Annotated in this window: 744 protein-coding genes, 1 tRNA gene, 53 pseudogenes, 1 riboswitch and 1 other annotated feature (2 of these 800 only partly in view); of the genes and pseudogenes, 297 read left to right on the top strand and 501 right to left on the bottom strand. The window is 60.9% G+C overall.

From position 1 onward, the window contains the following. From AYM40_RS09390 to AYM40_RS09355, 8 genes and pseudogenes are all read right to left on the bottom strand, one after another. Window positions 1-780: the 5' portion of a replicative DNA helicase gene (locus AYM40_RS09390; RefSeq protein WP_063495982.1), read on the bottom strand. 606 nt of this gene lie to the left of the window's left edge; the window shows 780 of its 1,386 coding nt (coding positions 1-780); its start codon is at window positions 778-780; its stop codon lies off the left edge, out of view. 145 nt (window positions 781-925) lie between these two features. Beyond that, window positions 926-1,378: a 50S ribosomal protein L9 gene (rplI, locus tag AYM40_RS09385; protein ID WP_063495981.1), complete on the bottom strand. Its 453-nt coding sequence runs from the start codon at window positions 1,376-1,378 to the stop codon at window positions 926-928. A 27-nt stretch (window positions 1,379-1,405) separates the two neighbouring features. Then, on the bottom strand, window positions 1,406-1,681 hold the full coding sequence (gene rpsR, locus AYM40_RS09380) for a 30S ribosomal protein S18 (protein ID WP_012432802.1): 276 nt from the start codon (window positions 1,679-1,681) through the stop codon (window positions 1,406-1,408). 2 nt (window positions 1,682-1,683) lie between these two features. Next, window positions 1,684-1,983 carry a primosomal replication protein N gene (priB, locus tag AYM40_RS09375; RefSeq protein ID WP_028196682.1) on the bottom strand — a complete coding sequence of 100 codons (300 nt, stop codon included), beginning with the start codon at window positions 1,981-1,983 and terminating at the stop codon, window positions 1,684-1,686. A 50-nt stretch (window positions 1,984-2,033) separates the two neighbouring features. Beyond that, a complete protein-coding gene (gene rpsF, locus AYM40_RS09370; RefSeq protein ID WP_006048823.1) occupies window positions 2,034-2,408 on the bottom strand; it encodes a 30S ribosomal protein S6 in 375 nt (124 codons plus the stop codon). Window positions 2,409-2,708: 300 nt separating this feature from the next. Next, a complete protein-coding gene (locus tag AYM40_RS09365; RefSeq protein ID WP_063495980.1) occupies window positions 2,709-3,644 on the bottom strand; it encodes an anti-sigma factor family protein in 936 nt (311 codons plus the stop codon). After that, window positions 3,634-4,363: pseudogene (locus AYM40_RS09360) on the bottom strand (RNA polymerase sigma factor). The gene AYM40_RS09365 and the pseudogene AYM40_RS09360 overlap by 11 nt, the downstream one beginning before the upstream one ends. A gap of 126 nt (window positions 4,364-4,489) precedes the next feature. Beyond that, on the bottom strand, window positions 4,490-5,404 hold the full coding sequence (locus tag AYM40_RS09355) for a LysR family transcriptional regulator (RefSeq protein ID WP_063495979.1): 915 nt from the start codon (window positions 5,402-5,404) through the stop codon (window positions 4,490-4,492). 316 nt (window positions 5,405-5,720) lie between these two features. Here AYM40_RS09355 and gcl point away from each other — a divergent pair, with 316 nt between their 5' ends. The 4 genes from gcl to AYM40_RS09335 all read left to right on the top strand — a co-directional run bounded on the left by gcl (window position 5,721) and on the right by AYM40_RS09335 (window position 10,392). Beyond that, complete coding sequence (gene gcl / locus AYM40_RS09350; RefSeq protein ID WP_063495978.1) at window positions 5,721-7,496, top strand: glyoxylate carboligase; 1,776 nt, start codon at window positions 5,721-5,723, stop codon at window positions 7,494-7,496. A gap of 133 nt (window positions 7,497-7,629) precedes the next feature. Next, entirely contained in the window at window positions 7,630-8,439 is an 810-nt protein-coding gene (gene hyi, locus AYM40_RS09345; RefSeq protein WP_063495977.1) for a hydroxypyruvate isomerase, read from the top strand. A gap of 84 nt (window positions 8,440-8,523) precedes the next feature. Then, a complete protein-coding gene (locus tag AYM40_RS09340; RefSeq protein WP_063495976.1) occupies window positions 8,524-9,432 on the top strand; it encodes a 2-hydroxy-3-oxopropionate reductase in 909 nt (302 codons plus the stop codon). 558 nt (window positions 9,433-9,990) lie between these two features. Then, window positions 9,991-10,392: a DUF3597 domain-containing protein gene (locus tag AYM40_RS09335; RefSeq protein ID WP_063495975.1), complete on the top strand. Its 402-nt coding sequence runs from the start codon at window positions 9,991-9,993 to the stop codon at window positions 10,390-10,392. A gap of 159 nt (window positions 10,393-10,551) precedes the next feature. Here the strand turns inward: AYM40_RS09335 and AYM40_RS09330 are convergent, their stop codons facing one another. The 6 genes from AYM40_RS09330 to AYM40_RS09305 form a co-directional block, all read right to left on the bottom strand. Next, window positions 10,552-11,595, bottom strand: coding sequence for an asparaginase (locus tag AYM40_RS09330; protein WP_063497931.1), 1,044 nt, complete (start codon window positions 11,593-11,595; stop codon window positions 10,552-10,554). Window positions 11,596-11,816: 221 nt separating this feature from the next. Next, window positions 11,817-12,743, bottom strand: coding sequence for a CysB family HTH-type transcriptional regulator (locus AYM40_RS09325; protein WP_063495974.1), 927 nt, complete (start codon window positions 12,741-12,743; stop codon window positions 11,817-11,819). Window positions 12,744-12,838: 95 nt separating this feature from the next. Beyond that, on the bottom strand, window positions 12,839-13,897 hold the full coding sequence (locus tag AYM40_RS09320; RefSeq protein ID WP_063495973.1) for a sulfate/molybdate ABC transporter ATP-binding protein: 1,059 nt from the start codon (window positions 13,895-13,897) through the stop codon (window positions 12,839-12,841). Then, window positions 13,897-14,943 (bottom strand): sulfate ABC transporter permease subunit CysW, encoded by a 1,047-nt coding sequence (cysW, locus tag AYM40_RS09315; protein ID WP_063495972.1) that lies wholly within the window; start codon window positions 14,941-14,943, stop codon window positions 13,897-13,899. Before cysW ends, AYM40_RS09320 begins: the two co-directional genes overlap by 1 nt. Then, window positions 14,940-15,842, bottom strand: a complete 903-nt coding sequence (cysT, locus tag AYM40_RS09310) for a sulfate ABC transporter permease subunit CysT (protein WP_063495971.1) — start codon at window positions 15,840-15,842, stop codon at window positions 14,940-14,942. The genes cysW and cysT overlap by 4 nt, the downstream gene beginning before the upstream one ends. Window positions 15,843-16,019: 177 nt before the next feature. Next, window positions 16,020-17,069, bottom strand: coding sequence for a sulfate ABC transporter substrate-binding protein (locus AYM40_RS09305; RefSeq protein ID WP_063495970.1), 1,050 nt, complete (start codon window positions 17,067-17,069; stop codon window positions 16,020-16,022). A gap of 313 nt (window positions 17,070-17,382) precedes the next feature. Between AYM40_RS09305 and lexA the strand changes: the two genes are divergently transcribed. The 3 genes from lexA (at window position 17,383) to AYM40_RS09290 (ending at window position 19,283) form a co-directional block, all read left to right on the top strand. Then, window positions 17,383-18,033 (top strand): transcriptional repressor LexA, encoded by a 651-nt coding sequence (lexA, locus tag AYM40_RS09300; RefSeq protein ID WP_063495969.1) that lies wholly within the window; start codon window positions 17,383-17,385, stop codon window positions 18,031-18,033. 57 nt (window positions 18,034-18,090) lie between these two features. Then, window positions 18,091-18,435 (top strand): hypothetical protein, encoded by a 345-nt coding sequence (locus tag AYM40_RS09295; protein ID WP_063495968.1) that lies wholly within the window; start codon window positions 18,091-18,093, stop codon window positions 18,433-18,435. Window positions 18,436-18,638: 203 nt separating this feature from the next. After that, window positions 18,639-19,283, top strand: coding sequence for a DUF2939 domain-containing protein (locus tag AYM40_RS09290; protein ID WP_063495967.1), 645 nt, complete (start codon window positions 18,639-18,641; stop codon window positions 19,281-19,283). 123 nt (window positions 19,284-19,406) lie between these two features. Here the strand turns inward: AYM40_RS09290 and AYM40_RS09285 are convergent, their stop codons facing one another. From AYM40_RS09285 to AYM40_RS09275, 3 genes are all read right to left on the bottom strand, one after another. Further along, on the bottom strand, window positions 19,407-19,871 hold the full coding sequence (locus AYM40_RS09285; RefSeq protein WP_063495966.1) for a universal stress protein: 465 nt from the start codon (window positions 19,869-19,871) through the stop codon (window positions 19,407-19,409). A 198-nt stretch (window positions 19,872-20,069) separates the two neighbouring features. Then, window positions 20,070-21,413, bottom strand: coding sequence for an ATP-binding protein (locus AYM40_RS09280; RefSeq protein ID WP_063495965.1), 1,344 nt, complete (start codon window positions 21,411-21,413; stop codon window positions 20,070-20,072). Further along, on the bottom strand, window positions 21,413-22,072 hold the full coding sequence (locus AYM40_RS09275) for a response regulator (protein ID WP_063495964.1): 660 nt from the start codon (window positions 22,070-22,072) through the stop codon (window positions 21,413-21,415). The genes AYM40_RS09280 and AYM40_RS09275 overlap by 1 nt, the downstream gene beginning before the upstream one ends. Window positions 22,073-22,286: 214 nt before the next feature. Here AYM40_RS09275 and AYM40_RS09270 point away from each other — a divergent pair, with 214 nt between their 5' ends. The 3 genes from AYM40_RS09270 to AYM40_RS09260 are packed head-to-tail and all read left to right on the top strand — an operon-like array spanning window position 22,287 to window position 27,941. After that, window positions 22,287-23,777, top strand: a complete 1,491-nt coding sequence (locus AYM40_RS09270) for a TolC family protein (RefSeq protein WP_082855022.1) — start codon at window positions 22,287-22,289, stop codon at window positions 23,775-23,777. Then, the gene (locus tag AYM40_RS09265) at window positions 23,767-24,894 is read left to right on the top strand and encodes an efflux RND transporter periplasmic adaptor subunit (protein ID WP_082855021.1); all 1,128 of its coding nucleotides are present in this window, start codon (window positions 23,767-23,769) and stop codon (window positions 24,892-24,894) included. Before AYM40_RS09270 ends, AYM40_RS09265 begins: the two co-directional genes overlap by 11 nt. Then, window positions 24,891-27,941 (top strand): efflux RND transporter permease subunit, encoded by a 3,051-nt coding sequence (locus AYM40_RS09260; protein WP_063495963.1) that lies wholly within the window; start codon window positions 24,891-24,893, stop codon window positions 27,939-27,941. Before AYM40_RS09265 ends, AYM40_RS09260 begins: the two co-directional genes overlap by 4 nt. A 64-nt stretch (window positions 27,942-28,005) precedes the next feature. Here AYM40_RS09260 and hpnK read toward each other — a convergent pair whose 3' ends face one another. From hpnK to AYM40_RS41340, 4 genes are read right to left on the bottom strand one after another with little or no spacing between them, the layout of a single operon-like run. Next, complete coding sequence (hpnK, locus tag AYM40_RS09255) at window positions 28,006-28,830, bottom strand: hopanoid biosynthesis-associated protein HpnK (protein ID WP_063495962.1); 825 nt, start codon at window positions 28,828-28,830, stop codon at window positions 28,006-28,008. After that, window positions 28,820-30,094 (bottom strand): bacteriohopanetetrol glucosamine biosynthesis glycosyltransferase HpnI, encoded by a 1,275-nt coding sequence (hpnI, locus tag AYM40_RS09250; protein WP_063495961.1) that lies wholly within the window; start codon window positions 30,092-30,094, stop codon window positions 28,820-28,822. Before hpnI (AYM40_RS09250) ends, hpnK begins: the two co-directional genes overlap by 11 nt. Before the next feature lie 12 nt (window positions 30,095-30,106). After that, window positions 30,107-30,448 carry a hypothetical protein gene (locus AYM40_RS09245; RefSeq protein WP_063495960.1) on the bottom strand — a complete coding sequence of 114 codons (342 nt, stop codon included), beginning with the start codon at window positions 30,446-30,448 and terminating at the stop codon, window positions 30,107-30,109. Continuing rightward, entirely contained in the window at window positions 30,445-30,588 is a 144-nt protein-coding gene (locus AYM40_RS41340) for a hypothetical protein (protein WP_158515267.1), read from the bottom strand. The genes AYM40_RS09245 and AYM40_RS41340 overlap by 4 nt, the downstream gene beginning before the upstream one ends. Window positions 30,589-30,884: 296 nt before the next feature. On the opposite strand from AYM40_RS41340, the gene AYM40_RS09240 reads away from it, so the two are divergent. Together AYM40_RS09240 and AYM40_RS09235 are read left to right on the top strand one after the other, a co-directional pair. Further along, window positions 30,885-31,544 carry a response regulator transcription factor gene (locus tag AYM40_RS09240; protein ID WP_063495959.1) on the top strand — a complete coding sequence of 220 codons (660 nt, stop codon included), beginning with the start codon at window positions 30,885-30,887 and terminating at the stop codon, window positions 31,542-31,544. Beyond that, window positions 31,544-32,944 carry an ATP-binding protein gene (locus AYM40_RS09235; RefSeq protein WP_063495958.1) on the top strand — a complete coding sequence of 467 codons (1,401 nt, stop codon included), beginning with the start codon at window positions 31,544-31,546 and terminating at the stop codon, window positions 32,942-32,944. Before AYM40_RS09240 ends, AYM40_RS09235 begins: the two co-directional genes overlap by 1 nt. An 85-nt stretch (window positions 32,945-33,029) precedes the next feature. On the opposite strand, the gene AYM40_RS09230 is transcribed toward AYM40_RS09235, so the two are convergent. From AYM40_RS09230 to AYM40_RS09215, 4 genes are all read right to left on the bottom strand, one after another. Next, the gene (locus tag AYM40_RS09230; RefSeq protein ID WP_063495957.1) at window positions 33,030-34,052 is read right to left on the bottom strand and encodes a flippase-like domain-containing protein; all 1,023 of its coding nucleotides are present in this window, start codon (window positions 34,050-34,052) and stop codon (window positions 33,030-33,032) included. 80 nt (window positions 34,053-34,132) lie between these two features. Then, window positions 34,133-35,317 (bottom strand): bacteriohopanetetrol glucosamine biosynthesis glycosyltransferase HpnI, encoded by a 1,185-nt coding sequence (gene hpnI / locus AYM40_RS09225; RefSeq protein WP_063495956.1) that lies wholly within the window; start codon window positions 35,315-35,317, stop codon window positions 34,133-34,135. Then, complete coding sequence (hpnJ, locus tag AYM40_RS09220; RefSeq protein ID WP_063495955.1) at window positions 35,314-36,735, bottom strand: hopanoid biosynthesis associated radical SAM protein HpnJ; 1,422 nt, start codon at window positions 36,733-36,735, stop codon at window positions 35,314-35,316. Before hpnJ ends, hpnI (AYM40_RS09225) begins: the two co-directional genes overlap by 4 nt. A gap of 342 nt (window positions 36,736-37,077) precedes the next feature. Continuing rightward, entirely contained in the window at window positions 37,078-37,281 is a 204-nt protein-coding gene (locus AYM40_RS09215) for a cold-shock protein (protein ID WP_007181784.1), read from the bottom strand. Window positions 37,282-37,579: 298 nt separating this feature from the next. Between AYM40_RS09215 and AYM40_RS09205 the strand changes: the two genes are divergently transcribed. Next, complete coding sequence (locus AYM40_RS09205) at window positions 37,580-39,025, top strand: NAD-dependent succinate-semialdehyde dehydrogenase (RefSeq protein ID WP_063495953.1); 1,446 nt, start codon at window positions 37,580-37,582, stop codon at window positions 39,023-39,025. A 218-nt stretch (window positions 39,026-39,243) separates the two neighbouring features. On the opposite strand, the gene AYM40_RS09200 is transcribed toward AYM40_RS09205, so the two are convergent. Continuing rightward, window positions 39,244-39,798, bottom strand: coding sequence for a cytochrome b (locus AYM40_RS09200; protein WP_420488467.1), 555 nt, complete (start codon window positions 39,796-39,798; stop codon window positions 39,244-39,246). Between the two features lie 723 nt (window positions 39,799-40,521). On the opposite strand from AYM40_RS09200, the gene AYM40_RS09190 reads away from it, so the two are divergent. Together AYM40_RS09190 and AYM40_RS09185 are read left to right on the top strand one after the other, a co-directional pair. Further along, the gene (locus tag AYM40_RS09190) at window positions 40,522-40,923 is read left to right on the top strand and encodes a hypothetical protein (RefSeq protein ID WP_063495951.1); all 402 of its coding nucleotides are present in this window, start codon (window positions 40,522-40,524) and stop codon (window positions 40,921-40,923) included. 72 nt (window positions 40,924-40,995) lie between these two features. Further along, the gene (locus AYM40_RS09185) at window positions 40,996-41,244 is read left to right on the top strand and encodes a hypothetical protein (protein ID WP_063495950.1); all 249 of its coding nucleotides are present in this window, start codon (window positions 40,996-40,998) and stop codon (window positions 41,242-41,244) included. Between the two features lie 126 nt (window positions 41,245-41,370). On the opposite strand, the gene AYM40_RS09180 is transcribed toward AYM40_RS09185, so the two are convergent. From AYM40_RS09180 to ilvA, 3 genes are all read right to left on the bottom strand, one after another. Then, window positions 41,371-41,622: a hypothetical protein gene (locus tag AYM40_RS09180; RefSeq protein WP_063495949.1), complete on the bottom strand. Its 252-nt coding sequence runs from the start codon at window positions 41,620-41,622 to the stop codon at window positions 41,371-41,373. A 349-nt stretch (window positions 41,623-41,971) separates the two neighbouring features. After that, window positions 41,972-43,144 carry a 4-hydroxybenzoate 3-monooxygenase gene (locus AYM40_RS09175; protein WP_063495948.1) on the bottom strand — a complete coding sequence of 391 codons (1,173 nt, stop codon included), beginning with the start codon at window positions 43,142-43,144 and terminating at the stop codon, window positions 41,972-41,974. A gap of 337 nt (window positions 43,145-43,481) precedes the next feature. After that, entirely contained in the window at window positions 43,482-45,053 is a 1,572-nt protein-coding gene (gene ilvA / locus AYM40_RS09170; RefSeq protein WP_063495947.1) for a threonine ammonia-lyase, biosynthetic, read from the bottom strand. A gap of 33 nt (window positions 45,054-45,086) precedes the next feature. Here ilvA and AYM40_RS41335 point away from each other — a divergent pair, with 33 nt between their 5' ends. Then, entirely contained in the window at window positions 45,087-45,254 is a 168-nt protein-coding gene (locus tag AYM40_RS41335; protein ID WP_158515266.1) for a hypothetical protein, read from the top strand. 121 nt (window positions 45,255-45,375) lie between these two features. On the opposite strand, the gene AYM40_RS09165 is transcribed toward AYM40_RS41335, so the two are convergent. Next, window positions 45,376-46,641, bottom strand: coding sequence for a virulence factor family protein (locus tag AYM40_RS09165; protein WP_063495946.1), 1,266 nt, complete (start codon window positions 46,639-46,641; stop codon window positions 45,376-45,378). Beyond that, a complete protein-coding gene (gene mprF, locus AYM40_RS09160) occupies window positions 46,638-49,190 on the bottom strand; it encodes a bifunctional lysylphosphatidylglycerol flippase/synthetase MprF (protein WP_063495945.1) in 2,553 nt (850 codons plus the stop codon). The genes AYM40_RS09165 and mprF overlap by 4 nt, the downstream gene beginning before the upstream one ends. A 492-nt stretch (window positions 49,191-49,682) precedes the next feature. Here mprF and AYM40_RS09155 point away from each other — a divergent pair, with 492 nt between their 5' ends. Beyond that, window positions 49,683-51,080, top strand: a complete 1,398-nt coding sequence (locus AYM40_RS09155) for an MFS transporter (protein WP_063495944.1) — start codon at window positions 49,683-49,685, stop codon at window positions 51,078-51,080. An 83-nt stretch (window positions 51,081-51,163) separates the two neighbouring features. Here the strand turns inward: AYM40_RS09155 and AYM40_RS09150 are convergent, their stop codons facing one another. The 6 genes from AYM40_RS09150 to AYM40_RS09125 form a co-directional block, all read right to left on the bottom strand. Continuing rightward, a complete protein-coding gene (locus AYM40_RS09150) occupies window positions 51,164-51,814 on the bottom strand; it encodes a glycosyltransferase (protein ID WP_063495943.1) in 651 nt (216 codons plus the stop codon). Then, window positions 51,811-52,416, bottom strand: coding sequence for a class I SAM-dependent methyltransferase (locus tag AYM40_RS09145; RefSeq protein WP_063495942.1), 606 nt, complete (start codon window positions 52,414-52,416; stop codon window positions 51,811-51,813). Before AYM40_RS09145 ends, AYM40_RS09150 begins: the two co-directional genes overlap by 4 nt. Before the next feature lie 24 nt (window positions 52,417-52,440). Next, window positions 52,441-53,610 carry a hypothetical protein gene (locus AYM40_RS09140; RefSeq protein ID WP_063497927.1) on the bottom strand — a complete coding sequence of 390 codons (1,170 nt, stop codon included), beginning with the start codon at window positions 53,608-53,610 and terminating at the stop codon, window positions 52,441-52,443. 180 nt (window positions 53,611-53,790) lie between these two features. Continuing rightward, window positions 53,791-55,749 (bottom strand): PAS domain-containing hybrid sensor histidine kinase/response regulator, encoded by a 1,959-nt coding sequence (locus tag AYM40_RS09135; RefSeq protein WP_063495941.1) that lies wholly within the window; start codon window positions 55,747-55,749, stop codon window positions 53,791-53,793. Between the two features lie 113 nt (window positions 55,750-55,862). Further along, entirely contained in the window at window positions 55,863-56,912 is a 1,050-nt protein-coding gene (locus AYM40_RS09130; RefSeq protein ID WP_063495940.1) for an NAD(P)/FAD-dependent oxidoreductase, read from the bottom strand. 230 nt (window positions 56,913-57,142) lie between these two features. After that, the gene (locus AYM40_RS09125) at window positions 57,143-58,003 is read right to left on the bottom strand and encodes a LysR family transcriptional regulator (RefSeq protein WP_063495939.1); all 861 of its coding nucleotides are present in this window, start codon (window positions 58,001-58,003) and stop codon (window positions 57,143-57,145) included. A 165-nt stretch (window positions 58,004-58,168) separates the two neighbouring features. On the opposite strand from AYM40_RS09125, the gene AYM40_RS09120 reads away from it, so the two are divergent. Then, a complete protein-coding gene (locus AYM40_RS09120) occupies window positions 58,169-59,569 on the top strand; it encodes a DHA2 family efflux MFS transporter permease subunit (protein WP_063495938.1) in 1,401 nt (466 codons plus the stop codon). 179 nt (window positions 59,570-59,748) lie between these two features. Continuing rightward, entirely contained in the window at window positions 59,749-60,678 is a 930-nt protein-coding gene (locus tag AYM40_RS09115) for a LysR family transcriptional regulator (protein WP_063495937.1), read from the top strand. Between the two features lie 138 nt (window positions 60,679-60,816). On the opposite strand, the gene AYM40_RS09110 is transcribed toward AYM40_RS09115, so the two are convergent. Both AYM40_RS09110 and AYM40_RS09105 read right to left on the bottom strand, forming a co-directional pair. After that, on the bottom strand, window positions 60,817-61,059 hold the full coding sequence (locus tag AYM40_RS09110; protein ID WP_063495936.1) for a hypothetical protein: 243 nt from the start codon (window positions 61,057-61,059) through the stop codon (window positions 60,817-60,819). Window positions 61,060-61,172: 113 nt separating this feature from the next. Next, a complete protein-coding gene (locus AYM40_RS09105) occupies window positions 61,173-61,424 on the bottom strand; it encodes a DUF1488 domain-containing protein (RefSeq protein ID WP_063495935.1) in 252 nt (83 codons plus the stop codon). Window positions 61,425-61,661: 237 nt separating this feature from the next. Here AYM40_RS09105 and AYM40_RS09100 point away from each other — a divergent pair, with 237 nt between their 5' ends. Next, window positions 61,662-62,750 (top strand): glycosyltransferase family 2 protein, encoded by a 1,089-nt coding sequence (locus tag AYM40_RS09100; protein ID WP_063495934.1) that lies wholly within the window; start codon window positions 61,662-61,664, stop codon window positions 62,748-62,750. A gap of 172 nt (window positions 62,751-62,922) precedes the next feature. Beyond that, window positions 62,923-63,144 carry a hypothetical protein gene (locus AYM40_RS09095; RefSeq protein ID WP_063495933.1) on the top strand — a complete coding sequence of 74 codons (222 nt, stop codon included), beginning with the start codon at window positions 62,923-62,925 and terminating at the stop codon, window positions 63,142-63,144. A gap of 106 nt (window positions 63,145-63,250) precedes the next feature. Here AYM40_RS09095 and AYM40_RS09090 read toward each other — a convergent pair whose 3' ends face one another. The 11 genes from AYM40_RS09090 to AYM40_RS09040 all read right to left on the bottom strand — a co-directional run bounded on the left by AYM40_RS09090 (window position 63,251) and on the right by AYM40_RS09040 (window position 78,659). Beyond that, the gene (locus tag AYM40_RS09090; RefSeq protein WP_063495932.1) at window positions 63,251-64,573 is read right to left on the bottom strand and encodes an MFS family transporter; all 1,323 of its coding nucleotides are present in this window, start codon (window positions 64,571-64,573) and stop codon (window positions 63,251-63,253) included. 230 nt (window positions 64,574-64,803) lie between these two features. Next, complete coding sequence (locus AYM40_RS09085) at window positions 64,804-65,226, bottom strand: nucleotidyltransferase domain-containing protein (RefSeq protein WP_158515265.1); 423 nt, start codon at window positions 65,224-65,226, stop codon at window positions 64,804-64,806. A 318-nt stretch (window positions 65,227-65,544) separates the two neighbouring features. Further along, window positions 65,545-67,260, bottom strand: coding sequence for a SpoVR family protein (locus AYM40_RS09080; protein ID WP_181448410.1), 1,716 nt, complete (start codon window positions 67,258-67,260; stop codon window positions 65,545-65,547). Further along, window positions 67,257-68,528: a YeaH/YhbH family protein gene (locus AYM40_RS09075; RefSeq protein ID WP_063495930.1), complete on the bottom strand. Its 1,272-nt coding sequence runs from the start codon at window positions 68,526-68,528 to the stop codon at window positions 67,257-67,259. Before AYM40_RS09075 ends, AYM40_RS09080 begins: the two co-directional genes overlap by 4 nt. Before the next feature lie 290 nt (window positions 68,529-68,818). Further along, the gene (locus AYM40_RS09070) at window positions 68,819-70,741 is read right to left on the bottom strand and encodes a PrkA family serine protein kinase (protein WP_063495929.1); all 1,923 of its coding nucleotides are present in this window, start codon (window positions 70,739-70,741) and stop codon (window positions 68,819-68,821) included. Window positions 70,742-71,288: 547 nt separating this feature from the next. After that, entirely contained in the window at window positions 71,289-72,050 is a 762-nt protein-coding gene (locus tag AYM40_RS09065) for a hypothetical protein (protein ID WP_063495928.1), read from the bottom strand. Between the two features lie 325 nt (window positions 72,051-72,375). Beyond that, window positions 72,376-74,157 carry a methyl-accepting chemotaxis protein gene (locus AYM40_RS09060; RefSeq protein ID WP_063495927.1) on the bottom strand — a complete coding sequence of 594 codons (1,782 nt, stop codon included), beginning with the start codon at window positions 74,155-74,157 and terminating at the stop codon, window positions 72,376-72,378. Window positions 74,158-74,419: 262 nt separating this feature from the next. Further along, complete coding sequence (locus AYM40_RS09055; RefSeq protein ID WP_063495926.1) at window positions 74,420-75,463, bottom strand: LacI family DNA-binding transcriptional regulator; 1,044 nt, start codon at window positions 75,461-75,463, stop codon at window positions 74,420-74,422. Window positions 75,464-75,866: 403 nt separating this feature from the next. Further along, entirely contained in the window at window positions 75,867-76,829 is a 963-nt protein-coding gene (locus tag AYM40_RS09050; protein ID WP_063495925.1) for a sugar ABC transporter substrate-binding protein, read from the bottom strand. Window positions 76,830-76,979: 150 nt separating this feature from the next. Beyond that, the gene (gene corA / locus AYM40_RS09045; RefSeq protein ID WP_063495924.1) at window positions 76,980-77,957 is read right to left on the bottom strand and encodes a magnesium/cobalt transporter CorA; all 978 of its coding nucleotides are present in this window, start codon (window positions 77,955-77,957) and stop codon (window positions 76,980-76,982) included. A 261-nt stretch (window positions 77,958-78,218) separates the two neighbouring features. Continuing rightward, on the bottom strand, window positions 78,219-78,659 hold the full coding sequence (locus AYM40_RS09040; RefSeq protein WP_063495923.1) for a hypothetical protein: 441 nt from the start codon (window positions 78,657-78,659) through the stop codon (window positions 78,219-78,221). Window positions 78,660-78,940: 281 nt separating this feature from the next. Between AYM40_RS09040 and cydX the strand changes: the two genes are divergently transcribed. Then, on the top strand, window positions 78,941-79,090 hold the full coding sequence (cydX, locus tag AYM40_RS09035; protein ID WP_063495922.1) for a cytochrome bd-I oxidase subunit CydX: 150 nt from the start codon (window positions 78,941-78,943) through the stop codon (window positions 79,088-79,090). Next, window positions 79,087-79,698 (top strand): AAA family ATPase, encoded by a 612-nt coding sequence (locus AYM40_RS09030; RefSeq protein WP_063495921.1) that lies wholly within the window; start codon window positions 79,087-79,089, stop codon window positions 79,696-79,698. The genes cydX and AYM40_RS09030 overlap by 4 nt, the downstream gene beginning before the upstream one ends. Window positions 79,699-79,944: 246 nt before the next feature. Here the strand turns inward: AYM40_RS09030 and AYM40_RS09025 are convergent, their stop codons facing one another. The 3 genes from AYM40_RS09025 to AYM40_RS09015 all read right to left on the bottom strand — a co-directional run bounded on the left by AYM40_RS09025 (window position 79,945) and on the right by AYM40_RS09015 (window position 82,996). Next, window positions 79,945-81,042 (bottom strand): saccharopine dehydrogenase family protein, encoded by a 1,098-nt coding sequence (locus AYM40_RS09025; protein WP_063495920.1) that lies wholly within the window; start codon window positions 81,040-81,042, stop codon window positions 79,945-79,947. A gap of 425 nt (window positions 81,043-81,467) precedes the next feature. Next, complete coding sequence (locus tag AYM40_RS09020; RefSeq protein ID WP_054039581.1) at window positions 81,468-81,926, bottom strand: Lrp/AsnC family transcriptional regulator; 459 nt, start codon at window positions 81,924-81,926, stop codon at window positions 81,468-81,470. A gap of 185 nt (window positions 81,927-82,111) precedes the next feature. Next, window positions 82,112-82,996: a LysR family transcriptional regulator gene (locus AYM40_RS09015; RefSeq protein ID WP_063495919.1), complete on the bottom strand. Its 885-nt coding sequence runs from the start codon at window positions 82,994-82,996 to the stop codon at window positions 82,112-82,114. A 227-nt stretch (window positions 82,997-83,223) separates the two neighbouring features. On the opposite strand from AYM40_RS09015, the pseudogene AYM40_RS09010 reads away from it, so the two are divergent. Both AYM40_RS09010 and AYM40_RS09005 read left to right on the top strand, forming a co-directional pair. Further along, window positions 83,224-83,734, top strand: a pseudogene (locus AYM40_RS09010) (Spy/CpxP family protein refolding chaperone). 206 nt (window positions 83,735-83,940) lie between these two features. Next, window positions 83,941-84,378, top strand: coding sequence for a PGDYG domain-containing protein (locus tag AYM40_RS09005; RefSeq protein ID WP_063495918.1), 438 nt, complete (start codon window positions 83,941-83,943; stop codon window positions 84,376-84,378). 112 nt (window positions 84,379-84,490) lie between these two features. Here the strand turns inward: AYM40_RS09005 and AYM40_RS09000 are convergent, their stop codons facing one another. The 8 genes from AYM40_RS09000 to AYM40_RS08965 all read right to left on the bottom strand — a co-directional run bounded on the left by AYM40_RS09000 (window position 84,491) and on the right by AYM40_RS08965 (window position 92,538). Further along, window positions 84,491-84,859, bottom strand: coding sequence for a DUF3022 domain-containing protein (locus AYM40_RS09000; protein ID WP_063495917.1), 369 nt, complete (start codon window positions 84,857-84,859; stop codon window positions 84,491-84,493). 111 nt (window positions 84,860-84,970) lie between these two features. After that, window positions 84,971-85,780: a YhfC family intramembrane metalloprotease gene (locus tag AYM40_RS08995; protein ID WP_063495916.1), complete on the bottom strand. Its 810-nt coding sequence runs from the start codon at window positions 85,778-85,780 to the stop codon at window positions 84,971-84,973. A gap of 60 nt (window positions 85,781-85,840) precedes the next feature. Then, the gene (locus AYM40_RS08990; protein WP_063495915.1) at window positions 85,841-87,088 is read right to left on the bottom strand and encodes a LacI family DNA-binding transcriptional regulator; all 1,248 of its coding nucleotides are present in this window, start codon (window positions 87,086-87,088) and stop codon (window positions 85,841-85,843) included. Further along, window positions 87,085-88,050, bottom strand: a complete 966-nt coding sequence (locus tag AYM40_RS08985) for a 2-hydroxyacid dehydrogenase (RefSeq protein WP_063497925.1) — start codon at window positions 88,048-88,050, stop codon at window positions 87,085-87,087. Before AYM40_RS08985 ends, AYM40_RS08990 begins: the two co-directional genes overlap by 4 nt. A 4-nt stretch (window positions 88,051-88,054) precedes the next feature. After that, on the bottom strand, window positions 88,055-89,350 hold the full coding sequence (locus AYM40_RS08980) for an MFS transporter (RefSeq protein ID WP_063495914.1): 1,296 nt from the start codon (window positions 89,348-89,350) through the stop codon (window positions 88,055-88,057). 321 nt (window positions 89,351-89,671) lie between these two features. Continuing rightward, a complete protein-coding gene (locus AYM40_RS08975) occupies window positions 89,672-90,655 on the bottom strand; it encodes a sugar kinase (protein WP_063495913.1) in 984 nt (327 codons plus the stop codon). A gap of 39 nt (window positions 90,656-90,694) precedes the next feature. Next, on the bottom strand, window positions 90,695-91,468 hold the full coding sequence (locus tag AYM40_RS08970) for a sugar phosphate isomerase/epimerase family protein (protein ID WP_063497924.1): 774 nt from the start codon (window positions 91,466-91,468) through the stop codon (window positions 90,695-90,697). A gap of 149 nt (window positions 91,469-91,617) precedes the next feature. Beyond that, the gene (locus AYM40_RS08965) at window positions 91,618-92,538 is read right to left on the bottom strand and encodes a LysR family transcriptional regulator (RefSeq protein ID WP_063495912.1); all 921 of its coding nucleotides are present in this window, start codon (window positions 92,536-92,538) and stop codon (window positions 91,618-91,620) included. A gap of 120 nt (window positions 92,539-92,658) precedes the next feature. Between AYM40_RS08965 and AYM40_RS08960 the strand changes: the two genes are divergently transcribed. The 8 genes from AYM40_RS08960 (at window position 92,659) to AYM40_RS08930 (ending at window position 101,056) form a co-directional block, all read left to right on the top strand. Further along, window positions 92,659-93,747, top strand: a complete 1,089-nt coding sequence (locus AYM40_RS08960; RefSeq protein ID WP_063495911.1) for a YeiH family protein — start codon at window positions 92,659-92,661, stop codon at window positions 93,745-93,747. A 159-nt stretch (window positions 93,748-93,906) separates the two neighbouring features. Continuing rightward, window positions 93,907-94,644 carry a glutathione S-transferase family protein gene (locus AYM40_RS08955; RefSeq protein ID WP_063495910.1) on the top strand — a complete coding sequence of 246 codons (738 nt, stop codon included), beginning with the start codon at window positions 93,907-93,909 and terminating at the stop codon, window positions 94,642-94,644. A gap of 112 nt (window positions 94,645-94,756) precedes the next feature. Then, window positions 94,757-96,490 (top strand): ClcB-like voltage-gated chloride channel protein, encoded by a 1,734-nt coding sequence (locus AYM40_RS08950; RefSeq protein ID WP_063495909.1) that lies wholly within the window; start codon window positions 94,757-94,759, stop codon window positions 96,488-96,490. Window positions 96,491-96,991: 501 nt separating this feature from the next. Continuing rightward, on the top strand, window positions 96,992-97,561 hold the full coding sequence (locus AYM40_RS43450; RefSeq protein WP_158515264.1) for a DUF1996 domain-containing protein: 570 nt from the start codon (window positions 96,992-96,994) through the stop codon (window positions 97,559-97,561). 33 nt (window positions 97,562-97,594) lie between these two features. Continuing rightward, window positions 97,595-98,443: a DUF7594 domain-containing protein gene (locus tag AYM40_RS40125; RefSeq protein WP_148662142.1), complete on the top strand. Its 849-nt coding sequence runs from the start codon at window positions 97,595-97,597 to the stop codon at window positions 98,441-98,443. A 506-nt stretch (window positions 98,444-98,949) separates the two neighbouring features. Further along, window positions 98,950-100,287, top strand: a complete 1,338-nt coding sequence (locus AYM40_RS08940; protein WP_063495908.1) for a C45 family autoproteolytic acyltransferase/hydolase — start codon at window positions 98,950-98,952, stop codon at window positions 100,285-100,287. A 259-nt stretch (window positions 100,288-100,546) separates the two neighbouring features. Further along, entirely contained in the window at window positions 100,547-100,801 is a 255-nt protein-coding gene (locus AYM40_RS08935; RefSeq protein ID WP_063495907.1) for a hypothetical protein, read from the top strand. A gap of 24 nt (window positions 100,802-100,825) precedes the next feature. After that, a complete protein-coding gene (locus tag AYM40_RS08930; protein ID WP_063495906.1) occupies window positions 100,826-101,056 on the top strand; it encodes a DUF2795 domain-containing protein in 231 nt (76 codons plus the stop codon). Between the two features lie 206 nt (window positions 101,057-101,262). On the opposite strand, the gene AYM40_RS08925 is transcribed toward AYM40_RS08930, so the two are convergent. The 3 genes from AYM40_RS08925 to AYM40_RS08915 all read right to left on the bottom strand — a co-directional run bounded on the left by AYM40_RS08925 (window position 101,263) and on the right by AYM40_RS08915 (window position 103,431). Continuing rightward, entirely contained in the window at window positions 101,263-102,312 is a 1,050-nt protein-coding gene (locus AYM40_RS08925) for a LysR family transcriptional regulator (protein WP_063495905.1), read from the bottom strand. Window positions 102,313-102,672: 360 nt separating this feature from the next. Next, complete coding sequence (locus AYM40_RS43665; protein ID WP_420488475.1) at window positions 102,673-102,783, bottom strand: hypothetical protein; 111 nt, start codon at window positions 102,781-102,783, stop codon at window positions 102,673-102,675. A 30-nt stretch (window positions 102,784-102,813) separates the two neighbouring features. Further along, on the bottom strand, window positions 102,814-103,431 hold the full coding sequence (locus AYM40_RS08915) for a TetR/AcrR family transcriptional regulator (RefSeq protein WP_063495903.1): 618 nt from the start codon (window positions 103,429-103,431) through the stop codon (window positions 102,814-102,816). A gap of 219 nt (window positions 103,432-103,650) precedes the next feature. Here AYM40_RS08915 and AYM40_RS08910 point away from each other — a divergent pair, with 219 nt between their 5' ends. The 3 genes from AYM40_RS08910 to AYM40_RS08900 are packed head-to-tail and all read left to right on the top strand — an operon-like array spanning window position 103,651 to window position 109,500. Next, window positions 103,651-104,898, top strand: coding sequence for an efflux RND transporter periplasmic adaptor subunit (locus AYM40_RS08910; RefSeq protein WP_063495902.1), 1,248 nt, complete (start codon window positions 103,651-103,653; stop codon window positions 104,896-104,898). Then, window positions 104,895-108,017 (top strand): efflux RND transporter permease subunit, encoded by a 3,123-nt coding sequence (locus AYM40_RS08905; RefSeq protein WP_063495901.1) that lies wholly within the window; start codon window positions 104,895-104,897, stop codon window positions 108,015-108,017. Before AYM40_RS08910 ends, AYM40_RS08905 begins: the two co-directional genes overlap by 4 nt. A gap of 4 nt (window positions 108,018-108,021) precedes the next feature. Next, entirely contained in the window at window positions 108,022-109,500 is a 1,479-nt protein-coding gene (locus tag AYM40_RS08900; RefSeq protein WP_063495900.1) for an efflux transporter outer membrane subunit, read from the top strand. A 177-nt stretch (window positions 109,501-109,677) separates the two neighbouring features. Here the strand turns inward: AYM40_RS08900 and AYM40_RS08895 are convergent, their stop codons facing one another. The 3 genes from AYM40_RS08895 to AYM40_RS08885 all read right to left on the bottom strand — a co-directional run bounded on the left by AYM40_RS08895 (window position 109,678) and on the right by AYM40_RS08885 (window position 122,053). Beyond that, on the bottom strand, window positions 109,678-118,032 hold the full coding sequence (locus tag AYM40_RS08895) for a cytotoxic necrotizing factor Rho-activating domain-containing protein (protein ID WP_063495899.1): 8,355 nt from the start codon (window positions 118,030-118,032) through the stop codon (window positions 109,678-109,680). A 327-nt stretch (window positions 118,033-118,359) separates the two neighbouring features. After that, window positions 118,360-119,211, bottom strand: a complete 852-nt coding sequence (locus tag AYM40_RS08890) for a lipid A biosynthesis lauroyl acyltransferase (protein WP_236720926.1) — start codon at window positions 119,209-119,211, stop codon at window positions 118,360-118,362. Window positions 119,212-119,551: 340 nt separating this feature from the next. Beyond that, on the bottom strand, window positions 119,552-122,053 hold the full coding sequence (locus AYM40_RS08885) for a penicillin-binding protein 1A (RefSeq protein WP_063495898.1): 2,502 nt from the start codon (window positions 122,051-122,053) through the stop codon (window positions 119,552-119,554). 448 nt (window positions 122,054-122,501) lie between these two features. On the opposite strand from AYM40_RS08885, the gene AYM40_RS08880 reads away from it, so the two are divergent. The 3 genes from AYM40_RS08880 (at window position 122,502) to AYM40_RS08870 (ending at window position 125,626) form a co-directional block, all read left to right on the top strand. After that, window positions 122,502-123,116: a hypothetical protein gene (locus AYM40_RS08880; protein ID WP_063495897.1), complete on the top strand. Its 615-nt coding sequence runs from the start codon at window positions 122,502-122,504 to the stop codon at window positions 123,114-123,116. Between the two features lie 469 nt (window positions 123,117-123,585). Continuing rightward, window positions 123,586-124,266: a PspA/IM30 family protein gene (locus AYM40_RS08875; RefSeq protein WP_063495896.1), complete on the top strand. Its 681-nt coding sequence runs from the start codon at window positions 123,586-123,588 to the stop codon at window positions 124,264-124,266. Between the two features lie 175 nt (window positions 124,267-124,441). Continuing rightward, a complete protein-coding gene (locus tag AYM40_RS08870; protein ID WP_063495895.1) occupies window positions 124,442-125,626 on the top strand; it encodes a tetratricopeptide repeat protein in 1,185 nt (394 codons plus the stop codon). Window positions 125,627-125,747: 121 nt separating this feature from the next. Here the strand turns inward: AYM40_RS08870 and AYM40_RS08865 are convergent, their stop codons facing one another. The 7 genes from AYM40_RS08865 to AYM40_RS08835 all read right to left on the bottom strand — a co-directional run bounded on the left by AYM40_RS08865 (window position 125,748) and on the right by AYM40_RS08835 (window position 133,005). Continuing rightward, window positions 125,748-126,437 (bottom strand): TetR family transcriptional regulator, encoded by a 690-nt coding sequence (locus tag AYM40_RS08865; RefSeq protein ID WP_063495894.1) that lies wholly within the window; start codon window positions 126,435-126,437, stop codon window positions 125,748-125,750. Window positions 126,438-126,565: 128 nt separating this feature from the next. Beyond that, a complete protein-coding gene (locus AYM40_RS08860) occupies window positions 126,566-127,252 on the bottom strand; it encodes a hypothetical protein (protein ID WP_063495893.1) in 687 nt (228 codons plus the stop codon). Further along, the gene (locus AYM40_RS08855) at window positions 127,249-128,655 is read right to left on the bottom strand and encodes a selenium-binding protein SBP56-related protein (RefSeq protein ID WP_063495892.1); all 1,407 of its coding nucleotides are present in this window, start codon (window positions 128,653-128,655) and stop codon (window positions 127,249-127,251) included. Before AYM40_RS08855 ends, AYM40_RS08860 begins: the two co-directional genes overlap by 4 nt. A gap of 246 nt (window positions 128,656-128,901) precedes the next feature. After that, window positions 128,902-129,720, bottom strand: a complete 819-nt coding sequence (locus tag AYM40_RS08850) for an ABC transporter permease subunit (RefSeq protein WP_063495891.1) — start codon at window positions 129,718-129,720, stop codon at window positions 128,902-128,904. Continuing rightward, window positions 129,720-130,649, bottom strand: a complete 930-nt coding sequence (locus tag AYM40_RS08845; protein ID WP_063495890.1) for an ABC transporter permease subunit — start codon at window positions 130,647-130,649, stop codon at window positions 129,720-129,722. Before AYM40_RS08845 ends, AYM40_RS08850 begins: the two co-directional genes overlap by 1 nt. Beyond that, complete coding sequence (locus AYM40_RS08840; protein WP_063495889.1) at window positions 130,646-131,812, bottom strand: ABC transporter ATP-binding protein; 1,167 nt, start codon at window positions 131,810-131,812, stop codon at window positions 130,646-130,648. The genes AYM40_RS08845 and AYM40_RS08840 overlap by 4 nt, the downstream gene beginning before the upstream one ends. 92 nt (window positions 131,813-131,904) lie before the next feature. Beyond that, a complete protein-coding gene (locus tag AYM40_RS08835) occupies window positions 131,905-133,005 on the bottom strand; it encodes a polyamine ABC transporter substrate-binding protein (RefSeq protein ID WP_063495888.1) in 1,101 nt (366 codons plus the stop codon). A gap of 472 nt (window positions 133,006-133,477) precedes the next feature. Here AYM40_RS08835 and AYM40_RS08830 point away from each other — a divergent pair, with 472 nt between their 5' ends. Beyond that, complete coding sequence (locus tag AYM40_RS08830) at window positions 133,478-133,681, top strand: DUF1289 domain-containing protein (protein ID WP_063495887.1); 204 nt, start codon at window positions 133,478-133,480, stop codon at window positions 133,679-133,681. Window positions 133,682-133,817: 136 nt separating this feature from the next. Here the strand turns inward: AYM40_RS08830 and AYM40_RS08825 are convergent, their stop codons facing one another. The 4 genes and pseudogenes from AYM40_RS08825 to AYM40_RS08815 all read right to left on the bottom strand — a co-directional run bounded on the left by AYM40_RS08825 (window position 133,818) and on the right by AYM40_RS08815 (window position 137,685). Beyond that, window positions 133,818-134,474: an OmpW/AlkL family protein gene (locus AYM40_RS08825; protein ID WP_063495886.1), complete on the bottom strand. Its 657-nt coding sequence runs from the start codon at window positions 134,472-134,474 to the stop codon at window positions 133,818-133,820. Window positions 134,475-134,607: 133 nt separating this feature from the next. Beyond that, window positions 134,608-134,742 (bottom strand): annotated as a pseudogene (locus AYM40_RS40115) (nitronate monooxygenase); the annotation flags it as partial. Window positions 134,743-134,944: 202 nt separating this feature from the next. Next, window positions 134,945-136,537, bottom strand: a complete 1,593-nt coding sequence (locus AYM40_RS08820; RefSeq protein ID WP_063495885.1) for an ABC-F family ATPase — start codon at window positions 136,535-136,537, stop codon at window positions 134,945-134,947. A 134-nt stretch (window positions 136,538-136,671) separates the two neighbouring features. Then, a complete protein-coding gene (locus AYM40_RS08815) occupies window positions 136,672-137,685 on the bottom strand; it encodes an NAD(P)-dependent oxidoreductase (RefSeq protein WP_236720943.1) in 1,014 nt (337 codons plus the stop codon). 213 nt (window positions 137,686-137,898) lie between these two features. Between AYM40_RS08815 and AYM40_RS08810 the strand changes: the two genes are divergently transcribed. After that, a complete protein-coding gene (locus AYM40_RS08810) occupies window positions 137,899-138,105 on the top strand; it encodes a dodecin (RefSeq protein WP_063495883.1) in 207 nt (68 codons plus the stop codon). A 224-nt stretch (window positions 138,106-138,329) separates the two neighbouring features. Here AYM40_RS08810 and AYM40_RS08805 read toward each other — a convergent pair whose 3' ends face one another. From AYM40_RS08805 to AYM40_RS08790, 4 genes are all read right to left on the bottom strand, one after another. After that, a complete protein-coding gene (locus AYM40_RS08805) occupies window positions 138,330-139,424 on the bottom strand; it encodes a BMP family ABC transporter substrate-binding protein (protein ID WP_063495882.1) in 1,095 nt (364 codons plus the stop codon). Between the two features lie 67 nt (window positions 139,425-139,491). Further along, window positions 139,492-140,421 (bottom strand): ABC transporter permease, encoded by a 930-nt coding sequence (locus tag AYM40_RS08800; protein ID WP_063495881.1) that lies wholly within the window; start codon window positions 140,419-140,421, stop codon window positions 139,492-139,494. 18 nt (window positions 140,422-140,439) lie between these two features. Then, entirely contained in the window at window positions 140,440-141,546 is a 1,107-nt protein-coding gene (locus AYM40_RS08795) for an ABC transporter permease (RefSeq protein WP_063495880.1), read from the bottom strand. A 69-nt stretch (window positions 141,547-141,615) separates the two neighbouring features. Beyond that, window positions 141,616-143,217, bottom strand: coding sequence for an ABC transporter ATP-binding protein (locus tag AYM40_RS08790; protein WP_063495879.1), 1,602 nt, complete (start codon window positions 143,215-143,217; stop codon window positions 141,616-141,618). Between the two features lie 251 nt (window positions 143,218-143,468). Here AYM40_RS08790 and AYM40_RS08785 point away from each other — a divergent pair, with 251 nt between their 5' ends. Next, complete coding sequence (locus AYM40_RS08785) at window positions 143,469-144,401, top strand: LysR substrate-binding domain-containing protein (protein WP_063495878.1); 933 nt, start codon at window positions 143,469-143,471, stop codon at window positions 144,399-144,401. A gap of 87 nt (window positions 144,402-144,488) precedes the next feature. Here AYM40_RS08785 and AYM40_RS08780 read toward each other — a convergent pair whose 3' ends face one another. Further along, window positions 144,489-145,886: an 8-oxoguanine deaminase gene (locus AYM40_RS08780; RefSeq protein ID WP_063495877.1), complete on the bottom strand. Its 1,398-nt coding sequence runs from the start codon at window positions 145,884-145,886 to the stop codon at window positions 144,489-144,491. A gap of 526 nt (window positions 145,887-146,412) precedes the next feature. Here AYM40_RS08780 and uraH point away from each other — a divergent pair. From uraH to AYM40_RS08760, 4 genes are all read left to right on the top strand, one after another. Then, window positions 146,413-146,766: a hydroxyisourate hydrolase gene (gene uraH, locus AYM40_RS08775; RefSeq protein ID WP_012433320.1), complete on the top strand. Its 354-nt coding sequence runs from the start codon at window positions 146,413-146,415 to the stop codon at window positions 146,764-146,766. A 345-nt stretch (window positions 146,767-147,111) separates the two neighbouring features. After that, a complete protein-coding gene (locus AYM40_RS08770; RefSeq protein WP_063495876.1) occupies window positions 147,112-148,305 on the top strand; it encodes a urate hydroxylase PuuD in 1,194 nt (397 codons plus the stop codon). 269 nt (window positions 148,306-148,574) lie between these two features. Then, window positions 148,575-148,841, top strand: coding sequence for a helix-turn-helix domain-containing protein (locus AYM40_RS08765; RefSeq protein ID WP_054035321.1), 267 nt, complete (start codon window positions 148,575-148,577; stop codon window positions 148,839-148,841). Further along, the gene (locus AYM40_RS08760) at window positions 148,838-150,187 is read left to right on the top strand and encodes a type II toxin-antitoxin system HipA family toxin (RefSeq protein WP_063495875.1); all 1,350 of its coding nucleotides are present in this window, start codon (window positions 148,838-148,840) and stop codon (window positions 150,185-150,187) included. Before AYM40_RS08765 ends, AYM40_RS08760 begins: the two co-directional genes overlap by 4 nt. Before the next feature lie 125 nt (window positions 150,188-150,312). Here the strand turns inward: AYM40_RS08760 and AYM40_RS08755 are convergent, their stop codons facing one another. The 19 genes and pseudogenes from AYM40_RS08755 to AYM40_RS08660 all read right to left on the bottom strand — a co-directional run bounded on the left by AYM40_RS08755 (window position 150,313) and on the right by AYM40_RS08660 (window position 169,792). Continuing rightward, on the bottom strand, window positions 150,313-150,825 hold the full coding sequence (locus AYM40_RS08755) for an ureidoglycolate lyase (RefSeq protein WP_063495874.1): 513 nt from the start codon (window positions 150,823-150,825) through the stop codon (window positions 150,313-150,315). Continuing rightward, a complete protein-coding gene (gene alc / locus AYM40_RS08750) occupies window positions 150,822-151,835 on the bottom strand; it encodes an allantoicase (RefSeq protein WP_063495873.1) in 1,014 nt (337 codons plus the stop codon). Before alc ends, AYM40_RS08755 begins: the two co-directional genes overlap by 4 nt. A 73-nt stretch (window positions 151,836-151,908) precedes the next feature. Beyond that, a complete protein-coding gene (uraD, locus tag AYM40_RS08745) occupies window positions 151,909-152,430 on the bottom strand; it encodes a 2-oxo-4-hydroxy-4-carboxy-5-ureidoimidazoline decarboxylase (protein WP_063495872.1) in 522 nt (173 codons plus the stop codon). After that, window positions 152,427-153,377, bottom strand: coding sequence for an allantoinase PuuE (puuE, locus tag AYM40_RS08740; protein WP_063495871.1), 951 nt, complete (start codon window positions 153,375-153,377; stop codon window positions 152,427-152,429). Before puuE ends, uraD begins: the two co-directional genes overlap by 4 nt. A 274-nt stretch (window positions 153,378-153,651) precedes the next feature. Beyond that, window positions 153,652-154,518: an aspartate/glutamate racemase family protein gene (locus AYM40_RS08735; protein WP_063495870.1), complete on the bottom strand. Its 867-nt coding sequence runs from the start codon at window positions 154,516-154,518 to the stop codon at window positions 153,652-153,654. Window positions 154,519-154,542: 24 nt separating this feature from the next. Beyond that, the gene (locus AYM40_RS08730) at window positions 154,543-156,024 is read right to left on the bottom strand and encodes an NCS1 family nucleobase:cation symporter-1 (RefSeq protein WP_063495869.1); all 1,482 of its coding nucleotides are present in this window, start codon (window positions 156,022-156,024) and stop codon (window positions 154,543-154,545) included. Window positions 156,025-156,360: 336 nt separating this feature from the next. Next, the gene (locus AYM40_RS08725; protein ID WP_063495868.1) at window positions 156,361-157,101 is read right to left on the bottom strand and encodes a GntR family transcriptional regulator; all 741 of its coding nucleotides are present in this window, start codon (window positions 157,099-157,101) and stop codon (window positions 156,361-156,363) included. Window positions 157,102-157,416: 315 nt separating this feature from the next. Beyond that, window positions 157,417-158,343 (bottom strand): muramoyltetrapeptide carboxypeptidase, encoded by a 927-nt coding sequence (gene ldcA / locus AYM40_RS08720; protein WP_063495867.1) that lies wholly within the window; start codon window positions 158,341-158,343, stop codon window positions 157,417-157,419. 198 nt (window positions 158,344-158,541) lie between these two features. Continuing rightward, a pseudogene (gene tadA, locus AYM40_RS08715) lies at window positions 158,542-159,090 on the bottom strand (tRNA adenosine(34) deaminase TadA); the annotation flags it as partial. Between the two features lie 164 nt (window positions 159,091-159,254). Beyond that, entirely contained in the window at window positions 159,255-159,656 is a 402-nt protein-coding gene (locus tag AYM40_RS08710; RefSeq protein ID WP_063495866.1) for a DUF1992 domain-containing protein, read from the bottom strand. A 554-nt stretch (window positions 159,657-160,210) separates the two neighbouring features. Then, window positions 160,211-160,810: a 2'-5' RNA ligase family protein gene (locus tag AYM40_RS08705; RefSeq protein ID WP_063495865.1), complete on the bottom strand. Its 600-nt coding sequence runs from the start codon at window positions 160,808-160,810 to the stop codon at window positions 160,211-160,213. A 221-nt stretch (window positions 160,811-161,031) separates the two neighbouring features. Then, window positions 161,032-162,852 carry an amino acid ABC transporter permease/ATP-binding protein gene (locus AYM40_RS43380; RefSeq protein ID WP_082855018.1) on the bottom strand — a complete coding sequence of 607 codons (1,821 nt, stop codon included), beginning with the start codon at window positions 162,850-162,852 and terminating at the stop codon, window positions 161,032-161,034. 31 nt (window positions 162,853-162,883) lie between these two features. After that, window positions 162,884-164,206 carry an LLM class flavin-dependent oxidoreductase gene (locus tag AYM40_RS08690; RefSeq protein ID WP_063495864.1) on the bottom strand — a complete coding sequence of 441 codons (1,323 nt, stop codon included), beginning with the start codon at window positions 164,204-164,206 and terminating at the stop codon, window positions 162,884-162,886. A gap of 30 nt (window positions 164,207-164,236) precedes the next feature. Then, a complete protein-coding gene (locus tag AYM40_RS08685; protein WP_063495863.1) occupies window positions 164,237-165,238 on the bottom strand; it encodes an LLM class flavin-dependent oxidoreductase in 1,002 nt (333 codons plus the stop codon). 225 nt (window positions 165,239-165,463) lie between these two features. Beyond that, window positions 165,464-166,408 (bottom strand): ABC transporter substrate-binding protein, encoded by a 945-nt coding sequence (locus tag AYM40_RS08680; RefSeq protein ID WP_063495862.1) that lies wholly within the window; start codon window positions 166,406-166,408, stop codon window positions 165,464-165,466. Between the two features lie 51 nt (window positions 166,409-166,459). Continuing rightward, window positions 166,460-166,960 carry a GNAT family N-acetyltransferase gene (locus AYM40_RS08675; protein ID WP_063495861.1) on the bottom strand — a complete coding sequence of 167 codons (501 nt, stop codon included), beginning with the start codon at window positions 166,958-166,960 and terminating at the stop codon, window positions 166,460-166,462. 459 nt (window positions 166,961-167,419) lie between these two features. Further along, window positions 167,420-168,412: a succinylglutamate desuccinylase/aspartoacylase family protein gene (locus AYM40_RS08670; RefSeq protein WP_063495860.1), complete on the bottom strand. Its 993-nt coding sequence runs from the start codon at window positions 168,410-168,412 to the stop codon at window positions 167,420-167,422. Between the two features lie 304 nt (window positions 168,413-168,716). Next, window positions 168,717-168,821, bottom strand: a pseudogene (locus AYM40_RS40105) (MotA/TolQ/ExbB proton channel family protein); the annotation flags it as partial. A gap of 260 nt (window positions 168,822-169,081) precedes the next feature. Next, window positions 169,082-169,792, bottom strand: coding sequence for a lysophospholipid acyltransferase family protein (locus AYM40_RS08660; RefSeq protein WP_063495858.1), 711 nt, complete (start codon window positions 169,790-169,792; stop codon window positions 169,082-169,084). A 394-nt stretch (window positions 169,793-170,186) separates the two neighbouring features. On the opposite strand from AYM40_RS08660, the gene AYM40_RS41325 reads away from it, so the two are divergent. Beyond that, a complete protein-coding gene (locus AYM40_RS41325) occupies window positions 170,187-170,357 on the top strand; it encodes a hypothetical protein (protein ID WP_158515262.1) in 171 nt (56 codons plus the stop codon). Window positions 170,358-170,429: 72 nt separating this feature from the next. Continuing rightward, window positions 170,430-170,951, top strand: coding sequence for a hypothetical protein (locus AYM40_RS08655; protein WP_063495857.1), 522 nt, complete (start codon window positions 170,430-170,432; stop codon window positions 170,949-170,951). A 15-nt stretch (window positions 170,952-170,966) separates the two neighbouring features. Here AYM40_RS08655 and AYM40_RS38285 read toward each other — a convergent pair whose 3' ends face one another. Together AYM40_RS38285 and AYM40_RS08645 are read right to left on the bottom strand one after the other, a co-directional pair. Then, the gene (locus tag AYM40_RS38285) at window positions 170,967-171,323 is read right to left on the bottom strand and encodes a hypothetical protein (RefSeq protein ID WP_335341186.1); all 357 of its coding nucleotides are present in this window, start codon (window positions 171,321-171,323) and stop codon (window positions 170,967-170,969) included. A gap of 302 nt (window positions 171,324-171,625) precedes the next feature. Beyond that, window positions 171,626-172,447: a LysR substrate-binding domain-containing protein gene (locus AYM40_RS08645; RefSeq protein WP_181448420.1), complete on the bottom strand. Its 822-nt coding sequence runs from the start codon at window positions 172,445-172,447 to the stop codon at window positions 171,626-171,628. Between the two features lie 126 nt (window positions 172,448-172,573). Here AYM40_RS08645 and AYM40_RS08640 point away from each other — a divergent pair, with 126 nt between their 5' ends. After that, window positions 172,574-173,425 carry an alpha/beta fold hydrolase gene (locus tag AYM40_RS08640; RefSeq protein WP_063495855.1) on the top strand — a complete coding sequence of 284 codons (852 nt, stop codon included), beginning with the start codon at window positions 172,574-172,576 and terminating at the stop codon, window positions 173,423-173,425. A 223-nt stretch (window positions 173,426-173,648) separates the two neighbouring features. On the opposite strand, the gene AYM40_RS08630 is transcribed toward AYM40_RS08640, so the two are convergent. Continuing rightward, a complete protein-coding gene (locus AYM40_RS08630) occupies window positions 173,649-174,581 on the bottom strand; it encodes a LysR family transcriptional regulator (RefSeq protein WP_063495853.1) in 933 nt (310 codons plus the stop codon). Window positions 174,582-174,887: 306 nt separating this feature from the next. After that, window positions 174,888-175,805, bottom strand: coding sequence for an NAD(P)H-binding protein (locus tag AYM40_RS08625; RefSeq protein WP_063495852.1), 918 nt, complete (start codon window positions 175,803-175,805; stop codon window positions 174,888-174,890). A 206-nt stretch (window positions 175,806-176,011) separates the two neighbouring features. Here AYM40_RS08625 and AYM40_RS43660 point away from each other — a divergent pair, with 206 nt between their 5' ends. After that, window positions 176,012-176,170, top strand: a complete 159-nt coding sequence (locus tag AYM40_RS43660; RefSeq protein ID WP_082855016.1) for an acyl-CoA dehydrogenase N-terminal domain-containing protein — start codon at window positions 176,012-176,014, stop codon at window positions 176,168-176,170. Between the two features lie 139 nt (window positions 176,171-176,309). Next, window positions 176,310-176,600, top strand: coding sequence for a DUF4148 domain-containing protein (locus tag AYM40_RS08620; protein ID WP_063497920.1), 291 nt, complete (start codon window positions 176,310-176,312; stop codon window positions 176,598-176,600). Between the two features lie 196 nt (window positions 176,601-176,796). Here AYM40_RS08620 and AYM40_RS08615 read toward each other — a convergent pair whose 3' ends face one another. The 4 genes and pseudogenes from AYM40_RS08615 to AYM40_RS08600 all read right to left on the bottom strand — a co-directional run bounded on the left by AYM40_RS08615 (window position 176,797) and on the right by AYM40_RS08600 (window position 180,792). Beyond that, window positions 176,797-177,933: a thiolase family protein gene (locus AYM40_RS08615; protein ID WP_063495851.1), complete on the bottom strand. Its 1,137-nt coding sequence runs from the start codon at window positions 177,931-177,933 to the stop codon at window positions 176,797-176,799. Window positions 177,934-178,292: 359 nt separating this feature from the next. Further along, complete coding sequence (locus AYM40_RS08610; protein WP_158515261.1) at window positions 178,293-178,979, bottom strand: TetR/AcrR family transcriptional regulator; 687 nt, start codon at window positions 178,977-178,979, stop codon at window positions 178,293-178,295. A 443-nt stretch (window positions 178,980-179,422) separates the two neighbouring features. After that, window positions 179,423-179,793, bottom strand: a pseudogene (locus AYM40_RS41850) (DDE-type integrase/transposase/recombinase); the annotation flags it as partial. 39 nt (window positions 179,794-179,832) lie between these two features. Next, window positions 179,833-180,792, bottom strand: coding sequence for a GlxA family transcriptional regulator (locus AYM40_RS08600; protein ID WP_063495848.1), 960 nt, complete (start codon window positions 180,790-180,792; stop codon window positions 179,833-179,835). A gap of 264 nt (window positions 180,793-181,056) precedes the next feature. Between AYM40_RS08600 and AYM40_RS08595 the strand changes: the two genes are divergently transcribed. The 3 genes from AYM40_RS08595 (at window position 181,057) to AYM40_RS08585 (ending at window position 183,213) form a co-directional block, all read left to right on the top strand. Then, window positions 181,057-181,857 (top strand): SDR family NAD(P)-dependent oxidoreductase, encoded by an 801-nt coding sequence (locus AYM40_RS08595; protein ID WP_063495847.1) that lies wholly within the window; start codon window positions 181,057-181,059, stop codon window positions 181,855-181,857. Window positions 181,858-181,909: 52 nt separating this feature from the next. Beyond that, on the top strand, window positions 181,910-182,671 hold the full coding sequence (locus tag AYM40_RS08590) for an SDR family oxidoreductase (protein WP_063495846.1): 762 nt from the start codon (window positions 181,910-181,912) through the stop codon (window positions 182,669-182,671). 137 nt (window positions 182,672-182,808) lie between these two features. Continuing rightward, window positions 182,809-183,213, top strand: coding sequence for a nuclear transport factor 2 family protein (locus AYM40_RS08585; RefSeq protein ID WP_063495845.1), 405 nt, complete (start codon window positions 182,809-182,811; stop codon window positions 183,211-183,213). A 305-nt stretch (window positions 183,214-183,518) separates the two neighbouring features. Here the strand turns inward: AYM40_RS08585 and AYM40_RS08580 are convergent, their stop codons facing one another. Then, complete coding sequence (locus AYM40_RS08580; protein ID WP_063495844.1) at window positions 183,519-184,148, bottom strand: TetR/AcrR family transcriptional regulator; 630 nt, start codon at window positions 184,146-184,148, stop codon at window positions 183,519-183,521. A gap of 151 nt (window positions 184,149-184,299) precedes the next feature. Between AYM40_RS08580 and AYM40_RS08575 the strand changes: the two genes are divergently transcribed. From AYM40_RS08575 to AYM40_RS40095, 3 genes and pseudogenes are all read left to right on the top strand, one after another. Then, entirely contained in the window at window positions 184,300-185,421 is a 1,122-nt protein-coding gene (locus AYM40_RS08575; protein ID WP_063495843.1) for an alkene reductase, read from the top strand. Between the two features lie 132 nt (window positions 185,422-185,553). Then, window positions 185,554-186,300, top strand: coding sequence for an SDR family oxidoreductase (locus AYM40_RS08570; protein WP_063495842.1), 747 nt, complete (start codon window positions 185,554-185,556; stop codon window positions 186,298-186,300). Between the two features lie 69 nt (window positions 186,301-186,369). Then, window positions 186,370-186,546 (top strand): annotated as a pseudogene (locus tag AYM40_RS40095) (DDE-type integrase/transposase/recombinase); the annotation flags it as partial. Between the two features lie 258 nt (window positions 186,547-186,804). Here AYM40_RS40095 and AYM40_RS08560 read toward each other — a convergent pair. Next, window positions 186,805-187,689 carry a LysR family transcriptional regulator gene (locus tag AYM40_RS08560; protein WP_063495840.1) on the bottom strand — a complete coding sequence of 295 codons (885 nt, stop codon included), beginning with the start codon at window positions 187,687-187,689 and terminating at the stop codon, window positions 186,805-186,807. Between the two features lie 161 nt (window positions 187,690-187,850). On the opposite strand from AYM40_RS08560, the gene AYM40_RS08555 reads away from it, so the two are divergent. The 3 genes and pseudogenes from AYM40_RS08555 to AYM40_RS08545 all read left to right on the top strand — a co-directional run bounded on the left by AYM40_RS08555 (window position 187,851) and on the right by AYM40_RS08545 (window position 191,150). Next, the gene (locus tag AYM40_RS08555) at window positions 187,851-188,951 is read left to right on the top strand and encodes an alkene reductase (RefSeq protein ID WP_063495839.1); all 1,101 of its coding nucleotides are present in this window, start codon (window positions 187,851-187,853) and stop codon (window positions 188,949-188,951) included. A gap of 110 nt (window positions 188,952-189,061) precedes the next feature. Next, window positions 189,062-189,850 (top strand): annotated as a pseudogene (locus AYM40_RS08550) (IS5 family transposase); the annotation flags it as partial. Window positions 189,851-190,160: 310 nt separating this feature from the next. Beyond that, window positions 190,161-191,150, top strand: a complete 990-nt coding sequence (locus tag AYM40_RS08545) for a zinc-dependent alcohol dehydrogenase family protein (RefSeq protein ID WP_063495838.1) — start codon at window positions 190,161-190,163, stop codon at window positions 191,148-191,150. A gap of 111 nt (window positions 191,151-191,261) precedes the next feature. Here AYM40_RS08545 and AYM40_RS42320 read toward each other — a convergent pair. The 3 genes and pseudogenes from AYM40_RS42320 to AYM40_RS08535 all read right to left on the bottom strand — a co-directional run. After that, a pseudogene (locus AYM40_RS42320) lies at window positions 191,262-191,378 on the bottom strand (IS5/IS1182 family transposase); the annotation flags it as partial. A gap of 35 nt (window positions 191,379-191,413) precedes the next feature. After that, the gene (locus tag AYM40_RS08540) at window positions 191,414-192,685 is read right to left on the bottom strand and encodes a DUF3443 domain-containing protein (protein WP_063495837.1); all 1,272 of its coding nucleotides are present in this window, start codon (window positions 192,683-192,685) and stop codon (window positions 191,414-191,416) included. Between the two features lie 10 nt (window positions 192,686-192,695). Further along, window positions 192,696-193,154, bottom strand: a complete 459-nt coding sequence (locus tag AYM40_RS08535; protein ID WP_063495836.1) for a DUF2844 domain-containing protein — start codon at window positions 193,152-193,154, stop codon at window positions 192,696-192,698. Window positions 193,155-193,662: 508 nt separating this feature from the next. Between AYM40_RS08535 and AYM40_RS08530 the strand changes: the two are divergent. Together AYM40_RS08530 and AYM40_RS08525 are read left to right on the top strand one after the other, a co-directional pair. Next, a pseudogene (locus tag AYM40_RS08530) lies at window positions 193,663-194,364 on the top strand (transposase). A 549-nt stretch (window positions 194,365-194,913) separates the two neighbouring features. Next, window positions 194,914-195,558, top strand: a complete 645-nt coding sequence (locus AYM40_RS08525; protein WP_063495835.1) for a flavin reductase family protein — start codon at window positions 194,914-194,916, stop codon at window positions 195,556-195,558. A gap of 141 nt (window positions 195,559-195,699) precedes the next feature. Here AYM40_RS08525 and AYM40_RS08520 read toward each other — a convergent pair whose 3' ends face one another. The 4 genes from AYM40_RS08520 to AYM40_RS08505 form a co-directional block, all read right to left on the bottom strand. After that, on the bottom strand, window positions 195,700-196,812 hold the full coding sequence (locus tag AYM40_RS08520) for a porin (RefSeq protein ID WP_063495834.1): 1,113 nt from the start codon (window positions 196,810-196,812) through the stop codon (window positions 195,700-195,702). A 148-nt stretch (window positions 196,813-196,960) separates the two neighbouring features. Continuing rightward, window positions 196,961-198,268: an MFS transporter gene (locus AYM40_RS08515; RefSeq protein ID WP_063495833.1), complete on the bottom strand. Its 1,308-nt coding sequence runs from the start codon at window positions 198,266-198,268 to the stop codon at window positions 196,961-196,963. A 138-nt stretch (window positions 198,269-198,406) separates the two neighbouring features. Further along, window positions 198,407-199,951, bottom strand: coding sequence for an acyl-CoA synthetase (locus AYM40_RS08510; RefSeq protein WP_063495832.1), 1,545 nt, complete (start codon window positions 199,949-199,951; stop codon window positions 198,407-198,409). A gap of 116 nt (window positions 199,952-200,067) precedes the next feature. Next, complete coding sequence (locus tag AYM40_RS08505; RefSeq protein ID WP_201788159.1) at window positions 200,068-201,018, bottom strand: alpha/beta hydrolase; 951 nt, start codon at window positions 201,016-201,018, stop codon at window positions 200,068-200,070. A 282-nt stretch (window positions 201,019-201,300) separates the two neighbouring features. Here AYM40_RS08505 and AYM40_RS41320 point away from each other — a divergent pair, with 282 nt between their 5' ends. The 5 genes from AYM40_RS41320 (at window position 201,301) to AYM40_RS08485 (ending at window position 204,412) form a co-directional block, all read left to right on the top strand. After that, window positions 201,301-201,438 (top strand): hypothetical protein, encoded by a 138-nt coding sequence (locus AYM40_RS41320; protein ID WP_158515260.1) that lies wholly within the window; start codon window positions 201,301-201,303, stop codon window positions 201,436-201,438. Window positions 201,439-201,535: 97 nt separating this feature from the next. Next, window positions 201,536-202,216 (top strand): TetR/AcrR family transcriptional regulator, encoded by a 681-nt coding sequence (locus AYM40_RS08500; RefSeq protein WP_148662140.1) that lies wholly within the window; start codon window positions 201,536-201,538, stop codon window positions 202,214-202,216. Window positions 202,217-202,608: 392 nt separating this feature from the next. Next, the gene (locus AYM40_RS08495) at window positions 202,609-203,271 is read left to right on the top strand and encodes an EthD family reductase (protein ID WP_063495829.1); all 663 of its coding nucleotides are present in this window, start codon (window positions 202,609-202,611) and stop codon (window positions 203,269-203,271) included. Window positions 203,272-203,456: 185 nt separating this feature from the next. Beyond that, window positions 203,457-203,639, top strand: coding sequence for an acyl-CoA/acyl-ACP dehydrogenase (locus tag AYM40_RS08490; protein ID WP_063495828.1), 183 nt, complete (start codon window positions 203,457-203,459; stop codon window positions 203,637-203,639). Beyond that, window positions 203,636-204,412, top strand: coding sequence for an SDR family NAD(P)-dependent oxidoreductase (locus tag AYM40_RS08485; protein ID WP_063495827.1), 777 nt, complete (start codon window positions 203,636-203,638; stop codon window positions 204,410-204,412). Before AYM40_RS08490 ends, AYM40_RS08485 begins: the two co-directional genes overlap by 4 nt. An 86-nt stretch (window positions 204,413-204,498) precedes the next feature. On the opposite strand, the gene AYM40_RS08480 is transcribed toward AYM40_RS08485, so the two are convergent. From AYM40_RS08480 to AYM40_RS08470, 3 genes are all read right to left on the bottom strand, one after another. After that, complete coding sequence (locus AYM40_RS08480; RefSeq protein WP_063495826.1) at window positions 204,499-204,927, bottom strand: nuclear transport factor 2 family protein; 429 nt, start codon at window positions 204,925-204,927, stop codon at window positions 204,499-204,501. 116 nt (window positions 204,928-205,043) lie between these two features. After that, complete coding sequence (locus tag AYM40_RS08475) at window positions 205,044-205,526, bottom strand: MarR family winged helix-turn-helix transcriptional regulator (protein ID WP_063495825.1); 483 nt, start codon at window positions 205,524-205,526, stop codon at window positions 205,044-205,046. A gap of 50 nt (window positions 205,527-205,576) precedes the next feature. Further along, window positions 205,577-206,386 (bottom strand): alpha/beta fold hydrolase, encoded by an 810-nt coding sequence (locus AYM40_RS08470; protein ID WP_063495824.1) that lies wholly within the window; start codon window positions 206,384-206,386, stop codon window positions 205,577-205,579. A gap of 120 nt (window positions 206,387-206,506) precedes the next feature. On the opposite strand from AYM40_RS08470, the gene AYM40_RS08465 reads away from it, so the two are divergent. The 4 genes from AYM40_RS08465 (at window position 206,507) to AYM40_RS08450 (ending at window position 210,054) form a co-directional block, all read left to right on the top strand. Continuing rightward, window positions 206,507-206,908, top strand: a complete 402-nt coding sequence (locus tag AYM40_RS08465; protein WP_063495823.1) for a tautomerase family protein — start codon at window positions 206,507-206,509, stop codon at window positions 206,906-206,908. Window positions 206,909-207,167: 259 nt separating this feature from the next. Then, window positions 207,168-208,064 (top strand): alpha/beta hydrolase, encoded by an 897-nt coding sequence (locus AYM40_RS08460; RefSeq protein WP_063495822.1) that lies wholly within the window; start codon window positions 207,168-207,170, stop codon window positions 208,062-208,064. A gap of 15 nt (window positions 208,065-208,079) precedes the next feature. Continuing rightward, a complete protein-coding gene (locus tag AYM40_RS08455; protein ID WP_063495821.1) occupies window positions 208,080-208,868 on the top strand; it encodes an enoyl-CoA hydratase/isomerase family protein in 789 nt (262 codons plus the stop codon). Window positions 208,869-209,313: 445 nt separating this feature from the next. Then, the gene (locus AYM40_RS08450; RefSeq protein ID WP_063495820.1) at window positions 209,314-210,054 is read left to right on the top strand and encodes a carbonic anhydrase; all 741 of its coding nucleotides are present in this window, start codon (window positions 209,314-209,316) and stop codon (window positions 210,052-210,054) included. Window positions 210,055-210,083: 29 nt separating this feature from the next. Here AYM40_RS08450 and AYM40_RS08445 read toward each other — a convergent pair whose 3' ends face one another. Further along, a complete protein-coding gene (locus AYM40_RS08445; RefSeq protein ID WP_181448419.1) occupies window positions 210,084-211,067 on the bottom strand; it encodes a LysR family transcriptional regulator in 984 nt (327 codons plus the stop codon). A gap of 158 nt (window positions 211,068-211,225) precedes the next feature. On the opposite strand from AYM40_RS08445, the gene nudC reads away from it, so the two are divergent. Continuing rightward, a complete protein-coding gene (gene nudC, locus AYM40_RS08440) occupies window positions 211,226-212,209 on the top strand; it encodes an NAD(+) diphosphatase (RefSeq protein ID WP_063495819.1) in 984 nt (327 codons plus the stop codon). A gap of 78 nt (window positions 212,210-212,287) precedes the next feature. On the opposite strand, the gene AYM40_RS08435 is transcribed toward nudC, so the two are convergent. The 9 genes from AYM40_RS08435 to AYM40_RS08395 form a co-directional block, all read right to left on the bottom strand. Beyond that, the gene (locus AYM40_RS08435; protein ID WP_063495818.1) at window positions 212,288-212,878 is read right to left on the bottom strand and encodes a PqiC family protein; all 591 of its coding nucleotides are present in this window, start codon (window positions 212,876-212,878) and stop codon (window positions 212,288-212,290) included. Continuing rightward, window positions 212,875-214,485, bottom strand: a complete 1,611-nt coding sequence (locus AYM40_RS08430) for an intermembrane transport protein PqiB (RefSeq protein WP_063495817.1) — start codon at window positions 214,483-214,485, stop codon at window positions 212,875-212,877. Before AYM40_RS08430 ends, AYM40_RS08435 begins: the two co-directional genes overlap by 4 nt. Beyond that, window positions 214,478-215,767, bottom strand: coding sequence for a paraquat-inducible protein A (locus AYM40_RS08425; RefSeq protein WP_063495816.1), 1,290 nt, complete (start codon window positions 215,765-215,767; stop codon window positions 214,478-214,480). The genes AYM40_RS08430 and AYM40_RS08425 overlap by 8 nt, the downstream gene beginning before the upstream one ends. Beyond that, window positions 215,764-217,350 carry an efflux transporter outer membrane subunit gene (locus AYM40_RS08420; protein ID WP_082855013.1) on the bottom strand — a complete coding sequence of 529 codons (1,587 nt, stop codon included), beginning with the start codon at window positions 217,348-217,350 and terminating at the stop codon, window positions 215,764-215,766. The genes AYM40_RS08425 and AYM40_RS08420 overlap by 4 nt, the downstream gene beginning before the upstream one ends. A 1-nt stretch (window position 217,351) precedes the next feature. Next, entirely contained in the window at window positions 217,352-220,591 is a 3,240-nt protein-coding gene (locus AYM40_RS08415) for an efflux RND transporter permease subunit (RefSeq protein WP_063495815.1), read from the bottom strand. 12 nt (window positions 220,592-220,603) lie between these two features. Continuing rightward, a complete protein-coding gene (locus AYM40_RS08410) occupies window positions 220,604-221,893 on the bottom strand; it encodes an efflux RND transporter periplasmic adaptor subunit (RefSeq protein ID WP_082855012.1) in 1,290 nt (429 codons plus the stop codon). Window positions 221,894-221,920: 27 nt separating this feature from the next. Next, on the bottom strand, window positions 221,921-222,394 hold the full coding sequence (locus tag AYM40_RS08405) for a YMGG-like glycine zipper-containing protein (RefSeq protein ID WP_063495814.1): 474 nt from the start codon (window positions 222,392-222,394) through the stop codon (window positions 221,921-221,923). Window positions 222,395-222,563: 169 nt separating this feature from the next. Next, window positions 222,564-223,124: a YSC84-related protein gene (locus AYM40_RS08400; protein WP_063495813.1), complete on the bottom strand. Its 561-nt coding sequence runs from the start codon at window positions 223,122-223,124 to the stop codon at window positions 222,564-222,566. Between the two features lie 154 nt (window positions 223,125-223,278). Continuing rightward, on the bottom strand, window positions 223,279-223,665 hold the full coding sequence (locus AYM40_RS08395; protein ID WP_063495812.1) for a response regulator transcription factor: 387 nt from the start codon (window positions 223,663-223,665) through the stop codon (window positions 223,279-223,281). 125 nt (window positions 223,666-223,790) lie between these two features. Here AYM40_RS08395 and AYM40_RS43445 point away from each other — a divergent pair. Further along, a pseudogene (locus AYM40_RS43445) lies at window positions 223,791-223,982 on the top strand (hypothetical protein); the annotation flags it as partial. On the opposite strand, the gene AYM40_RS08390 reads toward AYM40_RS43445, so the two are convergent. Both AYM40_RS08390 and AYM40_RS08385 read right to left on the bottom strand, forming a co-directional pair. Then, the gene (locus AYM40_RS08390) at window positions 223,967-224,272 is read right to left on the bottom strand and encodes a hypothetical protein (protein ID WP_063495811.1); all 306 of its coding nucleotides are present in this window, start codon (window positions 224,270-224,272) and stop codon (window positions 223,967-223,969) included. The pseudogene AYM40_RS43445 and the gene AYM40_RS08390 sit on opposite strands and share 16 nt — an antisense overlap. A gap of 165 nt (window positions 224,273-224,437) precedes the next feature. Then, complete coding sequence (locus AYM40_RS08385) at window positions 224,438-225,199, bottom strand: DUF4239 domain-containing protein (RefSeq protein ID WP_063495810.1); 762 nt, start codon at window positions 225,197-225,199, stop codon at window positions 224,438-224,440. A 355-nt stretch (window positions 225,200-225,554) separates the two neighbouring features. Between AYM40_RS08385 and AYM40_RS08380 the strand changes: the two genes are divergently transcribed. Together AYM40_RS08380 and AYM40_RS08375 are read left to right on the top strand one after the other, a co-directional pair. Next, window positions 225,555-228,152, top strand: coding sequence for a hypothetical protein (locus AYM40_RS08380; protein WP_148662138.1), 2,598 nt, complete (start codon window positions 225,555-225,557; stop codon window positions 228,150-228,152). 46 nt (window positions 228,153-228,198) lie between these two features. After that, entirely contained in the window at window positions 228,199-231,576 is a 3,378-nt protein-coding gene (locus tag AYM40_RS08375; protein ID WP_063495808.1) for a mechanosensitive ion channel domain-containing protein, read from the top strand. A gap of 104 nt (window positions 231,577-231,680) precedes the next feature. On the opposite strand, the gene gltS is transcribed toward AYM40_RS08375, so the two are convergent. The 13 genes from gltS to AYM40_RS08310 all read right to left on the bottom strand — a co-directional run bounded on the left by gltS (window position 231,681) and on the right by AYM40_RS08310 (window position 250,201). Continuing rightward, entirely contained in the window at window positions 231,681-232,883 is a 1,203-nt protein-coding gene (gltS, locus tag AYM40_RS08370; RefSeq protein WP_063495807.1) for a sodium/glutamate symporter, read from the bottom strand. A gap of 290 nt (window positions 232,884-233,173) precedes the next feature. Then, complete coding sequence (locus AYM40_RS08365; RefSeq protein WP_063495806.1) at window positions 233,174-234,298, bottom strand: porin; 1,125 nt, start codon at window positions 234,296-234,298, stop codon at window positions 233,174-233,176. A 288-nt stretch (window positions 234,299-234,586) separates the two neighbouring features. Further along, window positions 234,587-235,855 (bottom strand): anaerobic sulfatase maturase, encoded by a 1,269-nt coding sequence (locus AYM40_RS08360; protein WP_063497918.1) that lies wholly within the window; start codon window positions 235,853-235,855, stop codon window positions 234,587-234,589. 273 nt (window positions 235,856-236,128) lie between these two features. Further along, window positions 236,129-237,430: an MFS transporter gene (locus tag AYM40_RS08355; RefSeq protein WP_082855011.1), complete on the bottom strand. Its 1,302-nt coding sequence runs from the start codon at window positions 237,428-237,430 to the stop codon at window positions 236,129-236,131. Continuing rightward, window positions 237,427-238,926, bottom strand: coding sequence for a coniferyl aldehyde dehydrogenase (locus AYM40_RS08350; RefSeq protein WP_063495805.1), 1,500 nt, complete (start codon window positions 238,924-238,926; stop codon window positions 237,427-237,429). Before AYM40_RS08350 ends, AYM40_RS08355 begins: the two co-directional genes overlap by 4 nt. Window positions 238,927-239,035: 109 nt before the next feature. Next, window positions 239,036-240,589 carry a class I adenylate-forming enzyme family protein gene (locus AYM40_RS08345; RefSeq protein WP_063495804.1) on the bottom strand — a complete coding sequence of 518 codons (1,554 nt, stop codon included), beginning with the start codon at window positions 240,587-240,589 and terminating at the stop codon, window positions 239,036-239,038. A gap of 74 nt (window positions 240,590-240,663) precedes the next feature. Then, entirely contained in the window at window positions 240,664-241,440 is a 777-nt protein-coding gene (locus AYM40_RS08340; RefSeq protein WP_063495803.1) for an SDR family NAD(P)-dependent oxidoreductase, read from the bottom strand. Between the two features lie 70 nt (window positions 241,441-241,510). Further along, window positions 241,511-242,668: an acyl-CoA dehydrogenase family protein gene (locus tag AYM40_RS08335; RefSeq protein ID WP_063495802.1), complete on the bottom strand. Its 1,158-nt coding sequence runs from the start codon at window positions 242,666-242,668 to the stop codon at window positions 241,511-241,513. Between the two features lie 21 nt (window positions 242,669-242,689). Then, window positions 242,690-243,931, bottom strand: coding sequence for a thiolase family protein (locus tag AYM40_RS08330; RefSeq protein WP_063495801.1), 1,242 nt, complete (start codon window positions 243,929-243,931; stop codon window positions 242,690-242,692). A 25-nt stretch (window positions 243,932-243,956) separates the two neighbouring features. Then, the gene (locus AYM40_RS08325; protein ID WP_063495800.1) at window positions 243,957-244,742 is read right to left on the bottom strand and encodes an enoyl-CoA hydratase/isomerase family protein; all 786 of its coding nucleotides are present in this window, start codon (window positions 244,740-244,742) and stop codon (window positions 243,957-243,959) included. Window positions 244,743-244,896: 154 nt separating this feature from the next. Next, window positions 244,897-246,030 carry a CaiB/BaiF CoA transferase family protein gene (locus AYM40_RS08320; RefSeq protein WP_063495799.1) on the bottom strand — a complete coding sequence of 378 codons (1,134 nt, stop codon included), beginning with the start codon at window positions 246,028-246,030 and terminating at the stop codon, window positions 244,897-244,899. A gap of 140 nt (window positions 246,031-246,170) precedes the next feature. Beyond that, on the bottom strand, window positions 246,171-247,805 hold the full coding sequence (locus AYM40_RS08315; protein ID WP_063495798.1) for a GMC family oxidoreductase: 1,635 nt from the start codon (window positions 247,803-247,805) through the stop codon (window positions 246,171-246,173). Then, window positions 247,802-250,201, bottom strand: coding sequence for an arylsulfatase (locus AYM40_RS08310; protein ID WP_082855010.1), 2,400 nt, complete (start codon window positions 250,199-250,201; stop codon window positions 247,802-247,804). Before AYM40_RS08310 ends, AYM40_RS08315 begins: the two co-directional genes overlap by 4 nt. A 272-nt stretch (window positions 250,202-250,473) precedes the next feature. Here AYM40_RS08310 and AYM40_RS41315 point away from each other — a divergent pair, with 272 nt between their 5' ends. Together AYM40_RS41315 and AYM40_RS08305 are read left to right on the top strand one after the other, a co-directional pair. After that, window positions 250,474-250,626 (top strand): hypothetical protein, encoded by a 153-nt coding sequence (locus AYM40_RS41315; RefSeq protein WP_158515259.1) that lies wholly within the window; start codon window positions 250,474-250,476, stop codon window positions 250,624-250,626. Window positions 250,627-250,638: 12 nt separating this feature from the next. Next, window positions 250,639-251,685, top strand: coding sequence for an AraC family transcriptional regulator (locus AYM40_RS08305; RefSeq protein ID WP_082855009.1), 1,047 nt, complete (start codon window positions 250,639-250,641; stop codon window positions 251,683-251,685). A gap of 38 nt (window positions 251,686-251,723) precedes the next feature. Here AYM40_RS08305 and AYM40_RS08300 read toward each other — a convergent pair whose 3' ends face one another. The 6 genes and pseudogenes from AYM40_RS08300 to AYM40_RS08280 form a co-directional block, all read right to left on the bottom strand. Further along, window positions 251,724-252,359 carry a response regulator transcription factor gene (locus AYM40_RS08300; RefSeq protein WP_063495796.1) on the bottom strand — a complete coding sequence of 212 codons (636 nt, stop codon included), beginning with the start codon at window positions 252,357-252,359 and terminating at the stop codon, window positions 251,724-251,726. 5 nt (window positions 252,360-252,364) lie between these two features. After that, window positions 252,365-253,915: an ATP-binding protein gene (locus tag AYM40_RS08295; protein WP_082855008.1), complete on the bottom strand. Its 1,551-nt coding sequence runs from the start codon at window positions 253,913-253,915 to the stop codon at window positions 252,365-252,367. A gap of 419 nt (window positions 253,916-254,334) precedes the next feature. Then, window positions 254,335-254,616, bottom strand: a pseudogene (locus AYM40_RS08290) (acetyl-CoA C-acyltransferase); the annotation flags it as partial. A 123-nt stretch (window positions 254,617-254,739) separates the two neighbouring features. Further along, window positions 254,740-254,835 (bottom strand): annotated as a pseudogene (locus tag AYM40_RS38260) (4Fe-4S dicluster domain-containing protein); the annotation flags it as partial. A 47-nt stretch (window positions 254,836-254,882) separates the two neighbouring features. Next, on the bottom strand, window positions 254,883-256,673 hold the full coding sequence (locus tag AYM40_RS08285; RefSeq protein ID WP_063495794.1) for an acyl-CoA dehydrogenase: 1,791 nt from the start codon (window positions 256,671-256,673) through the stop codon (window positions 254,883-254,885). A gap of 211 nt (window positions 256,674-256,884) precedes the next feature. Next, on the bottom strand, window positions 256,885-257,883 hold the full coding sequence (locus AYM40_RS08280; protein ID WP_236720925.1) for an AraC family transcriptional regulator: 999 nt from the start codon (window positions 257,881-257,883) through the stop codon (window positions 256,885-256,887). Between the two features lie 488 nt (window positions 257,884-258,371). Here AYM40_RS08280 and AYM40_RS08275 point away from each other — a divergent pair, with 488 nt between their 5' ends. The 8 genes and pseudogenes from AYM40_RS08275 (at window position 258,372) to AYM40_RS08240 (ending at window position 270,512) form a co-directional block, all read left to right on the top strand. Beyond that, a complete protein-coding gene (locus AYM40_RS08275) occupies window positions 258,372-259,592 on the top strand; it encodes an MFS transporter (protein WP_063495793.1) in 1,221 nt (406 codons plus the stop codon). A gap of 465 nt (window positions 259,593-260,057) precedes the next feature. Further along, window positions 260,058-260,933: a TetR/AcrR family transcriptional regulator gene (locus tag AYM40_RS08270; protein WP_063495792.1), complete on the top strand. Its 876-nt coding sequence runs from the start codon at window positions 260,058-260,060 to the stop codon at window positions 260,931-260,933. Between the two features lie 85 nt (window positions 260,934-261,018). Next, entirely contained in the window at window positions 261,019-263,517 is a 2,499-nt protein-coding gene (locus tag AYM40_RS08265) for an acyl-CoA dehydrogenase (RefSeq protein WP_063495791.1), read from the top strand. Between the two features lie 138 nt (window positions 263,518-263,655). After that, window positions 263,656-265,069 (top strand): annotated as a pseudogene (locus AYM40_RS08260) (3-oxoacyl-ACP reductase). A 2-nt stretch (window positions 265,070-265,071) separates the two neighbouring features. Then, window positions 265,072-265,992, top strand: a complete 921-nt coding sequence (locus AYM40_RS08255; RefSeq protein ID WP_063495790.1) for a MaoC family dehydratase — start codon at window positions 265,072-265,074, stop codon at window positions 265,990-265,992. A gap of 168 nt (window positions 265,993-266,160) precedes the next feature. Then, a complete protein-coding gene (locus tag AYM40_RS08250; protein ID WP_063495789.1) occupies window positions 266,161-267,462 on the top strand; it encodes an acetyl-CoA C-acetyltransferase in 1,302 nt (433 codons plus the stop codon). 149 nt (window positions 267,463-267,611) lie between these two features. Beyond that, window positions 267,612-269,441, top strand: coding sequence for an AMP-binding protein (locus AYM40_RS08245; RefSeq protein WP_063495788.1), 1,830 nt, complete (start codon window positions 267,612-267,614; stop codon window positions 269,439-269,441). A gap of 48 nt (window positions 269,442-269,489) precedes the next feature. Then, entirely contained in the window at window positions 269,490-270,512 is a 1,023-nt protein-coding gene (locus tag AYM40_RS08240) for a DUF1571 domain-containing protein (protein WP_082855007.1), read from the top strand. Here AYM40_RS08240 and AYM40_RS08235 read toward each other — a convergent pair. The 6 genes from AYM40_RS08235 to AYM40_RS41845 form a co-directional block, all read right to left on the bottom strand. Then, a complete protein-coding gene (locus AYM40_RS08235) occupies window positions 270,509-270,916 on the bottom strand; it encodes a hypothetical protein (protein ID WP_063495787.1) in 408 nt (135 codons plus the stop codon). The two genes, AYM40_RS08240 and AYM40_RS08235, sit on opposite strands and share 4 nt — an antisense overlap. Window positions 270,917-271,028: 112 nt before the next feature. Further along, the gene (locus tag AYM40_RS08230) at window positions 271,029-272,606 is read right to left on the bottom strand and encodes an FAD-binding oxidoreductase (RefSeq protein ID WP_063495786.1); all 1,578 of its coding nucleotides are present in this window, start codon (window positions 272,604-272,606) and stop codon (window positions 271,029-271,031) included. 39 nt (window positions 272,607-272,645) lie between these two features. Further along, window positions 272,646-273,137 (bottom strand): hypothetical protein, encoded by a 492-nt coding sequence (locus tag AYM40_RS08225; protein WP_063495785.1) that lies wholly within the window; start codon window positions 273,135-273,137, stop codon window positions 272,646-272,648. A 270-nt stretch (window positions 273,138-273,407) separates the two neighbouring features. After that, window positions 273,408-274,277 (bottom strand): anti-sigma factor, encoded by an 870-nt coding sequence (locus AYM40_RS08220; RefSeq protein ID WP_063495784.1) that lies wholly within the window; start codon window positions 274,275-274,277, stop codon window positions 273,408-273,410. Then, complete coding sequence (locus tag AYM40_RS08215; protein ID WP_063495783.1) at window positions 274,277-274,819, bottom strand: RNA polymerase sigma factor; 543 nt, start codon at window positions 274,817-274,819, stop codon at window positions 274,277-274,279. The genes AYM40_RS08220 and AYM40_RS08215 overlap by 1 nt, the downstream gene beginning before the upstream one ends. 15 nt (window positions 274,820-274,834) lie before the next feature. After that, a complete protein-coding gene (locus AYM40_RS41845; RefSeq protein WP_181448409.1) occupies window positions 274,835-274,978 on the bottom strand; it encodes a hypothetical protein in 144 nt (47 codons plus the stop codon). Window positions 274,979-275,330: 352 nt separating this feature from the next. Here AYM40_RS41845 and hfq point away from each other — a divergent pair, with 352 nt between their 5' ends. After that, window positions 275,331-275,834, top strand: a complete 504-nt coding sequence (hfq, locus tag AYM40_RS08205; RefSeq protein WP_063495781.1) for an RNA chaperone Hfq — start codon at window positions 275,331-275,333, stop codon at window positions 275,832-275,834. A 20-nt stretch (window positions 275,835-275,854) separates the two neighbouring features. Here hfq and AYM40_RS08200 read toward each other — a convergent pair whose 3' ends face one another. Beyond that, window positions 275,855-276,082, bottom strand: a complete 228-nt coding sequence (locus AYM40_RS08200) for a hypothetical protein (protein WP_063495780.1) — start codon at window positions 276,080-276,082, stop codon at window positions 275,855-275,857. A gap of 393 nt (window positions 276,083-276,475) precedes the next feature. Between AYM40_RS08200 and AYM40_RS08195 the strand changes: the two genes are divergently transcribed. After that, window positions 276,476-276,700, top strand: coding sequence for a hypothetical protein (locus AYM40_RS08195; protein ID WP_063495779.1), 225 nt, complete (start codon window positions 276,476-276,478; stop codon window positions 276,698-276,700). 402 nt (window positions 276,701-277,102) lie between these two features. Here AYM40_RS08195 and AYM40_RS08190 read toward each other — a convergent pair whose 3' ends face one another. From AYM40_RS08190 to AYM40_RS08125, 14 genes are all read right to left on the bottom strand, one after another. Further along, the gene (locus AYM40_RS08190) at window positions 277,103-277,819 is read right to left on the bottom strand and encodes a DUF2968 domain-containing protein (RefSeq protein ID WP_063495778.1); all 717 of its coding nucleotides are present in this window, start codon (window positions 277,817-277,819) and stop codon (window positions 277,103-277,105) included. Window positions 277,820-277,866: 47 nt separating this feature from the next. Further along, entirely contained in the window at window positions 277,867-279,258 is a 1,392-nt protein-coding gene (locus AYM40_RS08185) for a sigma 54-interacting transcriptional regulator (RefSeq protein ID WP_063495777.1), read from the bottom strand. Window positions 279,259-279,273: 15 nt separating this feature from the next. Then, window positions 279,274-281,073: a TadG family pilus assembly protein gene (locus AYM40_RS08180; protein WP_082855006.1), complete on the bottom strand. Its 1,800-nt coding sequence runs from the start codon at window positions 281,071-281,073 to the stop codon at window positions 279,274-279,276. Between the two features lies 1 nt (window position 281,074). After that, window positions 281,075-281,452: a DUF3613 domain-containing protein gene (locus tag AYM40_RS08175; protein WP_063495776.1), complete on the bottom strand. Its 378-nt coding sequence runs from the start codon at window positions 281,450-281,452 to the stop codon at window positions 281,075-281,077. Window positions 281,453-281,489: 37 nt separating this feature from the next. Beyond that, entirely contained in the window at window positions 281,490-282,341 is an 852-nt protein-coding gene (locus AYM40_RS08170; RefSeq protein ID WP_063497911.1) for a hypothetical protein, read from the bottom strand. A gap of 43 nt (window positions 282,342-282,384) precedes the next feature. Continuing rightward, window positions 282,385-283,401, bottom strand: coding sequence for a type II secretion system F family protein (locus AYM40_RS08165; RefSeq protein WP_063497910.1), 1,017 nt, complete (start codon window positions 283,399-283,401; stop codon window positions 282,385-282,387). 2 nt (window positions 283,402-283,403) lie between these two features. Further along, entirely contained in the window at window positions 283,404-284,438 is a 1,035-nt protein-coding gene (locus tag AYM40_RS08160; protein WP_063495775.1) for a type II secretion system F family protein, read from the bottom strand. Then, window positions 284,431-285,831, bottom strand: coding sequence for a CpaF family protein (locus AYM40_RS08155; protein WP_063495774.1), 1,401 nt, complete (start codon window positions 285,829-285,831; stop codon window positions 284,431-284,433). The genes AYM40_RS08160 and AYM40_RS08155 overlap by 8 nt, the downstream gene beginning before the upstream one ends. A 3-nt stretch (window positions 285,832-285,834) precedes the next feature. Continuing rightward, window positions 285,835-287,076 carry a fimbrial protein gene (locus AYM40_RS08150; protein ID WP_063495773.1) on the bottom strand — a complete coding sequence of 414 codons (1,242 nt, stop codon included), beginning with the start codon at window positions 287,074-287,076 and terminating at the stop codon, window positions 285,835-285,837. Window positions 287,077-287,208: 132 nt separating this feature from the next. After that, a complete protein-coding gene (locus AYM40_RS08145) occupies window positions 287,209-288,606 on the bottom strand; it encodes a type II and III secretion system protein family protein (protein WP_063495772.1) in 1,398 nt (465 codons plus the stop codon). Window positions 288,607-288,647: 41 nt separating this feature from the next. Beyond that, on the bottom strand, window positions 288,648-289,592 hold the full coding sequence (cpaB, locus tag AYM40_RS08140; protein ID WP_063495771.1) for a Flp pilus assembly protein CpaB: 945 nt from the start codon (window positions 289,590-289,592) through the stop codon (window positions 288,648-288,650). 91 nt (window positions 289,593-289,683) lie between these two features. Beyond that, window positions 289,684-290,181 carry a TadE/TadG family type IV pilus assembly protein gene (locus tag AYM40_RS08135; RefSeq protein WP_063495770.1) on the bottom strand — a complete coding sequence of 166 codons (498 nt, stop codon included), beginning with the start codon at window positions 290,179-290,181 and terminating at the stop codon, window positions 289,684-289,686. After that, window positions 290,178-290,678, bottom strand: a complete 501-nt coding sequence (locus tag AYM40_RS08130; RefSeq protein ID WP_063495769.1) for an A24 family peptidase — start codon at window positions 290,676-290,678, stop codon at window positions 290,178-290,180. The genes AYM40_RS08135 and AYM40_RS08130 overlap by 4 nt, the downstream gene beginning before the upstream one ends. 142 nt (window positions 290,679-290,820) lie before the next feature. Continuing rightward, window positions 290,821-291,003 (bottom strand): Flp family type IVb pilin, encoded by a 183-nt coding sequence (locus AYM40_RS08125; protein ID WP_063495768.1) that lies wholly within the window; start codon window positions 291,001-291,003, stop codon window positions 290,821-290,823. Window positions 291,004-291,660: 657 nt separating this feature from the next. On the opposite strand from AYM40_RS08125, the gene AYM40_RS08115 reads away from it, so the two are divergent. The 4 genes from AYM40_RS08115 (at window position 291,661) to AYM40_RS08100 (ending at window position 297,346) form a co-directional block, all read left to right on the top strand. Continuing rightward, window positions 291,661-293,055: a collagen-like triple helix repeat-containing protein gene (locus tag AYM40_RS08115; protein WP_082855005.1), complete on the top strand. Its 1,395-nt coding sequence runs from the start codon at window positions 291,661-291,663 to the stop codon at window positions 293,053-293,055. A gap of 176 nt (window positions 293,056-293,231) precedes the next feature. After that, a complete protein-coding gene (locus AYM40_RS08110) occupies window positions 293,232-294,659 on the top strand; it encodes a collagen-like triple helix repeat-containing protein (protein WP_063495767.1) in 1,428 nt (475 codons plus the stop codon). Between the two features lie 248 nt (window positions 294,660-294,907). Further along, a complete protein-coding gene (locus AYM40_RS08105) occupies window positions 294,908-296,617 on the top strand; it encodes a ShlB/FhaC/HecB family hemolysin secretion/activation protein (protein WP_063495766.1) in 1,710 nt (569 codons plus the stop codon). Between the two features lie 243 nt (window positions 296,618-296,860). Next, a complete protein-coding gene (locus AYM40_RS08100; RefSeq protein ID WP_063495765.1) occupies window positions 296,861-297,346 on the top strand; it encodes a DUF2147 domain-containing protein in 486 nt (161 codons plus the stop codon). 160 nt (window positions 297,347-297,506) lie between these two features. Here AYM40_RS08100 and AYM40_RS08095 read toward each other — a convergent pair whose 3' ends face one another. The 5 genes from AYM40_RS08095 to AYM40_RS08075 form a co-directional block, all read right to left on the bottom strand. Beyond that, complete coding sequence (locus AYM40_RS08095; RefSeq protein WP_063495764.1) at window positions 297,507-297,956, bottom strand: transposase; 450 nt, start codon at window positions 297,954-297,956, stop codon at window positions 297,507-297,509. 162 nt (window positions 297,957-298,118) lie between these two features. Then, a complete protein-coding gene (gene zapE / locus AYM40_RS08090) occupies window positions 298,119-299,216 on the bottom strand; it encodes a cell division protein ZapE (RefSeq protein ID WP_063495763.1) in 1,098 nt (365 codons plus the stop codon). Between the two features lie 88 nt (window positions 299,217-299,304). Next, the gene (lpdA, locus tag AYM40_RS08085; RefSeq protein WP_063495762.1) at window positions 299,305-300,735 is read right to left on the bottom strand and encodes a dihydrolipoyl dehydrogenase; all 1,431 of its coding nucleotides are present in this window, start codon (window positions 300,733-300,735) and stop codon (window positions 299,305-299,307) included. A gap of 139 nt (window positions 300,736-300,874) precedes the next feature. Beyond that, window positions 300,875-302,149, bottom strand: coding sequence for a 2-oxoglutarate dehydrogenase complex dihydrolipoyllysine-residue succinyltransferase (gene odhB, locus AYM40_RS08080; protein ID WP_063495761.1), 1,275 nt, complete (start codon window positions 302,147-302,149; stop codon window positions 300,875-300,877). 141 nt (window positions 302,150-302,290) lie between these two features. Next, a complete protein-coding gene (locus tag AYM40_RS08075) occupies window positions 302,291-305,152 on the bottom strand; it encodes a 2-oxoglutarate dehydrogenase E1 component (protein WP_063495760.1) in 2,862 nt (953 codons plus the stop codon). 449 nt (window positions 305,153-305,601) lie between these two features. On the opposite strand from AYM40_RS08075, the gene AYM40_RS08070 reads away from it, so the two are divergent. Continuing rightward, window positions 305,602-306,669, top strand: a complete 1,068-nt coding sequence (locus AYM40_RS08070) for a hypothetical protein (RefSeq protein WP_063495759.1) — start codon at window positions 305,602-305,604, stop codon at window positions 306,667-306,669. Between the two features lie 160 nt (window positions 306,670-306,829). On the opposite strand, the gene typA is transcribed toward AYM40_RS08070, so the two are convergent. Beyond that, on the bottom strand, window positions 306,830-308,656 hold the full coding sequence (typA, locus tag AYM40_RS08065; protein WP_063495758.1) for a translational GTPase TypA: 1,827 nt from the start codon (window positions 308,654-308,656) through the stop codon (window positions 306,830-306,832). 318 nt (window positions 308,657-308,974) lie between these two features. On the opposite strand from typA, the gene AYM40_RS08060 reads away from it, so the two are divergent. The 4 genes from AYM40_RS08060 to AYM40_RS08045 all read left to right on the top strand — a co-directional run bounded on the left by AYM40_RS08060 (window position 308,975) and on the right by AYM40_RS08045 (window position 314,007). Continuing rightward, complete coding sequence (locus AYM40_RS08060) at window positions 308,975-309,493, top strand: MarR family winged helix-turn-helix transcriptional regulator (protein ID WP_063495757.1); 519 nt, start codon at window positions 308,975-308,977, stop codon at window positions 309,491-309,493. Window positions 309,494-309,541: 48 nt separating this feature from the next. Continuing rightward, the gene (locus AYM40_RS08055; RefSeq protein ID WP_063495756.1) at window positions 309,542-311,065 is read left to right on the top strand and encodes an efflux transporter outer membrane subunit; all 1,524 of its coding nucleotides are present in this window, start codon (window positions 309,542-309,544) and stop codon (window positions 311,063-311,065) included. A 76-nt stretch (window positions 311,066-311,141) separates the two neighbouring features. Then, window positions 311,142-312,413 (top strand): EmrA/EmrK family multidrug efflux transporter periplasmic adaptor subunit, encoded by a 1,272-nt coding sequence (locus AYM40_RS08050; protein WP_063495755.1) that lies wholly within the window; start codon window positions 311,142-311,144, stop codon window positions 312,411-312,413. 31 nt (window positions 312,414-312,444) lie between these two features. Beyond that, window positions 312,445-314,007 carry a DHA2 family efflux MFS transporter permease subunit gene (locus AYM40_RS08045; RefSeq protein ID WP_063495754.1) on the top strand — a complete coding sequence of 521 codons (1,563 nt, stop codon included), beginning with the start codon at window positions 312,445-312,447 and terminating at the stop codon, window positions 314,005-314,007. A gap of 193 nt (window positions 314,008-314,200) precedes the next feature. Here AYM40_RS08045 and truB read toward each other — a convergent pair whose 3' ends face one another. The 5 genes from truB to rimP all read right to left on the bottom strand — a co-directional run bounded on the left by truB (window position 314,201) and on the right by rimP (window position 320,779). Next, a complete protein-coding gene (truB, locus tag AYM40_RS08040; protein WP_063495753.1) occupies window positions 314,201-315,136 on the bottom strand; it encodes a tRNA pseudouridine(55) synthase TruB in 936 nt (311 codons plus the stop codon). 76 nt (window positions 315,137-315,212) lie between these two features. Continuing rightward, window positions 315,213-315,578, bottom strand: coding sequence for a 30S ribosome-binding factor RbfA (rbfA, locus tag AYM40_RS08035; protein ID WP_028199735.1), 366 nt, complete (start codon window positions 315,576-315,578; stop codon window positions 315,213-315,215). A 203-nt stretch (window positions 315,579-315,781) separates the two neighbouring features. Continuing rightward, window positions 315,782-318,754, bottom strand: coding sequence for a translation initiation factor IF-2 (infB, locus tag AYM40_RS08030; RefSeq protein ID WP_063495752.1), 2,973 nt, complete (start codon window positions 318,752-318,754; stop codon window positions 315,782-315,784). A gap of 94 nt (window positions 318,755-318,848) precedes the next feature. After that, entirely contained in the window at window positions 318,849-320,324 is a 1,476-nt protein-coding gene (nusA, locus tag AYM40_RS08025; RefSeq protein ID WP_063495751.1) for a transcription termination factor NusA, read from the bottom strand. Beyond that, on the bottom strand, window positions 320,321-320,779 hold the full coding sequence (gene rimP, locus AYM40_RS08020) for a ribosome maturation factor RimP (RefSeq protein WP_028199738.1): 459 nt from the start codon (window positions 320,777-320,779) through the stop codon (window positions 320,321-320,323). The genes nusA and rimP overlap by 4 nt, the downstream gene beginning before the upstream one ends. Window positions 320,780-320,965: 186 nt before the next feature. On the opposite strand from rimP, the gene AYM40_RS08015 reads away from it, so the two are divergent. After that, the gene (locus AYM40_RS08015; RefSeq protein WP_063495750.1) at window positions 320,966-321,268 is read left to right on the top strand and encodes a hypothetical protein; all 303 of its coding nucleotides are present in this window, start codon (window positions 320,966-320,968) and stop codon (window positions 321,266-321,268) included. Window positions 321,269-321,311: 43 nt separating this feature from the next. Here AYM40_RS08015 and rluB read toward each other — a convergent pair whose 3' ends face one another. From rluB to AYM40_RS07995, 4 genes are all read right to left on the bottom strand, one after another. Next, the gene (gene rluB / locus AYM40_RS08010; protein WP_063495749.1) at window positions 321,312-323,207 is read right to left on the bottom strand and encodes a 23S rRNA pseudouridine(2605) synthase RluB; all 1,896 of its coding nucleotides are present in this window, start codon (window positions 323,205-323,207) and stop codon (window positions 321,312-321,314) included. Between the two features lie 63 nt (window positions 323,208-323,270). Further along, the gene (gene scpB / locus AYM40_RS08005) at window positions 323,271-324,269 is read right to left on the bottom strand and encodes an SMC-Scp complex subunit ScpB (RefSeq protein ID WP_063495748.1); all 999 of its coding nucleotides are present in this window, start codon (window positions 324,267-324,269) and stop codon (window positions 323,271-323,273) included. Between the two features lie 361 nt (window positions 324,270-324,630). Continuing rightward, window positions 324,631-325,854 carry a pyridoxal phosphate-dependent aminotransferase gene (locus AYM40_RS08000; protein WP_063495747.1) on the bottom strand — a complete coding sequence of 408 codons (1,224 nt, stop codon included), beginning with the start codon at window positions 325,852-325,854 and terminating at the stop codon, window positions 324,631-324,633. A 125-nt stretch (window positions 325,855-325,979) separates the two neighbouring features. Beyond that, window positions 325,980-326,882: a LysR family transcriptional regulator gene (locus AYM40_RS07995; RefSeq protein WP_063495746.1), complete on the bottom strand. Its 903-nt coding sequence runs from the start codon at window positions 326,880-326,882 to the stop codon at window positions 325,980-325,982. Window positions 326,883-327,287: 405 nt separating this feature from the next. Between AYM40_RS07995 and AYM40_RS07990 the strand changes: the two are divergent. Continuing rightward, window positions 327,288-327,683, top strand: a pseudogene (locus AYM40_RS07990) (transposase); the annotation flags it as partial. A gap of 294 nt (window positions 327,684-327,977) precedes the next feature. After that, window positions 327,978-328,232 (top strand): hypothetical protein, encoded by a 255-nt coding sequence (locus tag AYM40_RS07985; RefSeq protein WP_063495744.1) that lies wholly within the window; start codon window positions 327,978-327,980, stop codon window positions 328,230-328,232. 374 nt (window positions 328,233-328,606) lie between these two features. Here the strand turns inward: AYM40_RS07985 and AYM40_RS07980 are convergent, their stop codons facing one another. Next, a complete protein-coding gene (locus AYM40_RS07980) occupies window positions 328,607-328,930 on the bottom strand; it encodes a hypothetical protein (protein ID WP_063495743.1) in 324 nt (107 codons plus the stop codon). Window positions 328,931-329,196: 266 nt separating this feature from the next. Between AYM40_RS07980 and AYM40_RS07975 the strand changes: the two genes are divergently transcribed. The 3 genes from AYM40_RS07975 (at window position 329,197) to AYM40_RS07965 (ending at window position 330,860) form a co-directional block, all read left to right on the top strand. Then, window positions 329,197-329,916 carry a YdcF family protein gene (locus AYM40_RS07975; RefSeq protein WP_236720924.1) on the top strand — a complete coding sequence of 240 codons (720 nt, stop codon included), beginning with the start codon at window positions 329,197-329,199 and terminating at the stop codon, window positions 329,914-329,916. Between the two features lie 244 nt (window positions 329,917-330,160). Further along, window positions 330,161-330,403, top strand: coding sequence for a hypothetical protein (locus AYM40_RS07970; protein WP_063495742.1), 243 nt, complete (start codon window positions 330,161-330,163; stop codon window positions 330,401-330,403). Between the two features lie 199 nt (window positions 330,404-330,602). After that, the gene (locus AYM40_RS07965) at window positions 330,603-330,860 is read left to right on the top strand and encodes a hypothetical protein (RefSeq protein ID WP_007182306.1); all 258 of its coding nucleotides are present in this window, start codon (window positions 330,603-330,605) and stop codon (window positions 330,858-330,860) included. A 140-nt stretch (window positions 330,861-331,000) separates the two neighbouring features. On the opposite strand, the gene AYM40_RS07960 is transcribed toward AYM40_RS07965, so the two are convergent. Continuing rightward, window positions 331,001-331,291, bottom strand: a complete 291-nt coding sequence (locus tag AYM40_RS07960; RefSeq protein WP_063495741.1) for a putative quinol monooxygenase — start codon at window positions 331,289-331,291, stop codon at window positions 331,001-331,003. A gap of 551 nt (window positions 331,292-331,842) precedes the next feature. Between AYM40_RS07960 and AYM40_RS07955 the strand changes: the two genes are divergently transcribed. Continuing rightward, window positions 331,843-333,162, top strand: coding sequence for an EAL domain-containing protein (locus AYM40_RS07955; protein ID WP_236720923.1), 1,320 nt, complete (start codon window positions 331,843-331,845; stop codon window positions 333,160-333,162). 57 nt (window positions 333,163-333,219) lie between these two features. Here AYM40_RS07955 and arfB read toward each other — a convergent pair whose 3' ends face one another. Beyond that, window positions 333,220-333,624 (bottom strand): alternative ribosome rescue aminoacyl-tRNA hydrolase ArfB, encoded by a 405-nt coding sequence (gene arfB, locus AYM40_RS07950; protein ID WP_063495739.1) that lies wholly within the window; start codon window positions 333,622-333,624, stop codon window positions 333,220-333,222. A gap of 151 nt (window positions 333,625-333,775) precedes the next feature. On the opposite strand from arfB, the gene AYM40_RS07945 reads away from it, so the two are divergent. After that, entirely contained in the window at window positions 333,776-334,417 is a 642-nt protein-coding gene (locus AYM40_RS07945; protein ID WP_063495738.1) for a VC0807 family protein, read from the top strand. Window positions 334,418-334,578: 161 nt separating this feature from the next. On the opposite strand, the gene AYM40_RS07940 is transcribed toward AYM40_RS07945, so the two are convergent. From AYM40_RS07940 to recC, 3 genes are read right to left on the bottom strand one after another with little or no spacing between them, the layout of a single operon-like run. Next, complete coding sequence (locus tag AYM40_RS07940) at window positions 334,579-336,720, bottom strand: AAA family ATPase (RefSeq protein ID WP_063495737.1); 2,142 nt, start codon at window positions 336,718-336,720, stop codon at window positions 334,579-334,581. Beyond that, on the bottom strand, window positions 336,717-340,409 hold the full coding sequence (gene recB / locus AYM40_RS07935) for an exodeoxyribonuclease V subunit beta (protein WP_063495736.1): 3,693 nt from the start codon (window positions 340,407-340,409) through the stop codon (window positions 336,717-336,719). Before recB ends, AYM40_RS07940 begins: the two co-directional genes overlap by 4 nt. Further along, a complete protein-coding gene (gene recC, locus AYM40_RS07930; protein WP_063495735.1) occupies window positions 340,406-343,780 on the bottom strand; it encodes an exodeoxyribonuclease V subunit gamma in 3,375 nt (1,124 codons plus the stop codon). The genes recB and recC overlap by 4 nt, the downstream gene beginning before the upstream one ends. 212 nt (window positions 343,781-343,992) lie before the next feature. Here recC and AYM40_RS07925 point away from each other — a divergent pair, with 212 nt between their 5' ends. After that, on the top strand, window positions 343,993-346,341 hold the full coding sequence (locus AYM40_RS07925) for an FUSC family protein (protein WP_063495734.1): 2,349 nt from the start codon (window positions 343,993-343,995) through the stop codon (window positions 346,339-346,341). A gap of 16 nt (window positions 346,342-346,357) precedes the next feature. Here AYM40_RS07925 and AYM40_RS07920 read toward each other — a convergent pair whose 3' ends face one another. Together AYM40_RS07920 and AYM40_RS07915 are read right to left on the bottom strand one after the other, a co-directional pair. Next, on the bottom strand, window positions 346,358-346,576 hold the full coding sequence (locus AYM40_RS07920) for a hypothetical protein (protein WP_063495733.1): 219 nt from the start codon (window positions 346,574-346,576) through the stop codon (window positions 346,358-346,360). An 86-nt stretch (window positions 346,577-346,662) separates the two neighbouring features. After that, complete coding sequence (locus AYM40_RS07915; protein ID WP_063495732.1) at window positions 346,663-347,145, bottom strand: Lrp/AsnC family transcriptional regulator; 483 nt, start codon at window positions 347,143-347,145, stop codon at window positions 346,663-346,665. A gap of 213 nt (window positions 347,146-347,358) precedes the next feature. On the opposite strand from AYM40_RS07915, the gene AYM40_RS07910 reads away from it, so the two are divergent. Next, the gene (locus AYM40_RS07910) at window positions 347,359-347,931 is read left to right on the top strand and encodes a cysteine dioxygenase family protein (RefSeq protein WP_063495731.1); all 573 of its coding nucleotides are present in this window, start codon (window positions 347,359-347,361) and stop codon (window positions 347,929-347,931) included. A gap of 65 nt (window positions 347,932-347,996) precedes the next feature. Here AYM40_RS07910 and AYM40_RS07905 read toward each other — a convergent pair whose 3' ends face one another. Beyond that, a complete protein-coding gene (locus AYM40_RS07905) occupies window positions 347,997-350,612 on the bottom strand; it encodes a mechanosensitive ion channel family protein (RefSeq protein WP_063495730.1) in 2,616 nt (871 codons plus the stop codon). 149 nt (window positions 350,613-350,761) lie between these two features. Beyond that, window positions 350,762-351,241 (bottom strand): hypothetical protein, encoded by a 480-nt coding sequence (locus AYM40_RS07900; RefSeq protein ID WP_063495729.1) that lies wholly within the window; start codon window positions 351,239-351,241, stop codon window positions 350,762-350,764. Window positions 351,242-351,378: 137 nt separating this feature from the next. On the opposite strand from AYM40_RS07900, the gene AYM40_RS07895 reads away from it, so the two are divergent. Together AYM40_RS07895 and AYM40_RS07890 are read left to right on the top strand one after the other, a co-directional pair. After that, on the top strand, window positions 351,379-351,960 hold the full coding sequence (locus AYM40_RS07895) for a DJ-1/PfpI family protein (protein ID WP_063495728.1): 582 nt from the start codon (window positions 351,379-351,381) through the stop codon (window positions 351,958-351,960). 128 nt (window positions 351,961-352,088) lie between these two features. Next, window positions 352,089-352,415: a hypothetical protein gene (locus AYM40_RS07890; protein ID WP_063495727.1), complete on the top strand. Its 327-nt coding sequence runs from the start codon at window positions 352,089-352,091 to the stop codon at window positions 352,413-352,415. Here AYM40_RS07890 and AYM40_RS07885 read toward each other — a convergent pair. Continuing rightward, complete coding sequence (locus AYM40_RS07885) at window positions 352,402-354,174, bottom strand: sensor histidine kinase (protein ID WP_063495726.1); 1,773 nt, start codon at window positions 354,172-354,174, stop codon at window positions 352,402-352,404. The genes AYM40_RS07890 and AYM40_RS07885 overlap by 14 nt on opposite strands. A 209-nt stretch (window positions 354,175-354,383) precedes the next feature. Between AYM40_RS07885 and AYM40_RS07880 the strand changes: the two are divergent. After that, window positions 354,384-354,593: pseudogene (locus AYM40_RS07880) on the top strand (ammonium transporter); the annotation flags it as partial. Window positions 354,594-354,626: 33 nt separating this feature from the next. On the opposite strand, the gene AYM40_RS07875 reads toward AYM40_RS07880, so the two are convergent. After that, entirely contained in the window at window positions 354,627-354,974 is a 348-nt protein-coding gene (locus AYM40_RS07875; protein ID WP_063495724.1) for a DUF190 domain-containing protein, read from the bottom strand. A gap of 143 nt (window positions 354,975-355,117) precedes the next feature. Then, window positions 355,118-355,189, top strand: a riboswitch (Fluoride riboswitch). Between the two features lie 81 nt (window positions 355,190-355,270). Between AYM40_RS07875 and crcB the strand changes: the two genes are divergently transcribed. Further along, window positions 355,271-355,651, top strand: coding sequence for a fluoride efflux transporter CrcB (gene crcB, locus AYM40_RS07870; protein WP_063497906.1), 381 nt, complete (start codon window positions 355,271-355,273; stop codon window positions 355,649-355,651). 89 nt (window positions 355,652-355,740) lie between these two features. Here crcB and AYM40_RS07865 read toward each other — a convergent pair whose 3' ends face one another. Then, window positions 355,741-356,160: a DUF1801 domain-containing protein gene (locus AYM40_RS07865; RefSeq protein ID WP_063495723.1), complete on the bottom strand. Its 420-nt coding sequence runs from the start codon at window positions 356,158-356,160 to the stop codon at window positions 355,741-355,743. Between the two features lie 288 nt (window positions 356,161-356,448). On the opposite strand from AYM40_RS07865, the gene AYM40_RS07860 reads away from it, so the two are divergent. The 5 genes from AYM40_RS07860 (at window position 356,449) to AYM40_RS07840 (ending at window position 361,258) form a co-directional block, all read left to right on the top strand. Continuing rightward, complete coding sequence (locus AYM40_RS07860) at window positions 356,449-357,516, top strand: ABC transporter substrate-binding protein (RefSeq protein ID WP_063495722.1); 1,068 nt, start codon at window positions 356,449-356,451, stop codon at window positions 357,514-357,516. 20 nt (window positions 357,517-357,536) lie between these two features. Beyond that, on the top strand, window positions 357,537-358,400 hold the full coding sequence (locus AYM40_RS07855; protein WP_063495721.1) for an ABC transporter permease: 864 nt from the start codon (window positions 357,537-357,539) through the stop codon (window positions 358,398-358,400). A gap of 42 nt (window positions 358,401-358,442) precedes the next feature. Then, window positions 358,443-359,321: an ABC transporter permease gene (locus tag AYM40_RS07850; RefSeq protein ID WP_063495720.1), complete on the top strand. Its 879-nt coding sequence runs from the start codon at window positions 358,443-358,445 to the stop codon at window positions 359,319-359,321. A 64-nt stretch (window positions 359,322-359,385) separates the two neighbouring features. After that, complete coding sequence (locus tag AYM40_RS07845; RefSeq protein ID WP_063497905.1) at window positions 359,386-360,252, top strand: ABC transporter ATP-binding protein; 867 nt, start codon at window positions 359,386-359,388, stop codon at window positions 360,250-360,252. Between the two features lie 58 nt (window positions 360,253-360,310). Then, window positions 360,311-361,258 carry a TauD/TfdA dioxygenase family protein gene (locus AYM40_RS07840; protein WP_063495719.1) on the top strand — a complete coding sequence of 316 codons (948 nt, stop codon included), beginning with the start codon at window positions 360,311-360,313 and terminating at the stop codon, window positions 361,256-361,258. Between the two features lie 143 nt (window positions 361,259-361,401). Here the strand turns inward: AYM40_RS07840 and AYM40_RS07835 are convergent, their stop codons facing one another. Next, entirely contained in the window at window positions 361,402-362,763 is a 1,362-nt protein-coding gene (locus tag AYM40_RS07835; RefSeq protein WP_063495718.1) for an LLM class flavin-dependent oxidoreductase, read from the bottom strand. Between the two features lie 141 nt (window positions 362,764-362,904). Here AYM40_RS07835 and AYM40_RS40085 point away from each other — a divergent pair, with 141 nt between their 5' ends. The 3 genes from AYM40_RS40085 to AYM40_RS07825 all read left to right on the top strand — a co-directional run bounded on the left by AYM40_RS40085 (window position 362,905) and on the right by AYM40_RS07825 (window position 366,005). After that, window positions 362,905-363,063 carry a HEAT repeat domain-containing protein gene (locus AYM40_RS40085; RefSeq protein WP_148662136.1) on the top strand — a complete coding sequence of 53 codons (159 nt, stop codon included), beginning with the start codon at window positions 362,905-362,907 and terminating at the stop codon, window positions 363,061-363,063. Window positions 363,064-363,332: 269 nt separating this feature from the next. Further along, window positions 363,333-364,700 (top strand): GGDEF domain-containing protein, encoded by a 1,368-nt coding sequence (locus AYM40_RS07830; RefSeq protein ID WP_063495717.1) that lies wholly within the window; start codon window positions 363,333-363,335, stop codon window positions 364,698-364,700. A 129-nt stretch (window positions 364,701-364,829) separates the two neighbouring features. After that, a complete protein-coding gene (locus AYM40_RS07825; RefSeq protein ID WP_063495716.1) occupies window positions 364,830-366,005 on the top strand; it encodes a patatin-like phospholipase family protein in 1,176 nt (391 codons plus the stop codon). Between the two features lie 74 nt (window positions 366,006-366,079). Here the strand turns inward: AYM40_RS07825 and AYM40_RS07820 are convergent, their stop codons facing one another. From AYM40_RS07820 to AYM40_RS07810, 3 genes are all read right to left on the bottom strand, one after another. Continuing rightward, window positions 366,080-367,834: a tetratricopeptide repeat protein gene (locus AYM40_RS07820; protein ID WP_063495715.1), complete on the bottom strand. Its 1,755-nt coding sequence runs from the start codon at window positions 367,832-367,834 to the stop codon at window positions 366,080-366,082. 77 nt (window positions 367,835-367,911) lie between these two features. Further along, a complete protein-coding gene (locus tag AYM40_RS07815) occupies window positions 367,912-368,649 on the bottom strand; it encodes a BON domain-containing protein (RefSeq protein WP_063495714.1) in 738 nt (245 codons plus the stop codon). 82 nt (window positions 368,650-368,731) lie between these two features. Next, on the bottom strand, window positions 368,732-369,217 hold the full coding sequence (locus AYM40_RS07810) for an aminoacyl-tRNA deacylase (RefSeq protein ID WP_063495713.1): 486 nt from the start codon (window positions 369,215-369,217) through the stop codon (window positions 368,732-368,734). A gap of 219 nt (window positions 369,218-369,436) precedes the next feature. Between AYM40_RS07810 and fusA the strand changes: the two genes are divergently transcribed. Continuing rightward, window positions 369,437-371,488: an elongation factor G gene (gene fusA, locus AYM40_RS07805; protein WP_063495712.1), complete on the top strand. Its 2,052-nt coding sequence runs from the start codon at window positions 369,437-369,439 to the stop codon at window positions 371,486-371,488. Window positions 371,489-371,512: 24 nt separating this feature from the next. Here the strand turns inward: fusA and AYM40_RS07800 are convergent, their stop codons facing one another. The 14 genes and pseudogenes from AYM40_RS07800 to AYM40_RS07740 all read right to left on the bottom strand — a co-directional run bounded on the left by AYM40_RS07800 (window position 371,513) and on the right by AYM40_RS07740 (window position 388,471). Then, the gene (locus AYM40_RS07800; protein ID WP_063495711.1) at window positions 371,513-372,640 is read right to left on the bottom strand and encodes a dihydrolipoamide acetyltransferase family protein; all 1,128 of its coding nucleotides are present in this window, start codon (window positions 372,638-372,640) and stop codon (window positions 371,513-371,515) included. A 4-nt stretch (window positions 372,641-372,644) separates the two neighbouring features. Next, window positions 372,645-373,625 (bottom strand): alpha-ketoacid dehydrogenase subunit beta, encoded by a 981-nt coding sequence (locus AYM40_RS07795; protein WP_063495710.1) that lies wholly within the window; start codon window positions 373,623-373,625, stop codon window positions 372,645-372,647. Beyond that, window positions 373,618-374,706, bottom strand: coding sequence for a pyruvate dehydrogenase (acetyl-transferring) E1 component subunit alpha (gene pdhA / locus AYM40_RS07790; protein ID WP_063495709.1), 1,089 nt, complete (start codon window positions 374,704-374,706; stop codon window positions 373,618-373,620). Before pdhA ends, AYM40_RS07795 begins: the two co-directional genes overlap by 8 nt. Window positions 374,707-374,824: 118 nt before the next feature. Next, entirely contained in the window at window positions 374,825-375,733 is a 909-nt protein-coding gene (locus tag AYM40_RS07785) for a LysR family transcriptional regulator (protein WP_063495708.1), read from the bottom strand. Between the two features lie 144 nt (window positions 375,734-375,877). After that, a pseudogene (locus AYM40_RS42310) lies at window positions 375,878-376,091 on the bottom strand (IS3 family transposase); the annotation flags it as partial. Between the two features lie 114 nt (window positions 376,092-376,205). Then, window positions 376,206-377,054 (bottom strand): enoyl-CoA hydratase-related protein, encoded by an 849-nt coding sequence (locus AYM40_RS07780; protein ID WP_063495707.1) that lies wholly within the window; start codon window positions 377,052-377,054, stop codon window positions 376,206-376,208. Beyond that, window positions 377,047-377,340 carry a hypothetical protein gene (locus AYM40_RS07775; RefSeq protein WP_148662135.1) on the bottom strand — a complete coding sequence of 98 codons (294 nt, stop codon included), beginning with the start codon at window positions 377,338-377,340 and terminating at the stop codon, window positions 377,047-377,049. Before AYM40_RS07775 ends, AYM40_RS07780 begins: the two co-directional genes overlap by 8 nt. A 2-nt stretch (window positions 377,341-377,342) precedes the next feature. Further along, complete coding sequence (locus AYM40_RS07770; protein ID WP_063495705.1) at window positions 377,343-378,206, bottom strand: 4Fe-4S dicluster domain-containing protein; 864 nt, start codon at window positions 378,204-378,206, stop codon at window positions 377,343-377,345. Between the two features lie 10 nt (window positions 378,207-378,216). Then, window positions 378,217-381,195, bottom strand: coding sequence for a molybdopterin-dependent oxidoreductase (locus AYM40_RS07765; protein ID WP_063495704.1), 2,979 nt, complete (start codon window positions 381,193-381,195; stop codon window positions 378,217-378,219). Window positions 381,196-381,473: 278 nt separating this feature from the next. Continuing rightward, window positions 381,474-382,178, bottom strand: coding sequence for an OmpW/AlkL family protein (locus AYM40_RS07760; RefSeq protein ID WP_063497904.1), 705 nt, complete (start codon window positions 382,176-382,178; stop codon window positions 381,474-381,476). 544 nt (window positions 382,179-382,722) lie between these two features. After that, complete coding sequence (locus AYM40_RS07755) at window positions 382,723-384,744, bottom strand: acyl-CoA synthetase (protein WP_063495703.1); 2,022 nt, start codon at window positions 384,742-384,744, stop codon at window positions 382,723-382,725. After that, on the bottom strand, window positions 384,741-385,697 hold the full coding sequence (locus tag AYM40_RS07750; protein ID WP_063495702.1) for a fumarylacetoacetate hydrolase family protein: 957 nt from the start codon (window positions 385,695-385,697) through the stop codon (window positions 384,741-384,743). The genes AYM40_RS07755 and AYM40_RS07750 overlap by 4 nt, the downstream gene beginning before the upstream one ends. 34 nt (window positions 385,698-385,731) lie before the next feature. Continuing rightward, complete coding sequence (locus AYM40_RS07745) at window positions 385,732-386,802, bottom strand: VOC family protein (RefSeq protein WP_063495701.1); 1,071 nt, start codon at window positions 386,800-386,802, stop codon at window positions 385,732-385,734. Between the two features lie 13 nt (window positions 386,803-386,815). After that, window positions 386,816-388,471, bottom strand: coding sequence for a bifunctional 3-(3-hydroxy-phenyl)propionate/3-hydroxycinnamic acid hydroxylase (locus AYM40_RS07740; RefSeq protein WP_063497903.1), 1,656 nt, complete (start codon window positions 388,469-388,471; stop codon window positions 386,816-386,818). 164 nt (window positions 388,472-388,635) lie between these two features. Here AYM40_RS07740 and AYM40_RS07735 point away from each other — a divergent pair, with 164 nt between their 5' ends. After that, complete coding sequence (locus tag AYM40_RS07735) at window positions 388,636-389,391, top strand: TetR/AcrR family transcriptional regulator (protein ID WP_063495700.1); 756 nt, start codon at window positions 388,636-388,638, stop codon at window positions 389,389-389,391. A gap of 120 nt (window positions 389,392-389,511) precedes the next feature. Here AYM40_RS07735 and AYM40_RS07730 read toward each other — a convergent pair whose 3' ends face one another. The 3 genes from AYM40_RS07730 to AYM40_RS07720 are packed head-to-tail and all read right to left on the bottom strand — an operon-like array spanning window position 389,512 to window position 395,212. After that, on the bottom strand, window positions 389,512-390,975 hold the full coding sequence (locus tag AYM40_RS07730) for an efflux transporter outer membrane subunit (protein ID WP_063495699.1): 1,464 nt from the start codon (window positions 390,973-390,975) through the stop codon (window positions 389,512-389,514). A gap of 2 nt (window positions 390,976-390,977) precedes the next feature. Next, complete coding sequence (locus AYM40_RS07725) at window positions 390,978-394,151, bottom strand: efflux RND transporter permease subunit (protein ID WP_063495698.1); 3,174 nt, start codon at window positions 394,149-394,151, stop codon at window positions 390,978-390,980. Further along, window positions 394,148-395,212, bottom strand: a complete 1,065-nt coding sequence (locus AYM40_RS07720; protein ID WP_236720922.1) for an efflux RND transporter periplasmic adaptor subunit — start codon at window positions 395,210-395,212, stop codon at window positions 394,148-394,150. The genes AYM40_RS07725 and AYM40_RS07720 overlap by 4 nt, the downstream gene beginning before the upstream one ends. A gap of 550 nt (window positions 395,213-395,762) precedes the next feature. Here AYM40_RS07720 and AYM40_RS07715 point away from each other — a divergent pair. The 4 genes from AYM40_RS07715 to AYM40_RS07700 all read left to right on the top strand — a co-directional run bounded on the left by AYM40_RS07715 (window position 395,763) and on the right by AYM40_RS07700 (window position 399,209). Then, window positions 395,763-396,503 (top strand): TetR/AcrR family transcriptional regulator, encoded by a 741-nt coding sequence (locus tag AYM40_RS07715; RefSeq protein ID WP_063497901.1) that lies wholly within the window; start codon window positions 395,763-395,765, stop codon window positions 396,501-396,503. After that, on the top strand, window positions 396,482-396,727 hold the full coding sequence (locus AYM40_RS07710; RefSeq protein WP_082855002.1) for a response regulator transcription factor: 246 nt from the start codon (window positions 396,482-396,484) through the stop codon (window positions 396,725-396,727). The genes AYM40_RS07715 and AYM40_RS07710 overlap by 22 nt, the downstream gene beginning before the upstream one ends. Before the next feature lie 220 nt (window positions 396,728-396,947). Then, entirely contained in the window at window positions 396,948-398,657 is a 1,710-nt protein-coding gene (locus AYM40_RS07705; RefSeq protein WP_063495697.1) for an ATP-binding protein, read from the top strand. 126 nt (window positions 398,658-398,783) lie between these two features. Then, window positions 398,784-399,209, top strand: coding sequence for a VOC family protein (locus AYM40_RS07700; RefSeq protein WP_063495696.1), 426 nt, complete (start codon window positions 398,784-398,786; stop codon window positions 399,207-399,209). 90 nt (window positions 399,210-399,299) lie between these two features. On the opposite strand, the gene AYM40_RS07695 is transcribed toward AYM40_RS07700, so the two are convergent. The 4 genes from AYM40_RS07695 to AYM40_RS07680 all read right to left on the bottom strand — a co-directional run bounded on the left by AYM40_RS07695 (window position 399,300) and on the right by AYM40_RS07680 (window position 401,781). Beyond that, window positions 399,300-399,857 (bottom strand): Uma2 family endonuclease, encoded by a 558-nt coding sequence (locus tag AYM40_RS07695; protein WP_063495695.1) that lies wholly within the window; start codon window positions 399,855-399,857, stop codon window positions 399,300-399,302. Between the two features lie 334 nt (window positions 399,858-400,191). Continuing rightward, a complete protein-coding gene (locus tag AYM40_RS07690; RefSeq protein WP_063495694.1) occupies window positions 400,192-400,431 on the bottom strand; it encodes a DUF2442 domain-containing protein in 240 nt (79 codons plus the stop codon). 196 nt (window positions 400,432-400,627) lie between these two features. Then, window positions 400,628-401,017, bottom strand: a complete 390-nt coding sequence (locus AYM40_RS07685; RefSeq protein ID WP_063495693.1) for a response regulator — start codon at window positions 401,015-401,017, stop codon at window positions 400,628-400,630. A 515-nt stretch (window positions 401,018-401,532) separates the two neighbouring features. After that, the gene (locus AYM40_RS07680) at window positions 401,533-401,781 is read right to left on the bottom strand and encodes a hypothetical protein (protein ID WP_063495692.1); all 249 of its coding nucleotides are present in this window, start codon (window positions 401,779-401,781) and stop codon (window positions 401,533-401,535) included. Between the two features lie 711 nt (window positions 401,782-402,492). Between AYM40_RS07680 and AYM40_RS38245 the strand changes: the two are divergent. The 7 genes and pseudogenes from AYM40_RS38245 to AYM40_RS43655 all read left to right on the top strand — a co-directional run. Continuing rightward, a pseudogene (locus AYM40_RS38245) lies at window positions 402,493-402,564 on the top strand (cold-shock protein); the annotation flags it as partial. 399 nt (window positions 402,565-402,963) lie between these two features. After that, window positions 402,964-403,197, top strand: a complete 234-nt coding sequence (locus AYM40_RS07675) for a hypothetical protein (protein ID WP_063495691.1) — start codon at window positions 402,964-402,966, stop codon at window positions 403,195-403,197. Between the two features lie 180 nt (window positions 403,198-403,377). Further along, a complete protein-coding gene (locus AYM40_RS07670; RefSeq protein ID WP_063497900.1) occupies window positions 403,378-403,851 on the top strand; it encodes a hypothetical protein in 474 nt (157 codons plus the stop codon). A 469-nt stretch (window positions 403,852-404,320) separates the two neighbouring features. Beyond that, window positions 404,321-405,643: a TIGR00366 family protein gene (locus AYM40_RS07665; RefSeq protein ID WP_063495690.1), complete on the top strand. Its 1,323-nt coding sequence runs from the start codon at window positions 404,321-404,323 to the stop codon at window positions 405,641-405,643. A 737-nt stretch (window positions 405,644-406,380) separates the two neighbouring features. Further along, window positions 406,381-406,773 (top strand): PRC-barrel domain-containing protein, encoded by a 393-nt coding sequence (locus AYM40_RS07660; RefSeq protein WP_063495689.1) that lies wholly within the window; start codon window positions 406,381-406,383, stop codon window positions 406,771-406,773. 39 nt (window positions 406,774-406,812) lie between these two features. Continuing rightward, entirely contained in the window at window positions 406,813-407,715 is a 903-nt protein-coding gene (locus AYM40_RS07655) for a YihY/virulence factor BrkB family protein (RefSeq protein WP_063495688.1), read from the top strand. Beyond that, complete coding sequence (locus AYM40_RS43655) at window positions 407,657-408,112, top strand: KUP/HAK/KT family potassium transporter (protein WP_082854999.1); 456 nt, start codon at window positions 407,657-407,659, stop codon at window positions 408,110-408,112. Before AYM40_RS07655 ends, AYM40_RS43655 begins: the two co-directional genes overlap by 59 nt. On the opposite strand, the gene AYM40_RS07645 is transcribed toward AYM40_RS43655, so the two are convergent. After that, a complete protein-coding gene (locus tag AYM40_RS07645; RefSeq protein ID WP_063497899.1) occupies window positions 408,078-408,323 on the bottom strand; it encodes a DUF6723 family protein in 246 nt (81 codons plus the stop codon). The two genes, AYM40_RS43655 and AYM40_RS07645, sit on opposite strands and share 35 nt — an antisense overlap. A gap of 190 nt (window positions 408,324-408,513) precedes the next feature. On the opposite strand from AYM40_RS07645, the pseudogene AYM40_RS42295 reads away from it, so the two are divergent. Continuing rightward, window positions 408,514-408,728, top strand: a pseudogene (locus AYM40_RS42295) (MgtC/SapB family protein); the annotation flags it as partial. A gap of 93 nt (window positions 408,729-408,821) precedes the next feature. Here AYM40_RS42295 and AYM40_RS07640 read toward each other — a convergent pair. The 3 genes from AYM40_RS07640 to AYM40_RS38230 all read right to left on the bottom strand — a co-directional run bounded on the left by AYM40_RS07640 (window position 408,822) and on the right by AYM40_RS38230 (window position 410,592). Next, on the bottom strand, window positions 408,822-409,325 hold the full coding sequence (locus AYM40_RS07640) for a DUF421 domain-containing protein (RefSeq protein ID WP_063495686.1): 504 nt from the start codon (window positions 409,323-409,325) through the stop codon (window positions 408,822-408,824). A 114-nt stretch (window positions 409,326-409,439) separates the two neighbouring features. Beyond that, complete coding sequence (locus tag AYM40_RS07635; protein ID WP_063495685.1) at window positions 409,440-410,036, bottom strand: ParB-like protein; 597 nt, start codon at window positions 410,034-410,036, stop codon at window positions 409,440-409,442. 298 nt (window positions 410,037-410,334) lie between these two features. Further along, window positions 410,335-410,592, bottom strand: a complete 258-nt coding sequence (locus AYM40_RS38230; RefSeq protein ID WP_335341185.1) for a hypothetical protein — start codon at window positions 410,590-410,592, stop codon at window positions 410,335-410,337. Between the two features lie 629 nt (window positions 410,593-411,221). Between AYM40_RS38230 and AYM40_RS07625 the strand changes: the two genes are divergently transcribed. The 4 genes from AYM40_RS07625 (at window position 411,222) to AYM40_RS07610 (ending at window position 413,604) form a co-directional block, all read left to right on the top strand. Beyond that, on the top strand, window positions 411,222-411,518 hold the full coding sequence (locus tag AYM40_RS07625) for a CsbD family protein (RefSeq protein WP_063495683.1): 297 nt from the start codon (window positions 411,222-411,224) through the stop codon (window positions 411,516-411,518). A gap of 107 nt (window positions 411,519-411,625) precedes the next feature. Further along, on the top strand, window positions 411,626-412,000 hold the full coding sequence (locus AYM40_RS07620; RefSeq protein ID WP_063495682.1) for a phage holin family protein: 375 nt from the start codon (window positions 411,626-411,628) through the stop codon (window positions 411,998-412,000). A gap of 547 nt (window positions 412,001-412,547) precedes the next feature. After that, window positions 412,548-412,985, top strand: coding sequence for a response regulator (locus AYM40_RS07615; protein ID WP_063495681.1), 438 nt, complete (start codon window positions 412,548-412,550; stop codon window positions 412,983-412,985). A gap of 145 nt (window positions 412,986-413,130) precedes the next feature. Continuing rightward, a complete protein-coding gene (locus AYM40_RS07610; RefSeq protein ID WP_063495680.1) occupies window positions 413,131-413,604 on the top strand; it encodes a PRC-barrel domain-containing protein in 474 nt (157 codons plus the stop codon). Window positions 413,605-413,712: 108 nt separating this feature from the next. Here the strand turns inward: AYM40_RS07610 and AYM40_RS07605 are convergent, their stop codons facing one another. Next, window positions 413,713-413,988 carry a GlsB/YeaQ/YmgE family stress response membrane protein gene (locus AYM40_RS07605; RefSeq protein WP_063495679.1) on the bottom strand — a complete coding sequence of 92 codons (276 nt, stop codon included), beginning with the start codon at window positions 413,986-413,988 and terminating at the stop codon, window positions 413,713-413,715. Window positions 413,989-414,017: 29 nt separating this feature from the next. Further along, window positions 414,018-414,335 carry a DUF883 family protein gene (locus tag AYM40_RS07600; protein WP_063495678.1) on the bottom strand — a complete coding sequence of 106 codons (318 nt, stop codon included), beginning with the start codon at window positions 414,333-414,335 and terminating at the stop codon, window positions 414,018-414,020. A gap of 860 nt (window positions 414,336-415,195) precedes the next feature. Here AYM40_RS07600 and AYM40_RS07585 point away from each other — a divergent pair. Then, window positions 415,196-416,506 carry a DNA topoisomerase IB gene (locus AYM40_RS07585; RefSeq protein ID WP_063495675.1) on the top strand — a complete coding sequence of 437 codons (1,311 nt, stop codon included), beginning with the start codon at window positions 415,196-415,198 and terminating at the stop codon, window positions 416,504-416,506. Here AYM40_RS07585 and AYM40_RS38215 read toward each other — a convergent pair. The 3 genes and pseudogenes from AYM40_RS38215 to AYM40_RS07575 all read right to left on the bottom strand — a co-directional run. After that, window positions 416,430-416,651 (bottom strand): annotated as a pseudogene (locus AYM40_RS38215) (AsmA family protein); the annotation flags it as partial. The gene AYM40_RS07585 and the pseudogene AYM40_RS38215 overlap by 77 nt on opposite strands. Before the next feature lie 14 nt (window positions 416,652-416,665). Then, the gene (locus AYM40_RS07580; protein ID WP_063495674.1) at window positions 416,666-418,807 is read right to left on the bottom strand and encodes a response regulator; all 2,142 of its coding nucleotides are present in this window, start codon (window positions 418,805-418,807) and stop codon (window positions 416,666-416,668) included. A gap of 11 nt (window positions 418,808-418,818) precedes the next feature. Continuing rightward, window positions 418,819-424,671 carry a HAMP domain-containing protein gene (locus tag AYM40_RS07575; protein WP_420488466.1) on the bottom strand — a complete coding sequence of 1,951 codons (5,853 nt, stop codon included), beginning with the start codon at window positions 424,669-424,671 and terminating at the stop codon, window positions 418,819-418,821. A 1,908-nt stretch (window positions 424,672-426,579) separates the two neighbouring features. On the opposite strand from AYM40_RS07575, the pseudogene AYM40_RS07565 reads away from it, so the two are divergent. After that, window positions 426,580-428,211 (top strand): annotated as a pseudogene (locus AYM40_RS07565) (phage integrase family protein); the annotation flags it as partial. Between the two features lie 113 nt (window positions 428,212-428,324). Here the strand turns inward: AYM40_RS07565 and AYM40_RS07560 are convergent. The 3 genes from AYM40_RS07560 to AYM40_RS07550 are packed head-to-tail and all read right to left on the bottom strand — an operon-like array spanning window position 428,325 to window position 430,890. Further along, complete coding sequence (locus tag AYM40_RS07560) at window positions 428,325-429,323, bottom strand: site-specific integrase (protein WP_063495671.1); 999 nt, start codon at window positions 429,321-429,323, stop codon at window positions 428,325-428,327. After that, the gene (locus AYM40_RS07555) at window positions 429,320-430,264 is read right to left on the bottom strand and encodes a tyrosine-type recombinase/integrase (RefSeq protein WP_063495670.1); all 945 of its coding nucleotides are present in this window, start codon (window positions 430,262-430,264) and stop codon (window positions 429,320-429,322) included. Before AYM40_RS07555 ends, AYM40_RS07560 begins: the two co-directional genes overlap by 4 nt. Further along, on the bottom strand, window positions 430,261-430,890 hold the full coding sequence (locus AYM40_RS07550; protein WP_236720920.1) for a site-specific integrase: 630 nt from the start codon (window positions 430,888-430,890) through the stop codon (window positions 430,261-430,263). Before AYM40_RS07550 ends, AYM40_RS07555 begins: the two co-directional genes overlap by 4 nt. Before the next feature lie 762 nt (window positions 430,891-431,652). On the opposite strand from AYM40_RS07550, the pseudogene AYM40_RS42100 reads away from it, so the two are divergent. Continuing rightward, window positions 431,653-431,844 (top strand): annotated as a pseudogene (locus tag AYM40_RS42100) (tyrosine-type recombinase/integrase); the annotation flags it as partial. A gap of 378 nt (window positions 431,845-432,222) precedes the next feature. Then, window positions 432,223-433,494, top strand: a complete 1,272-nt coding sequence (locus tag AYM40_RS07545; RefSeq protein ID WP_063495669.1) for a hypothetical protein — start codon at window positions 432,223-432,225, stop codon at window positions 433,492-433,494. A gap of 193 nt (window positions 433,495-433,687) precedes the next feature. Here the strand turns inward: AYM40_RS07545 and AYM40_RS07540 are convergent, their stop codons facing one another. The 6 genes and pseudogenes from AYM40_RS07540 to AYM40_RS07515 all read right to left on the bottom strand — a co-directional run bounded on the left by AYM40_RS07540 (window position 433,688) and on the right by AYM40_RS07515 (window position 438,346). Further along, entirely contained in the window at window positions 433,688-433,957 is a 270-nt protein-coding gene (locus tag AYM40_RS07540) for a DUF1488 family protein (protein WP_063495668.1), read from the bottom strand. A 342-nt stretch (window positions 433,958-434,299) separates the two neighbouring features. Further along, window positions 434,300-435,319: an IS110 family transposase gene (locus AYM40_RS07535; RefSeq protein ID WP_063495667.1), complete on the bottom strand. Its 1,020-nt coding sequence runs from the start codon at window positions 435,317-435,319 to the stop codon at window positions 434,300-434,302. Between the two features lie 296 nt (window positions 435,320-435,615). Then, on the bottom strand, window positions 435,616-436,038 hold the full coding sequence (locus AYM40_RS38205; RefSeq protein ID WP_236720919.1) for a hypothetical protein: 423 nt from the start codon (window positions 436,036-436,038) through the stop codon (window positions 435,616-435,618). 216 nt (window positions 436,039-436,254) lie between these two features. Then, window positions 436,255-436,893: pseudogene (locus tag AYM40_RS42285) on the bottom strand (IS607 family transposase). 170 nt (window positions 436,894-437,063) lie between these two features. Beyond that, window positions 437,064-437,387 carry a hypothetical protein gene (locus AYM40_RS43440; RefSeq protein WP_063495665.1) on the bottom strand — a complete coding sequence of 108 codons (324 nt, stop codon included), beginning with the start codon at window positions 437,385-437,387 and terminating at the stop codon, window positions 437,064-437,066. 704 nt (window positions 437,388-438,091) lie between these two features. Next, a complete protein-coding gene (locus AYM40_RS07515) occupies window positions 438,092-438,346 on the bottom strand; it encodes a hypothetical protein (protein WP_063495664.1) in 255 nt (84 codons plus the stop codon). Window positions 438,347-439,263: 917 nt separating this feature from the next. Between AYM40_RS07515 and AYM40_RS07510 the strand changes: the two are divergent. Next, a pseudogene (locus AYM40_RS07510) lies at window positions 439,264-440,052 on the top strand (IS701 family transposase); the annotation flags it as partial. A 121-nt stretch (window positions 440,053-440,173) separates the two neighbouring features. Here AYM40_RS07510 and AYM40_RS43650 read toward each other — a convergent pair. Further along, complete coding sequence (locus tag AYM40_RS43650) at window positions 440,174-440,266, bottom strand: transposase domain-containing protein (protein ID WP_082855156.1); 93 nt, start codon at window positions 440,264-440,266, stop codon at window positions 440,174-440,176. Window positions 440,267-440,322: 56 nt separating this feature from the next. Here AYM40_RS43650 and AYM40_RS07505 point away from each other — a divergent pair, with 56 nt between their 5' ends. Further along, a complete protein-coding gene (locus AYM40_RS07505) occupies window positions 440,323-440,733 on the top strand; it encodes a hypothetical protein (protein WP_236720917.1) in 411 nt (136 codons plus the stop codon). An 84-nt stretch (window positions 440,734-440,817) separates the two neighbouring features. On the opposite strand, the gene AYM40_RS07500 is transcribed toward AYM40_RS07505, so the two are convergent. From AYM40_RS07500 to AYM40_RS07490, 3 genes are all read right to left on the bottom strand, one after another. Beyond that, window positions 440,818-441,951: a porin gene (locus tag AYM40_RS07500; RefSeq protein WP_063495662.1), complete on the bottom strand. Its 1,134-nt coding sequence runs from the start codon at window positions 441,949-441,951 to the stop codon at window positions 440,818-440,820. 428 nt (window positions 441,952-442,379) lie between these two features. Continuing rightward, the gene (locus tag AYM40_RS07495; RefSeq protein ID WP_063495570.1) at window positions 442,380-443,510 is read right to left on the bottom strand and encodes an IS110 family transposase; all 1,131 of its coding nucleotides are present in this window, start codon (window positions 443,508-443,510) and stop codon (window positions 442,380-442,382) included. A 142-nt stretch (window positions 443,511-443,652) separates the two neighbouring features. Continuing rightward, complete coding sequence (locus tag AYM40_RS07490; protein WP_236720916.1) at window positions 443,653-444,369, bottom strand: transposase; 717 nt, start codon at window positions 444,367-444,369, stop codon at window positions 443,653-443,655. Window positions 444,370-444,438: 69 nt separating this feature from the next. Between AYM40_RS07490 and AYM40_RS07485 the strand changes: the two are divergent. After that, window positions 444,439-444,690, top strand: a pseudogene (locus AYM40_RS07485) (transposase); the annotation flags it as partial. A 277-nt stretch (window positions 444,691-444,967) separates the two neighbouring features. Here the strand turns inward: AYM40_RS07485 and AYM40_RS07475 are convergent. Next, window positions 444,968-445,987: an IS110 family transposase gene (locus tag AYM40_RS07475; protein ID WP_063495659.1), complete on the bottom strand. Its 1,020-nt coding sequence runs from the start codon at window positions 445,985-445,987 to the stop codon at window positions 444,968-444,970. 25 nt (window positions 445,988-446,012) lie between these two features. On the opposite strand from AYM40_RS07475, the gene AYM40_RS07470 reads away from it, so the two are divergent. Together AYM40_RS07470 and AYM40_RS07465 are read left to right on the top strand one after the other, a co-directional pair. Continuing rightward, window positions 446,013-446,825: an IS3 family transposase gene (locus AYM40_RS07470; RefSeq protein WP_082854997.1), complete on the top strand. Its 813-nt coding sequence runs from the start codon at window positions 446,013-446,015 to the stop codon at window positions 446,823-446,825. Then, the gene (locus AYM40_RS07465) at window positions 446,800-447,138 is read left to right on the top strand and encodes an integrase core domain-containing protein (protein ID WP_063495657.1); all 339 of its coding nucleotides are present in this window, start codon (window positions 446,800-446,802) and stop codon (window positions 447,136-447,138) included. The genes AYM40_RS07470 and AYM40_RS07465 overlap by 26 nt, the downstream gene beginning before the upstream one ends. Here the strand turns inward: AYM40_RS07465 and AYM40_RS07460 are convergent. Further along, entirely contained in the window at window positions 447,124-447,438 is a 315-nt protein-coding gene (locus AYM40_RS07460; protein WP_063495656.1) for a hypothetical protein, read from the bottom strand. The two genes, AYM40_RS07465 and AYM40_RS07460, sit on opposite strands and share 15 nt — an antisense overlap. Before the next feature lie 526 nt (window positions 447,439-447,964). On the opposite strand from AYM40_RS07460, the gene AYM40_RS07455 reads away from it, so the two are divergent. Continuing rightward, on the top strand, window positions 447,965-448,411 hold the full coding sequence (locus AYM40_RS07455; RefSeq protein ID WP_063495655.1) for a hypothetical protein: 447 nt from the start codon (window positions 447,965-447,967) through the stop codon (window positions 448,409-448,411). Between the two features lie 25 nt (window positions 448,412-448,436). Here the strand turns inward: AYM40_RS07455 and AYM40_RS07450 are convergent. The 3 genes and pseudogenes from AYM40_RS07450 to AYM40_RS07440 all read right to left on the bottom strand — a co-directional run. Next, window positions 448,437-449,241, bottom strand: a pseudogene (locus AYM40_RS07450) (IS110 family transposase); the annotation flags it as partial. Between the two features lie 129 nt (window positions 449,242-449,370). After that, a pseudogene (locus AYM40_RS40075) lies at window positions 449,371-449,538 on the bottom strand (IS6 family transposase); the annotation flags it as partial. Between the two features lie 65 nt (window positions 449,539-449,603). Continuing rightward, the gene (locus tag AYM40_RS07440; RefSeq protein WP_158515256.1) at window positions 449,604-455,819 is read right to left on the bottom strand and encodes an AAA family ATPase; all 6,216 of its coding nucleotides are present in this window, start codon (window positions 455,817-455,819) and stop codon (window positions 449,604-449,606) included. 314 nt (window positions 455,820-456,133) lie between these two features. Here AYM40_RS07440 and AYM40_RS07435 point away from each other — a divergent pair, with 314 nt between their 5' ends. The 5 genes from AYM40_RS07435 to AYM40_RS07415 all read left to right on the top strand — a co-directional run bounded on the left by AYM40_RS07435 (window position 456,134) and on the right by AYM40_RS07415 (window position 462,424). Further along, entirely contained in the window at window positions 456,134-457,024 is an 891-nt protein-coding gene (locus AYM40_RS07435; RefSeq protein WP_063495653.1) for a LysR family transcriptional regulator, read from the top strand. Between the two features lie 702 nt (window positions 457,025-457,726). After that, a complete protein-coding gene (locus AYM40_RS07430; protein ID WP_063495652.1) occupies window positions 457,727-459,793 on the top strand; it encodes an FUSC family protein in 2,067 nt (688 codons plus the stop codon). 33 nt (window positions 459,794-459,826) lie between these two features. After that, window positions 459,827-460,027, top strand: coding sequence for a DUF1656 domain-containing protein (locus tag AYM40_RS07425; RefSeq protein WP_063495651.1), 201 nt, complete (start codon window positions 459,827-459,829; stop codon window positions 460,025-460,027). Window positions 460,028-460,043: 16 nt separating this feature from the next. Continuing rightward, a complete protein-coding gene (locus AYM40_RS07420; RefSeq protein WP_063495650.1) occupies window positions 460,044-461,006 on the top strand; it encodes an HlyD family secretion protein in 963 nt (320 codons plus the stop codon). Continuing rightward, complete coding sequence (locus AYM40_RS07415) at window positions 461,003-462,424, top strand: efflux transporter outer membrane subunit (RefSeq protein ID WP_063495649.1); 1,422 nt, start codon at window positions 461,003-461,005, stop codon at window positions 462,422-462,424. Before AYM40_RS07420 ends, AYM40_RS07415 begins: the two co-directional genes overlap by 4 nt. A 238-nt stretch (window positions 462,425-462,662) precedes the next feature. Here AYM40_RS07415 and AYM40_RS07410 read toward each other — a convergent pair whose 3' ends face one another. Then, window positions 462,663-463,574 (bottom strand): LysR substrate-binding domain-containing protein, encoded by a 912-nt coding sequence (locus AYM40_RS07410; protein WP_063497897.1) that lies wholly within the window; start codon window positions 463,572-463,574, stop codon window positions 462,663-462,665. A gap of 130 nt (window positions 463,575-463,704) precedes the next feature. Here AYM40_RS07410 and AYM40_RS07405 point away from each other — a divergent pair, with 130 nt between their 5' ends. Then, window positions 463,705-464,892, top strand: coding sequence for an acyl-CoA dehydrogenase (locus AYM40_RS07405; protein WP_063495648.1), 1,188 nt, complete (start codon window positions 463,705-463,707; stop codon window positions 464,890-464,892). Further along, the gene (locus AYM40_RS07400; RefSeq protein ID WP_148662134.1) at window positions 464,892-466,136 is read left to right on the top strand and encodes a CaiB/BaiF CoA transferase family protein; all 1,245 of its coding nucleotides are present in this window, start codon (window positions 464,892-464,894) and stop codon (window positions 466,134-466,136) included. The genes AYM40_RS07405 and AYM40_RS07400 overlap by 1 nt, the downstream gene beginning before the upstream one ends. A gap of 27 nt (window positions 466,137-466,163) precedes the next feature. On the opposite strand, the gene AYM40_RS07395 is transcribed toward AYM40_RS07400, so the two are convergent. The 3 genes from AYM40_RS07395 to rpoD (AYM40_RS07390) all read right to left on the bottom strand — a co-directional run bounded on the left by AYM40_RS07395 (window position 466,164) and on the right by rpoD (AYM40_RS07390) (window position 470,134). Beyond that, window positions 466,164-466,613, bottom strand: a complete 450-nt coding sequence (locus AYM40_RS07395; protein ID WP_063495647.1) for a MarR family winged helix-turn-helix transcriptional regulator — start codon at window positions 466,611-466,613, stop codon at window positions 466,164-466,166. A gap of 558 nt (window positions 466,614-467,171) precedes the next feature. After that, a complete protein-coding gene (locus AYM40_RS43645; RefSeq protein WP_082854994.1) occupies window positions 467,172-467,615 on the bottom strand; it encodes a DUF3331 domain-containing protein in 444 nt (147 codons plus the stop codon). Between the two features lie 539 nt (window positions 467,616-468,154). Continuing rightward, window positions 468,155-470,134, bottom strand: a complete 1,980-nt coding sequence (gene rpoD, locus AYM40_RS07390) for an RNA polymerase sigma factor RpoD (RefSeq protein WP_063495646.1) — start codon at window positions 470,132-470,134, stop codon at window positions 468,155-468,157. 1,107 nt (window positions 470,135-471,241) lie between these two features. Between rpoD (AYM40_RS07390) and AYM40_RS07385 the strand changes: the two genes are divergently transcribed. After that, window positions 471,242-472,183, top strand: coding sequence for a LysR family transcriptional regulator (locus AYM40_RS07385; protein WP_063495645.1), 942 nt, complete (start codon window positions 471,242-471,244; stop codon window positions 472,181-472,183). A 124-nt stretch (window positions 472,184-472,307) separates the two neighbouring features. Here AYM40_RS07385 and AYM40_RS07380 read toward each other — a convergent pair whose 3' ends face one another. From AYM40_RS07380 to AYM40_RS07330, 9 genes are all read right to left on the bottom strand, one after another. Then, window positions 472,308-473,819: an acetyl-CoA hydrolase/transferase family protein gene (locus AYM40_RS07380; protein ID WP_420488465.1), complete on the bottom strand. Its 1,512-nt coding sequence runs from the start codon at window positions 473,817-473,819 to the stop codon at window positions 472,308-472,310. Between the two features lie 214 nt (window positions 473,820-474,033). Continuing rightward, window positions 474,034-474,582 carry a class IV adenylate cyclase gene (locus AYM40_RS07375; RefSeq protein ID WP_063495643.1) on the bottom strand — a complete coding sequence of 183 codons (549 nt, stop codon included), beginning with the start codon at window positions 474,580-474,582 and terminating at the stop codon, window positions 474,034-474,036. A 141-nt stretch (window positions 474,583-474,723) separates the two neighbouring features. Continuing rightward, window positions 474,724-475,152, bottom strand: a complete 429-nt coding sequence (locus tag AYM40_RS07370) for a BON domain-containing protein (RefSeq protein ID WP_148662133.1) — start codon at window positions 475,150-475,152, stop codon at window positions 474,724-474,726. Window positions 475,153-476,147: 995 nt separating this feature from the next. Beyond that, window positions 476,148-478,343, bottom strand: a complete 2,196-nt coding sequence (locus AYM40_RS07360) for an FUSC family protein (protein WP_063495641.1) — start codon at window positions 478,341-478,343, stop codon at window positions 476,148-476,150. Between the two features lie 410 nt (window positions 478,344-478,753). Further along, on the bottom strand, window positions 478,754-479,053 hold the full coding sequence (locus tag AYM40_RS07355) for a DUF4406 domain-containing protein (RefSeq protein ID WP_063495640.1): 300 nt from the start codon (window positions 479,051-479,053) through the stop codon (window positions 478,754-478,756). An 891-nt stretch (window positions 479,054-479,944) separates the two neighbouring features. Beyond that, window positions 479,945-481,279: an aminotransferase class I/II-fold pyridoxal phosphate-dependent enzyme gene (locus AYM40_RS07350; RefSeq protein ID WP_082854993.1), complete on the bottom strand. Its 1,335-nt coding sequence runs from the start codon at window positions 481,277-481,279 to the stop codon at window positions 479,945-479,947. 461 nt (window positions 481,280-481,740) lie between these two features. Beyond that, window positions 481,741-482,088, bottom strand: a complete 348-nt coding sequence (locus AYM40_RS07345; RefSeq protein WP_063495639.1) for a DUF4148 domain-containing protein — start codon at window positions 482,086-482,088, stop codon at window positions 481,741-481,743. A 624-nt stretch (window positions 482,089-482,712) separates the two neighbouring features. After that, window positions 482,713-483,060 carry a DUF4148 domain-containing protein gene (locus AYM40_RS07335; protein ID WP_063495637.1) on the bottom strand — a complete coding sequence of 116 codons (348 nt, stop codon included), beginning with the start codon at window positions 483,058-483,060 and terminating at the stop codon, window positions 482,713-482,715. A gap of 740 nt (window positions 483,061-483,800) precedes the next feature. Beyond that, window positions 483,801-484,799, bottom strand: coding sequence for an NADP-dependent oxidoreductase (locus AYM40_RS07330; RefSeq protein ID WP_063495636.1), 999 nt, complete (start codon window positions 484,797-484,799; stop codon window positions 483,801-483,803). 418 nt (window positions 484,800-485,217) lie between these two features. Between AYM40_RS07330 and AYM40_RS07325 the strand changes: the two genes are divergently transcribed. From AYM40_RS07325 to AYM40_RS07315, 3 genes are all read left to right on the top strand, one after another. After that, complete coding sequence (locus tag AYM40_RS07325; RefSeq protein WP_063495635.1) at window positions 485,218-486,813, top strand: efflux transporter outer membrane subunit; 1,596 nt, start codon at window positions 485,218-485,220, stop codon at window positions 486,811-486,813. Between the two features lie 261 nt (window positions 486,814-487,074). Then, window positions 487,075-487,275, top strand: a complete 201-nt coding sequence (locus AYM40_RS07320; RefSeq protein ID WP_063495634.1) for a DUF1656 domain-containing protein — start codon at window positions 487,075-487,077, stop codon at window positions 487,273-487,275. Between the two features lie 13 nt (window positions 487,276-487,288). Next, a complete protein-coding gene (locus tag AYM40_RS07315; protein ID WP_063495633.1) occupies window positions 487,289-488,167 on the top strand; it encodes an HlyD family secretion protein in 879 nt (292 codons plus the stop codon). A gap of 174 nt (window positions 488,168-488,341) precedes the next feature. On the opposite strand, the gene AYM40_RS07310 is transcribed toward AYM40_RS07315, so the two are convergent. From AYM40_RS07310 to AYM40_RS41310, 7 genes are all read right to left on the bottom strand, one after another. Then, window positions 488,342-489,754, bottom strand: a complete 1,413-nt coding sequence (locus tag AYM40_RS07310) for an MdtP family multidrug efflux transporter outer membrane subunit (protein ID WP_335341184.1) — start codon at window positions 489,752-489,754, stop codon at window positions 488,342-488,344. 43 nt (window positions 489,755-489,797) lie between these two features. Further along, window positions 489,798-491,945, bottom strand: coding sequence for an FUSC family protein (locus tag AYM40_RS07305; protein WP_063495631.1), 2,148 nt, complete (start codon window positions 491,943-491,945; stop codon window positions 489,798-489,800). Between the two features lie 9 nt (window positions 491,946-491,954). Further along, entirely contained in the window at window positions 491,955-493,013 is a 1,059-nt protein-coding gene (mdtN, locus tag AYM40_RS07300; protein ID WP_063495630.1) for a multidrug transporter subunit MdtN, read from the bottom strand. A 15-nt stretch (window positions 493,014-493,028) separates the two neighbouring features. Next, window positions 493,029-493,286 carry a YtcA family lipoprotein gene (locus AYM40_RS07295; RefSeq protein ID WP_063495629.1) on the bottom strand — a complete coding sequence of 86 codons (258 nt, stop codon included), beginning with the start codon at window positions 493,284-493,286 and terminating at the stop codon, window positions 493,029-493,031. Window positions 493,287-493,823: 537 nt separating this feature from the next. Then, window positions 493,824-494,768 (bottom strand): AEC family transporter, encoded by a 945-nt coding sequence (locus AYM40_RS07290; protein WP_063495628.1) that lies wholly within the window; start codon window positions 494,766-494,768, stop codon window positions 493,824-493,826. A 150-nt stretch (window positions 494,769-494,918) separates the two neighbouring features. After that, window positions 494,919-495,896, bottom strand: a complete 978-nt coding sequence (locus AYM40_RS07285; protein ID WP_063495627.1) for a LysR family transcriptional regulator — start codon at window positions 495,894-495,896, stop codon at window positions 494,919-494,921. Between the two features lie 224 nt (window positions 495,897-496,120). Continuing rightward, window positions 496,121-496,258: a hypothetical protein gene (locus tag AYM40_RS41310; protein WP_158515255.1), complete on the bottom strand. Its 138-nt coding sequence runs from the start codon at window positions 496,256-496,258 to the stop codon at window positions 496,121-496,123. Between the two features lie 127 nt (window positions 496,259-496,385). Between AYM40_RS41310 and AYM40_RS07275 the strand changes: the two genes are divergently transcribed. Further along, window positions 496,386-496,679 (top strand): DUF4148 domain-containing protein, encoded by a 294-nt coding sequence (locus AYM40_RS07275; protein ID WP_063495625.1) that lies wholly within the window; start codon window positions 496,386-496,388, stop codon window positions 496,677-496,679. A 271-nt stretch (window positions 496,680-496,950) separates the two neighbouring features. After that, the gene (gene gltA, locus AYM40_RS07270) at window positions 496,951-498,255 is read left to right on the top strand and encodes a citrate synthase (protein WP_063495624.1); all 1,305 of its coding nucleotides are present in this window, start codon (window positions 496,951-496,953) and stop codon (window positions 498,253-498,255) included. Between the two features lie 30 nt (window positions 498,256-498,285). Here gltA and AYM40_RS07265 read toward each other — a convergent pair. Together AYM40_RS07265 and AYM40_RS07260 are read right to left on the bottom strand one after the other, a co-directional pair. Beyond that, window positions 498,286-499,101 (bottom strand): annotated as a pseudogene (locus tag AYM40_RS07265) (IS5 family transposase). A 130-nt stretch (window positions 499,102-499,231) separates the two neighbouring features. After that, complete coding sequence (locus AYM40_RS07260; protein WP_082854992.1) at window positions 499,232-499,627, bottom strand: AMP-binding protein; 396 nt, start codon at window positions 499,625-499,627, stop codon at window positions 499,232-499,234. Between the two features lie 154 nt (window positions 499,628-499,781). Between AYM40_RS07260 and AYM40_RS07255 the strand changes: the two are divergent. Continuing rightward, a pseudogene (locus AYM40_RS07255) lies at window positions 499,782-499,976 on the top strand (IS5/IS1182 family transposase); the annotation flags it as partial. A 276-nt stretch (window positions 499,977-500,252) separates the two neighbouring features. Here the strand turns inward: AYM40_RS07255 and AYM40_RS07250 are convergent. Continuing rightward, window positions 500,253-501,281, bottom strand: coding sequence for an IS110 family transposase (locus AYM40_RS07250; RefSeq protein ID WP_063497893.1), 1,029 nt, complete (start codon window positions 501,279-501,281; stop codon window positions 500,253-500,255). A 76-nt stretch (window positions 501,282-501,357) separates the two neighbouring features. Between AYM40_RS07250 and AYM40_RS07245 the strand changes: the two are divergent. The 7 genes and pseudogenes from AYM40_RS07245 to AYM40_RS07220 form a co-directional block, all read left to right on the top strand. Continuing rightward, window positions 501,358-502,122 (top strand): annotated as a pseudogene (locus AYM40_RS07245) (IS5 family transposase); the annotation flags it as partial. Window positions 502,123-502,260: 138 nt separating this feature from the next. Beyond that, window positions 502,261-503,052, top strand: a complete 792-nt coding sequence (locus tag AYM40_RS07240) for a hypothetical protein (protein WP_148662130.1) — start codon at window positions 502,261-502,263, stop codon at window positions 503,050-503,052. 113 nt (window positions 503,053-503,165) lie between these two features. After that, complete coding sequence (locus AYM40_RS07235; protein ID WP_063495620.1) at window positions 503,166-503,477, top strand: LuxR C-terminal-related transcriptional regulator; 312 nt, start codon at window positions 503,166-503,168, stop codon at window positions 503,475-503,477. Further along, a pseudogene (locus tag AYM40_RS43640) lies at window positions 503,402-503,686 on the top strand (hypothetical protein); the annotation flags it as partial. The gene AYM40_RS07235 and the pseudogene AYM40_RS43640, both read left to right, overlap by 76 nt. 23 nt (window positions 503,687-503,709) lie before the next feature. After that, a pseudogene (locus AYM40_RS07230) lies at window positions 503,710-504,261 on the top strand (AMP-binding protein); the annotation flags it as partial. 19 nt (window positions 504,262-504,280) lie between these two features. Next, window positions 504,281-505,051: an SDR family NAD(P)-dependent oxidoreductase gene (locus AYM40_RS07225; protein ID WP_063495618.1), complete on the top strand. Its 771-nt coding sequence runs from the start codon at window positions 504,281-504,283 to the stop codon at window positions 505,049-505,051. Window positions 505,052-505,583: 532 nt separating this feature from the next. Further along, window positions 505,584-505,889: a DUF4148 domain-containing protein gene (locus AYM40_RS07220; protein WP_063495617.1), complete on the top strand. Its 306-nt coding sequence runs from the start codon at window positions 505,584-505,586 to the stop codon at window positions 505,887-505,889. 275 nt (window positions 505,890-506,164) lie between these two features. Here the strand turns inward: AYM40_RS07220 and AYM40_RS07215 are convergent, their stop codons facing one another. Then, the gene (locus tag AYM40_RS07215) at window positions 506,165-506,527 is read right to left on the bottom strand and encodes a winged helix-turn-helix transcriptional regulator (protein ID WP_063497892.1); all 363 of its coding nucleotides are present in this window, start codon (window positions 506,525-506,527) and stop codon (window positions 506,165-506,167) included. A gap of 135 nt (window positions 506,528-506,662) precedes the next feature. Here AYM40_RS07215 and AYM40_RS07210 point away from each other — a divergent pair, with 135 nt between their 5' ends. Then, on the top strand, window positions 506,663-507,292 hold the full coding sequence (locus tag AYM40_RS07210) for a VOC family protein (protein ID WP_063495616.1): 630 nt from the start codon (window positions 506,663-506,665) through the stop codon (window positions 507,290-507,292). Between the two features lie 239 nt (window positions 507,293-507,531). Here AYM40_RS07210 and AYM40_RS07205 read toward each other — a convergent pair whose 3' ends face one another. The 5 genes from AYM40_RS07205 to AYM40_RS07190 all read right to left on the bottom strand — a co-directional run bounded on the left by AYM40_RS07205 (window position 507,532) and on the right by AYM40_RS07190 (window position 511,708). Next, complete coding sequence (locus tag AYM40_RS07205; RefSeq protein ID WP_236720915.1) at window positions 507,532-508,020, bottom strand: porin; 489 nt, start codon at window positions 508,018-508,020, stop codon at window positions 507,532-507,534. 31 nt (window positions 508,021-508,051) lie between these two features. Beyond that, window positions 508,052-509,005, bottom strand: coding sequence for an IS5 family transposase (locus AYM40_RS07200; protein ID WP_063495615.1), 954 nt, complete (start codon window positions 509,003-509,005; stop codon window positions 508,052-508,054). Between the two features lie 145 nt (window positions 509,006-509,150). Then, complete coding sequence (locus tag AYM40_RS43635; protein WP_420488474.1) at window positions 509,151-509,387, bottom strand: hypothetical protein; 237 nt, start codon at window positions 509,385-509,387, stop codon at window positions 509,151-509,153. Window positions 509,388-509,610: 223 nt separating this feature from the next. Then, window positions 509,611-509,841 (bottom strand): porin, encoded by a 231-nt coding sequence (locus AYM40_RS43630; protein WP_420488473.1) that lies wholly within the window; start codon window positions 509,839-509,841, stop codon window positions 509,611-509,613. Window positions 509,842-510,473: 632 nt separating this feature from the next. Continuing rightward, a protein-coding gene (locus tag AYM40_RS07190; protein ID WP_420488449.1) for an IS3 family transposase occupies window positions 510,474-511,708 on the bottom strand; the annotation gives its coding sequence in 2 pieces (ribosomal slippage) (window positions 510,474-511,420 and window positions 511,420-511,708; 1,236 coding nt in all). Continuing rightward, window positions 511,314-511,430 (bottom strand) — a sequence feature (AL1L pseudoknot). (Overlaps the previous gene by 117 nt.) Window positions 511,709-511,743: 35 nt before the next feature. On the opposite strand from AYM40_RS07190, the gene AYM40_RS07180 reads away from it, so the two are divergent. Both AYM40_RS07180 and AYM40_RS43625 read left to right on the top strand, forming a co-directional pair. Next, window positions 511,744-512,802, top strand: coding sequence for an aromatic acid exporter family protein (locus AYM40_RS07180; RefSeq protein ID WP_063495612.1), 1,059 nt, complete (start codon window positions 511,744-511,746; stop codon window positions 512,800-512,802). A gap of 213 nt (window positions 512,803-513,015) precedes the next feature. After that, window positions 513,016-513,204: a transposase DNA-binding-containing protein gene (locus tag AYM40_RS43625; RefSeq protein WP_082854991.1), complete on the top strand. Its 189-nt coding sequence runs from the start codon at window positions 513,016-513,018 to the stop codon at window positions 513,202-513,204. A 448-nt stretch (window positions 513,205-513,652) separates the two neighbouring features. Here AYM40_RS43625 and AYM40_RS07175 read toward each other — a convergent pair whose 3' ends face one another. From AYM40_RS07175 to AYM40_RS07160, 4 genes are all read right to left on the bottom strand, one after another. Further along, window positions 513,653-514,441: a crotonase/enoyl-CoA hydratase family protein gene (locus tag AYM40_RS07175; protein ID WP_063495611.1), complete on the bottom strand. Its 789-nt coding sequence runs from the start codon at window positions 514,439-514,441 to the stop codon at window positions 513,653-513,655. 49 nt (window positions 514,442-514,490) lie between these two features. Then, entirely contained in the window at window positions 514,491-515,273 is a 783-nt protein-coding gene (locus tag AYM40_RS07170; protein ID WP_063495610.1) for an SDR family oxidoreductase, read from the bottom strand. 337 nt (window positions 515,274-515,610) lie between these two features. Further along, window positions 515,611-517,260, bottom strand: a complete 1,650-nt coding sequence (locus AYM40_RS07165; protein WP_063495609.1) for a fatty acid--CoA ligase — start codon at window positions 517,258-517,260, stop codon at window positions 515,611-515,613. A gap of 502 nt (window positions 517,261-517,762) precedes the next feature. Continuing rightward, window positions 517,763-518,455 (bottom strand): Crp/Fnr family transcriptional regulator, encoded by a 693-nt coding sequence (locus AYM40_RS07160; RefSeq protein ID WP_236720914.1) that lies wholly within the window; start codon window positions 518,453-518,455, stop codon window positions 517,763-517,765. 239 nt (window positions 518,456-518,694) lie between these two features. Between AYM40_RS07160 and AYM40_RS41305 the strand changes: the two genes are divergently transcribed. After that, window positions 518,695-518,847, top strand: coding sequence for a hypothetical protein (locus tag AYM40_RS41305; protein WP_158515254.1), 153 nt, complete (start codon window positions 518,695-518,697; stop codon window positions 518,845-518,847). Between the two features lie 154 nt (window positions 518,848-519,001). On the opposite strand, the gene AYM40_RS07155 is transcribed toward AYM40_RS41305, so the two are convergent. Both AYM40_RS07155 and AYM40_RS07150 read right to left on the bottom strand, forming a co-directional pair. Further along, window positions 519,002-519,307, bottom strand: coding sequence for a hypothetical protein (locus AYM40_RS07155; protein WP_063495608.1), 306 nt, complete (start codon window positions 519,305-519,307; stop codon window positions 519,002-519,004). Continuing rightward, window positions 519,297-520,997: an ATP-binding protein gene (locus AYM40_RS07150; protein WP_063495607.1), complete on the bottom strand. Its 1,701-nt coding sequence runs from the start codon at window positions 520,995-520,997 to the stop codon at window positions 519,297-519,299. The genes AYM40_RS07155 and AYM40_RS07150 overlap by 11 nt, the downstream gene beginning before the upstream one ends. Before the next feature lie 55 nt (window positions 520,998-521,052). Between AYM40_RS07150 and AYM40_RS07145 the strand changes: the two genes are divergently transcribed. Next, window positions 521,053-522,438 (top strand): IS1182 family transposase, encoded by a 1,386-nt coding sequence (locus AYM40_RS07145; protein ID WP_063495606.1) that lies wholly within the window; start codon window positions 521,053-521,055, stop codon window positions 522,436-522,438. Window positions 522,439-522,606: 168 nt separating this feature from the next. On the opposite strand, the gene AYM40_RS07140 is transcribed toward AYM40_RS07145, so the two are convergent. After that, the gene (locus AYM40_RS07140) at window positions 522,607-523,935 is read right to left on the bottom strand and encodes an APC family permease (protein ID WP_158515253.1); all 1,329 of its coding nucleotides are present in this window, start codon (window positions 523,933-523,935) and stop codon (window positions 522,607-522,609) included. A gap of 815 nt (window positions 523,936-524,750) precedes the next feature. Here AYM40_RS07140 and AYM40_RS40060 point away from each other — a divergent pair. Continuing rightward, entirely contained in the window at window positions 524,751-524,999 is a 249-nt protein-coding gene (locus tag AYM40_RS40060; RefSeq protein ID WP_148662128.1) for a hypothetical protein, read from the top strand. 914 nt (window positions 525,000-525,913) lie between these two features. Here the strand turns inward: AYM40_RS40060 and AYM40_RS07125 are convergent. Beyond that, entirely contained in the window at window positions 525,914-526,183 is a 270-nt protein-coding gene (locus tag AYM40_RS07125) for a histidine kinase dimerization/phospho-acceptor domain-containing protein (protein WP_256390478.1), read from the bottom strand. Window positions 526,184-526,286: 103 nt separating this feature from the next. On the opposite strand from AYM40_RS07125, the gene AYM40_RS07120 reads away from it, so the two are divergent. From AYM40_RS07120 to AYM40_RS07100, 5 genes are all read left to right on the top strand, one after another. After that, window positions 526,287-527,102 (top strand): IS5 family transposase, encoded by an 816-nt coding sequence (locus AYM40_RS07120; RefSeq protein ID WP_063495601.1) that lies wholly within the window; start codon window positions 526,287-526,289, stop codon window positions 527,100-527,102. Window positions 527,103-527,453: 351 nt separating this feature from the next. After that, entirely contained in the window at window positions 527,454-528,263 is an 810-nt protein-coding gene (locus tag AYM40_RS07115; protein ID WP_063495600.1) for an AraC family transcriptional regulator, read from the top strand. A 243-nt stretch (window positions 528,264-528,506) separates the two neighbouring features. Continuing rightward, window positions 528,507-531,458, top strand: a complete 2,952-nt coding sequence (locus AYM40_RS07110) for a PAS domain-containing hybrid sensor histidine kinase/response regulator (RefSeq protein ID WP_063495599.1) — start codon at window positions 528,507-528,509, stop codon at window positions 531,456-531,458. Window positions 531,459-531,944: 486 nt separating this feature from the next. Then, window positions 531,945-533,591 (top strand): response regulator, encoded by a 1,647-nt coding sequence (locus tag AYM40_RS07105; protein ID WP_063495598.1) that lies wholly within the window; start codon window positions 531,945-531,947, stop codon window positions 533,589-533,591. Next, window positions 533,588-534,217, top strand: coding sequence for a response regulator transcription factor (locus AYM40_RS07100; RefSeq protein ID WP_063495597.1), 630 nt, complete (start codon window positions 533,588-533,590; stop codon window positions 534,215-534,217). The genes AYM40_RS07105 and AYM40_RS07100 overlap by 4 nt, the downstream gene beginning before the upstream one ends. Window positions 534,218-534,683: 466 nt before the next feature. Here AYM40_RS07100 and AYM40_RS07095 read toward each other — a convergent pair whose 3' ends face one another. Then, the gene (locus tag AYM40_RS07095; protein WP_063495596.1) at window positions 534,684-536,942 is read right to left on the bottom strand and encodes an NADP-dependent isocitrate dehydrogenase; all 2,259 of its coding nucleotides are present in this window, start codon (window positions 536,940-536,942) and stop codon (window positions 534,684-534,686) included. A 415-nt stretch (window positions 536,943-537,357) separates the two neighbouring features. Here AYM40_RS07095 and AYM40_RS42265 point away from each other — a divergent pair, with 415 nt between their 5' ends. Further along, window positions 537,358-537,729 carry a hypothetical protein gene (locus AYM40_RS42265; RefSeq protein ID WP_063495595.1) on the top strand — a complete coding sequence of 124 codons (372 nt, stop codon included), beginning with the start codon at window positions 537,358-537,360 and terminating at the stop codon, window positions 537,727-537,729. A gap of 42 nt (window positions 537,730-537,771) precedes the next feature. Here AYM40_RS42265 and AYM40_RS07085 read toward each other — a convergent pair whose 3' ends face one another. Beyond that, window positions 537,772-540,525: a LuxR C-terminal-related transcriptional regulator gene (locus AYM40_RS07085; protein WP_236720913.1), complete on the bottom strand. Its 2,754-nt coding sequence runs from the start codon at window positions 540,523-540,525 to the stop codon at window positions 537,772-537,774. Between the two features lie 350 nt (window positions 540,526-540,875). On the opposite strand from AYM40_RS07085, the gene AYM40_RS07080 reads away from it, so the two are divergent. The 5 genes and pseudogenes from AYM40_RS07080 (at window position 540,876) to AYM40_RS40045 (ending at window position 544,998) form a co-directional block, all read left to right on the top strand. Next, window positions 540,876-542,531 carry a fatty acid--CoA ligase gene (locus AYM40_RS07080; protein WP_063495593.1) on the top strand — a complete coding sequence of 552 codons (1,656 nt, stop codon included), beginning with the start codon at window positions 540,876-540,878 and terminating at the stop codon, window positions 542,529-542,531. Window positions 542,532-542,685: 154 nt separating this feature from the next. Then, window positions 542,686-543,771, top strand: a complete 1,086-nt coding sequence (locus tag AYM40_RS07075) for a porin (protein ID WP_082854988.1) — start codon at window positions 542,686-542,688, stop codon at window positions 543,769-543,771. Window positions 543,772-543,849: 78 nt separating this feature from the next. Then, window positions 543,850-544,197, top strand: a complete 348-nt coding sequence (locus AYM40_RS41300) for a hypothetical protein (protein ID WP_063495592.1) — start codon at window positions 543,850-543,852, stop codon at window positions 544,195-544,197. Further along, window positions 544,194-544,689, top strand: a pseudogene (locus tag AYM40_RS40050) (IS6 family transposase); the annotation flags it as partial. The gene AYM40_RS41300 and the pseudogene AYM40_RS40050, both read left to right, overlap by 4 nt. Continuing rightward, window positions 544,690-544,998 (top strand): transposase, encoded by a 309-nt coding sequence (locus tag AYM40_RS40045; RefSeq protein WP_181448418.1) that lies wholly within the window; start codon window positions 544,690-544,692, stop codon window positions 544,996-544,998. It abuts the pseudogene before it with no gap. Window positions 544,999-545,241: 243 nt separating this feature from the next. Here the strand turns inward: AYM40_RS40045 and AYM40_RS07055 are convergent, their stop codons facing one another. Further along, window positions 545,242-545,547, bottom strand: coding sequence for a DUF4148 domain-containing protein (locus tag AYM40_RS07055; RefSeq protein WP_082854987.1), 306 nt, complete (start codon window positions 545,545-545,547; stop codon window positions 545,242-545,244). A gap of 774 nt (window positions 545,548-546,321) precedes the next feature. Here AYM40_RS07055 and AYM40_RS07050 point away from each other — a divergent pair. Continuing rightward, entirely contained in the window at window positions 546,322-546,798 is a 477-nt protein-coding gene (locus AYM40_RS07050; RefSeq protein WP_063495590.1) for a hypothetical protein, read from the top strand. 266 nt (window positions 546,799-547,064) lie between these two features. Here the strand turns inward: AYM40_RS07050 and AYM40_RS07045 are convergent, their stop codons facing one another. Continuing rightward, window positions 547,065-547,373, bottom strand: a complete 309-nt coding sequence (locus AYM40_RS07045; RefSeq protein WP_063495589.1) for a DUF4148 domain-containing protein — start codon at window positions 547,371-547,373, stop codon at window positions 547,065-547,067. Between the two features lie 596 nt (window positions 547,374-547,969). Between AYM40_RS07045 and AYM40_RS07040 the strand changes: the two genes are divergently transcribed. Further along, the gene (locus tag AYM40_RS07040) at window positions 547,970-549,145 is read left to right on the top strand and encodes a porin (protein ID WP_063495588.1); all 1,176 of its coding nucleotides are present in this window, start codon (window positions 547,970-547,972) and stop codon (window positions 549,143-549,145) included. A 1,732-nt stretch (window positions 549,146-550,877) separates the two neighbouring features. Here AYM40_RS07040 and mqo read toward each other — a convergent pair. After that, the gene (mqo, locus tag AYM40_RS07035; protein WP_082854986.1) at window positions 550,878-552,524 is read right to left on the bottom strand and encodes a malate dehydrogenase (quinone); all 1,647 of its coding nucleotides are present in this window, start codon (window positions 552,522-552,524) and stop codon (window positions 550,878-550,880) included. Between the two features lie 704 nt (window positions 552,525-553,228). Between mqo and AYM40_RS07030 the strand changes: the two genes are divergently transcribed. Beyond that, on the top strand, window positions 553,229-553,534 hold the full coding sequence (locus AYM40_RS07030; RefSeq protein WP_063497886.1) for a DUF3579 domain-containing protein: 306 nt from the start codon (window positions 553,229-553,231) through the stop codon (window positions 553,532-553,534). Window positions 553,535-553,851: 317 nt separating this feature from the next. Continuing rightward, window positions 553,852-554,094: pseudogene (locus AYM40_RS42260) on the top strand (IS110 family transposase); the annotation flags it as partial. Between the two features lie 22 nt (window positions 554,095-554,116). On the opposite strand, the gene AYM40_RS07025 reads toward AYM40_RS42260, so the two are convergent. The 8 genes from AYM40_RS07025 to AYM40_RS43430 form a co-directional block, all read right to left on the bottom strand. After that, window positions 554,117-555,130 carry an FUSC family protein gene (locus AYM40_RS07025; RefSeq protein ID WP_158515252.1) on the bottom strand — a complete coding sequence of 338 codons (1,014 nt, stop codon included), beginning with the start codon at window positions 555,128-555,130 and terminating at the stop codon, window positions 554,117-554,119. Window positions 555,131-555,307: 177 nt separating this feature from the next. Beyond that, a complete protein-coding gene (locus AYM40_RS07020) occupies window positions 555,308-557,110 on the bottom strand; it encodes an acyl-CoA dehydrogenase (protein WP_063495586.1) in 1,803 nt (600 codons plus the stop codon). Window positions 557,111-557,237: 127 nt separating this feature from the next. After that, window positions 557,238-558,860, bottom strand: a complete 1,623-nt coding sequence (locus AYM40_RS07015) for an electron transfer flavoprotein-ubiquinone oxidoreductase (protein ID WP_201788156.1) — start codon at window positions 558,858-558,860, stop codon at window positions 557,238-557,240. Window positions 558,861-558,969: 109 nt separating this feature from the next. Then, the gene (locus AYM40_RS07010; RefSeq protein WP_063495584.1) at window positions 558,970-559,914 is read right to left on the bottom strand and encodes an electron transfer flavoprotein subunit alpha/FixB family protein; all 945 of its coding nucleotides are present in this window, start codon (window positions 559,912-559,914) and stop codon (window positions 558,970-558,972) included. Next, window positions 559,914-560,663 carry an electron transfer flavoprotein subunit beta/FixA family protein gene (locus AYM40_RS07005; RefSeq protein WP_063495583.1) on the bottom strand — a complete coding sequence of 250 codons (750 nt, stop codon included), beginning with the start codon at window positions 560,661-560,663 and terminating at the stop codon, window positions 559,914-559,916. The genes AYM40_RS07010 and AYM40_RS07005 overlap by 1 nt, the downstream gene beginning before the upstream one ends. Window positions 560,664-560,698: 35 nt before the next feature. After that, complete coding sequence (locus tag AYM40_RS07000; RefSeq protein WP_063495582.1) at window positions 560,699-561,916, bottom strand: CaiB/BaiF CoA transferase family protein; 1,218 nt, start codon at window positions 561,914-561,916, stop codon at window positions 560,699-560,701. Between the two features lie 54 nt (window positions 561,917-561,970). Next, window positions 561,971-562,774 carry an enoyl-CoA hydratase-related protein gene (locus AYM40_RS06995; RefSeq protein WP_063495581.1) on the bottom strand — a complete coding sequence of 268 codons (804 nt, stop codon included), beginning with the start codon at window positions 562,772-562,774 and terminating at the stop codon, window positions 561,971-561,973. A 45-nt stretch (window positions 562,775-562,819) separates the two neighbouring features. Then, window positions 562,820-564,685 carry a 3-hydroxyacyl-CoA dehydrogenase NAD-binding domain-containing protein gene (locus AYM40_RS43430; protein WP_082854985.1) on the bottom strand — a complete coding sequence of 622 codons (1,866 nt, stop codon included), beginning with the start codon at window positions 564,683-564,685 and terminating at the stop codon, window positions 562,820-562,822. A 194-nt stretch (window positions 564,686-564,879) separates the two neighbouring features. On the opposite strand from AYM40_RS43430, the gene AYM40_RS06985 reads away from it, so the two are divergent. Beyond that, window positions 564,880-565,821, top strand: a complete 942-nt coding sequence (locus AYM40_RS06985) for an IS5 family transposase (protein ID WP_082854984.1) — start codon at window positions 564,880-564,882, stop codon at window positions 565,819-565,821. 183 nt (window positions 565,822-566,004) lie between these two features. On the opposite strand, the pseudogene AYM40_RS38145 reads toward AYM40_RS06985, so the two are convergent. The 7 genes and pseudogenes from AYM40_RS38145 to glaH form a co-directional block, all read right to left on the bottom strand. Then, a pseudogene (locus tag AYM40_RS38145) lies at window positions 566,005-566,549 on the bottom strand (transposase). Window positions 566,550-566,595: 46 nt separating this feature from the next. Further along, a pseudogene (locus tag AYM40_RS06980) lies at window positions 566,596-567,072 on the bottom strand (tyrosine-type recombinase/integrase); the annotation flags it as partial. A 27-nt stretch (window positions 567,073-567,099) separates the two neighbouring features. Beyond that, on the bottom strand, window positions 567,100-567,501 hold the full coding sequence (locus AYM40_RS06975; RefSeq protein WP_181448408.1) for a hypothetical protein: 402 nt from the start codon (window positions 567,499-567,501) through the stop codon (window positions 567,100-567,102). Window positions 567,502-567,506: 5 nt separating this feature from the next. After that, a pseudogene (locus tag AYM40_RS06970) lies at window positions 567,507-567,971 on the bottom strand (IS5 family transposase); the annotation flags it as partial. Window positions 567,972-568,201: 230 nt separating this feature from the next. Beyond that, window positions 568,202-569,272 carry an aromatic acid exporter family protein gene (locus AYM40_RS06965; protein ID WP_063495578.1) on the bottom strand — a complete coding sequence of 357 codons (1,071 nt, stop codon included), beginning with the start codon at window positions 569,270-569,272 and terminating at the stop codon, window positions 568,202-568,204. Between the two features lie 538 nt (window positions 569,273-569,810). After that, the gene (gene lhgO / locus AYM40_RS06960; RefSeq protein ID WP_063495577.1) at window positions 569,811-571,091 is read right to left on the bottom strand and encodes an L-2-hydroxyglutarate oxidase; all 1,281 of its coding nucleotides are present in this window, start codon (window positions 571,089-571,091) and stop codon (window positions 569,811-569,813) included. Next, complete coding sequence (gene glaH, locus AYM40_RS06955; protein ID WP_063495576.1) at window positions 571,088-572,023, bottom strand: glutarate dioxygenase GlaH; 936 nt, start codon at window positions 572,021-572,023, stop codon at window positions 571,088-571,090. Before glaH ends, lhgO begins: the two co-directional genes overlap by 4 nt. Window positions 572,024-572,124: 101 nt before the next feature. Between glaH and AYM40_RS06950 the strand changes: the two genes are divergently transcribed. The 8 genes and pseudogenes from AYM40_RS06950 to AYM40_RS06915 form a co-directional block, all read left to right on the top strand. Further along, window positions 572,125-572,523 carry a LysR family transcriptional regulator gene (locus AYM40_RS06950; protein ID WP_063495575.1) on the top strand — a complete coding sequence of 133 codons (399 nt, stop codon included), beginning with the start codon at window positions 572,125-572,127 and terminating at the stop codon, window positions 572,521-572,523. 62 nt (window positions 572,524-572,585) lie between these two features. Continuing rightward, the gene (locus AYM40_RS06945) at window positions 572,586-573,932 is read left to right on the top strand and encodes an IS4 family transposase (protein ID WP_063495219.1); all 1,347 of its coding nucleotides are present in this window, start codon (window positions 572,586-572,588) and stop codon (window positions 573,930-573,932) included. 18 nt (window positions 573,933-573,950) lie between these two features. Next, window positions 573,951-574,526, top strand: a pseudogene (locus AYM40_RS06940) (LysR family substrate-binding domain-containing protein); the annotation flags it as partial. Between the two features lie 781 nt (window positions 574,527-575,307). Continuing rightward, the gene (locus AYM40_RS06935; RefSeq protein WP_236720911.1) at window positions 575,308-576,891 is read left to right on the top strand and encodes a PucR family transcriptional regulator; all 1,584 of its coding nucleotides are present in this window, start codon (window positions 575,308-575,310) and stop codon (window positions 576,889-576,891) included. 635 nt (window positions 576,892-577,526) lie between these two features. Next, on the top strand, window positions 577,527-579,485 hold the full coding sequence (gene rpoD, locus AYM40_RS06930; RefSeq protein ID WP_063497883.1) for an RNA polymerase sigma factor RpoD: 1,959 nt from the start codon (window positions 577,527-577,529) through the stop codon (window positions 579,483-579,485). 443 nt (window positions 579,486-579,928) lie between these two features. Next, window positions 579,929-580,378 carry a hypothetical protein gene (locus tag AYM40_RS06925; RefSeq protein ID WP_148662126.1) on the top strand — a complete coding sequence of 150 codons (450 nt, stop codon included), beginning with the start codon at window positions 579,929-579,931 and terminating at the stop codon, window positions 580,376-580,378. A 165-nt stretch (window positions 580,379-580,543) separates the two neighbouring features. Then, a pseudogene (locus tag AYM40_RS40030) lies at window positions 580,544-580,711 on the top strand (transposase); the annotation flags it as partial. Window positions 580,712-580,731: 20 nt separating this feature from the next. After that, window positions 580,732-581,350, top strand: a pseudogene (locus AYM40_RS06915) (integrase core domain-containing protein); the annotation flags it as partial. Window positions 581,351-581,806: 456 nt separating this feature from the next. Here the strand turns inward: AYM40_RS06915 and AYM40_RS41840 are convergent. Beyond that, a pseudogene (locus AYM40_RS41840) lies at window positions 581,807-582,218 on the bottom strand (IS5/IS1182 family transposase); the annotation flags it as partial. Between the two features lie 83 nt (window positions 582,219-582,301). After that, window positions 582,302-582,685, bottom strand: a pseudogene (locus AYM40_RS06910) (citrate/2-methylcitrate synthase); the annotation flags it as partial. Here AYM40_RS06910 and AYM40_RS38125 point away from each other — a divergent pair. Continuing rightward, a pseudogene (locus tag AYM40_RS38125) lies at window positions 582,674-583,271 on the top strand (IS5 family transposase); the annotation flags it as partial. The pseudogenes AYM40_RS06910 and AYM40_RS38125 overlap by 12 nt on opposite strands. Window positions 583,272-583,284: 13 nt before the next feature. On the opposite strand, the gene AYM40_RS06905 reads toward AYM40_RS38125, so the two are convergent. The 4 genes from AYM40_RS06905 to AYM40_RS06890 form a co-directional block, all read right to left on the bottom strand. Beyond that, on the bottom strand, window positions 583,285-583,872 hold the full coding sequence (locus AYM40_RS06905; protein WP_063495571.1) for an alpha/beta fold hydrolase: 588 nt from the start codon (window positions 583,870-583,872) through the stop codon (window positions 583,285-583,287). A 286-nt stretch (window positions 583,873-584,158) separates the two neighbouring features. Next, window positions 584,159-585,289 carry an IS110 family transposase gene (locus AYM40_RS06900; protein WP_063495570.1) on the bottom strand — a complete coding sequence of 377 codons (1,131 nt, stop codon included), beginning with the start codon at window positions 585,287-585,289 and terminating at the stop codon, window positions 584,159-584,161. 117 nt (window positions 585,290-585,406) lie between these two features. Further along, window positions 585,407-585,724, bottom strand: a complete 318-nt coding sequence (locus AYM40_RS06895) for an alpha/beta hydrolase (RefSeq protein WP_063495569.1) — start codon at window positions 585,722-585,724, stop codon at window positions 585,407-585,409. Window positions 585,725-586,436: 712 nt separating this feature from the next. Beyond that, window positions 586,437-586,709, bottom strand: coding sequence for a hypothetical protein (locus tag AYM40_RS06890; RefSeq protein ID WP_063495568.1), 273 nt, complete (start codon window positions 586,707-586,709; stop codon window positions 586,437-586,439). A 337-nt stretch (window positions 586,710-587,046) separates the two neighbouring features. Between AYM40_RS06890 and AYM40_RS06885 the strand changes: the two genes are divergently transcribed. Then, window positions 587,047-588,588 (top strand): IS3 family transposase, encoded by a 1,542-nt coding sequence (locus AYM40_RS06885; protein ID WP_063495567.1) that lies wholly within the window; start codon window positions 587,047-587,049, stop codon window positions 588,586-588,588. A gap of 59 nt (window positions 588,589-588,647) precedes the next feature. Here AYM40_RS06885 and AYM40_RS43620 read toward each other — a convergent pair. Continuing rightward, window positions 588,648-589,098, bottom strand: a pseudogene (locus AYM40_RS43620) (DDE-type integrase/transposase/recombinase); the annotation flags it as partial. Between the two features lie 937 nt (window positions 589,099-590,035). Then, complete coding sequence (locus tag AYM40_RS06880) at window positions 590,036-590,296, bottom strand: hypothetical protein (protein WP_063495566.1); 261 nt, start codon at window positions 590,294-590,296, stop codon at window positions 590,036-590,038. A gap of 186 nt (window positions 590,297-590,482) precedes the next feature. Between AYM40_RS06880 and AYM40_RS42255 the strand changes: the two are divergent. Then, window positions 590,483-590,813 (top strand): annotated as a pseudogene (locus AYM40_RS42255) (IS5/IS1182 family transposase); the annotation flags it as partial. Between the two features lie 40 nt (window positions 590,814-590,853). Here the strand turns inward: AYM40_RS42255 and AYM40_RS06870 are convergent. The 4 genes and pseudogenes from AYM40_RS06870 to AYM40_RS38110 form a co-directional block, all read right to left on the bottom strand. After that, window positions 590,854-591,048 carry a zinc-finger domain-containing protein gene (locus AYM40_RS06870; protein ID WP_063495564.1) on the bottom strand — a complete coding sequence of 65 codons (195 nt, stop codon included), beginning with the start codon at window positions 591,046-591,048 and terminating at the stop codon, window positions 590,854-590,856. Between the two features lie 22 nt (window positions 591,049-591,070). Further along, window positions 591,071-591,292 carry a hypothetical protein gene (locus AYM40_RS06865; protein WP_148662125.1) on the bottom strand — a complete coding sequence of 74 codons (222 nt, stop codon included), beginning with the start codon at window positions 591,290-591,292 and terminating at the stop codon, window positions 591,071-591,073. A gap of 95 nt (window positions 591,293-591,387) precedes the next feature. After that, window positions 591,388-592,205, bottom strand: a protein-coding gene (locus AYM40_RS38115; RefSeq protein ID WP_148662124.1) for an IS5-like element ISRme6 family transposase whose coding sequence is annotated in 2 segments (ribosomal slippage) — window positions 591,388-591,857 and window positions 591,857-592,205 — 819 coding nt in all. Because the reading frame shifts where the segments join, the coding sequence is not laid out codon by codon here. Between the two features lie 95 nt (window positions 592,206-592,300). After that, window positions 592,301-593,113 (bottom strand): annotated as a pseudogene (locus AYM40_RS38110) (IS5 family transposase). Window positions 593,114-593,909: 796 nt separating this feature from the next. Here AYM40_RS38110 and AYM40_RS06835 point away from each other — a divergent pair. The 4 genes from AYM40_RS06835 (at window position 593,910) to AYM40_RS06830 (ending at window position 596,123) form a co-directional block, all read left to right on the top strand. Next, complete coding sequence (locus AYM40_RS06835; RefSeq protein ID WP_063495560.1) at window positions 593,910-595,169, top strand: MFS transporter; 1,260 nt, start codon at window positions 593,910-593,912, stop codon at window positions 595,167-595,169. A 68-nt stretch (window positions 595,170-595,237) separates the two neighbouring features. Beyond that, window positions 595,238-595,402: a LysR family transcriptional regulator gene (locus tag AYM40_RS38105; protein WP_082854979.1), complete on the top strand. Its 165-nt coding sequence runs from the start codon at window positions 595,238-595,240 to the stop codon at window positions 595,400-595,402. Window positions 595,403-595,594: 192 nt separating this feature from the next. Then, window positions 595,595-595,882 carry a LysR substrate-binding domain-containing protein gene (locus AYM40_RS43615; RefSeq protein WP_082854978.1) on the top strand — a complete coding sequence of 96 codons (288 nt, stop codon included), beginning with the start codon at window positions 595,595-595,597 and terminating at the stop codon, window positions 595,880-595,882. Further along, window positions 595,791-596,123, top strand: a complete 333-nt coding sequence (locus AYM40_RS06830) for a LysR substrate-binding domain-containing protein (protein ID WP_236720910.1) — start codon at window positions 595,791-595,793, stop codon at window positions 596,121-596,123. Before AYM40_RS43615 ends, AYM40_RS06830 begins: the two co-directional genes overlap by 92 nt. A gap of 208 nt (window positions 596,124-596,331) precedes the next feature. Here AYM40_RS06830 and AYM40_RS06825 read toward each other — a convergent pair whose 3' ends face one another. The 8 genes and pseudogenes from AYM40_RS06825 to AYM40_RS06785 form a co-directional block, all read right to left on the bottom strand. Beyond that, window positions 596,332-597,300: a LysR family transcriptional regulator gene (locus AYM40_RS06825; protein WP_063495558.1), complete on the bottom strand. Its 969-nt coding sequence runs from the start codon at window positions 597,298-597,300 to the stop codon at window positions 596,332-596,334. 147 nt (window positions 597,301-597,447) lie between these two features. Next, window positions 597,448-597,770 (bottom strand): annotated as a pseudogene (locus AYM40_RS43610) (carbon starvation induced protein CsiD). A gap of 358 nt (window positions 597,771-598,128) precedes the next feature. Next, window positions 598,129-599,571 (bottom strand): ISKra4 family transposase, encoded by a 1,443-nt coding sequence (locus AYM40_RS06815; RefSeq protein ID WP_063495556.1) that lies wholly within the window; start codon window positions 599,569-599,571, stop codon window positions 598,129-598,131. Between the two features lie 116 nt (window positions 599,572-599,687). Then, window positions 599,688-601,037 carry a KOW motif-containing protein gene (locus AYM40_RS06810; RefSeq protein WP_148662123.1) on the bottom strand — a complete coding sequence of 450 codons (1,350 nt, stop codon included), beginning with the start codon at window positions 601,035-601,037 and terminating at the stop codon, window positions 599,688-599,690. Between the two features lie 212 nt (window positions 601,038-601,249). Further along, window positions 601,250-604,216 (bottom strand): Tn3 family transposase, encoded by a 2,967-nt coding sequence (locus tag AYM40_RS06805; RefSeq protein ID WP_063495554.1) that lies wholly within the window; start codon window positions 604,214-604,216, stop codon window positions 601,250-601,252. 484 nt (window positions 604,217-604,700) lie between these two features. Beyond that, window positions 604,701-605,774 (bottom strand): porin, encoded by a 1,074-nt coding sequence (locus AYM40_RS06795; RefSeq protein WP_063495552.1) that lies wholly within the window; start codon window positions 605,772-605,774, stop codon window positions 604,701-604,703. Between the two features lie 178 nt (window positions 605,775-605,952). Beyond that, complete coding sequence (locus AYM40_RS06790) at window positions 605,953-607,395, bottom strand: MFS transporter (protein ID WP_063495551.1); 1,443 nt, start codon at window positions 607,393-607,395, stop codon at window positions 605,953-605,955. A 238-nt stretch (window positions 607,396-607,633) separates the two neighbouring features. Next, window positions 607,634-608,557: a dihydrodipicolinate synthase family protein gene (locus AYM40_RS06785; protein WP_063495550.1), complete on the bottom strand. Its 924-nt coding sequence runs from the start codon at window positions 608,555-608,557 to the stop codon at window positions 607,634-607,636. A gap of 185 nt (window positions 608,558-608,742) precedes the next feature. Between AYM40_RS06785 and AYM40_RS06780 the strand changes: the two genes are divergently transcribed. The 9 genes from AYM40_RS06780 (at window position 608,743) to AYM40_RS06740 (ending at window position 618,993) form a co-directional block, all read left to right on the top strand. Next, entirely contained in the window at window positions 608,743-609,687 is a 945-nt protein-coding gene (locus tag AYM40_RS06780; protein ID WP_063497882.1) for a LysR family transcriptional regulator, read from the top strand. A gap of 1,071 nt (window positions 609,688-610,758) precedes the next feature. Continuing rightward, window positions 610,759-611,997: a CaiB/BaiF CoA transferase family protein gene (locus tag AYM40_RS06775; protein WP_158515246.1), complete on the top strand. Its 1,239-nt coding sequence runs from the start codon at window positions 610,759-610,761 to the stop codon at window positions 611,995-611,997. A gap of 122 nt (window positions 611,998-612,119) precedes the next feature. Further along, complete coding sequence (locus tag AYM40_RS06770) at window positions 612,120-612,902, top strand: GntR family transcriptional regulator (RefSeq protein WP_063497881.1); 783 nt, start codon at window positions 612,120-612,122, stop codon at window positions 612,900-612,902. Window positions 612,903-612,936: 34 nt separating this feature from the next. Beyond that, window positions 612,937-613,719, top strand: a complete 783-nt coding sequence (locus AYM40_RS06765; RefSeq protein ID WP_063495548.1) for an enoyl-CoA hydratase/isomerase family protein — start codon at window positions 612,937-612,939, stop codon at window positions 613,717-613,719. Between the two features lie 66 nt (window positions 613,720-613,785). Then, window positions 613,786-615,033, top strand: coding sequence for a CoA transferase (locus AYM40_RS06760; protein ID WP_063495547.1), 1,248 nt, complete (start codon window positions 613,786-613,788; stop codon window positions 615,031-615,033). Between the two features lie 56 nt (window positions 615,034-615,089). Further along, window positions 615,090-616,403 carry an MFS transporter gene (locus AYM40_RS06755; protein ID WP_063495546.1) on the top strand — a complete coding sequence of 438 codons (1,314 nt, stop codon included), beginning with the start codon at window positions 615,090-615,092 and terminating at the stop codon, window positions 616,401-616,403. A 47-nt stretch (window positions 616,404-616,450) separates the two neighbouring features. After that, window positions 616,451-617,323 (top strand): FAS1-like dehydratase domain-containing protein, encoded by an 873-nt coding sequence (locus AYM40_RS06750; RefSeq protein ID WP_082854975.1) that lies wholly within the window; start codon window positions 616,451-616,453, stop codon window positions 617,321-617,323. Then, window positions 617,320-618,165: an HpcH/HpaI aldolase/citrate lyase family protein gene (locus AYM40_RS06745; RefSeq protein WP_236720908.1), complete on the top strand. Its 846-nt coding sequence runs from the start codon at window positions 617,320-617,322 to the stop codon at window positions 618,163-618,165. The genes AYM40_RS06750 and AYM40_RS06745 overlap by 4 nt, the downstream gene beginning before the upstream one ends. Window positions 618,166-618,408: 243 nt before the next feature. Further along, window positions 618,409-618,993 (top strand): recombinase family protein, encoded by a 585-nt coding sequence (locus AYM40_RS06740; protein ID WP_063495544.1) that lies wholly within the window; start codon window positions 618,409-618,411, stop codon window positions 618,991-618,993. 9 nt (window positions 618,994-619,002) lie between these two features. Here AYM40_RS06740 and AYM40_RS06735 read toward each other — a convergent pair whose 3' ends face one another. From AYM40_RS06735 to AYM40_RS06720, 4 genes are all read right to left on the bottom strand, one after another. Further along, the gene (locus AYM40_RS06735) at window positions 619,003-619,860 is read right to left on the bottom strand and encodes a crotonase/enoyl-CoA hydratase family protein (RefSeq protein ID WP_082854974.1); all 858 of its coding nucleotides are present in this window, start codon (window positions 619,858-619,860) and stop codon (window positions 619,003-619,005) included. A 374-nt stretch (window positions 619,861-620,234) separates the two neighbouring features. Beyond that, window positions 620,235-621,077, bottom strand: a complete 843-nt coding sequence (locus AYM40_RS06730; protein WP_063495543.1) for an enoyl-CoA hydratase/isomerase family protein — start codon at window positions 621,075-621,077, stop codon at window positions 620,235-620,237. A 61-nt stretch (window positions 621,078-621,138) separates the two neighbouring features. Continuing rightward, window positions 621,139-622,041, bottom strand: coding sequence for an alpha/beta hydrolase (locus AYM40_RS06725; RefSeq protein ID WP_063495542.1), 903 nt, complete (start codon window positions 622,039-622,041; stop codon window positions 621,139-621,141). 838 nt (window positions 622,042-622,879) lie between these two features. Continuing rightward, a complete protein-coding gene (locus AYM40_RS06720) occupies window positions 622,880-623,854 on the bottom strand; it encodes a helix-turn-helix domain-containing protein (RefSeq protein WP_063495541.1) in 975 nt (324 codons plus the stop codon). 314 nt (window positions 623,855-624,168) lie between these two features. On the opposite strand from AYM40_RS06720, the gene AYM40_RS41730 reads away from it, so the two are divergent. After that, entirely contained in the window at window positions 624,169-624,387 is a 219-nt protein-coding gene (locus tag AYM40_RS41730) for a hypothetical protein (RefSeq protein ID WP_162493825.1), read from the top strand. A gap of 84 nt (window positions 624,388-624,471) precedes the next feature. Here the strand turns inward: AYM40_RS41730 and AYM40_RS06715 are convergent, their stop codons facing one another. The 3 genes from AYM40_RS06715 to AYM40_RS06705 all read right to left on the bottom strand — a co-directional run bounded on the left by AYM40_RS06715 (window position 624,472) and on the right by AYM40_RS06705 (window position 628,906). Then, window positions 624,472-626,139, bottom strand: a complete 1,668-nt coding sequence (locus AYM40_RS06715) for a fatty acid--CoA ligase (RefSeq protein ID WP_063495540.1) — start codon at window positions 626,137-626,139, stop codon at window positions 624,472-624,474. 297 nt (window positions 626,140-626,436) lie between these two features. Further along, window positions 626,437-627,378: an alpha/beta hydrolase gene (locus AYM40_RS06710; RefSeq protein ID WP_063495539.1), complete on the bottom strand. Its 942-nt coding sequence runs from the start codon at window positions 627,376-627,378 to the stop codon at window positions 626,437-626,439. A 31-nt stretch (window positions 627,379-627,409) separates the two neighbouring features. Then, window positions 627,410-628,906 (bottom strand): flavin-containing monooxygenase, encoded by a 1,497-nt coding sequence (locus AYM40_RS06705; protein ID WP_063495538.1) that lies wholly within the window; start codon window positions 628,904-628,906, stop codon window positions 627,410-627,412. 185 nt (window positions 628,907-629,091) lie between these two features. Here AYM40_RS06705 and AYM40_RS06700 point away from each other — a divergent pair, with 185 nt between their 5' ends. Then, window positions 629,092-630,132, top strand: a complete 1,041-nt coding sequence (locus tag AYM40_RS06700) for an AraC family transcriptional regulator (RefSeq protein ID WP_063495537.1) — start codon at window positions 629,092-629,094, stop codon at window positions 630,130-630,132. 610 nt (window positions 630,133-630,742) lie between these two features. Here AYM40_RS06700 and ltrA (AYM40_RS06695) read toward each other — a convergent pair. From ltrA (AYM40_RS06695) to AYM40_RS06685, 3 genes and pseudogenes are all read right to left on the bottom strand, one after another. Further along, window positions 630,743-632,401, bottom strand: coding sequence for a group II intron reverse transcriptase/maturase (gene ltrA / locus AYM40_RS06695; protein WP_063495150.1), 1,659 nt, complete (start codon window positions 632,399-632,401; stop codon window positions 630,743-630,745). Between the two features lie 795 nt (window positions 632,402-633,196). Further along, window positions 633,197-634,351, bottom strand: coding sequence for an IS110 family transposase (locus AYM40_RS06690; RefSeq protein ID WP_063495149.1), 1,155 nt, complete (start codon window positions 634,349-634,351; stop codon window positions 633,197-633,199). Window positions 634,352-634,586: 235 nt separating this feature from the next. Beyond that, window positions 634,587-635,477: pseudogene (locus tag AYM40_RS06685) on the bottom strand (IS110 family transposase); the annotation flags it as partial. 510 nt (window positions 635,478-635,987) lie between these two features. Between AYM40_RS06685 and AYM40_RS06680 the strand changes: the two are divergent. Further along, entirely contained in the window at window positions 635,988-636,410 is a 423-nt protein-coding gene (locus AYM40_RS06680; RefSeq protein WP_148662098.1) for a hypothetical protein, read from the top strand. Window positions 636,411-637,328: 918 nt separating this feature from the next. Here AYM40_RS06680 and AYM40_RS06675 read toward each other — a convergent pair. The 3 genes from AYM40_RS06675 to AYM40_RS06665 form a co-directional block, all read right to left on the bottom strand. Then, complete coding sequence (locus tag AYM40_RS06675; RefSeq protein WP_063495536.1) at window positions 637,329-637,769, bottom strand: SET domain-containing protein; 441 nt, start codon at window positions 637,767-637,769, stop codon at window positions 637,329-637,331. Between the two features lie 184 nt (window positions 637,770-637,953). Further along, the gene (locus AYM40_RS06670) at window positions 637,954-638,160 is read right to left on the bottom strand and encodes a hypothetical protein (RefSeq protein WP_063495147.1); all 207 of its coding nucleotides are present in this window, start codon (window positions 638,158-638,160) and stop codon (window positions 637,954-637,956) included. Window positions 638,161-638,360: 200 nt separating this feature from the next. Next, on the bottom strand, window positions 638,361-638,639 hold the full coding sequence (locus tag AYM40_RS06665; protein ID WP_063495535.1) for an HU family DNA-binding protein: 279 nt from the start codon (window positions 638,637-638,639) through the stop codon (window positions 638,361-638,363). Between the two features lie 655 nt (window positions 638,640-639,294). Here AYM40_RS06665 and AYM40_RS06655 point away from each other — a divergent pair. Both AYM40_RS06655 and AYM40_RS06650 read left to right on the top strand, forming a co-directional pair. Continuing rightward, a complete protein-coding gene (locus AYM40_RS06655; RefSeq protein WP_148662122.1) occupies window positions 639,295-639,564 on the top strand; it encodes a hypothetical protein in 270 nt (89 codons plus the stop codon). Window positions 639,565-640,095: 531 nt separating this feature from the next. Beyond that, on the top strand, window positions 640,096-641,943 hold the full coding sequence (locus AYM40_RS06650) for a phage integrase family protein (RefSeq protein WP_063495532.1): 1,848 nt from the start codon (window positions 640,096-640,098) through the stop codon (window positions 641,941-641,943). A gap of 473 nt (window positions 641,944-642,416) precedes the next feature. Here the strand turns inward: AYM40_RS06650 and AYM40_RS06645 are convergent, their stop codons facing one another. The 9 genes from AYM40_RS06645 to AYM40_RS06610 form a co-directional block, all read right to left on the bottom strand. Then, entirely contained in the window at window positions 642,417-642,857 is a 441-nt protein-coding gene (locus AYM40_RS06645; protein WP_063495531.1) for a TIR domain-containing protein, read from the bottom strand. A gap of 8 nt (window positions 642,858-642,865) precedes the next feature. After that, window positions 642,866-644,272 (bottom strand): SIR2 family protein, encoded by a 1,407-nt coding sequence (locus AYM40_RS06640; protein WP_236720907.1) that lies wholly within the window; start codon window positions 644,270-644,272, stop codon window positions 642,866-642,868. Between the two features lie 179 nt (window positions 644,273-644,451). Beyond that, entirely contained in the window at window positions 644,452-645,258 is an 807-nt protein-coding gene (locus AYM40_RS06635) for an IS5 family transposase (RefSeq protein WP_063495529.1), read from the bottom strand. Window positions 645,259-645,475: 217 nt separating this feature from the next. After that, the gene (locus AYM40_RS06630) at window positions 645,476-646,075 is read right to left on the bottom strand and encodes a TIR domain-containing protein (RefSeq protein ID WP_148662121.1); all 600 of its coding nucleotides are present in this window, start codon (window positions 646,073-646,075) and stop codon (window positions 645,476-645,478) included. Next, window positions 646,072-646,305: an AAA family ATPase gene (locus AYM40_RS38080; protein ID WP_082854971.1), complete on the bottom strand. Its 234-nt coding sequence runs from the start codon at window positions 646,303-646,305 to the stop codon at window positions 646,072-646,074. The genes AYM40_RS06630 and AYM40_RS38080 overlap by 4 nt, the downstream gene beginning before the upstream one ends. 130 nt (window positions 646,306-646,435) lie before the next feature. Continuing rightward, window positions 646,436-647,170 carry a Qat anti-phage system TatD family nuclease QatD gene (gene qatD / locus AYM40_RS06625; RefSeq protein ID WP_063495528.1) on the bottom strand — a complete coding sequence of 245 codons (735 nt, stop codon included), beginning with the start codon at window positions 647,168-647,170 and terminating at the stop codon, window positions 646,436-646,438. Beyond that, window positions 647,167-648,453 carry a Qat anti-phage system QueC-like protein QatC gene (gene qatC, locus AYM40_RS06620; RefSeq protein ID WP_063495527.1) on the bottom strand — a complete coding sequence of 429 codons (1,287 nt, stop codon included), beginning with the start codon at window positions 648,451-648,453 and terminating at the stop codon, window positions 647,167-647,169. Before qatC ends, qatD begins: the two co-directional genes overlap by 4 nt. Then, the gene (gene qatB / locus AYM40_RS43425) at window positions 648,450-649,277 is read right to left on the bottom strand and encodes a Qat anti-phage system associated protein QatB (protein ID WP_063495526.1); all 828 of its coding nucleotides are present in this window, start codon (window positions 649,275-649,277) and stop codon (window positions 648,450-648,452) included. Before qatB ends, qatC begins: the two co-directional genes overlap by 4 nt. Then, window positions 649,277-651,163 carry a KAP family P-loop NTPase fold protein gene (locus AYM40_RS06610; RefSeq protein WP_063495525.1) on the bottom strand — a complete coding sequence of 629 codons (1,887 nt, stop codon included), beginning with the start codon at window positions 651,161-651,163 and terminating at the stop codon, window positions 649,277-649,279. The genes qatB and AYM40_RS06610 overlap by 1 nt, the downstream gene beginning before the upstream one ends. 989 nt (window positions 651,164-652,152) lie before the next feature. Here AYM40_RS06610 and AYM40_RS43605 point away from each other — a divergent pair. The 7 genes from AYM40_RS43605 to AYM40_RS06570 all read left to right on the top strand — a co-directional run bounded on the left by AYM40_RS43605 (window position 652,153) and on the right by AYM40_RS06570 (window position 657,885). After that, window positions 652,153-652,281, top strand: coding sequence for a hypothetical protein (locus AYM40_RS43605; RefSeq protein ID WP_420488464.1), 129 nt, complete (start codon window positions 652,153-652,155; stop codon window positions 652,279-652,281). Between the two features lie 428 nt (window positions 652,282-652,709). Beyond that, window positions 652,710-653,267, top strand: a complete 558-nt coding sequence (locus AYM40_RS06600; protein ID WP_063495524.1) for a hypothetical protein — start codon at window positions 652,710-652,712, stop codon at window positions 653,265-653,267. 221 nt (window positions 653,268-653,488) lie between these two features. Beyond that, a complete protein-coding gene (locus AYM40_RS38075; RefSeq protein WP_082854970.1) occupies window positions 653,489-653,770 on the top strand; it encodes a hypothetical protein in 282 nt (93 codons plus the stop codon). Window positions 653,771-654,236: 466 nt separating this feature from the next. Then, complete coding sequence (locus AYM40_RS06590; RefSeq protein ID WP_063495522.1) at window positions 654,237-655,328, top strand: hypothetical protein; 1,092 nt, start codon at window positions 654,237-654,239, stop codon at window positions 655,326-655,328. Between the two features lie 445 nt (window positions 655,329-655,773). Continuing rightward, complete coding sequence (locus AYM40_RS06580; protein WP_148662120.1) at window positions 655,774-656,739, top strand: hypothetical protein; 966 nt, start codon at window positions 655,774-655,776, stop codon at window positions 656,737-656,739. A 245-nt stretch (window positions 656,740-656,984) separates the two neighbouring features. Continuing rightward, window positions 656,985-657,437: a hypothetical protein gene (locus AYM40_RS06575; RefSeq protein ID WP_063495519.1), complete on the top strand. Its 453-nt coding sequence runs from the start codon at window positions 656,985-656,987 to the stop codon at window positions 657,435-657,437. Between the two features lie 127 nt (window positions 657,438-657,564). Continuing rightward, window positions 657,565-657,885, top strand: coding sequence for a hypothetical protein (locus AYM40_RS06570; protein ID WP_063495518.1), 321 nt, complete (start codon window positions 657,565-657,567; stop codon window positions 657,883-657,885). Between the two features lie 469 nt (window positions 657,886-658,354). On the opposite strand, the gene AYM40_RS39995 is transcribed toward AYM40_RS06570, so the two are convergent. The 3 genes and pseudogenes from AYM40_RS39995 to AYM40_RS06540 all read right to left on the bottom strand — a co-directional run. Continuing rightward, entirely contained in the window at window positions 658,355-658,933 is a 579-nt protein-coding gene (locus tag AYM40_RS39995; RefSeq protein WP_148662119.1) for a hypothetical protein, read from the bottom strand. A gap of 2,239 nt (window positions 658,934-661,172) precedes the next feature. Continuing rightward, window positions 661,173-661,703: a DUF6471 domain-containing protein gene (locus AYM40_RS43600; protein WP_063495513.1), complete on the bottom strand. Its 531-nt coding sequence runs from the start codon at window positions 661,701-661,703 to the stop codon at window positions 661,173-661,175. Window positions 661,704-661,999: 296 nt separating this feature from the next. Continuing rightward, window positions 662,000-662,206: pseudogene (locus tag AYM40_RS06540) on the bottom strand (IS3 family transposase); the annotation flags it as partial. Between the two features lie 199 nt (window positions 662,207-662,405). Between AYM40_RS06540 and dcm the strand changes: the two are divergent. After that, window positions 662,406-663,737, top strand: coding sequence for a DNA (cytosine-5-)-methyltransferase (gene dcm / locus AYM40_RS06535; protein WP_063495511.1), 1,332 nt, complete (start codon window positions 662,406-662,408; stop codon window positions 663,735-663,737). A gap of 338 nt (window positions 663,738-664,075) precedes the next feature. Here dcm and AYM40_RS06530 read toward each other — a convergent pair whose 3' ends face one another. Continuing rightward, window positions 664,076-664,333, bottom strand: a complete 258-nt coding sequence (locus AYM40_RS06530) for a hypothetical protein (RefSeq protein WP_063495510.1) — start codon at window positions 664,331-664,333, stop codon at window positions 664,076-664,078. A gap of 241 nt (window positions 664,334-664,574) precedes the next feature. Here AYM40_RS06530 and AYM40_RS06525 point away from each other — a divergent pair, with 241 nt between their 5' ends. Further along, window positions 664,575-665,186, top strand: coding sequence for a hypothetical protein (locus tag AYM40_RS06525; protein WP_063495509.1), 612 nt, complete (start codon window positions 664,575-664,577; stop codon window positions 665,184-665,186). Between the two features lie 523 nt (window positions 665,187-665,709). Here AYM40_RS06525 and AYM40_RS38070 read toward each other — a convergent pair. After that, window positions 665,710-665,844, bottom strand: a pseudogene (locus AYM40_RS38070) (IS6 family transposase); the annotation flags it as partial. Here AYM40_RS38070 and AYM40_RS06520 point away from each other — a divergent pair. After that, the gene (locus tag AYM40_RS06520; protein WP_236720904.1) at window positions 665,823-666,170 is read left to right on the top strand and encodes a DUF2442 domain-containing protein; all 348 of its coding nucleotides are present in this window, start codon (window positions 665,823-665,825) and stop codon (window positions 666,168-666,170) included. The pseudogene AYM40_RS38070 and the gene AYM40_RS06520 overlap by 22 nt on opposite strands. 43 nt (window positions 666,171-666,213) lie before the next feature. On the opposite strand, the gene AYM40_RS06515 is transcribed toward AYM40_RS06520, so the two are convergent. Continuing rightward, window positions 666,214-666,537, bottom strand: coding sequence for a hypothetical protein (locus AYM40_RS06515; protein ID WP_063495508.1), 324 nt, complete (start codon window positions 666,535-666,537; stop codon window positions 666,214-666,216). Window positions 666,538-667,345: 808 nt separating this feature from the next. Here AYM40_RS06515 and AYM40_RS06510 point away from each other — a divergent pair. The 4 genes from AYM40_RS06510 (at window position 667,346) to AYM40_RS06495 (ending at window position 676,426) form a co-directional block, all read left to right on the top strand. Continuing rightward, on the top strand, window positions 667,346-668,182 hold the full coding sequence (locus AYM40_RS06510) for an IclR family transcriptional regulator (protein WP_063495507.1): 837 nt from the start codon (window positions 667,346-667,348) through the stop codon (window positions 668,180-668,182). 378 nt (window positions 668,183-668,560) lie between these two features. Continuing rightward, window positions 668,561-669,967 carry an MdtA/MuxA family multidrug efflux RND transporter periplasmic adaptor subunit gene (locus tag AYM40_RS06505; protein WP_063495506.1) on the top strand — a complete coding sequence of 469 codons (1,407 nt, stop codon included), beginning with the start codon at window positions 668,561-668,563 and terminating at the stop codon, window positions 669,965-669,967. 18 nt (window positions 669,968-669,985) lie between these two features. After that, window positions 669,986-673,108, top strand: a complete 3,123-nt coding sequence (locus AYM40_RS06500; protein WP_063495505.1) for an MdtB/MuxB family multidrug efflux RND transporter permease subunit — start codon at window positions 669,986-669,988, stop codon at window positions 673,106-673,108. A gap of 3 nt (window positions 673,109-673,111) precedes the next feature. After that, window positions 673,112-676,426 carry an efflux RND transporter permease subunit gene (locus AYM40_RS06495; protein ID WP_063495504.1) on the top strand — a complete coding sequence of 1,105 codons (3,315 nt, stop codon included), beginning with the start codon at window positions 673,112-673,114 and terminating at the stop codon, window positions 676,424-676,426. A gap of 218 nt (window positions 676,427-676,644) precedes the next feature. On the opposite strand, the gene AYM40_RS06490 is transcribed toward AYM40_RS06495, so the two are convergent. The 3 genes from AYM40_RS06490 to AYM40_RS06480 all read right to left on the bottom strand — a co-directional run bounded on the left by AYM40_RS06490 (window position 676,645) and on the right by AYM40_RS06480 (window position 679,318). Continuing rightward, window positions 676,645-677,109 carry a hypothetical protein gene (locus AYM40_RS06490; RefSeq protein ID WP_063495503.1) on the bottom strand — a complete coding sequence of 155 codons (465 nt, stop codon included), beginning with the start codon at window positions 677,107-677,109 and terminating at the stop codon, window positions 676,645-676,647. Between the two features lie 101 nt (window positions 677,110-677,210). Next, window positions 677,211-677,774 carry a peroxiredoxin gene (locus tag AYM40_RS06485; RefSeq protein ID WP_063495502.1) on the bottom strand — a complete coding sequence of 188 codons (564 nt, stop codon included), beginning with the start codon at window positions 677,772-677,774 and terminating at the stop codon, window positions 677,211-677,213. A gap of 206 nt (window positions 677,775-677,980) precedes the next feature. Continuing rightward, window positions 677,981-679,318, bottom strand: coding sequence for an EAL and HDOD domain-containing protein (locus AYM40_RS06480; RefSeq protein WP_063495501.1), 1,338 nt, complete (start codon window positions 679,316-679,318; stop codon window positions 677,981-677,983). Between the two features lie 298 nt (window positions 679,319-679,616). Between AYM40_RS06480 and AYM40_RS06475 the strand changes: the two genes are divergently transcribed. Together AYM40_RS06475 and AYM40_RS06470 are read left to right on the top strand one after the other, a co-directional pair. Beyond that, window positions 679,617-681,431, top strand: a complete 1,815-nt coding sequence (locus tag AYM40_RS06475; protein ID WP_063495500.1) for a putative bifunctional diguanylate cyclase/phosphodiesterase — start codon at window positions 679,617-679,619, stop codon at window positions 681,429-681,431. 91 nt (window positions 681,432-681,522) lie between these two features. Then, window positions 681,523-682,980 (top strand): HDOD domain-containing protein, encoded by a 1,458-nt coding sequence (locus tag AYM40_RS06470; RefSeq protein ID WP_063495499.1) that lies wholly within the window; start codon window positions 681,523-681,525, stop codon window positions 682,978-682,980. Window positions 682,981-683,016: 36 nt separating this feature from the next. Here the strand turns inward: AYM40_RS06470 and AYM40_RS06465 are convergent, their stop codons facing one another. The 26 genes from AYM40_RS06465 to AYM40_RS06350 all read right to left on the bottom strand — a co-directional run bounded on the left by AYM40_RS06465 (window position 683,017) and on the right by AYM40_RS06350 (window position 718,268). Next, complete coding sequence (locus AYM40_RS06465) at window positions 683,017-684,510, bottom strand: TolC family protein (RefSeq protein WP_082854968.1); 1,494 nt, start codon at window positions 684,508-684,510, stop codon at window positions 683,017-683,019. After that, window positions 684,500-685,954: an HlyD family type I secretion periplasmic adaptor subunit gene (locus tag AYM40_RS06460; protein ID WP_063495498.1), complete on the bottom strand. Its 1,455-nt coding sequence runs from the start codon at window positions 685,952-685,954 to the stop codon at window positions 684,500-684,502. The genes AYM40_RS06465 and AYM40_RS06460 overlap by 11 nt, the downstream gene beginning before the upstream one ends. After that, window positions 685,951-688,023, bottom strand: coding sequence for a type I secretion system permease/ATPase (locus AYM40_RS06455; RefSeq protein WP_236720940.1), 2,073 nt, complete (start codon window positions 688,021-688,023; stop codon window positions 685,951-685,953). The genes AYM40_RS06460 and AYM40_RS06455 overlap by 4 nt, the downstream gene beginning before the upstream one ends. A 191-nt stretch (window positions 688,024-688,214) precedes the next feature. Next, on the bottom strand, window positions 688,215-691,709 hold the full coding sequence (locus tag AYM40_RS06450; RefSeq protein ID WP_158515245.1) for a calcium-binding protein: 3,495 nt from the start codon (window positions 691,707-691,709) through the stop codon (window positions 688,215-688,217). An 80-nt stretch (window positions 691,710-691,789) separates the two neighbouring features. After that, window positions 691,790-693,448 carry a group II intron reverse transcriptase/maturase gene (ltrA, locus tag AYM40_RS06445; RefSeq protein ID WP_063495150.1) on the bottom strand — a complete coding sequence of 553 codons (1,659 nt, stop codon included), beginning with the start codon at window positions 693,446-693,448 and terminating at the stop codon, window positions 691,790-691,792. 834 nt (window positions 693,449-694,282) lie between these two features. Continuing rightward, a complete protein-coding gene (locus tag AYM40_RS39975; protein WP_148662117.1) occupies window positions 694,283-694,831 on the bottom strand; it encodes a DUF5625 family protein in 549 nt (182 codons plus the stop codon). A 211-nt stretch (window positions 694,832-695,042) separates the two neighbouring features. Beyond that, window positions 695,043-695,552, bottom strand: a complete 510-nt coding sequence (locus tag AYM40_RS39970; protein WP_148662116.1) for a DUF5625 family protein — start codon at window positions 695,550-695,552, stop codon at window positions 695,043-695,045. Window positions 695,553-696,207: 655 nt separating this feature from the next. Beyond that, complete coding sequence (locus AYM40_RS39965) at window positions 696,208-696,708, bottom strand: hypothetical protein (protein ID WP_148662115.1); 501 nt, start codon at window positions 696,706-696,708, stop codon at window positions 696,208-696,210. Between the two features lie 1,021 nt (window positions 696,709-697,729). After that, on the bottom strand, window positions 697,730-698,086 hold the full coding sequence (locus AYM40_RS06440; RefSeq protein WP_063495496.1) for a hypothetical protein: 357 nt from the start codon (window positions 698,084-698,086) through the stop codon (window positions 697,730-697,732). 86 nt (window positions 698,087-698,172) lie between these two features. Further along, complete coding sequence (locus AYM40_RS39955; RefSeq protein ID WP_148662113.1) at window positions 698,173-698,511, bottom strand: hypothetical protein; 339 nt, start codon at window positions 698,509-698,511, stop codon at window positions 698,173-698,175. A 745-nt stretch (window positions 698,512-699,256) separates the two neighbouring features. After that, a complete protein-coding gene (locus AYM40_RS06430) occupies window positions 699,257-700,336 on the bottom strand; it encodes a hypothetical protein (RefSeq protein WP_063495494.1) in 1,080 nt (359 codons plus the stop codon). A 340-nt stretch (window positions 700,337-700,676) separates the two neighbouring features. Next, window positions 700,677-702,065 (bottom strand): EAL and HDOD domain-containing protein, encoded by a 1,389-nt coding sequence (locus AYM40_RS06425; protein WP_063495493.1) that lies wholly within the window; start codon window positions 702,063-702,065, stop codon window positions 700,677-700,679. A 319-nt stretch (window positions 702,066-702,384) separates the two neighbouring features. After that, entirely contained in the window at window positions 702,385-703,185 is an 801-nt protein-coding gene (locus tag AYM40_RS06420) for an ABC transporter substrate-binding protein (RefSeq protein ID WP_063495492.1), read from the bottom strand. Between the two features lie 270 nt (window positions 703,186-703,455). Continuing rightward, entirely contained in the window at window positions 703,456-704,514 is a 1,059-nt protein-coding gene (astE, locus tag AYM40_RS06410; protein WP_236720903.1) for a succinylglutamate desuccinylase, read from the bottom strand. Beyond that, on the bottom strand, window positions 704,498-705,838 hold the full coding sequence (gene astB / locus AYM40_RS06405) for an N-succinylarginine dihydrolase (RefSeq protein ID WP_063495490.1): 1,341 nt from the start codon (window positions 705,836-705,838) through the stop codon (window positions 704,498-704,500). Before astB ends, astE begins: the two co-directional genes overlap by 17 nt. 9 nt (window positions 705,839-705,847) lie before the next feature. Continuing rightward, a complete protein-coding gene (astD, locus tag AYM40_RS06400; protein WP_063497874.1) occupies window positions 705,848-707,311 on the bottom strand; it encodes a succinylglutamate-semialdehyde dehydrogenase in 1,464 nt (487 codons plus the stop codon). Window positions 707,312-707,319: 8 nt separating this feature from the next. Beyond that, complete coding sequence (gene astA, locus AYM40_RS06395; protein WP_063495489.1) at window positions 707,320-708,351, bottom strand: arginine N-succinyltransferase; 1,032 nt, start codon at window positions 708,349-708,351, stop codon at window positions 707,320-707,322. Beyond that, window positions 708,348-709,406, bottom strand: coding sequence for an arginine/ornithine succinyltransferase subunit alpha (gene aruF / locus AYM40_RS06390; RefSeq protein WP_063495488.1), 1,059 nt, complete (start codon window positions 709,404-709,406; stop codon window positions 708,348-708,350). Before aruF ends, astA begins: the two co-directional genes overlap by 4 nt. 29 nt (window positions 709,407-709,435) lie before the next feature. Beyond that, a complete protein-coding gene (locus tag AYM40_RS06385; RefSeq protein ID WP_063495487.1) occupies window positions 709,436-710,671 on the bottom strand; it encodes an aspartate aminotransferase family protein in 1,236 nt (411 codons plus the stop codon). A 202-nt stretch (window positions 710,672-710,873) separates the two neighbouring features. After that, the gene (locus AYM40_RS06380) at window positions 710,874-711,914 is read right to left on the bottom strand and encodes a GlxA family transcriptional regulator (RefSeq protein ID WP_063495486.1); all 1,041 of its coding nucleotides are present in this window, start codon (window positions 711,912-711,914) and stop codon (window positions 710,874-710,876) included. Window positions 711,915-711,942: 28 nt separating this feature from the next. Then, window positions 711,943-712,734: an ABC transporter ATP-binding protein gene (locus tag AYM40_RS06375; RefSeq protein WP_063495485.1), complete on the bottom strand. Its 792-nt coding sequence runs from the start codon at window positions 712,732-712,734 to the stop codon at window positions 711,943-711,945. A gap of 79 nt (window positions 712,735-712,813) precedes the next feature. After that, on the bottom strand, window positions 712,814-713,527 hold the full coding sequence (locus tag AYM40_RS06370; RefSeq protein WP_063495484.1) for an ABC transporter permease: 714 nt from the start codon (window positions 713,525-713,527) through the stop codon (window positions 712,814-712,816). Between the two features lie 4 nt (window positions 713,528-713,531). After that, window positions 713,532-714,221 carry an ABC transporter permease gene (locus AYM40_RS06365; protein ID WP_063497873.1) on the bottom strand — a complete coding sequence of 230 codons (690 nt, stop codon included), beginning with the start codon at window positions 714,219-714,221 and terminating at the stop codon, window positions 713,532-713,534. A 347-nt stretch (window positions 714,222-714,568) separates the two neighbouring features. Beyond that, window positions 714,569-715,522, bottom strand: coding sequence for a patatin-like phospholipase family protein (locus tag AYM40_RS06360; RefSeq protein WP_063495483.1), 954 nt, complete (start codon window positions 715,520-715,522; stop codon window positions 714,569-714,571). 36 nt (window positions 715,523-715,558) lie between these two features. Continuing rightward, a complete protein-coding gene (locus AYM40_RS06355; RefSeq protein ID WP_063495482.1) occupies window positions 715,559-716,110 on the bottom strand; it encodes a hypothetical protein in 552 nt (183 codons plus the stop codon). A gap of 556 nt (window positions 716,111-716,666) precedes the next feature. Then, window positions 716,667-718,268, bottom strand: a complete 1,602-nt coding sequence (locus tag AYM40_RS06350; RefSeq protein ID WP_063495481.1) for a rhodanese-related sulfurtransferase — start codon at window positions 718,266-718,268, stop codon at window positions 716,667-716,669. Between the two features lie 323 nt (window positions 718,269-718,591). Here AYM40_RS06350 and AYM40_RS06345 point away from each other — a divergent pair, with 323 nt between their 5' ends. From AYM40_RS06345 to AYM40_RS06320, 6 genes are all read left to right on the top strand, one after another. Further along, on the top strand, window positions 718,592-719,587 hold the full coding sequence (locus tag AYM40_RS06345; RefSeq protein WP_063495480.1) for an LLM class flavin-dependent oxidoreductase: 996 nt from the start codon (window positions 718,592-718,594) through the stop codon (window positions 719,585-719,587). A gap of 678 nt (window positions 719,588-720,265) precedes the next feature. Beyond that, window positions 720,266-721,531 carry a glucose-1-phosphate adenylyltransferase gene (gene glgC, locus AYM40_RS06340; protein WP_063495479.1) on the top strand — a complete coding sequence of 422 codons (1,266 nt, stop codon included), beginning with the start codon at window positions 720,266-720,268 and terminating at the stop codon, window positions 721,529-721,531. Window positions 721,532-721,637: 106 nt separating this feature from the next. Next, the gene (gene glgA / locus AYM40_RS06335; RefSeq protein WP_063495478.1) at window positions 721,638-723,098 is read left to right on the top strand and encodes a glycogen synthase GlgA; all 1,461 of its coding nucleotides are present in this window, start codon (window positions 721,638-721,640) and stop codon (window positions 723,096-723,098) included. Between the two features lie 219 nt (window positions 723,099-723,317). Then, the gene (gene pdxY, locus AYM40_RS06330; protein WP_063495477.1) at window positions 723,318-724,187 is read left to right on the top strand and encodes a pyridoxal kinase PdxY; all 870 of its coding nucleotides are present in this window, start codon (window positions 723,318-723,320) and stop codon (window positions 724,185-724,187) included. Window positions 724,188-724,488: 301 nt separating this feature from the next. Continuing rightward, window positions 724,489-724,950, top strand: a complete 462-nt coding sequence (locus AYM40_RS06325; RefSeq protein WP_063495476.1) for a hypothetical protein — start codon at window positions 724,489-724,491, stop codon at window positions 724,948-724,950. A 538-nt stretch (window positions 724,951-725,488) separates the two neighbouring features. Next, a complete protein-coding gene (locus AYM40_RS06320) occupies window positions 725,489-726,640 on the top strand; it encodes a branched-chain amino acid ABC transporter substrate-binding protein (RefSeq protein WP_063495475.1) in 1,152 nt (383 codons plus the stop codon). 114 nt (window positions 726,641-726,754) lie between these two features. Here the strand turns inward: AYM40_RS06320 and AYM40_RS06315 are convergent, their stop codons facing one another. Genes AYM40_RS06315 through AYM40_RS06305 form a run of 3 tightly spaced genes read right to left on the bottom strand, consistent with a single transcriptional unit; the run spans window position 726,755 to window position 729,780 of the window. Further along, window positions 726,755-728,740, bottom strand: coding sequence for a DUF3857 domain-containing transglutaminase family protein (locus AYM40_RS06315; RefSeq protein WP_236720902.1), 1,986 nt, complete (start codon window positions 728,738-728,740; stop codon window positions 726,755-726,757). After that, complete coding sequence (locus AYM40_RS06310; RefSeq protein WP_063495474.1) at window positions 728,737-729,057, bottom strand: helix-turn-helix domain-containing protein; 321 nt, start codon at window positions 729,055-729,057, stop codon at window positions 728,737-728,739. Before AYM40_RS06310 ends, AYM40_RS06315 begins: the two co-directional genes overlap by 4 nt. 57 nt (window positions 729,058-729,114) lie before the next feature. Next, window positions 729,115-729,780: a hypothetical protein gene (locus tag AYM40_RS06305; RefSeq protein WP_063495473.1), complete on the bottom strand. Its 666-nt coding sequence runs from the start codon at window positions 729,778-729,780 to the stop codon at window positions 729,115-729,117. A 317-nt stretch (window positions 729,781-730,097) separates the two neighbouring features. Here AYM40_RS06305 and AYM40_RS43240 point away from each other — a divergent pair, with 317 nt between their 5' ends. Further along, window positions 730,098-730,232, top strand: a complete 135-nt coding sequence (locus AYM40_RS43240) for a hypothetical protein (RefSeq protein WP_256390477.1) — start codon at window positions 730,098-730,100, stop codon at window positions 730,230-730,232. Window positions 730,233-730,552: 320 nt separating this feature from the next. Here the strand turns inward: AYM40_RS43240 and hutG are convergent, their stop codons facing one another. The 8 genes from hutG to AYM40_RS06265 all read right to left on the bottom strand — a co-directional run bounded on the left by hutG (window position 730,553) and on the right by AYM40_RS06265 (window position 740,241). Continuing rightward, complete coding sequence (gene hutG / locus AYM40_RS06300; protein WP_063495472.1) at window positions 730,553-731,374, bottom strand: N-formylglutamate deformylase; 822 nt, start codon at window positions 731,372-731,374, stop codon at window positions 730,553-730,555. A 106-nt stretch (window positions 731,375-731,480) separates the two neighbouring features. Then, window positions 731,481-732,866, bottom strand: coding sequence for a formimidoylglutamate deiminase (locus AYM40_RS06295; RefSeq protein WP_063495471.1), 1,386 nt, complete (start codon window positions 732,864-732,866; stop codon window positions 731,481-731,483). Between the two features lie 10 nt (window positions 732,867-732,876). Further along, complete coding sequence (gene hutI, locus AYM40_RS06290) at window positions 732,877-734,100, bottom strand: imidazolonepropionase (protein ID WP_063495470.1); 1,224 nt, start codon at window positions 734,098-734,100, stop codon at window positions 732,877-732,879. A gap of 153 nt (window positions 734,101-734,253) precedes the next feature. Further along, entirely contained in the window at window positions 734,254-734,886 is a 633-nt protein-coding gene (locus tag AYM40_RS06285; RefSeq protein ID WP_063497871.1) for a HutD family protein, read from the bottom strand. A gap of 2 nt (window positions 734,887-734,888) precedes the next feature. Beyond that, window positions 734,889-736,577 (bottom strand): urocanate hydratase, encoded by a 1,689-nt coding sequence (hutU, locus tag AYM40_RS06280; RefSeq protein ID WP_063495469.1) that lies wholly within the window; start codon window positions 736,575-736,577, stop codon window positions 734,889-734,891. A gap of 77 nt (window positions 736,578-736,654) precedes the next feature. Beyond that, on the bottom strand, window positions 736,655-737,350 hold the full coding sequence (gene hutC, locus AYM40_RS06275) for a histidine utilization repressor (protein ID WP_063495468.1): 696 nt from the start codon (window positions 737,348-737,350) through the stop codon (window positions 736,655-736,657). A 37-nt stretch (window positions 737,351-737,387) separates the two neighbouring features. Continuing rightward, complete coding sequence (hutH, locus tag AYM40_RS06270; RefSeq protein ID WP_063495467.1) at window positions 737,388-738,911, bottom strand: histidine ammonia-lyase; 1,524 nt, start codon at window positions 738,909-738,911, stop codon at window positions 737,388-737,390. 433 nt (window positions 738,912-739,344) lie between these two features. Then, the gene (locus AYM40_RS06265; RefSeq protein ID WP_063495466.1) at window positions 739,345-740,241 is read right to left on the bottom strand and encodes a LysR family transcriptional regulator; all 897 of its coding nucleotides are present in this window, start codon (window positions 740,239-740,241) and stop codon (window positions 739,345-739,347) included. 116 nt (window positions 740,242-740,357) lie between these two features. On the opposite strand from AYM40_RS06265, the gene AYM40_RS06260 reads away from it, so the two are divergent. Further along, window positions 740,358-741,254, top strand: coding sequence for an NAD-dependent epimerase/dehydratase family protein (locus AYM40_RS06260; RefSeq protein WP_063495465.1), 897 nt, complete (start codon window positions 740,358-740,360; stop codon window positions 741,252-741,254). A 128-nt stretch (window positions 741,255-741,382) separates the two neighbouring features. Next, window positions 741,383-741,565 (top strand): hypothetical protein, encoded by a 183-nt coding sequence (locus tag AYM40_RS06255; RefSeq protein WP_063495464.1) that lies wholly within the window; start codon window positions 741,383-741,385, stop codon window positions 741,563-741,565. A gap of 48 nt (window positions 741,566-741,613) precedes the next feature. Here the strand turns inward: AYM40_RS06255 and AYM40_RS06250 are convergent, their stop codons facing one another. The 3 genes from AYM40_RS06250 to AYM40_RS06240 form a co-directional block, all read right to left on the bottom strand. Then, window positions 741,614-742,213, bottom strand: a complete 600-nt coding sequence (locus AYM40_RS06250) for a DUF4255 domain-containing protein (RefSeq protein WP_063495463.1) — start codon at window positions 742,211-742,213, stop codon at window positions 741,614-741,616. A gap of 22 nt (window positions 742,214-742,235) precedes the next feature. Further along, entirely contained in the window at window positions 742,236-744,341 is a 2,106-nt protein-coding gene (locus AYM40_RS06245) for an ATP-binding protein (RefSeq protein WP_082854966.1), read from the bottom strand. A 68-nt stretch (window positions 744,342-744,409) separates the two neighbouring features. Next, on the bottom strand, window positions 744,410-745,954 hold the full coding sequence (locus AYM40_RS06240; RefSeq protein ID WP_148662112.1) for a contractile injection system tape measure protein: 1,545 nt from the start codon (window positions 745,952-745,954) through the stop codon (window positions 744,410-744,412). Between the two features lie 606 nt (window positions 745,955-746,560). Here AYM40_RS06240 and AYM40_RS06225 point away from each other — a divergent pair. Beyond that, window positions 746,561-748,122, top strand: a protein-coding gene (locus AYM40_RS06225; RefSeq protein WP_148662111.1) for an IS3 family transposase whose coding sequence is annotated in 2 segments (ribosomal slippage) — window positions 746,561-746,999 and window positions 746,999-748,122 — 1,563 coding nt in all. Because the reading frame shifts where the segments join, the coding sequence is not laid out codon by codon here. Here AYM40_RS06225 and AYM40_RS06220 read toward each other — a convergent pair. The 15 genes from AYM40_RS06220 to AYM40_RS06150 all read right to left on the bottom strand — a co-directional run bounded on the left by AYM40_RS06220 (window position 748,069) and on the right by AYM40_RS06150 (window position 765,643). Next, entirely contained in the window at window positions 748,069-748,746 is a 678-nt protein-coding gene (locus tag AYM40_RS06220; RefSeq protein ID WP_148662110.1) for a hypothetical protein, read from the bottom strand. The genes AYM40_RS06225 and AYM40_RS06220 overlap by 54 nt on opposite strands. Window positions 748,747-748,824: 78 nt before the next feature. Next, window positions 748,825-751,653, bottom strand: coding sequence for a hypothetical protein (locus tag AYM40_RS06215; RefSeq protein ID WP_063495458.1), 2,829 nt, complete (start codon window positions 751,651-751,653; stop codon window positions 748,825-748,827). Then, a complete protein-coding gene (locus AYM40_RS06210; protein ID WP_063495457.1) occupies window positions 751,650-754,370 on the bottom strand; it encodes a hypothetical protein in 2,721 nt (906 codons plus the stop codon). Before AYM40_RS06210 ends, AYM40_RS06215 begins: the two co-directional genes overlap by 4 nt. A 118-nt stretch (window positions 754,371-754,488) precedes the next feature. Further along, window positions 754,489-754,908 (bottom strand): hypothetical protein, encoded by a 420-nt coding sequence (locus AYM40_RS06205; RefSeq protein ID WP_063495456.1) that lies wholly within the window; start codon window positions 754,906-754,908, stop codon window positions 754,489-754,491. Next, window positions 754,905-755,327, bottom strand: coding sequence for a GPW/gp25 family protein (locus AYM40_RS06200; RefSeq protein ID WP_063495455.1), 423 nt, complete (start codon window positions 755,325-755,327; stop codon window positions 754,905-754,907). Before AYM40_RS06200 ends, AYM40_RS06205 begins: the two co-directional genes overlap by 4 nt. Window positions 755,328-755,371: 44 nt before the next feature. After that, window positions 755,372-756,982 (bottom strand): phage baseplate assembly protein V, encoded by a 1,611-nt coding sequence (locus tag AYM40_RS06195; RefSeq protein WP_063495454.1) that lies wholly within the window; start codon window positions 756,980-756,982, stop codon window positions 755,372-755,374. Then, on the bottom strand, window positions 756,982-757,680 hold the full coding sequence (locus AYM40_RS06190) for a hypothetical protein (protein ID WP_063495453.1): 699 nt from the start codon (window positions 757,678-757,680) through the stop codon (window positions 756,982-756,984). The genes AYM40_RS06195 and AYM40_RS06190 overlap by 1 nt, the downstream gene beginning before the upstream one ends. Then, window positions 757,677-757,856 carry a DUF5908 family protein gene (locus AYM40_RS06185; RefSeq protein WP_063495452.1) on the bottom strand — a complete coding sequence of 60 codons (180 nt, stop codon included), beginning with the start codon at window positions 757,854-757,856 and terminating at the stop codon, window positions 757,677-757,679. Before AYM40_RS06185 ends, AYM40_RS06190 begins: the two co-directional genes overlap by 4 nt. Beyond that, complete coding sequence (locus tag AYM40_RS06180; RefSeq protein ID WP_063495451.1) at window positions 757,853-758,323, bottom strand: phage tail protein; 471 nt, start codon at window positions 758,321-758,323, stop codon at window positions 757,853-757,855. Before AYM40_RS06180 ends, AYM40_RS06185 begins: the two co-directional genes overlap by 4 nt. Further along, window positions 758,320-759,549 (bottom strand): phage tail sheath family protein, encoded by a 1,230-nt coding sequence (locus tag AYM40_RS06175; protein WP_082854965.1) that lies wholly within the window; start codon window positions 759,547-759,549, stop codon window positions 758,320-758,322. Before AYM40_RS06175 ends, AYM40_RS06180 begins: the two co-directional genes overlap by 4 nt. 65 nt (window positions 759,550-759,614) lie before the next feature. Beyond that, window positions 759,615-760,997 carry a phage tail sheath family protein gene (locus AYM40_RS42240; protein WP_063495449.1) on the bottom strand — a complete coding sequence of 461 codons (1,383 nt, stop codon included), beginning with the start codon at window positions 760,995-760,997 and terminating at the stop codon, window positions 759,615-759,617. 61 nt (window positions 760,998-761,058) lie between these two features. Beyond that, the gene (locus tag AYM40_RS06165) at window positions 761,059-762,114 is read right to left on the bottom strand and encodes a phage tail sheath family protein (RefSeq protein WP_063495448.1); all 1,056 of its coding nucleotides are present in this window, start codon (window positions 762,112-762,114) and stop codon (window positions 761,059-761,061) included. 261 nt (window positions 762,115-762,375) lie between these two features. After that, complete coding sequence (locus AYM40_RS06160) at window positions 762,376-762,825, bottom strand: phage tail protein (RefSeq protein WP_063497868.1); 450 nt, start codon at window positions 762,823-762,825, stop codon at window positions 762,376-762,378. A 417-nt stretch (window positions 762,826-763,242) separates the two neighbouring features. Further along, complete coding sequence (locus AYM40_RS06155) at window positions 763,243-764,616, bottom strand: APC family permease (RefSeq protein ID WP_063495447.1); 1,374 nt, start codon at window positions 764,614-764,616, stop codon at window positions 763,243-763,245. Between the two features lie 190 nt (window positions 764,617-764,806). Further along, the gene (locus AYM40_RS06150; protein ID WP_063495446.1) at window positions 764,807-765,643 is read right to left on the bottom strand and encodes a carbon-nitrogen hydrolase family protein; all 837 of its coding nucleotides are present in this window, start codon (window positions 765,641-765,643) and stop codon (window positions 764,807-764,809) included. A gap of 295 nt (window positions 765,644-765,938) precedes the next feature. On the opposite strand from AYM40_RS06150, the gene AYM40_RS06145 reads away from it, so the two are divergent. Further along, window positions 765,939-766,796 carry a helix-turn-helix transcriptional regulator gene (locus AYM40_RS06145; protein WP_063495445.1) on the top strand — a complete coding sequence of 286 codons (858 nt, stop codon included), beginning with the start codon at window positions 765,939-765,941 and terminating at the stop codon, window positions 766,794-766,796. A 28-nt stretch (window positions 766,797-766,824) separates the two neighbouring features. Here AYM40_RS06145 and AYM40_RS06140 read toward each other — a convergent pair whose 3' ends face one another. The 4 genes from AYM40_RS06140 to AYM40_RS06125 all read right to left on the bottom strand — a co-directional run bounded on the left by AYM40_RS06140 (window position 766,825) and on the right by AYM40_RS06125 (window position 770,021). After that, complete coding sequence (locus AYM40_RS06140; RefSeq protein ID WP_063495444.1) at window positions 766,825-767,559, bottom strand: DUF899 domain-containing protein; 735 nt, start codon at window positions 767,557-767,559, stop codon at window positions 766,825-766,827. 43 nt (window positions 767,560-767,602) lie between these two features. After that, on the bottom strand, window positions 767,603-768,031 hold the full coding sequence (locus AYM40_RS06135) for an SRPBCC family protein (RefSeq protein WP_063495443.1): 429 nt from the start codon (window positions 768,029-768,031) through the stop codon (window positions 767,603-767,605). After that, window positions 767,938-768,345, bottom strand: a complete 408-nt coding sequence (locus tag AYM40_RS06130; RefSeq protein WP_335341183.1) for a metalloregulator ArsR/SmtB family transcription factor — start codon at window positions 768,343-768,345, stop codon at window positions 767,938-767,940. Before AYM40_RS06130 ends, AYM40_RS06135 begins: the two co-directional genes overlap by 94 nt. Window positions 768,346-768,638: 293 nt before the next feature. Then, window positions 768,639-770,021 (bottom strand): NCS2 family permease, encoded by a 1,383-nt coding sequence (locus tag AYM40_RS06125; RefSeq protein WP_063495441.1) that lies wholly within the window; start codon window positions 770,019-770,021, stop codon window positions 768,639-768,641. 518 nt (window positions 770,022-770,539) lie between these two features. Between AYM40_RS06125 and AYM40_RS06120 the strand changes: the two genes are divergently transcribed. Together AYM40_RS06120 and AYM40_RS06115 are read left to right on the top strand one after the other, a co-directional pair. Next, window positions 770,540-771,502 carry a PRC-barrel domain-containing protein gene (locus tag AYM40_RS06120; protein WP_063495440.1) on the top strand — a complete coding sequence of 321 codons (963 nt, stop codon included), beginning with the start codon at window positions 770,540-770,542 and terminating at the stop codon, window positions 771,500-771,502. Next, entirely contained in the window at window positions 771,499-772,752 is a 1,254-nt protein-coding gene (locus AYM40_RS06115) for an MFS transporter (RefSeq protein ID WP_063495439.1), read from the top strand. Before AYM40_RS06120 ends, AYM40_RS06115 begins: the two co-directional genes overlap by 4 nt. A gap of 1,034 nt (window positions 772,753-773,786) precedes the next feature. On the opposite strand, the gene AYM40_RS41275 is transcribed toward AYM40_RS06115, so the two are convergent. The 3 genes from AYM40_RS41275 to AYM40_RS06105 all read right to left on the bottom strand — a co-directional run bounded on the left by AYM40_RS41275 (window position 773,787) and on the right by AYM40_RS06105 (window position 776,620). Beyond that, complete coding sequence (locus tag AYM40_RS41275) at window positions 773,787-773,945, bottom strand: hypothetical protein (RefSeq protein WP_158515243.1); 159 nt, start codon at window positions 773,943-773,945, stop codon at window positions 773,787-773,789. Continuing rightward, window positions 773,938-775,293: an MFS transporter gene (locus AYM40_RS06110; RefSeq protein WP_063495438.1), complete on the bottom strand. Its 1,356-nt coding sequence runs from the start codon at window positions 775,291-775,293 to the stop codon at window positions 773,938-773,940. Before AYM40_RS06110 ends, AYM40_RS41275 begins: the two co-directional genes overlap by 8 nt. 154 nt (window positions 775,294-775,447) lie before the next feature. After that, entirely contained in the window at window positions 775,448-776,620 is a 1,173-nt protein-coding gene (locus tag AYM40_RS06105; RefSeq protein ID WP_063495437.1) for a M20 aminoacylase family protein, read from the bottom strand. Between the two features lie 118 nt (window positions 776,621-776,738). Between AYM40_RS06105 and AYM40_RS06100 the strand changes: the two genes are divergently transcribed. Both AYM40_RS06100 and AYM40_RS06095 read left to right on the top strand, forming a co-directional pair. After that, complete coding sequence (locus AYM40_RS06100; RefSeq protein ID WP_063495436.1) at window positions 776,739-777,689, top strand: LysR substrate-binding domain-containing protein; 951 nt, start codon at window positions 776,739-776,741, stop codon at window positions 777,687-777,689. Between the two features lie 244 nt (window positions 777,690-777,933). Further along, window positions 777,934-779,304 (top strand): ATP-grasp domain-containing protein, encoded by a 1,371-nt coding sequence (locus AYM40_RS06095; protein ID WP_148662109.1) that lies wholly within the window; start codon window positions 777,934-777,936, stop codon window positions 779,302-779,304. Between the two features lie 170 nt (window positions 779,305-779,474). Here the strand turns inward: AYM40_RS06095 and AYM40_RS06090 are convergent, their stop codons facing one another. Beyond that, window positions 779,475-780,911 (bottom strand): aldehyde dehydrogenase family protein, encoded by a 1,437-nt coding sequence (locus AYM40_RS06090; protein WP_063497867.1) that lies wholly within the window; start codon window positions 780,909-780,911, stop codon window positions 779,475-779,477. Window positions 780,912-781,635: 724 nt separating this feature from the next. Then, entirely contained in the window at window positions 781,636-782,607 is a 972-nt protein-coding gene (locus AYM40_RS06080; protein WP_063495434.1) for a LysR family transcriptional regulator, read from the bottom strand. 155 nt (window positions 782,608-782,762) lie between these two features. Here AYM40_RS06080 and AYM40_RS06075 point away from each other — a divergent pair, with 155 nt between their 5' ends. The 7 genes from AYM40_RS06075 to AYM40_RS06040 all read left to right on the top strand — a co-directional run bounded on the left by AYM40_RS06075 (window position 782,763) and on the right by AYM40_RS06040 (window position 790,300). Beyond that, complete coding sequence (locus AYM40_RS06075) at window positions 782,763-784,154, top strand: NAD(P)/FAD-dependent oxidoreductase (protein ID WP_082854964.1); 1,392 nt, start codon at window positions 782,763-782,765, stop codon at window positions 784,152-784,154. Between the two features lie 134 nt (window positions 784,155-784,288). Beyond that, the gene (locus tag AYM40_RS06070) at window positions 784,289-784,804 is read left to right on the top strand and encodes a hypothetical protein (RefSeq protein ID WP_148662108.1); all 516 of its coding nucleotides are present in this window, start codon (window positions 784,289-784,291) and stop codon (window positions 784,802-784,804) included. A 575-nt stretch (window positions 784,805-785,379) separates the two neighbouring features. Further along, the gene (irlR, locus tag AYM40_RS06060; RefSeq protein WP_063495431.1) at window positions 785,380-786,063 is read left to right on the top strand and encodes a heavy metal response regulator transcription factor IrlR; all 684 of its coding nucleotides are present in this window, start codon (window positions 785,380-785,382) and stop codon (window positions 786,061-786,063) included. 8 nt (window positions 786,064-786,071) lie between these two features. After that, window positions 786,072-787,565 (top strand): heavy metal sensor histidine kinase, encoded by a 1,494-nt coding sequence (locus tag AYM40_RS06055; protein ID WP_236720901.1) that lies wholly within the window; start codon window positions 786,072-786,074, stop codon window positions 787,563-787,565. 114 nt (window positions 787,566-787,679) lie between these two features. Beyond that, window positions 787,680-787,994 (top strand): DUF4148 domain-containing protein, encoded by a 315-nt coding sequence (locus AYM40_RS06050; RefSeq protein ID WP_063495430.1) that lies wholly within the window; start codon window positions 787,680-787,682, stop codon window positions 787,992-787,994. A gap of 28 nt (window positions 787,995-788,022) precedes the next feature. Further along, a complete protein-coding gene (locus tag AYM40_RS06045; protein WP_063495429.1) occupies window positions 788,023-788,649 on the top strand; it encodes a carbonic anhydrase in 627 nt (208 codons plus the stop codon). Window positions 788,650-788,803: 154 nt separating this feature from the next. Further along, on the top strand, window positions 788,804-790,300 hold the full coding sequence (locus AYM40_RS06040) for a SulP family inorganic anion transporter (protein WP_082855151.1): 1,497 nt from the start codon (window positions 788,804-788,806) through the stop codon (window positions 790,298-790,300). A 22-nt stretch (window positions 790,301-790,322) separates the two neighbouring features. Here AYM40_RS06040 and AYM40_RS06035 read toward each other — a convergent pair whose 3' ends face one another. Beyond that, the gene (locus AYM40_RS06035) at window positions 790,323-791,216 is read right to left on the bottom strand and encodes a LysR family transcriptional regulator ArgP (protein WP_063495428.1); all 894 of its coding nucleotides are present in this window, start codon (window positions 791,214-791,216) and stop codon (window positions 790,323-790,325) included. A 97-nt stretch (window positions 791,217-791,313) separates the two neighbouring features. On the opposite strand from AYM40_RS06035, the gene AYM40_RS06030 reads away from it, so the two are divergent. Next, window positions 791,314-791,943 carry a LysE/ArgO family amino acid transporter gene (locus AYM40_RS06030; protein WP_063495427.1) on the top strand — a complete coding sequence of 210 codons (630 nt, stop codon included), beginning with the start codon at window positions 791,314-791,316 and terminating at the stop codon, window positions 791,941-791,943. 56 nt (window positions 791,944-791,999) lie between these two features. Here the strand turns inward: AYM40_RS06030 and AYM40_RS43595 are convergent, their stop codons facing one another. The 9 genes from AYM40_RS43595 to bcsB are packed head-to-tail and all read right to left on the bottom strand — an operon-like array spanning window position 792,000 to window position 807,125. Continuing rightward, complete coding sequence (locus tag AYM40_RS43595; protein ID WP_236720900.1) at window positions 792,000-792,290, bottom strand: hypothetical protein; 291 nt, start codon at window positions 792,288-792,290, stop codon at window positions 792,000-792,002. Then, window positions 792,287-793,837: a cellulose biosynthesis protein BcsG gene (gene bcsG / locus AYM40_RS06020; RefSeq protein WP_063495426.1), complete on the bottom strand. Its 1,551-nt coding sequence runs from the start codon at window positions 793,835-793,837 to the stop codon at window positions 792,287-792,289. Before bcsG ends, AYM40_RS43595 begins: the two co-directional genes overlap by 4 nt. A gap of 42 nt (window positions 793,838-793,879) precedes the next feature. Continuing rightward, entirely contained in the window at window positions 793,880-796,426 is a 2,547-nt protein-coding gene (gene bcsA / locus AYM40_RS06015; protein WP_063495425.1) for a UDP-forming cellulose synthase catalytic subunit, read from the bottom strand. Continuing rightward, window positions 796,423-797,223 (bottom strand): cellulose biosynthesis protein BcsQ, encoded by an 801-nt coding sequence (gene bcsQ / locus AYM40_RS06010; protein WP_063495424.1) that lies wholly within the window; start codon window positions 797,221-797,223, stop codon window positions 796,423-796,425. The genes bcsA and bcsQ overlap by 4 nt, the downstream gene beginning before the upstream one ends. Then, a complete protein-coding gene (locus AYM40_RS06005; RefSeq protein WP_063495423.1) occupies window positions 797,220-797,426 on the bottom strand; it encodes a hypothetical protein in 207 nt (68 codons plus the stop codon). The genes bcsQ and AYM40_RS06005 overlap by 4 nt, the downstream gene beginning before the upstream one ends. Next, window positions 797,426-799,477 carry a cellulose biosynthesis protein BcsE gene (bcsE, locus tag AYM40_RS06000; RefSeq protein WP_082854962.1) on the bottom strand — a complete coding sequence of 684 codons (2,052 nt, stop codon included), beginning with the start codon at window positions 799,475-799,477 and terminating at the stop codon, window positions 797,426-797,428. The genes AYM40_RS06005 and bcsE overlap by 1 nt, the downstream gene beginning before the upstream one ends. A gap of 11 nt (window positions 799,478-799,488) precedes the next feature. Then, complete coding sequence (locus AYM40_RS05995) at window positions 799,489-803,373, bottom strand: cellulose synthase subunit BcsC-related outer membrane protein (protein ID WP_082855150.1); 3,885 nt, start codon at window positions 803,371-803,373, stop codon at window positions 799,489-799,491. A 29-nt stretch (window positions 803,374-803,402) separates the two neighbouring features. Further along, window positions 803,403-804,746: a cellulose synthase complex periplasmic endoglucanase BcsZ gene (gene bcsZ / locus AYM40_RS05990; protein ID WP_063495422.1), complete on the bottom strand. Its 1,344-nt coding sequence runs from the start codon at window positions 804,744-804,746 to the stop codon at window positions 803,403-803,405. 3 nt (window positions 804,747-804,749) lie between these two features. Beyond that, window positions 804,750-807,125, bottom strand: coding sequence for a cellulose biosynthesis cyclic di-GMP-binding regulatory protein BcsB (gene bcsB / locus AYM40_RS05985; protein WP_063497861.1), 2,376 nt, complete (start codon window positions 807,123-807,125; stop codon window positions 804,750-804,752). A 526-nt stretch (window positions 807,126-807,651) separates the two neighbouring features. Between bcsB and AYM40_RS38055 the strand changes: the two genes are divergently transcribed. Next, window positions 807,652-807,813 carry a DUF1328 domain-containing protein gene (locus AYM40_RS38055; protein WP_035551387.1) on the top strand — a complete coding sequence of 54 codons (162 nt, stop codon included), beginning with the start codon at window positions 807,652-807,654 and terminating at the stop codon, window positions 807,811-807,813. Window positions 807,814-808,041: 228 nt separating this feature from the next. Here the strand turns inward: AYM40_RS38055 and rfbC are convergent, their stop codons facing one another. The 24 genes and pseudogenes from rfbC to AYM40_RS05870 all read right to left on the bottom strand — a co-directional run bounded on the left by rfbC (window position 808,042) and on the right by AYM40_RS05870 (window position 844,571). Beyond that, the gene (gene rfbC / locus AYM40_RS05980; protein WP_063495421.1) at window positions 808,042-808,593 is read right to left on the bottom strand and encodes a dTDP-4-dehydrorhamnose 3,5-epimerase; all 552 of its coding nucleotides are present in this window, start codon (window positions 808,591-808,593) and stop codon (window positions 808,042-808,044) included. 115 nt (window positions 808,594-808,708) lie between these two features. After that, window positions 808,709-809,704 (bottom strand): GlxA family transcriptional regulator, encoded by a 996-nt coding sequence (locus AYM40_RS05975; protein WP_063495420.1) that lies wholly within the window; start codon window positions 809,702-809,704, stop codon window positions 808,709-808,711. Between the two features lie 679 nt (window positions 809,705-810,383). Continuing rightward, window positions 810,384-811,418 (bottom strand): NAD(P)/FAD-dependent oxidoreductase, encoded by a 1,035-nt coding sequence (locus AYM40_RS05970; RefSeq protein ID WP_063495419.1) that lies wholly within the window; start codon window positions 811,416-811,418, stop codon window positions 810,384-810,386. Continuing rightward, a complete protein-coding gene (locus AYM40_RS05965) occupies window positions 811,388-813,907 on the bottom strand; it encodes a hypothetical protein (RefSeq protein ID WP_082854961.1) in 2,520 nt (839 codons plus the stop codon). The genes AYM40_RS05970 and AYM40_RS05965 overlap by 31 nt, the downstream gene beginning before the upstream one ends. 341 nt (window positions 813,908-814,248) lie before the next feature. After that, complete coding sequence (locus AYM40_RS05960) at window positions 814,249-817,422, bottom strand: multidrug efflux RND transporter permease subunit (RefSeq protein ID WP_063495418.1); 3,174 nt, start codon at window positions 817,420-817,422, stop codon at window positions 814,249-814,251. Window positions 817,423-817,435: 13 nt separating this feature from the next. Then, complete coding sequence (locus AYM40_RS43235; protein ID WP_256390476.1) at window positions 817,436-817,567, bottom strand: hypothetical protein; 132 nt, start codon at window positions 817,565-817,567, stop codon at window positions 817,436-817,438. A 4-nt stretch (window positions 817,568-817,571) separates the two neighbouring features. Beyond that, window positions 817,572-818,933: a TldD/PmbA family protein gene (locus AYM40_RS05955; protein ID WP_063495417.1), complete on the bottom strand. Its 1,362-nt coding sequence runs from the start codon at window positions 818,931-818,933 to the stop codon at window positions 817,572-817,574. Beyond that, a complete protein-coding gene (locus AYM40_RS05950) occupies window positions 818,933-820,369 on the bottom strand; it encodes a TldD/PmbA family protein (RefSeq protein WP_063495416.1) in 1,437 nt (478 codons plus the stop codon). The genes AYM40_RS05955 and AYM40_RS05950 overlap by 1 nt, the downstream gene beginning before the upstream one ends. Next, window positions 820,362-822,023, bottom strand: a complete 1,662-nt coding sequence (locus AYM40_RS05945) for an ABC transporter ATP-binding protein (RefSeq protein ID WP_063495415.1) — start codon at window positions 822,021-822,023, stop codon at window positions 820,362-820,364. The genes AYM40_RS05950 and AYM40_RS05945 overlap by 8 nt, the downstream gene beginning before the upstream one ends. Then, complete coding sequence (locus tag AYM40_RS05940) at window positions 822,020-823,135, bottom strand: ABC transporter permease (RefSeq protein ID WP_063495414.1); 1,116 nt, start codon at window positions 823,133-823,135, stop codon at window positions 822,020-822,022. Before AYM40_RS05940 ends, AYM40_RS05945 begins: the two co-directional genes overlap by 4 nt. Then, window positions 823,089-824,141: a microcin C ABC transporter permease YejB gene (locus AYM40_RS05935; RefSeq protein ID WP_063495413.1), complete on the bottom strand. Its 1,053-nt coding sequence runs from the start codon at window positions 824,139-824,141 to the stop codon at window positions 823,089-823,091. The genes AYM40_RS05940 and AYM40_RS05935 overlap by 47 nt, the downstream gene beginning before the upstream one ends. An 8-nt stretch (window positions 824,142-824,149) precedes the next feature. Beyond that, entirely contained in the window at window positions 824,150-826,054 is a 1,905-nt protein-coding gene (locus tag AYM40_RS05930) for an extracellular solute-binding protein (protein ID WP_063497859.1), read from the bottom strand. Between the two features lie 183 nt (window positions 826,055-826,237). Then, entirely contained in the window at window positions 826,238-829,012 is a 2,775-nt protein-coding gene (locus AYM40_RS05925; protein WP_063495412.1) for a TonB-dependent receptor, read from the bottom strand. Window positions 829,013-829,393: 381 nt separating this feature from the next. Beyond that, a complete protein-coding gene (locus AYM40_RS05920) occupies window positions 829,394-829,969 on the bottom strand; it encodes a helix-turn-helix domain-containing protein (protein ID WP_063495411.1) in 576 nt (191 codons plus the stop codon). Between the two features lie 131 nt (window positions 829,970-830,100). Continuing rightward, window positions 830,101-831,306 (bottom strand): tetratricopeptide repeat protein, encoded by a 1,206-nt coding sequence (locus tag AYM40_RS05915; protein ID WP_063495410.1) that lies wholly within the window; start codon window positions 831,304-831,306, stop codon window positions 830,101-830,103. 9 nt (window positions 831,307-831,315) lie between these two features. After that, window positions 831,316-831,747: an ExbD/TolR family protein gene (locus AYM40_RS05910; RefSeq protein ID WP_063495409.1), complete on the bottom strand. Its 432-nt coding sequence runs from the start codon at window positions 831,745-831,747 to the stop codon at window positions 831,316-831,318. A 58-nt stretch (window positions 831,748-831,805) separates the two neighbouring features. Further along, window positions 831,806-832,228, bottom strand: coding sequence for an ExbD/TolR family protein (locus AYM40_RS05905; protein WP_046566007.1), 423 nt, complete (start codon window positions 832,226-832,228; stop codon window positions 831,806-831,808). Between the two features lie 12 nt (window positions 832,229-832,240). Next, entirely contained in the window at window positions 832,241-833,146 is a 906-nt protein-coding gene (locus tag AYM40_RS05900; RefSeq protein ID WP_063495408.1) for a MotA/TolQ/ExbB proton channel family protein, read from the bottom strand. A 77-nt stretch (window positions 833,147-833,223) separates the two neighbouring features. Further along, a complete protein-coding gene (locus tag AYM40_RS05895) occupies window positions 833,224-833,886 on the bottom strand; it encodes an energy transducer TonB (RefSeq protein WP_063495407.1) in 663 nt (220 codons plus the stop codon). Window positions 833,887-834,916: 1,030 nt separating this feature from the next. Then, on the bottom strand, window positions 834,917-840,814 hold the full coding sequence (uvrA, locus tag AYM40_RS05890) for an excinuclease ABC subunit UvrA (protein ID WP_063495406.1): 5,898 nt from the start codon (window positions 840,812-840,814) through the stop codon (window positions 834,917-834,919). A gap of 346 nt (window positions 840,815-841,160) precedes the next feature. Next, window positions 841,161-842,672, bottom strand: coding sequence for an amino acid racemase (locus tag AYM40_RS05885; RefSeq protein ID WP_063495405.1), 1,512 nt, complete (start codon window positions 842,670-842,672; stop codon window positions 841,161-841,163). A 110-nt stretch (window positions 842,673-842,782) separates the two neighbouring features. Further along, window positions 842,783-843,178, bottom strand: a pseudogene (locus tag AYM40_RS05880) (MFS transporter); the annotation flags it as partial. A 26-nt stretch (window positions 843,179-843,204) separates the two neighbouring features. Next, complete coding sequence (locus tag AYM40_RS05875; RefSeq protein ID WP_063495403.1) at window positions 843,205-843,510, bottom strand: single-stranded DNA-binding protein; 306 nt, start codon at window positions 843,508-843,510, stop codon at window positions 843,205-843,207. Between the two features lie 152 nt (window positions 843,511-843,662). Then, window positions 843,663-844,571, bottom strand: a complete 909-nt coding sequence (locus AYM40_RS05870) for a LysR family transcriptional regulator (protein WP_063495402.1) — start codon at window positions 844,569-844,571, stop codon at window positions 843,663-843,665. A 178-nt stretch (window positions 844,572-844,749) separates the two neighbouring features. Between AYM40_RS05870 and AYM40_RS05865 the strand changes: the two genes are divergently transcribed. Continuing rightward, on the top strand, window positions 844,750-845,493 hold the full coding sequence (locus AYM40_RS05865; protein ID WP_063495401.1) for an SDR family oxidoreductase: 744 nt from the start codon (window positions 844,750-844,752) through the stop codon (window positions 845,491-845,493). Here the strand turns inward: AYM40_RS05865 and AYM40_RS05860 are convergent. The 3 genes from AYM40_RS05860 to AYM40_RS05850 all read right to left on the bottom strand — a co-directional run bounded on the left by AYM40_RS05860 (window position 845,490) and on the right by AYM40_RS05850 (window position 849,214). After that, on the bottom strand, window positions 845,490-846,515 hold the full coding sequence (locus tag AYM40_RS05860) for an aldo/keto reductase (protein ID WP_063495400.1): 1,026 nt from the start codon (window positions 846,513-846,515) through the stop codon (window positions 845,490-845,492). The genes AYM40_RS05865 and AYM40_RS05860 overlap by 4 nt on opposite strands. Before the next feature lie 187 nt (window positions 846,516-846,702). Further along, the gene (locus AYM40_RS05855) at window positions 846,703-848,424 is read right to left on the bottom strand and encodes a tetratricopeptide repeat protein (RefSeq protein WP_063495399.1); all 1,722 of its coding nucleotides are present in this window, start codon (window positions 848,422-848,424) and stop codon (window positions 846,703-846,705) included. A 238-nt stretch (window positions 848,425-848,662) separates the two neighbouring features. After that, window positions 848,663-849,214, bottom strand: a complete 552-nt coding sequence (locus tag AYM40_RS05850; protein ID WP_063495398.1) for a DUF4142 domain-containing protein — start codon at window positions 849,212-849,214, stop codon at window positions 848,663-848,665. Between the two features lie 403 nt (window positions 849,215-849,617). On the opposite strand from AYM40_RS05850, the gene AYM40_RS05845 reads away from it, so the two are divergent. Continuing rightward, window positions 849,618-850,601, top strand: coding sequence for a chemotaxis protein CheV (locus AYM40_RS05845; RefSeq protein ID WP_063497858.1), 984 nt, complete (start codon window positions 849,618-849,620; stop codon window positions 850,599-850,601). Between the two features lie 103 nt (window positions 850,602-850,704). Then, entirely contained in the window at window positions 850,705-851,484 is a 780-nt protein-coding gene (locus AYM40_RS05840) for a hypothetical protein (RefSeq protein ID WP_063495397.1), read from the top strand. A 168-nt stretch (window positions 851,485-851,652) separates the two neighbouring features. On the opposite strand, the gene AYM40_RS05835 is transcribed toward AYM40_RS05840, so the two are convergent. From AYM40_RS05835 to AYM40_RS05805, 6 genes are all read right to left on the bottom strand, one after another. Beyond that, entirely contained in the window at window positions 851,653-852,003 is a 351-nt protein-coding gene (locus AYM40_RS05835) for a hypothetical protein (RefSeq protein WP_063495396.1), read from the bottom strand. Window positions 852,004-852,015: 12 nt separating this feature from the next. Further along, the gene (locus AYM40_RS05830; RefSeq protein ID WP_063495395.1) at window positions 852,016-852,837 is read right to left on the bottom strand and encodes a hypothetical protein; all 822 of its coding nucleotides are present in this window, start codon (window positions 852,835-852,837) and stop codon (window positions 852,016-852,018) included. A gap of 391 nt (window positions 852,838-853,228) precedes the next feature. Then, on the bottom strand, window positions 853,229-853,498 hold the full coding sequence (locus AYM40_RS05820; protein ID WP_063495394.1) for a hypothetical protein: 270 nt from the start codon (window positions 853,496-853,498) through the stop codon (window positions 853,229-853,231). A gap of 83 nt (window positions 853,499-853,581) precedes the next feature. Further along, on the bottom strand, window positions 853,582-853,890 hold the full coding sequence (locus tag AYM40_RS05815; protein WP_063497856.1) for a hypothetical protein: 309 nt from the start codon (window positions 853,888-853,890) through the stop codon (window positions 853,582-853,584). A gap of 373 nt (window positions 853,891-854,263) precedes the next feature. Further along, on the bottom strand, window positions 854,264-855,040 hold the full coding sequence (locus AYM40_RS05810) for an aspartate/glutamate racemase family protein (protein ID WP_063495393.1): 777 nt from the start codon (window positions 855,038-855,040) through the stop codon (window positions 854,264-854,266). Beyond that, window positions 855,037-856,281: a D-amino acid dehydrogenase gene (locus tag AYM40_RS05805; RefSeq protein WP_063495392.1), complete on the bottom strand. Its 1,245-nt coding sequence runs from the start codon at window positions 856,279-856,281 to the stop codon at window positions 855,037-855,039. The genes AYM40_RS05810 and AYM40_RS05805 overlap by 4 nt, the downstream gene beginning before the upstream one ends. 341 nt (window positions 856,282-856,622) lie before the next feature. On the opposite strand from AYM40_RS05805, the gene AYM40_RS05800 reads away from it, so the two are divergent. The 4 genes from AYM40_RS05800 to AYM40_RS05785 are packed head-to-tail and all read left to right on the top strand — an operon-like array spanning window position 856,623 to window position 861,284. Then, window positions 856,623-857,822, top strand: coding sequence for a branched-chain amino acid ABC transporter substrate-binding protein (locus tag AYM40_RS05800; RefSeq protein WP_063495391.1), 1,200 nt, complete (start codon window positions 856,623-856,625; stop codon window positions 857,820-857,822). A 25-nt stretch (window positions 857,823-857,847) separates the two neighbouring features. Beyond that, window positions 857,848-858,747 carry a branched-chain amino acid ABC transporter permease gene (locus AYM40_RS05795; protein ID WP_063495390.1) on the top strand — a complete coding sequence of 300 codons (900 nt, stop codon included), beginning with the start codon at window positions 857,848-857,850 and terminating at the stop codon, window positions 858,745-858,747. Between the two features lie 3 nt (window positions 858,748-858,750). Further along, window positions 858,751-860,565 carry an ABC transporter permease subunit gene (locus tag AYM40_RS05790; RefSeq protein WP_063495389.1) on the top strand — a complete coding sequence of 605 codons (1,815 nt, stop codon included), beginning with the start codon at window positions 858,751-858,753 and terminating at the stop codon, window positions 860,563-860,565. After that, window positions 860,553-861,284, top strand: a complete 732-nt coding sequence (locus tag AYM40_RS05785; RefSeq protein ID WP_063495388.1) for an ABC transporter ATP-binding protein — start codon at window positions 860,553-860,555, stop codon at window positions 861,282-861,284. Before AYM40_RS05790 ends, AYM40_RS05785 begins: the two co-directional genes overlap by 13 nt. A 395-nt stretch (window positions 861,285-861,679) precedes the next feature. Here the strand turns inward: AYM40_RS05785 and AYM40_RS39945 are convergent. After that, window positions 861,680-861,811: pseudogene (locus AYM40_RS39945) on the bottom strand (transposase); the annotation flags it as partial. Further along, entirely contained in the window at window positions 861,811-862,572 is a 762-nt protein-coding gene (locus AYM40_RS05775) for an IclR family transcriptional regulator domain-containing protein (protein WP_063495386.1), read from the bottom strand. The pseudogene AYM40_RS39945 and the gene AYM40_RS05775, both read right to left, overlap by 1 nt. Window positions 862,573-862,697: 125 nt before the next feature. Between AYM40_RS05775 and AYM40_RS05770 the strand changes: the two genes are divergently transcribed. The 3 genes from AYM40_RS05770 (at window position 862,698) to AYM40_RS05760 (ending at window position 864,992) form a co-directional block, all read left to right on the top strand. Then, window positions 862,698-863,171 (top strand): MaoC family dehydratase, encoded by a 474-nt coding sequence (locus tag AYM40_RS05770; protein WP_063495385.1) that lies wholly within the window; start codon window positions 862,698-862,700, stop codon window positions 863,169-863,171. Window positions 863,172-863,183: 12 nt separating this feature from the next. After that, window positions 863,184-863,633, top strand: a complete 450-nt coding sequence (locus tag AYM40_RS05765; RefSeq protein WP_063495384.1) for a MaoC family dehydratase — start codon at window positions 863,184-863,186, stop codon at window positions 863,631-863,633. A gap of 96 nt (window positions 863,634-863,729) precedes the next feature. Then, window positions 863,730-864,992 (top strand): CaiB/BaiF CoA transferase family protein, encoded by a 1,263-nt coding sequence (locus AYM40_RS05760; protein ID WP_063495383.1) that lies wholly within the window; start codon window positions 863,730-863,732, stop codon window positions 864,990-864,992. A gap of 207 nt (window positions 864,993-865,199) precedes the next feature. Here the strand turns inward: AYM40_RS05760 and AYM40_RS38050 are convergent. After that, window positions 865,200-865,427, bottom strand: a pseudogene (locus AYM40_RS38050) (glutathione S-transferase); the annotation flags it as partial. A gap of 1 nt (window position 865,428) precedes the next feature. Between AYM40_RS38050 and AYM40_RS42230 the strand changes: the two are divergent. The 3 genes from AYM40_RS42230 (at window position 865,429) to AYM40_RS39940 (ending at window position 866,985) form a co-directional block, all read left to right on the top strand. Then, window positions 865,429-865,953: a hypothetical protein gene (locus AYM40_RS42230; protein WP_236720971.1), complete on the top strand. Its 525-nt coding sequence runs from the start codon at window positions 865,429-865,431 to the stop codon at window positions 865,951-865,953. 161 nt (window positions 865,954-866,114) lie between these two features. Then, complete coding sequence (locus AYM40_RS05750; RefSeq protein ID WP_063495382.1) at window positions 866,115-866,477, top strand: hypothetical protein; 363 nt, start codon at window positions 866,115-866,117, stop codon at window positions 866,475-866,477. Window positions 866,478-866,499: 22 nt separating this feature from the next. After that, window positions 866,500-866,985, top strand: a complete 486-nt coding sequence (locus AYM40_RS39940) for a hypothetical protein (RefSeq protein ID WP_063495381.1) — start codon at window positions 866,500-866,502, stop codon at window positions 866,983-866,985. 111 nt (window positions 866,986-867,096) lie between these two features. Here AYM40_RS39940 and AYM40_RS05740 read toward each other — a convergent pair whose 3' ends face one another. The 4 genes from AYM40_RS05740 to AYM40_RS05730 form a co-directional block, all read right to left on the bottom strand. Continuing rightward, window positions 867,097-867,759, bottom strand: a complete 663-nt coding sequence (locus AYM40_RS05740; RefSeq protein ID WP_063495380.1) for a hypothetical protein — start codon at window positions 867,757-867,759, stop codon at window positions 867,097-867,099. Between the two features lie 51 nt (window positions 867,760-867,810). Then, a complete protein-coding gene (locus tag AYM40_RS05735; RefSeq protein ID WP_063495379.1) occupies window positions 867,811-868,518 on the bottom strand; it encodes a hypothetical protein in 708 nt (235 codons plus the stop codon). Between the two features lie 70 nt (window positions 868,519-868,588). Next, window positions 868,589-868,915: a hypothetical protein gene (locus AYM40_RS41270; protein ID WP_158515242.1), complete on the bottom strand. Its 327-nt coding sequence runs from the start codon at window positions 868,913-868,915 to the stop codon at window positions 868,589-868,591. Between the two features lie 70 nt (window positions 868,916-868,985). After that, window positions 868,986-869,480, bottom strand: a complete 495-nt coding sequence (locus AYM40_RS05730) for an Arc family DNA-binding protein (protein ID WP_063495378.1) — start codon at window positions 869,478-869,480, stop codon at window positions 868,986-868,988. Window positions 869,481-869,791: 311 nt separating this feature from the next. On the opposite strand from AYM40_RS05730, the gene AYM40_RS05725 reads away from it, so the two are divergent. From AYM40_RS05725 to AYM40_RS05690, 8 genes are all read left to right on the top strand, one after another. After that, window positions 869,792-870,490, top strand: a complete 699-nt coding sequence (locus tag AYM40_RS05725) for a phage antirepressor N-terminal domain-containing protein (protein WP_063495377.1) — start codon at window positions 869,792-869,794, stop codon at window positions 870,488-870,490. Between the two features lie 114 nt (window positions 870,491-870,604). Beyond that, entirely contained in the window at window positions 870,605-871,717 is a 1,113-nt protein-coding gene (locus AYM40_RS05720; RefSeq protein ID WP_063495376.1) for a hypothetical protein, read from the top strand. A 235-nt stretch (window positions 871,718-871,952) separates the two neighbouring features. Then, window positions 871,953-873,107: a tyrosine-type recombinase/integrase gene (locus AYM40_RS05715; protein ID WP_236720880.1), complete on the top strand. Its 1,155-nt coding sequence runs from the start codon at window positions 871,953-871,955 to the stop codon at window positions 873,105-873,107. Further along, a complete protein-coding gene (locus AYM40_RS05710) occupies window positions 873,091-874,629 on the top strand; it encodes a site-specific integrase (protein WP_063494711.1) in 1,539 nt (512 codons plus the stop codon). Before AYM40_RS05715 ends, AYM40_RS05710 begins: the two co-directional genes overlap by 17 nt. Further along, window positions 874,626-876,659 carry a hypothetical protein gene (locus AYM40_RS05705; RefSeq protein WP_063494712.1) on the top strand — a complete coding sequence of 678 codons (2,034 nt, stop codon included), beginning with the start codon at window positions 874,626-874,628 and terminating at the stop codon, window positions 876,657-876,659. Before AYM40_RS05710 ends, AYM40_RS05705 begins: the two co-directional genes overlap by 4 nt. Beyond that, window positions 876,656-877,090: a hypothetical protein gene (locus tag AYM40_RS05700; RefSeq protein WP_063494713.1), complete on the top strand. Its 435-nt coding sequence runs from the start codon at window positions 876,656-876,658 to the stop codon at window positions 877,088-877,090. Before AYM40_RS05705 ends, AYM40_RS05700 begins: the two co-directional genes overlap by 4 nt. After that, window positions 877,090-877,527: a VPA1267 family protein gene (locus AYM40_RS05695; protein WP_063494714.1), complete on the top strand. Its 438-nt coding sequence runs from the start codon at window positions 877,090-877,092 to the stop codon at window positions 877,525-877,527. The genes AYM40_RS05700 and AYM40_RS05695 overlap by 1 nt, the downstream gene beginning before the upstream one ends. 224 nt (window positions 877,528-877,751) lie before the next feature. After that, complete coding sequence (locus AYM40_RS05690; protein ID WP_158515226.1) at window positions 877,752-879,770, top strand: AAA family ATPase; 2,019 nt, start codon at window positions 877,752-877,754, stop codon at window positions 879,768-879,770. A 602-nt stretch (window positions 879,771-880,372) separates the two neighbouring features. On the opposite strand, the gene AYM40_RS05685 is transcribed toward AYM40_RS05690, so the two are convergent. From AYM40_RS05685 to AYM40_RS05665, 5 genes are all read right to left on the bottom strand, one after another. Continuing rightward, window positions 880,373-880,463 (bottom strand) — tRNA-Ser (locus AYM40_RS05685). 60 nt (window positions 880,464-880,523) lie between these two features. Next, window positions 880,524-882,542: a sodium:solute symporter family protein gene (locus AYM40_RS05680; protein WP_063495375.1), complete on the bottom strand. Its 2,019-nt coding sequence runs from the start codon at window positions 882,540-882,542 to the stop codon at window positions 880,524-880,526. A gap of 4 nt (window positions 882,543-882,546) precedes the next feature. Beyond that, complete coding sequence (locus AYM40_RS05675; RefSeq protein WP_148662107.1) at window positions 882,547-882,966, bottom strand: DUF4212 domain-containing protein; 420 nt, start codon at window positions 882,964-882,966, stop codon at window positions 882,547-882,549. A 148-nt stretch (window positions 882,967-883,114) separates the two neighbouring features. Further along, window positions 883,115-885,097, bottom strand: coding sequence for an acetate--CoA ligase (acs, locus tag AYM40_RS05670; protein ID WP_063497854.1), 1,983 nt, complete (start codon window positions 885,095-885,097; stop codon window positions 883,115-883,117). A gap of 786 nt (window positions 885,098-885,883) precedes the next feature. Further along, window positions 885,884-888,577, bottom strand: coding sequence for a hypothetical protein (locus tag AYM40_RS05665; RefSeq protein ID WP_063495373.1), 2,694 nt, complete (start codon window positions 888,575-888,577; stop codon window positions 885,884-885,886). Window positions 888,578-889,313: 736 nt separating this feature from the next. On the opposite strand from AYM40_RS05665, the gene AYM40_RS05660 reads away from it, so the two are divergent. Next, window positions 889,314-890,297, top strand: coding sequence for a DUF1521 domain-containing protein (locus AYM40_RS05660; protein ID WP_063495372.1), 984 nt, complete (start codon window positions 889,314-889,316; stop codon window positions 890,295-890,297). Between the two features lie 743 nt (window positions 890,298-891,040). After that, the gene (locus tag AYM40_RS05655; protein ID WP_063495371.1) at window positions 891,041-893,236 is read left to right on the top strand and encodes a hypothetical protein; all 2,196 of its coding nucleotides are present in this window, start codon (window positions 891,041-891,043) and stop codon (window positions 893,234-893,236) included. Between the two features lie 69 nt (window positions 893,237-893,305). On the opposite strand, the gene AYM40_RS05650 is transcribed toward AYM40_RS05655, so the two are convergent. Genes AYM40_RS05650 through sctC form a run of 18 tightly spaced genes read right to left on the bottom strand, consistent with a single transcriptional unit; the run spans window position 893,306 to window position 907,354 of the window. Beyond that, entirely contained in the window at window positions 893,306-893,734 is a 429-nt protein-coding gene (locus AYM40_RS05650; RefSeq protein ID WP_063495370.1) for a hypothetical protein, read from the bottom strand. Beyond that, entirely contained in the window at window positions 893,734-895,065 is a 1,332-nt protein-coding gene (locus tag AYM40_RS05645) for a FliI/YscN family ATPase (protein WP_063495369.1), read from the bottom strand. The genes AYM40_RS05650 and AYM40_RS05645 overlap by 1 nt, the downstream gene beginning before the upstream one ends. A gap of 11 nt (window positions 895,066-895,076) precedes the next feature. Then, the gene (locus tag AYM40_RS05640) at window positions 895,077-897,155 is read right to left on the bottom strand and encodes a flagellar biosynthesis protein FlhA (RefSeq protein ID WP_063495368.1); all 2,079 of its coding nucleotides are present in this window, start codon (window positions 897,153-897,155) and stop codon (window positions 895,077-895,079) included. Between the two features lies 1 nt (window position 897,156). Next, entirely contained in the window at window positions 897,157-897,897 is a 741-nt protein-coding gene (locus AYM40_RS05635) for an EscU/YscU/HrcU family type III secretion system export apparatus switch protein (RefSeq protein WP_063495367.1), read from the bottom strand. Next, a complete protein-coding gene (locus tag AYM40_RS05630) occupies window positions 897,894-898,616 on the bottom strand; it encodes an EscT/YscT/HrcT family type III secretion system export apparatus protein (protein WP_063495366.1) in 723 nt (240 codons plus the stop codon). Before AYM40_RS05630 ends, AYM40_RS05635 begins: the two co-directional genes overlap by 4 nt. 2 nt (window positions 898,617-898,618) lie before the next feature. Further along, window positions 898,619-898,894, bottom strand: coding sequence for a type III secretion system export apparatus subunit SctS (gene sctS, locus AYM40_RS05625; RefSeq protein ID WP_063495365.1), 276 nt, complete (start codon window positions 898,892-898,894; stop codon window positions 898,619-898,621). Further along, window positions 898,891-899,535, bottom strand: coding sequence for an EscR/YscR/HrcR family type III secretion system export apparatus protein (locus AYM40_RS05620; protein WP_063495364.1), 645 nt, complete (start codon window positions 899,533-899,535; stop codon window positions 898,891-898,893). Before AYM40_RS05620 ends, sctS begins: the two co-directional genes overlap by 4 nt. Continuing rightward, window positions 899,532-900,503 carry a FliM/FliN family flagellar motor switch protein gene (locus tag AYM40_RS05615; RefSeq protein ID WP_063495363.1) on the bottom strand — a complete coding sequence of 324 codons (972 nt, stop codon included), beginning with the start codon at window positions 900,501-900,503 and terminating at the stop codon, window positions 899,532-899,534. The genes AYM40_RS05620 and AYM40_RS05615 overlap by 4 nt, the downstream gene beginning before the upstream one ends. Next, the gene (locus tag AYM40_RS05610) at window positions 900,500-901,279 is read right to left on the bottom strand and encodes a FliH/SctL family protein (protein ID WP_082854957.1); all 780 of its coding nucleotides are present in this window, start codon (window positions 901,277-901,279) and stop codon (window positions 900,500-900,502) included. Before AYM40_RS05610 ends, AYM40_RS05615 begins: the two co-directional genes overlap by 4 nt. Continuing rightward, a complete protein-coding gene (locus AYM40_RS05605; protein ID WP_063495362.1) occupies window positions 901,273-901,848 on the bottom strand; it encodes a hypothetical protein in 576 nt (191 codons plus the stop codon). The genes AYM40_RS05610 and AYM40_RS05605 overlap by 7 nt, the downstream gene beginning before the upstream one ends. After that, window positions 901,845-902,618, bottom strand: a complete 774-nt coding sequence (locus AYM40_RS05600) for an EscJ/YscJ/HrcJ family type III secretion inner membrane ring protein (protein ID WP_256390480.1) — start codon at window positions 902,616-902,618, stop codon at window positions 901,845-901,847. The genes AYM40_RS05605 and AYM40_RS05600 overlap by 4 nt, the downstream gene beginning before the upstream one ends. Window positions 902,619-902,621: 3 nt before the next feature. Further along, complete coding sequence (locus AYM40_RS42225) at window positions 902,622-902,783, bottom strand: hypothetical protein (protein WP_236720897.1); 162 nt, start codon at window positions 902,781-902,783, stop codon at window positions 902,622-902,624. Next, a complete protein-coding gene (locus AYM40_RS05595) occupies window positions 902,783-903,103 on the bottom strand; it encodes a hypothetical protein (RefSeq protein WP_063495361.1) in 321 nt (106 codons plus the stop codon). The genes AYM40_RS42225 and AYM40_RS05595 overlap by 1 nt, the downstream gene beginning before the upstream one ends. Before the next feature lies 1 nt (window position 903,104). Then, entirely contained in the window at window positions 903,105-903,563 is a 459-nt protein-coding gene (locus tag AYM40_RS05590; protein WP_063495360.1) for a tetratricopeptide repeat protein, read from the bottom strand. Between the two features lie 55 nt (window positions 903,564-903,618). After that, a complete protein-coding gene (locus AYM40_RS05585; protein WP_063495359.1) occupies window positions 903,619-903,933 on the bottom strand; it encodes a hypothetical protein in 315 nt (104 codons plus the stop codon). A gap of 17 nt (window positions 903,934-903,950) precedes the next feature. Further along, window positions 903,951-904,208 (bottom strand): hypothetical protein, encoded by a 258-nt coding sequence (locus AYM40_RS05580; protein ID WP_236720896.1) that lies wholly within the window; start codon window positions 904,206-904,208, stop codon window positions 903,951-903,953. Continuing rightward, window positions 904,186-905,283, bottom strand: a complete 1,098-nt coding sequence (locus tag AYM40_RS05575) for a hypothetical protein (protein WP_063495357.1) — start codon at window positions 905,281-905,283, stop codon at window positions 904,186-904,188. Before AYM40_RS05575 ends, AYM40_RS05580 begins: the two co-directional genes overlap by 23 nt. Beyond that, window positions 905,273-907,354 (bottom strand): type III secretion system outer membrane ring subunit SctC, encoded by a 2,082-nt coding sequence (gene sctC / locus AYM40_RS05570; protein ID WP_063495356.1) that lies wholly within the window; start codon window positions 907,352-907,354, stop codon window positions 905,273-905,275. The genes AYM40_RS05575 and sctC overlap by 11 nt, the downstream gene beginning before the upstream one ends. A 426-nt stretch (window positions 907,355-907,780) precedes the next feature. Between sctC and AYM40_RS05565 the strand changes: the two genes are divergently transcribed. From AYM40_RS05565 to AYM40_RS05510, 12 genes are all read left to right on the top strand, one after another. Beyond that, window positions 907,781-908,098: a ribbon-helix-helix domain-containing protein gene (locus AYM40_RS05565; protein ID WP_063495355.1), complete on the top strand. Its 318-nt coding sequence runs from the start codon at window positions 907,781-907,783 to the stop codon at window positions 908,096-908,098. Window positions 908,099-908,235: 137 nt separating this feature from the next. Next, window positions 908,236-908,724 (top strand): hypothetical protein, encoded by a 489-nt coding sequence (locus AYM40_RS05560; protein ID WP_063495354.1) that lies wholly within the window; start codon window positions 908,236-908,238, stop codon window positions 908,722-908,724. A 267-nt stretch (window positions 908,725-908,991) separates the two neighbouring features. Next, window positions 908,992-909,501 carry a hypothetical protein gene (locus tag AYM40_RS41830; RefSeq protein ID WP_063495353.1) on the top strand — a complete coding sequence of 170 codons (510 nt, stop codon included), beginning with the start codon at window positions 908,992-908,994 and terminating at the stop codon, window positions 909,499-909,501. 107 nt (window positions 909,502-909,608) lie between these two features. Beyond that, entirely contained in the window at window positions 909,609-910,250 is a 642-nt protein-coding gene (locus tag AYM40_RS05550; RefSeq protein WP_063495352.1) for a hypothetical protein, read from the top strand. A gap of 359 nt (window positions 910,251-910,609) precedes the next feature. Then, a complete protein-coding gene (locus AYM40_RS05545; RefSeq protein WP_082854956.1) occupies window positions 910,610-911,218 on the top strand; it encodes a TIGR00645 family protein in 609 nt (202 codons plus the stop codon). Window positions 911,219-911,272: 54 nt separating this feature from the next. Further along, window positions 911,273-912,796 carry a fumarate hydratase gene (locus AYM40_RS05540; protein ID WP_063495350.1) on the top strand — a complete coding sequence of 508 codons (1,524 nt, stop codon included), beginning with the start codon at window positions 911,273-911,275 and terminating at the stop codon, window positions 912,794-912,796. 182 nt (window positions 912,797-912,978) lie between these two features. After that, window positions 912,979-913,458 (top strand): bacterioferritin, encoded by a 480-nt coding sequence (gene bfr / locus AYM40_RS05535; protein WP_063495349.1) that lies wholly within the window; start codon window positions 912,979-912,981, stop codon window positions 913,456-913,458. A gap of 194 nt (window positions 913,459-913,652) precedes the next feature. Beyond that, a complete protein-coding gene (gene murI / locus AYM40_RS05530; protein ID WP_063495348.1) occupies window positions 913,653-914,540 on the top strand; it encodes a glutamate racemase in 888 nt (295 codons plus the stop codon). Between the two features lie 215 nt (window positions 914,541-914,755). After that, window positions 914,756-914,992, top strand: coding sequence for a (2Fe-2S)-binding protein (locus AYM40_RS05525; RefSeq protein WP_063495347.1), 237 nt, complete (start codon window positions 914,756-914,758; stop codon window positions 914,990-914,992). Window positions 914,993-915,275: 283 nt separating this feature from the next. Further along, on the top strand, window positions 915,276-915,998 hold the full coding sequence (locus AYM40_RS05520; RefSeq protein WP_063495346.1) for an energy transducer TonB: 723 nt from the start codon (window positions 915,276-915,278) through the stop codon (window positions 915,996-915,998). Between the two features lie 26 nt (window positions 915,999-916,024). Next, window positions 916,025-916,756, top strand: a complete 732-nt coding sequence (locus tag AYM40_RS05515) for a MotA/TolQ/ExbB proton channel family protein (protein ID WP_063495345.1) — start codon at window positions 916,025-916,027, stop codon at window positions 916,754-916,756. Window positions 916,757-916,772: 16 nt separating this feature from the next. Then, window positions 916,773-917,192, top strand: a complete 420-nt coding sequence (locus AYM40_RS05510) for an ExbD/TolR family protein (RefSeq protein WP_063495344.1) — start codon at window positions 916,773-916,775, stop codon at window positions 917,190-917,192. 437 nt (window positions 917,193-917,629) lie between these two features. Here AYM40_RS05510 and AYM40_RS05505 read toward each other — a convergent pair whose 3' ends face one another. After that, window positions 917,630-918,619 carry a LysR family transcriptional regulator gene (locus AYM40_RS05505; protein WP_063495343.1) on the bottom strand — a complete coding sequence of 330 codons (990 nt, stop codon included), beginning with the start codon at window positions 918,617-918,619 and terminating at the stop codon, window positions 917,630-917,632. 122 nt (window positions 918,620-918,741) lie between these two features. Here AYM40_RS05505 and AYM40_RS05500 point away from each other — a divergent pair, with 122 nt between their 5' ends. The 4 genes from AYM40_RS05500 to hemP all read left to right on the top strand — a co-directional run bounded on the left by AYM40_RS05500 (window position 918,742) and on the right by hemP (window position 921,324). Continuing rightward, window positions 918,742-919,620, top strand: coding sequence for a pirin family protein (locus tag AYM40_RS05500; protein ID WP_063495342.1), 879 nt, complete (start codon window positions 918,742-918,744; stop codon window positions 919,618-919,620). A 190-nt stretch (window positions 919,621-919,810) separates the two neighbouring features. Further along, entirely contained in the window at window positions 919,811-920,209 is a 399-nt protein-coding gene (locus AYM40_RS05495) for an OsmC family protein (protein ID WP_063495341.1), read from the top strand. A 117-nt stretch (window positions 920,210-920,326) separates the two neighbouring features. Beyond that, complete coding sequence (locus AYM40_RS05490; RefSeq protein ID WP_063495340.1) at window positions 920,327-920,809, top strand: SRPBCC family protein; 483 nt, start codon at window positions 920,327-920,329, stop codon at window positions 920,807-920,809. A gap of 254 nt (window positions 920,810-921,063) precedes the next feature. Continuing rightward, entirely contained in the window at window positions 921,064-921,324 is a 261-nt protein-coding gene (gene hemP / locus AYM40_RS05485) for a hemin uptake protein HemP (RefSeq protein ID WP_063495339.1), read from the top strand. A gap of 303 nt (window positions 921,325-921,627) precedes the next feature. Here hemP and AYM40_RS05480 read toward each other — a convergent pair whose 3' ends face one another. Beyond that, window positions 921,628-922,746, bottom strand: the 3' portion of a protein-coding gene (locus AYM40_RS05480; RefSeq protein WP_082854955.1) for a 4Fe-4S binding protein. The gene runs 288 nt beyond the window's last position; 1,119 of the gene's 1,407 nt are visible here — the last part of the coding sequence; the start codon falls outside the window, past its right edge; its stop codon occupies window positions 921,628-921,630.

Here is a 922,746-nt window from a genome sequence, read left to right as displayed (position 1 = left end):
CATGGTGAGTTGCGAGCCCGGCATTTCCATCGAAAACACGGCGACCGGCAGGCCGTACTCGACCGCCACATATTCGCCGACATTCATCGAAAACGCCGTCTTACCCATCGACGGGCGGCCCGCCACGATGATCAGCTCACCGCCGTGCATACCGGAGGTCATGCGGTCCAGGTCGACAAAACCAGTCGGCGTGCCGGTCACGTCGCTCGGATTGGCGGTGTGATACAGCGTATCGATCCGCTCGACCACCTCGGTCAGGAGCGGCCCGATCTCCAGGAAACCCTGCGTGCCGCGCGCACCGTCTTCCGCGATCGAAAACACTTTCGATTCCGCCTCGTCCAGCAACTGGCGGACTTCCTTACCCTGCGGATTGAAAGCGTCGGCGGAAATTTCGTCGGCCACGGACACGAGGCGGCGCAATACCGCACGATCGCGCACAATTTCCGCGTAGCGGCGGATATTGGCCGCGCTCGGCGTGTTCTGCGCCAGCGCGTTCAGGTAGGCGAGACCGCCGACCTCTTCCGCCTTGCCCGAGGTGCCGAGCGCCTCGTACACGGTAATCACGTCGGCCGGACGCGTCGCCGCGATCAGCTTGCCAATGTGCTCGAAAATGATGCGGTGGTCGTACCGGTAAAAATCGCTCTGCGACAGGAAGTCGGCGATGCGGTCCCATGCCGCGTTGTCGAGCAGCAGGCCGCCCAGCACCGACTGCTCGGCTTCGATCGAATGCGGCGGGACTTTCAGCGACTCGATTTGGGGATCTTTGGACGGTGCGTTCATGGAGAGGAATTATCGGGTAAATGCGCGCGGAGGGAAATCAAAACCGATACTTCGATACATCGGAAACGGGCAACAAAAAAGGCAGGGGCCGGTCACCCGGCCCCTGCCTTTTGCCAGTAACAACCTGGCAGATGCTAACTGATGCTTAGACGTGTTCGCCGATCACAGCCACGTTGACATCGACGAGAACGTCGGTGTGCAGCGAGATCTGAACAGCGTGGTCGCCAACCAGCTTCAGCGGGCCTTCCGGCAGACGCACTTGCGCCTTTTCCACTGCGAAGCCTTGCTTGACCAGTGCATCAGCGATGTCCGCGTTCGTCACCGAGCCGAACAGACGGCCGTCGACGCCAGCCTTCTGATTGATCTGAACCGTCGAGCCTGCCAGCTTTTCGCCTTGAGCTTGAGCGATAGCCAGCTTTTCAGCGGCGATCTTTTCCAGTTCAGCACGGCGAACTTCGAATTCAGCCAGGGCTTCCTTCGTTGCGCGGCGAGCTTGTTTGTTCGGGATCAGGAAGTTACGTGCGTAACCGTCCTTGACCTTCACGATATCGCCCAGGTTGCCCAGATTGACGACTTTTTCCAGAAGAATAATTTGCATTCGGATACTCCTTATCGCGTCGTCGGGTTAGGCCTTGTGCTGGTCGGTGTACGGCACCAGCGCGAGGAAACGTGCGCGCTTGATTGCCGTGTCCAGCTGGCGTTGATAGTGCGACTTCGTACCCGTGAGACGCGCCGGCGTGATCTTGCCGTTTTCGCCGATGAAGTCCTTCAGCGTTTCGAGGTCCTTGTAGTCGATGTGATCGACGTTAGCGGCCGTGAAACGGCAGAACTTCTTGCGCTTGAAGAGCGGATTTTGTTGCTGACGACGCTTGTCGAATTTCTTACCAGTCGGGCGGGGCATGTTCAGTCCTTTCCAATGTCCTGCAATTCTGTGATGTGAAATACCAGTGTTCTTGCGTTGCGGTGCTTTTTCGCCAGAAAGCCTGTGAAGAGCGTTTCCACGCCCATCTGACAGCCTTCCAGCTTACCGCTCGCCTCGCCTGCGGCTACCGCCTGCATGGTCAGTTCGACTTGCCGGGCAATGCCGGCTTCGACGACTTCCGTGCGGTGGTGCAACGTGCAGCCTGCAATCGGAACGCCGGCGGGGGTATACCGCACCGGTTCGCGTTCGACGACGCTGGCCGTAAGTTGCAGCCGGTTCATGAAGCCTTTGACGAGAGCGACGCTTGATCTGGTAGCTTAAATTGTGTGTCTTAAGCCTGCGCTTCGGACGGTTGCGTAGCAGCCGACTTCTTGGCTTCTTCGCGCTGCACTTCCTTCATCATCGGCGACGGGCCGGTTTCGGCCTTCTTCATCTTGACGATCAGGTGACGCAGAACAGCGTCGTTGAACTTGAATGCGTGTTCCAGCTCGTCGAGCGTGGTTTGGTCGCATTCGATGTTCATGCAGACGTAGTGAGCCTTCGCGAGTTTCTCGATCATGTAGGCCAGTTGGCGACGGCCCCAGTCTTCGATACGGTGGATCTGACCACCGTGCGACGTGATCGTGCTCTTGTAACGCTCGATCATGGCGGGCACTTGCTCGCTCTGATCGGGGTGCACGATAAAGACGATTTCATAATGACGCATACACACTCCTTGGGACTTGTGGATTAAAGCCACCCGGGCGTCGGAACCGGTGTGGCAAGTGAGAAGCCAAAGAGTGTAACCCGATTGGGGCCGGGTTGCAAGATATCCCGTTAATGCGGCACGTGAATCGGGTGTGTTTTCAAGGGTTTAGGGGCTAACGGGTGGTCGCGGCTGACGCCGTGGGTTACGGTGACCAAAAAGGCGATCGAAACCGGCGGGCAAAGCCCCGAACGCGCCGGAGGCCGTCGTGTGTCTCCTGCAGCGCGATCTGGCGGCTAAAAACGCTGATCGCAGCTGCTTTTAGCCGCCCTCAGTCCGCTCGCCGCCTTGCAGGCGGGCTTTCAGCGCCGCTTCCAACCCGCTCAACGCATCCGGCGCGGCGTCCGTGATCGCCCACCAGGTCATCCCTTCTGCGTTCCAGTGCGAGATCGAATAGCCTTCGCGGGCCAGCGTCGCGGGGGCCGCGCCGTCCGTGCTGCGGCCCGTTCCGCCGGTGCCGGCCTCCGGAAACACGTACACGTCGATCACGTGCTTGCGGTAGTGGTACACCAGCACGGCCACCCGCTGATGCGCGAGGTAATCCAGCCGCCCACCCTCCAGCGCGAAGCCGCTCGCCGCGAGGTCCTCGACCGGCGGTGAATAGTCGAGCCGGCCGTTGAACCACGGCTTGACCGTGTGCTTGTCCGTCGAAATCACGTCGATGTCGCGCCCCGACACCTGCGCGCGCACGTGGCTCTCGACCAGTTCGTCGGCGAACGGCGCGAACTCCGCCGGGCGGCGCAGACTTAGCGTGACGCCCGCGGCCACGGCGCACAGCCCGACGACCAGCGCGGCCAGCCAGCCTTGCGCAATCAGTCTGTTCGAGCCAACGGCAGCGCCCAGGCCGCCAAAGCCGCCCTGCGGACCACGCCAGCCGTTCAGCCAGCTATCGATCCACGCGAGCCAGCGCCGCTGACGCGGCGGAGGTTTAACGGTCGCGCCGGCTGGAACCTGCGTCGTCGTGGCAATGGCATCGTCCGTCCCAGGCAGTCCCGCGACAATCCGGGCCCGCAGCGACGCCGGCGCGCGGTGATAAGGAGCCGCGCGCAGCGATTCGCTCAACGTATGCAGATTTTCGCTTTCGCGCCGGCAGGCGTCGCAGCGCTCGATGTGCTGCTGGACGCGCTGAGCGTCTGGCGCGGGCAATTCGTGGTCGGCGTTCGCATCGAGGAGCGGCCGCGCTTCGTTACAGTCCATCTGGCGTCTCCTGAGCTAAGCCGGCGGCGCTTGCGCCGGGGTTGTTGGGCGGACGGCCGTTGGAGGCCGCCCGGAGTGGCGTGACGGAAGCCGTGGATGGCGTGCATGCGCCCGGCATCGTGGCGCGTGGCGAACCGGCTCCCCCCTTGCTTCGCCGTCAGCAGCGCGGCCAGCTTGCGCCTGCCCCGCGCGAGCCGCGACATCACCGTGCCGATCGGCACGTCGGCCACCATTGCGATCTCGCGATAACCCATTTCTTCAAGCTCCCGCAGGATCAGCACCTCGCGGTACTCGACCGGCAATTGCGCGAGCGCATCGTGCACGAGCTTCGTATCCTCGTTGCGGATCAGGAGTGTCTGCGGATCCGCGCCGCCCGCGCTCCAGCCTTCGAAGGTGGCGTCGTCCATGGTGTCGTCGAACTCCACCGTCTCGTGCGACGACGCGCGCCGCCGCCACTCCGTGTACCAGGTGCGGCGCACGATCGCGAGCAGCCACGGCCGCGCCGAGTCGCCCCGGAAGGTATCGAAGAAACGGAACGCGCGCATGAACGCTTCCTGCACCACGTCGTCGGCATCGTTGGCGTTGCCGCACAGCCAGCGCGCCAGGTTGTACGCGGCGTCGAGGTGCGGCAGCGCCAGTTCCTGAAAACGGCGGCTCCTTGCTGCATCGGCGTCGGCATTGACGTGCGCGCGGGCGGCGTCTGAATCGGTTTGGACCACCTCGGCCCTCCAGGAGGTTGCAGCCAGGCTGTGTAACTCGCTTTCACTCGCTCATTACGCATAACCGGTCACGTGCCGGGTTTATTCCCGCCTGCGTCTTGAATCCGAATATTCAAGCCGCTAGTGCTAGTAAGTGGGGCGATTCCAGTAATCCTCGCTGGCATACACCTCTTTCAGGTAATCGATGAAGTAGCGCACCTTGGCCGGCACATAACGCTGCTGCGGATAGACCGCCAGAATGTCGTAGTCGGGCAGTGCGAATTCGTCCAGCACGGTTTCCAGCTCGCCGCGCGCCAGTTGCTGCTGGATTTCCCACGTGGAGCGCCAGCCGAGCCCGAGCCCTTCGGATACCCAACGATGCAGCAGCTCGCCGTCGTTGCAGTCGAGCGTGCCGCCCACCCGCACCGTCGCCAGCTTGCCGTTGCGGCGGAAGTACCAGCCGCGGTTCTGCCCGCCTTGCAGGTTGAACGCCAGGCAGTTGTGCTGCGGCAGATCTTCGAGCGTTTTCGGCTTGCCGTACTTACGGAAATAGTCCGGCGTGCCGCAGACCACGCGCCGGTTCGACGCCAGCTTTACCGCGACGAAATTTGGATCGACTACGCCGCCGATCCGGATCGACAGGTCATAACCCTCGCGCACCAGATCCACGACGCGGTCGGTCAGGTTGAACGACACTTGCAACTCCGGCTTGTCGGCGAGAAAAGCCGGCGCGAGCGGTGCAACGTGCTTGCGCCCGAACGCGGCCGGCGCCGACACGATCAAATGGCCGTTCACCGCGCGCCGTCCGGCGCTCAGTTCGTTTTCCGCCTGGTCCCATTCGGTCAGCAGGCCGCGGCAGCGCTCGAGAAACGCCGCGCCGTCTTCGCTGACCACGAGGCGCCGAGTCGAGCGGTACATCAGCTTCACGCCGAGGCGCTTTTCCAGCGCGTCGATGCGGCGCCCGAGAATCACCGGCGACACGCCCTCTTCCAGCGCGGCCGCCGCGAGACTGCCCGCGTCGGCGACGCGCACGAAAGTTTCGATTTGTTTGAAGCGGTCCATGTTTGTCTCCTCTCGCGCCCCGGGGCCAACGGCTCGGGGTTCAGCGCTTTCGGCTTCACGGGGCCAGCTTCCGGATCGCGGCTCCCGCCTCCCTCTGCTCGCCGCGCCCCAGGCGTCGCGCTCCGCACCCGCCCGACCCAGCCGCGCAAAGCCACGCGCCATTCCATACTTTTTGTTTCGAAATAAGCGACCTGGACTGATCTTATCAAACCTTTCGGTGAAGCCTACAGTTCGATCAACACCTTTTGGTTTGCAAATCCGTCAGCGAATTCGTTACCCCACCGATTCGCCCATCCAAGACATTCAGGAGACATTCATGGCCAAGATGAGAGCCGTCGACGCAGCCGTGCTGGTGCTCGAAAAAGAAGGCATCAACACCGCATTCGGCGTTCCGGGCGCAGCAATCAACCCGTTCTACTCGGCTATGCGCAAGGCAGGCAGCATCAGCCACGTGCTGGCGCGTCACGTCGAAGGCGCGTCGCACATGGCCGAAGGCTATACGCGCGCCCAGCCGGGCAACATCGGCGTGTGTATCGGCACCTCGGGCCCCGCCGGCACCGACATGATCACCGGTTTGTACTCCGCTCAGGCCGACTCGATTCCTATTCTGGCTATCACGGGCCAGGCGCCGCGTGCACGTCTGTACAAGGAAGACTTCCAGGCCGTCGATATCGAATCGATCGCCAAGCCGGTCACCAAGTGGGCCGTCACGGTGCGCGAACCGGCGCTGGTGCCGCGCGTGTTCCAGCAGGCCTTCCACCTGATGCGTTCGGGCCGTCCGGGTCCGGTGCTGGTCGACCTGCCGATCGACGTGCAGCTCGCCGAAATCGAATTCGACATCGACACGTACGAGCCGCTGCCGGTCTACAAGCCGAAAGCGACCCGCAAACAGATCGAAGCCGCGTTGAAGCTTTTGAACGACGCTGAAAAGCCGTTGATCGTCTCGGGTGGCGGCGTGCTGAACGCAGTCGCTGAAGACCTGCTGGTCGAATTCGCCGAAACCGTCGGCGTGCCGGTGATTCCGACGCTGATGTCGTGGGGCGCGATTCCCGACGACCATCCGCTGATGGCCGGCATGGTCGGCTTGCAAACGTCGCACCGCTACGGCAACGCGACGATGCTCGCCTCCGACTTCGTGCTCGGCATCGGCAATCGCTGGGCGAATCGTCACACGGGCAGCGTCGAGGTTTATACCAAGGGCCGTAAGTTCGTGCATGTGGACATCGAGCCGACGCAGATCGGCCGCGTGTTCGGACCGGACCTCGGGATCGTGTCGGACGCGAAAGCCGCGCTCGAACTGTTTGTCGAAGTGGCGAAGGAGTGGAAGGCCGCCGGCAAGCTGAAGGACCGCAGCGCATGGGTCGCCGATTGCCAGCAACGCAAGAAGACGATGCTGCGCAAGACGCACTTCGACAACGTGCCGATGAAGCCGCAGCGCGTGTACGAAGAGATGAACCAGGTGTTCGGCCGCGATACGTGCTACGTGAGCACGATCGGTTTGTCGCAGATCGCCGGCGCGCAATTCCTGCACGTCTACAAGGCGCGTAACTGGATCAACTGCGGCCAGGCAGGCCCGCTCGGCTGGACGATTCCGGCAGCGCTCGGTGTGCGCGCAGCAGACCCGCAACGGCCGATCGTCGCGCTCTCGGGCGACTACGACTTCCAGTTCATGATCGAAGAACTGGCAGCCGGCGCGCAATTCAAGCTGCCGTACGTGCACGTGGTGGTGAACAACTCGTACCTCGGTTTGATTCGCCAGGCACAGCGCGCATTCGAGATGGACTTCTGTGTGCAACTCGGCTTCGAGAACATCAACTCGCCGGAAACGAACGGCTACGGCGTGGACCACGTCGCGGTTGCCGAAGGCCTGGGTTGCAAGGCGATCCGCGTGTTCAAGCCGGAAGAACTGAAGCCGGCGCTGCTGAAAGCGCAAGCGATGCTCTCCGAGTTCAACGTGCCGGTGATCGTCGAAGTGATCCTCGAACGCGTGACCAACATTTCGATGGGCACCGAGATCGACGCGATCAACGAGTTCGAAGATCTGGCCGAGAGGCGCGAAGACGCGCCGACGGCAATCAGCATGCTCGACTGAACTTTCAGACGCTTTGACGGGCGCTCCAATGCGCGCGCTTTGGCCCGATGAGCATCACATGAGCGCGGCTCGGCACCCCTGAGCCGCCTCATGAAGTTATTCCACTGACCGACCAGCGAGACAAAAAAGCACCATGCCGAAATTTGCAGCGAATCTCACCATGCTGTTCAACGAAGTCCCGTTCCTCGACCGCTTTGCGGCAGCAGCGGAGGCGGGCTTCAACGCCGTTGAATTCCTGTTTCCGTATCCGTATCAGATCGCCGAATTGGGCGAGCGTCTGGAACAGAACCGTCTCAAGCTCGTGTTGCACAACCTGCCCGCGGGCAACTGGGAAGCGGGCGAACGCGGCATCGCGTGCCTGCCGGATCGCGTGGGCGAGTTTCAGGAAGGTGTCGGCCGTGCGATCGAATACGCGACGGCTTTGACGGTGCCGCAACTGAATTGCCTCGTTGGCATTCCGACGGTCGGCGTCGATGCGGACAAGGCACGCTCGACGATCGTCGACAACCTGCGTTTCGCCGCGGGCGAACTGAAAAAAGCCGGCATCAAGCTGCTGGTCGAGCCGTGCAATTCGTACGACATCCCCGGCTTCGCGCTGAACCGTTCGGGCGAAGGCCTCGACGTGATTCGCGCGGTGGGTTCGGACAATCTGTTCCTGCAATACGACATCTATCACATGCAACGGATGGAAGGCGAACTCGCGGCAACGATCAAAAAGAATCTGCCGCAGATCGCGCACATCCAGCTGGCCGACAACCCCGGCCGCAACGAGCCGGGCACCGGCGAAATCAACTACCCGTTCCTGTTCGACCTGCTCGATTCGCTCGGCTACGAAGGCTACGTCGGTTGCGAATACAAACCGCGCACGACCACCGCCGCCGGCCTCGGCTGGCTGCAGAGCGTGGCCGGGCAAACCCGCGGCGCGGCCCACGCCGCTGCCTGATCGACTCATTGATCACATCAGGCACACCACGCCCCGAAGGAAGTCCCCCTGCGGGACCCCAAACAACACTGGAGATTTAGACACATGGCAAAGATCGGTTTCATCGGCCTCGGCATCATGGGCGCGCACATGGCGCGCAACCTCATCAAGGGCGGCCACACGCTGTTCGTGAATGGCGCGTACCCGGTGCCGGAAGATCTGAGCAAGACGACCACCGTAGTCGCCAATTCGACCGCAGTGGCACAGGCCGCCGATATCGTCATCATCATGGTGCCGGACACGCCTGACGTCGCCAACGTGCTGTTCGCCGACGACGGCGTCGCCGCCGGCCTCACAGAGGGCAAGCTGGTGATCGACATGAGCTCGATCTCGCCGCTCGATACGCAAGCCTTCGCGAAGAAGATCAACGCGCTGGGCGCGGACTACCTCGATGCACCGGTGTCCGGCGGCGAAGTCGGCGCGCGTGAAGCGTCGCTGACGATCATGGTGGGCGGCCCGGAGAAGGCCTTCGCCAAGGCCTTGCCGCTATTCGAACTGATGGGCAAGAATATCTCGCTGATCGGCGACAACGGCGCAGGTCAAACCTGCAAGGTCGCAAACCAGATCATCGTCGCGCTGAACATCGAAGCGGTGGCTGAAGCGCTGCTGTTCGCATCGCGCTCGGGCGCCGATCCGGAACGTGTGCGCAAGGCGCTGATGGGCGGTTTCGCTTCGTCGCGCATTCTCGAAGTGCATGGCGAGCGTATGACCAGGCGTAAGTTCGATCCGGGCTTCCGCATCGAGCTGCACCAGAAGGATCTGAACCTCGCACTCGACGGCGCACGCAAGCTGGGTATCGCCCTGCCCCATACGGCAAGCGCGCAGCAACTGTTCAGCGTATGCGCGGCGAACGGCGGCAAGGCATGGGATCACTCGGCCATGGTGCGCGCGCTCGAAATCATGGCGAACTACGAAGTCGCGCAAGCGCCGGGTAGCGAAGCCAAGGCGGCCTGAAGCAAACGGACACAGACTGCCGTGATCGTTGCACCGTCAACGTCATGGCAATCGCAGGTGGGGCGCCCGGACCGTCGTGAAGCATCGTCGGCGGAACGGGCAAATCGTGCCGCTCTGGGCTGAGAGCGGCAAGTGGGGTCCGCAGCGGCACCCGGCGGCGCCGGGGAAGCCTTGGTCGGTCAGACGTCGTCGTCGGGTGTCCGGCTGTCGGATTTCAAACTTATGCGTTTTCCGCCAATCTCTCGCAGCGGCTGCATCATGCATGCCGCCTGCCAGCATCTCTCCTTGCAGGTCTCCTCGCACGTGTGCTCGCAAGTCCGCTTGCATTTGCTTGCATTTGCTTGCAACTGCGCGCCCGCGGCACGACCTTTTTTGACACATCGGTCCGCGCTTTTCTCCTACACTCGTTGAGTCTGGTTGCAGGCGCATCAGCGATCACGTGCGGCTTGCCGATCATTGCAGCGCATGTGCTCTGCTTCATTCGCCCGACTCCCAACCAGTGTTCAACCCGTGAGCGGAATGTGCTTGCGCCGGTAACCCATCTGCAAAGGATTCAGAATGAGCATCTTTGGTGACATCGTAAACAAGCTCTTCGGCAAAGCGAAGCCCGACCAGCCTGCGCCTGCGGTTGAGCCGACACCGGATCCGGCAGCGGCGCAAGCTGCTGCACCGGAGGCTACACCGGCGCCCGCGCCGCTGGCCGACGTCGACGTCGCTGCCGTCATGGACCAGTTCGTGAGTGAGAGCGGGCAAACGTTGAACTGGCGCACGTCGATCGTCGACACGCTGAAAGCGCTCGGTGTCGACAGCAGCCTCGAGCATCGCAAGCAGCTCGCACAGGAACTGAAGTACGGCGGCGACACGAACGACTCGGCGAGCATGAACATCTGGCTGCACAAACAGGTGATGCAAGCGCTGGCGGCGAACGGCGGGAAATTGCCTCCGGATCTCGCGGCCTAACTGCTTGCCGGCCTCGCCTGTTTCCGCCGATAGCGATCAACCTTAAGCTGAAACGACAACGCGGCGCCCGGGTCGATGACCTGGGCGCCGCGTTGTCATTCAAGCTTCATGTGCGGGACACGGTTCTGACTTTGAACCGGGCCGCCCGCGCCACATCAATCAGTACGTATCGAAAGTCTTCTGCAACGCAACCGGCCCTGTCCCGCCCGCGGCCAATGCCAGCATCAGCAGCACGCGCGCTTTGTACGGATTCAGCGAACCTGCGCTGACGAAACCGAGTGCGTCGTCGGCGGCCGCGCCGTTGCGCATCACATGCCCTGAACCCACGCGCGACGCACGCACCACCGCGACGCCTTGCGAAGCGGCATCGGCCAGCGCCTGCTGCACCGAGGCGTGAATCGAGCCGTTACCCGTGCCCGCCACGACGATACCGCGCACACCAGCAGCAACCAACGCATCCACGGCAATGCGCGAGACGCCCGCGTAACTCACGATGATCTCCACATGCGGCCACTTCGCGCCGATCACGAATTCGGTCGCGAGCGTATGCGGACGCACCACGCTGCGCTGAAATTCGACGCGGCCGTCCTGCACCCAGCCGAGCGCGCCGATATCCGGAGACTGGAAGGCATCGACTGCATATGTACTCGTCTTGACCACGTCGCGTGCGCTGTGAATCTTGTTGTTGAACGCCACCAGCACGCCCTGCCCGCGCGAACCCGTGTGCGCCGCAACCGTCACGGCGTTCAGCAGATTCAGCGGACCATCGGCGGACAGCGCCGACGCCGGGCGCATGGCTGCCGTCAGCACGACCGGCTTGTCCGACTTGATCGTCAGATGCAGCAGATAAGCGGTTTCTTCGAGTGTATCGGTGCCATGTGTGACCACCACGCCGTCGATGTCATCGTCGGCGAGCAACGTGTTGATGCGTTGCGCGAGCGTGGTCCACAGCGACATTTCCATGTCTTTACTGTCGACGCTGGCAATCTGCTCGGGCGCGATGCGCGCCACCGTGGACAAGGCAGGCACCACGGCCAGCAATTGCTCGACGCCGACCACACCGGCCTGGTAGCCCGATGTGTTGGTGGCGTCCGCGGCCGCGCCGGCGATCGTGCCGCCGGTCGCCAGCACGGCGATGCGTGGCAGCGGCGGCGTGGCGCCTTCGTCTGAAGGCGTGGCGGAGGAAGAAGTCGAAGTATTCATGGCGGCGATTGTAAGCGATGCGCCGCGCGCCGCCATGCGTGAAAAAACGGATGTCCGTTGATTTCGGAACTGGATGAGGCCAGCGCTCTGTGCGCCACGAGTTTGCGCGGCGTTTGCATCACGGCCAGCCGCAGCCCGCATGAAGTTCGCGCTGGCGCCGCAACGAATTCACGCGACGCCGTTCGTGCCCCGTGCCGAACCATGCCGATCCGGCGCAAGCCTCAAACCGCTTCGCGCAGCTGCGCGGCGATTTCCGCTTCGTTCAACTGCGGCGCGAACATTTCGATCAGCCGGTATGCATACGCGCGCAGGAACGCGCCCTTGCGCAAGCCAACCCGCGTCGTGCTCGCCTCGAACAGGTGCTGCGTATCCAGCGCGACCAGTTCCGTGTCGCGCTTCGGATCGTAAGCCATGGCCGCCACCACGCCGATGCCCATGCCGAGTTCGACGTAAGTCTTGATCACGTCGGCGTCGATTGCGGTCAACACGACGTCGGGCAGCGCACCCGCTTTCGCGAACGCCTGGTCGATGTGCGAGCGGCCCGTGAAGTCCTGGTCGTAGGTGACGATCGGGAATTCGGCGATCTCGTCGAGCGTCAGGTTCTCGCGCCCGACCAGCGGATGCTCCTTCGGCACCACCACGACGTGATGCCACGAATAGCACGGGAAGGTGACGATATCAGGAAAGCGGTCGAGCGCCTCGGTCGAAATGCCGATGTCCGCTTCGCCGTTGATGATCATCTGAGCGATCTGTTGCGGGCTGCCCTGGCGCAGCGCCAGATGCACCTTCGGGAACACCTCGGTGAATTGACGAATTACCTTCGGCAGCGCGTAACGCGCCTGCGTGTGAGTCGTCGCCACGACGAGGTGGCCGCTGTCCTGATCGGCGTACTGGCGTGCGACGCGGCGCAGATTCTCCGCATCCAGCAACATCCGCTCGATTAGCTGATGCACCGCCTTGCCCGGCTCGGTGAGACCCGTCAGACGCTTGCCGCGCCGGATGAAAATATCGACGCCGAGTTCGTCCTCCAGGTCCTTGATCTGTTTCGATACGCCCGACTGCGACGTGTACAACACGTTCGCCACCTCAGTCAGATTCATGTTCTGACGCACGGCCTCGCGCACAAAGCGCAATTGCTGAAAGTTCATCTGTATGTCTCCGGTTGATCCAGAGTTGAGTTATTAGAGTTTGATTGAAACGCCGAGTGTTGTTACGCTGCTTTGGGTGTCGGTTTTGGTGTCGCTCATTGCGCCGGAAATACGCGCAACGCGCGCGGCACGGCCGTCACGCCATCGCCGATCGCCAGTTGCAGATCGCGCCACGATTCGCGGTCGAGTTCCGCCTCGAGCACACTCCCTTCACGGCCCGCCAGTTCCACACGCACCGAGCCGCCGAGCGTCACTACGCGCCGCACGTCGACCACAATGCCTTCGCGGTGGCCAGACGCTTGCGGGTACAACTGCAAATCGTGCGGCCGCACATACGCGAACGCCGGCCCGCTGAAATCGGCCTTGATCGCGACCGGCAGCGCCGCGCCGTCGACCACGAAGCCACTCGCATTCACGTTGCCATGCAGACGGTTCGCCGCGCCGAGGAACTCATAGACGAACGAAGTTTGCGGATGGTCGTACACGTCCTGTGGACTGCCCACCTGCTCCACATGCCCGCGATTCAACACGACGATCCGGTCGGCCACTTCGAGTGCTTCTTCCTGATCGTGCGTGACGAAGATCGTCGAGATATGCAGATCGTCATGCAACCGACGCAGCCAGCTGCGCAATTCCTTGCGCACTTTCGCATCCAGCGCGCCGAACGGTTCGTCGAGCAGCAGGACCTTCGGTTCGACAGCCAGTGCGCGTGCCAAAGCAATCCGCTGCCGCTGGCCACCCGACAATTCCGACGGATACCGTTGCGCGAGCCAGTCGAGTTGCACGAGCTTCAGCAGTTCATGCACCTTCTCGCGAATCACCGCTTCCGAAGGCCGCTCTTTACGAGGCTTCACGCGCAGGCCGAACGCGACGTTCTCAAACACCGTCATGTGACGGAACAGTGCGTAATGCTGGAACACAAAACCGACTTCGCGCTCACGCGCGCCGACCGTCGCGACGTCCTGGCCTTGCAGCACGACCTGGCCGCCGTCCGCGTATTCGAGGCCGGCGATCACACGCAGCAAGGTGGTCTTGCCACAACCCGACGGCCCGAGCAGCGCAACCAGTTCACCCGGCGGAAAGTCGAGCGAAACGTTATCGAGCGCGACGAAATCGCCGAAGCGCTTTTGCAGGTTACGAACGGTGATACCCATTACAGCTCTCCTTGCTTGAGCGGGTGCTTGACTGCACTCTTCGACACATGCGTTGTATTGACTGACTGTGAAGCGGACTGTGGAGCGGGCTGTAAAGCGGACGCCGGCGTGACAGGCCCCGCATACGCCGGCACATCGCGCGCGGCAGACAGTTCCGCCGACATATGGCGCTCGGCAAGCAACTTCAGACCGAGCGTCACGAGTGCCAATAAGGCCAGCACCGACGCCACGGCAAACGCCGCCGAGAAGTTGTATTCGTTATAGAGAATTTCGACGTGCAGCGGCATCGTGTCGGTCTGGCCGCGAATGTGGCCGGACACCACCGACACCGCGCCGAACTCGCCCATCGCCCGCGCGTTGCAGAGAATCACGCCGTACAGCAGGCCCCATTTGACGTTCGGCAGCGTGACGCGCCGAAAGGTCTGCCAGCCCGAAGCGCCGAGCACGTGCGCGGCTTCTTCTTCGTCGTTGCCTTGCGCCTGCATCAGCGGAATCAGTTCGCGCGCGACGAATGGGAACGTGACGAAGATCGTCGCCAGCACGATACCCGGCACCGCGAAGATGATCTGCACGTTATGGTCTTGCAGCCACGGGCCGAACCAGCCTTGCGCGCCGAACATCAGCACGTAGATCAAGCCGGAAATCACCGGCGAGACCGAGAACGGCAGATCGATCAACGTGGTCAGCAATGCCTTGCCGCGGAAGTCGAACTTGGCGATACACCATGACGCGGCGAGGCCGAATACGAGATTCAGCGGCACCGCGATGGCAGCTGTAATCACGGTAAGTTTGATGGCCGACAACGCATCCGGGTCGGCAAGCGATTCCAGATAGAAGCCGATCCCCTTGTTCAAGGCCTGATAGAACACGGCGACGAGCGGCACGACCAGGAACAGCGCGAGAAACAGCAACGCGACGCCGGTCAGAATCCAGCGCACGACGGGCGGCTCGGTGACCGGATCGGGCCGGCGCGCGACATTGAGCGGCGCGCGCGGCGCCAGGGCAACAGCAGCGGCATCCACACCATTCAGGGAGTTGCGGCTCATTGCACACCTCCGCCGACACCGATCGCCGCCACGCTGGCAACGGCAGGCGCCGGGCCTGCGCCGCCACGGCCCGTCCGGCGCTGCAGATACCACTGCAGCGTATTGATCAGCAACAGCATCAGGAACGACACCACCAGCATCACGACCGCGATGGCGGTGGCGCCGGCGTAATCGTATTGTTCGAGCTTGGTGATGATCAGCAGCGACGTGATTTCCGATTTCATCGGCACGTTACCGGCGATGAAAATCACCGAGCCGTACTCGCCGAGCGCCCGCGCGAAGGCCAGCGCGAAGCCTGTCAGCAAGGCTGGGAATACGGCCGGCAGCACCACGCGGCGAAACGTCAGCCAGCGCGACGCGCCAAGGCAGGCGGCCGCTTCTTCCTGCTCGCGCTCGAACTCTTCGAGCACCGGCTGCACGGTCCGCACGACAAACGGCAAGCCGATGAAGGTCAGCGCGATCAGCACACCGGCTGGCGTGAAGGCGATCTTGATGCCGAGCGGTTCGAGAAACTGCCCGATCCAGCCGTTGCCCGCATACACCGCCGCAAGCGAAATACCGGCCACGGACGTCGGCAGAGCAAACGGCAGATCGACCACCGCATCGACGATGCGCTTGAACGGGAACGTATAACGCACCAGCACCCACGCGACCAGAAAACCGAACACGGCGTTGATCAGCGCGCCGCCGAGGGCCGAGAAAAACGTCAGGCGATACGACGCGAGCACGCGCGGCGACGTGACCGCGCGCACGAACTGAGCCCAGTCGAGCGTCGCGGTCTTGAGAAAGGTCGCCGCAAGCGGAATCAGCACCACGAGGCTCAAATAAGCGACCGTGATGCCGAGTGTCAGGCCGAAACCGGGCAAGGCACTCGGTTTTCGGAAGGTCAGCGTCGTCATGCTCAGTACTCTTTCAGGGTTGATGCCGGTGGCTCTTTTTTCGGCCGCCTGGCTGGCCACAAGCGCGCCGGGCGGGCGCGCTTAATGGCGAGGTGTGACTCACATGTCTAACTTCAACGTCTAACTGCGACGTCTTACTGCGTATCTCGTCCCGCCGTGTGCCGCGCTGTGTGGCCGTTACTGCGGCGAGTAAATCGAATCGAACACGCCGCCGTCGGCAAAGTGCGTCTTCTGCGCGTTCGCCCAGCCGCCGAACGAATCGTCCACCGTGTACAGCTTCAGCTTCGGAAACTTCGAGGTCAGCTCGGCCGGCACCTTGTTCGAACGCGGGCGGTAGAAGTTCTTCGCTGCGATTTCCTGACCTTGCTCGCTGTACAGGAAGTTCAGATACGCTTCGGCCAGCTTGCGCGTGCCGTGCTTGTCGACGACCTTGTCCACCACCGCAACCGGCGGCTCGGCCAGAATGCTCACCGACGGCACGACGATTTCAAACTTGTCCGGACCGAATTCCTTCAGCGACAGGAACGCTTCGTTTTCCCACGCGATCAGCACGTCGCCGATTCCGCGTTGCACGAAGCTGGTGGTCGCGCCGCGCGCGCCCGAATCCAGCACGCCGGCATTCTTATAGAGCTTGCCGACGAATTCCCTGGCCTTCTGATCGTTGCCGCCCGGCTGATGTTCGGCATAGGCCCATGCGGCCAGGTAGTTCCAGCGCGCGCCACCCGATGTCTTCGGATTCGGCGTGACGATCGACACACCCGGCTTGATCAGATCGTCCCAATCCTTGAGGTGCTTCGGGTTGCCCTTGCGCACCAGAAACACGATCGTCGACGTGTACGGCGAGGCGTTGTCCGGCAAACGCTTTTGCCAGCCTTTGTCGAGCAAACCCTTGTTGGCCAGCGCGTCGATGTCGTAGGCAAGAGCCAGCGTCACGACGTCCGCCTGCAAACCGTCCAGCACCGAGCGTGCTTGCGCACCCGAGCCGCCGTGCGACTGCCTGAAGGTGACCGTCTCGCCCGTTTTGGCCTTCCATTCCTTGCCGAATGCCTGATTGACGTCCTGGTACAGCTCGCGTGTCGGGTCGTACGAGACGTTCAGCAGCGTCGTCTCGGCTGCATGCCCCTGTGTCGTGACGCCGAGCGCGGCGATCGTGCCGGCTGCGCCCAATGCGAGCGCCGCGATGAGTTGTCTGGTCCTGCCTGCCAGCCCCGTGCCTTGATGGTTCATGCCAACTTTCTCCGCGTTGTGGTCCGCTGAAACAGCGTGGTGTTGTTTTGCGTCGCGGTCACGTGCACATGAGCGCCAACTCGAAGGGCAGTCTATCGAAGCGCTTTCATCATTAATAATAATGTTTCTTCATTTTTTAATACGCAAAAGTGGTAATGACGGCCAGATAAGGCGTTGCAGCACGAAAATGGGTATTAAGACATCCATTTCCGACGCTGGAACGCCACCCCGGGCCGCGAACTTAAAGTAAAGCTTGAATTGCGCGGAATACTGTATAAAAATACAGTCACCTGTTCATACATACAGTAGCGCCATGACCAAACTCACCGCACGACAGCAGCAGGTTTTCGATCTGATCCGCCGGGCCATCGAACGCACCGGCTTTCCGCCCACCCGCGCGGAGATCGCCGCCGAGCTGGGGTTCAGTTCGGCCAACTCGGCAGAAGAACATTTGCGGGCGCTGGCTCGCAAGGGCGTGATCGAACTCGCGGCCGGCGCATCGCGCGGCATTCGTCTGCTGGCGGGGCCGGAAGATTCGCCGTACCAGTTCACGCTGCCGCACGCCAGCATCATGCAACTGTCGCTGCCGCTGATCGGCCGCGTTGCAGCGGGTAGCCCGATCCTTGCGCAGGAACATATCTCGCAGCACTACGCGTGCGACCCGGCGCTGTTCTCGAGCAAGCCGGACTATCTGCTGAAGGTACGTGGGCTGTCCATGCGCGACGCGGGCATCTTCGACGGCGACCTGCTCGCGGTGCAGAAGAAAAGCGAAGCCAAAGACGGCCAGATCATCATCGCGCGCTTGGGCGACGAGGTGACGGTCAAGCGCTTGAAGCGCCGGCCGAACGGTATCGAGCTGATCGCCGAGAACCCCGACTACGACAACATCTTCGTTGAAACCGGCAGTGCGGAGTTCGCGCTCGAGGGTATCGCCGTCGGGCTGATCCGCCCGGGTGAGTTCTAACCCCCGCTCGTGCTCCACCCCAAAGCTGCCCTAACGTTGAATCGCCTGGAGAGACTCATGGAACGCCTTGCCCGCCTGCTGCCTTTTCGCCAGTTCGGTCGTTTGCGCCATCTGCGCAAACTGGTGCCCTGCTCACTGATCGAGGCGTCCTCGGCGAGTACTCCATCGCTGTTCGACACGCCGGCCGGCGTATCGGGCTTGCCCTCCTCGCTGCCGGCTTTTGCTCGCGTGTCGTTGAATTCGGGGCTGAATACGGCTGAACCTGCGCGTCGCGCGCCGGTGCGCGTCTATCACGGGCCGTCACGGCTGATCATGGTCGGCACGGTAGACGCCGTGTGCCGCATGATCGATCGTTGCATCGCCGACGAGGCCAATGTGCACGGCGCGGTGTTCGAATCATAAGCGGCACTGCGGCTGCACTGCCCGTGCACTGCATTCCACTGCGGCTGTGCGGCTGTGCGGCGAGCGGCCAGCGGCATGCGGCGTGCGAAGCGCGGCCTAAGGTCTTTCGGCCGCCCGCGGCCTCTCGGATATGGCATCGTCTGGGATCGTTTTCGCGTGGCCGCGGTCCACGTTAGATCACACCTGATGGAGAATCCCACCCGATGGCAGTTTCAACTCGCACGAGACGCAGCGGCATCCGGCCGCTGATTGTCGCTTTGATTGCAATTGTGGTGATTGCCTTGTTGGGGTTCGGTTACGCGTCGCCCTACATGGCGCTGAATAACCTTAAACGCGCGGCGGATGCGCGTGATGTGCAAACCGTCAATGAATACGTCGACTTTCCCGCATTGCGCGAGAGCCTGAAGCAGCAGGTCACCGGTTTGTTAACACGTCGGCTCGACGCGCATGGCAGCGGCAATCCGTTCGCCACGATTGGCGCAATGATCGGCGCGGCATTGATTGGTCCGCTGGTCGACGCTTATGCGACTCCCGACGGCGTTGCGGCATTGCTGAACGGCATGCCGCCGCGCGGCAACCCGGGCGAACGGCCGCCTGTTCCGCCGGTCTCAGCGGCGCCCGCACCGGAACCCGCGCCCCCTGTTGCCGGCAATACGGCCAACGGCACAGCTAATAACGAGAACAACGCGACGCCACCGCAACCACCGCAAACCACTGCGGGCTATCGCAGCCTGAACGAATTCGTCGTTACCTATCAGCATGGCGCCGGTGACGCGCGTTACTCGGCGATCTTGCGGCGCGAAGGCTTGTTCACATGGAAGCTGGCCGCGGTCAATCTGAACGAGTGATCGTCTGGCAGGCGCTATCGACTTGAGCGAATCATAGTTTGACCGACGCGGTCGCCCTGATCGAACGACCGCTCGGCCCACGTGGCCCTTTCAGCCCAGTGCGCGCCCCACCACCGCTGTGCGTCAAGCCGCCGCTTGCTGCTGCTCCTGCGCGGACGAGCACGCCACCAGAATGCTGCACGAGACCCGATCCAGCAGCGGGGTATTCCCCGCACCCATCCACCATCGTGCCAGACCGGTGCGGCAACGATGGCCGACCACCACGAGGTCGACATGCAATTCGTTCGCCAGGTTGGCGATCTCATCGATCGGATGGCCAAACGCAAAATGCCCTTGCGCGGTCACGCCGCGTTCGGTGAGCCAGTCCACCCCTTCCTGCAGGATGTCGCGGGCCGTTTTTTCGAAGCTGCCACAGGCCACATCGGTCAGCAGGCCCGCACTTTGCGCAATGGTCGAGCGCATGTCGACCACTGACAATAAGTGCGTTTCCGCCTTCAGATCCAACGCGAGGTCGGCGCCGCAACGTAACGCTTTGCGGCCTTCGCGCGAGCCGTCGTAGCACAACAGGATTTTTTGGTAGCTCGCCATGATTTTTCTCCCATTCCGCGAGAAGTGCGGTCTGAATGAATCATGGTGCGCCGCAATTCAGGTTGCAAGGGATGGAAAACGCTAAGTGCGCCCTAAACAGGTACGTGTTGGATTCGATCCGCAGGCGCGCCATTTGGCGACATTGTGCTCGGCGAGGTGATGTGGGCGGCCAGCAAGTCGATGAATAGGGGCTGGGGCTCAAGGAAAGCCCAACGCCGTCAGGCCAAAAACCGAAACACACAAACCACTCCGCCCAACATTATTCCGCAAGGAAAGCCCAAGCTGATGCCGCGCGGCGATCCGCGCCACAATCGCCAGCCCAAGCCCGCTGCCCTCGCCCTGGGCTTCCTCCCCGCGATAAAACCGATCGAAAACCCGCTCGATTTCAGCCTCCGGTATCCCGGACCCGCTATCCACCACGTCAAACCCCACCCGCTCGCCAGAGCGCTTCAGAATCAGATCTACACGCCCGCCCCGCGGCGTATGCCGGATCGCGTTGTTGATCAGATTCCCCAGCAACACACTCATCCCATGCGGCTCAGCCAGTACCGTATAAGCATCGTAGTCCGCACGGGCGTCTTCACACTCGAGCCCGAGATCGATCTCCTTGGTCTCCGCGAGCAGCGAAAAATCCCCCACCGCCTGCTCGCCGATGCGGCGCAAACTCACCGACACCATCGACGTCACCGGATGTGCATCCTCACGCGCCAACGTCAACAACTGCTGCACCAGGTGAATGATCCGGTTGACCCGCCCCTCGACGCGCTCCAGCGTTTGCCCTTCGCCCTTTAACGAGCCGTCGCGGGAAGCCGCCTGCAGTTGCAGCTTCAGCGCGGCAAGCGGCGAGCGCAGCTCATGCGCGGCATCGGCGATAAACGTGCGCTGCGCCTGCGAAGCAACGTTCAGGCGTTGCAGCAGATCATTGAGCGCTCCCACCAGCGGCTTGATTTCGACCGGCACGGTGCCGTCAAGACGCAGCGGCTCCAGCGAATCGAGCGACCGGGTCGTCAGCGCGCGCGTCAGCCCGCCGATCGGCGCCAGCCCCTTTGCCACCACCAACAGCACCAGCACGATCGTCACCGGCACCAGCACACCGAGCGGCCACAACGTATGCAGCGCCAGTTGCAGCGCAAGGTCTTCGCGTACGGAGATCGGCTGCGCAACCTGGATATAACGGTCGCGCTGTTCCAACCCGAACGCGCGCCAATGATTCTCGCCGCGCTTGACCGTGCTGAAGCCCGCAGGCAAACGCGAGAATACCGGCGCCTGCATCGAGTGATAAATGAGCTCGCCAGACCGGTCCCAGATCTCGATCACGACCCGATCGTCGGCCAGATCGCCCAGGTCGGGATTGCGATGCTCGCCGTCGCTCGCACCGGCCAGGTTCGATGGCAAGGACAGCGCCACCGTGCGCAGCTCGTAGTCGAACAGTTCACTCGCTTCTTCGCGCGCGGTGTGAAAGATGCCGAAGCCCGCCACGCCCGAAGCCGCGGCCAGCCCGAAAATCAGCCAGCCCAGCAGCCAGCGGCGAATCGACGTCATCAGCACCTCTTCAGACGGTAGCCCACGCCGCGCACGGTCACCACCTGCTCCGCGCCGATCTTGCGCCGCAAACTGTGCACGTGCACTTCGATGGTGTTGCTGCCCACCTCTTCGCCCCAGCCGTATAACTTCTCTTCCAGCTCGGCCTTGGTGAACACGCGCGTGGGTTCTTCGATCAGCGCCTGCAGCAAGGCGAACTCGCGCGGCACGAGCGGCAGCACTGCGCCGCTTTTGGTGACTTCGTGTGCCGCGGGATCGAGTGTGAGTTCGCCGTGCGCATAGATGGGTTGCTTCTGGCCGGTGCGCCGCCGCAACAGCGCGCGCACCCGCGCGGCCAGCTCGTCGAGGTCGAATGGTTTGATCAGATAATCGTCGGCGCCCGCATCGAGGCCGCGAATCCGATCGTCGACCGCATCGCGCGCAGTCAGGATGATCACCGGCGCGGCACCGCCGCTCTTACGGTAGGCATTGAGCACGTCGATGCCGTCCTTCTTCGGCAAGCCAAGATCGAGCAGCACGAGGTCGTAGACGCCGTTACCCAGCGACAACTCTGCCGCGCGGCCGTCTTCGGCCCAGTCGATCGCGTAGCCCGAACGGCGCATTGCGCCCAATACCGTCTCCGCAATCATGTCGTCGTCTTCGACGAGTAGCAGACGCATGGTCTCTCCTCTCTCCAGTTTGCCGGCATTGTCCAGCCCGTTAGCTTAACGCTTCCTTATGTCCTCCTTAAGAGAAGCTTAGGCGACGCTGAAGGGAGGCTTATCGGACGCTTAAATTCCGGTTAAGCGTTCCTTAAGCTCTCCATGAGCAGAATCGGCACCTGTTCTGCGACGTCCGCTCGCGGCTGCCTCACCTTTTTTTCAGGAGCCGGATTTGCCCGTTTTCAACGCCGCCGCAGCGGCCATTTCAGCGGCTTGCTCAGCAGCGAGGCGACCGGTCGGTCTGGCCGCCTCGCTTGCGGCCAGATCGGCGGCCGCCCCCGCAGCACGGTTGCGCGCGCTGGTGCCAATTTGCGCGATGCTGCTCGGCGGATGCGCGTGGTATCACCGCGAACCACTCGCGCCGCAGGATACGTCGACCTCGGCCCGTTCGCTCGAACGCATCCAGATCGATCCGTCGACCATGCCGCTGCCCGAGCTGGCCGCGCATCGTTTCGATCCGTCCGACGGATTCGACATCGACGAAGTCGCCATGCTGGCGGTGGCGAACAATCCCGACCTGAAGCTGGCTCGCGACGACCTCGGCATCGCCCGGGCGCAGGCTTATTCAGCCGGACTGCTGCCCGACCCGCAACTGAGCGTCGCGAGCGACTATCCCGGCGCCGAAGGCTTCACGCGCGCGTTCAATTATGGTTTGAGCATCGACGTGATGGCGATCGTGCTGCGCAGCGCCAACAAACAATCCGCCGACGCGACGGTGGCCAAGACCGATCTCGGCCTGCTGTGGCAGGAATGGCAGATCGTCGCCCAGGCGCGGCAGTTGTTCATCAAGACGCGCTTCCAGCAGGACACGCTGCCGCTGCTGCAACAGCAGCGCGACCTCGCGCGCACGCGCTACGAGCGCATGGCCGAAGCGCACCGCGACGGCAATCTGACCGACGACACGCTGACCGCGGCGCTCACCGCATACAGCGACGCACGCAAGCAGTACACCGACGCCGAACGGGCTGCGGAACAGACTCATCACGATCTGAACGCGCTGCTCGGCCTCTCACCCGAAGTGCAGTTGCAACTTGCCGGCAGCGACGACGCGATCGAACTGCCCGACGCGACGCTCGACGCAGCATTGGCCAAACTCGCCCAACGCCGCCCGGACCTGATCGCACTGCAAGCGGGCTATGAAGCGCAGGAGCAGAAATACCGCGCGGCGATTCTCAGCCAGTTCCCAAGCCTCTCCGTAGGTTTCGTCCGCGCGCGCGACACCTCGAACATTTACACCAGCGGCTTCCAGATCAATCTGAGCCTGCCGATCTTCAATCGTAACCAGGGCAACGTCGCGATCGAAAAAGCGACACGTCAGCGCCTGCGCGATGAATATCAGTCGCGCCTGAACCAGGCGTATGCCGATGTCGCCCATCTGCGTGCGGACGGCGTGATTCTCACGCGGCAGTTGCAGCAGACCGAAGCCGCGCTGCCCGATGTCGATCGCGCCGCGCAACATGCGGCCGCGGCCTACGCTCAGCACAACCTCGTGCTCGGCGCCTATACCGATGCAGAAAGCGCCGCGCTCACCAAACGTGTCGACGTCGCCGCGCTGCGCGAATCGCTCGCCGAACAACGCGTCGGCTTGCAGGCGCTGCTCGGCAGCACGATCCCCGACGCCTTTTCCTCTGCACAGAACTTCACCGAAACTCATGCGAAATAGCCCACTGTCGGCACGGCGGCCGCGCATCGCCTCATATGCGATTTCCCTTGCCTGCGTCGCGCTCATGAGCGCCGCCGTCCATGCGGCCAGCGCAGCCAGTGCGTCCGCCGGCGACGATGCCGCCGACCAAGCCGTCGTATCCGTGCAAACCGTACGGGTGCAGCGTACCGTCATCGCGCAGCCGGTACGCGCCTATGGCATCGTCGCGGCATCCGCGTCGAACCTGACCACGGTCAATTTGCCGTACCTCGCGCGTATCGTGCAGATGCGCGTGCAAGCCGGCCAGAGCGTGACGCGCGGCATGCCGCTTTTCGTCGTGCAAGCGGACCCGGCCGCGGTGCTCGCCACCACCCAGGCAAAAAGCGCCGTGACGCTGGTGCAAGGCGAACTCGCGCGCACGCAATCGCTGTACGACCAAGGGCTTGCCACACAATCGCAACTCGCCGCCGCCCGCAAGGCCGCGGAGGACGCGCAGCAGGCGCTCGCCGCGCAGAACCAGACGGGGGTCGCGAGCGGCAACAAAGTCATCGCGGCGCCGATCGACGGCGTCGTTTTGCAGGTATCGGCGGCCCAGGGCGATCAGGTGCAGGCCGGCGCCGCGATCCTGCAACTGGCCGGCGGTAATGGCCGCGATGCGCGCGCGAACGTGATGCTCGGCGTGGAGCCGTCTGACGTCCCCGCTATCCGTGCCGGCGACACGGTCACGCTGCACGGCCTGTCCACCTCGCTCGCGAAGGCCGCGGTGGACGGTCACGTGGTGCTGGTCGGGGCATCGGTCGATCAGCAAAGCCAGCTCGTCAATATCGGCGCGAACGTCCCGCTCGGACAGAGCGCGTTCATTCCGGGCACGCATGTCAGCGCCGATATCGCGACTCGCAGCGGCACGCATTGGGTCGTGCCGCGTGCCGCCGTGCTGAAAGACGACAAAGGCGCATACGTATTCCAGATCACGCCGCAAAACAAGGCGCGCCGCGTGGCGGTGCTCACGCAGGTCGAAAACGGCGACCGCTACGGCGTGGATGGTCCGATCGACGGCGCAGAAGGCCTCGTCGTCAGCGGCAACTATGAGTTGACGGACGGCATGGCGGTGCGGGCTACTGGAGGCGCGCCGCGATGAATTTCGGTCAATGGATGCAGAAGCACCGGCGCTCGCTGCTGTTCGTGATCGCGCTGCTGGCGATCGCGGGCGCACTGACCGCGTTTCGCCTGCCGATCTCGCTGTTCCCGAACGTCGCGTTTCCGCGCGCCGTCGTCTCGCTCGACGCGGGCGACCGCCCCGCCGAACAGATGGCCACGCTAGTCACGATGCCGGTCGAAGAGGCGCTGCGGCGCGTGCCGAACGTACGCGACGTCGAATCGACTACGAGCCGCGGATCGGCGGAAATCTCGATCAATTTCGACTGGGGCACCGACATGGCACAAGCCACGTTGCAGGCGCAGTCGGCGATCAGCGAGATCCTCGCGACGCTTCCACAGGGCACCTCGATGCAGGTGCGGCGCATGGACCCGACCGTGTTCCCGGTGCTCGCGTATAGCTTGACGTCGAAACAGCAGTCGTTGTCTGCGCTGCGCGATCTCGCGCAGTTCCAGATGCGGCCGTTGCTGTCGTCGGTGGAAGGCGTGGCGCGCGTCGAAGTGACGGGGGGCGCGCAGGACGAATTTGAAGTCGCGATCGATCCGGCGCGCCTCGCAGCCTACAAGGTGTCGCTCCCGGACGTGTCGAAAGCGATCGGCGCGAGCAACGTGCTGATGGCCACCGGCCGTATCGAGGATCACTACAAGTTGTACCTCGTGATTGCCAACTCCACGATCACGCAACTCGACGAACTGCGCAACGTGGTGGTGTCGGCCAACGGCGCGACGCAAATCCGCCTCGGCAACATCGCGACAGTCCATCAGGGCGTCGTGCCGCAATGGATGCGCGTCACGGCAGACGGCCAGGACGCGGTGCTGCTCAACGTCTACCAGCAACCCGGTGCGAACAGCGTGGCAATGGCCAAGGCGATCCGCGCGAAGCTCGCCGACTTCCAGCATCAGATGCCGGCCGGCGTGCATCTCTCGAACTGGTACGACCAGAGCGAACTGGTGATCGCCTCGGCGACCAGCGTGCGCGACGCGATCATGATCGGCGTGGTGCTGGCCGCGTTCACACTATTTGCCTTTCTGCGCAACTGGAAGATCACGGCGATTGCGGTCGCGCTGGTGCCGGTTGTGATGGCCGCGACGATCCTGCTGCTCGACGTGTTCGGCATGGGCTTCAACATCATGACGCTCGGCGGGATGGCCGCCGCGGTCGGCCTTGTGATCGACGACGCCATCGTAATGATCGAACACATCGTGCGACGCATGCGCGAAGGCGGGGCGCACAAGTTTCATGGCCGCGTGATGACGGCGGCGCTTGAATTCACGCGGCCGCTTGCCGGGTCGTCGGCGGCGACGCTGATCATTTTTGTGCCGCTCGCGTTTCTGTCGGGCGTGACGGGCGCGTTCTTCAAGGCGCTCTCGGTGACGATGGCAAGCGCCCTGTTCATTTCATTTCTCGTCACCTGGCTCGCGGTGCCGATTCTGTGCGACCGCTGGCTGAAGCCCAAAGACGCTGAAGAGCACAAGGAAACCCGCTTCGCCTCATGGATGAACCGGCGTTACGGCTTTCTGATCGAACACGTGACGGCGCGCCCGGCTCTCGTGCTGCTCGGCCTGCTGCCGCTGATCGTGGTGGCTGCGTTCGCGTTCACGCGGGTGGGCAGCGGTTTCATGCCGAGCATGGACGAAGGCGGTTTCGTGCTCGACTATCACACCAATCCGGGCACGTCGGTGACCGAAACCGACCGGTTGATGAAGCAGATCGAAGGCATCATCCGCGCGAATCCGAACGTCGCGACTTACTCGCGCCGCACCGGCGCCGGTCTCGGCGGCGACCTGAACGAGCCTAACAAGGGTGACTTCTTCGTGCGGCTGAAGTCGGGTGGCCGTGAGCCGATCGAAACGGTGATGGAAGAGATCCGTTCGAAGGTCGAGACGCAGGTGCCCGGCGTGAGCATCGAACTCGCGCAACTGATGGAAGACCTGATCGGCGACCTGACCGCGGTGCCGCAGCCGGTCCAGATCAAGATCTACTCCGACGACCAGAACACACTCGACACCACCGCGCGCAAGGTCGCCGCGCAGATCGGCAAGATTCAGGGCGTGGTGGACGTCAACGACGGCATCAACCCGGCAGGCGACGCGCTCGAATTGCACATCCGGCCGGAGGCCGCGGCGGCCGAGGGCATGGACCCGCAGTCGATTGCGCAGGCCGCGTCCGACATGGTGGAAGGCAACATTGCGACGCAATTCCAGAGCGGACCGAAGACAGTGGGCGTGCGGGTACGCGTGGCCGGTGCCTTGAAGCTGACCGATACGCAACTGGGGCAGTTGCAGATTCGCGCACCGGACGGCCATCTGTTCGCGCTGAATCGAGTCGCCGATCAGGTGGCGGTGACTGGTCAGCCGGAAATCAGCCGCGACAATCTCAAGCGGATGGTGGCCGTGACGGCGCGAATCGATGGTCGCGATCTGGGCTCGACGATCGCGGATGTACAGAAGACGCTGAGCGACAAGAGCTTGTTGCCGACTGGCGTCTATTACGAGTTGGGTGGTTTGTACCAGCAACAGCAGATTGCTTTCAAGGGTTTGCTGACCGTGTTTGGTGCTGCGATTGCGTTGGTGTTTGGGTTGCTGCTGTTTTTGTACGAGCGCTTCCGCGTTGCGCTGGCGGTGATGGCGATGCCGTTGCTGGCCGCGGGCGCGGTGTTTATCGGGTTGTGGATCACCGGTATCGAGTTGAATATCTCCGCGATGATGGGGATGACGATGATTATCGGTATCGTGACTGAGGTGGCGATTTTTTATGTATCGGAGCTGCAGGGGTTGATTCGGGATGAAGGTGTTGGGTTTGAGGAGGCGCTGATCGCGGCTGGGCGGAATCGGTTGCGGCCGATTGCAATGACCACTATTGCAGCTATTCTCGCGCTGCTGCCTCTGGCGTTTGCCCTCGGGCAAGGGGCGGCTATGCAGCAGCCTTTGGCGGTCGCCATTATTTCCGGGTTGATTGTGCAGTTGCCGTTGGTGTTGTTGCTTTTGCCTGTGGTGTTGAAGTTGTTGATGAAGAAGCAGGCTATTTGAAATGAGGGTTTTTTGCCTGCGCCAAAGAGAAGCAGATGTCCGCCCCGCGCAGGCAAAAAAAACCTCAAACCTTCAACACATCCCCAAACCCGCCCACCCGGGCACCCAAACGCCGAATGGCATCAGCGACCCTAGGCGACAAGAGCGCCTGCAACTCCTCAACATGCCGATAATCCCGCATCCCATGACTCAAAACCCGATCGCCGGCAAACGCAGGATGACAATAAATCTCCCCCACCCCATGGGGCAAATCGGCAAGCGTGGCAAGCCATACCGCCTCATCCATCCGCCCACTATCAGTAATCCCAACCACATAATCGTTATGCACGATCCCAGCCCGGTCCAGCCTCGCCCGCACCCGTGAAATCCATGGCCTCAACCACAGCGGCGCGCCAACTTCGAACGGCAAACGCATCGCCCGCATCCCATACTCGCGGCCGATCTCCAGAATCAACCCGAGCACCGTCGGATGCAAATGAAAATGCTTGTGCGTGTTGACGTGATCGAGCGTCAACCCCGTCTTCGCAAACGCCTCGAACTGCGCGCGAATCTCTCGCGCCAGCTGTTTGCGAACATGCGGCAAAAAGAAAAACCTCACCCCGTCCCGCACCATGTTGTCGCCAAAGCGGCCATGCTCGTCGAGCAATGCGGCAATCCCCGCACGCGGCGTGACCGCGTCGCCGTCGGCCAGCACCAGATGCAGGCCAACCCGCAACGCCGGGAGTGCGCGAGCACGCGCCACCGCGTCGTCCGCGGCAGGCGCGCCGACCATCAGGCTCGCGGCTGTCAACACGCCGTGCCGGTGTGCCTGCTCGACAGCCAGATTCACCCGTGGATGCAGACCAAAATCGTCAGCGGTGACGATCAGCCCGCGTGGCTTAGCCGCCATCCGACGTCTCCATGACATCCATCACGCGCAACGCCGCACCGTGCGTGGCCGACGCAGAAGCCTCGACCGGCACGCGTGCGCCACGCCACACCACATGCGAGCCAAACGCGCCCGCGAACCATTGAAATGCCAGCAAGGTATCGCGCAACGGCACGAGCGGCAAGTCGCGCCAGAAAGTGCGGTCATGACGCGCGGAACGCAGATGCAGCAGCATGCGTGCGGCAAAACCAGCCGCCGTGCTGGCGCCGCTCGCCAGCGCCGCCCACAGGTGCATGCCGTCGAACGGGCCGTTCGCGAGGCGCCCGGTGAGCCATGCGCCGACAAGGAGCCACGGCGTCGGGAACGTGATGAATAGAAACGCAAAGCCAAGCGGGTTCACCGAACGGATCGTGCGCAGCCAGCGCGTCTCACGCTGCCACAAGGCGGAAAACGTCGGCTCGATGACATCGGTGGCCACCATCACGCGCGAAAGCACCGTGCGAAGCCCGAGCGCGCGCACGTGTTCGGCAAGCCAGTAGTCGTCCGCGAGACAGTTTTTCAGCGCGTCGAAACCGCCGATGCGTTCGAGCGTCGCGCGGCGCAACGCGAGGGTTGCGCCGAAACCGAAGCGGCGCGACCCCGCCGCATGTGCGACCCGCACCGACGGAGCGAACCACTCGTTGATAAATAGCGCGCCAACCCGCGGCCAGAAACCGCCGACGCCTTGCGCCACGTACAGACAGGTCACCACCCCCACGCGCGGATCGGCGAGCGGCGCCGCCACGGTGTCGAGATAATCGGCTTCGACTGCGATGTCGCTATCCGCAATCACGATCACGTCATGACGCGCCCGTTCCGCCATGTTGATCAGGTTGCTGACTTTGAGATTGCTGCCGTGCACGCGCGTATCGACCGCGAGCTCGATGTCGTGCATCGGATAAGCGGCCTGCAAACGGCGCACTACGGCGATGGCGGGATCGTCCGGCGACGACACGCCGAGCACGAGTTGGAAATGCTCGTGGCGCTGATCGCAGAAGGTTCTGAGGTTCTCGTAGAGACGCGGCTCGGCACCGCACAGCGGCTTGAGCACGCTGACGCCGACTTTCGCAAAAGGAGCCAGAGGAGGAGCCAGAGGATGCGAAGGCCGGGCGGCAACACTCGCGCGCGTCCCGCGGCGCAGCGCGAAGAACGGCATCGCCACCGCTGCCAACATCGCATAGACTGAAGCCGACACGCAGCCGGACAACAGGACCCATTGGCATACTGTCAATGCGTGCGCCGCCATGGTCTGCGTCCGTCAGTGCCCGGCCAGCACGAACGGTCTGCCCGTAAAACGCAAATGAAGAACGACGAACCAGCGCCGCGGACAATCCACTTCAATCAACACCGGCCGGCCAGCCGGCGTTGCGTGGCGGCCCTGAATGGCGAGGTCGAAAGCGGTGTGCGCGAACTGGCGCATCATGACGACGCCGCTCGCAATCAGCGCGAGCGCAAGGAACTGGAAACGCGTGGAACTGAAGAACGCCTGGGAAACCGGCAAGACCAGCGGTGCCAGCAGGGCAAGCATTTCGGTACCCATGGCCGTGAGTGAAGCCGCCATCAGATGGGCTCGCAGCATGTCGATGGTGACTGGCTTCATGGCGTGATCTCGTGGCCCGATGGAACGCACGGCGACGCGCAGCGGCGCGGCTCGCCGGCAAAAGCACTGGCAAATTCGCTGGCAAATTCGCTGGCAAATTCGCTGGCAAATTCGCTGGCAAATTCGCTGGCAAAAAGCATGAGCAACGGTGCCGGCAAAAGGTGCCACAAGAAGGACTGCCGTCCATTCCGTCGATGTGCTTACGATTAAGCTGCGATGATCTGACAACATGACGTAGTTTCGCGCGCGCTTGTCGGCCACGCGACAGTAACGTTTCTGGGGGCGATAGTAGCGATTCTAGCTGAAGGAAACCTTAAGGAAGAAAGCGGTATAAAGCGAGTCGTGACCATGATCGTTACACTTCAGGTATACGGCTCGGCGCTTGCTTAAAAACGGCCGCCGCCATGCAATAAACATCGAACGGAATCTCTTTCCCATGCGCGTACTCCTCGTAGAAGACGACGACCTGATCGGCTGCGGCATCGAAGCGGGACTGCGTCAGGCCGGCTTCACGGTCGATTGGGCACGCGACGGCCACAAGGCCAGTCTCGCCCTCGATACTACCGCCTATGCGCTGGTGCTGCTCGATCTCGGCTTACCCAGGGTATCGGGTATGGAACTGCTGAAACGGCTGCGCGATGCCGGCAAAGACGTGCCGGTGCTGGTGTTGACCGCGCGAGGCACGGTGGCGGACCGCGTCGGCGGCCTCGAAGCCGGCGCCGACGACTATCTCGGCAAGCCCTTCGACCTGACCGAACTGATTGCCCGTTGCCGGGCCCTGCTGCGCCGCGCACAAGGGCGCAGCGTCGAGCTGATCCGCTATCAGGATCTGACGGTCAATCCCGCCGCGCAAACCGTCGAAATCGGCAATATGCGCGTACCGCTCACCTCGCGTGAATGGGCGATCCTGATGCAACTGCTGACCAACCAGGGCATTCCCCAGTCGCGCTCGCGCCTCGAAGAGAGTTTGTATGGATGGCAGGAAGAAATCGAAAGTAACGCGATCGAGGTCCATGTGTCCAACCTGCGCAAAAAGCTCGGCGCCAAGCTGATCAGAACCGTGCGCAATATCGGCTACGTGGTGGAGAAAGCGTAATGTCGGCATCGATACGCCACCGCCTGATGCTGCTGGTGCTGGCCAGCATCGCGCTGATCTGGGGCATCGCGCTGATGTCGAGTTACCGCCAGGCCACGCGCGAAGTCGGCGAATGGGAAGAGGCGCGCCTCGCCGAGCTCGCGCAAATCCTCGCGCTGCTCGACCAGCGCAATCTGACCACGCTGGCCAACGCTCGCATCGACGTGCGCGAAGAAGAAAAAGGCGGTGAACCCGGCGCGAACAACAGCGACGACGACGATTCCTTACCGCGCGACGCGCTATTTCAGGTGCGCAGCGCGAACGGCGACGTGCTGGCCGGCAGCCCGCAATTGCACGCGCTAAAAGCGTGGGATCTGCCCGTGCCGTCTGCCAGCGGCGGCCAAAACATGACGCTCGGCGGTCAGGTATGGCACACGTTCACCTTGCGCGACACGGCGCTCGGCCACATAGTGCGCGTGTTCGAACCGGCCAATACGCGCAGCGACCTGGTGAGCGGCGTCGCGAGCCGGATCGCCCGCCCCACGCTCCTCGCGCTGCCGGTGCTGGCGATACTGGTGTGGTTCAGCATCGGCTGGAGCCTGGCGCCGCTCAAGGTGCTCTCGGGCGCTATCCGCGCGCGCGACATCAACCGGCTGGAACCGGTCGACATCGGCCGGGCCCCGACCGAGGTGCGCCCGCTCGTCGACGCGATCAATCTGGTGCTGTCGCGCTTACGGCACTCCATCGAGCGCGAACGCGCGTTCACCGCCGACGCCGCCCATGAGCTGAAGACGCCGCTTGCGGCCATCAAGGTGCAGGCGCAAGTCGCATTGGCCGAATCGAACACGGCGTTACAGCGTATTGCGATGGAGCGCGTGGTGCAAGGCGTCGATCGCAGCGCGCGGCTCGCGGAGCAGTTGTTGCTGCTCGCGCGCCTGGATGTCCACGAGAAACTCTCCACCGCGCCGCTCAGACCCGCTGCGGTGGCGAAAGACGCGCTGCTTGCCAACGAACGCAATGCGCAGCAGAAGAGCATTCGCGTCACGCTCACCGGCGACATGCGCGCCGAGATCAACGCGGAGCCCGTGCTGATGGGCATCCTGCTCGACAATCTGCTCGATAACGCAATCAAGTATGGGCGCACCGGCGGCAGCGTCGAAGTCGCCGTGCAGCATGAAGTCGGCCGGGTGCAGCTCACCGTGCGCGACGACGGCCCCGGCGTTGCGCCCAGCGATCTCGCGCGCCTCACGAACCGGTTTTTCCGCGCCACCGGCAATCAGGCTACCGGCAGCGGACTCGGGCTCTCGATCGTCGCGCGAATCGCCGAGCATTTCGGTGCGAGCCTGCATCTGGGCACGGGCATCGGCGAGCACGGGCTCGCGGTGCAAGTGTCGTTTCCTGCCTATGCGGGGGCGGACTGAGGGTACTGCCGAGGGCGTCTATGAGGCTGCCGCAAAGGCCATCGTCAAGTCTGGTGGATAAGGGAAGTATTTCGTTCCAGCCGCACTAGCGCTGGCTTGCCTCGCCCACGGCCGCCCGCCCCGCGCGCTCCACCTGCTGCGGCTCGCGATTCGACGACTCGGCAAACTGCCACGCAATGAGTCCGGGCACGAACATCAGCAGATCGCGAATGCGCCGCGCGCCGGCGAGCGCGAGGCAAGTCGAAGGATCGAGGCCCAGCGCGCCTCCGATCAGAATGAAACCGCCCTCCTGCACCCCCAGACCGCCCGGCACGAAGAAAGCCGCACTGCTGATCGCCTGGATCAGGGATTCGATGACCACAGCTTCGACCAGCGTAACGTGAACGCCGAGAAAGTACAGCGCCAGCCAGATTTCCAGCGACGTCAGGAAGCACTGCAGCGGTTGCCAGAAGAACAGATAGCGCAGCACCACGCCGCGCCGGCGCCAGATCAGCTTGATGACCTGGTCGATCTGCGCCGATTGTCCGACGAGCGCGGCGAGCTTGCCGCTCGTCATTCGATTGAGCGCGCGGGTGATGCGCTCGAACGGGCTGGCATGCTGCACGAGTGCGAACAGCACCAGCATCGGCGTCAGCACCACCACGCCCCACGCCAGTTGCCCGGCGAGCCGCAGCGTGTCGGAGTGCGCATGCGCGAACAGAAAACCGATGCCGACCATCGTGAACAGCAATTGGCTGATCACCGTGAGCTGCATATCGACAATGATGCTGCCGACCGCCGTGGACGGCCGCACACCCCAGCGCTTGAGCAACCGGAACGACACCACCTCGCCGCCGATACGCGCCACCGGCAACATGCAATTGACGGATTCACGCACCCAGACCAGATGCAGCATATTGGCGATGCTGGGCCGGTTCGCGCCGCGAATCAGCGAGCGCCAGTCGCAGGCATTGGCGATCATCGGCAGCACGTGCGCGATGGCCGCCAGAATGAGACCAGCGCCTGCCGCGCGCAGTGCGCCGAGCACGGCGCCGGGATTGTCCTGCCAGACCAGCCATAGCGACACCAGCAAGCCGGCAAGCGCGGCGAGGCGGCCGAGATGCTTCATCACGCGGCCACCTCTCTCGCGCGCGTCAAGCCCGCTGCATTGCCCTCGCCACCCTCTTCCAGATACCCGCGCATCATTGCTTACCCAACCTGCTGTTCATCCGTCATTCCGACTTGCTCGGCCGACAACAGGCCGTCGCCATCCACCTTGAAACTGAAACCGCGCCAGATCACGCGCGAGGACCAGAAGCTCGCAACGAAAATCGAAAACGATACGATATCCCATAATGGCAACAGCCACAGATCACGATGGGCTTGCCGCAACGCGCGATCGGACAGCAGTTTCAGTGCGAGCCGGGCGCATACGGCGACCAGCGCGAGCGGCCACGACCACAGCGCGCCCCCCGAGAAGGCAATGGCGAGCAGCGCGAAAGCGAGCGGATGAATCAGCGCCGAGCCAAGATGGCCGAGCGGATCGATGCTGCGAATCGTGCGGCTCCAGCGCAGTTCGTGCGCGATCAGTTGCGTCGCGCTCGATTCGACGCAGGCATGCGAAATCGTGAACGGCGGAATCACCACCTTCTCGCCGATCATGCGCACCGCTTCGCCGATCGCATGGTCCTCGGCCAGATGCTTCACAAATGGTGTGAACCCGCCGATTTTTTCGAGGGTGCCGCGTCGCATCGCGATGGTCTGCCCAAAGCAAGGGCGCGCGAGGCCAAGCGCAAGCCCGGTCACCACGCCGGGCAGGAATTGGTAGTTGGTGGCCTTGGCCGACATGCGCGGCCAGAAACCGGGATCGGGCGTACCGCGATAGACGCAGGTGACGAGACCGACACCAGGCTTCTGCAATTCGCCGATCACATTGCGCAGATAATCCGGCCCGACGCTCACGTCGCTGTCCGCGAACACCAGCACGTCGTGCTGGGCCTGCGGCAGCATATTGAGGATGTTGCTGATCTTGCGGTTCGGACCGTACAGGCGTGCATCCGCGACCACGGTGATATCCGCTTCCGGATGCAGCCGGCGCAGATCGTCGACGGTCTGCAAGGCGGGGTCGGCCGAATCGTGCACGCCGAACAGGAACTGCACGGGACCCGGATAGTCCTGCTGGCAGAAGCTCGACAGGTTAGCGAGCAACGCCCACTCGTTGCCGTGTAACGGTTTGACGATCGTGACCGGCGGAAAACTGGTCGGCTCGGACACCGCTCTCGCGAAGAACCGGCCGATCAGGGCGCCCGCCAGCACCGTGTAGGCGATGCCGAAAACCGCACCCGCCGCACACGCATAGGCCAGCGTGACGGCGAGCAGATGCAGGGCGCTCACGCTTGGTGGGCGCGCAGGAAGCGGAAGAATTCGACGCCTTCACGCAGGCGCCGTTTCATCATGTCCCAGCTCGTGAGCATCTCACTCAGAATTTCCCAGATCTTCGACGGGCGGAAATAGAAGCGCTTATAGAAGTTTTCGAGCTGGTGGTAAATCTCGTCGCGCGACAGATGCGGATAGCCGATCGCCGCGAGTTGCACCCCTGACTTGCTGACGAGGTTGATGACCTTGTTCTCTTCCAGCCAACCGTTCTCGACCGCCTGGTTGTAGAGCGTCGTGCCGGGATAGGGCGCGGCGAGCGACACCTGGATCGTATGCGGATTGATCTCCTTCGCATACTCGATGGTCTTCTGGATCGTGTCCTGCGTCTCGCCGGGCAGCCCAAGAATGAAGGTGCCGTGAATCTTGATGCCGAGCTTGCGGCAATCTTCACTGAAACGGCGCGCGATGTCGGTGCGCAGGCCCTTCTTGATGTTCAGCAGAATCTGGTCGTCGCCGGACTCGTAGCCCACCAGCAGCAGGCGCAGGCCGTTTTCCTTCATGATCTTCAGCGTGGCGTACGGCACGTTCGCCTTCGCGTTGCACGACCACGTCACGCCCAGCTTGCCGAGGCCGCGGGCGATTTCCTCGACGCGCGGCTTGAAGTCGGTGAAGGTGTCGTCGTCGAACATGATCTCCTTGACTTCAGGCATGTTGTCGCGAATCCACTTCACTTCTTCGAGCACGTTCTCGACCGAGCGCGTGCGATAGCGATGGCCGCCCACCGTTTGCGGCCACAGGCAGAACGTGCATTTCGAGCGGCAGCCACGGCCCGTGTAAATCGACACGTACGGGTGCTTCAGGTAGCCGATGAAATAGTTGTCGATCTTCAGATCGCGCTTGTAGACGGGAGCCACGAACGGCAACTCGTCCATGTTCTCGAGGATCGGGCGCGCTTCGTTGTGCTCGATCGAGCCGTCGGCGGCGCGATAGCTCAGGCCTTTGATCCCGGCGAACGGCTTGCCTTCGGCGATTTCCTGACAGGTGAAGTCAAATTCTTCGCGGCAGACAAAATCGATCGCCTCGCTCGCGGTCAGCGAATTGTGCGGATCGACCGCGACCTTCGCGCCGACCATGCCGATCAGCACCGAAGGCTTGCGCTTCTTCAGGTCTTCGGCGAACAGGGCGTCGGTGGGAAAGGACGGCGTGCTGGTGTGGATGACCACCAGATCGTATTGCTGCGCAATATCGAGCGATGCTTCGACGGACAGGCCGTCGGCGGGGGCGTCGAGTACACGGCTATCGGGGACGAGTGCGGCGGGCTGCGCGAGCCACGTCGGATACCAGAACGAACGCACTTCGCGTTTAGCCTGGTAGCGCGAACCCGCGCCACCGTCGAAGCCGTCGTACGACGGCGCCTGCAAGAACAGGGTTTTCATGGATGCTCCAGCAAGCCTTTGATCGGCGCTTTCAGTTTTCTATCGGAAAACTATCAGAACTATTGCCCGCGGGGATGCGCGCGGGCACTGCGAATCGCGCAAATACTACGGAGCAAAGCTGAAGGAAACCTTAAGAAGAATACTTCCGGCCGGTGTTGTTCTAAATGGTTAATACTGCGCTTCGCTCCGTTTGCGCTCCCGCATCTTATACACGAAACACATGACAATTGCCGTGCCGAAGCGGGTCGGCGCGCAACGTGTCGTCCAGTCCAGCCCGCCGGAATGGATGGCGAAAACACGCTGCCGGCCCGCACATCTGCACGTGCGGACCGGCAGCTGCCTTCACACCGGCTTGATATCCGCCGCCTGCTTGCCTTTCGGTCCCTGCTTGATTTCGAAGCTGACCTTCTGGTTTTCCTGCAGCGATTTGAAACCTTCGCTGCGAATTTCCGAGAAATGGGCAAACAGATCCTCGCCACCGTCGTCCGGTGTGATAAAGCCAAAGCCCTTCGCGTCATTGAACCACTTCACTGTACCAGTTGGCATGTCGATTCCTCGTTTGCACCTTGGTTGATTGGGTTGCATTCGCCGTCGTTCGCCGGTTCCTGCGACTGTTGCTTGACTTTACGCCTGTTTGCGCGGCGCCGCTCAGCCAGGCGTTTCTTCACCGCGGCATCCGGAGCAGCAAGGCCCGTGCCGCGCACCAACCGTGGGCGCGCCGCCGATGCAATCGCGCGCAATCAGATAAGATGATTGGTAACGACAGTCTATCCTTGGCCGCACAGGTTCAGCCCAGTACGCCCGTGCGCGCGACCTATCGTTTGCCCCACTTACAGGAACTCACATGGCCACCTCGAGCTATAGCGATACCCGACTTCTGATTAACGGCGAGTGGTGCGACGCCGCCAGCGGCAAAACCCTCGACGTCATCAATCCCGCCACCGGCAAGGCGATCGGCAAGGTGGCTCACGCCGGCATCCCGGATCTGGACCGGGCGCTGGCCGCCGCGCAGAGCGGCTTCGAAGCCTGGCGCAAGATTCCGGCGAACGAACGCGCCACCACCATGCGCAAGGCCGCCGCGCTGGTGCGCGAGCGCGCTTCCGACATCGCCCGCCTGATGACCCTGGAACAGGGCAAGCCGTTCGCCGAGGCCCGCGTCGAAGTGCTGGCCGCGGCGGACATCATCGAGTGGTTCGCCGACGAAGGCCGCCGCGTCTACGGCCGGATCGTGCCGTCGCGCAATCTGGCGGCGCAGCAAATGGTGCTCAAGGAACCGATCGGCCCGGTGGCCGCCTTCACGCCGTGGAATTTCCCGGTCAATCAGGTGGTGCGCAAGCTGAGCGCGGCGCTCGCGTGCGGCTGCTCGTTCCTCGTCAAGGCGCCGGAAGAAACCCCGGCGTCGCCGGCGGCGCTGCTGCAGGCGTTCGTCGAAGCCGGCGTGCCGCCCGGCACGGTCGGCCTCGTGTTCGGCGACCCGGCGGAGATTTCCAGCTACCTGATTCCGCATCCGGTGATCCGCAAGGTCACGTTCACCGGTTCGACGCCGGTCGGCAAGCAGCTGGCGGCCCTCGCCGGCACGCACATGAAGCGCGCGACGATGGAGTTGGGCGGTCATGCGCCCGTCATCGTGGCCGAAGACGCCGACGTGGCGCTGGCCGTCAGGGCCGCGGGCGGCGCGAAGTTCCGCAATGCCGGCCAGGTCTGCATCTCGCCCACGCGCTTCCTGGTGCACAACAGCCTCCGCGAAGAATTCGCCGCGGCGCTCGTCAAGCACGCAGAAGGCCTCAAGCTCGGCGACGGCCTGGCCGAAGGCACCACCCTGGGGCCGCTCGCCAATGCGCGCCGTCTGAGCGCCATGAGCAAGGTGCTCGACGACGCGCGCAAGACCGGCGCCAGGGTCGAGACGGGCGGCGAACGCGTGGGCTCGGAAGGCAACTTCTTCGCGCCGACCGTGCTGACCAACGTGTCGCTCGAAGCGGACGTGTTCAACAACGAGCCGTTCGGCCCGATCGCCGCGATCCGCGGTTTCGACACGCTCGAAGAAGCGATCGCCGAGGCGAACCGTCTGCCGTATGGTCTCGCGGGTTATGCATTCACGAAGTCGTTCCGCAACGTGCATCTGCTGTCGCAACAGATGGAAGTCGGCATGTTGTGGGTCAACCAGCCTGCTACGCCGTCGCCGGAAATGCCGTTTGGCGGCGTGAAGGATTCGGGCTATGGGTCGGAAGGCGGACCGGAAGCGATGGAAGCCTATCTGGTCACCAAGGCCGTTTCGGTGATGGCGGTTTAAGACGCCGAAGGCTGTCAGGCTTCCAGGGCGAGGTTTCAGGCCTCGCTCGGCCGCCTGATTGATCGCAGTGCCTGGTCCGCGAGCGCTCGTTCGCGGACTTTTTGCAACTCGCTCCTCGAATCGCTCCGCGAGCCGCCCGTCGACGGAAAGCAGCTGGCATGCGGGCGACAGGCGGTTAAAACACGCGGAGTAACAAGCGGCTAACGCACGCTAACGGGTCACGGCAGCATCCGCTGCATGGTCTGATCCTTGAGCACGAAGCGATGAAACAACGCTCCCGCGATATGCAGTGCGATCAGCGCGAACAACACCCAGGCCAGAACGCCATGGATGTCGCCCATTGCATGCCCCACCGACGAGCCGACCGGCGCGATGCTGGGGTACGGCAGCACGCCAAGCAGCTTGACGGACCATCCGCGCGAAGACGCATTGGCCCATCCCAGCAAGGGCACAGCCACCAGCGCGAGATAAAGGAGACCGTGCGTGATGTGCGAAACGAAACGGAGGAAAGGCGAAAGCGACGCAGGTACTGGCGCGTGCGTGAGACGCCAGACGACTCTCACCACCACCGCTGCAATCAGTGCTGCCCCCACGCCGAGATGCCACGCGATCAGACCGTCTGGCTGCGTGCCCTTATGGATATCCGGCATAGTCCAACCGATCACGAACTGCGCAGCGATCAATAAGACCACCAGCCAGTGAAGAAACTTGGCTACGCCGTCATAGCCTGATGCATAGCGTGAGAAATTAGCCTGGTCCGATCGCATGGTCATGAGAATGTTTTAGCCGCAGTGAAGTCATTGAATGGAGAGAGCGTATTGCGCCGAGGATACACAAATCCCGGGCGGATTCACGCAGGATGCTACGGATCCAACCTTAAGAAAAGCTGATGCCGTGGCTGACGATCTCGTCCATGCGCATGCGGCCGTAACGCATCGATAACGCAGCAGCGGTCCAGTCGAAAGTGCGATCGGCGGAGCGTGGCGCCGACGTGCATCCCAAGTCTGCAACTGAATGTATCCGTACTGCATACGCACAGAGATGGGTCGCGCCGCGCATATTCCAGTTGTTCATACGCACGCGCATCGCCCTGCAAGAGCACGCCGGATGCGCGCAGGCCCGAGATTTTCCATAGCGCGCTCAACGGGTTGCCCGCCGGTTTCGCGCCAGCGGAACGGCTCGTCGCAGCGCTCCACCGTGGCTTCACACCGGGTCATGAATGTGGCCGACATGTGAAGAGATCGACACGTCCTGTTACACACGAACACACCGGTAATCCAGCCGCTCAGTAGAGTTCGATCAGACGCAAAAGGAGGGCAACGTCATGAAACGAATTTTCGCGCTGGTCCTGCTGGCTGTCACCCTCGGGAGTGCATTGGGCGGTTGCATCTTCGTCCCCGAGGGCGGTTATCACGATCATGACCACTATCACGACCATTACTAAGCGCTGCCCACGCGGCGCACTCCACACTCAATCGTAAAACCCGAGAATAAACATGAGCAATTCACGAAGCCGCTGGCTGTCCATCGCGATCGTTGCAGGTCTGGGGATCGGCGCATCTTCTGTCGCGCTGGCCCACGTCGACGTGGGCGTGAACATCGGTATTCCAGGCGTGGCCTACGCCCCCGAGCCGGTCTATGCCCCGCCTGCGCCTGTCTACGCGCCCGCTCCGCCGGTGGTGGTGGTGAGCCCCGGCTGGTACGGCGAACGCTATTACGACGGCCACCGCTACTGGGAGCGACGCGAGTGGGAAGAGCACCATCACGAGCACGAATGGCATGACGCGCGCGGCTATCGCGACGGCCCGCACGGCGACTGGCACGATCACGGCGGCGATCACGGCGATCACGGCGATTGGCACGACCATGGCGATGATCACGGCCGGGGCGATCACTAATGCCGGGGCCGCGTCACTGACGCGGCCGGCTCGCGCAGGCATTCGCGCCATACCTTTTACAGGAGCGACGATTTGCTACGCAACGATCCACGGCGTGTAACGGCACAAATCGACGGCACCGTCATTTCCGCCGAATACAGCGAACAGACCGGCCAATTGTGTTTGCGTCAGGACGGCGCCGTGCTTCGCGAATGGTTTCCACCTCACTCGTGGATCGCGATTGCATCGGTCGCCGGCGCGCGGCACTGGGGTACGCGGCCGACTGACGAGGACCTTCGGGCCTTGTTGCGCAACGAGATGACCCTGTTGCGCACGCAATAGCCGCCTGATGGACACGAAAAAAGGCCGGCCATCGAACATGCTCCGATGACCGGCCTCTTAGGGGCGACTCGCAGATATTGAACGAGTCGAACAGCCCCGCGATGATCCGCGTATTTCGTTTTACCCTTAACGCGCGTTATGGATCGGCGGCGAATAGGAGCTGACCGTCGTATCGCTGCCATAACCCGCTTGCCACGTGCCGTGGCTGCCCGAACCATAACCGCTGGTATCTGCCTGACGAGCGCCTTGCTGCTGTTCGGAAACTTGCGTCTGCGCGCCCTGCGTGTTTTGCGGGGCCGGCTGATTCGATTGTGCGAACGAAGCGATCGGAGCGCCAAGAACAACGGCAATAGCAACAGCTTTGATAAGCGATTTCATGAAACCACCTCTAGAGATTGACTTGTACGTGCTGCAGATGTGACACGTGGTGCAGCAGATGAGAGCAGTCTAGGAGCGGATCAGGCGGGGGTAAATCCTCCATTCCTGAATTCACTGTTGCTTTTGACACGACAATGGCAGAGTCCCGCCCATCAAGCGTTTGCCGGCGTGCGCCGGGCCCGGCGGGATTCGCCTGATCAAAAAATCCCGGACGCACATTCTATAAACGCTGGCTATACAGACGCACCGAAGAAAACCGTGGGCGGGGTATCGCCGCGCAGCGGGATTTGCCGCTTGACCAAGCCTCTCCCGTTCCGCGCCCAGCAACCCACGGCCCGCTCACGCGCCCTTATACCGCAGCGACGCCCACGTAGTTTTCCGCCATCGCGGTAGCCGCCGCACGCGACGTGGTCACGTATTCGAGCTCGGCCACCTGCAACTGCTGTTCAAACGGCGATGCGCCTTCAATGCGATGCATCATGCTCGTCATCCAGTACGAGAAATGCTCGGCACGCCAGATCCGTTTGAGCGCGGTTTCGCTGTAACTGTCCAGCAAATCGGTGCGGTTTTCGACGTAGAACGCGCTCAGCGCTTTGGTCAACACACGCACGTCGGCGACGGCGAGATTCATGCCTTTCGCACCGGTGGGCGGCACGATATGCGCGGCGTCGCCGGCGAGAAAGAGCCGGCCATGCTGCATGGTGGCCGACACGAAACTGCGCATGCCGACAATGTTCTTCTGGAAGATCTTGCCGTCCACGATTTTCTGGCCGTCGTGCGAATCGACGCGTGCGTGCAGTTCGGTCCAGATTCGGTCGTCGGACCAGTTATCGACCGAGTCCTTCGGATCGCACTGAAAATACATGCGCTGCACGTTCGCTGAACGCGTGCTGACAAGCGCAAAGCCGCGTTCGTGACGCGCGTAAATCAATTCATCCGATGAAGGCGGCCCTTCGCAAAGAATGCCGAACCAGCCGAACGGATAGACGCGTTCATAGTCTTTGCGCAATGCCTGGGGAATCGACGCGCGCGACACGCCTTGCGAGCCATCGCAGCCGATCACGAAGTCGCATTGCAGCTCGCATGCTTCGCCTTCGTGGCGATAGCGGATCGACGGCTGATCGGTATCGATGCCATGCAGCGAGGTGTCCGTCACGCCGAAAAGCAAAGCGCCGTCAGCGGCCACGCGAGCGGCGACCAGATCCTTGATGACTTCGTGCTGCGCGTAGACCGTGATCGAATGGCCGGTGAGTCCGGTCAGATCGATACGGCGCCGCTTACCTTCGAAAGCCAGTTCGAAGCCGTGATGCAGCGCGCCTTCAGCCTTCATGCGCGCGCCGACGCCGGCCTCGGTGAGCAGGTCCATCGTGCCCTGTTCGAGCACGCCAGCGCGGATGGTGGATTCGATCTGTTCGCGGGTTCGCGATTCGAGCACAACGGAGTCGATGCCGCGCAAATGAAGAAGATGGGAAAGAAGCAGGCCCGCAGGCCCGGCACCGATGATGCCAACTTGGGTGCGCATGAGTTGTCTCCTGAATGCAGTGTTGGATTTGCGCTCAGTTTGACGATCATGCGCGGTATCGCGCAACGCGATATGGAAGATATGCCGTATCTAGTTTTGAGATAGAAGGGGCGCCCATTCGAAGGGCGCGGATGAGCGCCAATACGCGCTAACCCCGCCCAGAGGGCGCTTGCGGCCTGGTCAGTCGACAACTTATTTTCCGCACCGTTTTGCACCGTATGAAGGTAAACCCCGATCAGTTTGCGGATCGAGGTCAAGAACTTGCGGCGCGTCGTGGGTTGCCTGTTGGCCGCGCCCACGAGCGAGACCTCGACCTGTCACAAGGCAAACGGCTCGGCTACCCGAGGAACAAACGGTACACGGGGTTCTGCGTCTCTTCCCAGTACGGATAGCCAAGCGTCGCGAGAAAGCGCTCGAACTCGCCGTTCTCGCTCTCCGGCACCTGAATGCCGACCAGAATCGAACTGTAGTCCGCACCCTGGTTGCGGTAATGGAACAGGCTGATATTCCAGTTCGGCGCCATCGACGACAGGAACTTCATCAGCGCGCCCGGCCGCTCCGGAAACTCGAAACGGAACAGGCGTTCGTCATGCGCCAAAGGCGAGCGGCCGCCGACCATGTAGCGGATGTGCTGCTTCGACAGTTCATCGAAGGTCAGATCGACGGTGGCGAAACCGTGCGCTTCAAATGCGCCGGCGATCTGCGCCGATTCGCTGCGATTCCTGATCTGCACGCCGACAAAGATATGGGCGGATTTCGCGTCCGCAATGCGGTAGTTGAATTCGGTGACGCTGCGCGTCCCCACCAGTTCGCAGAACCGGCGGAAGCTGCCGCGCTCTTCTGGAATCGTCACGGCGAACACCGCTTCACGCGCTTCACCCACTTCAGCACGCTCCGCCACGAAACGCATGCGGTCGAAATTCATGTTCGCGCCGGACGTGATCGCGATCAGCGTCTGGTTCTCGAGGCCTTCGCGCTCGGCATACTGTTTGGCGCCGGCCACGGCCAGCGCGCCGGCCGGCTCCAGCACGCTGCGGGTGTCCTGGAACACGTCCTTGATCGCGGCGCACAGCGCATCGGTGTTCACGAGCAGCACATCGTCAAGGTATTCGCGGCACAGGCGGAAGGTTTCCTCGCCCACCAGCTTCACTGCGGTGCCGTCCGAGAACAGCCCGACTTCGTTTAGCGTGACCCGTTCCCCCGCTTTCAGCGACGCGGCCATCGCGCACGAGTCATCGGTCTGCACGCCGATCACCTTGATCTCCGGGCGCACCGATTTCACGTACGCTGCGACGCCCGCGGCCAGCCCACCGCCGCCGATCGGCACGAAGATCGCGTGGATCGGACCCTGATGCTGGCTGAGAATTTCCATCGCAACCGTGCCCTGGCCGGCGATCACGTACGGATCGTCGAACGGGTGAACAAACGTCAGGCCGCGTTCTTCCTGCAGCTTCACGGCATGTCCGTACGCATCGCTATAGGACTCGCCGAACTGCACGACTTCGACCGTCGCCCCGCCATGCGCGCGCACCGCATCGACCTTCACCTGCGGCGTCGTCACCGGCACCACGATGATCGCCTTCACGCCCATGCGGGCCGCCGACAGCGCCACGCCCTGCGCGTGATTGCCCGCCGACGCAGTAATGACGCCCCGCTGCAGCGCATCCGCCGGAATGTGCGCCATCTTGTTGTACGCGCCGCGCACCTTGAACGAGAACACCGGCTGGTTGTCCTCGCGCTTCAGATAAACCGGGTTGGAAAGCCGCGCCGACAGATTCGGCGCGCGTTCGAGTTCGGTCTCGCGGGCCACGTCGTAGACGCGCGCGGTCAGGGTTTTCTTCAGGTAGTCGTGGCGCAACGCCACGCTGTCAGCGGCAACGGCCGCCTGATTGAGTTCGTGTAACGGCAAGGCAAGCTCCTGTGCGGCAAGGACAAGTCATCAATGATGATCACCAGGAGGCAGGCAGAAAGCGGACATAAAAAAACCCGCCTCGTGGGGCGGGTTGATGTCACTGCTATCAGACGCGCGCTAACCCACCATTCGATGAATGGTGCTAATAATCAGCGCAATACGGATGTCGAGGCAGTTCATGCGGTTGATCTTCGTTGACTTGGCTGCCCTTGTCAATCCCTGCTCGCTACATCCCTGCTCGCTACATCGGGCAGTGCCGCCTGAAGGCCGCACGCCGCCGCTGGCGACGCGCGTCATACAGATGGACTAATCACGCGGACTAATCACGCACGCCGCTTTGTTTCCTGAAGGCATCCAGAATGCGCCGCTCCAGCGCGTTGTAGTCGCGGCCGAAGTGATGATCGCCCGACGTGCGAATCACCGTGATGCCGGTGTTGGTCAGCGCCGGGCACAACGTGTCCTTCTCGTTCTCACCATAGAAGCACTGCACGATCGCGGGCGGCACACGCGTCAATTCGGGCTGCACCTTCAATGCCTTATCGCTCGCAGGCATGCCGAGCCAGCCGCCGACACGGATCTGGAAATCGGCGTCGGACGCAAAGCCTAGCAGCGCAATCAGCGACACCTTCGCGCGCAGCGCTTCAGGCAGGCGGTTATAGGCGAACGGCATCACGTCGGCGCCGAACGAATAGCCGACGAGCGCAATATGCTCCGCGTGCCAGCGCGCCCCATAGGTCTGCATCACGCGCGCCAGATCGCGGCTCGTCTGCGCCGGCGTCTTTTCGCTCCAGAAATAGCGGAGGCTGTCGATGCCGACCACCGAAACGCCATCTTTCTGCAAGGCGAGCGAGATGGTCTTGTCGAGATCGCGCCAGCCGCCGTCGCCGGAAATCACAATCGCCATCAGGCCGTTCGGATGCGCCGCCGGCAATTCGATCAGTGGCAGATCGGAGACGTCGTCATCGCTCGTCGATGCCGTCTGCAAATGCGGCGTCAGCATCGCAACGAGTCGCGCGCGATCGCCGTTGCCCGGCGCCGTCTTTTCGACGAAACCCGGCACCTTGTCTCGGATGATCGTCGGGTCCGGCGGGCACGGCTGAAAGCGCGGATCCAGATTGCGCTCGGCATCCACCGAGACCGCGCCGGCAACCGTATTCGACGGGGCCTGTTCGAGCACATGCATCGCCAGCGTCGCGCCCTGCCCCGTGCCGGCGACGATCGGTGCGAAATAGCGGCTCGATTGCGATTGCCGTTCCAGCTGATGACTCAAGGCTTCCGCATCGCCCACGAGTTGATGGCAGGCTTCATTTTTCGCACTCAGATTGGCCGCATAGCGCGCCGTATCCACGCCGACGGTCAACGCGCCAGCCTTGGCGAGCGCATCGGCGGTTTGCTGGTCCGCCGCACTCCAGCCCGTGACCGGCGAATACAACACCACGAAGCCGCGCAAGGGGCCGGCCGGTTGTGTCACCGTCACGTCGCCAAAGCGGCCGCCGGACACGGTGGCGGGTGCGGCAAAGGCGGCCGCGCTGCCAACCACGAGGCTCGCCGCAACGGCGAGTCTGAAAAACGGATGCAAGGTCATGAACGCCGGCCTCCTGCCAGCAATGACAGGTCCGCGAGCGTGAAGAACACGCCCACCGAACCCGACGCCGCGAGATAGCGCGGCTCCCAATGCGGCTGGAACTTGCTCTTGAAAGCACGCAGTCCGCGGAAGTTATAGAAGCGGCCGCCGAAGCGCCACACGATGCCCGCCAGCCGATGCCAGCGCGACGCGAGTGGCGTCGGCTGCATGCCGGAGAGCGGCGCGATGCCGAGACTGAGCGAGCGGAAGCCCGCCTGCTTCAGATGCAGCGCCAGTTGGGTGAACAGATACTCCATCGCATACGGCGACGCGCTTTCCACATGCCGCATCACGCCGACCGTCGCTTCGGTGTTCATATCGGTCGTCATGAAGGTCACAAAAGCGGCCGGCTCGCCGTTCTGGCGCACCAGCATCACGGATTGCGCGGCGAGGTACTCGTCGGTAAACGCGGCCACCGAGAAGCTCTTTTCGCGCGCGTCGCGGCTATCGAGCCAGCCGTCGGAAATCTCACGCAACGTTTCGAGCGACGCCGGCACGTCGGCCTGATCGATTACTTCGACTGTAAAGCCGTCACGCTCGCCGCGCTTGAGCGCATAGCGAAGATGCGCGCGATGCGAACCCTTCAGGTCGAAATCGTCGAGCACCACGTGGGCCTCTTCGCCGAGCTTCATCAGTGTGAGGCCGGCGTCGAGATAGAGCGGCAACGCGTTGGCGCGCACCTGATAGAACGCCGCGCGGCCGCCATGCGCATGAGCGAGCGCAACGAACTTGCTGATCAAGCCGGCCCACTCCTCGCGCGGACCGACAGGATCGTGCAACGCGGCCCACGTACGGCCATTTTTCGCATACATCAGGAAGGCTTCGCGCGATTCGGAAAAGAGGAAGCTCTTGTCACCCATCAGCGCGAGACCAGCGTCGCTGCGCTCCTGCGCCCGCACGATGCGCGCCGCGTCTTGCAGATCTTGCGCAGCGGGCATGACGAACCGGCCCGCCGCGGGGCGCAGCAACTGCCAGAAAGAGAACGTGGCGGCGAACAGGCTGGCGGCCAGCGTCGCGCGCAGCGCACGCGGTGCGCGTTCGTCGAAAGCGAATTGCCACCACAGGTCGCGCGTGTACGGCACGTCGCGGAATGCAAACAGCATCACCCACACGGCAAGCGCGAGTACCATCGCCACCGACACCAGCCAGCCCGCTGTAAAGCGCTCGGCAAACAGCGACGAATGACGGTTGAAGCGCCGGCGCGTGGACAACAGCAGCGCGATCAGCATGCCGAGCACGCCCGCTTCCACGAAGGCAAGACCTTTGGTCAGCGACAGCGCAAGGCTCAGCACCGCCAGCAGCAAGGTCATCCACCACGCGGCATCCAGACGCCGCAGCAATCCGCGCGCGACAAACAACAGCAGCACGCCGAGCACGCTACACAGCATCTGCGAGCTTTCGAGCACCCACAGCGGCAGCACGTCGCGCAGGATCAGGATGCGATGCCAGAACGCGGGCGTCGCGCTGGAAATCACCAGCATGCCGCCGACCACGAACGTCACGAGGCTCAGAAACAGCGGCGCGAGTTTCGACGCGCCCGCCGCATGATGCAGCGGCAAACGGCTTTTCAGCGCGCGGCCTTCGAAGCCCGCGAGCAGCGCCGCCGAGACGATCAGCGGGACGCCGAAGTAAATCGCGCGATAGGCGAGCAGCGCCGCGACCATCTGATGCGTATGCACGCTGCCGTTCAGCGTGAACACCATCGCGGCTTCGAATACGCCGACACCGCCAGGCGTATGACCGATCAAGCCGAGCAGCATCGCGGCGGCATAGACAGTGATGAAGGTCACGAAGCTGACGTCCGCATGCGGCAGCAGGGCCCACAACGCGAGGCCCGCGGCCACCACGTCGAGTACGGCGAGGGCCACTTGCGCGAGCAGGTCGCGGCGCGCCGGGATATCGAACGACAGCCACTGCCAGCGCGTGCGGATTGGGCGCGTTTCGCGGCGGCAGGCGGCAGCCGCGAGTCCGAGCACGGCGAGCAGCGCAGCGCCGCTCCAGCGCAGCGTGAGCGGCGGGAGATGCAGCATCCTCGCGAGCGGGTCGGCGAGGCACACCATGCCGAGTGCCGTCATCAGCACCAGTGCGAGCGCCAGTGAAACGCTCGTGAACACGGTCATGCGGCCAATCTGCGCGGGCGTGACGTCCGACACCCCATAGACGCGCGCACGCACGGCACCGCCCGTCAAAGCGCCGAAGCCGGTCGCATTGCCGAGTGCGGAGCCCGTCGTCGCGCCGATCCACAGCGCCGCGCGCGGCACCGCGGCGCCGAGGTAGCGCAAGCCGACCGCGTCGCGGCCGACCAGCGCGATATAGCTGAGCGCGGTCGCGCCGAGCGCCGCGGCCCACTCGCCCGCCGTCAGGTGACGCAGTTGGCGCATGACCGACCGATAGTCGACCGCCTGCGAGAGGTGTTGCAAGACGACCAGCAGCAGCCCGCAAATCACGAGTGCGAGCACGGGCGAGAGGATGCTCGGCTTGCCAGGCGCCTTCGATGCACGGTCGAACATCGCGCCTGGCCGGTCCAATCTGTTGTTATATCGGTGAAATATGGTCAATGCGGGCCTTGCGTAGAGCTGTCGCGGCGACGGGTCGTCTGCCACGGCGTCGCCTTACTTCGGCGATTACAAACGGATAACGGAAAAGTGTTGAAAAGGTTGACAGTGTCAGCCAATGCAAGTCGATTCGTCGGGTTTTAATCTGGGCCGGTAAGCTGAGCTGAACACGCTTCGCGGCATGACAGAGTGCATGACGGAGCAATACGCGCCGATGAAACGGTCGATATTGCCGATTGGCTTGCCGTGCTGATGAGGACCGCTGCGCTCGACAAGGGGCAGAATTTTAAACGCTTATTGAAGATCGCGAGACGAAGATTCGACATTATCCGCGCAATCTCGAAAAGGGGCGGCATCAGGTGGTGCGCTATTAACCATCCGCACCGTACAGGTGCAATAATGCCCCCTTTACCTGCGACCATCCGCCGCAGACCGGCCGCCCCCCTCATGACCGTCGTCCAGAAAGCCCTGATTGCGCCTCTCATCGTCGCATGCGCGATGTTCATGGAAAGCGTCGATGCGAATGTGATCGTCACCGCCCTGCCCGCTATGGCGCGCGACTTCGGGCGCGATCCGGTCACGCTGAAAATCGCGGTCACGAGCTACGTGCTGGGTCTCGGCGTTTTTATTCCGGTATGCGGCTGGCTCGCGGACCGCTTCGGCGCGCGCACGATTTTCCGCACCGCGATCGGCATCTTCGTGGCCGGCTCGCTCTTGTGCGCCGCGTCGAACTCGCTCGCCACCTTCACCCTCGCCCGTTTCGTGCAAGGCGTCGGCGGCGCGATGATGGTCCCGGTCGGGCGGATCATCATCTTCCGTGTGGTGCACAAGTCCGACTTCATCCGCGCGATGAACTATCTGAGCGTCCCCGCACTGCTCGGACCGGCGGCCGGACCGCTGCTCGGCGGCTTCATCACGACCTATCTGCACTGGCGTCTGATCTTCTTCATCAATGTGCCGATCGGCATTCTCGGTATCTATCTGACCAACCGGCATATCGCCAACACGCGCGAACCGGACCCCGGGCCGCTCGACTGGATCGGCTTTTTTCTGTCGGCGGCTGGCGCGGTGCTGCTTCTGCTCGGGTTGTCGCTGGTCGGCGGCGAACTCATGTCGAATCGGGACGCGTTCGGCATGTGCGCGAGCGGCGCGGCTCTGCTGGTGGTCTACGTCGCGTACGCCCAGCGCGTGAAATTGCCTTTGCTGGATCTGCGCTTCTTCAAGGTGCCGACCTTCCAGGCGAGCGTGCTCGGCGGCTCGCTGTTTCGCATCGGCCTCGGTGCACTGCCCTTTCTGCTGCCGCTGATGCTGCAGGAAGGACACGGCATGAGCGCGTTCGAGTCCGGCCTGATCACCTGCGCGTCCGCGTTCGGCGGCATGTTCATGCGCACGGTCGCCTCGCGCGTGCTGCATCGCTTCGGCTTCCGTTCGGTGCTGGTAGTGAACGCGGCGCTGTCAGGGATCTCGATCGCGGCATGCGGATTGTTTTTCCCCGGCACGCCGACCTGGATCATCTGGTTCGTGGTGTTGCTCGGCGGCTTCTTCCCCGCGCTGCAATTCACGAGTCTCAACTCGCTGACTTACGCGGAAATCGCCAGCCGCGATGTGGGGCGCGCGACGAGTCTCGGCAGCGTCGTGCAGCAGATGTCGCTCGGCCTGGGCGTAACGGTGGGCGGTATCGTGCTGCAGATTTCGCGCGTGCTGCACGGACATCCGGGCATCACGTGGTCGGATTTCTGGCCGGCGTTTCTGGTGGTGGGCTTGTGCTCGTTCGCATCGATTCCCGTGACGCTGCGCATGCCGCATCGCGCCGGTGAAGAGATTTCGCGTGGCAGTCGCGGGTAAGGTCTTGCGCTCCTTCGAGCGCGTGCCCATTTGCAGCGAATCGAGGTTCCCGCCTTCGCTGAATAGCATAAAAAACGTGTCCATCATGTCGCCCAGGCGAGGAGCGTAGCGCCGAAGCCGCCGCGTGCCCGGCTTGCCGTACGCGCGCTGGTGATCACGCGCGGCGCGGCGCTCCACGCGATCCGGGCGCCGGTCGCGATCAACCGGTCGACGAGCGCGACATCTTCGCTGCATGTGAGCGGTGGAAAGCCGCCGGCTCGTCGATAGGCCTCGGCCGAAACGCCGAGATTCGCGCCGTGCACGTGGCGGTGACCGTCAGCGTCCACGTAGGTCTTGCGAAAATATTCGCGCACGCTATGCGGATGAGCGGTCCAGTCGTCGACGGCAATCGAGCCGCACACCGCGTCCGCGTCCAGCGACAACTGCGCGACCAGCCAGCCCGGCGACACGCGGCTGTCGGCATCGGTGAATGCGAGCCAGCGGGCGCCGTCGGCCAGCAAAAAGTCGGCGCCTGTCGCGCGCGCAATGCCGACATTGCGCGCCTTCAGCGTCAACGTCTCGACACCGTAAGCGCGCGCGATCGCCCTGGAAAAGTCGCTGCAGGCATCGAGCACGACGACGATCCGCACCGACTCGCTGGTCAGACCGGCGTGCCGCGATGCTTCGATCAACGCGGCAAGACAAGGCGCCAGCAATGCCTCTTCGTTATGCGCCGGAACGATCACGCCGATCATAGGAGCCCCTCGCGCTGCGCCACCGAACGCGCATCGCGGGACCATACGTCGATCAGCAGATCGGCTTCGTCGTGATGCGCGAGACGCGACAGGCTGCAGCGAGCATCGAACAACGCGTGCGCGGCATCGGCGGATTCGAGCGCCTCGGCAAACGGGCGGCGCCAGTGGCAAGCGAGCAGCGTGCCGTCCGGCGTGAGCGATGCTGCGATTCGTGCGGCCAGCGTTTCGAGGTCGGCAGCATCGAGGTAATAGGCAAATTCGCTGATGACGATCAGGTCGAACGGTCCTGCGTCGGTCGGCCATTCGTGCGGCACCGTGCGCTGGTCGACGCGCACCTGCGGCATACCGGCAACACGTTCGCGTGCAAGACGCACGGCTGTTTCGTGCAGATCGGCGGCGAGCAGCGCGTCACAGCGGGTCGCCAGCTCGGCCGTCAGTTCCCCATTCGCGCAGCCTGGCTCGAACGCGTTGCGATAGCGCGGACGCGGCAGCAGTGCCAGCGTGAGCGAACGCTTGCGGCGCTCGTACCAGCCTTCGCGCAGGTGCCACGGGTCGTCGCCGCTTTTGTAGAGTTCATCGAAGTACACCGTCGTAGAGGACATGTCAGCGGCCCTCCCTATATCGCGTCAGAGCGTCCACGGCGCACCTCCGGCAGCGGCGTTGGCGTCGAACGTTGCTTTGACGGTCAACTCGCCGAGCGCCGCAAGGTCGCCTTCGGCATGGCTTTGCCGCAAGAACACCGGCAGGTCCGCCAGCGCGCGGGCAAAGCGCGCATCGCGGCACAACGGACCGGCGCCGAGCGTGCGCGTCGCGTGATTCATCACGGCCGTTGCCGCTTCTTCGACGATGAGGCGTGCGCGCATGGCGTCACGCTGCGAGTCCGCTTGTGGGTTCGCGTCGATATGAGCGGCAGTCTCGCGCAACACCGCGGCGGCGCCTGCAAAAGCGACATCGACCGCGCCGAGGTGGGCGAGCCGATGTCCGTCGGCACGTTGCATGGACGCCTCGCGCAAGGTCCGGCCGATCTGCGCGGCGGCGCCGTACCAGCATGCGGCAATGCCAGCGCCGCCATGCCAGAAGCCCGGCCGGCGCACATAGGCGTGCGCTGTGCCCACGAGCGCGGCCGGTGTCCGATCGAAAGTGACGTCGGCGCTAGCGGTTGCCTGCATGCCGACTGCTTGCCACTTCGATGTGTCGATCGAAATCGATGGGTGATCCATCGCGACGGCTGCGAGCACGGGTTCGTCATCTATCCATGCAGTGACGAGCGCGTGACTGACTACGCCCGCGCCCGAACACCAGGCTTTCGTGCCGTTCAGATACAGTTGCGCGGCAGTATCAGTACGCGTCGCGCGTTTGCTCGCCTGCACGCGCGCATCAGGCGGCTCCGCGGCCCATACCCCCCAACGACTTCCAATGGGCGGCGTGGGGCCGCGCAGCTCGGCGAGAATCGCCAGCGCATCGGTATGCCCTTCGAACAGTTTGACGAGACCGAGATCGCACGCCGCCACCACGGCCAGGGTCCGCCAGCGCGCCAGGGTCTGCCCGTGCCCGGGCAACGGCACGAAGGGCAAACGGTCGTAGCCCTGTTCGACCAGCGCGCGCAAAACATCGCCCAGCGCGGCGGGGTCGCCCGTATCGAAACGCGTGCGGTGCAGAAAATCTTCAAGCGCCCCGGCATAACGCACAGCGTGCTGCGCGGCGAGTGCCGCCTGAGGATCGCGAGTGCGGGTTCTGCTGATCCTTTCCGGTGGCCGCGCACTCACGCTGGCCGCACGATCGCGCCTATCGAGCATCAGTACCTCCCTGAAGCGGTTCGATCCATGCGCGCGGCCTTCGATTAGCCGCGGCGCGTGCAGATCCACAGCAAGCGGCGTGCCTCAGGCATCCGACACCCAGGACACGCTTCACTATTTCAGGGGGTATGGCGCGCCTGTATGAAGAAAACGCGCCGTTTGACTTTAGTTTGGACCGCGCTATCGGCGCCGCGCTTCCGCCTGTTCCAGCAACGCTTCGAATAGCGCGAGTTCCACGGGCTTGACGAGATGGGCGTCAAAACCGGCCGCCCGCGTACGTTCGCGATCACTTGCGTGACCGAAGCCGGTCATGGCGGCGAACAGCGTGCCGGCCAGCGCGGGCATCTCGCGCAACGCCGCCAGCGCGGCGTAACCGTCCATTTTTGGCATCGCAAGGTCGATCAATGCAAGGTGGGGCGCGAGGCGCGGCGCGACCTCGAGCGCCTGCGCGCCATCATAGGCAATGCGGACTTCGTGGCCTTTGAGTTCGAGCAGCATGGCGAGGCTGTCGGCGGAGTCGCGATTGTCGTCCACCAGCAGAATTCGCAACGGCGACACCGCCCCGCCTGCAACACCACCCTGACCGGGCTGCGCTTCGGAGGGCGCAGCGGCAAGCGGCAAACTGAACGTGAACGAACTGCCGCAGCCCTCTCCCTCGCTGCTCGCGATAATGCTGCCGCCGTGCATTTCGATCAGCGATTTGCACAACGTGAGGCCGATGCCGAGGCCGCCTTCGCCAAGGCTTTGCCCATTCTTTTCCTGCACGAACAACTCGAAGATCGCATCGAGCGAACGTACGGGAATGCCGCGGCCATGGTCGCGCACTTCCAGCACGGCCATGTGATGTTCGATACGCCCGACGATCTCGATGCGGCTGCTGGACGGCGAAAACTTCGACGCGTTATGCAACAGGTTTTGCAGCACCTGCACGAGCCGCGTTGTGTCGCCGCTGACGATAAGCGGCTCGGCCGGCATGTGCGTCGCCACACGCTGCGCCCGCGCATCGGTAAACGGCCGCACGGCTTCAATCGCGCGCGCCACCACTTCGGCCAGATCGACGCGCGCAAGGCGCAACTCGACCTTGTCCGACATGATGCGCCCGACGTCGAGAAGATCGTCGACCAGACGCGTGAGGTGGGCGACCTGGCGGTCGATCAGATCGCGTGAGCGCGCCATCGTAGGGCTCACCCCCGCCTCGAGCTGCATCACACCGATCGCGTTGCGCACCGGCGCAAGCGGATTGCGCAATTCGTGGGCGAGCGTGGCGAGAAACTTGCGTAGGCGATCGCCGGAACGCTCCAGCTCTTCGCGTTCACGGCGCTCGGTCAGATCGCGCGTGACCTTGGCGAAGCCGCGCAGCCGGTTCGATTCGTCATACACGGCGGTGATGTTGACGTTGGCCCAGAAGGTCGTGCCGTCCTTGCGCACGCGCCAGCCTTCGTCTTCAACACGGCCGAGCTGCCTTGCGATCGCCAGTTCGCGCGCGGGCTTGCCGGCCGCCGCTTCTTCGCGCGTGTAGAACGTCGAGAAATGCCGGCCGACGATTTCTTCGCGCGTATAGCCCTTGATGCGCGCGGCGCCTGCATTCCAGCTCACCACGAAACCGTCCGGATCGAGCATGAAAATCGCGTAGTCTTTCACGTTGTCGACCAGCAGACGGAAGCGCTCCTCACTTTGCCGCAACGCTTCCAGATACTCGCGCTGCGCAGTCAGATCGCGGGTAATCTTGGCGAAACCCGTTAGCACACCGGCCTCGTTGCGCACCGCCGTGATGACCACGTTCGACCAGAAGGTCGTGCCGTCTTTGCGAACCCGCCAGCCTTCGTCCTCGAAGCGGCCGGTGAGCGCCGCCTGCTCCAACTCGTAAGTCGGCCAGCCGCGCGCCACGGCTTCGGCAGTATAGAAACGCGAGAAGTGCTGGCCGATAATCTCGTGCGCCGCGTAGCCCTTCAGCTTCTGCGCGCCGACATTCCAGCTGACGATATGCCCGGTCGGGTCCAGCAGGAAGATCGCGTAGTCCTGGATCGACTGAACCAGCGAGCCGTAATCGACCTCGACGGGGGGCTTCACACGGCGCGCAGGCGATACGTTGGCGGCTTCATGCTTATCACCTGCAGGTTGGGCGTCAAGCTCGTTCATAGTAAGAAGCGTCCATGGGCCTGGGCAAAAGCATACACCGGCCCGCTGTCATGTTTCGCTTAATGTCCAGGCTTCTCGCTTTCAGGCACGCTTCGGCACGTCGTCCCGGAGCGTCACCCCACCGCCCCGACCTTTTCCGCCAGCTTCGCGTCGTAACTGGAATGGACGTGCACCCGCTTCCTCTCCGGATAGGCGTAGGCATACGCCTTGCGCAGCGCTAACGACGCTTCGTGAAAACCGGACAGAATCAGCTTCTGCTTGTTCGGATAGTTGGCGATGTCGCCGACCGCGAAAATGCCGGGCCGCGAGCTTTCATAGTTGGACGTATCCACATCGACGCGGCCACCGTGGATCGACAGATTCCACTTCGCGATCGGCCCAAGATCAGCGACCAATCCGTACAGCACGACGAGTTGCTCGGTGTCGAGCTGCGTTTCGCCTTCGATATGCCGCAGCGCGATCGAATTCAACGTATCGCCCTCGACGTTGAGCCCCGAAATTGCGCCGACCATGAAGTCCATCTCCCCGGCCTCGACCGCCCGCCGCATCGACTCGACGCTCGAATCCGCCGCGCTGAAGCCGTTGCGACGATGCACCAGCGTCACGCGCCGCGCGACCTTGCGCAGTGCCAGCGCCCAATCGAGCGCGGAATCGCCGCCGCCCGCCACGACCACGGTCTTGTCGGCGAAATCGGCGAGGCGTGGCACGCTGTAGTGCACGTGGCGCGACTCCAGCGGCACGGCTTCGGCAAGCGCCAATTTTTGCGGCACGAACGCTCCATTGCCGGCGGCAAGCAAAATCGCCGCCACGTCGAATAGGAGGCCACGGTCGGTGCGCACGGTCCAGCGCCCATCGTCGCGTTGCTCGACCGACTCGACCCGTTGCTCGAGATGGATCGGCACGTCGAACGGCTTGCATTGCACCATCAAACGCTCGACCAGCTCGCGCGCGGTACACGACGGAATCGCGGGAATATCGTAGATCGGCTTGTCGGGATAGAGCTCGATGCACTGCCCGCCCACCTTGTCGAGCCCATCGACAATCTGGCATGACAGGCCGATCACGCCCGCTTCGAAAGCGGCAAAGAGGCCCACCGGGCCGGCGCCGACGATCAGGACATCGGAGCGAATCGGTTGCGGAAGCTGGATTGCAGCGGGCGTCATTCGGGATCTCGTGTGATAGGTCGATGACCCACCATACAGAATCGCCCGAAGCCCGGCAACGATGCCATTACAAGCGGTAAGGACGCTTGGGTTGCGGCCGTCCTCCTTTATCGAAGCGCTTGCCTGCGTTTTGCAAGAGCATGTGCCTGGCGATCCTAAGTGCTGAATAGCACCATTCAGCGCCGTCCCAAACCGGAACGCCGGCTCAGAAACCGCCGCATCGCGCGGCGTCATTCACCGATCCACGAACCGCGCAAATCGCTGTCGTGCAGCAATTGCAGCAACGTGCCCGCCGGACGGCTCAGCCGTTTAGCGGCCAGCGCGATGAATTCCACTGAGGGCAGCGTCGGCAGACTGGCCGCGTTGAGCGGCGGCGCGAGGCCCCGCGCGGCCAAATACTGCGGACGAACGGTGATGCCGAGCCCCCCGCGCGCGGCGGCAATGCAACCCGCGTGACTGCTGCTCGTGCAGACTACCTGCCAGCTGAAACCGGCTTCGGCGAGCGCATCGAGCACCACGGCCCGCGTCACGCTCGGCTCGGCGACCAGAATCAGCGGCAACGGCTGGCCGAGGTCGACCAGTGTGCCGGTGCGTGCCAGCCACTCCAGCCGCCCCGTGAACAGCGGCACGCCGCGGCGATCCCCCAGACGCCGCTTACCGACCAGCAGATCGATCGAGCCGGCGTCCAGCAACTCATACAGCTTGCCGGTCATACCGATTGTGATTTCCAGCTCGACATCGGGATGCGCGTTGCGAAACGCCGCCAGCACCGTGGGCAGCGGCCCGAGCGCAACGTCGTCCGATGAGCCGAGCCGCACGCGTCCTTTCAGACGCGGCGCGCGAAACTGCGACTCGGCCCGCGCGAGCGCCTGCAGGATCACGCTGGCGTGCGCGAGCATGGCCTCGCCGTCCGGAGTCATCGCGAGCGAATGAGTGTCGCGCACGAACAGGCGCCGTCCGACGCTCTGTTCGAGCCGGCGGATATGTTCGCTAACGCTCGACTGCGTCAGATCGAGTCGCCGCCCCGCCTCGGTGAAGCTATGGCAGGCTGCGACGGTTGCGAAGGTCTTGAGCCAGATGGGATTGAGCATGGGTTATTGTGATCCCGGTTATCGGCAAAGTCGATAACAGTCAATGCCTCTAGCGGGGTTCCCGATTGACCACGATGTCAATATGATGACGGAATCCCCCCAACGATTGCTTCGAGCACGGCCCGCCGGTCTGTCCGCCCCGCCGCCGCCGTAGCTCAATTGAACATGAATCAGGACTCTGCCCAGACGGCGCTGCTCTGGATCGTCGCCTCAGGCTTTTTCATGCAGTCGCTCGACACGACGATCGTCAACACCGCATTGCCGTCGATTGCGCACAGCCTGCACGTCGCGCCCCTCGCGATGCAGCCGATCGTGGTCGCTTACACGCTGACGATGGCGATGCTCACCCCCGCGTCAGGCTGGCTCGCCGACCGCTTCGGCACGCGGCGCGTCTATTTCGTGGCGATTCTCGTATTCGTGCTCGGGTCGATCTGCTGCGCGAGCGCGCATACGCTCGGCCAACTGGTGATGGCGCGGGTCCTGCAAGGGTTGGGCGGTTCGATGCTGTTGCCGATCGGCCGGCTCGCCGTCCTGCGCAGCGTCTCGAGCGAGCAATACGTGTCGGCGCTCGCGTTCATTTCGATTGCCGGCCAGTTGGGCCCGATCGCCGGGCCTACGCTCGGCGGCTGGTTCGTTGAGGCCATCACGTGGCACTGGATCTTTCTGATCAATGTGCCGATCGGCGCATTGGGTCTTTACGCGGTGCAGCGTTTTTTGCCGGCGCATGGCGAAACCCAGGCGCCGCCGTTCGACTTCGCCGGTTGTGGGCTGCTGTCGCTGTGCATGATCGCGTTTTCGCTGGCCGTCGACGCGCCGGTCGCGACGCACCGCGCGGCATGGTCGGCGGGTCTCTTCGCGCTCGCCGTGCTCAGCGCGCTCGCCTACATCCCGCACGCAAGGCGCCGCAACAATCCACTCTTCAAACTCTCGCTCTTTGGCGAACCGAATTTCAGCGTCGGTCTGATCGGCAACCTAGTATGCCGCGTCGGCTCGAGCGCCGTACCGTTCCTCGTGCCGTTGCTGCTGCAATTGCAGCTCGGCTACTCACCGCTGCATTCCGGCCTGATGATGCTGCCTGCCGCACTTGCCGGCACCGTCGCCAAACGCTGGATCGCGCCACTCATACGCCGCTATGGCTATGACACGTTCCTGCTCGTCAACACGGTGATCGTGGGATCGGCGATCGTTGCGTTCGCATTGATTACGCGTGGTACGCCACTCATCGTCGGGATCGTGATTCTGGCCGTGTTCGGCGCGGCCAACTCCATGCAATTCGCGGCGATGAACAGTGTCACGCTCAAAGGCCTCTCGCATGAAGATGCCGGCAGCGGCAACAGCCTCTTTTCGATGGTGCAGATGCTGGCGATCGGGCTGGGCGTTTCGATCGGCGGCGGGCTGGTGAATCTGTTCTCGGCGCAATGGGGATCGGCGGCGCTCGGGTTCCGCCTGAGCTTCGTGTGCGTGGGCGTCATCACGCTAGTGTCGGCCTGGGTATTTCGTCATCTCGACGAAGCCCCCGTCACGCGCGACGTGCGTGGCCAGGCGACCCAGGGCGCGGGGCGCTGAATAACGTCTCTCACGCCGGCAAACGGTTGCCCGACACGCGCGCGTGACGGTTATTCCACTCATGACGCAGCGTCGCCGATGCGCTCGGACAGGTTGCGTTTCCCGGTACTGGCGTATGAATTCAAACGGTATTTCGCGTTAGCATGTCATGCATTAATGCATGACAAAGGAATATCCACATGCCATTTGACGAGCGCATGCTGAACGGCATGGGCGTGCTGACGGCAATCGTCGACAGCGGCAGTTTTGCGGCGGCAGGCGTTGCACTCGACATGTCGCAATCCGGGGTCAGCCGTTCGGTTGCACGGCTTGAAGCACGCCTCGGCATCCGGCTATTCGACCGCACCACCCGCTCGGTCACACTGACTGACGAAGGCCGGCGTTTTTACGAACAGATCGTGCCGCTGCTCGGCGGACTCGAGGAAGCGGCGGCTTCCGCGGCTCAGGGCGCGACTGTCGTTCGCGGGCGTTTGCGCGTGAACATGGACCCGTTCCTTTCGCGCCTCGTGCTGGGGCCGAGGCTCGGCGGCTTCATCGACAAGCATCCCGATCTGCAACTCGAGTTGATCACGCGCGACCAGCTAGGCGACGTGGTTGCCGACGGTTTCGACCTCGCGATCCGTTTCGGCGACCCGCCGGCTTCGACGCTGATTGCACGCAAGCTGCTCGACACGCGGATTCTGACCGTCGCCGCGCCCTCGTATCTGAAGAGACATGGCCATCCGGCGAGCCCCGCCGAACTCGAAAGCGGCAAGCATGTGTGCATCAAGTTCCGTGATCCGCTAACGGGTTACCCGTTCAGCTGGGCGTTTCACCGCGGACGCAAGAAGATCGAGATTGCGCCGCAAGGCCGCTTGACCGTGAACGACGTCGGCGCCTTGCATAGTGTGTGCGCCGCGGGCCAGGGCGTCGCGCAGATTCCCGCACTCGGCGCCGAGTCGTTGCTCGCCAATGGCAAACTGGTTGAACTGTTTGCCGACTGGGGCGACACGGTTTATCCGCTGTATGCGCTCTATCCTTCGCGGCATCATCCGCCAGCCAAGGTGCGGGCATTCTTCGATTTCATCGTTTCGCTGACGGCGGGCTCGATACGCGAACCGGCGGTTTGAGTCGCGCCTAAACACCGCTAATGCCCTGCCGAAAACCATCGCGCGGCTCGGGCTCTGGACGCGCCAGCCGCGCGGCGCGGCGCGGCGCGGCACAAATAGAAAAACCGGCTTGGCGCCGGTTATTTTCGTTCCGAATGCCTAAAGAGCGACGGGTTTCTTTTTGAGCATCAAGGGTCGGCGCGTTTGCATCAACGACCTCTTCGCGCCCAGCCACTTCGTGACGTGCTTGACCCATTGCTTCGGTGCGGCTGCATTGCTCTCGGCGTGCCCCGGCTCATTTGCCGTGGGTGCGGCCGTTTTTTCGCTTTCGGCAATGCGTGCGGCTTCGCGCCGCCGTTTGCTGTCGGCGATTTCTTCTAGGTTGACCTGGTCATCATCCATGCTGGAACTCCCGCGACAAAGCAAGGCGAGGCGCCGGTGGGCGCCGCGCTGCTTCGGCTGTGGAACAAGGCGGCGCACGGCAGGTCCGGTTGGACGTGCCGCGCCGCGCTGCATCAAGAAATCGTATAGCGGTTTTGCGGACCGCCGACGTACAGACCGCGAGCGAGCGTGAGGATTTGCTCGCGATGACGATCGAAGGCCGCGAGCACTGCCGGTTCGTCAGAGCCTACGCTCGGGCTCAGATTCGAAATGACCGAATTGTCGACAGTGAAGGCGATTTCGCGCGCGTTGTCATAGCCCCAGAAATTGACACAATGATGGAAGGCGTCGTAGCTGCGGCTTGGGTTCGGGAAGTTGAGGGACATTTCACGCTCCCGTGGTGTTTTCTTTCTTTACGGTGCGCTGAATGTGGGGCGCGGTCAAGGTGTTGTTTGTAAATGTGGGTACAAATTTTCCCCTTCGAACCCCTTTCAGACTGCAGATATTCTTTCTGATTTATTACAGATTATTTTTTTCCTGTAATGAACTAATTTGCTGCATGCAGCAATGTGTGCGCGAAGCGAACCGGCTGCCGCCCTTAACAGATAAGAAACGAGACGCCCGTGCTCACCCTCTCCACCACCTCCCCAGTGCCCCATCCCTTCCCTAAGGTTTCCATTTGCCTGCCGACCTGCAATCGGCCTGAGTTGATCGTGGAGTGCATCGACTCATGCCTCGCGCAGACGTACGGCAATCTGGAGATTGTGATCGGCGACGATTCAAAGGACACGCGCACCCGGCAGTTGATCGCGCGGCGCTACGCGAACGAGCCGCGCATCCGCTATGCGATGAACCAGCCGCCGCTTGGTCAGGGGCGCAATGTCGCGAGCCTGTTCGAGCGTGCACGCGGCGACAAGATCCTGCTGATTCACGACGACGACCTGCTCACCACCGACGGCATCGAAAAGCTCGTGTCGCTATGGGCTCGTCATCCACAACTCGAGGTGGCGTTCGCCGATCAGTACGAGGCCGATCACAGCGGCACAGTCGACTTCGACGCGAGCACGCGCCTGAACACCGCGTTTCGCCGCACGAAGGACGCTGAAGGCCTGCAGCCTTTGCCAGGCAGGACCGGGCTGATCCAGATGTTCCCGAACAACGGCTGGATGGCCAACGCAGACCTCGTCAAGCGGATCGGCTACCAGGATCGGTACGGCATGTGCTGCGATTTCGTGTTCGGCACCGAACTTTGTCTCGCAGCGCGCAATGTGTTCTATCTGCACGCATACGTGTCGGTGTATCGGAAGACGGCGACCTCGATCTCGCATAGCACGCGCGGCACGGCGGTAGCCGCGACCGTCAGTGCGTATGCGTTCGTCAAGGCGCTGCAACTGCCGCCGCAACTGGAACCGTCACGCAAGCTGGCGTTACGCCGGCTCGCGCCCATCGTCGTTTCGGTTCATGCGAAGAACCGGCAGGCAATGCCTGGGTTGAGGATCGCGCTCACGCATCTCTTCGCCTACAACTATGGCTTCAGCATGCGGCTCTATCATCATCTGCTCATGCTCTCATGCGCGGCTCTGAGCGTGCGGCAGCGTGCAACGGTGACAGCTGTGGCCGCAGCGGCACCGGCTGTCGTCGCTGACCCGCCCGCCGCTGCTGCGACAGAACTCGTCACGGACCTCGTGACCGATCAATCCGAACGGGTCTGACGCTGCCGTAGCGGGAAGCGGCCTGCGATTCCTTCGCCGCAACGGGCTCCATGAGCGCGCGCGTCTTCTGCCAGGCATCCGCTCATTAGCAAATGCGTATTTGTCGCTTGGTCTTGCGCGTGCGGCTGATTACGATGAGTCTCGAACCGTCATCAGCCCGAGGAGATTCGTCATGTCCGACAGTGCCTGTTTCAAGCCGCGAGTGATCGAGCCGGTCGTCGTCAATCAGCCGGAAGGATTGGGGCTTGCAGTGGAGTTGTGGCTCGCGCATCCCGTCGATGGGATCGCGGGGCGCGCCGTGCAGATCCATTTGCGCAGCGACGCGAAGATGGCGCAAGCCGAGGCGCTGCGCGATCTGCTTCATGTGCTGGGAACGGAGATCGTGGTGGCTTGACCATGCGCCGTGCTCGCCGACAGGGAAAAAAAACGGCGGCCGGGTTGCCCCTGACCGCCGTTCTCGCGCAGCGCTCATGCGCGCTGCGCGAGCGTACCGCTCACGCTCAAGGCTCGTGACGCAGATACCCTTCTTTCGAAGGATCGCGCATGCGCAGCGACACGATGCCGGCGATCGCGCACAGCACAGTGACATACCAGTAGAACATCGACTCGTTGCCCACCGACTTCAGCCACAGCGCGACATATTCCGCCGAGCCGCCGAAGATCGCATTGGCCACCGCATACGACAGGCCCACGCCGAGCGCGCGCACTTCCGGCGGGAACATTTCGGCCTTGATCAGTCCGCTGATCGACGTATAGAAGCTGACGATCGCCAGCGCCACGACCACGAGGCCGAAGGCCGCGTACGGACTCGTCACGTCTTTCAAGGCGTGCAGCAGCGGTACGGTGCCAATGGTCGCGAAGAAGCCGAAAAACAGCATCGAACGACGCCGGCCGATACGGTCCGACAAAGCGCCGAACGCCGGCTGCATCACCATGTAGACGAACAGCGCCGCGGTCATCACGTTGCTGGCCGTCTTGGCGTGCATACCGGCCGTGTTGACCAGGTACTTCTGCATGTACGTGGTGAACGTGTAGAAAATCAGCGAGCCGCCGGCCGTGAAGCCGAGCACCGTCAGGAATGCGCCTTTGTGCAGCCACAGGCCGCGCAGCGTGCCGGCTTCCTTGCGTTGACGCGTTGCCGCCGTGGTGGTTTCCTCGAGCGATTTACGCAGATACAGCGCGACCAGCGCCGCCAACGCACCGATCACGAACGGCACGCGCCACCCCCATGCTTTCAGTTCTTCGGTGGAGAGGGTCTGTTGCAGGACCACCAGCACCAGCAGCGCGCACAACTGGCCGCCGATCAGCGTGACGTACTGGAACGACGCGAAGAAACCGCGGCGGCCCTTGAGCGCGACTTCACTCATATAGGTGGCGCTGGTGCCGTACTCACCGCCCACCGACAAGCCCTGGAACAGGCGCGCGACCAGCAGCAGCGCCGGCGCCAGGGCGCCGATCTGCGCATACGTGGGGAGCACCGCGATCACGAGCGAACCACCGCACATCATGAACACCGACACCATCATCGCGGTCTTGCGGCCGTGCTTGTCGGCGAGCCGGCCGAAGAACCAGCCGCCGATCGGGCGCATCAGGAAGCCCGCGGCGAAGACGCCGGCGGTGTTGAGCAACTGCGTGGTGGTGTTGCCGCTCGGGAAGAAGGCCGGCGCGAAATACAGCGCGCAGAACGAGTACACGTAGAAGTCGAACCACTCGACTAGATTGCCCGATGAGGCGCCAACGATCGCGAAGATGCGGCGCCGGGTGTCGTGTGCGTCGTGAACGTCGTGAGCCGTGGCCACGGTTTGGTCGGATAGGTCGGTCATGCTGTTGTCTTTCCTTGTCTTTAAACGGAGGTAGCGGTCGTGGCGCCGCCTTCACAACACGCGCAACGAGGTGCCGCAATGACACCCATAGCGCGCGTGCGCGAATTTTACAGAATTGCAAGGAAAAGATGGGGGTTTGTTAGCCAGGCAAGCGCTGGCCAGTATGATGCTGCGCCGCGGTGAACGGCGTCTTGCGAACGTAGCCGGCGTTCAGCATGCCCGTTAGCTTTTCAGTGTGTGGCAGTGGAAACATTGAGCATGATCTTCGGACCTTGATCAATCGACTTTAGCACGGGATCCGAGCGGCGCTTTTGCTCCCACTCATCCTCCGGGTATACATTCACGTGGATTTCCCTGCCGAGCGCCTCTCCTGCCACGTCGAGTTCCCGCTGCACGCGGCCGATGCGCGCGTCGCCGATCACCATCACGTCGACGTCGCTAGCAGGTCCCGCCGTTCCGGCGGCCATCGAGCCGAAGATGAATGCATGTTTTATTTTGTCGCCGATGACAGCCAATGCGCGTTCGATCGGCTCCTTCAGAGCAAAGCTCTTGACAGCAATTTGTCGCAACTCCGGGTAAAGCGGATGCTGAGTGTTCGCCTGGTAAAGCGCACGTCCGCCAGGCTGCTGAAGGATCACGACGCCGTCGAGCAACTTCGCGACAAAGTCCTGGGTAGAGCTTCGGCCGCCGCCGCTCAGATCGAATAGTTCAGAGAGCGAAAAGGCACGTTCCGGATTCAGTAGAAGCGCCCCCAGGATGCGCTGCTGTTTAGGCGTGAGAAGAAAGTCCGCAAGCATCGAATACCCTTTTTCGGTACTTTTTTACCGGAAATCGGTATTTTACTTGAAATACCGGAAAGCAGTATTTTTTTACCGCTTTTCGGTACTTTCGTGACACTGCGTCGACAGCGACACGCTTAAGAAAAAGCCAGCTTTTCGAGCTGGCTTTTTCCTGCGTTGCTTCGCAAGCGTTCAAACCCTTATCGCTGGCGGCACATACTTACACTCGTACCGCTTCCTCACCGTCCCATTCTCATCGACGCTTTCCAGGTAGACGTCGAACTGCCACAAGCGCGCCATATGTTTCAGCACTTCATCGCTATCGCCGGACAAATGCCGGTTGTCGCTCATGAAATGCCGCAGCGTCAGACTCCGGTCGCCGCGCGTGTTCACCGCCCACACCTGGATATTCGGCTCCCTATGATGCATGTCGTACTGCCGCGACAACGCCTGGCGCACGTACTGATATCCGCTGTCGTCATGAATCGCGGACACTTCGAGCGCATCGCGCATGTCGTCGTCGAGCACCGAGAATAGACGCATCTCGCGGATCAGATGCGGCGACAGATACTGTGCGACGAAGCTCTCGTCCTTGAAGTTGCGCATTGCATAGTGCATTGCCTGCAGCCACGGGCTGCCCGCCAGTTCGGGGAACCACTTGCGGTCCTCCTCAGTCGGCGATTCGCAGATCCGCCGGATATCGCTCATCATCGAAAAGCCAAGCGCGTACGGGTTGATGCCGCTGTAGTAAGGCTTCGTGACCGGCGGCTGGTAGACCACATTGCTGTGCGAATGGAGAAACTCCATCATGAAGCCGTCTTCCAGCTTGCCCTGGGCGTACATCGTGTTGAGCAAGGTGTAGTGCCAGAACGTGGCCCAGCCTTCGTTCATGACCTGGGTTTGCCGTTGCGGATAGAAATACTGGCCGACCTTGCGCACGATGCGGATCACTTCCCGCTCCCACGGCTCGAGCAGCGGTGCGTTCTTCTCCGCGAAATACAGCAGGTTTTCCTGCGGCTCGGGTGGATAACGCTCCTCGATTTCCTCCGGCAACGGCGTATGCCGGGTCGGCAAGGTGCGCCACAGTTCGTTGACCTGCGATTGCAGATAAGCCTCACGTTCGCGGCGGGCCGCAAACTCCTTTTCCAGCGACAGTTTTTGCGGACGTTTGTAACGGTCCACGCCGTAATTCATCAACGCGTGGCACGAGTCGAGCAGTTCTTCCACCCGGTCGAGCCCGAAGCGCTCCTCGCACTCCGCGATGTAATTCTTCGCGTAGACGAGGTAATCGATGATCGCGTGCGCATCCGTCCACAGCTTGAACAGATAGTTGCCCTTGAAGAACGAGTTGTGACCATAGGCCGCATGCGCGATGACGAGCGCCTGCATCGTCATCGTGTTCTCTTCCATCAGGTACGCGATGCAAGGGTTCGAATTGATGACAATTTCGTACGCCAGCCCCATCTGCCCGCGACGATAGCTTTTTTCAGTGGAAAGAAAGTGTTTACCGAACGACCAGTGACGGTAGTTCACCGGCATGCCGACGGATGCGTAAGCATCCATCATCTGTTCGGCGCTAATGAGTTCGAGCTGGATCGGATACACGTCGAGTTCATATTGCTCTGCAACAAGGGCAATATGCGAGTCGTACTCTTCGATCAATTCGAAGGTCCAGTCGGACGGGCACGGCAAAGGCCGTCTATCGCCTACGTTCATACGGACTTCCCTTTGCCCCTCAGTGGGCGTTCCGGTGTGTCCCCGTGCAGCAGCGGTGTCGACTGCTCCGGCAGCGGCGGCTCCCGTATTGTCCGCCTTCGCCTCGGCATGCCCCGACTGTTGCTGCTGCGGCACGCCTTTTCCGCGCTCCGGGTGATAGCCGCGCGCTTCGTTGTGCAGGTGTTTTGTCATGAAGACGCTACCTGCTTCTCAAACAACTCCCGAAACACCGGATAAATGTCAGCCGCGGTTTCGACCTTCTTCATCGCCATGTGCGGCTGGCTCAGCGCCAACTGTGCATATTCGAGCCACAGGTTCTGCTCTTCCGGCGTGACCTGGATATACGCAAAATAGCGCACCTTCTCCAGGATGTCATCTGAAAGTATCTTGCGGCACTTGGGTGAGTCGTCGGTCCAATTGTCGCCGTCGGAAGCCTGAGCGCCGTAAATATTCCATTCAGTCGGCGAATAACGCTCGTCCATCACCTTCTGCATCAGTTCCAGCGCGCTCGACACCACCGTGCCGCCGCTTTCCGTCGAATGAAAGAACGTGTCTTCGTCGACTTCTTCGGCGCGGGTGTGGTGGCGAATGAACACCACTTCGATCTTTTCGTAGTTACGCTTGAGGAACAGATACAGCAGGATGAAAAAGCGCTTGGCGAGATCCTTGCGCTGTTCGTCCATGGAACCGGACACATCCATCAGACAGAACATCACCGCCTGGCTGGACGGCGTGGGTTGCTTCACCCGGTTCACGTAGCGCAGATCGAACGGATCGATAAACGGAATGCGCCAGATGCGCCCGCGCAAATGGTGAATTTCCTCTTCGAGCAGTTTGATTTCGTCGCGACGGTCGTCCGGATCGGCCTTCATCACTTCGAGTTGCCGTTCCATCTCGTGCAACTGATTGACGAGCGGCGCACCGAGCGCGATGCGGCGGCCGAGCGCGCTGCGCAGCGAGCGGACCACGTCGATATTGTTTGGCGTGCCTTCGGCCGCCCAGCCGGCGCGGATGCTTTTCCACGTAGGCACGGCCATCAGATGAGTTTTGACGAGACGCGGGAGTTCGAGGTCGTCGAAGAAATACTGCATGAATTCTTCGCGGCTCAGCTCGAACACGAAGTCGTCCTGCCCATCGCCCTCGTTGCTCGCCTGGTTGCCCCCGCCTCCGCCACCGCCCCCTTGCGGGCGCTGGATCTTGTCGCCGCGGATGTAGTCGGAATTGCCCGGATGCACCATTTCCCGCTTGCCGCCGGGACCATGCCGGAACGACGGTTCCGCGATGTCCTTGCGCGGAATCGTGATGCTCTGGGTGTTCTGGATGTCTTTGATGCTGCGGTCGCGCACCGCTTCCGAAACGGCGCGACGAATATAGTTCTTAACGCGGCGCAAAAAGCGCTCGCGATTTGCAATGCTCTTGTTCTTACCAGCTAACCTGCGGTCGATGATTTGATGAAGCACGCCCGGTCTCCCGTGTCGGTTGGAGTTAGCGCTTTAGCGCTTACTCCAACCCCATGCACCGCATGTCGGTCTGAGTTGGCGCTTTAGCTGTCGACCAGAGTTAGCGCTTTAGCACTTACTCTGGTTCCATGCAAAGCACTTACTCAGCCCCCCATGCAACTGCACTAATTTCCGCTGCGCGAGACGCACGTTGCAATAGGCATGTCTGCAAACACAACGCTATGTCCATACAACTTGCGCCTCGCAAGGTGCCCACGCGGTCGGACCGCGCGGGCGGCACGCAGTGCGCATCATGACGACTTGCGCACGCGCAGATACCAATCACACAGCAAGCGCACCTGCTTCGGCGTATAGCCCTTCGTCACCATCCGGTTGACGAAGTCTTCGTGCTTGCGTTGCTCTTCCGCCGAGCCCTTGGCGTTGAACGAGATCACCGGCAACAGCTCTTCCGTGTTCGAGAACATCTTCTTTTCGATCACGACGCGCAGCTTCTCATAACTGATCCACGCGGGATTCTTCCCCGCATTCGCAGCACGCGCACGCAGCACGAAGTTGACAATCTCATTGCGGAAGTCCTTCGGGTTGCTGATGCCCGCGGGCTTCTCGATCTTCTCCAGTTCGGCGTTCAGCGCCGCGCGGTCGAAACTCTCGCCGGTGTCGTGATCGCGGAACTCCTGATCCTGAATCCAGAAGTCCGCGTACGTCACATAGCGATCGAAAATATTCTGACCATACTCGGAATACGACTCCAGGTACGCGGTCTGAATCTCCTTGCCGATGAACTCGGCATAACGCGAAGCGAGCACGTCCTTGATGAACGACAGATACTTCTGCTCGGTTTCCGGCGGGAACTGCTCGCGCTCGATCTGCTGTTCAAGCACATACATCAGGTGCACCGGATTCGCAGCCACTTCCGTCGAATCGAAGTTGAACACGCGCGACAGGATCTTGAACGCGAAGCGGGTCGACACGCCGGTCATCCCTTCATCCACGCCCGCGAAATCGCGATACTCCTGATACGACTTGGCCTTCGGATCGGTGTCCTTGAGATTCTCGCCGTCGTACACCTGCATCTTCGAGAACAGACTGGAGTTCTCCGGCTCCTGCAAACGCGTGAGCACCGACATCTGCGCCATCATCTTCAGCGTACCCGGCGCGCATATCGCACTGGCCAGCGACGAATTGCGCAGCAGCTTCTCGTAGATCTTGACCTCTTCGCCGTAGCGCAGGCAGTACGGCACCTTCACGACGAAGATCCGGTCGAGCAGTGCTTCGTTGTTGCGGTTGTTGCGGAACGCCTTCCATTCCGACTCGTTCGAGTGGGCGAGAATCACGCCGTCGAACGGGATCGCGCCGAAGCCTTCCGTGCCCTTGAAGTTGCCTTCCTGAGTGGCGGTAAGCAGCGGGTGCAGAACCTTGATCGGCGCCTTGAACATTTCGACGAACTCGAGCAAGCCCTGATTCGCGAGGCACAGGCCACCGGAGTAGCTGTACGCGTCCGCATCGTCTTGTGCGTACTGTTCGAGCTTACGGATGTCGACCTTGCCGACCAGTGACGAAATGTCCTGATTGTTTTCGTCACCCGGTTCGGTCTTGGCGATACCGATCTGACGAAGGATCGACGGGTAGCGGCGCACCACGCGAAACTTGCGGATGTCGCCGTTGTATTCGTGCAGGCGCTTCACCGCCCATGGGCTCAGAATATTTTTCAGGTAGCGGCGTGGAATACCATATTGCTCTTCGAGGATCGGACCGTCCTCGTCGTAATCGAACAGACCAAGTGGCGACTCGTTGACCGGCGAGCCCTTGATCGCATAGAACGGCACGCGTTCCATGAGTTGCTTAAGACGCTCCGCAATCGACGATTTACCGCCGCCGACCGGTCCCAACAGATACAGGATCTGTTTCTTTTCTTCGAGCCCCTGGGCCGAATGCCGGAAGTAGGCGACCACCTGCTCGATCACCTCTTCCATTCCGTAGAACTCACGGAATGCGGGGTATACCTTGATGACCTTGTTCGCGAAGATACGCGACATGCGCGGATCGTTGCGAGTGTCGATCTGTTCTGGTTCACCGATTGCCGTCAACATGCGTTCGCCAGCCGTAGCGTACGCGGCGGGATTGTCTTTGCAGAGCGCGAGATACTCCTCGAGCGAGAGTTCATCCTCTCGCGTTTTCTCGAAGCGGGTCGCGAAACTGCTGTAGATATCCATGCTACCTCCTCGCCGAAGTCTAGACCGATGTCGTGCGCGGCGCGCTATTCGGAAACGACATCGCTCGAATTCATCCTAAACCCTTTTAAATTTTTTTTCACGAACTACGTTGCGAAAATCGCGCCGTACCCGCCTCCCGACATTCCTCACTTGGAAACACAGATACGCTCACCTACAATCTTGCGCTCGCACACAGCGAATGCGCAGCCACTGCCGGCCCACGCTGCGGCCTCTCCAACGCCCCCTGCTCGCCGTGCTGCCCAGCACGTTCGCTATGCTCCGTTACGCGAATCGTCTCGTTCATCGAACGCTTTCACTGCTCTACCGAACAACCTGTCTGCATGCACACACTTTGTTGCATCGAACGCGGACGTTATGCGCTTTCCTGTACCCTGCGACTCTTTTCATCAACGCGCGGCATCGCCATTTGGTCTACAGCGACAGGCGCTGTGTTACATGTTCGTTCGCCATGCTGACCAGAAGCACGTGCTTGGTGCTTCGTAATGTGCGGTTACAAGCTGACCGTTACAAGCAGGCCGCGGCACGCTCAAGTCAGTTCAATCTCCACTTCTCCTAGACCGTCGATATGGCCGCGCACAATGCCCGGCTTGTCCACATTGTGCGCACCGACGTACGAACCGGTGGTGAGCGTCCATTCCGGCTCGATGGTGATACCCATCGCGGCGCAATGGTTGACGAACCACACTAGCAGTTCGCGCGGATCGCCAGCCGGATTGCCGGTGGCTTCCGGCACCAGTGAGTTGCCGTTGAAACTTAGCTCCAGTTCGGGCGATACGAAATCGAAGCCGCGTGCGAGGCCTGCATAGGCAACCGGATGGCCGGTGATCAATGCGCCATTGTTCTGTGCGTCGGCCAGTTGCGCGAGCGGCGCGACATTAGGCCACTCGGTAAAACGGCTATCGACGATCTCGATGGTTGGCAGCACGACACCGACCTTCGAGAGCACCTCGTCGCGCGCATAAGCCCGGCCGCGCGGCTCGATTGCCTCGGCGAAACGAAAGGCGATCTCCAGCTCCACCAGCACCCGGAAGAAGCCGGTATGGGCCACCCGCGTGGGCGACGGCAGCACCAGCGAAGCTGGAATCGGCGCGCCCGCGGCGGCCCCGCCCGGCGCTCTGGCGCCGATCTTCCATGCCCCCGTCGAATCGCCGAGGCCTGCGATGACAGCCTGCTGGATCGCATAAGCGGTTGCCGCGTCAGGCGGCAGACTGTCGGGTGGCGGCGCATCGATCGGGCGATGCTGCCGGCGGGCTTCGACGAGGCGGTGCGCGAGGTCGTATGGCGTCATGTCGTCCTTTATGGCTGGCGCGTTGAGCGGGGTGGACTGCCGCGCTGAGTTGCGGCGGTTAGGATAGCGGGCTCACGGTCCGCGCGCTGACTGCCTGAAGCGGCGATGTCGCCGATGCAAGCCGTAGTCGCGCCCGTCAATGTACCGGATCACGGCGCTCGCCAGGGCGCCGACAACGCTTGTGAACGCTACTTAGTCCGCAGAGTATGAAAAAAGACCGCAGTTGCATGCGCAATCGCGGTCTTTATCGTCATGCGGCCAATCCGCGCAAGCATGGTTCCGTCTAATGTTTCATCGGGAACGAATGTTGCGAGGCGGTGACCGGTCAGAAGGTTTCCCAATCCTGATCGCTGCCGGCGCTCGCCGCTGCCTTGGCAGGCGCCCTCGTCGGCGCGGCGGCAGCCAGCGTTGCCGCGGGTGCGGCAGAGGTCCTGGCGGTGCCGGGCTGCGCGCCAGCGTGTGACATGGGGGATGACACCGGGTGTGACACTTTGCGTGCCTCTGCCGCGCGAACCGGCGCGGCCGCGCGCTTCGGCGCCGCGCTCACCGGCGCCTTGTAGCCGCTTTCTTCGAGCTGGAACACCGCGACCGCGGTACGCAGCTTGCCGGCCTGATCTTCAAGCGAAGACGCTGCCGCTGCAGCTTCTTCGACCAGCGCGGCATTTTGCTGCGTCACCTCGTCCATCTGGGTGACCGCGCGCGCCACCTGGCCGATGCCGCTGCTTTGCTCCTCCGAGGCCGCTGCAATCTCCCCCATGATGTCGGTCACGCGTTGCACAGCACCGATGATCTCGGTCATGGTGCGGCCCGCTTCGTCGACCAGGGCCGAGCCGGACTGCACGCGCTCCACCGAGGTGTCGATCAGCTCCTTGATCTCCTTGGCCGCCGCCGACGAACGCTGCGCGAGGCTGCGCACTTCGCCTGCCACCACCGCGAACCCGCGCCCTTCTTCGCCGGCCCGCGCCGCTTCCACGGCCGCATTCAGGGCCAGGATGTTGGTCTGGAACGCAATCCCTTCGATGATCGAGATGATGTCGGCAATCTTCGCCGAGCTCTGGTTGATGTCGCCCATCGTGCCGACCACCTGGCTGACCACGGCGCTGCCCTTGTTGGCAATCTCGGACGCGTTGGCCGCCAGCGAACTCGCCTGGCGAGCGTTGTCGGCGTTCTGCTTGACGGTGCCGGTCAGCTCTTCCATGCTCGACGCGGTTTCCTGCAGCGCCGACGCCTGCTCTTCCGTGCGCGTGGACAGGTCGATATTGCCGGCTGCGATCTGGCGCGTGGCGGTCGCAATCGATTCACTGCCGCTGCGCACCGTGCGCACCGTTTCGGTGAGACTGCGCTGCATTTTGGCGATGCCTCCAAGCAGTTGCCCCATTTCGTTACGCGAGGTGACCACGACCGGGCGGCGCAGATCGCCAGCGGAGATCGCGTCGAAATGACCGAGGGCGGCGTCGAGCGGGCGGCCAATCGCGCGGCTGAGCGTCAGGTAGGACAGCACGGCGGCGAGCACGCCGACCAGAAGCGCACCGGCGCTCACCACGCGGAACATCTCGAAGCTGCTTTGCGCGGAGTCGTAGCCTTGCTCGGCCGACGTGAACTGAAACTTGCTCAGCGTATCGTCGGACGTGGCGAGATCGTTGTACGCCACCTGCATGCGCTTGGCGCCGTCGATGATCTTGCTCTGGTCGTTCGCCGTGATGACCGCCGCAAAGCCATCCAATTCCTGATGCAGCGCGTCACGTTTGGCGATGACGTCCTGCGCGAGACGGTCTTGCTCTGCGTCGCGCGGCAGATCCATATACTTTTTCCACCACATGTCGGAGGTGGCGCGCATCGAATGCGCACGCTCGATCGTCGGCGCCGCTTCCGGCGTGCCGATCATGAACGCCGCCCGGTCGAGCGCCAGCCGCTCGCGCGCGGCATACAGTTCGGCGTTGCCGATATCGACAGTGCTCGGCATTACATTCGTGAAAGTGTCCCGGTGAGCGGCGTTCGATCGGCTCATGCCGAACAGACCAAAAACGCCAATCGCGACTAGCAACGCGGCGAGAAAAGCCATCGTGAGGCCAATCCGCGCCTTGATCGTGATGCCTTTGTTCAACATGCTCGTTCCTGTACTTAGCAAATAAGAGACTGCGTGCGCAGCGCGGGGTAGCGTGTGGCGGCTGCCTGCATGGCGCTGATTTGACTACGCGCTCTAATACCCAGGTTTACGGCATTCCGTTTGCGTACTTGAAGGTCTTATATGGTAGGAAGAAAGATGCTGTAAGCAATTGGAAATAATTACAAAGCACCGACGGACCGCGTCCGTGCGGAGAGCGGACACGAAGCCTTTCGGCGCGCGCCCGGCAACGCAACGCCCGATATCAGGCCGCCAGATCGCGCCTCGCCGCGCCGGCCCACGTCGCGGTCGATTCGCGCACGATCAGGCGCGGCGACACGACACGCCGGCGACCCAGTGCGCGCGGAGGACTGCCCGACGACGTCCCGGCGATACGTTCGATCAGCGTCTGCGCCGCCATATCGCCGAGCGCGCGGACCGACTGCCCCACGGTCGAGAGCGCCGGATAGGTGAATCGCCCCAGTTCGATATCGTCGAAACCGATGATCGAGCAATCGTGCGGCACGCTGATATTGCGCTCTGCCGCGGCGCGTAGCGCACCGATGCCCATCATGTCGTTGCCGGCAAAAATCGCCGACGGCTTCACGGTATCGAACAGCTGTCCAGCCGCGCGATGGCCGCCGGTCCCCGAAAAATCGCTTTCGACAATGGCGCCGGCCGGAATCTCGATGCCGCGCTCCGTCATGGCGCGAATGAAGCCGTGTACCCGCATGGCGCTCACCGCCGTCTTCACGGGCCCGGTGATGCAGCCGATCCGCACGTGCCCCAGCTCGAGCAGATGACGCGTCGCAATGTAGCCGCCCTTCTCGTGGTCGATCTGCACCAGATCCGCATTCACGCCTTCGATATTGCGGTCCACGACGACCAGCGGCTCCCGGGCGTCGGCGAGCGTCTGTGCCAGCACCGCGTCATCGCCCGCCGAGGCGACGATCAGTCCGTCGATCCGCTTTTCCTGCAGCACGCGTAGATAGTGACGCTGCTTGGCCGGATCGTCGTCGGAATTGCAGAAGAACAGGCAGTAGCCGTTGCGCGAGCAACCATCCTCGATCCCGCGCGCCATCTCCGCGAAATACGGGTTCGTGCTGTTCGGCACCACCAGACCGATCGTCGCCGTGGCCCGCGCCTTGAGCGAGCGGGCCACCGCCGATGGCACATAGTGAAGCTGACGGATCGCGTGTTCGACCTTTGCGCGCACGTCGGCCGACACCGGCCGTGAGTTGTTCACCACGTGCGATACCGTCGTGAACGACACGCCTGCCACGGCCGCTACATCTTTGATCGTCGCCATAACCTGTTGCTCTCCTGCCTGTTGTTCCCGCCGGCCACGCCACCTGACGACCCACCGGACATCCTCATCGAAGACAGATCAAACTCATGAATACTTATGCTTTACCGCCTTTCCCACACTTCCAGCGTCGACTGCGCTTGAGACGCCAGGGTGCTGACGAATCCGTCGCAATCCTGGTTCCGAGGCTCCCGGCGCGGCCTCGCGCGATGCACTCGCATGAGGCCGCCAACGACAGCGACGTGTCACGCCAGCCCAATGCGCGGAATGCTCAGGCGCTGTCGGCCACGCACCCTCCCGCGGCGCAGCCAGCGTCATGACGCTCACCTCTGAATTTAACGGCGGCGCAGCAGGTTTCTTGAGCGTTTATTGAATTGGCACGGTTCCGGCACCGGCTGCCCGACCCTTACCTGGTCACCAGGTCGCACGGCGTTTCCACCACACCGGACAACTGCGACTGTTTCCTGTGCTCGTTGATCGCCTTCAGCGCGGTGTCGATACCGAACACGGCCTGCTTGGCGGCGTACTGGTCGGCGGTGGCCAGGACACGGCCATCCTTGAGCATCGGCCTGATCGCGTTGATATTGTCGTAACCGACCACCAGCACCTTGCCCTGCTTGCCTGCCGCACGGATGGCCGAGACCGCGCCGATCGCCATATTGTCGTTGCCGGCGAGGAGCGCCTTCAGGTTCGGATACTCATTGAGCATGGCCGACGCCACGGCGTTGCCCTTGTCGATTTCCCACTCGCCCGATTGCACCGACACGACCTTCGCGCCGACGGTCTGCATGGCGTCCTTGAAGCCCGCGGTGCGTTGCTGCGCGTTGGTCGTGGTCGACACGCCTTCGATAATGCCGACTTCATCGCCCGCCTTCAGCTTTTTGGCCAGATAGTCGCCGACCTTCTGCGCGCCCTTGCGGTTGTCCGGGCCAACGAACGGCACGTTCAGGTCTTTCGACTTGAGCACATCCGGGTCGAGCCGGTTGTCGATGTTCACGACGATGATGCCCGCGTCGACGGCCTTCTTGACGACGGGCACCAGCGCCTTCGAGTCAGCGGGGGCTAGCACGATCGCATCGACCTTCGAGACGATCATCTGTTCGACGATCCGGATCTGGTTCGCGGTATCGGTCTCGTCCTTGATGCCGTTGGTGATCAGGTCAAACTGGGAGGCATTGTGTTTCTGGTAGTTTTTCGCACCGTTTTCCATGGTCAGGAAGAACTCGTTCGCGAGCGACTTCATCACCAGCGCGACCTTCAGCTTATGGGCGGGCACGGTTTGCGCGTAAGCGGAAGAAAACGGTAAAGCGGCGGTAGCGGTGACGAGAACTGCGGCCGCCAGCATGCGGCGGCGAATGCGATGGCTCATGCCTCTCTCCAAGGTTTGTCGGGCTCGCGGTCGAGCCGTATTTCTAGTTATTCGCAAACGTTTGCGAGGCCTATTCTCAGTGTGCCCGCTAATGGGTGTCAACGATTCGCGGTGTTGCGGTGCACCGCCTGTTCGGCGGCTAACGGCGTGTCAAAGCCAGCCGGCCTTGCGGAAGCGCCAGTACAAGACCAGATCCACGGTCAGCATCACGGCCAGACAAACTGGATAGCCGAACTTGTAATGCAGCTCGGGGATGCTCTGGAAGTTCATCCCGTAGATGCCGGCGATCATGGTCGGCACCGCGAACAACGCGGCAAACGAGCCGAGCCGCTTGGTCACCTCGCTTTCGGCAAGCGAGATCATCCCCAGATTGACCTGCACCGCGGTCACAACCATTTCGCGCCGGCCGTCGATGATCTTGACGATCCGTTCGAGGTGGTCGTAGACGTCGCGAAAGTACGCCTGCATGCCTTCGCAGATGCTCGGAATCCGGCCGCCGGTCAATTTGCCGATCGCTTCCTGAAGCGGCGCAATGTGATGCTGCAGAATCACCAGACGGCGTTTCAGCGAGTACAGATCTTCAATGATCGTGCGCGATGCCGCCGAATTATTGCGCTCGAAGATGCGGTCTTCGAGTGCTTCGATTTCAGTGTTCATTGCCTCGATGATCGGAAAATACCGATCGACGATGTCGTCCGCCAGCGCGTACAGCACGAACGCCGAGCCCTGCTTGAGCAATTGCGGCTCGCGCTCGCAACGGGCGCGAACGTTCTGAAACCCGACGCGCGTGCCGCGGCGCACCGACAGCACATAGTTGTGCCCCACGAACACGTCGACCTCGCCGGTCAGCAGTTCGCCTTCTTCGTCCATTTCCACGGTATGCATGACGGCGAATAGCGACTCGCCGTACTCCTCGATTTTCGGACGTTGATGGCCGTTTTGCGCATCTTCGATCGCGAGTTCGTGCAGGCCGAACTCGTGTTTCATCACGGCCAGTTCGCCCGGCCCCGGGTCTTTCAGCGCGACCCAGACGAAGCACTCGGGCCGCGCCACGTAGTCGCTGATGCTGTCGATATCGATGTCAGCCAGCTTCCGGCCGTCCTGATAGGCGGCGCAATTGATCAGCATGTTGGATTACCTTGAAAACGGTACAGACCCGCCGGCTTCGCACTGTGCGTAAGCCCAGTGGCGGATCTGCACGAACGCATACACGACAGCCGCCATGTTAAGGGCTCTGCGCGAACGTCATGTATGCAATTGTTAAAGCTTGCGTGCCGCGGCGGCGGGCGCAGTGCGGCGCGCACTGGCCTTGCCCGGCGTGCATCCCGTATTCGCGGGCATTGTTGGACACGTATCGTACAGCGCGGCGCTGTCAGGCGCGCCCCTGCGCTATTGGGCAACCCTGCGCAAGGCGATGCTGTGATCTTCGCCGAAGGTGACCGACGCGCGGTTCGTATAGCGCGTGTCGGCCGTGACCATAAAGCGCATCTCCACGACCGGATCGAATTGCGTCGAGACACCGATGCGATGCACACCGGGGCTCAGATAGAAAACCACATGCTCGCCGTTCATCAGGTCGGTGACCTGCTCTCCGTCGATATACACCAAGGCATCGCGGAACCGGACGATAAGGTCACGGGAACGTTCGCGCCGTACGTCCACCCCAACCAGTCCGTTGCCGGGCTGCGTGTAACCAGGCTGGACGATGCGCGCTTGCGGCACCTCCTTGAACGGGACGGGTTCGGCAGGGGTCGAGGCGCAACCCGCGAGCGACGCGATCACCAGCGCAAGCAGCGCGGCTTTGCAGTGGAAGTGCTGGCGCATCGGCATGCTGGGTCTCCCGTGTTGTTGGTGGCGTTGCTCTTGTTCTTGTTATAGGCGCATTGCGCCATCCAGGGCGAACGGCCAACCGTCTGCTCACCCTCTTGCGCGCTGCCGCGTTCTTCTTCATGATCGTTGCAAGGCGCTGCGCTGTGGGCGCCGCGCACTGCGGATTTACCCTCAGATCCGCAGCGTGGTAGTTTTGTCTGCCAGCAGGTTTGCTTCTCGGTACCGGCCAGGCGCAACGCTTCATCGCCTGCCTCGCCGGACATACGATCAAGGAGACTGCAATGTGGTATTTCACCTGGATTCTCGGCATCGGTGTCGCGTTGGGCTTCGGCATCATCAATGTGATGTGGCTGGAGGCCGGCGGCAAATTCGCGCGCGACCCGCAGCACGCCGGCGCCCCGGCCGCCGCGCCCGAGGACACGTCTTCGTGACCCATCTGGTTTTCTTCTGCGGTCACGCAGGCACCGGCAAGACAACTCTGGCGAAGAAGCTGATCGGCCCGCTCATGCAGGCGAGCGCGTCGCCTTTCTGCCTGCTCGATAAAGATACGCTATTCGGCGGCTACAGCGCCGCCGCCATGGCCATGCTGACCGGCGACCCGAACGACCGCGACAGCCCGCTTTTCCTGCAACACCTGCGCGATCCCGAGTATCGCGGCCTCCTCGATACCGCCCGCGACAACCTCGAACTCGGCATCAGTGCGCTCGTGGTCGGGCCACTCTCGCGCGAAGTGCGCGAGCGGCGCCTTTTTGATCGCGCCTGGCTGGGTATCGGTGCGGACGTGGCGCTGCGAGTGGTGTGGACCACCACATCGGAAGAGATCGCGCATCAGCGCATTGTCGATCGCGGCAATCCGAACGATGCCTACAAACTCGCGCATTGGGACGAGTATCGGCAGCGCCGCTTCGTGCCGAGCGGCGAGATTTGCGAAGATCTGTTGATGTTCGACAACACCGCGCCAACCCAGGCGGACTACGAAGCGTTGCTTGCACGCATAGTAGGTGAGCCGCATGCGATGCTGCCGCCGCTACCTGTGTAGCTTACCTGTGTAGCTTACCTGTGTAGCTTACCTGTGTAGCTTACCTGTGTAGCTTACCTGTGTAGCTTACCTGTGTAGTGCCAGCCGGTTTCGCACCGGCGCGCGAAACGCAAAACGCCCCGCAGTGCGGGGCGTCCTGGGCTTTTCTAAGGCGGCCTTCTGCGAGGCCTTCCTGGTTGCTCGCGGCAGTCACTGCCGCGTGGTCGCACGGCCCTCGGTTTTGAGCCTCAACGCGACAGTCTCCGCTTACACCGTCGCCATCGCATCCAGCGACTGCCCTTCGTACAGTTTGCCAAAGCGGTTCGCGAGGAAGTCGTGCAGCGACACCTGCTCCTGACGCACGAAGCCGCTTTGCGGCAGCTTCTGCTCGCGGAACAGATCGAGCACCGCGCACATCGCGCCGGCCGTGGTGATCTGGATCGCGCTCATCGGCACGCCGCACACCGTCTTCGCGAAAATCTTGCGGGTGAACACTTCCTGCACCAGTTGACCGTCGCGCATGCCGCTCACGGTGATGAACACCAGCACGACGTCTTGCGCGGTCGAAGGCACCGAACGGCGCATGATGGTCTTGAGCGTATCGCGATCGCTCGCAAGACGCAGATCTTCCAGCAGGAACTGCATCAGCTTGCGGTGGCCCGGATAGCGCACCGACTTGTAGTCGAGCGACTCGACCCGGCCCGACAGGGTTTCGCACAGTGTACCTAGACCGCCGGACGTATTGAAAGCTTCGTATTCGGTACCATCGAGCGAGAAGTGTTCGAGGCCTTCGAGCGGCTGCACCCACTGCGTGCGGCTGTCGCGGATCGCTTCGCACGGCTGGCAGTATTCGTTGATCAGGCCGTCGACGCTCCACGTCAGGTTGTACTTCAGCGCGTTGGTCGGGAACTCCGGCAGCGCGCCGACGCGCATCTTGACGTCGCGAATTTCGGTGAAACGGTTCGCCAGCTCATGCGCGGCGATACCGATGAAGCCCGGCGCCAGACCGCACTGCGGCATGAAGGCGTGGTCGGCGTCGTCGGCGATCGCGCGGATCGCGTGGGTGGCGCGCACGTCCTCGGTCAGATCGAAGTAATGGACGCCCGCGCCCTTGGCGGCCGAGGCCACGCTCACCGCCAGGTAATACGGCAGCGCGTTGACGAGCGCGTCGAAGCCTTGAATGGCGGCGCGCAGCGCGGCGGCATCGGCGGAATCGACGCGGCGGGTCGGGATGCCCTGAGCGGCAAGCTTATCGAGCGCGTTCTGGTCGCGGTCGAACGCGACGACGTCGTAGTCGCCGGTTTCGCGCAACATGTGGGCGATGGTGTGACCGATCAAACCTGCGCCAACGATGGCTACTTTCATACGCTTCTCCTTTGTCGACCGGAGTTAGCGCTTTTAGCTGTCGGCCTGAGTTAGCGCTTTAGCGCTTACTCAGGCCCCATGCAAAGCACTTACTCCGGTCCCATGCATCGCTGTCGACCGGAGTTAGCGCTTTTAGCTGTCGGCCAGAGTTAGCGCTGCAGCACTTACTCAGGCCCCATGCAAAGCACTTACTCCGGTCCCATGCACGATGGTTGCTGTTATCTGCTGTCTCCAGCTTGGGAAGTGCGCAGCGCTTAGGCGCTGCGCCCGGCGGGCTGAACCCTCGAGACACAGTTTAGGGAGAAGCAAAAACAGTTCATACGCGCAAAATGCTGCGCTATGACCATGACCTTCGACGTTATGACGATGCAGTCAGTCGATATGTCGAAAACGTATCAAAACGGCGTAAAAATTGGGCAGCAGGATCACACCATGCCGCGGTCGATCTTGCGCGCAAGAATGATCGACGTGGTGGTTCGCTCCACACCTTCCAGGCCGCCAATCTCGTCGAGCAGATCGTTGAGGCGATCGGGTGAATCGGCGCGCAGCCAGGCAACATAGTCGAACTCGCCGCTCACCGCGCATAGCAGTTGCACCTCGGGCATCTTGCCGAGACGTTTCTGCACGGCAGGCCCGTATTTCGGCGCGATGATGATGCCGACGTATGCCTGGATGCTCGAGTCGAGCACGTCCTGACCGAGTCGCACGCTATAGCCGCCGATCACATTGCTACGCTCGAGCCGGGCGATCCGTGCGATCACGGTAGTGCGCGCCACGTCCAGTTGGCGAGCGAGATTGGCGACGCTCTCACGGGCGTTGGCTTGCAGCAGCGCAACAAGGTTGCGGTCGAGGTCGTCGAGTTGGTCGAGGCGCGGAGGTCTCATCGGGGGGCAAGAAGTTGGTCAGCAGTGGAGCGGATTATCGCGCGTCTTGCACACCGGGCGGCAGGCAAAGGAACCCGAACCATGGACGGCGCAATGATGAGCGGCTAACAGTGATCGGGAAGCGGCACGCAGGAAGCTGGAAACGCAGCGGAACAAGATAAGCGACGCGTGGCGAAGCGGCACGATCACACCCCGAACCGCTCGATCACGAAATCGATGAAGCTGGTGAGCTTCGGCGTTGCACGGCGGTCGCGTGGGTAAACCAGGTGGACGGGCGCACCTTCGGGCAAATAGTCTTCCAGCACCGACACCAGTTCGCCGCTGGCAATCTCTCCCGCAAGCAGCGCCTCCGGCTGCAACACCAGCCCGAAGCCGCGCAATGCGGCAACCTTGAGCGCCTGGCCGTTGTTCGCCCGGAACCGTCCGGCGCGCAACTGGTTTTCGTCCGCGGTCTCGCCGCCTAGCCGCCACAAACCCTCGCGGCCCCAATGCAGAAAACCCAGGCATTCGTGCTGCATGAGATCGGCCGGCGTGCGCGGTGTGCCGGCCCGCGCCAGATAGGCCGGCGACGCGCAGGCGCGCATCCGGTAAGGCTTCAACGGCCGCGCGACGAAACTGGAGTCCGGCAAGTGGCCGATTCGCACCGACGCATCGAAGCCCTCTTCCACCAGGTCGATCACGCGATTCGACAGATCCAGTTCGAGGCTCACGTCCGGCCATGCGCTCAGGTAGTCGGTCATCGCAGGGGCAAAGACTTCGACACCGTACGTCAGCGGCACCGTCACCTTCAGCACGCCGCGCGGCGCGGCTGCCATTGCCTCGGCTAGAGACTCCGCCTCCTTGACATCCGCCAGAATGCGCTTGCACTGCTCGTAATAGTGCCGGCCGATTTCGGTCAGGCTCTGACGACGCGTGGTGCGCGTCAGCAGGCGCGTCGCGAGCCGCGTTTCCAGCGAGCGGATGTGCTTGCCCACCATCGCCGACGAAATGTCAAATCGCTCGGCCGCCGCCGTGAGACTGCCCGCTTCGACCACGGCGACGAAGACTTCCATGCTGACGAATTTGTCCACCCGCTATTTCCTGTTCGTTTCGGTTGTAAGCGTTTGTCGTACCGCAGCCGCATTGCGTTTCGGTTGTAAGCGTTTGTCGTACCGTAGCCGCATTGTAGAGATATCGTGATACAAATAGCGGCGACGGCGAAGCGGGCAGCCGGCCGCCGTGCGTCGCTATGCCGATGTGCGTGGGGTCGCTCGCCATGCTCGCCTTGTCCTAATTCGAACAGACATCAGGAGTTTCGATGAAAAAAGCACTCGTAATGTTGGCCACCGCAGTCGCCATGAGCGGCGCGTTCGCACAAACTTCCGCGCCGGCTTCGGCGCCGATGGGCACCCCGGCTTCCGCACCCGCCGCAAAAGCCGGCCACGAGCGCAATGTCGAAGACCGCATCGCCTACCTGCACACCCAGTTGAAGATCACGCCGGCGCAGGAATCGCAATGGAACGCGTTCGCCGATGTCATGCGCAGCAATGGCCAGACGATGGGGCAGTTGTTCCAGCAGCGCAAGGCCGACACGAACCTGTCGGCGCTTGACGACATGAAGCAATACGCGACGATCGCGCAAGCGCATGCGGACGGCATGAAGAGGCTGGTCGATGCGTTTGACCCGCTGTACAACAGCTTCTCGCCGGAACAGAAGAAGCTGGCCGACGTAACGTTCCATCAGGGTGGCCCTGAGGGTGGCCGTCACCATGGCAAGGGCGGCGGTAAGAAGGCGCCGGCAAGCGAATGATGCGGCTGTGAAGCCGTAAGCGGTCAGCTGCACGGTTGATGACGCGCGGCGCGGATTTCTGCGCTGCGCGCCCGGTTCTTTTGCTTTTGGCGGCCGTGCTCGCCGCCTTCCCCGCCAATGGCAAAAGAAACCGATCTTCAGATGCATCTGGCATGATTGCGAGTACGTGGCGTCGAGACACCGGGTCCCGGCGCGGCTATCTATCTCTCTACACCCGCTCGCTTCATGACCGAACTCAAAAATCTCGACCTGAGTCAAGATGCCAACGCTCAGCGCGTCGTCAAAAACGAAACCGTGAGCGTTGAATTCGCCGCCGCCGAAGGCGAACTGATGAGCCTGGAAGGGCCGAACCGCTATGTCCGCGGCGACGCGCTGATCACCGGTTCGACCGGCGACCGCTGGGTCGTCTCGCGCGAACGCTTCGATGCGAAATATCTGCCGGAAGACACCGCCCTCGCGCATGGCGCACCGGGCGCTTATCGCAACCGTCCGGCCGTCGTGCTGGCCAAACAGATGAACGAAGCGTTTTCGCTAGCCCGTTCAGCAGGGGGCGGCGACGTGCTGCACGGCGCCGCCGGTGACTGGATCATGCAGTACGCCCCCGGCGACTACGGCGTGGTGCAGGCCGCACGCTTCGCGAAGGTCTATCGGCTTGCCGATTGAGTCGCTGCCTGTGACTCCCAGCCAATGAGTCGTGGCCGGCTGACCGCGGTAAGCCCAGCCGCATTCGGGCCCGCCATCTAGCCAATGGCCCGCGGGTCCTGAGTCAAGCGTTTTAAGCAAACTCGTCGCCGAGATCCACCGTCACATCGCGCGGCACCGCCTCGCCGTTCGCGTACTGTTCTTCGAGCGAGCCGATGCTCGCTTCTACAAACGCCCGCAGCACCGCGAAACTCCGGCCGCGCAGCCGCGCCGGCAACGCGCGATAACGCGCCAACGCGGTCGGCGCAATCACCACGGTCATCACGATGCGGCGCGCGGTCGCGCCAAAACGCATTGCAACCCAGTGAATGGCCAGCGTCGGCGTGCCGTCTTCGCCGGCACGCTGGATGAACTGTGTCTGCTCGGGAAACAGATCGCTGATGACGCGAGCCAATTCCTCGAACTCGGGATTCGCGCAGTCGTATTGGTAAGCTTCTTCCATGAGGTGTGCCGAAAGGATGTGCCTGAACGGTGTACCGAAGAGGTACACCGAAAGTTAGAGAATCACGGATGGCCTGAGTAACACGCGGCTCACAGGCGGCTCACAAGCGGCTCATGCGGCAACCGCCGGGCGACGGAACGTTCTGAACAGCAAGCCCGCGACAATCACCGCCCCCAGCGCATACACGCCGTCCACTGCGGCGAGCGGCACGAGTTGCGCCTGGAACAGCGCAGCCGGCACGTCGACCAGCGCATGCAACACAATCGCGAGCGGCAGGATGCCGCGCCAGCCCGCCCGCACGCCACGCCACATCAATACCGACAAGCCGATCTGGAACACCAGTGCGGCCACCCGTTCGAGCGCGAAAATGCCGGCCGTCTGCGGCGTCAGGCTTGCGAGGATCAAGTGGATGCGCATTACCGAGTCGGTCGGCAGATTGCTCAGGTAGCCGTCCAGTTCGCCGCGGTTCTCGAAGACGGCAAACAGGATCCATTGAATCTGCACCAGCACGCCGACCAGCCAGGCCTCAGCGCCGCCGTGACCGAGGCCATAGGTGAGCGCCGTGCCGTCACCCGTGCTCGCAGCGGACGCGGACTTCGCTGCCGCGCGCTTGAGCAGCAGGCGCATTCCGATGAAACGCCCCACTTCCTCGCAGATACCCGCGGCCAACGCGCCGTACACCACGAAGGCCAGCGGATTGGCCAGGAGGGTGGCGGTCGCTTCGTTCCGGTGCAGCACGTAGTCATTCAGCGCGCGCTCGATCACCATCGCGAACAGCGCGAACACGGCGATGCCGGTAATGGCGTCGCGGGGGTTGAGCGCGAGCGGCCGGCGCAGACGGCGGTAAATCAGGAACGGTAAAGCGGCGACCAGCAGCGTCGCGACGGCGAGGCTCGAGAGGGTAAGCGGTGCAACAACCATGAGTTTCCTTGCGATGACCGGCGCGCACCCGCTGCGCGCCGCAGCCCGAATGATCGCAGATCAGCGCGAAGTTGACGCACGGATGATCAATTCGCCTGGCAGGAGGCAGTCGCGCGCGGTGGTTTGCACCCCTTCGATGCGCTCATGGAGGAACTCGACCGCACGGTAGCCGATCTCGTAGGTCGGCTGGCGGATCGTAGTGACGCCGGTCAATTCGGCCCATTCGGGATCGTCGATCGACAGCAGCGCGACGCGCGCCTGCCAATCCACGCCATAGCGCGCTTTCAGATGGAGGGCGAGGCACAGCGCGACCGGCGCGTTGGCCGCGAACAAGGCGATGCGGCTGGGTTTGCCGATGGCGCGAACTGCGGCTGTAACGGTGGCGTTATCTGTGGCGTTATCTGTGGCGTTATCCGTGGCGTTATCCGTGGCGCTGCGTGCGGCGTTATCTGCCGCGCTGGACACGGCCCCGCCCGAACCGCCAACCGCATCAATTGCGCGATCCAGTTCAGCGAGGGCACGTTCGACCGCCGCCGGCTCCGCGAGGTTCAGCACCAGCGTATGCCCCCGCGCGCCACCCTTGTCGCCGTTTCCCTTGCCGCCCGTCCTGCTGCCTTCGCCCTTACCGCCAGGCCCGCCCTCACGTCCCTTACCGCCCTCGCCGCTCATCACCTCGCGAAACGCCGCCTCGCGCAGTTGCCGCGAGCTGATTTGCTCGAAGGGCTGCACGACAAACCAGATATCGTCGAAACCGTTGTCGAGCAGATGCCGCGTGCCAAGCTCAGCGGCCGCCCGGTTGTCCAGCCCAACCATGTCGGCGACCAGCCCTTCCACCGAACGGTCGACCAGCACCGCCGGAATCCCCCCGCCGCCCACCGGCCGCAGTGTTTCCTCGCGCACGCCGAGCGCGTTGACGATCACGCCTTCCACGCGATACGTGGTGAGCAGTTGCAGATAGCGCCGCTCCATTTCGACTTCGTTGGCCGCGTGGCAGATCAGCGGCATCAACCCGAGCGCGTGGCAAGCGGCTTCCACGCCTTGCAGCACTTCGACGGAATATGGGTTCGTCAGGTCGGCGAGCAGCATGCCGATCAGGCGATTGCGGCCACGCTTGAGGCCGCGCGCCATCTGGTTCGGCTGATAGTCGAGACGCTCGATGGCCGCCTCGATGCGCGCGCGCAATTCCGGCGACAGCACGCTCATCTCGCCATTCAGGTAGCGCGAGATGCTGGTCTTGCCCGTGCCGGCTTCGCGCGCGACGTCGGTGATCGTCGCGCGGCGTGCGGCGGCAGGCGGCGTCGTGCTCATTTCTTCAACACTTCGCGATTGACGATGTTGATCGCGAGCGTACCCTCGAGCGCGGCTACAAGGTTCTCCGCCGCATTGCGCGCCATCGCATGGCGCGTCTCGTGCGTCGCCGAACCGATATGCGGCAGCGCGACCACATTCGCCATTTTCAGCAGCGGCGAATCGGCCGGCAGCGGTTCGGTCTCGAACACGTCCAGACCCGCGCCGTGAATCGTGCCGTTTTGCAGTGCTTCGATCAGCGCCTGTTCATCGACCGTGGCGCCGCGCGATGCGTTGATCAGGATCGCGCTCTGCTTCATCGACTTGAGTTCGGCCGCGCCGATCATGTGCTTCGTCTCGGGCGTGAGCGGCACCTGCAGACAGACGAAGTCGGAGATGGCCAGCAGCTCCGCCAATTCGACGCGGCGCGCACCGTAAACCTGTTCTGCCTGCGCGTTCGCACTGCGGTTCGTATACAGCACCTTCATGTTGAAGCCCAGCGCCGCGCGCCGCGCGACCGCGCCGCCGATCCGTCCCAGTCCGACGATGCCAAGCGTCTTGCCCTGCACGTCGACCCCAAAATGCGCGGGTCCGATGCTGTGCTTCCACTCGCCCGCCTTCACCCACTCCGCGAGTTCGACCACTCGCCGCGCCGAAGTGAGGATTAGCGAGAACACCGTATCCGCCGTGGATTCGGTCAGCACGTCCGGCGTGTGCGCGAGCACGATGCCGCGGCGCGTGAGATCGGCGACATCGAACTGGTCGAAGCCCACCGAGATGGTCGACAGCGCCTTCAGCCGGCTCGCGCCTTCGAGCATCGCTGGCGTGATTTTCACGCTCGAACCGATACCGCCGTCCGCGTCTTTCAGCGCGGCAACAAACGCGTCGTGCTGCGCGGGGTCGACCTGCACGACTTCTGCACGCTGTTGCAGATACGCGAGCACGTCCTCGGGCAATGACTTCCAGGCGACGATCTTCTTCATCAACTTATTTTCCTTGCAACGGTGTAGCGAGCTTGGCGCCCTTGCTCAGCGGCTCTGCTTGTGGCTGCGGCTTGACGATCAGCGTCAGAATCACCGCGGCGACGAGGGCCACGCTCATGAACGCATAGGATGCCGCGGGCGAACCGGTCGCGCCATTCAGATAGCCGACCACGTACGAGCCGACGAACGATCCGAGCGCCCCCATGCTGTTGATCAGCGCCATCGCGCCGCCCGCAACGTTCTTCGGCAGCAGTTCCGGCACGATCGCGAAGAACGGCCCATACGGCGCATACATCGCACCGCCGGCGATCACCAGCAGCGCATACGAAATCCAGAAGTGCGTGGAGCCGATCGCGTACGACGCGGCGAACGCGATCGCGCCGACCAGCAGGAACGGCCACACGAACACTTTGCGGCGGTTGAGTTTATCCGATGCCCACGAAGCCGCCAGCATGGCGATCGTTGCGGCCAGATACGGCAGCGCCGAGAGCCAGCCGGTTTCGACCATGCCGAGCGTCGAACCATTCTTCAGGATCGACGGCAGCCACAGCACGAAACCATACACGCCGATGCTCCAGCAAAAATACTGCGCGCACAACTTGATGACCGCAGGCGTGCGGAACGCTTCGCTGTAGTTGCGCACCGGCTTGATCGCGGCCTGTTCGGCGCGCAAGGTTTCGGCGAGCTGGTCCTTTTGCTGCTGGGTGAGCCACGAGACCTGCTGCGGCTTGTCCTGCACGATGAACCACCAGCACACGGCCCAGAGAATCGCGGGCGCGCCTTCGGCGATGAACATGTGACGCCAGCCGAACGAATGCACCAGATAGCCGGATACCACCGACATCCACAGCACCGTCACGGGATTGCCGAGAATCAGGAAGGTGTTGGCCCGCGAGCGCTCGCTCTTCGTGAACCAGTTGCTGATAAAAATCAGCATCGCCGGCATCACCGCGGCTTCGACGACGCCGAGCACGAAGCGGATCACCATCAGCGAGGGAATATTGCTGACCATGCCGGTCAGCGCCGCGCAACCGCCCCACAGGATCAGGCTCCAGAACACGAGCTTTTTCACGCTGCGGCGTTCCGCGTAAATCGCGCCAGGAATCTGGAAGAAGAAATAGCCGAGAAAGAACAATGCGCCGATCAACGACGACAGCCCCTTGCTGATGCCGAGATCCTGATTGATGCCGGCAGCCGATGCGAAACCGAAGTTCGCACGGTCGAGATAAGCGAGGCTGTACGTGATGAATACGATCGGCATGATCGTCCACCAGCGGCGAATGGCAAGCGATGAGGTCATGTGAGTCTCCTTTGTCGACCAGAGTTAGCGCTTTAGCTGTCGACCAGAGTTAGCGCTTTAACGCTTACTCTGGTCCCATGCAAAGCTCTTACTCTGGTCCCATGCAGTTGCGGTCGACCAGAGTTGGTGCAAAGTACTTACTCTGGTCTCATGCAAGATAGTTGCTAACGGCTTCCCGAAGCAAAGATGGGCGGTCATGGGGCGCTGTTCGAGCGCTCTTGCTGTTATCGAACTAGCTAATGCTGAATGGCTGAATGCTTTGAATGCTTTGAATGCTTTGAATGCGTTGAATGCGGCCCCCTGAGCGTGGTTCGCCCGCGCTCAAGCCGCGGTTGCATCGTGCGGCACATCGGCGAGCTCGAGCGCGTCGAGTTCGGCGCGGCTCGGCAGGCCTTCCGAATCGCCGATTACCTGGATCGCCAGTGCGCCGATGCGGTTGCCGCGCGCAACCGCTTGCGGCAGTGTCCTGCCTTCGAGCAGCGCGCTGACCACGCCGACGGCGAAGCCATCGCCCGCGCCGACCGTGTCCACCACCTTCACGACCGGCCGGCCGGCGATCACGGCGGCATCGTCGGCGGTGCGGAAGTACGCGCCTTCTGCGCCGAGTTTGATAATCACGCCGCGCGCGCCGTGGTCGAGATAAAACTTTGCAATGTCGTCCGGCTGCGTATAACCAGTCAGAATCTCGCCTTCGCCGATGCCGGGCAGCACCCAGTCGGCCAGTGCGGCGAGCGCATTCAGCCCTTCGACCATCGCGGCGCGCGAGGGCCACAGCGTCGGGCGCAGATTCGGGTCGAACGAAATGGTCTTGCCGGCGGCACGCATTTCACGCGCCAGATGGAACGCGAGTTCGCGCGAGCTGGCTGAGATCGCCGGGGCCACGCCTGTCAGATGCAAGTGACGCGCGGGCAGCACGTAATCGGCCGCGTAGTCGGCCAACGACAGGTGGCTCGCCGCCGACCCTTTGCGGAAATACTCGATAGCCGGATCGCTGCCGTCGTCATTCTTCGACTTCAACTGGAAACCGGTCGGGTAGCGCTCGTCGGTGGTAACGCAGCGCTGGTCGATGCCTTCTTTCGCCAGCGTGTCGCGCACGTACTGGCCGAACGAATCGTTGCCGACCCGGCTCATCCAACCCACCTTGAAACCTAATCGCGACAGACCGATCGCCACGTTCAGATCGGCACCCGCGACGCGCTTGGTGAATTGCCCGACACCGGCGAGCGCGCCGGTGTCGGCGGCCACGAACATGGCCATCGCTTCGCCGTAGGTGATGACGTCGAGTGCTGCGGTTGTGTTGCTCATGCTTCGCTCCTGCGTACTTTTTTAAGGCCTACGCGCCGTTTACGCGGCGGCCAGCCAAGCGACGTAATGCGCCGCGTCCGCGTCGATCCGGCTCGCATCGAACGGAAATTCGATGCCGCGCGGCACGTGGCGCGGCAGCTTGTCGAGCACCGCGGCGAACTGCGTGTCGTCGGCGGCCGGCGCGGCGGGAAAGCGTCGTGCGCCCTCGCCCACCGCCGTCTTGCAATGGATGTATTCGACGTGTGCAGCCAACGGCCCAGCGGCATCGAGCGGCGCGACATCGCACCATGCCCAGTTGCCGATGTCGAAAGTCATGCCGAGAACGTCGGCGTGGCCTTCGCGCTTCAACGCATCGAACAGGCCAGTGAATTGCGCAAGCGAGCCGCCTTCGGCCAATTGGCCGTTTTCGACGACGAGCCGCACGTTCGCGCCGCGCAGATGGTCGGCAATCGCCGCGCCATCGGCCTCGGAAGCGAATCCGCCGAGTTGCAGCTTCACGAAGCGCGCGCCGAACGCCGTCGCTTCGTCGAGCGCGAGACGCAGCGCATCGGCGTCGACGTGTCCGTCGGACGTATACAGCGAAGCGGGGGTCGAATACACCGACCACAAGCCCAGTTCTGCGATCGATTTGCCAAGCGCGCTCAAAGCCTGCGGCGCCGCATCGGCTTCGTCCACGAACAGTTCGCGGCGCACTTCGAACGCCGCCGCACCGGCCCGTTTGCTCGCGCCGGCCCACTTCAGATGGCCGCCCTTGCGGACCGCGTCCATCCCGAAAGCACTTGCGACGATCACCACGTCCACTGCGTCAGTCATGTGGAATTTACTCAAATCTGTCTCAGGATCGGCATTTGGAACCGGTTCCAAACACGTTTCGAAAAAAAGCGCCGAGGCGCTTGCGATGCCCGAATAGTGCGCCGAGCGCGGCGTCATGCACCATAGTGGAAATCCCCAGGAAACCTCGATCAGGTTCCATCCACAAGGCACAGCGCGAGGAACTGCTCAACCACCCGCGACGGCGCACTCGCGTGAGGCACCAGAATCGACAGCCGCCGCGTCAGCGCCTCAGGGCCAAGCGAGCACCGGCACAGCGCGCCGTCCTCATGCCGCATCGACATCGCCGAGACGAAACCGATGCCCATGCCCGCCCGCACCGCCTCCTTGACGCCTTCGACCCCGGCAATCTCCAGCGCCACGCGCATCGGCACGCCCGCCCGGGCAAAGGCCCGCTCGACGATCTGCCGCACGCCCGACCCGGCTTCGCGCAACACCAGTGGATGCGGGCCGAAGGCTGTCAGCTCCACGCGCTCGCCGTTGATGCCCTGCCCGTTCTCCCTGCCCGCACCGACCGCCTGCGCCAGCGGATGCGTGCGCGGCATGATCGCGACGATCTCGTCCTCGCGCCACGCATGCACCGCGGTGTCCGGCGGCAGATCCGCGCCGACCGGGCCTTCGATCATCGCGATATCCACCGAGCCTAGCGCGCCGACGATTTCCGTGGTGTTGCCATCGGCGGTATGCAGTGTCACCTCGGGATAGCGGCGATGAAAGTCGGCAATCAGGTACGGCAGCAGATAGCTCGCCGGCGTGGTGCTTGCGCCGATGCGCAAGGTGCCCTGCTCGAGGCCGCGCAACGCGTCGCGATACGCATGCGCCTGCCGCCACGTATCGCGAAGCCGGGTGGCATAGCTGGCGAGCTGCTCGCCGGCGGGCGTGAGCCGCACGCCGCGCCCGTCGCGCAGGTACAGCGGCTCGCCGAACTCGTCCTGCAACTGCCGCAATTGTCCGGACACGGCCGGCTGCGATAAATGCAGCGCCACAGCCGCCCGGCTGATGTTGCGATGTTCGGCAACGGCGGCAAACGTTATAAGTTGGTCCGGGGTCATGGCGCTCAAAGTATCCGTACAACCGATACTTTACATTCTAAATCACGATTTTTCATATCGATATATCTAATTTAGGATTCGGGCTATCGAATTCAGACAGCTATAGGAAGGCACTACGCCATGTCCACCGCTCATCTCACCGCTTCTGCCGCACCCGCCGGGTCTTCATCCACCCGCGGCCAGCTCAACGGCATTCTCTTCGTTGCACTGTTTGCCGCTGCCGTGACCCGCATCGCGGCGATCCCGGCCATCGCCGGCCTGGGTTTGAGCCCGCTGATCGTCGGCATCTTGGCGGGCGCCATTTACGGCAACGCGCTGCGCGACGGCATGCCCGAAAGCTGGGCAGCCGGCGTCAACTTCTCGGCGCGCAAGCTTTTGCGCATCGCCGTGGCATTTTTCGGGTTGCGCGTCAGCCTGCAGGAAATCGCTCAGGTCGGCTTGCCCGGTCTCGCCGAATCGGTGCTGATTGTCGTCAGCACGCTGGTGATCGGCACGTGGGCCGGGATGAAGATCATGAAGCTCGATCGCGACACGGCGCTCCTCACTGCCGCAGGCAGCGCGATCTGCGGTGCGGCTGCCGTGCTCGCATTCGAGTCGACGCTGCAATCGAAGCCGCACAAGAGCGCCATGGCAGTGGGCAGCGTGGTGCTGTTCGGCACGCTCTCGATGTTCCTCTACCCGGTGCTGTTCAAGGCGGGCTGGCTGCATCTCGACACGGTTGGCGCGGGCCTGTTCTTCGGCGGCACGATTCATGAAGTGGCGCAGGTGGTCGGCGCGGCCAGCAACGTGAGCCCGGAAGCGACCCACATCGCGACCATCGTCAAGATGACCCGCGTGATGCTGCTGGTGCCGGTGCTGCTGGTCGTCGGCATCTGGGTGAACCGCTCGGCACGCAGCGCTGCCGCTACGTCTGAAGACGGCAAGCAACACGCTCCGCGCAAGCTGGCGATTCCCTGGTTCGCGCTCGGCTTCCTTGCCTTCGTCGTGATCAACTCGCTGCACGTCCTGCCGGAAAGCGCGACCAGCACGCTGAACATGCTCGACACCTTCGCGCTCACCATGGCCATGACCGCGCTCGGTATCGAAACCCGCATTGCGCAGATCCGTCAGGCCGGCCCCCGCGCATTGACCACCGGCTTCATCCTGTATGTGTGGTTGATCGCCGGCGGACTGGGTATCACGTGGACCGTCCAGCATCTGTTCGGCTAAACCGCCCTCGCCTCCTGACCAACCCCGCCGCGTGCGGGGTTTTGTGCGTTCAGGAGAACCATCCGGTACGCACGCGCGGCATACTGGCTGCTGACGTTGTCCGTTCAGGCAACCCCGTTCACGCCAACCCGTTCATGGAACCAGAATGAGGACCGATCGATGAGCCTGGAACTTTACTATTGGGACGGCCTGCAAGGCCGCGGCGAATTCGTGCGGCTGGCCCTGGAAGAAGCCGGCGCGGACTACGTGGAAGTAGCGCGCGGCGAGCCGGCGGACGGCTTGGGTACGAAGGCGATGATGGCGGTGATGAAGAGCAGGGACGAGCCCTATCCACCGTTCGCGCCGCCGTTTCTGAAGGACGGCGATCTGGTGATCGCGCAGACCGCCAACATCCTGTTCTATCTCGGCCCGAAGCTCAATCTCGCGCCATCGGTTGAAAATCTGCGCTACGTCGCCAACGCGCTGCAACTGACGATCGCCGATATGGTGACCGAAGCGCACGACACGCATCACCCGCTCGCCAGTGCGCTGTATTACGAAGACCAGAAAGACGCCGCCAAAGTGCGCGCGCACGAGTTCATCGACAACCGGATTCCGAAGTTCATGAAGTACTTCGAGCGCGTGCTGAAACAGAATCCGACCGGCGACACCTTCATGGTGGGCGACGCGCTCACTTACGTCGACTTGTCGATGTTCCAGCTGATCGACGGTCTGCTGTATGCGTTTCCGCGCGCGCTCAAGCGCTTCGGCGAACACTATCCGCGGCTCGCGGCGTTGCACGACGCGGTGATGGAGCGGCCGAACATCGCCGCTTATCTTCAGTCCGACCGGCGTATCGCGCATAACGAGGCCTGCATCTTCCGGCACTATCCGGAACTCGATAAGGCGGCGACTTGAGCCACGCCGCCCGCCTTCGCGAACCCTGCGCGTCGCGCCCGCTTCCGCCAGCGGGCGCGATGCTGTTACCGTACGCGCATTCCATCCACCCATCACGCCCTCTCCTGCCGACGTGCTTTCATTCCTGCTGAAGCTGCGCACCCGCGCCCAAACGCTGTTCCGTCTGTCCGACGCCCATACGATGCTGGTCTGGTCGGTGGTGGTCGGCGTCGCGGGCGCGTTCGCGACGATTGCCTTTCGCGAAGGCATTGCGTTGTTGCAACTGGCGGTTGTCGGCAAATCCGGCAGTTTCGTCGAAATGGCGCGCGGCTTGCCGTGGACGGTGCGTGTGTGGCTGCCCGCCGCGGGCGGCCTGATCGCCGGCTTCTTTCTGCTGATCGCGCAGCGTCACGTCGACAAGTGCAATCACATCGACTACATGGAAGCCGTCGCCATCGGCGACGGCGTGGTGCCCGTCAAGCTGAGCTTCTGGCGCAGCGTGTCGTCGCTATTCACGATTTCGAGCGGCGGCTCGATCGGCCGCGAAGGGCCGATGGTGCAACTGGCGGCGCTGGCCGCGTCGCTGATCGGCCGCTGGGTGCATTTCGACCCGCCGCGTCTGCGCCTGCTCGTAGCCTGCGGCGCGGCAGCCGGGATTACCTCTGCATACAGTGCGCCGATTGCGGGCGCGTTTTTCGTCACGGAAATCGTGCTCGGCTCGATCGTGATGGAAAGCTTTGGCCCCGTGGTGGTCTCGGCGGTGGTCGCCAACATCACGATGCGCGAGTTCACCCGCTACAAACCGCCGTACGAAATGCCCGTGTTTCCGCCGGTGGCAGGTGCCGAAGTCCTGTTGTTCGTTGGGCTTGGGTTGCTGTGCGGTGCGGCCGCGCCACAGTTTCTGCGGCTGATGGACTTCTCGAAAGCGAACTTTCGCAAGCTGCCCGTGCCGCTACCTATCCGGCTGGCGCTGGGCGGTCTGATCGTGGGCATTCTTTCCGTGTGGACGCCCGAGGTGTGGGGCAACGGCTACAGCGTGGTCAATTCCATTTTGCATTCGCCGTGGACGTGGACCGCGCTCGTCCTCGTGCTGGTGTTCAAGATCGTCGCGACGTCGGCGACGGTGGGGTCAGGCGCGATCGGCGGGGTGTTCACGCCGACGCTCTTCGTCGGGGCGGGGGTGGGCTCGCTGTTCGGCCTCGGCATGCACGCGTTGTGGCCGCACGGCACCTCGGCGCCGTTCGCTTATGCGATGGTCGGCATGGGCGCGTTTCTGGCCGGTGCCACCCAGGCGCCGCTAATGGCGATCCTGATGATCTTCGAAATGACGCTCAGCTATCAGGTGGTGCTGCCGCTGATGCTGTCGTGCGTGGTCGCCTATTTCGTATCGCGCGCAATCGGCAAGACGTCGATGTACGAAATCACGCTGCGCCGCAATCAGGAGGAACAGGAGCGCACCCGTCTGCGCGCGACGCAGATGCGCGAGCTGATCCGTCCCGCCGAAACCGTCGTGCCGCCGAACGCAACCGTGCAGGACATGACGCGCGTGTTCCTCGAATATCCGGTGAAGTATCTGTACGTCGCCAACGAGTCCGGCGCGTTTCTCGGTGTGGTCGCGCTCAAGGACATCACCTCCGATCTGCTCGACAAGCGCGACACCGCCGCGAAAACCGCCGCGGATTATCTGCAGCCGCATTTCGATGTGCTCACGCCGGACATGCCGCTTGGCGTTGCGTTGCAGCACTTCATGGCGTTTCAGGGCGAGCGCCTGCCGGTAGTCGAAAGCGCGGCGGATCCGAAGCTTGCGGGCGTCGTCTACAAGACGTCGCTGCTCGATGCGTATTTCCGCATGAATCCGACGCGCTAGGCTGGGCTTCGGGTATTCGGGTATTCGGGTATTCGGGTATTCGGGTATTCGGGTATTCGGGTATTCGGGTATTCGGTCAAGTGTTCTGGGTGAACGATTTTGAAGTTGGCGCATTTTTAGTAGGAATCCAACTCCAACACTGCCCGATGAAATGCACCCATCAAACTGAGCGAAGCAGAGAGGCATGCCATTGGCATCACTTCGTCACCTGGGCGAATCAAACCATCGACAACGAAGTTTGAAACATGCTCAGCGCATACGTACGAAATTTCAAACCAAATTCATCTGAACATTGAAGCTGGGATTTAGTAGAGTATGCAAAGGGTATTGGTGTCGTCTGCCAATACCCTTCCCAGCCCTCCCTCCTGGCAGGGGAGGAACGATCCTGAGTGCTTTGTTATAAGGATTGCGTATGCGAAGAATTCTAGTGGCAGGTTTCGGGCCATTCGGTGGCGAACGCCCAACCTTCATTTTAGATTAATCCACCAGATGGGTATTTTCATGAAAAGCATAAAAAATACGAAACGATATATCTGCGGCCTGGCCACCTCGATCATCAGCATATGCATGGTTCCATTTCCTGCTTATGCGGACAATTATCAAACCAGCGTCAATTGCACTTATAGCCATACCCTGGGTGATGACGCCATTTTGATGTTCGGAATGCCGGGTCACGCAATGTGGCATGATTTTTTTGGCAATACCGGAACAGATGCGTCATCAACTTATACCAGCCTGCAAAAATCGCCAACCACCACCTGTACCGATCTGGCTGATTCATCGGCTTACTGGGCACCTTCACTGAGATTACCCGATGATACGGTAGTGCGCCCCGCATATCAGAAAACATATTATCAAACTGTAAACAGCACTGAAAACCCGTTAACCCAATTTCCACCAGGCTTGCAGCTTCTGGCCGGAGATCATAAAGGCACTTCGCCGAACCCTTATATTAATTTCCTGTGCAATGATGGCAAAGGTTATAGCCATAACGCAGAGCGAACTTGTTTACCGCCTTCGACCAGTGAACCAATACAACTCGACATTGCCGTTCAGTTTCCCAACTGCTAGGATGGTAAGACTATCGCTGCAAAACCGTCAGGCGTGACTCATAAACCCAATGCAGTTTATGCTGATGCCAGCGGAGCCTGTCCGGCTGATTATCCCAAACACATTCCCACGGTTAACATGAATGTCGCCTACTTATTCCCCGGCGTAGCTTCTCTGGATCTTGGTAAAGTTCAATTATCATTGGATCCCATCATGAACGGCGACCAGCGTATCGATCAATGGGGAAGTATTTATACAGCGCATGGTGATTTCATCAATGGCTGGACACCAGATGCGGCGAAGTTTATGACCGAACGCTGCATGAACAATAACTACGATTGCACAAGCTATATGCCTTATAGCTATGTCAACCCCATTGCCGATACCTATGTAAGCAACAAAGATGATAGCGACCGGAATTTTGGAGGAAGTGGTCAATTGTTAGTCCAGGGAGATACCTCTAACGCCAGTGAGAGCGGCAATCCCGAAAAAATAACTTTATTAAAATATAAAATTCCACCCCTGCCAACGTCTTATTCCGAAGAAGAAAGCGCTATTTTTAAATATAAAGTTCATCTCTACGGCGGAAGAAGTACGTCAAGTGGAGCGCAGACGATTTATATTTACCCAACGTCAACGGAATGGGATGAAAACAGTGTAACGTGGAACAATCATCCTGATTGTAATTATAAATCCTATGCGAGCCTGTACCTGGATGAAAAAAATCAGTATCGCGACATCGACGTAACCAATCTGGTTAAACAGGCTCAACAGGCAGGGCAGCAGCAAATTGCATTTTGCATCAGTGGCGACACCAAAAAGAACGGAGATTCCTACACATTTTACTCAAAAGAGACGAATTACTCGCCACAGCTGATTATCGTTGGCGTGCAGCCTCAATAACCTGATTTTTTAATCCATGCAATCGAGCCAGAAGTGCCAGCGGCAACGCTGGTGCTTCTGGAATATTAAAGACTTGCTTGATTTTAAGTATTTCAGAAAAACGATTTCGAAGTCGGTGCGTTTAAGTGGGAATCCAACTCAAACACTACCCGACGAAATCCGTCATCAAGCTGCGTGAAGCAGAGCAGCATGCCATTCGCGTCACTTCGTCACCGGGACGAAGGAAACCATCGACGACGAAGTACGCAACCTGCCCGGCGCATACGCCACAAAATTTCAAATCAAATTCACCTGACCACTCATTCGGATTCGGGCCTTCGGCCACTGTGCCGCTTGACCGCTGAACCGTTCATCGAGCCCGCGCTGGACGGTGCGGCGCCGCCTTCCCAGCCCGTGCAAAGCACAGCAGATTCTCTACAATGGGGAAACCGCTGCCGCGCTTGCGAGCAGCGCGCGTTACGCCAAGACGGGCGCACCGAGATGCCCGCCCTTCGATCGGAGCGAAGATGAGCGAACCGTCCCTCGATGCCGTACGCCGCGACCAGGCGGGCTGGATTTTTCTGCATATCGAAGGCGAACCGTACGATCGCGGCGAACAGCATGGCCAGTTGCTCGCCACTGAAATCCAGAACGCGATCCGCACCGCCCGCTATCTTGCGAAATGGGACACCGGCGAAGACTTCGATACCTTCGTCGATGCCGCCGTATCCCAGTTCGCCAACAAACTCGACACTGAATTCACCGACGAAATCCAGGGCATCGCCGACGGCGCGAAGCTGCCGTTCGCCGAAGTGCTGGCCTGGAACGGTTACATGGATCTGCTGCAAAGCTGGTGGCCGAGCCACGCAGCGGCCCAGCAGCCGCAGCTCGGCCTGAAACCGTGGCGCGGGCGCCGCGGCCATCACTGCAGCGCGTTCATCGCCACCGGCAGTGCCACCCGCGACGGCCGCATCGTCATGGCGCACAACTCGTGGGACCGCTACGCCGCGGGCGATGCGTTCAACGTCGTGTTCGACATCGTGCCGGATCGCGGCAACCGCATCCTGATGCAGGGCTTGCCGGGCTGCATTTCCAGCCTCACCGATTTCTGGGTCACCGAAGCCGGCCTGATGGTCACTGAAACCACCATCTCCAACTTTGCCGGCTACAACGCCGCGGGTGCGCCGGAGTTCTATCGCTCGCGGCGCGCGTCGCAGTACGCCAACAACATCGGCGAATGGTGCGAGATGTTCGCGGTCGCCAACAACGGCGGCTACGCGAACAGCTGGCTGCTCGGCGACACCAAGACCGGCGAGATCGCGCGCTACGAACTCGGGCTGCATTATTCCGGTTTCGAGAGTACGAAAAACGGCTTCTACAGCGGTTACAACACCGCGACCGATCTGAAGATACGCAACCAGGAATGCATCGGCGAAGGCGAAGACTATACGGACGTGCGCAAGAACGGCGCGCGCCGCTTGCGCTTCATGCAGCTCGAAGAAATGCATCACGGCAAGATCGACGTCGAACTCGCCAAAGAGATGATCGCCGACCATCACGACGTCTATCTCGACCGCAACGACAACCCATGCTCGCGCACGATCTGCGGACATCTGGAACTGGACGACGCGCGCTTCGGCGGTTCCGATCAAGGGCCGTTCAATCCCTGGGGCGCCAACGACGGCAAAGTGGTCGACAGTGACATGGCGCGCACCATGGCGTTCACCGCGCGCTGGGGACACCCGTGCGGCCGGCCGTTCGACGCCCAGGCGTTCATGAAGCGCCATCCGCAGTGGAACTGGCTCAACGGTTATATGCGCGACCGGCCGTCGTGGCCGTGGACGCGGTTCGAGGTGCTGCGCTAGACGAGGTGTTTATTGCAACGCAACATAAATGGTGCACGAGCGTTCGCGACTGCGTTGCCTTTTTCCTGCCATCATGTGAAATCTACAATGAGGTTTTGTCTTTTTTACGCGCGCGCCGCAGCGGTTTGACATCTAAGATGGTAGATGCACGCCGCGCGCATATGGCAACGCCGCGTGTAGGTTGCGCCCTCCTTTCGACGCGGGGACGGTGCAGCGCTTGCTTACCTGTTAGCGCCGCATGAGCTGAGGAGGTCGGGTGATGAAAACCTCGACACTGTTGACCATGGTGACGCTGTCAGCCTCGTGTTTTGCCGCGCCGGTTCATACCGCAACGGACAGCACTACCGCCAATAGCCTTGCCGAACGCGCCAACGCCGCACCCGTCGCCCCTGCGGCGCCGGACGTCGCTGCCACGGACGACAATCGTCCGCAACAATGGCAATACATTGCGCTACCCAAGTCGCGGCATCTGGAGCGAAGCTTCACGGGCCAGAACGAACACCTGCAAACCTGAAAACAGCCCTTGGGGAGCGCTTGCATGACCGCATCGGCTATTCCTGGCGAATCGATTGATCTGCAGATCGCCGACGTTCTGCGCGAAGTCAGTTTCCCGACTTATAAAGATGCACTAGTCGACGCGGCGCGCGAAGCCGGCGCGAGCAACGAAGTATTGTCGATGCTCGACGGCTTGCCGGAGCAGGATTACGCCGACGTGACGTCGGTCACGCGCCTGATCGGCGGCAATTACGGGCCGGGTCTGGGCGCATGAGCGGAAAGCGGGTCTTTACGCTGGGCTCGCTCTCTGAGGTCCGTGCTTCCTGCACGTAATAAGCTGGGCTCGCTCTCTCAGGTCCGTGCATCCTGCACGTAATAAATATCCCATTCGCTTTCGGCGGTTTTAACGACACCATCGCGTCGGCAAAAGCGATTCGAAGGCGCGCTTGAAGCGCGAGGCGCCTGCGTGCCGCACGCCCGTCAAAGCGGCGACGCCACCACGCTTCGCGCGCGCGAAGTCCGGGGCTTCAGCCGCGTCACGTCACCCGGCAATGCAGACACCGGCAGATCATCGGGATACGCCGGCGAGCCGGCGACGGCACGCCGCGGCATCGTGGCGCGCGGATCGCGCGCGTGCTCATCGGTCTGCTGGAAATGCGCAACCAGGTGGTCGATAAAGGTGCGCACTTTCGCCGGCAAATGAAGGCGGCTTGGATAAGCAATCGTGATTTCGATTCGCGGCAGACGGTAGTCGCCGAGCAACGGCACAAGGCGCCCGGACGCCAGATCCCGCCCGATCAGATAGCTCGGCAAAATCGCCACGCCCATACCCAGCAGGGCGAACTGCCGCAACATCTCGGTGTTGTTCGCCGCAATCGCGTTGGTGGGCCTTACCCGCACTTCGCCGTCCGGTCCGGTGAATACCTTCTCGTCGCCACCTTGCTCAGCAGGCCGGCTCAGACACGGATGCGCCAGCAAATCTTCGGGGCGGACCGGGGTGCCGTGCTGCGCAAGATAAGCGGGTGTCGCGCAGACTGTCATATAACCGGTGGTCAGACGCCGCGTGACGATGCTCGCGCTGCGCATCTGCCGCGCGACCATGATCCCCACATCGAACCCCTCTTCCACCAGATCGACGTGGCGGTCCGCCAGCGTGACGTCGGGCATCACATCCGGATAGCGCGCCGCGTACGACTGCACCACCGGCGCGAGGCTATGCAGGCCGAACACCACCGGCGCGACGATGCGCAACGTTCCAACCGGTTCGTGATTGCGCGCCACCACCATCTGCTCGACGCCTTCAAGGTCGTCGAGAATGTGGCGCACGCGTTCCAGATAGGTTGTGCCGGATTCGGTGAGAGAAAGACGGCGCGTGGTGCGATTGAGCAGCCGCGTGCCGAGACGCGCTTCCAGATCCGCGACGTGACGCGTGACGACGGCAGTGGAAAGATCCAGCGCGCCAGCCGCGCCGACGAAACTGCCAAGGTCGGCCACCTTGACGAATACGCGCATCGACTGCAATTGATTCATGGGACGACTCCTGCCTCGGTAAAGCCGGGCCGGCGCAACGCTGCCGCCTGTGTCGACCCGCACGACAAGGCGCGCGCGGATTTGCCCAACGATTCGATTGTATCGACCCGATCATGTCCCAACCCTGACCTGAACATGACAATCCGGACAGGTTCCTGAGGCGCTCGCGACACTATTGCGAGGCTTATTGCGGATATTTAACTAGGTATAAACCCTTATACGCTGGTAACATAGCGCCCGAAAGGAAATTAATCGCCATGCCACATCGTTTTCAGCTTTTCGAAAAAATCGCATTTTCACTGGTTTGCTGGTCCGCCGCGGCCTGTTCGGCCTTCATCGCTTACGAGCGGTGCCCGGACATCAAGGTCGTCCTGCACGTCGGTGAGGAAGCCCTGCGCGCCAGTGGGCAGTATTCTTTCGTCTGCGCCACGCCGGTTGCAGACACCTGCGCGCAGTTGCCGGCGAGCTGATTCGCCGGCATTCGCCACACTATCTGATCGATTACGCGTCGCGCCCAAACACCACGCGCGCGAAAAATCCCGCCAGCACCGTTTCAGCCATCTCGGCCGGCACGTTCTGCGGGTCGACCGTGTAGAAGAACTGCACGCCGTCGCACAAACCCATCAAGCCCATCGCCAACGTCTCCGCCGGCAGCAGCAGCGGCGTGCCGACCCGCGTCGAAAATTCGCGGATGTACGCGCTCAACTGTTCGAGCTTCTCGTGCATGAACGCGTTAAAGCGTATCCGGAAGCGGCCGTCACGCACGGCAAGCAGCTTTGCCTCGACCCACAGCAGGAAGCACTTGTTCTCGCGATGCAAGCTGCTGTAATAGCGCAGCACGCGCTCTTCCATCTCTTCGCGCGACGCCGCGTTTTCGAAGATGGCCCGCAACCCCGCCTGCATGGTCTCGTGGTCGCGACGCAGTAGCTCGAGGAACAACTCGTTCTTGCTGCGGAAGTTCGAATAGAACGCGCCGCGTGTATAACCCGCCGCCCCGGCGATGTCTTCGACACTCGCGGCGACAAAGCCTTTCTTCATAAAAATCGCTTGCCCAGCGTCAAGCAGACGCTGGCGCGTCTGGTCCTTGCTCTGCTCGCGTGTAAGTCGTTGCCGTTTCATGGGCGCAAGTCTAGCACCGAAAAGAATTCCAATTCACGCCGACATTCAGATACATGTGTGTATTAGAATTCATCTATTCATCCGAAGTCGGATGCGTATGCCAATTGCATGTTTCGGCCCACGCGTCCTCGCTGGCGGGCCGCTGCGGCTTGCCGTGTTCGTTCGCTGTCTCCAGTTGGGGTAATTGTGAAGCGTCCCGGTCCTCCCGCATCGTCTGCGATGCGCCAGCAGTTTCATCGGCATGCCCATTCCGCACGCTTGCGCCGCGCAGCATTCGCCCTCGCTTTCGCCAGCATCGTCACGCTCGCCGCGTGCTCGAAGCAAGAAGCGGCTGCGCCCGCGCCGCGTCCGGTGGTCGCCGTCGCCGTGCATACGGACGGCAGCGCGACGGTTGCGGCAGCGTTGCCTGGCGAAGTGCAGGCGCGCTATTCCACGCCGCTATCGTTTCGCGTCGGCGGAAAAATCATCGAACGGCGTGTACGTTTGGGCGACGTAGTAAAGTACGGGCAGATCGTCGCCCGGCTCGATCCGGCAGATGCGCAGAAGAATGCCGCCAGCGCGCAGGCTCAACTGGAAGCCGCGCAACACAGTCTCGTGTATGCGAAGCAGCAACTCGAGCGCGACCAGGCCCAGGCGAAAGAAAACCTGATCGCGCCCGCACAGCTCGAACAGACCACCAATGCGTACGCGTCAGCCGCCGCGCAGCGCGACCAGGCCGCGCAACAGGCGGCGTTGTCGAAAGACCAGTTGCAGTACACCACGCTCATTGCCGATCACGCCGGTGTGATCACCGCCGAGCAGGCCGACACCGGCCAGAATGTGTCAGCAGGCCAGGCCGTCTACAACCTCGCATGGAGCGGCGATATCGACGTGGTCTGCGACGTGCCGGAAAGCGCGCTAGCCGCGCTCTCGATCGGGCAGACCGCGAAGGTCTCGTTGGCCGCGCTGCCGGGCCGCAGCTTTACCGCGCGCGTGCGCGAACTGTCGCCCGCCGCCGATCCGCAAAGCCGCACGTACCGCGCCAAGCTCACGCTCGACAATCCCGGCCCGGATGTGCGCCTCGGCATGACCGCCGACATCGCGCTCTCCGCACCTTCGCCCTCGGACTCGGCTGCGAACTCGTCTGCGAACTCGGCTGCGAACCCAGCTGCCAACTCCGCTGCCAACCCCACTGCGAGCCAGAGCAGTTCCTTCACGGTGCCTGCCACCGCCCTGTTCCACGACGGCACGCAGCCGGCCGTGTGGGTCGTGCGTCCCGCGGATAACGCGCCGGGCGTCGGCACGCCGGGCGTCGGCACGCTGGAACTGCGCCGCGTGACGGTCACCCGCTACAACGAGCGCACGATCGTGATCGGCCTGGGGCTCAAGGACGGTGACCGCGTCGTACTGCAAGGCGTGCATACCGTGACCGCCGGCGAAAAAGTCCACGTGATCCCGCCGCTGCATCCCGAGGACTTCGCTTCATGAGCACCACGCATGAAGAAGGACGCTTCAACCTGTCCGCATGGGCGCTGCGCCATCAGGCGTTAGTGGTTTTCCTGATCGCGCTCGCGACCGCGTTCGGTATCCTTGCCTATACCCGTCTCGCCCAATCGGAAGACCCGCCCTTCACATTCCGCGTCATGGTGATCCGCACCTTCTGGCCCGGCGCGACCGCGCGCCAGGTGCAGGAACAGGTCACCGACCGCATCGGGCGGAAATTGCAGGAAACACCCACCATCGATTTCGTGCGCAGTTACTCGCGCCCCGGCGAATCGCTGATGTTCTTCTCGATGAAAGACTCGGCGCCGGTCAAGGACGTGCCCGAAACCTGGTATCAGGTGCGCAAGAAGGTCGGCGATATCGCGGCGACCCTGCCGCCAGGCATTCAAGGCCCGTTCTTCAACGACGAATTCGGCGACGTCTACACCAACATCTACACGCTTGAAGGCGACGGCTTTTCCGCCGCGCAACTGCACGACTATGCGGACCAGTTGCGCACGGTGCTGCTGCGCGTGCCGGGCGTCGGCAAGGTCGATTATTTCGGCGATCCGGATCAGCACATCTACATCGAGATCGCCAACACGCAACTCACACGCCTCGGCATCTCGCCGCAGCAACTCGGTCAGGCGATCAATTCTCAGAACAGCATCTCGCCAGCGGGCACGCTGACCACCACCGACGACCGCGTGTTCGTGCGTCCCACTGGCCAGTTCAAGGACGTCAACGCGCTCGCCGACACGCTGATCCGCATCAACAACCGCTCGTTCCGTCTCGGCGACATCGCGACCATCAAGCGCGGTTACGACGATCCTGTCGCCACGCAAATGCGCTCGGGCGGCAAGGCGGTGCTCGGCATCGGCGTCACGATGCAACCGGGCGGCGATGTGATTCGTCTGGGCAAAGCGCTGGATCAGGAGACGCTCAAGCTGCGGGCCACCCTGCCCGCCGGCTTGCACCTGGTCGAAGTGTCGAGCATGCCGAACGCAGTTGCGCATTCTGTCGACGATTTTCTCGAGGCCGTTGCCGAAGCGATTGCGATCGTGCTGGTGGTCAGCCTGCTGTCGTTGGGCGTGCGCACCGGCATGGTGGTCGTGATCTCGATACCCGTCGTGCTCGCCGTCACGGCGCTGTGCATGTACCTGTTCGACATCGGCTTGCACAAGGTGTCGCTGGGCACATTGGTGCTGGCCTTGGGGCTGCTGGTCGACGACGCGATCATCGCGGTCGAAATGATGTCAGTGAAGTTGGAGCAAGGCTGGACCCGCACGCGCGCTGCCGCCTTTGCATACACCAGCACCGCTTTTCCGATGCTGACCGGGACGCTCGTGACCGTCTCCGGCTTCCTGCCGATTGCCTTGGCGAAGTCGAGCACCGGCGAATACACGCGCTCGATCTTCGAAGTGTCGGCAATCGCGCTGATTGCGTCGTGGCTCGCGGCGGTGGTGCTGATTCCACTGCTCGGCTATCACATGCTGCCCGAGCGCAAACGTCAGGAACACGAAGCAGACGATCACGAACATGAAATCTACGACACGCGCTTCTATAAGCGGCTGCGTGGCTGGATCGGTTGGTGCATCGAGCGGCGTTTCGTCGTGCTGGCGATCACTATCGTGCTGTTCGTCGCGGCGATGGCAGGCTTCACGCTAGTGCCGCAGCAGTTCTTCCCGAGCTCGGACCGTCCCGAGTTGCTGGTGGACGTGCGCCTGCCCGAAGGCGCGTCATTCGAAGCGACGTTACGGCAAGCACAGCGGCTGGAGAAAGCGCTGGTGGGCCGGCCGGAAATCGATCATACGGTGGACTTCGTCGGCACCGGTGCGCCGCGTTTCTATCTGCCGCTCGATCAGCAATTGCCGCAGCCGAATTTCGCGCAATTCGTGATCACGGCGAAATCGGTAAAGGATCGTGAGAAGCTCGCACAGTGGCTCGAAGCGGAATTGCGCAATAACTTTCCGGCGATCCGCACACGCCTGTCGCGCCTCGAGAATGGGCCGCCGGTCGGCTATCCCGTGCAGTTCCGGGTAAGCGGCGACGATATCGCCACCGTGCGCTCGATCGCCGAGCGCGTCGCCGCGACCATGCGCGCCGAGCGCGGCACCCGCAACGTCCAGTTCGACTGGGACGAGCCTGCCGAGCGCTCGGTGCGCTTCGAAGTCGATCAGAAGAAAGCACGCGAACTCGGCGTGAGCTCAGAAGACATTTCGAGCTTCCTCGCTATGACGCTTTCCGGCTACACCGTCACGCAGTATCGCGAGCGCGACAAGTTGATCAGCGTCGATCTGCGCGCGCCCAAAGCGGAACGCGTCGACCCCGCGAAGCTCATCACACTGGCGATGCCGACGCCGAACGGCCCGGTGCCGCTTGGCACGCTCGGTCGTCTGCGCAACGACCTCGAATACGGCGTGATCTGGGAACGCGACCGGCAACCCACCATCACCGTGCAGTCCGACGTGGCCCCGGGCGCGCAAGGGATCGACGTCACGCATGCCGTCGATAAAGCGCTGAGCCAGATTCGCGGCACGCTGCCGGTCGGCTACCGGCTCGAAATCGGCGGGTCGGTCGAGGAAAGCGGCAAGGGGCAAACGTCGATCAACGCGCAGATTCCGATCATGGTCATCGCCGTGCTGACGCTCCTGATGGTCCAGTTGCAGAGTTTCGCGCGGGTGCTGATGGTGGTGCTGACCGCGCCGCTCGGCTTGATCGGCGTGGTCCTCACGCTGCTGCTGTTCGGCCAGCCGTTCGGCTTCGTCGCGATGCTCGGGGTGATCGCGATGTTCGGCATCATCATGCGCAACTCGGTGATTCTGGTCGATCAGATCGAGCAGGACATTGCCGCGGGACATAAGCGCTTCGACGCGATCGTCGGCGCGACGGTGCGGCGCTTCCGGCCGATCACGCTGACCGCGGCCGCCGCCGTGCTTGCGCTGATTCCGCTGTTGCGCTCGAACTTCTTCGGTCCGATGGCGACCGCGCTGATGGGCGGCATCACGAGCGCAACCATCCTTACGCTGTTCTATCTGCCGGCCCTGTACGCGATGTCGTTCAGAGTGCGCGACGACGAGCGCGAGCCGCCGGCGCCGTCCGGCACGGCGCACTCGGGGAACTGAGATCATGACTACCCTTCCATTCCCTCGGCACCTGCGCCTCGCGCTTCTCAGCGGCGCCGTGCTGGCGCTGGCTGCCTGTTCGTTCGGCCCGAACGGCGAGCCGCCCGCCATGCCGCAACCGGCTCACTACGGCGCCGAAGCGCAGCCGACGCAAACCGTGCCCGCACAAGGCATCACCCAGCAATTCGTGGTCGGTGCGAAGCCGGTGCCCGAATGGTGGAAGCTTTATCAATCGGAGGCGCTGAACGCACTGGTCGACGAAGGCTTGCGCAACAGCCCGACGCTTGCCTCGACCGAAAAGAGCCTGGCTGCAGCGCGCGAGCAACTGCGCGCGCAGATCGGCAGTTCGCTGCTGCCGACCATCGACGCAGGCGGCCAGGCCACCCGCAATCGTGCGCTGGCGATTCCCGAGGCCGGTCCGAATACGTTCCTGTACAACGTCTTCGTCGGTCAGTTACAGGCGCACTATACGTTCGACCTGTTCGGCGCCTCGCGCCTCGCCGATGCGGCGCTCGCTGCCCGCGTGAATGTGCAGGCGTATCAGTTCGATGCCGCGCGTCGCGCGCTGGCGGCCAACATCGTGACGGCGGCGATCACGAGCGCGGCATTGCGTGCGCAGATCGACACGACGGAGCGGCTCGTGACAATTGCCAACGATCAGGCGCGCGACACGCAACGGCGCTACGCCTTGGGCGCGGTCTCGCACGCCGATCAGTTGAGCGCGCAACAGAGCGCGGCGAGCCTGTCGGCAAGTTTGCCGGGTTTGAAGCAGCAATGGCTGACGACGCGTCATGCTCTGGCGGTGCTGCTTGGCCGCACGCCGGATGCGGCACCGGGCGACCTCGATCTTGCGCAACTGCATGTGCCTGAACAGGTACCGGTGGTGGTGCCATCCGAGCTGCTGCGCACCCGGCCCGACATTCAGGCCGCGGACGCCGCCCTGAAGGCCGCGGCTGCCGATGTCGGCGTCGCGACGGCGCAGATGTTCCCGAGCCTCTCGCTGAGTGCATCGATGGGACAAGGCGGCTTTAGCTGGCCGGTGGCGCTGTCCGGCGCCGGGGCGATCTGGAGTATTGGCGCGTCATTGTCGCAACCGCTGTTTCATGGCGGCGCCCTGTTCGCTCAGCGCCGTGCGGCGGTCGACACCTATGACGCTACGGTTTCGCAATACAAACAGACCGTGCTGGCCGCATTCCAGAACGTCGCCGATACGCTCGCAGCGCTGCAGCACGACGCGCAGGCGCTTGACGCGGCGAGCTTTGCCGCGCGCTCGGCGCAGGGAATTTTTGACGATACTGCGGCACGCTACCGGCTGGGCGCGTTACCGATCGCGTCGACACGGTCGAGCGAGCAGCAGTTCCGCAACGCGCAGCTTGATGAGATCCGCTATACGAGCGCGCGACTGACGGACACGGCAGCCTTGTTCCAGGCGATGGGGAATCCGCCGTTGGCGTCGGAGCCATCCGCCGTTCAAGTCGACTGATCGCAGCGATCCGGCACCCCTCCTATGCCGCCGGAATCGTCAACACCTGCCCTGAATAGATCAAGGATGGGTTCTTCAGGATTGCCCGATTGGCCTCGCAAATCAACGGCCACTTTCCGCAGCCCCGTAGTACTTGTCGGCGATGCTCGACAGCGTGTCGCCGGACGCCACTGTGTGCTACAACCGCGGTCGATTGACAAAAACAACTTCGTCCGGACCAGGCTGCGATACCGACAGTGAACGCGTCGGCGTGGACAGCGACAATACCTCCTGCTCGGTCAGCACACGGTTCCACATGGCGACTTCGTCGTAAACCATCGTGCCCGGCACACCTTGGCCTCTCGAGTAGTAGTCACCGCGCGCATCTTCGTTGAAACCAATGGTTGAGTAGACGCCGCGGATCTTTTCCACGTCGATGCCGACAAGGCTCAACTTTACGGTCCGCAAGCCGTCGACAGGATCGAAAACATACGCCGTTGCCATGCGTGCGCCGGTATCGACAGTCATCGCCACATAAACCCACCCGGTATCCAGGAATCCGATCACCTTATCCACCCCCTTGCTGCCGTCGCCGATGTTGAACTGGAACATGCCATTGCGGAGATGCGATACCATAAATCCGGCATTCTGGACCGAGGCCCAGTCCTTGTTGCCGAGCACAGGTGAATCGTTCTGTACTCCGTTCGAGTTAAACCAGAAGCCAATCGAGAATTGCGGGTGAGTGCTGATGTCGTCGGCGAGTTTCATGCCATTCAACGCACCTTCGTTTATATTCTGCGACGTGACCTGCATGGCCTGGCCGCGGAAACGGTCGGCAACTTGCGTATGGAACGCTTCCGAGGCGATATCGAAAGGTTGAACGGATACGCCCGGCACAATCACATCGGCCAACCCATCATCGAATGAGAAAAAGTGAATCAACCCGCTTGCAAGGTCTGAGTCAGGCCGCAGGTAGGTGAGTTTGACATGCACCGGAATCATAGTGAGAACGCGCTTCGTGACCAATACGTAATAGGACGCGTAGTTGCCGTTCGTTATTTCGCCAAACTCGTTATCGACATACGAAGTCGCGTCGCCAGGTAAAGTTGCGAGCTGCGTGTGGCCGCGATACAAATAGTAAGCCACCGGCCGGTTTGCAGGAGCGGTCCACGACAAGGTCAGACTCGCTTGATCAGCACCCAGTACGCCTGTGAATGCGTGCGGCATGTCGTCGACAGCCGCAGGAGCGTCTTCGACTCCAGACTCAGTGGGTTCAGGTCCGAAGTCGCCTTGTATAGCGAGGGCCGGCGACACATCACCCGGAGACGCCCGCTCCTGCCGATACCAGTCAGCCTCCCGCAGCAAAATAGCATTGTCGATAAAAGTCCGGGCTTCCACCGGGTAAGCCGGACTGAATTCCAGCGCTTCTTCGTACGTAGCGAAATCCTTGTACTTAATGGTTACCGTTGTATTCTCCAAGGCCTTTTGATACCTGATCACCCAGTCCTCTTCGCTCTCCACAAGAGGGCCGGCAATGGGATGAGCAGATAACTGTCCGGCCGTGGCATCTATCACAAACTTCAGGTTTGTCAAGTCCAGTATGAACACAAAGTATCTCTCGCTCATTGCCCCGGCATTTTCCCAATAATTCATCGCCCGGACATAAGTTGAAACACTTCCTTCACTGACAAGGTTGCGCAACTCTTCGAGTTTCTCCACAGCTTCCTGAGGTATCCCAACGGGATTAAAATTATTTGCGAATTCACTTTTTTTGCCGCCTTCGAATAAATCCGACAGCCGCCGCACAGAGCCTTTAAAACCATTGGATGAACGCCTCACTGAACCAGTAATTTCGGTGCTGTATTTCAACAGCAGGTCCAGAATCTCTTTTATGCGCTCAACATTCTCCCCACGCGGAATAGTGGAAACATCGATGGATCTGGCAGGCTCGAACGTTCTCGCATTGAAATCTTCTTCGAAATCGTTCAGAACATATTCAGAATTATCCAGCACATTATAATTAATCTCCCCATTCTTCATTAGAATCGACATATCTTCTGAATAAGTGGCGACTTTCACTCTTCCGCTTTTCTTTACCAGCAGTGCATACGCAATACCAACACGAGAACCATAGGGATCCGATTTTATTTTATTATAATCGAAACTATTGACATTGGCCTTCGCATTAGTCACCATCGCATCCACTTCGCCTGGAATATATTTTCCGAAATAGTTTATCGTCCCCTTATGATAGGTCGAAATCATGTCGACCAGCACATCGTTACCGCGCAATGACGTTCCAGCGTTGTCAAGCAATTCGTCACAGTCAAGCCGCACCATTCCGTTTTTATCCCGAATATTTCCGGGAGCAATCTGGACGTCTGGCAAAGACTTACCCGTCAGCGAAAGGTGTGCTTTATAAATGCTCGCGGCGCCATGCTTGCCTGTTAACCACTTTGAATCTCCGGGCGATTGTCCCGCATGATAGGCATAGAATTTATTGTCGTCGACTGCATAAATCATTGAGCAGCCAGTTAATTCACCTGACGAAATAACGATCGGCTTTCCTTCCCGTAGCTGATCGAACGGAATGCTGATACCCACCGTCCCGGATTTACCGTTAGAGACCTCCATCACGCTGAAATCGGCGTCAAGAGAAAATTTATCTCCCCACAGTCCAAGAGCAGGACCATTCCTCGCTTTGGACGTGACTTGCTCTCCGCTCCAGGTCTCGATAACGCCGTGCAATGCCCCATTCTCATCCGTTACTTCCGCCATCGAAAACTTTCGAGCAGGTGTCGCCGTTGTGTCCGTGACGGCATCATTTCGCACAAAGGTAAACTCGACATCGGGAGTCCGTGTGATTTTTCCAAAGAGCACGCCTTTTCCCGCGAGCGGGCTTATATCCCCGCCTTTCAATTCAACATTTTTTCCTGCGTCAACTAAAGAAGAACTCGCGCCCTGCGCCGGCAAACCATCATGCTTAATCCACCGATTATCCTGCGATCGCCTAACTGGAATTCCATGGCCAAGCTGGCCGGGATGGTCGGGATCCATCACCCGCCAGGTTCCTGCATAGTTATCCCAATCAACCCGATACACCATCGAGTCGATTTCTACGTAGCCAAAGGAGTCCTGCGGTGCGGGGTTCGCTGAAGTCTGGGCACGGTACACCCCCCTATCAAGCGGTCCACTCCCTTCAATCAGGTCATTCAGCTTGATGTTATCTGCCCGCCACACTTTGTTTATGCCTCCCCCCGCCCCGAAAGTACGAGCGGGCGGAACGAAAACCGCGTCCGCGAATTCGTTCAAACCACGCCCCGGCCGCAGTTTTGACGGCTTCAACAATCCCTTAAGGACCGGACCAGCCAAGCTTTTCAACGGGACAGGTTCAAGCAAATCATACAGTCCCCACGCCACAATGCGCATACTCTCCTTCAGAGCCATCAGGCCTAAACCTGGTAACCTGGTCAAGACAGACTTGACGAGGGCACTACCGGTTAATCCGCCCGCGCGCGCGGCCCAGACTGCGTTAGCAATCTGGTCGAACAGATTTTTGGTCACTGCGACACCGGAAAGGATCATCGAGCCCAATGCGGCAAAAACGGTGAGGCTATCAAATATCAGTTGACTTATGTTTGGCGAATACTTTCTATCAGTCTCGGAGGTATAAATTTCGCCATAAAAAGGTACAAACATAATCGCCAGCTTTTGCCAGAACGATGGAATGTAAAGAGTGTTCTTCGCCGCCACGGCCATTTCGTCGATATTTTCATTGACATATTTCTTTATTTCATCCAGCAGCAGGCCGCTCACTTCCCGGTCTATTTTTGACTTGAACGCAACGAGCCTAAGCGGCCTGTTCGGGTTGTTTAGAGCCGTGTTATTTCCAAAAAGTGGAATAATCAGAATTTTTCTCAAATCATCCCAGCGCATTACATCGCGATCAGATGTGATTTTCGGACCTTTGAATGGCATATTGAAATTATAGTCATAAATATTAAATAACTCCTTTCCACCCATGTACCGCCGGCGGTAGGGGTCGGTCCTTATTTCGTTCAAGTACAAATTACTTGCCATTTCCCGATCTTCGATGTATTTCACCATCACCGCACCGGTGAGACATGCCACCATCAACCAGTCGCCATTATGCAGTTTGACGAACGACAAACCGCCAGCAACCTTGGATAGCGTCCTGACATCCTGAAAATCAAACCGATAAAATTCAACGAAGTTTCCGTACATCTGGAGAAGGGACAGCCCCGACGATATCATCATGGAAGTAGACACCACCGCGGACTCATACTTGCTATATTTATCAACATAATCAGCAAATTGATCCGTGAATTCACGTTGAGTAAGGAAATTTTTACTATCCTTAAAACCAGCAAATGGGACATAGCCATCGGGCTGCATCCCAAGCGAACCAAACGGCCCCATTTTCGATTTGTCGGTTAAAAATTTCAATATCACCTGATCAGGATGGAAACGCCCTGGTTCGACTGCGGATTCCGGACATTCAATTTTCCGGTATATAAATGCCGCCGTTCGAACAAACCAACCGTCTGCAACAGCATGCGATTCCAATTTTTCAAAATAAGCAGCCAACGCCGCTTCCTCTGGAATCTCATCCGTGCGTCCCTCTACCTTCGACAAATAGAACCGGGCGGTTTCAATCTGGGCAGCAAGGATGTCGCGATAGTCGTGACGCAACGGTATTTCCCTTATTTTTTCTAATGGCAGACTGTGTTGCAACGCAATATACTCTTGGAGCGTAGGAAGAATTTCATGCAAATAATGCATCGCGGCATCCGACGCGTGGAGTTGTTTCAACTCTTCCCTACTGTAGGCAACACGCTCGACTCCAGCCAGCCTAAGTTGCTGGGAAGACTGGTTGAACAACACCGAAAGGTACGCAATGCGACTAGCTCGCAATTGACTATCGACATCGTTAGCAGGCCTTGCTTTAAAAAAAATGCTTCCAATTCCCAATATGGCTGATACGATCCCTTTTTGATATGCCAGAAATTTTTCCTCCTCGACCTGAACGCTCGAATCATAATCGCGGAGTTCTTTCTTCAAACGCTCTCGTTGATGACCCAGTTCACCTAACTCAATCGATTTTCCCGAACGCCGCAAACCAAGATCCCAGTGCAACTTCCTGTATTGCACTATCTTATTTTCTAAAGATGACTTTAGAATAAATGATTCAGGCAAAAGAACATTCATATCAGCACTACTGTCATTTATAAAATCGCTCAACGTTTGCGCACTCTGCAACTCCGCAGCCGTGGTTTGCATCTTTCCGGCCATGGCAATAATTTCTTCTCTGAGGATTCGTGCTTTCACATCGATTTTTACTATTTTTCTGCTGATATCCTTTCGAACCAGCAAAAATCTGGTTCCAGCTTCCTGGTCCAACAATGCTTCAGTAAAAAGATCTTTATCGACGCGTTCCGATGAAAGCGAATTCTGGTAGTCATTAACCAATGCGTCACGAATTTCCTCGTTATAGTATTCCAGTGCCGGCCGCGGGACTTCCCGCCAATCCCGGCGCCCCTGATATTTAACGCCATGAATCCGGTTCTCTATTTCACTTTTTGCCAGCATGATTTCTGGAATCTCAGGCGAAAAGGCAGCCTGAGATTCCTTTTCAAACCATGCCTCAAGCTGGATTCTCACGGCATTCAGAAAATCTGAATATCTTATCTCAACCCTGTCGAGCATTATTGTTTTTATTATTTTCTTTAGGTTATTTTGAACACTATCGCTATAAACAGCATAGAGAAAGAGACCATCTATTACGTGCTCTTTCGCCGGCAGACGCTCGATAGTCTCGCTTTGAGCGCACCACTCGCCACCATCGAACAGCACATTGAGGCACCCTTTCGTGCCATGGCATATTTCCCCCATCGTTTTATCGGCCATAAACCTGAACGGCCAATAAATATTATTCACTACCAGAAACAGATTCCGTTCCCTGTCCTGAAACAGACCATCCAAAAACCGGAAGCCGCCGCGCGGCGTCGTCCCTGCGCCCTCACCTGCCCAATCCTTTTCTACCTGGGAAATCAGGCTGGCAGAAATCACTGCCGGTTTGGGTATGTCGACGTCGGGAATCGGGCCAAGATTCAGGGCGGCTCGGTCTCCTTTTCCAAATCCCCAGATAAAGTTCGGACTGGAGCGCTGCAGCGTGAAACTGCCACCGCTTTTCTCGTTGACCAGTTTGCCGAAAACGAGTCCTTGATCCTCGAATTTCCAGTAGCCGCCCCCCACTAAAAGGTACGCGTTGCCGTTTCCTGCCCGATAGACACCCTCACCTGCGCGTGTCATCTCGTCTTCGCTATCCGGGTGAAAAGAATCTGAAACAGGCCAATTGCTCGATATCCAGGAATCCAGCTCATGCGTGACACGGGTCACACGCGAGGATCGCTCGTCGGCATCCGCAGATCTACGTTGCCTTTGCAATGAGGATGGTTCAGCCTCTGCGCCATCTGCCATCCACTCTTCCGATGTGTGCAGGACAAAGTCCATTTCTTCCGGACTCAGCTCGGCTGCATCCGTGCCACCAGGTTGTCCGACCGCGAGAAAATCGGCGTCCGCCTGCGTCAGCTTCACGACGAAATCGTTCACCATTTCGTCAGGAAGCGTGTCGAACGGCCACGGCTCGTGGATCGTCTGGCTCACGCCATCAGTCACCTGGGCCAGTTCATTGAGCGGCGGCTGCGTTAGGTCCGGATGGGGGCTTTTCTGCGACGTATATTCTGTTCGCCCATACGATGAATTCGTTTGATTGCCCGAGGCAACGGCCTGCGAGGCCATGCCGGCGTTCACATCGGGAACCGGGTCCTGAGCACCGTAGACCTGTTCCAGCCAGATCACGAGCCGATATAGCCCGTACCCGGCCGCCGCCGCTGCCCCGACGACGCCCCCCGCCAGCGGACTCTTCCTCACGAGCGATTGAACTCGGGACGTCGTCGCGACCGCAGCGATTTCCTGGTCAGCCAGCAATGCCGAACGCTCGACGACATCCGCCGCGCCCGCGCCCATGTTCACAACGGTATGACTGGCGGCGACCGCTCCCGCCACGATTAGCGGCTTCGAGACAGCCGCGTCTGCGGCCCCCGACCTGGCCGGTGCAGGCGTGCCCGTATCGCCATTGCTCGCTCCGCCCGCAGCCTTCGATGCTCGAGATCTGATCTCAGCGAGTTGCTCCTGCCTCTCGACTATCGCAAGCCGCTTCTGGATTCGCGCATGCCGCCTCTGCCATTGCTTTTCCGCCGCACTCTTCTGCACCCGGTAGTCATGCGGATCATAGCCAAGCGCATTGGGGTCAACAACGGCATTAGGCTCGGTCGTGCTCGGCACGGGCACTGTATCGACCAGCGTTTGCAAAACCGCATAACCTTGCGTCGCGCGCTTGAGCAGCCCGAACATGCCCACCAGTTTCTTGCCCAGCTCGGTTTCCGGAAACGCGATTTTCGTGCGCTTGAAATAGAGGTACTGCGTGATCAGCGCAACTATACCCACGCACATGTATATCGTTTCACGCTGGTCCTTGTCATCGGCGTCGAGCGACTGGATGTCGTCCCATCCGAGTACGCTGTCGATATACCGTTTGGTTTGCTCGGCAATGGCAAGCAAACACATTGGCGGAGAAAGGAGCTGGTACGGAAGCATCAGCAACGTCTGCATCAATCCGTCGAGCACGTCGCGCCGGATCAGTGCTGTCACGAGACGATATGCACTCACAGCGTATGAGGCGTAGAAACTGAGTACGGGCGAGAAGGCGGAGAGCTGTTGAAACAGGATTCTCGTCAACGCGGATTGGCCTATCCAGTCCGTCGCCTGATTGCCCAGATGAAAAAGCGTGCGGGACAGTTCTGTCGAAGCAGCCCTGTTCCGCGTGGACGCACTCGCCATCTGCGAGACGGGCTCCGGCAACCATTCGGCGTGTTCCGGCGCGTCGAAAAACACCTCTTCCGCTTCGTCCGCGCCTGTCAGGGATCCCGTTATTTCGTTGAACCGCTCCGGGTTCTGAATAACATATTCCCTGATTGCGCGGCGGAAATAGCGCGCAGCCTCAAGCCTCGTGAGCGGCTCGCGCCCATTGAAGATGCGATGTGCCGCAGCCTCGTGCCGGTGGTCCTGCAACGCCTCCCAGACGGCGTAGAAGAAACAGTTACCATCGTCGCGGACCGGCACTTCCGTGCCGTTCACCACCGCGCTGTAGTGCGCGTCTCTCAAGCCATTGTTTCTCAACCTGACACGGATTGCATCACCACCATCGCCGCCGAATCGCTGCGTAGGGATACCGTTCGCTTCGACCTCCAGGGCTAGTCCCGACCCTGCCCAGCCAGGAATTTGCGTGATCAGATACGGCACCGCATCGAACTCATCGAAATTCCACGCGCCGTCCTGACCGATGAGATCGGCTACCCTGATCGCCCGGTTACCAGTACGTGTCCGCTTCCTGGCTCTCTTCCTTGTCCTTTTTTTTGTTCCGGCATTTTGTCGACCGTCTACACGTTCGTCTTCCGTATAGCTGCGCATAACCGACCTCGGGTCTGGAATGGTGTTTCGGACAGCAACGTGCGTTGATCGGTCGTGGCAGACGAATCACGTGATGGACAAGCAGACGTGTCTGGACATCGCCACGCGGAATGGGCGCGGTCGAGGCATTGACTCAAATTGAGCGGGATTGACATGCACGATCGCGACAGCCGCACTTCGCCACCATGCTACGGTCGGAAGTAGCCGCACGACATGCGGCATAGGGCCACCGCGACTATCCGATATCGCGCTGCCTGCTGCGGCACAAGGGTTGGACGATAACGCCGCATGCTGCGCGGCGCGATGTCTTACCCGCGGTTTCTGTTTCTAGTAAACCCCAGCCTCCCCCACAGGCCGATTCTTGAACCGCTTATGCACCCAATAATATTGATCAGGAATCCGTCGCACTTGCGTCTCGAGAAACTCAGTAATCCGTCGTGCGTCGACAGTCACATCATCCGAAGGAAAATCGCTTAGTGCGTCAAAAATAGTCAGCTTATAGCCGCGGTAATCCGGCAAGACCTCAGTCACAAACGGCACCACGCGCGCATTCCCCGCGCGCGCCATCCGCGACACGGACGTCAGCGTGCAAGCCGGCACGCCGAAAAACGGCACAAACACCGAATCCCGCAGCCCAAAGTCCATATCGGCAGCCAGCATGACCGGCTTGCCCTCGCGCAGGACGCGCAACGCGCGCCGCACGCTATCGCTGCGCGGAATCATCTCCGTGCCGAAGCGCCCGCGCTGCCGCCTGGCCATCGCGTCGAGCAAGAGGTTTGACATCGGCGTGTACAGCGACGCAACCGGGTGCCGCGTCGAATACATCATGCAGCCCGCCTCGATACCGACAAAATGGAAGCCGACAAAAATCGTCGGCTGGCCTTGCATGTCGCCGAGGTCGATTGCACTCTCCACTTCGACGAGGCGCGCCAGCGACTGCGCATTGCCGAACCATTGCGGGCCGCGCTCGACATAACTGCGGATCACATGACAGAAATGCGCGCGCGCGAGACGTTCGCGCGCCTCGTCGCTCATGTCGGGGAAACACAGTTTCAGATTGGTATGCACGACGCGCCGGCGCGCACCAGGAATCCGGTACAGCAACGCACCGATGCCGGTGCCGATGCGCGCGACGACGCCATAGGGCAGGAAAGCAAACGCGCGCAGCAAACCTGTCATCAGACAGATGAGTATTCGACTTTTCAAGAGGCAACGGCCCGGTGGATGCTGGATGACAAACACACCGGCCGCGGCAACCTGACAGTTACCCACGAGCGAAGTGGCATGCGCGCGCGTCAAACAGGTCTCACGCGGTGCGACTTTTGAAAATGAACGCCTCGCTCGCGGCGAGACGCAGCAGTGCTGGGGGCCGAACCCGCTTAGGAATCGAGCGTCCTCGGGCGTCCGTATGTGACCCAATATAAAAGCACGGCAGGCCTGATTACAACACACTGCGGAGGGCGGGCACAAAATCTGCTCAGAGGGCTCGCCCGAGTTGCGCCAGAAAATCTACGGGACATCAAGGCTTGTTCGACTCGAACAGATCCATGATCTGCTTCTTTTCATTCGACGAGACGCTCGGCGGCGGCACCGCCGGAGGCGTCATACCCGCCGGCCCCACGCCACCGACCGCGTCGCTCACACCAGCGGTGGGATTCGCCGAATCGAGACCGATACTGGCCACGAAACCATTGCCCGGCGTCATGTCCGTGTAGAACAATTCGCCGTCGACCGAGGTCACACCGTCGGGCTGCGCCGGCTCGCCTTCCGGCACGCCGCGCAGCGCGCGCTGCATGTACTCGACCCAGATCGGCAACGCGAGCTGTGCACCGAACTCGCGGCTGCCGAGGCTCTTCGGCTGGTCGTAACCCATCCACGCCACCGCCACCAGCGATTGCTGATAACCGGCGAACCAGCCGTCCTTTGCGTCGTTGGTGGTACCCGTCTTGCCCTGCAAATCCGAACGATGCAGCACGTTGGTGCCCGCGCCCGTGCCGGCCGTGGCCACCGAATGCAGCAGGCTGTTCATGACGTAGGCGTTACGCGGTTCGAGCGTGCGCGGCGCATCGCGGCCGGCGGTCAGCGGCTGCGCTTTCGAGAGCGGCTCGCCGCGCGCATCCGTCACCTCGCTGATCAGATACGGATTGATGCGGTAGCCGCCGTTCGCGAACACCGAGTATGCGCCCGCCGATTGCAACGGCGTGACGAGGCCCGCACCGAGCGCCATCGGCAGATACGGCGGGGTCTTGTCGGCGTCGAAACCAAAACGCTGCGTAACAAAATCTTGCGCGTACCTGGTGCCGATGAACGACAAGATGCGGATCGACACCAGGTTCTTCGACTTCTCCAGCGCGAGACGCATCGGCATCGGACCGTCCGGCTGGTCGTCGTCCTTCGGCTCCCATGCGTCGCCGCCCGGCGTGCTCGGCGGGAAGTACAGCGGCGCGTCATTGATGATCGTGGCCGGTCCGAGCCCCTTGTCGAGCGCCGCCGAATAGATGAACGGCTTGAAGCTCGAGCCCGGCTGGCGCCACGCCTGCGTGATGTGGTTGAACTTGTTCTTGTTGAAGTCGAAGCCGCCCACCAATGCGCGAATCGCGCCGTCCTGCGGCGTGAGCGAAACCAGCGCGCCTTCCACTTGCGGAAGCTGGGTGATCTGCCAGTTGCCGTTGTCGTCGGCGACGAGGCGCACGATCGAGCCCGGCTTGATCTTCGCGGCAGCCGCCGCGCGTGCGGAGAGCGCGCCCGCTGCAAAACGCAGGCCGTCACCGCTGATCGTCACTTCGGTGCCGTCGACCAGTTGCGCTTTCACCTGTTTCGGATTCGCGTCCGTCACCACGGCGGCGATGAGTTCGACGTTGTCGGGGTGATCGGTAAGTGCGTCGTCGATGGTCTGATCGCGGTCGTCGCCCGGTGCGGGCAGTTGCACGAAGCCTTCCGGTCCGCGGTAGCCGTGGCGCCGTTCGTAATCCATCACGCCCTTGCGCACCGCGCGATAGGCGGCGTCCTGATCGGCGGAATCGATCGTGGTGGTGACGTTCAGGCCGCGCGTATAGATTTCGTCCTTGTACTGCGCGTACATCATCTGGCGAACCATTTCGGCGATGTACTCGGCATGCACGTTGTATTCGTTGCCGGGATTCTTCGTGTGAATCTCTTCCTTGACGGCCTGGTCGTACTGATCCTGGCTGATGTATTTCAGCTCGAGCATGCGCTTCAGAATGTATTCCTGACGGATCTTCGCGCGCTTCGGATTGACCACCGGGTTATATGCGGACGGCGCCTTCGGCAAACCCGCCAGCATCGCGGCTTCAGCCAACGTGATGTCTTTCAGATCCTTGCCGAAATACACGCGCGCGGCCGCGGCAAACCCGTACGAGCGCTCGCCCAGATAAATCTGGTTCATGTAGACCTCGAGGATCTGATCCTTGGTCAGCGCGCGCTCGATCTTGTACGCCAGCATCATTTCGTAAATCTTGCGCGTATAGGTCTTCTCGCTCGAGAGGAAGAAGTTGCGCGCGACCTGCATCGTGATCGTGCTCGCGCCCTGAGAGGCGCCCCCATGCGTCAGGTCGGAAACACCCGCACGCAAAATGCCGACGAAGTCGACGCCGCCGTGCTCGTAGAAGCGATAGTCTTCGATCGCGAGCACCGCCTTCTTCATTTGATCCGGAATGTCCTGGAAGCGCACGATGCTGCGCCGTTCTTCGCCGAACTCGCCGATCAGCACGTGATCCGCGGTGTACACCCGCAACGGCACTTTCGGGCGATAGTCGGTCAGTGCATCGAGCGACGGCAGTTGCGGCCCCATCACCACGAGCGCGTAACCGACGATCAGCGCACCCACCACGGCGATAGTCGCCAGCAGACTGACAAACCAGAGGGTGATGCTCGCACCGATCGAACGGCGGCCGGCCTCAGCGTCGCGCGAAGCAGCGTTGCGTCCTGGAGTTCGGTGGTGGGAATCCCGGTCGTCGCCAGCCGGAGAATTGGAAGAATGCGGTCGTTTGATGATTGGCATGACTGGAATAGTGGGCGTGTCACTGAACGCATGAGGCGCAAAACACCGCGCGGCCCTACGCCCCCCGGGCGGCCGCACGGCACGCCTGAGGCATCGTCCGGCGCAACGTAACAGCGCATTTTAAAGAAATCAAGCGTCGTCCAAGATAGTTTTTTTGTAAGAATTCCCTTCGCGCGGCGTCTCGACAGTAGATCGCGGCAGTCAGACCAGCGCCCGGCGCCGCCGGCCAGGGTTATCAACAGAAAATGTTGAAAGGCCTGTGGACAAGCCTGCCGCAAACGCTACAACTCATTGATGTCACGGGATTTTCATGTTGCGCCCGTTCCGCATCGGTGCAACTCGTCATATGATGGACTCGTCGCGCGAGTCGTCACCGGCGCGCGCGGCGGCGAACGCCAAATACACGCCTTGACCCGCCAATGCCAACAAACAAGTGTGCGAGCCGACCATGAACAAGCCCAGCGAACGCATCGTCGTATTTGTCACGACCGCGCAAAAACGCGCGATCGCCGCCACCGCCGAAAACCTGGGCATTAGCGTCAGCGAATTGATGCGGCGCGCGGTGTTGAGCTTCGGCGCCACCAGCGAGCAGGTAAAGGCGGCCAGTATCGTCGACCGGTTGCGTGCGCCGCGCGCGCCGGACGCGCTCGACGCGGCGCTGCAGCGTGTCGCGCGCGGCACCCGCCATGCACGGGCAGCGCTCCCGCCGGCCTTGCAAACCCACGGTGACAGCGAATCCGCTGCACCAGCGGAAAGCGCGGCCGCCTCGCATGCGGATGAATTGTTGGGCACACCCGCGGGCGCAAGCCCAGCACCATTGCTGCCGGCCGGTGTATTGGCCGCCCTGACCGCCACCGCAGAGGAAATAGAAGCCGCTGCGGCAGCCGAAGCCGTGGCGCGTGTCGCCGCTGCCAAAGCGGCGTCCATTGCCGACTCCGCGCAGAAACCGGACGGCGTGGACGCGCCGTTGCGCAACGTGCTCAAGCGCCCGCGCCTCGACGCCACGCGGGACGATGACGATCCGCAAAGCGATCCAAGCACGGAAGGCGGCCGCTTCGCCTGAATTCGTCGCCTGAATTGGAAGTTGCCCGGGCGAGCAGACCCGCCTCGCGCGAATCGACGCGGTAGTGCCAAAACGCACGCACGCCGCTCACACGCTACGCCTCGTCCCATCCGCGACATCCGCGACATCCGCCATGCGGACACTCGCCGTGCGGATGTGTGCCGCACGGACACCCGCCATGCGCAAAGTTTGGCGATTGTGTCATCGCGCCCTTTAAGTCGGTTTTAAGAGAACACGTGGTGTAATATCCGGGCGGCTGAATGAGCCGCCACATGCTTTAACCGCTGAGGCTGTTTGCAATCCGGTTTCAAAACGTAAATTTAAAGCGCCACTATTGCAATTGACAAGTGTGCCCCGAACTCCGGTCCGAACGTTGCGCCGCTTCACGCGCAGCAGCGTAAACTAGCGTTCGAAGGCAGTTAAAGCGCGTGGGACTATTCAGCGCCGATTTCATTCATTGGAGGTTTTCATGTCGCTTTTTGACAGCATTTCGCGCACGCTTAAAGGTCTACTGAACGACGCAGCCGATTCCGTGCAAGACCCGTCGCGCGATTCGCGCCAGATCGTGCGTGAACTCGACGAGAGCATCGCTAAAGCCGAGAACTCGCTGATCGAGATTCAGGCGCAAGTCGCCACGCAGCAAAGCAAGCGCGATGTTGCCGCCGACAAGGCAAAGAAATACGAAGACGGCGCGAAACGCGCGCTGCAATCCGGCGACGAAGCGCTCGCGCGCGAAGCCCTCGGCGCACAAGCCACAGCCGAAGCCGAGCGCGATGCATTGGCGAAGGAACTGACCACGCTCGAGCCGTCGGTTGCGCAGTTGAAAAGCCAGATCGACGACATGCGTGCCCGTCGCAACGACCTGAACGCGCGCTCGAACATTCTGCAAGCCAAGCAGCAGATCGCTCAGGCCAAAGATGTTGCAGCCACCGCGTTGGGCGGTATCGGCGGCAAGAATCTGTCCGAAGATTTCCAGAGGCTGGAAGATAAGGTTGCGTTGTCGAATGCCCGTTCCGACGCGCGCCTGAATTCGGCCGACGTGAAGAGCGGCAAGGCACTCGACGACAAGCTCGCGGATCTGAACCGCGGCCCGTCCGTTGAGGATCGTCTCGAAGCGTTGAAGAAGCAGATCAACACGCAGGCTCAGTAATTGCACCGGCAGTGCATACCGGCTGCCATGACTGGCGCAGCCGGAATGCCGGCCACCGGAATGCCGGCCACCGGAATGCCGGCCACCGGAATGCCGACTACCGGAGCGCCGGTCGCCGGAACGCCGGCCGCCGGAATCGACTGAAGGAGACGGGTGCATCGCACCCGGTCCGTAAATGAAAAAATTTCTCGCTAGCGCGTTCGCCTCACTGCTGTTCGTATCGGCCGCGGCGTTCGCTGTGCCGACGGCGCAGCAGATCGAATCCGCCATGTCGCAAGGCAACTGGCAGCAGGCCGATGCCGGTTTGAGCGAAGTGCTGCAGGCGCATCCGAACAATGCGCACGCGCACTATCTGTACAGCCAGGTGCTCGATCGCGAAGGCCGTTATGCCGACGCCCTCGCCCAGGTGCAACAGGCCAAGACGCTCGACCCGCAAATCCGCTTCACCGACCCGAGCCGTTTCGCGCAAACCGAAGCACGTATCCGCAAGGACGCGGAACGTGCCGGCGGCAACACCACAAGCCGCGCGGCCAACCCGTTCGTGCAGCAGAATTCGCCGGCAATGCAGCAGCAGTCGGCAATGGTGCCGCAAACGCCGCAACGGCATGGTCCTGGCATCGGCATGTGGGTCGGCATCATTCTCCTGTTTGGCGTGATCGCGCTGGTGTTGCGCTGGACACTGCGCCGCGCCCGCTCGCAAGACGATTCGCGTGCCGACGACGATCGTCGCGTGCAGCTCAAGCGCGCGACCGAGATGCTCAACGCCGTGCGCTCATTGAAGCTCGATGTAAAGCTCTCCACCGCGCAAGGTCATGAAGCACTGGAGAAAGAAGTCGAATCGACCGAAGACCAGTTGCGCGGTCTCGTCGAAACGCTGTCGAACAGCAAGAATCCGGTGCCGCCGTATCAGCTCGACGAACTGGAGCAGCGCATCGGCAGCCTGCGCGCCCGCGCCGAGGGACGGCCCGATCCGTATGCCACGCCGGCCGCCGGCACGCAGCAGTCGCCGTATGCGCAGGAGGCCGAGCGTTTCGGCAACCCGCCGCAAGCGCCCTATCCGCAGCAGGGACTGTATCAGCAGCAGCCGCAGGTCATCGTGCAACAAGGTGGCGGCGGTTTCGGCGGCGGCATGGGCGGTCTGCTGACCGGCGTGCTGCTTGGCGAGGCGCTGAATTCCGGGCGTGAGCGCGTCGTGGAGCGCGACGTGATTGTCGATGACGAAACGCGTCGCCGCGGCGGCGACGGCGGCAATGGCGGCGGCCTCGACTTCGGCCAGGGCTCGAACGATTGGAGCGACAACAACGGCGGTGGCGTCGACATGGGGAGTAACGACGATTCCGGCGGCTGGAGCGATACCTGAGAAACACAGCGCTGGCTGAGATGCAGTCGATCAAACGCTGACCCATCAAGCTGCAATGAAAACAGGCTCCTGCGCGGAGCCTGTTTTTTTACCGCGATTCCCCTTCCCTTTGCCTTTGCCTTTAGGCCCTCGCTGACGCGGACGCCCTCACCGGCTCATGTTGCGCAAGCAGCACCGACCCCGCGAACAGCCGGACGATGAAACGCTCCGCATACGCGACCAGTGCCTCCCGGCGCACGGCATCCGCGTCGATATACTCCGCCGACAGATGAAACAGCTGCAGCACAATCTGCGTGCAGACTTCGTCGACGGTTGCGCGGGCAAGCGTTGGCATCAGCTCCAGTTGCACGACGTCGTCCGCCATTTCCGCCGACACCTCGTGGAGGTTCGCCCGCACCGCTTCACGCAGCGCCCGCGAGGTGCCGTGATACTCGGCCAGCGCGCTCAGAAACGCCTCGCGATTCTCCAATGCAAACGCAAAGAACGCCACACACGCGCGACGCGGCACGCTCTGCGGCTCGTCGTGCGCGGCCAGCCAGCGCTCGCGCCGCAGCATCGGCCGCAAGCGGCGGCTCACCGATTCGACCGCCTCGCGCGCCAGGTCGTCGAGCGTGTCGAAATGACGGTAGAACGTGTTGGGATTCAGCCCCGCCTCGCGCGCCAGTTCGCGCAAGCCCAGGCTTGCAAAGCTGCGCCCGCCCGCGGTCAGACGCAACGCGGCTTCGATCAGTTTGCGCTTGCCGGGCGGGAGGTCCTGCCCGGCAACAGCGCCATGGCCGGCGGTGGACGCCGCTTCAGGTACGGGGTTCATGAGATTTCAGCCTGAGCGCGGCTCGCGCGTTTAACAGTCGTACTCTAAACGATCTTGACGCGAAGTGTACAGTTGTCTACCCTGCGCGTTATGCTGGTGTAGACATATGTAGACACCCGGATTTTTGGCTATCGCCCCTCGCCGCCGAGTACCGCGGCATTGAACGCCAATGAGAGAGCGCCCACCAGGATGAGGCTCGATGCCCAGACTGCATCCAGATTGAACCAGCTCCGCGACACGAACTTCAACCCCAGGTAGCGGTAGACCAACCAGGCGAAGACTCCGCCGACCACGATCATCGCGGTGGCATGGACGCCGGAGACAAGCAGCGCCATGCCCAGATTCGCGTCGATCAGGGTCCGCGCGGCCTGATGCCCTCGTTCCATGTCGTAGGACCGGCAAAGGCCGAGGTAGATCGGTACCAGCATCAATCCTGCGCCGTGCGCGATGGCAACGGCGAAGGACCAAAGCGCGAGCCGCGACGGTGGGATCCGCGCGAGTACCCGCGGATGGCGCCGCCAGATCAGAAGGAAGGCACCAAAGCCGATGACCAGCACACTCGCGCCGATCTGGATCTCGCGCTGCCAGGCGAGCAGGATCGCCAGCATGGCGAAGGGCACCATCACCACGAACATGGCCAACACGTGTCCCGCCGCGAGATATAAGAGTGCGGAGAACAGCGCCCGTGCACGCCGGTCCATCAGCCCGCTCGAAACGGCAAGCGGCCAGCCCATTGCCGGGTTGAGCCCGTGATAGAGACCGCTCGCCACGACGGCTAACCAAAGGCCGGTCTGCGGCCAGCCGCCCCCAATCAAATCCCCACCGACGGGTAGCAGAACGAATCGGTCGAGCAGTCACCGCCTTCGAGCCGGATCTGGTGAGCCCGGTATCCATCGGGAAAGGCGACCCAGTAGTCGTCGGCCAGCGCAAGGCCGCCGCCAGGTTCAGCCCGGCCCATGACCTGAGCCGCGGGCACACCGTCCGGGTAGAACTGGTTGTCCCACGTCGAGTAGAGCGAGTTGGTCCAGTAGACCCGCTTCCCATCGCGGCTGATCTCGACCATCTGCGGACCACCCGCAAAGGCATTACCGTTCGGATGCGGCGTGCGCCGCACGATCCCGCCGATGTGGACCGATCCCGTGAGCTTCGGTTTGCGGGGTTCCGTTACGTCGTACTGGCGCATCTCGCCGGTTCCCCAACAGGCGACGTACAGGAATTTGTCGTCGATGGAGAGATCGATATCGGTGACGAGCGGCGGCACCGCGCCGAATCCCTGAAGCAACGGCGGAAGCAGTTCCGTGGCTGCGGGCTCGGGCGGAATGGTCGCGGTCTTCTCGATGTGGAACGTTCCGCCCTCCCGCCACCAGGTCCAGATCGACCCTTCAAGGTTCGTCGTGTCGACCACCACGCCGATGAAGCCGTACTCCCGGCCGGGATCGTGCGCAGGCCGCACTTCGAGCGCCATCTGGTGGTTCGCGCCGAGGTCGATCGTCTGCACGTTGCGCCTCGCCCGCAGATCCCAGAAGTGGATGCGGTGCCCGTACCTGTTCGACAGAAGATCTTCCGGGACGATCCCGTTCTCGAATTGCGGCGGCAACGCCCACTCGCTCGACACCATGTAGTCGCGCGGCAGGTTCCACCAGAAATCGTAATGTTTCTCCTGCAACCCGCGGTCGATCTCCCAGCGGCCGAGGACATCGAAAGTCTGGCAGTCCATGATGAAGATGCCCGGGGGGCCGTCTGTGCCATCCCTACCGCCGCCACCGAGCGTGCTGACATAGATGCCTTCAGGCCCGCAATGGACCGTGTGCGGACGCGAGTAGCCGGTTTTGCGGAAGATTTCCTCTGGTTCGATGATTTTGTGGATTCGCGCCTGGGTCGGATGGGGCTTGGTATCCACGATGTAGATGCGCGAGGAGCGCATCCCCGGAATGATCAGATAGCGCCGTTCGAGGAACGCGTGACCGGTCAGTGGCGACAGTGACGATGAGCAGGCATTCCATCCGAAGTGGTGAAATTCGTCCCCCTTGTTGGGCACCGGCACCGTGTGAACCACCTGGCTGTAGGTCGGCGATCCGGGCTTCACGTCGATGACGGCGAGCGCGTCGGGCTGCGAGAAATCGGGGCTGAGTAACAGCGTGTAGGCGAAGTCTTCCGCTGGCGCATCCATTGCGAGCTTCGGCGATGCGTGGAACGTAGGATCTGGGCGCATTCCCATGACGGGACTCTCCTTGGCTATGGGGTTCGGAGCGCAGGACGTCCAAATATTCATTAACCTTATCGGGCGCTGTTTTCAGATTAGGAATTCTCGTCAGTTTGTCAACGTTGCAAGTGAGGGGGGTGCCGCTTACGGCGCGCCAGGAGACCGAAGGGGTGCAAGTCAAGCAAGACTAATCTGTCTGCGGAAACCGCGCACGCGACTGATTGGGTATAAGGTTTGATGGTTTTTCTTGCGGCAAAAAACCTACACCGCCATCACAGCCCTCTTCCTCTCGGCCCGCTGCATAAAATAGTTAGCCAAAACAACCCCAACGGTCACAACGCCAATAAACAAAGTAGCCAACGCATTCATCTCCGGATTCAATCCAAGCCGAACACGGGAGAAAACAACCAGCGGCAACGTCGTCGACCCAGGCCCCGACAGAAACGCCGACAAAACCAGATCGTCGATAGACAAAGTAAACGACAACAACCACCCAGAAACCAGAGCCTGCGAAATCAACGGCAACGTAATAAAGAAAAACACCTTAAGCGGCGTCGCCCCAAGATCAAGCGCAGCTTCCTCCAGAGAAGGATTCAACTCCTTCACACGCGACTGGACGATGATGGCCACATATGAAATACACAACATCACGTGCCCGATCCAGATCGTGAAAATGCCACGCCCGGCAGGCCATCCCAACCATTTGGCCATTTCGATGAACAGCAGCAGCAGTGAGATCCCCTGAATCACCTCGGGAATCACCAGCGGCGCATTGATCATCCCGGTGTAGAGCGTAAAACCACGAAACCGCCCCATGCGGGCCAGAACAAACCCAGCCCACGTACCGATGATCACCGAAGCAAACGCCGTCAGCAACGCCACCCGCAACGACAACCACGCAGCCGCGATCAACTCGTCGTCCTGCAACAATGCCGCATACCAGCGCGTAGAAAACCGCGTCCACACCGTGACCAGTTGCGATTCGTTGAACGAATACACAATCAGACTCACGATCGGAATGTAGAGAAACAGAAACCCGATCCCCAACGCAATGAACTGAAAAATCCGGTTCGGCTTCATCAGCGCCTTTCCTCCATCGCCTTCGCCTGCGCGTACTGGAAAAACGCCATCGGCACCAATAACAACAACACCATTGCGCACGTCACGGCAGACGCCATCGGCCAATCGGCATTGTCGAAGAACTCATTCCACATCACGCGCCCAATCATCAGCGTGTTCGCGCCACCCAGCAATTCCGGAATCACATACTCGCCTACCGCTGGAATGAACACCAGCAAACAACCGGCAAGGATGCCGTTCTTCGACAGCGGCAAGGTGATCTGCCAGAACGCTCGCCACGGCTTCGCGCCGAGATCGTAGGCGGCTTCCAGCAGCGTCATGTCCATCTTCACCAGATGTGCATACAGCGGCATGACGAGGAATGGCAGGTACGAATACACCATGCCGATATAAACCGCGGTGTTCGTGTGATACAGCTCGATCGGCGTGTGGATCAGCCCGACCGACATCAGAAAGTTGTTCAGCAAGCCATTATTCTTCAGGATGCCGATCCATGCATACACGCGAATCAGAAACGACGTCCAGAACGGCAGCATCACCGCCATCATCAGCAGATTGCGGCTTGCCGGATTCGATCGCGCAATGTAGTACGCCATCGGATAACCGATCAGCAAACACAGCAACGTGGAGATCGCCGCGACCACCACAGAATTCACATAGGTCGCGAAATACAGGCTGTCAGTCAGCAGAAACGCATAGTGCGACAGGTCTAGCGCGACGTGAATCACACCATCCGCATACGCGGTGAGTTCCGTATAGGGCGGGATGCCGAGCTGCAAATCGGCAAAGCTGATCTTCACGACCAGCAGGAACGGCACAAGGAAAAACAGCAGCAGCCAGATGAATGGCCCAGCCACCACCGCGGTGCGGCCGGTCAGATTGAAACGGCGCACCGGCCACGACGCCAGAGAACTGATCGCGCGCTTCATGACGTCAGCACCACGCCGGCCGATGCGCTCCAGCGCACATACACCTCGTCGCCCCAGGTGGGCGGGTCGATCTCTGTCAAGGCAAGGCTCGTCACGTTGGCGATCACCGTTTTGCCGGCGTCGAGCTTGACGTGATACAGCGAATAGCCCCCCATGTACGCGACATTCGTCACGACGCCCTTGCCCCAGTTGTACGCGCCTTCGGGCGGCTTGCGCGTGAGCGCGATGCGCTCGGGCCGCACGGAGATCGTCACCGGCATGCCGAGCGGCCCGGTGATGCCGTGGCTCACGTAGAGGCGGACTGGCAGGTCGGGGGTTTCGATGAACACGTGATCGGGTTCGTCTTCGACGACGTTGCCATCGAACAGATTGGTCGACCCAATGAACTCGGCCGAAAAACGGCAATTCGGATATTCGTAGACTTCATGCGGCGTGCCGAGCTGGATGATCTCGCCTTCGCTCATCACGGCAAGACGGTCCGCCATCGTCATCGCCTCTTCCTGGTCGTGCGTCACCATCATGCAGGTCACGCCGACCCTGTCGAGAATATTGACCAGTTCGATCTGCGTGCGCTGACGGATCTGTTTGTCGAGCGCGGACATCGGCTCGTCGAGCAACAACAGCTTCGGCCGCTTGACGAGCGAGCGCGCGAGCGCCACGCGCTGCTGCTGGCCGCCGGAGAGCTGATGCGGCTTGCGCTTCGCAAAGCGGCCCATCTGCACGAGATCGAGCGCGCTCTGCACACGGTCTTTCAGTTCGGATTTCGGCACGCCTTCCTGCTTCAGGCCGAAGGCGACGTTGGCCTCGACCGTCATGTGCGGAAACAGTGCGTACGACTGGAACATCATGTTGACCGGCCGGCGATAAGGCGGCAATTGCGCAAGGTCTTCGCCGTCGATCAGGATCTTGCCCGACGTGATCGATTCGAGGCCGGCCAGCATGCGCAACAAGGTCGATTTGCCACAGCCGGAACTGCCGAGCAGCGCGAATAGCTCGCCCTTTTTCACCGACAGGTTGACCCCTTTGACCGCTGCGGTCTCGCCGAACTTCTTCACGATGTCGACGATCTGGACGAAATTCTCTGCGGCATCGCCCGCTTCGGCGTTCAGCCCGGGGAACGGTGCGGCGGCCCCTGCCAGCGCGCCCGACTGGTCACTACTCATCACAATGCTTTACTCCGGCGTTTGACGAACAAAGCCCCCGGTGGACACCGAGGGCTTCATGATGATACTTACCCGTTCACTCTGGCCGCGGATCAGCGGCCGGACTTGAACTCAGTCCACAGCCGCGTTTGCAGCCGCTGGATTTCCGGCGGCAGCGGCTTCAACAGGAACAGCGTCTTGATGACTTCAGGCGACGGGTACACGGCCGGGTCGTTCGCCACGTCCTTGTCCACGTACTTGCGCGCTTCGAGGTTCGTGCTCGGGTAGTAGACGGCATTGGTGATCGCGGCGTGGACCTGCGGTGTTTCGATGTAGTTGATCCACTCGAGCGCGGCTTCCTTGTTCTTCGCGTCCTTCGGAATCGCCATCACGTCGAACCACACCGGGGCGCCGCCCTTCGGAACGTAGTATTCGATCTTGTAGGCCTTCTTCGCCTCGATCGCGCGATGCTTGGCGATCACGACGTCGCCCGACCAGCCGTACGCGAAGCACACGTCGCCGCCGACCAGATCATTGATGTAGCCCGACGAGTTGAACTGCGTGATGTACGGACGGATCTTCTTCATCATCGCGAGCGCGGCGCGGTAGTCGGCCGGATTCGTGCTCATCGGATCCTTGCCGATGTAGTGCAGCGCGGCGGCGAACATCTGGTCCGGGGCATCGAGCACGGACACGCCGCATGCTTTCAGCTTCGAAATGTTTTCCGGCTTGAAGAGGACGTCCCAGCTGTCGAGCGGCACGTTCTTGCCGAGGATCTGCTGCGCTTTGGTGACGTTGTAGCCGAGGCCGGTCGTGCCGTATGCCCAGGGTACCGTGAACTTGTTGCCCGGATCGGCGCCGGCCACGAGGGCCATCAGCGACGGGTCGAGGTATTTGAGGTTCGGCAGCTTCGATTTGTCGAGCGGCGCGAAGATGCCGGCGGCAATCTGCTTGCCGGCGTAATTGCTGGTCGGCACGACGATGTCATAGCCCGAATTGCCGGTGAGAAGCTTGGCTTGCAGCGTGTCGTCGCTGTCGTAGTTGTCGTATTTGACCTGGACGCCAGTCTGCTTGGTGAAGTTCGGAATGGTGTCCTTGGCAATGTAATCGGACCAGTTATACACGTTCAGCTGCGTATCTTTCGCAGCGGCCGTCAACCACGGTGTTGCACACAAGACGAGCGCCGCCACCTGCACCACTACCCGTTTTTTCATTCCGTTCTCCAATCCTGACCGGCCCGAACCGGACGTCTTCGCCCACGCCGCGTCACACCGCACGCGGCTCCCCTGAAAAACTCGAAAACTACCATTAATTATTGCGCGCACCAAAAAAAATGCTGAGCTGTCGCGCAAACGGTACAGCGTAAGCCGCGCCGCCACAAAATCGGCGCAATTTTAGCGGGTTATTGGCGTGTGTCTACCTGAAAAAACACCAGTGGCAGCCTCGGTGTTATCTCGTTGTCAAGTTACGGCGGCCTCGCCGAAGCCGGTTCGCTGCGGGCCCGTCGCGTGCGGGTGAGTGCAGTCTCAATGAAGCGGCTTTGTAAGCATTCTCGAAGCGGGGCGAACGCGGCAGTGGATGCTGCCGACCGTGCATGCATCTGAGCCACGGCGAGTGCGACGCCGAGGCGCGATCGCCGCATCGGCTAACATAGCGGAACTCCGCTTCTCCGCCCCAAGGTTTCCGATGGCTTCGAATCTCCACGCTCTCCCCGACAGCCCGTGTATCGGCGTTTGTTCCACGCTTTTCGACGAAATCTGCAAAGGCTGCGGCCGCACCGCCACCGAAGTGTCCAACTGGGTGTTCCTGAGCGACGAGGAAAAGCGCGCCGTATGGATACGTATCGAACAGGACGGCACGGCCATGCGTTTCAGGAACGACAAGCTGTAGTCTCCTCGCGCCGCGGCCGGCCGCATCGGCCCTCCTGTCGGCAAACTCGTCTCTCGATTGGGATTGAGATTGCAATAAAAAACGCCGGAAATTCCGGCGTTTTTGCATGGCGCGAGCGGCTTCTCAAGCGCGGCAATCAGAACCGCATACCGACACCCAGACCAACCACCACCGGATCGATACTTAGCCGGCCGAGCGACTGACCGCCGAGTGTTGCGTCGGTATGCATCCAGATCTTCTTGATGTCCGCGTTGACGAACAGCGATTTGGTCACCTGCACATCCACGCCGGCCTGCAATGCGGGGCCAAAGCTGTGGTTGGTGATCGAGATCGGCTGACCACCTGCGTTCAGGCCGTTGTTATAGAACAACGTGTAGTTCAGACCCGCACCGACGTACGGACGGATACGCCCAGCGTGGTTGAAGTGATATTGCAGCAGCAGCGTGGGCGGTAACACGTTCACGCCACCGAGATTGCCGAGGTTCGACGTCAACTGATGGCGCGACGTGCCGAGAATCAGCTCGACGCCGAGATAATCGCGGATCATGTAGGTCAGATCCAGCTCCGGCACGATGGCATTGTTGACGCCCACGTTGAGCGCCGACAGCGACTGGTTGGTCTCCACGTTCGGCATGATGCTGATTGCGCGCAGACGCACCAATATGTCGCCGGCATGGATGCCGTTCAACTGGTCGCCGCCGGCAGCTTGCGCCTGCGGAGCCAGCGCAGCCGCGCCTAGCAGGCACGACGCGACGGCGGCGGTCTTGATTGTGTTCCTGATCGAGTGCTTCATGTGCTTCCCCGAGTGTTTGTTGGCGTGCGGGGATTGTCGAAGGTCTCGCCAGGCTTCACGTTGACCCGTATCAACCCAGCGAGAACGCCCATCGCCCTGCGGCAGAGGGTCGCGTCGCACCGGTCAGCAGGAGTTCGATCAGATCGCGATGATGCTGACGCAGGTCGGTACTCGCGATGGTGCCGAGTGCGCCCTCGCGGGCAACGCTGCCCGCCAGCCGGTGAGCTGAGATGCCGACGCCCATACCGCCTTGCACGATCGGAAGCAGCTTTTGAGTCCGGCTGCTCGATGCTGGTCACTTCACGGTGAGATTTATGGTTCTTCCGTCGAGACGCTCGCGGGTCTGCGGATCCGTGGATCTGCTGCACGTATAGATAAACTGGAACCGGTGCACAAGTCGCGCACGATGAAAAAAGCCCGCTTCGAAGAAGCGGGCTTTGCCTGAAGCTACACCGTGCAACGAGCAGCGCTTACTGCACGCCCTGGCTCAACAGGAAGTCTTCGTAGTTGCCGCCGAAGTCGTTCAGCGTGCCATCGGTCTTCACTTCGATGATCCGGTTCGCGAGGCCGCTCACGAACTCACGGTCGTGCGACACAAAAATCAGTGTGCCTTCGTACTTATCGAGCGCGATTTGCAGCGATTCGATCGATTCCATGTCCATGTGGTTGGTCGGCTCGTCCATCAGCATCACGTTGTGGCGGCCCAGCATCAGCTTGCCCCAGATCATGCGGCCCTTCTCGCCACCGGAGAGTACCTTGACCGACTTGCGGATGTCGTCGGCATTGAACAGCAGACGGCCGAGCGTGCCGCGCACCATCTGCTCGTCGTCGCCTTCCTGGCGGTAGCCATCGATCCAGTCCATCAGCGTGACGTCGTCCGGGAATTCCTCGTACGTATCCTGCGGCATGTAACCGACGTTCGCATTTTCAGCCCACTTCACCGCGCCATGATCCAGCGTGATTCTGCCGAGCAGCGAGCGCAGCAGCGTGGTCTTACCCGCGCCGTTCTCGCCGATGATCGCGATCCGCTCGCCCGGCTGCACGCTAATGCTGAAATCGTTGAAGATCGAGCGGTCGTACTTCTTCGAGATCTTGTCCGCCACCACGGCGATGTTGTGCAGCTTCTTCTCGTACTCGAAGCGGATGAACGGATTCTGCCGCGACGACGGCTTGAATTCCTCGATCTTGATCTTGTCGATCATCTTCAGACGGCTGGTAGCCTGACGCGCCTTCGACTTGTTCGCCGAGAAGCGGCGCACGAAGTCCTGCAGATCGGCGACGCGCTCCTTCGCCTTGGCGTTGGCATTCTGCTGACGCTCGCGCGCCTGCGTGCTGGCCAGCATGTAGTCGTCGTAATTGCCGGGATAGACCTTCAGCGTGCCGAAGTCCATGTCGGCCATGTGCGTGCAGACCTGGTTCAGAAAGTGACGATCGTGCGAGATGATGATCATCGTCGAGTTGTACTGGTTGAGCACGTCTTCCAGCCAACGGATCGAGTTGATGTCCAGGTTGTTGGTCGGCTCGTCCAGCAGCAGCACGTCCGGCTTCGAGAACAGCGCCTGCGCGAGCAGCACGCGCAGTTTCCAGCCCGGCGCGACGTTGCTCATCGGGCCGTTGTGGTCTTCGATCGCGATGCCGATGCCGAGCAGCAGCTCGCCCGCGCGCGCTTCGGCGGTGTAGCCGTCGTACTCGGCGAACTTCGCTTCGAGTTCGGCGGCGTGCATGTAGTCGTCGTCGGTGGCGTCCGGGTTCGCGTAGATCGCGTCGCGCTCGGTCATGGCGGCCCACATTTCCGTGTGGCCCATCATCACGACGTCGAGCACACGCACGTCTTCGTAGGCGAATTGATCCTGGCGCAGCTTGCCGAGGCGGATGTTCGGTTCGAGCATCACGTTGCCGGAGCTCGGTTCCAGATCGCTGCCCAGGATCTTCATGAAGGTGGACTTGCCGCAGCCGTTCGCACCGATCAGGCCATACCGGTTCCCTTCCCCGAATTTGACCGAGATGTTCTCGAAGAGGGGCTTTGGCCCGAATTGCATGGTGATATTGGCGGTAGACAGCACGGCGCGTCCTTTAATGTGATATCGGCGAACAACCCAATATTTTAGCAGGTTATCGAGGCTTCAACCCGCGCGTACGCTGTGCTCGCGCGTTTCGACGCCCTGTTCGCGTCGCGTTCGCGCCTCCCGCGTGCCTTCTAGCCGCCGCGCGCCGTCTGCAAAACGTCGATGAAAGCCGACAGATCGGCCTCCCCAAGCCCCATCGCCGCGCCGAGTCGCAACAGTTGCTGGACCGTCGACGAAACCGGCATCGGCGTGCCGGTCTCGTACGCCGTCGCGGCGACCGTGTCGATGTCTTTCTGGAACGTGCGGAATGCGCCAATCGGCGCGAGGCCGCTTTGCGTCATGCGCGGCACGAAAATCTGCAGCAACACCGAATCGGCCCAGCCGCCGGCAAGGCCTTCCGTCAGTCTGGAGGCGTCGATACCGCTGCGCTGCGCAAGGCTCACCGCCTCGGCGATCGCCGCCAGGGTTGCGGTGACGATGGTCTGATTGCAGAGCTTGGTGGTTTGCCCCGCGCCGACCTCGCCCATGCGCGTGACACGAGCTGAATACGCGCCGAGGAGTGGCGTGACTGCCTCGACGTCCGCCGCGGCGCCGCCCGCCATGATCGCCAGCGTGCCCGCCGTCGCGCCCGCTACGCCGCCTGATACGGGCGCGTCAATCCAGCCGACGTTTGCTGTGCCTGTGCCTGTGCCTGTGCCTGTGCCTGTGCCTGTGCCTGTGCCTGTGCCTGTGCCTGTGCCTGTGCCTGTGCCTGTGCCTGTGCCCGCAGATTCTCGCTCTCGTCCACCCTCACCCGTTGCAGCAATCGGGCCTTCCGCCGCAACTGCAGCCACCGCCGCCGCGCGCTGCGCGAACGCGCGTGTCGCGGCCGGCGGAATGCTCGAGTGATCGACGATCCAGCGCACGCGCCTCGGCGCAGCGGCATCCACGCTCAGCAGCCCCTCCGCACCGAACACCGTTTCCTCAACCGCCGCCGCATCCGCGACGCACAGCAGCACCGCCTCGCACCGCGAGGCCAGCTCGCGTGGCGTATCGACCACCTTGGCGCCGTCCGCCAGCAGCGCTTCCGCCTTGGCCCGCGTGCGATTCCAGACATGCACGGTATGCCCCGCACGCAGCAGATGCCGGATCATCGGCGCGCCCATCAGACCGGGACCGCAAAAACCAATTTCCACTTTCGAGCCTCGTCAGGTTTCAAGTTGAGTCGCGCGGACATCATAACGGCCTCGCCTCGCCGCGGCATATCGGGCACGCGATGTGCGGGATGACTCGCTCACGTGCGAGACGTAGGGGACGTCAACGGCGATCCATTGCCTATACTTTTTTTGCACACCAACGAAGGTCAAAGGAGGAAGTTCATGTCAGAACACGTCTACAAACAAATCGAACTGACCGGCTCATCGACCAAATCGATCGACGACGCAATCAGCACGGCGATTACAAAAGCGTCGAAGACGCTGCACAATTTGCACTGGTTCGAAGTGACGGAAACGCGGGGCCAGATCGAAAACGACAAGGTCGCCTACTGGCAGGTGACTATCAAGGTCGGCCTGCGCATCGACTAACGCTTTGCCTGAAACATCGTCAACACATAATCTGAAGCAAAAAAGAAAGCTGCGTCCGTGGTGGACGCAGCGCCTTAAAGCAGCGGTTGCTGAGACCGCAGCCTGGTCGATCGCGACCCGGTCACTCGCGACCCGGTCATTTGTGAACCGGTCATTTGTGAACCGGTCATTTGCGATCCGACCAACAGCTGCTAAATCCGCTCGCGATAACCGCAAAAGCCGGCTTACTTCGGCAGCGAGCCGTCCACGCCTTCCACGTACCAGTTCAGGCGTTGCAGTTCCGAATCGGCGAGCGTCTTGCCTGCCGGCACCTTCACCGCGCCGGACTGATCCTTGATCGGGCCGGTAAACACGTCCCACTTGCCGCCGGCCAGTTCATCGCGCTTCGCCGCGACCTGCTTCTGCGCGTCAGCCGGAATCGCCGACGTGTTCAGGTCTTCAAGATTGACGGCCTTCTGCGGAATGCCCCACCACACCGGGTCGTTCTTCCACTTGCCATCCAGCACCTGCTGAATAGCCGCGTTGTAATACACGCCCCAGTGCGCGACCACCGAACCGAGGTGCGCCTCAGGACCGAACTTCTTCATGTCCGAATCCCAGCCAAACGCATGCACGTGCTTTTCCGATGCGGTCGCGAGTGTCGCGCTCGAATCGGTGTTTTGCAGCAGCACGTCGGCGCCCTGGCCGATCAGCGTTTCGGCAGCCTGCTTTTCCTTGCCCGGATCGAACCAGCTGTTGATCCAGATGACCTTGGTGTGAATCTTCGGATTCACCGAACGCGCGCCGAGCGTGTACGCGTTGATGTTGCGGATCACTTCAGGAATCGGCACCGATGCGACGAAGCCGAGCGTGTTGGTCTTCGTCACATAGCCCGCGGCAACGCCGGCCAGGTACGCTCCCTGGTACATGCGCACGTCATAGGTGCCGAAGTTCGGCGCCTTCTTGTAGCCGGTTGCGTGCAGGAACACCGTATCAGGGAAGTCCTTCGCGACCTTCAGCTCGAAGTCCTGATAGCCGAAGCTCGAACCGATGATGATCTTGTTGCCCTTGTTCGCCAGATCGCGGAACACACGTTCCGAGTCGGCCGATTCCGGCACGTTCTCGATGCGGGTGATCTTGATCTTGTTGCCGAACTTCGCTTCGACTTCCTTCGAACCCTGATCGTGCGCGAAGGTCCAGCCGGCATCGCCCGGATTGCCGAGGTAGACGAACGCGACGCCCGGCGCATCGGCCGCCTGCGCGGTTTGGGCGAGCGGTGCCGCAAGCGCCAGCGCGGCCGCGCCCCAAGCGAAAGCGGTCAGCAGATTTCTTCTCTTCATGTTTTCTCCTGTCGTGTTTGTCAATTGATTTGAAACGTGTGGCCGGTCATATGAAACGGCAAGCGTGTCAACCCGCCGAGAAAAACGGCTTGCCCAGCGACGCGGGTGCGTTCAGACGAATCGTATTCGGGTTGCGCGAAATCAGTACGAGCACGACGACGGTCGCGACGTATGGCAGCATCGCGAGAAACTGCGTCGGCACCGGCACGCCGATGGCCTGCGCGTAGAACTGCAGGCCGGTAACGGCGCCGAACAGCAGCGCGCCAATCAGCAAACGCCCAGGACGCCAGGTCGCGAACACCACCAGCGCAAGCGCGATCCAGCCGCGGCCCGACGTGAGCTGCTCCTGCCACAGGTGCAGGTTGACGATCGAGTAATAACCGCCTGCGAGCCCCGCCATGCCGCCGCCGAAGGCCACCGCGCCGTAACGCACGCCGACCACCGGAAAGCCGACCGAATGCGCCACTTGCGGCGATTCGCCGACCGAGCGCAGCACGAGGCCCGCACGCGTGCGGTACAGGAACCACCAGATCACCGCGAACATCAGGAACGCGAGGTAATCGAGCGGCGTGAGGCTGAAGAGCGCGGGCCCGAGCACAGGAATCTTCGAGAGACCTGGAATGGTCCACGTGTCGATCGTGGCGCGCACCGCCGCCGACGTATACGGCTTGCCGACATAGGCCGACAAGCCAATGCCGAAGATTGTCAGCGACAGGCCGGTGGCGACCTGGTTGGCGAGCATGGTCAGCGTGAGGAACGCGAACAGCAGCGACATCGCGAGACCCGCGCCGATCGCGGCGACCACGCCGAGCCACGGGTTGCCGGTAATGGCGGTGACCGCGTAGCCGCTCACGGCGCCCATCAGCATCATGCCTTCTACGCCGAGGTTGAGAACGCCCGACTTCTCGGCGACGAGTTCGCCTGCGCCCGCGAACATCAGCGGGATTGCGGCGGTGACGGCGCTCGAGGTGAGCGCGCTGGCTTGTTGAATATCCATGGAGATCCGGCGGGAAAATCAGTGGGCTTGCGCGGCGCCGGAGCGCCGGCGCACGCGATAGTTCACGAACAGGTCGGCACCCAGCAGGCAGAACAGCAGCAGCCCCTGGAACACGCCGGAGAGCGCCTGCGGCAATTGCATCGAGGTCTGCACCGCTTCGCCGCCGAGGTACAGCAGCGCCATCAGCAAGCTCGCAAGCACGATGCCGACCGGATGCAGCCGCCCCACGAACACGACGATGATCGCGGTGAAGCCGTAGCCCGGCGACCACGTTGCCTGCAACTGGCCGATCGGACCGGCGATCTCGCCCATCCCGGCGAGGCCCGCCAGACCGCCGCTGATCAGAAGCGACGTCCAGATGGTTTTCTTGTCGGAGAAACCGGCGTAGCGCGCGGCGAGCGGCGCGAGACCGCCGACGTTCATCCGGTAGCCCGCGAAGCTCTTGCGCATGAACAGCCACACGCACGGAATCGCGATCAGCGTGATGAACACCGACGCGTTCAGCCGCGTGCCGCGCAGCCATTTCCAGTGCCAGTCGCCGGAAAAGGTCGGGTACAGCGCATCGCCGCCGAACATCTCCGAGAGCGGGAAGTTCATGCCCTGCGGATCGCGCCACGGGCCGCTCACCAGATAGATCAGCAACTGCGTGGCCACATACGTGAGCATCAGGCTCACGAGAATCTCGTTGGTGTTGAAACGGCTTTTCAGGAGCGCGGGAATCGCGGCCCACGCCATGCCGCCGAGCACGCCGGCGATCATCATGGTCGGCAGAATCCACCAGCCGGTGGCCTGATCGAAATAGATCGCGACGCCGCTGGCGGCGATGCCGCCGAGCAGCATCTGCCCTTCAGCGCCGATGTTCCAGACGTTGGCGCGATAGCCGATCGCGAGACCGAGGCCGATCAGGCACAGCGGCGACGCTTTCAGCAGCAGCTCGGACCAGCCGTTCACGCTGGACAGCGGTTCGATGAAAAACGCGTGCATGGCTTCGAGCGGATCACGGCCGACCAGGCTGAAGATCAGGAAGCCGATCACGAGCGTGAGCAACGCGGCGATCAGCGGCACGGCAAGCTGCATCGTGCGCGAGGGCGTTGTGCGTGCTTCGAGTCGATATGGAAGAATCATGGGAGCGGGTGCTTATGTCTGGTTCTGGTGTTTAACGTCGATCGGTTGGCCGAGCGCGCATCGATCTGATCAGGCATGCGCCGGCTGTTCCGCCGACGGCGCTGTGCCCTCGCGGTCGCCGAACAGGCCCGCCATCCAGCGGCCGATTTCCTCGGCGTTGGTCGCCCCCGTGGCACGCACCGGCGAGAGTCTGCCACCTGCCAGCACCGCGATGCGATCGCAGATGTCGAACAACTCCTCCAGCTCTTCGGAAATCACCAGAATCGCCACGCCGCGGGCGGACAGGTCGAGCAACTGCTGACGAATAAACGCTGACGCGCCGACGTCGACACCCCAGGTCGGCTGTGCGACCACCAGCACCTTAGGCGCCTGCAAGATCTCGCGGCCCATGATGTATTTCTGCAGATTGCCGCCAGAGAGACTTTGCGCCAACGCTTCCGAGCCGCCGCAACGGACGTCGAAGGCTTCGATACAGCGCTTCGCGAAGGCGCGCATCGCGCCCGCCTTGATCCAGCCTGAGTTCACCATCTGCTGACGATGCGCCGTGAGCAGCGCGTTTTCCGACAGTGTCATTGCCGGCACTGCGCCTCGGCCGAGACGCTCTTCCGGCACAAAACCGAAACCGAGCGCGCGCCGGCCGCCTGCGCCGAGGCGCCCTGCGGCCTTGCTGCAAATCGTGACCGCATCGGCGCGCACGCCGCGCTTTTCACCCGACAGTGCCGAGAGCAATTCAGCCTGCCCATTGCCCGACACACCCGCAATGCCGAAGATCTCGCCGGCATGCACGCCGAACGACACGTTATTGAGCGAGGTGCCGAAGGGGTCGTCGCTTTCCACCGACAACTGCTTCACGTCGAGCAGCACGGCGCCCGGCGTGTGTTCACGGCGCGTGTAATCCGGCAGCGAATGGCCGACCATCAACTGCGCGAGCGACGCATGCGTCTCTTCTTTCGGCGTCACGTGACCGGTCACACGGCCGCCGCGCATCACCGTGGCGGTATCGCACAGTTCCTGGATTTCGTCGAGCTTGTGGCTGATGTAGAGGATGCTGCAACCTTCTGCCGCGAGACGCCGGAGCGTCTCGAAGAGCTTGCGGACCGCTTGCGGCGTGAGCACCGAAGTCGGTTCGTCCATGATCAGGAGACGCGGGTTCTGCAGCAGGCAACGCACGATTTCGACGCGTTGCCGCTCGCCCACCGTCAGGCTGTGCACGTGACGTTGCGGGTCGATGTCGAGGCCATAGTCGGCGGAGACTTCGCGGATACGCCTCGAAAGCGTCTTCAGATCGAACGGTTCGTCGAGCGCAAGCGCGATGTTTTCGCCGACCGTGAGCGTCTCGAACAGCGAAAAATGCTGGAACACCATGCCGATGCCGAGCTTGCGCGCCGCCGCCGGGCTCGCGATCTCGACCGGCTGGCCTTCCCAGCGGATCTCGCCAGCGTCGGGCCGCACCGCGCCGTAGATGATTTTCATCAGCGTGCTTTTGCCGGCACCGTTTTCGCCGAGCACAGCGTGGATTTCACCCGGCGCGACGATCAATGTGACGTCGTCGTTGGCACGCACGGCCGGATATTGTTTGGTGATGCCCTGAAGCATCAACCTGGGCGCCGCCTGTTCCGGCCTGTTTGCCGGCTGCGCGGCGGCGCCGTCGCTATAAGAAGAGTCGCTCATGTGATTCCGTAGTACGTCAGAGACTGCCGGTCACGGCGCGTCCGCCCGCCCCGTCAGCAAGCGATCCGTCACCACAACCGGATGACAATACCTAAATCGACCCACTCAGTCGAGCCGTCAAAATTCCCCGCAAACCCCCGCCGCAGCGTGCTCTGCGGGTATCCCACTCTTGACGTGGTTTTGTGTTCATATTAAAAGCCATATACACCCACGCCCGCTCGATCAGCCAGAACATATATTTCGGAGAAGTCATGAGTCAGCAACGCGAGGCGATCGATACGTACCTACTACGCGTCTTGCACACCCTGTTGATGGAACGCAGCGTCACGCGCGCGGCCGTCAAACTGAATCAATCGCAACCCGCCATCAGCGCGGCGCTGCGCCGTTTGCGCGACATCACTGGCGACCCGCTGCTGGTGCGCGGCAAATCCGGCATGGTGCCGACCGAGTACGGCCTGCGCCTGCTCGAACCGGTGCAAAACGCGCTGCGCGAGATCGAACGCATCAAGTTCCAGCAGCACAACTTCGATCCGGCCACGTCGATCCGTTGCTACCGGATCGGCTGCCCGGACTACCTGAACGTGCTGTTCGTGCCGACGGTGGTGGAGCGCTTTCGTCAGGCCGCGCCGAATGCGACGCTTGAATTTCACTCGCTCGGGCCGGCGTTCGACTACGAACTCGCGCTCGAGGACGGCAAGCTCGACATCGTGGTCGGCAACTGGCCGGAGCCGCCGGAGCAATTGCACCTGTCTAATCTGTTCGTCGATCAGATCGTCTGCCTGATGAGCAATGTGCATCCGTTCGCCAAACGCGGCGGGTTGACGCTCGACCAGTACCTGAATGCGCCGCATCTTGCGCCTACTCCTTACTCGGTGGGCCAACGGGGTGCGATCGACGTGCATCTCGCGCGCGAGCGGTTAAAGCGTCACGTGGTCGTCACGTTGCCGTACTTCAATCTGGCGCCTTACGTGCTGATCAAATCCGATCTGATCTTCACGACGACGCGCCTGTTTGCCGACTACTACGCCAAGTTCCTGCCGCTGACCGTGGTGCCCGCCCCGCTCGATTTCCCGCCGATGCAGTACTACCAGTTGTGGCACGAGCGCGTGCATTATTCCGACGAAGTGCGCTGGCTGCGCAGTCTGGTTGCCGAGGCGACCAAGACGCTGATCGATAAGCCCTGATCTTTGCTCTGCGTTCTATCGGCATCCAGTCTGCGTGGAGGCCGATAGACCTGCTTCTTCTATTTCGCTCTCACTCCATCATTGCGCTTACGCTGCCGCTTCGTAAAGCGTCTTTGCCAACCGGTTGTGCTGCTCGATGACCGGCCCGAGTTCCAGCGTCGTCAACTGGCCATTCTTCACCACCACCTTGCCGCCGATCACGCTATAGCTCACCTGCGACGGCGCGCAGAACACCAGTGCCGCGACCGGATCGTGCAACGCGCCCGCAAACAGCGGCTGACGCAGATCGAAGGACACGAAATCCGCTGCCATGCCCGGCGCCAGCGCGCCGATGTCGTCGCGATTCAGCACCTTCGCGCCGCCTAGCGTCGCAATCTCCAAGGCTTCACGCGCGGTCATCGCGTCCGGCCCAAAGCCGACCCGCTGCAGCAGCAGCGCCTGGCGCACTTCCGCGACCATTTGCGCGCCGTCGTTCGAGGCCGAACCGTCGACGCCCAGGCCCACCGGCACACCGGCCGCGCGCATCCGCTTGACCGGCGCAATCCCCGACGCCAGCCGCATGTTCGAACACGGGCAATGCGCCACGCCGGTGCCCGTGCGGGCGAACAGTTCAATGCCCGCGTCGTCGAGTTGCACACAGTGCGCATGCCATACATCGTGACCGACCCAGCCGAGGTCTTCCGCATACTCGGCCGGCGTCATGCCGAACTTCTCGCGGCTGTACGCGATGTCGTTGACGTTCTCCGCCAGGTGCGTGTGCAGCGACACCCCGTAATGCCGCGCCATCACCGCCGATTCGCGCATCAGATCGCGGCTCACCGAGAACGGAGAGCACGGCGCCACCACCACGCGCAACATCGCGTAACGCCCTTCGTCGTGGTACGTCTCGATCAGACGCTGCGTGTCCTTCAGGATGTCCGCTTCACGCTCGACCACCGAATCCGGCGGCAAACCGCCGTCCTTCTGCCCCACGCTCATGCTGCCGCGCGCTGCGTGAAAACGCATGCCGATCCGCTCTGCCGCGACGATGCTGTCGTCGAGGCGGCTGCCGTTCGGGTAGATATACAGATGGTCGCTCGAAGTCGTGCAACCGGACAGCAACAGTTCGGCCATCGCCGTCAAGGTCGAGACTTCGATCATCTCCGGTGTGAGGTTCGCCCACACCTTGTAGAGGTTGGTCAGCCAGCCGAACAGCTCCGCGTTCTGCGCAGCCGGAATCGCGCGCGTCAGGCTCTGATACATATGGTGGTGCGTATTCACCAGCCCTGGAATCACCAGGTGGCCGCGCATGTTCAGCACTTCGTCGGCCGTTTGCGGCAATTCCGCTGTCGGCCCGACCGCGACGATGCGGTTGTCCTCGATATATATGCCGCCGTCGCGCAGTTCGCGCCGGGCGCCGTCCATCGTGACCAGCACGTCCGCATGCTTCACCAGCATCGTTTTCTTAGGCTTGTTTGGCCTGATAGCCGCCTGCTCCATCGTCATTCGCTTCTCCGCTTGATTGCTTCCGTGCAAAGCCGTTCGAACGCGATGGGACGGCACGCCAACCGTGCCGCCGCGTCCCGTCGAACGCCGTTGGCCCGGTTACCCAGCGTATTTCCGCCGTCTTCGGGGTGTGCCGCATTGACTCACGTTTGCTGCGGCGCACAGGTGTAACCTTCGACGGCCAAAATAATGCTGACAACTCGCGCCAGTGCGATACTCAACCTCACACTGCCGATATAGTGGGCCTTTTTGGCGCCGGTACGATCCGCCCATACGATTAAATGTACGGCAATGGTCGAACAAATCGACTTGATGCGGCTTTCAACAGGCTGTCGGTCATGCGCCAGGTATTATCTTTCCTATCTCGCGCGCGCTGACGTGAACATCCTTTTTACAATGGCTGCCACGGCGCTCGCTTCAATTCGCCGACGGGTATGTAGCCACTGACGTGGAGCCTCGATCCGCCGCAACGTATTCTGGATCGGGCCGCCGCCGAAACCTCGCATTCACATAAGGAAAATTGCGAATGGGAAAGCTCACTACCCACGTGCTCGACACCGCCAACGGCCGTCCCGGCGCGGGCATCAAGGTCGAACTCTTTGCGCTCTCCGGCGACACCCGCCGCGCGCTCAAAACCACCACCACCAATGACGACGGCCGCTGCGACCAGCCGCTGCTCGAAGGCGACGCACTGGTCGCGGGCGAATACGAACTCGTGTTCGGCGCTGGCGATTACTTTGCGTCGATCGGCACGAAGGTGCCGGAGCCGCGCTTCGTCGATCGCGTTGTGTTGCGTTTCGGCGTGGCCGACGCCGGCGCGCACTATCACGTGCCGCTGCTGGTGTCGCCGTGGTCGTACAGCACCTATCGAGGCAGCTAGGCGCGCCGGGCGGTTTCGATAGGCGTTGGAGGACGACGAGGTTGGAGTCGTGTTGTATTTCCGAGCGCGCCCGATTGCACTGTGCGGCTCCCAGGAGACACCCGCGAAGCGCAATCGAACGCGAGCGACCCGACCTGACGCTCCAATAAAAAACGGCGCGTGCGAACTGAGCGCACCGCGTCTTTCGCCCTGAAAGAAGTCCCCTTGGGGGACACCCCGCAGTCTGTGCGGCGACGCAACGCATGCCGACGACCCGTCAGCCGGGTCACCGAAGGCGCAGTCAGAAGGCGCAATCAAGGCACAAGCGTCGTTGTGCGTACAACGAATCAGAAGTGGAGGAGTTTCATGGAAGGCTTTATCACTGACTGGCTGAATCTGGCCTTGCGCTGGTTTCACGTCATCGCCGCCATCGCCTGGATTGGCGAATCGTTCTATTTCGTCGCGCTCGACAACAGCCTGAAACCGCCTACGGACCCGAACCAGCGCAAGCGCGGCGTGTTCGGCGAGTTGTGGCACGTGCACGGCGGCGGCTTCTACAACATGCAGAAGTACACCGTCGCGCCGCCGGAAATGCCGGACGACCTGCACTGGTCCAAGTGGCCGTCGTACACCACGTGGCTGTCGGGCGCGAGCCTCTTCACGGTGTTGTATCTGTTCTCGCCGAGCACGTACCTGATCGACAAGAACGTGCTGGATATGGGTCCGGTCGTGGCCGTCGCATCCGCTCTCGGCTTCCTCGCCGCCGGCTGGATCGTCTACGACTCGCTGTGCCGTCTGCTCGGCAATAAAGACAAGGTACTCGGCATCTGCGTCGGCATTTATGTGGTGATCGCGGCGTACCTCGCGTGCCACATCTTCGCGGGCCGCGCGGCTTACCTGATCATGGGTGCGATGCTGGCAACGATCATGTCGGCGAACGTGTTCTTCGTGATCATCCCGGGTCAGCGCAAGATGGTTGCCGCGATGCTCAAGGGCGAAACGCCGAACCCGATCTACGGCAAGCGCGGCAAGCAACGTTCGGTGCACAACACGTATTTCACGCTGCCGGTGGTGTTCGCTATGCTGTCGAACCACTACGCGATGACGTACACGAATCAGTACAACTGGGTCGTGCTCCTGATGATCATGCTGGCCGGCGCGCTGATTCGCCAGTTCTTCGTGATGCGTCATCGTGGCCAGGTGCTGTGGTATCTGCCGCTGGTCGGTATCGTGCTGATGTTCGGCGCCCTCTTCTGGACGATGCCGAAGCCGGTCGTGCCGCAAGCGCAAGCTGCGAATGCGCCGACGGTCAAGGTGGCCGATATTGCGCCGGTGTTGCAACAGCGCTGCGTGGCATGCCACTCCGCCCATCCGACGATGATGGGCAGCGCCCCGGCTGGCGTGTTGCTGGATACGCCGGACGAGATCTCGCAGAACGCACAGCGGATCTATCAGCAGGCCGTGACCTTGAAGGCGATGCCGCTGGGCAACGTTACACACATGACCGACGACGAGCGGATGAAGATCGCCGCGTGGTTCGAAGGCGGTGCGGTGAAGTAATGAGCTGGTGGCCGCGTTGCGCCCGGCTTTGCAGAACCTTGGCAGAACATGAAGCGGGCTTTTCGCGTGAGCGGGAAGCCCGCTTTTTTGTTGATCGTTCGGTCCGGACAGCTTGTCAGAATGACCAGTAAAATTGTAGCCCAAGAGACACAAATTTAAAGATACTTGATGAATATGTAGCCCATGAGGCACAAAACCATAAGAACAAATTGTGTCTTATGGGCTACAATATGGCTAACATCTGCCAATTTGATGCCCTGGGGCTACAAATGACCAATCTCGCTGACGTATCGGACATGTTGAAGGCCGTTCGGCGCGAAAGCCACCTGTCTCAAGAGGAATTGGCGCGCCGCGCAGGCGTCGCGCGCACCACCGTCGCGCGTATGGAAACGCTCGCCAAAAACGATATGAGCGTGTCGGTGCTCGTGCGCCTGCTCGAAGCGGCCGGCTACGACCTCAAGTTCGTCGCCCACGGTCACGGGCGCACGCTCGAAGATATCCTGGCTGAACAACGCATGCCGGACGCGGACTCATGAGGCTCGACGTTCAGGTACTGGGCAAGCACGTCGCCACGCTGTTTCGCGAGCGCGACGACTACGTCCTCAAATACAACCGTGATGCGACGGTGGCCGACTTCGTCAGCCTGACCATGCCGGTACGCGAAGAGGCCTGGCGCTGGCCACGCGACCTGCATCCGTTTTTCCGGCAGAACCTGCCGGAAGGCTACCTGCTGAATCTGATCCGCGAGCAATTCGGCCCCCTGCTCGACGGCACCGATCTGTCACTGCTGGCCGTAGTCGGCGCCATGGGGATTGGCCGCGTCACCGTAACGCCGGAAGGCCTCGCGCCGGGCACCGAACTGCAAGCGCTGGATGTGCAGGACATCCTGCACGGTGACAACACGGCCGAACATTTTGCTTCACTGGTGCGCGAATATGCACGCGCCGCCATCTCGGGCGCCGTGCCGAAGTTCATCGCGCCGCAGGCGGAAGTTTCCGGCGCGTCCGCGCCGATGCCGCTCGGCAAACCAACAATCCGAACGAGCCGCCACATCGTCAAAGGCTCCGACGACAACACGCCGTTTCTCGGCTTCAACGAGTTCTACTCGATGCGCGTGCTCGAACGGCTCGGCGTAGCGCCGGTCGCGCGCACGCAGATGTCGGACGATGGGCGCGCGTTGATCGTCGAGCGTTTCGACGTGGATGCGCAGGGACTACCCGCGTACGGCGTGGAGGACATGTGCGGTCTATTGGGCCTGCCGCCGCACGAAAAATACAATTCGACCAGCGAAAAGATGCTCAATGCCGCACGTGCCTACCTGCTCGATCGCGACAGCATGCGGCAGCAACTCGAGCATCTCGGCTGGCACTTGCTGACAAACTACGTCGTGCGCAACGCGGATTGCCATACGAAGAATGTCGCGCTGTTTTACACGTCCGTGGATGACGTCGCGTTTACACCCGTCTACGACATCGTCACGACGCAGGCTTATCCGCGATTCGCGGCCAATCCGCCGGGCCTGCCGATCGACGGACGTAAAACCTGGGCGGCAGGCAAAACGCTCGAACGATTTTTCAACACACGGATGGGAATCGCCCCGCGGCAATACGCGCAGATGGTCGAAGCGTTATGCGACTCGGCGGTCGCCGTCGGTCACGAGTTGATCGAAGCGGCGCGCAACGAGTCGCAGTGGCGTAACGTCGCCAAGCAGATGCTGCATGCGTGGGACGACGGTATGGCGTCGTTGCGATCGCCGAAGAAGAGCTTGCAGTTCAAAGGACTCAAACCGGCGATCGAAGCGGCGGGATTTTCCGCACCGGAGCCGGCTGAACATGCGCGTGAAGTCATCGGGCGTTCACCGCTTCTCGGCAAGCGCAACTGACCAACCATATTGCGCCCCATAGCGTGGTGGTCCGCAAATCAAAAACCCACAGCGTTCTGCACTGTGGGCTTTTTTATAACCAACCTGCTCACCGTATTACGCGAAGGCAACCTAAGGCAACGACCTCAAACGGTCACCGCGCTCAACGCATCTTCAGTCAGCCAGAGCGACTCGCCCAAATCCTGCTCGTTCAGGTTCAGTCCATCGCCGCCGCGATCGACGACGATAAAGTCGCTCACGCCGCCCAATGCGATCAGCGGATGGTGCCAGATGCCCTTCGCATAGTTCACACCTTGCCAGCCGCTCGTCACGAACGCACGAATCTGCTTCGGGTCCAACTCGCCCGCCGGCGCCACGACCACCAGATACGGCTTGTCGTTCAGCGGCACGAAGGCCTGGCTGCCCAGCGGATGACGTTCGAGCATCTTCACTTCGAACGGCAACGTGCGCGGCTGACCGCGAAACAGGTTCACCAGCGTGCGGCCGTTCTCGTCGGTCACGTCCACTTTCGCGAGATCGTGATAGCGGATCGTGGTGCCGAGGTTGATCGGAATCTGCTTCGCGCCTTCGAGTTCGATCACGTCGCCGAACGCGGCGAACGCTTCCTTCGTCAACGGTTCGATAGCCAGCGTTTTCATGATGCGAGCGTGCCCCACAGACGCAGACGCGACACGCCGCCGTCCGGAATGATGTTGAAGCGCACGTGCGTGACCGGACCCAGTGCCGCGATTTCGCTTTCGAAATAGTGCTGGTTGTCCATCTTCAGCTTCTGCTCGCCCAGCAGCACCGGCCAGAACATGGCTTGAGTGATCAGCGAGCTATCCGTGCCGCCCGTTACATACGCGGCCTGGATCGAGCAACGGTCAGGATAGTTGCCTTTGAAGTGAGCCGTATCGACTTCGATCTTCCTGATCACGCCCGGTTGCGCCAGCGCGACGATCGCCCAGTCATTGCCCGGTTCACGGCGGCGGCGCGTTTCCCAGCCGTCGCCCATGTTCACGCCGCGGCCCGGCATCAGAATCGTCGATGCAGCGCCGAAGTGCTGGTTGTTCGCCGCGACCAGATACGCGCCGTTTTCCATCGCGGCCAGATCGAACTGCTCGGTGCGGCTTGCGCCTGCCCAGTCGACTTGCGGCTGGCCATAAACACGCAGACGTGCAATGCCGCCGTCCGGGTAGATGTTCACGCGCAGGTGCGTGTAGGCGTTCGCGTCGCTGACTTCGTGATAGTGATGGCTGTTACCTTGCAGCGTGGTCGACGGGACGATTTCGGTCCATTGCGTCGACTGGTTCGGCACGCCGTCCACGACGCGCGCAGCCTCGACCGAAGCGGCCGGCGGGAAGTTGCCCGTGAAGTGGCTGGTGTCGAGGTCGAGACCCTTGATCACGCCCGGACGCGCGAGCTTCACGACGCACCAGTCGTAACCGTTGGCGCGCTTGCGACGCGTTTCCCAGCCGTCCATCCACTTGCCGTTGTCGTCGTACTTGCCTGGAATGAAGACGGCCGGCTCTGGATTCAGCATACGTTCCTTCGGTGCGAAGAAATCGTCGCTGGCCTCGAGCGCCTGCGCACCCAGGCGCGGATCCGCCAGGTTCACATAGCGGCGCGTGAATTCCGGTGCGTTCGGGTCGAGAATCGGGAGTGCCATCTTTGTCTTCCTTTATGTTTGCTAGTGCTGAAAAAACGTTTCGGTTCGAGGTCCGCGACGCGTAGTTGAAACCTTACGCGTCGATCAGGTCGCCGAGCCGGAAACGTGCGATGCGGTAGATCTGATCGAGGCTCGCGCGCAATTCGTCGGCGCGGCTATTGTTCACGCGCGCCTCGAAGTTCGCGATGATGCCGTGGCGGTCGTAACCGCGCACCGCGAGGATGAACGGAAAACCGAACTTCTCGCGATAGGCGCTGTTCAGCGCCAGTAGCCTGTCGAATTCTTCCTGTGTGCATTGGGCGAGGCCCGCGCCGCTCTGCTCTCGCGTGGATTCGGCCGTCAGTTCGCCGCGCACCGCAGCCTTGCCGGCGAGCTCCGGGTGGGCGTTGATCAACGCCAGTTGCTTCTCTTCACCGGCAGTCTCGACGATGTTCGACATCTTGCTATGCAGTTCGTCGATGCTGGCAAACGGCCGTTGCTGCGCGGCAATTTCCGCGACCCACGGCGAGTGCTCGAAAATGCCCGACAGCGCCGCGACGAACGCGTCGGTCGAGGTGCTGTTGAGTTGATCCAGAGTGTATTGCATCGCCTTCATGCCGCTGCCCCGCGGTTGTTTTGTTGGTAAGGGTGATGTTCGCGCCAGTGACGCGCGATATCGACGCGCCGCGTCACCCACACGCGATCGTGCTGTTCGATATGGTCGAGAAAACGTTGCAGCGCACGGAAGCGGCCCGGGCGGCCGAGCAGACGGCAGTGCATGCCGATCGACAGCATCTTCGGTGCTTCGTCGCCTTCTTCGTAAAGCACGTCGAATGCGTCGCGCAGATAGGTGAAGAAATGGTCCGCGGTGTTGAAGCCTTGCGGGCTCGCAAAGCGCATATCGTTGGTGTCGAGCGTGTACGGCACGATCAGTTGCGGGCTCTTGGCGCCGCCCGTCACGTCGACGTCCATCCAGAACGGCAGATCGTCGCCGTAGTAATCCGAGTCGTACAGGAAGCCGCCGTATTCGGCGACCAGACGATGCGTGTTGGGACTGTCGCGGCCGGTGTACCAGCCGAGCGGGCGCGCGCCGGTGATGCGCTCGATCGCTTCCATGCCGAGGCGCATGTGCTCCGCCTCTTGTTCCGGCGACACGTCCTGGTAATGAATCCAGCGATAGCCGTGGCAAGCGATCTCATGACCGAGCTCGACGAACGCGCGCCCCAGATCAGGATGCCGTTCGATCGCCATGCCGACGCCGAACACCGTGAGCGGCAGGCCGCGCTTTTCGAATTCTCGCAGGATGCGCCACACGCCTGCACGCGAGCCGTATTCGTAGATCGACTCCATGCTCATGTGCCGCGCCGGATAAGACGCCGCGCCGACGATTTCCGACAGAAACTGCTCCGAGCCGGGATCGCCGTGCAGCACGCAGTTTTCACCGCCTTCTTCGTAGTTCAGGACGAATTGCACCGCGACGCGCGCTCGACCCGGCCAGTTCGCCTGCACCGGGTGGCGGCCGTAGCCGATCAGATCGCGTGGGTAGTTCGAGTCGAGTGGCATGGTTTGACGAAAGCGTGATGACGATACGTAAAATTCGCGTAAAATTCGCGTGAAACTCACGTGACATGCACGTGGAGTTGGCGTGCCTTCTGCATGCGTGTGCTTGTGTCCGGTTGCCCGCGATTGCCTCTCACGCATGCCGGCGCGGGCCGAGACGGCCCTGAGTAGCGGCACCAGAAGCAGCAGCAAAATAGCGTTCGGGTACCAGCGCCGAGTGGGACCAGTGTAGCGAAAACACCCGGGTGCGCCCATACACCCGGGCAGATAGTGCGTGTCAGACTGGATGTATGTGCGGAGCCGGCCCCACCGGGCGTTCCGTGGTGTTTACCCGCAGTAAGCCAGTCGAATTTGCGCTTTCCGCGGCACGTGCGGCCGAATCGCGAGGCGGCTGTGGATTTGGGTCCGCATCGGTCGGGCTGAAGGCTTCCAGCGCGCCGTCATAGCGCTTGGCCAGCGGCCGCGCATAATCGCCCCGCTTGGCGGTCGACAGCCGCAGCGCGACCAGCGCTTCGGTCCATTTAACCGCCGCCGTCACGCCCTCGATCACCGGCGCGCCCAGGGCATCTTCGATCTCCGCGCACAATTCGGCCATGCCAGCGCAACCGAGCACGATCGCGTCCGACCCGTCCTCCTCCAGCGCGCGCCGGCATTCGTCGAGAATGATGCGGCGCGCCGCCGAGCCAGGCTTATCCAGGTCCAGCACGGCAACGTCGGTGGCACGCACGTTGCGGCAAAAGCGCTTCATGCCGTAGCGCTCGGCGAGATGCCACGCCATGCCGCAGGTGCGCGCCAGCGTGGTCACAACCGAAAACCCCGGTGCCAGCACGCTCGCGGCATGCATTGCCGCTTCGGCGATGCCGATCACCGGTCCGCGCGCCAACTCGCGGGCTGCGTATAACCCGGGGTCGCCGAAGCAGGCGATCACGTACCCGTCGCAGCCCTCGCGCTCGCCGGCGATAACTTCGGCCAGCAAGCCGGGCGTCGCGAGCGCTTCGTCGTAATAGCCTTCTATCGACGGCGGCCCCATCGTCGGACTGACCGCGATCACTTCGGTGCCGGGCGCGGCGACTTCACGCGCGCAGCGGCCCATCGCCTCGGTCATGCGTTGCGTCGTATTCGGATTGATCAGTTTGATGCGCATAGCGACTCCTGTTGAAGTACTGGCTCAGCGAGCGAGCGCGCGGTAAAACACTGCACCCAATCCGGCCCCGATGAACCACGAGAAATTGGCCAGCCCGTCGAGCGTCGGCACCATCACGCAGATCACGGCGATGATCGCAGCCGGCAGCAATGCAGCTACGGCGCGGTAGTTGACACCATTCCTGTACCAGTACGAGCCGTTCGGAGAAACCGAGTAGAGGTCATCGAGCACGATCTTTTGACGTTTCACGAGAAAGTAATCAACAATCAGGACACCATATAACGGTCCAATGAAACTGCCGAGTACATCGAGTGTGTAATGAATTACCGCCGGATTGTTGAACAGGTTCCACGGCGTGATGAAGATCGATGCCACCGCCGCGAGCATGCCGCCCGCACGCCAGCTGATCAGACGCGGCGCGACATTCGAGAAGTCGAAGGCTGGCGACACGAAGTTAGCGACGATGTTGATGCCGATAGTCGCAATCGTGAAGGTCAATGCACCGAGAATCACCGCGGTCGGATAGTCGATACGACCCACCGTTTCGACCGGGTCCGTGATCAGTTGGCCAAACACCGGCAGCGTGGCGGCGGTCGTGACCACCGTCACCAGCGAAAAGGCGAGGAAGTTGACCGGCAGCCCCCAGAAGTTGCCGCGCTGCACGCTGCGAAAACTCTTGCCGTAGCGGGAAAAGTCGCCGAAATTCAGCATCGGGCCGGAGAAGTACGACACCACCAGCGAAATCGCCGTGATCATCACCGGCACGACTTCCATGCCGTGATATTTAACGCCGCCCAGGTTGATTCCGATGTTTCGCCATCCTGCGCGATACACCATGTAGCCGGCGAGAATGAACATCACCACATAGACCGCCGGACCCGCGAAGTCGATGAACTTCTTGATGGTCTCCATGCCGTGCCAGAACACCAGCGCCTGCAATACCCACAGCAACATGAAACCGGCCCAGCCCAAGGTGGAGAGACCCATGAAACCATGATGATGCACGTCCGCGTACGGCAATAGCTGCGGGACGAACTTCAGCACCACGATCACCAGCGCGCTCGAAGCCAGATAAGTTTGGATTCCATACCATGCGACCGCGATCAAGCCACGAATCACGGCAGGAATATTCGCGCCGAGCACGCCGAACGTTGCGCGGCAAGCCACCGGATAAGGCACGCCGTTCGCCTGGCTCGGCTTGGCAATCAGGTTGCAGAGCAGGTTGACAATCGTAATGCCGACCAGCAGCGCGATCAGCACCTGCCAGCTCGTCAGCCCAAGCGCAAACAGACTACCCGCGAACACATAGCCGCCGACACTGTGCACGTCCGACATCCAGAATGCGAAGATGTTGTAAGCGCCCCAGGTTTGATGGCGCAGCGGCGCCAGGTCTTCGTTGTACAGCCTCTCGCTGTAGCCTGCGGGTATCGACGGATCGCTGGACGCGCCGCCGTCTGCGTATGTGGGAATTGCGGGACTGCCGGGCGCTGCGCTGAACTCAGCCATGATTCCTCCTTGGGATAGGGACCGTCGATAACAAATCGAAGGATGTTGCATCGGCCATGCCAGCCACCCTCTTCTTCCCGATCGGGAAACAGGAGGGTCGAGCCGACTCATTGACCGCGCCGCGGGTGTCTCCGTACTTGATGTACTTGTGGTTATCGCACCGCCTGTCGCCGCGGATTCCCGGCGATGCGTTACTACTCCAAGGCTGTCGTCCCGTGACGGCCACGCGTGCGCAAGCGGGCAGCGCTCACGCCGAGCCGCCTTACAACGCCTGACTCGGTTCAGTTCAATTCAGTGCGGCGCGCACCAGCAACGAGCGCGCACCGGCCGCCTGCCTCAGCCTGGCGCGGACTTGGGTCCATGAGCTTCCTTCGGTGCGCCGTTCAGTGCGCCGAACACTTCATGCAGATCGGCTGCGCCACGTGCGGGGCGCTCCAGCATCTTCAACTCGACGCTTTGCAAATGGCGCGACATCAGTGCCGCCGCCTCTTTTGCGTCGCCGGCGTCGAGCGCGGCGAGAATCGCTTCATGGTCTTCGAACGAGCAAGGGCTGCGTCCGAGCGACTCGTACAGCGCCGAAATCAGCGTGGAGCGCGCCACCAGTCCGTTCAGGCAATCGCACAGCACGGCGTTGCCGGTGAGCCCGGCCAGCTCGGTATGGAACTCGCCCGACAGACGAATCCACGCCGGAAAATCACGTGTTTCGAACGCTTTGCGTTCACGGCCGATCATGCTGCCAATGCTCTTCAAACGGCGCATGCCATGACCGCCGCAAATCTTTTCAACCACGGCCAGCTCGATGATCCGGCGCATTTCGAACACCTCATGCACTTCCTGCAGCGACGGGCTGGCAACAAACGCACCACGATTCGGTTCCAGGTCGACGAGGTGGTCGGTGGCCAGTTGCGCGAGCGCCTGCCGGATCGGCCCGCGCTTCACGCCGAATACTTCGCACAACTGTGCTTCTGTCAGCTTGGCGCCCGGTGCGAGCCGATGCTCGAGGATCGCCGCGCGGATGCGCTCGGCGATCGCTTCGGGTTTCGAACTATTCGCGGCTGCGGAGTCTGTGTCGGACATGATGTGCGTCTCGGTATGGTTGTCATCATAGGATGGACATAAAGATTGTCAACAATTTTTGTCTTGAATTTCGACAATCCAGACACCCGGACCATAGCGTGGCTTGGCGGATAGCCCACGCAGGCCTTACTCTGCTTCAATATCAGTTTAATTAATGTATGGGACGGTCGTCTATGGGTGACGGTTTTTGTCAACAAAGTGAGGGGCCTTCGTGGGGCGGATCTATCGGGTGTGGTCTTGAAATATTGACCGTTAGTTGCGTGATTGATTTGAAAATAAAGCGGGCAAACGCCCGCCTCCCCGCCTCACGCCGCTTCAGGCGAGGGTCGGATAGCCCGATACCGTCAGTTTGAATCCGTGTGCGTTGGCGACGAGGTGCGCGTCCGCGCCAACCGGCAGCGTCAGCATGTTGGGCATATGGCCGAATTGCAGACCGGTAATGACCGGAATCCGGATCACCGACCTCACCTGCTCGATCATCGCGCGCAGGTCGTAGCCGTTGTCGTAATCGTACGGTTTGCCGCCAGAGAAATCGCCGAGCACAAGCGCCTGCTGCTGCGCGAGGATGCCCGACAGGTGCAACTGATAAAGCATCCGTTCGAGCCGGAACGGCTGCTCGTTGACATCTTCGAGGAACAGAATGCCGCCCTGCACCGGCGGCATGTACGGCGTACCGATCAGCGACGTCACCACTGCCAGATTGCCGCCCCACAACATGCCCGTCACGTCGGCAGTTTGCGCTTGCGGCACATGGCTCGTCACCGTCATGGTCGGTCCGGTCAGCGCGGACCAGAAGTGCTGCATGGTGAATTCGCTCAGATCTTCTGCGCCGAAGTCGCTCATCAACATCGGGCCGCCGAACGTTTTCAGGCCGGCGCGTGCCAGCAAAGCAAGCTGCACCGCGGTGAAATCGCTATGACCCACCAGCGCGACAGGCTGCTCGGCCAAGCGCCGTTGCAGCCCTTCGTAGTCGAGTCCGTGGAGGACGCGCACCGCGCCATAGCCGCCACGCACGGCTAGCACGATGTCGGGCAACTTACGCGCGGGGTCCGCCAGCCGGTTGAGATCGGCGGCACGCTCGCCGTCGGTGCCCGCGAAGCGTTGGTAGCGGCGCCTTGTCACCTCCACACCTTCGACGCGATGCCCCTGCGCATGCAAGCGATGCAACGCGCGATGCAGCACCTCGGAATCATGCGGATACCCGGACGGCGCGATTAACTCAATGGTGCGATGGACGGTCATTGGCAAGACCTGTTGGACGTTGTTGTTTTAGAGCGGCTCAGCCGGCCCCGGTTCGCTGCGTGCTGCGGAGTCTGCTTCGACGTGCGCTTCGGCGCGTGCTTCGGCGTGCGCTTCGCTGCGCGCTACCACGTGCGCGTCGATCTGTGCTTCAACCTGTGTCTCGCGGCGTGCTCCGATGTGCGCAGCGGGCTGTGCTTCGCCGCCGGCTACGGCGAGCGCTTCGGCCCGTGCCGCCGCGCGTGCTTCACGGCTTGCGCGCCGCCGCTCGGCAAAGAACGATTTGAGCGCGGCGCCGCATTCGGTTTCGAGCACGCCGCCGGTCACCGTGGTGTGGTGATTCAATTGCGGATTCGCGAATGCATCGACGACACTGCCGCACGCTCCGGTTTTCGGATCGCGCGCCCCGAACACGACGCGTGCGATGCGCGCATGCATGATCGCACCGGCGCACATCAGGCAAGGTTCCAGCGTCACATACAGCTCGCAGCCCGGCAGACGGTAATTTCCGACAGCTTGCGCGGCTGCGCGCAATGCGATCATTTCCGCATGTGCCGACGGGTCGTGAGCGCCGATCGGATGGTTGAACCCTGTGGCGATGACCTCGTCGCCCCGCACGAGCACCGCGCCAACCGGTACTTCGCCGGCTGCGCGGGCCTCTTCGGCAGCGGCCTGGGCGAGCGCCATGAAGCGGCGATCGCGCTCCGAGGCAGGCGGTGTGGGCGATTCGTCTGGCGTGGGGGTGTCGATCCGCCCACTGGCGGCAGCAGTTGGCGTTGGATCACTCGCCGCGAGTGCTGGCGCATCGGGACCAACGGATCCGGCCTGGGCAGCCGCCAATGTGACCGCCTCAGCCGATTCGCGGTACTCGACAGACTCCGGAACTGGCGTGACGGAGCGGGGAAGCGGCTCGCTCACTGCGAACCCGCATCGGCCAAACTGAGGTTGCCGACGCGCTCCGACAGCCGCTCGGCAATGCGGCGGCAGTATTCGCGCGGCAGGACCAGCGGGCCGCCGCGCAGCGATTCAAGAGCCATATCGAGCGCCAGCATGCGCGCCTGGAGACGGCAGCGGGCAGCCCGGTCGCTCACGGCATTCAGCTCCGCTTGCAGGTCGCGCAAGGCGTGCAGCTGCTCGACAGCCGGCGGCACGAAACCTGCAATTTTCAAAATCCGGTTGGCGACGCGCACTTCCTCCGGGACCAGTGCATCGTCCTCCAGGGGCAGCGGCGCGCCCGCGCCCGGCAAATCATCGAACTCACCGCGCGCGGCTGCGGCGGCAATACGCTGTTCGACTAACGCATCAAGCAATTTCATCTGCAGTCCACTACGTTGCGGCCCAAGCATTCTATCAGGGAGCGTGCACTGGTTCTGGCTGTCAGACCGACGAATCCCCCTGGTTTTCAGATTTTGCGTATTTGAGCGCGCGCGTGGCGTGGATTAGGGTGGAGGATTGCCGGCGCCGCCAACGCCACCGCTTTTCGTATCGGCAAAAACTTACGAATATCTTTCGTCATGCGCCGAGAAAACGGGCGCCTGCACCTGCCCCCTTTCATGGAGTCCACTTACGCTATGCAATCCGGAATCACCGACCACCGCTTCTACACTGCCCTTCCAGCTTGCGCCGCACACCTCGATCCATGCCTGACTGCATTGACTGCGCCGCGCCGAAAGCATGCCTTCAAGCGATGCCTACGTACGACATTGGCGGCCGTTGCGATATCGGCCGCGCTATCAGGCTGCGGCGTGTTCTGCGGAGGTGCGGGCGGAAGCGGCGGCGGCTTTGCCGGCGGTTGCGCGACTGGCGTGCGGTTCTAGTCCGGCACCCCTCGACGCATTGACTTTACGACGGCCGACGCGAATCCGTACATTCACCCGGCCGCCAATGGCCAGCGCGCCAGAACAACGTGTCGGGTACGCCCGAGCAGGCTGTGCACCAGAGCAAATTCACGCACGTTCCAACTGACGGCTTCGACAGAACGTGTCGCGACCCAGGGCATGCCGTAAGCGAGGGTCACGTGCGGGGTGTACGGCGTATTTGACGAGACCGCGCGGTCGCCAAATCCAGCGTTTTCCAATGCCAATACGAGTGCGTCATGAAGCGCGTGGAGTCCAACGACACCCTCGTCGCCACCCAACACCAGTGGCCCCGGCCGCGGCTTCAGCGCAAAACTGAGCGCACTGTCGAACTCGACGCTAAAAGGCTCCATTCTGATCGACGCGGCCGCACTCATGGCCGCATCCACCCGTGCTTGCGGCAAACCTCCCGCGAAATTCCCGAGGTGAAGCAACGTAACGTGCATACGGTTGGCCGCAAGAGGCTTGCTCTTCGAGCGCGTCTCCCCGCAGAGCTGTTGCGCCAGCTTCGAGATGTTCGCCGCCGTATGCGCATCTGGAAAGACGGCGAAGAACAAGCCGTCTGTCGGCACAGGTGGCGCCTCGAGTCCGGGCAGCCAGAGTTGCTCAGGCATGGCGCGCCTGAATGGGTGACGCAGACATTTGAAAAAATCTCCTCTCATCAACGCAGGCTTGCCCGCGCATCCGAAATTTTTATAACGCGACGGGGCGAGGTTCAGCACGCCCCGCTTCCGCTCAATAAACTTGCACGCGCTAGCCGTCCACGCACAACACTGTACATTCATACAGTATCAATGACAACATGGAATTGCTCAAGACGCTGGCGGTACTCGTTTTAGAGCACCTTCGAAAGAAATTCGCGGGTGCGCGGATGAGCCGGGGCACCGAGCACGCTCGACGGCGGACCGGACTCCACGATCCGGCCACCATCCATGAACACGATCGTGTCGGCGACCTCGCGCGCAAAGCCGATCTCGTGCGTGACAATGATCAGCGTCGTGCCGGAACGCGCAAGCTGACGGATTACGTCCAGCACTTCGTTGACGAGTTCCGGATCGAGTGCCGACGTGGGTTCGTCGAACAGCAGAACCTTGGGCTTCAGCGCAAGCGCACGCGCAATCGCCACGCGCTGCTGCTGGCCCCCGGATAGCTGGCGCGGCCACGCATTCGCCTTGCCGGCGAGTCCCACGCGCGCGAGCAGAACACGCGCCGCCGCTTCTGCCTGCGCGCGCGGCACGCCCGCCGCGAGCGGCGCCTCGATAAGGTTTTCGAGCGCCGTCAGATGGGGAAACAGGTTGAAGCTCTGGAACACCATCCCGACATCGTCGCGGCGGCGCTGAAGAACGTCCCGCTCTTTCAACTCGTAGAGCGTGCGCCCATCGCGGCGATACCCGACGAGTTCGCCGTCGATGTCGATGAAGCCGTCGTCGACGCGTTCGAGGTGATTGATCGAGCGCAGCAACGTCGATTTGCCCGAGCCCGACTGGCCGAGAATCACCGTAACGCTGCCCGACGGGAACGACAACGAGACGTTGTCGAGCACCTTCAGCATGCCGAAGCTTTTCGACACGTTATGGATCCCAACCCTGCCGCCGACGCGTTGCTGAGCCCAGCCTCCCGTTGCCTGTTCCAGCGACTCGCGCGCGCGATGCTGCCGATCCGACTGCGCCGGGGTTTCGCTACGAGCAGCACGCGCGGTACGCCAGCGCCCGAATAGCGCGGTCAACGGCGACACCGCCACCTGCTCGCGCGTCGCGCCGCGTGCGTAGTACCGTTCGATATGAACCTGGATCGCCGACAGCCCGGTCAGGATGATCAGATACCAGACTGTCGCGACCATCAGCAGCGGAATCACCTCCAGGTTGCGGTGATAGATGATCTGCACTGTGTAGAACAAGTCCGGCATCGCGAGGATATAGACAACCGAGGTGCCTTTCGCGAGACCAATCACGTCGTTGAAGGCGGTCGGCAAAATCGAGCGTATCGCCTGCGGCAGTACGATACGCCTGACCTGGCGGGCGCCCGGCAAGCCGAGCGCGGCGGCCGCTTCGCGTTGCCCGTGGTCGACGGACAGAATTCCGCCGCGGATTGCCTCGGCCGAGAAGGCGGCATGGTTCAGCGTGAGCCCGAGCACCGCCGCAAAGAATGGACTGATCAGATCGGTGGTCGATTCGTTCAGCAGCACGAAGTGTGTGAACGGCACACCGATCCAGATCGTCTCGTACAGATAGCCAAGGTTGTTCAGCAGGAGCAGCAGCACGATCGGCGGGATCGAGCGGAACAGCCAGATGAAGGCCCACGCACAGCCCGCCAGCAGCGGAGAACGCGAAACACGCGCCAATGCCAGCGGCGTCGCGAGCGCAAAGCCGAAGAGTGCGCCGAGCGCCGTAAGCACAAGCGTACGCGCAAGTCCCGAGAGCACCGGTTCGGCGAAAAACCACTGCGCGAACACGCCCCAGCCCCAGCGCGGATTGCCGAGTATCGAGTTCAGGACGAGCCCGAGCAGGACGATGGCCAGCACGGTTGCGGCCGTGCGCGCACGATGCCGCGCCGGCACGATCCGATAGCGCGCGTAGTCGTGACCTTCATTGGTGCCGATCGCGTTTCCCGCATGAACCGCGTGAGCGGGACCGCCAAGCTGGGTGGTGTCGCTCATGATGCTGTCCTCCTGCGTTGCATGCCGTTCATCAGGCCGTTTCCGCGGTCGCGTAGCGGCTTTCCCGGCGCGGCAGGCCGAGGTGATCGCGCAGCGTCGTTCCGGCCAGCGTGCGGCTGTAACGTCCGCGTGTCTCCAGCGCCGGGATCACGTATCGAACGAAATCGTCCAGCCCTTCTGCCTGCACCGGAAAGCCGAGGATGAAGCCGTCGGCCGCGCCGGCGTCGAACCAGCGGATCAGCTCATCGGCAATCTGCTCGCCGGTGCCGATGAACTGCGTCTTCGGCGTGGCCACTTCTAGCGCGAGCTGGCGCAATGTTGCACCGGTGCGTTCTGCGTTGGCCTTGATGCGGTCGGTCGTCGAACGGAAGCTGTTCGATCCAAGCTCGCCGAGCTCCGGGAACGGCTCGTCGAGCGGGTATTGCGTAAAGTCGTGATGCTCGAAAAAGCGCCCCAGATAGGCGAGCGCGTCGTCGATGGTCAGCAGGTCGCGGATCGCGCGATACTTCGCCTCCGCTTCGTCCGCCGTCGCGCCGACGATGGGTCCGATGCCCGGGAATATCTTCACGTCGGTCGCCGCGCGCCCATGCTCGACGGCGCTCTGGCGCACCTGGTCGGCGAACGCCCTGGTTTCTTCGAGCGACGGCGAATGCGTGAACACCGCGTCCGCGTATTTGCCGGCGAGCGCGATCCCCGAGTCCGACGAACCGGCCTGGAAGATCACCGGCTGTCCCTGCGGCGAGCGCTGGATGTTCAGTGGCCCGGCGACTTCGAAGAACCGTCCCTTGTGATCGAGCGTATGCAGCTTGTCCCGGTCGAAGAAGCGGCCGCTCTCGCGCTCGCGAACGAATGCGTCGTCGTCCCAGCTATCCCACAGTCCCTGCACCACGTCCAGATACTCGTCGGCGATCTCGTAGCGCAGTTCGTGGTCCGGATGTTGACCGCCGTAATTCTTCGCGGAACCTTCGAGCGGCGACGTCACGACATTCCATCCCGCACGCCCGCCGCTGATGAGATCGAGCGAAGCGAACTGCCGCGCCACCGTAAACGGATGGCTGTACGAAGTCGACAGCGTGCCGGCGAGGCCGATCTTCGAGGTCGATGTCGCGAGCGCCGAAAGGATCGAGATGGGCTCGAAGCGGTTCAGGAAGTGAGGAATCGACTTCTCGTTGATGTAGAGCCCATCGGCCACGAACGCGAACGCGACGCCGTTGGCCTCGGCCTTCTGTGCGACGCCGATGATGAAATCCAGGTTGACGCTGGCATCCGCGGGCCCTGCGGGATGCTTCCACGAATTCATGTGGCCGCCAGCGCCGTGCAGCATGATGCCGAATGTGAGATTTCGCTGAGTCATAGTCTGCTCCGTAAGTAGGATGAGCTGAAGTCAAACGCGTACGGTCTGTTCCGCGCCGGCCAGCGCCTCGACCGAAGCGAGCCGCTGCGCGTAGTCTGTTATCGGGGAGTCGATTACAAATTCCTCGATGCCGAAGCGTTCGTGCAAGGCGTCGAGTTCCCGGCGCACCTCCTCCGCGGTGCCGGCGACGACGTGGGGATGGAGTTCATCGACGCGATAGTGGGTCACGCCGGTTTGTCGCGCGAATTCCGCTGCCGCCTCGGGGCTGGGGAGATTGACGCTCTGCCCCGTTGCAAGCTGCAGCTTGAAAATGCGCAGTGTGCCGATCTGGCGCTGAGCCTCGGCGCGCGACTGCGCGGCGAACGCGTAGAGCGCGAGCAGCGGCGGGCGTCCTGTCACGCTGCGATAGGCATCGAGCGAGCGCTCGATATTGGCTTCGTCGCCGTTGAAATGGCCGGCGTAGCAGAACTGCCAGCCGTGCTGCGCGGCGAGCGCCGCGCTCTCGGCGCTAGCGCCCAGCAAAACGCGCTCGGGCGCCTCGGGCGGCGTCGGCAGCGCGATCGCACCTGCCAGCGGGTGATCAACGGCCACGCCCCACTTCAGGAACGCGTCGAGTTCCGCGAACTGGTGCGCGAAATCCTGCTTCTTCGCCTTGTCGTGAAACCATTGCAGCGCGCGCGTCGTCAACGGCAGTCCGCCCGGCGCCTTGCCGATGCCGAGATCGACACGCCCAGGCGCGAGTGAGGCGAGCACCCGGAAAGTTTCCGCAACCTTGAAAGGACTGTAGTGCTGAAGCATCACGCCACCCGAGCCGACACGAATGCGCGAAGTGTGCGCGAGCAGATGCGACACGACGATCTCCGGCGCGGAACTCGCGAGTCCCGGGGCGCCATGATGCTCGGCGATCCAGTAACGCTTGTAACCCAACGCCTCGGCGCGCTGCGCGAGCCGTACGGTAAAGCGCAGCGCATCATGAGCACTCTTTCCGTCGGCGATCGGACTCTTGTCGAGAATCGAAAGTGAGTAGGACATATCAAGCCCTCCCAATGCACCACGCGGTACAGGGGGAAAAATTTGAGGAAATTCGCTGAACGACTTCGCTGATCCCATTATCGCTATCGGGGTCCAAAATCGTTCGAGCAAATTTTTCTATGCATGAGCGGCGGCCGGTGCGGCAGCGATGGCGTCGCTCGATTTTCAGTAATACTTATGATTGAAAACTGACCTTATCAAGTCAGTCTCAACTGCCTCGACGATTTAACTCCTGGGGAGCCCCGGAGGATTCGTCCTGGCCTGATCGATCGCTTCGGAACCGAGATTCCAGCGGTCGAGTACCTGGCTATATTTGCCGCTGCGAATCAGGTCGTTCAGCAACAGCGTGAGCGGCGCAGCAAGTCCGCTGCCCTTCTTCGTGGTGATCGCGACGTCGGCCGTGATCGGCCAACCACCGCTGATGGCGCCGACCGCGCGTATTCCCCCTCTCTGCGCAGCCTCGTACGCAAGCGCCGAGTTGACGCTCAGGATCGCGTCGGCGCGCCCCGAGCGCAGCGCCACGTCCCTGACGGCGATGTCGTCGTAGTACTGAACCTGCACGGGCTTCAGTCCATGCGCGACATTCTCCTTGTCCCATGCGAGCAGGATCTTTTCCTGATTCGTTCCAGAATCGGTAATGACACGTAGCCCGGCAACGTCCTTTGGCTCACGGATTGTCTTGATCGGGCTTGAGACGGCTACGTAGAAACCGAGCACGTCGCGCCGATAGGTCGAGAAATCGAATTTCTCCTTGCGCTGCTCGGTGACCGTCACGTTCGACAGAACCGCGTCGACCTTGCCCGATTGCACGGCGAGCGGCCAGTCTTCCCACGCAAGCGCCACGATTTTCAGCTTGCGCCCCAGACCGTCAGCGACCAGTTGCGCGAGATCCGGGTCGAAACCGACGATCGTCTTTTCATCGGTCGCATACGTACCGAGCGGCGGCCACGCCACTGCCATGCCGATGACCAGTTCGTCCTTCGCAGCAAATGGAAACGCGGCCGGTATGGCCTTGATGGCTGCGGCGTCAGGCGTGGTCCGGATCTGGCCATGCTGATCCGGACTCAGGTTAAATGCGCCGCTTGCCGCCAGAGCGATACCTGCTGCGCCCATCGTCAATGTGGCGAACGTTCCAGCCAGCACTGCCCAGATTCCCTTGCTTTGCTTCATGACTTGATATCCCGTCAAATGGTTGAGTTGAACGATGCACCGCGCGCGTGACTACCGCTGGCCAAGCGGCTCGGGTTGAACCAGATCGTGCAACGAATCGACTCGGCCCGGCTCCAGCAAATCCTTGCCGAACGGAAGACGAAAATGGATCTCCGGTGCGATCGAACGATCGAACAGAGGCTCGTAGCCCGCATTGATATAGAGGCCTGCTGCTTCCGGCTGTTTGAAGCCGGTGGTCAGATAGACGCGGCGGCCCAGCCCCTGGCGCCGCTGACTGGCGTGTGTCCAGATACGCTTGAGTTCTGCGGTCGTCGCGTCATAGCGCTTGAACGCACCGCCGCCGACCGTCTCCCCATCGCGCATGACGACGATGAAAGCGCCTTCGGGTGGCGCGAACAACCCGGCCGGATAACGCATCATCTCTTCACTTACCGATGCCGCGCTGTCCGGCCGGAACTCGCGATACCGTGTGGTGTACTCGATGTGCAGCGCGTCCAATAGCGGCCGCGCAACGGGATCCAGCGGCGTGGTATCGATAATTTCATAGGTCATGGTGAATAGGGGATAGCTCTTATCCCTGTCACTCCTGTCGTTGAATTCTTTTCCAGTTCGACTTTGATTACCGTCGATCTATAAAGAAGATAACAGGTCACCCATTCGTGACGAACCAAACATTTAACGAATCGTTATTCCGTGGAGTTCGTATATTTAATTCACATCATTATCCGCACCATAGCGTCAGGAACTCTGCTGCCGGTGAAACGCATTAATTAGCAAGATATTGGCCGCACATTTATTTCATGTTGCTTTCAGATGCCTAATCGCACCACTATCAGGGCTCTGTAAATATTTATTGGGTTGCGGCCGGGACCACGAACTTAAGCCCGCTAACCGCGGAATTATTTCTGATTTTAATGCGTACCATTAGACAGACCACAGTCACACGTTTTTTAATTCTAATAAAGCGTGTAAATGTCCAGAATAGCAACGCTGGATTTACCCGCATCGCCCTCAAACCGGTTCGGCGAGATGGAACAGACAGTCGCCACGCTCCACGGCGGCCGGCACACGTTTGCAAACGACCTCGCCCGCGCTCGCGAAAAAAGTAGTGACCGGTTCCCGTAGCGGTGTGTCAGGGAAATGGATTCGCGCCGCAGCCTGGCCCGCCGCGACCTGATCGCCCAAATCGACGAGTGGCTCGTACACCCCGCGATCATAGGCGTACACATAGTGGCGCGAGCCGGATACCGTGAAGAAGCGCGTCCGCGCAGGCGGGCCGTCCGGTACGAGTGGTCCGCTCAACACGCCAATGAACCCGAGCAGGTTCAGCAGTCCGTGTCGCGCATCGCGCAGCAGGCTCGCCTGCACGGTGCCGCCGCCGCCGAGTTCCGTGAGGATGGAAATCGCACCCTGCCGCCGCGCGGCGCTCGCCGCATGGACCGGGTTCGGCCGATGCAGAAATGCGCGCGGCAACCCGAACGCAGCGAGCAATGCTTTGAGCCGCTGTTCCTCCTCGGGATCGCGCGGCTCGATGGCCAGCATATTGGCGCCGTCGTAGAGAAGCGAACTTCCGCCCGAATGCAGATCGATCAGATATTGCGCGCGTGCGAGCAGCGTGTGCTCGATGTAGTCGGCGATTGCGGCCGTCGGCGCGCCTTGTGGATCGCCGGGAAAACTGCGGTTCAGGTTGCCGCCGTCGAGTGGCGAAGTCCTCAGGCCCGCAACCGCAGCCGGAAAATTCGCCATGGGCAAAAAGATCAGTTGCCCACGCACCCATTGCGGCTCGATTTCGCGAATCAGACTCGATACCAGCACTTGCCCTTCGTATTCATCACCGTGATTGCCCCCCATGAGCAGCACGACGGGACCGTCGCCGGTGCGCACTGATGCGATCGGAATCGGAATCCAGCCGTAAGCGGACCGATGAACCGAGTGAGGCAGCCGCAGATAGCCCACGTGACGTCCGTCGGCATCCAGGTCGACTTCATTGTGGAGCGTACTCATGGGATCTCCTTCCTGACGCGGGACAATCTGGTTGCGCCGCAACCTCGGCCATATGCTTCTCCAGATCGGCGTCGTGTTGATGGCGGCGATGACTTCGTCCTCCTGAGCGTCCTGTCCAACGCTCGGTCATGACGCCTGGCTCCGCCTGTTGGATGGTTCAATGCGCGTTCGCGTCCGCGCGTACCTGACGCTTCGTGCCTGACGCTTCGTACCTGACGCTTCGTGCCTGACGCTTCGTGCCTGACGCTTCGTACCTGACGCTTCGTACCTGACGCTTTGTGCCCGCCGCTTCGTGCCCGCCGCTTCGTGCCCGCCGCTTCGTACCCGCCAGCAGGGCTGTGTGCAACTGCGCACCGAATGCACGCACGCGCTCCATCACCGACTTGTTGCGACGCACGAGGAAGTTGTAGAAGTGAGATACGTTATCCGCACGCCGTATTGAAGTGAACAAAGAATTCCATATTTGGATTCCTGTACACACGTAAAAAAGCTCGGAGTGAACCGGCGTACGCCATGCCGTCCTTTGCGCTCAGAATTTCTGGGGATAGTCGGCACACGCAGACAGGCAAAGCGGCGCTCGCGGCGACCCATTGCGGCACCGGAGCCGCGTAGTGCCATCGAGCGGGTGTTTGTCGAGCCATTCGCGGGATTCATCCCGCTTCAAGCGCATCAAAGCCGCAGCAGTTCATCTTTCATCCACTCGTGGACGGCTCGACCCAGTTCCTGCTGTGACAGGTCCCGAGGCGAGAATGCCGGCCCGACAACCACACGAATCCGGCCACGGCCGCTGGGCCAGCCTTTCGCCGGCCAGATTTTGCCCGCGTTGAGAACCACAGGAACAGCAGGAACGCCAGTCGCGCAAGCCAATCGAACGCCACCTGATGTCATCCTCAACGGAGCGTCGTGTGGCACCCGGGTCCCCTCCGGGAAAATGACGACAACATCTCCCTTCGCCAGCCTCTCGGCGCTTTCCTGCGTCACAGCCTGATGAGCCTGCCGAGCGGAGCCGCGGTTCAGGCTAACCATATCGAGGCCACGCAGCACCCATCCAAAAAAAGGGATGCGAAGAAGCTCTTCCTTGAAAACAAAACTGATGCGCCGTGGAAAAAGTGCAAGAAATGCGAGTGTCTCCCAGGTCGATTCGTGACGGCACAGCAGTATCGCCGGCCCTTCAGGAATATGTTCAAGCCCTTCTATCGAACATGAGACTCCCGGCAGCCAGCGCATCACTATCACCAGTGCGCGACACCATTGTTTTGCCAACCAGTATCGGCCAGCCCTGCCGACGAAAGGAAACAGAAGCAGGATGGCCATTGAATACAGCGTCCCGGTACCGAGAACGTAGACGATGAACAGCCATTTAGTGAAAGTCGAGCGCATCGGGGCCTGGTTTAGATTGGTTTGCGGCGGAGCATTTTACCGTTGGCAGGTAAGACCACACCGCGAGCAATGCGTTCGTTCCCCAGACCGAAAGCGCCAACGCCACACCTGAAAAGGTTTCGCCGGAAAAAGGGCGCGACGCTCGCATCTGCAACTGCCGGCGCGGCAAGGTCGACACGCGCGTCGGCCGCAACGCAGAAACGAAGGTGACGGTTGACGCTGGTCGGGAGCGCGCTAACATTGGGTACCGGCGAGCAGTGCGTGTCGATGGACACCGCGACGCGGCGAATCAACGGTGCGGTATGCGCAACAGCTGCCGCTGACCCGATAACCCGCACACAGCGCGAGGATGCTACTGGAGCATCGAGCTGCTAGCGTTATTTCGGAGGATGCCATGACGAACCATCCAAACGAACAGACACCTGACGAGGGCCGCAAAGACGGCAAAGACAGACGCGCGGACAATGCTCCGGACGCGGAGGCCGGCTCGCCGGACCCGGACAGCCCTGCCCCAATCCTGAAGTCAGAGGACGACGAGCTACTCGATGAAGACGCACCCGAATAGTGGCGACGAAACCTGGCGTTCAACCGAAGCCAACCATCCCCAACCAAGTACGCAATGAACGAACATACCGCAATGGACGACCGATTTGACAGGCGGGAATTACTGCTTCATCTCGGAGACATGCTCGAAGCTTTGAACTGTTTAGCAAGGACTAGCAAGCCGACCGCGCCGGTGGCGCATCTTATGCAGGAAGAGGACTCACTGCAGCGCTTCGGGTTCCTCCGGGCGCTGGCGCCGAAAATGACGGTGGCCGAATTCACCCAACGCGTCGCCAGCGCGTTCTTCCTGTGGCCAAGGGAGCTGCTTGAGGCGGAACTCAACCGGGACGCGCTAGCGTCAAGCGTTCAGCACAACCTTTTTGACGGTAACCCCGACGGCTGGAAAGCGTATGTCAGCCACGTCGAAAGGACGGTGGCGTGGTTCGGGGCCGGGCTTCCGGGGATGAAAGCGGACCCGTTGGCAGAACCGCCTCACGATGCCGCAAAAGACGCAACTCCGGTCGATGCGCCGGCCGCGGCCGCGCTGCCCGCGAAGTCGGATGCAGCCATCGAAAAGAAGGGCTGGCCCTGGCCCGAGCCAAGGTCGACGTCCTGACGAATGCGCGGAGCGCTATGCCGGAGCGAATATCACGGCACCAACGTCGGCGATGTGCGTGAAGCTTCGAACAAACCGGTACGTCTGGTCACCGACCGTTATCCGGTTCAAGCCGGCGTGCGTCAGTTCGAGTATCGCGTCAGCCACGCCCGCCGCGATGGTTCCGTGACCAGTCAACTCGTTGTCCTCGTCCGCTGGATCGCCGATGTAGACAGCACAGACGTCTGGACCGTTGCGCATCATGACGACGCATTTCCCCTCATTCAGCGAGAGTTCGAGATATTCAACCAGCGTCATCAATGACCCAGGCGTTGGTCCCTGCGGGTCGTAAGTCAAACCAGAATCAGCAGCCATATTGCCGTCCTTCGTCAAATGCGTCGGTCCTGAACAGGAAGCTCGCCCCGAGGGCGACGATGTCTCCACTATAAGCCAACGGGTGGATGGTCACTTCCCGGCTTGGCAAGCTGAATCGCAAATGCCGCGCTCGTCGAAACTCAGTTCCCCCATGAATCGCTGGCGCTATGCTCCATCGCTTCGAAGCGCGCACGTTTCGGCGCGCTATCGAGCCGGGTGTAAGCAAGACCGATACCGGTACGGTGACGAGGAAGATCGAGCGGACGCGCCACGACCTTGGACGGCAAAGCCAGCGCCGCCTCGAATCAGGGGCTTTGCGGCTAGCGCCTCAACTCGGAAAGAATTTTTTCCGCCAGAAAGTCGCAAGGCGGCCGCTTCGAGGCCGTGCTTCGCGCCAGCACCATTTCTAGCGCGGGAATCTCGGGCAATCCGTGCGCACGTCCCAGGAGCGCGAAGTGCGCCGGGACCGCGCATCGTGCGAGCGGGACAATGGCCAGCCCAGCTTCGGCCATCGAGAGCAGGCCGAGCAGACTTGGACTTTCATACGAGGTCCGGTAGGGAATTTTCGCGCGCTCGAGGCTGCGAATCGCATTCTCCCGCGCGACGCTGCCCGGCAGGAACACGGCGATCGGCAGCGGCCGTTCGCGCCAGATTTCATTGGCGCTCGGCGCCGCCGCCCATTCCATCGGCTCGAACCGGATGAACTCGCCTGACAGGCCCTTGACTCGCGTGGCGCACACAAGGTCGACGGAGCCGTCTTTCACCATCGGCGCAAGTGCGACGCTCGGCAAGCCAACGACCTGAATTTCCACCTTCGGATAGGTCGCGGAAAATTTCTTGAGGATTGGCGGCAGCAGCGACGACGCATAATCGTCCGGCACGCCGATGCTCACGCGCCCCGTCACGTCCGGCCTGACCACGGCGGCCCAAGCCTCGTCGCGCAATGCGAGCATGCGGCGAGCGTACGTCAACAGGACTTCGCCGTCCTGTGTCGGGACCACACTTCTCGGTTTGCGAACAAACAGCGGCTTGCCCAGCGCAGTCTCGAGCGTCTTGATCTGCATGCTCACCGCCGATTGCGAACGATGCACGACTTCCGCCGCCCGGCTGATGTTACCGGTGTCGGCGACGGCCACGATCATGGTCATGACGTCCAGGTCGAGAGCTTTCAATGGGTCCGGTATCAGAAAATTAGATAGATTCGATCAATATTACGCGATTTTCCAAACCAGCGACATCGGGCATAGTGTCTTCCAAGGAGCCACTCAATGAACGCCCGTACCGACCTCTCAGTGCTTGCCGTGCCGGAATTGTCCTTTGCGACCATCGCATCGGGCATTTGCGTGCCATATGTCGAGTGCGGAGATGGCGAACCGCTGATATTCGTGCATGGGTCGCTTTGCGACTATCGATACTGGAATGCGCAGACTGCGGCGCTGTCGCAGCATTTTCGCTGCATCTCCGTGAGCCTGAGCCACTACTGGCCGGCAAGCGAGGCCTGCATCCAGGGGGAATTCGGCTGGCAGACGCATGTCGCCGAGCTGGCCGAGTTCATTGAGGCGATCGACCTTGGGCCCGTGCATCTGATCGGGCATTCGCGTGGCGGCTGCGTGGCGTTTCATGTCGCACGCGAATATCCGCGGCTTGTGAAGTCATTGACGCTCGCCGATCCGGGTGGTCCGCTGCAGATCGAGGGGATGCCGGACGCTTCGCTGCCGGCCGCGACGAATGTGCTGCGCGCGCGTGTCGCTGAACTCATCGAGAGCCAGCAGATCGACGCGGGACTGGAGCTGTTCGTCGATTCGGTCAGCGTGCCCGGATCATGGCGCAAGAGCCCGGTTGCGTTCCGCACCATGGCGATCGACAACGCGGGCACGCTGCCCAAGCAGCTCCGCGATCCGTTGCCCGCCTATTCCCGTGAAACGGCACGCGAGGTGAAATGCAGGACGTTGCTGATCGACGGACAGCGCAGCCCGCGGATGTTCCGCAACAACGTTGAAAAGCTCACAGAATGGATCGACTATGCGGAGAGGCAAACCATCGCCGGTGCGTCGCACGGGATGAATGTGTCGAATGCCGGTGCTTTTAACCGCCTTGTGCATGCCTTCGCAAGTTTCTAATCAATCGCTCATTCTCCGACGCGCTAAATAACTGCAATGGGGCCATGAACAGCCACGCGCCTCGCTCCAAAGCAGCCCTTCACTGCGTGCCGACTCAAGCGCCGTAGCGCCCTGCACGACAGGGTGATCACCGCAATGCGGAGCTCGTCGCCTTCGACGAATTCCCGACGCAGCAGCTTGAAGTCGAGCGCCGCAACACGATACGCGCCAGCCAAGCGAAGCATCACGTCCTGGAACTGGCCCGCGCCGGCCGCGCAACTGCCACCTCGTCGAAGAAGGTGGCAGCGTGCTCGACGAACGCCTTCACCTTGGCCGGCAGCAGGGTTCGCGAGTTATACGCGAGTCGAATCTCAACCTCTCCGTCGATGATTTCGAAATCGTCAAGAATCGACACGAGCTTGCCTGAAGCCACTTCCTCCTGGACCAGCGCCGCAGGCACCACGCCGACGCCCCAACTCTCCAGCACCATTTCCCGGTTGAACACCGCATTGTTCGAAGAGATATCGAACTTCAGCGGGACGGTCATATCCTCGTCACCCAGGCGAAAAGTCAACGACGGCTTACGAAGCGTGGGCGACATCGCGACGAACGTGTGATCAACCAGTTCAGACGGATGCTCGGGTAAAGCGTGTTTTTCCAGATATGCTGGTGTCGCGACCACCGAGAGCGGCATGCGTTCCAGAAGCCGGGTCACCACCGTGTCGGTACTCAACATGAAGGGGACGACGATCCCCAGGTCATAGCCGTCCGCCACCAGGTCGACAGGGCGCTCGGTAAGGGTCACGTCCAGACTCACTTTGGGATACTTCTGCTTAAAGGTCGAGATGAGCGGCACGAGCCGACTCACGGTCGCCGTTGTATGAGCGACAAGCCGAAGCACACCGGTCGGCTCACGCGCCTGGTTCGACGCTTCGGCTTCCAGTACTTCGAGATCGTCGAGAATCCGGCAGCAGCCGTCATAGAAATGTTCCGCGGCTTCCGTTAGCGAAACCTGCCGCGTCGTGCGATGAAGCAAACGACTGCCGAGACGCTGCTCAAGCCCGGATATGGCGCGCGACACGGCCGGTGTAGTAATGCTCAGCATGTCTGCCGCGCGGGTAAAACTTTTCCCTTCGACGACCGAGCGGAAAACGCGCAAGCTATCAAGATAATCCATAGGGCACCTTCGGTAGGCATATCTGTGAATGGACCGTTTGTTGCGCCCAGATCTGTGTGCGCAGCCACCCGTAGCCGCAGCCGTCGAGCGAAAGCCAGCCAGATCTCCTTGACGAATGGCGCGCAGCCATGAAGAGGCCTCGGCACCATTGTCAAACAGCATGCGTTTACGTGTACCGGGATTGTCGCAGAGTTGCGCGTTTTTGCGCTTATTGCCATGACCCATGGCTTCGATCGAGCGGCTGCACTCCTTGTCGCCCTATTCCGGCATCACGGCGTCAGACGGGATCGATGCACGGCTCCCGGCTCAGCCCGCTTCACGCGGACGAAACGCGTTCTCGTAGCGGCTCACGAAATCGGCCACGCTGGTAGCGGGGCGGCCGGTCAGTGTAAGTACGTCGTCCGACTGACGGTCGTACCGCCCGGCTCTATGCAGATCGGCCATCGCCGAAAGGTGATCCATGAGGTGCACCGGGAATCCCTTTTCGAGCAAAGCGAGCCGCCATTCCTCGACTGGGATGTCTACATAAGTGACCTTACGCCCAAGTGCTTTCGAATACTCGCCGGCGTAGAAATGCATGTTCTGCGATTCCGGCCCTGTCAGGTGGTAGGTCCTTCCGACATGCGGCGCGGGATTGGCGAGGATTGCCGCTAACGCATGCGCAACATCCTCCGCAGCGACCGGCGACGTCTTGCCGTCGCCGAATGGCAGGCGCAGTTCGCTCGACTGTCGAACCGAGGCCGACGCCAGTTGCAGAAAGAAGCCTTCAAGAAACACCGTCGGCCGAACATGCACCACCGGCAATCCAGACCAGTTCAGCGCCTGCTCGGCGAGCCAGTGCAGTTTGTGCTGAGGACTTGCGGTCGTCTCAGTGAGACTCATCTGCGAAAGCGTCATTTGCGACATGTTGACGAAGGCATCGACACCGTAATGCCTCGCAACCACCGCGGCGTTCATCGTCGCTTCCAGATACGCATCCGATACGGACATGCCGAAATAGATCGCCCGGCATCCTTCAATTGCACGATGCATCGAATGCAGGTCGCGCAAGTCGCCGACGAGCACGTCAGCCCCCATGGCCTTCAGTGCCTCCGAGCGTTCATCGATGCGTCGCACCATCGCTCTCACCGCGTGGCCTTCCTTCAACAGAAGCTGCGTCAGGGTCCGCCCCACCGCCCCCACCCGACCGGCCGCACCGGTCACGAGAACAGGTCTTTGCTGCATGGTTGTCTCCCATCAATCATATTTGATCTTCCAGCGCGTCGACCGCGTGCGCCGAACGCTGCTTGCGTGCTCAAGTATCTGTGCGCAGTATGACAGTGTCAAGTTGAATATCCTGTCCGAGACACTCCCATTGGAGACAGCCGGTTTGAACACCCGGCACCACCAGGTCACCTTGGGCCGACTTTCTCTCAGTGAGATCAACAGCTATGCCGACCTGTCAGGCACCGATCCGCGACGTGCTCTTCTTGTTGGAAGAGGTCTTCAATTACGAGTCGCAGGTGAGTTCCCTTCCAGGATTCGAAGACGCAACAATGGACGTCGCAGGCGCCGTTCTAGAGCGCGCGGCGGAGTTTTGTTTGGGCTGATCGCGACTGTTCTCAGGCAGGCAACAATAAGTTGCAGTGTCGCCCGTTACCGCGGATCGACGCCTCCCCTAGACTCTGCTCGCGGGTTGCAAACCCGATGTTCGCACCATTTGATTACACCTTTGGGAGGTATGTCATCGTGAAGTCGCTCATTAAGGCTATCGTCATTGCCACCGTTCTGACCGCGCCGATCGCATCGATTGCGCAACAATCGAACGCGCCGCTGACGCGCGCCCAGGTGCAAGCCGAACTTGCCCATCTAAAAGAGGCCGGCTACAACCCGGCATTCGACGTCATCAATGATCCGGCTCACAGCGCGATCAATCCGGCGGCCCACGTCGAGGCCGCGCAAGCACGCGTAGCTGCACAAAAAGAGGCGGCACAAGGCGATATCGTTAGCCTGGATGTTTCGCATGCAGGTCGCTGGTGAGCGCAGCAGCAAAACGCCATCGTCACGCGTTTGCAACTCCGCAGACGGTTTGCGAAATCCGCCGTCGCGAAATGGATAGTCAGCCGGATTGAGAATCGGTGTGGACATGGGGCTTCTCGGATTTCGTTTCCGGCAACCGTGCGCGAAAGAGCGTTAGAGAGGCCCTCACGGCACGGTGTTATCGCCCACAACCGTATTACACGGCTTCCAGAATGGTCGCGATGCCCTGACCACCGCCAATGCATTGCGTTGCCAGCGCGAACTGGCCGCCGCCGCGGCTAAGCAGCGACGCCGCCTTGCCGACCAGCCGCGCGCCGGTCGCGCCGAGCGGATGCCCAATCGCAAGTGCGCCGCCGTCCACGTTGACCCGTTCTTCGTCAAAGCCGAGTTCGCGCCCGCAGGCGATTGCCTGGCTAGCGAATGCCTCGTTGATTTCAATGACGTCCAGATCCTTAACCGATAGTCCCGCACGCTCGAGCGCCTTGCGGGTCGCCGGAATTGGCCCAATACCCATCAAATCCGGCCGGCACGACGCCACCGCCGCCGTCCTGATTTTCGCCAGCGGGCGCAATCCGTGTTGGCGAGCAAAATCCGCGCTGCACAGCAGCACGGCCGATGCGCCATCGGTCAGCGGCGACGACGTGCCAGCCGTGACGCTGCCGTCTTCCGCGAACGCCGGTTTCAAGGCCGCCAATGCCGCGGCATTCGTGCCGGGACGAATACAGCCATCCACACTGACAAGCCCAGCGGGAGTCTTGATCGGCACGATCTCGTCGGCAAGGCGTCCCTGCTCGCGTGCCGCGGCAGCCTTCGCGTGCGAAACGACAGCAAGGGCCTCCTGCGCTTCGCGGCTTACACCATACTCGCGAGCAACGTTCTCGGCGGTCAGGCCCATCGGCGCATAGGCAGCCGGATAGTCGCGCAGCAGGTCCGGATTCGGCGATCGGTTGAAGCCACCTTGCGGAACCCGCGTCATGGATTCGACGCCAGCGCAGATGAATGCATCACCGAGACCGAGGGCAATCTGCCCTGCTGCATAGTGGACGGAAGACATTGACGAGCCGCAGAATCGATTGATCGTGGCGCCGGGTACCACGTCGCCAAAACCGGCCAGAAAGCCAATAATGCGCGCAATATTGAGCCCCTGCTCCGCTTCCGGGTAGGAACAGCCGACTACCAGATCCTCAATCAGATTGTGAGCGACGCCGGTGCGCTTGAGCAACTCGGACACCACCTGCGCCGCCAGGTCGTCCGGGCGCACGTCAATCAACCCGCCTTTGCGTGAAAAATGAAACGGGGATCGGGCAAAACCTGCTACTACGATATCAGTCATCTTCGCCTCCTGAATTTGAATCGACCGGTCGCATAGACCGCGCAAAGTAAGCAATTCTGCTAGCAAATCTTCATGACGAGCGAGGCCAGATGCCAGCCACGCGCGACCAACCGGCCAACCGGCCGCATCTATTGCAACCCGTTCAACCCGCTCTGCCCTACCTGAGACTTATTGTTACATCGTCAAGTTTAGGCGTCAATAACCTCTCACGAGCAATGTTTATTGCTTAAATCATGGGGAAACGGACGGGCAAGGTATATCAGGCTGGAAAGCGGCCAGTACCGAGGGAAGCACTGTGAGACAGGCGCGGCGCGCCCAGCCGGGCGATCGCCGACAAAAAGACGCGCCGCGAGGGGAGATTACTTCTTGTTGCGGGCCGCCCGGCGAGCGGCCGTTCCGGCCTGCACATGTGGGCTCTGCAAGCCGCCTAGCAAGACGTTGGTGACAGTTTCGCAGACATCCTCGATCAATGCGTCGGACACCTGGCACAAGCCGCTTTCCCGATCCGACAACAGGGTCGCGAGCCCATGCATGCCTGACCAGACCGCAATCGCGGAGAAGCGCGGCGGGCGGGCTAAATCACTTTGATCCGCGAGGAATTCGGCAATCGAGTTGTTTAGAAACTGGAACGAGCCGCCGCTTGCTTCCATCAACTCCGGATGCTTGTTTTTATCGGCGATACGCGGCCCGAACATCAGATGAAACAGTTCCGGCCGCTTCAGCGCAAAACCCACATAGGCTCGCATGACTACGCGCAGCCGTTGCTCCTTTGTCATGCCGTCTTTCAGGGCAGCGAGACGATCCGCCATCAACAGGCGAAAGCCTTCCGAGGCGATTGCGGCAAGCAACCCGTCCTTGTCGCCGAAATGATGCGTCGGCGCTGTTTGCGACACGCCGGCGAGGCGCGCCACCTCACGCAATGACAGATCGGCAGCCCCGCGCAACTCGACCAGTTCAAGACCACGCAGCACCATCTCCTCGCGAAGGTTTCCGTGATGCCACGAGCTCTTTTTTGTTGGGATGACTTCGGGAGGAAGAGTAGACATAAGTTGCCGCTGTGTAGATGTTGCGCTGTGTAGATGTAGATTAACCACCATCAGGACTCGACACGGCGAAGACTGGCTGCCAATGGCATTTTACCCTGTCCGCCCGGCCTCTCAACCTCCTCTCGTCTTGCCCAGGCGACGCTGCATAGGGTTGAGCAGCATCACGCGGCAGCAACGACATCGAATGAGCCACCTCATGCAGGACAGGGGAAAATCCCCGAGTTGAAATCATTTGCGTTGGGGCGCGGCCGTCAATAATATTGACACCGTCATCTTTACACCGAAACACAAACTCCGGATGACACGCTTGCCTGGGTTTCGACGGCACGTCAGGAAGGAAGATGCAACGCCTGACATTGTGCAACGCCACTGCACTCATGCCTTGAAAAGGCATTGTCAACTTGCCGAGAGTGAGACGGCACTACGGCAGATGTGACGACGGGTCAGAAGGCAGTCGACGGATTTTGCGCGAGTTCAGCGAATTCGCGCCATGCAACGAACCGGGCTGCGAGTTGTTTGCGACAAAGCGAGGCGCTTATCACTTGCCGCTTCAGTGCGAAGTGTTGCCGTATCGGCCCGAAGCACGAGAGAAATTTTTGCGCGCGTTTCGGGTCGCGAAAGCCGCGCATGCGACGCTCGCGTTCGCGCGCCGGTTGGTGGCTGCTCTCCGCCCGGTTGTTCAGCCGGGCAGCCGCTTTTACGAACACGTGCTTTACGCCCGCCAACTCCGGAATTTCGGCCTTTGCGCCGGATAACTGCGCAGTTGATCGGTGACGATCTTGCGCGGCACGGGGCTGGAGCGCAGCAAGCGCTTGCCTCGTCAACCTGACAGAGCCTTTTCGGACGACGTTTTCTAGCTGGTTCTTCGGACATCCATCCGCGAGTCGCGTCGAACCGCATTGGGCGGAACGCCAAACCCGCGCAAGAACGCATCGCGCAGATGGCGGCGATCGCGAAAGCCGGACTCTCTTGCGATGACCTCAAGCGGATGTCGGCTCTGTTCGATCATCAGCCGCGCAGCCTCCAGTCGCAGCCTTTCGATGGCTTTGGCTGGAGACTGTCCCGTTTCAAGTGTGAACACGCGGCTAAACTGGCGCGGACTCAGATGAACGGCCTCGGCCAGCTCCTCCACCGTCAATGAACGGCTCAGATTCTGGCGGGCATAGTTCAGCGCATCCTGGATACGATCGGACTTCGGCGCGAGGTCCAGCATTTCTGAGTGTTGCGACTGGCCGCCCGCCCGGCGCTGGTGCATGACCAGCTTGTGCGCCACCGAACGGGCCGCTTCCGCACCAAGATCCTCTTCCACCATTGCGAGCGCCAGGTCAAGACCCGCCGTCATGCCAGCCGACGTCCAGATAGGGCCGTCGACAATATAGATTCGGTCCTCCTCGACGCGGATATCCGGAAAAAGTTTCTGCATTTCGCGCGCATACGCCCAATGCGTTGTGGCGCGCCGCTGTGCCAGCAAGCCCGCTTCCGCCAGCACGAATCCACCAGTGCAGATTCCGGCGACGCGCCTTGCGCGATTACCCACTTCGCGCAGGAATGCAAGAACGTCGTCAGGCGCCGGCGAAGTGAGCGGATCGTTCACTCCGGCGACGATCCATGTGTCCACGTCGACCTGCCCGCACAACGATCGCGCGCCCACCGGGAAGCCGAGCGACGAGCGCACCTCGCCGCCGGCCACCGAGAAGTTGTCAAGCGTGTAGAACGCCTCGCCTGCCACGATGTTGGCGTACTCGAACACTGACTGCGGCGCGAGCGCCATGATCTGAAAACCGTCGCTAATCAAAAACCCGATCCGGTGCATGTCCGTTCTCCTGTCGACCAGAGTTGGCGCTTTAGCGCTTACTCTGGTCCCATGCAAAGCTGTCGACCAGAGTTGGCGCTTTAGCGCCTACTCTGGTCCCATGCAAAGCTGTCGACCAGAGTTGGCGCTTTAGCGCTTACTCTGGCCCCATGTAAAGCTGTCAACCAATGTCCTAAATCATACCCATATACGTCATTTCCGTCACGCTCAAACGAAGCCAGAATGCATTCACGCATCCAACCACTTTCGAACAGGAGTGACATCATGACCCAGACACACCAGGGTACAGCCCTCATTACCGGCGCGTCGTCGGGCATCGGCGCAGTCTACGCGGACCGGCTGGCACGCCGGGGCTACGATCTGATTCTGGTCGCGCGGAACCGCGAGCGGCTGATCGACCTCGCCGACCGCATCACGAACGAGACGCATCAGAATGTTGAAATCGTCGACGCGGACCTCAACGACCGCGCGGCACTGGCCGTCGTGGAAGCAAAGCTGAAACAGGACGCGAGCATCACACTGCTGGTCAACAACGCGGGCGTGGGTACGCATAAACCGCTGCTCGACAGCGATGTCGATGCGATGACGCGGATGATCGACCTGAACGTCACCGCGCTCACGCGCCTCACGTATGCCGCCATTCCGGGCTTCGTCGCGCGAGGCAAGGGTAGCGTCATCAACATCTCATCCATCGTCGCGATCTCGCCGGAGACGCTCAACGGCGTCTACGGCGGCAGCAAGGCTTTTGTGCTTGCCTTCAGCCAGTCGCTGCACCATGAACTTGCCGACAAGGGCGTCCAGGTGCAAGCCGTACTGCCCGGCGCAACTGCTACCGACTTCTGGCAGACCGCCGGCCTCCCGATTGAGCACTTGCCCGCGGGCATCGTCATGTCGGCCTCCGACATGGTCGACGCAGCCTTGACGGGCCTTGATCATCGTGAACTTGTGACGATCCCGTCATTGCATGCCGCCGAAGAGTGGGAAGCCTATGAATCCGCTCGGCAAAGCATGTCCCCGCATCTGTCGAGCGATGTCCCTGCGCCGCGCTATGTGACGGCACGATAATCCACGGATATCGAAACTGCATCCGGATTCATCAAAATAAGGAATACGTATCATGAAACTCAGCGGAAATACCGTGTTCATCACCGGCGGTACGTCGGGCATCGGTCGCGCACTTGCAGAAGCCCTTCACAAGAGGGGCAACAAAGTCATCATTGCGGGGCGGCGCAAAGCACTGCTTGACGAAATCGCGAAGCAGAATCCCGACATCGATACCGTTCAACTCGACATCGGCGATGCTGCGCAGATTCGCGAGGTCGCCAGGCAATTGATTGAACGTTATCCATCATTGAACGTCGTGATCAACAACGCAGGCATTATGCCGTTCGACGACGCCGGTGGCCCGCTCGACGACGATCAGGCCGTCAGTCTCGTCGACACGAACCTGCTTGGTCCCGTACGAGTGAGCGCCGCCTTCGTCGAGCATCTGAAGCAACAGACCGAGTCGTACATCATTAACAACAGTTCTGTGCTCGCGTACGTGCCGCTCGCCGCGACTGCCCTGTACTCAGCGACCAAGGCAGCAGTTCACTCGTACACGCTGTCGCAACGCTTCATGCTGCGCAATACGAGCGTCCGCGTACTCGAGATCGCGCCACCCTGGGTCGACACTGATCTTGTTCACAAGAGCGGCGACCCGCGCGCCATGCCGCTCGATGCGTTCATCGCCGAAACGATGGAACTCCTGGAATCAGCAACAACCGAGGTCGTCGTTGCCACCGCCAAGCCATTGCGCGATAACGCGGGGCCCAATGAGCATGCGTTTGTCGAACAGTTCAACCAGTTCATCGCCGACAATCCGATTCCCGTCGAATAAAGGCTGAATGCGCGCCGCGCGTTCGCGGCGCGCGCGATGCACTCACGAAGCCTGCCAGGATATCCGCCCACGTTGTTCCTACCCGCGACGAACGTCAAAAGTGTTACACCTGGCTAGAGATCACCGGAGTTCATGTCATGACTGCAACACTTGAAGAGAAGAACACAGCGCTCGTTCTCAAGGCGTTGGACACGCTGTTCAACAGGAAAGACTACGCGAAGGCAGAGCAGTTCTGGTCCGATTCCTACGTCCAGCACAGCCAGCTCGTTCCGGCCGGACGCGAGGGGCTTTTCGGCCTGGTTCGCTCGCTTCCCGATGCGCGTTTTGAATACGACATGGTTGCCGCCAAAGGCGATCTTGTCTGGGTGCACAGCCGATACACCAATTCGGCAAGGTCAACCGCCCTGATCGGTGTGGATATCGTGCGAATCGAGGACGGAAAGCTCGTCGAGCATTGGGACGTGTTGCAGGACGAAGCGACGAGCAGCGACTCCGCCGGCGGGTATCCGATGTTTGGCGACGCGTTCCCGGGCGAGCGGTAACGCTCGCGATGTATCGCTCCATATAAGCGAATACGCAATGAGCGCGATGGCCATCGGATGAATTCGCTGGCCATCTTTGCAGCAGTCGCGATCGCGCCAGGTAGACTGCGCCACGTGCTCCATGAAGAACCAATGCCGCCCGAACATCCCTAAGGATCCTAAAGCTGGATCGTCTGCGATTGCGCCGACTCAGGGGCGCACACGACCGCGACGACCCGCACCAGAAACCGCGCTGCAGCGAACTGTAAAGCGGTTTTTCAGAATCGGCTCTTCCCCGCCAAAATCCGTCCGTTACATGACACGCTTCAACGAGCGTCCGAGCCCTCTTCCAGCGCGAAATTCCTAAGCAGCATCTGACGGCTCGCGTTCAGTATTTCATCGCCGAGCTGAGGATTGGCGCCGGCTACCGCCCGCGACAGGATGAGCGCACCGACCATCTCACTGTAGAGCGCGATTGCCTGCTGGCGCGCTTCGTCCGTATCTTTGCCTTCGGAGCCCTGTTCCATAACGAGCCCTGTCAACGTTTCGAGCATAGTCTGCAGACCACTTGCAAAGTGCAACTGTGCCTCATGCCCAAGCCGACGGACGTCCGCAGTGAGGCCGGCGACCGCACAACCCTGCTCGATATCACTGCAATGCGTGCCGGACAGGTAAAAGTCCACCTGTCGGCTCAGCCGGTTCCTGTCCGGCTCAATCGGCGCGGCAATGGCTTCCTTCAGGTCACCGTTGGCCTTGTCCATCGCAGTCGCCACAACTTCAGCGGCCAGCGCCTCCTTCGATTTGAAGTGGTTGTAGAACCCGCCTTGGGTAAAGCCCGCGGCCTTCATCAGCGCGCTAAGGCCCACACCATCGATTCCATGCTCACGGAACAACTTCTCCGCGCCCGCAATGATGGCCTTCCGGTTCTCCACTGCCTGCTGTTTCGAGACACCCATCGTTCAATGCTCCGCATCGTTGTGGGTTCAATTATAACCGTCTTCGAAAAAAACAATTGCGATCGACATTGACTTTTCGGATTTCACCCACCAAACTCACTGTCAATCACCATTGTGACCGGGTGAATCCATCAATCTCGTGGGAAAAATCATGAACATCGAAAGTAACCAACCCCTGCTCCAGCCGGTTCGGCTAGGGGACCTCGATCTGCCCAATCGCGTCGTCATGGCGTCGCTGACGCGCATGCGCGCGGCCAATCCCGAGCTTGCCCCGACGGCCTTGCACGCCGAGTACTACGTGCAGCGCGCTTCGGCGGGTTTGATCATCAGCGAAGGGGTGTTCGTGAGCCCCGAGGCCGTCGGCTGGGCAGACGTGCCCGGACTCTGGAGTGATGCCCAGGTGCGCGGTTGGCGCGTGGTGACGGACGCCGTGCACCACGCGGGCGGTCGGATCGTCGCCCAACTCTGGCATACCGGTTCAATAGGGCATCCGGATTTCGACGCCGGCAAGGCGCCGCCATCCGCTTCAGCGGTCAATCCGGAGCAGCAAAGCGTGACCGCGGCAGGCCGCAAAGACACTGTGGTCCCGCGCCCCATGGAAAAAGACGAGATCCGTCGCACGGTCGCCGATTTTGGCCGGGCTGCGCGCAACGCGATCGCCGCCGGTTTTGACGGCGTGCAGATCCAGGGCGGCTATCACTACCTGTTCAATCAGTTCCTCAACGTTCGCACCAATCTGCGTACCGATGAATACGGCGGTTCGACGGAGAACCGCGCGCGGTTTCTTTTCGAAGTCGTGGAAACGGTGGTCGAGGCAGTTGGAGCGCAGCGCACCGGCATCAAGACGGGACCCGCGACGTCGGAGACGGGCGCGTTCGTTTCCAATGACGAAACGCTTGCCACTTCCGAATATGTGATCGGGCGGCTCAACGATTTCGATCTCTCACATCTGCTGCTGATGGGAGCAATGGCCGACCTGTCGGCGACGCCACTGGCCGCCATGGCAGGCGACGGCATGTTCCGCCATTTCCGCGAGATCTACCGCGGCAACATCATTGCGAACGTCGATATCGATCGTGCGCGCGGTAATCGGCTGATCGAAGCGGGACTGGTCGACATGGTCGCCTTTGGTCGCCCGTTCATCGGCAATCCGGATCTGCCGGCGCGCTTCGCCGCCGATGCGCCGCTTGCCGAAGTCAACTGGCCAAAGGTCTATGGCCCAACAGCCGAGGGCTACACCGATTATCCCGAGTTTCAGGCTGTGCCGGCATAACGCGCCGTCACTCACGTCTGCGGAAAACGATCAAGACCACCACCGAAGCAGCCAATCGGGCCCTCGCGCCCGAAGCTGTTCGGAAACATCTTTCGGCATTGACGCCACTCGTCATTTCTATTTGAACCGATCATGAAACTCACAGGCAATACAGTTTTTATCACCGGCGGCGGCTCGGGTATCGGCCGTGGTCTCGCTGAAGCGCTGCACAAGCTCGGCAATCAGGTGATCATCTCTGGCCGGCGCGCCGAGCGTCTGCAAGCGACCATCGATGCGAACCCCGGCATGCGGGCGGTGTCGCTCGACATCACCGATCCGGCGGATATCAAGGCTGTCGCCGCGAGGCTGATCGCCGACTATCCCGGTCTGAACGTGTTGATCAACAACGCCGGCATCATGTTTCCCGATGGCGCTGAGGGCCCGGTCGACGACGAACTGCTGAGCTCGACCGTCGACACGAACCTGCTTGGGCCGATCCGCATGACCTCCGCTCTGATCGAGCACCTTAAGACCCGGGACGGTGCGGTCGTGGCAAATGTCACGTCGGTACTCGGATTCGTGCCGATGGCGATCACGGCGGTGTACAGCGCGACCAAGGCGGCACTGCATTCATACACGCTCTCACAACGCTATCTGCTTCGGGACAGCAAGGTTTCGCTCATCGAGATCGCGCCGCCCTGGGTCCGTACCGAGCTGATGAACAGCAGCGAGGAAGAGCGCGCGATGCCTCTTGATGAATTCGTCGCGGGCGCGATCGAACAACTAGGCACGGAGGCCAACGAAATACTCGTGGGTCCGGCCGTGAACATGCGCGCCAATCCGGGACCCAACGAGCACGCGTGGGTCAACCAGTTCAACGACATGATGGCTGCCGGTTAAACGCCGGAAGACGCGGGCGGCAGCTTCGATCCAGAACCACGATTGCCTGAGCTGCTCGCGTCGCGATATGCAACGCGCAAACCCGGCAGCACATGGCATCAGGACGAGATGTTCGTGACGCTGCGCGGCGAGCCGTATCTGTTGTGGCGAGCGGTCGACGAGCACGGTGCCGAACTCGACGTGCTTGTGCAAAAGCGGCGCGAGGTCAAGGCGGCTGCACGCGTGAACAAGCGCGCCAAGAACAGCCATCTAATAAGGATAACTACACCTTCTGAACAAAGAAAGTCTACGCTTGTCCAGTTGACAGAGCCCGGCATCGGCGTCGTGCTTGCCGCCTCGCTGCATCACCACCGCTTCCCGTCCAACTTCGTCTCGCGCATTGCGTGAGCATGCGCATTTCCATCACAGCGCGAGACGTTCGTCATCGTTTCATCCGGGGATAGCGTGGGACGTCACTTCCCAAATAACCCGGGACGTAACAATCCAGCTGGCACCATAAAGGCATCAGATGTGCAAGTGCTCGCTTATGTAGTCAATGAAAACGCGCAGCTTGGGCGAAGCATAGCGGCTAGCGGGCCATAGTATCCAGAAGACAACTTCGCTATTCACATAGTCATCCAACACTGTTATTAGCTGACCGCATTGCAACGCGTCACGCACCAGGAAGGCTGGCAGGAACGCAATGCCCCTGCCCAGAATGGCGGCGTGAGCAAGTGGCTCGATGGTGTTCGACGTCATGGTCTCGCGCAGAACCAACTCGGGCTCGGATGCATCAAGCCGGAGGTGCCAGCGGTCTAGCTTCCCCGTGGAAGTCCATTTGTGCAGCAAGCAGAAGTGGCCTTCAAGCTCGCGCGGCCGGGTAGGCACGCCATGACGCTTGAAATAGGTGGGCGATGCAACCAGCACATACGAACAAGAACCCAAACGGCGTGCCGCCAGGCGCGAGTCGGTTAGTTCGCCGGTCCTGATAACGGCATCGAAGCCATCCTCAATGACATCAACCATGCGGTCGGACATTTCGATGTCCAGTTCAATTTCCGGATAGCGTTCCATGAAACCATCGAAGGCCGGCATCATCAAACCGCCCAATTGGGGCGTGCCCACGCGCAAGCGCCCACGCGGATTGCCAGCCAGGCCCGACAGCTCAGCCTCGGCAGCATCAACCTCGCTCAGGATGCGGCGGCAACGCTCCAGGAAAACGGTTCCCTCCGCGGTCAGCGTGATGCTCCGAGTGCTGCGGTGGAACAATCGCACGCGTAACCGTTCTTCCATCCTGGCGATGGCCTTGCCAACCGCAGAGGATGAAACACCCAACTGTCGCCCTGCTGCGGTAAAGCTGCGCGTCTCAGCAACTTGCACAAACATCGGAATTCCACTCATGCTGTCCATAAGCACTTCCTGTCCGAAATGGCGGCTACTTTAGCGCGTCCAGTGTACTGCGATCCAACATTGCAGACATTTTTTCCGATGTGTTCGGCATCGCCGGGTATTTTTCTAAATAGGCCGAGGCTCTATATTGCTCACGACCGTCACTTTGAGGAACCGACATCATGTCCAAGCTGCATACCAGCGTCCAAGTAGGCCCACACAAGATTGCCCATCGCGTAGTCCTTGCGCCGCTCACCCGCATGCGCGCCGAACCAGGCGCCATTCCAGGCAAGCTGATGGCGGAATACTATGCCCAACGTACTTCCGAAGGCGGCTTCCTGATTGGCGAAGCCACCATTACCGCGCCCAACGGCAATGGCTACCTGGGTGCTCCCGGGCTCTACGACGATAGCCAGATTGCGGGCTGGAAACTCGTGACCGATGCCGTTCATGCTAAAGGTGGGAAGATCTTCCTGCAGCTCTATCACGCAGGTCGTCAGTCCAACAGTGAACTGCAGCCAGGGGGCGCTCAGCCGGTGGCGCCTTCCGTCGTCGAGCATGGTGGAGTCGCTTTTGGAAAAGCGGGCTGGATGGAAAACACTCCCCCCAAAGAACTGACCATCGCTGAAATCAAGGAGTTGGTGGAAAGTTTCCGCTTGGCGGCTAAGCGCGGCATTTTAGCTGGTTTTGATGGTGTTGAACTGCATGGTGCTAACGGCTATCTGCTGGACCAGTTCCTGCAAGATATTAGCAACAAGCGCACTGACAACTACGGTGGCTCAATTGAAAACCGTAGCCGTTTCCTGTTGGAAATCGTGAATGCTGTGATTTCGGTCTGGGGCAGCGATCGCGTAGCAGTGCGCCTCGGCCCGAGTGGCAGGTTTGGCGACATGGGCGACAGTGATCCGGAAGCTTTGTTCACCCACGTCGCGCGTGAACTGGATAAGCTGGATCTCGCGTACCTACACCTGATCGAGCCGCGCATCCTCGGGGTGATCGAGGACGAAAAGTGGAGTCAAACGCCTGCAGCGGCGCGCCTGCTCCGAAAGTACTTCAGCGGCACTATCATCGTCGCTGGTGGCTTCGACGGGCAATCTGCCAATGACATTCTGGAAGCCGGTGATGCTGACCTCGTCGCATTCGGCCGCCACTTCATCGCCAATCCCGATCTGCCGGAACGCCTGCGCAAAGGCTGGCCGCTCAATCCATATGACCGCGAGTCCTTCTTCGGCGGCACTGAAGTGGGTTATACGGACTATCCGTTCTACGCAGAGGCTGCCTGAACGTATTACCGTTGCCTCACCTCGCAGGCTGCGGAAATACCTCCCCACCAAATCACCCGAACGGTCCGTTCAAACGTTGTTACCACTGCGCAGACCACTTTGAGCGAATCATGCGCGGCGCCGATACCGTCACCGAGAACCTATTCACCTTGCGTAAGCCGGGGGACTTGGTTCCGGCCGCTCATCCACTGCGCACGATTCGCAAGATGGCCAACGCAGCGTTGGTCAAGATAGACCGCTTGTTCGCCGGGATGTACGAGGCAGGGATCAAAGGTGGACGGCCCGGCATTGCCCCGGAGAAGTTGCCGCGCGCGATGCTGTTGCAAGTGCTCTACAGCGTTCCCTCCGAGCGGCAGTTGATGGAGGAGATCCAATAGAACCTGCTGCTTCATTGATTCGTCGGGTTGTCGATGCACGATGCCGTCTGACTCCCCACCGTCTTCACCAAGAACCGTGAGCGGTTGATTAAACATGACGCAGTCATTGAGTTCTTCAACGAGGTTGTGAACATTGCTGAGGACAAACACTGGTTTTCAGGCGAGCACTTCCGTGTGGACGGCACGCTGATTCAACCGTGGGCGAGTCATAAAAGCTTTGTGCGCAAAGACGATGATCAGGACCCGCGAGAACGCGGGAACTTCAAGGGCGAGAGGCGCAGCCATGAGACGCATGAATCGAAGAGCGACCCCGATTCGCGGCTGTATCGTAAGGGTAAAACGGCAAGCGAATTACGCTACATGGGCCACACCTTGAGCGACAACCGCCACGGGCTGATCGCCAGCGCCGTGGTGACGCTGACCGATGGCTATGCTGAGCGCGAAGCGGCCAAAGTGCTGATCCACGATGCCCGCCAGGCACTTGGCGACACAACGCGCGAGATCACTCTCGGGGCGGACAAGGAGCTAAAAAGCATAAGTGAGCGTCATAAAAAAGCCCAAAAAAGCGAAATTACACGGTCGATATTCCAAATTATGAGAAGCATGCTGCTAAAAATTCCGATCAAGCTTCATGGCTCAGTAAAGTCGGCCTGAATTTCCGCAGCCTGCCAGGTAAGCGTAATGATGCGGACCTTGACTACGAGTCGGGTCCGGCATCTATCGCACTGGTCAACAGCTTGATCGAGAAAGAGATGGCTGTGATGGAAGCGCCCATGCTTCCGGCTCGGCTCGTGCAATTAGCTGCGGCATACCACCAAACTAAAGGTTTACCATGTCACGTATTATTCAATTTGCCACCACCGGTGGCCCTGAAGTGCTTTCCTACAAGGACGTGAACGTCGCGGAGCCGGCAGCCGGCGAAGTGCGCATCCGAGTCAAGGCCATCGGCTTGAACCGCGCCGAATCCATGTGGCGCGCCGGCGAATATATCGAGGAAGTCAAGCTGCCGGCCCGACTTGGTTACGAGGCGGCCGGTATCGTCGACGCCGTAGGTCCTGGCGTCACGCAGTTTGCAGTTGGCGACGCCGTCAACACCGTGCCAGCGTTTTCGCAGAACCAGTACGGCATGTACGGCGAACTGGTCCTCGCGCCGGTCTCGGCCGTCGTGCCACATCCGCCGTCGCTGACGTTCGAGCAGGCGTCGTCGATCTGGATGATGTTCATCACCGTCTACGGTGCCTTCATCGAGGCAGCCAAGCTTGGCGCGGGCGACGTGGTGTTGATTCCGGCGGCATCAAGCAGCGTGGGCCTTGCCGCAATTCAGCTGGCAAATATGATCGGGGCTACACCGATCGCGCTGACCCGCACCAGCGCCAAGCGCGAACAACTCCTCGACGCCGGTGCCGCCTTCGTCATCGCCACCGAAGAACAAGACATGGTGGCCGAGGTGCTGCGCATCACTGACGGTGTTGGCGCGCGCGTGGTGTTCGATCCCGTCGGCGGCCCTAGCCTCGGCAAGCTGATCGAGGCTATGACGACGGGCGGTATTCTGCTCGTGTACGGCGCGCTGAGCGAGGAGCCGTCGCAGCTGTCCTACTTGGATCTGCTGATTAAGCTGCCGACTATTGTCGGTTACACGATCTGGAACACCAGTGGCGACCCAGTCCGTCAAAAGGCTGCAGTTGACTTCATCCTCGCTGGTCTCGCATCCGGCGCGTTGAAGCCGATGATTGACAAGACATTCACGTTCAATGAAATGGTCGAGGCGCACCGCTACCTTGAATCGAACGCTCAGTTCGGCAAGATCGTCGTGACTGTATAGGCGCGTCGAAATCCAGCGGCAGGCGTGCAACTCCGCCAGCCGCTGTGACACAAACCCATTATTGATAGAAGGTCTCCATGCATGCGTTGTTGCATGGAGACAAGGCCGGACCAGCAGCGACGCGACCTGCGAGGGATCGTCTCCCTCCTGAGCGGTGAGCGTGTGCGCCACGATCCGCCTCGTGCTGGCATCGACCGCCAGATGCAGCTTGCGCCAAGTGCGGCGCGACGCTGACTGCGCGGCGGTACTTCGCGCGCGGCGGCTCAGTACGCAATATATGGCCCCTTTCCTGCAGGCGTCGATTGTTGCTCGACGGCAGCATAGATGTTACGCCCGTAGAAAAATGGCATGCCCCAGACGAAGATAGTCGGGGTGGCGAATGCCGGACCGGCAAGCAGCGGCATCACCGAATCGCCGGCATCATTCAGCCTGAGTTCCGCGGCATTGCCGACAGCAAATGAGACAGCACTGATCGCACCATTCACACCTTCAATCATCGCGCTCAACTGCTGGGTCGATGCAGGGCAGTAAAACGAGTTGTTTGGAGTTGCGCAGACCGGTAGCGCGCTGGTTTGAAAGAAGAGCCCGGTCGAGCCGCTGTCCATGACGCTCCTCGAGTAGGTCGTGCCATTTTGCACTGTGCTGAACGTGCCGGTGGACGGACTGACCCCGATCACCTGCGCACTGCCCAAGCCGTTATTGCTCTGCGTGCCAATGCCAAACACCAGTTGCCCGCTGAGCGAGGCTTCGCCGCCTGACGACGCGGCTGGCAACAGCAAAATCGAACCGTTGTTATCGGTCGCGAAGTAGGGAATCGGATTGGCAACCTGCACGTTTTCGGCGACGGCGATCGACGTGCAACTGGTCCCCACGCAACTGTAGTAGGTCGCCGGCACTGCATTCTGCACGCAGGCCGGACCGCAATCGTGCTTGAACACGCCAATGCCGAGCACTCCGTTGGCCGCCAGACTCGTAGGGGTGTTCCGCGACGCGCCGACACTACTGCAGTCCGACGGCGTTGCGCTATAGTCCTGATCGATCACCTGAATCGGCAACGACGCGGCTTTTTCGCCGCTGATCTGTACATCAGCAAGCCGCACCGAGCCCCATGTATAACCGTCGAAGAACTGCATGCATTCGGCAAGCGGATTGCCGGCGCCATCCTGCTCCTGCGGCAGCGCCAAAGGCACCGGCAACTGAGCGGCGAACACCCGCAGCCCCGAGGAGCCCGTGTCGACTTGCACGTGATCAATGGTTTGACACTGCGTCGTGCCCGGCACGCACAGCGTAACGCTGACGAAGGGTATATTCGGCACACCGATTACGCCGAAATCGACGGTCACCGCTGCTGCGTTAGAGGCTAGCGCTTGGGGCGCGGGGGCTATATTCGTGAGCGATTGCGCGGGTGCCAACGTGCCGGATGAACTGCTGCTCCCACCGCCGCCGCCGCATCCGACCACCAACACTGCAAGCAATGTAGCGGCGAGCAGCTTTAAAAGCCAATCTGAATTATGGAGCAAACCCGGAGCGGGCATGATAGCTCCGCTATTGAATGACACTGGCGTCGACGCCAGCGGGGAGCGCTTGCGGCAGATACGCGTAACCCGCGAACGCACGTAAATGGCCGCCCGAGAACACCACCAGCGCATCGTTCGAAACGGCAAGCGGGGTTGCCCGGCGCGTCGCGGTGGCCGCGACGTATTGATCGAAAGCCTCGCCCAGTGCAGCCTTCAGGTTCGGCAAGGTCGGGCCTTCCCACGCGACGCCGAACACGATTCCGTTCGCCGCGACATACTCGCGCACCACGGTGCCCGACGGCAGCGTAATCAGATGCACCGTGTACGCGAATTGCGATGTGGCGCCGTGTGCCGTGGCATGCATGCGAACCTGGTCGCTGCCTACGCTGCTGACTCTTTCGCCAAGGGCGGCCTGTGCGGGTAAAGACAGCGCACAAGTCACCACGAGCGTTGCACGAGCAATGCCAGTACGATATATCGATCTCATGAGCTTCCCCTCCAGATGCCGCCTTCACCCGTGACATTTAATATGTAATGCGAACTATTAGTCCGGCGTTTATGGATTTGTTTTTCGATGGTCCCACCGCTTGCGTCGAAAGCGCATTGGCCTTTCCACGATCACGCGTGCGAGGTTCTGGTATCGCTTCCGTGGATTGTTCAGGCTTGATATCGGCCGCAACAGACTCGCTTGTGAGGCTCATACAGCAATGACCGTGCCATGAGGGCGCAAACGCTTGCTACGCGACAAGCGGCGTTGTTCCCGTGCGGTCGACGAGTGCCAGACAGGCGCCTAATGTTTCGCAACCGTTACACGTCAGAGGCTTGACCTGGTTGGAAATGATCATTTCGCATGTAAGCGGTCATGTCCATGCCACCCCACGCGTCCAGCGCCCATAAGGCTAGAGCGAGGGTTCCTATCGAATATTCAGCGCAGCCAGACGGCAACGAACAAGAATCGAAGTGCCGCAAAACCTGTCTCAACATTGAGACGGGATGTGGGCCGCATTGGAGATGGCCGTCATCGCATCCGAAGATGGCGCATCGTGTGGAACTGGCCGGAGTACGAAGCGGGCCTGCGTAGCCGAGGCAGTCCGACGCTGTGGATCAAGCCCGTGGCGCCGACGCAGTGGCAGGCGCCTCGCCGCACCACGCCGGGCGGCCAGCCGCGCTATTCGGGTCTGGCGATTGAAACGGCCCTGATGCTGGGCAGCGTGTTTCGGATGCGCTTGCGCCAGACTGAAGGACTGCTCGGTTCGGTGCTCCAGTTGATGGGGCTGACGCTGCCGATTCTCGATCACACCACACTGAGCCGCCGCGCAGTCAGCATCGCGCCGCACTTGGCGCAAGCTGCATCTGGCGGTCGATGCCAGCACGGGGCGGATCGTGGCGCACACGCTCACCGCTCAGGAGGGAGACGATCCCTCGCAGGTCGCGTCGCTGCTAGCAGCAGACCCGGGCGAGATCGGGCGGTTCATCGGCGATGGCGCCTATGCCGGCGCCCCGACGTACCAGACGGTCGCACAGCATAGCGCGGCCGCACAGATCGTGATTCCACCGCGATCGACGGCGGTGCGCGGCTGCCGGCACGCGCCCCTGATGCCCAGCAAACCGAAGCGGCCATCGGCGTGGCGGTGCTCAACCGCATGCTGGTTGCCGCACGCCCGAAGTCCGTCCGCAGTAAGGTTCAAGCAGCATAGTCCGCAGGGCAACGGGCATGTTCAGTCCAACCTTGCCTCCATGTAACAACGCCGGTTGAATGACGTCTTGCAGTAAACGGCAACGGTTGTCCCGGCCAATCGGCGTCATCGCGTCGTGGCCGGCGGGCTGAATATTCCGCGCCCTGCAAAACTCACCGCGTTTGCCGCAGGTGAATTCAATTTTTGTTCATCTCCAACAATGTTCGTTCGTATCAGTTTCAGCTTGAAATTACGCGCATATGCGATTATTCTGGGGTTCGACATTGAGAGTAACGCAGTTGCGTCAGATAACTTGTGACCCATGGTGATGGCAAGGTTCATATCCCGTAACGCCGCAGTCCTTTAACACGCGACAAAGGAAAAGGAGCCGCAGACTCAGGCACCTCCCTGCACGCCTCAGTGTAGCCCCCTACGTTCTGGTTATTCAATGCCTTGAAAAGCGGAGTGCCTTTGGCATCGCCACGTTAACCAGACAACATAAACTCACCTCCACAAGCAGAGATTCACTTTGGACTGCGTGATACCTCGACAAAACATGAGGAGACGGAAATGGAACTGAAAGCACCGCACTATCATTTCTACGAACCTTCGCTTGGTCACGGATTACCCCACGACCCATTCAATGCGATTGTTGGCCCACGGCCAATTGGCTGGATCTCAACGCGGGATGCCAATGGGGTCGCCAACCTCGCGCCGTATAGCTTCTTCAACGCGTTCAACTACACGCCCCCCATCGTCGGATTTTCGAGCATAGGGTCGAAAGATTCGCTGCTGAACATTCGGGAAACGGGCCTTTTCGGCTGGAACCTGACAACACGCTCGCTCGCACACCAAATGAATACGAGCTCTGCGTCAACACCAAAGGAAATCGACGAATTCAAACTGGCGGGTTTGAGCTCATTGTCAGGACGCGTTGTGGACGTTCCATTGGTCGAGAAAAGTCCCGTCCGCTTCGAATGTCGTTGTACCCAAATTATCCAGCTCAAAAAGATTGATGGAGATGCCGTCCAGACATGGCTCGTACTCGGCGAGGTCGTGGGCGTTCATATCGACAAGACGCTTCTGCGTGACGGCGTCTACGATACAGCGGCCGCGCATCCGGTCCTGCGCGGTGGCGGCATGGCCGACTATTTCGAAATTTCTTCCGATGCGCATTTCCAGATGCATCGGCCTCGTTATCCAGGGTCTGCTTAAGACAGCAGGCGCTGCGCATTGCCGAGGCGCCGGTTAAAGGTTCCGAAGGCATTGGGTTGAGCCAGTACCTTCGGACACCAGCCGATACTCATGTCGGCAACTGGACGGCCTGCAGCGCGTTCGTCCCCCTCGATAAGGCAGTCAGAACAAGTGCCTGATACCAACCGAGAATGCTTTGGGGCTTGCTCCCAACACGGTGGGGTAATTGAGCGCGGCCGTTCCGGCCCACAAAATCGCCGCAGATCTCGAGTCGTTGTTGATCTGACCATAACTTGCATAGACGATCGTTCGTTTGGAAAGCGGATGCTCGTATGTAATGCCCAAGGTGGTTCCCGCGCCATGTCCGTTTGAATAGTCGAACTCTGTTCGCAGAGCCTCGGCGATGATCCGATCTGTGTAGATGACCGGAATGCGGACACCAAGCCAATACGTGTACGTATTCGAAAACGTCTGCGCGGTGATAGTCGTGTTGTCACTTGATGGATTAAAGCGGTAATAGCCAGCGAATACCTGTACCACCTTGAAGTCGAATGAACCACCCACCATCACTTCCGTCTCCCACGCGGGGTCCGCAAGCGGCGTTATATCCGCTGCATATTGGCGAAATCGCGTAAAGCTCGTCGTGAACATCACAGGCCCTGATGCATACGTCGCGCTGCCGCTCAACAATCTGCCACTGTCCCTCGAGTTTCCGTCCCCTGTAGAAACCATCAATCGGAGCGTCAGGTCATGTAGCACCCAGGTACCCAGAATCGAATTGTCGACACGGCTGGTTGCCTGAAACCCGGCATCCGAGGCGGTTGCCGACCGGCTTTGATATACGCCGTTTCCGCTGACTTGCGTATTGCCCCAGTAGATCTGTGCATTGGCGTCAGAGGCGATCAACGCCAGGCTCATTGGTGAATTCTGACGGCCTGCCGTGACGCTCCACCCCGATGTAGACGTCAGCCCGACCCATGCCTGGCGCCCAAACAACAGTCCGCCCTGTTGAAAAGCGCCAGTGTTGGTGGCAAAGCCATTTTCCACCACAAATTTCGCCTTCAGGCCCCCGCCCAGATCCTCCGTCCCCGTCAGGCCGAACCGGCTCCCGTTGCTGACCCCAGATTCCAGTGCAACGAGATTGCCGGATCCATTGCCCGATTTCGCATAGGTAATGGCCGTGTCGATGATCCCGTACAGCGTTACGTTGCTTTGGGCATGTGCATTGTTCATCAAGCAGATCAACCCAATCACCGCCAATCCGGATTTTTTCATTTCCATAACCATCCCAACTTGTTAGTTATACATAACATATCTCTTGCATGATCGCGTGAAATATGGATGCTACGGGCGTGACTTCTCCGCTATCCGATAGACGGGCTAACTGAATGTAGGTAGCGGATCGACTGAAAGACTGTTGATGCTAAACGCCGCTCGTCTGAAGATCGGCCCCTTTCGTCTCGGGCATGAACAGAATGGCAATAGTTGCCAGAACATTGAGGCCCACGGTATAGGCCGTGAAGATCCAATGCGACCCCATAGCGCTGAGCCATGTGTTCAGATAAGGAGCGGTGCCCCCGAACACGGCAGCCGAAAGCGAAGTCACAAATCCGATGCCGACTCCCCGCCCACCTGTCGCGAGTTGCTCGCACATCATTGCCGGATAGATGGAGCCCACGCTTGCGAACAGAACGAGCGCCACACTTTGCGCCACAAATAGCGACCAGCCGCTGCTGGTGAAAATCGCATCGAGTGGGAACGACAACAAAACAAAACCTACCGTGGTGACAAGGGCAAGCGGCCGACGTCCAACTTTGTCCGAGAGCCGGCCGAACAGTGGCATTGCAAGAAGGCAAATCAACTGCGCAGCCAGACTCGCGATGAACGCACTTTTTGCCGCTATGCCTTTCGTCACAATCGCATAGGAAGTAGCGAAGCTCAGCCACGTGTAGTAGACGACTACCGTAGCACTCAGCAGGACAAACATGCGAAGGCAGTTGAGGAAGTAAGCCCGCGAAAATTTCGTAGAGGAAGTTTTTTCAGCGGCGTGCCTTTTCGTCTTGCGAAATACCTCGGACTCCATTGCGGTACGCCGAAGATGAAACGTGTAGAGACCAAGCACCGCACCGAACCCGAACGGAATACGCCATCCCCATGAGAGCAAGTCTTGCGTGCTCAGCAGTTGCGTCAGAAGCACGCCAAGCAGGCTTCCGAGTATCACGCCTGCGGTGATACTCGAGAAAAAGCTGCTTGACCACATTCCCCGGGAGGCGGAGGGGGCGATCTCGCCTACGTAGACGTAAGCCGCGGCGCTCTCTCCTCCGTGTGCGAGACCTTGCACCAGACGGGCTGCAAGAAGCAACACCGAGGCAGCCAGTCCCGCTTTCGCATAAGACGGAATGAAAGCGATCAGCAAGCTTCCCGCGGCCATCAGCAGCATGGTTACGACGAGCGCGGTCCGGCGGCCATGAGTATCGGCGAATCTCCCGAATACCAGACCGCCGACTGGGCGAGCGACAAAACCCACCGCAAAGATCGCCAGCGTCTGCAAGAGCGCCGATACAGGATTGGCAGGGGCAAAGAGCGCCTTCGCGATGAATGGCGCGAACGTGGCGTAGATCGTCCAGTCGAACCACTCCAGGAGATTACCTGTGACTGTTATCCACAAGGCCCTTCGTTGCGCTCCGATGTCTTTGTCCGCATAGCGAATCTCCGTGAAAGTGTCAGACATGTCGTCTCCTTACTTCAATAGGAATAGTTGGGCGGCTCTTTCCGCCTGAAACAAGCGCCTGGAGAATGACTGCCGCATCGGGAAAGTCGCGGTGTAACTTCCGTCCGCGAAACCCGATGCATGTCCCACTGCACGACGCTAAGTACTCGACGAATATTCTTTGCGAAGCTCGGTCTTCAGTACCTTTCCAGCAGCCGACATCGGCCAGTCCCGGTTTCTTATGCTTACGCTTTTGGGAACCTTGTAACGGGCCAGTCGTTCGCGGCAGTGCTGTAACACGTCTTCGGCAGAGATAAAGAATCCTTCCTTGCAACTCACCACCGCATGCACGCTCTCGCCCCATGAAGGACTCGGCAAGCCGATTACCGCGCACATCTGTACTGCGGGATGCTGGTAGATCAAGTTCTCAACTTCAATCGAATAAACGTTTTCACCGCCTGAAATGATCAGATCCTTTATTCTATCTACGACGTAGAGAAAGCCGTTTTCATCCATGAAACCGATATCGCCAGTATGCAGCCAGCCCCCCGTAAGCGCCTCGCTCGTCTGTTCGGGCCGGTTCCAATAGCCCGCGGTGATATTGGCACCACGGGCACAGATTTCACCATTTTCTCCGGGCCGCACGCTCTCGCCGTTTTCGTCGAGAATGGCAAGCTCGACACCGAGCGAAGCCTGACCAGCCGAGCGGCGCCGCCTCCTATCCGTCAGGCCCAGATGGTCCTCGTGCTGAAGAATCGACAAGGTTGGCGAAGACTCGGTGAGCCCATATCCCTGTACGAGGCGCGTCACGGGCATCAACGAAATGATGTCGTCGATGACGCGTTCGGGCATCGGCGAACCGCCATAGTAGATTGTCTGCACCGAACTCAGATCGAACTCGCGCGCGCGCGGTGACGACGCAATGCGGTTGATCATTGTCGGCACGAGTGAAATATGCGTGATGCCGGATCGTTCTATTTCGTCCATGACCATGACCGCGTCGAACCGGGGAACAAAATAGTGTGTACCGCTAACCATCGTTGTCGCAAAGATTCCTGCCGTATCCGCGACGTGAAACATAGGGGAGGCGTGCAGATGCTTCATGGAGCGGGAAAGTGCAAGGGGGAAACACATACCGAGGCAGTGCGCCATGATGTTCGCGTGGGACAACATCACGCCCTTCGGCGCGCCCGTCGTGCCCCCGGTGTAGTAAATCGCCGCTGTATCGTCCCCGCTTCGTCCGGCGTCAACCCTCTCTTCGCCTGTCAACAAGCTCTCGTAGGGAAGCAGCCCGGAAGCCGCCGTGGCGCGGTCCATCGAAACGAGATGGCGCACGCCTGACCGCGCCACCGGCACCATCGAAACGAGGCTCTCGAATTCACCTCCGAGGGCCAGCACTACCGGCTTGCAGTCGGCAAGCACGATCTCGAGTTCGTGAGGACCGGTGCGCGTGTTGAGCGGAACAGCTATGGCCCCTGTCCAAAGTACCGCATAGTAAAGCTCCAGAAATCGAGCCGAATTGGCGGACAGGATCGCAACCCGGTCGCCTGCGTCGACACCCAGAGCCTGAAGGCCAAACGCAACTTGGGCGACCCGGCGCATCAATTCCGGCCAACTTAAGGTCCCCTCAGGCCCAGCAACCGCTGGTCCGGTAGGGTTGATCTGCGCCGCTCGCCGTATTGCAGCGGTAAGTTGTGTGTGCATTTGAATGTCGGTCCTCGAAATGGAGCATAGAATCGCGCGAGTGCGCCCACAAGATCGTGGAGATCACTCGCGCACAATCGGCGCCCGGAGACCCGGTAGTGTCACCGAAGCCGCTTCTACGCCTGCAGATGTTCCCTGAACCACTCGATCGCAGCTCCGCTCGTTTCGTCGAATTGCATCGTGTAGGTACCGAAGTGACCACCACCGTGAATCAGGACGCGCTTGGGTTCAAGCGCTTCGTTATAGACGGCCAATGCCAGTTCGGGCGCCGCAACGCGATCATGGCGCGCCACGATCATCAGCAACGGCGTGGGACTGATAAATCGCGCCATGGCACCGGGTTCGTATTCGGTCAGAAATTCCAGCGATCTGACGGTCACCTCGTTTAGCCAACCCTCTTCTTGCCGGCTAACCTCGATAAAATCGTCCGTGACTGGCGGCGGCAGCGCGCACGGTTCGTCGCCGTTCGTCGCGAAGACGGGAATCACCGTGTGTGGCGCCCCCAATCCTATGGCGCGTCGTTCCGCGCTGAAACGCTTTCTCCACGCCGACAATTGATCGGGCCTGAAAAGGCGCCCGGCGGTGGCATGTCCGCTCACGAAAGGGATCTGGCTTACGACGCACTTAACCCGCCGGTCGGACGCGCCGATATACAGAACGTGGCCGCCGGCATAACTCGATCCCCAGATGCCCACGCGGTCGGGATCGACGCCAGACTGCATCTGAGCGAAGGTGATGGCGTCACGGAAATCCGCGATCTGCTGATAGGGATCGATATGCTGCCTCACCTTACCGGCGCTGCGACCGAAACCGCGGTGGTCATAAAGAAGCACGGCAAAGCCTGCCTCGCAGAAGGCCTCGGCATATTGAGTCAAAGACGTGATCGTGCCGGAAAATCCGTGCACCATGACGATGACCGGCACTTTATTCGGCAGATCACGCATGTACATCCAGCCTCGGAGCGTGGTGCCGTCTTCCGTCTTGAATTCGATGTCTTGTCGCATGAGCGTTCCTTTATTGGGTTTGCAGAGAACATCCGTTGGAAATTGAGCGATGCCGGTTCGCATTCAAGCAACCGCGCTTTCATCATAATAATTTGCATTCCGAAATGCCCGTCCTGAAGCGATCCGTCGTCCCACCCCTTCCCTCGCCATCGTGAACTGCCCGGCGCTGTCGGCGGCTGATGCGCGAACTCGCGTCACCCGTCACCCGTCACCGGGGCCGCCCACTGCTGCCCAGGCTCAATCGTTCGAATCGCTCTCCAGGAGCTCGGTCATTTCGTTTGAATGATGTTAGTCGCCGTCAAAGTCGAATGTCAACGAAATTCCTCGATATAGGAATTTATCCCTATGTCGATACGCGGATCGCACGACGGGCAGCCGATCGGCGCGTTGGGGCAAACCTTTGGATTCGGCGCCGGCGCGCGGCCCGCACCGGAGCAACGCATTGCCCCGGCCGACGTTGCGTCGCCAGGGTTCGCCAGTTAAGATCTCTCGAATTCACAATGCTCTTACAGATCCGCACGCAGGTGGGGATCTCGAGGTAACGCGCGCCGTGCGCCTAACACCATCCAAATTCAGATCCGTGAAAAATCCTCCTCTTACGAATACGGCTGAAACTGTGGTCGCACCGAGGCGCCGCAAAGGTCGTCCATCCGCGCTCGATCCGAACGTCGGACAGGAAAAGATCATTGCAACGACCACTGCCCTTTTGAAAAAATACAGACCGGCGGAGTTGACGCAGAACCTCATTGCCGCGAAAGCGTCGATCGACCCCAAGCTAATCCGATACTATTTCGGCGATCTCGATGGCCTGCTTACCATCGTGCTCGAACGGCTGATCGATGGGCTCGGCGTCGTCATGGCCAAAGCCAGCACTGCCGGTGGAACGCCGACTGACCGCATGCGTAGCCGTATCGTGGCGCTAACCCGTTATGTCGTGGCGAACCCGAATCTCTGGCCCATGATTTCCGAACGCGTCTATGCATCGGATTCGAAATGGGCAAAGACCGTCCGGTTGGACTTGACAAAATCTGCCTATGTGCGGCTGCTTGCGGTCGTCGAAGACGGGCAAAAACAAGGCGAGTTTTCCACCAACTTTGACCCCCGTTTGCTGTACGTAGCGTTGCTGGGTCTTAGCGAGATTTTTGTCACCGCAAAGGCCATTATCGAGGAGTTGATTCCTGGCTCCCGGTCCGAGGCAGAGAAGATTTATGTCGACTTCGTTGTCAATCTGGTAATGCACGGTATTGCGCCGCACGACTGAGCGCAAATCCATTTCCGCACGCGGCGCGCCCGCCCCTCAGCTTGCCGGAGCCACATACGCTCCCGAACGATGCAACGACGTGAGGGCTTACCCGAGGTGCAAAAAGCCCGCCATCCCATACTTTCCCCTTGTCAGCCCCAAGACATGGGGTGTTCAGGCGAGCCCGACGGGGAGCGTCCCGAACGCTTGCACCAGAAATTTCCAACCACCACTTTTATTCCTCTCAAAAGGAATATATAGTGATTCCGTGCCGTCTGTCATGACACCCACAACCCGCGCCAACGGGTTGACCTATTCACTACCAGACGGTCGAATCGGCTGCAGGTGTTTTCGAAGACGAATCGCCCGGCAACGATATCGGTCGCCGTTCAGGCTCTATAAGGAGAGAAACGATGCTGAAAGTGTGTACGTTGTTCAAGCGAAAGGCCGGCCTTAGTGTGTCGGAGTACCAATCATATTGGGGTGCCGAGCATCCGAATTTCGTCAAGCGCTTGCCGGGGATTCTTGGCTACACTCAAAATCCGCCGTTAGCTGAAACCTTTGAAACAGACACTCCGATCTACGATGGCATCGTCGAACTCCTATTCCCGGACAGTGCGGCGCTGAAGCACTTATCGACAACCAAGGAGTATGAGGAACTCAATCGCGACGAAGAGCAATTTGTGGATCGCTCGACGATCCGGATTGTGCTGACAGATGAATCCGTCTTGAAGGACAGTGCGGCCGCGCGAGATAAACTCATCAAGCGTGTCACGTTCTTCAAGCGCTCACCCGCTCTTTCGCCGGAGGAGTTTCAGCAGCTTTGGCGCGAGAATTACGGAAGCGCCGTAGCGGCTTTGCCGGCGGTTCAGCGTTACGTTCAGTCGACACCCCGTCTGGCGGGTTATCGGGACGGACGTGAGCCCGAGTGGGACGGAATCGATATGTGCTGGTTCTCCAGCCTCCAACAGGCGCGACAAGACGGAGCATTGGCGTCGCTTGATGGGCTCATTGACCGCGATGTGCCAAACCGGCTCTACACCCGGGAAAGCGTCGTGATCAAACCGCGCGCTTAAAACGCGTCAGGACACCTTTGACGCGTTGCGGGAACGCCGGATACTTCTGTGAAGACCGAACACGGCTCGAACTCATGCTTACGGCATCAGTCTCACGGGCACGCCGGACGCGCAGCCGGGTTCGGTCCGGCGTTTCCGGTTCGCACTGCGAAAGCAATCCACTCCTGATAGTTGCCTCGTTGCTCATGACTTCGATAAACGATTCGCTGGACATGCTTCTTCCGCCATCAAGTGTGGCGTTGAAAGAGAAAACGCGCCGGTTCATTCAGGCCTATGCGCGCGAGCGCCTTGTCTTTGGTAAGCGGCTTGGCGAACATCAGGGCAGTACGGGTGAAAAGATTCTGACGAGCATGGAGCAAGACCTATGAAGAACACCGATGTCAACTTCGCGCTGGACGGGAAGCGAGTGCTCGTTACCGGCGCCTCCGAAGGACTGGGGCGTCACTTCGCGCAACTGCTGGCGCGCGCGGGCGCGACGGTGGCCATCGTGGCGCGCAACGCCGACAAGCTGGAGGAGCTCGCCAGCCAGATCGAAGCGGACGGCGGCACGGCCATCTGGACCACGATGGACGTTACCTGCTCCGAGAGCGTCGCACGCGGCCTCGATTTTTTCGTCTCAAGTGTGGGTGTACCGGATATCGTCGTCAACAATGCAGGACGCACCATCGCGAGGCCGATCCTCAAACAATCCGAGGCAGACTGGGACGCCGTCATCGACACGAACCTGAAAGGGTGCTGGCTCGTCGCAACCGAAGCGGCCCGCCGGATGGTCGAGGTCGGAAAGGAAGGTAACATCATCAATGTCGCGTCGATTCTGGGCCAGCGTGTTGCAGGCGGCGTCGCGCCTTACGCTATTTCAAAGGCCGGAGTGCTGCACGCCACCAAGGCAATGGCCCTTGAGTTCGCCCGCTTCGGCATTCGCGTCAATAGCCTGTTGCCAGGCTACATTTCGACCAATTTGAACCGGGAGTTTCTTGCCAGCGAAGATGGGATGCGACTGCGCAAGAGGATCCCGAGCAGGCGCTTGAACGAGATGACCGATCTGGATGGCCCTCTTCTGCTGCTGGCCTCGGACGCCGGTCGGGGGATGTCGGGCGCTTGCGTCGCAGTCGACGGCGCACACCTCGTGAGTTCGTTATGATCGGCAGCTTTCATGACAAGCGCGCGCTCGGCGCCATCGAAGCGTTCGTAGCGACGTCGGCGAACGCTTCGACCGTTATCGCGTTCTCAGCTCAGGATAAGCTTCGGGTAGCGACGCGGTTCACGCCCTTCAAGAACATCTCGCCCCCGTGCGGTATCCGCGTAAATGCGGCCATAAGCGATTTTGCCGTTGCTTACCTTGAAGAGAAAAAGATGTTCGTTCTCCATGGAGAAACCCGTTTGGGTTTTCGCGCGGGCAACCACGGGCACGAAAATATAGCCGTCAGACTCAACGACCGCCCTCAGGTCATAGTTGAAATACTCGTATTCTTTGTACACATGCGCCCAGAAGGCCAGAAATTCTTCTTTTCCCTTGTACGTTCCGCCGTACGGCAAGGAATCGGAGAATTCGAACAGGACATCGTCCGCCAGGGCGGCGATCAAGTCGGCCTTGTCGTTGGCTTCAAATCCGGTGAATGCCTTCCTGCAGGCTTCCACAAGGTGTTCGTTGTTCATTTTCGTCTCCACGAATATACGTTGATATGCGCCTATGAATTTAAAATAGCCTGGTCACTCATCTGATGATATGCCGGGTGTCGCCCGACATATCCGTTCCTGCCGCCGTGACCTTGCTATGCGTCAGCGTCGGCCACACTGTCCGCCCACGGGTCAAAACCACTGTCCAGCACGGCCCTGAGCGCATCCCGAAGCCGCGCGGCCGGCGACTTGCCATACGCACCTTCGAACGTCGACTGGACTTCACTCCACAAGGGAAGCGCCTTTTTATACCTGGCGAGCCCCGCCTTTGTGATAGCCGCCTGCTTCGCGCGTCTGTCCTCCTTGGACGGAACGATATCGATCAATCCGTCTCGCTCCAAAGGCTTCAGATTCGACGTCAGCGTGGTCCGGTCCATGGCTATTGCTCCGGCCAGCTCCCCCATCGTGATCGATCCGCTTCTTACGAGCTTGTGAAGAATGGAAAACTGCGTGATCCGAAGGTCGGCGGGACTCAATGCCTTGTCATACACCGCGGTGAGATAGCGCGATGCCTGCCTCGCAGCGAGACAATTGCACAGCCCGTCGATGTTGGGAAGCGTGTCTTCGTTCCGTGTCATGAGCGTCTGCTCGATATTCCCTGATACCAGGAATATACGCTCATATCCGCTTATTGCAACCGGACGCTATCCAGGGAGTCCGCCTGAGGGACCGGTAAAGCGCATTCGGAGAGAAAGCCCTCAATGGCAGCCGCAGTATCGCCAGGTTGTTCGAGGTGCGGCCAATGTCCCGATTGCTCGATCCGCACCAGTCTGGCGTTCGGAAAGCGGGTATGCGCCATCTCCGCAACTGCTTCGATGGGCACGACCGGATCCTCTTGCGCTCCGGCAATGAGTACAGGGCCGGCATAGGAACACGGCGCATTGCCTGCGGAGTCGCCGCCACTGAACGCGTCAAAGTATCCTTCTACCGCCGCAACGCCCATCAGAACCTCCTCGCGAACCAGACGTTCGATTTCCTGCTCCGGGAGATTGCGCGAAAAGTGCCTCCGAATCTCTCGCTGCGCGGCCGAATTACCGCCTGAAGTACGCAGGAACGACACCGCTTCAGGAGGCAACTGACTCCCAGCCAACGAGACCGGCGTCAGAAGCACTAGCGCGGCGACGCGCTCAGGGAACTTCATGGCAGCCAGTTCGGCGATCTGGCCACCCATGCTGTGCCCGACAAGCACCACCCGCTCCATTTGGTGTTTCTCGATCAGGCGCTGAACGTCGGCCGCTGCCTGTGCCAGGGTGTAGGGACCACCATCCTCCCGCAACGAGCCCGCTCCTCGCAAATCGAGCGTGTAGTGCACATACGAGGTTGATTCGAGCTGCTCTATGAGCGGCGACCAAACCGTACGATTGTCGAGAAAACCATGCACGAACACCAAAGAAAGCGGTGTCCGGCTTGTTTTGCTTGCTGATGTGACGACTGACATTTGCCCCTCCTAGTGCAGCGAATCTGAATCTTGCCAAGTACCGCGATGGCACCTATTATGCGCATATCAACTTATTTTTGCGCTCGTGGTAAACACGAAGCCTCACTTCACGGAGACATCATGCCCGTTTTTCACGCCCACATTCCCGCCGGTCGATTCTCGAAGGATCAGAAGAAAGCCATTGGTAATTCGCTGAACCGCTCGCTCGTGGAGGGACTCGGGATTCCGCCGGGCGACCGTTTCATCATGATTAGCGAGCACGGAGAGGACGAGTTGTTCATCGACCCCACCTTCATGGAGATGAGTCGGACCGCTGACGCAATGATTGTCACCGTGCTTATCGGCGCGCACCGCCCTCTCGACGACAAGCAGAAACTTCTCGCGGCGATCACCCGGCTGCTTCACGAAAACGTTGGCATTTCTCCGGACGATGTATTTATCGCCTTGGTACCGGTACCGAATGAAAATTTCTCTTTTGGCCGGGGCGTAGCCCAACTGGCAGAAGTTTCGCCCCGCTGGTGAGCACTGCGATAGGCTGGCGTTCGCCGTTCTTTGCATGGCGGAAATGGATTGTTCGATATCCGTAACATGTGAATTCATTCCGGCTGTATCAATCGACTACGACCGCTCGCTATCATGGTTTCAGTTACTCACTGGTGGAAACAGACTGAAGAGTCCATCAACAGGTCCGGTCTTGCGAAGCGCCCCTATCTATGGCTAAGCGATCGATTCGAATCGATCTCCCTGATACAACTGATTCTGTAATGCACAAGGAACGAAGATGACAACGCGGTTGGATGTGGAGTTTGAGGTTGAAGGCAATGAGCGACTGCGCGCTTGGCTGTTTGTGCCAGACGGGGCCACTGAACCCCGCCCAGCCATTTCGATGGCACATGGATATGCCGGCGTAAGGGAACATGGTCTGGAGCCGTTCGCGCGTGCTTTTGCTGATGCGGGCTTCGTCGTGCTGTTGCACGATCATCGTAATTTCGGGGCGAGCGACGGTGCGGTTCGGCAAGACGTGGATCCGTGGCGTCAGATCGCCGACTGGCGCCGGGCCATTTCCTACCTGGAGGAGCGACCCGAGGTCGATGCGTCGCGCATCGGCGTGTGGGGAACAAGCTACGCGGGTGGCCACGTTATCGTTCTCGGCGCGACCGACCGCAGGATACGTGCCGTTCTCTCGCAGGTTCCGACCATCAGCGGTTATGAACAGGGGCTGCGACGCATCCCTCCGGAGGGGATCACCGCGCTCGAAAGCGCACTTTCGGAAGATGAACGCGCGCAAGCTCGAGGCGAGCCGCCGCGTCGGCAAGCCGTTGTGAGTGCGGATCCTACGGTTCCCGCGTCATATCGCGCACAGGACGCCATCGATTTCTATCTGCAGTCCATGCCCCCTGGCATCTGGGAAAACAACGTGACGATTCGTTCGACCCGCGGGGCGCGCATGTACGAACCTGGCGTATGGGTTTCCCGCGTGTCGCCAACCCCGCTGTTGATGGTCGTCGCGCTGAACGACACAATCACGGTGACGGATCTTGCGCTCAAGGCCTATGAACAGGCCCTGCAGCCAAAGCGGCTGGTCACCATTCCGGGCGGACATTTCGACCCTTATCTGGGACAGTTCCCTGCTGCGAGTTCGGCAGCCGTTGCCTGGTTCAAAGAGCACCTTTCCTGAGCGAGGAAGGATTTCATGCCACACCTGACGCACTCGATCGAAGACGGTATGGCCGTCATCACCTTGCATAATCCGCCTCAGAACCGCCTTACACCGCAAATGGTCGACGAGTTGGATGCGGCGCTTACCGCGGTCGGCGAAAGCGATGCACGAGCGTTGCTGGTACGCGCCGAAGGCCCTGATTTCAGCTTCGGTGGCGATATCGTGGACTGGCCGGATATGAGTGCACGCGAACTTCGCACGCTGTTCGAGCGGTATATGAACTGCTTCAATCGGTTCGAGCGGCTATCGATTCCCACGGTCGCCGCGGTTCAAGGACTATGCTTCGGTGGCGGGCTCGAGTTGGCTGTACGCGCAGACATCATTTTTGCAGCGGAAACGGCTCGTTTTGGTCACCCGGAGCAATCGCTCGCCATCGTGACCCTACTAGGCGGGGTTTATCGCATTGCAGAGAGAGCCGGTCGCTCGAAAGCGATCGAATGGGCCTTGACGTCGGAGCAGGTGCCAGCAGCGGTCATGGAGCGTCACGGCGTGGTGAATCGGGTCGTGCCTGACGGCGAGCTGGCCGATGAAGCGACGGCGTTCGTGGTCAAGCTCGCTGCGGGGCCGACTCGCGCTCATGCAGCTCACAAGGCGCTCCTGCGAATCTGGGCAACAGGCGGTGTTACTGCGGCCGACGAGGCCATGTTTGACATTGCCATGCCGCTTTTCGATAGCAAGGACGTCAAGCTGGCGCTGCCAGCATCCGTCGAAGCCTTCCTGGCGAAGAAGCCACGGCCCGTTTTTCCGTTCACGGGTGAGTAGATCACTGCTGATGAATCCTGGATCACCGCACTGGTCGTTCATAGATTTCGCGTGTTCAAAGAACATGAACACGCATCCGCCAAGAACGACAAACGCGCGGCGTTCAATTATTTTACTTGTTCATACGAACACCAATTTAATCTGAACACCAATGCTCCCGCGCCATCTCACGGACGCCGGGGAGCCCTCGCCTAAACCAACCGTCTCTGTCGCCGGCTTCACGCCTGGGCCAGCGCCTCGTGTTGCTGGCAGTTGCAGAGTTTTCCGGGCACGGCTCCTGCCGACCGTATAGACTCAAACCCATGCAAGTTAGTTGATCTATCTCGTGGCGTTGGGCCGCCACGTGAAGCGCACATAGCCGGCGATCGGTGTGCCAGTTGCGTCGTGATGCGGCAAGACACCTGTTTGCTTGCCGAATGCACCCAGCAATGACGGAGGAAAGCAAATGTGTGATCTATGTGGTGATGCGCAGCACGAGCCTCAAGTATCGCGCCGGGATTTCCTGAAGACCGGCGCACTCGCGGCGCTCCTACCGTGGAGCGTGGGTGCCGCGATCGCGGCCGAGCCGCCAGCGCCAGGCGCATCGCCACCACCGAACTCGATCGAGCCTGCGGACGCGTTGAAGCGGTTGATGGATGGCAATGCGCGCTACGCGGCCAACGCACCGAACGAGCGCGACTTCTCATCGGGGCGTGCCGCCCGTGTCCAGGGACAGTATCCGATTGCCACGATCCTGAGCTGCGCCGATTCGCGCGTGGCGCCGGAGTTCGCGTTCGATCAGGGGCCGGGCGATCTTTTCGTGTTACGCGTCGCGGGTAACGTCGTGAACCCGGATCTGCTGGCATCCGTCGAATACGGCGCCCAGTTCCTGGGGGTGCCGCTAATCATGGTGCTAGGCCACACCGGATGCGGCGCGGTCGACGCCGCAATCAAAGTGCTGAAGGCCAAGACGGTCCTTCCGGGCCATTTGCCGGGACTCATCGCCGCGATCAAACCGGCCGTCATCGCCGCCGGGAAAATGCAGACCGGCAATTTGCTGGACAACGCGGTCGCCGAGAACGTGCGACGGCAGGTGGCTCAACTGAAGAACTCACCGCCGATCGTCCAAAAACTTTACGCGGGCAAGAAGATCGACATTGTTGGCGGCGTGTATGACCTTGCCACCGGCAAGATTGCACTCGTCTAAATCGTTTTGGTTCTGCGCATGGTATGCGTTTACATTTCTCCCGGCAGACGGCTATTCCGGGCGCCACCTCTTTCAGCAACCCCAGCGCCGGAGTTCAAATAGGCATCCAGGTCATGCGACATCGCGGTAGAGCGCTCCACGAGGAAGTCGAGGAGCGCCCGCACGCGTGGCGCCATATACCTGCTACGTTGGTACAGGGCGTGCACAGGAACATCCGGAGACCGCCACTCCGGCATCAGAATAGTTAGTTTCCCCGTGCGCAGGTCCGATGCGATGTCCCATACCGATTTCATCGCTATACCGTAACCAGCCACTGCCCACTCGCGCGCGAGCGCACCGTCGTTGGTCTCCCTGGCATTTGCAAGGGGCACGGTATAAGTCTCGACCTCACCGCCGCGCGTGAACCGCCAGTCGTTCGCAGGCCCGGATGCCGTCGCAAGGATGATGCAATCGAACCGCTCCAAATCCTGCGGGCGCTCAGGCACCCCGTGCGTTGTCACATACTCGGGCGACGCACAAAGCACGCGTCGATTAGGCCCCAGGCGCCGTGCGACAAGCGAACTGTCTGGGGGCACGCCAAATCGGATCGCAAGGTCAATGTCGTCGAACAACAGATTCGACAACGAATCGGACAAGATCAACGCGAGCGTGACCTCCGGATATTGCACGTTGAACTCGTCAAGCCAGCCCTTGAGGACATGGCGCCCGAAATCCGAGGTAGCCGAAATCCGCACCTTCCCGCGAACAATGCTCCGACCGGCATGTAGCGCCGCATGCGCATCCTCCAGGGACTGAAGCGCCTGCTGACAATGCAGCAGATAAATCCGCCCCTCCTCGGTGAGCCTTAGCTGGCGCGTCGTGCGTTCAAACAGCCGCGTATGCAGGCTCGTCTCCAGTTTCACGAGGCGTGCGCTCGCGGCAGCGGGAGACAGCCCGAGCTTACGTCCGGCCGCCGATAGCCCGCCCAGGTTCGCCGCTTCGACAAAAAGCCGGATGTCGCCGAGGTTCTCCACCATACTTCCGTTATTTTTGAAGTTCATTCAAAATCGTACGCCAATTATCAAAGTGCGCTGAGCTTCGCACAATGTGCAACTTAAGTACTCAGGCGGCGCCCCCTTAATTGCACGGGACCCCATGCCAACCCGGCGTAACCGTACCGAAAGATACTTCCATGTCCATCCTTGATCCGTCCACCGCTATCGGCTTTGCCTTCAACCCGCTCGACCGGCGAAACGAAAAGCGCGACGATGCCACGTTTATCGATAGTTTGCGACACGATCCGTCAACACGTTTTATCGTCTTCTCCGCGGATATTCCAGTGCTGAAGCGCGGTAATGAACATGAAATTCTTTTCTCGGCAAGCGAAGTGTCTGAGTTCGGCCCCCCGGTTCAGGTCGTTTTTCTAGGACAGGCTGACACCGGGTCGGCACGCTTCGCCCTCGGGTTCGATCAGGGTGTGTTCGCTCCCCCTTCACTGTCGGCACGCTTCGAACTGATCGATCTGCGTTCAATTGCAGTTAGCGGCCTGGTCCCGCCCGGTCTACTGGGCGCACTCGGTCAGGCCAAAGCAATGCTCGATTGGCATCGGCGCCATCGCTTCTGCGCGAATTGCGGCCAACCGAGCCGGGCGTCGGCCGCAGGCTGGCGACGTTCGTGCGACGCTTGCGGATCGCAACATTTTCCACGAGTCGATCCGGTCGTGATCATGTTAGGCATCAACGGCGATCACTGTCTGCTGGGACGTCAGCGTCAGTTCGCAACGGGCATGTACTCGGCGCTTGCCGGCTTCGTTGAGCCCGGCGAAACAGTGGAAGACGCGGTACGCCGCGAAGTGCTTGAGGAGGCCGGCGTGCATTGTTCTCAGGTCACCTATTTCGCATCTCAGCCCTGGCCGTTTCCGTCATCACTGATGATCGGCTGTTTCGCTCGGGCGAACGATACGGAAATCATCGTTGACACGACAGAACTGGAAGACGCGCGCTGGTTTTCACGAGAAGAAGTCGCCGAAATGTTGTCCGGCACGCACGCTAAAGGACTGTCCGCACCCAAGCCCTTCGCCATTGCACACCATCTGCTCCGCGCGTTCGCCAATGAAGGCGCTGCGGTTCTGCGCACTACTGAACCGGTTTCACCGTCGCCTGCTTCGTCAAACTAAACAGATTCCGTCCGTGCCGGCAGCCTTGCGCTTTTCAACGAGCCGAGCGAACCCGCCCGGTCGGCAGGCTGACGCACATCATTGCGACGACGCCGGGCGGATCGACGCGGAGATGTCGCGGCTGACCGCGACGAGGGCCCGGCTGTAGGCAGCCACCAACGCATCGTAACCGGCGCCAGCACAGTGCTCTTGCACGGTGCTGCGGCCACTGCGCGGCGAACCTTTCCCGGGCGGCGACACCGACCACAACACGTCGACCGTCGCCGCATCGCCGAGCGCGCCGTCAAAGCGCTGGACATCGAGTTGCACCCGGTAGGCCGAGGCCGGATCGACGCCAATCGGGCGGGTGGACACGTACGCGCTGTCGAGCAGACGCGCGAGATCGGCGCGTATCACGTTCGGGATCTGGGTTTTCAAGGGATCCGCCCAACGGGCGAATTCGTCGATCTCGACCTTGCTGTCACTGGAGCGAACCACGATCTGCGGCCGATCGACGAGTTCAGGCACCGTCACCACCCCGATCAGCACCGTGATCGGGGTGGCGGCGGGGGCGCTCGCCTGCGGCGCCTGGGGACTCAACGTATAGAACTCCGACTTCGGCGACGACGCACAACCGCACAACGCGGCGAGCGCCACCGCCATGGCAATGGGTAAGGATCGGCGCATCATTTCTTATCCTCCAGCTTGCCCCGGATCAGCGCCTCTGGATGGCGTTCGAGATAGTCCGCCAAGGTACGGAAGGCCGCCGCCGTGCGCGCCATTTCCTTCATGGCGTCGCCAGTGTTCTGCGCCAGCGCGGAGTCGGGCTGCAGCGCGCTATTCGCCGAATTCAGAGCCGTCTGGGCGGCCGAGAGCGTGTCACGCGCCTGCGGCATGACCTCGGTGCGCAACTCTTTGAGCAGGGCATCCGCTTCGGCCAGTGTCTTTTGCGCATTGTTGCCGATGCCTTCGAACGGAATCTTGTTCAGCTTCGCCACCAGACTGGCGACCGAATCCTGCAGTGACTGCAGTCCGCCCGGCACGGTCGGTATTTCCGGCGGCGTCGCGTTCCAGTCGATCCCGGCCTTGGCTGCAGTGGGGAAGAAATCGAGCGCGACATACAACTGCCCGGTCAACAGGTTGCCGGTTCGAAGCTGCGCGCGCAGGCCGAGTGCGACCAGCCTTTCCGCCAGCTGGTGGGGATCCGATGAGAGCCGGCCTCCGGACGCGCCAGACTGGTAACGCGACGTGAACCGCTCCGGATAAAGGCGCACCTCGACCGGAATGCTGAACTGCTTCGTGGCTTGATCGAAACGCGTATAGATCGCCGCCACCTCGCCCACCACGATGCCGCGGAAATCGACCGGCGCACCGATGGTCAGCCCGCGTACCGAGTCGTTAAAATTGAATACGTAGGTATCCACAATTTTGTCATGGCGCTTCATGGCCTCCGCACGATCCTCGAAAAGCGTGAATCGGGTACGAACCGCAGCCTCGGGCTGACTGCTCGTTTCCTCCGGCGTCTGAAATGCAAGACCGCCGATCAGGATCGCCACCAGCGACTGCGTATTGACCTTGATACCATTGGTGTCGAGCGACACATCGACACCGCTTGCATGCCAGAAGCGCGTATCGTTCTGGACGTACCTGTCATAGGGCGCGTTGATGAAGGCGTGCAGCGTGACGCCTTTGCCGTCCGGGTCGAGCGCGTATGAGGTGATCTGTCCGACCTGCAGGCGTCTGAAGAAGATGGGAGAGCCGACATCGAGCGATCCCATGTCATCGCTCTTCAATACGAACTCCCGCCCCGGCACGCCGCTGGCGAAGACCGGCGGCGACTCGAGTCCGACATAGTCGCGCCGCGACTTCGCTGAAGTACCCACATCCATGCCAATGAAGGAACCGGACAGCAGCGTGCCGATGCCCGACACCGTGCCTCCGGAAATCCGCGGGCGCACGACCCAGAAACGCGTATCGTCGAGCAGCATGCTCGATGCGTCCTTGACCAGTTCGGCGGTCGCGACAACGCTGCTGTGGTCTCTCGACAAGGTCACGCTCTTGACCACGCCAACATCCACGTTCTTGAACTTGATTTTGGTCTTGCCCGCTTCGAGACCTTCGCCGGTCGCGAAGCTGATGGTGACCGTCGGCCCCTGTTCGAGGACCGCCTTGACCGCAAGCCAGCCGCCGATCAGCACCGCGATGATCGGCACCAGCCAGACGACCTGCATGCGCCAGCGCGAGCGCGGCGTCGCTACCGCTTCGGGAAGCTCCGGCGGCCCGGGAGGTCTAGACATGATGATCCTCCGTTGCGTCCCAGATCAGGCGCGGGTCGAACGACATCGCCGCGAACATGGTCAGCACCACTACCGAACCGAACGCGACTGCGGCGGGTCCCGCCTGGATCGTGGCGAGCGCGTTGAACTGCACGAGCGCGACCAGAATGGTGATGACATAGATATCGAGCATCGACCAGCGGCCGACCAGCTCCACTAGCCGATAGATGCGGGTTCGTTGCTGCAACAGCGTGTTCGAGCGCAGCTGTGTGGAGATCACAAGGTAAATGAGCGCGATGATCTTGAGCATCGGCACAGCGATGCTCGCAATGAACACCACCGCGGCAAGCGGCCACGCCCCCGAGGTCCATAGGTAGACGACACCGCTCAATATCGTGTCTTTCTCGGAGCCGAACAGCGAACTGGTGTTCATGACAGGCAACACGTTCGCCGGGATGTACAGCACCATGGCAGCAATCAGGAACGCCCAGGTCCGCGCGAAGCTATCGGGTTTGCGCGTGTGAAGATGCGCGCCGCAGCGCGGACAGCCGGCGTCATGCAGGTAGCCGCGCGAATGCACCAGCAACCCGCAACTGTGACAACTCAGCAGGCCGCAACGCATGGCGGTGGGTGCGGATGACCTCGCGGCCTCGTGCAGATCGGTGACAAAAGCTTCGCGTTCGCCCATCCGCTGCCAGAGCGCGCGCGGATCGAACGCCGAATTGGCCGCCGCCAGCAGCAGCATCAGCGCACCGAACGACCAGAGCGCAACGCCCGGCACGACGCTCGCAATGTGCGCCAGTTTGACCAGCGCCACCAGCATGCCGAGGATCAGCACCTCGGTCATGCCCCACGGCCGCGCCAGATGCATCAGGCGAAATACGATGTCGACTCCGTACGGCCGGCGGTGAAGCCACAGCGGCACCAGCAGATACGTCATCGTCGTCATCTGCAGCAACGGCATCAGTAACGTCGTGGCGAACACCAGCCCCGCAAGCGGCCACATGCCGTCGTTGTACAGGATGCGGACGGCACCGAGCAACGTCGTCTCCACGAGATCCCCATTGACCGCCAGGCCGACAATCGGATACAGGTTGCTGATCACGAACAGCACGGCCGAGGCGAGCGTAAAGGCGAGCGCCCGATCGACGCTGTCTGGACGAGCGCGATACAGTTCCGCCTGACAGCGGCAGCAGCGCAGAACGCCATCGCGCGGCAGCGCCGTTTCGCGTTGCAGCAGATCGCATTCGTGGCAGGCAATGAGACGCGTCGGGGTCGCCGCGCTTGTCACGGTGGGGGTCATTTGGGCTGCTCCGCACCTGGCACTGTCTCCGCCGGATTAGCCGGTGGATTAGCCGGTGGATTAGCCGGTGGATTAGCCGATGGATTAGCTGAAGGACTAGCCGACGGGTTTGCCGCTTGAGCGGCCACCTGCGCCACACTGCGCTGCCCCATCACCCGCCCCGTCATCGCCTCGGCCTGCACGACCCACCCGCCGCCCATCGCCTTGTAAAGACCGATCAGCGAGCTGAACACCAGGCCATTGGTCTGCGTATAGCTGAGCTGCGCGTTGAACAGGCTGCGCTCGGCGTCGAGCACCTCGATGTAGCTCGTGTAGCCACCTTCGAAACGCAGCCGCGCGAGCCGCGCGTATGTGCGCAACGCCTCCACCTGGCGCGCCTGCACGATCAGTTGTTCGCGCGACTTCTGCAGCGCGATGAGCGCATCGTCGACTTCCTGGAACGCGGTTTGAATCGCCTGCTGATACTGGATCAGCGCCTGTTGCTGTTGCGCCTCGGCCTGGCTGACCTGACCGCCGATGCTGCCCGCCGTAAAGATCGGCACGGTCAACGAGCCGGCGTACGACCAGACGCGCGCAGGCCCGGTGAACAGCTTCGAGAACTGTCCGCTCGTCGAGCCGAACAGACCCGTCAGCGAGATTTGCGGAAAATACAGCGCGCGCGCCGCGCCGATCAGCGCATTGGCGGCGACGAGGTTTTGCTCGGCCTGCAGCAGATCGGGACGGCGCTCCAGCAGATCGGACGGCAGACCGGCAGGCACCACAGGCAACACCAGTTCGGTCAGCTCGCGGCCGCGCAGAATCGGGCCGGGGTTGCGCCCGAGCAGCACCGACAACGCGTCTTCCTGCTGCGCGATCTGCGCCTCGAGTTGCGGAATCGTCGCGAGCGATGCTTCATATTCGGACTGGCTCTGCGCGAGTTCCATCTGCGAGACATCGCCGCCGGAGAAACGCGCCTGGAATACTTTGACCGATCCCGCGCGGCTGTCGGTGGTCGCTCTCGCGATCGCCAGCTGCTGGTCGAGATCACGCAGATTGATGTAAGCGGTGGCCACCGAAGCAACCAGCGAGAGAATCGTCGCGCGTCGGCCTTCCTCGCTCGCGAGCAGGCTCGCACGCGCCGACTCGGTCTCTCGGCGTACCCGCCCAAAGAGGTCCAGCTCCCACGCCACGGTCAACGGCGCCGAAAACGCGTTGTAGACGGGACCAAAGCCCGCGGGCAACGGTGTCGGCCCGGACTGGGAAGCACGCTGACGCGACGCGTCGAAGCCGGCGCTGATCTGCGGAAACAGCGCCGAGCGTGTCGTCACGAACTGACCGAGAAACTGGTCGACTCGGGCCGCCGCGATCTTCACATCCTTGTTGTCCGCGAGCGCCGCCAGAATCAGATCGTTCAGAACCGGGTCCTGAAACTGCTCCCACCACGGCGCGTTGGCCACCTCAGCGGTTTCACCGGCTTCGAAACGAAAGTTCGCGGGCGTCGCCACATTCGGGCGCACGTAGTCAGGACCGAACAGGCAACCGCCCAGTCCCATTGCGAGCAGCAAGGCGGGGACCACGCGCAGCGGGAACGCAGAGGCTCGCATGTCAGTCGCCCTCATGCTGCGCGGACGGCGTGGTCGCGGCACCGCCGCCGGATCCCGTGGGCGCAACCGGACCTGTGCCGTCGCCCATCGCAGGGCCACCGCTCGCCCCCGGCGTCTTCTTGCCGCCGCTCTTTTCCGACATGGTTTCGAGCACGTAGAAGAACATCGGAATAAAGAACACCGCGATCACCGTCGCGCCGAGCATGCCGCCGATCACCCCGGTGCCGATCGAATGCCGGCTGTTGGCCGACGCGCCAAGCGCAATGGCAAGCGGCACGCAACCGAGAATGAACGCGAGCGAGGTCATCACGATCGGCCGCAGCCGCTCGGTTGCCGCCGTGACCGCCGCGTCGTATACCGACTCGCCGGCCTCGCGATTAAGCACCGCGAACTCGAAGATCAGAATTGCGTTCTTGGCTGCGAGCGCGACCAGCATGGTCAAGCCGATCTGGAAGTACACGTCGTTCTCAAGCCCACGCAACAGAATCGCGAGCAGCGCGCCGAACAACGCGAACGGCACCGCCAGCAGCACACCGAACGGCAAGCTCCACTTCTCGTATTGCGCGGCAAGAATCAGGAACACCATCACGAGGCCAAACACGAACACGAGCCCCGAGGTGCCACCCGATTGCCGCGCTTCGTAAGCCTCACCGCTCCAGCCCACGCCGTAGCCCGACGGCATCACCTGATCGGCCACTTCCTCGAGTGCATTGATGACTTGCCCGGAGCTGTATCCCGGCGCGCCGTTCGCCGTGATCTTGACTGCCGGAAAGTTGTTAAACCGCGTGACCAGATCCGGGCCGGTGACGTACCGGGAGTTCACCACCGCCTTCAGCGGCACCATGTTGTTCGTCTTGCTGCGTACGTAAAGCTGGCTCAGATCCTGCGGCGTCAGTCGGTACTGCGGCTCGGCCTGCAGGATGACCTGCCACAGCCTGCTCGAACGATTGAACTGCGAGACGTAGAGCGAGCCGAACATCGTCTGCATCGCGCTATACACTTCCTCGATCGGTACGCCGAGCGTTTCCGACTTGTCGCGATCAACGTCGACCAGCAACTGCTGCGACGACGCATTGAAAGTGGACGTGACACGCGCCAGTTCCGGCCGGCTTTTCGCCTTTGCCACGAAGTCGTCCACCACCCCGGCGAGCTGCGCGATGGTTGCATCGCCCTTGCTCTGAATCCACATCTCGGTGCCGCCGGTCGTGCCAAGACCCGGAATCGACGGCGGATTGACCGGCAGGATGATCCCTTCCTTCACCGTGGAGAGATTCTTGTAGGCGTCGATCAACACCGCCTTCGCATTCTGGGTCTTGATATTGGCAAACTTGTAGCGCTCATCGAAACTCTTGAAGCCGATGAAAAACGCACTAGCGTTATTCTTGTTCTGACTGTCCAGCAGGCTGAAGCCGTCGACGATCGTCACGCTGCTTACCGCCGGCTGTTTCATGAAGTAATCGGTGACGCGTTGCGACACGTCGCCGGTTCGATCCAGACTCGCCGCGTCCGGCATGATGATCGCGCCGAGCAGATAGCCCTGATCTTCAGGCGGCAGGAACGAGGTCGGAATGGTGCGCATCATCACCACCGCCAGCGCGGCCATGCCGACAAACAGCAACAATGCGACCACGAAGCGTTTGATCACCAGTTTGACCACGGACGTGTAGCTGTCCGTCATCTTCTCGAAGTTCCTGTCGAACCATTTGAAGAACCCTTTCTTCTCATGGTGGCCGGGCTTCAGCAGCAACGCGGCCAGCGCCGGTGACAGCGTCAGCGCGACCACCCCGGAGAAAATGACCGAGATCGCGATGGTGATGGCGAACTGCTTGTACAACTGCCCCGTAATGCCGCCGAGAAACGCCACCGGCACAAACACCGCGCACAGCACGAGCACGATCGCGACAACCGGGCCGGCCACTTCGTCCATCGCGCGCCTCGCGGCATCCTTCGGACTCAGCTTGTGGACATTCATATTCCGCTCGACGTTCTCGATCACCACGATCGCGTCGTCCACCACGATGCCGATCGCGAGGACCATGCCGAACAGCGTCAGCATATTGATCGAGAAGCCGAGCGCGAGCATGCCCATGAAGGTGCCCATGATCGACACCGGCACCGCCAGAACCGGAATCAGCGTGGCACGCAGACTTTGCAGGAACACGAACACCACGATCACGACCAGAACGAGCGCTTCAAAGAACGTGTGCACGACATCCGTGATCGACGCTCGCGTAAAATCGGTCGTGTCCATGGCGATGCTGTAGTCGAGCCCTTCCGGAAAGGTCTTTTTCATCTCGGTGAGGGTCGCGTGCACCTGCTTCGAGACGTCGAGCGCATTGGCGCCAGGCTGCTGATACACCGCGATCACAGTGGCCGGCTTGCCCTGAAAGCGGCTACGGATCGAATAATCCTTCTGCCCCAGTTCGGCGCGGCCGACGTCCTTCAGCCGGACGATCGCGGCATCGCCACTGGCCGCCCGGATGATGATGTTGTCGAACTCCGCGGGGTCGCTCAAGCGGCCCGTGGTGGTCACAGCAAACGACTGCTCGACCGGTGCGCCGGTGGGCGACTGCCCGAGACGGCCTACCGCGAATTGCTGGTTCTGATTGGCGACCGCGCGTTGCACGTCACCCGCGGTGATGCCCAGTTGCGCCATGCGGTCTGGCTTGAGCCAGATGCGCATCGCGTAATCCGGCGTGCCGAAGATAGACGATTGATTCGCACCCGGGATGCGCTTGAGCGCATCCAGGACGTAGATGTTCGCGTAGTTGGCGATATAGGTCGCGTCGTAGCGATCGCTCGGCGAATAGATCGCGATCACCATCATGAACGCCGACGACTTCTTCTGCACCTGAATGCCTTGCGACTGCACCGAAGAGGGCAGTTGCGGCAGCGCGAGGTTCACGCGGTTCTGCACGTCGACCTGCGCCAATTCCGGATTGGTGCCGATCTGGAAGTACGCGTTGACGGTCAGATTGCCCGTGGATGAACTCGACGAGTTCATGTAGATCATGTTGTCCGCGCCGTTCACCTGCTGCTCGATCGGTGCGGCCACGTTGTTGGCCACCACGTCGGCGCTGGCGCCTGGGTAGTTTGCCGAGATGGTGATCTGCGGCGGCGTGACGTCCGGATACTGCGCGATCGGCAGGTTGAACATCGCCACCGCGCCGCCAAGCGTGATGACAATCGAAATCACTGACGCAAAAATTGGGCGGTCGATGCAGTAACGGGAGATATTCATGTCGCAACCCCCTTACTGCGTGGCAGTCGTGGCAGTCGCGGCAGCCGTGGCGGTCGTGGCGGTCGTGGCAGCCGGGTGCTCCTTCGAACTGCCATCGCCCCCCGCTGGCGCATCGAGCGCAGCGGGGGCATCGAGCGCAGCGGGGGCATCGAGCGCAGCGGGGGCAGCGGGCGCGGCCGGCGCCGCGACGATTTTCAGCGGCACATCGGCGGCCACACGGATCGCGCCGTCCACCACCACCCGCTCACCCGGCTGCAACCCCTGGGTGATGAACCAGTCGTCGCCATGCCATTCGCCCACTTCCACGACCCGCTGATGGGCCTTCGAATCGTTGTCGACCACCCACACGAAGTGGCTCTTCGAGCCCTGCAATACCGCACGTTGCGGCACGAGGATCGCGTTCGGGCGCGTGGCGCCGGACACGCGGGCCCGCACGAACTGGCCGGGACGCAAGGTGCCTTGCGGATTGGCGAAAGACGCCCGCACGAGGAACGTGCCGGTCTCGTTGCTGAAAGCAGGATTGGTGAAGCTGATATGGCCGTGCTCCGGAAACTCGGTGCCATCCGCCAGGATCACCGTCACCTCGAAATCCTGATTGGCCGGAACCCGCAGGTGGCCTTTCGCGATGTCGTCGCGGAACTTCAGCAACTCGTTTTCCGAAATGCTGAAGTTGACCCACATCGGATCGAGTTGATAGACATAGGTGAGCAGCCCCGACGCCGAGGCGGTGACAAAGCTGCCGTCCTGTTGCCTCGCGAAGCTGGATAAGCCGGTGAGCGGTGACTTGATCGTCGTGTAGCCAAGGTTCAACTGCGCGGTTTGCACCTGGCCAAGTGCTGCCAGCACCGCAGCTTCAGCCTGCTTTTCATTGCCTGTCGCGTCGTCGAGATCCTTCTGGCTCAACGCATTTTGTGCGGCCAGCGGAATCACGCGCGCGAGATTTGCCTTCGCGACCGTCAGGCGCGCCTGCTGCTGTGCAAGCTGGCCTTTCGCCGTTTGCAGCGCGGCCTCGAAGGGCTTCGCGTCCATCTGGAAGAGCGTCTGCCCGGCGTGAACCATTTGCCCTTCGGTATAGAGCCGCTTGTCGAGAAAACCGTCCACGCGCGCACGAATCTCGACCTCGCGTGAACTCTGGGTTTGTGCGGTGTATTCGAAATCGACGGGCGTGTCGCGCTGCGTCACCGGCATCACGGTGACCTCGATCGCGCCGGCGGCCGGCAGCGTAGCGGCTTTGTGGCAGGCGGCGCACAGCGCAAGCGCGGCGAGCCCGGCAATCGCGAAACCTAGGCGGTTCCTGCTCATGGCTGTCACTCCCGTCCCGATCGATGTCTACTGAACCGTGTAGCCACGGCCGGTCATGCAAGCCGCCACTGCCCGATTGAACGTCGCCATCTGCTGGGACGTCTGTTGCTGCCCCGCCTGCTGCTGCGCGGCCTCGGCCTGATTGGCGCGGCGCTGGCGCACGCCGCCAGCCGCTGTGCCGGTAACCGCACCGATCGCAGCGCCCTTCCCGGCGTTGCCTGCGATTGCGCCCACTGCTGCGCCCACGGCGGCGCCCCCGGCTGCGCCCTTGACCGCACCACCCTGCTTTGGCGCAGCGCCAGGTTGACCGGATTGCTGGGCAATCGCGACCGGATCGACACCGGTCGTCTGCTTCGCCCATAGCTGACACTCCGCGGTGTCCGTGTTTTGCTTCTGCGCGCTCTGCCCCTTGGCCGGATAGATGATGGGCTGCTGCGCGGCGGCTGCAAATGTCAGCACCCCTGCCACCAGACCTATTGCGACTCGTTGCATTCGTTGCATGGCTTGAGGACCTCGATCTTCTACGGTCGCCCCATTTACTGGCTAACGGCTGTCAATGTCCGCGCAATGCGCGAGCGATTTCCCGATCGCGCGTCCGGCGCGGCGTGCATGGCCGAGGTGATTCGCGTTAGAACATCGGTGGCCACGACCGTGCGGGATAGTGCGCACTTCATTCGTCAAACTTAACAATTCTCTGCCCCTGAACGCCCAGGCCCGCCATCAAACCCTGTTGGCCAAAAATGAACGCATAGACATCTGACTGCAATGTCGTAGTTGTCATCGACTTCGCCATCCCTGCATCCACCACCACGACGCTCGGTCCCACACCAACGGACAATCCGGTGCCACTCGTGAGCGACGTGATTGCCGGGTCGGTCATGAGAAACATCGCCTCCGAAAAGGTTTGTGCGCCTGCTTGCATCCCGTATGAAACGCCGCGCACTCTGTAGTACCCAAGGATCTTGCCGTCCGGACCAAACATCACGCCCTTTCCACCCTGCGCACCGACTATCAACCCAGCCTTGACGATGCTCGGAAACACGACGACGGCTTTCGCCTGGTATTGGAGATCCTTCGCCTTCGGAGTGCTGTCGAATAGTTGCTGCAGTGCCTGACGTGCCTGCGCGTCTAACTCGGGGTCCCCGCCATTGGCAACAGTCGGGTTCGTTGAGCACGCCACGGCGAACAGAAAGAAGGGAACCGCGAGAATTAGCCGAAGGTACTTGATCATGATGCGTGCTCCATTCAGAAATTGACACCACGGTGTGAAATGCGTTTCCGCCTTAAATTCTTCGCGGGCAACGTGAATAGTGGTATTTGCGTCCAGTTAAAACAATTGGCCTTTGGTCCAATATCGCCTGAATACGCAAGCGCACAGGCTTGCGCTACGGTGGCTGATCGCCTTCAAGGGCAGCGCGTACCGTCTTGACAAACAGTTCGTCGTTGAACGGCTTGCGCAAATAGGCGACCGCGCCGGCCGCGAGCGCGTGCTCGCGCACGCCGATGTCGTCGTGGGCGGTGATGAAAATGACAGGTATGCCACTGCCGGCCAGGCGTCGCTGGACTTCCAGCCCGTTCAACCCTGGCATCTGCACGTCGAGCACGACGCAGTCAGGGTGATATGACGGCATGGACGCCAGGACTTCGAGGAACGCGTCGCCGCTGGCGAACGTTTCGGCAGCGAGCCCGATCGAGCGCAGCAATCGCCTGATCGCCCGGCTTACCGATTCATCGTCATCGACAACGACAACGAATGGTTTGAGTTTTCCCATTGAACGTAGTCCGGTATCCGGGAGTGCGCGCTAGTGCACTCCTCCATACGACAGACTATGAGTCAGGCAGGATTGCCGATATTGGACCTTGGTCCCTAGTCGGTGCCAGAGAGCAAAAAAGGCGGCGCTATTTCTGCGAGGACATCACGGAGAAAGGTGCGTGGGGAGGCCCTGCCGCGCTTGAACTGCTCAACCACGCACTAGCGCCTGTCGCGTCGTTGCGTGTCATTGAAGTGATACCCGGTGTGCGCATCCTGTGCGACCTCACCCGCCGGAACATCCATCGCCCAGGCTCATCGATTCAATTGCATCCCTGACTGTTGGCGCTCCGATAGCACGTCTTGCCACTCGGGCTTTTATACACGCCCTTGCCGTTCTTTGTCTTGGCCTCTCCGCCCTTGCTTGTCTGGGTCGTCGTGACACCGTTCTGATTTTTTTGGGCCTTCCACGCGTTACCCGTATTCGGGTTGTAGCCGCCAGCCGTCTGTCCGTTGCCGCACACGGTCTCGCCGCGCGCGTTGGTGGCGCAGTTCGCGAATGCGCTCGAAGACACCACGATGCATGCCAATGCAAGCGGGACAGCGAATGTGCGTACAGAAACAATCATGATTTTCTCCCATGAATAGCACGGCTGGACTCGCGCATCTTTCAGACTAGTCGGATGCGACCGTACGCGCATTGGACTTTGGTCCTATTTCCAATACCGCTGGTTCAATCGCTGATCGTGCTTGAGTGCGGGAGCAGCAGAGCCAACGCCCGCGCGATCGAGCGGCTACTGGCCAAGAATGGCGAGCGCTGCGCGCATGGGCTCAGGCGAGATTCTGACTATCCCATTGAGAGGTGTGTTCATTTCCAGAATCAGAAAGATCGCGCCGGCAGTCGACAGTGCACACATGGCTAGCGCTGTCATGGTCGTACCGTTGCGAGGCGCGAACAAACCAAACGTGCCGAAGAGAATGGCTAGCCAGGACACCAGAACCACCAGCAGCGGCACGGGGATCGAGCCCTTCTGCTGGAGTAACGCCAGCCAGCGCGCGGCGAACACTTCATCGACGATCTGGAGGGCGCGTGCCTGCAACTGACTTTGCACCGCATTGTGCGGTGAGAGTTCCTCCACCTTGCGCTGGAAGTCCTCGCCCCTTGCCACTGCCTCGGGCCCGCTCATTTTCGCCAACTGCGACGGATCGCCGGAAGCGAGCACCTCGATCGACGCGGCGGTGATACGTTTAAGCAAGCCGCGAATCTCCTGCGTTTCCGGTCCATATCTGGCCAGGACGCGATCAAGGCGCACGATGTCAACGGCACTATGCACAACTTCGCTATTCGTCGTGTCGAACGAGGCTTTTGCCGACGAAATCAGCAGGCCAAGCACTAACGCGGCCATGGTAGCGACCAGGCCGGTCGCCAGTTTGACGACACTGATTGATTCATCGCTAAGGTGGTGTTGCGGCAGTACGACGCGCAGATACGAACCCAGCAGCGCACTGCCGACAACGCTTATGAACACAATCAAAGCAACGACGAGGTGGCTCACCCGGCAATCCTCCGCTTCTGGTTTTTCGCTTAACCCCCGTCTTCGAAGCGGGGGCGTTGGCCGGCACGACGTCTTCGTGGACCCGACGTTGCCCGTGTTTCCCCGAATCGCACGATTGACGAAATCTGGCCATGCCCTCTTACTGTTGCGCATCTTGCTCGCCGCGCGGCTGCATGCAATTGGACCAAGGTCCAATTGCATATGCGCGGTAGTGAACCTATCTTTTTAGCTGCACCACTGACGACAATCGCGACCCGGCCGCCAACAGCCGTACCCCGTATCTGCTCATTCGCCTTCCGTCCCTGGCACGGGTCGCGCTGCGGAAGTGCCGTGAGGCGGACAGGAGCAAAGCATTGTGACTTCCAGACTGCCCATCCGAGTGTTGGCGCTGGCACTGGCGTTGTCGGCCATGCAGCCGAGCCGCGCCGCGACTCAAGACCCTGGTTGGCCACGTGAAATGGTCCAGGGGGACGCGACCCTCACCTATTACCAGCCACAGATCGACGACTGGAAAGACTTCAAGGAACTGACCGGTCGAATGGCGATTAGCATCACCCCGCGCGGTGGCAAGCCACAGGTGGGCGTGATCACGATGCAAATGCACACTGACGTGGATATCGACAGTCGCAACGTACTTCTGAGCAGTCCGCAAATTACCGGCACCGCTTTCCCCGGCACGGACCAGGCAACGAGCCAGAAGCTGGATCAGCTGGTGCGAAAGTTTCTCAATCCGCAGGCGTCGCTGACCTTGTCGATGGATCGGCTGGTGGCGAGCATAGACAAGAAACAGGCCGCACCGGTCGTCGCCGTCAAGAGCGATCCACCGGCCATCTTTGTCAGTTTCGGGCCGGCGGTCCTGCTGTTTGTGGATGGCGACCCGGTACCCGCGCCGATCCAGAATTCAGATGTCACATTCGTGGTCAACGCCAGTTGGCCACTGTTCGTCGACAACGCCGCCCACCAGTACTACCTGTTCACCGGTCAATCGTGGATGACGTCGACCGACCTGAAAACCGGCTGGGCGGAAACGAAGACACTCCCAGCCAAGATGACGAAGATTCCTGCCGACCCCACCTGGACGGATCTGAAGCCCTTCATTCCGCCGTCTGCGAAGCACGCTGCGAAGCCGCCGGCGGTCTTCTTCAGCAGTACGCCGGCTGAGCTGATCGTGTTCGACGGCCAACCGGTTTACACCGCGATCCCCGGCACAGGACTGGTGTTCGCGAAGAATACCGATAGCGACGTGTTCGTCTATGCGCCGACCAAGACTTACTACTATCTGACGGCAGGCCGCTGGTTTTCGTCGCCCAACCCCAGCGGGCCATGGACGTTCGCAACCAACCAGCTACCGGCCGATTTCGCCAGAATTCCTCGCGACAGCCCGGCCTCGCGAGTCCTCGCTTCCGTGCCGGGCACGCCGGAGGCCAACGACGCGGTGCTGCTCGCGCAGATTCCGACGACGGTTGAAGTCAACCCTGCTGCCGCGGCGGCCGAGATCAAGGTCGCCTACAGCGGCGAGCCAAATTTCGCACCGATCGAAGGCACCACGCTCGCCTACGCAACCAACACGCCCGACAAGATCATCAAGGTGCAGAATCACTATTACCTCTGTTCGCGGGGCGTATGGTTCGATTCGCCATCGCCGGCCGGACCCTGGCAAACCAGCAGTTCAGTGCCTCAGGTGATCTATACGATCCCGCCGGCCTCGCCCGTTTATAACGTCACTTACGTGACACAACAGGTCGTGCCGGGCGGCTCTGTCCAGGCCAGCTATACCGCCGGATATCTCGGCATGTTTATCGCAGGCGCCGCTGTCGGCGCGATCGTTGCGCAAGGCAACGGCTACTACTATCCGCCCTACGTCCGCGTGGGCTACGGGCCGTATCCCATCTACTATCCGCGTCCGGCGCCGTATGGATACCCGGCCTACAACCCCTATACCGGCGCGCGCGGCGTACGCGGCAGTGCCTATGGCCCGGCGGGTAGCGCGCAGTGGGGCGCTTCGTACAATCCTTATACCGGGACGTACGCGCGCGGCGCCACGGCTTCCGGCAAGTACGGCAGCGCGAGCGTCGCGCAGGCCTATAACCCCTACACCGGCGCTTATGCCGCCACCCGTCAGGGATCGAACGCGTATGGTCAATGGGGAAGCTCTGTCGTGACGAAGGGGAACCAGTGGGCGGCGACGCAGCATGCCACCACAGCGAAGGGCTCGGTCGGGACTTATCAGAATTCGGCTGGCGGCAAGGCGATTGCTGGAAGCACGGCCAACGGCAGAGCCGTAGCGGGCAAGACGGCAAACGGCGACCTTTACGCCGGACGTGATGGCAATGTGTACAAGAACACGGGTGGGAGCTGGCAGAAGTACGATAACGGTTCCTGGTCCAATGTGAACAAACCGACACCGCAGTCGTCGCCGCAAAAAGTGCAAGCCGCGCAGCCCCAGCGCACGCCCTCCGCGACGAACACCGGCCCGACTCGGCCAAACGCGCAGAACAATCAGCAGCAGCGCGCCGCAGGAGCCCGGCCCGGTAACGCCGGAACCACTCAGCAAAGCGCCCAGAGCATTCAGCAGCAACGCCCCGCGGGAGCCCAGCCGGCGAATCCCCGAACCACTCAGCAAAGCGCCCAGAGCGTTCAGCAGCAACGCCCCGCGGGAGCCCAGCCGGCGAATCCCCGGACCACTCAGCAAAGCGCCCAGAACTATCAGCAGCAGCAGCGCACCACGCCAGCACCGCCGAGCAGGGCCACTGCCCAGCCTCAAAATGCTGCGGGTGGCATCAACCGGACCAGCGCACAGCCTTCCTTTGGAGAGCTGAACAACGACATGCAGAATCGCCAGAGAGGTGCGACCCAGAGTCAACGCTACGCGCAACCGGGAGGCGGTGTCGACCGGAGAGCCAACGGCGCGGGCGGCGCAAGGGGTGGCGGTGGTGGTTTACGTCGGCAGTAGTCCAGACAAAACCCGTCTGCTTAGTCCCCTGACCATCGCGCGACTATTGCTGGTCGGCGCAACCATGACGGCTGTGCTCGCGCAGGGGGAGCCTCCCGTGGTTCGTTCGAACGCTGACCTGACTATCGAACAGGTGCGGCGCACGGCCCGGGAAGCCGAGGTCCGCAAGGACATCGATCCGCCCACCAAGGCGCGCATAGCGGAACTGTCCCGCGCAACGCTCGCGGATCTGGAGCGGGTTCCCGAGCTGCGTGCCCAGGCGCAGACCTATCGCCAGCTGATGCGCGATGCGCCGGACCAGATTCGTGATCTGGAGCGGACGCTGGAACAGCTTCGTTCTGAATCAGACCGGGCGGTTTCGGCCCCGTTGAGTGCCGGCAGCACACTCAATGACCTGGAGCAGGCGCGAGCCCAGGCCGAGACCCGCCAGGCCGCCGCGCGCGCCGAACTCGCGATGCTCGACCTCGAAATCGAACGTGTCGACACGGAGCCCGCGGAACTGCGCAACGCGCAGCGCGAGGCGCAAGCCGGTCTGGAACGGTCGCGCGAGGAAATCCAGACCGCTTCAGGTGCATCCCGCCAGACTTTGCTCACCATACCGGAGACGCAGGCCAGGCGGGCCGCGCTGCTGGTTCGCGAAGCTCAGGCTGATGCCTTGCGCAGCCGCCTCGACGCGCAACCTCTATTGGCCCGTTTGACGCAACTGCGGCGGGACGTGATTCGGACGCAATTGCAGCGCGACGATGCCGACCTGAAGCGGCTGGTGGCGCTCGCCGATCAGCGTCGAGTAGATGACGCCCGGCGTGCCGAGGAAGAGGCCTCCGAACGCCAGCGGCAATTAGTGGACCGCAGTCCCACCCTGAATCGGTTGGCGGCGGCCAATGTCCAAACCTCGGCGCAACTTGCCGGGACCGCGAAAGAAATCGAGTCGCTGCGGCAAGCTCGCGATCGGCGCACGGCGGAGGCGGAACAGCTGGCGGTCGATTTTCAGCGCGCGCGCCTCAGCCTCGCGCGCAGCAAGCTCACGGAATCACTGGCCCGGGTGCTCGCGGAGCGCGCTGCCGCGCTGCCTGAAGCGGAGCAGTTCCGTCGCGCGCGCGGCGAACGGGCGCGCGCCGCTGAGTCGATCGCTGCGGCTGCGTTCCAGGTCGAGCGCGAACAACGTCGTCTCGCGAACCCGGACGAAGAGCTCGACGCCGTCATGCGCAAAGAGGCTGCGCGCACGCGCCCGGCAGAACTGGCAGCCCTGCGTGGCGAAGCGGTAGTCCTGATTGCGGACCGCAGGGAACTGCTCGATCGGCTATCGACCTCGCAGCGAACCTACCTGAACACGCTGGACGAACTCGTCGCCGCCGAGGACCAGCTCCTGAGCACCGCGCAAGACTATCGCAGCCTGATCGACAAGGCGCTGTTCTGGGTGCCTGTGGCCCCCCTGTCCGAACGGTCCTTCAGCGATTTGCCGCAGACGCTGTTGTGGCTCGCCTCGCCAACGGGCTGGCGCGAGGTGGGCGAAACCATCAAGGATCAGGCGCAGCAACGCTCGCTGCAGGTGCTTGTCCTGTTTGGCGCCGCGTTCGCCATCGTGGCGGCGCGCAAGCGTCTGCTTGCGCGTCTGCGACGCCTGTCCGAGCGCAAGGGAGCAGAGGGCGACCCCGACGTCACCGCCACCGTGCAGGCCCTTGGCACGACCCTGCTCGTCGTTGCGCCGATACCGTTAGCCATCTGGACGGTCGGCAACCTGATCGTCACCTCGCCGACGGCCTCGGAATTTGCCAATGCTGTCGGCGAAGGGCTCGGCCCGGCGGCGTGGGGGGTACTCGCAGGGCTGTTCTTCTCAAGGCTGTTTCGTCGCGATGGCATTGCCCAACTGCATTTCGGACTCGACGCCCAGTCAGTGCGTGCATTGCGCCGCGCATCGCGCGTGTTCACTTTCCTCGTGCTGCCGCTTGGCTTCGTCAACCAGGTCGCATCCCAGTACGACGATCTCATCGTGCGGGCCTCACTGGGGCGCCTAACCCATATGCTCGCGCTCATCGTGTTCGCCGGCGTGATCGGTATGACCTTCCGGCCGGGTGGCCGGGTTCTCTCGCGGTATTTCGGCCCAGCCGCGGAGGACCGGGACGTGGTCATGAAATATGCCGCCTACATCTTCGCCTGTTTGGTGCCGCTATCGCTGACGGTACTGTCGGCGGTTGGCTTTTACAATGCCGCGCAGGTCTTCGGCCGGCTCACGCTAATCAGTTGCCTCGCTGCGGCAGCGATCGCGCTGTTCCATACGCTGACCGCGCGCTGGTTGCGCGACCGGCGCGACGAACTTGAGCGCGCGCGGACGCAGGGCATGGATCGGGAGTCGGAAGTCCTGATCGACGGAGCACGCAAGAATCTGGACCGACCGGACCTGGCCTCGATCGGAGCCCAGGCGACACGCTTGTTGCGGGCGTTGTCCGCCGTACTGCTGGTGATTGCCGTGCTGGTGGTCTGGCACGGCGCATTACCAGGGCTGAGCCGGCTCAACGAGATTGCTCTCTGGTCCTATACCGATGTCGAGGAGGGCCAAACGGTGGAGCGCACCGTCACCCTCGGGGGCGTGATGCTCGCCCTGACGATAGGATTTATCGCAGTCGTTGCGGTCAAAAACATCGGAGGCTTCCTTGATATTGCCTTCCCGGACCGGGCACGGCTCTCCGGCGGCAGCCGCTATGCCATCAGGACCGTGGCCCGCTACGTCATTGTGGGTGGGGCGGTCATGACGGTGTTTAGCGTGCTGGGCGGCAACTGGTCCCGGATTCAATGGCTGGTCGCAGCCATGGGCGTGGGCCTCGGCTTCGGCCTGCAGGAGATTTTTGCAAATTTCGTCTCCGGTTTGATCATATTGTTCGAGCGGCCGATCCGTATCGGCGATACCGTGACTGTCGCAGACGTGACCGGCGTCGTGACCCGTGTGCAGGCGCGCGCCACGACAGTGACCGACTTCGATCGCAAGGAAGTGGTGATACCGAACAAGACCGTCATCACAGAGCGAGTCATCAACTGGACGCTGAGTGATCACATCACGCGGGTGGTGCTGAAGGTCGGCGTCGCCTACGGCTCCGACACTAAGGCTACATGCGAATCGATCCTGAAAGCAGTGCGCTCGGCACCCAAAGTCCTCACGAATCCCGCCCCTAGCGTATTCTTCCTCGCTTTCGGCGACAGTTCACTCGATTTTGAGGCGCGTTTCTTTGTCGAGGGCGTGAATCAACGAATTCCCGCCACCCACGATGTGCTTACGGCGATCGAACGTGAGTTGCGGCAGGCGGGCGTTGAAATCCCATTCCCGCAGCACGACGTTCATCTCAAGTCCGGACTCCCGGCGCCGCTGGCACACGACGCGGTACCGCGCACGGAGGATGGAACTGCAGCGGGTGCTGCCGCCTCTCGCTAGTCAATGGATCGCGTGTCGTTGCGAGCCTTCTGCTCGTGCCGGGCGCCGCGCACGGAATCGCTGTCCGGCCCGGTGTGAAATACGCACTGTCGGCCCAGTCGCCTTTACGGATAAATTGGCAGTAGCAGAAACAACTTGATGACGATCGCATTGGCGATGTCGATAAAAAAGGCGCCTACCATCGGCACCACCAGGAAGGCCAGGTGTGAAGGGCCGAACCGATCCGTAATGGCTTGCATGTTGGCGATCGCGGTTGGCGTGGCGCCGAGGCCGAAACCACAGTGTCCGGCGGCTAGCACCGCCGCGTCATAGTTGCGCCCCATGACCCGGAAGGTGACGAACATGGCGTAGACGGCCATCGCGATCGCCTGCGCGACCAGGATTGCGAAAAGCGGCAGCGCAAGCGAGGCCAGATCCCCTAAGCGCAGGCTCATCAGCGCGATCGCGAGAAAGAGTCCGAGACTGACATTGCCGATCAGCGACACCGCGGGCTCGAAGACCTGATACCAGCCGGGCATCGCAAGCCCGTTGCGCAGGACAACGCCGACAAACAGGACACACACGAACGCGGGCAGCTCGAACGCTGTGCCGGTCAACCACAATGCGATGGCCGAGCCGACAGCGAGGCAAACGGCAATCAGCGCCACTGTTTCGATGAAGGCCTCCGCCGTGATCGGGCGAACCGCTTTGGGCTGCTCGAAACCGGTCGTGTCTGTGACCTCGGATTCCGGGTTGGGCGCAAGGCCGTAGCGCGTGATCAGAAAGCGCGCGACCGGGCCGCCGATCAATCCGCCGAGTATCAGGCCGAACGTGGCGCAGGCAATCGCAATCTCGGTTGCCGCTGCGAGCCCGTGACGCTCCGCGAACACCTTGGCCCAGGCTGCACCCGTGCCATGGCCGCCTGAGAGCGTCACCGACGCCCCAAGCAGGCCGAGCACACGTTCTTGTCCTAACGCCCAGGCGAGACCGATGCCGAGCGCATCCTGCATCACGAGCAAGCCGACCACGGCACCGAGAAAGACAAGTAGCGCACGCCCGCCGGCTCTCAGCCCGGCGAGATCGGCGTTCAGACCGATGGTGGCGAAGAAAGTGAGCATCAGCGGCGTTTGAAGCGTTGTATCGAAACGCAGGTCGATTTTAAACACGCTCCTTGAGCCAAAAACCAGCAGCGCTACAAGTAACCCGCCGACTACCGGTTCCGGGATGCTGTAGGTTCGCAATACGCGTGTCCGGGCAAGGATCTGCCGACCGAGCAGAAGAACCAGCGAAGCGGCCATCAGCGTCTCCAGCGTGTCCAGGCTCACCATGTTCTTCTCCAGTCGAGAGTTCGATTAGTTATTGGCCCAGCGAGGCAGTTGTTCCGGAATGGCCCGATGCGAACCTGAGATGCCCAGCTCGCACCCTGGGATAACTTAATCATAGGGCGGATCGAGAACTGATGATCGCGCATCATGGGCTGCGCGTGGCCGACATGTTGATAATGAAGGGGGCGTTTATCGATCGTTCGCTCCCTGCTCCGCTCACGCCTGCCGAGACGCCGCCAGCCCCCCGACACGTCGGACGGGGCATGGCAGCGCGGCGCTTTACGCGGGAACGCTCAAAATCGCTTTCGAATACCAATCATCGCCGCTGTCGTATTCATACCCGGCGCGACGGGCTGCCCATACTCAACCGACTGATTCATCTTGCCCCGGTTGTCCACGTAACCCACCTGGGCATACAGCGTGGTCGCCTTGGAAAGACTGTAGTTCGCGCCGAGCACAATTTCGGTCGATTTGTTCGCCGAGTTGTTTTCGTCCTTGATGTAATACACGCCGCTTGTCAGCTCGAAAGCCGGCGTGAACCGATAGCCAAAGCCACCGGAAATCATGTCGAAATTAGTGGTCTTCGGATGGGCGGGATTGCGGCCGTTGCTAAACGACGTACTGGCTGTAAAGCCGTTGATCGAATACAGCGCACCGAGGTAGTAGAACCGGTTGTTGTCCAGCCCGGTCGCCACGCTTGTCGGACTGGGATTGGTATCATGCCCGTTGTAATAGGCTGCCGCGAGTTTCAGTCCATAGTTGTCGTACTGCAAAACCGCCGATTCTCGTGTGCTGCCCTGCGCCTGCCCCGCTACGCCACCCGGCGCGTATTCGAGGCTGGCGGTCACGCCGCCGAAGTTCGGGGAGACATAGACAATGGCGTTGTCGTCGAACACCGCCCCAAGCTGTGCGTTCGTACTGGTTCCGGGCCAGCCCGCAGCGGAATTCATGCTGACCAGCGCGGTAAAAATACTGCCGAAGTAGCCCCCCTGGCGCACATCGGTGTAAGCCATCGCGTAGGTCAGCGGGATAATCTGCCGGCCCATGGTGAGCGACCCGTACGGGCCGGCCAGGCCAACCGACGCCTCCTGATTGAATTGCGCCGCCACGCCGGCGGTACCGCTCAACCCAAATTTGCCACTGGTACTGTCAAATGAACCTTGCAATTTGAAGTTGGTCTTCCACCCGCCTCCCAGGTCTTCCGTACCTTTGAACCCGAGCATGCTGGTATAGATGCCACCGTCTTTCATTTTGAAAAGGTGGCCGGTATTCGGCGCGGCGGGATTGTACGAAGCCGCCGAAGTATTCTGATAAAGCAACCCCGTATCCACTGCCCCATACATTGTTACCGACGATTGTGCATGCGCAGTACTACCGACTGTTGCCACTGCAATTGCAACTGCAAAGCCTCTTTTCATTTTGTCTCCTTGGATTACCTGATCCGGCGTCCATGTGGCAACCAGAAATTTCCGTGCTGAATCACTTTCCAAAACCAGCAACCTGCGAGACTCGTGGTCAGCAGCCAGCCGCCGAACGGCTTGTGTAAGCCGCTCACCAGCCCTCAACGGTCAACGCCGCACGACAGGTCGTCGAAGCAGCATCGTTGTCCAATACGCGTCTGAAGTCGTTCGCGTCAGCCATATCGGATGATCATTCAGACCGGACGTCCCGCCGCGGTCGTCGGGCGAGACATCGCGGGTTCGGCGTCAGCACCGGATGATGTCCATCACCTGGTCCGCCGGTTTGCCCTGCCCCAGCAACCGCGCCATGATGTTCATTGCGGGTGTGATGTGACGGAAATAGGCCTGATAGCCGGCGCACAGATAATTGAGCCCCGGTTCGCCGTCTTCCGATTCGATAAAGCGGTTCTTGGGGCACTCGCCATGGCACGCGAAGCGGAATTCACAGCGCAGACATTTGGCGGGGAGCGAGGTTTCCTTCGCCATGCCGAAGTCGGTCTGCACCTGCGAGGACATCATGCTGCCCAGGTCGTCCGACATCACGTTGCCGAGGCGATATTCCGGGTACATGAAATGGTCGCAAGCGTAAACACTGCCGTCGTGCTCGACGATGGCGGCTTTGCCGCAACGCGGGCTGAAGATGCACGCGCCCGCAGGCAACTGGCACCACGACGCGAGCGCCCATTCGAAGTTCATCACGTGAACCGTGCCAACGTCGTTGCGAACCCATTCATCGAATACCGCGGACAGAAATGCACCGTACGCAAGCGCGCTCACCGTCAGCGACGTCACCGCTGTTTCTCTACGTGCCACTGGCTTCGCTTTCGCTACGGCAGACAAGCTGAGCGACGGGGGCACGGCAAAATGCAGTCCGATGACCTTTTCCTCAGGCTGAGCCACCCGCTCGACGACCGGATTGAACTGGATGAAACGCGCGCCTAGTTCCTTCAGATGACGATAGATTTCCAACGGCTGATGGACATTGGTGCTGGATATTGTCACCAGCACATTGAAATCCACGCCATGACGCGACAAGACGGCCAAACCACGCACGGTGTCGTCGTAACTCGAATGGCCGCGCTTGTCGGGGCGCGCCACGTCGTTAAGCTCACGCGGACCATCCAGACTGACGCCCACGAGAAAACGCTCGCGTCGAAGAAACGCACCCCACTCGTCGTCGAGCAAGGTGCCGTTGGTCTGCAAGGTGTTGCGAATCAGCTTGCCCTGAGCGAACTTGCGCTGCAATGCCACGGCGCGCTCGAAGAATTGCAGCCCCAGCAAGGTGGGTTCACCGCCCTGCCAGGTGAATTCGACCTCAGGCGCCGACTGAGCCGCAATATATCGCCGGACGTAAGCCTCAAGGACCTCATCGGACATACGAAAGCGCTCGCGTGGCGGAAACGCGTTTTGTTTCTCGAGGTAAAAGCAATAGCCGCAATCGAGATTGCAAAGCGCGCCGATGGGCTTCGCCATCAGATGAATGCCGGTCAGCGATGCCGCGGTTGGGGCATTCATGCTTGACGGCGGCAGGCGGCCACCCAGTAGTGCGAAGCAGAAGTCATGGCTATGGCCTTTGAAGAACAAGCAACCCGCTTGAGATTTGACTAAATCAGCCCCGCAATACGGCCGGCTCCGGCCGTATTGCGTCGATGGCTAATCGTATGGGACGAGCGGTTCCCGCGCCTGTCATTGCGGCCAAAAAGGAGGTCTTTCAGAGTGTCGCCAGAATCGCGCGGCGTACGACGTACGGCATGCCGCATGCCGCGCAGACAAAAACCGCTGCCGTTCCTAGCCGGCAGCCTTCCTCGCGGCGATATCCGCTTCGTAGTAACGCGCGGCAAGCAGAAATAGAACCGCTGCGCTCAGCGACATCAGCGGCGCAACAGTGAGCGCTGTGCGCAGATTCGTCACGTCGGAAAGGAGTCCCACCAGATACGGACCTGGTGCCGTGCCAAGCAGATTGGCGCCCAGCACCGCAGTTGCCGTCACGGTGGCGTGAACGGCGGGATTGGTGACGTCGATCAGCATCGCCACCGCGGCGCCCCCATGCGCCGCGGCGAAGAGCGCGCCGCCGAGCAGCAGCACAAGCCCCGCTAAGCCAGGCGGCAATGCGAATGCCGCAAACAGCATCAACGCGGAAATCAGCGCGTAAGCGGCAGGCACGAGCGCCCGATAGCGAGGCCGTCCCCTGCTCAGCCAATCGGCCACGCCGCCTCCAAAGAGCATGCCCATACCCAGCAGGAGCACCACCACCGCCGCGATCAGGCTCGCCTTCTTCGGGTCATAGCCGTAGAAGCGATTGAAGTATGTCGGCACCCATGCAATCAGAATGGCGGGGATCCCCAGCTGCAGACCGAACGCGGCGAACGTAAAGTTGCCGGAGCGCGCGGCGAACACATGTTTGAATACTTCGGCAAACCGCGGCCGCCCATTGACGCACTGGCCCGAAGCGCCCTGTTGCAAGGCAGGCACCTGGTAATCGCGAACAAAGAAAGGGTAAAGGACGGCGAGCAGCAGGCCCGGCGCGCCGACCGCGAAAAAGGCATAGCGCCAGCCGAACTGGCTCGCGACCGCACCGCCAATCACCACGCCCATCACGGAACCGAAGATGCCGCCCGATTGAAACGCCCCCAATACCGCGGAACGCTTGTCTTCCGGGAAAGTGTGGGCAAGCAAAGCCGCGCCCGCCGCCGCATAGGCGGCCTCGCCAAACCCCACCATTGCGCGCGCCGCGAGCATCTGCGTGTAGCTGGTCGCGATGCCACACGCGATGGTGGCGAAGCACCAGACGAACGCCATCAGCGTAATGCTTTTGACGCGCCCCCAACGATCCGCGATCAGCGACAACGGAAGGGTCATCACGCCGACCACCAGCGACACGATACTGACGAGCGCGCCCAGTTGCGAATCCGATACGCCCCACACCGGTTTGAGAAACGGGAAGACGGCGCCCACCGCCTGGCGCGACAGGTAGTCCGACAGAATCAATCCGAAGCTCAAGGCGAACACGGTCCACGCATAGGCTTTCGAACCTTGGTACACGCCGGCGCCGGAAGCCCCGCGGGCCTGGATCAGGTGTAGGGCTCTCATGTCGACTCTCTGCTTATGTCTTGCGCCGTCGAACCATACCGGCGGGCTTCATTTTCATATGAACACGGAATGTTCAAGGCCGGGTCGGGATACCCAAGGAATAGCTTCGATATCAGCCGTTGAACGCGCGTGCCGTAGGGCGGACGAAACAGACCGATCGGGAACCAGCGCCTCATCCTAAATACCGACTTGCCGTGCGACAGCGCTCTGAATCCCTCCGGCCCGCGCCAGCTTCCAATTCCCGAATTGCCGGTGCCGCCAAACGGCAAGTCACCCTGGAAAACGTGCCATGCCCAATCGTTGACGGTCATGCCACCGGCGTGAACGTCCTGCTCCAATCGTTTGATTTCGCCCGCGTCCGTACCGTAGTAGTACAACGCCAGCGGACGAGGCCGCGCCGTGATGTACCGGATGCCTTCGTCCAGCGAATCGCAGGCCATCACCGGCAGGATGGGATTGAACAGCTCTTCCTGCATGATCCGCATATGGGGCGTCACGTTCGTCACGATCTGCATGGGCACGGCTCGCGAGCCGTTGCCGTTGCCGGTGCCGCACGAGGTGACGGTGGCGCCTTTGGCCACCGCATCGGCGAGCAACTCATGCACGCGCGTGGCGTGGCGGTCGGAAGCGATGTACGTGTAGTTCGGATCGCCGGCCGGGTCGGGAACCATGCGTCGGAATGCGCTTACTGCGGCTGCCACGAATTCGTCGATCCGATCGCGTGGCACCAATGCATAATCCGGTGCCACGCAGGCCTGCCCCGCGTTGAATGCCTTGCCGTGCGCGATCGAGCGCGCCGCGGCCGCCAGCGACGCTGAAGGTGCGACGATCGCAGGCGACTTGCCGCCGAGCTCCAGTGTGACAGGTGTCAGATTGGTGGACGCCGCACGCATGATCTCTTTTCCGACAGCAGGCGAACCGGTAAACACGATGTGATCGAACGGCAAGCTCGCAAAGGCCCGAGCAACATCCACGCCGCCGCCAAACACCGCCACCTGATTTTCCGGAAATATCTCAGCCAGCATCTCGCACAGAACCAGCGTGCTGCGGGGCGAGAATTCCGACATCTTGATCATCACCCGATTGCCCGCTGCGAGCGCCGTGATCATCGGCCCCACTGCCTCGACGATCGGGAAATTCCATGCCGCGATCACGCCGACAACGCCTTTAGGCTGGTAGACCACTTTGGCGCTGTTGGTGCGAAACAGCAAGTCCGTGCGCCGCCGTTGCGGCTTCATCCAACGCCGCAGGTTGGCAAGCGCATGGTCGATCTGCAACGCAGGAAACATCACGTCCAGCATCTTGCACTCGAACTCGGAGCGGCGGCCGAAATCGTCGCTCATCGCCGCCGCGAGTCGATCCTGATAGCGGCTCAAGGCCTCTCGCACCGTTTTCAACTCGCGCCTGCGTTGCTTCAACTCAGGATAGGGGCTGGCGCGGCATGCATCACGCTGCCGGGCCAATACGTCCCGCAGATTTTCAATGGCATCGTTCATTTCGGCATTCCGGTTCACCCTCTTTCTCGGCGCGGTCTCGATCGAGCACGTATCCCGCTACATCTCGCGCTTCAGGCGGCACGCCTGCAGCGGATCGGTAGATCGGCACCTACACCGATCGCCACTGCTCACCCCAGTACTTTTCCCGAACGTCTTTCTTGAGCAGCTTGCCCACCGCGCTGCGCGGCAGGTCGACCCAGAACTCGACGCTCTTTGGCGTCTTCGTGCTGCCCAGATGCTCCTTGCAGAGCGCCATGATCTCTTCTTCGGAAACGGTCAGCCCGGGCTTGCGCTGAACCACCGCTTTCACCGCCTCGCCCCATTTGTCATCCGGCACGCCGATCACAATGCAATCGAGAACGGCGGGATGGTTCTGAATGACTTTCTCGATTTCGACGGGAAAAACATTGAAGCCGCCGGTGACGATCATGTCCTTCATGCGATCCACGATGGTGACGTAGCCCCGTGCGTCCCGCACGCCGACATCGGTGGTGTGGTGCCAGCCGAATGCCGAAACCGCAGCCGTGTCGTCCGGCTTCTTGTAGTAGCCCTGCATAACCATCGACGAGCGCACGACGATCTCGCCACGTTCACCGGCAGGCAACAGGTTGCCTTCGGCGTCCATGATGGCGAGACACGCGACGTCGACCGCTTTACCCGCCGCCCTCACCACATCCTCGTCGAAGCTGCCATCCGGCATCAGGTAGTCCGCAGGACCTTTGACCAGGATCGGCACCAGCGTCTCTGTCTGCCCGAAGCTTTCATACATGACCGGTCCAAACACTTGAACTGCTTCCTTGAACTTCTCCGGCGCGATCGGCGCCGCACCGACGATGAAGGCCTGCAACGAAGAGAAGTCCGTCTTCCGGGTCTTCGGATGCGCCAGCAGACCGTAGACGGCGGTAGGCGGCAGGTAAAGGTGCGTGATCTTTTCCGCTTCGATCAAGCTCAACACGGCATCTGGATCGAAACCCGGCATGAGAATGTTGACACCGCCCTTGATCGTGAAGCCAAGCGCCAGCAGCCCGGCGGCATGCGTCAGCGGCGCCACGCACAAGTGCCGCGAACTGGACGTGATGCCGAACGCCGAAGTGAGACCCAGCCCCATGAACTCGAGGCTCCGATGCGTGTGCACCGCGCCCTTGGACGGCCCGGTCGTGCCGCCGGTAGGTTGCAGGAACGCACGCTTGGCCGGGTCCTCCGGCTGATTGCGGAAAGGCTTCCAGCAGTCTTTCAGCCATTCATCCATCGACATCCCGTGTTCCGATGCGCGGTCGATGCAGACATACAGTCTGGCTTTCGACAGCTTCGCTTTCAGCACCGGCATGCTGCTTTCAAAATAGCTGTGAAAGAACACCATGTCGGTGTCGAAGTAGTCGAGCACCTCGGCGTTAGTCTCAACCGAATTGCGAATGTGGACGGACAGCCACGCAGCGTCGGCCAGGTTGATACCCAGGTGCAGCAGACTGACCCGGTAGTCGTTGGGCGCATAGATTGCCGCATGCGTGCCCGCACCTGCCGCGCGCGCGCGCGTCAAGCAGTGCGCTACCGCATGTACGTATTTTTGGGCCTCGCCGTATGTCATGCGGGTGGCGCCGTCGACAAACGCCAGGTTGTCCGGGTGAAGCTGCGCTACCGCATCGAAATAGTCTGCCAATCTCATTTTTTACTCTCTTCCAGCACCAGTCTTTGAAACGTTCGGGGATCGACCGATCCTGAACCGATCCTCAACCGACTCTATTTCGCACGCATGCGCGACGCAGCATCGAGACGAATGGTTTCGCCATTCAGGTAAGCGTTTTCGATAATGAACGCGCAGCAGTGCGCAAACTCGCGCATGTCGCCCAAACGCTTCGGCGCTTCCATCTGCTCCTTGAGCATCGTCAGCACCTTCTCGTCGAGTCCCGCCACCATAGTCGTCAGGAACAGGCCGGGGGCGATCGCGTTGACGCGCACCCCAATCGCGCCGAGTTCACGCGCGGCCGGCATGTTCATGCCGATGATGCCGGCCTTGGTCGCCGCGTAGGCGCTCTGCCCGATCTGACCTTCGTACGCCGCGCCCGAGGAAACGTTAATCACCACGCCACGCTCTTCGCCCGCCTCAGGGTCATTGCTCGCCATCTGCTCCGCGCATTTGGACATCACATTGAATACGCCGTTGAGATTGACCGCGGTCGTCTGCGCGAACTTTGCGAGCGGCGCTGCCTTGCCTTCCTTGCCCAACACCTTGAATGCGGTCGGCACGGCCGCGCCGTTGATACAGACGTGAATGGCGCCGAAGCGGGCCATGACCTCGCCGACAGACTTTTGCACCGACTCTTCGCTGCTGACGTCCGTTTGCACGAACATCGCGCGATCGGCGCCGATATCGGCTACCGCCTTTTCACCGGCTTCGACATTCAAATCGAAAATAGCGACACGGGCGCCCTTTTCCTGCGTGAGGTACAGCGCGGTGGCCAAACCAAGCCCCGAAGCGCCCCCGGTGATAACGACGACTTTGTCCTGAATACGCATGGGATATCCGAATATAAGTTGAGAATTTGAAAGGCCCTGGTGCGGGCAGCGCCGTGAGCGCCGCCACGCATCAGAATGCGTTGACCCCAGTCAGCGCGCGCCCGATGATGAGTTGCTGGATTTGGGTCGTGCCCTCCGGAATCGGCACAACAATCGCTTCGCGCGCCAGCTTCTCGACCAGAAACTCCTTGGTAACCCCATTGCCGCCGTGAATCTGCACCGCCTGGCGGGCGATTGTCACCGCGGCTTCACAGGCAAAATATTTGGCCATGGCTGCTTCCATCTCGGCGGGCACTCCCGCTTCGATCATCGATGCAGCACGCTGGGTCAGCAGACGGCTGGCGTCGACATGCGTGGCCATTTCGGCCAGCATCGCGGAGATCAGCTGGTGCCCGGCAATCACCTTGCCGTGCTGTTTGCGCTCCGTGGCATAGCGCGTCGCCTCTTCCAATGCGCGCCGTGCAATACCGAGACCCTGCGCGGCGACGAAAACACGCGAGCGTTCGAACATCGTTAACGTGTTCTTCAGCGCTTCCCCTTCGTTGCCGAGCATGTTGCTGGCCGGCACACGGACATCGCTAAGGAATATCTGCGCCGTCGACTGGCTGTTCCAGGCGATCTTATGAATATCCCGAACCTCGTACGGATGCTCTTTGCGGTCGAGCAGAAAGTGCGTCAGGCCGCGGCGCGGATCGTCGCCGGTCCGGCACGTGCAGATCAGAATGTCCGAATAGGCGCCGTTACTGATCCACGTCTTCTCGCCGTTGATGATGTAATGATCCCCATCCCGCCGGGCGCGCGTCTTGATCTCCAGCACGTTGGAGCCAACGTCCGGCTCGGAGATACCCGCGCTGCAGAACAGTTCGCCCTTGAGCAGTCCCGGCAGATAGCGTTCGCGCAGATGCGCAGGCGCCAGCCTCGCGAGCATCTGCGCACAGAAACCATTGATCAGCACCGGCACCGACAGATCGACCGAGGTGGCCGCCACTTCTTCGAACAGCATGATCATCGTGAGCCAATCAAGACCCAGACCGCCGTGCTCTTCACCCACGGTACCCGAAATCAGGCCGAACTGGCTAAGCTCACGCATGAACTCACCCATCTGCTCCTTCGGCACGAACCTGTCGCGATACTCCTTGTTGAACAAGGGATCGGCCTTGTCTGCCAGATAGCGCCGCAGTCCGTCCACCGCGCCTCGCTGCTCTTCCGTCCTGAATACGTATCCCATCTCTAGGCTTCCCTGAATGACTTACTGTTTGGCAAGAATCGTGATGGCCACCACGGCCTCTTCGATACCGTAAAGACCGCCGCCGTTTTCCTGAATCGCAATGCGGGCGTTGTCCACCTGCCGCTTGTCCGCTTCGCCGCGCAACTGGGTCACCAGTTCGTGGATCTGGCCGAGGCCGGTTGCGCCAATGGGGTGGCCCTTCGATTCGAGGCCGCCGGAAGGGTTGATCGGCATGCGGCCGCCGACCGTAAAGTCGCCTCGCTCCGCTGCCGGTCCGCCTTCGCCGAAAGGCACCAGCATCAATGACTCGGCATTGAGAATTTCGCCGATCGCGGACGCGTCGTGAACCTCCGCGACATCGACGTCTTCAGGCGCCACGCCAGCCTGTTCGTATGCCTCTTTCGCCGCGCGGTGGGCAATGATCTTGTGCGGCTCATCGAGGCCGCGCGTGGTGCCGGTTTGCACGACGCTGGCGAGCACACGCACCGCACGGCGCGCCGCGCCGTTGAGCCTCTTCAGTCCCGCTGCGTTGCACAGCACGACAGCAGCCGCGCCATCGCTGATCGGGGAACACATCAACGTGGTCAACGGATAGGCGATCGGTGGCGACGCCAATACCTCCTCGATACTGAAGGGCTGTTGAAACTGCGCCAGCGGGTTGTGCACCGAGTGTTGATGGTTCTTTGCCGCCACAGCAGCGATCTGCCTCCGGGTAGTACCGTAACGCAACATGTGGTTGCGGCAAATCGCGGCATACACGTCCATGAAGACGCTGTACGGGCGCTCGGACATGGTGCCCGGCGGCGGCGTCATGCCCTCGCCCATGGCGAGCAACGTCGCCTTGTTGCGCTCCACCGTCGAGACGTCCCAGCCGCCGTCGAACGCCGCGAACATCCTGGCCTTGTCCGGAATATTCATCTTTTCCGCACCAACGGCCAGCGCGATATCGCAGCTGCCCGAACGCAACGCCAGCGTCGCCAGGTTGAATGCCGATGAACCCGTGGCACAGGCGTTTTCCACCGTAAATACCGGCACGCCTTCAATGCCGAGGCGGCGCATCGCAATCGGGCCGGGGATGGCGGTTTGGCCTTGCAACTGGCCATTCGTCATGGTCCCGTAATACGCGGCGCCAATGTCGGCCGTACCGCAGCCGGCGTCTTTCAACGCAAGCGCTACGGCTTCTCCGACCATGTCGTACACCGACTTTTCAAGCAGGCGCCCAAAGGCAGTCATGCCGACGCCGGCCACATAGATATCGCTCATGTTTCTGTTCTCGTTACGATGTGATTCAGCGGCCTTGAAACCGGGGCGCGCGCTTTTCGGCGAAAGCCTGCAAGCCTTCGTGGAAGTCGAATGTGCGCATGTGCTGGCGCAGCATCACCTGCTCGTGCAGCAAGGCGTCGTCGCGCGTTTTGTCGGCGGATTGCCGCGCTACTTCTTTCATGCGGCGCAACGCAATGGGGCTCTTTCGCGCGATATGCGTGGCGAGCTTCTGCACGGCCTCGGCGAGTTCCGCATCCGGGTGCACTTCGCAGACGAGGCCACACGCCTTCATCTCGGTGGCCGACAGGGACTTGCCGGTCAGCAGCAGATACATCGCCATGTTGAGCGGAATGAGCCGCGGCAGGACGGCCGCGCCACCCGCGCCCGGATACACGCCGAAGTTGGCATGCGCGTCGGCGAGCGTGGCGGTCTCGGCGGCAATCACCAGATCCGCGCACATCGCCAGTTCCAGGCCGCCGGCCATCGTGACGCCGTTCAACGCGGCAATCACGGGCTTCGGGAAATTGCGCAGCCGGCCAAACACCTGGTTCGCACGATCGAGAAAATCCGCTTCGCCGGGACCCAGGTCTTGGCCCGCCAATACTTCCTTCAGGTCTGCGCCCGCACAGAAGGCTGCTTCGGCACCGGTAAGCACCAGCACACGCATCTCATCGTCGGCCTCGATCTGCGTTAGACGGCGATCCAGTTCCGCAAGCATCGCCAGGTTCAGCGAATTCATCGCCTTTGGGCGGTTCAGCGTCAAACGGGCAACAGACCCATCGACGTCGTACAACAAAACGTCTTCGTTCATGACATCTCCATACTTTTCGGTGATCAGGACGCTCGACGAAGGCGTCGGCCTCAAGAAATTGGCGAATGTGCTGATCGTATGGAGAACTGTGGTTTGCTACAGGTCATTGGAATGAAGTCGCAGGTCCCGGCGATAAGTTGCGTGTGACGTGGCCTCAGTGCGCGGCGAGCAATTGCACGATCTCGTCTTCGCCAAGCCCGATGGCTCGGAGGATCGCAAGGCCATGTTCACCACGGCGCGGTACGGCGTTAGGGGCGCCGGACGGGGTCGCGGAGAATCGCGGCGCCGGGGCGGCCTGCAATACCCCGTCGCGCTCCGCATAGACGCCGCGAGCGGCCATATGCGGGTGCGTCATGGCTCCGACAGGCGTCAGCACCGGCGCGAAACAGGCATCACTGCCTTCGAGCAAATCGATCCAATGCTGCCGGGGTTGCGTGGCGAATACCGCCGCCAACCGGTCACGCAGGGCAGGCCATCGATGCGGGTGATAAGGCTGCCGGAAATCCGGATCGTCACCGAGCCCAAGCTTGCTGAAGAGCAGCGCATTGAATTGCGGCTCCAGCGCCTGGACACTGACAAAGTGGCCATCGGCACACGCGTAGGTGCCACTCCAGTGCGGGCCGTCCAGAAGGCCGCGCCCGCGTTCGATAGGCTGATGCCCTGCGGCATGCACCGAGAGCAGCAGGTTCATCAGATTGGCGCTGCCGTCGACGATGGCAGCATCCACCACCTGGCCATGACCGGTACGGCGAGCGCCCAGGATGCCGGCAAGCACGCCCATCGCGAGATACAGCGCGCCACCGCCCAGATCGCCCAATAGCGTGGGCGGTGGCATGGGTGGCCTGCCGGGTTCGCCCGCGAACCACAGCGCGCCGGAGAGCGCGATGTAATTCAGGTCGTGGCCGGCGCACTGCGCCAACGGCCCCGTCTGTCCCCATCCGGTCATCCGGCCGTATACGAGGCGTGGATTGCGTGAGAGACACATCTCCGGCCCGAGCCCCAGCCGCTCCATCACGCCTGGGCGCATGCCTTCGAGCAACGCGTCTGAACCCTCGATGAGCCGCAGGACCGCGTCAATCGCGCGCGTGTCCTTCAGGTTCAGCGCAATGGACTGTTTGCCACGATTGACGATAGCGCTCTTGCCGAGATCGAGCATGCCGCCATCGTTGGCGTCGGCGCGCTCGATCAGGATGACTTCGGCGCCCATGTCGGCAAGCAACATGCCGCAAAAAGGACCCGGCCCGATACCCGCTATTTCCACGACGCGGATTCCGTCGAGAACACCCATGGTTCTGCTCCTTTGGAGATCAAGATGATGAGCCATCGCAGCGCCTGGCAAACGGTGAAATGAAACGGAAAGCGCTTTGCGTTTCGCCTCTTTCTCGATGCCGCCGCAGCTCTAATTTTGTGTACCGCGCGATCGTGCCTTCACGAGGGGCATCCAGTGCAGCATGATCCCTCTTTGATCTCGGCCAACGCGGCCTTGATCATGTCGGCGGCTTTCTCCGCGATCATGATGGTCGGTGCATTGGTGTTGCCCGACACGATGTTCGGCATGATCGACGCGTCGACAACACGCAAACCGTGCACCCCTTTCACGCGCAATTGATCGTCGACCACATCGAGCGGACCGTTACCCATGCGACAGGTCCCGACAGGGTGATAGGCGCAGTCAGCGTGGTTGCGAATGAACGCTTCGATCTGTGCGTCGGTCTGCGCGCGCGCCGAATTTCTGGATTCCTTGCCGCCAAATCGCGCGAGAGCCGGCTGACGCATGATGCCGCGCACCAGTTTGAAAGCGCGTATGAGGCGACTCACGTCGTCCTGATCGGCCAGGAAATTGGTGTCGATCAGCGGCGCCGCCAACGGGTCGGCGCTCGCCAATGAAACGCTGCCGCGGGATTTGGGGCGCAACAGGCCGCAGTGAACCGAGTAGCCATTACCGATCAATATCTTCCGGCCGTGGTCGATCAGCTTTGCAACGATGAACACGAGCTGCACATCCGGGCGCCTTTCTTCCGGCAGCGTCTTCACAAAGCCCGTGCCTTCCGCGAAGTTGGACGTCAGCACGCCGCGTCGGTATTTCGCCCAGGTGCGAATGCCCTTCGCCACAGACCACACGCCCGACAGCGACACGCCGAACAGCCCTCGCGACGCACCGGCTTCGTAGCTGTGAACAATATCGATGTGATCCTGCAGGTTCTTGCCGACGCCCGGTGAATCATGGACGACGTCAATGCCGTGCTGCTGTAAATGCCCGGCAGGCCCAATGCCCGACAGCATCAGAATGTGTGGCGACTGCAAGGCGCCGGCCGACAACAAAACTTCCTGCGTGGCTTTCAAAACCTTGATTGCGCCGCCTTGTTGAAACTCGACACCAACCGCGCGCTTGCCGTCCATCAGGATTCGCGTAGCCTGCGCACCGGTGATGACCTGCAGGTTCGTCCGGTCGAGATTCGGTGTCAGGAACGCCTTGGCGGTGCTGCAGCGTTCGCCGTTCTTTTGCGTGACCTGCGTCAGTCCAATGCCCAGTTGATGATCGCCATTGAAATCGGGGTTGGGCGAATGCCCCGCCTGTACGCCGGCCTCGACAAACGCTCTTGCATAGACGCTCGGTTCCAGCACATCCGCCACGTTGAGCGGGCCGCTTGCGCCGTGATGCGCATTGCTGCCCCAGAACGCGTTGTTCTCCGACTTCCTGAAGTACGGCAACACCTCGTCATAACTCCAGCCGGCATTGCCCTCTTCTGCCCATTGATCGTAGTCGGCCCGGTCGCCACGGATATACATCATCCCGTTGATCGAACTACTCCCGCCCAACGCCTTGCCGCGCGGCTGGTAGCCGATCCGGCCGTTCAGCCCGAAGTTGGGCATCGTCTTGAACGCCCAGTTGAAGATGGGATACGGGATCAACGCGGCAAGCCCCGCCGGACATTGAATCAATGGGCTGTTATCAGGCTTGCCTGCTTCGAGCAGGCAAACCTGAACCCGTGGATCCTCGCTCAAGCGGGCTGCCAACACACAGCCCGCCGATCCACCGCCGATCACGATGTAGTCGATCATGGCAGATACACGATATGCACGTCGTTGATCCGGCCATTGAATCTGAACGGCGCGCGATCACGATAGTCCAGCGTCACCGGGCAACCGAGGTCGACGCCGACGTTAAAGGTTTCGCTCGCGCTGAACGCAAGCGGGACGGTGAACGGCGTCGTCGCCCGCGTCACTTCCACGCCGTCGACCATCATGACTAACGCGGCAGCCGCACCCGGCGCAGGCCCGCTCATCATGGTCTCGAGATCGAACCGACGCGGACCCGGCGCGATCCTGTCCGCTGAACGCAAGCGCGTTCTCACCACACCGAGGAAGTTGTATTCGTAGTGGAGGTAACCGTCGTCCATATAGAGCACCAGACCGCCGGCTACCGCACCCAGCGAATAGAGCACGCCGCTGCCTGCGGCGGCCACCTCGACGTCCACCGTGACCCGGTTGTTGCGCGCGCGCAGATTAGGCGCACAGAATTCGGGCAGGCGCGTGATCTCCGTATTGAAGTGCCATTCGGTCTGAGTCGTTCCCACACGAGCATCGGGATTAAGAAGCGGCCCCAAACCCGCGCCGATCGGATAAACGTGATTGGCGCGCGCCTCGCTATCGAATTTCTGTTTCAACTCCGCGAGCTTTTGCGGGTAGTCGCGCGAAATATCGTTCGACTGGGAGAAGTCGCCGTCGAGTTTGTACAAGGCCCAGACATCTTCATCCGGATTCCAGTTCGCGTAGGCGGCGTAGGCGCCTGGCAACCATGGCACACGCGGCCCGAAAACCGACGCCATCCAGCCTTCCGAGTAGATCCCGCGGCTGCCGAATACTTCGAAGTACTGATGCGTTTTTTGCGTGGGCGCCTCGCTGTCGGCGAACGTATACGCGAGGCTCACGCCGTCCAGCGGATCCTGCTTCTGGCCATTGACCGACTCCGGCGGCGCAATGCCGATGACCTCGTAGAGGGTCGGCGCGATATCGTTGACATGGTGGAACTGCCCACGCACATTGGCGTCGGCCTTGATGCCCTTGGGCCAGGAAACCGCCATCGGCACACGGGTGCCGCCGAAATAACCCGCCACCAGCTTGGTGCCCTGAAACGGACTTTCTCCGGCCCAGGCCCAGCCGGCGTGATACATGTTCGCGACCTTTGGACCGCCCAACGCGGGCAGGCCGCCGTATTCCTCCTCGAGGATCTTCATCTGTTGCGCGAAAGGCATCGGCACGCCGTTGAGCGTCAGCATTTCGTTGATGGTGCCGCTCCAGCCTTCCGAGGACGCCCCGTTATCCGACAGCACGTAAAAGATCAGCGTGTTGTCACGCAAGCCCAGCCGCTCCAGTTCATCCACGATCTTGCCGGCCTGTGTGTCGGCATGCTCGAGGAAACCGGCGTACACCTCCATCAGGCGCGCCTGGAATCGCTTCTCATCGTCGCCAAGGCTATTCCATGCAGGCATCGTGTCTGGGCGCGGCGTCAGGATGCTGTCGGCCGGAATCCAGCCAAGCGCCTTCTGACGCCTGAAGGCCTGCGCGCGATAGACATCCCAGCCTCCGTCGAACTGTCCCTTGTACTTATCCGACCACTCACCGAAGACCTGGTGCGGGCCATGCACCGCTCCCGGCGCCCAATACATCAGAAACGGCTTGTCAGGCGCAAGAGCATGTTGCTGGCGCAACCAGCTGGTGGCCTGCGCTGCCAGATCTTCGCTCAGGTGATACTTCGGATCGTTGGGCCGCTCGATCGGCGTGGTGTTGCGATACAGATTCGGCTCGTATTGCGAGGACTCCGCCCCCATGAAACCGTAGAAATGATCGAATCCGCACCCGGTCGGCCAGCGGTCGAAAGGCCCCGCAGCAGAGACATCCTGGGCAGGCGTGTTATGCCACTTCCCGAATGCAGCTGTGCTGTAGCCATAGTGCTGCAACACTTCCGGTATGGTCGCTGAAGTCTTTGGAATCTCACCGGTGTAACCGTCAAAATCGCTCGCCAACTCGGTGATGGTCCCGGATTCCACGCGATGGTGGTTGCGCCCCGTCAACAGCGACGCACGCGTCGCCGAGCAGATCGCGGTGGTGTGAAAGGCGTTGTAGCGCACGCCGGAATCGGCAATGCGGCTGAGCGTCGGCGTATGAATCGCACCGCCAACCGTATCGGCGTGTGCAAAGCCGACGTCGTCCAGCATGATGATCAATACGTTCGGCGCGTCGGCGCGCAAGGGGGTGGCTTTGCTGCGCCACTGGTGCTTCGACTCGGCCAGCGTCCGCGCGGCGAGACTGGCTGTCGGCGTTTTGGGAAATGGCAGATCCTGCGTCCCGGCTATGGCCACACCGGTGAGAAAGGGCTGCCCGATTGAGCCCGTCTCTTCCGAAGACGGTCCCGCCGGAGCGGAATCGGATGCCGCAGGGTTGAGTTCGCGGGTCATGAGGGTCTCCTGTCATGGACTGAAACGTGACGCCAGCCGCCGGATCGCGGGTCTGCGGGTCATTGACAAATCGGAGGCATTTTATGAACGGCATCCCGCGCGGCGCTGGTCTTTGAAGACAATCCAGTGGTCTTGCGCGTGCACCGTGCGCAACCTGGCGCTCGATGCGGGTAAACACCGGGCGAAAGTAAGACGCACGGAAGAGGTTTGCGAACGCCGCGCAACACGCCCATCGGGAGCTTTGACCTTCGTGCAAATGGCGGTTCGCGCGTGTGACGATTCCTGACCTGGCATTTACGCCGATGGAGTTCGCAGTGCAATCGCGGCTACGCTATTGCGATACCGACGCGACCACACCGTCGCTCAAGCGCATTTCTCCCCCAGCCAGCCTGCCGCTCGCACACAGCACGCCGGCCCAGCAATGATTGCCGTCCAACATGCAGAGAGCCACCGCCTCCCGCTCCGACAGCGACGCCGTTCTCACGACGATCGGTGGCTATGCGCTCGCAATTTCACGCGCCCTCGAGCACAGCGGAGTCGATAGTGCCCGGATCTTTCATGCGGCCGGCGTCCAGCCGTCGCTGATGAAGAACGATCCCATGACGCGGCTCCCGGTCGCCACGATGGCCAGGCTGTATAAGGTCTGCGTGGACGTGACGCACAACCCCTACTTCGGATTGACGGTCGCCAGGTTCATTCACGTTTCGAATCTGCACGCACTCGGCTACGCGCTCGCGGCCAGTTCCAACCTGATGGCATTCTGCCAACGGCTGGAACGATTCTTCAGACTCGCTTCTCAGGCCTGCGAAATCAACATTGTTGAAAACGGCGACGAGGTCTCGCTGCGCATGAAACTGCTGGTGCCCGTGTGCGCCGAGACGGAAGATGCGTTGCTGGGCTTTGTCGTGCTGTCCATGCGCCAGCTCTACCACGCCGATTTCAAGCCGGTCCGCGTGGCGTTCTCTCACCCGATGCCGCGCGAAGGGGGCGGCCCCTACGAGAAACTATTTCGCTCACCTGTCGATTTTGACCAGGCTGCACCTGAACTCGTGTTTTCGAAACCGGATTTGCAAAAACCGCTGACCGGCGCGTGTGCTGAGCTGGCGCAATTGCACGACAACCTCGCCACCAGCTATATCGCCCGTCTCGACAAACACGATGTGGTAAGCACAGTGCGGCAGAAAATCATTGAGTATCTGCCCAATGGCGACTGCTCGAGAGACAAAGTCGCCAGCGCCATGTGTATCAGTCCGACCACCTTGCAGTTCAAGCTCTCGCAGCACGATACGAATTTTAATGAGCTGCTCGACGCGACACGCAAGGAATTGGCCTCCAGCTATGTACAGCAATCGGCGTTGTCGATTACCGAAATCACGTTCTTGCTAGGGTTTAGCGACTCGAGCAATTTCACGCGCGCGTTCAAACGTTGGGAAGGCGTTTCACCGAGCGACTATCGCAAGGAAGCCAAGATACAGAGCGCGTGAAGTTCTGTTTCCGTCCGCCGTTCGCGCCAGCATGCGGCCTAGTGCGATACGTGTGTTTCGGCAACGGTGCCGAGGCCGGCCTTTTCGGCGACGCGGACCAGTTCGGCCAGCGACGAGACTTCCATTTTCGCCATGACGCGCGCGCGGTGAGCCTTGATTGTCTTTTCGACCGTGCCCAGTTCGCCGGCGACCTGCTTGTTCAGACGGCCGCTCACGACGAGCGCCATCACTTGCCGCTCGCGAGGTGTCAGTCTTCCGACACGCAGACGGATCGCGTCCAGTTCGCGGTGGACTGCGTGCGTTTGCGCCACCTGTTCGAACGCCTGGTCGATTGCACGAAGCAGATCCGTATCACGCACCGGCTTCGGCAGGAAATCGGTTGCCCCGGCTTTCATGGCGCCCACCGTCATGGGGATGTCGCCATACCCCGTGATGAAAATGATAGGCATCGCCGCATTGAGTTCGCGCTGCAGTTCCAGACCGCTGACGTCCGGCAGCTGGATGTCCAGTATCAAACACGCCGGACAGGTTTCGGCACGGATCCTGTCCAGGAATGCGCGGGCCGAACCGAATGTCTCTACCCGATAGCCAGCGAACTGGATCAGACGCGCGAACGCTCGGCACACAGACTCGTCGTCGTCGACGACGAACACCAGCAGATCAGAATGTGTCATGGCCTTTATCGCGACTCGTCGTGCTGCATCGCATCATTCGCGGGCAGCGTGACATAAAAGGTCGCGCCTCGATCGGTGTTGTTTTCGGCCCAGAGTCGCCCGCGGTGCATGTCGATGATGGAGCGGCTGATCGACAATCCCAAACCGAGCCCCTGGGGTTTTGATGTGAAGAATGGCTTGAAGATCTTATCCAGCTTGTCCGCTGTCAATCCGTGCCCGTTGTCGCGAACCGCAATGCACACCATGTCGCCACCCTGAGGCTTGAGCGTTACCGCTACCATCCGGTCGACGGGCGGCACATCGTTCAGCGCGTCGAATGCGTTGAGCAGAAGATTGAGCATGACCTGCTGCAGTTGCACCCTGTCGCCGCGCACGGGCGGCAGGGTGTCGTCAATGTCGAGCCTCAAACGCGTGCCTCGCACGATCGCGTCACTGTGCACCAGCAGAATCACGTCGCGGACCACCCCCGCGAGATCGAGCGGCACGACGTCAAGATCGCCCTTCTTGACGATTGCGCGGATGCGTCGAATCACTTCGCTGGCACGATAGTCATCCTGAACAATGTCATTGAGGATTTCCCGCACTTCCGCCAGGTCGATCGGGTCGGCGGTCATGAACCGTTGTGCTGCCTGCACATTGCTCAGAATCGCGGTGAGCGGCTGGTTCAGCTCGTGGGCGAGCGAAGAGGCGAGCTGCCCCATGGTGGAGACGCGCGTCAGATGGGCGAGCTCCTGACGGTTTCGGTGCAGTTCATAGCGATCTGTCCTGTCGATGACAAAAGCGAGCATGATGCAATCGTCGTCGAAGCGAAACGCATTCAGCCCTATTTCCACGGGAAACACCACGCCGTCCTTGCGCCGTGCGGATAATTCCTGCAAAGGCGCCGCGCCGCGCACGTCGGGTAGCGCGAACCTGTCCGTCCAAAAGGGCGTGCTGCCTTCGAAATGCAGGTCGGGCACCAGCAACTCAACAGGTCTGCCGATCATTTCTTCGCATTCGTATCCAAACAGCTTCGCAGCTTGCGGATTGACCATGACCATGCGGCCACGCTCGCCCAGCATGAGAATCGCAAACGGGAATAATGCAAGCGCTTCGCGAAAGCACGTCTCGCCGCTCTTTCGTTCCGGAGCGGCGGCCTGAGCATGCGGTATGTCCATCGATCGTCCGCCACTCGTACAAGCCTCCCGGCGAACCACCCTCGCGGAAGCCGCCGCGCCGGGTGCACCTGCAGGTGGATGCCCTGCGCGCGCCCCACGTTGGCCGGCTTCCGTCACACCAGACACTTCCGCGACGCGAGAAGCCTCCACGCAGGTGTCGCGTGACGGACCAGCTTTCACCGGTGAATGGGAAGCACCACCCGCCTCGACCACCGTTCTCGCAATGCGTGCAAACACCATGTCCAGGCTGGCCAGAGCGCGTTCTGCGTGCGCAGAACTACCCAGCGGTTTAATACTGGCGATCGATGCCGCCGCCCCGTGGCGTCGCGCCAACATCACCAGCAACCACAGAATGATGGTCGCTTCCAGCACGACTATCACGGGCATGACGATGCTCATGGCCGGACTCCATCTCAAAGGCTGGTGCCGGGTGACGTGCTGAAAAAATTCGCTCTGGATTTCGACGAAATGCAATGCGCCATAACCCGGAAGCCGGTTGCCGCCACCCGATCTTGCAAAGTGGCCTGGGCATGCAGAATCATGATTCCCTCGTGATTGCGCGGCCCCGGCCTGCCTCACGGGCGGTCTGTCGGGTCGTCTCCATGACAGCGCATTATCCTTCTGTTTATTCAGTGAATGACTAGCAGCGGAATCGGGCACTGCCCGCCCGAGGATAGATTCGGTTAAAACTTCCGCAGTCGGATAGAACCAAACGGTCAATTAATCCTAGTCTGCGATCGGACAATAGTAAATGACGCACGGCACATTCATCTATGTTTTGACCTGAATGCTTGTGTTGTGGACGACTACTGGATGGGACCGCCAATCGCGATGTCTGCGTAGACCAGCAAGATTGTTTGCGCGGCGGAGATGATCGCCTGCAGGCCCGAGCCACAGAGACGGTTCGCCGTAAAGCCCGGCGTTGCCTCGGACACACCTGCGTTGAGCGCCGCGACGCGGGCCAGATACAGGTTCTTCGGCTCGGTCGCGATGACATTCCCGAAGACGACGTGGCCGACCTGATCGCCACCAACGTCAGCACGCGCCAGCGCCTCGTGCACGACAAGCGAACCCGGTTCCGTCGGGGCGATATCTTTCAGGCTACCTCCGAACTAGCCGATGGGAGTGCGAACTCCGCTCACAACGACGACTTCTCTTTTAATTTCGGATTCCTTTTTTAATGTGCAAGCCTGCTTCGACGGCTTTCGAGTCCGTTTCGCAGGTCACATATTCGGGTAATTCGGCCCACCGCCGCCCTCAGGCGTCACCCAGACGATGTTCTGGGTCGGGTCCTTGATGTCGCAGGTCTTGCAGTGCACGCTTGCTCAATGAGACTTGCGGGGGTCATTGATGTGAGATCCCTCAGTCAGAACTGGTCTTCGGCCAGCGCCAGCACACTCTCCCCGCCCTTCGCGGTAACGATCGACGCTTCGAGCGCCGACGCCTGCGGCAGCACATGCTCGGCATAGAACTGCGCGGTCGCGATCTTCGCGCCGTAGAACGACGGATCTTCGGCGCGCTTTTCAGCCGCCACGAGCAGCGCACGCGCCATCTGCCAGCCGCCCAGCACGATGCCCGCGAGCTTCAGATATGGCACGCTGCCGGCGAACACCGCGTTCGGATCGTCCTTCGTGTTGGCAACAACGAAATCGACCGCCGCGGTGAGCGAGCGATGACCTTGCGCCAGATACTTCTTCATCGATTCGAACGCCGCACCCTGCTGCGTGCCGAGCGCCTCGATCGTTTCTGCTACGCCGGCCAGCAGCGACTTCGCCACCTTGCCGCCGTCGCGCACAGTCTTGCGGCCGATCAGGTCGTTGGCCTGGATCGCGGTCGTCCCTTCGTAGATCGGCAGAATGCGCGCGTCGCGGTAGTACTGCGCGGCGCCCGTTTCTTCGATGAAACCCATGCCGCCGTGCACCTGCACGCCGAGGCTCGTCACGTCGATCGACAGCTCCGTGCTCCAGCCCTTCACGATCGGCACGAGGTATTCGTAGATCGCCTGATGTCCGGCACGTTTTGCTTCGTCAGGATGACGATGCGCGATATCGCAGTGAGCCGCGGCGACATACGCCAATGCGCGCGATGCTTCGGTGAGGCCACGCATCGTCGCGAGCATGCGGCGCACGTCCGGATGCTGGATGATTGCCACCGATTGCTTCGCCGAGCCGTCCACCGGGCGGCTTTGCACGCGATCCTTCGCGTACGCCACGGCCTTCTGATACGCCCGGTCCGAGACGCCCACGCCCTGCATGCCCACCGCGAAACGCGCCGCGTTCATCATGATGAACATGTACTCGAGGCCGCGATTTTCTTCGCCGATCAGATGACCGATCGCGCCGCCGTGGTCGCCGAACTGCAGCACCGCGGTGGGGCTCGCCTTGATGCCGAGCTTGTGCTCGATCGACACGCAGTGCACATCGTTACGCTCGCCGAGCGAACCGTCTTCATTGACGAGAAACTTCGGCACGATGAAGAGCGATATGCCCTTCACGCCTTCCGGTGCGTTCGGGGTGCGCGCCAGCACGAGATGGGCGATGTTCTGCGCCATGTCATGCTCGCCCCACGTAATGAAGATCTTGGTGCCGAACAGCTTGAACGAACCATCGCCTTGCGGTTCGGCGCGCGTGCGCACCAGCGCGAGATCGGAACCGGCCTGCGGCTCGGTCAGGTTCATCGTGCCAGTCCACTCGCCGGAAATCAGCCTGGGCACGTAGGTCTGTTTTTGCGCTTCGGTGCCGGCGGTGAGCAGCGCTTCGATCGCGCCGTCGGTCAGCAGCGGACACAGCGCGAACGAGAGGTTCGACGCATTGAGCATTTCGATGCACGGTGTCGCGATCAGCTTCGGCAGGCCCTGGCCGTCGTAGTCGAGCGGATGCTGCACGCCTTGCCAGCCGCCTTCCACGAACTGGCGGAACGCCTCCTTGAAGCCGGGCGTCGCGGTGACCACGCCATCCTTCCAGCTGCTCGGATTGCGATCGCCTTCGACGTTCAGCGGCGCCAGCACTTCGCCGCACAGTTTCGCCGACTCTTCGAGCACGGCCTGAGCCGTGTCGAGGTTCGCGTCTTCGAAGCCAGGCAAGGTCGCGATGTCTTCGAGCGCGGCCAATTCTTTCATCACGAACAGCATGTCTTTTACGGGCGCGGTGTAGCTCATCGCGTGTCTCCTCACGGTACGTTTTCAGGCACAGATACGCGTCCCGTGACGGACTGACTCCGGCACGCCGCGATCCACATGCCGCATCGTAGCGCCCTCGCCCGCCCCACCCAATGTCCAAACCTGCCCATTCATTGACAAAAGCTGCCGCTTCGCGCGGCTCGCTCGCGTCACGCCAGGACGCCGTTGACCGGGACGTCGATGTTCTGACTCACGCCATCTTGCGATACGCTTGAGGCGTGCTGCCGGTCCAATGCCGGAAGGCCCGATGAAACGCACTCGGGTCGTCGAAGCCAACGTCATAGGCGATCATTCCGATCGCGTCGGCCGACCGCGTGAGCCGCTGAATGGCAAGATCGCGCCGCAGTTCGTCCTTGATCGCCTGAAACGTCGTCCCTTCAGCCGACAACCGGCGGCACAGCGTCCGGACGGAAAAATGCAGGTCCTGCGCCACGACTTCGATGGTTGGAATCGTCGGAAGACGAGCGGCAATAGACTGGCGAACGCGGTGGCAGACCATTTGTTCCGCGAACGACACGAAAATCCAGCCTTCCGGCGCGCGCGCAAGAAATGTTTTCAGGTCGGTTTTGTGTTGCCTGATGCGCATGTCGAGGTACGTGGCGTCGAACGACATGAAGGTGCGCGCGCGGCCAAACTGCACCGGCCCTGGAAAAAGATAGAGATAGTCGCTCGCGCGTGGTGGGCGCGGAAAATCGAACTCCACTTCCGACAGCGGAATCTTCTGTCCAACCAGCCACGAGGCGACCCCGTGCGCGAGTTTTAGCACGAGTTCGCGACCCAGCACGCTGACGGCCGGGTAGTCTGGGTTCGGCACCAGTTCAACGCGGCAGACAGCCCCTTCGCGTCGCGATTCGAGTCTGAACTCGTCGAGAATCAGGTGAAAAAACTGGCCGAACCGATTCATCGCAACCTCGAGTCGTGGCGCATCGAGGAGGCTCAGGCAAAGATACTTCAGTGTCCCATTGCGCAACGGCCGACTGAAGATACCCGGCATTTCGTCGTCGAGTTCGTTCGCCAGCAGGCGATAAAGCGTGGAAAACTGCTCCTGCGTCACACGGGCTGCGGGCTCGTGCAGTAACTCGTGCGGGATCCCCGCTTGCCCGGCCAGACGCACAACCGCAGCCTGGTCAGCGCCGGCCAGGAAGCCGTTGACGAGCGATATGGGTACGGTGGCGGAAAGGGGATTCAAGGGTTCGCAGTTGCCACGCAGTTGTCGCTCAGTTGTCGCTCAGTTCTCAGTCAGTTCTCATTCTCAGTTAACGGCTCTTGCACTGGCGTGGCCGTCGATGGCCTATTTTGTCATAGGTGCCGGCCAGGCGTGAACTACTGCTCGGCCACAGCACGAACGCGGAATGCCGCGATGGAACAGGAACCCGCACGCTCAACCCTGAAGCCGGATTGAGAGGATTACCACTCGCGGATGCAAACCAACATTACAAATAACAAACAATATAGCAAACTAGATCAATACGATAATTACATTACCCAAACATTCCCCATGCAGCGAGATTCAGCATGAAACTCGCTCCAGGGATTAATACGGATAAACGCGGCTTCAATCATGCAAGCGTTTAACGCTCGGCGTACACTCGCTCGAAGCCCAGAGCACAGGGCGCATGGGGCTGCAGAGCCACCCGTCGTCGAACACGGGTTATCGGAGAGTCAGGAGAACAATCAATGAGTTGGACACGGGAACAGAGAAACGTCACGATCGCCGCCTACCTGGGCTGGACCCTGGACGCATTCGATTTCTTTCTAATGGTGTTCGTATTGAAAGATATCGCGGCGGAGTTCAATACAACAATCCCCACGGTTGCCTTCGGCATTATGCTGACCCTGATCATGCGTCCGCTCGGCGCATTGATTTTCGGCTGGCTCGCCGACAAATACGGCCGTCGTCCCACGCTGATGATCAACATCGCGTGCTTCTCGCTGCTGGAATTGCTGTCCGGCTTTTCACCCAACCTGACCACCCTGCTCGTGCTGCGCGCCCTGTTCGGCATCGCGATGGGCGGCGAATGGGGTGTGGGCGGCGCACTGACGATGGAAACCGTGCCGCCGAAATCGCGCGGCATCGTTTCGGGTCTCCTGCAGGCCGGTTATCCGAGCGGCTACCTGCTCGCCTCCGTCGTGTTCGGCGTCTTCTATCAATACATCGGCTGGCGCGGCATGTTCTTCGTGGGCGTGCTGCCGGCCTTGCTCGTGCTGTATGTGCGTGCGCACGTGCCGGAGTCACCGGCTTTCAAGACGCTCGAGAAGAAAGCGCATCTGGGTCTCGTCGCCACGCTCAAGCAGAACATCGGCTTGTCGCTCTACGCGATCGTGCTGATGACCGCGTTCAACTTCTTTTCACACGGTTCACAGGATCTGTATCCGACCTTCCTGCGCGTGCAACATGGGTTCGACGCGCATACCGTGTCGTGGATCACGATCACGCTGAACATCGGCGCGATCTGCGGCGGTCTGTTCTTCGGTTTCATTTCGGAGAAGATCGGCCGCAAGCGCGCGATCTTCATCGCCGCCCTGATCGCGTTGCCGGTGTTGCCGCTTTGGGCTTTCTCGTCCACGCCTGTGCTGCTCGCGGCCGGTGCCTTCCTGATGCAGATCTCCGTTCAGGGCGCATGGGGTGTGATTCCGGTGCACCTGAACGAAATCTCGCCCGATGAAATTCGCGCGACGTTCCCGGGCCTCGTGTATCAACTCGGCAATCTGATCGCGTCAGTGAACGGACCGCTGCAAGCGAGCGCCGCCGAAGCGCACGGCAACAACTACGCGCTGATCATGGCAGTTGTGATCGGTATCGTGGCGGTGTTGATCGCCGTGCTGATTCCGTTCAGCCGCGAACGCCGTGGCATCGACATGACGCAGTCGGCGAAACAGGTCGCAACGCACGCCTAAGAAAGTCCCCGCCCCGAAGGAAGTCCCTTTGGGGTGATTGGTGGATTGAGGCAGAGCTTTAAGCGTTCGAACTAAACAGCTATTTCGCCGGCGCGTTATGGGGCACAATAGCTACAAAGGCGGCTCGATCCGCCACCAGGTAACGCAGACGCAAAGCAAGCGTAAGAAGTAAGAACCCACGCGAAGCTGGCGCGAGAAAACAAACGCAGGGCCAAACACAGGTAGCAAGCAATACGAGGCCGTTCCGATTTCGATCGGAACGGCCTTTTTTATTTCCGCGCGGTTTGACGCGCCCGCGCGCATTGGAAAGACGGACCTTCGTCAGGTCTTCTAGAGGAGTTAATCCACACCGAGCCCTTGATCGCAGTCCCCATCCTTCTTTATCCTGAAAAAAAACGGCTGTTTCAAATAGTCATTTGAATCGCTTGTTTGCGGGCCGGATGCCCGGCAACTGGGAGACGCAAAATGGCAGTTCGAACAACAGGCCGGCATGCCGGCGACACGAAGTCCCGCATCCTCGACGCCGCCGAAACACTCTTCATCGAATGCGGCTATGAGGCCATGTCCCTGCGCCAGATTACTTCGCGTGCCGAAGTAAATCTCGCGGCGGTCAACTATCACTTCGGCAGCAAGGAATCGCTGATTCACTCGATGCTGGCGCGCCGGCTCGACCGCCTCAACCAGGAGCGGCTCAAGCTGCTCGACCGCTTCGACGAAATGCTCGGCGCGCGTCTGACCTGCGAGCACGTGCTCGGCGCCATGTTCATTCCCGCGCTGCGGCTGTCGCGCGATCCGCGCGTCGGCGGCAAGGCGTTTCTGCGCTTGCTGGGGCGCGCTTATACGGACCCGTCGGCATTCATTCGGGACTTTCTGAATGCGCATTACGAGTCTGTGGCCGTGCGTTTTTTCGATGCTTTCCAGCTTGCGCTGCCTCATCTGCCGCGTGAAGAGCTTGGCTGGCGTCTGCACTTCTCGATCGGCGCGCTGTCCGGCGTGCTGGCCGGCGCCGATACCGACAGCCTGATTTCGGAGTTCTCGCAAGGCAAGTCGATGAACGACCTGCAACTGATCGCGCGTCTCGCTTCGCTCATGGTGGCCGCGCTGAAAGCGCCCTTGCCCGACGGCTCGCAACTGGCCACGTTCGCCGCCGTGCTGGGCGACGCCACCGAAGGCGGCCCCGAAGGCCAGATGGAACGCGCGAATCCGCCTGCGGGGGTTGCGGGTACGCAGCCGGCGTCAGGCGGGTTTGAACCGTCGGTGCCGGCAGCCTCGGACGGTGAACGCCACGGTGGCGACGTGGAGGCGAGTTCGTTTCAGCCCGCGTTGCACGGCACAGCTTGAAGCCAACGGTGCGGGCGGCGCTGCCATAAGCCGTCCGCGCCCCGTGGATGCGTTCGCACGCACCATCGAAACAGGAGGAAACGTCATGCCGTGGTTCACCCTGGTGCTCGTCATTGCCGCTCTCGCGCTGGTCTACGTTCAGGCGCGCGCCTCATGGTGGCTTGCCTTCATGATCGTCTGGGTGGCGGCCGCGCAGGTCAGCGGAGCGGCGGGTCCGGTGGTGACGACGGCGCTCGCGATCGTCTTCGTCCTCCCCGCCCTCGTCCTCGCGATCAAACCGCTGCGCCGTGCGTGGCTCACAAAAACGGTGTTCGAGGTCTTCCGCAAAATCCTGCCGGAGATGTCGCCGACCGAGCGCGACGCAATCGAAGCCGGCACCGTCTGGTGGGACGCCGAACTGTTCTCCGGACGCCCGCATTGGGACACGCTGCTCGGCTACGGCCCGGCCACGCTCACCGTCGAGGAGCAATCGTTTCTCGATGTCGAATGCGAGCATCTGTGCGATCTCGCGAACGACTGGGAAACCACCGCGGTGTGGCAGGACCTGTCGCCGGCAACCTGGCAATACATCAAGGAACGCGGCTTTCTCGGCATGATCATTCCGAAGCAGTATGGCGGCAAACAGTTCTCCGCTTACGCGCATTCGCAGGTCATCATGAAGCTCTCCACGCGCTGCTCGGCGGCCGCCGTTTCGGTGATGGTGCCGAACTCGCTCGGCCCCGCCGAGCTGCTGATGCATTACGGCACCGAAGCGCAGAAGAACCACAATCTGCCGCGCCTCGCCCGTGGCGACGAGATCCCCTGCTTCGCGTTGACGAGCCCATACGCGGGTTCAGATGCGGCAGCGATTCCCGACGTCGGCATCGTCTGCAAAGGCACGTTTGAGGGCCGCGAAACGCTGGGTTTTCGCGTCACGTGGGACAAGCGCTACATCACGCTCGGACCGATCGCGACCGTGCTCGGCCTCGCCTTCCGTGCGCTCGATCCCGACCATCTGCTCGGCTCGAATGAAGAACCCGGCATCACTTGCGCACTGATTCCGACCGACCATCCGGGCGTCAACATCGGCCGCCGCCATTGGCCGCTGAACGCGGTGTTCCAGAACGGTCCGAACTCGGGCAAAGACGTCTTCATTCCACTCGACTGGGTGATCGGCGGCCGCGCGCAAGTCGGCAACGGCTGGCGCATGCTGATGGAGTGCCTCGCGGCGGGCCGCGCGATTTCACTGCCGTCGTCGAACGTGGGGATGGCGAAGATCGCCGTGCGCGGCACCGGTGCCTATGCCGCGATTCGCCGTCAGTTCCGCACCGCCGTCGGCAAGTTCGAGGGCGTACAGGAAGCGCTCGGCCGCATGGGCGGCAATCTCTACGTGATGGACGCCGCGCGCCGCCTGTCCGCACAGGCGGTGGACCTCGGCGAAAAACCGTCGGTAATTTCGGCGATCGCGAAGTATCACATCACCGAACGCGCCCGCATGGTGATCAACGACGGCATGGACGTCGCCGCCGGCAAGGGCATCTGTATGGGGCCGTCGAACTTCCTCGCGCGCGCCTATCAGCAGGTGCCGATCGCGATCACCGTGGAAGGCGCGAACATCCTCACGCGTTGCCTGATCATCTTCGGCCAGGGGGTGATTCGCTGCCATCCGTATGTGCTCAAGGAAATGACCGCCACGCTCGCAACGGACCGCACCAAGGCGCTGCGCGATTTCGATGCCGCCTTCTTCGGCCATGTCAGCTTCACGCTCTCCAATGTGGTGCGCAGTTTCGTCTATGGCATCACGGGAGGCGCGTTCATCGCCAGGCCGCGCACGGCGTACGCGCCGCTGTTGCCGTACTACCGCGCGGCGACCCGTCTCTCGACAGCATTCGCGTTGCTCGCCGACGTCTCCATGTTCGTGCTCGGCGGCGATCTGAAACGGCGCGAACGCATCTCCGGGCGTCTGGGCGATGTGCTCTCGCAGCTCTATCTGATTTCCGCGACGCTCAAGCGCTTCGAAGACGAAGGCCGTCAAGAGGAAGACCTGCCGCTAGTGCGCTGGGGCGTCGAAGACTCGCTGTACAGGGCGCAGCACGCGCTCGACGGCGTGCTCGCGAACTACCCGAACCGCCTTGCCGCGTGTCTCGTGCGCGTGCTGGCATTCCCATTCGGCCTGCCGTATCGCGAGCCGTCCGACCGGCTCGGCACCGAGATCGCGGAGCTGATGCAAACGCCGGGCGCGGCGCGCAACCGCCTCGTGTCCGACTCGTACGTGCCGCATCCGGATGTCGACGCGCTCGGCTATGGCGAACTCGTGTTCGAGTTGAACCCGCGCTTCACGCAGATCGACCAGAAACTGCGCGATGCAGTCAAGCAAGGCCTGCTCGAACCGCTGCCGCAGAGCCTGCCGCACCTGGCCGCGTGGACCGAAGCGGCCCAGCGAAAAGGCCTGATCGATGCCGACGATCGCCGCGTGCTTGAGGACTACGCGCGGTATGGCGAGCAAGTCGTGAAGGTCGACGACTTCCCGCCCGACTTCGACATGCTCGCCAACTTGCAAAAGCGCAAGGACGTGCTCGAGAAAGCGCTGGAACTCGCGGCCTGAGTGCCTTAAAAGAAACATCCAGACAGGGCACACTCAGTGCCCCAAACTGGGTGCACACTGACACACGTCCGACGTCCCCGAATCCCCCAATCTCCCAAGGGACTTCCTTCGGGCGTGGCCAGCGGAGCAACGAATAATATGAACGACTCTTATCTGAACTTCGTCAATTCGCCGTTCGGCGCGCGCCTTGCGCGTTCGTTAGGCTTACCGAAGCCCGAGGTGCTGCGCCGCTATCGCGCGGACCAGCCCGAGTTCGACGGCCTGATCGCGATCGGTGCGGGCCGCGAGCCGCATCTGCTCGACGCGCTCGCGAATCTCGTGACGAGCATCGGCATGACGAGCGTGGCGCATGAAAGCGCGGGCCTGTGGGTGCCGCTCGCGAATCGCCACGGTTTGATGACAGGCCGTTTCGAACCAGCGGAGTCCGGTTCGCCCGGCAAGCTCACCGCCTTGCTGTTCGATGCGAGCGGTATCGAAGACAGCAGCCAGCTCGAACCGCTGCACGGATTCTTCCACGATACGTTGCGCTCGCTCGGCAAATGCGGCCGCATCATCGTGCTGGGGCGGCCGCCGGAGGCCTGCGCGAGCCCGCGCCAATGGACCGCGCAGCGCGCGCTCGAAGGCTTCGCGCGTTCGCTCGGCAAGGAAGCGCGGCGCGGCATTACCGCGAATCTCGTCTATGTGGAGCAAGGCGCCGAGAACGGCATCGAAGCGACGTTGCGATTCTTTCTATCGCCGCGCTCCGCGTACGTGTCGGGCCAGGTGGTGCGCATCGGCGTGCGCGCCGGCGCCGACGGCCTTGCCGGCGTTCGACTGGCATCAGCCGCTCGCCGGCCGGCGCGCCGTCGTGACCGGCGCGGCGCGCGGCATCGGCGCCTCGATTGCGAGCGTGCTCGCCGCGCAAGGCGCGCACGTCATCGGCATCGACATCCCAGCGGCGCGCGACGCGCTCGATTCGACCATGCACCAGTTGAACGGCACCGCCCTCGCCTTCGACATCGCCGCGCCCGAAACGCCCGCGCAGATCGCCGCGGCGCTCGACGAACAGGGCGTGGATATCGTCGTGCACAACGCGGGCATCACCAAGGACAAAACCATCGCGAAGATGACCGACGCCGCGTGGCAAAGCGTCATCGACATCAACCTGTCCGCGCAGGAACGGATCGACGACGCGCTGCTCGCGGCCGGCATCTTGCGCGACGGCGGCCGCATCGTCGGCGTGTCGTCGATCAGCGGCATTGCCGGCAATCCCGGCCAGACCAATTACGCCGCATCCAAAGCCGGCGTGATCGGCCGGGTGCAAAGCATGGCGCCGCATCTGCGTGCGCGCGGCATCACGATCAACGCGGTCGCGCCCGGCTTTATCGAAACGCAGATGACCGCGAAGATTCCGCTGGCCATCCGCGAGGCCGGCCGCCGGATGAATTCGATGAGCCAGGGCGGCCAGCCGGTGGACGTCGCACAGGCCATCGCGTGGCTGGCGCACCCGGGATCGGCGGGTGTGAGCGGCCAGGTTGTGCGCGTGTGCGGACAAAGCCTGATTGGAGCGTGAGCATGGGTGAGCCGGGTAATCCGTTCACGAGTGGTCACGCAGCGAGCGCGGCCCGTCCGAAGACCGTCGTCATCGAGCCGTTGCCTGCGCCCGCGAAGCTGTATGGGCGCGCGTTGTCCGGCATCGTCAAACGCGGGCGCGACGCGCACTTGCCGGCGTTGCGCCTCGTGCGCCCCGCCGTGGCCCTCGACCCCGGGCCGATCTGGCGTTACTCGCGGGTCTGCGGCTTCATCCCCGAGCACGGCGTGCCGCTCACGTATCCGCATCTGCTCGCTTTCCCGTTGCATCTGCTGATGCTGACCGACCCGGCGTTTCCCTGGCCGGCGCTCGGCCTCGTGCATCTGGCGAACCACGTGCGCCTGCGCCGGCCGCTCGCTTACAAGGACATGTTGCGCGTCGAGGTGGAATTCGGCGCGCTGCTGCGTCACGACAAGGGCCAGGCGTTCGTGCTGCATACCCGCATGTACCGCCGCGGCGAAGCGGTATGGGACGGCGACAGCGTCTATCTGAAGCGTGGCGTGCCGGCGAGCGGCAGTCCGTTCGATCCGCTGGAACTCGGGCACGACGCGCTGGAACGCATCTCGCGCTGGCAACTGGCGCCGCAACTGGGCCGCGACTACGCGAGCGTGTCCGGCGACTACAACCCGATTCACCTCACCGCGCTATCCGCGAAAGCGTTCGGCTTCTCGCGCGCCATTGCGCATGGCATGTGGACGCTGGCGCGCGCCGCCTCCGCGCTGCAACCGCCGAAGCCGCTCGCCGAAGCCACGCTCTGCGCCGAATTCAAGCTGCCGATGCTGCTGCCGGGCGAAGCGTCGCTGTGGAGCGCGTCGCCCTCGCTGATCGAGCGCGACATCGAGGTACGCGACATTGCCGGAGAAAAGCCGCATTTGCGCGGCCGCATGCAGTGGAAGCTGTTATGAGACACCGGCAGGCACCCGCAGGCACGTGCCTGTCTTCGTGACCGCATGGAATTGAAGCCGCCTGAAAATCGTTGTTGAGCTAACAGACGCAGCGACGCAAAGAAGCCTTACTCACGATTCGTATCATTCGCACCGTTGAACCAGGGAACGACTCTAAAGGAGCCGAGCATGTCCAACCCGCAGCCCGCCGTGCGCCGCGTCGCCATCATCGGGGGCAACCGGATTCCGTTTGCCCGCTCGAACACCGCTTACGCGACCGCGTCGAGTCAGGACATGCTGACGTTCACGCTGCAAGGCCTGATCGACCGCTACAACCTGCACGGTGAACGTCTGGGCGAAGTGGCAGCCGGCGCCGTCATCAAGCACTCGCGCGATTTCAACCTGACACGCGAATCCGTGCTGTCCACCACACTCGCGAGAGAAACGCCGGCTTACGATGTGCAGCAGGCCTGCGGCACTGGGCTGGAAGCGGCCATTCTCGTCGCCAACAAGATCGCCCTCGGGCAGATCGAGGCCGGCATTGCTGGCGGTGTCGATACGGCATCCGATGCACCGATCGGCGTCAACGAGCGCATGCGCAAGATCCTGCTCGAAGCGAATCGCGGCAAGAGCACCGGCCAACGCGTCAGTGCTCTTGCCAAACTTCGGCCAGGCATGTTTTTCAAACCGCTTTTGCCGCGCAACGTCGAGCCGCGCACCGGGCTGTCGATGGGCGAGCATTGCGAGCTGATGGCCAAGCGCTGGAACATCTCGCGCGAAGCGCAGGACGTGCTCGCCTACGACAGCCACCGCAAGCTCAGCGACGCGTATGCGCGCGGCTTCGTCAACGATCTGATGACGCCGTACCGTGGCCTTGCGCGAGACAACAATCTGCGTTCGGACCTGACGCTCGAAAAACTCTCCGGTCTGAAGCCGGTATTCGATCGCGACGCGGGCACGCTGACCGCCGGCAATTCGACCCCGCTGACGGACGGTGCTTCCGCCGTGTTGCTAGCGAGCGAAGAATGGGCGGCCAGACATGACCTGCCGGTGCTGGCGTATCTGAGCTGGTCCGAAACCGCCGCCATCGACTTTTTCGACAAGAAAGAAGGCCTGCTGATGGCGCCTGCCTACGCCGTGCCGCGCATGCTGGCGCGCGCCGGGCTCACCTTGCAGGACTTCGATCTGTATGAGATTCACGAAGCGTTCGCCGCGCAGGTGTTGTGCACGCTAGCGGCGTGGCAGGATGACGAGTATTGCCGCACGCAGCTCGGCATGCCCGGGCCATTCGGCGCGATCGACCGGACAAAATTGAATGTGAACGGCAGCTCGCTCGCCACCGGCCATCCGTTTGCCGCCACGGGTGGCCGCATCGTCGCCGGACTCGCGAAAATGCTCGCACAACTCGACAAGCCGGCCGGCACCGCGCGCGGGCTGATCTCGATCTGCGCAGCGGGCGGCCAGGGCGTGGTGGCGATGCTGGAACGCTGAGCGTCGCCGCTCGCTCAGCACGTGCTTCAATCCATGCCTGGCTTTGAAGGCTGCTGCAATGACCGCGTTGATTACTACCTTGATTACTGCATGACTGGCTGCAAGACCAGCACACAAACAGATGAAGCGCCTGCTTCAGGAGACGAACGATGACCCAGCCCACGCAAGCCCCGCTCTCGCCCGCCGTCGGATCCGCACCGCTCGCGAATAGAGCGGGCCAGACGCCCGGTCAAATGCGCAGTCAGACGCCCGGTCAGGCGGCAAATCACGCGCCCAACACCGACGGTATCTGGTACGCGTCGTATCCGGCCGACGTGCCGCGGGAGATCGACGTCAACCAGTACGAATCGCTCGTGCAGTTCTTCGACGAATGCATCGCCGAGTTCCGCGAGCGCGTCGCGTATGTGAGCGTCGGCGCGAACCTGACGTATGGCGAGCTCGGCCGCAAGGCGGCTGCGTTCGCCGCGTATCTGCAAAGCATCGGTGTGAAGCCCGGCGAGCGCGTCGCGATCATGCTGCCGAACACGTTTCAGTATCCGGTGTCGCTGTTCGGTGTGCTCAAGGCGGGCGGTGTGGTGGTCAACGTCAATCCGCTTTACACGGTGCGCGAGCTTGCGCATCAGTTGAAGGACAGCGGCGCGCAAACCATCATCGTGTTCGAGAACTTCGCGAAGACCGTTGAAGACGCGCTGCCGGGCACCAGGATACAGAACGTCATCGTGACGGGGCTCGGCGATCTGCTCGCCGACGGCCCGAATCTGAAGGGACGTCTGCTCAATTTCATGCTGCGCCGCGTGAAGAAGATGGTGCCGAAGTACAACCTGCCGAAAGCGGTGCCGCTGCTCGAAGCGCTCTCGATCGGCTACACGCGGCCGCTGACGCCCGTGCGCCCCACGCACCACGACATCGCCTTCCTGCAATACACCGGCGGCACCACCGGCGTGGCCAAAGGCGCAATGCTCACGCACAGGAACATCATCGCCAATCTGTTGCAGGCGAAGGCGTGGTCCGAAGGCCAGTTGAGCGGCGAGATCGAAACGGTGCTCACGCCGCTGCCGCTTTATCACATCTATTCGCTGACCGTGAACGCGCTGATCTTCATGGGGCTCGGCGGGCGCAATATCCTGATCGCCAATCCGCGCGACATGAAGCGCGTGATGATGATCATCCGTCACGAGAAATTCACCGGCATGACGGCGGTCAACACGCTCTACAACGCGTTCCTCGACAACGAGGAGTTCTGCAAGCGCGACTTCTCGAACCTGAAGCTCGCGATGGCCGGCGGCATGGCCACGCAGAAGTCGGTCGCCGATCGCTTCAAGGCGGTCACCGGCAAGCCGATCATCGAAGGCTATGGGCTGACCGAGTGCTCGCCGATCGTGTCGATGAATCCGGTGGACCTGACCAATCTGCACGACTTCGAAGGCTCGATCGGTTTGCCCGCGCCGTCCACGCAAGTGCGCTTCAGGAAAGACGACGGTACATGGGCGAACATCGGCGAACCGGGCGAACTGTGCGTGCAGGGACCCCAGGTGATGAAAGGCTACTGGAATCGCCCGGAAGAAACCGCCAAGGTGATCGACGACGCCGGCTGGCTCGCCACCGGCGACATTGGCGTGATGGATTCGCGCGGCTTCATCCGCCTGATCGACCGGAAAAAAGACATGATCCTGGTGTCGGGCTTCAACGTCTACCCGAACGAGATCGAAGACGTGATCGCGATGCTTCCGGACGTGCGCGAAGTCGCCGCAATCGGCGTGCCCGACGCGGCGCAAGGCGAACGGGTGAAGGCGTTCATCGTCAAGCGCAATCCGTCGCTGACCGCGGAACAGGTGATCGCCCACTGCCGCAAGAACCTCACCGGGTACAAGGTGCCAAAGCTCGTCGAGTTCCGTGACGAGCTGCCGCAAACCAATGTCGGCAAGATTCTGCGCCGCGCGCTGCGCGACGAGGAACTCGCGAAGCAAAAACCTGCCTGACAGGCGAGGCGCTCGATACCACGCGCCGCCATCATTTCGGAGAGTTTCATGAAGCACAGCCTGTCCGTACGCTCGCGCCGTTCACCGGCCTTCATGCGCCTCGCCCGTTTTTTGTCGGAAAACGCCACATTGAATGCGTCCCTGACTGCGTCATTACCTGCGGTTTCGTCGCGGGGACTCCTGATCGGCGTGCTGGTAGCCAGCGCCGCTGCGCTCGCGCCACCGGCGTTCGCGCAGAACGACGCCACACCGCCCGCGCTCGATACCGCCAGCGCTGTCAAGGCGCCGACCACGCCGCCCTCGCAGGTCGGCAAGCTCACGCTGGATCAGCAGGTCAAGTGGCTGCGCGCCGCGCAACAAAGCGGCGCAATGGAGAAGCTCGACGACGCGCAACTGGTCGCCCTGTTCCAGTCGCTCGATCCGCTTGCATTGCCGCGTTACATCAAGGAAGGGCCGAACGGTTACCCGTCGTACGAGTTCGTCATGTCGCGCTCGGAACGCATTCACGGCCAGTGGCCCGACAAGCCCGATCACATGCTGGTGCGCATCGCCCACGATCCGCTGCGGATCTACGCAAAGTGGCTGCCCGACGGTGCGCACGCCGGTCAGGAAATCATCTACGACGAATCCAGACGCACCGACGAAATGTATGGCCACCTCGGCGGCATCATGAACGTGATGCCGCTGTGGACCTCGCTGAACGGCGCCCTCGCCCGTGCGCAGTCGAACCACCAGGTGCGCGATCTCGGCACCGAGTACATTGCCGGCCAGTATCTCTCCGAAGGCAAGAAATACATCGAAACCGGCTTGCCGCGCTCGACCCAGGTGGCAGTGACAACGATCGAAGGCGTGCGCGTGGTGGCCTTCACCGTCGAAGCGCCGACCGGCCAGCCGCAGTTCTATGCGAAGAAGGAAACGCTCGGGCTGGATCTGCGGCATCCGTATTTCCGCACGGTCGAGTCATATAACAACGACGGCAAGATCTTCGAGAAGATCGTCTTCGAAAGCATCACGCCGAAAACCTTCGACGACTCGACCTTCGATCCGAAGAACAAGGCCTATAAGTTCTAGCGTAGAAGGCGCGGCGTCAGCGCGAAGGCGACATGCCCGATGGGCCCGGCGCCCTGCTCGACGCTGTGCTCGCCCATGTGGCCTATGCGGGTGGCCAGTTCCCTGAGCACGAAGTAATCGGATGCGCGTATGAGGCCGATCAGCGACGCCGGCGATTGCGCAGGCGTTTGCCTGAGACGCGGCGCAAGTGTGGTGTACCAGAGCACGCCGATGTCGTCGCCAGTTTCGAAGGCAGACAGCTTCATATGGGCGACGTAGTCGGCGAATGCAGGGCCGCCCGCGAGCGTGGAGTCGATCACGGCGAGCGTGTCGCGGCGGGCGGCTGCATGCGCGAGCCACGGCCACGCACCACCTGCCGCGGTCGAAAGCCATGCGCCGGTCATCATGAAAGTGCGTCGGTCCATTGTTTGCTTACGCCATCAACTCGCGAATGTCACCCACGACATTTGCCTCTCGCACACGTCACATCCGTCACCTCCGTCACCTCCGTCACGCACCTCACGCACCTCACGCACCTCACGTATAACCCCGCCGGTCGCGCCACGCCGCCGGCCAGATCCCCTGCTTGCCCGGCGCGAGAATGCCGTTCGGGTCGAGTGCGTCCTTGATCGTTTCCGAGAGCCGCAGCAACGCGCCATCGTTGAAACTGTACTGCGCCGCGGCGAAATCCATATACGCGAGATGCGCGCGATATTCGCCGTAACCCGCCGCGCGTGCGTCGCTCATCAGCGAGCGCAGTAAAGCACCGGCCTGCTCGACCTGGTTCGCGTCGTCGCGGTCGAAGATCGCCGCGAAGATGTGATGCAGATGACGCACACCCGCCGTAAAACCACCGTAGTAATCGAAGCCGTATTCCGCCGCTCGCGTCTTCACCATCGTGTATTGGCGCAGCGCGTCGCGCCCGGTCGCCGGGCACACCGGCGCGAAGTCCACATGGGCACCCGCGCCGCCGCGCCAGTCGAGCATGCGGAACGCGCTCATCGCGGGGATGCCGGCCAGATTGCGATCGCCGCCCGCGGCGGGTTGCGCATCGCCCGCATAGCGAGCTGCCGAAAGTTTCGCCTGCGGCACGCGGGCGAACGCGCGCTGCACGATCGCATAGCGCGCGTCGATCAATTCAGGCGTCCCGTACAGCGCGAAATGCAGATTCCAGCGGCCCACATTCAGCTTGTCGAGCATCGCCGCGACCGCGTTCTCGGGCATCGCACCTTTGCCGTCGTACCACTGCTGACGTGCCGACAGTCCCGCGGCCCGGCGCAAACCGCCTTCGATCACCGCGTTATTGCGGATCGTTTCATCGAGCCGCAACGGCCGCAAGCGTTCGACGATCGTTTCGAGATCCGCTTCGTGCCGAAACTTGATTTCGCCGAGCAGATACGCGGGCGGCGCGGGCATCAGCCAGACACCGAGCTTGGTGACGATGCCATAGTTCGACTGCATGAACATCGCGTCGAAGGAAGGCCCATAACCCGGTTGATACAGTTGCCACGTGGTGCCGATTTCGATTCCGCCCATTCCTGTGCGCAGCACGTCGCCGTTGGCGAGCACCACTTCCATGCCGCACTGCGCCGCCGCGTGATCGCCGTACGCGGTATAGCCGAAGCCCCGCTCGAGCGTATTGCCGATCACGCTGCCCCAGCCCGCCGCGGGCGGATCGACCCAGAGCTTGTAGCCTTTGTCGCGCAGATGCGCGTAGAGATCGAAGTAGCTGACGCCCGGTTCGACCAGCGCGTAGGCGAGTGTTTCGTTCACTTCGATGATGCGGTTCATCCGCTGCAGATCGAGCACCACCGAACCCGCCAGCCGCGGAGCAGCGCCACCGTACGCGAAGTTGCGTCCGGTTGAGACCGTCCACAGCGGAATGCGAAATTGATTGGCAATCCGCAACACTGCGCGGATCTCATCGACGGATGCGGGCAGCAGCGCGGCGGACGCGGAGAACGCTTCTCGCTCGCCGGGCGCGAACGGATCGAGATACGCGGCGAGCCCGGCGGCCGAGGTGACCACCTGCGGCTCACCGACGATCGAGCGCCAAGCGTCGAGCGCGCGATCGAACCCGGCGGCGGAAACTTTCGGCGGCAAACTGCGCGTCAAGGTCTCTCCTTTGCGGCCACCCGTGCGGCTGGCGGCAAGCTAGCGGTGCATCCCACCGCCGCCGCTGCTGCCGTGCGACATGCCGCTCCACATGTGCGTCGACGCGCCGCCATGCCAGTTACCGCGCGCACCCATTCCATTTGGCCCCTGCGCATAACGCACATGATCCATGTGATGAAAATGATGAAAGCGGTCGACGAAAATGACCGACACGCCGCCAGCGAATACCACCGGCGGCCCCCAGTACCATGGATCGTAGTAATACACCGGAGCCGGCGCCAAAGCCAGCGCGGCGGCATCGTCTTCGACTATCTGCCAGCTGCCGTCGGGCTGCAGGCACGCGCGGCCGCTGACCTGTTGCATGACGCCATCGATTTCCGCCTGACCCACGACTAAGCGGCACGTCGAAGTGTCGTTCAACGGCGCATCCACGTCCGATTGCGCCTCGACCGGCGCAACGCTTGCGGCGCACAGGCACAGACACGCTACGCCGGAACACAGCCCCGTGCCGAACTGATGAAAAGTAAGCATGATTTCGCTGCCTCGACGCGCCGGCGTTGCGACTCGCAAAAAGCGTGTCGACACCGTAAAGACCCCGTCGGTTCGCCTCGCACGAGACCGTGCCGTCCCACCGCGCAGGCAAGGCGGGACAGCATGATCCTGCAGCGAGTAAACGAAACGCCGCGCGACGCTATTCCGACAGCGCGCGCGAGTGCCAGGCGGTTCTGTTACAGCGTGTTGCAGCCGGCTGGTGTGGCCTGCGTTTTGCGCGGGTCCCAGGTGCTTGCCCTGCGTTCAGCGCTACTGCCAGGCCTCCGGTTTGCCGCCGAGCGCGCTGCACACCTCGATCGCAATCGAGCGCAGCTTGCCTTCCGCAATCGGCCCGGACAACGCGTAGCCCATGCGGTCGCTGACCCAGTAGAAAGTCCGCCGGTTACCTTCGCGGAACAGGCGAAACGCGGTTTCGTCGCGAGAAATACCCGTGATATACAGCGTAAGCCGCGCGCCGCTGGGGTTCTCGTACATGAACTGCGCGGCCGGCCCCGCTTCGCCGGGCAGCAAACGCCCACCCACCAGCGAATAACCGTACTCCTGCAACGACGGCACCGACAGCGGCCGGTTCAGGCGCTTGGACAACCAGTTGATCAGATGCTCTTCCTCGCTCGCCGCGACTTCGACCGGATGCCGCCGCTCGGGCGTGTACACCGCATAGGCGATGTCGGCGCGCTCGGCAAAGCTCGGCGGCTGGCCGCCCAGTCCGTTCCATGCGCCGCCCGTCAGACGCGGCGCGAGCGGTCCCAAGGCGAGCGCGAGACCCGCGCCTGCCGCGAGCCAGCACGCCGCAAGCCCGACGCGTTGCCACCACGGCGTCGGCCGCCGCACCACGATGAAGGCCGGCTCGTCGGCGTCGCTCTGCCCGACGCCCCCGATGCCCCCGACGCTACCGCTGTGCTCGCTGCGCTCGCCGTTGCGCTGTGACGCACCGCACAGCGCCTGCAGCGCCGCTTTCTGCGCCTGCCACGCAGCCACTCTCGCGGCAGCCTGCGGTTGCTGCGGCAGTTGCGCCTCGATCGCGGCGCGCTCGACAGGCGGCAACTCGCCGTCGACAAACGCCGACAGCGCCCGCAGATCGGGCCCCTCAGGCAAGCTGGAATCGTGGTCGTTATTCATCACGGATTTCTCACTACTTTCAACGGCGGGACTTTACGCGCCAACCCCACAGCGCCCCCTTCGAGCGGCCCCTCCGTCATCAGCACGCGCATGTGTTCCCGCGCACGGGATAGCCGCGACATCACCGTGCCGATCGGCACGCCGAGCGCCTTCGACGCTTCCTGATAAGACAGTTCCTCCACGCATACGAGCAGCAGCACCTCCCGTTGCTCGACCGGCAGGCAATACAGCGCGCGCTGCAGATCGCGCAACACGAGACCGTCGACTTCGCCATGTGGCGCTTCGAGATTGCGCCACGGCGCGCTTTCGTCGTCGACGGCAATCTCGCGGCGGCCGCGCAACTGATCGATGTAGAGATGCCGCAGGATCGTCAGGAGCCACGCTCGCAGGTTGCTGTTCGGGCGGAACGCCGCCCAGCGCGCGAGCGCACGCTCCGCCGTATCCTGCACGAGGTCGTCGGCCCAGGCGCGGTCCCCCGTCAGTGCGCGCGCATAGCGGCGCAGCTGCGGGAGCCACGAAATCACTTCTGCTTCGAAACTCACCCGGCGTGGCAACGCTCAGTAGCCGCCGCCACTGCCGGTGTTGCCGCTGGTGCCCGAGGCGCTGTTGTCAGTCGCGGAGGTGCAGGCGCTCGTTGCGAGCGAACCTAGCGCGAGCGCCAGCAGCACGAATGCGGCGGAAAGAATCCGGGATACTTTCATGGTGAGTCTCCTGATGAGCGCCCAGCCGGTGCCTGCGAGCCGGGAATCCGATCGGCCGCGTGCGAAATGCAGCGCCGCCATGTCTGAATTAACGTGAGCGGGCTGTGATTTATTCCACGCGCGGCAGCGGCAGGCCCCCCGCTTTTTCCGCCATCCCCATCGGGCGCGCTCGAACGTGGCCGAAGAAGGCGCTTTTCGTCCGCAGATTCGTAACTCAACGTTACAGCTAAAAGTTATCAGATGCTTATGTGCGCGCAAGCCGTTATAGTGGACGCAGTCGGCCGCCGACGCGTTCCACCCCCACACAGGGTAGAATCGCGGCGAACAACCGTATTACTAACCTGAATTGTCCATGGCTTCCGCAGAATCGCATCCGCAAAACGATTTCATGAACGCTGCGCGCAAAGAACGAAAGCGCGTCGAGATCTACCTTGTCAACGGCATTCGCCTGACGGGGTGCATCGAGTCGTTCGATCAGTATCTGGTGATGCTGCGCACGCCTGTCGGCCTGCAAGGCATCTACAAGCGCGCGATCTCGACGATCCAGCTCGACACCGGCACGCGTCCGGCGCCGCGAGCCGGACGGCCTTCGCACGGTGAACATACCACGCGTGGCCCGCACGGCTCGCGTGAGCCGCGCGACCATCGCGAGCCGCGCGAACCGCGCGAGTCGTACGGCACGCCGGCCTCGGATCGCCCTGCGTCCGATCGTAGCAGCAGCACGTCCGACGGGCCGGTTGTCGTCACACGCCGCCGGCGTCTGTTCGGCACGGGCGGCGGCGACGGCGGCAATCATGGTGGCAACACCGGCGGCAATGGTGGCAATGGTGGCACCAGCAGCGGCGGCAACGAATAAACCGCCTCCGCCGCGGCCGGCTACTCCGACGAATAGCCGAGCCGCTGCAAAATCTTCTCCAGCCGCATCACCTGCAAGTTCGTCAGTTCGAATCCGCATTTGACCGCCAGCAAGCGGCGCCGCCAGTACACGGCGTCCAGCATGCGCAGCGCCGGTTGCCGCGTCGCCCAATCCAGATGTTCCAGTTCGGCTTCCACCACATGTGATGCGTTGAAGCGCTGCACGCGTGCAGGGTTTGTTCGGTCCATGTCGTTCGCTGCCTTGTTGTTCGCTGCCGTGTTGTTCGCTGCTTTGGTTGTGCTCCCCTTCCGAGCTGGGTGTTGCCCGTTCACGGTATGACGTGCGGTCTGCCGTGTGGTCTGCCTTGCGGTCTGCCATGCGGTCTGCCGTGTGGTCTGCCGTGTGGTCTGCCGGTCGATGTGGCCGGCGGATGCTTTTGTTGTCAGGCGACACTCGGAAAACGACTTGATGCGGGATGGTTTTAAGTTTTGCTTTTTCCCGTTGTTTCCCGATCTGATTTTTGGGGTTTCGGACCTGAAAGAAACGCTTACGGCGCGAGTGCCCATATCGTTCGGTCGATGCTCGCGCAAGCCCGCTTTGCGCTATGCTGAATTGTCGGCTTTCTTCTAACGGAGCACGTCATGACCAAGCAGAAGCATCAGGCACCTCACCCCAAGGAAGCAGCCCAGCCCGTCAAGTCCGCCGAGTCCGCCGAGTCCGCCAAGTCCGCCAAGTCCGCCGAGAGCCGGCTCGATGAGGCACTCGATGAGAGTTTTCCCGCCAGTGATCCGATCGCCGTCGATGTGGCTGAGCCGCATCACGCGCCAGCGGATGAGGCGCCTTCGGCGGGGAAGAAGCGGCATTAGAGGTGTGGTTTTTTTGCGTTGCGCGGCGCTTGTTCGTCTGCGTGCCTGCGGCGCTGGCGTTTTCTTGACCTGGTTGGCTGCTCGGCGCTTGTTCGTGCGGATGCCTGCGGCGCTGGCCTTTTCTTGACCTTAGTGGCGCATCTGGAATCCGTGTCCTCGCATCTGCTGCGTCAGTGACAAAGGAGTCGTCAGCTCCCACTGCGCACTGCGTGCGTCGCGGATGGGTTTGCGAAGGAAACCAACGGGGCGCCGAGGGGTGCCGCTCGGCGGCAAACAGGCTTCGGCAACGGGCTTCGTGCCGCGGGGATAGGTGACTTGCGCTACTAAACGGCTTGTATGTCCGATGGGAGGGCGGCGCGTTCGCGCCGCCCTCCCCGGTTTTCGGGTCTTCGGGTCTTCGGGTCAGTGCGACGGCAGGCCGGTTTCCAGTTGACGCTGCAGTTCGCGAACCTGGCGTTGCGCAGCGCGCAGTTGGTCTTGTGCGGCAGCCTTCTGCTGCGCAAGCGCCATTGCTTCGGCACGGGTCTGCTGCTGCTGATTCGCGACAATCGTCTGCTGCTGATGTGCGACGTCGAGGTCAGCCTGCAAGCGGTTTGCACGATCCTGCGACAACGCGATCATCCGTTCCGTGAACGCCTTCTGCGCTTCCAGTTGCGTGCGGCTAATCTCGACGTCCGACAGTTGTAGCGTCTGGCGCACAAAATCCTTGTAGATCATGTCCGCACGCGTGGCGTCCTGCGTCTTGATGACGCGCCAGAAGTTCTTCTGCTGGAACAACGCCACGTAGTACGTCATCTCCTTGCCGTAAAACAGCAAGCTCGCGCCGTAGCTGCCGTTGTACGTCGTGCGCAATTCGCTCAGATCCGAGCCGCGGATCATCTGCTGCAATTCCGCCACATTGCCCGCAGCGGACTGCTTTGCTTCGTCCGGCGTCAATGCGCTCGTCTGCGCCTGTCCAGCCACTGAATTGGCCGGCAGCGCCGCCGTCGTGCCCGGCTGGGAAACGACGCCAGCGCTCGATCCGCTATCCGGCAGAGCCTGCGCATTCACGCCCTGCACGACCCCCATCGCGATGATTGCGGCCAAGGCAATCTGCCGTAGTTTCGACTTTCGGTCCATGTAAATCCTGCTCGAACAGTTTTTGTTTTAGTACAACCGTCTCATTATTACTCACTTTCGCGTGTTTCGGGCTCTTCATCAAAAATTTGGTACTTGCGCATCTTCTCCCACAAAACCTTGCGGCTGATGCCCAGATAAAGGGCCGTGTCCTGACGACGCCAACTGTTTGCGTCGAGCGCGGCCAGCACGCGGCTGCGCTCGGCCATGTCCCATTTGCTGCGATCCACCAGCACCTCGGCGGCGCTCTCGGCCGGCACCGGCTGGCTGGTCCGCGCAAGCGCGAGCAACCGCTGCAGGCGCGCCGCGTCCCATGCGCCGATCTGACGGACCGTCACGCCGATCCGCTCGGCCAGGTTGCGCAGTTCGCGCACATTGCCCGGGAAGTAGGTGTCGGCCACCGCGTCGGCGAGCCAGTATGGCAGGTCCGGTAAGCCGGCGAGACGATCGCTGCCGACGATCTGCGCGATAAACGCCTTGAAGATCGCAATCTTGTCGACCGCACCCCGCTCTTCGAGGGACGGAATCTTCAATTCGATCACCGCAAGCCGATAGTAAAGATCGGCGCGGAAGGTGCCGTCCTTGACCAGTTGCGGCAGATGTTTGTTGGTCGCCGCCACCAGCCGGAAATCGAGCTTCACCGGCGTGGCCGAACCGATTCGCGTAACCGCGCTGTCCTCGAGCACGCGCAGCAGCTTGACCTGCTGGTAGAGCGGCAAGTCGCCGATTTCGTCGAGAAACAGCGTGCCGCCGTCGGCCTGTTCGAAGTAGCCCTTGTGCGCGACCACCGCGCCGGTAAACGAGCCTTTCGAGTGGCCGAAGAACAGCGACTCGAACAGGCCGTCCGGAATCGCGCCGCAGTTCACCGCGACGAACGGCCCCTTGCCGTAGCGGGTATGTTTTTCGTGCAGCAGTTGCGCGATGCGCTCCTTGCCGACGCCGGTTTCGCCGTGCACCAGCACGCTCGTGTCGCAGTCGGCAAACGTGTCGACTTCGTGGAGCAGCGCCTGCATGCACTCCGAGTTGGCGATCATCGCATCCGACGCGTGCGTCTTGGCGCTGTGCGCGCGCAGTTGCAGCACCAGCTTCATGACCATGCCGCGCAATTCGGCGCAGGTGAAGTCGAGCGGCAGAATGTGCGAATAGTCGGCCGGGTAAGTCGCCGGGTCGTGATCGCGCGGCGCGGCGCCGACCCACACGACGGGAATGCCGTGCGCGGCCTGCCAGTCGCGCATGAGCAGCGCGCCGCTGTCGATCACCGAGACGCTGATGATCGCGAGCGACGGCCGCAGCGCCGTCCGTTCAGGCGAGATCGCGATATCGTCCGCGCGGATCACTTCGACGTCGAAGCTCGCCATGCAGCGCGCGACCCGGTCGACGATGTCGGCCTTGCCTTCCCAGACGTAGATATCGAGTTCCTCGATTTTGGGGTTGGTTCTCATCTTGTCGTGGTTACGCTAGTTGACCAGTTGCGAGACGCCGCATGTCAGCGACAGGTCGTGAATTGTGCTGACGCCAATCTGCGCGCCGAGAAGTTGCAGCACAGGAACGAGGAGCGTGTCGAGACCGGCGAGCGCGGGCGCTAACACGTTACCGAGAAGTGTAACGATAGGCGACGCGATCGAGCCTGGCGGCAGGCTCAAGCCGCTGAGCTGAACGGTCAATGCGTTCGGCTTTGCCAGTTGAGCGCCGAGGCCCGATAGCGCATTGGAAATCACACCGCCTACATTGTTCGAATTGGTCGACTGATATTCGTTGTCGACGACACCGTCGAAAGTAAGCGAGCCGGTCTGCGGATTCACTGCGGAAACTGACGCCACGCCCGTAACGGTCACCTGCGAAACGTTCACAAGTGTGGCGGGATTTGTACAGCTAAATGCCTGCGTGGCGGACAAATCGTTCGGCCAGTCGCCGACACAGAGATTCGCGAGCCCCGTCTGTACGCCAACCACCGATTGACTCGCCTGAGATGTCGAAGCGCACTGTGTCGAGCTTAGTCCGGCTTGCCCCGGCGCCACCTCGAGATAAATCGGCAGAGAGACATTGATCGGAAGCAGCGCCCCGAGGAAGCCGATCGGCAACGAAGCCGTGCCCAGATTCAGTTTCAGGTAAGCCCGCACCTGCGCGGAGCGTGCTGTGGTGACCCATGCCGTCGAGTCGCCGGCTGGCGTGCCTGCTTCACCGATCGCCAGCACCGGCGGCTGGATGATCTGCAAATTCAAGGTGGTGCTGAGTCCAGGCAGATTCAGGCCGGCCGCAATGTTGATAGGCGGCTGTCCTTTCCTGGCGATTTCGGCAGACACAATCAACGCATCCAGTGGACTGATCGTTGCATCGAGCGCAGCCTGCGTATTGGCCAGACCGAGCGATAACAGGCCTGATGCCGAAGAACTGTCACCGATGTTGAACCCGCCTGGCACGTTGGCGCTCCCCACTGTCTGCAGCGCGCCGATGGTGGAGCTCAGATTGGCATTGACAACCGACGTCTGCTGCAGCGCCGACACCATCAGATTGGCAAGGCTGCTCACCGTGACCGGAAGGGCGAGTAGTCCGTCGACCGTGCCCGCATTCGCCGCTACCACGAGATCACGCATCTTGATCCGCGCGGTCGCCAAGCCGCAGTACGACACCGCGTCCAGTTGCAGGTTCATGCCTAGCAAACCGCCGAGCACGTTGTTCAGGGTACTGCTGGAGGCCGTGCAACCGTTACTACCCACCGAAATCAGCGAAGTGCCGATCGTGAATGCGCCGATATTCGTCGCTTTCGCCGTCGCCGATGCCTGTACGTTACGCGCCGGCCCAAGAAAAAAGTACGGGACCGATTGGCCGACGGTTACCTTCACCGCGTTGATCGGTGAGCCCGTTCCATCGGCCGGGGGAGTCGTCAGCGTCGTGCTGGTCGCCGTGTCCCATCTGCCACACGACACCGTCACGGTGCCGCTGGCCGGTAGACCATTGGTCGCCGCGCTTTGCGTTGCCGCCGCGGTCGCCGCGGAGCAACCACCCGCGCTGCTGACCAGTTGCACGCCGGCCACAGCAGCCAGATCCGCCGCACGCTGTAACTGCCGGCGCACGAAAAACACATTGCCGATATCGATCGCGCCGAGCGCCGCGATCGCGATGCTCAGCCAGATCACCGCCAGAACCGCGACCACGCCATGCTGGCGGCGCGCGCCATGCATCGACGCGCCGCCGCGCCGCGCGCATAGCGAGCACGGACAGCGAGCGGCCACGGTAAAGGTCGAGGGTTTGCGCATGTCAGTTCGAACCGCCGCCTGGGCCAGTGCCGCCGGTTGCGCCCATCGCGCCACCGCCACCGCCGCTACCGGTATTCAGCGCGGAACCGTACAGATCGGGAATCTTGCTCTTGAACGATTCCATGTAGCGACGGTAGGCAAGCCCGGCTTCGGCGCCCAGCGTCGGCAAAGCGGGTGCGGCTTCTGTGTTGCTGCTTTGCAGGTCGAGCCACGCGCGGGTCGAGTGCCCCACTTCACTTGTCCGGACCAGTGGCGGCGTGGCATCCGCCGGCGGGGCGGTTGCGCTCGATTGCGCAAGCGCTGACTCGGCCACCCCCATGGCCACACCGAAGCACAGCACCGATGCCGCCCAGCTCCGCTTCGTTGTTCTGCTATTCATCTCGATTCCCCTGATTGCCTGATCGGTCTTTGCGCGCTTACTGCGCGAAACGCTGCAACACGCGCGGCGCCGGCTCGATACCTTGCGCGCTCGCGACCATGCCGGCGCCTGCGCCCGCCTGCCCGAACGATGGTTGCGGTTGCGCCTGCGACCCGCTGGCCTGCGAGCGTCCCGCCGCGGCTACCCGCGCCGCGTCGTTGCGAATCGCCGCACGCACGTCCGGCGTGAACTTCTGCTGATTCATCACTGCCAGCGCCTGCGCCTGGTCGCCATGGGCGAGCAGATAAAGCGTCATGTTGCTGACGATCTTCGGATTGTTCTGATCGAGTTCGGCCGCCTTCATGAGCGGCACGCGTGCACCATTCACGTCGCCATCGCGCAGTCGCGCGTAGCCGAGATCCGACAGGGTCACCGCATCGGTCGGCGCGAGTTGTGCGGCCCGCTGCAGTTCCTGCGCGGCACGCGCAAAGTCGCCGGCCGCGCCCGCGATCAGACCGAGCCCGCGATATCCGCGCGCGGCGAGCGGCGTCTTCAGCAGTTGTCCGTAAGCGGTCGCGGCGGCGTCAGGCTGATCGGTCATACGCAACGCGTCGGCACGCAGCAAAATCGTGTCAGGACTCGCACCGTACTGCTTTTCGTAGGCGTCGATATGCGCAAGCGAGGCAAAATAAAGCCCCTGCGATTGCATCTGGTCGATCAGTCCAAGGTACATGCCGGGGGTGTCCGGCGCGGGATCCCGATTGGCCTGCTGGGTCAGCGCCGCACGCTCCGCCTGGGCACCGACGCCATAACCCACGATGTCTTTGGACGCGCACGCGCCGAGCAGGGAGAAGGCGACCAGCGCCACGGAGCAGCACGCGGCGCGGCGGCCGGTTCGAGCGGCACGCATCGGAAATTCGAACGATGGTAGACAGTGAGCCATTGCAAAATCCTTACCGGCGGTGCATCGAGAGCAACGAATGCTGGACAGCGAGCACGCCCGGGCCGGCTGTCACGATCATCAGCGCGGGCAGCAACGTGACAATCATCACGCCAGTCATTTTCACGGCGAGACGGCCAATGCGTTCGCGCAACATCGCCCGGCGCGATTCGCGCAGGCGGTCACCGAACTGCTTGAGTGGTTCCTGAACTGCACCGCCATGGCGGTCGACCTGCACCAGCATGCGCACGACCGCGCGCAAATCTTCGTTGTCGTAACTCGCAGCCAACCGGTTCAGCGACTGCTCGCGGGTGCGGCCCGCCGCAAACTGGCGCTGCGCGATTTCCAGCTCGCTCGAGAGCACGGGCAGCATCGTCCGGAAATCGTTGACCATCACTTGCAAGCTTTGATCGAGTGACAAGCCCACGCCTTGCAGCAAGCGCAGCAGATCGACCAGCAGCGGCAATTCGTCGACCACCCCCGTGCGGCGCTTGCCGGCACGCCGCATCAGAACGATCTTCGGCAGCAGGAAGCCCGCCACCATCGAGATCGCCACCAGCACGATGTAGCGCGTACCGCCCAGATAGCCGCGCGCCAAGGTGCCTGCCAGCACCGGCAGCAGCAGCGCGCCTGCAAGCCGCGCTACCAAAAACAGGCCGCGCGTGCGCGTATCGACGAAGCCACACTGTTCAAGCAAGCGGCGGTCTTCCTCGGCCACGACCTGGCGGCCAAATGGCGTGTCGAGCCACCGAATCCCGGTATGCGCGAAGCGCTCGAGCAGGCCCTTGAACCCTTTTGGCTGCACGTTTCGCAAGACCGCTTTCGAACCGCCCTGAGCACCGTCCGCGCCACGTGCGGCCGCCGCGGCCGCGAGCGCCGCGGTCTGCATCGCGCGTCCGTCGAGCGCTTGTCTTAGCGTGCGTTCGCTGCGCCGCACGGCGGCGACGCGCGCCAATACCAGGCCGCCAAGCAGCAACAGCGCGAGCGCGGCCAGAGCGAGCGCGAGAGCCACGAGTTGATGAACTCGCATCGTCATGTCCTCAGATTTGCGAGGCGATACAGCAGATAGGCGCCGATCACCTGTAAGCCGAACGCCAGATAGACCAGCTGCCGCCCAGTCGGATCAAACCACATCGAAGCGAAATAATTAGGATTCGAGAGGATCAGAAAACCGCCAATGCCAATTGGCAGCATCGCCAGCACCCACGACGACAGCCGCGTTTCCGCCGACATTGCCACAAGTTCGCGCTCGGCCTGTTCGAGATCGCGCATGAACGAGGCCATGCGGTCGAGCATCACGTCGGCACGGCCGCCGTACTTGACCGACAGACGCAGCACGGCGCCGACCAGTTCGAGCTCGCGCACCCCATAGATCACCGCGACCTGCGAAAGCGCCCGATCGATTTCGACGCCGGTGCGCAACATCCGCGACACATAGTCCAGACATTCGCGCAGCGGCGCTTCGGTGCTTTGCAACGCAGACTGAAACGCGGCAGGAACGCTGTTGCCAAGCGTAATCAGACGCACGATGCCGTCGAGGAACAGCGGCAGTTGCCGCACGATCAGTTGACGGCGCTTGTTCGTGCGCACCGCCAGCAGAAAATAGATGAACATCGCGCACGCAATCAGCGTCGCACCGGCGGCGAGCACGCCGCCTATCAGCGCGGCCCAGGCGCACAGCAGCAGCACGATTGAGCCGGCGACCGCGGTAGGAGCCTTTGCATTGGCAATCCCCGCGCGCGCCATCGCGTGTTGCAGCATGAAGCGCAAACGCGCTTGCAGGTAGCGCCATTGCGCAAGCCAGCCCGCATCGGCCGGCGGAGCTTGCGGCGCGAACACGGCCGGCGCAGCAGCCGCGCGCGCGGGCGCGACGCGCGGACCGCCCCCCGCACCGCCGGCCGACCCGCCCGCACCCGCGCCGGCCGGCATGGCCACCGCCATCCGGCTATCGATATAGCGTTCAGCGCTCGCCTGGTCTTTGCGTTGCGCGCCGCGCTGCCATAACAGCAACGCGAACGCCGCGCACAGCAGCGCGAGCGCCGCGAAGACCAGTACCGCGCTAGACATTGAAGCCTCCGCCGAAGCCGCCACTGCCGCCTCCGAAGCCGCCGCCACCGAAGCCGCCACCGCCGCCGAAACCCGCGTTGCCGAATCCGTTCTGCACCTCGCCCCCGCCCAACGCCTGGCGGAAACGCGCCAGTTTCGGCGAGTGCGGGTGGATGCCTAGCGAGACCCAGTTATCGAGTTCGTCGCCTTCCGCGGTCGCGACCGGCTCGTAGCGATAGAGCTCCTGGGTTGCGATGATGTTGTCCGACAGCCCCGTGACTTCGGTAATCGACAGAATCCGCCTGCGCCCGTTCGAAAGCCGGCCGATCTGCACGATGAAGTCGATCGCATTGGCGATCTGCCGGCGCAAGCTCGACTCGGTCCCCTGGAAGCCCGCGAAGCCCGCCAGCATTTCGAGGCGGTACAGACATTCGCGCGGCGAACTGGCGTGCACGGTGCCCATCGAGCCGTCGTGGCCGGTGTTCATCGCCTGCAGCATTTCGAGCACCTCGCCGCCGCGCACTTCGCCGACGATGATGCGGTCCGGCCGCATCCGCAAGGTATTGCGCAACAGGTCCCGAATAGTCACGACGCCCGCGCCGTCGAAGCCGCCTGGCCGACTCTCGAGCCGCACCACGTGCGGGTGGTTCAGCGACAGTTCGGCCGTGTCCTCGATTGTCACGACCCGCTCCGGCTCGGGGATGTGAAACGCCAGCGCGTTAAGCAGCGAGGTCTTGCCCGAGCTCGTGCCGCCCGACACCAGCACGTTGCAGCGCGCGGCGACCGCCGCTTCGAGCAGCGCGCCGATTTCCGGGTTGTAAGTGCCGTTGGCGAGCAGATCCTCAGGACGCATCGGATCTTTGCGGAATTTACGGATCGAGACGATCGGCCCGTCGATCGACAGCGGTTCGATCACCACATTCACACGCCCGCCGTTCGGCAAGCGTGCATCGACCATTGGATTCGACTCGTCCAGACGCCGCCCGATCGGCGCGAGAATGCGCCGCACGATCCGCAGCAGGTGCGCATTGTCGGCAAAGCGCACCTGAATCCTGGTCAGGATGCCGTGACGCGACACGTACACGTCGTTGTAGCCGTTGATCAGAATATCTTCGACGGCCGGATCGGCGAGCAGATCCTCGATCGGCCCGAAGCCCGCCAGCTCCTTGGTCAGCGCCTCGGCGATCAACCTTACTTCACTCTCGTTGATCGGTATCCGGCGCAGCCGCACAAAGCTGTCCATCTCCAGATCGACGAACTGGTTGATCGCATTACGCGACCAGCGGCCGAACTCGGAGCCGAGTTCCTCGATACGCGTGAGCAGATGTTCGTGGGCGGCGTTCTTAATGTCCTGGAACTGCTGGCTATGCGCGAACGAAGGTGCGTCGTCGGCAAATTCGATTTCTTTTGCCATCGTCTATGACCGCTTGTAAGTGGTTGGAATGAAGCGCTTGAGCGCGCCGAACGCGGATTTGCTGCGTACTTGCGCGACCGCGCGCGTGGCGCCGCCGAGCCGTTCGATCAAGGGTTCGAGTGCGCGCACGTAGGGGTCACGCGCCGCGATTTCGGCCAGCAGATGCCCCTGGTTGACCGCCTGACCGAGCGTGACGCGCCGCTCCGGCAAGGTGCCCAGCAGCGGAACGTCCAAACGCTGCGCGATCTGCGCGGCGGCAAGGCCGAGGTCGGCGTCGAACTTGTTGACGATCAACCGCACGTTCGCCGTGTCCACGCCCTCCTCGCGCAACGCGTCAAGCACGCCGACTGCCGACACGATCGAGGCCACGCCCTGATCGCACAACAACCAGGTTTCGTCGGCAGCTTGCACAACGTGGGCGATGAACTCGCTATTGGTGAAGCCGCCGAGATCGACGATCTGCTGGTCGAAGAACGCGCGCAGCCGGTTCAGCAAGCCGATCGACGACGAGTACGACACCTCGCGCATGTCGGCAAGATTGGGCGGCAGCGTGGTGAGCGCGAGACCGCTCGAATGATGCGACAAGGCGGTGTGCACGAAGGTCTGATCGAAGCGGCGCAGGTTGCGCACGGCTTCGACGAAATTGAATTCGCTGCGCGTGTTCAGGAGCAGCGAGCCGTCACCGGCCGGCAAGCCGAGATCGAGCAAAGCGGCTTGCCGTCCTTGCGCGACGTCGCGCCGCTGCAACATCACCGCGAGGTTCGCGGCGAGCGTGCTCACGCCCATGCCGATGCGCGCGCCCAGCAGCGCGGTGACATGGCCATGGCGGCTGACCGGTTCGACGAGGTTGTCCAGAACCTGGCGCGTAATACGCAACGCGTCTTCGGCGGGCGCGGACACATCGATGAAATCGCGCACGCCGGCACGCAGCGCGGCCAATGCGCTTTCGGGCTCGGCGAGCGCTCCGAGCGCGACGATCTGCATGCCCGGATAGGCTGTGCGCACCGCGCTCGCCGCAGCGCTCGCGGCAGCAGCGCGGCCGCCGGAAAAGTCGACGAACACCAGCGACGGATTCAGCACTGCAATACGCTGCATCAGCATCGAGGGATCGAGTGTGGCTGCTTCGACCACGCCGGCATCCACCAGCGTATCGGCGAGCCAATGCACGTGTTCGTCGTCCAGCGACGCGAACACGAAATAATCGGTAACCGCCCGTTCAGTCAATGAATGCGTTCTCGCGTTCATGTTGGACATCCTTATGCGGCATCGGCTGCGAAGCCCCCGCGTCGTCCTGCTTGCCAGCGGGGCCGCGCGGTTCGCGTACACACTGGCTCACTGCTCCACCGATCCGGCGCGCCCCCTGGCCGCCCGCCGGCTTCACTTCGAAAATCCCGGCGCTGCATCGCCTGCCGTCACGCCGCCGATCAGCGACCGCCACACCGGTCCATTGCGCTGCTCGGATTGCTCGCCCGGCGTCGTCGGCAAGGTCGCGCCCTTCGCAAGCGGCGACACCAGATGCGGCGTCACGATGATCACCAGCTCCTTCTCGTTCTGCTGGTAATTCAGTTGTTTGAAGAAGGTGCCGATCACCGGCAGATCGCCGAGCAAGGGCACTTTCGCAACATTCGATGCGGTCTCGCGATCAATCAGGCCGCCGATCACGAAGCTCTCGCCGTCGCCGAGCTCGACCGTGGTGTCGGCACGGCGCGTGGTGAACGCGGGCACCGACACGCCGCTGATCGTCACGGCGTTGGCAAAATCCAGCTGGCTTGCCTCCGGCGCCACCTTCAACGCAATGCGTTGCGGGCTCAATACAGTCGGCGTCAGCGTGAGTCCAACGCCGTACGGCTTGAACTCAATGCCTGTGGAACCGAGCCCCTGTGGCACTGGAATCGGTACCTCGCCGCCGGCGAGGAAACTGGCGCTCTGCCCGGATAAGGCCACGAGTGTCGGTTCGGCCAGCACGCGCGCGAGGTTGTTGCTCTCCAGCAGGCTCAGGTTCGCGAACAGGCCATGCGTGGCGGAGTTGAAAATCAGGTTGAACGCCGACGAAATCGGCATCGTGGCCGTCGTTTGCGGCTGCTGCCCCGCGGTCGCGGAAACCGAGGTCAGCGCCGATGGCGCAAACGAGCCAAACGAAAATCCGTTGTTCTGCTTGAAGAAGTTGAAGCCGACTTCCTTGAGCACCGAGCGGCTGAACTCGACTACCCGCACATCGACCTGCACCACCGCGCGACTCGCCACAGTCGACGTGTCGAACACGGCGCCATCCTTGCCCAGCGAGCCTTCCGCCGCGACCACGGCGCGCTGGTGCGCCTCCATGGTCGCCGACGAGCCGGAGACCACCGCCGTGCTGCCGAGCACCTTGACGGCCGGCGTATCGGGCCCGAGCAGCGAAGCCGCGGCCGGCGTGGTTACGTTGACCGTATAGGTCAGCGGCGTCTCGCGATCGCGCGCCCAGAGCATCAGGTTGGTCGTGCCCGCCGCCTTGCCGACCAACAGCACGCCGCCGCGCTTGTCGCCCTTGATGATCAGCACATCGGCCACTGCCGGGTCACCGATCGCGACACGCTGCAGCGTATGGCCGGTCACGAGCGGTTGCTGCGCACCGACCGTCAGGTCGATGGTCTGCGAGGACGCAGCCTGAGCTGTCTGGGATGCCTGTGCGGAGTACGTCCGCTGCACCGGACCGGCCGCGTCAGTCGCAGCCGATGCGGCGAGCAAAGCCAACCCAAGCCACGCCGCCTTCCCGAATACAAAAATCCGTTGTGTCATGTAGTTGTGGACGCGCGTGGCCGCCCGCTCCCTGAAACTGCTTACCAGGCGACCGACTCGGCGCGCCCACCCCGTATCACTTCGATACCGCTCTTTGTACTATTTGTGTTACCCGCGACGCGCGTCGGCGGCGGCGGCATATGTGGCAGCGGCGGCCGTGCACCGGCGCCTGCCGAACTGGTGCTTCCCGACAACGCGTCGAGCGACACGCCGGCCGCGGCACGGGTCGAATCCTGCAGCGGCTCAGCCGCGCCGGTGTGGGCCACCGTTTTCAATACGCCCGGATAGGACGGCAGCGCGTCTTGATCGACTACTTCGGCATCCTTTGGATTACGCAGCGCGAAGATCAGACGGCCAGCGCTTTCGGCGAGCGTCAGACGGTCCACATCTGCGACCGGCACCGCCAGCACCGCGGTGCGCACCATGCCGTTCGGGTCGCCGGCACTGTCGCCGTTGGTGGTTGCGTTGCCGAACGCGAGCACGCGCACTTTCGACATCAGGAGACGCGCTTGAGTACGATCGATTTCGCTGCCGTTGCCCACGACGCCGTCGCGCTTGAGCGTGAAAAACACGTCGACGAAATTACCTGGCCGCAACCGGTTTCCGACCGCATTGCCCTCGTCGACCCGCACGGCGAGAGCGCGTTCGCCCGGCTCGATACGCTCGGCAAGTCCTGATGACAACTGAGCCTCGAGCACCGGCGAGTCCGCGCCGATCTCGGCGTTCGGCACGCGGCCGGCCAGTTGCGCCGGATCGGTGAAGGCGCCGTTCGGATTGATCGGCAGCGTCTGCACGCGCAGTTCGTCGACGGTGATCGGCTTGCCTGCCGGCAACATGCGGGTGGCGACCACCACCGGGAAGCTTGCGTGCGTCGCGGCGGTCACAGCCACCGGTGCCGGACGGCGCGACAGCGTCCACGCGAACAGACCGAGGAGCAACGCGACAGCGATCAGCACGCCGGCAAGAATTTTGGTCAGAGTCGGCATGACGACTCACTGCTTCGGTTGAACGATGCCGTGCCGTACGAGCGTTCAAAACAGCATCGACGGACATAAAGGCTGGGAGCCGGCGCGTACGTCACTGAATGTTCTCCGGGTTGAGTTGCACCGTGGCGCTGCTCGCCAATGTGCCGGGCAACGTGAAACTCATCAGCGGCAAGGTCGGCACCAGCGGGTTAGCCTGGTAGTTGTAAGTCAGCAGGACGTTCACGCACTGCATCGTGTTATTCGGGCCGCAGGGCGCGGAAGTCGGCGTGCATTGCGCGGATTGCACCAGTGTCGCGATCATCAGTTTTGCCGCGGCACAGGCGGCGTTGCCGCGATTGAGGAGCGCGGTTTGCAGCGACGTATTGCTCTGCCAGTTCAGCGCGGCGCGCGCGCCTTCCTCTGCTGCGAGCGTCAGGTTCTGCTGCGCCACGAAGATCAAACTGAAGGTAACGATCGCGTACAGAATGGTGAAGAACAGCGGGAACAGCAACGCGAACTCGACCGCCGTGGAGCCCCGTTGCGCCCTCGCGTGACGCATCTGGATGCGCTTGAGCGACGCGCACGCAGGCTGGGTTGCTAGCGGTTTCATCGCAGCCCCCCAGCCAGTCCTTGCAACACGAGCCATGCACTTGCGGCCACCGTAAGACATGCGCCGTAAGGCGTAGAGCTTTTGCCAGCCAGTTCGAAAGTCGCGCCGTGGGAACGGACCAAACCAGCGAGCCGCGTGCGCGTCGTAATCAACAGCCAGAGCGCATGGACACCCGCGGCGAGACTAGCCGCCATCCATAGGCCGAGCAAAGCGTGCATGCCGCACCACGCGCCCAGCACGGCGAACACCTTGACGTCCGCAGCCCCCATTACGCCGAGCGCGAAAAACGGCAACAGCACGACGAGACCAATCAACGCGCCAACGCTCGCCTGGGTCGCCGAAACGCCGAAAGGCCCGCATTGCAGAAATGCGCAGCCGAATGCCGCCGCCAAACCAGCGACGACAACTGAATTGGAAATATGCCGGCGGGCGCAGTCACTAATAGCGACCAGTGCAGCCCAGGCGATAAATAATAAAATACCAACGAAGACACTCATTTCGCACCCGGCAGGCAAAGCAACGCCATGTGAATTGCAATGCAATTCGCTCTAGCCAATTTGGCGATGCGTTAGAAAACGCCTGCGAAGCGAGCGAACGTAATCACGCCAGCCGATTCGCAGGACGTTTGCAGGTTGCCCTTTAGGCGCCTGGGGCGCTAGTCGGGATCGCGGCCGCAACGTTGCCAAGCGCGTCTTTGAGATTCGTCCCAATCGACGTCACCGACGCAACGATGACGAGTACTACTAACCCCGCGATCAAACCATACTCGATGGCCGTCACGCCCTTGTTATCGCTCAGGAAGCGTTTGGTGAACTTTTTCATTTTTACCCTCGGACTTTCATTTATTTCGTTCGTTTACGCGCTGCTTCGGATGACGGAGTCTTGGGCGCTGCGGACCATTGGTCTCTCAATTCCTGGTCCTGCGTGTTGCGCTGCAGAAGTACCGTTTGGCAGCTGGCTTCAATAAAACAGATGTCTACGAGCTGTCTGTTCGATTACGCACCTCCCACGTCAATCCTCGATGCATTCGGGTTTTATAGCCGAATCAACATATTTAAGCAATTGTCCGCTGCCCTTGGCGCGACGCCATATGCATTTTCGCGTCGTGCTCAGGTTAACGGCAGTTCGTGCGTTGCAGCACATAGGAATAACCATAAGTTAGATTCGCTACACTAATTATTTGTTTGAACAGAACGTTTCAAGCGCGCGGCCCCTCCCTTTGCGCTTGCGTTACGCCGTGTTTCGTAACGGCGCGCGTGGCTCGTTACGTTACGCAGCCCTCGCAAACGTTTAGCGAATTCATTTTCGCGCGGTATATCTGAGTTAGCGGGCACTCCATCAATTCCTCGCAAAGCCATATCACGCATAGCCTCACGCCTCTCGGCAACAAATATTCTGCATTACTCAGTCGAAATGGCACGGCTCGTGCAGAGATAAGCACGCAGCAACACCCAAAAACACATGCGATGCGAGGGCGACATGAAAATTCAAACGGCCAACACCATACGACGAACAACGCTGATTGCGGCCAGCGTGGCAGCGATGCTTTCTCTTGGTGCTTGCGGAGGCTCCGGAGCCCTGAGTTCCGGCACCGGCAGCAGCGGTAGCGGCTCCGTCGGCAGCGCACTTTCCACCACCGGCAGCGGTTCGATGGGCTCGGGCGGTTCCGGCATCAGCACCGGTTCGGAAGGCGGCTCCGGTACGGATACTGGAACAGGAACGGGAACAGGAACAGGCACGAGCGCAGTCGCGAATGCGCTCGGCACAACAATCGGCAACACCAGCGGTGTGGTCAGCGATGCCGGTTCGACGGTCTCGAGCATCGGTACCGTGATCGGCTCGCAAACGCTGCCGGGCGTCAGCTCGCAAACCACCCAGGCCGCCGGCGGCATCGTGCAGCAAGCCGGCTCGGCGGTCTCGACGCTCGGCAACGGCGTAGCGCAAGGACTCGGCCAACTCGGTACCGGCGGCGACGCGATCGGCACGACGGTCTCGAGCCTCGGCGGCGTGGTCGGTCATGCCGGCGGCGCCGTGACGGATGCAGGCAACCTTGTGACGAGTCTCGGCAGCGGCCCGCTCGCGCCGTTGGCGGCCATCACCACACCACTCGGCGGCGCCGTCAATACGCTCGGCGGCGCAGTGACCAACGGCGGCAGCACGCTCACCACTGCGCTCTCGACGGGTCCGGTGCAGCAAGTCACGCAAACGCTCAGCACCGCTATCACGCCGATTACGTCGATGGTCGCAGCGACCACGCAGACGGTCGGCACCACCACGGGCCTCGGCGCACCGTTGAACGGCCTGCTCTCGACCCTTGGCGGCGGCCTGGGCAAGGCCGGCACGCTGATCGGTGCAACCGGCGGCAATCCGATCACGGCCGCACTTGGTCATACGGTCGCGGATACGGGCACCACGGCCGCATCGGTAGGCGGCCTGCTCACCGGCGGCACCGGCGGCAATCCGCTGGCCCCGCTCACCAGCGCACTTGGCGGCTTGACCGGCGGCGCCAGCAGTGGCCCGCTCGCTCCGCTCACCGGCGTAACAGGTGGCCTCGGCGGCGCATCGAGCGGCGGCAGCCCGTTGGCGCCTGTCACCGGCCTGCTTTCGAGCGTGACCAGCGGCCTGAACAGCACGGCCGGCAGCAGCAGCCCGCTCGCCCCAGTCGCCGGCTTGGTGTCGAGTGTTACCGGCGCGCTCGGCGGCGTCACGACCACGGCGGCCGCCACGCCAGCCACGACGACCACCACCGCCTCGACCAGCTCGGGCCCTGGCCTGTCGCTGTCGAGCACCAGCGGCAAGGGAACGGGCAGCAGCCCGCTCGCGCCCGTGACGTCGATCCTCGGCGGCCTGCTCGGCGGTCTGTCGAAGAAGTAAGCAATGCCGTCGCCGTCATCGAAAGAAGTGCAGCAACCTGAAACCGGAGTGTGGCCCGCCAGCCGCGCCCCGGCCCTTCCGGAACCTGGCTGAATTGAGCCGCGCCGCTCAGACACCCGTTGTCCCGGCGCACGAAATCAACGCACACGACACCTGGAAGACACTGAGGAGCACATATGTCCACCCAACGTTTTTTTAATCTCTATGCGGCGTGCGCGACCGTGTCGTCGTTGCGCGCACCGTTGATCGCCGTAGCGGCCGCCGGTTTGCTCGCGGCATGTGGCGGCAATGGCGTCACTGCGCCGCCGAGCGTATCTGGCAGCGGTAGCGCCGGCGGCGGGGGTTCGACCAGCGGCGGGCCGCCCACCACGGCGACGTCGGGGACCAGCGGCCTCGCCACCGCCGCCGCGCAGACCACCGGCGACCTCGGCAACACGATCGCCTCGCAGACCATCCCGGGCCTCAGCCCGCAAGTCACGCAAGGTCTCGGCAACGCGGTGTCGAGTACGAGCAGCACACTGGGCGCGCTCTCCAACGCGATAGGCGACGGCGTCGGGCAAACCGGCACGACCTCCAATCCGGTCGGCACCACGGTCGCCGGACTCGGCTCGGTGGTCAGCTCGACGAGCGGCGTCGTGCAAGGTCTGAGCACCGCGGTCGGCGGCCTCGGCACCGGCAATCTCGCGCCGCTATCGCCGCTCACCACGCCGCTTGCAACGGTCCTCTCCACGACCGCCGGCGCACTGAACGCCGGTGGCGCAACGCTCGGCAATTCGCTAGCTTCCGCGCCGGTGCAACAGATCACCCAGCCGATCAGCACCGCCATCACGCCGATCACGCAGACCGCCGGACTCGTGACGCAGACGGTCGGCACGCAGACCGGCCTCGGCGCGCCAGTCGGCGGCGTGCTCGCGCAAATCGGCGGAGCGTTGAGCTCGGCCGGCTCGCAAGTCGGCGGGGCAACGAATAATCCGGTCGGCGCCGATCTCGGCACACTGGTCAGCTCGCTCGGCAACACGGTGACGAACGCCGGCGGCCTCGTCAATCCGAACGGCCCGAATGGCGCGAATCCGATTCCCGGCTTGCTTACGAGCCTCGTCGGCAGCCCGAACACGGCCGTCGTCAATGGAGCGCCTGCTAACGGCAGCCCGACCGGCCCGCTGCAAAACTCGCTCGCGAGTCTCGGGCTCGGCAACAACCCGCTCGGCTCGCTGTCGACGCTGCTCGGCGGCACACCGCTGTCAGGCCTGACCTCGGCGCTGAGCGGCACGCCCCTGGGTTCGCTGACTTCGGCTACGGGCGGCTCGCCGCTGGGTTCGCTGACCTCGGCGCTGGGCGGCACGCCCTTGGGTTCGCTGACTTCGGCGCTGGGCGGCTCGGGTAGCGCATCGAGTCCGCTGTCGACGGTGACCGGCGCGCTCTCCGGTGTCACCAGCAGCGCCTCGGGCAGCAGCGGCGGCGGTCCGCTCGCCCCCGTCACCGCCCTCGTCGGCCAGCTGACCGGCACGCTCAGCTCGGCAGCCGGATCGACGAGCAGCTCGAGCAGTCCGGCGGGCGGCTTGACGACACTGCTCGGTGGTCTGGTGCCGGTGAGCCATAAGTAGTCCGCATAAGTCGCTCATCAATGCCGCGCGCACGAGGCGTCCCATCGGACGTCCCGCTGCGCAACGCGCATAAGCAGTCCGTCTCATCACGTGCTCCGCGCTTTTGCAGCCGATGCTCAAGCCCGACGGAGCCCGTGACGTTATACATGCAAGCATGGCAGTATGCGTCGAGCCACACATAAGCGATCGCGACCAGCCCGGCCAGGCGGCGCGCCCGCAATACAAGAACGGCATACGAGGAAAATCCGATGAAACTCGGGTACGTTAGCAAATGGACCCTCCTGCTCGCTGCAATTGCGGCAAGCGCGATGCAGGTAGAAGCACAAGCGCAGTCACGCCCGGCCGGCCCGGCAGTCGGCGGTAATCCACTCGATTCGCTGCCGCAGATCAAGGCGCCCGACAAAGGCCCGAACGTGACCCTGCAGGTCGCGCCGCAAGCCCCCCAACTTCAGGAACTGCTCGCCCGCCATCTGACGCCTTCAAAGATTCAGGTCGAGGGCGTGAAGTCCATTCCGTTCGATGAAGTCGCGCAACGCTTCACACCCCTCGTCGGCAAAGACACCACCATCGGCGATCTGATTCAGGTCGCCGACGGCGTGACGAAGCTGTATCAGGAGCGCGGCTATGCGCTCTCGTTCGCGTTCATTCCCGCGCAAACTTTCGAAGGCGGTGTGGTGCGAGTGACCGTAGTGGAAGGCTACGTGTCCGTGGTCAAGGTGACGGGCAAGCCGGGCATGGTCGAAGACAAGATCCGCTCGATCGCCGACCACATCGTCGCCGACCGGCCGCTCAAGCGCGCCACCTTCGAGCGTTACATCAACGTGCTGGGGCTGTTGCCCGGCGTCAAAGTCGCGGCCAACGTGGCGCCACCGCAAAACACCGACGGCGCCACCACGCTCGAATTGAACGTAGAGCGCAAACCGTTCGACGTCAGCGCGGGTATCGACTTCAATCACCCCGGCGTGCAAGGCCTGCTCACCGCCACCGAGAACGGCCTGACCGCGCTCGGCGAACAACTGAGCGTGTCCGCCTTGCTGCCGAAGGGCCGCGACAACGTCACCTATCTTGCCGCGCACGCCGCGGTACCGGTCGGCAGCGATGGACTGACCGGGAAGATCGACGCGTCGCACTATCGCGGCAATCCGGTCGACAATCCCGGCCTGCCCTCTTACATCGAGCGCACGGTCATCAACGACAAGGTCGGCGGCTCGCTGGCCTATCCGATCCTGTTGAACAACAAGCAAAGCGTGATCGGCACCGCCTCGGCCTATGCCTCGCATGACGAGGACCGCTACAACAATCAGCAGACCGGTGCACAGATCGGCTTGCGCTCGCAGGTGCGGGTGATGCAACTGCAGGCCGACTACGCCAGCGCGGAAACCGGCCAGGTGCGCCGCGCGAGTATCTCGGTGGCGAAGGCATTCGATATCCTTGGCGCATCGAAATCCGGCGACTCGAACGTTCCCGGCACGACCGTCGCGAATCCGGCGTCGATCAACTTCGTGCGGACCGGCGCAAGCTTTTCGCAAACCAATGAGTGGCCGCTGAAGATCGGCACCGCGATTTCGTTGACCGGCCAATACAGCGCCGTCTCGCTGCCGACGTCGGAACAGATCTCGTTCGGCGCACAGCGTTTTGCGCTGGGGTATGAGCCAGGAGAGGCATCGGGCGATTCGGGCTGGGGCGCCACGTTCGAAGTCAACCGGGCGTTCACGCCGGGCTTCACCTATCTGCGCACCTTCACCCCCTACGTCTCGTTCGACATGGCTCGCGTCTATCTGCATGCGGGAACGCCCTCGCCGTCGAAGCTGTCGTCGATTGCATTCGGCTTCCGGATCTCCGACTCGAAGTATTACAGCCTGGATTTGTCGGTGGCCAAGCCGATCGGCGACGCGCCGGTGGAAAGCGCGTCGCGCAGCCCCCGCATCAACGCGACGTACTCGTATCAGCTGAACTGACGTTCGAAAGTGCCGCGTCCTGATTAGAGGGTCCACTATCAAACGGCGCGCGCACTTTCACGTATTCTGCGCTGACGATGTGCGAACCGCGGCACTCAAGCCGCGAGTCGCAGACCGAGGGAGCCGAAGTTGAATCTGAGAGGCAGTGCCAGGCATCACGGCGGCCGGCAATTGCAGAGGGCCCGGGATGCCGATAACGCCGCGCGACCACGATCGCGCTGTCTTTAATCAAGGAGGAAGACAATGATGCAATTCACTCAACGCGCACGCACAATCGCACTTCGCACAGCCAAACATGCCGCCCTCGCGGGCGTGCTGCTCGTCAGCGCCGTCACGGCAATGGCGCAAACCGATTCCCCGATCGGCACGTGGCAAACCATCGACGATCACACCGGCCAGCCCAAAGCACTCGTGCAGATTTCACAGGACAGCAGCGGCTCGTTGAGCGGCAAGGTGATCAAGGGGCTCAATGCGAACGATCAGCCGGATCGCCGCTGCACTGAATGTACGGACGCGCGCAAGGACCAGCTGATTCTCGGTATGACGATCGTCAGCGATATGAAAAAAGACGGCGAAGGCTGGGACCACGGGCAGATTCTCGACCCGGAAAACGGCAAGGTCTACAAGTGCAAGATGCACCTGGAAGATGGTGGGAACAAGCTGGTGGTGCGTGGCTATATTGGCGTTTCGCTGCTGGGCCGCTCGCAAACCTGGATTCGTCAGCAATAGTAGGCGAGTCGTTCAGGCGTCGATGCCTGAGGCGCGAAGGTGGTGTTCCATCAGGGCCTCCATCAAGGCCGCTACCGCTGCCCTGATGGAACCAGAAGAAACGGCCGACGATCGCCATCGTCCGGCCGTTTTTTTGTTTGAGTTCGGCTGCTTGGCGTCGTCATGCAGCGTGCTTGAAGGGCGACGCATACGCGAACGGCGAAGACGGTAACGGCGTGACCGATGCCGGGCTATACGCCGTGGGCGCCGTGGCCGGAACCTTTTCCGCGTCAACGCTCTTCTGTTCAGCGCTCACATGCGTACGCATGCGTGCTTCCATCAGGTTACAGAGTTCTTCGCTTGCCGCACCGAACAACTGGTCCATGACGCGCTTGAGCACGCCGGATTCGTACCATGCCTTGAAGCGGCGATGGCAGGTTTGATACGAGGGATATTTGCGCGGCATGGCGGACCAGGTCGCGCCGCTATACATCACCCACAGCACGCCGTTGAGCACCGAGCGCGTGTTGGCAAGCGGCCGGCCACGCAGTTCGGAGCGCGGACGCAGCTCAGGGAGCAACGGTGCAACACGTTGCCATTCTTCATCATTGATATCACGGTAGGGATTCATGGTCACTCCTTTGTCAGAACCATGACAAAGAAGATATCCAGTCGTCCGCGGACGGAACATAAGACCAATCCGAATCTTGAAAATACGCCTTCGGACTTCGCCTCTTCGGCGGGCAGACCGTGATCTATCGCAAAAGCATCCGCGCACGCGTCGCGCGGCGGCTTAAGTCAGCGACGTATCGACGATCCGGCGCGGTGCGTCGAGATATTCTTTCGATTGCATTTCAACGATGCGCGACACCGTGCGGGTGAATTCGTTGGCCATCGGACCGTCGACGTACAGCTGATCGGACGGCACCGCTGCCGACATCAGCAGCTTGACCTTGTGGTCGTAGAACACGTCGATCAGCCAGGTGAAGCGGCGTGCCTCCGAGGCCATGCGCGCCGACATCTGGGGCACGCCGGACAGGATCACCGCGTGAAAACGGCTCGCCAGTTCCAGGTAGTCGTTCTGCGAGCGCGGACCGCCGCACAATGTCGCGAAATCGAACCACACGACGCCGTCGGCGCGCCGTAGCGCCTTCAGCTCCCGCTTTTCGATGTGCAGGATCGGGCTCTCATCGGGAACCGCTGCAAGGCGCGAGAATGCGTCGCGCAACGCTTTGTCCGCAGCCGCGCCGAGCGGTGTGTGATACACCTCCACCTGGGCCAGTGTGCGCTTGCGGTAGTCGGTACCCGCGTCGACATTGATCACGTCGAGCTTCGCCTTGATCAATTCGATTGCCGGCAGCATGCGGTCGCGATGCAGACCGTCTGGATACAAGGTGTCCGGATCGTAGTTGGACGTCATCACGAATTGCACGCCGTTCTCGAACAGCTTGTCGAGCAGACGGTAGAGAATCATCGCGTCGGCGATATCCGAGACGTGGAATTCGTCGAAACAGATCAGCCGGTAGCGCTTGGCGATACGGCGCGCGAGTTCGTCGAGCGGATCGGCTGTGCCTTTCAGCTCTTCCAGTTCGCGATGCACCTCGCGCATGAACTCGTGGAAATGCAGCCGCGTTTTGCGCTGCACCGGCACGATCATGTAGAAGCTGTCCATCAGGAAGCTCTTGCCCCGCCCTACGCCGCCCCACATGTACACACCGCGCGGCAGGTCCGGATGGATAAGCAGCTTCTTGAACGCGTTCGAGCGGCGCGACTTGTACTCGACCCACTCTTCATAGCACCGCTGCAGGCGGTCGACCGCCGCGAGTTGCGCCGGGTCCGATTGATAACCCCGCGTCTGCAGTTCTTTTTCGTAGTATTCGGTGACGTTCATCGTGTTGCTGCAAAAAGAAAGGCGGGCGGGAGTGAACCCGCCCGCCTTCGTGGTGATGCCAGAGTTGCGTTCCGTCAGGCGTGCGCGATTACATGTTCAGCGCGCGCTTGTCCACGGCGAGAGCCGCTTCGCGCATGACTTCCGAGAGCGACGGGTGCGGATGGCAAATGCGGCCGATGTCTTCCGACGCCGCCTTGAATTCCATCGCCACCACGGCTTCCGCGATCAGATCCGATGCGTTCGCCGAGATGATGTGCACGCCCAGCAGCTCGTCGGTCTTCGCGTCGGCGATCATCTTGACGAAACCATCCGCCTTGTTGATGCCCAGCGCGCGGCCGTTCGCCATGAACGGGAACTGGCCCGTCTTGACCTCGCGGCCTTCAGCCTTCAGTTGCTGCTCGGTCTTGCCGACCCATGCGATTTCCGGTTCGGTGTAGATCACCCACGGAACGCAGTTGTAGTCGATATGCGGCTTCTGGCCGTCGATGATTTCTGCAACCATCACGCCTTCGTCTTCAGCCTTGTGCGCGAGCATCGGGCCACGCACTACGTCGCCGATCGCGTACACGTTCGGCACAGCCGTTGCGCAGTGGTCGTCGACGTCGATGAAGCCGCGCTCGTTCGCCTTCAGGCCGATGGCTTCGAGACCGAGGTTCTCGGTGTTCGGCACGCGGCCGATCGACACGATCAGGCGGTCGGCTTCGAGCGTTTGCGCGTTGCCGTCCTTGTCCGTGTAATTGATCGTGACGCTGTTGTCGGTCGTCTTCACTTCGCCGACTTTCACACCGACGTGAATGTCCAGACCTTGCTTCTTGAATTGCTTGGCGGCTTCCTTAGCCAGCGCCTGGTCAGCCGCGCCGAGGAATTCCGGCAGCGCTTCGAGCACGGTCACGTCCGAACCCAGACGGCGCCATACCGAGCCGAGTTCCAGACCGATCACGCCGGCGCCGATCACGGCGAGCTTCTTCGGCACGGAGTCGAATGTCAGTGCGCCTTCGTTGTCGGCGACGATCTTGTTGTCGACCGGAACGGTCGGCAGATGGCGCGCCTTCGAACCCGTGGCGATGATGACGTTCTTCGCCGTCACGACTTCAGTCTCGCCTTCGCCGCTGACTTCGATCTGCACGCCGGCGTCCGTCTTGCCGGTGAACTTGCCATGGCCCTTGAGCCACGTGATCTTGTTCTTGCGGAACAGGAATTCGATACCCTTGGTCATCTTCTCGACGATGCCTTCCTTGCGGGCCAGCATCTTCGCGATATCGACCTTCACGTCCGACACGGAGATGCCGTGATCAGCGAGGTGGTGCGACGCGTTTTCAAATTCTTCCGACGACGCGAGCAGCGCCTTCGACGGAATGCAACCCACGTTCAGGCAGGTGCCGCCGAGCTTCAGCGCGCCGGCCGGGTTCTTCCACTTTTCGATACATGCGACGGTCTTGCCGAGTTGCGCTGCGCGGATTGCGGCGATGTAGCCGCCGGGGCCTGCGCCGATCACGACGACGTCAAATTCTTTGGACATGACAATCCTTTTGATGACGGAGCGACGCGCGGCCACGCTTCGTGGCGGGCGTCGTTCCAATACTGCGGAATGCGAAAGACGTGCTGCTTAGGTGGGGCCGGCTTGCGCGATGACAAGCCGGCCCGGGCCGAACCGGCGCTTACAGGTCGAGCAGCAGGCGAGCCGGATCTTCCAGCGCATCCTTCATCGCGACCAGCGACAGCACTGCTTCGCGACCGTCGATGATCCGGTGGTCGTACGACAGCGCCAGATAGTTCATCGGACGGATCACGATCTGGCCGTTTTCGACCACAGCGCGTTCCTTCGTGGCGTGCACGCCCAGAATCGCGGATTGCGGCGGGTTGATAATCGGCGTCGACAGCATCGAGCCGAACACACCGCCGTTCGAGATCGAGAACGTACCACCCGTCATTTCTTCGATCGACAGCTTGCCGTCCTTGGCCTTCTGGCCGAATTCAGCAATCTTCTTTTCGATTTCGGCGAGGCTCAGCTGATCTGCGTTGCGCAGGATCGGCACCACCAGGCCACGCGGCGAACCGACCGCGATGCCGATGTCGAAGTAGCCGTGATAAACGATGTCGTTACCGTCGATCGACGCGTTTACGAGCGGGTATTTCTTCAGCGCGTGAACAGCCGCCTTCACGAAGAACGACATGAAGCCCAGCTTCACGCCATGTTCCTTTTCGAACTTGTCTTTGTACTTGTTGCGCAGGTCCATCACCGGCGCCATGTTCACTTCGTTGAACGTGGTGAGGATGGCGTTGGTTTGCTGCGACTCGAGCAGACGCTCGGCGATACGCGCACGCAGACGCGACATCGGCACGCGTTGTTCCGGGCGGTCCTTCAGCCATTGGTCGGCCGATGCCGGCGCCTTCACGTCCGGCAGCGACGGCTTCGCAGCCTTCGGTGCGGCAGCCGGTGCCGGGGCAGCCTTGGCAGCCGGTGCGCCTGCGCTCAGCACGTCGCCCTTGGTGATGCGGCCGTCGCGGCCCGTGCCGGCGACGTCGCCTGCGCCCAGACCCTTCTCGGCCATCAGCTTGCCGGCAGCCGGCGAAGCAGCAGTGTTCGCACCCGTTGCGGATGCAGCCTGAGCGGCGGGAGCAGCAGCCGGTGCCGATGTGGCGGCGGGCGCCGGCTTCACTTCGGCTTCGACAGCAGCGGCGCCTGCCGTGCCTTCGGTATCGATCTTGGCGATCACCTGATCCGCAACGACGATGTCGCCGTCGTTCGAGATCACTTGTGCGAGCACGCCGGCAGAGGGTGCCGGCACTTCGAGCACGACCTTGTCGGTCTCGATTTCGATGAGAATTTCGTCTTGTGCAACAGCCTCACCGGGCTTCTTCTTCCACTGCAGCATGGTGGCTTCCGAGACCGACTCGGAAAGCTGGGGAACTTTGACTTCAACAATAGCCATTATGAATATCCTGAATACGTATCGGGTGACGGCGCGCGATCTATGTACTCGACGACCGCCTGCGAACCTCGAATGCCGTGAATGATCACTCGGACGCGGCACGGGAAAGCGCCCTGCGCTTTCCCGGTTCGGTTCTCGTGTTTATTTAGCGATCGACGCGCTCTTCAAGCGGCCGAAAGCGCCTTCGATCAACGCCTTCTGCTGCTCGTAGTGCTTCGCGTAGTAGCCGACTGCCGGCGAGGCCGAAGCCGGACGTCCGCTGTATGCCAGCTTCTGCCCGTCCTTCATGCCTTCCTTCAGGTGGTGCTCGATGTAGAACCACGGGCCTTGATTCTGCGGCTCGTCCTGCACCCAGACCACTTCGGTCGCGTTGTCGTACTTCTTCATTTCCGCTTCGAACTGCTTATGCGCGAACGGATAGAGCTGTTCGATACGGATGATCGCGACGTCGTTCGACTTCGATTCACGGCGATGTGCCAGCAGGTCGTAGTACACGCGACCCGAGCAGGCCACCACGCGCTTGACCTTCTTCGGCTCGATCGCTTCGTCGATTTCGCCGAGGATCGGCTGGAACGCGCCCTTCGCCAGTTCGGACAGATCCGACACGGCTTCCTTGTGGCGCAGCAGCGACTTCGGCGTAGCGACGATCAGCGGCTTCCTGAACAGGCGGATCATCTGACGGCGCAGCAGGTGGAAAATCTGCGCCGGCGTGGTCGGCTGAACGACCTGCATGTTGTGGTCTGCGCACAGTTGCAGGAAACGCTCGATACGTGCCGACGAGTGCTCCGGACCTTGGCCTTCGTAGCCGTGCGGCAGCAGCATCGTGAGACCCGACACGCGGCCCCACTTCACTTCGCCCGACGAGATGAACTGGTCGATCACGACTTGCGCGCCGTTCACGAAGTCGCCGAACTGCGCTTCCCACGCGACGAACGTATTCGGCTCCGCGGTCGAGTAACCGTATTCGAAGCCCAGCACCGCTTCTTCCGACAGCACCGAGTCGATCACCGTGAACTTCGCCTGACCTTCGGCGATGTTCTGCAGCGGCACGTAGGTGCCGTCGTTCCAGCGTTCGCGGTTCTGATCGTGCAGCACCGCGTGGCGGTGCGTGAACGTGCCGCGGCCCGAGTCCTGACCGGTCAGACGCACGGCATAACCCGATGCGACCAGCGACGCGAATGCCAGGTGTTCGCCCATGCCCCAGTCGAGCTTCGCTTCACCACGGCCCATCGCGCGACGGTCGTTGATGACGCGCTCGACCAGCGGGTGAACCTTGAAGTTTTCCGGGATCGTGGTGACGCGCTCAGCGAGGCGCTTCAACTCAGCCAGCGGCACAGCCGTGTCGGCTGCGTCGGTCCACTTGCGGTTCAGGAACGGGACCCAATCCACCGCGTACTTGCTCTTGTAGTTCGAGAGCACCGGGTCGATCGTGTGATGGCCTTCGTCCATCGCCTTGCGGTAGGCCTTGACGAATTCGTCGCCTTCTGCCGCCGTGATCACGCCTTGTTGCACCAGCTTTTCAGCGTACAGCGCGCGCGTGCCCGGGTGCTTCGCAATCGTCTTGTACATCAGCGGCTGCGTGACAGCCGGCGTGTCCTGCTCGTTGTGACCCAGCTTGCGGAAACAGACGATGTCGACGACGACGTCCTTGTGGAACTGCATCCGGAAGTCGATAGCCAGCTGCGTAGCCAGCACGACCGCTTCAGGATCGTCACCGTTCACGTGCAGCACCGGCGCCTCGATCATCTTGACGACGTCCGAGCAGTACAACGTGGAACGCGAGTCGCGCGGGTCCGACGTCGTGAAACCGATCTGGTTGTTGATGACGATATGCAGCGTGCCGTGCGTGCCGTAACCGCGCGTTTGCGCGAGGTTCAGCGTTTCCATCACGACGCCTTGACCTGCGAAAGCCGCGTCGCCGTGAATCTGCACCGGCAGCACTTGCAGGCCGCTGTCATCGCCGCGGCGATCCATACGGGCCTTCGCCGAACCTTCGACCACCGGGTTGACGATTTCGAGGTGCGACGGGTTGAACGCGAGCGACAGGTGAACCGGGCCGCCATCGGTCGAGACGTCCGACGAGAAACCCTTGTGGTACTTCACGTCGCCGGCCGGCAGGTCGTCGACGTGCTTGCCTTCGAATTCGGCAAACAGGTCCGCCGGCATCTTGCCGAGTGTATTGACCAGCACGTTCAGACGGCCACGGTGGGCCATGCCGATGACGATTTCCTGCACGCCGTTGGCGCCGCCATGACGCACGACTTCGTCCATCGACGCGATGAAGCTTTCGCCGCCTTCGAGCGAGAAGCGTTTCTGGCCGACGTACTTGGTGTGCAGGAAGCGCTCGAGGCCTTCAGCGGCCGTCAGGCGATTCAGGATGTGCTTCTTCTTTTCATTGGAGAAGCTCGGCGTCGACCGGATCGACTCGAGCTTCTCTTTCCACCAGCGCTTCTGTTCCGGATCGCTGATGTACATGTACTCGGCGCCGATCGTGCCGCAGTACGTGTCACGCAGGGCCTTGACGATCTCGCGCAGCGACGCACGCTCGAACCCGAAATACAGATTCGTGGCGCTGAACTCCTGGTCCATGTCGGCTTCGGTGAAGTCGTAGAACGCGGGTTCAAGTTCGGGGATAGCGGGACGTTCGCGGCGCTTCAGGGGATCGAGATTGGCCCATTGCGAGCCGAGGAAGCGATATGCGCCGATGAGGGACTGCACATAGACTTGCTTGCGGGAGGTAGCGAGGTCTTCGCCGCCGGCCGCCGTGCGCGGGATGAAGGCGTTAGCCTTGGCCCGTTGTGCAAACGATTCGACGATCGGGCCATGGGCCACGTCGTTGGCATTGCTGCCATCCGATGCAGGGACGTTCTGCAACGCGTCGAAATAGCTGCGCCAGTTCTCGGGCACTGACGCCGGATTGTCGAGATACGCTTCGTACATTTCTTCTACGTACGGAGCATTGCCGCCGAACAGATAAGAGTTCGACTGGAATTGCTTCATCATTTTTACGCTCACCTTTCTTCGAGTTTCTCGAGAAATAGCGGGTTACAGAACCTTCCGCGACACGGCCTGACCGTTTGGCGGATTGCGCGAATCAAGTCTTGCTTGGAAGGACCTAAAACTTTGCACCCGGGGAGCATATCACAGAACGGATAGTGCAGATAGCAGACGGAATGCCGCTCAAGCCCGTGGCGACGGGCTTTCAGGGGTATTGCCAGTCCTCGCAACAGTCTTCTGCGGGAAACGGGGGCAAACACTTGCAATCGGCCCGTCAACCGCGGGCACCGCACCGCCGCCGTATCTATTCAGCACCTCGCCCGCGAAATTATCCACACACTGAATGTGCGCAATATGCGGCGGCATTGGCGCCAAGGAGTTCGAATCGCCGAGACCGCTGCGTATCGGCACGGTGTCCGCTTTCATGCGGCTTTTGACCCTCGATGGAGCAGCCAATGGAATTTAACACCCATTACACGAGCACATCCGCGCAGACCATGCCTTCGGACACATTCGCAGACATATCGCCGCCCGCGGACGCGCGGCCCGTTCAACCCAAGATTTTCCCGGAATCCGATGTCATACATCAATCTGCAACAACGCCACATGACCAGTCAGTAAGGCCGCCTCCCAACACGAACGCCCCTCCCCAGCACGGGGTCGGCAAAAACGCCGCAAGCGCCGACCAAACACTCAGTCGAGAAAAGCGCGGCGCAGCGTTAGGCGCATGCGCGAAATCGGAATTCCGGGAATGCCGGGGTGGCGAGGCTCTCAAAGACGGTGCATCGTCGTACCTGGCGTTCGATCAATTCGACAAAAAAGAGACTCGGGGCGAGGAAGGGCGCGGAACGTGCGACGGCATCGTTCACGAAACAATGCGCCGCATTGACCGAAGTGCCGCGGGGGCGACGACTGATTTACCGTCTGCGGTCACCTACATAAGGAGCGAGATCAATGGCGGCGGAACAGCAGCACAAAGCACGCTCGACAGAATCCAAGCTTTCCAGGACCGCCCGGAAAGCCTCGGACTAAACAATTACCACCGTTCCACAACGCGGCAGTGGAACCCCCAAGGCGGGGCGACGCAGGAGGAGCGCACAGACGGTGTCATACACAACATGGGTACCTCGCCGGGCATGCCACCCGGGGGGATCGCATACATAGGCGTACGCGTACAACGTCCTGGCGAGGCTCCGCAGAGCCATGGTCATGCACTGCTAGTACAGCGCCTTCCGTCAGATGCACATGGCGACGCATCTCGATATGCCATCTTCGATCCTAACAACGGTGTATTCACATACCCGGACTGGCAGCATACGGAAGCCGCCTTGCGAAACTACATGCACACAGCATTTAACGAGGATGGATACAACGCTGCGCCGGATCTGCTCCGGCTGTACGTTCCCAATCCCGGACATGGCGACCCACCATACACCTCACATTCCAGGCACGGTACCGACGATGAGATGGGCGAGCCCCCGGAAGTGGGGCAACGCCCGCACTTGGGACACGATGAACTCTAATCGCGCCACGGTGAAAACCGGCCGGCGTCCGAAAACGCAATCCCGCACAGATATCTAACCCAAACAAAAAGCCGCTCCGGGCATGCCCGGAACGGCTTTTTTTCGTCATGCACGCAACGCGCATCTCAGGAACATCGCTCCCTCAATGCGCCAGCGCCCATCAGTCCACAGCGCCCTTACGGCTCGCGCTGCGGCGCTCGTGTTCCTTCAGGTAGCGCTTGCGCAAACGAATCGATTGCGGCGTGACTTCGACCAGTTCGTCGTCGTCGATGAATTCAACGGCGTATTCCAGCGACATCTGGATCGGCGGCACGAGGCGCACCGCTTCGTCCGTACCCGAAGAACGCACGTTGGTCAGTTGCTTGCCCTTGATCGGGTTCACGACCAGGTCGTTGTCACGGCTGTGAATGCCGATGATCATGCCCTCGTACAGCGGCTCGCCCGGCGACACGAACATACGGCCGCGATCCTGCAGCTTCCACAGTGCGTACGCCACTGCCGCGCCGTCGTCCTGCGAAATCAGCACGCCATTGCGACGCTCGCCCACCGCGCCTTCCTTGACCGGCTGGTACGAGTCGAACGTGTGGCTCATCAGGCCCGTGCCGCGCGTGAGCGTCAGGAATTCCGACTGGAAGCCGATCAGGCCACGCGCCGAAATACGGTACTCGAGACGCGTACGGCCACGGCCGTCCGACGCCATGTCGAGCATTTCGCCCTTGCGGCGGCCCAGCTCTTCCATCACACCGCCCTGGTGGCCATCTTCCATGTCGACCGTCAGGTTTTCGTACGGCTCGTGCTTCACGCCGTCGATTTCCTGCATCACCACGCGCGGACGCGACACGGCCAGCTCGTAGCCTTCACGACGCATGTTTTCGACCAGAATGGTCAGGTGCAGCTCGCCGCGGCCCGCCACTTCGAACGTGGTTTCGTCGCCCGTTTCTTTCACGCGCAGCGCCACGTTGTGGTTCAGTTCCTTCATCAGGCGGTCGCGAATCTGACGGCTCGTGACGAACTTGCCTTCGCGGCCGGCCAGCGGCGACGAGTTGACGAGGAAGTTCATCGTCAAGGTCGGTTCGTCGACGGTGATCATAGGCAGCGCTTCCGGCTGTTCCGGCGCGCAGATGGTCACGCCGATACCGATTTCTTCGATACCGTTGATCAGCACGATGTCGCCGGCTTCAGCCGAGTCGACCTGCACGCGCTCCAGACCCTTGAACGACAGGACCTGGTTGATCTTGCGGTTCAGGATCGCGCCATCGGGACCCGAGCGCACGGCGACAGCCATGCCCGGCTTGATCGTGCCACGCGTAATGCGGCCGACGCCGATACGGCCGACGTACGACGAGTAATCCAGCGACGTGATCTGCAGTTGCAGCGGCGCTGCCGGATCGGCCGGGCGGACCGGCACGTGTTGCAGCACGGCTTCGAACAGCGGACGCATGTCGCCTTCGCGCACATCAGGCGTCAGGCCGGCGTAGCCGTTCAGACCCGATGCGTAGACGATCGGGAAGTCGAGTTGTTCGTCGGTTGCACCCAGCTTGTCGAACAGGTCGAAGGTCTGGTTGATCACCCAGTCGATCCGCGCGCCCGGCCGGTCAACCTTGTTGATCACGACGATCGGCTTGAGGCCGAGCGCCAGCGCCTTCTTGGTCACGAAGCGCGTTTGCGGCATCGGGCCTTCGACTGCGTCGACCAGCAACAGCACCGAGTCGACCATCGACAGCACGCGCTCCACTTCACCGCCGAAGTCGGCATGGCCCGGGGTGTCGACGATGTTGATGTGCGTGCCTTCGTACTCGACCGCGCAGTTCTTCGAAAGAATCGTGATGCCACGTTCCTTTTCGATGTCGTTCGAGTCCATCACGCGCTCGACAACCTGCTGGTTGTCGCGGAACGTGGCGGTCTGGCGGAGCAGCTGGTCGACGAGCGTGGTCTTGCCGTGGTCGACGTGAGCAATGATGGCGATGTTGCGTAGGGCGCGAGTCATAGGAACCTGGAGACAGTTGAGTGCGCCAGCAGCAGCATTGTGTACGAAGCCAACAAAGCCCAAAGCGCACTTTTGGGAACCCAACATTATAGCACGCCCAAATGAAGCTTTCTGGTATTCCCTGATAACCCCGCCATCCTCCATGCAGCGGTGCGTAGGAAATGAACTCGCCATACCTCAGCAATACCCTACGCAAAACTGCGCGCATTGTGTCTTGAGCGGCAAGAGTTCCTTGCCTAAGCTGCAATAACGCTTGCCGCGTCAATCAACCGCTGTCTATAATCCTGCCTAGTCAACCATTGCATTCGCACGAGAATCATGACGGATCCGTCCTCCACATCCGACTCAGTCGTCAGCGAATACCAGTTAGGCGAAAGCGTCGGCTATCTGATCTCGCGGGTGAAATCGACCGTGTCGAACCTGGTCACCCAGCGCAGCATGGCTGAACTGGGCATCACCAGCCAGCAAGGCAGCATCCTGTTCATGGTGGCCAGCGGCAAATGCTTGCTGGCGGCCGAACTGGCGCGTGAATACGGCATTGACGCAAGCGCCGTTACGCGTCTGGTCGACAGGCTGGAGAAGCGCGGCCTGCTGACAAGAGTGCGCAGCAACGAGGACCGACGGGTCGTACGGCTCGCGCTGACACCGGAAGGCGATGCGATCGCGGCCAAAATGCCGGCCATTTTCAACGGTGTGCTGGACAGTCTTCTGGGCGGCTTCACCCCGGAAGAGGTGGGCTTCCTGAAGAGCATGCTGCGCCGCGTGCTTGTCAATTCCGGTGAACAGGCAACGGGTCTAACCCGTGATGCGGCAAGCAATCCTGACAGCAAATCGTAATAACTTGCTTGCAGCGTCCATCATTACATTCCACTCAAGAGTCGAGCGATGAAATCCCTTTCCCTGTCCGCGCCCGCGCTTTCAAGCCGGGCCGCTGTCGCCGCCGCGGTGACGGCGCTCGCCCTCACGGGGTGCGCGAACTACTTCGGTATGAAGAGCGACAAGCAGATCTCGTCGCCGGCTCAGTACGAGTCAAGCCAGAGTTTGCCCGGCCAGGGTGGCCAATGGCCGTCGCTCGACTGGGCCAACCAGTTCGGCGACCCGCAACTGCCGAAGCTGATCGCGGAAGCGCTGGACGGCAACCCCTCGATCGCGCAGGCGCAGGCACGCCTCGCCAAGGCTTCGTCGTACATTGAAAGCTCGCGCTCGGCGCTGTACCCGAAGGTCAACGGCAGCTACTCATGGAACCGCGAGCTGTTCTCGGCAAACGCGCTTTACCCGCCGCCGTACGGCGGCACCTGGTACAGCGAGAATAATGTGCTGGCGAGCGCGTCATGGGATCTGGACCTGTGGGGCAAGAACCGCCAGCGCCTCGGCCAGGCCGTGTCGCAGGAAAAGGCCGCAGAAGCCGATATGCAGCAAGCGCGCGTGACGCTTGCCTCCTCCGTGGCGAGCACCTATAACCAGCTCGCCCAGTTGTACGCATTCCGCGACATCGCCGCGCGCGAAATCGCCAACCGCCAGGACATCAGCCGCATCACCAACGGCCGCGTAACCGCCGGGCTCGACACCAACGTCGAACGGGAAACCGCCAACGGCAACATCGCGACCAGCCAGGCGAACCTGACCGATCTCGACGGCCAGATCACCGTGGCGCGCTATCAGTTGGGCGCGCTGCTCGGCAAGGGTCCGGATCGCGGCCTGCAGATCGCCAAACCGGTTCTGACCACCGGCGACACGGTAGCGCTGCCGAACAACTTGCCGGCCGACCTCGTGGCACGCCGCGCGGACATCGTCGCCGCACGCTGGCAGGTCGAAGCCGCGATGCACGATGTGAAGGAAGCAAAGGCCGAATTCTTCCCGGACGTCAATCTTGCCGCCGGCTTCGGTTTCGATGCGTTCGGCTGGGGCCGTTTCCTCACCTCGGCAAGCCGGCAGATCCAGTTCGGCCCGGCAATTCACCTGCCGATCTTCGACGCCGGCGCGTTGCGCTCGCAGCTGAAGGGCCGCTACGCAGACTTCGACCTCGATGTGGCGAACTACAACCAGACGCTGATCAATGCGCTTTCGGATGTCGCGACGCAAGTGTCGTCGATCCGCTCGATCGACCAGCAATCGGGCGACGCCCAGCGCGCGCTCGACGCGTCGACCAAGGCCTATCAGTTGGCAGTGATCCGCTACAAGGCCGGTTTGTCGGAGCAGTTGCAGGTGCTGACCGCCGACCAGAACCGCCTTGCCGCCGAACAGACGGTCACGGGCCTGAAGATGCGCCGCCGCGATCTGCAGATCGGCCTCATCAAGGCGCTCGGCGGCGGTTTCGATGCAACGCAGACCGGCCTCGTGGTGCCGGCCGATGCCCCGGTATCGGCCGCCGCGGCATCGGCCACCGCCGCGACCGCCGCTGCAAACTGAAGCCACATCGACGCGACCCACACTTGCACGAACATACGAATAAATGACGACGCTTGAGAGAACCCGGAGCACATCAATGAGCACCACCCAGCAGCCCGCGGCTACTACACAGCCGACTCAGCCGGCCCCACAGCCGACGCAACCGGCACAACAACCGCCGGCGAACAGCGGCAAACGCAAGCGCATGATGACGCTGCTCGTCATCGTGATCCTGATCGCCGCGCTCGCCTACGGCCTCTACTACTTCCTTGACGCACGCTTCCACGAAGACACCGACGACGCATATGTGAACGGCAACGTCGTACAGATCACGCCGCAAGTCACCGGCACGGTGATTGCCGTGAACGCGGACGACACACAGACCGTGAAGGCCGGCGACCCGCTCGTCGTGCTCGATCCGGCCGACGCGCGCGTCGCGCTCCAACAAGCCGAAGCGAATCTCGCGCAGACGGTGCGCCAGGTGCGCGGCCTGTTCGCCGACGACAATCAATACCAGGCGCAAGTCGCCCAGCGTCAGTCCGATCTGTCGCGCGCGCAGGACGACCTGAAGCGCCGCATGACGATCGCGCAAACCGGCGCCGTGTCGGCGGAAGAAATCTCGCACGCCCGCGACGCCGTGAAGAGCGCGCAAGCCTCGGTCGACGCCGCCCAGCAACAACTGGCGTCGAACCGTGCGCTGACCGCCAACACCACGATCGCCAATCACCCGAACGTGCAGGCTGCCGCCGCGAAGGTGCGCGACGCGTATCTGGCCAACGCGCGTAACAACCTGCCGGCGCCGGTCACGGGCTACGTGGCGAAGCGCTCGGTGCAGGTCGGCCAGCGCGTCTCGCCGGGCACCCCGCTGATGGCCATCGTGCCGCTGGGTGGTGTGTGGGTCGACGCGAACTTCAAGGAAGTGCAGCTGAAGCACATGCGCATCGGCCAGCCGGTCGAGTTGACGGCCGACGTGTACGGCTCATCGGTGGTGTACCACGGCAAAGTGGTCGGCTTCTCGGCGGGTACGGGTTCGGCGTTCTCGCTGCTACCCGCGCAGAACGCAACCGGCAACTGGATCAAGGTGGTGCAACGTCTGCCGGTACGGATCGCGCTCGACCCGCAAGAGCTTGAAAAGCATCCGCTGCGCATCGGCCTGTCGATGCAAGCCGACGTCAGCATCAAGGACGACAACGGCGGCCAGCTCGGCCAGGCGCCGAACACGGTTTATCAGACCAATGTGTTCGACAAGTACGGCGACGAAGCCGACGCGGAAATCGCTCGCATCATTTCGGAAAACGCGGGTCCGAACGGCGGCTCGCAGAAATCGACTCAAGCCGGCGCCCCCAAGCCCGCTGCGAAGCTGATGTAAGCGGCGAAACGATTCATAGAAGGCTTTTTTAATGGCTCAGGCTCAGGCGCAAGTCCCTCATCCGCCGCTCGAGGGCGCGCAACTGGTGATCGGCACCCTCGCGGTGTCGCTCGCCGTGTTCATGAACGTGCTCGACACGTCGATTGCGAACGTATCGATCCCGTCCATTTCGGGCGATCTCGGTGTGTCGTCCGACCAGGGCACATGGGTGATCACATCGTTCGCGGTGGCGAACGCGATCTCCGTGCCGCTGACCGGCTGGCTCACCGACCGTATCGGCCAGGTGCGCCTGTTCATGGCGTCGATCATCCTGTTCGTGATCTCGTCGTGGATGTGCGGCCTCGCGCCCACCCTGCCGTTCCTGCTTGCCTCGCGCGTGCTGCAGGGCGCCGTGGCCGGCCCGATGATTCCGCTGTCGCAAACGCTGCTGCTTGCCAGCTATCCACGCGCCAAGGCGCCGATGGCTCTCTCGATGTGGGCGATGACCACCCTGATCGCGCCGGTGGCCGGCCCGATTCTCGGCGGCTGGATCTCGGACAACATCTCGTGGCCGTGGATTTTCTACGTCAACATTCCGGTCGGCGCGATCGCTGCCGTGGCAACGTGGACGATCTTCCGCAACCGCGATTCGGTCGTCAAAAAAGCGCCGATCGACGGCGTCGGCCTCGGCCTGCTGGTCCTCTGGGTCGGCTCGTTGCAGGTGATGCTCGATAAGGGCAAGGACCTCGACTGGTTCTCGTCGACCACCATTGTCGTGCTGGCGCTGGTCGCGGTGATTTCGCTCGCGTTCTTCGTCGTGTGGGAATTGACGGCCGAGCATCCGGTGGTCGATCTGTCGCTCTTTAGCCGGCGCAATTTCACGAGCGGTACGATTGCGTTGTCGATCGGCTACGGGCTCTACTTCGGCAACCTCGTGTTGTTGCCGTTGTGGCTGCAAACCGATATCGGCTACACCGCCACCGAAGCGGGTCTCGTGATGGCGCCGGTCGGCCTGTTCGCCGTGCTGCTGTCGCCGATCACCGGCAAGGTGTTGCCGCGTACCGATCCGCGCTATATCGCGACCTTGTCGTTCCTTGTGTTCGCGCTGTGCTTCTGGATGCGCTCGCGTTATACGACCGGCGTCGATACTTATTCGCTGCTGCTGCCCACCTTGATTCAGGGGATTGGCATGGCGGGGTTCTTCATCCCGCTGGTGTCGATCACGCTATCGGGTTTGCCGGGCAACCGGATTCCGGCGGCGTCGGGCTTGTCGAATTTCGTGCGGATCATGTGCGGCGGGATTGGGACGTCGATTTTCCAGACCGCGTGGGATCACCGCACCATCATGCATCACGCGCAACTCGCCGAACAGGCGAGCGCGTACAACCCGGTATTCGATCAGTCGATCCGGCAGATGGGTGCGGCGGGCTTCAGTCAGCCGCAGGCGTATGGTCTGTTCAATACGATGACTACGCAGCAGGCCGCGCAATTGGGCGTGAACGATCTGTTCTTCGTATCGGCTGGGATCTTCGTCGCGCTGATCGCACTGATCTGGATGGCGAGGCCAGAACGCGCCAGCGGTGATGCTGGCGCGGCGGCGGCGGCGGCGCATTGAAGTTTTAGCTTCCGTCCGCGACGCGGGCTGTCTGCAGGTGCAAGAAAAAAGGCGGGACCGCTGTTGAGCGGCTCCGCCTTTTTGTTGCCACTGATGTGTCGGCCTGACCCGTTGCGGTGATGAGGCCGATGCTCAGCTTGCTGCCGCGGCGATGCAGATACCGCTCGTCGCGGCGACGATGCCGATCTTCGGGCTAGCTCGCCGCGGTAACGACCAGCCGCTCGGGCGCCAATACGCCCTCGCCTTGCTTTGCGACACCCAGCAGACGCCCTTCTGCTGCATACACGCGCACGCGGGGTGCATTCACAGCGTCGCCGGTGACGGTCAACTCCGAGAGTTTCAGACGTTGACCGTGCAGGAAGCGACGGGTCGCGTCTTCGTCCAGGGTCACGAGCGGGAAGGTGGACAGCAATGCATCGACCGGCTGCAGCCACGTATCACGCTCGCTCTCCGTCGCATCGGACAACGCGTCGAGCGTCACCGAATTCTCCAGCGTCAGCGCGCCGACGCCCGTACGCCGCAGGGCGACCAGATGCGCACCACTGCCGAGCGCTTCGCCGATATCCTCGGCAAGCGTGCGCACATACGTGCCTTTGCTGCACGTCACGCGAAACGTCACATCGGGCAATGCACAGGCCAGCATCTCGAGCGCGTGAATCGTCACCAGACGCCCTTCCCGCTCGACCGTCTGGCCGGCGCGCGCATATTCGTACAGCGGCTTGCCGTCGCGTTTGAGCGCCGAATACATCGGCGGGACCTGGACGATCTCGCCGAGAAATGTCTGCATCGCCGCCTGGACAGCAGCCTGATCGCAGGTCACGTCGCGCGTGTCGATCGGTTCGCCTTCGGCGTCGCCGGTGGTCGTGCGGATACCGAGGCGCATGGTCGCCTCATAGGTCTTGTCGGCTTCGAGCAGATCTTGCGAAAACTTGGTCGCTTCGCCGAAACACAGCGGCAAGAGCCCCGTCGCGAGCGGATCGAGCGTGCCGGTGTGGCCCGCCTTTTTGGCCAGGTAGAGACGCTTCGCGCGAATCAGCGCGTCGTTGCTCGACAGGCCGAGCGGCTTGTCGAGCAGCAGTACGCCGTCGAGCGCGCGACGCGGCACGCGGGGGCGTTGAGGTGCGGTCATGTCAGAAAGACAGGGTCTTCGAAGTGGTCGGAAACAGCGCTAGATAAACTGCGCCTGAGGCATTGCCACGGCGCGCTCAGTCTTCTTTTGCGCGATTGGCATTCGCCTCGTCGATCAGACGGGACATTTCGACGGCCCGTTCGATCGTCTGGTCGTAATGGAAATGCAGCGTCGGCACGGTATGGATGTGCAGCCGCTTGAACAGCTGATTGTGCAAATGGCCGGCCGCGTGCTGGAGCGCCTCGAGCGTCTGTTGCGGGTCGCCGGTCAGCGTCGTGAAGTAAACCTTCGCGTGCGCGTAGTCGGGCGTCAGCTCGACGCTTTGAATCGTGACGAGGCCAATGCGCGGATCCTTGACCTCGCGCAGCAGCTCGGACAGATCGCGCTGGATCTGATCGGCAATCTGCACGTTGCGATTGGGAGAAGAACGTTTTTTAGGCATGGTGTTTGTGTGATCCGTTCTGACGGATGCAAAAAAGTTGTTCGCGCGAGCCGTGGTGGTGGTTGCCGGGACGGCAATGAAGCGGCTTGATAGCGACTGCACACCACCGCGGGGCGCACTACGCGACAAATGCGCCGGCCCAAAAACAACGGGCGGGGCGGGCGCTTAAGCCCGCTCCGCCCGTTGAGCCAATGCCGCGTGAATTACAGCGTACGCGCGACTTCGGTAACTTCGAAGACTTCGAACTGATCGCCTTCGACGATATCGTTGAAGTTCTTGATCGACATACCGCACTCGAAGCCCTGACGCACTTCCTTCACGTCGTCCTTGAAACGCTTGAGCGAATCGAGCTCGCCCGTGTGAATCACAACGTTGTTGCGCAGCACGCGTACCGACGAGGAGCGCTTGACGAAACCGTCCGTGACCATACAGCCGGCCACCGCGCCGATCTTCGGCACCTTGAAGACCTGGCGGACTTCGACCGTACCCGTCACGACTTCGCGCTTCTCCGGTGCCAGCATGCCCGACATCGCGGCCTTCACATCATCTACTGCGTCATAGATGATGTTGTAGTAGCGAATATCGACGCCGTTGCTTTCCGCCAGCTTGCGCGCCTGTGCATCCGCACGGGTGTTGAAGCCGATAATGACCGCCTTCGAAGCCGTAGCCAGGTTGACGTCCGACTCGCTGATCCCGCCCACTGCGCCATGCACGATCTGCACACGCACTTCGTCGGTCGACAGCTTGAGCAGCGACTGCACCAAAGCTTCCTGCGAACCTTGCACGTCGGCCTTGACGATGAGCGGCATGTACGCCACTTCACCTTCGCCCATCTGTTCCAGCATGTTCTCGAGCTTCGCGGCCTGTTGCTTGGCCAGCTTGACGTCGCGGAACTTGCCTTGACGGAACAACGCGACTTCACGCGCCTTGCGGTCGTCCGGCATGACGATGACTTCTTCGCCTGCTTGCGGCACTTCCGACAGACCTTGAATCTCAACCGGGATCGACGGGCCTGCCGACTTGGTCGGCTTGCCGGTTTCGTCGAGCATGGCTCGCACGCGACCGTAAGCGCTGCCTGCCAGCACCACGTCGCCGCGGTTCAGCGTACCCGACTGGACCAGGATCGTTGCGACCGGACCCTTACCCTTATCGAGCTTCGCTTCGATGACCAGACCCTTGGCCGGCGCTTCGACCGGTGCCTTCAGTTCCAGCACTTCGGCTTGCAGCAGCACGTTTTCGAGCAGGTCGTCGATGCCCGCGCCGGTCTTGGCCGACACCGACACGAACGGCGAATCGCCACCGTATTCTTCCGGCACGACGCCTTCCGCGACGAGTTCCTGCTTCACGCGCTCCGGATTCGCATCCGGCTTGTCGATCTTGTTGATCGCGACGACGAGCGGCACGCCGCCTGCCTTCGCGTGAGCAATGGCTTCCTTCGTTTGCGGCATCACGCCGTCGTCGGCTGCCACCACCAGAATCACGATGTCGGTTGCCTTCGCACCGCGAGCACGCATGGCCGTAAATGCTTCGTGGCCCGGCGTATCGAGGAACGTGATGACGCCACGCGGCGTTTCGACGTGATAGGCGCCGATGTGCTGCGTAATCCCGCCTGCTTCACCCGCTGCAACCTTGGCGCGGCGGATGTAGTCGAGCAGCGAGGTCTTGCCGTGGTCGACGTGGCCCATGACCGTGACGACCGGCGGACGCGGCAGTGCTTCCGCGTCCGTGATTTCGCCTTCGACCAGCATGGCTTCCGGATCGTCCAGCTTGGCCGCAACCGCGTGGTGACCCAGTTCCTCGACGATGATCATCGCCGTTTCCTGGTCCAGCATCTGGTTGATCGTGACCATCTGGCCGAGCTTCATCATCGACTTGATGACTTCCGAGGCCTTCACCGCCATCTTGTGCGCCAGATCGGCGACCGTGATGGTTTCCGGCACGTGCACTTCACGCACGATCGGTTCGGTCGGCGCCTGGAACGTGGTGTTCTGATCCTGATGCTTGCCGCGACCCTTCGGGCCGCCGCGCCAGCCGCGATCGACACCGCCGCTCGTGTCGCCACGCGTCTTGATGCCGCGGCGCTTCGCTGCGTCGTCCTGCCAGCCGCCTTTGCCGCCGCCCGGCTTCTTCTTGTCGCCAGCCGACGGCGTGGTCGTGGCAGCCGGAGCCGCAGCCGCCGGCTTCCTGGCTGCCGGACGTGCCGGCGCTTCGCCCGCCGGACGCGCCGGCTTGTGCAACGTGCCCTTGGCTTCCGCGGCCTTGGCCGGCTCAGCGGGCTTCGGCGCCGGTTCCGGCGCCTTCACCTGCGCCTTGCGCGGCGTGTTCATCATTTCGCGAATCGCACGCGCTTCGGCTTCCGCCGCAGCACGGCGCTTGCTGATTTCTGCCTGCTCGGCGCGCGTTTTCTCGGCCGCCTGACGCGCTGCGTCTTCCGCTTTCTTCGCCGCTTCGCGTTGCGCCGCGCGTTCTGCCGCAGCCCGCTCGTCGTCCTGCTCGCTTTCCTTGGCAACCGCCGGTTCCGCAGCCTTGGCCGCGACCGGTTCAGCCTTGGCCGCCGCCGGCTGGGCAGCCTGCGCCGGCTTCGCAGCTTGAGCCTGCTCGCGAGCCGCCGCTTCGGCCGCAGCCGCCGCGCGCTTCTTCGCCGCTTCTTCTTCCGCACGACGGCGCTCGGCTTCAGCAGCCTGTTCGCGCGCCTGACGTTCGGCTTCTTCGCGCTCGAGCTGCTCCTGACGCGCCTTCAACTCCTGAGCCTGCTGTTCGAGCAGTTCGGCTTCGTGACGAGCTTCCTCTTCACGGCGCTGGAGTTCGAGATCGTCGACGTCGACGTCGGCCTCGGCCACATGATTCGATGCATCGCCGCCTTCACCGGCGGCTTCGTCGCGGCGGACGAAAGTGCGCTTCTTGCGCACCTCGACCTGAATGGTGCGAGCTTTGCCCGTCGCGTCGGATTGCTTGATCTCCGACGTATGCCGTTTCGTCAGCGTGATCTTGCGCTTGTCCGCATCAGTCGAGCCGTGAGACTTGCGCAAGTGGTCGAGCAGACGCGCCTTGTCCGTTTCGGACAAGCTGTCATCTTCGCTCGCTTTGGTGACGCCCGCCGCCTGCAGCTGCTCGAGCAGCACGCCTGCAGGCATTTTCAGTTCCGCGGCAAATTGGGCTACGTTGTTACTCGCCATTCATTCCTCTTAATGCAAGGACCGATTCCTTGCGGTTAGCATCGGGTCATGCGGCCTGACGGCCGCGTTCAATTTAGTGCGCCATGGTCATTTCTCACTGGAACCAGTGTTCACGTGCTTTCATGATCAACGCCTTAGCGGCATCCTCTTCCATTCCGGTCATCTCGACCAGTTCATCCACAGCCAGCTCGGCGAGTTCGTCGCGCGTCTGGATCTGATGTTCGGCAAGCTTGGCGAGCAGGTCGGCGTCCATGCCGTCCAGGCTCTTCAGGTCGAGTGCAACATTCTCAACCTTTTCTTCATTCGCGATCGCCTGCGTCAACAATGCATCGCGCGAGCGATTCCGCAGTTCGTGAACGGTGTCTTCGTCGAATGCTTCGATTTCGAGCATCTCGTTGAGCGGCACATAGGCGATCTCTTCGAGGCTCGTAAAGCCTTCGTCGATCAGGATGTCGGCAACTTCTTCGTCGACATCGAGACGCGCCATGAACAGGTCACGCAGTACGCCGCGCTCCTGATTCTGCTTTTGCGCAGATTCGTCCGGCGTCATGATGTTGATCTGCCAGCCGGTGAGTTCGCTGGCAAGACGCACGTTCTGGCCGCTTCGGCCGATCGCGACCGCCAGTTCGTTTTCGTCTACGACGACGTCCATCGAATGCTTTTCTTCATCGACGACGATCGACTGGACGGCTGCCGGCGCGAGCGCGCCGATCACAAACTGTGCGGGATCCTCCGACCATAGCACGATGTCGACGTTTTCGCCACCAAGCTCGTTGCGCACGGCCTGTACCCGCGAACCGCGGATACCGACGCAGGTGCCGATCGGATCGATGCGCTTGTCGTAAGCGACCACGCCGATCTTGGCGCGCACGCCCGGATCGCGGGCCGCCGCCTTGATTTCCAGCAGGCCCTGTTCGATTTCCGGCACTTCCATTTCGAACAGCTTCATCAGGAATGCGGGCGCCGTACGCGACAGCTCGATCTGCGGACCGCGAGCGGTGCGATCGACCTTGGCGATATAGGCGCGCACGCGGTCGCCCACGCGCAGATTTTCCTTCGGAATCAGCTGGTCGCGGCGCAGCAGCGCTTCGACACGGCCGGTTTCGACGATGAAGTTGCCCTTATCCAGGCGCTTCACCGAGCCGGTCATGATGTGCTCGCCGCGCTCGAGGAAGTCGTTCAGGATCTGCTCGCGTTCGGCGTCGCGCACCTTCTGCAGGATCACCTGCTTGGCGGCCTGCGCGCCGATACGGCCGAATTCGATCGACGGCACCGGTTCTTCGATGTATTCGTCGAGCTGGATTTCCGGCTTCTGTTCGCGTGCTTCGAACAGCAGGATTTCCTGATCCGGCTCTTGCAGGCCGGCTTCGTCCGGCACCACCTTCCAGCGGCGAAACGTTTCGTGCTCGCCGCTTTCACGGTCGATCTGGACACGGATGTCCGCGTCTTCTTCGAAGAGTTTCTTGGAGGCCGAAGCGAGGGCCGCCTCGAGCGCGGCAAATACCACGTCTTTATCGACGTTCTTCTCGCGTGCCAGCGCATCCACCAGCATCAACACTTCGCGACTCATTGTTTGCGGCTCCTAAAGTCAACTTTCGGAACGAGGCGTGCCTTATCGATATCCGCGACGGTGAAATCGAGCATCGCGGCGCCTTCCTTCCCTTCAAATTCCAGACCGATCGTCTCGCCTTGCGGAGCATGCAGAATGCCCCGGTACGATTTCCGTCCGTCCAATGGCTTTTTCAATGTGATTACCACTTCGCTGCCTGCGAAGCGTTCAAAATCCGCCAGTTTTTTCAGCGGGCGGTCGAGACCCGGCGACGACACTTCAAGCCGCTCGTAATCGATATTTTCGACCGTCAGAACGTGCTGGAGCTGACGCGTGACTTTCTCGCAGTCTTCGATCGCGATGCCGGCCGGCTGGTCGATATAAATACACAACATGCCGCGCCCGGTGCGCTCGAGATCGACGAGCTCGTAGCCGAGTCCCACGACCGTGGTTTCAATCAGTTCCGTCAGTTGCACAGTGCCCTCTAAGATGTTCGCGCGGCGAGACCTGCCGGGTTTGTCTGCAAACACCAATGCGGGCCGCGCGCCAAGCCGGCGCACGTTCGTGCTACCCGAGATGCCGAACCACTGAGAACTGAGCGGCAAAAAAAAATGGGCTAAACGCCCATCATCTTATTGCCGGTGGTCGCACCTGAGCCGCACATGAAAAGCCGCACGCCCAGCGACTCCGCGATTGTAGCCATTTTTCGGGACAAACGCAAACCGCAGAACGCCGCGCGAAGCGCATTTCCGCTTGATTTCATGGGAATCTTTCAACGAAATAGCAGCGCTGCGGGCCTTTTGCAAGGCGGCTTGCACGGCCTCGGACCCGCGCCGGGCAAGCAGGGCCAGGAAACGCCGCCCCTATTTATGCACGCACCGCGGTTTTATGCGTTCTATGAAACCTGCGATGAATCCGCAACGCCCGTCGATCGATTCCGACGGTGGCGAGGCGTGAATCGTTGAGAAACGATCAGCCGCCCACCGTCATGCTTACAGCGCTTGCTGCTTAACGGCCACGCGAGCGGCCGCGCGGCGCGCCGCCACTACGATTGGCGCCGCCCGCGTTGGCGTTGCCACCACCGGCGCGGTTGGCGTTACCGCCACGATTGCCGCCCGGCCCGCGGCTGCCACCGCCACTCCCCGGATTGCCACCAGGGCCGCCAGCGCGCTTACCGCCGCCAGCCGCACGATTGCCACCGCCCGACGGCGCGCGATTGCCGTCGACGTCACCACCTCGGCCGCCACGCGGGCCAGGCGCGCCGCCGCCCATTGGGCCGCTGAAGCCACCGACGCTGCGGCCAGCGCCGCGATTGCCGTAGCCGCCACCGCTACCAAAACCACCGCCCGCACCGCCGCCGAAGCCACCACCCGCCGCACCGCGACGGCCTTGACCGCGCGGCTGCTGCTGATCGAAACGGCCATGCGACATCAGCACCGGTTCGCGGCTGATGAAGCCCATCGACGTTTGCATCGGATCCGGCTGCTTGCGCTCCGGCGCCTCTCTGCGGCCGCCCTTTTCTTCCGACGGCGCCTTCAGGCCCACCGATGCCATCAGCGCGCGCACCTGATTGTCTTCGAGTTCTTCCCAGCGACCGCGCTTCAGGCCCTTCGGCAGCGAAATCGGGCCATGACGCGTGCGGATCAGGCGGCTGACCATCAGGCCGGCTGCTTCGAACATACGGCGCACTTCACGGTTACGCCCTTCGGCGAGCGCGACGTGATACCAATGATTGGTACCCTCGCCGCCGCCATCGCGAATGCGCAGGAAGTTCGCCGGGCCGTCTTCCAGCTCGACACCGTGCAACAGCTTCTGACGCATGCCTTCCGCCAACTCGCCGACCACGCGCACCGCATATTCACGCTCGACGCTGTAACGCGGATGCATGAAACGGTTGGCCAGATCGCCCGAGGTGGTCAGCATCAGCAGACCTTCGGTGTTGAAGTCGAGGCGGCCAACCGCGAGCCACTTGGCGGTCTTCATGGGCGGCAGCTTGTCGAACACCGACGGGCGGCCTTCCGGATCGGCGTGGCTGACGATTTCGCCGGTCGGCTTGTGATACAGCAGCACGCGCGGCGGCTTGCTGGCCAGCTTGCGCTTGACCGGCTTGCCGTTGATGCGGACCTGGTCGGTCGGCATGATGCGTTGGCCGATGTGAGCCGGCTCACCGTTCACCGACACGCGGCCGGCGACGATCAGTTCTTCCATGTCGCGGCGCGAGCCCATGCCGGCCTCGGCCAGCACTTTGTGCAGCTTCGGCGCGTCGTCGTCCGCGGCGAGGACGCGTTTGGGCGCAGCCGGCTTGCCACGGCGCAGCATCGGGGCGCGCACGCCGCCAGTGGCGCTGTTGTCCGCGTCGAAGGCGGGCGAGGTGACGTACGAGAACAGGTCGTCCGGGCTCGCTTCGGTCGCGGCTGCCACCGGTGCTTCGCCGCCCCGGCGATTCTGACGCTGACCGCCTTCGCGTGGCTGACGCTCGCGAGGCCCGCCATCGCGCTGACCTTCGCGAGGCCCGCCCTCGCGGGGCGCCCCCTCACGTTGTCCGCCCTCGCGCTTCGCGCCGCCCGCATTGCGGCGCGGGCCCTTGGCGCCGGCATCCTTGCGCGGCATGCGCACCTGCGCGACCACCTCGCCGTCCGGCGGCGCTTCGGTGACGACCGGCGCTCCTTGCGCGGGCGCGCCTTCGGCGCCCTTCGTCTTCGCGCCGGCGCGGCGCCGCGCGATCAGGCTGCGCGGTCCGCGACGCAGGCCGCGGCGCGGACGGTCTTCGCCGTCTGCTTCCGTGGTCTGCGCCGGGCGCTCGCCCTCGCCTGCCGACGCTTGCTTGGTGCGCGCTTCATCGGCGCGTGCCGACGGCACGGCGCGCTCGGATTCGGACGAATCGGTGTCGTGGGTATGTGTCAAAACAACCTCAAAATGTCAGGTCGCGCACGCCCATTGCGGGCGTGGCAAAAAAGTTCGATTACGTCAGGCGCTGCGCGACTCGGGTTCGTCGTCGGTCAGAATGCCTGCGTCCTGCGCGGCATCGCGGCGATCCTCAGGATCGCCGTGCGCCGCCGTGGTCGGGTTCGGCTCGGTGGCGCGCTCCGTATTGCGGAGTACGCCCAAGTCGTGCGCGGGTATTGCCGGATCGGCCTGGGAGACCGGATCGTGATTCAGTGCAGGCTCGGCAGCGCCGGCCTGCGGTTCAATGTTTGCCGCTTCGGCATGTTCTTGCCCATTCGGCGCTGCAGAAGCGTCCTGATGGGACTCAGGCGCCGGCGCGGCATCCGCCGGATCATGCCTTGCCTCGGCAAGCTCAACTGCCTCACCTGCTTCAGCACCTGCCTCGCCAAAGGCAGATTCCGACGGCCCTTCGAGCGGGTTCTCATCATCCGAAGCCAAAGCCTGTGCGGCCTCGACCTCGGAAAATTCGATCGCATGCTGACCGAGCAAATCCGCATTCAGCTGCGCCGACGGATCGGCGAGCGGCGGCAATTCGTCGAGCGCCTTCAAACCGAGGTCGTCGAGAAATTGCCGCGTGGTCGCATATAGCGCCGGACGGCCTGGCACATCACGATGGCCGATCACTTCGATCCAGCCGCGATCCTCGAGTTGCTTGACGACCTGCGTATTCACCGTGACGCCGCGAATCTCTTCGATATCGCCGCGCGTGACCGGTTGCCTGTACGCAATGATCGCGAGCGTCTCGAGTACCGCGCGCGAATATTTCGGCGGTTTCTCAGGATGCAAACGATCCAGGTACGACCGCATCGCGGGCTTGCTTTGAAATCGCCAGCCCGACGCCAGCCCGACCAGCTCCACACCGCGCCCAGACCAATCCTGCTTGAGGTCTTCGAGCAAATTCCGAACAGTGTCTGCCGACACGCCGTCGGCAAAGAGCTTGCGCAAATCGCCGAGCTTCAACGGCTCCTGCGCGCAGATCAAGGCAGTCTCGAGGACGATCTTCGCCTCTTGGGTATTCATGCAGCTAGGTCAGACCCTGTGGTCAAAGAACCGGATCAAACAGACGATGTGGAACTGAAGACGCGCTCGCCCGATTCTGATCGGTCATATTGATGGGAGCACGCACCGGGGGGAGGCGAAACAGGCAATCGAGCCAAACCCAGCCGGACGGAGCAGCGATGTTCCTGAAAGGAATCGCGTGACTGAGCGCCATATTACGCAAAAACAATCGGTGCGTAAAGACGAAATACCCGGCGCATTTTTCAGCGCTGCCTCAAGTCGCCCGCTAAAAAGGGAAAGCTGGCGGAAATGAACAGGAATCGGAGCGGAACGGGCCCGAATCCGCCTCATAAGCCGGACCGCCGGCCCGCTCCGCTGCGGCTCAATGCGTACCGTGTTTCGCCAGAAACGTCTTCAGCCGCTCGACACCCGCGTCGAGCCGGGCCGTGTCGCAGGCATAGCACCAGCGCACGAAGCCCTCGCCTTGCTGGCCGAAGGCGCTGCCGGGCGCCACGCCCAAGCCCACTTCGCGCACCATGGCCTTGCATAGCTCGAGACTGCGCGACGCACCCGGCATCGAGAAAAACAGATACATCGCTCCGGGCGGCGCCTTCACGTCGACACCAGGCACGACGGACAGCGCATGCACCAGATGGTCTCGCGACGCCTTCAGGTCGAGCACCAGCTCCTGCGTGAAGCGCTCGCCCTGCTGGACGGCCGCGATGCCTGCCTGCTGGACGAAAGCCGGCGCGCACGACGTGTTGTATTCGACCAGCTTGCCCAGATCGTCCATCAGCGAGGCCGGCGCAACGAGCCAGCCGAGCCGCCAGCCGGTCATCAGCCACGCCTTGGAAAACGAATTTACGCAGATCACGCGCTCGTCGCGCGCGGCCAGATCGAGAAACGACGGCGCCGTGCGCGAATGGGCGCCGCGCGCAGCGGAATCGTCGCCCGCATAGTAAAGACGTTCATAGACTTCGTCGGCGACGATCCAGATGCCGTGGCGACGGCAATGCGCCAGCACGGCGCGCTGCTCGTCGCGGCTCATCACCCAGCCGGTCGGATTGTTCGGCGAGTTGATCAGCAGCATCTTCGTGTCTGGCGTCAACACCGCCAGCAACTGCTCGATATCGAGTTGCCAGCCGCGTTCGCCGTAGCCCAGCGCGACGGTTTCCACATGCGCACCTAGAATCTTGGGAATCTCGACCAGATTCGGCCACAGCGGCGTGACCGCGACGACGCGGTCGCCCGCGCCCACGATTAGCTGCGCAGCCAGCATTAACGCGTTGACACCGGCGCTCGTCACCGCGATGTGCTCAGGCGACGTGCTCCCGTGCAACTCGCTGACATAGCCCGCGAGCGCCTCGCGCAGCGGCGCAATGCCCAGGTTATGCGTATAGAAGGTAGCGCCGGCGGCCAACGCAGCGCTGGCGGCGTCGCGGATGAAGGCCGGGGTCACCCGGTCGGACTCGCCAAACCAGAACGGCAGCACGTCTGCGACGCCGAAACCCGCGTTCGCGACTTCGCGAATCTGCGAAGGACGTAGTGCGCGCACGGCATCGCGCGCATTGGGGACGGAGGACACAGGCAGATCCGATTCGCTCATCGAGGCTTCCAGACGGTGATGGACGGGTAATGGGTCAAGGCTGACGCCCGGCAGAGCCGACAGTTTAGCGCGGCACCTGTTTTTAGAACGGCGAAGTCACCGGGTGATGACGCGCGCCTGGGTCATCAGCCCAGATCCTCCGCCCGCGCCGGCAATTGACGAATCAGGCCCCACACCGCCTCCGCCGCCGGCGACAGCGAGCGGTCGCGCCTCCGCACCAGTTCGACCGTGCGCTCGGCGCGCGGCACGAGTGGCCGCGCCACCAGCGAGGCGCCCGCCGGCAGCGGCAGCGCCAGCCACGGCAACACGCTCACGCCGACACCCGCTTCGACCAGCCCAAAAACGGTCGCGGAATGCCCCAATTCCTGCACCACGGTGGCGCTCACGCCGTACTCCTGCATCACGGCGTCGATGATCGGCCGGCTGCCTGACGCGTAATCGAGCATGACGAGCTGATGACCTTGCAGGTCGGTCCATGCCACCCGCTCCTGCGCCGCCAAGGGGTGGTCGTCGCGCGAAACGACGCAAAACGAGTCCGTCATGAGCGATTCGCAAAGCAGGTCGTCGGCGGAAAACGGGCCGATAATCACGCCGAAATCGACTTCGCCCGACTTCACCTTGCGCACCACGTCGCTTTGCACATCGTCGCGCAGACCCAACACGATGTAGGGGAACTGGCGTCCGCACGACGCCACTACGCCAGGCATCAACCGGCAGGCGACTGTCGGGCTCGCGGCCACCACCACGCGTCCGCGGCGCTGCTCGCCGATTTCGCGGATCTCGCGCAGCGCGTCGTCCAGATCCGTCAGCAGGCGTGACACGCTCGATACCAGGTTGCCGCCGACGTCCGTGAGTTGCACCTCGCGCGTGGTGCGGTCGATCAACTTCAGACCGATCTCCCCCTCCAGTTCGCGCACACAGCGGCTGACCGCGGATTGCGTCAGACCGATCTCATCGCCGGCCCGGCTGAAGCTCTGCAAACGGGCGACCTCAATGAAAACCCTTAGCTGACGCAGCGTCACATTCATTCACAGACCTCATCAATAACCTCGTTTGATGCGTATTGTACGGCGAAATGCGCACCACAGTCGTATTGAACGGCCTCGCTGCAATGCAGCAATAAGGCGCAAACGCACGCTGGCCGGGCCTGATTGCACAAGATTGGTGATTGTCCCGATTTGCGAGACGGGTTTTTTGGATTCTTATACGCCCCTAGCTAGCGCCCGCGCTGGCCCGCTGTCACGGGACTTTCAGGTGTTGGACTCGACTTGGCACACTTCCTGCATTTACATGCACACAGGGTCGGCGCCATGACTTCTGACTGACATGAAACCGTGGCAAGCCCGACCCCCTTGGCACTCGCCTATCGAGTGCATGGAGAGTGCGCGGCGCGGGGCAGCGCACCGGAGTTAGCTTCGCTGAGGTGAAACATGATGCTGTTCGACGATTTGAGAGACAACGAGTGGGCGCTGGTCGAGGCGTTGTTCTGTGCGGAACCTGCACGGAGCGAACGGCGCGGTCGGCCACGCGTGGAAGCACGCGCGGTTGTCAACGCTGTGCTTTGGGTGCTGTCGACGGGCGAAGGCTGGTCCAAACTGCCGGGCCGCTATCCGTCGCCGCCGACTTGCCGCCGTCGCTTCGACGAATGGCAAGCCGATGGTACGCTCGCCGAAATAGTTAAGCGACTCGGCACGAGCGGCCGTGAAATTTCGCTGCGCGGCCGCATTGGCGCGACCGCGGCGAAACCGCCGGCACCGCCGAGCCGCGACCGCCTGCGTGGCGCATTCTGGACCAATCCGGAATCGTGGCGCGCGCCGATCAAGATGGCCTGACGCGAATTTTGCCTCCGGGCGCCTGCGGGCGCCAGGCAGTATCTGGGCCGCCGTGCGCCATAGGTGGGCGCCCGCCCGGCCTGCAATGGGCACCGCTCCTCGGCGCGCCCAGCGCAGTCGTCTCTCCCCGCTTCGCCGACTTCACTGCCGAGTCGCTTCAGACGCCTGAAGCGGCTCGATGGGCGCCGGCGAAACATCCATTTACTATTGCTTACAGCGTGCTTTCGTTACTCGGCATACCTTATATGTATGCAAACAGGCCTTGAGTCGATCGGCTTGACGGGAGCTCACATGAAACCAATGTCACTGCTTCTGTGCGGCATTGTCGTTTCATCAATGGCCGCACCGGCGCTCGCACAGCAGCGCCCACAAGGCGGGAACTGGCGTCCGGACCACACGGTCACGATGCAAGCCTGGCAGCAAAGCAATCCACGCAGCCGCGACTTCACGCCGCCGGCGCCGCGTGGCGACCTGCGCGGCGATATCGCGAGCAATGTACGCACGCGCCAGGAACCGCCGCGCGAAGATCCCGCGCGCCGCCGCTAGATATGCGCTAACACGCGCGAGTGCTAGCGCATACCTAGCGGCGGCGTGCTTCAGATGATCGCGTGTATCGGAGACCGCTCCTGTTGTCCGCTAGCGCTAGCGTTCACCATAACCGCGAAACAAACCGCTGCATGGCGAATTGAACGATCGGGGGAACCACCCGGCGCAACGTCAGTCTGATTAAACGCCATTAGCACAGCGTGGCAGTAGTAATTCCGGTACGCCCGTATCCTTGCGATACGGGCTTTTTTTTGCATCAACGGGCGGGCGATGCGCACTGCCCCGAGGCGCATAAGCCGAGCAATAAGCGGAGCAATAAAATCACCGCCAGCCGCGTAAAGCGGCCGGAAAAATAGCGCCAGCTGCCCGCCGTCCTAAGGCCGGGCTTCGAGAGCGGCCGCGGGGCGCGCTTCGGCTGTCGCAACGACGTAGTCGTTCATTCGCTGTGCGGTCCAGCTCAGCTGGCGTTCGTCGTGCGCGAGTCTCGCAAACTCGGCCCTGCCGCGCTCGGTGAGCACGGCGATATCGACAGGCGCGTGAAAACCCGGAGCCGGAGCGACAGTTCGCTGCCGAACAGTGTCCATCAGGCCTAACGCGCGAAGATATTGGAATACACTCGGCCGTCTGGCCCATGGGACCTGGCGATATTGCGCCCGCCGCAGCGCTTCAAGTACCGCTTCGTTGGAATACGTGGTCATCTCACTTCTTTCTTAAAGTGCAGCTATGACACATCAATGCCCAACGCATCACCGCGCCACCAGTGACGCGCATGGCACCCGCCCTTGGCTGGAAGCAGGCGGCGTGCCACGCCGCCGAATTCCGCCAGGTGCTGCCTCGTCTCGTTTTCGGAACCCCCGTCTGAACGGCATGTTAGCGTTCTCTCTACAGGCCGGCGATGCAACCGCTGCGGCGCGATAGCAGGCCCATAGATTCATCCCGAAAGTCATACGTTACCCCATTTAAATTGATTCTATTCACTTTATTAGCGCTTTTTTTTGCAGCAATCCTGCTATGGAAACGCGCTCGCCGGCCTCTCGCCATTGTCACGATCGCCCTGTTCTGGCTGCTCGCCGCCGGCTGGCTGACTGCTCCATTGCTGGAATTGGCGCAGCCGTATCGGCAGACCGACACGCCTGCCAGCTTCGCGCCGCGCACCGCGATCATCTTGCTCGGCGGCGGCACCATCTACGACGCCAACGACGTCCTCGTGCCGCCGCCCGACGTGCTCGCGCGCATCGCAGTGAGCGCCGAGAACTATGCAGCCTGCAAGCGTACGGCAGCCACGTGTCAGGTGATCGTGAGCGGCGGCAATCCGCAGCGGCGTGCCGCAACCGAAGCGGACACCTATTTGCCTTACCTGCTGCGCAAACAGGTACCGCGTACGGACATCGTGCTGGAAAACAGCAGCCGCACGACTTACGAAAACGCGCGCAACGTCTCGGCTATTCTCGAACGGTCACGTTACGATTCCCTGATCCTCGTCACTTCCGCGTATCAGATGCCGCGCGCCTTGCTCGACTTCCATTGTTTCGGCCTCTCGCCACAGCCGTTGATCTCGAACGCGCGGCGCGCACGTCTCGGTGTACTACCGCATTATGACAATCTGGCGAGTGCGGAGATTGCGCTACACGAACTGATTGGAATCGCGCAATTTCATGTCTATCGTGCAATCGGATGGTTCTGAATCTCACACGCCGTGACGAATCAATTTATTTAGAGATACGAATATTCTTTCTATCGACAACGCACTATCGGCTCGACGCGAGATCGTTATCGACAACGACTGTGGATTGAACGTAACAAGATGTAACTAATTGTCATTGCAGTTACAAAACGTCCGCTGGGGCGGATATTGCTGGCTAGAATGCATTGTCTTTCCTGTTGGACAGGCACATATTCGGGTCCATAACCACTCTGCGGAGGTAACAATGAAGAAAGTGTCCCTGGCGATCCTGGTTTCCCTCGGTGCCGTAACGGGCGCGGCCTATGCGCAGGACAGCGGCGTCATGATGAGCACCGATCCGGCTAAGGCCGCCGACGTCGAGCAACGCGCGCAAGATTTGCAAAACCGCCAGCAAGCAATGGAAAGCGCACCGGCTATGCCGGAAAAACATCACAAGATGGCGCCGCATCACAAGAAGGCCGCCAAACCGATGGCCGCCAGTTCGTAAGCGCAACTGACAGCATCACCCGTTGTCTCGCCGCGAAGGTGAAAAGCCGAAGCTGGCACCGCCGGTTTCGGCTTTTTTGTTGTCTAATGAACTTGCTGCAGGCCCGCTGCGCACCGCTGACGTTATGCTAAAGTCGCGCACCGGCCGGCGCCCAGCCGGCATCCCCCTAACCTGTGCGCACCTTGGTGCGGAGGACAGCATGAGCAACATTCAGCTAGATATCGAATGGACTGAAGCAGCATCTCGCAAAATCGAAAAACTGATGCCGCGCGGCGGTCAGGAAGCGTTCCTCGCGCTGCCGCCCGTCGAATGCCTGCCGATGGAAGGCGACGTGCTGTTTCTTGGCCCGGACGGCAAGCAGCAACCGTTCATCGTCGCGGAGCGCCAGTATCACCACGATGGCGATGCCGACTGGACCATCATCCTGATCCTCGACGTCCCGCAGGCCACGCACTAAAGATAAACGGCGAGCGCCGCACAGGCCGGATCCGGCCTGACAGCCCGCTCGCCGCTGTTCGCCCCCCGCTGTTCGCCCCTCGCTATTCCCCCTCGCTATTCCCCCTCGCTGTTCGCTCCCGTTGTTCACCCCTTAAGCGCCTACGCGATCTTCGACACGACCCGGATTTCCGCGTGTTCGACCCAATCCGCCACCGTTTCCATATAAGCCGCAATGTGCGCGGATCGGGCATGCGCGGCCAGCGCTTCCTGACTTTCCCAACGCTCGACAAACACGAACCGGCGCGGCTCCTGCACGTCACGATGCAGATCGTATTGAAGCGCACCTTGCTCTTTGCGCGTCGGGCCCACGATGCCTTCAAGCGCTTCGCGTACTTGCTCTTCATAGCCCGGCTTTGCCACCGAGATTGCGACCACCGCGATTTCCGCCATGCCTGCCGTCCGTTTTTTTCACGAAAAGCAGCAGCATACGCGCCCCCCGCCAAACCTGCAGGCGGCCACGCGCGGCGGGCAATCGCGGCGGGCAAGCGAGCGTGGCGGCTGGCTTACCCTGATGCAAAGCCTTTCGCGTGCGAGAAACGTCTGTGCACCGTCCTTGCCTGGAGTTTGGCGGGTGGCCACTCACCGCCCTGCTACCCTCGGCTTCATATGCGCGATTGATTGCGTTCGAAATGATCGATCCTGCGCGCCGCAAACGGGTGCGAAGCTCACGCGAAACACCCGCGACGCCCAGGCCGGCTACCGCGCTACGGCCGGTTTGCCGGGCAATCGGCCACGTCCCGCGTCTGTGATAGCCCGCACATTCATGCAAAGTGCAAACTGCTAGACTGGTTTTGACTAATCCCGCCGGAGTCCAGCATGGCTGGCATTGCTCTCCGCGTTCCCAGGTTGTACCTACCTTACCCTGCCGACGCCCGGGCTGTGCATCCGTTGCGCGCTGAATCGGTTCGCGCGCCCCGTCACCCGCTTGCCGCGATGGCACTATGTCCGCTCTCATGCCCGCCTTTATGCCAACCGTCAGCGAATTGACCCTGAGCGGCCTGCTCCCACATCTGGTCCGGGACAAGTCCGGCTGGACCGCGACATGGCGCGCGCTGACCTTGCACAGCGTGTTCCAGCCGGTGCTGTCCGTCACGTATCAGCGTGTGGTCGGCTATGAGGGCCTGCTGCGCGCGTTCGATCCGGTCGGCTTGCCGGTGTCGCCGGAAGTGCTTTTCTCCGGCACACGCTCGGCCGCCGACGCACGCGAACTCGACCGCATCGCGCGCTGCCTGCATGTGGCGAATTTCATGGAACAAGGCATCAGTACCGGGTGGCTGTTTCTGAATACGCGTCCGCAGGTGTTCGAAACCGGCTGGCCGCAGCGCACCTTCATCGATGAGCTCTCGGCGCACTTCGGCCTGCCGCAGGAGCGCATTGTCATCGAAGTACTCGAACAACCTGCCGACGATGAATCCGCCGTCGCCAGCATGCTCGCGGCGTCACAGCCACGCGATTTCCTGATTGCGATCGACGACTTCGGCACCGGGTTTTCGAACTTCGACCGTGTGTGGCGCTTTCGTCCCGACATCGTGAAACTCGACCGCTCGCTGGTCGCCCGTGCGGGCAAGCGTGAAGGCGACGACTCGATGATCAGCCATCTGATTGCGATGCTCCATCAGTCCGGTACGCTGGTGCTGGCCGAAGGCGTCGAAACCGACGAAGAGTTGATGATTCTGATGCAGGCCGACGTCGATTTCGTGCAGGGCTTCTGGCTCGGCCAGCCGCAGAGTTCGGTGCAGGCTGCGTGCGCCAGGGTACCGGCGCTGATCGGGTCGATGTGGAGCAAATTCGCCGCTTTTGAACTCGACCATGCCGGCCACCAGCGGCTTGGCTTCGAAGGGTTCGCCGAAGCCGTGCTCGCCGCCGCGGACGCCTTCAAAGCCACCGGCGATCTACGGCAGGCGGCACAAAAAGTGTGGCATCTGCGCGAAGCGCGCCGGGTGTTCATCACCGACGGTCAAGGCGAACAGACGCAAGCGTCGATTACGGCCACCTCGGTGCCTCCCCCTCCGCTGCGGCTCGCGCCGCTCTACACCGATACGCACTGCAACTGGTCGCGGCGGGCGTATTTCAAGCATGCGCTCGCCGCGCCGGGGCGCGTCGCCATGATGGGGCCGCACTATTCGCTCGCGGATGGCCAGGACTGCTATACCGCGGCAATCGCATTCGACCGTGATGGCACGCATGTGCTTTGCGTCGACTTTGTGCCGGCGACGGCGCCGGCCGATACGCGTTCTGGCGAACGCGGCGGCAAACGCTGAGCCTGACCGGGTCAGCCGCCTTTAGTCCCTTTAGCCCCTTTAGTCCCTTTAGTCCCTTCAATCCTCTACCCGCCCGCGGCCGGACTTGATCTCGCTGCGCCGGGTCTTGCTGTCGAGGCGGCGCCGATTCGAGGCGCGCGTCGGCCGGGTCGCGACGCGCGGCTTCTTCGTCACGCTGACGCTTTCGATCAGTTCATCGAGCCGCGCCAGCGCCGCCGCACGGTTCATTTCCTGAGTGCGATGCTCCTGCGCCTTGATGATCACCACCCCGTCGCGCGTGAGCCTATGATCGGACAGCGCGAGCAGGCGCATCTTCAGCACCTCCGGCAACGACGACGCCTGCACGTCAAAACGCAGATGGATGGCACTTGAGACCTTATTGACGTTCTGACCGCCCGCTCCTTGCGCGCGCACTGCGGTCAATTCGATTTCGTTGGGCGGGATTGGATAGCGGGATGTCATGACTGGATTGAGCTAGGAGACACAAGTGTACACAGGGCGTAGCCGATTACCGACTACGGACTATCGGGCGCGCCCGTCGATGCGAAAAACTATTTGCCTCGGCCCAGCCGGTTCACCGATACTGCAGTTTTCGCTTACAGCGTAAATTAATATGAAGCTCCGTCCGGGTCTTGTGCTGGAACTGGCCGTCAACTTTCTGCTGCCGTGGCTGGCTTACCGCCTTGCGCTGCCGCACCTGGGCGAAACCGGCGCGCTGATAGCCTCCGCTGTACCGCCGATCGCCTGGAGCCTGATCGAACTGGTTCGCTTTCGACGCGTCGACGCGCTCAGCGTGATGGTCGTGGCAGGCATCGTGCTGTCGGTCGCGGCAATGGCGCTGGGCGGCAGTCCCCGCATGCTGTTGCTGCGCGAGTCGCTGGTGTCCGGCGCGGTGGGCGTTGTGTTTCTGCTGTCGTTGCCGATGCGCCGCCCGCTGATCTTCTATCTCGCACGCGCCACCGTCGCCCGTGAGATGGAAGGCGGCGCCGCGCGCTTCGAAACGTTGTGGCGCGAGCGGCCGGCTCTCGTCAGTGCAATGCGGTTCATAACGCTGGTATGGGGCGTCGGCCTGACCGGTGAAACGGCGCTGCGCGCATGGATGGCGCTCACCTGGCCGATCGAGCGCTTTCTGGTGGTCTCGCCGTTCATCGGCTATGGCATTTACGGCGCCTTGGCGCTATGGACGCTGTGGTACCGCAAGACCATGCGCAGCCGGGTCGAGGTGCGCGTGCAACCGGGCGGGATCGCGAGCTGAGGGGGCTTGGCTGCTTGGCTGCTTGGCTGCTTGGCTGCTTGGCTGCCCGGTTGCCCGGTTGCCCACGTTGCCTCGCCTGCTCGCGCCACCCGGACTGTCCGACTCGCCCGCACTCCTTGCTGAGCCCGCGAACGAACACGGGCGTTGCCCACGCCATGCTGCTAGGCGGCGCACCACGCCTCCGCAATTCGCGCGGCCAAACCCGAATCACGCTGCGTCGGCGTCGCAATGGCTTGCGCCAGCACGGCGCGCGCGCCGATCACCTCCACCCGCTCACGCGCGCGGGTAATTGCCGTGTACACGAGTTCGCGTGACAACACGCGGCTGAACACCGACGGCAGCATCAACACCGCATGCTGGAACTCCGAACCCTGCGACTTATGGACCGTGAGCGCGAATGCCGTATCGTGCGGCGGCAGCGCAGCAGGCGATACGGCTCGCAGACCGCCGTCGCCGGTACGGAAATAGACGCGCAACGCACCGCCCACACCCGGCAGTGCAATACCGATGTCGCCGTTGAACAGCCCGAGCGCGTAATCGTTGCGCGTGACCATCACGGGGCGTCCGGCGAACCAATGCGCGCCTACCGCCAGTGTCACGCTCGCCGAGCGCCGCACCTGCGCGGCCATTGCGGCATTCACCTGATCGACGCCACGCGGCCCCGAACGCGTCGCACACAGAATTCGAAAGCGGTTCAGCGCATCGAAGAGCGGCAATGGGTCCGGTGTTTCAGCGGCTAGCGCTTCGGCGAGCGCCTCCGCGTACGCCGCGAAACCGGCGGCAAGCCGCGCGACGGTGCGCTCGGCAAGCGTCGCATGCGTGTCTTCGTACAACGCCGCTGCGCAAGGTTCGGCAGGATCGATGCGCAGGGCTTCGAGCGCCACGCCGGCCGCGCCGTTGCGAATCGCGAGCGACAAGCGACCGATCGGCGATTCGAGACCGAACCGATAGTTACGCTCGAGCCAGATGACGCAATCGGCGAGTGGGTTTTGAGCCGGCGAAGGCGATCCCGATGACGATCGCGAAGACGACCGCGACAATTGCGCTCCCGTAGCCGGCGCCGGCCTGCTCGCAAAGAGATCGTCGCCGGGTAGTCCGCCGAATGCGCGCCGTGCATCGGCGTCGACAAACAAGTCGTCAGGCAGTGTATCGAAATCGTCCGGCGCATCCGCATGCGCGAAAAGATCGTCAGCCTCCCCGTCAAAGCCGCTCGATACGCCCGGCAGTGCTTGCGACAAGCGCGCCGCTTCAATGCCAAGCGCCTCGGCGATCCGCTGCAGTCCATTCGGCGTAAAAGCAGGCCGTGCGCTGAGCTCGGCGAACACCGCGCCGGCCTCGACGGCGGCAAGTTGGTCCTTGTCGCCCAGCATCACCAGACGGGTCTGCGGCGCAATGGCATCGAGCAGATGCGCCGCCATCGCGACGTCGATCATCGACGCCTCGTCGATCACGACAACGTCGTAAGGCAGCGGGTTGTCGCGATGATGCCGGAAGCGCCCGGCCGGCCCGGAACCGAGCAGCCGATGCAAGGTGTACGACGTCTGCGGCAAGCGCGCGGCGAGTTCGGGGGGCAAATCGCCGGCACGTGCGATCAAGGCTTCCTGCATCCGTTGCGCGGCTTTGCCGGTGGGCGCCGCCAATGCAATGCGCAGATCGGTCCGCGCATCGAGCAAACAGGCGAGCACGCCGACTATCGTCGTAGTCTTGCCGGTGCCCGGCCCGCCGCTGACGATGGTCAACCGCCCAGACAGCGCCATGACTGCCGCGACGCGTTGCCAGTCTACCTCGTCGTCCTGCGGCGGCCCGAAGTAGCGCAGCAGACGCTCGTGCAGCGTTTGGGTGTCCGTGTCCGTGCTCACACCTGCGCCGGAGCCCCCGTCCGCATGCATAACCAGTGAGCGCGCGAGACGCCGCTCGTAGTCGTAGTAGCGCGCCAGATACAGCCGCTGTTGCCCATCGATCACCAGCGGCCGCAACGCCGCGGCGCTTTGCGAACCGTCGCTGACCATGCCGCTCGCGAACAGCGCCGCGCGCACTTGTGCGCTCGGCGCATCGAAGCGTCGCGCCAGCACGGCAAGCGGCAGGCACACGTGCCCTTCGGCCGTCGCGCGGCTCGCCGCGAAGGCGGCCCGCGCCGCCCACTTCACCGCCTCGCCCGACGCGCCGCCGCGCCGCGCCAAAATGCCGATGCGGCGCGCGAACCCTTCGGCAAGCGCGGTGCTGAAGTCGGCCGGCGCCGGTAAATTCACCCCGATGTCGTCCAGCTCCGGCGGCGCGGAAGAGTTCCGCTCGAACGTGCTCATGCGACACCTCCGATCATCGCCGCATCGAGCAGCGCCACCAGTTCGAATGCAGGCCGCCGCATATGAACGCCCGCCGCCCCGTCGGCATCGCGCCAGTGCGGACGAACGCCGCGCACGAACAGGTAGAGATAGCCGCCGATGTGCGTGTCGTACGCATAATCGCGCACCCGCGTTTTCAGATAGCGATGCAGCGCCACCGTATAGAGCAGCGCCTGCAGGTGATACGCGTGGCTCGCCATGGCCGCTTCGAGCGGCGCCGCGGCGTAGTCGGCGGCGGTGTCGCCCAGATGGTTCGACTTCCAGTCGACGATCCAGAAGCGTCCGTCGTGCTCGACGATCATGTCGATAAATCCTTTGACGAAACCGCGCAACACGCCGGGTTCCAGCGCAACGTCGGGATAGCCGTGTTCGATCAGCAGCTCGCGCAACGCCGGAAAATCGAGCGACGGCGCGGCAAACAGAAATTCGAGTTCATTCAGGCGCCGCCGCGGATTCAGCCTGGCGAGCGCCATGCCGGGGACGAGCTCGGTGGTCACGACGTCCGCGATCAGCTTATGCATCATGGCGGGCAAACGTGCCGCGAGTTCGGACACGGCCGGCGCCGGGCGCTCGCGCAAAGCGCCCCGGATCGCATCCGGCCACGTATGCGGATCGGTGAAATCCGCGAGTTCGAACATGCGGTGCAGACAGTCGCCCGCCGCCGCGCCGCGTGGAAACGCGAGAATGTCGTCCTCCGCGTAGGTCGGCGCTTGCGGCACCGGCAACGGCGCAGGTACGAGCGCATCGGCGATCTCATCGTGATCGGGACGCACCTCTTCCACCGGCGTATGCGCCTCTTCGGCTTTGCCACCGGCGGCGATCAAGCCGCTGAAGCTCGCCATGCGCCACTGATCGCGCAACGGCCGCCGGCTAGCGCGCGCCTGCATCCGTGCGCCGCTATCCTGAAGGCTTTCCAACGGCACACGGCGCTCCACTTTCGGTAACGCCTGCAACGTGATCGGGCCGCCCGCCAATGCGCGCCATCGCTCGGACAAGGCGGCTTCGTCGGGCGGATCGGTGAGCCAATCGTCAAAGTTGTGACCGCCGCCCCCCACCAGCCAGTTCAACACGCTGCGGCGCGACTCCTTGGTGGAGCGCGACGAAAGATAAGTACCGGCAACCAGATAGCAGCGATACACCGCGCGCGTCAGCGCCACATAGACGAGCCGCGCCCGCTCCGCCGCCTGTTCGCGCGCGGCGTAACGTGACGCGCGTTCGGCCTCTTCGTCATCGCAACCGTAGTGCAGCACGGCGCCGCCCGTTTCGTCGTGATACTCGCGCGCATCGGGCAAACCGGAGGATGGCGGCTCGCGCAGCGCACCGTCGTTCAGAAACGGACAGAACACAACCGCATATTCCAGCCCTTTCGACTTGTGCACGGTGACGATCTGCACAAGGTTGCGATCCGACTCGAGCCGCAATTGCGCATCTTCGCCACCACCTTGCGTACGTTGCGCGGCAAGCCAGCGCAATGTCGGTGCGATGCCGGGTTGCGTGGCGGCACGCGCCTGTACGAGTTCGGCCAGATGATTCACGTTCGTCAGACGGCGCTCGCCGTCCGGTCCGGCCACCAGGCGTTGTGCGACTCGCAGTTCGCGCATCAGCGTGCGCCACATCAAGGCGAAGCCGCGCTCGTGCCATAGCGTGCGATAGCGCGAGAAACGTTCGACCCAACCCATCGCGTCCGCGGCATGCGCGGGATCGCCGGCTGGCGCCGGCGCGTCGGCGACCTGCTCGAGGTGCCACAACGCGGCGGCATCGAGGCCGAGCCAGTCGGTGGCGAGCGCGGCGCGCAAACGGCGCAGATCGCCCGGTGTATCGACCGCGGCCAGCACGCGTTCGATCTGCTCGGCGTCGAGCGTCGCGAACACCGAGGCCTGCGCCAGTTCGACGCTGCCGACACCCCACGACGCCAGCACACGCTTGATCAGACTGCCCTGCTTATGCGTTTGCACGAGCACCGCGATATTGCCCGGCGCGAGCGGCGCGTCGCCGATCGTCACCGACCCTTCGCGCGCACCGCGCAGGAGCCGCACGATCTCCGCGGCGCAGGCTTCGCTCGCCGCGCGCTGTGCTTCGCGTTTGGTCGACGCGGCGTCGCCTTGTGGCAGGGTCCAGATGCGAAAGTCGCCCGCGCTCGCCTCGGGTTCGGAAAAAGGAGGACGGCGCCGCTCGCCAGCCCGCACCGGCTGATAGTCGAGACCGTCGAGCACGAACGCTTGGGGATTGGCTTCGAACAGCCGGTTGCAGGCCTCGACGATCGGCGCGGTCGAACGCTGATTGACCGCGAGCGTGTAGCACGCCGAAGCCGCCGCACGTGCCGCCAGATAGGTATGCAAATCCGCCGCGCGGAAACTGTAGATCGCCTGCTTCGGATCGCCGACCAGAAACAACGGGCCGGCCGGCGCGAAAATGCGGCTGAAGATCGCGAACTGCAACGGATCGGTATCCTGAAACTCGTCGATCAGCGCGGCCGGATAACGCGTGCGCAAAGCATCGGCAAGCCAGGGGTTGGCCGCGAGCGCGCGATACAGGTTGGACAGCAGATCGTCGAACGACACCACCCGGCGCGTGCGTTTGCGCGCCACCAGCTCGGCGGGCGCGTAGTCGAGCCAGGTTTCTACGAGCGAGAGCCAGCGCGCGCGTTGCGCGGCTTCGGCGGCAACCACGGCTGCGGCCAGCGCTTCCGCGTGCTCGAAGAACGGATGTTCAGGCGGTTCGAACTTGATCTTGGTGGCCTTCTTCAACGCCGAAGCCGTCAGCTTCAACGCAGCCTTGGGCGGCGGCGCATGACAATCGCCCTGGGCGAGGTATTCGGTCCACGCGGCGATCGCGGCGCTCACGAGGTCAGGCTTGTGCGAGGTCTTGCTCAGACGGTCCTGCGCTTGTCCAAGCAGACTGACGATCGCGTCTCGTTCCGCCTGCCACATGGCGCAGGCAGCATCGAAACCCGCCTGCGGATCGGCATCGTTTCCACCTGAATCGATCTTGCCCCAGCGCAACTGCGCCAACGGCTTCTTCAGGCGCCGCGCGAGTTGCTCATCGAGCGACGCGGGGCCGGCGCGTTTGGCCACCAGCCATGCGGCAAACGCAGGATGCGCGTAGGCCACTGGTTCTACCTGCTCGCGCCAGAAATCGGCCGCCATGTCGAAACGCAAGGCAGCGTCGTCGGCTTCCATTTCGAAGGCGAACGGCATGGCCGCGGCGAACGGCGCCTCCTGCAAGGCACGCTGACAGAACGCGTGAATGGTGTGAATCGCGGCCTGGTCGAACGTGCGCAGTGCGCGGCGTACGACCTTCAACGCGGTCTCGCGATCGATGCCGCGCTCCGGCGCAAGGGTCGTTTCAAAGAGGCGCCGGATAAACGGATCGCCACCGTCGTCGTCCGTATCGATAGCCCGGTCCAGTTCCGCGAGCCGCCGGCGAATCCGCTCGTGCAACTCCGCGGTCGCCGCCTTCGTAAAGGTCACGACAAGAATCTGATCGGCGTTCAGGTTCTTTTCGAGCAGCAGGCGCACGTACAACGCGCAGATGTTCCAGGTCTTGCCGGTTCCCGCCGACGCCTCGATCTGATTGACGCCGTCGAGCGAACAGGCGAAGACGTCGAGCTCTTGCGCGACCAGCGCGTGATGGTGAACGGCGCCGCTCATGATGCGCTCCGCAGATGCTGCACGAGCGGTTTGAAGACGATCGAGGCAAGACTGCCGAACGGTTCGTCGAGCGAAAGCGGCGTGCCGCGCAGCGCGATGCGCAAAGCGGGGTCATCTGATTCGCCGCGCACCCGATCGTTGATCCATACGCCCTGCGCCGCGGAATCACTCTCGCTGACCTTCGCCCACGCGCTCTTCGGGAAAAAGCGCAGCGGCAGCATGCGCCCGGCTCTGAACAATGCGGCAAGCGGCGCCAGTTCATCGAGTGGCGCGGCGACCGGCGTAAGCTCGAAGCTCTCGCCGCTGCCATGCCAAACCGTGCGGCGTGGGCCGTTCGGCTGCGCCGCGCAATAGACCAGATGCGCAAGCCACGCCGACAGATAGTCGCGTGCAGTAGGTTTGGCGTAGCGGAAAATCACTTGTCCTGTTTCGGTCAGCAAATTCAAGGTGCCGTGCAGTTGCAGCGGTGTTTCGGCCGCTTTGCGGAGCGCCGCGTCGTGAGGGCCGAAAAGCGTATCGGCGATGTCGGCACGATCAGGCCAGCGCGGCACGATATCGAGCACGAACGGCAAACGCTCGACACCTGAAGCGACTTCGCGGCGCACGCTGTCGGCGAGTTGGCGCAGCGCGCCGAGTTCGCGCGAGCGCCATACCGCGCCGGTCGCGCCACCCGGCAGCTCGGGACTGGCTGCGGCGACTCGGCGCACGCGGTCGAACAGGCCCTCGTCTTCGGTTTCGCTATTCAACAGGACAGGCAGGAGCCGTTCCGCCAGGGCATCGCGGCCGGCCCAGTCAAGTTCGAACGGTTCGGTGTCGAGCAATTCGCCCTGCGCATCCGACAACACGATACCCAACCGGTCGCGCAACAGCGCACGCGCTGGATGACGCCAGAAGCGCACGAATTCGTCGAATGCAACGGGGGCCGCGTCTTCGGCGGGCAACGGTTGATCGAAGAATGGCGCCGCGACCGGATGCTGCGGCGCGGCCAGCAAACTGGCCAGTTCCGCACGATCCATGTCGTAAGTGAAGAGGCCTCGCTGCGACGAAAAATAGTCCGACGCGAACGCCTGCAGCGGGTGATCGACAATGAACGCATGCCGTGCGGCTTCGATTTCCGCGGGACTCGCCCCTTCCCCCGCCGACACTTGCGCGAGGTGATCGAGCAATTCGTCGACCAGCGCAGCCGGCGGCAACGGCGCGTTGTCTCGAATGCTGCGGCCCGTATAGGCGATAAACAGCCGGTCGCGCGCCGCCAGCAGCAGATCGAGGAACAGATTGCGTTCGTCGTCGCGGCGCTGCCGGTCGCCTGCTTTGCCGAACGCGGCCATCAGGTCGAATTCGTCGGCGCGGGCGAGGCTCGGCAACACGCCGTCGTCCATGCCGAGCAGGCAGACGATCCGGTATGGCAACCCGCGCAAGCTGGTCAGCGACGAAAACGTCACGCTACCCCAAGGCACGCCGCCACGCGCCGGGTCGTCGAGCGCCTCGGTGAGTGCGCCGCGCACCACGGCGGCCGGCAGTACGACGTCTTCTGCGCCCGCTTGCATCGCGTCGCCCATCTTGTCAATGGCGTCACGCACCGCCGCCAGCGAATCGGCAAACTCCACGCCGCCGTCGAAACACTGCGCGAGTGTTTCGAGCAGCAGTTGCGTCCATTCGGCAGGTGTCTGTTCGGCCGCGCAGCGCTGTGCGAAGGTCTCGATATCGTCGACGAAACGTGACAGGCGGCCGAGCAGCTCCGCGGCCGATCCATCGGCGCCCTCAACGGGCAACCACGCATCGACCGGCTCGCCGCCATCCGGCATCGCATAACCGAGGTACAGCCGGGTCAGCGCGTCGGCGAACGTATGACGCGCCACCGGCACGTGCTCGCCCGTCGGCTCGCCGGGCACGAGCCCGCGCCGCGCACCGGCGGCCGCGAGCCATTCCTGCGCGGCTTCGAGCGCACTGGCATCGATCCCGTAGCGCGCGGCGATCGCATCGACCCGCAGCCATTCGATCAGATCCGGCGCACCCACGCTCCGCTCAGGCAAGGCCAGCCAGTCCAGCAGTAAACGCGCGACTGGATTGGCCTGCGAGGGCGGCAAGCCGGTAATGCGATACGGAATGCGGCGCGTATCGCCAAGGGGCGCGGTGCCGAACACCGCATCGATCAACGGCCCGGCCGCCGCGAGATCGGACACGGCAACCAGCACGTCGGACGGCTGCAGATCGCCGAACTCGTCGAACCACCCGAGCAGGCGGTCATGCAGGACTTCAAGCTGCCGCGACAGGCTGTGACACACATGGACTTCGATGCCGTTCTCGACCGGCAATTCGTCCGTGTCCGTTTCCGCCCGCAGATCGAGAATGCCGTTCTGCACGGCGGCGAGCCAGCTCGGTTCCGGATTCTCGGTGAAGTCGCCAGTCTCGCCGGACGCGGCACTCTCGGTCAGCTCATGCAGCATGTGCAGTTGCGCCTGAGTCTGGCGGCCCCACTCGGCCAGCAGCGGATGGCCCACTTCCTGATAGTCGAGCTGGCCTGCGGCATCGAGCGCTTCGACGCGGCCCGCGCTGACAACGTCGAACCAGAACTCGCGGCACGGATTCATCACATACAGACGCACATCGACCCAGCGCGACAACGCGCGCAGCAACGCAACGTGCAGCGGCGGCATGGTCGGCAGTGCGAACACGCTGACGGCTTCGGGCCACTGCGCGTTCGAGATGGCTTCCAGATCGAGCGTGCCGATTTCTTCGAGAAAGCGATAAGCGGGCGGCAAGGCGAGCGCGGGCGTTTGCGCATTGCCCGCCACTTCGGCAAGCACGGCGCGCCACAGTGCCGCTTGCCAACGCTCGTCCTCACGCGCCGCAACGCTCGCGCCGACGAGACGCGGACCGGTGTCGTCCGCAGCGCCGCTTGCGAAGATCGAACCGCCCTTCTGCCATTGCAGCAGCCATTCCGGGCGATAGGTCAGATAGTGGTCGAGCACGGTGGCCACGCGGCGCGCCAGTTCGTAACGCATCGACGCATCCGCCGCATCGAGATAGGTACGCAGACGCGGCGAGGCGTTCCACGGCAATGCTTCGTCCGTCTCCCCCAGCAGCCGGTAGCAGCGCCAGACGAGGCGGTCCGGCGCGAACGGCGAATGCCTGGGCACTTCGATCACGCCGCCGATTTGCGCCCACAGCCACTGCGCGAGATAACCAAAATTGACATTCGCGCAGATACCCTGGCGCACCGCGATGTCGAGCTCGAGCCGGCGCCGCACCGCCGCGCTCGGGACGATCACGGGCCGCGCGGTCCAGGGATCGGACGGCGCTTGCGCCAGATCGTCGAGCAGTGCGCTGACAAGGGTTTCGTAGCGGTTCGAGTAGAAGAGCTGGAGCATGGATCTCGAGGAAGCAGGCGACGCGAGCGGAACGCCCGGGCCGCAACAGACATTGAGGCGACAGCATAACAAACGCGCTCCCAGGGCAGAACCTGGCCGAATGGACGAGGTCAGATCAGGCACAAAATCAGTTAGACTCGACGGCAGTTTGGGTCTGTCCCGGGTCGACCTTTTCAACCGCGTTCTCTCAGTGAATGGAATCCAGGCAGTCGATGCGCTATTCGGTTGAAATAAAAAAATTCCTTTACAGCCAATACTTTTATGGCGGCCTGCGCATCGCAGTCGGCGTGTCGTTGCCGCCCATATTGTGTTTGATCGTGTTTCACGATCACGAACTCGGCTTCACGATCGCGACGGGCGCGCTCGGCGCATGTGTGGTCGATATGCCGGGCCCGCTCAAGTACAAGCACAACGAAATGCTGGCGTGCTCGGTGATCGGCTTCCTGTCCGCGCTCGCCACCGGTCTCGCCACGGTCAACCCGGTGGCGTTATGGTGCACGGTCGTGCCGCTCACGTTTGTGCTCTCATTGATCGTCGTGTATGGCAACCGCTGGCCGCAGATCAGCTTCGCCACGCTGTTCATGATGATCATGACGCTGGAAGAGCATTTCACGCCGATGCAAGCGCTCGTCAATGCGTCATGGATTCTGGTGGGCGGTCTCTGGTACACGTACTGGTCGACTTTCGTGAGCCACTGGATGATGCATCGCATCGAACAGCAGGCGCTCGCCGAAAGCGTGTTCGCATGCGCGGATTACCTGCTCGCGCGCGCCGCCTTTTACGATCTCGATAACGATCTCGACGAGTGCTATCGCAATCTGGTCGACAAGCAGATCGCCGCGGTCGATCGTCAGGATGCCGCGCGCGACATCGTGCTGCGCAATCTGCCGAAGCTGAAAACCGGCCGGCTCGAGCCGCGCCGGGCGATGCTGTTCAATCTGTTCATCAATACGGTCGATCTGCACGAACTGTTTGTTGGCACGCATGTCGATTACTCGCTGGTACGTAACACGTTTGGCGCCTCCGACCTGGTGGTGTTCTATCGCGATCTGATTCGCAAATGCGCAGCCGATCTCGAAGAAATCGGACTCGCGGTATTGCAAAATCAGCCGCCGCGTAAGCGCGTGAATGTTAAAGCCGAATTGCGCGCCATCGAGTTCGAGATCGAACTAATGCGCAAGCAGGACCTGGCTGCCAAAAATCCTGAGGCTTATTCGGCGATATCGTCCACCTTCCGGCGTATCTGGAGCGCCACGCGCCTGATCGACAAGATGCACCAAAGCCTGTCGAGCGATCCCGGCGCGACCGAGACCGAGACCGAACTGCGCCTCGACAAGGCGCTCTCCCGCTTCGTATCGAGCCGCCGCGTGCCGCTCGGGCAGATCTTCTCGAATCTGACCATGGCCTCGCCGAGCTTCCGCCATGCGCTGCGCGTGACGATTGCGGTCGCCGTGGGTTTCTGGCTCGGCCGTCTGCTGCCGCTCACCAACGCATACTGGATCGTGATGACCACCGTCATCATCCTGAAGCCGGGCTATTCGCTGACCAAGCAGCGCAACGGCCAGCGGATAGTCGGCACGCTGATTGGCTGTGCGGCGAGCATCGCGTTGATTATCTTCGTCAAGGAGCCGCATATCCTGCTGGTGGTGATGTTCGCGTCGATGGTGATGAGCTACAGCCTGTTGCTGTTCAATTACACGGCGAGCGTGGTGTTCACGTCCTCGTATGTGCTGCTCATGTTCCACCTGCTCGCGCCGGGCAGCATGCGCATCATCGGCGAGCGCGCAATCGATACCGTGGTGGGCTGCGCGATCGCGATTGCGGCGAGCCATCTGTTCCCCTACTGGGAATACCGGTTGATGGGCAAGCTCGTCAACAACATGATCAATGCGACGCGGCAATATCTGGAGGCGAGTTGGTGGTGGAGCGGCAAGCCGGCCGCCGCGGTGGTCGCCACGGTCACTGAGGCCGGCGCGTTTGCGCCCGTCGCGGCAATGGCCGATCCGGCGATCGAATCCAGCAAGCCGGCCGGCGGCGCGTCCCCTGCCGCCGTAGCCGCTGCAACCGCGCTCGATCGCGATTATCGCTACCGGCTTGCGCGCAAGAACGTCCACGTCGCGTTTGCCAATCTGGGCCAGGCGTTCCAGCGCATGATGCTCGAGCCGAAGTCCGCGCAGAGGTTCGTGCCGGAATTGAACGACCTGCTGGTGCGCAGCCACGTGCTCGCCTCGCAGATCACAGCAGCCGCGCCGTTGCTGCGCACCTCGGCGCAGCAGGCCGACAGCGTCTCGCTGCAGCCGTTGCAACGCGCCCTGAGCGTGGTCCGCGACAATCTGACCGAAGCCGAAGCCGGTAGCGCGCCGCCCGCCGACCAAGGCGAGCAGGTCAAACTATTGATGCGCAAGTTGGATGCGATGGTGGTCGAGACGGAGAAATCGCCGAGCCACTCGGCGGACACCGTCCACGACATGAAATTGCTCGCCCATCAGTGCAAACAGATGCTGACGGCGTCGGCGCAGATTCGCAAGGATGCGAGCCTGATTCGCCTGCCAGAAGAGTGAAAACGATCGCGCCCTCTTATTGCGCGGCGCCGCTTGCGGGCTTCGCTTCGGCAGCCGCAGCCGCCGCCGCAGTCGCGTCCGATGAAATCGTCGGCGCCGGCGCGTTCTGGCGGTCGAAATCGCGCTTTTCCGTGATGGCGTTATAGAAAAGCGTGGCGATCACCAGCAGTACCGCGACCACGATGAAAACAGCAATGCCAAAGGTCGGGTTCTTCTTGCGCGGCGGTTTGTTCATGAGGCGGGCTCGGTTCGCGAGGCGGTCGCGGATAGTGTCTGGGAAGGCGGCATTCTACGCCCACCGAGCTTGCACACGGCTTGCAATCAGCGCCCCTCTACCACGGCCGAAGGCCGCACCGGCAGCGCCGTCGAGTATTTGATCTGTTCCATCGCAAAACTCGAGCTCACGTCATACAGCGGCACGGCGGCGATCAACAGTTTATAGACGCGATCGTAGTCGTCGATATCGGACACCACCACGCGCAGCAGGTAATCGGTTTCGCCGCTCATCCGGTACACCTCCACCACCTCCGGAATCTCCTGCACCGCACGCGTAAAGGTCCGCGCCCAAGCCTCGGTGTGCTGATTCGTACGCACCGCCACGAACACGGTCGTGCCCACACCGAGTTTGCGCGCATCGCACAACGCCACCTGGGCGCGAATCACGCCCGTCTCTTTCAGACGCTGCAGCCGCTTCCAACACGGCGTTTGCGACAGATTCACGCGCTGCGCCAGTTCGGCGATCGGCATGGTTGCGTCTTCCTGCAGCAGTTCGAGCAGCCGCCGATCGATGATATCCATTCCCATCGTCACACCCCCATAGGAAATTATTCTACTTTTAAGACTTTGAGTGGAATTATATGGAAACTCTTTCTCCAGGCAAACGGGTATAAATGTGTCTATCCAAAAATAGCCGATAAGCAGCCACACCGCTGCGCCGCGATCATGAGCCAAGACATTCCTTCCAGACCCGTCGCCCGTTCCTCCGTCCACGCCGCGCAGTTTGCCGGGGCGAGTGAAATGCCCTCGCGCGCGCACCGCAGCGCGCCGCTCGCGCACCTGTGCGACGCGCTCGACGCGTTGTTCGAAGCCTGCGTGGAACTCCCTAAACCGTCGGATTCGACCTTCTTCGCGCGCAGCATGCGCCTCGCGCTGGCCGAAGCCGCGGCGAATCCCGCGTTGCTCACGCCGGCGCAACGCGAAGGCTCCGTTGAAAATTACCGGCGTCATCTGCTGGCCGCCGATCCGCAGGGCCGCTATGCGATCGCCTCGCTGGTGTGGCTGCCGCGCCAGGCAAGCCCGGTGCATGCGCACCACACGTGGTGCGGCTACGCGGTACTCGACGGCACACTGAGCGAAACGGTCTTCGAATGGAACGGCGCACAACACTGCGCAAGCGCCACACGTACACAAGCGCGCAATGCCGGAGCCGTGTCGTTTGCGCGCGGCGGCAAGGGCGGCGGCATTCACCAGCTGGGCAATGGCAGCGACGCGCCCGCCGTCTCGCTGCATATCTACGGTGTCGCGGGCGCGCAGATGGCCACGCATGTCAACGACATCGTACGCGCGGCCAACGCACCGGCACTCTCCTGAGACCCGTTCATCCTGCGTAAAGACGCAAACCGCGCGAAGGTCCGCTCACCCGGCTTGTAGCGCAATCAGCTTTTGCCACCCGCTTCGCCCGCCGTCGGAATCTGTGGCGGAATCGGCGCGGTCTGCCCGGTTGGCGGCGGCGCCGGACGCGGTTCGTGCGACACATCGCGTGCCATCGCCACCGCAGCGTGCGCGGACCGCGCCGAGGCGCCCGTCTCGGCAGCACGCGCGTGCCCATGCCCATGCGGACCGGTCTCGCGCAGCTCATCGTCCTGCAAAGGCTGTCCTTCGCTATCCTTCGACGACGTGTACACACGCATCTGCGGCACCGGAATCTCGATGCCGGCTTCGTCCATCTTGCGTTTGAGCCGCAAATTGAAGGCGCGCGCCACGCTCCATTGCTGCAACGGCCGCGTCTTGATCTGCCCTTTCACGACCATCCAGTTCGGATCGAAACGGTCGAGCCCCCACACCTCGATCGGCCCGAGCATTTCGCGCCGATAGCGGAAGTCGGCCATCAGATCGGCGCCGACTTCCCGAATCAGCTGGGTGATCTGATCGACGTCGGTCGAGAACGACATCCGCACTTCGAACACCGCGTAGGCGAAGTCGCGCGACAGGTTCTTGACGATCTTGATCTGCGAGAACGGGATCGCGTGAATCGCGCCTTGCCCATCGCGCAAACGGACGGTGCGGATCGACAGATGCTCGACGGTGCCCGCATGCCCACCGTCCACGTCGATCCAGTCGCCAACTGAAATCGTGTCTTCGATGATGATGAACAGGCCCGTGATCAGGTCGGTCACGAGCGACTGCGCGCCGAAGCCGATCGCGAGGCCGATCACGCCGGCGCCGGCCAAGAGCGGCGTCACATTGATGCCGAGGTTTGCCGCGGTGACGATGCCGGCAATCGTCATGATCGACACCAGCAGCACGTTGCGCAGCAGCGGCAGCATGGTGCGCGCCCGCATGCTCGGATTGCGCGACTTGTTGCGCGGCCCCCCCGGATTGAGGGCTTCGGTAATCGCGGTGTCGACCAGAATCCACAGCAGCCACGAAATGAACACCGTCGCGATGATCGCGGTCACTGCGTGCGCAATCCCGCGCGCCGCCACGTTTTCCTCCACGACCGCCGCGAGCGACACCCCCCACAAACGCGCCGCCAGTTCGAAGAAGAACAGCCAGATGAACAACGTCAGCAGCGTGCCGCAAAAGCGCAGCAAGCGCGACAGATAGGGCGAGCGGCGCCGCGAGCGCGCGCTGCGCGGGCGCGTCATGCGCAGCACGATGGCCGACAGAAAGAAGGCGAACACCAGCAGCAGCGCGGTCACCACCGAAATCTGCAGCACGTTTTCGCTAGAACCCGAGCCGCCGAGCGTGGCCACCACCGACGCCCCGGCGAGCACCAGCACCGGCACGTGCCAGAGCGAGGCGAGCACGTCGAACGCGTCGGTCGCGGCCCTGTGATCGTGGCGCTGCTCGTAAGGCCGGTTGCGAATCAGATGCGCGACGGGCCGGCGGAACGCCAGCGCGAAATAGCCGGTGAGCACGGCGGCCGTCATGTTGGCGGCCGTCGAAATCAGCGCGGCGAGATTCGACCCCATCTGATGCGCGACGTCATAGTTGACGGCCGCATCGCCGAGCGCAGCGCATATGCCCACCACGAACAGCACGCGCCGCGCGTAATCGATCAGCAGGCGCACCGCCACCCGCCGATGCCCTGAGCCAAACAGCGAAAACATAATCAGACAGATCGCCGAAAACACCGCACCCGCGACGATCGCGTAGGCGACCACGAGGCCGAGCGTGCGGCCGAGCGCGTCGGGCATTGCGCGCACGAACAGCACCGCCGCGAGAAAGGCGATGATCCACGGGCCGACGCGGCGCAGCGCGAAGATCAGCAGTTCGCGCGTGGTGGGATTCGGGTTGAGCCCCATGAGGATACCGAAGCGCCGGTACAGCCGGTGTTGCACATAGATCAGCGCGCCGGCGCACGCGCCCCAGCCGGCCAGCATGGCAATCATCGAAAAGACGATGCGCGCGAACTTCTCTTGCCCCTGACCCGAAATGATCGTGTAGAGCTCGTTGCCGGCCGCGTTGAAGCGTCCGGCCCAATAGCGCATGGGCGTGCGGCCCTGATGCACGCCGGATTCGAACGACGCGATGCCCGATGCGATCGCCCCGAGCAAGCCGGGACTCGGCTGCGCGGCTGCGGGCGGCGCGACGTTTTGCGAGACCTCGCGCAGCTTTTTGAGTTGGACGACGAGCGCGGTGCGCTGCCGGTCGTTGTCGAGCGTGGCGATCACGCTGTCGAGCGAGCGCGCCAGTTCCGCCTGGCTCGCGGGCGACGGGGCGGAGGCCGCTTCCGCGGCCGAGGCGCCCGAGGCGGCAGACGCAGGCGTTGCCGTGGCACTATTGATCAGGCTCTGCAAGGCCGGAATGACTGGCGTGCCCGTGCCGGCGGCCTGGGCACTCGCGGGCATCCATCCAATGCCCAGAATCAGCGCGAGGCAGGCCGTGGCCACCCACGCGCCAAGCCACGCCGCGACGTGAGCGCGCATGCCGCGTCGAGCGTTGCATCCGACATGACTGGAAGAAAAATGAAAGCTTGCGTGAGTCGCCGGTTGCCCGCCGTTAGACGGCGCGGCCCCTGGCTCACGCCGCATTGGGCATGACTGCATGGCGATCCGTAAGAAAACGGGAGACGCCAGTGTAGCCGCAGTTCTACCGCCTGCGACCGAACATGCGTAACCGATTGTTAGGACGCTTGCGCGAATTCATCGATTGGCGAGCCGGCCTCGTCACCCGAGCGGCCGCAGGGGCCACCACCTCACTTGTCCATCTGCTTTTGCGCGTCGCCGGAATCGCTGGACGCCGACGCGGAAGCCGACCCGCCAGCCGACGAGGCCGAACTCTGCGCCGACCACTCCTGCAGCTTGCGCCCGGCCGTCTCGAGGCCCTGACCAGTCAGCGCCGCCGCCTTGCCGAGTTGCGCATTCGTGGCGCTCGCCGCGCCTTGCAGGTTGGCTTGCGCGGTCGATGCCAGCGCGGCGGGATCGATCTTGATCGACGGTGCGGAGGCAGCGGATTCCAGATTCCGCTGCGCGGCGTCTTTGGTCGCATCGACCTGCTGGTCAACGTAACTGGCCGCCTGATCGAGCTTCTGACCGGCGGCTTGCGCTGCATCGTTGAGCTTGCCGGCGACCTGCCCTGCCGATGCATCATTCTTCTGACAAGCCGCGAGGCCGCCGAACACGAGGGCGACAACCGCGACGCGGCGCAACAACGGTGAACGTATAGATAAAGTCATGTCTGGGTGTGAGCCGCACCGAGCGGCTTCCGCATGCGAAAACGCGCCCATGATACGCCGTCGCGGTTCTGTCAAACGCGTTGGAGTAGACTCCCGGAGCGTTTCGTTGTGTTCCGTTGATCAATTGGAGGCATGCGATGGCAGCAAAGAAGATTCTGTTCCTGACCGGCGACTTCGCCGAGGATTACGAAACGATGGTGCCGTTTCAGGCACTGCAGGCGGTTGGCCATATGGTCGACGCGGTCTGTCCGAACAAGAAAGCGGGCGAGAAGATCAAGACCGCGATCCATGATTTCGAAGGCGACCAGACCTACACCGAAAAGCCGGGCCACCAATTCACGCTCAACGCAAGCTTCGACGACGCCGATTCCCGTCAATACGACGCGTTGGCGATCGCAGGCGGCCGCGCGCCGGAGTATCTGCGGCTCAATCACAAGGTGATCGAACTCGTGCGGCAGTTCGCCGAAGCGGGCAAGCCGATCGCCGCGATCTGCCACGCCGCGCAACTGCTGGCTGCCGCCGACGTGATTCGCGGCAAACGCATTTCCGCCTACCCGGCCTGCGCGCCCGAAGTGAAGCTGGCCGGCGGCGAGTATGCCGACATTCCAGTCGACGCGGCGATCACCGACGCCAATTTCGTCACCGCCCCCGCATGGCCGGCTCACCCCGAGTGGCTGCGTCAATTCCTCGTGTTGCTCGGCACGCGAATCGAACTCTGATCCCAAGGCGAGCGCCTTGCCTTCGCGGCAATACGCGCTCGCCAAAACACATTCGCATTTGAGACTAGTCCGATAGTTCACAGCGCAAGGCTTTCCTATAGTCGCCGGTTGACTTGGGAGCCTTTTCGATGGAACTGACTGATTGGATCGTCATTCTCGCCGTCACGCTGATGGCAATTGTTTTTTTCTGCGCCCGCACGCCGACCGGCTGGTCGAGAGAAAACCGCGCGCGACGCCTGGCCGGCGCGCGCATGCTGGCGCAAGCGGCGTGCTCGTTGTGGGCGGCGCTGTTGATCGTCGCGCGCGGGCTGTTCGTGCTGGACGGCCTGCCCGGCTTGCACCCGGCGCCGCTCGAGGCGCTGACCGGCGTTGCGGTCCTGCTCGCCTGCGGCTGCTACTGGTCGATTCGCGGCAGCAAACTGCTCAAGCCGCGCCGGCTCTTTACCGCGTATTGATGCCGGGCGCGGCATCGGCGGCATCGGCAGCATTGGCGGCATGCGCCGCCGCACCGCCGTTCAGGTCAGGGCCATCACGATCACCAGGGGCCGCGCGCACTTCGCGCGCGCCACGAACCGCCGGAACACCATCAGCCGGCATGACATGCGTTTCGACAGCCCGTTGCGCCGTCCGCGCCTCCGCTTCGGGCAGTGACAGATAAAACGTCGTGCCCAAACCCTCTTTCGACTCTGCCCACACGCGCCCGCCGTGCCGCTCCACCACGCGCCGCACAAGCGCAAGGCCGATACCCTCCCCCGCCACCACATTGCCATGCAGCCGCTGGAACGCGTTGAAAAGCCGCGGCAGCGCGACCGCCGGAATGCCCAGGCCATTGTCCCGCACGTAGAAAATCCGTAGCGAATGCACGCCCGGCGGCGCCGGTGTCGTCCCAATTTCGATCTGGCCTTCGCGCGCCGGGTCCAGATAATTGACGGCATTGCCGATCAGGTTCGCGAACACCTGCTCAAGCGCGGTCGGGTCGCCCCACACCGCCGGCAATTCGTCGACGATCACATGTGCCCGGCGCGCCCGGATCGACCCTTGCATGGCATCGACCACGCGCGGCACGATATCGCGCACCTCGACCTTTTGCCGCCGGTACTCGACACGGCCGACGCGCGACAGCCGCAATAACGCGTCGATGATATGAGACGCCCGCAGCACGGCCGTCTGCAGGAAGTGCAGCGCCTCGCCGATATCCTCGTCCACCACCCGTTCGATGCGTTGCCGCGGTTCCGCCGCGAGCGAAGACTGGCGCAGCACTGCGCGCAATTCGTCGCAGGCGCGGGTCAGTTCTTTCGAGAAGCCTTGCAGATTCACCAACGGCGCACGCAGGTCGTGCGACACGCTGTAGATAAACATTTCGTTTTCCTGGGTCTGTTGCCGCAAGGTCTCGTTGATGCGCGCCAGCTCACCGGTGCGACGCGCGAGATCGGACTGGAAGCGCGCCTGGATGCGCTCAGCTTCGAGCAGGCGCCGGCTCGTTTCATGCAAGGTCAGATCGAGCCGGGCGATTTCGTCGCCGCCCGGGCCGATCGGCGCCAGCGGCTCGTTGCCCGCGAGGCGCCCGGCGTTATCGGACAGCAGCGCGAGCCGGCCGCGCACGCCGCGCGTGTACAACCAGACGGCCAGCGCAACGAACAGCAGGGAGCCGAACACCGCCGCGACGACCAGCGTCTGTTGCTGTTCACGCGCGGCGTCGGCAGCATTCGAGCGCAACGTGTCGAGGCGCCGCTCTTCGGTCTGAAACGCCGTCACCTGCTGACGGAAGCGATCGAGCACGTCGGCCTGGGCCAGTTCGCGGAAGCGATCGAGCAGATCGCGCCGCCGCCCCGAATGCAGCATGTCCTGAACGCGGTCCGACCATTGGCGATACCCCTGCACCGCCTCGCGCACCTGCGCCACGCGCTCGACTTGCGCCGGGTTGTCGGCAACCAGCTCGGCCAGTTGATCGATGCGACGGTCGACGTCCATCCACAATGTGACCGGCGTCGTAAAGCGGGTATCGTTGGCGAGCACCGCGCCACGCAGCGCCACGGACTCACCCAGCACCGGATCGAGAATCGCGGTGGTCTCGCGCAGCACGTCTTCGCTATGGATGGCCCACCGCTCGGCTTGCGCCGCGTCGGACTGCGCTTTGACCAGGCCGGACAGCAGCGCCAGTTCGAAGAGGGCCGGAATTGCGATCAGCAACAGGCCTTTGGTGGTCAGTCTCATGCGTACGCATTGGAGGTCGATGGCCGGCAGATCGTGCACGGGGACGGCACATTATGTCGGCGTTTGCGCAGGAAGACAAAGACGAAGCGCCGCGGACCGCGCATCTGCCGTCAAATTCGGAGCCGCGCACAACGAATGCGCATATAACGTCAGGCTTTTGAATTAAACGTAAACAAAAGCGAATATTTTGCCTATGGCTGGGCGGCGCCATGGTGCTGGCCATGCGTGCGGGATTCGGGTTTCTCGAACTCGGCACGGTACGCAAAAAGAATCAGGTCAATGCGCTGGTCAAAATTCTGCTGGACTTCTCGGTCTCGACGATCGCGTATTTCTTCATCGGCTACACGATTGCCTATGGCATGCAATTCTTCGGCAGCGCCGAGTCGCTGGCCGCGCACAACGGCGACGCTGCAGCGCGAACGCGTCGGCTGAAGGATTAGCCGAAAACAGGGTTAGCGGCGCGCCGGATGTTTCGCGTCCCCGTGCTCGCCGATCAGGCCGAATTCGATCGGGCAACGCGTGTAGAACACTGGGACGCTGCCCGCGCGCACCGCCTCGAGCAAGGCTTCCGCCTCCCCTTCAGTGACCGCGAAAATCACCTGCTGCGGTTGATCCGCCAGCTCGAAGAAGCGCGCTGCATGCCGCGCGCCCGCGTGGCCGACCCCTTCGGCCGCCGCCACGACAGTCGCGCCATGGATGCCGACGAGCTTCGCGATCGACAGCAAACATTCCACGACCGTTTGATGGCCGTGGCGCCGGTTCTTCTCGGTATAGAACGTAAGCTGGCAGCCCTTCGTCATGTCGGCCTCCCGCGCGGTTGCAATAAACCCACGGCAAACGCTCGCAGGCCCTCTGTTTATTCTAGATCACGCCCCAAGCCATGCCGCCCGCACGCGCGCCGCAACTGCGCTCACCTGGCCCCAATGCCCCGCCGATGCTAGACTTGCGCGCTGGGGATGGCATTCTCCACATGCTCCATTCGCCGCCCTTGATGGCTGGTGATGCCTGCTTCGCCCGGACAACTGCGGACGCGGCATCGCGCCTCCCGCTTGAGCCCGGTTTGTCGACCTTTTTGGCTACGCCAGAGTACTTTTGCATGTATCTGTCCATTCTCGCGGTCGGCATTGGCGGCGCACTCGGTTCGCTGTTCCGCTGGTTTCTCGGTATCCGTCTGAACGGCCTGTTCACGGGTCTGCCGCTCGGCACCTTCGCCGCTAACGTGATCGCCGGCTACGTGATCGGCGTCGCGGTCGCGGGGTTCGCGCGGGCGCCGCAGATCGCACCCGAATGGCGGCTCTTCGTTATCACGGGTTTGATGGGCGGCCTGTCGACGTTCTCGACGTTCTCGGCGGAAGTCGTGCAGCGCTTGCAGGACGGCCGGCTCGGCTGGGCGGCAGGCGAGATCGTCATTCACGTGACGGCTTCGCTCGTGATGACTATCCTCGGCATCGCAACTGTTTCGTTGCTGTCGCGCTGAAAAACGCTCGATCGCTGGATGCATCGAGGCGATACCAGGCAATATCTCGACGCGAAAATGCGCGAGCAAAAAACGATAGCGCTACAGCTTCACGTCTCTTTCCTACTAGGCACTTTCGCTCGGGCACTCGCCGGCGCGTTCTTCTTCAACTTGGTCTGATTGTGTTCGATAGCGGCACGGACGAGATTCTTTAGCGCACGCTCATTAATCTTATCGCTCTCGAAAAAATCGATCGCCCGTCTCGCGTTGCCTTCGAGACCCGCGTTGAAGAGCCTGTCGGGATCCGGGAGATTCGCCCCGTGGGCGAAGGTCAGCTTCACCTTCCCTTTGTGGGCGTTGGCGACCGCAATCATTCCGTCGCGAGACCACACCGGGCTTCCCATCCACTTCCATTCCTCGATGATCTCCGGGTCGGCCTCAAGGATGGCCTTGCGGATGCTGGCGAACGTTTTGCCACGCCAGTCTGTGATGCCTGCGATCAGTTGGTCAATGCTTTCCGATGGATTCATTGGATCCTTATGCCTCGAATTCCGGTCCCGTTTCAAGCGACCATTAACAATGTGGCGGCGACATTATTGTATAGCGGCTGCGTACGAGAAAGATCGCGCTAACCGTTACCCCGCCGAACCTGCATGTCGAACGCCATAGCAAGCCAGGCAGCAGGTTCGAACTCCTGCAGATTTTCTTATCAGCAATGATTGGTTGGATTCGAGCGCTTGCGAATCTAACGTGTAGTGCCAGCTATTGGTCTACCTGAGCATTTGCACCCCATTCCTTCCCTCGACTGGTATTGCCGCATGCGCTATTTTCGTCTGCTGAAATCTTTCGTCGCCGTGGCGGCCCTGTCGTTCGCCGCGGTTCACGCGTATGCCGATAAGCCCGCGGTGATTCGCATCGGCGTCGCACAACAAGGTACCGGCGATCCCCCTTCTTTCGGCGGGTCGCCTGCGGCTACCGTGCAATTGCAGCAGTCGCTGGAAAAGGAATTCGCCGCCGACGGCATCAAGGTCGAATGGCTGTTCTTCAAAGGCGCCGGCCCCGCGGTCAACGAAGCGATCGCCGACAACGCGCTCGACTTCGCCTTTCAGGGCGATCTGCCCGCTGTACTGGCCCGCGCCAATGGCCTGAAGACTCATCTTCTACTCGCCTCGGGCGTGCGCACCGGCATCAAGGTTGCCGTCCCTCCGGATTCGGACGTGCGTTCGATCAAAGACCTCAAAGGCCGTCGCGTATCCATCTTTCGCGGCACCAATCTGCAACTGGTCGCCGACAACGCGCTTGCCGCCAATCAGCTCGACGAGCGCGATCTGCGCGTGATCAATCTCGACACCGCCAGCTCGCTCGCCGCACTGGCGTCCAAGGGGATCGACGCATCGGTCAACGATTACCACGTGTACAAGCTGCGCGACCAGGGGCTGGCGAAAGTCGTCTACGAATCGCAGAACGATGGGCCGCAATTCACCCGTCAATCGCATCTGCTGGTACTCGACGATTTCGACCACGCGCATCCGGATATCGTGCAACGCGTCGTCAACGTGTTCGTCCAGGGCTCGCAATGGTCGTCGGATGAAGCGAACCGCGATGCGCTCTTCAAGCTGTGGGCTAAAAGCGGCGTGCCCTATTCCTCGTGGCAGGCCGAGTTCGCGAATCAAAGTCTGAAGGACCGCAATTCGCCGTTAATCGACCCGTTCATCGTCGCGCGCTATAAAGCGGTCGCGGCGGACGCACTGAAACTCAAACTGATCCGTCAGCCGGTCCAGGTCGACGGCTGGTTCGAAACGAAGTATCTCGACAACGCGCTGCGCGCCCAGAAACTCGACCACTACTGGACGCGCTACGACGCCGCCGGCAAACCGCTCAGCTAGCTAACACAGGAGCGATCACGATGAGCGAATCCGTACTCCCGGCCGAGAGCGAAAGGCTCGGCCACGCTGCCGCGGCGCCTGAGGTCCGAGCGACGCCGCTCTATCGCAATGCGCGATTGCGCGCGCTCGCCTGGCACCTCGCGCCGTGGGTATTGCCCGCTGTCCTGCTCGCCATATGGGCAACGGGTTGCGAGCGCGGCTGGATCGCGCCGCAGATCCTGCCACCGCCCGAGCGCGTGTTCGACACCTTCGTCGAACTGGCGAAAAGCGGCGATCTCGCCAGCAACACGCTGATCAGTTTGCAACGCGTGCTGCTCGGCTTCGCTGCGGGCACCTTGCTCGGTTTTGTGCTCGGCGCCACGCTCGGTCTGTCGCGCACCTTCGAAGCCTACGTGTTGCCGAGCTTCAATGCGCTCGTGCAGATTCCGGTACTCGGTTGGCTGCCGTTTCTGCTGCTGCTCGTAGGCGTTGGGGAGCCGCTCAAATACATCCTGATCGCGCATGCCGCGCTTGTTCCGGTCACGTTGAGCACGCTGCAAGGATTCAGGCAAACGCCCGCTTCGCTCGATGAAGTCGCGCGCGTATTCGAATACAACGGCTGGCAGCGGATCGTCTACCTCGTGCTGCCCGCTGCGGTGCCGACGCTCGCCACCGGCGTGCGGCTCGCGTTCACCAAAGCCTGGCTTGCGCTAGTGGTTGTCGAACTGGTGGCGTCGTCCGAAGGGCTCGGCTATCTGATCGTCTACGGCCGGCAACTGTTTCAGCTCGACCTGGTGATGGCATCGGTGGTCGTTGTCGGCGCCATCGGTTACGCGATCAATCGTTCACTCGACGCACTCGAAGCGCGTTTGCGGCGCGGTCAACCGTCGGCATTTCGCGAGTGATCTCGCCAACGCGTGCTACGCACCGCCCAGGAGGAATCTACGATGAGTCTTGCCCTTTTCAAGCGCTCCGCCGGATCGAAACAGTCGGCCGATGCATCCTGCGACTGCAACGTGCCCGCCGCCTTCCGCCGCGCGGCGCAACCGCGCCGGCCGCTGCTCGCACGCATCGACTGGCGCGGTGCCGTATTACCCGCCGTCGCCATTGCGATCTGGTGGGCCGCCTCGGAGGCGCACGTCGTCAAAAGCGGCTTGCTGGTCAGTCCTGAACAGGTTTTCGCCACGGCGTGTCAACAGATCGTCAGCGGCGCGCTACTGAAGGCACTCTCCGCTTCGCTCGCGCGCGAAGCGAGCGGTTTCGTGATCGGCACGCTAGGCGGCCTGCTGCTCGGCAGCGTGCTCGGCTTTTCGCGGCTCGCCACGCGCATGATCGGCCCAGGCTTCGACACGTTCAAGCAGATCTCGCTGTTCGCATGGATCCCGTTGATCTCGGTGTGGTTCGGTCTCGGCGATGCGGCAAAAATCGTATTCCTCTCGCTCGCGGCGTTGCTGCCGGTTGCCGCGCACACGTGTGACGGCATTCACGCCGTGCCGCGCGCCTATATCGAAGTCGCGCGCACTTTTCGCTATTCGCGCTGGCAATTGATCCGTGCCGTCGTTCTGCCGGCCGCGCTGCCGTCGATTTTCACCGGCATCTATCTCGCGCTGATCTATTCGTGGCTAGCCACGCTCGGCGCGGAATATCTGCTGGTGGCGGGCAGCGGGATCGGCAATACGCTGATCGACGGCAGCGAGCAGTTCCGCATGGATCTGGTGCTGTTCGGCGTAATCGTGGTCGGTGTCACTGGCTGGGCGTTGAACGCGCTGGCGCGCGCGGTGGAACGAGCGATCTTTGCGCGCCGTTCGCAGGTGGCCGCACGATAAACACGCACCCGATATTCATCGGCTGCGCTCTGAATTTGCACTGAATACAGATCAAGATCCGCTCATGACTTCTTCCACGCTTTCCGAAAGCATCGACATTCTTCACGTCAGCAAGCGCTATGCGCAGCAAGACGGTGCGTCGCTCGCGGTACTCGACGACATCAGCCTGCGGGTGCGTCCCGGCGAATTCGTCAGCGTGCTCGGATCCAGCGGTTGCGGCAAGTCGACCTTGCTGCGGCTGATCGCGGGACTGGATACCGATTACACCGGCGATATCGTCGTCGCCGGAGAAAAGGTGCGCGATACGTCGCTCGAACGTGGGATCGTCTTTCAGGACCACCGCCTGTTTCCGTGGCTGACGGCATCGCAAAACATTCTCGCCGCGTTGCGCAATGCGCCACTTTCGGCGCGCGAAAAGCGCGATGCGGTCGCACAGCACATCGAACTCGTCGGCCTGAACGGTTTTGAACATGCCTATCCGCACCACCTGTCGGGTGGCATGGCGCAGCGCGTGGCGATCGCGCGCGGTCTCGTGAACCGCCCGCGCGTGCTCCTGCTCGACGAACCGTTCGGTGCGCTCGATGCGCTCACGCGTGGCCGCTTGCAAAACGAATTGCAACGCATCTGGGAACACGAACGCATCACGATGATTCTCGTCACGCACGACGTCGACGAAGCGCTTTACCTGGGCGACCGTGTCGTCACGATGGCGCCGCGACCGGGCCGCATCAAACGGATCGTCGATGTCGCCTTGCCGCGTCCACGCGAGCGCAACGATCCCCGTTTCATTCGTTTGCGCGATGAAGTGCTGGCCGATTTCGCCGAGCACGACGGCGAGCGCCGCGACCCTCGCAAAGACGATGCGCCACACGGCGGCACGCGCATTCCAGTGGCGAGTCCGCCGATCACAGAATGGCGGCTTGCGTGGTGACGCGCACGGCATCCCTCATGCGCACCAAACCTTCAGTTCTCTTCGTCAGGAGCCTCTCATGAGTGCAGCAGCTTTACAGGAAATACAGTCCATTCAGGTCACCCCACTTTCCGCGCACATCGGCGCTGAAATTCAGGGTGTGGACCTCACGCAAAAGCTGGACGCACGCCAGATCGCAGACATTCGTGCGGCGCTTCTCAAGTGGCGCGTCGTGTTCTTTCGCGAGCAGTTCCTGACGCATGAGCAGCACGTCGCTTTCTCGGCGCAGTTCGGTGAGCTGACCGTGGGACATCCGGTATTCGGCCACGTCGACGGTCATCCGGAGATCTATTCGATTTCGAAGTACCGCAAGGCGACGCGTTTCGAGGGGCAGGCGCTGTTACGACCGTGGACCGGCTGGCACACGGACGTGACGGCCGCAGTCAATCCGCCTTGGGGGTCGATCCTGCGCGGGGTGACGATTCCGCCTTACGGTGGCGACACGCAGTGGACCAGCCTCGTGGCCGCCTATCAGAAGCTTTCGGCGCCGTTGCGCGCGTTCGCCGACGGCCTGCGCGGGCTTCATCGCTTTACGCCACCTGCCGGCGCAAGTGGAACGGAAGCATTCGTTAAAGCCGTCGAGCAACGTACTCTCGTCACCGAACATCCGCTTGTCAGAGTTCATCCGGAAACGGGCGAGCGGGCACTCTATGTCAGCCCGAGCTTCCTGAAGTCGATTGTCGGCGTGACGCCACGCGAAAGTCAGGTACTGCTCGAACTGCTCTGGGAACATGTCACGCGGCCCGAGTTCACGGTGCGTTTCAAATGGGAGGCCGGCAGCGTCGCCTTCTGGGACAACCGCGCGACAGCTCACCTCGCGCCCACGGATATTTTCGATCTCGACTTCGACCGGCAACTGTATCGCACGACGCTTGTCGGTGACGTGCCCGTTGGCCCGGACGGTGCGTCATCAGTGGCGATCGAAGGCTCGCCGGTGAGCGCCGCCGCGGCAGTCGCGTTGAACTGAGTGACACGCCATGCCGCCTCGAACTGCTCCGCGCTCAGTTCGAGCGCAGGCGCACGCGTCGCGCCAGCGGCGTTGAAAATTGCCACTTCGAGCGTGCCGGTGTGGGTGCGGCACGCTCGCGTGGCGGCAGTAGACGCATGCGCCTATCGTTTCAGCGTAGGCGACGACCGCGCATAGCGGTTTTCAGGCCGCCGCAAACCCAGATTCTCGCGCAACGTGCGTCCTTCATAGTCCTCGCGGAACAACCCGCGTCGCCGCAGTTCAGGCACGACCAGCTCGACGAAATCGGTGAGACCGTCGGGCAGTACCGGTGGCATCACGTTGAAACCGTCCGCGCCATGATTGACGAATCGCTCTTCGAGTTGATCGACGATCTGGGCCGCGGTACCGACGAGTTGCCAATGACCGCGCGCACCCGCGACCCGCAAATAGAGCTGGCGGATCGTGAGGTTTTCGCGGCGGGCCAGTTCAAGCGTCAACGCCTGCCGGCTCTTGCTCGCATTTGTTTCGGGCAGTTCCGGGATTGGGCCGTCGAGCGGATAGTCTGATAGATCGAACCCGCCGGTCAGCCCGGATACCAGCGCTAGTCCGACCTTCGGATCGACAAGCGACTGCAAGTGCTCGAACTTCTCTCTAGCTTCGCTTTCGGTACGGCCGACAATCGGAAACACGCCCGGCATGATCTTCAGATCGTCCGGATGACGGCCATAGCGCTGCATGCGGCCCTTTACGTCCGCGTAGAAATCCACCGCGTCCTGCAGCGTTTGCTGTGCCGTGAAAATCACCTCGGCTGTCCTCGCGGCAAGGTCCCGGCCAGCTTCCGACGACCCGGCCTGCACGACGACCGGATGGCCCTGCGGAGAACGGGCAACGTTTAGCGGCCCCTTGACCTGAAAGAAACGTCCCTTGTGATCCAGCACGTGCCGTTTGACCGGGTCGAAGAAACGCCCTTCGGCCTTGTCGCGAACGAACGCGTCGTCTTCCCAGCTGTCCCACAGGCCCCCGGTGATTTCCGCGAACTCGGCAGCACGCGAATAGCGCTCGGCGTGATCGAAATGCCGGTCGCGGTTGAAGTTCTTCGCTTCATGCTCGCTTGACGAGGTGACCAGATTCCAACCCGCACGTCCCGCGCTAATGTGATCGAGCGACGCGAACTTGCGGGCAATGTGATAAGGCTCGTTGAAGCTCGTCGAGGCCGTGCCCACCAGACCGATACGTTCAGTCACTGCGGCGAGCGCCGAAAGCAACGTGATCGGCTCGAACTGCGCGACGTAGCTGTGCGCCGTGCGACTGAGAAAGTCGACGTTATCGCCGCGGGTACCCACGCCGTCGGCGAGAAAGATCAGATCGAACTTCGCAGCCTCGGCCGCTTGCGCGAGCTGTACGTAATGACGGAAATTAACGCCGGCGTCCGCCTGTGCCTCGGGATACCGCCACGCCGCAATGTGGTGCCCGGAAGGGTAAAGAAAGGCGCCGAGGCGCAGGTGCCCGCTACGTTTGCTCATGGAAGTTCGCGAAGGAGAATTGACGGGTAGATCCCGCACTGCGCCGATCGGCCCGATGAACGGTCGGGCGTGCCAGATGCCAAACGGGTCGACGTTAGCGCGCCGCGGAGCACGCGGCAACCAAGCAAACCTCATAACCTTATGAGCGAGGACAGGCCCGCAGTGCGCCGCACCGCGCTCCTTGCGCTCGCCGACCTCGAAGACGAAGCCATGCTCGGACCGATTGTCGCCGCCATGCGCACCGACACATCATGGGACGTTCGTGCTCAAGCCGCCGCGCCACCGGCGACACGCGGGTGACCTGCAAACGCGATATGTAACATCCAGGCGGCGAGCTTTCACCGACCATACGGTCGAGCACTATCGCGAACGGTGATCACGCAATCATCGGAGAAAATTTGTAGGACAATATGTTCCGACCGGCTGCAACGCTCCATCGCGCTTTGCCGGAAAAGCATCAATGTGGTGCGTAGCAAACTCCGCGATGTATCGTCCGGCGAGGCATACACTGTGTGCCGTTGGCGATACCGACACGCCGGGACGACCGAACACCAACCGAACGGGTCAGAATGAACAGCTTGCTTATAGGGCCGACGACACGCAAACAGGTCGTTTTTGCTGGGTCATGTGCGTTGTTCATTCTGCTCACGTTGTTGATCGCGGGTCCGCGCGCGCACCAGGCGTTGCCGGCCATCACGCCCTTCATGCCGATGTGTGCGCTCACGGTGTTCACCACGTCGTGCATCGCCGCGTTCCTTCTCGGCGCCCGCTTTACCGTAACGCCACAACCGATACTCGGCGCGCTCGGCGGTGCGTACGCATTCACGGCAATTACCGTCGCTTTGCAACTGCTGATGTTCCCGGGTGTTTTTACGCGCACCGGCCTGTTAGGCGCCGAGCCTGACAGTGCGGCGTGGATGTGGGTTTTCTGGCATGCGGGATTTCCGCTGCTCGTCATTCTGGCGGCGCTCATACGCGACCGCTTCCCGAGCAAGCCAATCGCGCTGCCCTATATCGATCGCTGGACGTGGGCGTTTATCGGTATTCCAACTGCGCTTGCTGCAGCGCTTGGCGTCCTCGCCATTCATGCGAATCTGTCGATGCCTTTTCAAACGGCGCCCGAGACGAACCCGCTTTCGGGCAGCCGAACCGGACTCGCCATCTGCTTGTTCGACCTGCTCGCGATCGTCGTAGTCCTGTTCAAAGGGCGCCTGCGGACCGTGCTCGATCTCTGGGTCACCATTGCCCTGCTGGCCTCCTTTGCGGACGCCAGCCTGAATCTATTGAGCATGGCCCAGTTCACCCTTGGCTGGTACGTCGCACGGGTCTTCAGCATGCTGGCGCCCGGCGTCCTGGTATGCGTGCTGGTCTGGGAAGTGACCGTGCTCTACCGCGAGTTGTCCGAGGCGCACGCTTCCCTGCTGCATACGTCCGCACACGACGCCCTGACGCGCGTTTACAACCGTAGCTACTTTAACGACCAGTTTCACAGGGAATTCGATCGGGCGAGGCGCACCGGCCAGCCGCTCTCGCTCGTCATGGTCGATGTCGACAATTTCAAAGATTACAACGACGCCTTCGGCCATCTTCGGGGCGATGGCTGCCTTAGCGCCATTGCGAAAGCGCTCGCAGGAACAGCACGTCGGTCAAGCGATTTCGTCGCCCATTATGGCGGCGAGGAGTTCGCGCTGGTGTTACCCGACACGGGACTGGAAGAAGCATCGGTCATTGCCGAGCAGGCCCGGCTCGCGGTCATGGATCTGGGCATGACGGGGCCAATACCTGGCGGTCAGGTCACCATCAGTGCCGGGTGCGCAACGAACGAGCAGAACACGCCCGGCACGCCCAACGCGCTCGTTCAGGCGGCTGATGCCGCGCTCTACGACGCGAAACGTGCTGGACGCAATCGGGTTCAGTCGGTCGCGCCCCAACGGTAAGCGGCCTCCTCCTCATGCGATGCGTTCGCTTGTGGCCGCGCCTCTGAGCGCAGAATCGGTTTTCGTGCCAGTTCGCCCCCACCCGTGGCAAAATCACCGGCACCGCGGCATTCGTCCGGGAGACCTGCTATGGGTAAGAAGACGCACGGCGAGCATAAGGCCAACGCGGCCAACGCGGCCGGCCGGTCAGAGGCCGCACCGGACATTCCCGGACAGATTGTCCTTGTGTTTCAGGGAGGCGGTGCCCTCGGAGCGTACCAGGCTGGTGTCTATCAGGCGATGCATGACCGCAAGGTCGACCCCGACTGGGTGATCGGCACGTCGATCGGTGCGATAAACGGCGCGATCATCGCTGGCAATCCGCCGGAGAACCGCATTGCGCGATTAACCCAGTTCTGGAACGGCGTGGCGCGTCGTGGCGTCGATGCGGCCAGCTGGTTGTTGCCGGGGCTTGCAAACTGGTCGCGCGACCTGGCGATCGTCACACACGGCGTGCCGTCGTTCTTCACCCCACAGCTGGGGTCATGGGCGAATATTCAGGCGCGCGTCGGCTCGGAGCGGGCGGCATTCTATTCAACGGAGCCCCTGCGTGACACCCTGTCTTCACTGATCGATTTCGATTACCTGAACCGCAAGGCGACGCGATTGACGGTTGGCACGGTCAACGTCCGCAGCGGGCGTATGCGCTATTTCACCAATCGCGACGCGCCAATGGATGTCGAGCACGTGATGGCATCCGCCGCTTTTCCGCCCGGCTTCCCTTCGGTGCGACTGGAAGGCGAATCGTACTGGGACGGCGGCATCTACTCGAATACGCCGCTCGAAGCCGTGCTCGATGATCGGCCGCGATGCAGCTCGGTGATTTTTTCGGTGCAGTTGTGGCCATCAAGCGGGCCGGAACCCGAATCCATCTTGCAGGTCATGAGCCGGCAGCGCGACATTCAGTATTCAAGCCGTGCGGAAAGCCATCTCGATCGACAGAAGCAGATTCACCGGCTGCGTCACGTGATTCGCGAACTCAGCCAGCACATTCCGGAAGAAAAGCGCGCTACGCCGGAGGTTCAGGCGCTCCTCGGCTGGGGCTGTGGCACGACGATGCAAGTATTGGAACTCGACGCGCCGGCATTCGATAACGACGATTTGAACAGGGATATCGATTTTTCGTCGCATGGCATCGAGCGGCGCTGGGCCGTAGGGTATGAAGACACGATCCGCTTACTGGAGCGTGCACCCTGGCGCGAAACACTGGACCCTATGGAGGGCATCTCAGTCTTTCGAATGTCCTCCGTGGATAGCCAAAAGTAACTCGCGATCGGGCTCGCCGATGCGGTGCTCGTCGTCATGCACGCACCGATCGCGCTTGTTGTCGTGGGAGCGATCTAAGGCGCGTCCGTTGTGTCGGAAAGGCGGGCTGCTTCACGCCGGATCGCCTCGGCCTCAAGCGGTCGTTGAGTCTGGCTCAACAGTGCGCTCAGGTTGCCAAGTGTCCGCGCTTCATCCTGGCGGTATGCCGCCGGGGTCTCTCGCGACAGAGTCCGGTAAAGATCCAGCGCGTTCCGGTAAGCGTCTTCAGCCTCGCGTGGGCGCCCGCTGTGACTGAAGAGGACACCGAGATTGTTCAACGTCCGCGCTTCGTCCGGCTGGTAGACAGTCGGGGTTTCCCCCGCGAGCACACGATAGATCTGCAAGGCCTGCCGATAGGCTTGCTGCGCCTGCTCCGGCCGTTGCGTGGCGCGATAGAGCGCGCCAAGATTGGTCAGCGTGCGCGCCACATCGGCCCGATAGAGCGCTGGACTCTCCCGGGCAAGCTGCTGCCGGATCGTTAGCGCTTCCTTGTAAGCGTGCTCTGCTTCGCGGAGTTGCTGCATCGCGCTATAAAGATTCCCGAGATTGTTGAGCGTACGAGCAAGCGCCGGGCGGTAGGCTGCGGGATTGCTTCGCACGAGCGCCCGCTGGATGTGCAGCGCCTCGCGATACGCCTGCTCCGCATCGCTCTCCCGTTGAGTGGCGCCGTACAGAATGCCGAGGTCGTTGAGCGTCGTCGCCATATCGGGTTTGTAGGTCGCGGGGGCGCGATAGGCCGACGCACGATCGACGTCCAGCGCTTCGCGATAAGCATCCGCCGCTTCTTTCAGGCGCTGTGTATCGCGGTATAGGACGCCGAGGTTGTCGAATGTTTCTGCCACAGCGGGCCCGTAAGCCACCGGGTTCTGTTTCGCCAGTGCCCAATAGCTCTCCAGCGCCCGCAGATAGGCGGCCTCCGCTTCCCTGGGCCGTTGCAGCCCAACGTACAGGTTGCCAAGCTTGTCGAGCGTGCGCGCAATCTCGGGCTGGTAGGCGGCAGGCTTCTGCTGCGCAAGCAGCTGATAGCGCGACAACAGCGTGCGGTAAATCGGTTCCGCACGCTCAAATTCGCGTTGCTCCTGCAAAGTGTCGGCAAGCGCGGTCGCCATCCTGCTATCTTCCGGTTGCAACGCGCAGGCCTTTTCCAGATACGGCAGCGCATGCTGCGGCGCGAAGCGCAGCAATTCGATCTCGCCGGCCGCATACCAACGCGCCGCGAAAACCTGCGGGGTTTCCTGCGGAGTTTCCTGTTGCTCGGCAAGCAGCTGGGCCAGCAACTGTGACGCGCCGTCCAGATCAAAGCGCTCGAGCGCTTCGTCGATCTGCAATTCAAGAGGATCAGGACTCCGTGCGATCGAGGACCTGCGCAGCAGATCCTCGTAACGTGTGGCCCATTGCCGGGCTTCGGACGCGAGCGCTGCGTCGGGCTGCGCCCTGATTTGCTCGGCAAGGCGCTCGACTAGCGGCTCGACATTGGCGAACGCGGTATCCGTCTTGCCCCCAACGCGGTCCAATTCCGCATGTATCGCGCCCAGTATCACGTTGGTTGCGCTCGCGAGCGAGACGATCTGGGCTTCGGAAAGTTTGGCGCGGTTCACCACCCGGTTCAACCGAATGGTCAGACGATTGAGGGGCCGACCGGGAAGTCCGCAATCCGTCTGTACTTTGAGGCCGTGTCTGACATCGACCTCGGAGAACGCCGGAGCGCACGAACTCGCCGCGTCCGCAGCGAGGCATCCCACGGACAACACAACCATCGCCACGCCCGACGAAATCTTGCGCGTACTCATTTCCCGTCACGCCCGCCGTTCCATGGAAAGCAGTAACGTCCGGCAATGCAACTTGCTTCCACCTGCCCGCAGTCAGATCAGGCCCCCACCTGGATGCGGTTGACGACGCCATCGATAGCATCCATACACCAGGCGTCCTGTTCCGCCAGGCGTCTTTCCGCCTCCGTCGCCACCCAGCCTGCCAGCGTGATCCGGTGATTTTCCACATTGATGGTGATCTGCTCGGCGCGCACACGCCGATCTGTTTCGAGCACCAGGTGCAAAGCCTCGGAAATCTCTTCGTCGCCATCTGCTTCGGCGGGCACCAGCTCCAGCAGGTTCACCACGTCGCGGCAGCCACCGACCCACCAGGCAGTCACACTCGCGAGGCGCCTATGGGACAGGCTGCCCACCTGCCCCGTCAAGGTCACGACGCCGTCCTCGACCGTCACTTCGACGACGCCGCTGCCGTCGTTGCCCGCCTCGTCCATGGTGCCGTGCAGCACTTCCAGCTGGCCCTTGACGCGCGCACAGATCACGCAGTTGCGAAACTCCACCGTCTGCGCAAGCCGTTCGCAAAGATGCGTGCGTAACTCGCCATCACCGACCGGCGGGTTGGCGGTAACCCGCAGTTGGTCGACCAGACGCGTTCCGTCGCAGTGCATCTGGGTCAACTGAAGAAGGCGTTTCTTGGATGCGATATCCGGCACCTCGCCGGTCACGGTCAAGGCGCCACCGTCCAGGCTCATATGAATGGGATGATGGTGGAGCTTCAGGTGGGATTCGCGTTCGAAGGCCGCCATCACCTGCTTCAGGACCGTCTCGCTGCGTTGCATGATGTGCCTCGCGCAAAGGTTGGGTGGCGCAGTGCCCCTTATGCCGCACTGCGCAAGCCTTGCTGCACCCGACGGGCGCCAGTCAGCTCGGCGTGCCCGCCATGCGGCGGGCGAAGCGTGTCCGCTCGGCGCGGTCCATCAGATCAAGGAATTGATCGGTGTTCATGTGAATCAGCGCTTCGTGATCGCCGGCCTCGAAATAGACGTCCGGCTGACGGGCGAGGCTCTCGTCAAGATAGGTATACATGCCATAGGCCGTACACACGGGCGGAAGCGCTCCCACGTCGCAATCCTTGAACAGCTCCCGCAGATCGACCTCTTTGGCCAGCAGGAGGTGGCGCCCGGTCTGTGCCCAAAGCTCGGACAGCCGCACGGCGTAGGTCGATGGCAGCACCGCCGCCACATAGCCGTGTTCGTCTTCGAAAAGCACGGTTTTGGCGAGGCGATCGCCGGGAATATGCGCTGCCGCCGCGGTTTCGATGCTGGAATGGCTGTGCGGATGATGCACGATTTCGTACTGGGAGCCCTTGCTGCGCAGGCACTCCTCAAGAGTGGCAGACATTGACATGACGCACCTCCTCCAGAAGGAAGGAAACGGGAAACGGTTGCTCAAGATTCCTTAAGGATAGGTCGATTTGGTTTGCGTGTGCTAGCACGCAAACAACACATGCAGACGGCAGCGCCGTGACTGTGCCGGCGCGACGACGAAGGGAACGATCACCCGTATGGCACACGGGTCCATTTTCGCCAATAATGGCCCCACCTCCACTACCGGACGAGGGCGGCCATGTATTACAGCCCCGACGCCATCCGCACCATTGCCCTCGTCGGGCATGCCGGATGCGGCAAGACATCGCTTGTCGAAGCCCTGCTGCATCAGGGCGGCGCGTTACACGCGCCCGGCAGCGTCGAGCGTGGCAACACGGTCTGCGATTTCGACCCGCTCGAGCGCAAATATCACCACTCGCTGAGCTCCGCCGTCACCCACCTGCACTACCGCGATACCCGCATTTATCTGCTGGATACACCCGGCTACCCGGATTTTTCCGGCTTGTCGATCAGTGCCCTGGCAGCTGTGGAGACTGCCGCCATTGTCATCAATGCACAGACCGGTATCGAAATGACCACCCGGCGCATGATGGCGTGGGCGGAGAAACGCAAGCTCTGCAGAATGATCGTCGTGAACGGCATCGATGGCGAAAAGGTCGATCTTCCGGGGCTTCTGACGCAAATCCAGGAGGCCTTCGGCAAGGAATGCCTGCCTATCAACCTGCCGGCGCAAAGCGGCCGCCAGGTGGTGGATTGTTTTTTCAACCCTGCCGGCGACGCCGACTTTCTGTCTGTTGCCGCCGCGCACAATGCGCTAGTCGATCAAGTGGTCGAGATCGATCCCGCCTTGATGGAGCTCTACCTGGAACAGGGCGAGGCCATCAGCCCGGAGCAGTTGCACGAGCCCTTCGAACGGGCGCTGCGCGAAAGTCATCTGGTGCCGGTCTGCTTCACGTCGGCGGCCAACGGCGCCGGCATCGCGGAATTGCTCGACGTGTTCGTCCGGCTCCTGCCCAATCCCATGGAAGGCAACCCGCCCCTCTTCTACCGCGATGCCGGCGGCCGCCAGCAAGTCATGCGCGCCGAACCGGTCGCCGACAAGCATGTATTGGCCCATGCCTTCAAGATCGTCATGGACCCTTACATCGGCAAAATGGCGGTGTTTCGCATCCATCAGGGCACGATCAGGCGCGACAGTCAGCTGTATATCGGTGACGGGCGCCAGCCGTTCCGGGTCGCCCATCTGATGATGCTGCAGGGCAAAGAGCACATGGACGTCCCACAGGCCGGCCCAGGCGATATCTGCGCCACGGCCAAGGTCGACGAGATCGGCTTCGATGCCGTGCTGCACGACGCCCCCGAGGACGGCGACATCCACCTGACCCCGCTCGACTTCCCCACATCCATCTATGGCCTGGCCATCGAACCTGCGCGCCCGGGCAACGAGCAGCGCCTCTGGGAGGTTCTGCAAAAGCTGAGCGCGGAAGACCCTTGCCTGCGCATCGAACACCCGGTCAGCACCAACGAGACGGTGGTGCGAGGTCTGGGCGAGTTGCACCTGCGCGTCATGCTGGAGCGGCTATCCGAACAGTACAAGCTCGAGGTCGTGACCCGGCCGCCGAAGATCGCCTATCGGGAAACCATCGGCGGCAAGGCCGAGGGGCATTGCCGTCACAAGAAGCAAACCGGCGGTGCCGGACAATTCGGCGAAGTGATGCTGCGGGTGGAGCCACTGCCGCGCGGCACGGGCTTCGAGTTCGTCGACGCCGTCAAGGGCGGCGCCATTCCCGGCCAGTTCATTCCCGCCGTGGAGAAAGGCATTCTGCAGGTCATCGACAGCGGACCGCTTGCCGGCTTCCCGATGCAGGACGTGCGCGTCACCGTGTTCGACGGCAAGAGCCATCCCGTCGACTCGAAGGAGGTGGCATTCGTCTCCGCCGGGCGCAAGGCTTTCATCGATGCGGTGCTGAAAGCCCAGCCCATTCTGCTCGAGCCCATCGTGGACATCGAGGTGATGACGCCGGAAGCCGCGATGGGCGACATCATCGGCGACCTGTCCGCCAAGCGCGGCCAGGTGCATGGCACACGCACGGCCGCCGGCAACGCCGTGGTCGTTGCGGGGCAGGTGCCGCTGTCCGAACTCAACGACTATCAGTCGCGTCTGAACGCCATCGCCGGCGGCCACGGCAACTACAGCATCCAGCTCAGCCACTACGATCCGGTGTCCCCCGCGCAGCAGGAGCGGATGGCGTCGCAGCACAAAAAACAGGGCGACAGCGCGGCGCCATGAGTGGCCTGCCGGATACGCGCACCGCTATCGTGCCGTCTGCAGATCCGCCATCGTCGCGGCCAGAAAACGCGCCGCCTCACCGCCCGTGACGACCCGATGGTCGAATGTCAGACTGAGCGGCAAGATCCGATGCACGGCGGGCACGCCGGCTACCGCCACGACCTGCTCGTGAATGCGCCCGGCCCCGAGAATCGCGACCGTGGGCGGCACAACGATGGGCGCCGCATATTTACCGGCGATCATGCCGAAATTCGACAGTGTGATCGTATTGCCGCGCAGTTCTTCCGGCGGAATCTTGCGCGCCCGGATGTCGGCACGCATACGGTCCAGCCCGCCACGCAGATCGGCCGGGTCGCGCAACGCGACGTTGCGCAACACCGGGACGAAGAGGCCATCCGGCAGATCGACGGCGATGCCAAGATCGATTTTCTCCAGCACGTGGCGCCGTCCCGTGTGTCCGTCGAACCATGCGTTGAGCCCCGGTTCGGCGCGGCATCCCGCCACCAGCGCGCGGATCAGCCGGATCGTGACATCGGAATCGGGCGGCCACGCATGAATGTCGGCATCGTCGATGACGGTGGCCGCCGCCACTTCGCTCTGCGCGCGCGCCATGTTCTGCGCCATCGCGCGCCGCACGCCGCGCAGCACTTCGGGCGGCCCGAGCTCGGCGAGGACTTTCGCGACACGCTGCACGTCTGCCGCCGTGATGACACCCTCTGGCCCCGATGGCGTCACCAACGCCAGATCGACATCCAGCTTGCGCGCGAGCGCCCGCGCCGCCGGGATTGCCTTGATCACGCCAGCGCCAGCGCCAGCACCCGCGCCCATGCCGCTGCCAGGCGCCGCCGGTGCTTCCCGCACAACGTGCTGGCCGACCTCCATATGGCCGACCACGGTGCCGGCATCGGCTTCGTCGCCCCCTCCTTCGAATGCGGCGAGCGGTGCCCCCAGATGCACGACGTCGCCCGGCTGGCCGAACAGCTTCGCGATGCGGCCGGACTGAGGCGATGGAATCTCGACGATCGCTTTCGCCGTTTCAACCGATAGCAGCGGTTGATCCGCGCGAATCTCGTCGCCGCTCCTGACGTGCCACTCGACGATCTCCGCTTCCTGCAAGCCTTCGCCGAGATCGGGCAGTTTGAAGACTTTCATGGCTTCACGAGGCCTCCAGAGCCTGCCTGACCGCGGCGACGATGCGCTCCGTGGCTGGCATATATTGATTTTCGAGTCTGTACAGCGGCACCACCACGTCATATCCGGTGACGCGCTGCACCGGCGCGAGCAGCGAGTACAGTCCGCGCTCCGCGACATTGGCTGCTATTTCCGCGCCCACCCCTCCGGTGCGCGAACCCTCATGCACGATCACACAGCGTCCAGTTTTCGCCACCGACGCGAGAATGGTGTTCATGTCGAGCGGTTTGAGCGTCGCCACGTCGATCACCTCGGCCATCACGCCTTCCTGCGCGAGCAGATCGGCCGCGGCCTGCACGTCCTGCACCGCGCCGCCCCAACTCACCAACGTGACGTCGGACCCATCGCGCAGCGTGAAGCAACTGTCGAGCGGCAACGCTTCGCCGTTATCCTCCACCGGTTGCTTGAAGAGCCGGTAGAGTCGCGTCGGTTCGAAAAAGATCACCGGGTCCGGGTCGCGGATTGACGCGAGCAGCAAACCGTATGCACGTGCCGGCGAAGACGGCGTCACGACACGCAATCCGGGGATGTGGGTAAACAACGCCTCAGGACTTTCGGAATGATGCTCCGGCGCGTGGATCCCCGCGCCGGACGGCGCCCGGATCACGAGCGGACACGTCAGCCGTCCGCGGGTTCGATGCCGAAGACGCGACGCGTGATTCAGAACGTGGTCGATGGCCGGATAGATGAACCCGCTGAACTGGATCTCCACGACCGGCTTCAGGCCCATCGCCGCCATGCCGATCGCGGTGCCGGCGATCGCCGTTTCAGCCAACGGCGTATCGATCACCCGCTCTGCGCCGAATCGCGCCTGCAACCCAACCGTCGCGCGGAACACGCCGCCATTCACGCCGATATCCTCGCCGAGCAGCACGACGGCTGGGTCGTGCGCCAGTTCGTAGGCGAGCGCCTGATTGAGCGCCTCGACCATGTTGAGGTCAGCCATGGCGGTTCCCCGCAGGGGGCGCGAATTGCTGCGCCATCGCCAATTGTTCACGCATCGCCAACGGCAAGGTCTCGTACAGATGATCGAACATGGCGGATGTGTCCGGTGGTGGCACCCCGAGATACGCGTCGACGGCCTGCTCGACCTGGGCAAGACACGCGCGGCCGAGTTGCTCGTCCTGCGCCTTGTCCCAGACGTTCATGTGCATCAGGTAGGTGCGCAGGCGCAGCAACGGTTCATATTCCCATTGCTTGCCAAGGACCTCGGAGTCGCGATAACGCGTCGCGTCATCGGCTGTCGTGTGATCGCCAAGGCGATAGCTGAGCGCTTCTATCAGCGTCGGGCCATCGCCGCGGCGCGCTTTGGCGAGCGCCGCGTGCACCACCTGATGCACCGCGATCACATCGTTGCCGTCGACCTGCAGCCCATCGATTCCTGCTGCGATCGCCTTTTGCGCGAGCGTTTGCGCGGCGCTCTGGCGGCTGCGCGGCACCGAGATCGCCCACTGGTTGTTATTGACCACGAGGACAAGCGGCGCCTGCCAGACGCCGGCCATGTTCATTGCTTCGTAGAAGTCGCCTTTGGACGTGCCGCCGTCGCCGAGTATCGCCACCGCGACGCGCGGCTCGTGACGCAGCAGGAACGCGTAGGCCGCGCCAGCCGCATGGCATACCTGCGTGCCGATCGGCACACAGTTCGGGAAATCGTCGCGAGGCACGCTGAAGTCGCTGCCGCGTTCGTCGCCGCCCCAATACAGCAGACTTTCCGTCATTGTGACGCCGCGCAGCAATTGCGCGGCGTGATCGCGATAGGACGGAAACAGCACGTCGTCGGTCTGCATCGCGCTGGCGACGCCGACGCCAATGGCCTCCTGTCCAACCGACGACGCGAAAGTGCCGAGCTTGCCGGTACGCTGCAGTGCGACGGCCTTCGTGTCGAACGCCCGTGTCAGCACCATCGCGCGATAGAGCGGAAGCAGCGCGGCCGGGTCCCGCGCAAACGCAGGCAACGGCTGAGCAGGCTCGCCGCCAGGGCCAAGATATTGCGTGTAGCCGATATGAAAACTGGCAGCCGTGGTCATGACCGCCCTCCATGTTCATTCAGATATCGTATACGCGCCGGGGTTCGCGCGCATGAGCGCTACCGCACGAACGCTGCTGTGCATTCGCGCAAACTTTGCCGCGCGCGGTTTACCCGAACTAGCGCGACGTCGGCAGTGCCTCGAAAAAGGCGGCCGCATAGTCGATAAATGCGCGCACCTTGGCAGGCAGCAGTGTCCGGCTGCTGTAAGCGAGCCGAATTTCGATGCAGTCGTCGACGAGTTGGAAATCGGTGAGCAGCCGGACGAGCTTTCCGGAAGCCAATTCATTGGCTACAAGGTCTTCGGGCACGACACCGATTCCGAAACCCTGCAGCACCATTCCCCGGTTGAAAGCGGGGCTGTTCGACGAAATATCGAGACAACGCGGTACGCTCAGCTCTTTCTCGCCGTTCCGAAAGTCGATGCTGACGCGACGAATCGATGGCGACATCAGCACAAAATGGTGATTGGCCAAATCAGATGGGTGTCGCGGTATTGACGAGGTTTGCAGATACTCCGGCGTCGCGACGATGACAACCGGAATTCGCTCGAGCAGGCGTACGACGGTCGTCTCGCTCGTCACCATGTACGGAACGACGATGCCAAGGTCATACCCGTCGGCAACCAGGTCAACGGGCCGCTCCGTCAGTGTCACATCGAGCGCGACTTTCGGATGGGCCCGCTTGAATCCGGCAATCAAGGGAACCAGCCGGCTGATTGTCGCCGTCGTATGGGCGACTAGCCGCAAGACGCCGCCCGCTTCCCGCGTCTGGTTTGCTACGTCCGCCTCGAGTGCATCCAGATCGTCCAGGACACGCACGCAGCCTTCGTAGAATCGCTCCGCGGCTTCGGTGAGCGAGAGCTGTCGCGTGGTCCGGTTTAACAGCCGGCATCCCATCCGCTGCTCCAGCCCCGTGATGGCCCGCGACACCGCCGGCCGGGTCAGGCCATGCCTGTCCGCCGCCCGTGCGAAACTTTTCAATTCGACCACCGACCGGAAAACGCGCAGGCTTTCGACATATTCCATGACGAGATCTCTTCGCTAAACGGCAACAAAGGGTGGCTGGAATGCCGGATCGGAGCTACCGGATATTCCAGTCTCGGACCACGTCTCCAACCGTATTTCCGCGGACAAGCAACTCGTAATCCAGCGATAGACAGCAGTCTAGCAGTCGCTCCGGCCTTCCCGGCACAGCATCACACTCACCCGGCGGCGGCCATAATTCACGCGTGACCTCCGTGATGCGCATGACGATCGCGTTCAAGTCACGCGCGATCGACTGATATCCATACACCGAGTGCGACAATTTCAGTACCTTGCAGGCCTGCCGCTGGCTCGCGCCAAAACGCTGGATCAGATCCGCCGCGCGTTCACGCAGCCGGGAAGCGAGTCGCGGACGGTCGCTTCAATGGAATAGGACCTTCTCTTCGGACTTTGACCTTTCCAGCTGCACGGCTGTAGACCAGCGAGTGCGCGAATGGCCAGCAACGGTTCCCTGTCATTGCGGATTGCCCTTCTCACGGTTTGTCAGCGGCGACAGCGCGTCGAAGCGACCCTGCCGATTTCCATTCCAGGCGGAAATTGCCTCGGCGAGGTCCTGGGTGTCGAATATGGCGCTCTGGAGCAATGCCATATGTCGCAGAGATTCGGACGTACTATGATCGCGCGCGAAGTTGATCGCAGTCTTGCACCCGGCAACGGCCAGCGGGGACTTCGACGCGATGGTTCCGGCCAGCTCCATCGCGTGTCGGAGCAGCGCCTCGGCATCGGGCAACACGGCATTCACCAGGCCGACTGCCAATGCACGCTCGGCGCTCAATCGCTCACTGGTGTACGCCATCTGGCGAGCCACGCCTACGGGAATGATCTTCGGCAGGCGCTGGAGCACACCGAGGTCAGCCGTCATGCCGATCTGCGTTTCCTGCAGTGCGAAGAATGCGTCGGCCGTGCAAGTGCGAATGTCGCAGGCGACGGCCAGATCGAGGCCCCCGCCGATGCAGCCGCCCTGAATTGCGCAGATGACTGGAAACCGGACCTGATCGAGCGTATCGAAGCAGTCCATCAGATTTCGCAACGCGTGCTGGAAGCCCAACCGGGCCCGTGGACTACTGTTGTCAAACACATCCGTCATACCGGTGAACACGTCGAGCGCCATCCCGGCAGAGAAATGCTTTCCGGTGGAACTGATGACGAGGGCCCGGGTGTCACCCGCGCCATCCAGCGCCAGCACGGCGTCGCGCAACGCGGTAAAGAAGGACGGCCCCATCGTATTGAGCCGGTCGGGACGGTTCAGCTGGAGCTGTGCGATGCCGGATTCGTTGCTGATCTGAAAGTATTCGTTATGCATCAATAGCCTCAAAAAGTCTGTGCACACCATCGCACAGGCTCACCAAGCCGAGTGCGAGGGCGTCCGCCCGCAGCGGCAATGATCTGCCGTCGCACACCGAAAGCGTGCGGATGTACGCGCTGACCTGGTTTCCCTTGGCGCGCTTGACGTCGATGGGATTGACCGACGTCGCCTCGACCCGGACCAGAACCTCGCCTTTTCCCGGTCGGGGCATCGCGGTCGTTCGTGTCTCCAGTTGGACAGGGTCCGCCGGTCTCCGGCAAAGCAGCTTCGTTGCGGTGCTCATGATCACGCGACTCCCACGCCGTTTGTCGACTGGACGAGCCTGAACTCGCCCAGGTAAACGCTTTCGTCCAGTTCGCAATTGCGCCAGGCGTTGCCGAGGTCATGACGGATCTCGACCCGGTAGAGGCCGCTTCCCTTGGCAAGGCCACCGAACCGGAAATCGCCGAAGCCGTCCGAGACAGTTTCGCCCACCTTCTGATTGCCGACGTACAGGGCGACGACCGCATTCGTGACGCACTCCACCACTTCCCCCATCTGCGCGCTGACACTTCCCCCGATGAAGCAGGTTTCCCAGCGCTCCAAGTCGCTGTACCACACGCGTGGCTTCGTGCCGAGGTTGGGCCGCAATACCTTGAGCCCCTCGCGCCGGGCCTTCTCGGCCATCGCTGCGTCATCCAGCTTGACCGTCTCGAAGACATCGGTGGGACAGGACTGCTGGCAACGCGGCCGGGGCCAACCCTGATCGAGCAGATGGGCATCGAAGATCCAGGTCTGCGGCACTTGCAACTCTTCATTCCAGACGATCGCCTTGTACGGGCACGACTTCACGATGTCTTTCCGGCCCCGCGCCTTGTCCGGGTCGATGATGACGATGCCATCGGCGCGCTTGCGAATGGCGCTGCCTCCCACACGCATGCACGGCGCGTCGTCGCAATGGTTGCACATGACCGGCAGATACGTGGTCTCGACCATATGCGAGTCGCCCTGGACACGGCGCAGGATGCGAACGGGGCTGTCGGCGTTGGGCGACGCGGGCGCGGCATAACCGGGGAAGTCGTTGCCGACGTGCTCGTCCCGCGCGGCAATGACGCAGTTCTGACAGTTCTCGCAACGCCCGACTTTGATAACCAGATTCCACTTGCTCATTCCATGTTCCTCACGCCGCGCGACCGAGCTTGAACGCCTCGGCACTTCTCCACTTTTCGACCTGCACCAGGCAGGAGTTGGGGCTCATGCTGCTGGTGCCGGCGGTTTGAGGCCGGTCAGGGGTCAGCATGTTCATGCAACCGCCGATTTCGACGCGTTCGCCTTCGATTTCAATCAGTTTGAATTCGGCGCTCGCCTCATACGACTTGACCACTCCCGCGTAGACCAGCGGCGAGACGTCGGCTGCGCAGATCACCGCGCCCCGGTCGTTGTAAACCTTCACGAGGTCGCGATGGGCAATGCCCCGCACGGTCGCATCTTCCCGACTAAGCCTCAGCAGCCAGAAGCGGTGGCCGCCGATCAGCGCGCGATGGTCCTCGATGCTGTTAACAGAGGAATTCTTGCCGTCGCAATGGGTATGGAAGCTGTAACGGCTGTGAGTGGCAATCAACTGCAGCGGATAACGCTGAGCCAGGTCCGAGCGCAGCCCCTCCCAGGAGGGGATATATCGGTTGAGCGGCGGCCGCTCGGGATTGTCCGCAGTATGCCGCTTCAGCAACTCCGGCACGAACTCCAGCTTGCCGCTCGGCGTCTGCAGTCCTGTGCCAAATTTTTCGGCGAACTGGGACGGCAGCGGATGTGGTTCCTGAACGTCTTTCCGCCGGCCCTCCGCGAACCAACGCATGTCCACCGGATGGCGCAACTCAGGCTTTTCGGATGGCACGACAAAATAGCCTTTACGGCAAAACTCACGCCACGAGATGTGATCGGGCAGATCCGACGAGTCGAAGACCCGCTTGACCCAGTCAAGCTCGCTGCATCCCTCGGTAAACACCCCGCCCAAGCCCAGCCTGGTCATGATCGCGGTGAAGATGTCGTAGTCGGAACGGGACTCGCCCAAAGGTTCGATGCACTTGTGCTGCAGCGTCATCACGCGATGATTGACCGTGCCATACCCATGGTGGGCGTAGCCGCCGGAATTCGACCATTCGCCGATGTCCCAGCGCTCCAGCGAAGTGCATGCAGGCAGGATGATGTCCGCAAACTGGGCCTCGCCTTCCATCCAGATCGACTGGTTGACCACGAACTCGATGCTGGGGTGCCGGTAGGCGTCGGCCCAGCGTCCGGAATTCGTCACCGTGCTGAAGGCGGACCCGCCGTAACGATAGATCATGTGGATCGGCGAATACCCGGGCATGGGGTAGCTGAACGGCGCGAACTGGGCTTCCTGCGAGATGCCGTCCCAGAGGTAGCCCGTGGCATGGCCGTTGATGATGGCGTCGGGCAGTTGCTGGCGCGGGACCATTTGCTTGACCGGATTCATGGTCAGGATGTGCGGCATGCGCTGGTAATTGTTCACCGCATTTGCGGTCCACGCCAGGTCGCCGGAAATACCGCCGTCCGCGTAGCCGGGGAAATAGAAATGGAGATCATGGGGGACACCGACTTCAAGGCAGCCGAAATTGACCCCCGGCTTACCCCAGCCCTGCATCGCCATCATCATGATCATGCAGCGCGCCCATTGTGCTCCAGTCGCGCCGCGGCCCGCGCCACCGAATCCCGCGCCGGTCATCCCAACGGCCAGATGGACCTTCCTGTTCCCCCATCGGCGCGCAAGCGCGCGAGCGTCCTTGGCCGGCACGCCGGTCTCGCTCTCCTGCCACTCGGGAGTCTTGGGAACGCCGTCGGTTTCGCCGAGAAGATAGGCCCTCCACTCGTCGAATCCGGTCGTGCGGGCGGCGATGTAATCCTTGTCGTACAGGTCCTCCACGGCCCACACATACATGATGGCGGTGGCGAGCGCAGCGTCGGTTTGCGGTCGAACCGGAATCCAGCGCCCGCCCAGCAATTGGGCAGTGGGGTTGCAGTGCGGGTCGATATGAACGAACTCGATGCCGAGTTCCTTGGCCCACAGGCGCCGCGGCGTCCCCTCGAATCCCGCATAGGCCCCGTTGGTGCTTTCGGGGTCGCAGGACCAGAAGACGATCATGTCGGACTCCTTGAGGCAATCCTCGACGCCGCCGTAGCCGGACGGCACGCCGATGCGCATTGAGTTGCCGAAATGATGCATGGCGCCCCAGTACCAGCCTTCCCAGCTGTCTGGATTTGCAGCGACTCGGGTGAAGCCGATCAGGTTGGCAAAGCGCGTCAGCGCGCTGAGGTAGTAGCCCACATTGCCCCACTGGTGGTGGGACGACAGGGGAAAGGTAATGGAACCAGGACCGTGAACACGCTTCTGCCGGTTGATTTCCCTGGTGAGAATATCCAGGGCCTCGTCCCAGCTGATGCGCACATAGCCAGACTTACCCCGGTTCTGGGGATTGCGTTCACCGTCAGGGTCGAAATCGACCCGCTTCATGGGATGAAGGATGCGCTTGTCGGAGTAAACGAGCGACTTGAGCGTCAAGGCATGGGGCGCGACCAATCCACGCCGTGGCGGGCTGAAGCGGCGTCCGCGCGCCTCGATCACGTAACTTGGCGCATCCGTGCTGTCCAGATCGATGGGTGTCACCCGAACGACGCGACCATCCTTGACGTAGACGAACAGCGGGCCGCCGTTGGTGCAGGTAGTGTAGCGGCGGGTGCCATCGCGCATGGGTGTGCCCATCGGCAGGCCGACGGTCTGCATCATGCTCAGGGTTTGCAACAGCCACACCAGGAGTTCGTCCTCGCCCTCAGTGACCACCTTGAAGTTCTTGGCGGCATGGATGATTTCGCCCTGATCCGGCTTGGGCGAAAGGAACTTCAGGGCGGTGGCCACATCCTTGAAGGCCATGCGCACGTCGGGCCGCCGATGCCTGCCGGCGCGCGACCGAACGCGCCCGTTCCTGAACGTGATGACACGGCCGATGCTTTCATCCGCGAGTCCGATCCAGGCGACGAGATCGCGCTCCTTCAGGCGATCACGATAGGCGGGAAAGCGGCGTGCCGTCATGTCAAGGACCTTGGGCAAGGCAAAAAGAATGGTCTTGAGGACCTGTCGTTTCATTATTCAATCCAAAGAGAAGCTTTGCTGCGCAAGCGGTGACATGACGGCATGACCGACCGTTTCCCCGAGCGTGTGAGCAGCCCAAACGAGCATGGTCATGTCGGCTGTGGGTCAGAGACCCGGCATCGCCGGGCTCCTTTGCAGCAGCGTGTGTCGCAATATGTGTAATCGACCGTGAGGTCGCGGCCCGCAGTCAGGTCCGGGTGGCGAAAAAATAACTTCCGTGTCTTCGATGAGCGTTCAAACCCCTCGATTGGCGCATCGACGACCTGTACGCGCTAGAAGGTATAGGCGACGTTCAGGAAGACGTTAAGGGGATTGAGTCGGAGCGTCGATTTGGAAACGATCTGCGTTCCCGTTGCGGTCTGCCCGTATAACGTAAGGTGGGTCTTCACCGGAACGTAGCCGAGAGAGGTTCCGACCGACCAGTGTTTTGTAATCGCGTAATTTGCCCCGACCTCGAATACAGGATTCCACGATGAACTGAGTGTCGCACGTGCCGAGCCGCCTGGACCAAGGCTATCAGTGACAAACTGGCTATTGGTTGTCCGAACCTGGGTGAACCACGTATAGTTCACGCCGAGCCCTATGAACGGACGGAATTTCGATTCGGCTGAAAACAGGTGGTATCGAAGTTCGATGGCGGGCGGCATCGGCTTTGTCGTGCCGAGGTTGCCATACTTATGTAGCGTCCCGTCGCCAACCAGATTCACCTTCATCGGTAGTCCAAAAAGCATGGCGACACCAATGTTGTCCGTGACGTAGTACTCGGTGGTAATTCCCACCGTATCCGTTGAGCTCGCATGCGCTCCGCTACCAGATAGCTGCTGATTCACCGCCACGCCGCCAATGCTTTCCACGGTTAGTGGCGTTGCGTCGCCCTGTGGTGCAATGTGAAGCCATCCTGTCGCCAGCGTTATGCTTCCGGCTGACTGCGCATTGGCATTGTCGATAAGCGCAGCCGAGCAGATGCAAGCCGCCATACCGACCGAAGTAATCGCGCGTTTGTAATTCCTCAAGTCTCTTCTCCTGTCTCTCTGTCTGGAAATTTTTATGAATCAGTGGTGTTGCCGTTGGATTCGTTCAATTGATTGTTTTTCCTTCCTCCGTATTGCCACAATGTCGCATCCTCCGATCGCCCTGCACGCCTAGTAAGCGTGCATGGCCAGGCGTTCCGTCTCAGGCGGGAACACGCACCACGTGCCGTCGCGGTGCCGGAAGAAAAAGAATCCGAGCGGGCCTCCCGGTAGCAGTAGCTCGATACGCACGCACGGCCTCTGATTCGAGCGCGCGCGGCTGAATCGGGTAACTCGAATCGGCGTCGAAGAAGTCGGTCCGAGCCATTTTTCAACCTGCGAACGCAAAGACCTTTCTGATGCAACACTCATCCTCTTTCCCTCCAAACCATTAGGCGTTCTAATCTATAGACACCGGCAGGCATTTGAACCGCGGCATCGCGGCGCGTACACCGGATTAACCTTTAGTCCGGGCGTGACCCAACGCGCCCCGTTGATGTCGTGGCTCGTTTCACGTTGGGCTGCCCTGCGTATCTGTCGCTGTTGCGTCTGTCCCCGTCGGTTGCTCCGCCCGTGACGGCCTCGCGACGACCGAGATCGAAAATGCGAACGGAAAGCGCCCGAGCGCGGAAGTCGCCAGTGCCTCGAACGCGGGGTCGGCAAGTTCGACGTGGAGTAACAATCCGCGCGAGGTGTCGTCAACAAGGCTAACGGCTGCATGCTCAACGCCAGCCTCCACGAGTGCCGACCGTAGGGCGTCTGTCGTTTCGGACCGTTTCAGCGCCGGCTTAAAGATCTTGCCCACACCCGTCAGCGGCATCGCGTCTACGATCCGTATCCCCTTTGGCAACGCGGCGCGTTCGTTGATCTCGCGACGCAGAAACTCGGCCAGTTCCTCTTCGGTTGCCGTTGTGCCCGGCTTTAGCTGGACATAGGCAACCGGCAACTCGCCCGCGTGCATATCGGGGCGCCCCACAGCTGCAGCAATCTGGACTGCGGGATGGCGATGCAGTGGTTCTTCGATTGCCGCAGGGTCGATGTTGTGTCCGCCCCGGATAATCAGCTCCTTCTTCCGGCCGGTGAGCCAGAAGTAGCCGTCGTGGTCGCAGCGTCCAAGATCTCCGGTATTGAGCCAGCGCCCGCCGTCGCTGCCTTCCATCCAGATGCCGCTGTTCTGCTCCGGCCGGGTATAGCCAGCGAACACGTTTGGCCCGGAAATAACCAATTGGCCGACCTCATCCGCGACGCAGTCCCGTACATACCGGCCGCTTTCATCGACCACCACAGCTTTCATTGCCTGACCAGGCAGACGGAGACCAATCGAACCGACCTTGCGCTCGCCAAGCGGTGGGTTAACACTGCTAACGCAAGTCCCTTCCGTGAGGCCGTAGCCCTCGAGGATTCTGATTCCTGTACGATCCTGGAACGTGCGAAGTAATTCCACCGGCATGGGGGCGGCGCCGCACAGGCCATACTCGAGAGAACTGATATCGCGCTCGCCAACCGGAACGTCCAGCAGCGATCCGTAGAGTGTCGGAACACCGCTGAAGAAATTGATGCGGTAATGCTCGACAATTTCCCAGAAACGTTTTACAACGCCCTCGCCCCGATAACCTTGTGGTGTGCCGAGCACGACGTGGGCACCACGCGAGAACGCCAGCAGACCTGTCACGATCACGGCGTTGACGTGGAAAAGCGGCAGTCCGCAAAAAATCGTTTTCCCCGGACCAATGCTTTCGCCGAAGAATTGACCCGCGTTCCACGCATTGGCCACCTCGTTGCCGTGCTGGCGAATCGCAATCTTCGGCAGTCCGGTGGTGCCGCCCGTGCAGAAGAAGGACGACACATCATCAATACTCATCCGACGCGTGCTGCTGAGCGCTACCCCCGACTCTTTCGCGATTGCAGTGCTGAAATCGTGGATGCCAACATGCGCAGGAACGGCACTGTGAATGCCGCCAGGTCCATGCAGTTTTGAACACTCGCCGCGTTGGAGCATCCGGGCCTCGAAGCCTTTTTCACCCGGCACGCGGTCGGCCGGATTCACGAGCACGAGATGCTGCAGGCAAGGGACCTTGCGCAGCACCGATTGCACCTTCTGCCAAAGGTCGGTTCCGGGAAACGGCGCCAGGGTGACGAGCACGCTCGCACCTGAGGCGTTGAGCAATTCGCCGATGGCTTCGCCTTCAAGCAGCGGATTGATCGCGCAGACAATCCCGGCGGCTTCCCCGCCCCAGATCACAAAGTGCGTTTCAGGGAGGTTGGGCAGAACGTACGCGACCACCGAGTCGCGCTGTACCCCCAGGTGCGAAAACATATTCGCGGTTCGCGTGACATCACGCACGAGTTCGCTATACGTCCAGCACTCAGCGTTCCGATGGTCGTCGGCCGTTGCAAAGAACGAAAGCGCGGGTGCCATTGGATTGATGGCTGCGCCCCGACAGATCATCTCGTAGGTACTCGACGGAAGATCCGCCGGTTGTCCCTGCGTTTCGATGGCAAGGACATCGTCTATATTTGCGACGCCTTTCATGCCGCCTCTTCTACAACGACGTTATGCTGTACGCCCAGATTGATCGAGCGGTCATTGCTGACGATATGCGCCTCCACGATGTCACCCACGCGCAGGTACTGTGGCCTTTCCTCCTGCATCTTCAGGAACAGACGCCATTTTTCCGCTTCAGGCAGCTGCGCCGCGGCGCGCATCTTTTCCGGTGACGGAATGCTCAGGGCACAACCGGAGGGCGTGCCGGTGGCGAGCAGGTCCCCGGCGCGCAGGTCGTGTACGCCTGAAAGCTCTGTTAAGGTCTCTGCCGGGCCGTAGACGAGGCCCGCCGTGGAGTCATTCTGGCGGACAGCTCCGTTCACCGTCAGCGTCAGCACGAGCTCCTTCAGCTTTGAAATATCCCGTTTCTCCAGGAGGCACAGGTAAGGGCCGACAGGGCCGAAAGTGCGATAGCTCTTGCCCTTGTAGAACTGCATTTGCGGAATCTGGATGTCGCGCGCGGAATAGTCGTTGACGATCACGGCGCCGGCGATGTAGTCATGCAGGTTTTCCTCAGTGACCGTTTCGCGCGACGTAATGTTGCGTTTGAGGACGAGACCGAGTTCGATCTCGTAGTCAAGGAACTGCACTTCGTTTGGCTTAACCACGGGCGAGTCGGCCGCAACGATGCAGCTCGTCGCCTTCGTGAAGATCATGTTGAATTTCTTCACATCCGGGTCCATTCCGGACTCGATCATATGCTGGCGATAATTCGCGCCCTGGCAGATGAACTGCTGATTGACGGTCACGGGCGACAACCATTGCACCTCCGATTCGAGAATCGTGGGACCGCTTAGCACCAGCAGCCGTTCGACCGGGTTGGCCTCGATAAACTCGGAGGTCGACTTGAACTCGCCAGGAATCGGCGTGATAGCGCCATTAGCGACCACGCCCCACTGGGCGCGGTCTTGATGCAAATAATGCAGAACGTGAAGTGCCATTTATCGATCTCCGGATTCCATGGAAGGGGTTGGTTCAGGCAAAAAGCTTTGCCAGCGTCCGCAGCTTGCTCAGCGTCAGATCGGGGCTGCGGCGCAGGTTCCTGAAGAGCGTCACGATGCTCACGGGCGTGAATTTGGGCTTTGTGAAGCTGCGCGGCATTGTCGGTCCCCATTGCGCCATCGCCTCACGGCTCACGGCATGGACACCGGTCGGCGCATCAGCCGTAAAGAGATCACCGTCGCAATAGTGCTCATGCTTGTCGCCACACGGGTCTTGCCAGTAGTCGAAGATCTGACTGCCCAGAATATGGCGGCCGATCCCCCATGCGTGCGTCCAGCCCTTCTCGCGCAGGACGCGCTGGCCCATGCCGACCGCATCGGCGTCAACGACTTCGTAGGCGCTATGGCTGTAGGTAGGCAGGAAGCCTTGCGCAAGAGCGAGGGTATGGTGATCGGCCGGCTTGTCACCCAGATCGAGCCGCATGAACGCGACGACGGGTGAGCCATCGGGAAGCACCTGCACATCGCTCGGGATGAAGCCGAAATGCTGCGTATACCATGCGCACGTTTCCTGATAATCGGCGAGTTCGAGCACGACATGCCCGAGCCGGATAACTTCGGGCGCGCACTCGGGCGGTCGCTGCGTCCCGTTAATCCGGACGGCCGCATCCACGGAGTTGAACGGCAATGGCGGCCGGTGGGATAGCGTCGAAACTGGCGCCTGGCCGCATATTGCATCGACGCGAAAGCCGGAGGGGTCGGTCAACCGTACGGAATAGCCGCCGCCGGGCAAGGGCGACCGCTCGACCTCGGAGGCGCCAGGCACTTTTGCAAGTGCATCAAGATCGGCCCTGTTGTCGACCTGTAGCCCGAAACCAACGAACCGGGATTTCGGCGCCTTTCGGACGACATAGCAGAAATGCGAAGCGCCGGTTCCCCGCAGAAGCAATAGCGCTTCACTGCGCGATACGGTCAGTAGCCCGAAATCATTGAGAAACTGCTCGGCTTTCCCGAGGTCCTGCCGGTCGAATATCAGATAGGCTAATGCCGACGCTTTCGTCGTGGGATCGGGGTGGCGAGCCGGCTGTGCAGTGGTCAGGTTCATAACGGATAAGAAATCAGGCGGTTCGAATAGCGGATTCGACTTCCGGTGTCGGCGCGCTCACGGGACTACCCAGCAAGGCAAGACTCTCGCGCACGATACGGTTTGCTTCGGTGGCCGGGCCGTCGTGGACGATTGTCTTGTCGGGCCGGACTACGGCAGCCCACCCGGCGGGCACCAGCCCGGGAAGAAATACGCCTTCGAGGTCTTCCCAGCTATCGCGCGGGGCAAGATGCAGCCGTTGCCCCCGATGTGCAATCTGGACAACGCGGCCGCCGGCACGCGCAAACGTTGCGGCCGTCACGTGCTCGAGCGCAGCCGCCGCATCCACGCCAAACCCGATCAGCGTGAGGCCCTGCCCGAGCACGTCGTCGCTCAGACGCGTGGAGCCATCCGAACCTCTCACCCAGCCTTGCGCGATGACCGCGCCACGAACAAGCTTCGTCGAAGAGCGACCCTTGACGAACAGCCCGTCGCGGAACGCATTCTTCGGCTTGATCTGCAGTTCTTCGAATTGCACGCGCAGGCGCGGCACCAGTCTCGACAGACGCATCAGCCCGTGAGTCAATAGTGCGACGACACCACTTCGGGGCATGACGAGCTTGGCCATGAACTTCGCCAGGTTGATCATCGCCTTCGCGTGGGGGCGCCGCTCCTGGTCATAGGTATCGAGAATCCTTGGGTCGGCACGTCCTTTCACCACCCATGCGAGCTTCCAGCAAAGGTTGGCTGCGTCCCGAAGACCTGCGACCAACCCTTGCCCGACGAAGGGAGGCGTGATGTGGGCCGCGTCGCCCGCCAGGAACACCCGGCCCTTGCTGAATGCATCGACAGCGCGCGCATGGAAGCGATACACGGCCTTGCGCTCGATGATCATGTCTTCGACATTGCCCCATGGGGACAGCAATTCCCGGATACGCGCCTCGGATTCCATCTCCTCGCGACGCTCGCCAGGCCGCAGCATGAATTCCCAGCGTTCACGGCCGCCAGGCGCGACCATATGCGGGATCGGCCGACGGTGATCGCAGATGAACTCGATGTGATCGATCGGACGCGGTACGTGACGGGCGTCGACGATCAGCCAGTCCTCGCCGAACGTCTTGCCCTTGAATTCCTGCCCGATGAGCTGGCGTACCAATGAACTCGCCCCGTCCGCGCCGACCAGATAGCGGGCGCGGACTACACGAATGCGCCCCTGTCCAATATCTAACGATGCGAGCACATGATCCCGGTCCTCCGTGTAGCTCTTGAGCTCGACCCCCAGCGCGACATGCGCACAGTCGTATCTCTCGAGCCGGGCGCGCAGGCACCGCTCCAGGTCTGGCTGGTAGAAGGTGACGAGCTTCGGATGGCCGTCCAGGCTGCCCAGCGAATTCACCCTGCCGAACAGGCCCAGCATGGGTGACCTCATGTGGACATACGGTATGGCAATCGTCTCGAATTCGCTCTCCGCAACGCCGGCAAGCTGAAGGATGCGCAGCGCTTCGTTATCGAGCGCGATCGCACGGGGCGCCATGAATATTTCAGTCGACCTGTCGACAACCATCACGCTCACACCCTGCCGTGCCAACAGATTGGCAATCGTTGCACCCACCGGTCCATAACCCACCAACAAAACATCTACGGCTGGCGGAAATTCCCCGGTCGGCGCATCACTCTCGCCATGCTGGATGCACGGCGCGGGACCATCTGTTGCTGCTGTCTCCACAGTCACTCCGTATGTCGTTTGTTAGACCGGCGCTGGGCTGCCGTTAATGACATTAAAGTCATAATTGAGTGTTTTGTCAACATAGACAATAGCATCTATACTTCGGTGTGGCCAAAACTGGACCGATCATGCCGAACACTTCAAATCGCCCGACAGCAAAGCGTCCTACCCGTGCGGCACCAGTCTCCCCGGTTGCCGTTTCCGAAGAACGCGAGCCGCGCGGCGCCCGTCGCAAGCGCGAGACGCGCGCCCGCCTGCTCGACGCCGCCCTCACGCTGATGGCCGAAAAGGGCATGGAAGGCGTAGCCATCAACGAAATCACCGAGGCCGCCGACGTCGGCTTCGGCTCGTTCTACAACCACTTCGAGTCGAAGGAAGCCATCTACGCGACGCTTGTGGACAACGTGTTCGAGGAATTTGCCGACATGCTGGATCGCCTCACCAGGGGCCTGTCCGACCCCGCTGAAGTGATCGCCGTCTCGGTTCGCCATACCCTGATGCGTGCACGGCGCGATCCGGTATGGGGACGCTTCCTGATACGCGAAGGGTTTTCAGCGCGCGTCCTGAGCCGCGGCCTGGGTCAGCGGCTGCTGCGGGATATCGGAAATGGCATCGCCGCCAGGCGCTTTGTGGTCGCCGACCCCTTCATCGGCTTTCTTTCGGTGGGCGGTACGGTACTCGCGGCAGTTGCCGCCGAGCTGAATTTCGTCGCGCCGGGCGCGCTGGCGGCGCAGCTGCTCGACGAGCTTGGCTTCAGCGGAGAGCACTTCGCCGAGCGCACAGCAGCGACGCTTCTGCAAACACTCGGGCTCAAGCGCGCGGAGGCGGAGAAGATTGCAATGCGAGAGTTGCCACTCGTCGAGGCGGAAGTCGATGACGAATGAGGCCGACGACGACAAGGCACGTTACTGGATTAGGGTCACCGACCTGGTACGATGAGCAAAGGTGCTTTGGAGAGCGAACCGATTCATCGCGACGCTCTCCCCGACCTCAAGGAATCAGGTTCATTCTCTTGACGTCACGTGCGGCTGATCGTCCGGCAATTCGCCCATCGCCTGGAAGAGTGCGGCGGTATCGCTCATGCGCTGGCTCCCGGCGCGGACGGCGCTAAGCTCTGCATTGAGAAATCGCTGCTCGCTGGCATGCTGTGCCGTTGACGGCAGGGAACCCAGACGGGCGCGCGACGCCGTTTCGTCGAATGCCGTACGGGCTGTCTGTGCCGCTCTTTCGGTTGATGCCAGCGTCTGCGCGTCGTTGTCCAGTGCGGCAAGCGAATCCGCGACATCCTGGAATGCCGACAGGACCGTCGACTTGTAATGCAGAACCGCCGCATCGTAGGTATCGATCGAGGCTCTGCGTTGTGCGAACAACGCCCCACCGTGGAAGAGCGGCTGCGACAGGCCCGCACCGATTGCCCAGAGCCCGCCCGCGCCTGAGAGCATCGCGGGCCAGCTAAAGCCGCCGCGGCCCATCGAGGCCGTCAGTGACAGGCTCGGAAAGAGTTGCGCGGTCGCCGCGCCAACGTCGGCCGCGGCCGCTTTCACGGTGGCGTCGGCGGCCTGAATGTCCGGACGCGAACGCAGCAGGTCCGACGGCACGACGACGGGTACATGGTCAGGCAACGACAGGCTGTCGAGGTCGGGAACGGTCGGTGCGTCATCCGGCGTCCGGCCCATCAGTACCGCCAGCGCGTGGACCGTTGAGGTGCGCTGCTGGCGCAAGGCCGGAAGGCTCGCCGCGATCGAATCTGCGTCCTGCGTCGAATTGAGCGCCTGCACGTGCGAAATGGACCCGAGCGCGTACCGTTGCCGATCCTCGTTTGCGGTTTCGCTCGCCACAGCGACGAGCCGTTCGGTGAGCGCGATCTGACGATCGAGCGCCGCCGCATTGATCGCCGTGCCGACGATGTTGGCGGCGAGCGCGCGCCGGGCTGCTTCCAGCTCATACCCCTGCACGTTCACGCGAGCGGCAGCCGCCGCGTTTGCGTAGCGCGTCTGGCCGAAGAAGTCGAATGTGTAGTGCGCCTGAATCTGCCCGGCGAAAAAGTTGTACTGCACCTGCTCAGGGCCGAGGCCCGGCACGACGGGTGACCGCGCGCGTTCAACCTGGGCGGCACCGTCGACTGACGGCAGCGTGGATGAGCCGACCTGCGCGCGCAGTCCCTCTTGCGCGGCCGCGAGCGTTCGCTGCGCACCTGCAAGCGTCGGGCTGTTGCGCAAGCCTTCGTCGACGAGTGCATCGAGCACGGCGGACCGGTAAAGCCGCCACCATTGCGGAACGGCCGTCGAGCCGATATCGAATTGCTGCGCAATACCGCCTGCGGCAACAGTCTTCGAGGGCTGCGCCTGCGCCCCGTAGTGCTCGGGCGAAGGCACAGCCGGCGGCTCGCCGCTGGGGCCGAACGAGCAGGCCGTCAGCGCGAGCGCCGTAGCGACTGCGAGAGCGGATGTCTTATGGGCAAGCTTCATGATCAGATCTCCGTATGCTCGACGACAACCGGTTGCATCCCGCGCTCATCGCGCCGGATCCTGAAACACGTCGCATAGAGCGCCGGCAGAAAGAAAATGGTCAGTCCCGTGGCGATCGTGATACCCCCCATCAGCGCGGTCGCCATGGGCCCGAAGAACGCTGAACGCAACAGCGGAATCAAGGCGAGCACGGCGGCTGCGGCCGTCAGTATGATTGGCCTGAAGCGCCGCACGGTTGCACCGATAATCGCGTCGAAGCGCCCATGCCCCGCCGCGATGTCCTGGTCGATCTGGTCGACCAGAATCACGGAGTTGCGCATAATGATGCCGAACATGGCAATCACGCCGAGCAACGCGACGAAACCAAAGGGCTTGCCGAACAGGAGCAGCGCGGCCACGACGCCGATCAGCCCGAGCGGTGCTGTCAGCACGACGATAAACGTCCGCAGGAAGCTCTTGAGCTGGATCATGAGCAACGTCAGCACGGCGATAATCATGAGCGGCATCTCGGCGTTGATCGAGGTCTGGCCTTTCACGCTTTCTTCGACCGCGCCGCCTACTTCGATGCGATAACCGACCGGCAGTCTCGCTTGTTCCCCGGCGAGCGCGTCCTCGATATCGCGGGTCACGTCGATGCCCTGCGCGTCGCCCCGAATGTCAGCCTGCACGGTGATCGTCGGCTGCCGGTCGCGCTGCCAGATCACGCCGTACTCGAGCGTGTCCCGAACGTGTCCGAGGGAACCGAGCGGAACCGGGCCGTTCGGCGTCGGAATCGCGAGGCTCGTGAGCTGCGCGGGATCAACACGCTCGCTCTTCGGCGCGCGCAGATCGACGTTGATCAGCTTGTCCCCCTCACGGTACTGCGTGACCGTGTACCCCGAAAGCGTCATGGCCAGGAAGTTCGATACGTCCTCCGACGTGACGCCAAGCTGGCGCGCCCTGCTCTGATCGATCTCGAACGAGATCGACCGTTCCGCCGGCTCGTCCCAGTCGAACTGCACATTGCGTGTGCGGGAGTCGGCACGGACCTTCCCGGCGACCGTTTCAGCAATGGAGCGCACGGTTGCAATATCGTTGCCGCTCACCCGGAACTTGATCGGGAAACCCACGGGCGGACCGTTCTCGAGCCGCGCCACACGCGTGCGCACGCCGGAGAACTCTCTCCCGAGTTTGGCATCGAGCCAGCGCATCAACTCTTCGCGGTTTTCGACGCTTTTTGCCGTGATCACGAACTGCGCAAAGTTGGGCTGCTGAAGCTGCTGGTCGAGCGGCAGGTAAAAGCGCGGTGCTCCGGTGCCCACAAAGTCGACGAAGTGGTCGATCCCGGGATTGCCGTCGAGCGCCTTTTCCAGGCGCTTCGCTTCACGCAGCGTCGCCTCGAACGAAGCGCCTTCCGGCAGTCGCAGGTCCGCGAGCAGCTCCGGCCGCTCCGAGTTTGGGAAGAACTGTTGCGGCACGCGCGTGAAGGCCGCCATCGCGATCGCAAAGAGCGCGGCAGTGACACCAAGCACGACCCAGCGACGCTCGATACACCACGAGACCCACCCCGACAGGCGCCGGTAGAAGCCGGTGTTGTAAACATCGTGCTCGTGATGGTGCCCGCCACTCTCGTGGCTCTTATGCTCGGGCAGCATGTGGAAGCCCAGCAAGGGGACCAGCACGACGGCCGCGAACCACGATACGATCAGCGCTATGGCCGACACTTCGAAGATCGAGCGCGTGTATTCGCCCGTACTCGATTTCGCGAGTGCGATCGGCAGGAAGCCCGATACCGTCACGAGCGTGCCGGTCAGCATAGGGAATGCCGTGCTCGTGTAGGCAAAGGCCGCCGCGCGCGTGCGAGTCCACCCCTGCTCGAGCTTCACGGCCATCGTTTCGACGGCGATAATCGCGTCGTCGACGAGCAGCCCCAGCGCGAGCACGAGCGTGCCAAGGGAGACCTGGTCCAGCCCGATATTGAACACATGCATGCACAGCGCCGTCACGGCGAGCACGATCGGAATCGAGATCACGACGACCATGCCGGTGCGCAGGCCGAGCGAAACGAGGCTCACGACCAGCACGATTGCTACCGCTTCGGCGACCGACCTGACGAACTCGTCCACTGAATGCTTGACCGCGTGAGGCATGCTCGAGACGGCAGCCAGCTTGAGTCCCGCCGGCATGGCGGCCTGCAGTTCGGCGGTTTTCGCGTCAAGCGCCTTGCCGAGGCTGATCACGTCGCCGCCCTTTTGCATTGTGACGCCGATCCCGAGGACCGCCTGTCCGCCGACCCGCATCTGGGTGACGGGCGGATCGTCGTAGCCGCGCGTGATCTTCGCGATGTCACCGAGCCGGAACGTACGTTTGTTCACGGTGATGAGCGTGTCGGCGAGCGCCTGCACGTCCTTGAACGCGCCGCTCGGTCGCACGAACACCCGGTCGTCCGCCGTCGTAATGGCGCCCACGGGCGCAACGGTATTTTGTGCGTCGATTGCCTGGGCGAGCTGCTGCGGCGTGATAGAGAGCCCCGTCAGTTCTGCATTCGATATCTCGACGAAGATGTGCTGGTCCGGGTCGCCAAAGTAGTCGACCTTGGCGACGCCGGGCACGCGCAGCAGGATCGCGCGCAACTGGTCCGCGTAGTCGTGCAGTTGCGCAGGCGTAAAGCCGTCGCCTTCAAGCGCATAGATGTTTGTGTAGACGTCACCGAACTCGTCGTTGAAAAACGGTCCGACCGTCCCCTTGGGCAGCGTCGCCGCGATGTCGCCCACTTTCTTGCGCACCTGGTACCAGGTCTCTGGGACATCCTTGACCGGGGCCGAGTCTTTCATTGCGAAGAAGATCATCGACTCGCCGGGCCGCGAGTAACTCTTGATGTTGTCGACGTACGGCGCGGCCTGCAACTGACGACCAATCCGGTCCGTGATCTGTTCCTGTACCTCGCGGGCAGTCGCCCCCGGCCAGTAAGTCTTGACGACCATGGTCCGGAACGTGAACGGCGGGTCTTCCGACTGGGCAAGCTGCGTATACCCGATCACGCCGAACAGGGTTGCAAGCCCGATCAGAAAGATCACGAGCTGCTGATGGCGCAACGCCCACGCGGAGAGATTGAAGCCGCCTTCGCCATGTGCCTCGGCGTCGGACGGGGTGACGGGCGCGCTGTCACGCCCGGTTTTGCGGTCGCGTGCGTTCATGACGAAAAATCCTCGGGATGCACCGGTGCCACCACCTGCACGTGTTGGTCTGCGCTCACTGCGTGCACCCCCTGCATCACGACGCGGTCGCCGTCGTGCAGGCCGCCGGTGACGGAGACCGTGCGCTCGTCGTAGCGCGTGATGCTGACAGGGCGCAGCTCAAGGGTGTCGCTGCCGGCGCGCACCACCCACACTGCCGGGTCCTCGCCTTTATGAAAGAGCGCCGTCACAGGCAGCGCGAACGGACGCGCCGTTGGCGCGTCACTGACGTCATCGAACGTGACATTGGCCGTCATGCCGAGGCGAACTTCGGGGCTTGGCGCGGCCAGCGTGAGCTTCACTCGCCAGGTGCGGCTTTGCGGGTCGGCGACGGGCGACACCTCGCGCACGCGCGCCTCAAACGTCTTACCGGGCAGCGCGGACAGGCTCACGCGCGCATTGCCGCCGACGGTCAATGCGCCAAGCGTCCGCTCGGGCGCGTCGCAGACAACATCCACGTCTCCCGTCCAGTCGAGGTGATAGACGGCTTGATCTGCCTGAACGTTCTGGCCGGTGTCGGCGTCCTCCGACGTGATGACGCCGTCGTGGTCTGCCGTTAGCGTGGCGTAGCGCAGGTGATCCGTGGCGAGCGCCATTTGGGCAAGCGCCGAATCGCGCTGCGCGAGGGCGGAAGCGTAGGCGTCCTGGGTCTGCTCCAGCTGCGCCGTCGCGATCAGGTTTGCCTGCGCCTGAGCGCGGTCGCGATCGAGCTGTTGTTTGGCGTACACGAGACGATGTTCGGCGGCGTCGAGCTGCGCTCGCGCGTTGGCCAGGTTATTGCGCAGATCGGTAGGGTCGAGCAGCGCAACGGCCTGCCCCGCCTTGACGGTATCGCCGATGCGCACGCGCCGTTCGGTGACCTTGCCTGCGACCCTGAACGAAACAGGCGTGGAGTACCGCGCCTGTACCTGAGCCGGCAGCGAGGCGCTCGCCGTGCGCCCATCGGGATGCACCGCGATGGCGACGACCGGCTTGGGCTCGGGAGCAACGGTTTCGCGCTGGTGGCAGGCCGCTAGCAGCATTGCGCCGCAAGCCGCAATCAGAAGACGTCCTCGGAGGGATGGCCGGACGACGGACGGCAGGAAGGGACGCGCAAGCGTCTGCGTTTTAAGACCGGAAAGTTTCACGATGTTCACAAGGCAGGTGATGGTCCAGCAATAAAATGGGCGAGGCATCGGAAGACACGGTGTGTCTTGCAGCATGCTTTGCGAAGTGCGCGAATACTCGATCCGGCATGCCTACAACTTAGTATTCCTACTCGCTGCGCCTGATACAAACCGCTTGCAACTCTTCGTACTTCGTCATCGCACGCGGCCACTCCCCACGGAACAGCTAGAGGACAAGCGTCAAACAGATCTTCGCCCCGAGCCCGGCGCTGGCGGATCGGAACGGCAGTGGACGACTCATCTTCAGCGCTGCAACGCCCTGTTCCAGGCACCGTCGCAACTCAATTGGTCTGTCCATGCGCTCGCTGATCCGTTCGCAACAGTGACATTACATCCCATAACTGATGAACTTGTCAATCATGACGTAAAAATCTACAATACGACGCTACAGAAATCTGGAACCGAGATGCCTGATACCCCGAACTCCCGTGCAACCCGGCAGCGCACACAAAAGCTGCCAGATCCGGCCGAGGCGACCGACGGGCGCCAGCCGCGCGGCGCCCGCCGCAAGCGGGAGACTCGGACCCGCCTGCTCGACGCTGCGCTCAGGCTAATGGCCGAGAAAGGGATGGGTTCAGTGGCCATCAAGGACATCACCGAAGCCGCCGATGTCGGTTTCGGCTCCTTCTACAACCATTTCGAGTCGAAGGAAGGAATCTTCGCCGCGCTCGTCGAGTGGGTGTTCGAGGAGTTCGCCGGCACGCTTGACCGCATGGCCGGCGGGCTGTCTGACCCGGCCGAAGTGGTCGCTGTCTGTGTGCGCCATACGCTGATGCGCGCCCGCCGCGAGCCGGTGTGGGGACAACTCCTGATCCGCGAGGGTTTTACGGTACATGCGCTGAACTGGGGTCTCGGTCAGCGACTGCTGCGCGATAGTCAAAGTGGCATTTCCGCGAAACGCTTTGTCGTCCCGGACCACTTCCTGTGCCTCATTTCCGTTACAGGCATCATCTTCGCGGCGATCGCCGCTGAGTTGCACTTTTCCGCCTCCGTTACACCAGCGGTCCGGCAGCAGAAGGCATCTGGACTGGGAGAACAGAACTTTGCCGAGCGCGCTGCTGCGGTCGTGCTACAGGCACTTGGGCTCAAGCGCGCGGAGGCGGAGAGGATTGCGCGGTTGCCGTTATGGCAAGCGTACTGCTGGTAGATGACGACGCGGAAACCCTCGCCGCTTGGGCGGCGAACTGTGTCGCGGACGGATTTCAAGTGAAGACGGCGAGCGACGGCAAGTCAGCATTGGCAATGTTCATCGAATCCCCTGTAGACATAGTGGTCGCCGACTGGCGCATGCCGGTGATGTCGGGGAGCGAACGGAAATGGCGCTCCCGAGCCAGTATCGAGTCAGCAAAAATTTCTACTCGCCGTAGTTAGACCGCCGTCAGCAATTTCGGGGCGCGGTCCTTCGTGGACCGAGGCCGCCTTTGCCAGCAGGCAAGCAGGTACGAACCCTCGTTGACTTTGTGCCGCCCCTCCCGTAATGTGAAATTCGCCGCTGTGAAGAACGTCGCTCTGGCGCCCGTCTGTCGAGCTGGCAACATCCCGGCATCCCGACCTTCGAACTTTCTCTATTTCTCCAGTCGCTCTGTCAGCCATGGAAAGCAATCGCGCGCCCAGTCAAACGGATGAGCTCGCCCGCAGACCGGCCCGCCCCGCAGATTATGCGGCCGAGAACCGGGCGCTCGTGGCACTCGCCCAAGCTCAGGCCGGCCCGCGCTCCGAATTTCTGCAAGCCATCGCGGACACGGCTCTGGCACTGTGCCGCGCGGGTAGCGCTGGTATCAGTCTTGTCGAAGGACCAGACGACAACCGGGTCTTCAGGTGGCTCGCGGTTGCCGGGCTCTGCGCTGACCTGCGCGGCCATACGACCGCATGGGACGAGTGCCCGTGCGCCGTGACCCTGGAGGCGGGGACACCGCAACTATTCGTCAACCCGCAGACCCAGTTCCCTTGCCTTGCGTTTCCGGGAGTCGACGTACCGGAAGGAATTGTCGTTCCAATCACGGCTGAGAATGCGGGGCTAGGGGCGATATGGGTGATGTCACATACAGAGGATTGCAGATTTGACCTCGAAGACGTCAGACTGCTCTCCAACCTCGCCGTTTTCGCCGGCTCGGCGTTGACCATCGTCAATGCGCGCGACAGCGGTGAAGAGAGCGACCGGCGGCATAACGAATTTATCGCGATGCTCAGTCACGAGTTGCGAAATCCAATGACGCCAATCGATGGCGCCATCAGTGCAGCAAAACGACTTTGCGCCGAAGACGAAAGAGCCGTCGAAGTGCTGACCATCGCGCAACGCCAGATGAGACATTTGCGCACGCTGGTCGATGACCTGCTCGACGCCGCCCGTCTGAAACATGGCAAGCTCGCTATCAAGCACAGCGACACGTCACTCAGCGACATTGTGTTCGATGCCGTGACAGCCGTCAGACACCACATCGCATCCCGCAGGCACACACTCAAAATAACTGGACTCGACGAGCCCATCCTCGTGTGTGCTGACCATGTCCGCCTGAGCCAGGTGCTGGGTAACCTCCTTTCGAACGCAGCGAAATACACACCTGTCGGCGGCACCATCGAACTCAGCGTTCGCGTCGAGCCAGACAACTCGCGCGAAGAAGCATCCGGGCTGATTGTTATTGATGTCGCTGACAACGGCATGGGCATCGATAGCGCGGTCCAGCCACACGTCTTCGAGTTATTCGCGCAGTCTGCCCGCGGCCAGGCACGTTCCGAAGGAGGCTTGGGAATCGGGCTCGCGGTGGCGAAGCGGATGGTCGAACTGCACCATGGCACCATCTCAATCAGAAGTGAAGGCTCGGGCAAAGGCACGGTTGTGACTCTTCGTTTGCCGATAGCCCCGACGATAGCGGATACGGACGCAGTCGCCCCCAGCGCGACCGCTGCGACTCCCGAGCCGACACGTCTCCTGCTCGTTGACGACAATCAGGATGCGCTCAAAGCGCTGAGCGTTTTGCTCGAGCTTGAAGGTCACGAAGTAACAACGTCGGACAACGGGCGCGACGCCATACGGCTGATGTCTGAAAAGCAACCTGAGGTCGCAATCATCGACGTGGGGATGCCGGAAATGGACGGCTTCGAAGTTGCACGAACCGTTCGCCTGAATCGCGGATTCGACGACATCATACTGGTAGCGCTCACGGGCTATGCATCCGAATCCGACAAGTCGAGGGCACTGGCGGCCGGCTTCGATTTCCATCTGACCAAGCCACTTTCGCTCGATAAGCTGCAGTACATCCTGGCGAATCGTGCCAACGGTACGTTGCGGGGCATCGTCTAAGGTCGGCTCGCCGTTTGTCGCGAGTTTCAGGGCTACAAAAAATCCGCGGGACTTGGGGGCGTCGGCCTGAACGGGCAGAAACGCACCTCACTACCTGCCGCATCTGCAACCAAAGAAGGCGTTCACATGCAAGAGTTTGAGCGTATCAAGGTCCTGTTCGTTGCCGGATTTGGACCAATCGTCCGCGATAAAATCGCGGGCCGGAACTTGTACGGGGAGACATTCAATATCTCATTCAAGGAGGAGTCAGGCGGTTATCTGCATACTGAGGCTCTGAAAGGAGTTCAGAGTTTTGCCTTATGGCCGCTCGAGCAGGCGGCGCAGTCCTGCTTTGGCAAAGATTCCTGGCCGGACGACACGCCCGTTCCCCAGGCATGGCTCGAATTTGATGTCGAGGATGTCGAAGGAGCAACTGCGGAACTGGAATCGCGAGGCTATCGAATTCTCGTCAAGAACAAGAAAGAGCCGTGGGGGCAGACGGTCACACGATTTCTTTCTCCGGAAGGATTGCTGGTTGGCCTGACAATTACTCCGTCGATGCGGCACCCGTGAGTGTAACGGGCCGGTGGTTTGCTAGCCGCTGGCCGCGCTTGCAGCTTTGGAGAGCCAGAGCAAGAACATCCGGATTTGAACGATAGGCTCTCAACAACGAACGCTCAGAATAGTCGGCACGTCACGTTCTTCGAAATACATGCGGTCAAGCGGGAGTGTTATCCCGAAAGTTGAAGTTGGCTGCCGGCCTCTTGCGCCCCAGAATTCAACGCGTCCAAAGTGGTTCACAACGATTACCTCACTCGCGCCGCCCTCCAGATAGCTTGCTATGCGGCGGTCGATGTCCTGCGCCCTGTCGCTATCGAGAAGCACTTCAACGCAGAGGTCGGGCACAAACGGCACTGGGCCGTCGCGGTCGAAGCTTTCCCACTTATCACACGGCATCCACACGACGTCCGGGACCCTGATGCCAAATGACCGTGTCGAAATGGCCACCGACATTGCCGCGCCATGGCCCATGTATTCGGTCAGGTGACAGTAGACATCTGTGAGCACTATCTGGCGCCTGGCAGACGGGGAAGGATTCAGAACAGCCTCGCCGAGTTCGTCCAGTTCATACCGGTAACGCTCGACAAATTCTGTATTCGGAGTGACGCGACACCAAGCGGCGAGCAGTTCGTCATGGTCCAGAAGAGCAGGCGTAGCCATAGTCATCTCGCGAGGAAGTGACTTAAGCGTAAACCCTCCCCGGGCGATTTGACAATTATTTTATTATTGTGCGACGCACAAATTCAACCGCATTAGTCAGGCACCGGCATACGATTTTCCGCATTGACAGCATCGTTCGGTGCGCTTCATGCCATATATTGCGGGCAATAGAGGTCCGATATTCACCTGATTTGTGAGATTTGTTGTGCAGTGCAGGAACGGAAGCGGGATGCAGGCATCGCCCTGCCGGAAGAAACAAACCGGCAAGTCGAGAACGGAGAAATCGCGGCGTCGCGTTCGACGGATAGCGTCGGATACTCTGCAGGAAAAGCCGCTAGTGTTGCGTGCTGTCTCGCGAGGACTGAAACAAAGCGGCGATGTTCATCTCTTCGTCCAGTTCCGGCCAGTACAACTGCTGGCGGTCCAAAGAGATTGCAAAATGCGCGCGCTCCGCTGTTGTAGCTGCCCGCAGGACAGGGAACCGGTCCAGTGGAAACTGGACCGCCCGACCGTCAGCCAGGTCGAGAAACAGGCGTTGGTTGTCGAAATGCACACTTACCACCCTGCAGTCCATGGCCGTCTCCTGAATGAGAGCAACTTAAAGATAGGCCGCGGCAGAGCAGCGTTCAAGAAAGAATGACAGAAAGAAGGCCCGCGCCAGCGTTGGAATGGAAGTGATACGTTTCCTTCATTTTCAACGCGATGTCGCCGGTCAGCGGTTTGCCTGGTTTGACAGCTGAAGTTACGGCAAGGGACTCCGACGGGATACTTCATCGCGTGGGCGCATGAGCCGACGCGCTTGAGCCGCGCTCCTTCACGAGAGTACGAATCTCCTTAATCAGTCGGGCTATGGGCGTGGGTTTCGGCAAAAGGACATCCCACAGCGGCTCCACCGGAGGAGGCGGCGACGCCGCTGACAGCATGACGACTGGAATCTCGGCTGTCGCCGCGTCGTCCTTGAGTCGTCGGCACAGTCCAACACCATCCATGCGCGGCATCATCCAGTCGGTCACGATGAGATTCGGACTCTCCACGACAGTTGCAGACAGCGCGGCTTGCCCATCTGGCGCGGTGAGCACGCGGTATCCTTCCCGCTCAAGCAGTAGTCTAAGCGGATGCAGAATATTCGGGTCGTCATCTACAAGCAGTATCGTCGCCAATCCAGGGAACCCTGTTCGCCCGAGAGGGCAACCAGTAGTACCGCAATTGGCGTTCCTGCCCCGGCTTTGTCACTGACGCAGGCAGCGTCGGCCTTACCGCCATGACTCTTAAGTTGCGGGGGCTGCAATTCATCCGGCACGGCAATTCCTTCCGTGCATCCTTCATACAAATTACACCCTGGAGCGCATATGACCGGACCGGATGCGTCACCCGCAGCGGACCGCGCACGGCGCGCGGGCACTTTTTAATCACAACGGCTTTAGACGAACGCCCCCATCGCGCGCCTGACTTCGCGGCGGAAAACGACGCGTTGCACCGCCTGGCGCAGGCGAAGGCCAACGCCGAGGCCCGGGCGGTACGGAGGTTACCGTGCGCTTGCCGATTGTCTGCGAAGGTTGGGACGAGCCCACCGCGGCCACGATGCTCAGGGTGGCACCGGTTCGTATCCTTCTGGTGGACGACAACGCGACACCACGGAGGCGCTGGCCACATTGCTGGAACTGGAAGGTCACGGTTAGTCGACAAGCATCAACGACACCTCGCTCTCCAGCAGCGCACGAAGTTCGTTCGAATCGGGTCGTGTTCCCCAGTTGCGGGCACCGGCGACCGACGCGATGGCCATCCACGAATTTGGCGGAAGCCATTCGCGCACGACAACGCCCTGTTGAAGAATGCGCAGGCAGCCGGTGTCCTCGGAGTAGTCGGCGCACATCTCCGTGTCAGCCAACTGCGCTGTGATTCGGGGGCTACGGATTCGCAGCATTGGTTTCTCCAGTGTCTCTATCAGTTAATGTATTGCGCGCCAGCATCTGGCACCACCGCGCGCGATTCAAGGCACGATGGAGCGAGCAGTCCGGTATCGCACCTGCCGCGTTAGCAATTTTTGGTTTTTAATTTAGCTTAACTATCTATGCTGTCCTATGAAAGGAATCGCAGATAGCGCGGTCACACAGCACTTACGCAAGCGCGTATTGTCAAGCGTCCGGTCTCGGGCGGGAACACGCGCCACGCACCGTCATCGTGCTGGAAGAAAAAAAGTGTAGCCGGACCTTCCGGTCGCCATGCTTCTATGCGCACATACCGGTTCCGATTGGAGCCTGTTCGACCGAACCGGATTACCCGAATCGGTGATGCCGGAGTTGGGGTCAGCCACTTTTCAACCAGCACACGCAAGGACCTTTCTGCGCTCATCCGCTTCTCCTTCGACCTCGTTCCCGTTGATTCGGCCGTGCCATGTTGCGCTCGCAACGATGCAGATTTCGGCCATAAGGAGTCTGGTCATTTCGCGCGATGAATACTGGACGCAATCCAATCAACAGCGGTGGCTACCGCCGCAGCTTTGCCTGCGAATTTCTTACCCGGCATACTAGACTCGGGAGTAAGTATGTGACGTTCAGGCCAACAAATCACCTGTTGCCGTTGCAAAACATCGTTCCCTGACTGGCAACAATTCGGATTTGACGCCCGATCGTTAAACGGCTTCAAATCCCTGCAGGAAAACCAGAAGGTGAGCTTCGAAGTGAAGCAAGGCCCGAAGGGCAAGCAGGTCCAGCGCTACGCCGGAGTAAATACCACAGCACCGCGGTCGGCGATGTGCGTAAAACTCCGGATAAACCGGTATGTCTGGTCACTGATCGCAATCCGGTTTGAGCCGGCCGCCGTCAACTCAAGTATCCCATCAACGAGCGCCGCACCGATTGTCCCGTGCCCAGCCAAATCGATCAGGCATCGGCGGCATCAATCTGGCTCGACCACGCCGCACCGCTGACAATTGCTTACAAAGGTCACGTTTCCAACGTGCACGGAGATGACGGCGCGAGCGTTATATGCGTCAGCGTGCACAGGGAGATTTCATTTCTCCGATTGGACGTTCCCGAACATAACGCGTCGAGACTGAAATCTCGATAACAGACTCAACATCAACACAATCGACGGGTATTACAAGATGAAAACTACTAGCAAGTTCGTGTTCACTATTGCAATGTCAGCACTCGCAGGCATCGGAACGGCAAACGCAGCCGGTTGCCTCAAGGGCGCGGTCGTGGGCGGGGTTGCCGGGCACTATGCTGGACATCACGCGGTCGCAGGGGCGGTTGGCGGCTGTATCGTCGGACATCACCTGGCCAAAAAGCACGCCGAGGAACAGGCCGCGCAGAAACAGGCGGCACGCGCGGAGTAATGCTGGGGAACAGAGTTGCTCGCCGCAGTGTTTAAGCCTTTCTTAATTGTTACCTCCTATCGTCGTCGCACACACGTCAAAGGTCCCCTGCTTCGCCGCCAGCGTATCGGCGGCGTCTTTTGCCAGCGGGCATCGCGTCGGTGGCGGGACTGAGAGTTATTGAACGAGATTGAAATCAACATGCCCGGTAAATCACGAAATCGCAAACACACCCGGCCGGCAATGTCACCATTACTGCGTGCGCTGACCTATAGCCGCGCCGCGCACGAGCCGGTTACCCGGGCGATGCTTTTGCAGTGCTACACGGCTCTCGATGCATTCCGCCGCGGCCAAGGGTCGCGAGACCTGTTTGCGACCTTGAGCCGGCATTTACTTGCTGCCGAGGAGCTGTGTCGTCTCGGGCTCGCGTCGGACCAACTTGCTAACATTGAAAGCGCACATGCGGCCATGGTCCACGTCAAAAGCGCGAAACATCACGATGGCAGCTGGATGCTCAGGGACAGCGAGTATTCCCTCCTTTGCGCAGCGTTCGCAATTCTGGATGCTCAACTGTCCATAGCCGCTCTTGACGAGATTGCGAGGGCGGAAGCAAGGGTAGTCGAGGGACTGATTCGAGCAGAACAGAAACAGGCTATTGCCGAAGCATCGATGTAACGGCCATACGACAAGGAGCCGTCCTCCCTTCCAGTTGACCGAGCGATCTCGGCGGCTCAGGAAGCCGTGCTCGTGTACGACGTCATCCCGGTACGCCCGTTCTCCGACGAACCAGGAACCTGCAATCCACAGCGCCGTTGTCAGAAGTGAGTCAATTAGTTTGGTCTGATTCGCCGCTGATAGTGACGATTGGGACGACGCCGTCGCGTCCTCGTGGCGTAATCGTATGCGGGAGCTCGGCTTGTCCTGGTCGCTGCTTCTATGGTTCACGATAGCCCGTCTGTCTGTCCAAGGCACAAGTTTTGCCGAGGGCGGCTCTCTATCAATCAATGCCGTCTTTACCCACTGCAACAGTCGCGGCATTCGTCGCTGCAGGATTTTTCGTTGTGTGCAAAAATCGCCGCGCGCGGCTTACCGCCCATAACAATGACAGTAGGCCGACTTCATATTGGTGACGAGGAGTAGACACTTGATTCAGCGAATTTCCGCCTTCTTTACTCAGGTGGTGCACCGGTTTTTGCCGGACCCCCTGATTTTTGCCATCCTCTTAACCATCGTGACCTTCGCGCTCGCGCTTGGTTTGACGCCGAAGGCACCTGCGGACCTCGTGATGCTATGGGGTTCTGGCTTCTGGAATCTGCTCGCGTTCTCGATGCAGATGGCGATGATTCTTGTGACCGGCCACGCATTGGCGAGCTCAGGCCCGGTCAAGCGGATGCTGGTCGCCCTGGCGAGCTCCGCGCGTACACCGGGCCAAGGCGTGATGCTGGTGGCGTTTGTGGGCGGAGTCGCCTGCGCCATTAACTGGGGCTTCGGTCTGGTCCTTGGTGCGATGCTTGCGCGTGAGGTCGCGAGACGTGTTCCGGGAACGGACTACCGCCTCCTCGTCGCGAGCGCCTACATGGGGTTCCTGACGTGGCACGGCGGCCTGTCTGGCTCTGTGCCGCTCGTGGCCGCGACCAAGGGCAATCCAATGGAGAAGACAGTAGGTCTGATTCCGGTATCGCACACCATATTCACCGGCTACAACGCATTTATCACCATTGGCCTCATCATTCTGTTGCCGATTCTGGCGAGACTCATGATGCCGAAGCCGGAGGATGTCGTCACGGTGGACCCAGCGCTTTTGCAGGACCCGCCAAGCGTTGAACGCAAACTTCCTCCTAACGCAACGTTCGCCGAGAGAATGGAAGAAAGCCGGATTCTGGCGCTCCTGGTGGCGGCGTTGTGCGCCGTGTTTCTGGTAATCCGATTCGTCAAGAAAGGCTTCGTACTTGATATCGATACCGTGAACCTCGTGTTCCTCGCAGCAGGTATCGTGCTTCACAAGACGCCGATGGCATACGCGCGCGCTGTGGCCGGCGCAGCGAAAGGTGCTTCTGCCATCATGATTCAGTTCCCGTTCTACGCTGGCATTCAGGCCCTTATGGACCATTCGGGGCTGGCTGGCGTAATTACGAAGTGGTTCGTCGACATCGCGAACGTCCACACATTTCCGCTTCTGGCGTTCCTGAGTTCGGCGCTTATCAATTTCGCGGTGCCGTCTGGCGGCGGTCATTGGGTGGTGCAGGGACCGTTCGTTATGCCGGCGGCGCAAGCGCTCGGCGCGGACCTCGGCAAGTCCGCGATGGCAATTGCCTACGGCGAAGCGTGGACGAATATGGCGCAGCCGTTCTGGGCACTGCCTGCACTTGCTATCGCCGGTTTGGGCGTTCGAGACATCATGGGCTACTGCGTGACGGCGCTTCTGTTTTCAGGCGTGATTTTTGTGGCTGGTATGTACCTGTTCTGAGAAGGTCGGCGCTCCGCCTCAAACCAGGTGGGGCGCCTGGGGAGGCATGTTGCAAAGCTTCATGTCCTTCCGTATGAACTACATCAGGCCGTTGCTGCTCCGCTGTCCCCGACGATTGATGCTGGCAAATCGTCATCCCTCAGAAACAATGTGTCGTACCGGAAAAATGTGTGATTCAGACGAATCTCCGTTGCGCTCTTCCCCCAGCAAATCTCCGTTTCTTCCGCCAGGTTCTGAAATTTAACGAAGGTCGATAAAGATTCCCAACGCGACTTACGAACTTGCCGAAAACATTCTTGTAAATGAAGTAGAGGCTGCGCATACCGTTTTTCTATCAGTTGCTTGGGTGTCAGCTCACCCTCTAACTTCGAACTCAAAGACTTGACAGAAATCGCGCGCCTTTTCACCCGGCCCTCAGCCTCGTGAATTCAGGTCCGCCCCTGGGGCGAATGGCGAGATCGATACGTCGACCGCGACTGCGCCGGTGCAGGCGTTCGTACTGACCAATGCGGGCCTGATGGCCGGTGTTTCGCTGGAGGGCACCAAGATCACACAGCTTCGAATCTGACCACAGATAGTTCGATGCAGAATATTACGATGGCGCAGGTCGAAAGGGCGAGCGGAGACGATGACCGGTCGCGATGCGCTCGATTAACGGACACGTTCGCATCCGCTGCCCGCGGCACGACTTTTGCGTCTGCTACTACACAAGCCCTTGCCGACAGAAGGTGAAAACCATGATTCAACGAACGACCACGCTTGTTTCCGCGGGACTGCTCGCCGCGATCTTTACCACAGGTGCGCTGGCTCAAGGGGCGCCTCAATCCATTACGGAAAAGCGGACTGATGTCGTCCAGCTCTCCGCTGGATACCGGGCCTCCAGGCTCGAAGGCGCAACCGTCTATAACCGCGACAAGGAAAAGATCGGCACGGTGGACGACCTCGTCGTCGCGCCGAACGACAGCAGCGCCTATGCGATCCTGTCAGTGGGCGGATTTCTGGGGATGGGCAAGCATCTGGTGGCGGTGCCGTTCCGCGATCTGCAGATCGACCGCCGGCAGCTCATCCTGCCGGACGCGACGAAGAAGTCCGTGGAGGCGTTGCCCGAATTCAGGTATGCGCCTGAGTAGGCGCGGGGCTCGCGTCACCAATACGGTCGCGCCGCAGCCATGAGCGTCGACACCCTGCACCGCGCGCGCAGCATTGCACGGCATCCGGGCGTTTTCCTGCTGCAGACGTTGAAGGCCTTTCGCGCCAACCAGGGCATGCTGCTGGCTGGGGCGGTAGCCTACTACGCTCTCCTTTCGATTGTTCCGCTTCTGATCCTGATTGTTATTGCGCTGTCGCACGTGGTGGACCCGCGCCTTCTGCTCGCCACGCTTGCGCGTTTGCTGCGCTGGCTGGTGCCGGGCCAGGCCGACCCGCTCGTCCGTGAACTTGCCAATTTTCTCGCGCACCGCGCGGTGATTGGCTGGGTGCTGCTCGTGACGATGTTCTTCTTCAGCTCGCTTGCCTTCACCGTGCTGGAGAACGCGATGTCGGTGATCTTCGTGCATCGGGTGGCGATCCGCCGGCGTCATTTCATGCTGTCGGCGCTGCTGCCGTATTGCTATATCCTCTTTCTCGGCGTCGGCCTGCTGATCGTCACATTCGTCTCCACCGGCTTGCAGGCGGTCGGCGCGCAAGGTGTCGAGCTGTTCGGTCGCCATGTTTCGCTGCAGGGATTTTCGCGCGCGCTGCTATATCTGCTCGGCGTGGCCGGCGAAATCTTCGTGCTGACCTCGATTTACCTTGTAATGCCAGTTGGCCGTCCCGTGCTGCGGCACGCATTGTTCGGTGGCGTGACAGCGGCCCTGCTGTGGGAAATCACGCGCCATGTGCTGGTCTGGTATTTCGCCACGCTGTCACAGGTCAGTGTGGTTTACGGCTCGTTGACAACTGCCATCGTGATCCTCTTCAGTCTCGAGTGGCTCGCCACACTCTTGCTGTTTGGCGCCCAGGTGATCTCCCAGTATGAATGTTCCGGCACCGATGCCGGGCCGCCACCCGAACCGGGCCTCGCCACCCATTGAATTGCGTCAGAGCGGCGCGCTCCACGCACGCTCAACGCAATCCTCTTCGCAGCGGTCATGCTCCTTGTCATCACGTTTCGCACCTCACGTCCGCGTATGGTCCGCGTATGGCATCGCGGCTGGCTTGACGATGCTGACCACCACGATCCAGATGATCGCGCTGTCCCCCACCCTCTGGCACTGGTCGAAGCTGGCGGTGGCCGCGGCCAGCGTGCCGCTCCTGATCGTCGACGGAATGCTGATCGCGGCGAATCTGCGGAAGATTCCCCGCGGCGGCTGGTTTCCCGTGACCGTCGGCAATGCGTTCGTCCACTTTGCTTACATGCCGGAGCCGCCACCTACGCCGCGTACTATCAGAGGCGTTACTCTTCGGGCACGGCCCGGTCTGCCGCAATGATCTTGCGGCCATACTCCACTGCCGCCTCGCGCGCTTCGGCCGGCGTCGCGTAAGGTCCGATCTGCGGCGCGCCGTCGAACGGGAACAGAATCTTCCGGTCAGACTTCCTGATCACGCTGAGGCCGCCCATATATCGACCGTCACCAGTGCCATGGTAGCTCGCGTAGATATCGAAGTCGCCGTCGGAAACATCCGCCTTATGTCGCATCATCGCTGATTCGTCGTCCATGTTCTTGAGCCGCTGCAACCGGCACGCGCAGCGCACCGGGTTGCTTCAAGTGCAAGCGTCAACGACTCGAGGAGGCCATGATCTGGCAGCGCAATCTCTATTCCCGAAGTCCGAAAACACTGAAGAATCGGTCTGGCATGTGCATTGCGCGTCCTCTGTCTGACTTGTCCGGCTCGCGGCAGGCGGCGAATCGGGCAAGGCTGCAGGTTTGCTCACGACCCTGCTGGTTTGCCTTGCTGCGTGTATCGCAATGGTTCAGGTAAACGTTTTTCTGCCGCAGACCGGCAATCCGGATAATTAGTTCGCAGTGCTAGATTTAATGCACGTGCTCTTGGCATCCTGACCGGCGTCGGTTTCATCGGTGCGGGTGCAATTGTGCGCAAGGACAGGGAGCGACGGGCAGACGTGTGTCTCGAAAGTTTCAGCTCCGCAGACTGCATGCAGCGCGAACCCTCAGCGCCGCACGCGGGCCCCGAGCGCTTACGGTCGCGAAGGATCCGTCTTTCGGATAATACTTATCTCGCCGTTGCGCTCGAGAATTGCACTTTTCACCCGGTCGAGGGCATCAGAGCCCAGTTCCTGGCGAACTGTCTCAAGGACATCGGTTCGGGTTATCAACGCTGCCAGCATCTCACGTTCGTTAAATCGGCCGTCACTGTAGACCTCTCGCTCAACTCCTACCACTAACGATTCCAGCGCCCGAGAGCGGATACACGCCCAGGCGAGTGCGCGATGGATCAGAACGATGACAAGCGACGCGACAAGGGTCGGGACGGCGGGCGACGCGCCAACAATAGCTCGGCTCAGTGTCGCACCGAGCAGAATGGCAACAACATAATCGAAAGGTGAGCGCTGCCCGAAGGAACGTCGCCCCGATATCCGGATGAAGACCAGAGCGGCAAAAAACGTAGCCGCCGCGCGCATCGCTATCTGTAATGAAGAAAGGTCCTTTCCCTCTCCGAAAAGTGCAATGAGCATTTGCATATCTGTCTCCTCCTGACCGACCCATTCCGGCGGATGATGGGCACGCCCGAACCCAATGGGCGCAGCAGGAAATTGCCGCCCCCCTGGAGTGGCACCCCGTAGCCTGCAGTTGTCTCAGGAACCGGCCTTGCCTATGTAGCCGGGCAACCCCTCCGCGACTGAACTCCTTGCCAACTTCAACGCCTGTCGTTCTAAGGAAGCAAATTCTTCGTCAGTTCCTGGACATGGAAGATAGGTGCGAAACAGGTCCGCCCACCGGAACTCTTCGAGGGGCACTGTCGTCTTTTCGTAGCCGCCAGCGTCCCGAACCGACGCCGCGAGGCTGCGATATTCGTCGTCGGCTAACGCCCAGACGTGGTCCGGCATGTCCGCGAAGTTTCTGCGTTGACCTTTGGCGTCGTACGGATAGGTCCAGCGCTGGTTTTCCATTGACAACCAGAACTCCCCGTAGGACAGCGACGACAGGTCCGCAACCAGCACTGCGGGCATCGTCTTTATCCCGGCATGCCACAAAGCGGTCGCGACGTGATGATGGTCAATCGCAAAAGCCGAACCGCCAGGACCCAATACAACAGGAACAGGCTTTTCCGCTATCGCCATCTCAAGGTCATGGCCGGAAAGCGATCGATAAAACTGGGTCTTCTGACGTATTTCGCGCAGACCGTGCGTCAGTTGGGTTGGGCGCAGGTTTTTGATGGTTGCAGTATTCAAAGCTCCTCCCTCCTCGGATGGGGCAATTCCTCAGCCCATCGTACGCGGCACGGGGCGATGCTACCCTCAGGCCACGGCTCACGGCTGGCAATGTCCAGCTTGAAGATGCGTTGCTGAACAGCGCGTGCGACCGCAAATCCGCCCGTGCCAAGCATACGAACGTCGATAGTTGCAACTCCTCGACGAAGTTTCGACATCAACCGGATGGCATCCCCGTGCATTCGACAAGTTCGCGAGTCTGGTCACCTGTTGTGCCGGTTCATACGCGCGACCGCCTGACATCGTCAAAGCTTACCTTTCAACTGCCACCCGAACCCGGATTGGCGGCCGAGGCCGGCGTGGCTGCGCTGGACTTCTTGTGCATCTTCTTGTGCGGAGTAGAACCAGCGGGTGCCATGCTATTCGACCCGGACGCGCCCGACACGGTATCGGTTGAACCACTTGCGTCCGGTTTGCTCATCCCCGTGCCGCCTTGCCCCCCGGCCGCCCCGCCGCCGCCCGCACCTTGTGCGTAGACGGACCCTGATATACCGACAAATAATGCTGAAATCAACATTCCTCTCGTCGCAACTCGCATGACATTCTCCCCAAACGCGAAGCGGTCGTTAGCACCGGAAGGTGTGAGCCCGCATTCTATTCGCCGCAATTCCCATGCCGAAGGTCGGACAAGGAACCCACGGTGAACGCGATACGCTGTCGTGCGGTCGCGGTCGAGCCGACCACGGGGCGCGATTTTGCGTGAGTTGCGCACAGGCGCCACCGTCATAAGCTCCAGTTTTTTCTCGCACATCCGCCACGTCGTCGAGCCGACGAGGCGTGCGCGAAAACACTAACGAGTCAGAGGGGCTTCTTCGGTGCGCTCGGCTTCCAAGGTCCACCGCGCGTTATCTCGCAGGTCCGGGTATGCGCCCTTCGTGGCATTGCTTTCATGCTAATCCTGCAGGACGGCTGGATCCGCACCTTGCGTCAGACTAACGAAATGGCACCGGCAGATGGATACGGAGAGCGCCCGCCGTTCGTATTCGCGTGTCAACGAATTGTCGAGCTGGGCCCAACTTTTGCGCACCAGTTGGCACGCTATCCCGATGCCTATTCTTTGCCTTGCAGAGAGGCGTGGTTCGCGGTTTTCACACACTGGCGTAATTTACCCGTGCGGCCCGGCCGCACTCACTCGAGGAGCAGACAATGGAAACGACGAAAGGAGAAGGAACGCTACGGGAAGTTGCCGGCGACGTACAGCAAGCCGCCGGGAACCTGCTGGACAATGCCGGAGCGCAGGTTAGCGGAACAGCGAAGGAACTGGGCGGCAAAGCGCAGCAACTCTATGCCGATTTTGCGGATGTCGTACGCGAGTCTACTGTGGAGCGACCGCTCGCGGCGCTGGCGATTGCGGCCGGCGCGGGCTTTATCCTCGGAGCGCTATACGCAGCGAATCGCTCGAGGCCCGATAACGTTCGGAGCGACTGGAGAGATCGGGAGTAAGGCTTATTCGCGTCTTGCCCTCAACGAGACCGAAGAGGTGCAGACGACAAGTCCCTGGCGCGCCGCCACGGCGTTTCCGCAACCAGCCAGCCCCGAAGAGTGCCGCAATGTCCATCCGTTCGAAAGTCACCAAGTGGCGAAACGTCGGCAGATTCTGCGTCGAACGAGCCACCGATTATGGTGAGCTAATCGGTGTCGAACTTGAGGAGACCCGGAAATGTCTGGTCCGCGAGTTAAGCGCACTCGTTGCCCTGGCCGTCGCTGGCCTTTTCACTCTTTCGTTTGTGTGCATTGCGATCATCGCGACGGCCTGGCGGACGCCCTATTTTCTTCCCGTGGTATGGGGCGTCGCCGCGATGTGGCTGATCGTGTCATTTATCTCCCTGCTCCTCGTTCGCGCTCAGAAACCCGGCCGCTCGCTTCATATTCTGCAAAGGGAGATCCGGAGCGACCTCGACACGTTGAAGGAGGCGCTCAAATGAGCCTTGCATCCACCGATCGGGAAGCCGAGACCGCCATACTGCTGCGCATGGCGGCATCACGTGCAGCATTGCTTGCGGCAAATAGCACGCCACCATCAGTTCCGGCCGTGCACGGGCGGACGCGGTCTCCCGCAGTTGACGTGATCGCTTCGCTGGCAGACGCACCACGCGTCACGCTGCTGGTTGCACTGTGTGTCGGCGCAATCGTCCTCGGACCTCGCCGGACAATCGGAATTGCCAGCCGATCGGGAATCACCGCATTTCTAGGCAGCACCGTCCGGAAAGCGATTCTCAGGTCTGTGTGACTTGCATCCGGGGACGGCGCGGTCAGGTCAGTTCAGACTTGTGCCGCTCTGACAGCGCTCCAAGACCAGTCTTTAGATATCGCTCTGCCGTGGACCGTCGACATCGCGCGCCGCTGACCAGTATGGATCGCGGTAGTAATACTGATGGACCGTAGTACCCCACGCTGCATCCGCCATAGACGTCCAGTGCAGGTTGACAGGCATGTTCGTTGCGGAAATCAGGTTGTCTCCGGATTACTTACATGTCTACTATCCTCCTCGTCGACGATGAAGTGGATTCGCTCTGGCTGCTCCAGATTATCCTGGAGGGACGCGGTTACCGCATACTCCTCGCGGAAGGCGGGGAGGCAGCCCTCGACAAGGCAGCGCGATACCTTCCCGATCTGATCGTCACAGACTGGAACATGCCAGGTATGGACGGAATCGCCTTGTGCGAACGGCTGAAGTTTTATCCCGCACTCGCCCAGATTCCCGTGGTCATGGCGTCCGGTCGCGTCCCGCCAAAAGAAAAATCCACGCTGTGGAATGTTTTTCTTTCCAAGCCCGTCGACGTGGATGCCCTGGAATCCGCCATCGACTCGCTGTTGGCGAAGCGTTTGTCCAGTCCTCAAACCCGCGTGAATGTGCCCGCGCCGGCATTTTCCCGGTGGCAACCAATATCCTCAAAACTTTGGGCGTAGTTAGCAGTATTTGCAGTTGTGACTGGCGGCGCAGCCCAGGGACGGGCTCGGGTTACCTTGAAAGCAAGGGACGCAGGCCTGCGTCCGACGGCTCGGGAACACCGCTTGCGCACAACTGGAGTACCTTTTTCGAAGGAGGTGAATCATGGGCTCAATCAACCCGCAAGGTGACACCCGCCGCGGAGCCGACATCGTCGGCGGTGGTATGGGCGAAGGACCAGGGCCGGACATCATGGCCGCAGCAACGCTCGATGGGGACAAGGTCATGTCCTCTGATGGCGAACACGTAGGGAAAATCTCTAACATCATGCTCGACGTCAGGAACGGACGCATCGCCTATGCAGTGCTTTCTGAGGGAGGTTTCCTCGGAATGGGTTCTAACCTGCATGCCATTCCATGGAGCGCACTGACTCTCGATACGGACGAGAAGTGCTTCGTCGTCGACATCACGGCACAGCGCCTCAAGGACGATCCGGGCTTTGACAAGGACCACTGGCCGACGATGGCAGATGCGAAGTGGGGAGAGTCGACGTATAGCTACTACAATCGGCAGCCGTACTGGTCAGCGACCCGTGAAGTGGTGGAAAGCGACCCCAGCATCAGGCCGAGCGAGCACTGAAAAACACAACGGGTAAACCGCGCCGGCCGGGCAGCTAGTCTGACGCTCTCGAGCCTACGCCACCGCGACCCATTGCGGTGGCGTAGGCGCTTGGTTCGAGAGAATGCTTTAGAGTGGCCGCGCCCGACCCCGGCTGAAAAGTCGCAGGACAGCGAGCAGGATAACCGCGCCAATCAGCGCCGTAACAAGCGAGCCGACTATGCCGCTTCCCAGGTGCAGACCCAGCGCCCCGCCAAGCCAACCTCCTATGAAGGCTCCGACAATTCCCACGATGATGTCGACCACAATGCCGAAGCCGCCGCCGTCGACGATACGACCCGCCAAGGCGCCAGCGATGCCTCCGATAATCAGCCAGAAAATAATTCCATGCGAGACCGGGTCCATGTTTTTTCTCCTATAGAGCTAAAGCCGCGTTAGCGGCGAGCAAGCATTCCGATGATGAGTCCGCCGATAAGTGCCATCGTGACCGCTTTCCACGGCGCCTCATGAACGTAATCGTCGGTCGATTCAGAGACGACCCGGTACTTCGTCTTGACCACCTCCTGTGCACTGCCAATCTTGTCCTTCAGGTCGGACAGCGTCCGCGCACTGGTTGTTCGGCCTCCGTCGCTGCCGCTGGACTTCTGTGTAGAGCCGTTGCCCTGTTGAGATGACCCGGCGGAACTGGGTGGGTCGGACGCGACGGGCGACGACCCGGCTGCCAGAGCGGTGGGTTGATGCGACTCGGTCATTTGAACCTCCCTATTTCGTTTGAATGGTCCAAGGGTTGAGCAAGTGGCGTGCCCCACAGAGAAATTGCACGCGAGAGATCGACGCACCTATCCCCGCAGAGCATCCGCGCCCCGGTACGAACTGCATCGCCGAAAGCAGTCTTTACAAAGCCCACCGAGCCGTTTCCTCCGCCGACGCGGCCGTTTCTGAAATGGCCGTCGCTGTCAGGAACTAATACCAACTCGCGAAGGAGGTATCAACGCATCGGCTACAGGCAATCACTAGCGCGATAGATTCGAGATCGATGTGGAAGTCGGAATGCTTCATGGCAATCGGCGGAATGAAGTTGCGCGGCTATTGTGACAGCGGCAGTCCGGGCTGCGGCTCCTTTCCAGCTTCCGGATGATGCTTATCTCACCGTTGCGTTCAAGAGTCGCGCTTTGCACCCTGTCCAGTGCATCAGTTCCCAGTTCTTCCCGGACTGTCTCGAGGACGTCGGTTCGCGAAACAAGCGCGGAACGCGACGCGCCGTATGCCTGGCGCGCACAGTCTTGGAGACCCGTCGGGTCCTCGTCGAGGTCGTCATCGTCAGTTGCTAATTAGTCGACGATTCGATCCGGTTCAATGTCGGCGTCGTCGACCGGCCTCGGATCGCCGTCGGCCGCAGCCCGCTCGCCTGTGCCTGAATGGTCCGTGTCACTGTTCCGCGTGCTGCTCATGACGCTCTCCTTCGTTTGCCCGGTGCCCACGGCGAGCAATCGCAAGGACTGGTCCGCCCGCGCATCCCGCAGCGCACTGTACACGCGCCGGGCACCGCGATTGCTTCCAGCGAGACATCGGCGCAACCCGCGCCTCCCGCTTGAAACTTCTACCTGCAACGATGGCTGCCACGACCGACCCGACCCAGCGCCGCACTGACGACATCGCCCAGCAAGCTGCCCCTGCCGCGATGCCGCCCGGTCTGCGGCATTCGGACGACACCACGCCCGGCTACACGCGCAGGCGTGAAAAAGATGGCTTTGTATACTTCGACGTGAGCGGCAAACGCATCGACGACGCAAGCGAAATTGATCGCATCAACGCATTGGCAATTCCACCGGCGTACGAGGACGTATGGATCTGCCCCGACGCCCGCGGTCATTTGCAGGCAACCGGCCGTGACGCGCGCGGCCGCAAGCAATACCGCTATCACGCGCGCTGGCGCGAGACACGTGACGCCAACAAATACGAGCGCATGGCCGCGTTCGGCCGCGCGCTGCCGAAGATCCGCAGGCGCGTCGCATGCGACCTGAAGTTACCGGGCATGCCGTGCGACAAGGTCATCGCCGCAATCGTGCAGCTGCTCGACACGACGCTGATCCGCGTCGGCAGTGTCGAATACGCGCGCGATAACCAGTCGTACGGGCTGACGACGCTGCGCAAGAAGCATGTGAAGATCGAAGCAGGCCAATTGCGCCTGAAGTTCCGCGGCAAGAGCGGCATCGAGCACGATGTCACGGTGGACCATCCACGAGTCAGGCGCATCGTGCGGCGCTGCGCCGACTTGCCGGGGCACGCTCTGTTCCAGTATCTCGACGAAGACGGCACGCGCCGCACCGTCGGCTCAGCGGACATCAACGACTACCTGCGCCGCGCAAGCGATGCGGATTTCACCGCGAAGGATTACCGCACATGGGCGGGCAGCGTCTATGCACTAGCCGCGCTGCGGTGGCTGAAATACAGCAGCGCGGCGGAAGCACGCCGGCATATTGTCGCAACCGTCAAGGCCGTAGCAACACTGTTGCGCAATACGCCCGCTGTATGCCGACGCTGCTACATTCACCCGGCCGTGATCAGCGCGTTCGAAGCTGACGAATTGCACGACTTGCCGCCCGCCCAGGCGCTTCGCGGTCTGAAAGTGGATGAAGCGGCGTTTGCTGCACTGCTCGTGCAACTCGAGAAGCATGCCGCGAAGCTCGCGCGTCAAGCGGGCACCCGGGGCCGCAAGCCGCGCGACTCGGCGGTGACTGGCGGCGTCGAAGGCTCGCTGCCAACGTTGCTGAAGAAGTCGCGCGCGGTGCGCCAGGCAACCATTGCGAAACCCGCTGCCAGCGCCGGCTCGCTAACATCTCGCCGCGTGGCCACGGCACCCAGCGCCGCCAGCCGGTTTCGCTCGGCGGACGCTGCCAGCCGATCTTCAGGTCGCCGGTGATGTGGAACTGTCGGCCGATCGCCTGCGTGACCTTGTCGTCGATCCACGGCCGCGCGCGGTTCCAGTCGAACGTCAGGAAAAAGACGACGAGTGCCGCAATCAGTACCGCCAGCACGGCAACAAACCATGCAGCAATTTTTCCGATCCCCTGCCTTGCCGCTACCTGATTGCCATCCCATCGGAGCCGTGCCCTTTGTCTGAGGCCGCAATGGCGTCGAGCAGCACCGAAGGGTCCGCGGGCTTCACGAGATAATGATCAATACCTGCCTCTTGCGCCCGTCGGATGTGCTCTTCCTGCCCATAGCCGCTGAGCGCGATGATCAGACATGACTTGGCCTGGTCCTGCCGCAAGCGGCAGGCGACCTCGTAGCCACTCATGCCCGGCAGACCAATATCGAGCACGACCACGTCCGGGCGCATCTCGTTTGCTGCGCGCAAGGCGGATTCACCATCGCCGGCGCATCTAACGATGTATCCATGTATGGTCAACAGCGCTTCGAGGCTTTCCGCGGAAGCCGCGATATCTTCGACGATCAATACTCTCATTGCCTGCTTTCTGTTCAGATGCACGACTGGGGCGCGCGCAGCGCCGCGGCGCTCGGCCATGGCGCCCGGCAGACGGATCGCAAATTCGGTTCCTTTGCCAAGCCCATCACTGCGGCACTCGACGGATCCGCCGTGCAGTTCGGTGAGGTGGCGCACCAGCGTCAAGCCTATACCCAGCCCTCCTTGAGGCCGGTGCAACGATGTGTCGGCCTGCGCGAAAAGCTCAAAAATATGCGGCATGAAGCCGGGATCGATGCCCTCCCCATCGTCCGCGACGGTGATCGACGCGGTGCTGTCTGAAAACCGGGTGGAAAGCGAAATATGCCCACCTTGCGGAGTAAACTTGGATGCATTGTTCAGAAGGTTGGATACGATCTGCGCGAGTCGCACAACGTCGCCGTTGACCACCGTGTCGACCGCTCCCTCGTCGCAGGTGAGATTTTGCGCACGCCGGATCAGATGGGGCCGGCTGGTTTCCACCGCGCGACCGATTACCACGGACAACGGCACAGGCTCCTTTCGCAAGGTGACCGCTCCCCGGGCAATACGCGAGATGTCCAGCAGGTCTTCGACGATCCGCACCATATGCTCGACCTGAGTTGTGACGATCTCACCCGCCCAGCGCAACACCTCGGCATCTCCTGGCTTGGCACTACGCATTACCGCGGCCGCATTGGCAATCGGCGCAAGCGGATTGCGCAACTCGTGGGCGAGCATTGCCAGGAATTCGTTTTTGCGCCGATCGCCCTCGCGGATTTCCGAGAACAGCAACGCATTTTCCAGCGCGATAGCCGCACGGCTGACGAATTCCCTGCTGAGCGTAATCTGCTCGTCCGAAATGTCCGTCGCGCAGGAGCAAAGCAGGATCACGCCCTTCTGGTTGTCCGTGAGCAATGGGAACGCGCTAACGCGCTGGATGCGTAAGCTCGATGCATGGCTTGCTGCTTTCTCCGTGAGAAAGCCGTCCACAGGGGGGCTGTCATCCTCTGCTCTTTCATGCAGTAAGTGGCGGACAAAGCGACTCACTAACGGAAACGCCACCGCAAGGGTATTCGACTCGAACGCTGCAAGATCCGGGACATCCGATCTATCCCGTGTGGCCGATCGGGAGGTGATTTCCGTCGGTGATTCGCCAGTGCCCATGACGGCAACAAAGGCGATCTCCGCCAGCTCAGTCGAAGCAAGCTCGACGATGCGCTGCAACGTGGTGCCGATTTCAAGCGAACGGGTCAGCACGTGGCTTGCATTCGCGAGAAAGTCGGCACGTTGCCGCGCGTGCTCAGCCACCGTCCTGCCGGCCTCAGCCAGCAGGAACGCCTCCCGTTCCGCGGCCCGGGTGAGAAGCTCAAGGTTCATGCGGTGCATTTCCACGAAGACCCGGACCTTCGAGCGCAGAATCTCGGGTATGACCGGCGAGGAAATGTAGTCCACGGCGCCGAGCGAATATCCGCGCTTCATCTCCGCGTCATCGACATAGGCGGTTACGAAAATAATCGGCGTACTGGCGGTTCGACGGTATGAGCGCAACAGCGACGCGGTTTCGAACCCGTCCATGCCCGGCATGTTCACGTCGAGCAGAATCACGGCGAACGTTTGCTCGAGCACCGCCTTCAGTGCTTCGCGCCCTGATGCGACAGTGATCACGTTCTCCTGAAGTTCCTCGAGAATCGTTCGCATCACCACGTGCTGCTCCCGCATATCGTCAACGACCAGAATATTGACGGGCTCCCGCGGGACAGGAGCAACGATATCCATGATCCGTCCTCCTATCTATGCAGCCACGCGTGAAGCACGGCAAGCAGGTCTTCCCGATTGACGGGCTTCGAAAGATAGTCCCACGCCCCCGCTTCAATGCAGCGTTCGCGGTCGCCTTTCATCGCTTTCGCCGTCACTGCGATGATGGGAAGGGTTCGCCCAACGGGCCTCTTGCGGATTTCCCTCGTAGTTGTCAGCCCGTCCATCTCCGGCATCATGATGTCCATCAGCACGATGTCGATTTCGGGGTCGCTCTCGACAAGTATTATCGCGTCGTGGCCGTTGTCCGCCCACACATGGCGCATGCCATGATCCTCGAGAATGGTAGCCAGTGCGAAGATATTGCGCATGTCGTCATCGACAATCAACACCTTGCGACCAGCGAGATCCGCATCCGACCGGTGCAGACTGTCGATGAGCTCGCGCGCTTCGTTCGGCAGCCACTTGGGATTGAGGTGCAGCAACGCCACCGTCGAGTCCAGAAGATGGCTAAGATTCGAGGCCGTGTGACTCACGAATCGGTCGCTGGTGCGGACGGACGGCGAATCTGTCTGCGCTGCATACACGATCAGAGGCAGCGGTGAAAACTCGTTGCGGTGCGCGAGCTCCGCTTCGATCTCGCGCGTGCTCGCCTCCAGCAGGGCGGACCCGACGATCACCGCACACGGCTCCTGCTCAGCGAGCGCGCTGAGCAGCTGTTCACGCGTTGAGACGAAACCCAATGCGATGCGATCGCTAGATATCAATCGGGATAACTGCTCGCGCTCGAGCCCTTCGGGCAGCGCGACCAGAACCTTGCGCGGCGCCGCATCGACGTACGCTGCCATCGAGTGCAATGCGACATCCAGCACCTCGCGCGACTGGATCGGTTTGGAAAGAAAGGCGAACGCACCGGCCTGTAGCGCCCGGTCACGCGATTCGTCCGTCGAGATGACGCAGACCGGCATATGTCTCGTCGCCAGATCGTGCTTGAGGCGGGCGAGTACCCGCCAACCGTCCATATCAGGCAGAAACAGATCGAGCGTGATGATGTCCGGCTTAAACTGATCGGCTAAAGTCAACGCTGGTGCGCCGAGCGGCGTGATTAGCCCTTTGAAGTCATGTTCGCGCGCTGCGTCGAGCAGAAAATGTGCAAACGCCAGATCGTTTTCAACGATCAGCAGTACCTTGTCGCCGGGCTTGATGCGTAGGCGATCGTCTTCCGGAGTTTCAGCGAGTTCGCTCGTCTCGCCGATCACGGAACTGACGAACTCCTCGGCCGCCAGCGAATCAGCTTCATGCGCGGCAGTTCTAGCGGCCGCCGGTTCGGCAGCGATCGCGATCGCGTCGTTATCTTCGCCAGGAACGGCAATCTTCCTGCGAGCTACCCAACCTGTTTCCCCCGAGAAGGGCAGGTACAGCGTGAAGGTGCTCCCCTTATTTGGCGAACTGACGAGGCGAATTTCCCCGCCCAACAGCTTGGACAACTCGCGGCTGATGGCAAGACCAAGGCCCGTCCCGCCGTATTTGCGGCTCGTACTGCCGTCGGCCTGCTGGAACGCCTCGAAGATAATCTGCTGCTTGTCGGGCGAAATCCCTATGCCCGTATCCGACACCGAGAACGCTATGACAGGCTGGGCGCGGTTGAGCCCTTCGTTATCGGCACTCCAGCCGCCGAACACCTCCTCAATGGAAAGCGTCACGCGCCCCTGGTGCGTAAACTTGAACGCATTCGACAGCAGGTTCTTCAGGATCTGCTGGAGCCGCTTGAGATCGGTGCGGATCGACGCCGGCAAGCGCACGCCGGCATGGACGACGAAATCGACACTGCGCGCGTCCGCAACGTGTCTGAAGGTGCGCTCCACATAAGAGGTGAGGTCCACAAGCTGGTGTTCGGCAAAATCCATCACAACAGTGCCGGACTCGATCTTCGACAGGTCGAGGATGTCGTTGATCAACATCAGGAGGTCGTTGCCGGACGAGTGAATCGTCCTGGAAAACTCGATCTGCTTGCTCGACAGATTCCCCTCGGGATTCTTGCAGAGCTGGTCGGAAAGAATCAGCAGGCTGTTGAGCGGCGTACGCAACTCATGGGACATGTTTGCGAGGAATTCAGACTTGTACTTCGAGGTCAACGCAAGCTGTTTCGCCTTTTCCTCAAGGGCCTGTCTTGCCTGCTCGACCTCGGTGTTCTTGCGCTCCACTTCCTGGTTCTGGTGCGCGAGCAGCCGTGCCTTTTCCTGCAGTTCCTGATTGGTCTGCTGCAACTCTTCCTGACGGCTTTGCAGTTCGTGCGCCAGTGACTGCGACTGCTTGAGCAAGTCCTCCGTTCGCGTATTGGCCTCAATCGTATTGATGACGATGCCGATGCTTTCGGTCAGCTGATCGAGGAAGGCCTGGTGGGTGGGATTAAAGCGCTCGACCGACGCGAGCTCGATGACGCCCTTGACCTGTCCTTCGAAGACGATCGGCAGCACCAGCACGTTGTGCGGAACGACGCTGATCAACCCGGACTTGATACGGAAACTGTCGGACCCCGAGGGTTCCAGCAGGATCTTGCGGCGCTCGACCGCACATTGCCCGAGCAGCCCTTCGCCCAGTTGCACACGCTTGCCGTGCGACGGCCGTCCGGTCGACGCATAGCTCGCCATCAGACGAAGCGAAGTCGACTCGGATGCTGCGTCGAGCACGAAGAACTCCGCCTGCTGCACGCCGACCACCGGCGCAAGCTCGGACAGGATGAGCTGGCCGACGGCGACGAGATCTTTCTGCCCTTGCAGCATGCGGCTGAACTTGGCGAGATTGGTCTTGAGCCAGTCCTGCTCGGTGTTGACCTGCGTCGTGTCCTTCAGGTTACGGATCATCTCGTTGATCGTATCCTTCAGTGCCGCGACTTCGCCTAGCGCCTCGACCGTAATCGATCGCGTGAGGTCGCCTTGCGTCACGGCGGTGGCCACCTCCGCAATGGCTCGCACTTGGGTGGTCAGATTGGCCGCGAGCTGGTTCACGTTTTCGGTCAGCCCTTTCCACGTACCGGAAGCGCCCGGCACCTTGGCCTGTCCGCCGAGCTTGCCTTCGACGCCGACTTCGCGCGCCACGGTCGTCACCTGGTCGGCAAACGTCGCCAGTGTGTCGGTCATGCTGTTGATCGTGTCCGCGAGCGCTGCGATTTCCCCTTTCGCCTCGACCGTCAGTTTACGCGCCAGATCGCCGTTTGCGACGGCCGTCACCACCTTCGCGATGCCACGCACCTGGCTCGTCAGGTTGCCCGCCATGAAATTGACGTTGTCGGTCAGATCCTTCCAGGTGCCTGCCACCCCCTGAACGTCCGCCTGGCCGCCGAGCTTGCCTTCCGTACCTACTTCCCGGGCCACACGGGTGACCTCGGACGCAAACGAGCGCAACTGATCCACCATCGTGTTGATGGTGTTTTTCAGTTCGAGGATCTCGCCCTTCACGTCCACCGTGATCTTCTTGGACAGGTCCCCCGCGGCGACCGCCTTCGTGACGTCCGCGATGTTGCGTACCTGGCTGGTCAGGTTGCCGGCCATGAAGTTGACGTTGTCGGTCAGGTCCTTCCAGGTTCCCGCCACGCCCTGCACGTCCGCCTGGCCGCCCAGCTTACCCAGCGTGCCGACCTCGCGCGCAACGCGGGTCACTTCCGACGCGAACGAACTGAGCTGGTCGACCATCGTGTTGATGGTGTTCTTCAACTCGAGAATTTCGCCCTTCACGTCCACCGTAATTTTTTTTGAAAGGTCGCCGGCCGCCACGGCTTTCGTCACGTCGGCGATATTGCGGACCTGGCTTGTCAGATTACCCGCCATGAAATTGACGTTGTCGGTCAAATCTTTCCAGGTACCCGCGACCCCTTGCACATCCGCCTGGCCGCCGAGTTTGCCTTCGGTGCCCACCTCGCGCGCGACCCGCGTCACCTCCGACGCAAACGAACGCAACTGGTCCACCATCGTGTTGATGGTGTTCTTGAGCTCGAGGATTTCGCCCTTCACGTCAACGGTGATCTTCTTCGACAGGTCACCGGCGGCCACCGCCGTCGTCACGTCGGCGATGTTGCGCACCTGCGCCGTCAGGTTACTGCCCATCGAATTGACCGAGTCGGTCAAGTCCTTCCAGGTGCCGGCCACACCCTGCACATCCGCCTGGCCGCCGAGCTTGCCCTCTGTACCGACTTCCCGCGCGACACGGGTCACTTCCGATGCGAACGAACTCAGCTGGTCAACCATCGTATTGATGGTGTTCTTCAGTTCAAGGATTTCGCCCTTCACATCGACGGTGATCTTCTTCGACAGGTCGCCGGCGGCCACCGCGGTCGTCACAGCGGCAATGTTACGTACCTGGGCCGTGAGATTGCTGCCCATCGAATTGACTGAATCCGTGAGGTCCTTCCACGTGCCGGCGACGCCCTGCACATCCGCCTGGCCGCCGAGCTTGCCCTCCGTGCCTACCTCTCGTGCGACCCGCGTCACCTCCGACGCAAACGAGCGCAACTGGTCCACCATCGTGTTGATGGTGTTCTTCAACTCGAGAATTTCGCCCTTCACGTCCACCGTGATTTTTTTGGACAGGTCGCCTGCCGCGACCGCGGTCGTGACATCAGCGATGTTGCGCACCTGCGCCGTCAGGTTACTGCCCATTGAATTGACCGAGTCGGTCAGGTCCTTCCATGTGCCGGCCACGCCCTGCACATCGGCCTGCCCGCCAAGCTTGCCCTCTGTACCCACTTCCCGCGCCACCCGTGTCACTTCGGACGCGAACGAGCGCAGCTGATCCACCATCGTATTGATCGTGTTCTTGAGTTCGAGGATTTCGCCCTTCACATCGACGGTGATTTTCTTGGACAGATCGCCCGCAGCCACGGCCTTGGTGACTTCAGCAATATTGCGCACCTGGCTCGTGAGGTTGCCTGCCATGAAGTTGACGTTGTCGGTCAGGTCCTTCCAGGTACCGGCCACGCCCTGCACGTCGGCCTGGCCGCCCAGTTTTCCTTCGGTGCCCACCTCGCGCGCCACCCTTGTCACCTCCGACGCAAAGGAGCGCAACTGGTCCACCATCGTGTTGATCGTATTCTTGAGTTCGAGAATTTCGCCCTTGACGTCCACCGTGATCTTCTTGGACAGGTCGCCCGCCGCTACTGCCTTGGTCACCTCGGCGATGTTCCGGACCTGGCTCGTCAGATTGCCGGCCATCGAATTGACTGAATCGGTCAGGTCCTTCCAGGTACCGGCCACCCCCTGCACGTCGGCCTGCCCACCCAGCTTGCCTTCCGTGCCGACTTCGCGCGCGACCCGCGTGACTTCTGCGGCAAACGTGCCGAGCTGTTCGACCATCGTGTTGATGGTTTTCGCCGTACGAAGGAACTCGCCTTGCAACGCCCTCCCTTCGGCCTCGAGCGCCATGCTCTTGGAGAGGTCGCCCTGCGCGACCGCACCGATCACCCGCGCGACTTCACTGGTCGGGTGAACGAGGTCTGCGATGAGGGAATTGACAGCCTCGATCGACTCGCCCCAGAACCCTCGCGCATAGGGCAATGCCGCGCGCTCTTTCAGACGCCCCTCCTTTCCGACTACCCGGCTTAAGCGGCCGAGTTCTTCTGACATGCGGATGTTCTGCTCGACCACGCCGTTGAAAACATGCGAAAGCTTGCCGTGCATTCCTGTCCAGTCCGGCGGCAGCGACGCGACCTCGCCCTTCTGCAAGGCAGTCAGCGCGGTGAGAATAGCTTTCGTGCACGCGTGCCCGGCTTTCGCGCTTTCAAAGAGAGCATTGATGTGCGATGCGCTGTCGAGCCACATACCCGCAAGCGCTTCAGTGTTAACGGCGGCGTCCAGACTATCGGCCGCCGGTCCGGAAAGACGCTGCGTCATGCGCCCAACGTCCTGCGAAATCCGCGCTGTTTGCACGGCCAACGCGTTAAATTCGGACGCGAGGCTTCCCAGATCTCCAGGCCAGTTATCTGGCAGCCGAAACGACGTATCACCCCGGCGCAGCGCACCTAGAGCGCTGGCGACGAGAGCATATTGCTCGCTGACTTGGCGCGATGATTCGACCGCTACAGTGTCCATGCATTCCTCAACAGTCGTTAAGTAAGCAAATTTTTATTTATGGCGACGTCCGAAAATATTCGATGCTGGGTATGTTATGCCCTTCGCCCCATTACGCGTCACGAACATGTGATTTCGCGCTTTCAATAGCGCCAGGCTATACCGCGGTTTACCAATATTTACCAACACCCTCGACGCTTTGGCTAGTGCCATAGATGTGGAGCCGTGGCAACTGCTTGCCTGGTAGCGCAAGCCATCCGGTAGCTGATCACATATTGTCGGCTGTCGCATAAAGAAGAAGTCTGGCCCGCACCTCTTCCGTCGCTAATTTGAAGGCTACTGAAGGCGAGATGCCGGATCGGCGTTACCCGCCCGGCTCATAGCTGTTGACTATCCGGGATGGTGCACTGCAACTCGATTTCGGCGTTTGGAGCAGACTTTGTTGCATGCAAACCCGGCCCAGGCCGTTGGTGCAGACTTTGTTGTGCGCCAATAGCACATAATGGAACACAACATAGTTGGTGCTAAGTTTTTCCTTCACCCCGTGATTCCACGTTCATAACTGCATCCCCGTGCGGTTCAAAGTTGGTGTCAATTTTCCAAAGCGCCCGCTTCCAATCGTCTTAAACCACGTAAAGTCGGTGTCAAGCCCGTCAAACGGGCAAAGGCACCGCCTTCTAAAATGGGGCGCGATGCGCTCTCACGCTGCGCCGCACCATTTTACGGCGGCTTTTCCGGCGCAGTATTGCGTGCTTTCAGCGAGGCGAAAACGGCCCCCGCGCTAAGATGATTTCTTCAGCCAAACCTCAAGGCGCATCTTTTGGGCAGGCGAAAGTGTCCTGAGACCTGTCACCTCTGCGAATTGGGCCGATGTTTTGGGACGATTGCTCGCTAAGCGGCTCAGCCAGATGTCAAAGGCCCGGTCCCGAAATCTCACGACCGGCTCACAAAGCTCTTCTCGAAGCGTTGCAATTTCGGGATGGTGCATGCACCCCCGCGAAAATCCTAGGCCCGCAACCTCCGTCAGTTTGGTCCAAGTAACCTGAACTGGTATCTCGAGCGCGAGCAGACTGGCATGCGCTGATTTCAATGAAGCAGTCGCTTTGGCAACCCACTTTGCAGCGATTCGCTTTCCACGACCTTTATCGTCATGTCGTCGATTGAAGGCCTTCAGCCAATCGCCGTCATATATCGACAATTTTAGAAAGACGGCCGGACTGTCCTTAAAAGCTCGAGTCAACCTGCCAACGCTCGGTTGTCTTCGCACGCACGCGCTCCAAGCGCGGCGCAATGAGGAGACCATTTTTTGATGAGACACCGTCTCCGACTTCTGATGCAGCAGCTTGTTTCCCCTAATCAAAGCGCTTGTCTCACCCATACCGAGGCGACGACCGGCTGCGCACAAGCTTAGACCACCGTTCACTAACCGCGAAAACTCGTCGGAGTATCGCTTCCCAAATTTGCGCACCTTCGTTTTCCGGATATTCCCCTCATCGTCGTACCACACTAGCAGACTCCGTGTGCAGGAGCACGTCAGTAGCCGCGCGGAATAAGTGGTCAGACTAGACAGGTAACTCTGTCGGGCGTGTCGCACCGATACGAACGGTGCATGGCAAGCCGAACTACGCAGAGCTCAAACAAAAGTTGCGGCCCCAGGTGCGCCTAGCAATGATGCCATTGCGATAAATAGCTTTATCGCAAGAGCATCATCGCTGACCTAAACTTCCCCATATGAAAACGCCGCCGCCCCGCTCCGGGCGAGGCCGCCCCTCCCCCGGCATCCCGGCCGGGGCCGATGTCACCGACCCCGCTGCGCCTCCCTTCCCTGACCTTGCGTCACTCGCTGCGCTGCGCGCCTGGTACGAGGGTCTCACCGCGCGCGCCGCCGTCACGCACTACCTCCCCCACCTCCGCATCGACGGCCAGTCGTCCCGCAGCCTGATTGGCCGGATCCGCCGCACGGTGGTCACGTTTGCACGTTCCCGGCAGCGCGACGACCTTGCGCAGCTGTTCGACCATGAGACGGCCAGCCGGACCCGGTACGCGACTGCGGTCGTCCACGCGATCGACATCCTGCGTACCGCGCCCATCCCGCAGCCGCGACTGACCGATGACATTTCGAGGTGGCTGGCGCCGCGCGCCGTCCGCGCGCTGCACGCGCAGCACATCCGCACGCTCGCCGAACTGACGCTGCGGGTGCCGCGGCGGCGGCGCTGGTGGCGCAGCATCCCGGGGCTCGGTGTGACCGGCGCCCGGACCATCGAGGCGTTCTTTGCTGCGCACCCGCGCCTTACTGCTCACGCGCGGCAGCTGGTAGAGGCGACGCAGCCCGCGCCGGATGAACAGCAGACCCTGGTCGTCCCATGGGAACACCTCGTCCTGCCGGAAGACCTTGACGGCTCACGCGGCCGCTTCCGTGCTCCGCGTGAAGCCTGCCTGCTGGGCGCCACCAATGATTACGGGGCCATCCAGTCGTGGCTCGCCCTGCATGAGTCGGCCGACACGCAGCGCGCGTACCGCAAGGAAGCCGAGCGGCTGATGCTGTGGGCGATTGTCGAATGGCAGCAGCCGCTGTCATCGCTCACGACCGACGATGCAATCGCCTACCGCGCGTTCCTGCGACGGCCGGCGCCGCGCGGGCGCTGGACCGGACCGCCCTGCTCGCGCCGCTCCGCCGGATGGCGCCCGTTTGCGCACGGCCTGTCGCCCCGCTCGGCGGCGTATGCGCTATCGGTCATCCGCGCGCTGTTCCGCTGGCTCATCGAGCAGTGCTATGTGCTGGCCAATCCGTTTGCCGGCATCCGGGTGCGCGGCGCCAGCAGTCACGGTCCGTTAGACGCAGCCCGCAGTCTCACCGACGCCGAATGGCGGACCGTCCGCGCCCTCGCCGACGGGCTGGAATGGTCAACCGGGTGGTCTGGCTGGAGCGCACCGGCCGCGCAGCGCCTGCGCTTCCTGCTCGATTTCAGCTATGCGACGGGACTGCGCGCGCATGAGCTCGTGAGCGCGACGCTCGGCGACATCGCGACCGATGCGCGCGACGATGCATGGTTGCAGGTGACCGGCAAGGGCGCGGAGCCCGGCAAGGTGGCGCTGCCGCCGCTCGCACGCGAGGCGCTCGACCGTTACCTCATCCAGCGCGGGTTGCCGGTCAGCCGCCGGCGCTGGCGACCGGACATCCCGTTAATCCCGACACTCGGACGCGGCGGTGATCTGCCCGGAAGCCGGCAGGCCGGCATCACCGCGACGCGGCTGCGCCAGGTGCTGCAGCGTTTTTTTGTTCAGGCCGCCACGCTTCTCCAGGAGGATAGTCCCGTCCTCGCCGCGAAGCTGCAACGGGCAAGTCCCCACTGGATGCGCCACTATGTGCCCTTCCTGACTATATCGGGTAATCTGGAAGGGCTCCTTGAACACCTTGGTAGTGTGGGCTGAGCGGCAAATGTGCTCGGCCAATCACCCGATATAGTTTCGCGGTCCTACAAGCTATTCAGGAAGTCGAGAAGCTGGTCTGCGGGCCGGTAGCGCCCTTGCCTGCCGCAGGGCGGAGATGTCTTCGCAAGAGCTTCCTCCTTCATTGCGAGTGTCGCTTCGACATAGATCTGCGTGGTTTCCACCGATTCATGTCCGAGCCACAGCGCAATCACGGAACGACGAACGCCCGCTTGCAGAAGGTCCATAGCCATCGTGTGTCTCAAACAGTGAACGGTGACCCGTTTCTGTTGCAACGACGGGCAAACTCTGGACGCCATTTCGCGATGTTTGTTTAGCAGATACTGCACTCCATGGACAGTGAGGCGTTCTCCCCTTGCGCTGGGAAACAGTAAATCACCGTCACCACGCTGCGGTTCTCGCAGCCACGCTTTCAATACAGCGAGTGTGGATTTGGCGATGGGCGTACAGCGTTCTCGGCGCCCTTTGCCGATCACGCGAACGTGTGCGCCAACTCCGAGAATTAGGTCGTCGCGTTTGAGCCCGGTCATCTCGGAGAGGCGCAAGCCTGTTTGCACGGCGACCAGCATGAAGGCGTGATCACGTCGGCCAGACCAGGTGCGCTGATCCGGCGCAGCGAGCAAGGCATCGACTTCGGGACGCGTCAGGAAGTGCACCAAGGTGCGGGTAAAACGCTTGCTGGGTATGGCGAGTACCCGCTGGATCTGCGCGGAATGCGGTGGTGTCTCGAGCGCCGCGTAACGAAAGAAGGAGTGAATCGCTGTTAGACGCAGATTCCGGCTGCGAACGCTCAAGCCTTGACGCTTCTCCAGGTCGTCCAGAAATGCAACGATCAACGGGGCGTCGATTTCCTCGAAACTCATGCGTGAGGGCTGCTTGTGAAGACGTTGTTGCGCGAACTTCAGAAACTGACGGAATGTATCCCGATACGAACTGATTGTGTGAGGACTCGCCTGGCGCTGCTGCATCAGGCGTTGTATAAAAAAACGCTCCAGAAGCGGAGCAAAGCTGGCGGATTTGTTCATGACCGGTTCTCCCAGTACCGCTCAAGTCGGCGCATCGATTCGCGCATGAGTTCCGGCGAGGCGCTGAGGTACCACTGTGTATCGGCGACATGAGCATGACCAAGGTAGGCCGACAGAATCGGCAGACGGCGCTCGGGATCCTGTCCGGACTGGTACCAGCGTACCAGCGTTCTTGTCGCAAACAGGTGCCTCATGTCATGCAACCGTGGACCGTGACTGTCGGATGTCCCGCGTAAGCCGATCTCCCGTGACAAGGCATAGAACGTTCGACGGACGTCTGCCTGGTCCAGTCTTCTCCCCCCGCTGGAAACGAACAGGTAGGGCGAGACATCCCGACCAGCCCAGTGGCGATCGCGTCGAACAATATAATCAGCGAGCACCTTGCAGGTCGAAGCGTGCAATGGCAAGAGTCTGTCTTTGCCAAACTTGGCACCGCGGATCGTCAATACGCCTTCGGCCAGATCCACATCCCGAAGCTCAAGATTGAGCGCCTCGGAAAGACGCATCCCCGACACGCTTAGCAAACCGAACAGGCAATAAAAGGCCCTCGGGCGCAATGCACCTCGTTCGTAGCGGTATTGCATCTCGAGGGCGGCATGCAATAACCGGCGAACCTCATCGTCAGAGTAAAGATATGGGTGGGCCCGCTTCGGCTGAAACGGCAGCAGGCCTGGGGCCGGAATCTGCGTGCGCCGGTCAGCCGCGCTACGATATCGCGTGAAGTCCCGCACAACACCGAGTCGTCGTGCCCAGGTCGCAGGTTGGACATCGGCTGGTTGTTGAGCCCAGGCAAGAGCCAACGCCTGAGAAATGTAGGGAGCATTGTGCCGCTCCATGAAGGCGGCGAAGTCGAGCAATGCTCGGCCCGGTTCCTTCAACTTGAATCCCAGGCTGCGCCTGAGGTTCAAATAGTCGTGGACGGCTTGCCGAAGCGTGTTCATTGCGCACCTCCCGGCCACGGTACAGCCAGCGTCCGCAGTGCCTCGATGTCGATCTTTGTATAGATCATAGTCGTCTGTGGATCACGATGCCCTAAGATCTCCCCAATCTCGCTCAGCGATGCGCCATGGCGCAGCATGTCGGCAGCCAGTCCGTGGCGAAACTGATGTGCTCCCGTAGTTGGGGCGTCGATGCCAGCGCGCTGGAGCGCGTGCCGAACAATAGAACCGACGCCACATGCTCCGCGAAAGCCGGTGATAGGCGCCTTCGTGCGCAAGAATACCCGGCGGCAGGAACTATGCGGTCGGCCGTACCGCAAATATGCAGCGATCGCCTTGCCGACGTCGGCGTGCAAAGGTAACTCGTTGCGCAGGCCGCATTTACCTCGCACAGTCAAACGTGCCGCGCTCCAGTCGATATCCGTAAGTTCAAGCGACACTACTTCCCCAGAGCGTAGCCCCAACCGTGCGAGCAGCAGCAGGATCGCGTAGTCGCGAAGGCCCATTCCGGTTCGGCGATCGATACTGGACAGCAGTTGCCGTATCTGATCTGGAGCAATCGCCCGAGGGATTGACGGCATCGACCAGTTGGCAACGACCGGAACGAAATCGGCAAGATCCGGCACCATGTCGCCACGATAGCGTGCGTAGCGTAGAAAGGATCGCAAAGCGGTGGTCATGAGCTTCGCACGCTTCAAATGCAGACGTTGGGCCTTACGCTGTACAAATCTAATGACATCGCTCGCACGCAGACGTGACAGATTGACTCGCCCGTCGCCGAAGCAGTCTTGCAGGAAATCTGTGGCGAACGTCGAGTAATACGCAATCGTTGTTTCGGCCAGACCACGCACCTCGCGTAAGTACTGTCCGTACGCCTGGGCATAGAGTTCAGCCGCCGTCCTGCGGCGCGTGGCTGTGCGTTGAGCACGAACGACGCCACTGTGGTGCAGAAACTCGAGGAGATGTCGAAGTGCAGCGCTGTCCCCCCGGCCAGCCCGCACACGTCGAGCTCGATATCGCAAATACTGCGACGCGTGTTCGGAGCATACGCGATGCAATTCCACTCTTGATCGTGCGAGCCACTGGCTAAAGCCGGCAACAATGCGCACCTGATGCCGGAGTGACTGCACGCTTTATCCTTTGGACTCCATAGAGTTCGCGAATGAAACAATGTAGGATGCAAGCGGACCTTCAGGAGGGCGCGAAAGACCGACCCGGTTACAAACGACGTATCTCATGATGGACTCCTTCCCGGACGCCGGGGGCTGTGAAAGGAATCAAGACTATCTCTACTTCGCTTCGCGCAACTGCTGAAAAACAGGGCCAACTCTCAGTTGCAAGACATAGTCCGGAACGGCACATAGTGCCTCCTATGTCTTCGGAGACATAGGAGACACACCCACGCGACCCACGCGCTGGAGCATGGCGTCGAACTGGTCGCGGTGCGCGACAACCTGCGCCATGCATCCATTGCCACGACGTCGACCTATCTGCACGGCGACGATGCCCGGCGTGCGCGCCAGGTCAGCGCGGCCTTCGGGCGAAGTTCCCCGCGCGGTCGTGGTCCCGCAGCGCGACCCTGAAAAAAGGTCAGGCATGAAGCGCTCGTCTCTGTCTGCAGGCCCCGGTAGCCTGCCTCCCCGCAGACGGCAGAGGCTCAGCATCAGGCAGCGCCGCCTCGCGCGGCGTCGGGACGTGCCTGTCGTGGACGTCATGGGCGCGACGGTTGACCGGGGGCATCGTGCAGAAGCCGCCGGTGCACGGGGAAGCCCTGGCGGCGCGCCAGCACCCTCGACGCCAGCGAGGCCCTCGCCTGTCCTGCCGCGTCGGGACATTCATGCGTCCGCTGGCCCGTGCGCGCAGGAACAGGCTCCAGCGTCCCTCCGGAAACCGGCCTGGTGTCTAAAAGCCGTCGCTATAGAAAGGACCACCCTTTCACATTGCGACGCCCTGGAGACCCCATGCGCAAACCTGCTCCTGCCACCCCTACACCCTGCCCGCACGTCGACGACGCGCTGCACCGTGCCATCCAGCTACTTCGCGAACTGGACACGACGCTGGACGAAGGGGTGTCCGCTATCGAACCCGAAGTGCTGGTCTGGATACTGGAACAGCGCGAACCCGCGCTCATCGATGCGGTAAAGGCAAATGGCCAGTCAGGCGAGTTCCTCGAGTGCCTGCGTTTCGTCCAGCGGCTGCGGGCGCGGGCTGAAGGCCGTCACGTCCGGGTACATCTGGATGCCGAAGAGGAAATATCGTGTTCGTTCGACGACTGCGAATGCGGCCGGCCCACGCGTGAAGATTTTGAGCACGTGCTGCGACGGGAGAAGCACCATCGCCGGCACGAATCAGCCCGGCGCGCCGTTCGCGCGCTTCGGCTGGCCATGGCATACGGGGAGCGGTCCGCGCCGCCCGGTCACCCGTTTGCCTGGACCGGGCCGGCGACCGGTCGACGCATTGAAGTACGCGAGCCGTTGCCCTTCATCACACCCGTCAGCAGGCTGTTCGCGCACCGCCCCCACACCGGTTTCATCGCAACGGTCGATGCCCTGCCGCCGGGCCTTTGCAATGCGACCACCAGCCGCCACATGCTGGTCGTGGATGCGTCGCGCCATGATGTCAGTCCATTCGGCAGGCGCTTTGACAGGCGGCACTGGCACTGCGAGACGCGCGTGTTTCGCAATACGGCGTTGCACACGACGCTGGTGCCGTTTTTTGCCCTTGAGTGTGGTGCCGTCCTGCTGCCACTGGATGAACTGTTTGCGCACGCATCCCGGTTCGGCACTGAGCTGCCTGTGCTTTACGTGCGGCCGAAGGGCACATGCCTGGTGGTCTATCCCATTCCGGTTGCGGCACTGCAGAGAAAGCTGGAGAGCGTCACGCCTTCACGCGTCGAACGAACGCTGGACGAGCTCGGTGGCCTCGACCGCTTGCAGGCAACGTCGGCCAGCCCGATGCAACGCCAGACGGGTCAAGCGATGCCGCTGCTGAATCTGCATCTGGCCGACCTGGACGCCGCGCCGGGCACGTCAGACCCGTCGCCGCTTGCCAGCCCCGAGCCGCGTCCTGCCGACGGCTTTACGCCGAACGCCGCTGAAAACATGCTCGATGCTGTCCTGACGGTGTTGCGACAGGACATTACATCGACATGGTTCGTGGTGCCCGAGACCGACAGGAATTCGCGCTGCTTTAACCCGGGCGCGGAGCACGCGCTGTTTTTCACCGGGCGATAAATCCGGTCGAGCAATCGGACACACATACGGCGAACCACGCGTGCCGATGCGCCGTCGATCGCTGTTGTAACCTGACTGCTGCGCCACAGAACGTCCTGCACTGCAAGACAGGCCTCCGGAAAACCATTGCGCATTTTGCATAAAAGAAATTAGCAACAACAGCACGCTCGTGCTTTTTTGCTGCGTTTATCGGTTACCGGGTCAGGAAGTCGTTGACGGTCAGCCACAGCGGCTCGTCCGGCCGCGCAAGTAACTTTCTTTGTGCGACCGCGACGATGCGGTTGCGACCGTTTTCAAATGTCTTGAGTGTGCGTGCCGCGTCGGCGTCAGGCGGTAGCCAGAAGTGTTCTTCGAGTGCGGCACGCGCAACCGCGCCTTCGACGTCGCGGCCGCGGGCCGACAGTTTGAAAACCACAGCGCGCCCGTCCGGCGAGACGGCGGGCGCGCGATCAGGAACTTCCATGACGCACCTCGACGATATCATTCGCAGCCTTTCTATTTGTACTGCGTTGCGCAGCGATAAATCTACCTACATGAACGACTCCCTTTGCGCCAGGTTCTCGAGGTATTGACGAACAGGATGGGCTGCAGCTCTACATTCGGCCTTGTTGCAGCCTGTTTCGCTGCGGGCCCCTATGAAATCCGCTGACTCACGCCTCATTCAGAAGACTTGCTTGTTAGGCTCGGGTAGATTTTCAGGCTTGGTGAGTCCCAGGTCCTACCCGATTTGTCATTACACTCGAATACCGCCGCAACTTTTGACGTTCCATCCCTTGCAACAAAACTGCCCGGCACGCCAGCGAGATCAGCCCGGCCTGACGCTTTCGTAATCCTTCCGGTACGGCCGTTGATGTGCCAGTATCGCCCAGATTATTCGCGCAAGCTTGTTGGCCATCGCCACAATTACGACATTCATCGGGCGTCGCTGTTTCAGCTGGTCTACCCAGGGACCGGGCTCTTTCACGCGATAGATTATGCTTCGCGCGCCGTGAACGAGCAAAGTCCTGAGGTAGGTGTCGCCTCGCTTACTTATCCCCTGTAGCTCTATCTTGCCGCCGGAGCCGGTCTGCCCCGGAACGAGACCGAGCCACGCCGCAAACTCCCGACCGGATTTGAAGGCATTGGCATGTCCCATCGTTGCCACTGCAGCAGTTGCGGTAAGCAGTCCAACGCCTGGAATCGCTGCGATTGCTTTGGCAGCCTGATTGTCCCTCATCCACTCCTGTAACCGCCGCTCTATCTGGCCGATCTGCTGATCCAGGTTATCAAGACCTTTCCATTGGTCACGCAATGTATCGATCAGTATCGCAGGCAGGCGTCCCGAAAGTCTCTCCAGAATTCCCGCAATCGATTTGTCCAAAGCCGCGCGACCCACGGCCATCACTTCACCATATTCGGTCAACAAACCCCGCAGGTTGTTGATCTGCATAGTGCGAAACTTCACCAGTTGCTGACGCATACGATGCAGCGCCAGGACGGCCTGTTGTGCTTCAGTCTTCACGGCGACCGCTTTGCTGTCCATCTGCGTAGCCATCCAGATTGCACGCGCATCGGCCGCGTCGTTTTTATTACGAATGTTGAACGCCTTGACGAACTTCGCCGGCATCAGCTTGACCTCATGGCCCATCTCAATCAGCCGTCGCGCCCAATGCTGAGATCCGCCGCAAGACTCCATGCCAACGAGGCAGGGGCTGCGATTGGCAAAGTATTCGAGAAACGCAGCTCTCTTCAAAGGCTTGTTCACGACCTCACCGGTTTCAGGGTCCACCCAGTGAATCTGCATTACGCTCTTTGCGATGTCCACACCCACGATCGTATGTGTCATGACGGATCCCTTCTATTCGATAGAGTAGGCCAATATGATCGCCGATTCGCAAATCGCGAGGCTATCGCTGAGTATCAGGATACCGCTCGGTCGGGATGCACCGGTGGGCGGGAGTCGTTCATATCATTCAGAAGTTGAAAGCAGCGCAATCATCAATGACGCAACGGTTCAGCCTCACCAGGTATCCGTTACCCGCAAGAGAAGCGTCGAGTGCCAACCCAGAGGAAATTCACGTCGGGCCGCATATATCCGACCGCCGCTAGAGCCGCTTACACTGCAAGGCCGGACAGCCAGAATCAGGTATTCACATGAATTGGCGAACTCGATGTCCCAGCCAGGAACGCCCTGAGCTTTTGCTCAGCGGCAAGCACTTCATGCAGCGGCGCACTCGCGAGTTGTGCATCGTAAAGGGCCAACAGCGCTTCGAAGTCAACGATTGTCTCGGCCGGAAGCTGCCAGTCGCCGGACTCGTGAGCATCCGCCAGAGTGGCTTCGACGGCGCATTCGGCGATCTTGAATTGCTCGGCTGGGCAAGTACCAAATCCGGCACGCTGCAGAAACCAGCTCAGATACACCACGCGCATGAGCTCATTGACCAGGTGTCCGTTGCCGTGACCGCTCCGGAACGCGACTAGCGCGAGGTGATTGGCGAGGGACCGTTCGTTTGCCGACACCCGATCCATCGGCAACAGAAGCGCCTTGGTCAGCGGCTTATGCACTTGGGCACTGCGGGACTTACTTCGTCTGGAGGACACGGGTTCGAAGTTGCAAGGAGCGCTTTGAGAACGGGGAGAATTATAGCTGGACCACTCGCGTCATTTTGGCCGGCATTAGCCGGAAACGCCGAGCAGTATTCCTGACGCTCCGCTGCAAAACACGGACGACGTGGCGAATGCCGATACTTGCGCGGTTCCGGCAATGGCTGGAAGGCAACGTCATCGGTTTGCCAGCTCAGGCGCCGCTCGCGAAGGCGTTCGGCTATGCGTCAGCGCCCGCAGATTCTTGCGGCTGCGTGAGCCATACAGACGCGACGAGAGGACCGTCAGTATTTCGACCAGGTCTTCGGCCAGTTGCTGCTCACGGGAAACGGCCGGCGCTGCATCGAGGACAACGACCTGAACGTCAAAGAATTCGCAGATGCGAAACAGCAGCTCACTGCCAAAGCGCAGCAGCCGATCCTCCGTCACCAGCACCAGCCGCGCGATGCGCCCACGACGGATGTCCTGCAATAGTCGCAGTAGTCCCTTCTTGCGATAGTTCAGGCCGCTGCCTAGGTCGGGCACGACTTCGACGCCCGTGAAGCCGGCATCGACGCAATGCTTTTCCAGTCGCGCGGCCAGCGTCTTCAGTTGTTCGGCCTGGTCATGCGAAGAGACGGGGGCGCAGCAGGCGGTCTTGCAAACGGGTCTGGGCGTGGCACCCAGACCCTAACGTAGTGTGTGATGCAGGTAACGTCGATGTCCGTCAACAGTCCGGCCAGCAGGCGCGAGTCGTCGCGGCCGGCGCCAGCGCCGCAAAGTGCCCACTGCCACGCCAAGCCGGTCTGCCGCTTCGCCAATTGATAAGAGTCGCATACGGTATCTCCAAGAATACCGGGTGTAGAACTCGTTCTTAAACGCAATGTTTAGATTTGCGCAGCTTCAACGCGTACAGCTAGAAACCCTGCGGCACTGGCTGACACCACCGCTGCTCAGGAATATCTTCCGGAAAGTAGTTCTGTCATGCCGCGTACGCGTCCGGTTCGTCATGCGCGTAGCGGCAGTCCTTCTTGCAGCCGAGCTCCTTCATGAGCTGCGGTGGCGCATTGCGCAGGTGCAGCGGCGATCGGGCGTGCACGGTCGGTGCGCACGAATGACAACACCTGATGCCGTGCCATGTTGACGACATTCGACTTCGGCGCGACCGCGAGGTACACAAGGGCTTGCACCAGTGCAAATCCGCCTACGGGTGAGCCAAACCGCTCATAGGCCTCAGCCGCGTTCTCCGCGACCAGCAGCGCTCTTGGGTCCGCGTTACCTACCTCCTCGCTTGCCAACACTATGCGAACGTCGACGACTCCGTCAATCATCCGAGCCATCCAGTACAGGGCCGCATCTGGGTCGAAGCCGCGGGCAGATTTGATAAGCGCCGAAATCTGGTCGTAGAACTCCTCGCCGCCTTAGTCGAAACGCCGGGCGGTCGTTGCGGACGCGGCGATCACGAAGCTACTGGAAACGTGATTTCCTCACGAGTTTCATGCGACCGACGTCAGTTTGGCATGAGAAACGCTCCGAAGCTGTTAATAAATTACTCTAAGTATGCGCATTTGATCGGGATAAGCTTCTGTCGAACGCCAGCCCAGGTTCGCCGATTCAACAGAAAGCCGGATATCGTCCCGGTTGTCCATGATTGCCGTCTTAGCGGGTTCCAGTCCGGTGGGCCGGACTGACGGAACATTATGGGAGTTGTGCAGTCTTCAGTGAGCAAACCGTTGCGTTGCTGAGTATGCGGCAAAGCTTCCGCTGGCCCGGCTAAGGCAGGCGCTTTGCGGAACGCGACGTTTGTCGAACGATTTGCATAACGGTCTTCGCCACGCGCCGAGTCGCCTCAATGCCCCACAAGCACGCGGTTGCGAGCAAAGGCGGACCGACCACGGTCAGCGTCGCCGCCAGCGCGATCTTCAAGATTAGCATCGTCTTTTCCCTTTAAGAATACCGTCCAATTCGCCCCGTCAAGGGACGGCAAGCCGGACTTCGCAGCAACGTTGCACAAAGGCTGTGTTTCGTTCAGGGCCTAGCCCTGGTCCGAGAAGGACATGATGTGCACGCTGATCTCATGCTGATCCCAATACATCTCGTGCAAGCGCCGTTGCATGGCTTGTAGCATCAACTGAGTGGCTCCGCCGATTTCAATCAGTACGCGTGGGCGTGACCCATCGCCGTCAATGCGGGTTATTGCGTCGATTTCGACCTGCGTAGATTTCCGCACAAACGCACGGACGTCTTCGTCGCTCTTGTTCGGCGGCAGATTGCTGATCCACAGTTTCATGTCTTTACACCTCAAGCTGTTCGAGCGTGTGCTGCGCCATCGCGAGATCCTCGTTGGTCGGGACTTCCATGCCGCAACCGTGCCGCCGGCCGCGCATGGTCGACACCCCGCTACTATCTTCACTCCTCGATAACTGAGGATTTGGCCAGCCAGGGAACGTCTGCACAACTCGTTTCCAGGGTGCCGATTTTTGCTACCTGTGTAACGTCAGCGTTGAGAATGTGACGGGACGTTGATCGTCCCGATTTTGAACTCTGATGCCCACAATGAGGAGAGACGGGGAAATAGGCTGCGAGGTTCAAGATATCCTCAATCGGTTGGTTCCGAGTGCCGGGCAATTCATCTACCAACAGTGCCGGTCAGAATGCTATATATGTGTGTCGCGCCGAGAGACCGGTGAGAAGAGCCGCACACGTATTACTCCGGCCGCGACGCTCGGCGTGTTGAAATTCCCAATTTGACGCGCAGAGACGATCCCGCCCATGATCGGATGCAAACCTCAAACCTCACGCTCCTCAAAACGATTGTCGATTACCAGCCGTGCAGATTGAGAGCGTCCGCTCTCCAATGTAAGAAGCAAAACATAGCGACATACAGGCGACCTACGCTGAGCGCAGTCGGTCCACCAACCTTCCACCAACTCTGAGAAGCGAATCGAACGCTTAGATACTAACGCCGAAATTCCCCTGCGATAGCATCGTGACATCACCGGCATGACTCTATCCGCAACTATTAGGTAAAACCGCAATAGCATGCGAAGGCAACCCTCGTCTCACTGTGTCAATAAAAGACGATACCTGGTAGTATGAATTAATAGAGACTACGGGTGATCGCAATGATAGAAGAGATCGATGAATTTGAAGCCTATCTCAACCATTTGACATAGGAGTTAGGACACGCTGACCGCCGCGCCGGCCTTCGCAGCCAAATCACAGATTGCGTTGGGCCAACTGCGCGAAGCGATTGCATCCGGGATTGTGCCGGGTATCGTGCTGGCCGATGCGGGATATGGTGATGAAACGGCCTTTCGGGAAGGGATAAGCGAGCTGGGTTTGTTATACGCCGTGGGGATCCGTCCGGGCACCTCAGTATGGGCACCGGGTACGGCGCCGCTACCGCCCAAGCCGTGGAATGGGCGTGGCAACCCACCTACACTGCTGCGTCGCGCGCCTGGCCACGAACCGCAAGCGGTCAAGGCGCTGGCCATGCAATTGCCCGCGAACGCCTGGCAGACCGTAACCTGGCGAGAAGGCAGCAACGCGGCACTCTCCTCGCGCTTTGCCGCCGTGTGGGTTCGTCCCGCACATCAGGATTATTGGCGCAGTACCCAGCGCGCTGAAGAGTGGCTAATCATCGAATGGCCCGAGGGAGATAAAGAGCCGCTCAAGTACTTTCTCAGTACCGCTCCCGGGGAGGCGACACTTGAACAGCTTGTATTGGTAACCAAGATGCGCTGGCGTATCGAGCGCGACTATCAGGATCTGAAGCAGGAGTTCGGACTGGGTCACTACGAAGGTCGCGGCTGGCGTGGCTTTCACCACCACGCCACACTGAGTATTGCCGCATATGGGTTTCTGATGGCCCAGAGACTCAGGATGGGATCAGGCAGCGGCGATAAAAAAAACTTCATTGAACGCGCGCTGCCTGCGCTTCCCGGGGATTACATCGCACGCGGCAGCCCAGCGCGCACAACGCCACGTTCCTGATTCCATCACGACGTTGCGCATCCTGCTCGGACTACGGCTCACGCAGCGCCTACACCATTCATCGCAGCGATGGCTCGCGCCTGCCGAAGGGAATCGAGAATGTCCGTGGTGTAGAGGTGTTCTAACGGGCGAGCGGCAAGAGCTCGTGCACGCGATTGACGGGATACGACGGCAATTGCTCGAGCGTTCGTTCGAGCCACGCGTAGGGCTCTATACCGTTGCCTAGCGCCGAGTTGTATCGTCTCTATCTTGCTATCGGCAAGATGCTTGATGACCCGAGACGTATTATCGAAATACGTCAACGTGCATCTGGGGATGGCCGTCAACTACATTGGCGAAAACCCGCTCGGGCCGCCGGCACAAGGCACGATCGTTGAACTTCGGCAGACACAGGCGGTGATTCAGGACAGCGCAACTCGACGCCGTTGGGGCGTGCTCTATGCGGCGATCATCCCGGAAACTTCGAGTGCTCAGCCGCACGTCGAACCAACACCGCCGCCGAGAACGCAGCGCGAAGAGTTCTTCATCGGCGACACAGTCGGCTTCACCGACAAGCACCTGAGCGAGCGCGTCGGCATCATCGTTCGGATGAATGTGAAGACCGCCTCGATTGCCGTCAATGACACCGATGGTCACTGGCGTGTTTCCTACGCCTTACTGCAAAAAATCGTCGACATCTAGCCACGGGGAACTATGTAGACGGGTTCCGCTGACGGATACCGTTCGGCGACAAACCTTCCACGGCGACAGAACGTCAGACCACCGTCAGAAACGATGTCGAATGCCAACGGTCAGGTTCGCTTGCGAACTCGCCCCCGCATTAATGTCGGTCGATCCAATCACCGCTTGCGCGCTGCCCATTCCGTTTTGACCGGTCGCGTGGGTGTAGGCAGCCCATGCGTAGAAATCAGTGCGCCTACTGATAAAATAATCGGCAGCTACTGCGAATTGATTATATTTTGCAGAAGAATCTCCACTAGACTTCATATACGTATAGCCTACTTCGGCATTTAGAATGGCCGAAATCTGCCAATTAGCGTAAATAGATCCGTTGTTATATTTCTCGGGGGTAACGAAGGTGGAACGGGAATCTGACTGATACTTCGAGAAACTGTAATAGCCGCCGAATGTGACCGGGCCTGCGGCGTATGCCGCGCCGGCGCGAGCAATGTCTATCGCGCTAGCTGACGCATAGGCGCTGTTGACCGCACTATTAAACAACGTGTCTGAGGTTGTTGTACCGCGGGTCGAAAGTATCGCGTTACCGTTATCTATATGCGTGTAACCGAGCGCGAGGCTCAAATGGTGGACCGTGTACGCCAGCGCGCCAATGTACGACTGCCCCGACCCGCTCGCCCCGGCGACGCCCCCGACTGCATACATTGCCTCAGCCTGCAGGCCCGCCCAGACAGGACTGGCATATTTAATCGAGTTATTGAATCGTGCACTCGCATCGGCATTGTCGACGTCTCCGGGAGACGTGAAGACCCCGTCAAGAAAGTTGTCACCCTGTACGGGCAGCACCAGGTCCGTCGTCGCATCGTATTGGCGACCAACGGTCAAAGTGCCCCACCGGTCCGCTGTCAACCCCACAAAAACTTGCCGGCCGAAAAATCGTCCGCCTTGTTGTATCTGTCCTGTTGTCGGACTAAAGCCGGCCTCCAGGGTAAAGATTGTCTTAAGCCCGCCTCCCAGGTTTTCTGTTCCATTCATTCCCCAACGCGTACCTGATTCGTTTCCGTTGGACATCTTGATCTGCGTGCTATCGCCCCCTGAGTTATGAAGGTAGGTCATACCCGTGTCGATGATTCCGTATAAGGTGACAGAATTTTGAGCTTGAGCAGACATGCTGGAGAAAGCGGCGGCCAGAGAGGCAGCAATTAAGGAAACGCGTTTCATGGCGGAAATCCGTAGTAGGAGGTTAGGTAATACTTCATTTTTCTATTACGGTTACTAATCGTAAACCAGGAAATCTAATTTTTATGGCGAATAATTGATCATGCGGCTCAGGAGGTCCTGCGGCGCTCCGCAATGCTCTCAACTGATATGACTTTCCGTGTCAATCGGGATCGGTTTTCATTTTGCATCCATAGGATGCGTGAATTTCCTGAGGGCGACGTAGCAGTAAGTCTCGACGGTGGATCACACTGATATCCGCGGGTTGGTTACCGCATTACAGAGGTCCGTCTCATGAGCCTGCCGCTTTCTTAAGCCGCAAATCGGGTGGGGCCCGTTGCGAAGTTGAGCCGCGGGTTGCTCGGGTACCGGGCTACGCCGCCTTCAGGAAACTCATCCAGATGTTCGTTAGACGTTCAATGTTCGTGCGCTTACGCTGCCTGTGGAGTCCGCGGTATGGCGAGCGACATGGCCAGCCGGTTGATGTCCCATATGAAACCGGCCAGTTCCCGGGCAACCGCGACCACCGCGATGTTCACGCTCTTGCCGCGTGCTGCCAGTTTGCGAAATCGCCGGCACAGTCGAACCTGGGCATCCCAGGCGCGATCAATGATGGGTTTGGGGATGCGTTCGTGCCGGCGCTGGATCTGCGGGCTCACGCGTGCCGGGTACCGGTAGCTCCAGGCAGCCTCGACCAGCAGCTTTCGGGCGTAGCTATTGCCCGTTTTGGTAATGCTGCCCTGACGACGCCGGTCACCCGAGGAGTGTTCTGACGGTGTCACGCCCAGCCAGGCCATCAACTGGCGTGGATGCTCGAAGCGGCTCAGGTCTCCCAGCTCGGCGAGTATGCCCACCGCGGTGGTGAACTGCACGCCGCGCATCGTCTGCAGCGCCAGTACAGCCGGATAGAACCGCCAGTTGACCACGGCTTCGCGCAACGCCGCTTCAAGACGATCACATTGCGCGAGCCGGTCCTCGATGGTGCGTCGATGCTCCTCAAACGCCAGTTGCTGCCACCCGTTTCCAAACGAGTACTGGCTCAGCCAGTGTCGGTGTGCGGGACCCCAATTAGCGCTGCCGGTATAGCGCACGCCGTGCAGGAGCAGGAACGACTTCAGCCGCTGGCGCGCCTGCTTCAGATCGTCTTTGGCCGCGGCCCACGCACGGGCCAGATCCCTGAACGCCTCGTCTTCGACACCCGGCACGTACACGGCCGACAGGTCACCCGCGCGTAGCGCGCGCACCAGTTTGATCGCGTCACGCCGGTCCGTCTTCACCCGCTCTCCAGGCTTCTTCGGAATCAGCGACGGTGCGCACACCATGCAGTCGAACCCCTTCTGGACAAGCTGTCGGTAAAGGCCGTAACCGCATGGACCGGCCTCGTAGACAACGCGCACATGTCGCCCCTTTGACTGCACGCGTTTGCACAGGTGATCGATATCGGCCTTCGTCGTACCGGTCTTGCCCAGTAGTTCCACCTCGCCCATGCCGATCGCGTAGGCGAGCGTGATCGACTCCTTGTGAACATCCAGTCCAACGTACACCGTGCTATCGTGTTCCATGCTGGCCTCCGTGCCGGAAATCGCCGGGTGTGGCGCTGTCCACACCGTGCGGCTCTGGCAGAAATGCTAACCCGCGTTGGGTTTCTCACGGCGGGCCAGCCACTGCCTCACGGAAAGTCATACTGCCTTAAGCCCCATTGCATCAAGCGATCTTGTAGGCAAGATGATGATGGGGCGTGGCTTTTCTGGGTGGTCGTGAGTAGGCGCGCGAGGGCTGGATGCGACATCGGGTCTGGTGAATGATGGCGATGACATCAGCGAGCCGGTCCAGGCAGCGCCCAATGCGCAGAAGGCACCCGCCGAGGATGGGTTTGAGTGCACCCAGGGCGTAGAGCCTGTTTGGACGACTGGTGAGGTCCTCTCCGGTTGGCACGTCCATCTCGCCGAGCAAGGTGCACAGATTGTCTGCGACAGTCTTTGCGCCGAAGTCCTGCTGCAGCGCCAGGTAATCCAGTCCCGTGACAGCCTCAAGCCGCAGCCGGTGCTTCAGGCGTTTGAATGCTTCTTCAATGCGCCAGCGGCGATGATAGAGCGCACCGAATGCGGCCGCCGGATAGCGCTTGCCGTCCAGCAGCGAGCTCATCAGCACACGCGCCCGGCCGCTGGGCGTGACGTCACGGATCAGGCGCACGGTGGTGGGCCTGCGCGCGAGTTCATAGTCGCGGGCGTCCTGTTCGTTGGGCGCGGGCAGCGTCACAATGCGCTCGGCCTCGCCACTGCGCGCAAAGGCGCTCACGCATTTCCAGCCACGGGTATCGACACGCAGACAGAAGTCAATCTCGCGCTGCGCCAGCGCGGCCACCATCGTATTGCCGATATAACCACGATCGAGCAGCAGATCGGTCCCGGGCTGCAGCACATCAAGCGCTTCGAACTGAAGTTGACCCGCAAAAACGGACGCCTATCCTTTTGAAGAGGAGGTGCCGAAATGGGCAAGCATCGTACCCCGTACCCGGCGGAATTCCGGGCACAGATGGTCGAACTGGTAAAGGCCGGGCGAACACCCGAGGAGCTGGAGAAGGAGTTCGAGCCAACCGCGCAGACCACCTACAACTGGGTGGCACAGGCCGGCCGCGATGCCGGCATGCGCCATGACGGGCTGACCACCGCCGAGCGGCAGGAGCTTTCGCGGCTGCGTCGTGAGAATCGTCAGTTGAAGATGGAAAGAGACATACTCTCTATATGAACGCGTCCCTTTGCGACAGTTTTCTTGTGTTCCGACAGACAGGATGGGCTGCAGTTCTATATCCGGCCTTGTTGCAGCCGGTCCTGCCGCTGCGGGCCCCTATGAAATTTGCTGACCCGCGCCTCATTCTCACGGCGAGCTCGAAGCTCGAGAGAGTATTCAGGTTTGGCGAGTCCTGGTCCTACCTGGCTTGTCATCACACTCGACTGCTCCGCAACCTATCGACGTTCACCCTGTGTCAAACTTTGATCTTCTAGCTCGCGAGAGCCGCTCAGGCCAGCTTCACACTCACATAATCTTTCCGGTACGGCCGGTTATGAGCGAGCACCGCCCAGATCGTCCTCGCCATCTTGTTGGCCAGCGCAACCACGACGACATTCGTTGGCCGCCGCTTCTTCATCTCCGCGACCCATGGACCTGGCTCCTTCGCATGCGTCAACACCGCTCGCGCGCCGTGAATCAGCAACGTGCGTAGATATGTGTCGCCACGCCGGCTGATCCCGTGTAGATTCACCTTGCCGCCCGAGCCAGTCTGCTTCGGCACCAGCCCGGTCCACGCCGCAAACTCCCGCCCCGAGCGGAATGCCTTCGGATCGCCCATCATCGCCACCGCCGCCGTCGCCGTCAGCAACCCCACGCCGGGAATCTCGCTGATCGACTTCACCGCCCGGTCTTCCTTCTTCCATTCGCGCATCCGGCGTTCGATCTCGGCAACCTGCTCGTCGAGCCTCGTCAACCCGTTCCATTGCTCGCGCAGCGTATCGATCAGCGCCGCGGGTAGACGCTCGGCGATCCGGCCCAACGCCGCCGGGATTTCCTTATCCAGCTTCGCCCGCCCCTTGCTCATCACCTCGCCGTATTCCGTCAGCAGTCCACGCAATCCGTTGATCTGCATCGTGCGGAACTTCACCAGCTGCTCACGCATCCGGTGCAGCGCCAGCATCGCCTGCTGCATCTCGGTCTTCACTGCTACCGGCTTGCCCGGCTGCTGCACCGCCAGCCAGATCGCCCGCGCATCCGCCGCATCGTTCTTGTTGCGGATGTTGAATGCCTTCACGAACTCCGCCGGCATCAACCTGACGTCGTGACCCATCCTCGTCAGTTCCCGCGCCCAGTGATGCGCACCACCGCACGCCTCCATCCCCATCAGGCACGCAGCGCGATTCGCAAAGTGCTCAAGGAACTTTGCCCGCTTGATCGGCCTATTCACGACCTCTCCAGTTGCCTGATCGACGTAATGCACCTGGAACACATTCTTGGCGATGTCTACGCCCACTGCCATGCTGTTCATCGTGGATCCTCCGGTTTGACGGGAAATGCGTACATTCTCCTACTTTGGCACTTCGATGCCGTTGGCCCGTGAGGATCTACCCACATCTTCCGCTCTCACGGCTTCGGGGTGGGACGCGTTCATTTCATTCTCACGCAGCGGCCTGGTTTGCCCGGGAGACGGGAGCCGTATCGCCGAAGGATACGGATTCATGAGAGCGAACCGGGCCCGTTGGCCCATCGCCACGATGGCGCGGCTGCTCAGGGTCTCCACGAGCGGCTATTACGGGTGGCTGACAAGAGAGCCATCGGCGCATGCACGCAGTGACGCGCAGCTGCTGGCGCGTATCCGCACCGTGCATGCAAGCTCGCGTGGCACATACGGGGCGCCACGTATTCATGTGCAGCTGCGGCGTGATGGAGTGCACGTGGGGCGCAAACGGGTGGCGCGTCTGATGCGTATGGATGGTCTGTGCGGGGCCACCCGCCGGCGCTGGAAGCTCACCACACACCAGCGCGCGGGGGCGCGGCGCGCGCCCGATCTGGTGCGCCGCCACTTCAGCGCCGCCGCGCCGAACGTGCTGTGGGTGGCTGATGCCACCTACATTCCGACCGGCGAGGGTTTCCTCTATCTGGCCGTAGTGCTGGATGTATTCAGTCGGCGTATTGTCGGCTGGGCGATGTCGAACCATCTGTACACCGAACTGATGCTACGCGCACTGGACATGGCATTATCGCAGCGGCGGCCCGTGGGCGTGATCCATCATTCGGATCAGGGGTGCCAAGGCGAGTTCAACCGGACGCCGCTGCCGCGAGGCAGGCGTGCAGCCATCGATGGGGACGGCCGGCGACGCCTATGACAACGCGATGTGCGAGTCGTTCTTCGGCACGCTCGAAGCCGAGCTGCTGATGCGAGAACACTTCGATACCCATGAGCAGGCCAGGCGGCGCATCTTCTCATTCCTGGAGGGCTGGTACAACGTACGGCGCCTGCACAGCAGTATCGGTTATCGCACACCGCTCGAATTCGAAAGCCTGCATGCGCAGGAGCAAACGCCATCGCAGCGCGGGTTGCCCACCGCCGGGCAGCGTCATGGTCGTGACAGGCGACCCGCCGCCCGGCCGTGGACAACCCGCGACCCAACAGTTCATGGAGGATCAACAACACATTAAACCCAACTGCAAATCTGTCCGTCCAACCGGGTCAACCTCAAACAGCATCTGCCGCTCGGCGCCGTCGGCGGGATGAAGCGCGGCGTGCAAGGTCAGCTCAGGCCCCGGCAGGAACAGGGCAAAAGCGTAGTGATCGGCGCGCAGGTCATAGCCCGCACGCGTGCCGACCCGCAGGCGGCTGCCGTCGGCGGCGACCAGCCTCAGACCGTTCCAGCGCATCGAATCGATACGGGGTTGAGTGAGCTCAATCAGACGCGCACGGGCCAGCTGGGAGCGTGCGAAACTTGAGGAGGCTGCCATGGGAGAAATTCGATCATTTCGGCGTGGTGGCGGCCTCGCGGGTTAATCTCATCGGTGCCGTGACGGTGGGGAGCAAACCATGCGTTTAATTATCGAAGCACGCCTGGCAGACGAGGATTGCGATGTTGTCGAGGACGATGGAGTCATGATCGTAATCGAGCGCCGCGACCGCAGCCTGTCTCAACTGGGTCTTACCCTCGCAGAGGGGCGATCCCTTTGGCCAGGGTGCAATCCGTGTTGGTTGCGAAGCAGGTGACAGGATGGAGCATCCGGGCAGATGCACTGCCGGCGGTGCGGAGCGGCCTCGAGCCACAAGGATAGTCGGTCGACGGTTTTGCGCACCATCTACGGCAAAGTGACGGTGAAGAGTCCGCGGCTGTGGTCGTGTGCTTGCCAGCGGACTGCGCGGACGCCACAGCGTGCGGAGCATCCCTTGTCGAAAGCCCTAACCAGGCGCGTTGCGCCGGAGCTGGAATATCTCTAGGCGAAGTGGGCAGTCCATTTGCCATACCGGCAGGCCACGGCCATGCTCAAGGAAGTGCTGCCGCTCGACAAGGTGATCTCGTTCAGTGGCACCCGTGATCGGAGCGATGAACGCGTGACCGTGATCAGCGACGACGCTGGTAAATTTGAGAAGGCCGTCCAGGGCAGTCAGCTGGTTCGCGGCCGGATCCTCGACTGGGTCCACATCGCGATGAAGTTCCAGGCGGCGCAGCGTTCCGTGTTCGGCAGCAAGCTGATCGCCGCGCTGGAACGGGAGTCGGTGGAGACCGAAATCACCCACGCCAAGTGGTTGGTCTGGCATGGCAAGGGGGCAGCAAGGCGGTGGAGCGGATCAAGGCACTGGACCGGTCGGCTGCTGACCAGGGAGGGGTCTCCGTGCCGGAAAGAACCGTTGAATGACGGTTCAATCGCCACTCAATGCGGCTCTGGCAGCAATGCTAACCCGCGCTTACATCTGCACGGCGGCTAGCCTTGCCTCACGGGAGTCATACTGACTTGCTAATTCCCAATAGCTCCACCTTGCCCCCGGAACCGGCTTGCCCAGGTACAAGACCGAGCCACGCTGCGAAGTCACGGCCAGACCTGAACGACTTCGCATGCCCCATCGTGGCTACCGCCGCTGTTGCAGTCAGAAGGCCCACTCCTGGTATCGCTGCGATCGCCCTGGCTGCCTCGTCCTGTTTCATCCACGCCTGCAAACGGCGCTCGATCTGGGCAATCTGCTGGTCCAGTGCCGCCAGCCCATTCCACTGTTCGCGAAGCGTATCGATGAATATCGCCGGCAGGCGGCTCAACAGCCTCTCCAGTACGCTTGCGATGACTCTGTCGAGTGCGGCACGACCTACTCCCATCACCTCTCCCTATTCGGTCAGCAGACCCCGCAGGCTGTTGATTTGCATCGTGCGAAACTTCACCAGTTGTTGCCTCATCCGGTGCAGCGCCAGAATGGCCTGCTGCGCCTCGGTCTTCACGGCAACTTCCTTGCTGGGCATCTGCGTGGCCATCCAGATAGATCGCCCGCGCGTCGGCCGAATCGTTCTTGTCTCCGGTAACGAACGCCTTGACGAATCTGGCGGGCATCAACTTCACCTGATGACCCATTTCGATCAGGCGCCGAGCCCAATGCTGGGAACCGCCACAGGACTCCATGCCGATCAGACAGGGAGGGCGATTGGCAAAGTACTCGAGAAATACCGTCCTTTTAATGGGTTTGTTCACGATCTCGCCGCTGTCCGGATCAACCCAGTGAACCTGCATCACGTTCTTAGCGATATCCACACCCACGATCGTATGTTTCATGATCGTCACTCCGGTTTGCCTGGAAAGATCCTTATGATCCTCCCGCTTTGGCATTTCAATTCCGTCGGCCTGTGAGTGAGGAGGCACATCCCGGATATCCTCACCGGTTGGCGGGGGCAGTTCATTCCATTCGCACCAGCGCTGAGCCGTCTCGTGACTGACAATGACACCGCGCTCGAACAGTAACTCTTCGATGTCGCGAAGGCTGAGCTGGAACCGGAAATACTAGCGCACGGCGCAACTGATGACTGCGGCGGGAAGGCGGTGACCGTGATAAAGCGATTTTGTTTTCATCATCCCGCCATCCCGCCATCCCGCAATATTACGCGACCACGTCGTCAACGTGACACAGTCTCACGACATCACGGCACCAGTCTTTTTTCAAGGTATTGGTCCACAAAAGTTAGGATCGCCTGGGACTTGTACTCTTCGGCCATCAGGCGCAGTTTGTCAGCGAACGGGCAATAGCGCTCGTCCAGTTCGGTGACGTATTCCGCCCACTGCACGATGCCGCGCATGTTGCCCGACTGAATCAATTGATAGAGTCGTTGCAGCTCCTGCGGGGGCGGCACAAGAAACCGCCCCACCGCCTTATCTTCCGCAGAAAGCACGGATCGCGGCTCGTAAGTCCAGCGGAGCTTCAGCAGGGTGGCGATCTGCGTCAGGAGCTTGTCCAGATCGATCGGTTTGGGGAGGAAGGCATCCGCTCCGGCCGCAAGACTATCCTCCTCGTCGCCTTGGGATGCGCTGGCAGACATCGCGATGATCGGCAATTCGTTGAGGCCCGGTAGTTGTCGCAGGCGACGCATGGCTTCCAGGCCGTCCATCTCCGGCATGACGACGTCCATTAGGATCCAGTCCGGCCGCCACGTTTGAGCCTTTACCAGTGCCTCACGGCCGTCAACCGCTTCGATGACGTCGAAACCCAACCGGCTCAACATCTCGGTCGTCATCGCGCGATTCGTGGCCACATCATCGGCCAGCAGAACCTTCTTGCGCGGACCCTCGTAGCCGGTCACGATCTGTTCGGGTAGCGCCCCCAGCCCGGTCTCGATCACCGGCAACTCCAGCTCGAACCAGAAGGTACTGCCCGCACCGACCTGGCTCGTGACCTGGATGTCACCGCCCATCAGTTGCACGAACCGTCGGCTGATGGCCAACCCGAGACCGGCCCCTCCGAGCCGGCGCTGCGGGTCGCTCACCTGCTCGAAGGGCTGGAAGATGATATCAAGCTGGTCGGCCCTCACGCCGATCCCGGTGTCTTGCACCGCGAAGCGCAGCCGGTTGGGTGGGGAAAAGCGGACCTGCAGGCTTACGTCACCACGATCGGTGAACTTGACCGCATTCGCTAACAGGTTCAGCAGGACCTGGCGCAACCGGCCTTCGTCGGCTCGGATCCCGCTGGGTAGGTCCGCAGCAATGTCGCATATGAAGTTCAGGCCCTTCTGTTCCGCTTTCACGTTGATGATGTCAGCAATGAGCCGCAGGAATTGGACAAGCTCAATGTCGGAGAGGCTGAGATCCAACTTGTCGACTTCGATCCTGGCGAAATCCAGGGTATCGTTGATCAGCGTCAGCAGAAACTCGCCGCTTTGCCGGATCACGTTTAGGCTCTCGATTTCCCGTTCGCGAAGCGCCTCGCTGCGTTGCAGAATCTGGGCATACCCCAGGATAGCGTTCAGCGGCGTACGCAATTCGTGGCTCATGCTGGCCAGGAAGGCGCTCTTCGCCTGATTGGCCGCTTCGGCCGCCCGCCGCGCGGCTCGCTCTGCCTCCGCCTCCCTGCGCTCCGTCAGATCGAGCACGAAAGCGATGCCGTTTTCCTGCGAACCTTCCAGCAATGCGGCGCCGATCAGAACCGGGACGCGCCGGCCATCTTTGTGGATATATTCCTTTTCAAATGGTTGGCAAGTCCCGGTCTGCCTGAGTTCTTCAATTGCCCGCGCATCGATGCCGCGATATTCCGGTGACGTGACGTTTGCCCAACTGACCTTGCCGGACAGTAGATCTTGCCGGGAGTGACCCCCTATCTGAAGAAATGCGTCGTTCGCTTCAGTGACGTTGCCCGCGACATCAAAGTACAGCAGCCCGATGATGTTGGAGTCGCCGAGCCGCCGGATGCGCGCTTCGCGCTCGCGAAGCGCCTCCTCGGCCCGCTTGCGCTCGCTGTTCTCCTGCTTCAGATCGGCGTAGAGTAGCGCGTTCTCCAGCGAAATCGCCGCTTGGGAGGCGAGCAGTTCCAGAACCGTCAGACGTTCGGGCGTGAACGCATGCGTGGCCAGATTGTTCTCCAGATAGAGCAGGCCGATCAATTCGGATTGCCGCATGATCGGCAGACATAACACCGACTTCGGTTGCCGGCGGGCAAAGTAGTCGTCTATCGAAAACGGGTTCGATAGGGTCGCATCGGTCAGCAGCATACGCTCCCGGCAACGCCCCACGTAATTGATGATAGATGCCGGCAATGCCGATTCGGGTAACGCAGAGGCAGGCAACGCCTGGCCCAGATGCAGCCCCACGTGAATCGTCTGCTGCTCGACGCGTGCTTCGGCCGCGAGTAACAGGTTCGCATTGCGGGCGAGAAACAGATGGCCGGTCTGCGCACCAGCGCTTTCAAGCACGATGCGCATCAGCGTGTCGACCAGGTCCTCCATCACGATGTGACCGGAGATGGCCTGCGAGGCCTTGGCGACCGACAGCAGATCCAGTTGCGTGACGTTGCCGGGCAACATGGCGGACGGTGGAGCCGGCTGTGCGTGCAGCGGCGGCGTCCGTTCATCGAGCTGTTTGACCTTGCCGCCAGCGCCCCAGCGCGCAAAGCAATTGCGCGCTTCGTCCAGATGGGCGTGGCCGGCGGTCGGGAACCCGCGGGACAGATAAAATCCCGCCGCAAGCTCGTGCGCGACGCCTTCGTTCTGGACAAAGCCGTTCTCGTGTGCCAACTGAATGGCCTGCTCGTACAGACGCATTGCATCCGGGTCCCGCCCTTCGAGGCGGGCGATCTCGGCCGACACTAGTGCATGCTTGTCGCCGAATGTCGGTGGATAGTTTTCGGCCCACTCGCGCAGCTGCAGCTGGTGCGCCATGAGCAGATCGTGCCATCCGTTCCGCTCCTCGGCAGAAGCGTTCTCATGGAGCGCGGCAACCGTCAGCGCGGTGTAGTAAAAGTAATCGAGTATCTGGATGAGGCCGAATGAGGCCCACAGCACTGCCTTCGCCCTATCGGCTGCCGCGAGCGCCTCGACGTAGTCGCCCGACAGGAACCGCGCTTTCAGTTTGAGGATCCAGTACCAGCAGACCATCATGGTCATCCGGCCCTCCGTCAGTTGCGCCTCGAACGCCGCTTCGTCGAACTGCGCGTCACTGAAGGTGGAGAAGGTCGCGGTCCGGCCCTGCATGCTTGCGATGAAGCGTTGCTGGCTCACGATGACGTCCTTGACGTCGCCAAACCCGGCCCTCCGGACGAGGTCCATGGCGATCTCCGATTCGCGCCACGCCGCGTCGAGCGGATCGTTCCGCAGAAGAAGGTTCGTGACAGTCTGCTCATAGCTATAACAAGCCGTGGCAAGATCTCCCGTCTCGGTCGCAAGGCGACAGGCCGCCCGATTGAGATCGACCGCGATCACGGTCGGTTGCGTCCAGAGGGCAACAGTTCCCACTCCGTAGTGGACCTTTGCCTGGTCGGCGATGAAGCCATGCTTCTCGACCAGCTCGCACGCGAGCCTGCTGAAGAGATAACCCTCTTGGTAACGGTGAAAGAACGGACCGAGCATGAATCCGAGGTTGCCATAGGCGAACGGGGAGCCGTCGCTCATCCCGTGCTGCATGCTGATATTCACGAAGCGGCAGGCGACCAGGCAAAAAAAACGGAGGTTGGTAAAGTAAGCGGCGGCGAAGATGGCCGACAGACGCATCGCGGCCTCCAGCTCGGGATCGGTCATCAGCGGCAGATCGATCAGGCTCTCGATCGGACGCCCCTGCAGGTTACGCCAGACTGCCTCATATTCGGCCTGGACCTGCTCCCAGCTCGGGTGTGCGGGGATGTCAATGCCGAGCATGTTCAGACAAGCGAGCGCGCTCGCCACAGCTTGTCGGTTCTCCGACTTCACGACATGCATCTCAACCTCGAGATGATAGGCAGCCGCCAGGTCGACTTTCGACATCCCGCGCTGCTGTAACTGCCCAATCATTCGCTCGGCCGTGTCGAAGTGACCGCTCAGAAACTCGGACTCCGCACGTCCGAGCCACAGGCTGAACATGAGTTCGTACTGGCTGGCCCAGTCGCTTTCGTCGAACAGGTCCATGCCGACCGAAAAATACACGCACGCCGACGCATAGGCTGCTAATGCCTTGGCCTTTCGTCCGGCACGCAGGTTGATCGTGGCCACCTGCGCCCTCTCGTCCCGATCGACCAGCAGTGCGGCGCCCCTATTGAACTGATTTGCGACATCGAAGAGATGTCCGGCGAGTTCGTCGGCCGTCATGCTCGCCAGCAGCATCCGGCCAATGCGCAGGTGAACTTCAGCACGGTGCGTTTCGGTATTCAGTAAATACGCCGCCTGCTGGATCCGGTCATGCAGGAACTTGCCGCAGGTATGGGTGCACAAGATCAAGCTTTCGTCCACCGCCGCCGCAAGGCGCAGGCGAGCGTCGATCTCTGATTCCTGGCTGACCAGCGCCAGATGACGCAGATCGAACTGGTTGCCCAGGCAAGCGGCCAGCTGCAGTGCCTCCTGCGCCGACGCGGGCAGCGCCATTAACTTTCCGACCATCAGGTCGGCGACGTTGTCGGCGAAGTCCTTTGCCTTGATCTGATCAAGGTCCCACTGCCACGCATGGTGTTGCGCATCGTACCGCAGCAATCCCTCCCTGTGCAGCGCATCGAGGAACTGGATAAAGAAGAACGGGTTACCCTCCGTGCGTTCACAGACCAGGCGCGTAAGCGGCTCGCAGGACGCGGGTTGCGCGTTGAGCGTGTCGGCCATCAAACGGTTCAGATGCACGAGCGGCAATGGCGCGAGCTGAATGTTGACCACCGTCGCGCCACTGTTGCGGATCGTATCGAGACAGGTCGTCAGCGGATGCGCGGCGCTGACTTCATTATCTCGGTAGGCGCCGATCAGCAGCAGATAGCGCGTGTCCGGGTGGCTGAGCAGGTGCTCGATGAGCGCCAGGCTGGCCGCGTCGATCCACTGCAGGTCGTCCAGGAAGAGGACCAGCGGATGCTCCTGGCTCGTGAACACCGCGATGAGTTGCCGGAACACCATACGGAACCGGTTTTGTGCCTCGGTCGGCGGCAGTGCCGGTATGGGCGGTTGCTTGCCGATGATGATCTCGATCTGGGGCAGCACATCGACAATAAGCTGGCCATTGACCCCGACCGCTGACTGGATCTGTCGCCGCCAGCCAGCGATACGCGCTTCGCTTTCCGCCAGCAGTTGCCGCACCAGATCGCGAAACGCCTGCGTGATGGTGGCATACGGAATGTCGCGCTGGTACTGTTCGAACTTGCCCGAAATGAAGTAGCCACGCTTCGCGACAATCGGCTTGCGCAATGCATCGACCAGCGCCGACTTGCCGATTCCCGAGTACCCGGAGACGGTTGCCACCGCCGCCCGGCCGGTTGCTGCCATGCGTTCAAATGCGGCGAGGAGCGTCTCTACTTCCGGGTCGCGCCCGTACAGTTTGTGCGGGATCTGGAAGCGCTCCGGGATATCGTCCGCGCCGAGTCGGAACGGCTCGATGCGTCCTGAGTCCTGCCATTGCGTCAGGCACCGATCGAGATCGGCCTGCAGCCCGCGCGCGCTTTGGTAGCGGTCGTCCGGTAGTTTCGCCAACAGTTTCATCACGATACCCGACACCGCTTGCGGGACCGCGGGCGCGATGTCGCAAGCCGATGGTGGCATGCGCGCGATGTGGCAATGCGTCCATTCCAATGGGTCATTCGCCTGAAACGGCAGCTGACCGGTCAGCATGCGATAGAGCAACACGCCCATCGAATAGAAATCGGTCCGGAAATCAAGCGGACGATTCATGCGGCCGGTTTGCTCGGGAGAAACGTAGGCCCAATCGTGTGAGGGTCCGAAGACGCCCTCGGGCGAGACAGTGTCAGGTTCCCCGGCCGTCGCAACGCTGAAATCCACCAGCAGAACCTGCCCCGTCTGTGGCACGACCAGAATATTGGCAGGCCGGATATCTCGATGAATGACCTGCGCGGTATGGATTTCCGCCAACGCATCGGCCAGGTGGTGGGCGATACTTAGGCAAACCGAAAGTGGCATTTGCGGAGCGCCACCTAACACGGCTTCGAGCGACTCACCAGCAAAGCCTTCCAGCAGCTGCGCCGGACATCCGCGTTCGTCGATCAGGGCGAGCGGCTGGGCAATCCCTGCGACCTTCAGCGATTGTAGTAGCAGGTATTCGCGCCTGAAACCAGCGGCCCGCGCAGCGTCGGCGCGTTCAGGGCGGAGCAGTTTCACCAGCACCGCCATCCCGTCCGTCAAGCGGCGGCCATGGTAGAGCTCTGAACCCGTTGTCGTGCAGATCCGGTCAAAGATCTGATGATTTACGATGGTCACTGCCCCTCCCTTGTCCGGCCGTCGACCTCGCCTGATCGCTATCCGTCGCATCTCTACTTTCGCAGGGAAAGCAGGCCCCACAGCCTGTTGACCAGGATCGCCATTTCGTGACATGCAAAGCTTGACAACTAGTCTACACGGTCGCAACGCAATGCTGGCCTTACCGCAACTCGACCTCTGACTAGCAAAGCCCATCAGCAATAGGCTGGGGCCGCAGCGGTGCTTGTACCGCCAGCAAGCAATCGCCACGCGTTAAGACATAGAATCGAATCTGATAACAGCTCGTTAGAACATCAACCCGGACTCAACACCACATGGACCTGAAGCAGCTTAGATACTTCGTCGCCCTGGCCGAGAATCTTCACTTTTCCAAAGCCGCTGAGGCGCTCGACATTGCACCCTCGGCTCTGAGCATGCAGTTGCAATCACTCGAAAAAGAACTACAGGTTCAGTTGGTCGCCCGCACAAAACGCTCAGTAGAGTTGACCACCGCGGGACAGATGTTTCTTGAGCATGCGCGGCAGACGCTCGATAGTGCAGAAAACGCAAAGCGAGTTGCGACAATGGCCGGTCGAGGACAACTCGGCTCGATCGAAATTGGCTACGTCTTCTCATCTGTCTGCTCCGGCGCTGTTCAGTCCCTCCTCACTCGATATCACACCCGATATGGCGCTGTTCGGACTTCATTGCATGCAATGGAAAGCCCCCTTCAGATCCAACTCCTGCAAGACGGCAAGCTCGATGTGTGCGTTGTACGCACCGTTGCAGGTGATCCTGAAGAATTCGAGCAGCTTTGCATATCGCGCGAACCGATGGTCGTTGCCATGTCGTCGAATCATCGCCTCGCCGCCGGCGTGTCGGTCCGCGCGGCCGATTTGGCAAATGAAACCTTTGTCGCGCCGCAATTCGAGAAGGACCTTGGATTTGCGAAGCACCTGCTGGCGATCGGGGAGCACGCAGGCTTCATTCCGAAGGTCGAGACCAAAACCAAGGACTTCATCACTGCGCTGGCACACGTCGCTTCCGGTCATGGTGTTGCGGTGATTCCAAGGTCTGTCAGCGTCGTCCAGCTCCCGGGATTAGTGTTTCGCGACTTTCTGGACGTGAATGAAGTGTCTGCTCTTTTTTTGGTGGTTAGGAAGAACGACCCTTCGCCCTTCGTCAAAGGCTTCAGCGAGGTAGCTCAGGAATATCTCCATGCGTGATTGACGTGCGACACGCCACGTCGGCGTGGATACCAATAATTCAATTTTTCTGAATTAAATCTCAGTCAAATCGAATTGAGAAGCGCGTTCGACATATATAGAATGGACCGACAGATTTCGATCTTCCAGCCGATGGCTTTTCCGCCCGTCCATTGGAGCCCAAGTTTCGCAGATCGAGCAGGATATGTCGGGAATAGGACGCGGAAAATCCCATCATGATGGAAGCAAAATTGCGGTTACTACAATTACCCTGTTTTCCAAAGGCGAGCCAAGACGCGAACACATCAACCCGCTGATGGTGCAGTTGCAGAAGATCCGAGCGAACCTCAATCAGGCGCACCAACCGCTCAAACTTGACCTGCAAAATTCATGGACTTCATCGCATCTGCGGCGCAATCGCGACCACCTGCTCACGTGCGGCAGAGCGCTCTCCCGGGATGGCGACCCGCCCGCGTCTCGAGGTGCCAAACGTCCGCGCGAACCTCATAGCTCGCCCCAAGGACAATATGCGCGAGTTAGGCAAAGCACCTGATTTCCCGAATCCGCCCCCGCGTCGCGCGACGAGATCGAAGCTGATCTGGTCACGATGCACGCCGAACAGCTGAAGGGGATTAGCACGCCGGCCCGCGACAGCCCCACGCCTGTTCAGGACGATCGCTCCCGCCCCTCACAACGCTGCCAAACACTAAACGCGGAATCTGAATGATGCTGCCATCGTCCCGCGACTGGATTTTCTCGCTGAAGACCTTCTGCGCATCCATGGTCGCACTCTATATCGCGCTAAGGCTCGAGCTGCCGCGCCCCTACTGGGCAATGGCGTCGGTCTATATCGTCTCAAATCCGTTCGTCGGCGCGACCACTTCAAAGGCAATGTATCGCACGCTGGGCACCCTGCTCGGCGCAGCTGCTTCGATCGCACTGGTGCCACCACTGGTCGAGGCGCCCTATCTACTCAGCCTCGCAGTCGCGCTGTGGGTGGGAATCATGCTTTATCTGGCGATCGCGGACCGCACGGCGCGATCGTATACGTTCATGCTCGCCGCCTACACCCTTCCGTTGATTGCCTTTCCGACCGTATCCAATCCAGCGACTGTTTTCGATGTGGCGGTCTCCCGCGCCGAGGAGATCGTGCTCGGCATCGTCTGCGCGAGCATCGTCAACACTGTGATCCTGCCGAGCAAGCTAGCGCCGGTGTTGGCCGAGCGGACGGCCGCATGGTTCCGCGACGCGGCCTTCTACGCTGCTGAGACACTCGCAGGACGCCCAGGTGGCAACGAAATGTCGGCCTGCAGCCAGCGCATGGCGGCAACGATCAACGGGCTGGAAGTGTTGCTGAGCCAGCTCAGCTATGACCACACACGGCCTGAGGTGGTTCGTCAAGCGCGCGAACTGCGCGGCCGGATGAGCTTACTGATGCCGGTCATTTCGTCTCTAGCCGACCCGCTGCATGCATTCCGAGGCAGCCAGGCGCCGGCGCAGAAAGTGATGACGGGCATCGTCGACAAGATCAGCGAGTGGATCGAACTGACCCGACGGTATCCCGGCGAGCACACCGACCACGATGTGAAACAGTCCGCAGAGCAACTGCGTGCCGAACTCGGCCAACTCGAGCCCACGCCTGAAGCCCTGCGGGCCTGGGAAGGCGCGCTGTTCTCCAGCATGCTGTGGCGGCTGAGGCTGCTAATCGATCTTTGGCAGGACTGCGTCACATTGCAACACATGATTGCCGAAGACAAGGTGGCATGGTGGACACCTCAGTTCTGCCATTGGCGGCTGGGCGGCGTCGAGCGGTTTCTCGATCGCGGGATCATGCTCTTCTCGACCGTAACGGCAGCAGGCGCTGTGTTACTCGCATGCGCACTATGGATCGAGTCTGGCTGGCAGGACGGTGCGGCCGCAGCCTCAGTCGCAGCGATCGGCGTCTGCTTCTTCGCGGCGCTCGACGATCCCGCGCCACAGCTTTTCCGCACCTTCATTGCGGCGGCGCTGAGCGTAGTCGTCGCTGGGCTCTATCTGTTCGTCATTCTTCCGAACGCACACGACTTCGCGATGCTGGTTATCTGGTTCGCGGTGCCGTTCATCTGTGTCGGCACGCTGATCCCGCAGCCCCGCTTCGCTCTGATGGCCGTGTTGACCGCGGTCAACACGGCAAATTTCATCAGCCTCCAGAGCGCATACGACGCGAACTTCCAGACCTATATCAACAGCAACCTCGCGGCGGTGATCGGCGTGTTGTTCGCTTACCTGTGGACACGCGTGACGCGGCCTTTCGGCGCTGAACTGGCCGCCCGGCGGCTGATTCGCTCAAGCTGGCAAGACCTGGTGGCCGCCGCCTCGCCCCATCCGCTCGAGGAACAGCGCAATATGGCGGCGCGCATGCTCGACCGGTTGATCCAACTTCTGCCGCGACTGGCGTCGACGGATACCCCCCAACATCCTTCGATCGATAGCTTCCGCGATATGCGAGCGGGACTAAACGCGCTTGACCTGCAGGTTGAACGCGAGAAGGTGCAGCCGCCATTGCGTGCGGCCATCGACCGCGTGTTGGCCGGGGTCCAGCAGCATTTCCTGAACTGCATCGAGCACGATCGCCGCGAGGAACCCCCAGCGGCGCTGCTCGGCGCAATCGACACGGCGCTCGGCGACACCGTCAGCGTTTCAACGGCCGACACAGCGCTTGACTTGATGTATGCACTCGTCGCGCTGCGTCTGTCGGTTTTTCCGAACAGGCCGCCGCCCTTGCTCTCGAACTCAGCTCTGCAATCGTGATCGACGCGTTCTTTTATGTTCAGGAGGCGCCCGATGATCGGTGAAGTCGACATTGTCGGCGTCTTTATCCCCGCGCTGCTGTGGATGATGCTGATCGCTTACGGCATCAACCTGGTGATCCGCAAGCTACTAGAGCGCTCCCCTTTCTACAAACTCGTCTGGCATCGGTCGATCTTCGACCTAGGGCTGTATGTGATTGTGCTCGGCATTGTCGTCTCGCTTTCACATCGTTGACGCATCGGCTTCCAACGTGAAAAAACCTCTACCTTCTGTCGCGCTGCTGGCACGGGTCACTCTGACGCTGGTCGTGGTCGTCGTCGCCGCCTTGGTGCTGTGGCATCTGGCCGGCTACTACATGTACGCACCGTGGACCCGCGACGGCCACGTCGGCGCTAACGTGATCCAGGTCGCACCGGACGTCTCCGGACTGATCGTTCAGGTCGATGTCAACGACAACCAGGCTGTCAGGCGCGGTCAGGTGCTGTTCGTAATCGACCCGGAGCGCTACGAGTTGGCGCTGCACCAGGCTGAGGCGACTTTTGCGCAGCGCGAGGCGACGTTCGATCAGGCCCGTCGGGAAGCCGCTCGCAACAAGACGCTCGGCGATCTTGTCGCTCGTGAATTGCTCGAAGAAAGCGAGGCGCGGGTCAAGCAGGCTGACGCCGCATGCGCCGAGGCGCAAGTCGCAATCGGCGTGGCCCGCCTTAATCTGCAGCGGGCCACGATCGTCAGCCCGGTCGGCGGCTATCTGAGCGATCGCGCTCCGCGTACCGGCGAGTTCGTGACAGCCGGACGCTCGGTGCTCGCGATCACCGACACGAGCTCATTCCACGTCGATGGATATTTCGAAGAAACCAAGTTGCGCGGGATCGCGATCGGGCAACCGGTGACGATCAGCGTCATGGGCGAGGGCCGCGCGCTGCATGGCCATGTGCAAAGCATCGTCGCAGCGATCGAGGATCGCGACCGCGCGCAAGGTACCAACCTGCTGCCGAACGTGAACCCGGCATTTAGCTGGGTGCGGCTCGCACAACGGATCCCGGTGCGGATTGCGCTGGATGATATCCCGCCGGATTTCCAGTTGATTGCCGGCCGCACGGCGACCGTCTCGATAGATGAACATCGTGCTGTGGCGAACGACGCAAGCCGGCAGCCGGGGGCGTTGAAGCAGTCCGCGCAAGCGGCAAAACCGGCAAGTGGAAGCGCGCAATGAAACAACTTCTTTGCAAGGCCGGTCTTGCCTCCCTCCTACTGGCCGTTGTGGCGTGCACGGTCGGTCCGAACTATGAAGTACCGAAAGACGCGATGATCAACGCACCCGGCGCCGCCGGTTCGTTGACGGACGCAAACGGCCAGGAAGTCACCGTTGGGACAGTGCCTTCGAACTGGTGGCATCTGTACGACGATCCTGTGCTCGACGGGCTGGTGCGGGACGCGTTGCACTCGAACACCGACCTGCGGGTCGCTGCCTCCAACCTGGCGCGCGCCAGCTTTGTCACCGAGGAAGCGCAGGAGGCCGGCGGACTCTCAGGTAAAGCCAGCGGTGCGCTAGCGCGTGCGCAGGAATCAGGCGAAGCATTTCTGCTCCCGGAAAAAGTCCCTGTCGCCAACGAAGGCGACTTCGGTATCAGTGTCTCCTACCAATTCGACCTGTTCGGTACGCTGAAACGCGGCGTCGAGTCGGCCGGAGCCGATCAGCAAGCGGTCCAGGCAGCAGGCGACGTAGCGAGGATCACGGTAGTCGCAGACGTTGTGCGGTCGTATGTCGAGAACTGCGCGGCAGGTGAAGAACAGCAGGTCGCCCAACATTCGCTGGACTTGCAAGACGAGAGCCTCGCGCTGACAAAACGATTGCGCGACGCCGGGCGCTCCAATGAGCCTGATGTCACGCGCTCGCGAGCCCAGGCAGCCACACTGCGCGCAGATATGCCGCGCTTCACCGCCCGCAAGCGGGCCGCGCTGTACCGCCTTGCGATGCTGACCGGACGCACGCCGAACGACTTGCCCCCGGCCGTTGGCGCCTGCAACAAGACCCCGCGGATCGCTCAGCCCATTCCGGTCGGCGATGGCGCGGCACTGCTGAAACGTCGTCCCGATATCCGTCAGGCCGAGCGCAAGCTGGCTTCCGCGACCGCGCGGGTCGGCGTAGCGACCGGTTCGCTCTATCCGACCGTGAGCATCGGCGCGTCGGTTGGCGCGACCGGGGTCGCCGAAGACTTGGGAACCGCGCCGACCCAGCGCTGGAACGTCGGCCCCATGATCACCTGGGTGTTTCCGGCCAACGGAGCACGGGCACGGGTTCGGGCTGCGGAAGCGACAACATCACTCGCACTCGCGCAGTTCGATGGAGTGGTCCTGAATGCGTTGCGCGAAACCGAAAGCAGCTTGGCGAGTTATGCCGGCGATCTCGCACGGGCGGCTGCCCTGAAGGACGCCCAGCAGTTGGCACGCCGCTCCGCCGACGAAACCCATCGTTTCTATCTGGCCGGACGGCAGTCTTCGCTGGCAGACCTCGATGGCATGCGCACACTGAGTTCGGCCGATTCGCAGGTGGCCGCCGCCGAGACGCAGGTTACACTGGATCAGGTCAATCTGTTCCTCGCGCTCGGCGGCGGCTGGGAGTCGGAATAGTGGCTCTCGCAATCGGGGGCTACGGGAACGGCAGCAAAATCTTGAGGATTGGTTACATCGCCATGAGGTAGGACGGACGGCCTTCAGTCCGGCAACGCGTCGGCCCCCTGACGATCGTGTGCCCGAATATGAAAGGCGCGCGGAATAGACCTCGAACGGCGAAAATCCTTGAATCACGAGCTGGCTCGTTTGGTGCATTTGACCGCCCTGTAGTCCTGGTCGACGACATGTTCACGCACTAGCCCAAACCAACAGGCTCCCGGTAGTCCCGGGCCTGCGATTCGAGCCAGCTTCGAAACGCAGTCAACGCGGCATTACTGGCCTTCTGCTCGGGATAGGTCAGATAGTATGACCGGTCGCTTAGGTAGGCGTGGTCGACAATCTGAACGAGAAGTTCTCGCCGTAGTTCGTCCTCGATGAGAAATGGCGGAATCAACGCAACGCCCATGCCCTGAATCGCCGCCTCCGTGATCATTGAGAACAATTCGAAGCGCGGACCCGCCATGTCCCCTTCGATCTGCATGCCACACGAGAGGAACCAATGTCGCCACGCGTAAGGCCTGGTGCTCTGTTGCAAAAGTGTGCAGCGGAACCATTCTGCAGAAGCTGCCCGCTTTTGGGACGGCATAAGACCGGGACAGCATACGGCGATCAAATTTTCGCGCATGAGGAAATGTCCCTCGGTCCCGGGCCACGTGGCTTCTCCAGCGTAGATAGCTGCATCGAGGCGCGTGTCGTCGAAGAGGAACGGACGCGTACGTGCAGTGAGATTCACGGCAATGCCGGGGTACTGTGCCGTGAACGAACCCATACGGGGCAGCAACCACTTGGTTGCGAACGTAGGCACGACAGCCAGTTCGAGCGTCCCGCCAGCCGCGCCCTTTGACATAAGCTCAAGTGTGTCGCGCTCGACATCGTCCAGGCGGGCCGTCACCTGCTGACTGTAGCTCGCTCCAGCTTCCGTCAACGCGACTCCGCGTCGGCTTCGTTGAAATAGTTTGACGCCCAGAAAGCTCTCCAGTGCGGCGACCTGCCGGCACACGGCGCTTTGGGTGATCGCCAGTTCATCAGCAGCCTTGGTGAAGCTCTGATTACGCGCCGCAGCTTCGAAAACTGTCAGCGCAGCAGTGGACGGGACTTTTCTTCGCACAACCGATCTCCACATTTTTAGACTCGACGCACCTGTGCGAGAACTGCACAGGTGCGTGCGAACAAATCGGTTGTAGTCAAACAAACCGAGGCTTAAATTTAAGGTTCCGCCAACCATCCTCGAGTGTCAAATGAGTTCTTCGCACAACAATGCCACGTTTCAATGGGACGATCCTTTGCTGTTGAACCAGCAGTTGAGTGACGAGGAGCGCATGGTTCGCGACTCAGCGCGTTCATATTGTCGGGAGCGGCTTGCACCTCGCGTGCTCGATGCGTTTCGCCGGGAACACACCGACACGACAATCTTCCGGGAGATGGGCGAACTCGGTCTGCTCGGAGCGACGATCCCGGAAGCCTACGGTGGTGCGGGACTCAACTACGTCAGCTATGGGCTGATCGCGCGCGAGGTCGAAGCAGTGGACTCCGGTTACCGGTCGATGATGAGTGTGCAAAGCTCACTGGTCATGCTGCCCATCGCGACGTTCGGCACCGAGGCACAGAAACAGAAATACCTGCCCAAGCTGGCCAGCGGTGAATGGATTGGCTGCTTCGGGCTGACCGAGCCGAATCATGGTTCGGATCCCGGGGGCATGGGGGCACGCGCGCGAAAAGTGCCTGGCGGCTATAGCCTGAGCGGCGCAAAAATGTGGATCACGAACAGCCCGATTGCCGATGTCTTCGTGGTCTGGGCAAAGGACGACGAAGGCGCAATCCGCGGCTTCGTCCTCGAGAAGGGCATGCATGGGCTGGACACGCCCGCCATACACGGGAAGGTCAGCCTGCGCGCGTCCATAACCGGCGAAATTGTCATGGACGAAGTGTTCTGCCCGGAGGAAAACGCCTTTCCGGACGTGCGCGGATTGAAAGGACCTTTCACCTGCCTGAATTCCGCACGCTTTGGCATCGCCTGGGGCGCGCTCGGTGCCGCCGAAGATTGCTGGCAGCGCGCGCGCCAATATGTGCTGGACCGGCAGCAGTTCGGTCGGCCCCTTGCAGCTAATCAGCTCATTCAGAAAAAATTGGCCGACATGCAGACGGAAATTGCACTCGGTCTGCAGGGTTGTCTTCGGCTCGGCCGCATGAAGGACGAAGGCACGGCAGCAGTCGAGATTACTTCGATCATGAAACGCAACTCGTGCGGCAAGGCACTCGAGGTGGCGCGTGTCGCTCGCGACATGATGGGCGGCAATGGCATCAGCGATGAATTCGGCGTAGCGCGCCACCTCGTGAATCTCGAGGCGGTCAACACCTACGAGGGAACACACGACATCCACGCGCTGATCATCGGGCGCGCCATCACCGGCATCGCTGCCTTCTGATGCTTATGCCAACCTCATCTCAACAAAGCGCTCTGGCGGGCCTGCGAGTGCTGGACCTGTCGCGCGTGCTGGCCGGTCCGTGGGCGAGCCAGTTGCTGGGCGACCTGGGCGCCGATGTCGTCAAGGTCGAGCGCCCCGGTGCTGGCGACGATACCCGCGCGTGGGGGCCGCCGTGGCTCCCCGACGGCAAGGGCGAGCCGACCGACGAATCCGCCTATTTCCTCAGCGCGAACCGCAACAAGCGTTCGATAACGATTGATCTGAGCAAGCCTGAAGGCCAGCAGTTGGTGAAGCAACTCGCCGCCAATGCCGACATTCTGATAGAGAATTTCAAGGTCGGTGGCCTTCAGCAATATGGTCTCGACTACAACAGCCTGGCTGCACTGAATCCGCGTCTCATCTACTGTTCAATCACCGGCTTCGGGCAGACTGGACCGTATGCGGCACGCCCGGGGTATGACTTCCTCATCCAGGGGATGGGCGGGCTCATGAGCCTGACCGGCCGGCCCGACGGCACGGAGGGTGATGGGCCATTGAAGGTTGGCGTAGCACTGACCGACGTCATGACCGGCTTATACGCGTCCGTCGGTGTGCTAGCCGCCCTCACCAATCGGGAAAAAACGGGCAGCGGTCAACATATCGACCTTGCTCTGCTCGACGTACAGATTGCCGCGCTCGCAAATCAGGCTTCGAACTATCTGGTGGGGGGCGTTGTGCCCCGTCGAATGGGCAATGCCCATCCAAGCATCGTTCCGTATCAGGACTTTCCAACTTCCGACGGCTACATGATCGTTGCTGTGGGAAACGATGGGCAGTTCTCAAGTTTCTGCAACGCTCTGGGCCAGCGGGAATGGGCATTGGACGAGCGCTTTGCGACGAATCCCCAACGTGTCACTCACAGGGCGGAACTGATCGCGTTGATTCGCAGCGTGACGGCCACCCGAACTACCGATGAATGGGTTGACGCCATGAAAGCCGCGGGTGTGCCCTGCGGGCCGATCAATAGCTTGGACAAGGTGTTCGCGGATCCCCAGGTGCAGGCGCGCGGAGTGCGCGTAGAGATTTCCCGCCCCGGTATGGCCGCAGTGCCATTGGTGGCCAATCCGATCCGGATGTCTGTCTCGTCAATCGATTACCAGCGCCCGCCGCCGGCTTTGGGCGAGCACACCATGGAAGTGCTCACGAACTGGCTAGCAATGAGTGAGGCGGACATAGCCGATCTGCGGATGCGAAAAATCGTGTGAGTGCGGCCGGCTTGCAGCCCGCTTGAATTATCTTACCACTCGACGTAGGATATCCCGCAGGGCTCGTACTTCGGTCGGCATCCATCCAGAGAGTGCTCGGTCTTCCACGGCGGTCAACTCACGAAGCCCCTTTTCTGCCAATACTCGACCCGCTTCGGTTAGAACGGGGCGCACCATTCGCCGATCGTTTGCATCCCGCTCGCGTGCAATGAGACCGCGTTCTTCCAATCGGCTCAAAAGACGTGCTGCAGCGCTTTTGTCGATGCAGTAGCTTTCCGCGATCTCGCCAACCACCGGACTTTTATTAGGTAATAGCAGCGCAAGCACGACGGCTTGGCTAAAACTAACACCGAGAGAGGCCTTGAGCTGGCGATTTGCTCTGCGCCGCATCGTCACCTGAGCGTGTACTATCAGCTGAAGAAGTTCGTCAGTCGATTCATCGACGCAGATGGTTGTCATGATGTCGGCATAACCCATTAGCACGCGCTGATACTTGGAGCTGATACACAGATCCGCCGAAAAACAACGTGGAAGCGCACGTCGACACGACATCTGTACTGGCGGTCAAGCTCAAGGCCGTGGCAGGCCATCCACATTGACGGGTAGTTCGTGGTACCTGCGTCATCGGTATTGTCGGAGTGAAGAATTACAATGCAAGGGGCTCTTCTTAAAAGCTTGCGTCAATAGCAGGTGTTTTGAATTGGACGCAATTCATTAGCGCACATGTAGTTCATGGAACCACGACTCTTTACGGCGCGCGCGTGGGAAACACGCTTTCCGGTTTGTGTTTGCTCCTGCCTGGATCTAACGACAGCATTGCTCCCGCAAAATGGAAGGGAGCTAAGCATGAAATTGTTGTAGCGCCGTAGCCACTCTGTAGACAGCACCAGCCACGTCGTCCCCAACCGAAAGTCAACTTTCGAGCTACCTCGAAGCCAGACCACAAGTGGAGGTCACTGAGCCAAAATTTCTCCGACGGCATTCCGGAATCTATCTCTCTTTCGGGTTGGCGGTCTGAACCTACCCAACGACAAACTATTTCTTCCCGGATAAGTCCGTCAATACGCGCACCAGAATCATCTCGTCGGCATTGCTCGATCGAGGGCGTCCAAAGGGGCGAAATACTGCGTCGCCGACGATGATTGATTGTCCGCTAAGCGCACAATTTCCGTTCTGAACTGCGGTGCCGATGCGCCACGTCTGCTCCTCATAGTGACAATGCTGAGAGTCGTGCCACGATACGGTAATTTTTCCTTCACATGGTCCGTCGATAACCCGTATAAAGCGATTCCGGGCATCGCGGCAATCTCGCCGAGCGGCGTCCCTTCTCGGCTTGACGTTTCGTTCGCACCGCACTCTTTCCCGCTTCAGTTTTTCTGGAGCCGCCGACTTTAACGTCCCATTTCTGTCAACGTCGCGAGGTTCAAGTAAGCTTAGTATCCCATCCCACACGTCTCTTGCCCGCGGTTTCCTTTGCATGGACGTTCCTATTGTTGTGCCCACAGGGCGTTCGAGATATCGTGCCGATCGTCGACCAGCCGTCTAGCAAACCCGGAGTCGACTACAATTCTTCTGAATTTTTATTATTGCGACGCTTTATCTATAGGATCGGGTTTGGAAGCGTCAATGCCGTACGAATCTCAGAATCGCCGAAATTCCAAGACCGAAAGCTATATGCTCAGGAGGCAACTCATGAACCACAGCCATGAGAGCGTTCATGCACAAGAACGGGAGGTCACTGCGAAAAATACCCCATCGTTAGTCTTGGAGGTGTTCATCCACAAACTCCGCCCTCTATTCCGTCATTGATAAAATTTTCGCATGTGGAGCGATCGCACGTGCTGCGCTCCTTGCTGAGTTGCCAAAAGATTGCTGAAAGCGTTGTAATTTAATCCGCGATTTTCACAATCGGTGACCGTTAAATATCGCGGGGTGCGAGCCGGCGGCCTTGATTGGGACCGGTTCGGATCAGCAAACGTTGTCGACGCAACCTACTCGCCCGCTCGAAAGTCGAATTGTTACCCATCGCCTAGCAGATCTCTGAGGGTGTCCACGCAACTGGAGTCAAGAAGCTTGCGTATTGCCTTGCTTTCAATCTGACGAATCCGCTCGCGCGACACATCGAGCTGTTTGCCCACTTCTTCGAGTGTGCTATCGGAGAGCGTGTCTATCCCAAAGCGCAGTCTCAACACCATTGCTTCGCGACGCGTTAGGGTATCGAGAGCCTTCTTTACGACAACGCGCATATTCGCTCGCATGGTCAAGTCGGCGGGACTCTCAGCTGCAGGGTCTGCAATCAGCTCACCAATACTCGTAACACCTCCCTCAGTGACTGGCATGTCCATTGAGAACGGTTCCTTGGGAATTTTCATGATACCGCGAATCTTGCGCTCAGGAATCCCGGTAAGTTCGGCCAGCATGCCCGGATCTGACTGCTTGCCGGACTGCTGCCAACTATCGCGCGAGATCCGGTTTAACTTGTTGATCGATTCGACCAAGTGCACCGGTACGCGAATAGTACGCCCTTGGTCCGCAATCGCGCGGGAGACAGCCTGGCGCACCCACCACGTCGCATAAGTTGAAAACTTCCACCCGCGACGATACTCGAATTTGTCTACCGCTCTCATCAAGCCAATGTTTCCCTCCTGGATCAAATCTGCGAACTGTATGCCGCGATTCACATATTTCTTTGCGATTGAAATCACCAGCCGCAAGTTGGCTACCGTCATCTCATGTTTGGCTTGGCGCATTTTTCGCTCAGCAATCGTCGTCTGTAGATGTAATAGCTTCAGTTCATGGAAAGGCAGGCCCATTCGGTTGCCAATATCGATCAACCTTCGCTGATGCAATTCTATGGTCGGCAGGACCCGTGCCACCGAATCGCTGTATGGATGTTGCTCCCTGACTAGACCGGCTCCCCAGCCGAGGTTCATAGAATTTGCAGGGAATGACGCGAGGAATTCATCTCGTGGCATTCCACAGATGTCCACCAGCAGCCTGAGCATTTGGCCTTCGGTACCCCGCCCTTCCCCCACCGCCGCATGGATGTCAGCACACAGAAGCTCTATGATTGACGCGGTGAACCGAATTGGGCGCAGTTCGTTGCAAACCGCCCTCTGTGCAGTCGCGAACGAATCAGACTTCTCCCCATGTTTGGCGCGGGCAAGCCGCATCGCTTCGAATTTCTGAGCGACGCGTGCGAATCGCGTTAGGCAAATGTTCTTCAGTTGGTCGAGACGAAGTTCTGCCGTCTTCGCGAGGGCTCCCTTGTCTTTCATTTCTACGCTAGGACAAGCGTCCATTTCCGCGTCACCCTCAGCCGTGCGCGCCGCGCTGGCTGCTACAAGTGCGTCGTCCATCATTCCATCCACGAGCTCATCAATACCCATTTCGTCACGCTCAACGCGGCGGGCGAATTCAAGAATGGTAGCGACAGTAGTCGGACATGATGAAATTACCTGCACGATCGCTAACAAAGCGACCTCGATCCGCATGGCCACACTGACCTCTTCGTTTCGTGTTAGCAGCGGTTTCGAAGGGAGTTCTCGCATGTACATCCGCATCGGATCGGTCGTACGACCGAATTCTGAGTCCATTGTAAAAATGACACTTTCGACGTCATCTTCCGTCTGGTCGTCTGGGAAAGGCTCAACCGCGTTTCCATGCAACAGTAGCGTTTCGGAATCGGGCATTTGTTCGTAGACAGCGATGCCCAATTCGGCGAACGTGCTGACTACGATTTCCAATGCGTCGCTTGCCGAGAAAGTCTCTTGTAATTGCTCGCTGATCTCCGGCAGCGTTAAAAAACCGCGTTCTTTTCCCAGGTGGATTAGCGCGCGAAATTGCTGTCTGCGCTCGCCAGTTTCCTCAACGGGGAGATGTTGATTTAGCAGTGGCGCCCGCCCTGTACGGTTCCGCTTTCCGACCCCGCTCCCAGAAGGACTGCCGTCTGCGATAGGTAGATTTCCTGCCGGAATTTGTCGTGCAGCGCCTGCCATGTTTCGCTCCTTGCCGGCGTATGGCTCTCCGGCTAGCACATTGGAATAGGAACCGCTTCGCCACAGCGTAATACTGCTCCAACGGGCAAATTCAGACTGCCCGAATAGTGCTGAATTTGACAAGCTTTGCTTAAGGATGTGAGTGGACGCCGTACTATCCGCCTCAGAGAGCGTTCCAATAGTTGGTTGAATTGTTTCGGCCGGCCCGACCAGGATACCGAGATGCGTTTGAAGGCGCCGTCGCCTCACGACGGGCCTAGTGCGGGAGATGCGCGGATGAGCCTAGCCGAACGCAGACGCACGCTTTCGTATAAGAACGGTCATCAACTTTCTCATACGCAAGCCGTCCTATGGCTAGGCGTCGAGGCGCGTCACTCGACGCCAAACGATATCTCAACCGGGTGGCATTTAAACTGAAGTACAGTCAAAAAATTTGACGCCGCGCCTTGGCAAGTAACTGGGCCGTTCGGCCAAGTTGTCTCTCTTCCATCTGAGCCAGAGAAAATCATCCGCAAGGATTAAGAAGTTTCGCACGGATTCGATAGTTCGAACCGAAATCACCTGCTACATATATCCATACAGGGCGGATTGGACATACAGGGAGGGAACCCGTGGCACTTTCGGCCGTATCCCCTCTATTGTCAATGCGATGCCGTGGCACACGATGAAATATGGACGACTTCTCGCACTTGGTATCGAGCTATTCTGGCTGCCATGGTTCGTGTGTTCAACACGGTCCGGTTTGTCGCAGAAGACGACCTTAGATTGATTCACCCGTGGAGCTACCGATAGGGAAATGACGTCGGCCCCTCGTCGCCGGGCTGCGGTCAGGCCACGTGGCCTTCGCGCAGTCACAAGGGAGGCGTCGGGGTAGGCCCTGAGTTCGCGTGCGAATCATGACTCTCTCTGATCGACATCGGCGCTCGTAGCTCAAACTGTTTACCCCTCAGATGAAGCAGCCTGTCCGCGACATGGAGCGACGCCCATTTTATAAGCTCGCTCGCGGATATTTTTATTTTTTGGAGGGAAGCCTGATCTCCGTGGCACGCAGCAATAGTGCAAGAAAGAAACCAGAAAAAAGGAATGTTTACGGAACAGGAATGCTCTATGGATACGCTACTAAATATGAGAGTGTTCGTGCGTGTCGTCGAAGCTGGCAGCTTCACCGCGGCGTCTGAATCATTTAATTCTACGACCGGTGCGATGTCTCGCGCAGTGTCCGATCTCGAAGCTTACCTTCGAACTCGTCTTTTGAATCGCTCGACCAGACGATTGTCACTCACGACCGCCGGCGAACGGTACCTGGAGCGCTGTCGTTATATTCTGGCTGAAGTCGATGCCGCGGCGGAAGAAGCGAGTGGCGCACAAGAGCGGCCTGTGGGCGCGCTAAAGATGCACAGCTTTGCGAGCATCGGCCAGCACTATGTGCTACCAGCGATTGCGAAGTATCGCGCCCTGTATCCTCAGGTCACCGTCGAGCTAACGTTGTCGCAGCGCATGCCTGACTTGTTCGAAGGCAATAGTGACGTCGCGGTCGTTGCGGCCTCGTCGCTTCCCGACTCAGAGTTGGTTTCGCATCTGCTCGGATCGACGTTCAGCGTTCTTTGCGCCTCACCGGCATACGTCAGCGCTCACGGCGCCCCAAATCAGCCATGCGATCTGGCGCGGTATGAGTGCCTTACTCTAAACACCCCTGCGTTTCCGATTAACGAGTGGCTTCTGGAGGGTCCTGCAGGAAGCGAGTTGATGCGTGTGAATGGGCAGGTACAGGTCAACATCGCCGAATCACTGATTGTTGCGATCCGAGAAGGTATGGGAATCGGGATCCTTCCCGCTTATGCGGCAGTGGATGGGTTGCGAGATGGCACGCTGGTGCGCGTTCTGCCAAGTCATACACTACAGAGGACGAATATTTACGCTATCTACCCGTCACGTAGATTCGTAGATGCTAAAATAAAAACATGGGTCGAGTTCCTGCGCTCGCATCTTCCGGGCGTAATCGAGCGCGACCAGGCTTTGCTGGCGGAACTGGCAGGGCCACATCTGTGAAGTCGCACTTCGCTTTGGAAATCCGCCTTGACCTGCGTTCCCACAGGCCGAGAACCTCCCGCATGGTTAGCAGATTTGGCATGGAACGCAGCCGGGAGATCTGGAAAACTGACCGGAAAAGATTTTAACTTCGCATCGAACCGGTCTCGATGTATCGTTCGTGCCACGACAATGCTTCTTTCAAAAGATGTGGGGTGTGTTTGCCGAAGCTTTGGTGGCAGGCGCGATCGAAATAATCTTGCAACATCGGCTGATATGCGGGATCCGCGCATCGAGCGATGATTTGCTGAGCGCGTTGCTTCGGAGAGAGTCCGCGCAGGTCGGCAAGTCCGCGTTCGGTCACCAGAACCGCGACGTCGTGTTCAGTATGATCGACGTGGCTTACCATAGGCACGATGCACGAGATACTTCCGTTCTTTGCAGTGCTGGCAGACATGAAGCACGACAAGTAGCCATTGCGTGCGAAATCGCCTGAGCCACCGATTCCATTCTGTATGCGACTTCCCATCACATGCGTCGAATTTACGTTGCCGTAGATGTCCGATTCCATCATGCCGTTCATCGCGATGCAGCCGAGTCGCCGCACAAGTTCAGGGTGGTTACTGATTTCCTGGGGCCGCAATACAATGCGCTCATGGAATTGACCAATGTGCTCCGCAAAGCGAACGAAAGCTGACGGGCTCAAGGATAATGCGGTCGCCGACGCTACAGTTAACGTTCCGTTTTGGAGCATATCTAGCATTCCATCCTGAATGACCTCTGTATAGGCGGTCAGCCCCGCAAATCCGACCGCCCCCAATTCGGAGAGCACTGCGTTTGTAATGTTTCCCACACCCGACTGCAATGGCAGCAGCGTCTTGGGCAGGCGACCCATTGCAACTTCGTGACGCAAGAACTCTATGAGATTTCCGGCGATCTGCCGTGACGTCGCGTCGGGCGGCGTGAATTCATTGTTCCGATCCGAAGCATCGGTTTCGACGATCGCGAGAATCTTGTCGGCTGGGCAGTGAAGATAGCGCTCACCGATGCGATCTCCGCTCCTAAGCAATGGAATCGGTACGCGGTGGGGCGGCAACGCGGTTCCATAGTAGATGTCGTGCATGCCCTCAAGTTCCAGCGGCTGTCGCCGATTCACTTCGAGGATCACGCCCTTCGCACGTTCAAGCCACGTCTTGTTGTTGCCGACGGACGATGAAGGAATCAGCTTGCCGTCATCGCGTATTGCGCACACCTCCACCAAGGCAATATCAATTTCTCCAAAAATCCCAGACCAGGAATTCTGGGCTACATGGCTCAGATGGATGTCCAGATAATCCATCTCACCATCGTTGATCTTGTCTCGCAGCGTAGGATCCGACTGATAGGGAAGGCGCATCGTGATGCCATTAGCTCTCGCCAAGGCGCCATCGAGCTCTGGAGCGGTCGATGCACCGGTCAGGACATTAATTCGGAAATCCAGACCGCGAGCATGCGCGTCATCGATCCGCGAGGCTAGTGCAGGAGGCACTGTCTTAGGATAGCCTGCGCCAGTGAAGCCACTCATTGCAACGGTCATGCCAGGAGCAATCAAGGCGGCGGCATCATCGGCGGAACAGATGCGTTTGCGTAGACCGGCGGCTACAACTCGTGTGTTCATGATGAAACCTAGTGGATAGAGGTCGTTTGAAGACGCCGGGTCAATGAATTGCGCACCGAGTCTACCTGATGAGGTGGCGCTGGAGGTCGATGAAAGGCCAACGCCGGCGAGTTAAAAGAGGAAAGTCGTGGGTATCGCGCAACCCGCCTCGCGAGATTCGGTTGAGAGAACATGGAGAATAGTCAGTGGGCGCGTAAAGGCGCCGCATTGCATATCATGCGTTTTTAACCGATGGCCGATCGTTCGAGCGAGGAGCATTGAGCAGATCGACGTAAGGCACTGACACGAGATCAGCATGCACGACACCCAGTTTCTCAAACACCGCGCGCGCATCCGCTTCGCCAATGGCTTCGACGTCGTCCTGGGTGAGCGGCACCTCAAGTTCGACAAAGTCGCCTAAATCATCAACGCGATCCAGGTTAAGGTTCATTTGGCCTACCTGGAACACGTGTCGCTCCTTGCTAACTATACCGCGCGTAGTTAGTGCTTGCGCGAGTAGCGTGTGCATCGCCTCGGCGTTTGTCACCGGACTACGCGAAAAGTACGTGACTGTGGAGCCGTCGCGGTCACCTGATTGATAGAAAGCGAGTTCAGCCGGTGTGCCGTCGTCGAACTCGCGCAACATCAACCGGCCGTTTGGAACGTCATAGAAAAAGTCCTGTTGGCGATAGGAACGCGGCGTGTCCAAGGCGAGCACTGCGGCGCGGTGCATCAACTCCTCGAAACTATCGGTACGGGCCCTAATTTCGATATTACGTGCCATGGGAGATCTCTCGGATGTTCAAAAAGGTGGGCGTCGAAGGGGTGAGAAAGCGATCAATTCGAATTCGACGTTTGGATCGCCTCGGTCTCGGACAGCATTCTGTTTAGCGAAGGAGTTGGCGGAATGCCGCACCTCCGCTGTTTAATGACCGACTTCGTGTACCGTCAGGCGATTCTGTACCGATGTAACGCCAGTTACGCCTTTCGCCGCGTCTTCCGCCAACCCGATATCCTTCTCGTCTTGAGTGGAGCCGGCCAACGTAACGACGCCACCTTTCGCCAATATCGAAATGCCAGATGAATCGAGCCCCTTGACCTTAGTTAAGGCCTTTCTCACATTTTTCGCGAGGGCTCGGTTTTGCGATCGAATTTCCTTTTTGCTTGGCGTAGTGACGGCCGATGCTGTATCTGTAGCCACAGCGTTGGTCGTCTGACCGTAGGCCAATGGTACGCCGGTCATGGCCGCACACGCAGCAATCGACGCAATTAGACCGGCGGACCTCATTGCGTCTGCTTGGAAGATCCATATTGAAAGATTCCGTAGGAAATTTGTGAAAAAATCTAACTTCATGAAGAGCCTCGCACTTTGATTTCAATTCGAAAAATTCATCCATTCAGGGTGACCACGCTCAGGCAACTTCTTGTATCGATAGGGCGCATCCTTTCTGAGCGTGGCCACATTGGCTCGGATAGAATTGCAAAAACGTGCACTTAATGGCTGGTCTTTTGGCCTACTCCGTTAAAATTGGCGCTGGCAAGAGCCACGCGCGCGTCTACCATGAACACATCGGCATGTTTCTCCGCCAAGCGCTCCAGGTCGGGCATAGCCTCGTTGAGTACGCGCGCGGCCGCCTCGTCAGAGGGTGAGTCGCACCACATTGTCCTGCGGACAAATATCGTCGGACTGGGGCTTAATATTCGTACCACGAATGACAGCGCGGGGTTTGCGAAAAGTGTCGGTCCATAATGCACTGCTATCACGCGCAGCACGGCGTCATCGGTAGCTGTCAGTGCGAATGCGGCGCGACTCGGCACACCGCTTGCAGAAAACTCTTTCCCGAAGGCATCAACAACTTCCGTTCCACACGATGTCAATTGTGCAGCGAGGCGATTTAACGCACGTGCGCAAAGAGCACGCCGGCGTATCTCATCGCGTCGATGCATGCGCAACCGATCCACGACGGCCTCGACAAGCTGCCCTGAATAACGCTCTGCGGCTCCACACATCTCTCATCTCCATAAGGTTTGGTCGATCCGGAGTGCGCCCTTCGACGGATCAGGCGAGCGTAGGCGGTTGACCGATCGCCGAAACATATTTGCGTTGCCTGCGGTCGGAATACCGCGGCCACAGTCGCCTGTGCGCTATCGCGATTGAAACGAATACATTTGACTTTACACAGGCTCCATCTTCCTGTCGGTCGCGGAATTGCGAATTTCGGAATTTCGTGCGTGTTTTCGGACGCAGCGTGGATGTGGTCATCTGTGAGAATGGTGGAAGCTTTGTCGTGTAGATTGACGTGCGCCATAAAACATGAGAGCACTGCTTCTAGTGCGAGGGACACAACGTCACGTGGCGTGGTGGGTTTCTTCCGGCGCACCTCGAGCACCGACGAACGACTCGAACGGCGATTGCGGGTCGAGCAGCGCGGTACGAATGAAATGCAGATTACTGAGAACGCGTCGCAGCCGACGGTGCTCTTCGCGAGAGGCACGTACCGCGTCGAGCAACGCTTGGACACCGGCGATCGCGTGATCGGTGGCAGACAGCGCAGCGTCAAAACGCTTGTAGTTAGGCTTATCAAAAAGCCGCCCGACCACGTCGAGCATAGTGGCCGTCGAGTGCCGCCATGCGGTGCAAGCCACATAGCGTGGATCAGCCGCCAGTTGGCTCAGTTCGGTGCGAAGATCGACCACCGCGTGGCCAACTTCGAGTACAACGAACAGCCACCGCAGCGCGTCACGCTTCAGGTTGACCTGATCGCCCGCCAGCGCGTGGATTTGCGACAGCATATCGCGCGCGCCGCTCTCGAAGCGCACGGCGAGACGCGTCAAGCGCCCGTGGCAGGCCATCACGACTTGTCGGCGCAATTCACCGAGTAATAGGCGACGCAGCCACGGCGCGTCGGTTGGGAGAATGACGGCAAATGCGATCGACACTACCAGCATCGAACAGACAAGCGCAATTGCGTCGTTGATCAAGGCGGTCGGATCATAATGAATGAGGTTATCCGGGCCAGCGAGGAAACAGAAGAAAATGCAGTAACCGAGGCCGTAGCCGACCAAGCTGCGCCGCGTGGTGAGGTACGTTCCGAGCAGTAGAAACGGAGTCAGCGTGGCGCACAACAGTGGGAAGCCGTCGATCCGGGGATATAACCAGAACATCACGATCAATCCAGCGACCGATGCGAGCGCGGTACCTCCTGCCATTTGAAACGCCATCCGGGTTGGCCGCGGCGACGAGGATGCCAGTCCGCAAACCGTCGCCGCGGCAAGCACCAATGTGCCGCCGCTCGGCCACGCGGTTGAGATCCAAAAGTCGCTGAGAACAAGTATTACCGCAACCGCACGCAGGCCCGCTACCGCGGCCGCGATCAGGTTCGTTTTGGGGATGTACTGCGCCACCCATCGCTCGCGCTCGTGCGATGGCACGGCAAGCGACGCGTAGGTTTGCGTGTACGAATGGAGATCGTCGACAAATCGATACAGGAGTTCCGCCGCAGTGTCGAATTCAAGGAGAGAAGTCTCTGACTTTGCCTTGAATTCCGCGCGCGTCGCACGGATTCGTTTGGGCAGGGCAGTCTTGAAATTATCGAGCTGAGCGGCAGCCTGCGTGGCATCGCGGGCATTCAGAACAGGCTCGCCCGACTTTTTCAGCAGCGGCGCGACTTCGTAGAAGTAAGGTTGCAGCGCGTGGATTGTCGCCAGCGCATTTTGCTCGTGCAAGCGGTTCATAAGTTGATGCAAGGCGTGAAAACGCGTCGACGCACTCATGAATTCGGTGTTGAGCCGCGCGAAACGGCCGCTTCGCATGCGCGTGTCTGGATGTTCGAACACCGCTACGCTGCGTATTGCCTCAAACCCAACAATATCTGCGATGAAGCTCGACGTTGCCGACTCGATCTGCGAACGATCCATCTTACCCGAGAGCGCGTTCGACACGTAGTCAACGAATGCACCGAAGCGACGCTGCATTGTCGCTTTAATTGCTTCCCCAGCATGTTGAGGAAAAACCAGCGCGCTGACCGTCCCGGAACAGACGATCCCGAGCGACACTTCGGCCGCCCGTGTGATGGCCGAAAGGAATGCACCGTCGGGATGCTGCACGGCGGGGATGCCGACCAGCGCGGCGGTGTAGCCCGCGAGCACAAAGCTGTACGAGCGAAAGTGCCGATTACGCGCGGCGCCAGCGGTGCAGATGCCGACCCAGAGTGCTGTCGCTGTCAGAAACAGCACCGGTTGCTGCGAGAACCAACCGATGAACACAATCATCACGACGAGACCGACGAGCGTTCCGCAGAAGCGATAAAAGCTCTTCGCGAGAACCATCCCGCTTTGCGGCTGCATCAAAACGAAGATAGTGGTCATGGCCGTGCGCGGCTGTGGCAACTGAAGGCGCATAGCGATCCAAAGCGCCAGCAGAGCCGCAAGCACCACCTTTAACATGTAGATCAGTGTAAGCCCGTCTGTACGCATCCAGTCGCCAAGCGCGCTTTTGACAGCGCCACGTTGAGACTGCCTCACAGCAGAGGACGGAGTTTTCATTTTTTCTCAGCTGGGAATCGGTAGTACAACCAGACCGCTTACCTGGTCACGTCGAGCCGAAATCGATAGAAAACATGCGCGAGCGCGCCTCCCCGGTGGCGGAGCTGTTCTATCAGCCTGCATAGCGAGTTGTCGTGCAGACCCAGGTCTTCCACAACTTCGTAACAGGTTTCACGCGCGGATCGCAACGTGTTGTCACGCTGCCACCTCCGTTGCCCATTGGCGCCATTGCCAGCTCTGATAGCTGGATGCGCCGTTAGCCACTCTCGCGCGATGCTGTGACATGCACGCGATATTCCATCGGGTTCCAGTCCAGCACGCAAAGTACACGGCATCGGATCCGCGCTCGTCTATGACAGGATAGACGCCTGGGCAGGCCGGTTTCACGTTGCCGGCCATCCATTCATAGTTCATACCATCATCTGCCTCGCGTATTCGACTTTCATGCCTAGTTTCATGGCGATATGTCGCTCAAGTGTTGCGTCAGGCGAGCTTTCCCAGTCGCCCAGCATGCGAACCCCGTCGCACTTCACGAGCTCGGGGATGTCCACGCGCATGCATGCTTGCCAGCCTGCATTTCGGTCGACATTGAACTCGACCGGATTCGCGATCTCGTAACCCATTGCGCGGAGGCGTGCGGCCTCCTCATGGAAAGCGCGGAGGTTGAGTTTGGAAAGCCCAGTCATAGGACCAGCGAGATAAAGCTTCATGCTACCTCCCTCATTAAGCGTCCGCCGGGATTCGCCGGTTCGAGCGCGGTAAAAATCTTCTCAATCCTCGGGCCGGCGGGCTAGACCGACGTTCGAAGATTGAAGGTCGTGCGTGATCGAGCGCACACGTTGTGTGACAAGCTCCTCGCGGGGACGTGCCGTACTTCTTGTGCAAAACGCTCTGAACGCAACAAGTGCGGAAGGCAGCGACGTCGGCGACGACAAGCGTCAGATCCAGCGGAGCGAGAAAAGCGCCCATATTGCTGAAGCTCCGTGCAATCGAAGCCGGACCGCTCGATGATCATTGCATGCATGCGGTAGTGCTCCATACAGGCCGGCTGACATTCCCGCTTGAAGAGATCCAACGCGTCGTCCAGCAACAGTGCCCACGGCAACGCAGACGACGCGCAGTTCGCGGAGAACGTGCCAATGCCTTGCATTACGTCTTCAATCTCGGACATGACGGCTCCGGCGCCGCGAACGCGACGGATCGGAGTCGTCGGGCATGATCTATTGGGTAGAAGATTGGGAGATCAAGCCGCGGCATTCTCCGCGGCATTCTCCGCGGTCGTTCGCCGCGTTACAAGGCGCTCAAATGTACGCTCGCTGTCCCGAATGACCGGCTGGGTTCAAGCCCTGAGTAGAGGACGCGCATCGGATTGCTGATTCTATTTTTAGCCCGGATTCCCAAAGAGGTCTTAAAAAAGACTGCCAAGTTATCGCGTGCTTGCTCACCATTACTGCTTTTCCAGCTACCTGATTTACCTATCCGCCGCGAGCCATGAGCGGCAGACGATGAACGCCAAAAAATGCAACGCCCCCGTATGTGCCAATGGAACTGATCAAGTGTTATCGCTTACGGAGCCAGGAGAAAGAGGTTTTCGCAAACGACTACACATTCGCGCCCGAGAGAATTCCAGCTATCGTGCCGATCCGCTCGAAGGCGCTTACTGCTTGATCAAGGTCTTCTGTCGTGTGGGTCGCCATGACGCTCAAGCGCAGGCGTTGGCCATCTTTTGGAACAGCAGGATACTCAATCGAATTGAGGAAAATGCCCTCGTCGTGGAACTGCTTGCAAACCTCGCGAATGTTCACTTCCGGCGGGATTCGAACAGGAATGATCGCGGCCTCGCGGAATACCTGAAAACCGAGCGCACTCAGGCCAGCCTCCAGATGGGCAGCGTTCTCGTGCAAGCGGGCGATTCGTTCGGGCTCCCGCTCGAGGACTTCGATCCCCCCGAGCACCCCGGCGACCGTCGTGATCGGCAAATGGGCTGAAAACATGTAAGAGCGCGAGCAGAACCTCAGATAGTCGACGACCTCCCGGTCGCCGCTCAGGAAACCTCCCGTCATCCCGAACGCTTTACTGAAGGAACCCATCCAGATATCGGCCGCGCTTTCCATGTCAAAATGCTCGGCCGTGCCACGGCCAGTTTTACCCATGACGCCAGTTCCATGCGCATCATCGACCACCAGAATGGCCCCATGCCCGGCACAAAGCTCGCTGATCCGCGGCAGAGGAGCAAGATCGCCGTCCATGGAGTACACCCCTTCTACAACCACGAAGATTTGCCGGTTGGGTCGGCTCGCCCCCTTCCGGAAGCGTATCAAAAGCCTCTCAAGATTCTCCGTGTTGTTGTGCGAGAAACGGATTGCCTTGATGTTTGTGTTCACTGCCGCTAAGGCGATGCCATCATAAAGACTCGCATGATTGTACTCATCGTAGAGAAGCACGTCGTCGTCCCTGAGAAGGGTTTTGACCCATCCCAAGTTGGCCTGATAGCCCGATCCGAAAAGCAGCGTGTCCTCAGCACCTTTCAAGAGCGACAGGCGTCGCTCCAGCTCCATATGCAACTGAGTCATCCCGCCTAGTAACGGCGGCCCATCCACTCCGGCACCATACTCGTCGAGCGCCTGCTTGATTGGCGAGGCCACGTGTGGATGGGTAGTAAGGCCGAGATAGTTGTTCGACCCGAACATGATCATCTCTCGAGTTTTCCCGTCGATGCCCCTCACCGAGGTACGATTGGACACCGCCGATACAATCTCCCGATTGTAGTGGGCAAGCCCTTTGGCGCGCGAATCGCGGTAGTAATCGGAGAACGGCTTGACTCGCCCCATCAGCGTCGGAGCCTCAGTTTTAAAGAATTCGGCTAGCGAGAAATTTTCGGCGCGATTCGAAGATGCACTGGATTCCGAATCGGTGTGCGGCGAAGCAGACGACATGCTATGTTCCTTTGTAGGTGTCCGACGAAGCCCATGCGTATTCCGCACGCTTTAGGCTCGTTTCGTATTGACACAAATGCAACAGGGCAACGCGTAGAGATTCAAAGCGGCCCATGTGGGCGTTGACGGGCGGGTAGTTGTTGGCAAAGTGGCTGCGCTTGTCTGGCGAGCTGCGAATTGAACGAACGCTACACCATCACTTCCACATGGCCATTGTCACCCTCGAGAGCGGTATCGTGGTTTGGATGCAGAAAGTGCCGAAAAAACGCCCAGACCGTGAGGGCTGGGCGAAGCCATCGGGAGCCCGATGACGGAGGTATCGATCCAGACCGAACTAACCCGATACCGGCGTTACCGCGATAGCAAGTCAGTTCTTTTGAATGGGGGCGCACAGAGGTACCGCGCGCTCAGTAGGAGATGCCTGGCGACCATAGGCGCCGGCGACTCGCTAGCCTGACGGTTTAATGACCGCGATAGATTTGCTTCATGCCACCATCGGCTGCAGTACGGACGGCTGCAGGGGCACCGGATGCCGACGTACCGCTAACTACCCCACCCACGCCGCTGGTGTCAGCTATGGAGGCCCGTGCCGTTGCGCTGTTCACATTCTGTGCAGCCACGCGAGCCTCAGCGGCCTGGATATCAGCTGGGTGATAAGGATCTCTGGAGGGAGCCGGGTGATAGCCAGCCTTTTCGAGCTCGCCGAGAACCCGTGCGCGGGTGATCGGCGTGTTCGGCTGCTTGGCGAACGACATGACTGGAGTAGCGAGTACAACGACGATAGCAACGGCCTGAATAAGGGACTTCATGATAATTACCTCCAGATTCTGTTTTTCCTGCTCCGAACGACCCTGTTCGTAGCCAGTGATGACAGTCTAGGTAGGTAAGCACTTAAGATTAAGACCCCTCTCTGGAAGTGATTGTTGTCGACCGAGGGAAACTTCGGGGCGTTGGCGGCACTGCGTCTGGGCAGGAACTAAGGGTCGCGCTCGTGAGGAGGCGCGCCGGCATTCGGATCGAAAAATGCGATAAGGGGGCCATGCCCAGTGTCGCCACCAAGTCGCTCAATTTGACGATCGGCGCTATGTCTCGCGCGGCATCAGATCCCGAAGGCCTCAGCTACCCGCCTTCTGAACCGTTCGATTCGGGAGGCGCATGCAGTCTTGTACACGCCGCCGTGAATTCGCTATTGAGTCACGCAAGGCATCTGCTTCCTGCACGCAAGTTTGGATCTTCGGACGAAACCGACTAACAGAAAGCGCCCACAGTGGGGCGGATGCGCGAAGCCACCGGGAATCCAGCGACGAAGGTATTCAGATATTGGCAAAACGGGCGAACTCTCACGGTTTCTGGCGAGAGCACGCCCATTTCGTCTTGAGGAACGACATGACACGGCGACTGTCGCGTGTTCAGGACTTGTACGCGACGATGGCTTAGTGTGCGCGGTAAATCGGGGGCGAATATGTCGACACCGTAGTCTCCGTCGCGCGATCCGATTGCGACGAACCACTGACGACGCCCCCCACTCCGCTGGTGTCAACTACGTGCGCGTGTGCCATCGAATTTTGTACATTTTGCGCCGCCACCCGGGCTTCAGCAGCCTGAATTTCAGCAGGATAGGTGGCCTCGTTACGGCTTGCTGTGTTGTAGCCTGCCTTCTCAAGCTGAACGAGTTCGGCTCGCACCTGCGCACGTGTCACGGGCTGGTTAGACTCCGCGAAAGTTGCAACCGGAGCAGCGAGCACCGCGGCAACAATAACTGCTTGAATAAGCGACTTCATGATGACCTACCTCCAGATCCCGTTGTCCTGCTGCGAACAACCTTGTCCGTAGCCAGTGACGAAAGTCTACGGAGTTAGCCTCTTAAGATTAAGAAGGATGTCCGGAAGGAATCGTTGTCAGCTTTGCACAAACCTTAGAGCGTAGCGTCCCTGTACCTGTCTGAAGCAATTTGTCTCGGACGGAATCGAACGGAGTGTACGGAACCCGGGCAAAACGGATTCTGAACACAGCCAGGGAGTCAGCGGATACCGAGCCATTTTCCAGCCGGAAAGCGGCTTCGGCGTGAATACGGGCAAGCTTAACAGGGACGGACTTCGACTACGCTTTGATCCATGGCGCGGCGGACATTTCCTCGGGATCAAATCAGATGGTTTACCGGATTGCCTTGCTGCACCAGTTCTGATCGTGGCCGATGCAAGCAGAAGTCGACGCTGCAAAATTGAATTTTCTGGCAATTTTTCTCAGCGTGGACTTGATGTTCAAGGGTTCTAGTCCATCAGGATTTCATGTAAATAGACATCCAGATCGCTCATTCCACGCAAGCGACTCGAAAAGAGACGTTATCCTGATTGTTTCTCATGAGGATCTGTTTTCGGCCCGGGTATTCGCCCGGGAACTGACCTGGACGAAGACACGCTTGAAGTTCGCCAGCTCGGCGAATGCCTGCACGCCAACCGCGTCGGGCGCATGCGGGAAGGCGTCAGTCCTTGTCTGCTTCGCCTCAAGAAGCTACACGGCATCAGATCAGTCGGACAAGCTGCTTGCCGAAGTTTTGGCCCGCCAGCAGGCCGATAAACGCCTCGGGCGCATACTCGAGTCCTTGCACAATGCTTTCACGGAAACGCAGATCTTTCTGCGCGACTAGCGTGCCGAGCTGCTTGAGCGCTTCGGGCCACACGTCCATGTGTTCGCTCACGATGAAGCCCCGCACCAGCAGACGCTGCGTGAGGAACATCGCCGGATGCTTGAGCGGCAGCGGCTGCCCGTCGTAGCCCGCGATCATGCCGCACACGGCAATGCGGCCGAACGCGTTCATCTGCGCGAGCGTCACATCGAGCACTTCGCCGCCGACATTCTCGAAGTAACCGTCGACGCCGTCCGGCGCCGCCGCCTTCAGGTCCTGACTCAGATTGCCCGCCTTGTAGTCGATGCAGGCGTCGAAGCCGAGCGACTCGACCACGTAGCGGCACTTCTCCAAGCCACCGGCAATGCCGACCGCACGGCAGCCTGCCCGCTTCGCCAGTTGCCCGACGACGCTGCCGACCGCCCCACTCGCGGCGCTCACGACGACGGTCTCCCCAGCCTTCGGCGCAATGATCGTGTTCAGACCGTACCATGCCGTGACGCCGGGCATACCGACCGCGCCCAAATAAGCGGACAAAGGAATAAGCGAGTCATCGACCTTCCGAAGGCCATCGCCATCCGACGTGCCGAATTCCTGCCAGCCCAACATGCCAACGACCTTGTCGCCAATTGCGAATTGCGCATGCCTGGATTCGACGACTTCGCCGACCGTTGCGCCAATCATCACTTCATTGAGTGGCTGCGGCGCGGCATACGATTTCGCATCGCTCATCCGGCCACGCATGTACGGATCGAGCGATAGGTAATGGTTGCGTATGCGCACTTGCCCGTCGACGAGCGACGACAGGGGCGTTTCGATGAGCTTGAAGTTGTCGGGTGTGACAGTGCCTTGCGGGCGCGAAGCGAGCAAGATCTGACGATTGACCTGAGTCATGGTAAGGATCCTTTGCGTGCGAAACGGGGTGAACAAATACGCCTCCATCTAGAGGTGTGCGTGAATTTCCTCAATTCGGATTGGTCATTGTCCATCGACACCGGCAGTTCGTCGCGCAGGAACTCGACTCGGGTGCAGATTTTCGCGTCGAGATACTGGCGCGACGCGTACGACGTGGTCGTATTCAGGTGCTGCGCGGCGCCTGTGAGCTGCCCGTTTCGACGACGCGGGGCAAATACACGCATGTTTTGAAGCGTATCCGTGGAGGATCCTTGCCATGACGAATCAATTGTTACATGGCGGGCAAGATCGATTGCCTCGGTCTTCGTATAAATGCCTTGCATCTTTACGGGTGATTCAGGAATCGCTCAAAAAATATAATGACGCTCAGAGTTCTATAGCCAGTCAGGGGGAAATCGTGCAGCCTCCGGTACAGAAAGGGATCGCCGCGTCCGCGGTTCTTACGATCTCGCTAACAATCGCCGGCTGCGCCAGTAACGGAGGCATCGCCCCGCAAGCACGCGGAACCGATCCATCCTCCCTCGATGCCGGTGCCGCCGTGCGCGCGGCCAATGCCGACGCGCAATGGCCTGCCGCCGACTGGTGGCGCGCCTTTTCCGATCCGCAACTTAACGCGTGGATCGACGCGGCGCAGGCTGGCAATCCGACGCTCGCCGTCGCGCAGGCGCGGGTGCGCGAGGCTCAATCGATGACGGCCGTGGCGCGCGCGGCGCTTTCGCCGCAGGTCAACGGCAGTCTGTCGATCGAACGTCAACACTGGCCGGATAACGTGTACTATGGCCCTGGCCCACTCGCGAATGCGAACACGTGGGACAACACCGGCTCGATTGGCCTGTCCTACCACCTCGACCTGTGGGGCAAGGACAAGAACGGCGCCGAACGAGCGCTCGACGCCGCCCATGCAAGCGCCGCCGACGAACGCGCCGCACAGCTCGAACTGGAAGTGAATGTGGTGCGTGCGTACATCGGTATGTCGATGAATTACGCGCTGCTTGATATCGCCAAGGCCACGCTGCAACAACAGCAGCAGATTGTCGATCTCTCAAACAGGCGTCTGAAAGGCGGTCTGGGAACCCGACTAGAAGTGAGCCAGGCCGAAACGCCGATCCCTGAATACGAACGGCAGATCGATGCGCTCGAAGAAGAGATCGCGCTCGCCCGCAATCAGCTCGCCGCGCTGGCCGGCAGCGGTCCGGGCGCGGGCGACTCGATCACGCGGCCAACGCTCGCGCTGTCCGCGCCCGCCGGTCTGCCTTCGGCGCTGCCCGCTGAGCTACTCGGCCACCGGCCCGACATCGTCGCGGCTCGCTGGACCGTGGCGGCACAGGCGCGCGGTATCGACGTTGCGAAGGCCAACTTCTATCCGGACATCAATCTACTCGCGTCGATCGGCGGCTATGCCGCGGCAGGCCCGATGTTCGAATTCCTGCGTTCGGCGACCGGTGGCTGGACCGCCGGCCCGGCTCTGTCGCTACCGATCTTCGACGGCGGGCGCCTGCGCTCCCAACTAGGCGCCGCGGACGCGGGCTACGACGAGGCCGTGGACCGCTACAACCAGACCATCGTCAGCGCGTTGAAGGACGTCGCCGATCAGGTCGTGCGGATTCGCTCACTCGAGACGCAAGAGCATGACGCCGGGCGTTCGGTCGCGGCCGCGCGCAAGAACTATGACCTGTCAAAGGAAGGCTACCGGCGCGGTCTGACGGATTATCTGAATGTGCTGATCGCGCAAAACCAGTTGCTGCGTGCGCAGGAAGGCGTCGCACGCATCCAGGCAGAGCGTCTGGGCGCGCACGCATCGCTGATGGCGGCGTTGGGCGGCGGCCTCGCCGAACCGGCTGACAGCCCGGAGACGAAAGGGACGCTGCCCGCGCGTGGCCGCGGCAAGGCCGCACTTGCAGCACCGGCCTCCGGCACGGCAGCAGCGGCGCCTACGGCGGCAAGCCCTGCCACCGGCGGCGATGTGCGCGCTCACGCGACTGCTGTGCAGTAAGGGCTAAGCCGACCATGTCCGCCTCCCCTTCCTCCGCCCCGCGCCGGCAACTGACACCCGTGATGTTCTACGCGGCTGCCGCCGACCGGGCGGCCACCTATGCATCGCTCGCAGTGAATACACACGAGCGAGCGCGCTGGATCGAACGCTACGATTGCATTTGCCGCGCGTGTCACCGGCGTGCGTGCAGCGCTCGTGATCACGCTCTAGGTGCGTTCCAGATAGCGGACGCACGGGCCGGTACACAAGAAGGAGTTCGCCATGCCACGTGAAGTTGCCGTCTTCGATGCGCACGTGCCGGCCATCGTGCTGTTGTTCATTGCCGGTGCCGCGGTTACCTGGCTGCTTGACCGTGTGATTGCCTATACGGGCCTGTATCGCATCGTCTGGCACCCCAACCTGTTCCGGGCCAGCTTGCTCGTGTGCGTGTGCGGCGTATTGGGTCTCGCCGTCTATCGTTGATCGGAGTCGAATCATGACCATCCGAAATATTCTGGGTTTTGTCGCGACAGCCGTCGTTTTCGTTGTCGCAATCCTGATTGGCCGCGCCTTGTGGGTGCACTACATGGACGAACCCTGGACACGTGACGGCCGGGTACGCGCGGAAATCATCAATATTGCGCCGGACGTCTCAGGTGCGGTTGTCACCTTGCCCGTGCACGACAACCAGTTCGTGAAGAAGGGCGACCTGCTGATGCAGATCGACCCGTCGCATTACCAGATCGCCGTCCAGCAGACGCAGGCCGCAGCGGCTGAGCGCAAGGCCGAGTTGCAGATGCGCCGCGACGATGCGCAACGGCGTGCTGACATGGACAGCGAGGTGGTGTCGAAGGAAAATCGAGAAAACGCAACGCATGCAGCCTCGGCCGCCGAGGCTGCTTACCAGCAGGCACTGGCAGCACTCGATGCGGCAAATCTGAACCTCCAGCGGACCAGGGTAGTGTCGCCGGTCGATGGCTACGTGACCAACCTGAATGTGTTTCGCGGCGACTATGCGACAGTTGGCGTTGCGAAGCTGGCGATCGTCGATAGCCATTCGTTCTGGGTGTACGGGTATTTCGAAGAAAACAAACTGCCACGCGTGAAGGTCGGCAACAAGGCGGAAATCCGGCTGATGAACGGCGCCATACTGCAGGGGCATGTCGAGAGCATCTCTCGTGGGATCTATGACCGCGATAACCCGGAGAGTCGCGAGCTGCTCGCCGATGTGAATCCGACCTTCAACTGGGTGCGGTTAGCGCAGCGTGTGCCCGCGCGCATCAAGATCGACAGCGTCCCCGCCGATACCGTGCTGTCCGCCGGCACGACGTGCACGGTGGTGATCAAAACACCCCACGAACTCGACAGCCACTAGCGATAAGGCGATAGTGGTGATTCACACTGGGACCGCCCCGGAGACGCTCGGGCGTTCCCTGCATATGGCGACGCGGTTCTTAACCAGCACGTTACTGCTCTTCGGCACGGCGGTAAGCGACGCAGGTAGGCGACAGGTAGGCGCGGTACGGCTGCGCGGTGGCGAATGCCGTGATCAATCAGTGCGGTAGCCGCCGCCGAGTGCCTTCACCAGCGCGATTTCCTGACTCAATTTTTGCCCATCGATCTCAAGCAGCGCGACCTGTTCGACAATCACCGGTTGACGGGCCGCCATCGCCGCGGACCGGCTGGCGAGTCCTCGACGATAGTGTGCTTCCATGCTGTCCCTCACGAACGCAACGGCCTGCACCTTTTGGGTTTGCAGCTCCGCCTCAGTATCGAGATCCTGCAGGTGGCTTCCAGTTATCGCTACGTCGCGCACCGCATTGAGGACGGCCTGGTTGTATTGGGCAATCAACGTATTGCTTGCTGTGCGCACAGCACTGAGATTTGCGTTGAGACGGCCGCCGTCGAAGATCGGCAGATACAGGCCTGGAATCAGGTTGATCTGCTGACTCGCGTGGGTGAATAGATCAGCAAGATGCAGCGCGTTGACGCCGAAAAATCCTTTGATATCGAAGGTTGGAAAGAACGCAGCCTTGGCCGCGTCGATCCGGTCAAAAGAGGATTGCACGTACCACCGCATCGCCTGCAGATCAGGACGCCGCGCAAGCAACTCATAGGACAGTGTGGCCGGCAAGCTTGCCTCGGACTGCGGAAGCGGCAGTGGCTCAATGTCCCGCAAATCGTCCGGACCGACGCCGAGCAGCGCCCGCAATGCTTCGCGAAGCTGTTTGATCTTCCCTTGTGCGGCGACGATCTGTCGTTCGATCGCGAGTTGCTGCGCCCGCGCCTCTTCGGTTAGCGTCTGCGCCTCGAGGCCACGGGCCGCTCGCGCGTTGTGTGTTTCCATCGCGAACGCGGCGACCTGTTGCGATTGCTCCAGCAAATTGATCAGTTGGTACGTGGTCTGAATGCCGTAGTATAGCTGGGCGACATCGGTCGAAATTTCAAGCTCGACTGCAGATTCCTCGGCGAGGCGCGCATTCTGCACGCCGATCGACGCGGCCACCTGAGCACGTTGCTTGCCCCAAAGGTCGATATCGAGGCTGGCGCCGAGTCCAACGATCCCCTCGGTGTACCACGGGCCGGTGGCGCCGATCAACGGCTGCGTCGTCGAGTACGCGCCAAGAAATCCGCTCGCCGACACACGCTCCCGATCGAGCGCACCGATGGCCGCCACCTGCAAATTGGACCCTGCGTTAGCCAATTGCACGTCCGATTTCGCCTGCGACACCCGCGTGCGGGCAATCACCATGGTTGGCGAATCGGCCAACGCGCGCTCGATCAGAGCACTAAGCTGCTGATCGCCATAGCGAGTCCACCAACACGCCGAAGGCCACCGGTCGCGGGCCAGATGGATTGCCTCGGCAAGGCGGATCTGTTCGGGTCGAATTTCCGCGAACGGCGTGCCGTTCTCATGGATCAGCGCGCAGCCAGCCACGCCGCAGACAAGCAGCGCAGCCAACCCGGTTCGCCGGACGAATGAAGACGCTGTGATACGCCTGATTTCATTCATGCTCATGAGATTTGTGCACCCCGACGGAAACGGGTTCCGGGACGTGCCACTCCGGCAATCCCGTCAGTTGCCGTACCAGATTCCGCCCAGCCCTGAGAATCAAAGCGGAAGCCCACTCGCGTTCTGCCAGATCGTCGTCGACGCCGGTCGAGACGTTACCCTCAAGCACGTCCAGGGCAATCCGCTGCGGCGCGAGTGCGGCAGGCGGACTTGACACCAGGTCGTCTGCATAGCGGTTGAGCTCGGCTGCCGCACGTTCCTGAACAACTCGCGCGGCCTCGCGCACTTCGTTGCTCAACCGGGCGGCCTGAGCACTCACCTCAATATGGAAAGCGTTACCGGCCAACATAATTTCACGGCCCTGCGCTAGCACGGCCTGTGCACGCAGGGTCATATGTTCATCCTCGCCTTCGTGCCAACCGGGCTCCAGTGCAACGCGCGCCAGCACGCTCTCGCAATCGGCCAGTGCGGCCCAGCCCCGCAAGTGCTGTTGGGCGTACGACAGGTGGTCAGGAGCCGCCATATCGTCAGGATGCGGGCGCAGCAGCACAGCGACGACGCGCAACATGTCCGCCAGTTTTAGACGAAGCGCGTCGCCTTCGCCTTCCGGCCAGATCGCCATCTGGATCAGTGTCGATACGCCTACGCCCAGCAAAATCCCGACCATGCGATCACGTATTTCCGTCAGATTCGTGGACGGCCGGAAATGTTCGAGCAACGCGAGCGCGAACGTGAACGTGAACATGATCTGAATTCCTGCGTAGCTACTGCGCTCCGAACCCGCCGAGATCCACGACCCAAGGGCGATGACAGGCAGGGACATCAAGAGCAGACCGACGATATCGTCGAGATGCGGAATGACGAACACCACCATGAACAACGCAATTGCACTGCCGACCAGCGCGCCGCCGACGCGCAGCATGCCGCGCTGGGCCGAAGCACCGAGACTGGGCAACGCCATAATCAGGCAGGTCAGCATAATAGTATGTATGCCTTGCCAATCGGCAGCGTTGTAAAAAATGTAGCAGATCAGAACGGCGAACAGCGTCTTCAAGGCAAAGCGGACATAGACAGGATTATTGAATGCGTCCAGCGCGATCATCGGCTCTTTCACCTTGGGCGCATCAGGCGATGTCGCACGGACGCCAAGATTGCTGAATGCTTCTAACGCCCTTTGCATCTCGTCGAGCTGGGCGATAGCGAAAACAGTGGCGCCCTGCCCCGGTATTGATCCCGGTAGCGTATGAAACGGTCGCTCGGCAACTATTGCATCGCCCAGTATCCGACAGTTTTCACGTAGCTCGCGCAGCATGCCGACCGGTGTGGCCGGCCGGGATAACAACGTGACCGGCAACTCGCCTGCGGCACGATAAAGACGCGACACCGTGGCTATGCAGGCAAGCTGATGGGCTTCGTTGGCGCGGTATTGGGCATCGCGCATGACGGCAAAGCGAAGCAGCTTTTGCAGCGTCAGCACACCTTGCTGAAAAGTGGCCGGCGGGATCGGCGCTGGTTTTTCACCGCCGTCTATCAGCCAGGCCAGACGCGCATCGATAGCCGCCAACTGCCGGTGAATTTCCTCTTTCAGTTGATGCCGTGGTTCAGCGGGCAATAACAGCGTGTTGATCAGCAGCGTTAGCACGATCGCATAGTTCACCGCGACCCACACCCAAAGCACCGAGCGGGTCAGCAGTTCCGCATCGTCCGTTACGTCGACGAAGCTCTGCACATAGATGATGACAATTGCAACAATGAAAAAGACGATGCCGATCTTCGTAATACGAATCAGATACACACTGCAGAAAAACAGTGCGCTGGCGACGATGATCCGTATCATCGGATAGTCGAAGGTGAACTTCAGCAGAAGGATCGCGCTGCTGATTGCCAGCGTTGATCCCACCATGAACATTATCCCGATGAGGCGCGTAATCACGACGTTCGACTGGGTGACATAAAAGACGACGATCAATGACAGTGCAAGCAATGGCACCTGCAGCGTCATCGAAATCACGATGACCAGCGCACTTGTCAGCACGCAGCGGAGCACAACGTTGATACGCCCCGGATACGAAGTGAGTTCCGCACGAAGATACCGTCCGGCGAGGAGTAGGCTTTCTGGAAGATAGTCGGCGGCGCTCATGCCCGTTCCCTAACGGCTGTCCGCACCGGTGCTGCGCTCGGGCTGCAACACAGCGACGGCAGAGGTACCGATGCGGAACAGCTCGGGGTCGGGATTGTCGACCCTGATCTTGACCGGAAACCGTTGAGACACGTGCACCCAGTTGATGCTGCGCTGGATGCGCGGCAGTCCACCCGGCAAAGCAAGACCGCCGTCCTCGGGCAGCACGCCATAGCTGATCGAGTCGACGGTCCCGCGAAAGCGCCGCCCGGTATCGCTCATCAGGTAGACCGTAGCCGGTGTGCCGACGCGAATATTCTTCAGTTCGGTCTCGCGAAAATTCGCCACGACATACCAATGGCGTGTGTCGATCAGCGTGAACACGGGCTTGAGTGCGGAAGCGAATTGCCCGGTCGACGTTTTCAGAGAGACGACGCGGCCGTCGAAGGGCGCGCGCACTGTGGCGAACTCGAGGTTAAGTTCTGCGAGAGAAATTTCAGCCGCGATGACCGCACGCTGCGCGACCAGTGCGTCTGCGCCGCTGACCGCGGCGGCGGCTTGTTGGGCCTGGAGCTGCGCAGCCGTCAGTTCGGCTTGAGTCGCGCGCTGGGCGGTCCGGGCGCGGTCGACATCCTCGACAGATACGTACCCTTGTGGCAACAACGGCTCGGTGCGACGCAGCGTGTCGGCTGCCTGCGTGGCGGCCGCCCGAGCGCGCTCGACTGCGGCCCGCACGGACTCGGCGTTGTACTGCTGGGCATTGACGGTGCGCTGAGTCAGCGCGATCTGCCGGTCGAGCGCGACAAGCGACGCCCGTCCGCGAATCAGAGCATCCTCATAGGGACGTGGGTCGATTTGAAACAGCAGGTCGCCCTGCTTGACCGCCTGATTGTCGCGAACCGCGAGTTCGACAATGCGCCCATTGACCTCGGGAACGACATCGATCGTATCGGCATACGCATACGCGTCGTCCGTGTGCGGCGCGCGATCAAGTTGCCAGATCACGAATATGAGAAGCAGCACAGTCACGACCGAGAGGACGATTGCCGGCCATGTCTTCTTCCGTGTTTTGCTCGCGCTTGTCGTCATGGCATACCTTGATGCTCAATGCTGAAAGAAGCTCAACCACGCCGCGAGCGAAAGAAACGTGACAAGAGCCAGATAGAACACTGCGGGCGCACCGAGCCACCGCTCATAGTTGAGTCGCTGAAGCACCAGACGAAAGGCGACCGTAAGCAATACGGCCACGACGATACAGAAGAGCCAGTCTGGAAAGTAGGCTCCGAGAAGATTGACGGACGGCGCATTGGAACAACCTGTCGTTAGCATCCCGGCGAAGGCTGCTGCTCCGAACGTCCTCATGGCGCATCCTTGTTGGTGACCAGCACGTTGCGGCTCTCCGTTGGACAGGTTAAGCGTCAGGCACAGCCTTTCTGTCAGCCACGCAGTTGTCGCGAAGTGCTATCGATCCGGGTACGCTGATGCTGGCAGCGAAGTGCGGCCACAAGAGCATTTGCCTGCGGCGTGCCACGCCTACCGTTATCCTCCGCTATCGCAGCCGCGATCGCGCGCTGAAAACGATGTGTCGCGATCTGTCGCCGGAGACGTTCTCATGGTGTCAGCACCACATATGATGCCGGCAACACGAGCGACGAATGCGATGGAGCAGCCCCTTAGCGGGCCTCTTTCCAGGTTCCGGGTTTGTCCCCATCTGACGTTATATCATGCAGTCAACTGAACTATTTTCGCAAGATTGCTGAAGTATCGCGACAGTGCTACGCGTAGCGCATACAGGAGCGATTGCTCTCGACAATGGACTCGACACACGCCTCTCCGTTAAGGCTAGCGCCTCAACGGAGGTCGTCATTTACAGTGCTTGAGACAAGAATTCGACGGACACTACCTGGAAAAGAATGCGATGAGCATTCCTTCGGTTGCGACGCAAAGAATCGTACTAAGCAAGATCGTCGCAGTCGCGTTAGCTGCATACGTTTTGGTCTCGAGTGCGAACATGGCCGCCGCTGTAGCGGTCGGCACGGCACCCGTAATAATCGCCTGGTGCGCGGGACTGCCAGCTACGCCGAACAGTACGCCGAGTGCCATCAACGCCGGCTGCAGAGAGCTCTTCAGCCCGAGATTGGTCAGCACGTTGGCGTTGATCATGAAGCGCTCGCCATAGAGCATAAGTCCAAGCGCAAACAGCGAGGTCCCGCCGGCGGCCTTCGCTATCAGGCCGACCGACATGAGCACCGGCATCGCCAGTGTTATGCGGCTGAAGCTCAGCGCCATGCCCAAAATCGGCAGCCAGACAATTGGATTGATGACAGCGCGCGCGACGCTCAGCCCCAAAATATGCGGTACATCCTGCCAGCCGCTCTCAATCTCGCCCGTACCACCGAGATGCGTCAGGACGATGGTTAGCGGCAGCATGAAGATACTGGTGATGAGATTGCCAATCAGCACCGCCAGGAATCCCACTGGCCCAAACACTGCAGCCAGAATGGGCGCGCCGAAGTACGCCATGTCTGGAAAGGCGCAGACCAGCGCTTGCATGGCGGCGGTGCGCAAATCATGCCTGAACACGACCCGGCCAACGACGAGCACGGTCACATAGGTTCCCATCAGCCCGAGCGTCAAACAGAGCGCGAATGCCACATTGTTCAGCTTGTCCGGCGACGTCTTGACCGCCCCTTCGAACAGCGCAAACGGCAGCGCGAAACGGATCACCAGTGTCGCAAGCACGTCGGCATCGGTGTGCTTCAAAAGGCCGATTCGGCCTGCTAGCCAGCCGAGCATGATGACGAATGCCACCGGCAGCAGCCCATTGAGAATGGTATCGACCAAAGGAATGCTCCCGTCTTCTCGCCGGGTTAAACGGCGTTGCTACTGATCCGGTTTTCCTGACGGACGGTTCGAGCTTCGCGATCACGCAACAGATGAGGGGTCAGTTAGCGGATTGCCGACCGAACCTCTTGGGGAACGCCTTGCGTGATGTCAGATGGCATCTTGCACGCACCTTGCCGCAATTGACGGACGACCACGCGGGCGGAGGCGATCGGACGTTGCGGGTGAGCGCGACACGCCCCTCTCCTCTTCAAGCTGTTTACGCAACCATTCTATAAAGATTGAGACGCGCGTGGGCTGGAAGCGTTCGTAACGGTAGAGAACCCATACGGGAGTCGATGGGATGCGGTACGAAGGCAGTAATTCCAGCAGCGTACCCGCCTCAATGTCATAACACACCGCCTGCCGCGACAAGCGTGCAACGCCAGCGCCATAGCGCGCCGCCTGAAGCAAAGCTTCGGGGTCGTCCACAGACATGCAACAACGGCTACTTACGGTTTCACGCCTCCGGTCCCTCTCGAACGACCAGTTGATGCAACCATTTACGAGTGCGCTGGACAGCTCAACGGTACGCATGGAAGTAATGTCTGCAGGCTTGTAGATAGCCCGCGCTCCGTCTAGATAGCGTGGAGCGCCGACAACGACCCTCTCAAGATCAACCATGCGACCGGCCCGAAAATCAGAGGGTTCAAGCTCCCCTGCGACTATCGCGCAGTCAAAGCCACTGCGGAACGAATCCCGGTAACTACCGTTAAGCGCCAGCTCCAAGGTCAATCCAGGACTACTGAGCGAAAATTCAGACATATGGCGCAACATGCTGTCCATCCCCACAGCCTTGTCGATGTGCACCCGCACGACACCGGTTGTCGACCGATCGTCGCTGACGAGTGACGCTTCGACTTCACGCATCTCAGCGAGGAACTGCAGACAAAACCGATAGTAGCGCTGTCCGTTGTCGGTGACAGTGACTGATCGGGTCGTGCGATGTACCAATTGCACGCCTAGCCGTTTCTCCAGTTCCCCCAGCGCCCGCGAAGTGCATGCTGAACTGACCTGAAGACGGCGTCCCGCGTTGGTGAAATTCTGTTGCTCGACAATAGCCACAAATGTCCACATCGCTTTGACCATATCCACGGGTGAATTTCTCCAGAATAAGGGGTCTCAGTACACAGGCCGTCCCATCGTCCAGGACGCCACAGCAGGTGCACCAGTCAACGATATTTACCTATCTTATGAACGCCTGTCCTGCATGGATCCTCCACCGGTATAGGCGCAATAAAGTACCTCCCAGCTTAGCTTGAAACCTATGGAGTCGCCTTAAAATGACCGTGGGACATATAGAAATATTGCTCTTATTTGAGCATCAGATACGCAACCTGACCATAGAGCGAGGCGCACAGCGCCGTGAGCAGAAAGCGCGCTACCGCCTTGGCGCTCAGCCGCTCGCCGTAGGTGCGCTTGCGACCGCGCCGGGGGGGTATCTCTGCCACGAGTTTGACAACAATGCCTTCCGAACATCGTTCTTAATCTTGAAGGTTTACTTACCTAGACTGTAGTGACTGGCGGCAAACAAGGTTTTTCGTAGCAAGACTAAACAACGTCTGGAGGTAAGTCATTATGAAATCCGTTATTCAGGCTGTGGTTGTTGCCGCCGTACTCGCCGCCCCGGCCGCGTCGTTCGCCGAGCAGTCGAACGCCCCAGTCACCCGTGCGCAAGTGCGCGCCGAGCTAGTCCAGCTCGCAAAGGTCGGCTATCACGTGGGTGATGGCGACCAGACCAATTATCCGGTGGCGATTCAAGCGGCCGAAGCTCGTGTTGCTGAGCAAAACGACACGCCAAGCGGTAGTGGCGGCGTGGTTGGCGGTCCGTCTTCATCCGGTTCCCCTGCAGCAGCGCCTCACAACCAATGATGGTATGAAGCCGATTTACTTCGGTGCGGCTAACTAGCCAGGTTTGTCAGCCGCTCGCGCCCCCGGTCGCTCGACATCGTCCTCTGAGCGCGCAGTACCGCTGCGCGCCACCTATGTTGGGGGCGAGCTGCCTTAAAAGCAATATTCCGACATTGTCGCAACGATGTTCAACCTATAGTGCAGGCTTAACGCGAGGCACGCGCAGAAGGCAAAGAAAGATTGGACCGTACACGCCCAAAACGCACAATAAGATTGTGAAAGGAGGATGTTGATGAACGACTCAAAGATACACGCAACGCTGACGTTTTCCGACAGCGACGAGGCCGTCGAATTGCCAATCTACAATGGCACGATGGGTCCGGACGTGATCGACATCCGAAAGCTCTACAGTCAGACCGGCAGGTTCACGTATGACCCGGGCTTCATGTCGACAGCCGCGTGCAATTCGGCGATCACCTACATCGACGGGGATAAGGGCGAGCTGCTATACCGCGGCTATGCGATTCAGGATCTGGCGACCAACGCTGATTTCCTCGAAACCTGCTATTTGCTGTTTAGAGGCGAACTGCCCAACGCCGCGCAGAAGAAGGAATTCATTAACACGCTGACGCGGCACACTATGGTGCATGAACAGATGCACTTCTTCTTTCGTGGTTTCCGTCGCGACGCGCACCCAATGGCTATTCTGGTCGCTTCAGTCGGCGCGCTGTCAGCCTTCTATCACGACTCGCTCGATATCAATAACCCGCAGCATCGCGAAGTCTCGGCAATCCGCATGATAGCGAAGCTGCCCACGCTGGTGGCAATGGCTTACAAGTACACCATCGGCCAGCCGTTCGTGTATCCGAAGAACGAACTGTCATACAGCGCGAACTTCATGCACATGATGTTCTCAAACCCGTGCGAGAAGTACAGGGTCAATGACGTGCTAGTCCGCGCGCTCGACCGAATCCTGATCCTGCACGCGGACCACGAACAGAACGCCTCGACCTCCACCGTGCGTCTGGCAGGTTCGTCGGGCGCGAATCCGTTTGCGTGCATCGCTGCCGGCATCGCCTGCCTGTGGGGTCCGGCGCACGGTGGTGCGAACGAAGCCGCGCTGAACATGCTGGAAGAAATCGGCTCGGTCGACAACATTCCTGAGTTCATCAAGCAGGTGAAGAACAAGAACTCGGGCGTGAAGCTCATGGGCTTCGGCCACCGCGTGTACAAGAACTACGACCCGCGAGCAAAGCTGATGCGTGAAACCTGCTACGAAGTGCTGGAAGAACTGGGACTACACGACGACCCGCTGTTCAAGCTGGCCATGGCACTGGAAAAGATCGCGCTGGAAGACGAATACTTCGTGTCGCGAAAGCTGTACCCGAACGTCGACTTCTACTCTGGCATCGTGCAACGCGCTCTTGGCATTCCGACATCGATGTTCACGTGCATTTTTTCGATGGCACGAACCATCGGCTGGATTGCACAATGGAACGAGATGATCGCCGATCAGGAACAGAAGATTGGTCGTCCGCGTCAGCTCTTCATCGGCGAAACGCCGCGCGAGGCGAAGCCGATCGAGAAACGCACTTAATGCACGCGCTTCCGATAGGCATATGATCGCTTAGAGGGTGTTAGGCACTTGGAAAGTCGGCGCAACTTGTACAAGCATGAGCATGCCGAAGACAACGAAGTGCAGGCCTGCTAACGTTTCAGGTCGGCGCTGGCAGTCTCGCGCCAGTCGCCGGAACCGGTTGAGCCAGCCGAAACTACGTTCGACAACCCATCGGCGCGGCAGCAGCACGAAGCCCTTCTTCGCCTCTGGCAGTTTGATGATCTGCAGTTCGATGCCTTCGTCATGCGCAGCCTGTCGAGCTGTGTCACCGGTATAGCCCTGGTCAGCGAATGCAAGCTTTACCGTCTGACCGGTTGCCTGCTGAACCTGACGCGCAAGCTCGGCTACCTGTGCACGCTCCTGCTCGTTGGCCGGCGTGATGTGCACCGCCAGCAGTAGACCTAACGTGTCGACAGCCATATGGACTTTGCTGCCTCGCTTGCGCTTGTGACCGTCGTAACCCGCGCGCGGTTCGCTCTCACAGGTGGACTGCAGGGTGCGCCCATCCAGGATCACCGCACGGGGCTGACCCTGACGCTCCCGCGCGACCCGAATTACGGATCGCAGAGCACTGACCATTGCCTCGAAGCAGCCCGCGTTCAACCAGCGTTGCGTTTGCTGGTAAACGAACTCCCATGGCGGAAAAATGGTCGGCAGCATACGCCACGACGCACCCGCCCGCGCCATCCAGCGCAACGCATTGAACATCTCGCGCAGTTCATACCGCCGCTATGGCGCATCTTCATTCATCAGCGTTAGATAGGGAGCCGCAAAACTCCACGCTTCATCCGAGACATCTGTGGGGTATGGCTTGCGTTCTGTCATTCCGCCCGGGTACCAGGTCTGGCGAAAAGTGCCTAACAGCCTCTGGATAGTTTGGTATACGAATCTAATTAAAAAACTGTTGGAATTAGTCTTTTCATCGCCCGCCTCCAAACTTGCTTGAGCGGAAGACTCAACGCACTGGATGTGCCGGACCGGGCTGCGTCGCGAAGCGCGTTCGCTTTAGGAAGGATCTTGTCGGCGCGTTGTTCAGCATGAAGGCGAGCTTGTCGCCTCTGGCACGCGGATCGACCGGCACGAACACGTTACCGGTGATCGACGCCGCGACCACCGCCTCGATGAACTTGGCATGATTGGCCATCAGCAATGCGAAATGCTCCCCGGGACGCAGCCCCTGGTCTATCATCAACTGCGCAAGACGCTGACCGTTCCCCCAAAGGTGCCGGTAGGTGCGCACCTCGTTCTGCCGCGCACCCGCTCCCTCGATGGTCAGCACGTCGCGATCCGGCATGGTCTCGACGCGATTGGCGATCACCGCCGCCAAGGTAGTGTCTGGTCTCGTACTCATAGCACTGTGTCTCCTGCCGTAATTTGATTTCAGGAGTGCGGTGAATCTTTACCAACCGTACGCTCGCGACGCTAGGGAAGGTCTGCAAAAGTCCTGGCGTTGATGTGTGGGTGGACTATCCTGGAAGAAGGATAGTGAATCAGGGAGAGTCGTGATGACGCAACTGGGTCTTGGTCTGGATCTGTCAACGAAGCGCACACGCAAGCGTGAATTCCTCGAAGAGATGAGGCGCGTGGTGCCGTGGTCGAAGCTGATTGCGCTGATCGAGCCGCACTATCCGAAGGGTAAGACGGGACGCCCGCCGTTTCCGATTGCCACGATGCTGCAGATCCATTTTATGCATGTATGGACCCGACGCTTTTTGCAAGCTTTCTTTTGTGACGTAAAACGGTCTGCAAACATGTATCCGGCTTGCTTGGTGGGCCTACCAGCATGCCCGCAGCCTTGATGAGATCCGCGCGCCCCGTCCTTGGCAGCAGTTCGGCCTTTTTTATCGGCCGGCATAAAGTACAGGATCGTGGGGTGCTGGTCTAACCGGTTTTGTCATCACAATCAGGAAGCTTCGCAAACCAGTGATGGTTATGTCGCTACCACTAACTTGAGTTCTTCGTAGTTTTCAGTGCCCTCATGAATCAGCCAGTGCAACAGGCTTGTATGTGGCTTCGGTGCTCAGAAGCACCTGAATGATGCGTGCATTCTTGTTGGCCAGCGCAACGCAGGCTCGGTTATAGCCTCGACGCGCAATCAATTCCTGCAGCCAGCGGCTGCGGGCGTCGAGTTTACCGGACACGCGTATCAGGACAGATCTGGCTCCGTGAATTAACAGCGTCCGTAGATACTTGTCTCCTCTTTTACTGATGCCGTAGAGTTGCGATTTCCCACCGGACGAGTGCTGCCTCGGCACCAGGCCAAGCCACGCCGCAAGATGACGGCCATTCCTGAAGCCGTCAGCCCGACCGACAGCGGCGACGATGGCCGTCGCTGTAATTGGGCCGATTCCCGGCACGGCGGCGATCTTCTGGCACAGAGCCGAGCGATTCATGAACGAGCGAATCCAGCCTTCTGCGACAGCTATTTCCTCTTCCAACGCACGCAGGTGCTGAACAAGCGCCATGATCAGGGACTGGCAGAAGCTGGTGAGCTCCCCCTCACTCTGCAAGAGAATCTCGGGTATCGCTCGTCTGAAGGCTGCTGGAGACTGGGCTATCGCGATGCCGCGCTCGCCCAGAAGACCTCTTGCCTGGTTGATAATCGCGGTTCGTTGCTGGACCAGCAGTTCGCGCACGCGATGCGCTGCCTGCATGTCCTGTTGTTCAACCGACTTCACGGCAACAAAGTTCATGGACGGCCGGGATGCGGCCTCGACGATAGCTTCAGCGTCGTTGCGATCATTCTTGTTCGTTTTAACGAAGGGCGAAACGTAGTGGGGGCTGATGAGGCGCACCTCGATACCTGCCTCCTTGAAACGCCGCGCCCAGTGGTGGGCAGAGCCACAAGCTTCCATCGCGATCATCTGAGGACGCAAGGCCCGCACGGTTTCAATCAGAGCCGCTCGTGAAACCTTATTGCGATACACCGCCCGGCCGCGCGCATCGGCGCCGTGGAGTTGAAAGACACGCTTGGCGAGGTCAATGCCGAGAAGATCGATTTCCATGGTGCGCCTCCACATCGGTTCGTGAGAACGAGATCCTCAGTTTCCCCCGGAAGGTGCGTCGGGTCCATCTCAGTAGCAGTGGTTTGGCCTGTCGGATCCGGCGATGGAAGAGGCGCTCTATGACGTGCCGCTGTACCGCGACTTTGCAGGGCTGGATGGCGGTATGACGCGTTTGCCCGACGAGAGCACGATCCTGCGGTTTCGCCACCTGCTCGAAGCACACGGTCTGGCTGTGCAGATGTTTGCGCTGGTCAATGAGATTCTGATCGACAAGGGATTGATGCTCAAGGCAGGATCGGTGGTGGACGCCACCCTGATTTCAGCGCCCACATCGACGAAGAATGCCTCGGGTACGCGAGACCCGGAAATGCACCAGACACAGAAAGGCCGTAGCTGGTACTTTGGGATGAAAGCGCATATCGGGGTGGACGCGGAGTCGGGCCTGGTTCACACGGTTATCGGCACAGCGGCGAACATGGCCGACATCAATGAGGCCCAGTCGTTGTTGCATGGCGAAGAAATGGATGTCTACGCTGACGCCGGCTATCAGGGTATTCACAAGCGATGCGAGGAGGGTTCCGCGCGCTGGCATGTCGCAATGAAGCCATCCAGGCGAAAGCAGCTGGATCTGAATGATCGTCTGGACGCGATATTCGATCAGATTGAACGCCTTAAAGCTGGCATCCGGGCCAAGGTAGAGCATCCATTCCGAGTCCTGAAGCAGCAGTTTGGTTACACAAAGACCCGATACCGGGGCTTGATGAAGAACAGTGCCCAGATCACGACGCTGTTCACGCTGGGCAACCTGTGGATGGCGCGTAAGCAATTGCGCAAAGCGTGAAATACGGGGGCATGGACGCCATGTGCGCTGGCAAACGCGAGTCACCTCGGCCAATCAAAACCTGCGATCAAGGTTGCGCCATGTTTGCAGTGTGAGTGCGGCACGCGCTGCAAACCGCCGACTCACAGGAAATGGGTTGTGCAGACCTTTCCTAGCGGTCTTACGGTGGAAACTTCTCTGGTTCCCGCGCAGGCTGTCATCTCGACTCTGATCAACGAACTCGCCGAAATCGAAGACAAGGTCTATCTGGTCCTCGGCGACTACCGCCTGATCAACCTCCCGGCGATTCACGACGCGATGTCGTTCCTGCTCGCGCACGCGCCATCGAGTTTCCATGTGGTCGTCGGCACGCACGCAGACCCTGCTCTGCCGCTTGTAAGACTCAGAGCGCACAACGAGTTGCTGGAAATAGACGCATCGACGCTGCGGTTTGACTTCGACCAAACGCAGCGTTTTCTCGACCACGAATGCGCGGGCAAACTGGCGTACCCAGGCGTGAAAACGCTGCACGAGACGACAGAACGCTGGGCTGCGGCGTTACGCATTTCGGCGTCGGTGCTGTTACGGGGAGAACCAAACGCGGGCCGGGAGTCGAGCGCGCCATCGGGGGCTTCGCGGCCGTTTGCTGCCTACCTCGAAGACATGATCAAGCAGTTGCCCGACGATATGGCCGAGTTTATGCTGCGCACCGCGATCCTCGATAGGCTGACCGCGTCGCCGCGCCAGACAGTCACCAGCGTCAAGGCCAGCCAATGCATGCTGGAGGCCATTGCGACAAGGCAATTGCTGCTGGAACCTATGGACCTTGAAGGGCATTGGTTCCGCTATCACCATCTGCTGCGCGAGTATCTGTGCCAACGAGTGAAAGAGCAGTCCGGTGACGAAGTCGCCGTGCTTCATCACATCGCGTGCCATTGGTACGCGTCATAGGAACTCTGGACAGATGCCGTCAAGCATGCGATCGCCGCGAACGATACCGGCGACGCCATCAAGGTGATCAGGGGCCGGAAATAGGCACGCTGTTGCGTGCGGTTCGGGAAAGCATGCCAGGCACGGCACAAACCGAAGAGCTTCTCGCCTACATCGATCTTCTTCTTGAAGGCTGGCGTGCGCGCTATCAAGCAGAGCGGAGCCAGCGCCCTGGCGCTGAGCGGGAATCTGTTAGCGTCAGGGAGCGCAACATTCTTGAGCTGATCGCTGCGGGACAGTCGAACAAGGAAATCGCGCGCACCTTCGAAATTGCCCCCGAGACCGTCAAGTCCCATGTCAAAAGCATCTTCGTCAAGCTGTCAGTCGACAAGCGGGCCCATGCAGTGGCCCGCGCGCAAACCCTAGAGCTCGTCAAAAGTCACTGACCAGACGCCGGTTTTCGCTATATCGCACACCCACACCCGGTCGACTGACCGTTAGCTGTCTTCGTTTCACTCCAAATTTTCAAGTTGCGTCAACGAGCCCCCCGTTCGGGGGATGGTCGCGAACGCGCATCGCCCCGACGATGACACAAACACAGGTTGCCGCAGCACATGGAAACGGGAAACGGATAGAGCGTACAGACAGACGTTAACTACGATACATCGGGAGACAAGCATGCAAGACTACGCTATCGGCACGACCCCATCGGCTTATGCTTACCCATTTATGATCAAGCATCTGCTACACACGCCGCTCGCCCACGCGCCCGATCAGGAGATCGTCTACCGCGGCCAGCACCGCCAGACCTATGCGACGCTGACCGAACGTATCGCACGGCTGGCGAATGCGCTGAGCCAACTCGGAACACAGCAAGGCAGCACCGTCGCGGTGATGGATGGGGACAGTCACCGTTATCTCGAATGCTACTTTGCGGTACCGATGATGGGTGCCGTGTTGCAGACGATCCCGTTCACGACCAAGTACGAGGTCATGCTCGCCGTGAGCACGCCCAGCTACGAATTCCCGGATTTCGACGAGAACACGCGAGCCACCACGTCCTACACGACAGGCACCACCGGGCTGCCCAAAGGCGTCTACTTCTCGCATCGTCAACTGGTTCTGCACACCATCACCGTGATGGCTGCATTGTCGAGTCCGGCGTCTGGGCAGCGCTTTCACCGTGGCGACGTGTACATACCGCTCACGCCGATGTTTCATGTGCACGCGAGCAATGGAGGACGCGGTCATGAACATTGAGGGCAACACATTTCTAGTCACGGGTGGCGCCTCCGGTCTGGGCGGCGCGACGGTGAAATTGCTGGCGGCGGCCGGTGCGAACGTACTCATCGCTGACGTCAACCGTGACGCCGGTGAGCATCTCGCCACGGAACTCGGCGTGCAGGTCCGCTTCTTCCCAACCGATGTGACGAGCGAGGCCGACGTACAGAGCGCCATTGCAAGCGCGCTCGAACTGGGCGGCAGTTTGCATGGCGTCATTCAGTGCGCCGGTATCGTGATTCCACGGAAGATTCTCGACAAGGACGGCGCGATTCATCCATTAGCGCTTTTCACGAAAGGAATCCAGGTAAATCTCGTCGGAACCTTCAATGTGACCCGGCTCGCTGCGAAGGCGATGATGCAAAACACACCCAGTGCGGAGGGGGAGCGCGGCGTCATCATCAATACGGCCTCGATTGCCGCGTTCGACGGGCAAATCGGCCAGGCCTGCTATGCGGCGAGCAAAGCTGGCGTAGTCGGCATGACCTTGCCGCTTGCCCGCGAACTCGCACGCTCAGGTATCCGGGTCATGACCATCGCACCTGGCGTGTTCGAAACACCCATGGCAGCAGACGTTTCAGAGACCGTACGCGAGGCGGTAGCACGACTCGTCCTGTTCCCCAACCGACTGGGACGCGCCCCCGAATTCGCCAGTCTCGTCGAGCACATTCTCGGCAACGTGATGCTGAACGGAGAAGTCATCCGCATCGACGGGGCGGTTCGCATGCCCGCCCGATAGCGCGAGCGTGTTGTCCATCAACCGATTGCCTATTCGTGATCGCCAATTCGCAAGGACGTCGACCTGAGCAGCAAGACGTCACAATACTGCTGTTAGTTACGGTGTAGCCAATCGCGAACAAATCGGGTAGCTCTGACAGTTTTGCTTTGAGAATTACCGGTTCCTACTCGAACACAATGCTTAGTGAGCAGGACTCAGCCAGACTTCCATTGCGCAGGGCTTGAATGCATCAACAGCCCTGAGCGATGCCCTAGCCATCCTTCCCGATGGGGTGCGACGTTTTCACGATGAACGCACAACGTTTTCAAGAAGCTCGGAATCGGGTCCGCACACGGTGCAAATGGTCGTGGGTCAAGTAGCGTGGAATGGCGACCCGTGCCATCATCCAGCTAGCGTTTACTTCAAATCCAACAACAGTCCCTTCCCGGCACCCCCGTTAATTTCCGGTGCTTACTTACCTAGACTGTTCGCATTGGCTGTGAACAAAGTTGTTCACAGCAGGATGAAACAGAGTCTGGAGGTGTAAGGTATCATGAAGTCGCTCATTCAAGCCGTTGTTGTTGCCGCTGTGCTCGCCGCTCCTGTCGTTTCATTCGCTCAACAGTCGAACGCGCCCGTGACCCGTGCGCAAGTCCAAGCAGAGCTTGTTCAACTCGAAAAGGCCGGTTGGAATGCTCGCGATAGCGAAATTCACTACCCGCAGGCAATCCAGGCAGCTGAAGCACGCGTGGCTGCGCAAAACGACGCGACCGGCGTCGGTAGCGCCGCGGGTGGTTCTTCGCAGTCGGGGCGCGCTGTGTCGGCGCCCGACTTGAACGCGACGTCCAGTCGCCCTTGATGCATTCATCGTAACGCGTCAGAAGGATGCAGACCATCCGGCGACGCAGTTCATCAGCTGATCGGTCACCCGTTTGCAATCTCGCTCGCGCGAGCGAGATAAAGCCCGATCAGCGATAACCGCCAAGACACAAAAAGAGTCGCCCCATCCTCGACAATATTCGGTATATGTTGCGCCACCACCCGCATGTCGCGCTGCCACAAGCGCGTTTGGCGAGGTGCGTCCTACCCCGACGGGCAGCGTTGGCCGCCACCGGGAGCGGCCGGGTCGATTAATCAAGCCGTTTGTTTGCGCAAAGAGCGCTCGCTCGCCCAGGCAAAAACTGCATCGAAAACAGGCCGCAGTTGCCTCGCTTCGTCGGTAATTTCGTATTCGACGCGCGGCGGGACTTCCGCATAGACTGTTCGCGACACGAAGCCGTCCGCCTCAAGCTGCCGAAGTTGTGCGGTCAACATGTGTTGTGTCACATCGGGTATCGCGCGACGCAGTTCGTTGAACCGATGCATGCGCTGGTTCAGCACCCAAAGTATTTCCAATTTCCACTTACCGCCGGTCAGGCCAACGGCGCATCGCACGTCATCTCTGAAAGTAGCAATGACGGTATCCGAATCAGCTGGAGACGGGATAGCAGTATTCATTTCCATCCTAGGGCATATAAATCATCCTTCTTGACCAGTTAACTGTACTGCAATAGATTTGGGCTGAGCAGATTTTTTTTGCTGCCGTGTTGCCACTACTTGCGTCCTTAACTAGTCGAAACAAAGGAAAATCATATGTTCAACACAGAAATCGTTGTCCACCCTAAGCTCCAGCATATTGCCCTGTTGACTGGAAATCTGACCATATTGCTTGAATGGTATGGCAAGGTTCTTGGCATGCGCATTGTCCATCAATCAGATAACACCACTGGGGCGACCGAAGAAGGTGTGCCGCGCGTGAGAGCCGCCTTTGTCAGTAACGACGAGATAAGCCACCGGATCGCGATCCTGGAAGTACCGGGTCTTACGGAAGATCCCGAGCGCGCACGGCATCACCGCATTCAGCACTTTGCATTCGAATTCGGAACGCTCGACGATCTGCTTGGGAGCTATGTCCGCCTTAAGGCACTCGGCATTATTCCGGCGTTTTGTGTCGACGAAGGCCCGCAGACCTCCTTCTATTACGAAGACCCGGACCGCAACCTCGTTGAAATCAATGTCAGCAACTATAGCGATCGGTGGGCCGCGCTCGAGCACATGGAGACTTCGCCGGACTTTGCCCGACGCCCGCTCGGTGTCTATGTCGATCCCGATAAACTGATCGTCGCGCGCGAAGCAGGTGCAGCACCGTGGGATATGCATAAACGCGCCTGGAGCGGCGAATTTGCCCAAGGCAAACCGTTTGACCCGACGACTCTGCTGTGAAATCGACATGCCGGCTGTGTATGCCGCAATCGACCGCCTGCGCGACGGCCCGCTGGTTCGCGTGCTGCCCCATCACACGTTGCAGAAAATGAAGATGTGCGCTCTGCCCCGGCGCAAGTTCGTTCGTGGATGCTAAGACCCGAATTTGGGTTGACTTCGCGCGCCCATTTGCAGGAAGTCATTGCACGCGACAAAGCAATGCTCGAGTGAGAGCGCTCGCAGGACAATCTGCAGCACGCTTAAAACTGGTGCAGCAAGGCAATCCGGTAAGCCATCTGATTTGATCCCGAGGAAACGTCTGCCGCGTCAGGGATCAATGCGTCGTCGAAGTCCATCCCGGTATGTGCACTGATAGCGCGCTGATACGCGCCTTCCAGGAATAACGAGGTGCGCTGCGACAGGTCATAGTTGAGCTTCAGGCTCAGCTGGTGCCACTTCGGGTTGAAATCCCCGACGGTGGAATCCACACGGGCCTGAGTATAGGTGTAACACGCACCGAGATAGAGCGCCGGCGTGAAATGGTATAACCCGCTAACCTCGAAATTGTCGAACTTCCACGAATTCCATGTACCACCGGGTGGTTGCGTCGTGCCGGTGAAGTAGGAGTTAAGGAAGCTCTGCACAACTAGCTTTGAAGCGTTACCTTTCACATCGAGCGCAACCTCGGCGTTCAGATCTTTGTTGGTGAGCTGATTGCGAGGGGTTTTCCGCGCTCCGGAGCGCTCCAACCAGACATATGGCCTTCATCGGCCCGGTGTTTCAAGCTTTGCGCAAAGCTCTGCGAGCCATCCATAAATTGCCCAAAGCAAACAGCGTGGTGATCTGGGCGATGTTCTTCGGCAAACCACGATAGCGCGTCTTCATGTAACCGAACTGCCGCTTGAGGATGCGAAACGGGTGTTCGACCTTGGCCCGAATACCCGCCTTCAGGCGTTCGATCTGATCGTATATCGCGTCCAACGAATCACTCAGATCCAGTTTCCTGCGCTTTGCCGGTCGCATTGCAACATGCCAACGCACCGCCTCAGGCTCACAACGCTTTTCGATACCCTGATATCCGGCGTCCGCGTACACATCCGTTTCTTCACCATGCAGCAACGTCTGGGCTACGGTAATGTCGTGAACATTGGCCGCCGTTCCAATGACCGTATGGACCAGGCCCGAATCGGCGTCCACGCCGATATGCATTTTCATCCCGAAGTACCAGTTGCCACCTTTCTGCGTTGATTGCATTTCAGGATCGCGCGTGCCGGAGCCATTCTTTGTCGAACCGGGCGCGGCGATCAGGGTGGCGTCGACTGCCGACCCAGCCTTAAGCATCAGGCCTTTCTCCGTCAGGATTTCATTGACCAGCGCCAGCATTTGCACCGCCAGACCGTGCGTTTCCAGCAGATGGCGGAACCGGAGAATCGTGCTTTCATCCGGCAAGCGGACCATCCCGCCGTCGAGACCCGCGAACTCGCGATACAGCGGCACGTCATAGAGTGCCTCTTCCATGGCAGGGTCTGACAGACCGAACCATTGCTGCATGAAATGAATCTGCAGCATCGTCGCAATCGGGAACGGCGGCCGACCGGTTTTGCCCGTGGGATAGTGCGGCTCGATCAGCGCAATCAGCTTCAACCAGGGCACAACGCGTCGCATCTCATCGAGAAATTCCCGCTTGCGCGTGCGCTTCGTTGACAGATCCAGACCAAGACCAAGTTGCGTCATTACACTGCTCCCCACCTAATTGGCTCTGCTTCCAGGATAGCTCAGCAGCAACGCAATGCCAGGACTTTTGCAGACCTTCCTTAACAGTCGGATCGTAGACATCCACATGCGAGTACGCGAGCCCGACCAATACCTTCGAAAAGCTTTAATTCACCCCAATGCCGATGTTCTGTTGCGACGATGCATTAAACGTGTTGTCGCTCGTTACCGCTCCCGAGGCACCTGACGCCAGCGTGCTCGCGTTGTTCATTTTCAGGTAGGAGGCGCCGATCTGCAGGCCACCGTTCTGGTATTGTGTGCCGAAACCGTACAGGCGGTTATTCGAAAAGCCACCGGCCTGATTGCTGAACGCATACATGGCTTCAGCAGAGAAGCCGCCAATAGTCGGAGTGACATACTTGACGGCGTTGTTGACGCGGAATGAATAGTCGGTTTTGTCGTTGTCGTAGGGATGCGAGAACAGGAAACCGGTTCAGTTTCCGTTGGCTGTCATCGGAGAGAACATCTCGACGCTCGGATCGTATTGGCGGCCGATCGTGAGCGTGCCGAATTTGTCCGACGCGATGCCGACGTATGCCTACCGACCAAATTGCCGGCCGCCCTGATTAAGCTTGCCCGTATTCAAGTCGAAGCCGCCTTCCAGCTGGAAAATGGCTCGGTATCCGCTGCCCAGATCCTCGATTCCCATCAGCCCCCCACCGGCTGCCATAGTCGTAACCGCTCTGAAGCTGGAAGCCCGAGTTGCCACGGGCATTGGTCGTATAGTTGAATCCATCCTCGATTTTCCCATACAGCGTGACACTGCTTTGCGCGTGCGCTGCACTCGCAACCAGCATCGCCGGGCCCAACAAGCTCCGATAGATTTGCTTCATACGTCGCGTTCCAGCAGGTCAGGTGTTTGGGGTCTCGCTCTTCAGCAATGTCGTTCCTTGTCGAACGGAAGACAGGCATGCAGGGAGCGGCGCCGCCACCGAACGACGGGTGAATTTTAAACACCCATATTCCGGACTAAGTCGCTTTAATGGAAAGGTCTGTTACACGAAGCGCAGATAAACGGGAGGTAAAGGCCGTTATCTGATCGAAGTGACAGTCGAGCCATCACCGGGCGAATCCGACGAAGTGTCGAGCATGCAATTGTTTCAAACCGCTTTCCAGGCTGCGGGAGTGCGTAGAAAATGCGAGGGTTCTTGACGATGCAATGCGTCGTCGGTTCCGATCGGTTGCGCACTGACAACGGCGTGGTGAAGAATGCCGCAGGTAAAATGACTGGGTTGCAGCGCGGCAACTCGACGCTTCACCAACTGACCCTGACCGGTCATGGTCCCGGAATGGGTGTACGCCAAGGGGTTGCCCCGAATGAAAGCGCTTCGCGCCCGGCTCAACTTCACCGGTTAGGATAAAACCGTGTCCACCTTGTACAGCCACAAACCTCTTTGAACCGCCCCGAGAATCGTGGAGGCTGGTTGGTTTAAGTTGATGCCGGCACAGCGATGGTATTGCTGAATTGCCGGTAGTAGTTTGCCTCAGCTTCAGCGGGCGGGATATAGCCGAGAGGTTCCATCAGCCGATGATGGTTGAACCAGGCTACCCATTCCAGCGTCGCCAATTCGACGGACTCACGCGTTTTCCACGGCGCACGACGATGAATCATTTCTGCCTTGTACAGCCCGTTGATCGTTTCAGCCAGCGCGTTATCGTAGCTGTCGCCCCTGCTGCCAACCGACGGCTCGATGCCTGCTTCGGTCAGCCGTTCGCTGTAGCGAATGCTGACGTATTGCGAACCTCTATCGGAGTGATGGATCAGTGTTCCGTCATTGTCCGGCCGTCGAGCGTACAGCGCCTGTTCAAGTGCATCCAGAACGAAGTCCGTGGTCATCGACGAGCTGACGCGCCAGCCGACAATGCGCCGAGCAAATACGTCGATCACAAATGCGACATAAAGCCAGCCCTGCCACGTCGAGACGTACGTGAAATCCGAAACCCAGAGCTGGTTCGGCCGGTCAGCCTTGAACTGACGGTTGACCCGGTCGAGCGGGCGTGGAGCCGATACGTCGGGGATCGTCGTGCGAACTCGCTTTCCACGCCTCACACCGCGCAAACCCTGTTGCTTCATCAGCCGCTCGACGGTGCAACGTGCCACCGCGATACCCTCCCGGTTCAACTGCTTCCAGACTTTGTCTGCGCCGTAGACCTGCATGTTGGCCTGCCAGACTCGCTTGATTTCCGGACTCAGAAACTCATCGCGTTTCGCTCGGGCACAGCGCCGCGACGGATCGCGAAGCTGTGCGGCATGACGCCGATAGCCAGACGGGGCAATCCGCAAGACCTTGCAGATCGACTCGACCCCGAAGGTGTCGCGATGCTGATCGATAAAGGCCTTCAGGACTTCAGGCGGCGGTCGAGTTCCGCCTGGGCGAAAAATGCGCTCGCCAGCTTCAGGATCTCATTGGCACGGCGCAGTTCCTTAACCTCACGCTCCAGTGCCTTGAGGCGCTCACGTTCCGACGTCGTGACGCCCTCACGCTCACCCCTATCAACTTCTTCTCGCTTGACCCATCCCAGCAGCGTCTGGCTCGTACAGCCGATCTTGGGGGCGATGGATTCGATCGCTGCCCACTGCGAGGGATACTCGCCCCGATGCTCTTGCACCATGCGCACAGCACGCTCGCGGACTTCAGCAGAAAATTTGTTCGACTTGTTCATAGCTCCATTTTCTCAAAAATTGGAGCCTCCACCAAATCCGGGGCGGTTCACTTACACCATTTCGCCGTGCCATAGCGCGCTTTTCGCTGTCCGAAACAGCGAAATACGCGAAGCTCACGTTAGGCCTCTGGATTGGCTTCGCAATCCCTTCCTATTTCGGCTATCCCGATGCCGCCGTCTCCCTTGCAGGCTCGGCCATGCTGACGTTGGCACTCGGCAGTTCGATTTCCGCTGCGCGCAGCTATTTCTATAAACGCGTTGTGTCGAACGTCGTGGCCATGCCGCTGGGCACGCTGCTGATCTGGTTCACCGCGCCACATCTGTGGCTCGGCGCATTCCTGTTGCCTCTGGTCATTTTCGCTATCGTCCGCATCAAGCCGTCGTTGTTCCAGATGACCAGCGTCACTGTGCCAATGACGCTCGTTCTCTATACCGGCGAGCACATGCCGCTGCTCGAACAGCGCCTCATTGGTGTGGTGCTGGGCATGCTTCTCGGCTTCATCATCCAGCAGGTAGCCTGTCCGCCAGATCATGGCTACTGGGCCAACAGCCTCGTCAACGACGGAAACCAGCAAGCGACGGAGGTCATGTCACTGCTAGCCAGCGGGGCGTTGGACAAGCGGGAAATCAGGCCGCTGACCGCAAAACTGCGAGCATCGAGCACCAATCTCAAGCAGGCGAATACCCTGTTGAAGGCAGATCTTGAGCAGGCGTGGGTGTCTCCGCACCTTAACCGGAACCGTGTTCGCCTTCCCCTGTTCGGGTGCTATCACGAGGTCTTTGATTCTCTGGTCAACTTTCTGGAAACAATGGATACGTTTCATGACCAGTTCGTCGCGCTCGATGCGCGATGGAGGGCAGCCTTTCTTGCCGGGCTGGGCAGGCTTGTTTCAGCGCACCTGGAACTGGCTAAAGTAGCAGACCTGAGAGTGGAACACCCGGGCCTGGAGAAGGCTCCGCTCGAGATGGAGGACTTGCGGCAACTCATAGAAGCCTTACCGGCCTCCGGCGTTTTTACGAGCGTGTATCTTGGGCATCTCACGGGATACGGCATCCTGCTTTGCAGGCTCAGCGAATTGCATTGCGAAGGATGATCCGTAAGCGTGTGGTCCGGCTTGTAATTACCCACATCCGAGCCGCGAAACCTGGTAACCGGGCATACATCGGGACCAGCGTGTGGGAGAGATGTCCGGGAAACGACAGCCAGATGACCGGGCGTGGTTCGAGCGGACGTCGAAGGAAGTAAATCCAAGGACTCGAGGTTGCGCAAGCGTTTCGCACTGCTGCTATAGCGGTTGTGGTGCGGCATGGGCCAACCCACTCCGTTTGCATGTCAGGACTGGGCGTCGACGAAAGCAGCGTATCGATTTTTTGCTAATGATCGTGTCAGCGAACAGGACATCCTGAGCGGTCATTTTCAGGTGAGCGCGGCCCGTTTTTTTGCTACAGACGGCCCTATGCTATTGCTGCAGGATACGACGACATTCTCATATTAACGTGAGCGGCCTGAACTCATCGGCTACACGGGCACTAGCATGACACGCCGTGACCGAAATGGTCAGACGCGAGCAATTACGCAATGCGGCATCCCGATGTACTCTTCAGCGAGTCCGCAAACCTTACAGTATTCAAGCGGCTACATGCCGAGGGAGGTCGGATACACCGCAAAATCCAACCCGGACTGGTTCACGACCCGGTCGTCTATCGATCGCTCCGGGATCAGATTGCCTGGCTAGCGGGCGAGCCCGCACCGAACGATTGCAAGCTGCCCGTACCTCTCCGGGCCGAATCCCAGGCATTGAAAAAAACACGTGCCAAGTCGCGGTCAGCCCAAAGCTCCAATCTTCTTAAATAGGATGTTGGACACGCCCATTCGATAGATCCAGACTACGCGCATAATGGAGACGCCTTTGCCAAAGGCGTCTCTTCTTATAGACACAGCACTCAACGCCCCAAGAACTTCGCCTCCCGACGTTCCTTAAATGATCGGATTCCTTCTTTAAAGTCCTCAGTGGCGAACACTGTCTCCTGCATGGCGGGAATGGCGGCGATTGCCTTCTCCTCGCCGTCACGGGCGTAGATCAACGCCGCTTCTTTGGTTGTACGCAAGCCGATTGGTGCACATTTGCAGATGAGTCGCGCGATCTCGATCGCCCGCTCGCGATGTTGTCCATACGGCAATACTTCTTGCACAAAGCCAATCCGTAGAGCCTCCTGCGCCCCGAATTCGTCACACAGAAACAAGTGGTACATCGCATTACCCCAACCGGCACGCTCCACATAACGGAAGTGCGCACCACCAAGCGGCGCGATACCCCGCTTAGACTCGAGTTGACAGAACTTTGCCGTGTCAGCCGCAATCACAATGTCGCTCGCGAGCATCATTTCGATGCCGATCGTGTAGGTGATGCCGTGCACGACGGACACTACCGGCTTCTTGCATCGACGCGCCAACCCGAACGGGTCTACTTGGTCCGGGGGGATCGGCTTCGCCGTGGCTTCTGGCCCAAAGAATTTGGGCATATCTAAACCCGCGGTGGTATGTTCCCCCACCGGATCGAGTACAGCAACCCACAAGTCGTCGTCGTCATCAAACGTCGTAAGATGTTTTGAAAGCTGGTCGAGCAACTCAGGGGTGATGGCGTTTTTCTTTGCTGCGTTGTCCAGCGAAATCAAGCACACGTGATCGTCGATGGTCATCCTGACTTCCGGTGTTTTTTGCTCCGTGCTCATAGTGCTTTTCCTTTGACTTGGTTCCGATACCTGATTGGGCGCTGTAACCTTAAACAGCGGTATAGCCGCCGTCGACGGCGAGAATCTGTCCTGTAATATGCTTTCCAGCGTCGCTAGCGAACAGCAACGCTGCGCCCTGTAGGTCGGTGTCGTCGCCGATACGCTTCAAGGGAACGCCAGCCGTCAGCGAGTCGACCCCGAGCTCCGCGATCGTCCCGTTTGTCATCTTGGACGGAAAAAACCCCGGCGCCAGTGCATTGACGGTAATTCCAAACTGCCCCCACTCGCCAGCCAGCGCCCGCGTGAAGTTCACCACGGCGCCCTTGCTTGTGTTATACGCAATCGTCGGGGGCGAACCCGGCTGATTGCCGCGAAGGCCGGCGATTGAGGCGACATCAATAATCCGCCCATATCGGCATGGGATCATCGAGTGCTTGCCGATGTACTGGGAAAGCAGAAAAACAGCGCGCACGTTGAGGTTCATAAGCTTGTCCCACGCCTCCAGCGGATGCTCACTAGCGGGCGAACCCCATGTGGCGCCGGCATTATTGACGAGAATGTCAACCTTGCCAAACTTTGCTATCGCTTCGGCCCCAAGCCGATGAATGTCACTGTCGATAGTACTATCCGCGGTGACGCATTCAGCATCTATACCAAGTCGCTGCAGGTGGTCCTGCGCATCGCGCAGTTCGTCAGCCTTCCGCGCCGAAAGCACCAAGTTCGCTCCGTACTCGCCGAGCGCCTCGGCAATCTGGAGACCCAGCCCGCGCGACCCGCCGGTGATGAGTGCAGTCTTGTTGGTGAGATCAAAAAAATGACTAATCCTACCCATGGGGAGAACTCCTGTTTGCTGAACCGAAGGTCCTTAAGCGGTCGACCCGATTGAACCCGGTCGTTTCGTTGTCGACCATTACTCCGACGTCGATTGTCGGTAACGTGCGCAGTAAAGAGCCAGGTAAACATAGCTGGGTGCCGCAGAAAGCGCTCGCAAATTTTCCGCTTCTCAACGTCGATGCGACGCTCTGCTTTCCGCGACGCACTAGGGCGTGATAGTCAGCCCTCACCTATTCCGTCACGTTCCGGCCGGTACACCTAACTCGGGGCTAGTAGTCGGCAAGGATTGCGAGGCCGTGTCCTACAATGACAAAAATGCCGACTTACCTCGAACATCAACCGAATTGCTCGCGCATCCGTTTCTTATTCATCTTGCCGACGCTTGTTTTTTCGAGTGCATTGACAAACTTCACAACCTGCGGCACCGCATACTTAGAAATCTGCCCCTTTTCACTGAACATAAGCACATGCTGTCTGATATGGTCCTCCGTAACTGGCGACTGAGCATCCGGCTTTATAACCACAAGCGCCACAGGCCGTTCTCCCCAACGTTCATCCTTCATGCCGATCACCGCTACTTCAGCAACACCCGGGTGTCGCGAGATTATGCTTTCGATCTCCAATGACGAAACCCACTCGCCGCCGGACTTGATCACGTCCTTGATTCGGTCAGTGATCTGCACGTTGCCTGTAGCATCGACGTTGGCTATGTCCTGGGTATGCAGATAACCGCCCTCCCAGAGCCGCGCGGAGGCTATCGGATCTTTAAGATAGCCCTCCGTAAGCCAAGGCGCGCGCACCACAATCTCGCCGTAGCCCTTGCCGTCGTGCGCGACGTTCTCCATGCTTTCATTTACGAGGCGCAGATCAACGAGCGGGACCGGAAAACCGGTTTTACAGCGCAGGCGAACCTGTTCATCGATATCAAGCGACTCACTGCCAGGTCGCAACTGTGAAAGCGTGAGCAAGGGGCAGGTCTCCGACATGCCATAACCGGTAAAGACGTCAATGCCTCGGTCGAGCGCGGCGCGTGCCAGACCGTGCGGTAGTGCTGCCCCACCAATAACAATCTTCCACTTGCTCAGGTCAACGTTCTTTGCCTCGGGACAGACCAGTAGCATATGCAGGACAGTGCTGACGCAATGCGAGAACGTAACGCCTTCGTCGCGGACCAGCTTCAACACACGGTCCGGGACGTATCGACCGGGATATACCTGCTTGACGCCAAGCGCCGTAGCGACGTAGGGAACACCCCATGCGTGAACATGGAACATGGGCGTGAGTGGCATGTAAACGTCACCCCGATGGAACCGCTGCCCGGACTGCGGGCTAGACAACGCAGCCATCAGAGTGATCGTGTGCAGGACAAGTTGACGATGCGAGAACCACACTCCCTTGGGCAGACCGGTAGTTCCCGTCGTGTAGAAGGTGGTGGCCCGCGTGTTTTCGTCGAAGTCTGGAAAATCGCAAGTCGGCGCACTAACTGCAAGCATGCTTTCGTATTCGCATGAAAACGGGACAGCATGCCCGCCTGCGTTACTACCTTCGTCGCTAATTAAAACGAATTTGCATACTGTTTCAAGCTTGTCCTTAATTGCTTCGACCACAGGTAGGAAGTCCGTGTGGACGAGCAGGATTTCCGCCCCCGCGTGGTTGATGGTATAGGCTATCTCGTCCTGCGATAGCCGCACATTGACCGTCTGCAGCACTGCACCCATCATCGGAACTGCGAAGTAGCACTCGAGATACCGGTGGCTGTCCCAGTCCATCACTGCGATCGTACTTCCATTCCGCATGCCAAGGTGACAAAGCCCGTTCGCGAGCCGGCAAATACGTTCTCGCAGCATCGCATAGGTGAACCGCTGCTCGCCTCGGTAGACGATCTCCTGACTTGCGGCTTGGGAGAGCGGCGCGTGTAACAAGTTCTTTATCAACAACGGATAACTATAAGCCGATGGCGTTGAGTGCCTCAAATCGTCAAGCATCTACGTCTCCTTCTCTGATAATTACTTGCACAGCTATCGGACACAGGTCGTCAGCGCCCCCCGCGTAATCGTGCTTCCGTGAGACACACGCGCCACGCTCTATATGTATTGCGATTATGCTATGGGCACTTGGGATCGAAAACTGTCAAGAACTTTGCAATCTTCGGGTTAGTCCCAACCTCAAAGCTGACGATGCCGGTGGCCTGACTCGCGGAACAATACGTGAGGGTGTTAGCGCGCATACGGTGACGCGGCATTGAAGGCGGGAGCAAGCTGTAATTTCATGAAATTCAGCCGCCCCCTGCATTTACATAAATGCTTGTGCTGCGCAGCAGGTCGGCAAGAGGGGCTGCGACTGGGGCGAAGGTAGGGATGTACTTTCAGGCTCGGTTTGTCAACGACGGGTAGGCACTATCCGTTGACCTATTTAGCTAACGATGTGGATAGGCGGAATGCCAATCTTTGCAATGCCAACTGCTCACTGGCGGTGCCGGCGACCGCGTTAGATGTATTCCTGAAACGTTAGAAGAAGTTCCTCCGACAAGATATTGATGCGTCCATAACTCAGTGCGATTGCGCCCTTTGCCGACATTGCCTTCAGTTCCAATGCCAAGGTCGGACGAGTAATTCCTAACATCATTGCCAGCGTCTCCTGCGATACGGATATTGTGCGTCGCATCTCGGCCGCCATGGTTATGTCACCGTAAGCAAGAAGCAAAAGTCTCCGGGAAATCCTTGCACGCGTGGAATGAAGCGTTACGTCTTCGACCATCCGATACAGCCAGTTCATATGTTTTAACTGAAGGTCCGCAATCGCCGCACGGACGCTATCATTTTTCATCAACGTTTCGAATGTGTGCGCATTAACAGCGAAAATGGATGAGCTCTCCAAGGCGACGACGTCGCGCATTCGCGGCACCCGTTGCGCCATCGATGTCTGTCCGAACCAGTTGCCGGCCTCAATGACCGCGAGAATCGCTTCCTTGCCGTCCGCTCGCAATGTGGAAACCTTGAAGCGCCCACGATTAAGTCCGTAAAAACCGCTTGGTACGTCTCCCTGCCGAAACAAGTAATCCCCCGGCTGCAGTGTGAGCGATTCGCTGCAGTTGAGCAGAGCATGTTGCTCGGCGGGAAGCAAGGAGCCGAACCAAGTGTTGGCGCGCATTTCTGGCGAGGTATCCGTGATCGAAGACATTTCACACTCGTGGAACTGGGGACGTGACAAACATCATGCCATCAAATTTACAGGATGCAACCTCAGGTTTTACAGTCAAGCACGTTCCTTGTCGCATGTCTGATGGACGGACTGCAGAAGCGTTGGGCGTTGGGCGTTGGGCGTTGGGCGTCCAGCTTAACTAACTGAGAGCTGGAAAAAACGAACGCTGGTGGATTTGACCCGCGAAGACCCGTTACCGAAGTTGACGAAGAGCTGCCATGGTCGCGGTACGGATTGCGCTGCATTCTTCAGATCTCGATGCACCGCACTTTGACTCACCGGGAGTGTCCATTTCAGGTGAGATTTTTTGTGCAGGTTGGCTGCCATATGATTTGGTGGACATCAAAGTAGCCAAACTCAAAGACGATTGATGCACGGCATGAGTGTCACGCCTACGATGATCCGCAATTCAACGGACGAATGCGGCGTGACTCAACCGGGACGACGCTGAGAACGACACCGACTTAGCCCTATGCTTGTCGATCGCGGTCACGCACGATGGGGGGCGCCTATTCGCCAATGCGATCACATTTCAGGCGAGGTGACGTAGCGATTAACGAGCTTTAGAAGCTCCTGACATTCATAGCGCTTTGCGAGGGCGAATATCTGATTGGCAAACGGTCGATATCCCGGGTCAAGAGCCGCGATTTGCTCAGTCCATTGAGCGACGTCACGCATGTTGCCGATCTGCACCAGACGACATAAGACTGTCATACGCTCTGGTGAAGGAAAACGCATCGGCTCGCGTGCCATCTCGTCGAGGAGCGGAGAAGGAGCCGGCGCATAGATCCATTGCAACGCGAGCAGGCCGGCGATCGCGCTAAGAAGCAAGTCCAGAACGATCGGCTTTGCGAGGAACGCATTCGCCCCCCCCCGCGAGGCTGACGATCGAATCGTCGCGCGACGCGCTTGCTGAAACGACGATAACCGGTGTGCCTTCGAGAGTCCGCATGCAGCGTAACCGCCTGATCGTCTCCAAGCCATCCATGTCGGGCATCACCAAATCAACCAGGACGAGGTCGGGTACTTGGGCGGATGCCTTTTCTAATGCATCCGCACCGTCCTTCGCCTCGGTCACCACGAAGCCCAGCGGGGTAAGCATGTCGACGAGCACGGCGCGATTGTCAAGTACGTCGTCCACCACCATGACTTTCTTGCGTTCGTCCTTGTAGCCCGTGATGATCCATGAGGGATTTACGGTAGCAAGAGGCGCAGCCGATACGGTGGTTTCGAGTTTGAACCAGAAGCAACTGCCCTGCCCGACCTGACTGTGCACGTGTATCTCAGCGCCCATCAATCGCACGATGTCACGGCAAATAGCTAAGCCCAAGCCCGTGCCAGCGGCCGGCACACGTCCGTTCTGCCCTCGCGCAAACGCGGCGAAGATAGTATCCAATTCGAGCGACTCGACGCCGATCCCGGTATCCTCAACCTCAAAGCAGAGCGTTCCCGGTGGCGTAAAGGTCACGCTGAAGCGTACATAGCCTGTCTTCGTAAACTTTATGGCGTTATCCAACAAATTCAGCAGGACCTGGCGCAGTCTTTTCTCATCCGCGCGGATAGCAGACGGGAGGTTCGGCGCGCACACGAACTCGAAATCAAGGTTCTTTTCAGCGGCCCTCACACTCACTATCTCGGCAATGGAAGACAGGAAAGCCGCCACCGCAACGTCCCTTGGATCCAAATCAAGCTTTCTGGCTTCGATCTTGGCGAAGTCCAAAAGATCATTGATCAGCGAGAGCAGGTGCTCGCCACTGCGCGAGATGACTTTTAGCCCGCTAACCTGGCGCTCAGTCAGCTTATCGTCGTGCAATAGTATTTGCGTGTAACCTAGTATGGCGTTCAGCGGAGTACGCAGATCGTGGCTGATGTTTGCGAGGAACTGATCCTTCGAGCGGTTCGCGGCGTCGGCTGCCTGTCGGGCTTCGCGCTCGGCCTGGGTACGCTCTTCGACTCGCTGTTCAAGACTGTGCCGCGCTTCGCGTAATCCCTCACGTGCTCCGTCCAAGCCACGCGCCGCTCTCGCGATTTCTTGCTGAAGTCTGTTAAAGCTACTGGCCATGTCGCCCACTTCGTCCCGCGAACGCACAACAACGGGCGTGAAGTCCAGCTTGACCCGGGCCTCCTCGAGGTCAGAGGCCGCCAAGGCGAGCATTGCACGCGAAAAATCGGCCAACGTGCCACCCGCAAGATGGTCCGCGGCTTCGGAGACCTCAATCGCCGCATACGAAATCACGCCCGGTAGAATAAGTCCGACCGCGATTGTCAGCAACGCCACGACGGTAAAGATGATGGCGAGTATCGCCAAAAGTGCTTTGTCGTTGGCCGAGACATGGTAAACAGCATTCAGATAGCCTACCGCGTCCAGCGCGAGAACGAGTAGCATCGCGCTGGCAAGTTTGAGATGGAGTGTCCATGAAATTGCCCGCAGGCCCCTCTTGCGCCGGTCGGTAATTTTGCGCCAAAGGTAAAACACAGCGCCTAAATAGGAGCCTGTCGGATTTTCGGGATAGGCGGTCATCCGGCGGGCGGGTTGAGCGTTAATGAATCAACAAGTTCGCTGAGAGAGTCCTTTGATGAGTCGCTTCGTGCCAGTTGATCGTCAGACCGGTTATCTGTTGCCACCGTCGGTGGAGGACTGGTTGCCGGAAGACCATCTGGCGCGGTTCGTGGTGGAAGTCATCGCGCAGCTGGATCTCTCGGATCTGAGCATGGCGTATGCGGGACGAGGCAAGGCAGCGCATCACCCCGAGGTGCTGCTAGGTTTGCTGGTGTACGGGTATGCCACCGGGATGTTCTCGAGCCGCAAGATTGAGCGGGCAACCTATGACTCGGTGGCGTTCCGCTACATTGCGGCAAATACGCACCCGGACCATGACACGCTGGCCACCTTTCGCAAGCGGTTCGCGAGCCAGATAGAGAAGCTGTTCGTGCAGGTGCTGCTGGTCGCGAAGGAGATGAAGCTGGTCAACCTGGGCCGGATTGCGCTGGACGGCACCAAGGTCAAGGCAAACGCGAGCAGGCACCGCGCGCTGTCGCACGGGCACATCGGCCGGATCGAGACGCAATTGCGTGAAGAAGTGCAGCAGTTGATGGAGATGGCCGGGAACGCCGATCGGGAAAGTCTGCCCGATGGCATGGATATACCGGCGGAGATCGCACGCCGCGAAGCGCGGCTGAAGGCGTTGGCCGAAGCGAAGGCGAAGATCGAGGCGCGGGCGCAGGAACGCTTCGAGCAGGAGCAGGAGCAGGAGCAGGAGCAGGAGCAGGAGCAGCAGGAGTATGAAGCGAAGGTGGCGCGTCGCGAGGCGCAGCGCAAAGACGGCAGGAAGCCCCGTGGCAAGGAGCCGAAGCCGCCGCAAGGCGGTGCCAGGGAGCGCGACCAGATCAACCTGACCGACGAAGAGTCGCGCATCATGCCGGTGTCCAGCGGCGGCTTCGAGCAGAGCTACAACGCGCAGGCGGCGGTGGATGTCGAGAGCATGCTGATCGTGGGCACGACGGTGACCCAGCAGTGTAACGACAAACGCCAGATCGCACCGATGGTCGACGTGCTGGGGGCGCTGCCCGGGCAATTGGGCCAGCCTGATGTGTTGCTGGCCGATGCGGGTTACTTCAGTGAGGCCAACGTCACTACCTGCGAGGCAGCGGAACTCACCCCGCTGATCGCGATCCGGCGCGACGCTCATCATCGGCCTTTGATGGAACGCTTTGCCGCCGATCCGGCGCCGCCTGAAAGCACCGATCCGCTCATCAGGATGACACACCGACTCAAGACGAAGGCCGGGCGCGCACTGTACGGCTTGCGCAAGAACACCGTCGAACCGGTGTTCGGCATCATCAAGCACGTGATGGGATTCCGGCAGTTCTCACTGCGCGGGCTGTCCAGCGTCACAGCGGAATGGTCGCTGGTCGCGCTCGCATGGAACATCAAGCGGATGAACGTATGGCGAGCCGTGTAGGGCGATAAGCGGGCTTTTTGCCCGCCCCCCATCGCCGAGATTGCCTTCCCGATCTACGCTCAAATACCTTTTGTAGCGCTTTACGACCGAGGTGAGTCCGCAAACCCGCGCAAACCCACTCATCACCTGGTGCCCGCACTCACCCCTCATCTCAAATCCGACGCACTCCTAGGCAAATGAAATGCCAAGCATGACGGAAGGCAATCCGAATTGCTGAAGGCCGAACACTACCGCCAGCCCCCAGCCGAAAGCAGCCACGATCCCGAGGTTGATCGCTACCCGCGGTGCCCTGTACGGACGGGTCATATCCGGAGCTGTTCGGCGCAGCAGCCAAACCGCAACGCTGGTGAGTGCGATGCAAAGGACGTACGGTAGGCTCACCGCGGCGATCAACCAAATCGGATACCCTCCGACGACGATCACGCAACCGGTAGCCGACGTCAGGATGATAGCGACCCACGGTGCACCGCCGCGTGCCCGCTTGGCGAACACCGCTGGAAGCAGTCCGTCGTCGGCCAATTGCGACAGTATGCGCGTCGGTCCGGCGAACGGAACTATCGTCGCGACTAACCCGATGAATAACATGAACAAGGTCGCCGCGGTCTTTGCGACGCCCCCCAACAATGGCGCGAATGTCGGACCCAAAGCAATAGAAAGGTCTTCCTTCAACGCTGCCGGCCCTAGCGTGTCCACCCAGATGATCGGCAGAACTAGGCAGTACAATACCCCGAAACATGCGCCGGCCCAGAGCGCACGGGAGACATTCGTGATGGGCGCCTTTGTGACCCCCACCAGGCCTAGAGCGACTTCAAATGCCGGCGCAACCGTCCCTACCAGGTACAAGCCAGCCAAAGTGCTAACGAAAGCGCCGAACGGACCAGGAAATGGCACCGTTAGCCGAAAGTCGACTGTCCGATGCCATTCAACGGCACCTGACAGCGGACCGACGGCCGACAGCATCGCTAGCACGGTAGCCACGCCTGCGCTCACTACGCAAAGGCATACTAACCATCTAAGGCCGCATAGGCTGACAACCGTGCATATCAAAATAATGCCGAGCGCCAGAGTTGTCGCCGAAACAAGCGGCAACAGCAAGTCGTGAAGGAGACCGCCCGAGAGAACAGCCCCAAGTCCCACAACCGGCGCCCATCCGAACCAATAGCCAATACCCACGAGGCTACTCAGGATTGGGCTATATGGTCGAAATGCTTCCGAACATGCTGCTGCGATGCCTCCAACCCGGTTCGGATACATCAGAACCAGTTCTAGCCATCCCGGCGCGGCGGCGCAGCTGAGTATCACGCCGAGGCCCAACACAAGCACCGCTGCTGTTCCCTGGCCGCGAATAGCGCCGTCTCCGACGAACATTGCCGCCAGGAAAAACAGTACCGAATTCGCGCCTCCTGTCGCAATTGCGGTCAAACCCAGCCATCCAACCTCCCGACGATGCGACGTCGATGTTGGGTCGACATTCTCAGCGGCAACGGTGGAGTTCATTTTGCTATCCGAGAACGCGAGTTTGGCGGCAAGGAGCACATCGCCTCGTTTCCGCGATGGTTGGTGCATCCACTCGGATCAACACACCGCGGATGCCTTTACATTGCCGAGAACGGTAAATGCATGATCAATTGTAGCCCCGGGTCGTTGTCGCTCTGCTTTCTTGAGTCGATTTCACCAGCGCGTGTACCGCTTTGATTGACGTCTTCGGCATGTGGCTGGCCGGCGCCGGGAGCGGGTGGCGACATTCAATCGTGGCATCCGGCCGGCTGCAAAACCAATCGGGCGTACTTATCGGCGGAGCTCACAATTTCCAGAAGGCAATCCGGATCAATAGTACTTCCGATATCTGAAAAATGTGCAAGCCTGGCAACGCCGTGCCGCGCTTGCCCTCGACCCATTCTTAAGGGACAACCAAGGTTAGCGTGAATGCCAACTTTCCGCTCCAGAGACACAAATTGCAATTCGTTACATTGACCTTTGCAGCCGTTGGCATTCAGCAGGGCCTTGAGCACCAGGAACGGCGAAACGCGCCCATTTTTGGAACATCGGCCACGCGCGACGTACACGTGAAACTGACTTTAAAACCGCATGCAGTGCGGGTGAAGCTCTGCTTCTCGACAGCAGCCACGAATGCGCACATCGCTTTGACATCTACAGGTCTACCTTCCCGAAATGATGAGTTCTAGCGCATAGATCGCCCCATAGTTCTGGACGCCATAGATAAGCAAACTTGTCGACAATGGGTAGCGCACCTCTCGAGTGCTGGTCCTGAATGATGCACCTGCCGGATTGGCACCTAGCGACACTTTCAAATGAAGAACACTTGGGATAACGTAGAAAAATTGCTTTTATCACTGCGCGGACTTACGAATAGACGGATCGAGCCAGAAATCGTCGTTACCATGCGACTACGTCCGTCCCTTCAACCCTTTGTGCGACGACTGCCGACGTTCACGCTCGCACTCGCCGCGCAGACGAATTCGGTGATCGACCATGAATATGCCATCGAGGCGGCCTTCTCACCGCATGCGAACCTCGCGAATCGGTCCGGCGCGACATAGTCCGGATCATCTTCGTTGTACAGTCCGGGCAAAAATTGAAGACAGCGTTGGTCGGTCTTCGCGACTGTCGCAAGCGGTCCGGCCTTGCTGGCGCGAAACATGGCGCTAGTTCGTTCAAAGCGCGATCATTTACCGTTCGGGGCCGGATGAAGTGAATGTGAGGGCGCTTTGCCGCAGACCCCCATTCGCATCATGGGTGGCATCACCAGCGGCGTCGGGCCTCTCGGTGCAAGACCCGACCGTTCAATGGCGCACGTTCATCTTGCGATCTATATTCGCCGGATCGTACGGAATATTCACTTCATGCGTGGCTGTCTTGACCAAACTGGTTACTGCAAGCATCTATTTTATGAAGCGCATCTCTAATTCTTCAATAGTGCCCAAGTCCGAGTGGTTCGTTGGCAACATGCGCGCCACGTCATAAACCTGAAGTTTCCCGTAGTTGAGCGTTGAACGCGATGCCGATCAGCGTCAGACCTCATCGCGCGAATATACCTCTTCCACGAATGACCGATCAACAGTGGGTTTTCGCTGACGTTCCGACCATCGATCAATGCCAAGGATAACCAATAATAGAATTGTCATGAACAATGCGAAATACTCGAGGAGTACCGTCATTTTGATCTCCTTGATCACCGCCGTGCGGCTCCGAGAGTTGACCGCGAGCCGCAACATCACACGATCCGAAAGGCACGTTGGCACGCGGATTGGAATTGGCGAGCGCGTTCTGCATATTTATCCGCTATCAAGGTCTGACGCTACAAGCTGGTTGCGGAACTGCTTCGGCCTTGCGCCATTTGTGATGTCCGCCGTGCGATACACAACGGCGATCAACCCGAACCGGTCTGCAAAGGCCGGGGGCTGGCTTCGCAACGATTGCGACGGAGAGCGTTTTGCACGAGCGGCTGGTAAAGCTACGCATGCCGTTGCGTTTCGAACCCGTCCGATAGTCCGCCGGCTCGCTCGTTATATACGGCATCAGCCGGGACTAACTCGATTTTTCTCGCTTCGATGTTGGCGAAGTCCAGTACATCGTTGATGAGCACGAGCAGGTCCTCGTCGCTGCGCAATATGACTTTCAATGCGTCGCGATGCTGTTCGACGAGGAAAGGCTCGCGCATTAAAGCTTGCGCATGACCGAGAATGGCGTTGAGGGGAGCGCAAAAGTTCAGCCAGTGTGCCACGCGATATATTTTCTGCAGCTCTCCAAACCTTGATCGCCGCACTTGACACTAGCTAGGCTAGAGGGTGTTAGGCACTTTTCGCCAGACCTGGTACCCTGGCGGAATGACAGAACGCAAGCCATACCCGACAGATGTCTCGGATGAAGAGTGGAGCTTTGCCGCTCCCTATCTAACGTTGATGAATGAAGATGCTCCACAGCGGCGGTATGAACTGCGCGAGATGTTCAATGCGTTGCGCTGGATGGCGCGGGCGGGTGCGTCGTGGCGTATGCTGCCGACCAATTTTCCGCCATGGGAGTTGGTCTACCAGCAAACGCAACGCTGGTTGAACGCGGGCTGCTTCGAGGCAATGGTCAGTGATCTGCGATCCGTAATTCGGGTCGCGCAGGAGCGTCAGGGCCAGCCCAGTGCGGTGATTCTGGATGGGCGCACTCTGCAGTCCACCTGCGAGAGCGGACCGCGCGCGGGTTACGACGGTCATAAGCGCAAGCGAGGCAGCAAAGTCCATATGGCTGTCGACACGTTAGGTTTGTTGCTGGCGGTGCACATCACGCCGGCCAACGAGCAGGAGCGCGCACAGGTAGCCGAGCTTGCCCGTCAGGTTCAGCAAGCAACCGGTCAGACGGTAAAGCTTGCATTCGCTGACCAAGGCTATACCGGTGATACGGCTCGACAGGCTGCGCATGACGAAGGCATCGAACTGCAGATTATCAAACTGCCAGAGGCAAAGAAGGGCTTCGTGCTGCTGCCGCGCCGATGGGTTGTCGAGCGTAGTTTCGGCTGGCTCAACCGGTTCCGGCGACTGGCGCGAGACTACGAACGTCTGCCCGAAACGTTAGCCGGCCTGCACTTTGTTGTCTTCGCCATGCTCATGCTTGTACATGTCGCGCCGGCTGTCCAGGTGCCTAACACCCTCTAGCACGAGGCTGACGCCGATCGTCAGCTAAGCACCGGCTGTGAAAATAATCCCGAGCGTCGCCCAGCTGAGGATCATGCCGGCGCAGAACGCCGCCAATGCCGGATGACCTTGCCAACGGTTTCGTCATGCAGCTTTCAAATGCCTGGCCTTCCGTGCAAGGCCAGGCCCTTCCCCACACAACAAGAAATTTCCGAGCGTCGAATCCGATTTTCCTGAGTGATCGGCGTCTGGCCGCTCGCTACGATTAGTTCCATACGAGTCGCAAGCATCGGGGCGGCCGGTAGAGGAATGCATATGGGAGGGGCGATGTGTACGGAAAGCTTACGATCAAGGGCGCCATTACAAAATAGAATGGAGATGGTGGGCTCCGGATTCTTCGTCGTCGCGATGGTCACATCACCGCCCATCTGGTCTGATGAATGTCCGGACGGACTTACCATTGTCATTCCGGCCAACGGTGCCGATGGAGTTATCGTCTGCGAGCTCCCCAGCCGCGAGCGCGACCAGTGCCGCATTACTGGCCGAAACGTATCGATACTGGCACCCGGCCATCCCTATTCAATCGCGTGGCATAAGGAGACCGCTGTCACGACCTTTTCGCTGTCCCGCAGCCTGTGCGACGAAGTGCGTGAAGGACTGGGAGGCGGCAAGGTTCTCATCAGTTCTCATCCAGACGCTGTAGACCCAATCGTGTGGCACCTCGGCCGAAAGGCTCACGCGGCATTGGCAGCGCCGACCAGGTCAATCACAACCTATCTACAATCGCTCGCATTCGTCATGTGTCACCACGTCGTGGCCACATACGGCCAGGCGGGACGGCCCTCCTCGCGCATAGGCGCTTTACCTTGTTTCAAACTCAAACAGGCCAGCGATTACATTGATGAGCACATTTCGGAACCCATATCCTTCCGCGATGTCGCAGCTGCGTTACACATCAGCCCGTTCCACTTCTCAAGGATGTTCAAGCTAGCTACCGGATCGACTCCTCAGCGTTACATTACGGAGCGTCGAGTGGACGCCGCTCGCGTCCGCCTTGCTGAGGACAACGCGTCAATCGCATGTATTGCCTATGAACTAGGTTTCCAGAGCCAAAGCCATTTCACCGCTGTTTTTCGACAGCACGTCGGTGTTACGCCAAAAGAATACCGAGTCCAACACTAACAAGGTGATTTGCACCGCGTAACCATAGGAGCGACGTGGAAAGCGAACGTTTCATCACGATCTGGCGAACGGCTAAACCTCTTTTTATAAATTTTGCTGCCTTGACAAAAGGCTGTCGTCAAAGCGGCAAAAAAGATCCGGATCGGTGGTATCGGGAAATAATAGAGGTAATTGGAGACCATCGCTGCAGCCTAACGACCGGGTTGCCCGCCGGTCGCAGATCAACGCAAGCGAGGCAGCGATATGAGCCTTACCAAATCGCGGCTCACCGACGGGCCGATTATAGTCATCGTTGGCAATATGTTGACCCGCATAGCGTCGACGGTACAGCAACTGGGGGCGCGGGGCTTTCAGATTCTATTCGCGTCCACTCGTCAGGAGGCGACACGCGTCGTCAGACGCGTGTCGCCGCGCCTGATCATGCTGAACAGGCGTTCTGTGAATGCGAACGAGTTCAATGCATGGCGCAGAATGTATCGCCGAACTCGGGATGTAAAGAGCCCACTTGTTGTCATCCTTGGCGCGTCCCAATTTCTCGTGGCGCAAGATGCATTGGGTGATTTCGCTAGTATCATCAAAGATCTCATGCGCCGCCATCCAAAGTCGAAACAGACCGATCGGGGCGTGGCAACCCGCGGCGAACAGCAAGCCACGACCGAAGACGCGCTACACAGCAACGACGAGCAATGGCGGACCGTATTTGAAAATAACCCTACGATGTGTTTCATGGTCGCCGCCAATGGAACAATCCTGGCCGTCAATCCGTTCGGGGCCGAGCAACTCGGATATGAGGTTAGCGAGCTGATCGGCTGCCAGTTATTGAGCGTCTTCTACGAACCAGATCGCGACGCCGTGGCCAGCAATTTCGCGGCTTGTCTCGCACACCTCGGTCAGCCAATGACCTGGGAGTTTCGAAAAATCCGTAAGGACGGGAGCGTGCTGTGGGTTCGTGAGAGTGCGAAGGCTGTCTCGCGTCACAATGTACCTGTTGTCCTTGTAGTATGTGAGGACATCACACTACGTAAGCGCGCAGAAGATGAGCTAAAACATTCTGAAGAAAAGTATGAACTCATGTTTCGTTCGATCCCCGACGCCATCGGACTCTGCGAACTTGGAAATCGCCGGTTCATCGAGGTGAACCCTGGATTCGCACGTATCACGGGCTACCCAGCTCAAGAGGTTCTCGGACAAACCACCGACGACCTCAACTTGTTTGTAGACACCGTCAAGCACGGAGAACTGTTGGAGCGTCTGCTCCGCGACGGCGATGCCCAGGCCGAAGTAATCCGCTTTCGCACGAAGCGCGGAGAGACGCGCGTGGGAAGAGTGTCGGCGGCACAAGTGGTAGTGGGATCTCAACCGTGTGTGCTTTGCGTAACGAGAGATATTACTGACCAGAAGCTTGCAGAAGAAAAACTCCATCTTAGTGAAGCTCTTTTGGCGGAGGGACAGAAGATCAGCCATACGGGCAGTTGGGGATTAAATCTGCCGACAGGGAAGCTCGTCTGGTCCGACGAGTACTACCGGATTCTTGGACTTGAACCTGGAGCGGTAGAGCCCGATATTGAATTTTTCTGGAGCCGCATCGATCCTGACGACCGCAAGTCCACTCGGCACACCATTGCGTCCGCCATTCTCGAACGAACAGGCTTCGAGTGTGAATTTCGCGTTGCTCTACCGGACGGATCCATCAAGTACCTCCACTCCGTAGGCCACCCGCTTACGCGGGACGGTGAAGATACCGACGAATACGTCGGCACGGTAATTGACATCACCGGACGCAAGATGGCCGAAGCGGAACATGAGGCAAGACGGGCTGCGGATGCTGAGAGCCGGGCAAAGAGTGAGCTTCTGGCCCACATGAGCCACGAACTGCGGACACCGTTAAACGTGATTCTTGGATATACACAAATCCTATTGCGTGGCGCAACGCCGGAAAATCCGCAACGCGAGTCACTTCGCGCGATTCAGCAAAGCGGACAACATTTGTTGAATCTGCTCAACAACACGCTTGATTACGCGGGAATTGAAGCCGGCAGGCTCGATCTCCGCATCTCGAACATTGTGCTGGCGAACTTGTTCGAGACAGTGGCAGAGATAATCGGAGTCAAGGCTGAGCAAAAGGGATTGGCGTTCGTGTGCGACCTCGGACCCGGGCTGCCGTGTGGTATTCGCGCGGACGAGACGCGACTACGGCAGATTTTGATCAACCTGCTCTCAAACGCGGTCGATTTCACGGACAGTGGCGAAGTATGCCTGCACGTCGCCATATCACCCGCCGGAACACTTCGTTTCGAGGTGCGCGATACAGGAGTGGGGATTGCCGCCCATCAATTGCAGGCAATGTTCGAACCGTTCGGCCTGACCAGCGAGCCGCAGTGGCGCCCAGGCGGCGCCGGGCTCGGATTAGCCATCAGCCGCCAACTGGTGCAGTCAATGGGGGGGGAGATTCAGGTAGTCAGTCAGCCTGGCCATGGCAGCACGTTCTGGTTCGAGTTGAACGTGCCGATGAACGTCGTTGGCGAGGCATTGTCGGGGGCACGCAAGATAACGGGATACTCCGGGGCGCGTAGGAAGATTCTCGTTGTTGAAGAGTTTCCGGAAGATTCGTCGAACGTGACACAGGCATTGGCATCGCTGGGCTTCGAGGTCACGCGAACCCCCAGTACGCAGGCACTGGAAAAAGCCAAGGCCATCATGCCGGACCTGGTTCTCGTCGAGAGCGCCGCCAATGGAATTGTCAGGCCGCGAACTGTGCGTACCCTGCGCAAACGGGCGGGCCTCGTGACAACCCCTATCATTGCTGTGTCCAACCATTCGTCCTCCAACGTAGAGCGGAATGACGTTGCGGCCGCGGTCGATACTGTGATCCCAAAACCCGTCGACCTATGTCACCTGCTGGCTCAAATCGAAGTGCTCCTGGGCCTGACGTGGACTGCCGATCCGATTCACGGATACCGTCCGCGCGCTTCATCAAGAAAGCCGCTCGCTATCCCACCCGTTGACGAGATGGAAACTCTTCGAGAACTCGCGCAAAGAGGAAACATGCGTGACATCATGCAATGGGCCCAGAAAATAGGCGAATGCAATGTCGCGTATCGCCCCTTCGTCGAGAAAATTTATGAGTTAGCCAGGGAATACGAGTCAAATGCCATCCTGAGCATGGTAGAGCGCCCCGAGCGAGGCGAGATGTAATCGACCTCGCGCTCTTTTGGCGAGTACGCTTACGCTGTGAGCGGTATGTGGTCGGTGTGACGCCAACATATTTTGAGAGCACCGCCCTAACTGCCGATCAAATACTGTGATGATGCTACACCTGATACATTCGCGAGAACCGGGACGGTGACTCAGAATCTCCCGGTATTTTCTTAAGAAAATCCTTAGGCCCGAATGATTTTAAGCGCACAGCTACTTCTGTGAATTTGGGCTGAGCGCCGCGCACGCTACAGCTAACCACTCTTCGTTTCATGCCACTGCTCACCGTTTCGGGTCATTTTTTGCCACGCGTCGACGATTGAAGGGTGGAACCAGTACACATCACCGCGAGTAAGGATCATACTGGGTCTCGATGGGTGTGCCTGCGCTCTCGTCCGGCGTCGCGCCGCGCATCGGTGCGGCAAGCGGGCAACGCGCAACCCACCTTCACGATTGTGTAGTCTCCCTGGAAATGAGACCGATGTCATGGACCAAGCTGGCGCCAACGGACCTTATACGCATACTGTCTTGATCGTCGACGACTTGCCGGTCAATGTCGCAGTCGTGGCTCCGCATCTCGAGGATCGTGCCATTAGCGTTCTTGTCGCGCAAAATGGTTTCGACGCGTTGCGCAAGGCGCAGCTCACGCGTCCCGATCTAATATTACTCGACGTGAAAATGCCGGGTATGGACGGATTCGAAACGTGTCGCCGTTTGAAGCTCGACGCTCGAACTAGCGAGATCCCGGTTATTTTCATGACCGCCCGGTCAGCAAGCGAAGACATTGTTCATGGCCTGTCGGCAGGAGGGGTCGACTACATAACCAAGCCAATTCAGATCCCGGAACTTCTTGCCCGAATCAACAATCACCTTGCCGTACACTCACTTCATCGGCAGCTCGCTGAGCGGAACGCGACATTGCAGCGCGAGATGCTGGTCCGACTGCAAGTGGAAGTGGCACTACAACGAGCACACGACGAGCTGGAAAACCGGGTGGGACAGCGCACAGCTGAGCTAGCACAGGCAAACGACCTTCTACGGTCGGAAAATCTCGAACGGAAGCAGGTCGAGGCACAACTCCGAGGCAGCAAGGCACGTCTGGCGAACGCGCAACGGCTAGCGCATATTGGAGACTGGGAATGGGAAGGTGTCGATGCCGGATTGTATTGGTCGGAGGAAGCGTTGAATGTGATGGACATAAGTCCGGGGATATCCGAGCCAGGTTGGCCCAACGCGTTGCGCATTGTGTATCGTGCAGATCGCAAGACAGTAATGCATGCGATACACAATCTCATCCGGCACGGGACCCCCTACTGCATTGACTGCCGCATCGTTGTATCCCGGGGTCATTTGCGAACGATCCAGGCTCAGGGCGAAGTCAAATATTCAACCGACGGACGCACGCTAGGTATAGTCGGAACGATCCAGGACATCACGGAGCGGAAATCCATTGAACAGCAGTTGCTCGCCTCCCGGGAGCAGCTTCGTGAGGTTTCCGCATATCTGGAGGCTGCGCGTGAGGAAGAAAGAAAATTCATTGCCCGGGAAATTCACGATGATTTAGGTCAGACGTTGACTGCCCTGAAGCTTGACCTTGCGTTGCTTCGAAAACGGCTCGCAGGTGATGAGGTCAGCTCAACCAAACTTGCGATGATGCACCGCTTGGCGGAAAATGCCGTCTGGACTGTCAGAAACGTGGCCAGCAGACTGCGACCTGCGGCACTAAACTTCGGAATCGTGTCTGCGTTGGAATGGCTTACCGATGACTTCAACCAGCACAACACCGCAGTATGCCGATTCCATCTCCGCGGCAACGAGCCCAGTCTGAACGACACAGAGGCGACGGCGGTATTCAGAATAGCTCAGGAATCGCTCACAAATGTCGCTCGCCATGCAGGGGCGACCAAGGTTAGCGTCACCTTGGTCACATCGGATTCCCGGGTCTCGCTCTTTGTGTCCGACGACGGACGAGGATTGGCCAGAGACAATTCTATAAAGCGAAGTACGTTCGGCTTGCTAGGCATGGAGGAGAGGGCGCGGCTCATCGGTGCGTCCCTGCAAATCGCGAGTGCCCATGGCGGCGGCACGGTTATCTCAGTCGACCTCGCTTTGAACGGGAGGACGGCGCCATGATCCGCATTTTAGTTGCAGACGATCACGCCATCGTGCGCCATGGAGTGAAACAGGTCGTCGCAGACACCAGCGATATAACGGTTGCAGCAGAAGCTACAAACGGCAACGAGGTTGTGGAAAAGTTGCGTGGCAACGATATTGACCTCGTGCTGCTCGACCTCGCCATGCCCGGCATCAGCAGTCTGGATCTGGTGAGACGCGTCCGCACTGAAGCGCCGACAGTACCCATCATCATTTTCAGCATGCACGACGAGCGGCAGGTCGTCTCTCGTGCCCTGAGGGCCGGCGCGGCCGGCTACATTACGAAGGATAGTGATCCGGATCTAATCACAGACGCCATCCGCAAAGTGGCAAGCGGCGGCAGGTTCATGGATCCGCGGCTGGTCAATTCGATGATCTTCAACAGCTCACCCGACGAAGTGCTCCCTGACATCCTTTCTGACAGGGAGTACCGGGTACTGGAGCTGCTGGCGGTAGGCAAAACCGTCAATGAGATCGCGGAAGATCTGCACCTCAGCGCAAAGACCGTGAGCACGCACAAGGTGAACCTCATGCACAAATTGAGCATTGGGAACATCGCAGATTTGATTCGATATGCCCTCGCGCACGGCGTCTCGCCTCGCTAACTGTAGTTGCTGGGTCCGACAGGATCCCATCTACAGCGGAGTCGGAGGCGCCTGCCAGTGCAGATTTGGCGCGGAAAAAGCGGCGACTCAGGTGCAAATATGAAAAGTTGAATCGAGAGACTGGCTTGCTGACGGCAGAATTCACGCGGCATGCACTGCCCTTCCCTCTCGCAGGTGACGTGTGACCGTTGAGACAGCACAAGGCGAACGGGTCTTTGCGATGCGATGCAAGAGCTCAACGCCCGCGCGTTTGCGGAACAGTCGGAAAGCCTGCGAACCGGACATGGGTTCTCTTCCGGACGCGCTGCGATGGTCCTGCTCGCGATGTCCCGCCCGGAATCACCTTGGTGCGCCTGCACCAAGATCGGTTGGGAGCGAGACTTACCGGGCCTACCGTTCATGCTCCCTCCCAGCTACTGCCCGGGAGGGAGCGGTCCATGGAGGCTCGAGCACAAGCCGGCTTGACTTACAGGGCAGATCGATTTTCTTGAGCCTGAATCGCCGCGAACGCCGCATTCAGCGTGTTGCTCGGCCGCATCACGGCGTCCAGTTTTTCGGGGTCGGGCTTGTAATAGCCGCCAATGTCTGCCGCATTGCCTTGCACAGCTGACAACTCGGCCACGATGATCTGCTCGTTGTCAGTCAGTTGCCTCGCCAGCGGTGCGAACTGTGTGGCCAACGCGGCGTCTTCTGTTTGCGCCGCCAATTCTTGGGCCCAATACATGGCGAGGTAGAACTGGCTGCCACGGTTATCCAGTTGCCCCGTCCTGGGCGACGGGTTCTTGTTGTTCTCCAGCAGCTTGCCCGTGGCGGCATCCAGCGTTTTAGCCAGAATTCTTGCCTTGTCGTTGCCAGTCTTGATACCCAACTCTTCCAGTGAGACGGCCAGCGCCAGGAATTCACCCAGCGAATCCCAGCGCAGGTGGTTTTCTTCCACGAGTTGCTTGACGTGCTTGGGCGCCGAGCCGCCAGCACCGGTTTCGTACATACCGCCGCCAGCCATCAGCGGAACAATGGAGAGCATCTTCGCGCTGGTGCCCAGTTCCATGATAGGGAACAGGTCGGTGAGATAGTCGCGCAGGATATTACCCGTGACCGAGATGGTGTCGAGGCCGCGGATGACGCGCTCCAGCGTGTAACGCATGGCGCGCACCTGCGACATGATCTGGATGTCGAGGCCAGTGGTGTCGTGGTCCTTGAGGTAGGTCTCGACTTTCTTGATCATCTCCGCTTCGTGCGGGCGGTACGGGTCCAGCCAGAAGATGGCCGGCATACCGGAGTTGCGGGCGCGCGTGACGGCCAGCTTGACCCAGTCGCGGATCGGCGCGTCCTTGACCTGGCACATGCGCCAGATGTCGCCTTCTTCAACGTTCTGCGTGAGCAGCACTTCGCCGGTGGCGAGGTCGACGATGCGGGCCTCGCCCGCTTCGGGCACTTCAAAGGTCTTGTCGTGCGAGCCGTATTCCTCGGCCTGCTGGGCCATCAGCCCAACGTTGGGCACGGTGCCCATGGTGACCGGGTCGAAGTTGCCGTTGGTCTTGCAGAAGTTGATGATCTCCTGGTAGATGCGGGCGAACGTGCTTTCCGGTATCACGGCCTTGGTGTCCTTCGGACGGCCGTCGGCGCCCCACATCTTGCCGCCGATGCGGATCATGGCCGGCATCGAGGCGTCCACGATGACGTCGTTGGGGGCATGCAGGTTCGAGATGCCCTTGGCCGAGTCCACCATCGCCAGTTCGGGGCGGTGCTCGTGGCAGGCGTGCAGGTCGCGGATGATTTCTTCGCGCTTCGAGCTGGGCAGGCTTTCCAGCTTGTCGTACAGGTTGACGAGGCCGTTGTTGACGTTGACGCCCAGTTCGTCGAACAGCTTGCCGTGCTTCTCGAAGGCTTCCTTGTAGAAAATCTTCACCGCGTGGCCGAAGACGATGGGGTGCGAGACCTTCATCATCGTGGCCTTGACGTGGAGCGACAGCATGACGCCGGTCTTGCGGGCGTCTTCCATCTGCTCTTCATAGAAGTCGCACAGCGCCCTCTTGCTCATGAACATGCTGTCGATGATCTCGCCGGCCAGCAGCGACACTTCGGGTTTGAGCACAATGGCCTTACCGCTTTGGGTAAGCAGTTCCATCTTCACGTCGCGTGCGTGGTCCACGGTCATGGACTTTTCGCCATGGTAGAAGTCGCCGTGCTTCATGTGGGCCACGTGGGTGCGCGAAGCCATGCTCCACTCGCCCATGCTATGCGGATTCTTGCGGGCGTAGCCCTTTACGGCGGCAGGTGCGCGGCGGTCCGAGTTGCCCTCGCGCAGCACCGGATTGACCGCGCTGCCAAGGCACTTGGAATAGCGTTGGCGGATCGCTTTCTCGGCGTCGGTCTTCGGCTCTTCAGGGAAATCCGGCACCGCATAGCCCTTGGCCTGCAGTTCCTTAATGGCGCCGACCAGTTGGTGAACCGAGGCGCTGATGTTGGGCAGCTTGATGATGTTGGTGTCGGGCAGCAGGGTCAGGCGACCGAGCTCGCTCAAGCTGTCGGGCACCCGTTGCGCCTCGGTCAGGAATTCCGGGAATTCACCCAAGATGCGGCCGGCTACTGAGATGTCGCTGGTGCTGACGTGGATTCCGGCCGGCGCGGTGAACGTGCGGATGATGGGCAGGAAGGCACTGGTCGCCAGCAGCGGAGCCTCGTCGGTCAGGGTATAGATGATCGTGGGTTGCTGGGTACTCATTGCATGCCTCAGATCGAGAAAAAGGTTGGGGGCGCCACCGGCTGCGTCACAGACTGGCGTTAGTGATTGAATTTTGCCTGATTTTGCTTTTGGTGGGATTTCAGCAACCTGGCGTTTTGCGTTGGAATCGCCAAAATGCAAATTTTGCGTGCGCGCGAGGCTGACGATACGCTGATCCCGGCCGCCCAACCGGACTACCGGTCGCGCGCAGGCCTATACTAAAGCAGTTCGTATAAAGTGACGCGACAGCTACGTCGACAACCGTAGACCAAATTAAAGTTAAAAATCATCTAGCGGGCCTCCCGCCGTCGCCCACGTAGCCGACGGGGTTAAAGTGAGTTTGCACACAACCGCTTTAACCGAAAGGAGGCCCAACACGAAATAAAGCGGCATTGACCTGCATTCGAACAACAGCGTGATCACCGTGATCGACGAAACTGACCGGGTGATGGCGGAGAAGCGCCTACCCAACGACCTGACGAAGATTCTGGCTTTCTTGGCCCCATGGCAAGCGGAGTTCGCTGGCGTCGTGGTCGAGTCAACGTATTATGGGCGCCCCGGGATTGTGCATGGTTTGTCAGTCATTCCGGGGTGCGATCGCCCAATCTCGCTGGAGCGGTCGGCAAATTATTGGCCGTGGCGGACATTAATGCCATCTTCGTCATACCGCAGGGGCGATCTCATCGCCAGCGTTTGTTTGCGGGTGGGCAAGAAGGACGAAGGGGTCCGCCAGAAATCGAAATACGTGCCGCGGCAGCCCGATTCGCCATCGACGGCCGCCCGTTGACTACATCATGCGCTACCACGCTGTCGCCGCTGCTCAGGGGCTTCATAGACTGGCTCGCGCAGATGTTTCCGTGCGAGAAGCACGCGACAAGCCCAGACCACTCTGCGCAGCTTCCACCCGCGAGCTCACATTTAGTTTTTCGAAGATGTTTTTCAGATGCCATTTCACTGTTTCGGGCGCAACGCGCAGCGCCCGGCCGATCTCCTTGTTCGACAAGCCGCGGGCAATATGATCGAGGATCTCGATTTCGCGCGCGCTGAGCACAGCCGACGGGACACGCGGCGTATCGTCCTCACTCCGATGATTGGTATCGAATGCGGAAAATAACCGGTCGAGGTACGTCGGATCGAACGATGCAACGTTGGCGGCCGTGCCCCGCCAGCGCTCCAACAACGCGCGCAGCGGCGCGCCTTCATCCACCAACCCGTTAATCATGCCGGTCGGCTGCGCAATCCCCAGCGCGTGCTCAAGCGTGGCAAATGCGCGCGCACGCTCGCCTTGCTGTTCAAGGGCGAGCGTCAGCAGGATCGAGACGAGCGCATCGAGGTACCATCGGCCTGATGTGGCCATCTCGTCACGCAGCGTTTCGAGCAGTGTCACCGCGTCACCCGCATGCCCCTGCGCAAGCAGGAGGCGCGCGCGCATCATCGAGTAGCTGGCCCAGATTTCTATAAAACTGCCAGTGAGGGGAGAGCACGCCGGCGGCATGGCAAGGCGCAGCGTCTCAGCTGTCTGCCTCGCCTGAACAAGCCTCCCCTGGCTGAGATAGAACCGCACCGCCTCGGCATCGCACCCCACGCGCAGACGCAGCCATTGCCGTGCGGCCGCTACCTGCCGCGCATCCTCGAGTACGGCGTGCGCCGATCCGACGTCGCCGCCGCGCGCGTAGAGCCGCGCAGCCGAACACGTGTAACGCAGCAGCGAACCCAGCGGGCAGGTTTCCATTGCGATCGCAGTGCGGCCCGATACCATCTTCTGGGCACGCGCGAGATCGTCGCGCTCGTAATAGATCGATGCCAGATAGCCCGCGGGAAGCGCAGCGGCCGCCGAATCGCAGCCGAGTGCGCTTTCGGCCCGCGCAAGCGCCGCCTCGAGAGTCCGCACGGCATCCTGCAACCTGCCTTGCACGAGCTCGGCGAGCCCAAACATGCTTTCCCGGTACACGTCGGCGTAGAGCGGTACCTGATTCGCGTCGCCGCAGGCCGGCGTCGACGCCTGAATCCGCCGCACTTCGTCAAAGTTTCCTTCGGATAACAAACCAAATATTTGCGCCGTTTCAGCAAAACGGCTCACCCACGGCAGGTTCGGCAGCGGGTATGTCGCCGCCTCTTTGGCAAGCACGAGCGAGCGCGAGCTATCGTCGTTGAGACCGGCGATGATCGCACTGACCGCGTTGACCTCTGCGGGCAGCGCGGCATCGGTAAGCGTGCCGTCGGCACGGAATTGCGCGATCTGCGCGGCAAGGGCTTTCACCTCGCGCGCCGCCTCAGCGGTTTGCAACGAGAGCGCCAGCGCCCATGCCTTCGTAAGACGCAGCCTCAGCCGCTCTTGCACGAGCGCGGGCGGCAGCTTGGCGATCCAGCCCGACAGCGTGAGCACATCGCTGCGATTTACCATCGCCGTTGCGCAGTTTTCGATCCAACGTGCCGCGAGTTCCATCTCGCCAGCCGCGAGGGCGTGCCTGATCGCCTCGGGCCATAGCCGCGCCTCGGCAAACCAACGGCTCGCGCGCCGATGCAAGGTCGGCAATTGCGCCGCACATTGGCGCGCTATGCGACGCCGCAGCGCGTCTGAGAGCAACGAATGGTAGCGATACCACTGCCGCTCCTCGTCGAGTGGCCGGGTGAATACGTTATGCCGTTCCAACCAATCGAGCTTCTCCCAACTGCGTGCGCCTTCTCCCATCACAGCATCGCAGACGCCCGCACCGAGCCGATCGAGAATCGACGTATGCAGCAGGAATTTCAGGATCGGCGCCGGCAGCCGCACCAGGACCGTGTCGTCCAGATAGCGGTCGATTCCCAGGCGCGTTCCCGATAACGTGTGCGCGACCTGCGCCGCATCGGCCGTGTCGCGCAATGCGAGCGAGGCAAGCTGCAAGCCTGCCACCCACCCTTCTGTCGCTTCATTCAACAACTCGACGCTGGAACGGTCGAGCGACACCCCACCTGCCTGCCGGAAAAACGTCTGGGCGTCGTCGACGGAAAACCGCAGATCGGCCGCATCGATTCGCAGCAGTTTGCCCTGGGTGGGCAATTGACCGAGCGCGAGTTCAGGCTCGCTGCGCACGCCAAGCAGCAAATGAAAGTTCTGCGGCGCGTAGCGCAATAGCCGCGACACCATCGCGCGAATAAGTCTCGAGGGCGAACGGTCGAAGTCGTCCAGCACAAGAAAGACCTGACGACCGCAAGAGGCAATTTCGTTGAGCAGCACGGAGACGATCGTTTTTCCCGGCGCCATCAGGTCGTCGCGCAACAGCTGCTGCGCTTGCTGCCCGATGTCTTCCGACGTGCGGCCCAGCGCAGCCACCAGATAGGCGGCAAACTGCTGCGGATCGTCGTCGTCCTCGTCGAGGCTCAACCACGCCACAAGGTGCTCTCTTGCACACAGCACCTCGCTCCATTCGGCAAGCAACGTCGTCTTGCCGGAACCCGCCGGGGCAATGACGACGGCCAGCTCCCGATCACACGGTTCGCCCAGACGTTCGAGCAGCGCCGTGCGGCGCACGATGCCGGGCGGTAATCGCGGCGGCGCCATCTTGGTCTGGACCAGGGCCACGCTCCAGGTCAGATCCACAGTGTCTCTTTGAACTCCCACGCGTGTCGATTTCATTCAAGTGTTGGCGAGGCGTATGCTACGCATCGCCCTTCAGATTGTGACCAAGGGTTTCCCCCTCCTCGCTGCGCGGCGGCCCCGTCTTTCGGTACGCGTAGCCGCATCCCCCCCAACCGCCCCCCCGCCCCCTCCCCGACGGAACGGATGCATCGGTTCGCTCGGACGCCTAGTCTGCTCGCATGAAGTTATCGGACGACCGGCACGCGGAGACAGTGCCCCTCGCCCACGATCAACAGGCGCCGCGTCGGAGCGGGCGACAGAACGTTCGCCGAGACGTGGCAACCCCACCGCTTTACCTGACAGTACACGAGATGCCTAAAGCCAGCGAGAGCCGACAGGTCCGGCTGACCCCTTCAGCGTATGCCTACCCGCTGCTGATCAAGCAGTTGCTCCATACGCCGCTTGCCACCTGCCCGGAGCAGGAAATCGTCTACCGCGACCAGACGCGCCATAACTATTGGACCTTTCGCCACCGTATCGGACAGCTCGCCAGCGGACTGCTGGAAATCGACGTCGGACCCGGCGATACAGTCGCGGTGATGGATTGGGACAGCCACCGCTACCTCGAATGCTATTTCGCGGTGCCGATGACAGGCGCGGTGCTGATGACGGCGAACGTGCGCCTGAGTCCTGAGCAGCTTGCCTATACGCTGAACCATTCCGGTGCGCGCGCGCTCCTGATCAACGCGGATTTCCTGCCGATGCTCGCAGAAATGCGCGACAAGCTCGAGCACATCGATCGCTTCGTATTGCTCGATGACACTGGCTCGACCGCCGTGCCCGATGACTTCGTCGACGAGTACGAAAACCTGCTGGCGCGGTCCTCGCCCGACTTCGCGTTTCCCGACTTCGATGAAAACACGGTGGCCACGACGTTCTACACGACGGGCACGACTGGGCTGCCTAAAGGCGTCTGCTTCAGTCACCGGCAGATCGTGCTGCATACCCTGGCCGAGACGGCGGCGTTGACCAGTGCGCCGCGGCAGGGCCGTATCCACCGTGACGACGTCTATATGCCGATGACGCCGATGTTCCACGTGCACGCGTGGGGCATGCCTTATGTGGCGACTATGCTCGGCCTGAAACAGGTCTATCCCGGCCGCTATGCGCCGGACTCCCTACTCGAACTGATGATGCGTGAGCGCGTGACGTTCTCGCACGGCGTGCCCACGCTTTTACAAATGGTCCTGTCATGTCCGGCTGCCGCCGCGGCCGACTTGCGCGGTTGGAAAGTCGTCGTTGGCGGCTCGGCGCTGCCTCGCGTCCTTGCGCAGACGGCGCTCGAGCGCGGCATCGACGTCTTCACTGGCTACGGCATGTCGGAGACGGGGCCCATCCTCACGCTTGCGCAGGTCAAGACCGCCACGCCTGCTGACACATCCCACGAACTCGACATGCGCACGCGAACGGGGCTGCCGGTGCCGCTCGTCGAACTGCGCATTGTCGACGAACAGATGCACGACGTCGCGCACGACGGCAAAACCAGCGGTGAGATCGTGGCAAGAGCACCGTGGCTCACCTACGGGTACGTCGGCGACCCCGCCGCGTCCGAAAGGTTGTGGGCCGGCGGTTATCTGCACACGAACGACATCGGGGTCATTGACAGTCAGGGCTACCTGCAGATCACCGATCGACTCAAGGATGTCATAAAGTCCGGCGGCGAATGGGTGTCGTCGTTCGAACTGGAAGATCTTATTTCCCAGCATCCGGCTGTCGCCGAAGTCGCCGTCGTCTGCGTGAAAGACGCTAAATGGGGCGAACGTCCGCTGCCGCTGATCGTGCTCAAGGCAGGCGAGTTTGCTGACGAGCAGTCCATTCAGAAGCACTTGAAGGAATATGCGATCCGCGGCGTCATTTCGCAATATGCCGTACCCGAGCGGGTGGTGTTCGTCGACGCAATCGACAAGACGAGCGTCGGGAAGGTCGACAAAAAATTGTTGCGGGCGAAGTATCAAACCGCCGGATAGCGCTGGTCGAGCCCCGCCGTCCTGGTCCGGATCCGACGCGGCTCGCAAACACTCGAGGCTGCGCGGCGCGCCCAGCCAAGCGCGATATTGGGGTCATCGAGCGCTCGAAAAAAAGAAAAGTACTACTCGAATAATTTCAACGGAGGAGATTTTCATGAGGTCATCGTATCGCCACAAACGCTTTGCCGTTGCTGCCGGTATCGTGCTTGGAAACGTCGGGACGGCTGCACATGCGCAAAGCAGTGTGACGCTCTATGGCATTGTCGATAGCGCAATCCTGTACACAAGCAAAACCCTCGATCTCGCGAACGGGCAAAACGCCGGTCATCAATTCTCGCTAATCACGGGCGGCCAGGCTCCGTCGCTTTTCGGCTTGAAAGGCGAGGAAGATCTCGGCGGAGGAATGAAGGCAATTTTCGAACTGGAAAGCGGCATCGACCTCTCCACTGGCGGCCTCACCGATTCGAATGGCAACTTTTTTGGCCGCCAGGCGTGGGTCGGCTTGACCGGCAGCTTCGGCACCGCGAAAGCCGGTGTGCAATATTCGCCGTTCGTCCTGTCGCTGATCGCCACCGACCCGCGCAGTGTTTCTTATTTCGGCAGCGGGGTGCCGCTCTACATCAGCAATGTCTTCGTTACGGGCATATTCAATTCGAACGCGATTTCGTACACAAGCCCGACAATCGCCGGTCTGCAAGGCAGCGCGATGCTCGCGCTGGGCGGCACGGCGGGCGATTTTCAGGCCGGCCGGCAATACTCCGCCAGTCTGAACTACACGCTCGGTCAGTTCAAGATCAGCGCTGCCATGTACAGCGGCAACTCCGGCGGCACGGCAGCCACGACGCCGGTGCCCAGCACCGTCGCTTTCTCGGGACGCACCGTCGGGGCGAGCTACCGCTTCGGGGACTTGACGATGAAAGCTTTGTTCGTCAATTTCAAAACCGCCGGCTCTTTCGATAACCGCATCTATGGTGGCGGCCTGAACTACCGGGTGACTCCCGCGGTAGATATCGACGCGGGGGTCTGGTATACGAGCGACGGCAACGACACCAGCAACCATTCGATCATGGCGGCGACCGGTTTAACCTATAGCCTCTCCAAAGCGACCGCGATCTACGGACAACTCGGCTATGTCTACAACCACGGGTTGATGAATACCGGTTTGTCGACCAACGGCGCCCTCTTCGGGGTGGCAGGTTCCACCGTCGGCGTCGCTGCGGGCATCCGCCATTCGTTCTGATTGGGTCGCGCCATTCGGGCCGTGCGAGCCTCTCGCCGGCGGCTCGAATTTCGACCGCCGGGTAATTCCTGGGCCTTCATGAACCTCGTCTTTCACCGCAACACGGGTGACCTGCCCCACACCCTTGGCATTTCGCCTGGTTGCATCATCGTGCTGGCGGCAATGGCGGTATGGCACGCGCCCGATGCGGTTTCGCGTTGCTCTGCACTTGCCGTGGGCGCGGCGGGGTTCAGGACGACGGTGCTCGCTGGGCTCATGGCGTTCGTCGCAGCGATAAGTGTTCACGAAAAATTGACCTGGAATTTCGTGCCGTATCCGTTCAGCAGTTCGGCGAGCTCAGCGTCGATGGTTTCTTTTGTCCAGGTGACGAAGCGTCGCCAGGGCGCTGTCACGTTGGCGGGGTGTTCGCGTAACATGACGCGATGACGAAGACGAAATCGATTTATCACGGCCACCGGTTCCCAGCGACGGTCATCAGCCATGCGGTGCGGCGGTACGGTTCCAGCTCAGCCTGCGCGACATCGAAGAGTTGCTGTTCGAGCGCGGAGTGACGGTCAGCTACGAGACGATTCGCCGCTGGTGCGAGAAGTTCGGCGCGGGCTTGCCCATCGGGTGAAAGCGGCGCGCCGCGAGCCGGGTAGCACGTGGCACCTCGACGAGATGTTCGTCACCTTGCGTGGCGAACCGTAGCTGCTTTGGCGTGCAGTCGACGCGCACGGCGTCGAACTCGACATCCTGCTGCAAAAGCGGCGCGACAAGGCCGCGGCTAAACGGTTCTTCAAACGTGTACTGGCGGCTTGTCCTGAAGTACCGCGCAAGATCGTCACTGACCAGTTGCGCAGCTATCGGGCGGCGCAGGCCGAGATTCCTGAACTGGCAAACGTGAAGCACGTTTTCGTCAAAGGCAGCGCCCGAGTCATGCGGGGCACCGCCGTGAGTCTCGATGGCGTGTACGATTGCCGGCAGAACCGCAAAGCCATTTTCAACCGCGGCATGGTTCCGAACATCAACCCGAATTCACGCGGTAGAAAGCGACCCAGGCGGGGACGCAAACCGCTGTTCGACCCGGCCATCTTCGAAGAGCGGTTCCGTACCATCGAGCGGCTGTTCGCCTGGGACGACAAGTTCCGTCGCCTGCTGCATCGCTTTGACCGTCTCAGTAAGTTGTACTACACATTCAAAACGCTGGCTTATACGATCAATCTGGGGCACTACTGTCGAGGCTGATCTCACAGGTGATGGCTGCGTTTCCTTTCCGGCGCACCGCGCCGTGATTCTACTCGTCCATTGCATGGCGAAAAGCCACTCATGACGGCGCCAATCATCTCATCGCACGCTTTGCTGCACCCCATTCCAGAAATCCTGCGTTTTCCTTAAGGAGCGCCACTCTGATTCCGATCGAAACCTGCAACCAGTTGAATTCGAGAATCCATGGCCGCCTTGCAACAGCCAATACGCCGCCATTCCGAATTACTGACTATGGTTCGCTCGCATGGTCACGCTGTGGTCGCTGGCCTGCTTCTGCTCGGCTTGCTGAAGCGCTAGCCGTCGCTCCGCTGCGTCGATATCGCCCGGATAGTTGGTCGCGGTCGGATCATAACCCACTGATTCAAGCTGATACAGTTGGTCCATCACCTGAGCGTGCGTGAGCGGCGACGCAGGCTGCGCCACGTCCTGCGCGAAAGCAGGTACGCTGCATAAAGCGACCGTCGCCGCGAGGGTCACGACTGTGATGGGTGGGGCCACGTGGGCCAATACCGAAGTGAACCGCTTCATGATGCATCTCCCGATAGATTGCACACCGCCGTTTGCCGCACGCATGCTCTACGAACAGCCCTGTTCGTAATCAGTGACTAAAGTTTAGGTATGCAGACGCTTAAGATAAAGCGCCGTCCTTGGATAGAATTGTTGCTGAATATGGGTAAATACTTAGTGTGACCCATCGGTCGTGATTGCTCTCAACAATGGAATCAGATTCCACCGTCCCCGGGATGGAGTCTTACTCCAAATGCGGTCGACACAAACGACCGCACCTATCTGTGTCGCGAACACAGATGCGCCTGTCACCGCGTACGAAAACGACCGTTTTCGTGCGCTTGCCACATCCTTACGCCGCATCGGATTTCAAGTCTGATTGGCCGACCCTCCCAACGCCCGCACCGATGCCTACCTTGGTGCGCGCCATAAAAAAGCCCGCCACGGGGGAGCGGCGGGCTTAATCCATTTTCCGTGGAGACAGAGACATGGAGGAGACGGACGTAAGTATAAACCCTTACTAAAATCTCTGCTCGAAACTGACCCACCGTATCTGTTTGATAGGTAGACGGCTCGCGCGCCGGGTCTGCCCCCGCGAGGGGCGCTCGACAATTCCCTTTATGTTGTGTTGTGCTTGGCTATCCACCCCGTGCCAAGTAGCTGACCGCCCGAAAATTCGGGGCGTGGCCACCAGCCTCTCGCCGGCCTTGAACTCGGTACGCATCGGTCACGTTGTCTCTTTAGTATTAGTCACAGTGACGTAAAATAGAGGCGTCGATTTGACACTATACTAATATGCGTGACGTTACGAATAATCTGACGGCCACACCGGAGACGGAACAGGTCAAGCGGGGACGTGGACGACCGCGAAAGCCGGATGCGATGACCGGCGCGCAGCGGCAGGCCGCCTACCGGGAGCGGCGGCGTGCGGTCTCAATTGATGTGACAGTAACGGAAAATGAAGGTCCGGTGGATCAGATGCAGATCCTGCGCGAATTGCATGAGCGTCAGGTTTCGGTGCTGCGTAACCAGCTCGCGCGGGCTGAGGCTGAATTGAGCGACCTGAGGACCACTACAACGGGGAGCGGAGGCGCACCGGCTTTCGAGGTGATGCTCAGACTGCTGGCGATGGCGTGCGCGCGCAAGCCCCTCAAGGCGCAGCTTGCCATTCGCGAATCTGACGTATGGCGCAACGGCGTGGCCGGCGCATCGGGCGTCTCGGATGAACAGATGAAGCGGGTAGCCGCTGCACTCGCAGGCAATCTGACCTAGCCGACCGCCGACACTGACGCGCGGCCCAGTGAGGTCTTCACTGACGTCCACACCATGCGCACGGCACCACCATCGATGAATGAGAGAAAAAGCGCCCAGCCAGGAGAGGCTGGGCGAAGCCACCGGAAACCCGGCGGCGGAGGTATTCAGATATTGGCAAAACAGACCCGCTCTCACGGTTCATGGCGAGAACGGGCCTGTTTCATTTTTCAGGAGCGACGCTACGCGGCGCCCGCAGCGAGTTCAGGACTTACACGCCCGATTGTTTAGTGAGCGTTGTAGATCCGGGGCGAATACGACGACACCGCAGTGTCAGTCGCATGACCCGACTGCGACGAACCGCCTGCCACGCCACCGACGGCATCGTTCTGTGCAGCCACCTTGGCCTCAGCAGCCTGAATGTCGGCCGGGTAGTTAGGATCTTCGCCACGGGCCGGGTTGTAGCCAGCCTTTTCGAGCTGGACCAGTTCGGCGCGTACCTGTGCACGGGTGACAGGCGCATTCGATTGAGCGAACGACACGATCGGTGCAGCAAGCGCAGCGGCAACCACAACGGCTTGAATAAGGGACTTCATGATACTTACCTCCAGACTTGGTTTTGTCCTGCTACGAACAGCCCTGTTCGTAAATCAGTGACTACAGTCTAGGTAAGCATGCGCTTAATATTAAGGCCGATGTCAGGAAGGGATTGTTGCCAAATACGGGTAGCCGAGTCCAAACAGTTTTACCAAAAAGCACTTACCGGTTTCGGCACGACATAATCAGATGCGCGGCGGCTCCCTATTGTTACTAATTCAGGAAAAGACTAATCCTGATAGCCGTATAAATCGGATGCGTGATTGTTGTTGATTCAGGAGTAGGTTAATCAAGATGACCGCACAAATCGCGATGGAGATAATCCGAACTACGCGCGCCGCTATCAATATCAAGCTGCGGTTCGTCAAGCCTCGCCTGGGTTCAGACAATCTCGACGCGAGACTCACTGCCTATTTGGCCACTCAATTCCACCGAAAATAAATGTCGTATAAATCCAACGATTACATCTACAACGAAAGCATAAGGCTATGAGTCAAAAAAATGACGGCCTATGCTTCCGGTGGCAGTCTGATTCATCAAGTCTGCAAAAACATTGAGCCGCTTACATAATCAATCATCCCGGGATATCCACCTGATGAAGAAAGTCTTGATTTCCAGTGCCGTAGGTGCACTTTTCGCTGTTGCAGCGTCGTCGGCATTCGCGCAAAGCTCGGTTACGCTGTATGGCCTCGTTGATACGGCAATCCGATATCAGACGAATGCTGCCCCGGATGCCAAAGACTTGATCGGCATGACGGTCGGCCCGGAAACCCACAGCCGTTGGGGCCTGCGGGGAAGCGAAGACCTAGGCGGTGGACTGTCCGCCATCTTCCGCCTTGAAAATGGCTTCGAAGTCAACACTGGGAAGCTTCATGTGGTAAACACGCTGTTCAGTCGACAGGCGTACGTTGGTCTGTCGAGCGACAAGTGGGGCGCGCTCACGTTCGGTAACCAATATGCGCCGATGTACGACACGATGGGCGATATTTTCGACCCGTTGACTGTGGGCGACTACTGGCAAGATAGCTGGATGTGGAACGGTATTGGCAGTTACCTGACCATCCCGAACTCGGTCAAGTACAAGGCAACCTACAGAGGCCTGACCATTGATGCCGCCTACGGCTTCAGCAACACGCCCGGCTCAGTCGGCAACGGTAGTACGTACGCCGTGGAATTGATGTATGCGCAGGGTCCCATGACTCTCGGCGCAGGTTTCCAGCAAACGTCGCTGTCGACCTCGGGGACGCCCTTCTCACAAGGAACCTTGGGCAGCCTGACTGATAATGGCGCAAAGATCAACATGCTGCACCTCAGCGGCGCGTATCAGATTACCCCCACCGTACGCCTGCTGGCCGGTTGGCTGCGCGCGCAGGATCACACTGGCACGACGGACTTCAACATGCAGCAAGGTGGCGCACCGCAACTGTTCCGCGGCAGTCCGAACCGTATCGACGATACGCTTTACGTTGGCGCTAACTGGCAGGCAACAGGCCCCCTGCTGTTCACGTTCGCCGGCTACTACGGTCACACTCGCAATGCTGAACGGCTCGATGGCACGCTCGGCTCCGGTATCAACTACTCCGCGACCGTTCTTGCCGAATACTCGCTGTCGAGACGCACGGAAGTGTACGGCACCGTGGACTTCGCGCGCGGCAACGGAGCGTTTGCTGCCGACTACCCGGGCACAACCAACCCGACCACCGGTGCTGTTGACCAAATTGGCCGTACCAACAATGTTGGCGCAGCAATCGGCCTCCGGACCACTTTCTGATCCCCGAGGGGACGCCGTTTACGTCAATGCCTGGATAAATATTCAGGTCATACTTAGGCCCGCTAATGTGTGCGTCGGCGAATGAACCCGCCGGCGCAAGTTCATCATGGCACGACCGATACAGCTTGATTGAAAAGGTCGCGTCCAGATGTGTCGGGACTCTCGTCGCGGGTCCCGACGAAATGGTGGTCATGGCGCAGTGAATACGGAGCGAGAGTCCGCGGATACTTGCGCTGACGCGACTTTCTCCGAGTAACTTCACGCAGTATTTGAGCCCGTCCCGATGGACGGGCTTTTTTTTCGTACGCCCGGCAGGGCGCACTCACTTGGAGGTGAAAGTCCTCTGCTCGCCCGACAAGGGGAAGAGCTAGCGGATGGCAAGGGTGTCGCGGGTGACTGCGAATCTGGAGGAAGCCGGAAGCAAAGCGCTGGCCTGACGAACAGGAAGCGGATACGAGGCGACCTGGCGGGGTGAGATGTCGAAAGTCATCAAAGCCCAATACTTGTACGGAACGCCGGGACGCATATCCAACAGGCATAAGCGTGACGGTGGGTGCGCAATACCCGGGGAGATCTGCATCTGTGCCTCGTGTAGACGGCGACAACCATTTAGTCCGGTAAATGTGCTGTGCCACATAGCCGAACTCATGCCGGCCAACAACAAGAAAATGGGGGTTCGTGGAGAGCGGGCGATGGTTTGGTACAAGTTCCATGAGGCAGGCGCAGCAGAATGCGGGGCTAGTGCAAGAATCAGCAGCGGTAGCCGACAGCCTTGAAACAAGAACCCAGCAATTGGTTCAAGCGGTGGCGGTCTTCAAGGGTGCTGGGACGATCCTCAAGGAACGTCAACGAGCGGCGACGCCACAGACAAAGGCACCAGTGTCCCGCGCAGCGGCGCCGAGAACTGCCGCCTTGGGGAGTGCAGCTCAAACAGGCTCGCGCGACTGGGCTACCTTTTGATTTACGTCGTGAAAGGCCGATACCGGGCCACCCGCGACTGCCGGCACCCAAGGCTGGCGCACGACCCCTCGTGCAACGTTGACCAAGACGACGCTAGTAACTACCGCAGATAGAGGCACCGTGATCGCAACGGATACCGGTGCTGGGGACTGGCAGACATTCTGCGCGTGGCGGAAATTGACAACGCTGATGAGGTGTTGGGCAAGACGGTACCGCTCATAACCGCAACCGCGACGAAAGTCAGAATGCCTATTGCACCGGCCATGGTGCCGGGCAAGTGTCATGATGCAATCCTGCCAAAAACTCACGACGTTATAGCGCGCCGAGGTCGGTACGACGCCGCGGCTCTATGTCGGGCGCCAGTGCAGACGAAACCGAGCGAATTGGTCTATAAAGGCGAGAGCACGTCGCTCTGTCTATTTTGGTCCGCAGTTCCCCTGCTGTCGACCAGCGACCGGTTGGCATAAAGAAGGTACGCCGGCTTGTCGGCGCACCTATTCAGCGTGCTTGCTTGATCCGACCAGCCTTTGCCTTTGCTGTGTCGGTTTGCGGCATAGTGCGCATCTCTCAGGTTCTGACACGGCCCTCGGAATGGTCAGAATTTTTTAACCAACCCCTACGCGGTCGGCTTTTTTTTGGCCAGATCATATTGATTCAGCCTTTCCGAGACGCGCCTGGCCGTCCGTCTCAGTTCACCCTCATTTCTCGCTGCGGAAAGGCTAGAATGTTGCGCCACCTAGATGAGCGCAAACGGGGCGAGCTTGGAGGCCTGCTAAAGCGCCATCTCGACTTCGGCCTTGCTCGGCTTTGACGAAGCAGTATCGAAGTTCTGAACGGCGGGCGCGCTCAGATCAATCGCTGGCGGTGGCGTCAATTGCAGAACTTCGCTTGTCGCGACCCATGAATTGTGAGCCTTGGCTGGGCTCGCCCCGAGCCGTGTACCGTAGCCCGGGACGATCTTCCGAATCCTTGCCTGCCACGCAGGCGTGCGAAATTTCTCCTTGAAGGCCTTCTCCAGCAGGGCGAGCATGATGGGTGCGGCAGTCGAGGCGCCGGGCGATGCGCCCAACAGGCCCGCGATACTTCCATCCTGCGCGCAGACGATTTCCGTACCGAGCCTGAGGACGCCGCCCTTCGTCTTGTCGCGCTTGATGATCTGAACGCGCTGGCCCGCTTGCCACAAGCGCCAGTCCTCTTTCCGGGCGAGCGGGAAATACTCCTTCAACGCATTGAGGCGATCGGTATCCGAGAGCATCAACTGGCCAGCCAGGTATTTGACCAACGAAAACTCGGCGAGTCCCACGCGTACCATCGGCATGACGTTGTTCGCGTTGGTGCTGGCGATCAGGTCTAGGTACGAGCCGTTCTTCAGGAATTTTGTCGAGAACGTAGCAAATGGGCCGAACAGGAGCGTATTCTTGCCGTTGAGAATACGGGTGTCCAGATGAGGCACCGACATGGGCGGCGAACCGATGGACGCCTTCCCGTAAGCCTTGGCGAAATGACGGCTCGTGATGTCGGGATTGTCGGCCACGAGGAACGAACCGCCCACGGGGAAAGCACCGTACTCTTTGGCCTCGGGGATGCCCGATGCCTGCAGCAATGACAGCGACCCGCCACCGGCGCCGATGAACACAAACTTGGCGTCGACTTGCCGCGTCTGTGCGTCGGATTGGGCGTCGGCCAACGACACGCGCCACGTGCCGTCCACATTACGCGTGATATTCCGAACCTTGGTGGAGAGGAGGAGAGTGGACCTGGCCTGACGCTGCAAGTAGCCGACAAATTGGCGCGTGATTTCGCCGAAATTCACGTCGGTTCCCATGGAGGACCAGGTCGCAGCGACCTTCTGCCGGGGATCCCGGCCCTCCATCATGAGCGGGACCCATTGCGCGATCTCGTCGCGGTGCTCCGAATACTTCATGCATCGAAACAGCGCATTCGCTTGCAGTGCCTCATGACGCTTCTTTAAGAAGCGGATGTTCTCCCCTCCCCAGACGAAACTCATGTGTGGCGTCGGATTGATAAATGTCCGCGGTTGTTTCAATACACCCTGCTTCACCTGCCACGCCCAGAACTGGCGCGACACTTGGAAATCCTCGTTGATCCGGACCGCCTTTGCGATATCGATTCCGCTACCGGGGATTTCGGGGGTGTAGTTGAGTTCAGCCAAAGCGGAATGCCCGGTACCCGCGTTGTTCCAGCCGTTGGAGCTTTCCTTGGCGACACTGTCAAGTCGTTCGACCATCATCATCGACCATTTGGGCTCGAGCTCGTGCAGCAGGATACCTAGTGTCGAACTCATAATCCCCCCGCCAACCAGGAGAACATCAACCTTCTCGACCTCAGCAACAAATCCGGGACGAGCGGTGCCAGAACTGGTCTGCTCCGATAGCGCTTCTCGTGTTGTTTTGCTCAATGTGCTAATCCGCCTTAGCTAATACGCAGAATGTTTGCTATAAGTTCACGTGGACCGATCTTGCCCGAACGCCTTCATATCCCTCGGGTTCATTCCGCTCGCCCCGGGGGCCTAACGAAAGCGATTCAAAGATCAAATGCGGTGAGGAAAGAAGTGAAAAGCCTCTACGACTTGCCTGCCATTCGGCGATCTGTCCCGATGAACTGCGATGTTACGGTCTCGGCGCTGCTATATTTAGTCGCGGAGCCGCAATGGTCTGTTCCTGGCGAGATGCGTATTTGGCCTTAGTCTGGTTTCAGAGCGTCGCAATCCATTCCCAATTGCTTTGAGCGCATCTCGATCGGCGGTCCGGACACTCCGTGCAGGGCCATGCGAGCTTCAGGTGGCTCGCTCAGGGGCCATGTAAATTGCTCGCCGAAATGCGCCGCCCGGCCGGAAAAGTCAATGCCCCCCATCAGGAACAGTCCATTACAAACGCGGGGCTTCACTCGCCCGCACATTCACTGAACAATTCACACGCTTCATACCGTAGAGCATCAATTGATTCGGCTCACTCAGCGCCGCCGCAGATGGATTGATCCCGTTTGGGATGTTCCGGATGGAAGCGTCCAGTTCGGTGGCATAGCGGGCTGCGCCGCAATTGCCACAGCCTTTTCTGGAATACCTTGCCCGCCGCCACGCGAATGGGCGAAATAGATCTGCACATGACCGACGCACGTTTAATTGAATATGTCATACATGGCATTACGAACAGCGGAAAGACTTTTCGGCCAAGCGACTGGTCGGAACGTCTTGCCGGAGCGATGTCGTGTTTTGGACCTGCGGCCGGCGGTATCAGGAAGAAAGACCGTCACCTTCGATACTCGCTCTACGTTCGCCCAATGATCATCGGCAACATGAAATGTGTCGTGCTTGACTGCCGGCTGCGTGACGTCGAGCCACACGCTTTCGACTTCGTCCTGAACTTCGCCAAAGACAACGATCTGCTGTTGACCTCCCCTTCCTCCTGAAGAGGCTGTCCGAGAACGTTTCGTCTGTGTTAGCACGTGAAGCCTCGGGGCGCAGGTACGATTAGTGGCGGAAGCCTGCGGGCTGGCGCAGACGAGAGCGTGCAAACGTAGGGGCGGTCAATTTCGTCAGGCTTCCTTAGCTTACGGCCGGGTCGAATGGTCTGTTCTGTTCGTTGGTCGGTGCCGGCCCAGTAGGAATGGACACCGCCCTCCCATCCGGGGACGAAGGCCTGTTGCATAGGGGCCTCCGAAACCGGCCGGCGTCAATGTGCCAAAGTCGGGTTTCGACACAGCCACTTGAGGAACGGAGGCCCGAAATGATTGCTACGACATACGGACTCGATATTGCGAAGCGGATGCTCCAGATGTACTGGGTCGACGCAGACACTGGCGAGGTTGCTAACCGGAGATTCGGGCGAGATGACCTGATCGTGTTCCTGACGGGACGGCCTGCCGGCCGCGTTGCCCTCGAAGCCTGCCGAAGCGCGCATTGGTGGGCCCGCAAGATCCGCTCACTGGGGCACGAGGTCGTTCTGTTGCATGCCCAGTTCATCCGGCCAACGTTCTGTGTGGGTCTACGACCTAACGCTCCACCGCGGCAGGCGCCGTCCGTGGTCGGCGCCCGAGTTGCCGATGCAGCCCGATCCCGGCCATCGCGAAGCAGCACCCAACCATGGTCGCCAGCAGCCGGTCCTGCAGCAGATGGGTCGCCGCCTGCGGCGTGCCGACCAGAAGCTCGCCAAGTAGCAGCACGAACGCGGTGATCGTCGCTGTGCCCAGCGCGACATGCACGCGGAACGCCGGCCAGCGCAGCGCCGCGGCGACGATCATACCGGCCAGGAGTGGAGCTTGACCGGGCGCCACACTGACCAACAGCGCGACGGCGGCTATGCCGATCAGCGTGCCGAGGACACGCTCGATGATCCGGTCCGAGCTAGACGTCATCTCGCTGCGCAGCACTACCAGTATGGTCAACGTCGCCCAATACGGATGCCCGAGACCGAGCCACGCGCAGGCCAAAGTCGCGGCGACAATGCTGAGGCCCGCGCACAGCGCGAAGGTCCAGCGCGTCCGCCAGCCCATGAGCTCGATGTTCATGGCATTCCAAACCGGCTCGACGCCGAGCGGGCGAAGCCGCCCCTGGGCGAGGTCCCAAAGCAGTGAGATCGTCCAGGCCTCGGCCACCGCGGCTGCTGCGGCGGCACAGTCCGCGAAATCGAGCGGCACCACCGCGTAGCCCATCACCAGTCCGTAGCCGATGAACCGCGCCAGCAGCAACAGATGGGCGTGCCCCCCTTCGACCAGTCCGTAGAACAGCCCGAGCACAAAGATGATAGCTAGAAACAGGAGCGGCAGCGACACGGTCGCAGTCCCAACCGCGGCGCCTGCCACCAGCGCCATCGGACCGATCGCCATGTAGCCGAGGCGTCGCAGCGAGGTCCCGCCCTCGTCGCCCACGAACGCCTGGATCGCACTCAGGACTGCGTAGACCAGCCAGGGCCGCACGCCCACTTCGACGGCGGCGGCGACCGGCAGCCCCACCGTCAAAAGAAAGCGTAGAACCCGGTGCAGCAGGTCCGTCTCCCGCTCAGTCACGCTGCGCTCCGCGGGTTTGCAGCGCGTGCGCGGTCTGCCGAGCGACGGTGACTTTTCACGGGTAAGCAACTGGCCTCGATCTTCAACGCGTTTGACAACAGACCATGATCGAAACAGAGCACGGATGACAACCGCTACTACACGCACCTATTTCGACAAGACGATTTCGACTGCCCATTAGAACTGCTCTTCTTTCAAAGCGAGCCCGCCTTCACCACTCTTGCCGCTGACAATGGACGCTTCGAGTGCCGGTGCCTGCGGCAGGATGTGATCCGAAAAGAAGTGCGCGGTTGCGCGCTTCGCGCCGTAGAACGACGGATCGTCTGATTGTTTGTCGGTCGCGACCAGCAGCGCGCGCGCCATCTGCCAACCCGACAACACGATCCCCGCGAGTTTCAGGTACGGCACGCTGCCGACGAACACCGCATTCGGATCGCTTTTCGTATTCGCGACCACAAAATCGACCCCATGCGCGAGCGCATCGCGTCCCGCGCTCAAATGCCGATGCATCGACTTGAATGCCGGATCGGCCGCGTAAGCGGCGTGGCGCTCGAGCGCCACGATCGTCTCGTCGACCTGCGCAAGAATCACGCGTGCAGTCGCGCCACCGTCGCGGGCCGTCTTGCGGCCGACCAGGTCGTTGGCCTGGATCGCCGTCGTGCCTTCGTAGATCGTCAGAATGCGCGCGTCGCGATAGTACTGCGCCGCGCCCGTCTCTTCGATGAAGCCCATCCCGCCGTGCACCTGCACCCCGAGACTCGCGACATCGATCGACAGTTCCGTGCTCCAGCCCTTCACCACCGGCACGAGGTACTCGTAGATCGCCTGATGTCCGGCGCGTGTAGCTGCATCAGCATGACGATGCGCGATATCGCAGTGCGCGGCGGCGACGTAGGCGAGCGCGCGTGCACCTTCGGTCAGCGCGCGCATCGATGCAAGCATGCGCCGCACGTCGGGATGATGGATGATCGTGACGGACTGCTTCGTGGAGCCGTCGACGGGGCAACTCTGCACCCGCTCCTTCGCATAGGCGGCGGCCTTCTGATACGCGCGATCCGCGACCCCAACACCCTGTATGCCGACCGCGAACCGCGACGCGTTCATCATGATGAACATGTATTGGAGGCCGTGGTTTTCTTCGCCGACCAGATAGCCGGTCGCGCCGCCGTGGTCGCCGTATTGCAGCACCGCAGTCGGGCTCGCCTTGATGCCGAGCTTGTGTTCGATCGACACGCAATACACGTCGTTGCGTGTACCGAGCGAACCGTCGTCGCCCACCATGAACTTCGGTACGACGAAGAGCGAAATGCCCTTCACGCCTTCGGGCGCGTTCGGCGTGCGCGCGAGCACGAGATGAACGATGTTCTCGGCCATGTCGTGTTCGCCCCACGTGATGAAGATCTTCGTGCCGAACACCTTGTAGGTGCCGTCAGCTTGCAGCTCAGCCCGTGTGCGCACGAGTGAGAGATCGGAACCGGCTTGCGGTTCGGTCAGGTTCATTGTGCCGGTCCATTCGCCAGAAATCAGCTTCGGCACGTAGCGCTGCTTCAGCTCGTCGGAGCCGGCGGTCAGCAATGCTTCGATTGCACCGTCGGTTAGCAGCGGACATAGCGCGAACGATAGGTTGGCCGCATTCCGCATCTCCATGCACGGCGTGGCGACCAGCTTCGGCAGCCCCTGGCCGCCGAATTCAACCGGATGCATGAGGCCCTGCCATCCGCCTTCGGCAAACTGGCGAAACGCCTCCTTGAAGCCAGGCGTAGTCGTGACCTGCCCGTCGCGCCACGCGTTCGCGTGCTTGTCGCCCTCGAAGTTCAGCGGAGCCAGCACCTTGCCGTTGAACCTCGCGGCCTCTTCGAGCACCGCCTGCGTGGTTTCGGCGCCGGCGTCCTCGAAGCCCGGCAGCGCGGCGACCTCGTCGAAGCCGGCTAGTTCGTTGATCACGAACAGCATGTCTTTTACGGGCGCGGTATAGGTCATTGTCTTTCCTCCAACACGGAAGTTCTGCGGGTAAGGTCGCGCAGCGCGGCTGGCATGACGCGACTTCAAGATGGGAATGCGCCCCCACAAAATAGAAAGCTTCTTGATGCTTTTCAATCAACTGCTGTCACATATTTGGGTAGCCAGGGCCGCCGCCACCTTCCGGCGGCACCCAGGTGATGTTGCCGTTGGGGTCCTTGATGTCGCATGTCTTGCAATGAACACAATTCTGCGCGTTGACGACGTATCTCAAGTCTGCCCCTTCCCCGACCCATTCGTAAACGCCGGCCGGACAATATCGCGTGGACGGCCCCCCATAGACGTCGTGCTCGGACGATCGTTGCGTGTCGGTATTGACCACGTGCAGATGCACGGGCTGGTTCTCTTCGTGATTGGTGTTCGACACAAAGACCGAGGAGAGCCTGTCGAACGTGAGTCGTCCATCCGGCTTCGGATACTGGATCGGCTTAAAGTTCGAAGCGGGCTCCAGCGTAGCGTTATCCGGCTTGCCATGACGGAGGGTGCCGAATAACGAAAGGCCGAGCGTATTGGCCCACATGTCCAGGCCGCCCATGGCGACGCCGATGATGGTGCCGAATTTTGACCATAGCGGCTTGACGTTACGGACTCTTCGCAGGTCTCGTCCGATCGCAGAGGTGCGCCAGCTCTCTTCGTAGGGCGTGAGCTCGTCGTGAGAGCGTCCCGCGGCGATCGCGGCCACCACCTGTTCTGCGGCCGCCATGGCCGAAAGCATCGCGTTATGGCTGCCCTTGATGCGAGGCACATTCATGAACCCGGCTGCGCAGCCAATCAACGCGCCCCCTGGGAATACCAACTTCGGCACCGACTGCCATCCGCCCTCCGTGAGGGCTCTGGCGCCGTACGCCAGCCGCTTTCCGCCGGCAAAGGTGTCTCGAATACGCGGATGTGTCTTGAACCTCTGAAATTCCTCGAATGGTGAAAGCCAGGGATTCCGGTAGTTCAAATGGACGACAAAGCCGACCGAGACCAGGTTCTCGTCGAAATGGTAAAGGAACGAGCCACCGCCCGTGTGCCCATCGAGCGGCCAGCCAAAGCTATGCTGCACCAGACCAGGCCGATGCTTTTCAGGCGAGACGTGCCACAGCTCTTTAATGCCGATCCCGAATTTCTGAGGGTCACGATCCCGGTCGAGTCCAAATTCGGCAATCAGCGCTTTTGTCAGGCTCCCTCGCGCGCCCTCTGCGAACAACGTATATTTTCCGCGTAGCTCCATACCGCGCGTGAAGCCCTCTTTCGGTTCGCCATTTTTCCCGATCCCCATATCGCCGGTGGCCACGCCGATGACCTCGCCATCGGCACCATGGAGGACTTCGGTCGCCGCGAAACCGGGATAAATTTCAACGCCCAATGCTTCGGCCTTCTTGCCGAGCCAACGGCAGACCTCTCCGAGCGAAGCGATGAAATTGCCGCGATTGCTCATTAACGGCGGCATCAGAAAATTCGGAAAACGCACGGCGCCGCCCGCGGTGAGCCAGTAAAACCGATCTTCCAGGACCGGTTGCTTGAGCGGGCTATCATCTTCTCGCCAGCCCGGCAACAAGCGGTCCAGGCCGATCGGGTCGATGACGGCGCCCGAGAGGACATGAGCGCCGACCTCCGCCCCCTTTTCGACAACCACGACCGAAAGATCGGACGCGATCTGCTTGAGTCGAATCGCCGCCGCGAGGCCGGCTGGGCCGGCCCCGATGATGAGAACGTCGAAATCCATTCCCTCTCGGGCAGGCAATTGGGTGGGCATCGTAACTCGCTTTCTGGGGTGAATCCGGCCATGAACCTGAAACGCTTCCGCGGGGGCGGGCCGTTGCGACGAACGCGGACTATTTTCCGAGCTTGGCGAGCTCGGCAGTGAGCTCCGGGAGCGCCGTGTACAAGTCGGCAACGAGCCCGTAGTCGGCCACCTCGAAGATCGGAGCGTCTTGATCGGTGTTGATGGCGACGATGATTTTAGATTCCTTCATCCCGGCGAGATGCTGGATGGCGCCCGAAATTCCGACGGCGATATAGAGATCTGGAGCTACGATCTTGCCGGTCTGCCCAACCTGCCAGTCATTCGGTGCGTAGCCGGAATCGACCGCCGCCCGCGATGCGCCCATGGCAGCGCCCAGTCTGTCGGCAACAGGCTCGATATACTTGGTGAAATTCTCTCGACTCTGGAGCGCGCGACCGCCTGAAATCACAATCTTTGCCATGGTGAGCTCAGGCCGGTCGGACTTTGACAGCTCTTCGCCGACGAAGCTCGAAATCGCCGGGTCGGCGACGGCGTCCACGGCTACGATCGGTGCCGAGCCGCCCGACCCGGTTGCCGGAAAGGCGGTGGTCCGAACGGTGATCACCTTCTTGGCATCCTTTGATCGCACGGTTTCGATGACGTTGCCGGCGAAGATGGGCCGCTCGAACGTATCCGGCGCGATGATCTTCATCATGTCGGAAATCTGCATCACGTCGAGCAAGGCCGCCACCCGCGGCATCACGTTCTTTCCGGTCGTCGTCGAAGGGGCGACGAGCGCATCGTAGGAAGGAGCCAGGGACGCGACCAAATCCGCAAGCGGCTCCGGCAGCATATGCTCGTAGGCTGGCGCGTCGGCGATCAGAACCTTGCCGACTCCATCGAGTTTCGCGACCGCTTCGGCTGCCGCCCCGCACCCGTACCCCGCGACCAGAACGTGGACCTCAGCGCCCAGAAGCTTTGCCGCCGTCACGGCTTTGGACGTCGCGTCTTTGACCGACACATTGTCATGTTCGGCTAATAATAAAGTTGTCATCACAGGACTCCTGCTTCGGTCTTGAGTTTGCTGATGAGCTCGGCGACCGAGGCCACCTTGACCCCCGCCTTTCGGTGGGGTGGCTCGGCCATTTTCAGGATTTCGAGCCGAGGGCCGACGTCGATGCCAAAGGCATTCAGCGGCTTCCTGTCCAGCGGTTTTTTCTTCGCTTTGATAATGCTGGGAAGACTCGCATAGCGGGGCTGATTCAGCCGAAGATCGGCTGTGACGATGGCCGGAAGCTTGAGCTTGACCGTCTGATGACCGCCATCAATTTCGCGAGTGACGATCATGTCAGTGCCCTCTATGGCGACCTTCGACGCGAAGGTTCCCTGCGGCCAACCAAGCAGCGCCGCAAGCATCTGACCGGTTTGGTCGCAGTCATAGTCGATCGCTTGCTTGCCGAGGATGATCACGTCTGGCTTCTCTTCTTCCGCAATGGCCTTGAGGATCTTTGCCACCGCGAGCGGTTCCAACTCGCCATCGCAATTGACCAGGATCCCACGGTCGGCGCCCATCGCCAGGGCGGCGCGAATCGTTTCCTCCGCCTGGGCTGTGCCGATGGACACGCACACGATCTCCGTCGCGTGGCCCTTCTCTTTGAGCCGGACCGCCTCTTCAACGGCAATCTCGTCAAAAGGATTGATTGACATTTTGACGTTGGCTAGATCGACTCCCAAACCATCCGATTTGACTCGGATCTTGACGTTGAAATCGACGACGCGCTTGACAGGAACAAGGATTTTCATGATTCGAGCTCAACCGTGATTGGAGGTTGGTGGGCTTACGCAATGGCACCGCATGCACGCAAGCCATCGATCCGATCCGCATCAAACCCGAGCTCCTGCAAGACCTGGTCGGTGTGTTCGCCCAGGCCAGGAGCAACCCGAGGCGCGACCTTGGGCGACTCCTTAACCGTCACCGGGCTGTTCACCGTATATCTCGGATTGGTGCTGCCGTCGTCGATGGGGACGATAATCCCATTTGCCAAGAGCTGCGGATCCTTCACGATCTCTTCTGGGATTTGCACGACCCCGTACGGTAGGCTCGCGGCGTCGAGAAGCGTCTTCCAGTGCCCTAGTGTTTGGGCGCCAAACACACGATCGAGTTCGGCGACGAGCGCACCGGCGTTGGTGTGACGGTTCGTCGAATCAGCGAACCGTGGGTCTGCCAGCAGGTCGGCACGCTCGATCGCTTTTGCGAACACAGGCCAGTTCTTGTCTTCCACAACGAACGAGAGAAGGAGCCAGCGATTGTCCGAGGTCCGGTAACTTGCTCCAAAGAGAGCATTCGGCGGATTCTTCCGGTCGATTTCGCCATTGAACTTCGCGCCGAACAACCCGGCTTGCAGCCAGAGAGCAGTCGCCCAAGCACCCTCCGCAATTAGTGAGGTGGAGACATTGCAGCCTTTGCCGGTGCGCTCACGCCGGTAAAGCCCCGTCACAATGGCGGCGTAGAGCGAAATCGCCGTCGCGTGGTCACCAATGCCCGGGACCGGCACCGCTGGCGGACTCGAGGCGTCTCGCGTAAATTGCATCAGCCCCGAACGCGCCCAGTAGGCCGTTATGTCGAAACCGGGTTTATCGGCTTCGGGGCCCAGTTCGCCGTATCCCGTGACGTCCGCATAGATCAGACGCGCATTGAGCGGGGCAATATCCTCGTAGTCCAGTTTCAGCGCTTTTCGGACGCGGGGAGGGAAATTCGTAACGAGAACATCGGCCCACCGGACTAGCCGTGCCAGAACTTCGTGCCCCTGTGGATTCTTCAGGTCGACCACGAGGCTTCGCTTGTTGCGATTGGTGAGCTGCCACATGTAGTTTTCCTTCAAGGAAGGATGCGGCGGAAACAGATAAGTACTACGAAATGGATCTCCGATCCCTGGCGGTTCCACCTTGATAACATCGGCGCCGAAGTCCGAAAGGACCGTCGTGGCGGCGGGCCCGGCGATAAAACTTGCAACGTCCACAACTTTCAGACCGGAAAACACACTGTCCGTTGACATACCATCACTCCAAATAATTCCGAACCTGCATGCGAAGTTGCAGCTTGCAACGCTTCATCGACCTTGAAAACTGGGCGCCCGCTTGGCGAGAAAGGCTGAGGTACCTTCCTGTTTGTCCGCTGTCGCGGCACAGAGAGCGAAAAGCGAGGCCTCAATGCACAGCCCCTCCTCCTGGGTCCCCTCCAGACCCTTATTGACGGCTTCCAGCGCGAACTTGATGGCCAGAGGCGCATTCGATCCAATTTGTCGCAGAATGGCTTCAGCGCGAGCAAGAAGCTCGGCTCTGGGCATGACCTCATTGACGAGTCCGATCCGATGGGCCTCCTGCGCAGTAATCATGCCGCCGGACAGGATCAGATGGAGAGCCGCTCCTTTCCCCACTAGCCGCGGCAAACGCTGCGTACCTCCGTAACCGGGAATGACGCCGAGTTTGACTTCGGGCTGCCCGAACTTAGCGTCCTCGACGGCCAGCCGGATTGTGCAAGCCATTGCCATTTCGCAGCCGCCGCCGAGCGCAAAGCCATTGACCGCGGCTATTACCGGCTTTCCGAGGGATTCGATCAGATTGAAAACCTCCTGTCCGTTGCGGGCGAACTCCTTGGCTTGCACGGGGGTAAGGCTGGCGAGCTCGGCGATATCCGCGCCGGCGACAAACGACTTGTCGCCGGTGCCGGTGAGGATGACGCCATGGATAACGGAATCCGCACGAATATCATCGAATACCGCTCTCAGTTCCGCTAAGGTGTCTCTATTGAGAGCGTTGAGCACTTTCGAGCGGTTGATCGTCACATACGCGATCGGGCCGGTCTTCTCGTAAATGACATTCTCGAGCGGCAAGCCTGGCACAGCAGAAGTCATCAGAGTCTCCTACGAGTTGAGAATGAGATGGCTGCAGCATTCGCGTCAGTTGCGGCCGAGTGGTGCGGCGTAAGCGGTACCCGTAAGATTCCCTTGCATGATGAGCAAAGTCCTCTTCTCCGACCCGTCGAGCTTGGCGCCGTAGACCGTGCCGCCCAGATCGGTGAAGAACATCCGCCCCCCCGCGAGATCGAGGCACAGGCCAATGCCTTCGGCCAAGCCGGTCAGCAGAATCTCAGGATCCCTGCGATTACCGGGAAGCGCGTCCATGGGTGCGCGGTTGATCGAATCGCCGCGCGGCGGTTCTCCACGATCGGACCAGTAGATCATCCGGTTCGCCAGATCGAGGTCGAGATCGATTGGCTCAGGCAGGTTGTCGAAGAGCAGTTCGATATCGGATCGATGTGCTGCACTCTGGCCGCTCGGTATCTCGATACTGGCGCGAAAGATCCGGCCATGGCCGGCCTTGGGCGGCCCCTTTTGCGTCCAATAGATCTGGCCGCGGTCGGCATCGACGGCAATGCCCACGCACCAGTTCCTCTCGTCTCGGCGATCGGCATCGCGGGCGCCCGTCTGCACGAGCGTTTCGATTTGGGAGCCGTCCAGATTCGCGCGCATGATTCGCATGCCCTCGCGATCCGACCAATACAGCTTGCCGTTGTTTTGATCGAGCTTGAGCTGCTTGGGCGTGAAGGTTGCGCCCTCCGGGATGATCGTCGTGAAATTCCGTCCATCGAGGTCAACGCGTTGGATGGAACCATCATTGGCGTCCGGATGGCCCATGTTTGTCCAGTAGATATGGCCAGCCCCGAGATCGACCGCGAGACCGTCAGGGAGTGTCCGCAACCCTTCGACGATGACTTTGAGGTCGGTTCCATCCGGGTTCACAGACGCGATCCGCCCGCCGCTGAGATCGAGAAAAAACAGGCGCCCGGCGATACCAATGCCGCCGACCGCGGTACGTGCCGATCTCTCGAACTCTGTTCGCAGACTCAGCAGTCGCAGCAGCATGCCGTCGCGCTCTTCGGCGAGTTGCTCGATGGGGCGCCCTTGCGCCTCCTCCGCTGTCCCGTCGATCAGCGTCCGTTTGCTCTCGGGTGTGAACGCCGTTAGAGCGCCAAGATCTTTCCACCAACTCTCCATCGGACCGCCCAGATGCTCCAAGAAATGCGCCATCCCGCCCGCCCCCCCGCCAAGATGAAACAGCAGGTTCGGACCCATGACTCCCCAGCGTAATCCCGGGCCCCAGCACACGGCCGTGTCGGCGTCGGCGACGTCGACCACGCCCTGGTCGATGAGGTAGACGACCTCGCGCAGGAGTGCTGCCTGAAGGCGGTTGGCCACATGGCCAACCATCTCCTTGCGAATATGGATCGGTTTTTTTCCAATCGAGGCATAGAATCGCATGGCCCGCTCGATGGTGTTCGGCGAGGTCCTGGCGCCTCCCACCACTTCGACCAAGGGAATCATGTGGGGGGGATTGAAAGGATGGCCGATGACACAGCGTTCGGGACGCTCGCAGCCCGACTGGATAACGCTCATTGTCAACCCCGATGAGCTCGACGCGATGATCGATTCGGCGGGAGCGGCCTCGTCAAGCTCTGCGAACAATCTGATTTTGAAGTCCGGTCGCTCGGGCCCGTTTTCCTGCACGAAATCCGCAGCCGACACGGCTTGCTGGGCATTGGCGGCGAACTCAAGACGATCGCGGGAGGCGTTCGGCGATAGCCCCAGTGCGGTGAGCGCGTGCCAGGCATGGTCGATATATTTGCGGAGGTCGGATTCCGCATTCGGGGCTGGGTCGGTGGCCACGACATCGAACCCGCGCGCCAAATACTGTGCGGCCCAACTCGCGCCGATGACGCCGGTTCCAACGATTGCAATGCGACGGACTGGTTTGTCCACAGACATTATGTTCTCCGATGCCTCGATCAAGATGGGAATGAACCCCTACAAGATAGACGGTTCCTGGTGCCTTCCAATCGAGCATTTGCGATTTTTTTGAATTCATGCTTTTTTGTTTTGTAAGGGAACGTCTGCAAAAGTCCTGGCGTTGACGTGAGCGTGGACTATCCTGGGAGCAGGGGAATTCAAGGAGTTACGCGATGACGCAACTTGGTCTTGGTCTGGATCTGTCAACGAAGCGCACCCGCAAGCGTGAATTTCTCGACGAGATGACACGCGTGGTGCCGTGGCAGAAACTGATTGCGCTCATCGAGCCGCACTACCCTAAAGGCAAGACTGGCCGCCCGCCGTTTCCGATTGCGACGATGCTGCGCATTCACTTCATGCAACAGTGGTTCAGTCTCTCGGACCCGGCGATGGAGGAGGCGCTGCACGACATTCCGCTGTATCGGGAGTTCGCGCTGCTGGACGTAGGCATGACGCGACTGCCCGACGAGAGCACGATCCTGCGGTTCCGGCACCTGCTCGAGGCTCATGAAATGTCGGCCAGCATGCTGGCGACGGTCAATGAGATCCTGCAGGCGAAGGGCTTGATGCTCAAGGTGGGCTCTGCGATCGACGCGACGCTGATTGCCGCGCCCAATTCGACGAAGAAGCCCGGCACGCGAGACCCCGAGATGAGCCAGACGCAAAAGGGAGGCAGCTGGTACTTCGGCATGAAAGCCCATATCGGAGTCGATGCCGAATCGGGTCTGGTGCACACGGTGAAGTGCACGCCGGCGAACGTTCACGACATCACGGTGGCGCACGCGCTGCTACACGGCAAGGAGAAGGTTGCATTTGCCGACGCGGGCTATGTGGGCATCGAGAAGCGAGGCGAAACGGGTACGGTTCAGTGGCACGTCGCGATGAGGCCGAGCAAGCGGCGAAAGCTGGACAAGAGCAAACGAATCGATAAAATTTACGACGAGATCGAGCGGCTCAAAGCGGGCGTGAGAGCGAAGGTGGAGCACCCGTTTCGGGTGCTGAAATGTCAGTTTGGATATCTGAAGGCACGGTATCGGGGATTGGCGAAAAACACGGCGCAGATCGAAACGCAGTTCGCGCTGGCCAATCTCTGGATGGCGCGCAAGACGCTGTGAAGCGCAATGAAGGACGGAAACGCACCGCACGGGCGCAGCGCCGATGGCAAGACGCGACCGGTAGTGGCTCAACTCAGTGCGAATGAAGGCGCGATCTTCGCTCTGAGTGTGCCAGTTAAAAATCCGAAGCAGAAAACGGGTTGTTCAGACCTTCCTAAGTAAAATCTATGGGCGAGTTCTGGCTCAGGACGTTTGCCAAGTACATGATATAGCGAGAGTTCTGTCATATTGAAGGTGATATCCATAGGCTTTTCGCATAGCTCTCGCTTTGTTGTTCCATCCCTCAACGATGCCACTGGAGAACGCCTTTCGCGCCCGGAAATAGTTGAGCAACAGTTCTCGATGGCTGCGTACTGTGCGAGCGAATTTCTTGAGCGGGTCGATGCGCGAACGCATGACCTCGTTGCACCACTGATCGAGAATTTACCTGCCCATGCGGGTGACTCGTAGTCCCAGAAGTGCGGGAAGTATTCCTTGAAGAGGTAGGCTCGTACGCTCTTGAGGTTATAGCGCAGCACATCACGCAGCTTGATGCGCTGGGAGTCGGTCAGGTTCCCCGGGCGCTTGAGCAAACACCAGCGTGACTTCTTAAGCACCGGCTCGTAGCCGTCCCTGACCAGTTGGCGTGCTTCGCCCGCACGGACCTCGTCGATGGCAAGGTTGAGTTTAGCGACGATGTGAAAGCGGTCCAGAATGTTCAGCGCCCCCGTGCAATGGAGTTTGATCATGTCCAGATAGGGTTTCCACATGTCCGAACACACAAACTCGATGCTTTAGACCGTGAAAGGCGCGATAGCGTGCAAAGTCGGCCATCAACGCATCGCCAACCGGCACCTCGCCCTCGGCGCCGCCTTTGCCGATGACGTGCAACCGCCATTTGCCGCGGCGCTGATAGAAGTCGGCCGCCTTTGCGTTCGCGGCTTCAGAAACCCGCACCGCGGTGTGATACAGCAGGCGGATCAGCCAGCGGCTGCGTTCGTAGTGCTGCTCGTCCCGCTCGGTCAATCGCGGCCACTGCTCGACGCTCGAAAGCACGTGATCCCACAACGCATGATCGAGGTAGCGCTCGACCCGGCGGGATCGCCTGGCTGAAGTCGTACGCCCACGGCGCAGCGCGAGCGGGTTACCTGCCAGATAGCTGGCGCTTACCAGGTACGTCATGAGGCCCGAGAGGATGCCCAGCGCCTGATGCTGGCTGCGATCCGACAGCGGCCCCTCGAACAGCCGCCTCGTGCGTCCGCGACGCGGCTGTTCGTATCCGTCAGCGCATCCTTGCAATTACCCACAATTTTTAAGCTCGAAGCCCAACTGGATATCGACTAGGCGACGCAAGCCGCGCCAGATGACGGTGTTGCCAGGAGGCGGATCGCTTGCACGGGCGAGGTAACCTCCGAGCTGTGCGAGCTTGATAAGACTGCGCGATAACGGCGGTGCCTGGGCCGTTCGCGCCGTGTCCTTGATAACCTGGTCGAGCAGTTCGATCTCTGCCTGTGTCAGCGCAAGTTGAGAGGGTGCACCGGGCGCGGATCGATTAATCATGGTCAACCAAAATATTCGCCAGTTAAGGATACAAAACACAGAAATCAGGTTGGCCAGCCGGTCGGCCGAGCGCAGCCTCGACTCTTCGGCATTGCATCCGGACTTCAGAATCTTGTGAAACGTCTCGATTTTCCAGCGCATTGCGCACCCGAGACATTCTTCGTCGATGTGGGCGCTGAAATCAGGGTGGCGTCCACCACCGATCCTGCCTTGAGCATCAATCCCTTATCGATCAGAATCTCATTGACCAGCGCAAACATCTGCACAGCCAGACCATGTCCTTCGAGCAGGTGGCGAAACCGCAGGATCGTGCTCTCGTCGGGCAAACGCGTCATGCCGCCATCCAGCCCTGCAAAGTCGCGGTACAGCGGCACCTCATAGAGCGCCTCTTCCATCGCCGGATCCGACAGGCCAAACCACTGTTGCATAAAATGAATCTGCAACATCGTGGCAATCGGGAACGGCGGCCGTCCCGTTTTACCCTTCGGGTAGCGCGGCTCGATCAGCGCAATCAGCTTCGACCACGGCACCACGCGCCTCATCTCTTCCAGGAATTCCCCCTTGCGCGTGCGTTTCGTTGACAGATCCAGACCAAGACCCAGTTGCGTCATCAGGAGTCTCCCTGATTAACCATCCTATCTTCCAGGATAGTCCACCCAGACATCAACGCCAGGACTTTTGCTGCCCTCATAGTATCTAGATCGAGTTTCGCAACCCCGCGTCACTAAAACGAGCGGTCTGATCTCGACTTTTAACGTGATCCGGCGACTTTGCTGCGACGACTGCGACCAGGATGTCGGGTCGGTTGAGGACCGGTCGCATTCATCCGTTACATTGCGGTTCATCGTTCGCAATGCAGTTCGCTGAGCCTGCAAAGCAGGATGCCGTATCCCGTCAGATGTCCGAGATACACACTTGTGAATACGCTGGAGACCGGTAGGTCTTCTATGAGCGGCCCCAAGTCCTCCATCTTGAGCGGAGCCATTTCCAGGCCCGGGCGTTCCATTCTCAGGTCTGCTACTTTAGCCAGTTCCAGGTGCGCTGAAACAAGCCTGCCCAGCCCGGCAAGAAAGGCTGCCTTCCATCGCGCATCGAGCGCGACGAACTGGTCATGAAACGTATCCATTGTTTCCAGAAAGTTGACCAGAGAATCAAAGACCTCGTGATAGCACCCGAACAGGGGAAGGCGAACACGGTTCCGGTTAAGGTGCGGAGACACCCACGCCTGCTCAAGATCTGCCTTCAACAGGGTATTCGCCTGCTTGAGATTGGTGCTCGATGCTCGCAGTTTTGCGGTCAGCGGCCTGATTTCCCGCTTGTCCAACGCCCCGCTGGCTAGCAGTGACATGACCTCCGTCGCTTGCTGGTTTCCGTCGTTGACGAGGCTGTTGGCCCAGTAGCCATGATCTGGCGGACAGGCTACCTGCTGGATGATGAAGCCGAGAAGCATGCCCAGCACCACACCAATGAGGCGCTGTTCGAGCAGCGGCATGTGCTCGCCGGTATAGAGAACGAGCGTCATTGGCACAGTGACGCTGGTCATCTGGAACAACGACGGCTTGATGCGGACGATAGCGAAAATGACCAGAGGCAACAGGAATGCGCCGAGCCACAGATGTGGCGCGGTGAACCAGATCAGCAGCGTGCCCAGCGGCATGGCCACGACGTTCGACACAACGCGTTTATAGAAATAGCTGCGCGCAGCGGAAATCGAACTGCCGAGTGCCAGCGTCAGCATGGTCGAGCCAGCGAGCGAGACGGCGGCCTCCGGATAGCCAAAATACGAAGGGATTGCAAAGCCAATCCAGAGACCTAGCGTAAGCTTCGCGTATTTCGCTGTTTCAGACAGCGAAAAGCGCGCGATCGCACGACGAAATGGTGTGAGGGGTTTGTGGATGTACAAGTTCGACACGGTACTTTCCCACCCGTTGAAGTTGAGTCAGATGCGGAGCACTAAATTCGGTGCAACCTCTTGGCTGCGCCCATTCCGTGACACTGACGGGTATCAGGTGCCATTGGTGAAGCGTCGAGTTACCACGGGCAACTCGCTCAGTTCAGCTGAGGCGCCCGTCACTAGGCCGTTGTCTGTGCGTATTCTTCTAGGGTTACTAACGATTGGCAAAACTGTGATTTTCGACCCACTGCGCGGCAAGCAGCGGCAGCATTAAAAAACCGCAGGTGCGTTGCGGACGCCCACAATGCGAACGGCTGCGGCTGATCGTGAATGCCCGCTTTGGGCGCGACCGACGAATGTCTCGTGTCGGCCAAGCTATCCCGGACGATGTTGGCCTCAGACCGTTTGGCGCATGCGTAGCTACCCGAAGCGGCGATTGTTTTGTGGCCGCTTCGCTCCACTCGACGGACCGCCTTGGTCGCCGAGCACGAGCGCATGCCTCCTTCGACGTAATTTGCGTGAAGGCATCTACCAAGATAAATTTGGATACTACTAATTAGCCGGCAGCTAAACTGAGCGCTTTGCGTGGGGAGCGTGAGCCGGTGAATGAAGACACACCAAAGCGATTGTCGAACTCCTCGACCAGATGTGCTCCAATTGGCAAAGCGGAGGTGGCCGCCGGAGATGGCGCGTTACAAACGTGAAGGCTTCGCAGGGACGAACGGATAAGGAAGTCGTGCACCATGCTTCCATCCTTCATTATTGCTTGCGCGCGAACTCCCGACGGATACGGTTCAAGATCTGACAAAACGAGTTCAGGGCAATATCTCCGGCAGAGTTCGAGATACCCCCTCTTCCAAAGCGAGTTGCGTACTTCAGTCAGGCCAGATGCGGTGTACTTCCTGAGCATTTTCCAGAACCCGGGGAATGCAGCCATTTCGGAAAGATCGCCCAGATTCACGTCCCCCCAACTATAGCCCTCGCGCGCCAGTGCAAGCACCGCATTGGGCCCCACTGTGACATAGCCGCCGATCATGCGCGTCAGATGCACACCAAGAAAAGGAAGATCAGGATCGGGAACGGGGTAGATCAGGTGTTTGACAATGTCGTTCTTTGACGCAGGCAAGCGGTAGTATTCACCGCGAAACGGAACAATGCGAAAGTCGAGTTCGACATTGCACATCCTCGCAAACCGGTCGGCCATCAGGCCCGCGCAGACAATCGCGTACTTTGCCCGGAAGCGACCACTCGACGTCTCCGCGCTCACCCCGTTTGCGTCCTCGTGCAGTGTCTCGACGCGCTGGTTGAGCAGGATTTGTGCACCACGCTCCTGCGCCACGCGAGCCATCGCTCCGGTAATGGCCGGATAGTCTGCAATACCGCTGGTGGCAACGCGCACGGCCGCACGGCCGACGATGCGGGGCTCAAGCTCTGTCAACGCTGCCTCGCCGAGCATTTCCGGCTCGAGCTGGTTCTGCTGACAACGCGTATAGAGAGCATGCAGCCTTTCGACTTCGACGTCGTTCGTCGCAACGATCAACTTGCCGCAACGCTCAACCGGAACGTCGTGGCGCCGCGCGAACTCATAGGTCGCCGCGGCCCCTCGCCTGCAGAAGTCCGCTTTGAAACTTCCCGGCGCGTAGTACACACCGGCGTGGATGACGCCGCTGTTGTGCCCGGACTGGTGAGCCGCGAGCGACGCTTCCTTTTCAAGTAGCAACACGCTCAGACCGGGATAGCGCGCGGTCAACTGCATGGCAGTGGAGACACCGACGATGCCGCCGCCCACGATCAGAACGTCGGCATCATATCCGCGAAGGTGATGAACAGTGCTCATTTGGAGAACATCCCACGTTGGCGCATCAACTCACGATGAAGCGATGCGTTCTTTTGGAACGGCGCCCGCCCGTGCAGCCAGAAGTAGTTGTTGAGAACCACAAGCTCTCCGACGGGCAGCGGTACCTCCTGTGTTGCGCAAGAGGCTTCCACCGAAGCGGACAGGTCGTGCAGATAACGCGCTTCCGACAAGGAACGAGGCTGGACGAATTGATCGATGAAAGACATGGCCAGGCCGTACTCGCTTTGAAAAAAGACCGGGCGTTCAACCTCCGCATTAACGTTTTTCGACCCTGGCGCCTTATAGAGAAATGGCCGCGTGCCAAGCGGGTGGTTGAGGAAGGCATCGCGCTCGAGCCAGTCGTCGAGATGCATGAAGCGCGACTCCCCACCGACGGCGTTTTCTTCCGCGAACTTCATCATCAGCAGCCATTCAGTCGCCTCCTCTACGAACGTCCCGTCAGTATGGAGCGTGAACAGGCGGTAGGCCTGACGCAGGTACGAGTCGCTGCTGTCCGTGTCCTTTACGACAAATCTCGCGTAGTACGTGCCAGACATCGCGTCGTGGTTGACCGGCCCCAGCAGATGCCCGACAGCCGTTCCGAACTTGACGAACTCGTCGCCGCTAGTAGCCGCGCCCTGAACGCCGATCGTGAATCCTCCGGTAGCACGATTCTGTACGAGTTGCCGCAGCGCAGGCGCGAAGCCGTCGCCGGCCGCCTGGTTCAGCGCGTCAGCCAGCATGAAGCGCATGAAGGGCACATATTCGAGATTCTGGATGTCGATGCTCCTCGTCGCGGAGAAGAAACTCTCCAACGCCTCGCGTCGCACCGTTACGTGACGCAAGCGTGCGTGATGAGGATGGTTGCCGATGGAAAACTTGGCCTGCGAATCGATGGATGCGGCAACTGGGAGGTCGGTACGAGCGTTCATGAACGGGGGTCCGGGTTAAGAGGTGTGGCTATTTGACTCTTTAATTTTGATGAGTTAAATACATAAAAAGAGAATTTTTGTTCTGTGAAACAGATTAAATAATGGTCGACAGTCGACAAATCAAGTTGTTCGTCACGCTGGCCGAAGATCTGCACTTTGCCCGTGCAGCCGACCGGCTGCACATTGCGCAGTCAGCGCTGAGCGAGCAGATCAAAAAGCTCGAAACCGATCTCGGCGTGCGGCTGCTTAACAGGAACAAACGCGCGGCGATAACGTTGACAAACGCCGGCGAGGTGTTTTTGATCGAGGCCACGGCAGCCCTTCGCCAACTGGAACGCGCAGATCGCGTCGGGCGTTTGGCTGCGCGAGGTGAGGCGGGTCAAGTCGCGCTGAGCTATGTGGGGTCAGCGGTTACGTCCGGACTACTGCCAAACACGCTTAGGGCGTTCAGGGCATCTCGTTATACACAAATCGACAGTTCCGGAGACGATGTTGGATAGCAAAGTAGCCGGAAGGGGGTTGTTAACAATGCGGATTTCGCGTTTACTCTCGGATTTTCAGCATGAAGATCCGAAACGACGCGGGAGCATGGGTGGACGAAGAATTTGAGACTCTGGATTTGGGCGATCCACGGCGAGACCGGCGCGCGAAGGAACTGATCAAACGGTTTGCCAGCCGGCCCACGGCCAGCATTCCGGGCGCGTGCGAAGGCTGGGCCGAGACGATGGCAGCATATCGCTTTCTAGGCAATGAGCGCATCGACTGGCGCGACATGATGCAGCCGCATTGGGATCGCACCACGGCGCGCATGGGAGCGTTGCCGGTGGTGCTGTGCATTGCCGATACGACAGAGCTGAACTTTAACGGTCAGGACATCGAAGGGGCCGGCCCACTCAGTTATGAAGCACAGGTGGGCATGTATCTTCACGCGACTTATGCGGTGACACCGGATCGGGAGCCGCTGGGTGTGATGAATGCCTGGATGTGGGCGCGCGAGTCACGCGATGCAAACGGCAGGCGTGGCGGAGTCAGGGAAAGTGCGCGGTGGATCGAAAGCTATGAGATCGTGGCCGAACAGGCACGGGCCCTGCCAGACGCGCGGCTGGTGTATGTGGCCGATCGTGAAGGCGACATCGCGGCGCTCATGCAGCGTGCGCAGGAATTGGGTGAACCGGCGGACTGGCTGATCCGCTCGCAGCACAACCGTGCCTTGAAGGACGAAGAAAAGCTGTGGGACAAGGTGCACGCGGGTAACGTGCTCGGCCGTATCAGTTTCGTGCTGCCCGGGCGCAGTGGCCAGAAGGCACGTGAAGTGAAGCAGGAACTGCGCAGCCAGCGCATTACGCTGCCCGGTCGCGTCAGCGTCACGCTCACCTGCGTCGAGGCGTATGAGGTGGATGCGCCAGCGGGCGTAAAGCCAGTCATCTGGCGTCTTGTGACCAACCGCGAAGCGGGTGATGCGGATGCGCTCATCGAACTCATCGACTGGTACCGCGCGAGATGGGAAATAGAAATGTTCTTCAATGTCCTGAAGAACGCCTGCCGGGTTGAGGCGCTGCAGCTCTCGCAGATGGAACGGGTAGAGAAGGCACTTGCGCTGTACATGGTCGTATCGTGGCGTATTGCACGGCTCATGCGTGTGGGCAGAACGTGTCCGGAGCTAAACGCGTCGCTATTCTTCGCGGCTGACGAGATACATGGTGCTCACGTGCTCTGCAAGAAGGCGCGTCCGAAAAAACCACCGACACTGAACCAGATGATACGGATGATCGCGTCACTGGGTGGATTCCTCGGGCGCAAGAGCGATGGTGAACCGGGCGCGAAGACGTTGTGGATTGGCATGCAGCGAGTCATGGATGCTGTGAGCACCATCCAGATCTTGCGCGACGGCTACGACACTTCTGTATAACGAGATGCGTTCAGGGCGGCTCGCCCGGACGTTCGCATGCACATTGTGGCTATGGAAACGCCAACACAACTGGAGCGTCTTTCAGATGGGGCGGTTGATGTCGGATTCATTCGACCGCGGGCGCAGTATCCTGAGGGGGTCACCGCTCGGGTCGTTCAGAGGGAACGTTTGCTGATCGCGGTGTCGACAGACAGTCCGCTGGCGCGGGCGAAACTGCTCAAGGCGTCGCAGTTGCGCGGACTACCGTTCATCGAGCCACAATTCAACGAAGCCGCAGGCTTCGCGGAGGAACTTGCTAAACTCGGTCGCATTGGCGGGTTCGACGCGGAGCCTGAATATCGCGTCAATGATTTCATCACTGCTGTCAGCATGGCATCGGCTGGCTACGGCGTTGCACTCGTGCCCCAGTCAGTCAGGGCGTTCGCACAACCCGGGGTAGTCTTCAAAGCGCTGGCTGACTTTAAAGACCAGGTTGAACTCGCGGTGGCCTATAGAGTGCGCGAGCATTCGCCTTGTGTGCGGGCATTTGTTGTTTCTGTCATGTCCTCCGGTGGTCTCGGCCGCGACGCCTCTGCACTCATATCGGTGCCGTAAAATAAGGCAGCGGGCGCTAGTCGGACCCAAAGCCAGCATGGTGCTTGGAGTTTGAGATGGAGGACGAATGCAACCCTCATGGGAGCTGCCCATGGACTTCGACAATCGACGGACTGCACTGGGACGTGAAGGACGGTTTTGGCCGACGACATGACTGACGTGATCCGCGCGCGAAGGCCCGCTGTCTGGGCAGGGCCGACATTCGAGCGTCCGGATGGAAGCGTGAGTCAATCTTATCCGGCCACGTCGGATTGAATCCCTGAGGCTGGACCGGACTTCGGCCGCAAACTCAACCGCCTGCTGAGCGTATACCTGCTCGAGACGGTCGGGCAACGACCCCGCAACTTGATTGTCAATGCCCACCCGGGGAGGCGTTGGCAGGCTCCCTGTGCAACCGATGTCAATGGCCTATGTCTACGTCCTGTAAGAATTTATCGAGGGAAAGCGTGGCACAGGGTCGCCGGGCTTGCACATTTTGCAGATATTGGAAATACCCATCAACGGAGAACGATAGCGCAGATCCCTCACGTCTTCACATGAACGCTCAATTGTTCCTTCCGCCCAGAACACCTCTCCACGCATCAACGATTTCCCGCCACCCGCCGTCGCTGGCGGCAAAGCAAAGTCCTGAAGAACGAGCTCCCTGGTTCAGCCATGGCAAGGCGCAACACAGTGTTTTAAAAAATCTGCAGCATCATGCTTCACCAAGTGCATATAATGTAGCCGCGTATTACCGCGCTTTAAAACTCGGTCGATGTCCGTCAACTGGCCCGTGCCGACTGTGACCATCAACGTCCCGAAGATGACCAGACGTCTACGTGAGAGGACCGCCACGCTCGCGGCGGACCCTTCGTGCGTTATTGACCGCACCTACTCCGTTCTGACGGATATCGACGGCTATATAGCCCTCACCCCGGCCGTGCGACGAGACATCGTCGACTCGATCACGCTATCCGCAAAGCTTTGGTTCCAGTCAATTGTCAACGGCGCACTTCCCTCCCCAGAAGCGATGGAGGCAGTCGACGCATTCGGCAGAAGGCGTATTCACCAAGGCATTCCACTACTGTCGTTAGTCCGTGCGTTTCGCCTTGGCTCTCTTGAAGTCTGGCGCTGTTATCTCGAACTAGGCGAAAGTGATGAGACGTTGCGCGACGAACTGCTGTTCGTCGTCTCGCCCTATCTGCTCGGCTTCTTCGATCTCGTCGCCCAAAGCATTACGCGAGCTTATCTGGACGAGCAATATCAACAGGCTCGCTGGCGCGACACGTTGCGCTACCAGTTGTGCAGCATTGTCTTTGGGTCTTCCGAGGATGCCGATGGCTTCCGCAAAGCCGCTGAAACCCTGGAACTTGACCCTACCGTTCCGCGCATAGCGCTCGCCGTCGACCTGCGGCTCGCCGAGATCGCTCCGTCCAGGCTCGAAGGCGAGCTGGATCATTTCGCACTCTCGATCGCGCGCTATCTGCAGACAAAGCCCCACGACCTGGTGCGCGTCATACATCGTGGACGGGTGGTCATTTGGGTGCCGTGCACGCAAGGCGATTCCGTCGCCGTCAGCGATCGGCTGATGGCGGATCGAACCGCCTCGCTCATGGAGGCGTTGCCACAAATCGGCGCCGTGGGAGTCGGCCTCATGAACCATGGCGCGAAAGGATGGGCGACATCTGTCGACGAAGCGATCAAGGCCCTTGACTTTGGCCTGCGCGCCAATCCCGCGAGCAGGGTTCATATGTACTCGGATATCGCTATCGACGAAAGCGTGTGTAGATCCGACAACGTCCTTCGCTATCTGGTCTCGCTGATCGAGCAACTTTCCCACGAACCCGACCTGTTGTTGACGCTGGAAACTTACTTCGAACAACTCCAGCGACGCAAAACGACGGCCGCCGTCCTCGACATCCATCCGAATACTCTGAACTACCGGCTCGAGCGCATCGAGATGCTTGCTCGGTGCCAGGCTCGACGACCAAGGCTGGGCAGCGAAACTCTACGTCGCGGTGAAACTGCGTCGCGCAAGCTGATAAGTCGGCAAAACGCTTCGGGCGACTCAACAGGGCCCGTATGCATACCACGGCAATATTTGTTCAGGATCCCGCGGCAGGAACTGCTGCCAACACCCAACTGGCTAGTGATAGCGAATCGACCTCCCATCTGCAGCACAAACTATTGGCTGATAGTCAATCCTAGACCTGCACCTCCTAGCCGGTGGTGCGGGTCACCCTCGTGCTCGAAGCGGATGAAGATTATCTTCAACTGGTCGGGAGAAGCACACCTGCAGGCTTATGCCACCACGGTCGGTGAACTTGACTGCCTCGACTACCACCTCCATCAGAGAGCCCCCGCAAAAAATTACCAAATTCGTTGACTGTGCAGCCGGGTTGCTTGGCGCCAAGCTGATAGGCCGACACAATGTTCCCGACTACATTTACGATGAAGTACATAGTCGGATTGTGTTCGAAGACAGCCCGTCATTGCCCGTTCTTTACCCGTAACGCCACTTCTGCTTGCATACACTCGGGCCGGTCCCGCTAGCCTGCACACAGTCCGAGAAGTTCTCCGCCGAGCACGATTGGCCCTCAGCAGTCACACATTGATGCGGGCGCCCGACGTTGCTTGGCGAGCCCCACACATTGAGACCGAATGATCGCGCCGTCTCTCAGATCGCAAGCCCACCTCTTTCGCGAAAAATTGCTGAATCACAGAAAGTGTGCGCTTTATAGGCGACGAACGTTGACGAGCATTCCCCTTGGGGAATAATGCAGATTCCGGCGTGACTTGAAGTGATCAGTAACGCGTCGCTAGTGGAACACGCGGCGGCCTCTAAGAACAAACGACGCGGCCGGATGTGCAGGCGCCATATTATCGCTTAATCGTCTGAGCCAGGGTGATATTCATCGACATTAGGAGATATAGCGGGTAGACAACGCAGAGCGACCGACATGTACCGAGGCGAGTTTAAGGCGAGCGCAGAGCAGACCACGACCAGCAGAGGTGAAAGCTATGGCAGGCGGCACACGAAATTCGTTGGCAACAGAGCCACCCATCTCATCGGATGAAAAGGACCGATCAACTCAAGACGTTCAACCCGGGCAAAATCGCGTAACGCTGGGTTGTCCCGATTCAGCGCGCGAAACCACGGAGCGTCGTTTGCAATTTCACGCCCTAATCCAACTGGGAAGAAATCGCAAGTATTTAACGCATCGGGACATCAACGATCACTTGAATGAAGACCTATTAAGCACAGCGGCGATGCTCAACATCGTCAGTACGTTCGAGGAACTTGGAATTCAGGTGTTTGAACAGGACCCAGATCCCGAAACCCTGATCTTGCTCGGCGTCGGCGCGACGACAACCTCCTCGGACGATGAAGTGGATGAGGATGCCGAAAGTGTCCTCTCAACTGTCGATTCCGAGTTCGGTCGAACTACGGATCCAATGCGGATCTATTTGCGGGAAATGGCGGCGACCGCGCTGCTGACCCGCGAGGGAGAGATTGAGATAGGCAAGCGTATCGAAAACTCCTTGTGTAGTATGGTTGACGCAATTTCAGTGTGCCCCGCAACCATTGCGATCATTCTCGAACTCTCAAGCGCCGTGGCTCGCAACGAACTGGGCATAGACGAGTTGGTGGATGGTCTAGTGCAACACGATTTCTCCGCCACCGAAGAGGCCCGTGCCTACGTCGCAGAAACCGACAACGAAGATCCCGACGCTCAGTTGATGCCGGATGACGAGTCTCGGCTCACCAAACTGAAAGAACGCTGCCTGCCGATCTTCAGGTGCCTCGCTCGACACTTCGACGCCATGGACCTAGCTTATACAACGCAAGGCGTCGATTCCGACGCGTACCGCTGTGCAAGGAACGCCGTGCGCAACGAACTGGGGAGATTGCGGCTAACCGTGAAGACCATTGAACGCCTATGCGCCAACATGAGTTCAATAGTCGCTGAAACGCGGAACTCCGAGCGCAATATATTCCGATTGCTCGTCGACCTGTCCAAGATGCCTCGCAGTGAATTCATCGCTCAGTTTCCGGATAATGCGACCAACCTCGCGTGGGGGGGTAACCTTGCCAACGCGTCACTCCCATACAGCAACGCCGTCGCCAGCGTGCTCCCCGAGCTACAATCTCAACAAAAACAGCTGATTGCAATATGCTCCCGCGTCGCCTCACCCCTGCCTGATCTAAAAGCAGCACATCGCGCAATGACGACGGCCGATCGTCAGATGCAACGGGCAAAGCACGAAATGACCGTGGCTAATCTACGTCTGGTGATATCAATTGCTAAAAAGTACGCAAATCGCGGACTGCCAATTTCAGACATCATTCAAGAGGGCAATATTGGACTTATGAAAGCTGTCGACAAGTTTGAGTATCGTCGCGGTTGGAAATTCTCGACCTACGCCACGTGGTGGATACGCCAAGGAATAACTCGAGCACTCGCAGATCAGGGTCGCACGATTCGCGTGCCAGTTCATATGGTTGACTCAATAGCAAAGCTCCACCGCACTTCCGTAGAGATATTGCACCACACCGGTAGACATGCCGATGCAGCGACATTGGCAGAACATACGGGCATGGCCGAAGACAAGGTACGCAAAATGATTGACACCGTAAAGGAGCCACTCTCGATGGAGACTCCGATTGGCGAAGAAGGCGGGACCATTTTGGGCGACGTACTCGCACAGCCAGAGGGTCACTCTCCAGTCGACATTGTGCAGTATGAGAACATGCGTGCAGTAGTACGAAATGCCCTTGATACCCTTACATATCGCGAAGCAAAAGTCATCCGCCTGCGCTTTGGCATTGACGTGCCTAAAAGCTATTCGCTTGACGAGTTAGGCCAACAGTTCGAGCTTTCTCGAGAACGCATCCGTCAGATTGAACAAAGCGCAATGAAAAAACTCATGGAACCCACCTCAGCAGACGGCCTGAGGGCAACGCTTGATGAACGGTGACGCCAATGGCCAAGGGCGGCAATATTGAAGATGGCCACCGCGCCCCTCAGCTCCCGTGGTGCCGGTCAAGTCACCATCCGCCCTTAGTTTGCTCCATTTTATTCTTCAATCAAGGAGATCATCTTCTCCTGTTTTCGACTGTCATCGGCGCTGTCGGACTCCCGCCTACTTTTCGCTTCAAGCGCAACAACCGAATAGCAAGACAAACTATTATCGCGCACTCTTCAATTGGAAGGCAATCTAGATCGTTAGCAAGGGCGATATTTGGTCGTTAAAACGCCTCAGTAACAAAACCATTAAACTCTACTACTTTCTCTTTAAATGTCACATACCACACGCTACCCTCCACGACGCATCATTGTCGCTGCCCGCGAGCGCCAAAATGTCGATGCATGCTGCGCACAGCATGTCCCTTCTAAGACTGAGCGCCAGAAGGAGCCGAGATGAATCTTTGCGACGCATGCTGTCTAATGGTCAATCATGTGCTGCCTCCAACACTGCAAAGAGACCTGCGACATGTGAAAAATGAGACGCATGGGGAGCAGGGCAAGCCGGCCTCTGAGACAGAGAACTATTTGTGCGACAAATGCAAAGCACACCTCGGTCGTCGGGTGGCATTGCCATCTTCGTTATCCAATTGGGGCATCGATCCCTGTGGTGGATATACAGCTCTTGATCTACACGTCGAATTGATAACGGTGTTCACTGCGGCCCATCTTGCGAGAAACATTCAAACCAAACAGTGGCTTTCAATTGACGATATCGTCAAACTATTCGAAGTTTGGCAACGCACCCAATCAGACGAAATTCATTGGCTTAGCCGCGTTCAACTTGCGTACCTATCCCTTCGTCTTGCGGAAAACCTGCTCCGCGCCGGAAGCGAAGTCGACTAACGGCAGGTACTCACGGAGATGCTCTCAGAATCCGGTGAACTCAATGTCCAATCTACACGCGCGCTGAAACTGCGTCGAATTTGCCGAGAGGCTTTGCAACTGAGCTTGCCCCCCGAAAAACGAATCCCTTGCTGTGCAGGTAAACTCAAGCAAGGAGAAGAAACGATGACAGGCAAGGCAACGCGGGGACTGTACACGCCTGAAGTCAAGCTGGAAGCGTTGCGACTCGTCAAGGCCGGGCAAAGCATCGCGGCAGTGGCAGCCACTCTGGGCGTGGTCGTGCAGACGCTGTACAACTGGGTAAAGTCTGACCAGGACTCGGAACGCACAGGGACAACCTCGCATTAATGCAAAAACGGTCTTATTTGATCATGCATATCCACGGTCTGCTGCTCGACGCTGCCCTCGCCATGCCGAGTCAACGTGCCGGCATGACGGCGAGGCCGCAGTGGAGCGCCGCAATGCGCGCTGGTGCTCCGACGGCTTCGAATTCCGTTTTGTGACGGCTCGCCGTTGCGCGTCATCTTTGCACTGGACTGCCGCGACCGGGAGGCCATAAGCTGGGCGGCGACGGCGGGAGGTTATACTGATGACATGGCGCGTGATGTCCTGCTTCAGGCTCTGGAAAACCGTTTCGCTGGTGCGCTGAAGCGCCGACAACGTAATCGAGTGGCCGTGCTCAGCGACAGCCGTTGCTGCTACATTGCCTATGAGACGCTGACGTTGTCGAAAAAAGCGAGGTCGAAACCCATCGCGACGCCCGTCAGAAGTCCGCCGACCAACGGTATGGCCGAAAGCTTCGTCGAAACAATAAAGAGAGACTACGTCCCGTGGATGCCCAAGCCGGACGCGGGAACGGCATCGCACAACCTGGCCATCGCATTTGACCGCTACAACGCGTTGTATCCGCACAGCGCCCTGAAATACCGCTCACCACGCGAGTTTCGCCGGCTAGCAAATTCACCAGCCTAAGCGTGACCGAGTGTCCGGTTACGCAGGGGCGAATCCACTCCCCGACTACATTCTTCCCACGGCGGGCCATTGACGTACACCGTGCATGGTGGATAAGTGTTGCCAGAGCCGATGCCTATTGAAAATGCACATCATCGAGTACTCTTCAGATTCACTGAACAATCTTCCGCACGAACATGATAGGTAAGCAATGCTCTACAATACCGATATTCGGAAAGCGCTACGATTAACTTATGCCGATGATCCGATCCGATTCATGGCGAGTTCGTCAGGCATCGTCGTCTCCTCGGAGGTCTTCCCGACCCCGCCTTGCCCCCTTAGCTGCACGGGAGCTCTTTTCTTTTCCAGCGGTATCGACTGACTCGGTCTCGCAAGAAAACGCCACCTTCTCCGGAGCACATCCAAAAGCGTTCTTAAGACTTGCTCGCAAAACCTGTCATCCTAAAGCAAGGGACATTCGTACGCCTTGTCCATCAGCAGGTGCAGTGGCCGATTGGGCGGTCCGAGGCTTTGGAACAAGGCTCTGCCCTCGGGACCGCCCCCTGCTTGTCCGGGCGAGAGCGCAAACGTTATGGCTGTTCGAGCATCCGCGGCAACGATATGAATCCTGGTGGTCCATTCGGTTCGGTACTTGCCGTTAGACTGGGGTCCGTTTTTTTAATGCGCCGGTACCATCTGGATGCACCTTTACGATCGTGCTATCCAGCGGAACTGCTTCGATCCTGATACGAAGGATCTGCGTACGCTGCAGTTCGGTAAATACACGATCCAGCACACAGCTTTTGGACCAACGGTTCATCCGCGTATAGATCGTGTGCCACCGACCAAAGCGCTCCGGCAAACCACGCCGCTTGCACCGACTCTCCGAACTCCTATTCAAGATTACCGCCTCCAAACGGGTGCGGCTGCGGAGGGGCAGACCCTGACCCTGACTTCGCGGAGCGTATCGTGTCTCAGACGCTTTACGCCATCGCGGCGGCCCACGACCGAGCCAATTTCTTCCAGCATGTTCAGTGCGGCTTCGTTCGCACCACCGTGCGCCGGGCCCCACAAGCAAGCGATACCGGCCGCGATACATGCGAACGGGTTAGCGCCCGACGAACCCGCCAGACGAACCGTCGAGGTCGAGGCATTCTGTTCGTGGTCTGCGTGCAGGATCAGGATACGGTCGAGCGCGCGCACCAGCACGTCGTTGACCTTGTACTCTTCGCACGGATTGGAGAACATCATGTGCATGAAGTTCGCGCTGTACGAAAGGTTGTTCTGCGGATACACGAACGGCTGGCCGACGCTGTACTTGTAGGCCATCGCGACCAGCGTTGGCAGCTTCGCGACTGGCAGAACGACGGCGTGTGGAAGCGCCTGCATCTCGCGTTACTTGCGCGACTGCGCGGATACGACACGATTGACTGGAGCCGCCTGAGCATCGATGGTGCGAGCGTACCCGGTCCCCGGGGGGCGAGCAGACAGGGCCGAACCCAAACGACCGGGGCAAGCTCGACAGCAAGCGGCATATCGCGGAAGACCGTCAGGGCATCCCGCTGGCGCTCGTGAATACGGGCGCCAATTGGCAGGACTCCAAAGTACTCGATGCGGTGCTTGACGCGATACCACCGGTGCCGGGCATACCCGGACGGCCACGACAGCGCCCGGACAGGGTGCATGCTGACAAGGGGTACGACTACGCGCATTGCCGCGAGTCGTTGAACCGACGCTGCATTACGGCACGTATCGCTCGCTGTGGTATCGAAAGCAGCGAAAAGCTCGGCCGTCATCGCTGGGTTGTCGAACGCAGCCATGCATGGCTTGCCGGCTTCGGCAAACTGCCTATCCGCTCGAACGGGGTCTCGATACTCATTTCGCGTTGCTCACACTTGCTTGCGGCGTTATCTGCTCGCGCTTCGTAGAACAGTTTTGTTAGTGACTCTAAGCTATTACTTCGCGATATGAGAGATCCACCCAAGCAGGCATGCCCGGACTTCATCGAAGTTGATCTCATTGAGCATTTCGTGTCGTCCACCGGGGTAGAAGTCGTAGGTGATTCCGCATACACCCGCTTTGTGATAGCGGTCAATCAGCAGTCGGACCCCTTTGAGTTGCTGGCCTACTGGATCTTCGCTGCCCGAAGACAGATAGATCGGCAAGTCGTCGCGTATTGTGCGCAGGCTGTCCGGATCAGACAGTAGTGGTGCATTCGCCAAAAAAGATGCATGCGCCATCGGCTGAAGTTCCGCAAAGCAAAGTTGGTCGTTGATGAATGCGTCGACAACAGCGCTATCACGGCTCAGCCAATCGAAGGGGGTGCGCGCCGGCTCGAAGGGTGTGTTCAGAATGTTGGTTCCTGCTGGCGCCAGACTCGCCAGACGTGCAAGTCCATCAAGAGCGCCTGACCCAGAAAGGGCGAGTCCGTCAATCTCCCGGCTGTGAGAGATTGCATACTGTTGCGCCGCAAAGGAACCCATACTGTGCCCCAGCAGGATGAATGGCAGATCGGGGTTTTCTTCCTTGGCGATATGACTCAACTGATATGACTTTCCGTGTCAATCGGGATCGGTTTTCATTTTGCATCCATAGGATGCGTGAATTTCCTGAGGGCGACGTAGCAGTAAGTCTCGACGGTGGATCACACTGATATCCGCGGGTTGGTTACCGCATTACAGAGGTCCGTCTCATGAGCCTGCCGCTTTCTTAAGCCGCAAATCGGGTGGGGCCCGTTGCGAAGTTGAGCCGCGGGTTGCTCGGGTACCGGGCTACGCCGCCTTCAGGAAACTCATCCAGATGTTCGTTAGACGTTCAATGTTCGTGCGCTTACGCTGCCTGTGGAGTCCGCGGTATGGCGAGCGACATGGCCAGCCGGTTGATGTCCCATATGAAACCGGCCAGTTCCCGGGCAACCGCGACCACCGCGATGTTCACGCTCTTGCCGCGTGCTGCCAGTTTGCGAAATCGCCGGCACAGTCGAACCTGGGCATCCCAGGCGCGATCAATGATGGGTTTGGGGATGCGTTCGTGCCGGCGCTGGATCTGCGGGCTCACGCGTGCCGGGTACCGGTAGCTCCAGGCAGCCTCGACCAGCAGCTTTCGGGCGTAGCTATTGCCCGTTTTGGTAATGCTGCCCTGACGACGCCGGTCACCCGAGGAGTGTTCTGACGGTGTCACGCCCAGCCAGGCCATCAACTGGCGTGGATGCTCGAAGCGGCTCAGGTCTCCCAGCTCGGCGAGTATGCCCACCGCGGTGGTGAACTGCACGCCGCGCATCGTCTGCAGCGCCAGTACAGCCGGATAGAACCGCCAGTTGACCACGGCTTCGCGCAACGCCGCTTCAAGACGATCACATTGCGCGAGCCGGTCCTCGATGGTGCGTCGATGCTCCTCAAACGCCAGTTGCTGCCACCCGTTTCCAAACGAGTACTGGCTCAGCCAGTGTCGGTGTGCGGGACCCCAATTAGCGCTGCCGGTATAGCGCACGCCGTGCAGGAGCAGGAACGACTTCAGCCGCTGGCGCGCCTGCTTCAGATCGTCTTTGGCCGCGGCCCACGCACGGGCCAGATCCCTGAACGCCTCGTCTTCGACACCCGGCACGTACACGGCCGACAGGTCACCCGCGCGTAGCGCGCGCACCAGTTTGATCGCGTCACGCCGGTCCGTCTTCACCCGCTCTCCAGGCTTCTTCGGAATCAGCGACGGTGCGCACACCATGCAGTCGAACCCCTTCTGGACAAGCTGTCGGTAAAGGCCGTAACCGCATGGACCGGCCTCGTAGACAACGCGCACATGTCGCCCCTTTGACTGCACGCGTTTGCACAGGTGATCGATATCGGCCTTCGTCGTACCGGTCTTGCCCAGTAGTTCCACCTCGCCCATGCCGATCGCGTAGGCGAGCGTGATCGACTCCTTGTGAACATCCAGTCCAACGTACACCGTGCTATCGTGTTCCATGCTGGCCTCCGTGCCGGAAATCGCCGGGTGTGGCGCTGTCCACACCGTGCGGCTCTGGCAGAAATGCTAACCCGCGTTGGGTTTCTCACGGCGGGCCAGCCACTGCCTCACGGAAAGTCATACTGCCTTAATCATGTCATCCACTAGTAAATCAAAGCCGCCGTCACCGAAATTTCCGAAATGCGCGCTGGAGGGCGCAGTGCGGCCGTGTCCGCGGTGATCGTTGCCATAGACCTTCAAGCCTGCTGAAACCAGCGCTTCGATAACGCCAGTATTCCGCCCGATATGCTCACCCATACCGTGGGCAATCTGGACCACTCCGTGCACAGGGCCGCGGCTATCCCACCGGACGCACGCGATGCGCAATCCGTCTGTGGAGGCAAATCGAAACTCAGTGGAAGGAATCGCTGCTCCATAACCGAGGTGGGCTGCCATAGCGCCTCCTGAAACTATCCACACACTCAACACTTTATTGCCCGAAGAAATTCAGAGCTCGACGTCGGACCGGTGACATCTGGCGCGCTGGCCGCAATTCCCAATGCAAAGCTGTTCTGGATCTCTGGCAAACTCGGCAATCGTATAGTACGGCTGGATCCGGGTGCGAACATCGTCCTTGGCAAAATTATCCATGTCATGAAGCAAACAGATTTTCCGGCCTCTCCTTTTCCAAAGCCCGAAATCGAAAGTACTACATTACCGATCCCGAACATTCCTTCAACCCAGGTATGACAACATGCCAGAGTGCGGGAGCGCGACGCGTTGGCAATCCTTGCAAATCAACACGATAGCTCATAGTGGCATCGCGACCATCTCACGTTGTCACGCAAGCAGACCATCACGATGCTTCTTCGAATGACCGAATCTGGCCGACAGCTACCAGCCACCCGTTCCGGATGCGACTTGGCGCTCTCGGATGTAGCTTGAGGCAGCTTTCCCGCCGACGAAGTACTGCTCGCGCGCGATTTAATAGTACAATTTGGACTTCCACGCGGTCTGTATCGGCACAGAGACAATGCGGGTACATAGCGTGTTCCACGCGGTCGTTCGGCGTAGGCAGACCGAACACATGCGGCAACGTCGCCGTCTATGGGTGCCCCTCATCACGTCCTGCGCACGTTGTACGGATCGAACCCCTCTGACCGCATCACTATTGAGCCGCCGTGAGCTTGAGCGCTGACCGCAGCGCTTGTGACGCATCCTGTTGACCTTTTCGCTTGTCGGCCACCTGCTCGATACCGTTTTTTATGACCTCCTCGCAAAAATCTAAGCGGGTACGGTAGTACTCCGCATGCATCTGCGCATCGAGTATTCGCTGCTCCGCTTGGAAAAGCTCCAGACGCAATTCTCGCAACGCTTTTTCGGCCTGTTTCTCCGGGGTGAGTGCGCGATTCACAGCCCAGTTTGCGATCCACCTCAGCATGGCGACGTCCTCCTGTCGTTAGATCCTCGTCCTCTGCCGCGATTAAGGCTATCAAAATCTTGCGCAGACGTGTGTTAAATAGCGGTTATGCGTCGCCCGTTGCCACAACAGCACGCTGCTCCTACAGCGCTGTCCGAGCGGCTCACGAACCACTGCCACGTTGTAGAAACAGGTAAAGATCGCTATCGCTTCAGAAACGACACGAGTCAGCGGAAGAAGTAAAAAAAAAATCCCAGATACCCCTCGAATGACCCGAAACTCGGTCCAACGGGTGGGTCAGAATTCAGTGCACATACCGGAGGTGCGGACGAAAACTTGGACTACCTGGAGGTAGTTCATGTACTCGTACGAAGACCGCATGCGAGCGGTTCGGCTCTATTTGAAGTTGGGAAAGCGCGTTGGGGCGACCATCCGACAGCTGGGTTATCCGACAAAAAATTCTCTGAAATCGTGGCATCTTGAATACGAACGATGTCATGATTTACGGATCGGCTATGTTCGTTCCAGGCCGATATATTCGGCCCAACGGAAGAAGGTGGCCGTCGATCATTACTTAGATCATGACCGTTGTGCCGCTGCGACCTTGAGGGCGTTGGGATATCCGAGTCGCGGGACGCTCGCCGCCTGGATCGAAGAGCTGCATCCCGAAATTGGAAAACGCATTGTCGGCAGAGCAACTGGCAGCATTCCGAAATCGCCGGCGGTGAAGCAGGCGGCAGTCATCGAGCTGTGCACCAGAGAGGAAAGCGCGCGCCTGCTTGCCCAGAAAACAGGCGTGAGCAGGCCGACGCTTTACAATTGGAAGAACCAGCTACTCGGTCGTGAAGCCCCAGCATCCATGAAACGCCAGAAGAAGCCAGCACCGGACAGTGAGCGTGCGAAACTGGAACAGCAGGTCGAATCGCTTCGACGCGACGTCCGGCAACTGCAGCTCGAGCACGACATCCTGAAGAAGGCGAACGAACTGATAAAAAAAGGAATGGGCATCGTCCCGCAACTCCTGAGCAACCGGGAGAAAACGATGCTGGTTGATGCCCTGAAAAACACCTACACGTTGTCAGAGCTGTTAGCCGTATTGGGGCTAGCTCGTAGTTCCTACTTCTATCATCGTGCGCGTCTGCTCGTGGCCGACAAGTATGCTGGCGCTCGTCGAGTCATCGCAGACATCTTTGAAGTCAATCACCGCTGTTATGGCTATCGTCGGATACGCGCGGCACTGGGCAGGCAGAAAGTCATTATTTCGGAGAAAGTGGTGCGACGTTTGATGAGGCAGGGAGGGCTGGCCGCTGCCACGGCCACACGACGTCGCTACCGCTCCTACGGCGGAGAAATAAGCCCAGCGCCGGAGAACGTCATCAATCGTGACTTCCGTGCAGGAGCCCCGAACGAGAAGTGGCTCACCGACATTACCGAATTCCAGATCCCAGCCGGCAAGGTGTATCTGTCTCCGTTGATCGACTGCTTCGATGGTCTCGTGGTGAGCTGGACAATCGGCACGCGGCCGGATGCCGAACTCGTGAATACCATGCTTGATGAGGGCATCAAGACGGTAGCCAACAGCAATAAACGGCCTGTGGTCCACTCTGATCGCGGGGCGCACTATCGCTGGCCCGGATGGCTCTCACGGATGCGCGATGCCGGGCTGGTTCGCTCGATGTCACGCAAAGGATGCTCACCCGATAACGCGGCCTGCGAAGGCTTCTTCGGTCGGCTCAAAACGGAGTGGTTCCATCCCCGGGACTGGCGGGCTACGACCGTTGACCAATTCATTGAGGTACTTGACTCTTACATCCGCTGGTATAACGCAAAGCGGATCAAGGTCTCGCTAGGCGCTCTCAGCCCGCTCGAATACCGGGAGAGCCTGGGAATGGCAGCATAAACCAGTCCAAGTATTTAGCCGCACCCCCACCGGGCGAGAATTCGCTGCAAATCAACACAAGGGATCTCTGCCTTTGCCGCCGAGTAGCTGTGCCGCTGTTCAGTCACAACCTTCCGCGGCACTTCGGGACAAGAGGCGAACACGGGCTTGGAAAACCGCCGGGTTGCAGCCTTGTCGTGACGCTTATGCAGCGGGGTACCGAGTTCGGCACCGTGCTGATCAACTGATCGCCACAGCAGGTAAGGCTCGCCGCGCAACCTCACAAATATCTCGTCGCGATACCAAGTCGAGCCGGGCTTGCGACGCACCGACTTACGCGATGCGCGGACCCCCACCGGATTTATCACGCCAGCGCCGAGCCGTTTCTTAACTGTTAGCCACTCCACGCTTGAACAGTAACTGTTCGATGTCACGAAGTCGAGGCTGGAGCCGGAACTACTGGCGCACGACGCAGCTATTGACTGCGTCGGGAAGGCGATGAGCGTGATAGAGCGATTTTGTCTTCTTCATCGCACAATCTTACGCGACCATCTCGACCACGTAAGAGGGCCTGACGTACCACTATGCCGGTCGATCACAGTCTGACTCGTTGAGTAGTTCGCTCATTCGCCCATGCGATCGCGTTTCAGGCCGGGTGACGTAGCAATTGACAAGGTTTAACCGCAAACAGCTCGCCGAACGCTCTTCTGCGTGGCAGCGTTTCACCCGGCTCACCCAAGATCCGTCTGCTTTCTGAGAAAGGAGAGTGTTCCACACGCCTACTGTGTCCTCAAACCGTCAACGTGACAGTGACTGCTGAAACCAAAAAATGATCCCGCGACCGGATCGCCAACGCCCACGCGTGGGCGTTGCCGTGCCGTTGCTATTTACATGAACGCGTGCGGCGAAACGGTGTGTTTCCTTGAATGGCCAGCCTCGACGGACTAAGGTTCATATAGTTTCGTCCGCTTGTTGTGCACGGCGGCAGGAGGGAAGAGATGAAAGCCAAAACGCGACATCTCGTACGGTTGCTGTCCGATATCAAGCGTGCCCGAGAATGCCGGGCGCTCCGGGCAGTCGCTACCAGCAAGACGATGCACCTGGCGGAGGACGAAGCCGCCGCTGAGCCAGTCCGATCGAAAGAAGTTCAGCGCGACGAGTCGAACCGCTCGTCGACGGAAATCTACCTCCTGCCCGGCCCCAAAGCCGGCTCTCGGCTTAACTGGATCCTAGGTCAGATTGCCTGCAAGCGCGGCGGCCACCCTGTTCATCCGAGACGCCCGATGCACTGGCCACGCAGTTGTTCCCGACGTCAGATTCGCGAATGGCTAGTGGTCGGCCATGAGAGGCTTGCGCGCGGACGCCGTTGCAAGCAGTTTGAGCATCACCTCGAGGCCCAATGCACTTTCGTTACCGGCTATCGCGGCCTTCAGGGTGCTCAATTTCGGCCTCGGCCTGTTCGAGCTGGTCACCGCACCGAAAGCTGACGCTCATGCGATTCTGCGGCGGCCGAAGTCTGATCCAGCTCGGCGCCCGAGCTCTGCACCTGATGCCCGAGATCGCAATTTTCCGTTACTATCACGTTAATTGAGGCCTCGCGCTTTCGCTGCCGGTACGCGGCCTGCCGCTGCGCCGCGGTCAAGGCATCCGGCTTTCGCGGCCGCCCGCGACTGCGCTTGGCGGGCTCAGTGACCGGCTTGGCAGTTTTTTTCTCCGTTACGTTGCGCATATTAGTCTCGGCTCGATGGTTCTATTTTTCGCTATCTGTAGCGACGTTTCAAGGCACAAGGTGATCGATCGTGTGTTGGTGGTGCACTCGTGCCCGCCCGTGAACGGCTAACAGAAGTCCACTCAGGTAGGCGTCACGTCAAGATCCGGAAATCAGAGGTGACCTGGCAAACCGGGGGCGACCTTATATGGCGTGAAGGTGTCGACCATGACGAGCCAAAAGGAAGGACGGGTAGTTGGCATGCGCTCAATGCCGGGCAATCCGCACGACGGTCACACGCTGACTGAAGCGCTGGAACAGACGGCGCAGCGCAATCGAGCCGGCCATCGGCCACATGAAAACAAACGGACAACTAAATCGAAGCTGGCTCAAAGGCACGCTCGGCGATCCGCTGCACTTGGTGCCGTTCAGCGCCGGCCACAACCTCCGGATAATCGTGAGGAATCCGCGGCTTCTTTGGGTCTCCGTTCTCGCGGTTTTGTTCGCCCGCAACATCGCCACCAACGTTATGGTATGACGTCGGCGCAACGAGAAGCGAATTGTTCAGGGCCGAAAAGCTAGTGGCCTCTGACCACCTCTCCTCCGAGCAACTTGTAACGCGTGCCGCAGTAAGGGCAGCGCGTCTCGCCGTGAGTGACGTCGAGAAATACACGCGGATGGTCGCTCCAGCGCGGCATCTGCGGGGTCGGGCAGAAAGCAGGCAGATCTTTGGCACTGAGTTCGATCAGCGGCATTTTTTTGAGTGTGGTCATGGGATCGTGTCGTAGTGCCGGTCTATGCTTTCCTGAGCCAGCGCGCGTGATTCCCGGCTGTACTCAGTAACACGGCGTTGTTGGGATACATCAGATCTGAGTAGGAAAGCAGAAAATCCAAGTCAGCGAATGCAATGCACCGTAAATCGCTGGAACGGTATGCCCACCCTTGACGAGCGACAGCAGGTTCAGCACGTATCCAGGGGCGAATCTGCTGCTCGATCGTGTTGAGTTCGATGTTCATGATGGTTGCCATCGGGAATAATGTCGGTACGCGATTCGAAGCGGGGGGGCAAAATTCTCGCGACGTCGTGACAGCAACCAGCCTTAGAGGCCAGTTCAAAAAGGCTGCTCCGTACGCCTGAAGATATTCCAGCAAACGAGGGCGCAGCCGAATTTCAAGAATGCTTCGTGAATGTCAGCTCGACGATCGAAGCGTATGCGAAGACGACGGAAGTTGTGGAGCCACGAGTGAGTCCGTTCAACGACCCAACGGAATTTGCCCAGACCACTGCCATGTTCAGTGCGGCGCCTTGCGATTACCGGTTTGATGCCGCGTTCGCGCAATCGTTGACGATGCGGATCGGAATCGTAACCACGATCGGCATAGATGACCTTGGGTCTCTGAAGTGGTCGGCCGCGCGCGCCGCGAATCGGGGGAATCGCGTCGACGAGCGGCAGCAACTGGGTGACGTCGTTGCGGTTCGCGCCGGTCAGGATGGCGCTGATGGGAACGCAATTGGCGTCTACGAGGATGTGGTGCTTGGAACCGGGTCGCGAGCGATCCGTGGGGTTCGGGCCAGTTTTTCGCCCGCCCCAACGGCTCGTACCGACGAGGAATCGACGGCAGCGTATGAAAGATCGATCTGCCCGGCCTCGCGCAACTTGTCGAGCAGCAGTTCGTGCAGCCGATCCCATACTCCTGCTTTGCGCCAGTCGTTCAGTCGTCGCCAGCAGGTCGCGCCGGAGCCAAAGCCCAATACGGTCGGCAGGTGGTTCCATCGCAGACCGGTTTTCAACACGAACAGGATGCCATTCAACGCCGCCCGATCCAATACGCGTGGGCGACCAGGATGCTCTTTGCGCCGGGGCTTGGGCGGCGGCAGTAACGGTTCGATCAGTGTCCACAATTCGTCATCAATGATCGGCGCTTCCATCCCTTTGGTTCCGTTGTTCAGACATCCAAGGTTAACAGCTTTCCGAGAAAGTAAACAGCCCCCTCAGGGGTTTTTGAACTGGCCTCTAACAAGCGTTAACAAAATGAGTTCTTCAGTTTTCGCCAGCAGATGATGCAGCAGGCGATTTTCATGAAGGCTTCATGGATGAATGCAAGACGTTCGAAGCGGATGCGCAGTCGTCGAAAGTTATGGAGCCATGAAATGGTCCGCTCGACAACCCAGCGTGTTTTGCCCAGTCCGCTGCCGTGTGGCTCGCCGCGTCGGGCGATTTCAGTCACGATGCCGGCTGCGTGTAGCGGACGGCAATATTTGTCGTGATCGTAGCCCCGGTCGCCCTGAACAATGCGGGGCTTCGAGAGCGGCCGGCCGCGCTTGCCAGCAATGGGCGGGATGGCGTCAACCAGTGGGTGAAGCTGGGTAACGTCGTTACGGTTGGCGCCCGTGAGGATTACCGCGAGCGGGATGCCCTGCGCTTCAGTGATGAGGTGGTGCTTTGAACCGGGTCGCGCGCGGTCCGTGGGATTCGGTCCCGTTTTTGACCTGCGCCCACTGCGCGGATCGAGGAGGAATCGACGACGACACGGGACCAGTCAAATCTGGTCAGCCGCGCGCAGCTTTGCGAGCAGGACTTCATGCAGTCGGTCCCAGACGCCGGCAGCCTGCCAGTCCCGCAGACGGCGCCAGCAACTCATGCCGCTGCCGCAGCCCATCTCACGCGGCAGCAGGTCCCAGCGCAGGCCCGTCTGCAGGATGAACAGGATGCCCGTGAGCAACGCACGATCATCGAGCGGTTTGCGCCCTGGATAACGGCTTCGCCTTGGTTTGGGAGGGGGCAGCAACGGTTCGATGAGTGCCCAAAGTTCGTCGTCGAGTATGGGTTTAGCCATGTCCTTTTCGTCGTCGAAACAATGAAAAGGTTAACAGCATTCATCGAGAGTAAACAACCCCCTTATTCATTTTGTTACGGGTTCTAAGTGTACGGGTACTTCGAGGAGACCAAACCGCCGTGCGCGAAGGTTGGCGCTCGCGCGCAAATCCGGCCGAAGAGCGGCGAACAGCTGCAAGTGCACATGGAGCGGAACTCATGCGGCATATACGACCGCGATAACCTCGAGAGCCGCGAGCTCGTCGCCAACGTCGACCCCGTATTCAACTCGGTACCGCTCGCGTAGGGCGTACCAGTGCGCATTCTTACGATGCCCTTCCCCCGGGCGTTACGTGGTCCGCTGTCGAAACGTGTACGGTTGTCCTCTCCTCGTCAATGTGTATGGCGGCCAGCAACGCCAACGCGTCGGGCAAGAGGCGCCCGTTTTCTTTCAACCAATGCTCGAGGATCTTTCCCGAAGATCTCCAAATGACGAAGTGAGCTTTTTGCACAGGTACGTGCAAACAAATCGTTTGTGGCGTTCAGCTGGGACCGCTAGATTAGATCGGCAGGACGACGATATCGCGGGCGCGATCCGACGAGCAGCCCGTACCTATGAACGTTGCGATCAACAGGGCCCTTGAGCATCGGCACTCCGCGTCACGGACTAGTGCCCAGTCTGACGGCAGGGCCTGGCTGTTCGGCGCGTGGCCTGAATCGACTGGCGCAGCATGTCGCGCCTGACAATCGCGCCCGTGCGCCGCGACACACTATGCCGCGTTGAATACCAATTAATCCATTATGCAGGAGACACTCACATGGCATGGACCAAGCAACAACGCAGCGTCGCGCTCGCCAGTTATCTCGGCTGGACACTCGACGCCTTCGACTTCTTCCTGATGGTTTTTGTCCTGAAAGACATCGCCAAAACCTTTAATACCGAAATCTCAAGCGTCACAATTGCGATTGCACTAACGCTTGCTTTGCGTCCGATCGGCGCTTTGATCTTCGGCCGCTTGGCGGACCGCTTCGGACGTCGGCCCGTGTTGGTGGGCAACATCGTGCTGTTCTCGCTAATAAACCTCGCTTCGGGATTTGCCTCGAGCCTGACGATGCTACTCATTCTGCGCAGCGTGTTCGGCGTGGCGATGGGCGGCGAATGGGGCGTTGGCTCGGCGCTCACGATGGAGTCGATTCCGCCGAAATCGCGTGGCGTGATGTCGGGAATTCTGCAGGCCGGCTATCCTTCAGGCTATTTGCTCGCCGCCCTTGTGTTCGGACTGCTGCACGACTTGATCGGCTGGCGCGGAATGTTCATGGTCGGCGTGCTGCCCGCTCTGCTGGTGCTTTTCATCCGCCGCAATGTGCCCGAATCGCCGGCGTGGGAACGCGGCCGCACCACGGCGCGACCTGGCATCCTCGCTGTGCTGGTGCGTGACTGGAAGCTCGCTATCTACATGATCGTGCTGATGACGGCTTTCAATTTTTTCAGTCACGGCACGCAAGATCTTTATCCGACCTTCCTGCTAATGCAGCACAAGTTGTCGACGCACACGGTTAGCGTGATTGCGGTCGTCTACAACATCGGCGCTATCGTAGGAGGCATTGTTTTCGGCTCGCTCTCGGAGAAGATCGGCCGTCGCAAGGCGATCGCCGCTGCGGCGCTACTCGCGCTGCCGGTGCTGCCGCTGTGGGCCTTCGCAAGCGGCAGCGTCGCGCTGGCAATCGGGGCCTTCCTGATGCAGATTTCCGTGCAAGGGGCGTGGGGCGTGATTCCGGCGTACCTGAACGAGATGTCGCCGCCTGACGTGCGCGCGACGTTCCCAGGGCTCGTGTATCAGCTGGGCAATCTCCTCGCCTCGGCGAACGCGACTATTCAGGCAGACATTGCCCATCGCCACGGCGACGACTACGGCATGGGGATGGCGATCGTGGCCGGCACCGTATCCTTGGTTATCTCGGCGTTGATCCTCCTCGGCCGCGAGCGACGCGGCACGCAGCTAGGCAGCGATACGGCCGAACTTGCTGAATGGCGGCCGGTGGCAAGCGACGGCACGGTCGCCACCGCCTCCCGGTAATCTGATCTGGCCGCGCACTGCGTGAGCGGGCACACGCGGGGCAAGCCGAAAGATACAGAACCACTGTAATGGAACTGAGGCAGCTTCGATATTTCGTGACGCTCGCGGAGAAATTGCATTTCGGCAAGGCGGCAGAGATGCTCGACATTGCTCCGTCTGCCTTGAGCATGCAAATCCAGACGCTGGAACGCGAACTCGGCGTAAGCTGGTTAACCGAACGAAGAGATCGGTGACCCTCTCCGCTGCAGGCGTCCTTTTTCTTAATGAAGCGAGGAATACGCTTGCGGCAGCCGAAAACGCAAGGCGCATCGCAACGATGGCCGGACGAGGGCAAGTCGGCGCTTGAGGTCGGATACGTTATATCGGCCGCATGCGCAGGGGTCGTTCAGCAACTGCTCTCGAAACACGGCGAACGGTATCCGTAGGTGCGTACAACACTACACTCGCTCGAGAGTCCCGCGCAGGTTCAGTTGTTACGGCACCGTGAACTCGACGCCTGCATTGTGAGAACGGTAGCCGGAAATGTTGGCGAAGTGGACAGAATCTTGCTGCTGCGAGAGAAGCTCGTTGTAGCGTTACCAGAGAAGCACGTCCTTGCTGCCAAAGGGGAAATTCGCACGCGTGAACTGGCTACAGACTTCTGTACTGCGCCTCATTTTGATAAGGACACGCCACCTCCTGACGATTGGTCAGCAGGCAGGATTTACTCGTAACACCGAATTTCATACGAAGGACTTTCTCACCGCGCTGGTCCACGTTGCTTCTGGGCACGGCGTTGCCGTTGTTCCGGACAGCATCAGGACTATTAAGTTGCCGGGGCTCGCATTTCGCGAGCTTTACGAAGTCGTGGACGTCTCCGACCTGTATCTGGTGCTAAGACGCAACGATTCGTCGCCGGCCGTGTCAAGTCTGCGTGCGATCGCACTCGAGGCGGGTGGTGAGAAAGTGGATTGAAGGAGACGGAAAATCGGCTCCAGGAGCCGACTTGTGCAGCAACGTCTGCGGCTCAAATTTTGAGTCATCACTCGCCGAACCAACGTACCTCCGTACTGGTTCGCTGCTGCGGTCCGAACATGCTGCTTGGGCCTGCAACGTTCAGCTGGATTCCACAGCCCTCTCGGGTTTGGATGCTCGTCGCGTCGTCAATTTTCTTTGGCGCCTGTCATGGTGATCTGCGAGGACTCTTTCCTGCGGCAAGCGGCTCTGCTTCGACGATGCTTGCCAGATGCTTTACCTGCGTGTTGCACGGCTGTGCCTGCGCACCGATCCACTCCCGAAAAGCAGCCAATCCCCGGTTGTGCACTTTCGACTCCGGGTAAATGAGGTAGTAAGAGCGGTCACTCTGGTATTCGTAAGAGCAAACCTGCGTCAGCACACCGCGCCGCAATTCATCCTCGATAAGCAGGCGCGGTATCAAGGCAATTCCCATGCAGGAGGCTGCGGCTTCGGCAAGCATCGAAAACAATTCAAGACGTGGGCCAGACATCTCCCCCTTCACCTCCATACCTTGCGAGGCGAACCAGTCTCGCCATGCGTAGGGGCGAGTGCGCTGCTGAAGCAAGGGGTAGCGTCCCCAATCCGAACGACGAAGCGCGGTTCGCGGTGCGATAAGTTTCGGGCTTGATACGGCAATCAGTGTTTCGTGCATGAAAAACTGGACTTCCGTTCCGGCCCACGCTGTGGTGCCGGCATGAATCGCCGCATCGAATACCGTATCGTCGAACAGAAACGGCCCGGTCCGTGCAGTCATGTTGATGGTGATATCAGGGTGCTCCACCGTGAATGACGGTATGCGCGGCAAAAGCCACTTGGTTGCAAACGTCGGCACCACCGCCAGTTCAAGCGTCGCGCCCTGCCCGCCCGTGGCCATCAGGTCGAGCGTGTCACGCTCGATCTCGTTGAGGTGGGCGCCGACCTTCAGGCTGTAGGCCAGGCCCGCCTCCGTGAGGACAACGCCACGTCGGGTGCGTCGAAAAAGTTTCAGTCCGAGGAAATCCTCCAGGCCGCCTATCTGGCGGCAGATGGCACTTTGTGTGACGGCCAGTTCGTCCGCGGCCTTGGTAAAGCTTTGATGGCGCGCCGCCGACTCGAATGCGGACAGCGCCGCTGTGGATGGGACTTTACGATGCATGACGACGTTCTCCCGCGAACACTCCAAATCACTAAGTGAGGTTCTTGCACAGACAAGCAACTGAGTCGTTTGTGGGCGTGCAGCCAGCACCGCAATATTAGCCCGACATCGTACTTTGCGGAGTTCGGAATGCGAACGGAGCACAAATCAGCGGCTTCGGTGCCCTTTGCTTATCGATCTGCAGTTGACAGACGAGGAGCGGATGCCGGACATCGCATCATGGTTTGTCGGACCGACAAGGTGCCCCATTGCAGTGCCGAACTTCACGTAATCCTCGTCGCGGTTGGTCACACCCTTGACGCTGACGGTCAGGCGCCCGACTTGCGGTAGCGAAGAATCTCGCGCACAGCATCCGGGAACTGGTCGCCAAGCAATTGATTGAGCTCTTTTGCCAATATGAGGCGCATATAGGGAACGTACTCGAGGTGCTGGATGCTCACGTCCTTCGTCTCACCGAAGAACTGCTCCAGGACGCCCCTGTCAATGTCGATGTGCCGAATGCGAGCGTGATGGGGATTCTAACCGACCTTGAATCGGGGGTTATCCGTGTAGGATTGTTCGGCGTTCTGATTTCCAACGTTTGAGCGACTTCCATGTTGACCTCTCTCGACCGGTGGGTGGCTCCGCTGAGCTGATTCGAGGCATTCTATATGCGGCCCAGTTGACGCTCAATTCGATTTGTATGCGATTTAATTCAAAAAAACTGACTTCTCCTCGGGCTCGTGGTCATGTTCGGTGAACGGATCTCAGCTGTCAAAGAGAGCGTGCAAAATCTATGGTCCACCCCATTTTTGCAACCCTGATCTTCGATGGTGTTGGCGGAAGCCGTTAAAAAGGCTGGGATGTTCGTTGCCAAGGCCACGTAACACGTCGCTGTCCAATCCACGGAAACTGTCGTCGTGCGAGTTCGTGGAATTCCTGGTTCAACAACGCGACGCGCAATTGCACGACACTGTGTGCCCCCACGCGACTCCAGCGCATATGCTGGCTCTTGCACATTCGACGGCCAACGATTCGGTTAATTGACGATTCGACGAAGCCGGTGGAGATCCGCCCTCCCGCACATTGCCATGTGCGATAGTCGATCAGCGACTCAGCGTTGCTGTCGAGATACGTGACCACATTCGAGAGGCTATAGCTCGCTTTCCTGACTTGGCTGCTCACTGCCGGATCTCGTGTCTCACGTAGATCAAGCAAGTGAGCGAGTCTAGCTTCAAACTGCTGCCAGGCCGCTATGCGTCCGACCCAAACGTAGTGGCGGAAGCGGACAAACAGATCCCACAGTTCAAACGCTGATCCACTGTCCGTGAGTCGCCCATATGCCAGAGGCGCGATAGCCTGCTCAACGCGTCGCAACATCCGCCCGATGTGTGCCCAATCGAGAATCCACTCGTTATCGTATGGGAGATCATTAGCGACGCCGGCCAGGTCCCAAGCTCCGTCAGTCAGGACAACGACTTCATTAGGATCCCCGTATCCGCTGTCCTCGAGGAATCGTGTCATTTCTTGATTCAGTCGCCTGGTGCGCGGCATCGCGGAAGCCCACACTCGTGGCTGCTTACCGGCTTGGCCCAAAGCAGCAACGACGACTGCGATCGACGACGACCGGTTCCCGGCTTCTGCGCGATTTTCCTTGCCCGAACCCTTGCGATTGCAACGTGCGCGACGGACATAGCCGACGTCAATGCCAAGCTCCGCAATCGGTTTTTCCGTCTCGCACCACCGACGCACCGGCCGTGCGTGCTGTATCGATTTTCCGATGGCCACGGTGTGGTTGCGAATGGTTACATGATTGTCGCGACCTGAGGTGGGTAGCAGAAGGTCCATGACGGCCTTGGCTTGCCGGTAGGGCATCGTGGCGCCAAGCTCCACGTGCAGCCATCTCAGTTCACCGGTACTTGCCTCCGTCAGGTAGTTCTTGAGCGGAGAAACATATCTTGCGCCGTCAGCACCGCAATTGCAGGCCTTCCATCGTTCGCGGCAATAGTAAACCTTTCCTAGCGCGGTCTTCATCTCCGAGCAATGATTATCATGCAGGCGACGCTGGACGCCGCAATCCACACAGGATCTACGCGAGGCAAAAAAACGTTCGATCTGCTCGACAACGAACTCCTGCTGCACACAATTGAGCAAAGACTTGCCTTCACTGAGTGACAGTCCCACGTCTCCGGGCGTCTGGTCTTCGATGGGCCTGTGCAACCGCATGACCTCAACCCGCTTTACCACACTCCCATCGCCGTTATCGAACTCAAGAACGATCGTGCATCGCATGGTGGCTCCTGGTCTCGTCGTTAGGGATACGATACCCCGCTGCGCGCTCGTCTCCCAGACTTTTTAACGGCTTCCAGCTACACCCGCGCTCCCCCAACTTTCACCCACTCCCAGAATTATCGAGCATCAACAGTAACGCCCCTGTCGACCTGCGCATCGGAGACCTGAATCAACTCTCCTCCGGTTCCCGGCCTGACGACATAGGCATGAAGATGTCGAAGCATAAGCTTTTCGACGGAACCTGTGACTCCGGCATGAGGGCCCGACGTGACTTTAAGCGCATCGCCGACGCGAAAACGTAGTTTCGACAGTGAAGCGTCGTCTAGCGCTTGCTGCCACACCAACATTTTGCTAAATGTTTCGTCCGCGTGCATTCCGAGCATTCGATCAGAGAACACGTACGCCTTTCGAAGAGGCTCTACTGCGTCAGATGGCTTTCCCGCATTCAGCAAAGTGACACCCTGCTGAAAGGACTCGGCTCTTATCTTCTCGAGAGAAACATCGTCAAAAGCGTACGCGAAGCGAATCCATTCCGAAACGTGTCCCTCTGGGTTCCTGACCTGAAACTCATATCCACGCCAGTTCAGTTGCGCTTCCGGTTCATTGTCGCTCGATGCGAGCTCCAGGTAGTCGCCGAAGTAAATAGATGGTAGCTGCCAATGAAGATGGTCACTCTCAGAAGTAACCCCATCTTCGTTGTGGCGACGGTACGTGACGACAACCCCCGGTACGAAGTGTTCACCTCTCAATATGGTTGCCGCTTTGTAGCCGCGATGAAGCCCGTTCTCGGTATCGGGCACGAGGGACCACGTAACTTCTCGCAACACCGGGACGACGCGCTGGCCGCCAGCTGCCGCCTTGTAACCGCGCAGGGCAACTTCCTTCGAGTGATGGAACGGCACTCGACCAGGTTGTGCCGGCATCATGCGAGTCCGAATCGCGGTCAGCCACGACACATCCTTCACAGCGGCACTCATGAGAGCGAGCCGCGTCGATGTCAGCGCTGATTGCGCTTGCTCCAGGTTGGACGCGAGATGCGCTGCCTGCGCTTCGAGTTCCGCAACCCGGCCTCGTGACGCATCGCGCGCGCCTTGGAGTTGCATCTCAAGCGCGTCGTGCTCCGCCCTGATCTCCTCCACCCGCTGCAGCAATGAGGGATCCGTCTGTTCCAATACTTTCTTTCGCAGCTCAGGATCCAAGTCCTGAAGTCGCTCCATCAAATCGTTAACGTGTTGCTGGTTATCGGCGTCAGTTGAAGCCTTTAAGCGATCCCACAAGCCAGGAAAGAACGTATGAAGATCGACACCTGTGTAGAATTGAACGCGTGAGCGCGCGACGGCTGGAGCAAGCTTGGCTAACACGTGGTCGTATTTCTCAGCGATTCGCCCTGGATCGGATTCGTAGAAGGCCCAAAGCACGTCCGGGTTCAGTCCCGGGTCCGTCACCAAACCGGCGAGGCTTGACATGAAAATATCGTCCCATCCTCCGCAGCCCATTACGACCAACGTCCGATTCTGTAATAGCCTCTCAAGCGAACGCTTCAGCTGAGGTCTATCTTGCCCGATTTGTGCTGGCACGTGCAGCGTATCGGCGCCATGCCAATACCCGTGCAAATGGACTACCTCTATGCCAGGGCCTTCTGATTGGGGGCGGCTCAGAATTCGGGAAAAATCGTACGCTAAGCTGCTTGCAGGGGGCGTAGCGGCGTGAACTTGCCCGCTCCGATCCTGGTGCTTCCGCGCCAGAGGTAATCGCCGGTCAGGTTGATGTGCTCCCAACCCAGCGGTGACAGGTATTGCAACAGTCCGTCATCGACGCCGTTGCCGTTACCACGCAACGCATTCGCCGCCCGCTCCAAGTAGACCGTGTTCCACAACACGATGGCCGCCGTCACCAGATTGAGGCCGCTCGCCCGGTAGCGCTGCTGCTCGAAACTGCGATCACGGATTTCGCCTAGGCGGTTGAAGAACACGGCGCGGGCTAGCGCGTTGCGGGCCTCGCCCTTGTTCAGCCCGCCATGGACGCGGCGGCGCAGTTCCACGCTTTGTAGCCAGTCCAAGATGAACAGCGTGCGCTCGATGCGGCCCAGCTCGCGCAAGGCGACAGCCAGGCCGTTCTGGCGTGGGTAGCTGCCGAGCTTGCGCAGCATCAGCGAGGCCGTCACCGTGCCCTGCTTGATCGAGGTGGCCAGCCGCAGGATTTCGTCCCAATGGGCGCGGACGTGCTTGATGTTGAACGTGCCGCCGATCATCGGCTTGAGGGCGTCATAGGTGGCTTCGCCCTTGGGGATGTAGAGCTTGGTGTCGCCCAGATCACGGATGCGCGGTGCGAAGCGGAAGCCCAGCAGATGCATCAAGCCGAAGACATGATCGGTGAAGCCAGCCGTGTCGGTGTAGTGTTCCTCAATGCGCAAGTCGGACTCGTGGTACAGCAGGCCGTCGAGCACATAGGTCGAGTCGCGCACGCCGACATTGACCACCTTGGTGTGAAACGGCGCGTACTGGTCGGAGATGTGGGTGTAGAAAGTCCGTCCTGGGCTGCTTCCGTACTTCGGGTTGATATGACCAGTGCTTTCTGCTTTGCCACCTGCTCTGAAGTTCTGGCCGTCCGATGAGGACGCAGTGCCGTCACCCCAGTGCCCGGCGAACGGGTGCCGGAATTGGGCATTCACCAGCTCCGCCAGCGCCGTTGAATAGGTTTCGTCGCGGATGTGCCAACCTTGCAGCCACGCGAGCTTGGCGTAGGTCGTGCCGGGGCACGATTCAGCCATTTTAGTCAGGCCCAGATTGATCGCATCGGCCAGAATGGTGGTCAGCAAGAGATTCTTGTCCTTGGCCAGGTCGCCCGATTTCAGGTGCGGAAAGTGACGGGTGAAGCACGTCCACTCATCGACTTCGAGCAACAATTCGGTGATCTTGACGTGCGGCAGGATCATGGCCGTCTGGTCGATCAGCGCCTGTGCGTTGTCGGGCACCGCGGCATCCAGCGGCGTGATCTTCAAGCCGGACTCGGTGACGATGGCGTCCGGCAGTTCGTTGGCGAGTGCCATGCGGTTGACCGTGGCAAGCTGCGCTTTCAGCAGCGCCAGCCGGTCATGCAGGTACTGGTCGCCGTCGGTGGCAACGGCCAGCGGCAATTCGCTGGACTGCTTGAGGCTGGCGAACTTCACGGTTGGCAGCAGGTAGTCCTCGAAGTCCTTGAACTGGCGCGACCCTTGCACCCAGATGTCACCTGAGCGCAGCGAGTTTTTCAACTCAGACAGGGCACACAGCTCGTAGTAGCGCCGGTCGATGCCGGTATCGGTCTTCACCAACTTTTCCCAGCGCTTCTTGATGAAGCCGGTCGTTGCATCGGCGGGCACCTTGCGGGCGTTGTCGGCATTCATGCTGCGGAGCACCTCAATGCCATCGAGCACGCCTTTGGCGGCGGCCGCGGCCCGCAGCTTGAGCACGTCGAGGAATTCCGGCGCATAGCGGTGCAACGTGGCATAGCTCTCGCCGATACGGTGCAGAAAATCGAAGTCCTCGGGCTGAGCGAGCTTCTGTGCCTCTGTGACGCTCTCGGCGAAGGCATCCCAGGACATGACAGCCTCGATGGCGGCGAACGGGTCACGGCCAGATTGCTTGGCATCTATCAGCGCCTGGCCGATGCGCCCATACAGGCGCACCTTGGCGTTGATGGCTTTGCCGGACGCCTGGAATTGCTGCTGATGCTTGTTCTTGGCGGCGTTGAACAGCTTGCCCAGGATGCGGTCGTGCAGGTCGATGATTTCGTCGGTTACGGTAGCCATGCCCTCGATGGTCAGCGCCACGAGAGTCGCGTAGCGTCGCTGCGGTTCGAACTTAGCTAGGTCGGCAGGCGTCATCTGGCCGCCCTCTCGGGCGATCTTGAGCAGCCGGTTCTGGTGAACCAGCCGCTCGATGCCGGCGGGCAGTTCGAGTGCCTGCCAAGCTTTGAGGCGTTCGATGTGTTCGAGCATGTGGCGCGAATTCGGTTTGACGGGCGACTGACGCAGCCAGGCCAGCCAGGTCGTCTTGCCGTTTTCGCGACGTTTCAGCAGGTCGTCGAGGCGACGGCGGTGCGCGTCCAACAAAGGCTCGGACAACGACGCATAGATGCGCCGATTGGCACGGGTGATGGCTTCGGAGCAAATGCGCTCGATGACATCCAGCGCCGGGATCATGATGTGCCGGTGGCGAAGCGAGTCGAGGACACGGGTAGCCAGCACGATACCCTTGTCCGTCTGCAAGGCCTGTTCGGTGGCGGCATGGACGGTCTGCCGGTAGTGTGTCAAGCCGAACGGTTCCATGCCAAGGTATGCGCGCAACTCAAGCAGATGCTCACGCCGGGTTTCCTCGCGCCCGGCATACTTTGACCAGCACGCCGGATCGGTACGCAGTTGCCGACCAATCCATTGCAGCAGGGACGCCGGCACCGTGGTATCGGGCAGCAGCCCTTGGCCTGGAAAGCGCAGCAAGCACAATTGCACAGCAACCCCCAGCCGGTTCGCATCGCCGCGCCGCAGGCGAATCAACGACAGGTCAGTCTCGCTGAACGTGTAATGCCGGATCAATTCGTCTTCGGTATCGGGCAATGTCAGCAGGCTTTCCCGCTCGGCGGCGGACAGGATCGAACGGCGTGGCATGAAGTCTCCTTTTTCTTGAAAACTTAGGTTTTCGAGAAGATCCACCGGTCTCATCCGGGCGTGTTATCTTCGGCGATAGATGGCGGGAAAATTTCAGCGCTATCTGGTGCGAATGGACGGTGCTGACGGCTTTGCGCGATGCGTTCTCGGGGTGACGTCCCCAAGGACCGCGATCGACCCTTCTCGGCCGTACGATCCGGACGACGGTCTGCGGCTGCTTGCCAGGTACAACGGTCGCGGAAAGGCAAGGACGGATCGCGACGACACGGCGATGGTACAGTTGATCGACTCGCCTTCTTTGACGCTACCAATGCCTAAGAAACTGCTCCCTTGATAACGGGAGCTATCGCGGGTGGCCTCCCGCCAGGCCTCGTCAATAGTGGGTATCAAAATCGGTGGCTCGCCAGGTATATGACCGGCCCGTAACCGGTCTGCCGCCGAGCTTTTCAAAGAAAGGAAGCGACGACAAAAGGGCTAACGCTTCCTAGAACGTGTGCCGAATGCCGACGGCAAATGTGTTGCCGGTGGGGTGGGCGCTCAGCTTGTCGAAAGAGTAAATCGCGTAAATGTCCGTCCGCTTGGACAGAAGATGGTCGTAACCGAGAGAGGCAGTGTTGCGAAGGCTGTTGGTCGCAGGGGTAGGCCCGGACCGTTGCGTACGCGCCCACTCTGCAAGCAGGAAGTCGGCAGGTGAGAAGGGGATCGACAAACCCGCCTCGTAGGTGTGGCTGCCTGTAGGGGTACTGACGTCACTTGTCATCGCCCACGCCCCGTAGAGCGTCACGACCTTGAAATCGTATGCTGCGCCCGCGAGGTAGGCGTACTGCGCGCCCACCGGCCCTGCTGCGGTGTAGCGCACGCGCTGGCCGGACAGCACTGCCGTGAGACCGTGACCCTGATAATTCAAGTGAACGCCAAGATTACCGATGCCGGGCGAACCCGCGACGCCGCCAAGGCCATAGATTACCGTTGCGCCGAAACCCTTAAAGTTCGGGGTCGTGTACTCGGCGGTGTTATTCCACACCGTATCTCCGATGATCGTGCCTCCATAATTGGTGACGAACGTCTGGAGGACGAGCGGAGAAAAGACGGTCGATGATCCGAACGGATTGACGAGGGACTCTTCCGTATAGGTCGGATTCCTTTGCCGCCCGAAGGTCAATCGGCCGAAGTCGCTAGTGAAGCCGACGTACGCGTTGCGTGACCAGAAAGGGTCCGCCGAGCTGCGACCCTGCGCCCCGTTTTGGGGTTGAAAGAAGCTCTCGAGGGCGAAGATGGCGCTGACGCCGCCGCCAAGATCTTCCTTGCCGCCGATTCCCCAGAACGAAGTGGTAAGTCCGCCGCTTCCCATCAGTGCCGTAGCTTGCGGCGTGTCACTACGTTTGACACTGCCGACATAGGTGCCGATAAGCCCATAAAGTTGGACCTGCGAGCCGCTATCTGCGTGTGCGGCGACAGAAGTCAATGCTAAAGCGGAACAGAAAATCGTCGTAACTCCGAGCGTGCCAACGACTTTCCCCACAGAACGGCGCCCCGTTACCCCTTGTGCCTTTTTCATTTCGGTTGTCTCCATTAATTTTGTTGAAACGACATTCATCGAGTCAGGACTACTAATAGACTGCCTTGGAGAAGCTGTCGCTAATCGCGAGCTGTCGCGTTGAAATCGAAGGTGTTACGAGCTGGAAGCTCCTTCCCTTGAGTCATATCAGGGCAAGGAGCCATAGCGAATCCAGTGACTACGGGGAGATCTCTTCGAGAGCGCGATTGGTCGTCTCCACCATTCTCCCGGCGACGAAGAAGCCCACCCCGCTGACCACGGCAAACATGATGAATACCGCAGCGATGCCTTTCCCTGTTAATACGACGCCGACGATCGCTGGCGCAGCAGCAGACGCTGCGCGCAACCAGGAAGTCGCAAGACCAGTACCGATGGCGCGCATCCGGGTCGGATAGATTTCAGGGGTGTAAAGATACAGAAGGACCGTTGCGGTTGCCATCACAGCATAGGCCGACGATCCCAGGAACATCACAGACCATGCGCTGCCAGCGCCATTAATGCCCAGAACGGCGAGCAGGATTCCACTGATGATGAAGCAAGCCATTGCCCAGCGGCGGCGCCCGACTCGATCAATCAGCAACGCGCAAGCCAGCACCCCGCACGTACTCAGGACGTTCGAGATGGACGCCATGTGAAGCGACTCTTGCAGAGGTAGATGGTAGACAGTCTTGTAGAGACTCGGCAGCCAGTTGTTGATGCCATTGGCCACGAAATAAGAGCTCGCCCAAAGCAACCACACGACAACGGTGCGTCCTCTGTAGAACGGCGAGAAAAGCTCCTTCCACGTTCCCTTCTGCTTCGACTGGAGTCCGTTCAGAAGGCCCACCACGCGCTCGTCAACCTCGGTCTTTTGCGTCTGAGTATCAAGGGTGCGCTTCGTCGTGCTTGCCTCCAGCCGCTCGATGATGCGTTCAGCTTTATCGAAACGCCCACGTGAAATGAGCCAGCGCGGCGATTCTGGAAGGCGTGCGATCAGGATCGTTACGGCGATGCCGGGAATGCCGCCGATCAGAAACATATATTCCCAACCGAAGCGGGGGACGATGAAAGCACCGAGCTGCGCGGCCGCGAGGAGACCCAGCGGGAAAATGAGTTCGTACAGGATGAAGAAACGTCCTCGGCCATGCGCTTGAGACAGCTCGTTGATGTACGTGGCCGCCACGGGCACTTCTCCCCCCACGCCGATGCCTTGCAGGAAGCGCATCAAAAACAGCATATGGAGGCTGCCGGTGAAGGCGCATACGACGCTCATTGCCGACATGACACCGACAGTTATTGTGGCGCTCGGCACCCGCCCAAGGCGCTCGGCAAGCCAACCGAAGACCAACGCGCCTACGACCTGGCCGAGATAGCCGGCGGCGATCAGCACGCCGATCTTCCCGGGAGAAAGATGCCAGAGACCCACTAGCACAGGCAGTACAAAAGCAAGCGAAAGTGCGTCGAATGCGTCAAAGAGGGTCGCGCTGCCCATGACGATACGTGCCTTGGTGTGCCACTTGCAGAACGGCACGTTCTCGATGCGGAACAGCAGGTTCGCCGCACGCAATTGCTCGCTCACGGGGCGCGCTTCGCTCGGGGATCGACCAAGGCCGACGCCGTAGGCGGTCGAAGGGGTGTTCATGCTGTCTCCTGAAAAGCTGCATTTTATGGGCCCTCGGTTTTCTTCTTGTTTTCAAGCACCGATCGCGTTTCTTTCTTATTGTGTCGCGACGTCGAAGCTTTTTTGGTCGTTTCCCGATCCTGTTATGGACGACGCGCGGCACGAGGTTTCGCGCGTCGCCGTTACTGCTCAACGCTGATAGCGAAGCGGGGGCATCGCTTCACTATCGTCATCCGGCTTTGGGTTCGCCGCTGCCGCGTCAGTCGACGAGGCCGGCCGAACGAAGCGCGTCTGCGATCTCAACGTCCGCGCCTTCCGCGAGCGGCAGCAACGGCGAGCGCACCGTGGCGTGCTCGAGGATGCCGCGGGCCACGAGGCCGTGCTTGAGTGCAACGGTGCCTTCCATGTGCGAGCCACGGTGGTACACATTGCGTGTCACGGGCAGCAGGCGATCATGGATCGCGCGAGCGGCCTGGTAGTCTTTCGCCTTGCCCGCTTTGATCAGTTCGATGAGCGGCTCGGGAGCCAGGCCGCCGTAGCCGACGAGCGCACCGTCGACGTCAAACATCGTATGGAGCAGATACTCGTCGTGGCAGGTCAGGATTTGCAGTTCCGGACGCTCGCGACGGATGATGGGAATCTCAACGTCCCAGCGACGCATGTTGCGCACGCCGTTCTTCATCGCGAAGACGCCCGGCTGTGCGGCGATTTCCAGTTGCGTTTCAAGGTTGTAGGTCGCCTTGGTGGCATCCGGATACTGGAAAAGAATCAGGGGCAGGCCGCTGCCTTCGTAGATGGCGCGGTAGCGGTCTTGCGGTGCGCCCTTCTGGTAACCGAAGCGCAGCCAGCCGTGCGACGGGTACACCAGACCGGCCGACGCGCCGGCTTCCACGGCACGCTTCGCTTCTTCGACAGCCACTTCAGTGCCTTCCAGTGTGATGCCGGCGATGACTGGAATCTTGCCGTGAACGGACTTCACGAAGCTTTGGATGACCTCAGCCTGTTCTTTCTGCGTGAGGAACGTGCCTTCGCCTGCGTGGCCGAGTACCGTCAGACCTTTAACGCCGTCGATGCTGCCGAGCCAGGAGCCCAGCCTTTGAATTGCTGCGTGGTCCACCGCTCCGTCGCGGGTGAAGGGGGTAATGGGTGCCGGGACCAGGCCGCGCAAATCGATCGCTTTCATAACGTCTCCATCCAAATGTGAGCTTTTGGCTCCTCTTTCCGAAGAGGAGAGCCCGCTGCTCGTTACGCTTAAAGCTGGAACAACGGTGCATGCGTTGCAGTGTAGGGAGGGACAACCCATGCGAGAACTGCCAAATCGGACATTTCAGCTATACTGATCTGATATATCTCGTTGGGGACCTTGCGGTGGATTACGCTGCCTGGAAGTTATTCATCGATGCCGCGGAGCTCGGGAGTTTGAGCAAGGCTGCCGTTGCTTACGGGACAAGTCAGCCTCACATCAGCCGCCAGATTGTTGAGCTTGAGCAATACTGCGGCGGCCGTTTGTTTCAGCGGACCGGGCGAGGAGTGGTATTGACCGAGCTGGGGGCGCGTATCGCCCCGCGCGTAAGGGCGTGGCTTGCGAGTACGGAGCAATTGTCGAACGACATCCGCAGTACTGCGGGAGAGCCGATCGGCGTTGTCAGAATTGGAATCTTGCCCTCAACCGCCCATCCGCTTGTCAGCACGCTTTACCACCGCCTTCGAGAGCGTTATCCCCTGGTGCAACTACAGGTGCGCGAAGGTCAAGGTGCGTTGCTGGAAACGTGGCTGGAAAACGGCAATGTTGATCTCGCAATCCTTTTCCGAAACAGCCCGACGCCGAGAAACGGTGACGAGTATCTGGTTGAGGCGGCGACCTACCTGGTCAGCGCAGAAGGCGATCCTTTGACAAAGCAATCCGAAATTGCTTTTTCAAAGCTCGACGGGATTCCATTGGTCTCTTTCTGCCGCCCCAACAGCTGGCGCGACCGGCTCGAACAAATTGCTGGTGAACAACGGGTCTCCCTTAACTTCGCGGCAGAAGCCGACTCTTTGAGTCTACAGGCGCATATCGTGGCAGATGGCGGAATCTATGCGTTGCTCGGACCTTACGCGATTGCCAATCTTGAAAAGGAATGTCGGTTGCAGTCGTCGATGGTGGTCGACCCTCCAGTGCCTCGCTTCATTGCGCTTGCTATGTCTCCCCACGGCGAAATGACGCTTGCTTGCCGCACGGTCATGCAGCTCACCAAGGAGATAGCGCGTTCGCGGAACCTCTCATCCGACCTCCAACAGGGCGTGTCCGCAGCCTTCCTGCGATCGATTTGAAGGGTTGAAGCGCAACGGCGAAAGGCGTCGACGTTGAAAGGATCGCACCGCGCCGTGATCAACGAGGGCAACGGCCGCAAGCAACGGGCAATGACCGTTGGCCTTTTCACAAGTGAAAAGGCGCGATGCCCCGTCACCAGAAACCGCACCGTTGATAATCGCATTATGACGGGCGTGGTTCACCCCGATCCTCGGGCGACTCCTACGTGGATGTACCGGCCATCCAGACGTCTCGTTACGGCGGCTGGCGAGTGTCAACTTGTGGGCCGTACTCAGCCCTTCGCAACCGGCGCACAACGAACGGATCCTACCGTCCGGCCAGTCCAACTAATTCGCGTCGCAAATCCGGCCGATCCAACGACTTCGCTTCCCGTGTCGACTGACGTGCGAGCGAATTTGTGAGCAAGTCGTTGATTAGGCGGCAGCGCAGGTCTCACTAAATCCGTTTCCCTGCATCTCTGCAGGGAAACGGATTTAGTGAGACTGGGGCGCTTTTGGTGAGACTGGGAAAACAGAAATCGTGAGACCGGGGGCCGTAGGCGGGAGCAACCTGCCCACACCGCGCTGACAGCTCTCCAACGTCAGAAATGGCCGACACGGTTGACCGTAGCCGACCCGTTTCTGTCCTTCGACCACGCGAGGGGCAAAGCCGAAGTTCACTCGATAACGGTCATTCGCGGCAAGGAGAATCCAATCTGCCGAGCCCCGACTGTCGGACCGATTATCAACAGCAAACAAAACGTGTCCGAACGCCCCTATCCCGCCCGAGCGATCTTAATTTCGCCAATTTTGATGTCCTGAGCAGCCGGCATGACGGTGTCCGCATCTGGCGTCGTAAAAAACTAATGGATGCAGCCGTGACGTCCAGGTCTATATCAATCTAGGGCTGTGGGATCGAAAGTTCCAACTCGCCCGACACTGTAAACCCACAAGTTTTCACCGAGAACGCGATTCTGCTCCCTGCCTCGATGGCGGGATGTCGCAGGTAAACCCGCCTCGGGTTTTCACTACTTTCGAGCGGGCGTCGCGAAGCCTAACCTGTACGTACATTCTAACAGGCGGACATTTAACGTGAAAACTGACGATCTCTCTCCGAAGACCTCCCGAGCACTCGAAGGTGTACGCGTTCTCGACATTTCCAATTTCCTGGCGGCGCCGATGTGCTCGATGTTTCTAGCCGATCACGGCGCAGACGTACTCAAGGTGGAACGGCCCGGGGTCGGCGACGAGATCCGGCGCTGGGGCGAGAGCAAGGACGGGGTCGGCCTGTACTACAAGGTCATCAATCGCGGTAAGCGTTCGGTCACACTGGACCTGAAGACGGAAATTGGTGTGGAAGCCGTCAAGCGGCTCGTCAAGGACGTCGACATCATCATCGAGAATTACCGGACGGGTACGCTCGAGAAGTGGGGGCTTGGCTATGACGTTCTCAAGGAGATCAATCCCGGATTGATCATGGTGCGCATTACGGGTTTTGGTCAGACGGGTCCCTACCGGTTTCGACCGGGGTTTGGAACATTGGCCGAAGCGTACGCGGGCTACGCCTACATCAGCGGCAATCCCGACCAGCCGCCACTGCTGCCCGGATTTGCACTGGGCGACGCCAGCACCGGGATGATGGCGGCCTTTCTGACGATGGTCGCGCTAAACGAAAAGCGCCGCACGGGGCAAGGTCAGGTCGTCGATCTCGCCATTTACGAAACCTTGCTAACCCTGCTCGGACCGCACGTCGTGAACTACGACCAACTCGGTCAGATCCAGGAACGCAACGGCAGTCGGCTCCCCTTCACGGCGCCCCGGAACACGTATCAGACGCAGGATCACAAGTGGATCGCGATCGCCGGCAGTTCCCAGGCTGCGTTCGAACGTATCTGTGACCTGATTGAACGGCCGGACCTCGTTGCAGACCTGCGCTTCTCCAATAACCGGGCGCGACTCGACCACGACAAGGCGCTCGACGCAGAAATTCAAGCCGCTATCGGACGCATGGATCTGACCGTCATCATGGACCGCTCAGAGAAACTTGGGGCGACCATCGCGCCGGTCAACGATGTCTCCATGATCTTCGAGGATGCTCAGATAAAGGCGCGAGAAAACATCTGCCACGTGCCGGATATCGAACTCGGACAGGCGATCGGGATGCAGAACGTGGTGGGCCGGCTGTCGGCCACCCCCGGCCGCATCGACTCCGCGGGGCCAGCTTTGGGCGCGCACAACCGCGAGGTTCTGATCGATCACCTGGGTTATTCCGAGGCTGAATTGCAGCGATATGGCATCACCTTCTCAGGAGCAACAGATGACTCCCTATAAACAGCCACTGGTTGCGTTCTCGCAACCGCACACCGAAAATGAGCGAATATACGGTCATTCGGTGCGCGCGGAGCCGATCGACGGTCGATCAGTTCGTCGCGGCGCCTCTCAGACAGAATCTCATGGCGATAAATACAGCAGCAGTAGTACCGGAGCGCCTGGCACGCAGCGCGGGCCAACAACCTCTGTACTCTACGCTCGCGGACATTCTTTCCCGCGAGATCCACGAGGGCAAATACCTGCCGGCGAGCACGTTGCCGTCGGAAAAGGAACTGACCGAGCGCTATGGCGTCAGCCGGCAGACGGTACGCTTTGCCTTGCGGATGCTGCGGGACAAGGGACTGATTTCCTCGTATCCGGGCATCGGGACTATCGTGCGGGAGCCCATGCAGAAACAGGGGCGCTTCAACGCGGTGAATTCGACGGAAGACCTGCTGCAGTTCGTCGGCAACACGGAGATGCATGCGCTCGCGATCCGAGAGGTCGTCGTGGATGGACCGCTTGCCGAGCAGATCGAGTGCAAGCCGGGTCTGCTGATGTCGGAAGCGACCTTCCTGCGGAAGACGCCCGGTTCGGATCTGCCGATGAGCTATGTGCGGATCTACGTGCCGCCACGCTTCGCGGCCGCGCAGGTCAAGCCGGCCGTGTCGAACAGTCCTGTCTATCAGAACATCGAAAAAATGTTCAATCTGCGGGTGAGCGAAATCCGTCAGGACGTGACCGCAACGGTGCTGGACGAAGAACTGGCCGAGGTGCTACAGGCACCAGTGGGCGAAGCCGCGCTGCAGATCACGCGCTTCTATTACGACGCGAACCAGTCGCTCGTGCAGGTCACGGTGAGCTATTACCCGCGCAGCCGCTATACACAGTCGGCACGCTTCCGGGTCGCGGACGACGAGGCGTAACGCTTCGAGACGTCAGCCTTTCGGGAGATGCACGATGAACGCATCTCCCAAAATCCGGGTGGACCGCCATGGACGCCATGCGGTCATCACGCTCGCCAATCCTCCCATGAACGTCGTGTCGGCGCCGCTGACGCGCGAACTATATGCAGCGCTGCGTGACCTGGAGCGCGACAACGAAGTGCGCGCGCTCGTACTGACGGGCGCCGGCGACCGCGCCTTTTGCGCGGGCTCCGACATCACGGAGATAAAGGACCTGCTGACGCCGGGCGCCGTTCTGGAGAAGAAACTGATTTTCCAGAACAAGGTGTTCGAGTTGCTCCGCTGCTTTCCCAAACCCACGATTGCCGCGCTCAACGGCTACACCTACGGGGGTGGCCTCGAGATCGCCGCATGCTGTGACATGATCGTCGCAGAGGATCACGTTCGCCTGTGTCTACCTGAGATCAAGCTCGGCCTGTTCCCAAGCAGCGGCGGGACGTTCCGTATCGCCCGCAAGATTGGCGAGGCGCGCGCGAAAAGGATGATTCTGCTGGGCGAACCGATCGATGCCCGTACCGCGCTCGATTGGGGCCTCGTGACGGAAGTCGTGGAACGAGGCACAGCGTTGACTTCGGCCGAAGCGCTCGCTGCCTCGCTCGCGAAGCAGCCGGAAAGCGCGATGCGGGCAGCGAAACTTCTGATCAACGCCTGCTTCGACACTTCCGAGGCCGCGCTGGTTGGCCAGTCGTTGACCGCCAGCGACCAGATCTTCTGCTCCTCGGACGCAAACGAAGGCGTGACAGCCTTCCTCGAGAAGCGCACGCCGACATTCCGATAAATCAATATGCGCCGCGTCGCACGTGCGATTCCTACATAGTTCGCATTCCGAATCAGGTGAAACGATATGACTTATCCATTTTTTAAACCGTTGCGGATCATCGAGAGTTCCGCGTTTATCGCGGCGCCGCTGGCCGGCCTGGCGCTCGCCCAGTTCGGCGCTGACGTCATCCGTATCGACATGATCGGCGGCGGCATTGATTATGGACGGATGCCGCGCATGCCCCATCACGAGGGGCGGGGCCGGAGCCTGTACTGGACCGCGCTGAACAAGGGCAAGCGCTCGGTGGCAATCGACCTGCGTACACCGGAAGGACGCGAGCTGATCCAGGCGCTCGTGACCGCGCCCGGCCCCGAGGCAGGCGTATTGCTTACCAATATCGGCACGCCGTGGCTCCGGCACGACCTGCTCGCCAGCCGTCGTTCCGACGTAATCACGTGCACGATTCAAGGCAACGGCGATGGCAGCACTGCGGTGGACTACACGGTCAACTGCGCGACGGGCTATCCCGCGGTCACCGGCGGCGGATCGCCGGAGAAGCCGGTGAATCACGTCCTGCCGGCTTGGGACATCGCGTGCGCGTATCAGGCGGCGTTTGCCGTGGCGGCAGCGGTCGACCACCGCCGTCGCCTCGGCGCGGGCGCGGAGTTGAAACTCGCGCTATCAGATATGGCATTCAGCACGCTGTCTCATCTCGGCCTTTTGGCTGAAGCGGAATTGCTGCAACAGGACCGGCCATCGATCGGCAATCACCTGTACGGCGCGTTCGGACGGGACTTCGGAACCGTGGACGGTATTCGCATCATGGTAGCGGCGATTTCCAGCGGTCAATGGAAGGCGCTTGTCCGCTGCTGCGACCTAGGCGAATCCGTCGCCGCTTTGCAGGCGCGCATGGACCTCGATTTCTCCGATGAAGCGCAGCGCTTCGAGGGCCGCAACGCGATCGCGGACCTGATCGAGCCGTGGTTCGCGAGGCGAAGCCTTCGGGAAGCAGCGATGGCGCTCGATGAGCACAAGGTCTGCTGGGGCCAATACCGGACGGTGACCGATCTGCTTGCCAACGATCCACGCGTCAACCTCACCAATCCAGTGTTCGAGCGCATGGTCACGCCGGGTATCGGCGAACACCTCAGTGCGGGGGCGACGGTGCGGGCCTCGACCATGGAGCGCAAGCCGACGAAACCCGCGCCCTGGTTGGGCACGCACACAGATGAAGTGCTGAGCGAAGTGCTGAGCCTCGGCAGCGCGGAAATCGGGCGGCTGCACGATGCCGGCGTGGTTGCCGGTCCCGAGCTTGATCCGACGGCAAGCTAACAACCCCACTACATACCAGCGACGCACTGACGACGCACATTGGAGGAGATATCGATATGGACTCGAATACTGCAATACCTGAGACGGATACGGCGAAGAAGCGCTGGTTGATCATCATGCCGGCGGTGTTTCTGATGTACATGATTTCCTTCTTCGATCGTGTCAACGTCGGCATGGCTCTTCCGTACATCACGAAAGAGCTGGATCTGAGTTCGGTGCAGGCAGGCTGGATCGGCGGCGCCTTCGCGTGGGGCTATATCGTGACCCAGTTGCTTGCCGGCTATCTCGCGCTTCGGGTGGGGCCGCGTCGCCTTATCGGGATCTGTTTGATCCTCTTCGGCGGCATCGCGATCCTGACTGGACTCGCCCGGACTTTCCAGGAGCTGCTCGCGATCCGGTTTCTCCTTGGTCTGGCCGAAGGTCCGATCTACGCCGCTTCGTCGATGCTGCTGGCCCAGTGGTTCATCAAGTCGGAGCGGGGCCGTGCATTCGGAATCTGGAACCTCAGTGTCGCTGCCGGTGGGTTCCTCGCCGGGCCGATATCGGCCGCCGTGCTTGCGCACTACAACTGGCGCGTAATGATGATCGTCGAGGGATTGCCCGCGTGGCTCTTCTGCGTCGCGTGGTTCTATGCGATTCCGCGACGCCTCGATGCCGCGCGCTGGCTGTCCACGCCAGATCGCGAAAAGATCGAGTCCCACCTGGCCGAAGAGCAGGCCGCGTACAAAGACACAAACGTCGATTCATGGCTCACGATCTTCAAGGAGCCATCGGTCTGGATGCTGATGATCGGATTCGCCTGTAGCCAGATCATCCTGTACGGCCTGACGCTGTGGCTTCCGACGATCTTCAAATCCGATAACAGGATCAGCGGGATGATGGTTGGCGTGCTATCTGGCGCACCGTTCGTCATGTCGATGCTGGGTATCTACTACATCACGAGTCGATCGGATAAGCATGGCCAGGAGCGTCGCTGGCACGCCGCGATCCCGATGATCATCTCCGGCGCCGTGCTGATCGCACTGGCAATGACGCCCGCGCACCTCCTGTATCTCCAGATCGCCCTGATTCTGACTATCGGATTCATGCTGAAAATGCCGACACCGCTTATCTCCTCTTACCTGACGGAAATCCTGCCGCTTCGGAAAGCGATTCCCGCGGTCGGCGTGGTCGTCGGCGGCGGCAGCTTTCTCGGTCAGTTTCTGGGGCCATTGCTGGTGGGCTACACCAAATCCATTTCGACGAGCTTCGGCCCTTCGTTCATCGCGCTGGGAATCTCGGGTGTATTCGGAGGAGTCGTGCTTCTTGCGGCCCGCTCACGAGCAAAGAAAGCGGTGACACTCCCACCGACCAAGTTGGCCAAATCATGAATACAGTTCTCTTCAGTGACGCCCCGACCCAGAGCTCGAGAATGGATATGGATAACCTTTTTCCCGGCTGGACCCACCGGACCGAAGTCTTGCGACAGCGCATCGATCCGTCGGCAGTCTCGGCGCTTGCCGCGACCCTCGATTTTACGATCGAGCATGCCGAAGGCAAGCGGTTGCCGCCGGGTTGGCATTGGTTATTTTTCAATCCGGTTGCACGACGTAGTTCACTGGGCGAGGACGGGCACCCGATCCGCGAAGCATCGAGCTTCTTGCCGCCAGTACCTCTGCCACGCCGTATGTGGGCCGGGAGCCGGATTCGCTACCTGTCGGAGCTCCCGATCTGCGCAGAAGCCACACGTTCCAGCCGCATTCTGCACATCACCAACAAGGAGGGGCGAGCCGGCCGCCTTTGCTTCGTGACCGTCGAGCACCGCATCGCGATCAATTGCAAGGGAAAACCGGTGGATTACATTGTCGAGGAACAGGACATTGTGTATCGGGAGGCCGTCCAGCCAATATCACGGCCCGCAAACGTAGTCGCAGCGCCCGATGCGCCCGTGCAATGGCGCGAGCGCCTGACGCCTGACAACACAATGCTCTTTCGCTACTCCGCGCTGACATTCAACGGACACCGCATTCACTACGATCAGTCGTACGCCCGCGACGTCGAAGGCTACAGAGATCTTGTCGTTCACGGCCCGCTGACGGCCACCCTCCTGCAAAACTTTGCCCAGGACTGTAAGCCTCAATCGAAATTGAGCGCGTTCGAGTTCAAGGGCCTGAGTCCGTTGTTCGTCAACGAGACTTTGGAACTGCAGGCGTGGTGCGATCCAGATGACGGCAGCCGCCTTAACATGCGCGCCGTTGACAGCAGAGGTGCGATCGCAATGCAGGCCACCGCCCATCTGGAGGACATGTGAATACCACAATCATTCGCCCATCAGTCAGCAGCTTGCTGTTCGTACCCGGGGATCGTTTCGATCGCTTCGACAAGGCAGTCGCCACAGGCGCAAGTGGCGTCATCGTCGACCTGGAGGATGCCGTTGCGCCTCAAAACAAAGCCGCCGCACGCGAAGCAATCTTCCGTTGGCTTTCTTCGGATCACGCAGAAAGTGCTGAGATCATCGTTCGTATCAACGGGCCAGAAGCCCAGTGGCACGATGAGGATCTGAGCTTCGTGTCAGAGTTACCGTCTTCGGTCACGATCATGTGCCCAAAGTCCGAGCCTGATACGGTGCGCGATGTAGCCAGGCGCATCGATGGTCGGCACGCACTCTACGCGTTAGTCGAGACGGTCGCTGGGGTGCTGGGTCTGCGCGATATGGCAACCGTCAAGGGACTTCACCGTTTTGCTTTCGGCAACGTAGATTTCGGCGTCGATGCGAGCATCACAGTCAGTGACGACGAAATGGAACTGGCTGCGGTGCGCACCATGTTTGTCCTTGAATCGCGCCTCGCCGGGCTCCCTGCTCCGGTGGACGGCGTAAGCCTGGAATTGAGGGACCAAGCTCGCATCTCAGAGCATGCAGCACGCGCGAAACGCTTTGGATTCGGCGGGAAGCTTTGCATTCATCCGGCCCAGGTTCTCGCAGTGAACGCAACGTTCTGTCCTTCTACCGCGGAAATAGAGTGGGCGCGTAATGTTCTCGCAAAATTTGGTGCCAGTGGTGGCTCGGCGGTCGCGCATGAGGGCGAGATGATTGATCGACCGGTAGCCGAACGTGCCGCGCGAATCCTGGCGTCCGTGCCGTCGACTCGTTGAGGCAAGAGAAGCCAGCGACAACGCCAGAATGTTTTCCATATTGAGCGGCTTTTCCACATCTGTAAGCTGACGTTCCAGATTGGGATGCGGGGGACCGCTTTTGGCCGAATTCGGTCCCATGAACATGTACGAAACCGATCGGTTCGGTACATCCCCTGTCACATATGTACGAAAGTAAGTGTTTCGTAGTACCGTACGGTATTCAATAATCGTACGTCGGTTTCGTACATATTAGAGAGCCGGATGTCGCGAAATTTCATTTATGCCCGCGTCAGCACCACAGATCAAAACACCGAAAACCAAGTACGCGAAATAGCGGCGGCTGGCTTTGCGGTAGATAAGCGACGCATTGTCACCGAAAACATTAGCGGCAGCGTCACGGCCAGCGAGCGTCCACAATTCACTCGTCTGCTGGATCGACTTGAACCAGGCGATGTGCTCATTGTCACGAAGCTTGATCGCCTCGGCCGTAATGCGATGGACGTACGCTCGACGGTAGAGCGCCTCGCGATTGATGACATTCGCGTCCATTGTCTCGCTCTTGGAGGCGTGGACCTGACAAGTGCCGCCGGGAAGATGACCATGGGCGTTCTCATCGCAGTTGCAGAGTTCGAGCGTGACTTGCTGATCGAACGTACTCACGCCGGGATCGTGCGCGCCCGTGCAGAAGGAACGGTAATGGGACGCCCTCCGGCGTTGACGGCTATGCAGCAGGCCGAAGTCATGCAGCGTTTGGCAGCGGGCGAATCCGTCTCTCAGCTCGCGCGCGATTACGCCACAACGCGGCAATCCATCATGCGAGTAAGGCGAAAGGCAGAGCCGGTCTGACGTTATGCGTCAAATAGCGCTGGAGTTTTCCCGCCATTTATCGCCGAAGATCACAGCTACGCCCCCTGCAAGTGGCTTAGCGTACGATTTTTTCCGAATTCTGAGACGACCCCTAAATGATCGGATTCCTTCTTTAAAGTCCTCAGTGGCGAACACTGTCTCCTGCATGGCGGGAATGGCGGCGATTGCCTTCTCCTCGCCGTCACGGGCGTAGATCAACGCCGCTCCTTTGGTTGTACGCAAGCCGATTGGTGCACATTTGCAGATGAGTCGCGCGATCTCGATCGCCCGCTCGCGATGTTGTCCATACGGCAATACTTCTTGAACAAAGCCAATCCGTAGAGCCTCCTGCGCCCCGAATTCGTCGCACAGAAACAGGTGGTACATCGCATTACCCCAACCGGCACGCTCCACATAACGGAAGTGCGCACCACCAAGCGGCGCAATACCCCGCTTGGACTCGAGTTGACAGAACTTTGCCGTGTCAGCCGCAATCACGATGTCGCTCGCGAGCATCATTTCGATGCCGATCGTGTAGGTGATGCCGTGCACGACGGACACAACCGGCTTCTTGCATCGACGCGCCAGCCCGAACGGGTCTACTTGGTCCGGGGGGATCGGCTTGGCCGTGGCTTCTGGCCCAAAGAATTTGGGCATATCTAAACCCGCGGTGGTATGTTCCCCCGCCGGATCGAGTACAGCAACCCACAAGTCGTCGTCGTCATCAAACGTCGTAAGATGTTTTGAAAGCTGGTCGAGCAATTCAGGGGTGATGGCGTTTTTTTTTGCTGCGTTGTCCAGCGAAATCAGGCACACGTGATCGTCGATGGTCATCCTGACTTCCGGTGTTTTTTGCTCCGTGCTCATAATGCTTTTCCTTTGACTTGGTTCCGATACCTGATTTGGCGATTTAACCGACTGTCACGAGGCTGGCTCCGGCAAGCACCAAACTGCAACTGGTAAGGGCCACCGCCCGGCATTTGCGCAGCGTGCAACGGTAGCCCGAGCGGATCCACAAATATTTCCATCTTGAACCCGTTCGATATGCCGCCTGAGCCCACTGGATTCATGGGGGCTCAATAACGTCCATTGATTATGCTAGCGCAATCAATGAACGCGGCTAGCAGTATTAGCGAACATCAGCATAAGACCACCTCTCGACCTACGATCGCAAAACGCGCATGGCCTCGGTTGAGCTCAAGCGCCGGCGGATCGACACATTCGGGAGCAACGAATCGAGATCAATCCAGTCCTCCCAAAAGCCCGTTCAACTCCTGAATCCTCAGCTCGCCATCGCGGGTCTGGCCACCAATCTCCAGGAACTTGCGCATATTGCGCCGCCCACCTTCGGTACGGATCAGTTGCTGAAACAGATAGCTCTCGTCTCTGAAGCCGTCAGCTATCGGCTTGTCGGCAGAGTCGATCGCCTGCTTGGCCAGCCGAACGGCTTCGGCCGGGAACGAGGCGATGCGGTGCGCCAGCCATTCGACATAGGGCCCGATCTGCCCTGGTCCGAAGGTGCGGTTGAGGTAGCCCCAGCGTTCAGCGGTGTCGGCGTCCAGATCGGCGCCGCCCAAGATCACTTCGACCGCGCGGTTGCGACCAATGAGGCGCGGAAGGCGCTGAGTGCCCGTGCCGCCAGGCAGGATACCGAGCGCGACCTCCATCTGGTTCACGAATGTCTTGCCACGCACACCGAAACACATATCACACGACATCGACAGCTCGCTCCCGCCGCCACCTACGCGTCCCTCGAGTTGTGCAATCGTGACCTTGTTCATCAGGCGAAAGCGTTCGCACACGTCGTGAAAGAACGCATTGAAGTAATCCTCGCGGCGCGCAGGAGCATCAACCGGGAACTGGAGAATCGCATTGACGTCGAAGTGGGAGAGGAAAAAATCCGGATTTGCGCTCCTGAGCACAACCACCAGAAGATCTTCGTCGGCTTCCAGTTGGGCGGAGAGCCGAGTGAGTTCACCCATTAGCTCCGCGGTTATTAAATTGACCGGAGGGTTGTCGATTGTCGCGTAGGCGACCTTCCCTCGTATCTCTACCTTGATTAGCTTGTAAATGTCGTAAGCCATGCTTCTCCTCTCCTTGCTCCAATCGGGGATTACGCGACCGTGTAACCCCAAACTCAGACCGTCAAGCTGGCGTAAGGTGTTGCTTGAACCAGTCGCAGGCGGCCCCGCTTGCCGCAGCGAAATCACCCACGTACGGATCGAAGTGTCCGCCGGCCAACGTCACCAGCTTCTTCGGCTGCAACGCCCTCTCATAAGCGACCAGCGCTTCGTCGGCTACCGCGCAATTGTCGCGCAGGGCAACGATCATCAGCAGCGGCGTCGGGCTGATGAACGCAATCTGCGCGCCCGGCTCGTACTCCGCCAACATCTCGACCGAGCGCAGCGTGACTTCGTTCTTCCACGACGGTGCACGCAGTTTGTGCGTCTCGGTGAACCATTCCCAAGCGTCGGCCATCGGCATGACGGCGGGGCCGCTCAGGTCCTCGGAGACAACCGGCATCATGGCTGGAGGCTCGCCGAGGTAGCGGGCGCGCCGGTCTTGGTCGAACATTGCCTGCATGCCGGCGAGAAGGTCGGCACGAACCAACCGCCGCACATTGCTGTAGCCCGTGACCAACGGTACCTGCGAGACCACACACTTCACCCGGCGGTCGACCGCCGACACGACCAGCACGTGGCCGCCGCTATAGCTCGAGCCGAAGACCCCTATCCTCGCCGGGTCGGTCTGGCTCAGCGACTCCGTGAACGTGATGGCATCCCGGTAGTCGCGAACCTGCTGCAGTGGATCGACCTCCTGTCTGGGCGTGCCGTCACTCGCGCCGAGGTTGCGATGGTCATAGACCAGCGAGGCGAAGCCGGCGCGGGCGAAGGCCTCGGCGTATTGATCGAGATACATCTCCTTCACCGCCGAGAAGCCGTGGGCCATCACGATGGTCGGAAATCTTTCCTTGCTCTGGGTCGGTACGTAATGCCACCCCCTCAAAGTGGTACCGTCCTGGGTCTTGAACTCTATGTCGGTTTGCACATTCGTCTCCTTCGAAAATGAACGCAGGCCACACTGTCCGGCATGACGTCTTCGAGCACGTAAGTGCTCGGGGGCTCGCTGGTGACGCGACACCCCGGCACGGTCGTGTCTGGTTGCCCCGACCATAGGCAACTGGGGGGGTGTCTTCGAGTCTGCCGCGATTGGATTCCTGGTGGATTCCGCTTCCCACGAGCTTCGCGCCACGCGACGCGTATGCCGGGGATCCGTGGAGCATTTTTCAGCGGATGCCGCTTTGCGAGTGCGTCGGGGCATGACTTCCAAGGGTGTCATCGAGTTGCAATGCCTCCCCGTGGACTTTCGGTTCGCTTTCCACTGTCGTCTCCTGTTTCCGTACGCTCGGTCTCGAGTTCAGCGGGGTTTGTCGGTGGAGACAACGATAGCTTAGAAGCCGATGAAGGCGGTTGCCTGTCAGTGCAAACCGAGTTGACTGGCAGTGCACTCCAAGAGGTGCCGGGAAGCGGCTAATGTATCTAGCGTGATGACGCTTCAGCCTATTTTTTCGTTCCAGGACCAGTCGATACAGTATTCCGCTTTCTATCTCGATGCCTTGGAGATTTTCAGGATCGCTTAAAAGGCTTCCCCAAGAGGGCGGTCGTCCCGCGTACACCGACACTGACGGTTCAGCGGTCCGCATAGGGCAGCGGTCCGACACCACGCGAAAGTGGACTCACAGGCAACGCAAACTGCGCGGACGGCCAGACGCGCTTTTCCACTTGTAGGCGTCCCTCTTCGGCGTCCCGTCATCAGTGTGATGAGGGAGCCGCCATAGTCACGCTTAGAGGACTGGTCGAAGCGGGCAGATGTGGCCCCCGTTTGCTCAATCGGAATGCTTCACGATTCCGGCCATTTTTCGGACGTCACCTGGCGACATGCCAAACTTTTCTTTGAACGCCCGGCTGAAGTGACTCGTCGAGCTGAATCCCCACCGGTAGGCTATGTCCGCTATGCGCTGGCGGCTGTACGCACTGTCGGTCAGCGCGTCCCTGCATTTGGATAGCCGCTTATCCTGTATCCAGCCGCTGACAGTTGCACCGCTGTGATGAAACAGCATATGCAGATATCGCAACGAGATTCGGTTTGCTTCAGCAATCCTCGCTGGCGTCAGGTCCTCATCCTGCAAGTGATCGAGGACATAGTCGTGGACGCGACTGAGCATAGACGCGCTTGCGTCAAATGACGCGGATGGCTGCAGGTCCGATAACGCAATGCCTATAAATTCAAGCGTTGAACGGCTCACCGAACCTTTGAGCCTCGAATCTAGCGTCGTGATTTGATTGGACAGAGCCAGCAGGTGAACCGCCAGCAAACAGCCGACGCCTGTTCGGCTCTCAATTTTGCCACCGACGGGTGGAGACTTTCGTTCAGGCATACGTTCGCGCAGCAACGACCAAGGTACCATCAGCGTCATCTTGTGCAGGCGTTCCAAAACTTCGAACTGCACTGCCAGATCCGTCCTCCACACCAATAAGTCCCCGGAGACCGCCTCCGCACCGGTGTCGCCGATCTTGAATCGTTCCCTGCCCTCAGTGGTCAGTTGAATACCGACGAAGAGCTCGTCGTCACGTCGCATCTGGGCACGCAGCCGCTGTCCCGAGCACGGGTCGCAGACTGTTTCGACAAGTTCAGCACCGCCGAAGTCGTGCCTTTTTACATTCGCGTAAAACGTCGCGGGTAGCCGGCAAGGCACGTGCCAGTCTCGATAGCTATTGCTTAAGACCGACTCCCACGCATCCGTCTTGTCGGCGGGGGCCACGCCCAAAGTGCTCCACTCCATTGTTGGTTTGGGTCTCATACGTTGTCTCCTGAGGCATTTAGTGCTTCGTTCGTGGAGATGTTCACAGCGAACTGTAAAGTTGGACCACTGTAGAATAGCGCGAGATCGCCCGACCGAACAGCTATTGAGTGGGCATGAAACCAATGGACTCATGCGGCATATCGAACGGGCTCGTGCTGGAAATATTCTCGGTTCCGCTCGGGCTCCCGTTGCACGCGGCGCAAATGCCCGGCGGTAGCCTGAGACGAGAGTACTGTTCGAATTGATTGCGGAGCGATACGAGCGACGCAGTCTTCTGACCACTGCCAACCAGCCGTTCTCCGGCAGGACGGATGCCGCCCGACATTCTCTGCGGTCTGGCCGGTGTTGACTTGAGGGAACACGGTTCGCCCAACGAGGAGCTTTACGTCAAGATGGCGGTGGCTCGCTCAGTTGAATCAGCCCGTTATCAACGATGTTTAAAGTGGTGTCGCATCGACAACTGGTTCGGCCGAAGAAGAAAAAACATCCGCGTAACGCAGGCGGACCGCATTCAACTTCTGCAAAGCTAAACAGAGCTAACTTGTGGCGTCGCTCCCGACGCCAAGAGGTATCCTTTCTTTGGTTCGCCAGCTGCCAATCTTTTTGCAGAACATTCAACCACCTGAATCTGTTTCAGCGAACTTTTCTCGCAGCCACTTCTTGTTCAATTTCCCAACACTGGTCTTCTCGAGCGCATCAACAAACTTGATGGTCTGTGGCACCGCATATTTCGAAATAGTCCCCTTCTCGCTAAACGTGAGAACGTGTTGCCGAATCTCTTCCTCAGAGACGAACACTGTGCCATCCATCTTCCGAACCACTAAGGCCGCAGGCCGCTCTCCCCACTTTTCGTCCTTGACCCCGATCACAGCCACTTCGGCCACGCCCGGATGTTGAGAAATCAGACCTTCGACTTCCAGCGACGAAACCCACTCGCCGCCCGACTTAATCACGTCCTTAATACGATCTGTTACCTGCAAATAACCGGCTCGGTCGATACGGGCGATGTCCTGAGTATGGAGATAGCCACCTTCCCACAATTGCTCGGAAGCGTCCGGATTCTTCAGATAACCCTGAGTCAACCAAGGTGCACGCACGACCACCTCCCCACTCGCGCTGCCGTCCTGAGCAACATCCTGCATATTCTCGTCGACGATACGCAACTCGACGAGTGGAACAGGCAATCCTGTCTTACATCGTATCGCCACTTGGTCCTCGATTTCGAGAGACGCGTACCCAGGCTTCGATTGAGCGAGGGTCAGGATGGGACAAGTCTCAGACATCCCATACCCAGTAAAGACATCAATTCCTCGGTCAAGTGCGGCGCGTGCCAATCCCTGCGTCAATGCGCCGCCTCCAATGACGACCTTCCACTCGCTGAAGTCGGCCTCTTTTCCCTCGGCGCAATTTAGCAACATGTGCAAGATAGTGCCCACACAATGCGAAAACGTAACGCCCTCGTCTCGCACGAGTTTCACGATCTGGTCCGGGATATATCGTCCGGGATAGACCTGTTTGACGCCTAGCACCGTAGCGATATATGGCATACCCCACGCGTGGACATGAAACATCGGAGTGAGCGGCATGTAGACATCACCGCGGTGGAACCGCTGTTCGGACTCAGGACTGGATAGCGCCGCCATCACGGAGATCGTGTGTAGCACCAACTGCCGATGTGAAAAATAGACGCCTTTGGGCATGCCAGTGGTGCCGGTAGTATAGAACGTGGTCGCTCGCGTGTTCTCGTCGAAATCAGGGAAGTCGTAGCTACTGGAACTTGACGCGAGTAGGCCCTCATATTCCCCGGAAAACGGAATGGTATGCGGAGATCGTTCATCACCTTCGTCGGATATCCAAACAAACTGACGCACCGACTCCAGTTTGTCCTTGATTGCTTCCACGACCGGCAAGAAGTCGGTGTGGACAAGAAGAATTTCGGCGCCAGCGTGGTTGAGCGTGTAAGCTATTTCTGCCTGAGACAGCCGCACGTTCACCGTTTGCAGAACCGCCCCCATCATAGGGACCGCGAAGTAGCACTCAAGGTATCGATGGCTGTCCCAATCCATCACGGCTACGGTCGTCCCCATCTCGACACCGAGCTTCGTCAGACCGTTGGCAAGCTGCGCGATCCTCTCATACACCTTCGAATACGTCATACGTACCCGGTCACGATACACGACCTCTTGATTTGGCGCATGCATCAACGGTGTGTGCAAAAGGCGCTTTATCAGCAAAGGATACGTGTACGCCGAAGGCGTCAGCTCGGTCAGATCGCTTTGCATCTATGTCTCCTTGTATGTTCGGTCAATCGACTCTTGATAGTCGTATTGTGTAAATCCGGCAATGCACATCGCGTTAAATCGCGCGGACACACCGACGGTCGGCTTCCGGTTCAAGCAGCAGCAAGCAGCAAACCTCTACGATTCTTCAACTCAACGCAACTGGTTACTGACTTGTCTACCCATGGCGCTGGACCAATGCTCAAACCCTGAGAAATTTGACCGTCCTCCGGGCGAGAAACCGGAACAGAATGTACGTACAAAACATTCTGCCGTTTTCACTCTATTACCGCCGCACAGTCAGCTCTCTCGAAGCACATCTCCGAAGCGTTTGCAGTTCTCCTCAATGGCCTCTTGCGCAGCCGGCGACCATCTCCCCATGTCAAAGAATCCGTGTATCATCCCCTCGCATCTTTTGACTTCCGCCCATACGCCGGCATCGCGCAATGCATGTCCGTAGGCCTCGCCCTCGTCCCTCAGGGGATCGAATTCCGCGGTCACGATGACCGCCGGTGGCAGCCCAGAGAGTTGCGATGCGTGCAGCGGTGCGAGCCGCGAATCCTTTGCATTGCACTGTTCGCCGATATAGTGGCTGTAGAACCACTCAATCGACTCCGTCTCGAGAAAGTAGCCAGCGCCATTCTCCGCCCGCGATGGATAAACTGCGTCCGGCTGAGCAACCGCCGGATAAATAAGGAATTGACCCGCCAGTGGAATGCCATCCGCTTTGAGCTGCTGCGCAACAACAGCTGACAGGTTGCCACCTGCACTATCTCCAGCGACAGCGACGGTATCATTGCCGCCAAGGCGCTGCGCATTCTCGGCCACCCACTTCGTAGCTGCCACGGCGTCATCAACGGCGGCCGGGAATCTGTGCTCGGGCGCAAGCCGGTAGTCGACGGCGACGACCACCGCCCGGCTTCCGCGACAGACGTCACGGCTCATGTTGTCGTGGGTGTCGAGGTCACCGATGACAAAGCCTCCTCCGTGGAAGAAAGCGATCGTGGGAAACGGTCCTTCGCCTTCCGGGCGATAGACACGTGCTCGTAACTGGCCGACCGCACCAGGAACCGAGATGTCTTGGACGCTCCCCACCGGAACCACCTGCTCCTGAGTCCTCGAGTCGAAGGTCAAGGCACGATAGCCTGAACGAGCCTCAATAGGGGTGCTTTCGTGAATTTTCTTGCCGCCAGCTTCGACGACTGACGCGAGAACAGCGGCTATATTTTGATCAACTGACATAGGATTCTCCGAGATATCGCGACACCTTGATTCAGTCATAAATGAGAACCCCGTCATCAACGCTGGTGACCGGAAGGGTGTCACGCTCCTCGTAGTACTCGCGCATATGGACCCACGGTTCACGATCCCCCTGCCTGAACATCATCTCCTGGGCGCGCATGAAATAGCCTGCGTTGAAATTCTCCGGATTGGCCCACGGCAGCAGCGGCATATCCTCGTCTTCTGGACGGAGTGTCGGCACCACTGTTGTGGCCTCCCGCGTGTCCATATGGGCGAGCAGTCGGCACACGAAGTCGCTGACCATGTCGACCCGCAGGGTCCAGCTGAATCGTAGATAACCAAACATATACGACATGTTCGGCACGCCACTGATCATCAAACCGCGATACGTGACTCGTTTGGTAAAGTCCACCGGCTCGCCGTCGACGCTGAAATTGACGCCACCAAATAGACTGAGTTCAAGGCCAGTCGCAGTAACGATGATGTCCGCTTCGATGGCCTTCCCTGACGAAAGCGTGATGCCCGTCTCCGTGAAGCACTCGATCGAATCCGTTACCACCGACGCTTGACCACCGCGGATAGCCGCGAACAAATCGCCATCCGGAACCGATGCGACTCGCTGTTGCCACGGGCGATAGCTGGGATTGAAATGAGTGTCGACGTCGAAGTCTTCGGGAAGATGGGCGCGCACACCGTCGATGAGAAGTTTGCGAAGCTCATCTGGCTGCTCGAACGACATTTTGGCAAGGTCTTCAATCTTGGCGATATGAGCACGCCGAAGAATATCGTGGGTCCACTCTTCTGGAACCTTCAGTGCACGCAGGGGTGCTGCTAGCTCATGCTCCCACGGTTGCGTGGCGAAGAAGGTCGGTGAACGCTGAAGCATCGTGACGTGCCCGGCAGTCCCGGCGAGCGATGGAATCAGGGTTGCAGCGGTTGCACCCGAACCAATAACGACGATCTTTTTCCCGGTGTAATCGAGGTCTTCAGGCCAATGCTGCGGATGGATCACAATACCCTTGTAGCGATTCAACGTCGGCCACTCGGGTGTATAGCCTTTCTGATGGTTGTAATAGCCTTGGCATATCCACAGGAAGTTGGTCGTCAAACGCAACGTTTCCCCAGTGTCCACTCGAGTCACGTCCACGGCCCAACGATTCTCTTGCGAAGACCAGCTCGCTGAAGTCACCTTATGCTGATAGCAGATGTGCTGGTCGAGATTGTTTTCGCTGATGATATCGTTGAGATAGTTCCGAATCTCATCTGATGTGGCAATCGACCGGCCCGGCCACGGCTTGAAGCGATAGCCATAGGTATGGAGGTCACTGTCGGAACGCGCGCCAGGATAACGGTGTGTCCACCACGTGCCGCCGAAGCCCTCCAACGCTTCGAGTATCTTGAAACTGCGATTGGGAAACTGCTGACGCAGGTGGTACGCCGCCCCAATTCCAGAAATTCCCGCACCGATAATGAGTACGTCAACGTGCTCATTAGTGGTCGGCAACGATTGCAGACGCGTGTCGCTCATGATGTGTCTCCTTTCAATTTTGATTGATGCCACTGCAGTATCAGATCACGCACGGTGCGGCGGCTTGATCGCCGATTTCGTCGCCACTGGAACGCTCTCCACGTCGTCGAAATGTTGATTTAGTATCTCAAGGTGACAGCCGGAAATTCTTGACAAACAAAGACATATCTTTGACATTCTGAGACATGCCTACCTTCGTTCGTGCCAGTGGTCTCAGGGGATATGTCGATCTGATGCGCTCCCTAGGTGAAGACCCTACCAACCTGCTCCGGCGCTTTCGCATTTCCCTCGAACAGCTCGAGGATGAGGACGCATTGCTTCGCCTGAGATCGGTCGTACAGCTGCTCGAGGAGAGTGCGACAGCGACGCAGTGCGATGACTTCGGGCTGAGGCTTTCACACAATCAGGACATCACCGTTCTCGGGCAGGTTGCGGTAGTTGTGCAAAGCGCAGCCACTGTCCGGGAGGCACTGAACCTGATCAAGCAGTACCTCTTCATTCATAGCCCGGGCATACGCCTGTCGATCAACGAGAAAAGTCGTTTAGTCGATCACGCAGTTGAAGCCTCCTTGGAAATTCAGCTTGAACGTCCAACCGCCCATCGGCAAACCATCGATTTGGCTTTGGCGGATTTCTATCAGATGGTGGTTCTATTGAACAACGGTTCGCAGGGGATTCTCGGGGTGGCACTGCCGCACAAGCCGCACGCCGCAGAGTCAATTTACAGGCAGTTTTTTGGTTGCAAGGTATCGTTTGAACAACCGATAGCTGGGCTACATCTTGAGCGCAGTATGCTCAACAAGCGTTTGAGTTCAACCAACCACGCGATACGGGAGATTGCCGAGGAGTACCTGAGAAATCGTTACGGTACGCCTGGCGATACGGTTAGCCATCAGGTTCGCCAACTGTTGTCGAGGACACTCGGAGCGGCCCATAGAAACAAAGAGGACGTTGCACAAATGCTCGCAATTCACCCTCGAACCCTGCAGCGCCGGTTGGAGGATGAGGGTACGAGCTTCGAGGTCGTACGGGACGAAGTGCGTCGTGAAGAGATGCTTCGCTATTTGGTCGAGACGGAAATTTCTTTGGGGCGCGTGACGGAGATTCTTGGTTACTCGGAACAGTCGGCAATGACAAGGGCCTGTTCCCGCTGGTTCGGAACATCACCCGCTGCGCTACGCCGAAGCAAAATCAAGCATGCGAAGGTACGTCGCCAGCGAGGGTGAGCGTTTGCCTCGACTTTCAATATTTACCAAAACGATCAGATCACCCAAGCTTGTGAGCTATGGAGATTGGATTGCCTCTGTTGCGAGCACGGCCACATGAGTATCGAGACTTCATTCGAGCCGGATACACAGCTTGCAGAAGCCGGCCCGCCATGCGTGCATGAGTGCGCTCGGCATTGTCACGGTAGCTGGATGTGCTGGTAAAGTGAGGCGAGGAAGAACTCGAAGCCGCTCTATCACCGCCATCGCTTCCCGGGCGGCGTCATCAGTTGCGCAGTGGGCTGGTATTGATATGACTTTGGGTGTCAATCGCGAAGTTGGTTTCCAGGTTGCATCGACGCATGAATTTCCTGAGGGCGGCGCAGCAGTAAGTCTCGACGGTGGATCACACTTCTATGAGCGAGATTTTGTCAAGATCGCTTTCGCCGGTATCTTCATACCGTGTCTCCGGCGTAGCCTCCGTCTGAAGTCGCCCTTGCGCTCGTGAGATGAACCAGCATCGCCGGGTAGCCAGGCGCGGTTGCCCGCACCTAGCCCCCTAAGAACTGTACGTGCAAGTTTCCCTGCATACAGCTCAAGCCTCTGCCAAGGCATCTTTCGACACCCGCTTTCACAACTTATTTCCGGCGTACTTTTGAATTCCATGACAACCGGGATGGTGCAGTTGAATGTTGCCCGCTGCAATCGACCCACCGTCGGTTCTTTTCACAATGAAGCGGGTGACCCAAGGGGTTCCTATTGCGATCGGTTCCTGACAGGTCGGACACAGGCCATCCTGCCTCAGCCAGACCCGGTAGAGCTTCGCGCGGCCCCTTGGCAGGTTCATCATCCTCTTGCCCCATCGGGTCTCGAAGTATGGTTCCCACTGTGGGTCGTGCGGGTTAGCCCCGGCCTTGATCTTGACATGCCGCTGTATCGGCGTGTCCGCCGCTTTCAGCAGGACAAGCTCCTTCTTCCCCCCATCCTCTTGTTTTTCGGTTGTGGCAAATACCCAGTTGCGGGTGCCTTGGGTTTTGAAGTATTTATCTTTGACCCAGCGGGCGCCTTTCTCTGGATGCCGTCGAACCGCCCATTGCCACAGCATTGACCAGACATATGTATCAACCCGAGCAAAGGTTTCCTTGGCGACCACATGGCGGTGATAGTTCGCCCAGCCCCGCAAAATCGGGTTGAGCAGGCGTATCAAGTTTGCTTGTTTGGCCGTCTTGTTGCCTTTGATGACTTCCCGGATCTTGTCAAGATGCGCTTTGACGTTCGCTTTCGACGGTTTCATCAACAGCTTGCCGTTGTACTTGCGGATATTCCATCCGAGGAAGTCAAACCCTTCGTCGATGTGCGTTACCTTGGTCTTTTCCGGCGACAGGACGAGCCCACGTTCCGCCAGAAATGCGACCACCGCGGGTTTGACCTCGTGCTCCAGCCACTCTTTCGAGTGGCCAGTGATGATGAAGTCGTCCGCGTACCGCACCATGTGCATTTTCAGGCCTGTCCGCTTTGCCTTCGGAAACTTCTCTGCCAGCATCGCTTCGAGACCATCCAACGTCATGTTGGCCACTACCGGTGAAATAATTCCCCCTTGAGGGACCCCGGCATCGGTCGGGAAGAGTTCGTCCTGATACACATATCCCGCCTTGAGCCACTTCTGCAGGATCACCTTGTCCGTGGGGATGTTAGCGACCATCCATGGATGGCTGATTTCGTCGTAACAGGCCTTGATGTCGGCTTCCAGCACCCACTGCGCGCTTGTCTTTCTCGCGAGGGCGATGAAGCATTGTTCCCCCGCGTCGGCTGTTGAGCGCTCCGGCCTGAACCCATACGAGTTCGGGTCGGCAGTGGTTTCCGCAACCGGCTCCAGAGCAAGCAGATGCAATGCTTGCATCGCCCTGCAGCGCATCACGGGTATGCCGAGCGGCCTCATTTTCCCGTTCTTCTTCGGTATCATTACCCTCCGAAGCGGAAGAGCCGAGTAACCCCGTCTCTTCAACGACGCAATCGCGTTGGTCTTTGCCCCCGGTGTTTTCCAGATGACCTTGTCGACACCAGGGGTGTTCTTGCCTTTGTTTTCAGTCACCCGCTTGACGGCTAATGCCTTGCCGCTGAACGAGTGGGTCAGCAGCCATTGCAAGGCTTTCACCTTGTTGTGCCTGCCGGCCTGTGTCCACTTCACAATACGCGCTTGCAGCCGTCTTACCTGACGCTGGACATCGGCCCAACTGATGCCGTCCCATGCCACGCCGGAAGGCGCACACGCTGGTGTTGCTGCGTCCATTTGCTTCCCTTCCGTTAAGATGGTTCTACCTACTCTCTTGTGATGAGAGACCACGAGGAAGTTTGCCCGCTTTCGCGTGGGATGATGTTGCAACCCCTATCCATCCGATTACAGGATGGCGTTCGCTTTGTCCTCAATCCTTCGCCCGCATCGCCATGGGCAAGCCTTGCGGCTTGCTGTCCCCGAGGGGAGCGATACGGGATTTCCACGTTCCGCTTGCGAAAGCATGTCGGGTTAGGCGCCTGCTGTCGACCGGGAGGCGTATGGGTCACGAGAGCGTATAAGTGAAGACGCTCTTCCCACCTCCATTGCCATTTTGGCTCAAGCGCAGTAGCCACTTCCGCTTGTTTAGAATAACGACCTTTATCGCAGATTCACATGTGTTCGCCATGCCGACTGTCTAGCACTCATCCGGCGTGTGGCTGCCAGAAGGGTACGCCTCTCGCGATTGATACCCCGCATCTTGCGATGCTTCGTTACATTGTCAGAGTCGCTCTTTATTCAGACTCCTAGACTCGCCCGGTGACACGGGCGGTTCCCTCATGTTGAAGCGGGAACAGCTCCTGCAAGCAACTTCGTGTCGCAGTCACCACCTTCTATCCGCTGGCGTGTCGCCAGCCTTATCCTGCATGCGCGTTACGCCGGAATCTCTTCCGGGAACATGCCCCATCTGAAAATATTCGGTTGCTTCAGCAACCCAGCGTGATCACGGGCATGTTCACTCCAACCGTGTTTGCTACGCAAATAAAATGCCAAGAAAAACCTCTACATCCTATCAGGTAGACATAAGTATGCCTAAACGTTCTTAAGATCCGCGCCTTCGGGAATGACTCCGTCTTTCAGATAGCGCCACAGTGCAATGGCAAGACGTCTCGCCACCGCGACGATAGCGATACGTCGCGCACGTCGGTTCGGCCCCGTGCCCTGTGTGCGTTGGTCAAACCATTTTGTTAGTGCGCTGCCGGGCTGGTAGCGCAGCCACGTCCATGCAATCTCGATCAGCAGCGCGCGTACCCGCCGGTTTGACTGTTTGCTGATCCCTTGATCGATCTGGCTTTCGCCGCTGTCGTATGGCTGAGGCACCAGCCCGACGCACGAGCCGACTTCGCGGCGATTGTTGAAGTTCCGCCAGAAGAGCTCGAGCGCAAGGCGCGAGGCGCCTACTTCGCCTATACCCTTCAGCCGCGCCAGCGCATCGCAACGCTGGCGCGCGACTGCTGGTACGTTTGTCTTTCGCGTGCTCTCCAACACCGCAAGTTGCTGTTCGACGAGGGCCAGCCGATCGCACTCACGCCGTAACCGCTCATACAGCTCGCGCGGTAACGGCGCACCGTCGTGGCAGCGTACTTCGTCGCGCTCGAGTCGGTCCGCGAATGCCCGGTGATCGACAGCATCCCAGCAGCCGAGGGTGGCCAGCAGCTTGCGCATGCGATCTTGGTGCTGCAGGATTTCCTTCTGTAGTTGCCCGCGCTCTCGCATCAAGTGGCGCGATGCCTCGTCCTCCGGTAACGGTACGCGAATCACATGCATGCGATCGCGCTCGCCGCGCAGCCACGCGCGCAAATTGATGACCAGCTTGATGACATCGAGCCGATCGGTCTTGGCGCGCCGCTGGTGGCGTTCGACCGGAATGCTGGCCGGATCAATGACGTAGCAGTCGACGTGTCGAGCCCGTAACGCGCGCCAGATCCAGAACGCGTCCTGCCCGGCCTCATAGCTCACGACAACCCGTACATCTGTCGGTAATGACCATCTTTCCTTGTGGGTCTCGATCAGGTCCAGCACTGCCTGCAGGCGCGCCGCAGCCTGCGGCTGTCCAACGGTGTGGACGGCCGGCTTCTCGCGCCGGCCGTCGTGAAACGCGACTTTCCATTTGGCCGCCGCCAGTTCCAGCGACACTGCCAGCACCAGTCCGTCACCACTACCTGTGTATGCCTGATCGGTAAGCATGATGTTCTCCTGTGAGCAAACCTCAGCATGCTGATTTTAGGCGTCAGCTTGGCGAGGGACTCGCTTCATAGGATCTGACATCCGCGGGTTGGATACCGCATTACAGAGGTCCGCCTCATGAGCCTGCCGCTAACTTCCGCCGCAAGTTGGTGATGCCCGTTGCGTAATACCATCGCGGGTTGCTCGGATGCCGGGCTGCGCCGCCTTCAGGAAACTCCTTCCGTTGTTCGGGAAATCACACACAGGCCGCGGGCGGTTCGCTGCGAGGTATTGCAAGCGCCATGGCCAGTCGACTGATGTCCCAGATGAACGCCGCCAGTTCGCGGGCAATAGCCACGATCGTGATGTTGATGGGCTTGCCTCGCGCGGTCAGCCGGGGGAATCGTCGGCACAGCCGCACCTGGGCGTCCCAGGCGCGGTCGATGATGGCCTTGGGCAGACCTTCGAGACGGGCCTGGATTTCCGGGCTGACGCGGGCAGGATGGCGGTAACTCCAGGCCGCTTCGACCAGCAGTCTTCGGGCGTAGCTGTTGCCGGTTTTGGTAATGCTGCCCTGGCGGCGTTTGCCTCCCGATGAATGCTCGGATGGCGTTACGCCGAGCCAGGCCATCAGCTGACGCGGGTGTTCGAAGCGGGACAGGTCGCCCACTTCTGAAATCATCCCGACGGCGGTAACGAACTGGACGCCCCGCATGGCCTGCAGGGCCAGCACTACCGGATAGAAGCGCCAGGAGATCACCGCTTCGCGTAGGGCTGTTTCGAGACGGGCGCACTGCGCAAGCCGGTCCTCGATCGTGCGCCGGTGTTCGTCAAAGGCAAGGTGCTGCCAGGCGCTGGGAAACGAACAGCGGCCCAGCCAGCGACGGTGCGCCTCGCCCCAGTTTGCGCTACCGGTATAACGGACGCCATGCGCGAGCAGGAACGACTTCAGTCGATGCCGTGCACGTCGCAGATCCTCGCGGGCAGCCGCCCACGCGCGGGCGAGATCCCGGAATGCCTCGTCTTCAATGCCGGGCACGTACACGGCCGACAGGTCGTCGGCGCGCAGCGAGCGCGCCAGCTTGATGGCATCACGCCGGTCGGTCTTTACGCGCTCGCCCGGCTTGCGCGGGATCAGTGAAGGTGCCGCGCAGGCCGACGGCCACGGCGGCCTTTGCTCGAACGCAACGTTAAAGGGACCGTATGGGTTTAGCGCCCAGGGGGAAGTTCTTGGATTGCTGGAGGCAACAACAACAGGTAGCGTTCTGCATCCGTTCGCCACCCCGTCCATCCTGAATGACGTCGCCATCGTGACGTTCGATGGCGCAGGTCATTTTGCACGGACCGACTTCGGGAATATGACCTGCCCCTTACTTAGCGTGTTGACGGGAGCCTTGCCTGGCGGGGCTGATTCGATGCCGAGGACCAAAATCCTCGGCATTTTTTATACTTACCGGCCCAAAAATTTAAAAACAGGCCGGCATTTCCGCCTCAGCGCCCGAATGGGACGCCTTTCCGCACGGCAACTCGTTGGCGCAACCCATGCGCACTCGTCGCAGGGCCGCCAAAACTGGGCATAAACTCGCTTCAAACACCGTGCAAGCACCGCTCCCACGTCAGCCCCTATAGCCCCGCTGGACGGGGTCTTCGCCGCGTTATGCAAGTGGAAAATATTTTCGAAAAAGTAAAAGCCCCGCCAATCCAAGACCGGCGGGGCTCTTCGTCAAATAAATTGCCCGTCATCAACACGCTAAGTAAGGGGCAGGGGAATATGAACGGGGTCCCGAAAGGCGGGCAGACTGCATTCAATCCGAATCAGAGCGGCTCCTACGCGGTGAACGCCGATTGCACCGGTACCATGCAAATCACGTACACTGGCGGCCCCGTGCCGGCCGGCGTCGTGCTTGACTTGGAAATGGTGGTCGCTGACGACGGGACGGTCGTCAAAGCGATTATCGCCACGGAGACCGTACCGTCCGCCGGGCCGACCGCCGACGGCACGACGTGCTCATCGAATTGCCAGTTAGGTGTGCAAGTGAGCTTTGAGGGTAAAAAGGTCTTGGTCTACGGCTTCCGCTAGTCGAATCGCACATTGAATTGTGCTTTCTCTCTATGGTGCGTTCCATGGGGTGGCGCCGAGCCCGTGCTCGGGCAGGTTTGCCACCCTTTAATGCCCGCCGCCTTCAGCCAGGTGACCGCCAATTCCCCGGTCTATCGCGATACGGAACCCGACGCTGCTCGTGATGTTGGCGGACACCGACGCCACCAACATGGCGATGGCTGCACAAGGAGGCGAGCGTCGATTGACGTGATCGCGCGCGTAGGTCCGTTGTTTGGGCGGAGCCGACGTTCGAACGTCCGCGTGAAGGTCGGGTTGAATGTCTCAAACTGGCCGAACTCGGTCCGCTGCGGGAGACTTGCCGCGTACGATTCGCGGAGGCCGCTGAATGCTCTTGGGTTATTCCCAACGATCATAGGGTCGCCCGATCCAGCGGCGATTACGAAAACAGTGGCAAAGATTCGAGGCCGGATTGGAGCCGACGCCGCAGCGACGCAGATCGACTTGCACGTGGAGCAGTTTCCCCGCTAGCCGAACCGAGCCGCTGGTATAGATCCGATAGCGCCCGACAAACGGACGTGCGAGCCGGCGTCGCCGCCAATGCCAGTTCAAGCTGGTCCAGCAGTTCCGGCAGATTCACCTTCCCTGCTATCTTTCCTGCGAACTTCCGCTTCTGCATAAGGCCGCTCCCCTATAGCTGTCGAGATACGCGCTGGCGTCGACCTCACCACCAATCGTCAAGCTCCAGCGACATCTGTTTCTTCGCATTTGCGCCAGGCGCACGGTCGGATGCATCGCCCTTTAGCAACGGTGACTTCAGCACATCGAGATGGAAAACCACATCCATGCCGATCCGGACAAATCCCTCATTCTCCCGCGTCGGGCTGCCGGCGCTTTTCGGGATAGCGATGCTGCCAACTGGCTCCTCCGCCCCTCTGTTCACGCTGCGTCCGCCAGCATCGAGTGACGACAGTCCGCCGCGGCGCACCGGCACGCGTACTGCGCCCGGACGTCCTCATCCAGCGGATCGTCAGTGGCAAGCAGATATTCAATGAACAATTCTTCACCGGCCCCGATCGAGCGGAGCGTGTGGATGAAGATGCGATCACCGTCTTCAATGGTTTCGCAGTTGGGCGCGCACGCGTGATTGAGCCAGCGCGCGCTGTTGCCGCCACGGCTGCCGTCGATCACCCGCCCATCCGACAGGCCGAAAAGAAACGTATGGCCTGCGATGCCTTCGCGCCGATGACGGCGCACCGCACTTCGCCACGAGGTGATTTCACCCTTGTACTCAAGCACGCGCTCGCCCGCCGCGAGCGCGTACTTGGCGAACACGCCTTTACCGTGAACTGAAGACCGCCGGACAACTACGCGCTGCATACTCTTTCCTTTCCCGATGTCAGCGCCAGTATACGAGTAGCAAATTTCCGCATCCAGCGCGATGGAATAAGCAGGCACTTGCTACGTTCGGGCACCGGCGGGCATATCGAAGCTGGAGAGTCGAAGTATTTGATCCGCAGCCATGCCCGAATGACCGACCGATCGCCCGCGAAGAGATCCAGCTTCAGAAAAGCTGAGCGCCGAGATCGCGCAGACTGATCCACTTGACGGTGCTGACGAAGGTCCTGCCCGTCGTATCGAGAGATACGATCATCGCGCGCTGCCCAAGCGCTTCTGCAATCACGCGCACGATGCGCGTCCGGTAGCGCAGCAGCGCACCGATCGGTGGACACAGCGGCTCCCGCCTGCTCGGCGATCGTTTCTTTTCCATACAGCTATCTTTATAGATGTGCAGCGAATCGAAGGGGCCGCGGCACGTCGCAGCATCTCGCTACCGATGCTACCTGGCCGACTTGCCCAGGTCCAGGCTCTTTGCACAATCACGCCCGCTCCCTGACGCCAGCCAACGGTGGGGTCGACGTGCCCCGCTGAGTACCGCCGGCAGGAAGCCTGCCGACGGTTCGCCCGCTCTCAGCCGCCGTTCACCGCATCCTTGAATGCCTTGCCCGCCGTGAACTTGACGGTCTTCGCCGCAGGGATCTGGATCTCGGCGCCGGTGGCCGGGTTGCGACCGACCCGCGCGGCACGCGCACCGGTGGAAAACGAGCCGAAGCCGATCAGTTGCACCGTCTTTCCGTTCGTCAGCGCACCGGTGATGGCTGCGATCACCGCGTCAATCGTCTCGCCCGTCGCGGCCTTGCTGTCTCCGGTCTTCGCGGCGACCGCATCCACCAGTTCCTGCTTGTTCATTGTGACTTCCTCGTTGTGGTTGAAATCTCGTCACCCTACCCGATCGGCGCGCCTTCGCGCAATCGGCACACAGCGGCATGTGGTCCGCGACAGGCCCGTCGTCCTGTCGTGCCGGGCACGCACCGGGTGAAGTCGCCAGGGGAATCTGTCCTGGGCACGGTCGAGGACGCTGACCGCGAAACGTCAACGCCCGGGTTCTGCGCCGGAGCCAGTCTTCCCCGAGGGTCGACCGCCGCAGACCGCCGGGCACGTCTCTGCGTTTTCAAAGTCTTCTATTGCGCGTGGCCGCGCGCTTCGCGGCTGCGGTCACAAATCCAGTCCCGCGTCCTCAGGTCACGGTCGGCGCACCGCGTCATCACGCCAGGATGCCATCCGGCGACGTCATCCGGTCCATATAACGGCCAGTGTCCGCAAATGAAGGGGTAGATAGCCCCAACTATCGACCCCTTCATTGCCGCGCTGGCTTTGAGACGCATCTGCGCGGCGAAGGCCGCGTCATACCCCACTCCCGGTCGGCTTCCTGGTGTGCTCGGCCTCCGGGGCAGCCGTCACCGCGCGTGCTACCATGGCCGCGTGGGGCTGGACGACGCAACAGAGCATCGAATTACCGTGGCGTCGCAGCCAGCCTGGCGTGCTTCAGGCCTGGGGGCCGGTGATGAGCATCAATGCCGTGCATGCAGCCGTTGTCCTGGCAATTCCGGTTCTCGCCATTGGCTTCGCGGCCGCGTCTTTCCGGGTGTTCAGCCGCAGGGTGCAGCACCCGCGACGGGGCGCGGCCCGATGGATCCAGGTCCACGCGTTCGACCGCCTCCTGAACCGGCCCGGGACGCGTGCGGAATCCCGCCGGCGGCGCGACCTGGCGGCCAACAAACTGAAGCAGGCCCAGCGCGGATCGGCAGAAAACACTGTCGGCAAAAAACCCTGACGCGGGCGCCCCGGCCTGTCCGCCCCGGCCAGGCGGCGGCGGGCTCGCTTCAGGCGGCGGCCTCCAACGGGTCACCGCGGTGCCTCACCCCGGTGCCGCTGCGCACCCACGAAGCCTGCATGACAGGGGGCGGCCGCGCCCGTCCCCCAAAGGTCGTCCACGGGTGAGGAGGCGCCGTGCGGGTGGGCCCGTGGCCGCCGCCCGGTTCCGGCATCCCTTTCATCCCCCGCCCCCGGTTGCCCTTGGGGTGCCCCTGTCGGGCCATCGCCAATCCGTTCGGGCTGCCAACCAGTTTTTTCACGACTGCGGCAGCCGACCGGGCGGCGGTCCGGCCCCGGCCCCGCGCACCCGCACGCCCCGCCTGACGACCCACCTGAGACCCACGTGAAACCCACTGACGGGCACGCCGACCCCGTCGCCCTGGGCCCGTGCGGTGCCGCGTGACCCGCCGCCAGGGTGCATGACCCGATAGGTCGTTTGCGATAAATAGCTTTATCGCAAGAGCATCATCGCTGACCTAAACTTCCCCATATGAAAACGCCGCCGCCCCGCTCCGGGCGAGGCCGCCCCTCCCCCGGCATCCCGGCCGGGGCCGATGTCACCGACCCCGCTGCGCCTCCCTTCCCTGACCTTGCGTCACTCGCTGCGCTGCGCGCCTGGTACGAGGGTCTCACCGCGCGCGCCGCCGTCACGCACTACCTCCCCCACCTCCGCATCGACGGCCAGTCGTCCCGCAGCCTGATTGGCCGGATCCGCCGCACGGTGGTCACGTTTGCACGTTCCCGGCAGCGCGACGACCTTGCGCAGCTGTTCGACCATGAGACGGCCAGCCGGACCCGGTACGCGACTGCGGTCGTCCACGCGATCGACATCCTGCGTACCGCGCCCATCCCGCAGCCGCGACTGACCGATGACATTTCGAGGTGGCTGGCGCCGCGCGCCGTCCGCGCGCTGCACGCGCAGCACATCCGCACGCCCGCCGAACTGACGCTGCGGGTGCCGCGGCGGCGGCGCTGGTGGCGCAGCATCCCGGGGCTCGGTGTGACCGGCGCCCGGACCATCGAGACGTTCTTTGCTGCGCACCCGCGCCTTACTGCTCACGCGCGGCAGCTGGTAGAGGCGACGCAGCCCGCGCCGGATGAACAGCAGACCCTGGTCGTCCCATGGGAACACCTCGTCCTGCCGGAAGACCTTGACGGCTCACGCGGCCGCTTCCGTGCTCCGCGTGAAGCCTGCCTGCTGGGCGCCACCAATGATTACGGGGCCATCCAGTCGTGGCTCGCCCTGCATGAGTCGGCCGACACGCAGCGCGCGTACCGCAAGGAAGCCGAGCGGCTGATGCTGTGGGCGATTGTCGAATGGCAGCAGCCGCTGTCATCGCTCACGACCGACGATGCAATCGCCTACCGCGCGTTCCTGCGACGGCCGGCGCCGCGCGGGCGCTGGACCGGACCGCCCTGCTCGCGCCGCTCCGCCGGATGGCGCCCGTTTGCGCACGGCCTGTCGCCCCGCTCGGCGGCGTATGCGCTATCGGTCATCCGCGCGCTGTTCCGCTGGCTCATCGAGCAGTGCTATGTGCTGGCCAATCCGTTTGCCGGCATCCGGGTGCGCGGCGCCAGCAGTCACGGTCCGTTAGACGCAGCCCGCAGTCTCACCGACGCCGAATGGCGGACCGTCCGCGCCCTCGCCGACGGGCTGGAATGGTCAACCGGGTGGTCTGGCTGGAGCGCACCGGCCGCGCAGCGCCTGCGCTTCCTGCTCGATTTCAGCTATGCGACGGGACTGCGCGCGCATGAGCTCGTGAGCGCGACGCTCGGCGACATCGCGACCGATGCGCGCGACGATGCATGGTTGCAGGTGACCGGCAAGGGCGCGGAGCCCGGCAAGGTGGCGCTGCCGCCGCTCGCACGCGAGGCGCTGCGGTCGTATCTGAAAGCACGCGGCCTGCCGGTCACGCGTTCGCGCTGGCAGCCGGCCACGCCGCTGGTCGGTGCCCTCGTGAAAGCAGACGATGCGCGGCCGCCGGAGGCACCGGGCCGCCCGGGCGCCGGCATCAGCGCGACGCGGCTGCGGCAGGTGCTGGGGGCATTTTTTGAGGCGGCGGCCGGGCGCATCGAAGCGCGCGACCCGGCGCTCGCCGGGAAACTGCGGCACGCGAGCCCGCACTGGCTGCGGCATACGCACGCGACCCACGCGCTCAACGCGGGGGTCGAACTCGTCGCGGTGCGCGACAACCTGCGTCATGCGTCGATTGCGACGACCTCGACTTACCTGCACGGGGACGAGGCCAGACGCGCCCGCCAGGTTGGCGCGGCGTTCCGGCGTCTGCCAGCGCGGCCGGCTTCGACCCGTGAGCCCGCATCGCGCCCTGCCCGGTAGCCGCAGCCCGCCTCGGTGACGAACTGGCGATAACAGCCCAGTCACCTGCGCCATCGGTGAACGGCAAGGCACCCGCGCATGCCGGACGCGCCGGGCGCGCCGATACCGACTTTTCCAGCTCAGGCCGGACCCCGTGATGAGCGTCCGGCCACCCCGGTCTGGATCCGAGGCCGGGGACTTTCTCCTCCCACCCCAGCCGCCACGCCTTGGCGACCGGACTGAAATGAACAGAGGGGACCCTTGCAAACGCACGGCGGCCCTTCGCTGTCCGGCTGCCGGCAGGTCCTCGGCCTTAGCCGACGTCAGGGCGGGCTGGGTTCTACGTCAGCAAGGTGGCGGATTGCTGTCAGTGCCGGGCATCGAACAGCCGACCGGCAGCTTCCCGTATGAGCGAGCTCACACTCCCGCCCTCCAGTCCGACCGACCATATTGGGGTGGGCCGCTGAAACCGGCGACCCGAGCACAACTGCCAACTATTTGCCTGCGGCTACAGCTGCGTCCTCGACCCACTTACCGAGGTTATCCCTACCGTTGCCGTTGTTCCACAGGTAGTGGTTGTACCCCTTGACGCGCAGGCTGCAGCACTCAGTGGTGTTCCCGTCCAGACCTTTGATCTTGCTAACATCGATGGTCAGGATTCCATTTCCCCGAGCGATACTCTGGTCAATCTCGTACTTGACCCATCGACTCTTGTTCGTATTCGCGCCGACCAGCACCACCGTGACTGTCGTGCCCTCGAGCTGCTTGTCAATCCATGCTTTGATGGCATTGTCGCCCTTGCGCTCGACCTCTTCAAAGTCCGCCTTATCGATGAACCCCGACTTGATTGCACCCGTGATGACGTTACTATTGCGCACATTCATGGCACGCTGAACATCGTCATACTTGAAGCTAAAGAAGACTTTTCTTGCCATTTTTGTCCCTAGATGATTCGTAGAAGTTTCAACACAATCTCCGTGGCGGCGTCGAAATCCGTCTTGTCGTCGCCAAGAGCCTGCAGGAGCGGCAGTATTTGAGCGCCGTTCTGATGCGTGGTTGGATCAAAAGCTGCCAGCACCTCTTCCCAAAACTTTCGGGTTATCGAGCCGGTAATACCGACAGGGATAACGAAGACACCTTTCTCGCGAGCAATGTCGAATTCCTCGCGCATTCCGTTCGACTCGACAACGATATCGCCTTGCAGCTTGTTCCCAAATAGGAAGATGGCGATGCCAGCATGGTCAATCATCGTATGGCGATACTCTCGCCACAGTTCTCGGAGCGGCCGAGTTCCAGACTGAGTCTGGGGAAACGGTCGCAGAACCAACTGCTCACTGCCGAGGCGCCCTCCGTTCATGATGGTCTGCTCAAGGACGCCCGTGATGACCGCACTGCCGACACCGAGACCAAACCCCGAGATGACCCGGAAGTCTGCCTTGCTGATTTCGCGACTCAGGTTGTACACAAACTTCTCCGCCTCGGCCTGAGTCCACGGCGAGTAATCGTGCGCAGCTCCCGAGACAAAAATCGTTCGCCGTTTGTGCTTGTCCTCAACAGCTTTCAGGATAGTCGTTATCTCACCATACTCGTCAACGTAGGTCGTCTTAATGCCAACGCGCAACAGCTCTCCTTCGAACAGCTTCTCTTTCCGCTGCCTATACTCGAAGTCGGCTTTGCTTTCGCCCGCATCTTGGCTTACGCGCCGCAGAATGCAATGGTGCTGCCGTTGGTCCTTTCCATACTGGATTCGGACACGGCTGAGGATGTATTCAAGATTCGGGTCGGTGAAACTGAACCCCAAGAACAAGAAGGTCTTCGACACCAAGTCGCCGCTCAGTGCAGTAATGAACGGCTGCATTGCAAGGTGGTAGCGCTCGTAGTCATCGCGAATCAGCACAGCTTCCGATGCGTGGTCGGCGTCACCGTGCATCTTGTAGACAATGGCGTCTCGATGGCGACGCGTCGTCGCCAGCTGCTTGACCGTGTACTTGACGTCAGGAATTTTTCCGTTCGACTCAAGAGACGATTCGATAAGCTTGTCGTAATTTGTTGTCCAGAACGTATAGATCGGTAGCCTAGCAAGAATGCGATGATTATCCGTCGGCGCGAGATCCGTAGAGAATTCCGTCACCAGAAGCTGGTTGAGCTTTGCTCGATTTGTGTGATTGACGTTTGTGTGGTACTGCGCCAATGTGACAAGATCCCATTCCTTTTCCACATCAAGATCGAGATCGTCTGCAATCGGCTTTAGCAACGTTTTCCAATCGACGTATCCTGCCCCGCGGGAAAATCCCGCGCCAGCGAATATTGCGAGGTTTCCTTCTTCGAGCTCTTTAGACAGGGTCTCCACTAGTTTTATTTGGTCTCTTTGCACATGTTCCTCTATTAATTGCTTTCATTAGGCCGAGGTTGATACTCCGCTTCCTGCGAAAATCAGACATGTTTGCACTTTTCGGCTCGAAGCGAGTGTAACATTTGCCGATCGAAGAATTTTGCCCCCAATCCACTCTTTATATCAACTAGAGGGTGTTAGGCACTTTTGTTAAGGGTTGCAAAGTGAACAAGCATAAGCACGGAGAATACGACGAAATGCAAACCAGCCAAGGTTTCGGGCAATCGTTCGTAGTCTCTGGCCAGTCGTCGGAACCGGTTGAGCCAGCCGAAGCTGCGCTCGACCACCCAGCGGCGCGGCAACAGCACGAAGCCCTTCTTCGCCTCCGGCAGCTTGATTACCTGAAGCTCAATCCCTTCGTCGAGTGCCGCCTGCGCAGGCTCTTCGCCGGTATATCCCTGATCGGCGAACGCCACCTTGACCGTCTGGCCCGTGGCCTGCTGAACCTGACGCGCCAGTTCTCCGACCTGCGCGCGTTCCTGTTCGTTGGCCGGCGTAACATGCACAGCAAGCAACTGCCCCAAAGTATCAACCGCCATGTGGACCTTACTGCCGCGTTTGCGTTTGTAGCCGTCGTAACCGGCGCGAGGCCCACTCTCGCATGTCGACTGCAGGGTCCGCCCGTCGAGAATGACCGCGCTGGGTTGACCACGGCGCTCCTGTGCGATCCGGATGATCGAACGCAGGTCATTCACCATCGCCTCGAAACAGCCTGCCTGAATCCAGCGTTGCGTCTGCTGGTAGACCAGTTCCCACGGTGGAAAATCATTGGGCAACAAACGCCACGGCGCACCCGCACGTACGATCCAGCGCAGCGCGTTGAACATCTCGCGCAGTTCGTAGCGGCGCTGCGGCGCGTCTTTGTTCATCAAGGTCAGGTACGGAGCGGCGAAGTACCACTCTTCATCCGACACATCCGTTGGGTATGGCCTGCGGTTTTTCATTCCGCCAGGATACCAGGTCTAACTCAAAGTTCCTAACACCCTCTAGGGACGGGATAGTAGGGAAATGATGCAATTAGCATGTTTATGATGCTGTCGGTCGCGCAGTACGAAGCCATATTCGCGGCACTGATAGCTTGGCGAGCCGATCAGCAGAATAGTGACGACCATGTTGCATTGCCCAGCCACCTAGCCACGCGAACGCACTCCGTTCGATCTTTTAGCCCAACAGCTTCTTGAGGTTTTCCCAGTTCCATGCGTACAGCCGGCCGGCATTCGGCACCGCGGTGTAGTCACCGTCCTTATACCCGATGACCTGTACAATCTTGACGCCCGCTACACGCGCCATCGCCACCTCCTTGAGAACGCCTTGCGCCTTGTGCGTCTTGGGTCCAACCATAACAACGACGATGTTGGCACGGCTAATTGCCGCACGCGCCTTATTTTCCCAGTCGCGCTCAGGCGCCGCCTCCTTTAGGGAGTAGTCGGCGACCTCGAACGGAGAGTCCTGCAGCTTGGCCTGTCCAAGAATAAAGTCTTTTAGCACTCGGTCGTTGTCGAAGTCAAAGCTCACGAATACGCGCGTCTTTGTCTCGTTTTCCCTCTTGAGCAGCGTCCGGGCCAATTGAGCTGCGATTCCACCGAGCAACAAGCCACCTACCCCGGGAGCGATGCTGTTCCCAAGCAAGGCGCCCGCACCAACGGCGATCGCCCCGCTTGCCGATAAATCAGAATGATGGATCCTACAAAAATCGCTTTCTGCCAAAGGCTGGTTGAGGCAGCGACGTCCGGATTTGGTCGTTGATTTACAGCGTCTCATTGTTCTTTTACGCCAATTCTTGTTGCATGTGTGCTTCGTGCGCCGATCTTCAGGTGATGCAGATCGAGTACAGTCAGCCTAAGACTCCCTTCATCACTTGCAGATGGGTGCACTCGTAGCGCGTCTACTACGGCCGTCTTGCCGCCGTAGTTCGGGCCGATGATGACGTTCAAGCTATCCTTGAATTGGAGCGTCACGTTGGCGAACCGTCGGAAACCTTGAGCGCGCAGTTAGTGTAACTACATTTGTGAACAATGCTGTTGTCGGGAATGGCTACGAGGCATGGAGTCGGACGTAATCAGACTGCGGCAGACGAGAAACTGTACAAGATGTACAAGAAGGCGTCATCGCGACAATCAGTCAGGCTTTATCGGAGAGCAATCGCCGGAGATTGCTTCGCAACTGCTCCTGGACGGCTTCGTGGGGCATCGCCCACACCTCTGAAAGGGTCGAGCAAATGCTCCAAGCATCCCATGGCATCAGAGCAAGCCCTCGTTCAGAGGTGAAAGGCCCGTCGGTCTCGGGGAGAACACGGTCCAACGACATGTGACTCAAGAGGCCGCGACCCTTCTCACTCGCTAGCATGACAGGTCCCACACTGAACCAACAGCCAAGTCGCGACGCTGCCCGAAGTTCAGCTATCCCTCCAGAAAACCAGTGCAGCACCGGAACGCCTACATCACCAGCTGTCGCCAAGGCGTCGATGGTCCGCTGCGCCGCCCCGCGCGAGTGAATGCTGATAATTCGGCCCCCTTGTTGACCGCATTCCCCGAGTACCGCGCGGAAGATGCGTCCCTGGAGATCGAGGGACCTTCGGAATCTCGGCGACCCGTCCAGCCCCACCTCGCCAACGAATCGAGCCCCCTTGATACCAGCCACCAATGCGTCCAATTCCGTAGCCTTTGCTTCGGCAACCTCGGGATGAAGACCGAGTCCGACGTGGATGTTCGCCAGCTCGCTGAACACGCGCGACGTCGCGTAATACGCACGCGGACTCGTCGTCACAACGAGGGTGAAGTCGTTCCTGAGGTTTACCTCACGTGCCAATGCAAGGCCGTCAGGATACAGGTCAAGATGGGAATGGAAGTCGATCATAGGACCTTGTGCGCGAGCAGCAAGACCCCCAGTTCCTGCAGTCCGCGCTCGACAACTCCTTCGAAGGCAGCGCGACGAGATGTCTCCGCGAAGACAAACTGCCCTGCCGTGAAGACGCGAATTCCTTCGTCTTCCATCTTGGCCACGGCAATGGCCACCGCCGCAACGTCGTTTGCGCCCTTTTCGGGCTGTGCAGCCTTCAAATCGGGATGGACGTACACGGCAGTGGTATCCGGGATACGCGATCTCAGAAACGCTGACCGGCGAACCATGCACGGCAAGCAACGACCACAGTGCCGCAATGCGAACACAGCATAGCGACCACAGCTTGTTGACATTCCCGCCAATTCCTTCAGTCGATCTGGGTCGAGGCACTCGTCCATCATCTCTCCCTTGGTCTTTGTCGCATAGGGGAGTTGCAAAGTCGCAGGAATCTCCAGTTGAGCCCAGAGAGCCTGTAGTCGCTGCATGAACACTGGGTGCGTAGTCTTGGTACTCAAGCTCCCAATCCGGCCGGCTGTCAACGGTACGTTGAGGCTGATAAGGCCGTTCTCCGGCACGAAGATGTCGACGGAATTAACGCCCGTCGCCCGTGCGTGGCTGTCGGCCGCAAGAGCTGCGAAAGCGAAGAAGACGATAGACCGACCACGCGTTGAGCCTTCTCCATCCCGTTTCGGCTTAAGCCAAATGTTCTGATTCCACTGCAGGTGGCGCTGACCGCCACCGAGTGTTTTCGCATACAGGACTTGAGTTTCCGAGTCCCCCTTAGCGATGTGCGAGACAAAAATAGGGCGCTTGCCTTGAGCGGTTAGGTCTAGAGCCCCAATCAGGCTGTCGAGTCCGCCCGACAGAAGCGATACGCAGTCCGCGTCATGTACCACGGCTTGTCTGGAGATCGGTGGCGGATATCCGCCGTCGACGAAGCTCAACCGCCAGAAGTCGCCCGTCAAGAAGCGCAGCGCCTGCTCGATCGCAGCAGTCAAATGCACGAAGGGCGCAGGCTCATAGAGGGTCACTTCAAGTTCGATGGACCTCGTCCAGCCGTCGGCCGATAGATTGCGCTCTACCGCATGGTCCGCAGCGTTGACCGCCAAGGCCAGAGTCAAAAAGTCCCAACTTGCTGTACCCGGCACCAAGCCCGCTTTCTTGATCTCATCAATGAGCGATGTTCCAACGGTGCTCACATCAAGCAGCCCGTCATGTGCGTACATCGAGAAGTACGTCGTGTCAGCGCGGCGGTCTTCAGGAATCCTGTCCTTGGGCGCGCAGAAGACCTTCGTCATAGGTCAGCCTCAAACAGTTCGAAGGTCATCTTCAGTGCATCCTGCAGGATGCTGTCGAGTTGGGAGCGCGATGGATTGGCAACGCTACCTCGCAGCATGTCGACATGCGCTCCAATTTCGTTTTTTAGAAAACGGCGCATCTCTTTTTCCCGCAAGACGACTGTTCGCGGTTCAAGTTGGGAGCCTTCGAAGATAGGACCCAGGTCGAAGCAGAGCCGATTGCCCGTTTCGATGGCTAAGAAGCCCTTCAACAGTTCCCAAATGTCGTCGACTCCCATACTCAAAGGGTCAATGGTTGGGTCGTCTTTTATGAGCTCGGACACGGCTAAGTCCATAGCGTCGCGGAATGACTCTTCGTCTGCGCTACCGCCGGGAGGGGCCAGTTCCCGAACAATGACGTCCACCACGTCTTCCGCCGACGGGTTGCTTGCTCGCAGATCATCGACCCATTTGCGGACCTCGCCAGTCGTGCCTTGGCTGACAGCGTTCAGGAACGAGAACAGCGCTGCACCCGCGCTGGTTGAAGCGCGCATGCGGCCGGCAGTGGCACTGGCACCGCCGCTACCTCGACGCGAGTAATGCGCTACAGCATTTCGCAGATGTCGCGTATCGCCCGTTCTGGCGAACTTCCCGAACTCGCGGCGTGCATCACCGTATCGATTTGGCGGAGCGTCCCCGTTGGGGGCTGAGGGAGGAGCAGGAGGGTCTCCGTCGTTCGGTACCACCGTGCTGCCGCTGCCAATCTCGCCAACTACGTCGTCTAGCCAAGGCGGGTCCAAGCTAACACCACTGCTCGGTCCCGTACTGGATGTGGAGGTTCCCATTACTTTGCGTCCTTCTTCTGCTTCTGCAGGTACTTGCGCGTCCTCTCGTCCGTCTCTGGGTCGCCTTCCCAATCTTGCAACAGAGCGGCCGCCCAAGGAAGCGACTTGAGCAGAGGCATGAGCGCCACACTGCGCTTGTTGCCCGGAACCTCGTAGAGCGCTGGTGCGAGTTGAAGCCCCATCGCCGGATGGGCCTCGGTGCAATGAAGGCACCGCACGATGTCTTCGAACTCCCACTGGTTTTCGCGACCTTTGCGGATCGCGCGGTTGAGTATTCGAGAGACATCTCCTTCGCCGAGGGCCGTGAGTTGTTTGACAAGCATTGCCGACCGCTCAGTCGCCTCCATGGCAGCTTCCAAGACTTTCTTGGCTTCAGCAGACAGTTCGTCGTAGGCTGCCAACCCCAAACTGCGGTCACGGCTGAGATGCAAGATTGGCTGTAAGTTCTTGCCTGCCAAACGCGGAGCGAGCTTGAGCCACTGCTCGTAGAATTGGCCGGTCCACGATGGGTGTGGTGGCTCGTACTTTTCGGCCTTTTGTGCAGCGTCCTCTAGCGCGGTCAGAAATTCGGCGTTGCCTTCTGGATTTGCGGCTACCGCTTTGGTGAGGAATTCGAATGCGGCGGTCGATGCGCAACGTTCGAACAACTGAACCTTGACCAACTCTTCCAGAGCGAGCGGCATCTCCATCTCTTCGGCGATGGTCTGCCGAATCATAAGGTTGTTCAGGAATCGCTTAATGAGACGCGGATTGCCAGCAATCTCAGCTGAAGTCACTAGCAGCGGCGCTAGCTGGTCGGCGATATCCAATTCTTTGGCTACGGCCGCTTTTTGCGGTGCGAACGCATCATCAAGAAGCTCGCGCGTTATACCCTTTGACCACGACTTCTTCAGCAGCTTGAGCACCGCTGCTTGCCCGATCGAATGGGCCTCTCTTGGAAGCTTTCCTTTGCGCGCGGCGAGGTCCGTCAGCAGGAGCGCGAGATATGCCTTGACCTCATTGATGCCAAGACGCGGGACGCGCAACGGAATCTGGATGAGCTTGTCGAAGTAACTGGTGACGAGACCCTCTTCGATTTCTACGCCCTTGAAATGCGCCCGGACCGCGCCACGAATCATGCTTTCGTCGGCGGCAATCAGAAAGGCGGTCCGTTGGACATGCAGCAATAAGCGCATTGCTTCCAATGTGCCGATGGCGGTGGTAGGGAGGCATCGATCGAGATCGTCTACAAGGACCACCAGACGGACATCGAGCTCTTTAAGGAGGGCGGCAAATGCCGTACGCAGTCCCTCAATTTCCTTGGGCAGGGACGCTTCCTTTTTTTCCCCAATCACTTCCTTGAGCTCCGGTGAGAGCTCTGCATACGCTTCTTGAACTGCCTTTAGGTTTTCCGTGCGCTTTTCTTCATCGGACAACCCTTGCACAAGACCGCTCACCGCTCCGAACAACGCTCCGAGAGGGCCCGCTGCGACAGTGCCGACGGCAACATGTGCAACTACTGGCGCGACGATTCGTCCAAACTTCAGCAGCTTGACACGCTTGGCGAAATCTATTGCTTTGTCGACGAACTTTTTGCGCCTCGTTGCCTCTTCGACAAGGCGGTCTGAGACCGCTTGGAGTAGCGCCTGACGAGCGTCTTCGTAGCCTTGATACAGCCACGCGTTGAACTCCATGAGGATGTAGGGAGAGTTCTCATTGTCTTTTCCTGCGCCTTGTTCCAACTGCGCTTGAACGAGCTTTACGAGAGTCGATTTCCCAGCACCCCATCCGCCGGAGATACCGATGGTGACCGGCGTATCGCCAGCGTCTTTGATCAAATTTGCAGCCGCATTTGCTACCAAACCAAAATTGAGTAGGTCAACCTCTGCCTCGATGTCGTGCCACATCTTTTCTTCCCCTGTTCGTACTCGTGGCAGTCGATACGACTACCCTCATTTTTTGTCGGCATATGAGCTACAGCGGATAACGGCGCGTTGGTTTAGACGCACCCTGCGCGCGCCACTGTAGCAGAATTTACGCCGACTTACATTCGTGTTGGATTAGGCGTCGCAGCGTTGGCGCCGCACTATCTTGCAGCCGTTTGGTTGTCCGTTCTGGGCTGATAGTATTGATTGGATTGAGCGACCCAACTGACAGCCACCGCTGCGGAACGCTATACGACTCCGTCGGCCGAAACCCCGCTATCGGGTCGGGAAGACCCACTCATTAACAGTGAGAAGCGCCATTCGCCGACTTTGGTTTGCGAACGACAGCAAACCGGCGTGCAGCCGACGCGCCGCCTTTATCGCCGAGCGTGAGCAAAAGGCCGTAACGCCTCTGCCATTCATCTAGGCATGTTTCGATGCGTATGAGTCGTTGAGTCAGGATGATGGGGAATGCGCTGAGGTTGGCGGGCAATGATCGGCGCGATTGCGAACAGTAATGGTGCGGGCGCAGTTTCACAATAGAACTCCCATCTCTCTTGCGGGGGTGTGCCATGAAGACCGAACAATCCCGCGAAGTGTGGAAAAAAGCAAGCCGGTCGGCCAGAAGCCGCCGCTCAGACCCAAAGACGTTTGGGCCATCCGTATTCACCTCCGGAACGCTCTCGCTGTCCGCGATCTTGCCTTATTCAACCTCGCAATCGAACGCCAACTACGTGGCTGTGACCGCGTCAGGCTGCGCGTCCGCAATGTCACCCCACGTCAATCAGGTCGCAGCGCGGGCGCAAGTCGTTGAGCGAAAGAACCTGCGTCCAGTGCAATTTGTGTTGACTGAGCCGACCCGGTCGGCAGTTCGAGCGTGGCTCGACAAGGCCGCGCTACGATCGGAGTAGTACCTCTGCCCGAGTCGACTGTCGGCCTCCCCGCGTCTTTCGACCCTGCAGGACGCCCGGATGATAGGTCGATGGGTGGGCGCAGCAGGACTTGATCCGACAGTCTACGGCACACTCGAAAGCACGATCAGGTACCTTGGCATCGAAGTCGACGACGCGCTGGAGATCTCAGAACAGACTGAACTCTAGTGTGGTCGACGCTGGCCGCACAATCAGATGTACGCAAGCGCTCGTGCGAACGCCTTCTGTCGCAACTCATTTCGGGCGAAGCGGGCAGGTTGTTGTCGATCGCCCGACCTTCGAACCCGCAACGCGAAGGACTGGAGCGCATCGGATTCCCAGACGTCCGTCGAGTATGGTTCGGCCATAACCGACGGCGGGCGTAGCTGCGTTTTACGTCAGTAATACGCCGGTTGCCAACCATAACGAAATCGGGCAACGGGACGGCCACTTTCCGCACCCGCGAACTTACAGTTTCGCCCTTCGCTGCAACAGCTAAAAAAATCTGAAGCACAGCCGTTATTGGGTTGAATACCCCTCCGACTCTTCCGGCAACCACACGGATAACCGAGCATTGAAGCATAGAGGATTGTCGAAAACTTTGGAACTTGGACGAGATGGACCATCATTCAGCCTCTGACGATGTCGCATATGCCCATGACGTACTTTCGACATTGCTGGAGGCCGCGCTTCGCGACCAAAAGCTGACGCGAGACGCGATTAAGACGATGAACCGCGTGTCGAATGATCTCGCTGAGCAAGGGAGGCGACTGCCTGCCAGTGTTTCTGCGGAAGTCAATAAAGACCTTAGAGAAGCAGTGGACGTTGCGGCTGAGATACTTACGAAACGCATTAAGGACGCGAATGTTCAGGCTGACGAGGCAGCGCAGGCATTTCGGCGTGCTGCGAGGCAGGCGGGCTTGTTTATCTTCGCTCCCGCGCTGGTCGTTACCGCGATGACTATGGCGCTTTGGTACGAACTCACTGCGCATTCGATAAGTCGCCTCGAAAACCAAAGAGCCGAACTTCAACGCACAGTCGATATTTTAAGCAGTCACGGTGGCCGTCTTTCCGTTAGTAATTGCAAACTTCCGAGCGGACAGACGGTGACGTGCATTCGCGTTGGAAATGAAGAGTACGGAAACGGCTATCATATTCCGTTTTGGGAGAAGTAAGCCAGCCGCTATCAAGACGGTAGGATTCATGCAACGCTGCGACATCGCATGCGGGCTTGGATTTTTACTGGCTTATCGAGACCGGGTCGGTCGATGACAGCTATCGGTATCATGGCGCAGCACGGATACAGCAAAGGGCGAGAAATCCTCGATGACGATCGCAGTAGGCAGATGTGCGAGTTCGTATGCCTCCATCAAAGCAAATTATTAGAGGGGATCGTATGAAGAGAATTCTAACAAAATCTGCTTATTATGCCATTTTCCTATTGGCGTCATCTCTGCTGCCACTGGAAGTGGTCTACGGACAATCCGTCCCGCATTTCCAAAACGAGCAAGAAGCCAGGCAGCATTGCCCGAAAGATACTGTTGTATGGGTCAATACCAAAACGGGCGTGTATCACTTTAAAGGGCAGCGTTGGTATGGCAATACCAAGGAAGGAGCTTATGAATGCCGTAACGATGCTAACGTCGAAGGCGACCGCGCAACTCGAAACGGGCAATAGCTAAATTTTGTGTGTCGTGAAGATGCGGCTCCCACTTTCGAGCTAGTCGCCGGCTCCGTCGTCGGCAATACTGACTATAGCTGCCGTTGGCAGATGGTCATGCTAGCGACCGCTAAGGCCGACAACCGGTCTAAACCGTGAACGACCCCGCCTCACTTCCCTTGTCCACCCCGCCCGCTAAACGAACCCATTCGCCTGGTCGTCCCGCCAACTGTCGTCAGTCTGCTTGAATGTCGTGAAACTCCAGATAAGTGAAGTTCTCGTCTCGAACGCGTCCTGGTCGAGATGCCATGCCGACAGTCTGCCTTCCCGTTCCTGACCGCGTCGGTTACCGCCTAATACGGCGGCTCGGTGTGCCCATCGACTGGCAACGCGGTATCACCGCTCAAGAACGCGCCTTCCCAAAAAAACTATCGCCAGTGCGCTAAAAACCGCTCCTATACTTTTTTTTACAGGGAGCAACGATATGCACGAACGGTATGACACTGAAACCTGTCTAGTTGAATGGTACGACGGCGCAGAAATCCCGGAGGATATTCCCGTCCGCAAACTTCTCGAGCGCCTTGAAGTTGAGGTCAATATGGTGGCATCGGTGAGCGAGAATTATACGGCCGCCTGGAGAAACCTTACACCGCCCTATGCGCTAGAATTTCTTCGTCGTCGAGACTGGAAAATCGCCGAGTCTTGCGAATGGCATGACAGTATCGAAACGAACTTCAACGAGGAAGCACCAGCGTTTCTATCTGTGATGCGACTGGTTGCTACAGAGGTGCAGACGATTGTTGACGAGGCAAAGACCCTCAAGTTCGATTTCCTCATCGAGGAAGCGCGGCAAAGGTGGTTCAGATCCACCGCGCTTGGTAGACGTGGCTTTGACGACCCGTTTGAATCGAAGCTTTGCCGTTCAGCGTTCGTGAAGATGTTAGATTTTGCATTGAAGGTTCGACTGCGCAAATTTGAGGCGCGAGCCACTGGCGCGCTATACACGGCGCAGACCACTGAGCAAATCGAGCAGATTCGACGGAGTCTGCACGCCCACGAAACGGCCTACTGGGTTAAAAACTCCCGGTACGACTCCTTCCTTCCGCCGGATTTGACGACCGCCGTGCCAGACAGGCACTGTTTAGCGGTGACCGTTCCTGACGAGTGGTTTGAGACTTTTCCGGTCACTTTCGAGTGCCCGACGGTTGCTATCCTCCAACAGACAAAAGGCGACCAGATTCCAGTTCTCGAGTTCGCATCCGGCACTATTCTCGTTGATGCGTCAAGGGTGATGGAGAAAATCCGCAACACAGACGGTGAATTGCCCGTGCTGTTTATCGGCACGAAGGTCTGTGCTTTGGCCATGCATCGGTTCACAAGCCTTATCGATGCTGTCCGAATCGACGATGCACTGCGCGACTTCAACAACCAGCGCAAATCTTTGCCGGTTCGCGATGGCATCGCACAGCTCCCGAATGGTAAACCAGCGAAGGCAATCAAGCGACTTCGTCTGTTCGCTTCGCTTCTCGACGACTTGACCTTGGACCCGGACTATGAGGAACCTGTTCCGTTTTGAGACACGCTCGGGTGAGCGTTGCGATTGCTGAAGCATCGAAGCTCAACTTTTGAAGCTTGTGTCCGCCCGAGCGTTAGCTCGTTATACCGTTCAAGGTTCAAAGACTGCCAGCAAGGCGACCGCGGAGTGCTCTGATTCCCCGGGAAGTTCGCTATAACGAACGCTGGCCGGTCTGTGTCGCAGGGGCGTCTGTGGGTGATGCGATCGGCAAGATAGTCACCACCTTGGACACGGCTGTATGCCCTTGCGCCTATCGGGATTGTCATTCCAATGTTCAAGGTCGCATCTCTGGATTCCCCTTAGGGAGCATCATTGAACGATGTCGCCACTCGGCTTATCGAGGTTTCTCCTCAAAAAACCTTACACGGCAAGGTCGAAGCAAGAATAAAAAACATTTCTATATTAAGAACGCCGCTTACTTTCTTGACCTTTTGAGGAGAAAAAATTGACTTCCAATTACGTTGCCGCCGTCTCATCCGATTCTCTGATTGACCAGTCCCTTCGTTACGCAATCGAGCTGCTGCGTGAAAGTGATGCCAGCCTTAGCCATGGAACGTTTCCCGTAGAATCGGAAGTGGTCGTCTGGATGGTTGAGCAGCAGAATCCTTCGCTGGCCGACTCGTTGAAAAAGCAGCAACGACTTGCGGAATTCAGGGAAAGCCTCGACGTGCTTCATCAGCTTCGAGCAAGGGCTACCGAACATCATCAGGAGCAGCATTTCATGATGGAGAATGAAATCGCGCACGAACTCTTCGATGGAAAGTACGGCCGGCCGACACTTGAGGACTACAAATACGTTCTTCGGCAGGACAGTAATTCATATCGGGGAAAGCTGGCAGCCCGGGTGGTGCAACTGTTTCTCGATTGCCTCGCCGCCGAGGACCAACTCTATGCTCCTCTTCGCGCATCTTGCATGGTGTGCGACGAACCATCCTCCGATGAGTCGCAAGGGCCGATGCCGTTTCGGGTGACGTACGAGGTCGGGATGCCTTACTCTGAAGCGCTCGCCTACGCGACTCACATCATGGCGCGGCTTGACGACGGCACCGACCCTCACTTCTGGTCAAACGTTGACATTGTCTGGCGGTGGGACTGGATACCGGCCGAAACCCGCGAAGAAGGCGAGGCCCTCGAAGCGGAGCGGGATGCCTTCTTCTGCGCGGTCGACCGATGTGTCAGCTGGATGAGAAAAGTCGAATATCAATGGGACCGCCTCGGACAACCTTTGCGACGTCTTCTGGTTTCCAGTCCGATAACGGCTGGAGAGGCGCTCGCCCTGATTGTGCGCATGCTACGCATCGGTGACGCGGTGGATGAAAACCAGCTTCATTCGCTTGCCGACGAGGTCTGGAAAATGATTCGGCGTCGCATCGGAAAGCCGGCGTGGTACCCCCATCCGGTCTTCCGCTAGAAGCCCGCTGTGGCTTTGCTGCCTCACTGTTGGACAGCGGGGCAGAAGAATCTTATGTCAGCCCGGCAGTTCTCAGGCAAGCGACATCTCGGCAGTCAGCGCCTGGCCGTCCTTGCAGCCAGCAAGAACCAACCAGGCAGCATTGACATTGCTCCTCGGCCTATCCTCGCCGCAACCTGTGAAGTCCAATCAGACTTAGCGGCTGTGTTTGGAGGAAAGCGATAAAAAGCGGTGCTATACCTGATATGGCGCCCATTCGGCGCGAAACGATACTGGCCGTCCCCCATGAACGCCAGCTTTCGCTCGTTCGTGCCGAGGTGAAAAACAGAGGTAACCGGTACCGCGACGACCTCTGCGTCTATTACAGCGAAAATGAAGACGAAGATGACGGCAACGCTGACATCGCCGGTCCGTACGTCGACGCCAGCGCTTCCATCAAATCAGATTTTTCCTGGCGAGGCGGCGGCACGGGTTTCGGCGAATATGCGAGCGACACCGTTGCCCGCGAGACGCTCAGAATACTGCGAGGTCGGCAAGCGCACTACATCAACACAGAAAACGCGCCGGTAAAGTCAGCACCATCCTGGGAGACCGACGAATCCACGCCGGTTCTGAGTGAAGTTCGCCATGGATTAACGTTACAGTCGACATGCGTTATCATCGCCCGGGAAGCTCTGCCCCCCCGCGCTGCGCAATAAGACTGCCGAGCGACGGTGTGTTGTAGTACGTATTGATGACGCATGGTTCCTCCGGAATCCGGAACTTCTCGACAAGCCTGGCTCGCTCGAACATCGACTGACAAACAGTTCCGGGAGACCCGTGCCGATGGCAATCTGGACTCTGCCCAACAACGCGGTGTGGTTCGAGCGCGATATCGCCGTCAAGGCGTTTCGCCGGTTTCGCTGTGAACTTCCCGTGCTCCATGTCGGCAACGAGACGAGCCGACTCGTACTTCATCAGTTCGCCCATTGGGCCGACCTGTATCGGCTTCACCAGGACTGGAAACATTCAAACGCCTCCGCACATGAGTGGGATCCACTGCACTTCAGGCTGCCCCAGACTGAGCTTGCTGATGGCACGGTGCTCTTCCCCTCCGGCAAGACAGACCTGGTTGATATCTCGGATATGGGGACACGCCCCGGTTGACTAGTCACGATACGAACTGAACCGACAGCGCTCATTGCTGGATTGCGAGCCCGTCACGACGAGCCTCGCAATGGATCGCCAGGCGGCGCCCGAGATGCCCGATGGACCTGGCGTGCACAGGAAAACCGATTTTGCGACCGGGCAAGACCTGTCGTAAGCCCAGTTTCAAGCGCGTTACGTACCTATGCCGTGGCACCCTGGCTAAGCCTGTCGCGGGGCCACTCCAACCCTAGGGCGAGCGCCGTTTACTGACCATTCCAGAACTTCGTCTACCGAGAGACGAAAGCGAACGCAGATACGAGTCTCAAGGTATTCTCACGCTGACGTCACGGAACCGGTGAATGTAACGATGTCCGCTTCTCGCGCTTTGCAGATTGCGAATCTCCAACAGTCTTCAATCGCGAAAGCGAAGCGTGCCTGCAAGACATCCAGGATGGTGCATGACCGCGTATCTCAGCGGGGAAAAACTCTACCCCTTTTGAACAAGGGCGTCAGCGGCGCGCAATACGGGCTTCACTTCCTTCTGCATGAGCCCTTGCAGCGGTGTGCGATGGTCGAGCAATGCGTTGGGCGACGTAAAAAACTCCCACTTGCTCCAACCGCTCTGGTCATCCAGTCGACGCACTACCTTCGCCAAATCTTTGCTGCTGAGCTGCTTTACTAAAAAAAACGCAGGGTAATAGGGCTCACCTTCAAGGTCGACTGTGAAGATGCGGCGGGCGGCGACATCTTTGCTGAGCTTTTGCTCCGTAGCTCCCGAAGCCGCAAGAAAATTGGACGTGCGCAGCAACTTCCCGGCGGCCACCAAAACATGACGTTCAACTGCCCCGCGAATGGAACTGCGCGTTTTCCGACTTGACTTGCTTCGGTTGCGACCACGAATCGAATGGACGTCGATGTTCAACGCTGTCGACAGACCAGCGATTTCCATCAGACGAATTTTCAGAAGTCGACCGAGTTCCGCATCTGGAACGTCAAGAAGCGCAAGAGCTGCTGCAGGGTCAAACAAGCAGGCAGCGACGGCGGCGATGTGGAGATTCTTTAGCACGCGAGCATCGCGATGCGAAGACCCGTTGGCACCACTCGCAGTCCGTGTCATCGTCGTTCCTTTGCTAGATCTAGTACCTTCTGTTCTGTCGACCTCCGGGAGAAACCATGCCAAAGCGCCCCTCGCTGTTCTTTACGTCCAGGCGTCGATTGCAGCGCTCAAACGGTCCGATGCGCAAACGCGGATGTGTGCAGGTCGATGTTGACCAGATAGTGCCTGACAGGACAAGTCAGGACAGATTGCACAGCGTAATCGCGACCCTTTTCCTTTGGTGAGCATCCCAAGAAGTCCCGCTTATTGCGGGCGCGGCCGCAATATGCTCCGCCGACGGTTATCGTTATGTTCTCCCGGTAACGCTTCGCCGTAAATCCTTTGAGGAAACTATGACGTTGACATCACGCCGTCGCTCCCAGATGAGAGCGGCCAACTATGGACACCTGCAATCATTGTGTCGCGAAAGCCGCGTCAAAGTCGTAGCAGGCCTGAGCAAGTTCTTCAGGCGGAGCAAGTGGGATTGACATCGTTCTGCGGCGGATGGTGGGATGTGAGCGATATGCAACGGCGCGCGAGTCCTGCCATATCCAGGTGGTAGCTTGGGACCAGAATAGCCGGGCGGCATCCTTGACCCGAATCTCTGACTGGAGGTGCCGGGGACCGGCACAGGCAAAGTCCAATCCGATGCCTAGCGTGCGCATTACCGGCCATAGTTCGGCTGCCGCTGCTACTGGATTGGTTATTGGGTCGACGTAGACTTCCACCGGCACTGAGCGTATGCGGTCGCCCACATCGCTGATGGTGAGAATCCAACCCGCTTCGTCTCGGTGCACGAACCAATGCAGCACAACCGCGAGATTTTCTGGCCCCGACATCCTTAACTCGACCCTCATCACGAGCGGCTCCTTGTGACAACTCCAAAATCAGCTGCGCTTACGAGCCGGAAACGATAGAGTTGAAGTCGTTGATGACCTGCCTATCGCTCTGCCAGCCTGGTGGAAAAGCATCCTTCACTTGCAGCGGCGCGGCCCAAACGTTTGGCAAAGCCGCCGCCGATTCGACAACTCCTCGTCTCGCGGGTAACGACGCAGAATCATCATCGCGCGAGTTCTGACGAGACCCCACATGATGGGTTTCTCGGATGCGTACACAATGCGCAGCAGCTCGCGTGCGTCACCGAGTGCCTTGTTCGTTCGTCAGGTTGAGTCATCGCTGGATACCTCCGTTCGGGCTCGTCATCTCTGCACTGTGGACGTACTCGAGCGTGACATCAGAAATCGTCGCGACGTTGTTAGTCCGGCACCAGTTCAGCAGGACGTATTGCGTATCCGCAGTCCAACCTGGCGAACCGTCAGTTGGTATCGGCGGCCCGTTGACGTCACACGAAGCATGGCGTGTTGGTCGAAGCTCCTCAGCGCTGAGCTGATTCGTGCAGACCTGCTATCGGTCCTGATGCCAATTAAATGCTGCTGATGAAATTCGGGTTCGGTCTCGATGACCGCCCAGCTCTCCAGGCGCACCTCGGGCTCAACCTCAACTGGAAGCGTGGACCAGATAGGCATTGTCAGCCTCCGGGAACAAATCGACAGCGGTACGTGTGACGCCTGTGTTGGGCGCGATGTAATAGACCAAGAGCAGACCTGTTACTAACTGGCTTCGACTGCGCGTTCCCTCCACGATTCTGGGCCTTTGGCTTTCCTACAGCCTGAGTGGGGGAAGCATGTTCAGTCCGTGGATGAGCTTGTTGCGGCGGTTCCAGTGCGCTTCGAGCATTGGCCGCCGTCGAGACCGGGGCGCGAGCCTTTCGGCTGCGCCTTCCGGAACCGTCGTCGTGGCGTTGCCGCGACTTCTCCCGGCGCCTGCCGTAGTGATGAGCACGCTGATAGCCGGAACGCCGCGGGACTGCATCGCTCTGGCGCAGAAACGAGCGTACAGGCTCAGGAGGCCCGCGGCTCCCGCGCGCCTCGACATCATCATTCCGGTGTGGAACATGATGTAGCCCCTGGCAAGCCGTCGCTTCGACGGAACGGTTCTGCGCTGGTGAGAGACAGAATCTCGTAAATCGTCAGCCGTGGAAAGCACGCCTGCCTGGCTCATCCACTTGACTGTCAATGTACCGACGGCTCGGTGGAAAGCCAGCAAGGCAAGCTGCGGCAGACTTCTGACGGACATACCCAAGCCCCCAGTTGCGGGTGATTCAACCCGCGCCTCTCCGTTGGTAACTATACGGCGGCCTCTCAGGAAATCAAGACGAAATTTCGTCGTCGAACGGAAGGTATGCTGGCGGAGGCGAGATGGGACGACATGCCGCTCGCAAGTCGTCCCGGTCGACAAGCATCTCGATACCCTCGACCCAAAAAACCGAAGCGTACTGGAGTAGCAGGGTCAAAGGGTATGAGCCGGCCGACACTTTCTGCTGCAGGAAGTCATCAGTGACCGCAACGCCAATAGTGGCCAGCCGGTGACTGAGCTCTTGCCAGTCCACGCCGGGCCATCGCGCCATTTCGTATCGCAGCACATGGGAAGCCCGAATATTCCAGTTTCCCGCGGTCCTGAGTGCCTTTCTCCACTGCGGCGGATGGCTAGCCCCAATTATGTGCATCGAGTGAAGGAAGAAGGCGCACTCGAAACTGCCGCGCTGAATTTTGTGGTCGACCGCCTTGTGTGACAGGTCGTGCCCGGACCCCGTCAGCGCCTCAGCCAGGCGCCGATAGTCCCAGCCCCGGCGCGCCAAAAGGCCTCGCATTATTCGCGAGGCCAGTACTTCCCACTCCACGCCCTGAAGTTTGCTCAAATTCCGCTCACCCTGGAGAACGATGCGCTGATTTAAAGGCGTACATTCGCGGGTTGATTAACCCAACGACGGACCCCTATTAACAAATCAAAAACTGAAAACGGACACGGCTCCTGGCGGACTCGTCCGACGCTCACGACTTGTTCATTGTAAAGCGTTGCCGAAGCGCGCCTTGTATGCGTGGCTGAGCGCTTGCTCGACAAATCACTGGAACTACCGCTCGGCGGTTGTCAATGTACTTGTCGCGTCACTTCATGCGGACTGCTTTAGTTCTATCGGTTGCATTCGCTCGGGATTGAGCCAGACTTCACGACCCCCTTGTTTTCCAGGGTGGCGAGCATCGTCGCGCCCTTCATCGGGCTGCCGTTATCTGAGTGCAGCACCAGAGGACGTCCTGCCAGCTCCTCAGCCAGACTGGCACGTCGCATCAGCAACGCTGCCAGTTCCGCCGATTCGGCGTCATGCATTTCGTGAGCAACAATCCTTCCGGGCGCGCCCCCTGAAGACTGCACACCATGACGTGGCGGACCTTGCCGCCGGCGCCGGCAGTCTGTCCAAAATCCAGCTGCCCCATTCCGGCTTACCCAGAAAAATCCACAGGAAAAACGCCCTGGCCCGATCCGGCAAGGTCTCGGCTAAAAGTCTTTAGCTGTACTTGGTTCCTACATCAAATCAGGAATCAAGATGCCGTTAGAAGAATCAAGAAATGCCCAACTCAATGTCGTTGAACTGTTCGCCGGGGTCGGCGGATTCAGACTGGGGCTGGAGGCGGTACACGCCAGTCCATTTGTTATCACCCTGAGCAACCAGTACGAGCCCGCGCGGAAAGTCCAGCACGCCAGTAACGTTTACCGGAGTCATTGGCCCGATGGCGTGCATCTGAACGAAGACATCGCCACGGTCCTGGCGTCAGAAGAAGGTCAACGGACTATCCGCGTTGCAGCACCGGACGTGGTCGTCGGCGGCTTTCCCTGCCAGGACTATTCGGTGGCAAAGCCGCTTTCCCACTCGAAGGGACTCGACGGAAGAAAGGGCGTGCTGTGGTGGTCAATCGCGACCCTGCTCCGGCAGTGTATTGACGATGGACAACCTGTGAAATTTGTCGTGCTCGAAAATGTGGACCGCCTGCTCTCGTCGCCCGCATCCTGCCGCGGACGCGATTTCTCCATGGTCCTGTCGACGCTCTACGGACTGGGCTATGCGGTGGAGTGGCGGGTTGTCAATGCCGCTGAATACGGCTTCCCGCAAAGCCGACGCCGCATTTTCATCGTCGCGTACCACCAGTCGACCGGCGTCTACAGACGCATGATGAAGGAACTGGCAACGGACACCGAGTGGCACAGGCAGGCCGTACTGACGGCAGCCTTTCCATGCACACTGGTAACGCCGCTCGATGCCGTCAACCCCTGCATGACAATCCGCAATGAACCATTTGCGCAGCAATTGAGGTATGCGCCCCTGTCAAACGGCAAATCGAGGTTCGCGAACGCAGGTTTCATGGCTGAAGGGCAGGTCTGGTCCTGCCGCGTCACCACCGATGTCCCGGATGATTATGCCGGATTCACCGGTTCCTCCTCGGCCCGAACGCTCGGTGACGTCATCAGCAAAACATCGCTTGTGCCGACCAGTTTCTATGTCCGCGGCGAGGCTGAAGAGCGATGGCGTCTGGCGAAGGGTGCGAAAAGTATTCCGCGGGACAAGAATGGCTTCTCATATACCTATTCGGAAGGCGCGATGCCCTACCCGGACAGGCTCGACCGGCCGGCCAGAACGATTATCACATCGGAGGGCGGCGCAAGCGCGACCAGGACCAAGCACGTAATCCGGGAGGCGTCCGGCCTGCTTCGCCGACTCGTACCCGAGGAACTGGAGGAACTGCATCACTTCCCTCGCGGCTTCACCGACCGTGAAGGCGTGTCAGACATCACGCGTGCCATGCTCATGGGAAATGCACTCGTTACTGGATTGGTGACCCGAATCGGTACCGCGCTGGTCGCGGCAATCGCAAAGAAGTAGCCGGCGCAGTTTTCCCGGTCAGGCACGGACGGCAACGATGTTGTGTTGCCGCCCGAACCTGCCATCGGACGTCCCCGGACTCAAGCCCGCAACGGATAAGCTGCGCCTGAATTCGCGCAGGTCAGAATACGTGCTCGTCTGTACGCTGCGCACATTGTTGGCCTGGCATTCCACCGTCGCCGCAATTCTGCGCGACAGAGTTCGCGGCAACCAGTCCGTCCTCAAAGTCGAAGTTTCCATTGGAGTTCGCGTAGACAGCGGCGCATCCCGCGAGGCTCACGGAACGCGTAATCAGGTATTGGCATTCTGTATCTCGAGACCGCTGTCAGGAAAACTGTTTACGAGGGGCGCAAAACGCTGATGGTCGCGATGACCACGCCAAGGACGGTCTGGTCGGCCCGCAAACGGCCGTTTCGCGGCACGCGACGGAAATCAAGATGTCCGCTGGAGGTTGTTGCAATTACATCGCCGCCTTTCCACTTGACCAGAGGATCAACGACGGCAATCGCTCCCTCTGGCAGACCGTAGGCGCAAAAGTCCTGGCCGCTAATCAAATATCCTGCGCACCGGTCACCGACTCCCTTTACAAGGGACATCAGTTCCTGCTGTGCGAGAAAGGCGCCGGACGATCGCCTCTCGACAGCAGAGGATCGTAAAAGTCTTGCGAAACTTCGCACGCTATCTAACCCGTTGGTTTTCGGTTTAGCGGGGATGACGCGAGGGAATAAAAAATGGCGCTATACAAACAAAGCTTACTCACGAAATTTTCCTAACCATCTCCAACATTCAATGAACTTATCCTTCGTAAAGCCATCGACCCGTCTTGAACGGATACCAATGCTGCAAGGCGGTGTTGTCGAATGTCATGCACTGGGTTTCCGTAGCCTGTCCGATTTTGAATCTCAGCTTTCCCATATGGCGAACAACGGGTTCAAACCCAGTGATTTTCTGGACTTTTTCGGAAAACAGTATGAGGGTAGCCCGTTTATCGCGGCTGCTGAGCGCCTGTACAACCGCGGAACGGGCGCCATAAGCTTCGACCCGGCACCGCTGGTGTACGCGTCAGAGTGCGGCGCGTATGTCAGCGCTTGGATGTGGGTCGACAAAGACCCGGATTTAATAGATTGGAGTGCGGAACCGGAGAGTCGCCCGTATCAGCGCGAGAAGGATTTTAGCGACCAACTACAAGAGATGCGGAACGACGGACTGACGGCGCAGATGTGCATCGACTTCTGGGGGTTACGGGAATGCAACCTTCATTACGTCGCGAGTGCGCGCAGACAATGTTCATATGCGCGTGGCATGGTGTGCTTTGATGCAGACCCCATGGTTTCCGATTCGGCGTACGGAGCGTATGTGAGTGCGTGGTTGTGGGTGTGGAACCAGGAGATTGGCACCGACAGTCCCACCCAATATCGCTGTCCCGCCTCCCCGGAAATGCTGCCGTAGCGAGGAAGCAGGCAGCGGCCATTGTTATTCCGGGCTCTCCTCGTCCTCCAGGTGACTGTCTGGGGAGACGCAAGGGAAGCGCGCTGGCATACATGCCGTTTGCTTATGACAAAACACCAGGCAAGCGGCATCCGCCAAGCTGACGGCGAACCTATCCTTCATGGTCGCCGATGCGCTGAATCAGTGAACGATGCCGGCCCGCAGTCTAATATATAAGCGAAATATGCATTCAGATATCGTTTCCGATGGCACCTGAGTGGTCTGCATGGTGGCCGTGCTTTGCTCGACGGGGAATCTCCAGACAGCTTACGAATCGACGTTGACGTGTGCCACACCGTGGGAGTTGCAATGGCATGATGACCGCGCTCCGCTGCCAGATGATGAAAGGCACCTGCGAGTCCACGCAGACGGTTGACAGGCCTAGGAAAACTCATATTTTCCGCGTGGGCACATCGATGCCGTTGGCCCGTGAGGATCCACCTTCTTTTGCTCCCACGCTCACGGGCGGGACGCGTTCATTTCATTCTTCGAGATTGCGCAGACTCAGTGAGTAGGCCACGTGCCACCGCACGCACAACAACATCACATTCACGGGGTAGTGCAGGCGTTTGAGCACCGTGCCGATGCATGGAGGCAGTGTCTTCTTCGTTTTTGCCATTGCGCGCCCGTCAACAATATGGAGTGGCGAATCTTGCCGCAGAGCTTTACTGCGACACTACCGACGAAACTGCAGAAGGTATCGTGATGACACCGTTCGCAACAGACCCGCTGTTTGACGAAATCAGCTTCACCGTCGTCCTGGGCGACGGCCGCAGGCTCAAAATTCCACTACGGTGTTTCCCGCGACTGGCCGCGGCAACGCCTGGACAACGCGACGGATTCCGCATCTCCGCCTCAGGCGCGGGTCTGCATTGGGACGCCCTCGACGAAGACATCAGTGTCGCCGGATTACTTCGCGGCCAGATGGATGAAAATGTCCGGTGAATCTGAGCCGGCTTTCGACACACGCCCGGTAGCCGATGAGGGATCACCATCGAAGCAGTTCGCGCAACCGGGCAATGATCCAGTTCATTTCGACTACACTGCACCAGTCCTTGCCCACGATAGCGTCCCCGATGCGCCCAAGCACCACATCGTGAGTCTTCTGCGGGTACTTTGCGGCGTCCTTCCGGGCGGGCACCATCAGTTGCAGTGCCAGGTCCTCACATATCTGCCATCGGTCCAATCGCTCTTCTTCGGTCAGTCCGACGACAAACTGGCCGTCGATCATGCGCGCCGCCAGCTTCGGCTGTGCCCCGGCGAGCGCGGCTGGCGCGACATCATGCGGAAAGTCGTCAGGTACCTTCGTCATTTCGCCTCCCAACACACGAGGTGGTGGTTTGCAGGACGTGGGCGATATGCTCAACCGCCCTTATCAGGCTCGAACGTGGAAACCAGGAACGAACGATACGAACCGGACCTGCGGGCCAACGCCGCAGGACTCTCACCGCCGCCCTCTTCTGCCCGTCCAGAGTCAAGTTTACGCCAGATGTAAAAGGCACTCCCGGCCGACGGACCCGGCGTTGTGTTCTTATGCTGGAAGCATCGGGCGCTCTGATAGCTCTTTCCTTGACAAATGCTGCACCGCATCACGTATTTTACCGTTGGAGCAGACTATGTTGTGTGTTAACGCGTCGTTATCGATTGGTGCAAACTTTGTTGTGTGCCAATAGCACAAAAAAAAGGCGTCACGTTTCCGTGACGCCTTAAAAAGTTCTAGCCATTCCGAGGGCCGTGCTAGAACCTGAGAGACGGTATTCGAAAGTTGAACGGGCGCGCGATGTTGGACGCCGGACTCGAGAAGGACGCTGCGGGGACTGTTACGGGGGACTGTTAAGGCACTCGACCAGACACTCCGCGGACCACGGTTGGTTCGGAATTTCAAAAAGCAGAACCTGAAACCGTCTTTCGAAATGAAGTTCCATTTTTTACGGTTATGCTGACTAAGTCAAGCAAAATATAAAGAAGCTGCATTCGTTGCGGCAAAATATTCCGATACAATGAATCTTCAGATGAAAAATGGGGCTCACTCCCCATTTTGGGACTACCGCCGAGCTTTTGCGGAACGCTTGCTGGCAGGCAAGCGGACAAAAACTGAAATGTAGTTCCAAAAAAACGATATGAACCGACCAACGCCCTCCCGAACTGACACAGTCCCAGCCAAAGATAAAGACGGCTCGGGCGACGAAGTCACCGCGCTGGCACGCGGCTTGACCGTGCTGCGTTCGATCGCCGCAGCGGACGCGCCGCTCAGCAACCGCGAGTTGACAGAGCTAACCGGCATTCCGAAGCCTACCGTCTCGCGGATTACCGCCACGCTGGTCGGCGCAGGTTTCCTGTTCCGCTTGCCCGACAGCGAGCGATTCGTGCTGACTTCCTCGGTACTGGAGTTGAGCAACGGCTTTCTACGCAACTTCGACATTCGGGCCCGAGCGCGCCCCTTCCTCATCGAACTCGCCGAACGCACCGCGTTGTCCGTGCATCTGGCCGTACGCGACCGCCTCGACATGGTGGTGATCGACGCAATCCGGCCACGTTCGGCGGTGCTCGTGTCGCGCCTCGAAATCGGCTCGCGCATGAACCTTAGCCGCACCGCAGTCGGCCGCGCCTATCTGTCGGCTCTTACCGAACCGGAACGCGAAAAGTTGCTCTCCGGCTTGCAGGCCGCCGAAGGTGACGATTGGGGCCATGTCAGCAGCCGTCTGGCCTGCGCGTTACGGGAAACCGCGGAGCAAGGCTTTGCGATCACCGCGGGCGAATGGCACGAGGGCCTGAACGCCATCGCGTCAGGGTTCATCGGCCCCTCGGGCGAGCGCTATGCCGTCACTTGCGGCGGCTCCGCGGGTCAGTGCCCGCGCGATTGGCTGATATCGCACGCGGCGCCGGCGCTGCTCGAATGCATCAGTAAGATCGTTCTCGAGATCGGCGGCACGCCTGGGCGCCGCCTGGACAACTGAAAACGCGAGAGACGCTCGCCGATCGGCGGCCACGGCATTTTCAACCCGTCCTCCATCCGCACTGTAACTTTTGTAATCAACAGAAAAATACATGGGTGGACTGTTACAACACCCGCAACGTAGGATCATGCATTCCCGTCGCGGGGCGCTCGCCCGGCTTGCCGCTATCACCCTTCGATAACGTCCCGCCGACCTGTCACGATGGCGCGTTGAGCTAACATCTGTGTCCCGCGCCTCGGGTAGCATCGCGCTGAACATTCGCGGCGCGTCCGCGGTCGAAACCGCCTGTCATGCCGCCTGCGTGCCGGCCCGCCGAACTGTCGAAGCGGCGCAACCGCACGAACGGCTCACATCAAAGCCAGCCACCTGACCGAACTGATGGACGAACAACAAAAGCTTTCGGAAACTTCACGCCCTGCCGCTCCGGTTTCCCTACCGGGTTCGCAACCGTCCTCCACCGGAAGGCCTGGTGGTGCCCCCGGCACCGCGCCGGCCACGGCCAAACGCCATCGCGGCCGCAACATCGCCCTGATCGTGGCGGCGCTGCTCATCTTCGGGATCGTATTGTGGCGCTGGCATCCGTGGGGCGGGCCTGGCGGCGCAAGCCCGGCGGCCGGTGCGAGTGGCGCGAGCAGCGGTCGCGCGGGCCGTGGCGGCGGCCTCGCCAGCATGCCGCAGCCCGTTCACGTGGCGACCGCCAGACAGGGTGAGATGCCGGTCGTGCTGACCGCGCTCGGCACGGTCACGCCGCTCGCCAACGTCACCGTGCTGCCGCAGTTGAGCGGCGTGCTGCAGGACGTGTATTTCAAGGAAGGCCAGATGGTCAAGAAGGGCGACGTGCTTGCCCAGATCGACCCGCGCCCCTATCAGATTTCGCTGGAAAACGCGCAAGGCACCCTCGCGCGCGACCAGGCGTTGCTGCAAACCGCCCGCCTCGACCTGAAGCGCTATCAGACGCTGCTCGCGCAAGACTCGATCGCCAGCCAGCAGGTCGACACGCAAGCCTCGCTCGTGCGGCAATATGAAGGCACGGTGAAGTCAGACCAGGCGAACATCGATACCTTCAAACTCGATCTCGTCTATGCGCGCATCACCGCGCCGGTGTCGGGGCGCGTCGGTTTGCGCCAGGTCGATCCGGGCAACTACGTGACGCCGAGCCTGACTAACGGCCTCGTCGTGATTACGCAGTTGCAGCCGATCAGCGTGATCTTCACCACCTCCGAAGACAACTTGCAGCAGATCCTCCAGCAGACTCAAACGGGCGCGAAACTCTCGGTCACCGCGTACGACCGCAGCAACACCATCTCGCTCGAGGGCGGTTCGCTCGAAACCCTGGATAACCAGATCGACACGACCACCGGCACGGTCAAGCTGCGCGCGAACTTCCAGAACGACAAGAACCTGCTGTTCCCGAATCAGTTCGTGAATACACGCCTCCTCGTGGATACGATCAAGGACGCGGTGATCGTGCCGACGCCGGCTGTGCTGAACGGCTCGATGGGCTCGTTCGTGTACGTCGTGAAGCCCGACAACACGGTGACGGTGCGTGCGGTCAAGGTGGGCCCGGTGGACGGCGAACGCACCAGCATCAAATCCGGCCTGCAGGTCGGCGAGCGCGTCGTGATCGACGGTTCGGACCGGCTGAAGGAAGGCGCGAAGATCACGATTCCGGCCGACAGGCCGCGCGGCGCTTCGGGCGCCGGGGCGAGTGGCGCGGCAGCCGCATCGGGTGCCTCCGGCGCCCACGGACATCACGGCAAACACGCGGCGCAAGCCTCGCAATAAAGGCACGGCGACTACCGCATGAATCCATCCCGCGTCTTTATTCTGCGCCCCGTCGGCACTGCGCTGCTGATGGCGGCGATCATGCTGGTCGGTCTCGTCGCGCTGCGCTTCCTGCCGCTCTCCGCGCTGCCCGAGGTCGACTATCCGACGATCCAGGTGCAGACCTTCTATCCGGGCGCGAGCCCGGACGTGATGACCTCCTCGGTCACCGCGCCGCTCGAACGCCAGTTCGGGCAGATGCCGTCGTTGAATCAGATGTCGTCGCAAAGCTCGGCCGGCTCGTCGATCATCACGCTGCAGTTCAGCCTCGATCTGCCGCTCGATATCGCCGAGCAGGAAGTCCAGGCAGCGATCAATGCGGCGGGCAACCTGCTGCCGTCCGACCTGCCCGCGCCGCCGATTTACGCCAAGGTCAATCCCGCCGACGCGCCGATCATCACCCTCGCGATCACCTCGAAAACGCTGCCGCTCACGCAGGTGCAGGATCTGGCCGACACGCGTCTCGCGCAGAAGATTTCGCAGGTGGCGGGTGTGGGTCTCGTGAGCGTGTCAGGCGGTCAACGCCCGGCCGTGCGGATTCAGGCGAACCCGCGCGCGCTCGCCGCGTACGGTCTGAATCTGGACGATCTGCGCACCACGATTTCGAACCTGAACGTCAACACGCCGAAGGGCAACTTCGACGGCCCAACGCGCAACTACACGATCAACGCGAACGATCAGCTGACCGACGCCGACGCTTACAAGAGCGCCGTGGTTGCGTACAAGGGCGGCCGTCCGGTCATGCTGACGGACGTCGCCACCATCGTGCAGGGCGCGGAGAACACCAAGCTCGGCGCATGGGTCAACAACACGCCGGCCATCATCCTGAACGTGCAGCGCCAGCCGGGCGCGAACGTGATCCAGGTGGTCGACAGCATCAAGACGCTGCTGCCGCAGCTGCAACAGTCGCTGCCCGCCGCGCTCGAGGTGGAGATCGTCACCGACCGGACCACCACGATCCGCGCGTCCGTGCGCGACGTGCAGTTCGAATTGCTGATGTCGGTCGTGCTGGTGGTGCTGGTGATGTACCTGTTCCTCGCCAACATCTACGCCACCATCATCCCGAGCCTGTCGGTGCCGCTGTCGCTGATCGGCACGCTTGCCGTGATGTACCTGTGCGGTTTCTCGCTGGATAACCTGTCGCTGATGGCGTTGACCATCGCGACCGGCTTCGTGGTCGACGATGCAATCGTGATGATCGAGAACATCGCGCGCTATATCGAAGAAGGCGAGTCTCCCATGGAGGCCGCGCTGAAGGGCTCGAAACAGATCGGCTTTACGATCATTTCGCTGACGGTCTCGCTGATCGCCGTGCTGATTCCGCTGCTCTTCATGGGCGACGTGGTCGGGCGGCTGTTCCACGAATTCGCGATCACCCTGGCCGTGACGATCGTGATTTCGGCCGTGGTCTCGCTCACGCTCGTGCCAATGATGTGCGCGAAGCTCCTGCGCCACTCGCCGCCGCATGAGAGCCACCGATTCGAAGCCAAAGCCCATCAGTTTATCGACTGGGTGATCGCCCGCTACGCGGTCGCGCTCACCTGGGTGCTGAACCGGCAACGCGCCACGCTGTTCGTCGCGGCGCTCACGCTGGTGCTGACCGGCGTGCTGTACGTGTTCATTCCGAAGGGCTTCTTCCCGGTGCAGGACACCGGCGTGATCCAGGCGATCACGCAGGCCCCGCAGTCGGTGTCGTATGCGTCGATGGCCGAGCGTCAGCAGGAACTCGCCGCGCAGATCCTGAAGAACCCGGACGTGGAAAGCCTCACCTCGTTCATCGGCGTGGACGGCAGCAACATCACGCTGAACAGTGGCCGCATGCTGATCAACCTGAAGCCGCGCGACGACCGCAGCAACACCGCGAGCGACGTGATCCGCCAGTTGCAGCAGGACGTCGCGCATATTCCGGGCGCCTCGCTGTACATGCAGCCGGTGCAGGATCTGACGATCGATTCCACCGTCAGCCCGACACAGTATCAGTTCATGCTGACCGACCCGAACATCAGCGAATTCACCACATGGGTGCCGAAGCTGGTCGACCGGCTGAAGCAGTCGCCGGAACTGGCGAACGTGGCCACCGACTTGCAGGACAACGGCCAGTCGGTCTACATCGAAATCGACCGCGCCACCGCGTCGCGTTACGGCATCACGCCCGCCACCGTCGACAGCGCGTTGTATGACGCCTTCGGCCAGCGCATCATCTCGACCATTTTCACGCAGTCGAACCAGTACCGCGTGATTCTGGAAGCGCAGCCGCAGATGCAGCACTACACGGAATCGCTGAATTCGATCTACCTGCCCTCTTCCACCTCGTCGGGCGGCCAGGTGCCGTTGTCGTCGATCGCGAAGTTCATCGAGCAACCCGCGCCACTGCTGGTCACGCATTTGAGCCAGTTCCCGGCCACCACCGTCTCGTTCAACCTCGCACCGGGTTCGTCGCTCGGCGCAGCGGTGAAAGCGATCGATCAGGCGGAGAAGGATATCGCCTTGCCGGCGTCGTTCCAGACGCGCTTCCAGGGTGCGGCGCTGGCGTTCCAGGCGTCGTTGTCGAACGAGCTGTTCCTGATCCTGGCGGCGATCGTCACGATGTATATCGTGCTCGGCGTGCTGTACGAAAGCTTTATTCACCCGATCACGATTCTGTCGACGCTGCCCTCGGCGGGCGTCGGTGCGCTGCTTGCGCTGTTGATGACCGGGCACGATCTGGACATCATCGGCATCATCGGCATCGTGCTGCTGATCGGTATCGTGAAGAAGAACGCCATCATGATGATCGACTTCGCGCTCTACGCCGAGCGCGAGGAAGGCAAGCCGCCGCGCGAAGCCATCTATCAGGCGTGTCTGCTGCGCTTCCGGCCGATCCTGATGACCACGCTCGCCGCCCTGCTCGGCGCCCTGCCGCTGATGCTCGGCACCGGCGCAGGCTCGGAGTTGCGCCGCCCGCTCGGTATCGCGATTGCCGGCGGCCTGATCGTCAGTCAGCTGCTCACGCTATTTACAACGCCGGTGATCTATCTCGGCTTCGACGCGCTCGCCCGCCGCGCGCGCGAGCGCTTCAATCGCGGCAAGCCCGTGCCGCCCGCCACCGATGCAGGGACCTGAGCGATGAACCTGTCGCGTCCGTTTATCTCCCGCCCGGTCGCCACCACACTGTTGGCGCTCGGCATCGCGCTGGCCGGGATTTTTGCGTTCACCAAGCTGCCGGTCGCGCCGCTGCCGCAGGTCGACTTTCCGACCATTTCGGTGCAGGCCACGTTGCCGGGCGCGAGCCCGGACACGGTGGCGACCAGCGTCGCGAGCCCGCTCGAACGGCATCTCGGCTCGATCGCCGACGTCACCGAAATGACCTCGCAGAGCTCGGTCGGCTCGACGCGCATTACGCTGCAGTTCGGCCTGAACCGCGACATCGACGGCGCCGCGCGCGACGTGCAAGCGGCCATCAACGCCGCGCGCGCCGATCTGCCGGCGAGCCTGCGCAGCAATCCGACATATCACAAGGTGAACCCGGCCGACGCGCCGATCCTGATCCTGGCGCTCACGTCGAAGACGCTCACCGCCGGCCAGTTGTACGACTCCGCGGCCACCGTGCTGCAGCAATCGCTCTCGCAGGTGGACGGCGTCGGCGAAGTGGATGTGAGCGGTTCGGCCAATCCGGCGGTGCGCGTCGAACTGGAACCCAATGCCCTGTCCCACTACGGCATCGGTCTCGAAGACGTGCGCGCGGCGCTTGCAGCGGCCAATGCGAACAGCCCGAAGGGCTCGATCGAGTTCGGCCCGAACCGCGTGCAGATCTATACCAATGACCAGGCGAGCAAGGCGTCGCAGTACAAAGATCTGGTCATCGCGTACCGCAATGGCGCGGCGGTGAAGCTGTCCGACGTGTCGGAAGTAGTCGATTCGGTCGAAGACCTGCGCAACCTCGGCCTCTTCAACGGCAAGCGTTCGGTGCTGGTGATTCTGTACCGCCAGCCGGGCGCAAACATCATCGACACCATCGACCGCGTGATGGCGATGCTGCCGCAGTTGCACGCGTCGCTGCCCGGAGACGTCGACATCGCGTCGGCCGGTGACCGTTCCACGACGATCCGTGCGTCGCTGAAGGATACCGAGCACACGCTGATGATCGCCGTAGCGCTGGTGGTAATGGTGGTGTTCCTGTTCCTGCGCAACTGGCGCGCCACGCTGATTCCGAGCGTGGCCGTGCCGATCTCGATCATCGGCACGTTCGGCGCAATGTATATGCTGGGCTTTTCGATCGACAACCTGTCGCTGATGGCGTTGACGATCGCAACCGGCTTCGTGGTCGACGATGCGATCGTGGTGCTGGAAAACATCTCACGGCATATAGAAAACGGCGTGCCGCGCATGAAGGCCGCCTTTCTCGGCGCTCGCGAAGTCGGCTTCACGGTGCTGTCGATCAGTATTTCGCTGGTCGCCGTATTCCTGCCGATTCTGCTGATGGGCGGCATTGTCGGGCGGCTGTTCCGCGAGTTCGCGCTGACGCTGTCGCTGGCGATCGGCGTGTCGTTGCTCGTCTCGCTGACCTTGACGCCGATGATGTGTTCGCGCCTGCTGCGCGAGCCGCACGAAAAGACAGAAGAAGGACGCTTTGGACGCTGGCTCGAACGCGGCTTCACGTCGATGCAGCGCGGTTATGAGCGCACCCTCGGCTGGGCGCTGCTGCATCCGCGCCTGATCGTGACGATTCTGCTCGCGACCATCGGCCTGAACATCTGGCTGTACATCATCGTACCGAAGGGCTTCTTTCCACAGCAGGACACCGGGCGGCTAGTCGGCGGCATTCAGGCCGACCAGGCCACCTCGTTCCAGGCGATGAAGGGAAAGTTCTCCCAGATGATGGAGATCGTCGGCAAGAACCCGGCGGTGAACAGCGTGGCCGGGTTCACCGGCGGCCGTCAGACCAATTCCGGCTTCATGTTCGTGACGCTGAAGCCGAAGAGCGAGCGCAAGCTATCCGCCGACCAGGTGATCCAGCAACTGCGCGCCCCGCTCGGCGACGTGGCCGGTGCGCGGACCTTCCTGCAGGCGGTGCAGGACATTCGCGTCGGCGGCCGGCAATCGAACGCGCAGTATCAGTTCACGCTGCTGGCCGATTCGACGCCCGATCTGTATCTGTGGGGACCGAAGCTCACTGAGGCGCTGCAAGCACGCCCCGAACTTGCCGACGTGAATTCCGACCAGCAGCAAGGCGGCCTCGAGGCGATGGTGACGATCGACCGCGCCACCGCCGCGCGCCTCGGCATCAAGCCGGCGCAGATCGACAACACCTTGTATGACGCCTTCGGCCAGCGCCAGGTATCGACGATCTACAACCCGCTGAACCAGTATCACGTCGTAATGGAAGTGGCGCCGAAGTACTGGCAGAGTCCGGACATGCTGAAACAGATTTACATCAGCACCTCGGGCGGCAGCGCGAGCGGCGCGCAGACCACCAACGCGCCGGCCGGCACGGTTACCGCGCAGACGACCGCGCCCGCCAGCACGAGCGCGACGATTGGCGGCACGGCGGGTACGACTGCGTCGAGCGCGGCGAGTATCGCCGCCGATTCCGCGCGCAATCAGGCGATCAATTCGATTGCGGCGAGCGGCAAATCGAGTGCTTCGTCGGGCGCGGCGGTGTCGACCTCGAAAGAAACAATGGTGCCGTTGTCGGCGATCGCGAGCTTCAGCCCGGGGAATACGCCGTTGTCGGTGAATCACCAGAGCCAGTTTGTGGCCTCGACGATTTCGTTCAATCTGCCGCCGGGTGTGTCTCTATCGACGGCGACGCAGGCGATATACGACACGATGGCGCAGATCGGCATGCCGGGGACGATACACGGCAGTTTTCAGGGGACCGCTCAGGCGTTCCAGCAGTCGATGTCCGACCAGCCGATTCTGATTCTGGCCGCGTTGGCGGCGGTGTATATCGTGCTGGGGATGCTGTACGAGAGTTATATCCATCCGCTGACGATTTTGTCCACACTGCCGTCCGCGGGCGTGGGGGCGTTGCTGGCTTTGCTGTTGTTCAAGACGGAGTTCAGCATCATCGCGCTGATTGGGGTGATCTTGCTGATTGGCATCGTGAAGAAGAACGCGATCATGATGGTGGACTTTGCGATTGAAGCCTCCCGGCTGGGGATGTCGTCGCGGGATGCCATTTATCAGGCTTGTCTGCTGCGGTTCCGGCCGATCATGATGACGACTTGCGCGGCCCTTCTTGGGGCGTTGCCGCTGGCCTTTGGGCGCGGGGAAGGGGCGGAGCTGCGGGCTCCGTTGGGGATTGCCATTGTGGGTGGGTTGATTGTCAGTCAGATGCTGACGCTCTATACCACGCCGGTGGTGTATCTCTATATGGATCGGATTCGGGTGCGGTGGGAGTCGAGGAAGGCTCGCAGAGCTGGCATGGCGGCTTCTTGATTTTTTTGCCTCGGCGTGGCGGGAGCCCTTGCTATCACTGCTGCAACTGCAATACACCGACGTTTTATTTGGTCTGCATTCGCGTACCTTCACTCGCTTGCAGAACTGATCTTTTGAAATAAGCGCACAGACAAAACGCACCGAGCAGGCAAAAAACCCAAGCAAAGCCCAACGCCGCAGGCCAACAGACAAACAAAGGACGGCGCAGCCAGCTACCCTCAGAGCCTCTGTTCAACAGCAAGCAAAAAAACCCGCCTCCACTGCTTAGCCTGCCGCTCGCCCAGCATGGGCAAAACCCAAACCTGATGTTTAGCGTCTTTGACCTTCAAAGCGACCTGCCATCGAGCATCATGGCCCTGCACCTCAGCGCCAAGCAGATCGGCAAAGATATAAGCGCCCTGCTCGCCGCCAAGGCGAATCTCACATAGCCGCTTACCGGCAGCAAGCCGGACCGAACCCCAGGTTCCCTTAAGCTCATGAGTCCAATCGCCATCGCTAATATTGGAAGCCACTTCCTTCCGGCGGCGCCACCAATAAACAACCGCAGCAATCAAAAGCAAACCGGCAAGAACGGCGACCCCAACAGCAACGGCCAAGCCAAAAGCCGCCTGCAAGGCATAAAACGCGCGCACTGCACCATACACCAGTGCGATCAGCGCAATGAGTGCAACAATAATCGGCATCGCAAGTCCACCCGGCAAAAAAACTCAGGCTAGCACGAGCAACGCGAAACCTCGTGGCAAAAAACCATTGCAAAAACCGCACAGCCGCGCGAAGCAAGCTGTTACGGCTGCTTATGCGTCTGCGCCCATTCCTTCACCGCCTTCAGCGTGTTCTCGACGTGCTTCTCCGGCGACAGGCTCGTGTACTCGTAAATGACCTTGCCGTCCGGTGCGATCACGTACGACACCCGGTTGGCCATCGAGCTATACATCGGCAAGCCGGCATCATATGCGCCGATCACCTTCGCGTCGGCATCGGCCGCCACCGGGAATTTGCTGCGGCATTCGCTCACCGAAAACTTCGTCAACGTGCCGATGTTGTCGTGCGACACGCCGATCACCGTCGCGCCATATTTCTTGTACTCGTCGACGGCTTCGGCAAACTCGTGCGCTTCGATCGTGCAGCCTTTCGTGAAGGCCGCCGGATAGAAATACAGCACCACCGGCCCTTTCTTCAGTTCGTCGGAGAGCGAATACGTGTAGGTCTTGCCGCCCAGCGAAGCCTGTGCGGTGAACGGTGGCGCGGCATCGCCCGGCTTGAGCGTGGCCGCGGCCGTCAGCGAATGCATCGCGAATCCCACCGACAAGACGGCGGCCAGTGCCACCGGTATGAGTCTTCTCTTCATCTGCAGTCCCTCGAAACGGTAATGCGCTCTGTGGGCGCAATCAGCTGAAGGTCGCGGCGTTCAGCGGAACGCCGGCAACCTCGACGCGCCATTGGATCACGTACAGATCAGGTACGTAAGAACCTGCCTAAAGGATGCATGCGAAAAGGATACATCCGCGAACCCGCGCCTGCAGCGGCACGACCTGACGCAGCGCCGCTCAGGCCTCAGGCGGCCACTTCTTCGATATGCGCGCCGAACCACGCCGCAGCGGACAGGTTCAGCTCCGCCAGCACCTCGGGCGTGAGCGCCGCGAAGCCGGGCGGCGCATCGGGGCCGGCTGCGATCGAGGTGGCATCGCCCCCCTCGCCGGCCGCTTCGGCAATTCGCAACAAGGTGCCGAGCGCGCCGCCGCGCGTGACGATCGCGTCACGAATCTGCTGCGCCAGCCCAAGTTTCTCCAGGACAGCCGCGGGCGTGCTGCCGAGCACCACGTGCACCAGAGAAAAAATGCCGGTCATGAAAGCGGCATCGGCAAATTCGTCATCGGATGGCCGCAGCCAGCTTGCAGCCAATTCCATGAAGCGCGAGCGCGTACCGGCCAGCTGCACCAGCGGATCGGCCCGCCACGGCAGATCGCCACTGTCCGCGTACAGCAGCAGCTGCGCCCAGCGCGCGATCTGCCGCGTGCCGGTGGCAATAATGGCCTCGCGCAGCGAGGCAATATTGCGCCCCAGCCCGAACGCGCTCGAATTGACGAGGCGCAGCAGTTGCACCACCACGCTCGGGTTCAGCTTGAGCTCCGCTTCGAGCTCGAAAATCCCGGCATCGCGCGACAGCAGCGCCAGCAAACGCAGCAGGCCGGGGCGCGGCGAGCGGTTGCGCGGCGCGGCCAGCACCTGCGGCCGCGCGAAGAAGTATCCCTGGAACAGATCGAAGCCGAGGTCGCGAGCCAGTGCAAAGTCTTCGCGCGTCTCGATCTTCTCCGCGATCAGTGTCTTGCCATGGCTGCGTACCGTCGACGCCAATTGATCAAGCGCGGACCGCTCGGCCTGCAGGAAGTCGATTTTGACGATGTCGGCGTGCGGCAGCACGGCGAGCAGTTCGTCCGACAGTCCACTGACATCGTCGAGGGCCACCTGGAAGCCCGCGCGGCGCAATTCGGTCAGCCGGCGGGCCAGATGCACATCGAACTTGACGGTTTCCAGGATCTCGAGCACGAAGCGCTCGGGTGGCATCAGGTGGACGATGTCGTTAAAGAGCAGCGCGCGGTCAATATTGACGAAGCCGCGGTGCTGGCCGAGTACGGCCGCCACGCCGATCCCGCCGATCGCGCGAGCCACGACCTGCGCCGTTGCCTGGGCGTCGTCGCTGACCTCGGCGTAGTTATGCGAGCCGGCTCGAAACAGCAATTCATAAGCATTGAGCGCGCCGTCGCGGTCGAGAATCGGCTGGCGGCCCAGATAGACGAACTGTGCTCCAGACGCCGGGTCGGCATCTGCGGCGCACTGTTCAAGCGCCTCGGCGTGCCGGGGGGTGGCCCAGACAAAGTGACGTTCAGACATGGATCATCGGTGCAAGTGTTCGGAAAGCTACGCAGCGACGTCATAGCCGGCACTGCACAACGGGTTTGACCTATTAACGGATGCGAAGCCGCTGCACTTTAACCGAATCGCTCCCGCGGCGGTGCCCGGCTGCGCCGCCCCCCCCTTGCCATGCGTTTTTTGCAGCACGCGCTAAAGATTTCCCCGCGCGAGTCGTTATCTTGTTCTGATGGGGCGGCCTGATACCGCTTGACCGCCCGGACCCGGCGGGCAGCGAGCCGCCCCGCCTGCAGACGAATACAGGTTGCCAGCGACAAACATGGAAGCGAACAGGATCACCGCGCCCCGCCGGGGCTCCTTGCGCACGGTCATCGACCGGTTTCGCGCGTTCGGCCGGCGTGCCCACAGCAAGCCGCAGGCAGGCGCAAGCCGCACTGCGCAGCTGGAACAGGTGGTCGGCGCCGTCGACCTGCTGGCGCGCGTCGACCAGGAACTGCGCTTCCTTTATGTTTCCGACGCCAGCCTGCGCTTCATCGGCTATCACCGCGAGTATCTCGAGACCATTACGCTGCACGATCTCGTGGCGCCCGCCGACGTGTCGCGCCTCGACGCGCTGCTGACGCGCGCCACCGCTACGGGCAATGTCGAGAAAGCCACGCTCGGTCTCATCAAGTCGCTGACCTATCCGGTCACGGTCGAGCTGCGCGTGGTGCGCAGCAGCCCCAACGGTGCCGACGGCTATGCGATCGCCGGCTTCGACGTGTCGGCCTGGCGCGCCACCGAGGAACGCCTGACCCAGGCGCTGCACCTCGACCGCCTGACGAACCTGGCCAATCAGCCGGCGCTGATCCCCGCGCTGCTCGACGCGCAACGGCAAGCCGACGTCCACGGCACGCCGGCCGCGCTCCTGCTGCTCGACCTCGACGACTATCAGCGCGTGAACCGCGCGCTCGGCTACGATGCCGGCGACGAGATGTTGCGCGACACCGCGCGGCGTCTATTGAATATGACGAGCCCGAGCGAGACGGTGGCGCGGGTCGCGAGCGACGAGTTCGCGATCCTCGTGAAGCCTGCCGCGAGCCGCACCGACGCGGCCGCCGCGGCCGAAACGCTGGCGCGCCGCCTGTTGACCGCGATCCAGCAGCCGTATGTTTTTAGCGGCCAGCAGGTGCATCTGTCGGCGAGCATCGGCATTGCGCTCTACCCCGATGTGCGCCACGCCAACGACAACGCCGCCCACGACACGCACCTGCTGCGCTGGGCCGACCATGCCTTGCTGCAGGCCAAGGCGGCCGGCGGCAACACGCTCGCCTTCTACGTACCGGACGACAACCCCGCCGACGCCGAGCGCCTGAAGCTCGAGGCCGACCTCTACGACGGCGTGCGCAACGGCGAGTTCTCGCTGCACTTCCAGCCGATCACGAGCAGTCGCACGCACGGTGTCGTCGGCGTCGAAGCGTTGATGCGCTGGTCGCATCCCGTGCATGGCCTGGTTCCCCCTTCGATGTTCATTCCGCTCGCGGAATCGATCGGCCTGATCAACTTCCTCGGCAACTGGGTGTTGAAGGTCGCCTGCATGCAGTTGATCCAGTGGGACGCGCAGGGCATCTCATTGCAATACGTGGCCGTCAACGTGTCGCCGCAGCAGTTCCGCGATCCGCGTTTCAAGGACAGCGTGCGCGAAGCGATCGAGTTGACGGGCATCGATCCGCGCCGCCTTGTGTTCGAGATCACCGAAAGCCTGCTGATGCACGACCCGGCGCATGCCAAAGTCCTGCTCGAAGAACTGACTGCGATGGGCATCCGCTTTGCCGTCGACGATTTCGGCACCGGCTATTCAAGCCTGGCTTACCTGCAACGATTCCCCTTGGCCAAGCTCAAGATCGACAGGAGTTTTGTCGAGAATCTGCTAACCTCCCGAAACGATCAAGCCATCGTTAGCGCGGTCGTCGGACTGGCGCAAACACTCGATCTCGAACTGGTTGCCGAGGGCGTCGAAACAGAAGCACAGCGCACCCTGCTCACCGAGATGGGCTGCGACCACATTCAGGGTTGGCTCGTCTGCAAGGCGTTGCCTTCCGACGAACTCGCGCAGCGTTTCGAAGCGCGCACGCTCCACCTGCACACCGCATAGCGATGCAGGCGAACCTCGTGCACAGCGCAAGATGCCGGCCTAACGCCGGCGTGGCACTCATTGGAACATGTATGGCTTTGGCGGGACTCACATGGTAAAGGCCGCAGTGCTCGACCGGCTCTGGACGCGAATGAGCGAGCGCGGCGATTTCCCTATGCTGTCGCAGTCGTTGCGCACCACCATGGCGGCGATGAACAACGACGACCTCGACTTCACCGGCCTCGTGCAGGTCGTGTTATCGGATTTCGCATTGACGCAAAAAGTGCTGCGGCTGGCCAACTCGGCCATGTACATGGCGTTTGGCGGCAACATCACCACCGTGTCGCGCGCACTGATGGTGCTCGGCATGGACGCGGTCGGCCATCTGGTGGTCGGCCTGAAAATCGTCGACCACTTTCATCACAGCGCGCCGCGCCGCATCGACGCGAAACTCGAATTGAACCGCACGCTGCTGTCGGGCTGCGTCGCGCGCAAGCTGACCGAGCGCGGCGATCTGCGCGCCGGCGAAGAAGCGGTGGTCTGCACGCTGATGCGGCAGATCGGCAAGCTGCTGGTGGTGTTCTATCTCGACGCCGAGTGGGATCAGATCCGCTGCCATATCGAAGACGGCACACTCGAAGCCGATGCCTGCGTGCTGGTGCTCGGTGTCACGTTCGACGAAATCGGCGCCGAAGCGGCGGTACGCTGGCGCTTGCCCGATATGATCCGCTCCGGCATGGGCGAGTTCGATCCGCTGGATGTCGAACAGCCGCGTCAGGTGCAGTGGCTGCGCGCCATCACCAACTATTCGACGGCTGTTGCCGACGTGCTGACCCAGCAGAACATGCCGGACTGGCAGCGCGAGGAGCGCATCGCCGAACTGGCGCAGGGATACAGCCATGCCCTGAATACCGATCCTGACGTGCTGCATCAGATGAGCGTTGCGCTCGCCCGCGAGGAAGGCGGCGACGGCGTGATGCGCGAGATCGTCGAGTTGCGCGCCAATGCGGACGCGATTGCGCGCGAGGCGCTCGATCCGGAAGCGCGCATCGCCGCGGGGGTGGGCGATCTGCGCAGTCTGCCGGACGGCAGCGCGCTCGCGCCGGCACTGGCGCTGGCCGCGGAAACCGTGCTGGCGGCACTCGGCTTTGCGCGCACGGTGGTGTTCGTGAAGCATAGCAACGGCACCTTCAAGGCGCGCCTCGGACTCGGTCCGAAGATCGACGCGGCGCTGCCGAAGCTGACCTTCAACACCGCGTTCGAGCCCGACGTGTTTCATCTCGCGATAGCGAACTCGGTCGGCATCTTCATCGAGAACGCACGCGACCCGAAGATGGTCGCGCGATTACCGGAATGGTTCCGCCGCTCGTTCGACGATGCCCGCGCCTTCGTGCTGCTGCCGGTCGTCGACGAAACCGATCAGACGGTGGCGCTGTTATACGGCGACTGGTCGCATACCCAGGAGCCGCGCCGGATATCGCAGAAGGAAATGAGCGCGTTGAATGAACTGGCAAAGGAGTTAGGACGTTTTTTTGGCTTGGGGCAGATGCAGGAAATGGAGACGACGTGAAGACGTGGCGTGATCGTTGATCACGGTGCTTCACCGTCACCGGTTTTGTATTTGCCCTAAGTCGAGTTTGCCGAGGCTCGCCGCCAGACTCAGGCGCGCGACGAACCAGTCGGATTGGGTTGCGATGCTTTGATGCCTTGCGGCAACGAGCGCATCTTGCGCGTGCAACAGTTCAATGATGCTCGCCACTCCGGCTTTATAGCGCGCCTGAACGGCGTCGAACGCCAAGGCGGCGTTTTCCTGCAAGGCCTCGGCCTGCTTCACGGCTTGTGCACCCGCCCGCACTGCCTCGTAGCTTTTCCAGACGTTCAGCGCGACTTGCTGTTCGGTCTCGGCGAGGTTCGCCTGTTGAAGCTCCGTTTGTGCCCTCGCCTCGCGAATCCGATAAGTCGAACCGAAGCCTTCGAAAAGCGGGATCGTGACTCGAACACCGACATAACTACTGCGCGACGTCGAGGACACCCCTCCAGTTGGTCCAATCGATGCCGTTGGCCTATTGCTGACCGAGCTCCCAGCCTGGAGTCGAACGCTCGGCAAAGCTTGCGCTCGCAAGCTGTCCTCCGAAGCCTCCGAGGCGCGCAGTTCGGCACGCGCCGCCAGCAGACGGGGATGATTGTCGACCGCCTGATCCAATAGCGTCCTGATCGCGTCCAATTGCGGCGCGGTTCCTTGCATGGCTGCCGACGCATCCGCCAGCACGATCGGCACATCGGGACTTAACCCCATATCGATCGCCAACGTACCGGTCGCTTCGTGCAGCGCGCTATTCGCCTTGACGACGCCCAGCATTGCCTGATCATGCGCCGTGCGGGCCTGCAATTCGTCAGCGACCGATGCAACGCCGGAGCGCGTCCGAGCGTGCGCGGCCGCGAGACTTTGCGCCGCGTTGGTTTGCGCTTCATGCGCGGCTTCGGCCTGCGCTCGTGCGGTCACAGCGGCGAAATAATCGTGGGTGCTCGTATAGAGCACGTCGAGCACCACACCATTGAACGATTGATTCGCCGCGGTCATCAATTCGCGCGCCTTCCTGACTTCCGCCGAACGCGCACCGAAATCGAACACGACCCACTCGAATGCCAACTCGGCCGCTCGTGCCGTGCCGTTGTACGACTCCTGCGCCGCCAATGCGTTTGCTGAAGCCATGCTTCCGCGATTGAGCGAGCCATTCAGATTCCCCGTGAGCGTCGGCCATTGAGCGGCCCGCGCTTCGCCCAAACGCGCGGCTTGAACCTGCGCGCTGGCCAATGCACGACGGGTGAGCGGATTGCGGCACAATGCGCGCGCCGCCACGTCTTCAAGTCTCAGCGGCTCGCTCGGCAAGCCAAATTCGCAAGCCGCCACCCCCGTGACTTCCGAAACGCTTAAAGCGACTGGCGGCACAGTGATTTCGAGTCGAGTGCCGAGCGGATCAAAACCGCCTGTCCCGGCCTGTGCGCCTACCCCAATTGGCAGGATCACGGCGGCAACGGCAAGGAGGCCACGCAAGGCAAGCCACCTGCGCCGTACGGATTGATGCTGACTATCGCTCATGCAGACTCTCTTCGACCCTCGTCAGCAAAGGGCTCAGAAAATATTCGATCAATCTGCGCTTGCCCGTTTTAATCTCGACGCTCGCTGCCATGCCGGGACTGAGCGCCACACGCTGACCGTCGATCATCATGCTCGACTGATGCAGTTTCACCCTCACCGCGTAGATCAGCCCGCGTTTTTCATCTTCGATGGCGTCGTGCGACACGCTAACCACCTCAGCCGGCAGCGTGCCGTAGCGGGTATAGAGAAACGTTTCAAGCTTCGCGGCAGCGGGTTGTCCCACGGCGACAAACCCGATGTCCTTGTTCTCCAGGAACGCCTCGATCTCAGCGGGACGTTCGTTCGGGACAATGACCATCAAAGGCTGGGCAGCCGTCACGACGCCACCAACCGTGTGCACAGCAAGCTGCTGGACGGCACCGTCGACCGGCGCCTTCAGTGTCATAAAGCGATCATGCGCGTCCGCCTTGATGTATTCCTGGCGAAGCTCGGCCGCTTTTTGCGTCGCGGTTCCAAGATTTTCGAGCGTCGCACGGCGGGTCGAAGCAACGAGTTCTTCGCGCTGACGCCGAGCGCTCACGATCGCTGCGCCTATCTCGCCGATGCGGCTTTTCTGCGCGGCCAACTCGCCTTCCTGCTCGATGCGCACCTGCTGTTTCTCCAGATACTCATGACGTGAAACGTAATTCTTCGCAGCGAGCTCGTTGAAATCCGCTTCGCGGGCGCGGGCAATTTGCAACGTGCTTTGTAACCGGTGGATCACCGCGCCGACCGTTTGGAGCTCGGCCGCATTGCGTGCAATTTCCGCGTCCAGGCGCGCGAGCTTCGAACGAAACTCAGCAAGTTCGCCATCGAGGAAGCGTTGCTCCTGTTCAACGCGAGCCACAGGCGGCAATAGTTCAGCCGGCACCTGCGTGTTCGCGCCGACGTCGATGCGTTGAGTCGAGCCGCTATCGATGCCTGCGAGCAACGCACGAGCGCGAGCGGCGCTGAGCCAGCTTTCCGCCCAGTCGTCGCGCAAACGCAAACGATCCGCTGACGACGCCGTCGAGTCCAGTTCGACGAGGACATCACCCGCCTTTACGAGCTTGCCGTCGCTGACATGTATCGCGGTAACTTTCGCCGTTTCTATCGACTGGATAATTTTCGCGCGGCCGTCCGGGACGATTTTTCCTTGTGCGGTCGCGACAATATCGATCTTGCCGAAGACTGCCCAAAGCAAGGCAATCAGCAATAGCGAAACGATTGTCGCCATTGCAACGCGTGGCAACGGTGAAACTGGCCGGCGTTGCAACTCCAGTGCGGCAGGGAGAAACTCAGATTCGCCGGCTGACCACAACGGGGCGTTCCGCTCGCGCGCCTGCCATGCCGCGCGCCACACTTTCAGATACTGGCGCGCCAGATCCCGGGTGGCCCCTAGCCACAGCAGAGCACGGATCGTCATACTCCCGCCTGCAAATGCCAAAGCTTTGCGTAGGCACCCTTTGCACCAACAAGAACGTCGTGCGGGCCTTGCTCGATGATCGTCCCGCGCTCCATCACAATGATCCGGTCGGCACGCCGTACCGCGGATAAACGATGAGCAATCACCAACACCGTGCGCCCACGGCAGATTGCCCGCATATTGTCCTGCACGATGCGCTCCGACTCGTAGTCGAGCGCGCTGGTCGCTTCGTCGAAGATCAGAATGCGTGGCTCACGCATCAGTGCGCGGGCAATTGCGATGCGCTGCCGCTGGCCGCCCGAGAGCGTCGAGCCATGTTCGCCGACCGCTGTGTCATATCCTTCCGGCAGGCCAACAATAAACTCATGCGCACCGGCCAGTTTTGCGGCATGTATCACCGCATCGAGCGGCGCACCGGGATCGGTCAGCGCGATGTTGTCGCGAATGCTCCTGCTGAATAGCACGTTCTCTTGCGATACAACGCCGACCTGGCGCCGCAACGAGGTCGTGTCGATCAGCGCGAGGTCTTGCCCGTCGATCGTGATACGACCGCCTTCCGGCGTATAGAGCCGCTGCACCAGCCTGGTCAGCGTGCTCTTGCCCGATCCCGACTGCCCGACGATGCCAATCACCTCGCCCGCTGCGATCGACAGGTTCACGCCGCTGAGAATGGCCGGACCGTCCGCCCGATAGCGGAATACGACATTCTCCAGTTCGATACGACCTTTGACGGCAGGCAGCGCGCTCTTCGCACCGGCCGCTTCCGTGCGGCTGTTCAAGATGTCGCCTAGACGCGCGACTGAAATGCCCGTTTGCTGGAAATCGGTCCACAACTGGGCGAGCCGCATGATCGGCCCCGCAACCTGACCGGCCAGCATGTTGAATGCGATCAACTCACCGACCGTGAGCTTGCTGTCGATCACGAGCCGCGCCCCGACCCACATCAGCGCGACAGTGACGAGCTTGTTCACCAGGCTAACGCCACCGCTTGCCCAAATGCCGACGGTTGAGGCACGAAAAGTCGCACCGATATAGGCTGCAAGCTGGTTGTCCCATTGACGCGTCCACTGCGGCTCAACCGCCATCGATTTGACTGTGTCGATACCGCTGATCGTTTCGACGAGAAACGACTGATTCTCTGCACTGCGAGCAAATTTCTCATTTAGTCGCCGGCGGAGTACTGGCGTGCAAACTACCGAAAGCAGTACATAACACGGTAACGAAACAAGCACGATCAGCGTGAGCCAACCACTGTAGAACAGCATCACCGCGATGAAGACGAATGAGAACAACAGATCCATCACAAGCGTGATTGCGTTACCGGTCAGAAACGCGCGAATGTTCTCCAGTTCGCGAACGCGCGCGACTGAATCGCCGACACGCCGCGCCTGGAAATACGCAAGCGGCAATTTGAGCAGATGGCGGAACAGACTCGCCCCGAGTTCGACGTCGATCCGGCTCGTGGTATGCGCGAATACGTAGCTGCGCAACGCGGTTAGCGCGACATCGAATAGCACGACGATCGTGAGTCCGACGGCGATCACGTCGAGCGTGGTCAGTCCGTGATGCACCAGGACCTTGTCCATCACGACCTGGAAGAACAGCGGCGTGATCAGCGCGAGGACCTGGATAAAGAACGAGACAACAAGCACCTCGCACAGAAGACGCCGGTACTTGATTAACGCCGGAATAAACCAGGTGAAGTCGAACTTCGTCAGCTCGCCGAGCAACGACGCGCGTGAGGCGAACAGGATCACTTCTCCGGACCAATCGCCTTTTAATACTTCGATGTGGATAGAGACGGGCTGCGCGGCATCGGGACGCTGGATCACCGCCTTGTTCTTTTCTATGCGACCGATAACAAAAAAGTCGCCGGCCTGATCGATGGCGACAGCAGGCAGTGCGAGCCGATCCAGACGATCCCAGCGGACTTTTGTGTGCTTCGCGTTAAGCCCGAGCGATTTTGCGGCAAGCAGGAGTTGTGTTGTTTTGAGTGGCTCCGATCCAGGCTTGAACTCGTGCGCCAGTTGATCCGGATCCGCCGCGATGCCGTGATAGCGGGCCAGCATGACGAGGCAGAAGATGCCTGTGTCGATGGAGGGAGCGTCGGAATTGAGCGGAGACTGCTGCGTATGTTCGCTACGCGGGGTATTCAGGACGGCATCGGGTTGCATTGAGGTATTGCTTTCTGCGTGCTACGGCTGCGGGTAAGCAGGTCGCGTGACGTAAGCGTCGCGCGACCTGATGGTGGCGAAGCGGACTAGAAACAGTTCACCGCTACCGGCGGTGTCAGCGCTTGCGTTGCGCCTTGCTGCCATGCCGAGTCAGATAGCGACGGCGGCGCGATGCTCGCCATTGTCTGGATCAGCAGGTCGAGTTTGCTTTCGATATATGCCGATGTGTCGATTGGATCCGGCTCGAAGGTTCGCATCGACGACATGAGCTTAGGCTGCGCCGCTAGCGCCTTTGCGTTGATCGTAGCTTTATCCCATGTGGTGCCGTCGGCGAAACGGAACTGTTCAATTCCGTACGGCAGCGTCGAACCGCTCTCGTAGAACTGCATCTTGACTCGCAGTACATTGCCGGAACCCAACAGCGTGACCAGAAGGTCCGAACTGTTACTGTCGCGACGCACGGTGACGTCACCTGGTTTGATGTCCGCGTCAAACAGCACGACGTCGGTATCCTTGCCGTTCGGGTCGTAGGCTTCCTCGATCGTGTCGTTGCCGGAGTGGCGGCCGAACAGATACGTGTCGCTGCCGGTGCCCCCGATCAGTAAGTCGTTGCCTGCGCCACCGTCAAGCACGTCGTCGCCGTTGTAGCCAACCAGAACGTCGTTGCCCGGCGTGCCTTGCATTGCCATCAGGGCGACGTCCTGCTTGGTCCAGTTCGTGCCGTCGGCGAACCTGAACTGTTCGATGCCGTAGCCGAAAACCGAACTGCCGCCAGACTGGAAAAACTGACTCTTGACGCGCAGCACATTGTTCGAACACGAGATGGTCAGCAACAGATCATAACCCTGACCGTCGCGACGCACGGTGACGTCGCCTGGTTTGATGTCCGCGTCGAACAGCACGACGTCAGTGTCCTTGCCGTTCGGGTCGTACGCTTCCTCGATCGTGTCGTTGCCGGAATGGCGGCCGAACAGATACGTGTCGCTGCCAGCGCCACCTATCAGCAGGTCGTTGCCTGCGCCGCCATCGAGTACGTCGTCGCCGTTGTAGCCAACCAGAACGTCGTTGCCCGGCGTGCCCTGCAATGCCATCAGGGCGACGTCCTGCTTGGTCCAGATCGTGCCGTCCGCGAACCTGAACTGTTCGATGCCGTAGCCGAAAACCGAACTGCCGCCAGACTGGAAGAACTGACTCTTGACGCGCAGCACGTTGTTCGAACCCGAGATGGTCAGCAACAGGTCATAACCCTGACCGTCGCGACGCACGGTAACGTCTTCCGGACGGATGTCGGCGTCGAACAGCACGACGTCGGTATCCTTGCCGTTCGGGTCGTACGCTTCCTCGATCGTGTCATTGCCGGAATGGCGGCCGAGCAGATACGTGTCGCTGCCAGCGCCACCTATCAGCAGGTCGTTGCCTGCGCCGCCATCGAGTACGTCGTCGCCGTTGTAGCCAACCAGAACGTCGTTGCCCGGCGTGCCCTGCAATGCCATCAGGGCGACGTCCTGCTTGGTCCAGATCGTGCCGTCCGCGAATTTGAACTGTTCGATGCCGTAGCCGAAAACCGAACTACCGCCAGACTGGAAGAACTGAGTCTTGACGCGCAGCACGTTGTTCGTACCCGAGATGGTCAGCAACAGATCGTAACCCTGACCGTCGCGGCGCACCGTGACATCCTGCGGGCGGATATCCGCATCGAATAGAACCACATCGGTATCGTTGCCGTACAGGTCATACACCTCATCGATCGTGTCGTTACCCGAGCGCCGTCCAAACAGATAGGTGTCGCTGCCCGTACCGCCGACCAACAGGTCATCACCTGCGCCGCCATCAAGCACGTCATCGCCAGCGCCACCGTAAAGCGTATCGTTGCCGTCGCCGCCCAGCAGGATGTCGTCGCCGTCACCGCCGTTTAGCACGTCCTTACCCGTGAACCCGATGAGGATGCTGCCCGACGAGCCAGTGGACTTACCGTTCAGTGTGCCATCGCCGAACACGACGCCCAGTTGACCAAGCACTTCGCGCATCGCGTCGCTCTGATGTGCCTCGACATAGGTGCGGAGTTCCACGCCAACGTCGAACCCTTGCAGCAACCAGTTCACACCAAATGCTCTCGTCAGTCCGGCCAGTATGAACGCGACATCCGTTGCGCCGATCACGCTTTCCGCCGCTTTCAGCTTCGACATCATGCCGTTGAAGTCGGCGTGGACTTGACCTGCCTCATTGACGTCGTACCCAATCGCGTCGAGATACGGCATCCAGACCGTCTGCATCGCGATAGCTTTGTAGACCGACTCGACCAGCGTCGACCACGCCTTCGACACATACTGCCCGCGCGTGCCCGACAGATTGACAGTCCCGCTTGCATTGGCGCCGAGCATCGTGCCGGACATCTTTTCGAGGACGGTGAGGCGGCTAATCCAGTCGACATCGTTGGCAGATCCAGTGATTGTGCGTTTACCAGATTCTGTCAGTGACTGGGACGTCGTCATGCCGGATGTCGCGGCCCATGCCTTGAGCAACGGCTCGATCAACGCCTGCTGTTCTACAGCGGTCTTTGCTTGCGTTATTTGATCGAGGAGCGTGCGCAACGCTACGCCCTCTGCAGTATCGAGACTCGCGGCTTGCCATAGATCACGCACATTGCCCGCGCCCTGTACATATGGCATTGCAACCACGTCATCACGCAGCGGGATCGCCGTGTCGAATTTCTGATGCAGCGTATCCTGACCGAACCAGATTTCCTGCATGTCCCGCTCGACAGGCACACCATCGACCATCTGCACGAACGAGCCGGAGCCTCGCACCATGTTGCCGTTTTCGAGCGTGCGGATCGTGGCGTCTTTACTCAGATTGATCGAGATGATCCCGAGTTCGTCGAGGCTCAGCAGTTCGCCCGATTGTGAGGTGCCGTCGCCGTTGGCATCGCGCCAGATTCTGAGCGACGACCAGATTGCGTCGTTGTGGTCGATGACGCCATCTTTGTTCAGGTCGAACTCGCGGAGTGCGTCAAAGCCGTTCGCCGCGAGCGTGCCGTTTGTGAGCGGTGTGAAGTTGCTGAACAGTTCCGCGCCAGAGTCGATCGTGCCGTTGTGGTTACGGTCGAGAACAAGGAATCCGTCGCCCGCACTGATCCAGCCGGTGTGCGTACGGCTGCCGCTGCCGTCGAAATCGAAGTAGGCATTCGAATTGTCCGGATTGGTGGTGTGGATACCGTCGCCGTCGATGTCGAGGATCAACGGGTCGACCATGCCGGCACTTAGGATGAAAAACTTGAAGTAATCGCCAATTCCGAAGGGAAGCTTGAATATGTCGAGATTCTTGATCACGTTCGAAAGCCATCCTCCGTTCTGCGTGTTTCGCATGAACTCGACGTTAATAATGTTCAGTGTCGGCAAGAGTCCGCCCTCGAACCCACTCGGATTCAAACCGCCTTCTTTGAGAGCCGCCCAAGTGAAGTCGATGCAACTGTTGGTTAGGCCGTTGTAGTTCATATCGAACCCATAGTCGCCCGGCTCATCACCGAATCTCTCCATCGCCTGATACTGACTCGCCGGGTAGCCAGGCGCGGTTGCCCGCACCTAGCCCCCTAAGAACTGTACGTGCAAGTTTCCCTGCATACAGCTCAAGCCTCTGCCAAGGCATCTTTCGACACCCGCTTTCACAACTTATTTCCGGCGTACTTTTGAATTCCATGACAACCGGGATGGTGCAGTTGAATGTTGCCCGCTGCAATCGACCCACCGTCGGTTCTTTTCACAATGAAGCGGGTGACCCAAGGGGTTCCTATTGCGATCGGTTCCTGACAGGTCGGACACAGGCCATCCTGCCTCAGCCAGACCCGGTAGAGCTTCGCGCGGCCCCTTGGCAGGTTCATCATCCTCTTGCCCCATCGGGTCTCGAAGTATGGTTCCCACTGTGGGTCGTGCGGGTTAGCCCCGGCCTTGATCTTGACATGCCGCTGTATCGGCGTGTCCGCCGCTTTCAGCAGGACAAGCTCCTTCTTCCCCCCATCCTCTTGTTTTTCGGTTGTGGCAAATACCCAGTTGCGGGTGCCTTGGGTTTTGAAGTATTTATCTTTGACCCAGCGGGCGCCTTTCTCTGGATGCCGTCGAACCGCCCATTGCCACAGCATTGACCAGACATATGTATCAACCCGAGCAAAGGTTTCCTTGGCGACCACATGGCGGTGATAGTTCGCCCAGCCCCGCAAAATCGGGTTGAGCAGGCGTATCAAGTTTGCTTGTTTGGCCGTCTTGTTGCCTTTGATGACTTCCCGGATCTTGTCAAGATGCGCTTTGACGTTCGCTTTCGACGGTTTCATCAACAGCTTGCCGTTGTACTTGCGGATATTCCATCCGAGGAAGTCAAACCCTTCGTCGATGTGCGTTACCTTGGTCTTTTCCGGCGACAGGACGAGCCCACGTTCCGCCAGAAATGCGACCACCGCGGGTTTGACCTCGTGCTCCAGCCACTCTTTCGAGTGGCCAGTGATGATGAAGTCGTCCGCGTACCGCACCATGTGCATTTTCAGGCCTGTCCGCTTTGCCTTCGGAAACTTCTCTGCCAGCATCGCTTCGAGACCATCCAACGTCATGTTGGCCACTACCGGTGAAATAATTCCCCCTTGAGGGACCCCGGCATCGGTCGGGAAGAGTTCGTCCTGATACACATATCCCGCCTTGAGCCACTTCTGCAGGATCACCTTGTCCGTGGGGATGTTAGCGACCATCCATGGATGGCTGATTTCGTCGTAACAGGCCTTGATGTCGGCTTCCAGCACCCACTGCGCGCTTGTCTTTCTCGCGAGGGCGATGAAGCATTGTTCCCCCGCGTCGGCTGTTGAGCGCTCCGGCCTGAACCCATACGAGTTCGGGTCGGCAGTGGTTTCCGCAACCGGCTCCAGAGCAAGCAGATGCAATGCTTGCATCGCCCTGCAGCGCATCACGGGTATGCCGAGCGGCCTCATTTTCCCGTTCTTCTTCGGTATCATTACCCTCCGAAGCGGAAGAGCCGAGTAACCCCGTCTCTTCAACGACGCAATCGCGTTGGTCTTTGCCCCCGGTGTTTTCCAGATGACCTTGTCGACACCAGGGGTGTTCTTGCCTTTGTTTTCAGTCACCCGCTTGACGGCTAATGCCTTGCCGCTGAACGAGTGGGTCAGCAGCCATTGCAAGGCTTTCACCTTGTTGTGCCTGCCGGCCTGTGTCCACTTCACAATACGCGCTTGCAGCCGTCTTACCTGACGCTGGACATCGGCCCAACTGATGCCGTCCCATGCCACGCCGGAAGGCGCACACGCTGGTGTTGCTGCGTCCATTTGCTTCCCTTCCGTTAAGATGGTTCTACCTACTCTCTTGTGATGAGAGACCACGAGGAAGTTTGCCCGCTTTCGCGTGGGATGATGTTGCAACCCCTATCCATCCGATTACAGGATGGCGTTCGCTTTGTCCTCAATCCTTCGCCCGCATCGCCATGGGCAAGCCTTGCGGCTTGCTGTCCCCGAGGGGAGCGATACGGGATTTCCACGTTCCGCTTGCGAAAGCATGTCGGGTTAGGCGCCTGCTGTCGACCGGGAGGCGTATGGGTCACGAGAGCGTATAAGTGAAGACGCTCTTCCCACCTCCATTGCCATTTTGGCTCAAGCGCAGTAGCCACTTCCGCTTGTTTAGAATAACGACCTTTATCGCAGATTCACATGTGTTCGCCATGCCGACTGTCTAGCACTCATCCGGCGTGTGGCTGCCAGAAGGGTACGCCTCTCGCGATTGATACCCCGCATCTTGCGATGCTTCGTTACATTGTCAGAGTCGCTCTTTATTCAGACTCCTAGACTCGCCCGGTGACACGGGCGGTTCCCTCATGTTGAAGCGGGAACAGCTCCTGCAAGCAACTTCGTGTCGCAGTCACTAATTTCTATCGTTGTTGCATACTTCCTGGTTTGATAGTTCGAACTATCGTCGTTGTAAACCTTACCTTTTGAAAAAGGCTGACCGGACTCTTCCTTTCGTGGAGCAAAACCGTAGCTCGTAGAATTCCCATTGCCGTCATGAAGCTGGTACCACATATGCCCAACTGTGGAAACCGTCCCGTCAGCCAACTCGGTCCCAGGGCTCGAAATATTAATAGTCAAATATGGCATAGGATTATCCGATTACTTACCAAAATATGCTTTACTAACCAAAATCTGGGCTCTTACATGCGCCAAATCCGGGGCATCCAGCATGTTCAAGACTTTTACTCGATAGACTCCCGGCTCGAGTTCAACTACAACTAGCGTGGCGTCAAGCGTATCTGCACCCCAAGATGAAAGCCTGGGCCTATCAACGCTTTTATTAGAAATGGACTCCCATCCCGTGTCGACCACCCGATCCATCTCGACATTTATTAATAACGGAGCTCCTCGATTAATACGTTTACCTATTACTTCTTCAATCGGCCCACCGACCAGCCCCCAAACGCGGCCACGGTCACCTGGAATTTTTTTGTCAAAAAAATACTCCAAACTTACATCATAGAAACCTTTTTTTTCAATGGAAAACTCACATTCCAAAAAACTTCCAGATTTATCCAAATTGAATGGCAACCAGAACGGAATGGTTTTTAACTCGCTTTCTTTTTTACAACCAACAAAAAACCCAAATGCAACCATGCCAACAATTAATTTTCTTCTCGAAACGTCGACTTCAGCACACCCATTCACATTGACCTCGCAATTTTTCGCAAAAACCAGCCAACCGGCAATGCAACTTAAAAATCACGTAACCACGCCTCGCACCCACCTCCAGATCCGCGCGAACTACCCGCGCACATCTGATTACACTCGAACCTTGGACAGGAGCCCGTCAACGTACCCACCCCATCCACTAGCCCATATACCCATCAATAGTCAAAGATGGCATAGGTCTATCTGATCACTTACCAAGATATGCTTTACTAACCAAAATCTTGGCTCTTACATTCTCAAAATCTGGAGCATCCAGCATGTTCAAAATCTTTAATCGATAGAGTCCCGGCTCGAGTTCAAGTACAAGTAGCCTGGCATCAAGCGTATCTGCACCCCAAGAAGAAAGCCTCGGCCTATCAACGTTTTGCTTAGAAATGGATTCCAACCCCTTGCCGACCATCCTGTTCAGCTCGACTTTTAATGATAATGGAGCACCTCGATTAGTACGTCCGCCTACTATTTCTTCACCCGGCCCACCGACCAACGCCCAAACACGGGCACGGTCACCCGGAATTTTCTGGTCAAAAAAATACTCCAAAATTACGGCATAGAAACCTTTATTTTTGATAGAAAATTCACATTCCAAAAAAATTCCAGATTTATCCAAATTGAATGGCAACCAGAACGGAGTGCTTTTCAACTCACCTTCTTTTTTGCAACCAACAACAAAACCAAATGCGACCACCCCAACAATCAATTTTCTTCTCGAAACGTCGACTGCAGCACATCCATTCACATTGACCTCTCAATTTTTCGCAAAAACCAGCCAACCGGCAATGCAACTTAAAAATCACGTAACCTCGCCTCGCACCTGCCTCCAGATCCGCTCGAACTACCCGCGCACATCTGATTACACTCGAACCTTGGACAGGAGCCCGTCAACGTACCCACCCCATCCACGAGGCCATATACCCATCAATAGTCAAAGATGGCATAGGTCTATCTGATTACTATGCTTTACTAACTAAAATCTGATCTTTTATGTTCTCAAAACATCTCCTATAGCAGCATACAGATTAGCAGTGGATACCTTCCCGCTCGGAACTTCCAGTGCAATGCTGTAGACGTCATTTACAAGTGCGGCAACGCCAACAACGGGCCCGAATCAAGAAATTGTGCCCGCGTTGGTTGCAAGCGGAAAGAGCGATTTACCAACTGAGCCCATAATCCCGTCGACAAACTGCAGAACTGCAATCGACGCTTGTAGATTTCCTCTTTCCTGCCCTTCATATGCCCCCCGATCGATCTTCCGACCTGAACGGCATTTTGACCGTTAGCCAACTGCCCAATAGCAATTCCAATGTGATCAATGCTTGCAACATTCATATCTTATTACCCAACGAACAGAGCGATTATTTTCTATAAACGAAAATTCTTCTCAACACAAAAAAATACCCAATCACGATGCACACCAGCAGAAATGAGCAGGTCGCCTTGCTATTTTGTTTTTCGTAGTACTTCACCGAACTATCGAAACTCAATACAGCCCCTCCATTCGCAGAGACCTCAAATATTTGCTTTTGCGAAACACCCCAAAATCCGCTTCTTTGCTCATACCAACCGATTACCACATCCTTTCCATTTATTTTATCCCCCCCTCTAATTTCAAAAGGACAAAAACCAACGCCCAGCCCCCATAAATAGTAGCCACAGTGATATTTATGCAGCCCTGATTGCTCCCTTAACGTCACGTATTCCGCGCCTCGATATATTTTCCTTATATCAACAATGCCAGCCGAATATGTCAACATACTGTGCTCAGGCGCCGCATAAAGAAGAACTCTTACCGGCCCACTTCCGTAATAAAACACCGCTACCGTCAGGATGGCAAAATTAAATAATTTTGAAATCATAGTGTCAGCGAAAATTACGTGTCGTCGATAGCAACGGTTTTTCCGTGATGGCTCGCTGATGGAGCGAATCCATAGCTATTTGACGACCCCGCATCGCTCTCAGCTCATGCCACTTATGCCCTACAGAGGAAGTCCCTCCATTAGCCAATGGCGCACCGGAATTCGCAATATTAGTGGGCACCGAATACATAAAATTTCTCTCACCCCTTTATCTATACAGGCAACGATAAAGCCATTTCCGATAAAAATCCTACGTAGAACAATCGAATAAATTTAAATCATAAAAATCAATAATCCGGTTCAAAATGCCCTACTTCTCTACGATTGGCAGTATTTAACTGCGCAATCAAATTGAGAAAGCATCTAATTTTCGGGAGTGATAATCCATGCAGATCGAGCATTAACTATTCTGGACACTTCGGTCCCAAAATACGTCGCCGCATCCTTCAGCATTTCGGAGCCAGCCGCCTTGTCGAAATCTTCCATGCTTATTGCCATCATTTTTCAGACTCATTACGCAAGATCCCAAAACTCAAAAATACAAAACAATTGTACCGGCCGTCCCCAACAACAAAGAAAAAGGAAAATTCGCTTTGATACCAAATGCACGGACTATAGGTATTTCTTGTGTTAGTCGGTATCGCACAAGAAAAATCCCAGCCTGAGAAGGACAAGGCACGACTTACAATTGATAGCCGCATTTCCGGATGAGCTCCATGAACGGCCCATTGTTCTGCAGCAATTTTCACCGATCCTCCGGCAAGGATCCATATTCTGAGTTAATCGGTATCGTTTTTATGAAAATAGTATTCACGCGTTATCACATAAAACTTTTCGGCAACACACATATCGCACCAATCGTCAGTCGGTCATCACGGAAGTCATAAAATTACACCAAAATTTCAATGAAAGCAAAACGAAATATAATGGGTTTACAAATTTCTACATAAAATATAGATCCAATGATGCGTGGCCTCGAACTACATGATAAAAGTATGGAATATTCTCTTAAATTCTTAATTTAACAGGCCGCGATTAAGACTAAATCTGCTTTACTGATGCATATGTATGCACTCACCACATTGAGTTCCACTACATCGGTGTCGTTGCCGTACAGGTCGCTGGCTTCATCGATTGCGTCGTTACCTGCGCGACGACCGGATCGCGTCATTGCGGTTCGCGGTGTGAAATTGCTGAACAGTTCCGCGCCTGAGTCGATCGTGCCGTTGGGGTTACGGTCGAGAACGAGGAATCCGTCGCCCGCGCTGATCCAGCCGGTATTCGTACGGCTGCCGCTGCCGTTAAAGTCGAAGTAGGCACTCGAATTGTCCGGATTGGTGGAGTGGATACCATCGCCGTCATGAAGCTGGTACCACATATGCCCAACTGTGGAAACCGTCCCGTCAGCCAACTCGGTCCCAGGGCTCGAGATATTAATAGTCAAATATTACATGGATTATCCGATTATTTACCAAAATATGCTTTGCTAACCAAAATCTGAGCTCTTACATGCGCCAAATCCGGGGCATCCAGCATGCTCAATACTTTTACCCGATAGACTCCCGGCTCGAGTTCAACTACAACCAGCGTGGCGTCAAGCTTATCTGCACCCCATGATGAAAGCTTAGGCCTATCAACGCTTTTATTAGAAATTGACTCCCATCCCGTGCCGGCCACCCTATCCAGCTCGACATTTATTAATAATGGAGCCCCTCGATTAGCACGTCCACCTGATATTTCTCCTCCCGGCCCACCGACCAGCGCCCAAACGCGGTCACGATCACCTGGAATTTTTTTTGTCAAAAAAATACTCCAAACTTACGTCATAGAAACCCTTTTTTTCAATGGAAAACTCGCATTCCAAAAAACTTCCAGATTTATCCAAATTAAATGGCAACCAGAACGGCGTGCTTTTCAACTCACTTTCTTTTTTGCAACCAACAACAAACCCAAATGCAACCACCCCAACAATTAATTTTCTTCTCGAAACGTCGACTTCAGCACACCCATTCACATTGACCTCTCAATTTTTCGCAAAAAACAGCCAACCGGCAATACAACGTAAAAATCACGCAACCTCGCCTGGCACTTATCCGCAGATTCGCGTCGATTACCCCGCGCACCAGGTTATGCTCGTACTGAGGAGTCGCTCATCAACATACTTACCCTCCACCAACCGCAATACCCACAACGGGATGACATAGCGAAATCCTATTTCCCCATGTACGCGCGTGGTACGGAGTCAAGATGCCCACGCCGCTCAACCCGACATTTGATGCGACTTGCAATTTGCAGATCACTCCCCTTTGATCATATAAATCACGGAAGCTAACGTAACGGTTATAGCGACAGCTCCAAATCCGGCAACCCAGTCTGGCTCCAACCTGGAAACCCTTAGTTTTCCAAAAGATAAGATCTTCAACCCAACCGCCCCGACACCCCAACAAAGTACGTCGACGAAGAACCAAACTAAAAAGTCCATTGCGCCTCTTTCGCGAGGCGCCAGTTTTGGAAAGGCACCCTTCGCCACTCCCATCCCAGCCGCTCTCTACTCAACATTCAAAGCCCGCATGCCAATCAGCCGCACACCAAACTTATTGACGTATTCGTCGATCTCCACCCGCTGCCCTGCCTGCCAATCGTTCCGCGAACTGGTGCCGCAGAAACGGATTTCGCGCTTGAGTGTCGGCTCCAGCAGGTACACCGGGTTTCCGCATCCTCTCGTCGATGTTTTTGTCCGCAAAACGAAGGTCTGGACAGTGCGTAGCTGCCCCGGCGTCCAGCGAAACTCGATCAGGTTAGCGAGGTGAAAGAACATTGCAGCGAAGCAGGAGATGGACAGCCCCGCAAGTAGCGTATGTGCCGCTCGCAGAACACGTGGCACTCTCAACGCTTGGACCGGCCAGTTGCGACGCCTCACTATCACCGCAAACTGAATCAAGCACGCAGTCGCTAATACGCTGGCGCCGAGTGCCCAGACACCTATGTAAGCGGGGTAAAAAAGCAGGTAATCGGAAACGAGCACAAGTAAGCCGACAATCGACACAATCCCCACTGCGACTAGTCCGAACAGCAATGGGCGTCCTGCCGGCACACTCGTTTGTGGCACAACGCGGTTTGTGGCGCCCGTCCATTCACGAACGCCACCAAAGATATGGCGGACAGTGTGAACATTCTTCGCCGTATAGATGACAAAGCGCGCTCCGTATGGTCCAACCAGAGTGATCGATGAATTGAGCCTCACCCCACGGCGCTGGAAGCCAATCGGTTTATCAGGCTCTGCCGCAGGCCCCGTGAGAATCGCAGCGGGCCGGTCTCTGAATTGCACGTGCTGGAAGCCGCGGCGAACATTGCCAGAACGATCGATGATGATCGGCGGCGCCGTTAGACCAGCGATCAAGATCCTGCGAAGAACAAGCGCACCCACGCCGAGCGCGGCAGGCAACCAGAACCAGCGAGCGCCAAATAGTCCGCCGCCTCTTATCGCCACGATAAGCGTCGCGATCAGTACAAACAGCGCCAAGACCAACAAAAGAAGATTGACGATGAAAAATCTGACCCGATAGCCGGTCGAAAACGTTATCTGGAAAGCGTCAGCAGCGCCGTTATAGTCGACAGAAGCAGCCATGAATGCGATAGAAGTGTCAAAGTGATGGCAACCAATTCTTTCAAATCGAAAGAATTGGCCCAGAATCTATCGCATCAGACCAAGGCGCGCTATCGGCCACTTCTGATGGTGGTGTCAGAATTCAAGCGGGCGACAGCGACTTCAGGCATAGCACGGCAAAGCTCGTTCAAGTAGGTAGCCGGTAAACGCAAAAACGGCGAAGCCGTGCTTCGCCGTTTTGAAATAAACCGCCTGTGCCTCTCAATTGACATCGGGGGAAAAGACCACATCCATTTGCGCCGCGACATTCGCACCCGTGGTTCAACGCACATCAGCCAGCAACTCGCCAACCGACACCCCCTCAATCCTCAATCCGCTCCAACCCCTCCGCACTCCGATCCCCCACCCCAGCCCAAGCCCCCGCCTCCAACCCCAACTCCGCGATCTCTTCCACTGTCAACGGCTGCAAGCGCGCGCACAAGGCACCGATCTCGTCCCACGCCCCGCGCTCGAGCGCTTCGATCGCCGTCAGCAGCAACCCCAGCACGCCTTGCCGATGCAAGATGCCGGCCTGAATCGGCCGCGATAGCGTCAGCACATTCAACGTGCTTTCGAGCGAGCCGCCGAACACCGCATCGACAAACGAAAACACGCCGGTCAGAAACGCCGCATCGGCTTCGTCACGGCCGGCTTCAGGCAAGCGTTCAATCGCCAGTTCCATGAAACGCGCCCGGGTCGCCGCCAGTTGCAGCAGAGGATCGTCCTCGAGCGCAACCTTGCGGCCGTCCGCATACAGCAGCAGTTGCGTCCAGCGCGCGATCCGATTCGTGCCGGTCGCGTTGATCGCTTCGCGCAGCGTTGTAACCTTGTGGCCGACTGCGAGGCCGCTCGAATTCGCGAGCTTCATCAGATGCATGACCAGCACCGGATTCAGCTTGAGCTCAGCTTCGAGTTGCGCGACAGTCGGGTCGCCCGACAACAGCTGCAACAGATTCAGCAATGCATGCCGCGGCGCACTGACGCGCCGCGTCGCCGAGGTCTGCGGACGCGCGAAGAAGTAGCCCTGAAAACGGTCGAAGCCGAGATCATGCGCCGCTTCAAGATCGGCCGGCGCATCGAGACCCAGCGCGATCAGCAGCTTGCCCGCTGACTTGAGCACGCTCGTCAATTTGGGTAACAGCGCTTTCGGCGCGCGAGTGAAATCGATCTTGACGACTTCCGCAAAGGGCAGCAGCTTCGCAAACGTTTCATTGGGCTGCGTTACTTCGTCGAGTACGAAACGATAGCGCCGCCCGTGCAATTGAACGATACGGGCAACTAGCGCATCGTCGGCCTCGATCGACGGCGGCAATTCGAACATGAAACGGTCAGCCGGCAGATGCAGGATCGAATCGTCGAACAGCATCTCGCGGTTTACATCGACGTAAGCGGGATGGCCGGTGAGCGCTCCGCGCACAATGCCCTGCATCAAACCGCGAATCACGGCTCGCGCCACGCGCTGTGCCGGCTCGGGCGCGCGGCCCGGCAAGGCATCGGCATCCACAGCCGAATCAGCGGCCAAATCTGCGGCCGATGCTGCGCCCGCGCCAGGTTCGGCGCCCGCAGGCAAATCCGGTGCGCGCACTTTGATTTCATAGCCGCACAGCATTCCGTCACGATTCAGAATCGGCTGACGCGCGAAGCTGGCATTCAGTGGCGCATCGTCCGAAGCACTCGTCTGCCTCGGATTCTCGATTGCGATGGTGGTCATTCCGGTTCCCCGCTACGCGCCGCCCAGGCGCTTCCTGCAGTATTTTGGTTTTCGCTGCACCATTCGTGCGCATCCAAGGCCTGAGGCCCTTTGCACCTGCGGTGAGCCCGACGATTCTAGCGCAGGCCGCCGCGCGCCGACATGTCGGCGGCGCAATATCTCGAAATAATTGGATGCCCGTCCCGCGGAAGGTCTGGAAGCGCTGAACTTCCGGCTGAAGGTGATTCCGCACGTGGACGGCACGCCGCCCAAATTGCAAACGGCCGCGTCAGCGGCCGTTTGCATCAAGCAAAACCAATCAGGCAAGACACACCACGCCTTACTTCAACACCACCTTCACGTCGAAGTACCTGGCTGCGAAGCGGTCGATCGTGCCGTCCGCCTTCAGTTCCTTGAGCGCCTGGTTCAACGCGTCCTTCAACGCTTTGTCGCCCTTGCGGATGCCGAAACCCACGCCCGCGCCGAGCAGCTTCTCGTCGGTGACGGCCGGCCCGGCGAATTCGAAGCCTGCGCCTTGCGGCTTCTTCAGGAAGCCCTTCGATGCCGCTTCCGCGTCCTGGAACGCGGCGTCCAGACGGCCCGACGCGAGGTCGGCGTAAATCTGGTCCTGCGTCTGATACGGCACGACGTCGACACCCGCCGGCGCCCAGCGCGCCTTCGCATACGTTTCCTGAATCGTGCCTTGCAGCACGCCGACGTGCTTACCCTTGAGCGAGGCCGGCGTAGGCAGCAAACCACTGCCCTTCTTCGCGATCATCTGATTCGGGATCGTGTAGATCGGATCGGTGAATTCGATGGCCTGGCGGCGCTGGTCCGTGATCGTCATGTCCGAGTTGATCGTGTTGAACTTGCGCGCTTCCAATGCCGGAATCAGGCCGTCAAACGAATTCTCGACCCACACGCACTTCGCTTTGAGCTTTGCACACACGGCATTGCCGACGTCGATATCGAAACCTTGCAGCTCGCCCGACGGCGACTTCGATTCGAACGGCGCATACGACGCCTCGACGCCGAAACGCACTTCCTTGATATCTGCGGCCGAGGCGGTGCCTGCCGTTACCGTTGCCGTTGCCGTCGCGAACAGCGCGAGTACTGCCATGTTTCGCCAATTCATTTTCATTGCGGGTGTTCCTCTACGGTATTGAATAAGACGGAGCCGAATCCGGGCCAGCATGATTGCCGCGCCAAAAATGCGATTCAAACTCATGCGGACAGTGTGGTGCGGCGCAACAGCCGCGAGCGCGGGATTGTACAGGCCTGGCAAAGCACGCCTGGCGGGCGGGGGAAAGAATGCCCTTCACGCGACCCTGCGCAGATGCACGGCGAAGGTGCAAATTCGTGTCGCGTTCAGGCAAGAGGAGATGCGTGAAGGATGTGAAGCGGCGTGCGGCTAAACGAGCTTCGAGAGCGTCTCCTGGGTGGTCTCCACCACCAGCAGACCCGCGCGCAAACCCGGCTTGACCGTCGCGTTGGGAAACACGAGGCGCTCTTCGTCATGACGCACGGTATAGCGATACTCGCCATCGCGTGCGAGCAGGGTGTCCTTCACAAAGGGCGTGAAATTCGGCACATCGGCGGCAACCAGCAATTCGAACGCATCGCTTTGCTTGGTGAGCTGATCGATCACGGTGAACACGCGCGGCATCGCCGCGGGCACGCTGCCGTTCGTTGTACCGGCTAGCAGATGGCGCAGCGCTTCGTCCGCCCCGGCGAAACGCGTCAGATCGTTCTGACCGAACGGGCGCACCTTGCCGAGTTCGAGGGTACAGGCTTCGGCACCACATGCCTGTGCGGTGAAGTGCGAGTACGTATTGCCCTTGGTGGTGTGCAACAGGACCGCGCTAATGCGCGCTGCGCCGAGCCACTCGAACATTGCACGCGAAAACGGCTTGCCGGTATGCGGCAACAAGGCGAATTGCTCGAAAGCCGAGGGGCGGATCGCCGTATGCATGTCGACGTGCCAACGGGCGCCGGGCGCTTGCGATGCCGCGGCAAAGAACAGCATTGCCGCACGCTCCAACGCCGCCGCACGTGGCGCTTCGTGGCTGTGCGGCACTTGCGTATGACGGCCGCTGAAGAGCCGGTTCAGATCGTCGTCGCGATAGCGGCACGCGTCGCGCATGGCGTCGACGTTGCCGAGAATCACCAGCAAGCGGCACGTCAGCGCGGCATCGCCTAGCGCGATATCGCGCACCAGATACGACAGCAGTTCAATTGGCGCGGTTTCATCGCCATGCACGCCGGCAGAGACGAGCACGCTGCGAGTGCCTTCATCCCGCACCGCGGGCTCCATGAGCAGCACACCATCATCGAGCCACGACCAGCGCACGCCGCCGTTGGCGCACACACCCTGCGTTTCCTGCGCGCCAGGCTGCGTCCCCGCCAACGTGTAGGCAAGGAAATCGTCGAGCATCGGAACCGGCATGCCGCGTTCAGCGCTGGAAGTCATACAGCGAACCCAGACCGAGAATCTGCGTCAGTTCGTCGAGCGCAGTGCGCGACTCGGCGAGCAGTTGCGGATCGGTCAGATCGGTCGGTGCGAGACGATCGCGATAGTGCTTTTCGATCCACGTATCGAGGCGGCCGAACAGCTTGTCGTTGATCCACACGCCAGGCGTCACCGCCGCGCGCTCCGCATCGTTCAACACCACGCGCAGACGCAGACATGCCGGACCGCCGCCGTTCTTCATGCTTTCGCGCAGATCGAACACGAGCACGTCGTCGATCGGACCGGTGTGCGCGGTCAGCTCGTCCAGATAGGCGCCCACGCGCGCATTCTCGCGGCATTCCTGCGGCACCACCAGCACCTGTTTGCCGTCCGGGCGCGTCAGCAACTGGCTGTTGAACAGGTACGACGTGACCGCGTCGGCCACGCTCACCTGCGCGTCGGGCACTTCGATCACGTTGAACTCGGCCTTCAGCCCGGAGAGTTTGCTGCGCAGTTCGTCATACACCGCATTCTGTTCGACAAACGCCAGTTGATGACAGAACAGCGTATTGCGATTGCCGACCGCGATCACGTCGTTATGGAACACGCCCGCGTCGATCACGTCGGGATTCTGCTGTGCGTACACTGTGGCTGCTTCTGCCAGACCGTGACGATGCGCGACCGCGCGGCTCGCCTCAAAGGTCTGACGCGCGGGAAAACGCTTCGGCTCCGGTCCGCGGCGATATTCGCTGCGGCCATACACGAAGAATTCGACGCCACGTGTGCCGTATTCCGAGCAAAAACGCGTGTGATTCGCCGCGCCTTCGTCGCCGAGTGCCGGTGTGCCGGGGAGTGCCTCATGCACCGCGAAACGGTCGGCGTCGCTGAAAATCGCGCGCAAGGTGCGGCGTGTCGATTCATGTTCGATCGCGCGATGCAGCTTGCTGCACAGATTGGCCGGCGTGAAATGCACGCGGCCGTCGTGCGTGTCGGCCGAGGGGCTCACCGTCGCCGCGTTCGCGGTCCACATCGCCGAAGCCGAACTCGCCGCGGCCAGCAACTCGGGCGCGTCTTTGGCGACGCGTGCGATCACCGTCGCGTCGTCGCCCGAAAAACCGAGCTCGCGCAAGAGGCGCATCGAAGGACGCTCCTGCGGCGGCAACACGCCTTGATGAAAGCCGAGATCGGCCAACTGCTTCATCTTGCGCAGGCCTTGCTTGGCAGCCGCTTTGGGGTTGGCAACCGACTTCTCGTTGTTCTGCGACGCGACGTTGCCGAACGAGAGCCCTGCGTAATTGTGGGTCGGGCCGACGAGACCGTCGAAATTGGCTTCAGTGGCTTGCATCGTCGATCCTTAGAATTGAAGGCCCGGCGAGACGCTCGCGGGCATGTGCAGTTGCGCGCTTTCGACGGACGCCATCGGATACGCGCAGTAGTCGGCAGCGTAGTACGCGCTCGGCCGGTGATTGCCCGACCGCCCCGGGCCACCGAACGGCGCACCCGACGATGCACCGTTGGTCGGCCGGTTCCAGTTGACCACGCCCGCGCGAATGGTGCGCTGGAAATGCGTCCACAGTGCTTCGTCGTCGGCGAGCAGGCCGGCGGAGAGGCCGAACTCGGTGTCGTTGGCTTTGTCGAGCGCTTCGTCGAACGTGCTGTAGCGAATGATCTGCGCCAGCGGTCCGAAATGCTCTTCGTCCGGCAGGTTCTTCACGGCGGTCACGTCGAGAATCGCGGGCGTGACAAAGCCGAGTGCCGGATCGCGCTGTTCCATCGTCAGCAGTGCTTTTGCGCCGTCGGCAAGCAGACGCTCCTGCGCCGCGACCAGACGCGAAGCCGCCCGCGCGGAAACCACCGCGCCCATGAACGGCTGCGGATCAGCGTTGTATTCGCCGACGCTGATTCGCGAAGTCACTTCAGTCAGTCGTTCTACGAAGCGATCACCGAAGGCGTCGTTCGGTACGAAAATACGGCGCGCGCAGGTGCAACGCTGCCCTGCCGACAAAAACGCCGATTGAATCGTGTGGTGGACCGCGGCGTCGAGATCCGCCACGGGTCCGATCACGAGCGGATTGTTGCCGCCCATCTCCAACGCCAGCACGATCTCCGGACGGCCGCCGAATTGCTTGTGCAGCAATGTTCCGGTATCCGAACTACCCGTGAAGAACAAGCCATCGATCTGCCGATGGTTGGCAAGCGCAATGCCCGTCTCTTTCTCGCCTTGCACGAGGTTCAGCACGCCAGCGGGCAAGCCCGCATCGCGCCAGATCTGCACGGTGACAGCCGCCACGCCCGGCGCGAGTTCGGACGGCTTGAACACCACCGCATTACCCGCGATCAGCGCCGGCACGATATGCCCGTTCGGCAAGTGGCCAGGGAAGTTATACGGCCCGAACACCGCGACCACGCCATGCGGACGATGCCGAAGCACGGCAGTGCCGTCGGCCATCGGCGAACGTTTTTCACCGGTGCGCTCGTTATAGGCCTGAATCGAAATCTCGACCTTCGCCGCCATCGAAGCCGCTTCAGTGCGCGCTTCCCACAGCGGTTTGCCGGTCTCCCGGCCGATCGCTTCGGCAAGCGCTTCCTTGCGTTCCGTCACGAGTGCAGCGAAGCGGCGCACCACGCCGCACCGCTCGTCGAGACTCAGCGCCGACCATGCCGCGAACGCACGGCGTGCGCTGCGCACCGCCCGATCGACGTCGTCCGCCGAGGCGCTGTTGCCTTCCCACACCGTCGCGCCCGTGCCCGGGTTATGCGACGCGAATGCGGGTCCTGTGCCGGCGGCCCATTCGCCGTCGATGAAAAGCTCGCTCATGATCATCCTTATTTGTGTTTCAGCGGCAGCACCCGCACCGGGTCGCCTGTCTTGACGTCGAGTGCCGCGGCCTCGGCGGCGCTCATGCGGAACACGCCGTCTTGCGGCACGCCGGCAGCCGCGCCCACGCGAAAATCGCCGAGCGACGTATTCGATACCAGCGAACGCGGTGCATCCTGCGGCGCGCCCGCCGGCACATTGGCAATCTCGACCGGCACCACCACGCTTTCGCGCACGGTGCGCAAGTCGGCGATATGGCATTCGAGCACCGGGCCCGCATCGAAGATATCGACGTGATTCTCGTAGCGCAGCCCTTCCGATTCGAGCATGCGGCGCGCCGGAATCGTGTCGCTATGCGTGAGGCCGACGCATTCTTGCGCTTCTTCCGGCAGCAGTTCGACATACACCGGATAACGCGGCATCAATTCAGCAAGAAACGCCTTGCGGCCGTGCGAACTCAGGTAGTCCGCCGCGTTGAAATCGATCTGGTAGAAATGCGAGCCGACCGCGCGCCAGAACGGCGAGGTGCCTTCCGCATCGAAATGGCCGCGCAATTCCGCACACAAGCGCTGCGGAAAGCGCTCGCGGAACTGTGCAAGAAACATGAAGCGCGAACGCGACAGCAAGCCGCCGACGCCGCTCGTGCGGTAACGCGGGCTCAGGAACAGCGAACACACTTCGGCGTAACCCGTCAGGTCATGCGAAATGTTCAGCGCGCGCATGCGCGTCCAGATGCCGAGATCCTGGCTCGCGTGCACGACGGTGCTCACGCGGTAGTTGTAGAACGGCTGCTGCAGACCGACTGAGGTTTCGATGCCGCATACCCCGGCCACGTCGCCGGTGTTGGTGTCTTCCATCACGAAGAAGTAACCGGCTTCGTGCGGCTCGGCCTTGTCTTCCATCGTGCGGCGCGCACGTTCAACGCGCGCCGCGAGTGCATCGCGATCCGGCTTGAAGGTGGTGAGGCCGGGACCGGTCTCCTGCGCAAGCCGCATGAGCGCGTCCACATCGCCTCGTTGCACAACGCGAACGACGATCATTGTGCGTCTCCCGAAGATTCTTCCTGATGCGGCTGGTGCAGCGGCACGCAGCGTACCGCGTCGCCCTCCTGCACGCCGAGTGCGGCGCGCGCCGCATGCGACAACGACGCGCCGCTTGCTTTACCGTCCGGCAATGGTCCGAGCACGCAGCGGAACTCACCGTCCGCACCGTTATGCGCGATCAGATACGTCGAGCCGCCGGCCGGCGCGCCGGCTTCGCGCACCACCCGTGTTTCATTGCGCGTCACGCAGGCACTGCGATCCACCTGCGCGGTCAACACCGGACCCGCGTCGAAAATATCGATGAAGCGATCCGTCTCGAAGCCTTCTTCGAGGTGGATCTCATACGCGAGCAGCGCCTTCGAATCCGGCTCGCCGAGCACGCGCTGTGCCGCTTCCGGCAGCAAGGGCACATAGACCGGATAGGTCGGCATCACTTCGGCGATAAAGGTACGGCTGCGGCCGCCCGATTCGATTTCGATGTCGGCGAAATTGCGGCCGAAGAACTTGCGCCCCACCGCTTCCCAGAACGGCGACACGCCTGAGTCGTCGGTCACGCCGAGCAACAGCGAGAACACTTCCGGCGTGAAACGCTTGCGATTGGCGGCGATATACATCATTCGCGCCCGCGACATCAGATGCGCGGCCGCGTCGCCACGCAGCGACGGGTCGATGTAAAAACCCGCCAGCCGGCTCTTGCCCGTCAATTCGTGCGACATGGTCAGCGCGTGAATCTTGCGGTTCACGTGCAACTCGCGCGACGCATGAATCAGCGCGTCGTTGCGAAACGCGTAGAACGGGTCCGAATAACCGGCCGCGGCGACAATGCTCGCCGTGCCCATCAGCTTGCCGCTCTCCGCGTCCTCGAGCACGAACAGATAGAACTCCTCGCCCGGAAAATCGACCTCCGCGCGAAATGAGTCTTCCGACAACGCGACGCGCGCTTCGAGCGCACCGCGGTCGTGCGGCAGCGAATGCAGCACCGGTTGCGCGGTGCGCGCCATATGTTCGAGCGCATCGAGATCCGCGAGGCGGCTGGGGCGTACGAAGAGCATCGTCGTTCCTGATTGAATGTGACGCCTGATTAACGAGCCGGGGCTTCAGCGGTTGCGCCGACCACTTCGTCGATCGCCTTCGCCAGACGCGCGAAGCCTTCATACATGTCGTCGAGCGGAATGATCAGCGACGGTACAAAGCGCAACACGTCCGGACCTGCCATCAGCATGATCACGCCGTGCTTGCCGGCCGCGGTGACGAAGTCCTTCGCACGGCCCTTGAACGCGTCGGTCAATTCCGCACCGATCAAAAGACCCTTGCCGCGCACTTCCTCGAAGATGCCAAAGCGCTCGTTGAGCTTGGCAAGTTGTCCCCTCAGCGCCTCGCTGCGCGAGTGCACGCCTTCCAGCAGCCGCGGATCGCTGACCAGTTCGACCACCTTCTCCGCGATCGCCGAGCCCAGCGGATTGCCGCCGTAGGTCGTGCCATGCACGCCGACCTTGAAGTGCACAGCCAGTTCCTTGGTGGTCAGCATCGCGCCGATCGGGAAGCCGTTGCCGAGCGCCTTCGCGGTGGTCAGGATGTCCGGCGTCACGCCGGTTTCCTGATACGCGTAGAAGTAACCGCTGCGGCCCACACCCGTTTGCACCTCGTCGAAAATCAGCAGTGCGCCGTGCTGATCGCAGGCTTCGCGCAGCGCCCTCAGAAACGCCGGATCGGCCGGGATCACGCCGCCCTCGCCCTGGATCGGCTCGACGATCACCGCACAGGTTTGCGCGCCGATGGCCTGCTTCGCCGCTTCGATATCGTTGTACGGCAAGTGGGTGATGCCGGCCGGCACCGGGCCGAAACCTTCCGAATACTTCGGCTGGCCGCCAACGCTCACGGTGAAGAACGTGCGGCCATGGAACGACTGCGTAAACGAAATGATTTCAACCTTGTCGGCGCCATGGCGTTCGAACGCGACGCGGCGCGCCAGCTTCAAGGCCGCTTCGTTCGCTTCCGCGCCCGAGTTGGCGAAGAACGCGCGGTCCGCGAAGGTCAGGTCTTCGAGACGTTTGGCGAGACGCAGCACCGGTTCATTGGTGTAGCCGTTACCGATGTGCCACAGCTTGCCGCCCTGGTCGTGCAGGACTTTCAGCAGTTCAGGATGCGCATGACCGAGCGCGGTGACGGCAATACCGCCGGCGAAGTCGATATAGTCACGGCCTTCCGTATCCCAGACGCGTGAGCCAAGACCGCGGTCCGGCACGAAGGCGGCGGGGGAAAACACCGGCACCATCACTTCGTCGAAAGTCTGGCGTGTCACAGTCAGGTCGTTCATGGCAAATCCTCGTTACAGGTGAGAGGTAATACACGTAGTGTAGGAAACCGCACGCGATACGTCTTGCGCATACGCGACGCTTTCTATGAGCTTCCGGGCGCCCAGGTCGCGCGCGGGTCGCGAATAGCGTGCTTCCCGGCCGTTTATTGCGCCTGTTCGGCTGCTCTTTCCGCCGCTTGTTCAGCTTGCTTGTCCGGCCTGCCTATTCCACCTGATCGGGCCGTTCGATCAGTGCGGCCGGGCGCGGCTCACTGGCTGCTGCGCCAGTCTGCTTGTCGATCCAGTTACGACGATCCTCGCGTGGCGTGACACCAAAGCGTTCGCGGTAAGCATTCGAAAAGTGCGCCGCCGACGAAAACCCGCAAGCAAGGCTGATCTGCACCACCGATTTGCTGGTGCGCTGCAATTGGGTGCGCGCTTTCGAAAGCCGCAGGCCAAGATAGTATTTGGACGGCATCGAGCCGAGATACTGGCGAAACAGCCGCTCCAGCTGACGCCGCGAGACACCGACGAGACCCGCGATTTCATCGGTGGTCAGCGGGTCTTCGATATTTGCTTCCATCAGCATCAGCGCATCGTTCAGGCGCGGATGGCGCTCGCCTGGCGCGGTTACGAACGGAATGCGCTGCCGCTCTTCACCCGCGCGCAACACGCCGACGCCCAGCGTATCGGCGATCCGGTCCGCCAACTCCGGCCCGTGATCGCGGCCGATCATGGCGAGCATGAAGTCGACCGTTGCCTGACCGCCCGCGCAGGTGGCGCGATCACGGTCGATTTCGAAGATCTGTTGGGTGACGATCGAGCGCTCGAACTGCTCGGAGAACTGCTGGTAGGTTTCCCAGTTGACGCTCACGCGATAGCCGGACAATTGCCCCGCCATCGCCAGCCACCAAACGCCGTGATGAATACCAGTGACGAGCGGCGTGCGCTGCCCGACGCGCGAAAGACTCGCGAGAAAGAGGCGATAGTCGGCGAATTGCTGGAACCGTTCGCTGACGATGATCAGCCAGTCGCACGAAATCGCATCGCCGAAGGCGGCATCGGCCGGCCATTGCGCGCCGCCCGACAAGGGCACCGCGCGGCCATCCCACGAACACACCTGCACGCGGTACAGCGCGCGGCCGTCGATTTCATTGGCGAGATTGAGCGCGTCGACAATCGGCCCGACGCCCGACATCGACACCGGCGGCAAGGCGACGATGGCGACCTGCGTGGTGCGAGCCGGGTTGGACGTGCGAGCCATCGCTTAAGAGGACGACGCGAGCCGCGCGTTACTTCAGGCTGCCGGACAGGAACTGCTTGAGCCGTTCGCTGCGCGGCGTGGTGAGCACGTCAGCGGGCAAGCCCTCTTCTTCGGTGCGGCCCTGGTGCAGGAACATCACATGGTTCGACACATTGCGCGCGAAACCCATTTCATGCGTGACGACGATCATCGTGCGGCCTTCTTCGGCGAGCTTCTGCATCACCTTCAGCACTTCGCCGACCAGTTCGGGATCGAGCGCGGAGGTGGGCTCGTCGAACAGCATCACGTCCGGGTTCATCGCCAGCGCACGCGCAATGGCCACGCGCTGCTGCTGACCGCCCGACAGATGCGACGGATACTGTTTTTCCAGACGCGGCGCGAGACCCACCTTCTCGAGATATTCGCGCGCCCGTTCTTCGGCTTCGCGACGCGACAAGCCGAGCACATGAATCGGTGCTTCGACGATGTTCTCGATCACATTCATGTGCGCCCACAAGTTGAAGTGCTGAAACACCATCGCGAGCTTCGTGCGGATGCGTTGCAATTGCTTGTGATCGGCCACTTCCAGATTGCCGGCGCGGTCGGCTTTGGTCTTGACCTTTTCGCCGTCGACGACGATTTGCCCGGCGTTCGGCCGCTCGAGAAAATTGATGCAGCGCAGGAAGGTGCTCTTGCCCGATCCGCTCGCGCCGATGATGCTGATCACGTCACCCTTATTCGCGTTGAGCGACACGCCCTTGAGCACTTCGTTGTCGCCGTAGCGCTTGTGAATGTCCTGAACGGCGAGCTTGCAAGCTTCGGTTTGAGTCGTGTGGAGCAAGATGCTCTCCCTTTGAAAATACGGATCAATCTACGTGACGGCACGGGCGAGCCGCGCCGCTCAATCGAAACATGCCTGCTCAGTGCGTGCGCACCGCCAGGTAACCCAGCCAGTGACGCTCGGCGCGGCGGAACAAGGCCACCAGCGCGAACGACACCACGAGGTAAATCAACGCCGCGAGGCCGAACGCATCGAACGACTGATACGTGGCCGAATTCGCATCGCGCGCCACCTTCAGAATGTCCGGCACCGTGGCCGTAAACGCGACCGTGGTGGCGTGCAGCATCAGGATCACTTCGTTACTGTACAACGGGAGCGCCCGGCGCAGCGCGGACGGTATCACAATGCGGCGGTACATCGTGAACCAGCTCATGCCGTAAGCACGGGCCGCTTCCACTTCGCCGTGCGAAGTGGAACGGATCGCCCCGGCGAAAATCTCGGTGGTGTATGCGCAGGTGTTCAGGGCGAAGGCGAGAATCGCGCAATGAAAGCCGCTGCGGAAAAACGCGTCGAGCAACTGATGCGAGCGCACGAATTCGAGGCTGTACATGCCGGTGTAGATCAGCAGCAGTTGCACATACAACGGCGTGCCGCGAAACACGTAAGTGTAGAGACGCACCGGCGTCGACAGCCAGCGCTTCTTCGACACGCGCGCCACCGCGAGCGGAATCGCCATGAAAAAGCCGATCCCGATCGACGCCACCAGCAGCCACAGCGTGACGGCCAGACCCGACATGCGCTGACCGTCCCAGTACAGAAACGCGCGCCAGAATTGATTGAGAATGTCGACCATGGTCTTAGAGCTCCGCGTGGCGCACGCCGATCGAATAGCGCTTTTCCAGCCAGATCAGCACGAGGTTCGACGCAGTGGTGATCGCCAGATAGATCAGCGCGGCGACCAGAATGAAGAAGAACATGTTGAAGGTGCTCTTGCCGGCGTCCTGGGCGGCTTTGACGACGTCGGCGAGACCGATGATCGACACCAGCGCCGTGGCCTTGACCAGCACCTGCCAGTTGTTGCCGATGCCCGGCAGCGCGAAGCGCATCATCTGCGGAAACAGAATGCGGGTGAACACCCGCGCGCCGCTCATGCCGTACGCACTGCCCGCCTCGAGCTGGCCGCGCGGCACCGCGAGGAATGCGCCGCGGAAGGTTTCGGTGAAGTACGCGCCGTAGATGAAGCCGAGTGTCAGCACGCCGGCCACGAACGGATCGATATCGAACTGCGGCAGATTGAGTGCGTCGGTGAGATTGTTGACCGCGATCTGGATGCTGTAGAACAACAGCAGCATCAGCACGAGGTCGGGCACCGAGCGGATCAACGTCGTATAGCCGGTTGCGATTGCCCTGAGCGGGCGGTTGAAGGAGAGTTTCGCCGCCGCGCCCGCGAGGCCGAGCAGCACGGAGGCTGCCAGCGACAGGACGGACAGCTCGATCGTCTGGATCGTGCCGGCCAGCAACACCGGACCAAAGCCGTAAAGGAACACGCGTGTCTCCATCCAGGTTTCATTGAGGATGTCATGGATGGGGTCGGGTTATGCCTGCCCGACTCATCCGGCATGGCGCGGAGTCTCGCAAGCGGAAATTAATTTCTCAAAGGAGCGGCGAGAGTGTGCTGCGGTGCAGCAATGGGCCGTTTGCCGCGGCTGGGCGCTTGCAGGGCTTGGTCTTGTGGGGGATATCGTTTTGTAAGGTGGAGAGCACGCTATGAGCGCTGCCGCGATTTAGCAAGTTTTGAGTCGCTTTTTTGATAGCCTGCGGTGGTGGTTGTTTGGCTGTTTGCCTACGGCGTGGAGTTTTGCCTGGATGGTTTGCCGCGAAGGCAAACAAAACTTCATTCAATCCCCAACCGAGCCCGAATCGCGGGCAACATATGCTCCACCGCCGCACGCCCTTCTTCAATAGCCGGCCCGGCACGGTGAAAATCAAAAATCCCCATCCCGCCCAGCCGCGGCTGAATCAGAATATCCGCCGGTTCGCCAGCAAGGCGACTCCGTGTAATCCGCACCTGCATGATGTCAATACTCTGCGCGATCGAACTCAGCATTGACGGCACGCGCGCACTCGGCGCCGGCGGCACGCGCACATCGTCGGAAGCGCTCCCTTCGGCAGGGGCAAGCCAGCGTGGCCAAGGCTTGCCGTTACGGCGCAGTGAAACCGGCGGCGGTGCAGCCGGATCGAGCGCGGGCGTTTCGACCACCGCGCCGCCGAAATCGCGGCCATTCAGAATATCGTTGTTCAGATCGACAGCGATCACGCAGTCCGCCCGCATGCCGCGCGCCACCGAAACCGGCACCGGATTGCTCAAGCCGCCGTCCACCAGCCACACGCCGTTGTAAAACACCGGCGTGAAAATCCCCGGAATCGCAATCGAGGCGCGCACCGCGTCAACCACGCTGCCGTCCTGCAACCAGCTCTCGCGCCCCGAATCGAGTTCGGTGGCCACCGCCGCGAACGGCAGGTTCAACTGGGCGATCGAGCGGCCATTGAATTTGTCCGCGAATATCTGGATCACCTTGCGCCCGCCAAGCAATCCGCCCGACAGCCGCAGATCGAGCAGCCGCACCACCGTCTGCCAGGTGAGCCGCGAGACCCACTCCTCCAGCCAGTCGAGGTCGCCGTTCGCGTAGACCGCACCCACCAGCGCGCCGATCGACGTGCCGCACACCACGTCCGGCTTGATGCCCGCATCCTGTAACGCGCGAATCGCTCCGATATGCGCCCAGCCTCGTGCTGCTCCGCCCCCCAGCACCAGCCCGATACGGCTGTATCGACGTCGATGTATCATCTGTTCCCTGCCTTTTATCACCTATCTATCGCCTATCTATCGCCCACGTATCACGTCCGAGCGCGATGTCGTGTACACCTTCTGATATTGATCGAAGTGCACGTTGAAAATGCCTTCTTCGGTCACGCCGCCCTCGCGCCACTTCCAGCTCCATACGGTTTCCGGCTTGAGCGGAAACACGGCGATCTGGCCAGGCTTGCCGAGCAGGCGGCGCACTTCGTCCTCGGTCATGCCGAGGCGAATCTTCCCGAAGTTGTCGGCGGTCAGCACCTGCGTGATAGCTTGCAATTTGCCGTCACGGTCGATGTCGACCATGTACGTGTTCAGTCCTTGCGGGCCACGCGGATATTCAAAGCGCTTCGAGCCGTCGGTAAAGGTGCGCTCGGTCTCCGGCTTGCCCATCTGGTCGCGGATCTGCGCCTCGGTCGTGATGCCCGGCGTCATATTCCTGAGTAATAGCGCATCCGGCTTGACGGCGTTGAAGAATTCCTTGAGTTTTTGCACGGCACGGTCGCTCTGTTGATCGTCGCAACCGGTCAGTGCAACGCACGCGGCCAGCATCGCGACGGTAAGCAATTTGAGGCTCACAGCGAGTTTCCTGTACAGATGCGACGCGGCAATTCGCCCGCATCCCGTTGTGTAGGGGGTACTACAGGATAACCGCGCATGGAAAAAACCGCGAGCGAGAGCGGCAACGGGGTCATAAGCCGTCGTGCGACGTGGCTTGGCGACAGGGGGGGCGAAACCTGAGAAAACCGTGGCCACAAGCAAAAAGGCGACGCTGTGCAAAGCGTCGCCAAGTCGGTCGATACGGCCAGAACCGGCAAATAACCAGCGGCCAGACAGCCGCCAGAAACAAAGCACCGCGGACGACGCGCAGCGATCCGGTCCCGGGCGAAGCGGTGAGAGACCTTGGCCTCTGACCTTGCGCCATCGCCGGAATGGCGGACCGCTGCTTGTTTGGCCGCCCTGGTCCCCCGATAAGCCTTTCAGGTGCAGCCAATCTAAACGGATTGGCGGATTTAGACGAGAGCGCGTTTACACCGAATCGTCAGATGATTTTCTGTTCGCGGCGCTGGCGCTGTTCTCCTTCGGCGCGGACAAAACACAGCAAAACCCGTGCGGTCGTAGTGAGCCGCGTGACTCAGATCACCCGAAAACCGTGCGTACCATCGCGTCCAAGTTGAGCAATGAGCCCGTACTCCCATTCCAGATACGCGTTCATCGCTTCTCGCGCATTCTCGGTTCCCTCATACGGACGACGATAACGATCGATGCGCGGCGATGCCAGACGCGTCTCACCACTTTCCACGACCAGGCCCGTGTCAATCCACGCGCTCGTGCCGCCGCTCAGCACCTGCACCGGCTTGCCCGTCAACGCGGCCAGCTCAGGCGCGGCGAAGCGTGCAAGAAGACTGCTGCCACAGGTCGCCACATAACGTTGCGCATCCGGCAGCTTGCGCAGCGCTTCATCGAGTTGCCCACGAATCACGAACCACGCGCCCGGAATATGGCGCTTCACATAGTTCGCGCTGGTCGTGAAATCCAGCACGACGGTGCCGGGCGATTGCAGGAGAGCAACCAGGCCGGCCGGCGTGATCTCATCGACAGCGGGCGGCGTGGGTGCAAAGCGTGCGGCGGGCGCTGGGCCTTTTTCGCTGAAGTCCGCATTGCCCAAGCCGTCCACTACGTACACCTCGACGTTCATCTGCGCGAGCCACGACGCGGTCATGTTCGCGCGCACGCCATCGTTGTCGGCGAGGATTACGCGCGCGCCGCGCACCGGCGCGAACAGGTCGGTCTCCTGCACGAGTTGACCGCCGGGTGCGTTGCGAAAACCGGGTACGTGCCCCGCTTCGTATTCTTCCGGCGTGCGCACGTCGAAGCGATAGACGGTGCGTACCGCTTCGCCGGCCCAACGGCGCGCTTCGTCGCGCGACGTGCGGCCCACCTTGGCACGATCCGCCACCCCACGCGCGGAATCGGCGGCGGCGAGACGAAGTGTGTCGTCGACAATCGGATCGAAGCGGCGCGAACTGCCGTGCGCGAGCGCCTGACCGGCAAGCGTCCAGCCGATGGTGCCGTTGCGCAGCGCCGCAACCGGATTTGGCAGGCCCGCATTGATCAGCGACTGCGCGCCGATGATGCTGCGCGTACGGCCCGCGCAATTGACGATGATGCGCGTCGACGGGTTCGGCGCAAGCTGCCGTGCGCGCAGCACCAGCTCCGCGCCCGGCACGCTGACGCTGCCGGGAATATTCATGGTCTGGTATTCATCGAAGCGGCGTGCGTCGAGCACCACCACATCGGCATCATGATCGAGCAGCGCCAGCACCTGCGGCGCTCCGAGTGACGGCGTATGGCACTCGCTTTCGACCAGTTCGCCGAATGCCTTGCTCGGTACGTTGACATCCTGGAACAGCTCACCGCCCGCTTCGCGCCAGCCTTGCAAGCCACCGTCGAGCAGCGCGACATTGGTATAACCCAACTCGCTCAGACGGCGCGCGGCGCGTTCGGCAAGCCCTTCGCCGTCGTCGAACACGACGACCGGCACGTCGCGGCGCGGCAAGCGGACAGGCGCGTCCAGTTCGAGCCGCGACAACGACAGATTCGCAGCGAACAGCGGATGACTGCGCGCGTGCGGATCCTCCTCGCGCACGTCGACGAGCGCGATTTCCTCGCGCTCGAGCAGTGCGCGGCGCACGTCTTTGAATGATCTGATACGGAATTCTTTAGCGAAACTCATGAGATCAAGGACTCCCTCGAAACATTCCAGATACTCGGCAACACGTCGTTCGAGTAGCCGGAGATAAAGGTTTTGCGGCCTCTGCCGGCGGGATAGACGGAACGCGTCACCGCGCCAATATGTCCACCGTACACGTGAATGCTGATCGACGCACGATCACCGCCGCAAAGAAAAGCAGGTGCCCGCCCCGCATAGGGGCGACGCCAATAAACCAAACCCCCTTCCACGAACGTGGACATCCCCAGCCCATCAGCAGAAAACCAAAACCTTTGCCACAATGCCCCATCGCGCGAAAGCGCCCGAAACAGCAAATGAACAGAAAGATGATCCCCTTCTCGGTCCTCGACCTATCACCGGTCACCGCAGGCGCCACCCCCGCGGACGCGTTCAAAAACACACTAGACCTCGCCCAGCACGCGGAAAACTGGCACTACCGCCGCTTCTGGCTAGCAGAACACCACAACATGACCGGCATCGCCAGCGCGGCCACCGCAGTGGTGATCGGCCACGTCGCCGGGGGGACAAAGACAATCCGCGTCGGCTCCGGCGGCGTCATGCTGCCAAACCACGCACCGCTCGTCATCGCGGAACAGTTCGGCACCCTCGCTTCGCTCTACCCGAACCGCATCGACCTGGGCCTCGGCCGTGCCCCCGGCACCGATCAAAGCACCGCCCGCGCGCTGCGCCGCGATCTGCAAAATAGTGCGGAGTCTTTCCCCGACGACGTCGTCGAGTTGCAACGCTATTTCGCCGACCCCGTGCCGGGCCAGCGCATTCGCGCGGTCCCCGGCGCAGGTCTGTATGTGCCGCTGTGGCTGCTCGGCTCGTCGCTGTACAGCGCCCAGCTGGCCGCGGCACTCGGTCTGCCGTTCGCGTTCGCGTCGCACTTCGCGCCCGACCACATGTTCACCGCGCTGAAGGTCTATCGCGAACAATTCCGTCCGTCGGCAACGCTCGATAAGCCGTACGCCATGGTCGGCGTCAATCTGTTCGCCGCCGATAGCAACGACGAAGCGCGGCGTCTGTTCACTTCGCTGCAACAGCAGTTCATCAACCTGCGGCGCGGCACGCCCGGTCAACTGCAGCCGCCAGTCGAGCAGCTCGAGGCGTCGGAGATGGAGTTGAACGGCGTCGCGCATTCGCTCGCCTGCTCCGTGATCGGCGATCGCGATGCGGTACAGGAAGGGCTGCTGTCTGTCATCGATCAGACCGGCGCGGATGAATTGATGCTGACCGCGCAGATCTACGATCACAAAGCGCGGCTGCGCTCGTTCGAGATCGCCGCGCAAGTGCGCGAAGCGTTGAGCGCCGGCAGGTAATAACGCCAACAAATAGCAAAAAGGGCGGCCTGTCTCAGCACAGGCCGCCCTTCCTTTTTTGTCGATCATCGACTGGCTAGCCTGAGTACACAAACGTCAGGTTGCCCACCGGCAATGCTCACGGCGCCCCGTCAGACCGTGCCGCGTGAAGCGTGCAGGCCGCGCGCCGGCAAGCCAACGTCCGAACCCCGTTCAGCGCGGACCATTCTGCGACGCGCCGCCGGACTTTGCCGCCGCACGCGCAAACTGACAGACAGCGGCATCGGCTGGTGTGGCACGCGTATTGCAGCGGCTCACCTCACGCTCTATGTGCCGTGGCGCACGGATGCATCCGGCGCAAGGGTTGATCGTTCGCAAGTCGGCCGCACAAGCGGCATCCGCACAATTCACACTATTCGCCCGTGGCAAATCAGTGCTAGAAGTAGAAGACGGGCCCGCGAAGACGGCGCCGCCCTGCCGCACGAATCAATAACGCAGAGCGAGAGAACAAGACCATCCGGGGCACACTAATCAGCAACTAGCTTGCATGGGACCGGGGTAAGTGCTTTGCATGGGACCAGAGTAAGTGCTTTGCATGGGGCCTGAGTAAGCGCTAAAGCGCTAACTCAGGCCGACAGCTAAAGCGCCAACTCTGGCCGACAGCTAAAGCGCTAACTCCGGTCGACAAAGGAGACAGACATGGAAACTCCGGCACGGCTGAACGATCTGCAACGCACCACCCTCGCCATCGTCCTTGCGGGCGGACGGGGCACGCGGCTCGGGCCGCTCACCAACAAACGCGTCAAACCCGCGGTGCACTTCGGCGGCAAGTACCGGATCATCGACTTCGCGCTCTCCAATTGCCTGAACTCCGGCATCCGCCGCATCGCGGTCGTCACCCAATACAAGGCACACTCGCTGTTGCGCCACCTGCAGCGTGGCTGGGGCTTCCTGCGCGGCGAATTCGGCGAATTCATCGATCTGTGGCCGGCGCAGCAGCGTGTGGAAGGCGCCCACTGGTACCGCGGCACAGCAGACGCCGTGTTCCAGAATCTCGACATCATCCGCTCGATCCGGCCGAAATACGTGGTTGTGCTGGCGGGCGACCATATCTACAAGATGGACTACACGCGCATGATCGCGGATCACGCGGAAAGCGGCGCGGATTGCACGGTCGGCTGTATCGAGGTGCCGCGCATGGACGCCGTGGCCTTCGGCGTGATGGCCGTCGATGAAAACCGCCGCGTGACCGGCTTCGTCGAGAAACCCGCCGATCCGCCCGCGATGCCGGGCCGGCCGGATTCGGCGCTCGCCAGCATGGGCATCTACGTATTCAGTGTCGATTACCTGTATTCGCTGCTCGAAGAGAACATCTCGAGCGTCGACACCGATCACGACTTCGGCAAGGACATCCTGCCGCGAGTCGTCACGCAAGGCACGGCGATCGCACATCCGTTCAGCATGTCGTGCGTGTCGTCGGACCCGACCGTTGAGCCGTACTGGCGCGACGTCGGCACGATCGACGCCTACTGGGCAGCCAACCTGGACCTCGCCTCCACCATTCCGACGCTCGACCTGTACGACCGCAACTGGCCGATCTGGACATATCAGGAGCAATTGCCGCCCGCCAAGTTCGTGCGCGACCTGAAGGGCCTGCAAGGCACCGGCAACAATCTGATCGTGTGCGGCGGCTGTGTGATCTCCGGTTCGCAGATTTCGCGCTCGGTGTTGTCGTCGAACGTCAAAGTGAGTTCGTTCTGTAATATCAATGAGGCAGTCTTGTTGCCGCAGGTCACCGTCGGCGCGAGCTGCCGGCTGCAGAAAGTGGTGATAGATCGCGGCTGCACCATTCCGGATGGCACGGTGATCGGCGAAGATCCCGTGGCCGACGCCGAACGCTTCTATCGTACCGACGACGGCGTCGTGCTGGTCACGCCCGAGGCGCTGCGGCAAAAAGGGAATTGATCCTCGCCGGGACGGCAAAACGAACGGGCTGGCGGAGCCAGCCGCCCGTCTTGCCGCTCGTGTAGACCCGACGCAAACCAGCACTCACAGGAACGAGACCGAGCCTATGACGATTCGCGCCCTGCACGTCGCAAGCGAGCTGTATCCCCTCCTCAAAACGGGCGGTCTCGCCGACGTCGCGGGCGCATTGCCGCCCGCATTGATCGAGCGCGGCGCCGACGTGCGCGTGCTGCTGCCCGGCTTTCCGGCGGTGGTCGCGGGCTTGGCCGACCTGCGGCCAGTGGCGCAGCTGGGCCGCCGTTTCGACTCGCCGGGCGTCACGCTCGAACAGGGCACGCTGTCGTCGAACGGCCTGATCGTCTATATGATCCGCGCCGGCACACTGTACGACCGGCCCGGCAACCCCTATCTGAACGACGAACACGTCCCGTACGGCGACAATGCGCAACGCTTCGCCCTGCTCGGCTGGGTTGCCGCCCAACTGGCGCAGCACCTCGACCCGGCGTGGGCGCCGCAGATCGTCCATGCGCACGACTGGCACGCCGGACTCGCACCCGCCTATCTGAAAGCGGCTGAACGGCAGCACGGCCGCTCGTTCGCGCGCAGCGTCTTCACGGTGCACAACCTCGCGTATCAGGGTGTCTTTCCGGCGCATCAGTTCGGCCAGCTGGCGTTGCCGGACGACTTCTTCAGCATGCACGGCGTCGAATTCTATGGGCAGTTGTCGTTCCTCAAGGCAGGCCTCTACTACAGCGACCGGATCACCACCGTCAGCCCGACCTACGCCCGTGAAATCCAGACGCTCGCTCAGGGTGGCGGGCTCGACGCGTTGCTGCGCCATCGCTCGCACGATCTGAGCGGCATCCTGAACGGCGTCGACTACTCGGTGTGGAATCCCGCCACCGACGCGCTGCTCGACGATCACTACACGGCTACCCGTCTGGCCGGCAAACTGGCCTGCAAGGAAGCGCTGCAGAAGCGCTTCGGCCTCGCGCAGAAAAGCGATGCGCTGCTGTTTGGCGTGGTGAGCCGGCTAACCGAACAGAAGGGCCTCGACCTGCTGCTCGAGACGGTCCCCGAAATTGTCAAACGCGGCGGCCAGCTGGTGGTGTTCGGCACCGGCGACCCGGCGCTCGAAACCGGTCTGAAACGCGTCGCGCACATGCATCCGGAATCGGTGGCAGTCGAACTCGGTTTCGACGAAACACTCGCGCATACGATCGTCGCCGGCAGCGACGTGATCGCGGTACCGTCGCGCTTCGAGCCCTGCGGGCTGACGCAACTGTATGCGCTGGCCTATGGGTCGCTGCCGCTCGTGCATTGCGTCGGCGGCCTGGCGGACACGGTGGTCGACGCGTCGCTCGAAAATCTCGCCGACGATCTCGCCACCGGCTTCGTGTTCGAACGATTCGAGCCGAAGGGCCTTACAGCCGCGATCCGCCGCGCGTTTGCGCTTTATGACCGCCGCCCCGAATGGAAAGCCACGCAGCGTCGCGCGATGCATCAGGATTTCGGCTGGGGCGCCTCGGCCGAGCGCTATCTGGCGCTGTATCGCGAACTCGCCTGATCCCCCTACCCGTTTGATGGTTCGACGCAACAACACGGGGACGGATCGACTCGCGCGTGACAAACTCATGTATTGTTTCCTGACTATGCAGACCGCGCATTTTTCTTGCACTATCTGAATCAGCCACGCCGCTTCAGGCGCCCGGCCAAGGCCGGTTCGTTATCGCGGCCATTCATCTGTTCTCACTGATCGCGCATCACCGTTTGCGCGGGCCACATCATGACGAAAAACGTTCTGAGCATCCAGTCACATGTCGTCTTCGGGCACGCCGGTAACAGCGCGGCCGTGTTTCCGATGAGCCGGCTCGGCGTCAATGTCTGGCCGCTCAATACCGTCCAGTTCTCGAACCACACGCAGTACGGTCATTGGACCGGCAGTGCGATCGAGGCATCGCAGATGGAAGAGCTTGTAGAAGGAATCGGCGCGATCGGCATGCTGCCGCGCTGCGACGCCGTGCTGTCCGGCTACCTGGGCACGCCCGAGCAGGCGCAAGCGGTGCTGGAGATCGTCAAGGCCGTGAAGGCCGCCAATCCGCGCGCGTGGTACTTCTGCGATCCGGTGATGGGCGCCGCGAGCGGCTGCAAGGTCGAACCGGGCATCCAGGAATTTCTGGTACGCGCCATGCCGGCGGTGGCCGACGCCATGGCGCCGAACCATACCGAGTTGCAGCGGCTCGTGGGCCGCGAGATCGAGACGCTCGAAGAAGCCGTGGCCGCGTGCCGCGAGGTCATCGCCCGCGGGCCCAAGCTCATGCTGGTCAAACATCTGCTCGATCGCAACAGCCCCGCCGACCGGTTCAACATGGTGGTCGTCACCGAGCGCGAAGCCTGGATGGGGCAGCGTCCGCTCTACCCGTTCGCACGGCAGCCGGTGGGCGTCGGCGATCTGACGAGCGCGGTGTTTGTCGCGCGCACGCTGCTGGGCGATTCGATCCGCGCGGCCTTCGAGCACACGCTGGCCGCCGTGAACGCAGTGGTCAAAGCGACCTGGCAGGCTGGGCGCTATGAACTGGAACTGGTGGCCGCGCAGAACGAAATCGCGCAACCGCGCGAATGGTTCGACGCCTGGGTAGCGGAAGAGACAGCGTAGCCGCCAGGTGCCCTGGCGCGGTTCAACACGCGCCCGTGCGGCCCGCTTCAGTTGCCAGCCGATCCCACACCCGGCACGTGAGCCGCGTTTTTCAGCCGGGCGTCCTATAATGCGTGCCGCGTAGGACCTGGCCGCCAGCCGCCTACGCCGCATTTTTCAGGCATCCGGGCGTCCGGGCGTCCGGGCGTCCGGGCGTCCGGGCGTCCGGGCGTCCGGGCGTCGGGCGTCGGGCGTCGGGCGTCGGGCGACCGGCATCCGGCATCCGGCATCCGGCATCCGGCATTCAGCAGACGAGGCATCGATGGACGGTTATATCCGCAGCGAGCGGGAAGAATTTTTTGAACAGTTGTGCATGAGCGTCGACGCGGACGAAGCGCACGAGCAGGAAGCGATCGAGTACTTCGAGAACCAGTTCGACCAGAGCGACTTCGATCCCGCACAGTGGCTCGACATTGCGCTTTACTATTCGCTGGCGGTGGCGCGCGGCATCGTCGATATGGTGACGCCCGACGACAAGGCACGCAGCAATATCGCCGAAATCATCGCCGACAACCTCGACATTTCGTACGGCGAGGACGAGTGCCAGCAGTTCGCCGAGACGATCGAATTCGCGTTGAACAACAGCGTGCCGGTGGATCTCGACCTGGTGCTCGACGGCTGCCAGCGCGCGATCGACGATCTCGACACCTGGGCCGACGAAGAGACCAAGGCGCCGCTGCTGCGTCTGCGCGAAGAGTTGCTGCGCCAGCAAGGCGAGCATTGAAGGTATTTGCCTAGCCTGCTGCAGGTTGTTTTTCGCTGGTCGTTTTCCCACGTCTCATTGGCACATTCGCGGCTTCTATGCCGCGGTGCGCTGCTGCAGCACAGCCGGCGCGCTCGCGCCGCGCATCCCCCTCGTTCTTAAGCATGTGCCGCAATCCGCACCTACGTGTCGCCGCGGACAGGCCGCCAGCCTAAGCGCTGCGCAGGCTATGCCGAAATGCTCATTCAAAGCGCCGCGAACTGCCAAGACGGCTGCAAATTGGCTTTCTATATTCGCGCCAGATTGACCGATATGTGAACGCCACGGCGCGTCCGCCCCCCAAGGGGACTTCCTTCGGGGCGGGAGACTTCCTTCCGGGCGGCGGATTTCCTCCGAGGCGGGGGATTTCCTTCGGTGTAATCCAGCATTGTTAATGGTGACCGATCATCCGTACCCTTGATGACGTGCGCCATGCGAAGTCAAACCAATGCGTGCGCGTCAATCCAGCGTTACCGTCTTGCCGCTTTCACACCTGAAACTGTCGATGGAGAGAGAGACCATGAGTCTTCGCAACACGCTGAAACCGCTTGCTCTGTTTGTTGGCGCCACCTTCGCGGTCGCGCCGCTGGCCAGTTTCGCCGACGACCTGCCGGTGAAGATCGGCTTCGCCGCGCCGCTGACGGGCGCCAACGCCGGCTACGGGAAGGATCTGGAGAACGGTGTCCGGCTTGCAATCGAAGAAGCCAACGCGCAGAAGATCAAGATCGGCGACAAGGTCGCGCAATTCCAGCTCGTCTCCGAGGACGACCAGGCCGACCCGCGCGTCGGCGTGCAGGCCGCGCAGAAGCTGGTCGACGCTGGCGTGTCGGCGGTCGTGGGCCACTTCAATTCGGGCACGACGATTCCTGCCTCGCAGGTGTACGAGCAGGCCGGCATTCCGGTGATCGACCCGGCCGCGACCAATCCGATCATTACCGGGCGGGGCTTCGCGAACACCTTCATGGTGATTTCCACCGATGCGCAGAACGCCGGCAACGCGGGCGTCTACGCCGTCGAGGTGACAAAGGCCAAACGCATTGCGATCATCGACGACCGCACGGCGTTCGGCCAGGGCGAGGCCGACGAGTTCGAGAAGGCAGTGAAAGCGCATGGCGGCACCATCGTGACGCGCGAGTACACCGACAATCACGCAGTGGACTTCAGCACGCAGATCACCAAGATCAAGGCGACCAACGCGGACCTGATTTTCTTCGGCGGCCTGGATACCCAGGCGGCCGGCTTCGCCAAGCGGATGAAGCAATTGGGGCTGAACGCGCAACTGGTGGGGGGCGGCGGCGTGATGGACCAGGACTTCATCAAGCTCGCCGGCGACCCGGCCGAAGGCGTAATGGCCTGGGAATACGGCCGACCGTTGGCCCAGTTGCCGGGCGGCAAGGACTTTTCCGCGAAGTTCAAGAAGCGCTTCGGGGTCGATATCCTGTCGTACGCACCGTTTGGGTATGACGGGGCATGGGCCGCGATCAAGGCGATGCAGCAAGCGAAATCGAACTCGCCTGCGGTCTACCGCCCAGTGCTCAAGGCGATCGATGACGACGGCGTGACCGGGAAGATTTCTTTCGACAGCACCGGGGCGTTGAAGAGCGGCGCTTCCACGCTGTATCAGGTCAAGAACGGGAGCTGGGTTCCTATCGTGACGAAGAGCGGAAGTTAAGGGTCTCCCTTTGCCCATCACGGCGTGATTGTTAGCGCGGCAGCGGCGGTACTTTTTTACCGCCGATGCCGATGCCGATGCCGATGCCGCTGCCGCTGCCGCTGCCACACGAGCCTATTTGACCTCCTTCACCACCACCTCGGCATCGAGATCCCGCTCGATCCGGACAAGATCGTCCTTCACGCCGGCAAATTCATCGGCAGAGCACATCTGATGCCCAAACGCGGCGCGAAGGTGCCGCCTGACCTGCAAGACCCGCGCGGCAGGATCGAACACGTAGCGGGCAGAAAACTCGAAGAAACGATCCTGCACCGTGGCATCCGGGGGCACCTCCGTCACGCGGGCAAACCTCGGCAGCGTCATTTCCAGCGTCTCGTCGAATTCCCCGCCGATGCAGGCCCACGGCTGCGTCCTGGCCGGCTCCGCAAGCCACGCCTGCACCTGCCCCGCCATTCCGCCGGACAAGCTCGTCAAGGCGGGCACGGCCGTCGTGCCGTCGGTCCAGACAAAGTGCTCGACCCGTCCCTGCATCGATATGGAAAACGGTCCATCCGTTGCAGTCAAATCGCCCGCGCGCAGCTGCGCTGTGCCATGCAAGCCCGTCAGCAATAGACGATTCGCGGCAATCTGCTGCGTACGCTGGCGTGTCGCGCGCCGGAACGTGTTGCGCTCCAGCTCCGCGGTATAGCCGGCATCTTCCACGCGATAAGCGTAGTTGGCCGCCCCGCTCTCATCGACGTCGATCTGCAGGCGCGCCATGCGCTCGCGCCACTGGGTGGCCGGCGTGCGCGCCAGCACGCCGTCGTCGACCAGCAAAACGGGCCGGTCCATCACGCTCGGCGGCAAATAACCAAAACCCACGCCGCCTGCCGTGGTGTCGGCAAATAACGATAGATAAGGAATCCAGACGATTGCATGATTGATCGCGCTGCTTCCATACCCCGGCACGGACGGCAAGCTATAGTACGGCCCGAGATTGAGCAGCACGGCCTCGCTGCGGATGCCGGCCGCGGCCAATAGCGCGCTGTACAACGCGACGTGATCCTTGCAGTCGCCATAGCGGTTGTGCAGGATGTCGATCGCCCTATGCGGGATCGCCGCCGTCTCGCCGAGAAACAGCGCGACGTAGCGAATATTCAAACGCATCCAGTCGTACAGTATCTGCGCTTTCGCGCGCGGGTCGCTGGCCTTTCCGGTCAGGCTCTGCGCGAGTTCAACGATCGCCGGGTCGCTCATCGTCGCGTCGGCAGCTGGGCCGCGATAACGCGCGGCGAAACTCGCGAAGTCCGGCACCGTCGACACCATCAGCCGGTCGCCCCAGTTCGCATAGCCCACCGCGCCCGTTTCGAGCGGCGCATACGGGCCGTGCCGGTAGTCGAACTCATAGCGGGTGCGGCCGTTTGCCGTGACCGGCGCCAGCGCGACATAGCCGCGCGCATCGGCATAGAGCGGCACGTCGGCGGGCAGGTCGAAAATCAGGCGCTGCATCTCGACGGGGTCGCGCGTCGGTTCGACCAGATACGCGAAGGTGCCGGCCTGCAGAGGCTTCGTGCGGGTTTTGCGAAACGCCAGATGCACGCTCGAGCCGGGCTCGACGCCCGGAAAGATCACCGTGCGCAACACCCCGTCTTCGAAACTCGGCGCGCCCGCCGAACGGGGTTCCTGCACGTCGCGGATCGCCTCGGGGCCGACCGGATGCGCGACGCCGTTCGGGTCGATCGTTTCCGCAGCCAGCAATTGCACCTGCTCGATGTCCTTGTTGAACCACACGTAGCGTTGCGCGATATCGTCAACGCCGCTCGTCGTGTTGGCCCGCAAGACCGTGTCGTCATGTTCTTCGACGGAGCCGTCTTTCTGGATCACGAAGAGATGGACGTCACGCTCCACCGTCGAGGGTGAAAGGTCGTCGTTGGGGATGCTGGCGGAACTGGACGTGCTTGACGTGCTTGACGTGCTTGACGTGCTGGAGGTGCTGGACGTGCTGGAGGCGCTAGACCTGCCCGGACCGCTCGCGGCACTGCCTTCAGCCTGCGCGGCGCTTGCGCACGCAACCAGCGCCAACGCGGCGGCCACCTTCATGAACGCAGCGCACAGGATCATGCGCGACGCGCCCTGCCCCGCGCGCGCCACGCACGCGGACTCGACGCAAACTCCGCGCGAAACGCATGATTGAAATTCGACAGATCGTTGAAGCCGCAATCGAGCGCGATATCGACGACCTTCGCGCTGTCGTCGTGAAGACGCAGCGCCGCCGCTCGCAAACGTGCCCGCAGCACATATTGATGCGGCGTCACGCCGGTCACGCGCTGGAACGTGCGCAGGAAATAGAACTCGCTCAGCCCCGCCGCGGCGGCGAGGCTCGCGAGGGGTGCGCGTTGCGCGAGCGCCTGCTGCAAAGTGTCGGCAATTTTCCCCAAGATGCACCTCGGCTGAATCCGTATTGTGGTCACTGCGCGCGTGGCGCGTGACTTACATCAATCCGCTCCCCCAATTTGCCCGAGCAAAGCCTGCAACCGCTCCACATGCCTGAGCAGCAAATGCCGATGCTTTTCGATCTGTTCCAGCCGGCCGGCCAGGTCGGCCTGAATCGGGTCGTCGAGATCGGCGGCGGCGATCACGTCCTCCACTTTCGAGCGCATCGATGCAAGGTCCACCGGCGCCTGACTCAAATGCCGCTCGAAACGCCGCACATCCTGTATCGCCAGATCGCGAACTTTGCGAAAGTGAGCCTGACGCCGATGCGCTTCGGCGTCGAGCGTCTCTTCTTCCACGCGTTTGGCCGGACCCGCCTGGCCGAAAATCGGCTCAGGCGGGCGCAGCACCGTCTTCTTGCGCACCGGATGCGCCGTGCCGCGAAAACGCGCAAGCGGCTGTTCGTTGTCGATCGCTTCGCGCGCCTTGGGCGGTATGTCCTGCTCGGTATGCGGCACGTTCATCCAGCCATTCGGCAAGCCCGTGACCGCCTCGATGCCGCGCACGAACTCCTCGCTGAATTCGCGCTGGCCGGACAACATCAATTTCAGATAGCTGGCGGAAAAGGTCATCATGCGCGCCAGACGCGTCGCGGCGCCAACCTCGCGGGTTAGCAGCACCAGGTTCGCTCGCCAGACCGGGAGCAGCAATTCGTCGGAATCTTCCATCGCTGGGCCTTCCATTTTTTGCCCGATGTACGGATGACGCGATGCACACACGTCATCGTTCTGAAAGGGTAGCCGCTTCAGCGCCTGGCGCGCAATGCCCGCACGCGTATCCTGCGACGCTCGATGTGCCGAAATGGCACGCTACTGCGCGCCGCTGTCCGGGGATAAACCGCCACGATGCCAGGCGCTTTGAGTTGACCCGTGCATTCGGCCAGCGTTCCCGCGCTTCACGCGCGATGTGTGGCATCCTTTCGAACCGTTGCGGCACGCCGCGTGCTGCAGCGTTAGCACCACCACCATGAATTAAGGATTTTGTAATGAAGAAGATTGTTCTCGCCATCGCAGCAACCGTCGTCACCCTGAGCGCGATCGCTCCCGCCCAGGCTTATGAGCACCATCGCGAATGCCACAAGGTGCGCGTCCACCATCACTGGGAACGTCGCTGCCACTAAGCGTTACGCAGCCCACACGGTGCACGTTGGAGAGCCCCGCCATAAGCGGGGTTTTTTGTGGCCGCTGCGCTTCGGCGCGGCGCGGGTCAACCCGGCGGTTCAACACCGCGGTTCACCCTTTAGCGGAACCTTCGACGCTCTATACGTTCGGCGCGAAAACCGCAGCATGCAATCACGGACACATGCTGTTACACCTTTGCGGTGTGAGCCGACGCGGTTGCGGCCTCGCGGAATGCGAAGCGCGGCGAACCGCGTGGCGAAGATGAGAGGGATATCCGTCACAGCAGCGCGCTCAGGCTGCCGCCGGCAAACTGCCGCCGTCACGCTGCGCTAACGCGCTCCAACGCCGTCGCCATAAGTTGTTCAAGCAAAGGCTCGATCTTCACAGCCAGCGTTTCGTCGTACGCATACGGCATCTGCTCCTCCATATACGTAATCTGCGACAACTCGAGCTGTACCGCGTGCACACCCTGCGACGGCTGCCCGTACTGGCGCGTGATATAGCCGCCCTTGAACCGCCCATTGGCAACAGCGGAATAACCGCCATGCCGTTCGACTACGGCGGCCAATTCCTCCCCCAATCCCGCCACCGCGCTCACGCCATTCGACGTGCCGAAATTGAAATCCGGCAGACGTCCTTCGAAAAAACGCGGCACATGCGAGCGAATCGAGTGCGCTTCCCACAGCAGCACCTTGCCGTGCTTCGCCTTCAGCGCGGCGAGCTCGCGCGCCAGCGCGTCGTGATAGGGCTTCCAGTAAACATCGCGCCGGCGCGCGACTTCGGCGTCCGTCGGCAGATGGCCTTCCAGGTACAAGGACTCCTTGTCGAAGGTATCGACCGGCAGCAAACCGGTGGTGTCCTGCTCCGGATAGAGGTTCGCGCCATCGGGCGGACGGTTCAGGTCGATCACATAGCGCGCGTACGTCGGCGCCAGGATCGACGCGCCCATGCGCTTCGCAAACGCGTAGAGGCGATCAAGGTGCCAGTCGCAGTCGTCGGTGCGCTGCGCGGCCGGCGTCATCGTTGCGGCGATATCGGCGGGAATTTGCGTGCCCAGATGCGGGATCGAAATCAGCAACGGCAGGCTTCCCTGATGCAGCGATAAAACCGGCGGAGGTGTGGCAGTAGATGAAGCAGTCATATCAGTCCGGAATCGATGAATCGATAAAAGTCGAAGGTTCAACTCATTCGGCAATATATTCGGCCATTCACGCGAGCATTTCGCTTCAGCGAGTGGCGTCAGCGCCTTACTTGAGCAGGTCGGCGAGCGCCCCGCGATAGCGCGCGTAAGCGCTCTCTTCGTCGCGATGGCGGCGGTTGTCGACGACCTTGTCGCCGCCGGCATAGACGTCGCGAATCGGCGACTCGCCATGCTCGCAGAATACAACGCCCGAGAGCCATGCGTTCGGCGCGTGCTCGGCGATGCTCGAATGATCCGGATCGAGCACCAGCCAGTCGGCACGGCGGCCCGCTTGCAGTGCGCCGACCGCACGACCCGTAGCATGCGCGCCGCCTTCGAGCGCAGCGTCGAACAACCGATCGGCCACGTGCGTAGCCTGCGACGATGCCAGCACATTGCGCTGCCGACGCGTGAGGCGCTGGCCGTATTCGAGCAAGCGCAATTCCGAGCGCCAGTCGACGCCGATATGGCTGTCCGAGCCCACACCGATGCGCCCTTGCGCGTCGAGATACGCGTGCGCCGGAAAAATGCCGTCGCCGAGATTGGCTTCGGTGGTCAAACACAGACCGGCGACCGCGCCGCTTTTCGCGAGCGCAAGCGTTTCGTTCGCATCGACATGCGTGGCGTGCACGAGGCACCAGCGGCTATCGACGTCGAAGCGGTCGAGCAGCCACTGCACCGGCCGCGCACCTTCGGTTTCAAGGCAGGCGTCGACCTCGGCGGTTTGCTCGGCGATATGGATGTGAACCGGCGCGCTTCTATCGATGCCGTTCAGCAAGGCACGCAACGAATCGGCCGATACCGCGCGCAATGAATGGGGCGCTACGCCATAACGCAGAGCAGCATTCTCGGGACGCGCCGCACGCAACGTACCAAGCAGATCGAGCAGACCCTCCGGCGTGTTGATGAAACGCTGCTGATCTTCACGCGGTGCGCGCGAGCCGAAACCGCTGTACTGATACAGCACGGGCAGCATCGTCATGCCGATGCCGCTCGCCGAAGCGGCATCCACCACGCGCTGCGCCAGTTCCGCAGGGTTCGCATAGTGGCTGCCATCCGGCGAGTGGTGCACGTAATGAAATTCGCAGACCGACGTATAGCCCGCCTTCAGCATCTCGATGTACAGCCACTGTGCGACGGCAGCGAGCCCTTCCGGCGTGATTCGCGCGGCGAAGCGGTACATCAGGTCGCGCCAACTCCAGAAGTTGTCGGTAGCGTTCGCACGATATTCGGTCAGACCGGCCATCGCGCGTTGAAACGCATGCGAGTGAAGATTCGGCATGCCAGGCAACACCGGGCCGGCCGCCTTTTGTACACCGTCCTGAACAGCCGCCGTATCGGGCGTAACCGACGTCAGGGTGCCGTTTTCGTCCCATTCCAGCAGCACATTGCGGCGCCAGCCGTCGGGTAAATAGGCATGATCGGCGAATAGCGATTGTTTGGATTGCATCATCTCTCAGGCCCTAGCTTAAATCGCGCCGCGTATAAACAGTCTCGCCCGCACGCACGACTCGCGCGCACAACGGACGCCCAATCCAGTAAGCCAGCTCGGCAAGCGTTTCCACCGACCACACCGCGAAATCCGCCGCGCGCCCTGCTTCCAGCGAACCATGTGTATCCGCCTTGCCGAGCGCACGCGCCGCATGCGAGGTCACGCCTTGCAGCACTTCGGGCACGGTCATGCGGAACAGCGTAGTCGCCATGTTCATCATCAGCAGCAGCGACGTGGTGGGCGACGTGCCGGGATTGCTGTCGGTGGAAATCGCGATCGGCACCTGATAGCGCCGCAGCAAGTCCAAAGGCGGCAATTGCGTTTCGCGGATGAAGTAGTACGCGCCGGGCAGCAGCACGGCAACGGTGCCGGACTCTTTCATCGCCGCAACACCGGCTTCGTCGAGGAATTCAAGGTGATCCGCGGACAGCGCATGGTGACGCGCGGCCAATACCGTGCCGCCGCCGTTCGACAACTGCTCGGCGTGCATTTTCACCGGCAATTTATAGCGCTCCGCGGCCTGGAACACGCGCTCGCTTTGCTCCAGCGAAAAACCGATGCGCTCGCAAAATACGTCGACGGCGTCGACCAGGCCTTCGTCGGCGAGCGTGGGCAGCATCGTGTTGCAGACTTCGTCGATATACGCATCGGCCCTTCCCGCGAATTCGGGTGGCAATGCGTGTGCACCGAGAAACGTCGTATAGACCGATACCGGATAGCGCTCGCCCAATTGGCGCGCGACGCGCAGCATCTTGCGCTCGCTGGCGAGATCGAGGCCGTAGCCGGATTTGATTTCGACCGCCGTGACGCCTTCGGCGAGCAGCGGTTCGAGGCGCGCGGCCGATTGGCGCAACAGCGAGTCTTCGTCGGCGGCACGCGTGGCGCGCACCGTCAAGACAATGCCGCCGCCCTGCCGCGCGATTTCCTCATAACTAACGCCGGCGAGGCGCTGCGCGAATTCATCCGCGCGCTGGCCGCCGTACACCAGGTGCGTATGGCAATCGACGAGACCCGGCGTCACCCACGCGCCGTGCAGATCTTCGCGCGGCCATGCGGCGTAGTCGGTGGGTAATTCGGAAGCTGCGCCGAGCCATGCGATCTTGCCGTTGTCAACGGCAATCGCGGCATCGGGCAGCGTGTGTTGGGGATCGCCCTTGGGGCAGAGTTTCAGGTGATGCCAGACGGTTTGCTTCATCGCGTGCTCTTTGCAGCTCGTTGCGTGTCTGTGGTGGTTCGCGGCGCGCTTTGCCAGGCCCTTGCCTGGCATTTACCAGGCATTCACCCGGCATTCACCCGGCCTGTGCCAGGATTTAAGCGCGCACGCGAATCGTCGTGATCGTTGCGGTCATTACATATAGCGGATGCTGATCGCGAGCAATGCGCCCTCGCCCTCGACCGTGCATGACAGCGCACTCGGCGTGTCGATGCGCAGTGTGTCGTCGGCCTCGAGCACTTGCGGTTGGGCTTCGCCACCGAGCGTGACCGAAACCGAACCGCTTGCGCAGAACAACAGCACCACGTCGGCGGACAAAGCGCGTTGTGTAGTGCCGCGCCACACTTCGGTTTCGCCCACCGCCGCGCCACGGCGCACCATCAGGTTGAAGTCGCGCGTCGCGCCGTCGACGAGGCGTGCGTCGATTTGCGCTTCGCCCGCAAACCGCGCGATATCGAGCGGCTGAGTCAACGCATGCGTCTTCACGGCGTGAGCGCCGGCATCGCCTGTTTCGTCGAGCAACATGCCCGCGCCCGACAACAACACCAACGTGCGGTCGATACCCGCAAAACGCGAGAACGGCCCGGCCTGCGCCACGTCGGCGATGCTAACGCGCCACACGAAAGCATCGAGCCCCGCGCCCGCGGGAAACGCAGCGACTTCACGCGTGACGCCGCCGCCGTTCTTCCACGGCGCCGCCACGAGGTCGGCGCCGCGAATCAGCGAAGCGGTTGCCATGCTGCCGACAAGCGGGCTGTGAAGCGCCACGATCAACGGCCCAGCATCGGCAGATTCAGACCTGCCTCACGCGCCGTTTCCTGGGCGAGTTCATAGCCCGCATCCGCGTGACGCATCACACCGGTCGCCGGATCGTTGAACAGCACACGGCCAAGGCGCTCCTTCGCCGCATCCGTGCCGTCAGCGACGATCACGACACCCGAGTGCTGGCTGAAGCCCATGCCGACGCCGCCGCCATGATGCAGCGAGACCCACGACGCGCCGCCTGCCGTGTTCAGCAGTGCGTTGAGCAACGGCCAGTCGCTGACGGCGTCCGAGCCGTCTTTCATCGATTCGGTTTCGCGATTCGGGCTTGCCACCGAGCCGGTATCGAGGTGATCGCGGCCGATCACGATCGGCGCCTTCAACTCGCCGTTCCTGACCATTTCGTTGAACGCCTGGCCCAGACGGTAACGATCCTTCACGCCGACCCAGCAGATCCGCGCCGGCAGGCCCTGGAACGCAATGCGTTCGCGCGCCATGTCGAGCCAGTTGTGCAGATGCGGATCGTCTGGGATCAGTTCCTTGACCTTCGCATCCGTCTTGTAGATGTCTTCGGGATCGCCCGACAGCGCGACCCAACGGAACGGGCCCTTGCCTTCGCAGAACAACGGACGGATATACGCCGGCACAAAGCCGGGGAAATCGAACGCGTTTTCCACGCCCATTTCCAGTGCCATCTGACGGATGTTGTTGCCGTAGTCGAGCGTAGCGGCGCCACGTTCCTGCAGCGTCAGCATCGCCTGCACCTGCTTGGCCATCGACTGCTTGGCGGGCAGCACGATGCTATCCGGCACGGTTTTCTGACGCTCGCGCCAGTCTTCGACATTCCAGCCTTGCGGCAGGTAGCCGTGGATCGGATCGTGCGCGCTGGTCTGGTCGGTCACGCAATCCGGCGTGATGCCACGCGTCACGCATTCGGCGAACACATCCGCCGCGTTGCCGAGCAGGCCGATCGACACCGGCTTGCCCGCTTTCTTCGCTTCTTCAAGCATGGCGAGCGCTTCGTCGAGCGTCGCCGCTTTCTTGTCGACGTAACGCGTCTTCAGACGGAAGTCGATGCGCGTCTCGTCGCATTCCACTGCGATCATCGAGAAGCCGGCCATCGTCGCGGCCAGCGGTTGCGCGCCGCCCATGCCGCCCAAGCCGCCCGTCAGAATCCAGCGGCCCGAAGGGTCGCCGTTGAAATGCTGATTCGCCACCGAGAAGAACGTCTCGTAGGTGCCCTGCACGATGCCCTGGCTGCCAATGTAGATCCAGCTGCCCGCCGTCATCTGGCCGTACATCATCAGGCCCTTGCGATCGAGTTCGTGGAAATGTTCCCACGTCGCCCAATGCGGCACCAGGTTCGAATTCGCCAGCAGCACGCGCGGTGCGTCCGCATGCGTCTTGAACACGCCGACCGGCTTACCCGATTGAATCAACAGCGTCTCGTCTTCGTTCAGGTCCTTCAGCGACGTGAGGATCTGATCGAAGCAGTCCCAGTTACGCGCGGCACGGCCAATACCGCCGTATACGACCAGCGCGTGCGGATGCTCGGCGACTTCCGGATCCAGATTGTTCTGGATCATCCGGTACGCGGCTTCCGCGATCCAGGTCTTGCAGGTCTTTTCCGCGCCGCGCGGTGCGCGGATCGTGCGGGTCGGGTCCAGACGCGGGTCGATGTGTTTCGGGTTGTTCATGGTGGCCCTCGGAATACGTGAAAATGTTCGGGAGAATTCGGAAAAATGAGTCGTGAAATCAGTCAGAAACGGCGAAATCAGAAATGTCCGGTGAAGCGATAGCGGCTGCCGGGATGCCAGAGATTGGCGACCGAAGCGACCTGGCTTTGCGACCATGTGCGCCGGTGCAGCACGAGGCACGGTTCGAGTTCATCCATCGTCAGCAGCTCGCGTGTGTCCCCATCTGCAGCCAGCGCTTCGATGCGGTACTCGACGCGCTGCAGCGGCGCGACGCGCACCAGATACTGATTCGGCGTGGTGTTCGTGAAGTCCTGCAACGCGTACTCAGGCGCAACCGCCGGATTGACCCAGCGCTCTTCGAGCTGCACCGGCTCGTCGTTTTCGAAATGCAGCACGCGTGAATGAAACACCGGACTGCCCGCGCTCACCTGCATTTCTTCGGCGAGCGCTTCGTCGGCGATGCTCGCTCCGACGTGCAGCACCTTCGCCTGATAGCGATGACCGCGCGCGACGATTTCGTCGGAGATGCTGCGGATCGCCACCAGCGTCGATTCGTACTTGGGCCGGGCCACGAACGTGCCCGAGCCCTGCACACGCGTGAGGACCTGCTCCGAGGTCAACTCGCGCAACGCACGGTTGACCGTCATGCGCGCGACGTTGAATTCGCGTGCGAGCTCGTTTTCGGAAGGCACCTGGTCGCCTTCAGCCCATTCGCCCGCATGGATGCGGCCGAGGATGAAGTCCTTGATGCCCTGATAGGCCGGTGCGTTCATTGGCTTGATTTGCGTGCTTGAAACGTGATGTTCGAGCTTACTGTTCGGACGCGAACGAGAACGGGCTCAGCTTCGCGATCGTGCCGTTTTGCACGAGACGCGTGACGGCCGCGATATCCGGTGCGAAGTAGTGATCGAGTTCGTAATGCGCGACGTCCTTGCGCACTGCATCCATCACTTTCTGCAGGCTCGGGCTGGTCTTGTGCGGCGCGCGCAGATCAACGCCTTGCGCGGCGGCGAGCAACTCGATCGACAGGATGTTCGCGACGTTTTCGGCAATGTCGCCAAGCTTGCGCGCGGCGAACGTCGCCATCGAAACGTGATCTTCCTGGTTCGCGGACGTCGGCAGCGAATCGACCGAAGCCGGATGCGCGAGCGTCTTGTTCTCGGAGGCGAGCGCCGCAGCGGTCACGTGAGCGATCATGAAGCCCGAGTTCACACCACCGTCGCGCACGAGGAACGGCGGCAGGCCCGACAGCGTCGCGTCGATCAGGAGCGCGATGCGGCGTTCGGCCAGGGCGCCGATTTCAGCAACGGCGAGCGCGAGGTTGTCGGCCGCGAATGCAACCGGCTCAGCGTGGAAATTGCCGCCCGACAGCACTTCGCCCGTGTCCGGGAAAATCAGCGGATTGTCGGAAACGGCATTCGCTTCGATCAGCAGCACGTCGGCGGCGTGACGCATCTGGTCCAGACACGCGCCCATCACTTGCGGCTGGCAGCGCAGGCTGTACGGGTCCTGCACCTTGTCGCAATCGGCATGCGACACATTGATGCCCGAGCCTTGCAGCAGCGAACGGTAAGCCGTTGCCGCGTCGATCTGACCTTGATGGCCGCGCAGGTCGTGAATGCGCGCGTCGAACGGCTTGACCGAACCCGCTGCGGCGTCCACCGACAACGCGCCCGCCACCAGCGCGGTGCGATACAGGTCTTCGATTGCGAACATGTTGTAGAGCGCGAGTGCGGTCGAAGCTTGCGTGCCGTTCAGCAGCGCCAGACCTTCCTTCGCTTGCAGCGTAAGCGGCTTCAGGCCGGCCAGCGCGAGGCCTTCGGTGGCCGGCATGCGCTCGCCCTTCGCGAACACTTCGCCGACGCCGAGCAAGGTGGCCGACATATGCGCGAGCGGTGCGAGGTCGCCCGATGCGCCGACCGAACCCTTGACCGGAATCACCGGCAGCACATCGGCGTTGTACAGCGTGATCAGTGCTTCCATTACTTCGCGGCGGATGCCCGAGTGGCCGCGGCCGAGGCTCGACAGCTTCAGCGCGATCAGCAGGCGCACGACCGGACGCGACATCGGCTCACCCACGCCGACTGCGTGCGACAGTACCAGATTGCGTTGCAGCAGTTCGAGCTGGTCACGCGGGATGTGCGTGCTGGCAAGGCGCCCGAAACCCGTGTTGATGCCATACGCCGGCTCGCCTTTCGCGGCGATATCGGCGACGGCTTTGGCGCAGGCGTCGATGGCGGCGTGGCTGGCGGGATCGAGTTGCAGCGCAACGTGTTCGCGTGCGATCTGGCGCAGTTGCGGGAGGGTCAGGTAGCCGGGCTTCAGATTGATCATGGTGTTGTCCTGTCTTGTCTATACAATTCGAGAGAAGTTTAGCGTCGCCGTCTTGTATATACAACTTGTTTTTGCAGCTTTGGGCCTAGGGGTTTCCATTAGGGCCGGACACTTACGTGACCTATATATCGTCCGCACGAGGGTTTCGGGTGCCCACGCACGCCGCACCGCATTCGCTCTCCGCAGCAAACAACTTGTATATACACGTTCAAAATGGTCGGCGGAACGCGGACAAAAAGATTCAACGCGCCGGCCGACGCGGTAGGGCCCGCCTATACGCCCCTTACTGAGTTATAGGAGAGCCCGCTGACGGCGTAAAAAGCCCGCGCACTCCTATGAACTGCACCCCAAATCGTTGGACGGGTGTCCAACTTTGCGGGGTCAGTTCAATACGAGCCGCGGGCTTTTAAGCGGATTACTGGCGAAGGATGCGCTAAAGCATTACCCGCGCCGCAATGAAATCCAGGAAACACTGCACGCGCCCCGCCAGCGACGCGCTCTGGTAATACACCGCGCTCACCGGTTGCCGCTCGTCCAACAACACGTTGCCGAGAATCGGCACCAGCCGCGCTTCGCGCACGTCGGCCCCGGTCATGAAGTCGGCGAGACAGGCGATGCCCCACCCCGACAGCGCCAACTGACGCAGCGTCTCGCCGCTCGATGCGGTGATCGCCGGCTCGATCTTCAACGGCTCTGACTTGCCCTTCCCGCCCCGCTTCAATGGCCAGCGATTCAGGTGCTCCGGCGCCGTGAAGCCGATCAGGCGATGCGCGCGCAACGCTTCCACCGACCTGGGCTCGCCGTATTCGGCCAGATACGCCGGACTGGCGAGCACTCTCAGTTTGCTGCTGCCCAGGGCGCGCGCATGCAAGGTCGAATCCTGCAACGCGCCGATGCGGATCGCGATATCCACCTTCTGTTCGAGCAGATCGACGATCCGCTCGTTGCTGGTCAGCTCCAGACGAATCTCCGGATACAGCGCGGAAAACGCCTTCATATGGGGCGCCACGCAATGAAGCATGAACGGCGACGCCGCATCGACCCGCAAACGTCCCGAGGGCCGCTCGCGCCCGCGCGTGACGGATTCCTCGGCTTCTTCCATCGCATCGAGAATCGCTCGGGCCCGCCGCAGAAACGCCTCGCCCTCTTCGGTCAGTTGCAGGCGGCGCGTCGTGCGCCGCACCAGGGCGGTGTCGAGCTTCTTTTCAAGGCGCGTGAGCGCGCGGCTGACGCCGGAGACGGTCTGCCCCAATTTCTCCGCCGCCGCCGTGATCGAGCCGCTGTCGATCACCGTGACGAACACCAGCAACTCGTCGGTGGAAGTCTTCATTGTTGATTTCAAATCAAGATTGATTTGAGACTAACACGCTTTTTGCGAGAATCAACACGGCGGATACTGCAGGCATTGCATCGTGTTTCCGGTGTTTCCACCTTAGGGAGAACGTCTTGAAGATTTTCATTACTGGCGCCAGCGGCTTTATCGGCGGTTCGATCGCGGCGCACCTCGTGCGCGCCGGCCATCAGGTGCGCGGTTTGATCCGCAAGCCCGAGCACAGCGCCGAGTTGCAACGCCTCGGTATCGAACCCGTCATCGGCACGCTCGACGACAGCGACCTCCTGATCGCCGAAGCAAAAGCCGCCGATGCGGTCATCAACGCCGCGAACAGCGACCATGAAGGCGCGGTGAAAGCGTTGATCGACGGTCTCGCCGGTTCCGGCAAGCCGTTTTTGCATACGAGCGGCTCGAGTATCGTCGGCGACGCGTCGGGCGGCGAAGCGGGCAACGCGCGCATCTATCACGAGGACGCCCTGCCCGAGCCCACCGCGGATAAAGCGGCACGTGTCGCCATCGATCAACGCGTGCTCGATGCGGCACAGCGGAACATTCGCACGGCGGTGCTGTGCAACACGCTGATCTACGGCCACGGCGCCGTGCCGGGCAGCGCAAGCGTGCAGTTGCCGCGGCTCGTGCGCCAGGCGCAAAAGAGCGGCGTGGTGCGGCATGTGGGCAGCGGCGGCAACATCTGGTCGAACGTGCATATCGACGACGTCGCCGAACTCTATCGCCTCGCGCTGGAGAACACGCCGGCGGGTGCCTTCTACTTCGTCGAAAGCGGCGAGGCGTCGTTTCGCGACATGAGCGCCGCGATCGCCCGCGTGATGCAACTCGGCGAGCCGCAAGACTGGCCGCTCGAAGCAGCGCAACAGGAATGGGGTTACGAAATGGCTTCGTACGGGCTCGGTTCGAACAGCCGCGTGCGCGGTGAGCGCGCCCGCAAACTGCTCGGCTGGCAGCCGAAACGCACCTCGGTGATCGACTGGATCGAACACGACATGATGTGATGTTCCGCGAGGGGCGTAATACGTGTAAGCACAGTCGTTGCGAATCCGTAAGCTCGACTGGCTAGAATCCGGCTCACGTAATTGCGCGATTCGACGATACGAGTCGCGCGCGAGTCCGGATTTGATCGATGAACTTGGCGCTGAACTTCGACTGGCTGACCAACCTGTTGGCGATTATTTTCGTCGTGGCGTGCCTATACGATTCACGCTACGACGAATACGGTACGTTGACGCTGTCAGCGGCCGCAATGGGCCTCATCGTGATGGCGATCGAATTGTTCCTTAAGCCCGCCTTCGATATGGCATTGTAGAAACAGCCGTCGGCTGCCGATGCCGGCGATGCCAGCCGGGTCGGGCAATCAGGAAATCTGCTCGATGTTGGACTCGGTGGTCAGCACGCCCGGCGCCGTTTCATTCCTGTCGGTCAGAGAAACCGGCACCGTTACCGATGCGTGTAAAGACAAACGAGGCCGATTGCCAAGGGCCTGCCAGAAATTCCCCAGACTGTTCAACTCGTCTTTCGGCGGGATCATCCGGGTATAGGCGCCAGGTATGCCCGCTAGCTGCCGGTTGTTGATCAGCGCATTCACCACCTGGTTCATCACCTTGATGGCCTGATTGTCCGGCGCGCTTCCCGGACTGCCGACGCCACTGGTGGTTTGCTGCGGATCCCAGTACGTGATCAGGTAATTGCAGCTGACGTTGACCCAGGCCGGCGAGATCGTCACCACGTTTTTATCCGGATCACGAGATTGAGCCCGTGCCTGCGACATCCTGAGCTGTAGATCTTCGTGTATCTCGTAGAGAAATACACTCACCGTCGGATCCGACGGCAAATTATCGAGGTCAGGCAGATCGAACGTGATTTTTACCCCATCGTCGACATAGTTTGTGAGCGCGGTGTTCAATGCGTTGTTGACGTCGATGATTGCAGTACTGGATTGAATCGCTGCGGTCATAAAACAACTCCTCTTCAAGAAACTACAGCATTAACCGTCCGATCTTGGCCAATTCCCGTTTCAGCGCCAGCTCGATGTGAGCCGCGCGGACCACCCCATCGGGCTCATCTGCCGCCAGCCAGGCTGACAAGAGGGCGACGTTTCGAATGTTGGCACCCGTCAGGTGGGCGCGTGCCGCGAGGAAAGCCAGGTCGACATCGGCCGCAAGCCGCACACTCTCCGGCCAGATAGCGCGCCACATCCGCTCTCGCAGCGCGGTGTCGGGGAACGAAAACCGGGTGATGAAAGTAAAACGGCGGCTGAAGGCATCGTCCAGATGACTGCGGTTATTGGTAGCCAGGACCACCAGCCCGGGATACCGCTCCAGTCGCTGCAGCAGGTAGGACACTTCAATGTTCGCGTGACGGTCCTGCGCGTCCCTGGTTTCACTGCGCTTGCCGAACAACGCATCCGCTTCGTCGAAAAAGAGTACGCCGGCGTCCGCTTCCGCAAGATCGAAAATGCGTGAAAGATTCTTCTCCGTTTCGCCGATGTATTTGTTCACCACCGTGGATAGATCGACCTTGATCAGATCGACGCCCTGGCTTGCCGCCAGGACCTCGGCAGCCATCGTCTTGCCAGTCCCTGAGGGGCCGTAGAACAGCGCGCTGATTCCAGTGCCGTAGCCCACCTTATCAGCGAAGCCATTGTCGAGAACGCTGTCCCGATGCTTGATCGCCGCGGTGATTTCCTTCAATTGCTGACGCAATTCATCGGCCACAATGAGATCGTCGAGACTGCGTCCCGGCTCGATACGTTGCGCCAATTTTCCGAAATTCTGCTGCGAACGCAGACGCATGGCTTTTCGCAAATCCTGCTGATTCAATCCTTGATCGGGATCGCGCTGCTGGCTATAAAACACTGCCTCGCTGACGACGGAAGGAAGCGTTTCTGGCGTGAAGTGAAAACAACGGCTCAACGCGCTTGAATCGATATCTGACGCGTCGAACGGTGCAAGCCGCTCATCGAGCAAAGCGGCTTTCGCGGTCGCGCTGCGCGTTGGCATCTCTAACAAAAACTGTGGAATGTTGCGCAACCATACTAAAGGCGAAAGCGGTTCAACCAGACAAACCACCGCAAGCCCCGGCTGTTCCAGTTGCCGCGACAGACCACCAAACAATGGCTTGCGCGATTCCGCCAACGTGCTGAGGGAGCGCACGACAACACAAGCCGCTGACATGCGCGCATAACGAAAAAGCTGGGCGCAGACTTCCTCCGCTTCAGCGTCATTCTCCGGCAAGCGCGATAGATCCAGACATAGCGCGTCGCGTCCTGCCGCTCGCGCCACTTGCGCCACGGCCTGAGCTCTTCCGCTGCCCTGGTTGCCGCGCAACATCATCACGGGGCGAATAGCCTTCTGCGGTGGGATCAACTGATTTTGCAACGTGGATAGGAATGTCGCGAAGTTGCCTTCGCTCGCACCGTTCCCCTCCAACAACTCCACGCAGCTCCACAGTTCCGGCGAGAAGTAGCGACTGCCCAACAGATAGTGAAAAACTTCAGTCGCCGTTCTGAATGATGTCTGATTCCAGCTTTCCAGGTCAGCGGAATCGCTATCCTGCGACTCCACGAGCCGACAGCCAAGCAACGACGCGTCAGGCAGCAAGCTGGCTCGCTGGGCACGTCTCGCAGATGCGGACTCGCAAAATAACGTCAGCGCCAATTCGAATGTCGGGAGGCGTTGTTGCGGACCGCCCTGCAAGCTGGAAAAAAGACCGTGGTAACGCCTGTCAAAGTGAGGTAGCAAACCGAGGAGCAAGACGTTGCTTTCGAAGTCCGTCAGTTCGAATCGCTCGATTATCTGCGTCAGGAGGTCTCCCGGCTGAGGCGATGCACCTGCTTGCCCAGGATGAGAATGCATAGGGTCGGGCGCCGCCCAGGCGGGGGCGCCCAGCGGTTGTCTCAAGCGCGCTGCAATCTCTTGTTCCGGTAGCAGAAAGTCGCTGCGATTGCTGCTCTCCGCTCGCCGGTAATAGTAGTGCTGCAATAGCAAGTCAATTCGTTCGATGTGACGCATCAGGTTGCGGTAGTGATCCGTGCCGTCCTGATCTGACTGACTCATGCCTTCTAAAAGATACGGATCGCTCATACTTTTGCATTCCTTATTTTTACCCTGCAGAAAGGTAGAAGCGAATGACGCTTTCTACCTATTCCTGCTCATAGCCATTCGATCATAAGCGGCTGCTCCAGCCATGGCAGCATCACCTGATTCAGCGGCCACGGCCAGTCATTCAGCAGGATGTCGAAAGGCTCCCGTTGTACCTTTAGTTTCAGTGAGGTTTCGGTTAGCAGCATTTCGCCTGGGCGCTGTAGAAACAGTGTGCGAATGTCCTGGACCTGCAACGTGCGCCAGCCGGGTAGTTGTTCGGGAAGCGTGGCTAGCCAGCAATGCAGCTGTTCGGTCGTTGTTTCGTCAGGCGCTTGCCACTCGATTTCGCATTCGAGCGGCAAGCCGCATAGCCATTTGGTGAACGGCATGCGCCACTCGCGTGCGTAATCGTCGTTCCAGATCAGGGTGTCTAGCCAGCAGGCGGCATTTGTTTGGGCTTGAGCGTCGATGAAGCGGTCTTTCCCCCGTAGGCCCAACCGGCAGAGTAGATCTGGCAGCAGTGGCCACAACAAAACAAGACCCGCATTATTCACCTGAATCTCCGTCGAACTGGCGGCGCATTCTTGCCAGCACCGGCGTCCTCCGGAGGTGCGCTTCAATAGTACTGGGTGAACTTCCCGTGTCCGGAAAGACGACTCATTGAGCACCCTCCGCATTTCACTCTCGCGGGATCCCGTCGCGTCGAACACTCGCTGCGTTTCCCTCGCCTGGGAGGGCACGTCGTTGAACGCCTTCCGCGCTTCGCCCTTCCGGAAACTGACTTCGTCGAACACGCCCTGTATTTCCTTTACACGGTCAAACGCCACTCTGCCTTCCATTACGCGACGCACCGGCTCGTGGGCCCACAGCGCACGCAACCACGGCAACAACGAACGTGAGAGCGGCAGATCAAACAACTCAGTTAGCGCCCTTTCACAACCGTCCACCGATATCGCCAGCACTGCAACTTCTGGCTGCAGTAAATTTTTACCCAAATCCCAAAACGCGTCTTCATGAAGATATCTCAAGGCACTCAGTAAAAGCATGTCTGGCGTTAGAACATCTGAAGCATTCAACAGACGATGCAACTCCCCCCGGTCAAGCGTTTTCCAAAGATGCAACCTGGACGTCGAAAAAAGGCAGGCTTCGGCGATCGCCAACCTGTTTTCGTGCGCATCAGCCCTTGTTCGCGTTAATAGCCTTTCATCATCGTTCCGGGCAAAAACCCGGGCATGCGTCCTACGACCGGAAATCGAAGACTCTCCTGAATCAATTGACGCCATCCATTCGCTTCTAAATTCAGGATTGACCCGTAAATTCAATTTTGATTCTTCTATGTACCGCGAAATTTTATGCTCGACCATTTTGCAGAATTGCGTTTCGAATTCCCACAATGACAGAACGCCCAGATCAAACACAAGGTCATCGATCCGCTGAGCCGTTGGAATTTCTCGAGAAAGCCTCTCAACACCTTGACTAACAGTATCGCGCAAATCACAATCCAACCTGTTCCTGCACCAATCGATCACTCTCGACGAATACTCGCAGGAAACAACGATTTCAATTCGCAAACATCCCAAAACAGACGCACCAATTGCCGCCGCAGCATCCATTCCCTCTCCACACTCCGATGTCTTACAGGGCGATCAATTATATATTCGGCGCATTGAATCAGGTTTTCATAATAAAAACCAGAATATAGTAAGGCGGAACGATATCGACCGCGTGCGCATGCGAATCCTCTGTGACCGAAATTGGATGAGAGTGAGGTTTCCCACCACCGGTTGAAGAACTGGTAACCTGGTAAAAATTTCCCGGTTCGATTGTTTCGAAAACGTTCGCCGCAAGTGTCATGTTGGTACTGAAACTCTCTGTGTGATAGCCGTAAGCGTCGCATAAGTCGTCGGGTCCGGTCCGCTTGGTGCCGGACCAATGAGAATGCGAGGGAATCTGTTCGATCGTTAGCGTACAATCGTCAATGTTGACATCAATGCCTGTCTTAACAGCCGTTGACGTCTGGCTATATACCTTATTATTCTTGTCACCCGAAACCGACTTTCCATTCTCGCCCCCCACATCAGCCACCACACCGCCGAGAATGAACCGGCCCCTCAGGTCGGGGGTTCCAGACCCACCATCGCAGACCACCCCCCCCGCGTCAGAATACTTGTCGCTCCATTAGAATCGGTGAACCCCGGGGGCGATGATGAGAAAGCGAATTGGCAAAATACGGACAAGCATTCAAGGACAGAGCGGTTGCGCGGTTGCTGCCGCCGGAGAGCGCGACGTTGGAAGACGTTGCGCGTGAGGTTGGCGTAGGCGTGGGGACGCTGGAGCGCTGGCGCAGTGATGCGCTGTCCAGGCCCGCTCGCGAGCGGGCCTGGACAGCGGTGGCCCGATTCGACGCCGTGCTGACGACCGCTGCGATGGATGAGGCTGCCAGGAGCGCATGGTGCCGCGCCAACGGTGTGTACCCGCATGAACTGGCTTGCTGGCGGCAAAGCGCCACACAGGCGCTGGCCGAGCCCGAGGAGGCGCGCGCCAGCCCGCAGCAGACCCAGCAGGACCGGCGTCGCATCAAGGAACTCGAGCGCGAACTGCGTCGCAAGGACCGTGCGCTGGCTGAGACGGCCGCGCTGCTGGTCCTATCAAAAAAAGTCGCGGCGATCTTCAGCACGGGCGAGGACGAATGATCGGCCTCGAAGATCGCCAGTCGCTGGCTCATGATATCCACACCGCGCACAAGGCCGGCGCGCGGCTACGCCTGGCCTGCGAGACGGCCGGCATCGACGTGCGCACGCTGCAGCGCTGGAATACCGGCGCGGGCCTCGTATTGGGCGATGGCAGGCCTCATGCGGTACGCCCGCAACCTGCCCATGCGCTGAGCGTCGCCGAACGTGCCGAGGTGCTGCGCGTAGCCAACGAGCCGCGCTTCGCCGATATGCCTCCTGCGCGTATCGTGCCCATGCTGGCTGATGAGGGCGTGTACATCGCCAGCGAGTCCACCTTCGCCCGCGTGCTGCGCGAGCATGGGCAAACCACACATCGCGGCCGGGCCAAAGCACCCAGGGCGGGTCGACCGCCGACCACGCACATCGCTGGCGCAGCACGGGAAGTCTGGTGCTGGGATATGACCTATTTACCCGCCGAGGTCGCCGGTCAATGGTTTTACCTGTATCTGATCCTCGATCTGTACAGCCGCAAGATCGTCGGATGGGAGGTGCACGAGCGCGACGATGCCAGCCATGCTGCCCATCTGGTGCGGCGCACAGCGCTGGCCGAGGGCATCGCTACTCTGGCGGACAAGCCGGTGCTGCACGGAGACAACGGCTCCACGCTCAAGGCCACGACCGTGCTGGCCATGCTTCACTGGCTTGGCGTGAAGCCCTCGTACTCGCGCCCACGCGTCAGCGACGACAACGCCTTTGCCGAGGCGCTGTTCCGCACGGCCAAGTACCGACCGGAGTTCCCCAACACGGGCTTCGCCGATCTCAATGCTGCACGCGACTGGGCAACCGACTTCGTGCATTGGTACAACTTCGACCACCGTCACAGCAGCATCCGCTACGTCAGTCCGGCGCAGCGCCATGACGGCGACGATCACGCGATTCTTGCGGCGCGTCACGAGGTGTATGTTCGGGCGCGGGAACGCAACCCGGCACGCTGGTCACGCTGCACGCGAGACTGGACGCCAGTCGGCGCAGTCACCCTCAATCCGGAGCGCGAGTCAGTCGTCACGATGGCCTCGCACGCCACACTTAAACAGCCTTTGGCTGCATGACTGAGGCGACAAGTACCTTGACACGCGCCGCACCCAACCCTGCGGTATCGTGCTGCCACAGAACATCATGATCATGCCTTTTGGAAGAACGGTCTTAGAATCAATACTGACCCCGCTGCTATCCACTACTATCCCGTAACCCGCCTTAACGCAGACATAATCACTACTTCCATCGATACCGTTTCCAGCCTTTACCGCGATACCGTTGCTATCGACGGTGATACATCCACCTCTCCTGATTTTCAACCCGCCATCATCTACCTTGATCCCGTCAGATGGCGCGGGCTTCACCGACAGTTTCCCTATGTTGGCGGCATCGGAAGCCAAAGCCAGCCCCGCCCCGACATTGTTATCCGTCTGATCCTTACTCTGCCCGACAGCACGGCGACCGCATTCGGCGATATCGATCAAATTGCCAAAGTCCTGCTGCAACGGAATGCTGCCCGCAACAAACCGACTTTTAAGGTCCGCGGAAGTCACATCAACCACGGTGGCCATCGCGGGACCACCTGCCTGCGCCGGTGCGCTAGCGTCCTTCGCAGCCTCAGCGGCGGATCCTCGATCCTTTCCAGATTCGGTGGTTCCACTTCCGGTTTTCGAACTCGATGAGTTTTTCGTATTCATTTGCATTCCTTATCTTAATCTGAAAAATTCATTAGAACCGGCTAATCACGCCACATCACTAACTTCGCAAAGATGTGACTATGACGGCACGTATTTTTTCGGAACAAGGAACAGACTATTTTTGGCAATCACGTCGACATTCCAGTCAGTCCCGTCCGGCCCAATCACCTGAGACCGCTGGTCGCTGCTGGCAATGACCATGGTGCCGATACCAATCAACCTTGTGGGTAGCAGGCCAAGCGAGAGCTGCCAAAGCAGTTGATAAGTTGCCGTGCTCGGGGCTGTTTTCCCGGCCTGCCAACTGGAATAGCTCCTCGAGAAATTCTGAAAGGAGACAGGGCTGGAAGGATTGACATTCACATCATCGAGCCAATGAATCACGACACTGACACAAGCTGGAATCTCCGCCTGGACGCACTGACGAATCCACCTTTCCGTGGTGTAGGCATCGCCCTGCTGCGGAAGAATCGCTTTATTTAGCACGAGACTGACAATAAACGAGAAGCGATCAAAGCTGCTTCCTGCATACCAGAAGTAATTTCTGACGTCTGTCCCAACCGGAAAGTCATGTTCCGCGCCGTCCGCTTTAACAACAGTCACGGTGCCCGCCACGCCGTCAATAGCCTTGACGGTAACAGGCAACTCCCACGCGGAAACACCCGCCCCTGTCGCAACAGGATCCTCGATCGCGTTGACTACCAGCGTGTCGCCGACACGCAAGATGGCGGGAAAAGGAAACTTTCCAGAAATTGCCAACACCCTTTCGTCGGCCGGCACGCCATCCTGATCGGCCGCATACATTAGGGGATAATCGATATCTTGCAGCCACGCCTGACAGTTCTTCCAATACAGCTTCTTGGCATTTTGCGCGTCGACAATTCGCCCCATGTTGAGAACTAACTCCGGGTTGTCTTGTAGATACAAGGAAAACGAATTGCCCTCGACATCAATCGCGCCAACGATCAATGCCGTCAAGGTATAGTCGCCATTCTCCTTCGGCTCCGCCAACCCGCCCACAAGTACCAGGTCGATCAGTTGCCCGACCAGAAGCTCACTCACAGAGGTAGCGGGATCCAGAACCACGGTGAGCGTGCTCTGATCATCCGATAAGGTAACTCCCGCGGGATAATTCGGCGCATCATATTGACTGGAAGGCCGAACCGGCAACAACGCCCGATGTTCGATCAGATAAAACGGCAACCGGCTCAGATCCACCGGGTTGTCAAAGAGATCGATACCGAAACCCAATCGGGAAGCAATTCGTTTTTGCAGTGCCGAAACTTCGTCAGGGCGGATATTATCGCGGTGATAGGCCAGCTCCGAAATGTTGCCAAGATAATTTTGCTCGACCGCCAAAAATTCGTCGGCAGTCGTGTCCAGCATCTGCGCGGCACGCTGAGTACCGAAGTACGTCAACAGATAATTGAGGATTGCCAGTTCCTGATCGTAATCATCAGCATTGGCCGCTATCTGAGTCTTTAAGGCAGATGAATAGCTTTCATGCACCTTGTCGGCAGGACTGCCTGGCGCGTACGGCCATTGCCCGCCCCAAACCGTGTACCCGTTTCGCCTGAACGTGAGCAGCTGCGGCAGCATCGCCAGTTGACGGCACCCATTAGCCATCATCTGCTCGAACGGCAACAGGAATTGATACAACGGCGGCTGTGCCCCCCCTGGGGGGAGCTGCTGCAAGCCATAGCACGGAGGGATGCTGTCAGTCGCCGGATGATATTGTGCGACGTCGCGATAACGCCCATAGGGCAATATTACATCAGGATCCCGAATAACCGGATCCGCGCTCATTTCAGCTTCAATATCGCCTTTCGCCGCCGTTACGTACTCGCCACCAATAGTAATGAGCTGAACAGATTGAACTATCTCAGTCAACGGGTCGGGGCCCCAAAGCTGCGGATAGGTTGAATTGTTTTGACTGGTCCAGCTCCATGTATTAGCTGCGTTTGACCACTCTCTGAGCGAAACGATACTTTTAACGCCATCGATCGCGAGCCAAACCTGCGCCAGCCCCCCGAGATTAACCGTAACGGGTTTTGTATAGTCGACCGTCTCCGGCAAAACAGGAATCCAGCCGTTCGTCATGTAAGGCCCCTGATAAATAGCATCAGGACGCTCACCCTGCGCGATGAGCGCGGCGGCCGAGTAACGCATGGCCGATGGTGAAATAAATTTTTCTGTCGCTTCGTATATTGCCGCAAAAATGGCGGCAAAATTTTGCACATTCTCATCCAGTTCAATCAATGCTAACGGATTGATTTGCTGTGGACTGGTCCAAACAACGTTGCTGACGGATTCTCCGATGTTCCGATTGTCGGCCAGAAAAGCGTTAAGCGCGGCCTTTGCCGCCGTCTGGGCCTGTAGCGCGCTTCTGGTAGGTTCCACGTAGAGCGTATAGTTTCCCCGCAACTTAAACTCGACTGGAGCGCTACTCTCAGTTGAAGTTGGTTTGACGAAACTGAACTCTTTTTCGCCAGAGTCATACCAATACGTATAGTCATCAGGGTCAACGACCAACTGCGCGTTACGAAAGTAGAAATATTGGCCTGTCGTGTCATAAAGATCCAACAGCGCACGGCGATAGTCTTCAGGCGTGATAGGTCCACTGGTCAGCGTCATTTGCGGACCGAAGTCCGCTGGAAAAATACCACCGCCGGCAATCTGATCAGCACTCGGAGGCGTAAGCAGGTCCGTGAGTGGCAGCGTACTGCGATACGCCAGATCGGATGCGCTATAGCAATACCCTTCCATGAACGTGACTCCGGGATCGTGCTCGCCGGTATCAGTCCAGCTCCGCCCTCCATAAGTCTCGATCGCCTGTTTCGCTTGCCCGTACAGCGTGTCGAAATGGATGTATTGCTTAACAAGAGGGAGTAACTTGTTCGGATTGCTCATGCTACCGCCTTGGAATGAGTCTGCGGTGAAATGGCCCAGGTCAGCACCAGAACCTCGCTCTCCTGCGCCTCACATGAGGCCTTCTTACCGTCGAGCGTCATGTCATTCACTCTGATCACGAACGACTGCTGCTGGATCCAGGCGATGATGCCGTAATAGTCGAGCGTGCCCCCCAAGGTGACGCCGTTCTGCCGGTCCCATGCCCACGGCATATAGTGCTGCGCCAGCAATTCCTGTAACTTGCGGTAGCCGTAGTCAGGGTTCACGTTAAATGTCACGTCGTAAGCAATCGGCACGTCGCGGTATGTCGGGTTGACCAGCACAATGGATATCCATGACGAGGCCAGCGTTTGCAAGTAGGTCGCCATGTCATTCAGATGAGCCTGGCTGAACTTGGGGCGCAGCCGGTCCTGATTATCTTTTTTTGCATTCACCGGAATCACCAGCAGCGTTTGCGCTGTCGGGGCCGGCAATTGGGTGATGCGGTCCACCGGGGGGATCGCGACGCCAAACACGTTGGCATACCGCGTCTTCAACAGGGAGGCCATGTCCTGCCACGTCAATGCCCGTTCCCGGTGCAAAAGCCGTTGCGCCACACGTTGGAAAAACTGAATAGGGGTCTCAGCGGGTTGCCCTCCGATGGATGGCCAAGGTTGTTCAACACCCTCTATTCCCGGGATCGGCGCGACCGGCCGCGCAATTGTGCCGGCCGGTAGCGGCTGAAGGAAATGCCCCGGATCCAGTGTTTCCGGCGCGTCTAATGTCGCCGTCATGCTGTTGACCGTGATACCGCGGAACCAGGGGTAGGCACAGGTGTCGCCCCCTGAGTCGGGCGGATTGATCAGCGCCCTTACCCAGTAACGGCCCGCCGGCATTTGCGCAACGTCCGCACTCGCATCGTCAGGCAAGAGCGCCGACCACAGGCCACTTCCCAATAGGCCCCTGGTACCGTCCACAACGGTGTCATTCAAGGACCCCCATTGGTTGTCCTGATTGAGATACTGCCAATTGATCTTTAACGTCTGTGGACTTTCCAATTGCCAGAATAACGACAACGTGTCTCCCGCCTTACCACCGCTCAAACCCAGATAAAGTTGCGACTGACTGACATCCCCCGGGTCGATCTCGCTGGCGTAGCCAAACGGCGTCAGCAGATACTGCACGAAGTCGTCTGCCTGTGCCGTCACGGTGTAATTCACGGACAACGCCTTCATTTGAGGTGTATAAGGCGGGTTCAGTACTTTTGTCCCAGCCAGCTTGAGGTAGTTCTGATGCCCGAAATCCGGGTTGACGAGTTCCAGGCGAAGCCATTGTGGCCAGTCGCAGGGATTGCTGCTCCCGGTGGGTGACGCGCTTAGCAACGGCGGAAGCGCAATAGTCAGCGGTGCGGGGACCGGTGTTCCTGTTCCGCTTTCAAATAGCGCCTGGGCCGAGTCCCCCTTGACGCCTGGCGTACTTGATAACGGCTGACTACCGGTTGATGAAACCAGGAGCGGCTGCACCATAAAGGCGTTGTTATTGGAAGGCGTGTAGTCGTATCCGCTATACCATGTTGGAAATCCTTCAGTGGGCAAACCAATCCACTGCGGCGTCAAAGTCAGCACGACAGATTCGCTCCGATTGCACCAGCCTGGCGCCATCAGATTGAAGCCCGACCCCACTACGGGCGAAGTACCGAACGGGTAACTCGTACTATCCAGCCTGTCCACACCATAATCCGTGCTGTAGTGCACCTCGGCACTTCCAGCCGCCGCCACCGAAAGCGCCGTAATCTCCGGAACCTGGGCGCCATCGTCGCGTCCGAGCTTCAGCAACGGTGTATCCACGGTGATGCCATCAAGATTCTGCGGTGCCGCGATCGCGGCCGCTTCGGGCTGAAGAGTAAAGATCAGCGAATCGGTGGTTGAACCCTTGCCTACGGCCAGGTCAAGCCAGCTATCCGTGCCACTCACCTGTGCCGATGTCAGGCTCTCGACATCCAGGGCGGCAGCAAAGGTCACTGTAATAGTGCGCAACCCGGCGGGCATCGCCAATAGCGCGGCCGCCACCATGCGGCCAGTCATCACGGTCCGCTGCCCGTCGCACGCGTCGAATAACCTGAGACCGTACTGTGGAAACTCAACCTTATCCTCGCGACTGTAAACGGTAGCCGCCAATTGAGTTCCTTTCGCGCCCGGCAATACCCAGCGCAAATCCGTCCATTCACCACGGTTGACCAGCAGGGACTCATCCAGCGCATAACGTATGGCCGCGCCATTCCGATCCTGTCCTGCGTCGAACAACGTTCCCGCCGGAATGAACTGCCCCCGGGACGAAGCACTCAACTGAAACGACAGCGCCACGCTGTCCGGTTTTGCGCGTTGCTCACTCAACCCCAATTGGCCCCGGTAGTACAGCTCCCGATGCGCCGCCGGGAGATGGTTGAATAGCGCTCGTGGCGTTTTCAGTACGTCTAGAAACGCCAGCAGGAAGGCTTGCTGCGGCAATAGCGCGCCATCCGCCAGATCGCTGTTGCCATGAATTTCCGCCAGCTTGCCAGGCGAATTTTCCGCCATGAAAAAAAAGTCGGCCCAGCTATTGTCGGCATCAAAGGGAATCAACTTCGCGTAGTCATAGATCGAATTCAGAATCGACTCGTCGGATCGGCCATCCAGAACAAATCGGGCATCCGGTGCAAGTTCTTCCAGCGTGGCTTTCAGATCATTCAATCCTGACATTCAAATCTCCCGCGATTCATTGCGTTCTCCGCGTCATCACAATGTTACAGGCATGGCTAAACGGAATCGCTTTTAAATAAGCATGACTAATTGTCACGTTCAAAAAAATAGCGATGAATTACCCCGCGCTAACCAAGGTTTGCGGCGGCATGAATCGGCCGTGCCCCATACTTGGCGCTATCGGATCCGGACTGTATGGCGGAGCGTTCATTGTCGCCGGCACGGTTGGCGCGAAGCGTGCGATCAATCGCTGTCCCATCAGGATAAGGGGCGCACCGCTGGTCACGCACGGGGCCATCTGGCTGCCATCCAAAGCTTCAACGCTGACAATGCCGGTGCCTGGCGCATATCCCGGGATAAAGTATTGCGCTTGCCACTGGACGCACTTTTCATCACCCATGACACAAACACGGCGCTCGTTAATCGTCGCCTCACCATGGCCCGATATAAACGCGGGTTCAGAAAGCACAACCTGCCTCTGACCAAACATCGGCTCGAAGACGAGTACCGTGCCGTCTACAACCACGAAGGAGCTCATGCCATCCACCGGCCTTGCGCGTCGCCGACGTCGAGCAGACCGGCTATCTTCTGCTCGATATCACTCCCCCTCAGGCAATAGGTCACCTCCACCTGCAACTGGTTCAACGCAGCGTCGGGTTGATAGACCCGCACCGCAGTCAGATGGGCGCGAGGCTCGTAACGTAGCATGCCGTCGATGATCCGCGTTTCGATTTCGGCGATGAGATTGCCGTCGATATTCTCGAACATCACGTCATATAACGCGCAGCCGTAGTTTTCTCGCATCACGCGCTCACCCGGTTCGGTACTGAACAGAATGCGCAAGCTCTGATTCACGTCCTGCGCGCCTTCGGCCATCACTACACCGTCAGCTAGCGTAAATGCGACCGGAAAGGCCCAGCCACGGCCGAATGTCTGCGTCAGAATATCGTTTGCCATAAGTCACTCGTGGTTGTGCATTGGGAACTGCACGATTACAGAGGCTAATGTGAGAGATCGATCTTCGCGCCGGTGATATTGACCATGCTCTTACCGGACAGCGTCGCTTTATCGCCTTCGATGGAAATACTGCTCGCCTTCACCGACAACACCTCCTTGCTCTCCAGGGTCGCGCCTTCCCGCAAAGTCAACTTATTATCAGACGACGCCAGTTCCACGGCGTTGGCAAGCGTGTCAAAGGACAGCTGAAACTGGCGCCCTTCTTTATTGGTCACCAATGCCTTGTTGGTGTTTTCCTGAGAGGGGGCTATCGGTGCCCGGTTGACGGGATTGTGCATGGCTCCAAGAATCACCGGACAGCCAGGATCCTCGTCGAAAAAACCCACCACTACTTCATCACCGGTTTCGGGGTAGAAGCAAAAGCCGCTCATCTGGCTGGCATACGGGCTGGAGAAGCGCGCCCACAGGACATTATCCATGTCGCCCAGTACCGGCATACGAACCCGGAGGCGATTCATGCCACTTATATCCTCTTCAAACGGCGCAACCACACCGATATGAAGACCTGTCACACGGGGAACAAGCGTCGCATCGCGAGTGAAATCGTCGTTGCCCACCGAGACGGTTGTTCGCCATCCCTCTTCCTTGCTGATCCGATGACGTATCCCGGTAATGATCCCGTGACCGTCAACCGACCGGCCATAATCTTCTATCGCCAATGTTTGCCCTAGCCGGTAATCAATGGAACCTTCAACCGCAAACTCCCCTTGAACGCCCGCGGCCTGCAGATTCATCAGAAGCCCCGTGGCCAGGGAAGTCGCAGCATCGAAACGCAGCGACGTACTGTAGTTGAACGCCCACGACGTCGCATTCAGGCGATTACCTTGTGCCGCGTTAAATGCCTGCGTTCCGAGTACCGCCACGCCGGCCAATGCGGTCTGGCTGATCTGCGCCTTGTCATCCCAGGTCGTCACAGTCAACGCTGAAGGTTGATATTGCTCACTGAATGACCATGACCCTTCTTCTATCAACGGGTCTTCACCCGTTAAGCGAGCATGTTGATGCAAAGTGTGCGACGGAATGCCGGAGAGCACCGGCCGCATGATCTCAACCCCTTCCGGAGCGGGAAATAACCAGACTCCGTTCGCATTAAGCCGGCAACGGAGGAAATTCCAGTCAGAGCAACGAAACTGCACCAGTTGGTCGTACACGGTATCCATTCCCGTCACCGAGAGCAATGGAATCGCCTGCTCGAGCAGCAGTCTCCCGGCAATGGCCGCATCGTTCTGCTCCTGGAACACCTGCGAGCGATGCGTACTTACCAGGGCCTGCAACCCATGACGCAGCGACAGCGTCAATTCGACACGATCGCGGCGCATTTTGAGCGTCTGTTGCACAATGACGCCGCGAAAAATGCAGCTCTCGATCCCGTGCTCGACCAGTAAAATTGCTATGGATCGGCCTGGCGTGCAAAGTTCGATATCCTCGTCACATGACGGCAAGGTTTCCAAAGCATTCCCCGCCACCGACAGAACGACTGTTCCGGCAGGTATCCCATTCACCTTGTGATGGGTATCGGCCCAGATCGGCTTCAACACCCTCAACGGTGCAGGTGGCTCGCCAGTCAGCAGTACGATGAGCGGAGTGGGTCGCATCAACGCGTCCCCTTGCCGGCAGCAGACACCTTCAGTGTCTGGCCTGGCCGGATCGCATCGAGGCTGTCCAGATCGTTCTCCGCAGCGACCTCGAGATAGTCCGTCGCGCCGGTCAGGGTAGAAGCGGCGCTATTCGTCACTTGCGCGAGGGACGTCGCATCAGGCACGTTCACGACTGCACTAGCAGGCGCCTTCAACTGTTCTTCGGCACTTTGCAGTGTCAAGCTTCCATCCGCTGTCAGCACGAGTGTCGCCGTCGCGCGCAATGGCGTCGCATCGCGTTCGAACAGGGTGTATCGAATCGACAGTGAACTCATGCGCCCAGAAAAGTAGCCCCTCCCATTCCAGCGCATCTTTCCCCACCGGACCTGCAGATAGCGCGGCTCGCTGTCTGCCGGATTGACGTTGTAGCAGAGCGAGCGAAGACGAGTGAGCTGGCGATCAATCGGCGTATGGTTGCCGGGCATTCTGGCATCGAACAGCAACTCGAGTGTCAGCCCCCCTGGCCGTGTCTGCACATAGCGATTGCTTTGCCTCGTGGTGTTGATGAACAGATCGGGGCGATAGTCGGTCTGGTAGTCCAGCGAAACGGAGTCAGGGTTGTACATCGCCGACAGCGTCCCGGACAACTGCGTCATTTCCCGATCGCTATAAGCTTTCAGCGTGAGTTTCGTCGGCTTGCGGTGCAGTACATTCATCTTACGCCCCAGCCTTCATCGCGTAGCTGCTCGATTATGCGCCGGGTGACCGCCTGGACGAGACGCTCCTCCTGAATGCGCTCCTGCGCGAAACTGAGTGGCGGCGGCGCAGCGGCGTTTTCCTCCGACCCAACGACTTTGGCCTGGATAACCAATTCCCTGATCTCAAGCGTCACAGCTTCACCCCCATCGGAATCATTTCCTGATAACGCAGTTCCAGCGTATTGATCAGGACCCGGCTGCTCGTGGCATCAAGATTGCTGGTATGCCAGCGGACGGGCAACGCCTTGGTGATCAACCAGTTGCAAAGCGGCAATGTATCGACGTCGAACAGCGTGATGACCGCATCGAGATACATGACCTTACCGGTCAATAGCTGAGCATTGACCATGATGCTCAAAGGAGTCAGCGCCATGACGCCACGCTCCAGCGTCAGCGAGCCGTGCTGGATTTTTTCGGCGAAATAGCGATTGCGTAGATTCTCACCACCTTCGCTGTAGGCGGAGACATTCCACTCACGGCTGAGTCCTGCAATGCGCTGGAAACTCGAGTCGACCACACTCGGTACCGGCATCCGGTCGAGCCAGAATGTCACTGAGAAGCGATGAGATGTCGCCGGTTGGAAAAATGCTGGGCTGTTCATCCTGCGCTCTCCCCCGCGGCACTAACTGAAGCTTGCATCACGCTCAAACGGGTATCGAACGCCAGACTGATAACGATGAACTCGGCCGGTTGGCCGACCGCCACCCCCACCTTCATGATCATTTTTCCGTTCACGACATCTTCCTCGGTCATGGTCTCGTTTAATCCGATCTGGATATAGAAAGCTTCTTGCTCCTCCGAGCCTTGCAAACCGCCGTCCAGCCAAAGTTGGCGCAACCAGAGATGCGCCAGGCCGCGATATTTGATCCAGGTGAGGGCATTATTCGTTTCGAAAACGAACTGACGGCCAATCCGGCTGAGTTCCGCCTCGATGAACGCGATGAAACGGCGGGTTTGCACATAGAGCCACGGTGAGGATGTATTGGGTGTAAGCGTGCGGCATCCCCATACGCGCGTGCCTCGCCCCGGAAAGCTGCGGATCAGATTGAGCGAGGCGCCGTCAGGCTGAAACAGGCCATCTGACTGAAGCCATGATTGGGATGGCTTGACCACCTGAGCCAGCGCCGCGTTAGCAGGCGCTTTCCACACACCCGACTCGCGATCGGTATATTCGATCACCGCTGCCAATGCTGCGGAAGGTGGCACCACGACAGGATTCTGCTCGTCCGTACCATAGGTGGTCACGAGATGCGGCCAGTACGCGGCGCCCCATTCCGGGTTGGCAGGATGGTTGGCCATGAAGCTGGCCAGGCATGCACTGGCGCTACCCGCTGCATCGGGCGGATCGAATAGACCAAAAACGCCCTGCCGCACCTGGCAAATCGTCAGCAATGCAAACCATGCTTTGGCCCAATCGCTGCTGGCTGCACCGACACCTTCCAGCAAAACCGTGTCAGGCATCGCTACCAAGGTGATGGTGCTTTCTATCGCGACCGCTTCGGAAATTCTGGCATCGCCGAATGCGCTGAGCAGTTGCGCGGCCGTGATACTTTCCAGCGGGCTATAGTCGCCCAACGAGAGCACAAAACCGCCGCTGCCACCGTTGTCGAAATAGTGTTTCACGGCATAGTAAAGGATCGCTGCGGTTGTTGAGGCTCCGCCGAACAAGCGCTCAAAGTCAGAGAAGCTGTTTATACGAACGGCGGAGAATTTAGCGCCTTGTTGCGTATAGCCAATAAACAGCGGCACAGCGCTTTCGATCTGATCCGATTGCCCCGGAATCGCCTGCTCACTGAAAGTGACATCCGGTTGATTTATCCCCATCATGAAGTCACTTCTCCCATTGAGCTCGTAAAACCGTGGGCGTGATATGGTGTTTTGGCGGTACTCCGCTACGAACTCATGCTCTGCGTAAATTGCAGGATGATAAATTCAGCGGGGCGAACTGCAGCCATACCCACGGTGGCGATCATCTGCCCCTGTGCAATCTGATCCGCCGTCATGGTTACGTTCAAACCGATTTGCACGAAGTAGGCTTCTTTCGGCGTTGCCCCTAACAATGCCCCTTGTATCCATAGGCTATACAGATAGTTCTCTATAGCGCTACGCACCTTCTCCCAGGTCGGCGCATTGTTGGGCTCGAACACCATGGTTTGCATGGTCGTCTTGATATCGCGCTCTGCGCTGTTAAACAGTCGTCGCACCGGAACGTATCGCCAGCTGGTGTCGCTATTTTTTGCCGTTCCCGCCAGGGTTCGTGCGCCCCAAACAATCAGTCCCCGGTTACTAAAGTTGCGGATAACGTTAATACCCGCATCGTTCATCGCCCCCTGCTGATCGTCGGTAACCATCGCACTGGCCCCAACGAAACCGCTGAGCGCCACGTTGGCTGGCGCCTTCCATACGCCACGCGTAGCATCAGTGCGGCAATAAACACCCGCTATCGCAGCACCTGGCGCAAGAAGCAGCGTGTTCGAAAGGTCGGCCGACACCATTTGATCGATCTCTGCGCTTACGGTGTTGTACTCGGCCGGATTGACGGACTTCAATTGAGCCAGATTCGTCACCTCATTGCCGGTTTTATTATTTCCATCGATATACCCGGACACAGTAATGGAGGCATCCGGTGAACGGGAGTATGGATAATAATTTGTCGTCAGGTAAGGGTAATACATCGCGATCTGGTCCGGCTGCGCAGAGGAGAGAGGCGACCCATCGGAACTACCTGCGATATAGAAATACCGCTTATCGGACGTCAACATACCACTCAAAACGCCCTGCAATGCATTATTAAGAGACGTAGTCGGCACCAGCAAGGTTATGTCATTTTCGCGATCGATTATAGAAGGCACGGCGTCATAATCAGCCTGGGCTGCGGGGTATTTTAGAGGCAAGATATAACACGGCCCACCGCCGTTCTGAAAATAACTTTGCACATCGTACGCGGCGTTCGGCTGGAACGAGACTGAATCGGTATAGGTATAGGTATCGCCCGAGCTGCCGCTCGCCTCTTTACCGTTCACGGCCGCTGGAGCAGGACTAGCGGTAGATTTAATCGAGACTGAAATAAGGGTTGCGGACGAGCAAATTGTCGTGAAATCCAACCAGCTCGCAATGCGAATACATTGATTATAATTAAATTTTTGGCTCCCTCCGCCGGCAGCAGAGAAATATCCAATAAACACAGGCACGGATGTCGCTAATTTACTGACCGAGATTGACGGCGACGCATCTTCATCGATATACACACCCGGGAAACTGGTTGTAACTGGCATGAAATTTTCCTTTTTCAGACAGATGTCGCGCGTAAAATCTGGTTGGCAAATCTGACCAGCATTATCCCTGCCCTACGCTTTGGGTAAAATTCAAAACGATAAACTCTGCCGGACGAACTGCCGCCATGCCTACGCTAATGATCAGCCTTCCCTGCGCCACGTCCTCGGGAGTCATGGTAATACCCTCGCCAATTTTGACGAAATAGGCCTCTGTCTCAGTCGAACCTAGCAGTGCTCCGCTTCGCCAGAGGCTGTAAAGATAATTGGCGATGGCACCACGCACCCTTTCCCAAGTCGGCTGGTTATTCGGCTCGAATACCATTGCCTGCATGGAAGTCTTTATATCCCGCTCAGCGCTATCGAACAGGCGCCGCACCGGAACATAACGCCAGTCATCACTGTCTTCCAGAGTACGTGCCCCCCAGACCACAGGACCCCGATTATCAAGGGTGCGAATCATATTGATTGCCTTCTCGCGATTATATTGCCCTTGCAAATCGTCTGACACCTTATATATCGGCTTATAGTTTGACGGGAGGGCCACATTTGCCGGCGCCTTCCATACGCCGCGCGTCCGATCCACCGCACAATATAATCCGGCCACCACCGCGCTGGCGGCAATGGTGTTAGTCGTCCAGTTTACCGAAAGGCCCGGGTAATAAACTGCCGCCCCCGATATGGCATCATAATCCTTCGCAGCTGTGCCATCGGTTATCTCGTCCGATGGACCATCAAGAACAGCGAATCTCCCGGTTCCCGGCGCGCAGAGGTCCCGTACTGAACTGCTCGTAATATCGGTTTTTCCGCAAGCGACAATCAAGGTGATATCGTCATATTTCGGCACAGAGCCGATCAGTGAGTCGTGCTCCGTTACATAACAGGCCCCGCCTCCACACTCGAAGTATGCTCGCACATTCCAAAAACCATTGGAATCAAGCTCCTTCCCCAAGCCTCGAACATACTGAACGAACTCTAAATAATTATTGAATTTAACTACAGAATAGCCCCAACCAAATACGGGAATTATGGGAATAGCAGTTGGTCTTGTACTGATGGAAATTGCGGGGGTAGTGTCTTCGTCGATATAAACACCGGGATAACTGACAGAAATTGACATCACAATTTCCTACTAAATTTGGTACTGGAGCGCAATGAAATGGGCTGCATTCAGCGTTGCCCAATGTGCTGTGCGAACTGGAGAATAATAAATTCAACCGGACGTACTGCCGCCGACCCTACACTTACTATCATCTTGCCCTGTGCAATATCACCGACCGTCATCGCGACGTCCTCGCCAATCCGCATGGAATAGGCTTCGCTTTCGGTCGCACCCGCCAACGCGCGCCTTCCACAGACTATGCAGATAGCCCGGCTACACTCAATGCGTCTGAAGCGTGACCCGGTCGGCCATCAGCCTCAGCTCCTGCACTGCCGCCTCGTTGCTGGTGGCATCCAGTGTCGGCGAGGTCAGCGAGGTGGGAAAAGCATTTGAAACATTCCAGGTGAGCAGTAATTTGGTGCCCGCATCATCGGTCAGACTGATGGTGATGTCCTTCTTTTCCACTTTATTCAGCGAGATGCTGTTGATCCAGTCATATAACTCAGAGTCCCCGGGAAATACTCCCTTGCGCAACGTGATGTTCACTGTCTGACGCTGCCCAGGCATTCTGAACCAGTTGCCAATGCCGTCCCGGTACTCGATCGTGTCATAGGTAATATCCAGTCCGGACACGTTATTGAACGGGATATTTTCGCTGCCAAGCGAAACGATGAACCGGTAGGTTGGAATCGGGTACGACGCGGCGATCTGATCAGCGGCGGTTGCCATTTGCATCCCCTTTTAGCGAAAATCACTTACACAAAGTCAAGCGTTGGGTACGGACTTCACATTTCCGATGCCAGCAATCATCGAAATCCAGTCTACTCGGAAGATCTGTTTAACGAAACGCCCACCCAATTCGATTGACTGGCCAAAGTAACCATTAATTAAATGTCGCGAATCGAAAACTGTTGAGCGAAGCTTAATACCTATTCAATTGATTTGCGTTGTGGCATTTTGTCTACAGGATATGCCGACTGGACTCTCCCGAGTTCACCCAAAAATGTGACGGGAATGGACGCGCACAAGCAGGTGGCCTGTTCGCCTTGAATGGAAACGTTGAATCGAGGAAGAAGGAAAGCGATGCGGCCGCCGTTCGGCGGCCGCAATGGGGTACCACTAACGCGTGAAACCAACGTTTAGAACTTACACACCCGTTGCCACCTCCGGCGGCGCCTCGCGGAAACCGCGCGTGATCCAGCCGAGATAGCACAACCCCAGCACGAACCACACCGCGCCAAGCACCAGAGCGGTTTTCTCGAGGCTCACCAGCAGCCAGATATCTGCAATCGCACCGGCCAGCGGAAACAGCAGGCCGCCAATCATACCCATCGCATTCGCACTGCCCTTCGCGCTGAAAAACTGGCGGACCACACACAGATTGACCGCAGTGAACGCGAGGAACGCGCCAAAGTTGATGAACGAGGTCGACGTCGCCACATCGAGCTTCAACGCGACCAGACCGACTGCGCCCGCGATCGCAATGTTCAGCGCCGGTGTCTTGAACTTCGGATGCACGAAACCGAAGATGCGCTTGGGCAATACTTCGTCGCGTCCCATCGCATACAGCAAACGGCCCACGCTTGCCTGCGCCGAGATGCCCGAAGCGAACTGCGCAAGGATCAGGCCGGCCAGAAACACCGTCACGAAGATATCGCCGCCCACTTTGCGCGCGACTTCGAAGGCGGCCGAATCCGGGTCCTTGAACACTGCACCCGGGTGCGCGAGTTGCACCGTGTACGCGGCGATCACGAAGATCGCGCCGCCGATCAGCGCGATCAGCACGATCGCGCGCGGCATGGTCTTTTCCGGGGCGATGGTTTCTTCGGTCAACGTCGACACCGCGTCGAAGCCAAGATACGAATAGGCGGCAATCGCGGCGCCCGCCATCGTCGCCGAGAACGGCACATGCGGCTTGAAGAACGGCTCAGCCGAAATCAGACCGCCAGGGCCGGCCGCAGCAGTCACATAGTGGCAGCACAACACGACGAACAACGCGACGATCGCGAGTTGCACGACCATCAGCACGATGTTGAAACGGTTCGCGAGTTCGATGCCGAGGATGTTCAGCGCACTCGTCAACACGATGAACGCGACAATCCAGATCCAGCTCGGAATGTGCGGAAACGCGGCACTGAGATACGCGGCGCCGATCAGCCAGATCACCATCGGCAGGAAGAAGTAATCGAGCAAGGTGGCCCAGCCGATCATGAAGCCCAGATGCGGATTAAAGGTTTTGCGTGTGTACGTATAAGCTGAACCGGCCACCGGGAAAAGCCGCGCAAGCTTGCCGTAACTGAGCGCAGTAAACACGATCGCGATCAGGGCAATCAGATACGCGAGCGCGGCAGTATCGTTGCTGGCGCTCGCCAGCACACCATAGGTGCCGTAGACAATCAGCGGCGCCATATAGGCGAGGCCGAACAGCAAGACTGAAGGCAGACCGAGCGTACGCTTCAGATGCGTGCCTTGGGGCGCGGCGGGTGCCCCGGCGCGTTCGGTGGGTGATGTTGGGGTCATGCGGTGTCTCCTCTTGCGAATGGGCGAGCGTCGCCGGGGGCGGTGTTGAACGCGCCCCGGTCGAGCTTTGTCGATCAGACCTGCTGGAAGCGCGTATGCCGCGCCGATGATTCTTTGCTGACGTACTGCTTGTTTGCGCTTATTGGCGCCTGGGTGCGCTTATGCGTGCCTGCACATAAGCGCGCGCACCTTAACGCGGGCGGATCACACGCGTACGTTGCCCGTGCTCGCCGTCCTGCGTCGTGAGGTCGAGCGCAATGCGCGCGTCATGCAGATAACGATAGTGTTCGCGCGCGCCTTCAAGACGCGCCGGATCGAGCGTGGCGCGCAGGACCGTTTCTTCCTGCCCGGCGTCGCACACCACGTCGCCGAATGGATCGATCAGCGCCGATTCGCCGGGGAATGTGAGGTTGTCGTCACCTGAACCGATGCGATTCACGAGCGCCGCGAACATCTGATTCTCCATGGCGCGTGCCACGATTGCCCGGCGATGCACCGGCCCGAACGGCTCCATATTGCCGTTCGTTACGATCAGCAGATCGGCGCCGAGCGAGGCGACTGCGCGCGCCGTTTCGGGAAACTCGATGTCGTAGCAGATCAGGAGGCCAACGGTCAGGCCCTTGAAGCTGCATACTTCGTAACGGTCGCCCGGTTCGAACACACCAACGTCCGACGCCCACAGATGCGTCTTGCGATAGCGCAGCGCGATCTCGCCGCGTTCGTCAATCAGCACCGTGGTGTTGAAAAAGCGGCTGCCGTCACGCTCGGCGAGCCCCACCGCCACCGCTACGCGTGCTTCGCGCGCCGCATTGCGGACCGCGGTAAGCGACGGCCCGTCGATCGGTTCGGCCACGTCGCCGATGGTGTCCCGCGTCGGAAAGCCCGACAGCGTGGTCTCCGGAAACACGATCAGATCGGTTCCGGCCGCACGTTGGCCGATGGTTCGCAGCACGCGTTGCACGTTTTTACCACCCACGCCCGTCGCACCGTCCACAATCGGAATCTGTGCCAGTTCAAGTTGAAGCATTCTGTCTCCTGTCGACCAGAGTTGGCGCTTTAGCTGTCGACCAGAGTTGGCGCTTTAGCGCTTACTCTGGTCCCATGCAAAGCACTTACTCTGGTCCCATGCAATCTGCGGTCGACCAGAGTTGGCGCTTTAGCACCTACTCTGGCCCCATGCAATATAGTTGCGGCCCTTGCCTGTCTGCTTCGCGTTAAATTGCGGCTGTTGTCGGGCCGCCCGCTTTGCAGGTTGGGCCTATTATTACCAGACATATTTTTGTCCGTAATCACCCTGCTGGGTTACCCTCAACGGAGCACGCATGGAACTCGAATGGCGCGATCTGGCCTTTCACCGCGAGATCGGCGCGGTTATCGACGCACTCGACAGCGCGCAATTCTGGACTCGCCTCACGCGCGCGCTCGAACGCTATGTCGTGTTCGACAACTGGGTCGCCCTGCGCTTCACACCTGGCGCGGCGCCCCTCGTCTGCGCCGAATCGCCCACCCCGGACGGCGCGGTGGATGCGATGTTCCAGGACTATCTCGCGGCGCTTTATCAACTCGACCCGTTTTATATCGCCGCGACCGAGAAGCCCGCATCCGGCTTCGTCACGCTTGCGGACGTCGCGCCCGACAACTTCTCGATGACCGACTACTACCAGCGGTACTTCAGGAAAAACATTGTCGGCGATGAAGTGCACTTCAACTACATGATCGACGCGCGGCATACGCTGGCGTTCTCGCTAGGCGCAACGCAGCGCTATGGCGAGCGCGACCTGGCGGTGCTCGCGCTCTGCGCGCCATGGGTGATCGCGTTGTTGCGGCAGCGCCTGCCGTATGAGGCATTCGACGCGCCGGAGCCGGCCTCGAACGAGGCAGTGACACAAACAGCAATGGGAGCAGCGACAGAAGCAGGCGTCCCGGCGGACGCACCTGCCTATGCCGCGCGCTTCGAGCAGGTGTCGTCGACGGGCGGCCGCTCGCCACTCACCGCGCGCGAAGTCGAGGTGGCGATGCTGACCTTAAGCGGATTTTCAACGCGCGCCATCGCGGAGAAACTGACGATCTCGTTCGAGACGGTGCGTGCGCACAAGAAGCACATTTATACGAAGCTCAATGTCAACTCGCAATCGGAGTTGTTTGCGCTGTTTTATGAGGCGGGACGCAAAGGGGCGTGACGTCCCGCTGATTGATTGCCGGCTGGCGTCACGATCCGCATGCGGCGCAACCGCTCGCCGTCTCTTCGTAGCGATCGTGATGCTTGAGCCAATCGCCCATATTCTTCTTCTCGTTGCGTCCTTTCGGCGTGACGTCGAAATGCGCGTACGCGCTGAGGAACTGCTCGCCGCCGCGTCCGTACGTGGAATAGGTGTGATAGACGTCGCCCGCTTCGTCCTTGTAGAACACGCTGTGACCGGGCAGCTCGTCGATTCCGACATCCTGCCCGGTGAAGTTGTAGAACGCTTTCTTGCTGGCGATCTCCTCCGGCGTGAACGACACGTGATAGTCGAAATTAAAGTCGCTCTCACTCGACGACACCCACGGAAACTTCCAGCCCATACGTTTCCTGAAAGCCTCGATCTTCGCGAGCGGCCCACGCGAGACCGCCACGTACGATACGTCGTGATGTTCAAGATGCGTCAGGATGCCGTCCATGTGATCCGACACGAACGAGCAGCCGAAACAACCCTCTTCCCAATCCGGGCCCAGCATGAAGTGATAGACAATCAACTGGCTGCGGCCGCCGAACAGATCGGCGAGTGTCTTACGGCCTTGCGGCGTGTCGAATACATAGGTCTTGTCGACCTTCACCCACGGCAGTTCACGACGTTTGCGGGCGAGTTCATCGCCGGCGCGTGTGTACGCTTTCTCTTCCACTAATAGCGCCTTGCTGGCGGCCAACCATTCTTCCCTGGTACCGATCCGGTGTTGCGGGTCCATGTGCGTCTCCTTCTCTGCGTCGTGCAAGTTCGATAGAGCAAAGTCAGGCGAAGTAGCGTTCCAGCGAATCGAGGCCATGGCTCCAGCCAGACTGATGCAGATCGCGCGTTTCTTCGTCGATGAACTGTTCATGAGTGAGCGTCAGCAACGTGCCGTTACCGTCTGGGCGCAATAGCACCGTGACGAGCGACTCCTGCTCCGGCTGCGAACGCCATGCCCACGTGAACACCAGCTTGGCGTCGGGCACCACTTCCAGATACTGACCGTAGACCTCCAGCTCCCGGCCGTCCGGCTTGCGATACCCCATCGTGAAGCGTCCGTCGACACGCGCATCCACTTCCGCGCGGAGCACCTCGGCGCCGTTCGGATGCATCCACTTCATGAATTGCGCCGCCTCCGTCCAGGCGCGAAAGACTTTGGCTGGCGCGGCGTCGAGGCGCCGCTGGAGGGTGAGGCTGGGCTTGGTGGACATGGGGTTTCCTCTTCGACGAAAGCAGCAAGACGATCGAGTGATTCGGACCAGAAGCGCCGATAGCGGGTGAGCCACTCCATGGCTTCCTCCATGGGTCCGGCGGACAGGCGGCACGCCACCGTGCGCCCGGTTTTGCTGCGTGTGATGAGACCGGCCTCGGACAGCACGTCGAGGTGTTTCATCACCGCGGGCAAGGACATTGCAAAAGGCTCGGCGAGTTCGCTGACCGACAGATCGCTCAGTTCGGACAGACGCGCGAGCAACGCTCGCCGCGTCGGATCGGACAGCGCGGCAAAGGTGCGATCGAGTAGCATTTCATTAAACTTAACCATGAGGTTAAGTATAGAAACGCGCGTGAGGATGTCAAGGACCGGTGCGTGCTTGTCTCAAAGCGCGCGCGAACAGGTGAAAGAAAGCGGCTGAAGTAGCGGTGAACGAATCAGCGAAGGGGACGCAGCAAAAAGATACGCGGCGCATCGCAGATAAAACCCTGCAACACGCCACGTCAAGGTGGAGAACAACCGACTACACGTTCGAGCAAAGCGGCAAAAAAGGCCCGCGCCACTCTCGCGTTACAACAAATCGCGCAAAACGCAATGCGGCAGAATCAGATCGCCCAACCGCCGAGATAGAAGCCGACCAGCACGATAGCGATGGCCACCGTACCGACGTTCAGCTTGCGATACTCGCCGCTCACCACGCGGCCGATCACCAGCGTCGCGAAGCCGAGCATGATGCCCGTCACGATGTTGGCGGTCAGCACGATGAACACAGCGCACATCAGGCCCGACATCGCGTCGACCATATCGTCCATGTGCAGCTTGCTCACGTTCGAGAGCATCAGCAGACCCACGTACATCAGCGCCGGAGCCGTTGCATACGAAGGCACCAGACTGGCCAACGGCGAGAAGAACATCACCACGAGGAACAGCAGACCGACCACCGCTGCCGCCATGCCCGTCTTCGCGCCGGCTGCTACGCCGACCGTCGATTCGATGTAGGCCGCCGCCGGTGCGCCACCGAGCAGGCCAGAGAAAATCGAGCTGAGCGAATCCGCCGTCAACGCACGGCCGCCGTTGATGATGCGGCCGTTTTCGTCGAGTTGACCGGCTTGTCCGGCGACAGCGCGAATGGTGCCGGTTGCGTCGAACACAGCGGTCATCACGAGAGCCAGCACGCTAGGCAGGACTGCCATCGACAGCGCACCCTTGATGTCCATCGCACCGATCAGCGACGAATGGCCCGGTGCGCTCAGCGACGGCAGTGCGAACACGCCGTGGAACGCCACCGCCGGATCGATCACGAGCGCAATCGCCGAGATCGCGACGATCACGATCAGGATCGAACCCGGCACGCGACGGCGCACCAGACCGAAGATCGCAGCCAGACCCGCCACCGACATGATCGCCGGCAACGCCGTGATATTGCCGAGCGACACCGGCAGACCGGCACCCGGATTCTTGACGACCAGACCCACATCATTCGCGGCGATCAGCAGCAGGAACAGGCCGATGCCGATACCCGTGCCGTGCGCGATGCCGGTCGGCAGATTGCGCAGAATCCACGAACGCACGCCGGTCACCGAGATTCCGGTGAAGACGAGACCCATCAGGAACACCGCGCCGAGCGCGACGTTCGGATGCAGACCTTTACCGAGCACAAGACCGAACGCGGTAAACGCGGTCAGCGAAATCGCGCAGCCGATCGCGATCGGCAGACGCGCCCACACACCCATCAGCAGCGAGCCGAAAGCGGTGGTCAGGCACACGGCGACGAACACCGCGCTGGTATCGAAGCCCGCTTTGCCGAACATGCCCGGCACGACGAACACGGAATAGACCATCGCGAGGAAGGTCGTGATGCCCGCGACGATTTCTGTACGCTGCGAACTGCCGCGTGAAGAGATTTCGAAGTAGCGGTCGAGAAAGCCCTTTCCGTCGAATGATTCGGCGCCGACTTCAGAAATCGGTTGGGCGTGGGGTTCCATCATGATGAGTGCCTCCTTTATCAGCGGGCTGAAACGGCTCGTATTCGGGCCGCCATCAGGTTCGTCTCGTTGCGTTGATCTAATGTGGTGTGGCAAGGTTTGAACGTCGGCTTGCGATGCGTCCGGACAACCCGCACGCTCCGTTCTTCTTTTGCTGTCTCGAAATGTAGGGCAACACAAATATGTCTCCCATCGCATGAATGGCATGCTCGACATGTCGCGATGCTTATATCGTTTAAAGGACGGCAAACCATGGGGACGCTCCGCGCGTTTACACCTACGGTTTGTCATCAAGTTATGAAAGGGTTTTGCGGGGTTCGGCGCGCAAAAACAGGCATTCATCGTGGCCAGAAGCTTGCAACGCGACATGAACCGTGCGTTGGAGACACCTGTCAGAAAGCCTGCAAAACCGGGTCGCCCCGGCGCCGCGGGTTACACTCTGACCCTTACGCGACTTAAAGCGTGACTTAACTGCGGCGGTCCACAGCGCCCGTCCGCACTGGCCCATGGAGTCCTTCTTGATGAGCGGCGGTTTTTCGCGTCCTGCCTGGCGTCTTCTGATTCTTGCTGTGTTCGCGCTGCTCGCGCTGTCCGGTTGCAGCCTGCTGTGGGGCCCGCAGCAGGCGCCGATTGTCGATGCCACCGTGATGCCCGTCGAACCCGCGAGCGCGCCTGTGGCCGCCTCCGCGCCGGAACCCGTCGAGACTGAAGCGACCGAGCCCGAACAGCCGAAGAAGCCTAAGAAACCGGTCGTCAAGCCGCACAAGGTCGAACCGCCGCCGCCGGTCGCCACGCCCGCGCCGCCGCCCCCTGCCCCCGCGCCGCTGATCGTGCTGCGCACGATCGAGCGTAGCGACGCGCGCGCCTTGCTCGATAGCGAAGTGCAGAAACCCGACGGCAAGGTGGTGGGCCGCGCGGTCGATATGATCGCGGATGCGAGCGGCAAGCCGCGCGAGATGGTGGTCAATCTGCAGGGTTTCCTCGGTGTCGGCGACCGCAAGGTCAATTTCCCGTGGAGCGCTTTCCGCTTCACGCCGACCGCGAAAACCGCGCCGATCACGCTCAACGCGGCGGCCGTGCCGGCTCCTGCTGCGAAGTCCGCTGCCGTGCAATTGCCGCTGATCGACGCCGATGTCGAGCGTTCGAACGGCGCCAAGGTCGGCCGTGTGATCGATGTGCTGATTGACGCCAACGCTCAGCCGCAGGCGGTCGTGCTCGACGTCAACGGCATGGTCAGCACCGAGCGGCGCACGATTGCCGCCAACTGGTCGGCGCTGCGTTTCGTCACGAAAGACAACGAACTGCATCCGCTGATGGATTTGAGCGACGCGCAGATCAATGCGACGCCGCCGTACGCCAGCGACAAACCGATCCGCGCGGTGTCGCCGGCGCCGCCGACCGCTCCGGCGCCGGCTCCCGCCGCTGCGGCTTCTGCCGCGCCGGCCCCTGTCGCTGCGGGTTCCAACACACGGGCGGCCCGATGATAGGCCGCACTTTGGTCACCGCACGCAGTTTGCGCGCACTCGATTGGCTAAATTTTTTCGTCGCCAACGTGCAGACGGGATTCGGGCCATTCATTGCGTCGTACCTTGCCTCGCACAAGTGGACTCAGGGCGAGATCGGCATGGCGCTGTCTGTCGGCACCATTAGCGCGATGGTGAGCCAGGTGCCGGGTGGCGCTGCCGTCGACGCGCTGCGCAACAAAAAAGGCGCTGCCGCATGGGCGATCTTCGCGATCATTTTCAGCGCGGTGCTGCTGGCCGCGAGCCCGACGGTGTTGCCGGTGATTGCCGCGGAGGTGTTCCACGGCTTTGCCAGCTGCATGCTGACGCCGGCGTTGGCCGCGATCTCGTTCGCCCTGGTGGGGCGTGCGAATCTGGGCGACCGGTTGGGACGCAATGCGCGCTGGGCGTCGATCGGCAGCGCCGTCGCGGCCGGGCTGATGGGCGTATTCGGCGAATACTATTCGCCTCGCGCGGTGTTCTGGCTGACGGCGGCGCTTGCCGTGCCGGCGCTGATTGCGCTGACGATGATTCAGCGCACCGATACGATCGAGTTGCCCAAAGCCGGGCCGACACCTGAACAGATCGAACGACGCGAGAGTTTGCGCGAGTTGTTGCGTGACAAACGGATGCTGCTGTTTGCGGCTTGCATCGTGCTGTTCCACTTGTCGAATGCGGCGATGCTGAATCTCGCCGCTGGCGAAGTGACGGCCGGCATGGGCGACAACGTGCAGCTCGTGATTGCCGCGTGCATTATCGTGCCGCAGGCGATTGTGGCGATGATGTCGCCATGGGTTGGGCGCTCGGCCGAGCGGTGGGGACGCCGGCCGATTTTGCTGCTTGGCTTTTCGGCGCTGCCGATCCGGGCGCTGTTGTTTGCCGGGATCAGCAGCCCTTATTTGCTGGTGCCGGTGCAGATGCTGGACGGCCTGAGCGCGGCCGTGTTCGGCGTGATGCTGCCGTTGATTGCCGCCGATGTCGCCGGCGGGAAGGGGCGGTATAACCTTTGTATTGGGCTGTTTGGGTTGGCGGCTGGGATCGGGGCGACTTTGAGCACGACTGCTGCCGGGTTTGTGGCGGATCATTTTGGCAATGCTGTGAGCTTTTTTGGACTCGCCGCTGCGGGCGCACTTGCTGTTTTGCTGGTTTGGGCGGCGATGCCCGAAACGCGGGATCCAGCTGCGGCTGACGAGGCTGCGCCTGTGGCTGATGGGAAGTCGGCTGCTAGATGATCTGGTTTTTTTTGCCTTTGGCGGCGGCATTGTCGGTTTGCCTGTGGTGTTGGGTTTTGGTTGGGTTTTTTTATTGCCTTCGCGGCGCTTGTTGTCTGTATGCCTGCGGTGTTGGGTTTTTCTTGATCTCGCTTTTGTGCTCTTCCTTGATCTGGATTTTGTGCCCTTCCTTGATTTGTTAGTGGTTTATTAGCGTTCGCCCCTATGCGGGGCAGGCACTTACTTTCTTTGCCGCCGCAAAGAAAGTAAGCAAAGAAAGCGGCCCAAACCGCTAATGCTAAGTGGGGCCCGTGGTTTGCAAGAGGTAGTGGTGCATCTGGAATCCGTGCCCTCGCACCTTCAAGCGCTAGTGACAAAGGTATCATCAGCTCCCACTCCGCACTGCGTGCGTCGCGGACAGGTATGCATGGGAAACCAGGGGCCTCGCTTACACGAGGCGAGGACCATCGGCTTCCCCTCTGCGAATCCCCGAATGCCCAAGTATCCCAGCGCCCCGCAAGTATCAGTGCTTCACTCTGACTTACCAACAAGTCGTACCAGCCCACACTGTTCTAAATTCAAAATTCAAAGTTCGTACTTGGAATGAAGCCCGAAGCGCAGAGGTACAGAAGCAATAGAGGCAATAGAGGCAATAGAGGCAATAGAGGCAATAGAGGCAATAGAGGCAATAGAGGTAATAGAGGTAATAGAGGTAATAGATGCAATAGATGCAACAAACCCGACATGAGAGGAGCCACTGCGCCGCGATAGGCGTGCAGGCGCGAAAGCGTAGCGTGGGGTTGATGAAGTGCTCTTCGGCGCGCGCAGCGCCGCCGGAAGTATGACGCCCTTGTCACAAACGCTTGAGGGTGCGCGAACACAGATTCCAGATGCACCACTACCCTTTGCAAACCACGGCGCCCGCTTAGCATTAGCGGTTTGAGCCGCTTTCTTTGCTTACTTTCTTTGCGGCGGCAAAGAAAGTAAGTGCCTGCCCCGCACAGGGGCGAACGCTAATAGACCACTAACAAATCGAGGAAAGGCACAAATCCAGATCAAGGAAAGGCACAAAATCCAGGCCAATGAAAGCCCGACACCATAGATAAACAGACAACCAGACAAACAAGCGCCGCGCAGGCAAAAAACCCCAAACCCGGCACTGCCACAAAACCACCACCAATGCCGCCGCCAAAGGCAAAAAAAACTTTAATCAATAGCCTTCCCAGCAGTCTCCCGCATAAACGGAAGCGGCAACAACGACACAACCCCACATCCAATCAAATACCAGGCAGGCGCCAGATTACTCCCAGAAATCTGAATCAACCAGGTAGCAAAAAACTGCGCAAACCCACCAAAAATAGAAACTCCTAAACAATAGACAATCGACATCCCGGTAGCGCGAATCTCGCGCGGAAACATTTCGGGCAGCATGACGATATTAGGCACCGCGGTAAACGCAACAAACACAGCCAGCACCGCAACGACAGACAACAAAACAGGCACCGTAGGCGAAGCATTAATAATGATGAAAGCCGGATACACGGCAACAATCAGCAACACCCGCGAAATCCACAAAACACGTTTACGCCCCACGCGATCGGATAACGCGCCCGCAAATGGCGAGCAAATCACCGTCACGATCGCCGCGGTCCACGCGGCCCACAGCGCCGACGACATCGGCAAATGCAATATCCGAATCGCGTAGGTAGACAGATAAAACAGCACGATGTAGTTCGCCGCCGTGCCGCCAATGGTCGTCAACACCCCCGTCGTAATCACCCGCGAATGCTCGCGAAACAGCTTGCGAACCGGCTGTGCATCAGGCGCCTGCGCCGCCGAAACGGTACCGTCTTCCACCCCCGGCAACGTTTCGTCCAGATGCCGCCGGATATAAATGCCAATCGGCCCCATCGCCATGCCGATCACAAACGGCACACGCCAGCCCCAGCTCTCCAGCGCGGCAGTGGACAGCGCCGCCGCCAGCGCAACACCCAGCAGCGACCCGCATACGGTGTTCAACCCCTGACTCACGAATTGCCAGCTTCCGTAGAATCCACGCGTCTTGTCGCTGCCATATTCAAGCAGCAACGATGTCGATGCACCGATCTCGCCGCCCAGCGCAAACCCCTGAATCAATCGCGCAAGGATCACCAGCAATGGCGCGGCAATGCCGATCGCCGCGTAAGTGGGCGCGAACGCAATGATCGCCGAGCCGAGCGTCATCAGCCACAGCGTGAGACTCATCGCGGCCTTGCGTCCGGCGCGGTCAGCATACGCACCGAGCACAATGCCACCCACCGGCCGCATGATAAAGCCCACGCCGAAGGTGCCGACCGCCAGCATCAGTTGCGCAAGCTGCCCTTCCACCGGGAAATACAGCTTGCCGATGATCGTCGCGAAGAAGCTATAGATCGTGAAATCGAAAAACTCGAGGCCGTTGCCGAGCGTGATCGCAGCGATCGCTTTGGCGTGACTCGTGCGTTTGGCGGGCGGCATGGCCGACGCGTCGGCGAGATTCAACGCGTCAGCGCCTGCGGGTTGCGGTGTGGCGGAATAGTCCATCTGTGTCTCCGTGGTGTTCTTCCTGCTGATGCGCGGCGGCGGCCTTGTGTTGCCGTGGCCGGCTTTTTTCGTCTGCACACGGTCTGCAACAGCCTGGGTGAGCGCGCATCGCGCACGGCCTTCGTGCCCTCAGACCGACCTGTTGCAGCCGCCGTCAGACGAGAAACGTCTGCGCGAGCCGCACCCAGTAGGCCGCGCCCGTGGCAAGGCAGTCGTCATTGAAGTCATAGCCCGGGTTGTGGACCATACAACCTCCCTCGCCGTCGCCATTGCCGATGATCAGGTAGCTGCCCGGGCAACGCTCCAGCAGGAACGCGAAGTCTTCACTGCCGGTCAACGGTTGCATGTCGGCGATCAAACCGTCTTCGCCCAGCCAGTCAAGTGCGACTTGCCGTGCAAGACCGGTCATCTGTGCATCGTTGACGAGCACCGGATAACGCCGCTGATAGTCCACATGCGCCCGCGCGCCGAACACCGCCGCCTGCCCGCAGGCGACCGCCGTGATGCGCTCCTGCAAGTAGTTGCGAACCTCGGGCTTCAGCGCGCGCACGGACAGGCGCATCTCCGCGGTTTCAGGAATCACGTTCGGCGCTTCGCCGGCGTGAATCGCGCCGACCGTGATGATCGCCATATCGAGCGGCGCAATGTTGCGCGACACGATCGACTGCAACGCCAGCACGATCTGCGCGCACACCACCACCGGATCGACCGCCTTGTGCGGCATCGCGCCATGGCCGCCGCGACCGGTCACCTTGATGATCACCGTATCCGACGAAGCCATGAACGAGCCCGGCAGGAAGCCGAACTTGCCCGTCGGGAAACCCGGCATGTTGTGCATCGCGAACACCGCGTCGCACGGAAACTTGTCGAACAGGCCGTCTTCGAGCATTTTTTTCGCGCCGGCCTGACCTTCTTCGGCGGGCTGGAAAATCAGATTCAACGTGCCGTCGAAACTCTTTTCCTGTGCGAGGTGCTTGGCGGCCGCCAGCAGCATCGCCGTGTGGCCGTCGTGACCGCATGCGTGCATCTTGCCAGGCACCGCGCTCGCATAAGGCAGGCCGGTAGTTTCGTGAATCGGCAATGCGTCCATGTCGGCGCGCAGGCCGAGTTTGCGCGTGCCGCTGCCGACTTTCAATTGACCAACAACGCCGGTTTGACCCAGCCCGCGATGCACGCTGTAGCCCCACGCCTGCAAGCGCTCCGCAACCAGGTCGCCGGTGGCGAACTCTTCGTAAGCCAGTTCGGGCTGCGCGTGGATGCGGTGGCGCAGCGCGATCATTTCGTCTTCGAGTTCGGCGATGCCCGCCGGGATGGCCATGGTGTTCACAATGTCGTCTCCGTCTATGAAAGCGTGAACCCAGCATAACGACGCCGATATTCAAGCGGCAGGCGTAGAATCGTTGCGGCGGCAACCAGTAGTTGCCACCCATCTACGGGTTTTCCAGATGAAACTGCATCAACTCAGCACTTTAGCGGCCATTGCAGATACCGGCAGTATCCGGGCCGCTGCCCGTTCGCTCGACCTTTCACCGGCCGCCGTCACTAAGGCCATGCGCGAACTGGAGGCCGATCTGCACGCGCCGTTGCTGGTGCGCGGCGCGAGCGGCGTCGCGTTCACGGAGTTCGGCCGCGCGCTGGTCGTGCATGCGCGGTTGGTGCTTGGCCAGTTGCAACGCGCGGAGGCGGAGATCGAGGCGATGCGCGGCGCGGCGGCAGGCAAACTGTCGATCGGCGTCACGCCGTGGGTCGCGCTGACGTTTCTGCCGCCCACCGTGCAGCGGTTCCGGCAGCGCATGCCGGAAGTCCAACTGGAATTCTTCGAGGGCCTGTTGGCGGTCGTGCAACCGCGCTTGCGCGACGGCAGCCTCGATTTTTCGATTGGCCGTCCACCGCCTGCGTCGCCGCAATCGGAGTTTCATAACGTGCCGCTGTTTTCGACGCATTCGGCCGTGGTGGCGCGCCGCGATCATCCGAAAGCCGGTTGCCGAACGCTGCTCGAACTGGAAGACGCTGAATGGATATTGAACTGGGACCCCGCAAGCCGCGAGTCGATCTCGGACAACCTGTTCCGCAAACGCGGCATGAGCGTGCCGCACACGATCCACCTCGCGCATTCGCTCGCGGTCGTGCTCGGCCTGCTCGCGCAGACGGACATGCTCAGCATTTTTCCGTGGCCGCTCGTCGAGGTGACCATCGCGAAGGAGAATCTGTGGGCGCTGCCCTTGCGCGAAACGGTGGATGAAACCATCGTCAGCATCACGTCGCGGCGCGGCGCGCCGACCAGTCCGGCGGCCGCGTGTTTTCTCGACTGTTTGCGCGAAGTGATCGACGAAGGCGCGCGCTCGCAAGAGCCCGATCTGCGCCGTCTGTTTCATTCGATCGAACTGCTGCTGTAGTGGCAGAACCGTAGTGGCAGAACCCAATGACGTAACCCGATGACGTGAACGAATGGCTTAGTTGAGCGGCGTCTCCGGGCCCGGTCACTTCATCGTATTCAAGCCGGCGAGGTACGGTCACCCGCAGATCACCCGCGCTTCAGTCATCTGGACTGGCACGCGGCGCTGTAAGCCGAATCGCAGACACGCCCGCTATGCTTCGAGTGCGCAGCGGCGCGTCGCCCTGCAGCTATCTCGACCGACCGTGACCCAGACTCTCCACAACGAAGCCGTCCACAAAGCACCGTCTCCCGGTGCGTCAGCGGGTCATGCCGGCGCCTCGCTCGATCCGGCCCGTCACCGCGCCCTCGCCGAAACCCGGCGCAGCGACGGCGACGAACTGGGCGCCGTCGCGCATCTGATCGCCGCCCACACGCTGGACGCCTACGCCGCTGCGGTACCCGGCGCCAACGCCTCGAATCTCTGCGATGTCGCGACCGGATACCTCATGAAAGGCGATCATGTAATCGCTGAGTACTGGTACCGCCTCGTTCTGACGCTCGATCCGCATGTTGCGGTAGCCTGCCAGAATCTGGCCGCCATCCTCGCCAGCGTTGGACACGTGAGCGAAGCCGCCGCGTATCGGGAACGTGCCTACCGGATCCAGCGCGTCTTTGTCGAAGGAAGCGGCGCGGAGCAGCGCCGCGTGCTGATCCTCTGCGCGGCACACACTGCCGGCAATGTGCCGTTCGATGCACTGCTGCCCAACGCGACCTGCTGCCGCATCAAGTACGCGATCGACTACGCCGCCGACGAAGAAGACCAACAGTTGCCCGCCTACGATCTCGTGTTCAACGCGATTGGCGATGCGGATGTCGCCGCGCCGCTCTCCGGGCGGCTCGCGCGCTTCGTCTCGCGCTCTGCGCGGCCCGTGCTCAATGCGCCCTCTGTTGTCGCCCGAACTCAACGGCACCGTACTGCGAGCCTGCTCGACGGACTGCCGGACGTGCAGGTGGCGCCGTGCGTGCAGAGCGATGCCGCTCCGGCTTCACGCGCCGCGCTTGACGCCTTGCTTGCGGAGAGCGGCATCGGCTTTCCGGTCCTGGCGCGTCCTGCCGCTACGCATGGCGGCGACGGGTTGACGCTGTGCGAGAGCCGCGCCGCGCTCGAAGCGTGGCGCTCGGCACAAGGCGGGGTTGCATACCTGACGGCGTTTCGCGACTATCGCGGCACCGACGGGTTCTACCGCAAATACCGGATCATTTTTGTCGACCGGGAGCCGTTTCCCTACCATCTGGCGATTTCACCTCACTGGATGGTGCACTACTACTCCGCCGACATGGAACAGCATCCGTGGAAGCTGGAGGAAGAGCGGCGCTTCCTCGACAATCCGCACGCCGTGCTCGGCGAACGTGTGATGGGCGCAATCGCGGCAATCGGCAGAAGGCTCGATCTCGACTACGGAGGCATCGACTTCACGGTGCTGCCTGACGGACAGGTGCTGGTCTTCGAAGCGAACGCAACCATGCTCGCGCACTTCGAGCGCGGAACCGGCAGCCTCGCCTACAAAAATCCCTACGTGCAACGCATCGTCGAGGCTTTCGAACGGATGATGTCGCGTCACTCCACGACCTGAATGACACCAGGCGCTCGCAGGTTCGGAACGGCAATCGGAAAGCGGCGGCGCGGCGATGTCTCTCACCGCCCGCATGACTTTCGTTATGTTTGCGCGGCTATGGAGCATCACTAAGTTACGTCACTAAGTTACGTCACTGAGGTACGTCACCGACCGGCCGTCACGCCACCTCAACTCGCGTAGCCGACCACGCCCTTGATCTCCAGAAAGTCCTCGAGACCGAACTCGCCGTACTCGCGGCCATTGCCCGATTGCTTGAAGCCGCCAAACGGCGCATCGGGACTATAGTCCGCGTAGTTCAGATAGATCGTGCCGGTACGCAGCCGCTTCGCCACGGCATGCGCGTGCTCGATCGACGCGGATTGCACATAGCCCGCAAGACCATAGAGACTGTCGTTGGCCATCGCGATCGCTTCGTCTTCGGAGTCGTAGCCGAGAATCGACAGCACCGGTCCAAAAATCTCCTCACGCGCGATCGTCATGCCCGGCGTGACATTGCCGAACACCGTCGGGCGCACGAAGTAGCCCTCTTTCAAGCCTTCGGGACGGCCCGGACCACCGGCCACCAGCGTCGCGCCCTCTTCGATGCCCACGCCGATCAACCGCTGGATCTTGTCGAACTGCTGCTCGCTGATGACAGGCCCAAGATCAATACCCTTCGCATCCGCGGGACCGACGACCAATGCTTCAGCGGCTTCCTTCGCGTACGCCAATGCCTCGGCGAGGCGTGCGCGCGGCACGAACATGCGGGTGGGCGCATCGCACGACTGGCCGCTGTTGTCGAAACATGCACGCGTACCGCGCATCACGGCCTGCTTCAGATCGGCATCTTCGAGAATCAGGTTGGCCGATTTGCCGCCCAGTTCCTGATGCACGCGCTTGACGGTATCCGCCGCGGCTTTCGCGACCTGCACGCCCGCACGCGTCGAACCGGTAAACGACATCATGTCGATGTCCGGATGACGCGACATCGCCTCGCCCACCGTTGTGCCTTCGCCGTTCACCAGGTTGAACACGCCGGCCGGCACCCCCGCTTCGCCGAGGATCTCGGCGAAAATGATGCCGGAGAGCGGCGCCAGTTCCGAGGGCTTGAGCACCATCGTGCAGCCGGCCCCGAGCGCGGGCACGACCTTGGTGGCGATCTGCAAGGCCGGCCAGTTCCACGGCGTGATCAACCCGCACACGCCGACCGCTTCCTTGCGGATCAGAATGCTGCTCTTCACGTACTCGAATTCGAACGTGTCGAGCGTGCGGATCATCGTCTCCAGATGGGCGACGCCGGTCCACGCCTGCGCGTCGTTCGCATATTGCAGCGGTGCGCCCATTTCGCGGCTGATCGCATGCACCATGTCGTCGTAGCGCTTGCGGTAGACGTCGAGGATCGCTTGCAGCAGATCGATTCGCTGCGCGATCGTCGTCTCGCTATAGGCAGGAAAGGCACGCTTCGCAGCGGCTACGGCGCGGTCGACATCGGCCGCGCTGCCAAGCGAAATCTGCGCGAACGCAGTGGCCGTGGACGGATCGATCACGTCGAGCGTGGCTGCGCTGGCCGGGTTTTGCGGGTCGACCCATTGGCCGTCGATATAAAACTGCCTGGCGTGTTGCAGTTGCATGGCTTACTAGTCCTTTACATGAGTTGTGTCAGCTCAGACAGTGGGGCGCGGAGCGCGCCCGTCGCGGTACCGAAGGCTTTACATCGACGCTAGAGGCCCCGGCGCCTCCGGCCTGAACCCTGCCCTGCACGATCCCGCCGACGTCATTCTGGAAGGCGCCCCACGCCCTCAATGCTTTCTCCGATACGACCGACATGCTGTCCGCCGGCGCATGGCAATGCGATGCGGGCACGCTGAAGCTGGCCGACCTGCCGATCCACGAAGTCTTTGTGTACTGCGGTTGATTCACACTGCATCACACCGTTGCTTTAACAAGAACCGCACCCGTTAAGGTGCGGTTTTTTTATTCTGAAGGCAATGAGTAAAAAAACCACCAGGCAGAACCACAAACTCGCGACACCCTCCGCGAGTACATCCGCGGAAGTCGGTCCGATCAATTCCCATTCGACAGCCGGTGCGCGCGGAATGTCCAGCGCTTCTCCGCGTTCGCATTCGCCACGCGGATGCGGCGTCCACTTTTCTCAGACATCTGGACGTCACTGTAAAGACAATCGGCACGGGCAAAAATATCGCCCGCCCAACCTTTACTTCGATCTCCGGCGATGTAACCTGAAATTACCGTCCCATAAGGCTTTGCGGATGTAACCAAAGGCCGCGCGGGGACTTCCCTCTATCTGGTAGAGCGCAAACGTCGAAGCGAATAGCGAGAATCCTCGCCTCAGACCGGACTTGCTTCACGCGCCTGACGGCGCCGCTTCGCCGCGGCGACCGTCGGCAGCGGCACCGGCACCGCGCCGGACATGCCGTGCTCGATCAGAAAATCGCGGAACAGCCCGGCAACGTGCGGCAGGCGTTTATCGGACACGTGCATCACGTACCAGTCGCGCTCGATCGGATTGGCGGGCAAGGGCAGCAACGCCAGCAAGCCGGCCTGAAATTCCAGCGAGCACGCATGCAGCGACAGAAACGCGACGCCCAAACCCGCCTCGACCAATTGCTTGATCGCCTCGTTGCTCGAGAGTTCGGAGCCGATATGCAGCTTGTGGCCGGCCAGCCGAAACAGATTCTCGACGGTCGAGCGCGTGCCCGAACCCCGCTCTCGCACGAACAGATTCGCCGTTTGCAGATCGTCCAACGACAGGCGCTTTTTCTTCATCAGCGCATGGGCGGGCGAGGCGACGAACGCCATGGGATGCTTCGCAAAGGCAGTTGCCGCCGTGCGCAATTCGCGCGGCGCGCTGCCCATCACCGCAAGATCGATCTCGTGCGTGGCCAACATGCGGATGATGTCCGCTCGATTGCCGACCTTGAACTGCACCTTCACTTGCGGGCGCAACTCGGTGAAGCGCACCAGAAATGGGGGGATCAGGTACTCAGCGGTCGTGATCGCGCCGATCCGCAGCGTGCCGCCCTGCTCGCCGTGCAACGCGGCGAGATCGTCCGCCGCGCCATTCCATAGATCCAGGATCTCCAGCGCATAACGCGCGAGGATCTCGCCCGCTGCGGTCAACTGCACGCCGCGGCCCACCCGCTGCAACAGCGGCGCCCCCGCAGCCTCTTCGAGCAGACGCACCTGAAGCGACACCGCCGGTTGCGTGAGCTTCAATGCTTCGGCCGCGCGCGACACGCTGCCGAGCTTCGCGACCGTATGCAAGGTCTTCAATTGACGGAACGTGGCGGCTTTTAGCATAAGTTAAAACCTATATGTTCTGTATAAACATTAAATTGTGCTGCGGTTTTAGCCGATTCTATACTGGCCCTGACAGATGAGGCCGACGAATTCAGGGTGTTGCCCCGGAATGCCTTCACCGGCTCAGCACAGATAACTTCAGGAGGATACGGATCATGGCCGCAAACGATCGGCAAGGAACCTCTGCCGCGCAACACACCCAGCAAGGGCAGCAATCGACGCGAGCGCTGGCGCATCGCGTCGTGATCGTCGGCGGCGGAGTCGGCGGCCTTGGGCTCGCTACGCGGCTGTCGGGAACGCTCGGGCGCGCCGGTCTCGCGCAGATCGTGCTAGTGGATCGCTGGCCGACGCATTTCTGGAAGCCCTTGCTGCATGAAGCCGCGTCAGGGCAGCTCGATCCAGCCACGCATCAACTGCAATACGCGGTGCAGGCGCAACGGCATGGCTTCGAATTCGAACAGGGCGAACTCGCCGCACTCGATCGCACGAGCCGGCACATCACCCTGAATGCGCTCCACGACGCCGACGGCCGAGAAATCCTGCCGTCGCGGCAGCTTGCATTCGATACGCTGATCCTGGCAATGGGCAGCGTCACGCAATATTTCGGCGTGCCTGGCGCGGCCGAACACGCCTTGCCGCTCGAATCGGTCGCGCATGCGGAAGCGTTTCGCCGCAGGCTGCTCGACGCCTGCCTGCGCGCGAACCATGCGCGCCGCGCGCGGACCGCCCAGGCGGACACGCCGGTGTCGATCAACATCATCGGCGCTGGCGCAACAGGCGTTGAACTCGCCGCCGCGTTGCGCGACACAGTGCGTCTGCTGAACCGCTATAGCCCGTTTTCACTCGACCCCGTACGCGACTTCCGTATCCGCCTGATCGAAAGCAGCGAGCGCGTGTTGCCCGCACTGTCCGAAACGATCTCGGCGCGCGCGCAAAAAATGCTCGGCAGTCTCGGTGTCGACGTATTGAATGCCACGCGCGTCACCGAAGTGCGTGCCGATGCCGTGCTGACGAATGAAGGCGCGCCGCTCGCCAGCGACATCGCGATCTGGACGGCCGGCATAGCGGGGCCACCGGTGTTGCGCACGCTGGACGGCATCGCCGTGAATCGCAACGCCCAGGTGCAGGTGAACCGCACCCTGCAATGCACGAACGACGCGAACATATTCGGCCTCGGCGATTGCGCGGCCTGCCCTTCTTCGGAACACGCGGACGCGTTTCTGGCGCCGCGCGCTCAGGTCGCGCACCAGCAGGCGCTGTTTCTGGCGCGTGCGCTGAAGTGCAGGATAGCGGGCGAGCCCTTACCGGAGTTCGTCTATCGCGACGCCGGCACCTTGGTCGGTTTCGGCCGCGAAGGCACAATCGGCAGCCTGAGCAACAGCTTGCTGACGCAGCCGGTGTTCGTCGACGGCTGGCTAGCCACTGCCGTCTACAAGCTCATTTATCGCCGCCACGTGATGACGCTGACCGGCTTCGCACGCATGGCGCTCGATTCGGCGAGCCATTGGCTGCGCCGACGCGTGCACCCGGTGATCCGGCTGCATTGAGCACCTTCGTCATGATTCGTTCTCCGTTTGACTGAGTTCCAATCCTGAACGTAGGCCGTTGCACGAGTGTGAGCACCCCATGACAAATCCGTCGCGCATATTTACATCGACGCAATGAACGTTCGAAGCTCCGCATGACGAATTTGTCACGTTGTTCTCATCCTGATGTCGGCGAGGCATTCATACGATTAACGCTCCCGACTTCGAACCGAACCCTCATGCTACGTATTCAATCAATGCACTCCGTGGCGATGCGCGCTTCTACGGTGAAAGCGGTTGTGTCGGCGCTCAAGATGCGGTTCTGTGGATGCAAAGGCGAGATGCTCTCTCTGACGACTGCCTTGATGGCCATCGCGATCGGTTCGCTAGCGTTCTGGCTGAGCCAACCTGCTCATCTGTTCAACGGTGGCGCGTCGCCCCCCGCATCCGCAATCGTCACGCCGTTGAATCGCCCCAGTTCGCCGATCACGCACGGCTTGCTATCGCTCGAATTGCTTGCCGCAATGCAGCACCACTCGCCCAGACTGATGCACCATCGCTGGATATCCGGCAACAAGCACTGCGAGCTGAATGGCTCCAAGGCAACCTCACTGATCTCACACGATTTTCGCGTCCTCAGCGCGTGCCCCCGCCGGGCGACCGCACATTGACGCTTTCCGCAGGCAGCCTGGACTTGATCGACACCGCCGACCCGGCAGCCATCCGCCATCTTTCAACTCATGGCGCACCTGAAATAGCGAAAACTATTTTCTATCTCATCATGGTATAAGTACTGCATACGTTCAGTAGGCCATGACAAACATGCCTACCCGATTTCCGCGACCAAGTGTCTCAAAATTAGTCGCCGCCTCGGGAAGATCCCATGCATGCCTGACGCTATGAAAGAGCACATCAAAACGATCCGTCTCTCGCCGGTTGCGCTGTCTGCAATCGGCAGCGCAACCGCCCGTATTCGCGCAACCGCATCGGCAGCTTCAATCCCGATCGCCAGACTCACACGTCTCAACCTGAACCACTGCGCGCATCCATGGTGCCTCAACCGTGGCGAGCAAGGCATGCGGCTCATTGGCACCGGTACTCATCCGCTTGCGTCGTCGCAAAGGGTGCACCCATCCGCTCGCATTTAGCGCCACTCACGGCGCGAGGCGCGGCCCTGTCCGCGCGGCTCTCACTTGTCGCACCGCTAACGCGGTGCGGCGCAGAGGGCGTCACCAGGAGAAAGACCATGCGAATTCTGATCGTCGAGGACGAAGCGAAAACTGGCACCTACCTCCGAAAGGGCCTAACAGAAGCGGGATTTGTCGCCGACTGGGTGGAAGACGGCGTGACCGGCCAGCATCTCGCGCTGACCGAGGACTACGACCTGATCATCCTCGACGTCATGCTGCCCGGCCAGGACGGCTGGACCGTGCTGAGAAACCTGCGCCACGAACGTTCCACGTCGGTGCTGCTGCTCACCGCGCGCGACGACCTGGACGACAAAGTTAGAGGTCTTGAAATGGGCGGCGACGACTATCTGGTCAAGCCCTTCGATTTCGCCGAATTGCTGGCACGCGTCCGCTCGATCTTGCGGCGCGGCCATGGGCGCGAAGCCGCCTCGCTGCACGTCTCGGATCTCGCACTCGATCTCAAGCGCCGCAAGGCTACGCGCCAGGGCGACACGATCCTGTTGACTGCAAAGGAATTTGCGTTGCTATGGCTGTTGATGCGCCGCCAAGGCGAAATCCTGTCCCGCTCCACCATCGCATCGCAGGTGTGGGACATGAATTTCGATAGTGAGACCAATGTCGTTGACGCCGCGATCCGACGCGTACGCGCCAAAGTCGACGACAACTACGAACCGAAGCTGATCCACACTGTGCGCGGCATGGGCTACGTGCTGGAAGAACGCTGCAGCGAAGCGCGATGAAGTGGCACTTGCCCTGCTCTTTTCTGGCGTCGATAGCGAAGCGACTCACCAGGCCGTTCGCGCCACTCATACCGCGCACGTTGAGGACCCGGCTCTCGATTCTGTTCGCGGTATCGACGTCCTTACTGCTTGCATTCAACGGGGTGCTGCTGTATCACGGCCTGAAAATGCGGATCGACTCGACCTCCGCGCGCGAGATGACGGCAACCCTCACCGCCCTGCAGTTGAGCCTGCAAACAATGCCCGGACTCGACGCGATCCGCGCCGATCGCGAGGCCTGGTACGAACAGTTGCATGGCCACCAGAATCTCGACATCGCACTATTCGACACACTTGGCGTACCGCTCATTCGCACCAACGGCTACTGGCCGAATGCCGAGACGCTTGCGGTGCGCGCCGGCATCGCCCCTGTGCAGGTGAAGGTTGAAGGCACGTCCAGGCGCTTCCTGGTGGCGATGGCGCCGCTCGGTGGCGAATCCGGCGCGCGCGTGCGGGTGGTGGTGCAATACGACGGCAGCGTCGAGACGGCATTGCTGCGCGCCTACGCGCTCAACGTGTTGTTCGTCAGCGTGATCGGCACGCTGGTCAACGCGCTGCTGGCCTGGTGGATCGCCCGTTTCGGGTTGCGCCCGCTGGCCCGGCTGACTGCCCGCGCCGAACAGATCTCCAGCAGCCGTCTCACGCGACCGTTGCCCGAACGTGACATGCCGGGTGAACTCAAGGAATTGAGCCACGCTTTCAACCGTATGCTGGCGCGGTTGCACGAATCCTTCACACGTCTCACGCAGTTTTCTTCCGACCTCGCACACGACATGCGTACACCGCTAACCAACCTGCTGGCCGAAGCGCAAGTCGCCCTCTCACAACCCCGTTCGGCCGACGACTACCGGGCGGTGATCGAGTCGAGCGTGGACGAGTTCCAGCGCCTGTCACGTCTGATCGACAGCATGCTGTTCCTCGCCCGATCCGACAGCGCGCAACGCCGCTTATCGCTGCAACGAGTCGATGCACGCAGCGAAGCGTTGCGAGTCGCGGGCTACTACGAAAGCATGGCGGCGGACGCAGGCGTGGAGATCGTCGTGACGGGCGACGCACACTTCGAAGGCGACGTGCTGCTCGTGCAGCGCGCGCTGAGCAATCTGGTTTCGAATGCATTGACGCATGCACCGCGCGGCAGCACAGTCGAACTGCATTGCGCGAGGCTGCGCCGCTACGTTCAGCTATCGGTCTCCGACAGCGGCGTCGGCATCGCCGAGCCGCACCTGGAAAGAATCTTCGACCGCTTCTATCGCGTCGATCCGGCGCGCTACAACTCGGCACGCGGCACCGGCCTTGGACTTGCCATCGTCAAGTCGATCATGAACGAACACCGCGGCGAGTGCAGCGTCGAGAGCATCCCGCACGTGCGAACCACATTTAGCCTGCACTTTCCGCAGCGGCCCTCCACACTGTCGCTGCTTGCCATGCAGCGCGAGAAACTCCGCAGACGGCACCACAAATAAAGGCACATGACAGAATTTTCATCCGAGGATCACCGTCGCCTCATGGCTCTCACAGCAGAATGACTGACATGCCGGAATACAACTTCGGCATGCCAATCATTTATGGAGAGACAAATGAAATCAAAGCAGATTGCTCTAGCCACCCTTCTCTTGAGCGCACTGTCCACCACAGCGCTGGCCAATAGCGATAACCTTTTAGCATCGAGCAACTCCAACCCGAGCGATCTTTCATCGTCACAAAACGCGTCTGCTGCGCCGCCACCCCAAGTCTGGAAAACACGCGCACAGGTTCACCAGGAGCTCATCGAGGCACGCCGCGCGGGAACCATTCCAACCACCGAGGCCGACTATCCGCCGAGCCAGCGCACCATCGAGGCGAACCGCGCCCACCACCAGGTTCTGGAGCGTTACTGGGCCAGCAACGACTGAAGCGGACACAACGACACAAGGAGCACCGATGACCTACCCTCAACGCATGCTGGTCGAAAACCTCGCCTGGTCCGACGAAATCAGCACCCGCGATCCCGCCTACTTCCAGCGCCTTGCCAACGACCAGCGGCCCAATGTGTTGTGGATCGGCTGCTCCGACAGCCGCGTGCCGGAAGCCGTGACCCGCGCCATGCCCGGTGAGATCTTCGTTCACCGCAATATCGCGAATCTGGTCGGCGAGCACGACGACAGTCTCGCGAGCGTGCTCGAATATGCGCTCGTCGTCCTGCGCGTGCAGCACATCATCGTCTGCGGCCATCATTGCTGCGGCGGTGTGCAAGCGGCGTTGCGGCCGCCGGCTGCCGCGTTGCCGAACGTCAATCGCCGCATCGAGCCGATTCGCCGGCTGGCCGCGCTGCATACAACGGAACTCCGTCTGCTGGAGGATTTCGACGAACGCGCCGACCGGCTCGCGGAGCTCAACGTGCTGGCCCAGGTGCAGACACTGCACGCGCTGCCGCTGATTCAGGACGCACGGCGCGCCGTGCAGATTCACGGCTGGATCTTTTCGATGCACGACGGCCGCCTGAAGGCGCTGACCGACCCGCAATGGGCGCTCGGCGATACGGCCGATGCCCACGAGGCAGCCGGCTGAACGCCGGACCCGCACGCGCCGTGCGATCGGCGCAAGCGAAACGGCGACGCGATCGCCGCGCGATCCCGCCACGCCTCATGCGGCGCTCCGCCTGCGTTGCGAGCGCCGCCCTCCTCCCGCAGTTCGACTCCCCAGCTTCGAGGCATTTCTCACGATGACACAAGCTCACGCCACGCCACCTCATACGCCTTCCCCTAAAGCATGCCCGGCATCCGCCTGGCGCACCGACCTGCTGGCCGGCATCAGCGTATTCCTGATCGCGCTGCCGCTGTGCCTCGGCATTGCGACCGCCTCGGGCGTCGCGCCGTTCGCCGGCATTCTCGCGGGCGTGATCGGTGGGCTCGTAGTGGCGCTGCTGAGCGGTTCGCGGCTCAGCGTAAGCGGACCCGCGGCGGGCCTCGTGGTGATCGTCGTGCAGGCGCTTGCCACGCTTGGCAGCTTCTCCGCGTTTCTGACCGCGCTGGCGCTGGCGGGCGCCTTGCAAGTGCTATTCGGTTTTTTACGGGCCGGCAAACTGGCCAGTTACGTGCCGCCGCCGGTGATCAACGGCATGCTCGCCGCAATCGGCATTCTGCTGATCGTGAATCAGTTGCCGCTGGCGGTGGGGCTCGCCAACGGCGAGACATCCGCCGCCATACCGTTGCTGGCGCTCGTCTCACTGGCCATTCTCCTCGCGTGGGAGACGCCGGCATGTCGCGCCTTCAGACTCGTGCGCGCGATTCCCGCGCCGCTCGCCGTCGTGTCGTTCGGCATCGCGGCGACCGCACTCGCCGACATGCTCGCCGCGGACGTGGCGCTTGCCTCCACACAGCGCGTGGCCATGCCGCCGCTCGGCTCATGGGATGCCCTGAGCCAGGCATTCACGTTCGCCGATTTCACGCAGTGGCTCAATCCCGATGTATGGCGCGTGGCCATGGTGATCGCGATCGTCGCGAGTCTGGAGACTTTGCTGAGTCTCGAAGCACTCGAGCAGATCGACCCGAAACAACAAAAAGCGGCGCCTGATCGCGAGCTGAAAGCCCAAGGCGTCGGCAACCTGCTCGCCGGCATGCTCGGCGCCTTGCCGCTCACTGCCGTGGTGGTGCGCAGCGCGGCCAATGTGCATGCCGGCGCGCGCGGCCGCCTGTCGTGCGTGACGCATGGCGTCATGCTGCTGATCGCCTGCCTCGCGTTGACCAGTGTGATCAATATGATTCCACTCGCATGTCTCGCGGCGATCCTGATTCATACCGGCTATAAACTCGTCAGGCCGACCTTGTTCGTGTCGATGGGCAAGGCTGGCTTCGCGCAGTTCGTGCCCTTTATCGGCACCATCGTGGGCGTGCTGACGACCGATCTGCTGATCGGGATTGCGATCGGCTTCGCATTGAGCGTCGTGCTGGTGGTTGAGCGCAACATCCGCCGTGTGCTGAGTTTGACGCACGACGGCGACCACTATCTGCTGAGCGTGCGCAAGAGCGCGACGTTCTTCTGCACACCGCAGCTGAAGCACTATCTCGGACAGATTCCGTCAGGGGCGACCTTGATTCTCGATGCCACCCACGCCGATCATATCGACCACGACGTGCATCAGGTGGTCGACCGTTACGCGGCGCGGGCGGGGGCCAGCGGTGTGCGCGTCGAGTATAAGCAGTGGCCGGTGCGCCGCTAGCGCGGGGCGGCAGCGGCGGCGCTCAATCGAGAAACTCCGTCGCCCGCTTGCGCAGCACCGCGCCGAAATCGTCGAGCCAGCCGATCGACAAGCGCCAGCTCTGCCAGTAGAGATCGACGTCGATATGCTTGCCGGGCACCATGTCCACCAACTCGCCGCTGGCCAGATGCGGCGCGATCATCCGTTCCGGGCACATGCCCCAGCCAAGTCCCGTCACGCAGGCGCGCAAAAAGCCGGCGACGTGCGGAATCCAGTGCAGGGGCGGGTCCAATTCCGCCCGCGTGATACGGCGCATGAAGCGCTTTTGCAGCTGATCCTTTGGATTGAAATCGACGCAAGGCGCCCGCCGCAGCGCCTCGCGCGTGACGCCGTCGGCAAAATGGCGCTCGCGAAACGCCGGCGTGCACACCGCCAGATAGCGCATCCGTCCGAGGCGTGTCGAGCGGCAGCCCTGCACCGGCTCGGCTTGCGTGGTGACCGCGCCTTGCACGCTGCCGTCGCGAATCCGCTGCGCGGTGTGGTCCTGGTCGTCGATCACCAGATCGAGCAGCATCTCCCGTTCGACGCAGAATTGCGCCACCGCGTCGATAAACCAGGTGCCCACGCTATCGTCGTTGACCGCCACGCGCAGCGCCGGCCACGGTTCCACCAGCGCGCCGGGCAGCGCCGGCAGCCGGCCGGTGAGTTCCGCTTCCAGCAACAGCACGCGTTCGGTATGGCGGCACAGCAGCGCGCCCGAGGTGGTCGCGACACACGGCTGGCCGCGCTTCACGAGCACGCTGCCCACCCGCTCCTCCAGCAGCTTGACCCGCTGGGAGACAGCTGAGGGCGTCACATTCAGTTCGCTGGCCGCACGGTCGAATGAACCGTGCCGCACCACGGCGGCCAGTGCATCGAGCAATGCATAGTCGAGCATTAGCGTTCCTTAATCTGCATTAAGTAAATTAGCTTCTCTTATGAGCAGCAAAACCGCAGACTAGCCTCGTTCGCTTCCCCCGTCTACTGGATCGATTATGAACTGGCTGTCTTTTTCCCACGGTGCCGCCCTGTGCGCGTCGCTGATCGTGACGATCGGCGCGCAGAACGCCTTTGTGCTCCGGCAGGGCATCATGCGCTCGCACGTCGGCAAGATCGTTGCGCTGTGCGCGCTGTCGGACTTCATTCTGATCGGCGCCGGTGTCGGCGGCGCGTCCGTGCTGGTGGAGCGCTATCCGGTCTTCGTCCACGCGATGCTGTATGTCGGGCTCGCCTATCTGGCATGGTTCGGCATCAACGCGCTGCGGCGCGCGGTGCGGCCGGGCCATGCGGTGCTGGACGCCAATGCAAGCGGTGCGGCGCCGGGCACGGCAGCCGTGCAACGCGCGATGCCGATCGTTCTGATGACGTTGGCCTTCACATGGCTCAATCCGCACGTGTATCTCGACACCTTTCTGCTGATCGGCACGGCTGGCGCGCGCGAACCGGACGGCGCACGGGTGGCGTTCGCGCTCGGCGCGATGGCGGTGAGCGGGGTCTGGTTTATCGGTCTGGGTTACGGCGCCCGTGCGCTGGCGCCGCTGTTTCGCCGGGCGAGCGCGTGGCGCGTGCTGGATGGCGCGATCGGCAGCATGGTGTTGCTGCTGGCAGTGACGCAGTTGCGGTGAGCCTGGCGCACGCCGCCCGAGGACACGCGCCGGCCGGCGCGCCGCCGCGCGAACGCCTAGCCGGCCGCTGCCGCTTGCGCGGGTTGGTGTATATCGGACACCGAGGACGCCGAGGACGCCGAGGACACTGAGGACACCGAGGACGCCGCGGCCTCGTCGCGCGGCGCGAGTTTCATCAGCCGGGCGAGCACCGGCCATTTCACGAGCGACAGCTGATACGACTCCCGCGCCTGTTCGTCGAAGTACGTGGCCGGATCGACTTCGGGCAACCGGCGCCCAAGGCCGGTAATATCGTCCACCGGCCAGCCGCTCGCCTGCGTCCTCGCTTCAGCATTGGCTAGTGTCATTTGCCGTCCACCCATATGCCGTCCGGTGTCTTGACCACGTAACCCGACGCCGTCTTCATCGTCACGGTTCCTTCGTTCTCGCCGACCATCTGCGTTTGCGGCAGATTGGCGGCGTACTGCGCCAGGCTCACGCCCGGCTTGAACGGACTGTTCGAAACAAGGTTCGACAGCAGTTGGGCAATCGCGAGGAAGCTCGTCGGGTTGTCGATCACCGTGGTGGGTCCATGATTGCCCTGGAAGCCGACCAGCCGCACGCCTGCCGGTCCATGCACGATGCGCGGCGTCGGGATTTCACGCAGACCCGCGACCTGATTCGCATCCCCGTGCAGCGCCGCGCCATGCTCCGGCACGAACACGATCACCGCGCGCCGCCCCGAGGCCGCGATCAGATCCGCAAAGCGGTCGAAGTCGCTCATCATCTTGTTCACGCGCTGCGGGTACGAGTCGATACTCGACAGATTGCTGTTCGGCAGACGGTTGCCGTCGTGCAGGCTGATCGTGTTGTAGTAAAGCGCGACCGGGCCCGGCGTACTTGCGCGCTGCGCATACCAGTTGGCGAGCGTCGCGTAATCGTCGTGAATGGCCGATCCGTCGAAGGCATGCATCGCGACCGGCACGCTCGCGTTCGAGATCATCGGCACATTCGGCACACCGGTATTGTCGTTCACCAGTTGCAGGAAGTTGTCGAAGTGGCCGTCGTGATTCAGCATCGTCTGCGGCGTGTAGCCGGCCTGCGCCAGGTCGGCCAGCAGGTGGCATTGCTGCGGCGCGTCCTTGTAGAGATCCGCGTGCGCTTCCTGTCCGCAGCTCGCCCGCAGCACCCGAATCGCGGCCGGTCCGCTGTAGCTCGCCGCCGTGCTGAAGTGGGTGAACAGATAGTCGAAGTGGCTCAGCATCGGGTGATTGCGCGCCTTCACCGCGTCGAGGTCGTCCCAGGACAACGAACAGATATGCAGCACGATCACGTCGAACTGCGTCTTCGCATCGGTGCCGACATGGCCGAAGGTAACTTGCCGTTGCGATTCCTGCGTGCGGAAGGCCGACAGCGCCGCGTTATGGTCGAGTGGCTGTGCGGCAAGCGCATTGCCGGATGCGGCCGTGACCGGTTCGCCCTGCAGCCGCGCGTACATCGCGGTGCCCTGCTGCCACAGCGGAATCGCGACCAGCGCGAGCAGCACGAAAGTCGCCACCCGCAGCCAGCGGTTGACGATCAGATAGCCGACCAGCCCGCCAAGCGCGGTGAGCATCAGCATGGGCGGCAAGAAACGCTGCGCGAGTTCGAGCCAATAGTCGAAACTGAAGGTGGTGAGGTTGCCGAATTCTTCGGTCAGGCGCAAGAACGGCGGCACTTTCGCTTCGTGGTACATGAGCGGGATGCCGATCGCGAGACCGAGCAGGTTGCGCAGGACGCGCCATCCAAGGTGGCGCAGCGTCGCGCTCGCCACCAGCGCCAGCGCGAATCCGATGTTGGCGATCCACACCGGCTGTAGATGCCCGCCCGCAAATAGGTACAGCTTGATGATGAAATACAGGTTCCACAGCGTCATGGTCGGAGTTCTCTCATTGGCCGGGCGCACGCGCCATCGGCATTAATAGCGTGTACGGTCCAGCGCGAGCAGCGACTGAAGCGCGCGCAGCGCGCCGTTCAGCAGCCGCGAATAACCTTCGATGCCCATCGTCAGCACCTCTTTCAGGCCACGCAGCGGCGCGTCCTCGATCGTCTGTTCGTCCCAGTCGAGCCAGGCGTCGGCGCGGCCGAAGGTGCATTGCACCATCTGCCGCTCCTGTTCGAGCGTCTGGCCTTCGAAGCGCACACCGAGGTGCGAGCCCACATAGCGGCTCACATGCACCGGAAAATGGAACTGCCGGTCGCCACGGCTCAGACACACGCCGAGGCTGTCGCCGAGCGCGAGCGGCAACGCCGGAACGACTTCGAGACCGAGACCGCCGGTCGAATAGTCACTGGTGGTGCACGCCACCGTCGTACCGTCCACGAGCAGCAGCGTCGCCGCGGCCCGCATTGCGATACGGTGGGTGACGCGCACCTGCTTCGCCTCGCGCGCCACGCTCGCCGCCGCACCGAGCATCACGAGGTTGTAGAGCGTCCAGAACACATTCATCATGATCGTCGCGGTTTCACCACCCGGCCCGAACGTCAGCCGGTACACGCCCGCCATCAGCGCGCAGCCATTCAGCGCCAGCAGCACCAGATACGGTTTCGACACCGCCCAGTCGAAGTAGCCTTCGTCGATGCGCCCGCCCTTGTCGGTCACATTGAACTTGCCGTGCTTCGGGCTGAAAAACGCCACCGTGGTCGGCAGCGCGATGTACCACGCGAGCACCGATTCGTAGACTTCTGCCCAGAACGAATGGCGGAATTTGCCCTGCATCCGCGAGTTCGCGATGTTGGCGAGCACGATGTAAGGCAGCACGAAACCCGCGATGGTGGTCGCGGACGCGTTGATGAAATACATCTGGAAGAACAGGTACGCCATCGGCATGGTCAGGAAGATGAGCCGCGGCACGCCATAGAAGAAGTGCAGCATCGCGTTGCCGTAGCACAGGCGCTGGAAGAAACCCAGACCGCGGCCAAGAAACGGATTGTCGATGCGGAAAATCTGCGCCATGCCGCGCGCCCACCGGGTGCGTTGCTTGATGTGGCTGGCGAGACTCTCGGTGGCGAGGCCGGCTGCCTGCACGGTCGGCAGATACGCGGTCGTATAACCGCGCCGGTGCAGCTTGAGCGCGGTGTGCGCGTCTTCCGTGACCGTTTCGACCGCGATCCCGCCAATTTCGTTGAGCGCCGTGCGCTTGATGATCGCGCACGATCCACAGAAGAACGAAGCATTCCACAGGTCGTTGCCGGACTGCACGAGCCCGTAGAACAGATTGCCTTCGTTGGGCACGCGGCGGAAGGTGCCGAGATTGCGCTCGAACGGATCGGGCGAGAAGAAATGATGCGGCGTCTGCACCATCGCGCATCGGGCATCGCGCAGGAACGTGCCCATCGTGGTTTGCAGAAACGAGCGGGTCGGTACGTGATCGCAATCGAAGATTGCAATGTACTCGCCGTGCGTTTTTTCGAGCGCACGGTTAATGTTGCCCGCTTTCGCATGCTGGTTGTCGTCACGCGTGATGTAGCCGATACCGGCATCGCGTGCGAAATTCCTGAATTCCTCGCGATGGCCGTCGTCGAGCAGATAGACCTTCAGCTTGTCCGCCGGCCAGTCGATACCCTGGGCGGCGAACACGGTCGGCCGCACCACCGTCAAGGGTTCGTTATAGGTCGGAATATAAATGTCGACCGTCGGCCAGCTCGACGTGTCGGCGGGCAACTCGGCAATCGTACGGTTGAGCGGCCATGCGGTCTGCACGAAGCCGAGCAGCAGAATGACCCAGGTGTACGCTTCGGCGCCGAACAGCAGATAGCCGAGAATCGCCTCGCCCGGGGTCTGGAACGACAGTGTCTGCGTGACGCGCCACCAGATGTAGCGCACCATCGCAAGCAAGGCCAGGGTCGTCAGGATCAGCACGGGCATGCGGCCATGGAAGCGGCGCACCACCAGCGCCACGACCACCAGCACCGCGAAGAATTCGAACTGGCCGTCCGTCGACAGCGGCGAGGTGCCGATCATGGCCCACAAGACCGCGCCCACCACCACGATGAGCGGCAGGAGCCAGCGAATGTGGCCGATGCGCTGGGTGCCGGCTTCGAGCTGCATGCCCCAGCGCTGCCACGGCAGGCTCGGCAGCATCGCTTCGATGCGCTGGCGCACGCGCCGCCAGCGCAGCAGCACCGGCACGAGCCAGCGGTCGATCCGCGCGAGCGCCGCGCGCACTTGGGGCCTGCCCGTCGGGGCGTGCGGCTTCGGCGCCCGGATGAACGCGCGCCACACCCACGCACGCAGGCGATCCGGTTCGAGCACGCCCCACTGCGCGGCCAGATGCAGCACGGCAGCACGACTCCACAGTCGCGCGAGGTCCGCCCTGCCGGCTGCCGGCGGCTGGAAAAACACCCGCACGAACCAGTCGAGCGCCGTGCGCTCCGCCGGCAGCCCGAGGCCGCGCGCGAACCACTCGAGCGCGCGCTGGCGCAGCGTGCGCGCATGGCGGCCGGCGGAGACGGGCCCGTTCATGGCCGCTCGCCCGCGCGGCGCGCGTTTGCCGCCGGCGCGTCAGTCAGCGCGGCGGCGAGCCACGCATGAAGCCAATTCGCGAGGCCCTGCAGATCGTGCGACGTCTGCGAATGCGGTGCGTCGTCGAACAGCCACGTGCCGCGTGCGAAAGATTCGGGCAAGGCCGCGTCCAGATGCACGCGCTGCGCGAGCGGCAGGCCGTCGCCGAGCGCGGCGCCCAGCATCGCCAGCGCGTCGCGCTGCATGTCGCGCGCCGGATTCAGCCGGTTGACGATGATCCGCAGGTTCGCGCCACCGCGCCGCAACGCGTCGAGCCGCGCAACCAGGGTCGCGCAGGCGGCCGCTTCGGGCGGCGTCACGCACAGCACGAGATCGGCGCTCCGCACGGCCTGCTCGCCTTGCTGCGACGGATAGCGGGCCGTGTCGATGAGCACGGCGCCGTCGCCCGGCAGATCGAGTTGCGCGAGCGCATTCGCGAGCCACTGCGGTTCGGCTGCGAGGCGCGCATCGCAGCGCGCGCTTTGTTCGAGCGACACCGCGCCGTACGGAACGAACAGCACGCCTTCGTTATTGCGCCACGTGTGCGCATGCCACGCTTCGTTTTCGTCGAGCATGGCTTGCGCAAGGCCGGCCGGCGCGAGGCAATCGAGACCGAGGTGCGCGCCGAGCATATTCTGCGGATCGAAATCGAGCGCGACCACGGCATGGCCGCGCCGCGCGAGCAGCACGGCGAGCGCGGCGCTCAGGGTCGTGCGGCCTGTCCCGCCGGCGGTGGAGACGACAGCAATCGTCTTCATGACGTCTCCCCAGCGGGGCGCTCAGTGTCAGGCAACAGACGCGCGCGCAATGCAACCGGCTCGATTTCGCAGGGCACCGCATTGCTCGGATCGAAGCGGCGCATCGCCGCGAGACCGCGATGCGAGCCGGCGCGCTGCCACACGATCCACACGGGGATCGCGAGAATCAGACCGGCTACAAAACAGATCAACAGAAATCCCATTACTCGCTCTCCTTCTTGCGCAACGGCATCGCATACGGCTCGGCACGGCGTTGCGGCGGGGCCGTGCGCGGCGCTGGCGCTGGCGGAGGCTGCAGCGGCTGCAGCGGCCTCGGTGCGATTGGCCCAGACGCCTCGGCCTGCCCTGCTTCGTGGCCCGCCTCCGGCCCGAGCGCCCGCTCCGCTTCCGCACGCGCAGCCTCGAGCGCCTGCTCCACCGCGGCGAGCTGCCCGGCCGTGGACATTCCATCCCCGGCCGGCAAAACGGTGCCGGCGCGCGCGGCTGTGGCCGGCGGGGCGGTCTGATTGCGAAACGGCGTGGCGAACAGATCGCTGTAGTCGGCGATCGGCGTGCGCCGGCTCGCCGCGGCGAGCGCATTCAATTCGTTGCCGATGCTCTGCTCCGCCAGATGCACGATGTCGCCCGCGATCCGCTCGACCGGCACGTTGAAGATGCGGGCCAGCGCAGCGTCCCCGTCGGCCAGCCGGCACGCGAACAGGAACACGTACAGGTGCGAGGCATCGGCCGTGAAGACGTCGCCCGCACGGCGCGGCACGCAGCTTCTTAGCGCTTCGACGTGCGCGCATTGAGGCCGCAGCGTGAGCTTGACGAGCACATGCGGCAGCTGCAGCACAGCACTGCGTTCGAGCACCGCGCGCACCCGCTCGCAGAACGTGCCGGCGGGCAGATAGCCCAATACGTCCTCGCTCAGCGCAGCGCTGAGCGAGGTTCGATAGTCGGCGGCGATCGGTCGCGTGTGCAGTTGTCCCTGCAACGATTGCAGCAGCGACTGCATCCGCGAGAACGGCAGATCGCGGCCCAGCACCAGGTTGGCGCCGAGCGTCAGCACCAGCAGTTCGTATTGATGGCGCAGCACTTCACCCCGTTCGGCGACGACGATCTTCAACGCGCGCCCGGCCTGCCGGCGCAACGCGTGGATCGCCGCGCACAGCGCATCGAGTTGCGCGCCGCCGGCGTAATCGAGCACCACGGTCGCCGCCTGTGCGTCGACACACGCGGCGAGCACGGCCTTCTGATCGGCCAGCACTTCCCAGTTCGACGGCACCCACGCCTCGTGTCCGCGCACCACTGCGCGGCTGACCACCACCCGCTGTTCGTCGCGCGCCAGCATCCCATCGCCTCGCGCGTCGCCGTTGCCGAGCGCATCGGACGCGACACTCAGCCGGCCGTCATCGGTAAAGCGCAGCGAACGCACGTCACCGGTGACGAGCGTGCGACCCGAGCGCCAGAAATCCACATGCCATAGCAACTCGCCGTGGGTGTGCTCCATCCGCGCGACGCCCGCGCAGGCCGCGTGAAATTCGTTGCGGCCATGCTGCGCCGCTGCGCTGTTGAACGCGGGCTCGACGAACGGCGAATCGGCAGCGAAGTCGGCATCGGCGTCCGATGGCGAACCCAGCAGCAACACCAGCGTGATGTTGCGCACCGCGCACCAGTTCGCGAGCATTCGGCCTTCCCGTGCGAGTGCGGCCGGATCCTCCCAGTTGAACCAGCGCTCGGCGCCTTCGACGAAATACAGCGAACGTGAACGGAAGCCGAAGCGCTTGAGCGCGCGCAGACCGCCGAACACCCTGGCAAGCGCGACCGGCGGGACGCCATGGACGCCTGTGCCGGCGGAACCGGCCGAGGCGCCGCCGGCTGGCGGCATCGCGAGGACGCTCAGGTTGCGCGGCCAACCGGAAGCCGGCGCGTTGGCGCTGAAACCAAGTTCGCGCAGGCGCCTCGCGACCTGTGCGCGAGCGCGTGCCAGCACCACCGTGACGTCGCGCGCTTGCGCCTGGCGCGCGCTTTCCCAGAGCAGCGCGTCGGCGCCCGGCGTGCGCGCAGCGGCGTAGACCGCGTAGAGCTTGCCGGCTTCGAGCGTGGCCCATTCGCCGGGGAGCGCATCGATCGCCAGTTGGCCGACCGGCCACGCGCCGCGCTCCGATCCCGCGCGGCGGACAACCTGCAGCAGGCGTCGCACAAACGCGCCGGCCGGCGTCGGCTTGAGTGAATTCGTAGCGGTGTTCACGCGTGGCCTCCCTGATCTCATTGCAGCGCCGCTCAAAAGCTGGAGTAGAGGCGCACGGGCCTCGGCGACAGACTGTTGTCCTGCTTGCGCCCGTCGAAGGTGTAGCGCATGTACAGCAACGCGGAACTCGGTGCGTAGTCGTGCGAACGGTCGATGCTCAGTTGCGCGCCCGCCACCAGATACGGATTGAAGCGGTACTGCACGATGCCGCTCAATCCATACGAGAACGCCACGCCGCGCGTCGAGCTGGCCGTATTGACGAGGTTGCTGAAACCCGGCGCCGAGCTCGCCGTATTCCACAGTCTGTTGAGCGCAGGCGACGCACTGTTCAGCGCGGGCAAACCGTTCGGGTAATACGGCGAGTCCTTCTCATACGAATTCGACACGCCGACGTTGGCCGTCAGGTCCCAGTTCAGCGCATCGCGCCGGCCCGCCCATTCGATCGGCACGCCGAGCGACAGATAGCGTTGCGGGCTGTAATAACCGCCCTGCCCGAACGAATAGAAACGCAGATTATTGGTGTAGTGCCAGACGTTGCCGACCAGCCCCGTGCTTACCAGCGTGTTGACGCGTTGGTAGACCGGCAGCGTGAAGCCGGTGCGCAGGGTGACTGCCTGGTTGCTCGCCACGTTGCGGCCAGTCAGCATCCCCGCGCCGACATCGGCGAACACGCTGGTCGTGCCGACATCGACCGACGTATGGAAGTCGATGCCATCGCGGCGCACCCCGCCCCACACGGCGCCGGTCACCGGATCGTGCATGCCCGCGTACGACAGCAGGCTGCTCGTCTCCGGACGGCGCGAGCCGCTGATCGAAAAGCTCGCCGGTCCCGCATCGAACTGGTAGCGCACGCCGCCAACCATGTAATGCACGGGAAAACCGAGCGGCGTCGTGCCGAAGTCGAAGCGCCATGCGTCGGACGTATAGCCGGCGCCAAGCGCGACGCCGGTGGCCCACTGATGCAGATACTTGCGGTCCACGTAGTCCGCGATCGTCCCAGCTGGAATGCCGGGCGAGCGCGCCTGCTGCAGCAGATTGTCGGCCACGCCGAGGGTGCCGAACGCGTCGAGCGTGGACGGGTTGGCGTGGTCGACATCGAGCGTGCCGGCATCGATATGAACCGTATCGGCGTGGAGGAAAAAGTGGCCGTCGTAGCGATAGGGAATCTGCAGGTACACGGGCGCTTGCCACGCGCGAAACTGCGAAATGCCGGCGTCGCCCGACTTATAGGCGGGTATCCACGCTGTCTCGATCTCCGGGTTGCGGCGTTGCTGCAGATCGGCCAGCGCGGCTTGCGCGGGCGTGCCGTCGGGGCCGGCCGTCACCTCCGCCGCGCGTTCCTGGGTCAACGACAGACGGTACAGCGATTCGGCTTCCTCGTACTGGCCCAGATCCTCGGCAAGGCGTCCGCTTTGCACCGTCACGTCAGGCCGCGCCGGATAGGCAACCCGCAAGGCCGAGGTGATCTGCTCCGCTTCCTGCGGGCGGCGCAATGCCGCCAGCCGGCGCGCCGCGGACAGCCGCGTATCGACGTCGTCGGGTGCCGCGCCGTCGATCACTGTGCGCACGAGATCGAGCGCCGAGCGGCGATCGCCGCTTTGCTCCAGCACCCGGGCGAGCGCCAATTGCGCGTCCGGATCGTTCGGCGTGGCGGCCAGCACCGGCGCCAGCGCGGCGCGCGCGGCCGCATAGTGCCCCTGCAGCCGTTCGAGATCGGCGACTTCGAACGCATACCGTTTGTCACGCCGGCCGGCCCGGCTGACACCGGCGAGCAACTGCCGCGCCGCGGCGTAATCCTGGCGATCGAGCGCCTCGTCGGTCTGGCGCAGGATCGAGCGCAGCGCCTGGTCTTCGAGGCGCGCGCGTTGCGCGGGGCTCAGTTGGGCGTCGCTGCGCAGCGACGTCAGCCACGTGTCCAGTTCGTGATTGCGTTTCGCGCTGCCGAGCAGATCGCCGTAACGCAGACGCACCTCGGCGTCGGTCTGCTGCGGATGCGTGTCGATCCAGTTCTGCAGCAACGCCAGGCCGCGCTCGGGTTCGCCCTGATCGATCCACATCGAGCCGGCCGCGGCCAGCAGGTTCGGATCGTCGCCGGCCAGCGAGCTTGCCCGGTCGAGCGCGTGTGCCGCCCCGGCACGATCGTCCTGCGCGAATGCGACGCGTGCTTTGGCGAGCCACTGCTGCGCTTGCAGGCTGCGCTCGAGCGCACGCATGCCGTCGGTGCGGTCCCGGTCGGCGATCGGCGCGAGCACGGCTTGCGCGCCGCCAAGGTCGTCGAGCGAATTGCGATAGAGCGCGCTCGCATAGCGCATTTCGGGCGACGCCGATGCCGCCAGGCCCTCGTCCATCACCCGCCGCCCGAGCTGCGGCAGACCCAGATCGCGATACAGTCGCGCGAGCGCAAACCGCGTCCACGGTGCATCGGGCGCGAGCCGCAATGCCGCTTCGTAGCACTGCGCGGCTGGGCCGCGCTGGCCCGCCGCCAGCAATTTTTCCGCTTGGCCGCTGAGGATGTCGGCGCGCAGTTGCGCGAGGCCCTGGCGGTCGTCGGCGGCAGTGAAACGGCTTTGCAATGCGTCGAGGAGCGGCGCGACCTGAGCCGCGCGGCCGGTGTTCTCGAACAGCGTCTGGGTACTGCGCACCGCCGACAGGTTCGGTTCGCGCGCCGTCAACAAGTCGCGCAGCAAGGGTTCCGCGGCGCTCCAGTTGCGCTCTGCGAGCAGCGCGTCGGCGAGCATCAGTCTGGCGTCGGCGTTGGCCGGCTCCATCGCGAGCGCGGCGCGCGCAGCCCGTTCGGCATCCTGCGGCCGCCCGGCTGCGGCGGCCTCGCGGCCCTGCGCCAGCGTGCCCCAGAACTGCGCGGCACGCGCGAGGCTTTCCCATTTCCCGCGATTGTCCGGCGCGAGCGCGGCCGCGCGCAGAAACAGCGTGCGGGCTTCGTCACGCCGCCCTTCGCGCATGCGGAGCAGACCGAGGCCACCGACCGCCTCGGCGTCGTTCGCCCGGGCTTGGGCAGCCCGGGAGAGCAGCGGTTCGGCCGTCGTCAGATCGTTGCGCGCGAGTGCCTGCAGGCCGCGTTGCTGCGCGATGTAGTCGGGATTGCGTTCGAGTTGCCGCTGCGCCTCCAATTGCGCTTCGATCACGCCGACCCGATCCTTGAATTCGGTGTCGTCCGGCACGAGTTGCAGATAGGCGCGCAGCGCGCCGAGATAAGCCGGGTCCGCGCCAGCGGATTGCAGCACGTGCCGCCACGCGTCCAGCGCTGCCGAGCGATCCGAATCCGGCCGCGTGGCGAGATCCCACGCGATGCGGTTGGCCTCGGCGCGCGTCTCGCCGCGCGCGTTCAGCAGATTGGCGAACACCAGCGCCGAATCGACATCCGAGGGATCGGCGGCGATCCGCTGACGCAATGCAGCGATCGCCTGCACGCGGCCCTCGGGCGTGCCGGCAATGATCTGGTAGTACTCGGCGCCGAGCGAACCCGACGGCGCGCCGCGCGGAAACAGTGCAACCAGCCGCCGTGCCGCTTCGGCGGACTGGCCGCTGCGCGCCATCAGGCGGATCGTCGCCAGTTCCTCGCGGCCATTCGTGGCGACGCGGAACTCGTCTTCGATCTGCTGCGTGGCAGCCGTACCGGGCGCCTTGCTCCGTAGCCGCACCAGCGTCGTCTGCGCGGCCTGCGCCTGGCCGAGACGCAACTGGATGCGCACCTGCTGGGCCAGCAGCGCAGGATCGTCCGGCGCGATCAGCAACGCCTTCTGGATCGCCTGCAACGCCAGATCGTCACGATGCTTGGTCGACCACATGCGGGCCGTCGCGAACAGGCGTTGCGCGGCGGCATTTTGCGACGGCACGGCCGTGCCTGCCTGCGCGCTTGCCTGCGCGCCTGCCCATGCGGCGACCGGCGCCACGTGCATCGCGAGGCCGAGCAGCCACGCTGCGCACGTTACCGGGAAGCGGCGCGACACGGCGAACTCCAGCCCAGGTTGAGTGTGCCGTCGGCGGCAAAGCGATAGCGGCCATCGCGCCAGCCCAGTCCGAACAGACTCAGCACGCTGGTGTAATAGCCGGCCGGCGTTGCGCGGTCGAGTTGTTCCATGCGCGCGATCTGCGCATCGCCGAGCGCACGCTGGCCGCTCGCGTCCAGAAACGGCACGGCCGCCGCCGAGAAGCCGGCGTTACCCATGTTCGCGCCGACGCTGCCGTTCGTCGTATCGACCTTTTCCGGCGGAGCGCCGTGCGCAGCGATAAAGCCGGCGAACGGTGCAAGGCGCGTGAGCAGCGGTTGCGCGAGCGGATCGCGTGGATCGAGCATGCCCGCCCACAGATAGACGCGAATCGCGTTGTAGGCGCTCTCGGCCCGGGTTTGCGAGTCCGGTGCGAAACCGTGTTTGGCGCGGTACAACGCCCAGTCAGGTGAAAAGCCGTGCGGCGCGGTGTCGAGCAGGACCTGGCCGGTGCTGGCGAGAAGGCGCGCCCAGCGTGCGTCGTCCGGCAGCCGCGTGCCGATGCCGCGGACCACCTGCGGCGGCGAATAACTCGGATTGACCCGCCAAACGTCAGGCGCCGGATGAAAGCCCACCGGGCCCGGCAACAGCGTCAACCCGAGACCGGCAACGCTGGCTGTTTCCTCGTCGAGCACGCGCTTCGCGAGTACCGCGCCACGCGCTGTATAGCTGCGCTCCTGCCATGCGCGGCCGGCTTCGAGCAGCGCGTAGGCGATCCACAAATCGGCATCGGACGAAGCATTCGCGTCCAGCACGCCCCATTGCCCGCTGTCGGAGCGGCCCCACAACCAGGCCGGCAGATGCGCGGTCAGGTCGCCTTGCGCGAGATGCTCCTCGGTCCAATGCAGGATCGAATCGAAGGCCGTGCGGTCGTCGGCGACGAGAGCGAAGAACAATCCGTACGATTGCCCTTCGGATACCGTGCGCGAATCGGCCGAGCCGACGTCGATCACGCGCCCCTCGGGCGAGATGAAATCGCGCTTGAACTGCTGCCAGCGCGGCCATGCGGGTGCAGCACAACTACCTTGCGCAGGACTGACGGGCCCGTTTGCCGTAGCCGTAGCCGTAGCCGTAGCCGTAGCCGTAGCCGTAGCCCTAGCCGGCAGCGGCAGGCCCGCGGCGAACGCGCCGCTCGCGAGCGTGGCGGCCACGCCGGTGACCACGCGGGTCAACATACGGGCGGCAACCGTTGCGCGTACCACCGACGCGAGGCGCGTGCGCGCGCCCGCCAGGGCCCCGCCCGGCGCAAACCGCTGCGACGCTTTCCATTTCACCGGCAGCATCGATCAGACTCCCCGGCGGCGCGCAGCCAGTTCCTGCAACGCGGTGAACGCCCCGATCGCCAGCAGCAGCCCGGCGATTGCGCCGAGCACGCCGAGCAGGATCGGATGCTGGATCGCCTTGCTCCAGAGCCGCGCATACCAGGGCACATACCCCACCAGATACGGTTCGCCAACCCGCATGCTGTCGACTTCGCCACCGCGCACCAGCGCTACGTCGCCCTGCAGTTGCGAGACCCGGTCCGGCTTTTCCAGCACGTCGAGCAGCTGGATCAGCTGGCGCTGATCGGTGGCCGTCAACGCGACCACGCTGCGTCCTTTGCTGCCGGGCAATTCGAAGCCCATCAGCGCGGCGAGCGAGCCGTCGCGTTCGAGATGCGCGCTGCCGTCCGGCAGATGCACGCCGTTGCGCCACTGCTCCTTGACCGAAAACGAGGCGCGCGTGACCGTGCCGCCTTCGCCCCCCGTTGTGCCGTCGTTCGAGTTCGCGCCGATGGTCAGCGGCAGCGCTTGACGCCAATGATCCAGCACCGGCGCCGAACCATTGCCACCGATCACCAGCAGATCCTTGCCGGTCAGCTGCGCGATGTCGGCCGGCCGCGCGATCTGCACGCGCAGCGCCGGATAGCCGGTCCATTGCCCCATGTGGCCGAGCATCGTCAGCAATGCTTCGAGTTCTTCGGCTGCGGGATGCGCCGGGATCACCACGGCCGTCTGCGCCAGATCGGCATAGCGCGTGAACGGGAAGCCGCTATTCGAGAAGTACGCGAGATTCGGCATCTGCGCGAAGTGAACGAAGTTCGAAAAGTCGATCGTCGAGTCCGGGTCGACCGCCGCCTGCACGGGATTCGACGCGACGCTCTGACACAGCCCCGTCTTTTGCGAATCGAGATTGAAGCGCAATTGCAACTGGTTCGAGCTGCCGACGCGAAACGCCGGAATATCGAGCGCACTGCTCGAACGGTTGCCGCTCGCCGACAGCACCGGCAGTTGCAGGCGGCCCTGCGCATCGTCGGCGCTGGCCGGCGCGAGCCGGTACGACTTGACCAGTTGATCGTTGATCTGCACCGCGAGGGTCGAGTTGTTCTGCACCGTCGGCGCCGTGTAGCGGTACTTCAGATTCAGCGGCACACCTGCGCCGTTCCATGAGAACAGATCGGCCGGCACGCGCAGGTTCAGACGGATCGCGTCCGGCGAACTGCCGTGCACCTGCAGCTGATTCGGATCGTCGATCAGCTCCCTGAAAGCGACCGGACGGTCCACCGGCAACCAGCGCGGCGCGTCATAGGGCTTGCGCGGCGCGCCAATATCGATCTGCGCGACCTGCACGGCGGGGCCCGCCATCGCCGTCCTGCCGAGCACGAGCGCGGCGGCCGCCTGATCGACTTCAGCAGCGGTACGGCCCGTCACGATCAGCAGTTTCTTGTCGACGGACGCCGGATTGTCGGTGACGATCAGCAGCGGCCCATTGACCGGCGGCAGCTTCAACGCCGCGGGCAACTGCGCGCTGCGCGCCACCACCACGGCCTGATCGTCGGGCGGCAAGGTGGACGAGGCCGGAAACCGCGCCTGACGATAATCGGCGAGCGCGCCGAACCACGAGGCCAGCACCCCGGCGCTGCGCAGCGTCGCGTTGTCGGCGTCCGCAGGCAGCACGAACGGTAGACGCAGGCGGCTCACATCGCGCCGGTCGAAAAACGGCGCCGGCAGCAACGCGAGATCGTTAGGCAAGCGAATCGGCGAGGTGTCGAGAATGATTTCGCTCGTTGGACTCACATCGGCCCACAGCGCCGAGTTTTCCGGGTCTTCGCAATGTTCAAGCGTGTAATGCGCAATGAGCCGAAGGCCAATCTGGTTGTAATCCGTCAGGAACCGCGGATCGAGCGGGATGTCCGTCGTGACGATCTGCCCTGCATGCTCACGATCGAACGGCACGGTCGCCACTACTTCGTTGTTGATCGACACCTTGAAGTGCGAGATCGGGAACACCAGCGCCGGCGAATACGTGTAGCGCAAACGCAACCATGCCGCGGTCACCACATGATCGAGCCGCACGCCGACGTTGACGACGCGCGCGTCCTCGAGACCGCGCAGATTCAGCGGCCGATAGGCGCCCAATGCGGAGAACGCCATGTGCACCGTGGTCGAACCGGCGACGCTGCTCGCGGCATTGGACGCGTTCATTGCGTTCGGCGCGTTCGTTGCCTGCGCGCTGTTGGCAGCGGCGGCCGGCGAAACGGGCGACGGCTGGGCAGCGGCAGCGGACGACGGAACCCGTGCGGCAAGCGCGGGCAGCGCGGAAGGCGCTGCGGCCAGCGTAGCGGCATACAAGGTGCCGAGGAGCGCCGTCAGCGACAGGCAAAACGAAACAACAGGTTTCATGGACAGATCAGCTTGTTGGACATCGGCCATCCGCCCCATGACCGCCCGGGACTTCAATGCGAATTCGGCCTGCCGCAGAAGTTTGCGGGGAACGTGAAAAACGAAAATACTTTATGACCGCGATGCCGCCGTCTACGCGTGTATACGGACGATCCGGCGAAACCTTGAATGTCGAGCGACATGACGGACGCGGCCAACACATGAACCGTGTCCGGCATAGCGTGCCGGATGCCTGCTTTTCGCATACTTTTCGTGGCCGGTCGCTTAGGCGTACGGGCGCCATTTGGCGCGCCGAAAGATATCACAAATTTGTGACAATTGAGGGTTCAGGTTTCCGGTTTGTGTTCGGCGGCTCCTTGGCTCATTTCTACGCGCTTTGCGCCTCCGATTCGAGTGCGCTCTTCACGCCCTGGGCACATCTATTGCGGTATCTCGCTCGCCGGCGACAACCCGTCAAAGCACGCTGTGCCCACAACGAGCAGCCGTTTTTTAACTTCACTCCAGCAATCCATCGGTGGGAGGCCCCATGCTTCGATACGCTGTAATCTTCTTTATCATCGCGATCATCGCCGCGGTATTCGGCTTTGGCGGCATCGCCGCAGGCGCAACGGAAATCGCCAAGGTCCTGTTCTTCATCTTCGTGGTGATCTTCCTCGTCACCCTGCTGATGGGCGTGATGCGACGCTGACCTCCGCATCCGCCGAACAGGCGTAGCAAACACCCGCCCCGGCGCGAGGACCCACAGCGCGTTGCAATACTTGCCACACGGTATTGCAATAGTTGCCGCCCGCCCCGGGGTTTTTACCGCTAGCCCGCCCCCTCACGCCGCGCGCGCATCGACTCCGGCGCGTGGGCGCCGTGGCGGCGACACGTTGAACGGCGCCGAACGGCGCTGAACCGCTCCCGCGTGCAGCCCTCAGGCAAAATTTTCCGCTTCGTAGAGACGCCGGCCCGCTGCGTCCTTCGCGCCGAGGATTGGCTCGATGTCGCTGGGCCACGCGATGCCGATATCAGGATCGCGCCACAAGATGCAGCGCTCGAGTTCGGGGAACCAGTAGTCCGTGGTCTTCCAAAAGCATTCGGCAACGTCGGACAGCACGACGAAACCGTGCGCGAAGCCCGGCGGCACCCACACCTGCCGCCGATTGGCCGCGCTCAGATAGGTGCCACTCCACTTGCCGAAGTTCGGCGATTTGAGCCGCACATCCACGGCGACGTCGAACACTTCTCCCGCCACCACCCGTACGAGGCGGCCTTGCGGACGCTGCACCTGATAGTGCAGCCCACGCAACACACCACGCACCGCCCGCGAATGACGGTCTTGCACGAAGTTGAAACCTTGCGAGACGTCGTCGGCAAACTCATCCGCGCTGAAGCTCTCGAAGCAGAAACCGAATTCGTCGCAAAACACCTCGGGCTCGATGAGTTTCACCTCCGGCAATGCCGTCGCCATTACCTTGTTGCCCATGGCCACTGTGCTCGTAAGATGCCTGCCCGGAGAAAACACGGCCGCCGATGCGCACGCCGCTACCCACGCTCCCACCGGCAATGAGGTGCGCCGTCTGCATGACAGCGGCGCTTGCTTACGCCTCGCTCGCCACCCGGCTGCGCGCGCGATATTCGGTAGGCGAGAGCGCCATGCGTTTGCGGAATATCTTCGCGAGCCGATCGCCGTTGCCAGTGCCGCTGCGGCGCGCGATCTTGTCGACCGGCAATTCGGTTTCGGTCAGAAAGTTGCAGGCTATACGCAGCCGCACCTGCAGCAGATAGTCAGAAGGCGTGACCTGCATTTCATGCTTGAAGCGGCGCAGAAAGTTGCGCTCGCTCATCGCGGCCACCTGCGCGGCGTCGGCAACCGACACCGGACGATCGCAATTCGCCTCCATCCAGCGCGCGGCGGCACGGATTTTCTCGGCCACGCTGAGTGTGCCGCCTTCAGCCGGCAGCGGCACCCAGTTGGCGGCCATGCCCGGCATGACCCGATCCGCGACGCTGCGCGCGAGTTCCGCGCCGAGGTCGCGCTTGATGAACATCAGCGCACTGCGCGCACAGTCGTTACGATCGTCGGCGGCGCTGCGCGCGGCATCGGCCGTGGGGCTGCCCAGATAGCGGTTCACCTGAAGGCCGTCGTGCTCCGCGCGACCCGCGGCTTCCAGGACGAGACGGCCCTCGCCGATCGTCTCGATCGCACGGGTACGCGTTTGCACCGATCGCAGCCAGCCCAGCAGCGGTTCGTCCAGCGCGGCCTCGTGTGCGCCGTAGCCGCCTGCGATGAACAGCACGTCGAAGCCGCTGCCGTAACGTGTGTCGATACGGTCAGTCCAGATTCGCGCCGACGAAGAACTCGCGACGCTGCCGCCGTCCATCGACAGAAACTGAACTTGATACGGCGGCTCTTCGCCGGCCCGCGAGCCCGAAAGTTCGTTGGCGGTCTGGAACATCTCGACCACCGTGCCAGGCCCGAGCAGCCAGAAGCCGTCAAACAGCAACACGCCGATTCGCCGCGCTGCACTACGCACGTTCAGCGTCGGCGTATGTAACCAGGTAATCCTCGCAGTATCCAGATGCATGTGCGGCATAATCTATCCCCAAACTGTCGTACGTTGTGGACCCCGCTGCCCGTCGGCCGGCCGATATGGACGAATTTAAATACCGGCGGATGAAAACCGCCGGTATCGCCGTTTCACGGATTATGCGTGATGTTAGCGGAATACTTCTCTATAGTAAATTTCAAAAACAAATCGGCATCGAGAAAGTCAATGTATGAAGAAAACGATTATTGCGTGTTTCATATGACTTTCGGCATAGGATCCGGCATAGCGGCAAGCCATACCGGACCGCCATTCGCAATGAGACCGGCAAAGCTTACGTGGACTTGCTTTAAGGTCCTCACTGCGGGTGCGCGAATTTATCGCGAATCGCCGGATTTGCGGCAGTGATTCACCACAATCGAATCCAAAAAATGTTTCAAAAATGAAATCGAAACCTCGCAAATAATGAACATTCAATCCGGCATTTATTCGCAAATCGGGAATTTGTCGACAGTGTCAATGCGACAACCGCACATCTATCGAAACATTTATGATTCAGCATTTCGACGCCGGTCCCTCACCCGAGTGAAAATGTTTCCATAATGAAACATCCAGCCTCTTTTACATATGACTAATTACCCCCTTCACTGGCGCCATATCGGGTAAAAATCAGACGATTCAGCGGTCCTTTGCAAATCCCGGCGACGCCGGCCGGCTAGTGCGAGCCCTAGCCAAAACCGCTCACGCCGAGCTCGCGGTAAAAGTGCGCCAATTGCGCGGCATCGGTGTTGAACCAGTCCTCAAGCCAGTCGTGATAGGCATGCGCGGCATCGTCCGCCGAGGCCTTGTCGGCAAGCACGGCGGCGATCAGATGCGCTGCCGTCACGCCTGACAAGATCGCCTTCAGCACGCCATGCGACGAGGTGGGGTCGAGCACGGCGGCGGCATCGCCGACCATGAACCAGCCCGGACGCGCAACGTCGCCCGCGATCCGCCAGGTGACGTCGGCGCCGCGCGATGGCCCTTGTGGTGCGAGATGGCGCAATTCGTCGGGCATCCAGTCCGCGGAAACCTTCTCGCCGTTCAAGGACACTCGGGTCCATTGATACGTACCCGGCCGGATCATCGCGGTCCATATCCAACCCGATGCATCACCGTTCATCTGCGGCGCGGCGTCGCGTTGCGGACACGTTCCGTTCGCATAGCCATAACGCGCGATCAGTTGCGGCGAGCGTGATGCGGCGTCGATCCCCAGTTGCCGGCGCAGCCACTGCGTGCAACCGCTTGCGTCAACCACGACGTGCGCCGTCACCGGTTCGCCGCCCGCGACGACGCCGCGCACCACGCCATCCCGCATCAGCAGTCCCGAGACCGCGCAAGGCTGGCGCACGAGCGCACCCGCTTCGGCGGCGCGCGCCAGCAGCATCGCGTCGAACGCACTGCGCTGCACCTGGAAACCACGCCATGCGCCTTGCACGTCCTGCCCAAACAGTTCGAAGCGCCGTGCGCCGTTCCAGTCGATCCAGATCCCCTCATAGCGCGCGCCGGTCACCGACGCGAGCCGTGCGCTGCCGATGCCCAACTGCTCCAGTACTGGCTCGATGCCCGGATGCAACGTCTCGCCCGGACGTTCGCGGGTGAACCCTTCGCGCTCGAACAGCCGCACTCGCAGCGCGCGAGCCGTGCAGGCAATCGCAGCCGCACTGCCGGCCGGGCCACCGCCAACGATCACTACATCGGTATCGTATCGTCCAGTCGCCATGATCCGCCGCGATTGATAAGGACTACTCTGCCATCTGAATAGGCCGTTGCCTCTTCCTCGATGTCCACCAGCACCTTACGAACGCTGCCGGGGTCCGCATGACGCCGGCCCCAGCGGAACATCTCGAAGCGGTAGGAGCGGCGCGCCGGGTCGAGGTCCGCGCCGGTCTGCGCGGCGATGCGAACGAAGTCTGGATCGTCTGGCAGAACCGCGATGAACGAGAACACTGCCCATTGCGCCTTTTCCCACAGCACGCGGTTCACGTCGCCCGGCGCGCCGGGTTGCGGGCGAACACCAAGGCTCCAATACACCGCGGCCATCGCCAACACACGCGCCTGAAAATCCGCAAGATCGATCCGCGACGTGAGCAACGCCGTCATCCGGCCTTGCAGATCGATATGGTCGACGCGACGCTCGTCCTCATACTCGATGACCGGCCGCCCCTGGAAGCTGCCGCGGCGCGGTCCGGACACGCCGTCCCACGGCACGAACCGGTTCTTCATCGGCCCCTCCGTCGACGGCACCATGCCGAGCTCTTCGTCGGTAAGCGGCACCGCCGACGGCCAGGGATACGAGATGCCGCACAACTCCTTGTCCGGTTGATACTGTCGCGTCGCGTCCGGCGCGACGCCGGGCCAGTAGGCGCCGAGCGCGGCGCACAGCTTCACGTCCTCGATGAACGGCGACCCGAGTCCGTGACCCACGAGAAAACGCTTCAATGTGCCGTCCGCACTCAGACGCACGCCCATGCTGGCGTCCCAGCCCGGATCGAAGACACCCGGCGAGCCGTCGGGCAAACCGACCTTGTCGAAGCGGATTGCTCCATTCGCCGTCTGCCGCGTCGCGCTTTCGGGTGCATCGTCCATGCGCTGCGGCATCGAGACGATCGCGCTGACTGTGTCGTCGTCGATCCTGAACAGGCCGCCCTCCAGTTCGATGTTGCCGGCGATGCGCGTCTGCGACAATGCGAGCGGCGGGACCGCCCACAACGCGTCGCGCAGCGGCGCGGGCACGTCGTTACGCCACCACACCATCAGATCGCGCTGGCTCAGTTTGGGCAGGAAGTCCGGCAAGCCGATCATCGCGAACGCCGGCGTCGACGCGACGATGCCTTGACACGCAAGCTCAGGACATGCCGACGCGACCCAGCCGTCGCCGCTGAAATCGACGTAGTGCTGCGCCTCGTAGTTGCCCCGAGCCACGATCTCCATGAGTCCAGGCTCGTCGTTCAGATTGTCGATCCGGTCGTCGCGGACCCGATGGCGCAAGTTGATGAATTGGGGCGCCGGCCGCGCCGTCATCTGTTCGGCGTCGTCGAGATATTGCGGGGAACGCAGCGGCTGTGCGCCAGGCAACACGAGCAGTGACGAAAGCAAAAAACTGCCCGGCTTGCCCGAATAACGCGGATCGACAGGGAACGTGAGCCGCGCCCCCCGATAGCGCGCTTCCTCCACCATCGTGCTGGGCCGCGGCACGAGCACGCCGGGGCCGTGCTGCGCCTCCATCGTCAGCGATCCGATCATTTCGTTGCGGATCGTAAACGGAAACTCTTCCAGACAGTCGCCGGACCAGTTGTTCTCCAGACCCTGTGCATCGAGGAAGCGATGGAATGCAGCCAGCGTGTCGTTCTGCAGCCGGCACCTGAGGGTGACTTGCAGGTCCATCCCGACAATGCATTCCGGCCCGCTGAACAGCTTGTGAACCGGCACCCAGAAATGCCGGCGGTCGTCGTCATCGAGCCGGTCCTGCGGCCCGAACTGCGCCGGCCCGTTCGGGTCGACCGGCCTGCGGACCGCCAGGTACGTCGAGAAGCGGCGCGGAACGACGCGGAAATCGAAGGGGCGGCTTTCGTCGAAGCCGACGAAGCCGCGCAACATCGGTTCATAGCGCGGTTCGAGATTGCCGATCCGCGCGACGCCCGCACGCGAGAAGCACAGCTGCGCACGGCGGCCGTTGACGCCCATCGGTGCGTTGCGGTAGTGAGTCGCGAATGTCGATACGGCGATCGGCCATGCGCCGCATTCGGCGCGCAACTCGCTCAGCGACACGCGGCGAGCCGCAAAAATGTAGTTTTCGAGCGTGTCGATTTCGGCAAGCGTCGGATACGCGCCGAGCGATTCACCATCGCGGCCCGTGACGACCGACGGCGCGGCGAGCGCGTGGTAGAGCAAACTGAAGTCGGGCTGCCCCGGCTGGATCGCAGCGCACCCGGCTGCGGCGAAGTCGCCGAAACCCGCAAAGCGACGCTCGATCCACGGCAGCGGCTTCACGAGCTCCGCTTCGAGGTCGGGCGCCATCATGTCGAAGGCGCCGCCGGTCACGTCCAGCAGCATCTCGCGCCAGCCGGCCGCGCCAAGGCGCTGGCACATCGACCGGACGCTGCCGATCAGCGGACCGGCAGGTGCGGCGCGGCTCATGCAATCGGGCATGTCGTCCAGCGAATGGAAACCGGCCTCGCCGGAGCCGAGAACGTTTTGACGCGATTTCATAACTAGGTAGTCCTACATTAATTGGATGAACTAACGGGTTTCAAAGCACCTCTCTGGATCGCAGAGAAGAGGCCCCCTACTGAAGAGTCGCTGCGTCGCAAATTGTTGAAAATCATGCGACGCCCGCACGCTGTACGCTATGCGGCACGGCGCCGCGGAACTTATGCGGCGCAGATAGCCGATCCGCCGCTATCGGATAGCGTCAGGGCGAGATCGCACAGCGCGCGCGGCGACTGATTTTCTTTACCGGTGGAAAGGGGCATAGGACCATGCTTTGCGCATGGCGGCACGGGGTCGGGGACAGCAGACCCGTGCACGCAGAGGGAGGGCGTTTTACCGGCTCAGCCGGCAACTTCAGCCGAACTACGCGCGCACCGCTTGCGGCGCAGCTCGGCGAGCCGCCGCCTGCTATACGTTAGAGAGGCGACCGCATGAAACGCGACCGGCGCGAACACGAGACCGAACAGCGTGGCCGCCAGCACCCCGCCGAACACACCGGTGCCGATCGAGCGGCGGCTCTCGGCACCCGCACCGCTCGACACCACCAACGGCACGACGCCGAGCAGAAACGCCGCCGAGGTCATCACGATCGGCCGGAAGCGCGCGGCGGCCGCTTCGGTCACGGCGCGCGTCAATGGCAGGCCCTGGCGATATAGATCGCGTGCGAACTGTACGATCAGAATCGCGTTCTTCGCCGCGAGGCCGATAACGGTAATCATGCCGACCTTGAAGTACACGTCGTTTGGCATACCGCGCAGCAGCACCGCGGCGACTGCGCCGATCACGCCGAGCGGCACGACCATCAGCACGGCAAGCGGGATCGTCCAGCTTTCGTACAAGGCCGCCAGCGCCATGAACACGGCCAGCAGCGACAAGCCGATCAGCAACGGGGTGAGCTGTGCCGCCGCGGTTTCTTCGCGCGCCGCGTCGACCCAGTCGTACGAGACACCGACCGGCAGCGAAGCGGCGAGCCGCTCCATCTCCGCCATCGCCGCGCCCGAACTGTAGCCGGGTGCCGCGTGGCCGCTCACGTCGAGTGACGGATAGCCGTTGTAGCGGCTCAGCATCACCGGACCGATCGACCAATGGAGCGACGCGATCGCCGATAGCGGCACCATGCCGCCGGTTGAGTTCGGCACGGCGAGCGCCATCAGATCGTTCTCGGTCATCCGCGTGGCGGCGTCGGCGGCGATCATCACGCGGCGCATCCGGCCACCGGCGGGGAAGTCGTCGATATACGTCGAGCCGAAGGTGCTGCCCAGCACATCGGCGATGCGGTCGAACGGCACGCCGAGCGCGTACGCTTTCGCGCGGTCGATGATGAGTTCGACGCGCGGCGCATCCGGCAGATCTTCCGAATGCACCGAGGCGAGCACCGGGCTCGCCTTGGCCTGCGCGAACAGTTGCTCGCGCGCCGCCTTCAACGCGTCCAGTCCGACTCCGCCGCGATCTTCGAGCCGGAACACGAAACCGTCCGAATGCCCGAGTCCCGGCACGGAAGGTGGCAATTGCGCCTCCACGTCACCGTCGAGAATCTTGTCGAACTTTTCGTTGAGCCGGTCGCGCAACGCCATCGCATCGGTGTCGCGCTTGCCCCAGTCTTTCAGTTCGACGAAGCCCATCGCCACGTTCTGACCGCTGCCGGTAAAACTCCAGCCGATCACACTGGTGACGTGCGCAATCGCGGGTTCGGCGTGCAGGATTTTTTCCATCCGCTGGACCACCGCGAGCGTGCGCTCCTGCGTCGCGCCAGCCGGCAATTGCACCATCACCTGCAACTGGCCTTCGTCTTCGCTCGGCAAAAATCCACCAGGCATTTGCCAGTAGAGCGCGGCGCACACACCGACCAGTACAGCATAGATTGCCAGCATCGGTCCGATACGGCGCAGCGTACGCGCGGTCAGCCCGCGATAGCCGCTTGCGGCCCGATCGAAACCGGACATGAACCGGCTCGCCGCCCGCGCCGCGAAGCCGAGCAGGCCGCGGCGGGCATCGCGTCGACTCACCGGGTGCTTATGCGCTTTCAGCAGATTCGCGCACAATGCGGGCGTCAACGACAAAGCCATGAACGACGACACCAGCATCGACGCGATCATCGCCACTGCGAATTGCCGGTAAATACCGCCGACACCACCCGGGAAAAACGCCATCGGCACGAACACGGCCGTCAGCACCGCGGTCACGCCGACGATCGCACCGCCGATTTGCGACATCGCTTTACGGGTGGCCTCACGCGGCGGCAGGCCTTCTTCTTCCATCACGCGATGCACGCTTTCCACCACCACGATCGCATCGTCGACGAGAATGCCGATTGCGAGCACAAGGCCAAACATCGTGAACACGTTGATCGACAGGCCGCAGGCGTACATCGCGAGAAACGCGCCCATCAGCGTGACGGGAATCACCACCGTCGGCACCAGCGTATAGCGTAGATCGCGCAGGAACAGCCACATCACGAAGAACACCAGCACCACCGCTTCCACCAGCGTGACGAGCACTTCACGAATGGCAATCTTCACGAAATGCGCGTTGTCGAACGGAATTTCGATGGAGACACCGGATGGCAAGCTTTTCGATAGCTCGGCGAGTCGCGCGCGAATCGCATTCGACGTTTCGAGCGCATTGCCGCGCGGACCGAGTTGAATGCCGACGGTCGCCGCCGCTTTACCGTTCAGACGTGAATAGAACGAATAATTGTCGCGTCCAAGTTCGACCCGCGCGACGTCTCGCAAGCGCACCGCCGAGCCGTCGGGCAGCGCCTTCAGCACAATCTGTCCGAACTCGGCAGGCGAGATCAGTTGTCCCTTCACGCTCACCGAGGCCGTCAATTGCTGCCCTGGAACGAATGGCGCGTCGCCCAGCGTACCGGCCGTTACCGTGGCGTTCTGCGCGGCGATCGCGGCGTTCACTTCGGCGGCGCCGAGGCCGTACTCGCGCAGCTTCATCGGATCGAGCCAGATGCGCAGCGCTTCGTCGGCGTCCCACAACTCCGCCGCGCCCACGCCCGGCGCGCGTTTCAGTTCGCGCAATACGTAGCGGCTCAGGTAATCGCTCAATTGCACGGAATCGCGCGAGCCATCCGTGGAAGTGAGCGCGACCAGCATCAGGAACGTGTTGGCCGCCTTGAATACGCTGATGCCCTGCTGCACGACCTGTTGCGGCAAGCGCGGCTCGACCTGCTTGAGACGGTTCTGGATGTCGACCAGAGCAAGATCCGGATTGGTGCCCGGTGCAAAGGTCGCGTCGATCTCGAGATCGCCGAGGTTGTCGCTGGTCGTTTCGTAGTACAGCATATTGTCGGCGCCATCGAGACTCTCCTCGATAATGCTGCCGACGTTGGCATCGACCACTTCCGTCGCGGCTCCCGGATACGTGGCGCTGATCACGATGCGCGGCGGCGCAAGACGCGGATACTGCGCCACCGGCAGTAGCGGAATGGCGAGCGCGCCCGCCACGACAATGGCGAGCGCAACAATCCATGCGAAGACCGGGCGGTCGATGAAAAAAAATGGCACGCAAGGAATCCGTTCAGATTGTCTGGAGGCGCGGCGCGTCAACGAGGCGGGCCATATGCAGCACGTCGGCCACGCGCAATGCGCGCAGCGTCAGACCCTCGGGCAAACTCTCGGATTTGTATTTTGTTTTTATGTCTTGATTCATAGGCTCATAACGTCAATTCAAATGACCTCGTCAGGATGCCGGGCAATTGCATACCGCCCGTGGCGCGCTCGCCCCATGTCGAGTCGCTCAATAGCAATTCCGCTTGCGAGCCGAGTTGTTCGAGTTCGCTGCCGAGCAGGCGATACAAACTGTCGTCGAAACGCATGGCTTCGAGCGGCGCGACGATTTGCCCGTTCTCGACCCAGAAGGTTGCGAAGCGCGTCATGCCAGTGAGGCGGCAATTCATCCGGTCCGAGAAATTCACGTACCAGAGATTGCCGATGTAGAGACCGGTATCGAGTTTCGCCAGCACGTCCTCTTCCAGCAGATCGCCCGCTTGCATCGAGAGCGCCGCCGGCGACTCGTTCGCCAGCGCACCGTTGGGCGCCAAACCGTACTCGCGCGCGCTGCGTGCATTGGTGAGGCGTTCGGCACTGCGGCCGGCCTGGATCAACGGGACGCTTACGCGCAGGTAGCCGTCGTCGTTGAAGCCGGGTGTAATGCCGAGATTCAGATCTTCGCTGATCGTGACACGCGGGTCGACGACGATTTCTCCCACATGCAGCTTGTACAACTCGCTGCGTGAACTCGCCTGGGCGCGAGCGGAGAAACCGCTCCATGCCGTCACGCCGAGCAGTTCCCCGAGCGCCTCGGGCGCCAGATACGAACGATAGCGCCCCGGCGCCAACGCGCGCGGCGTGCGCGCGAGCACGGGCAGACGCGCTGCGGCCTGCTCGACCTTGCGTGCGAAAACAGCATCGCTCCAGTCGTCGCCGGCGTAGGTCGTTTTGATCGCGCGGCCGCTCGGGTCGTAGAGCGACCAGCTGAAATTGAAGTTATCGACTTCGTACCAGCCGCGGCTGCCGCTCGTGGACGCGAAACCGCGCACGATCGTGCCGCCCGCGTAAAAGCCCACGAAATCCAGCCCTTTTGCGCATTCGGCAACGGTGCGCAACAAGCTGTCCGGCTCCGGCAGCTTGCCCGAACGTTGCGTGGCGCGCGCCCATTTCGACGTGTCGAACAACAGATGCGGATCGTCCGCCGCGCCGCGCAGGCTTTCGCGCAAGGTGGCGAGCGCCGCGCTCACGTCGTCCAGATCGTTCTGCAGATCGCCACAGACAGTCAGCGTGGAATAGGCCTGGCGCGCGCCGTCGATCAAACGCAAGGTCAGCTTGCCTTGCGACACGCTGCCGAGCTGCCGCACCAAGCCCTGGTTGAAGCGGATAAAGTCGGACTGCTCGCCGGCAAATGAACTCAGCGTGATTTCCGCGCCTTGCTGCAGGCCTTCGATGGCGTCGGTCAGCGACGTGAAATGCCGCTGCCAGTCGATCGACGTAGCGGAGCGCGCGGACAGGAATTGACTCATCACGCGCCTCCGAATACGTCGACGTTGCTGAACACACAAGCCGGCGAGGCGTGGCCGACGCGAATGATCTGTGCCGGTTCACCCTTGCCGCACATGGACGTGCCGTACACCTCGCGCGTATCCGCGTTCCCTACCGCGCTCAGGCTGCGCCAGAAATTCGCCGAGATGCCACGGTAATTCGGCTGTTTGACGACCTGAGTGAGCTTGCCGTTTTCGATCAGTTGACCGAACTCGCAGCCAAACTGAAATTTGTTGCGATGGTCGTCGATCGACCAGGACGTATTGGTGCGCATCAGAATGCCGTGTTCGATGTTGCCGATCATCTGCTCCAGCGAACTTTCACCGGGTTCGATGTTCAGATTCGCCATCCGGTCGATCGGCGGCCGGTTCCAGTTCGACGCGCGCGAATTCGCCACGCCCGCCATATGCGCGCGCTGCTGCGAGAGCGCGCCGCCGAGCGGGCGTTCGAGCACGCCGTCGCGGATCAGGTATTGCTTGTGCGCTTCGGTGCCGTCGTCGTCGAATGCGTATGCGGCGGCTTCCTCGCGCAGTTCGGGGTCGAAGGTTACATTCAGCAATTCCGAACCGTAGCGGTACGAGCCGAACATTTCTTTCTTGACGAAGCTCCAGCCGGCAAAGTTGCGCTCGTCGCCAAGAATGCGATCGAGCTCGAGCGGATGGCCGATCGATTCGTGAATCTGCAGCATCATCTGATCGGGCATCAGCAGCAAATCGCGCTTGCCTGATGGGCAATTCGGCGCGGCCAGCAATTGGAGCGCTTCATTCGCGACACGCGCCCCCGAGCCGTCGAAGCCGAAGCGCGCCAGCACTTCCATGCCGCCCTGCCCCAGGGTGCCGTAGTTGCCGCCGAGGGTACGCACTTGCGTATCGCCGTCCGCGTGTGCAGCCACGCTCAGTTGCGGCATCACGAACTGGAACCGCTGATCGATCCGCACGCCGTCGCCGGTGATGTAGAGCTGATCGGTATGCGTGATCTGCACGGCCGCGACGCGTTCGACAATGCGTGCGTCGAGGTTCGCGCCCGCGCATTCCACACTCAGGCGGTCTAACCATTCGGCGCGGCGCGGCAACGCATGCTGCGCATTCGGCGACACATAGCGGCCGCTCACGGCAGGGCGCGCCACCTCGCGATGGTCGATCAACGACAAGCCCGCGCACGCTTGCGCGCGAACCGTAGCGAGATCCAGCGCTGCCTGCAGGCCGGCGGCACTCAGATTCGCGGTGGCTGCATAGCCAGCTCCCGCGCCCACCCATGCCGTCAGCATTGCGCCACGATCGCGCACCGTACGCATGGGTTGTGCGATGTCGTTGCGGATCTCGTGATCGTCGATCTGTTCATCGACAATGCGCAGCGACCAGAAGGCCGCGCGGCTCGTAAGCGACCGGGCGGCTTGCGCCCAACGTTCGTCAATCATTGGCGGTTCCGGTAGGCGTCTCTGTTGCACCCGCGCGCGAAACGATCAGCGACGAGGCGAGCAACGACTGGGTATAGGGATGCGACGGCGCGTGCAGCACATCGAGTGTGTCGCCGGCTTCGACGATGCGTCCTGACTTCATCACGATCACGCGATGCGCCATGGCTCGCATCACCGCCAGATCGTGCGTAATGAACAAATAGCTTAGCTTGTACTTTTTCTGCAGATTTGTCAGCAGATTCAACACCTGTTTCTGGATGGATACGTCGAGTGCACTGGTCGGCTCGTCGAGCACCAGCAATTCCGGCTCGACCGCCAGGGCGCGCGCAATTGCAATGCGCTGGCGCTGGCCGCCGGAAAACTCGTGCGGATAGCGCAGCATGGTGTCCGCGGGCATCCCCACTTCCTCCAGCAAGCCACCCACGCGTGCGCGCCGCGCCTTTGCGTCCATGTCGGGCTGATGCATGGCCAGGCCTTCGCCGATGATCTGCTCCACCGTCATGCGTGGCGACAACGAGCCGAAGGGGTCCTGAAACACGACTTGCATGCGCGAATACAACGCCCGGCGGGAACGCGCGGTTTTCAACGTGGCAAGCGGCAAACCGTCGATGTGGATATGACCGGCTGCCGGTTGCTGCAGGCCGAGCACGGTTGCCGCCAGCGTTGATTTGCCCGACCCCGATTCGCCGACGATGCCGAGCGTCTCGCCGCGCCGCACACTCAGGTCGACGTCGTGCACCGCGCGAAACGTAGAGCGTCCGAACATGGAGCGCCAGCCTTTCGCGGACGTGCTGTAGTCGACGGCGAGTCCCTGCACGTCGAGCAAGCGCCGCGCACCCGGCTCGACCGGCTCCACCGCACGCTGCGGCTCACTGTCCAGCAGGCGTTGGGTGTAGGGATGCTGCGGGTTGGAGAACAACGCTTCGGTCGTATTGGTTTCGACCAGCACGCCCTTTTCCATCACCGCGACGCGCTGCGCGAAACGCTTCACCAGATTCAGGTCATGCGTGATCAGCAGCACCGCCATGCCACGCTCGGCCGCTTCCTGCTCCTGCAACGCGATCAACAGATCCACGATCTGCTGACGCACGGTGACGTCGAGCGCGGTGGTCGGTTCGTCGGCAAGCAGCAGACGCGGCCGGCACGCGAGCGCCATGGCGATCATCGCGCGCTGCCGCTGGCCGCCGGACAATTGATGCGGAAAACTGTCGATGCGCCGTTCCGGCTCGGGAATGCCGGTGCGCCTGAGCAACTCGATGCCGCGCCGGCGCGCCGCATTCGGCCGCAAGCCCTCGTGCAGGCGCAAGCTTTCGGCGATCTGCTTGCCGATCGTGAAGAGCGGATTGAGCGCCGTCATCGGCTCCTGAAACACCATTGCCACGTCGGCGCCACGCAGGCCGCGCATCTGCTGCTCGGTCTTCTGCAGCAGATCTTCGCCGTCGAGCAGCATGCGGCCGCTCAGATCGGCATGCTCGACGAGACGCAAAATCGACAACGCGGTGACGCTCTTGCCGGAGCCCGATTCGCCGACCAGGGCGACGCGCTCGCCGCGCGCGATCGAGAGGCTGAGTTCATGCACTGCGATCTTGTCGCCGAAACGCACGGAGAAGCGATCGATCTCTAGCAACGGCCGGTTCGGTTTGGCTTCGTTCATCGCGGACCTCCGCCGAACGCCGAGCCGCGCTTGCGCGTATCGAGCGCATTGCGCAACGCGTCGCCCATAAAGGTCAGCAGCAGCAACGTAATCACCAACGCGGCGAAAGCCGAAATCGAAATCCACCAGGCATCGAGGTTGTTCTTGCCTTCCTGAAGCAATTCGCCGAGGCTCGGCGTGGGCGGCGGTACGCCCAGCCCAAGGAAGTCGAGACTGGTCAGCGACAGAATCGCCGCGCTCATGCGGAACGGCAGAAACGTGATCACCGGTGTCAGGCTATTCGGCAGCACATGGCGCCACATGATCTGCCAGTTCGAGAGGCCCATGGTGCGTGCCGCCCTCACGTAATCCAGCGAGCGGTTACGCAGGAATTCGGCGCGCACGTAGTCGGAGAGCACGAGCCAGCCGAACATCGATAGAAGGATAAAGAGCAACCATAGCGTGGGCTCGAAGATCGACGCAAAGATGATCAGCAGGTACAGGTCAGGCATCGAGCTCCAGATCTCGATCAGACGCTGGCCGATCAGATCGGTGCGGCCCCCGTAGAAGCCCTGCACCGCGCCGGTCAATACGCCGATCAGGACGCCGGATACCGTGAGCGCGAGCGCCATCAGCACTGAGAGCCGGAAACCGTACAGCAGCCGCGCGAGCACGTCGCGGCCGAACTGGTCCGTGCCGAGCCAGTTGCTCCGGGTTGGCGGCGCCGGGTAAGGATGGGCGGCGAAGTAGTCGATCGTGTCGTAGTGGAAATGATTCGGCGGATAGATCGCAAAGTTGCCGTTCGATTCGAGCCGCGACCGGATATACGGATCGAGGTAATTCGCACGGGCCGGAAAATCGCCGCCAAAAATCTCCTCCGAATAGTCCTTCACGATCGGGAAGTAATAGTGCCCGTCATAGCGGACGATCAGCGGACGATCGTTGGACAGCACCTCGCCGAACAGGCTGATAACGAACAGCGACACGAAGATCACGAGACTCCAGTAACCGAGCCGCTGCTGCTTGAAGCGCAGCCATGTGCGCCGCCAGGGAGACGGCGACGCCACGTGCGCCGCGCCGGACTGATCAGCGGTCCAGGCGGTTGAATTGGATGCGGGGGTCGACGAGGACATAGCAGACGTCAGCAATGAGTTTGGTTACGAGGGCGATCAGCGTGAACAGAAACAGCGAACCGAGCACGACCGGATAGTCACGGCGAATCACCGAGTCATACGAAAGCTGGCCCATGCCGTCGAGCGAGAACAGGGTTTCGATCAGCAGATTGCCGTTCAGGAAGGCGCCGACGAAGGCCGCAGGCAAACCGGTCAGCAAAGGAATCGCCGCATTGCGCAGCACGTGTTTCCACAGTACGTCGCGCTCGGGCGCGCCCTTGGCGCGTGCGGTCAATACGTATTGACGTCCAATCTCCTCGAGGAAGGTGTTCTTGGTCAGGATCGTGACGATCGCGAAGTTGCCCACCACCGAAGCGGTGACCGGCAGCACGATGTGCCACAGGTAATCGAGCAGCTTGCCGAAGGTACTGAGGTCGTTGAAGTTGTCCGAGGTGAGGCCGCGCATTGGAAACACCTGCCAGAAGGTGCCGCCGCCGAACAGCATCAGCAACAGCACGCCCAGCACGAAACCGGGAATCGCATAGCCGGCGAGCACCAGTACGCTGGTTACGGTATCGAAACGCGAGCCGTTGCGCACCGCTTTCGCAATGCCCAACGGCACCGATATCAGATACGTGAGCAGCACCGTCCATAAGCCGAGCGTGATCGACACCGGCAGCTTCGATTTGATGACGTCCCACACGCTGTCATGCTGATAGTAGGACTGGCCGAGATCGAAGGTCGCGTAGCGCTTGAGCATCAGCATGTAGCGCTCGAGCGGCGGCTTGTCGAAGCCGAACTGCTTCTTGATCTGCTCGATCTGTTGCGGATCGACACCCTGGCTGCCGTGATAACCGCCGCCACCCGCCCCCGCCTCTCCGCCACGGCCAGCGCCGTGGCGGAGTTGCGTCATCACCTGTTCGACCGGCCCACCCGGCACAAACTGCGTGACGACAAAGGTCAGCGTGACCACGCCGAGCAGCGTCGGCACCATCAATAGCAATCGTCTGAGAATGTAGGCAAGCATGCTGTTCCTCAGTGGGCAAGCGCCGTGGTTGAGCCGGCGGACTGCGCCGCCTGGGTGGTTCGAGTTGCTTGTCCGCCCGGCGCTTTCGCGTACCAGTAGTCGATGACCCAGTCTTCGTACAGGTAGGAATTCGGCACGACTTTCGGAAAACCGAGGGCGGTCTTGTAGCCGATGCGAGCGCCCGGTGCGTAGTACTCCGGCACCAGGTAATATGAATAGATCAGCACGCGATCCAGCGCACGGGTCGCCGCTTCCAGATCGTCGAGATTAGTGGCGGACAGCGCGGAGTGAATCAGCGAGTCGACCGCCTTCGAACGGATGCCAGGATAGTTCTCGGAACCGACCTCGGACGCGGCCGCACTACCGAAGCGGCGCGTCAGTTCAGCGCCCGGAATCGTGACCGGCGGATAGATGAAGGTGGTCATGTCGTACTCGAAATTATCCAGCCGCTTCTCGTACAACGCGCTGTCGATTTCGCGCATATGGGCCTGAATGCCGAGCATGCCAAGCGCCTGCATATACGGCAGGATCAGACGGTCCATGCCGGGCTGGTCGTCCATGATCTCGATCGTCATCGGCGTACCGTTGGCGTCGCGCAATGCACCGTCGCGATAGTGCCAGCCGGCCTGCGCCAGCAGATCGCGCGCGACGCGCAAATTACCGCGCAGGGAATTCGGTGGAATCGTGTCGGGTTGTTTGAGCATTGGACCGAACACTTCTGGCGGCACGCTGTCACGCAACGGTTCGAGCAGCGCCAGTTCCTTCTCACCGGGCATGCCGGTTGCGCCGAACGGACTTGCCTCGAAGTAGCTACTGGTGCGCCGGTATTGACCATAGAACATCATCCGGTTCATCCAGTCGTAGTCGAACGCCATCGTCAGGGCATGGCGCACGCGTGGGTCCTGGAACATCGGCCTGCGCATATTCATCAGTATGCCCTGCATCTGCGCGGGACCGTCGGCGAACTCACCCTTCTTCAGCAGTCCGTTGTCGAAGTTCTTGCCGACGTATTTGCGCGCCCACTGCGTCGCGCCGTATTCGACGATAACGTCCGCATCGCCCGCCTTGAAGGCTTCGAGTTGCGTGTAATGGTCGCGATACAGATTGAAAGCGATGCGCTCGAAGCGGAACATGCCGCGTCGCGACGGCAGATTCGCCGCCCAGTAATCAGGGTTGCGGCGATACGTGATCTGCTTGTCGTTTTTGCGTCCCTCGATCAGATAGGCGCCGCTGCTGATTGGTGGCATGGAAGAAATCTGGTCGAATGGCAGACGCTTGCCGTTGGGCTGCATCCCCCATTTCGGCGAAAAGATCGGCAGATCGCCGGCAATCAACGGCGCATCGCGTTCGGGATGCTTGAAATCGAAGCGGATCGTGCGCTTGTCGATCACCGTCGCGCTTTTGATGATGGAGAACTGCGCATTGAAAAGCGGCGAGGCCTGCGGACTCGTCAACGTGTCGTACGAGTACTTGACGTCGGCGGCGGTAATCGGGTCGCCGTTCGAAAAGCGTGCGGCAGGATTGATATGGAACGTCGCCGACGTCAGATCCGGCGCGACTTCGACGTCGTCGGCGATCAGCGGATATTCGGAGGCCAGCTCGTCCCAGCTACGCTGCATCAGCGTATCGAACATCAGATTGAGGATGTCGGGCGCGGGCGCGCCACGCACCAGAAACGGATTCAGCGAATCGTAAGTTTGCAGTTCGCTGTAGTTTTCGAAACTGAGCGAACCGTTGGCCGGTGCGTCGGGATTCGCGTAATCGAAATGCGTGAAATCGGCGGGATATTTCGGCTGGTCGTACTGTGAAATCGACGGCTTCGCCTGTACCGGCATCGAGACAGCGCCAAAGGCGCACAGCGCTATCGCCACGGCCGGCAGGACGCGCGAGAACCGGAACTTCACATGTCTCATCATCAGCTTTGCGTGAGGACACGCACCAGCTTGCGCCCGGCGCGCGGTTCGTCGGATCGACGGGATGACGCTCGCGGTAGGCGCTGACGTCACTCAAACATACTATGCAACACCAAAATCAAACGCTCCGGCTCTATATAAAAAGAGCCAGAGCGTCCAACTACCCAACGAAAGGGCCAGACATCAGAACTTGTACGTGGCGCCGACCTGCGCGAAGCGGCCAATGTACGTGTACAGCGACGTGTCGTAGCCCGACTGATTCAACGTGCCGTTCGCAAAGATCGGATCGAACGGCGGCGTACGGTTGAAGATGTTGTCGATGCCGCCGTAGATCGTCCAGTGCTTGAAGCCCGTGTACGTCATCATCAGGTTGAACTGGCTGTACGATCCCACTTTGTTCGGTGCGGCCGCCAGATTCTGCGCGTACGGCCCCGTGAACTGCCACGTCAACGCCGCGTCGAACTTATGGTACGTCCAGTCCAGGGTGGTGTTGCCTCTCCAGCGCGGGAAGCTGCCGCCGAACGGCTGCGTGATGGTGAAGTTGTTACCCGCACCGTTCACCGGTGAGGCGCCCGGGAAGCCGATCTTGTAACTGTTCACGTAAGCCCAGTCGCCTGACAAGGTGAACGTACCGACGGCCTTCGTCGGCAGTGCCTGGCGGAACGTGCCCTCGAAGCCGTTCGTGTCGAGGTAGCCGAGGTTCTGGTACGGGATGACCTTGTACAGCAGGTCGCCCGTGGTCGGGTCGGTGGCGATCTGCGAAGGCGCGCCCTGGCCGATCACGTTATCGACACGAATCTTGTACCAGTCGAAGCCGACATCGGTTGTACGGGTCGGTGACAGCTGGAAGCCGATATTGAGGTTACGCGTGCGCTCCGGCGCCAGGTTCGGATTACCCTCGGTAATCGACGTGTAGTTCTGGCCGGTGTTCGGGTCCACCTGGATCCCCAGCGTTTGCGACTTGCTGTCCTCAACGAACGTCGGCGCACGGAAGCCTCGGTCGTACGAGGTGTACATCGTGAGCGCCTGAACCGGCTGATAGCGCAGCGCGAAGCGCGGCGAGAACGCGCCGCCCACATCGCTGTAATGGTCGTAGCGGCCCGACTGGCTGAACGTCAGGTTGCGCACAATCGGAATGTCCACCTGGTAGTACACAGCCGCCACATTGCGCTGGCCGTCCACCGTCTGGAGATTCGGGGTGACGACCAGGCCTTGTTCGTATGCCGTACCCGGCGTGAGCATTTCGCTCTGGTGCGTGAACTGCGCACCGAACCCGAGACCCACGTCGCCCGCCGGCAGATGGAAGAGCTCCGGCGTCGACAGCGTCGCGTCAACCGTATCCAGCTTCGAGATACCCAGGTTGTTCGCGTCCATGTACAGCCCGTTGAACGCGTTCGGCGTAGCCGACGGATTCGCGAAATTCAGCGTGCCGTTCTGGTAAATGTCATTCAGTACACTGGAGTTGAGCTGGTTCGTGTAGGTGTTCGAGACCGTGCTTTGCGAGTGGCTCACCGACGTCGCCCAATCCCATTCACCGTTCGGCAAGTTGAACGAGCCCTTGACGCCCGTGGACGCGCGCCAGTACGTGGCATACGTCTTTTCCGCTACCGTGTTCGGGAATGAATACGTGAGCGGCGTGGCAGCGCCCAACGTGTTGTACGGGTTGCTCACCGGCACAACCGTATTGAACGGAGTAAGCAGCTTCGTCTGCGGGTTCCACACGAGCGCGGGGTTCTGCGGATTGCCGATTACGTTGTTCCACAAACCGTCGTTGGTGGTGGTCGAGTTGCTGCTGATCAGGAAGTCGCCGAATGCGGTCGTCGTGTCGTTGATCTTGAAGTCGGCATGAATCTTCGCGTTCTCACGCTCTGTCAGCGGCGCAATGGACGTGCCTTCCGCGGTGTTGAAGCCGCAGACCGTGCCGGCCAATCCCTTCGTCAGCGAGTTGGTGGCGGCAGGATTCACCGAACCGCCGAAGGGACAATTGCTCAACGCCTGTACGCCGGCGCTGCCGGGCAAGTTCCAGTACGACGGCGCGAGCAACGAGAGGCCGCCCGGCTGATTCGTGAAATCCTGATTGCGTGTCGAGTCGCGGTCTGCGAGCGTGAAGCCGTTCGACTTGTAATAGCTCGCGGCAGCCGTCACATTGAAACGATCAGAGTTGAGGTCGCCAAAGCCGCCGAGCACGCCGAATTTGGTCGTGCCGGCGCCGCCGCCCTGACTGATGGCGCTGCCGTAGCTGCCGTCGAGTTGCAGCCCCTGGAAGTCGTGCTTCGTGATGATGTTGACCACGCCCGCGATAGCGTCCGAACCGTATTGCGACACGGCACCGGTCTTCACGATTTCGATGCGGTCGATGGCGTTCAGCGGCAGTGTGTTCAGGTCGAAGAACGAATCGACGCTGTTCGAGAAGAACGCGAACGGCGCAACGCGCTGACCATCCACCAGCACCAGCGTGTATTTTTCGCTCAGGCCGCGCAGGGCGATACCCGCCGCGCCTGCGGCGAAGTTGCCGGATTGACCTTCGCCCCAGCTATTAGCCGAGTTGGATGACGTGTCGCGCAGAAAATCGGCGACGGTCGTGGCGCCGCTGTTCACAATGTCTTTCTGCGTAACCGTCTGAACCTGGTTGAAGCCGACCTTGTCGGAGCTGCGAATCAGCGAACCCGTCACTTCGAACTTCTTCAGTTGCTGAACGCCTTTGCCGGACGACGTCGCGGTGTTGTTGTCCGCGGACGGTGTTGCAGCGGTGCCCGATGCCGGCACGGACGGTGTGGCCGCGGTGCCCGATGCTGGAGCTGCCGCTGCCGGCACGCTTTCCGTGGTCGTCGCGCCTGCCGCGGCTCCGGTGGCGGCCGGCTGGCTTTGCGCAAACGCCGGCACGGCGATTGCGGCCGACAACGCCAGTTCAGCCCAGATTATTCTTTTGATGGCAAGCGCCAATGCCCTTTGTTTCATTTTTCCCCTTCCCGCTCGTCAATAAGGCCACAGCTGTGTGTGAAGAGAGGCCTTGTGAACCTCTCCACTCGATATACGGCGATCTTGCGCCGCGCTCCGTTAAAACCGCCCCGTACTTTTGTTGCCTCGCAAACTGGCCAGCAACAGGCCGAATTTGCAAGTACCGACAAAAAGACGGGACGCTTCAGATACCTCAATATCGGACTACTTATTTATTACAAACGAAATGCGCAGCGCTTTCTAATTGATTTCACCACTGCTGCTTCGGGCTCTGAGTACTGGGGCAATGCACTCCCCATCAGATCAACTCCGAATCAAACACTAAGTAATGCTTATAGATGCGAATCGACCGCTTTCAACGAAAGCACGGAGCAAAGGCACCTAAAACAGTCTTGGCGTGCCCACCCACACGACCACGGCTTCTTCGCGGGCGGTATTGCACCAGGCGTGAGGCACAGTGGACTCGTAATGCGCGGTGTCACCGGCCTGCAATACGAACGTTGTACCTTCTAACGTGAGCGATATCTGGCCGCTCATCACGTACAAGAACTCTTCCCCCGCATGCGTCGTAACTTCAGACGGGTTCTGCCCCACCGGCATCTTGACGAGAATCCCTTCCAGCTTGCTGCCGACCGACAGGTTCGTCAGTCGGCCAAAAAGATTCGCGGTTCCGTCGAACCCGAAGTACTTCAGCTCACTCGCCCTGCGGACCGACTTGTCTTCAGTTGGCGTGTCGACGAAGTACTGCACCGTCACACCTAGAGCTCGAGCAATGCCAACTAGCGATGTAATCGACGGCGTTGCATGACCTCGTTCCACTTGCGACAAAAAGGGCTTGGAAATTCCCGCAGTTGTTGCCACTTCATCCAACGTGCGCTTGAGTCGTTGACGAAGCGCGCGAATTTTGCTTCCTATAGAAACTGCGACCTGTGCCTTGTTATCGAGTGGCAAAACCATAGCAAGACAGAATCCCGTAGTCAAAATTAGTTTGATGAAACTGAACTATGTTTCATTGAGTGCAACACCCTCCCTATGGCACGCGCGATAGAGGCGCTTCGCAAGATGGGACATATCGGAAACCGGATGCGTTACTTCGACGCCACCAGCACCCACAAACGGGCGAGGTCGGCCGAACCATCGGCACCCTTCACCGCGCGGAAGGTTTGCACGGCACGCGCTTTGTCGCCCGCCATGTAGTACGCCTCACCGAGATGCAGTTGCGCCTGGTCCGGGTGATCGATTCCGCCCTTCGCAATCGCGGCGTCCATGGCCGTCAGACCCTGCTTGGCCTGCCCCGCGAAGACCTCGTTGAAGCCGATGTCGACCGGCGCGACGGGGTTCGCGGGATCGGCTGGCGCTTGCGCCCGTTTCGCGGCGAGCGCCTGCAGCCGCTTCTCGCGATCGGCTTGCGCATCGTGACCCAGAACGCCTGACGCAAAGCCTTGATCGATGACCTGTTTGCCTTCGGCCGTGCTGCCGGCCACGATGGCGAGCTGCGTCATCTCCATGTAGTCGTCAGCGGTGCTGAGCGAGCCGGTCGCACGGCGCAGACGGTAGGTGTCGATATCGAGTGCCGACGAATAGCCAGGCTTGCTGCGAATCGCGTTGAACAGATCATCCCAATACGACTGCTTCGGATGATAGGCAACCAGCTTTTCGAGCGTGCTGCGGTAGGTCGCGTCATCTTTCACGCGTTGCGCGCACGTGCCGAGCAATTGCAGTTGCGACTCGTCGGGTGCATGACCGGCACGGACTTGCGCATCGACGCCCGGCTTGAGCAGGCTCACGACATTGCCGCAATCGTTCGACAGGTAGTAAGACTGCACAAGCAGCGTGCGCATGTCGGGATCGCTGCCCCCTGCCTTCAGATAGCGTTGCGCGACCTTTGCGGCCTGCGCGTAGTTTTTCTGCTGGAAGTAGATGCCTGCGAGCGCCGCGCTAGTGCGTTGCTCGTCGGCACCGGCGAGGCGGCCCGAACTCAGCAAGGTTTCGTAGGCCTGAGCGGCCACCCCGGATTCGCCGGCCGCCGCTGCCGCGGCGCCGCGCATCTCCTGAACCATGTAGCTTTCATAGGGCGTTTTGCCCGGCACGGCGTCGGCCTGATCGATCTTCGTCAGCGCGTCTTTGTACTTGTGCGCGCGATACAGATCCTGCGCGGCGTTCAGCGGCTTCGCCACATCCGGCCGCAACGTGTCCGCAGCTTGAGACGTGGCCGGCAGCACGACGAGCGCGGACAGCCCTCCGATAGCGGCCGCAATGACGGCGCGCTTGAACCGTTGATGGATCGTTAGCATTGCACTTCCCTATTGCATGTACTGCTCGTTGCCGATCAGGCCGATCTTCGTCGCGCCCAGTCGTTGCGCGGACGCCATTACCTCCGCGACATCCTTGTACGGCACCAGCTTGTTAGGCCGCAGATGGATTTCCGCCTGAACCGGTTCGGCCGCCACTTGTGCAAGCCTGGACTCGAGCGCCGCGCGGTCCGGCACCGGCTGGCCGTTCCAGGTGGTGGTGCCGTCGAAATCGATATCGATCTGCACCACTTCTGGCTGCGTGATCGGCGGCGGCGGATTGCCGACCGGCAAGTTCATCTTGATGGCATGCGTCTGGATCGGAATCGTGATGATCAACATGATCAGCAACACCAGCATCACGTCGATTAGCGGCGTGGTGTTGATATCGACCATCACATCCGGTTCGGCACTGCCACCGCCCGAAGATACGTTCATTCCCATGATCACCTCCTGTCGATCGGAGTTGGCGCTTTAGCGCTTAGTCCGATCCCATGCAAAGCTAGCCGCCGCGCGCGGGCGGCTCAGTAATAAACGAAACCTTGGCGATACCGGCGCGTTCGCACTCGGTAATGACACGGCCGATGAATTCATAACGCGTGCTCTGATCGCCGCGCACATGCACTTCCGGTTGCGGCGTCATGACCGACACGGTTTTCAGTCGTGCCAGCAGCGTAGGCGCATCCACCTGCTTCTCGTTCCAGAAGAAATCGCCGTCGCGGTTGACCGCAATGACGATACTTTTGGGTGTGGTCTGCAGCGGCTGGATCGTCTCCTTCGGCAGTTGCACCGGCACCGTATGTGTCACGACCGGAATCGTGATCAGAAAGATGATCAGCAGGACCAGCATCACATCGACGAGCGGCGTGGTGTTGATACTGGAGATGACCTCGTCGTTGTCATCCTGCCCAACGCTCATAGCCATGACGGACTCCGCTTATTGGACCAGCGATGCGTGGCGAGCCGAAGCGCGCGCCGAGCGCCGGCTGCCGGCGAGCAAGACGGTGTGCAGTTGCGCACCGAACGCACGCACACGCTCCATCACCGACTTGTTGCGACGAACCAGGAAGTTGTAGCCGAGCACCGCCGGCACCGCCACGGCAAGACCGATCGCGGTCATGATCAGCGCCTCGCCCACCGGACCCGCGACTTTGTCGATCGAAGCCTGGCCGGCGATACCAATGGCCGTCAGCGCGTGATAAATCCCCCACACCGTACCGAACAGACCGACGAACGGCGCTGTCGAACCGACCGTGCCGAGGAAAGCCAGACCGTCCTGCAGACGATTCGACACGTTGGTGATGGCACGCTCGACCGACGCGTCGATCCACGTGTTGCGGTCGACGGCTTCGAGCAGTGCTTCGTCATGATGTTCGCCTGCCTCGATGGCTGTTTCGGCGATGAAGCGGAACGGCGAGGCTTCGTCGAGCCGCTTCGTGCCTTCGACCAGCGACGGCGCCGTCCACAGGTGTTCATCGGCGCTCTTCGCACGACGGTTCGCACGGAGCTGTTCGAAGAACTTGGTGATCATGATGTACCAACTGCCCATCGACATGAGCACCAGCAGAATCAGCACGAAACGTGCGACGAAGTCGCCGTTCTTCCAGAGCGCGCCCAGCCCATACGGGTTGTTGACGGCTTCGGACGTGGCCGGCTGCGGGGGCGGCACGGCTTCGTCGGCGGCCGAGCCGGCCGTTTGCGGTGTGGCGGTGGCGGGCGCAGCAGCCGACGCGGTGGCGTCGCTAGCTTGCGCGTGGGCCATTTGGGGTGCCACAAAGGTATCCACCGTGGTTACGGCGAACAACAGGGTTGCCGCCATTGCGGCGAGAGTACGCTTCTTCATGCCTGCTCCAAGTTCATTAGTACAACTTCTAAACCAAGACTGATAAATCGCTACCGGTACCGAACAGCCTGTGGGTTTCAGTTCAGGTTAAACGAGAACGGAACTTGCACACGGACAGCCTGGCCTTGGGAAACGCACGTGAACTGCTTGACCGCGTTGAAGGCTGCGCGATCGAGTGAGGAATCGTCTGCCGACTTCGCAACACGTTCATTCGTAATATGGCCCTGCGGATCGACTACGAATTCGATCAGCACATCGCCCGTCACGTTGTTCTCCTGCGCTTCCTTCGGGTAGCGAATCGACGAACGGACCTGATCCGAATTCGGGCACACAACCCCTACTTCAGCACTGACGGGCTTGCTCGGCGCGGGAGGCGCCGGCGGTGCGGCCGCCACGGCGGGTGCCGATACGACCGGTGCGGACTGGTGCGTGATGGTCGGCTGGGGCGGCGTTTGCACCTGCACTTCCGGCGGTGGGACGAACGGCGGCGGCGGCGGTGCGAACTTCGGCGGCGGCAATTGCACGGTGGGCAACGGCGGCGGCGGAGGTGGCTTTACCGGCTCGATGATTTTCGTTTCGATAGGATGCTGAATGACCTGCACAACCTTGGTGGCAAGGCCATTGACGAGTGCATAGATCAGCACGATGTGCAGGAGCAGAACAACCGCGATACCGCCGAAGCGGCGTACTGGATTTTGCTGCTTGCGCCCAAACTCACGCGGGCGTCCTGGCCTCTCCATACGGGCCGTTGCTGCCGGAAATTGCCCTTCGACTTTCGTACCCACCTTTACTCCTCCGGCATGAACCGTTCATTTCTATCACTGCAGCGCGCTTACATACGGCAACCAACGTTCACTTCAGACACTCATCCTCATCGCCCAGCCCGTTGATTTGCAGTCCAAAATTCGAGCCATAAGGCCCAACCCAGGTGCAATGGCACGGGTACGGCTGTGAGATGCCAGGGCGGCACTTCACACTAATCGAACAGCCACCTAAGTAGAACTACTAATAGATTGAATTCGATCCGCTCATTTCCGTCTGGCATGAACAGCTGGAGACAATTTGATCGAAGCGCGCTGCGGCTCCTGAACTTTTTGCGCGATTGTCACCATGCGTTTCATGGGGGGCAACAATAGCAGGACAAAAAATGCATGGTCAAACTTTTTTTGATGGCAGCATACTAAATTTAGAGAGGACACTCTAATCAGTGCCGCATTCGCGTCGCTTTAAAAGAATAAGCGTGAGTCGAACAGATGCGAGCGCGCCTTTCGCAACTCGAAAATTGGGACGCAGCCGCTGTTGCGGCCTGCTATTACGGCCTGCGGTCGCACGCCATGAACGGCCGTCGGATCACTGGTGGTACGTGGCGAGAAAGCCCAACGGGCGGGCCTTTCGCGAGGATTGCATGGCAACCTGGACGGACCCCGAGCAGGTTGTCCGACGTAATTTTCAGGCGTCGACGAGAGGCTCCGGCCAAGGGCGGGAAGATAGCAGAAGAAAAAAAATGCTTCCAAATCTTTTTAGCGGTATTTACGACACTCTAAATACGCATTTCAATTACGCCATCCATGCAATTACAAACACATTCCAATTAATTACATATCACCGACGAAACCGGTAATGCTCCGCTTTGCATGCCGGGCACCTCGACACATGTTCATCGCATTCAAGTGGCAGTGGGGTGCGAGTAACCCGAGCGCGTGCGGCTCGCCAGACTGAACGCCCCGCACGTACGGAGCGGCGCAAAGTCCGTTGCGTCGCTCCACTGCATTAACCGTTGGTTCCTTCACCCGCGATTACCGCCGGGTCGCTCTGCGTTCGTGCGAGCACAGAACGCAACGCCGCGCCGGTGTGGCTGGCTGCGACGCGGCAGAGTCCTTCTGGATCCGTAGCGGCGACAATCGTGCCGCCCCCCACGCCACCTTCCGGACCCAGATCGATGATCCAGTCCGCCTCGGCAATCACGTCGAGATCGTGCTCGATGACCACGACGCTGTGACCGCCGTCCGCGAGACGATGCAGCACGCGAATCAGCTTGGCGACGTCCGCCATATGCAAGCCGACGGTCGGTTCGTCCAGCACATACAGCGTGTGAGGCGGCTTCTGACCGCGCCGCGTGATGTCGTCACGTACCTTGCTCAGTTCGGTGACGAGCTTGATACGCTGCGCTTCGCCGCCCGACAACGTAGGCGACGGTTGCCCAAGCGTCAGATAACCGAGCCCGACATCTTTCATCAATTGCAATGGATGCGCGATGTTCGAGATCGGCGCGAAGAACTCGACGGCTTCATCGATTTCCATGGTCAGCACGTCGCCGATATTCTTGCCGCGCCACGTGACCGCGAGCGTCTCCGGGTTGAAGCGCTGCCCATGGCAAACGTCGCACGGCACCTTTACGTCGGGCAGGAAGCTCATGCCGATGGTGCGCACACCCTGCCCTTCGCAAGCGGGGCAACGTCCTTCGCCGGTGTTGAACGAGAACCGCGATGCCGTGTAGCCACGCGCGCGTGCTTCGAGCGTGCCGGCGAACAACTTGCGGATCGCATCCCACACGCCGATGTAGGTTGCCGGACAGGACCGCGGTGTTTTGCCGATCGGTGTCTGATCGACTTCGAGCACACGGTCGATGGTTTCCCAGCCGGTGATCGAATCGCACCCTTGCCATGTATGCGTGACGTTCAACGGGGCACGCGGCGCCGTGCGCGCCAACACGCTCGAGCGCCGGTTCGCCGCCGGCTGGGTCTCGGCCACCGCACGCGCCCGCCGCGTGGCCGGCGACGACAGCACCGAGCGCCCCACCGCATCGAGCAAATTGGCCATCAGCACGTCGCGGGCGAGCGTCGACTTGCCCGACCCGCTCACGCCCGTCACCGCCACCAGCCGTGAAAGCGGAATGCCGACGGTGACGTTCTGCAGGTTGTGCAGCTTGCCGCCATGCACCGTCAGCCAGTTCTCCGGTACCGCGGCTGCGCGCTTGGCCGGCGCGACTACTTCGCGGCGCGGCTGCAATGGATGCACGATCGGATGGGCGAGAAACTGCCCGGTCAGCGAATCGGGCTGCGCCGACAGATCGGCCACACTGCCCTGCGCGATCAGCGTGCCGCCACGCTTGCCCGCGCCCGGCCCGATGTCGATGATGTGATCGGCACGCCGAATCGTGTCTTCGTCATGCTCGACCACCACCAGCGTATTGCCCTTGTCCCCCAGCTTGCGCAAAGCGTTAAGCAGAATCTGGTTGTCGCGCGGATGCAGGCCGATGGTCGGCTCGTCGAGCACGTAGCACACGCCTTGCAGATTGCTGCCGAGTTGCGCGGCGAGCCGGATGCGCTGCGCTTCGCCGCCGGACAGACTCGGCGCCGCGCGATCGAGACTCAGATAACCGAGTCCGACTTCCTCCAGAAATTGCAGGCGGCTGCCGATTTCGCTGACCACGTCGCGCGCGATTTCCGCGTCCCGGCCAGTCATCTCCAACGTGTCGATCCACGCGCGCGTGTGTGACACGGTCCATTGCGCGACGTCGACGATGGCCTGCTCGCCGAACGTGACCGCGCGTGCCGTTGGGTTCAGACGCGTACCGGCGCAATCCGAACACGGTTCGTCGACGAGACCTTCCGGCTCCTGCTCCTCCGAAGGCAAGCTCTGCTCGCGGCCGCGGTTGTCGTCGACGATCACCGTGTCGTCGTACGCCGCGCGTTGTTCGCGCGTCAGTGCGAGACCCGTGCCGACGCACGTCGTACACCAGCCATGCTTGCTGTTGTACGAGAACATGCGCGGGTCGAGTTCAGGATAGCTCGTACCGCATACAGGACAGGCGCGCTTGGTGGACAGCACCTTCACCGTGCCGAGTTTCGCCGTGGGGCGGCCGCCGCTGATCGCCTCGTGCAAACCGTCGAGCGGCGCCAGCAGATGCATGACGCCCTTGCCGATTTCCAGCGTCTGATCGAGCGCCTGGCGCAGTTCCGCTTCGTTATCCGGCGATACGACGAGATCGGTCACCGGCAACTCGATGGTGTGCTCGCGGAAACGATCGAGCTTCGGCCACGGGTCCACCGGCACGAACTCGCCGTCCACGCGCAGATGCGTATTGCCGCGCGCTTTCGCCCACTTGGCGAGATCGGTGTAGACGCCCTTGCGGTTCACGACCAGCGGTGCGAGGAAACCGACGTGCTGCCCTTTGTGATCGCGCAGCAATTGCGCCGCAATCGATTCGACGCTTTGCGACGTGACCGGCGTGCCGTCGTGGATGCAATGTTGCAGACCGAGCTTCACATACAGCAGGCGCAGGAAGTGCCACACTTCGGACGTGGTCGCCACGGTACTCTTGCGGCCGCCGCGCGACAAACGCTGTTCGATCGCGACGGTGGGCGGAATGCCATACACCGCGTCGACCTCGGGACGCCCGGCCGGCTGCACGATGGACCGTGCGTATGCGTTGAGCGATTCGAGGTAACGGCGCTGCCCTTCGTGGAACAGAATGTCGAAGGCGAGCGTGGACTTGCCCGAACCGGACACGCCGGTAATCACGTTGAATTTGCCGTGCGGGATGTCCACGTCTAGCGCTTTCAGGTTGTGTTCGCGCGCATTGACGATGCGCACCACGTCCTCGCCTTCGATCGCCCGCCGCGCACGCGCCGCGCTCAACGCCTTTTGCAGCGGAATGCCCTGCGACGCCGGTTCGGCCGCTGCGTTCATCGCGCGGTCGTATTGCAGCAGCGCCTCGCCGGTATGCGATTCCGGGCACAGCTTGACGTCTTCCGGCGTGCCCGCGCACAGCACCCTGCCGCCACCGTCGCCGCCTTCAGGACCGAGGTCGATCAGCCAGTCGGCCGCACGGATCACGTCGAGATTGTGTTCGATCACAATCAGCGAATGCCCGCCCGCCAGCAGTTTGCCGAACGCCTGCATCAGCTTCGCGATGTCGTCGAAATGCAGGCCGGTAGTCGGCTCGTCGAACATGAACAGGCGTTTTGCGACCGGCTGCTTCGCGCTGCGCGCGGTGCGCGCCTGCGCCGATTCCGCGAGGAAGCCGGCCAGCTTGAGCCGCTGCGCTTCGCCGCCGGATAGCGTGGGCACCGGTTGGCCCAGCTTCACGTATTCGAGACCCACGTCGACGATCGGCTGCAGCACGCGCAATACTTCGGCATCCTTGGCGAAGTAGGCAGTGGCTTCGCTCACCGTCAATTCCAGCACGTCGGCAATGCTCAAAGCACGCACCGGCTCGCCGCGCTCGATTTTCACTTCGAGCAGTTCCGCGCGATAGCGGCGCCCATCGCAATCCGGGCAGCGCAGGTAGACGTCGCTCAGGAACTGCATTTCGATGTGTTCGAAGCCCGAGCCGCCGCAGGTCGGGCAGCGCCCGTCGCCGGAGTTGAAGCTGAACATGCCGGGGCCGTAACCGCGTTGCTGCGCGAGCGGGGCCTTGGCGAAGAGCTTGCGGATTTCGTCGAATGCGCCGACGTAGCTGGCCGGATTCGAACGCGCGGTCTTGCCGATCGGTGACTGGTCGACGAACACTACGTCAGTGACCTGGTCGGCGCCGGTCAGGCTCCTGAATGCGCCTGGCGATTCGGTGGCGAGACCGAAGTGCCGCGCCATGGCCGGATACAAAACGTCCTGCAACAAGGTGGACTTGCCGGAGCCCGACACACCTGTCACGCAGACAAGCCGCTGCAGCGGAATCTCGACCGTGACGTCGCGCAGATTATGTTCGGTCGCGCCTTCGAGCACGATGCGCGGCGTGCTGTCATCCACCGGACGTTGCGACCAGTGCGCCGCGTCCGCCACATGCCGCCGGCCACCCAGGTACTCGCCCGTCAGCGTGCCGGAGGAGCGGATCGCCTCAGGCGCGCCGTCGTAAATGATCGAGCCGCCCCGCTCGCCCGGCCCCGGGCCCATGTCGATCAGACGATCCGCCGCGAGCATCACGGAGGGATCGTGTTCGACCACCACCAGCGTATTGCCCGCGTCGCGCAGCCGATGCATCGCCTCGACGATCCGGTTCAGATCGCGCGGATGCAGGCCGATGCTCGGCTCGTCGAGCACGAACAGGGTTTTGGTCAGCGACGTGCCGAGCGCCGTGGTCAGGTTGATCCGCTGCACCTCGCCGCCCGACAGCGTGCGGCTTTGCCGGTCGAGCGTCAGATAGCCGAGGCCAACATCGCAGAGATATTTGAGCCGCGTGCGGACTTCGGCGAGCAACAGCTTGAGTGCGTCGTCAAGCAGTGCGCTCGGCAGGCTGATCTCATCGAAGAAACGCCGGATGCGCTCGATCGGCATCAGCATCAGGTCGTGCACGGTCAGACCCGGCAGGGCTTCGAGTTGCGCGCGCTGCCATTCGACGCCACGCGGCATGAAGCGCTTTTCGGGCGCCAGCACCTCGTCCGCATTCTGCTTGCTGCCGAGACGCCACAACAGCGATTCCGTTTTCAGACGCGCGCCGCCACAGGTCTCGCACGGCGTATAGCTGCGGTACTTCGACAGCAGCACGCGGATGTGCATCTTGTACGCTTTCGACTCGAGATATTCGAAGAAGCGTTTGACGCCGTACCAATGGCTTTGCCACTTGCCGTTCCAGTCCGGCGAGCCGTTGATCACCCAGTCGCGCTCGGCGTCCGTCAGCTCGCCCCAAGGCGTGCCGCGGCGGATATCGGCTTTCGCCGCGTAGCGCATCAGGTCGTCCTGGCACTCCTTCCAGGCTGGCGTTTGCATCGGCTTGATCGCGCCGTCGCGCAGTGTCTTGCGCGCGTCGGGAATCACGAGGCCGAGGTCGACGCCGATCACGCGGCCAAAACCGCGGCAGACTTCGCACGCGCCGTAAGCCGAGTTGAACGAGAACAGCGCCGGCTGCGGATCCGCATAGCGCAGGTCGCTCTCCGGGCTGTGCAGGCCGGTGGAGAAACGCCAGATTTGCGGCTCGGGAGGATTCGTCTCAAGCGGCGCCTCCCGCGCGTCTGGCGCGGCAGGCAGCACATAGATGTTGACGCGGCCGCCGCCGCGCTTGAGCGATGCCTCGATCGCTTCGACCACGCGCGGCTTCTCGACCGAGCTTAGGCGGAAGCGGTCGGCCACTACGTCGAGCAGCTTGCGCTTGCCGGTGGGCGAATCGACTTCGCGCTGCGCCTGCACACGCGTGTAGCCGCTCGCGGACAGCCATTGCTCCACTTCCTGCTCGGACGCCGTCTCCGGCAGTTCGACCGGAAACGTGACGACCAGCCGCGGATCATGCGCCGCGGTTCGCTCGAGCAGCTCGGCGTAGATCGTTTCCGGCGTGTCGTGGCGCACCTGCTGCCCGGTCTGGCGATCGAACAGTTCGGCCGCGCGCGCGTAGAGCAGCTTCAGGTGATCGTTGAGTTCCGTCATGGTGCCGACGGTGGAACGCGAACTGCGCACCGGGTTGGTCTGGTCGATCGCGATGGCGGGCGGCACGCCGTCGACCCGGTCGACTTGCGGCCGGTCCATGCGGTCGAGAAACTGCCGGGCGTAAGCGCTGAAGGTTTCGACGTAGCGCCGCTGCCCTTCCGCGTACAACGTGTCGAACACAAGGCTCGATTTGCCGGAACCGGAGGGGCCGGTGACGACCGTCATTTCGCCGGTTCGCACGTCGAGATCGACGTTCTTCAGGTTGTGCTGGCGCGCGCCGCGAATGCGGATAATTCCGTTAGATGCCAATTTTTCCGACCGTCTGAATGAGTGGACCACCTCTCACGGACGCCTCGCGACCGCGCAAGTTCGGGACACCCGGCTAGCGGGAGGACACGCCAGGGACCGGGTTACAGCGGGATACTATACTGTATATTTGTACAGTTTTCCATGACACGGCACGGTCGCGCTTTCGCAGCGCTGCGGGCCATGAATGGCGGCGCCTGGCGCGCCCCGATCGGCCGATCAGCGGGCGTTGTGCCGTTTCAGGAAGGAGCGCGCAGCGGGTCAGGAAGTGGTGACGGAGGGTGGGAATTGCAAGGCTTTCCCGCGCGGCGCCGCCGCACGCGGCTGTTCCAGCCCGATCTAACCGGGTCTAACCGCAAACGCTTTCCACGCTAAGCCGGCTCGTCACCGGCTCCGCCGGTTCCGAAGCCGCCTGCGCCGCAGCGCTTTCGCCCAGCGCATAAGCCACGCAGCGTTTTGCCAGCACCTCGGCCGGGTCGACAAGCCGCACCACCGGCCCGCCTGGCCGCGCCAGCGTCGAGCCGCGCAGCAGCAGCGGCAACTCGGTGCAGCCCAGCACGATGACCTGCACGCCTTGCACGACCAGATCATCCACCGCCGCGGCGAGATCGTCGCAACACTCGCCTGACAGGTAACCCGCCTTCGCCCCGACCGGTCCGTAAATCGCGTTCATGAGGCGGGCCTGGGCGGCTTCGGCCGGTGCGATCTGCACGAAGCCGCACGCCGCGAGCGCTTTCTCGTAGACCCGGCTCGCCAGCGTGCCCGAGGTGGCCAGCACGCCGACTTCACGCAGGCTCGGGAAGGCCTCGCGCAGATGATCGGCGGTACAGGTCAGCATATTGACGATCGGAATGGCCAACGACGGTTGAATCCGTTCGACGAACGCATGCGCCGTATTACACGGAATCGCGATGAGATCGGCGCCGCCCTCTTCGAGGGTCCTGCAGGCGGCGTAGAGCGCGAGTGTTGGATCGTCGCCGTTGCCGAGCAGCGCTTCGGTGCGATCCGGAATCTGCGGATTCTGCTCGACCAGCACCTTGATGTGGTCCTGATCGCGCGCGGCCGGCGTGTTGCGCACCAGTTTCGCCATGAAATCGACCGTCGCCGCCGGGCCGACCCCGCCCAGCACGCCTACCTTGAAACGCCGCTCCGGCTGCGGATAGTGCGCCGCCGCGACGTAACGCCCGTAGACCAGATTGCTATCGACGAACGGCACTTCCAGCGTGCCGAGCACGCGCGCCACCAGGGGAATTTCGGCGAGCCCGGGCACGATGATCTCCGCGCCTTGCGCAATGAGGTCCACGCAAGCCGCGCGCAACAACTCGACTGGCCGCCCGGTCAGATGGCCACTTTTGATGCCCCCGTCGCCATACACGGCGCTCGTTACGCGATCGACACCCGCTTCGTGACGCGGATGCAGCACATCGAACTGCGCACTGTCGAAATGGCGTTCGAAGAGTCCGTTAGCGCGGATCGTGTCGGAAGTCAGCACGCCGATGCGGCGGACCGACGGAAATGCTTGCCGCACATGCGCGAGGAGCGCGGCCATCATGTTGGCGATCGGCACAGCCACGTTCGCCGAGAGTTCGTCGATAAAGGTGTGACTGAGGAAGCACGGCAAGACGATCGCATCGACACCGCGTTTCTCGAAGGCGCGAATCGTGTCGAACACGTGGATCTTGAACGGCGCGCTCGCTGCGCTTAGCGAAGCCGGTCCTGGCCACGATTGCGGCTCGAGGACGAAATCGAATGGCGTGGCCGCGCCTGGACGGCGCCTGGCCGTGCTCATCCTGCTCAACACGTCGACGCTGGCGAGCGGCGACGCGCCTGTCACGACACCCAGCGAACGATGACGATACATGATGGCTTCCCCCGTCGTTTTTCATTTGCCTTGATATTAGGACGCTTTTGGGGGTTCAGGATGATCCTGGCAACGAAATGGCGGGTTTATGTCTGGCAAAGCAGCTCGCCCTAGGCCGCATCGGCAACACCTCGCGCCACGCCTCGCTTACGGCGCTCCAGCGTAGTGATACAAATAAGCGAGACCCCGGCGAGGCAACTATAAAACACGGCCAGCGGCCACCACGCTCCCGGATATCGATGCGCGAGCAACGTTCCGATCAAGGGCGTCAACCCGCCGGCCAGTGCAGCGCACACCTGGTAAGACAATGAAATGGCCGAATACCGGACTCTCACCGCGAGCATGAACGTATTGACGAACCACGCACCGGCCACGCCGATCACATTCGCACCCAGACATAACAACACCGTGCGCCACGCGTCGCATACGACCTCGGCGACCGGCAGTGCGGCCACGCGCCGCTGCGCTTTGAGCGCCTTGAATTCCGGCGATTCGTCGACACCCGCACTGCCTGCGGCGTACAGAAAACCGATTAACTTTCCCCCCGATATCCCACAAGCACTTTATGTGCAACCATATCCACAGCAGGCTTAATCAACCCATTCTTGTCAGTCCAAACCTTGGGCGTCAACGCCCCACTCAGCGCAACACTATCTGCATCGCTCAAAGCAAGCAGCGCAGTCTGCACCTCATCATCAAACGCAATCACGTTGACGAAAATCGTATCGCCATCATTGGTGGTAGCCCGGACCTTGCAGGTCACAAAGCGCTTGCCATTCTGCCCCGTGCGAATCTGCGCCTCGCCGTACAAGCGTCCGCCCACCAGTCCATCGATCATCGTCCTGCTCCTGTTATTCCGTAGCGTGCAAAAAGCAATATCGCTCAGCACGGCACGTATGATCCCACGATACACCGCGCGGCTTACACAAAAGCACGGAGCGCCCCCCCATTACGCGCCATGCGCCGCACGCCCGCGCTGGACTCACACGTTTATCGCGAACCCGTCTGCGCCCCAGCCGCCTCGAAAATATCGCGCAACCACTGCGCAAACACACGCACACGCGACGACAGTTGGCGAGTCTGCGGATAAAGCACCGAAACCGGCATCGGCGGCGGCGGGAAGTCCGCGAGGATGATCTTCAGGCGCCCCGACGCCAGTTCACCCGCCACGCGGTATTGCGGCACTTGCACGATGCCGAGGCCGGCCACCGCCGAGCCTGTGTAGAGATCGGCGCCGGTCACCGATACCACCGACGGCAGGTAGGTCGCCGTGTCGCGGCCGTCGACTCTGAATTCGAGTGGCACCGGCTTGCCGGTCGCGCTGGACAGGTAATTGACCGCGCGATGCGTGGACAAGGCCGCCGGATCAGCCGGCTCGCCATACGCCTCCAGATAAGCCGGGCTCGCCACCGTCACTTGCGGCAACTGAGCCACGCGCCGCCCCACCATCGACGAATCCTGCAGATTGCCTGCCCGCAACACGCAATCGATCCCCTCCCGCACCAGATCGACCAGCCGGTCATCCTCGCCGATCGTCAACTCGATGTCGGGAAACCGCGCGAAAAACACCGGTAACGCCGGCACGACGAAGTGCCGGGCCAAAGTGCCCTGCAAATTCACACGCAATAAGCCCTTCGGCGCGATGTTGGAAAACGAGCCCTCCGCCTCCTCCATATCGGCGATCAGCCGCACGCAACGGCGGTAGTACGCCTCCCCGTCGTGCGTGAGGCGTACCGAGCGCGTGGTGCGCTCGAGAAGCCGCGCGCCGAGCCGCTGCTCCATGCGCTTCATCAGATTGGTGACGGTGGCGCGCGGAATCTGCAGATCGTCCGAAGCGCGCGTGAAGCTTTGCCGCTCCGCGATCCGTATGAACACCCGCATTTCCTCGAAACGATCCATGGTTGATGCCTTTATGCCGGGCCGGCGATCCGGCGATCCGGCGGCCTGTCGGCCTGTCGGCCTGTCGGCCAATTGTTAAAGCAAATGGAATTATTATGGCAAGTCTAAGCCGATTATTTCAACGAAGAAAGCGACCATGATTCGTTTCGCCAACCCACCACACAGAAGGAAACGAATCATGAACACGATCAGGAACGCTCAAGTCGCCATCGTTACCGGCGCATCCCGTGGCATCGGCGCAGCGGTTGCGCAACGCCTCGCCAAGGACGGCTTCGCGGTTGCCGTCAACTACGCATCGAGTTCATCGGAAGCCGATGCGCTGGTCGCGGAACTGACGGTGGCGGGCGCCAAGGCCATCGCCGTGAAGGCCGACGTTTCGAACGCCGACGACGTGCGCCGCATGTTCGAAACCACCGAACAGCACCTCGGCAAAGTGGACGTGCTGGTCAACAATGCCGGCGTGCTGAAGACGGTGCCGCTCGCCGACACCAGCGACGCGCTGTACGACCAGACCTTCGGCATTAACGTGCGCGGCACCTTCAACACCCTGCGCGAAGCGGCCGCACGGATGAACGACGGCGGACGCATCGTCAACTTCTCGAGCACGACGCTGGCGCTGAACATGCCGGGCTACGCGATCTACAACGGCACCAAGGCTGCCGTCGAAGCATTCACACACGTGTTCGCCAAGGAATTGCGCGGCCGCGACATCACCGTCAACGCAGTGGCGCCGGGTCCGATCGCGACCTCGCTGTTCCTCGACGGCAAGACCGAAGAACAGATCCAGACCTTCGCGAAGATGCCGCCGCTGCAACGCCTCGGCCAGCCGGACGACATCGCCTCGGTGGTGTCCTTCCTCGCCGGCCCGGATGCAGGCTGGGTCAATGGCCAGATCCTGCGCGCCAACGGCGGCGTGGCTTAAGCCACTTTCGGATTACGCTCCGCAAATCCTTCCTGATGCCAGTACGGATACGCGGGACGTACAGCGCTGGCAGCGTCGAGTTTCGCCACCTGTTCGGGCGTCAGATTCCAGCCCACCGCGCCGAGGTTCTGCCGCAACTGCTCTTCGTTGCGCGCGCCGATCAACACCGTGGATACGGTAGGCCGCTGCAGCAGCCAGTTCAGCGCGATTTGCGGCACGGTCTTGCCGGTTTCGGCAGCAACCTCGTCGATTGCATCGAGCACGCGGAACAGGTACTCGTCCGGCACCGGCGGCCCCATGTCGGCGGTTTTATGCAGACGGCTCGTTTCCGGCAACGGCTGGCCGCGCTTGATCTTGCCGGTGAGGCGCCCCCAGCCGAGCGGACTCCACACCACCGCACCCACGCCTTGATCGGCGCCGAGCGGCATCAGTTCCCACTCGTAATCGCGGCCGATCAGCGAATAGTAAGTTTGATTCGCGACATAGCGCGGATAGCCGTAGCGATCCGCGGTGTCCTGCGATTTCATCAGGTGCCAGCCGGAGAAATTCGACACGCCGGTGTAGCGGATTTTGCCGGCGCGCACGAGATCGTCGAGCGTCGACATGACTTCGGCAATCGGCGTCTTCGCGTCGAAACCGTGCAACTGGAACAGGTCGATGTAATCGGTTTGCAGCCGTTTGAGCGCCGCGTCCACCGCCTGGATCAGATGAAAGCGCGACGAGCCGACGTTGTTCGGACCGTCGTCGACACGGAAGGTCGCCTTGGTCGAGATAATCGCTTTGTCGCGCTTGCCCTTGAGCGCTTCACCGAGCACCGACTCGGAAGCGCCACTCGAATAGATGTCCGCGCTGTCGAACATCGTGACACCCGCATCGAAACAGATGTCGATCAGGCGCCGCGCTTCGGCGACGTCGGTGGCGCCCCACGCCTCGAAAAATTCGCCCTTGCCGCCGAATGTGCCCGTGCCGAAACTCAGTACCGGCACCTTGAAACCAGATGCACCCAGATGTCTATATTCCATTGTTGAATCTCCGTGGCCTAGCCGTCGATAAACGGACGTTCAGTCTACGCGCGTCTCGGCAACCGTGCCGACGGCTTGGATTGTGTTGACAGATGCCGCTGATCAAAGCGTGCCGTCATGGCAACGAAGTGAAGCGTGCAGCGCCGATCTATCCGGCTACCGCACAGCCTGGGCTTTATCTTCGGTGCTACACCGGCTTTCCCGCGGCGCCCGACGCGGCCAGCGCGTCACGCGCACTTCGAATCACGCTGTCCCAATCGCCCAATGCCGGCTGCCGGAACAACCTCGCTTGCGCGTACCAGGGCGTATCGGCGCGTTCCAGCATCCAGCGCCAGCAGGTGTCGAAGCGGTTCAGAATCCATACCGGCTTGTCCAGCGCACCGGCCAGATGCGCGGTGGACGTGTCCACCGATATCACCAGGTCGAGGTTTGCCACCAGCGCGGCCGTGTCGGCGAAATCCTCGAGTTCTTCCGTGTAATCGATGACGCCCACGGACGCATCACCACGAGGCAGTTGCTGCGCAGCCGGCCCTTTTTGCAGGCTGAAGAACTGCACGTTCGGCACATCGAGAATCGGTGCGAGCCGCTCGAATGTCATCGAACGGCGCGCGTCGTTCTTGCGGAGCTCGGCGACATGCGGCCGATTTCCGCCCGCCCAGACGAGTCCGACCTTCAAGCGCCCTTCCGCTTGTGCAGCAATACGCGTGTGCCACTCATGCGTTGCTTGCGGGTCGGCGAACAGATAAGGCGTCTTCGACGGAATACTCGCGAGGTCGGTCTTGAACGCGAGCGGCAGACTCAGCAATGGGCAGTGACAATCGAACGGCGGCAGGGCGTGCCCCGCTTCGATCAATTGATCCACGCCGTCGAGCGTGGACATTAGCCGCATCAATTCGGGCGGTACTTCGAGCACGACTTTTGCGCCGAGCTTCGACACCATCCCGGCATAGCGGCAAAACTGCAGTGTGTCGCCGAGGCCCTGCTCGGCGTGCAGCAAAATCGTCTTGCCGTCGATTGAAAAATCGCCCAGCCAAAGCGGTTGCGCAAAGGTGCGCCTGCCCGCCTTGATCCGGCTACGCTCCCAGCGCCATTCGTATTCCTTCCAGCCCGCATCCAGCTGCCCCAGTTGCAGCAGACACAACGACCGGTTCCAATGCGTCTCGGCGGCGGTGGGGTTCACGGCCAGCGCGCGCCCGTAGCTCTGCAACGCTTGCGCGTGCTCGTCGAGATCGATCTGGGTGAGGCCGAGGTTGCTCCAGGCATCTGCAAACGCAGGGGCGAGTTCGAGCGCGCGCTGATAGCTTTGCCGCGCTTCGCGCGGCTGGTTCAGATCGCTGAGCGCATTACCGCGATTGCTCCATGCGTCGGGATAGTTCGGCTGCAAGGCGAGCGCGCGATCGCAGCTTGCGAGCGCATCGGCGGGACGGCCCAGATCGCGCAGCACGCAGGCGCGATTGTTCCAGGCTTGCGCGAAATCCGGCATCAGGGCAAGCGCGCGATCAAAGCTGCCGAGCGCTTCGAGCGGCAGATTCAGACCGGCCTGCGCATTGCCGCGATTGTTCAGCGCATCCGGGAATTTGGGCTGCAAGGCGAGCGCGCGATCGGCACTGCCGAGTGCTTCGTCGAAACGTTGCAAGGCATTGAGCGCATAGGCGAGATTCGAATGAAGCGGCGCCTGCTTTGCATTAATGGCAAGTGCCTTCTTGATGAACTCGATGCCCTCTTGCACACGATCCGCTTGCAGCGCGAGCGAACCCAACAATTGCAACGCCTCGAAATGGCGTGGCTTGAGTTCGAGAATCTCACGATAGAGTTCTTCGGCCTCGGCGAATGCGCCGTTCCGCTGAAGCGCGACGGCTTGCCGAAGCATATGGTCCAGCTGTTGCGGGAGATTGGCAGGCTTGCTCATGAGGTGAGCGTTGATTGAATGCATGTGGAATCGGGGAACCGCTTTCGAACTGCCTGAGTCGCGCTGGAAGCCGCGCAGTTCAGGCCCGAAAGAACGAAGCCGATTATCGCCGAAAAGAACGCATTCGGCCTGCTGTATGCAGGCGCCGCGCGTCACGCCGTAACGTGACGCGCACCTTGATGCTCAGACTCTGCGAGACCGTGCCTGGTGGGCCCCGTTTGAGGGACCGGTATACGGCTTACTGGGCAGCCAGATGCTTACGCTTGGCAAGATCCTGAGCCATCGCGTAATGCTCCTGAATGGTCGGCAGTGCCTTCTTCGCTGCGTCCTTCAATTGTTCGTCGCGGCCCGAGGCGATTTCCGCCTGGAAAGCCGACAGTGCTTTCTGGTCACCGGCGAGCGCAACCTGCTCGATATAGACCTTATCGAAGTCGGCGCCACGCAGGTTATTGATGCTTGCGAGCACCGCTGCGTCCGGATCGTTCTTCGGCACGTCGACACCACGCGGGCTCGCCGCGCGCAACGCGTCCGAGATTTTCGCGTTGTCGTTCGACACGCGCTCGGCGAATGCCTTCACGTCGCGGTCGGTGGAGCGCGACGTGGCAATGCGTGCGGCGTCGCGTTGCGTAGCGACGGCCTTGGTGGCGTCGGTGATGAAGGCCTGGTCGGCGGCATGAATACGAGCGGTGTCCGGCGCGGCGGGCGCGGTCTGTGCACTGGCCACGGTAGCGACGGCCATAAGGCTGGCCATGCAGGCACTGGTGATGGCGGCGAGAGGCAAGCGGATCATATGTTCTCCTTGGAGTGGAAGCGAAACAACGGCGATGCGTGTGCGCCGTGGCCACTGCGTGCGATTGCATTGATACCTTGCATGTCGCTTGCGACTGGCCAATGGCGCCGCGCTCTTATTGCTGTGCATTCTAGGAGGCGCATTACCCGGCATGTGAAACCATGCTGTCGCTTCTGTAACGTTAGGTAACCTTCATACAAATTACCTGCTTTTGCTGTAAAGCCGCGTTCCTATTCCTGCCCCGAATAGCGACCGGCTGGTAACCAGAAAGCATCAGTAAACCGCCTGAAATCACTGAACTTTCCTGTCGCTGCGCCGATAACAAAAAGATAGGGCGCGCGCCAGGGCCGAACGAACGGTATGCATGGCGCACCACTCGCACCGCAATCCCTGGGGAGTTTCGATGGCAGTAGACCACCGCGCGAACGACGAACGCAGCAACCTGACGAGTTCCAACAAATTCGAGTTGTTGCTGTATCGGCTGGGATCCGTGCCTGGCAGCGACGCGCATGAGCTTTACGGCATCAACGTCTTCAAGGTGCGAGAAATCTCGACGATGCCACCGGTGACACCGATTGCGGGTTCTTCGCCGTACGTGATGGGCGCTGTGGACATTCGCGGACAGATTATTCCCGTGATCGATTTGCCGCGCCTGATGGGTTGCGAGCCGACGCGCGGCTTGAACATATTGCTGGTGACGGAATTCGCGCGTTCGACGCAGGCTTTTGCGGTCGAAGAAGTGGACGACATCGTGCGGCTCGAATGGAATCAGGTGCTGTCCGCCGAGGGCGCGGCGGGTGGCAATCTGGTGACGAGCATCGCGCGTATCGACGGCAACACGGGCGACTCGCGGCTCGCGCAGGTGATCGACGTCGAGCAGGTATTGCGCGACGTGTTTCCGTCACAGCATCCGAGCGTCGACCCGACCTCCGTGGGTGAAGCGCTTGGCATTCCCCGTGGCGCGAAGATTCTCGCCGCTGATGATTCCAGTTTTGCGCGCAAGCTGATTGAGCAGGCGTTGAGCGCGATCGGCGCGGACTACGTGATGACCAAGACTGGCGAGGAGGCGTGGAATACATTGCAGCAGGCTGCGCGCGAAGCGCAGTCGACCGGCACGCGGGTGAAGGACAGTATTGCGCTGGTGTTGACCGATCTCGAGATGCCGGAGATGGATGGGTTCATGTTGACTCGTCAGATCAAGGCTGACGAGCGGACCCGGGAGATTCCGGTGATTATTCATTCGTCTTTGACTGGCGCCGCGAATGAGGCGCATGTGAGGAATGCTGGGGCGAATGGGTATGTGGCGAAGTTTGCAGCCGCTGAGCTGGCTGATGCTATTCGCCATGCGCTTGGGGGCGTGTCTGCGGTGAAGCGGGGTGTTGTTTGAAGTTGGGGTTTTGCCCGTGCGGGGCAGTCAAAAAAAAACCAATCGACGCCAATTTCTATGTGACCATACGCAAACCCCAACCCACACGGAGTGCAAAGGCAAAATGCATCAACCGGACCCACTCCACCCCCTGCGCCCCTTCCTGAAAAACTACGTGTGGGAACACGGCCACATCGGCACTCGCTACATCAACTGCGCCACCGGCGAAATCAGCTTCGATGACGGCAAAAAATCCCGCTTCGCGGCAGAAAAGTACCTCTACGTCCCGCTAGACAAAGACGCCGCGGACGACCCGCTGGCTACCGGCCCATCAACCCAGGACGCCGCCCTCGCGCGCTTCCTCCGCGCCGCGCAACTCGGCAAACCCGAAGAAGCCGGCTCCGCCGCAGAAGTCCAGCGCGCCGTTCACGATTGCGTCGACCTGGCGATCTTCAGCGCCTATCAGCACGACGCGCGGCAAGCAGTCGATCACTACACCCAGGAAGCCATGTTCGACGACGAAATCCGCGCGGCGCTCGTCAGCGATATTCGCCGGGTCTACGGGCCCATGCGCGACCAACTCGCGCTCTATGACTTCACCGTGCTGCATGGCCTGCCCACGCCCCTTCTCTTCAGCGATGCGCCATTCATCGACTGGCGCGTGCGCGTCAAGCCGGCCATGCCATTCGTCTCGCTGCCCCTCGGACCCTATGCATTGCTGGTCGGCACGCCGTCAGGACGAACCAGCCGCGCCGCACCCGTCGCGTGGAAAACCGCCGTGTCGATGGGCGCGCTAAAGGATCACAATCGCCTGATGGTCGAACGCGCCCGTCTGTGGATCGTGGCCACCGGCGACGATCAACTGGTAGCCATACAAGAACGCTTCAAGAAAGACGACGCATAACCGGCGCCGCCCTCCATACCCTCACGCCTCGCGGCGCGGATGCGCTTCGAGCGCAAGCGAAAATATCAGGTCCGATCGCAACAATGTCCAGATACCAGGCGTGGAAATGGCCGAACTGCGCCAGTGTTTCTGTCATTGTCATGGATACTCATGGAGTATTGAAGTATGTCAGGCCGCCTGGATTCGCAGAGAGGTGAACTCAACGATCATTTCTGCGCCGACTGTCGCCGCGACGAGCGCGACCAGGTTCGGTTGCTTGTCAGAAAAGCGATCCGAGCTTTCCAATACCTTTAGCACTCGCTCGTAGCGCGGTGACCCGAACTCCAGAATCTTGATGTCGTAAACGATGTTGAGAAGCCCGTAGTGCTCGATAACGCATCGTGTCGTACCGACGAACGTCACGGTAGCACGCCGATTGTCCAGCTTGAGTCCCAAGGTCAAACTGTCGCCGTCGTCCGTTACGGCGACGATATCGATTTGCCAGTCGTGAAAATAGTCAAATGTCTGGAGTTCATTCATGATTGGATCTCGTCACCGGGGGAGCAGAGAAAAAGCGTTTCCCTTATCGCGGACGTTTCCGTCCCAGTTGTGGACATGCGGTGACCCGAAACCGTGATCGTGATCGAAGTCAAAATCGACAGCGGCATTTCCGCTCGCATCATAGAGTCGCATTTGGCCACTTCCGGACGGGTTGTCCACCCACGTGTTGGCGGGGCCTCCTGTGCGAGGCAACCATGCTAACTGACTGTCTTCGCCGGGCAATCGAGCAACGGGATCATTAGCATATTCAAACGGCTGCGCGTCGCCTAGCGGCGTAGCGGCTTCCATGAGATCGCCCGCGGCATCGGCCAGTGACGCTGCGGCCCCGTTCGCATAGCGGGCCGCAACCGCATTGACCTCGTCCACCATGTCGTTATAGCGGTCCATGTAGGCCGTCGCAGCCTCGTACGACATGCCCAGCCCCGTCATCAGCTCCTCACGGAAGCTGGGAAGCCGTTTGGGTTTAGGCGCCGGATCGTTCCACGCGCCCCCTGTCCGCGATTGCTCGGCAATGAGAACGACACTCTCACCGCGAATCATGGACTGCAAGGTCTGTATGACCTCAAGGTCAGCGCCGCTCTCTGCCAGCCGTTGGTGCCAGTGGAAGTTAGTCCCGAGGAACGAGCGAACGCGCTGCACAAGTGCGGCGTCCTGAGCCCATACATCGGCGTATGCACGTCGCGCGAACTTCTTGCCTTCCTCAACCGCCTGTTTTTGCCCGGTAGTGAGAAAGATGCGCCCACTCCCGTAGGAATCCTTGCTGTACATCATCCACCGTTGCAGCGAATCCGTTTTCAGTTCAGTGCCGCCCATTACCAGGTCCTGTCGCTTGTGACGGTGTAAACCTAGCAGATTGCCGGACGCCCTTGTTTTTGGGATCCCGCGTGAACCACGGGTATTAGCGGCAAAGATCGTAATCAGTTCGTGGTCGGTCAGCCGGCCGCTATCTACGAACGAGTCAATGTTGAGCCGCGTTCAGCAGCATCCATATTTGCGTTCGCGGCTCGCCTGCGAGGATGCGGACAAACGCCGCCCGGCATCGCGTGCAGGTGTAATGCTGCTCCGCTCTCGCATCCTTCACCGCACCGGCTCCGACCAAGGTCAGCGTGTCGTGCGGCTCGACCGCCGAGGCCTGTCCGTAAAGGTCAGCGCATGGCGTGCAGGGCTGAATCCAGAGTTCCATATTGAGCAACTTGAGCATTGATCAGCCGTTGCCGGCACCCCACCCGCCTTCGGGAACCATATCGACGCGCCGCTTGCCTTCGACATACCCCGCCTCGCGGGCTTCTTCTTCACTGCGAAAAGTGGCGGCAAGTTCCTCGAAACGAATGCTCTGCCCAGTGACGTGGGCATCGGCGCCGTGGCGACAGATGTACGCCGAGTAATGCCACAGGGTGGTGGGTGTCCGCGGGCCGTATGCAAGGATCGGAAGGACCCAGACTTCGTATCCGTTGTGCTCGATCTTGTCCCACATGCCAGTCTCCGTCCGGAATTTGAAGGAATCGTATGCAGGCGCCGCGACATGAAACTCATGCGCGCAACCATACCGGTGCTTCGTCAAACCTGCGGAAGATCGTCCATGGACTTTTCGACACTCCCGTCGGGGTCCTCCGTGTCGATTCCATCAGGGCCGTTGGTGTGCGTAACGATCTTTATTTTCGGCCCCAGAAATCTCGCACCGCCGAGGGTAAAAAGGGACCAGCCTACGTCCCCCGCATGGATCGCTCTGACCACTTCGGCTACCTCGACTATCGCGGTCGGGGACAGCCATTCATGCGTCCTCAGGTCGACCGGAGCCCAGCGCACGTGCGTGACTCGATCAGTTGCAGGGTTAATGCGTACACCGTCGATAGCAAACGTAGTCATCTCTACCTCCACCATCCCGACAAAGGAATTTCAGTATTATGCGCCGCTTCCTTTCCGGCTCTCCAACCTGTTGCATTGCGGGATCATCTGCGACAGCGACGCGCCGGACGAACCGTTAATGCGTCTGGAATCGGCCGAAATCTTTTTCTGCACCTGGTGTCAAAGTTAAGTGCTTGATCTGAAGTATGCAGTCCGACATGACATCCCGCCAATCGACAACAAACAGCACCCCACAGCGTCTGGCTCTTCCACTTCTATTTCGACGATGGTGGCGTGCTGCGCTCCACCCAGAAGAGCCCTGACCCGCTGCACGACCACGATGACAACGACCGGTCATTCTGATTGCTTCCCAGGTCACGCACGTTATCTACGATCAAAGCGTGAATAACCTCCCCAGATGAGGCTCGCAATCCTCCACTCCTGCGAGGCGCAATGCGTGCCAGGCCATTGCGAAGTTGCTCGATATCACCGGCTTGCCGATCCTCGCCTCAAGCTCCGGAATCAGTTCGGCGATGCGCAGGCTCGTGCAAGACACGAAAACAGCGTCCACGTCGGCGTTCTGTGCAAGGTGCTCGACGGCGGCTCGCAGGGACGCTGCGTCAATCCGCGCAACCTCGTTGTCGTTCGCATGCTCGAACGACGCCATACGCGTGACGCCGACACCCCGCGCCTCGATGTAGTCGCACATAGAGTCGTTGATTGCACGCACATACGGCGTCAACAGTGCGGCTCGCTGCACGCCGAGCGCGCGCAACGCAGCGAGCGCGGCGGTGATCGGCGTGGTGCACGCGACGCCGGGGCGCGCTTCGTGAATGCGTGCGAACACGTTCTCCTCGCCGATCACCATCGCTGCCGACGTGCAGCCAAACGCCACGACATCGATCCGCTCGCCAGGGCGAATCAGCGCCACCGCCGCTGCAATGCGGGAGTCCATTTCCCTCAGCCGTTCGGGCGTGATATCCGCCGAGTTGTATACGCGGCTTTCGTAGAACGCCACGCCATCCTGCGTCAGCAGCTTGCGCCATTCGTGTTCGATCGTATGATCGGTGGCGAGCACCACGAGGCCAATGGCGGCACGCCGGCAGATGCCGTCGTCCAGCACGAAATCGAGTCTTGCGTAGGCGTCGTCCTGCAGTGCACTCGTGCTCATTTCAGTGTCATCCCTGTCATGTCGATCTCGGGCTGGCGACCGGTCATGACGTCGACCAGCAGTTTTGCGGTGCCGCACGACATCGTCCACCCCATGTGTCCGTGCCCGGTGTTCAGATACAGGTTCCTGTGACGCGTACGGCCGATCAACGGCGTACCTTCCGGCGTCATCGGGCGCAGACCGGCCCAGTAGGACGGACTGTCATAGTCGGCGCCGCCGGGGAACAGCTCGCGGGCGGCCTGCAGCATGGTCGTGAAATCGGCGGGTGTATGGTGGGTGTCGTAGCCGGCGAATTCCGCGGTTGCAGTAAAGCGCAGCCGCTGGCCAAAACGCGCCCACGCCACGAGGTTGTTCTCATCGACGCCGCCAAGATTCGGCGGACGGTGATCCGGCCCGACCGGGAACGTGGCCGAGTAACCCTTCACCGGATACACCGGCAGCCGATAACCCAGACGACGCGCAACAATGGGCGACCAGGAACCGAGCGCCAGGACGAACTCGTCACCTCGCACGAGTCCCGCCGGCGTATGCACGCCGACTATCTGGTCGCCTGACGCCTCGATTGCGCTGATCGGCGTATCGAATTCGAAACGCACGCCAAGGCGTTCGCACGCCGTCTTCAAGGCGCGGGTGAACAGGTGCGCATCGCCGCTTTCGTCGGTGGGGCAATAGATTGCGCCGGCAATCCTGTCACGCGCCGCCCCAAGCGCGGGCTCCCGTTCGACGACCTGTGCCGCATCGAGCGTTTTGAGCGGCAGGCCGTTGTCCTTGAGGATCGACATGTTTTGCGTGCCGCGCGCAAAAGACGCTTCGTCGCGATAGAGATACAACAGGCCGCGGCTGATACGGTCGTATTGCAGATGCTCGGCGGCGGTCAACTGTTGCAACTGCGTCTGCGCATAGCGGCAGAGGGCGACCTTGCGCGTCGTGTTTACGCGGGAGCGTTCCGCTGTGCAGTTTCGCAGGAACTGGAGGCACCAGATCCACATGTGCGGGTCCGCGTTGAGCTTGAGCCGCAGCGCCTGCCCTTCGACGAAGAGCGACTTCAGCAGGATTTTCGGCGCACGCGGCGAGGCCCATGTGTACGAATGCCCCGGCGCGACCAAGCCAGCGTTGGCAAAACTGGTCTCGAGCGCGACGCCCGGCTGGCGGTCGATCACCGTCACCTCGCGGCCCGCTTTCGCGAGGTACCAGGCGGCCGTGACGCCTGCGATTCCGCCCCCTAGCACGACGCTTTTCATGCGTGACTCCCTTGTCGGCTGGAGTTAGCGCTTTAGCGCTTACTCCAGCCCCATAGCGCTTACTCCAGCCCCATGCACAGCTACTACCCGTTCAAATATAGCGCTGCCTGCACGTTGAATGGTGGTCTATACGCGGATACCCTATCTCGTCCAGTCTGTGGCGGGACCTATCATGAAAGGAGCACTTTCCTAACGGCTCCGCGACGCGCCCGCCAGACAAGCCACTCGTCTGGCGGATCAGGCATTGCACGCGAACGCACGTTTTTGTCCGCTTTCTGATGTCACCGGTCTATCCGCGTGGCGGATCGCTTCGATCCCTTTCACAATAAGGAGTCACTAACATGATTGCTCAGAAGAATGGCACACCCGATGCAGCTCGCGTCTTGCGGCGAACGACGATCGCGGCCATGGCCGCTCTGGCCGTGCTCGCCGGCACGGCCCCCGGGTCGGCGCAAAGCCAGGGCGCCACGCTCAAGATCGGCGTACCCGTGCCGCTGTCGGGCAGCAGCGCCAATGCCGGCCAGGACATCGTCAACGGCGCCAAGCTGGCCGCCGCCAAAATCAACGCGGCGGGCGGCGTGCTGGGCAAGCAGATCGAACTGGTGCCGGAAGACGACGCCTGCGACGCGCAGACGGCGGTACAGGCGGCGCAGAAACTGGTCGATGCGGGCGTCGTCGCGGTAGCAGGCGGTTACTGCTCCAGCGCCGCACTGCCGGAATTGACGACCTTTCACCGCGTCGGTATTCCCTACGTGATGGACGCGTCGACCAATCCAAAATTGACCGAGATGGGCTACGAGAACGTGTTCCGCACGATTGGCCGTGACGACGAGCAGGGCCCGTTTGCGGCCAACTTCATCAAGAACTTCCTGCACGCGAAACGTGCGGCGGTCATCAACGACAACACGACCTATTCCAAGGGCCTCGCCGACAACACGGTGGAAGCGCTGAAGAAGGACGGTGTCGATGTCGTCTACGACGATGCGATCACGCCCGGCCAGATGGACTACTCGCCGACGCTGACCCATGTCGGCTCACTGAAGCCGGACGTGATCTATTACACCGGTTATTTCGCCGAAGCCGGCCTGTTGGTGAAAGAGGCGCGGCAACTGGGCCTGAAGATGACGCTGATGGGCGGCGACGCCACCAACGACCCCACACTGATGAAAACAGCCGGCCCCGCGGCCGACGACATGGTCATCACCACGGCGCCGCTGGCGCAGTTCCTGAGCGCCGCGCACGGCTACGTCGACGACTATACGAAGGCCTATGGGCAAGGTCCCGGCCCCTATTCGGTCTACGAATACGATGCCGTCGGGGTCACCGCAAAAGCGATCGCGAACGCAAAATCGACGGCGCCCGCGGCGATCAATGCTGCTCTGCACAAGATCTCGGGCTATCAGGGCGTGACCGGGATGATCAGCTTCAACCCGAAGGGTGACCGCAGCAACGCGGTGTATATCGTCATCACCGTGCGCGGCGGCAATTTCACGCCTTATCAGCGGCTTGATTCGAGCGGACACTGGGTGGCGATGAAGTAGGCCCTGGCGCGCGCCGGGCCCGGCCATGAGCACCTTTTTCCAGTTCGTCGTCGAAGGGCTGACGACCGGCTCGTTCTATGCCCTCGTCGCCCTTGGCTACACGATGGTCTACGGGATTATCCGGCTGATCAACTTCGCTCACGGCGACTTGTTCATGGTCGGTGCGTTCGTCGGCTGGACCGCTTTGACGGCGCTCGCCGCCGCGCACCTGCCGCTCGCCCTGGCGCTGCTGATTGCGCTCGTCGCTTCGATGGCGGTCACCGGCGCCCTGGGCCTCGCCATCGAGCGGCTGGCGTACCAACCGCTGTTGCGCGCGCCGCGGCTGTCGATTCTGATCACGGCGCTCGGCGTTTCACTCGCGTTGGAGAACGGCGTGCTGCTGCTGTACGGCGCCGGCTTCGACACCTATCCGCACGTGCTCAGCCAGGCAGGGCTCGATCTGCTCGGCGTGCGGGTCAGCTTCACGCAGATCGGCATCATCGTAGCGAGCCTTGTGCTGATGCTGGCGCTGTATTTCTTCGTCCATCACACGTTTCTCGGCACGGCAATGCGCGCGCTGGCGATCGATCAGGACGCCGCGCGTCTGATGGGCGTCAATGTCGAGCGGCTGATCCAGCTGACCTTCCTGCTAGGTTCGGTGCTGGCCGCCGTCGCGGGGGTGATGGAGGGGCTCTACTACACGCAGATCAATTTCTTCATGGGCTTCGTGCTGGGGCTTCGTGCGTTCACCGCCGCCGTTCTCGGCGGCATCGGCAACATTCCGGGTGCGATGGCCGGCGGCATCCTGATCGGCCTGCTCGAGGCCTTCGGCGCCGGTTATGTCTCATCGCAGTGGACCGATGTGCTCGTGTTCGGCGTGCTGATCGGTGTACTCGTGATCAAGCCAACCGGCTTGTTCGGCGAACGCGTCGTCGAGAGGATGTAGGCCATGAGCGCGACGCAGGCGTCAGCGCGTTGGCATCGCCCTGTGGCCGGCGCAGGTCTGCTGGTCGCCGCCGTGGCACTGCCGGCTGTCGCCAGCAGCTATATCGTCGATGTCGGCCTGACCATCGCCACCTATTCGATTCTCGGCCTGGGGCTGAATATCGTCGTCGGTTATGCGGGGCTGCTGGATCTGGGCTATGCAGCCTTCTTTGCCATCGGCGCCTACACGACGGCGCTGCTGGAAACACTGCTGCGCTTCTCGTTCTGGGAAACGCTGCCGTTCAGCCTCGCGTTTGCCAGCGCTTCGGGCATCGTGATCGGCTACCCCACCCTGCGCCTGCGCAGCGACTACCTGGCGATCGTCACGCTGGGGTTCGGCGAGATCACGCGCATCATTGCCACCAATCTCAGGATTACGGGCGGCCCAAACGGCATCTACGGTATCGACAGCCCCAGCCTGTTCGGTTACGAGATCAGTTCGCCCCATGCGGTGTACGAACTGGGCATCGCGTTCCTCGTGCTGGTGCTCGTGTTCGCGATCCGGCTCGGCCAGTCTCGGCTCGGCCGCGCCTGGACCAGCATCCGCGAGGACGAGGCGGCTGCCGAGGCCGTCGGTGTGCCGACGCTGCGCGTCAAACTGCTGGCCTACGTGATGGGCGCATTGATCGGCGGTTTTGGCGGCAGCCTGTTCGCTGCGCGCTTCGGGACGATCGACCCGACCGGGTTCACCTATCTGCAGTCCGTCACGATCCTGATCATCGTCGTGCTTGGCGGCCGAGGGAGCATTCCTGGCGTGATACTCGGCGCCGTCATCGTTGCCGGCCTGCCCGAGCTGCTGCGTTTCCTCAACCTCTGGCGCATCTTCGGGTTCGCGATCGGCCTGGTGATCCTGATGCTGCTCCGGCCGCAAGGCCTGTGGCCGGCGCCGCTGCGCCGCGTGGCACCGCCGCGCGAGGGCGAGGGCGCCGGCGCCGCAAAGCCCGTGCCGAGCCAGACCGTCACCGACGAAACCTTGCTCGAAGTGCGCAACATGCAGCGCCGCTTTGGCGGTGTGCTGGCGGTCGGCGGCGTCAGCTTCACCGTGCAGAGCGGTGAGATTCTCAGCCTGATCGGCCCGAACGGCGCCGGCAAAACCACCGTGTTCAACTGTCTCACCGGCGTGACCCGTCCGACCGGCGGTCAGGTTCTCTGGCGCGGTGCCTCGCTGGTTGGAGGAGCCCCGCATCGCATCGTCCATCGGGGCATGGCGCGCACCTTCCAGGGCATCCGCCTGTTTGCCAACATGACGGCCTTCGAGAACGTGCTGATCGGCATGGACCATCGGCTCCGAACGCAACTGCTCGCCGAATTGCTCGCGCTGCCCTCCGCGCGTTCCGAGGCGGCCGATCACGCGACAGAGGGCCTCGGCTGGCTCAGCTTCGTCGGCCTCGGCGCCCGGGCGGGCGAACGCGCAGCCGACTTGCCCTATGGCGATCAACGCCGGCTGGAGATCGCCCGTGCGCTCGCCAGCAACCCGCATCTCCTGCTGCTGGACGAGCCGGCGGCGGGGATGAATCCGACCGAGAAGCACGCGCTGATGGAATTGATCCGGCGAATTCGGGATCTTGGCGTGACGGTGCTGCTGATCGAACACGACATGATGCTGGTGATGGGCGTGTCGGACCGGATCATCGTCATGGACCATGGCGTCATCATCGCCGAGGGGCCGCCAGCCGAAATCCAGGCCGATCCGCGTGTGATCGACGCCTATCTCGGTACGGCGGGAATAGACGAAGCGGCTGACGATGCCGCCGGGGAGAAATCGCTGTGGGACTCCTAGAAATCCGCGATCTGCATGTGAGCTATGGGAACGTAGAGGTTCTGCACGGCGTCTCGCTGGACGTCGCGGAAGGTGAGATCGTGGCCTTGCTCGGCAGCAACGGGGCCGGCAAGACCACGACGCTACGCGCCATTTCCGGCCTGATTCGCCCACGTTCTGGACAGATCGTGATGGCCGGGCACCTGCTCACCGGACTGCGCGCCCACCAGATCGTGGCCCTGGGTCTCGGTCATGTGCCGGAAGGCCGTCGCATGTTCGGAGCGCTGACAGTCGAGGAAAATCTGCGGCTCGGCGGTTATCTGATCCGGGCCGACGGCGCCTTGCTGGAACAGCGGATGACCGAGGTCTATCGGACTTTTCCGCGACTCGGGGAGCGGCGTAGCCAGTTGGCGGGCACGCTCAGCGGTGGCGAACAACAGATGCTGGCAATCGCACGCGCTTTAATGCTGCGGCCTCGCGTTGTTGTGCTGGACGAACCGTCCATGGGACTGGCGCCGAAGCTGGTCCGGGTGATCTTCGGCATGATTGCAGACATTTGCAAGGAAGGCACCTCGATCCTTCTCGTCGAGCAGAACGCACGCCAGGCACTGCGTATTGCTCATCGGGCCTATGTGCTGGAAAGCGGCCGCATCGCGCTAGCCGGCCCGGCCCGGGATCTGGCGCAGGATAGCCGGGTGCGCGCAGCGTATCTGGGTGGGAGTGCTGTGGCGACGGAGTGACAGAGCAATACTGCGCCATGGGGTTGGTACGGCACCGTTCGGTGACCAAAGGAAGGCGCGTCGCCGCTTCCCCTCGTGTGCCGTGACTGTGCCGGTAGTGCCACGAATAGTTCAAACATCCTCACATGCTGCCTCGGCGTTCTGTCCTTTATTCTGGTCGATTCTGCATTGCGCCCGATGTACGCACCTGAGAAATTTAACTCATACCAAGCAGTGCTAAGGCGGGATGGATTCGACGTGTTCTTGCGATGGATCGGCTTGCGAAACCTGACATCGCTTGCTACGCACGTGGCTGGCGTATTGATGCTGTTTTATGTTCAGGTACGCCTGGTGCTCTCGCTGAAAGCCGCACCATCCTCGCCCCTCGGCCAGCCTTGCCCTTCGAGGGTTCGGCAGGCAACGGCCAGTACAACACCGTCCGGGGCACCGCTTTGCCGTGCCTCGCGCAACTGCGTGATCGCGATCTGAGGCTTGGTCGCAAACCCGATCTCATCGGGCACGCCGGCCTGCTGCCGTCTTACTTCTTCTACGACGCTGCCCTCAGATGAGACGCCGCCTGGCGGAGCTCCGGCAGGTAGTGCTGTATCGCATCTCCTTCGGTGTACTGGCCCGCTGGCAAGCTGATGTTGATCGCTGCGATGACTGCTCCTTGCTTGTCCCGTACAGGCACGGCAAGGCCGCAGATCGACTCGTCAAGTTCGCCGTCGACCCACGCATAACCCTGCGCGCGTGCCTGGAGAATGCGCTCGCGCAGAATCGCCTTGTCGGTCAGCGTAGCGCTCGTCAATTGCTGCAGCGTGGCGCCCTGAAGATACGCATCCAACTCATCGTCTGGCAAACCCGCAAGCAGTACACGACCCATCGAAACTACATGCGCGGGCAATCGGCTGCCGAGCGTCGGACTCATTGCGAGTATCCGCTTTGAATGCTGCCTCAGGATGTACACGATGTCCGAGCCGTCGAGCACTGACAGCGCACACGACTGCCGAACTCGCGTAGACAGTTCCTCGAGTGTGGTCTGCGCATCCCGCCAGTAAGGCAGCGAACTTAGGTACGACAGACCAAGCCTGAGCACGCGCGGCGTCAACCAATAATACTTGCCGTCGGTCGCGACAAACACGAGATCGATCAACGTCATCAGGAACCGCCGCACCGCTGTGCGCGGCAAGCCAACACCCTCCGCAATTTCCCCGAGTGTCTGACGGCTCGCACGTTGCCCCATCACTTCAATCACGGCGAGCCCGCGCGCGAAAGTGCGCACGAATGACTCGCTGTCTGGCGTGGCCATGGTTACTCCTAGTCTTGACAACAACACAGAACAGTTGCAAATTGATCGCAAGGCGGACATACATATCCGCTTAGCGGATATTCTACCCGTTGAGCCTTTCCCGATCAACTACCTGCGATCGTCCTATGAACGCTCCGACATTCGAGACAGATTTCTGGAAAGACGCCGGGTTGCGCAAGACCTGGGATGACATCATCCCGGGCGAGCCCCGCAAGACGCTGCCCTACACCCTGACCAAGGAAGCGATCCAAAAGCTTTGCCGCGTGATCGGCGATACGCATCCGTTGTACTTCGACGAGGAGTACGCCAGGCAGACGCCCTACGGCGGACTCATTGCGCCTCCGACCATTCACATTCTTCTGATGTTCTCCTGCACGCCAGCCGACGACTGGATGCGCAGTCCCGGCACTATCAACGCAGGTCAATCGTGGAATTACAACGTCCCGGCGCGACCAGGCGACGTCATCCGGCTTCAGGCACGCGCACTCGACAAGTTCATCAAGAGGGACCGACTCTTCGTGGTGCATGACAACGTTTTTTTCAATCAGCACGATCAGGTGATCTGTTCGGGCCGCGGTTGGAGCATCCGCGCGTTCTAAGGAGAAACCGATATGACTTCGACATTCGAAAGCCTGCAGCGCGGCCAACTCATCGAGGGTACACCGTTCTCCCCGACGCGCGAATCGATTCGCGAATTCTGCGAAGCGTCGCTGGATTTCAATCCGCTTCATCTCGACGATCAGTACATGCCGGGCGATTTCCGCAAGACCAACTTTGGCGGAATCATCATGCATGGCATGAACAATTTCGGCGTTATCACAAAGATGCTGACCGACTGGCTTTATCCGGCCGGGGGCGTGCAGCGTCGTCTTGAGACGCGCTGGAAAGCGCCCGTCAAACCGGGCGACGTGATTACGCCGCGTGCCACTGTCACGTCAGTCAACGAAACCAGCAAGGGACGCTGGGCGGTGCTCGACGTGCAGGTATTCAATCAGCGTGGCGAAGAAATCGCGGTCGGCGAGGCGACGGCCGAGTTTCCGAAAGATTGGGCGCCGGCCTGATACGGCAAGGCACTCCAGCGCTCCACGCCACCCGTCCACGCGCCGCTTGTTAGTTAGCGCGAGCGGCGCAACATGCACCTACCCGTTCTGACAAAAATGCAAAACCCTTCACTGGATCACACATCGAATCTCGCGCCGACCGGCGCCCTCGCCCATCTCCGGGTGCTGGACCTTTCCCGCGTGCTCGCGGGTCCGTGGTGCAGCCAGAACCTCGCCGACATGGGCGCCGAGGTGATCAAGGTCGAGCGCCCGCGAACAGGCGATGACACACGCAGCTGGGGACCGCCGTGGATCAAGAACGAGGACGGTACCGACACGCACGACTCCACCTACTTCGCATCCGCGAACAGGAACAAGAAATCGATCACCGTCGATATCTCGACACCGGAAGGACAGGACTTGATCCGCAAGCTTGCTGCAAAAAGCGACGTCGTGATCGAGAACTACAAGGTCGGCGACCTCAAGCGCTACGGTCTCGACTACGCGACGCTCGCTGAGATCAATCCGAGGCTCGTCTATTGTTCAATCACCGGTTACGGACAGGATGGCCCAGACGCCAACAAACCCGGCTATGACATCGTGTTTCAGGCGGTCGGCGGATTGATGAGCGTGACCGGCGAGCGCGATGACCTCCCGGGCGGTGGACCGCAAAAGGCAGGGCTTCCGATAGTGGATGTCATGACCGGCATGTACGCGACCATCGCTATCCTGTCGGCCCTGCAATACCGCACGGTCTCGAACCGAGGCCAATACATCGACATGGCATTGCTCGACTGCATAGTGGCGCTAGGTGGAAATCAGGTGACCGGATTCTTCGCGAGCGACAAGACCCCGCACCGCTATGGAAATGCGCATGCGAGCCTCGTTCCGTATCAGGTTTTCACGGTCAAAGACGGCGAGATCGTCGTCGCCGTCGGCAACGACACGCAATGGAAGCAGTACTGCAAGGCAATCGAACGCCCCGATCTGGCTGCCGATCCACGCTGGGACAAAGCCACCGGGCGGATTACGGGCCGCAATGAACTCATCCCCGAACTCGCAGGAACCATGCTCGAACGCGGCGCGCTGGAGTGGATCCGGCACCTCGACGCGCATGGCGTGCCCTGCGGACGAATCAACGACTACCGGCAGGTCTTCGAAGACGCGCAGGTCAGGCATCGGTCGTTGCGCGTCGATGTGCCGAGGGAAGACGGCGCAATGGCGTCGACCATTGCCAGCCCGCTCAGGTTGCGGGATACGCCACCCGCCTATCGGCGCGCACCGCCTTCGCTCGGCGATTGCACCGACGATGTGTTGAGCGGCCTCCTGGGCTGCAACACCGAAGACATCACCTTGTATCGGGACCGCGGAATCATCTGATGAGGTTGGCCAAATGAACCCAATCGACTCAAAGCTGAAGGAATCGCCACTGCAGACCTATCGCCGGTTTCTCGAACAGGATGTGCTCGCCTAACAGTTCGATAGCTCGACGAACCGCGCGTTCTTTTGTCCTCGTGTCATCGCGCCCGGTTCCGGAAACGAACACCTGAAATAGCGCGAGAGCGAAGGCATCGGTACGGTCTAGGCTGCAGCCGCATGTGCTGCAGCAGATAGAGGCGCAGCGGAAGCGCCGTAGAACACCACTTCAGTGGGGCGCTCTTGCCGAATGGGCATGAGATCGCTTCGCAGCCACGCTTGGACCTGACGTGCCCGAGCGCGCCTGATCGCATCTTTTGGATATAACAAGGAGCCCGGAAAAACCTCGTCGAGGTACTCAGTTATTGCTGACGACTCCGACAAAGCGAAACTGTCGTGAATGCAATCAATTGCACTCACTCGCGAGCACACACCGGGTTTGCGATACGCCTATGCGGCAGGTTCGGCGCTTGGCATTCAGCGCCCGTCAAAAGACAAACCGGGGTGGCGCATGGGTAAAACAACGATAGCGGTTTGCGCAGCAGTGGTGGCGGCGCTGACCTTGCAGGGGTGCGCCACATACGATCTGTCGCTGTTGCCGCGTACAGCGGGACCAATGGCCTACGGCACGGCAAAGCAGATTGACAAGTCGGTGGCGATTACGCTGGACGGTCGCACGTACAACGGGCGCTTTGTGTACGTGCAAGGCGGGGCATTCTCGCTGGCAAGCCGCTTCGGTGGCGGGCAGACATACACCGGCACGGCTGTAGGCGTCAGCGCTGTGGGAAATGGCAACGTACCTGCGGAATCCGCCGATGGTCACAACCTGCGATGCGTTTTCAGTTTCAGCGGCTGGAGTCAGTCAGGAACCGGCGTTTGTCTCACTGACGCTGGCGAAGCATACGACCTTCAGATAACCCGCTAGTGCTGTCCATGCTCGCGCTGGTGGTCACGGTGCTGTGTGCCGCGTGTGGTTGCCTCGTCAGGCAGGGCAGACCCGCATCGAGCCGGTAACCGGACGGCAAATCACGTACGAGGGGATCGTGTACGCGCGCAGTACAATTGATCACCCCACCGGAGAACAACATGGCAAAGCTCGCGTTTCCGACTACGGCGGATGAATTCAAACAGCATCTTGAACAGCAGGGCCAACGCGACGATTGGACGGTTGACGTAGTGCCAGCGGAGGGCGACGACATTAGAAACAAAACGCGCGTGGTATTCACACTGCGCGATATGACCATGGCCGACGGCTATGTCGCTCATGAGTACGACGACCTAATTGTCACGCTAGACGGGGATTACTGGTTCGGACTAGACCGCCTGCACGAAGACTATCCGCGCTGGACGTGGCAAAAGCAGGTAGGCGAAAAATCGTGGTGCACTGTCGATCACCTGCGGTTGCTAGATGCGCTGGTGGAGTTGTTCCCGCCATCGCTGTACGCCTGATTGCAATCAATGCATTGACAGGGTGATCACCGACATGGGCCTCAGACACACATTGCAAGAGATTGAAGGGTGGCAAGGTCAATATAAACGTGTCCTACGCTGGCAGCACCGGATTCGCATGGCGGATACCGCTAGGTCATCGGCGGATCAACTTGACTTTCTCCTCGCTTTCTTTGCTTCATGTTTCGATCTCCGGGACTGGCTAATCGCCTCTGGTGTCGATAGAGAATCAGTAACGGCGTTATTTCGTGGCAACGTGGAACTGAGAGTGTGCCGCGATATTGCGAATGGCTTTAAGCACTTTCGGATTACCGACCATCCGTACGATGCCAAATTTTCGGTTGTGCGGGAGTACGTCCCCGAAAACTGGCCGTCGTATGTTGGGCATGGCGAGAGCAAATGGAATATTGTCGCCGGTGAAGATATGTTCGATCTCGTCGCGCTTGCTCACCAATGCGTCGATCTGCTGGACGAATTCCTTCACGACCAAGGACTTAACGCCGCTTAGTCTTCCGCTCGCGATCGCAGGCAATTGCATCGGCTGTCAGGCGGCGCTGACGCGTCGGCGACTGGTCATTCGTGACCCATCCTTGGCACGCTCGTCAGCCAGAAAATCGCTCTACCACTTCGCGATGTTCGCCAGTACGGCGGCAATGAACTTCGGGAACACTTCGGCAAGCTGCACGCGGCTACGTACTTCTCTGTCGTACCCGTTAACCTTACCCTCATCGAACGACGCACCTATGTAGAACCCATCCTCCTCAAAGGACATCACCGTGGCGATGGTCAAGTGGGAAAGGTGGCTGTGGTGATGGTAAAACTTCTCCGCCTCGACTAGCGCGTCCACCCCCTCATCGTGAAGCCCAAGGACCTTCCGATTTCTCCTCACGTCGCGCACCGCGTCGTTTGCCCCATACTGCTCTGCAACAAATCTATCCAGATTGGTTAGTGTTTTTCCCGAACCAAGCAACGACATTGCAATGGCCTCGATCACTTGACGCATGAGATTCCCCGCCGCAACGAGGTGACCAGCCAAGAACAGCTTCATTGATTGGATATGCAGCGTGATTGCGCAATAAATCAGGCTGGAGACACGTCCGCGTTTCTCGTTGTTTTTCGCTTCCTCATCAAAAGCTTGCCAGTCCATCATCGCTTGCGCCATCAACTCGGCAAATCGCTCGGCTTGCTGGCCGTACCGCGCGAGGAAAGCAGCGGTAGCTTCCTGCGCCGAACCGGTAATCTCTGAATGGATGATGCGTTTTGCTTCTTCGGCACTCGGCATGTTTGCCCCGGTTCGTCTTCGTTGTTCGCCTAGCTGACTAATGCACCATCATCAGGCTGGTGGCCGATAGTCTGGATGCCCCTCTGTGCGCTCTCCAAGCGCCGCCGCCCAAAAGAATTTAGCGTAGTGCCGATAAACGTCAGCAGCTTCGTTCAAATCAAAAGCGTGTGCTAGAACGATACTTAGCAACAGGCTAACGATTTCCAGATTGTCCAGATAGAACGATTCAATTTCCTCGTCCGTCGCATCGAATCCGCCTGCTTTTGCGGGCGAAGCCTGTCGGTGTGCCAACTGCCCATTCCGCAATATCAGTAACTTCCTGAAGGCATCAAAACCAGCGCCGCCCTTAGTGTATTTATCTACCAGCGCCCCCACCTTGGCTAACTGCTCGCCCAGCGTTCCTCTTAAGTGTTCTTCGAGGGTTAATCGCAAATACCCCTCAAGATGATCGGTCCTTGACGCAATCAGGGCATCAAAGAATTGCTGGTCACGCAAGGTGCGAACGACTGATTGCACTCCGACTGCTTTTTTGTCACTGTCCCAAATTCGCATAAGCGCGAGCAACGTCTCACGCCGAAGCGACATGCGCACAATGAGAAATGCCTGCGTGGCAAATGACTCGCCCATCCGCTTATGCAGTTCCTCTTCATATGCAGTCGGCTTCCACGTCTCATGGAACATGACCGCCATTCCAATTTCCTGCTCTGCGGCTTTTACTTTTTCTTTTAGAGCCGTGATTTTTGGGTCTTCGTCGCTCATTGCCTGCGCCCCCACCCTGTGGTTAGGTTCGTTGTCTGGCCGATCATACCGGAGCGCCAGCGGACACAAACTAACTTGAGTTCGTCGGCGCAACGACGCCTATGCCGTCACCGCCAGACAAATAGCAACCATTGGGCATGCGAAATGGCTGCCGATGTCGATGCAATTTCTTGCTTGATGGTTTGCGATATGGCCTTGGAATGCCTGCCATATTTTTCTCCTGATCGAGAATTCGCTTTCGTTCTTTAAGTTCCGCGATGCGTCTTTCGGTACGCCTGATTCTTGCAATCAACTCCCATTGGAGCAGCAACAAAAGGTCGCAGTCGCTCGGATTCGACTCTAGCGCGCGAAGCAACTGGGTGAGCTTGTAAATAGACTTCCTATACCGTGCAATCATCTACAAGTTTCCTGACCATGATCGAACCGCGTAGCGCTATTGGACAAACATCGTAGGTTCTAGCCCGACCCTACCCGTCCATAGACCGAAAAAGGTCGAGCTGTCGTACGTAGCGGCGTACTGCATCGCTATGGCGAATCGCCGCTGCCGCTCGCTCCCTATCTGCCGCCGGAACTTGACCGACGTAGTGCGCAAGTTCGGCCAACTTCTCGCTGGTCGAAATCAGCAGTTCATGAACGGCGATTTCACGATACCGTCCAGCGGCATCCTTGGCTTGCACTGAGCGCCGAAAGTCCTCCGAGCGAATTCCAGCTACGACCAGACGTAGCGCCGCCTCTTCCACTGATTCATTGATGTCCGTCGACGCAGCCTTGATGATGTCCTCGAGCCCCTTCGGGATTTTCGGAGGCGGACCAATACTCTTCTCAAGTCGCGCCACGATTTCGTTATTGAGACTGTGGCCAGCGGCATCAGCGGAAGCCTGCAGTGCCTCGCGCAATTCCGGCGGCATCCTCAACGGGTATGCAGAGGGTTGCTTTGCTACCAGCTTCTCTTTTTGCATCATGGCTCTTGACTGAATCATCGTGATGTGACGATACTATAACCTGATCCTCAGATAGATTCTATTTTGATTCTTTCTGTGCATATCTTCAAGCCAAATTCTTGGCCGCTACGAATGCTGGCGGACCTGTGGATGAGTTCCACAGGAAAAGGCGGACCATCTGGGCCGGTCGCCGCATTGGGTGATCGTTAGACGCTAAAGAGCGCAACTAAGATGAAGGCGCGCGCGAAGGCGGACGAACGATAAAAAAGCCCCGACCGGATATCTTGGCGGATGACGGTCAGGGCTTGTGTTCAAACTTGGAGAATGAACGCATGCATCCTAGCACGCGGGCGTTATCACGCCAAATCAAAGTGCCTTTCCATGGTACCGACCTTTACGTTGTGGAACATGATGGCCAGCCATATACCGCTGTCAAACCGATAGTCGAGGGCATGGGACTTGACTGGAAGAGCCAGCAAGTGAAAATGCGACAGCGCTTTCGCTCAAGCATGGCGGAAATCGCCATGATTGGTGGGGACGGTCAACTTCGCCCCATGACCTGTCTACCGGTCAGAAAGCTTCCCGGGTGGTTGCACTCGATAAGCCTCGGAAAAGTCCGCCCTGCAGTCCGTGAGCGCGTCGCCGAGTATCAGGCCGAGTGTGATGATGCGCTGTGGCGATTTTGGAACGCAGGCGTCAACGTCAATATGCATCAAGTGTGTAGTGGTCGTGAAAAAAGTACTTCCGCCGATCGCGCCGACGCACTCCGGCTTGCCACCGAGCTTGTCATTGATCGACACGTTCCGTACAGCTCCGCGTATCGAGTCATGCATTTTTATGCTGGCGCATGCAGCTTTCGGGACATGAGCCGCGACCAAGCGATGCTGGCAACTGAATTTGCGAGTCGCCTGTTATCCCACCTTGATACGCTCGGAGACTGGGAGCAAATCGACAAACATCGAAGCCGACTGCTTTGTGGACCGGTGCAATTATCCCTAGCACTTCACCCGCGACTCGGGCCGAGCTACTAGTCAGATAGCCGGTTGTGTGTAGCTTGGATTGAGAAAGCGGTGCATGCACCGCCTTTTTAACCTCGTATGATGGAAATACCTTAAACCACCTTGTTTCTGAGCAAAGGAAATGACGTGCCAAGTTTCGACTTCATAACACTTAAAGAATTTCGTCTTTCCCTTGAGAGAGACTATTCGGAAATGGCGAAATGCCTACAGGCCGAAGCTTGGAAAAGCGTACAAGTGCTTGCGGGCAGCATTGTCGAGTCTTTGCTCATCGACTACCTTCTCTCGACGAGTGCCCCTGACAGACCCAGCAAAGACCCTCTTCGAATTGATCTCGCCGAGGCAATCACTATTTGTCGGAATGAGGGCGTCTTGACCGCTCGTACAGCCGACTTGTGCAGTGTTATCCGCTCCTATCGAAACCTGATCCACCCCGGGCGAGTTGTGCGAACGGGAGAGCCGGAACCGAACCGTAGCAGCGCAACAATCGCGACGACCTTGATAGATATGATCGCAGATGAATTGGCGAGGACCAGACGTAAATCGGTCGGGTTGACCGCAGAGCAGATCGTCTCGAAGGTAAGGCGTGACTCGAACTCATCAACGATTATTAAGCACCTCATCTTAGAGGCCAATGAAACTCAGCGAGAACGGCTTCTGCTGGAACTCATACCTGATACATACATGAACCGACCAGAGGACCCAGAGCCTTTCGACAACGAACCCGAACGCCTTCTGACCGCCTATCGTGTCACCATGGAGAATGTGAGCGATGAAATTCGCGAGCGCGTTGCCGCCCAGTTCGTGCGCATTCTGCGGGAGGAGGACGGAGACTATGTCGACAGGTACAGTGCAGGCTTCTTCTCGGCTCCCGACATCCGTAACGTGGCGAAACAATACGAACCGCTAGTGCGCGAGTTTCTACTAGGCCGGGCCGCCCGTACGCACACCAACGAAACGCTTAGGATGTTAAAGGGCATAGCCCCCTTCTTGGAATTGAGTGATGTAGATAAATGGCTCGACCCTTACGTTCGAACAATTACATCGAGTCAAGAGAGCGATTCTTTGAAGTCGCATGCAAAGGACCAGTTTTCTATGGAATTTATCGGGAGCACTGGCGAATTTGATCGGGCGGTTACAACGCGCCTTGATGCATGGCATAGAACTTTCGTAAGGTCCAACAACACCGAGCGCGCCGCAGCAGTAGAGGAGATGAAGGACATGGTCGATATCCCGTTCTAGAAGCTACTAAGGTAGATTTTTGTTGATTAGAGCCCGCGTGCCCTCAGCACGCGGGCTTTTTCTTTACCCACACTTTGTTTTATGTTCTAGTAGCGTCTTTACTCAACTACTACTTGGCAAAAACGGTGGGTAGATGACGAGATTTGTCGCAAAGCGCATCAGGTTCCGGAACGGAGAGCATCACTCTGTGCTGAGTAGGCCCGGAGGCCTTCCGGTCCACGAAGCGACCCTGTACTTGAACAAGTACCGCAAGCGCGGTCGAGCCGCCAACACGATTCATGGCATTTGCATGGTGTTGGCTTTGCTATACAGAGAGCTGGCTAAGCACAAAATCGATTTGCTCGAACGATTGCGGGTCGGTCAGTTCCTGACGATACCTCAGCTCAACCGATTAGCCGATGCTGCTCAGTATCGAGTGGATGACCTGTCCTACGAAGACGCAGAGGAACCAGGTACATCAAAAGTCATTGATATCCGACGAATCCGCATGCGTCGCAAAGCGGCAGTCGAGCAGGCCAAGGCGGTCAGCGTAGCTACCCAAGCCTCCCGACTTCGGTACATGGCGGATTTCCTGGAGTTCTTGGCGATGTATGTGGGTGCGACGCTGCCGGCGCCCCTGCGAAAGGAATTGGCGATTGAAAGCGCTCACGCGCTCAAAGCATTTCTGGCTCAAGTGCCCAAAGTCCCCAAGCGTGCCAAGCTCGGTGCCCGGGAGGGACTTTCTAAGGAGGACCAGGACCGGCTCCTCGCTGTGGTTCGCCTAGACTCGCCCGACAACCCGTGGCAGCAAGGTTATGTCCGCTACCGGAATTGGCTGATGGTTGTGCTCTTGCTCGCGACCGGCATGCGTCGCGGCGAGTTGCTGGGCATTCAGCTTAAAGACCTCCATCAAAGCCTGCCCAAGCTGCGCATCATCCGGCGGGCCGATGCAAGTGAAGACCCCCGTCGCATTCAGCCGAATACCAAGACCAACGACCGAGAGGTGGAGGTGCGGCCGGAAATTATGCGGGCCGTCTGGAACTACATTAGGCGTCACAGAAAGAAAATCAAGGCCGCTCGCAAGCACCCGCAGCTCATCGTTACAGACGATGGCTACCCGTTGTCATTGGGTAGCGTCGACAAGATATTCCGGCAGCTTCGCGAGGCTTGCCCAGGCTTGCCCGTCACGCTGACGAGCCATGTGATGCGCCACACCTGGAATGAACGCTTCTCCGAGCAGGCTGAACTGCTGGGGCTGACGGATGCCGTCGAAGAGAAAGCCCGGAATGAACAGCAAGGGTGGACCGATAACTCGAAGTCCGCTGCAACCTATACCCGTCGTCACGCGAGCCGTAAAGGACGGGAAGTCTCCCTGAAACTACAAGAACAGCTCGATGTTACAGACAAATGAACTGCGTTCCTCCACCGCTCTTGTTATTACTTTGCCCAAGCGTGTATTCACGCGCAGCAAGAGCAGCTTCGACCCAAACGACGACGTCTGGGAGTGGGCGGATGGCCCGGCGGACGCGTACATTGACTTTCGACGTTACAACAACGGCTTCGAAGCGTTCGTTCCGTGGCTCAAGCATGCCCTGCTTCCGTTCGTCAAGGGGCACTCATCTGCGCATGTCATGAACCTGAATGGGGCGTTCACCCATTTCGTAGACGCCATGCCGACATGCCCGGAAGGGGCCATTGGCGCGCAGCATATCTCCAACTACGCAGCCAAGCTGGGTGCTCACGAAATCGGGCGGCTCGGGACCCTCAACGGTCTGCTACAAAAGTGGGTGAACCTCGGTCTGCCCGGCGTCGAGCCGGAGTGTGCCACGTACTTGCTCGAGCGCAAGAAGCCCGGCAATGAGAAGGGCAAGGCGGTCAGGACGCGTGACCCAGTCGCAGGACCGCTGAGCGAGGAGGAATACACCGCGCTGTACTCGGCGGTCAACGCTGCCTATGGTCGCGGTGAGTTACCGTTGTGGACGCTTCTGCTCACCAGACTACTCTTGGCGTGCGGCGGTCGTATCTCTCAATATGCTTCACTCAAACTCTGTGACTTTGACAGCACGACGTTAGTGCTTAGCCTTCCTCAGGCCAAAACGGGCTTGGAGCACGCGCGAATCAGCTTCCTCGCGTTTGACATCAGTCCACAAACGGGACGGCTCATCGCAGACTATATAAGTGGTTTGCGCGAGGAGGAATACGACGACAACTCCGCCTTCTTCCCACAAGCCCTGGTCATGCCTCGGGGACCTCGCAAACAACGTCGGGCCATTGACGACCTGTTCTACGGGCATTGCACTCCGGAAACACTGTCGGCGTGGTTCAGTACCCTTATGACGGAAATTGCACCGCCAACTTCCCGGCTCGACTTCGCGCCGACGCCTCTGACGGCACAGAGATTCCGGTACACCTTCGGCACCCGGCTAGCCGAGGAAGGTGCAAGCAAGGTAATCATCGCGAACCGGATGGGCCATGCAGACCTCCAGCAGGTTGACGTCTATGTCGCAGCCTCTCCAAAGATTGTTGAAAACATCGACCGGGCTATGGGGGCTATGCTTGCTCCGCTCGCCCAGGCTTTTAAAGGGCAGCTCGTGCTGGATGAGGAGCACACGACCCACAAGGGCGCTCCCGGGAGCCGTATCATTGACTTCCGGGTCTCAAAGGACCCGGTGGGTAGCTGCGCGGGACAAGGCAAAAGCTGTGCCTTCAACAAGCCGGTCGCCTGCTACGGATGCTTCCGGTTCGAGCCGTGGCTCGACGCTCCGCACGAGAAGGTGCTTGAGCGCCTGGAGTCTGAGCGGGAAAACTGGTCGGCGGACGACCGAATGGCGGCGGTGAATGATGAGCCCATCCGGGCAGTCAAGGAGGTCATCGCGCTTTGCGCCCAGGTTTGGCAGCAGCGTGCCGAACAGGAATCGGAGGCGGTGTCATGAAAGCCCCAACTCCAGTACTCAACTTTACGCCTCGGGCCGAATTAGCGCCCCTGGCCAACATCGAGGCCTTCGTGGCCCTCTGTAGGGACTCGGACGTGCTGGGTGCGCGGGGGCAGTTCGACATAAACGTCTGGACGCTCGGATACTTCAAAGGACAGAACAAGGTGAACCGGGTGGTGTTCAGCACCCTTGCGGCGTCCCGCGAAGACAAGCCCGAGCCGAGTCTGCCGCATCCGTTCCTGGACTTTGCGAAAGCGACGCTTGTCTACCTTCACGACAAGAAGCCGGTAGAGTCGCAGGCGCCGCGCATTGCGGCGCTTCGATGCCTTGAAGCCGCCTTGCGCGAGTCAGGCAAAGGCTCGCGGCCGACGGCTGTCGACGAAGATGTGCTGGATAGCGCGGTCTTACTTGCTAGGGCGGTGGTAAATGGCAGGAAGGTTTCGCCGGCGGTGGCTTACCGGACCGCCGGTCAACTTCAATCTATCGCTGAGCTCATGCGCTCCAAGGGGTTTATCCACCTCCGTCAACGCTGGACGCATGGCCTCAAAAAGCCCGACGAAAGAGGGTCTCGTATCTCGCAGGAGGCCCTGACGGCTCGGCAGGAGAAGCTGCCTTCCGCCGCCACGCTCCGTGCGCTCGGAGCCATCTTCCATGATGCCATCGAGCCTCCCGATGTCATGGTGTCGAGCGTCACCGGCCTGTTGCTCTGTGCGCCGGAGCGCATCAACGAAGTGATTCGGCTTCGCCGCAACTGCCTGGTTGAGGGCGACGGCGAATATCGTGGGAAGCTGGGGCTACGGTGGTCCGGGTCAAAGGGGGCAGAGGACACCACGAAGTGGCTCCCCACGGAAATGGTGCCCATCGCACGCAAGGCGGTCGCAAACATCATCGAGGTGACGACACCGGCCCAGAAGTTGGCGGCCTGGTACACGGAGAACCCTGAGAAGCTGTACCTCCACGAGGGGGCTGTGCATCTTCGCGACAAGAAGGTCCTGACGTTGGAGGGAATCGGTCTCATCCTGTGGGGTGATGCGACGGCGAGCGGACCGGCCAACACCTGGGCTCAAAACAAAAACAGGCGACTGCCCAAGCAGCCGCTCGGCGGACGCAGTATTGGCTATCTCTTTGAGGATGTCGAGCGGGCTGTCGTTGCCCTGCTGCCCGAGACCTTCCCTTACGTACCGGGCGCCTCCGACCGGCTGTGCCGTGAGTCCATGTCCATCATGCTCATGAACGAAATGCATTCGCAGAAGGCGACATACCTTTGCATGTTCAGTTGCGTTGACACCGACACTATCACCAACCACTACGGGGCGCGCAAGGGTCGAGTCTCCATCTTCAAACGCTTCCATTACACCGAGGACGACGGCTCGCCTATCGAGCTTCAAAGTCACAGCTTGCGCCATTACCTGAACATGTTGGCGCAGACCGGCGGCTTGAGCAGCACCGAAATTGCCATCTTCTCCGGTCGGAAGGACGTGAAGCAGAACCGCGCCTACGACCATATGACCTCGGATGAGGTGCAGGCGCCCATCAGTAAGGCATTGAAGGACGGGTTCACCTCAGAATTGGAACCGGTCTTCACCAGGCGTGACCTAGTTACGCGCGGCGAGTTCAAAGGCCTGGGGCTGACGGCGGCACATACGACCCAATACGGCTGGTGCGAACACGACTTCGCGAGCGAGCCGTGTCAGATGTACCGCGACTGCGTTAACTGCGAGGAGCAGGAGTGCATCAAGGGAGAGACGCAGAAGGAAGCGAACCTTCGCATGCTCAAGAGCGAGACCGAGTACCTGTTAAAGCAGGCCAAGGAAGCCTTGAGCGAAGAAGAGTACGGTGCCGATACCTGGGTCAAGCACCAGACGCTGACGCTCGAACGAGTCAACGCCCTCCTGTCGATTCTCGAGGACCCGGCGGTACCCGCTGGAGCGCGGATTCGTCTGGACGTGGACAACGCTCCGCTCATCACAACCGACAATGTTCACCCTGTCAGGTTTGTCCGGACTACGCGGCGAAAGGTACTTGCATGAAAAAGAACCGGGCACCAGACCTAACCGACGAGCGCATTGCAAAAATCCTTGAAACGTTGGACACATGGAAAGGCAAGCTTACGTGGGAGCTCTTGCTGGATGCGGTCCAGGCGGCGACCGGCTACCGATACTCGCGATTTACGTTCGCGGAATACCCTCAAATTGCGAATGCGTTCTCGCTCAAGAAGGACGTGTTGCGCGGTACTTTGCCACATGAACGAGGCGAGCCTCGGGATGAACGGGTTCGTGCGGCTCTCGAGCAGGTCTCCCGCTATAAAGCGAAAGCCGAACGGCTGGAAGCAGAGAACCAGCTCCTGAACGAGCAGTTCCTGACGTGGGCGACTAACGCCGAGCGCAAGGGCGTCACGATGGACATGTTGAATGCCCCGCTCCCGAAGCCGGAGCGCGACCGTTCGAAAGGAGCCAAGTGATGGCAAGCGGACAGCAGGTCGCCGAGGAGAATGTGCGTCGGTTCACGACCTGGGCGGCATCGAGGACCGACGAGGACTTCCGGAACATGGTGACGCGAGGCGTCCTGTCGCGCACGGAAATCGCGGCAGAGTGTGGGTTTGCGAAATCGGCGCTCGCGCAGAATCCACGGATTCGGGATGCGCTCAAGAACCTGGAGGCGGACCTGCGCGAGCGTGGCGTGCTTCCGCAGCTTGTGTCGGGAGACGAGCCGGAAGCGTCGCCGCTCAGACTCCGAGCCGCTGAGTCACCTCGCGCGGCTCAGGATGCTGAGCGCCTTTCTCGCCTGGAGCAGGAGAACGCGAGCCTGAAGGCGGAGAATGCCGAGCTCAAGCGCATGTTAGGCCGTTACGCGGTGCTTCAGGAGGTCCTCGCGGAAACGGGGAGGCTTCCTCGGTGAGCGACCCTACGAACGTCACGCTGCGTGTGACGGGGGTCAGGTCTCAGAACCCTCGAGGCTTCGGCGGAGCCATCTTCACCGGGGTTCCCGTCGATGCTACTGGGTCTGTCCTTGACGCGTGCACTTATGTCGTCGTCAAGGCGACCCGGGCTACCCTTGGCGGAACAAAGGTCGAGCGAGGCCAATGGTGGACGGTTGCAGGACAGCTGGTTGAGCGCCGGTCCGTGGTTGACGGCTTCGAGCTGGTTGAGCAGCAGGTCGATGCGGAGGTCGCGTATCTCGCCCGCCCGACCGGCGAGCATCTCGTCACGTTCATTGCCGAGAACCCCGCCTTCGAGGGACTCGGAACAGTCAAAGCCAGACGGCTCTGGGAGCGCTTCGGCGAGCAGTTGTATCAATTGCTGGACGCGGCCGACCCGTCGCCGTTCGCCGACGTCCTCTCTGCTGCGGCAGCTCAGCGTCTGGTTGAGGCCTGGGCTTGTCACGGCGAGTCCCGCACCCTTCAGTGGCTTCAGGCCGCTGGCTTCGACATCGGACTGGGACGGAAGGTGCTGCGGTACTTCGGTGGTGAAGCGCAAGCTCGCATTGAGGAAGACCCCTATCGCCTGCTATCGTTTGCCGGCAAATGGTCGACCGTCGACCTGATGGCACAAACGCAGTTCGGCGTTCAGTCCGACGACCCTCGCCGGCTGCGGGGAGCCGGCGAGGAGGCGTGCTATCGGATGTTCGCCGCCGGCCACACGGCAATGCTGTCGGCGGACCTGGTCGAGCAGGTCGCCCCGCTGCTGGGACGACCGCCAGTCGGCGTTCAATGGCGAGATTTGCTCGCGACCGCCGTGTCGGAGGGCCTCAAAAGCGGCCACATCGTTCAGACGCAGCACGGCCTGCAACCGCTGGGCGCTCTGGTTATGGAGCGTCAGGTAGCCAAGGCTATCCAGGAGCGTTTGACCGGCGGCATCGAGCGACTGCTTCCTGGTCATCGGGTCGAGCGAATCATCACGGCTTGCGAAGCTGAAGACGGCATTGAGCTGAACCCGGAGCAGCGGAATGCTATCAGGATGGCCGACGAGTACGCGTTTGCCTGCATCACCGGTGGGGCTGGCGTGGGCAAGACGACCGTGCTCAGGTCGTTGTGTCGGCTGTATCAGGACGCAGGAACCAAAGTGCTACAGGTGGCACTTGCAGGACGCGCAGCGAAGCGGATGCAGGAAGCCACTGGTCTGCCCGCATTCACGATTGCCAGCTTCCTTAAGAGCGTCAACAACCTGACCTTCGATGGTCCCACGGTGTTGGTCATCGATGAGGCGAGCATGGTTGACATCGTCTCGATGAGCCGCCTGTGCCAGGCGCTACTTCCTCACGTACGACTCGTTCTCGTTGGTGACCCCTACCAGCTCATGCCGGTCGGGCCTGGTCTCGTCCTTCACTGTGTCATGAGGGTGCCACGCATTCCCTCGACCGAGCTCAAGACCGTGAAGCGCTATGGAGGGGAGATTGCCGCCGTGGCTTCGGCCGTGCGGGAGGGGGTGTGGCCGAGCATCTCTGCCGACGAGACGGCGTCCGTTGCCTTCATCCATTGTGATGACCGGCAAATCGCGGAAAGAGTGGCGGACCTTTATGCCGTCGATACCGCTGGCACGCAGGTCCTTGCGCCGCTGCGAAACGGCCCGGCAGGGACCAAGGTACTCAACCAGGTCTGCCAGCAGCGATTCACCGGCGACGGGCCAACTGTGACTCGGTGGAACGACGAGTTCGACAGGCCTGAGTACTGTGGTTTCAACCTTGGAGATGTCGTTCTCTGCACTCGCAACCTCTGGGACAAAGGACTGCAGAACGGGTCAATGGGTCGGGTTGTGGAGGTCGAATCCCTCGCTACCAAGCCCAGCGATGACGCTGAACGGGTGCTGGCCTGGGTCGAGTGGGACGATGGCGTTTGCCGGGAGCTCACGTCCGAGATGCTTGAGGATGTCGAGCTCGGGTTCGCGGCGACGGTTCACAAGGCCCAAGGCTCTCAGTGGCGCCGCGTCATCATCCCGGTCACCAGGTCAAGGCTGCTGGACCGAACGCTGTTATACACAGCCCTCACTCGTGCCCAGGTTCAGGTCATCCTGGTCGGAGACGTCGAGGCCGCCCAAAAGGCAGTGGAAGCCCCGCCGAAGGCACACAGTCGAAAGGTAGCGTTGGACCTAGCCTTGATGCATTACCTCATGCAAGCCGACGATAATGTCCTTCTGCCGGCCTGACCGGTGCGACGACACATGACGAGTCAAGGGCGGGCGCCAGCCCGGCGAAGCGAACCCTTGACCGCTGATGGTTTGCCACGCTGTGGCTGGGTTGGAAGCTCGGCATTCTCGTGCTTCCAACCATGCCATACCGCAGCGCTGTTCGCTATGATTACGCAAAGTCGTCCCTTGAGCGCGTACCCACAAATTCAGGTCAGAAGGCGGTTTCCACGAGAATTTGGGGCGTTGTGGGCACATTACCAACAACTGTGTGAAACACAAACCTCCGAAAGGCCGGCACTCACTCACATCCAGCGCGCTATCAACACTTTTTAGTAACCATAACCGTTCTAACTCGTCTTCGCTCGCCAAATGTATTGACGACGATATCCATGCCGAGGTGCGAAGCAAGCGACGCACGCCGTGGCGCGCCATAAGACTGTCGCCCCGGATTCGGACGAGCGATGCTCTAACGAGCTGATCAGCTGACGCGAATAAAATGCGCTAGCGTAGCGGCCATCCCGACTTTCGACACGGACGAACTGCATTGATAGTCGCTTTGTGAGTTGAAAAACAAAAAGCCGTTGAATCTCTTTTAGATTCAACGGCTTATCATTCATTTTTGGCGGAGAGACGGGGATTCGAACCCCGGATAGGTTATTAACCTATACACGCTTTCCAGGCGTGCGACTTAAACCGCTCATCCATCTCTCCGGCGGGGAGCCGAATTATAGCAAACTTCGCGCCCTGCGCCACACTCATGCGCAAAACCGCCTAAGGATGCCGGATGTAGTCCACCAGCGCCCTCGTATAGGCGTCCGGTTTCCGGTCGACCAGACTCACTCCAATCGCCACCAGAAACCCCGCCGGCACGCCGAACACGCCTGAGCTGATCGGCTCGATCCCGAACCACCGTGCGCCCGCGAAACCCGTCATCTGCGTGAAGAACGGATACGTCGACACGATGTAATAAATGCACACCACCAGCCCCGCCACCATGCCCGCCACCGCCCCGAGCCGCGTGGTGCGCTTCCAGAACACGCCCAGCACCAGCACCGGAAACAGGCTCGAAGCCGCCAGTGAAAACGCCGCCCCCACCAGAAACAGAATATTCCCCGTATTCAGCGACGCCACATACGAGGCGAACAACGCCACCCCAAGCAACAAAATCTTCGAGATCGTCACGCGCCGCTGGCTCGATGCGGCCGGATCGACCATGTGGTAGTAGACGTCGTGCGATAGCGCATTAGCGATGGTCAGCAGCAAGCCATCCGCGGTTGAAAGCGCCGCAGCCAGCGCACCGGCCGCGATCAGCCCTGACATCACATACGGCAGCCCCGCGATCTCGGGCGCGGCGAGCACGACCATATCCGGCTGCATCTGGATCTCGCTCCAGCGCACGATGCCGTCGCCATTCGTATCGGCAAGGCTGATCAGACTCGGCTCGACCTTGCGCCACTGCGTGAGCCACTGCGGCAAATCGGCAAAGTGATGACCGACCAGGTTGGTCAATATCTCGTACTTGATCAGCACCGCCAGCACGGGCACCGTCAGATAGAACAGCGCGACGAAGAACAACGTCCAGCCAACCGAGCGTCGCGCTGAAGCCACCGAGGTCGTCGTGTTGTAGCGCGTCAGGATGTGCGGCAGGCTGGCCGTGCCAAGCGACAGGCACAGCAGCAGCGACAGGAAATTGCGTTCATGGGTGCGCCGGTCTTCTTCGCTTGTGACAGGAAACGGCTCGTGCATCGGCACCGGCGCGGCCGCGCGCATCAGCATCTCGTCGCGGCGTTGGGTCCAGACGATCTGTGCGGCGGCGGCATCGCGTGGAAATTGTTCGAGCGCCCGCTCGCGTTCCTTGATCTCGCGCAGCGGGCCATTGTGGCGGCGCAAGTCCGCGACTTCCTGGGTGAGGCGCAGCTTCTCGTCAACGAACGATTGCGGCAACGTATCGAGCCGCATCTGCATCAGCGCGGCGCGCTGTCGATAATCGTCGCGTACGGTCTGCTCGAGCGGCGCGTCGCGCACCTGCTTTTCCAGGCCTTCGACGCGTTCCATCAAGCGGCCGTAATTGAACTGCGGCACCCAGCCGAGGCCATCCTTATGCGCGATCATCGACACGGGAATCAGAATCGCCGCGATCAGGATGATGTATTGCGCGACCTGGGTCCACGTCACCGCACGCATGCCGCCCAGAAACGAACACACGAGAATGCCCGCGAGTCCGCAGAAAATGCCGACCGCGAAATCCACGCCGATAAAACGCGTCGCGATCAAACCGACGCCCTGAATCTGCGCAACCAGATAGACGAACGAGCACAGGATCGCCGCTAACGCAGCGAGTCCACGCACCGCGTTGCTCGAAAAGCGCGTGCCGAGAAAGTCGGGAATCGTGTAGCGCGCGAGTTTGCGCACGTACGGCGCAAGCAGGAACGCGACGAGGCAATAGCCGCCGGTCCAGCCCATCAGGTACGCGAGACCGTCATATCCGGTCGCATAGATCGACCCGGCAAGGCCGATGAACGATGCTGCGGACAACCAGTCGGCCGCTGTCGCCATGCCGTTGAAGAAGGACGGCACGCGCCGCCCGGCTACGTAGTATTCGACGAGGTCGGACGTGCGCGATAGCAACCCGATCACCGCATACACCGCGATCGGCACGAACAGGAACACATAGCCGATCCACACACCGGAGCCGGTGACCCGCTCGATGCGCCACATCACATAAATGAATAGCAGGAAGCCGAGCGTATAGAGCGCGTATGAGCGGATCAGCCGGTTCGTGAGCTTCATCGGCTCAGCTTCCGCGCGCAGCGGGTGCGGTGGAATTGGCACTGGCGCTGCTGGCATTGCTGGCATTGCTGGCACTGCTGGCACTGCTGGCACTAGCATCCGCATCGAAAGCGCGTTGCAGACGGCGATCGGCGCGCTGCATCAGCACGATATAAACGACGATCAACGCGACGTAGATCAGAATCGCCCCTTGCGCACCGAAGTAGAACGGCAATCTGAAACCGATGAAGCGCACCTGCTCCAACGCCGGCGCGAACAGCGGCAAAACGAACGACACCACGAAGCCCACCGTCATCAGCGTCGCGATCAACGCAAGATTGAAGCGCCAGTACTCCTGATGCGCGCGCGCCATCGCTGCCGAGACCGCAGGGGGTTCGGGCGCGGGATTGAGTGTAGCGTGAGAGGTGGGGTGCGGCGCAGCCATGCGCCTATGTATCAAAAAGCCACCGGGCAGGCAATCGGGATTGTCCGCGCGGTGGCCTTTACTGCCTGACTTAAGTGGTCGATACCTGGGCCCGCTCAAAGGCACATCAGTCGACATACCCTTGCTGCAAACCCAGGCCAACCTAAGCTCAGAGCGACTCGCCGAGCTGATCGAGAATTGCCGGGTTCTCCAGCGTGGACACGTCCTGCGTGATCTCTTCGCCCTTCGCGAGCGAGCGCAACAGGCGGCGCATGATCTTGCCCGAACGCGTCTTCGGCAGATTCTCGCCGAAGCGGATGTCCTTCGGCTTGGCGATCGGACCGATCTCCTTGGCGACCCAGTTGCGCAGTTCGTTGGCGAGCTTCACCGCTTCTTCGCCTTCAGGACGCGCGCGCTTGAGCACGACGAACGCGCACACGGCTTCGCCGGTGGTCGCATCGGGACGGCCCACCACGGCCGCTTCAGCCACGATCGGGTTCGACACCAGCGCCGATTCGATCTCCATCGTGCCGAGGCGGTGGCCGGACACATTGAGCACGTCGTCGATGCGGCCCATGATCGTGAAGTAGCCGGTTTCCTTGTCGCGTACCGCACCGTCGCCGGCGAGATAGAGCTTGCCGCCGAGTTCTTCGGGGAAGTAGCTCTTCTGGTAGCGCTCCGGATCGCCCCACACATTGCGCAGCATCGACGGCCACGGGCGCTTGATCACCAGAATGCCGCCCTGCCCGTTGGGCACGTCCTGGCCGGTTTCATCGACCACAGCCGCCATGATGCCTGGCAGCGGCAGCGTGCACGAGCCCGGCACCAAAGGCGTCGCGCCCGGCAGCGGCGTGATCATGTGGCCGCCGGTTTCGGTTTGCCACCACGTATCGACGATCGGGCAACGGCCGCCGCCGACGTTCTCGTGATACCACACCCACGCTTCCGGATTGATCGGCTCGCCGACCGTGCCGATGATGCGCAGCGTCGACAGGTCGTAGCTCTTCGGATGCACTTTCTGGTCCGCTTCCGCGGCCTTGATCAGCGAGCGGATCGCGGTCGGCGCCGTGTAGAACAGCGAGACCTTGTGCTTGGCGATCATGTCCCAGAAGCGGCCGGCGTTCGGATAGGTCGGCACGCCTTCGAACACGACCTGAGTGCCGCCGAGCGTCAACGGACCATACGTAATGTAGCTGTGGCCGGTGATCCAGCCGATGTCGGCGGTACACCAGAACACATCCGTGGGCCTCCAGTCGAAAGTCCACTTCAGCGTCTGCGCGGCCCACAGCAGATAGCCGCCGGTGCTGTGCTGCACGCCCTTCGGCTTGCCGGTCGAACCCGACGTATACAGGATGAAAAGCGGATGCTCGGCGCCGACCCACTCGGGCGCGCATTGATCCGATTCGGCCTGCGCGAGTTCGTGCATCCACAGATCGCGGCTATCGTTCCATGCGATCTTGCCGCCGGTGCGCTGGTAGACGATCACGCTCTTCACCGCATCGCAGCCGCCCATGGCGAGGGCTTCGTCGGCGATGTTTTTCAGCGGCAATGCCTTGCCGCCGCGCATCTGTTCGTCGGACGTAACGAGCGCGACGGCGCCCACATCCACCAGGCGCTCGTTGAGCGACTTCGACGAAAAGCCGCCGAACACCACCGAATGCGTGGCGCCGATCCGCGCGCACGCCTGCATCGCGACGATGCCTTCGATCGACATCGGCATGTAAATCACGACGCGATCGCCCTTCTTCACGCCGCGTTTTTTCAGCGCGTTCGCAAAGCGCGACACGCGTTGCAGCAGGTCGTTATAGGTGACGTTGGTGACGGTGCCGTCGTCCGCTTCGAAGATGATCGCAACGCGCTCGCCATTGCCGGCTTCGACATGACGGTCGATGCTGTTATACGACGCGTTCAGCAGGCCGTCTTCGAACCACGTGTAGAACGGCGCCTTCGATTCGTCGAGCACCTTGGTGAAGGGCTTGTTCCAGCTTAGCGTCTCGCGAGCGAGGCGCCCCCAGAAACCCTCGTAATCGCGCTCCGCTTCGGCGGCAAGCGCCCGGTATGCGTCCATACCGGAGATAGTCGCGCCAGCCGCTGCTTCAGCGGAGGGCGGGAAAACACGGCGTTCCTGAAGAACCGATTCAATCGCAGACATCGACAACCCCTTGGTGAAGATGAAACGTAAAACCTGTGCCGGCGCGCAGGTGGCGCGCCTGTCGTGCGGCGCGTAATGACGCGGCGCGTGTCTCCTGATCCACGGACAACGGAGGCGCGCATGCGGCACTTCGTCATCTGTGCAACCCGTTGCCAGATTGCAGCCAGGATAACGCCAGCAACTTACCTGTCACTTACACCGGTTGCTCTGCCCTTGAATTGACTCGCGCCCGCAGCTTTCCCATGTTAACTGAAGCGCTCACGTCCTGTCATGAACTTCGCCCTGGCACGGTATGCAACGCGTCGTCATACAAGAATGACACCCAGGGTTGTACCTGGGGTGGTCTCCCATGCATGCATCACGATTGATGCCCATCCGCGAGCCCCGGATCGCGCGGGCTCTTTACCCTGCATGGAACAGGAGCACTGATATGACAACTTCCACTGGCTGGCACTGCCAGCGTCACACTGACCGAGCAGCGTCGCGACTCGCCCTGCGACACCTTCCCGCTTCCCGACGCGCCGCCGCCTGTGCAGCGGCAGCCGGCGATTGTTCGACGCATACGACACGAAGACGCTGTCCAACTGGAATCATCTGTCGAGGAACAACGACGAGAACGAGCAGAACGTCGTGCGGCTTCGTGCCGCGACGACCCAAACCCATTCCCCCTTCAGAAGCGATCTGATACACGCGCTGCGACGAGATCCCCAACTCTCCGGCGATAGCTGCATGCCTCATATGCTGACGCAGCAGCTCAATAGCACGTTCGAGTTTGTGTCATGGACTTCACCCCGGCTGGTTTGGATCGCCATGCGCAGGTGGTGGTGGCTCGTCGGGGGCCGGCCGCGGCGGGATCTGGAGCGAAGGTGATCTGGTCGGCTGGAGCGGTGTATAGGTGGGCGACGTAGCCGGTGGATAGACCAGTTCCTGCACACCCGTGTGGATGTTCTTTGCGTAGGTAGGCGTGGTAATCGGGACCTCGGCCAGACGCACGCCGATACGGGGAACCGTCGTTCCATCCCGAGATGTTGCCGTAGCAATTTCCTCAACTCTGAATACTGTGTTCGGCCGGAATAGCCATTCGCGTTCGCCTTTGGCCAAAGTGGTGATGTTGACCAGGAAGGGCGTCGCCGACTTCGACTGAATGTCGTAAAGCGCGAATGCACTTCCGGGTCCCGCGTCCTCTGTCATCTCGTTATGCAACAGCGTCGAGAACGGGTAGAAGTTCTCACTGGATGCGGACATGAAAGCTGGCGAATTGGTCACATAGTCGCCCGGTGCAAACTTGCTTGCATAGTCGGAGCGAACGTCGGCGATGCGAAGCAGGCGGCTTTCGTCGGAGGGCTTCGGTAGCCCGCCCAGACCAGCCTGTAACGCCTGGGCGCGTATGGTGGTGTCGGCCTCATGGGTGCGACTGCGTAACTCCAGATTGAGCTCGAAATTGATACCTTCGTAGGAACTGTCCGATGAGTAGCCGGCACTCGTATCCAGATGCGTCCAGGCTCTGAGGGCTTGTCGTTGTGCGATGGGAAGACGGTCGAATGCGGTACGGTACTTTTGGGTGAACTCCGTGTCGTCGAGTAAGCGATCCGCTGCGGATGTCCACGTCGACGGATTGAGCGTTTGCAGCATCTCGGTGGAGGGGGGCGTGCCGGTCGACGTCGAGACCTGGTAGGCCCGCTCGAACGGCTGGGGCCGCTGGAGTCCGGACGGCCCCGCGCCTGCCGGATTCATACCGCCCCTGAGGCCGACATCGTTGTGGACCTGCCAGTTGCCGTCGGCATCGAGCCTGACCGGATACTGAGGCCGGTACGCGTTATCGGCCTGCCAGACGCGCCACGTGCCGTTGTCTTTGTCGAAACGCGCGGGGTAGGTCTTCCCGCCACTGGTGATGTAGTAGTGCCCGTCGTTGTCCGCCAGCACCCCCTGCTGTCCCGGGGCGGGTTTCAGCGCAGCGGGCGCGGGCTGCACGGCGTAGTCGTCGGGCAGGCTGGACCGGGTGCCGTTGATGCGCTGCGAGGCCTCGGCGACGGCCGGGTCCGCGACGAAGCCCTGCGGCGCAGCGGTGCCCTGCGGGCCTTCGCCTTGTATGCCTGTCGCGCCGGCGTTGTGGGGCTGCACCGACGACGCACCGGGGATGGGCACCTTCTCGTCGAGCGGCGTGTGCGGCCCGGGCAGGTGTTCCCTGGAAGCCGCCTCAGCCACGCCGACGCCCTCTGCGGCCAGCCGTTCGGAGAAAGCCGCTGCGCCTTCGCCCGCGACGAGGCCGAGCAGGCCGGAACTCAGGTCGATACCCAGCCGTGCGTTCTCCGACAGCGACGAGTGCGCGTCAAACGCTGCCGTGATGGGGGCGAGCGGTGTCATGCCCAGCAGAAAACGGGCGGTGCCTTCGAGAATCTGGTCAGCCAGTTTTTCCCCGCGGGCGCGCGGCGTGATCGAATCGTCCTTGTGCGAGGCGTCTTTCAGCACCGCGTTGTACTGGTCGGCCAGATCGCGGACATAATCGGGACCGGCTGGCGGCAGGTTATTCAGAATGTCCAGATAGCCTTTCGGAGCGTCGACGCCATAGCCGTTGAGCTTTCGCCCGGCCTCGACCGACCAGTCGACGAGCCTGTCGTGCAGTGCGGGATCGTCCTGCATGCGCTGCGTGAACGCCAGCAGCCGGCGGTCCGCGAGGTCGTCGCGGCCAGAGCCGGGATTGGTGCTGAACAGCTGGCGGCCGATCAGTTCATGGCGCTTGCCGGGATCGCCGGTGACCCCTTCGGCTTCGTGGAGGAGCCGGTCAACCTCCGCATTCGCTTCGGCCCACTTGCCGTCTTCCTGCTTCGTGTGCTGGTCGATCGCGGTGGCAATCCTGTGCTGCAGATCGTTCTTCAGGTCCGCGGCCTGGCTGAAATAGCGTTGCCTCGAGGCGGGCGTCGATGCGGCAACAAACTGGTCGCGCAGCTGCGTCAATCCGTTCAGGTTGCGCTGGTCGCCCGCCTGGGTCAGGTAGCCTGCGCCAACCGGACTGTTGAACACGCCCAGCGCCCGCTGGACCGGATCGTTGCCTGCGCTGGTGCTGCGCTCGCGCAGCGCGCTATCCAGCAGCGATAGCTGCTGGCCGGCACGTTGCCGCGTACCGGCGTCCGTGCTGTCGCGGAAGGCGACGTCGAGCGTCGCGAGGGCGCCTGCGTAGGCTTCGTGTTCGCCCGGCGGCAACGTGCCGAGTTGCGCCTGCATGCCGTTGACCTTCTGCTCGAACTGCTGAACCCCGGAAGGGTAGCCGGTGAGGCCCTGCTTCAGGTCCCTGCCGAGCCGTCCCATGTTCTGCTCGTCCTGGTAGCTGCTGCGCGACAGGCGCACGCCGTTGGGCAGCGTCTGTGTGTCGTGCGTGTCGAGCAGGCCCTGCAGTTCGACGGGCGTGACGCCGCTCAGGAACGGTGAGGCGGAGGAGACGTCTGAAACGGCGCCGGACGATGTGGTGGAAGAAGCCGGCATGATGGGTCCCGCCGATGCCGATGATGCAACTGGCGCCACTGGCGATCGCGTTGGGACCACCGCAGTGCTGGCGACCACACCCGCATGCTGGCCTGACGTGCCCCCGCCTGCGCGCGCGGATCGCTGTTGCGGCACAGGCGGGACGCGCTGGTCACTGCTGCGGCCATACCGGTCGCGTGCGGACGCTGCGCCGTCGTCCGTCGCATCGGATGATGTGTCGCGGATAGCGGGCTGCGCTGGCGCGTTGCGAGGTGGCGGGATATCGCCAGCAGCGTCGCGACGCTGTGCCGGGGACAGGGAAATATCAGTACCACTGATAGACGTCGTCATATAAATGCTCCCGTTGCATGCAAGGTAAAGAGCCCGCCCGATCCGGGCCTGCGGATTGACGGGGGACGCGATGCATGGACAGGGAAACATGCCGGGCATCACCCTGGGTGCCGATCCTGTATGACCACGCACTTCGTATGTCATGCCGGGGGGAAGTCCATGACATAAACCCGACCGCGATAACCAGCGCCTACGACGAACTGAAGGTTCGAATCCGGCATCTCGACTGGAAAATCGCCCCAGCCCGTCGGCGCAGGCTAAACATATTTTGGACATCTATACATAGATACGCCGTCCGACGATTCAATCCCCTTACCATTTCTGAACCCGGAGCCAATTTCATACCGTCGGCAACGCGGTTCCGGCTGTCCAGTTCAAGCCGACTTTTTATTTCAGGAATATCGACATGCAGGCATCCATGCAGATCAACAGCCCACTGCTCTCGCTCCAGGGAAACCTGAGCCTTCTTGGCGGTCATGCACAGCCGCAGTTGCCGCCTGCCGCGGCGTTCACCGGCGGTCGCGCACAGTCGCAGTTTTCGCCTGTTGCAGCGTTCAACGGGGGCCGCTCACAGTCGCAGTTTTCATCTCCCGCTGGTTTCAACAGCGGCCGCAACCCGTCCAGCCAGATGTCGAACATGACGGGCGGCTTCTCGAAGACATCGTTCTCGGTCTTCAGCCAAAGCACAGGGAACGGCCAGAGCAACACATACTTCGCGCAGGGCACCACTGTCAACCGCGGCCCGGTGGCGAACCAGCAGCCGGCACGCTGGGGCGGCGATGACTATCGTGGCGGCAGCCGCTTCGACAGCCTCTCTTACGACAGTGTGCGCAGTTCGTCGCGCAACGACTGCGGCTGTCATGACTCGGGCAGGGCTAACCAGACGCAGTGGAGCAACACCCAGGTCAACAACAACAAGGCGAGCATCAACCTCGGCGACTACAAGCTCGACTTCGACAAATCGGATTCATCGATGACCATGACCAATGCGAAAAGCGGCGATACGACGAAGGTTTGGGGTGACCCGCATCTCGATCAGCACGCCAACAGTGCCAGCAAGTCGACGGCGATGTTCAACGGTCCGATGACATTCCAGTTGCCGGACAACACCAAGGTTACCGTCGGCACCCAGCCGGCTGCGAACAACAAGTCGGTCTCGTACGCGGATCAGGTCACGATCACCCGCGGTAATCAGGCATACCAGGTCAGCGGTCTGAGCCAGGAAAACAAGGCAGGCCTCAGCGTGCAGAAGAGTCGCGACGGTCGCGCGCTCGATGCCGCCGCGCCGGATGGTTACACCGTTGTGGCAGCCCGCGACGGCAGCGGCTGGATCGACCCGACCACCGGCAAACAGCCGACCGCGAACGACCTCAAGAAAGCCAACGCGTAAGCGCGTTGCCTCCCCATTCATGCCGCGCACACCGGGGGTGAATGTGTGCGACATCCAGCCGGCATGAAGGCTCCCCTGGTATCGCGTCCTGGCACCGGGGAGCAACCGGGAGGCATCCGCGCAATTGGTAATGCATCAGATCAAGACCGCCTTGAAGAAGTACAGGAGTACGGTCAGGATGGCGTCCGCGATATCTTTTTGCGGACGCGAAATTGGACAACATTGGAGACACTGTGACGGCCGCACCGAAGCGGCCAAACTTCTCTGCGAAATTACTGTTCCGATGGTCGGGCTGAGACCGACAACCTGATTGCCGAGCGAGCGTAGCGCGGGCCGGCGCTTGAGTTGGGGGGGTGTATCCGCAGGCCCGGATCGGGCAGGCTCTTTACCTTGCATGCAACGGGAGCATTTATATGACGACGTCTATCAGTGGTACTGATATTTCCCTGTCCCCGGCACAGCGTCGCGACGCTGCTGGCGATATCCCGCCACCTCGCAACGCGCCAGCGCAGCCCGCTATCCGCGACACATCATCCGATGCGACGGACGACGGCGCAGCGTCCGCACGCGACCGGTATGGCCGCAGCAGTGACCAGCGCGTCCCGCCTGTGCCGCAACAGCGATCCGCGCGCGCAGGCGGGGGCACGTCAGACCAGCATGCGGGTGTGGTCGCCAGCACTGCGGTGGTCCCAACGCGATCGCCAGTGGCGCCAGTTGCATCATCGGCATCGGCGGGACCCGTCATGCCGGCTTCTTCCACCACATCGTCCGGCGCCGTTTCAGACGTCTCCTCCGCGTCACCGTTCCTGAGCGGCGTCACGCCCGTCGAACTGCAGGGCCTGCTCGACACGCACGACACACAGACGCTGCCCAACGGCGTGCGCCTGTCGCGCAGCAGCTACCAGGACGAGCAGAACATGGGACGGCTCGGCAGGGACCTGAAGCAGGGCCTCACCGGCTACCCTCCCGGGGTTCAGCAGTTCGAGCAGAAGGTCAACGGCATGCAGGCGCAACTCGGCACGTTGCCGCCGGGCGAACACGAAGCCTACGCAGGCGCCCTCGCGACGCTCGACGTCGCCTTCCGCGACAGCACGGACGCCGGTACGCGGCAACGTGCCGGCCAGCAGCTATCGCTGCTGGATAGCGCGCTGCGCGAGCGCAGCACCAGCGCAGGCAACGATCCGGTCCAGCGGGCGCTGGGCGTGTTCAACAGTCCGGTTGGCGCAGGCTACCTGACCCAGGCGGGCGACCAGCGCAACCTGAACGGATTGACGCAGCTGCGCGACCAGTTTGTTGCCGCATCGACGCCCGCCTCGAGGCAACGCTATTTCAGCCAGGCCGCGGACCTGAAGAACGATCTGCAGCACAGGATTGCCACCGCGATCGACCAGCACACGAAGCAGGAAGACGGCAAGTGGGCCGAAGCGAATGCGGAGGTTGACCGGCTCCTCCACGAAGCCGAAGGGGTCACCGGCGATCCCGGCAAGCGCCATGAACTGATCGGCCGCCAGCTGTTCAGCACCAATCCCGGCTCTGGCCGCGACGACCTCGCGGACCGCCGGCTGCTGGCGTTCACGCAGCGCATGCAGGACGATCCCGCACTGCACGACAGGCTCGTCGACTGGTCGGTCGAGGCCGGACGAAAGCTCAACGGCTATGGCGTCGACGCTCCGAAAGGCTATCTGGACATTCTGAATAACCTGCCGCCGGCCGGTCCCGATTATGTCCGCGATCTGGCCGACCAGTACAACGCGGTGCTGAAAGACGCCTCGCACAAGGACGATTCGATCACGCCGCGCGCCCGCGGGGAAAAACTGGCTGACCAGATTCTCGAAGGCACCGCCCGTTTTCTGCTGGGCATGACACCGCTCGCCCCCATCACGGCAGCGTTTGACGCGCACTCGTCGCTGTCGGAGAACGCACGGCTGGGTATCGACCTGAGTTCCGGCCTGCTCGGCCTCGTCGCGGGCGAAGGCGCAGCGGCTTTCTCCGAACGGCTGGCCGCAGAGGGCGTCGGCGTGGCTGAGGCGGCTTCCAGGGAACACCTGCCCGGGCCGCACACGCCGCTCGACGAGAAGGTGCCCATCCCCGGTGCGTCGTCGGTGCAGCCCCACAACGCCGGCGCGACAGGCATACAAGGCGAAGGCCCGCAGGGCACCGCTGCGCCGCAGGGCTTCGTCGCGGACCCGGCCGTCGCCGAGGCCTCGCAGCGCATCAACGGCACCCGGTCCAGCCTGCCCGACGACTACGCCGTGCAGCCCGCGCCCGCTGCGCTGAAACCCGCCCCGGGACAGCAGGGGGTGCTGGCGGACAACGACGGGCACTACTACATCACCAGTGGCGGGAAGACCTACCCCGCGCGTTTCGACAAAGACAACGGCACGTGGCGCGTCTGGCAGGCCGATAACGCGTACCGGCCTCAGTATCCGGTCAGGCTCGATGCCCAGGGCAACTGGCAGATGCACGACGACGTCGGCCTCAAAGGGGGTAACCCCGGGGGTAGCACAAGCAACCACGACAATATGGCCAACCGGGACAGGCTCGGCGGGGTGGTGCAGAAATCGCCAACGGGCAATGATCCGGGCTCGTATCCAGGCTCCGTAGGTATAGTCAACGATCTACTGAAACACCTTGGCATCAATCTGTCGGACCAATCTGCCGAGTACATCATCGCCAATGTACGCAGGGTGGATGCGGGGGAATTGTTTCACGCCGGTGCGTCGGCATCGGAAGTCTGGACCTTCGCCCGCGATGTCGCGGACCCGAACCTACCGATGAAAGACCGCGCGAGCGCAGCGCTCGGCATGGTTATCAACGGCATTCTGGGACCGACTTACATCGCCCAGTTCGACTTGGAAAACTATCACTTCGGCCGCAATCAAACGGCCGACCTACGCAAAGCGATGCAAATGTACATCCAGTTTGACGGACATGCCTGACAGGTCTTGAGCGGTATTCACCTGTCGGCCGGATTCGGGGCGACTCGCCCCGCTCTCTTCACTGCGGCGCTACCCACCGTCCCGAGCGCCACACGCCACGCGCGCGACAGCCGCCCGCCAGCGGTGCTTTGCATCGTCGTGCCGGACTCGCTCGACATTCCAGTCCCGCAGCGCCTGACGTGCTTCGTGGTGCGCCGACGCGTGTGCTTGCTGCGCGTCGTCCAGTTGCCGATGCAACGCCGGCGTCCTTCCGTCGTGCGCGCGCAGCGTCGCATGCCACTGCCCACCGGCGCTCTGGTCGCGTCGGCAGAACGCGAGCACGCGCTGCCGTTGCGCGGCGTGTCGGTCCAGTGCGGCAGCCTGCTCGGCCACTGCAGCGGCCGCGTGCCGCTCACGCCGACGCGCGTCGGCCAGCGCACGGAGCCTGCGGCGCACCCGCACAGCGCGCACGCGCACGAGCATCCGCCACAATTTCTCCTCCTGCGCCGCGCTGCGCATTACTCCGGGCGCCCTTCGCCGCACACCTCCCGCAGCAGCGCGCGCGTTTCAGCCCACCCGCTGCACTGGTCGTACGGTTGCTGCAGAAAACGCTGGATCGCCGGACGCAGGTCGATCGCGCGGTCAGTCCCGGCATCGTTACCCCGTTCGTATTCACCAATCTGCAACAGCATCTCGACGTCCTCATAACGCGCCAGCCAGTCGCGCACGCGATTCGCGTCGGCACGCTGCGCCGCATCCGCGACGCGGTTCATCAAGCGGCTGCGGCTCCTCAGGATATCGATCGCCGGATAATGCCCAGCCGCGCCCAGTTTCGACGAAAGCTGGATATGTCCATCCAGCAGCGAACGCGCCTCTTCCGCGACCGGATCCGATAGATCGGCCTCGTCGGCGAGCACCGTATAGAAAGCGGTGATGCTGCCTTGTGCCGTCACACCGGCCGATTCAATCAGCCGCGGCAACTGCGCGAACACGCTCGGCGGAAAACCGCCGCGCAACGGCGGCTCGCCGACCGCCAGTCCGAGCTCGCGCAACGCACGCGCATAGCGCGTCAACGAATCGAACAGCAGCAGCACATTGCGTCCGCTCGCGCGCAAGTCGGCCGCAACCTTCGCTGCGAGCTCCGCCGCCTTGATACGCTCCGCCGCAGGACGGTCGGAGGTCGCTGCGATCACGATGGTCGACGCACGCCGCTGTTCGAGATGGTCGCGAATGAATTCGCCTACCTCGCGACCGCGTTCGCCTATCAAGGCAACCACGATCGCGTCGGTCGATGCGCCGTTCGCGATCATGCCCATGATCGTGCTCTTGCCGCCACCCGCCGGCGCGAAGATCCCCGTGCGCTGACCGACGCCGCAGGTCAGCAGGCCGTCGATCGCCCGCACGCCGGTCGCAAACGGTGTGGCAATCACGGGCCGTTCGAGCGGATTGAGCGTCGCCCCTGCCTCGGCCTGCGCCACAGCAGCGGCAGCGGTCGTGAGCAAGGGCGGCGCCAGCCCCCCATCGAGCGGTTTGCCGAGACCGTCCACCACCCGTCCGAGCAGCCCCACTGCGTCGAACATGCCCCATGCCGAGCCGCAGCCCTGCACTTCGGTAATGTCCGACAGGCCGGCCAACCCGGCGAGCGGCATGACCAGGGTGCCATCGTGCGCAAAACCGACCACTTCGCCATACTGAGCTTCGAGCGTGTCCGGGCGCACCAGCCGTACTTTCTCGCCGATTCGCAACGACACGCCCACCACCCGCGCAATCACGCCACGTGCTTCAACCACCCTACCCCGTAACGTCGGCGCGGACATGAACATGGGCACACTATTTCCAAGCGATCGCATGAGGTCCTCCTTTATGCGGCACCAAGTGTCGCGACCGTCTGGACACGAAAGACATCGAGCGGAATCTCTTCGATCGCCAGCACCTCGATGCGCTGACCGAAGTCCCGCAACAACCGCGCAAGATGCGGACGCAGGACTGCATTGGTAACGATCAGACCGATCCCTGACAGGTCCGCGGTAAAGACCTGCTGCGCCCGGGTCAGTTCTTCAGCGGACAACACGCACTGCGGCTCGCCATCAATGCCGCTTCTGATCTGAGCTTCGAGACTGGCTTCCCATGCAGGGTCTAGCACAGCCGTGGAGAGAGTCCACGTCCCGAGGTCAGCGTAGCTGCGCACGAACTGCCGCCCGAGCTGGATGCGCGCTTCCCGCACCATCCGGTCGATCGTGCGCTCCCCCGCCGGCACGCGTACGACAGCTTCGAGAATCGCGCGCAGGTTGCGAATCGGCACATGCTGCAGCAGCAGTTGCCGCAGCACGCTGCCGAGCTGCACCGTGCTCGCAACCTGCCCTGCCTGCGCGACAAGCTCGCGAAATTCGATCGCCAGTTGATCGAGCAGGAAGCGCGTCTCCTGCGTGCCGAGAAAATCGGCCGCCGAACGTTGGCAGACTTCGGTGAGGTGATCGCATAGCGCTTCGTCGACGGTCGCCTTACGGAATCCCGGATCGTCGATCGACGCGGCCTTCGCGGTCGGCACCCAAACCGATTTCGCGGCGCGCGGCCGGTAGCCCTCAACGCCGTCGAACGTAATGAGGCTCTCATCACCGCTCACCAGCGTATGAGCGGCGACCAGCGTGCCACTCGCAAATGGTACATCCTGAATATCGATGATGTAGCGCTCAGGCTCGAGCCGCTGATCGCGCAGCAGTGCAAGACCCGGAAACGGTACGCCCAACTCGACCATCAGGTTGCGGCGCAACTGGCCGAGTTGCCGGTTCAGCGCCTCGGGACGCAAAGCATCGAAGGCCTTGAGGCCGAGCCGCAACCGCAAGGTCGCGCTGGTGCCCAATTCGACGTCATCGAGGATGCGTGGCACGTAGTTGCCGCCGTCGCGCGTCATCTCCGGCATCAGCGCGCGCTGCGAGTTCGACGCGACCGCAGCGTTGCGAATCAAGGTGAGCGCAAGCGCGAGCAGCAGACCGCCGGCAACCGCAAACTGAATGTGCGGAAAACCCGGGATCGCCGCCAATGACAGACACGCCACGCCGGCCATCCCGATCGCCTTCGGATGCACCGCCAGTTGCCGGTAAATGTCGCCGCCGAGATGGGCGTCCGCACCATCGGCCGAGGCGACGCGTGTGACGAGAATACCCGCTGCCACCGACACGATCAGCGACGGAATCTGCGACACCAGACCGTCGCCGACGGTGAGAATCGTGTAGGCATGCAGCGCATCGCTGAACGACATGCCGCGCTGCGCGATGCCGACCGCCAGCCCGCCGACGATATTCACCAGCGCAACGACAAGGCCGGCCACCGCATCGCCCTTGACGAACTTCATCGCACCGTCGAGGGAGCCATAGAAGTACGTCTCACGTTCGAGCGCCGCGCGCATCCGGCTCGCCTGCGCGGCCGTGACCACGCCATTGCGCATGTCGGCGTCAATGCTCATCTGGCGCCCCGGAATGCCATCCAGGGTAAAGCGCGCGGCCACTTCGGCTACCCGGTCCGCGCCTTTCGCGACCACGATGAACTGGATCGCAGCGAGCACGATGAACACGACCAGCCCGACGGCAACATTGCCGCCCACCACCATCTCGCCGAACGCGCCAATGATCTGGCCAGCGTGTGCATGCAGCAGGATCATCTTGGTCGACGCGATCGCCAGCGCGAGCCGCAGCAGCGTGGTAATCAGCAGCAGCGACGGGAAACTCGCGAGATCCGCAGCCTTCGAGACATAAAGCGTGGTGCTCAGCATCGTCAGGCTGGCAGCGAAGCTCACACAGATGAACAGATCGAGCACGAAAGGCGGCACGGGCACGATCAGGAGTGCCAGCACGGCGAGAATGCCGATACCGACGGCAAGGTCGGCGTGACGCGCGAAAAAGGCCGATAGATCGTAGCGGCTGAGGATAGAACGATTCAACATGTTATTGACCAAGCTCCCGATGAATCGCGCGGCGACGGCTTTTTACGTAGGGATCGCCTTCGTCGTCGCGAAACTCCCGTTTAATTTCGTTCTTGTCCATGCGCAGACGGCGCAACCACAGAAAGCGCTGGATGAGGTAGTCAGCGACGGCAGGTGCAATCTGCGATGCGGCCATCCAGGCAAGCAGGTGCGAGTGCGACGTCGCCGTATAGCCGAGGTGAACCGGCAACGAGAACGCCCAGATCGGCACAAGCTGCCGCAGCCATGCGACGATTGCCTGAACGAACAGAAATAGCAGGATCGCGAACTGCAGTAGCGTGAGCGCGGTGTCCCACAAGAGGCGCAGACTGAACATCTGCTTGAGCCCGTTGACCGGGTTCAGACGCTTCGGGTCGAGCGACACACGCTTCCATGCGATTAGCCCGCGCGTCTGCATCAACTCGGGCACCAGAACGGCGAGCGCCCCCACGCCAAGCGCCATCAGTGTCGATGGCATGACCGCGCTCAACGCCGCGAGCGTCGACACGAGCCGATCGCCGAATGGACGCGTAGCGTCTAGCGTCGTCACATGCAGGATCAGTCTGGTCGCGAGTGCATACAAATGCGGCGCCTCGATGAACAGATACAGCCACCAGCAGAGGCCGCTGAACGCCACTGTCAAATGCGTGCTCTTCGCGATCTCGCCGTCCTGGCGTGCGCGGCGGATCCGTTTGGGGGTTGGGGCTTCGGTCTTGTCGCTCATTGCAGATGGATCACGTGATCAAACGCGGCGCGCAACTGTGCGAACAACGGGGGCACGCTCAGCATGGCGGCAAACGACAGGATCAACGCCTTGACGGTGCGTGCGGTGGCAAACGGGTTGAGTCGCTTCGCGTGCCGCGACATCAGTCCGAACGCGACATCGACCAGCAGCGCGAGGCCGAGCAATGGACTGGCGAGCCGCACGCCTTCGGTCAGCGCCACGGCCAGGTCGCGTAGCGCGAGTTGCCGAAACACATCGACTAGATCGACGCGCCAACGGCCTGGTGGCCATAGCACCCACGCATCCGTGAAAAAGCCGACGAGGAGCGGCAAACCCGGCCCCGTGAACATCGTCAACGCAGCAAACTGCGAAAACAACGTTTCGAATAGCGCAGCTTCCTGCTGGAAGTGTGGATCGTAAATCGCCGCGCTCGAGTAGCCGCCTTGCTGGTCAAGCACCGCACCAGCCGCCGAAGCTGCATGAAAGATGGTGCCGAGCAGAAGCCCGAGCGCCGCACCGGTCGCCGCCTCTAAAAAGATTGCCGGTAGCAGTTGCGGCGGCCAACCGGCCTGTCGTGGCAGCATCGCCAGCGCGAGCATCATTGGCAACCGCAACAGGATCCCGAGTGAGCCGCTTTGGCCAAATGGAATCAGGGATAGTGCCACCGCTGGCCTGATCGTACAGAACGCGAAGCCCTCGATATAGTCGATGTAGTTCATGCTCAATGCAGACGCCCCGCGGCGATAAAGGTAAACACATGAGAAAGAAAGCGCGCGAGTTCGCGGCTCGCCCAAGGCGCGGTCACGATCAGCACCGCGCCAACGCAGATAATCTTTGCCCCGTAGGGCAAGCTCTGATCCTGAATCTGCATCACCGACTGCAGCAGTCCAATCAATAAGCCGACCACTGTCGCGACGGCAAGCGCGGGCAGCGATAGCCAGAACACCAGCATGAGCGCATCGCTGGACAAGGTGGCAAGAGTGGGGACACTGTTCATTTGACATAGCCGACGATAAGGCCGTGAATCAGCTTCGACATGCCTGACACCGAAACAAAGACGAAGAGCTTCAATGGAATCGACACCGTGCTCGGTGACAGCATCACCATGCCCATGGCGGTCAGTATGTTGGCAACGACCAGATCCACCACCAGAAACGCGATATAGAGCAAAAAACCCACTTCGAAGCCGCTCGATATTTCGCTGATCAGAAACGCCGGAATCAGCAATTGGAGATCTGTCTCGCGAGCGTCGTGCTCGGGATCGATCCGCTTCGCGGCGCCGACGAGAAACTTCCGTTCGTCGGGCCGCGAATGCGCCAACATGAATTCGCCGAGCGGGCCGCGTACCGCCTGAAACAGATCGAGGGCACGCGGCATGACCACTTCACCGCTATCGCCGGTCGGCAGCGCGGCCCCGATCTTTGCGATGGTCGGCGACATGACGACCAGCGTCGCCGCGAGCGCGATCCCCGAGATCACCAGGTTGCTCGGCGCCTGCTGCACGCCGAGCGCCGAGCGCAGCAGCGTCAACACGATGCTGAACTTCGTGAACGAAGTCATCATCGTGACCGCAAGCGGTAGCAGGCCGAGCATGAAAAACATGCTGACGACCTGGAGCGGATCGAATTGGTCGGTCATGCGGGCAGGTCCCCTTGGGTCATCCGGGTCACGCGCACGCCTAGCGAACCTTCGATATCGATCAGCTCGCCGCGCGCAAACGGAACGCCCTGGCAAAGCAGCGTGACCGTTCGCTCACGCGCGGGCAGCCGGAACGCGACGATCGACCCCTGGCGTAGATGGGCCAGTTCGGCAACCGACAGGGACAGCGTGCCGAGCACAGCTTCGAACGCGAAAGTCAAGGCGTCGATCGGCAGCAGTTCGCTGGTCACTTCCACGGGCGTCGTTTCATCATTCAGGACTTGGTCTACCATGGTGTACTCCTCAGTAAAGTTCAACAAGATCCTGCACGCGCCCAACCGCATTGGCACGCGCAGGTAACACGAATCACGGTCGAACAGCAGCGCATCACCCACCGCGACCTTGCGCAAACGCTGCACGGACATCGACGGGCCGGGCACGCAGATCGGCATACGCACGTACAGACGGCGCAGCAGCGCCGCGCTGGACGACGGCGTTGGCAGGCGCCGTCGCAGCCATGCATCGACCGCCGGACTGCAAAGCGAGAAATGGGCGGCTCGGCCACTCGCCACCTGCGTGACGGCGAGGCCGTATGCGCCCGCTTGGGGGACGGCGTCGAAAGCGACGCCGGCGAGCTCGATCGTGAAGCCGAACAGGCCTTCCAGAGCGCACAACCAGTCGCTCAGTGCGTCGACGACGTGCGTCAGCGCAATGTCACCGCGCTCGCTGATCACCGACGGCGTCAGCTCCGGCAACAGCGCGCCAGCATCGCACGCGGCAATGAACGGCGCTTGCGATGCCACGCCGGATACCAACAAGGGATAACGCTCCCGGCACGGCTCGAACTCCAGCGTGAAGCGCTGCGAGCCGACGCGCACCGTCTGCGGTCCGCCGAAGTGCCGGATCGCCAGGTTGTGGCGCTCGACATCCGCCAGCGCGACGGCTTCCATGTCCGGCCAAAGACTCATGCCGCCTCCCGCACGAACGGACGTCGAAAAACACCGGCCATGCCCGGCGAAGGAGGCCGCGTAGGTGGGGGTGCAAGCGGCGCAGCCAGCGCGGCCAGCGTCTGGCGCAGGTCGTGCCGGACCGCGTCGAGTGTCGTACGCCCTGAGCTGTCGGCCAGGTCATAGGTGCGCAGCACCGCGGCCACACCATCGCGGATGCCACGCTCCAGCGAGCGCAACTGCACCTTCAGACCGCCATCGATAACGCCGGATTCGGTTTCGATGACACACGAATGAGCGGGCAATCCCGCATCGGACAGTACCGTGCAAAACGGCGTGCCGAGTTCCCGCTCGATAGATGAGATCAGCTGCGTCGCATCCTCGAACGCCGCCGGCGCAACCCGTACGGAAACGAGCCGTTGCGACTGCGCCACGGCAACCGCGCGCCGCAATTGATTGACCAACGCCGCTGACGGCGGTAGTTCGCCGACAATATCGCTCACTGCGCCCAGTACGATCTGCGTTAGCCGGTCCTCCAGACGATGAGCGGCGAACACTGCTGCAGCAGTGCGTCCAACCTGTTCGCGCAGCGCAGCTGCCTTGCCGGCCAAGTGGCCCCGACGCCACGCTCGGCGTTTGAGTTCGCGCGCCTGCACCGCGAGGCGGTCGCGCTCATGTGACGCTTCGGCCGCGCGCTCCGCTTCGACGGTACGCAAGCCTTCGAGCGACACCAGTTCCAGCGCGCTCAAATGCCCATCAGATTCAATTCTCCATGGGCCCATTCGACAGATCAGCATGAGTGACCCTCCATCAAACGCCGCGCGTCGGCAACCAGTTCCCGCGCGTCAAATGCAGACAGTCCGTGCACGCGATAGCACGCCGCGGCCTCCGACATCTCGCGCGGCAAGCGCAAGCCCCACCAGAATGCATAGCGGGAGTCTCCAGCCGCTTGCATCGCCAGCGCCAGACCGAGCGCCGTCATCTCGCGCCGACTGAATAGCGACGGTGTCGGCTCGACCGTCAGGTCGGCGGTGTCGGCGCGCGGATGCCGTTGAATCGCGCCAAGCAGGCGCGGCGCAACACCGGCCGCAAACGCGGCACGGGCCTGCGCGGCGACCACGCGGCGCAACGAACGGGCGAATGCGAGCGCGGCAACGATACGGCACAAGCGCGCGCACGCCGGTCGTGGCAAGAGCGGGAGCATGGGCGGCACGTCCGCAAGCGTCACCCGAACCAGTTGCGGGTAACGGCCGAACAAGAATGCATGTGCGGCACGCGCAACACGCTCGTTACGGATGGAATGCCCGGATTCAAGCCAACTGCGATGCGCCCAGTAGGCCGGTGCGCAGGTATAGGCGTGCTTCATGCGTGCTCTCCGGTTCGGGTTGCGGACTTCGATGCAGCTTCGGTGGTGTTTGCTGCGGTTGCTGCATTTGCTGCGGTTGCCTCGGACGCATCGGGCGTCGCTTCCTGGACGACCTGCCCAGGATTTTCAACCGGCGCTCTGGTGCCGCCCCTGCGTGCTTTCCGCTTGAACCACGTGCCCGCCTTCGAACTCCAAAACCACATGAAGCCCGCCACCAATAGCGCTAGCACTGTCAACGCGCATAGCACTACCGTGGTCCGCGACTGCGCTTTACCTCCGTCTTGCTCGCAGGTCGTCACTGCGACACCACCCGCAGCACTGGCGACATCTGCGCCGTCCGCGCAGAGGCCTGGAAAAATCAGTACCGGCGTCACCGGCAGCAGCGTCAGCGACACGCGCGCGGGCGTCAGCCCCTCGACACCGCCTGCCACCAGCGCGCGAATCCGGTCGCGCATTAGTTCGAGGTTGTAGTCGCTGCGGTAACGCATCATCACGGACGCAGACGGCAGCGTGTCTTTCGCGGGCTCCATTGGATCCTTTTCGGGCAGCACGATGTGCACGCGGGCGAGCAATACGCCGTCCATCTTTTCGAGCGTTTCGGACAGTTCCTGCGACAGCCCGAAGATGTAACGGACGCGGTCCTCCTCCGGGCTTGAGATCAACCCTTGACGGCTAAACAGCTCGCCGAGATTCGCGTGCCCGCCGCGCGGTAGTGCATACGCGCTGGCCAGCTCGGTGGCGACCACTGCATCGGCGTCGTCGACCGAGATGTTCTAGGTCCGGTCCGCATTGCGCTCCTTGTAGCCGTTGATACCGTGGTGGCTCAGCGCAGCCACGATGCGGTTCGCCTGGTCCTCGTCCAGGCCTTCAAATAGGGAGGTTCTGCAGCCGACGAGGAGAAACAGGACCGGCAGCAGAATCAGAGTGCGCCGCATCAGCTTCGTTGCGTTAGTGTCTGGATACTGCGGCCGACGTCTTCGGCGACGCTTTTTATTACCTGTATAGTCACCTGATAGTTGTTCATAACTACCTGCAACTCCAGCAATGCGATCGTCGAGAATTTGCCCGAGCTTAACTGGCCAAAGTGCTGCCGCACTTGCTGCGCCGACATATCCTGCGCATCCTGCGCGCTCGCCAACACGCGCTCTAGTAGCGAATCTCCGTAGCTCCCTTCGTTAGCGGATAGACCAGTGACAGGAGAAACATGGGCCACGGCGCTGGTTTGTTCTGGCATGGTGGTGAGGAATTGCAACATATCAATGGCCGCCTCGAATGGTCAGTCGCTTAATGGTTGAATGGGAAGTCGCGTTTTGCGCAACGTGCGCCACGCTAGCGGTATAGGTATAGGGCGCGCATTCGGGCAACGCGAGGAACGCCTCTGCCATCGAACTCGCGCTAGGCTCGTTGCCGTCCGCCACGGTCATCAGCATGCGTACTCCGAGCGCATAATGTCCTTCTAGAACCTGACACACGCCGAGCCAAGCCCGCGCCAGCGCGCTATCGGGTACAACATCCACCGCACGGCCGAAGAGCAACGACGCACGACGGTAGTTCGCGCGATCGAGTTCGACCAGACCCAGCCCGAGGTACGGAAAGGCCCGCCGCGGGTATATCAACGCCAGCCGATCAAACAGATAACGCGCCTCATCGAAGCGTTGATAAGCGCGGGCGAAATGACCTATGGAAATTAACAGTTCCAGTGTGTCGTCCTGCATCTGCAATGTCTCCCGAAGACGCCACGAGGGCGTCTTCGTCCCAGTTAAAGAATCGTTAGCGGACGCTCTCCGCACATTTCTTCGTCCCTTCCCCTATGCTCGACACGATACCGTTGCAGGCCGTGCGGACCGATTGCAGCTTGTTGTTCTCATTCGTGAGGTTCTGCACATCGACGGGATTCGCCTCATTTCCAGCATTTCCAGCATTTCCAGCATTTCCAGCATTTCTAGCATTTCCAGCCGGCTGCTTGCCGCTTGCCATGGCCTTGTCTCCTGCCTTTCTCACGGCATCACTTGCGTTGCTATCCAATGCATATGAAAGTTGGACAGCTTCGTTTCCGGTGAGGGGCCCGCTTCCGTTGATCGCCATATTTTCTACTCCTAAATTTAATCGCACGCGTTTATGAAGCTTACGCTTCGTTCCACCACCTGCCGAGCCGCGCGCAAACACTCGACAAGCAGAATCAGTTCCTTTTCCAAAGCCGGCGAAGCGGTCAACAACGCGTTGTTCACGCGGTCAATTTCGGCAGTGAGCCGGGCTTCGATAGCCTTGCGTCCGGCGCCATCGTCTTCCAGAAGTTGAGCTTCGATTGGCAAATCGACGAATGCGCCGAGCGTACTTTTACCCGCATTTTTTTTGACCATGGGTAGCATCCATAAAAAATTCGTATACCGAACCATCATCGTCGCGCGTGATATCTGCTGCGCAAGCTGAAAGTCGTGTGATCCGTCCGATTGGCAGTCGAGCGCCAACAAAATAGCGCACGCCCTGCGCATCCGTGAGCCAGAACGCGTGACGGCTGGCAAGCAGATTCAGACCAAGCGCGTCGAGCGGCACGCGCACCCGTTCGCCTTGCTGCGCGTGGCCCGGAAAAGTCAGGTCACGCAACCCGTGAACCTCAGCGCGCGCCAGGCGGGCCACACGTGCGTAGTCCCACGATTCGGGCGACAGAAACCCGTGCACGTCAGGCAGCGTCGCGGTGAACGCACCGGGTTCCGCGGTGTGCACCTCGGCGCCGCGGTAGTAGCGCGCAAGAAATTCGCCAACCTCCTCCTGCAACTGATCGAGCACAATCACATGCATCACCGGCGCCCGCTGCCGCGACCACGCGCTCGCGGTCAGCGCTGCGAGATCGGTGGCCGACTGCACATAGCCTTCATAAACGAGCGCACCGGACTTCGGGTCGAGATGCGTGGTCACCAGCCGGAATGCTTCGTTGATGCGCGTCGTGCGCGGCACGCCGGACATTGGGCTCGACGAGATCCATGTCAGCAGCCCAAATACAACCGGTGTGACTAGAACGATCGCTTTCGTCACGGGCGACGCATCGGACCAACGTTTCGCGAGATACGCGAGCGGCGCATTGCGCAGCAGGTAGGCACGCTCGGCATCACGCGCCAGCGTCGCGCTCGGCGCATCGCGGCCGCCGAACTGGAAAGTGACACTACCTACTGAAAACCACGCACCGCGCCCTAACAGCACGCGCCGTCCCGGCAGTATCGATCGGCCGAACACGGCAACGTTCGCGTGGTGCGCGACCACCGCGAGCGACGCACCTCGAGATTCGACGGTGGCATTCTGCGGTTCGACACCCTCGTCGATCACCATCAGGTCCGCGTCCGCGCCACTACCTATGCGTACCGGCTTCCCGGACGACAGCACCACCCTCGCACCGGTGTGCACGCCATCCATCACGACGATCAGCGCGTCAGCGGTCATGGCGGTTCTCCCACGGCATCTTGCTCACCGCCGGCAAAACGGCCGGAGTAACGGGAGATGACGCTGACGACTGCGACGTGTCTCGCGCAACTGGCTGTACCAGGCTTCGCAACGCGGCGTCGACGTTTGGCGCAACGCCGACAACCACTGGTTGCACCGATTCCACCGTGCGGGGCGCGATATTGGTCGGCGACCCCGGCTGCGAAGGCGAAGCGGTTGCTGCAACCGGCGCTCGAGCCGCGATGAAGTCCGGATTCGGACTTGCGTTGCCGGACGTCGGGCCCGCGACGGTCAGCGTCCCATCCGGCGCCCCGTCACCCGACAGCCGTTTTAGGCGCGGTGTGATCAGAATCAGCCGTTCGAGGCGCTCATGCGTGGTCTGCGTATCGCGGAACAGCGCGCCCAGGTACGGCACGTCGCCGAGCACCGGCACCTTTGATGTGGTGTTTTCGCTGCGCTCGTATTGATAGCCGCCTATCAGCAAACTCTCGCCGTCGCGCACGACCGCCTGGGTGACAACCGAATGGTTGTCGACCCGTGGAATGCCATCTACAAACGTCGTCGAGCTGAACGTACCGTCGTCGATCTGGATGTTGAGCCGAATATTGCGGCGCGGGTCGCCGGTCGATTCGACACTCGGCGTAACCTTCAGCGTCAGCCCCGTATCTATATTGAAGAGGTCGACGGCCTGGTTGCCCGCTACGCGCACATACACTGAACTGCGCGAAGTCAACGCCGCTTCCGTGTTGTTCAGCGTCAGCACTTGCGGACGCGATAGCACGCGCGCCTTGCCTGCGTCCTCCAATGCATGAATTTGTGCAAAGAGGTATTGCGCCGAGTTGCCGACCAGCGTCGCCAGATTCAAGCCGCTCGCCGCACTGGCTGCCGTCACCAGGTCCGGAACACCAAAGCTGAGCGGTGCGCTCGCGGTTCCGGAGGCGCCGTTGATGCGCCCATTCGCGCCACCCCAACGCACGCCGAGCGAGCGCGCAGCATTCGAAGACACGTCGATCACCACCGCGTCGATCTCGACCAGTTCCTGCGGCTGGTCAAGCATCGCAATTGCGCGCTCATAATTCGGCATCATCGACACGATGTCGCTGATGATCACCGAGTTGGTACGCTGGTCGGCGACGATGTTGCGGCGCGCGGGGGTTGCGACTGGCTTCGCGGTATCGGAGTCGGGTAGCGGCGGACGATCGACGTCGCCGACGGGCAGCGCGCCTCCCAGCCCCAGGCCAAGCAGGCTGGGTAGCGGAGGCGGCCCGCCGCGCGCGCTGCGGGCGGCAGCACGGGCATCTTCGGCGCGTGGGCCAGGCGCGCGCGGCGCAGTAGGCTGCCAGGTATCCGTCATCAACTGGCGCAGCAACGTAGCGACGCCCGGCATGACTTGCTCCTGCGCCCCAACCGTAAAATGAATGTCCTGCGCTTGCGCGTAGCGCAACGGGAAAACCCGGATGACGATCTCGTCGAACGAAGGCTCAACGGTGGTCTGCCGTTGTGCGTTATCGATTGCCTGTGCAACCGCGTCGACGAATTTCGACGGGCCGGCAACCTTGACGGTCGTCGCCGAATATTTGATCGGCAGGCGGGCATCGTCGACATCCAGGTTGCGAAGCAAGGACGCGACCGCTTCGCGGGTCATCGGCGCAAACGGGATAACCCGGCTGCGCACGTCCGACGCGGTCGCGACATGCATCGCCTTGCCGTCGAAATACCAGACAAGGCCGTAGGCCTCTACCAGTTGGGTGAATACATTGCCCGGCGTGTCGTCGAAGCGGCCATTGACCGCACCTTTCACGTCGCGGCCTATGTCCGCGCTCAGGCCCTCGACGGCAAGCACGTCGCGCAACACGTCCGGCAGTGGCGCACCGTTTACTGCGTAGTGAATCGGCGCGCCCTGCCAGACGGGCGTTGCGGCGTCGGCCCCCGGTATCAACAGCACCAGGCAGGCCACCCCGAGCGAACCAGCGAGGCGACGTACGGCGGCCGAGGGCATGCACGGCGACAAGGACGGCAGTTCACCGCTGCCTCTCCTGAGAACCGAATCGTTGAGTCGCGTGATAAGCATTAGAAAATCCCTGGCTACGTGTGTTGACCGCATTAGCCTGAAATTTAATGACGCTTCCATCCACCCTGGTCATATACATGTAAGACATTCGCGAAAGAGCAGACGCGGTGGCCGCCTGTTCCATTGTGCTACTCAAGCGAATACCAATATCCACGACTCATCCGCGACCAAATCCACCCAATTGACTCGCCCATCTCTAAATTAAGAAAAAATACCAATGCCGATAAGTCATACATCTGTATGACCCGTTTCCGCCGTATAGAGCGAGGATTGATGGGTAGCCAACCTGATTAAACCGATCATGACAAACGACCTATTAAATTCATGTTGCACCGCCAAGGTTTTCTCAAAATTATTCAGCGCCTTTAAGGACTTCGACTCCTCAATCGTCGTTTTGCACAGTCCGAATTTCCGGTGCGCCTACACATGCGGGTGACACGCTACTGCACCTTCACTCCGCAACTGGCAAGGCCCAAGCTGCGCTCTGTCAGAATTAACGGATTCGCAACCTGCCTACGGCTTGAAGAGATCTACTGGAGAATCATTGAAGAAATCGCGCGTCAGGAGTCTCTGACAGTCGGAAAGCTAATATCAAAATGGGCCATTGAAATTGACATGACGCAAGAAACCATCTGTAACTTCACCGGATTCATCCGAATAATTTGTGTAACTCAGGTACTCGCACACAAACACCCGATCGACATGAGGACGATCGACCCGGACGCGCCATGCAACTCATTTTAATAAAGCACAAGGAGGTTTATCGAATAATCATATTTAGTTCTTTCGTACAACCCGGTACGACAGCAGTTGACCATTCCGCTCAATTTCATACGGAATAACAACTGAGCGTTTTAATTACTCATGAGAAGGATTTGAGAATGACGAATGCAATCAACAACATGGGCCAGAGCAACCCCATCCCGTCGAATTTGCCCCCGGCGACAACGCAGGGCACGGGCAACGCTGCGTCCCCCACCGTGCGGGCGTACGAGTACGCCCCGAACGGCAAGCTCGCCGACGTTCCGTCGAATGTGCCCCGGCCGGACAGAACGCCGCCAGGTTTTGACCCGTCCCACGACGCGTTGGTGCGCCTGCCCGACAACACGCACAACACGGTCCCGCCCGCGCAACAAAACACCGGGTCACAAGATGCCGTGCCGAACGACACGGACGCTTTGCCGCAAACGCAGAGCTGTCTTCACGGAGGGGCGGCGTGTGAAATTGGTGGCGCAGCGAAGAAAGAATCGCACAAGACGGCCTCGCCCCCTGCGCCCCCCCGCGTGAATTCGGACAGCCCCTCCGATACCAATGGGAAGTCGACGCCGCACGCTCGGGAAGAGGGGAAGAATGACCTTATGGTCTGGTGAGTAAGGTCATGGACGTCGTCCAGTCGCTCATTCCCGCCGTGATGCCTCTTCTCGGCGCAGCCATATCGATGATGAGCCAAGCGGGAGCGGGTGGAACTGGTCGAGTGGGTGGAACAGACGGAGCGGGCACCGCCTGACGAGCCCCTAAAACAACTGGCTAGCGCAGTGAGGCTGGCCGGGCCAAGGAGCGGCTCCACGGTACGCCGCCCCGTTTCGAGTCGCGCTATTCCCCTTACGTTGCAATTAATTAATGAGAAGGATTTAAGAATGATGAATGCAATCAGCAACATCAGCAGCACCCGGTTCGATATGCCCATGCCGGCAGCGCCGCAAAATAACGTGCAGACGGAGACGCACTCCGTCTCCGTACGGACGTTCCCGCCCGACGACATGGGCGATATGAACGGTGCGCCGCCGGCCATGGCTTCAGCCGATCTGCACGCCGAACATGCCTTGAACGCGGCCGCGGACAACACCGGCAATGCGCCGCAGGCGGGCAACGCAGCGCAACAGGGAGCGAACGGTGGCGGCTTGCTGGGTGGTCTGTTGAGTGGGCTCATGGACCTCGTCAAACAGGTCCTTCCCGCAGTGATGCCTCTTCTTGGCTCGGCCATGTCGATGATGGGCCAAGCGGGAGCGGGTGGTGCTGGTGGATTGGCTGGTGCTGGTGGATTGGCTGGTGCTGGTGGGTTGGGTAACGCTGGTGGATTGGGTGACGCTGGTGGGTTGGGTGACGCTGGTGGAATGGGTGGAACAGACGGAGCGGGCGCCGCCTGACGAGCCCCTAAAAAGCAACCGGCCAGCGCAGCGACGCTGGCCGGGCCAAGGGGAGGCTCCGCGGTACGCCGCCCCGTTTCGAATCCCGCTATTCCCCTCACGACGCAATGAATAATTCCCGCAGGCTGGGTTCCGTCGATTTCCGGCGCCTGGACGACCTCGTCAGACGCTCGAATGCAGGGCTGCACCCGGCGATTGCCGAGTTCGTCGACGGAGGCCATCGTCGAATCGGTCAGATGCTGCGCAGCGGGTCGCCGCCAGACGCGGCCGCGCAGCGTTTCCTCGACGCACTGCAGTCGATGCAGGATTACGTCGGCACCTCATACCGGGTATCGCAGATCACCCTTGGTGGTCTCGCCGCGCTACGACGCGGCCGGGACCGCCAATTTGCCGACTCCGGTATACAGTGCGCCTTTGTGCTGCCTTGTAGCGCAGCGACATGGGCGGCGCACGCGGCTCAAGCACAACTGCACGAAGGTGTGTATCGGCTGTTCTCGATCTTCGACGAATCAGTCCCACAGAAGAATCTGTCGACCGCACGACTCGCGGATCATGTCGCGGTACCTCCCGGAACGCCGTTGCGGCTCAAGGCTCTGCGCATCATTGCCAGCCAATGTGCGGCGGGCCCGGGCCTTGCACGCGTTGTCGCACATTTCGCCCGTGCGAATCACGCAGGCGGTACGCCATACGATCTTTACAGCGGTGGGTACGCGACGCCGCAACCTGCCACTGAAGTTGCTGCCGGCTAACACGATCATGTTTCGCGGCGAGCGGCCCGCGCCGCACGCCATGGACCACAGCAGCCAAACCATACTACCCCAAGTGCGAGGGCACATTGCCCGTCTCCACCTGGCTCGCTGCCCAGCGGGACCGTCGGCCGCTTAGGGCCACAGCAGCGCCGGCCGGCCCAGACTGCCCGCCGCGCCGCAGCAAATTCAGCCGGCGCTGTACAATAGCCCGCCTGACGCGAGCTTTTCCGGCCTCCCCTGGCCGCGTTCCGCGCCGTCTGCGCCTTGGTTTGCGTGCTCGATCCGCGCGTTTGGTTTGCGCTTCGGGTCAGCGCATATAGTCCGTGTTCCGTCACCTGCGTTTCATCTGACTCCTGCCTATGTCCGCCCCGCGACCCGACTCAGCCCGTCAGCGCCGCCCGATGCGTCCGCTGCCCGCCATCATCTTCATGAGCCGCTGGCTCCAGGTGCCGCTTTACCTCGGTCTGATCGTCGCGCAAGGCGTCTACGTCGTTCTGTTCCTCAAGGAAGTCTGGCACCTCGTCACGGCCTCGATGACGCTCGACGAGACCAACATCATGCTGGTGGTACTTGGCCTGATCGACGTGGTGATGATCTCGAACCTGCTGATCATGGTGATCGTCGGCGGGTATGAAACCTTCGTGTCGCGCTTAGGCGTGGAGGGGCATCCGGACGAACCGGAATGGCTCGACCACGTGAACGCCGGCGTGCTGAAGGTCAAATTATCGATGGCGCTGATCAGCATCTCGTCGATCCATCTGTTGAAGACTTTCATCAGCCCCGATCAGAATTCGACGCACACCATCATGTGGCAGGTCATCATCCACGTCGCGTTCCTCGTGTCGGCGCTGGTGATGGCTCTCGTCGACCGTCTGACCACCCATACGCATCCGAAACATTTTCAGGAACCCACGGCGCTGCATGTCGTGGGTTCGACCGGTTCCATTCCCCTGAAGGCGCACGACTGACCGCACTGCCCTGCGTGTCCGAAAACAAGCGCCACTGTCCCCACTGAGCTAGCCATGACCATCATCAAACAGGAAGATCTGATTCAAAGCATTGCTGATTCGCTTCAGTACATCAGCTATTACCACCCGCTCGACTACATCCAGGCCTTGGGCCGCGCTTACGAGCTCGAAGAGAGCCCGGCCGCGAAGGATGCGATCGCGCAGATCCTCACCAACAGCCGCATGTGCGCCGAAGGCAAGCGCCCGATCTGCCAGGACACCGGCATCGTCACGGTGTTCGTGAAGGTCGGCATGGACGTGCGTTGGGACGGTGCGACGATGGGCGTCACCGAGATGATCAACGAAGGCGTGCGCCGCGGTTATCTGAACCCGGACAACGTGCTGCGCGCGTCGATCGTGAGCCCGCCGGAAGGCGCGCGCAAGAACACGAAAGACAACACGCCGGCCGTGATCCACTACGAGATCGTGCCGGGCGACAAGGTCGACGTGCAGGTTGCAGCGAAGGGCGGCGGCTCGGAAAACAAGTCGAAGTTCGCGATGCTGAACCCGTCGGACTCGATCGTCGACTGGATTCTGAAGACCGTGCCGACCATGGGCGCAGGCTGGTGCCCGCCGGGCATGCTCGGCATCGGCATTGGCGGCACCGCTGAGAAAGCGATGGTGATGGCGAAGGAATCGCTGATGGATCCGATCGACATTCAGGACGTGATCGCACGCGGCCCGCAGGACTGGATCGAAGAACTGCGCGTCGAACTGCACGAGAAGGTCAACGCGCTCGGTATCGGTGCGCAAGGTCTCGGCGGTCTCGCCACCGTGCTCGACGTCAAGATCATGGCCGCACCGACGCACGCTGCGAGCAAGCCGATCGCGATCATCCCGAATTGCGCGGCCACGCGTCACGCACACTTCACGCTGGATGGCTCGGGCGTGGCGAAGCTCGAAGCGCCGTCGCTCGACGCATGGCCGAAGGTGCAATGGGAACCGAATACGGAAACCAGCAAGCGCGTCGATCTGAACACGCTGACGCCGGAAGAAGTCGCAGGCTGGAAGCCGGGCCAGACGCTGTTGCTGTCGGGCAAGATGTTGACGGGCCGTGACGCCGCGCACAAGCGCATCGCCGATATGCTCGCGAAGGGCGAAAAGCTGCCGGTCGATTTCACGAATCGCGTGATCTACTACGTCGGCCCGGTCGATCCGGTGCGCGACGAGGCAGTCGGCCCCGCCGGCCCGACCACCGCCACGCGCATGGACAAATTCACTGAGACCATGTTGTCGCAAACCGGTCTCATTTCGATGATCGGCAAGGCCGAGCGCGGCCCGGTTGCGATCGAGGCGATCAAAAAGCACAAGGCCGCGTATCTGATGGCCGTGGGCGGCGCTGCATACCTCGTGTCGAAGGCCATTCGCAGCGCGAAGGTTCTCGCGTTCGAAGACCTCGGCATGGAAGCGATCTACGAATTCGACGTGCAGGACATGCCGGTGACGGTTGCCGTCGATTCGAACGGCACCTCGGTGCACCAGACCGGCCCGAAGGAATGGCAAGCGAAGATCGGCAAGATTCCGGTCGCGACGGTTTAATTCGCCGCTAACGCCTGTTACGTATGTCAAAAGCCGGGACTTTGGTCCCGGCTTTTTCATTGCTGCGTGAGACGCGACGCCAGATGCCTGCAACAACGTCAAAAGATGTGTCTGTTTCCTTGGCTTTTTCGGGTCTGGCGTTTATTGTTGTTGAAAATTCAAAGCCCCTAAAAGGAATCCCCATGCAAGGCGACAAGAAAGTTATCGAGTATCTGAACTCCCAGCTCAAGAACGAGTTGACCGCCATCAATCAATACTTCCTGCACGCGCGGATGTACAAGCACTGGGGCCTCGAGAAACTCGGCAAGCATGAGTACGACGAATCGATCGGCGAAATGAAGCACGCCGACTGGCTAATCGAACGCATTTTCATGCTCGATGGCCTGCCGAACCTGCAAGACCTGCACAAGCTGCTGATCGGCGAGGAAACCAAAGAAATCCTCGAATGCGATCTGAAGCTCGAACAGATTTCGCAAAGCACCTGCAAAGAAGCGATCGTGTATTGCGAATCCGTTCGCGATTTCATCTCGCGCGAAATCTTCGTGAAGATTCTCGACGACACCGAAGAACACATCGACTGGCTCGAAACGCAACTGGACCTGATCGACAAGGTCGGCATCCAGAACTACCAGCAAACTGCGATGGGTTCGGTCGAGTCCTGATCGAACCAGGTTGAAACAGCCCGCGCGCCGGCTCATGGGCCTGCTCGCGAACGCCGGCTCGTTTGTCTGCTTATTTGTCAGCTTATTTGCCAGCTCATTTGCAGGGACAAGCGCCGCGCGGGCGATATACTTGCGCACTTCCCCGTTTTCGTGAGTTTCCCGTAACCGCTGTGCCGCGCGTCTCCTTATCGCCTATGCCCGCAGAATCGCCGTCTTCGAGTGCCCCGATTGCCACCTCAGGTGGCGGCTCGCGGGCGCCGGTCGGCATTTTCGACTCGGGTCTGGGCGGTTTGTCGGTGCTGCGGGCGGTCCGGGCACAACTGCCCGGCGAAGCGCTCATCTACGTTGCCGACTCGCTCTACGCCCCCTACGGCGAACGCGACGACGACTTCATTGCCGACCGCACCCTTGCGATTGGCGAATGGCTGGTCAAGGAAGGCGCGAAAGCGCTGGTGGTCGCATGCAACACGGCGACCGCGCAATCCATCGCACTAGTCCGCGAAAAGCTGTCCATTCCGCTGATCGGCGTCGAGCCGGGCGTCAAACCGGCCGCGCTGCAGTCGAAAACACGTGTTGCCGGCGTGCTCGCCACACAAGTGACCTTGCGCAGCGCCCGCTTTCAGGCCCTGCTGGAGCGCTACGCCGCCGATTGCCGTTTTCTTTGTCAACCAGGCCACGGACTCGTGCAGGCGGTGGAACGCTGCGACGTCGGGTCCGCTGAACTGCGCGCATTGCTGCGCAGCTACCTGCAGCCCATGCTCGATGCCGGCGCAGACACCCTGGTGCTCGGCTGCACCCACTACCCGTTTCTCAATGCGGCGATCCGCGATATCGTCGGCGACCGGCTGATGCTGATCGATACGAGCGTGGCCATCGCGCGCCAGCTGGAACGGGTACTCGACCAGCACGGGCTGCGCGCCGCCCCGGAAAATACCCGCGCTGCTCTGCCCCGTTTTTATTCGACCGGCGACGGCACGCATCAGCAGCAGCTCGCCGCTACGCTTCTGCAAATCGACGCCGCTGTCGAGCAGGTCGAGATCCCGTCGCGCCGCACGGCGGCGCCGGATTCCCAAGCCGCATAAAGCCCTCGTCCACTGCGCTTTAGGCCGCCATACGGCCTTTCTGCGCGCTTTTTAGGCATTTTTGCGCCCTCCCCGCCGCTCGCGCCGAATCCCGCCCCGCAGGTGAAACCCTGCTAACAGTCTGGTTTTGTTACAAAAAATCATGCAGGACGCTTGCCAAACGGCCCAATCAAAATGATAATAGTTCGCATTAACGTTAGCTATGACGCCCTGCCATGATTGTCTGTGTCTGCAAGTCTGTTTCTGACCGAAAGATCCGTGCCTCGATCGCGGAAGGCGTCGATTCGTTCGACGAACTCCAGTTCGAACTCGGCGTCGCCTCCTGCTGTGGCAAGTGCGCGGATTCCGTGCGCGACGTCATGATGCAAAGCGGCGTGTGCGCGAGCCGGTGCGGCTTCGAGCATCACCCGCAGGCTATGCCGCTGACGTTTTACGAACGTAAGGCCGCTTAAGTCCGGTTTTAGGGCGCAGCCCACGCCGCGTCTTGGGATTCACCACGTTACTGCTTCATGCGCTGCTTTTCGCGCCGCGTCATACTCCTGCTCCACGCGTTATCCCACTGCCGTCAGCAAGCCAGTATCCGTACCAGCCAGCTACCCGCTCACCCGTTAAAAGGAGTTCGAGATGGAATTGCTGATTGGTTTCGTGACTACCTTGTTCATTTCGTTGCTGATCTTCCGAACATGACGATGTCTTGTCTGACGTGCCGCATCGACGGCGCGTCGCCACGCTAATATGCAGGCCGCGCATCCCGTTTCAGCCGGCGCCACGCCGGCGTCGTCCGCCCGAATGAATTCCCGTGCCTTGATCGCGACTGCCGTGGTCGCGGCGATTCACGTCGCGTTGCTTGCAGTGGTCCTGACATTGCGTCATGAACCCGTGCAACCGTCACTCGAATCGCGCGTCATGACCGCGCAGCTGCTGGCGCCGGCCGCTGCGCCCGTCGCACTGCAATCGATCGCGCCGCCGCCACCCAAACCGGTGCCGCCGGTTCATACCAGGCCCAAAGTCCAGCCAAAGCCGGCGCCAACGCTCAGGCCGACGCCTGCGCCGTTGCCCGAGGCCGCCGCGCCGTCGCCCACGCCTGTTGCTGCAGCTGAGCCAACGCCGCCCGCGCCGGCTGCACCACCCGCTCAGGCTGCACCGGCAGTCGGCCGTCCGATGATGGAAATCACCGCGCCGAAGAACGTTTCGCACATCGACTGCAACATGGTCACGCCAGAGTACCCGTCGCTTTCCAGGCGACGCGGTGAAACCGGCACCGCCTATGTGAAGTTCGTAGTCGGACTGACGGGCAAGCTCGAGAGCATCGAACTGAAGAAAAGCAGCGGTTTCAACCGCCTCGACGATGCCGCGGTTGCCGCGGCGCATGCGAGTGCCTGCAAGCCCTATCTCGAGAATGGCCAGCCGATTCGGGCCGCGTACACCCAGCCTTACAACTTCAATCTGAACGATTGAGGCAGAATTTAAAAGAAGGAATTGCAATGCAAAACTACGGATTGGCGCACGTGTGGGCGCAAGGGGATTTCGTGACGCGCGGTATCGCGCTCGCGCTGTTGATCATGTCGGCGATGTCGTGGAGCGTGATCGTCATCAAAGGCTGGAATGTGATGCGCCTGAAACGTCTCACGAAGAACGCCGAACAACAGTTCTGGCATTCGGACGATCTCGCCGACGGCGTAAAGAAGCTCGGTGCCGGATCGTCGACGCCGCAGGACAATCCGTTCCTCGCACTCGCGCTGTCGGGCCAGGAAGCCGCCGATCACCACCATCAGACGCAGCCGCATCTGCACGATCGCATGGACGTGTCGGATTGGGTGACGCGCTGCCTGAAGGACACGATGGATGAAAGCGTCGCACGCATGCAAAGCGGTCTGGCGATTCTCGCCTCGATCGGCAGCACGGCGCCGTTCGTCGGCCTGTTCGGCACGGTGTGGGGCATCTATCACGCGCTGCTGGCGATCGGCGCGAGCGGCCAGTCGTCGATCGATCAGGTCGCGGGCCCGGTCGGCGAAGCGCTGATCATGACCGCGTTCGGCCTGTTCGTCGCGATTCCGGCCGTGCTCGGCTACAACGCACTGACGCGCGCCAACAAGGCGCTCGTCGCCAAGCTGAGCCGCTTTGCGCACGGTCTGCACGCCTTCTTCGTGACGGGCGCCCGTCTGTCGTCGTCCAAACGCGGCGACGGATTGCGCCTCGCCACGCGCGCTCACTGATCGACGAGGCATTCCGATGGCAATGAGCCCCTTCGCCGGCGACGATGACGACGGCCTGATGAACGAAATCAACATGACGCCGCTCGTCGACGTGATGTTGGTTCTCCTGATCGTCTTCATGGTGACGATCCCGGTGATTCGTCACGCGGTCAAAATCGATCTGCCGCATGCAAGCAGTCAGAAGGAAGACACCAAGCCCGCGCAAGTGACAGTCGCCGTCGATGCGGACGGCAACGTGTTGTGGGAAAACAAGAAGGTCGACGACGCAACGCTGCGCGCGAAGATTGCAGAAGCTGCGCAAGCGAATCCGCAGCCGGAGCTGCATCTGGATGCTGACCGCAAGGTCGCCTACGAGAAGGTGGCGGAAGTGATGTCGGCGGCGCAGGCCGGTGGTCTTACGAAGATCGGCTTCGTCACGCAGCCTAAAGGCAAATGACCTGGCAACCGGTCTGTCAAGGGGCTCGCGCGTAGAAACGCACCACTTGCCCCTTCGCGCCACTGTTAAGCAGCGCCTGCCGAAAAAGACAGAAACGCCCTTGAAACAGGGGCTAAAAGTAAAAGGCCTTCATCGTCAGATGAAGGCCTTTTTTGTGCGCACTCGGCGCCTTCGGGCGGCGGGATTATTTGCCATCGGTCGAAGAAGATTGATAGCTCGAGTCACCGCATGCGACAGCCGTGATCGACACGGACAGCGCGCTCAGCCCTATCAGGCCGACTATCATAGCGGCCATGAGTTTCCGCATAAGAGACTCCTTAGCGAAGGGATTTCACTATAGGCCTGTGAGCGCGCGCATTCAAGCAAACTGTCATTGAAAGTACTCATGACAGGCGGCGCTTAAATGCTAAAAGCGATGTCGCCGCGTGCAATAAGTGCTATGAAGCGATGGTCAGAACCGGCTGCACGGCGGCCTCTGGCGCGGTACGCGTCGGACACTCGCCCGCGATGTGTTTGCCTTCGTCCGGATCGAGCATTTCGACCAGATAATCGACGAACGCTCGCACCGCCGGCACCATCCCCTGCCGCGACACGAATACCGCGTACAACTGCGGCGTCGGCAAAGTCCAGCCCGGCATCACCGGCGACAACTGCCCCGCGCGCAACGCGCTGCCATACATCATTTCCGGCACCGCGGCGATACCCACGCCGGACAGCACCGCTTCACGAATCGTCATCAGATCGGCGGTGACGAGGCGTGGCTCGTGTTCGTGCGCGTGGCGCGTGCCGTCGGGGGCGATCAGATTGAAGACATGGCGGCCATCCCCGGTCGGCACATCGAGCGTTTCGAAGCGGCTCAGATCGGCCGGCAACAGCGGCGGCGCATTTTGCTGCAAGAGGCTTGGTGCGCCGACCAGCATCTGCTGCGTGCGCCACAACGGCCGCACCACGATATTGGCGTTTTCCGGCGGATCGGAGCGCACGCGCAACGCGACATCGATCGAATCTTCAAACAGGTCGACCACGCGGTTCGTCACACGCATCACTACGCGCACTTCCGGGTAGCGATGCATGAATTCCGGCAGGATCTGCGACAGGATGGTCTGCGAAATCGTCACCGGCACACTCACACGCACTGTGCCGCGCGGCGACGAGCGCAGCTGCTGCACGACATTGACGGCCGCCTGAGCCTCGCTCAGCATCGCCTGACAGTGCTGGTAGAAGAGCTCGCCGGCTTCAGTGAGCGCCAGCTTGCGGGTGGAGCGCTGCAGCAAACGCACGCCCAGCGACGCTTCCAGTTCGGTCAGCCGGCGCGAGAGGCGCGACTTGGAAATGCCCAGCACGCGCTCGGCGGCGGAAAAACCGCCGTGTTCGACGACCTGCGAAAAATACATCAGATCATTCAGATTGTGTGAATCGATTTTCATCTCATCGTTCCAGTAATAGGACAATCCATTGCGCGATGGCGGCTGGTGCCTAGGAAAACGGTCCCTATAATAGCGCTATGTTTCAAAAATAACGCTATTCCCCATTTTTCAAGGTGACTTTGATGACCACGACACGCACGATCGAACGCACGTTTCCCGCCGTTCGCGCGACCGAAGGTGGCGGCTTTATCGTCCACCGCCCGTTTCCGACCCGCCTGCTGATGGATTTCGATCCGTTTCTGCTGCTCGACGAAATGGGGCCGATCGACTACGCGCCGGGCGAGGCCAAAGGCGCGCCGGATCATCCGCATCGGGGCTTCGAAACGGTCACATACGTGCTCGAGGGCCAGCTCGGCCATAAGGATTCAGCAGGCCATTCAGGCACCCTGCATGCCGGCGACGTGCAATGGATGACTGCAGGCGCGGGCGTCGTGCACAGTGAGATGCCGGATCCGTCGTTCGTGCGCACCGGTGGGCGCGTGCACGGTTTGCAACTATGGGTGAATCTGCCGCGCCGCGACAAGATGATGAAGCCGCGCTACCAGGAGATATCGTCGGCCAGCATTCCGGTCGCGACGTCCGCGGACGGCAAGGTGCGCGTCAAGGTCATCGCGGGCGAAGCGCTCGGGGCGAAGGCAGCGATCGAAACGCGCACGCCGATCCTGTATCAGCATTTCTCGCTGCAACCGGGCGCGACGATCCAGCAACCCGTGCCGGCCGACTACCGGGTGTTCGCTTACAGCCTGTCGGGCAAGGGCTTTTACGGCGAAGGCGACGCGCGCCAGGAAATCGACGCGCAGAAGATGGTGGTATTTCAGAACGACGGCGAGTCGGTCATGCTGACGGCCGGCGCCGAGCCGCTCGAAGTGTTGCTGCTCGGTGGCGTGCCGCTGAAAGAACCGGTGGTACGTTACGGCCCGTTCGTGATGAACACGGAAGAGGAAATCCGCCAGGCGGTCGTCGACTACCAGGCTGGGCGCATGGGCGCGATCACCCATTGATCGGCCGGGCCGGCGCGTGTTGCCGCTCACGATTGCGGTGGCGCGGCGCTCACCACGCCGCCCGCGCCGCTGCACATGGGCGCGAAGGCGGGTAAATTCGTTCACAATAGCGATTCATGCCGTACGCCGCGCCGTCGAGCCATGACGGACCGTGGCGCGCGGCGATTTCCGTCCCTGTTCAGGAGCGCGCATGGCAGAGTCCACCGTCACCGCCCACATTGGTTCGACAAATTTCCAGGTCCTTTTCGACGACGGCAAGCACACATGGCTCGCCGACGAACCCGAGTCGCTTGGCGGCGGTGATCGCGGGCCGGCGCCCGTCGCGCTGTTGCTGTCGAGCCTCGGTGCCTGTACGTCGATCACGCTGAAGATGTACGCTCAGCGTAAGGGCTGGCCACTCACCGACGTGCGCGTGGCGCTGTCGCTCGAAACCGGCGACGCGGGCTCGACCATCGACCGCAAGATCATGCTGGAAGGCGATTTGTCCGACGAACAGCGGGAACGGCTCTTGCAGATTGCCAATGCGTGCCCAGTTCACAAGATCCTCACGCATTCGATTGCGATCCGTTCTGGTCTTGCCGTGGCCTGAAGCCATGCGAGTCTCGCGCGTCGGCACATTGGCGCGATAGCTCGCTGAGCGCGACAATGGAGTGGTTGGCTCAGCCGGGCTGAACGTTTCGCAACGCTTTCATAGGAAGCTGCCGTTTTGAATTTCGAACACCTTATCCAGATCAACGATCCGTTGAATCCGTTTGTCGACGCGATGACCCGCGAGCAGTTATGGGAGGGTCTCGTGCTGCGCGCCGAACAGCCGCAACTGTTCGTGATCGGACTCGACAGCTGCACCATCCTTTCGCGCGAGGGCGACACCCTCGAACGGGAGTTGCACTATGGCCAGGCCACCGTGCGCGACCGTGTCACGCTGCAGGATCGCCAGAGCGTGCGCTATGACATTCTGCCGACGGCGGACTATGTCGGCGGCTCGCTGACGATGACTATCGAGCAGCCTGACGAACTGCAGTTGTTCCTGCGCTTCGAATACGCAACCACCCTGCCCGTATCCAACGACCAGGACGCCGTGCAGACGCAGGAAATCGTGAAGTCGGCATATCGCGAGAACGATATCGATACCGTGCGGCTGATCCGCCAGTACGTGCAGACCAAGCAGGAACCCGGTTCGTTGCATTGAATCCTGTGCGGGCGCTCTGCCCGCACCGTCACCGGCGACCACGGGCCTGTGCATCGCCGGCCGTCATCCTCCCGGCGTGTGCGGCCGTCCCGGAACGGCCGGCCGGAAGTGCCCTGCTTCGCCGCCCTCTCCCGCCGTCCCGCTCCGCTGTCATTCAGCTATCGGAAGTCGAATCCGATGAATTTCCCTTTCTTGTAAATAGGAATGGTTATCATTTAGAATCAACTCATCGAATCGACCAACAGCTAAAACGAATGACCGATCTCACGCGCTCTTCAACACTCAGCTTGCGCCGCCCGGCGGCCGCGCTGACCAGCCGTCCGAAAACATCGACGGCGACGGCAACCGTCGCGAAGCCCGCAGCGGATCGCGTCGGCAGCACGAGCGAGAAGCCGGATCGGGTCGTGCGCAGCGACGCACTGCTGCAAGGACATAGCCACGTCAGCATCGTGCATAACGGCGAGACCTACCAGTTGCGTGCAACGCGCCTAGGCAAGCTGATCCTGACGAAATAACAGGCAAGAACGAATAGAAGTACGTATCGGGTATTGTGGGGACCACCTCCTCGAGAGGTGTTGGGCATTAGCCAGCCACGACGGCTTGCACGTGAGAACTAGACCCCTTCGTGCAGACATCAAGCCAGCCGTCGCAGCCAGCCAGGCCGCTTTTTTGGTTCTCACCCAATGCGGATGCACGAAACGACGTGTATCGCACATGCAGAAAATTAAAAAGCCGTGGGATGTGATCATCTCCACGGCTTTCTGTTTTTTGCACGGCGCCGATCGGATCTCGACAGCGCCTCTTCGAAGCGTTAAGACCTACTTCGAAGCCCAGCCCCAGAACATCAGCCACCATGCGCTATCGACCACAGCCAGCGCCGCGGCGAACCACACCATCGCGAGACCGCGTTGAAGGAAACGCGCGCTATAGCGGCGTGTGACGAGCCAGGCGAGCCACGCGCTCCACAGGTTGGCGATCGCCAGGATCGCGATACGCATATCCGACGCCCACCACAACGACATATGCTCCGCGCGCAGCAGCGACAGCGTGGTCGCCGACAAGCCAAGGAATACCCCTGCGCCGGCAATCGGAATCAGGCCTTGCGCCAAATGATGCAGACGCACGGTGTTGAAGCGTCCCAGCATGCGCGTCGCGCCCATCAGCAGCACCAGCAGCGCCGTGCCGTACACCAGCGCCGTGGCGAGGATGTAGCCGATCACCATCGTGCCGTCGAGCCACGAGAACACGTCGTTCTGCTCAGGGTAATGCGTGAACAGGAACCACGGCGCGTTCGTGTCGAGCGGCCAGGTGATGTCATGATCGACCAGCCACGTGGCGAAGAACATCTTCAGGTCGACGAACCAGCGCGAAGCGGTCCAGTGGAACGCGCCGATTGCGATGCCGAGCAGGCCGTACAGGATCAACGCGGTGTCCCACGGGTTCGCCTGCTTGTCGCCGAGCTGCACGACTTCCGACGACGGCGCGCGCCACGTCAGCGCGATCGCGTCGCGATGCCCGCTGCAACGGCCGCACATATGGCAGTCCGAGGCGCCCTTCATATTGCGCAGCGGCAGCAGCGGCGCGCAATTGATCGGAATCACGCGATGCCCATGTTCGCCGTTCTTGTACGAACGGCGCCACGCGTCTTCATCGACTTTGTAGTGGAACGGCGCGAGACGCGCGAGAAGCGAGAAAACCCCGTTGACGGGGCATAGATACTTGCACCAGACGCGCTTCTCGCGTCCGTACAGCAAGCCGATGATCATCGCCGCGAAGGTCGAGCCGCCGAGCACCAGCAGCACCGCTTTGGGATACTGGTAGACGCTGACCATCTGCCCGTAGATGGTGGTCATGCCGAATGCGACGAACGGCCAGCCGCCCCAGCGCATCCAGCGCGGAATCGCCCAACCGCGGCCATACTTGCTGGCGAATTCCGC

The sequence above is a fragment of the Paraburkholderia phytofirmans OLGA172 genome, from assembly GCF_001634365.1.
GTDB lineage: Bacteria > Pseudomonadota > Gammaproteobacteria > Burkholderiales > Burkholderiaceae > Paraburkholderia.
This window is presented reverse-complemented; position numbering and strand designations above follow the sequence as displayed.

Bases quoted from the DNA above. Each gene is read 5' to 3' on its own strand.
- rplI (WP_063495981.1), bottom strand. From the start codon at position 1,378: ATGCAAATTATTCTTCTGGAAAAAGTCGTCAATCTGGGCAACCTGGGC.
- rpsR (WP_012432802.1), bottom strand. From the start codon at position 1,681: ATGCCCCGCCCGACTGGTAAGAAATTCGACAAGCGTCGTCAGCAACAA.
- priB (WP_028196682.1), bottom strand. From the start codon at position 1,983: ATGAACCGGCTGCAACTTACGGCCAGCGTCGTCGAACGCGAACCGGTG.
- rpsF (WP_006048823.1), bottom strand. From the start codon at position 2,408: ATGCGTCATTATGAAATCGTCTTTATCGTGCACCCCGATCAGAGCGAG.
- AYM40_RS09365 (WP_063495980.1), bottom strand. From the start codon at position 3,644: ATGGACTGTAACGAAGCGCGGCCGCTCCTCGATGCGAACGCCGACCAC.
- AYM40_RS09355 (WP_063495979.1), bottom strand. From the start codon at position 5,404: ATGGACCGCTTCAAACAAATCGAAACTTTCGTGCGCGTCGCCGACGCG.
- gcl (WP_063495978.1), top strand. From the start codon at position 5,721: ATGGCCAAGATGAGAGCCGTCGACGCAGCCGTGCTGGTGCTCGAAAAA.
- hyi (WP_063495977.1), top strand. From the start codon at position 7,630: ATGCCGAAATTTGCAGCGAATCTCACCATGCTGTTCAACGAAGTCCCG.
- AYM40_RS09340 (WP_063495976.1), top strand. From the start codon at position 8,524: ATGGCAAAGATCGGTTTCATCGGCCTCGGCATCATGGGCGCGCACATG.
- AYM40_RS09335 (WP_063495975.1), top strand. From the start codon at position 9,991: ATGAGCATCTTTGGTGACATCGTAAACAAGCTCTTCGGCAAAGCGAAG.
- AYM40_RS09330 (WP_063497931.1), bottom strand. From the start codon at position 11,595: ATGAATACTTCGACTTCTTCCTCCGCCACGCCTTCAGACGAAGGCGCC.
- AYM40_RS09325 (WP_063495974.1), bottom strand. From the start codon at position 12,743: ATGAACTTTCAGCAATTGCGCTTTGTGCGCGAGGCCGTGCGTCAGAAC.
- AYM40_RS09320 (WP_063495973.1), bottom strand. From the start codon at position 13,897: ATGGGTATCACCGTTCGTAACCTGCAAAAGCGCTTCGGCGATTTCGTC.
- cysW (WP_063495972.1), bottom strand. From the start codon at position 14,943: ATGAGCCGCAACTCCCTGAATGGTGTGGATGCCGCTGCTGTTGCCCTG.
- cysT (WP_063495971.1), bottom strand. From the start codon at position 15,842: ATGACGACGCTGACCTTCCGAAAACCGAGTGCCTTGCCCGGTTTCGGC.
- AYM40_RS09305 (WP_063495970.1), bottom strand. From the start codon at position 17,069: ATGAACCATCAAGGCACGGGGCTGGCAGGCAGGACCAGACAACTCATC.
- lexA (WP_063495969.1), top strand. From the start codon at position 17,383: ATGACCAAACTCACCGCACGACAGCAGCAGGTTTTCGATCTGATCCGC.
- AYM40_RS09295 (WP_063495968.1), top strand. From the start codon at position 18,091: ATGGAACGCCTTGCCCGCCTGCTGCCTTTTCGCCAGTTCGGTCGTTTG.
- AYM40_RS09290 (WP_063495967.1), top strand. From the start codon at position 18,639: ATGGCAGTTTCAACTCGCACGAGACGCAGCGGCATCCGGCCGCTGATT.
- AYM40_RS09285 (WP_063495966.1), bottom strand. From the start codon at position 19,871: ATGGCGAGCTACCAAAAAATCCTGTTGTGCTACGACGGCTCGCGCGAA.
- AYM40_RS09280 (WP_063495965.1), bottom strand. From the start codon at position 21,413: ATGACGTCGATTCGCCGCTGGCTGCTGGGCTGGCTGATTTTCGGGCTG.
- AYM40_RS09275 (WP_063495964.1), bottom strand. From the start codon at position 22,072: ATGCGTCTGCTACTCGTCGAAGACGACGACATGATTGCGGAGACGGTA.
- AYM40_RS09265 (WP_082855021.1), top strand. From the start codon at position 23,767: ATGCGAAATAGCCCACTGTCGGCACGGCGGCCGCGCATCGCCTCATAT.
- AYM40_RS09260 (WP_063495963.1), top strand. From the start codon at position 24,891: ATGAATTTCGGTCAATGGATGCAGAAGCACCGGCGCTCGCTGCTGTTC.
- hpnK (WP_063495962.1), bottom strand. From the start codon at position 28,830: ATGGCGGCTAAGCCACGCGGGCTGATCGTCACCGCTGACGATTTTGGT.
- hpnI (WP_063495961.1), bottom strand. From the start codon at position 30,094: ATGGCGGCGCACGCATTGACAGTATGCCAATGGGTCCTGTTGTCCGGC.
- AYM40_RS09245 (WP_063495960.1), bottom strand. From the start codon at position 30,448: ATGAAGCCAGTCACCATCGACATGCTGCGAGCCCATCTGATGGCGGCT.
- AYM40_RS41340 (WP_158515267.1), bottom strand. From the start codon at position 30,588: ATGCTTTTTGCCAGCGAATTTGCCAGCGAATTTGCCAGCGAATTTGCC.
- AYM40_RS09240 (WP_063495959.1), top strand. From the start codon at position 30,885: ATGCGCGTACTCCTCGTAGAAGACGACGACCTGATCGGCTGCGGCATC.
- AYM40_RS09235 (WP_063495958.1), top strand. From the start codon at position 31,544: ATGTCGGCATCGATACGCCACCGCCTGATGCTGCTGGTGCTGGCCAGC.
- AYM40_RS09230 (WP_063495957.1), bottom strand. From the start codon at position 34,052: ATGAAGCATCTCGGCCGCCTCGCCGCGCTTGCCGGCTTGCTGGTGTCG.
- hpnJ (WP_063495955.1), bottom strand. From the start codon at position 36,735: ATGAAAACCCTGTTCTTGCAGGCGCCGTCGTACGACGGCTTCGACGGT.
- AYM40_RS09215 (WP_007181784.1), bottom strand. From the start codon at position 37,281: ATGCCAACTGGTACAGTGAAGTGGTTCAATGACGCGAAGGGCTTTGGC.
- AYM40_RS09205 (WP_063495953.1), top strand. From the start codon at position 37,580: ATGGCCACCTCGAGCTATAGCGATACCCGACTTCTGATTAACGGCGAG.
- AYM40_RS09200 (WP_420488467.1), bottom strand. From the start codon at position 39,798: ATGACCATGCGATCGGACCAGGCTAATTTCTCACGCTATGCATCAGGC.
- AYM40_RS09190 (WP_063495951.1), top strand. From the start codon at position 40,522: ATGAGCAATTCACGAAGCCGCTGGCTGTCCATCGCGATCGTTGCAGGT.
- AYM40_RS09180 (WP_063495949.1), bottom strand. From the start codon at position 41,622: ATGAAATCGCTTATCAAAGCTGTTGCTATTGCCGTTGTTCTTGGCGCT.
- AYM40_RS09175 (WP_063495948.1), bottom strand. From the start codon at position 43,144: ATGCGCACCCAAGTTGGCATCATCGGTGCCGGGCCTGCGGGCCTGCTT.
- AYM40_RS41335 (WP_158515266.1), top strand. From the start codon at position 45,087: ATGATGATCACCAGGAGGCAGGCAGAAAGCGGACATAAAAAAACCCGC.
- AYM40_RS09165 (WP_063495946.1), bottom strand. From the start codon at position 46,641: ATGACCTTGCATCCGTTTTTCAGACTCGCCGTTGCGGCGAGCCTCGTG.
- mprF (WP_063495945.1), bottom strand. From the start codon at position 49,190: ATGTTCGACCGTGCATCGAAGGCGCCTGGCAAGCCGAGCATCCTCTCG.
- AYM40_RS09155 (WP_063495944.1), top strand. From the start codon at position 49,683: ATGACCGTCGTCCAGAAAGCCCTGATTGCGCCTCTCATCGTCGCATGC.
- AYM40_RS09150 (WP_063495943.1), bottom strand. From the start codon at position 51,814: ATGATCGGCGTGATCGTTCCGGCGCATAACGAAGAGGCATTGCTGGCG.
- AYM40_RS09145 (WP_063495942.1), bottom strand. From the start codon at position 52,416: ATGTCCTCTACGACGGTGTACTTCGATGAACTCTACAAAAGCGGCGAC.
- AYM40_RS09140 (WP_063497927.1), bottom strand. From the start codon at position 53,610: ATGCTCGATAGGCGCGATCGTGCGGCCAGCGTGAGTGCGCGGCCACCG.
- AYM40_RS09135 (WP_063495941.1), bottom strand. From the start codon at position 55,749: ATGAACGAGCTTGACGCCCAACCTGCAGGTGATAAGCATGAAGCCGCC.
- AYM40_RS09130 (WP_063495940.1), bottom strand. From the start codon at position 56,912: ATGACGCCCGCTGCAATCCAGCTTCCGCAACCGATTCGCTCCGATGTC.
- AYM40_RS09125 (WP_063495939.1), bottom strand. From the start codon at position 58,003: ATGCTCAATCCCATCTGGCTCAAGACCTTCGCAACCGTCGCAGCCTGC.
- AYM40_RS09120 (WP_063495938.1), top strand. From the start codon at position 58,169: ATGAATCAGGACTCTGCCCAGACGGCGCTGCTCTGGATCGTCGCCTCA.
- AYM40_RS09115 (WP_063495937.1), top strand. From the start codon at position 59,749: ATGCCATTTGACGAGCGCATGCTGAACGGCATGGGCGTGCTGACGGCA.
- AYM40_RS09110 (WP_063495936.1), bottom strand. From the start codon at position 61,059: ATGGATGATGACCAGGTCAACCTAGAAGAAATCGCCGACAGCAAACGG.
- AYM40_RS09105 (WP_063495935.1), bottom strand. From the start codon at position 61,424: ATGTCCCTCAACTTCCCGAACCCAAGCCGCAGCTACGACGCCTTCCAT.
- AYM40_RS09095 (WP_063495933.1), top strand. From the start codon at position 62,923: ATGTCCGACAGTGCCTGTTTCAAGCCGCGAGTGATCGAGCCGGTCGTC.
- AYM40_RS09090 (WP_063495932.1), bottom strand. From the start codon at position 64,573: ATGACCGACCTATCCGACCAAACCGTGGCCACGGCTCACGACGTTCAC.
- AYM40_RS09080 (WP_181448410.1), bottom strand. From the start codon at position 67,260: ATGACAAAACACCTGCACAACGAAGCGCGCGGCTATCACCCGGAGCGC.
- AYM40_RS09070 (WP_063495929.1), bottom strand. From the start codon at position 70,741: ATGGATATCTACAGCAGTTTCGCGACCCGCTTCGAGAAAACGCGAGAG.
- AYM40_RS09065 (WP_063495928.1), bottom strand. From the start codon at position 72,050: ATGACGCCATACGACCTCGCGCACCGCCTCGTCGAAGCCCGCCGGCAG.
- AYM40_RS09060 (WP_063495927.1), bottom strand. From the start codon at position 74,157: ATGTTGAACAAAGGCATCACGATCAAGGCGCGGATTGGCCTCACGATG.
- AYM40_RS09055 (WP_063495926.1), bottom strand. From the start codon at position 75,463: ATGGCGACGATCAAAGATGTAGCGGCCGTGGCAGGCGTGTCGTTCACG.
- AYM40_RS09050 (WP_063495925.1), bottom strand. From the start codon at position 76,829: ATGAGCCATCGCATTCGCCGCCGCATGCTGGCGGCCGCAGTTCTCGTC.
- corA (WP_063495924.1), bottom strand. From the start codon at position 77,957: ATGCTGATCAATTGCGCCGCCTATCAGGACGGCCGGAAGCTGGCTGAC.
- AYM40_RS09040 (WP_063495923.1), bottom strand. From the start codon at position 78,659: ATGCCGATGCGCCAGCACTTCCACTGCAAAGCCGCGCTGCTTGCGCTG.
- cydX (WP_063495922.1), top strand. From the start codon at position 78,941: ATGTGGTATTTCACCTGGATTCTCGGCATCGGTGTCGCGTTGGGCTTC.
- AYM40_RS09025 (WP_063495920.1), bottom strand. From the start codon at position 81,042: ATGAAAGTAGCCATCGTTGGCGCAGGTTTGATCGGTCACACCATCGCC.
- AYM40_RS09020 (WP_054039581.1), bottom strand. From the start codon at position 81,926: ATGAGACCTCCGCGCCTCGACCAACTCGACGACCTCGACCGCAACCTT.
- AYM40_RS09005 (WP_063495918.1), top strand. From the start codon at position 83,941: ATGACCGAACTCAAAAATCTCGACCTGAGTCAAGATGCCAACGCTCAG.
- AYM40_RS09000 (WP_063495917.1), bottom strand. From the start codon at position 84,859: ATGGAAGAAGCTTACCAATACGACTGCGCGAATCCCGAGTTCGAGGAA.
- AYM40_RS08995 (WP_063495916.1), bottom strand. From the start codon at position 85,780: ATGGTTGTTGCACCGCTTACCCTCTCGAGCCTCGCCGTCGCGACGCTG.
- AYM40_RS08990 (WP_063495915.1), bottom strand. From the start codon at position 87,088: ATGAGCACGACGCCGCCTGCCGCCGCACGCCGCGCGACGATCACCGAC.
- AYM40_RS08985 (WP_063497925.1), bottom strand. From the start codon at position 88,050: ATGAAGAAGATCGTCGCCTGGAAGTCATTGCCCGAGGACGTGCTCGCG.
- AYM40_RS08980 (WP_063495914.1), bottom strand. From the start codon at position 89,350: ATGACCTCATCGCTTGCCATTCGCCGCTGGTGGACGATCATGCCGATC.
- AYM40_RS08975 (WP_063495913.1), bottom strand. From the start codon at position 90,655: ATGAGCAACACAACCGCAGCACTCGACGTCATCACCTACGGCGAAGCG.
- AYM40_RS08970 (WP_063497924.1), bottom strand. From the start codon at position 91,468: ATGACTGACGCAGTGGACGTGGTGATCGTCGCAAGTGCTTTCGGGATG.
- AYM40_RS08965 (WP_063495912.1), bottom strand. From the start codon at position 92,538: ATGACCCCGGACCAACTTATAACGTTTGCCGCCGTTGCCGAACATCGC.
- AYM40_RS08960 (WP_063495911.1), top strand. From the start codon at position 92,659: ATGTCCACCGCTCATCTCACCGCTTCTGCCGCACCCGCCGGGTCTTCA.
- AYM40_RS08955 (WP_063495910.1), top strand. From the start codon at position 93,907: ATGAGCCTGGAACTTTACTATTGGGACGGCCTGCAAGGCCGCGGCGAA.
- AYM40_RS43450 (WP_158515264.1), top strand. From the start codon at position 96,992: ATGAAAAGCATAAAAAATACGAAACGATATATCTGCGGCCTGGCCACC.
- AYM40_RS08940 (WP_063495908.1), top strand. From the start codon at position 98,950: ATGAGCGAACCGTCCCTCGATGCCGTACGCCGCGACCAGGCGGGCTGG.
- AYM40_RS08935 (WP_063495907.1), top strand. From the start codon at position 100,547: ATGAAAACCTCGACACTGTTGACCATGGTGACGCTGTCAGCCTCGTGT.
- AYM40_RS08930 (WP_063495906.1), top strand. From the start codon at position 100,826: ATGACCGCATCGGCTATTCCTGGCGAATCGATTGATCTGCAGATCGCC.
- AYM40_RS08925 (WP_063495905.1), bottom strand. From the start codon at position 102,312: ATGAATCAATTGCAGTCGATGCGCGTATTCGTCAAGGTGGCCGACCTT.
- AYM40_RS08915 (WP_063495903.1), bottom strand. From the start codon at position 103,431: ATGAAACGGCAACGACTTACACGCGAGCAGAGCAAGGACCAGACGCGC.
- AYM40_RS08910 (WP_063495902.1), top strand. From the start codon at position 103,651: ATGCGCCAGCAGTTTCATCGGCATGCCCATTCCGCACGCTTGCGCCGC.
- AYM40_RS08905 (WP_063495901.1), top strand. From the start codon at position 104,895: ATGAGCACCACGCATGAAGAAGGACGCTTCAACCTGTCCGCATGGGCG.
- AYM40_RS08900 (WP_063495900.1), top strand. From the start codon at position 108,022: ATGACTACCCTTCCATTCCCTCGGCACCTGCGCCTCGCGCTTCTCAGC.
- AYM40_RS08895 (WP_063495899.1), bottom strand. From the start codon at position 118,032: ATGCGCAGCTATACGGAAGACGAACGTGTAGACGGTCGACAAAATGCC.
- AYM40_RS08890 (WP_236720926.1), bottom strand. From the start codon at position 119,211: ATGACAGGTTTGCTGCGCGCGTTTGCTTTCCTGCCCTATGGCGTCGTC.
- AYM40_RS08885 (WP_063495898.1), bottom strand. From the start codon at position 122,053: ATGCCAATCATCAAACGACCGCATTCTTCCAATTCTCCGGCTGGCGAC.
- AYM40_RS08880 (WP_063495897.1), top strand. From the start codon at position 122,502: ATGAACAAGCCCAGCGAACGCATCGTCGTATTTGTCACGACCGCGCAA.
- AYM40_RS08875 (WP_063495896.1), top strand. From the start codon at position 123,586: ATGTCGCTTTTTGACAGCATTTCGCGCACGCTTAAAGGTCTACTGAAC.
- AYM40_RS08870 (WP_063495895.1), top strand. From the start codon at position 124,442: ATGAAAAAATTTCTCGCTAGCGCGTTCGCCTCACTGCTGTTCGTATCG.
- AYM40_RS08865 (WP_063495894.1), bottom strand. From the start codon at position 126,437: ATGAACCCCGTACCTGAAGCGGCGTCCACCGCCGGCCATGGCGCTGTT.
- AYM40_RS08855 (WP_063495892.1), bottom strand. From the start codon at position 128,655: ATGGGAATGCGCCCAGATCCTACGTTCCACGCATCGCCGAAGCTCGCA.
- AYM40_RS08850 (WP_063495891.1), bottom strand. From the start codon at position 129,720: ATGAAGCCGAACCGGATTTTTCAGTTCATTGCGTTGGGGATCGGGTTT.
- AYM40_RS08845 (WP_063495890.1), bottom strand. From the start codon at position 130,649: ATGAAGCGCGCGATCAGTTCTCTGGCGTCGTGGCCGGTGCGCCGTTTC.
- AYM40_RS08840 (WP_063495889.1), bottom strand. From the start codon at position 131,812: ATGAGTAGTGACCAGTCGGGCGCGCTGGCAGGGGCCGCCGCACCGTTC.
- AYM40_RS08835 (WP_063495888.1), bottom strand. From the start codon at position 133,005: ATGAAAAAACGGGTAGTGGTGCAGGTGGCGGCGCTCGTCTTGTGTGCA.
- AYM40_RS08830 (WP_063495887.1), top strand. From the start codon at position 133,478: ATGGCTTCGAATCTCCACGCTCTCCCCGACAGCCCGTGTATCGGCGTT.
- AYM40_RS08825 (WP_063495886.1), bottom strand. From the start codon at position 134,474: ATGAAGCACTCGATCAGGAACACAATCAAGACCGCCGCCGTCGCGTCG.
- AYM40_RS08815 (WP_236720943.1), bottom strand. From the start codon at position 137,685: ATGGGCGCGCCGATGATCCGGCATCTGCTGCGTGCGGGGCATACCGTG.
- AYM40_RS08810 (WP_063495883.1), top strand. From the start codon at position 137,899: ATGTCAGAACACGTCTACAAACAAATCGAACTGACCGGCTCATCGACC.
- AYM40_RS08805 (WP_063495882.1), bottom strand. From the start codon at position 139,424: ATGAAGAGAAGAAATCTGCTGACCGCTTTCGCTTGGGGCGCGGCCGCG.
- AYM40_RS08800 (WP_063495881.1), bottom strand. From the start codon at position 140,421: ATGGATATTCAACAAGCCAGCGCGCTCACCTCGAGCGCCGTCACCGCC.
- AYM40_RS08795 (WP_063495880.1), bottom strand. From the start codon at position 141,546: ATGATTCTTCCATATCGACTCGAAGCACGCACAACGCCCTCGCGCACG.
- AYM40_RS08790 (WP_063495879.1), bottom strand. From the start codon at position 143,217: ATGAGCGACTCTTCTTATAGCGACGGCGCCGCCGCGCAGCCGGCAAAC.
- AYM40_RS08785 (WP_063495878.1), top strand. From the start codon at position 143,469: ATGAGTCAGCAACGCGAGGCGATCGATACGTACCTACTACGCGTCTTG.
- AYM40_RS08780 (WP_063495877.1), bottom strand. From the start codon at position 145,886: ATGACGATGGAGCAGGCGGCTATCAGGCCAAACAAGCCTAAGAAAACG.
- uraH (WP_012433320.1), top strand. From the start codon at position 146,413: ATGGGAAAGCTCACTACCCACGTGCTCGACACCGCCAACGGCCGTCCC.
- AYM40_RS08770 (WP_063495876.1), top strand. From the start codon at position 147,112: ATGGAAGGCTTTATCACTGACTGGCTGAATCTGGCCTTGCGCTGGTTT.
- AYM40_RS08765 (WP_054035321.1), top strand. From the start codon at position 148,575: ATGACCAATCTCGCTGACGTATCGGACATGTTGAAGGCCGTTCGGCGC.
- AYM40_RS08760 (WP_063495875.1), top strand. From the start codon at position 148,838: ATGAGGCTCGACGTTCAGGTACTGGGCAAGCACGTCGCCACGCTGTTT.
- AYM40_RS08755 (WP_063495874.1), bottom strand. From the start codon at position 150,825: ATGAAAACGCTGGCTATCGAACCGTTGACGAAGGAAGCGTTCGCCGCG.
- alc (WP_063495873.1), bottom strand. From the start codon at position 151,835: ATGGCACTCCCGATTCTCGACCCGAACGCACCGGAATTCACGCGCCGC.
- uraD (WP_063495872.1), bottom strand. From the start codon at position 152,430: ATGAAGGCGATGCAATACACTCTGGATCAACTCAACAGCACCTCGACC.
- puuE (WP_063495871.1), bottom strand. From the start codon at position 153,377: ATGCCACTCGACTCGAACTACCCACGCGATCTGATCGGCTACGGCCGC.
- AYM40_RS08735 (WP_063495870.1), bottom strand. From the start codon at position 154,518: ATGCGCATCAAACTGATCAATCCGAATACGACGCAACGCATGACCGAG.
- AYM40_RS08730 (WP_063495869.1), bottom strand. From the start codon at position 156,024: ATGGCTGAGTTCAGCGCAGCGCCCGGCAGTCCCGCAATTCCCACATAC.
- AYM40_RS08725 (WP_063495868.1), bottom strand. From the start codon at position 157,101: ATGTCCGACACAGACTCCGCAGCCGCGAATAGTTCGAAACCCGAAGCG.
- ldcA (WP_063495867.1), bottom strand. From the start codon at position 158,343: ATGACCGTCCATCGCACCATTGAGTTAATCGCGCCGTCCGGGTATCCG.
- AYM40_RS08710 (WP_063495866.1), bottom strand. From the start codon at position 159,656: ATGAAATTGCTTGATGCGTTAGTCGAACAGCGTATTGCCGCCGCAGCC.
- AYM40_RS08705 (WP_063495865.1), bottom strand. From the start codon at position 160,810: ATGCCTGAGCAACTCTGGCTGCCCGGACTCGAGGCGCCACCTGTGCCG.
- AYM40_RS43380 (WP_082855018.1), bottom strand. From the start codon at position 162,852: ATGAGCGACACCACCCAGCTTGGCGGTCCCGCTCACGCGGTTCATGCG.
- AYM40_RS08690 (WP_063495864.1), bottom strand. From the start codon at position 164,206: ATGACTCAGCGAAATCTCACATTCGGCATCATGCTGCACGGCGCTGGC.
- AYM40_RS08685 (WP_063495863.1), bottom strand. From the start codon at position 165,238: ATGTCCTACTCACTTTCGATTCTCGACAAGAGTCCGATCGCCGACGGA.
- AYM40_RS08680 (WP_063495862.1), bottom strand. From the start codon at position 166,408: ATGAAGCAAAGCAAGGGAATCTGGGCAGTGCTGGCTGGAACGTTCGCC.
- AYM40_RS08675 (WP_063495861.1), bottom strand. From the start codon at position 166,960: ATGACCTATGAAATTATCGATACCACGCCGCTGGATCCCGTTGCGCGG.
- AYM40_RS08670 (WP_063495860.1), bottom strand. From the start codon at position 168,412: ATGAGTACGCTCCACAATGAAGTCGACCTGGATGCCGACGGACGTCAC.
- AYM40_RS08660 (WP_063495858.1), bottom strand. From the start codon at position 169,792: ATGCGCTCGACTTTCACTAAATGGCTGTTCATCGTCTACGTTCTCGGT.
- AYM40_RS41325 (WP_158515262.1), top strand. From the start codon at position 170,187: ATGACGAACCATCCAAACGAACAGACACCTGACGAGGGCCGCAAAGAC.
- AYM40_RS08655 (WP_063495857.1), top strand. From the start codon at position 170,430: ATGGACGACCGATTTGACAGGCGGGAATTACTGCTTCATCTCGGAGAC.
- AYM40_RS08645 (WP_181448420.1), bottom strand. From the start codon at position 172,447: ATGATCGTGGCCGTCGCCGACACCGGTAACATCAGCCGGGCGGCGGAA.
- AYM40_RS08640 (WP_063495855.1), top strand. From the start codon at position 172,574: ATGAACGCCCGTACCGACCTCTCAGTGCTTGCCGTGCCGGAATTGTCC.
- AYM40_RS08630 (WP_063495853.1), bottom strand. From the start codon at position 174,581: ATGGATTATCTTGATAGCTTGCGCGTTTTCCGCTCGGTCGTCGAAGGG.
- AYM40_RS08625 (WP_063495852.1), bottom strand. From the start codon at position 175,805: ATGCAGCAAAGACCTGTTCTCGTGACCGGTGCGGCCGGTCGGGTGGGG.
- AYM40_RS43660 (WP_082855016.1), top strand. From the start codon at position 176,012: ATGCCGACCTGTCAGGCACCGATCCGCGACGTGCTCTTCTTGTTGGAA.
- AYM40_RS08615 (WP_063495851.1), bottom strand. From the start codon at position 177,933: ATGACTGATATCGTAGTAGCAGGTTTTGCCCGATCCCCGTTTCATTTT.
- AYM40_RS08610 (WP_158515261.1), bottom strand. From the start codon at position 178,979: ATGTCTACTCTTCCTCCCGAAGTCATCCCAACAAAAAAGAGCTCGTGG.
- AYM40_RS08600 (WP_063495848.1), bottom strand. From the start codon at position 180,792: ATGCACCGGATCGGGTTTTTGATTAGCGACGGTTTTCAGATCATGGCG.
- AYM40_RS08595 (WP_063495847.1), top strand. From the start codon at position 181,057: ATGACCCAGACACACCAGGGTACAGCCCTCATTACCGGCGCGTCGTCG.
- AYM40_RS08590 (WP_063495846.1), top strand. From the start codon at position 181,910: ATGAAACTCAGCGGAAATACCGTGTTCATCACCGGCGGTACGTCGGGC.
- AYM40_RS08585 (WP_063495845.1), top strand. From the start codon at position 182,809: ATGACTGCAACACTTGAAGAGAAGAACACAGCGCTCGTTCTCAAGGCG.
- AYM40_RS08580 (WP_063495844.1), bottom strand. From the start codon at position 184,148: ATGGGTGTCTCGAAACAGCAGGCAGTGGAGAACCGGAAGGCCATCATT.
- AYM40_RS08575 (WP_063495843.1), top strand. From the start codon at position 184,300: ATGAACATCGAAAGTAACCAACCCCTGCTCCAGCCGGTTCGGCTAGGG.
- AYM40_RS08570 (WP_063495842.1), top strand. From the start codon at position 185,554: ATGAAACTCACAGGCAATACAGTTTTTATCACCGGCGGCGGCTCGGGT.
- AYM40_RS08560 (WP_063495840.1), bottom strand. From the start codon at position 187,689: ATGGACAGCATGAGTGGAATTCCGATGTTTGTGCAAGTTGCTGAGACG.
- AYM40_RS08555 (WP_063495839.1), top strand. From the start codon at position 187,851: ATGTCCAAGCTGCATACCAGCGTCCAAGTAGGCCCACACAAGATTGCC.
- AYM40_RS08545 (WP_063495838.1), top strand. From the start codon at position 190,161: ATGTCACGTATTATTCAATTTGCCACCACCGGTGGCCCTGAAGTGCTT.
- AYM40_RS08540 (WP_063495837.1), bottom strand. From the start codon at position 192,685: ATGCCCGCTCCGGGTTTGCTCCATAATTCAGATTGGCTTTTAAAGCTG.
- AYM40_RS08535 (WP_063495836.1), bottom strand. From the start codon at position 193,154: ATGAGATCGATATATCGTACTGGCATTGCTCGTGCAACGCTCGTGGTG.
- AYM40_RS08525 (WP_063495835.1), top strand. From the start codon at position 194,914: ATGGAACTGAAAGCACCGCACTATCATTTCTACGAACCTTCGCTTGGT.
- AYM40_RS08520 (WP_063495834.1), bottom strand. From the start codon at position 196,812: ATGAAAAAATCCGGATTGGCGGTGATTGGGTTGATCTGCTTGATGAAC.
- AYM40_RS08515 (WP_063495833.1), bottom strand. From the start codon at position 198,268: ATGTCTGACACTTTCACGGAGATTCGCTATGCGGACAAAGACATCGGA.
- AYM40_RS08510 (WP_063495832.1), bottom strand. From the start codon at position 199,951: ATGCACACACAACTTACCGCTGCAATACGGCGAGCGGCGCAGATCAAC.
- AYM40_RS08505 (WP_201788159.1), bottom strand. From the start codon at position 201,018: ATGCGAACCGGCATCGCTCAATTTCCAACGGATGTTCTCTGCAAACCC.
- AYM40_RS41320 (WP_158515260.1), top strand. From the start codon at position 201,301: ATGTCGATACGCGGATCGCACGACGGGCAGCCGATCGGCGCGTTGGGG.
- AYM40_RS08495 (WP_063495829.1), top strand. From the start codon at position 202,609: ATGCTGAAAGTGTGTACGTTGTTCAAGCGAAAGGCCGGCCTTAGTGTG.
- AYM40_RS08490 (WP_063495828.1), top strand. From the start codon at position 203,457: ATGACTTCGATAAACGATTCGCTGGACATGCTTCTTCCGCCATCAAGT.
- AYM40_RS08485 (WP_063495827.1), top strand. From the start codon at position 203,636: ATGAAGAACACCGATGTCAACTTCGCGCTGGACGGGAAGCGAGTGCTC.
- AYM40_RS08480 (WP_063495826.1), bottom strand. From the start codon at position 204,927: ATGAACAACGAACACCTTGTGGAAGCCTGCAGGAAGGCATTCACCGGA.
- AYM40_RS08475 (WP_063495825.1), bottom strand. From the start codon at position 205,526: ATGACACGGAACGAAGACACGCTTCCCAACATCGACGGGCTGTGCAAT.
- AYM40_RS08470 (WP_063495824.1), bottom strand. From the start codon at position 206,386: ATGTCAGTCGTCACATCAGCAAGCAAAACAAGCCGGACACCGCTTTCT.
- AYM40_RS08465 (WP_063495823.1), top strand. From the start codon at position 206,507: ATGCCCGTTTTTCACGCCCACATTCCCGCCGGTCGATTCTCGAAGGAT.
- AYM40_RS08460 (WP_063495822.1), top strand. From the start codon at position 207,168: ATGACAACGCGGTTGGATGTGGAGTTTGAGGTTGAAGGCAATGAGCGA.
- AYM40_RS08455 (WP_063495821.1), top strand. From the start codon at position 208,080: ATGCCACACCTGACGCACTCGATCGAAGACGGTATGGCCGTCATCACC.
- AYM40_RS08450 (WP_063495820.1), top strand. From the start codon at position 209,314: ATGTGTGATCTATGTGGTGATGCGCAGCACGAGCCTCAAGTATCGCGC.
- nudC (WP_063495819.1), top strand. From the start codon at position 211,226: ATGTCCATCCTTGATCCGTCCACCGCTATCGGCTTTGCCTTCAACCCG.
- AYM40_RS08435 (WP_063495818.1), bottom strand. From the start codon at position 212,878: ATGATGCGCCGATCCTTACCCATTGCCATGGCGGTGGCGCTCGCCGCG.
- AYM40_RS08430 (WP_063495817.1), bottom strand. From the start codon at position 214,485: ATGTCTAGACCTCCCGGGCCGCCGGAGCTTCCCGAAGCGGTAGCGACG.
- AYM40_RS08425 (WP_063495816.1), bottom strand. From the start codon at position 215,767: ATGACCCCCACCGTGACAAGCGCGGCGACCCCGACGCGTCTCATTGCC.
- AYM40_RS08420 (WP_082855013.1), bottom strand. From the start codon at position 217,350: ATGCGAGCCTCTGCGTTCCCGCTGCGCGTGGTCCCCGCCTTGCTGCTC.
- AYM40_RS08415 (WP_063495815.1), bottom strand. From the start codon at position 220,591: ATGAATATCTCCCGTTACTGCATCGACCGCCCAATTTTTGCGTCAGTG.
- AYM40_RS08410 (WP_082855012.1), bottom strand. From the start codon at position 221,893: ATGAGCAGGAACCGCCTAGGTTTCGCGATTGCCGGGCTCGCCGCGCTT.
- AYM40_RS08405 (WP_063495814.1), bottom strand. From the start codon at position 222,394: ATGCAACGAATGCAACGAGTCGCAATAGGTCTGGTGGCAGGGGTGCTG.
- AYM40_RS08400 (WP_063495813.1), bottom strand. From the start codon at position 223,124: ATGATCAAGTACCTTCGGCTAATTCTCGCGGTTCCCTTCTTTCTGTTC.
- AYM40_RS08395 (WP_063495812.1), bottom strand. From the start codon at position 223,665: ATGGGAAAACTCAAACCATTCGTTGTCGTTGTCGATGACGATGAATCG.
- AYM40_RS08390 (WP_063495811.1), bottom strand. From the start codon at position 224,272: ATGATTGTTTCTGTACGCACATTCGCTGTCCCGCTTGCATTGGCATGC.
- gltS (WP_063495807.1), bottom strand. From the start codon at position 232,883: ATGGTGAGCCTGGACACGCTGGAGACGCTGATGGCCGCTTCGCTGGTT.
- AYM40_RS08365 (WP_063495806.1), bottom strand. From the start codon at position 234,298: ATGAAAAGAGGCTTTGCAGTTGCAATTGCAGTGGCAACAGTCGGTAGT.
- AYM40_RS08360 (WP_063497918.1), bottom strand. From the start codon at position 235,855: ATGAATGCCCCAACCGCGGCATCGCTGACCGGCATTCATCTGATGGCG.
- AYM40_RS08355 (WP_082855011.1), bottom strand. From the start codon at position 237,430: ATGAGAGCCCTACACCTGATCCAGGCCCGCGGGGCTTCCGGCGCCGGC.
- AYM40_RS08350 (WP_063495805.1), bottom strand. From the start codon at position 238,926: ATGAACGATGCCATTGAAAATCTGCGGGACGTATTGGCCCGGCAGCGT.
- AYM40_RS08345 (WP_063495804.1), bottom strand. From the start codon at position 240,589: ATGAGATTGGCAGACTATTTCGATGCGGTAGCGCAGCTTCACCCGGAC.
- AYM40_RS08340 (WP_063495803.1), bottom strand. From the start codon at position 241,440: ATGCGTATTCAGGACAAAGTCGTCGTTATCACCGGGGGCGCTTCGGGG.
- AYM40_RS08335 (WP_063495802.1), bottom strand. From the start codon at position 242,668: ATGGGATACGTATTCAGGACGGAAGAGCAGCGAGGCGCGGTGGACGGA.
- AYM40_RS08330 (WP_063495801.1), bottom strand. From the start codon at position 243,931: ATGAGCGATATCTATGTGGCCGGCGTCGGCATGACTGCCTTTGGGCGC.
- AYM40_RS08325 (WP_063495800.1), bottom strand. From the start codon at position 244,742: ATGAACGAAGACGTTTTGTTGTACGACGTCGATGGGTCTGTTGCCCGT.
- AYM40_RS08320 (WP_063495799.1), bottom strand. From the start codon at position 246,030: ATGGGTGTTCTCGACGGAATCCGCGTCGTGGAAATAGCGGGTATCGGG.
- AYM40_RS08315 (WP_063495798.1), bottom strand. From the start codon at position 247,805: ATGATCGACTACATCGTGATCGGCGGTGGATCGGCGGGCTGTGTGTTG.
- AYM40_RS08310 (WP_082855010.1), bottom strand. From the start codon at position 250,201: ATGACCCGCGAACTCAACCCTGCGGCATCCGATTCCGCTCCGGCGGGA.
- AYM40_RS08305 (WP_082855009.1), top strand. From the start codon at position 250,639: ATGCAGAGAGCCACCGCCTCCCGCTCCGACAGCGACGCCGTTCTCACG.
- AYM40_RS08300 (WP_063495796.1), bottom strand. From the start codon at position 252,359: ATGACACATTCTGATCTGCTGGTGTTCGTCGTCGACGACGACGAGTCT.
- AYM40_RS08295 (WP_082855008.1), bottom strand. From the start codon at position 253,915: ATGAGCATCGTCATGCCCGTGATAGTCGTGCTGGAAGCGACCATCATT.
- AYM40_RS08285 (WP_063495794.1), bottom strand. From the start codon at position 256,673: ATGAGCTACACCGCGCCCGTAAAAGACATGCTGTTCGTGATGAAAGAA.
- AYM40_RS08275 (WP_063495793.1), top strand. From the start codon at position 258,372: ATGAGTTGGACACGGGAACAGAGAAACGTCACGATCGCCGCCTACCTG.
- AYM40_RS08270 (WP_063495792.1), top strand. From the start codon at position 260,058: ATGGCAGTTCGAACAACAGGCCGGCATGCCGGCGACACGAAGTCCCGC.
- AYM40_RS08265 (WP_063495791.1), top strand. From the start codon at position 261,019: ATGCCGTGGTTCACCCTGGTGCTCGTCATTGCCGCTCTCGCGCTGGTC.
- AYM40_RS08255 (WP_063495790.1), top strand. From the start codon at position 265,072: ATGGGTGAGCCGGGTAATCCGTTCACGAGTGGTCACGCAGCGAGCGCG.
- AYM40_RS08250 (WP_063495789.1), top strand. From the start codon at position 266,161: ATGTCCAACCCGCAGCCCGCCGTGCGCCGCGTCGCCATCATCGGGGGC.
- AYM40_RS08245 (WP_063495788.1), top strand. From the start codon at position 267,612: ATGACCCAGCCCACGCAAGCCCCGCTCTCGCCCGCCGTCGGATCCGCA.
- AYM40_RS08240 (WP_082855007.1), top strand. From the start codon at position 269,490: ATGAAGCACAGCCTGTCCGTACGCTCGCGCCGTTCACCGGCCTTCATG.
- AYM40_RS08235 (WP_063495787.1), bottom strand. From the start codon at position 270,916: ATGGACCGACGCACTTTCATGATGACCGGCGCATGGCTTTCGACCGCG.
- AYM40_RS08225 (WP_063495785.1), bottom strand. From the start codon at position 273,137: ATGCTTACTTTTCATCAGTTCGGCACGGGGCTGTGTTCCGGCGTAGCG.
- AYM40_RS08220 (WP_063495784.1), bottom strand. From the start codon at position 274,277: ATGAATAACGACCACGATTCCAGCTTGCCTGAGGGGCCCGATCTGCGG.
- AYM40_RS41845 (WP_181448409.1), bottom strand. From the start codon at position 274,978: ATGAAAGTATCCCGGATTCTTTCCGCCGCATTCGTGCTGCTGGCGCTC.
- hfq (WP_063495781.1), top strand. From the start codon at position 275,331: ATGGCTTCCGCAGAATCGCATCCGCAAAACGATTTCATGAACGCTGCG.
- AYM40_RS08200 (WP_063495780.1), bottom strand. From the start codon at position 276,082: ATGGACCGAACAAACCCTGCACGCGTGCAGCGCTTCAACGCATCACAT.
- AYM40_RS08195 (WP_063495779.1), top strand. From the start codon at position 276,476: ATGACCAAGCAGAAGCATCAGGCACCTCACCCCAAGGAAGCAGCCCAG.
- AYM40_RS08190 (WP_063495778.1), bottom strand. From the start codon at position 277,819: ATGGACCGAAAGTCGAAACTACGGCAGATTGCCTTGGCCGCAATCATC.
- AYM40_RS08185 (WP_063495777.1), bottom strand. From the start codon at position 279,258: ATGAGAACCAACCCCAAAATCGAGGAACTCGATATCTACGTCTGGGAA.
- AYM40_RS08180 (WP_082855006.1), bottom strand. From the start codon at position 281,073: ATGCGCAAACCCTCGACCTTTACCGTGGCCGCTCGCTGTCCGTGCTCG.
- AYM40_RS08175 (WP_063495776.1), bottom strand. From the start codon at position 281,452: ATGAATAGCAGAACAACGAAGCGGAGCTGGGCGGCATCGGTGCTGTGC.
- AYM40_RS08170 (WP_063497911.1), bottom strand. From the start codon at position 282,341: ATGCGTGCCGCTCGAACCGGCCGCCGCGCCGCGTGCTGCTCCGTGGCG.
- AYM40_RS08165 (WP_063497910.1), bottom strand. From the start codon at position 283,401: ATGCGAGTTCATCAACTCGTGGCTCTCGCGCTCGCTCTGGCCGCGCTC.
- AYM40_RS08160 (WP_063495775.1), bottom strand. From the start codon at position 284,438: ATGTCTAGCGCGGTACTGGTCTTCGCGGCGCTCGCGCTGCTGTGCGCG.
- AYM40_RS08155 (WP_063495774.1), bottom strand. From the start codon at position 285,831: ATGGCAAAAGAAATCGAATTTGCCGACGACGCACCTTCGTTCGCGCAT.
- AYM40_RS08150 (WP_063495773.1), bottom strand. From the start codon at position 287,076: ATGAACGCGAGAACGCATTCATTGACTGAACGGGCGGTTACCGATTAT.
- AYM40_RS08145 (WP_063495772.1), bottom strand. From the start codon at position 288,606: ATGACACAACGGATTTTTGTATTCGGGAAGGCGGCGTGGCTTGGGTTG.
- cpaB (WP_063495771.1), bottom strand. From the start codon at position 289,592: ATGCCGACTCTGACCAAAATTCTTGCCGGCGTGCTGATCGCTGTCGCG.
- AYM40_RS08135 (WP_063495770.1), bottom strand. From the start codon at position 290,181: ATGAAACCGCTAGCAACCCAGCCTGCGTGCGCGTCGCTCAAGCGCATC.
- AYM40_RS08130 (WP_063495769.1), bottom strand. From the start codon at position 290,678: ATGAGTGTCTTCGTTGGTATTTTATTATTTATCGCCTGGGCTGCACTG.
- AYM40_RS08125 (WP_063495768.1), bottom strand. From the start codon at position 291,003: ATGAAAAAGTTCACCAAACGCTTCCTGAGCGATAACAAGGGCGTGACG.
- AYM40_RS08115 (WP_082855005.1), top strand. From the start codon at position 291,661: ATGAAAATTCAAACGGCCAACACCATACGACGAACAACGCTGATTGCG.
- AYM40_RS08110 (WP_063495767.1), top strand. From the start codon at position 293,232: ATGTCCACCCAACGTTTTTTTAATCTCTATGCGGCGTGCGCGACCGTG.
- AYM40_RS08105 (WP_063495766.1), top strand. From the start codon at position 294,908: ATGAAACTCGGGTACGTTAGCAAATGGACCCTCCTGCTCGCTGCAATT.
- AYM40_RS08100 (WP_063495765.1), top strand. From the start codon at position 296,861: ATGATGCAATTCACTCAACGCGCACGCACAATCGCACTTCGCACAGCC.
- AYM40_RS08095 (WP_063495764.1), bottom strand. From the start codon at position 297,956: ATGAATCCCTACCGTGATATCAATGATGAAGAATGGCAACGTGTTGCA.
- zapE (WP_063495763.1), bottom strand. From the start codon at position 299,216: ATGAACGTCACCGAATACTACGAAAAAGAACTGCAGACGCGGGGTTAT.
- lpdA (WP_063495762.1), bottom strand. From the start codon at position 300,735: ATGTCCAAAGAATTTGACGTCGTCGTGATCGGCGCAGGCCCCGGCGGC.
- odhB (WP_063495761.1), bottom strand. From the start codon at position 302,149: ATGGCTATTGTTGAAGTCAAAGTTCCCCAGCTTTCCGAGTCGGTCTCG.
- AYM40_RS08075 (WP_063495760.1), bottom strand. From the start codon at position 305,152: ATGATGAAGCAATTCCAGTCGAACTCTTATCTGTTCGGCGGCAATGCT.
- AYM40_RS08070 (WP_063495759.1), top strand. From the start codon at position 305,602: ATGGAATTTAACACCCATTACACGAGCACATCCGCGCAGACCATGCCT.
- typA (WP_063495758.1), bottom strand. From the start codon at position 308,656: ATGACTCGCGCCCTACGCAACATCGCCATCATTGCTCACGTCGACCAC.
- AYM40_RS08060 (WP_063495757.1), top strand. From the start codon at position 308,975: ATGACGGATCCGTCCTCCACATCCGACTCAGTCGTCAGCGAATACCAG.
- AYM40_RS08055 (WP_063495756.1), top strand. From the start codon at position 309,542: ATGAAATCCCTTTCCCTGTCCGCGCCCGCGCTTTCAAGCCGGGCCGCT.
- AYM40_RS08050 (WP_063495755.1), top strand. From the start codon at position 311,142: ATGAGCACCACCCAGCAGCCCGCGGCTACTACACAGCCGACTCAGCCG.
- AYM40_RS08045 (WP_063495754.1), top strand. From the start codon at position 312,445: ATGGCTCAGGCTCAGGCGCAAGTCCCTCATCCGCCGCTCGAGGGCGCG.
- truB (WP_063495753.1), bottom strand. From the start codon at position 315,136: ATGACCGCACCTCAACGCCCCCGCGTGCCGCGTCGCGCGCTCGACGGC.
- rbfA (WP_028199735.1), bottom strand. From the start codon at position 315,578: ATGCCTAAAAAACGTTCTTCTCCCAATCGCAACGTGCAGATTGCCGAT.
- infB (WP_063495752.1), bottom strand. From the start codon at position 318,754: ATGGCGAGTAACAACGTAGCCCAATTTGCCGCGGAACTGAAAATGCCT.
- nusA (WP_063495751.1), bottom strand. From the start codon at position 320,324: ATGAGTCGCGAAGTGTTGATGCTGGTGGATGCGCTGGCACGCGAGAAG.
- AYM40_RS08015 (WP_063495750.1), top strand. From the start codon at position 320,966: ATGAAAAGCCGCACGCCCAGCGACTCCGCGATTGTAGCCATTTTTCGG.
- scpB (WP_063495748.1), bottom strand. From the start codon at position 324,269: ATGAATACCCAAGAGGCGAAGATCGTCCTCGAGACTGCCTTGATCTGC.
- AYM40_RS08000 (WP_063495747.1), bottom strand. From the start codon at position 325,854: ATGAGCGAATCGGATCTGCCTGTGTCCTCCGTCCCCAATGCGCGCGAT.
- AYM40_RS07995 (WP_063495746.1), bottom strand. From the start codon at position 326,882: ATGAATGTGACGCTGCGTCAGCTAAGGGTTTTCATTGAGGTCGCCCGT.
- AYM40_RS07985 (WP_063495744.1), top strand. From the start codon at position 327,978: ATGAAACCAATGTCACTGCTTCTGTGCGGCATTGTCGTTTCATCAATG.
- AYM40_RS07980 (WP_063495743.1), bottom strand. From the start codon at position 328,930: ATGACCACGTATTCCAACGAAGCGGTACTTGAAGCGCTGCGGCGGGCG.
- AYM40_RS07970 (WP_063495742.1), top strand. From the start codon at position 330,161: ATGAAGAAAGTGTCCCTGGCGATCCTGGTTTCCCTCGGTGCCGTAACG.
- AYM40_RS07965 (WP_007182306.1), top strand. From the start codon at position 330,603: ATGAGCAACATTCAGCTAGATATCGAATGGACTGAAGCAGCATCTCGC.
- AYM40_RS07960 (WP_063495741.1), bottom strand. From the start codon at position 331,291: ATGGCGGAAATCGCGGTGGTCGCAATCTCGGTGGCAAAGCCGGGCTAT.
- AYM40_RS07955 (WP_236720923.1), top strand. From the start codon at position 331,843: ATGTCCGCTCTCATGCCCGCCTTTATGCCAACCGTCAGCGAATTGACC.
- arfB (WP_063495739.1), bottom strand. From the start codon at position 333,624: ATGACATCCCGCTATCCAATCCCGCCCAACGAAATCGAATTGACCGCA.
- AYM40_RS07945 (WP_063495738.1), top strand. From the start codon at position 333,776: ATGAAGCTCCGTCCGGGTCTTGTGCTGGAACTGGCCGTCAACTTTCTG.
- AYM40_RS07940 (WP_063495737.1), bottom strand. From the start codon at position 336,720: ATGAGCACGTTCGAGCGGAACTCTTCCGCGCCGCCGGAGCTGGACGAC.
- recB (WP_063495736.1), bottom strand. From the start codon at position 340,409: ATGAGCGGCGCCGTTCACCATCACGCGCTGGTCGCGCAAGAGCTCGAC.
- recC (WP_063495735.1), bottom strand. From the start codon at position 343,780: ATGCTCCAGCTCTTCTACTCGAACCGCTACGAAACCCTTGTCAGCGCA.
- AYM40_RS07925 (WP_063495734.1), top strand. From the start codon at position 343,993: ATGCGCTATTCGGTTGAAATAAAAAAATTCCTTTACAGCCAATACTTT.
- AYM40_RS07920 (WP_063495733.1), bottom strand. From the start codon at position 346,576: ATGAACAAACCGCCGCGCAAGAAGAACCCGACCTTTGGCATTGCTGTT.
- AYM40_RS07915 (WP_063495732.1), bottom strand. From the start codon at position 347,145: ATGGGAATGGATATCATCGATCGGCGGCTGCTCGAACTGCTGCAGGAA.
- AYM40_RS07910 (WP_063495731.1), top strand. From the start codon at position 347,359: ATGCCCTCGCGCGCGCACCGCAGCGCGCCGCTCGCGCACCTGTGCGAC.
- AYM40_RS07905 (WP_063495730.1), bottom strand. From the start codon at position 350,612: ATGCAGTCATGCCCAATGCGGCGTGAGCCAGGGGCCGCGCCGTCTAAC.
- AYM40_RS07900 (WP_063495729.1), bottom strand. From the start codon at position 351,241: ATGACTTTATCTATACGTTCACCGTTGTTGCGCCGCGTCGCGGTTGTC.
- AYM40_RS07895 (WP_063495728.1), top strand. From the start codon at position 351,379: ATGGCAGCAAAGAAGATTCTGTTCCTGACCGGCGACTTCGCCGAGGAT.
- AYM40_RS07890 (WP_063495727.1), top strand. From the start codon at position 352,089: ATGGAACTGACTGATTGGATCGTCATTCTCGCCGTCACGCTGATGGCA.
- AYM40_RS07885 (WP_063495726.1), bottom strand. From the start codon at position 354,174: ATGAGACTGACCACCAAAGGCCTGTTGCTGATCGCAATTCCGGCCCTC.
- AYM40_RS07875 (WP_063495724.1), bottom strand. From the start codon at position 354,974: ATGACGAAGGGCTGCCAGCTTACGTTCTATACCGAGAAGAACCGGCGC.
- crcB (WP_063497906.1), top strand. From the start codon at position 355,271: ATGTATCTGTCCATTCTCGCGGTCGGCATTGGCGGCGCACTCGGTTCG.
- AYM40_RS07865 (WP_063495723.1), bottom strand. From the start codon at position 356,160: ATGAATCCATCGGAAAGCATTGACCAACTGATCGCAGGCATCACAGAC.
- AYM40_RS07860 (WP_063495722.1), top strand. From the start codon at position 356,449: ATGCGCTATTTTCGTCTGCTGAAATCTTTCGTCGCCGTGGCGGCCCTG.
- AYM40_RS07855 (WP_063495721.1), top strand. From the start codon at position 357,537: ATGAGCGAATCCGTACTCCCGGCCGAGAGCGAAAGGCTCGGCCACGCT.
- AYM40_RS07850 (WP_063495720.1), top strand. From the start codon at position 358,443: ATGAGTCTTGCCCTTTTCAAGCGCTCCGCCGGATCGAAACAGTCGGCC.
- AYM40_RS07845 (WP_063497905.1), top strand. From the start codon at position 359,386: ATGACTTCTTCCACGCTTTCCGAAAGCATCGACATTCTTCACGTCAGC.
- AYM40_RS07840 (WP_063495719.1), top strand. From the start codon at position 360,311: ATGAGTGCAGCAGCTTTACAGGAAATACAGTCCATTCAGGTCACCCCA.
- AYM40_RS07835 (WP_063495718.1), bottom strand. From the start codon at position 362,763: ATGAGCAAACGTAGCGGGCACCTGCGCCTCGGCGCCTTTCTTTACCCT.
- AYM40_RS40085 (WP_148662136.1), top strand. From the start codon at position 362,905: ATGAGCGAGGACAGGCCCGCAGTGCGCCGCACCGCGCTCCTTGCGCTC.
- AYM40_RS07830 (WP_063495717.1), top strand. From the start codon at position 363,333: ATGAACAGCTTGCTTATAGGGCCGACGACACGCAAACAGGTCGTTTTT.
- AYM40_RS07825 (WP_063495716.1), top strand. From the start codon at position 364,830: ATGGGTAAGAAGACGCACGGCGAGCATAAGGCCAACGCGGCCAACGCG.
- AYM40_RS07820 (WP_063495715.1), bottom strand. From the start codon at position 367,834: ATGAGTACGCGCAAGATTTCGTCGGGCGTGGCGATGGTTGTGTTGTCC.
- AYM40_RS07815 (WP_063495714.1), bottom strand. From the start codon at position 368,649: ATGCAACGCAGCGAGACGGTCCTGAAGCAGGTGATGGCGGCCTTCGAA.
- AYM40_RS07810 (WP_063495713.1), bottom strand. From the start codon at position 369,217: ATGTCAATGTCTGCCACTCTTGAGGAGTGCCTGCGCAGCAAGGGCTCC.
- fusA (WP_063495712.1), top strand. From the start codon at position 369,437: ATGTATTACAGCCCCGACGCCATCCGCACCATTGCCCTCGTCGGGCAT.
- AYM40_RS07800 (WP_063495711.1), bottom strand. From the start codon at position 372,640: ATGAAAGTCTTCAAACTGCCCGATCTCGGCGAAGGCTTGCAGGAAGCG.
- AYM40_RS07795 (WP_063495710.1), bottom strand. From the start codon at position 373,625: ATGGCTGACCTCAACATGGTCGAGGCGCTCAATCAGGCGCTCGCCTAC.
- pdhA (WP_063495709.1), bottom strand. From the start codon at position 374,706: ATGACCACGGCTGCCAGTTTTCATATCGGCTACACGCAATATCTTGGC.
- AYM40_RS07785 (WP_063495708.1), bottom strand. From the start codon at position 375,733: ATGGAATATGTCGAAAGCCTGCGCGTTTTCCGGTCGGTGGTCGAATTG.
- AYM40_RS07780 (WP_063495707.1), bottom strand. From the start codon at position 377,054: ATGCATAACGAATACTTTCAGATCAGCAACGAATCCGGCATCGCACAG.
- AYM40_RS07775 (WP_148662135.1), bottom strand. From the start codon at position 377,340: ATGAGCACCGCAACGAAGCTGCTTTGCCGGAGACCGGCGGACCCTGTC.
- AYM40_RS07770 (WP_063495705.1), bottom strand. From the start codon at position 378,206: ATGAGCAAGTGGAATCTGGTTATCAAAGTCGGGCGTTGCGAGAACTGT.
- AYM40_RS07765 (WP_063495704.1), bottom strand. From the start codon at position 381,195: ATGAAACGACAGGTCCTCAAGACCATTCTTTTTGCCTTGCCCAAGGTC.
- AYM40_RS07760 (WP_063497904.1), bottom strand. From the start codon at position 382,178: ATGGCGGCTTGCATCTGCTCGGCTGCGCTTATCGACAATGCCAATGCG.
- AYM40_RS07755 (WP_063495703.1), bottom strand. From the start codon at position 384,744: ATGAAAGGCGTCGCAAATATAGACGATGTCCTTGCCATCGAAACGCAG.
- AYM40_RS07750 (WP_063495702.1), bottom strand. From the start codon at position 385,697: ATGGCACTTCACGTTCTGCATTATTTGCATCAAGACCGCGCCCAGTGG.
- AYM40_RS07745 (WP_063495701.1), bottom strand. From the start codon at position 386,802: ATGAACCTGACCACTGCACAGCCGGCTCGCCACCCCGATCCCACGACG.
- AYM40_RS07735 (WP_063495700.1), top strand. From the start codon at position 388,636: ATGCCGAACACTTCAAATCGCCCGACAGCAAAGCGTCCTACCCGTGCG.
- AYM40_RS07730 (WP_063495699.1), bottom strand. From the start codon at position 390,975: ATGAAGCTTGCCCATAAGACATCCGCTCTCGCAGTCGCTACGGCGCTC.
- AYM40_RS07725 (WP_063495698.1), bottom strand. From the start codon at position 394,151: ATGAACGCACGCGACCGCAAAACCGGGCGTGACAGCGCGCCCGTCACC.
- AYM40_RS07720 (WP_236720922.1), bottom strand. From the start codon at position 395,212: ATGCTGCTAGCGGCCTGCCACCAGCGCGAAACCGTTGCTCCCGAGCCC.
- AYM40_RS07715 (WP_063497901.1), top strand. From the start codon at position 395,763: ATGCCTGATACCCCGAACTCCCGTGCAACCCGGCAGCGCACACAAAAG.
- AYM40_RS07710 (WP_082855002.1), top strand. From the start codon at position 396,482: ATGGCAAGCGTACTGCTGGTAGATGACGACGCGGAAACCCTCGCCGCT.
- AYM40_RS07705 (WP_063495697.1), top strand. From the start codon at position 396,948: ATGGAAAGCAATCGCGCGCCCAGTCAAACGGATGAGCTCGCCCGCAGA.
- AYM40_RS07700 (WP_063495696.1), top strand. From the start codon at position 398,784: ATGCAAGAGTTTGAGCGTATCAAGGTCCTGTTCGTTGCCGGATTTGGA.
- AYM40_RS07695 (WP_063495695.1), bottom strand. From the start codon at position 399,857: ATGGCTACGCCTGCTCTTCTGGACCATGACGAACTGCTCGCCGCTTGG.
- AYM40_RS07690 (WP_063495694.1), bottom strand. From the start codon at position 400,431: ATGGACTGCAGGGTGGTAAGTGTGCATTTCGACAACCAACGCCTGTTT.
- AYM40_RS07680 (WP_063495692.1), bottom strand. From the start codon at position 401,781: ATGCTGCGAATCCGTAGCCCCCGAATCACAGCGCAGTTGGCTGACACG.
- AYM40_RS07675 (WP_063495691.1), top strand. From the start codon at position 402,964: ATGAAAACTACTAGCAAGTTCGTGTTCACTATTGCAATGTCAGCACTC.
- AYM40_RS07670 (WP_063497900.1), top strand. From the start codon at position 403,378: ATGCCCGGTAAATCACGAAATCGCAAACACACCCGGCCGGCAATGTCA.
- AYM40_RS07660 (WP_063495689.1), top strand. From the start codon at position 406,381: ATGATTCAACGAACGACCACGCTTGTTTCCGCGGGACTGCTCGCCGCG.
- AYM40_RS07655 (WP_063495688.1), top strand. From the start codon at position 406,813: ATGAGCGTCGACACCCTGCACCGCGCGCGCAGCATTGCACGGCATCCG.
- AYM40_RS43655 (WP_082854999.1), top strand. From the start codon at position 407,657: ATGAATGTTCCGGCACCGATGCCGGGCCGCCACCCGAACCGGGCCTCG.
- AYM40_RS07645 (WP_063497899.1), bottom strand. From the start codon at position 408,323: ATGATGCGACATAAGGCGGATGTTTCCGACGGCGACTTCGATATCTAC.
- AYM40_RS07640 (WP_063495686.1), bottom strand. From the start codon at position 409,325: ATGCAAATGCTCATTGCACTTTTCGGAGAGGGAAAGGACCTTTCTTCA.
- AYM40_RS38230 (WP_335341185.1), bottom strand. From the start codon at position 410,592: ATGTTGATTTCAGCATTATTTGTCGGTATATCAGGGTCCGTCTACGCA.
- AYM40_RS07625 (WP_063495683.1), top strand. From the start codon at position 411,222: ATGGAAACGACGAAAGGAGAAGGAACGCTACGGGAAGTTGCCGGCGAC.
- AYM40_RS07620 (WP_063495682.1), top strand. From the start codon at position 411,626: ATGTCCATCCGTTCGAAAGTCACCAAGTGGCGAAACGTCGGCAGATTC.
- AYM40_RS07615 (WP_063495681.1), top strand. From the start codon at position 412,548: ATGTCTACTATCCTCCTCGTCGACGATGAAGTGGATTCGCTCTGGCTG.
- AYM40_RS07610 (WP_063495680.1), top strand. From the start codon at position 413,131: ATGGGCTCAATCAACCCGCAAGGTGACACCCGCCGCGGAGCCGACATC.
- AYM40_RS07605 (WP_063495679.1), bottom strand. From the start codon at position 413,988: ATGGACCCGGTCTCGCATGGAATTATTTTCTGGCTGATTATCGGAGGC.
- AYM40_RS07600 (WP_063495678.1), bottom strand. From the start codon at position 414,335: ATGACCGAGTCGCATCAACCCACCGCTCTGGCAGCCGGGTCGTCGCCC.
- AYM40_RS07585 (WP_063495675.1), top strand. From the start codon at position 415,196: ATGGCTGCCACGACCGACCCGACCCAGCGCCGCACTGACGACATCGCC.
- AYM40_RS07580 (WP_063495674.1), bottom strand. From the start codon at position 418,807: ATGGATATCGTTGCTCCTGTCCCGCGGGAGCCCGTCAATATTCTGGTC.
- AYM40_RS07575 (WP_420488466.1), bottom strand. From the start codon at position 424,671: ATGACGCAGCGTCTTTCCGGACCGGCGGCCGATAGTCTGGACGCCGCC.
- AYM40_RS07560 (WP_063495671.1), bottom strand. From the start codon at position 429,323: ATGAACAAATCCGCCAGCTTTGCTCCGCTTCTGGAGCGTTTTTTTATA.
- AYM40_RS07555 (WP_063495670.1), bottom strand. From the start codon at position 430,264: ATGAACACGCTTCGGCAAGCCGTCCACGACTATTTGAACCTCAGGCGC.
- AYM40_RS07550 (WP_236720920.1), bottom strand. From the start codon at position 430,890: ATGGTGCCGGATCTTGCCGATTTCGTTCCGGTCGTTGCCAACTGGTCG.
- AYM40_RS07545 (WP_063495669.1), top strand. From the start codon at position 432,223: ATGCGCAAACCTGCTCCTGCCACCCCTACACCCTGCCCGCACGTCGAC.
- AYM40_RS07540 (WP_063495668.1), bottom strand. From the start codon at position 433,957: ATGGAAGTTCCTGATCGCGCGCCCGCCGTCTCGCCGGACGGGCGCGCT.
- AYM40_RS07535 (WP_063495667.1), bottom strand. From the start codon at position 435,319: ATGACACATACGATCGTGGGTGTGGACATCGCAAAGAGCGTAATGCAG.
- AYM40_RS43440 (WP_063495665.1), bottom strand. From the start codon at position 437,387: ATGATTGACGGAGTCGTCGACGTTCGCATAGTGTTGGCAAGCGAGGAG.
- AYM40_RS07515 (WP_063495664.1), bottom strand. From the start codon at position 438,346: ATGAAACTGTGGATCAGCAATCTGCCGCCGAACAAGAGCGACGAAGAC.
- AYM40_RS07505 (WP_236720917.1), top strand. From the start codon at position 440,323: ATGACCCGAGACGTATTATCGAAATACGTCAACGTGCATCTGGGGATG.
- AYM40_RS07500 (WP_063495662.1), bottom strand. From the start codon at position 441,951: ATGAAACGCGTTTCCTTAATTGCTGCCTCTCTGGCCGCCGCTTTCTCC.
- AYM40_RS07495 (WP_063495570.1), bottom strand. From the start codon at position 443,510: ATGGAACACGATAGCACGGTGTACGTTGGACTGGATGTTCACAAGGAG.
- AYM40_RS07475 (WP_063495659.1), bottom strand. From the start codon at position 445,987: ATGAACAGCATGGCAGTGGGCGTAGACATCGCCAAGAATGTGTTCCAG.
- AYM40_RS07470 (WP_082854997.1), top strand. From the start codon at position 446,013: ATGCGTACATTCTCCTACTTTGGCACTTCGATGCCGTTGGCCCGTGAG.
- AYM40_RS07465 (WP_063495657.1), top strand. From the start codon at position 446,800: ATGGGGACGGCCGGCGACGCCTATGACAACGCGATGTGCGAGTCGTTC.
- AYM40_RS07460 (WP_063495656.1), bottom strand. From the start codon at position 447,438: ATGGCAGCCTCCTCAAGTTTCGCACGCTCCCAGCTGGCCCGTGCGCGT.
- AYM40_RS07455 (WP_063495655.1), top strand. From the start codon at position 447,965: ATGCTCAAGGAAGTGCTGCCGCTCGACAAGGTGATCTCGTTCAGTGGC.
- AYM40_RS07435 (WP_063495653.1), top strand. From the start codon at position 456,134: ATGGACCTGAAGCAGCTTAGATACTTCGTCGCCCTGGCCGAGAATCTT.
- AYM40_RS07430 (WP_063495652.1), top strand. From the start codon at position 457,727: ATGATGCTGCCATCGTCCCGCGACTGGATTTTCTCGCTGAAGACCTTC.
- AYM40_RS07425 (WP_063495651.1), top strand. From the start codon at position 459,827: ATGATCGGTGAAGTCGACATTGTCGGCGTCTTTATCCCCGCGCTGCTG.
- AYM40_RS07415 (WP_063495649.1), top strand. From the start codon at position 461,003: ATGAAACAACTTCTTTGCAAGGCCGGTCTTGCCTCCCTCCTACTGGCC.
- AYM40_RS07405 (WP_063495648.1), top strand. From the start codon at position 463,705: ATGAGTTCTTCGCACAACAATGCCACGTTTCAATGGGACGATCCTTTG.
- AYM40_RS07400 (WP_148662134.1), top strand. From the start codon at position 464,892: ATGCTTATGCCAACCTCATCTCAACAAAGCGCTCTGGCGGGCCTGCGA.
- AYM40_RS07395 (WP_063495647.1), bottom strand. From the start codon at position 466,613: ATGGGTTATGCCGACATCATGACAACCATCTGCGTCGATGAATCGACT.
- AYM40_RS43645 (WP_082854994.1), bottom strand. From the start codon at position 467,615: ATGCAAAGGAAACCGCGGGCAAGAGACGTGTGGGATGGGATACTAAGC.
- rpoD (WP_063495646.1), bottom strand. From the start codon at position 470,134: ATGGCAGGCGCTGCACGACAAATTCCGGCAGGAAATCTACCTATCGCA.
- AYM40_RS07385 (WP_063495645.1), top strand. From the start codon at position 471,242: ATGGATACGCTACTAAATATGAGAGTGTTCGTGCGTGTCGTCGAAGCT.
- AYM40_RS07380 (WP_420488465.1), bottom strand. From the start codon at position 473,819: ATGAACACACGAGTTGTAGCCGCCGGTCTACGCAAACGCATCTGTTCC.
- AYM40_RS07375 (WP_063495643.1), bottom strand. From the start codon at position 474,582: ATGGCACGTAATATCGAAATTAGGGCCCGTACCGATAGTTTCGAGGAG.
- AYM40_RS07370 (WP_148662133.1), bottom strand. From the start codon at position 475,152: ATGAAGTTAGATTTTTTCACAAATTTCCTACGGAATCTTTCAATATGG.
- AYM40_RS07360 (WP_063495641.1), bottom strand. From the start codon at position 478,343: ATGAAAACTCCGTCCTCTGCTGTGAGGCAGTCTCAACGTGGCGCTGTC.
- AYM40_RS07355 (WP_063495640.1), bottom strand. From the start codon at position 479,053: ATGAAGCTTTATCTCGCTGGTCCTATGACTGGGCTTTCCAAACTCAAC.
- AYM40_RS07350 (WP_082854993.1), bottom strand. From the start codon at position 481,279: ATGTCGTCTGCTTCGCCGCACACCGATTCGGAATCCAGTGCATCTTCG.
- AYM40_RS07345 (WP_063495639.1), bottom strand. From the start codon at position 482,088: ATGAAGTCCCTTATTCAGGCCGTTGCTATCGTCGTTGTACTCGCTACT.
- AYM40_RS07335 (WP_063495637.1), bottom strand. From the start codon at position 483,060: ATGAAGTCGCTTATTCAAGCAGTTATTGTTGCCGCGGTGCTCGCTGCT.
- AYM40_RS07330 (WP_063495636.1), bottom strand. From the start codon at position 484,799: ATGACTCAGGTCAATCGTCAGATCTTGCTCGCTTCGCGCCCGCAAGGC.
- AYM40_RS07320 (WP_063495634.1), top strand. From the start codon at position 487,075: ATGCCACGTGAAGTTGCCGTCTTCGATGCGCACGTGCCGGCCATCGTG.
- AYM40_RS07315 (WP_063495633.1), top strand. From the start codon at position 487,289: ATGACCATCCGAAATATTCTGGGTTTTGTCGCGACAGCCGTCGTTTTC.
- AYM40_RS07305 (WP_063495631.1), bottom strand. From the start codon at position 491,945: ATGAGCGCCGCCGACTATCTTCCAGAAAGCCTACTCCTCGCCGGACGG.
- mdtN (WP_063495630.1), bottom strand. From the start codon at position 493,013: ATGACGACAAGCGCGAGCAAAACACGGAAGAAGACATGGCCGGCAATC.
- AYM40_RS07295 (WP_063495629.1), bottom strand. From the start codon at position 493,286: ATGAGGACGTTCGGAGCAGCAGCCTTCGCCGGGATGCTAACGACAGGT.
- AYM40_RS07285 (WP_063495627.1), bottom strand. From the start codon at position 495,896: ATGGTCAAAGCGATGTGGACATTTGTGGCTATTGTCGAGCAACAGAAT.
- AYM40_RS07275 (WP_063495625.1), top strand. From the start codon at position 496,386: ATGAAATCCGTTATTCAGGCTGTGGTTGTTGCCGCCGTACTCGCCGCC.
- gltA (WP_063495624.1), top strand. From the start codon at position 496,951: ATGAACGACTCAAAGATACACGCAACGCTGACGTTTTCCGACAGCGAC.
- AYM40_RS07260 (WP_082854992.1), bottom strand. From the start codon at position 499,627: ATGAGTACGAGACCAGACACTACCTTGGCGGCGGTGATCGCCAATCGC.
- AYM40_RS07250 (WP_063497893.1), bottom strand. From the start codon at position 501,281: ATGGAAATCGATCTTCTCGGCATTGACCTCGCCAAGCGTGTCTTTCAA.
- AYM40_RS07235 (WP_063495620.1), top strand. From the start codon at position 503,166: ATGCCAGGCACGGCACAAACCGAAGAGCTTCTCGCCTACATCGATCTT.
- AYM40_RS07225 (WP_063495618.1), top strand. From the start codon at position 504,281: ATGAACATTGAGGGCAACACATTTCTAGTCACGGGTGGCGCCTCCGGT.
- AYM40_RS07220 (WP_063495617.1), top strand. From the start codon at position 505,584: ATGAAGTCGCTCATTCAAGCCGTTGTTGTTGCCGCTGTGCTCGCCGCT.
- AYM40_RS07215 (WP_063497892.1), bottom strand. From the start codon at position 506,527: ATGAATACTGCTATCCCGTCTCCAGCTGATTCGGATACCGTCATTGCT.
- AYM40_RS07210 (WP_063495616.1), top strand. From the start codon at position 506,663: ATGTTCAACACAGAAATCGTTGTCCACCCTAAGCTCCAGCATATTGCC.
- AYM40_RS07200 (WP_063495615.1), bottom strand. From the start codon at position 509,005: ATGACGCAACTTGGTCTTGGTCTGGATCTGTCAACGAAGCGCACGCGC.
- AYM40_RS43630 (WP_420488473.1), bottom strand. From the start codon at position 509,841: ATGCTGGTTGCGAGTGCAGCGCACGCGCAAAGCAGTGTCACGCTGTAT.
- AYM40_RS43625 (WP_082854991.1), top strand. From the start codon at position 513,016: ATGGGCCAACCCACTCCGTTTGCATGTCAGGACTGGGCGTCGACGAAA.
- AYM40_RS07175 (WP_063495611.1), bottom strand. From the start codon at position 514,441: ATGAGCACGGAGCAAAAAACACCGGAAGTCAGGATGACCATCGACGAT.
- AYM40_RS07170 (WP_063495610.1), bottom strand. From the start codon at position 515,273: ATGGGTAGGATTAGTCATTTTTTTGATCTCACCAACAAGACTGCACTC.
- AYM40_RS07165 (WP_063495609.1), bottom strand. From the start codon at position 517,260: ATGCTTGACGATTTGAGGCACTCAACGCCATCGGCTTATAGTTATCCG.
- AYM40_RS07160 (WP_236720914.1), bottom strand. From the start codon at position 518,455: ATGTCTTCGATCACGGATACCTCGCCAGAAATGCGCGCCAACACTTGG.
- AYM40_RS41305 (WP_158515254.1), top strand. From the start codon at position 518,695: ATGGTCGCGGTACGGATTGCGCTGCATTCTTCAGATCTCGATGCACCG.
- AYM40_RS07150 (WP_063495607.1), bottom strand. From the start codon at position 520,997: ATGACCGCCTATCCCGAAAATCCGACAGGCTCCTATTTAGGCGCTGTG.
- AYM40_RS07145 (WP_063495606.1), top strand. From the start codon at position 521,053: ATGAGTCGCTTCGTGCCAGTTGATCGTCAGACCGGTTATCTGTTGCCA.
- AYM40_RS07140 (WP_158515253.1), bottom strand. From the start codon at position 523,935: ATGAACTCCACCGTTGCCGCTGAGAATGTCGACCCAACATCGACGTCG.
- AYM40_RS40060 (WP_148662128.1), top strand. From the start codon at position 524,751: ATGAAGAACACTTGGGATAACGTAGAAAAATTGCTTTTATCACTGCGC.
- AYM40_RS07120 (WP_063495601.1), top strand. From the start codon at position 526,287: ATGACAGAACGCAAGCCATACCCGACAGATGTCTCGGATGAAGAGTGG.
- AYM40_RS07115 (WP_063495600.1), top strand. From the start codon at position 527,454: ATGGAGATGGTGGGCTCCGGATTCTTCGTCGTCGCGATGGTCACATCA.
- AYM40_RS07110 (WP_063495599.1), top strand. From the start codon at position 528,507: ATGAGCCTTACCAAATCGCGGCTCACCGACGGGCCGATTATAGTCATC.
- AYM40_RS07105 (WP_063495598.1), top strand. From the start codon at position 531,945: ATGGACCAAGCTGGCGCCAACGGACCTTATACGCATACTGTCTTGATC.
- AYM40_RS07100 (WP_063495597.1), top strand. From the start codon at position 533,588: ATGATCCGCATTTTAGTTGCAGACGATCACGCCATCGTGCGCCATGGA.
- AYM40_RS07095 (WP_063495596.1), bottom strand. From the start codon at position 536,942: ATGAGTACCCAGCAACCCACGATCATCTATACCCTGACCGACGAGGCT.
- AYM40_RS07080 (WP_063495593.1), top strand. From the start codon at position 540,876: ATGCCTAAAGCCAGCGAGAGCCGACAGGTCCGGCTGACCCCTTCAGCG.
- AYM40_RS07075 (WP_082854988.1), top strand. From the start codon at position 542,686: ATGAGGTCATCGTATCGCCACAAACGCTTTGCCGTTGCTGCCGGTATC.
- AYM40_RS41300 (WP_063495592.1), top strand. From the start codon at position 543,850: ATGAACCTCGTCTTTCACCGCAACACGGGTGACCTGCCCCACACCCTT.
- AYM40_RS40045 (WP_181448418.1), top strand. From the start codon at position 544,690: ATGCGGGGCACCGCCGTGAGTCTCGATGGCGTGTACGATTGCCGGCAG.
- AYM40_RS07055 (WP_082854987.1), bottom strand. From the start codon at position 545,547: ATGAAGCGGTTCACTTCGGTATTGGCCCACGTGGCCCCACCCATCACA.
- AYM40_RS07050 (WP_063495590.1), top strand. From the start codon at position 546,322: ATGCGTGACGTTACGAATAATCTGACGGCCACACCGGAGACGGAACAG.
- AYM40_RS07045 (WP_063495589.1), bottom strand. From the start codon at position 547,373: ATGAAGTCCCTTATTCAAGCCGTTGTGGTTGCCGCTGCGCTTGCTGCA.
- AYM40_RS07040 (WP_063495588.1), top strand. From the start codon at position 547,970: ATGAAGAAAGTCTTGATTTCCAGTGCCGTAGGTGCACTTTTCGCTGTT.
- AYM40_RS07030 (WP_063497886.1), top strand. From the start codon at position 553,229: ATGACCGACGCACGTTTAATTGAATATGTCATACATGGCATTACGAAC.
- AYM40_RS07020 (WP_063495586.1), bottom strand. From the start codon at position 557,110: ATGACCTATACCGCGCCCGTAAAAGACATGCTGTTCGTGATCAACGAA.
- AYM40_RS07015 (WP_201788156.1), bottom strand. From the start codon at position 558,860: ATGGATTTCGACGTTCTCATCATCGGGGCCGGCCCAGCCGGCCTCGCG.
- AYM40_RS07010 (WP_063495584.1), bottom strand. From the start codon at position 559,914: ATGACAACTTTATTATTAGCCGAACATGACAATGTGTCGGTCAAAGAC.
- AYM40_RS07005 (WP_063495583.1), bottom strand. From the start codon at position 560,663: ATGAAAATCCTTGTTCCTGTCAAGCGCGTCGTCGATTTCAACGTCAAG.
- AYM40_RS07000 (WP_063495582.1), bottom strand. From the start codon at position 561,916: ATGTCAACGGACAGTGTGTTTTCCGGTCTGAAAGTTGTGGACGTTGCA.
- AYM40_RS06995 (WP_063495581.1), bottom strand. From the start codon at position 562,774: ATGACTTCTGCTGTGCCAGGCTTGCCGCTCGAGAATGTCATTTACGAG.
- AYM40_RS43430 (WP_082854985.1), bottom strand. From the start codon at position 564,685: ATGTCTGTGGACAAACCAGTCCGTCGCATTGCAATCGTTGGAACCGGC.
- AYM40_RS06985 (WP_082854984.1), top strand. From the start codon at position 564,880: ATGACGCAACTTGGTCTTGGTCTGGATCTGTCAACGAAGCGCACCCGC.
- AYM40_RS06975 (WP_181448408.1), bottom strand. From the start codon at position 567,501: ATGCGCTGGAAAATCGAGACGTTTCACAAGATTCTGAAGTCCGGATGC.
- lhgO (WP_063495577.1), bottom strand. From the start codon at position 571,091: ATGAGCACTGTTCATCACCTTCGCGGATATGATGCCGACGTTCTGATC.
- glaH (WP_063495576.1), bottom strand. From the start codon at position 572,023: ATGAACGCTCGTACCGACCTCCCAGTTGCCGCATCCATCGATTCGCAG.
- AYM40_RS06950 (WP_063495575.1), top strand. From the start codon at position 572,125: ATGGTCGACAGTCGACAAATCAAGTTGTTCGTCACGCTGGCCGAAGAT.
- AYM40_RS06945 (WP_063495219.1), top strand. From the start codon at position 572,586: ATGAAGATCCGAAACGACGCGGGAGCATGGGTGGACGAAGAATTTGAG.
- rpoD (WP_063497883.1), top strand. From the start codon at position 577,527: ATGGCAGGCGGCACACGAAATTCGTTGGCAACAGAGCCACCCATCTCA.
- AYM40_RS06925 (WP_148662126.1), top strand. From the start codon at position 579,929: ATGAATCTTTGCGACGCATGCTGTCTAATGGTCAATCATGTGCTGCCT.
- AYM40_RS06900 (WP_063495570.1), bottom strand. From the start codon at position 585,289: ATGGAACACGATAGCACGGTGTACGTTGGACTGGATGTTCACAAGGAG.
- AYM40_RS06895 (WP_063495569.1), bottom strand. From the start codon at position 585,724: ATGGCAGCCCACCTCGGTTATGGAGCAGCGATTCCTTCCACTGAGTTT.
- AYM40_RS06890 (WP_063495568.1), bottom strand. From the start codon at position 586,709: ATGCTGAGGTGGATCGCAAACTGGGCTGTGAATCGCGCACTCACCCCG.
- AYM40_RS06885 (WP_063495567.1), top strand. From the start codon at position 587,047: ATGTACTCGTACGAAGACCGCATGCGAGCGGTTCGGCTCTATTTGAAG.
- AYM40_RS06880 (WP_063495566.1), bottom strand. From the start codon at position 590,296: ATGCGCAACGTAACGGAGAAAAAAACTGCCAAGCCGGTCACTGAGCCC.
- AYM40_RS06870 (WP_063495564.1), bottom strand. From the start codon at position 591,048: ATGACCACACTCAAAAAAATGCCGCTGATCGAACTCAGTGCCAAAGAT.
- AYM40_RS06865 (WP_148662125.1), bottom strand. From the start codon at position 591,292: ATGAACATCGAACTCAACACGATCGAGCAGCAGATTCGCCCCTGGATA.
- AYM40_RS06835 (WP_063495560.1), top strand. From the start codon at position 593,910: ATGGCATGGACCAAGCAACAACGCAGCGTCGCGCTCGCCAGTTATCTC.
- AYM40_RS38105 (WP_082854979.1), top strand. From the start codon at position 595,238: ATGGAACTGAGGCAGCTTCGATATTTCGTGACGCTCGCGGAGAAATTG.
- AYM40_RS06825 (WP_063495558.1), bottom strand. From the start codon at position 597,300: ATGCATCGTAAAGTCCCATCCACAGCGGCGCTGTCCGCATTCGAGTCG.
- AYM40_RS06815 (WP_063495556.1), bottom strand. From the start codon at position 599,571: ATGCGATGCACGATCGTTCTTGAGTTCGATAACGGCGATGGGAGTGTG.
- AYM40_RS06810 (WP_148662123.1), bottom strand. From the start codon at position 601,037: ATGTCAAGCCTCGCCGGTTTGGTGACGGACCCGGGACTGAACCCGGAC.
- AYM40_RS06805 (WP_063495554.1), bottom strand. From the start codon at position 604,216: ATGCCACGCCGTTCGATCCTGTCCGCCGCCGAGCGGGAAAGCCTGCTG.
- AYM40_RS06795 (WP_063495552.1), bottom strand. From the start codon at position 605,774: ATGAAAAAGGCACAAGGGGTAACGGGGCGCCGTTCTGTGGGGAAAGTC.
- AYM40_RS06790 (WP_063495551.1), bottom strand. From the start codon at position 607,395: ATGAACACCCCTTCGACCGCCTACGGCGTCGGCCTTGGTCGATCCCCG.
- AYM40_RS06785 (WP_063495550.1), bottom strand. From the start codon at position 608,557: ATGAAAGCGATCGATTTGCGCGGCCTGGTCCCGGCACCCATTACCCCC.
- AYM40_RS06770 (WP_063497881.1), top strand. From the start codon at position 612,120: ATGGCGATAAATACAGCAGCAGTAGTACCGGAGCGCCTGGCACGCAGC.
- AYM40_RS06765 (WP_063495548.1), top strand. From the start codon at position 612,937: ATGAACGCATCTCCCAAAATCCGGGTGGACCGCCATGGACGCCATGCG.
- AYM40_RS06760 (WP_063495547.1), top strand. From the start codon at position 613,786: ATGACTTATCCATTTTTTAAACCGTTGCGGATCATCGAGAGTTCCGCG.
- AYM40_RS06755 (WP_063495546.1), top strand. From the start codon at position 615,090: ATGGACTCGAATACTGCAATACCTGAGACGGATACGGCGAAGAAGCGC.
- AYM40_RS06750 (WP_082854975.1), top strand. From the start codon at position 616,451: ATGGATAACCTTTTTCCCGGCTGGACCCACCGGACCGAAGTCTTGCGA.
- AYM40_RS06740 (WP_063495544.1), top strand. From the start codon at position 618,409: ATGTCGCGAAATTTCATTTATGCCCGCGTCAGCACCACAGATCAAAAC.
- AYM40_RS06735 (WP_082854974.1), bottom strand. From the start codon at position 619,860: ATGAGCACGGAGCAAAAAACACCGGAAGTCAGGATGACCATCGACGAT.
- AYM40_RS06730 (WP_063495543.1), bottom strand. From the start codon at position 621,077: ATGGCTTACGACATTTACAAGCTAATCAAGGTAGAGATACGAGGGAAG.
- AYM40_RS06720 (WP_063495541.1), bottom strand. From the start codon at position 623,854: ATGAGACCCAAACCAACAATGGAGTGGAGCACTTTGGGCGTGGCCCCC.
- AYM40_RS41730 (WP_162493825.1), top strand. From the start codon at position 624,169: ATGCCGCCCGACATTCTCTGCGGTCTGGCCGGTGTTGACTTGAGGGAA.
- AYM40_RS06715 (WP_063495540.1), bottom strand. From the start codon at position 626,139: ATGCAAAGCGATCTGACCGAGCTGACGCCTTCGGCGTACACGTATCCT.
- AYM40_RS06710 (WP_063495539.1), bottom strand. From the start codon at position 627,378: ATGTCAGTTGATCAAAATATAGCCGCTGTTCTCGCGTCAGTCGTCGAA.
- AYM40_RS06705 (WP_063495538.1), bottom strand. From the start codon at position 628,906: ATGAGCGACACGCGTCTGCAATCGTTGCCGACCACTAATGAGCACGTT.
- AYM40_RS06700 (WP_063495537.1), top strand. From the start codon at position 629,092: ATGCCTACCTTCGTTCGTGCCAGTGGTCTCAGGGGATATGTCGATCTG.
- ltrA (WP_063495150.1), bottom strand. From the start codon at position 632,401: ATGGACGCAGCAACACCAGCGTGTGCGCCTTCCGGCGTGGCATGGGAC.
- AYM40_RS06690 (WP_063495149.1), bottom strand. From the start codon at position 634,351: ATGCTTACCGATCAGGCATACACAGGTAGTGGTGACGGACTGGTGCTG.
- AYM40_RS06680 (WP_148662098.1), top strand. From the start codon at position 635,988: ATGCAAGTGGAAAATATTTTCGAAAAAGTAAAAGCCCCGCCAATCCAA.
- AYM40_RS06675 (WP_063495536.1), bottom strand. From the start codon at position 637,769: ATGCAGCGCGTAGTTGTCCGGCGGTCTTCAGTTCACGGTAAAGGCGTG.
- AYM40_RS06670 (WP_063495147.1), bottom strand. From the start codon at position 638,160: ATGGAAAAGAAACGATCGCCGAGCAGGCGGGAGCCGCTGTGTCCACCG.
- AYM40_RS06665 (WP_063495535.1), bottom strand. From the start codon at position 638,639: ATGAACAAGCAGGAACTGGTGGATGCGGTCGCCGCGAAGACCGGAGAC.
- AYM40_RS06655 (WP_148662122.1), top strand. From the start codon at position 639,295: ATGAGCATCAATGCCGTGCATGCAGCCGTTGTCCTGGCAATTCCGGTT.
- AYM40_RS06650 (WP_063495532.1), top strand. From the start codon at position 640,096: ATGAAAACGCCGCCGCCCCGCTCCGGGCGAGGCCGCCCCTCCCCCGGC.
- AYM40_RS06645 (WP_063495531.1), bottom strand. From the start codon at position 642,857: ATGGCAAGAAAAGTCTTCTTTAGCTTCAAGTATGACGATGTTCAGCGT.
- AYM40_RS06635 (WP_063495529.1), bottom strand. From the start codon at position 645,258: ATGAAAAACCGCAGGCCATACCCAACGGATGTGTCGGATGAAGAGTGG.
- AYM40_RS06630 (WP_148662121.1), bottom strand. From the start codon at position 646,075: ATGAGACGCTGTAAATCAACGACCAAATCCGGACGTCGCTGCCTCAAC.
- qatD (WP_063495528.1), bottom strand. From the start codon at position 647,170: ATGATCGACTTCCATTCCCATCTTGACCTGTATCCTGACGGCCTTGCA.
- qatC (WP_063495527.1), bottom strand. From the start codon at position 648,453: ATGACGAAGGTCTTCTGCGCGCCCAAGGACAGGATTCCTGAAGACCGC.
- qatB (WP_063495526.1), bottom strand. From the start codon at position 649,277: ATGGGAACCTCCACATCCAGTACGGGACCGAGCAGTGGTGTTAGCTTG.
- AYM40_RS06610 (WP_063495525.1), bottom strand. From the start codon at position 651,163: ATGTGGCACGACATCGAGGCAGAGGTTGACCTACTCAATTTTGGTTTG.
- AYM40_RS43605 (WP_420488464.1), top strand. From the start codon at position 652,153: ATGATAGGTCGATGGGTGGGCGCAGCAGGACTTGATCCGACAGTCTAC.
- AYM40_RS06600 (WP_063495524.1), top strand. From the start codon at position 652,710: ATGGACCATCATTCAGCCTCTGACGATGTCGCATATGCCCATGACGTA.
- AYM40_RS38075 (WP_082854970.1), top strand. From the start codon at position 653,489: ATGAAGAGAATTCTAACAAAATCTGCTTATTATGCCATTTTCCTATTG.
- AYM40_RS06590 (WP_063495522.1), top strand. From the start codon at position 654,237: ATGCACGAACGGTATGACACTGAAACCTGTCTAGTTGAATGGTACGAC.
- AYM40_RS06575 (WP_063495519.1), top strand. From the start codon at position 656,985: ATGGCGCCCATTCGGCGCGAAACGATACTGGCCGTCCCCCATGAACGC.
- AYM40_RS06570 (WP_063495518.1), top strand. From the start codon at position 657,565: ATGGCAATCTGGACTCTGCCCAACAACGCGGTGTGGTTCGAGCGCGAT.
- dcm (WP_063495511.1), top strand. From the start codon at position 662,406: ATGCCGTTAGAAGAATCAAGAAATGCCCAACTCAATGTCGTTGAACTG.
- AYM40_RS06530 (WP_063495510.1), bottom strand. From the start codon at position 664,333: ATGTCCCTTGTAAAGGGAGTCGGTGACCGGTGCGCAGGATATTTGATT.
- AYM40_RS06525 (WP_063495509.1), top strand. From the start codon at position 664,575: ATGCTGCAAGGCGGTGTTGTCGAATGTCATGCACTGGGTTTCCGTAGC.
- AYM40_RS06515 (WP_063495508.1), bottom strand. From the start codon at position 666,537: ATGACGAAGGTACCTGACGACTTTCCGCATGATGTCGCGCCAGCCGCG.
- AYM40_RS06510 (WP_063495507.1), top strand. From the start codon at position 667,346: ATGAACCGACCAACGCCCTCCCGAACTGACACAGTCCCAGCCAAAGAT.
- AYM40_RS06505 (WP_063495506.1), top strand. From the start codon at position 668,561: ATGGACGAACAACAAAAGCTTTCGGAAACTTCACGCCCTGCCGCTCCG.
- AYM40_RS06500 (WP_063495505.1), top strand. From the start codon at position 669,986: ATGAATCCATCCCGCGTCTTTATTCTGCGCCCCGTCGGCACTGCGCTG.
- AYM40_RS06495 (WP_063495504.1), top strand. From the start codon at position 673,112: ATGAACCTGTCGCGTCCGTTTATCTCCCGCCCGGTCGCCACCACACTG.
- AYM40_RS06490 (WP_063495503.1), bottom strand. From the start codon at position 677,109: ATGCCGATTATTGTTGCACTCATTGCGCTGATCGCACTGGTGTATGGT.
- AYM40_RS06485 (WP_063495502.1), bottom strand. From the start codon at position 677,774: ATGAAGAGAAGACTCATACCGGTGGCACTGGCCGCCGTCTTGTCGGTG.
- AYM40_RS06480 (WP_063495501.1), bottom strand. From the start codon at position 679,318: ATGTCTGAACGTCACTTTGTCTGGGCCACCCCCCGGCACGCCGAGGCG.
- AYM40_RS06475 (WP_063495500.1), top strand. From the start codon at position 679,617: ATGGAAGCGAACAGGATCACCGCGCCCCGCCGGGGCTCCTTGCGCACG.
- AYM40_RS06470 (WP_063495499.1), top strand. From the start codon at position 681,523: ATGGTAAAGGCCGCAGTGCTCGACCGGCTCTGGACGCGAATGAGCGAG.
- AYM40_RS06465 (WP_082854968.1), bottom strand. From the start codon at position 684,510: ATGAGCGATAGTCAGCATCAATCCGTACGGCGCAGGTGGCTTGCCTTG.
- AYM40_RS06460 (WP_063495498.1), bottom strand. From the start codon at position 685,954: ATGACGATCCGTGCTCTGCTGTGGCTAGGGGCCACCCGGGATCTGGCG.
- AYM40_RS06455 (WP_236720940.1), bottom strand. From the start codon at position 688,023: ATGCTGGCCCGCTATCACGGCATCGCGGCGGATCCGGATCAACTGGCG.
- ltrA (WP_063495150.1), bottom strand. From the start codon at position 693,448: ATGGACGCAGCAACACCAGCGTGTGCGCCTTCCGGCGTGGCATGGGAC.
- AYM40_RS39965 (WP_148662115.1), bottom strand. From the start codon at position 696,708: ATGATTTCAAAATTATTTAATTTTGCCATCCTGACGGTAGCGGTGTTT.
- AYM40_RS06440 (WP_063495496.1), bottom strand. From the start codon at position 698,086: ATGTGGTACCAGCTTCATGACGGCGATGGTATCCACTCCACCAATCCG.
- AYM40_RS06430 (WP_063495494.1), bottom strand. From the start codon at position 700,336: ATGGCTGCTTCTGTCGACTATAACGGCGCTGCTGACGCTTTCCAGATA.
- AYM40_RS06425 (WP_063495493.1), bottom strand. From the start codon at position 702,065: ATGACCACCATCGCAATCGAGAATCCGAGGCAGACGAGTGCTTCGGAC.
- AYM40_RS06420 (WP_063495492.1), bottom strand. From the start codon at position 703,185: ATGAAAATGAATTGGCGAAACATGGCAGTACTCGCGCTGTTCGCGACG.
- astE (WP_236720903.1), bottom strand. From the start codon at position 704,514: ATGACTTCCAGCGCTGAACGCGGCATGCCGGTTCCGATGCTCGACGAT.
- astB (WP_063495490.1), bottom strand. From the start codon at position 705,838: ATGCAAGCCACTGAAGCCAATTTCGACGGTCTCGTCGGCCCGACCCAC.
- astD (WP_063497874.1), bottom strand. From the start codon at position 707,311: ATGAGCGAGCTTTTCATCGACGGCGAATGGGCCGCCGGCACAGGACCC.
- astA (WP_063495489.1), bottom strand. From the start codon at position 708,351: ATGATCGTCGTTCGCGTTGTGCAACGAGGCGATGTGGACGCGCTCATG.
- aruF (WP_063495488.1), bottom strand. From the start codon at position 709,406: ATGCTCTTCGTACGCCCCAGCCGCCTCGCGGATCTCGATGCGCTCGAA.
- AYM40_RS06385 (WP_063495487.1), bottom strand. From the start codon at position 710,671: ATGAACGACCTGACTGTGACACGCCAGACTTTCGACGAAGTGATGGTG.
- AYM40_RS06380 (WP_063495486.1), bottom strand. From the start codon at position 711,914: ATGGCTCGCACGTCCAACCCGGCTCGCACCACGCAGGTCGCCATCGTC.
- AYM40_RS06370 (WP_063495484.1), bottom strand. From the start codon at position 713,527: ATGGTCGACATTCTCAATCAATTCTGGCGCGCGTTTCTGTACTGGGAC.
- AYM40_RS06360 (WP_063495483.1), bottom strand. From the start codon at position 715,522: ATGATACATCGACGTCGATACAGCCGTATCGGGCTGGTGCTGGGGGGC.
- AYM40_RS06350 (WP_063495481.1), bottom strand. From the start codon at position 718,268: ATGAGTTTCGCTAAAGAATTCCGTATCAGATCATTCAAAGACGTGCGC.
- AYM40_RS06345 (WP_063495480.1), top strand. From the start codon at position 718,592: ATGATCCCCTTCTCGGTCCTCGACCTATCACCGGTCACCGCAGGCGCC.
- glgC (WP_063495479.1), top strand. From the start codon at position 720,266: ATGGAAACTCCGGCACGGCTGAACGATCTGCAACGCACCACCCTCGCC.
- glgA (WP_063495478.1), top strand. From the start codon at position 721,638: ATGACGATTCGCGCCCTGCACGTCGCAAGCGAGCTGTATCCCCTCCTC.
- pdxY (WP_063495477.1), top strand. From the start codon at position 723,318: ATGACGAAAAACGTTCTGAGCATCCAGTCACATGTCGTCTTCGGGCAC.
- AYM40_RS06325 (WP_063495476.1), top strand. From the start codon at position 724,489: ATGGACGGTTATATCCGCAGCGAGCGGGAAGAATTTTTTGAACAGTTG.
- AYM40_RS06320 (WP_063495475.1), top strand. From the start codon at position 725,489: ATGAGTCTTCGCAACACGCTGAAACCGCTTGCTCTGTTTGTTGGCGCC.
- AYM40_RS06315 (WP_236720902.1), bottom strand. From the start codon at position 728,740: ATGATCCTGTGCGCTGCGTTCATGAAGGTGGCCGCCGCGTTGGCGCTG.
- AYM40_RS06305 (WP_063495473.1), bottom strand. From the start codon at position 729,780: ATGGAAGATTCCGACGAATTGCTGCTCCCGGTCTGGCGAGCGAACCTG.
- AYM40_RS43240 (WP_256390477.1), top strand. From the start codon at position 730,098: ATGAAGAAGATTGTTCTCGCCATCGCAGCAACCGTCGTCACCCTGAGC.
- hutG (WP_063495472.1), bottom strand. From the start codon at position 731,374: ATGACTGCTTCATCTACTGCCACACCTCCGCCGGTTTTATCGCTGCAT.
- AYM40_RS06295 (WP_063495471.1), bottom strand. From the start codon at position 732,866: ATGATGCAATCCAAACAATCGCTATTCGCCGATCATGCCTATTTACCC.
- hutI (WP_063495470.1), bottom strand. From the start codon at position 734,100: ATGAAGCAAACCGTCTGGCATCACCTGAAACTCTGCCCCAAGGGCGAT.
- hutU (WP_063495469.1), bottom strand. From the start codon at position 736,577: ATGAACAACCCGAAACACATCGACCCGCGTCTGGACCCGACCCGCACG.
- hutC (WP_063495468.1), bottom strand. From the start codon at position 737,350: ATGAACGCACCGGCCTATCAGGGCATCAAGGACTTCATCCTCGGCCGC.
- hutH (WP_063495467.1), bottom strand. From the start codon at position 738,911: ATGATCAATCTGAAGCCCGGCTACCTGACCCTCCCGCAACTGCGCCAG.
- AYM40_RS06265 (WP_063495466.1), bottom strand. From the start codon at position 740,241: ATGAAGACTTCCACCGACGAGTTGCTGGTGTTCGTCACGGTGATCGAC.
- AYM40_RS06255 (WP_063495464.1), top strand. From the start codon at position 741,383: ATGAACTTGGCGCTGAACTTCGACTGGCTGACCAACCTGTTGGCGATT.
- AYM40_RS06250 (WP_063495463.1), bottom strand. From the start codon at position 742,213: ATGACCGCAGCGATTCAATCCAGTACTGCAATCATCGACGTCAACAAC.
- AYM40_RS06245 (WP_082854966.1), bottom strand. From the start codon at position 744,341: ATGAGCGATCCGTATCTTTTAGAAGGCATGAGTCAGTCAGATCAGGAC.
- AYM40_RS06240 (WP_148662112.1), bottom strand. From the start codon at position 745,954: ATGGATGCTGCGGCGGCAATTGGTGCGTCTGTTTTGGGATGTTTGCGA.
- AYM40_RS06220 (WP_148662110.1), bottom strand. From the start codon at position 748,746: ATGAATACGAAAAACTCATCGAGTTCGAAAACCGGAAGTGGAACCACC.
- AYM40_RS06215 (WP_063495458.1), bottom strand. From the start codon at position 751,653: ATGAGCAATCCGAACAAGTTACTCCCTCTTGTTAAGCAATACATCCAT.
- AYM40_RS06210 (WP_063495457.1), bottom strand. From the start codon at position 754,370: ATGTCAGGATTGAATGATCTGAAAGCCACGCTGGAAGAACTTGCACCG.
- AYM40_RS06205 (WP_063495456.1), bottom strand. From the start codon at position 754,908: ATGAGCTCCTTCGTGGTTGTAGACGGCACGGTACTCGTCTTCGAGCCG.
- AYM40_RS06200 (WP_063495455.1), bottom strand. From the start codon at position 755,327: ATGGCAAACGATATTCTGACGCAGACATTCGGCCGTGGCTGGGCCTTT.
- AYM40_RS06195 (WP_063495454.1), bottom strand. From the start codon at position 756,982: ATGCGACCCACTCCGCTCATCGTACTGCTGACTGGCGAGCCACCTGCA.
- AYM40_RS06190 (WP_063495453.1), bottom strand. From the start codon at position 757,680: ATGAATGTACTGCACCGCAAGCCGACGAAACTCACGCTGAAAGCTTAT.
- AYM40_RS06180 (WP_063495451.1), bottom strand. From the start codon at position 758,323: ATGAACAGCCCAGCATTTTTCCAACCGGCGACATCTCATCGCTTCTCA.
- AYM40_RS06175 (WP_082854965.1), bottom strand. From the start codon at position 759,549: ATGATGGGGATAAATCAACCGGATGTCACTTTCAGTGAGCAGGCGATT.
- AYM40_RS42240 (WP_063495449.1), bottom strand. From the start codon at position 760,997: ATGCCAGTTACAACCAGTTTCCCGGGTGTGTATATCGATGAAGATGCG.
- AYM40_RS06165 (WP_063495448.1), bottom strand. From the start codon at position 762,114: ATGTCAATTTCTGTCAGTTATCCCGGTGTTTATATCGACGAAGACACT.
- AYM40_RS06160 (WP_063497868.1), bottom strand. From the start codon at position 762,825: ATGGCAACCGCCGCTGATCAGATCGCCGCGTCGTACCCGATTCCAACC.
- AYM40_RS06155 (WP_063495447.1), bottom strand. From the start codon at position 764,616: ATGACCCCAACATCACCCACCGAACGCGCCGGGGCACCCGCCGCGCCC.
- AYM40_RS06150 (WP_063495446.1), bottom strand. From the start codon at position 765,643: ATGCTTCAACTTGAACTGGCACAGATTCCGATTGTGGACGGTGCGACG.
- AYM40_RS06145 (WP_063495445.1), top strand. From the start codon at position 765,939: ATGGAACTCGAATGGCGCGATCTGGCCTTTCACCGCGAGATCGGCGCG.
- AYM40_RS06140 (WP_063495444.1), bottom strand. From the start codon at position 767,559: ATGGACCCGCAACACCGGATCGGTACCAGGGAAGAATGGTTGGCCGCC.
- AYM40_RS06135 (WP_063495443.1), bottom strand. From the start codon at position 768,031: ATGTCCACCAAGCCCAGCCTCACCCTCCAGCGGCGCCTCGACGCCGCG.
- AYM40_RS06130 (WP_335341183.1), bottom strand. From the start codon at position 768,345: ATGCTACTCGATCGCACCTTTGCCGCGCTGTCCGATCCGACGCGGCGA.
- AYM40_RS06125 (WP_063495441.1), bottom strand. From the start codon at position 770,021: ATGATGGAACCCCACGCCCAACCGATTTCTGAAGTCGGCGCCGAATCA.
- AYM40_RS06120 (WP_063495440.1), top strand. From the start codon at position 770,540: ATGAGCGGCGGTTTTTCGCGTCCTGCCTGGCGTCTTCTGATTCTTGCT.
- AYM40_RS06115 (WP_063495439.1), top strand. From the start codon at position 771,499: ATGATAGGCCGCACTTTGGTCACCGCACGCAGTTTGCGCGCACTCGAT.
- AYM40_RS06110 (WP_063495438.1), bottom strand. From the start codon at position 775,293: ATGGACTATTCCGCCACACCGCAACCCGCAGGCGCTGACGCGTTGAAT.
- AYM40_RS06100 (WP_063495436.1), top strand. From the start codon at position 776,739: ATGAAACTGCATCAACTCAGCACTTTAGCGGCCATTGCAGATACCGGC.
- AYM40_RS06080 (WP_063495434.1), bottom strand. From the start codon at position 782,607: ATGCTAAAAGCCGCCACGTTCCGTCAATTGAAGACCTTGCATACGGTC.
- AYM40_RS06075 (WP_082854964.1), top strand. From the start codon at position 782,763: ATGGCCGCAAACGATCGGCAAGGAACCTCTGCCGCGCAACACACCCAG.
- AYM40_RS06070 (WP_148662108.1), top strand. From the start codon at position 784,289: ATGACGAATTTGTCACGTTGTTCTCATCCTGATGTCGGCGAGGCATTC.
- irlR (WP_063495431.1), top strand. From the start codon at position 785,380: ATGCGAATTCTGATCGTCGAGGACGAAGCGAAAACTGGCACCTACCTC.
- AYM40_RS06050 (WP_063495430.1), top strand. From the start codon at position 787,680: ATGAAATCAAAGCAGATTGCTCTAGCCACCCTTCTCTTGAGCGCACTG.
- AYM40_RS06045 (WP_063495429.1), top strand. From the start codon at position 788,023: ATGACCTACCCTCAACGCATGCTGGTCGAAAACCTCGCCTGGTCCGAC.
- AYM40_RS06040 (WP_082855151.1), top strand. From the start codon at position 788,804: ATGACACAAGCTCACGCCACGCCACCTCATACGCCTTCCCCTAAAGCA.
- AYM40_RS06035 (WP_063495428.1), bottom strand. From the start codon at position 791,216: ATGCTCGACTATGCATTGCTCGATGCACTGGCCGCCGTGGTGCGGCAC.
- AYM40_RS06030 (WP_063495427.1), top strand. From the start codon at position 791,314: ATGAACTGGCTGTCTTTTTCCCACGGTGCCGCCCTGTGCGCGTCGCTG.
- AYM40_RS43595 (WP_236720900.1), bottom strand. From the start codon at position 792,290: ATGACACTAGCCAATGCTGAAGCGAGGACGCAGGCGAGCGGCTGGCCG.
- bcsG (WP_063495426.1), bottom strand. From the start codon at position 793,837: ATGACGCTGTGGAACCTGTATTTCATCATCAAGCTGTACCTATTTGCG.
- bcsA (WP_063495425.1), bottom strand. From the start codon at position 796,426: ATGAACGGGCCCGTCTCCGCCGGCCGCCATGCGCGCACGCTGCGCCAG.
- bcsQ (WP_063495424.1), bottom strand. From the start codon at position 797,223: ATGAAGACGATTGCTGTCGTCTCCACCGCCGGCGGGACAGGCCGCACG.
- AYM40_RS06005 (WP_063495423.1), bottom strand. From the start codon at position 797,426: ATGGGATTTCTGTTGATCTGTTTTGTAGCCGGTCTGATTCTCGCGATC.
- bcsE (WP_082854962.1), bottom strand. From the start codon at position 799,477: ATGAGATCAGGGAGGCCACGCGTGAACACCGCTACGAATTCACTCAAG.
- AYM40_RS05995 (WP_082855150.1), bottom strand. From the start codon at position 803,373: ATGCACGTGGCGCCGGTCGCCGCATGGGCAGGCGCGCAGGCAAGCGCG.
- bcsZ (WP_063495422.1), bottom strand. From the start codon at position 804,746: ATGCTGCCGGTGAAATGGAAAGCGTCGCAGCGGTTTGCGCCGGGCGGG.
- bcsB (WP_063497861.1), bottom strand. From the start codon at position 807,125: ATGAAACCTGTTGTTTCGTTTTGCCTGTCGCTGACGGCGCTCCTCGGC.
- AYM40_RS38055 (WP_035551387.1), top strand. From the start codon at position 807,652: ATGCTTCGATACGCTGTAATCTTCTTTATCATCGCGATCATCGCCGCG.
- rfbC (WP_063495421.1), bottom strand. From the start codon at position 808,593: ATGGGCAACAAGGTAATGGCGACGGCATTGCCGGAGGTGAAACTCATC.
- AYM40_RS05975 (WP_063495420.1), bottom strand. From the start codon at position 809,704: ATGCCGCACATGCATCTGGATACTGCGAGGATTACCTGGTTACATACG.
- AYM40_RS05970 (WP_063495419.1), bottom strand. From the start codon at position 811,418: ATGGCGACTGGACGATACGATACCGATGTAGTGATCGTTGGCGGTGGC.
- AYM40_RS05965 (WP_082854961.1), bottom strand. From the start codon at position 813,907: ATGAAATCGCGTCAAAACGTTCTCGGCTCCGGCGAGGCCGGTTTCCAT.
- AYM40_RS43235 (WP_256390476.1), bottom strand. From the start codon at position 817,567: ATGAATCAAGACATAAAAACAAAATACAAATCCGAGAGTTTGCCCGAG.
- AYM40_RS05955 (WP_063495417.1), bottom strand. From the start codon at position 818,933: ATGAGTCAATTCCTGTCCGCGCGCTCCGCTACGTCGATCGACTGGCAG.
- AYM40_RS05950 (WP_063495416.1), bottom strand. From the start codon at position 820,369: ATGATTGACGAACGTTGGGCGCAAGCCGCCCGGTCGCTTACGAGCCGC.
- AYM40_RS05945 (WP_063495415.1), bottom strand. From the start codon at position 822,023: ATGAACGAAGCCAAACCGAACCGGCCGTTGCTAGAGATCGATCGCTTC.
- AYM40_RS05940 (WP_063495414.1), bottom strand. From the start codon at position 823,135: ATGTCCTCGTCGACCCCCGCATCCAATTCAACCGCCTGGACCGCTGAT.
- AYM40_RS05935 (WP_063495413.1), bottom strand. From the start codon at position 824,141: ATGCTTGCCTACATTCTCAGACGATTGCTATTGATGGTGCCGACGCTG.
- AYM40_RS05930 (WP_063497859.1), bottom strand. From the start codon at position 826,054: ATGAGACATGTGAAGTTCCGGTTCTCGCGCGTCCTGCCGGCCGTGGCG.
- AYM40_RS05925 (WP_063495412.1), bottom strand. From the start codon at position 829,012: ATGAAACAAAGGGCATTGGCGCTTGCCATCAAAAGAATAATCTGGGCT.
- AYM40_RS05920 (WP_063495411.1), bottom strand. From the start codon at position 829,969: ATGGTTTTGCCACTCGATAACAAGGCACAGGTCGCAGTTTCTATAGGA.
- AYM40_RS05915 (WP_063495410.1), bottom strand. From the start codon at position 831,306: ATGCTAACGATCCATCAACGGTTCAAGCGCGCCGTCATTGCGGCCGCT.
- AYM40_RS05910 (WP_063495409.1), bottom strand. From the start codon at position 831,747: ATGGGAATGAACGTATCTTCGGGCGGTGGCAGTGCCGAACCGGATGTG.
- AYM40_RS05905 (WP_046566007.1), bottom strand. From the start codon at position 832,228: ATGGCTATGAGCGTTGGGCAGGATGACAACGACGAGGTCATCTCCAGT.
- AYM40_RS05900 (WP_063495408.1), bottom strand. From the start codon at position 833,146: ATGAAGAAGCGTACTCTCGCCGCAATGGCGGCAACCCTGTTGTTCGCC.
- AYM40_RS05895 (WP_063495407.1), bottom strand. From the start codon at position 833,886: ATGGAGAGGCCAGGACGCCCGCGTGAGTTTGGGCGCAAGCAGCAAAAT.
- AYM40_RS05885 (WP_063495405.1), bottom strand. From the start codon at position 842,672: ATGTATCGTCATCGTTCGCTGGGTGTCGTGACAGGCGCGTCGCCGCTC.
- AYM40_RS05875 (WP_063495403.1), bottom strand. From the start codon at position 843,510: ATGATCGATGGACTGGTGGGCGGACGCTTGTACGGCGAGGCGCAGATT.
- AYM40_RS05870 (WP_063495402.1), bottom strand. From the start codon at position 844,571: ATGGATCGTTTCGAGGAAATGCGGGTGTTCATACGGATCGCGGAGCGG.
- AYM40_RS05865 (WP_063495401.1), top strand. From the start codon at position 844,750: ATGAACACGATCAGGAACGCTCAAGTCGCCATCGTTACCGGCGCATCC.
- AYM40_RS05860 (WP_063495400.1), bottom strand. From the start codon at position 846,515: ATGGAATATAGACATCTGGGTGCATCTGGTTTCAAGGTGCCGGTACTG.
- AYM40_RS05855 (WP_063495399.1), bottom strand. From the start codon at position 848,424: ATGAGCAAGCCTGCCAATCTCCCGCAACAGCTGGACCATATGCTTCGG.
- AYM40_RS05850 (WP_063495398.1), bottom strand. From the start codon at position 849,214: ATGATCCGCTTGCCTCTCGCCGCCATCACCAGTGCCTGCATGGCCAGC.
- AYM40_RS05845 (WP_063497858.1), top strand. From the start codon at position 849,618: ATGGCAGTAGACCACCGCGCGAACGACGAACGCAGCAACCTGACGAGT.
- AYM40_RS05840 (WP_063495397.1), top strand. From the start codon at position 850,705: ATGCATCAACCGGACCCACTCCACCCCCTGCGCCCCTTCCTGAAAAAC.
- AYM40_RS05835 (WP_063495396.1), bottom strand. From the start codon at position 852,003: ATGAATGAACTCCAGACATTTGACTATTTTCACGACTGGCAAATCGAT.
- AYM40_RS05830 (WP_063495395.1), bottom strand. From the start codon at position 852,837: ATGGGCGGCACTGAACTGAAAACGGATTCGCTGCAACGGTGGATGATG.
- AYM40_RS05820 (WP_063495394.1), bottom strand. From the start codon at position 853,498: ATGTGGGACAAGATCGAGCACAACGGATACGAAGTCTGGGTCCTTCCG.
- AYM40_RS05815 (WP_063497856.1), bottom strand. From the start codon at position 853,890: ATGACTACGTTTGCTATCGACGGTGTACGCATTAACCCTGCAACTGAT.
- AYM40_RS05810 (WP_063495393.1), bottom strand. From the start codon at position 855,040: ATGAGCACGAGTGCACTGCAGGACGACGCCTACGCAAGACTCGATTTC.
- AYM40_RS05805 (WP_063495392.1), bottom strand. From the start codon at position 856,281: ATGAAAAGCGTCGTGCTAGGGGGCGGAATCGCAGGCGTCACGGCCGCC.
- AYM40_RS05800 (WP_063495391.1), top strand. From the start codon at position 856,623: ATGATTGCTCAGAAGAATGGCACACCCGATGCAGCTCGCGTCTTGCGG.
- AYM40_RS05795 (WP_063495390.1), top strand. From the start codon at position 857,848: ATGAGCACCTTTTTCCAGTTCGTCGTCGAAGGGCTGACGACCGGCTCG.
- AYM40_RS05790 (WP_063495389.1), top strand. From the start codon at position 858,751: ATGAGCGCGACGCAGGCGTCAGCGCGTTGGCATCGCCCTGTGGCCGGC.
- AYM40_RS05775 (WP_063495386.1), bottom strand. From the start codon at position 862,572: ATGGCCACGCCAGACAGCGAGTCATTCGTGCGCACTTTCGCGCGCGGG.
- AYM40_RS05770 (WP_063495385.1), top strand. From the start codon at position 862,698: ATGAACGCTCCGACATTCGAGACAGATTTCTGGAAAGACGCCGGGTTG.
- AYM40_RS05765 (WP_063495384.1), top strand. From the start codon at position 863,184: ATGACTTCGACATTCGAAAGCCTGCAGCGCGGCCAACTCATCGAGGGT.
- AYM40_RS05760 (WP_063495383.1), top strand. From the start codon at position 863,730: ATGCAAAACCCTTCACTGGATCACACATCGAATCTCGCGCCGACCGGC.
- AYM40_RS42230 (WP_236720971.1), top strand. From the start codon at position 865,429: ATGCAATCAATTGCACTCACTCGCGAGCACACACCGGGTTTGCGATAC.
- AYM40_RS05750 (WP_063495382.1), top strand. From the start codon at position 866,115: ATGGCAAAGCTCGCGTTTCCGACTACGGCGGATGAATTCAAACAGCAT.
- AYM40_RS05740 (WP_063495380.1), bottom strand. From the start codon at position 867,759: ATGCCGAGTGCCGAAGAAGCAAAACGCATCATCCATTCAGAGATTACC.
- AYM40_RS05735 (WP_063495379.1), bottom strand. From the start codon at position 868,518: ATGAGCGACGAAGACCCAAAAATCACGGCTCTAAAAGAAAAAGTAAAA.
- AYM40_RS41270 (WP_158515242.1), bottom strand. From the start codon at position 868,915: ATGATTGCACGGTATAGGAAGTCTATTTACAAGCTCACCCAGTTGCTT.
- AYM40_RS05730 (WP_063495378.1), bottom strand. From the start codon at position 869,480: ATGATGCAAAAAGAGAAGCTGGTAGCAAAGCAACCCTCTGCATACCCG.
- AYM40_RS05725 (WP_063495377.1), top strand. From the start codon at position 869,792: ATGCATCCTAGCACGCGGGCGTTATCACGCCAAATCAAAGTGCCTTTC.
- AYM40_RS05710 (WP_063494711.1), top strand. From the start codon at position 873,091: ATGTTACAGACAAATGAACTGCGTTCCTCCACCGCTCTTGTTATTACT.
- AYM40_RS05705 (WP_063494712.1), top strand. From the start codon at position 874,626: ATGAAAGCCCCAACTCCAGTACTCAACTTTACGCCTCGGGCCGAATTA.
- AYM40_RS05700 (WP_063494713.1), top strand. From the start codon at position 876,656: ATGAAAAAGAACCGGGCACCAGACCTAACCGACGAGCGCATTGCAAAA.
- AYM40_RS05695 (WP_063494714.1), top strand. From the start codon at position 877,090: ATGGCAAGCGGACAGCAGGTCGCCGAGGAGAATGTGCGTCGGTTCACG.
- AYM40_RS05680 (WP_063495375.1), bottom strand. From the start codon at position 882,542: ATGAAGCTCACGAACCGGCTGATCCGCTCATACGCGCTCTATACGCTC.
- AYM40_RS05675 (WP_148662107.1), bottom strand. From the start codon at position 882,966: ATGGCTGCGCCGCACCCCACCTCTCACGCTACACTCAATCCCGCGCCC.
- acs (WP_063497854.1), bottom strand. From the start codon at position 885,097: ATGTCTGCGATTGAATCGGTTCTTCAGGAACGCCGTGTTTTCCCGCCC.
- AYM40_RS05665 (WP_063495373.1), bottom strand. From the start codon at position 888,577: ATGCCGGCTTCTTCCACCACATCGTCCGGCGCCGTTTCAGACGTCTCC.
- AYM40_RS05660 (WP_063495372.1), top strand. From the start codon at position 889,314: ATGCAGGCATCCATGCAGATCAACAGCCCACTGCTCTCGCTCCAGGGA.
- AYM40_RS05655 (WP_063495371.1), top strand. From the start codon at position 891,041: ATGCCGGCTTCTTCCACCACATCGTCCGGCGCCGTTTCAGACGTCTCC.
- AYM40_RS05650 (WP_063495370.1), bottom strand. From the start codon at position 893,734: ATGCGCAGCGCGGCGCAGGAGGAGAAATTGTGGCGGATGCTCGTGCGC.
- AYM40_RS05645 (WP_063495369.1), bottom strand. From the start codon at position 895,065: ATGCGATCGCTTGGAAATAGTGTGCCCATGTTCATGTCCGCGCCGACG.
- AYM40_RS05640 (WP_063495368.1), bottom strand. From the start codon at position 897,155: ATGTTGAATCGTTCTATCCTCAGCCGCTACGATCTATCGGCCTTTTTC.
- AYM40_RS05635 (WP_063495367.1), bottom strand. From the start codon at position 897,897: ATGAGCGACAAGACCGAAGCCCCAACCCCCAAACGGATCCGCCGCGCA.
- AYM40_RS05630 (WP_063495366.1), bottom strand. From the start codon at position 898,616: ATGAACTACATCGACTATATCGAGGGCTTCGCGTTCTGTACGATCAGG.
- sctS (WP_063495365.1), bottom strand. From the start codon at position 898,894: ATGAACAGTGTCCCCACTCTTGCCACCTTGTCCAGCGATGCGCTCATG.
- AYM40_RS05620 (WP_063495364.1), bottom strand. From the start codon at position 899,535: ATGACCGACCAATTCGATCCGCTCCAGGTCGTCAGCATGTTTTTCATG.
- AYM40_RS05615 (WP_063495363.1), bottom strand. From the start codon at position 900,503: ATGAGTCTTTGGCCGGACATGGAAGCCGTCGCGCTGGCGGATGTCGAG.
- AYM40_RS05610 (WP_082854957.1), bottom strand. From the start codon at position 901,279: ATGCTGATCTGTCGAATGGGCCCATGGAGAATTGAATCTGATGGGCAT.
- AYM40_RS05605 (WP_063495362.1), bottom strand. From the start codon at position 901,848: ATGAAGCACGCCTATACCTGCGCACCGGCCTACTGGGCGCATCGCAGT.
- AYM40_RS42225 (WP_236720897.1), bottom strand. From the start codon at position 902,783: ATGCGGCGCACTCTGATTCTGCTGCCGGTCCTGTTTCTCCTCGTCGGC.
- AYM40_RS05595 (WP_063495361.1), bottom strand. From the start codon at position 903,103: ATGTTGCAATTCCTCACCACCATGCCAGAACAAACCAGCGCCGTGGCC.
- AYM40_RS05590 (WP_063495360.1), bottom strand. From the start codon at position 903,563: ATGCAGGACGACACACTGGAACTGTTAATTTCCATAGGTCATTTCGCC.
- AYM40_RS05585 (WP_063495359.1), bottom strand. From the start codon at position 903,933: ATGGCGATCAACGGAAGCGGGCCCCTCACCGGAAACGAAGCTGTCCAA.
- AYM40_RS05580 (WP_236720896.1), bottom strand. From the start codon at position 904,208: ATGGTCAAAAAAAATGCGGGTAAAAGTACGCTCGGCGCATTCGTCGAT.
- AYM40_RS05575 (WP_063495357.1), bottom strand. From the start codon at position 905,283: ATGACCGCTGACGCGCTGATCGTCGTGATGGATGGCGTGCACACCGGT.
- sctC (WP_063495356.1), bottom strand. From the start codon at position 907,354: ATGCTTATCACGCGACTCAACGATTCGGTTCTCAGGAGAGGCAGCGGT.
- AYM40_RS05565 (WP_063495355.1), top strand. From the start codon at position 907,781: ATGCGGGTGACACGCTACTGCACCTTCACTCCGCAACTGGCAAGGCCC.
- AYM40_RS05560 (WP_063495354.1), top strand. From the start codon at position 908,236: ATGACGAATGCAATCAACAACATGGGCCAGAGCAACCCCATCCCGTCG.
- AYM40_RS41830 (WP_063495353.1), top strand. From the start codon at position 908,992: ATGATGAATGCAATCAGCAACATCAGCAGCACCCGGTTCGATATGCCC.
- AYM40_RS05550 (WP_063495352.1), top strand. From the start codon at position 909,609: ATGAATAATTCCCGCAGGCTGGGTTCCGTCGATTTCCGGCGCCTGGAC.
- AYM40_RS05545 (WP_082854956.1), top strand. From the start codon at position 910,610: ATGTCCGCCCCGCGACCCGACTCAGCCCGTCAGCGCCGCCCGATGCGT.
- AYM40_RS05540 (WP_063495350.1), top strand. From the start codon at position 911,273: ATGACCATCATCAAACAGGAAGATCTGATTCAAAGCATTGCTGATTCG.
- bfr (WP_063495349.1), top strand. From the start codon at position 912,979: ATGCAAGGCGACAAGAAAGTTATCGAGTATCTGAACTCCCAGCTCAAG.
- murI (WP_063495348.1), top strand. From the start codon at position 913,653: ATGCCCGCAGAATCGCCGTCTTCGAGTGCCCCGATTGCCACCTCAGGT.
- AYM40_RS05525 (WP_063495347.1), top strand. From the start codon at position 914,756: ATGATTGTCTGTGTCTGCAAGTCTGTTTCTGACCGAAAGATCCGTGCC.
- AYM40_RS05520 (WP_063495346.1), top strand. From the start codon at position 915,276: ATGCAGGCCGCGCATCCCGTTTCAGCCGGCGCCACGCCGGCGTCGTCC.
- AYM40_RS05515 (WP_063495345.1), top strand. From the start codon at position 916,025: ATGCAAAACTACGGATTGGCGCACGTGTGGGCGCAAGGGGATTTCGTG.
- AYM40_RS05510 (WP_063495344.1), top strand. From the start codon at position 916,773: ATGGCAATGAGCCCCTTCGCCGGCGACGATGACGACGGCCTGATGAAC.
- AYM40_RS05505 (WP_063495343.1), bottom strand. From the start codon at position 918,619: ATGAAAATCGATTCACACAATCTGAATGATCTGATGTATTTTTCGCAG.
- AYM40_RS05500 (WP_063495342.1), top strand. From the start codon at position 918,742: ATGACCACGACACGCACGATCGAACGCACGTTTCCCGCCGTTCGCGCG.
- AYM40_RS05495 (WP_063495341.1), top strand. From the start codon at position 919,811: ATGGCAGAGTCCACCGTCACCGCCCACATTGGTTCGACAAATTTCCAG.
- hemP (WP_063495339.1), top strand. From the start codon at position 921,064: ATGACCGATCTCACGCGCTCTTCAACACTCAGCTTGCGCCGCCCGGCG.